General features: G+C 34.7%; 715 protein-coding genes, 17 tRNA genes, 3 pseudogenes and 2 riboswitches (1 of these 737 only partly in view). Of the genes and pseudogenes, 406 read left to right on the forward strand and 329 right to left on the reverse strand.

The annotated features are described in order from the left end of the window. Nucleotides 1–49 precede the first annotated feature (49 nt). Both KMW28_RS05535 and KMW28_RS05540 read right to left on the reverse strand, forming a co-directional pair. Nucleotides 50–1,255: a HEPN domain-containing protein gene (locus KMW28_RS05535; RefSeq protein WP_169664494.1), complete on the reverse strand. Its 1,206-nt coding sequence runs from the start codon at nucleotides 1,253–1,255 to the stop codon at nucleotides 50–52. Nucleotides 1,256–1,340: 85 nt separating this feature from the next. Beyond that, nucleotides 1,341–1,886: a DUF6985 domain-containing protein gene (locus tag KMW28_RS05540; RefSeq protein ID WP_169664495.1), complete on the reverse strand. Its 546-nt coding sequence runs from the start codon at nucleotides 1,884–1,886 to the stop codon at nucleotides 1,341–1,343. A 214-nt stretch (nucleotides 1,887–2,100) separates the two neighbouring features. Here KMW28_RS05540 and KMW28_RS05545 point away from each other — a divergent pair, with 214 nt between their 5' ends. Both KMW28_RS05545 and KMW28_RS28485 read left to right on the forward strand, forming a co-directional pair. After that, nucleotides 2,101–2,934, forward strand: coding sequence for a tyrosine-type recombinase/integrase (locus KMW28_RS05545; RefSeq protein WP_183363906.1), 834 nt, complete (start codon nucleotides 2,101–2,103; stop codon nucleotides 2,932–2,934). After that, nucleotides 2,918–4,066, forward strand: a pseudogene (locus KMW28_RS28485) (IS91 family transposase). Before KMW28_RS05545 ends, KMW28_RS28485 begins: the two are co-directional and overlap by 17 nt. A 288-nt stretch (nucleotides 4,067–4,354) precedes the next feature. Here KMW28_RS28485 and KMW28_RS05560 read toward each other — a convergent pair. From KMW28_RS05560 to KMW28_RS05595, 8 genes are all read right to left on the reverse strand, one after another. Continuing rightward, a complete protein-coding gene (locus KMW28_RS05560; protein ID WP_169664245.1) occupies nucleotides 4,355–4,951 on the reverse strand; it encodes a DUF6434 domain-containing protein in 597 nt (198 codons plus the stop codon). Between the two features lie 224 nt (nucleotides 4,952–5,175). After that, entirely contained in the window at nucleotides 5,176–5,832 is a 657-nt protein-coding gene (locus KMW28_RS05565; protein ID WP_169664244.1) for an SH3 domain-containing C40 family peptidase, read from the reverse strand. A gap of 15 nt (nucleotides 5,833–5,847) precedes the next feature. Beyond that, nucleotides 5,848–7,125: a hypothetical protein gene (locus tag KMW28_RS05570; RefSeq protein ID WP_169664243.1), complete on the reverse strand. Its 1,278-nt coding sequence runs from the start codon at nucleotides 7,123–7,125 to the stop codon at nucleotides 5,848–5,850. 330 nt (nucleotides 7,126–7,455) lie between these two features. Beyond that, nucleotides 7,456–9,858 carry a coiled-coil domain-containing protein gene (locus KMW28_RS05575; RefSeq protein ID WP_169664242.1) on the reverse strand — a complete coding sequence of 801 codons (2,403 nt, stop codon included), beginning with the start codon at nucleotides 9,856–9,858 and terminating at the stop codon, nucleotides 7,456–7,458. A gap of 306 nt (nucleotides 9,859–10,164) precedes the next feature. Continuing rightward, entirely contained in the window at nucleotides 10,165–10,278 is a 114-nt protein-coding gene (locus KMW28_RS28650; RefSeq protein ID WP_317171243.1) for a tyrosine-type recombinase/integrase, read from the reverse strand. Between the two features lie 111 nt (nucleotides 10,279–10,389). After that, entirely contained in the window at nucleotides 10,390–10,842 is a 453-nt protein-coding gene (locus KMW28_RS05585) for a YdeI/OmpD-associated family protein (RefSeq protein WP_205958179.1), read from the reverse strand. After that, nucleotides 10,842–11,795, reverse strand: coding sequence for a hypothetical protein (locus KMW28_RS05590; protein WP_169664241.1), 954 nt, complete (start codon nucleotides 11,793–11,795; stop codon nucleotides 10,842–10,844). The genes KMW28_RS05585 and KMW28_RS05590 overlap by 1 nt, the downstream gene beginning before the upstream one ends. Nucleotides 11,796–12,272: 477 nt before the next feature. Next, entirely contained in the window at nucleotides 12,273–13,481 is a 1,209-nt protein-coding gene (locus KMW28_RS05595) for a CobW family GTP-binding protein (RefSeq protein WP_169664240.1), read from the reverse strand. A gap of 497 nt (nucleotides 13,482–13,978) precedes the next feature. Between KMW28_RS05595 and KMW28_RS05600 the strand changes: the two genes are divergently transcribed. From KMW28_RS05600 to KMW28_RS05615, 4 genes are all read left to right on the forward strand, one after another. After that, nucleotides 13,979–15,613 (forward strand): ABC-F family ATP-binding cassette domain-containing protein, encoded by a 1,635-nt coding sequence (locus KMW28_RS05600; RefSeq protein ID WP_169664239.1) that lies wholly within the window; start codon nucleotides 13,979–13,981, stop codon nucleotides 15,611–15,613. Nucleotides 15,614–15,617: 4 nt separating this feature from the next. Next, nucleotides 15,618–15,845, forward strand: coding sequence for a hypothetical protein (locus KMW28_RS05605; protein WP_066209454.1), 228 nt, complete (start codon nucleotides 15,618–15,620; stop codon nucleotides 15,843–15,845). Nucleotides 15,846–16,321: 476 nt separating this feature from the next. After that, nucleotides 16,322–17,650, forward strand: coding sequence for a sulfatase-like hydrolase/transferase (locus KMW28_RS05610; protein ID WP_169664238.1), 1,329 nt, complete (start codon nucleotides 16,322–16,324; stop codon nucleotides 17,648–17,650). Further along, nucleotides 17,637–18,905 (forward strand): Lcl C-terminal domain-containing protein, encoded by a 1,269-nt coding sequence (locus tag KMW28_RS05615; protein ID WP_169664237.1) that lies wholly within the window; start codon nucleotides 17,637–17,639, stop codon nucleotides 18,903–18,905. Before KMW28_RS05610 ends, KMW28_RS05615 begins: the two co-directional genes overlap by 14 nt. A gap of 374 nt (nucleotides 18,906–19,279) precedes the next feature. Here KMW28_RS05615 and KMW28_RS05620 read toward each other — a convergent pair whose 3' ends face one another. From KMW28_RS05620 to KMW28_RS05630, 3 genes are all read right to left on the reverse strand, one after another. Continuing rightward, a complete protein-coding gene (locus tag KMW28_RS05620; RefSeq protein ID WP_169664236.1) occupies nucleotides 19,280–21,565 on the reverse strand; it encodes an FdhF/YdeP family oxidoreductase in 2,286 nt (761 codons plus the stop codon). A gap of 151 nt (nucleotides 21,566–21,716) precedes the next feature. Beyond that, nucleotides 21,717–22,529 (reverse strand): alpha/beta hydrolase, encoded by an 813-nt coding sequence (locus tag KMW28_RS05625; RefSeq protein WP_169664235.1) that lies wholly within the window; start codon nucleotides 22,527–22,529, stop codon nucleotides 21,717–21,719. Then, nucleotides 22,529–23,644, reverse strand: a complete 1,116-nt coding sequence (locus KMW28_RS05630; RefSeq protein ID WP_169664234.1) for a Zn-dependent alcohol dehydrogenase — start codon at nucleotides 23,642–23,644, stop codon at nucleotides 22,529–22,531. Before KMW28_RS05630 ends, KMW28_RS05625 begins: the two co-directional genes overlap by 1 nt. 257 nt (nucleotides 23,645–23,901) lie before the next feature. Here KMW28_RS05630 and KMW28_RS05635 point away from each other — a divergent pair, with 257 nt between their 5' ends. The 8 genes from KMW28_RS05635 to KMW28_RS05670 all read left to right on the forward strand — a co-directional run bounded on the left by KMW28_RS05635 (nucleotide 23,902) and on the right by KMW28_RS05670 (nucleotide 31,594). Further along, the gene (locus KMW28_RS05635; RefSeq protein WP_169664233.1) at nucleotides 23,902–24,756 is read left to right on the forward strand and encodes an AraC family transcriptional regulator; all 855 of its coding nucleotides are present in this window, start codon (nucleotides 23,902–23,904) and stop codon (nucleotides 24,754–24,756) included. A gap of 473 nt (nucleotides 24,757–25,229) precedes the next feature. Then, complete coding sequence (locus tag KMW28_RS05640; RefSeq protein WP_169664232.1) at nucleotides 25,230–26,144, forward strand: helix-turn-helix domain-containing protein; 915 nt, start codon at nucleotides 25,230–25,232, stop codon at nucleotides 26,142–26,144. A gap of 139 nt (nucleotides 26,145–26,283) precedes the next feature. Further along, the gene (locus KMW28_RS05645) at nucleotides 26,284–26,724 is read left to right on the forward strand and encodes a nuclear transport factor 2 family protein (protein ID WP_169664231.1); all 441 of its coding nucleotides are present in this window, start codon (nucleotides 26,284–26,286) and stop codon (nucleotides 26,722–26,724) included. A 20-nt stretch (nucleotides 26,725–26,744) separates the two neighbouring features. Then, complete coding sequence (locus tag KMW28_RS05650) at nucleotides 26,745–27,170, forward strand: nuclear transport factor 2 family protein (protein WP_066209442.1); 426 nt, start codon at nucleotides 26,745–26,747, stop codon at nucleotides 27,168–27,170. An 18-nt stretch (nucleotides 27,171–27,188) separates the two neighbouring features. Continuing rightward, nucleotides 27,189–28,121 carry an alpha/beta hydrolase gene (locus tag KMW28_RS05655; RefSeq protein WP_262899385.1) on the forward strand — a complete coding sequence of 311 codons (933 nt, stop codon included), beginning with the start codon at nucleotides 27,189–27,191 and terminating at the stop codon, nucleotides 28,119–28,121. Nucleotides 28,122–28,791: 670 nt separating this feature from the next. Beyond that, entirely contained in the window at nucleotides 28,792–29,979 is a 1,188-nt protein-coding gene (locus tag KMW28_RS05660; RefSeq protein ID WP_205958178.1) for a cytochrome P450, read from the forward strand. A gap of 51 nt (nucleotides 29,980–30,030) precedes the next feature. Next, nucleotides 30,031–30,339 (forward strand): 2Fe-2S iron-sulfur cluster-binding protein, encoded by a 309-nt coding sequence (locus tag KMW28_RS05665; protein WP_169664229.1) that lies wholly within the window; start codon nucleotides 30,031–30,033, stop codon nucleotides 30,337–30,339. A gap of 1 nt (nucleotide 30,340) precedes the next feature. Beyond that, entirely contained in the window at nucleotides 30,341–31,594 is a 1,254-nt protein-coding gene (locus KMW28_RS05670; RefSeq protein WP_169664228.1) for an NAD(P)/FAD-dependent oxidoreductase, read from the forward strand. Nucleotides 31,595–32,066: 472 nt separating this feature from the next. Here KMW28_RS05670 and KMW28_RS05675 read toward each other — a convergent pair whose 3' ends face one another. The 3 genes from KMW28_RS05675 to KMW28_RS05685 all read right to left on the reverse strand — a co-directional run bounded on the left by KMW28_RS05675 (nucleotide 32,067) and on the right by KMW28_RS05685 (nucleotide 36,181). After that, on the reverse strand, nucleotides 32,067–33,947 hold the full coding sequence (locus KMW28_RS05675; protein ID WP_169664227.1) for a M23 family metallopeptidase: 1,881 nt from the start codon (nucleotides 33,945–33,947) through the stop codon (nucleotides 32,067–32,069). Between the two features lie 110 nt (nucleotides 33,948–34,057). Then, nucleotides 34,058–34,888 (reverse strand): energy transducer TonB, encoded by an 831-nt coding sequence (locus KMW28_RS05680; protein ID WP_169664226.1) that lies wholly within the window; start codon nucleotides 34,886–34,888, stop codon nucleotides 34,058–34,060. A 237-nt stretch (nucleotides 34,889–35,125) separates the two neighbouring features. Then, nucleotides 35,126–36,181: an aminotransferase class V-fold PLP-dependent enzyme gene (locus tag KMW28_RS05685; protein WP_169664225.1), complete on the reverse strand. Its 1,056-nt coding sequence runs from the start codon at nucleotides 36,179–36,181 to the stop codon at nucleotides 35,126–35,128. A gap of 149 nt (nucleotides 36,182–36,330) precedes the next feature. On the opposite strand from KMW28_RS05685, the gene KMW28_RS05690 reads away from it, so the two are divergent. From KMW28_RS05690 to KMW28_RS05720, 7 genes are all read left to right on the forward strand, one after another. Continuing rightward, nucleotides 36,331–37,149: a queuosine precursor transporter gene (locus KMW28_RS05690; RefSeq protein WP_169664224.1), complete on the forward strand. Its 819-nt coding sequence runs from the start codon at nucleotides 36,331–36,333 to the stop codon at nucleotides 37,147–37,149. Nucleotides 37,150–37,201: 52 nt separating this feature from the next. Further along, nucleotides 37,202–37,552 (forward strand): hypothetical protein, encoded by a 351-nt coding sequence (locus KMW28_RS05695; protein ID WP_169664223.1) that lies wholly within the window; start codon nucleotides 37,202–37,204, stop codon nucleotides 37,550–37,552. Between the two features lie 121 nt (nucleotides 37,553–37,673). After that, nucleotides 37,674–38,723, forward strand: a complete 1,050-nt coding sequence (locus KMW28_RS05700; RefSeq protein ID WP_183363908.1) for a pseudouridine synthase — start codon at nucleotides 37,674–37,676, stop codon at nucleotides 38,721–38,723. 554 nt (nucleotides 38,724–39,277) lie between these two features. Beyond that, nucleotides 39,278–42,079 carry a phosphoenolpyruvate carboxylase gene (locus tag KMW28_RS05705; protein ID WP_240972734.1) on the forward strand — a complete coding sequence of 934 codons (2,802 nt, stop codon included), beginning with the start codon at nucleotides 39,278–39,280 and terminating at the stop codon, nucleotides 42,077–42,079. Between the two features lie 134 nt (nucleotides 42,080–42,213). Then, on the forward strand, nucleotides 42,214–43,002 hold the full coding sequence (locus KMW28_RS05710; RefSeq protein ID WP_169664221.1) for a transporter: 789 nt from the start codon (nucleotides 42,214–42,216) through the stop codon (nucleotides 43,000–43,002). Nucleotides 43,003–43,008: 6 nt separating this feature from the next. Further along, a complete protein-coding gene (locus KMW28_RS05715) occupies nucleotides 43,009–43,725 on the forward strand; it encodes a DNA alkylation repair protein (protein WP_169664220.1) in 717 nt (238 codons plus the stop codon). A 100-nt stretch (nucleotides 43,726–43,825) separates the two neighbouring features. Continuing rightward, nucleotides 43,826–44,512 (forward strand): energy transducer TonB, encoded by a 687-nt coding sequence (locus tag KMW28_RS05720; RefSeq protein ID WP_169664219.1) that lies wholly within the window; start codon nucleotides 43,826–43,828, stop codon nucleotides 44,510–44,512. On the opposite strand, the gene KMW28_RS05725 is transcribed toward KMW28_RS05720, so the two are convergent. Next, nucleotides 44,509–45,117, reverse strand: coding sequence for a Crp/Fnr family transcriptional regulator (locus KMW28_RS05725; protein ID WP_169664218.1), 609 nt, complete (start codon nucleotides 45,115–45,117; stop codon nucleotides 44,509–44,511). The genes KMW28_RS05720 and KMW28_RS05725 overlap by 4 nt on opposite strands. 175 nt (nucleotides 45,118–45,292) lie before the next feature. On the opposite strand from KMW28_RS05725, the gene KMW28_RS05730 reads away from it, so the two are divergent. Then, nucleotides 45,293–46,051 carry a hypothetical protein gene (locus KMW28_RS05730; protein WP_169664217.1) on the forward strand — a complete coding sequence of 253 codons (759 nt, stop codon included), beginning with the start codon at nucleotides 45,293–45,295 and terminating at the stop codon, nucleotides 46,049–46,051. Nucleotides 46,052–46,149: 98 nt separating this feature from the next. On the opposite strand, the gene rny is transcribed toward KMW28_RS05730, so the two are convergent. The 10 genes from rny to KMW28_RS05780 all read right to left on the reverse strand — a co-directional run bounded on the left by rny (nucleotide 46,150) and on the right by KMW28_RS05780 (nucleotide 56,076). Further along, nucleotides 46,150–47,757: a ribonuclease Y gene (gene rny, locus KMW28_RS05735; RefSeq protein ID WP_066209419.1), complete on the reverse strand. Its 1,608-nt coding sequence runs from the start codon at nucleotides 47,755–47,757 to the stop codon at nucleotides 46,150–46,152. Between the two features lie 88 nt (nucleotides 47,758–47,845). Continuing rightward, the gene (locus KMW28_RS05740) at nucleotides 47,846–48,139 is read right to left on the reverse strand and encodes a cell division protein ZapA (protein ID WP_066209416.1); all 294 of its coding nucleotides are present in this window, start codon (nucleotides 48,137–48,139) and stop codon (nucleotides 47,846–47,848) included. Nucleotides 48,140–48,309: 170 nt separating this feature from the next. Then, the gene (locus tag KMW28_RS05745; RefSeq protein WP_169664216.1) at nucleotides 48,310–48,852 is read right to left on the reverse strand and encodes a hypothetical protein; all 543 of its coding nucleotides are present in this window, start codon (nucleotides 48,850–48,852) and stop codon (nucleotides 48,310–48,312) included. Between the two features lie 60 nt (nucleotides 48,853–48,912). After that, on the reverse strand, nucleotides 48,913–51,339 hold the full coding sequence (gene pheT / locus KMW28_RS05750; protein WP_169664215.1) for a phenylalanine--tRNA ligase subunit beta: 2,427 nt from the start codon (nucleotides 51,337–51,339) through the stop codon (nucleotides 48,913–48,915). A 154-nt stretch (nucleotides 51,340–51,493) separates the two neighbouring features. After that, the gene (locus tag KMW28_RS05755) at nucleotides 51,494–52,552 is read right to left on the reverse strand and encodes a GAF domain-containing protein (RefSeq protein WP_158297650.1); all 1,059 of its coding nucleotides are present in this window, start codon (nucleotides 52,550–52,552) and stop codon (nucleotides 51,494–51,496) included. A 10-nt stretch (nucleotides 52,553–52,562) separates the two neighbouring features. Further along, complete coding sequence (locus KMW28_RS05760; protein ID WP_169664214.1) at nucleotides 52,563–53,153, reverse strand: methyltransferase domain-containing protein; 591 nt, start codon at nucleotides 53,151–53,153, stop codon at nucleotides 52,563–52,565. A gap of 72 nt (nucleotides 53,154–53,225) precedes the next feature. After that, a complete protein-coding gene (locus KMW28_RS05765) occupies nucleotides 53,226–53,816 on the reverse strand; it encodes a glutathione peroxidase (RefSeq protein WP_066209408.1) in 591 nt (196 codons plus the stop codon). Between the two features lie 92 nt (nucleotides 53,817–53,908). Then, nucleotides 53,909–54,316 (reverse strand): hypothetical protein, encoded by a 408-nt coding sequence (locus tag KMW28_RS05770; RefSeq protein ID WP_169664213.1) that lies wholly within the window; start codon nucleotides 54,314–54,316, stop codon nucleotides 53,909–53,911. Between the two features lie 12 nt (nucleotides 54,317–54,328). Next, nucleotides 54,329–55,312: a M28 family peptidase gene (locus KMW28_RS05775; RefSeq protein ID WP_169664212.1), complete on the reverse strand. Its 984-nt coding sequence runs from the start codon at nucleotides 55,310–55,312 to the stop codon at nucleotides 54,329–54,331. Nucleotides 55,313–55,353: 41 nt separating this feature from the next. Beyond that, on the reverse strand, nucleotides 55,354–56,076 hold the full coding sequence (locus tag KMW28_RS05780) for a hypothetical protein (protein ID WP_169664211.1): 723 nt from the start codon (nucleotides 56,074–56,076) through the stop codon (nucleotides 55,354–55,356). A 223-nt stretch (nucleotides 56,077–56,299) separates the two neighbouring features. Between KMW28_RS05780 and KMW28_RS05785 the strand changes: the two genes are divergently transcribed. Both KMW28_RS05785 and KMW28_RS05790 read left to right on the forward strand, forming a co-directional pair. Then, a complete protein-coding gene (locus KMW28_RS05785) occupies nucleotides 56,300–59,011 on the forward strand; it encodes a D-alanine--D-alanine ligase family protein (RefSeq protein WP_169664210.1) in 2,712 nt (903 codons plus the stop codon). A gap of 6 nt (nucleotides 59,012–59,017) precedes the next feature. Further along, nucleotides 59,018–59,860 (forward strand): PASTA domain-containing protein, encoded by an 843-nt coding sequence (locus KMW28_RS05790; protein ID WP_066209398.1) that lies wholly within the window; start codon nucleotides 59,018–59,020, stop codon nucleotides 59,858–59,860. Nucleotides 59,861–59,892: 32 nt separating this feature from the next. Here KMW28_RS05790 and KMW28_RS05795 read toward each other — a convergent pair whose 3' ends face one another. The 3 genes from KMW28_RS05795 to folP form a co-directional block, all read right to left on the reverse strand. After that, nucleotides 59,893–60,780 carry a leucine-rich repeat domain-containing protein gene (locus KMW28_RS05795; protein WP_169664209.1) on the reverse strand — a complete coding sequence of 296 codons (888 nt, stop codon included), beginning with the start codon at nucleotides 60,778–60,780 and terminating at the stop codon, nucleotides 59,893–59,895. A gap of 264 nt (nucleotides 60,781–61,044) precedes the next feature. Then, nucleotides 61,045–61,881: a diadenylate cyclase CdaA gene (cdaA, locus tag KMW28_RS05800; protein WP_066209396.1), complete on the reverse strand. Its 837-nt coding sequence runs from the start codon at nucleotides 61,879–61,881 to the stop codon at nucleotides 61,045–61,047. Nucleotides 61,882–62,085: 204 nt separating this feature from the next. Further along, nucleotides 62,086–62,934 (reverse strand): dihydropteroate synthase, encoded by an 849-nt coding sequence (gene folP, locus KMW28_RS05805; protein WP_169664208.1) that lies wholly within the window; start codon nucleotides 62,932–62,934, stop codon nucleotides 62,086–62,088. A 154-nt stretch (nucleotides 62,935–63,088) separates the two neighbouring features. On the opposite strand from folP, the gene KMW28_RS05810 reads away from it, so the two are divergent. The 4 genes from KMW28_RS05810 to KMW28_RS05825 all read left to right on the forward strand — a co-directional run bounded on the left by KMW28_RS05810 (nucleotide 63,089) and on the right by KMW28_RS05825 (nucleotide 66,496). Continuing rightward, entirely contained in the window at nucleotides 63,089–63,637 is a 549-nt protein-coding gene (locus KMW28_RS05810; protein WP_169664207.1) for a DUF1599 domain-containing protein, read from the forward strand. 112 nt (nucleotides 63,638–63,749) lie between these two features. Continuing rightward, nucleotides 63,750–64,919: a BT_3928 family protein gene (locus tag KMW28_RS05815; protein WP_169664206.1), complete on the forward strand. Its 1,170-nt coding sequence runs from the start codon at nucleotides 63,750–63,752 to the stop codon at nucleotides 64,917–64,919. A gap of 2 nt (nucleotides 64,920–64,921) precedes the next feature. Further along, nucleotides 64,922–65,977 carry an ABC transporter permease gene (locus KMW28_RS05820; RefSeq protein ID WP_066209389.1) on the forward strand — a complete coding sequence of 352 codons (1,056 nt, stop codon included), beginning with the start codon at nucleotides 64,922–64,924 and terminating at the stop codon, nucleotides 65,975–65,977. Between the two features lie 3 nt (nucleotides 65,978–65,980). After that, a complete protein-coding gene (locus tag KMW28_RS05825; protein WP_169664205.1) occupies nucleotides 65,981–66,496 on the forward strand; it encodes a shikimate kinase in 516 nt (171 codons plus the stop codon). Nucleotides 66,497–66,529: 33 nt separating this feature from the next. Here the strand turns inward: KMW28_RS05825 and KMW28_RS05830 are convergent, their stop codons facing one another. Continuing rightward, nucleotides 66,530–67,396: a DUF3108 domain-containing protein gene (locus tag KMW28_RS05830; RefSeq protein ID WP_169664204.1), complete on the reverse strand. Its 867-nt coding sequence runs from the start codon at nucleotides 67,394–67,396 to the stop codon at nucleotides 66,530–66,532. A gap of 148 nt (nucleotides 67,397–67,544) precedes the next feature. Here KMW28_RS05830 and KMW28_RS05835 point away from each other — a divergent pair, with 148 nt between their 5' ends. From KMW28_RS05835 to KMW28_RS05865, 7 genes are all read left to right on the forward strand, one after another. Beyond that, entirely contained in the window at nucleotides 67,545–68,324 is a 780-nt protein-coding gene (locus tag KMW28_RS05835) for a TatD family hydrolase (RefSeq protein WP_169664203.1), read from the forward strand. A 7-nt stretch (nucleotides 68,325–68,331) separates the two neighbouring features. After that, complete coding sequence (locus tag KMW28_RS05840) at nucleotides 68,332–69,417, forward strand: asparaginase (RefSeq protein WP_066209382.1); 1,086 nt, start codon at nucleotides 68,332–68,334, stop codon at nucleotides 69,415–69,417. Nucleotides 69,418–69,673: 256 nt separating this feature from the next. Continuing rightward, entirely contained in the window at nucleotides 69,674–70,498 is an 825-nt protein-coding gene (locus tag KMW28_RS05845) for a MotA/TolQ/ExbB proton channel family protein (RefSeq protein ID WP_066209380.1), read from the forward strand. An 88-nt stretch (nucleotides 70,499–70,586) separates the two neighbouring features. Then, entirely contained in the window at nucleotides 70,587–70,910 is a 324-nt protein-coding gene (locus tag KMW28_RS05850) for a hypothetical protein (protein WP_215585810.1), read from the forward strand. A 3-nt stretch (nucleotides 70,911–70,913) separates the two neighbouring features. Next, nucleotides 70,914–71,462 (forward strand): ExbD/TolR family protein, encoded by a 549-nt coding sequence (locus KMW28_RS05855; protein ID WP_066209376.1) that lies wholly within the window; start codon nucleotides 70,914–70,916, stop codon nucleotides 71,460–71,462. Nucleotides 71,463–71,522: 60 nt separating this feature from the next. Beyond that, entirely contained in the window at nucleotides 71,523–71,981 is a 459-nt protein-coding gene (locus KMW28_RS05860) for an ExbD/TolR family protein (protein ID WP_066209375.1), read from the forward strand. A gap of 107 nt (nucleotides 71,982–72,088) precedes the next feature. Then, the gene (locus KMW28_RS05865; protein ID WP_169664201.1) at nucleotides 72,089–72,574 is read left to right on the forward strand and encodes a flavodoxin family protein; all 486 of its coding nucleotides are present in this window, start codon (nucleotides 72,089–72,091) and stop codon (nucleotides 72,572–72,574) included. 93 nt (nucleotides 72,575–72,667) lie between these two features. Here the strand turns inward: KMW28_RS05865 and pulA are convergent, their stop codons facing one another. After that, nucleotides 72,668–74,695, reverse strand: a complete 2,028-nt coding sequence (pulA, locus tag KMW28_RS05870) for a type I pullulanase (protein ID WP_169664200.1) — start codon at nucleotides 74,693–74,695, stop codon at nucleotides 72,668–72,670. Nucleotides 74,696–75,491: 796 nt separating this feature from the next. Between pulA and KMW28_RS05875 the strand changes: the two genes are divergently transcribed. From KMW28_RS05875 to KMW28_RS28570, 10 genes are all read left to right on the forward strand, one after another. Continuing rightward, nucleotides 75,492–76,103, forward strand: a complete 612-nt coding sequence (locus KMW28_RS05875) for a GNAT family N-acetyltransferase (protein ID WP_240972726.1) — start codon at nucleotides 75,492–75,494, stop codon at nucleotides 76,101–76,103. A gap of 38 nt (nucleotides 76,104–76,141) precedes the next feature. Next, a complete protein-coding gene (argG, locus tag KMW28_RS05880) occupies nucleotides 76,142–77,353 on the forward strand; it encodes an argininosuccinate synthase (RefSeq protein WP_169664199.1) in 1,212 nt (403 codons plus the stop codon). A 151-nt stretch (nucleotides 77,354–77,504) separates the two neighbouring features. After that, nucleotides 77,505–78,494: an N-acetyl-gamma-glutamyl-phosphate reductase gene (gene argC, locus KMW28_RS05885; protein ID WP_169664198.1), complete on the forward strand. Its 990-nt coding sequence runs from the start codon at nucleotides 77,505–77,507 to the stop codon at nucleotides 78,492–78,494. 18 nt (nucleotides 78,495–78,512) lie between these two features. Continuing rightward, nucleotides 78,513–79,652: an aspartate aminotransferase family protein gene (locus tag KMW28_RS05890; protein WP_169664197.1), complete on the forward strand. Its 1,140-nt coding sequence runs from the start codon at nucleotides 78,513–78,515 to the stop codon at nucleotides 79,650–79,652. Between the two features lie 15 nt (nucleotides 79,653–79,667). Then, complete coding sequence (locus KMW28_RS05895) at nucleotides 79,668–80,621, forward strand: N-acetylornithine carbamoyltransferase (protein WP_169664196.1); 954 nt, start codon at nucleotides 79,668–79,670, stop codon at nucleotides 80,619–80,621. Between the two features lie 248 nt (nucleotides 80,622–80,869). Further along, on the forward strand, nucleotides 80,870–81,649 hold the full coding sequence (argB, locus tag KMW28_RS05900; protein WP_169664195.1) for an acetylglutamate kinase: 780 nt from the start codon (nucleotides 80,870–80,872) through the stop codon (nucleotides 81,647–81,649). 532 nt (nucleotides 81,650–82,181) lie between these two features. Then, nucleotides 82,182–83,258: a M20 family metallo-hydrolase gene (locus KMW28_RS05905; RefSeq protein ID WP_169664194.1), complete on the forward strand. Its 1,077-nt coding sequence runs from the start codon at nucleotides 82,182–82,184 to the stop codon at nucleotides 83,256–83,258. A 35-nt stretch (nucleotides 83,259–83,293) separates the two neighbouring features. Beyond that, nucleotides 83,294–84,583 (forward strand): argininosuccinate lyase, encoded by a 1,290-nt coding sequence (gene argH, locus KMW28_RS05910; RefSeq protein WP_066209355.1) that lies wholly within the window; start codon nucleotides 83,294–83,296, stop codon nucleotides 84,581–84,583. Nucleotides 84,584–84,636: 53 nt separating this feature from the next. Continuing rightward, complete coding sequence (locus KMW28_RS05915; RefSeq protein ID WP_169664193.1) at nucleotides 84,637–84,861, forward strand: hypothetical protein; 225 nt, start codon at nucleotides 84,637–84,639, stop codon at nucleotides 84,859–84,861. Then, nucleotides 84,843–84,968, forward strand: a complete 126-nt coding sequence (locus tag KMW28_RS28570; protein WP_260157730.1) for a hypothetical protein — start codon at nucleotides 84,843–84,845, stop codon at nucleotides 84,966–84,968. Before KMW28_RS05915 ends, KMW28_RS28570 begins: the two co-directional genes overlap by 19 nt. Before the next feature lie 105 nt (nucleotides 84,969–85,073). Here the strand turns inward: KMW28_RS28570 and KMW28_RS05920 are convergent, their stop codons facing one another. The 3 genes from KMW28_RS05920 to KMW28_RS05930 form a co-directional block, all read right to left on the reverse strand. Next, on the reverse strand, nucleotides 85,074–86,231 hold the full coding sequence (locus KMW28_RS05920) for a hypothetical protein (protein ID WP_169664192.1): 1,158 nt from the start codon (nucleotides 86,229–86,231) through the stop codon (nucleotides 85,074–85,076). 62 nt (nucleotides 86,232–86,293) lie between these two features. After that, a complete protein-coding gene (locus tag KMW28_RS05925) occupies nucleotides 86,294–87,271 on the reverse strand; it encodes a DUF481 domain-containing protein (protein WP_169055528.1) in 978 nt (325 codons plus the stop codon). A 209-nt stretch (nucleotides 87,272–87,480) separates the two neighbouring features. Beyond that, the gene (locus KMW28_RS05930; protein ID WP_066209344.1) at nucleotides 87,481–88,824 is read right to left on the reverse strand and encodes a DEAD/DEAH box helicase; all 1,344 of its coding nucleotides are present in this window, start codon (nucleotides 88,822–88,824) and stop codon (nucleotides 87,481–87,483) included. Nucleotides 88,825–89,016: 192 nt separating this feature from the next. Between KMW28_RS05930 and KMW28_RS05935 the strand changes: the two genes are divergently transcribed. The 4 genes from KMW28_RS05935 (at nucleotide 89,017) to KMW28_RS05950 (ending at nucleotide 94,945) form a co-directional block, all read left to right on the forward strand. Continuing rightward, nucleotides 89,017–90,222 carry a thioredoxin fold domain-containing protein gene (locus KMW28_RS05935; protein WP_169664191.1) on the forward strand — a complete coding sequence of 402 codons (1,206 nt, stop codon included), beginning with the start codon at nucleotides 89,017–89,019 and terminating at the stop codon, nucleotides 90,220–90,222. Between the two features lies 1 nt (nucleotide 90,223). Continuing rightward, a complete protein-coding gene (locus KMW28_RS05940) occupies nucleotides 90,224–90,754 on the forward strand; it encodes a DUF1697 domain-containing protein (RefSeq protein ID WP_169664190.1) in 531 nt (176 codons plus the stop codon). A gap of 687 nt (nucleotides 90,755–91,441) precedes the next feature. Next, nucleotides 91,442–93,112 carry a PhoX family protein gene (locus KMW28_RS05945; RefSeq protein ID WP_240972724.1) on the forward strand — a complete coding sequence of 557 codons (1,671 nt, stop codon included), beginning with the start codon at nucleotides 91,442–91,444 and terminating at the stop codon, nucleotides 93,110–93,112. A gap of 66 nt (nucleotides 93,113–93,178) precedes the next feature. After that, nucleotides 93,179–94,945, forward strand: a complete 1,767-nt coding sequence (locus tag KMW28_RS05950) for a cytochrome-c peroxidase (RefSeq protein WP_169664189.1) — start codon at nucleotides 93,179–93,181, stop codon at nucleotides 94,943–94,945. 563 nt (nucleotides 94,946–95,508) lie between these two features. Here KMW28_RS05950 and KMW28_RS05955 read toward each other — a convergent pair. Beyond that, nucleotides 95,509–96,087 carry an NAD(P)H-dependent oxidoreductase gene (locus KMW28_RS05955; RefSeq protein WP_169664188.1) on the reverse strand — a complete coding sequence of 193 codons (579 nt, stop codon included), beginning with the start codon at nucleotides 96,085–96,087 and terminating at the stop codon, nucleotides 95,509–95,511. A 57-nt stretch (nucleotides 96,088–96,144) separates the two neighbouring features. Further along, complete coding sequence (locus tag KMW28_RS05960; protein WP_169664187.1) at nucleotides 96,145–96,714, reverse strand: Crp/Fnr family transcriptional regulator; 570 nt, start codon at nucleotides 96,712–96,714, stop codon at nucleotides 96,145–96,147. A gap of 398 nt (nucleotides 96,715–97,112) precedes the next feature. Between KMW28_RS05960 and KMW28_RS05965 the strand changes: the two genes are divergently transcribed. Genes KMW28_RS05965 through KMW28_RS05980 form a run of 4 tightly spaced genes read left to right on the forward strand, consistent with a single transcriptional unit; the run spans nucleotide 97,113 to nucleotide 100,333 of the window. Next, nucleotides 97,113–97,538, forward strand: coding sequence for a MarR family winged helix-turn-helix transcriptional regulator (locus KMW28_RS05965; RefSeq protein ID WP_169664186.1), 426 nt, complete (start codon nucleotides 97,113–97,115; stop codon nucleotides 97,536–97,538). A gap of 1 nt (nucleotide 97,539) precedes the next feature. Next, the gene (locus KMW28_RS05970; protein WP_169664185.1) at nucleotides 97,540–98,088 is read left to right on the forward strand and encodes an NADPH-dependent FMN reductase; all 549 of its coding nucleotides are present in this window, start codon (nucleotides 97,540–97,542) and stop codon (nucleotides 98,086–98,088) included. Next, nucleotides 98,066–98,878, forward strand: a complete 813-nt coding sequence (locus KMW28_RS05975; RefSeq protein ID WP_169664184.1) for a pirin family protein — start codon at nucleotides 98,066–98,068, stop codon at nucleotides 98,876–98,878. Before KMW28_RS05970 ends, KMW28_RS05975 begins: the two co-directional genes overlap by 23 nt. Before the next feature lie 51 nt (nucleotides 98,879–98,929). Continuing rightward, on the forward strand, nucleotides 98,930–100,333 hold the full coding sequence (locus KMW28_RS05980) for an MATE family efflux transporter (RefSeq protein WP_169664183.1): 1,404 nt from the start codon (nucleotides 98,930–98,932) through the stop codon (nucleotides 100,331–100,333). A gap of 344 nt (nucleotides 100,334–100,677) precedes the next feature. Here the strand turns inward: KMW28_RS05980 and KMW28_RS05985 are convergent, their stop codons facing one another. Further along, complete coding sequence (locus tag KMW28_RS05985; RefSeq protein WP_169664182.1) at nucleotides 100,678–101,262, reverse strand: Crp/Fnr family transcriptional regulator; 585 nt, start codon at nucleotides 101,260–101,262, stop codon at nucleotides 100,678–100,680. A gap of 132 nt (nucleotides 101,263–101,394) precedes the next feature. Between KMW28_RS05985 and KMW28_RS05990 the strand changes: the two genes are divergently transcribed. The 3 genes from KMW28_RS05990 to KMW28_RS06000 all read left to right on the forward strand — a co-directional run bounded on the left by KMW28_RS05990 (nucleotide 101,395) and on the right by KMW28_RS06000 (nucleotide 107,044). After that, nucleotides 101,395–102,258, forward strand: coding sequence for a lysophospholipid acyltransferase family protein (locus KMW28_RS05990; RefSeq protein WP_169664181.1), 864 nt, complete (start codon nucleotides 101,395–101,397; stop codon nucleotides 102,256–102,258). Nucleotides 102,259–102,539: 281 nt separating this feature from the next. After that, nucleotides 102,540–105,683 carry a TonB-dependent receptor gene (locus KMW28_RS05995; RefSeq protein ID WP_169664180.1) on the forward strand — a complete coding sequence of 1,048 codons (3,144 nt, stop codon included), beginning with the start codon at nucleotides 102,540–102,542 and terminating at the stop codon, nucleotides 105,681–105,683. A gap of 17 nt (nucleotides 105,684–105,700) precedes the next feature. Then, nucleotides 105,701–107,044, forward strand: a complete 1,344-nt coding sequence (locus tag KMW28_RS06000) for an alkaline phosphatase family protein (protein WP_169664179.1) — start codon at nucleotides 105,701–105,703, stop codon at nucleotides 107,042–107,044. 14 nt (nucleotides 107,045–107,058) lie between these two features. Here the strand turns inward: KMW28_RS06000 and KMW28_RS06005 are convergent, their stop codons facing one another. Further along, a complete protein-coding gene (locus KMW28_RS06005; RefSeq protein ID WP_169664178.1) occupies nucleotides 107,059–107,706 on the reverse strand; it encodes a Crp/Fnr family transcriptional regulator in 648 nt (215 codons plus the stop codon). Between the two features lie 252 nt (nucleotides 107,707–107,958). On the opposite strand from KMW28_RS06005, the gene KMW28_RS06010 reads away from it, so the two are divergent. From KMW28_RS06010 to KMW28_RS06095, 18 genes are all read left to right on the forward strand, one after another. After that, nucleotides 107,959–108,387, forward strand: a complete 429-nt coding sequence (locus KMW28_RS06010; RefSeq protein WP_169664177.1) for a hypothetical protein — start codon at nucleotides 107,959–107,961, stop codon at nucleotides 108,385–108,387. Nucleotides 108,388–108,474: 87 nt separating this feature from the next. Continuing rightward, on the forward strand, nucleotides 108,475–109,014 hold the full coding sequence (locus KMW28_RS06015) for an FKBP-type peptidyl-prolyl cis-trans isomerase (RefSeq protein ID WP_169664176.1): 540 nt from the start codon (nucleotides 108,475–108,477) through the stop codon (nucleotides 109,012–109,014). 99 nt (nucleotides 109,015–109,113) lie between these two features. Beyond that, a complete protein-coding gene (locus tag KMW28_RS06020; protein WP_169664175.1) occupies nucleotides 109,114–109,623 on the forward strand; it encodes an FKBP-type peptidyl-prolyl cis-trans isomerase in 510 nt (169 codons plus the stop codon). 5 nt (nucleotides 109,624–109,628) lie between these two features. Further along, the gene (locus KMW28_RS06025) at nucleotides 109,629–109,835 is read left to right on the forward strand and encodes a YwbE family protein (RefSeq protein ID WP_066209305.1); all 207 of its coding nucleotides are present in this window, start codon (nucleotides 109,629–109,631) and stop codon (nucleotides 109,833–109,835) included. A gap of 74 nt (nucleotides 109,836–109,909) precedes the next feature. Next, nucleotides 109,910–111,196: a DEAD/DEAH box helicase gene (locus KMW28_RS06030; RefSeq protein ID WP_169664174.1), complete on the forward strand. Its 1,287-nt coding sequence runs from the start codon at nucleotides 109,910–109,912 to the stop codon at nucleotides 111,194–111,196. 313 nt (nucleotides 111,197–111,509) lie between these two features. Beyond that, complete coding sequence (locus KMW28_RS06035; RefSeq protein ID WP_169664173.1) at nucleotides 111,510–112,238, forward strand: toll/interleukin-1 receptor domain-containing protein; 729 nt, start codon at nucleotides 111,510–111,512, stop codon at nucleotides 112,236–112,238. Nucleotides 112,239–112,324: 86 nt separating this feature from the next. Continuing rightward, complete coding sequence (locus KMW28_RS06040; RefSeq protein WP_169664172.1) at nucleotides 112,325–112,786, forward strand: DUF4231 domain-containing protein; 462 nt, start codon at nucleotides 112,325–112,327, stop codon at nucleotides 112,784–112,786. Nucleotides 112,787–112,830: 44 nt separating this feature from the next. Continuing rightward, the gene (locus KMW28_RS06045) at nucleotides 112,831–113,001 is read left to right on the forward strand and encodes a hypothetical protein (protein ID WP_169664171.1); all 171 of its coding nucleotides are present in this window, start codon (nucleotides 112,831–112,833) and stop codon (nucleotides 112,999–113,001) included. Between the two features lie 402 nt (nucleotides 113,002–113,403). Beyond that, nucleotides 113,404–114,291, forward strand: coding sequence for a hypothetical protein (locus KMW28_RS06050; RefSeq protein ID WP_169664170.1), 888 nt, complete (start codon nucleotides 113,404–113,406; stop codon nucleotides 114,289–114,291). A 123-nt stretch (nucleotides 114,292–114,414) separates the two neighbouring features. Next, on the forward strand, nucleotides 114,415–115,068 hold the full coding sequence (locus KMW28_RS06055) for a hypothetical protein (RefSeq protein WP_169664169.1): 654 nt from the start codon (nucleotides 114,415–114,417) through the stop codon (nucleotides 115,066–115,068). Between the two features lie 135 nt (nucleotides 115,069–115,203). Beyond that, a complete protein-coding gene (locus KMW28_RS06060; protein ID WP_169664168.1) occupies nucleotides 115,204–117,333 on the forward strand; it encodes an AAA family ATPase in 2,130 nt (709 codons plus the stop codon). Continuing rightward, nucleotides 117,323–119,098: a UvrD-helicase domain-containing protein gene (locus KMW28_RS06065; RefSeq protein ID WP_169664167.1), complete on the forward strand. Its 1,776-nt coding sequence runs from the start codon at nucleotides 117,323–117,325 to the stop codon at nucleotides 119,096–119,098. The genes KMW28_RS06060 and KMW28_RS06065 overlap by 11 nt, the downstream gene beginning before the upstream one ends. Before the next feature lie 79 nt (nucleotides 119,099–119,177). Beyond that, nucleotides 119,178–120,080, forward strand: a complete 903-nt coding sequence (locus tag KMW28_RS06070; RefSeq protein ID WP_169664166.1) for a competence protein CoiA — start codon at nucleotides 119,178–119,180, stop codon at nucleotides 120,078–120,080. A 367-nt stretch (nucleotides 120,081–120,447) separates the two neighbouring features. Beyond that, nucleotides 120,448–120,903, forward strand: a complete 456-nt coding sequence (locus KMW28_RS06075; RefSeq protein ID WP_169664165.1) for a hypothetical protein — start codon at nucleotides 120,448–120,450, stop codon at nucleotides 120,901–120,903. A 169-nt stretch (nucleotides 120,904–121,072) separates the two neighbouring features. Beyond that, nucleotides 121,073–121,483, forward strand: a complete 411-nt coding sequence (locus tag KMW28_RS06080) for an immunity 70 family protein (RefSeq protein ID WP_169664164.1) — start codon at nucleotides 121,073–121,075, stop codon at nucleotides 121,481–121,483. A 174-nt stretch (nucleotides 121,484–121,657) separates the two neighbouring features. Further along, a complete protein-coding gene (locus KMW28_RS06085) occupies nucleotides 121,658–122,176 on the forward strand; it encodes a hypothetical protein (RefSeq protein ID WP_169664163.1) in 519 nt (172 codons plus the stop codon). 24 nt (nucleotides 122,177–122,200) lie between these two features. Then, nucleotides 122,201–122,845 (forward strand): hypothetical protein, encoded by a 645-nt coding sequence (locus tag KMW28_RS06090; protein ID WP_169664162.1) that lies wholly within the window; start codon nucleotides 122,201–122,203, stop codon nucleotides 122,843–122,845. Nucleotides 122,846–123,161: 316 nt separating this feature from the next. After that, nucleotides 123,162–124,271: a linear amide C-N hydrolase gene (locus KMW28_RS06095; RefSeq protein ID WP_169664161.1), complete on the forward strand. Its 1,110-nt coding sequence runs from the start codon at nucleotides 123,162–123,164 to the stop codon at nucleotides 124,269–124,271. Between the two features lie 1,094 nt (nucleotides 124,272–125,365). On the opposite strand, the gene hpt is transcribed toward KMW28_RS06095, so the two are convergent. Beyond that, nucleotides 125,366–125,911 (reverse strand): hypoxanthine phosphoribosyltransferase, encoded by a 546-nt coding sequence (hpt, locus tag KMW28_RS06100; protein WP_066209267.1) that lies wholly within the window; start codon nucleotides 125,909–125,911, stop codon nucleotides 125,366–125,368. A gap of 206 nt (nucleotides 125,912–126,117) precedes the next feature. On the opposite strand from hpt, the gene KMW28_RS06105 reads away from it, so the two are divergent. The 3 genes from KMW28_RS06105 to KMW28_RS06115 are packed head-to-tail and all read left to right on the forward strand — an operon-like array spanning nucleotide 126,118 to nucleotide 128,145. Then, entirely contained in the window at nucleotides 126,118–126,726 is a 609-nt protein-coding gene (locus KMW28_RS06105; RefSeq protein ID WP_066209265.1) for a hypothetical protein, read from the forward strand. Between the two features lie 7 nt (nucleotides 126,727–126,733). After that, nucleotides 126,734–127,585 (forward strand): hypothetical protein, encoded by an 852-nt coding sequence (locus KMW28_RS06110; protein WP_169664160.1) that lies wholly within the window; start codon nucleotides 126,734–126,736, stop codon nucleotides 127,583–127,585. 5 nt (nucleotides 127,586–127,590) lie between these two features. Next, entirely contained in the window at nucleotides 127,591–128,145 is a 555-nt protein-coding gene (locus KMW28_RS06115; RefSeq protein ID WP_169664159.1) for a hypothetical protein, read from the forward strand. Here KMW28_RS06115 and KMW28_RS06120 read toward each other — a convergent pair. The 7 genes and pseudogenes from KMW28_RS06120 to KMW28_RS06150 form a co-directional block, all read right to left on the reverse strand. Continuing rightward, nucleotides 128,132–128,992: a DUF4249 family protein gene (locus KMW28_RS06120; RefSeq protein WP_169664158.1), complete on the reverse strand. Its 861-nt coding sequence runs from the start codon at nucleotides 128,990–128,992 to the stop codon at nucleotides 128,132–128,134. The genes KMW28_RS06115 and KMW28_RS06120 overlap by 14 nt on opposite strands. A 2-nt stretch (nucleotides 128,993–128,994) precedes the next feature. Next, nucleotides 128,995–131,562, reverse strand: coding sequence for a TonB-dependent receptor (locus KMW28_RS06125; RefSeq protein ID WP_169664157.1), 2,568 nt, complete (start codon nucleotides 131,560–131,562; stop codon nucleotides 128,995–128,997). 163 nt (nucleotides 131,563–131,725) lie between these two features. Then, on the reverse strand, nucleotides 131,726–133,231 hold the full coding sequence (locus KMW28_RS06130; protein WP_262899382.1) for a helix-turn-helix domain-containing protein: 1,506 nt from the start codon (nucleotides 133,229–133,231) through the stop codon (nucleotides 131,726–131,728). Nucleotides 133,232–133,643: 412 nt separating this feature from the next. Then, on the reverse strand, nucleotides 133,644–133,994 hold the full coding sequence (locus KMW28_RS06135) for a hypothetical protein (RefSeq protein ID WP_169664155.1): 351 nt from the start codon (nucleotides 133,992–133,994) through the stop codon (nucleotides 133,644–133,646). Nucleotides 133,995–134,071: 77 nt separating this feature from the next. Further along, nucleotides 134,072–134,344: pseudogene (hisE, locus tag KMW28_RS06140) on the reverse strand (phosphoribosyl-ATP diphosphatase); the annotation flags it as partial. A gap of 58 nt (nucleotides 134,345–134,402) precedes the next feature. Then, nucleotides 134,403–134,642 carry a DUF6952 family protein gene (locus KMW28_RS06145; RefSeq protein ID WP_169664154.1) on the reverse strand — a complete coding sequence of 80 codons (240 nt, stop codon included), beginning with the start codon at nucleotides 134,640–134,642 and terminating at the stop codon, nucleotides 134,403–134,405. Further along, entirely contained in the window at nucleotides 134,642–134,959 is a 318-nt protein-coding gene (locus tag KMW28_RS06150) for a thioredoxin family protein (RefSeq protein ID WP_169664153.1), read from the reverse strand. Before KMW28_RS06150 ends, KMW28_RS06145 begins: the two co-directional genes overlap by 1 nt. Nucleotides 134,960–135,182: 223 nt before the next feature. Here KMW28_RS06150 and KMW28_RS06155 point away from each other — a divergent pair, with 223 nt between their 5' ends. The 3 genes from KMW28_RS06155 to KMW28_RS06165 all read left to right on the forward strand — a co-directional run bounded on the left by KMW28_RS06155 (nucleotide 135,183) and on the right by KMW28_RS06165 (nucleotide 137,068). Next, nucleotides 135,183–135,791 carry a hypothetical protein gene (locus KMW28_RS06155; protein WP_169664152.1) on the forward strand — a complete coding sequence of 203 codons (609 nt, stop codon included), beginning with the start codon at nucleotides 135,183–135,185 and terminating at the stop codon, nucleotides 135,789–135,791. A gap of 69 nt (nucleotides 135,792–135,860) precedes the next feature. Further along, the gene (locus KMW28_RS06160) at nucleotides 135,861–136,157 is read left to right on the forward strand and encodes a hypothetical protein (RefSeq protein WP_158297642.1); all 297 of its coding nucleotides are present in this window, start codon (nucleotides 135,861–135,863) and stop codon (nucleotides 136,155–136,157) included. Between the two features lie 2 nt (nucleotides 136,158–136,159). Beyond that, nucleotides 136,160–137,068: a site-specific tyrosine recombinase gene (locus KMW28_RS06165; protein WP_169664151.1), complete on the forward strand. Its 909-nt coding sequence runs from the start codon at nucleotides 136,160–136,162 to the stop codon at nucleotides 137,066–137,068. Between the two features lie 63 nt (nucleotides 137,069–137,131). On the opposite strand, the gene KMW28_RS06170 is transcribed toward KMW28_RS06165, so the two are convergent. After that, nucleotides 137,132–137,509: a DUF1987 domain-containing protein gene (locus KMW28_RS06170; protein WP_169664150.1), complete on the reverse strand. Its 378-nt coding sequence runs from the start codon at nucleotides 137,507–137,509 to the stop codon at nucleotides 137,132–137,134. 13 nt (nucleotides 137,510–137,522) lie between these two features. Further along, complete coding sequence (locus KMW28_RS06175; protein ID WP_066209227.1) at nucleotides 137,523–138,080, reverse strand: SiaB family protein kinase; 558 nt, start codon at nucleotides 138,078–138,080, stop codon at nucleotides 137,523–137,525. A 394-nt stretch (nucleotides 138,081–138,474) separates the two neighbouring features. Between KMW28_RS06175 and KMW28_RS06180 the strand changes: the two genes are divergently transcribed. The 4 genes from KMW28_RS06180 (at nucleotide 138,475) to KMW28_RS06195 (ending at nucleotide 142,957) form a co-directional block, all read left to right on the forward strand. Then, the gene (locus KMW28_RS06180; RefSeq protein WP_066209221.1) at nucleotides 138,475–139,569 is read left to right on the forward strand and encodes a DUF1573 domain-containing protein; all 1,095 of its coding nucleotides are present in this window, start codon (nucleotides 138,475–138,477) and stop codon (nucleotides 139,567–139,569) included. A 3-nt stretch (nucleotides 139,570–139,572) separates the two neighbouring features. Further along, complete coding sequence (locus KMW28_RS06185) at nucleotides 139,573–140,481, forward strand: hypothetical protein (RefSeq protein WP_169664149.1); 909 nt, start codon at nucleotides 139,573–139,575, stop codon at nucleotides 140,479–140,481. Next, complete coding sequence (gene murI / locus KMW28_RS06190; protein ID WP_169664148.1) at nucleotides 140,481–141,260, forward strand: glutamate racemase; 780 nt, start codon at nucleotides 140,481–140,483, stop codon at nucleotides 141,258–141,260. Before KMW28_RS06185 ends, murI begins: the two co-directional genes overlap by 1 nt. A gap of 143 nt (nucleotides 141,261–141,403) precedes the next feature. After that, nucleotides 141,404–142,957 carry a M20/M25/M40 family metallo-hydrolase gene (locus tag KMW28_RS06195; protein WP_169664147.1) on the forward strand — a complete coding sequence of 518 codons (1,554 nt, stop codon included), beginning with the start codon at nucleotides 141,404–141,406 and terminating at the stop codon, nucleotides 142,955–142,957. Nucleotides 142,958–143,039: 82 nt separating this feature from the next. Here the strand turns inward: KMW28_RS06195 and KMW28_RS06200 are convergent, their stop codons facing one another. The 4 genes from KMW28_RS06200 to KMW28_RS06215 all read right to left on the reverse strand — a co-directional run bounded on the left by KMW28_RS06200 (nucleotide 143,040) and on the right by KMW28_RS06215 (nucleotide 146,211). Beyond that, entirely contained in the window at nucleotides 143,040–143,930 is an 891-nt protein-coding gene (locus KMW28_RS06200; protein ID WP_169664146.1) for an MORN repeat-containing protein, read from the reverse strand. Between the two features lie 9 nt (nucleotides 143,931–143,939). Then, nucleotides 143,940–144,746 (reverse strand): DUF2490 domain-containing protein, encoded by an 807-nt coding sequence (locus tag KMW28_RS06205; protein WP_169664145.1) that lies wholly within the window; start codon nucleotides 144,744–144,746, stop codon nucleotides 143,940–143,942. Between the two features lie 137 nt (nucleotides 144,747–144,883). Beyond that, nucleotides 144,884–145,792 carry a gliding motility-associated ABC transporter ATP-binding subunit GldA gene (gldA, locus tag KMW28_RS06210; protein WP_169664144.1) on the reverse strand — a complete coding sequence of 303 codons (909 nt, stop codon included), beginning with the start codon at nucleotides 145,790–145,792 and terminating at the stop codon, nucleotides 144,884–144,886. A 146-nt stretch (nucleotides 145,793–145,938) separates the two neighbouring features. Then, the gene (locus KMW28_RS06215; protein WP_066213189.1) at nucleotides 145,939–146,211 is read right to left on the reverse strand and encodes a SelT/SelW/SelH family protein; all 273 of its coding nucleotides are present in this window, start codon (nucleotides 146,209–146,211) and stop codon (nucleotides 145,939–145,941) included. 202 nt (nucleotides 146,212–146,413) lie between these two features. Here KMW28_RS06215 and KMW28_RS06220 point away from each other — a divergent pair, with 202 nt between their 5' ends. The 4 genes from KMW28_RS06220 to KMW28_RS06235 all read left to right on the forward strand — a co-directional run bounded on the left by KMW28_RS06220 (nucleotide 146,414) and on the right by KMW28_RS06235 (nucleotide 156,545). Then, nucleotides 146,414–147,475: a lactonase family protein gene (locus KMW28_RS06220; RefSeq protein WP_169664143.1), complete on the forward strand. Its 1,062-nt coding sequence runs from the start codon at nucleotides 146,414–146,416 to the stop codon at nucleotides 147,473–147,475. A gap of 171 nt (nucleotides 147,476–147,646) precedes the next feature. Continuing rightward, nucleotides 147,647–153,133: an Ig-like domain-containing protein gene (locus KMW28_RS06225; RefSeq protein ID WP_169664142.1), complete on the forward strand. Its 5,487-nt coding sequence runs from the start codon at nucleotides 147,647–147,649 to the stop codon at nucleotides 153,131–153,133. Nucleotides 153,134–153,149: 16 nt separating this feature from the next. Then, entirely contained in the window at nucleotides 153,150–154,064 is a 915-nt protein-coding gene (locus tag KMW28_RS06230) for a PorP/SprF family type IX secretion system membrane protein (RefSeq protein WP_169664141.1), read from the forward strand. Nucleotides 154,065–154,070: 6 nt separating this feature from the next. Next, a complete protein-coding gene (locus KMW28_RS06235) occupies nucleotides 154,071–156,545 on the forward strand; it encodes an OmpA family protein (RefSeq protein ID WP_169664140.1) in 2,475 nt (824 codons plus the stop codon). Here the strand turns inward: KMW28_RS06235 and KMW28_RS06240 are convergent, their stop codons facing one another. Together KMW28_RS06240 and KMW28_RS06245 are read right to left on the reverse strand one after the other, a co-directional pair. Further along, entirely contained in the window at nucleotides 156,546–159,980 is a 3,435-nt protein-coding gene (locus tag KMW28_RS06240) for a CHAT domain-containing protein (protein WP_169664139.1), read from the reverse strand. A 175-nt stretch (nucleotides 159,981–160,155) separates the two neighbouring features. Further along, nucleotides 160,156–161,145 (reverse strand): META domain-containing protein, encoded by a 990-nt coding sequence (locus KMW28_RS06245; RefSeq protein WP_169664138.1) that lies wholly within the window; start codon nucleotides 161,143–161,145, stop codon nucleotides 160,156–160,158. 391 nt (nucleotides 161,146–161,536) lie between these two features. Here KMW28_RS06245 and KMW28_RS06250 point away from each other — a divergent pair, with 391 nt between their 5' ends. From KMW28_RS06250 to epsC, 6 genes are all read left to right on the forward strand, one after another. Beyond that, complete coding sequence (locus tag KMW28_RS06250) at nucleotides 161,537–161,902, forward strand: hypothetical protein (protein ID WP_169664137.1); 366 nt, start codon at nucleotides 161,537–161,539, stop codon at nucleotides 161,900–161,902. 158 nt (nucleotides 161,903–162,060) lie between these two features. Then, nucleotides 162,061–162,969: a PfkB family carbohydrate kinase gene (locus tag KMW28_RS06255; RefSeq protein ID WP_066209179.1), complete on the forward strand. Its 909-nt coding sequence runs from the start codon at nucleotides 162,061–162,063 to the stop codon at nucleotides 162,967–162,969. A gap of 53 nt (nucleotides 162,970–163,022) precedes the next feature. Next, entirely contained in the window at nucleotides 163,023–163,688 is a 666-nt protein-coding gene (locus KMW28_RS06260) for a TatD family hydrolase (RefSeq protein WP_169664136.1), read from the forward strand. Nucleotides 163,689–163,722: 34 nt separating this feature from the next. Further along, nucleotides 163,723–164,442, forward strand: a complete 720-nt coding sequence (locus tag KMW28_RS06265; protein WP_169664135.1) for a tRNA threonylcarbamoyladenosine dehydratase — start codon at nucleotides 163,723–163,725, stop codon at nucleotides 164,440–164,442. A 150-nt stretch (nucleotides 164,443–164,592) separates the two neighbouring features. Next, the gene (locus tag KMW28_RS06270) at nucleotides 164,593–165,186 is read left to right on the forward strand and encodes a 1-acyl-sn-glycerol-3-phosphate acyltransferase (RefSeq protein WP_066209172.1); all 594 of its coding nucleotides are present in this window, start codon (nucleotides 164,593–164,595) and stop codon (nucleotides 165,184–165,186) included. An 88-nt stretch (nucleotides 165,187–165,274) separates the two neighbouring features. After that, entirely contained in the window at nucleotides 165,275–166,090 is an 816-nt protein-coding gene (gene epsC, locus KMW28_RS06275; RefSeq protein WP_169664134.1) for a serine O-acetyltransferase EpsC, read from the forward strand. A gap of 162 nt (nucleotides 166,091–166,252) precedes the next feature. Here epsC and KMW28_RS06280 read toward each other — a convergent pair whose 3' ends face one another. The 3 genes from KMW28_RS06280 to KMW28_RS06290 form a co-directional block, all read right to left on the reverse strand. After that, entirely contained in the window at nucleotides 166,253–166,780 is a 528-nt protein-coding gene (locus KMW28_RS06280; RefSeq protein ID WP_169664133.1) for a hypothetical protein, read from the reverse strand. A 240-nt stretch (nucleotides 166,781–167,020) separates the two neighbouring features. Next, nucleotides 167,021–167,761, reverse strand: coding sequence for a PspA/IM30 family protein (locus KMW28_RS06285; protein WP_066209164.1), 741 nt, complete (start codon nucleotides 167,759–167,761; stop codon nucleotides 167,021–167,023). Nucleotides 167,762–167,767: 6 nt separating this feature from the next. Beyond that, a complete protein-coding gene (locus KMW28_RS06290; protein ID WP_169664132.1) occupies nucleotides 167,768–168,199 on the reverse strand; it encodes a J domain-containing protein in 432 nt (143 codons plus the stop codon). 650 nt (nucleotides 168,200–168,849) lie between these two features. On the opposite strand from KMW28_RS06290, the gene KMW28_RS06295 reads away from it, so the two are divergent. The 3 genes from KMW28_RS06295 to KMW28_RS06305 all read left to right on the forward strand — a co-directional run bounded on the left by KMW28_RS06295 (nucleotide 168,850) and on the right by KMW28_RS06305 (nucleotide 171,848). Continuing rightward, nucleotides 168,850–170,547: an AMP-binding protein gene (locus tag KMW28_RS06295; protein WP_169664131.1), complete on the forward strand. Its 1,698-nt coding sequence runs from the start codon at nucleotides 168,850–168,852 to the stop codon at nucleotides 170,545–170,547. A gap of 70 nt (nucleotides 170,548–170,617) precedes the next feature. Continuing rightward, nucleotides 170,618–171,181: a hypothetical protein gene (locus KMW28_RS06300; protein WP_169664130.1), complete on the forward strand. Its 564-nt coding sequence runs from the start codon at nucleotides 170,618–170,620 to the stop codon at nucleotides 171,179–171,181. A gap of 4 nt (nucleotides 171,182–171,185) precedes the next feature. After that, nucleotides 171,186–171,848 (forward strand): alpha/beta hydrolase, encoded by a 663-nt coding sequence (locus tag KMW28_RS06305; RefSeq protein WP_169664129.1) that lies wholly within the window; start codon nucleotides 171,186–171,188, stop codon nucleotides 171,846–171,848. Nucleotides 171,849–171,866: 18 nt separating this feature from the next. Here the strand turns inward: KMW28_RS06305 and KMW28_RS06310 are convergent, their stop codons facing one another. Continuing rightward, nucleotides 171,867–172,754, reverse strand: coding sequence for an RluA family pseudouridine synthase (locus tag KMW28_RS06310; protein WP_169664128.1), 888 nt, complete (start codon nucleotides 172,752–172,754; stop codon nucleotides 171,867–171,869). Nucleotides 172,755–172,893: 139 nt separating this feature from the next. On the opposite strand from KMW28_RS06310, the gene ribD reads away from it, so the two are divergent. The 4 genes from ribD to KMW28_RS06330 all read left to right on the forward strand — a co-directional run bounded on the left by ribD (nucleotide 172,894) and on the right by KMW28_RS06330 (nucleotide 176,816). After that, nucleotides 172,894–173,928 (forward strand): bifunctional diaminohydroxyphosphoribosylaminopyrimidine deaminase/5-amino-6-(5-phosphoribosylamino)uracil reductase RibD, encoded by a 1,035-nt coding sequence (gene ribD, locus KMW28_RS06315; RefSeq protein ID WP_205958177.1) that lies wholly within the window; start codon nucleotides 172,894–172,896, stop codon nucleotides 173,926–173,928. A gap of 8 nt (nucleotides 173,929–173,936) precedes the next feature. Next, nucleotides 173,937–174,644, forward strand: coding sequence for a DNA alkylation repair protein (locus KMW28_RS06320; RefSeq protein ID WP_169664127.1), 708 nt, complete (start codon nucleotides 173,937–173,939; stop codon nucleotides 174,642–174,644). A gap of 306 nt (nucleotides 174,645–174,950) precedes the next feature. Beyond that, on the forward strand, nucleotides 174,951–176,219 hold the full coding sequence (locus KMW28_RS06325) for a bifunctional folylpolyglutamate synthase/dihydrofolate synthase (protein WP_169664126.1): 1,269 nt from the start codon (nucleotides 174,951–174,953) through the stop codon (nucleotides 176,217–176,219). Between the two features lie 138 nt (nucleotides 176,220–176,357). Continuing rightward, nucleotides 176,358–176,816 carry a hypothetical protein gene (locus tag KMW28_RS06330; RefSeq protein WP_169664125.1) on the forward strand — a complete coding sequence of 153 codons (459 nt, stop codon included), beginning with the start codon at nucleotides 176,358–176,360 and terminating at the stop codon, nucleotides 176,814–176,816. Between the two features lie 37 nt (nucleotides 176,817–176,853). Here the strand turns inward: KMW28_RS06330 and KMW28_RS06335 are convergent, their stop codons facing one another. The 3 genes from KMW28_RS06335 to KMW28_RS06345 all read right to left on the reverse strand — a co-directional run bounded on the left by KMW28_RS06335 (nucleotide 176,854) and on the right by KMW28_RS06345 (nucleotide 180,000). Next, nucleotides 176,854–179,292, reverse strand: coding sequence for a bifunctional UDP-N-acetylmuramoyl-tripeptide:D-alanyl-D-alanine ligase/alanine racemase (locus tag KMW28_RS06335; RefSeq protein WP_169664124.1), 2,439 nt, complete (start codon nucleotides 179,290–179,292; stop codon nucleotides 176,854–176,856). A 94-nt stretch (nucleotides 179,293–179,386) separates the two neighbouring features. Continuing rightward, nucleotides 179,387–179,701: an addiction module antidote protein gene (locus KMW28_RS06340; RefSeq protein ID WP_169664123.1), complete on the reverse strand. Its 315-nt coding sequence runs from the start codon at nucleotides 179,699–179,701 to the stop codon at nucleotides 179,387–179,389. Nucleotides 179,702–179,703: 2 nt separating this feature from the next. Next, nucleotides 179,704–180,000, reverse strand: a complete 297-nt coding sequence (locus KMW28_RS06345; protein ID WP_169664122.1) for a type II toxin-antitoxin system RelE/ParE family toxin — start codon at nucleotides 179,998–180,000, stop codon at nucleotides 179,704–179,706. A gap of 188 nt (nucleotides 180,001–180,188) precedes the next feature. Between KMW28_RS06345 and KMW28_RS06350 the strand changes: the two genes are divergently transcribed. From KMW28_RS06350 to KMW28_RS06375, 6 genes are all read left to right on the forward strand, one after another. After that, entirely contained in the window at nucleotides 180,189–180,551 is a 363-nt protein-coding gene (locus KMW28_RS06350) for a hypothetical protein (protein WP_169664121.1), read from the forward strand. A 123-nt stretch (nucleotides 180,552–180,674) separates the two neighbouring features. After that, nucleotides 180,675–182,048, forward strand: coding sequence for an MATE family efflux transporter (locus KMW28_RS06355; protein WP_169664120.1), 1,374 nt, complete (start codon nucleotides 180,675–180,677; stop codon nucleotides 182,046–182,048). Continuing rightward, the gene (locus tag KMW28_RS06360) at nucleotides 182,041–182,580 is read left to right on the forward strand and encodes a 5-formyltetrahydrofolate cyclo-ligase (RefSeq protein WP_169664119.1); all 540 of its coding nucleotides are present in this window, start codon (nucleotides 182,041–182,043) and stop codon (nucleotides 182,578–182,580) included. The genes KMW28_RS06355 and KMW28_RS06360 overlap by 8 nt, the downstream gene beginning before the upstream one ends. 273 nt (nucleotides 182,581–182,853) lie before the next feature. Beyond that, nucleotides 182,854–187,422 carry a translocation/assembly module TamB domain-containing protein gene (locus KMW28_RS06365; protein WP_169664118.1) on the forward strand — a complete coding sequence of 1,523 codons (4,569 nt, stop codon included), beginning with the start codon at nucleotides 182,854–182,856 and terminating at the stop codon, nucleotides 187,420–187,422. Further along, the gene (gene hemF, locus KMW28_RS06370; protein WP_169664117.1) at nucleotides 187,403–188,314 is read left to right on the forward strand and encodes an oxygen-dependent coproporphyrinogen oxidase; all 912 of its coding nucleotides are present in this window, start codon (nucleotides 187,403–187,405) and stop codon (nucleotides 188,312–188,314) included. The genes KMW28_RS06365 and hemF overlap by 20 nt, the downstream gene beginning before the upstream one ends. 147 nt (nucleotides 188,315–188,461) lie before the next feature. After that, nucleotides 188,462–189,631 carry a hypothetical protein gene (locus KMW28_RS06375; protein ID WP_169664116.1) on the forward strand — a complete coding sequence of 390 codons (1,170 nt, stop codon included), beginning with the start codon at nucleotides 188,462–188,464 and terminating at the stop codon, nucleotides 189,629–189,631. Nucleotides 189,632–189,700: 69 nt separating this feature from the next. Here KMW28_RS06375 and KMW28_RS06380 read toward each other — a convergent pair whose 3' ends face one another. The 3 genes from KMW28_RS06380 to KMW28_RS06390 all read right to left on the reverse strand — a co-directional run bounded on the left by KMW28_RS06380 (nucleotide 189,701) and on the right by KMW28_RS06390 (nucleotide 197,286). Then, nucleotides 189,701–195,388 (reverse strand): PKD domain-containing protein, encoded by a 5,688-nt coding sequence (locus tag KMW28_RS06380; protein WP_169664115.1) that lies wholly within the window; start codon nucleotides 195,386–195,388, stop codon nucleotides 189,701–189,703. A gap of 18 nt (nucleotides 195,389–195,406) precedes the next feature. After that, nucleotides 195,407–196,483 (reverse strand): PorP/SprF family type IX secretion system membrane protein, encoded by a 1,077-nt coding sequence (locus KMW28_RS06385; protein WP_169664114.1) that lies wholly within the window; start codon nucleotides 196,481–196,483, stop codon nucleotides 195,407–195,409. Between the two features lie 179 nt (nucleotides 196,484–196,662). Continuing rightward, on the reverse strand, nucleotides 196,663–197,286 hold the full coding sequence (locus KMW28_RS06390) for a DUF4251 domain-containing protein (RefSeq protein ID WP_084005827.1): 624 nt from the start codon (nucleotides 197,284–197,286) through the stop codon (nucleotides 196,663–196,665). 287 nt (nucleotides 197,287–197,573) lie between these two features. Between KMW28_RS06390 and KMW28_RS06395 the strand changes: the two genes are divergently transcribed. From KMW28_RS06395 to KMW28_RS06465, 15 genes are all read left to right on the forward strand, one after another. Continuing rightward, entirely contained in the window at nucleotides 197,574–198,356 is a 783-nt protein-coding gene (locus tag KMW28_RS06395) for a nuclear transport factor 2 family protein (protein ID WP_066209107.1), read from the forward strand. A gap of 281 nt (nucleotides 198,357–198,637) precedes the next feature. Continuing rightward, a complete protein-coding gene (locus KMW28_RS06400) occupies nucleotides 198,638–199,216 on the forward strand; it encodes an RNA polymerase sigma factor (protein ID WP_169664113.1) in 579 nt (192 codons plus the stop codon). A 127-nt stretch (nucleotides 199,217–199,343) separates the two neighbouring features. Next, on the forward strand, nucleotides 199,344–201,557 hold the full coding sequence (gene bglX / locus KMW28_RS06405) for a beta-glucosidase BglX (RefSeq protein ID WP_169664112.1): 2,214 nt from the start codon (nucleotides 199,344–199,346) through the stop codon (nucleotides 201,555–201,557). 7 nt (nucleotides 201,558–201,564) lie between these two features. Further along, nucleotides 201,565–203,847 (forward strand): beta-glucosidase BglX, encoded by a 2,283-nt coding sequence (gene bglX, locus KMW28_RS06410; RefSeq protein ID WP_169664111.1) that lies wholly within the window; start codon nucleotides 201,565–201,567, stop codon nucleotides 203,845–203,847. An 11-nt stretch (nucleotides 203,848–203,858) separates the two neighbouring features. Next, nucleotides 203,859–204,773: a family 43 glycosylhydrolase gene (locus KMW28_RS06415; protein ID WP_169664110.1), complete on the forward strand. Its 915-nt coding sequence runs from the start codon at nucleotides 203,859–203,861 to the stop codon at nucleotides 204,771–204,773. A gap of 19 nt (nucleotides 204,774–204,792) precedes the next feature. Further along, complete coding sequence (locus tag KMW28_RS06420; RefSeq protein WP_169664109.1) at nucleotides 204,793–208,002, forward strand: glycoside hydrolase family 2 TIM barrel-domain containing protein; 3,210 nt, start codon at nucleotides 204,793–204,795, stop codon at nucleotides 208,000–208,002. Between the two features lie 288 nt (nucleotides 208,003–208,290). Then, nucleotides 208,291–209,271 (forward strand): FecR family protein, encoded by a 981-nt coding sequence (locus KMW28_RS06425; RefSeq protein WP_169664108.1) that lies wholly within the window; start codon nucleotides 208,291–208,293, stop codon nucleotides 209,269–209,271. Between the two features lie 225 nt (nucleotides 209,272–209,496). After that, nucleotides 209,497–212,829, forward strand: coding sequence for a TonB-dependent receptor (locus tag KMW28_RS06430; RefSeq protein WP_169664107.1), 3,333 nt, complete (start codon nucleotides 209,497–209,499; stop codon nucleotides 212,827–212,829). Between the two features lie 27 nt (nucleotides 212,830–212,856). Beyond that, nucleotides 212,857–214,692, forward strand: a complete 1,836-nt coding sequence (locus tag KMW28_RS06435; RefSeq protein WP_169664106.1) for a RagB/SusD family nutrient uptake outer membrane protein — start codon at nucleotides 212,857–212,859, stop codon at nucleotides 214,690–214,692. A gap of 90 nt (nucleotides 214,693–214,782) precedes the next feature. Further along, entirely contained in the window at nucleotides 214,783–215,964 is a 1,182-nt protein-coding gene (locus KMW28_RS06440) for a glycoside hydrolase family 5 protein (RefSeq protein ID WP_169664105.1), read from the forward strand. Between the two features lie 18 nt (nucleotides 215,965–215,982). Further along, nucleotides 215,983–216,816: a glycoside hydrolase family 16 protein gene (locus KMW28_RS06445; RefSeq protein ID WP_169664104.1), complete on the forward strand. Its 834-nt coding sequence runs from the start codon at nucleotides 215,983–215,985 to the stop codon at nucleotides 216,814–216,816. 64 nt (nucleotides 216,817–216,880) lie between these two features. Beyond that, a complete protein-coding gene (locus KMW28_RS06450; protein ID WP_169664103.1) occupies nucleotides 216,881–219,037 on the forward strand; it encodes an InlB B-repeat-containing protein in 2,157 nt (718 codons plus the stop codon). Between the two features lie 107 nt (nucleotides 219,038–219,144). Next, nucleotides 219,145–222,456, forward strand: coding sequence for a VPS10 domain-containing protein (locus KMW28_RS06455; RefSeq protein WP_169664102.1), 3,312 nt, complete (start codon nucleotides 219,145–219,147; stop codon nucleotides 222,454–222,456). A gap of 258 nt (nucleotides 222,457–222,714) precedes the next feature. After that, nucleotides 222,715–225,114, forward strand: coding sequence for a beta-galactosidase (locus KMW28_RS06460; RefSeq protein WP_183363909.1), 2,400 nt, complete (start codon nucleotides 222,715–222,717; stop codon nucleotides 225,112–225,114). Nucleotides 225,115–225,173: 59 nt separating this feature from the next. After that, entirely contained in the window at nucleotides 225,174–227,120 is a 1,947-nt protein-coding gene (locus KMW28_RS06465) for a glycoside hydrolase family 2 protein (RefSeq protein ID WP_169664100.1), read from the forward strand. 56 nt (nucleotides 227,121–227,176) lie between these two features. Here KMW28_RS06465 and KMW28_RS06470 read toward each other — a convergent pair whose 3' ends face one another. The 3 genes from KMW28_RS06470 to KMW28_RS06480 are packed head-to-tail and all read right to left on the reverse strand — an operon-like array spanning nucleotide 227,177 to nucleotide 231,512. Next, entirely contained in the window at nucleotides 227,177–227,428 is a 252-nt protein-coding gene (locus KMW28_RS06470) for a hypothetical protein (RefSeq protein ID WP_066209104.1), read from the reverse strand. Between the two features lie 43 nt (nucleotides 227,429–227,471). Further along, on the reverse strand, nucleotides 227,472–228,047 hold the full coding sequence (locus tag KMW28_RS06475) for a hypothetical protein (protein WP_066209102.1): 576 nt from the start codon (nucleotides 228,045–228,047) through the stop codon (nucleotides 227,472–227,474). Between the two features lie 39 nt (nucleotides 228,048–228,086). Then, the gene (locus KMW28_RS06480; protein WP_169664099.1) at nucleotides 228,087–231,512 is read right to left on the reverse strand and encodes an AAA domain-containing protein; all 3,426 of its coding nucleotides are present in this window, start codon (nucleotides 231,510–231,512) and stop codon (nucleotides 228,087–228,089) included. 292 nt (nucleotides 231,513–231,804) lie between these two features. Here KMW28_RS06480 and KMW28_RS06485 point away from each other — a divergent pair, with 292 nt between their 5' ends. Next, nucleotides 231,805–233,511: a hypothetical protein gene (locus KMW28_RS06485; RefSeq protein ID WP_169664098.1), complete on the forward strand. Its 1,707-nt coding sequence runs from the start codon at nucleotides 231,805–231,807 to the stop codon at nucleotides 233,509–233,511. Between the two features lie 35 nt (nucleotides 233,512–233,546). Then, entirely contained in the window at nucleotides 233,547–234,944 is a 1,398-nt protein-coding gene (locus KMW28_RS06490) for a DUF5723 family protein (protein ID WP_169664097.1), read from the forward strand. A gap of 233 nt (nucleotides 234,945–235,177) precedes the next feature. Here the strand turns inward: KMW28_RS06490 and KMW28_RS06495 are convergent, their stop codons facing one another. After that, complete coding sequence (locus KMW28_RS06495; RefSeq protein WP_169664096.1) at nucleotides 235,178–236,482, reverse strand: pyridoxal phosphate-dependent aminotransferase; 1,305 nt, start codon at nucleotides 236,480–236,482, stop codon at nucleotides 235,178–235,180. Nucleotides 236,483–236,889: 407 nt separating this feature from the next. Between KMW28_RS06495 and ppk1 the strand changes: the two genes are divergently transcribed. Next, nucleotides 236,890–239,010: a polyphosphate kinase 1 gene (gene ppk1, locus KMW28_RS06500; RefSeq protein ID WP_066209091.1), complete on the forward strand. Its 2,121-nt coding sequence runs from the start codon at nucleotides 236,890–236,892 to the stop codon at nucleotides 239,008–239,010. A gap of 181 nt (nucleotides 239,011–239,191) precedes the next feature. Next, entirely contained in the window at nucleotides 239,192–239,680 is a 489-nt protein-coding gene (locus KMW28_RS06505; RefSeq protein WP_169664095.1) for a regulatory protein RecX, read from the forward strand. Here the strand turns inward: KMW28_RS06505 and KMW28_RS06510 are convergent, their stop codons facing one another. Next, a complete protein-coding gene (locus KMW28_RS06510) occupies nucleotides 239,681–241,690 on the reverse strand; it encodes a M13 family metallopeptidase (RefSeq protein WP_169664094.1) in 2,010 nt (669 codons plus the stop codon). It lies immediately after the preceding gene. A gap of 28 nt (nucleotides 241,691–241,718) precedes the next feature. After that, on the reverse strand, nucleotides 241,719–243,017 hold the full coding sequence (locus KMW28_RS06515) for a hypothetical protein (RefSeq protein ID WP_169664093.1): 1,299 nt from the start codon (nucleotides 243,015–243,017) through the stop codon (nucleotides 241,719–241,721). A gap of 263 nt (nucleotides 243,018–243,280) precedes the next feature. On the opposite strand from KMW28_RS06515, the gene KMW28_RS06520 reads away from it, so the two are divergent. From KMW28_RS06520 to KMW28_RS06530, 3 genes are all read left to right on the forward strand, one after another. Beyond that, entirely contained in the window at nucleotides 243,281–244,156 is an 876-nt protein-coding gene (locus tag KMW28_RS06520) for a prephenate dehydrogenase/arogenate dehydrogenase family protein (RefSeq protein ID WP_169664092.1), read from the forward strand. Nucleotides 244,157–244,270: 114 nt separating this feature from the next. Continuing rightward, nucleotides 244,271–245,029 (forward strand): tetratricopeptide repeat protein, encoded by a 759-nt coding sequence (locus KMW28_RS06525; RefSeq protein ID WP_169664091.1) that lies wholly within the window; start codon nucleotides 244,271–244,273, stop codon nucleotides 245,027–245,029. A gap of 318 nt (nucleotides 245,030–245,347) precedes the next feature. Next, nucleotides 245,348–246,448 (forward strand): RluA family pseudouridine synthase, encoded by a 1,101-nt coding sequence (locus KMW28_RS06530; RefSeq protein WP_169664090.1) that lies wholly within the window; start codon nucleotides 245,348–245,350, stop codon nucleotides 246,446–246,448. A 100-nt stretch (nucleotides 246,449–246,548) separates the two neighbouring features. Here the strand turns inward: KMW28_RS06530 and KMW28_RS06535 are convergent, their stop codons facing one another. Together KMW28_RS06535 and KMW28_RS06540 are read right to left on the reverse strand one after the other, a co-directional pair. Beyond that, nucleotides 246,549–247,142: a YtfJ family protein gene (locus KMW28_RS06535; RefSeq protein ID WP_169664089.1), complete on the reverse strand. Its 594-nt coding sequence runs from the start codon at nucleotides 247,140–247,142 to the stop codon at nucleotides 246,549–246,551. Between the two features lie 252 nt (nucleotides 247,143–247,394). Then, entirely contained in the window at nucleotides 247,395–247,604 is a 210-nt protein-coding gene (locus tag KMW28_RS06540) for a hypothetical protein (RefSeq protein WP_066209067.1), read from the reverse strand. Between the two features lie 237 nt (nucleotides 247,605–247,841). On the opposite strand from KMW28_RS06540, the gene KMW28_RS06545 reads away from it, so the two are divergent. Continuing rightward, nucleotides 247,842–248,774 (forward strand): ABC transporter ATP-binding protein, encoded by a 933-nt coding sequence (locus tag KMW28_RS06545; protein WP_169664088.1) that lies wholly within the window; start codon nucleotides 247,842–247,844, stop codon nucleotides 248,772–248,774. Next, nucleotides 248,767–250,068 carry an ABC transporter permease gene (locus tag KMW28_RS06550; protein ID WP_169664087.1) on the forward strand — a complete coding sequence of 434 codons (1,302 nt, stop codon included), beginning with the start codon at nucleotides 248,767–248,769 and terminating at the stop codon, nucleotides 250,066–250,068. The genes KMW28_RS06545 and KMW28_RS06550 overlap by 8 nt, the downstream gene beginning before the upstream one ends. 80 nt (nucleotides 250,069–250,148) lie before the next feature. Here KMW28_RS06550 and KMW28_RS06555 read toward each other — a convergent pair whose 3' ends face one another. Further along, entirely contained in the window at nucleotides 250,149–252,980 is a 2,832-nt protein-coding gene (locus KMW28_RS06555) for a PKD domain-containing protein (RefSeq protein WP_169664086.1), read from the reverse strand. Nucleotides 252,981–253,589: 609 nt separating this feature from the next. Here KMW28_RS06555 and nqrF point away from each other — a divergent pair. From nqrF to trhA, 3 genes are all read left to right on the forward strand, one after another. Beyond that, a complete protein-coding gene (nqrF, locus tag KMW28_RS06560; RefSeq protein ID WP_169664085.1) occupies nucleotides 253,590–254,900 on the forward strand; it encodes an NADH:ubiquinone reductase (Na(+)-transporting) subunit F in 1,311 nt (436 codons plus the stop codon). A gap of 203 nt (nucleotides 254,901–255,103) precedes the next feature. Then, nucleotides 255,104–258,538: a CHAT domain-containing protein gene (locus KMW28_RS06565; protein WP_169664084.1), complete on the forward strand. Its 3,435-nt coding sequence runs from the start codon at nucleotides 255,104–255,106 to the stop codon at nucleotides 258,536–258,538. Between the two features lie 112 nt (nucleotides 258,539–258,650). Further along, nucleotides 258,651–259,268, forward strand: a complete 618-nt coding sequence (gene trhA, locus KMW28_RS06570; protein ID WP_169664083.1) for a PAQR family membrane homeostasis protein TrhA — start codon at nucleotides 258,651–258,653, stop codon at nucleotides 259,266–259,268. A 54-nt stretch (nucleotides 259,269–259,322) separates the two neighbouring features. On the opposite strand, the gene KMW28_RS06575 is transcribed toward trhA, so the two are convergent. The 7 genes from KMW28_RS06575 to KMW28_RS06605 form a co-directional block, all read right to left on the reverse strand. Next, on the reverse strand, nucleotides 259,323–259,880 hold the full coding sequence (locus tag KMW28_RS06575; RefSeq protein WP_169664082.1) for a hypothetical protein: 558 nt from the start codon (nucleotides 259,878–259,880) through the stop codon (nucleotides 259,323–259,325). Between the two features lie 98 nt (nucleotides 259,881–259,978). Then, the gene (locus KMW28_RS06580) at nucleotides 259,979–262,183 is read right to left on the reverse strand and encodes a SpoIIE family protein phosphatase (RefSeq protein ID WP_169664081.1); all 2,205 of its coding nucleotides are present in this window, start codon (nucleotides 262,181–262,183) and stop codon (nucleotides 259,979–259,981) included. Nucleotides 262,184–262,270: 87 nt separating this feature from the next. Then, nucleotides 262,271–262,840: a glutamine amidotransferase-related protein gene (locus KMW28_RS06585; protein WP_169664080.1), complete on the reverse strand. Its 570-nt coding sequence runs from the start codon at nucleotides 262,838–262,840 to the stop codon at nucleotides 262,271–262,273. 132 nt (nucleotides 262,841–262,972) lie between these two features. After that, the gene (locus tag KMW28_RS06590; protein ID WP_169664079.1) at nucleotides 262,973–265,201 is read right to left on the reverse strand and encodes a hypothetical protein; all 2,229 of its coding nucleotides are present in this window, start codon (nucleotides 265,199–265,201) and stop codon (nucleotides 262,973–262,975) included. Nucleotides 265,202–265,410: 209 nt separating this feature from the next. Beyond that, nucleotides 265,411–266,346 carry a bifunctional methionine sulfoxide reductase B/A protein gene (locus KMW28_RS06595; protein ID WP_169664078.1) on the reverse strand — a complete coding sequence of 312 codons (936 nt, stop codon included), beginning with the start codon at nucleotides 266,344–266,346 and terminating at the stop codon, nucleotides 265,411–265,413. Between the two features lie 243 nt (nucleotides 266,347–266,589). Continuing rightward, a complete protein-coding gene (locus tag KMW28_RS06600) occupies nucleotides 266,590–267,297 on the reverse strand; it encodes a response regulator transcription factor (protein ID WP_066209041.1) in 708 nt (235 codons plus the stop codon). Beyond that, on the reverse strand, nucleotides 267,290–268,933 hold the full coding sequence (locus tag KMW28_RS06605) for a sensor histidine kinase (RefSeq protein WP_169664077.1): 1,644 nt from the start codon (nucleotides 268,931–268,933) through the stop codon (nucleotides 267,290–267,292). Before KMW28_RS06605 ends, KMW28_RS06600 begins: the two co-directional genes overlap by 8 nt. Before the next feature lie 549 nt (nucleotides 268,934–269,482). On the opposite strand from KMW28_RS06605, the gene KMW28_RS06610 reads away from it, so the two are divergent. After that, nucleotides 269,483–269,558, forward strand: a tRNA-OTHER gene (locus KMW28_RS06610). Nucleotides 269,559–269,697: 139 nt separating this feature from the next. Here the strand turns inward: KMW28_RS06610 and KMW28_RS06615 are convergent. The 4 genes from KMW28_RS06615 to KMW28_RS06630 all read right to left on the reverse strand — a co-directional run bounded on the left by KMW28_RS06615 (nucleotide 269,698) and on the right by KMW28_RS06630 (nucleotide 274,858). Then, nucleotides 269,698–270,411: an SDR family NAD(P)-dependent oxidoreductase gene (locus KMW28_RS06615; protein WP_169664076.1), complete on the reverse strand. Its 714-nt coding sequence runs from the start codon at nucleotides 270,409–270,411 to the stop codon at nucleotides 269,698–269,700. After that, nucleotides 270,411–271,394 (reverse strand): YpdA family putative bacillithiol disulfide reductase, encoded by a 984-nt coding sequence (locus KMW28_RS06620; protein WP_169664075.1) that lies wholly within the window; start codon nucleotides 271,392–271,394, stop codon nucleotides 270,411–270,413. Before KMW28_RS06620 ends, KMW28_RS06615 begins: the two co-directional genes overlap by 1 nt. 1 nt (nucleotide 271,395) lies before the next feature. Further along, on the reverse strand, nucleotides 271,396–272,499 hold the full coding sequence (locus tag KMW28_RS06625) for a hypothetical protein (RefSeq protein WP_066209034.1): 1,104 nt from the start codon (nucleotides 272,497–272,499) through the stop codon (nucleotides 271,396–271,398). 115 nt (nucleotides 272,500–272,614) lie between these two features. Further along, nucleotides 272,615–274,858, reverse strand: a complete 2,244-nt coding sequence (locus KMW28_RS06630; RefSeq protein ID WP_066209032.1) for an ATP-dependent helicase — start codon at nucleotides 274,856–274,858, stop codon at nucleotides 272,615–272,617. 708 nt (nucleotides 274,859–275,566) lie between these two features. Between KMW28_RS06630 and KMW28_RS06635 the strand changes: the two genes are divergently transcribed. The 10 genes from KMW28_RS06635 to KMW28_RS06680 all read left to right on the forward strand — a co-directional run bounded on the left by KMW28_RS06635 (nucleotide 275,567) and on the right by KMW28_RS06680 (nucleotide 294,472). After that, nucleotides 275,567–276,070 carry a YqgE/AlgH family protein gene (locus tag KMW28_RS06635; RefSeq protein ID WP_240972710.1) on the forward strand — a complete coding sequence of 168 codons (504 nt, stop codon included), beginning with the start codon at nucleotides 275,567–275,569 and terminating at the stop codon, nucleotides 276,068–276,070. Between the two features lie 90 nt (nucleotides 276,071–276,160). Next, nucleotides 276,161–278,200 carry a M3 family metallopeptidase gene (locus KMW28_RS06640; protein WP_169664073.1) on the forward strand — a complete coding sequence of 680 codons (2,040 nt, stop codon included), beginning with the start codon at nucleotides 276,161–276,163 and terminating at the stop codon, nucleotides 278,198–278,200. Between the two features lie 89 nt (nucleotides 278,201–278,289). Continuing rightward, nucleotides 278,290–278,616 (forward strand): HesB/IscA family protein, encoded by a 327-nt coding sequence (locus tag KMW28_RS06645; protein WP_169664072.1) that lies wholly within the window; start codon nucleotides 278,290–278,292, stop codon nucleotides 278,614–278,616. 278 nt (nucleotides 278,617–278,894) lie between these two features. Next, nucleotides 278,895–280,802, forward strand: a complete 1,908-nt coding sequence (locus KMW28_RS06650; RefSeq protein ID WP_169664071.1) for a 7TM diverse intracellular signaling domain-containing protein — start codon at nucleotides 278,895–278,897, stop codon at nucleotides 280,800–280,802. Nucleotides 280,803–281,105: 303 nt separating this feature from the next. Beyond that, nucleotides 281,106–284,216 (forward strand): SusC/RagA family TonB-linked outer membrane protein, encoded by a 3,111-nt coding sequence (locus KMW28_RS06655; RefSeq protein WP_169664070.1) that lies wholly within the window; start codon nucleotides 281,106–281,108, stop codon nucleotides 284,214–284,216. Between the two features lie 13 nt (nucleotides 284,217–284,229). Then, on the forward strand, nucleotides 284,230–285,873 hold the full coding sequence (locus tag KMW28_RS06660) for a RagB/SusD family nutrient uptake outer membrane protein (RefSeq protein ID WP_169664069.1): 1,644 nt from the start codon (nucleotides 284,230–284,232) through the stop codon (nucleotides 285,871–285,873). 18 nt (nucleotides 285,874–285,891) lie between these two features. Then, on the forward strand, nucleotides 285,892–287,352 hold the full coding sequence (locus KMW28_RS06665) for a PKD domain-containing protein (protein ID WP_169664068.1): 1,461 nt from the start codon (nucleotides 285,892–285,894) through the stop codon (nucleotides 287,350–287,352). A gap of 115 nt (nucleotides 287,353–287,467) precedes the next feature. Further along, nucleotides 287,468–289,840 carry a glycoside hydrolase family 3 N-terminal domain-containing protein gene (locus tag KMW28_RS06670; protein WP_169664067.1) on the forward strand — a complete coding sequence of 791 codons (2,373 nt, stop codon included), beginning with the start codon at nucleotides 287,468–287,470 and terminating at the stop codon, nucleotides 289,838–289,840. 66 nt (nucleotides 289,841–289,906) lie between these two features. After that, the gene (locus tag KMW28_RS06675) at nucleotides 289,907–291,712 is read left to right on the forward strand and encodes a family 16 glycosylhydrolase (RefSeq protein WP_169664066.1); all 1,806 of its coding nucleotides are present in this window, start codon (nucleotides 289,907–289,909) and stop codon (nucleotides 291,710–291,712) included. A gap of 420 nt (nucleotides 291,713–292,132) precedes the next feature. Continuing rightward, nucleotides 292,133–294,472, forward strand: a complete 2,340-nt coding sequence (locus KMW28_RS06680) for a TonB-dependent receptor domain-containing protein (RefSeq protein WP_169664065.1) — start codon at nucleotides 292,133–292,135, stop codon at nucleotides 294,470–294,472. An 83-nt stretch (nucleotides 294,473–294,555) separates the two neighbouring features. Here the strand turns inward: KMW28_RS06680 and KMW28_RS06685 are convergent, their stop codons facing one another. Both KMW28_RS06685 and KMW28_RS06690 read right to left on the reverse strand, forming a co-directional pair. Continuing rightward, entirely contained in the window at nucleotides 294,556–295,236 is a 681-nt protein-coding gene (locus KMW28_RS06685; RefSeq protein WP_169664064.1) for an ABC transporter ATP-binding protein, read from the reverse strand. Next, a complete protein-coding gene (locus KMW28_RS06690; protein ID WP_169664063.1) occupies nucleotides 295,214–296,167 on the reverse strand; it encodes a hypothetical protein in 954 nt (317 codons plus the stop codon). Before KMW28_RS06690 ends, KMW28_RS06685 begins: the two co-directional genes overlap by 23 nt. A gap of 127 nt (nucleotides 296,168–296,294) precedes the next feature. Here KMW28_RS06690 and KMW28_RS06695 point away from each other — a divergent pair, with 127 nt between their 5' ends. Beyond that, on the forward strand, nucleotides 296,295–297,266 hold the full coding sequence (locus KMW28_RS06695; protein WP_169664062.1) for a nucleoside hydrolase: 972 nt from the start codon (nucleotides 296,295–296,297) through the stop codon (nucleotides 297,264–297,266). 68 nt (nucleotides 297,267–297,334) lie between these two features. Here KMW28_RS06695 and infB read toward each other — a convergent pair whose 3' ends face one another. The 5 genes and pseudogenes from infB to KMW28_RS06720 form a co-directional block, all read right to left on the reverse strand. After that, nucleotides 297,335–300,631: a translation initiation factor IF-2 gene (infB, locus tag KMW28_RS06700; protein WP_169664061.1), complete on the reverse strand. Its 3,297-nt coding sequence runs from the start codon at nucleotides 300,629–300,631 to the stop codon at nucleotides 297,335–297,337. A gap of 663 nt (nucleotides 300,632–301,294) precedes the next feature. Next, nucleotides 301,295–302,539: pseudogene (nusA, locus tag KMW28_RS06705) on the reverse strand (transcription termination factor NusA); the annotation flags it as partial. Between the two features lie 37 nt (nucleotides 302,540–302,576). Then, a complete protein-coding gene (locus KMW28_RS06710; RefSeq protein WP_169664059.1) occupies nucleotides 302,577–303,047 on the reverse strand; it encodes a ribosome maturation factor RimP in 471 nt (156 codons plus the stop codon). Between the two features lie 237 nt (nucleotides 303,048–303,284). Beyond that, the gene (locus KMW28_RS06715) at nucleotides 303,285–303,938 is read right to left on the reverse strand and encodes a c-type cytochrome (RefSeq protein WP_066209002.1); all 654 of its coding nucleotides are present in this window, start codon (nucleotides 303,936–303,938) and stop codon (nucleotides 303,285–303,287) included. A gap of 147 nt (nucleotides 303,939–304,085) precedes the next feature. Then, complete coding sequence (locus KMW28_RS06720; protein ID WP_169664058.1) at nucleotides 304,086–305,198, reverse strand: NAD(P)/FAD-dependent oxidoreductase; 1,113 nt, start codon at nucleotides 305,196–305,198, stop codon at nucleotides 304,086–304,088. 174 nt (nucleotides 305,199–305,372) lie between these two features. Here KMW28_RS06720 and KMW28_RS06725 point away from each other — a divergent pair, with 174 nt between their 5' ends. From KMW28_RS06725 to KMW28_RS06770, 10 genes are all read left to right on the forward strand, one after another. After that, nucleotides 305,373–305,948 (forward strand): TerD family protein, encoded by a 576-nt coding sequence (locus KMW28_RS06725; RefSeq protein WP_169664057.1) that lies wholly within the window; start codon nucleotides 305,373–305,375, stop codon nucleotides 305,946–305,948. A gap of 75 nt (nucleotides 305,949–306,023) precedes the next feature. After that, complete coding sequence (locus KMW28_RS06730) at nucleotides 306,024–307,232, forward strand: NAD(P)-dependent oxidoreductase (RefSeq protein WP_169664056.1); 1,209 nt, start codon at nucleotides 306,024–306,026, stop codon at nucleotides 307,230–307,232. 218 nt (nucleotides 307,233–307,450) lie between these two features. Then, nucleotides 307,451–309,001, forward strand: a complete 1,551-nt coding sequence (locus KMW28_RS06735) for an ammonium transporter (protein WP_169664055.1) — start codon at nucleotides 307,451–307,453, stop codon at nucleotides 308,999–309,001. Between the two features lie 282 nt (nucleotides 309,002–309,283). Beyond that, nucleotides 309,284–309,640 carry a hypothetical protein gene (locus tag KMW28_RS06740; RefSeq protein ID WP_169664054.1) on the forward strand — a complete coding sequence of 119 codons (357 nt, stop codon included), beginning with the start codon at nucleotides 309,284–309,286 and terminating at the stop codon, nucleotides 309,638–309,640. A gap of 260 nt (nucleotides 309,641–309,900) precedes the next feature. Continuing rightward, complete coding sequence (locus KMW28_RS06745; protein ID WP_169664053.1) at nucleotides 309,901–311,214, forward strand: alginate export family protein; 1,314 nt, start codon at nucleotides 309,901–309,903, stop codon at nucleotides 311,212–311,214. A gap of 44 nt (nucleotides 311,215–311,258) precedes the next feature. Next, on the forward strand, nucleotides 311,259–312,662 hold the full coding sequence (locus KMW28_RS06750) for a CmpA/NrtA family ABC transporter substrate-binding protein (protein WP_169664052.1): 1,404 nt from the start codon (nucleotides 311,259–311,261) through the stop codon (nucleotides 312,660–312,662). A gap of 202 nt (nucleotides 312,663–312,864) precedes the next feature. After that, a complete protein-coding gene (locus KMW28_RS06755) occupies nucleotides 312,865–313,956 on the forward strand; it encodes an ABC transporter permease (RefSeq protein WP_066208984.1) in 1,092 nt (363 codons plus the stop codon). 52 nt (nucleotides 313,957–314,008) lie between these two features. Further along, a complete protein-coding gene (locus tag KMW28_RS06760) occupies nucleotides 314,009–314,893 on the forward strand; it encodes an ABC transporter ATP-binding protein (RefSeq protein ID WP_169664051.1) in 885 nt (294 codons plus the stop codon). Nucleotides 314,894–314,945: 52 nt separating this feature from the next. Continuing rightward, nucleotides 314,946–315,794, forward strand: coding sequence for an ABC transporter ATP-binding protein (locus KMW28_RS06765; protein WP_066208978.1), 849 nt, complete (start codon nucleotides 314,946–314,948; stop codon nucleotides 315,792–315,794). 55 nt (nucleotides 315,795–315,849) lie between these two features. Next, nucleotides 315,850–317,505 (forward strand): SpoIIE family protein phosphatase, encoded by a 1,656-nt coding sequence (locus KMW28_RS06770; protein WP_169664050.1) that lies wholly within the window; start codon nucleotides 315,850–315,852, stop codon nucleotides 317,503–317,505. Nucleotides 317,506–317,711: 206 nt separating this feature from the next. Here KMW28_RS06770 and KMW28_RS06775 read toward each other — a convergent pair whose 3' ends face one another. The 3 genes from KMW28_RS06775 to KMW28_RS06785 form a co-directional block, all read right to left on the reverse strand. Beyond that, the gene (locus KMW28_RS06775; RefSeq protein ID WP_169664049.1) at nucleotides 317,712–319,244 is read right to left on the reverse strand and encodes an arylsulfatase; all 1,533 of its coding nucleotides are present in this window, start codon (nucleotides 319,242–319,244) and stop codon (nucleotides 317,712–317,714) included. A gap of 417 nt (nucleotides 319,245–319,661) precedes the next feature. Continuing rightward, nucleotides 319,662–320,654, reverse strand: coding sequence for an aldo/keto reductase (locus tag KMW28_RS06780; RefSeq protein ID WP_169664048.1), 993 nt, complete (start codon nucleotides 320,652–320,654; stop codon nucleotides 319,662–319,664). A 506-nt stretch (nucleotides 320,655–321,160) separates the two neighbouring features. After that, nucleotides 321,161–322,006: a hypothetical protein gene (locus tag KMW28_RS06785; RefSeq protein ID WP_169664047.1), complete on the reverse strand. Its 846-nt coding sequence runs from the start codon at nucleotides 322,004–322,006 to the stop codon at nucleotides 321,161–321,163. Nucleotides 322,007–322,188: 182 nt separating this feature from the next. Here KMW28_RS06785 and KMW28_RS06790 point away from each other — a divergent pair, with 182 nt between their 5' ends. Beyond that, the gene (locus tag KMW28_RS06790) at nucleotides 322,189–322,911 is read left to right on the forward strand and encodes a DUF1707 SHOCT-like domain-containing protein (protein WP_169664046.1); all 723 of its coding nucleotides are present in this window, start codon (nucleotides 322,189–322,191) and stop codon (nucleotides 322,909–322,911) included. On the opposite strand, the gene KMW28_RS06795 is transcribed toward KMW28_RS06790, so the two are convergent. The 3 genes from KMW28_RS06795 to KMW28_RS06805 all read right to left on the reverse strand — a co-directional run bounded on the left by KMW28_RS06795 (nucleotide 322,908) and on the right by KMW28_RS06805 (nucleotide 327,396). Continuing rightward, a complete protein-coding gene (locus KMW28_RS06795) occupies nucleotides 322,908–323,354 on the reverse strand; it encodes a GNAT family N-acetyltransferase (RefSeq protein WP_169664045.1) in 447 nt (148 codons plus the stop codon). The genes KMW28_RS06790 and KMW28_RS06795 overlap by 4 nt on opposite strands. Before the next feature lie 98 nt (nucleotides 323,355–323,452). Then, on the reverse strand, nucleotides 323,453–326,866 hold the full coding sequence (locus KMW28_RS06800) for a CHAT domain-containing protein (protein WP_169664044.1): 3,414 nt from the start codon (nucleotides 326,864–326,866) through the stop codon (nucleotides 323,453–323,455). A gap of 161 nt (nucleotides 326,867–327,027) precedes the next feature. Continuing rightward, nucleotides 327,028–327,396, reverse strand: coding sequence for a hypothetical protein (locus tag KMW28_RS06805; protein ID WP_066208962.1), 369 nt, complete (start codon nucleotides 327,394–327,396; stop codon nucleotides 327,028–327,030). Between the two features lie 212 nt (nucleotides 327,397–327,608). Here KMW28_RS06805 and KMW28_RS06810 point away from each other — a divergent pair, with 212 nt between their 5' ends. From KMW28_RS06810 to KMW28_RS06855, 10 genes are all read left to right on the forward strand, one after another. Then, nucleotides 327,609–328,529 carry a hypothetical protein gene (locus KMW28_RS06810; protein ID WP_169664043.1) on the forward strand — a complete coding sequence of 307 codons (921 nt, stop codon included), beginning with the start codon at nucleotides 327,609–327,611 and terminating at the stop codon, nucleotides 328,527–328,529. Nucleotides 328,530–328,563: 34 nt separating this feature from the next. Beyond that, nucleotides 328,564–329,358 (forward strand): thymidylate synthase, encoded by a 795-nt coding sequence (locus KMW28_RS06815; RefSeq protein WP_169664042.1) that lies wholly within the window; start codon nucleotides 328,564–328,566, stop codon nucleotides 329,356–329,358. 124 nt (nucleotides 329,359–329,482) lie between these two features. Then, nucleotides 329,483–330,397, forward strand: coding sequence for a S66 peptidase family protein (locus KMW28_RS06820; RefSeq protein ID WP_169664041.1), 915 nt, complete (start codon nucleotides 329,483–329,485; stop codon nucleotides 330,395–330,397). A 115-nt stretch (nucleotides 330,398–330,512) separates the two neighbouring features. Then, entirely contained in the window at nucleotides 330,513–333,866 is a 3,354-nt protein-coding gene (locus tag KMW28_RS06825; RefSeq protein WP_169664040.1) for a T9SS type A sorting domain-containing protein, read from the forward strand. 44 nt (nucleotides 333,867–333,910) lie between these two features. Continuing rightward, the gene (locus KMW28_RS06830) at nucleotides 333,911–334,531 is read left to right on the forward strand and encodes a DsbA family protein (protein WP_169664039.1); all 621 of its coding nucleotides are present in this window, start codon (nucleotides 333,911–333,913) and stop codon (nucleotides 334,529–334,531) included. After that, the gene (locus KMW28_RS06835) at nucleotides 334,528–335,226 is read left to right on the forward strand and encodes an SDR family oxidoreductase (protein ID WP_169664038.1); all 699 of its coding nucleotides are present in this window, start codon (nucleotides 334,528–334,530) and stop codon (nucleotides 335,224–335,226) included. The genes KMW28_RS06830 and KMW28_RS06835 overlap by 4 nt, the downstream gene beginning before the upstream one ends. A gap of 4 nt (nucleotides 335,227–335,230) precedes the next feature. Then, nucleotides 335,231–335,725, forward strand: coding sequence for a GNAT family N-acetyltransferase (locus tag KMW28_RS06840; RefSeq protein WP_169664037.1), 495 nt, complete (start codon nucleotides 335,231–335,233; stop codon nucleotides 335,723–335,725). 143 nt (nucleotides 335,726–335,868) lie between these two features. Next, on the forward strand, nucleotides 335,869–336,501 hold the full coding sequence (locus KMW28_RS06845; protein WP_066208946.1) for a peroxiredoxin: 633 nt from the start codon (nucleotides 335,869–335,871) through the stop codon (nucleotides 336,499–336,501). A gap of 208 nt (nucleotides 336,502–336,709) precedes the next feature. Then, complete coding sequence (locus KMW28_RS06850; RefSeq protein WP_169664036.1) at nucleotides 336,710–337,543, forward strand: hypothetical protein; 834 nt, start codon at nucleotides 336,710–336,712, stop codon at nucleotides 337,541–337,543. Nucleotides 337,544–337,941: 398 nt separating this feature from the next. Beyond that, on the forward strand, nucleotides 337,942–338,436 hold the full coding sequence (locus tag KMW28_RS06855) for an Lrp/AsnC family transcriptional regulator (RefSeq protein ID WP_044218482.1): 495 nt from the start codon (nucleotides 337,942–337,944) through the stop codon (nucleotides 338,434–338,436). 210 nt (nucleotides 338,437–338,646) lie between these two features. Here KMW28_RS06855 and KMW28_RS06860 read toward each other — a convergent pair whose 3' ends face one another. Continuing rightward, nucleotides 338,647–340,356, reverse strand: a complete 1,710-nt coding sequence (locus KMW28_RS06860; protein WP_169664035.1) for a hypothetical protein — start codon at nucleotides 340,354–340,356, stop codon at nucleotides 338,647–338,649. 3 nt (nucleotides 340,357–340,359) lie between these two features. Next, a complete protein-coding gene (locus KMW28_RS06865) occupies nucleotides 340,360–342,924 on the reverse strand; it encodes an ATP-binding protein (RefSeq protein ID WP_169664034.1) in 2,565 nt (854 codons plus the stop codon). A gap of 135 nt (nucleotides 342,925–343,059) precedes the next feature. Between KMW28_RS06865 and KMW28_RS06870 the strand changes: the two genes are divergently transcribed. Genes KMW28_RS06870 through KMW28_RS06880 form a run of 3 tightly spaced genes read left to right on the forward strand, consistent with a single transcriptional unit; the run spans nucleotide 343,060 to nucleotide 346,200 of the window. Next, nucleotides 343,060–344,433 (forward strand): YfcC family protein, encoded by a 1,374-nt coding sequence (locus KMW28_RS06870; RefSeq protein ID WP_169664033.1) that lies wholly within the window; start codon nucleotides 343,060–343,062, stop codon nucleotides 344,431–344,433. Further along, complete coding sequence (locus KMW28_RS06875) at nucleotides 344,433–345,329, forward strand: lysylphosphatidylglycerol synthase transmembrane domain-containing protein (protein WP_169664032.1); 897 nt, start codon at nucleotides 344,433–344,435, stop codon at nucleotides 345,327–345,329. The genes KMW28_RS06870 and KMW28_RS06875 overlap by 1 nt, the downstream gene beginning before the upstream one ends. A gap of 10 nt (nucleotides 345,330–345,339) precedes the next feature. After that, nucleotides 345,340–346,200, forward strand: coding sequence for a histidinol-phosphatase (locus tag KMW28_RS06880; RefSeq protein WP_169664031.1), 861 nt, complete (start codon nucleotides 345,340–345,342; stop codon nucleotides 346,198–346,200). 440 nt (nucleotides 346,201–346,640) lie between these two features. Here the strand turns inward: KMW28_RS06880 and KMW28_RS06885 are convergent, their stop codons facing one another. Continuing rightward, the gene (locus KMW28_RS06885; RefSeq protein ID WP_169664030.1) at nucleotides 346,641–347,183 is read right to left on the reverse strand and encodes an NUDIX hydrolase; all 543 of its coding nucleotides are present in this window, start codon (nucleotides 347,181–347,183) and stop codon (nucleotides 346,641–346,643) included. 228 nt (nucleotides 347,184–347,411) lie between these two features. Between KMW28_RS06885 and KMW28_RS06890 the strand changes: the two genes are divergently transcribed. The 4 genes from KMW28_RS06890 (at nucleotide 347,412) to KMW28_RS06905 (ending at nucleotide 353,606) form a co-directional block, all read left to right on the forward strand. Continuing rightward, nucleotides 347,412–349,688: an NADP-dependent malic enzyme gene (locus KMW28_RS06890; RefSeq protein ID WP_205958176.1), complete on the forward strand. Its 2,277-nt coding sequence runs from the start codon at nucleotides 347,412–347,414 to the stop codon at nucleotides 349,686–349,688. 214 nt (nucleotides 349,689–349,902) lie between these two features. Next, complete coding sequence (locus KMW28_RS06895; protein ID WP_169664029.1) at nucleotides 349,903–352,014, forward strand: HEPN domain-containing protein; 2,112 nt, start codon at nucleotides 349,903–349,905, stop codon at nucleotides 352,012–352,014. 42 nt (nucleotides 352,015–352,056) lie between these two features. Further along, entirely contained in the window at nucleotides 352,057–352,827 is a 771-nt protein-coding gene (gene cobA, locus KMW28_RS06900) for a uroporphyrinogen-III C-methyltransferase (protein ID WP_169664028.1), read from the forward strand. Nucleotides 352,828–353,027: 200 nt separating this feature from the next. Further along, entirely contained in the window at nucleotides 353,028–353,606 is a 579-nt protein-coding gene (locus KMW28_RS06905; protein ID WP_169664027.1) for a precorrin-2 dehydrogenase/sirohydrochlorin ferrochelatase family protein, read from the forward strand. A 386-nt stretch (nucleotides 353,607–353,992) separates the two neighbouring features. Here the strand turns inward: KMW28_RS06905 and KMW28_RS06910 are convergent, their stop codons facing one another. From KMW28_RS06910 to KMW28_RS06920, 3 genes are all read right to left on the reverse strand, one after another. Next, entirely contained in the window at nucleotides 353,993–355,366 is a 1,374-nt protein-coding gene (locus KMW28_RS06910; protein WP_066208924.1) for an alpha/beta fold hydrolase, read from the reverse strand. A 152-nt stretch (nucleotides 355,367–355,518) separates the two neighbouring features. Beyond that, nucleotides 355,519–357,372, reverse strand: coding sequence for a BamA/TamA family outer membrane protein (locus KMW28_RS06915; protein WP_169664026.1), 1,854 nt, complete (start codon nucleotides 357,370–357,372; stop codon nucleotides 355,519–355,521). A gap of 245 nt (nucleotides 357,373–357,617) precedes the next feature. Then, a complete protein-coding gene (locus KMW28_RS06920; protein WP_169664025.1) occupies nucleotides 357,618–358,049 on the reverse strand; it encodes a BLUF domain-containing protein in 432 nt (143 codons plus the stop codon). Nucleotides 358,050–358,296: 247 nt separating this feature from the next. Here KMW28_RS06920 and KMW28_RS06925 point away from each other — a divergent pair, with 247 nt between their 5' ends. Continuing rightward, nucleotides 358,297–358,698, forward strand: coding sequence for a response regulator (locus KMW28_RS06925; protein ID WP_169664024.1), 402 nt, complete (start codon nucleotides 358,297–358,299; stop codon nucleotides 358,696–358,698). 7 nt (nucleotides 358,699–358,705) lie between these two features. Here KMW28_RS06925 and KMW28_RS06930 read toward each other — a convergent pair whose 3' ends face one another. Continuing rightward, nucleotides 358,706–359,131, reverse strand: coding sequence for a BLUF domain-containing protein (locus KMW28_RS06930; RefSeq protein ID WP_066208918.1), 426 nt, complete (start codon nucleotides 359,129–359,131; stop codon nucleotides 358,706–358,708). Next, on the reverse strand, nucleotides 359,132–363,049 hold the full coding sequence (locus KMW28_RS06935; RefSeq protein ID WP_169664023.1) for a CheR family methyltransferase: 3,918 nt from the start codon (nucleotides 363,047–363,049) through the stop codon (nucleotides 359,132–359,134). Between the two features lie 120 nt (nucleotides 363,050–363,169). Between KMW28_RS06935 and KMW28_RS06940 the strand changes: the two genes are divergently transcribed. Continuing rightward, entirely contained in the window at nucleotides 363,170–363,724 is a 555-nt protein-coding gene (locus KMW28_RS06940; RefSeq protein ID WP_169664022.1) for an SRPBCC family protein, read from the forward strand. On the opposite strand, the gene pgeF is transcribed toward KMW28_RS06940, so the two are convergent. The 5 genes from pgeF to KMW28_RS06965 all read right to left on the reverse strand — a co-directional run bounded on the left by pgeF (nucleotide 363,708) and on the right by KMW28_RS06965 (nucleotide 368,187). Further along, nucleotides 363,708–364,490, reverse strand: coding sequence for a peptidoglycan editing factor PgeF (pgeF, locus tag KMW28_RS06945; RefSeq protein WP_169664021.1), 783 nt, complete (start codon nucleotides 364,488–364,490; stop codon nucleotides 363,708–363,710). The two genes, KMW28_RS06940 and pgeF, sit on opposite strands and share 17 nt — an antisense overlap. Nucleotides 364,491–364,495: 5 nt before the next feature. After that, complete coding sequence (gene hisA / locus KMW28_RS06950) at nucleotides 364,496–365,230, reverse strand: 1-(5-phosphoribosyl)-5-[(5-phosphoribosylamino)methylideneamino]imidazole-4-carboxamide isomerase (protein WP_169664020.1); 735 nt, start codon at nucleotides 365,228–365,230, stop codon at nucleotides 364,496–364,498. A 1-nt stretch (nucleotide 365,231) separates the two neighbouring features. Then, complete coding sequence (hisH, locus tag KMW28_RS06955) at nucleotides 365,232–365,819, reverse strand: imidazole glycerol phosphate synthase subunit HisH (protein ID WP_169664019.1); 588 nt, start codon at nucleotides 365,817–365,819, stop codon at nucleotides 365,232–365,234. 186 nt (nucleotides 365,820–366,005) lie between these two features. Then, nucleotides 366,006–367,877, reverse strand: coding sequence for an alpha-amylase family glycosyl hydrolase (locus KMW28_RS06960; protein WP_169664018.1), 1,872 nt, complete (start codon nucleotides 367,875–367,877; stop codon nucleotides 366,006–366,008). 70 nt (nucleotides 367,878–367,947) lie between these two features. Beyond that, nucleotides 367,948–368,187 carry a hypothetical protein gene (locus KMW28_RS06965; RefSeq protein ID WP_066208907.1) on the reverse strand — a complete coding sequence of 80 codons (240 nt, stop codon included), beginning with the start codon at nucleotides 368,185–368,187 and terminating at the stop codon, nucleotides 367,948–367,950. Between the two features lie 285 nt (nucleotides 368,188–368,472). On the opposite strand from KMW28_RS06965, the gene KMW28_RS06970 reads away from it, so the two are divergent. Next, on the forward strand, nucleotides 368,473–368,958 hold the full coding sequence (locus tag KMW28_RS06970; RefSeq protein ID WP_169664017.1) for a SixA phosphatase family protein: 486 nt from the start codon (nucleotides 368,473–368,475) through the stop codon (nucleotides 368,956–368,958). Nucleotides 368,959–368,978: 20 nt separating this feature from the next. Here KMW28_RS06970 and KMW28_RS06975 read toward each other — a convergent pair whose 3' ends face one another. Next, a complete protein-coding gene (locus KMW28_RS06975; protein ID WP_169664016.1) occupies nucleotides 368,979–369,752 on the reverse strand; it encodes a TIGR01458 family HAD-type hydrolase in 774 nt (257 codons plus the stop codon). 177 nt (nucleotides 369,753–369,929) lie between these two features. On the opposite strand from KMW28_RS06975, the gene KMW28_RS06980 reads away from it, so the two are divergent. Both KMW28_RS06980 and hisC read left to right on the forward strand, forming a co-directional pair. Continuing rightward, the gene (locus tag KMW28_RS06980) at nucleotides 369,930–370,916 is read left to right on the forward strand and encodes a Kelch repeat-containing protein (protein ID WP_169664015.1); all 987 of its coding nucleotides are present in this window, start codon (nucleotides 369,930–369,932) and stop codon (nucleotides 370,914–370,916) included. Nucleotides 370,917–370,949: 33 nt separating this feature from the next. Continuing rightward, on the forward strand, nucleotides 370,950–372,011 hold the full coding sequence (gene hisC / locus KMW28_RS06985) for a histidinol-phosphate transaminase (RefSeq protein ID WP_169664014.1): 1,062 nt from the start codon (nucleotides 370,950–370,952) through the stop codon (nucleotides 372,009–372,011). A 54-nt stretch (nucleotides 372,012–372,065) separates the two neighbouring features. Here hisC and KMW28_RS06990 read toward each other — a convergent pair whose 3' ends face one another. From KMW28_RS06990 to KMW28_RS07030, 9 genes are all read right to left on the reverse strand, one after another. Further along, nucleotides 372,066–372,893, reverse strand: a complete 828-nt coding sequence (locus tag KMW28_RS06990) for an aminotransferase class IV (protein WP_066208900.1) — start codon at nucleotides 372,891–372,893, stop codon at nucleotides 372,066–372,068. Nucleotides 372,894–372,905: 12 nt separating this feature from the next. After that, nucleotides 372,906–373,376, reverse strand: coding sequence for an SsrA-binding protein SmpB (smpB, locus tag KMW28_RS06995; protein WP_169664013.1), 471 nt, complete (start codon nucleotides 373,374–373,376; stop codon nucleotides 372,906–372,908). Between the two features lie 2 nt (nucleotides 373,377–373,378). Further along, nucleotides 373,379–374,089: a 2-phosphosulfolactate phosphatase gene (locus KMW28_RS07000; protein WP_169664012.1), complete on the reverse strand. Its 711-nt coding sequence runs from the start codon at nucleotides 374,087–374,089 to the stop codon at nucleotides 373,379–373,381. Continuing rightward, nucleotides 374,089–374,952, reverse strand: coding sequence for a hydroxymethylglutaryl-CoA lyase (locus tag KMW28_RS07005; RefSeq protein ID WP_066208894.1), 864 nt, complete (start codon nucleotides 374,950–374,952; stop codon nucleotides 374,089–374,091). Before KMW28_RS07005 ends, KMW28_RS07000 begins: the two co-directional genes overlap by 1 nt. Before the next feature lie 167 nt (nucleotides 374,953–375,119). After that, on the reverse strand, nucleotides 375,120–376,463 hold the full coding sequence (gene gdhA, locus KMW28_RS07010) for an NADP-specific glutamate dehydrogenase (RefSeq protein ID WP_169664011.1): 1,344 nt from the start codon (nucleotides 376,461–376,463) through the stop codon (nucleotides 375,120–375,122). Between the two features lie 142 nt (nucleotides 376,464–376,605). After that, complete coding sequence (locus KMW28_RS07015) at nucleotides 376,606–377,838, reverse strand: PP2C family protein-serine/threonine phosphatase (RefSeq protein WP_169664010.1); 1,233 nt, start codon at nucleotides 377,836–377,838, stop codon at nucleotides 376,606–376,608. Nucleotides 377,839–377,850: 12 nt separating this feature from the next. Next, nucleotides 377,851–379,125 (reverse strand): ABC transporter permease, encoded by a 1,275-nt coding sequence (locus tag KMW28_RS07020; protein ID WP_066208890.1) that lies wholly within the window; start codon nucleotides 379,123–379,125, stop codon nucleotides 377,851–377,853. 32 nt (nucleotides 379,126–379,157) lie between these two features. Further along, nucleotides 379,158–379,412, reverse strand: coding sequence for a hypothetical protein (locus KMW28_RS07025; protein ID WP_066208888.1), 255 nt, complete (start codon nucleotides 379,410–379,412; stop codon nucleotides 379,158–379,160). Nucleotides 379,413–379,456: 44 nt separating this feature from the next. Next, nucleotides 379,457–380,566, reverse strand: a complete 1,110-nt coding sequence (locus KMW28_RS07030) for a glycosyltransferase (protein ID WP_169664009.1) — start codon at nucleotides 380,564–380,566, stop codon at nucleotides 379,457–379,459. A gap of 110 nt (nucleotides 380,567–380,676) precedes the next feature. Here KMW28_RS07030 and bcp point away from each other — a divergent pair, with 110 nt between their 5' ends. The 3 genes from bcp to blaOXA all read left to right on the forward strand — a co-directional run bounded on the left by bcp (nucleotide 380,677) and on the right by blaOXA (nucleotide 383,071). Next, a complete protein-coding gene (bcp, locus tag KMW28_RS07035; protein ID WP_169664008.1) occupies nucleotides 380,677–381,126 on the forward strand; it encodes a thioredoxin-dependent thiol peroxidase in 450 nt (149 codons plus the stop codon). Nucleotides 381,127–381,194: 68 nt separating this feature from the next. Further along, the gene (locus KMW28_RS07040) at nucleotides 381,195–382,037 is read left to right on the forward strand and encodes a transketolase (RefSeq protein WP_066208882.1); all 843 of its coding nucleotides are present in this window, start codon (nucleotides 381,195–381,197) and stop codon (nucleotides 382,035–382,037) included. Between the two features lie 197 nt (nucleotides 382,038–382,234). Continuing rightward, nucleotides 382,235–383,071 carry a class D beta-lactamase gene (blaOXA, locus tag KMW28_RS07045; protein ID WP_169664007.1) on the forward strand — a complete coding sequence of 279 codons (837 nt, stop codon included), beginning with the start codon at nucleotides 382,235–382,237 and terminating at the stop codon, nucleotides 383,069–383,071. 18 nt (nucleotides 383,072–383,089) lie between these two features. On the opposite strand, the gene KMW28_RS07050 is transcribed toward blaOXA, so the two are convergent. Beyond that, complete coding sequence (locus KMW28_RS07050; protein ID WP_169664006.1) at nucleotides 383,090–383,569, reverse strand: nuclear transport factor 2 family protein; 480 nt, start codon at nucleotides 383,567–383,569, stop codon at nucleotides 383,090–383,092. Nucleotides 383,570–383,661: 92 nt separating this feature from the next. On the opposite strand from KMW28_RS07050, the gene KMW28_RS07055 reads away from it, so the two are divergent. The 5 genes from KMW28_RS07055 to KMW28_RS07075 all read left to right on the forward strand — a co-directional run bounded on the left by KMW28_RS07055 (nucleotide 383,662) and on the right by KMW28_RS07075 (nucleotide 389,378). After that, nucleotides 383,662–384,078, forward strand: a complete 417-nt coding sequence (locus KMW28_RS07055) for a winged helix-turn-helix transcriptional regulator (protein WP_169664005.1) — start codon at nucleotides 383,662–383,664, stop codon at nucleotides 384,076–384,078. A gap of 485 nt (nucleotides 384,079–384,563) precedes the next feature. Continuing rightward, a complete protein-coding gene (locus KMW28_RS07060; RefSeq protein ID WP_169664004.1) occupies nucleotides 384,564–384,950 on the forward strand; it encodes a VOC family protein in 387 nt (128 codons plus the stop codon). 3 nt (nucleotides 384,951–384,953) lie between these two features. Further along, entirely contained in the window at nucleotides 384,954–385,676 is a 723-nt protein-coding gene (locus tag KMW28_RS07065; RefSeq protein WP_169664003.1) for a YqjF family protein, read from the forward strand. Nucleotides 385,677–386,283: 607 nt separating this feature from the next. Then, nucleotides 386,284–387,750, forward strand: a complete 1,467-nt coding sequence (gene sufB / locus KMW28_RS07070; protein ID WP_066208871.1) for a Fe-S cluster assembly protein SufB — start codon at nucleotides 386,284–386,286, stop codon at nucleotides 387,748–387,750. 176 nt (nucleotides 387,751–387,926) lie between these two features. Continuing rightward, the gene (locus KMW28_RS07075; RefSeq protein ID WP_169664002.1) at nucleotides 387,927–389,378 is read left to right on the forward strand and encodes a PAS domain-containing sensor histidine kinase; all 1,452 of its coding nucleotides are present in this window, start codon (nucleotides 387,927–387,929) and stop codon (nucleotides 389,376–389,378) included. A gap of 4 nt (nucleotides 389,379–389,382) precedes the next feature. On the opposite strand, the gene KMW28_RS07080 is transcribed toward KMW28_RS07075, so the two are convergent. Further along, nucleotides 389,383–390,204: an AraC family transcriptional regulator gene (locus KMW28_RS07080; RefSeq protein WP_169664001.1), complete on the reverse strand. Its 822-nt coding sequence runs from the start codon at nucleotides 390,202–390,204 to the stop codon at nucleotides 389,383–389,385. A gap of 126 nt (nucleotides 390,205–390,330) precedes the next feature. Here KMW28_RS07080 and KMW28_RS07085 point away from each other — a divergent pair, with 126 nt between their 5' ends. Beyond that, complete coding sequence (locus KMW28_RS07085; protein WP_169664000.1) at nucleotides 390,331–391,440, forward strand: alkene reductase; 1,110 nt, start codon at nucleotides 390,331–390,333, stop codon at nucleotides 391,438–391,440. Between the two features lie 121 nt (nucleotides 391,441–391,561). Here KMW28_RS07085 and KMW28_RS07090 read toward each other — a convergent pair whose 3' ends face one another. Both KMW28_RS07090 and rpoN read right to left on the reverse strand, forming a co-directional pair. After that, entirely contained in the window at nucleotides 391,562–392,209 is a 648-nt protein-coding gene (locus KMW28_RS07090; protein ID WP_169663999.1) for a hypothetical protein, read from the reverse strand. Continuing rightward, on the reverse strand, nucleotides 392,209–393,693 hold the full coding sequence (gene rpoN, locus KMW28_RS07095; protein ID WP_169663998.1) for an RNA polymerase factor sigma-54: 1,485 nt from the start codon (nucleotides 393,691–393,693) through the stop codon (nucleotides 392,209–392,211). Before rpoN ends, KMW28_RS07090 begins: the two co-directional genes overlap by 1 nt. A 330-nt stretch (nucleotides 393,694–394,023) precedes the next feature. On the opposite strand from rpoN, the gene KMW28_RS07100 reads away from it, so the two are divergent. From KMW28_RS07100 to KMW28_RS07120, 5 genes are all read left to right on the forward strand, one after another. Next, a complete protein-coding gene (locus KMW28_RS07100) occupies nucleotides 394,024–394,380 on the forward strand; it encodes a rhodanese-like domain-containing protein (protein WP_169663997.1) in 357 nt (118 codons plus the stop codon). A 114-nt stretch (nucleotides 394,381–394,494) separates the two neighbouring features. Beyond that, entirely contained in the window at nucleotides 394,495–395,256 is a 762-nt protein-coding gene (gene yaaA, locus KMW28_RS07105) for a peroxide stress protein YaaA (protein ID WP_169663996.1), read from the forward strand. Between the two features lie 175 nt (nucleotides 395,257–395,431). Next, a complete protein-coding gene (locus KMW28_RS07110) occupies nucleotides 395,432–396,958 on the forward strand; it encodes an FAD-dependent oxidoreductase (protein ID WP_169663995.1) in 1,527 nt (508 codons plus the stop codon). A 13-nt stretch (nucleotides 396,959–396,971) separates the two neighbouring features. After that, the gene (locus tag KMW28_RS07115; RefSeq protein WP_169663994.1) at nucleotides 396,972–397,826 is read left to right on the forward strand and encodes a DUF350 domain-containing protein; all 855 of its coding nucleotides are present in this window, start codon (nucleotides 396,972–396,974) and stop codon (nucleotides 397,824–397,826) included. A 327-nt stretch (nucleotides 397,827–398,153) separates the two neighbouring features. Then, on the forward strand, nucleotides 398,154–400,232 hold the full coding sequence (locus tag KMW28_RS07120; RefSeq protein WP_169663993.1) for an outer membrane beta-barrel family protein: 2,079 nt from the start codon (nucleotides 398,154–398,156) through the stop codon (nucleotides 400,230–400,232). Between the two features lie 7 nt (nucleotides 400,233–400,239). On the opposite strand, the gene KMW28_RS07125 is transcribed toward KMW28_RS07120, so the two are convergent. Together KMW28_RS07125 and KMW28_RS07130 are read right to left on the reverse strand one after the other, a co-directional pair. Then, nucleotides 400,240–401,628 (reverse strand): glycoside hydrolase family 28 protein, encoded by a 1,389-nt coding sequence (locus tag KMW28_RS07125; RefSeq protein WP_169663992.1) that lies wholly within the window; start codon nucleotides 401,626–401,628, stop codon nucleotides 400,240–400,242. A 235-nt stretch (nucleotides 401,629–401,863) separates the two neighbouring features. Next, a complete protein-coding gene (locus tag KMW28_RS07130; protein WP_169663991.1) occupies nucleotides 401,864–402,367 on the reverse strand; it encodes a hypothetical protein in 504 nt (167 codons plus the stop codon). A 139-nt stretch (nucleotides 402,368–402,506) separates the two neighbouring features. On the opposite strand from KMW28_RS07130, the gene KMW28_RS07135 reads away from it, so the two are divergent. Next, nucleotides 402,507–404,069, forward strand: a complete 1,563-nt coding sequence (locus tag KMW28_RS07135) for a hypothetical protein (protein WP_169663990.1) — start codon at nucleotides 402,507–402,509, stop codon at nucleotides 404,067–404,069. A 116-nt stretch (nucleotides 404,070–404,185) separates the two neighbouring features. Then, nucleotides 404,186–404,809, forward strand: coding sequence for a 4'-phosphopantetheinyl transferase family protein (locus KMW28_RS07140; protein ID WP_169663989.1), 624 nt, complete (start codon nucleotides 404,186–404,188; stop codon nucleotides 404,807–404,809). Here KMW28_RS07140 and KMW28_RS07145 read toward each other — a convergent pair. After that, on the reverse strand, nucleotides 404,806–404,991 hold the full coding sequence (locus KMW28_RS07145; RefSeq protein ID WP_169663988.1) for a hypothetical protein: 186 nt from the start codon (nucleotides 404,989–404,991) through the stop codon (nucleotides 404,806–404,808). The genes KMW28_RS07140 and KMW28_RS07145 overlap by 4 nt on opposite strands. Before the next feature lie 249 nt (nucleotides 404,992–405,240). Between KMW28_RS07145 and KMW28_RS07150 the strand changes: the two genes are divergently transcribed. Both KMW28_RS07150 and KMW28_RS07155 read left to right on the forward strand, forming a co-directional pair. Next, nucleotides 405,241–408,648 (forward strand): CHAT domain-containing protein, encoded by a 3,408-nt coding sequence (locus KMW28_RS07150; RefSeq protein WP_169663987.1) that lies wholly within the window; start codon nucleotides 405,241–405,243, stop codon nucleotides 408,646–408,648. 77 nt (nucleotides 408,649–408,725) lie between these two features. Then, nucleotides 408,726–409,253: a hypothetical protein gene (locus KMW28_RS07155; RefSeq protein WP_169663986.1), complete on the forward strand. Its 528-nt coding sequence runs from the start codon at nucleotides 408,726–408,728 to the stop codon at nucleotides 409,251–409,253. Nucleotides 409,254–409,294: 41 nt separating this feature from the next. On the opposite strand, the gene KMW28_RS07160 is transcribed toward KMW28_RS07155, so the two are convergent. From KMW28_RS07160 to hemA, 6 genes are all read right to left on the reverse strand, one after another. Then, a complete protein-coding gene (locus KMW28_RS07160) occupies nucleotides 409,295–410,002 on the reverse strand; it encodes a cytochrome c3 family protein (RefSeq protein ID WP_169663985.1) in 708 nt (235 codons plus the stop codon). After that, entirely contained in the window at nucleotides 409,995–411,053 is a 1,059-nt protein-coding gene (locus KMW28_RS07165; protein WP_066208841.1) for a ferredoxin--NADP reductase, read from the reverse strand. The genes KMW28_RS07160 and KMW28_RS07165 overlap by 8 nt, the downstream gene beginning before the upstream one ends. Before the next feature lie 25 nt (nucleotides 411,054–411,078). Then, nucleotides 411,079–411,555: a hypothetical protein gene (locus tag KMW28_RS07170; protein ID WP_066208838.1), complete on the reverse strand. Its 477-nt coding sequence runs from the start codon at nucleotides 411,553–411,555 to the stop codon at nucleotides 411,079–411,081. A gap of 161 nt (nucleotides 411,556–411,716) precedes the next feature. Next, nucleotides 411,717–412,541: a c-type heme family protein gene (locus KMW28_RS07175; RefSeq protein WP_169663984.1), complete on the reverse strand. Its 825-nt coding sequence runs from the start codon at nucleotides 412,539–412,541 to the stop codon at nucleotides 411,717–411,719. Between the two features lie 169 nt (nucleotides 412,542–412,710). Beyond that, nucleotides 412,711–413,184 (reverse strand): globin family protein, encoded by a 474-nt coding sequence (locus KMW28_RS07180; RefSeq protein ID WP_205958175.1) that lies wholly within the window; start codon nucleotides 413,182–413,184, stop codon nucleotides 412,711–412,713. Nucleotides 413,185–413,204: 20 nt separating this feature from the next. After that, a complete protein-coding gene (gene hemA, locus KMW28_RS07185) occupies nucleotides 413,205–414,446 on the reverse strand; it encodes a glutamyl-tRNA reductase (protein WP_169663983.1) in 1,242 nt (413 codons plus the stop codon). A 438-nt stretch (nucleotides 414,447–414,884) separates the two neighbouring features. Here hemA and KMW28_RS07190 point away from each other — a divergent pair, with 438 nt between their 5' ends. Next, a complete protein-coding gene (locus tag KMW28_RS07190) occupies nucleotides 414,885–415,220 on the forward strand; it encodes a DUF6804 family protein (RefSeq protein WP_066208831.1) in 336 nt (111 codons plus the stop codon). 112 nt (nucleotides 415,221–415,332) lie between these two features. Here KMW28_RS07190 and KMW28_RS07195 read toward each other — a convergent pair whose 3' ends face one another. From KMW28_RS07195 to KMW28_RS07215, 5 genes are all read right to left on the reverse strand, one after another. Next, nucleotides 415,333–415,740, reverse strand: a complete 408-nt coding sequence (locus tag KMW28_RS07195; protein WP_066208830.1) for a hypothetical protein — start codon at nucleotides 415,738–415,740, stop codon at nucleotides 415,333–415,335. Nucleotides 415,741–415,789: 49 nt separating this feature from the next. After that, complete coding sequence (gene gntH, locus KMW28_RS07200) at nucleotides 415,790–417,346, reverse strand: guanitoxin biosynthesis MBL fold metallo-hydrolase GntH (RefSeq protein ID WP_169663982.1); 1,557 nt, start codon at nucleotides 417,344–417,346, stop codon at nucleotides 415,790–415,792. Nucleotides 417,347–417,630: 284 nt separating this feature from the next. Continuing rightward, entirely contained in the window at nucleotides 417,631–418,947 is a 1,317-nt protein-coding gene (locus KMW28_RS07205; protein WP_169663981.1) for a leucine-rich repeat domain-containing protein, read from the reverse strand. 67 nt (nucleotides 418,948–419,014) lie between these two features. Next, the gene (locus KMW28_RS07210; RefSeq protein ID WP_169663980.1) at nucleotides 419,015–420,568 is read right to left on the reverse strand and encodes a M56 family metallopeptidase; all 1,554 of its coding nucleotides are present in this window, start codon (nucleotides 420,566–420,568) and stop codon (nucleotides 419,015–419,017) included. A gap of 3 nt (nucleotides 420,569–420,571) precedes the next feature. Beyond that, complete coding sequence (locus KMW28_RS07215; protein ID WP_066208821.1) at nucleotides 420,572–420,943, reverse strand: BlaI/MecI/CopY family transcriptional regulator; 372 nt, start codon at nucleotides 420,941–420,943, stop codon at nucleotides 420,572–420,574. A gap of 396 nt (nucleotides 420,944–421,339) precedes the next feature. Here KMW28_RS07215 and KMW28_RS07220 point away from each other — a divergent pair, with 396 nt between their 5' ends. Then, nucleotides 421,340–421,744: an energy transducer TonB gene (locus KMW28_RS07220; RefSeq protein WP_169663979.1), complete on the forward strand. Its 405-nt coding sequence runs from the start codon at nucleotides 421,340–421,342 to the stop codon at nucleotides 421,742–421,744. 86 nt (nucleotides 421,745–421,830) lie between these two features. Here KMW28_RS07220 and KMW28_RS07225 read toward each other — a convergent pair whose 3' ends face one another. The 9 genes from KMW28_RS07225 to KMW28_RS07265 all read right to left on the reverse strand — a co-directional run bounded on the left by KMW28_RS07225 (nucleotide 421,831) and on the right by KMW28_RS07265 (nucleotide 435,758). Continuing rightward, a complete protein-coding gene (locus KMW28_RS07225; protein WP_169663978.1) occupies nucleotides 421,831–423,792 on the reverse strand; it encodes a YgiQ family radical SAM protein in 1,962 nt (653 codons plus the stop codon). A 186-nt stretch (nucleotides 423,793–423,978) separates the two neighbouring features. After that, nucleotides 423,979–425,058 (reverse strand): lysylphosphatidylglycerol synthase transmembrane domain-containing protein, encoded by a 1,080-nt coding sequence (locus KMW28_RS07230; RefSeq protein ID WP_066208815.1) that lies wholly within the window; start codon nucleotides 425,056–425,058, stop codon nucleotides 423,979–423,981. Nucleotides 425,059–425,177: 119 nt separating this feature from the next. Then, on the reverse strand, nucleotides 425,178–427,100 hold the full coding sequence (locus tag KMW28_RS07235) for an ATP-binding protein (RefSeq protein ID WP_169663977.1): 1,923 nt from the start codon (nucleotides 427,098–427,100) through the stop codon (nucleotides 425,178–425,180). Nucleotides 427,101–427,206: 106 nt separating this feature from the next. After that, complete coding sequence (locus KMW28_RS07240; RefSeq protein WP_169663976.1) at nucleotides 427,207–428,283, reverse strand: FIST signal transduction protein; 1,077 nt, start codon at nucleotides 428,281–428,283, stop codon at nucleotides 427,207–427,209. A 40-nt stretch (nucleotides 428,284–428,323) separates the two neighbouring features. Then, complete coding sequence (locus tag KMW28_RS07245) at nucleotides 428,324–429,985, reverse strand: S41 family peptidase (RefSeq protein WP_169663975.1); 1,662 nt, start codon at nucleotides 429,983–429,985, stop codon at nucleotides 428,324–428,326. A 22-nt stretch (nucleotides 429,986–430,007) separates the two neighbouring features. Continuing rightward, on the reverse strand, nucleotides 430,008–430,316 hold the full coding sequence (locus tag KMW28_RS07250; RefSeq protein ID WP_066208805.1) for a HesB/IscA family protein: 309 nt from the start codon (nucleotides 430,314–430,316) through the stop codon (nucleotides 430,008–430,010). A 344-nt stretch (nucleotides 430,317–430,660) separates the two neighbouring features. Then, entirely contained in the window at nucleotides 430,661–433,105 is a 2,445-nt protein-coding gene (locus tag KMW28_RS07255; RefSeq protein WP_169663974.1) for a muramidase family protein, read from the reverse strand. A gap of 775 nt (nucleotides 433,106–433,880) precedes the next feature. Further along, nucleotides 433,881–434,456, reverse strand: a complete 576-nt coding sequence (locus KMW28_RS07260) for a PhnA domain-containing protein (protein ID WP_169663973.1) — start codon at nucleotides 434,454–434,456, stop codon at nucleotides 433,881–433,883. A 183-nt stretch (nucleotides 434,457–434,639) separates the two neighbouring features. Next, the gene (locus KMW28_RS07265) at nucleotides 434,640–435,758 is read right to left on the reverse strand and encodes a cytochrome-c peroxidase (protein WP_169663972.1); all 1,119 of its coding nucleotides are present in this window, start codon (nucleotides 435,756–435,758) and stop codon (nucleotides 434,640–434,642) included. 177 nt (nucleotides 435,759–435,935) lie between these two features. After that, nucleotides 435,936–436,029: riboswitch (SAM-I-IV-variant riboswitch) on the forward strand. 52 nt (nucleotides 436,030–436,081) lie between these two features. Between KMW28_RS07265 and KMW28_RS07270 the strand changes: the two genes are divergently transcribed. Next, on the forward strand, nucleotides 436,082–436,294 hold the full coding sequence (locus KMW28_RS07270; protein ID WP_066208796.1) for a hypothetical protein: 213 nt from the start codon (nucleotides 436,082–436,084) through the stop codon (nucleotides 436,292–436,294). Here KMW28_RS07270 and KMW28_RS07275 read toward each other — a convergent pair. The 9 genes from KMW28_RS07275 to KMW28_RS07315 form a co-directional block, all read right to left on the reverse strand. Further along, nucleotides 436,286–437,182, reverse strand: coding sequence for a hypothetical protein (locus tag KMW28_RS07275; RefSeq protein WP_169663971.1), 897 nt, complete (start codon nucleotides 437,180–437,182; stop codon nucleotides 436,286–436,288). The genes KMW28_RS07270 and KMW28_RS07275 overlap by 9 nt on opposite strands. Nucleotides 437,183–437,487: 305 nt before the next feature. After that, a complete protein-coding gene (locus KMW28_RS07280) occupies nucleotides 437,488–438,681 on the reverse strand; it encodes an FtsW/RodA/SpoVE family cell cycle protein (RefSeq protein WP_066208794.1) in 1,194 nt (397 codons plus the stop codon). Between the two features lie 7 nt (nucleotides 438,682–438,688). Beyond that, on the reverse strand, nucleotides 438,689–439,993 hold the full coding sequence (gene murD, locus KMW28_RS07285) for a UDP-N-acetylmuramoyl-L-alanine--D-glutamate ligase (RefSeq protein WP_169663970.1): 1,305 nt from the start codon (nucleotides 439,991–439,993) through the stop codon (nucleotides 438,689–438,691). 5 nt (nucleotides 439,994–439,998) lie between these two features. Continuing rightward, nucleotides 439,999–441,210 (reverse strand): phospho-N-acetylmuramoyl-pentapeptide-transferase, encoded by a 1,212-nt coding sequence (mraY, locus tag KMW28_RS07290; RefSeq protein WP_066208790.1) that lies wholly within the window; start codon nucleotides 441,208–441,210, stop codon nucleotides 439,999–440,001. 27 nt (nucleotides 441,211–441,237) lie between these two features. Further along, nucleotides 441,238–442,701 (reverse strand): UDP-N-acetylmuramoyl-L-alanyl-D-glutamate--2,6-diaminopimelate ligase, encoded by a 1,464-nt coding sequence (locus tag KMW28_RS07295; RefSeq protein ID WP_244994502.1) that lies wholly within the window; start codon nucleotides 442,699–442,701, stop codon nucleotides 441,238–441,240. Between the two features lie 9 nt (nucleotides 442,702–442,710). Then, the gene (locus KMW28_RS07300; RefSeq protein WP_169663969.1) at nucleotides 442,711–444,810 is read right to left on the reverse strand and encodes a penicillin-binding protein; all 2,100 of its coding nucleotides are present in this window, start codon (nucleotides 444,808–444,810) and stop codon (nucleotides 442,711–442,713) included. Between the two features lie 10 nt (nucleotides 444,811–444,820). Beyond that, nucleotides 444,821–445,216 (reverse strand): FtsL-like putative cell division protein, encoded by a 396-nt coding sequence (locus tag KMW28_RS07305; protein WP_169663968.1) that lies wholly within the window; start codon nucleotides 445,214–445,216, stop codon nucleotides 444,821–444,823. 109 nt (nucleotides 445,217–445,325) lie between these two features. Further along, a complete protein-coding gene (locus tag KMW28_RS07310; RefSeq protein ID WP_169663967.1) occupies nucleotides 445,326–446,258 on the reverse strand; it encodes a coiled-coil domain-containing protein in 933 nt (310 codons plus the stop codon). Between the two features lie 108 nt (nucleotides 446,259–446,366). Further along, nucleotides 446,367–447,407 carry a DUF481 domain-containing protein gene (locus KMW28_RS07315; protein ID WP_169663966.1) on the reverse strand — a complete coding sequence of 347 codons (1,041 nt, stop codon included), beginning with the start codon at nucleotides 447,405–447,407 and terminating at the stop codon, nucleotides 446,367–446,369. Between the two features lie 296 nt (nucleotides 447,408–447,703). On the opposite strand from KMW28_RS07315, the gene rmuC reads away from it, so the two are divergent. Beyond that, nucleotides 447,704–449,248, forward strand: coding sequence for a DNA recombination protein RmuC (gene rmuC, locus KMW28_RS07320; protein ID WP_169663965.1), 1,545 nt, complete (start codon nucleotides 447,704–447,706; stop codon nucleotides 449,246–449,248). Here rmuC and KMW28_RS07325 read toward each other — a convergent pair. The 6 genes from KMW28_RS07325 to KMW28_RS07350 form a co-directional block, all read right to left on the reverse strand. Then, nucleotides 449,240–450,823, reverse strand: a complete 1,584-nt coding sequence (locus KMW28_RS07325; protein WP_169663964.1) for a polyamine aminopropyltransferase — start codon at nucleotides 450,821–450,823, stop codon at nucleotides 449,240–449,242. The two genes, rmuC and KMW28_RS07325, sit on opposite strands and share 9 nt — an antisense overlap. 47 nt (nucleotides 450,824–450,870) lie before the next feature. Then, nucleotides 450,871–451,674: a hypothetical protein gene (locus tag KMW28_RS07330; protein WP_066208777.1), complete on the reverse strand. Its 804-nt coding sequence runs from the start codon at nucleotides 451,672–451,674 to the stop codon at nucleotides 450,871–450,873. Nucleotides 451,675–451,726: 52 nt separating this feature from the next. Beyond that, on the reverse strand, nucleotides 451,727–452,284 hold the full coding sequence (locus KMW28_RS07335; RefSeq protein WP_066208775.1) for a DUF4178 domain-containing protein: 558 nt from the start codon (nucleotides 452,282–452,284) through the stop codon (nucleotides 451,727–451,729). A gap of 44 nt (nucleotides 452,285–452,328) precedes the next feature. Continuing rightward, complete coding sequence (locus KMW28_RS07340; protein ID WP_169663963.1) at nucleotides 452,329–453,246, reverse strand: ribonuclease Z; 918 nt, start codon at nucleotides 453,244–453,246, stop codon at nucleotides 452,329–452,331. Nucleotides 453,247–453,349: 103 nt separating this feature from the next. Next, the gene (locus tag KMW28_RS07345) at nucleotides 453,350–453,727 is read right to left on the reverse strand and encodes an STAS domain-containing protein (protein WP_066208771.1); all 378 of its coding nucleotides are present in this window, start codon (nucleotides 453,725–453,727) and stop codon (nucleotides 453,350–453,352) included. 63 nt (nucleotides 453,728–453,790) lie between these two features. After that, the gene (locus tag KMW28_RS07350) at nucleotides 453,791–454,726 is read right to left on the reverse strand and encodes a phosphoribosylaminoimidazolesuccinocarboxamide synthase (RefSeq protein ID WP_169663962.1); all 936 of its coding nucleotides are present in this window, start codon (nucleotides 454,724–454,726) and stop codon (nucleotides 453,791–453,793) included. Between the two features lie 348 nt (nucleotides 454,727–455,074). Here KMW28_RS07350 and KMW28_RS07355 point away from each other — a divergent pair, with 348 nt between their 5' ends. Further along, nucleotides 455,075–455,410: a hypothetical protein gene (locus KMW28_RS07355; protein ID WP_169663961.1), complete on the forward strand. Its 336-nt coding sequence runs from the start codon at nucleotides 455,075–455,077 to the stop codon at nucleotides 455,408–455,410. A gap of 14 nt (nucleotides 455,411–455,424) precedes the next feature. Here KMW28_RS07355 and recN read toward each other — a convergent pair whose 3' ends face one another. Continuing rightward, nucleotides 455,425–457,080: a DNA repair protein RecN gene (gene recN, locus KMW28_RS07360; RefSeq protein ID WP_169663960.1), complete on the reverse strand. Its 1,656-nt coding sequence runs from the start codon at nucleotides 457,078–457,080 to the stop codon at nucleotides 455,425–455,427. A gap of 130 nt (nucleotides 457,081–457,210) precedes the next feature. On the opposite strand from recN, the gene yjjX reads away from it, so the two are divergent. After that, entirely contained in the window at nucleotides 457,211–457,759 is a 549-nt protein-coding gene (gene yjjX / locus KMW28_RS07365) for an inosine/xanthosine triphosphatase (protein WP_169663959.1), read from the forward strand. On the opposite strand, the gene KMW28_RS07370 is transcribed toward yjjX, so the two are convergent. Beyond that, the gene (locus tag KMW28_RS07370) at nucleotides 457,754–458,386 is read right to left on the reverse strand and encodes an AlbA family DNA-binding domain-containing protein (protein ID WP_169663958.1); all 633 of its coding nucleotides are present in this window, start codon (nucleotides 458,384–458,386) and stop codon (nucleotides 457,754–457,756) included. The two genes, yjjX and KMW28_RS07370, sit on opposite strands and share 6 nt — an antisense overlap. Nucleotides 458,387–458,710: 324 nt before the next feature. Between KMW28_RS07370 and KMW28_RS07375 the strand changes: the two genes are divergently transcribed. After that, nucleotides 458,711–459,847, forward strand: a complete 1,137-nt coding sequence (locus KMW28_RS07375; RefSeq protein ID WP_236941106.1) for a THUMP domain-containing class I SAM-dependent RNA methyltransferase — start codon at nucleotides 458,711–458,713, stop codon at nucleotides 459,845–459,847. A 102-nt stretch (nucleotides 459,848–459,949) separates the two neighbouring features. On the opposite strand, the gene KMW28_RS07380 is transcribed toward KMW28_RS07375, so the two are convergent. The 3 genes from KMW28_RS07380 to KMW28_RS07390 all read right to left on the reverse strand — a co-directional run bounded on the left by KMW28_RS07380 (nucleotide 459,950) and on the right by KMW28_RS07390 (nucleotide 463,280). Continuing rightward, nucleotides 459,950–460,588 carry an Asp23/Gls24 family envelope stress response protein gene (locus KMW28_RS07380; RefSeq protein ID WP_169663957.1) on the reverse strand — a complete coding sequence of 213 codons (639 nt, stop codon included), beginning with the start codon at nucleotides 460,586–460,588 and terminating at the stop codon, nucleotides 459,950–459,952. Between the two features lie 137 nt (nucleotides 460,589–460,725). Next, a complete protein-coding gene (locus KMW28_RS07385) occupies nucleotides 460,726–461,907 on the reverse strand; it encodes a DUF1501 domain-containing protein (RefSeq protein WP_169663956.1) in 1,182 nt (393 codons plus the stop codon). A 2-nt stretch (nucleotides 461,908–461,909) separates the two neighbouring features. Further along, complete coding sequence (locus KMW28_RS07390; RefSeq protein WP_169663955.1) at nucleotides 461,910–463,280, reverse strand: DUF1800 domain-containing protein; 1,371 nt, start codon at nucleotides 463,278–463,280, stop codon at nucleotides 461,910–461,912. A 146-nt stretch (nucleotides 463,281–463,426) separates the two neighbouring features. On the opposite strand from KMW28_RS07390, the gene KMW28_RS07395 reads away from it, so the two are divergent. Both KMW28_RS07395 and KMW28_RS07400 read left to right on the forward strand, forming a co-directional pair. After that, nucleotides 463,427–463,690: a hypothetical protein gene (locus tag KMW28_RS07395; RefSeq protein WP_169663954.1), complete on the forward strand. Its 264-nt coding sequence runs from the start codon at nucleotides 463,427–463,429 to the stop codon at nucleotides 463,688–463,690. Between the two features lie 33 nt (nucleotides 463,691–463,723). After that, entirely contained in the window at nucleotides 463,724–464,884 is a 1,161-nt protein-coding gene (locus tag KMW28_RS07400; RefSeq protein WP_169663953.1) for a sigma-54-dependent transcriptional regulator, read from the forward strand. 55 nt (nucleotides 464,885–464,939) lie between these two features. Here the strand turns inward: KMW28_RS07400 and KMW28_RS07405 are convergent, their stop codons facing one another. Next, nucleotides 464,940–466,061, reverse strand: coding sequence for an acyltransferase family protein (locus tag KMW28_RS07405; protein ID WP_169663952.1), 1,122 nt, complete (start codon nucleotides 466,059–466,061; stop codon nucleotides 464,940–464,942). A 352-nt stretch (nucleotides 466,062–466,413) separates the two neighbouring features. On the opposite strand from KMW28_RS07405, the gene pgi reads away from it, so the two are divergent. From pgi to KMW28_RS07420, 3 genes are all read left to right on the forward strand, one after another. Beyond that, complete coding sequence (gene pgi, locus KMW28_RS07410) at nucleotides 466,414–468,060, forward strand: glucose-6-phosphate isomerase (RefSeq protein ID WP_066208742.1); 1,647 nt, start codon at nucleotides 466,414–466,416, stop codon at nucleotides 468,058–468,060. A 216-nt stretch (nucleotides 468,061–468,276) separates the two neighbouring features. Then, a complete protein-coding gene (locus tag KMW28_RS07415) occupies nucleotides 468,277–470,568 on the forward strand; it encodes a PP2C family protein-serine/threonine phosphatase (protein WP_169663951.1) in 2,292 nt (763 codons plus the stop codon). Nucleotides 470,569–470,716: 148 nt separating this feature from the next. Beyond that, nucleotides 470,717–472,558 (forward strand): sensor histidine kinase, encoded by a 1,842-nt coding sequence (locus KMW28_RS07420; RefSeq protein ID WP_169663950.1) that lies wholly within the window; start codon nucleotides 470,717–470,719, stop codon nucleotides 472,556–472,558. Here the strand turns inward: KMW28_RS07420 and KMW28_RS07425 are convergent. Together KMW28_RS07425 and KMW28_RS07430 are read right to left on the reverse strand one after the other, a co-directional pair. Continuing rightward, nucleotides 472,550–473,509 carry an L-threonylcarbamoyladenylate synthase gene (locus tag KMW28_RS07425; protein WP_169663949.1) on the reverse strand — a complete coding sequence of 320 codons (960 nt, stop codon included), beginning with the start codon at nucleotides 473,507–473,509 and terminating at the stop codon, nucleotides 472,550–472,552. The genes KMW28_RS07420 and KMW28_RS07425 overlap by 9 nt on opposite strands. A 7-nt stretch (nucleotides 473,510–473,516) precedes the next feature. Next, the gene (locus KMW28_RS07430) at nucleotides 473,517–474,275 is read right to left on the reverse strand and encodes a VC0807 family protein (protein WP_169663948.1); all 759 of its coding nucleotides are present in this window, start codon (nucleotides 474,273–474,275) and stop codon (nucleotides 473,517–473,519) included. A gap of 192 nt (nucleotides 474,276–474,467) precedes the next feature. On the opposite strand from KMW28_RS07430, the gene KMW28_RS07435 reads away from it, so the two are divergent. Continuing rightward, nucleotides 474,468–476,117, forward strand: a complete 1,650-nt coding sequence (locus tag KMW28_RS07435) for a caspase family protein (RefSeq protein WP_169663947.1) — start codon at nucleotides 474,468–474,470, stop codon at nucleotides 476,115–476,117. 186 nt (nucleotides 476,118–476,303) lie between these two features. Here the strand turns inward: KMW28_RS07435 and KMW28_RS07440 are convergent, their stop codons facing one another. Beyond that, nucleotides 476,304–476,531 (reverse strand): hypothetical protein, encoded by a 228-nt coding sequence (locus tag KMW28_RS07440; protein WP_169663946.1) that lies wholly within the window; start codon nucleotides 476,529–476,531, stop codon nucleotides 476,304–476,306. A gap of 192 nt (nucleotides 476,532–476,723) precedes the next feature. Here KMW28_RS07440 and KMW28_RS07445 point away from each other — a divergent pair, with 192 nt between their 5' ends. Further along, the gene (locus tag KMW28_RS07445; protein WP_066208729.1) at nucleotides 476,724–477,149 is read left to right on the forward strand and encodes an RrF2 family transcriptional regulator; all 426 of its coding nucleotides are present in this window, start codon (nucleotides 476,724–476,726) and stop codon (nucleotides 477,147–477,149) included. A gap of 73 nt (nucleotides 477,150–477,222) precedes the next feature. Here KMW28_RS07445 and KMW28_RS07450 read toward each other — a convergent pair whose 3' ends face one another. After that, nucleotides 477,223–478,497, reverse strand: a complete 1,275-nt coding sequence (locus KMW28_RS07450; protein WP_169663945.1) for a M48 family metallopeptidase — start codon at nucleotides 478,495–478,497, stop codon at nucleotides 477,223–477,225. 124 nt (nucleotides 478,498–478,621) lie between these two features. On the opposite strand from KMW28_RS07450, the gene KMW28_RS07455 reads away from it, so the two are divergent. The 5 genes from KMW28_RS07455 to cmk all read left to right on the forward strand — a co-directional run bounded on the left by KMW28_RS07455 (nucleotide 478,622) and on the right by cmk (nucleotide 485,658). Continuing rightward, nucleotides 478,622–479,335 (forward strand): LytR/AlgR family response regulator transcription factor, encoded by a 714-nt coding sequence (locus KMW28_RS07455; protein WP_169663944.1) that lies wholly within the window; start codon nucleotides 478,622–478,624, stop codon nucleotides 479,333–479,335. 54 nt (nucleotides 479,336–479,389) lie between these two features. Continuing rightward, nucleotides 479,390–482,815 (forward strand): UvrD-helicase domain-containing protein, encoded by a 3,426-nt coding sequence (locus KMW28_RS07460; RefSeq protein WP_169663943.1) that lies wholly within the window; start codon nucleotides 479,390–479,392, stop codon nucleotides 482,813–482,815. Beyond that, a complete protein-coding gene (locus KMW28_RS07465) occupies nucleotides 482,802–483,368 on the forward strand; it encodes a hypothetical protein (protein WP_066213159.1) in 567 nt (188 codons plus the stop codon). Before KMW28_RS07460 ends, KMW28_RS07465 begins: the two co-directional genes overlap by 14 nt. 121 nt (nucleotides 483,369–483,489) lie before the next feature. Then, nucleotides 483,490–484,893 (forward strand): LptF/LptG family permease, encoded by a 1,404-nt coding sequence (locus KMW28_RS07470; RefSeq protein ID WP_066208721.1) that lies wholly within the window; start codon nucleotides 483,490–483,492, stop codon nucleotides 484,891–484,893. 90 nt (nucleotides 484,894–484,983) lie between these two features. After that, nucleotides 484,984–485,658 carry a (d)CMP kinase gene (cmk, locus tag KMW28_RS07475; RefSeq protein ID WP_169663942.1) on the forward strand — a complete coding sequence of 225 codons (675 nt, stop codon included), beginning with the start codon at nucleotides 484,984–484,986 and terminating at the stop codon, nucleotides 485,656–485,658. A gap of 230 nt (nucleotides 485,659–485,888) precedes the next feature. Here cmk and KMW28_RS07480 read toward each other — a convergent pair whose 3' ends face one another. After that, nucleotides 485,889–487,229, reverse strand: a complete 1,341-nt coding sequence (locus KMW28_RS07480; protein WP_066208717.1) for an alginate export family protein — start codon at nucleotides 487,227–487,229, stop codon at nucleotides 485,889–485,891. A 249-nt stretch (nucleotides 487,230–487,478) separates the two neighbouring features. Between KMW28_RS07480 and KMW28_RS07485 the strand changes: the two genes are divergently transcribed. The 4 genes from KMW28_RS07485 (at nucleotide 487,479) to moaA (ending at nucleotide 491,742) form a co-directional block, all read left to right on the forward strand. Next, the gene (locus KMW28_RS07485) at nucleotides 487,479–489,761 is read left to right on the forward strand and encodes a molybdopterin-dependent oxidoreductase (protein WP_205958174.1); all 2,283 of its coding nucleotides are present in this window, start codon (nucleotides 487,479–487,481) and stop codon (nucleotides 489,759–489,761) included. 13 nt (nucleotides 489,762–489,774) lie between these two features. Then, nucleotides 489,775–490,485, forward strand: a complete 711-nt coding sequence (locus KMW28_RS07490) for a NapC/NirT family cytochrome c (protein ID WP_066208715.1) — start codon at nucleotides 489,775–489,777, stop codon at nucleotides 490,483–490,485. 5 nt (nucleotides 490,486–490,490) lie between these two features. Beyond that, nucleotides 490,491–490,679: a hypothetical protein gene (locus tag KMW28_RS07495; RefSeq protein WP_066208713.1), complete on the forward strand. Its 189-nt coding sequence runs from the start codon at nucleotides 490,491–490,493 to the stop codon at nucleotides 490,677–490,679. A 91-nt stretch (nucleotides 490,680–490,770) separates the two neighbouring features. Further along, on the forward strand, nucleotides 490,771–491,742 hold the full coding sequence (moaA, locus tag KMW28_RS07500) for a GTP 3',8-cyclase MoaA (protein ID WP_066208711.1): 972 nt from the start codon (nucleotides 490,771–490,773) through the stop codon (nucleotides 491,740–491,742). A 53-nt stretch (nucleotides 491,743–491,795) separates the two neighbouring features. On the opposite strand, the gene KMW28_RS07505 is transcribed toward moaA, so the two are convergent. Next, nucleotides 491,796–492,302, reverse strand: a complete 507-nt coding sequence (locus KMW28_RS07505) for a hypothetical protein (protein WP_066208709.1) — start codon at nucleotides 492,300–492,302, stop codon at nucleotides 491,796–491,798. Between the two features lie 194 nt (nucleotides 492,303–492,496). Between KMW28_RS07505 and KMW28_RS07510 the strand changes: the two genes are divergently transcribed. Then, nucleotides 492,497–493,231, forward strand: coding sequence for a nitroreductase family protein (locus KMW28_RS07510; protein ID WP_066208708.1), 735 nt, complete (start codon nucleotides 492,497–492,499; stop codon nucleotides 493,229–493,231). A 22-nt stretch (nucleotides 493,232–493,253) separates the two neighbouring features. Here KMW28_RS07510 and KMW28_RS07515 read toward each other — a convergent pair whose 3' ends face one another. Beyond that, entirely contained in the window at nucleotides 493,254–493,646 is a 393-nt protein-coding gene (locus KMW28_RS07515) for a hypothetical protein (RefSeq protein ID WP_066208706.1), read from the reverse strand. Between the two features lie 241 nt (nucleotides 493,647–493,887). Between KMW28_RS07515 and KMW28_RS07520 the strand changes: the two genes are divergently transcribed. The 8 genes from KMW28_RS07520 (at nucleotide 493,888) to KMW28_RS07555 (ending at nucleotide 499,921) form a co-directional block, all read left to right on the forward strand. Beyond that, entirely contained in the window at nucleotides 493,888–495,234 is a 1,347-nt protein-coding gene (locus KMW28_RS07520) for a Na(+)-translocating NADH-quinone reductase subunit A (protein WP_317171232.1), read from the forward strand. Nucleotides 495,235–495,274: 40 nt separating this feature from the next. Then, the gene (locus tag KMW28_RS07525; RefSeq protein ID WP_169663940.1) at nucleotides 495,275–496,543 is read left to right on the forward strand and encodes an NADH:ubiquinone reductase (Na(+)-transporting) subunit B; all 1,269 of its coding nucleotides are present in this window, start codon (nucleotides 495,275–495,277) and stop codon (nucleotides 496,541–496,543) included. Beyond that, the gene (gene nqrC, locus KMW28_RS07530) at nucleotides 496,530–497,279 is read left to right on the forward strand and encodes an NADH:ubiquinone reductase (Na(+)-transporting) subunit C (RefSeq protein WP_066208700.1); all 750 of its coding nucleotides are present in this window, start codon (nucleotides 496,530–496,532) and stop codon (nucleotides 497,277–497,279) included. Before KMW28_RS07525 ends, nqrC begins: the two co-directional genes overlap by 14 nt. Nucleotides 497,280–497,314: 35 nt before the next feature. Continuing rightward, nucleotides 497,315–497,962 carry an NADH:ubiquinone reductase (Na(+)-transporting) subunit D gene (locus tag KMW28_RS07535; RefSeq protein ID WP_066208699.1) on the forward strand — a complete coding sequence of 216 codons (648 nt, stop codon included), beginning with the start codon at nucleotides 497,315–497,317 and terminating at the stop codon, nucleotides 497,960–497,962. A gap of 34 nt (nucleotides 497,963–497,996) precedes the next feature. Next, nucleotides 497,997–498,608 carry an NADH:ubiquinone reductase (Na(+)-transporting) subunit E gene (nqrE, locus tag KMW28_RS07540; protein WP_066208697.1) on the forward strand — a complete coding sequence of 204 codons (612 nt, stop codon included), beginning with the start codon at nucleotides 497,997–497,999 and terminating at the stop codon, nucleotides 498,606–498,608. A gap of 82 nt (nucleotides 498,609–498,690) precedes the next feature. Further along, a complete protein-coding gene (moaD, locus tag KMW28_RS07545; protein WP_066208695.1) occupies nucleotides 498,691–498,930 on the forward strand; it encodes a molybdopterin converting factor subunit 1 in 240 nt (79 codons plus the stop codon). A gap of 7 nt (nucleotides 498,931–498,937) precedes the next feature. After that, nucleotides 498,938–499,351 carry a molybdenum cofactor biosynthesis protein MoaE gene (locus KMW28_RS07550; protein ID WP_169663939.1) on the forward strand — a complete coding sequence of 138 codons (414 nt, stop codon included), beginning with the start codon at nucleotides 498,938–498,940 and terminating at the stop codon, nucleotides 499,349–499,351. 39 nt (nucleotides 499,352–499,390) lie between these two features. Beyond that, nucleotides 499,391–499,921, forward strand: a complete 531-nt coding sequence (locus KMW28_RS07555; RefSeq protein ID WP_169663938.1) for a DUF4269 domain-containing protein — start codon at nucleotides 499,391–499,393, stop codon at nucleotides 499,919–499,921. Nucleotides 499,922–500,005: 84 nt separating this feature from the next. Here the strand turns inward: KMW28_RS07555 and KMW28_RS07560 are convergent, their stop codons facing one another. From KMW28_RS07560 to KMW28_RS07575, 4 genes are all read right to left on the reverse strand, one after another. Beyond that, nucleotides 500,006–501,463 (reverse strand): rubredoxin, encoded by a 1,458-nt coding sequence (locus KMW28_RS07560; protein WP_205958173.1) that lies wholly within the window; start codon nucleotides 501,461–501,463, stop codon nucleotides 500,006–500,008. Between the two features lie 15 nt (nucleotides 501,464–501,478). After that, the gene (locus tag KMW28_RS07565) at nucleotides 501,479–504,985 is read right to left on the reverse strand and encodes a nitrate reductase (RefSeq protein ID WP_169663937.1); all 3,507 of its coding nucleotides are present in this window, start codon (nucleotides 504,983–504,985) and stop codon (nucleotides 501,479–501,481) included. A gap of 306 nt (nucleotides 504,986–505,291) precedes the next feature. Further along, nucleotides 505,292–505,978: a response regulator transcription factor gene (locus tag KMW28_RS07570; protein WP_169663936.1), complete on the reverse strand. Its 687-nt coding sequence runs from the start codon at nucleotides 505,976–505,978 to the stop codon at nucleotides 505,292–505,294. A 119-nt stretch (nucleotides 505,979–506,097) separates the two neighbouring features. After that, a complete protein-coding gene (locus tag KMW28_RS07575) occupies nucleotides 506,098–507,888 on the reverse strand; it encodes a sensor histidine kinase (RefSeq protein ID WP_169663935.1) in 1,791 nt (596 codons plus the stop codon). A gap of 236 nt (nucleotides 507,889–508,124) precedes the next feature. Between KMW28_RS07575 and KMW28_RS07580 the strand changes: the two genes are divergently transcribed. Continuing rightward, entirely contained in the window at nucleotides 508,125–508,694 is a 570-nt protein-coding gene (locus tag KMW28_RS07580; protein WP_205958172.1) for a YMGG-like glycine zipper-containing protein, read from the forward strand. 84 nt (nucleotides 508,695–508,778) lie between these two features. Here the strand turns inward: KMW28_RS07580 and KMW28_RS07585 are convergent, their stop codons facing one another. From KMW28_RS07585 to nirB, 5 genes are all read right to left on the reverse strand, one after another. After that, nucleotides 508,779–509,120 carry a hypothetical protein gene (locus KMW28_RS07585; RefSeq protein WP_169663934.1) on the reverse strand — a complete coding sequence of 114 codons (342 nt, stop codon included), beginning with the start codon at nucleotides 509,118–509,120 and terminating at the stop codon, nucleotides 508,779–508,781. After that, complete coding sequence (locus KMW28_RS07590; protein ID WP_169663933.1) at nucleotides 509,117–509,668, reverse strand: RNA polymerase sigma factor; 552 nt, start codon at nucleotides 509,666–509,668, stop codon at nucleotides 509,117–509,119. The genes KMW28_RS07585 and KMW28_RS07590 overlap by 4 nt, the downstream gene beginning before the upstream one ends. Before the next feature lie 3 nt (nucleotides 509,669–509,671). Continuing rightward, on the reverse strand, nucleotides 509,672–510,034 hold the full coding sequence (locus tag KMW28_RS07595) for a DUF6249 domain-containing protein (RefSeq protein WP_066208683.1): 363 nt from the start codon (nucleotides 510,032–510,034) through the stop codon (nucleotides 509,672–509,674). A gap of 264 nt (nucleotides 510,035–510,298) precedes the next feature. After that, complete coding sequence (nirD, locus tag KMW28_RS07600) at nucleotides 510,299–510,667, reverse strand: nitrite reductase small subunit NirD (RefSeq protein WP_183363911.1); 369 nt, start codon at nucleotides 510,665–510,667, stop codon at nucleotides 510,299–510,301. Between the two features lie 48 nt (nucleotides 510,668–510,715). After that, nucleotides 510,716–513,202, reverse strand: a complete 2,487-nt coding sequence (gene nirB, locus KMW28_RS07605; protein WP_169663932.1) for a nitrite reductase large subunit NirB — start codon at nucleotides 513,200–513,202, stop codon at nucleotides 510,716–510,718. Nucleotides 513,203–513,499: 297 nt separating this feature from the next. Between nirB and cobA (KMW28_RS07610) the strand changes: the two genes are divergently transcribed. The 5 genes from cobA (KMW28_RS07610) to KMW28_RS07630 all read left to right on the forward strand — a co-directional run bounded on the left by cobA (KMW28_RS07610) (nucleotide 513,500) and on the right by KMW28_RS07630 (nucleotide 517,543). Next, nucleotides 513,500–514,255: a uroporphyrinogen-III C-methyltransferase gene (gene cobA / locus KMW28_RS07610; RefSeq protein ID WP_169663931.1), complete on the forward strand. Its 756-nt coding sequence runs from the start codon at nucleotides 513,500–513,502 to the stop codon at nucleotides 514,253–514,255. Nucleotides 514,256–514,384: 129 nt separating this feature from the next. Then, complete coding sequence (locus KMW28_RS07615) at nucleotides 514,385–514,786, forward strand: DUF4345 domain-containing protein (protein WP_169663930.1); 402 nt, start codon at nucleotides 514,385–514,387, stop codon at nucleotides 514,784–514,786. Between the two features lie 305 nt (nucleotides 514,787–515,091). Further along, on the forward strand, nucleotides 515,092–515,862 hold the full coding sequence (locus KMW28_RS07620; RefSeq protein ID WP_169663929.1) for a hypothetical protein: 771 nt from the start codon (nucleotides 515,092–515,094) through the stop codon (nucleotides 515,860–515,862). 125 nt (nucleotides 515,863–515,987) lie between these two features. After that, nucleotides 515,988–516,524, forward strand: coding sequence for a hypothetical protein (locus KMW28_RS07625; protein ID WP_169663928.1), 537 nt, complete (start codon nucleotides 515,988–515,990; stop codon nucleotides 516,522–516,524). 23 nt (nucleotides 516,525–516,547) lie between these two features. After that, complete coding sequence (locus KMW28_RS07630) at nucleotides 516,548–517,543, forward strand: hypothetical protein (protein ID WP_066208667.1); 996 nt, start codon at nucleotides 516,548–516,550, stop codon at nucleotides 517,541–517,543. A 61-nt stretch (nucleotides 517,544–517,604) separates the two neighbouring features. On the opposite strand, the gene KMW28_RS07635 is transcribed toward KMW28_RS07630, so the two are convergent. Together KMW28_RS07635 and moaC are read right to left on the reverse strand one after the other, a co-directional pair. Beyond that, on the reverse strand, nucleotides 517,605–518,732 hold the full coding sequence (locus KMW28_RS07635; protein WP_169663927.1) for an NTP transferase domain-containing protein: 1,128 nt from the start codon (nucleotides 518,730–518,732) through the stop codon (nucleotides 517,605–517,607). Beyond that, nucleotides 518,732–519,226, reverse strand: coding sequence for a cyclic pyranopterin monophosphate synthase MoaC (gene moaC, locus KMW28_RS07640; RefSeq protein WP_169663926.1), 495 nt, complete (start codon nucleotides 519,224–519,226; stop codon nucleotides 518,732–518,734). Before moaC ends, KMW28_RS07635 begins: the two co-directional genes overlap by 1 nt. 51 nt (nucleotides 519,227–519,277) lie before the next feature. Here moaC and KMW28_RS07645 point away from each other — a divergent pair, with 51 nt between their 5' ends. Both KMW28_RS07645 and KMW28_RS07650 read left to right on the forward strand, forming a co-directional pair. Further along, nucleotides 519,278–520,489: a molybdopterin molybdotransferase MoeA gene (locus KMW28_RS07645; RefSeq protein WP_169663925.1), complete on the forward strand. Its 1,212-nt coding sequence runs from the start codon at nucleotides 519,278–519,280 to the stop codon at nucleotides 520,487–520,489. Nucleotides 520,490–520,492: 3 nt separating this feature from the next. Continuing rightward, on the forward strand, nucleotides 520,493–520,858 hold the full coding sequence (locus KMW28_RS07650) for a DUF7009 family protein (protein ID WP_169663924.1): 366 nt from the start codon (nucleotides 520,493–520,495) through the stop codon (nucleotides 520,856–520,858). A gap of 75 nt (nucleotides 520,859–520,933) precedes the next feature. On the opposite strand, the gene nadB is transcribed toward KMW28_RS07650, so the two are convergent. From nadB to KMW28_RS07670, 4 genes are all read right to left on the reverse strand, one after another. Then, a complete protein-coding gene (gene nadB / locus KMW28_RS07655; protein ID WP_169663923.1) occupies nucleotides 520,934–522,511 on the reverse strand; it encodes an L-aspartate oxidase in 1,578 nt (525 codons plus the stop codon). 60 nt (nucleotides 522,512–522,571) lie between these two features. Then, complete coding sequence (gene nadA / locus KMW28_RS07660; protein WP_169663922.1) at nucleotides 522,572–523,564, reverse strand: quinolinate synthase NadA; 993 nt, start codon at nucleotides 523,562–523,564, stop codon at nucleotides 522,572–522,574. A 419-nt stretch (nucleotides 523,565–523,983) separates the two neighbouring features. Further along, on the reverse strand, nucleotides 523,984–524,922 hold the full coding sequence (locus KMW28_RS07665; RefSeq protein ID WP_169663921.1) for a tetratricopeptide repeat protein: 939 nt from the start codon (nucleotides 524,920–524,922) through the stop codon (nucleotides 523,984–523,986). Between the two features lie 70 nt (nucleotides 524,923–524,992). Then, on the reverse strand, nucleotides 524,993–525,826 hold the full coding sequence (locus tag KMW28_RS07670) for a mechanosensitive ion channel family protein (protein WP_066208648.1): 834 nt from the start codon (nucleotides 525,824–525,826) through the stop codon (nucleotides 524,993–524,995). Between the two features lie 129 nt (nucleotides 525,827–525,955). Between KMW28_RS07670 and lpcA the strand changes: the two genes are divergently transcribed. Further along, on the forward strand, nucleotides 525,956–526,540 hold the full coding sequence (gene lpcA / locus KMW28_RS07675; protein WP_169663920.1) for a D-sedoheptulose 7-phosphate isomerase: 585 nt from the start codon (nucleotides 525,956–525,958) through the stop codon (nucleotides 526,538–526,540). Between the two features lie 51 nt (nucleotides 526,541–526,591). Here the strand turns inward: lpcA and KMW28_RS07680 are convergent, their stop codons facing one another. Continuing rightward, nucleotides 526,592–528,781: a tetratricopeptide repeat-containing sensor histidine kinase gene (locus tag KMW28_RS07680; RefSeq protein WP_169663919.1), complete on the reverse strand. Its 2,190-nt coding sequence runs from the start codon at nucleotides 528,779–528,781 to the stop codon at nucleotides 526,592–526,594. 133 nt (nucleotides 528,782–528,914) lie between these two features. Next, nucleotides 528,915–529,766, reverse strand: coding sequence for a hypothetical protein (locus KMW28_RS07685; RefSeq protein WP_169663918.1), 852 nt, complete (start codon nucleotides 529,764–529,766; stop codon nucleotides 528,915–528,917). A gap of 169 nt (nucleotides 529,767–529,935) precedes the next feature. On the opposite strand from KMW28_RS07685, the gene cysC reads away from it, so the two are divergent. From cysC to KMW28_RS07700, 3 genes are read left to right on the forward strand one after another with little or no spacing between them, the layout of a single operon-like run. Next, a complete protein-coding gene (gene cysC, locus KMW28_RS07690) occupies nucleotides 529,936–530,550 on the forward strand; it encodes an adenylyl-sulfate kinase (protein ID WP_183363912.1) in 615 nt (204 codons plus the stop codon). 2 nt (nucleotides 530,551–530,552) lie between these two features. Beyond that, nucleotides 530,553–531,458 carry a sulfate adenylyltransferase subunit CysD gene (gene cysD / locus KMW28_RS07695; protein WP_169667308.1) on the forward strand — a complete coding sequence of 302 codons (906 nt, stop codon included), beginning with the start codon at nucleotides 530,553–530,555 and terminating at the stop codon, nucleotides 531,456–531,458. Nucleotides 531,459–531,477: 19 nt separating this feature from the next. Further along, complete coding sequence (locus KMW28_RS07700) at nucleotides 531,478–532,779, forward strand: sulfate adenylyltransferase subunit 1 (RefSeq protein WP_244994505.1); 1,302 nt, start codon at nucleotides 531,478–531,480, stop codon at nucleotides 532,777–532,779. A 186-nt stretch (nucleotides 532,780–532,965) separates the two neighbouring features. Here KMW28_RS07700 and KMW28_RS07705 read toward each other — a convergent pair whose 3' ends face one another. Then, a complete protein-coding gene (locus tag KMW28_RS07705) occupies nucleotides 532,966–533,451 on the reverse strand; it encodes a hypothetical protein (protein WP_169664709.1) in 486 nt (161 codons plus the stop codon). Between the two features lie 402 nt (nucleotides 533,452–533,853). Here KMW28_RS07705 and KMW28_RS07710 point away from each other — a divergent pair, with 402 nt between their 5' ends. Beyond that, nucleotides 533,854–536,379, forward strand: coding sequence for a DNA gyrase/topoisomerase IV subunit A (locus KMW28_RS07710; RefSeq protein WP_240972849.1), 2,526 nt, complete (start codon nucleotides 533,854–533,856; stop codon nucleotides 536,377–536,379). Nucleotides 536,380–536,488: 109 nt separating this feature from the next. Then, nucleotides 536,489–536,896 (forward strand): (deoxy)nucleoside triphosphate pyrophosphohydrolase, encoded by a 408-nt coding sequence (locus KMW28_RS07715; RefSeq protein WP_169664707.1) that lies wholly within the window; start codon nucleotides 536,489–536,491, stop codon nucleotides 536,894–536,896. Here KMW28_RS07715 and KMW28_RS07720 read toward each other — a convergent pair. After that, nucleotides 536,886–537,392: a response regulator gene (locus KMW28_RS07720; RefSeq protein WP_169664706.1), complete on the reverse strand. Its 507-nt coding sequence runs from the start codon at nucleotides 537,390–537,392 to the stop codon at nucleotides 536,886–536,888. The two genes, KMW28_RS07715 and KMW28_RS07720, sit on opposite strands and share 11 nt — an antisense overlap. 120 nt (nucleotides 537,393–537,512) lie before the next feature. On the opposite strand from KMW28_RS07720, the gene KMW28_RS07725 reads away from it, so the two are divergent. Then, nucleotides 537,513–538,829 carry a sensor histidine kinase gene (locus KMW28_RS07725; protein WP_158297623.1) on the forward strand — a complete coding sequence of 439 codons (1,317 nt, stop codon included), beginning with the start codon at nucleotides 537,513–537,515 and terminating at the stop codon, nucleotides 538,827–538,829. Between the two features lie 40 nt (nucleotides 538,830–538,869). On the opposite strand, the gene KMW28_RS07730 is transcribed toward KMW28_RS07725, so the two are convergent. Next, nucleotides 538,870–540,414, reverse strand: a complete 1,545-nt coding sequence (locus tag KMW28_RS07730; protein WP_169664704.1) for a hydroxymethylglutaryl-CoA reductase — start codon at nucleotides 540,412–540,414, stop codon at nucleotides 538,870–538,872. Nucleotides 540,415–540,642: 228 nt separating this feature from the next. Between KMW28_RS07730 and aroQ the strand changes: the two genes are divergently transcribed. Beyond that, the gene (gene aroQ, locus KMW28_RS07735; RefSeq protein WP_066208624.1) at nucleotides 540,643–541,062 is read left to right on the forward strand and encodes a type II 3-dehydroquinate dehydratase; all 420 of its coding nucleotides are present in this window, start codon (nucleotides 540,643–540,645) and stop codon (nucleotides 541,060–541,062) included. Here aroQ and KMW28_RS07740 read toward each other — a convergent pair. The 17 genes from KMW28_RS07740 to KMW28_RS07820 all read right to left on the reverse strand — a co-directional run bounded on the left by KMW28_RS07740 (nucleotide 541,059) and on the right by KMW28_RS07820 (nucleotide 564,417). Then, complete coding sequence (locus tag KMW28_RS07740) at nucleotides 541,059–543,026, reverse strand: ATP-binding protein (RefSeq protein ID WP_169664703.1); 1,968 nt, start codon at nucleotides 543,024–543,026, stop codon at nucleotides 541,059–541,061. The genes aroQ and KMW28_RS07740 overlap by 4 nt on opposite strands. Beyond that, nucleotides 543,013–543,585 carry a YfiR family protein gene (locus KMW28_RS07745; RefSeq protein WP_169664702.1) on the reverse strand — a complete coding sequence of 191 codons (573 nt, stop codon included), beginning with the start codon at nucleotides 543,583–543,585 and terminating at the stop codon, nucleotides 543,013–543,015. Before KMW28_RS07745 ends, KMW28_RS07740 begins: the two co-directional genes overlap by 14 nt. A 1-nt stretch (nucleotide 543,586) precedes the next feature. Next, the gene (locus tag KMW28_RS07750; protein ID WP_169664701.1) at nucleotides 543,587–545,569 is read right to left on the reverse strand and encodes a PD40 domain-containing protein; all 1,983 of its coding nucleotides are present in this window, start codon (nucleotides 545,567–545,569) and stop codon (nucleotides 543,587–543,589) included. Nucleotides 545,570–545,899: 330 nt separating this feature from the next. Further along, the gene (locus KMW28_RS07755) at nucleotides 545,900–547,117 is read right to left on the reverse strand and encodes a hypothetical protein (RefSeq protein ID WP_169664700.1); all 1,218 of its coding nucleotides are present in this window, start codon (nucleotides 547,115–547,117) and stop codon (nucleotides 545,900–545,902) included. Between the two features lie 64 nt (nucleotides 547,118–547,181). Continuing rightward, a complete protein-coding gene (pheA, locus tag KMW28_RS07760; protein WP_066208608.1) occupies nucleotides 547,182–548,255 on the reverse strand; it encodes a prephenate dehydratase in 1,074 nt (357 codons plus the stop codon). A 149-nt stretch (nucleotides 548,256–548,404) separates the two neighbouring features. After that, the gene (locus KMW28_RS07765; RefSeq protein ID WP_066208606.1) at nucleotides 548,405–548,833 is read right to left on the reverse strand and encodes a hypothetical protein; all 429 of its coding nucleotides are present in this window, start codon (nucleotides 548,831–548,833) and stop codon (nucleotides 548,405–548,407) included. A 29-nt stretch (nucleotides 548,834–548,862) separates the two neighbouring features. Beyond that, nucleotides 548,863–549,765, reverse strand: coding sequence for a hypothetical protein (locus KMW28_RS07770; RefSeq protein WP_066208604.1), 903 nt, complete (start codon nucleotides 549,763–549,765; stop codon nucleotides 548,863–548,865). Nucleotides 549,766–549,825: 60 nt separating this feature from the next. Beyond that, nucleotides 549,826–552,969 carry an ATP-binding cassette domain-containing protein gene (locus tag KMW28_RS07775; protein ID WP_169664699.1) on the reverse strand — a complete coding sequence of 1,048 codons (3,144 nt, stop codon included), beginning with the start codon at nucleotides 552,967–552,969 and terminating at the stop codon, nucleotides 549,826–549,828. 187 nt (nucleotides 552,970–553,156) lie between these two features. After that, on the reverse strand, nucleotides 553,157–553,519 hold the full coding sequence (locus tag KMW28_RS07780; RefSeq protein ID WP_066208600.1) for a DUF1987 domain-containing protein: 363 nt from the start codon (nucleotides 553,517–553,519) through the stop codon (nucleotides 553,157–553,159). A 9-nt stretch (nucleotides 553,520–553,528) separates the two neighbouring features. Then, nucleotides 553,529–554,077, reverse strand: coding sequence for a SiaB family protein kinase (locus tag KMW28_RS07785; protein WP_066208598.1), 549 nt, complete (start codon nucleotides 554,075–554,077; stop codon nucleotides 553,529–553,531). Between the two features lie 120 nt (nucleotides 554,078–554,197). Beyond that, nucleotides 554,198–557,638 (reverse strand): PAS domain S-box protein, encoded by a 3,441-nt coding sequence (locus tag KMW28_RS07790; RefSeq protein WP_240972840.1) that lies wholly within the window; start codon nucleotides 557,636–557,638, stop codon nucleotides 554,198–554,200. 72 nt (nucleotides 557,639–557,710) lie between these two features. Continuing rightward, a complete protein-coding gene (locus KMW28_RS07795; protein ID WP_066208592.1) occupies nucleotides 557,711–558,754 on the reverse strand; it encodes a GAF domain-containing protein in 1,044 nt (347 codons plus the stop codon). 52 nt (nucleotides 558,755–558,806) lie between these two features. After that, nucleotides 558,807–559,415, reverse strand: a complete 609-nt coding sequence (locus KMW28_RS07800) for a chemotaxis protein CheB (protein WP_066208591.1) — start codon at nucleotides 559,413–559,415, stop codon at nucleotides 558,807–558,809. Between the two features lie 7 nt (nucleotides 559,416–559,422). Then, on the reverse strand, nucleotides 559,423–560,250 hold the full coding sequence (locus KMW28_RS07805; RefSeq protein WP_066208589.1) for a CheR family methyltransferase: 828 nt from the start codon (nucleotides 560,248–560,250) through the stop codon (nucleotides 559,423–559,425). A 107-nt stretch (nucleotides 560,251–560,357) separates the two neighbouring features. Then, nucleotides 560,358–560,540: a hypothetical protein gene (locus KMW28_RS07810; RefSeq protein WP_066208587.1), complete on the reverse strand. Its 183-nt coding sequence runs from the start codon at nucleotides 560,538–560,540 to the stop codon at nucleotides 560,358–560,360. 77 nt (nucleotides 560,541–560,617) lie between these two features. Next, the gene (metX, locus tag KMW28_RS07815; RefSeq protein ID WP_169664697.1) at nucleotides 560,618–561,658 is read right to left on the reverse strand and encodes a homoserine O-acetyltransferase MetX; all 1,041 of its coding nucleotides are present in this window, start codon (nucleotides 561,656–561,658) and stop codon (nucleotides 560,618–560,620) included. A gap of 123 nt (nucleotides 561,659–561,781) precedes the next feature. Continuing rightward, a riboswitch (SAM riboswitch) is annotated at nucleotides 561,782–561,888 on the reverse strand. A 123-nt stretch (nucleotides 561,889–562,011) separates the two neighbouring features. Next, nucleotides 562,012–564,417, reverse strand: a complete 2,406-nt coding sequence (locus tag KMW28_RS07820) for a TonB-dependent receptor (protein WP_169664696.1) — start codon at nucleotides 564,415–564,417, stop codon at nucleotides 562,012–562,014. 317 nt (nucleotides 564,418–564,734) lie between these two features. On the opposite strand from KMW28_RS07820, the gene KMW28_RS07825 reads away from it, so the two are divergent. From KMW28_RS07825 to KMW28_RS07855, 7 genes are all read left to right on the forward strand, one after another. Continuing rightward, entirely contained in the window at nucleotides 564,735–565,112 is a 378-nt protein-coding gene (locus tag KMW28_RS07825; protein WP_317171260.1) for an MmcQ/YjbR family DNA-binding protein, read from the forward strand. Nucleotides 565,113–565,268: 156 nt separating this feature from the next. Continuing rightward, nucleotides 565,269–567,161, forward strand: a complete 1,893-nt coding sequence (gene serA, locus KMW28_RS07830; RefSeq protein ID WP_169664695.1) for a phosphoglycerate dehydrogenase — start codon at nucleotides 565,269–565,271, stop codon at nucleotides 567,159–567,161. 730 nt (nucleotides 567,162–567,891) lie between these two features. Next, a complete protein-coding gene (locus KMW28_RS07835; protein WP_169664694.1) occupies nucleotides 567,892–570,906 on the forward strand; it encodes a SusC/RagA family TonB-linked outer membrane protein in 3,015 nt (1,004 codons plus the stop codon). Between the two features lie 22 nt (nucleotides 570,907–570,928). Beyond that, nucleotides 570,929–572,542, forward strand: a complete 1,614-nt coding sequence (locus KMW28_RS07840; RefSeq protein WP_169664693.1) for a RagB/SusD family nutrient uptake outer membrane protein — start codon at nucleotides 570,929–570,931, stop codon at nucleotides 572,540–572,542. Between the two features lie 43 nt (nucleotides 572,543–572,585). Next, nucleotides 572,586–573,659: a SusF/SusE family outer membrane protein gene (locus KMW28_RS07845; protein ID WP_169664692.1), complete on the forward strand. Its 1,074-nt coding sequence runs from the start codon at nucleotides 572,586–572,588 to the stop codon at nucleotides 573,657–573,659. A 285-nt stretch (nucleotides 573,660–573,944) separates the two neighbouring features. After that, nucleotides 573,945–574,337 carry a DUF2147 domain-containing protein gene (locus KMW28_RS07850; RefSeq protein WP_169664691.1) on the forward strand — a complete coding sequence of 131 codons (393 nt, stop codon included), beginning with the start codon at nucleotides 573,945–573,947 and terminating at the stop codon, nucleotides 574,335–574,337. Between the two features lie 34 nt (nucleotides 574,338–574,371). Beyond that, complete coding sequence (locus tag KMW28_RS07855) at nucleotides 574,372–574,626, forward strand: acyl-CoA-binding protein (RefSeq protein ID WP_066208568.1); 255 nt, start codon at nucleotides 574,372–574,374, stop codon at nucleotides 574,624–574,626. Between the two features lie 52 nt (nucleotides 574,627–574,678). Here KMW28_RS07855 and rfaE2 read toward each other — a convergent pair whose 3' ends face one another. The 4 genes from rfaE2 to hisF form a co-directional block, all read right to left on the reverse strand. Further along, nucleotides 574,679–575,164 (reverse strand): D-glycero-beta-D-manno-heptose 1-phosphate adenylyltransferase, encoded by a 486-nt coding sequence (rfaE2, locus tag KMW28_RS07860; RefSeq protein ID WP_169664690.1) that lies wholly within the window; start codon nucleotides 575,162–575,164, stop codon nucleotides 574,679–574,681. Beyond that, nucleotides 575,148–576,173: a lysylphosphatidylglycerol synthase transmembrane domain-containing protein gene (locus tag KMW28_RS07865; RefSeq protein ID WP_066208565.1), complete on the reverse strand. Its 1,026-nt coding sequence runs from the start codon at nucleotides 576,171–576,173 to the stop codon at nucleotides 575,148–575,150. The genes rfaE2 and KMW28_RS07865 overlap by 17 nt, the downstream gene beginning before the upstream one ends. 135 nt (nucleotides 576,174–576,308) lie before the next feature. Then, nucleotides 576,309–576,659: an aspartate 1-decarboxylase gene (gene panD, locus KMW28_RS07870; protein ID WP_066208563.1), complete on the reverse strand. Its 351-nt coding sequence runs from the start codon at nucleotides 576,657–576,659 to the stop codon at nucleotides 576,309–576,311. A 237-nt stretch (nucleotides 576,660–576,896) separates the two neighbouring features. Continuing rightward, nucleotides 576,897–577,658 carry an imidazole glycerol phosphate synthase subunit HisF gene (gene hisF / locus KMW28_RS07875; RefSeq protein WP_066208561.1) on the reverse strand — a complete coding sequence of 254 codons (762 nt, stop codon included), beginning with the start codon at nucleotides 577,656–577,658 and terminating at the stop codon, nucleotides 576,897–576,899. Between the two features lie 172 nt (nucleotides 577,659–577,830). On the opposite strand from hisF, the gene carB reads away from it, so the two are divergent. From carB to KMW28_RS07915, 8 genes are all read left to right on the forward strand, one after another. After that, on the forward strand, nucleotides 577,831–580,647 hold the full coding sequence (gene carB, locus KMW28_RS07880) for a carbamoyl-phosphate synthase large subunit (RefSeq protein WP_169664689.1): 2,817 nt from the start codon (nucleotides 577,831–577,833) through the stop codon (nucleotides 580,645–580,647). Nucleotides 580,648–580,720: 73 nt separating this feature from the next. Next, nucleotides 580,721–581,176: a deoxycytidylate deaminase gene (locus tag KMW28_RS07885; protein ID WP_169664688.1), complete on the forward strand. Its 456-nt coding sequence runs from the start codon at nucleotides 580,721–580,723 to the stop codon at nucleotides 581,174–581,176. Nucleotides 581,177–581,458: 282 nt separating this feature from the next. Continuing rightward, a complete protein-coding gene (locus tag KMW28_RS07890) occupies nucleotides 581,459–582,487 on the forward strand; it encodes a cytochrome c oxidase subunit II (protein WP_066208553.1) in 1,029 nt (342 codons plus the stop codon). Nucleotides 582,488–582,521: 34 nt separating this feature from the next. Next, a complete protein-coding gene (locus tag KMW28_RS07895) occupies nucleotides 582,522–584,420 on the forward strand; it encodes a cytochrome c oxidase subunit I (RefSeq protein ID WP_066208551.1) in 1,899 nt (632 codons plus the stop codon). Between the two features lie 198 nt (nucleotides 584,421–584,618). Further along, nucleotides 584,619–585,674, forward strand: a complete 1,056-nt coding sequence (locus tag KMW28_RS07900) for a hypothetical protein (protein WP_169664687.1) — start codon at nucleotides 584,619–584,621, stop codon at nucleotides 585,672–585,674. A gap of 124 nt (nucleotides 585,675–585,798) precedes the next feature. Next, nucleotides 585,799–586,818 carry a DNA polymerase III subunit delta gene (holA, locus tag KMW28_RS07905; protein WP_169664686.1) on the forward strand — a complete coding sequence of 340 codons (1,020 nt, stop codon included), beginning with the start codon at nucleotides 585,799–585,801 and terminating at the stop codon, nucleotides 586,816–586,818. Between the two features lie 55 nt (nucleotides 586,819–586,873). Beyond that, nucleotides 586,874–587,230: a 6-carboxytetrahydropterin synthase QueD gene (queD, locus tag KMW28_RS07910; protein WP_066208547.1), complete on the forward strand. Its 357-nt coding sequence runs from the start codon at nucleotides 586,874–586,876 to the stop codon at nucleotides 587,228–587,230. A gap of 81 nt (nucleotides 587,231–587,311) precedes the next feature. Continuing rightward, complete coding sequence (locus KMW28_RS07915; RefSeq protein WP_169664685.1) at nucleotides 587,312–589,003, forward strand: hypothetical protein; 1,692 nt, start codon at nucleotides 587,312–587,314, stop codon at nucleotides 589,001–589,003. 51 nt (nucleotides 589,004–589,054) lie between these two features. On the opposite strand, the gene KMW28_RS07920 is transcribed toward KMW28_RS07915, so the two are convergent. Continuing rightward, complete coding sequence (locus KMW28_RS07920; RefSeq protein ID WP_169664684.1) at nucleotides 589,055–589,345, reverse strand: putative quinol monooxygenase; 291 nt, start codon at nucleotides 589,343–589,345, stop codon at nucleotides 589,055–589,057. 96 nt (nucleotides 589,346–589,441) lie between these two features. Between KMW28_RS07920 and gldC the strand changes: the two genes are divergently transcribed. Then, entirely contained in the window at nucleotides 589,442–589,786 is a 345-nt protein-coding gene (gene gldC / locus KMW28_RS07925) for a gliding motility protein GldC (RefSeq protein ID WP_066208541.1), read from the forward strand. Between the two features lie 59 nt (nucleotides 589,787–589,845). Here gldC and KMW28_RS07930 read toward each other — a convergent pair whose 3' ends face one another. The 6 genes from KMW28_RS07930 to KMW28_RS07955 form a co-directional block, all read right to left on the reverse strand. Further along, nucleotides 589,846–590,454 carry a hypothetical protein gene (locus KMW28_RS07930; RefSeq protein ID WP_169664683.1) on the reverse strand — a complete coding sequence of 203 codons (609 nt, stop codon included), beginning with the start codon at nucleotides 590,452–590,454 and terminating at the stop codon, nucleotides 589,846–589,848. Between the two features lie 138 nt (nucleotides 590,455–590,592). After that, nucleotides 590,593–592,482 (reverse strand): amidophosphoribosyltransferase, encoded by a 1,890-nt coding sequence (locus tag KMW28_RS07935; protein WP_169664682.1) that lies wholly within the window; start codon nucleotides 592,480–592,482, stop codon nucleotides 590,593–590,595. Nucleotides 592,483–592,752: 270 nt separating this feature from the next. Further along, a complete protein-coding gene (locus tag KMW28_RS07940; RefSeq protein WP_169664681.1) occupies nucleotides 592,753–593,856 on the reverse strand; it encodes a leucine-rich repeat domain-containing protein in 1,104 nt (367 codons plus the stop codon). 62 nt (nucleotides 593,857–593,918) lie between these two features. Further along, nucleotides 593,919–594,320 carry a thiol-disulfide oxidoreductase DCC family protein gene (locus KMW28_RS07945; protein ID WP_169664680.1) on the reverse strand — a complete coding sequence of 134 codons (402 nt, stop codon included), beginning with the start codon at nucleotides 594,318–594,320 and terminating at the stop codon, nucleotides 593,919–593,921. 5 nt (nucleotides 594,321–594,325) lie between these two features. Beyond that, nucleotides 594,326–594,826 (reverse strand): hypothetical protein, encoded by a 501-nt coding sequence (locus KMW28_RS07950; protein WP_169664679.1) that lies wholly within the window; start codon nucleotides 594,824–594,826, stop codon nucleotides 594,326–594,328. A gap of 1 nt (nucleotide 594,827) precedes the next feature. Further along, nucleotides 594,828–595,274 (reverse strand): SRPBCC family protein, encoded by a 447-nt coding sequence (locus tag KMW28_RS07955; RefSeq protein WP_169664678.1) that lies wholly within the window; start codon nucleotides 595,272–595,274, stop codon nucleotides 594,828–594,830. Between the two features lie 142 nt (nucleotides 595,275–595,416). Between KMW28_RS07955 and KMW28_RS07960 the strand changes: the two genes are divergently transcribed. From KMW28_RS07960 to KMW28_RS07990, 7 genes are all read left to right on the forward strand, one after another. Next, nucleotides 595,417–596,355 (forward strand): D-2-hydroxyacid dehydrogenase, encoded by a 939-nt coding sequence (locus KMW28_RS07960; protein WP_169664677.1) that lies wholly within the window; start codon nucleotides 595,417–595,419, stop codon nucleotides 596,353–596,355. Nucleotides 596,356–596,550: 195 nt separating this feature from the next. After that, a complete protein-coding gene (locus KMW28_RS07965; protein WP_169664676.1) occupies nucleotides 596,551–596,976 on the forward strand; it encodes a hypothetical protein in 426 nt (141 codons plus the stop codon). A 46-nt stretch (nucleotides 596,977–597,022) separates the two neighbouring features. Beyond that, the gene (locus tag KMW28_RS07970) at nucleotides 597,023–597,403 is read left to right on the forward strand and encodes a hypothetical protein (protein WP_169664675.1); all 381 of its coding nucleotides are present in this window, start codon (nucleotides 597,023–597,025) and stop codon (nucleotides 597,401–597,403) included. 406 nt (nucleotides 597,404–597,809) lie between these two features. Beyond that, nucleotides 597,810–600,437 (forward strand): valine--tRNA ligase, encoded by a 2,628-nt coding sequence (locus KMW28_RS07975; RefSeq protein WP_169664674.1) that lies wholly within the window; start codon nucleotides 597,810–597,812, stop codon nucleotides 600,435–600,437. A 137-nt stretch (nucleotides 600,438–600,574) separates the two neighbouring features. Then, complete coding sequence (locus KMW28_RS07980) at nucleotides 600,575–601,378, forward strand: DUF4292 domain-containing protein (RefSeq protein WP_169664673.1); 804 nt, start codon at nucleotides 600,575–600,577, stop codon at nucleotides 601,376–601,378. A 94-nt stretch (nucleotides 601,379–601,472) separates the two neighbouring features. Next, a complete protein-coding gene (locus KMW28_RS07985) occupies nucleotides 601,473–602,492 on the forward strand; it encodes a hypothetical protein (protein WP_169664672.1) in 1,020 nt (339 codons plus the stop codon). Between the two features lie 117 nt (nucleotides 602,493–602,609). Next, a complete protein-coding gene (locus KMW28_RS07990) occupies nucleotides 602,610–604,538 on the forward strand; it encodes an autotransporter outer membrane beta-barrel domain-containing protein (RefSeq protein ID WP_169664671.1) in 1,929 nt (642 codons plus the stop codon). A 32-nt stretch (nucleotides 604,539–604,570) separates the two neighbouring features. Here KMW28_RS07990 and lpxB read toward each other — a convergent pair whose 3' ends face one another. The 5 genes from lpxB to KMW28_RS08015 all read right to left on the reverse strand — a co-directional run bounded on the left by lpxB (nucleotide 604,571) and on the right by KMW28_RS08015 (nucleotide 610,164). Beyond that, entirely contained in the window at nucleotides 604,571–605,701 is a 1,131-nt protein-coding gene (gene lpxB / locus KMW28_RS07995) for a lipid-A-disaccharide synthase (RefSeq protein WP_169664670.1), read from the reverse strand. Between the two features lie 116 nt (nucleotides 605,702–605,817). Next, nucleotides 605,818–606,237: a 6-pyruvoyl trahydropterin synthase family protein gene (locus tag KMW28_RS08000; RefSeq protein ID WP_169664669.1), complete on the reverse strand. Its 420-nt coding sequence runs from the start codon at nucleotides 606,235–606,237 to the stop codon at nucleotides 605,818–605,820. Nucleotides 606,238–606,319: 82 nt separating this feature from the next. Further along, nucleotides 606,320–607,831 carry a PD40 domain-containing protein gene (locus KMW28_RS08005; RefSeq protein ID WP_169664668.1) on the reverse strand — a complete coding sequence of 504 codons (1,512 nt, stop codon included), beginning with the start codon at nucleotides 607,829–607,831 and terminating at the stop codon, nucleotides 606,320–606,322. A gap of 6 nt (nucleotides 607,832–607,837) precedes the next feature. Then, the gene (locus tag KMW28_RS08010; RefSeq protein WP_169664667.1) at nucleotides 607,838–608,887 is read right to left on the reverse strand and encodes a tetratricopeptide repeat protein; all 1,050 of its coding nucleotides are present in this window, start codon (nucleotides 608,885–608,887) and stop codon (nucleotides 607,838–607,840) included. A gap of 104 nt (nucleotides 608,888–608,991) precedes the next feature. Further along, nucleotides 608,992–610,164: a putative type IX sorting system protein PorV2 gene (locus KMW28_RS08015; protein WP_169664666.1), complete on the reverse strand. Its 1,173-nt coding sequence runs from the start codon at nucleotides 610,162–610,164 to the stop codon at nucleotides 608,992–608,994. 160 nt (nucleotides 610,165–610,324) lie between these two features. Between KMW28_RS08015 and KMW28_RS08020 the strand changes: the two genes are divergently transcribed. Next, nucleotides 610,325–610,816, forward strand: a complete 492-nt coding sequence (locus tag KMW28_RS08020; RefSeq protein WP_169664665.1) for a SixA phosphatase family protein — start codon at nucleotides 610,325–610,327, stop codon at nucleotides 610,814–610,816. Nucleotides 610,817–610,951: 135 nt separating this feature from the next. Then, nucleotides 610,952–611,935, forward strand: a complete 984-nt coding sequence (locus KMW28_RS08025) for a YhdH/YhfP family quinone oxidoreductase (protein ID WP_169664664.1) — start codon at nucleotides 610,952–610,954, stop codon at nucleotides 611,933–611,935. Nucleotides 611,936–612,019: 84 nt separating this feature from the next. On the opposite strand, the gene KMW28_RS08030 is transcribed toward KMW28_RS08025, so the two are convergent. The 5 genes from KMW28_RS08030 to KMW28_RS08050 form a co-directional block, all read right to left on the reverse strand. Next, on the reverse strand, nucleotides 612,020–613,114 hold the full coding sequence (locus KMW28_RS08030; RefSeq protein ID WP_169664663.1) for a PP2C family protein-serine/threonine phosphatase: 1,095 nt from the start codon (nucleotides 613,112–613,114) through the stop codon (nucleotides 612,020–612,022). Between the two features lies 1 nt (nucleotide 613,115). Beyond that, nucleotides 613,116–613,721, reverse strand: a complete 606-nt coding sequence (locus KMW28_RS08035) for a DsrE/DsrF/DrsH-like family protein (RefSeq protein ID WP_169664662.1) — start codon at nucleotides 613,719–613,721, stop codon at nucleotides 613,116–613,118. A gap of 16 nt (nucleotides 613,722–613,737) precedes the next feature. After that, a complete protein-coding gene (locus KMW28_RS08040) occupies nucleotides 613,738–613,974 on the reverse strand; it encodes a sulfurtransferase TusA family protein (protein WP_169664661.1) in 237 nt (78 codons plus the stop codon). A 126-nt stretch (nucleotides 613,975–614,100) separates the two neighbouring features. Then, on the reverse strand, nucleotides 614,101–616,452 hold the full coding sequence (locus KMW28_RS08045; RefSeq protein ID WP_169664660.1) for a S9 family peptidase: 2,352 nt from the start codon (nucleotides 616,450–616,452) through the stop codon (nucleotides 614,101–614,103). 39 nt (nucleotides 616,453–616,491) lie between these two features. Beyond that, on the reverse strand, nucleotides 616,492–616,950 hold the full coding sequence (locus KMW28_RS08050; protein WP_158297619.1) for a hypothetical protein: 459 nt from the start codon (nucleotides 616,948–616,950) through the stop codon (nucleotides 616,492–616,494). Between the two features lie 246 nt (nucleotides 616,951–617,196). On the opposite strand from KMW28_RS08050, the gene KMW28_RS08055 reads away from it, so the two are divergent. From KMW28_RS08055 to KMW28_RS08075, 5 genes are all read left to right on the forward strand, one after another. Beyond that, a complete protein-coding gene (locus tag KMW28_RS08055) occupies nucleotides 617,197–618,801 on the forward strand; it encodes a glycoside hydrolase family 10 protein (protein ID WP_183363933.1) in 1,605 nt (534 codons plus the stop codon). A gap of 103 nt (nucleotides 618,802–618,904) precedes the next feature. After that, nucleotides 618,905–619,459, forward strand: coding sequence for a DUF1269 domain-containing protein (locus KMW28_RS08060; protein WP_169664658.1), 555 nt, complete (start codon nucleotides 618,905–618,907; stop codon nucleotides 619,457–619,459). A 190-nt stretch (nucleotides 619,460–619,649) separates the two neighbouring features. After that, a complete protein-coding gene (locus tag KMW28_RS08065; protein ID WP_066208486.1) occupies nucleotides 619,650–620,462 on the forward strand; it encodes a 2,3,4,5-tetrahydropyridine-2,6-dicarboxylate N-succinyltransferase in 813 nt (270 codons plus the stop codon). A gap of 225 nt (nucleotides 620,463–620,687) precedes the next feature. After that, the gene (locus tag KMW28_RS08070) at nucleotides 620,688–621,266 is read left to right on the forward strand and encodes a DUF3109 family protein (protein WP_169664657.1); all 579 of its coding nucleotides are present in this window, start codon (nucleotides 620,688–620,690) and stop codon (nucleotides 621,264–621,266) included. A gap of 79 nt (nucleotides 621,267–621,345) precedes the next feature. Continuing rightward, a complete protein-coding gene (locus KMW28_RS08075) occupies nucleotides 621,346–623,754 on the forward strand; it encodes an endonuclease MutS2 (RefSeq protein WP_169664656.1) in 2,409 nt (802 codons plus the stop codon). A gap of 290 nt (nucleotides 623,755–624,044) precedes the next feature. On the opposite strand, the gene KMW28_RS08080 is transcribed toward KMW28_RS08075, so the two are convergent. Next, nucleotides 624,045–625,721, reverse strand: a complete 1,677-nt coding sequence (locus KMW28_RS08080; protein WP_066208480.1) for an alanine/glycine:cation symporter family protein — start codon at nucleotides 625,719–625,721, stop codon at nucleotides 624,045–624,047. A 419-nt stretch (nucleotides 625,722–626,140) separates the two neighbouring features. Between KMW28_RS08080 and thrS the strand changes: the two genes are divergently transcribed. The 22 genes from thrS (at nucleotide 626,141) to KMW28_RS08190 (ending at nucleotide 658,473) form a co-directional block, all read left to right on the forward strand. Next, nucleotides 626,141–628,066, forward strand: coding sequence for a threonine--tRNA ligase (thrS, locus tag KMW28_RS08085; RefSeq protein ID WP_169664655.1), 1,926 nt, complete (start codon nucleotides 626,141–626,143; stop codon nucleotides 628,064–628,066). Nucleotides 628,067–628,152: 86 nt separating this feature from the next. Continuing rightward, nucleotides 628,153–629,358, forward strand: coding sequence for an L-2-hydroxyglutarate oxidase (lhgO, locus tag KMW28_RS08090; protein WP_169664654.1), 1,206 nt, complete (start codon nucleotides 628,153–628,155; stop codon nucleotides 629,356–629,358). Nucleotides 629,359–629,536: 178 nt separating this feature from the next. Continuing rightward, a tRNA-Val gene (locus KMW28_RS08095) sits at nucleotides 629,537–629,614 on the forward strand. A gap of 20 nt (nucleotides 629,615–629,634) precedes the next feature. Next, nucleotides 629,635–629,709, forward strand: a tRNA-Val gene (locus tag KMW28_RS08100). A gap of 18 nt (nucleotides 629,710–629,727) precedes the next feature. Beyond that, nucleotides 629,728–629,805: transfer RNA gene (locus KMW28_RS08105), tRNA-Val, on the forward strand. 20 nt (nucleotides 629,806–629,825) lie between these two features. Further along, nucleotides 629,826–629,900 (forward strand) — tRNA-Val (locus KMW28_RS08110). Nucleotides 629,901–629,918: 18 nt separating this feature from the next. Continuing rightward, nucleotides 629,919–629,996 (forward strand) — tRNA-Val (locus tag KMW28_RS08115). Nucleotides 629,997–630,016: 20 nt separating this feature from the next. Next, nucleotides 630,017–630,091, forward strand: a tRNA-Val gene (locus KMW28_RS08120). Nucleotides 630,092–630,107: 16 nt separating this feature from the next. After that, a tRNA-Val gene (locus KMW28_RS08125) sits at nucleotides 630,108–630,185 on the forward strand. 22 nt (nucleotides 630,186–630,207) lie between these two features. Next, nucleotides 630,208–630,282 (forward strand) — tRNA-Val (locus tag KMW28_RS08130). A gap of 175 nt (nucleotides 630,283–630,457) precedes the next feature. Continuing rightward, nucleotides 630,458–631,933: an IMP dehydrogenase gene (guaB, locus tag KMW28_RS08135; RefSeq protein ID WP_066208473.1), complete on the forward strand. Its 1,476-nt coding sequence runs from the start codon at nucleotides 630,458–630,460 to the stop codon at nucleotides 631,931–631,933. A 173-nt stretch (nucleotides 631,934–632,106) separates the two neighbouring features. Next, nucleotides 632,107–633,381, forward strand: a complete 1,275-nt coding sequence (locus KMW28_RS08140) for a replication-associated recombination protein A (RefSeq protein WP_169664653.1) — start codon at nucleotides 632,107–632,109, stop codon at nucleotides 633,379–633,381. 235 nt (nucleotides 633,382–633,616) lie between these two features. Next, nucleotides 633,617–634,447, forward strand: a complete 831-nt coding sequence (locus tag KMW28_RS08145; protein ID WP_084005806.1) for an aldo/keto reductase family protein — start codon at nucleotides 633,617–633,619, stop codon at nucleotides 634,445–634,447. 158 nt (nucleotides 634,448–634,605) lie between these two features. After that, nucleotides 634,606–635,964, forward strand: coding sequence for a hypothetical protein (locus KMW28_RS08150; protein ID WP_169664652.1), 1,359 nt, complete (start codon nucleotides 634,606–634,608; stop codon nucleotides 635,962–635,964). Nucleotides 635,965–636,011: 47 nt separating this feature from the next. Continuing rightward, nucleotides 636,012–639,167, forward strand: coding sequence for an nSTAND1 domain-containing NTPase (locus tag KMW28_RS08155; protein ID WP_169664651.1), 3,156 nt, complete (start codon nucleotides 636,012–636,014; stop codon nucleotides 639,165–639,167). A 90-nt stretch (nucleotides 639,168–639,257) separates the two neighbouring features. Next, the gene (locus KMW28_RS08160; RefSeq protein WP_183363932.1) at nucleotides 639,258–640,265 is read left to right on the forward strand and encodes a porin family protein; all 1,008 of its coding nucleotides are present in this window, start codon (nucleotides 639,258–639,260) and stop codon (nucleotides 640,263–640,265) included. A gap of 1 nt (nucleotide 640,266) precedes the next feature. Continuing rightward, nucleotides 640,267–641,523: a hypothetical protein gene (locus tag KMW28_RS08165; protein ID WP_169664649.1), complete on the forward strand. Its 1,257-nt coding sequence runs from the start codon at nucleotides 640,267–640,269 to the stop codon at nucleotides 641,521–641,523. A gap of 182 nt (nucleotides 641,524–641,705) precedes the next feature. Further along, nucleotides 641,706–650,489 (forward strand): Ig-like domain-containing protein, encoded by an 8,784-nt coding sequence (locus tag KMW28_RS08170; RefSeq protein WP_169664648.1) that lies wholly within the window; start codon nucleotides 641,706–641,708, stop codon nucleotides 650,487–650,489. 109 nt (nucleotides 650,490–650,598) lie between these two features. After that, nucleotides 650,599–651,399, forward strand: a complete 801-nt coding sequence (gene ttcA, locus KMW28_RS08175; protein ID WP_169664647.1) for a tRNA 2-thiocytidine(32) synthetase TtcA — start codon at nucleotides 650,599–650,601, stop codon at nucleotides 651,397–651,399. Between the two features lie 143 nt (nucleotides 651,400–651,542). Continuing rightward, nucleotides 651,543–652,211: a Crp/Fnr family transcriptional regulator gene (locus KMW28_RS08180; RefSeq protein WP_169664646.1), complete on the forward strand. Its 669-nt coding sequence runs from the start codon at nucleotides 651,543–651,545 to the stop codon at nucleotides 652,209–652,211. Nucleotides 652,212–652,552: 341 nt separating this feature from the next. Next, complete coding sequence (gltB, locus tag KMW28_RS08185) at nucleotides 652,553–656,986, forward strand: glutamate synthase large subunit (protein ID WP_169664645.1); 4,434 nt, start codon at nucleotides 652,553–652,555, stop codon at nucleotides 656,984–656,986. Nucleotides 656,987–657,054: 68 nt separating this feature from the next. Continuing rightward, on the forward strand, nucleotides 657,055–658,473 hold the full coding sequence (locus KMW28_RS08190) for a glutamate synthase subunit beta (protein ID WP_066208446.1): 1,419 nt from the start codon (nucleotides 657,055–657,057) through the stop codon (nucleotides 658,471–658,473). Between the two features lie 94 nt (nucleotides 658,474–658,567). On the opposite strand, the gene KMW28_RS08195 is transcribed toward KMW28_RS08190, so the two are convergent. From KMW28_RS08195 to KMW28_RS08290, 20 genes are all read right to left on the reverse strand, one after another. After that, nucleotides 658,568–659,569, reverse strand: a complete 1,002-nt coding sequence (locus KMW28_RS08195) for a DUF3667 domain-containing protein (RefSeq protein ID WP_169664644.1) — start codon at nucleotides 659,567–659,569, stop codon at nucleotides 658,568–658,570. A gap of 126 nt (nucleotides 659,570–659,695) precedes the next feature. Further along, a complete protein-coding gene (locus KMW28_RS08200) occupies nucleotides 659,696–660,775 on the reverse strand; it encodes an iron-containing alcohol dehydrogenase family protein (protein ID WP_169664643.1) in 1,080 nt (359 codons plus the stop codon). Beyond that, nucleotides 660,768–661,961: a DegT/DnrJ/EryC1/StrS family aminotransferase gene (locus KMW28_RS08205; RefSeq protein WP_066208440.1), complete on the reverse strand. Its 1,194-nt coding sequence runs from the start codon at nucleotides 661,959–661,961 to the stop codon at nucleotides 660,768–660,770. The genes KMW28_RS08200 and KMW28_RS08205 overlap by 8 nt, the downstream gene beginning before the upstream one ends. Nucleotides 661,962–662,206: 245 nt before the next feature. Then, complete coding sequence (locus tag KMW28_RS08210) at nucleotides 662,207–663,271, reverse strand: hypothetical protein (protein ID WP_169664642.1); 1,065 nt, start codon at nucleotides 663,269–663,271, stop codon at nucleotides 662,207–662,209. A gap of 231 nt (nucleotides 663,272–663,502) precedes the next feature. Beyond that, a complete protein-coding gene (locus KMW28_RS08215) occupies nucleotides 663,503–664,339 on the reverse strand; it encodes a hypothetical protein (protein ID WP_169664641.1) in 837 nt (278 codons plus the stop codon). Nucleotides 664,340–664,640: 301 nt separating this feature from the next. Then, nucleotides 664,641–666,608: a hypothetical protein gene (locus KMW28_RS08220; protein WP_169664640.1), complete on the reverse strand. Its 1,968-nt coding sequence runs from the start codon at nucleotides 666,606–666,608 to the stop codon at nucleotides 664,641–664,643. Nucleotides 666,609–666,809: 201 nt separating this feature from the next. Then, nucleotides 666,810–668,717: a muramidase family protein gene (locus KMW28_RS08225; protein ID WP_169664639.1), complete on the reverse strand. Its 1,908-nt coding sequence runs from the start codon at nucleotides 668,715–668,717 to the stop codon at nucleotides 666,810–666,812. Between the two features lie 86 nt (nucleotides 668,718–668,803). After that, nucleotides 668,804–669,445, reverse strand: coding sequence for an O-methyltransferase (locus tag KMW28_RS08230; RefSeq protein ID WP_169664638.1), 642 nt, complete (start codon nucleotides 669,443–669,445; stop codon nucleotides 668,804–668,806). 4 nt (nucleotides 669,446–669,449) lie between these two features. Further along, entirely contained in the window at nucleotides 669,450–669,932 is a 483-nt protein-coding gene (locus tag KMW28_RS08235; RefSeq protein WP_205958193.1) for a PaaI family thioesterase, read from the reverse strand. Next, nucleotides 669,932–670,648, reverse strand: a complete 717-nt coding sequence (locus KMW28_RS08240; protein ID WP_066208425.1) for an RluA family pseudouridine synthase — start codon at nucleotides 670,646–670,648, stop codon at nucleotides 669,932–669,934. Before KMW28_RS08240 ends, KMW28_RS08235 begins: the two co-directional genes overlap by 1 nt. Next, nucleotides 670,629–671,693: a sensor histidine kinase gene (locus KMW28_RS08245; protein WP_169664637.1), complete on the reverse strand. Its 1,065-nt coding sequence runs from the start codon at nucleotides 671,691–671,693 to the stop codon at nucleotides 670,629–670,631. The genes KMW28_RS08240 and KMW28_RS08245 overlap by 20 nt, the downstream gene beginning before the upstream one ends. A 71-nt stretch (nucleotides 671,694–671,764) precedes the next feature. Beyond that, nucleotides 671,765–672,454 carry a response regulator transcription factor gene (locus KMW28_RS08250; protein WP_066208421.1) on the reverse strand — a complete coding sequence of 230 codons (690 nt, stop codon included), beginning with the start codon at nucleotides 672,452–672,454 and terminating at the stop codon, nucleotides 671,765–671,767. 144 nt (nucleotides 672,455–672,598) lie between these two features. Then, nucleotides 672,599–674,899 carry a peptidylprolyl isomerase gene (locus KMW28_RS08255; protein ID WP_169664636.1) on the reverse strand — a complete coding sequence of 767 codons (2,301 nt, stop codon included), beginning with the start codon at nucleotides 674,897–674,899 and terminating at the stop codon, nucleotides 672,599–672,601. 176 nt (nucleotides 674,900–675,075) lie between these two features. Then, nucleotides 675,076–676,092 (reverse strand): outer membrane protein assembly factor BamD, encoded by a 1,017-nt coding sequence (locus KMW28_RS08260; protein ID WP_066208417.1) that lies wholly within the window; start codon nucleotides 676,090–676,092, stop codon nucleotides 675,076–675,078. 270 nt (nucleotides 676,093–676,362) lie between these two features. After that, nucleotides 676,363–677,373: a DUF4097 family beta strand repeat-containing protein gene (locus KMW28_RS08265; protein WP_169664635.1), complete on the reverse strand. Its 1,011-nt coding sequence runs from the start codon at nucleotides 677,371–677,373 to the stop codon at nucleotides 676,363–676,365. Further along, nucleotides 677,345–678,133 (reverse strand): hypothetical protein, encoded by a 789-nt coding sequence (locus KMW28_RS08270; RefSeq protein ID WP_169664634.1) that lies wholly within the window; start codon nucleotides 678,131–678,133, stop codon nucleotides 677,345–677,347. Before KMW28_RS08270 ends, KMW28_RS08265 begins: the two co-directional genes overlap by 29 nt. Nucleotides 678,134–678,135: 2 nt before the next feature. Next, a complete protein-coding gene (locus KMW28_RS08275; RefSeq protein WP_169664633.1) occupies nucleotides 678,136–678,660 on the reverse strand; it encodes an RNA polymerase sigma factor in 525 nt (174 codons plus the stop codon). Nucleotides 678,661–678,789: 129 nt separating this feature from the next. After that, nucleotides 678,790–679,215 (reverse strand): Fur family transcriptional regulator, encoded by a 426-nt coding sequence (locus KMW28_RS08280; protein WP_066208409.1) that lies wholly within the window; start codon nucleotides 679,213–679,215, stop codon nucleotides 678,790–678,792. A 101-nt stretch (nucleotides 679,216–679,316) separates the two neighbouring features. Beyond that, nucleotides 679,317–679,949, reverse strand: a complete 633-nt coding sequence (locus KMW28_RS08285; RefSeq protein WP_066208408.1) for a hypothetical protein — start codon at nucleotides 679,947–679,949, stop codon at nucleotides 679,317–679,319. Between the two features lie 27 nt (nucleotides 679,950–679,976). After that, on the reverse strand, nucleotides 679,977–680,924 hold the full coding sequence (locus KMW28_RS08290; protein ID WP_169664632.1) for an MlaD family protein: 948 nt from the start codon (nucleotides 680,922–680,924) through the stop codon (nucleotides 679,977–679,979). 218 nt (nucleotides 680,925–681,142) lie between these two features. Between KMW28_RS08290 and KMW28_RS08295 the strand changes: the two genes are divergently transcribed. Genes KMW28_RS08295 through KMW28_RS08315 form a run of 5 tightly spaced genes read left to right on the forward strand, consistent with a single transcriptional unit; the run spans nucleotide 681,143 to nucleotide 687,005 of the window. After that, on the forward strand, nucleotides 681,143–684,184 hold the full coding sequence (locus KMW28_RS08295) for a putative LPS assembly protein LptD (protein ID WP_158297615.1): 3,042 nt from the start codon (nucleotides 681,143–681,145) through the stop codon (nucleotides 684,182–684,184). Between the two features lie 3 nt (nucleotides 684,185–684,187). Continuing rightward, nucleotides 684,188–684,700: an acyl-CoA thioesterase gene (locus tag KMW28_RS08300; protein WP_169664631.1), complete on the forward strand. Its 513-nt coding sequence runs from the start codon at nucleotides 684,188–684,190 to the stop codon at nucleotides 684,698–684,700. Nucleotide 684,701: 1 nt separating this feature from the next. Next, nucleotides 684,702–685,469: a prolipoprotein diacylglyceryl transferase gene (locus tag KMW28_RS08305; protein ID WP_169664630.1), complete on the forward strand. Its 768-nt coding sequence runs from the start codon at nucleotides 684,702–684,704 to the stop codon at nucleotides 685,467–685,469. Further along, nucleotides 685,430–686,818 carry a radical SAM protein gene (locus tag KMW28_RS08310; protein ID WP_169664629.1) on the forward strand — a complete coding sequence of 463 codons (1,389 nt, stop codon included), beginning with the start codon at nucleotides 685,430–685,432 and terminating at the stop codon, nucleotides 686,816–686,818. The genes KMW28_RS08305 and KMW28_RS08310 overlap by 40 nt, the downstream gene beginning before the upstream one ends. A gap of 1 nt (nucleotide 686,819) precedes the next feature. Then, complete coding sequence (locus KMW28_RS08315) at nucleotides 686,820–687,005, forward strand: hypothetical protein (protein ID WP_066208399.1); 186 nt, start codon at nucleotides 686,820–686,822, stop codon at nucleotides 687,003–687,005. A 22-nt stretch (nucleotides 687,006–687,027) separates the two neighbouring features. On the opposite strand, the gene KMW28_RS08320 is transcribed toward KMW28_RS08315, so the two are convergent. Further along, nucleotides 687,028–689,439, reverse strand: coding sequence for an ATP-binding protein (locus KMW28_RS08320; RefSeq protein ID WP_169664628.1), 2,412 nt, complete (start codon nucleotides 689,437–689,439; stop codon nucleotides 687,028–687,030). Between the two features lie 181 nt (nucleotides 689,440–689,620). On the opposite strand from KMW28_RS08320, the gene KMW28_RS08325 reads away from it, so the two are divergent. From KMW28_RS08325 to KMW28_RS08345, 5 genes are all read left to right on the forward strand, one after another. Then, nucleotides 689,621–690,214 carry a HupE/UreJ family protein gene (locus KMW28_RS08325; protein ID WP_066208395.1) on the forward strand — a complete coding sequence of 198 codons (594 nt, stop codon included), beginning with the start codon at nucleotides 689,621–689,623 and terminating at the stop codon, nucleotides 690,212–690,214. Between the two features lie 3 nt (nucleotides 690,215–690,217). After that, nucleotides 690,218–690,700, forward strand: coding sequence for a hypothetical protein (locus tag KMW28_RS08330; protein ID WP_169664627.1), 483 nt, complete (start codon nucleotides 690,218–690,220; stop codon nucleotides 690,698–690,700). Between the two features lie 43 nt (nucleotides 690,701–690,743). Next, the gene (locus tag KMW28_RS08335; RefSeq protein WP_169664626.1) at nucleotides 690,744–692,090 is read left to right on the forward strand and encodes a PAS domain-containing sensor histidine kinase; all 1,347 of its coding nucleotides are present in this window, start codon (nucleotides 690,744–690,746) and stop codon (nucleotides 692,088–692,090) included. Nucleotides 692,091–692,170: 80 nt separating this feature from the next. Further along, the gene (locus KMW28_RS08340) at nucleotides 692,171–693,526 is read left to right on the forward strand and encodes an MATE family efflux transporter (RefSeq protein ID WP_169664625.1); all 1,356 of its coding nucleotides are present in this window, start codon (nucleotides 692,171–692,173) and stop codon (nucleotides 693,524–693,526) included. Further along, nucleotides 693,519–694,433 (forward strand): hypothetical protein, encoded by a 915-nt coding sequence (locus KMW28_RS08345; RefSeq protein ID WP_169664624.1) that lies wholly within the window; start codon nucleotides 693,519–693,521, stop codon nucleotides 694,431–694,433. The genes KMW28_RS08340 and KMW28_RS08345 overlap by 8 nt, the downstream gene beginning before the upstream one ends. Here the strand turns inward: KMW28_RS08345 and KMW28_RS08350 are convergent. Further along, a complete protein-coding gene (locus KMW28_RS08350) occupies nucleotides 694,430–695,329 on the reverse strand; it encodes a cation diffusion facilitator family transporter (protein WP_169664623.1) in 900 nt (299 codons plus the stop codon). The two genes, KMW28_RS08345 and KMW28_RS08350, sit on opposite strands and share 4 nt — an antisense overlap. 417 nt (nucleotides 695,330–695,746) lie before the next feature. Here KMW28_RS08350 and KMW28_RS08355 point away from each other — a divergent pair, with 417 nt between their 5' ends. The 3 genes from KMW28_RS08355 to KMW28_RS08365 all read left to right on the forward strand — a co-directional run bounded on the left by KMW28_RS08355 (nucleotide 695,747) and on the right by KMW28_RS08365 (nucleotide 700,190). Beyond that, on the forward strand, nucleotides 695,747–696,577 hold the full coding sequence (locus KMW28_RS08355; protein ID WP_066208385.1) for a formate/nitrite transporter family protein: 831 nt from the start codon (nucleotides 695,747–695,749) through the stop codon (nucleotides 696,575–696,577). Between the two features lie 115 nt (nucleotides 696,578–696,692). Further along, on the forward strand, nucleotides 696,693–698,960 hold the full coding sequence (gene pflB / locus KMW28_RS08360) for a formate C-acetyltransferase (protein WP_169664622.1): 2,268 nt from the start codon (nucleotides 696,693–696,695) through the stop codon (nucleotides 698,958–698,960). A gap of 177 nt (nucleotides 698,961–699,137) precedes the next feature. Continuing rightward, nucleotides 699,138–700,190, forward strand: a complete 1,053-nt coding sequence (locus tag KMW28_RS08365; RefSeq protein WP_169664621.1) for an FUSC family protein — start codon at nucleotides 699,138–699,140, stop codon at nucleotides 700,188–700,190. Here the strand turns inward: KMW28_RS08365 and KMW28_RS08370 are convergent. Continuing rightward, on the reverse strand, nucleotides 700,187–700,909 hold the full coding sequence (locus KMW28_RS08370; RefSeq protein ID WP_169664620.1) for a hypothetical protein: 723 nt from the start codon (nucleotides 700,907–700,909) through the stop codon (nucleotides 700,187–700,189). The genes KMW28_RS08365 and KMW28_RS08370 overlap by 4 nt on opposite strands. A 175-nt stretch (nucleotides 700,910–701,084) precedes the next feature. Between KMW28_RS08370 and KMW28_RS08375 the strand changes: the two genes are divergently transcribed. Continuing rightward, the gene (locus KMW28_RS08375; RefSeq protein ID WP_169664619.1) at nucleotides 701,085–702,263 is read left to right on the forward strand and encodes an acetyl-CoA C-acyltransferase; all 1,179 of its coding nucleotides are present in this window, start codon (nucleotides 701,085–701,087) and stop codon (nucleotides 702,261–702,263) included. Between the two features lie 25 nt (nucleotides 702,264–702,288). Here KMW28_RS08375 and KMW28_RS08380 read toward each other — a convergent pair whose 3' ends face one another. Next, entirely contained in the window at nucleotides 702,289–702,585 is a 297-nt protein-coding gene (locus KMW28_RS08380; RefSeq protein WP_066208376.1) for a hypothetical protein, read from the reverse strand. A gap of 311 nt (nucleotides 702,586–702,896) precedes the next feature. On the opposite strand from KMW28_RS08380, the gene KMW28_RS08385 reads away from it, so the two are divergent. Then, entirely contained in the window at nucleotides 702,897–704,261 is a 1,365-nt protein-coding gene (locus tag KMW28_RS08385; protein WP_169664618.1) for an efflux RND transporter periplasmic adaptor subunit, read from the forward strand. Nucleotides 704,262–704,282: 21 nt separating this feature from the next. Beyond that, on the forward strand, nucleotides 704,283–704,990 hold the full coding sequence (locus KMW28_RS08390) for a lysoplasmalogenase (protein ID WP_260157848.1): 708 nt from the start codon (nucleotides 704,283–704,285) through the stop codon (nucleotides 704,988–704,990). Between the two features lie 38 nt (nucleotides 704,991–705,028). On the opposite strand, the gene KMW28_RS08395 is transcribed toward KMW28_RS08390, so the two are convergent. Next, a complete protein-coding gene (locus KMW28_RS08395) occupies nucleotides 705,029–707,218 on the reverse strand; it encodes a glutamine synthetase III family protein (RefSeq protein WP_169664616.1) in 2,190 nt (729 codons plus the stop codon). 298 nt (nucleotides 707,219–707,516) lie between these two features. Between KMW28_RS08395 and KMW28_RS08400 the strand changes: the two genes are divergently transcribed. Further along, complete coding sequence (locus KMW28_RS08400) at nucleotides 707,517–710,660, forward strand: hypothetical protein (protein WP_169664615.1); 3,144 nt, start codon at nucleotides 707,517–707,519, stop codon at nucleotides 710,658–710,660. Nucleotides 710,661–710,750: 90 nt separating this feature from the next. Here KMW28_RS08400 and rocF read toward each other — a convergent pair whose 3' ends face one another. The 3 genes from rocF to KMW28_RS08415 all read right to left on the reverse strand — a co-directional run bounded on the left by rocF (nucleotide 710,751) and on the right by KMW28_RS08415 (nucleotide 713,428). Further along, nucleotides 710,751–711,710 carry an arginase gene (rocF, locus tag KMW28_RS08405; protein WP_169664614.1) on the reverse strand — a complete coding sequence of 320 codons (960 nt, stop codon included), beginning with the start codon at nucleotides 711,708–711,710 and terminating at the stop codon, nucleotides 710,751–710,753. Between the two features lie 310 nt (nucleotides 711,711–712,020). Then, complete coding sequence (locus KMW28_RS08410; RefSeq protein ID WP_066208365.1) at nucleotides 712,021–712,929, reverse strand: N-acetylmuramoyl-L-alanine amidase; 909 nt, start codon at nucleotides 712,927–712,929, stop codon at nucleotides 712,021–712,023. Between the two features lie 13 nt (nucleotides 712,930–712,942). Beyond that, nucleotides 712,943–713,428, reverse strand: coding sequence for a low molecular weight protein-tyrosine-phosphatase (locus KMW28_RS08415; RefSeq protein ID WP_169664613.1), 486 nt, complete (start codon nucleotides 713,426–713,428; stop codon nucleotides 712,943–712,945). Between the two features lie 349 nt (nucleotides 713,429–713,777). Here KMW28_RS08415 and KMW28_RS08420 point away from each other — a divergent pair, with 349 nt between their 5' ends. The 6 genes from KMW28_RS08420 (at nucleotide 713,778) to sov (ending at nucleotide 726,594) form a co-directional block, all read left to right on the forward strand. After that, a complete protein-coding gene (locus KMW28_RS08420; RefSeq protein WP_169664612.1) occupies nucleotides 713,778–714,785 on the forward strand; it encodes an endonuclease/exonuclease/phosphatase family protein in 1,008 nt (335 codons plus the stop codon). A gap of 101 nt (nucleotides 714,786–714,886) precedes the next feature. Continuing rightward, nucleotides 714,887–716,263: an exonuclease domain-containing protein gene (locus tag KMW28_RS08425; protein WP_169664611.1), complete on the forward strand. Its 1,377-nt coding sequence runs from the start codon at nucleotides 714,887–714,889 to the stop codon at nucleotides 716,261–716,263. Next, complete coding sequence (locus KMW28_RS08430) at nucleotides 716,241–716,975, forward strand: DUF1573 domain-containing protein (protein WP_169664610.1); 735 nt, start codon at nucleotides 716,241–716,243, stop codon at nucleotides 716,973–716,975. The genes KMW28_RS08425 and KMW28_RS08430 overlap by 23 nt, the downstream gene beginning before the upstream one ends. A 167-nt stretch (nucleotides 716,976–717,142) precedes the next feature. After that, nucleotides 717,143–718,240, forward strand: coding sequence for a DUF4837 family protein (locus tag KMW28_RS08435; RefSeq protein ID WP_169664609.1), 1,098 nt, complete (start codon nucleotides 717,143–717,145; stop codon nucleotides 718,238–718,240). A 3-nt stretch (nucleotides 718,241–718,243) separates the two neighbouring features. Then, nucleotides 718,244–718,843 (forward strand): Holliday junction branch migration protein RuvA, encoded by a 600-nt coding sequence (gene ruvA / locus KMW28_RS08440; protein WP_066208350.1) that lies wholly within the window; start codon nucleotides 718,244–718,246, stop codon nucleotides 718,841–718,843. Nucleotides 718,844–719,049: 206 nt separating this feature from the next. Continuing rightward, nucleotides 719,050–726,594 carry a T9SS outer membrane translocon Sov/SprA gene (sov, locus tag KMW28_RS08445; RefSeq protein WP_169664608.1) on the forward strand — a complete coding sequence of 2,515 codons (7,545 nt, stop codon included), beginning with the start codon at nucleotides 719,050–719,052 and terminating at the stop codon, nucleotides 726,592–726,594. An 85-nt stretch (nucleotides 726,595–726,679) separates the two neighbouring features. Here the strand turns inward: sov and hppD are convergent, their stop codons facing one another. Continuing rightward, on the reverse strand, nucleotides 726,680–727,801 hold the full coding sequence (gene hppD / locus KMW28_RS08450; RefSeq protein ID WP_169664607.1) for a 4-hydroxyphenylpyruvate dioxygenase: 1,122 nt from the start codon (nucleotides 727,799–727,801) through the stop codon (nucleotides 726,680–726,682). Between the two features lie 301 nt (nucleotides 727,802–728,102). Next, nucleotides 728,103–729,158 (reverse strand): NAD(P)H-dependent glycerol-3-phosphate dehydrogenase, encoded by a 1,056-nt coding sequence (locus KMW28_RS08455; protein WP_236941102.1) that lies wholly within the window; start codon nucleotides 729,156–729,158, stop codon nucleotides 728,103–728,105. A gap of 294 nt (nucleotides 729,159–729,452) precedes the next feature. Between KMW28_RS08455 and KMW28_RS08460 the strand changes: the two genes are divergently transcribed. Both KMW28_RS08460 and aroB read left to right on the forward strand, forming a co-directional pair. Further along, the gene (locus KMW28_RS08460) at nucleotides 729,453–730,544 is read left to right on the forward strand and encodes a chorismate mutase (RefSeq protein ID WP_066208343.1); all 1,092 of its coding nucleotides are present in this window, start codon (nucleotides 729,453–729,455) and stop codon (nucleotides 730,542–730,544) included. 104 nt (nucleotides 730,545–730,648) lie between these two features. Next, nucleotides 730,649–731,683: a 3-dehydroquinate synthase gene (aroB, locus tag KMW28_RS08465; protein WP_169664606.1), complete on the forward strand. Its 1,035-nt coding sequence runs from the start codon at nucleotides 730,649–730,651 to the stop codon at nucleotides 731,681–731,683. 80 nt (nucleotides 731,684–731,763) lie between these two features. On the opposite strand, the gene KMW28_RS08470 is transcribed toward aroB, so the two are convergent. Together KMW28_RS08470 and KMW28_RS08475 are read right to left on the reverse strand one after the other, a co-directional pair. Continuing rightward, on the reverse strand, nucleotides 731,764–732,150 hold the full coding sequence (locus KMW28_RS08470) for a hypothetical protein (RefSeq protein WP_066208339.1): 387 nt from the start codon (nucleotides 732,148–732,150) through the stop codon (nucleotides 731,764–731,766). 123 nt (nucleotides 732,151–732,273) lie between these two features. Beyond that, entirely contained in the window at nucleotides 732,274–733,338 is a 1,065-nt protein-coding gene (locus KMW28_RS08475; protein ID WP_169664605.1) for a bestrophin family protein, read from the reverse strand. A 242-nt stretch (nucleotides 733,339–733,580) separates the two neighbouring features. Here KMW28_RS08475 and KMW28_RS08480 point away from each other — a divergent pair, with 242 nt between their 5' ends. Next, nucleotides 733,581–737,663: a T9SS-dependent choice-of-anchor J family protein gene (locus KMW28_RS08480; RefSeq protein WP_169664604.1), complete on the forward strand. Its 4,083-nt coding sequence runs from the start codon at nucleotides 733,581–733,583 to the stop codon at nucleotides 737,661–737,663. 74 nt (nucleotides 737,664–737,737) lie between these two features. Next, a complete protein-coding gene (locus tag KMW28_RS08485; protein ID WP_169664603.1) occupies nucleotides 737,738–744,274 on the forward strand; it encodes a S8 family serine peptidase in 6,537 nt (2,178 codons plus the stop codon). A gap of 52 nt (nucleotides 744,275–744,326) precedes the next feature. Here KMW28_RS08485 and KMW28_RS08490 read toward each other — a convergent pair whose 3' ends face one another. After that, nucleotides 744,327–745,007 (reverse strand): response regulator transcription factor, encoded by a 681-nt coding sequence (locus tag KMW28_RS08490; RefSeq protein ID WP_169664602.1) that lies wholly within the window; start codon nucleotides 745,005–745,007, stop codon nucleotides 744,327–744,329. A gap of 112 nt (nucleotides 745,008–745,119) precedes the next feature. Here KMW28_RS08490 and KMW28_RS08495 point away from each other — a divergent pair, with 112 nt between their 5' ends. Next, nucleotides 745,120–747,231 (forward strand): tetratricopeptide repeat-containing sensor histidine kinase, encoded by a 2,112-nt coding sequence (locus tag KMW28_RS08495; protein WP_169664601.1) that lies wholly within the window; start codon nucleotides 745,120–745,122, stop codon nucleotides 747,229–747,231. Here KMW28_RS08495 and KMW28_RS08500 read toward each other — a convergent pair. Beyond that, on the reverse strand, nucleotides 747,211–747,810 hold the full coding sequence (locus tag KMW28_RS08500; RefSeq protein ID WP_169664600.1) for a hypothetical protein: 600 nt from the start codon (nucleotides 747,808–747,810) through the stop codon (nucleotides 747,211–747,213). The two genes, KMW28_RS08495 and KMW28_RS08500, sit on opposite strands and share 21 nt — an antisense overlap. A gap of 132 nt (nucleotides 747,811–747,942) precedes the next feature. Here KMW28_RS08500 and KMW28_RS08505 point away from each other — a divergent pair, with 132 nt between their 5' ends. The 6 genes from KMW28_RS08505 (at nucleotide 747,943) to ileS (ending at nucleotide 754,599) form a co-directional block, all read left to right on the forward strand. Further along, nucleotides 747,943–748,779 (forward strand): hypothetical protein, encoded by an 837-nt coding sequence (locus KMW28_RS08505; protein ID WP_169664599.1) that lies wholly within the window; start codon nucleotides 747,943–747,945, stop codon nucleotides 748,777–748,779. A gap of 145 nt (nucleotides 748,780–748,924) precedes the next feature. Further along, nucleotides 748,925–749,407 carry a hypothetical protein gene (locus KMW28_RS08510; protein ID WP_169664598.1) on the forward strand — a complete coding sequence of 161 codons (483 nt, stop codon included), beginning with the start codon at nucleotides 748,925–748,927 and terminating at the stop codon, nucleotides 749,405–749,407. A 196-nt stretch (nucleotides 749,408–749,603) separates the two neighbouring features. Continuing rightward, on the forward strand, nucleotides 749,604–749,909 hold the full coding sequence (locus KMW28_RS08515; RefSeq protein ID WP_169664597.1) for an AbrB/MazE/SpoVT family DNA-binding domain-containing protein: 306 nt from the start codon (nucleotides 749,604–749,606) through the stop codon (nucleotides 749,907–749,909). After that, on the forward strand, nucleotides 749,910–750,236 hold the full coding sequence (locus KMW28_RS08520) for a type II toxin-antitoxin system PemK/MazF family toxin (protein ID WP_169664596.1): 327 nt from the start codon (nucleotides 749,910–749,912) through the stop codon (nucleotides 750,234–750,236). A gap of 102 nt (nucleotides 750,237–750,338) precedes the next feature. Continuing rightward, the gene (locus KMW28_RS08525) at nucleotides 750,339–750,914 is read left to right on the forward strand and encodes a hypothetical protein (protein WP_169664595.1); all 576 of its coding nucleotides are present in this window, start codon (nucleotides 750,339–750,341) and stop codon (nucleotides 750,912–750,914) included. A gap of 313 nt (nucleotides 750,915–751,227) precedes the next feature. Further along, complete coding sequence (gene ileS, locus KMW28_RS08530) at nucleotides 751,228–754,599, forward strand: isoleucine--tRNA ligase (RefSeq protein WP_169664594.1); 3,372 nt, start codon at nucleotides 751,228–751,230, stop codon at nucleotides 754,597–754,599. A 188-nt stretch (nucleotides 754,600–754,787) separates the two neighbouring features. Here the strand turns inward: ileS and KMW28_RS08535 are convergent, their stop codons facing one another. Further along, nucleotides 754,788–756,341 (reverse strand): caspase family protein, encoded by a 1,554-nt coding sequence (locus KMW28_RS08535; protein WP_169664593.1) that lies wholly within the window; start codon nucleotides 756,339–756,341, stop codon nucleotides 754,788–754,790. Between the two features lie 162 nt (nucleotides 756,342–756,503). Between KMW28_RS08535 and KMW28_RS08540 the strand changes: the two genes are divergently transcribed. The 4 genes from KMW28_RS08540 to yidC all read left to right on the forward strand — a co-directional run bounded on the left by KMW28_RS08540 (nucleotide 756,504) and on the right by yidC (nucleotide 761,748). Beyond that, nucleotides 756,504–757,001, forward strand: coding sequence for a hypothetical protein (locus KMW28_RS08540; RefSeq protein WP_169664592.1), 498 nt, complete (start codon nucleotides 756,504–756,506; stop codon nucleotides 756,999–757,001). 46 nt (nucleotides 757,002–757,047) lie between these two features. Then, nucleotides 757,048–757,965 carry a DUF72 domain-containing protein gene (locus KMW28_RS08545; RefSeq protein WP_169664591.1) on the forward strand — a complete coding sequence of 306 codons (918 nt, stop codon included), beginning with the start codon at nucleotides 757,048–757,050 and terminating at the stop codon, nucleotides 757,963–757,965. An 87-nt stretch (nucleotides 757,966–758,052) separates the two neighbouring features. Further along, the gene (locus KMW28_RS08550; protein ID WP_169664590.1) at nucleotides 758,053–759,699 is read left to right on the forward strand and encodes a CTP synthase; all 1,647 of its coding nucleotides are present in this window, start codon (nucleotides 758,053–758,055) and stop codon (nucleotides 759,697–759,699) included. A 243-nt stretch (nucleotides 759,700–759,942) separates the two neighbouring features. Then, nucleotides 759,943–761,748, forward strand: coding sequence for a membrane protein insertase YidC (gene yidC, locus KMW28_RS08555; RefSeq protein ID WP_169664589.1), 1,806 nt, complete (start codon nucleotides 759,943–759,945; stop codon nucleotides 761,746–761,748). A gap of 273 nt (nucleotides 761,749–762,021) precedes the next feature. Here yidC and KMW28_RS08560 read toward each other — a convergent pair whose 3' ends face one another. From KMW28_RS08560 to KMW28_RS08580, 5 genes are all read right to left on the reverse strand, one after another. Further along, nucleotides 762,022–762,294, reverse strand: a complete 273-nt coding sequence (locus KMW28_RS08560) for a hypothetical protein (protein ID WP_066208304.1) — start codon at nucleotides 762,292–762,294, stop codon at nucleotides 762,022–762,024. A gap of 283 nt (nucleotides 762,295–762,577) precedes the next feature. Next, on the reverse strand, nucleotides 762,578–762,958 hold the full coding sequence (locus KMW28_RS08565) for a DUF1987 domain-containing protein (protein ID WP_169664587.1): 381 nt from the start codon (nucleotides 762,956–762,958) through the stop codon (nucleotides 762,578–762,580). Nucleotides 762,959–763,053: 95 nt separating this feature from the next. Further along, on the reverse strand, nucleotides 763,054–763,710 hold the full coding sequence (locus KMW28_RS08570; RefSeq protein ID WP_169664586.1) for a two pore domain potassium channel family protein: 657 nt from the start codon (nucleotides 763,708–763,710) through the stop codon (nucleotides 763,054–763,056). A 4-nt stretch (nucleotides 763,711–763,714) separates the two neighbouring features. After that, nucleotides 763,715–764,296 carry an acyl carrier protein phosphodiesterase gene (locus KMW28_RS08575; RefSeq protein WP_169664585.1) on the reverse strand — a complete coding sequence of 194 codons (582 nt, stop codon included), beginning with the start codon at nucleotides 764,294–764,296 and terminating at the stop codon, nucleotides 763,715–763,717. After that, a complete protein-coding gene (locus tag KMW28_RS08580) occupies nucleotides 764,293–765,303 on the reverse strand; it encodes a helix-turn-helix transcriptional regulator (protein ID WP_169664584.1) in 1,011 nt (336 codons plus the stop codon). The genes KMW28_RS08575 and KMW28_RS08580 overlap by 4 nt, the downstream gene beginning before the upstream one ends. A gap of 236 nt (nucleotides 765,304–765,539) precedes the next feature. Between KMW28_RS08580 and KMW28_RS08585 the strand changes: the two genes are divergently transcribed. Both KMW28_RS08585 and KMW28_RS08590 read left to right on the forward strand, forming a co-directional pair. Next, nucleotides 765,540–766,475 (forward strand): radical SAM/SPASM domain-containing protein, encoded by a 936-nt coding sequence (locus KMW28_RS08585; protein WP_317171254.1) that lies wholly within the window; start codon nucleotides 765,540–765,542, stop codon nucleotides 766,473–766,475. 74 nt (nucleotides 766,476–766,549) lie between these two features. Continuing rightward, nucleotides 766,550–767,434, forward strand: coding sequence for a HAMP domain-containing histidine kinase (locus tag KMW28_RS08590; protein WP_169664582.1), 885 nt, complete (start codon nucleotides 766,550–766,552; stop codon nucleotides 767,432–767,434). Nucleotides 767,435–767,489: 55 nt separating this feature from the next. Here the strand turns inward: KMW28_RS08590 and KMW28_RS08595 are convergent, their stop codons facing one another. The 4 genes from KMW28_RS08595 to KMW28_RS08610 all read right to left on the reverse strand — a co-directional run bounded on the left by KMW28_RS08595 (nucleotide 767,490) and on the right by KMW28_RS08610 (nucleotide 771,736). Then, nucleotides 767,490–767,909 (reverse strand): hypothetical protein, encoded by a 420-nt coding sequence (locus KMW28_RS08595; RefSeq protein WP_169664581.1) that lies wholly within the window; start codon nucleotides 767,907–767,909, stop codon nucleotides 767,490–767,492. A gap of 176 nt (nucleotides 767,910–768,085) precedes the next feature. Further along, complete coding sequence (locus KMW28_RS08600; RefSeq protein ID WP_169664580.1) at nucleotides 768,086–769,081, reverse strand: 3-oxoacyl-ACP synthase III family protein; 996 nt, start codon at nucleotides 769,079–769,081, stop codon at nucleotides 768,086–768,088. A gap of 146 nt (nucleotides 769,082–769,227) precedes the next feature. Further along, nucleotides 769,228–770,043, reverse strand: coding sequence for an orotidine-5'-phosphate decarboxylase (gene pyrF / locus KMW28_RS08605; protein ID WP_169664716.1), 816 nt, complete (start codon nucleotides 770,041–770,043; stop codon nucleotides 769,228–769,230). Between the two features lie 136 nt (nucleotides 770,044–770,179). Next, on the reverse strand, nucleotides 770,180–771,736 hold the full coding sequence (locus KMW28_RS08610; protein WP_169664579.1) for a protein adenylyltransferase SelO: 1,557 nt from the start codon (nucleotides 771,734–771,736) through the stop codon (nucleotides 770,180–770,182). Nucleotides 771,737–771,948: 212 nt separating this feature from the next. Here KMW28_RS08610 and KMW28_RS08615 point away from each other — a divergent pair, with 212 nt between their 5' ends. The 8 genes from KMW28_RS08615 (at nucleotide 771,949) to KMW28_RS08650 (ending at nucleotide 781,049) form a co-directional block, all read left to right on the forward strand. Further along, nucleotides 771,949–774,627: an alpha-L-rhamnosidase-related protein gene (locus KMW28_RS08615; protein ID WP_169664578.1), complete on the forward strand. Its 2,679-nt coding sequence runs from the start codon at nucleotides 771,949–771,951 to the stop codon at nucleotides 774,625–774,627. 282 nt (nucleotides 774,628–774,909) lie between these two features. Further along, nucleotides 774,910–776,400, forward strand: a complete 1,491-nt coding sequence (locus tag KMW28_RS08620; RefSeq protein ID WP_169664577.1) for a phytoene desaturase family protein — start codon at nucleotides 774,910–774,912, stop codon at nucleotides 776,398–776,400. Nucleotides 776,401–776,422: 22 nt separating this feature from the next. After that, nucleotides 776,423–777,259 carry a phytoene/squalene synthase family protein gene (locus KMW28_RS08625; protein WP_169664576.1) on the forward strand — a complete coding sequence of 279 codons (837 nt, stop codon included), beginning with the start codon at nucleotides 776,423–776,425 and terminating at the stop codon, nucleotides 777,257–777,259. A 1-nt stretch (nucleotide 777,260) separates the two neighbouring features. Beyond that, nucleotides 777,261–777,788, forward strand: coding sequence for an isopentenyl-diphosphate Delta-isomerase (gene idi / locus KMW28_RS08630; RefSeq protein WP_169664575.1), 528 nt, complete (start codon nucleotides 777,261–777,263; stop codon nucleotides 777,786–777,788). Then, nucleotides 777,785–779,233 (forward strand): 1-hydroxycarotenoid 3,4-desaturase CrtD, encoded by a 1,449-nt coding sequence (gene crtD, locus KMW28_RS08635; protein WP_169664574.1) that lies wholly within the window; start codon nucleotides 777,785–777,787, stop codon nucleotides 779,231–779,233. The genes idi and crtD overlap by 4 nt, the downstream gene beginning before the upstream one ends. Further along, nucleotides 779,226–779,894: a carotenoid biosynthesis protein gene (locus tag KMW28_RS08640; protein WP_169664573.1), complete on the forward strand. Its 669-nt coding sequence runs from the start codon at nucleotides 779,226–779,228 to the stop codon at nucleotides 779,892–779,894. The genes crtD and KMW28_RS08640 overlap by 8 nt, the downstream gene beginning before the upstream one ends. Before the next feature lie 5 nt (nucleotides 779,895–779,899). Next, nucleotides 779,900–780,400, forward strand: a complete 501-nt coding sequence (locus tag KMW28_RS08645; RefSeq protein WP_169664572.1) for a sterol desaturase family protein — start codon at nucleotides 779,900–779,902, stop codon at nucleotides 780,398–780,400. Beyond that, complete coding sequence (locus KMW28_RS08650) at nucleotides 780,384–781,049, forward strand: lycopene cyclase domain-containing protein (protein WP_169664571.1); 666 nt, start codon at nucleotides 780,384–780,386, stop codon at nucleotides 781,047–781,049. Before KMW28_RS08645 ends, KMW28_RS08650 begins: the two co-directional genes overlap by 17 nt. A 326-nt stretch (nucleotides 781,050–781,375) precedes the next feature. Here KMW28_RS08650 and KMW28_RS08655 read toward each other — a convergent pair whose 3' ends face one another. Both KMW28_RS08655 and KMW28_RS08660 read right to left on the reverse strand, forming a co-directional pair. Next, a complete protein-coding gene (locus tag KMW28_RS08655; protein WP_169664570.1) occupies nucleotides 781,376–782,686 on the reverse strand; it encodes a TRAP transporter large permease in 1,311 nt (436 codons plus the stop codon). Then, complete coding sequence (locus tag KMW28_RS08660) at nucleotides 782,683–783,189, reverse strand: TRAP transporter small permease subunit (protein ID WP_169664569.1); 507 nt, start codon at nucleotides 783,187–783,189, stop codon at nucleotides 782,683–782,685. The genes KMW28_RS08655 and KMW28_RS08660 overlap by 4 nt, the downstream gene beginning before the upstream one ends. 239 nt (nucleotides 783,190–783,428) lie before the next feature. Between KMW28_RS08660 and KMW28_RS08665 the strand changes: the two genes are divergently transcribed. From KMW28_RS08665 to KMW28_RS08675, 3 genes are all read left to right on the forward strand, one after another. Next, nucleotides 783,429–784,160, forward strand: a complete 732-nt coding sequence (locus tag KMW28_RS08665; protein WP_169664568.1) for an isoprenyl transferase — start codon at nucleotides 783,429–783,431, stop codon at nucleotides 784,158–784,160. A 40-nt stretch (nucleotides 784,161–784,200) separates the two neighbouring features. Beyond that, nucleotides 784,201–786,738 (forward strand): outer membrane protein assembly factor BamA, encoded by a 2,538-nt coding sequence (gene bamA, locus KMW28_RS08670; protein WP_101958134.1) that lies wholly within the window; start codon nucleotides 784,201–784,203, stop codon nucleotides 786,736–786,738. Between the two features lie 289 nt (nucleotides 786,739–787,027). Further along, nucleotides 787,028–788,170, forward strand: a complete 1,143-nt coding sequence (locus tag KMW28_RS08675) for an acyl-CoA dehydrogenase (RefSeq protein ID WP_066208256.1) — start codon at nucleotides 787,028–787,030, stop codon at nucleotides 788,168–788,170. 73 nt (nucleotides 788,171–788,243) lie between these two features. Here KMW28_RS08675 and KMW28_RS08680 read toward each other — a convergent pair whose 3' ends face one another. After that, complete coding sequence (locus KMW28_RS08680) at nucleotides 788,244–790,064, reverse strand: glycosyltransferase (RefSeq protein WP_169664567.1); 1,821 nt, start codon at nucleotides 790,062–790,064, stop codon at nucleotides 788,244–788,246. A gap of 290 nt (nucleotides 790,065–790,354) precedes the next feature. On the opposite strand from KMW28_RS08680, the gene KMW28_RS08685 reads away from it, so the two are divergent. From KMW28_RS08685 to KMW28_RS08700, 4 genes are all read left to right on the forward strand, one after another. Beyond that, nucleotides 790,355–790,747, forward strand: a complete 393-nt coding sequence (locus KMW28_RS08685) for a type III secretion system chaperone (protein WP_169664566.1) — start codon at nucleotides 790,355–790,357, stop codon at nucleotides 790,745–790,747. 15 nt (nucleotides 790,748–790,762) lie between these two features. After that, a complete protein-coding gene (locus KMW28_RS08690) occupies nucleotides 790,763–791,569 on the forward strand; it encodes a PspA/IM30 family protein (protein WP_169664565.1) in 807 nt (268 codons plus the stop codon). A 251-nt stretch (nucleotides 791,570–791,820) separates the two neighbouring features. Continuing rightward, nucleotides 791,821–792,519 carry an SPOR domain-containing protein gene (locus KMW28_RS08695; protein WP_215585817.1) on the forward strand — a complete coding sequence of 233 codons (699 nt, stop codon included), beginning with the start codon at nucleotides 791,821–791,823 and terminating at the stop codon, nucleotides 792,517–792,519. Between the two features lie 194 nt (nucleotides 792,520–792,713). Next, complete coding sequence (locus tag KMW28_RS08700; RefSeq protein ID WP_066208245.1) at nucleotides 792,714–793,640, forward strand: hypothetical protein; 927 nt, start codon at nucleotides 792,714–792,716, stop codon at nucleotides 793,638–793,640. Here KMW28_RS08700 and KMW28_RS08705 read toward each other — a convergent pair. Continuing rightward, nucleotides 793,633–794,577, reverse strand: a complete 945-nt coding sequence (locus KMW28_RS08705; RefSeq protein ID WP_066208243.1) for a DMT family transporter — start codon at nucleotides 794,575–794,577, stop codon at nucleotides 793,633–793,635. The genes KMW28_RS08700 and KMW28_RS08705 overlap by 8 nt on opposite strands. Before the next feature lie 110 nt (nucleotides 794,578–794,687). Next, on the reverse strand, nucleotides 794,688–795,335 hold the full coding sequence (locus tag KMW28_RS08710; RefSeq protein ID WP_169664563.1) for a DUF1684 domain-containing protein: 648 nt from the start codon (nucleotides 795,333–795,335) through the stop codon (nucleotides 794,688–794,690). Between the two features lie 158 nt (nucleotides 795,336–795,493). On the opposite strand from KMW28_RS08710, the gene KMW28_RS08715 reads away from it, so the two are divergent. Next, on the forward strand, nucleotides 795,494–795,853 hold the full coding sequence (locus KMW28_RS08715; protein ID WP_215585819.1) for an HIRAN domain-containing protein: 360 nt from the start codon (nucleotides 795,494–795,496) through the stop codon (nucleotides 795,851–795,853). Nucleotides 795,854–795,888: 35 nt separating this feature from the next. On the opposite strand, the gene KMW28_RS08720 is transcribed toward KMW28_RS08715, so the two are convergent. Continuing rightward, the gene (locus KMW28_RS08720; RefSeq protein ID WP_169664561.1) at nucleotides 795,889–798,369 is read right to left on the reverse strand and encodes a type ISP restriction/modification enzyme; all 2,481 of its coding nucleotides are present in this window, start codon (nucleotides 798,367–798,369) and stop codon (nucleotides 795,889–795,891) included. A gap of 204 nt (nucleotides 798,370–798,573) precedes the next feature. Between KMW28_RS08720 and polA the strand changes: the two genes are divergently transcribed. Next, complete coding sequence (gene polA, locus KMW28_RS08725) at nucleotides 798,574–801,366, forward strand: DNA polymerase I (protein WP_169664560.1); 2,793 nt, start codon at nucleotides 798,574–798,576, stop codon at nucleotides 801,364–801,366. A 13-nt stretch (nucleotides 801,367–801,379) separates the two neighbouring features. Next, complete coding sequence (locus tag KMW28_RS08730; protein WP_169664715.1) at nucleotides 801,380–802,255, forward strand: geranylgeranylglycerol-phosphate geranylgeranyltransferase; 876 nt, start codon at nucleotides 801,380–801,382, stop codon at nucleotides 802,253–802,255. A gap of 24 nt (nucleotides 802,256–802,279) precedes the next feature. Here KMW28_RS08730 and KMW28_RS08735 read toward each other — a convergent pair whose 3' ends face one another. The 6 genes from KMW28_RS08735 to KMW28_RS08760 all read right to left on the reverse strand — a co-directional run bounded on the left by KMW28_RS08735 (nucleotide 802,280) and on the right by KMW28_RS08760 (nucleotide 807,357). Further along, on the reverse strand, nucleotides 802,280–802,630 hold the full coding sequence (locus KMW28_RS08735) for a type II toxin-antitoxin system PemK/MazF family toxin (RefSeq protein WP_169664559.1): 351 nt from the start codon (nucleotides 802,628–802,630) through the stop codon (nucleotides 802,280–802,282). A gap of 5 nt (nucleotides 802,631–802,635) precedes the next feature. Further along, on the reverse strand, nucleotides 802,636–802,875 hold the full coding sequence (locus KMW28_RS08740) for a ribbon-helix-helix domain-containing protein (protein WP_169664558.1): 240 nt from the start codon (nucleotides 802,873–802,875) through the stop codon (nucleotides 802,636–802,638). Between the two features lie 234 nt (nucleotides 802,876–803,109). After that, nucleotides 803,110–803,913: a DUF1338 domain-containing protein gene (locus KMW28_RS08745; protein ID WP_066208233.1), complete on the reverse strand. Its 804-nt coding sequence runs from the start codon at nucleotides 803,911–803,913 to the stop codon at nucleotides 803,110–803,112. Nucleotides 803,914–804,011: 98 nt separating this feature from the next. Beyond that, nucleotides 804,012–805,424, reverse strand: a complete 1,413-nt coding sequence (locus KMW28_RS08750) for a hypothetical protein (RefSeq protein WP_169664557.1) — start codon at nucleotides 805,422–805,424, stop codon at nucleotides 804,012–804,014. Nucleotides 805,425–805,506: 82 nt separating this feature from the next. Beyond that, nucleotides 805,507–805,899, reverse strand: coding sequence for a 30S ribosome-binding factor RbfA (rbfA, locus tag KMW28_RS08755; protein WP_169664556.1), 393 nt, complete (start codon nucleotides 805,897–805,899; stop codon nucleotides 805,507–805,509). Between the two features lie 132 nt (nucleotides 805,900–806,031). Beyond that, nucleotides 806,032–807,357 carry a DUF3137 domain-containing protein gene (locus KMW28_RS08760; RefSeq protein ID WP_169664555.1) on the reverse strand — a complete coding sequence of 442 codons (1,326 nt, stop codon included), beginning with the start codon at nucleotides 807,355–807,357 and terminating at the stop codon, nucleotides 806,032–806,034. Nucleotides 807,358–807,481: 124 nt separating this feature from the next. On the opposite strand from KMW28_RS08760, the gene KMW28_RS08765 reads away from it, so the two are divergent. The 4 genes from KMW28_RS08765 (at nucleotide 807,482) to KMW28_RS08780 (ending at nucleotide 811,251) form a co-directional block, all read left to right on the forward strand. Next, entirely contained in the window at nucleotides 807,482–808,477 is a 996-nt protein-coding gene (locus tag KMW28_RS08765; protein WP_169664554.1) for a glycosyltransferase family 9 protein, read from the forward strand. Nucleotides 808,478–808,535: 58 nt separating this feature from the next. Continuing rightward, nucleotides 808,536–809,618, forward strand: a complete 1,083-nt coding sequence (locus KMW28_RS08770) for an aminotransferase class V-fold PLP-dependent enzyme (protein WP_169664553.1) — start codon at nucleotides 808,536–808,538, stop codon at nucleotides 809,616–809,618. Between the two features lie 63 nt (nucleotides 809,619–809,681). Further along, the gene (locus KMW28_RS08775; protein WP_169664552.1) at nucleotides 809,682–810,185 is read left to right on the forward strand and encodes a hypothetical protein; all 504 of its coding nucleotides are present in this window, start codon (nucleotides 809,682–809,684) and stop codon (nucleotides 810,183–810,185) included. Nucleotides 810,186–810,192: 7 nt separating this feature from the next. Beyond that, complete coding sequence (locus KMW28_RS08780; RefSeq protein WP_169664551.1) at nucleotides 810,193–811,251, forward strand: acyltransferase family protein; 1,059 nt, start codon at nucleotides 810,193–810,195, stop codon at nucleotides 811,249–811,251. A gap of 10 nt (nucleotides 811,252–811,261) precedes the next feature. Here KMW28_RS08780 and bla read toward each other — a convergent pair whose 3' ends face one another. From bla to KMW28_RS08815, 7 genes are all read right to left on the reverse strand, one after another. Continuing rightward, the gene (gene bla, locus KMW28_RS08785; protein ID WP_066208217.1) at nucleotides 811,262–811,990 is read right to left on the reverse strand and encodes a subclass B1 metallo-beta-lactamase; all 729 of its coding nucleotides are present in this window, start codon (nucleotides 811,988–811,990) and stop codon (nucleotides 811,262–811,264) included. A 90-nt stretch (nucleotides 811,991–812,080) separates the two neighbouring features. Then, entirely contained in the window at nucleotides 812,081–813,553 is a 1,473-nt protein-coding gene (locus KMW28_RS08790) for an NAD-dependent succinate-semialdehyde dehydrogenase (RefSeq protein WP_169664550.1), read from the reverse strand. Nucleotides 813,554–813,591: 38 nt separating this feature from the next. Continuing rightward, nucleotides 813,592–814,866: an aspartate aminotransferase family protein gene (locus tag KMW28_RS08795; protein ID WP_183363930.1), complete on the reverse strand. Its 1,275-nt coding sequence runs from the start codon at nucleotides 814,864–814,866 to the stop codon at nucleotides 813,592–813,594. Nucleotides 814,867–814,879: 13 nt separating this feature from the next. Then, the gene (locus KMW28_RS08800) at nucleotides 814,880–816,328 is read right to left on the reverse strand and encodes an aldehyde dehydrogenase family protein (protein ID WP_205958192.1); all 1,449 of its coding nucleotides are present in this window, start codon (nucleotides 816,326–816,328) and stop codon (nucleotides 814,880–814,882) included. 1 nt (nucleotide 816,329) lies between these two features. Further along, nucleotides 816,330–817,457 (reverse strand): alanine dehydrogenase, encoded by a 1,128-nt coding sequence (gene ald / locus KMW28_RS08805; RefSeq protein ID WP_169664549.1) that lies wholly within the window; start codon nucleotides 817,455–817,457, stop codon nucleotides 816,330–816,332. A gap of 8 nt (nucleotides 817,458–817,465) precedes the next feature. Next, nucleotides 817,466–818,692: a Zn-dependent hydrolase gene (locus KMW28_RS08810; protein WP_169664548.1), complete on the reverse strand. Its 1,227-nt coding sequence runs from the start codon at nucleotides 818,690–818,692 to the stop codon at nucleotides 817,466–817,468. Between the two features lie 199 nt (nucleotides 818,693–818,891). Further along, nucleotides 818,892–819,377, reverse strand: coding sequence for an Lrp/AsnC family transcriptional regulator (locus KMW28_RS08815; protein WP_169664547.1), 486 nt, complete (start codon nucleotides 819,375–819,377; stop codon nucleotides 818,892–818,894). A gap of 138 nt (nucleotides 819,378–819,515) precedes the next feature. On the opposite strand from KMW28_RS08815, the gene KMW28_RS08820 reads away from it, so the two are divergent. The 6 genes from KMW28_RS08820 (at nucleotide 819,516) to KMW28_RS08845 (ending at nucleotide 827,755) form a co-directional block, all read left to right on the forward strand. Continuing rightward, complete coding sequence (locus KMW28_RS08820; protein WP_169664546.1) at nucleotides 819,516–821,981, forward strand: TonB-dependent receptor; 2,466 nt, start codon at nucleotides 819,516–819,518, stop codon at nucleotides 821,979–821,981. A gap of 58 nt (nucleotides 821,982–822,039) precedes the next feature. Further along, entirely contained in the window at nucleotides 822,040–823,587 is a 1,548-nt protein-coding gene (locus KMW28_RS08825; protein WP_169664545.1) for a long-chain-fatty-acid--CoA ligase, read from the forward strand. A 2-nt stretch (nucleotides 823,588–823,589) separates the two neighbouring features. After that, a complete protein-coding gene (locus KMW28_RS08830; RefSeq protein ID WP_169664544.1) occupies nucleotides 823,590–824,714 on the forward strand; it encodes an MFS transporter in 1,125 nt (374 codons plus the stop codon). After that, nucleotides 824,707–825,486 (forward strand): SDR family NAD(P)-dependent oxidoreductase, encoded by a 780-nt coding sequence (locus KMW28_RS08835; RefSeq protein WP_169664543.1) that lies wholly within the window; start codon nucleotides 824,707–824,709, stop codon nucleotides 825,484–825,486. The genes KMW28_RS08830 and KMW28_RS08835 overlap by 8 nt, the downstream gene beginning before the upstream one ends. A gap of 65 nt (nucleotides 825,487–825,551) precedes the next feature. Beyond that, nucleotides 825,552–826,961, forward strand: coding sequence for an aminotransferase (locus KMW28_RS08840; protein ID WP_205958191.1), 1,410 nt, complete (start codon nucleotides 825,552–825,554; stop codon nucleotides 826,959–826,961). Then, entirely contained in the window at nucleotides 826,949–827,755 is an 807-nt protein-coding gene (locus tag KMW28_RS08845) for an SDR family NAD(P)-dependent oxidoreductase (protein ID WP_169664542.1), read from the forward strand. Before KMW28_RS08840 ends, KMW28_RS08845 begins: the two co-directional genes overlap by 13 nt. A gap of 47 nt (nucleotides 827,756–827,802) precedes the next feature. On the opposite strand, the gene KMW28_RS08850 is transcribed toward KMW28_RS08845, so the two are convergent. Further along, nucleotides 827,803–828,492, reverse strand: coding sequence for a DUF4328 domain-containing protein (locus KMW28_RS08850; RefSeq protein ID WP_169664541.1), 690 nt, complete (start codon nucleotides 828,490–828,492; stop codon nucleotides 827,803–827,805). 157 nt (nucleotides 828,493–828,649) lie between these two features. Further along, entirely contained in the window at nucleotides 828,650–831,931 is a 3,282-nt protein-coding gene (locus tag KMW28_RS08855; protein ID WP_169664540.1) for a glycoside hydrolase family 2 TIM barrel-domain containing protein, read from the reverse strand. A 383-nt stretch (nucleotides 831,932–832,314) separates the two neighbouring features. Between KMW28_RS08855 and KMW28_RS08860 the strand changes: the two genes are divergently transcribed. From KMW28_RS08860 to KMW28_RS08890, 7 genes are all read left to right on the forward strand, one after another. Next, nucleotides 832,315–835,314 carry a SusC/RagA family TonB-linked outer membrane protein gene (locus KMW28_RS08860; protein WP_215585822.1) on the forward strand — a complete coding sequence of 1,000 codons (3,000 nt, stop codon included), beginning with the start codon at nucleotides 832,315–832,317 and terminating at the stop codon, nucleotides 835,312–835,314. 17 nt (nucleotides 835,315–835,331) lie between these two features. Further along, nucleotides 835,332–836,945: a RagB/SusD family nutrient uptake outer membrane protein gene (locus tag KMW28_RS08865; RefSeq protein WP_169664538.1), complete on the forward strand. Its 1,614-nt coding sequence runs from the start codon at nucleotides 835,332–835,334 to the stop codon at nucleotides 836,943–836,945. Nucleotides 836,946–837,041: 96 nt separating this feature from the next. Then, on the forward strand, nucleotides 837,042–840,293 hold the full coding sequence (locus KMW28_RS08870) for a glycoside hydrolase family 2 TIM barrel-domain containing protein (protein ID WP_169664537.1): 3,252 nt from the start codon (nucleotides 837,042–837,044) through the stop codon (nucleotides 840,291–840,293). Nucleotides 840,294–840,357: 64 nt separating this feature from the next. Beyond that, on the forward strand, nucleotides 840,358–841,458 hold the full coding sequence (locus KMW28_RS08875) for a phosphotransferase enzyme family protein (protein WP_169664536.1): 1,101 nt from the start codon (nucleotides 840,358–840,360) through the stop codon (nucleotides 841,456–841,458). A 36-nt stretch (nucleotides 841,459–841,494) separates the two neighbouring features. Then, a complete protein-coding gene (locus KMW28_RS08880) occupies nucleotides 841,495–842,514 on the forward strand; it encodes a DUF4922 domain-containing protein (protein ID WP_169664535.1) in 1,020 nt (339 codons plus the stop codon). Between the two features lie 136 nt (nucleotides 842,515–842,650). Then, nucleotides 842,651–844,027: a Gfo/Idh/MocA family protein gene (locus KMW28_RS08885; RefSeq protein WP_169664534.1), complete on the forward strand. Its 1,377-nt coding sequence runs from the start codon at nucleotides 842,651–842,653 to the stop codon at nucleotides 844,025–844,027. Nucleotides 844,028–844,098: 71 nt separating this feature from the next. Then, nucleotides 844,099–845,952: an alpha-1,3-galactosidase-related protein gene (locus KMW28_RS08890; RefSeq protein ID WP_169664533.1), complete on the forward strand. Its 1,854-nt coding sequence runs from the start codon at nucleotides 844,099–844,101 to the stop codon at nucleotides 845,950–845,952. Between the two features lie 91 nt (nucleotides 845,953–846,043). Here the strand turns inward: KMW28_RS08890 and KMW28_RS08895 are convergent, their stop codons facing one another. Next, nucleotides 846,044–847,306, reverse strand: a complete 1,263-nt coding sequence (locus tag KMW28_RS08895; RefSeq protein WP_169664532.1) for a nucleoside permease — start codon at nucleotides 847,304–847,306, stop codon at nucleotides 846,044–846,046. A gap of 286 nt (nucleotides 847,307–847,592) precedes the next feature. Between KMW28_RS08895 and KMW28_RS08900 the strand changes: the two genes are divergently transcribed. Together KMW28_RS08900 and KMW28_RS08905 are read left to right on the forward strand one after the other, a co-directional pair. Next, nucleotides 847,593–848,837 (forward strand): ROK family protein, encoded by a 1,245-nt coding sequence (locus KMW28_RS08900; RefSeq protein WP_169664531.1) that lies wholly within the window; start codon nucleotides 847,593–847,595, stop codon nucleotides 848,835–848,837. A 164-nt stretch (nucleotides 848,838–849,001) separates the two neighbouring features. Beyond that, complete coding sequence (locus KMW28_RS08905) at nucleotides 849,002–850,279, forward strand: DUF3472 domain-containing protein (protein WP_169664530.1); 1,278 nt, start codon at nucleotides 849,002–849,004, stop codon at nucleotides 850,277–850,279. Nucleotides 850,280–850,307: 28 nt separating this feature from the next. Here the strand turns inward: KMW28_RS08905 and KMW28_RS08910 are convergent, their stop codons facing one another. The 9 genes from KMW28_RS08910 to KMW28_RS08950 all read right to left on the reverse strand — a co-directional run bounded on the left by KMW28_RS08910 (nucleotide 850,308) and on the right by KMW28_RS08950 (nucleotide 862,062). Beyond that, nucleotides 850,308–851,504, reverse strand: a complete 1,197-nt coding sequence (locus KMW28_RS08910) for a Gfo/Idh/MocA family protein (protein ID WP_169664529.1) — start codon at nucleotides 851,502–851,504, stop codon at nucleotides 850,308–850,310. Between the two features lie 172 nt (nucleotides 851,505–851,676). Next, nucleotides 851,677–852,969 carry a sensor histidine kinase gene (locus KMW28_RS08915; RefSeq protein WP_169664528.1) on the reverse strand — a complete coding sequence of 431 codons (1,293 nt, stop codon included), beginning with the start codon at nucleotides 852,967–852,969 and terminating at the stop codon, nucleotides 851,677–851,679. Continuing rightward, nucleotides 852,956–854,359: a sigma-54-dependent transcriptional regulator gene (locus KMW28_RS08920; protein WP_169664527.1), complete on the reverse strand. Its 1,404-nt coding sequence runs from the start codon at nucleotides 854,357–854,359 to the stop codon at nucleotides 852,956–852,958. The genes KMW28_RS08915 and KMW28_RS08920 overlap by 14 nt, the downstream gene beginning before the upstream one ends. A gap of 262 nt (nucleotides 854,360–854,621) precedes the next feature. Beyond that, the gene (locus KMW28_RS08925; protein ID WP_215585824.1) at nucleotides 854,622–855,812 is read right to left on the reverse strand and encodes an ABC transporter permease; all 1,191 of its coding nucleotides are present in this window, start codon (nucleotides 855,810–855,812) and stop codon (nucleotides 854,622–854,624) included. Continuing rightward, nucleotides 855,809–857,047 carry an ABC transporter permease gene (locus KMW28_RS08930; RefSeq protein ID WP_169664525.1) on the reverse strand — a complete coding sequence of 413 codons (1,239 nt, stop codon included), beginning with the start codon at nucleotides 857,045–857,047 and terminating at the stop codon, nucleotides 855,809–855,811. The genes KMW28_RS08925 and KMW28_RS08930 overlap by 4 nt, the downstream gene beginning before the upstream one ends. Before the next feature lie 2 nt (nucleotides 857,048–857,049). Beyond that, nucleotides 857,050–857,742, reverse strand: a complete 693-nt coding sequence (locus KMW28_RS08935) for an ABC transporter ATP-binding protein (protein ID WP_169664524.1) — start codon at nucleotides 857,740–857,742, stop codon at nucleotides 857,050–857,052. Between the two features lie 223 nt (nucleotides 857,743–857,965). Beyond that, a complete protein-coding gene (locus KMW28_RS08940; RefSeq protein WP_169664523.1) occupies nucleotides 857,966–859,420 on the reverse strand; it encodes a TolC family protein in 1,455 nt (484 codons plus the stop codon). 2 nt (nucleotides 859,421–859,422) lie between these two features. Then, on the reverse strand, nucleotides 859,423–860,670 hold the full coding sequence (locus tag KMW28_RS08945) for an efflux RND transporter periplasmic adaptor subunit (protein WP_169664522.1): 1,248 nt from the start codon (nucleotides 860,668–860,670) through the stop codon (nucleotides 859,423–859,425). A 165-nt stretch (nucleotides 860,671–860,835) separates the two neighbouring features. Further along, entirely contained in the window at nucleotides 860,836–862,062 is a 1,227-nt protein-coding gene (locus tag KMW28_RS08950; RefSeq protein WP_169664521.1) for a DUF5723 family protein, read from the reverse strand. Between the two features lie 388 nt (nucleotides 862,063–862,450). Between KMW28_RS08950 and KMW28_RS08955 the strand changes: the two genes are divergently transcribed. From KMW28_RS08955 to KMW28_RS08965, 3 genes are all read left to right on the forward strand, one after another. Next, nucleotides 862,451–862,873: an IS1/IS1595 family N-terminal zinc-binding domain-containing protein gene (locus KMW28_RS08955; protein WP_169664520.1), complete on the forward strand. Its 423-nt coding sequence runs from the start codon at nucleotides 862,451–862,453 to the stop codon at nucleotides 862,871–862,873. A 99-nt stretch (nucleotides 862,874–862,972) separates the two neighbouring features. Further along, nucleotides 862,973–864,898, forward strand: a complete 1,926-nt coding sequence (acs, locus tag KMW28_RS08960; RefSeq protein WP_169664519.1) for an acetate--CoA ligase — start codon at nucleotides 862,973–862,975, stop codon at nucleotides 864,896–864,898. 496 nt (nucleotides 864,899–865,394) lie between these two features. Next, nucleotides 865,395–871,205 carry a glycoside hydrolase family 48 protein gene (locus KMW28_RS08965; protein WP_169664518.1) on the forward strand — a complete coding sequence of 1,937 codons (5,811 nt, stop codon included), beginning with the start codon at nucleotides 865,395–865,397 and terminating at the stop codon, nucleotides 871,203–871,205. 60 nt (nucleotides 871,206–871,265) lie between these two features. Here KMW28_RS08965 and KMW28_RS08970 read toward each other — a convergent pair whose 3' ends face one another. Together KMW28_RS08970 and KMW28_RS08975 are read right to left on the reverse strand one after the other, a co-directional pair. Beyond that, on the reverse strand, nucleotides 871,266–871,637 hold the full coding sequence (locus tag KMW28_RS08970; protein WP_169664517.1) for a YraN family protein: 372 nt from the start codon (nucleotides 871,635–871,637) through the stop codon (nucleotides 871,266–871,268). Next, nucleotides 871,624–872,730, reverse strand: a complete 1,107-nt coding sequence (locus KMW28_RS08975) for a transporter substrate-binding domain-containing protein (RefSeq protein ID WP_066208107.1) — start codon at nucleotides 872,728–872,730, stop codon at nucleotides 871,624–871,626. Before KMW28_RS08975 ends, KMW28_RS08970 begins: the two co-directional genes overlap by 14 nt. Nucleotides 872,731–873,065: 335 nt before the next feature. On the opposite strand from KMW28_RS08975, the gene KMW28_RS08980 reads away from it, so the two are divergent. The 5 genes from KMW28_RS08980 to KMW28_RS09000 all read left to right on the forward strand — a co-directional run bounded on the left by KMW28_RS08980 (nucleotide 873,066) and on the right by KMW28_RS09000 (nucleotide 881,105). Beyond that, nucleotides 873,066–875,849, forward strand: a complete 2,784-nt coding sequence (locus KMW28_RS08980) for a 2-oxoglutarate dehydrogenase E1 component (RefSeq protein WP_169664516.1) — start codon at nucleotides 873,066–873,068, stop codon at nucleotides 875,847–875,849. A 30-nt stretch (nucleotides 875,850–875,879) separates the two neighbouring features. Beyond that, entirely contained in the window at nucleotides 875,880–876,317 is a 438-nt protein-coding gene (locus tag KMW28_RS08985) for a GNAT family N-acetyltransferase (protein WP_169664515.1), read from the forward strand. Between the two features lie 48 nt (nucleotides 876,318–876,365). After that, nucleotides 876,366–877,898, forward strand: a complete 1,533-nt coding sequence (odhB, locus tag KMW28_RS08990) for a 2-oxoglutarate dehydrogenase complex dihydrolipoyllysine-residue succinyltransferase (RefSeq protein ID WP_169664514.1) — start codon at nucleotides 876,366–876,368, stop codon at nucleotides 877,896–877,898. 125 nt (nucleotides 877,899–878,023) lie between these two features. After that, the gene (gene lpdA / locus KMW28_RS08995) at nucleotides 878,024–879,418 is read left to right on the forward strand and encodes a dihydrolipoyl dehydrogenase (protein WP_066208099.1); all 1,395 of its coding nucleotides are present in this window, start codon (nucleotides 878,024–878,026) and stop codon (nucleotides 879,416–879,418) included. Between the two features lie 433 nt (nucleotides 879,419–879,851). Further along, nucleotides 879,852–881,105 carry a BamA/TamA family outer membrane protein gene (locus tag KMW28_RS09000; protein ID WP_169664513.1) on the forward strand — a complete coding sequence of 418 codons (1,254 nt, stop codon included), beginning with the start codon at nucleotides 879,852–879,854 and terminating at the stop codon, nucleotides 881,103–881,105. 78 nt (nucleotides 881,106–881,183) lie between these two features. Here KMW28_RS09000 and KMW28_RS09005 read toward each other — a convergent pair whose 3' ends face one another. The 6 genes from KMW28_RS09005 to KMW28_RS09030 all read right to left on the reverse strand — a co-directional run bounded on the left by KMW28_RS09005 (nucleotide 881,184) and on the right by KMW28_RS09030 (nucleotide 888,364). Beyond that, nucleotides 881,184–883,559 carry a hypothetical protein gene (locus tag KMW28_RS09005; RefSeq protein WP_169664512.1) on the reverse strand — a complete coding sequence of 792 codons (2,376 nt, stop codon included), beginning with the start codon at nucleotides 883,557–883,559 and terminating at the stop codon, nucleotides 881,184–881,186. Nucleotides 883,560–883,707: 148 nt separating this feature from the next. Then, nucleotides 883,708–884,430, reverse strand: coding sequence for a hypothetical protein (locus KMW28_RS09010; RefSeq protein WP_169664511.1), 723 nt, complete (start codon nucleotides 884,428–884,430; stop codon nucleotides 883,708–883,710). 209 nt (nucleotides 884,431–884,639) lie between these two features. After that, nucleotides 884,640–884,978 carry a preprotein translocase subunit SecG gene (secG, locus tag KMW28_RS09015; protein ID WP_169664510.1) on the reverse strand — a complete coding sequence of 113 codons (339 nt, stop codon included), beginning with the start codon at nucleotides 884,976–884,978 and terminating at the stop codon, nucleotides 884,640–884,642. Between the two features lie 25 nt (nucleotides 884,979–885,003). After that, nucleotides 885,004–886,437, reverse strand: a complete 1,434-nt coding sequence (locus tag KMW28_RS09020) for a hypothetical protein (RefSeq protein ID WP_169664509.1) — start codon at nucleotides 886,435–886,437, stop codon at nucleotides 885,004–885,006. Nucleotides 886,438–886,521: 84 nt separating this feature from the next. Beyond that, nucleotides 886,522–887,049: an LPS assembly lipoprotein LptE gene (gene lptE, locus KMW28_RS09025; protein WP_169664508.1), complete on the reverse strand. Its 528-nt coding sequence runs from the start codon at nucleotides 887,047–887,049 to the stop codon at nucleotides 886,522–886,524. Next, nucleotides 887,042–888,364 carry a sigma-54 interaction domain-containing protein gene (locus KMW28_RS09030; protein ID WP_169664507.1) on the reverse strand — a complete coding sequence of 441 codons (1,323 nt, stop codon included), beginning with the start codon at nucleotides 888,362–888,364 and terminating at the stop codon, nucleotides 887,042–887,044. The genes lptE and KMW28_RS09030 overlap by 8 nt, the downstream gene beginning before the upstream one ends. 267 nt (nucleotides 888,365–888,631) lie before the next feature. On the opposite strand from KMW28_RS09030, the gene KMW28_RS09035 reads away from it, so the two are divergent. Beyond that, nucleotides 888,632–888,868 carry a hypothetical protein gene (locus KMW28_RS09035; RefSeq protein WP_158297606.1) on the forward strand — a complete coding sequence of 79 codons (237 nt, stop codon included), beginning with the start codon at nucleotides 888,632–888,634 and terminating at the stop codon, nucleotides 888,866–888,868. 68 nt (nucleotides 888,869–888,936) lie between these two features. Here KMW28_RS09035 and eno read toward each other — a convergent pair whose 3' ends face one another. From eno to KMW28_RS09065, 6 genes are all read right to left on the reverse strand, one after another. After that, nucleotides 888,937–890,208 (reverse strand): phosphopyruvate hydratase, encoded by a 1,272-nt coding sequence (gene eno / locus KMW28_RS09040; RefSeq protein ID WP_169664506.1) that lies wholly within the window; start codon nucleotides 890,206–890,208, stop codon nucleotides 888,937–888,939. A gap of 135 nt (nucleotides 890,209–890,343) precedes the next feature. After that, nucleotides 890,344–891,429, reverse strand: a complete 1,086-nt coding sequence (locus tag KMW28_RS28655; protein ID WP_169664505.1) for a J domain-containing protein — start codon at nucleotides 891,427–891,429, stop codon at nucleotides 890,344–890,346. A gap of 284 nt (nucleotides 891,430–891,713) precedes the next feature. Continuing rightward, nucleotides 891,714–892,430 carry a dipeptidase PepE gene (gene pepE / locus KMW28_RS09050; protein WP_205958190.1) on the reverse strand — a complete coding sequence of 239 codons (717 nt, stop codon included), beginning with the start codon at nucleotides 892,428–892,430 and terminating at the stop codon, nucleotides 891,714–891,716. A 21-nt stretch (nucleotides 892,431–892,451) separates the two neighbouring features. Then, nucleotides 892,452–892,943 carry an ABC transporter ATPase gene (locus KMW28_RS09055; protein WP_169664504.1) on the reverse strand — a complete coding sequence of 164 codons (492 nt, stop codon included), beginning with the start codon at nucleotides 892,941–892,943 and terminating at the stop codon, nucleotides 892,452–892,454. A 197-nt stretch (nucleotides 892,944–893,140) separates the two neighbouring features. Next, a complete protein-coding gene (locus KMW28_RS09060; protein WP_066208076.1) occupies nucleotides 893,141–893,941 on the reverse strand; it encodes a (Fe-S)-binding protein in 801 nt (266 codons plus the stop codon). A gap of 11 nt (nucleotides 893,942–893,952) precedes the next feature. Further along, nucleotides 893,953–895,320, reverse strand: a complete 1,368-nt coding sequence (locus KMW28_RS09065; RefSeq protein ID WP_317171252.1) for a (Fe-S)-binding protein — start codon at nucleotides 895,318–895,320, stop codon at nucleotides 893,953–893,955. A gap of 325 nt (nucleotides 895,321–895,645) precedes the next feature. On the opposite strand from KMW28_RS09065, the gene KMW28_RS09070 reads away from it, so the two are divergent. From KMW28_RS09070 to KMW28_RS09125, 12 genes are all read left to right on the forward strand, one after another. Next, nucleotides 895,646–896,971 carry a type IX secretion system plug protein gene (locus KMW28_RS09070; RefSeq protein WP_169664503.1) on the forward strand — a complete coding sequence of 442 codons (1,326 nt, stop codon included), beginning with the start codon at nucleotides 895,646–895,648 and terminating at the stop codon, nucleotides 896,969–896,971. A gap of 116 nt (nucleotides 896,972–897,087) precedes the next feature. After that, nucleotides 897,088–897,162, forward strand: a tRNA-Pro gene (locus KMW28_RS09075). Between the two features lie 22 nt (nucleotides 897,163–897,184). After that, nucleotides 897,185–897,258: transfer RNA gene (locus KMW28_RS09080), tRNA-Arg, on the forward strand. A gap of 39 nt (nucleotides 897,259–897,297) precedes the next feature. After that, nucleotides 897,298–897,372: transfer RNA gene (locus KMW28_RS09085), tRNA-Pro, on the forward strand. Nucleotides 897,373–897,395: 23 nt separating this feature from the next. Further along, nucleotides 897,396–897,469 (forward strand) — tRNA-Arg (locus tag KMW28_RS09090). Nucleotides 897,470–897,502: 33 nt separating this feature from the next. After that, a tRNA-Pro gene (locus tag KMW28_RS09095) sits at nucleotides 897,503–897,577 on the forward strand. Between the two features lie 19 nt (nucleotides 897,578–897,596). Then, nucleotides 897,597–897,670, forward strand: a tRNA-Arg gene (locus tag KMW28_RS09100). A 33-nt stretch (nucleotides 897,671–897,703) separates the two neighbouring features. Beyond that, nucleotides 897,704–897,778, forward strand: a tRNA-Pro gene (locus tag KMW28_RS09105). Nucleotides 897,779–897,797: 19 nt separating this feature from the next. Beyond that, nucleotides 897,798–897,871: transfer RNA gene (locus KMW28_RS09110), tRNA-Arg, on the forward strand. Nucleotides 897,872–898,012: 141 nt separating this feature from the next. Then, nucleotides 898,013–898,618 (forward strand): outer membrane beta-barrel protein, encoded by a 606-nt coding sequence (locus KMW28_RS09115; protein WP_169665415.1) that lies wholly within the window; start codon nucleotides 898,013–898,015, stop codon nucleotides 898,616–898,618. Between the two features lie 206 nt (nucleotides 898,619–898,824). Beyond that, a complete protein-coding gene (locus KMW28_RS09120; RefSeq protein WP_169665414.1) occupies nucleotides 898,825–899,424 on the forward strand; it encodes an outer membrane beta-barrel protein in 600 nt (199 codons plus the stop codon). A gap of 149 nt (nucleotides 899,425–899,573) precedes the next feature. Beyond that, nucleotides 899,574–901,244, forward strand: a complete 1,671-nt coding sequence (locus KMW28_RS09125; protein ID WP_169665413.1) for a hypothetical protein — start codon at nucleotides 899,574–899,576, stop codon at nucleotides 901,242–901,244. 123 nt (nucleotides 901,245–901,367) lie between these two features. On the opposite strand, the gene KMW28_RS09130 is transcribed toward KMW28_RS09125, so the two are convergent. Next, nucleotides 901,368–902,156 carry a DUF3575 domain-containing protein gene (locus KMW28_RS09130; protein ID WP_169665412.1) on the reverse strand — a complete coding sequence of 263 codons (789 nt, stop codon included), beginning with the start codon at nucleotides 902,154–902,156 and terminating at the stop codon, nucleotides 901,368–901,370. A 57-nt stretch (nucleotides 902,157–902,213) separates the two neighbouring features. Continuing rightward, the gene (locus KMW28_RS09135; RefSeq protein WP_169665411.1) at nucleotides 902,214–906,344 is read right to left on the reverse strand and encodes a DUF445 family protein; all 4,131 of its coding nucleotides are present in this window, start codon (nucleotides 906,342–906,344) and stop codon (nucleotides 902,214–902,216) included. Between the two features lie 380 nt (nucleotides 906,345–906,724). Here KMW28_RS09135 and KMW28_RS09140 point away from each other — a divergent pair, with 380 nt between their 5' ends. After that, the gene (locus tag KMW28_RS09140) at nucleotides 906,725–908,050 is read left to right on the forward strand and encodes an MFS transporter (protein WP_169665410.1); all 1,326 of its coding nucleotides are present in this window, start codon (nucleotides 906,725–906,727) and stop codon (nucleotides 908,048–908,050) included. Nucleotides 908,051–908,316: 266 nt separating this feature from the next. Here KMW28_RS09140 and KMW28_RS09145 read toward each other — a convergent pair whose 3' ends face one another. The 3 genes from KMW28_RS09145 to apaG form a co-directional block, all read right to left on the reverse strand. Continuing rightward, nucleotides 908,317–908,982 (reverse strand): response regulator, encoded by a 666-nt coding sequence (locus KMW28_RS09145; protein ID WP_066208062.1) that lies wholly within the window; start codon nucleotides 908,980–908,982, stop codon nucleotides 908,317–908,319. A gap of 9 nt (nucleotides 908,983–908,991) precedes the next feature. Further along, nucleotides 908,992–910,542 (reverse strand): sensor histidine kinase, encoded by a 1,551-nt coding sequence (locus tag KMW28_RS09150; RefSeq protein WP_169665409.1) that lies wholly within the window; start codon nucleotides 910,540–910,542, stop codon nucleotides 908,992–908,994. 78 nt (nucleotides 910,543–910,620) lie between these two features. Then, on the reverse strand, nucleotides 910,621–911,010 hold the full coding sequence (gene apaG, locus KMW28_RS09155; RefSeq protein ID WP_066213095.1) for a Co2+/Mg2+ efflux protein ApaG: 390 nt from the start codon (nucleotides 911,008–911,010) through the stop codon (nucleotides 910,621–910,623). A gap of 182 nt (nucleotides 911,011–911,192) precedes the next feature. Here apaG and KMW28_RS09160 point away from each other — a divergent pair, with 182 nt between their 5' ends. The 10 genes from KMW28_RS09160 to KMW28_RS09205 form a co-directional block, all read left to right on the forward strand. Beyond that, nucleotides 911,193–911,666, forward strand: a complete 474-nt coding sequence (locus KMW28_RS09160; RefSeq protein WP_169665408.1) for a MarR family winged helix-turn-helix transcriptional regulator — start codon at nucleotides 911,193–911,195, stop codon at nucleotides 911,664–911,666. A 34-nt stretch (nucleotides 911,667–911,700) separates the two neighbouring features. Then, a complete protein-coding gene (gene hutH / locus KMW28_RS09165; protein ID WP_169665407.1) occupies nucleotides 911,701–913,266 on the forward strand; it encodes a histidine ammonia-lyase in 1,566 nt (521 codons plus the stop codon). A gap of 31 nt (nucleotides 913,267–913,297) precedes the next feature. Further along, on the forward strand, nucleotides 913,298–914,995 hold the full coding sequence (gene hutU, locus KMW28_RS09170) for a urocanate hydratase (protein ID WP_169665406.1): 1,698 nt from the start codon (nucleotides 913,298–913,300) through the stop codon (nucleotides 914,993–914,995). 75 nt (nucleotides 914,996–915,070) lie between these two features. Next, entirely contained in the window at nucleotides 915,071–916,291 is a 1,221-nt protein-coding gene (gene hutI, locus KMW28_RS09175; RefSeq protein WP_169665405.1) for an imidazolonepropionase, read from the forward strand. 105 nt (nucleotides 916,292–916,396) lie between these two features. After that, a complete protein-coding gene (locus KMW28_RS09180; RefSeq protein WP_169665404.1) occupies nucleotides 916,397–917,878 on the forward strand; it encodes a cytochrome P450 in 1,482 nt (493 codons plus the stop codon). A 188-nt stretch (nucleotides 917,879–918,066) separates the two neighbouring features. Continuing rightward, complete coding sequence (locus KMW28_RS09185) at nucleotides 918,067–919,149, forward strand: nucleoid-associated protein (protein ID WP_066208048.1); 1,083 nt, start codon at nucleotides 918,067–918,069, stop codon at nucleotides 919,147–919,149. A 160-nt stretch (nucleotides 919,150–919,309) separates the two neighbouring features. After that, on the forward strand, nucleotides 919,310–920,017 hold the full coding sequence (locus KMW28_RS09190; RefSeq protein ID WP_066208047.1) for a response regulator transcription factor: 708 nt from the start codon (nucleotides 919,310–919,312) through the stop codon (nucleotides 920,015–920,017). 67 nt (nucleotides 920,018–920,084) lie between these two features. Beyond that, nucleotides 920,085–920,558 (forward strand): hypothetical protein, encoded by a 474-nt coding sequence (locus KMW28_RS09195; protein ID WP_066208045.1) that lies wholly within the window; start codon nucleotides 920,085–920,087, stop codon nucleotides 920,556–920,558. A gap of 50 nt (nucleotides 920,559–920,608) precedes the next feature. Continuing rightward, a complete protein-coding gene (gene nuoK, locus KMW28_RS09200; protein ID WP_066208043.1) occupies nucleotides 920,609–920,917 on the forward strand; it encodes an NADH-quinone oxidoreductase subunit NuoK in 309 nt (102 codons plus the stop codon). 33 nt (nucleotides 920,918–920,950) lie between these two features. After that, nucleotides 920,951–922,746, forward strand: the 5' portion of a protein-coding gene (locus KMW28_RS09205; RefSeq protein ID WP_260157753.1) for an NADH-quinone oxidoreductase subunit 5 family protein. Its footprint extends 256 nt past the window's final position; 1,796 of the gene's 2,052 nt are visible here — the first part of the coding sequence; it begins with the start codon at nucleotides 920,951–920,953; the stop codon falls past the right edge of the window.

Below are 922,746 nucleotides of genomic sequence, written 5' to 3' on the forward strand. Positions count from 1 at the left end.
ACGTGAGTCACCCAGTAGATGGAAATTAGCAATTGTTCTCAGCTTTTTATTAATTTTCTTTTATGAATTTTACTAAAGATTGATCCTTTATTAATTCTTCCAATACCGCTCTTAAATAAACACGTAGATCCCTATTTAAATATTCAATTACATAACTATCTTCAGCTTCTGGATCAGTTTTTAACAAGATCTTAAGTTCCTTATCTATATACTTTTTTAGAGTCTTAAAATTACCATGAGCGATATTAGACCTTTGTGAGTAAATCTCTCCTAGCCTTTGTTTTATGTCATTAATATTTTGAGACTTATCATTGAGGTAGATTAAAATACTTGCCTTTAACTTAAACTGTTTGCTTATAGAATCCTCAACATTAAATCTGTTATAATTTGGATTGTGTGTAAGAAGTAATTCCATTATTCCTGTTAACGTAACCAATATTTGTCGTTGATCATTCATGTCTTCTCCAACTACCCTCATTAGGTCTGCAATATAAAGGAGCTTATCCTCCAAACCATCATTTAGCAAAGTTTCTAAATGATGTGAAACTTCTATTATTTTATTTCTAATATGGTAGAAGCTTCTCCATTTATCTGATTCATGGTGACAAATATTTGAAAAAGACTTATAAGTGAACATCATGATACAATTATTTACCATTGTATCAATTTTTGCATGCCTTAAATCATCGTAATCTTTTTGTACAATAAAAGACTGATTTGCAAAATTTTCTTTATCAGAATGATATAAAAAAGTCAATAAATAAGAATAATCTAAAAGAACTTTTGAATTCCTAATTGAAGGATTTTTATTATCAATAATCATGAAATATTTTTCTTCTGGATAATCCATTTTGATCTTTTCATTATACTGATGCAGTTTTTCACTCTCTCCCTCGTCATCAAATCTCGCGATAATCCACATTCTTGCCATTAATTCAAGAGGATTAGAAGATTTCTGAGTTTTGGAAAATTCAAAAACATAATTATCTACATCACCATAATTTTTAAAGAATTCGGAAATAGATGATTCAAGAGTTACTATATCAGGGGATTTTCCATCGTTATATATTGGAACTCTTGGTCCACCTATATGATATTCTGAGTCTAAACTGAAATCATAAGACTTAATGATATAATTTGTAATTAATTCAATTTCTTCTTTACTCCTTGGATTATCTAGACAGAAACTATACTTAGTTGAAAGTATAATTTTTTCTTTTATTGGATATATATGTTCAGTTAGTAAAAAATTCATTAGTCATTTTTATTAATTGCTGAGAACGTAATGGCTAAACTACGACCAGCTGGAGTGTCGACCGATGGATTGAGATTAGCTATTGTTAGGCATTTTCATAGGGGCTTACATCCATTATATAGCCAGCTCCAATTATTGTATTGGAGTCAGTAAGAATACCTACACCGTGTTCTTCTTCAAAAGAAGCATGAAAAGCCAGTTCAATAAGAGGAGTCTCAAAATTAGTAAACTCTTCATGTATCCATATTCCTGATAAAGATAAAAGAGAATTAATATCACTTTCTTTACTTAGCTCTTTTTCTTCCATACCTTCCAAAACTTCTTCTATGTCTCCGTTCCACCACATTCCTGAATCAGGACCTATACCATTAAAATCATTCCAGAGTGCAGTAGGTATTTTTGAGACTATTTCTTTTTGGTTCTTGATAAGGTTTTCAATAATTTGAATATGACTAATTTTAGGAGAAAACTTCTTGGGTTCAACTTGCAGGGTTAGTTCGTATTTCCCATTTTCTGGGGCTAAATTCTCAAGATTGAAAATATTAAACTCTGGAAGAGGTATTTCTCCTATTAATGTTTCCTCTTCATATTTGAATTTCCCCCAATTACTATGTTTCCAATATTTTTCCATGCTCTTTTGTTATGCCTACGTGATTACTAAACTCGTGAGCGGTTGCGTCAACCGTGATTGGAGTTTAGTTGATGTTGAACAAAAGCTTCGCTAGCTAAAGCCCACAATCTCTTACCTTTATATCTTAATTGATTTTGTAATTAATAGTTTACTAAGATGAAAAAAAGAGACAATAGTCGAAAAAGCGAAACGTGTTGTTCCTGGTTTTAAAAACATGTTTGATCAAGTGTATCAAAACATGACACTCAGTGGAAAATCTTCTTCTACTTTTAAAAACTACATCCGTACTATCGCTAGTATCTCATTGTACTTTAAAAAGATTCCACTTGAACTTTCCGACGATCAAATTAATGATTATCTGCTACTTCTCAAAGAAAAACAAAACACTTCTTACACCATCTTCAAGCATTATGTCTATGCCTTGAGGTATGTCTTCAGATTAAGTGATAGAGACGATCGAGCCATACAATTACCTTCATTGAAAACAAATGCTACCATACCTGATATTCTATCTGTGGAAGAATGTAAAATCATATTTAAAACACCCAAACACTTAAAACACCGTGTGTTATTTGCTTTAACCTATTCGGCTGGACTCAGAATTAGAGAAGTCGCTCGACTTAAAGTATCTGATATTGATTTTGATCGTATGACAATTTACATACGCGACACAAAATACAGTAAGAATAGAATTGTTCCACTCTCCAAAACTATGAAAGTTGGATTGGAAAAATATCTAAAACATATAAGGCCGAAATTATGGCTATTTGAAGGATATGACACAAATAAACACATGGCTACAAATTCCATCGGATCATTATTTAGAGAAACATTAAAGAAAACGAACATCAAGAAGAGAGTTACAATTCATACTTTAAGACATACCTATGCTACTCATTGTATTGAAATGGGAATGGATCCTTTTACTTTAAAAGAGCTGTTGGGACACGAAGCTCTACAAACAACCATGCTTTACCTCAATCTCGCCACAGTTAAAAAATCCAATTCATTTTCTCCATTCGATAAGATCTATGCAACCAAAAATTGAGATCGCCCAGATTCTAAATCAGCAGCAGTTTTGGAGGGAATCCACTCAATTTTTAGCAAGGCAAAAGTATGATTTACACGCAATGACTATATGTAGAACAGCAAAGCTTGGACGACATATCGATCATTGTGAAAAATGTAAAGAGGTTCGTATTTCATATAACAGCTGTAGAAATAGAAACTGTCCTAAATGTCAGGCTACATACAGAGAAAAATGGATTTTAAAAAGAGAAGAGGAAGTCCTTGATGTTCCCTATTTTCATACTGTTTTTACAGTTCCGCATCATCTAAACTTCTTGTTTCTAAAATATCCTAAGGAGATGTATGATTTACTTTTCTTTGCTGCTTGGGAAAACATTAAAACTTTTGGAAGAGTGTCTCTACAAGGAGAAATGGGGATGATTACTGTACTTCATACTTGGGGACAAAACCTTACTTTGCATCCTCATCTGCATTGCATTATTCCTGGAGGTGCTCTTTGTAACGGTAAACATTGGAAATGTTCTGATAAAACAGGTAAATACTTATTTCCTGCTAAAGGTTTAGCCAAAATGTTCCGGGCGAAACTCATTCAAGGGATAAGAAAAAATGAGCTTCTGAGAACTATTCTTGAAGGAGAGGTAGCTAGAAACTGTTTTGAAAATGAATGGGTGGTGTATGCTAAAAGACCTTTTGGAGGAGCTAAACAAATCATACAATAACTGGGTAGATATACACATAAAACAGCTATCTCAAACCACAGATTATTGGACTATTCAGATGGTAAAGTCACTTTCTCTTACAAAGATTATAGACAAGGCGGTAAGAAAAAAGAAATGACGCTCTCGGATGTAGAGTTTTTACAGAGATATGTCAGGCATCTTCTACCAAAAGGTTTTAGAAGAATACGTCATTTTGGGTTTTACAATGGAGCTATAAAGAAAAAGAAAGTTGCTCAAATCAGAATATCTATTGGACAGAAACCTCCGAAAATCAAGGAATGGGATTGGGTTAAAATATCAGCAGAAAAACTTGGGTATGACCCAAAAGTCTGCCCTTGCTGTAAGGAAAGAACTATGGTGATCATGCCGCGTTTTGCTTCACAAAGAGCTCCTCCAAAAAAGGAAAATCTAAATGCAGCCATAATAAATTAACTCCATTTTTCTCCCATTTTTAGCTTATGAAAGTAAGCCTAGGTTTCTACGCTCTTTACTTTCCAAAATCAAGTACTTTTGAGTGAGAATATTTGATTAAAATAATAAGGAGAAGACGGTTTTAAGAATGGCTGAAAAATAAATCATAAAAAAGACCTTCCATATTAATGAAAAGTCTACCCTAAGTTCCATACAGATATCGATGTGTAACCCACCGCCTTTGTTCAACTAGGGCTTAATTTTAGGTCTTTCAGACCAAACTAAGCCCTAATTATTGTGCCTCGTTTTTTATTTTAAAAATTCTAGATCTTCTCGTTCATATTTATTACTTCCTCTCATTGTCTTTTTAAGCTTCCACAACTTTATCCCTAAGTCTCTATTTAACGTTGGATTATCTGCTAAAAAATCTCTTAAATATTTATTGTATTCAAATTGTGGAGCTATCTCTTTAGCTTTTTGATTCGACATACTTACAGTTTTTATTTTCTTCCATTCTGAAATTGAGTCTGCAAGTGTCTTACCTGTATTTGACTTCATCCAATTCATAAATCGAACATTGAACTTAAATTGACTCCCAATTTCATTTTTGAAAAATTCTCGGACGTTTTCAGTGTTTTTATAATTGTCAGTAATCTTCGTTTCAAGAGTTAATTTTTCATTATTCCAATCAAATTTGGATTCAACCTTAACCTTATTTGGAGATGACTTTAAGTGCTTTTCTCCCGTTTTTATATACTTCTCAATTCTTCCACTTATCTCTATTTTCCCTCCTGTTGTCAATAGCCCTTCACTTCTACAAAACTCTACCAACTCCTCTTTTAGCCAATAAAACTCTTGAAAATCATTTATCGAGATATCTTTATTAAGAATTGGTCTTTTGTCCATTTATGATCTTGGTTTATGAGGCACAACGGTTAGTATAAGAAACGCAAGTGATTTCAAAACTTTTACCTGTCAAGTTGCACTGAGCCAAATTTGCGTTTTAACACAAAATTAACTTTTTAAAACAACCCGCCAAATCGCAGATTTGGCGGAGCTGATTTAATGCTCTAAAGCTCCGTAAACTACTGAGCTACTTATGTTTTTTATACATTGTTAGCGCAAGTTATTTATCCAGGTATTTTAATTAACCTATAACCTAGTAATCTGTCTTTATTATATTCTTTAATATTTACTTCATCATCTTGATTTCCACCTAGTACAAAAATCGAAGTTTCTGTTTCTTTAATAAAGAATCCAACATGACCTCCAGAGCCTCTTTTAAATACAGTAACACACCCACGTACTGGATGTGATATAGGTTCCCCCCAATTTAACCAATGTCTAGCCCATGCAGTATTAGTACCTTCAAAACCACATGTTTCCATACACCAATTTACAAATGCAGAACACCACGCTGTTTCATCATTAGACCTTGCATGATAATTGATATTTTCTGTACTCATTAGGTATTGAACAATTCGGGGATTATCGGCATTGCCGTAATACTCACGTGTCCCCATTTCCCTAATTGCTAATTCTGTCCAAGGAAAATCATCTGGTCTAATTAAATTATCATTTTCTAATGAATATAAAAATTTCAATGAAGCCCATCCTTTCTGTTTCTCATTTCCTGTAACTCTTATAAATCCCACCCATTTTCCATCACCAGAAAATTTATGGACATCAATTACATCGCCCATAGATAAATATCCGATTGAGTCTGAATTAACAGTTGGCATTTTCCGAATATTTAACGCTTTTGCTTTTACAATAAATTGTTTCATATCTTTGAGTTTAAATTAAAAAGGTTTCATAACTTTCAAAACAATGTAACCAACGCATAGAATTATTATAAGAAAGAGTATCAATGATACACTCTGTCCAAAAATACCTAAACCCCATTTAGGTAATAAAATATTAGATAGACTCCTTCTATATGGTGGAGTTGGTTCATATTCGGGAATTATAGATGAAGGTATTTGAATATCCCAACTACCCCTTACCAATAACGGCATTATAAAATCAAATGTAACTTGCTCATCACCTTTTGATGTTAATTTCCTGTATGACCCAATATTTTGAACAGAGATTACAGCAAATAGAGATTTATTCCAAACAGTTTTATTTCCTTCCTTTTCATTAAATAATTTATTAGGATTATTAAGATTATTATAGTAGCTCTGCTGAATTAGTGGAAGGTCTGTACCAATAGATTTAGGAGTAACACCAATATTCCAGTTATCCTTGGGCTTTTTTGTAATCCCTTCACAGTATATTGCACCTACAGCCATATCAGCTTTTTTGTCGAATGCATTACCAGTATTTACATACCATGGAGAAACATTAGGTATTATTTCTAAAAATATATTAAATGGTTTATGTCTTTGATTTGCAATTTCTCTTTTGTTATCGTCTTCATCCTCTCTATTATGCGTCCAACTTTCAGTCTCAACTGTAACCGAAAATTTTGTCAACCACAAATCCATTTTTATATTCTCTATAATTATAGTAGAATCTCGAATTGAGTAAACTTCTTTAAAATATGTTCTATATGGTGAAATGTTCTTTTCTCCACCATCAAAGCGTTTTAAAAATTTTGTTAAAATTTCACTCCTTGATTCCTCATAAGGTTTAGGTTGTACAACTGTAACTCGTATATCTGGTTTCCCAGAGGTTCGCTCATCTGGGTCAAAAACCAAACTCGAAACAGTAAATGGGGAACTAAATTGCTTATATTCATGTGGTTTTTCAAAAACTGAATCTTGATAATATTCGTCACCATAATAAACGAATTTATCAATATGAACCTGAGGCCCTTCAAATTGACTAGCAGTCATATTTAAATGAGAGTTGTAATCTTGTTGCCAACTATCTTCTTCTTTTAAATTTACTTCTCCTTTTAATTCATTTAGAATATTGGTTTTAAAGGATAAATAAGAATCTCTACTTGATTTTTCATATTCTTTATAAGATAATTCTTCCTTATAACTATCATTTTTATGATTAATAATAATTCCTACAATTAAAATCAGAAGAATAACTGGAAGTCCAATTTGAAATAATAATTTCTTATCCATGTTACAGTCAGTTTTAGATTATTGATACAAGTTACAATGATTCTCTTTTTGTACGATGGTCGTCATTAATTTGCGCTAACGATTAGTATAAGAATAGTAGCCGACTACATGACACTTTCATGTCAAATTATAACAAAGGTTGAGTTGACCACAGCCTTTGAAACTACTACTATATCGGCTATTATTTTTATACATTGTTACAAATAGTTTTTAGTTATTATTGGTAAATCTGAACTAAATATTCCTAGAAGCTTAATTAACCAACTACTTTCTCATATAAAGAACTCATTTAGTATCATCAAAATAGAACTCTTAAGAGTAATAAAAGGGCTACTGAGGAATATCCTCTCCTAAGCTTCTAAGCTGAATACGCTCCTCCTCAGGCAATCGTTTAAAGCTCTTGAATTGTCGATGATGTAAAGTACCATTTTTCTTATTTATCATAAATTCATAAATACCTTCCTTAAACTCTTCTCGAAGTGGGTTGCCTTCATTATAAGTCCTCCAATTGCCAGTTTTAGCACTTCCTCGCACATACCAAACATTATGTTCAATTCCATGCTTATCCTTACGTATGAACTTCTTATTTTCCTCTACGAATTGATCAATATAAAATGGAAAGTCATGTTGGGGGTCTTTCGAATTGATCACACGATCATCATATGGGTATTTAGCAAGCGGATGGTTATCTGGGGCCTTAAGATCTACACCTTTAGGATAAGGATTGTTTATTTTGAAGCCGTCATCAATCATACTCATGTTAGCTTTGACGATATTAGAAGTCTTGATTGCACCCTTCAATAAGGTAGCTACACCGACAGTGGTTGCCACCTCGATAATAATTTCATCTTGCCTCGACCTAATGACCTCACCTATGGTAGCGCCTTCTTCTAGCTCATCACTAATTTCTTTAGCTAATTCATATTTATTATAAGCGTCATATGCAGCTAAACCAGCAGATAATGCTCTGATACCAATATTTATCACAGGAACTATTGCCGCAGGAGACCTACTCGATTCAGTTTCAACTAGTCGAGCTAATTCTGAGTCTGCCCAGTCAGCATTTTTCGATAATGAAACTGCGGCATCGTCAATGGCATTCATAAACTCAATTGAAATGAGTTGTTCAGGAAGTAGTTGATTATAACTTTTAGAAAATGATAGTTGCGCTGCTTGCTCATTTATGGCATTCTTTAATTCTTCTAAATCATCTTTAATCTTATTTATTTGTTCAACAGGAAGAGAATCTAAAGAGTCATTTATAAGTTTTTCTATAGGATCAATGTGATTTTTTAACTTCATAACAATTGATTCTGCTTCTTCAATTACAGAGTCAACTACAGATTCTACGACTTGATCTACCATCGATTTAGCTGCTCCTTCAATAAAGGCATCACCAATTTCTTCAAGATTTATAGCTTCACCAGCAACCATCTGTGATACTGCGACATTTTTTGCGGATACTAGTGCAGAATGCACTACGGGATTATCAACTTCTAAAACATCAGATACTTCAATAGAGTTAGTTGCAATACCAGTTACAAATTCCTCTGCACTAAATACTTTCCCCTTAAAAACTACCTCTCCAACATCCTGACCAATACTTCTTGCTACAGATTGTGAAACTCCCAGAGAACTGGCGTTTTGACCCGCATAACTGGCTACCGCACCTACACAAAAAGATCTTAACAAATCTTCTTCACTCATATTGGGATTTTCTAGCTTATCCAAAATACTATTTGCGAATGCAGCCCCCATAGGGCCACCATAAACAGAGGCTGCATATACTATTGCTAACCTTAGAAGGTTTTTGGGTTCACTATATGTCTCAATTACAGACTTTAATTTTTCGAATGTTTCTTCAACTTCTCTCTCAGCATTTTCGCGAGCGGTTGTTAATTCACGGTCTAAATTTTCCTTAGCTGTTGTCAGTTCACGATCTAAGTTTGTCTTTGTGATTGTTAACTCACGATCAATGTTGACCTTTAAAGCAGATAGTTCTCTGTCTAAATTAGCTTTTGCAGTGGTCAGTTCACGATCTATATCAGCTTTCCTCTCGGTCAGTTCACGATCAACATTCTGCTTGGCAGTAGTTAGTTCGCGATCAATGTTCTTTTTTGTATCTGTAAGTTCACGATCAACGTTCTGTTTAGCTTTAGTTAGTTCGTTATCAATATTCTTTTTAAATGTTGTAAGTTCACGACCGATATTCCTATTTAGTTCATTTAATTCTTTAGTGAGCTGTTCAAAAAGTCTGATAAAAAAAGGTTTTTTTTCTTTTATTGTACCAAATGGAGTTCTAATTATTATCCAGCGTTTTTTTTCAGCTTCTTTTCTTTTTTTTTCTTTTGCACGTATCCGTTTTTGAGCATCTTCTTTTTTCTGTTCTAAGGCCCTTCTACTACGTTCTTGAGCATCCCTTTTCTTTTTTGCGGCTTGAGCATCCGCAGCGGCTTTTCTTGAAATGGCAGAAGCTTCTTCATCAGCTAGGCGTTGCTTTAACCGACTAACATCTAGCTCATAATCATCATTAATTCCTTCTACTTCCAGTTCATGTTCTTCAATTAAAAAAATAGCCTTCTCTAATATTTGGATTTCATTTTCTAATTGATCGAATCTTCGTTCTTCAGAAAAGCGTAATAACTGTTTCTCATTGAAATTTTTGCTAAGCTGTATCCTTAGATTATAAGAACGGAATGCCCCTTGAAGATTTGAATATGGTAGTGAATTCATTTGACAGTCTTTTTTAAATGATTTTTATTGTTTGGTACAGATATCTAACAATACTGTATACGAAGTCTATTTTTAAATTATTTGTAACATTGGATAAACGCAATGGCGTTTATCCACCCAAATTTTCCAAATATACTCCATATGGCATATATCCATTAGTAAAAAATTACGCCTTCAATTTACTAAACAATTGTAAATTAACAAACATTTAAATTTATTATTCTAATTTATATTACAAATTATCTAATGGACTTTTGAAATTACTTACTATATTGGTAATCATATAAGTATAAATCTGAGTGTTTATTAGGAGGTATGTTCTAATAATAATTGTATATATCTTAAACCTACTCCAACTTCTAAAAGGTGAGTAGCAAAACTATGTTGTAAAGTATGTACAGTTACCTTCTTTCGGCACATAATTTTTAAAACATATCTTTTTTATTATTTTACCAATAGCCGTTTTACTATATTTTGCTCTTAAAAGTGTAATGAATTGAGATCTATCAAATTAAACTCTTGAGTACTCTTTCAAGAAGACAATATCAACTGACTACAACGCTCAATCTGCTTATCAATATTCTTAATCCGATTGATTTGATAAATAATACTTCTCCTTTTCCCTAAAGTAAGTTGATTGAATTTTTGTTTAATAACTTCATCTTGTTCTAAGAGGATTTCAAGTACTTTAGGTATATCAACACCTAAAGGGTCGGGGTCTTCTTTAATATGTAAATGAACAGTGTCTCCCAATTTTTTATGAATGAGTTCTAGATTCTTTTTTGATAAAATGATATAAAAGTGACCATCACCTAAGTGATTTAGTCCACAACGAATAGTAAGCTTATTATCTAAAGTACAAATCAAACGCGTCTTCTTTTTCTGTTCAAACTGATTGATGATATCAGCATCCAATTTTATGTAAAAGTAGCCTCCTTTTCTTTTATCGAGTTGTGAAATGATTTGTTCAGCTGAATAGGTCATTATTGCATCTTTTGAATATCAGAAAAACTTAATATGGGTTCAAACTCATAAAAATCATCCTTTTGGTTTCTTAGAGAAATGATTTTTATACAAAGTATTTTCTGATCATTAATAGGGTAACTGTATGTTATCATTTTATGTAAAAACGTCTCAATACTTCTTGGATCTTTATCTTCAGACACCCCAAATAGATAATCGAATTTTGCGTATTTAGATTGAGTACCTATGTATTTTTCTTTTTTGAAGTAAGAATTATGAGTTGTTCCAAATCCACCTGCACAATCTACCCAACTTATAAACTCTTCTTTTTTGAGATGTTCTTCTTCATTGATAAAAGTCTTAAAAGTTTCCCCACCCACATGATCTCCTTCGTTTTCTTCTGGAAGTTTTTCTTTATCATCTTCTGTGGTGAGTTCAGTGAAATGGGTATCATCAAGATCTTTGAAATAGGAGGTGATTTTAGTAAGCTCTTCATCACTAAGTGAAAGGGTAATATTGGCTTTTAAATAGAGATTTGCACCTTTCATTGAATAATCCCACCCTTTTTCCAAATAAGTTTCATCCAACGATCTTTCAACTTTTTGATCGTCCACCCAACGAAACAATAGATGAGAAGTCTTTAATACATTTTCATCCAAATGTGTATCTTTTCCATTCTCAAAATAGAATCGATTTTCCTTCTTTTGATCAACTACATAGACAAAACATGGAAACGATTCCCCAGGATAATAAAAGTACTCCTCCTTTAATTGATCTTTTTGATATACAATCTTCACCACCTTCCCATTATCCTTATAATAAGAGGTATACTGATCCGCCTTAAATTCCTTCAAGTATTTCGCCTTATCCTGAATATCATAATAATGCTTACGGACTTTTTTTAATAAATCTTCATCAGAAGCCTGGGTAAATAAAGTGATGAAAAAGAAAAGAAAGAGGAAGTTGGTTTTCATGGTTTACTTAAATCGAGTATAGTTAGTTTAATACTTGTTCAATATAGAGTTTTATGAGTTTAGTTGCAATGGGGTTTTTAGGTAATAGGGAATAAGTAATAACTAATAGGTGCCTTTCTGGCGCCAATGTTAAGCGAAGCGTCATTGGTGACTGATAAACGTTAGAGGTCTCCTGACCTCGTTTTTAAGTAATAGGTAATAAGTAATAACTAATAGGTGCTGAATTTACCTTTCACATAGGCTAATTAGGAACTAGGAGTTAGGAGTTGCTGAATTTACGCTCCTCATGACGTGGGCACGAGTTCGGAAACTCGCGCTAGTTAATATACTTACTTTCTTTATTGACCCAATAAGCTTCCTCACGAACCACCTAACATTTCACGTTTTTCATTTTTAACTTTTCATTTTTAATTTCCCCCCTCGCTCTTCACTTTTCCCTCTTCACTCTTCACTTGAAAAGCCCCAAGGCTTTTCATTTCATTCTCCTTTCACACGAAGTATGTTCTTAGGCCACGGATCCTCAAACTCAAATCCATTTTGATAAAGCTCAATTTCCTTTTCCGTGAGAAAGCATGACTTTAAGGCTTCAGTAAATCGGTCGACTTGTGAGGCATCGCCGATGACAGTTAAGTCGCATTGTCTATCACCGAAACGGCCTGGGTCTTTAGCCACCATCTCTTTTAGGAATGTGATTTCTTCTTCCACAAGGCCATTATCTTCATCTTCTAAGATGCCTGATCTCCAAGATCCGATAATTTCTAAACTGATTCCGCCTGCAGCTTGATTCCATACTAAAGAAAGTTTATCGCGGCTTGCTAGCCAGAAAAAGCCTTTACTTCTATAGATTCTTTGGTCTAGGTATTCATGACACACCTTCCAAAGGCGTTGAGGGTGGAATGGTCGAACATCTTTTATTACCCTTGTAGCCATATTGTAAGGACGATCTTCTTTTTGTTCTGCGTTGAGTGCAGGTTGTAGTTCTTTGGTTAATGAAGCGACTTTGGAGTAATCGTATTCATCAAGTTCTAGGATAGCATGAATATCTAATTGTCCATAATATAAAGAGTGAGTATAGACAAATGGGTTGATACTTTTGACTTGAGAAGAAATTACCTCGATTTTATCTTTTGCAATTCGATCACTTTTAGTAAGGAATAAGTGATTACAAAACAGAATTTGTTCCACTAAAAGATTTACTGTATCTCTCTTTCCCGTACTCAAGTTATGTTGGAATCTAGGAACTAAATGTTCCCCATAATTGAAATCTTGACCAAGCATCAAACTATCTACAAGAGCAAAAACACCGACAAGCTTTAACGCCGACTGATTCTTAAAATATTCAATCAAAGGCATCGGGTGGCTACTTCCTGATGTTTCAATAATTATCAACTTAGGGGCCTGATGTGCTAGCAATTTTTTAATCGCCTGCTCCATTTTCTCAATCCCTTTTTCACTACTTATTAAACAGTTATGGATAGATTCCAATATACTCGTATCATCTTCTACCGCTTCAGTTGTACCCAATAATTCACCATCCACATCAAGTTCAGACATATCATTCACGATGGCACTTACAGGAATCTCATATTTAGTAGATTGGTTCAATAAATTTCTAAATAAAGTGGTTTTTCCTGACCCAAGAAATCCATTCAAGATCACAACGGGAATTCTATTCGACTGACTCATTTATATTTCTGGCGATTTAATTTATAATTTTCGAAAGATAAATTAATCGTTTAGCTGTTACAAGTTATGTTAGGTATTGTTGCGACAGAATTGCATTAAATAGGTAATAGGGAATAAGTAATAACTAATAACTAATAGGTGCTGAGTGTACATAGACCACTGGCGCCAATGTTAAGCGAAGCGTCATTGGTGACTGATAAACGTTAGAGGTCTCCTGACCTCGGTTTTTAATTAGGAGTTAGAAGTTAGGAATTAGGAGTTGCTGAATTTACGCTCCTCATTACGCGGGCACGGGTTAGGAAACCCGCGCTAGATGTTATGTACATACTCTCTACCATACCCCATATATTCCCCCCACGAACCACCTAACATTTCACGTTTTTCATTTTTCATTTTTAACTTTTCATTTAAACCCAGAATCAAAAGGTCATTAATTCATTCCCCAAAAGCACAATTATGCCCCAAAAAGTTTACCTTTGCACCAAACATATATTTCAATGATTTCAGTAGACAATTTAGCAGTAGAATTTAACGGGGCAACACTTTTCAGTGATGTTTCTTTTGTGATCAATCCCAACGATAAAATTGCGTTGATGGGTAAGAATGGAGCAGGAAAATCGACCATGATGAAAATTGTGGCAGGGGTAGAGAACGCAACAAAAGGGCAGGTGAGTGCTCCAAAGGATACCGTTATTGCCTACCTTCCTCAGCATTTGCTAACGGAGGATAATTGTACGGTCTTCGAAGAGGCTTCTAAAGCGTTCCAACATGTTTTCGAGATGAAGGAAAAGATGGAGTTTCTAAACAAAGAGTTGGAGACACGTACTGATTATGAAAGTCAGGAATATATGGACATCATCGAGAAGGTGACGGACTTGGGTGAGAAGTTCTATGCTTTGGAGGATGTTAATTATGATGCAGAGGTGGAGAAGGCCTTAAAAGGACTTGGTTTTAAGCAAGAAGACATGCACCGTCAGACTTCAGAGTTTTCTGGTGGATGGCGTATGCGTATCGAGTTGGCTAAAATTCTTCTTCAGAAGCCTGACTTGATCTTATTGGATGAGCCTACCAACCACATCGATATCGAGTCGGTGATTTGGTTAGAGGATTTCTTGGTCAATAAGGCACAAGCTGTAATGGTGATTTCCCACGATAGAGCATTTATTGATAATATCACGAACAGAACCATCGAGGTGACCATGGGTCGAATCTACGATTACAAGGCAAATTATACCCAATACCTTGAGTTGAGAGAGGATCGTAGAGCACATCAATTAAAAGCGTACCAAGAGCAGCAAAAGCTGATAGCTGATACCAAACAATTCATCGAACGATTTAAAGGAACGTATTCAAAAACCAACCAAGTATCCTCAAGAGAGCGAATGTTGGAGAAGTTAGTACCGATAGAAATTGATGAAGTAGATACATCAGCATTAAAACTAAAATTCCCTCCATCTCCACGTTCGGGAGAAATTGCAGTAACGGTTACCGACGTGTCCAAATCGTATGGTGATCATGTTGTATTCAAAGATGCGAACATGTCTATCAGAAGAGGAGAGAAGGTATCTTTTGTCGGCCGAAACGGAGAAGGTAAATCGACGATGTTGAAATCTATCCTCAAAGAAATTGATGTGGATGGAGGAGAAAGTGAGTTAGGACACAATATCAAAGTGGGTTATTTCGCACAGAACCAAGCCTCATTGATGGATCCGAAATTAACCATTTTCCAAACCATCGACGAAGTAGCCAAAGGCGATATCAGAAAACACATCAACAATATTCTTGGTCAGTTTATGTTTGGAGGCGACGATGTGGATAAAAAAGTCAGTGTATTATCAGGTGGTGAGAAAACACGTTTGGCCATGGTCAAATTACTTCTAGAACCTGTCAACCTTCTGATTCTCGATGAGCCAACCAACCACTTGGACTTAAAATCAAAAGACGTCTTGAAAGAGGCATTAAAATCATACGATGGCACCCTTATCCTAGTCTCTCACGATAGAGATTTCTTGCAGGGTCTATCAGAAAAAGTATTCGAGTTCAAAGACCAACGCGTCATCGAACACTTCGAAACCATCGACGAATACTTAAAAAGAAACAGAATTGAAAAACTAGCAGATATCAACTTATAATCTCATGAGAAAAACCAACAAACGCTACTACGGCAAAGCAATCAAAGAAAAGGCAAGCCTAATGATTGGAAGAGAAATCGATGTGGTCACTAAAGAAGGAAGATGCATCCACGGCATCCTCAAATCTGTAGACGACACCGCATATCATATCGTCGATCTTCTGGCCGGCAAGCATAAGGTGGCGTTTGAGGAGATTGATGAGGTGATTGATAAGATTGAGGCAGAATATTAGGAACTAAGGAAGTAAGAAACGAAGGAACTAAGGTCTCGGAAATAACTAGTGAATTAGGAGTGAGGAACTAGGAGGTAGGAGTTGCGGAATTTACGCTCCTCATGGCGAAAATCTAAGGTTCGAAGGATAATATTATTTGTCCCTAGAACTGGTGCAGATGTTAAGTGATAGCGACATCTGTTCCCACTAACGTTAGAGATCTCCCGATCTCGTTTACTCGTTTAATTAGTTCAAATGTTCCTCTGGTTTAAAAGTCCATACATTTGCAAAAATGTAACAGTCAAAATATTTTAGTTCCTTAGTTCCTTAGTTCTTTAATTGAAACCGAGCGTTAATTTTGCTACCTGCTACCTGCTACCTGCTACCTGCTACCTATTTTTTTCTTTCGTTGAAAATCCCCCTTCTTTCGTTGAAATTCTCTTTTCCCCATCAAATTTTTGCTCATATTGTTAATGTAATACGATTACTTATATGATATGAAATACACTTACTTCTTTCTGTTTTTATTTTTCTTCGCTAACTGTCAGACTATTCAAGAGGAGGAGGCTGATATTGAGGAAGCTGTTCCTGATGAGGAGGAGGATATTGTTGTTCCCGATGAGGGAGATGCGACTGCTCCTAATATTTTACTGATCATTGCTGATGATATGGGATTGGATGCTACTCCAGGTTATGAGGAGGGTATTGTGAAGCCCAATATGCCTAATGTGGAATCATTGGCGACTCAAGGAATTACATTTGATAATGTATGGTCTTATCCTGTTTGTTCGCCAACTAGAGCGGCTATTTTAACTGGGAAGTATGGAAATAAGACAGGGATTCTAAATGTGGATAGAGCTTATTTGTCTTCTAGTGAGACGAGTGTTCATCAGTATATTGATGAGCATTCTGAGGAGGAGTATGCTACTGCGGTGATTGGAAAATGGCATTTGTCGAGGAATAATCAGCCGACGGCTCCGAATGATTTTGGGGTACATCACTATGTTGGATTTTCGCAAGGGGCATTGACTGATTATTACAATTGGAATATGGTGGTGAATGGTGTGGAATCTACTTCAACTGAATATAATACATCGAAAATAGGAGAGATGGCTGTGGATTGGATTGGTCAGCAAGATCAACCTTGGTTTTGTTGGGTGGCTTATTCGGCACCGCATACCCCTTTTCATTATCCTCCAAGCGAGATGCATCATCAAGTGGAGGATGGAAGCGATCTTTCAAAATATATGGCGATGATTGAGGCAATGGATTACTCGATTGGTCAGATTTTGTCATCTTTGGATGATACTACAAGAGAGAATACCTTAATCATTTTTGTGGGTGATAATGGTACGACAAAAGAGGTGTTGCAATCGCCTTACCGAGGAAGAAGAGGGAAAGGATCCCTGTATCAGGGAGGAATAAATGTACCTATGTTTGTAGCTGGTAAAGGGGTATCGAGAATAGGAGAGCGGGAAGCCGCACAAGTTTCTGTAACAGATATTTTCGCTACTGTGGCGGATCTTACGAATACGGGAACCTCCTCTTATGAAGACAGTGAAAGCTTTAAAAGTTTATTCAACTCCACTACATCATCAAGAACTTATAATTTTGCGGAAACATTAAACAACGATGTGTACAGTTATGCCATCTCAAATGGTAAGTATAAACTTATTGGTTCGGAAGGTAGCGACGATCAACTGTATAATCTAATCGATGATCCTTATGAGACCAATGATCTAATTCAGAGTAATCAAACTACTGATATTGAAGCAAGACAACTATTAAAAGAACAAGTTAAACGTATTAATCATGATATCAATTAAAAAACTAAGCATCCTATTGTGCGTGATCTTTTTATCATGCAATAACCAAGTGATAGAAAACGAAGATCTCCTTCCTGAAGATGAAAATGAGGAAACAGAAGAACTGCCTCAACCTTCGGGACTGACTTATCCGATTGTCAGTACAAATCAGAAAATAGCCTATAATAATTCAACGGCTTTTGATCAGTTACCTGGGGAAGAAAGCGAGTTTTATGGTCAAGATGCTCATTATAAAGGGTTGCAGCCATCCTACTCTGTAGATGAAGCCAATAAAACCGTCACAGATAACCACACCGGCTTAATGTGGGAACAAGGATTCAATGTGATGACCTCCACAGAAGCAGAAGCTTACCTCATAGAAAAAAACAATGGAATATACAGCGATTGGAGAATACCCACTATCAAGGAGTTGTATTCTTTAATTCAGTTTGATGGAACCGATGTCAGTGGTTCAGATATGGAATCTCAACCACCATCCACCGCCATTCCTTTCATAGACGATTCGGTATTTGATTTCGAATACTTCGCCAACGGAACACGCTCCATTGATGTACAATACTACAGCTCAACCGAATATACAGGTGTGACGATGGGAAAAGACCGTACACTATTTGGACTTAACGTAGCCGATGGCCGAATTAAAGGTTATCCATTCACATCAAGAGGTGCAGAAAAAGAATACAGTTTAAAACTTGTAAGAGGGAACACTAGCTACGGAATCAATCAGTTTGTAGACAACGAAGACGAAACCATTTCTGATATTGCTACTGGATTAATGTGGGACAAAGAAGATAGTCAAAAAGCCATGGAATGGGCAGAAGCCTTAACTTGGGTAAAATCACTTAACGCTTCCAATTATAAAGGTTATAATGATTGGCGACTCCCCAACGCAAAAGAATTACATAGTATCCTCGATTACTCAAGAAGTCCCCAATCCACCAACTCAGCAGCCATCGACCCCATCTTCTCCATATCAAAAATAGAGGTCGAAGGCGGTTTGATGGATTACCCATTTTTCTGGTCAAGTACCACCCACCTCAACCTTCAAAGAGCCAGTAATGCCGTCTACCTCTGCTTCGGCGAAGCCTTGGGTTTCTTCCCCGAAGGAAGCACTACACCAATAGACGTTCACGGAGCCGGAGCCCAAAGAAGCAGTCCAAAAACCGATGATGGGAAGGATTATTCACAGGGGCATGGGCCGCAGGGGGATGTGGTGAGGTTTGAGAATTATGTGAGGGTGGTGAGGACGTTTTAACTAAGAAAGTGAAAAACTAAGGAACTAAGAAACTAAGATCTTGGAAATTACAAGGTGAATTAGGAGTGAGGAACTAGGAGGTAGGAGTTGCGGAATTTACGCTCCTCATAGCAAAATCTAAGGATCGAAGGTTAATATTATTTGTCTCTAGAGTTCGTGCAGATGTTAAGCGATAGTGACATCTATACCCACAATCGTTAGAGATCTCCCAATCTTGTTTACTCGTAAAATTAGTTCAAATGTTCCCCTGTTTTACAAGTCCAAACATTTGCAAAAATGTAACGTTCAAAATATTTTAGTTCCTTAGTTCCTTAGTTCCTTAGTTCCTTAGTTAAAAACGAGCGTCAATTCAGCCAACTCCTAATTCCTAACTTCTAGCTCCTAACTTCAACTTTCACTGATTTACTTATCGGCGTAAAGCTCACATCCGCATATTGATCGTTTGGAATAAGCACATTGGCCTCTGGGAAATAGGCGGCAAGGTTGCCTCTTGGGATGTCGTAAGGGATAATCATGAAGTTTTCGGCTTTGCGTTCGACTCCGTTGTAGTTACTGATGAGGTCGACCACATCGTAGGTTTTGAAACCTTTTTCGATGGCCTCTTCGTAATTCATCATTACGATTCTTCTTTCGTTGTAGATGCCACGGTAGCGGTCGTCTAAGCCGTAGATCGTGGTATTATATTGATCATGAGAACGGATCGTCATTAGAAGGTATTCGTCCTCTTTGAGGTCATGAGATGGCAGGGCGTTGATGGAGAATTTAGCTGTGCCACCTGGTAGTTTTGAGAAGTCACCTTTACGGGCGTGGTTGGGGAGGTCGAAACCTGCCTTTTTAGCTCTTTCGGTGTAGTTATCGAAGCCTGAAAACACCTCCGATATTTTTTGTCTTGTGAGGTCGTAATCTTCTCCCAACTGTTGCCAAGGAATATGATGGTTCTCTCCGAAATAGGCTTTGCCGATGTTGGCAACAATTTCTGGTTCGCTCATCAAATTGTTGGAACTTGGTTGAAGTCTACCTTGGGATTGATGCACTCTACCCATACTGTTTTCTACCGTCACGAATCTGTTTTTATCGGCTTCAGATCTTCCTAAAGTCGGCAGTATTAGTGATGTTTTCCCTGGGATGAGGTGTGTTCTATTTAGTTTTGTACTGATGGAAACGGTAAGGTTACAGTTCATCAAGGCCTGTGCAGTATAATTGGTATCTGATGCTGCCGATAGGAAGTTTCCACCCAAGGCAACGAATACTTTTGCATCCCCCTCGTACATCGCTTTGATGCATTTTACTACATCCAACCCTTCTTTCGTTGGTGGGTCAAAATTGAAAGCTTTCTTGAACCCATCATTCAATCTTTTCGATACATGATGCGTTATGCCCACCGTTCGATCACCTTGTACATTACTGTGTCCTCTCACCGGACAAGTACCGCCGCCTTTAATACCAATACTTCCTTTTAATAACAGTAAGTTGACACATTCTCTGATGTTATCCACCCCGTTTTTATGTTGAGTAAGGCCCATCGCCCAACAGATAATTATTCTCTTTTTCTCGGCTAATAATTGCACGACTTCATCAATTTGATGTTCGTCGATGCCGGTCATTGCCAATAATTCTTCTTCTTTATATTGATGAATGTCTTTGATGAAATCGTCATACCCCGAAGTGTGTGTATTAATGAAATCATGATCAAAAACACCTCCTTTAGCTTCCTCAATCTTAGCCAGCTTTTTGATGATCAATTTTAATAAAGGCACATCCTGATTAATGCGTACTTGTAAATAATGATCTGTTATAGCTGTTCCTCCACCAATAATTCCTTTAGGTTCTTGTGGGTTTTTAAATCGTACCAAAGCCGCTTCACGAAGTGGATTGATAGTGACTACTTTCCCTCCATTGTCTTTACATTTTTCTAAAGCGGATAACATTCTTGGGTGATTGGTTCCCGGATTCTGACCAATGACCATCACAACATCAGCATCTCCGAAGTCGTCTAAAGTTACTGATCCTTTACCAATACCTAATGTTTGGAACAGTGCCGCACCACTTGATTCGTGACACATATTGGAGCAATCGGGCATATTGTTCGTTCCAAAAGCTCGAATGAATAGGCCGTAAAGAAAAGCGGCTTCGTTACTAGACCTTCCTGAAGTATAAAAAATACCTTGATCGGGATGGTCTAACGCTTTTAGTTCTTGGGCAATGATTTTAAATGATTCTTCCCAAGAGATAGGTTCGTAATGTGTGCTTCCTTCTCTAAGGATCATTGGATCTGTGATACGACCGCTTTTGCCGATTTCAAAATCAGTCCAATGCGACATTTCTTCTACTGAATACTTTTTGAAGAAATCGATGTTTACTCTTTTGTTGGTGGCTTCTTCTGCAATCGCTTTCACTCCATTCTCGCAAAACTCCCCTAAATTTGAACGATGGTCGGGATCGGGCCAAGCACAGCCTGGACAATCAAACCCGCCTTTTTGATTCATTTTTGCGAGAGTGGCAATAGATTTAGCCAAACCCATTTCTTTCATTGCATGACCCAAAGCTATTTTTACGGCAGGTAATCCTGCAGCATAATCTTGAGGAGCTTTTAGTCGTATATCTGTAAACTCTACAGGGCCAACTGCAGAGATGTGTCTTTTTTCGGTAGTAGATTTCATAGTGTTTTTATTGCTTGTAGGGTGTTACAATTTAAGAAACAGTTTGCTGATTTCTATAAAAAAGTAGGGACGTTGCAGTGCAACGTCCGTACATAAGTCCCTACAAAATAGAGTAGGACAACACGCCTACTTAAATTGGAACATTGTGTACCTATTCTACAGGTACGTCTATTCTATTAAAAAAAACAAGTGTATCCGCAAGATGTTCTTGCCAATACTCCCATTGGTGTCCACCTTTAAACTCTTCGTATTCGTGTGGAATACCTGCTGCATCTAAATCAGCGTGCAGCTTGCGATTGTATTCAATCAATTCGTCTGTTTCCCCACAATCAAAACGGAAAGGAGGTAAGGTGTCTTTATTGTTGATAACTGCCGTAAATACATCTTCATTTTCTCTATCCGCCTGACGGTAAAAATCTACCGGTTCTTCCACAAATATTTTCATTTGCTCGATTTCTGTAATCGAACTATGTCCAGTTACTCCAGTATACTGATGTCCGTATTTCGCTCCAATTCTAAGGGCACCAAAACCACCCATCGAAAGGCCGGAGATAAATAACTTTGATTCATCAGATACTTGGGGGATATTCTCTCTTACCGCTTGAGGGACATCTTCTGCAATCCATTTCTCGAAGCTGAAGCCATCGTGATCGTTGTAGGCTGATCCATCACCCCAAAGTCCATCCGAAGGCATTGCTAAAACACATGGAGCAATTTTACCTTCATCAATTAATCTTTTGGTAGTGATATGTGCCGCACCCATCATGGCCCAAATCCATGCACTGCCATAAACGCCGTGCAGAAGAGTTACGATAGGTAGATCTTGATGATCACCTTCAGGTACCCAAACACAAATATCTCCTCTACCTTTTAAATTATCGGTCTTTACCGTGATGAAACGAAGACCGTCCATTTCGAAACGAGGGTCCGAAAGTTCTGTTGTTCTAAATTTTGATTCAGCCATTATTCAAATACGATTACTCCTTTAGCATTTTTACCAGCAAGCATGTCGTCGAATGCTTGACCTAATTTTTCTAGCGGATAAGTTCTAGTGATCATCTGATCCAACATCAAGTCGCCTTTGTTGTATAAGTTGACCAACTTAGGGAAATCGATTTCTGGTCTTGCACCACCATAAAGCGGGTTGATGTAGATTTTATCCCATTCGAATAATCGCATATCAATAGTGATTTCTTCTTCGATACCACTTACTTGAATCGCCGTACCAGCATTTCTAACCATGGCAAGAGGAGCGGCTCCAAGTGCTGGAATTGCTGTACATTCGAAAGCATAATCGGCACCTCTACCGTCTGTCATTTCTTTGACTAACTCCGAGGCTTTCATCAATCCGATATCATCTTTTTCTGCTAAGATGGTGTGAGTGGCACCAAATTGCATGGCCATTTCTAAACGTTCTGGATTGATATCTACAGCAATAATCTTTGCTGCTCCAGAAATTCGAGCTCCTTGGATAACGTTCAGACCAACACCGCCAGTTCCTAAAACTACAGCAGATGTTCCTGCTTGAAGTTTCGCCGTGTTGACTACAGAACCATAGCCTGTCATTACCCCACAGCTAATGATACTAGCAGAAGACATCGGCATGTCTGAATCTAGTTTAACACAAGCCGATGCCTTTACTAAAGTGTATTCGGCAAGTGTACCAATGTTGAATGATCGCTCGATCGCTTCTCTTTCGTATTTTGTACCTTCTAAATGTGCATGTCCAGGTGTGTAACCATTACCTCCTGCTGTTACTGGAGAGTTGGTCTCACAAATATGTTGATTGCCATCTTGGCATTGGAAACAAGTTTTACAAGGTGTTGCCCAATTAAGAATAACTTTGTCGCCAGGTTTTAGGTGAGTGACTTCATTTCCTACTTTTTCTACGATACCAGCACCTTCGTGTCCCAATACAATCGACTTTCCCCAAGTTAATGAGTCGTGGTCAGTGTGACATAAACCTGCAGCTTTTACCTTTACAAGTACTTCATCTGCAAGTGGTTCACCCACCTCAATAGTGTCGATAATAAAGTTTCCATTACCGGTGCCAATAGCAGCTTTTGATATAATGCTCATAGCGCGAGTATATATTTGTTATTTTGTTAGTGTCCATTCATGAATTCAACAAAAATTTTCCTCGAAAATTGGTCTTGAAATCATGCATCAAAAAGTTTGGGAGTACATTATTTATTAAAAAATAGTTTCCTCGTTTTACAAATGAACATCATTTATTCTATCATGTTGTTCTTTATTTTGATTGAAAAGTTATGTATTTTGCGTATCAAACGAATGAAGTGAAACAACACCACTATATATACATAACTTTTTAATCTATGAAGGCCATTTTAGAAAAGGTCATCACTCAGGATGAATCCACACTTAGAGCTTTTAAATATACCAATGAACGATTCGTGACTCCATGGCATTTGCACCCAGAGTACGAACTGACTTACATTATTAAAAGTACTGGAAGTAGATATGTCGGAAACAATGTATCTGATTACCAACCGGGCGAATTGGTATTAATTGGTCCTAACCTTCCTCACTGTTGGAAGGACGATTCTACACACGAAGACAATGTAGAATCTTTAGTACTGCAATGGCCAAAAGAACTAATTGAACCACTTTTCTCTTTTTCCGATATCAAATATGCATTTAAGAATGTGGAAAGAGGTATTCTATTTAAGAACGCAGATTCCCTCAAAATAAAAGAAAAAATGTTGGCTATAATAGAAGCTAATCATTGGGAGCGGTATGCAAAATTTATAGCGCTTCTTGGGGAAATGAATCAATTAAACGAAAGAGAAATATTAGCAGGTGAGTCTTATTCCTACGAATCATCTAAAGATACCAATAACCGAATTGAAGTAGTTCAAAACTTTGTGGAACAAAACTTCTCAAGAAAAATTAAACTCTCCGAAATCGCCGAAGAACTAAGTATGACCGAGCAATCATTCTCCAGGTTCTTCTCTAAAAATATGCAACGCCCTTTCTTTGTTTATCTCAACGAATATCGTATCAATCGTGTGAGTCGATTATTATTGGAAACGGATATGCAGGTGGCAGAAATTGGATATACCTGCGGGTATGAAAGTCTTCCTTTTTTTTACCAACAGTTTAAAAAGTTTAAGGGGTACTCGCCGTTGGGGTTTAGGAAGATGTATAGAAGCACTTTGGAAAAGCTTTAGGGCTTTTCAAGTGAAGAGTGAAGAGCGAAGAGTGAAGAGCGGGGTTTTAAATTAAAAGTTAAAAATGAAAAATGAAAAACGTGAAATGTTAGGTGGTTCGTGGGGGGAATATAAGGGGTATATTAGGAAGCATGTACATAACATCTAGCGCGGGGTTCCTAACCCGTGCCATCGTTATGAGGAGCGTAAATTCAGAATTCCTAACTCCTAGTTCCTAATTCCTAATTTGACTATGTGGAGCGTAAATTTAGCCCTATTAGTTATTACATATTCACTATTACCTAAACCGAGGTCAGGAGACCTCTAAAGTTTATAAGCACAAGTGTCGCTGCGCTAAACACTTGCGCCAGGGTACTCGTAAATTCAGCACCAGCTACCTGCTACTTGCTACCTACTACTTTATTTTTTAACTTCATTTTCGAAGTGGAGAACCAAAACTCCTAATTCCTAACTCCTAGTTCCTAATTCAGAAATTGCATCACTTTAAAACCATTGCCTCCTATTGCTCTGCAATTGGCATCAACGCTCCCAAACATCCTCATTTTGATATTCGAAGTTTTGAGGAAAATATGGGGAAAGTGAAGTCGAATATGCCTTCGTTTCGACATGAGTTTTATGCTATTGCAATTAAGGCGGATGGAGATGGAAAGGCGATTTCGGGGTATCATAAGGATTTTCCAGAGGGAGTGACGGTATTTTTTAATTCTCCTTTTCAGATTACTTCATGGGATATTTTTCCGAATTGGTCGGGTTATTACGTGATGATGTCTCAGGACTTTTTATCAAAGAGTCGTTTGTTTGATACGCTTTTGGATGAATACCCTTTTTTGAAGATCGATGAATCTATTCCTTTTGAAATTGAACAGAAGGATCTTCCTGGTATTTTATCCATTTATGAAGACATTAAGGAGGAGTATTTGAGTGATCACGAGGATAAGTTCGATTTTATCAGAACCTATATTCTTTTGCTCTTAAATAAGCTGAGGAGAATTTTGAATAATCGAGAGGATGTAAAGGATACGGAAGATAAAATTAGGAAAGCGGATATTACTTTATTATCACGTTTTCAGAAATTGATTAAGGTGAGTTTTTACCCTGAGGCTGAATTGGAAAAATTAGCCAATCTACACTCACCCACCTATTATGCGGAGAAATTAAATATTCACCCAAATCATTTAAATGCGGTGGTGAAAGGAATCACAGGAAAGTCAGCGATCAATCACATCCATCATCATTTGATAAAATTGGCGAAATCCGAGTTGGTACAGACTACTGCTTCAGTGAAAGAAATTGCTTATAAGTTGCACTTCGAATCGCCTAATAATTTTAGTACTTTCTTTAAGAAAAACACGGGAACCACACCTCTAAAATACCGTAAAAATCCATAACCTTTGAAATTCAAACTTTTTGATTTGAAATCATAAATTCATCTAGGACTTTACCCTCTACATTTGTAATATCAAAAATAACAATAGTACGAAATTGAAGTTTAACTCTTTGGTTTTGAATGATTAAAACATTTGAATTATGAATGCTATTTTAGAAACTGTACATCAATTGTTCATCTCGACAGACGCTAGGGAATGGGAGAAATTAGAAAAGATTTTTGCGGATAAAGTAGTGCTTGATTACTCATCAATGAATGGCAATCCGGCAGTGACTTTAGCACCCTCTCAAATAATTGAGGGATGGAAAACGATCTTGCCTGGGTTTACACATACACATCATCAAATTGGCAATGACATGACAAAAGATTTAGGTGATAAGGCCGAGGTCTTTTGCTATGGAACAGCTACTCATTATTTAGAATCTGAGGAGGGGAATGTTTGGACAGTGGTAGGTTCTTATAATTTCGAGTTGGAAAAAGAAAACGACAATTGGAGAGTAACGAAGATGAAATTCAATTTTAAATATCAAGATGGTAATACTTCATTACCAGAGTTAGCAATGAAAAACGTAAATGCATAATCACCTAAATATATAACCTCATGAATATTGCTGAAAGAAATAAAGAGAACACTAAAGCATTCTTTAAAGCTTTAGAAGACTATCAATTGGAAGCTTTAGTCGATTTATTCGCTGAAGATGGAGAACATATCAACCCTTATCATTCAGGACTTTTTCCTGAAGGAACAAAAGGTAAAGAAGGCGTTCGATCGTATTGGGAACCTGTTTTCTCTAATTTCGAAGCGATGGAATTTCCTATCGAAAAGCTATTTGCAATGGAAGATCCGTCATTTGTATTCGTAAAGTTCGAAGGTAAAATCAAATTAAAGAACGATGCAGGATGGTACAATAACGACTACTATGCTACTTTCCAATTTGATGAAGAGGGCAAAATCAAAGAGTATGTGGAGATATTTAACCCTATCGTAGCTGCTAGAGGTTTCGGATTACTCGATCAAATTAAATAATCTATTTATCAATTTCTCATCTATCAAAAAAACACAACAACAATGAAAAACATCAACTTTAAAAGCGAAGGATTAAATTTAGTAGGTAACTTATTCTACCCAGAAAATTACGAAGAAGGGAAAACATATCCAGCCATTATTTCTGTAGGAAGTTGGACCACCGTAAAAGAACAAATGGCAGGGTTGTATGCAAAGAAATTCGCAGAAAAAGGCTTCATCACTTTAGCGTTCGATTTTAGAAACTTTGGAGAAAGTGAAGGATCACCTCGTTTTTGGGAGAGCCCAACGACTAAAGTAGAAGATATTAGAAATGCCGTTTCCTACTTAGAAACACTACCTGAAGTAGATAATACTAAAATTGGAGCGTTTGCTGTTTGTGCCGGATCAATGTACACATTAATGGCTGCTGCTCAAGATAAACGAATCAAATCTGTAGTAACGGCCGCATCATGGTTACACGATGCCGAAGCTGTAAAACTATTCTACGGAGGTGAAGAAGGTGTGCAAGAAAAAATAAGTGCAGCAAGAGCCGCTAAAAAGAAATTTGCAGAGGATGGGGAAGTAGAATACATCGAAACGATCTCAACAACAAATACAGCTGCTGCGATGTACGGTGAATACGATTACTATTTAAACCCAGAACGAGGTGGTATAAAAGAATGGAGTAACGATAAATTTGCTGTAATGTCTTGGGAAGATTGGTTAACACTAGACCCAATGCCTTTCGCAGAAAAATTAACTGCTCCAACGTTAATGATCCATTCAGACGGATGTGTGCTTCCTCAATACACCAAAAACTTCTTTGAGAAAATCGACACATCAGACAAAGAACTAATCTGGCTTGATACTGACCTAGGCTCTCCAATGCAACAATTCAACTTCTACGACCAAGAGGAAGAAGTGACGTTGGCTGTGGAGAAAGGTGCAGCTTGGTTTGGTGAAAAGCTTTAGGGGGGAAATTAAAAATGAAAAGCGGTTTTAAATTAAAAATGAAAAGTTAAAAATGAAAAACGTGAAATGTTAGGTGGTTAGTAGGGGAGTAAAGTTTTAAGAAATATTCTTTTTGTATGACTGGCGCTAGTCTTCTGACTAGTGCCCGCGTCATGAGGAGCGTAAATTCAACACCTATTAGTTATTACTTATTCCCTATTACTTAAACCGAGGTCGGGAGGCCTCTAAAGTTTATAGACACAAGTGTCGCTTCGCTAAACACTTGCGCTAGCCTACGAACATTCAGAATTCCTAACTCCTAATTCCTAATTCCTAATTCCATCTCCCTTAGTTCCTTAGTTTCTTAGTTCCTTAGTTTCATCTTTTCCCTCAATTCCTATCTTATTCTGCCTTGAATTCTATCGTAATTTATCCTTGATTGATAAAATACATTACAAATTGACCAAAATAAAGAACTTGAGTTGATTTCAAACCCCCTTTCTTTGTAATAGTAGTATTTGCTACACTTTTTAGAATTTGATGTTGTATCGGAAGGCATCAATTTTTCCAAACGAATTAAACACTAAAGTAGAACTACATTCTCATCATCATATCTTATTTAGAATTATCTGATGTGCTATGGTTACATGTGTCTGTAGGTATGCAATAAATTATCATTACTCTTAGTATTATGGAACACCAAACAGAAACACAGAAGAAAGTGAAAACAAGTGAGTTTCCTGACCCGTTTGAGCAAGCTAGAATTGAAAGAGGGTATGGAGATATCGACGATCAGAATGATCCTGTGACTATGCTATTACGTCTGAAAGACGTGAGAAAAACTGCACATAATTGGAAGACTTTTATTTCTGGAGCGACTCCAGGTAGAATTGTGGTGCCATCTGAGGTGGCGATTAGAGATATTCGTCAGATTCCTTTTGAGGTAGATCCGCCAGAACATAAAGATTATAGAAACCTTGTGGAACCTTGGTTTAAGCGTCCATTAGAGGAAGAATATACAGCGAAGATGACCAAAATAATTGAAGAGTTGGTCGATGAGGTGATCGCAAAAGACGATATCGAAGTGGTGTCTGATTTCTCTCTAAAGCTTCAATCAAGATGTCTGACTTTATTATTGAATATTCCTTACGAAGAGGCGGAGACTTGGATCGGATGGGGTGTTCACGTATTTAGAAGTGAGGAATCATCTACTGATGCAGATAAAGCCAATATCTTATTTGATTACTTGGACGAGCAAATCGATCGTGCTGCAGAAAATCCTTCTGATGATTTATACTCTTTATTATTATCGTCTGAAGTGAATGGAAAGAAGATGACAAAAGAAGAGGTGAAAGGGGTAATGATCTTAACCTTTGCAGGTGGCCGTGATACTGTTATTAATGCGGTGACAAACTCTTTGGCTTACTTCGCTGAACATCCTAAATCATTAGAAAGATTACGTCAAGAACCGGAGATTGTAGGTAAGGCTGTAGAAGAATTGGTACGTTACTTCTCTCCATTAACGCATATGGGACGTGTGGTTACGGAAGATACGAAAGTATGTGAACATGCCATTAAAAACGATTCAAGAGTATCGATGTGTTGGGCTTCTGCAAACAGAGATTCTGCTGCATTCGAGAACCCTAACGAAGTCGTATTGGATCGTAAAATCAACCCTCACGTGGCTTTTGGTTTTAGTCATCATAACTGTTTAGGAGCAACCCATGCTCGTCAGATATTGAAAGTATTGATCAACACATTGGCGAATAAAGTGGGTTCAATTGAAATCAAAAACTACAAAGAAAATATCGAAGAGTGGGGAGAATTCAACCGTAAGGTAGGGTTTGATAATATCACAATGAATATCAAAGGAAAATAAAGGAATTGAACTTCTCAACTTACAATCTTATACACAACAAACTTAAGAATCATGGCAAAAATCACATTTATAACTAAAGATAAAGAGGAAATTACTGTAGAAGGAACATCTGGATCAGTAATGGAATTAGCAGTAAAAAACAACGTAAAAGGAATTGATGGGGACTGTGGTGGCGTATGTTCTTGTGCTACTTGTCACGTACAAGTAGACGCAGGTCATACCGATAAAACGGGAGTGGCTAGCGAAATCGAATCGGATATGTTAGAGCTTGATGATGACGCAAACGAGTTTAGCCGTTTATGTTGTCAGCTTCAAGTAACAGAAGCAATGGATGGCGTTGTTTTAAACGTTGTAAAATAAGATGAAAAAGAAAATATGTGTTATTGTTGGTGCTAGTCACGCGGGTGTCAACTTTGCTTTTTCGTTAAGAAAAGAAGGGTTTGAAGGGGAGATCATTATGTTCGATAAAGATCCTGTTTTACCCTATCATCGTCCTCCATTATCAAAAGCTTATTTAACGGCAGATACCCCAATTGAAGAGAATTGCTTAAAGTCCAAGGAAAGTTATGAGGAGGAAAATATCTCATTACAACTTGGAATTGAGGTATCAGATATCCAAAAGGAAAATCAAAAAGTTCTATTAGCGAATGGTGATGAACAACCGTACGATTATTTGGTATTAGCAACGGGGGCAAGACCGATTATTCCACCAATTGAAGGATTAAAAGAAGCCAATCATATCTATCCTTTAAGAACTGCACAAGATGTTAGTAACATCAAGAGTTGGGTAAAATCAGCTGATGCGAAAAGAGTAGTCGTTATTGGTGGTGGGTATATTGGTTTGGAAACAGCAGCATCACTTAAAAAATTAGGAGCATCAGTTGTAGTTCTAGAAAGAGAAGAAAGAATATTGGCTCGTGTAACTGCACCGGTAATGTCAGATTTCTTCCAAAAACTACATACCGATAAAGATGTTGATGTGCTTACCTCCAAGAATGTAACAAGTATTTTCACAGATCAAGAGGGAGTAAACACTGTAAACTGTGGAGATGGATCAAGCTATACTGCAGATATGATTATCGTTGGAGTAGGAGTTCATGTAAATTTATCGTTAGCTCAACAACTCCAATTAGAAATTGATAACGGTATTAAGGTAAATGAGTTTACCCAAACATCCTTATCAAATGTCTATGCTATAGGCGATAATACCAATCATTTCAATCCTCATTATCAGCAATGGATTCGATTGGAATCTGTTCAAAATGCAGTGGATCAAGCCAAAGTAGCCGCAGCCCATATCGTAGGGACTGAAAAAATATATGAAACGATTCCATGGTTCTGGTCGGACCAATACGATGTGAAACTGCAAATGGTAGGGCTCTCTCAAGGCTATAACGAAATCATAGTAAGAGAAGAAGAAGGCGATGGAATCAAATTCTCCGTATGGTACTTCAAAGGCGAAGAATTATTGGCAGTAGATGCGATCAATAATGCCAAAGCTTATGTTGTTGGTACAAAATTCATCAAAGAAAGAAAAGTGATGGATAAGGAGAAGTTGAGGGATGTGGCGACGGTGTTTAAGCCGGCGAATCTTTTGGCAAAAGCAATGAGTTAGGAGTTGCTGAGTTTACGCTCGTTTTTTTAAGTAATAACTAATAGGGAAAAGGGTGTTTTCGTTTGGTATAGTATCGAAAGCCCAGGAATTTATTTCTTTCGGGCTTTTTATAGAAGTAAGAAGTAAAAGGGAAGGGGTGAAACTTTTCATTGAAAATGGATCTATTCTAAACACTGGCGCTAGTCTCCTAACTAGTGCCCGCGTAATGAGGAGCGTAAATTCAGCTCCTATTACCTATTAGTTATTACTTATTACCTAAAAACGAGGTCGGGAGACCTCTAAAGTATTTGGGCACAAATGACGCTATCGCTTAACATTTGCGCCAGAGGAGGAACGTAAATTCAGCAACTCCTAGTTCCTAACTCCTAACTAAATCTCACTTTTATTCCCTATTAGTTATTACATAAAAAAACGAGCGTTACCCAATACGTTATTGTCACTAACCACGTTTTTCATTTTTAACTTTTCATTTTTAATTTAAAACGAGCGTAAAATTTGAAACATTCCCCGCCTTATCAATCACCTTTAATTCAAACTTTCCTTTCAAAACAGCTTTATCATCTTGTAGTCTTGTTTGAAGGTAATCTTTCTTTGCATCGTATTCTAGCAGGATAAATTCTCCATTAAGGGTTGCTGAATAGGAGGCAATACCCGATTCATCATCAGATATTTTGAAGCGGAGTTGATTGTGCTTCCATTTTTTTAGAGGGATGATTTTTGGTGGAGTGGTTTCAGGGAAGATGCCAAATGTTCCCCAACGGTTGGTTTTAAAAGTGATGGTATTTCCATTCCAAGTGCCACCTACAAATTCCCATTCACCTTTACGGTCTTTTTTGTAGACAAAGTTTTTTGGTTGAACGAGTGTTGAATCCTTCACTTTGTAATTGATGATCACCGAATGATGCATAGGTTGGTATTTCTGTCCTATGATAATTTCGTTATTTATCTTTTCAATATTGAGGTATAAACTATCAAAAAGAGTTTCTTTGTCGAATTCGAATGATAGCTCATCATCGTAATAAATAAAATGTTTACCCGATGGGATGAGGTGTTTCAAGTAAGTTTCTTTTTTGGTGTTATTGATGGAATAGGAAGCCGGAATTCCATGTCGAAGATCCCATAAATACACGTTTTGAGTGCCTGTTGTATAGTTTAAAGGGAGAGGTTGACTATACAAAGGGAAATTGAGATATAACGTATCTGTTGATGTGTCACTACTTGAGATCATCAAAATATTTTCTTTTACTTTGATGACATCATTCACTGCTTTCGTTTTTCGAATTGGTGTTGTTGTCTTGCCTTTGATGTGAAAACCTACAGTTGTTTTGTTTTGGAAACTATCCCATAATTCAATTCTTATCTGATGGTCTTCTCCATTATTGATATTTAAGAAGCCATCTAATTTTGGATTAGGGTAAATAGGTAAATGATTGGCGTCCCAACGATATAAACGTTGGTACCTTTTTCTTTCTTTTGAGAAGGCTTCAAAGTCTGTGAAAGTATTGATGTTGGCACTTAGATCAAAAGGAATACGATCGATTAAGTGATGATACACCAAACGATCGTTATCAAATACTTTGATGACGTTAATGCCGTATTTATTATAGGTGCCATCGGCTCTATCATAAGTATCGATTTCAATACCTACTTTACCTTGAGCATAAAATGGAGAGGTTACTTTGTATGTTCCTCTTTGACCTGATACATTTTTCTTTTGAGTTTCAAAAGTTCCATTAACTCTACTATCGATCTCAAGTGGTTTTAAACGTATAGCTCTAACAATAGGGGGGATGTTGTCAACTACTTCTGAGAAACCGAAGTCTACAGGATTTAAAGGTCGCTCTTCTTTATCTCTAATTTCGAAATGAAGGTGTGGTGCTGAAGAAGATCCACTGTTTCCTCCATAACCTATGATGTCTCCTTTCTTAAAAACAAATTGATCTTTTGGAAGGTTTTCAAGGTTTATCTCAAAAGACTTTTTCTTGTATTGTTGGTCGACGATATATTGTTCTAGCTCATCATTAAATCTTTGTTGATGGGCATAAACAGTTGTTTCCCCGTTGGGATGTATCATGTATAGTACTCTACCGTACCCAAAAGACGATACTTTCATTCTACTAATGTACCCATCGGCTGCAGCATGAATGGGCCATCCTTCTACTCCTCCAGTTTTAATGTCTAAACCTCCATGAAAGTGTGTCGTTCGCAATTCTCCCATAGAACCTGCAAAATAGTTTCTTGCTCCTGGTTTAATGGGAAACAGGTAGCTGTTATCACTGTCTTCAGAAGTGGTTTGTGCTGAAAGCTGAAAAAATGATGTTAGGGATAGTATAAGAATGAATACGTTTTTCATGAGTAGGGAAGGGACTATAGTGTAATTAAGAATTGGAAATTACAGACATGCGAATATAAAAAAAACCGATACCTTTTCGGGTATCGGTTAATTATATTTTTCAGATGTGATTATCCTAACTTGAATGAGATTGGTAATACCATTCTTTGTTTTACTGGACGACCACGTTGCTTACCAGGCTTCCATTTAGGAGCTTTTTTCAAGACATTGATAGCTGCTTCATCACAACCTGCACCAATACCTCTAACTACCTTAATGTCAGTAAGTGTACCGTCTTTGTCTACAACGAATTGAACATATACTTTACCTTCTACACCCATACGCTTAGCTTGAGAAGGGTATTTCATGTTCTTACCTACCCACTTGTAGAATTTACCCATACCACCAGGGAAACCTGCCGGGTCCTCTACAATTTCGAAAATTTCTTCAACTGCCTCTTCTTCTTCTTCCACTTCCTCTACTTCAGGAGCTTCTTCGATTACAGCTTCGTCGTCGAATTCTTCAGGTAAATCGATTTCAATTTCGTCTTCGATTTCTTCCTCATCTGGTACTTGTACAATTTGAGGAACGGTTACTTTTGGTGGTGGAGGTGGTTGTTGTTGAGTCACAGGAATGTCTACCATTTCCTCATCGTCAAAATCGAGTGAACCTAAATCCATTAATTGTTGCTCTTCATACGAAGGGAATTCCAACGCTACAAGTACAACAAGCATAGAGAAAGAAATACCGATCATACCGAATAGCCAAGAATATTTCGATATATCTACATCGTTATATTTCTTAACTAAAATTCTTTTTTCTTCACCTGTTTTCTTTCCTGCAATAATATCAGTTCCCACCTTATTCATAATAAAACGGAATAACTGAATTAGAACTAGGAAAGATACCACCAATATGATGATAACTGGTATAATGCCTAATTTTCCTAAGATACTTATCATCTGAATACGAATTTAATGCTGCGAATAATCCAAATCTAATTATTATTCATCGCCCGAAAATACAACTAGATATTTTTATTTACAAAAAAGTAATTGCAAAGGAGCGTTAAAATATCTTATTGACTATTTTGAGGTCAAAACATTTGATCAACAAATTACGAATGTCACAGTTTCTAAAGTTTAAATTTAACTGTTTTAACAAATAATTGTACTATAAATGCATGATATAGGTGAAGATTACATTTTTTCGATCTTCCTAAAAAAATCATGAAGATTTTTGAAATCTTTTTCTGTGTGTGCTGGGAAGTTGGCAATTCGAAAAGTATTGTGTTTCCAAGTCCCATATCCATTCCCTAAAGTAATTCCGTTTTTCTTCGCTTCTTGTTTTATCAAATGCACTTTTTCTTCCGAGGACTTAATACCTAAAACAGTGGGTGAACGTAAACGTGTTGTAGGCACAATAAAATCATAGCCGAGCTTTTGCATCAACTTTATCAATCGTTCCATCCTGTTTTTTAATTCGTTTTCTACTTTTCGAATATGAGGACGTTGTTGAAGTACCTTATTTAATAAATAGATACCTAATATATTAGGTGTATGCGTTGTTTGATGTTTTTGTTGGTTCTTATATATAGAGTATAAGTTATTATAATGCTTGTCTTCTTGATTTAAATTAGAAAGTGCTTTAGGAGAACAAACCATAATAGCTAGGCCAGAAGGTAAGCCAAAACATTTTTGTACACTTGCATACCATAAGTCAGCAGAAAGCCAATCCATATTTATACCCGACATACTACTTGTGGCATCAATAAATATGAGAGGTTTAGAATATCTTTTTCTTATTTTCTGCAATGTTTTAGAATGAATGAAGGTAGTATTCGATGTCTCACAAGATGTCAAACACAATACATCGGCAGATTTTGCCTCCATTGCATCTAAATGATGCAAACTAATAGATCTATGTATAGGGTATTTATATTTCTCTACTTTCTTATTGGTATTGTAATTGGCCCATTTTTCTCCAAATGCACCATTATATATATGTATAAATTTTTTTCCTCGAAAAGACTGATCCGTTATTTCCCAACATTCAGTAGCACTTGATGTGAAAAATACCTCATAATTTTTAGGAATCTCTAATTTATCTTTCACAGTAGCAATGGTGGTTTGCATCAATTGCATGAACTCATCACTTCTATGATTACATGAAAGAATACCTTCTTCAAAGGCGTCCTGCATATATTTATCTATATTGTTTTCTATCTTACTTGGACCGGGATAAAATGAAATCATTTTTTATTTTTTTTCTCAAAGGTAGTATAATTAAAAACAACTTTATTTAGTTTTGAAGAGACAGAAATCTAAACTTTTCTATTTTTTGACTGTTAACACCTAAAATTTATACTTATATATATAGGTGACGATATAACCTACTTAATACTATGACCGAAAGTCAACAACTAATAAAAAGCGAAAATAAACGCCAACTTCTTTTCATATTTCTATGTGGAATTTTTATATCCAATGCCATTGTAGCAGAAATTATTGGCAGTAAGATTTTTTCACTAGAATCATTTATAGGGGTACAACCTGCTCAGATCGAATTTTTTGGTGATCTAATTTTAGATTTTAATTTATCGGCGGGAGTAGTATTATGGCCTGTAGTTTTTATTACTACTGATATTATCAATGAGTATTTTGGTAAAAAAGGAGTAAAGGTAGCTTCGTTTTTAACAGCGGGGTTAATTAGTTATGTGTTTTTCGCTATCTTTTTTGTGACAGAATTACCACCAGCTCAATTTTGGTTAGATATTAATAGTAAGGATACCACTGGAGCCCCTTTAAATATTGATGAATCCTTTAATATCATATTCATCCAAGGTTTAGGAATTATCATTGGATCATTAGTGGCCTTTCTAATAGGTCAGTTTATAGATGCCCATACATTTCAGATTATTCGTAGGTGGACAGGAAATAAAAGAATTTGGCTTAGAGCCACAGCTTCTACCTTAATATCTCAATTAATCGATTCTTTTGTGGTTTTATTCATCGCATTCTATGTTTTTGGTAATTGGCCTATCGATCAGGTAATCGCCATCGGCATTATCAATTACATTTATAAATTTGTCATAGCCGTTTTTCTCACGCCCTTATTGTATATAGCACATTATATCATAGATGCCTATTTAGGTAAGGAATTTGCTAGAGATACAGCAAATAATGCTGCTAAAACTAATCTTTTTGCGGATGATCATGTATAACAGATCAATACATGTTTTTTATTCTAAATGATTAGCCATTAAACTAAATGAAATGACCATGATTTATAATGTTAATTTCCAAGGGTTATATGATGTATCTGATGGAGATGAAGAATTTTTACTTTCTGTGTTATTAGTGATAGAAAAAAATCTATCAGAATTTCCTAAACAACTACAAGAGCTTTTGAATGATAACCAGATAATATCATTTACTAAGAAAGCCCATAAATTAAAATCAAGTACTGCTTACTTAGGGCATCACGAATTAGAAGGTTTACTCTTGATAATGGAAGATGGAAAAGATCTTTCTAAAGAAGTACTGCAGGGGCATTTAAACGAATTTAACTCTATAGTTGAAATAGTTTTAGGCGATGTTCAAGCAAAAATTGAAGAATTAGGCTAATCTTTGGTTTTGTTTTCATATTTCTGATGAACAATAAGATAACTTTCACGTTCTTTGTAAACTAATCCTTTCGGATAAATACTGCCGTGTTGGCAGCATGTGTTACATTCTTAATTATAAGATGAAAAAGAATACACCTAATAAAGGGAAGAAAAATTTAAGCCCTTTTAAAAAGTTTATCAAAAATAAGCCTCAAAAAGAGGAGTTTAGATCTGAACGTTCATCCACTTTCAAAAAGAAAGGACCTAGAAAGAACGAAGAGAAAGAAAAACAAAAGAAGGAACATAAGCTGAAAACTACAGTTTATAGTCCATTTGAAAAAGGGGTTGAAAAACCTACTTATAATATCAAGAACGTTATTTCTGTTGCCAAGAAACTTAAAGAAGACGAAGAAGTTGAAGTAAAGCAAAAATCGGCTTCAACACGTTTAAATAAGTATATTTCTAACGCAGGGGTTTGTTCAAGAAGAGAAGCAGACCAGTTAATTGCTGAAGGTAAAATCAAGATCAATGGTAAAGTAGTGACTGAAATGGGCTACAAAGTACAGCCAAAAGATCGTGTTGAATACGAAGGCAAATTACTGAAGAAAGAAAAATATGTTTACGTATTACTCAATAAGCCAAAAGGGTTTATCACTACAACTAAAGACCCTCAGGAAAGAAAAACAGTAATGCAATTGGTAAAAAATGCCTGTGATGAAAGAATCTATCCTGTAGGACGATTGGATAGAAATACGACAGGTCTATTGTTATTTACCAACGATGGAGAATTTGCTACTAAAGTGGCTCACCCATCGAGTAACACTCAGAAAATCTACAGAGTAGAGTTAAACAAACCTTTTGATGAAAAACACGAGGAACGTTTAAGAGATCCTAAGTTCGAATTAGAAGACGGACCAATTTTCTTAGATGGTTTATCGGTAAACGATGATAATCGTACTGAAATTGGCATCGAGCTTCATTCGGGTAAAAATAGAATTGTAAGAAGAATCTTTGAGCATTTCGGATATCAAGTAGATGTGTTGGATAGAACGGTATTAGCCGGTTTAACCAAAAAAGATCTTCCGAGAGGAAAGTGGAGATATCTTTCCGAAGATGAAATGATTCAATTGAAATATTTATCTGGGTTAAAGAAGACAAAGTCTAAGCCTAAAGGTAGATCAAGAAAATAAAGCAAAGAGGATTACAGAAATGTAATCCTCTTTTTTTATTATTTATTAAGATTGAGTACATTTACAATGTTTTTTATAAGGAAAACAATCTATATCTGATAAAATTGTAATAAATAGATAGAAAAATTAAAAGTAAACAATTATTAACTTAAACTAATTTACTTTTCCCAACGCTAAACAAAATCCTTCGTTGTAAATATTTATATACAAGTTTACATATAGATTAAGAATCAAAAACTAGATAACAAAAGTCATGTATAGAAAGAAAGGTGTTTTCTGGTGACATTTTTTGTTCATCGTTATAAAAAGATGATCTTCCTTATTAATACATGAGTAATTATAATGTTGTAAATCAAATAATTAGAATAAGATTAATGGGTTTGTAATTGTAGAAATTCACACCCGAGATGATGAAAATAATAGTTTTATATAAATAACAATTTTCCATTTTGATGATCTAAATCTCATTTTTTTTTCAATTATTATATTATTCTTGCATATAGAAATCGAATCGGAATTTATATTCTCATAATTTTTAAAATCTCAGATTTATTATGGCTAAAGAAGCTACAAAAGTTACTCCTTTGAGTGCGCTAGAAGTGGTGAAGAAGCATTTGGGAAAACCTTACGAGGATCTCGAATTTTTGCTTAAGTGTCTTCATGAAGTACTTATGGATAGTGGAGAAGAGGAAATGGCTAACGCTATTCCTTGGATTAACGAAACTGCACATGAGTTAAAGAAGTTTGATGTTAAGTATATGCAACTTTACTCCATCGTATTCCAATTATTGAATATGGTAGAAGTAAACGGAGCTGTACAATCTAGACGTAAAAAAGAAGATAGCCAAGGACTTTCAAGCGTTACCGGATTGTGGGGTGAGAGATTAAAAGCATTAAAAGAGAAAGGATACACTCAAGAGCAAATTGCTAAAGTTTTACCTTCAGTTAAAGTTGAGCCAGTTTTAACAGCTCACCCAACGGAGGCAAAAAGATCAACTGTACTTGAGCACCATAGAACTTTATACTTATTATTAGTGCAAAGAGAGAACACAATGTTCACGGAAATTGAGCAACGTTCTATTAACGCACAAATTAAATTAATATTAGATACTCTTTGGAGAACTGGTGAAATCTATATCGAGAAGCCAGATCTTGCTTCAGAGAGAAGAAACGCTATTCACTATTTAACAAACGTATTCCCTGAGGTATTACCTATCTTAGATCAACGTTTCCAACAAGCTTGGGGTGAAGCAGGTTTCGATAAAGACTTAATTCACCAAGTAGCTCAAAGACCTCGTGTATCTTTTGGTAACTGGGTAGGTGGCGATAGAGATGGTCACCCAGGTGTTACTAACGAAGTGACTGAGGAGACATTAAGCATCTTACGTTTGAATGCATTCGTATTGATCCGTCGTTCTTTATTCAGCTTAGTGAAAAAATTATCTATTGCATGTGATTTAGATCAAGCACCAGAACCACTTCGTAATCGTATCTTCGAGATGGCGAAAGAATTGGGTCAGTCTGGTAAAGATGCATTAGAAAGAAACGTAGGTGAGGCATTTAGACAATTTGTTAACCTTTGTCTTGCTAAACTTCCTGTTGAAGTAAAAAGAGAGCACGCGGTTGAATTATCAGAAAGCGAGTTCAGATATACTTATGCTTCAGAATTAAAGGCAGATCTTCAATTACTTCAAGACTCATTAGAGGCATTTGGAGCGAAGAGAATGTCTTACACTTACTTAAATGAGTCGTTAAGAGTATTAGATACTTTCGGTTTCCACTTAGCGAGATTGGACGTTCGTCAAAACTCTACTTTCCACGACAATGCAATTGCTCAATTGCTTAACGCATCTTCGTTGGACGGTGATTCATTCTTAACTTGGTCGGAAGAGAAACGTTTGGCATTCATGAACAATGAATTGTTATCAAACAGACCGTTTACTCATCCATCGACTAAGCTTCCTAAAGAAGCAGATGCTGTTACTTCTGTTTACAGAGTATTAGCTAACTATATTGATAACTTCGGAACTGACGGTATTGGTGCATTAATCGTATCAATGACTCGTTCGGTATCTGACCTTGTAGCTGTTTACTTATTGGCTAGAGAGGCAGGTTTGATGGAGCAAACTCCAGAAGGTTTAGTTTGTAAGCTTCCTGTAGTTCCATTATTCGAAACTATCGAAGACTTAGAAATTAGCCCGCAAGTAATGCAAAACTTCTTGGATCACCCGATTACGCGTAGATCTTTAGAATATCAAAGAAAACTTGCTGGTAAAGAAAAGCCAGAACAAATGGTGATGGTAGGTTACTCAGATTCTAACAAAGATGGTGGTATCCTAGCGTCTCAATGGTCACTTCACTTTGCTGAATCAAGATTGTATGAAGTGGGTGATAACAGAGGTATTGATATCAACTACTTCCACGGTAAAGGTGGTACAATTTCTCGTGGTGCTGGTCCTGCTCACTGGTTTATCCAAGCATTACCTCACGGTGGTGTAAACGGTAACATGCGTTTGACTGAGCAAGGTGAGACAATTGAGCAAAAGTACGCGAACAAAATGAACGCTTCATACAACATGGAGTTATTAATGGCGGGTACTATGGCCAATACAGTTACTGACCGTATGGGTAAGAAATACTCTCACCCAATGGAGAAAGTAATTTCTTGGTTAGCTTCTGAGTCAAGAAACTTCTATGTTGATTTATTAGAAGATCCTAAGTTCATCAAATTCTATGGTGAAGCAACTCCAATTGATGCGATCGAGTCATCAAGAATTGGTTCACGTCCAGCACGTAGAACAGGTACTAGAACGTTAGCCGATCTAAGAGCAATTCCTTGGGTATTCTCATGGAGCCAAGCTCGTTTCAATATGACGTCTTGGTACGGTGTAGGTTACACATTGGAGAAACTTTCAAAAGAGCGTCCTGAGGACTTCGCTGAATTGAAAGAAATGATCAACCACGATCCTCTAATCCGTTACGTATTCACTAACATCGATACATCATTAGAAGCAACTGATGAGAAGATCATGAAAGAATACGCTGCGATGGTAACTGACAAAGATGTGAAGGATGATATCCTTACTAAAATGTTAGAAGAGTTGGCAAGAACTAGAAAAATGATGGATACATTGCTTAAGACTTCATTCGCTGAAAGAAGAAGCAACCATTACTACTCTAGTCACTTGAGAGCTGAAGCGTTGAATCCACTTCACAAAACTCAGATCAAGTTGTTGAAAAAATGGCGTAAGATGAAAGCGGACGATAAATGTTCTCCAGAAGATGTGGAGGCAGTATTGTTCCAATTGCTTACTTCAATTAACGCGATTGCAGGTGCACTTAGAGCTACGGGTTAATACCATAGTCCTATTGCAATTAAAATATATAATCCTTGTCGGCTTGCCGGCAAGGATTTTTTTGTATTTCATATGGGGATTCGACTATGAATTAGTAACTTCAATAAATCAAGACCCAGAAATAAAAACTATTCATGAAGTTACTTTTAATTACCCTGCTACTATTATTATCTATTCTTTCTACAACTAAGGCACAATATTCAGAAACCCTAGTGACAGATCGACCCGGATTAACTTTCTCTCCGAATACTTTGGGGAAGAAAGTACTTCAGGTGCAAACAGGTTTAAATACAACAAATAATAATCAGACATCACCAGATTTGGAAGTGCAGTCTTTTCTATCTACTTCATTTTTAAGGTATGGTCTATCTGATAAATTTGATATCGAGGCAATGATTGATTTTCGAAACGATCAAATTAATATCAATAATCAACAAGTAGATTCTTTGGATCTAAGTGGGGTATCAAATACTCAATTGGGTTTTAGATATAATTATACACAAAATGATGGTTGGGTGCCAGCAATTGGTTTTCAAGGAAGGCTAATGTTGAGAGCTGTATCCAAAGATTATGAACGACCAAATGTAGGAATGGTGTTTAATATCATGACTAGTAATCAAATCAACAATTGGTTGTCCTTCAATATGAATATTGGAGCAGTATTGCCAAGAAGGAATGAAGTGGATTACTCTCTACCATCAACCTTTAACTTTGGGATATCTATATCTGAAAAATGGGGGACATTTATTGAATTATTTGGTAACTTAAATGATTTCGAACCTGGCTTTGATACAGGGTTGTCTTATTACGTCAATAATAATTTGATGCTGGACCTTGGTGGAGGGTATACACCTACTGATAATATAGATACTTGGTTTGCAGAAATTGGGTTATCATACCGATATAGTTGGAGGAAAAACTAAACTAAAATGACAGAAAATATACAAGATATACAGCAAGCATTGGAGTCGTTTGTAGAAGAAAAAAAAGTAGTACAACTGCCTATATTCTTTAAAGCTTTTCCTGGAGGTTATGGAGAAGGCGATTTATTTATGGGCGTCTCCATGCCCAATATTAGAATTGTAGCCAAAGAAGCTTATCAAGAGTGTTCCATAGAAGAAATACAATACTTATTAAAGCACGATTATCATGAAATGAGAATGTGTGGTTTAATTATCATGCTACATCATTACACCAAAAAACTAATTCCTCAAGATGTCATAATTCAATGCTATTTGGATCATTTAGATTACGTAAATAATTGGGATTTGGTAGATACATCATGTTATAAGCTTTTAGGCAGATATATCTATGAAGGTAAAATGTCGAATAAAGTTTTGTACGAGTTAAGTGGAAGTGGACATCTATGGAGAATTAGAGTGGCCATAGTAGCAACAATGTACATGATTAAAAAAGATGATTATACAGATGCTTTTGCTCTTTGTGAAGAACATTTGTCACACGATCACGATTTGATCCATAAAGCAGTAGGATGGATGTTGAAAGAAATTGGAAAAAGGGATGAGGAGGCAGAGAGAGATTTTCTTGATAAGCATTATAAAAATATGTCTCGAACAACCCTTAGGTATGCTATAGAAAAAATGGACGAAAGAGTACGACAAATATATTTAAAGGGAGATGTCTAGAATATTAAAAACCAATACTTTAAATAATAGATAAAAAGATCCTTCTTCTGTACAATAAAACAATAAAAATGAGGTTATATTTATACAGCACAAAAACGTTATGAAATCTCTACTGTACATTTACTTTATCTTACTTACAGCAACTACTATTGTTCACGCCCAACATTCACCCGAAGAAATATCAAGGGAATATGTTGCTTATGCCTATGATCTTATAGATATCAAAGACTATGATCATGCGTTAATCAAAACAGATGAAATCATAGCTCTTCTTCCAAGGAGTACAGCAGAATTGCAGTATATCCGAGCGTTGGCACATCACTATTTAGATTTAGATAAGGAAGCTAAACAAGAAGTGGAGGATATGTTTAATTATCCAATGACGGATGAATTAAAACTACACGCAGATGAATTGATGGTGCTGATCAATCATGAAATTGATAAAAATAACAATCCTGAATTACATCATGATCATGTATATAACATGGCAGAAGTATCTGCAAGGTTTCCTGGTGGAATGGGGGAGTTTTATACTTGGTTTCACGGTGCCTTGCATAGTCATGGTATAGATCGAGAAGGTAAAGGACGTGTGTATGTATCTTTTATTGTGACTGTCTATGGGAAATTAGACGAAGTAAAGATTGTAAAAGGTGTGGATGATACGATCGATTTAAAAGTAGTAGAACTGTTATCAGAATGCCCGAAATGGATGTGTGCCATGCAAAATGGAAAGCCTGTTGAACAGAAATTAGTATTGCCGCTTAATTTAGAAACCCATCCGTATTAATTACCCTTCGTTATTTTATTTCGAATTCGACTCAAGCTAACAGGAGTAATTCCTAAGTAATTTGCTATATCTTGTAAAGGAATTCGATTGGATATAAAAGGCTTATCATTAAGTAGTTTTATATACCGTTCTTTCGCTTTAAAGTATCGCAAACTGTCAGCAAAGTAAGACCATTCCAAAGCCACCTTTTCGGCCAAACACCTTCCCCAATTCGCCCATTCAATATTTGTTTCATAGAGTGTTTTTAAAAATGGAATATCAGTGTAATAAAGCACGGCATTTTCATATAAGATAAATTCTTCATCAATAGAATATTCTTCACTGTATGAAGAAAATTTCATGCAAATATCCCCTTCATAACCTAAGCAAAGCAGCATTTCATTCCCCTCTTCATCATATGAAATATCTTTAAATGAACCTTGCACCAATACATATACTCTATCTTTTTCTTTTTGAGAAATGAAAAGCTTTTCTCCCTTCTTCTTTTCAATTCTTAAAAGCTGTTTCATCAATATATCTTTTCCTTCTTCTGACATTTTATAAACATCATCAATAGATCTTGATATAAAATCGATTTCTCTTAAATGTTGCTCATTTCTTATCATTTGTATAGTAGATTTTTTATTGCCAAAGTGATATTTGTATCTAAGTAAAAGGCTGACATTTACCATTTAGCCTTAGATTCTAACCTATCGAGCTTATATCAAAAGGTATTTTATTTAAAAAGTGAATTTTAAAGAAGATTCCCCTTGATGAGGCAATGACTAAAACCAATTACCTATGAAAAATACTAAACAAATCGTCTTCATCTTTTTGATGATTTCCCTAAAAATTATGGCTCAGAACGACAGTCTTACTCAAGAAAGAGATGTTTCCAAGCCTACCAATTTTTATACATTTCTTGATAATAATTTTGAGTATATATCAACACCTCAAGCTGCACTTATGGGGTATAGAGCTAATCTAACTTTCTCTTTTTCTGAAAAGAACTTGTTATTAGCTGAACTGCCATTGGTTTATAATACAGGGAATAAGCAGTATGGAGTAGGCGATTTACGACTTCGTTATTTTTGGTTGCCCTATAAAGATTATTCTAAAATCATAGGTGCATTTGGTCCGTCAATCGATATTTTCGCTCCCACCGGAAATTTTGATAAAGGATTAGGATCAGGTAGATGGATTTTTGCTCCAGGGGTAACTATGGGTATTATGGTAGCAGAGTGGATTCAGTTTTTCCCAGTTCTTTCCTATCAATATCTATCAAAGGTGGACGGACAAATAGGAGATATGAATAATACAGAATTACATGGAGCTACTTTTCAAGTCATTACTCCCATTGTATTTTCCAAAAAGGTATTTACTCAATTCACTCCAGTCATTGGAATTGAAGATTTCCGTAAAGTAGAACAGATGAATTTCTCTATGGAAATGTTATTCTCTTATGGTTTTAGAGATGATTTCTGGTTGAATGTATTTTATAAGGGGGCTTTTCAGAAGGATTTTCATTCGATAAGAATAGGGTTTACTACCTATTTTTAAATTGCTAGCTTTCTTTATGTATCAATATCATATAATTATTTGATAACAAAAAAAGCCAATCCATATGGATTGGCTTTCTATATTTTTATTCAAAACGATTACTTAGCAAAGTGAACCGATCTAGTTTCACGAATTACCGTCACTTTAATCTGTCCAGGGTATTGCATTTCAGTTTCGATCTTATTGGCAATATCAAATGATAATTGTCCTGCTTCTGCATCTGGCACTTTCTCAGCGTCTACCATTACACGAAGTTCTCTACCAGCTTGGATTGCATAACACTTATGCACCCCTTTGAAGCCCATAGCTAAACCTTCTAGTTCTTTCAGACGTTGGATGTACGATTCCATCATTTCACGACGAGCGCCAGGTCTAGATCCTGAGATCGCATCACATGCTTGGATGATAGGTGAAATTAATGTCGTCATTTCAATCTCATCGTGGTGAGCACCAACAGCGTTACATACTTCAGCAGATTCACCATATTTCTTAGCTAAGTTCATACCTAAGATTGCGTGAGGTACTTCTGGCTCTTCCGGCCAAACTTTACCAATATCGTGAAGTAAACCAGCACGTTTCGCTACTTTAGCATTTAAGCCAAGTTCAGAAGCCAATGTACTTGCAAGGTTAGCCACTTCTCTAGAGTGTTGTAACAAGTTCTGACCATAAGAAGAACGGAATCTCATTCTACCTACTAACTTGATCAACTCAGGGTGTAAACCATGGATACCTAAATCGATCACAGTTCTTTCACCAATTTCGATGATCTCATCTTCGATGTTCTTCTTCGTCTTCGCTACCACTTCTTCAATACGAGCAGGGTGAATTCTACCATCTGCTACCAATCTATGTAGTGATACTCTTGCGATTTCTCTTCTTACCGGATCGAAACCAGAGATAATGATTGCTTCAGGAGTATCATCAACAATAATTTCAACACCAGTACTAGCTTCTAAAGCTCTAATGTTACGACCTTCTCTACCGATGATTTTACCTTTCAGTTCATCACTTTCTAGGTTGAAGACAGATACACAGTTCTCAATTGCTTGTTCAGCCGCTGTACGTTGAATAGTAGTGATTACTGTTTTTCTAGCTTCTTTCGTCGCAGTCATTTTCGCCTCCTCCATGATATTCTTAATATGCATAGAGGCTTTTGTTCTTGCTTCGTCTTTTAAAGCTTCGATCAATTGTTCACGAGCTTCTTCTGCTTTAAGGTTCGCTACTTTTTCAAGTTGCTCCACTTGCTTTAGACGAAGTTGTTCAGCTTCTTCTTTTGCTTTGAAAGTAAGTTCTTTTTGAATAGCCAATTCTTCAAAACGGTTTTCCATTTCTTTGTCTTTCATTTTAAAAGACTCTAATTGTTTGGCAATACTTGCTTCCTTTTGCTTCTGCTTAGATTCTTGTTGTTTTAAACGGTTTTCAAACTGCTTCAGCTTGTTTTCGTTTACGTTAAGTTGATTTCTTCTCTTCGCTGTTTCTGAATCAAAATCTTGTTTCATTTTCAAAAACTTCTCCTTCGACTCGATCAACTTGTCTCTTTTAATTCTCTCTGAGTCTTTTTTAGCCTCCTCTACGATATGCTGCGCCTTGTCTCTTGCTTCTGTCTCAAGTCCCTTCAACACTTTGGCAAGCATATATCTACCTAATGCAGTACCGATTCCGATACCAGCAATTGCGGTGATAACTATAATTAGGGTTGTTTCCATTTGTACGTACAGATGTCTGTGCGTAGTTATCTAACTACATTTTAAAAATATATATACAAAAAAGGAAAACTAGATATTAAAAAATCTTCTAGTTATTTGGAAGAATTTCGTCAAGTTGTTTGTTTAATACTTTTATACGGTCAAGCGAAGTTTGTAGCTCATCCTGTTCTGTTAGGGATTGCACAATTAGATCAAAAGCAGTCATAATTAGGATATCTTTTTCATCAGCGTTTGGATGCTGTTGTTTTTGCCCCGAAAGAATACGGTTAAGCTGATCGGCTGCCTTTAATAAAAGGTGTTCTTCCGATTTTGTAGCTTTAAGGTTATAAACCTTTCCGCATAGCTTTAAAGTGATATTTTCTTTAGGAGATCTTAGTCCCATTTTTATCCTGCAGTTTTGATTTTTCTCCTACCATTTATAGGTGAAATTGATCGTATTTTGAATATATAATTAAACCGTGTTTATATGACGATCTGAGTAAATTCCTTTTTATAAAATAAATGTACTTGAAAAAATTGGAATTATCGAATTTTTAAAAAAATTATACCCTCCTATTTGGAAAGACGGTCAATTTCTTCATTTAAAAGTTCAATTTCGGTCGTTAATTCCTCTTTTTCAGTCAACATCAGTTTTTTTTCCTCTTTTAGAGTATCAAGTAATTTGCTGTTTTTTCTTAGCTCAACCAATTCATCTTTAAGTTTTTGATTCTCTTTAATGAATTCTCTTTTTTGTTGATTAAAGATGTCAATTGTTTCATCTTTTTCATCAAGTGTATCCCTCAATTGTTGGATATCTTGATTTAAAAATTGAATGACTGATTTTTGTCCTTCTACTTGATTTTGTGCCTCATCTCTTTCACTTTGTAAAGAAGATTTGTCTTCCAACAATTGTTTGATATGATCATTGCCTTGAGTAATCATCTCTTGAAGTCGATCAGATTGTTCTTGGATGGCCATCTGATTATCAATTTCTTGTTGATTCTCTTTAAGCATACCAATCTCTTTCTGTGCCTCTTTATAAAGAACAGATAACGAGTTGATCTTTTCAATTAATGTTTTTAACTCTTCACCAATATTTGGAATTGACTTCGACATGCACTAAATATATAAAATATGCTCCCAAATAACTAGTATTTGAGAGCATGTCTATGGTTTCTACTTACGAATAACTGCCTTCAACTGCGTTTCAAACGCTTTGATTAAGTTATTCATCACTTTATCAATTGCTTTATCGTTTAATGTTTTGTTTTCATCTTGAAGGATGAAACTTACAGAATACGATTTTAAATCAGCCGCTAAATGTTTCCCTTCGTACACATCGAAAACATTGATTTTCTTCAATAGTTTTCTTTCTGTCTTCTGAGCAACTTGTTTGATAGAAGCAAATGTTGCTTTCTTATCCAATACAATCGAAAGGTCTCTTCTAACTTCTGGGAACTTAGGGATTTCTTTGAATTTGTAATCTGCACTGTACATCTCAACTAACAATGTCCAGTTGATGTCAGCAAAGAATACTTCTTGCTTAACACCTGCCATTTTAGCTGCTTTAGGATGTACCAAACCAACAGTTGCAATCACTTTCTTACGTGCTGAGTACTGAAGACCATACGCTAAAGTATCGTTGCTTACATATTCAGCAGAAATACCTTGAATGTTCAAACGGTCAAAGATTTTTTCTACTAAAGAGGATACAGTATGGAAATCAGAAGATGTTGCTTTTCTAATCCAAGATTCATCAGTAGAAGTACCACTAACAAATAAAGCTAGATGTTCGTTTTCAGTATATCCGTTTTCACCTTTGTGATACGTTTTACCGAATTCAAAAATTCTGATGTTCTTTTGCTGACGACGGATGTTGTGGTTGATTACCTCAAGACCACTGAACATCATCGACTGACGCATTACGTCTAGGTCTGCACTTAAGATATTAAGAATCTCAACGTTTTCGTTCTCGTTAAGATCGCTCAATTCTTTAGAATATTTTGATGTTGTTAGTGAGTTGGTCATCACCTCGTGGCAACCAGAACCTGCTAACATTTCAGTTACTTTTCTTTGCAATACTTGCTTGTCTTTCTTAGGGAAAGAAGCTAAGTAATCAGCTGATAAAGATTCGCTTAACTCTACAGAGTTGAAGCCATAAATACGAAGAATCTCTTCGATAATATCCGCTTCTCTTTGAACATCTACACGGAAAGGAGGAACAGAAACTTTAATTGTTTCTTCTGTTGTTTCTAAGATAGAAATTTCAAGACCTTCTAAGATTTCAATGACTCTGTCTTGTGGAATATCTTGACCAATCAAACGGTTGACATTCTTGAATTTTACATCAATAATGAAGTTTTCGATTGGAGTAGGGTAGATGTCTACGATTTCAGAAGATATCTCACCACCTGCATATTCTTTAATTAGAGTCGCTGCATATTTCAACGCAGTGATCGTCATGTTTGGATCACAACCTCTTTCGAAACGGAAAGAAGAATCTGTTTTGATTGAGTGTGTTTGAGAAGTCTTACGCACTACATCTGGGTGGAAATACGCCGACTCCAAGAAGATGCTAGTAGTTCCTTCTGTCACACCTGATTCTAAACCACCGAATACACCTGCGATACACATGTTCTCAGAAGCATTGGCGATCATTAAATCGTGACCTTTTAATTTTCTTTTCTCTTCATCTAAAGTGATGAACTCTTCTCCTTCAGTAGCGAATTTTACATTAATCTCACCACCTACTTTTGCTAAATCAAAAGCATGAAGAGGTTGACCTAATTCGTGAAGAACATAATTTGTGATGTCAACAACGTTGTTAATTGGAGATAAACCAATAGCAGTTAAACGTTGCTTTATCCATTTTGGAGATTCTTTGATTTCGATTCCTGAAATCGTTACTCCAGAATATCTTGGACAAGCTTCGCTTTCTTGTACATTTACCTGTACAGGAGCAGAAGTATTGTCAACTTTAAAGCTATCTAATAATTCTGGCTTAGCCACTTGTTGGATAGGTCTGTCTAATAAAACTTTTAAGTCTCTAGCAGCACCATAATGCGAAGAACCATCTACACGGTTAGGTGTAAGACCGATTTCTAAAACATTATCATTTTCTAAATTGAAATACTTAGCTGCAGGTGTACCATTAGCCATATCAGTATCCAATACCATAATACCGTCGTGAGATTGTCCCATACCGATTTCATCTTCAGCACAGATCATACCCATAGATACTTCACCACGGATTTTACCTTTCTTAATCTTGAAGCTTTCTGTTGGAGAAGGATAAAGTTCTGTACCAATAGTGGCAACAATCACTTTTTGTCCTGCAGCAACGTTTGGAGCACCACATACAATTTGTACAGGTTCTTCAGCTCCGATATCTACAGTTGTAACTCTTAATTTATCAGCATTAGGATGTTGTTCACAAGTAAGTACTTCTGCAACAACTAAACCTTTAAGTCCGCCTTTCACTTCTTCTACCTCTTCAATACCTTCTACTTCAAGGCCTGACATTGTTAATAGTTCGTCAATTTCTTGAGGCGTTTTATCCTCTATATTTACAAGGCTACCTAGCCAGTTTAAAGAAATTTTCATATATCACTTATTTTATTGCTGCTTTCTTTTGGCAGCACTAATCTTTGTTACTTTTTAAAAAAGAAAATGAGAGTTCACCCATTTTTTTCAAGTAGCAAAAATAATAGGTTATTACAACTTCTTGCAATAACCTATGCTTTGTTTAGAATTAATATTAAAGTTGACCCCCTAATTTTTTAATTTCTTCGTTTTTTAGCTCAATTTCTCTCAACAATTCTTCAATTTTTTCATCTTTTTGAGATTTTTCTACTTCGAGAGAATTGATTTGAGTTTTATAAGTTTCTTCGGAGGTTCTTAATTTATCGAATGCTTTAGTTAAAACGCCTTCATTGTGTTGCATTTTTGCATTGGTCGCTTCTAACTCTTTTTGCTTTCTATGCATCTCTTCTTGAGTCGCCTGTAGTTCTTCTACATTCTGCCTCATTTCCTCCTCTTGTGCTCTCATTTGTTCAGCTTGAATCTGAGAATCTTCTAAAAGAGATTTCATTCGATCGGAGTTTCTTGTCGAAGCAATAGTAGAGGCAATCGTTTCTCCTAATTTAAGTACAAACTCTCTTTGATATTCGGGCATTTCATTGAGTGAAGCCAACTCTATAATACCATAAACATCATCGTTCATAAGCATAGGAGCAATAAATAAATTGGTAGGTCGAGCCTTTCCTAAACCACTAGTTATATTGATGTATTGTTCAGGGACTTCTTTAAGGTACATTGGTTTTCTTTCGATAAAAACCTGACCTACTAATCCTTCCCTAGGTTTTACTGTTCTATTGAGGTATTTTTTTCTTTCGTAGGCATAAGCAGAGATCAAATTCAATTCTTTTCTGTCTTCTAAGCTTTCGTTTACTACAAATAAACCACCTTGAGTAACTCCAAGATAAGAGACTAAGTTGTTGATAATCTGATCGCAAAGATCTTCTAAGCTGTTTTGAGAAGTACGTAAAATATCGACGAATTTAGTTAAGCCATTAGATACCCAACCTCTTTCCATTTCGATTACTTTAAGCTTTTCTCTTTGTTGACGAATGGAATCAATTGAAAGCATTAGTTCTGAACTTTCATTTTCATTTAATTCAAAACTTTTGTCATCCTCAATTAGTGCTTTAGAAAAATGTAAAGCACTGTTTAGTTCTTCCTTTAATTGCTTATTTTCTTCTTTCAATTTAGCGTATTGATCTAACCACAATACTTTAATGCCAATTTGTTTATTCATGATGCCAACTTTAATCAATTTTTTTCTCAAGGATGACAAATAACTCATTACCTTGTCTAGGAGGGATGCTGTTATAACATTCTTCCATTTTCCTTATGGTGAACTTTTCTCTGAATAAACCTTGGTATTCTTCGATTGAGCCACCAAATGGAGGACCACTTTCTGTTAGTGGAAACGTAAACATTAAGCCACTAATTTTCCCTTGCTCACTCAATAAACGATAAGTTTGCTTAACATATTGTTTCCTTAAAGCAGGAGGTATAGCACAGAAAAAGGTCTGCTCAATTATTAGATCAAATTTTATGCTAATTGACCATTCAAAGAAATCATTACAAATAATTTGTTTTTCAGGGAAGTCAGGATTCCTATCTAAAAAGTTTTTTATTGGTTTTTCTGAGAAATCTATGGCATAAACATTCTTAAATCCTGCTTTCCATAAATATTCTAGTTCATAGCCATTTCCAACGCCAGGAATAAGAATGAAGAGATCTTTATCAGAAATTTGATCGAAATACTTTACTAAAGGAGTGCTAGCGTATCCGATATCCCAACCTGTTTTATTATTTAGATATTTATTATCCCAGAATTCTTTTTTATTCATAGTATTTCTTTAAAAATAAAAGGTTGCTCCATTAATCATGAAACAACCTTTAATCATTTAATCAAATGATATTTATTTTGATATCGCTTTAATTACTTCTTCGTCCATAGGCTTAATGTTAGAATTAAAGAAATCTTTTAATTCTCCTTTGTCGTCGATGTAATATTTACAGAAGTTCCAAGATGGTGCTTCGTCGTTCCAACCATTTTCCTTAGGATCAGATAACCATCTGTATAAAGGCGATTGGTCATCTCCTTTTTTTACATTGATTTTTTCCATCATTGTAAAAGTTACTCCGTAGTTAAGTTTACAAAAAGAAGCAATGTCTTCGCTAGAACCAGGTTCTTGTCCACCAAATTGATTGCAAGGGAAACCAAGTACGACTAAGCTTTCGCCATATTTTTCATGTAATTCTTGTAATGCTTCATATTGAGGAGTATATCCACATTTAGATGCAGTATTTACAATCAAGATCTTTTTACCTTTCAAAGTTTGAAAATCGAGTACTTCACCATTCAACTTTTTCATCTTAAAAGAGTAGAAAGCAGACTCTCTTTTTCTGAAGTCATCCATAGATGAAGTTTCAGGATTAGTTTTGTGAACTTTTGTACAGGCTAATAAAGCTATTGAAGTCACTACGATTAGTGTAAATAATTTTTTCATATACTTGCTAGTTCTTTTAATAGTCAATAATAGAATAAAGTGTTTGTGTTAATAATTTCAAATATATATAATGAATATAACTAATCCAAGAATTAGTTAATCCAATTTTCTGCTTCTGTTACGTTGTCGAAGTATTTTAATTGAAATCCAACGTCCTCATTTAGGTTTTCAACGGCTTGGTCAAATGTCATCTGAGAAAAGACATCGACAGATACAATCCAGGCCATTTTCTGCATATTTACCTCATTATGAACCTTTGAGCTACGTTCGTGAAACCAGTTTTGGGTTTCTGGAAGCATTTGGTAATAGGCTTTGATTGCATCGACTAATACCTTTTCAGGTCTCTTCTCAATAAGTTTATCCAAATAGGTAGTTAATTCATTTCTATAAATTTTCTCGGATAAATTAATTGGAGTATTCCAAGAAGATTTTATAATCTTAAAAGATTCATTAAAAGATATCGTTTGGAAATCACTTCTGTAAATTTCAATAAAATCCATGGGTTGTACTGGTTAAAGCGTAATATTTACAATTGCATTATAACTACCTTTCAAAATTTCTGCCATTTTTTCAAAATTGAGCGTCTCTGGTAAATCAGATTTTTGATGGTAATGAGGGTTTCTAAAAAAAGAAGTATCTGTAATCATAAGAGCATTCTGTTTAAAGTGCCAATAATTGCGATGATCGCTATTGGACAAGCCTTTAACACTTGAAGGTGCATTTATAGAATAGACACTTGTATTACAAACTTCTTTCATTAATGTTTTAAATTTCTTGACTGTAGCATGGTTATTCATGTCTCCCACGAGTGCAATAAAATCTGCAGCTTTGGGGTACAATAGGTCCAAACCTTTTATCGGATAGCTTTGAGAACCATCTGTTTCATCGAAATAACCAATCATTTCTAGACATATCATTAACTTGGTGTCTACTTTTTTATCAAAATTATGAGCGGCGTGTACATAGCTACCCATGTCTTTTGTTGTAAAGAAAGGTCTTTCTTCATTAGCATAAGCAACAAGTTCTATGCAATAGTTTAAAGCAGGTTGATGTTCTTGTAATAATCTTGCAATTTCTAAAACACCTGCAATTCCACTTGCATTGTCATCAGCTCCATGTTGATCGCCAAAACTATCATAGTGTGCCCCTATAACAATTCTTGGAGCATTAGGGTTTCCATAAAAAGCAATAATATTTACATATTCTTCCCCTACAGCCTCAAATTTTTGTTCGTGGGTTTCATAGCCAAATTCTTTTAATGAGTTACTGATGTAACCCAACGCTTCTGCTTGAGCGACTTTATTCTGATAATTTCTATATCCAGTAGTAGAACATAAAGCAGTGACATGTTTTTCTAATTGTGATGCTTGTGCATTTATGTTTTTAGCCTGACTTTGGTTGAATACAATGTTACCGACAGGTTGGTAAATTGATCGAACCAAAAGAAAAAATAGAAAGAAAAGTACGGTGATAATAATGGTTAGGGTGACTATCATGTAATGTTTAGTAATGCTTTAATGGTTTTCTAGATAAGAATTTAATCATTTTTTTCTTCATATTTTATTTTTTCTGTGAAAACACCAAAATCCATTATTTTTCTACCTTCAAAAGAGAGTGTTTTATCAATTTTCGAAGGATGATGTGCTAATGCATGGTGAATAAGTTTTTCTTCTGTAGTTGTTTTCTTCAGTTCTGTTAGACCACCTTTTTCTAAAATAGGAAGATCGTAAGTAGTTGTTTCTTCGATGATCATCCAAAATGCGGCGTTAAAAGGTAGATTATTAAAATCTTTTTCTTTAGATAGATAAATGTCTAAAGTAATGGAGTCGCTATCTGCTCTGAAATGTTTTTTATGATCTGTAGTTTCTTGTTTTTTGAAATCATATTCTTCTTTAGTAGGAGCAAACTGACTAAAATAGGAGAAAGGTCCGCAGATAGCGTAGGGCTCATTATTCACTAAACAAAAGGTGATGATATTTTTTGATTCAATATCAAATACCATCATTTCTTTGGAGTTTCTTTTTTGTGCCACTCCAAAATAAGGAGCATCATCAAAGGTATAAATAAAGAACTGATGAATCTCGGCTCCTTTAGTTTCTACTATTTCATAGACTTTATTGAACTTATATGATTCTTTAAATACACTGGCATCAGAGTTTTTTTCCATATACTCTATAAAGGAATCAAAAAACTCGGTGGTTTGTGCCGATAAAGAGAAGGATGTCAATAACAGTATTATAATAGAAAAAAGGTGCCTCATAAATGGTTGGTTCTATTTTGAATTAGCTAAAGTAATCAACAAATATTAGAATTACTTAGTTTCGAGTTTTTTCATATTTCCCTTTAAAATTGAGGAGAATATGAGAGAGTGTTTGTAAAAGTAATGCTTCATTAAATCATCTTTCTAGATTGTTGGTAAAAAACTCTAAATAATCTAATTACACCACTAAAAACTTATCTCCTTTTTACTAAATTTGTTGGTCATGATGAAAATAGGAATTTTTTTCGGAGGTATTTCACGAGAACGTGAAATCTCATTTGCAGGAGGTAGAACAGTTTATGATAACTTAGACAAACAATTGTTCGAGCCTGTTCCAATATTTGTTGATAGTTTAGGTAACTTCATTCATTTAGATTGGAGTTTTGTATATAAAGGTACTGTACGTGATTTTTACCCACCAGTACCAAGTGTTCCTACTAATTTATCGGGTTTCCAAATGTATGTGGAATCTCTAGGTAATTTATCGGAAGAACAATTAAATGAAATGGCTAGTTTGGTTGGGCAACGTGTTAAGCCCGACGATTTCGGTCAGTTATTTGATTTTGCTTTCTTGGCATTACACGGCCCGTACGGAGAGGATGGTAACCTTCAAGGTTTATTGGAGTGGTACGGTATTCCTTATTCAGGTGCAGGTGTGTTGTCTTCTGCAATTGGTATTGACAAGATTACTCAGAAGAAATTATTCTCTGATCTTGGTTTGGTTACACCAGATTATAGAGTAATCGATGCCAACGATTTAACCGAAGATCAAGTAGCAACAACTTTTACTTCATTAAAGGAAGCTTTAGGAATGCCATTGGTAGTGAAAGCACCAAGACAAGGTTCTTCTTTAGGGGTGAGTATTGTGAAAGAGGATAGCGTTGAAGCTTTCCAAGCGGCAGCTAAAAAGTCATTATTTATAGATGAGATAAAACATGAACAATGGACTTCTTTATCTGATGAAGATAAAATGCGTTTTGTTCATGATTTTGTCGATGTGCGATTGGGTATCGGTCTTCCTGTTTACGTAAACGGAGATAGCGAAAAGATACTTTACAATCCAAAAGAACTATATGATCACCTCACTTCTGAATTGGAAGAAAAAGGGAATGATATGGTGAGTTATCAATCATTGGACGCTGAAGAACGTCTATTGATTGAGCAACATGTGAAGGGAAGAGAATTCTCTTGTATTGTTGTGGAAGATGAAGATACTCAACCTTTGGCATTGCCTCCTACAGAAATTGTTCGTGGTAACGAGGGAGTATTTGATTACCGATCTAAATACCTTCCTGGTATGAGTAGAAAAGTGACACCAATTGATCTTCCTATAGAAAAGGTGAGAGAAATCCAATCGAAATGTGAAGAGTTGTACACCAAACTACAATTTGATGTATATGCTAGAATTGATGGATTCGTTACTGAAAGCGGTGAGGTATTTTTAAATGATCCGAATACGACTTCAGGTATGATGCCTTCATCATTCTTCTTCCATCAGGCAGCTGAAATTGGACTAAATCCATCTCAATTCCTTACGTTCATCATCAGAACATCTTTGGCTTGTAGAATTCGCTCGGGTAAGAATACTGTGGTGACTAAACCGCTATTAAAAGAGTTGGATCAGCAGATTGCTCAGTTGTCATCAGACGATCAACAAAAAAGAAGAGTGGGTGTGATTATGGGAGGTTACTCTTCGGAACGTCACATTTCTGTAGAAAGTGGTAGAAACATCTATGAGAAGTTGGCTTCATCACATAAATATGAGGCGATTCCTATTTTCTTGACAGGAAGTAATGAGCATCACGAGATCTATGAACTACCGATCAACATCATGTTGAAAGATAATGCGGATGATATCAAATTAAAGATTGAACAAGCATTATCGGGAGAGAAGCATGAAGTATTGACGGAAGCGATTCAAAAAGCATCAAAAATTACAGATAAATATGCTGCAGGAGCCTGTTTTGATCCTAAGCCTTTAAATTATGATACTTTAAAGGATAGAGTAGATGCAGTATTTATTGCTTTACATGGTCGTCCAGGTGAAGATGGAGCTGTACAGAAACATCTGAACGAAAAAGGTATTCCTTACAATGGTTCTGATGTAGATAGCTCTGAAATTACAATTGATAAATTTGCCACTACAGAAATTCTTGGTGAAAAAGAAGTGTTTGTGGCTGAACATATGTTGTTGCAAAAAGCAGTTTGGCAAAATGATGCTAAAGCAGCGATCGATGAAGTGGAATCTAAATTTAATTATCCACTTATCGCTAAGCCTGCCGATGATGGCTGTTCTTCTGCAGTGGTGATGGTGAAGAATAGAAATACATTAGAATTCTTTGCTGAAGCTATGTTCAGAAATGAAGAAGAGGTAGCTGAAGATTTAAGAAATAAATTACATCTTGATAAAAATGAGGAATTCCCAAGTAAGCAGAAAATCTTAATTGAGGAGTTGATCAGTGCGAAAGATGCGGATCATTTCTTAGAGATCACTGGTGGTATGTTAACAAAGTGGCATGAAGATGGCACTCGTACATACGAAGTGTTTGAACCATCCGAGGCTTTAGCAAGTGGTGAAATTTTATCGCTTGAAGAAAAATTCTTAGCAGGAGAAGGGCAGAACATTACTCCTCCAAGATTTTCTCCTGATGCTGATGAGCAAAAATGGATTTCTGATGCAGTAAGAAAAGACTTGGAGAATGTTGCCAAAATCCTAAATGTACAAGGGTATTGTAGAATCGATGCTTTTGTGAGAATCTGGAAAGAGGAGAAGAGAGTAGAAACAATTATTATTGAAGTAAATTCGCTTCCGGGAATGACTCCTGCTACTTGTATTTTCCATCAAGCGGCAATTAACGGTTACAAACCTTACGACTTTATTGATAATATTCTAGAATACGGAAGACAAAGAACTGAAGCTAAGCTTAGCAGATAGATAACTATGGATACAAATAAAATTAAAAAACTGATTTTTGGAGAGTCACCTTCGGCTCTACTTATTAATATCGTTTTAATACTTTTTGCAGGTTTATTGAGTATGTGGATATTCTTCGAAGGATATCTAAGTGTAGCAACTAAACACGGAGAAACAGTGACAGTGCCTAATGTAGATAGCTTATCTTTTGAAGATGCTATTAAAAGGTTAGAGTCTGCTGGATTACGTTACACAGTATTTGATTCTGCACCTGTAAACTATAATCCCGATCTTCCATATCTTACAGTTTTGGCACAAACGCCTAAAGCTGGAGACAAAGTGAAAGATAATAGAAATATCTACCTTACGTTAAACCCCTCTCAAGCAGAATTAGTGAAGTTAGATGATATCTTGACTTCTTCTTTAAAGAATGCTGCTGAGAAAATGAGAACAATTGGTGTGAAGCCTGGTAAAATTACAAGGGTAGAAGACCGTTATCAAGGTATCTTAGAGGTTAGATATCAAGGTCAGCTTGTACAGAAGTACGATAGAAAGTTGAGAAAGAAAATTATCACTTCTAGAAAAGTACATAGAGGTGGAAAAGTAGATATTGTGGTTGGAGATGGTTTAGGTAAATCTCAAACAGATGTGCCTAATCTTGTGGGGATGACAGAAGGAGATGCGGAATTCGTTTTGTTTGGTCAAGGTTTGGGTAAAGGAACCACTCACTATGTGGCTTCAGAATTACAACCTGGAACAGTTGTAAAACAATATCCTTCTGCAGAAGAAGATGAAGAAGGCATTAAGCCAAAAATAAGATACGGTAGAACTATTGAGCTGTGGGTATCTCAATATTCTGGTAAGAATTAATTAGAAAAAAGGGAATCGAAAGATTCCCTTTTTTAATGGATAATATGTGTACTTCCTAATTCCAGTTTTAATTTTTCAATCTCTTTATCAGGAATAAGATTACCAGATAAATCTAACGTCTCCAAGTTTTTCATATCGTAAAACTCTTTAGGAATTTTTGTCAGTTGATTCAAAGAAAGGTTTAATACTTTTAAGCTTTTTAGCTCAGAAATCTGATGACTAATATGTGAAATATGATTTCCTCTTAAATTAAGTTTAGACAGGTGAGTTAATTTATATATACTGTGAGGAAGTTCTTTAATTTTATTCTGACTCAAGTTAAGCTCGTATAAATACTGTAATTCATCGAGTTCTTCAGGTACTTTTTCTATATAATTCTGACTTAAATTTAAGGCTATAAGGTTGGGGTGATGAGTACAGAAATCAGTATCAATTGCTTTTATTTTGTTGTTATTTAAGTTGATGGATATTAACTGTGTCATTTTATCAATTGATTCTGGAAAAGAAGAAATTTGATGATTCACTAACTCAACACATAAGACACTTTCAGGATTATCCACAGTATAATTTAGTTGAACTGCTTCAAAAAGACCGCGTTCATACAATTGTTTAATGGCATTGGGAAAACCATATTTCATTGCAGAAATCAAATCATAACAAAAATCGGGATTATAATAACCATTTTCTTTACCATGCAAATCTTTACTGAGACCTCTATAATAATAGGCTTCAGCTAGATTATCCTGAATACTAAGAGCCATAGTAAACTCACCAATAGCCTTAATATATTGTTTCTGATGATAATAACTTTTTCCTTGATTTAAATACTTATTTGGATCGTTATTGAATGGATTGTGAAATGCACTAAATAGAATAAAAAAGGAAATGAGGGAGATAGTTGCTTTAATTGATATTTTCATGATGAATAGCTAAATCGGGTACATAATAATAACCGAAGTTAACATCAAATAGTTCTAGGGTGTTGTGGCCAATAATATTAAAGTGAAACATCTTATTTGCATCATCCAAATCTATTACTTTTTGCCTCTTACTTCTTACCTCAAAAAAATCACCCTTTGGATAAAACCTTGAGCTTTTGATGCTCTTTCAAACTAAATAGATCTTCCCACTTAGTTCCTTAGTTCTTAGTTTCTTAGTTAAAACGAGCGTTAACTTTCTATCTGCTACCTGCTACCTGCTACCTGCCCAGTAGCAACCACTTCTTCCTCATCATCCGTCATATATCTCCTAATCTTACCTCTTAATTCAATAGCTGAGATATTATGGTTAATCACTCCTCCTTGAATATAAGACATCTGACCTGTTTCTTCAGATACAATGAGAACAATTGCATTAGTGTTTTCAGTCATACCAATACCGGCACGGTGGCGAAGTCCCATAGTGGCAGGGATATTCGGGTTTTCAGATACTGGTAAGATACAACGGGCAGCTTCGATTCGATTGTTGTAAATCAAACAAGCGCCGTCGTGCATAGGTGAGTTTTTGAAGAAAATAGAGAGCAACATCCTTTTGGAGATTTTTGCATCTACATAATCGCCCGTTTCAGCATAGAAAGATAAATCGCTGTCTTTAGAAATAACGATAAGAGCACCTGTGTTGGTACTACTCATGTCTTTCATCGCATCAATAATAGAAGGAATATCTAAATTGATGGTAGATCCTTTGCCTTTCGTTTTGAAAAGTTGAAATAAAGGGAAGTTTTTGAAATCGGTGGATTTCCCGATAAGAAGAAGAAACTTTCTGATTTCTTGTTGGAATAGAATAATGGCTGCAATCACCCCAACATCAATAAACTGACTTAGTATTTCGGAAAGCAACTCCATATCGGTAGCCTTCACCACTAAGTAAGTAAGGTAAATAGATAATCCCCCAACGAAAATCTTTAATGCAACACTCCCTTTTATTAATTTATACAAATGAAAAAGCAGCACCGATACGAAAAGTATATCGAGAAAATCAACGAAATTAATTTCTAAAAAGCCAAAGCTGAATAAAAACATTGAGTGACTACTTGAAAAGTAAAAATTAAACAGGGTCGTAGGGGATAAAACTTAAAGTTTCTTCCAAAAATACTATTACTCTCAATTAACTAAAAAATTAGACCAAAACAGTATTTTTAGAAAGTTTTTTACTAAAACTTTCCTTATAAAACAGGGGGTTAAAGATTCTCCTTGCTACTAGAATACAAAAATAATTTCTTTCTGCTAAAAAAGAACGGTTTCTGAAAATAGTTTTACACATTCTGCAGCTTCTTTTACATCATGCACTCTTAGGATATTTCCACCCTGCTGTAAAGCTATGGTATTAATTACAGTAGTGCCATTCAAAGCATCTTTTGCTTCGATGTTTAACTTCTTGGTAATCATCGATTTTCTAGAAACTCCGACTAAAATTGGGCAGGCCAAAGCTTGTAGGGTGGACATCTCTCGAAGTAATTCATAATTCTGATCTAACGTTTTAGCAAAACCGAATCCGGGATCAATAATCAAATCTACCGCACCACTTTTAATAAATTCGATTCTTCTTTCAGAAAAATACTTCATCACCTCGTGGGTCACTCCATTTGGATAGTCGGTAAGCGTTTGCATTGTTTGTGGAGTTCCTCTCATGTGCATCATGATGTAGGGGACGTCAAGATCAGCCACAGTTTGATACATTTTTGCGTCTAATTTTCCTCCTGATATATCATTTATTATTCCTGCACCAGCTTGAATACTTTGTCGAGCAACTTCGCTTCTGAATGTATCAATAGATAGGATAGCTTCTGGGAATTGTGAAGAGATTTGATCAATAATAGGAAGTACTCTTTCCAATTCTTCCTTTTCATTTACATGATCTGCTCCAGGTCTAGAGGAGTAGCCACCGATATCAAGTATAGTTGCTCCGTCTTGAAGCATTTTTTCAGCTTGCTGAATTGCATCATCCACAAAAAGCTTACGACTTTGATTATAAAATGAGTCAGGAGTAGCGTTAATGATCCCCATTACCTTGGGAGTATTAAAATCTAGTAACGTTCCTTTAATTTTTATAGATAAATTTTTTGATTTACTCATTTTATATTTGTGCTAATAACGGTAAGTGGTAACTTTACATCAAAGTTAGCTGAAAAATAGTCGAAGGACATCGAAGGGGAGATTTTTTTGATCAAAGAGTTGATATTTTTTAGATCATATCAAACTACTAGGTGCTTTCATTAAAAAATATAGAATGTCAGAAAATAAAACAGAAATAGAATTCAAAGCAGTTCTTTCGGAATGCAGATCTTTATTTGAGAAAAAAACGATTGATTATGGTACTGCATGGAGAATCTTAAGATTATCTTCCATTACAGATCAAATCTATATCAAAGCGATGCGTATCCGATCGATTCAAGAGAAAGGAGAGCAGAAAATTGATGAAGATATCAACGGAGAATTTGTAGCCATTATTAATTATTGTTTGATGGCATTGACGCAATTAGAATTGATGGACGATGATCGTATGGAGATTCCTGCGGAAGAGGTAATGGGATACTACGATAAGCATGCAACGAATACAATGAATTTGATGTTCAATAAAAATCATGATTACGGAGAGGCTTGGAGAATGATGCGTGTTTCTGGAATTACCGACATTATTTTAATGAAACTACTAAGAGTAAAACAAATTGAAGGAAACGATGGTAAAACTATTGTGTCGGAAGGAGTAGATGCTAATTATCAGGATATGATTAATTATTCTATTTTTGCCTTAATTCTTTCGGGGTTTGCATCTTAATTAATATATTTAAAGCAGAGTTCTCTGTAATTCTTTTACATAGAACTTCGTTTGAAATTAGGGGATTTTTTCAACTGCATATTTAGACTAGCACAAGCAACAACAAAATCAAATGAAAGCCTTACAAAAAATTTTAGCATCTACTATAGGTATTATTTTCATGTTATCAGGTTTCGTGAAAATTATTGATCCAATGGGGACGGCTATCAAATTTGAAGAATACTTCCATGTCTTCGCAGAAGATGTCTCTACGACCTTACCGTTTTTAGAGTCCTTCTTTTTGTATTTAATAGGATGGAAACTATTTCTTTCTGTAATGTTCTCATCGTTTGAATTTATTCTTGGTGTCGCATTATTGGTAAATTACAGAGCCAAATTGATGCACAGGTTAACCCTGTTACTACTCATTTTCTTTGGTTTCTTAACGTTCTATTCGGCCTTTTTCGATAAAGTTACTGACTGTGGGTGTTTCGGTGATGCGATAAAGTTCACTCCATGGGGATCATTCACCAAGGATTTAGTATTGCTAGTGATGTTGTTGGTATCAATGAAACTTTTACCTGGTAAGAAAAGAGTTTCAGCATATGGTACTTATGGAGGGGGGATGTCTTTACAAAAAGAAAATTCTTCCATCTTTAAAAAGATTTCTATTTGGGTAGCGGTATTGTTTGCTTTTGGTATGTGCTATTATGCTATTCAACATTTGCCACCAATCGATTTTAGACCATATAAAATTGGTAATAATATATCAGAAATGATGACCTCTCAAGAACCATGTGTAAGTGTGTATTACATGGAAAAAGATGGAGAGGAGAAGATGTTTGAAAATTATCCTACAGATACTTCTTGGAAATTGGTAAGAATGGAGACAATTAACGAAGCTGAGTGCCAGCCTTTGATTCCAGATTATTATATTTCTAATGAACAAGGAGAAGATTTTACAGAAATCACAACAAAAGGAACGAAGTTGTTAGTGATTATTCAAAATGTTTCTGAAATTGAACCTGAAACGATGGAACCTATCAATGATTTAATTAGAGGGGTTTCTTCGGATGATGTATCTGCTTTAGCTATTACTAGTGATGCGACAGATTTTGATGCTTTCAAAAGAAAAGTACGTTTGTCTATTCCACATTATTATGCAGATGCAACAGTACTTAAAGCTGTCGTTCGTTCTAACCCTGGAATTTTGTTGGTAAAGGATGGGACGATTTTAGGGAAGTGGCATCATAATGATACCCCAAAAAGTGAAGTAATTTCTCAATTGTTAAATCAAGAGTAAGCGTGCTACAATTTATTGTTAATAGATTATTTTATGGATTTCTGGTAATCATAGGAGTGATAACAGTTGTTTTTGGCTTGTTTCATGCATTACCCGGAGACCCTGTGGACTTAATGTCCGGTCAACACGCCGATCTAGAAACAAGAGATTTAATTCGTAAAGAATTAGGTTTAGACGAACCTTTAATCGTACAATACGGAAACTATCTTAGCGATTTATCTGTGATATCTGTCGAAAAAGACACAGAGAAAAATCAAAAAAAATATAGATACACTAAATTAATACCATTGGGCGATCATGCTTTGGTGTTTAAATTCCCTTATTTAAGGAGATCTTTCCAAACCAACAAGCCAGTTGATGAAATCCTTATCGAAAGTTTACCAGGTACATTTTGGCTTTCACTTGCTGCTATTATTATCGCCTCTTCTTTGGGTATATTTTTAGGAGTAGTGGCTGCTTTAAATTACGGGACCAAAATAGATCATATCATTGTAAGTTCATCGGTTGTATTTATATCAATGCCATCATTTGTTCTAGCGATATTAATGGCTATGATTTTTGGATATTATCTTTCTGAATATACAGGATTACCTATGACAGGTTCTTTATGGATGAATGATCCCATTTATGGTAGACAATTACATTTAGAAAATCTGATTCTTCCTGCCATCACTTTAGCCACAAGACCGTTGGCTATTATTGTTCAACTTACAAGAAGTTCTATGTTGGATGTGATGTCGCAAGATTATGTTAGAACAGCCAAAGCAAAAGGAGTTGGAAGAATAAGAGTAATTATTGTTCATACATTAAGAAATGCTTTAAACCCTGTGATTACAGCTGTTTCAGGATGGTTGGCATCGATGTTAGCGGGAGCATTTTTTATTGAATATATTTTTAAGTGGAAAGGGTTGGGCTTTAAAACCATTCAAGCAGTAGAATATCTAGATCTGCCTGTGGTTATGGGGGCAACCATCTTTATTGCTTTTGGATTTGTTGTGGTCAACATTTTTGTAGACATTATCTATGCTACGCTTGATCCAAAAATTAGACTAAACTAGAATATGAGAATATATCTCGTGGGGATGCCAGGAAGCGGTAAATCGACACTCGCTAAAGCATTGTCCGAACAATTAGATCTGCCTTTTTACGATATGGATGATGAAATCGTAAATCAAGAAAAAAGATCTATTCCCGAAATATTTGAAAAAGAAGGAGAGGAATACTTTAGAAAAGTAGAACAACAAATCGTTCAAAACTTTCATCCGGAAAATAGCATTATTGCTACAGGCGGGGGAGCACCTTGTTTTTTTGATAATATGGAGGTGTTAAACGGTTTAGGAATCACCGTCTTTACAGATGTTTCTGCAGAAGCATTGACCGAAAGAGTTTGGGGACAACATGGTACTCGACCATTATTGTCGCAATCTTCTGAAGAAGAAGTTTTCCAATCCATTAATGATAAGCGGTCAGATAGGTTACCTTATTATAAAAAGGCACAAATCTATATCGAGGCTAAAGATAAAACACCAGAAGATCTTGCTATTGAAATAGTAAATAGGTTGAAGGACATCAAATAGTATATTTTGGAATAAACACCAAAGGCGAAATCATCATTTCGCCTTTTTTAGTTTTTGTTTAAGTCCTTTGTATTTCACAACATCAACATTAACAGCGCCTACAATTAGTTCAGCTTGTATTTTTAGTGGTATTCTATTGACATCATCAGATACCCAAAATTTGATAGGATGTGTGCCTGAGAAAAGTTGGTTCTCTGGCATAATAGGAGACATGACAAATGACTCTATTCTACCAAACTTCGTATACACCTTCTCTTTACCTAAATAAATGATGTTGAAATCATAGCCTTCATTTTCCCAAAAAGCATTCATAGTTATCGTATCCCCTTTCACTAATTGATCATAATCAATTGTTCTTAGGTAATAATAACCAGAAATGACATCATGAGTGTTTGGCTGCATTTCATATTCCTTGTAATTCTTCTTTGGAGGATCTTCTTTTTTATGCCACATCGCATCAACTTTACCATTTTCTTGGTCAAAGTCTAATTGTTCTATTAGTGTATAAGATCCTTCAAGAATATCTCTATTGAATTGAGCCGGGTAAAGCGTTTCTGTATTAAAGTAACTTTGCCACAAATCACGGATCTTCATAGTGAAGCCAAAAACACCAATACTTTTTCCTGTTACATCTACTTTATAACATTCCTGTCCATTTACCTCATGAGTGTTCTTGTCTAATTTAACAACGGCTTGCCCAGCGTCAAACATCGCATAACCAGCTACATATGTAAGCATTTCTCCTTTTTCAAATTCAATATCCGATTTGATAGGAGGTTGTTCGTATCTAGTGTTTGTAATAGTCTGACTGAATGTTTTGCTTGTTAGGAGTGTTGATAATCCTAAAATGACATAAAATGATGATAAGGTTAATTTTATATTATTTTTATCGATGTTCATGGAATTCTATAAATAACGTAATAATTAAATTCAATATTAGCCAATATTTTGGAAATCACCGATAAGTATTGCAAAAATTAGATTTTACTACATTATCAGTTTAAAAGGAAGCTATTAGATTTGCAAATCTAAAATAATACTATAAAACATGATTGATACTCACGCTCATATATATTCAGACAAATTTAAGACTGATATAGACAAAATCTTATCCGAAGCTTTCAATAATAAGATCAAACATATTTTGATGCCAAACATAGACCATACCTCTATAGATGGCATGTTAGAATTAGAAGAAAAATACCCTCAACAATGTTTATCAATGATGGGTTTACACCCTTGTCATGTTAATGCAGAGTTCGAAAAAGAACTATATATAGTAGAGGAGTGGTTAAATAAAAGAAAGTTTATTGCTGTTGGAGAAATGGGAATGGACCTTTATTGGGATAAAACATTTAAAGAACAGCAGATAGAAGCATTTAAAATTCAAGCCGATTTTGCTGTGAAACATCAATTGCCTTTAGTGATTCACGCAAGAGATGCCATGACGGAGACTATTTCGTTACTTGAAGAAATTAAAACAGACGGTCTGTTTGGTGTTTTACATTGCTTTACTGGAACGCTAGAGGAAGCAAAACAACTAATCGATTTAGGTTTCCATTTAGGAATTGGAGGAGTTGCCACATTTAAAAATGGAGGTTTGGATAAAGTGATCCCTCACGTTGATATCAAACACTTAGTTTTGGAGACGGATAGTCCATACTTAGCGCCTAAACCTTTTAGAGGAAAAAGAAATCAGCCTGAATATACCAACTATGTTTGTGATAAAGTTGCAGACTTTTATGGAATATCAGGATCAGAAGTTGAAGAAATTACAGACAAGAATGCCTATAAGTTATTCTCAATAGAGGAGTACTTATCTAAATAGCAGAGACATGACCAAAAGAACCTATTTTAAAACTGTAAATATTAATTCCACCGGCCCGAATGCATCAGATACTTCCATACTATTAATATATACTGGAGGTACTATTGGTATGGATAGGGATCCGAAGACGGGAAGTTTAATACCTTTCGATTTTGAGAAAATAATCGATGCTGTACCAGAACTGAAAGCATTTGATTTCGAATTGACAGTTATATCATTAGATCCATTAATTGATTCCTCTGATATTACCACTAAACATTGGGTGCAATTGGGGACAATCATAGAAGAGTTTTATGATGATTTTGATGGGTTTGTCATATTACACGGAACAGATACAATGGCATTTACTGCATCTGCATTGAGTTTTATGATTGATGGTGTACATAAGCCTGTGATTCTAACAGGTTCTCAATTACCCATTGGAGAGAAGCGTACAGATGCCCGAGAGAATTTGATGTCGGCATTAGAGATTGCATCAGAAAGACATGAATCTGGAGAAATGTTGGTGCAAGAAGTATGTATATGCTTTAATAGTAAATTACTTCGAGGGAACCGAGCGAAGAAATCACAAAATTTCAATTTTACGGCATTTAGAACTTATAATTATCCTTCATTAGCTGAAGCAGGTATCTTTATAGAGTACAAAAGAGATGCATTTTGGAAAGACCCTATTGTTGGTCCAGCTAAATCCATGAAAGAAATCACATCTGATGTGATTTTGTTGAAGATTTTCCCTGGAATGAATGAGGTTATCGTAAAGCAAATGTTGGATACTCCAGGGTTGAAAGGTGTGGTATTGGAATCTTATGGTTCTGGTAATACACCAACGACAAAATGGTTTTTAGATCTTTTGGAAGAAACCGTGAAAAAAGGCGTGGTCGTTGTTAATATATCTCAATGTAACGGAGGAACAGTTATGCAAGGGCATTATGCCACAAGTGCAGCCTTAAATCGCATTGGTGTGCTCAGTGGAAAAGACATGACTACAGAGGCAGCGCTCACAAAATTAATGTGTTTGCTCTCAAAATATGATAATATTGATCGGGTGAAAAAACTGATTGGGATTCCTTTGAAAGGTGAGCTCACATTGTAAATTAACTAACTATAACATTTATTTAGGTGATTAGTGTTAGTTATGCATTTATAATCGAAAATTCCACTTGTATATAAATTTAATTATACATTTATTTGCGAGTCAGTAGTCGTTAAAAACTATCAAAAAGAATACTAATTCAAAGATTAGTATTAACTTGCTCAACGATTACAGATGATAGTCAAACAAATTTATTTTTACAGTATCGGTGCGTAGTTTATCTACCGATAGATTACGATCTGAACGTTAGAGAGTTATGAAAAAAGTATTCGCGTTATTGATGTTTTTCTGTGCATTGACATTCAACACAGCACAGTTATTTGCACAAGATGAAGCAGCAACAGAAGAGGCTGCTACAGAAACAGAAGAAGTAGCAGCAGTTGAAGAAGTTTCAGCAGTTACTGAAGTTTCTTCTGACGATGTAGAAGGTGTTGCTGAAGAGGCAACTTACACACAAGCAGTGAAGCAAAAGTTCATTGAAGGTGGTTGGGAATTTATGGGAGCAGTATTGATTACTCTTATCCTAGGTTTAGCAATCGCTATTGAGCGTGTGATTACATTAACTTTATCAACTACTAATACTAAGAAGTTGATGGCTAAAGTTGATGAGGCGTTATCTTCAGGTGGTGTTGATTCTGCATTAGAAGTAACTAAAGCAACTCGTGGTCCAGTAGCTTCAATCTTTACACAAGGTTTGATGAGAGCTTCTGAAGGCGTTGACATGGTTGAGAAATCAGTTGTTGCTTACGGTTCAGTAGAAATGGGTAAATTGGAAAGAGGATTACCTTGGATCTCATTGTTTATCGCATTGGCACCAATGTTAGGTTTCATGGGTACGGTAATCGGTATGATCGGTGCATTCGACGCAATCGAAGCAGCTGGTGATATCTCTCCTTCACTTGTAGCAGGTGGTATTAAAGTAGCCCTTCTTACAACTGTAGCAGGTCTAATCGTAGGTGTGATCCTTCAAATTTTCTACAACTACTGTGTATCTACTATCGACGGTATCGTATTAGATATGGAAGATGCTTCTGTATCATTAATCGATATGTTAGTAAAACACGAAGTAGCTGCTAAATAAGTAGCACCTATTTACAAACAGTAAATAGTATTTGTAGAACTTTAGAAAAAACACAATTATGAACGGTGAAGCTATATTTACAGAATATTTGCTACCTTTCACAGGATTTTTGATTATTGCGGCATTAGTGTTAACTGTAGTAGGTTTCATTATGTCAATCGCAACAGATCCTAAATCAGCTATCGTTGTAGTTATTGCACTTGCTGGTTTGGTAGTACTATATTTCATCGGCGTATCTTTAGCAGATAGCGAAGTAATTATCGCAGGTAGAGACATGTCAAAATTTAATGTTGATGCACTAATCTCTCAGAGAATTGGTGGCGTATTAAATATGACATACTACATGTTCGGTATTGCAATCGTTGCTATTGTAGTCGATTTTATTCAAAGAATTGTCAAAACATTCGGATAAGCTATGTTAAAGAAGAAGCCTAAAGAAGCACCAGAAATCAATGGTGGTGCAATGGCGGATATCGCCTTCCTTTTACTTATCTTCTTCTTGGTGGCGACAACGATTGCATCTGACAAGGGTGTAACAGTAATGTTACCTCCAAAGGCAGAAAAGACAGATGTGAAAGTTAAAGAACGTAACGTTTTCAATATTATCATCAACTCACAAGACATGATCTTGGCTCAAGAAGAGCAAATCAACGATCTTGGTCACATGAGAGAAATGGTAAAGAAATTCGTTCTTAACCAAGGAAAAGATTCCAAATCATCTGAGTCACCTGAAAAGGCAATTATTTCATTAAAAACTGACCGTGGTACATCATATGATATGTACATCTCGGTAGTAGATGAATTAAAGCTTGCGTATGCAGAAATGCGTGCAGCAGCAGTTGGGTTGCCTTTAGAAGATTTCCAGAATCTGGATAAAGATAAACCAGCTCAGAAGGAAAAGCTTGATAAAGCTAAGGATTTGATTCCTTACAAAGTATCAGATGCTGAACCAACTGAGATATAAAATTAGTATTCCATAAAACGCCACATTCAAAGGTGTGGCGTTTATTAAAAATACTTTGCTATGGCAACGTTTAAGAAAAAAACAAAAACGAAGCAGGACATCCCTACTTCAGCCTTGCCAGATATTATTTTCATGCTTTTGTTCTTCTTTATGATTGCAACGACTTTCCGTGAGTCTGAGCTTTTAGTAAAGAACTCTCTGCCACAAGCATCTGAGTTAACAAAACTTGAGAAGAAATCATTAGTGTCTTACATCTATATCGGTGAACCAACTGATAAGAAAAACGGTACTGAAGCTCGTATTCAGGTGAACGATGTACTTATCTCTACAGATCAGATCGTTCAACACGTTATTTCTGAGAAAGACAAACTAGGTGAGGATGGTAATAAAATTACTATGTCATTAAAAATTGACAAAGAAGCTAAAATGGGTATCATTTCTGATGTTCGTCAAGAATTAAGAGAGGCGAATGCATTGAAAGTGAACTATGCAGCTAACAAAAAATTACGTTTAGACTAATTTTTTGAAGTCAATTCTAAAAAGGTCATGCCGTAAAGGTTTGACCTTTTTTTTATGTCCTAAATTCAGTAATTTTTCTTCTCACTCTTCATCATCTATTATTTGCTATGAAAAATGGAATTATCCTTCTGGGAAGCTCAAATTCATCTGGCTATACCTATCAATTATCTAAATTGATTGCCGATAAGTTCGATTATCCTATCATCGATTTAAAGCAATATTCTATCCTGCCTTTTGATTATCAATTCGAAAATCAGGAGGATGATTTTATCAAGGTATTTGATGAAGTATTGAAATATGATCATATAGTCATTGCAACACCTGTTTATTGGTATAGTATGTCTGGCATTATGAAAACGTTTTTTGATCGCCTGACGGATGGATTAATCATTCATAAAGACAAAGGAAGGCTGCTTAGAGGAAAAACCATGTCGGTGATTTCTACAGGTACTGATGAGAATGTGGTCGATTACTTTTTTAAACCCTTTAAATCTTCTGCAGATTATTTAGGAATGAGGTTTAAATGGTGCGTCTATGTGAGTTCCAAAAATGGAATAAAGTTGACTGTGGAGGATATAAAAGACTTGAAATAAAAAAGGGAGTTGTATCATCAACCAAGGTGTTAACGCCTAGCTTGATGATACAGCTCCCTTTTAATTTGATATCAAATCGATATCAAGAAATATTTATTTTACTAGAACCAAAGCAGAAACAGCATCAACAACTGGAGATGAAGTTGATTTAATACCTTTAGCATCCGCTTTCTTACCATCAACTAAAATTTTCCAATTTCCTTTTTCGATGAATTTAGCAATGTTCTTCGCTTTCTTACCCGAGTTGAATACAACAACAATGTCATTGGAAGTTTCACCATTAGGCTGACCTGAAATAGTGTAACCGATGATGTGATCGTCTTTGAAATCAATAAACTTCAGATGCTTTTGAATCATCTCTGTTGATGTCATTCTAAACGCAGGATGTGCTTTTCTAACATCAATTAATCCTTGATAATATTGGAAGACGTCTTTATTCTCTACTTTCCAATCGTAATCCAAACGGTTTACAGCGTCCGGCTTGTTGTATGAGTTGTGCTCGCCGCCTTTAGTACGCATCATTTCAGCGCCTGAGTGGATGAAAGGAATACCTTGAGAAGTTAACACGATGGCCGAAGTTAATTTATGCATCTTCTTGATATCTGCTTCAGAAGCTTTTGGCTGAGATACCTTCAGCTTGTCGTATAATGTATGATTATCGTGACAAGAAACATAAGTAACTGTTTGATCTGGCTCAGGAGCCCAAGGAGCTTTAGAGTAGTTGATCTTGCTATAATCAATTTGATCGTGTTGCGTAGAACCTACGATACCGAATTTAATAGCATCGTTCAATTTAGTACTCCCTTGAACATATCCGATTTCATCATCATAGAAAACAGATCCTTTTAAAGCATCACGGATATCGTCTGAGAATGCAGCCACACCCTTCATTTTTGGCGTATTAGCTTTAATTGCTCTCTGATCAATAGGAAGTGGAGAATCGTTGGCCGTCCAACCCTCACCATAAATAATGATCGATGGATCTACTTCTTCTTTTAATCTTTTAGCGATTTCGTTCATTGTAGTCACATCATGAATACCCATCAAGTCGAAACGGAAACCGTCTAAGTGGTATTCTTTCGCCCAGTACAATACCGATTCCACCATGTATTTTCTCATCATTGCACGATCAGAAGCGGTTTCGTTACCACAAGCAGAAGCGTCTGAGTAGCCACCTTCTTTATTTTGTCTGTAGTAGTAACCCGGAACTTCTAATGAGAAGTTAGAATCATCACCACTAAATGTATGATTGTACACAACATCTAGAACTACACGAATACCTTTTTTGTGAAGTGCTTGAACCATTTCTTTGAATTCCTTGATTCTAACCGCACCATCATGTGGGTTGGTAGAATAAGAACCTTCTGGAACATTGTAGTTTTGTGGATCGTAACCCCAGTTGTATTGAGGCATGTCTAATTTAGTTTCATCCACTGTCTTGTAATCATAAGAAGGTAATAAGTGAACGTGAGTAACTCCTAGTTCTTCTATATGATCAATACCTGTTTTTACACCCTTAGGGCTTTTTGTACCCGTTTCTGTAAGTCCAATAAACTTACCTTTATTCTTGATGCCTGAGTTTTCAGAAATAGAAATGTCTCTTACGTGGATTTCATATAAGATTGCATCCGTTAAGTTCTTTAAAGCAGGACGCTTATCTTGATCCCAACCTTGAGGATCTGTAGAAGCTAAATCAACGACCTGTCCTCTCATACCGTTTGCACCCACTGCCACTGCATAAGTACCTGGAGTTTCTGCTAACGTTTTTTCTTCAGTTGTGACTTGATACGTATAGTATTTACCTTTTAAATCGCCGTCTATGTTCGCAAACCAAGTTCCTTTCACAGATGGCTTCATTTCAACAGTCTTAGTTGCTGAACCTTCTAAGTCTTGATCGTAAAATTTTAAAGTAACTGTTTTGGCAATTGGAGACCACATTCTAAATGTAGTATTCGATGGTGAGTAAACTACGCCAAGTTTACCGTTATAAGCTGGATATTTGTTATACACTTTTTTGTCAAAATCATTATGCCCATCCGCTTGTTCAGATGGAGAACAAGAAAATAGCATACTAGTTAAACTAAACAGGATAACAGCAATTGTGAATTTGTTTCTTTTCATATTTATTGACTAGATTATTTTTCAGGCTTATTATTGAATCCTTTTCATTCAATGTTGATGTTCCTTTTTTATACAAAGGGTAAATAACAATTGATTTCAGTACTTAATTTCATTTCTTTTTGATTAATAATCAACACTTGTTCACTAAAGTTTAAAACGGAACCGATTGCAAATTGTGAAATACATTTTTTTAGTATTCTAAAGAGATAATTTGATGAAAAAATAAGAGGATTTTTAGTTATTCATACTGTTGAAATATAGCATCAAATAATTCATTAAATATTGATGCTGATTTAAAATTAAACACCCATTCAAATACTAAATTTCGGTAGAACTATTAGGAGTAAAAAACTGTCTTAAATGAGAGGATTATTTGATATTTATTTTGATTGAAGTGATCTTTTAAAATTTTATCAAGTGTTCAAAATTTAACACTTAAAAGTAGGGTGTTCAAAATTTAACACAGTGTATTTTAAATTTGTCATCGAAAAAATAAATTCATTAAAAAAGTGTCAATAAAATACTGATATGCTTGAATTTATCATTTTAAAATATCAAGTTTGATCCATCATAAAAATTAAATGAAAGGAAAAATTAAACATATCACCCCTAAATTTAGGATGAATATCACCTTATTTTTTGATAAGATGGAGGCCGGTATGTACCCTGCTTTTTATCGACGATCATGAAGGTAGTTCTCAACTTTTTACAGTTATAAAATCCTAAGTAGATCTTTTAAGTTTTTAGATAAAAAGAAAAAACACTATTTTCATTAATTCCCTTTTAGGGCCGAACAATGACTATTAAGAATACCATTCAAGAGATGAAACATATATCGAGCTTCAGCATTGTGGAAGCGAGTTTAGAAGAGCATAAAGAATATGCTAAAGATATCTGTTTTCAGATAGAAGAGTCTGCAAAGGCGAGAGGAACCGGTATTGCCAAAAGATCAGTAGATTATATAGAAAATAAATTTGCGGAAGGTAAAGGAGTGATTGCGATAGCAGATGACGGAACTTTTGCAGGATTTTGTTATATCGAATCGTGGGGACACAATAAATATGTGGCCAACTCTGGTTTGATTGTCAATCCACAATTTAGAGGTACTGGCTTAGCGAAGGCAATTAAGAAAAAGGCTTTTCAGCTATCTAGAAAGAAATATCCTGAAGCCAAGTTATTTGGTTTAACAACCTCATTACCTGTAATGAGAATCAATAGTGAATTGGGCTACCGTCCGGTCACTTTTTCTGAGTTAACAGACGACGAGCAATTCTGGAAAGGTTGTCAGTCTTGTGTAAACTACGATATCCTTCAACGCACTTTCAGAAAGCACTGTTTGTGTACAGGGATGATTTTCGATCCTAAAGACCCGAGATATAAATCGGCAATGGACTCGAATCAACAATAAAGAATAAGAAATTAACAACAAATAAAAGAAAAAGATCTATGAGTAAGAAAGTGGTTTTAGCCTTCAGTGGTGGTTTGGATACAACATACTGTGTGAAATATCTTTCAGAGGAAAGAGGGCTAGAGGTGCATACCGCTATCGTTCAAACAGGAGGTTTTTCTGATGACGAATTAAAAGAGATTGAAGAAAAAGCATTTAAACTAGGTGTGGCTTCTCATATCACTTTAGATCAAACAGAAACTTTCTATGAGCAATGTGTGAAATATTTAGTGTACGGTAATGCTTTACGTTACAATACTTACCCTCTAAGTGTAAGTGCTGAACGTGTATTCCAAGCATTGGCAATTGCTGAATATGCAAAGAAAATTGGAGCAGATAGTATCGCTCATGGATCTACAGGTGCAGGTAACGATCAAATCCGTTTTGATATGGCATTTAAGATCATCTGTCCTGAAGCAGAAATTATTACGCCAATTAGAGATAATCAGTTATCGAGACAAGACGAAATCGATTTCTTGATTTCTAAAGGTGTGGAAGGCGATTGGGAAAAATCGATGTACTCGATCAACCAAGGTCTTTGGGGTACTTCAGTAGGTGGTAAAGAAACATTGGGTTCTAGATTATCACTTCCAGAGGAAGCTTACCCAACGCAAGTTACAGAGACTATCCCTAAGAAATTAAGCTTGACGTTCGAAAAAGGTGAATTAGTAGGTATCGATGGTAAGATCTACGATAAGCCTGTTCAAGCGATTCAAGAATTAAATAAAATAGCTTCTCCTTATGGTATTGGTAGAGACATCCACGTGGGTGATACTATCATTGGTATTAAAGGAAGAGTAGGATTTGAAGCAGCAGCCCCGGTGTTAACCATCAAGGCACACCACCTATTAGAGAAGCACACACTTACAAAGTGGCAATTGTATTGGAAAGAGCAATTGGGTAACTACTATGGTATGTTAACGCACGAAGGTCAGTGGATCGATCCTGTAATGCGTAACATCGAGAAATTCTTAGAAGATACTCAATCTCATGTGACAGGTGAAGTATTCGTGACATTATTCCCTTACCGTTTCGAATTGGAAGGTATTGAGTCGAAATTCGATTTGATGAACCCTGAATTCGGTGCATATGGTGAAATGAACAATGCATGGACAGGTGAAGATGCTAGAGGTTTTGCCACCATTTTAGCGAATCAGAACATGATCTTTGGTAAAGTGAAAGAAGCTGCCGAAGAGACTGTATCAGAATAATATTTAAACCTGATAACTTGAATTGGTATGACACTAAGGGTGCGGAATTTCTTCTGCATCCTTTTTTATCGAACCAATTTGATACAACCTAAAAGTGGAACCTTGAAATCCACATCAAAAAGAAACAACAAACTTATAGTATAAAGAAATCATGAAAGTTGGAATTATTGGCGGCGCCGGCATGACAGGCGGTGAATTATTAAGAGTAGTGTTAAATCACCCAGAAGTGGATATTGCTTATGTTCATAGCCGATCGCAAGTAGGTAAACCACTTCATGCAGTTCATAAAGACTTATATGGCGAAAGCGACATCACTTTTACGGGTGAAATTGGAGCAGCAGACGTTGTTTTCTTGTGCTTGGGCCACGGTGAGTCGGTGAAATTCTTAGAAGACAATTCATTCCCATCATCAACAGTAATCATCGATTTAAGTCAAGACTTTAGATTAGGTGAGGGGATTGTAGAAAATAGATCAATGCAATTGGGAGATCGTGAGTTCATTTACGGTTTACCTGAGATGCAAAAAGAGAAAATTAAGTCAGCAAAAAACATTGCCAATCCTGGCTGTTTTGCGACTGCCATTCAAATAGCTTTATTACCACTGGCTGACGCTCAGAAGTTGAACAATGAAGTACATATAAGTGCGATTACAGGTTCGACTGGTGCCGGTGTAAAGCTTATGGCAAGTACTGCGTTTACTTGGAGAACAAGTAACATCTCACATTATAAAGCCTTTCAACATCAGCATTTATTAGAAATTGGTCAGAGTCTAAATCAATTGCAAAATGGTTTCGACCACAAGATCAACTTCATTCCTTACAGAGGTAACTTCACAAGAGGAATTTTAGCTTCTTGTTATTTAAAATCAGATTTATCTCAAGAAGAAGCGGTAAAACTTTTCAAAGATTATTATGCTGATGCTGCATTCACTCGCGTTTTAGATGGTCCTTTAGATTTGAAACAAGTAGTGAACACCAACAGAGGTTTTATCAGCATCGAAAAACACGATGATACATTGTTGATTACCTCAGCAATTGATAACTTACTGAAAGGAGCTGTTGGACAAGCTGTTCAGAACATGAACTTGATTTTCGGATTGGACGAGAAGACAGGTTTGAACCTTAAACCAATGGCATTCTAAAACTCAAAAATCACTATAATGGCAAATTTATTTGATGTATATCCCTTATTTGATATCACTCCCGTAAAAGGTGAAGATGTTTGGGTATATGATGAAAAAGGCGAAAAATATCTAGACTTGTATGGTGGTCATGCCGTGATTTCGATCGGACATACCCACCCACATTATAAAAAACAACTATCTGATCAGTTAGAAAATTTGGTATTCTATTCTAACTCTATTCAGAATCCACTTCAAAAAGAATTAGCATCTAAATTAGGTGAAGCAAGTTGTTATCACGATTGGAATTTATTCTTATGTAATTCTGGAGCAGAGGCCAACGAAAATGCATTCAAATTGGCTTCATTCTACAATAAGAAAACGAAGATCATTTCTTTCACAAAAGGATTTCACGGAAGAACATCTTTAGCCGTTGCGGCTACAGATAACAAGAATATTGTGGCACCATGTAACGCAGTTCACGATACTTTAATCCTTCCATTTAACGATGTAGAAGCTTTAAAAGAGGCTTTTGCTCAACACGAAATCTGTGCAGTTGTAGTAGAAGGTATCCAAGGTATTGGAGGTATTTACGAACCAACAGTAGAATTCATGCAAACGATTAGAACTTTATGTGATGATCAAAATGCAGTTTTCATTGCCGATGAGATCCAATCAGGATACGGGCGATCAGGTAGATTCTTCGCACATCAGTGGTATGATGTTATTCCTGATGTGGTGACGATGGCCAAAGGAATGGGGAATGGATTCCCCATCGGTGGCGTATTCATCTCTCCTAAGTTCGAAGCAGCCTACGGTATGTTGGGGACAACATTTGGAGGAAATCACTTAGCCTGTGCAGCTGGTATTGCCGTACTAGACGTCTTGAAAGACGAAAACCTTATCGAAAAATCGGTAGTAGTAGGAGAGTGGTTAGTGGAGCAATTGAACTCAAATCCTGCCATCAAAGAAATTCGTGGAAAAGGATTGATGCTAGGTATCGAGTTAAATGAAGCGGTGGCACCTTTAAGAAAGAAATTATTGTTTGATCATAAGATCTTCACGGGGGCATCATCAAATAAAAACACGGTACGTTTATTACCACCACTTACATTAACGAAAGAGCAAGCACAATTATTTGTGGATGCTTTCGAAGCAGTAACTAAAGAAATCGCATAAATCCCACTATAGAAAATGGAAAAATTTTTATCTGTAAACGATGTTCAGGATGTAAATGAAATCGTTGAAAGTGCATTAAAGATAAAAGCCAACCCTGAAGCCTACGGGGATGTTGGAAAAAATAAAATGTTGGGTCTATTGTTCTTCAACCCAAGTTTAAGAACAAGATTAAGTACACAACGTGCCGCTCGTCATTTAGGAATGGACGTGATGGTGATGAACATTGATAAAGACGGTTGGAAAATCGAAACTGAAGAAGGTGTAATCATGGACAGTGATAAAGCAGAGCATTTAAAAGATGCTGCTGCCGTAATCAGTCAATATTGTGATATCATCGGTGTGCGTTCTTTCCCTAACCTTCAAAATAAAGAGGAAGATTATTCTGATTCAATCATGAAAGATTTTGTGAAGTATGCAAAATCTCCGATTGTATCCTTAGAATCAGCTACTCGCCACCCACTACAATCTCTAGCAGATTTGGTAACCATCAGAGAAAATTCTGATAAACCAAAAAAGAAAGTAGTACTTACTTGGGCTCCTCACCCAAGAGCATTACCTCAAGCGGTACCTAATTCATTCGCTGAGTGGATGAACGCTGCTGATGATGTAGAATTAGTCATTACTGCACCTGAAGGTTACGAATTGGATCCTGAGTTTGTTGGTGAGGCAACTTTCACTACCAACCAAGACGAAGCTTTAAAAGGAGCCGACTTTGTTTATGCCAAAAACTGGTCATCTACAAAAGAATACGGTAAAGTGGTTTGCAAGGACAACTCTTGGCAAATTACAGAAGAGAAAATGGCTTTAACCGACAATGGTAAATTCATGCACTGTCTTCCAATCCGTAGAAACGTAGTGGCTAGCGACGCTGTATTGGATAGCGAAAACTCTCTTATCTTAGAGGAAGCGAATAATAGGACGTTTGCAGCTGCGGCGGTGTTGAATGAAATGCTTGAGGCAGAAGACTAGGGTGAACTAAGGAACGAAGAAACTAAGGAACTAAGGAACTAAGTTGAGCTTTTTATTTCTAGATATGATACTGATAAAGTAAGAAGTAAAAGGTAAGAGGTAAAGGTGAGATTAGTTTATTTTCTGATCGTATCAAAAGCCCAGGAATTCATTCCTGGGGCTGATGGAATTTAGAAGACATACACACACAATGACGTTGCAACCCAACGTCATTGTTTTATTTAGAAATTAATAAAACAAACAACCTGATGAAAATATCAGTCATAAAAGTTGGTGGCAACATCATTAACGACGAGCAAGCTTTAGCTAGTTTTCTGGATCAGTTTTCTGCTTTGGAAGGACCAAAAGTATTGGTACACGGTGGTGGCAAATTAGCTACAGCAATGGCCAAGCGTTTGGGTATCGAACCAAAAATGGTAGATGGAAGGCGTGTTACCGATGCAGATACTTTAGAAGTGGTAACGATGGTATATGGTGGATTAGTAAACAAGAATATTGTTGCTAAACTTCAAGCCAAAGGAACAAATGCAATTGGGTTAACAGGTGCTGATGCCAACATCATAGAATCTGATAAAAGAACAGGTTGGGAGATCGATTTTGGTTTTGTAGGTGATGTGCGTAAAGCCAATGCTTCTCCAATTATCGGTTTACTAGAACAAGGAATCACTCCTGTAGTAGCACCTTTAACTCATAATGGCGAAGGTCAGTTACTCAATACCAATGCAGACACAATGGCACAGGCAACCGCTGTGGCTTTAGGTCAGGCAGGACACGAAGTATCGCTTAGATACTGTTTCGAAAAAGCAGGTGTTCTTTTGGATATCAACGATGATAATTCATTAGTTCCAGTATTGAACCCTCAAAAGTTCGAAGAGTTCAAAGCAGAAGGAGTCGTTGCCGATGGCATGCTTCCAAAACTAAAAAATGCATTTGATGCTATCGATGCATCCGTAACCGAAGTATGGTTAGGGAAAGTGGAAGGGTTGCTTTCGAAGGAGCCTGTGGGGACGAAGATTGTAGGTAGTTAAGGTAGGAGTTAGGAAGTAGGAGTTGCTGAGTTTATGCTCGTTTGGAACTAAGGAACTAAGGAACTAAGGAACTAAGGAACGAAGATATTGTATCAAAAGCCCAGGAATTTATTCCTGGGGATGCATAGGTTGAGGTAAGAAGTAAGAGGTAAGAGGTAAGAAGTAAATAATTAATCAAATTATATTATCGATGTTGCCACATTTACGAGACGGTGAAACCTCTCCTATTCCTCAATAATAGAGCTTAACTTTATAATGATTGATCTATATAATGAAACTCTAAGTTTACCACTCTTCTCCAACGAGGGGTGCAACCCCTCGACAACGGACCGATCACAATATATATTTGGTAAGGTGGTACTATCACATGACAACGAACCCGATTACAAGTGGTCCGCTCCTCATAACGCGGGCACGAGTCAGGAGACTCGCGCTAGTTAAAAAAACTCCTAACTCCTACCTTCTAACTCCTAATTCCTACCTCCTAACTCCTAATTATTTCATATCTTGATAGTAAATCAATTAAAACAAGATGAAACATACTGAATTAGTAGAAAAAGCGACTGCATTATTAAAGCAAATGATTGCGACAGAATCTTTAAGTAGAGAAGAAGATGATGTGGCAGAAATTGTTGCTCGCTTTTTTATTGAAAATGAAGTAGAAATACATCAATATAAAAATAATATTTTGGCTCAGAATGTACATTTTGATGAGGAGAAGGAGACCATTCTTCTGAACTCTCATATTGATACAGTAAAGCCCAATAAGGATTGGACCTTAAATCCTTTTGAACCAAAGGTAATCGATGATAAACTTTATGGTTTGGGGAGTAATGATGCAGGAGGGTGTTTGGTTAGTTTAATCGCGACCTTCCTTTATTTTTATAAGAGGGACGACCTTCCTTTTAACTTAGTGATTTGTGCCTCTGCAGAAGAAGAGGTATCAGGTAAAGAAGGGATTGCTGATGTTTGGGATCAATTGCCTAAGATTGATTTTGCTATTGTTGGTGAACCTACTTTGATGCAAATGGCAGTGGCCGAAAAAGGGCTGATGGTTTTGGATTGTGTTGCTGAAGGAGAATCGGGTCATGCTGCTAGGAATGAAGGAGTAAATGCAATTTACAAAGCCATTAAAGATATTGATTGGTTTAGAAATTATCAGTTCCCGAAGACATCGCCTACTTTGGGGCCAATTAAGATGTCGGTAACAGTAATTGATGCTGGAACGCAACATAATGTGGTGCCCTCAGAATGTAAGTTTGTAGTCGATGTAAGAACAACAGATGCTTACTCTAACTTGGAAACCTTAGAGATTATCAAAAAGGAAGTGGGAAGTACGGTGACCCCAAGATCAACTCGATTAAATCCGTCGGGTGCACCTATGGATCATCCGGTAATTAAGGCAGGGTTGAACCTGCAAAAAGAAACTTATGGCTCTCCAACTTTATCAGATCAAGCTTTAATGCCCATTCCTTCATTAAAAATGGGACCTGGCGACTCCGCAAGATCACATACTGCGGATGAATTCATATATTTGTCTGAGATTGCTCAAGGCGTTGAAGGATACATCAAAGTCTTAGAAGGAGCAATCATTATTTACCGTCAATAAAGTGATGAATCATCACTCATAAATACAATACTAGAATGAAACTTTGGCAAAAATCAACGTATACAGTAAACGAGAAAGTAGACAAGTTTACAGTTGGAAAAGATAGAGAACTAGATATCCTCTTAGCACCTTACGATGTGAAAGGTTCCATGGCACATGCTACTATGTTGGCAGAAGTGGGATTGTTAACGGAGGAAGATAAGGACACTTTACTAAAAGGTTTACAAGAAATATACGAGGAGATCGAAAGAGGGGAGTTTGTCATTGAAGACGGTGTGGAAGATGTACACTCTCAAGTAGAGATGTTATTGACGCAACGTTATGGTGATGTGGGTAAGCGTTTGCACTCGGGTAGATCAAGAAATGACCAAGTTTTATTGGACTTGAAGTTATACTTGCGTGATGCCATCAAAAATGTAGCTGACCATACGAAATCACTTTTTGATACCCTAGTAGAGAAATCAGAAGAATTTAAAGACTATTTGATGCCGGGTTATACGCACATGCAAGTAGCGATGCCTTCCTCTTTTGGTTTATGGTTAGGTGCTTACGCTGAGTCATTAGTTGACGATATGGTGATGCTAAAAGCGGCTTACGATATCACTGATAGAAACCCTCTAGGTTCTGCAGCAGGTTATGGTTCATCTTTCCCATTAAATAGAACAAGAACTACTGAGTTGATGGACTTCCAAACAATGGCCGTCAATGTAGTTTATGCACAAATGGGTAGAGGTAAAACGGAATATCATGTAGCAAATGCTATGGCATCCGTAGCGGCTACTGTGGCGAAATTATCAATGGACGGTTGTATGTATGCTGGTGGTAACTTCGGTTTCTTGAAATTCCCTAACGAATTCACCACAGGATCGAGTATCATGCCTCATAAAAAGAACCCTGATGTATTGGAGTTAACTAGAGCAAGATGTAATCAAATTACTTCTTTACCGACTCAAATTATGTCAGTTTTAAGTAATCTTCCAGTAGGTTACCACAGAGATCTTCAACAAATTAAAGAGATGTTGTTACCAGCTTTCGAAATGTTGAACGACTGCTTGGAGATGACCAAGTTAATGTTCGAAAAGATGGAGCCAACAAAAGATCTTTTAGAAGCACCAATCTATGATTACTTGTTCTCAGTAGAAGAAGTAAACAAACTTGTACTTCAAGGCATTCCTTTCAGAGAAGCCTACGTGATTGTAGGTGAAGGTATCGAAAAAGGAGAATATAATCCTGAAAGATCGGTCAATCATAACCACGAAGGTTCGATTGGCAATCTTGGAAATGATATTATTAAGAAAAGAATGGAGGAAGTGTATAACTTCTAGATAAATAAGAACAGCTTGGTTTAGGATCAAGCTGTTTTTTTTATATTGTATTTATGGTAACTCACTTAACACCCATCAAGAGTAAATCTCAATACGATGCTTATATAAATAGATTGGACGATCTAATGGAATTAGAGTCACTTTCTAAAGATCAAGAAACTCAGTTAGAGCATTTATCTATTTTAATTGATGTTTACGAACAAGAAAATCATTCTGTTGATTTATCAAGTTTAACCCCGATAGATATCAAAAATTTAGAATGGATCAATTACATTTGAAGCAAAAAGATCTATCATTTATTGGAAGTTCAGGAGTGGTAAGTGAAGTAATGAATGGAAAGAGACAATTAAATCTAAACATGATAAAAACATTATCAACGGAATAAGATATTCCTGTTGAGTTATTAATTAAGTAATATTTTCTGTTATAGAAATAAAAGGTTGACCTAATCACATTTAGATCAACCTTTTTAGCATTCATATTTTACAATTTAATAATTATAAAAATTGATAAGCACTTCTGCACCAGTAATATCAAAGACAGGGCTTTCTACAAGAATACCATCTGTGTTATAAAAACGGTGTCCAATAATTTCATTATATTCATCCTGTTCATAAATAACATGTCCTAGCTTTAATGAATAATGAAAAACATCTGCAGATTTAATTTTTTGATCTTCAAATAGTTCAATAGGTTGTAGATGACACCAAGAGAAATCAGTACTTTCACCTTTATTAAAAACATCTATATTCCTAATTTCAAACTTTCCATCATCATTATATTTATCGTTGATTCTGTATTTAGATAAACGATCATCTTCTTCATAAATTAAAAAAAACTTTTTTAGCAAGATTAAGTTATCATTTTCATCTAGTTTCAGTGACTCTTTTTCGTAAAGCAAAAATAGATCGTCTATTGAGGTCTTATGCCAAATTTCTAGGTTTATATAATTAGGGTCTTGTACTCTAACATATTTCCAAAAAGTAGCTTCACCACTTTCTTTGTAATATTTAATTTCAAAATAACCATCAGTCCACCAATAGTACTCTATATCGCCATTTGGATAGGTTATAGAATGGATATAATATAATTCAGGAAATCTTTCATCGAATTCGTATAATGTTTGAGATTCTCCATAATATCCATTAGCATTTATTTTAATGATATTATTGTGTTCATCATAAAAATAGATGAATTCTGTTCCAGAGATTTCCTCTGTTTTACTAAAGATTGATCCATCTTCTTTATAAACAAGACTTATATTTTCTAAGACTTCATTGTTTTCATTTTTAATATCAAAAGATGAAATCTCATCATTTCCGTTGTATGTGTAATAATAATACAACGTTGGTTGGTTATTTTCTAGAATTTTAGAACGAAATATTCTTCCGTTATCATCAATTTCGTGCTTGAACTCAATATTTAAATTTTTAAAAAAATGCCCTCTTTCATAATAAATACTTTCGGCTAATTGATCATTGGAATAGACATGAACGATATGGTATGCCCAGACATTATTTGTATTTATTAAGTTGTTGATATTTCTTTCAAAGACCTTATAATCTTGGACTTGAGGATTTTCAAGACCTTCAAATATAGAACATGAAGAGACTAGAAGTAAAAAGAGTAGTTTAAATAATAGTTTCATTTGTGGTATAGCTAATACTAAGTTAAAAAAATAATCAAAAAGTAAATATAGGAATTAAACTTTTACAACTCCCAACCAAAACCCAATGTGTACTGATAATCCAACTCTTTACCAGCTTCAGCAGGCTGTGTATCGAAGTTCATTTTATATCCTGTTTTGATGTAGAAGTCATAAGGTAAATCGTACTTTAAGTTGGCTCCCGCATCGACTCTCCAACGACTATTGTTATCCAAAGAACGGTATCCTTTTCCTGTTGCATTAAACGATAAATCTCCAATATCAAATAAATTTAGATCTGTGCCCAAATACCATTCAGAACTGGTCGTGGATGCTTTGGTAAAAGGATTTCCATCTTCATCCAATGTTTGATTGAAGGATTCATTCAAAACAGAAACACCCGTAGAAAAGCCCCAATATGCTTTATTGGTATGCAATACATATTTACCAAAACCACCTGATGTAGTTAATCGAAGATTGATTGACTGTTCTGTATTGGTTAAATAACTGATACTAGCAGTGGCATAAAAGTCTTTAGGGAGGAAGTAATTACCCGTAAAAGAACCTTCATCTCTTACTATGGGATCGACATTATCCTGAACAGATCGGATACTGTTTACATTCAAGGTTAATATCCATTTATTGGTATTGTAAGCAATAAAAATATTGGTATTCAACTGTGACAAATTATTGGCTTTTGTGAAATTATACCCCACATCAACACTTGCAGATAGTTTACTTAAAAACGTTTGATTGATGGATTTTAAATACACCACATCTTTTGGATTGATGGAATGCTGAACACTATCATCTGAAATGATTTTATATAGACCATCATCAGAAGAAACGATACTGCCATAATATCTATCGCCATTAGAAAGGGTTACGGAGAACTTAGTGTTACAAATTATCTTTTTGATGCCATCCCATTCAATTTTAAAATTAGCATCAGAATAATCAGTTTCAATTTCTACAACACCTCTATCTAAACTTTTTATTTCACCCACGATAACATCACCATTAATCATTTCTAGTGAGTCCATTTGTGCGAAAATATAATGAGGTAAGATTATTAAGAGAAGGGTGACCGCCTTTTTCATGTTAAGATTGAAGTTAATTGAAGTATAATTTAAAAAACTGTTGAAGTTTGATATAGTTTCGAGTAAATGTCGATTTGTAGAGTGTTAATTTAAAATAGTTTTAGAATTATTAAAAAAAGTCTAACCCTTAATTGAGTTAGACTTCTTGATATTTATTTTTTTCTGAACTTCCTTTTTAACCTTCCTCTATTGACAGGCTTGGTTTTCTTAGGACCACGATGCACTTTTTTCGTTTGATTCTCAGGGTTATTGATGCCCTGTTTGGTATGGAATGCCCCGCCCCCCGAAGAACGTTTCGGACGAATGTCTTGTAAATAATCTCTATCAGAAATTTTTGGTTTTTCTTCCTCAGAGAAGATGTCGGATATCTTTACTTCTTCCGGCATAGGCTCCAAAGGAATGGCTTTCCCCATCAACTCCTCAATTTGCATCTGATACAGTTGTTCTGCTTCATTGATAAAAGTGATGGCCAAACCTTTCTCATCGGCACGACCCGTTCTACCAATTCTATGGATATATTCTTCTGGAACTTCTGGAGTATCGAAGTTAATTACATGCGTAATACCTTTGATGTCCAAACCACGTGCAATAATATCTGTGGCAATTAAGAATTTAAACGTACCGTTCTCGAAGCTTTCCAACATTCTAAATCTGTAATTCTGAGATTTATTGGAGTGGATAATACCTGTTTGTTCGGGGAATTTCTTCTCCACATGTTCGTGTAAACGATCGGCTAATTTTTTATTTCGAACAAAGACCAACACTTTTTCCATATCTTCTTCATGATCCAGTAAATACTCTAGCATATTTACTTTCGTGTAGAAGTTAGGGACATGATAGGCTCTTTGTGTTACTTTATCTGCAGGAGTACCTGTTCTTGCAATCTCTACTTTTTCAGGTTTACTGAAGAAAGTGTTGATAAGTTCTTGCACATCATCAGTGATCGTTGCAGAGAACATGATGTTCTGACGACGATGTGGAAGTAAATCCATGATACGAGTTAACTGAGGTCGGAAACCTAGATCCAACATCTCGTCGACTTCATCAATGACAAATTTTTGAAGTGATTTAAATTTTAAGACGCCAGCCAAAGCGATATCCAATACTCTACCAGGAGTACCTACTAGGATATCAAGTCCTTCGTGTACTTTCTGTTTTTGAGTATTGATGTTTGCTCCACCATATACACCTACAGTTCTTACTGACATGTATTTGGTGAGTGCCTCAATCTCTTCCACTACTTGTGCTACTAATTCACGCGTAGGTACAACAATCAAAACTCTCGGATCATCTTGATTCGAAAATTTAAGATTTTGCAAAATAGGTAAGAGGTAAGCCATAGTTTTACCTGTACCCGTTTGTGCAATACCTATAATATCTTTACCGGATCCGATAACAGGAAAAGCTTCTTTTTGGATAGGAGTTACATTTACATATTCCAGATCCTCAATAGCATTTCTAAGGAAATTATTAAGTTTTAATTCTTCGAAAGTCACTTTAATAAAATTTAAATTTTCACAAAGGTATATTTCTATATTTGAAAAGGGAAAAATTAGAGGCGATATATAACAGACATTGACATAGTCTTAGAAATAATTGTATCTTGCATATACTAACACATCTATATAATCCCTTGACTAGGGGGATTTCAAAATTATCAGGAGAAACATTTATCGTCAATTATCAGAATGAATAAGCAAATAGTACTAACAATGCTCCTATTGTTTCAGTATAGTATTATGGCATATGCACAGAATACTATTCACTTCGAAACAAAAGAATGGGATGAAATATTACAACTGTCTGAAAACGAAGGAAAACTCATCTATTTTGGCATCACCACAAAATGGAGTCAGCCTTGCCAAAACTTTGTAAACAACGTTTATAAAGACAAGAAAGTAAGCGAATATTTCAACGAAGAATTCATCAATATGAATCGAGACTTAGAAGATCAGCTCTCCAAAGAGTTTGTGTCTAGGTACAGTATTCGATCGTTTCCTGCACATTTATTTTTCAATGAAAAAGGTCAACTCATTCATTTGATGAAAGGAGCGATGCCTCCTAATGTCTTTTTATCAAGATGTAAAAAAGTAGAAGATCCTTCCTACCAATATTATACAATCAAGAATAAAATCCGTAGTGAGGAGGAGGTGACCTTCGAAGAATACCTTAATTATTGCTCAAGTACTTTCGAATTAGGAGTAAAAGACGAAAAAGCATGCGAAGAATTTATCAAGCTATTGGATGAAGATAAATTAGCTGATCCTAAAGTGATGGATGTCGTTTGCCATACCCTTTATCATTCGAATGTGAGAGACCAAGCATTTACGTTTTTTGTGGAGCATCACGATAAATTACTCTCGCATATTCAAACAAAGAATTTAGAAAACATCTACACTCAATTAGTAAAGAATACATTATCAAAGAATCTGGAGGAGAAGAACCCTGTAGTATTTGAGAAGGAGATGTATGTGTTAAAGCAATACCTACCTAATCATTTTTCAGTAAAAGCAGCCTTTATCTACGAACCAAAATTCTACTTATCCATAGGAGATCATCAAAAAGCATTCTTTAGAATTAAAGACAACTTCGAAGCAGCCAAGAAGATCAAAGATCATAAAGTAATGAGTCATTGTAACGATTGGGCATGGATGATCTATACCACATCAGAAAACCCAAGCTACCTAAATAATGCATTAAGCTGGGTGGAATACGGTATCAGCGAAGATCACAATACACTCGATATGATGGATACTCAAGCACATTTATATTATAAATTGGGTATGTTTGAAAAAGCAGAGAAAGTAGCCATCGAGGTGAAAAACGCCTATGATAAAAAGGGTGTGGATAGTAAAAAGATGACAGACCTGCTTCAACAAATCAAATTAAACTAACATGAAACTCGTTGCTATTTTAAGAGGAATAAATGTCGGTGGGAAAAGGAAGATCCTCATGGCCGATCTAAAGAAATTAGTCGAAGAACTAGGAGGAACTGATATCACTACCTACATACAAAGCGGTAATGTTATTTTCTCTTCTGATGAAATTGACCCTCAAGTTTGGTCAAAACGCCTAGAAAAAGGAATAGCAGATACTTTCGGCTTCGATGTTCCAGTAATCGTCCTTCAACAACAACAATGGCAAGAATTAATTGATAATAACCCCTATAAAAACGAAGAAATCAATCAACTTCACGTCACAATCCTAGACAGCCTACCCAAAGAAGAAAACAAACAAAAACTTGCCGAAGTAAAAAGCGGAGCCGACCAATATCAAATCATCAACAAAGCAGTGTATTTGTTCTGTGCGGGAAAATACCACGAAACGAAATTAGGAAACAACGTGATTGAGAAGAAGCTTGGGGTGAAGGCGACAACGAGGAATTGGAAAATGGTGGGGAAAGTAAGGAGCCTTTTGGAAACCTAAGTGTTTATAATGAAAGGGTTGAAATGAAAAGTTAAAAATGAAAAATGAAAAACGTGAAATGTTGTTCTAACGCTCGTTTTTGAGGGACGATGTATCGGACATATAATACACTGGTGCCGATGTTAAGTGCTTAGGTAGTAAGTAGCAGGTGCTGAATTTACGCTACACTGGCGCCGATGTTAAGCGAAGCGTCATCGGTGTCCATAAACGTTAGAGGTCTCCCGACCTCGTTATTGAAATGTAAGTTTAAATAATTAATCATAAAACTAAAACAATCTTTGGGCATACAGCTCGCGTTAGCTTAACTAACTACGTTTTTCATTTTTAACTTTTCATTTTTCATTGAAAAGCCAAAAAGCTTTTCACATCATATTTCTAGAAAGTTAGTTCAGCTTTAATTCGAAGTGAAAAAAAGGCTTTTCAAAGCAACTTCTTCGCAACACAATACATGACATTTATTGTGTTTTTTTATGTCTCATTGATTTTTGATGATAATGAATGGGTATTCATGTTAAGAGAAGATCAAGTTTTGTTAAGAGGGGAAATATATCTTTTTAAGAAACTATGAAAACCCGACTTAATACTTAATGTGTTGATGATGAAGATATAAAATTGCCTTAACCGATTGGGATTTTGGCTTTTATACATTTGTGTCGATTGTTTTATACACAAACTAATTAACACAAAATGAAAAAGCTTCTATTTTCAATCTTTATCTCATTAGCCTTCTTTATGTCTTGTACTTCTAACGAAGAAACACAAGATCCACAAGACACAGATGCTGCTAACTATGAGGTAGTAAGTTATCAATTGGCAGACGATGGTATGTCTGTGTTAGTTCAATTCGCAAGCGGAAAAACTTCTGTTATCAATTTTAATGAGTCGGTAAACGGAAATGATGGTACTGGAATTCAAAATATCACATTTGATCCAGTGACAGGTCAGTTGACGATCACGTTAACCGATGGTACGCAAATGGTTTTTGATATTGCTGAGGAGGTATCAGCAGTGAAATTGATGAACCATTCTATGACTCCTCACTTATTGAAGAGACATTCTGGTTTTGAGCATTTAGAGATTTTTTCTCTATTATCATCAGAGGATGCTTTGGAAGAGTCGCCAGACTTCCTTTATGGTTCAATGGCGGATGGTGCTGGTCTATTAAAGAACGATGACGGTACTTTCACTTTAATCAACAACATCGAGGCACACTATTCTGTTGCAAGAATTTCTTTTGATGAAACTTTCAAGCCTATAAAAGGGGAGATCATCTTGGATGCTACTGCAACAGCAAATACGGCACAATGTTCTGGTACTCTTGTGACTCCGGAAGAGCATGGTTTTGGTCCAATCTACCTTTCTGGTGGAGAATGGGGTGGTTCTTCTACGAACGTTTTTGCAACAGATCCTTTCAGAGCTGCTTCAGAAAAATCTGTGGGTAGAACTTTAGATGCTATGGGGCAATGGACTGTAGAAAATGCAGTTCCTCTTGGAAAAAATGCTTACCCTGAGAAAACAGTTGTTCTTATCGGTGATGATAGCCACGGCGATGCAGGTGGAGCATTAGCAATGTATGTTTCTGAAACTGTTGGCGACCTAGACGGTGGTAAATTGTATGCCTTAAAGTTAGGCGACGGTTCTATGATTGATAACGAATTGGCTGCATCTGATGCTCCTGTTGCAGTTTCTTTCGTTGAGTTAGAAGAAAGAACATATGATGCCTTAAATACAGAATGTATTGCTAAAGGTGTGATGGCTTTCAATAGAGTGGAAGATATCGATTACAGAAAAGGTGATGCTTCTGCTAACAGAGAAGTATATTTTACAGCTACCGGTAGAAGTCAATACAACGATACAAGAACTAAATATGGTAGAATCTACAAATTAGTACTTGATGAAAACGATCCATTATCAGGTACTCTAGAAGTAATTCTTGATGGCGACAATTTAGAGGGTAAAGCTCATCGTTTACACAGTCCTGATAACATCTTGGCGACAGAAAACTTCTTATATATCCAAGAAGATCCAAACGGTTACGACGATGTTGCTTCTAAACAACACGATGCTTACTTACATCAGTACAACTTAAAAACAGGTGTATTGAAAGTTGTTCTTGAGTCAGATCACAGAGGTTCTACTGGTCTTGACAATGGTTACGCTAGCATGGACGACCGTTGGGGAAGATGGGAATTGACAGGTATGATCGATGTTTCTGAGCAATTGGGAATGGACGGTACTTTCTTGTTAATCCAACAAGCACACTCATGGAAATCAGATGATTTCTTGGATAAATCAAACCCAGCGAACACTATTAACGAAGGTAGTATTCTAACAGTCGTAAAAGGACTTGAAAGATAATTATCAATTCAATTTAGAACTCGGTGATCAGTTTTCTGATCATTGGGTTCTTTAATTTTTTGCCTTATGAAAAAACTTCTGCTTTTACTTATTGGATGTATTCTGATGTTGTCTTGTGAATCAAAAAAGCAAGACCTAAAATCAAATATTGAGGACTATTACTATTCTAATTTAAAGGATTGTCGATCGTCTATAGAAAAGATGTCGACCCTTTCTCAAAAAGACAGTTTGATCATGTCTTTTGATGAAGGACGTAAATCTTTGAAGAAGATCGAAAGCATCATGTGTTTCTATTCTTTCAGAACTTACAAGATGCTAAACTCGCCCAATTTGCCAGAAGTAGAAGAATTTGATAATGCAGATAAAGTCTTAGATGCCACAGGTTTCCAAGTCATCGAAGAAATGCTCTTTACCGACGAAATTGATGTAGTTGGTATCCATCAACAATGCAATCAGATGTTGATGACGATCGATTTGGAATTAGGAAACCATAAAATAACAGTACTAAAACCTTATCATCTATTATGGTCTATTAGAGACGAATTAATAAGAATTACCTCTTTAGGTATTAGTGGATTTGATTCTCCAGTTTACTTAAATAGCTTGGAGGAGAACGTTTATGCCCTCCAAGGTATTCAAGATCTATTAGATCAAAACGATTATCTGTTCCAAGATCAAAAAATCTTAGAACGTTGGGATGAAGAATTAGAGAACGCAAAACAAACATTAAAGCAAGGACCTAACTTCGATCGATTCGATCGCTATCACTTCATCAAAGATCATATTCATCACCTCATGGGGTTGTGGGTAACGACCTCAAAAGATTGGAAAGTAGAATTTCCATTCGATCAGAAAGTAAACTACGAAGCATTATCACTATTTCATCCTCAAACATTCAATACGAATAGCTTTATGTCTAGAAACAGTGTTGAATTTAATGATGAAGTAGTAGAATTGGGACAACAGCTTTTTCATGATGCGTCCCTTTCTGGAAATAACAAAATGAGTTGTGCCTCTTGTCATGATCCGAAAATGGCCTTTACCGATGGTAGAAAACTATCCATTACCAATAAAGGAAAAGACAACAAAAGAAATGCACCCACATTAATGTACGCAGGGTTACAAGCCTCACAATTTTATGATGCACGACAATCGAATTTAGAAACTCAGATTCAGGCTGTGGTAGATAATAAAGACGAGTTCGATCATCATATGGAAGGGGTCGTAGAAGCCGTTCAAAAGAACGAAGCTTACGTGAAGGAACTTCAGAAATACTATAAAGAAGTCGATAGCTATGCTGTAAGAAACTCATTAGCTATGTTCGTACATAGTTTATCGCCTTTCCAATCCAAGTTCGATAAAGCCATATCCAACATAGGAGAAGATTTAGCCGAAGAGGAAGTAGAGGGCTTCAACCTATTTATGGGTAAAGCTAAATGCGGTACTTGTCACTTTGCCCCAATATTTAACGGAACAGTCCCTCCACATTTCACCCATAGCGAGCTAGAAGTATTGGGTGTGCCCAAAACAGTAGCTTGGGAACACGCAGAAATCGACCAAGATAAAGGCAGGTACGACATTTCGAAAGCAAAAGAAAAAATGTTCGCCTTCAAAACACCAACCGTAAGAAACATCAATGTAACCGCTCCATATATGCACAATGGCGTCTTCAACACCTTGGACGAAGTTATTCAATTTTACAACATGGGAGGAGGTCATGGTATTGGCATCACTCTCGAAAACCAAACCCTACCGACAGATTCGTTGCATCTTACTATTAGTGAGGTGGAGAATCTTAAGTTGTTCTTGGGGGCACTTAGTGATCCTATTTAGAAATGAAAAATTAAAAGTTAAAAATGAAAAACGTGAAATGTTGTTCTAACGCTCGTTTCTAAGGGGCGAAGTTAAACTACAATGGTGCCGATGTTAAGCGAAGCGTCATTAACGTTAGAGGTCTCCCGACCTCGTTGTATGATTTTTTTTAAACTAACTACTACTACTGAAATAGAAAACCATAAGTTGTTCCTGGATCATTAAACTGATCCAAATTTTCTTGTAAATCCACATGGCGGGAGGTGCCATGTTTAGTCTAGGTGTTAATGTCCTATCGTTTTTTAAGCGGTGGGACTTTTTTTGAAATGAAAAGTTAAAAATGAAAAATGAAAAACGTGAAATGTTGTTCTAACGCTCGTCTCTCAGAGGTGACGTTAAACTGCTCTGGCTCCGATGTTAAGCGCAGCGTCATCGGTGTCAATAAACGTTAGAGATCTCCCGATCTCGTTATAGAAACGTAAGTAGGGCAAATAATTAACATCAAGGCTAAAACAATATATGGGCATAATTCTCGCGTTAGCATAACTAACCACGTTTTTCATTTTTAACTTTTCATTTTTAATTTAAAATAACTCTCTCCCCATCTTCCCAATTCTCTCCAACCACTTACTCCTAAACTTCTCCGAAGATCCCTTCACCGAAGCTACATAACTAACCCTCACCGGCGATACTCCACAGAACTCCAACGTTCCTCGTTTCAGGGAATGAATGGCGGGATCTTTCATAAAAAACTTATTGTACCAACTGGGGGAATCAGCTGTGACGATTATTCTTGCTGATTTTCCTTTGAGGAGCTTTTTGGGTAATGCTTGTCCCTCAACTAATTCGTAAGTGATGCCGGGAAGGAAGGTTCTGTCGATAAAGCCTTTCATGATGGCAGGGTAGCTGTACCACCATAATGGGAAGATCCATACTAGATGATCGGCTGATTTTATTTTTTCTATGGCATCGACTAAGTCAGGTTCTAGGTCTGTTCTTTTGTGGTAGCCGAATTGCAGACTGGGGTTAAAATCAAGATCTCTGATATTGATTCGATCTACTTTAGTTCCCGTAGATAATGCTCCTTCTTCATAAGCTTTTGCCAATGCAAAGTTGTAACTCTCTTGGTCGGGATGACCATTTATGATTAGTATTTTTTTCATATCGATTAGTTTTTCACAAAACAATAGAAACTAAAGTTTATAGCATAGGACATTTGTCTAAATCGACATCGAATTTCTTATTCTGCTTAGATGCCTTTGGGTGATTCCAAGGTAGGACGCTAGGTAATTCAAAGGTATTTTCTGAAGATATTCTGGGTGATGTATCAGAAGGTCCTCATACTTTTTCTCGGCAGTTTCTTTCTGAAGCAGGAATATTCTTTTTTCCATCTCCATATATTCTTGTTCCGTGAAATATTTAAACAGTCTCAACCAATTAACGTTTGATTTCTCGAGATGAATCATTAAATCTCTTGGTATGATATTTAATTCAACATCCGTTAAAGCCTGAATGTTTTCAACGGAAGGTTGTTGGGATAATAGGGAGGTATATGCTGAGATAAACGTCTTTTCAAAACGAAAGCAATAGGTGACCTCCTCCTCATTAGAATTGTAATAATAGGATCTAAAGAAGCCCTTATTGATAAAGCCAACTTCCTTAGAGATAACCCCTTCCTTAATAAAGAAGTCTCCTTTCTTGATTATTTTGGTGGATGTCTGTTGGATAAAATCATCTATTTCAACATCAGTGAGTAGGTTGAACGATTGAAGGTGATTTTTTAAGTCCATGTAAAATCTAAAGAAATTAAAAGTTAAAAATGAAAAATGAAAAACGTGAATTGTTACTCTAACGCTCGTTACTCTTTAGGATGTTAAACTATACTGGCGCCGATGTTAAGCGAAGCGTCATTGGTGTTCAAAAACGTTAGAGGTCTCCCGACCTCGTTATTGGAACGTAAGTTCAAATAATTAATTATCAAATTTAAAACAATCTATGGACATAATTCTCGCGTTAGCTTAACTAACTACGTTTTTCATTTTTAACTTTTCATTTTTCATTTAAAACCCCGTTTTCACTCTAAAACCTCCACCAATCAAAAAATTATTTATATAAAAATAGAAATATCATTTGCATTTATTAAAATCATCCTTTATAATTGTATATACATTAATCGTTTAAACAAATAATGAATACAAAATCATATTATAAAGCCATTCATGAAATCATAAAAACAGGACATTGGATCACAGATGCTGTAGGTCAAGTTCTAAAGGAAGATAAGATTACTGAACCTCAGTTTAATGTTTTGAGAATATTAAAAGGACAGAAAGGATCGCCGATTACTGTTCAAGAAATACAGGAGCGAATGGTTCAGCGTTCGAGTAACGTGACTCGAATTATCGATAAATTATTAGATAAAGGATTGGTGAAAAGGGAAGAATGCCCGACCAATCGTAGAAAAATGGACATTACAATTACTCCTTTTGGATTGGAAGAATTAGAAAGGTTCGATCAGAAAGTAATTGAGTTCCATGCACCTTACACACAAAACTTAACTGCTGAAGAGGCAGAAACATTAGAAAAATTAATTAAAAAACTCAAAGGAGAATAACATGAAAAAATTAGTCGTATTTGGAGGTTCCAATTCAAAAACATCAATTAATGCTCAATTAGCGGAGTGGGCAGGTTCTCAAGTGGAAGAGGCAGAAGTGAAAGTTTTAGACTTGAACGATTATGAAATGCCGATCTATGGTATCGACAAAGAATTAGCATCAGGTATTCCTGCACAAGCAAATCAGTTTTTAGAAGACTTGGCATCGGCCGACGGTATTATCGTTTCTTTTGCAGAGCACAATGGTAATTTCTCTGCTGCTTATAAAAATATCTTTGATTGGGCATCAAGAGCTGAGCGTTTAGTATATGCCAACAAACCAGTATTTGTGATGGCAACTTCTCCGGGTCCAAGAGGTGGAGCAGGGGTATTGAACATTGCAACATCATCTTTACCTTATGCAGGGGCCAATGTAGTGGGTAGTTTCTCATTGCCATCATTCCCTTCAAATTTTGATAACGGAATTACAAATGATGAGTTAAATACACAGTTCCAAGAAGCATTTTCAATCTTTACATCAGAAATTCATGAAACGTCAGTTAAAGCGTAAGCAAGCAGGAAGAAATGGGTTTCAGTACATCATGGACCCACAGACAAGAAGAGAACTTCAACCTTTCGTATTCTTTGATGCAGGCAAGAATAAAAGAGACGACGAAGGTATGTTCTTTGGTATGCACCCTCATTCGGGCATCGGTATCATTACCTATTTCGAAGGTGGAAATCTAGTACATCAGGATACAGGTAATAACGACGATGTGATCCGAAGTGGAGGTGTGCAATGGATCAACTCTGGTAATGGTATTTTCCATGCGGAAGGGTATCAAAGACCGGAAGATAAGAAGCATCAGTCTTGGGATTTGGCCATCCACCAATTGTGGTTGCAGTTGCCGCCTGAATTGGAAGAAGGAGAGACGGGGTATTTGAATCTACAACCAGAAGATTTGCCAGTAGTCAATCAAGTGAAAGTTATTGCGGGTGAATATCAAGGAGTGAAATCGCCGTTGAATGTTCCTTATGATTTGACGTATTACGACATCACTTTAAAGGCAGGAGAGGAGTTGACAATCGATACACCAAAAGGTCAAACAAGAGGCTTTGTCTTCCCTCGAACAGGTCATTTGATGTTGGACCAAGAAGAAGTATCCCTAAATCATCTTTCGATTTTAGAAGAGAACGAAGGTCAGTTACACTTTAAAGCCCTTCAGGACACCCAATTTGTGGTCGGTTTAACGCAGCCAAAATCATACGACATTGTGTTGGGAGGTGGTTCTATTCATACCAATAAAGCATCATTCAATAAAGCACAAGATAACATTAGAAAAATTGCTCAGGCAGTTTAAAAAAATTTCAACAAACTATTGTATGTACAATAGTTGTAAAAGCAATAGAAAATGAACGCTATTCTCGAAGGAAAAGTAACGCCAACTTTAACAAAAATGAGTGTCCCAATCAGTATTGGGATGCTCTCCACTTTCTTATTTCAAGTGATCGACACGTATTTTGTGGGTCAATTAGGAGGAGACGCCTTGGCTGCATTAAGTTTTGCCTCAGTGGTCTATTTCATCATCGTCGGTACGTTTATGGGACTATCCATTGGAGTGTCGACATTGGTAGGCAAAGCCATTGGCGAAAAGAACTTCTTAAAAATGGAGCAGATCGTCATCACTTCATTGTTGTTTACCCTGTTTACCTCAGTAGGGGCTTCCATTTTTATTGATGTGAGTCAGGCCACCCTCTTTACATGGTTAGGAGCCCCTTTAGAAATGCTTCCATTAATTGATCAATACATGCATACATTAATGATCGGTATTCCGTTACTCACCATTGGTTTATTGATGGGAAGTATCCTTAGAGCATCAGGAAGTGTAAGTCAGCCAGAAATAGTAATGGCTGTGGCAGGGGTGATCAACTTGGTCTTGGATTATGGATTAATCTTCGGAAAATGGGGATTACCCGAGTTAGGTATTACCGGAGCAGCAATGGCCACAGTTGTCTCTTGGGTCTTCATTTTGATTATGATGAGTTTACTATTCCTCAACCAATCCATTTTAAAATTAAACTTTAGTATAACTACTATTCCATTCATTCAACACCTAAGAGATATATTACAGATTGGTGTACCCACTATGCTAAGTAATTTGGTGAGTCCATTAACACAGCTATTCCTCACATTATTATTGGCTTACCACAGCTCAATGGCCGTTGCAGCTTTTGGCGTAGCAGGTAGAATAGAGATGTTGTCTTTGATAGGAATACTAGGTGTAAGTACCGCAATTACCCCCTTTATCGCTCAAAATCTAGGTGCAGAATTGAAGGATAGAAACGATAAAGCTATTGTTTTTGGAGGTAAAGCAGCAGTATATTTAGGTATTATCGTAGTACTTATCTTATTCATCTTTAACCAAAACATCGCCCAACTATTCAGTGATGATGTTACAGTCATGGATTACACTTCGGACTACTTCATTTGGGTAAGTGTTTCCTATATTTTCTACGGATTGTTTTTAGTCACCACTTCCATATTAAATGGATTGCAAAAGCCTCAACAATCTTTGCAAATTATGGTGATAAAGACATTAGTATTCACCGTCCCACTAGCATTAATCGGCTCTTATTTTTATGAAGTCATTGGTATCTTCATGGGTATTGGATTAAGCAATATCCTAGGCGGAATCTATGCGAGTTACATGATGAGAAAAGAAATCAATAATTCGTCCTCAAGTTTGAAAGGGGTGGATATTTTACAGGATTATAAGAATGATTTTATAGTGAGGAATACGGCGAAGCCGTTGTAGGAATGTTCAAAATAAACTCCCAGGAACTAATCAAAAACACAATCCCCAGGAATAAAACCCTGGGCTTTTGATACGTTATTAACTTTAACAAAGTATCTTTCCTTAGTTCCTTAGTTCCTTAGTTCCTTAGTTCCTTAGTTAAAAAAACGAGGTCAGGAGACCTCTAACGTTTATGGGCACAGATGACGCTGTCGCTTAACATCTGCGCCAGTTTTACTTCTTCCCCCTTACCTCTTACTTTTTCCCTCAATATCTTTTCCCCAGGAATAAAATCCTGGGCTTTTGATACACTCTTCCTTACCTATTAGTTATTACTTATTACCTAAAAACGAGCGTTAATTTTGCTACCTTCTCCGACTCAACTCCCTCCTCACCCTAGACAAACTCTCCGTAGTTATCCCCAGGTAAGATGCCAAATGATAGTTCTTAATGTTCAGTTCGATATCGGGGTAGCGTTCTACGAATTCTTCATAGCGTTGGGCAGCGGTTTTGGATAGGTTGGCGATGATTCTTCTATGGTAGCCCACAATGGAGGCCTGGAGTTTGGCTCTGTAGAGTTTGTTGAATTCGGGTATTTGGATGCTTAGTTTTTCGATATCGTGAAAACGGATGCCAAAGACTTCGGCGTCAGATAAGCATTCTAGGTTGTAGACGGCTTCTGTTTTAGAGAAGAAGGCGATGAGGTCGGTGATCCACCAATCGTAGATGGCAAATTGGACGGTGTGTTCTTTGCCTTTTTTATCAATGAAGTAATTGCGGATACAGCCGCTCAGAACATAGTACATGATCTCGACATCATCTCCATTGACAATGAGGGTATCGCCTTTCTTAAATTGTTTATAATGAAAGCATTTTCGGATGGCTTCTTTTTCGTTTTCGGTGAGGAATAGTTGCTTAAAAACATCAATAGAGAATAGATCAGGGCACATTTTAAATTATATTAAATGGGGTTATAGTATTTTAATTTAATCAACTTTATTCATTAATTAAACGTTTTCTCTTGAAGTTTTGATGATTCCTCAACATCATTTATTTTAGTATTGAAAAATTAAATTATTTCAATGTTTTTTATTAGACTATTCTCTAAATTACCCTTCCCAATTATCTATTTGATTTCCGATATAATAGCATTTTTTACGGGAAGCATTATTCGTTATCGACGAACTGTAATAACTCAAAATGTTGAAACTGCGTTCCCTGGCATTTCAGCGAAAGAAAAAAGAAAAATCATTCGGGGGTTTTATAGGAACCTTTGTGATGTTGGATTTGAGTCTTTGAAATCTCTATCAATGAGTAAAGAAGATGTGAAAAAGCACATAACAATTACCAACCCCGAAGAATTTAAGAAGTACCACGATGCAGGTAAACCTATTTTAATGATGACAGGCCACCTTTCTAATTGGGAGTGGCAATTAATGGCTTATACTGTCATTATGAATGCGCCTATTGGTGCCGTTTACAAGCCACTATCAAGTAAATTTTCTGAAAATCTGATGCAGAAAATCCGATCTAATTTTGGTGGTTATGTTGTTCCAATGGAAAAGACAATGAGGGAAATTTTGGTGAAGCATAAAAGAGGTGAAGTTTTCACCATTGGTATGGTCGCCGATCAATCTCCTCCGGGTTACGACAAAAAGCAAATTTGGTTAGATTTCTTCGGGAAAGAGTCAGCATTCTTTGCTGGGCCAGAAAAAGTGACAGAGTTTATGAATTACCCTGTGATTTTCTCAAAAATTAGAAGAGTAAAAAGAGGGTATTACGAAATCACGATTGTCGACCTTCACGATGGATCTGATTACGAAAAAGGTTCAAACGAAATACTCAAAAAGTTTTCGAAACAAGTGGAAGAAAATATCAAAGAACAACCTTCGAATTGGTTGTGGTCGCATAAGCGCTGGAAATATACTAGGGACGAAGTGGCTTAGTGAGCCTATCAAAATGTATAGAGGAAAAGGAACAGGTATCGACTTGTTCCTTTTTTTATGTTTAAGTGAAAGTTGAAGATGAACTTAATATGAATTCTATATTTGAAATCATAAAATAATCAATCATCAAGTGGTTGTTATTTAGGTGGTTATATCTTGATGTTGTTTTAATAAATAATCAATTACCAATGAATAAATAGGGTGATGTTAAAACTTAACATCACAAAAAATCTCCTCAGAATAGTTTTGCGATTGTAATCTTATAACAATCAAATAGAATAATGAAAACTAAACTTTTACTACTTTTTTTACTTCTGGGGGTAAACTTCTCCGTGTTCTCACAAAGTGGAGAATCCTCTATTGAAGGTAAAATTGTAGACGAGGATGCACAAGCATTACCAGGTGCTTTAATTAAAATCAAAAACCTATCTACAGGTTTTTCTACAGGAACCATTTCTTCTGCAAATGGCGACTTCTCGATTAAATCTGTTCCTGTGGGAGGTCCTTACGAAGTGAATATCTCTTTTATGGGATATGCCGAACAAAAAGTAACTATCGAAAGGGTCAATCAAGGTGACAAACTCAACTTAAACATCAATTTAAAAAATGACGACACCGAATTGGACGAGGTAGTGATTTCTTCTAATTCTGTCATCAACCAAATGAAACAATTTGGTGCAACGACTGCTGTGGGTCAAATGGAAATCAAAAATTTACCGACAGAGGGACGTAACTTCTCAAAATTAGCCGCTATTTCTCCATTACAAGGAGGTGGCGATCTTAACTTGGGTGGACAAAGAAGAACATCAACAGGTATTTCTATTGATGGATTGAATGCTAGAAATCCATTAGGAGCAGGTGAGGTTTCCGGAGGACCATGGTCGATTTCTCAGGAAGCTATTGGAGAATTCCAGGTAACCACCAACGATTATGATGTTGTAGAAGGTAGAGCCGGAGGTGGATCGGTGCGTGCCATTACAAGAGGAGGTACCAACGAATGGGAAGGTTCGGTATTCTCTTATGTAAGAAACGATCATCTTCAATCGAAATACGATGTGAATGGCAATGAGAGAACGTCTAAGTTCTCAACTACACAGTATGGTGCTTCTTTAGGAGGTGCAATCGTAAAAGATAAGCTTCATTTCTTTACTGTATTCGAGCAAGAATTAAGCACAAGCCCTTATTACATTGCCGATATCAGAAATGAAGATGACGAAAATAGATTAGGGATTAGCCGAGGTAATTTAAATCGTTTTGTTCAGATTGGTAGAGAACAATATGGTTTATCAGATGATCAACAGACGGGTGAATTCTCTCAGAACAGAGATGCCAAAACATGGTTTGCACGTATGGATTGGAACATCAACGAGAAACATCGTCTGACGTTGAGCAATAACTTAGTGACATTCAAAAGACCTTTCTCAGTAAACGATAATTCTAATTTCAATATGGCTGAGACAGTAGGAGATTACGAAGACGGCCACAACACCACTAATTTAGTATTACGTTCGAAGTGGAGTGATAAGTGGTTGTCTTCAACTAAAGTGCAGTACCAATCACAGTACAAAAACTTTACGCCGAATAGTCAGTTGCCAGATGCCAATATTCCTAGAGCCATTGTGTATGTTACTTCGGAATTACCTAACGGATCTACAGCAAGAAAATCATTACAGTTGGGTGGACAACGTTACTTGCCTGAATTGAATGAATCGACTGTAGTTCAGTTCAATAACACAACTCATTACACAGGAAATAAAGTCAGCTTTACTTTTGGTGGTGATCTATTGTACACGAACATGTATACCTTGTTGTCGAACGAACAAAACGGTAGATTCTATTTTAATAGCCTTGAGGACTTCGCAAACATGAATCCTTTTAGATATGCAAGGGAAGTACCTATTGATGGTTTACCTGATGTTGACCAAGATATTATCGATTTTGCCTTCTTTGCTCAAGCTGAATTTAAGCTGCACAGAGATATTGAAGCGGTAGTTGGTTTACGTTACGATGCGACTACATTCTTGACTCAGGGAGCGTATAACCCGTTGGTACATCAAGAATTAGGGATAAGAACTGATAACAAGATTTCTGATTATAATAACATTCAGCCTAGAGTTCAATTAACTTGGGATGTTGGAGGAAATAACAAAGATATCGTAAAGCTAGGTGGTGGTATGTTTACTGCTCAACCTCCTTATTATGCGATGGTGAATAACATTCAGAACTCGGGAATGAAACTAGCTGCTACTGATGTAACAGGAGATTTGGTTCCTTACCCAGATTTTATTCGCTACAGAAACGATCCATCGTCTGCTCCAGGTATTATCGAAGGAGCTGATTTAATGAGTACGATCAACTCTTCATCACCTGATTTCGAGATGCCAGAGATTTGGAAAACCAACCTTTCGTATACTCACGTTTTCCAAAACAGATATACTTTAGGAATTAACTTATTAGCGAGTTACACCAGAAACAACTATGTGTATCAAGAAGTGAACTTAAAGGATGAACCTGTTTTTTATGATGGAGCTACAGGACGTAGTGTTTTCGTTGATCCATCGTATATCGACGAGAATGGAAATGTCGACTGGAAAGGATCACGTAAGTCAGAAAATGTTGGTAGAACATTAGAGTTAAACTCTGATGGTATCGGTAAACAATTTGCCATGATCTTATCGGGTAGTGCGCAAATTGGTAAAGACGGTTATGTTTCAGCTTCTTATACTTATAACAACTCACATGATAACTCAAGTTATAACTGCTGTGTGGCCAATACGTCTACTTTCTTACCTGTAGAAGGCGATCCAAGAGCATTAAACTGGGGACCATCTGATAATAACTTCAAGAATAAGGTTGTTGTAAACGGTGCATCTCCTACATTCAAAGGCTTTAGCGTTGGCTTTACATTCATTGGTATTGGCGGGGGTAATTATACCTTCTTGAACTCATCAAATACTTCGGTAAATGGCGACTTTACCACAAGGAACGATGTGGCCTACATCTTTGACCCTAATGCAGCTTCAACTCCTCAACATATTAAAGATGGTTACGATCAAATTCTTAATGATCCAAACGTATCGAATAGTGTAAAAGATTACTTAAGAGATTCTTTTGGTGGATATGCTAAAAGAAACGGTGGCGTAAACCCAATGAACTTCAACTTGGATCTTCGTTTAACTTATGATTTAAAAATCTTCCAAGAGAAGAACAAGTTGAGACTAACTATGGATGCCTTCAACGTGATGAACATGGTGAACAAAGAGTGGGGAATTACACATAACCATGGTGATCAGGAAATTATGAGGGTAACAGGTTTTGACCACGATACCAATAGCTTTGAGTATGAAGTCAATACCAACGTAGGTGCAATTCCTAATAACGGTACGCCGTGGAGATTGCAATTGGGTGCGAAATATATGTTCTAAACTAAAACTAAAATACAATGAAAACGAAATTAAATATTATGATGCTGTTTGCCATACTTACTTTTGGTAAGGCCACAGCACAAGTGGATCATCATATTGTCTTAGTCACTATCGATGGTTTAATTCCAGAGTTTTATTCTGAGGAAAAGTGGCCTGCGCCAAATTTAAAAGAGTTGGTAAAAAATGGCGTTTCTTCTGACGGTGTTAGAGGCGTATTCCCAAGTGTTACTTATCCTTCACATACGACCATTATTACGGGTGCTTTTCCAGAAAACCATGGGATATATTACAATACGTACTTTGATCCAGAAAATGTAAAGACGGGTTGGGTATCGCAGTTCGAAGAAATCCAAGCACAAACATTATGGGAATCGGTAAAGAAGGCAGGCGGTTCTACTGCAGCAATTGAGTGGCCGGTAACAATCGGTAAACCTGAATGCATCGATTATAATGTACCTGAAGGCTGGCCTGCGGATAGATCTAACGATTTTATCACTTATAAAAAGTCGATGACAACCCCTGCTGGATTATTGGATGAAATGGAGGGTAAATCACTTGGTAAACTAGAAAGTGATACTTACAAAGGGATGCTAAAAGACGAGAAATCTGGGGAGATTGCAGCTTACATGATAGAGAAATATCAACCTAATTTTATTGCAGTACACCTTATCGATACGGATCATTCTCAACATGTAAATGGTAGAGCATCCGATCACGAAGTACCAATGGCCTTGGCGGTGGCAGATAGAGCTATTGGTAGAATGAGAGAAGCGGTAAAGAAAGCAGGTATAGAGGACAAAACTACGTTCATTATCACGGGCGATCACGGTTTTTCTACGCTGCATACAAAGTTATGTCCCAATACTTTACTCATGGAAAAAGGATGGGTAACGAAAGAAGGAACGAAAGGAGAATGGGAAGCTTATTTCCAAACTTCGGGTGCTTCTGCCTTCTTGCACATGAAAGATCCTAAGAACAAAAAATTAGCAGAAAAGATCTTGGAAACTTTTGAATCTTCTGCTTACCACTCCAAATATTACAGAATTGTAAAAAGAAAAGAGTTAGATGATATAGGTGCTGATCCAAGAGCCGCTTTTGCCATTGCACCTAAAAAAGGAGTAGGAATGTCGGGCACTTTTAAAGGTGACTTTGTGCAAAAAGCGGGTGGAGGAACACATGGTTTTTTCCCAACTGATTTCGATGGAATACTTACAGGTTTGATTATTTCTGGTGCAGGTGTACCAGAACCAAGAAGGATTGAGGAAGTGAATATGGAGGACATTGCGCCTACTATTTCTGAAATCTTAAAGATTAATCATCCCTCTAAAGATGGTACACCCATTTTTGGAGTAATCCAATAACTAACCTATGGAGGTCATATTCTTATATGATCTCCATTTTGTTCTATATAATCGATAATTACCTGTAACGATTTCTGCTTTAATGTATTGGAAACGGATTGTCGACTTACCCCAATAAGATCTCCCAATTCTTGCATGGTCAATAAGTTAGGAAGATAATCCGATTGGATTTGATCAATGGATACTTTCTGAAAATAAATCTTACAAATTTGTTCAATTTTAGTAAGGATGGATTTCTGATTGACCAACGCCAATTTCTTTTCGGCAATACACCACCTTTTCACCAAATAGTATTTAAACCAATCAGACAATTGGTGGTCTTGTATAATAATATCCCTAAAAAATTGATGTTCAATTTTGAGTAAAGTGCATGTGGTAAGTGCTTTGGAGAATTCATAAAAGTTACCGCTTTCCAAATATTTCAGGTTGCCAAAAATATTGTTTTTGCCTAAAATATCGTAAGTAACACAATTCCCGTCATGGGTATATTCCCCAAGACTTACCCCTCCTTCTATCACATAATAAATATGTAAAGAAGTGGTGGTGGGTTGATAAATCATTTCTCCTTTTTCCACATTTATTGTTTTAAAAAAAGGCTTGTAGTCTACATTCTTATTTAAATAGTGGTGTAAACAAAATGATTTATAGTTAGAAGTTGTCATGGATAGTTAATGCTTAATTGGATTTAATTTATCTTTAAAGCTATTCAAAATTTCACGGATAGTAGAAGGAATAGAAATTCTATTGAGAATTATTTAGTCACTGTTTTCCTTTGCATAATACTGGTTACTTTCTGGCAATTTAAAAGCGATTTAAGAAGAGATTTATTAACTTTATAGTAATATATGCTTCTAGGTTTGAGAGATCAATACTATAGTTTATGTTACAAACTTCTTCCATAAATTTTGCCTCCAATGAAAACGCTCTATCTATTTTTCTTTCTTCTAATTTCGAATTTTATCTATTCCCAATCTATCACCGATTACCATTTAGGAGATAATTTCACAAGCAGCGAGGACATGATTTTCACTCGTGTAGGAAATCTGGATGGCGTCATTTTTATTTACACGGATGATGATGACAAGATCATCTCTATCGGTTTTGTGCCTTCCTATGATGGTTTTACTCCACGACATGTTGAAGAAAAAGACTTCCGCGACTTTATGTATAATTTGAGGAAAATGTATAGTACTGATTTTGATAGAAATATTCAGAATTGGCGGAAGAAACATCATTATGTGGCACGTTTGGATAAGGACACAAAGTTGGTCGTCACCATAGATGACTTCACAGAAAGTAGCTATGCCCGACTATCTATGATGATTAATCGGGTAAAGAAGTAGAAATTTCCCTAATAACCCTTTCTTAAATCAACTTTAAGCATACGAAACAGTATTAAAATTGTACCTTTGTCGAAAATAGAAAAAATCATGAAAGCAATAAAAGATTCTGTAGTCAAAATCGCCTACAACTTATACGACGAAAATGCCGAAGGGACATTATTACAAGAAGTAAAATCAGACGACGCATTTGAGTTTTTATTTGGTTATAAAGATGTTCTTCCTCACTTCGAAGAAGCACTGAAAGATCAAGAAAAAGGATTTACTTTCGAATTTGGTATCAATAAAGATGAGGCCTATGGTGACTTCCAACCACAAGCGGTAATCAAGATTCCAAAAGAAGTGTTCAATATTGAAGATAAAGTAGATCAAGAAGAAATTCTTAAAGTGGGTAACGTACTTCCAATGGTAGGTCCAGACGAGATGCCGATGGAAGGTGAAGTGAAAGAAGTACACGCTGATCATGTAGTGATGGACTTCAACCACCCATTAGCGGGTAAAAACTTATTCTTCACAGGAGAAATTCTTGATATTAGAGAAGCAACTGAGGAAGAATTAGCAGAAGCGAAACAAGCGGAAGCAAATATGAATGATCTTGGTGGATTAGATTTATCAGATTTACCTCAATAAGATCTTAATAAAGCATATATATAAGCTTCCTAACGAACTAAAAATCGATAGGAAGCTTTGTAAGTTTATATAGAGTAGAAATAATTAAATCACTTTAACATGAAAGTTGAAGAAGGATTGGTCGTTGCATTGACCTATAAATTATACGAAAAAGATGCCAACGGAAAGTTCATTGAAGAAGCAACAGCGGATGAACCTTTCTTGTTCTACGTGGGTTCTGGCGGAGTGCTGCCAAAATTCGAAGAGGCTTTAATTGGCAAAGAAGAAGGGGATAGCTTCAAATTAGCTTTGGGCTATTTGGATGCTTACGGAGAAATTATCGAGCAATATCAAAATGTAAAAGTCGATAAGGCGGCTTTTGGTTTTGTCGATAAGGAAGAAGAGGAAGCGTTCCTTCAGGTGGGTCATATTCTTTCTGTTGCCGATCAGGATGGTGATGTTTACGATGGTAAAATCATCCAATTGAATAAGAAAGATGTGGTGATGGACATGAACCACGAATTGGCAGGGATGGACTTATTCTTTGATGGAAAAATTATTGAAGTAAGAAAGCCTACCAAAGAAGAAAGTGATTTCGATGGTGAAGGTGTTGAAATCATGCCCTCATAATACCTATGGACGGAAAGAAAAGAAGCAATATCAAAATAGGCGGTCATGTGATGATCGTCCTAAAAGAAGATCAACGCACAGGCGATCTTACCGAGGGTTTTGTAGAGAGAATTCTTACAAAATCGTCGACTCACCCTCATGGAATTAAAGTAAAATTAGAGACCGGAGAAGTAGGGAGAGTAAAACAAATTTTAGAGGACGGAGAATTTTAGTATCCGTTACAATAAGGGATTAGGGTGAAAAGATCGATGGCACTCCAAATCCTTTCACATTTAATTCGTTATCAATGAAATTTGAAAAATATCGTATCTCTGAGAGTCTAAAGAAAAGTTTAGCAGAAAAGGGATTCAAAAGGCCAACTGATATACAGTTTAAATCTATCCCACCTATCCTAAGAGGTGAGGATGTGTTGGCTATTGCACAAACAGGTACCGGTAAAACGGCCGCATTTGCTATTCCAGTGATGGAAAAGTTGATGATCAAACCTGTGAGAGGTAAAAGAAAGAAAACCATCCGTAGTTTAGTGATGGCGCCTACAAGGGAGTTGGCAGAACAAATTACTGAGGTGTTCGAATCTTTAGGAAAATACACCAAACTAACTACTTTGTGTCTTTATGGTGGTGTACCTCAAGAGGCACAAATTGAGAAATTAGAAAAAGGAGTGGACATCTTGGTCACAACTCCCGGTAGAATGTTTGATTTGAACCACCAAGGGTACATCAAACTGGATAGCGTAGAAATTTTGGTATTGGATGAGGCCGACCATATGTTAGAGAAAGGTTTCATTAAGGATATCAAGGACGTTATCAAATTAATACCAAAACACAGACAGACCTTATTCTTCTCTGCCACTATTGATGAGCAAATCAAGAAGTTGGCGTATTCCTTGGTAAAAAATGCCATCAGAATTCAGATCTCACCAAAAGATCCTGTCTCTAAAAACGTCAACCATGGGGTGGTATTTGTGTCTATGGACGATAAGCGTTTCTTCCTAGAACGTATCGCCAAAGAAAATCCAGACGCAAAAGTACTTGTATTTGTAAGAACACAAGTAAGAGCAGAACGTGTGCTAAAAGCCATGGAAAGAGTGGAGGTAAAGGCCGTTAGTATTCATGGAGGTAAAGACCAGAAAGAACGTTTCGAAGCCATGAAAACCTACAAAAACGGAGACGTAAAAATGCTGATCGCCACAGACGTTTCCGCAAGAGGTATCGATATTCCTAACGTTCAGTTTGTGGTGAACTACGATTTGCCAGAAGAACCAGAAAACTACGTACACCGTGTAGGTCGTACAGGTCGTGGTACCCAAAAAGGAGACGCCATTGCTTTCTGTTCAGAAAACGAAAAGGAATTGTTGGTAGCCATCGAAGAGTTTACCAACACTAAAATTGCCGTTCACGAAATGGACAAAGGGGAGTACGCAGGCATCGTCGGCAACTCAGAAGAAACCTCAACCGATTGGAAAACAGTAATGAAAGAAATTGCTGCAGATCAAGATTCTTATAAAGAAGCGAAGAAAAAAGCCAATCGTAAAAAAGAGAAAAAGAAAGCGATGAAGGCGAAGAAAAAATAATCTTTGTAGCTTTTTGAAGATATAATGAAAGAGAAAGACTTTTCCGTAAATGGGAGAGTCTTTTTTTTGTTGTATATATCAATTAATTAGCAAGGTATAGGTGTTTTTGATAGAAGTATTTTTTGTAAGCTTTATTATAATGTGTTGAATTTTGAATAGTAATAGTAGGTGGTTAACTTGGAGTGATGAAAAAATATTGATAGAAATAAGCTATATAGTGTATAGTCATTGAATAATAAAGGTAATTAAAGAGAGTTAATTTTAATAAGTTATTAAATTGATTTTCATTAAGCGTTATTAAACACAAACATTCATGAAAGCAAAAATATTTTATAGCTATTCACATAAAGATGAAGATTTTCGAGAAAAACTAGAAAACCATTTAGTGGTACTTAGAAAATCTGGATTTATTGAAGAATGGCATGATAGAAGAATTGCACCTGGCTCAAATTGGGAGGAAGAGATAAATGAGAATATCAATGATTCGAATATTATTTTATTATTAGTTAGTTCAAACTTTTTGGCTTCTGATTATTGTTATGATACAGAAACTATAAGAGCATTAGAAAGACATAATAGTAAAGAGGCGATTGTTATTCCAATAATTATTCAGCCATGTTTATGGAAGGTTTCACATTTTGCTGATGCAAAATTACAAGCTCTTCCAAAAGATGGAAAAGCTATAACTACTTGGGAAAATGAAGAAGAAGCATGGTTGGAAGTAGCTGAGGGAATTCTAAAAATATCAGAAAAATTTAAAGAAGAAAATACTTTAACAACCCAAACTAAAAGTGATGAAATAAATACCAGAAATGAAAATAAAATTAAAGAAAAATTAGTTGAGAGTTTTTTATGTAAATATTCAACTTGGTATTTTTCTCCTTTGAGGATAGTAAAGTGGGGAGGAAAACAAGCTGGTTTTGAAACTTTATCACAATATACTTCATCTGAAATATCAGAAGTTCTTAAGGATTTTGTTGATAGAGGTTTAGCTTTAACTAAGAAAAGCCAAAAAGGAAATACTATATATAAGTTACGATAAAGTATTTGCTAATATCCAAAATAATATTCTTTAAGTTATTTCAATTAATATTCTACTAAGCAAAATAATAATTACTTTACTTCCCTATGAATTCAAATCAATATATAAAAGAGAGATTAGATGCTCAAATTAGTTGGTACGATACAAAAAGTATCCATAATCATAAAGTATACAAAAGTCTCTGTATTATTGAAATTGTTGCAGCTGCTTTTGTTCCATTTACTTCGGGAATTGCTACAGGTTTGGAAACTTATGTAAGCTTAATGTTTATAATAACAGGAATACTTGGTATCTCAATTTCAATAATTGCAGGTATTCTCTCACTTGGGAAATACCAGGAAAAATGGATTGAATATAGAACTACATCTGAAAGTTTAAAAAAGGAAAAATATCTTTACCTTACAGAAAACTATCCATATAATGAAGACAACTCTTTTAGAATGTTGGTCCAGAGAATCGAGGGTTTAATATCTAAAGAAAATACAAATTGGTCTAATTATTCATATGAAGAAGAAAAAAGTGAAGAATTACAAATGAATAAAATATAAATAAGCATAAAGAGTTTACCAACACTAAAATTGCCATTCACGAAATGGACAAAGGAGAATATACAGGCATCATCGGCAACTCAGAAGAAACCTCTACCGATTGGAAAACCGTAATGAAAGAAATCGCGTCAGATCAAGATTCTTATATAGAAGCGAAGAAAAAAGCCAATCGTAAAAAAGAGAAAAAGAAAGCGATGAAAGCGAAGAAGAAATAACTTTTTTAGCTTTTGATGATATAATAAAAGAGAAAGACTTTTCCGTAAATGGGAGAGTCTTTTTTTTGTTTTAGAGGTATTCGAAAAGACTCGTATAACACAGTGTAGAATACTAGGAGGGTTGTTTTTGTTAAAATTAGTAATTCAAAAAAGAGGATAGGAGATTAAGGTATTAAGTGAATTGAAAATAGGTGTGTACATTGTTCTGGTTTTGTGTGGTTTATAATTTTTGTATTCTGTATTAGAATTATTAATAAATATGTTTGAATGTTAAAATTTGAGTGGTAACTTGGTGGGGGAAACTAAACTTATGGGTATATGTTATATGGTGTGTATCCGGAAAAATTGGGTGGATAAATACTATGGTATTTATTCAATGTTCCATGCAAGTAGAAAAAAACAATGAACCAAACTAATTCTTATAATAATTGGAAAAAGATACAAGCCCAAAAGCTTCTTTCAAAAGAATCTTCAAATAATACAATTGTTTGGTTTGGCGATTTATGTCCAGATGCGACCGAGAAACCACAAAATTGTAGTCATACCGTTGCTATTTCAATAGATAGATTTAAACGAGAATATTCAAATTACAGAGGAATTTGTTACTACACCGAAAAATCAATAGAAGAAAGAACTGCAAAATTAAATTACAAAACATCTCTAATTGGACTTTTCACGGTATTGATAACTTTACTCATAACAATAAAGCAATGTGGAGATGAAGTAGTTTCAAATAGTGGAATAACAAAAAATGAGCTATGTGATTGTGAAACGGAAGATATTACAGTTGGAGAAGGTAAGAAAAAAGTAAGATTTAAAGTCGTTTACCTTTCCCAAGAAAAAAGGTGGGAATTTGCAAGTAGTTCCAAATTAACAAATGGTCAAAGCGTTGAACAATTTCTTCAATCTTACCTGCCAAGAATTCCAAATTTTGAGACATCAATAGGATTGATTGCTGTTGGATTAGCCTCACAAGAAGGAGATTTAAAAGAAGAAGAAAATAGAGCAGGAGAAAGAGCAGATGCAATTTTATCAGGTTTTAGAGTCTTGAATTTTTCAAACTCAAAAGAACTCTACAAGTTGAATTTAGGTCAACATTTACCAAAAAAAGAATTGGGTAAAGATGAAACCGCTTACCAAAGAAGAGTAATTCTAATCGGAATAATGGAAAAAGAGAAGACAATGTCGATTAAAGCAATAAGTAAAAAGTTAGAACTCGCATTGGAAGATAGTGAGCGATTAAATTTCGATACTAAAATTTATTCAAAATATGAATTTGGAAAATATTAAACCTGCATGGAACAAAGCATAGCCGTCAAGCTGCCCTAAACGGGCAGCCTGCGACTATGCAAACCGTTGGGCTTCATTTCCAAGAGTTAGCATGTTAATCAGTTCAAAATAACAGAAAAATAGATGCAACCAAGAATTAAAAAACTAAATAGATTTACATCACTTCCAGTTTTAATTGATCTATTAGAACGTGAAAAAATTGTACTCATTGAACCATCAAGTTGGGATGACAAAAATGATACTTTAATAATTAAAGAATATAAGAAAAAAGCGGGCTTTAGTAAGTTATTTGCACTCTGTTTTACACCTGAAAATGAAACAATACATCATTGGAAAACTTTTGCAGATGGAATAAGCGGTTGTTGTATTCAATTTAACGGAATTAAAATTATTAAATTATTCGCAAAGACCGAAAAAATTAGACATGGTTTCGTGAAATATAGAAAAATCAATGAAGTTGAAAACTCAGATATTAATTTTAAAGACATTCCTTTTATTAAGCGTGAACCTTATCAATTTGAAAACGAATATAGGGTAATTTGGGAAGGGAATGATGATTTGTCTGTATTTGAAATGGCTATTTCTTTAGAGATAATAGACAAAATTACTTTTGCATATCAGATGCCAGAACCTGTTTTTCAGTCTGTAAAAAAAATGATAGAGACAAGGTATCCAAAATTGCAAGGTAAAGTCAATAAGTCAACTATTTATGAAAATTATGAATGGATTGAAAAATTTGAAAAAATAGAAAGCACGAAAGCACAACAATGTATATAGTGCATAAGCGTTTTGGAGGTTTTCGAGCGGTATCATTCGCATTAAATTTGGGTGGTAACTTGATAGGTTTGAAGCTAGCAATTCCTTACGACACCATACACTCAACGTTAGTATTACAAAAAACTAGACAAAAACATGTATATATCATCTTTAACAATAAGGAACTATAGGAATTTCAAATCTTCAAAATTTAAATTTAAAGATGGAATAAACACAGTTATTGGTGAAAATGGTTCTGGAAAAACAAACTTGTTCCAAGCATTGAGAATTTTAATTGATGACTCTCTTCCAAGAAATTATCGCTTATTTCCAGGAGACTTCAATCGTACATTAGATAAATGGAATGGTCACTGGATAATTATTACAGTTAAGTTTTCAAATCTTGATAATTCTGAAGAAGTTCAAACTCTAGCAATTCAAGGAACTGGACAGGTGGAAACTGATAATAATGGTAGCTATTACTATTATTTCAGGCCTAAGTACGAATTCAGAAAGAGACTTTATGATTATTCACGAGAAGATGGAAAAACACAATTAGGCCTCAATCAAATTTTGGATGAAATATCTATTGATGATTACGAATCTTTTTTTAGAGGAAGAGGTTCTGGAGACTTCAGTAATGAAAATGTTTATGAACAACATGTGGGAAATTTTACAACAATTGAATTTCCTGACCCTGATAATGAAGATTCATTGGTATTAGGAACATGGTTACCAAGAGAGATTAATATTGACAATGAAATATCATGTACATTTATTAAGGCACTAAGGGATGTTGAAAACGACTTAAAATCATATAAAACAAGTCCTTTGTTATCCTTACTTAGAGGTAGAGAGAGAACAGTGGAAATTGAAAAAGCTGCCGAAATTACAGGAAGCATCGATGATCTAAATGAAAAAATTGGACAACTAAATGAAATTAAGGATTTAGAAAAAGGTATTGATAAAAGTATTAAAGAAGCAGTAGGCTCAACGTATGCACCAAATATTGAATTGCGATCTGAGCTACCAAATGAACTTGACAAACTATTTCAATCACTAAAACTTTGGGTTGGAGACCCAGACGATGACGGGTATCGTGGTAGACTTTGGGAGCTAAGTTTGGGTGGAGCAAATCTAATATACTTGTCATTAAAATTACTTGAATATGAAAAAGTGAAAACGGATAAGGCTGCTAATTTTTTATTAATAGAAGAGCCAGAAGCACATATTCATACTCATATCCAAAAGACACTCTTTGATAATCTACACAAGAACAAAACTCAAATAATAGTATCTACTCATTCTACCCACATTTCTTCTGTGAGTAAAATAAATTCTGTGAACATTATCAGTAGAAACAAACAACAATCTTCTGTATTTGATCCAACTATTGGATTATCAGAGAATGAAATATTAAGGATTGAAAGGTACCTTGATGCGGTTAGAAGTAACCTACTATTTGCAAAAGGAGTAATATTAGTTGAAGGAGATGCAGAACAAATTTTAATCCCAAAATTATTTCAAGAGGTATTCGGGCTAAGTCTTGATGAAATCGGAGTAAGCATAGTTAACATTGGAAGTACTGGATTTAAAAATATAGGCAGGTTGTTTCATCAAGATAGGATAGACCGAAAATGTTCGATTATAACAGATTTAGATTCTTCTATTGTCGATTTACCCGCAAATCCAGATGATGACACTAATTATCAAAAACATTGTCGAGATTCTCAAAAGAAAGGAGCTGAAAGAAAGGTTATTCTTGACGAGTTTATCAATGGAAATGATACTTTAAATGTATTTTATTCACAGCATACTTTTGAGATTTCTTTTGTTGAAGCTGGAAATTTAAAAGAAATTAAAGAGTGTGTCAACGATGTGTATAGTCAACCGGGAAAAAGAGCAGAAGTTAAAACTCAACTGAACGATGATAATGTCAGTTCATATGGTGAAGGTGTACTTCGGTTGGCTAATAAGCATGGAAAAGGGTGGTTTGCTTTGTTATTGACCGAAAAACTAAATTATACTACCGTGTTTCCAGATTATATTCTAAAAGCCATTGCACATTCATCACCTTATATTGGAATTAATGAGATTATGGACATGGCACTCTTCAGGCTAAAAATGATGAGTAATGATAGTGAATGTCCTAAACAAACAGTAGCAAGTGATTTACTCACTTCCTTAGAGGAAGAAGAAGTTGAAAAGTCTGACTTTATAGATTCTTATGTTGCAGAATTTCAAAATGATAATTTGACAAAACTAAAATATTTCTATGATTCTTGACGAACTAAATTCAGAACAATTAGAAGTAGTACAAAGCAATAGAAATCTACTACTAACCGCTTGCCCAGGTAGTGGTAAAACAAGGGTTATCATAAACAAAATTGCACATGAACTATCTTTAATGAAATCTGAATCTAAAAGAAAAATTCTTACTTTAACTTTTACAAATCGTGCTTCAGATGAAATTACAAGAAGATTAAATAGACTAGGGGTGCTCACTTCTGAGGTTTGGAGTGGTACAATTCATTCATTTTGTATGGAGTGGATAATAAAGCCCTATGCAGGTTATTTGGATGAACTAAGGAACGGCTTTACTATTGTTGATGAAAAGTATATCTCTAGCAGAATTACTGAACTGAAAGAGGAACACAATATTGGTTTTTTTGATAATGTCAACATGAAGATTGAACGAAATGGTGAATATTCTTGTACTAATGTAAGCTATATTCCATTTTTGGATAATTACTATAACGGTCTAAAAGAATCCAAAATGATTGATTTTGAGTTGTTGCTACACTATTCGAATAAACTTCTTGCACGTTATCCAAAAATATCGAACTCCTTAGCTAAGATTTTCAAATACATCTTAGTTGACGAATTTCAAGATACACAAGATATTCAATATTCTATTATTTCTCATATCATAAAAAATAGTGATGATAATTCAAATGTGATTTTTGTTGGTGATATAGATCAAGCTATTTATACATCATTAGGTGGTGTAGCAATGAATTTTGAAGAATTGAAGGTAGAAATTGATGATTCAAATATGGAATCTAAAACCTTAACTGGTAATTACAGATCTGCACAAAGAATAATTGATTTTTATTCACACTTTCAATCAAATGAACTACAAATCCAATCTGAAGCAAATATTCCTGATGAAAGCACCTTAATTTCCTTAAATAGGAATATTTCTAAAGAACAAATTCCAAACGAAATAGCTAGACTTATTCAATTTAACCTTAATAATGGTATACCTGAATCAGAAATATGTGTTTTGGTTCCACAATGGTGGTTAATAACTTCTATAACCAGAAGGTTGAGACAACTTCTTCCTGAAGTAAATTTTGATGCTTCGGGTATTACACCAATGTCGCAGATAAGAGAAAATTTCTGGTATAAAGTAGGCAGACTTTTTCTTACCGAACCATTACCAAAAATGTACTCAGCCAGATACAAATGGGCAGAAGAAATTATTGAGTTATTCAAACTTCAAACAAATAGGGATATGCTTGATACGCCTAAGCCTGAAAAGATTTTACTTAGAATAATAAATTCAATTAATCCAAATAAAACTGAAGGAATAGAATATTTAGCTGAATGTTTCGATGAATTGCTTTCCGAATTAAATATTGACTTATCATTCTTTCCTGATTTGGTTAGTAGTAAGGAAATTTATTTTGAAACTATTGAAACTCGCCTACAAGATGAAACTTATGATGTTCCTACAGATACTGAATCATTTAAAAAATTTTATCGCGAGAATTCAGGAATAGTTATTAATACATGTGTTGGTGTAAAAGGAGAAGAATTCGAAACCGTTATCTCTTATGGTTTACTTTATGGGTATGTTCCTCATTGGAATGAAATATATAACGGAAACCCAGACTCTGCCTCTAAGAAACTACTTTATGTTATCTGTTCTCGGGCAAAGAGAAACCTACATTTAATTGCTGAAACAGGTAGACAAACAAGAAGAGGTGTTGAATTAGGAATTAACAGACATTTGGGTGAAGTGGAATTTGATTATGATGATATTTAAACTAAAAATTTTTGTTAACACTTTGCAAAGAGAATTAAAACGTCAAATTATTCCAAATTTTTGATCAATCTTTCTACTTATGTTTTACGCCTTAGTAGATAATAAAAAAGTTGAGGCTTTTCCAAAAGGTAAAGGAATTTGCCCCTCATGTAATTCAGAAGTTATTGCCAAATGTGGTGAAATCAAAGTATGGCATTGGGCTCATACCAAGGAAGGTAATTGTGATTCATGGTCTGAACCAGAAACTATGTGGCATAAAAACTGGAAGTTAACATTCGGTATAGAGACTAATGAAGTGAAAATTTCAAAAGGTGATAAATGGCATATAGCAGATATTAAATCAATTAATAATGTTATAATTGAACTACAAAATTCACCAATTCAAAGAGAAATAATTAGAGAAAGAGAGGAATTTTATGGAGAAAGAATGCTTTGGATCATAAATGGAGAGAAATTTAAAGATAATTTTCATATTTCAGATTATGATGTTGATTTATATTCGTGGGCTCTTCCTAATAATAAAATTTCAAATAAAGAAGGAATAAAATTCTTCACATGGTTTTACCCAAAAACTAGTTGGAAAGATTCAAAAAGAAATGTTTTTATAGATTTTAATGATGGGTATTTATTTTGGGTGAAAAAAGGTATAGGAGAGAAAAAAGGCCAAGGAAAATTCATCATAAAAGAACAATTCATAGTTAAATATGGAGGTGATTTTAATAAACATCTTCAATTATTTCGAAATATAACTTTTACTTTAAATGTGAATGAATTAAAGGTGAAAGGCTTTAAAGAGAAGAAATTATATATTGTTACATATATTAGATTTAGAAATGAAACTAAATGTTTAGAAATCTATTTTGATGACGAAGATGAAATTTTTAAAGCCAAAGATCAAAAGTTAGTCAAAATCAATGGTAATCTTAATTTTGAAGAATATAATGACAGTCTTCAATTATTTAACTCGAAATTTATGCTCTAAAAATAAACTTACTCACCAATTATTAGGGCTTAGTTAAGTTTGATATATCTAAAATTAATCATAAGTTGAAAAGGCATTAGTTAAAGGTTTAAGCCTGTACGGAGTTTAGTGTAGACTTTTCATTTATTTGGGAGGTCTTTTTTGTGACTTATTCTTCAGTAATTTTTAAACAAGGAACAACTCACTTCACTTTTTCGACTATTGTATTTTTTTCATCTTAGTAAGATATTAATTACAAAATCAATTAAGGTAAGAGATTGTGTAGTATTTTGCTATTGAAGCTGAGCATGTTCCATAAGCACTTTCCACGCAACCTACCTGCTATATTTTACATGAGTTGTTAGGTAGAACTATAATAAGAATAAAGTTGACCAAATCACAATACATCCAAGAACTTAAAAAGATTGAACATATTCTTAAATCCAAGAGTACTAATTCAATTACTTGGAACGAATCAGAATATTGGTTTCACGTTGAATCGAATAAAAGTCACGAGAATTATATTTGGATTCAATATGAGTTTGACGAAATAAGAGTAGGTGTTGGTCCTGTTTATGAATATTTCTCTGATAAATATGAAGGTCGAGAATATATCAAAGGATTAAAACGCTTTATTCAGCTATTGACAAACCCCTTAAATATGATTTTCCATTATAGAGGAGATTTTAATTATAGAACTGAATACTACTTAAATGGTAAGAATAAAGATGAACTCATTGGTATAAGTATAAAATGGCTTTATCCTTTTTGGAAGAAGAAAACAATAAAATCACAGATACAAAATCCTATAATTTCAGAAGCCGAACTAAATTATGTACCGTAGAATAATAGGAGCGAAACACAACATCACTTAAGATTGAATGGGGTTTAATAGCTTAGGGAAGCCAGGTGGTAATAGGAAATCGTAACTTTATTAAGAACAAGGGTGTGTGAAAATAGGAAGTTTTGAAGCACTCTCATAATAGCTCTAGTATAGAAATTTGAAAAAACAAATGGGATTACATTTAAGAACAAATCATTATATATTTGAAATAGGAACAAGCGAATTCTTGACATCCTTTTTTGACACTATTGAAGTAAGACTAACAAAAGGACTTTTTGGGAAAAAATATCCTATCATATTGAATGAGTTATATCAAGGGAATCTTAATTATGAAAACTTAGACTTAGCAAAAAAAGAACTGAATGATATTCAAAAACGACTAAAAAAACTCAAACCCTCAAAAGTAGTTTGGGACAAATATGATAGAAATAAAAAGCCACCTTGGGGAAATAACATTAGTCCGGATATCACTAACCTTTCGAATTATTTTGTGACCTCTGGAGGAAAAGATTTATTTGAAGTGATTTTACGAGCGATAGAAACTGCTAAATCTGAAAAGAGTGGAATAACAATTGAATAAAAAAATTAATAATTCTTTTGACACTCATTTGACTATTTGTGTAAGTATTATGAGGAAAGATCGGGGTAATGCCTAATTCTTTCTTTGTATAACACTTGAAATAGATTCAAAATTATTCTCATATTCTATCTATATTTATTTCAATATCTAAAACAACATTTAAACAAGACTAAAATGTCAATGACTCAAGTAGCTTTTTTGAGTAAAGCAAACTTACCAACGAAAACCGAAATTGAAGAAATGATCAATGCATTAGGCTATGACTTTGAAATTTTGGTAGATGTAGAAGATATCACAGAACTGAAAGAATTTTCTTGCTCAATAAATGGAAAAGAAACATTTTTTGAAATTTACTTTGACAAAACAACAGACATTATCAATGATTATGATTGGATAAAACCTGATATCACAAATCAGGACCTAGCAATATCATTCGTCTGGGGAGCGGATTTTGCCGCAGGAGCATGTATTGGACTAATTTCAATTGCCCTCATAGATAAATCACAAGCATTTATTTATTATTTGGATGATGAAATGAAATACTCAAGAGAAATGCTTTTAGAAGACATTCCTCAATTCTTAAATGAATTGGAAAATCAAAATACTGGAACATCAGTGGATCAAAAGCAAAAAGCAAATTTGGGTGTTAGTAAAAGAAGTTTTTGGGATAAGCTAAAAGGTGTATTCAACTAAAAAGAGGATAAGACAAATATTAAAATGACAAACAAAACCAAAATAATCGTTCTCATTTCCATCATTAGTATCATTGAACTACTACTCATAAAACCAATCATTCCTGCTTTCTATGGAATGAATTTGATGTGGAAGTCTTTATATGCTATTTCACTGTTTGGTTTTCCTATACTTATCATCATTCCAATAGCTCTTTTGGTTGCCCCATTAGCCCTATTATTGAAAAGAAATCATTCATTCAAATCAGTTTGGCTAAGGTATACTCAGAATACTTTTTTGGTTTTTGGAATTGTTATACTAGCAATGAACACACTTTTGATGTTTTCAAAATTTGTTAAGGGTAATGATCCTTTTCCTCTGACTAAATATTCTGAGATAGAAGGTTATGCTGGAAATACCGATGATCTTAGAGCCGGTTTATTCGAAAACCAATTAGGTATGATCATAAGAGATGAACAAAAGCAAATCGAAAGAGATTATAATGGAGATTCAACTATATATAAGATTGAATGGATTTCTAATAATGAATATCGATTAATCCATCAAGGAGAGAACAGAGGCATGAATGACACATTAGACGTTAAGATAACTTCTAATACTGCCGAATATTACGATTGTTACTTAAGGTTTGGAGAGTATGCTGACTATCAACAAATATGGAAAAAATAAGTATTAGGAATTATAAGAATAATTGTAGCTGAATTTTAATGGATTGTTGATTGAAGTTCTTTTTCTATAGAGTATCATAAACCAGTAAATATTAAATACATAAAAGCCTTTTCCTTCCCTTTGATAAAAATCACAGAATCATTAATTTACCCATAGGAAAGTCCGCTTCACTCTCTTTAATCAGAATTAGATTTTCCAATTAAATTTAAAAACCAAAAACAACACTCTACTATTTTTCTACGAATGCTTCTTTCATCAAGAAAGAATAAAGAATATAAACTCCCTTTAATATTACTCAGACTAAAATAAATTAATTATGAGAACTAAAATTACAGCAGGACTTCTGTTTCTTGCTCTGAATGCAATGTATGTATTCAACTCCAATGCGTGTACTGGTTTACGGTTAATCGCCAAAGATGGTGGGGTCGTGGTGGGAAGAACTTTAGAGTTTGGCCTTGATCCAAAATCTGACATCTTGGTGATTCCTGCAGGAGAAAAAATTACGAGTTCACTGGCCGATAAATCAAAAGGTATAACCTATTCATCCAAGTATGGAATTGTCGGTGCCAATGGTTTTGGATTTGATATTCACGCGGATGGTGTCAACGAAAAAGGCTTATATGTCGGACTACACTATTTTCCAGGATATGCGAGTTACAACGAACCCAACTCTTCAAAGTACGAAGTATCCATGGCTCCCGAAGACTATGGCACTTGGTTGTTGGCTAATTTTGCATCCGTCGAAGAAGTGAAAGCCAACTTTAATAAGGTCCTTCTAGTGGAAAACCCCTTAGAAGTATTGGGCAATATAAGCTTACCAGCACATTTTATTGTTCATGATAAGTCGGGTGCCTGTGTGGTCATAGAACCATTAAATCAGACCTTGGTCATTTATGACAACCCAGTGGGAGTATTTACGAACTCACCTACTTTTGATTGGCACATGACCAACCTAAATAATTACATGAACCTCTCTGTAGTAAACGTAGAACCTTTTGACTTTGCAGGTATAAAACTAAGAGCACCGGGTGAAGGAAGTGGTTTAAGAGGTTTACCGGGTGATGGAACACCTCCTTCACGTTTTGTTCGTGCAGCAATTTACTCACAAACCGCCATCCATCAAGAAACCGCCTCATTAGCTGTACCTCAAGTTTTTCATCTAATGAATAATTTTGATATCCCTGTGGGTTCTGTTCGAGATGTCGTTAAAACAGAAAATGGAACAAAAGTATTTAATGAGATTACTTCATGGACTACTGTGGTCGATTTGAAAAACCTGAGCTATTCTTTTAAGACGTATCAAGGTCAAAAAGTATGTCAGGTGAATGTAGAGGAAGCTTTAAAAGCCGCAAAAGGGAAAGTACGTCATATTTCTATGGAGACGGAATTTACGGTGGAGGATGTGAGTCATAAATTTAAGAATTGATTTCTTCCCTTCCCTTCCCTTGTACGGACGTTGCACTGCAACGTCCTTACGATACTAATTTTATACCCGAAATATTTCATTAAGGAAGAAGAACTTTCTTTCTTCGATCTCATCTTATATTAAAATTTCGGTCATTCATTTTCTTTGGATTGGGATAATTACTTCTCCCTTGTACGGACGTTGCATTGCAACGTCCCTACGGGATTGATTCATATCCAGAATATTTCATTTAGGAAAAGAACTTTCTTCATTCCATCTTATCTTTTATTAAAATCTCAAGCAATCATTTTTTTGGATTGTGATGATTGCTTCCCCCTTGTACGGACGTTGCATTGCAACGTCCCTACGTGATCGATACATATCGGAATATTTTATTTGGGAAGAAGAACTTTCTTGATTCGATCTCATCTTTTATTAAAATCTCGGTCATTCATTTTCTTTGGATTGGGATAAATGCTTCGCCCTTGTATGGACGTTGCAGTGCAACGTCCGTACGGAATCGATTCATATCGGAATATTTTCTTTGGGAAGAAGAACTTTCTTCATTCCATCTTATCTTTTATAAAAATCTCATGCATTCATTTTTTTTGTATTGTGAAAATTGCTTCCCCCTTGTACGGACGTTGCATTGCAACGTCCCTACGGGATTGATTCATATCCAGAATATTTCATTTAGGAAAAAGAACTTTCTTCCTTCGATCTCATCTTATATTAAAATCTTGGGCATTCATTTTCTTTGGATTGTGAAAATTGCTTCCCCCTTGTACGGACGTTGCATTGCAACGTCCCTACGAGGAGCACCATCTCATCTCGTATCAAAAAACCACTATTTAAATATGTTTATATTTTTATTTGTTTGAATTGAAACAATAATTCAACTAAGGCAGTATATATAATCAGAAGTTAGATGAATACGCTTAGTAGATAAGTGAAAAAAATTGAGAGAGAGTTAAGTTCAGATTACCCTAATATCTATGATGTTAGGGTGTTTTTTTTGTATAAAATAGCAAAGGTGATACTCATAATGAATATCACCTTTGCTATTTATGTATTGATAAGTGAATTTACGTATTAGGTTAAATTCAAATCAATATTTATTTATCTTTTAGTACTAAGATTTCTGGAATGTTTCTACCGAAACCATCGTAGTCTAAACCGTAACCTACAACAAAACGAGGATCGATTTCAAAACCTACATAATTCACTGTAATAGGAATTTTTAATGCTTCAGGTTTGAACAATAACGCCACTACTTTTACAGAAGCAGGTTCCATTCCTTCTAGGTCTTGGATTAACGCTTGCATTGTACGTCCTGTATCCACGATATCCTCTACAATAACGATATGCTTACCTTTTACTTGATCAGCATTAAAACCAATCAGTTGTTTCACTTTACCTGTGCTCGAAGTACCTTCGTAAGAAGCATATTTCACAAAAGAAATTTCAAGTGGAGTTTTAATTTCTTTTACTAGATCAGAGGTAAACATAAAAGCACCGTTTAGAACACTTACAAAAAGAACCTCTTTTTCTTTGTATTCCGCAGTTAGTTCTTCACCTAAAGTTTGGATACGTTCAGCAATTTGTTCTCTACTAATAAACGGAACAAACTCTTTATCAAGAACTTTTGTTATTTCAGCCATGAGTGAAATTCTATAATGATTGATATTTTTTCAATATTGTTTTAAAGAGACAAATATAATATGTTGAACGCAATATTAATTGTGAGTAAATCCTAAAAGAATAGATTATTTCAAGGTTTTGGATTTTTCATCAATTTCAATCAACTTTATTAGGTTGAAAAACACAATTAGACCATCAACCCACTAATAATTACGAAAATTTAGATATGTCTACAGAAGATAAAAAAGGATTTTTTTCAAGATTCGTCAATAATATAGAGGACTACATCAACAACCTAGTGACTTTAGAGGTGAAAACCATTGTTGGAGACTTTAAAGTGGAAGGGGAAAAGGATGAAGTAATTAAAGAGGATAATTCAGAGTTTAAAGTGATGAGTAGTGAGATTCATTTACTGAAAGGGGACATTACCTCTAAAGTAAGTGAAAGCTTGATTCAGGATAAATATGCTTGGGTAAGAGATTTTCATGCACAAAAAGAAGCACACGGACACCAAATCATTAACGATAATATCCGAGCGATTTATAGTCTTTTTGAATTGTATCAAAAAACGAAAGGGGTGAATGTGCCTGTTTCTGCACCGGAGAATTACTCTTCTCAACCTCAGCTAACACAACATTCGGCAGCAGCTTATACGGCTCAGGAAGCATCGTTTAATCCTGTGGAAGCGGTACCTCCACCACCAACCTTCGAGGCTGCAGCAGAAGTGCATCCCGAAATTCCAGATGTTCCCGCAGATCAAGCCATAGATTTTGAAGCACCTGCAGACGATTTTAATCAAATAGCCGATGAAGGCGACGATACGCCTAAACAATAACTGATCAATGGAGAATTCTTTAAAATCTTTAGCAAGCGAACTTCTCACCTTAGAGGTAAATACCATCTTTAAAGAAAACACGACAGGAGCAAAAATGCCTGTGAACAAACGTGTGGCTTTAAGAGATATCATAGAGCGTTATCGAAAAGTATTATTGGAATACGATGTGGCGGTGAAGGCTCCTGTCACTTCCCCTCAGACCGATAAGAATGGCTTTGAGAAAACGGTATTGCAATGCACAGGGGCAGGGGAATATTCATTTATTGAAGTGAAGCACGCTGCAGTCAAAGGAAAAAATTATTACGAAGAGCTTCAAAGTAAAATGCAATCTGATGAAGAATTGGAATTTCTGAAAAACAGGATTCAAATGCTTTATCGTATCGAAAGACAGTCGTCTGGAATGATTGGTCTTTTTAAGAATCAAAGACTAAAATACGCTTCTGAAATAAAAAGTAGGAAGGAAGGCTTTGCCGAAGAATTTGATAAAGGAGGAGTGAACGATGTATTGAATCCGTTTCCTTCACAAATGAAATCGCATGCTTGGAACAACGACATTACCCTTCAGGAAATGAATACCGTTCCTAATCTAGAATTAGATACCGATCAGATTACCGCCATAAGAAAAGCATGGGAATTAGGCACCCAACAAGTCTTGCTTCAGACGGTGGTACAGATTGATGGAGACGTTACTTCTTATCTAACTCCTAAGTTTGTACACCTTCCCCCTGAATTAAGAAATATGGTCATGAATTTCCATCAAAGTTCGACCAATGAAGCGACAGCACATTGGAGTTCTCTGTTTAAGGTGTTGGCCGATTTAACAGGACAAGCATTTTCTTCTTTATTCGGAAAAAAATAGCGTAAATGATAACTTCTCAACAAGCTGAAGAAAAATTACAATCCTTAAAAGCCTCCAAAGAGGCGGCACAGTTAATATGGAATTCTTTTGAAGAAGGAGGGGTGACGATTCATACCCCTTTTACTTTAAATGGAAAGCCGTATGCCTTTTCTACGTTGATTCAGTTGGATGCCGACGTGATCAATTACTTTCCGAATATTAGTGATGCCGATTTCAACCTATACAGCAGAAAGCTAGAAAATGTGAGCAAAAGGCATTGGTATGAAGTTGAATTTGCCTTTTATAAACTAGGGTCGAGTAGACAACTTTGGTACTTACTCTCCGATATCATCTTATGGGGAAGCAATGCCATCGCTCTATTGTCATTGATGGATTTCGAGAACATTTTAACTACTTTGTATTGGTTATTATTGCCTGTCTTAAGTGGTGTGGTGAGAAAAAAGGTATTGAAAGTTGTCGCCCCTAAATTGTTGAGGTTCGCCTTCAACATCAAGAAATTTGTGGAGAGGATACTAAAAAAGAAGGAAAACAAGAAAAAGGAAAAAGCTATTTATTCGTAACGGAATCAATTACTGCAAACACTTCAGAATCAGAGACAGATTCTACAGAAAGAAAACCTAATGGACTTTGACCCGCCTCCGTGGATGCAAAATTGGAAGGTGGGTTCTCTACCGAAGCGTTCGTTCCAGAGGCTTCAATTAAGTTATTTACCGCCACATAATAATTATAGACGGAAGCATCGATACTTTTTAGATGTACCTGTATAGTATCCAAAGTACTAAAGGAAGTAAACGGATATTCCACAAACACACTTTTTCCATCAATCCCTTGATCGGTACTTAATGGAATTCGGGTGGGAGTGAGCAAGACAAACTGTCCGTTTATCTTTTGAGAAACCCTCCAACTATAGTAATTCTGTTCCTTTTCGGGATCCGTAAAATGTATTCTTACGATATAATTCTGATCACTTTCTCGAAATGAAATACGGTCAATAGGTACCTCTGTAGGTACTTTTACTTGCGCCTGAAATAGGGTATCTTGTTCCACTTCGTTACCAGGAAGGAAGACGTTAAGCGTATAGAATTGCTTAGGAATTAATCGAATTTGATTTTGAGGGACATATAACGCTCCAAAGCTAAAAGTGCCTTCATAGGTAAAAGGAAAGGTATTCGTACCAAAATTAGTTGGGAATAATACTACGGATGCGTTTTCGATCGGAGGAAAAGAGGTGGTGTCGTTAAAAGGCAATGACCTCGATAGCACAATCCTAGATAAAGAACTACTTTCTGATACATTTGCATCTATGATCGTTCGAGTTGCTCCTATAGGAACATCTAGAAAAATGGGTTCTTCGCAACCCCAAAGAAGTAAAAGTAAAAAGAATAGTAATATGTCTCTTAGCCTCATTGTTAGAACTTGAAGTTATAACTGAATGATGGCAATATACTAAACAAATAGACTTTAACGGTTTCTAATTGCTCCGGATTTACACTATTACTTCTAAATATGTACGAATAAGTGTTTTTTCTAGCATACACATTATAAATAGAAAAATTGAAACTACTCTCGTTTCGTTTCTGCTCATGCATTTTTCTATAGAAAGTAAGAGAGATGTCCAAATGATGCGTACTCGGTAAACGGGCTGCATTTCTGTCGCCATAAATTGGGATCACATAACCATCTTTATGATGTTTTCCTATCGGTGATGTAAATGGTCTACCTGAAGCATAATTCCATACCGCCGAAAACTGAATCTGCTTCGTAATTTCAAAGGAAGCCAAGATATTAAAAACGTGTCTTTGATCTTGATTGGTTGGATACCAATTGTTGTTATTAATGCCGTCTACCTGTATTTGAGAATAACTCCAAGTATAAGATATGGACCCAGTTACCGTTCCTTTTCTTTTTCTAAATAATGTCTCAAAACCATAGCTTCGACCAATACCTGTGGAGACATCATTTAATAAGTTGTCTGGAGAAACAAACTGACCGTTAGGCTTTAATTCCAATATGTTTTCAGAATCTTTATAGTAGGCATCTAAAGAAATATCAAAAGCACCGTCCTTAATTTTATTGATGTATCCAATACTGAATTGGTTATTGATCAGCGGATTAATGTCCTCATTTGCAGGTACCCAAACCCCGGCATTACTTGGTAATGTAGACAGGTTTAACTCTTGGGCATACTGCGACATGCGGTCGTAGGCCAAACGAACCGATTGTGTTTTGGTAAGCCCAACACTAATCGATAACCTCGGATCAAAGTTGTGATGAGTGTTATTTATCTGTAATCCCTCGTTGTAAATTGTATCTTGCAAAGCTGTGGTCGTAGGAGTGTCTTCTGTTCCTAAAGGAGTAGCAATAGGGATATATTCTCTTTTGTTTTTGAAATTATCAAACCTAGAATAACGACCACCAATACCTAATTTCACTTTATCAGCAATATTCCATTCCACATCAAAATACCCAGCACTTTCTAAAGACCGAATGTCTTGTGCTTCTGTGGGTGTAATAATACTTTCTTGATCGTAGGGAGTGATATCCCCCGAATTATATAAATGGAACATACTTTCCACTCCACCTTTTAAGGTAAGGAAAGGAGTGAGGTAATGTTCGAGGTTGTATTTTAAACCAAGATCGTCGATGGTATAGGATGTTCTATAACTTGTTTCGGGAACTGAATTGATAATGTTTGAGACATTATAATGGGTGTACCATAAACTTAGATTGCTGTATAATTTTGAGGTTAGTAAGGAAGTCCAAGTCACGTTTGCGGTGTTATTTCCCCACTCACTACTTGATACATCCTCAAAGGCCAATCGGTCTCTACTAAAATAACCTGAAGTAGTAATGGTATTCTTTTCGTCTAATTGGAATTTTAGCTTCGTGCTTAAATCATAAAATAGAATGGAGTTTAAACCTTCACCACTTATCTGAAATAAATCGGTGTAGGGTCTTCTTCCTGAAATAATAAAAGACGATTTATCTTTCTTTATCGGGCCTTCCAATGTTAAGTTCGCAGATATTGTTCCTACCCCCCCAGAAATATTATAATTCTGACTGTTTCCTTCTCTTAAATGCACATCGATTACAGAAGATCCTCTACCTCCGTATTGAGCAGGTAATCCACTTTTATAGGTTTTGACTGATTTAAGGGAGTTGGTATTGAAAATAGAGTAGAATCCAAGACTGTGGGTTGCATTGTATATGGGTACATTATCAATGAGAAATAGATTTTGATCTGTTCTACCTCCTCTTACCGATAGTTCGCTACTTCCTTCGTTGGCACTTTTAAAGCCCGGCATCAATTGTAATGATTTAATCACATCACCTTCCCCTAAAATCATAGGGAGTTCTTTCGTGATTTCAGGAGATACCTTTGTGATATTACTTAATTCCAGCACACCATCATAAATTTCGGAGTTACTGGAAAGAATAAGGACTTCTTTGAGCTTGGTTTCACGGACATCCAACTTCATGTTGAGTTGGTATTCTTTATTGACTTGAATAACTGTGTCAATTCCTTGGAACCCTAAAGATTTGATGCGAATGTTATATTTTCCGAGAGGGACAGAAATAGAGAAGAAACCGTCGACGTTGGTCACGGTACCGATATCGAGGTCGTCAAAATAAATGGAAGCACCGATAATGGTTTCGTTGGTGAATTTCTCTCGAACAATACCACTAACGGTATATTTGGCCATCCGTCGGCCTTCTTTAGAATCAAGAGGTATTCTTCGAACGGTCACGATGACATCATCATCGTCAATTCGGAAATCGAGGAATTTACCATCAAACATGTAATGAAGAATTTCAACCAAAGAGGCATCTTTATTGAAATTAATACGCTTTACCATAGGGATATTATCATCACTATAGATAAAGTTGACATCACACATTTTAGTAATAGAGTCGATGGCTTCAAGATAGGTGGCTTCTCTAAAAGCAAAAGGGTATTTCTTCTCCTGAGCAACCAAATTATTGGATGTTAGGAAATGAAATAAAAAGATAAAAAATAGGTATATGAATTTGTTTCTTATCAATTTAGAGAAGGCTTTGAGCAATAACAATCTTCAAATGTAATAGGAAATTATTAACATTGAAGATGATATTCATCTAAAATAAAAAGCATTTATCTTACTAAGATACAACTCCTTTTCCTAAAATTGATTCTAAGGCAGTAATTCTTTCCTTTTCTTGTTGATGTTTCTTTAAAACATCTGCTTCAGAAGCTCTAACTGAACAGTCCACTGATGGACATCTTTCGCAAGTTTCGTTCACGAACTCCATTCTTACTTTTTCAGATTGCCATAAATTGGTCTTCTTTCTAAAATCGTCGTTCATTAAGAAACCAATCGTGATACTTGTATCAATAGTTTCGTCAACAAGAGGAAGGGCACGAGCCACAGAAATACAGAAATACTCTTTTCCAGAAGTAATGTATCGAGAAACCTGTGCATCGCAAAGGTATTTTTGGTCGATACCTTCTTTTCTGTTTTTCTCTAGATCTTCAAAGATTTTCAGCGACACCCATTTTCTACAATAGTGTTCTGAAAGTACAGTTCCGTGAGGGCTATGAAGACCGTCTAAGTGAAGTTCTTTTGTTAGTGTATATTTATTGCTTCCAGGAATATGGTCTAATCGTAAGAAGAATATTTTACTTAAACCAAAATGTTTAGGAAGAATACTAGTAAGACGATATAGGAATGTTTCTGGAGAAGTATTGTGCTTAAGGATCAAATCGATAAAACCATCGAAAGAGAAGGTTCTGCTTTCTACGATTTCTCTTACATCTTCAACGATTTTATCTTCAGGAATCAATAAAGCACCTGCAAAATACGTCGCCATGTAATCATTGAAAAGCATGTCGAATGATTTCACATTCATCCAAGAGTAGGTCATAGATCTCTCTTTGATGCCTAAAACTTGGAAAGCCGCTTCACGAGCGTAAATAAAGGTTTTGCGTCTAGAATTTAGCTTTTTATTGATCATTAAGGTTGGAATACCATCGTCGCTCATTTTAATGACCGATCGGAAAGTATCCAACGCTTGATGTTCACTTAAAGACTCATCATCAATTTCGTACCCACAGTAATTTCTGAGGTAAGAATAGAGTTGTTGTTCTAAAGGTTCATCGTCGTTGATCTGCTTTTTTCTAAATTCACGAGCTGCTTTTTCAATATCTTCAAAATAGTTATCATGAATTTCTTGATACGATCTTAATACAGAGAAATAGAAATTCTCTACCGTAAGGTTGTAGTTACGAGAAATCTCAACGATAGTATTGACGAAGGCCGATAATTTTGAAGGAGCATCAGACATTAACTCTAGTAGGTTTCTTGGTTCTAGACCAAAAACATCTAAAGGTAATTCTTGAAGGATGTTGGAATTTAAAAGCTTGGAGATAGCACCAAGTTTTTTGGAAATTTTGAGTGATACTAACTCATCATAACTTACACCAAGAGAGGAGGCTAAAGCTGTAATTTTATTCCTTTTTGGATATTTTTTTCCTTTTTCAATTTCATTGATATATGAAACAGACATCTCGGCTTTCTTGGCTAACTCCGATAATGAAAAATTATTTTCTTGTCTATACATACGGATTTTTAGTCCGAATATGAGACGGATATTTTCCTCTAAAATCACAGGCTTGGCTTCTTTCGCACTTGGTTAAATGATTGCAGTCTATATTATCTACAACGACAAAATAGAACTTTGAATTTTCGCAGGTGTAGGGTGTTTTATTTCTATCAATCTACGAATTATTATAAAGTTACTCTAAAAAAGTTCTGATTTTTCAGCATAAATAGATAATAACTGTAAAATTAGGACAGATTTAGTAAAAAATATAATGTTTTGCGAAATTTCGCTTTTATTTACTGTTACGTTTATTTATTTTTGTATCAAAGATTAGCGAATCGATTAAAAGCAAATAATATATATGCTTTTCTTCTGTTCTTTTTCCAGAAAAGGAAAGCTAATAATCAGATATATAATTTTTCGTTTTCAGAAAAGCCTATCCTTTCAGAGGATAGGCTTTTTAGTTTTTATATTTTTCCTAAGAGGCTAGAAATACAAATAATCCGGAGATGAAAACCAGCAATCCAGCAGCGGCAACAGTTGCCGTACCATAAGCCACAAGATCCTTTGCTAAATTACCTTTGCTCGGTAATGCAGCCGCACCATAGTGTCTCGTAGAGAAAGCTAAGCGAACTCTACGTTTTTTGTCTAATGACCAAGTGACCATTTGAGGGCTTAATTCTATCACAAGATCGAAATCTTCTCGAAGTTCTGCATCAGAGATTAGTCGTCTGAGAAACTTTTCTGTTTCGTGTTGTGATAGCTTTCCATCAAAGTAGTCCTCAATGAGCGAGATATTGTGAAATGATAGGTTTTCTAGGGTCTTCATCTGTATAAAGTAGTAGGGCAAATTATGTTATTCTGTAGATAAGAATAAGATAATAAAAAGCTACTTCAGAAGCCAATTTATTTGTGACGTTGTTCTAATATTTTAGTCACATCTTCTAAGCTGTAACCTTTTGCTCTTAATAATACAATATAATGGTATAATAAGTCAGCGGCTTCATTTAAGAATAAATCTTCGTTGTCATCTTTTGCTTCAATAACAAGTTCGACTGCTTCCTCCCCAACTTTTTGGGCTACCTTATTAATTCCTTTAGCAAAAAGGCTACTAGTGTAGGATGTATCCGAAGGATTTTCGTGTCTATCCTTAATCGTTTTTTCTAGTGCCTCTATAAATTCTAAAGCCATAGTCTTATTATTATAATTTATTTTATCTAAAAATGTTTTCTATAATCTATGAGATGCTTCCTCTAACCATTTGTGTGTAAGCTCTTAAGGCGGTTTTAAATTCCTCTCCAGCTTCTACTTTCTCTTTAATCCAAATGGCTGCGAAAGCATGTGTTAGTTGTTCGCCTTCGTCTTCTCCTTCGATAGTTATCTCTGGAGTTAGTTCTTCTGCAAGTGCTTCTTCAGCCGCTTGAAGTTGTTCAAGACTATAGGTCTCGACCAATTTTTTAATTACCGGTATTTTCATTATTTCAATTTTTCAATAAGTTCAACAACGGCGTCTTCTTTAGACATTGGTCCGCCTTCTACTAATTTCCCATCTTTAAAAATGGCAAAAAATGGAAGGTTATTTACGCCTGCCAAGGCTCTAGCTTCTGGACTCTCCTCAGCATTTACATCTAAGAAAGTAACTCCTTCGAACCTTTCGTCGCCAGATAATCGCTTAAACTTTGGTTTAAATAAACGACAGCTTCCGCACCATCCAGCAAAATATTTCACAACCACTTTATCATTCTCGGTGATCAGTGTGTTGAAATTACCATCATTAGCATCAATAACAGGCATATGTATCTATTTTAGGGTGTTTATATTACTAAAAATTAAATAGATCGAGGGTTTTGAGACATAAAAATGAATACTTAATTTTCACCTTTCAATCTATTTTATAACCTTTGCAAAAATAGAAATAAATATTGAAATTCTAGGAATGTGGTAGAGTATGTTTCAGCAAAAAAAGTATTCTTATTTTGAGCTGATTAAATAGGCTGCATCCATAAAAAATACAAAGATGGGATTAAAAACACGTGTGTATGTGTCCGATGTGGATAACTTAGGAGATGGAAGATATTGTGCAGGTATGGGTGTGGAAATGATTGGATTTCCGATTGAAGAAAACCATCCTCGTTTTGTCTCTACCGATAAGTTCAAAGAAATTGCAAGTTGGTTGGCAGGAATTAAGTTTGCAGGCGAAATCTATGATGCTGCAAATGTAGATCTATCTGCTTATGATGCCATCGAGTCAGTAATTACAGACAATCCAGCTTTAGTAAAAGAACTTGCGGGTCAAGGTAAGTCTTTGATGTACAAAATTAAGGTCGAAGACTTTGATGCGGTGGAACATCAAATGGCACTTTTGGAAGCAGATGTAGATACGTTTGTGTTAGAGTTTTCTAATACTTTATCATCAGAAGATTTTTCAAAAATTAAATCATTAACTGAAGAGTATAAAGTGATCATCGGTGGTGGTTTTGATGAAAACACAGTAAACGATCTTTTGGATCAAGCTTCGCCTGAAGGTATTGCCTTAAAAGGCGGATCTGAAGTGAGTGTTGGCGTTAATACTTTCGACGGTCTAGTGGAAGTGCTTGAAGCGATTGAAACAGACGAGTGGGTTTAGTTCAATCTCAAAAAATATAATCTAAAGAGTAAGGTGGAAACTTTACTCTTTTTTTATAACTTGATGTTTATGTACATAGAAGCGTGGAAAAAAATATGTGATCGATTTGAACTGGAAGAAGACGGTTTTGATGCCGAATCTTTTGGTGAAACAGCAGATCGACTTTCGGAGTATTTTGAGCATTTATTACGAACAGACTCCAGTAAATTAATGAACGGGCTTTACCGAATAGATGTAAGAGAAGATTTAGTGAAAGAGGCCTTCCAAGAAGGTAGTCTATCGGATATTGCCGATGCTTTAGCACGTCTTGCCTTACGTAGGGAATGGGAAAAAGTGAAAATGAGAGAACGTTGGTCGAGTAAGTAATTATGGAGTGGAATGCGTTGATTAAGGATTTTGGGATGTACTTGAAATTAGAAAGAAGTATGTCTGAAAATACCATAGAGGGGTATATTAGGGATGTTTCTAAACTATCGAATTATCTTTTGATGAACGAAAGTGAGCTGAATGCGACTACCCTCACACAAAGTGATGTGCTTACCTTTTTAGCCTATTTGAACAAAGAATTTCATGTCGCTACCTCCTCACAGGCAAGGTTGTTATCTGCCATTAAATCGTTTTATAATTATCTAAACGAAACAGATGTTACCGAAAATAACCCTGTAGAACTGATAGAGGCACCTAAACTGCCTAGCAAATTACCCGATACTTTAGATGTGGAAGAAATTGATGCTTTAATAGGAGCAATTGATTTGACCACTTATGAAGGAAGAAGAAATAAAGCCATCTTAGAAGTATTGTACGGTTGTGGCATTCGTGTTTCCGAATTGGTCAATCTAACGTTGGACGCATTGTTTTTTGAGGAAGGGTTTATCAGAGTCATTGGTAAAGGCGATAAAGAGCGATTTGTGCCGATTGGCTATGAAGCCATGAAACAAGTCACCCTTTATTTGGAAAACGATAGAATTACAAAATCACCTAAAAGGGGAGAAGAGAATATTGTGTTTTTGAATAGAAGAGGGGCAAGGTTAACGAGGGTAATGATTTTTACGATTATCAAAAGGTTGTCCTTAGCTATTGATTTAGGCAAAAACATCTCTCCACATACCTTTAGGCATTCTTTTGCCTCGCATATGGTCGAAGGAGGAGCAGATTTAAGAGCGGTTCAAGAAATGCTGGGTCACGAATCAATTACTACGACCGAAGTGTATACTCACCTGAATAAAGATTACCTACAGCAAATAATTACGGATTTTCATCCGAGAATTCAGACATAAAAAAGAGACTATTTCATTTTATTGAAATAGTCTCTTTTTACAGATTTTTTAGATACTTATATCTTAATAAGGAAGAAGGTTGAAAGGTAACTCTACATCATCAGAGTATTCCTCACCACTTTCCAACATATCTACATCGTTTTCTTCGTAGTACCAGTTCACAGTAACGTTACCACCCTTATCGTTTTGATAATCTTCTAACATTGTCAAAATTTCTAAGAAACGTCTCGAAGATGACGTATTGAAATATGACATTTTAAAGTTTAAGGTAATTGTTTTTCCTGCTTCTTCAAGGTAATCTTCTAACCAACTAAAAATTGGTCCAAAAAACTCAGTCGTATATTCGTGATATGATTCACCCTCAAGTTCTAATACTCCAGTTTGAGCATTAAAATCGATTCTAGGTATATAAGTTGATCCGTCAATATGGAAATTCTCCATGCTAATTCGTTTTTTATAGTTCTTTGTTAACTTTTACCGACAAAATAAAGAATGATCTAGTTTCGTCGTAGTCTTTTATGTTTATTTCAATAGGGTTACCCGATTTTCTAACCATGTCGATAAAGCCAAGGTTTGCACCAGGTTTACCTTCCCTTTGAGGCATTTTACGCTGTTCGCGATAGAATTTCTTCAACTCATCAGCATCCAAACCATTAATGTAGTTCGCTCTTTCGATTAGAGGAGGAACTTCTGTTTTAATGATGCAGTTTCCTGAAGTGATGATATAGTGATCTTCATCTTCTGCAATAGCCACAATTCCTACACCAATATCTCTGCCATCTTTTTCAGAATATTGCTTTTCGGCAGAATAGTGATGAATATTTTGAGCCATTTCGATGACGATAGCGAAAAGACGTTTTGCTATAACCCTACTTTCAGGAGTATTTCTAAGACTTTTACCTATAAGAGCAAGAACATCCTGAGAGAAAATTCCTTGGAAAGCCAAAGATATTTTTCTTTCGGACAATTGCTGTTTAAAAGTCTTAACACTGAAATGTTCTATGTATGCCATAAGTATCGGCCTCTTTGTCGTTTAAAAAATCTGTAAAAACTATCAATTAGGCAATAGTTAAAAAACTGATTATGTTGCTCAGGATAGCATCCAAGATACTATTTTAAAAATAATAAACTTAAAAAAAGAGCATAATTCTTGAAAGAAAAAATTGAATCATTTTTTAAAACATGGTTACATCTGTAAAAAAAGATCCTTTTAGTTTAGTCATTTTACATTTAAATAATTGATAAAATGATGTTTTTCACTTCAAAATAGAAATTTTACACTCTATTTACTTTTATTGCTACAACTTTTTTGCCACTTATTGTCATAACGGTAAAAAATGATTGTCAGTATATAAATGATCTTTTAATTTTACGTTATTAAAAAAAATATTTCAACAAATAATAAGATGAAAGGGAAAATCAGTTGGTTAGTCATTTGTGTAGGAATTTTATTTCATCACTCTTTAGTTTTCGGACAAGCAAAAATTCAATTTGATAAAAACATTCACGACTTCGGAGAAATTCAGGAAAGCGACGGAGATGCCGATGTCGTTTTTGAATTTACAAATACAGGGAATAAACCACTTACATTAACTTCAGTAAAAGCCAGTTGTGGATGTACCACTCCAGATTGGTCTACAGATCCTGTGGCTCCAAATGCCAAGGGATACATTAATGTAAAATATTCAACGAAAAGCAGACCAGGGAAATTTAATAAAACCATCTCTGTGCGAACAAATGGAACACCACAGGTACTTTTATTATCTATTAAAGGTAATGTGATTCCAAGACCTAAGGGTCCGAAAGACTGGTATCCTATGGAAATGGGGAGTTTACGTTTCAAAACCACTCATTTTGTCTTCAATAATATCAAAAATACGGAGAAGGATACTTTATCAACAATTATCTATAACCAGACTAAAAATCCGATCGAATTATATTACGATCAAGTCAAATTGCCTAAGCATATGGCTTTTTGGGGTGATAAATCAACTGTTGCGGCGGAAGACACACTTGTGGTTTACTTAAGCTATGATGCTTCACAGAAAACAGATTACGGATATATTTTCGAATATTTCCAATTGCCAACATCAGATGTAAAACAACCAAAGAAACGTATCAATATTTCTGCACATATTAAAGAAGATTTTTCTAGTGTGGCAGATAAAAAAGCAGAATGGCCTAAAGCAACTTTTGATAAGAAAAAGCACGATTTTGGCGAGATGAAGGCGTTAGATAAAGCATCAACGATGTTTACGATTAAAAACGATGGTAAAACCAAATTATTAATTCGTAAAGTAAAAGCTTCTTGTGGATGTACAGCGACTAAGCCGAATAAAACAGAATTAGCTCCTGGAGAATCGACTACATTGGACGTTACTTTTACTGCGGGTAACTACAATAGATCTGTAACAAAATCGATTACAGTAATTACAAACGATCCGGACCATCCAGAAAATACATTGCAAATTTCTGCTGATGTTAAATCTGCTGAGGAATAGAAAATGACAAAAAGAATAAAAATATTAATCGGAGTGAACCTATGTCTTCTTTTGGCCATAGGTTTCTCTTTTATCTCCTTCGAAAGTATTGGAGAGAAAGATAAAGGAACCCCTTTCTTTAGTATCATGGATTTATCTGTGGTCGATGGTTTTGTTTTGAATGGACAACAAATCCAACGTACCGACGATGGAAGATGGTTGCTGAATAAAAAAGTGGATGTGGCGCCGAGAATGATAGGAAACTTATTCCAAGCGATTCAACAAACATCTATCATTCAGCAAGCGGAAGCAGCTTTGCCAACAAAAGGAGTTGAAGTGAAAGTACAGACGGGAGGAGCAACGATTTTTGAAGGTGTGATTGCATCTTCAGGTGATGCATCCTCTTTTGGACAGAAAAATGGTAAAACCTATCAAATAGAAATTCCTGGGCAGTTTATCAATATCGAACAACTATTTGATGCTAACACTAGCTGGAGAGATAAAACAGTTTTTAGGACTTCATGGAAGACCTTAAAGTCATTCAGTATGAATTATAGACTGAACCCAGAGAACAATGTCAATATTCTATTCAAAGATCCTTTCTATGCAGTAGAGGATGTCACTGCTTTAGATTCTGCGGCGGTATATCAGTTTATATCGGCTTTGCCTAAATTACAAGTGCAAGAATATAGAGACGGAACTCAATTTTATGAGGATACGGTTCAAAAGTTTAAGCCTTTCTGTGAAATAGAAATGTCTGATACGGTGCCTACTTACAATACCTCATTTAAAGTTTTTCCATTTGATGATAATGTTTTCTTCTATTTTCCGTTAACAAAAGAGGTAGGTGTTTTATCGCCCAACCAAGTTCAAGATATGTTTGTTTCTTGGCATTTCTTTGATGCTAATGACCCAAGAAAAAGAGGTAAATAATGATTGGAATTTTTGATTCTGGATATGGTGGCTTATCAGTTCAAAAAGCAGTGATGCAATTGATGCCGAACACACCTATTGTTTATTTTGCGGATCATCAATACTGTCCTTATGGTAGAAAATCTAAGGAAGAGTTGATAGAAAGAGCTTTTTTTATTGTCGATGCACTTATTGAACAAGGAGCACAGTTAATTATTGTTGCTTGCAATACAGCGACTGCAGCGGCTATAGATACGTTGAGGGAAAAGTACGATATTCCATTTGTGGGAATGGAACCTGCAATTAAACCAGCAGCTTTGGCCTCAACATCAAAAAAAGTGGGAGTATTGGCGACAGAAGGAACATTTTCGGGGAAACTATTTAAGCAAACAAAAGAAAAGTTTGCACAAGGAGTGGAGGTCATCATTCAAGAAGGAGTAGGATTAGTAGAGTTGGTTGAAAAAGGATTGATGGGGACCTATAAAGCGCATCAAGTGCTTTATCCAATTATTGCTAAAATGAAGGCACATCGTGTGGATCATTTGGTATTGGGGTGTACACACTATCCGTTCTTAAAAGACGACATACAAAAGATGTTGGGAGATAAGGTCAGATTAATTGATCCTTCCCCTGCGGTAGCCCAACAAGCACAAAGGTTATATCAAAAAGATGAATCTAAACCTGAAATCAAAAAGTATTATCGCTTTATCACTTCAGGATTAAAAGTAAAAGAATATAGGAGGAACATCCTTCAATTGCTTCAACTTGATGAAGAGAACACCTTGTTTATGTACGAATAAACAAGGTGTTCTTTTTATATCAGGATAATTAATATTAACGATTCAATATTTATATTAAGAACTAGATTAACGATTTTCGTGTCATAAATATGGTATTCTTAAAAGTTGAATACTAAAAACGATTACATACTACCTAAATGAGAATGAAGAAATTACTTACTTCAGTTTTACTATTGAGTGTCTCTACATTATGGGCACAGCAATCTCCAAAAGATAAAGGTCTACAAGCAATTGACGAGGCGACAATTCAGTCTTCATTAACGTACTTATCTTCCGATTGGATGGAAGGTAGAGAAGCCGGGCGTCCGGGTGCCTACAGGGCCGCAGAATATATTGCAAGCATGTTTGAATTTATGGGGTTAGAGCCTGCAGGTGATTCTGTGGATGGTCAGCCTACTTATTTTCAAAATTTTGATGTACTTGAATACAGAGCTGCAGACAAGCAGTTTTTATCTGTAAAAACGAATAATGGACAAGAACATACGTTTACTTATCATACCGATTTTGAAGTGAAAGCGGCTCCTGCTTCTATTTCAGGGAAAGGAAATATTGTATTTGTAGGCTATGGTTTAGATATCGATTCTTTAAAGTATAACGACTTCTACAAAAAGAATGTGGAAGGTAAAGTGTGGTTAAGATTAAAAGGCAAACCGACGAAAGGGAAAGTAGGTGAAGCGTTAAAAGATCTGCCAGCAAAGCAATTGCACAAAACGAAAGAGAAGTTAGCAGAGCAATATGGTGCTTTGGCCATTATTGAAATTGATGCTTTAGGTCAGTTACCAACAACAGCCGCCAACTTTCCATTCAGAGACAATAGAAAGTACTACGAGGGAGATCATAAACTATCTTCTTTTTACGATACAAGATTTTATAGCCCAGTATCAAAGCCAAGTAAAATTGCCCCTGTGTTTATGGGTGGTGAATACTTAATGGCTAGTCTTATTAATAAGAACGAAGTGTTTAAATACATGAAGAGTGTGGGTGAAGCGAAACTGTATACTCCATCACTTTCAGCAAAATCTGCCACATTTAAATCAAATGCTATTGTGGAGAGAAAGAGACTGAGAAATGTATTGGCAAAAGTGACGGGACAGATGCCTGACTCTGTAGTAGCCATTGGTGCTCACTACGATCACTTGGGTAAAAGAGAGGGGTATATATGGAATGGTGCCGACGATAACGCCTCTGGTGTTGCTGCAATTTTAGGTATCGCAAAAGCCGTGAAAGCAACAGGTGTTCAACCAAAAAGAACGATGTTATTTGCTTCTTGGACGGGCGAGGAAAAAGGCTTGCACGGTTCCAGAAACTTCTTGCTGAATTATAAAGATCCGTCACAAATCAAGATGTATCTTAACTTTGATATGATTGGTAGAAGAGGGGATTGGCACTCAAAAGACAATCAAGTGAGCTTTATCTACACTGCCGAACATCCTGAAACTTGGGATCTAAACGAGCAAAATATCAAAGATTATTCATTGAACTTAGAAATGTTTGATGGGAAGTCGAAAAAAGGTGAAGCCGGTGGATCAGATAATGTGAACTTCGATAGCTACGGTATTCCTTATTTCTGGTACCATACAGGAGGTCATGAAGATTACCATCAAGTATCTGATCATGCAGATAAAATTATGATGGATAAAGCAGCTGAAATTACAAAATTAAGCTATTTAAATATTTGGGATATTGCGAATGAATAATCGTAAGTCCCGATAAAATAAAAATCCCATCTTGAGCAAATCAAGATGGGATTTTTTATTGTTGATGATGTGTGAAAATGAATTACATTTCCTTCTCACCCTTTCCTTTCTTATTTCCTTTAGGCTTGTCTTTTTTCCAAACCCCTTCATAGATTTTTTTGTTGTCTTTATCGAAGATTACACCAAAACCATCTCTTAAGTTGTTTGCCCAGAAACCTTCGTATCTTTCGCCAGATTGGAAGTAATAAACTCCAAAACCGTCTCTGATACCGTTTTTATAGTTTCCTTCGTAACGGTCGCCATTCGCCCAAGTATAAATACCTTTACCGTTTTGCATGTTGTCTTCCCAAAGACCTTCATAGAAGCCTTTTTTCTCAAAAACAGCATAGCCAAAACCATTGGCTTCTTCATTTCTCACCTCGCCAATATATTTAATCTCTGCACCGTCAAAGTTGATGATATCCAAACGGTTGATTTGCTTGTCTTTTAAATCAAGTTCTTTTTTTAGGTTCTTGATCTCTTTATAGTTTTTAAATAGATCAGACTCTAAATGTCCCTTATCGATGGTTAGTGTTCTATTGACTTTCTTCAAGTAATAGATACTATCCGATAATTCATCTTGATTAAAACGCAACTCAGAAATATGGTTTTCCTTATGATAATAACGCTCTTCTAACTCGTTAATTTTATTATAAGGCACCTTCTGAGAGGAGATGTACTCCATGGCTTTATCCGTATGCGCACTCGTTTGATGAATGCTATCCAACGTTTGGTAGTGAATTAATGCTTCAGTGAAATTATGACTAATCAATAAAGAATCTGCTTTATTTTTTAGTGATAATTTTTCCAATTCATCGTTTTTCTCTTCTAATACGAGTACTTCCTTTTCTAACTCTTCAATTTGAGATTTCATATAAAATCCCACTACGATGAGTATAATTAAAGAAGGAATAGTATAAAGTATTTTTTTCATAACTGATAATTAATAACCAAGGTTGATCTTCGGAATAGCATCGCCTTTTCTGGTATCTAAACCAATAAATACGTTGATTCTGAAAATATGACTTGTTCTATATTGATACCCAGAAGTTTTTTGTCCTATGGTCCACATATGACCAGCAAACAATGTAAAGCTATTGTTGATAACATAACCTACACCATTATAGGTACGGAAATCTTCAAAAGGGTTGTAAGCAATCGATTCTCCAGAATGCATAAAGATCTCTGCACTTGGAGAAACAAAAATTGACCCTTTTTCAATTTTAGGTTTGTTTACGGGGATATAGGCAAAAACTTTATATCTATACCTGTTGGTATAATCGTATTCTGCACCAATATCATTTTTTCTTTTCCATCTGTGTTCGAAACGGAATTGATGATACATTTTTACCCTTCCCATGGCAGGCATTTTAAATAGCCACTGATGCCAAATACGGAACTCGTTTGTGAACGGTTCGTATTCTTCATCATTACCAGGTTCAGGAGTATAATTGACCACGTATGTTGGACCAATTACGGCTTCAAAGTAATCGTTGAAAAATATGTTTAGACCTGCTCTGTTATAGATCTGTCTCGGTCTTCCAACAAATGAATTTACATTGTCGATAGCATTTCTCGAACGATAGTGGTGCTCCCCATAATAGCCAAATTTCTCAGAAAATCTGACTTTAATGTACACACCTTCCCAAAGGCCTGTTTCCTCAAGATTAACCTCTGGTCCCTCTTGTGCAAAAAGGCTGAATGAACTTATACTCAGTAGTATAAATAAAGCTTGTAGTTTTCTTAGCATGTAAAAAAAATAAATAGTAAGAAGAGAAAAAATGCCCCTGATTTAATACCATCTCAGTATTAAAAACAATGAAAATTCTAATTTACTCAATACAGTTAATGCAGTAAAAATAATAAAAAAAAGGATAGTAAGGTCTATTATTGAGCCAACTGCTGGAAAATTTCTTCCATGGATTGCATTTGCATATTCATCTCAATAATGGCTGCATTGTTATTTGCAGACGCTCTAAATATATCCCCTCTTAAATCTATGTCTTGAGAGTAGTGTACTAAAATTTGCTGTTCGTTAATCAGTTCGAGTTTTTCTATACCTTCGATAGAATTTAAAAAAGATGCTTCTGTTGGTTTTTCGTAAGTTAAACTGATAGTGGTTTTAGCTCCTAAGTGACGTAAATTTTCAACACTGTCATTCGCGACAATATCTCCTTTTCTAATAATGACTACTCGATCACACAAGGCTTGTACTTCTTGCATGATGTGAGTAGAAAGCATGACGGTTTTGTTTTTACTTACTTTTTTTATCAAAGATCTGATATCTTCTAATTGAATAGGATCAAGACCAGTGGTAGGTTCGTCTAAAATTAGAACCTCCGGATCGTGAATAAGCGCTTGTGCTAAACCTACTCTTTGACGATATCCCTTTGATAATGCACCAATTTTCTTCTTACGTTCTCTAGTCAAGCCCGTAAGTTCAATCATCTCCTCTATCTTCTCTCTCTTCTTCTGTCCTTTAATTTTGTATAGAGATGCTGAGTAATCCAAATACTCCCGAACATACATATCCAAATACAAAGGATTATGTTCAGGTAAATATCCTACTTTCTTACGTACATCGATAGGCTGATCTACTACATCAAAACCACATACTTTAATCGTTCCTTGAGTGGGGGGAACATAGCAGGTAGCAATTTTCATGGTCGTAGATTTTCCGGCACCATTAGGTCCTAAGAAGCCCAAGATCTCTCCTGGCTTTGCCTCGAAACTAATATTATTTACCGCTGTCTGCTCGTCGTATTTCTTTGTAAGATTGGTTACTTGAATACTCATTTTGCAAAATTATATTTTTTGATGAATGCTTAAACTAAAGATGTATAGTTTCCCGCACAAAAAATCCTAAATTAACATATATAGGCAATAATTTAATGTGGGAGGTTGTACATCGTTAATAATGAGGGAGTAAGGATGAATTATTTCTATTTATCAGAGTGCCCTAAAGATCTTTTTGGATCAATAACATCTCTAATTTTTTGTTTGACCGCTTTGGGTTCTGGGAATCCCGACTCTTTTCGGTCCCAAACTACCTCATCATCTACAGAAATTCTAAATACCCCTCCATCTGTTGGAATCAATTTTACTTCAGCTACATCATTCTGAAAAGTATATAGTAATTCTTGTGTCATCCACACCGCTCGAGGGGTCCAATGACAAAGTGTACAAAACTCTATTGAAATCTTTATCTTCTCCATGATCATCATTTGAATCAAAGTCGACGGAAATCTATTTTATCTAACTCTGATGATTAAATACATCATAAATTATCAATCCTTATACCAAAACTAATCTTTAAAAGAAGATAGGTTTTTTTAGTCGCTTATAATTGTCTAAATTTCCTTCTTAAATAATATTGATAGGTATCTCAAAAGAATAGACTTATCTAACTGACAAAAAATGAAAAAACTGATTTTAACAATTGCTTCAATGATGCTTTCATTGGGAGCAATGTCTCAACAAGTTTCCTTTTTAGTGGGAACTTACACTCAAAAGGATTCAAAAGGTGTGTATAAAGTAACACTCGAACAGGAAACAGGGCACTTATTTGTAGATGGAGTAATTATCAAAGCACAAAATCCATCTTATGTAGCTTATTCTAAAAACCGTAAATATTTAGGAGTACTGAATGAAAGTGAAGAAGGAACGGTAAGTTTATACAAGGTGTTGGATGGTCAATACCATCTCGTAAACAGACAACATACTAAAGGGTCTTATCCGTGTCACATATCATTTGATGGAAGTAACAATGTATATGTTGCCAATTATGGTTCTGGAAATGTGTCTGTCTTCAAAATCGAAGACAAAAAATTATCAGAAATAAAGCAAACGATCAAATATGATAAGACGGGTCCGAATACAGGACGTCAGGAAGCTTCTCATGCACACTTCTCTAACTTTGTAAAACACTCTAAAACACTTTACACAGTAGATTTAGGTGGAGATGAAGTACATGCGTATCATATGGCTAAAGATGGTTTGCAAGAAAAGTTCTCTTTTCAAATTACACCTGGAGGTGGACCAAGACATTTGGTTGATAACGGAGGTCATATTTATGTATTGGAAGAACTGACTTCTAAAGTAGCTGTTTACAATAAAGAAGGGAACACCCCTCAACTAGTACAAGAAATTTCTATGTTGCCAGAAGGATTTACTGATGCTAATACAGGTGCAGCCATTAAAATGAGCAAGGACAAGAAATTTTTGTATGCGACCAATAGAGGCGATAATAGCATAGTGATATTTAAAGTATTACAAGATGGACAATTAGAAGTCATTGGTCATGAAAGCGTAAGAGGTGATTCTCCAAGAGATTTCTCTTTCTCACCAAAACAGAATTATATTGTTGTAGCGAATCAAGAGTCTGATAACATCACATTATTTAAAAGAAATAAAGAGACAGGTTTATTAGAATTTGTCGGCGAAGCAGAAATTAGTATGCCGGTCAATATTGTCTTTTAATCAAATAATACAATCTCAATCCTCTAAATTTATATTTAGAGGATTTTTTTTTGCCTAATTTTAAAAATCATAAAATATCTTAATGTAAGTTGCGTGTAACATTGCAAATGTTATTATATTTAAAATGTAAAACCAAAAACATAACTCAAAAATCTTTCTCTACTATTACTGATGATCAATCGTTTAAAAGAACTATTAGTTGTCTTGCTTATTATCATACCAGCGTTCTCTTATGCTCAGACAGAAATCTGTGATAATGGTATTGATGACGATAATGATGGATTGGTAGATTGTTTCGACCCCGACTGTACCAATTTCCCCGGTTGCGATGGCTTCTATTTTGGCAATGATTCTGCCAATTGTCAAGTTATCCCTCCCATTGTTCCCAACTTTAATATTGTACCTAAGTTTTCTACAGACCCTAATGTGGCGAAAATAGAACAACGTTCTGGAGTAATGGTGGCCGACTTGGATTTAGATAGTATTCCAGAACTTATCGGTAAATCTATGCCTAAAGGGGAACCCGGCTACATTAATATCTTTAGTGGGGCTGACGGAACACTACTCCAACAAATTACCGAAAAAGGAAATACGCATGCTTATACTCAAGTAGCCATTGCGGATGTGGATAAAAATGGTCTCGGAGATATTTTCGTGAATGAAAATAGAACTATTAGACGTTATGAGTATTTATCCGACCGTTTTATTGCCGAAGCTACACAAAAGGTGGTATCCAATCTTCAAACGCCACAGATTGCAGACTTCGATGGAGACGGCGTCCCTGAAGTCTACCTAGGTAATGCCATATTTAATGCAGTCACCTTAGATCGATTGGTCGCTCCCGATTCTGCTAAGAATAGTGGTTCCTTTTCGTATAACATGAGTACGGATCAAGGAAACAAAATCGAAGACTCCTATACTTTGGCATATGATGTTTTTCAGCCTGGTGATGCCAATCCAAATGGAGGTACTTTCGGAAGCGAAGTAGATGGTTTGGAATTAATTGCCGGAGGTAAAGTATATGCGGTGGATCTTACTGGAGGTACTTTAACCGAATTAGTAAGTTGTCCTTTACCATCTGGGTATAGTAATTATTTCCGTCCAGGTGATGGTTTTGTGAGTATTGGCGACTTTACCGGTAACAATAAATTAGAGGTGATTGTAGCTGCCAAAATTAATAAAAATGATATTTCTATTTATTTATGGTCACCATACACTCAAACTTATCTAGGAAACTATGTCTTCGAAAACTCAGATAAGATTGGTCGTTGTAATCTAGGAGATTTTGATAACGACGGTATGATCGAAGTCGGAACGGCAGGGAAAAACCAATATGTAGTATTAGAATACAATGCCTCTTCGAACTCCTTAGTGGAGAAATGGAAAAGAACAAAGCTGGACGATGGATCTCAGATGACGGGTTCTACTTTATTCGATTTTGATGGTGATGGAAATATAGAAGTAGTTTATTCGGAAGAAGAAAACCTATTTATATGGAGATGGGATGAAGACAGTCAAACTTTTATTGAAGTATCGAAAGTGATTTCGAGAGCAGGTACAAGAACAGAGTACCCCTTAGTTGCTGATGTAAACGCCGATGGACAAGCCGAAATTGTTATGGCTGCACAAGATGTAAACGGTCCCGATGCCGATGCCCTAGGTTTTATTCAAGTTTGGGGTTCTTATGACTCTCCATGGGTTTCTTGTAGAAATTTATGGAATCAACACGGTTATCACGTAACGAATATCAACGATGATTTGACCATACCGGTATCCCCACAAGACAACTTTAACCCTTACTTTGAAGGAACACTGAATTCTTTTTTAAGTCAAACCCCTTTCATTACCGATAGTCTAAATATCTCTTTTGCCACTCCAGATTTAATCATTCCAGATATAGAAGCTGATTTATCCGATTGTGCAGATGGATCAGATATACCTATCAATATTACTATCGAAAATCAAGGAGATTGGTCTGCCGCTTTAGGAACTCCTGTAACACTTTACAATGGTGATCCTTATAGCAGTTCAACGGCAGTAGTTATTGATACAGTGCATTTAACTCAAACTATTCAACCTGGAGAATCGACTATTGTAAACGCATTGGTGCCTCAAGATGGAACAAACACCATCGAATTATACATCTTAGCCAATCATAATCCATATGCTTTTGATGGGAGTTTCGTAAGCGTACCTCTTCCTGCAGATACAGTTTATACTCCTTTATTGGAATGTGATTACTCTAATAACCTATCCTTAAAATTAGAAATTAATGGATGTGTGATTCCTCCTACAGTAGATTTGGATAATAATAACAGTTCAGGTATTGGCGGGGCTGATTATCAAACGGTGTATTACAAAGGCTCAGAAACATCAGGGGAATTAGGTGATGAAGACACGAAAATTACTTTATTAGGGACTAATTTTATTTCTAATGCAGTCATCAATTTAACCACCATAGAATCCACCGATTCTCTTACCGTTAGAGGGACATTACCAGGAAGTTTAACTTGGTCCTACACTTCGGGAACAAATCAAATAACCCTAGATGGAGGTGGAACTAAAGCTGAATTCGAAGAGGCTTTGCAGATGGTACATTTTACCAATGCTGCTTTAACCAATTTTGATCGAAGATCGATCACTACTGTCTTGAACATTACGACAACAAATGTGAGTAGTAATGTAGCCAATACCTATATAGATATTAAATCAAGACCAACATCACAAGATGAAACAAGAACAATTGATGAGGACACCTTCTACGATTTTTCTGCCGCAGATTTCACATTTAATGATGAAGATGGAGATACATTTGATGGCATTCGTGTCAGTTTCCCTCTTGATCCTTTAAACTTTAGAGGACACTTGGTATATGACGGTGATACAATTACTATCTATCAGTTAACTATTGGGTATGAAATTCCTAATCCTGCACTATTAAGGTACTATCCTATTGAAGATCAAAGTAACGATAATCATAACCCATACTGTATTTTTAATTTCAGAGTAAAAGACAATACGGGTGTTGATTTAACTCATCACCATTCGATACGACATACCTTTACGATAAATGTTAACCCAATTGCCGATCCTCCAATCTCTAGAGATACTACGGTTGTTGTTAGAGAAGTAACACCTGAGACGGGCCTAATCACACAATATTTTGAGTTTTCAACAGTAGACGTTGGAGCGACTTTTAGTAAAGTGAAGATTGTGTCTTTACCAGATAAAGGGACTTTAACCTATAATGGTTCAGGAACTTATGTGCCAGTAACTGTTGGTCAGGAATTAGATGCAACAGGAGGTTTTAATGTTCAATACACTTCAGATGTATTTGTTCCAGGGGTTGATGATATTATTCATTACTCAGAATTTGATTTTAAAGTCATAGATTCAAATACAACAGAGTCCGATTCTACCTATCATGTCTTTATCAATTTATTGAAGGACATTGTGATACTTGACTTTTGGAAATATGGTTTGAAAAATCAAAATATATACTTTGAGCCAAATGATTTCCTCACCCATTATCATAGTGAAACCAATCAACCTTTATCTAAGATTGTCATTAAATCGTTACCAGGAAATGGTGTTCTAACCTACAACGGAGACACCCTATCTATAGGTGATGAAATTGATATAGCTGGTTTTGATGATGATGATGCCACAACACCAAACTTTATTTTTGATCCAGATCAATATTTTAGTGGTTTAACTTCATTCCTTTATAATGTAATTGATCAGCCTGGAGATGTGAGTACTCAGGATGCGACCATCAATATATTTATAAGAGATGTGAGACATGAACCTGTTGCTGTGGATGATTTTACCGGAACAGTGGCAAATATATCTGTAATTATTGATGCCTTGGCAAATGATTATGATGATGATAATGATTCAATTTTCATCACTAGAATAACAAATGTGGAACATGGTACAGCTTCCATAGTAGAGCAAAGAGTTTATTTTGTACCTGAATATGGTTATGTAGGTAGTGATGCCAATGCAGCTACTATCGATTATGTAATATCAGATGGTAGAGAAGGAACAAGTACTGCAACTATACACATTAATATTACTAATGATGCCCCAGAAGTTGGAAATCTTTACTACGGTGGGTATGTAGGTGATACTATTCACTTCTCTGCACATGATTTTGAATCTAGGTTTAGGGATAGTCAAACGCTACAAAAGATCAAATTTACTTCATTACCGTCACAGGGGACAATATATACCCAACCTCAAACGGCCATTGCAGTGAATCAGGAAATAAACACAGCAGATATTGATCAGTTGTATTACATCAATAATTTACCGGAACAGGAAATTACCGAAAACTTTAATTGGAATGGATCTGATGGAACTCAGTTTGCCGATGCCGATGGTAACGTGAGAATACATCTATATCAAAAAACGCATCCACCGACAGCTGTAAATGATATAGCAACAACTGTAGAAAATGCCTCTATTTTGATAGATGTTCTTGCTAATGATTCTGATCAAGATGGAGATTCTATATATGTCACTCAAGTGGATATGGAAGAAATTCATACCGCAGACGGTACTGTGGTTATCGAAAATAATCAAGTGAGATTTACACCAACAACTGGTTTTACAGGATTGACCTATGCTCGTTATTTCATTACCGATGATAGAGACGGATCTTCCGAAGCCATCATAAGAATCACTGTAGTAACTTCTCCTGATGCACCATTACCATTGCCTTTCGAAAAATATGGAGAAAAAAATCAGGACCTCCCACTTTCGTTGTTAGATTTTGAAGATCATTATACTGATCCGAATAACATGGCCTTGGATTCTGTTCGTTTTGAGAATGATCCAAGTGACGGAACCTTGTTCTTAAATAATACTCAAATAACAGTATTACAAGGAATATCAAGGAATGATTTAGACGATATAGTTTACAGACCAAACACCGATTACTTAGGTGATGATCAAGTGAGGTATAACGTTTATAATGGTGAATTCTGGGGTAGGTCATCGAGTAGTATCACTTTCCACATGGTGGAGCAACTCGATAATATTACTCCTGTAGTGGTGGATATCACTAAGAAGGGTAGTGAAAATGAAGATATCCCAATTACTCTTTCAGATTTCGAAAATGCCTTTACCGATCCAAGGGATTCAGCAATGATGGCCATCAGGATTCTATCGTTACCCGAACATGGTGATATTACTTTTGACGATCAGGAGGTGATGATCAATCAAATAATTAGTGCAGATAGTTTGGATCAATTGATTTATTCGCCTGATAATGGATTTGCTGGGAATGATAGTCTGCATTGGAACGCCACCAACGGTATGCGTTATGCCGATGAAGATGCTGCAGTACTTATTCAAATTGGGCCTGAGTTAGTGATTTATTCATCTTTCACTCCAAACAACGATGGCATAAATGATTATTGGCACATTAAGGATATTGAATTCTATCCAAACAACGAAGTAACCATTTATAACCGTTGGGGAAATGCTATTTATAATGCCAGCGGATACGATAACACAAGTGTCCGATGGGAAGGCACCAATAACCAAAATGGGGTTGGAAGTAATATCTTACCTGCATCTACCTATTTCTATAAAGTTGACTTAAAAGACGGATCTCCTGTTCGATCGGGATATGTTGTTCTTGCTAAATAACCCAAAAAAGAAAAACATGAAAAAGTGTTTTGCAATAGTATGGCTTTTGATGATGGCGCTATTCCATCAAGTCAAAGCCCAACAAACTACATTATATTCTCAATACATGTTTAATGGATTGACCATCAATCCTGCCTATGCAGGTAGTCAGGGAGGTGTAAATACATCTCTGATTTACCGACAGCATTGGACAGGCGTAGGCGGCTCTCCAAATACCACCACATTAGCGATTGATTCCCCCTTAGGAAATAAAAGAATGAGTATTGGCGGGTTGTTCTCACAAGATAAAATTGGTGCTACCACTACTCAGAATATGAATGTAGTGGCTTCATATAGAATCAATTTATTTTCTGGGACACTCTCTTTTGGTTTGCAAGGAGGATTTAATAGCGTGGCGGTCAATTTTGCAGACCTCACTTCATTTTTACCCGATCCGGCATTGCCTGATGGAACTGTTAGAAGAAACTCTCCCAATTTTGGAGCAGGGTTATTCTACAATACCGATCATCTTTACCTAGGTTTCTCAGCACCAAGGCTGATAAGTTCTGATTTAGGTGATCCTAATTCGACTTTAGTGGTGGAAGAAAAGCGACATTATTTCTTAAATGCAGGTTACGCCATAGAGCTATCTCACCTTTTGATGTTGAAACCGAATATCCTCTTCCGATTAACAGAAGGGGCTCCCTTACAAGCTGATATTAACCTGAATGCATTAATTATGGAGTGGATATGGTTTGGTGTTTCTTACAGAACACAAGAATCCTTTGCACTCCTTACCGAAATACAACTAAGCAAAGTCTTTAGGATAGGCTATTCTTATGATATGATTACCAACTCAGCTTCTAATATTACCAACGGATCGCATGAGTTTGTGATTAATGTATTCTTTGAGAATAAGAAAAAGAAAATAAAAACACCAAGATACTTTTAGCAGCATATGAAGAACTTCATTTTACTACTTTTGATGCTGATATCGCCTGTACTCTTTGCACAAACAATGCAAAACCAAAGGGTACAAGATTTTGATGAAAGAAACGAGGAACGTTTTCAGAACATGGATTATGCGAAAGCGTTAAAGCATTATCAAAAGAAATATCAAAAAGAAAGTAATCCAGAAAAAAAGGAAGAATATGCGATACAAATGGCAAGATGCTTCCAAAAACTAAACAAGCCACAAAAAGCGGTAGATCTATTCGATAAAATGGATAGTTCATTAATTGCTTCCAATGAAGTGGCAACAATCACTTATGCAGATGCTTTATACAATGTAGGAGAATATAAAAAAGCAGAACAGTGGTATAAAAAAGCGTTTGATAGGAAAGGGGCAGAGCATTCTGCCGAGGTGTATCAGAAGCTGAAAAATTTATCGGCTATTCAACCACTCATGAGAGATCAAGATCTCTTTGAGGTGAGAAGTCCTTCCTTCAACTCCAATCAAGACGATTTCAGTCCTTTTAAATACAACAATGGCTATGTCTTTTCTTCCAATAGAAAATCTAAACAAACTGGTGGGAAAAAATACGCTTGGGACGGAGGTTCCTTCTTGGATCTTTTCTATGTAGATTCTTTGGGGAATGTTCAAAATTTCTCCTCAAAAATCAACTCTAAATACCATGAGGCATCCGCATCGATTAGTCCTGATGGAAACATGATCGCCTTTACACGTAGTTCAGCAAAAGAAAAAACGAAAGATAAAGAAAGTAACTTACAATTGATGATCGCCACTAAAAATGGAGAAGGAGATTGGAGTAAACCTCTAGACTTTTTGTGGAATATGACGGATTATTCTACAGGTCATCCCGCCTTTTCTTCCGATGGAAAACGATTGTATTTTGTATCTGACAGACCCGATGGAATTGGAGGATCAGATATTTATTATTCCGATATAAAAGAGAATGGAAAGTTTTCTTCTCCGACACTTATGGGAAAAGAGATCAATACAGAAAAGAATGAAGTATTTCCAGCAGTAGATGGAAACAAACTGTATTTTTCTTCCGATGGTTGGGGAGGACTTGGTGGGTTGGATATTGTGATGCAAAACTTGGATAGTTTATACGAAAAGCCTGTTCACCTTCATGCTCCCATCAATTCGAGTTACGACGATTTCGGTGGTACTAAAATTAATTTGAAGAGCTATTACATTTCTTCCAATAGAATGACCGAATTCTCTGATAAAGGAAACGACAATATTCTAGAAGTAGAGAAGGTTTTCTTTAAAGGGATAGTCATTGATAAGTTCGAAAGAACACCCATCCCAGATGCATTAGTAGAAATAGATGGAAAGGTGGTGACCAAATCAGATGAGTCGGGTTTATTTAAGGTTCGCTTCGATCAATGGCCCGATTTGATGCCTATTATTGGTAGAAAGCAGAGTTATGCATCAGATACTTTGGCAGGGAAAGAAGCCGCCCAAACTATTGAAATGGGAGAGCCAATTGTCTTAGAATTAGCACAACCTTATATCGAAGGTCATGTGTATGATTCACTCACCAAAGAACCAATCATTGCTCGATTAACGATAAAAGATCGATCAACAGAAACAGAGAGAGTCGTATTTTCGGATTCTACAGGTTATTATAGAATATCTGCCAAAGCACAAGAACATTACGACTTTATTTCTGAACGTCCACGATATTTTACAAGGCGACAAGCAACCAATACACAAGACCATTACAAAACGGTGAGAGATATTGCCATGAATCCAATAGTGGGACAACGTATCCGTATTTACTATAATTTTGATATGTCGAACATCCGAGATGATGCTTCCCATTCATTAGATACTGTAGTTAATGTGATGAAATACAATCCGACCATTACGATCGAATTATCTTCTCATACGGATATTAGAGGTCGAGATTCCTATAACCAAGCGTTGTCAGATCGTAGAGCCAAAGAAGCCTTTGATTATGCTGTTCGTAAAGGTATCGCTGCAGAAAGAATGACCTATAAAGGGTATGGAGAAACCATGCCGGTCATCGATTGTAAAGGCAAAAGATGTACGGAAGCAGAACATCAACTAAACCGTAGAACAGAGTTTTATGTGACGGGTTACCTCAATGAAAAAGGGTACTTCGGAAGCGATTATAATAAGTTTTATCCCGATTCATTATCAGAAGTCTTAGAGGATAGTGATAAAGAAATCATTAGATCAACTTCTAATAGCATAACTGGAATATTTGTGAGTTTGATTGGTGGAGTAGAAGGATACAATGTGAAAGCCTTGGACGATCAAGGGAAGCTATTAGCACAAGATAAAACAACAGAAGAAGGGGTGTTCAACTTGATGGTTCCGAATCAATACAAGTACAAATTAGTGTTGGATAAAGAAGGAATCGAAATCACACACCGATACATTACTTTAGAAGACTTCGATGGGAAATCAAACTTTGATGTCACCATTTATAAATAACTAATCCACCATCACAAAAGCTCCCCAATAATAAGGATTTGGATATGTTTTTATCACTTCTTTTTGGGCAAGGCGAAAGGCAACAGTTTTGTCTTTCGTCTTGATCCACTGTCTATAAAATTCATTCATCAAAAGCTGGGTAGCGTAATCATCTACACTCCATAAACTCATAATGATGGTGTTCACTCCGGCAATACTAAATGCATATTGCAAGCCTGAAATACCATCGCCTGAAGTAATATCAGATACTCCGCTTTGGCAAGCAGACAAGACCAATAATTCGGTATCTTTTAGATTCAATCCTTTTACCTCATAGGCCGTAAGTATACCATCATTTCCCTCATCATATATCTCTTTTAGATCCTTTTCATTTTTAAAAGTGATCTCCGAAAAGAACAATCCTGATTTTAATAAAGGACTGCTAATGATCGGATTTTTTAGTTGATCCAAATAAAAACCATGGGTAGCCAAGTGGATAATGTAGGGAGAGGTGTGAATGTTTTTTACATTTTTTTCAGTAGCATTCAATTTGTTTAAAGTCACCACATTCCAATCATGTTCCTTAAATAATTCTGCCGTGTTTTGAATCTCTTTTGCTGTTCCAGGTAAATTATAGAGGTTGAAATAATAAGCTTGACGAGTATTCTCATCTGTATTTCCTCTTGTCGAGGCCACTTCCTCCACTTGGAAAACCGGGTCGCCCACCAATATGATTTCTTTATTGATGACCTTCTTTTCTTTTTGAAGATGAATGTCTGCTGTACTCATCACAAGGTGGATGTTTTCCTCGTCGATCATGTATTTTTTAGTCTCAGGGTTGGTGAGAATATTTAGATTGATGGAGTTATAAATCCCATCATTACTCAAATAGATTTTATCGCTTTTGATGCCTAGATCATCGATTACTTTTCTGATTGGTTTCCAATAAAAATCGTACGCATTGATATTTCTTTTTGGTTCATCAGTCACTATCAGCGATCTTGTTTTCATGGTGACTATCTGATGATAATAATCTAAAACATCCACCTCTAAGATCTTTGCATTACCAATTGGGACGAACTTAGGGCGTTCTAACTCTTTAGAAATGATGACGGCTCCATAGGAAACTTTAGTGTCAATAATATTTTTAAGCTTAATGATTTCAATGGCTATTTCTCCATTTTTTAAACGCTCTTGTGTGCTTTGCCAAGTAAGGTCTTGGTTTAAAACGGAAGAATCGTTTTTATCATAAGTAGCGTACACCAACGATTTCTCTAGATTATTGATTCGGTCAGAAATGCCATAGCAATCGAAATCAATTTTTTTCCTTTCCTCTACAGAGAAAAAATTAGCCGTAGCTAGTTGAGATTTGAGTTTTTTTAAACTGTTAGTATAGTTGGTGAATTCTACTTTTTGTCGGTATTTACTCAGCATCTTAATGTTCTCTTTTCGCTGAATAGATTCCTTCAAAAAGTATTTACGGTAATTGACTTGTAAGTCGTAACACTTCTCCCTCATAAGCGAAGACCTCATGCCCTGATCTGTCGTCATTAAGCTAAAGAAATAAGTAAATACAGCACTGGAATGATGTATAAAATTAATTTTCTCGTCCTCGCTGGTAAAGATCAATTGTTCGTTCAACTGTTTGAACTTTAAATCGACCGCATCCAAAATCATTTTTTCGGCCAAATCCCATTTACCAAGCATAGAGTTGGTATAGGCCATTTTACTAATGATTGTAGGTTTATGAATGGATAAATTATCGAATGTATTTTCTAAAGTCTTGAGCTCATTATAGGCCAATTCATATTCTTTTTTTGAATTTAGAATATCTACTTTCTTAAATTTGATTTGCAATCTGATGTAATACTTCACATCAATCTCCAGTGCATCAGCTAATTTTTCTGCTGATTGATAATTTCTGAAAGCTTTATCAAATGATGAGGTGTTAAAGTGATAGTCGCCCAATAGTTGTTGGGTTTTAATCAACAAAGAATGGGAGTTATTTAATAACTTTTTGATGTCACTTTCAAGTGTCACCACTTTATCGGTAATATCAATTGTTGGATTTTGATACAATTCGCATTTATACAAAACAGTCTGTACCAAATAACCTACAGCACTATTATCAAGCTTTCGTCGCTTAAGAAAAGCCAATTCTCTTTCACAGAGTGTCCTCGCATCTGAAAATCTACCGACCATAAGGAACAGTTCAGATAAAGAACAAAGTGCTTCTGTATAGTGCTGAGTGAAGAATATTTTTTCTTGTAAAACAATGGAAAGAAGCTCGGTAAATCTTAATTCCGATTGCACATATTCTCCTTTTATTAAATGTATTTCTCCTCGAAGTCTTAGTTCGAAAAAGCGGAGTTCTAGATCGTAGGATTGAATGTGTTCCCCTTTTTCTAAGTAATGGGAAGCCGTTTTTGTATTCCCCTTTTTTAAGTAAATATCGGATAGATGTAAGTAGGCTTCTTTTAATAATAGAGGGTCGCCATCGACATGGTCGAATTTATCGACCACCAACTTAAAGTACTCTTCGGATTGTGGAAATTTATTTTCCTCTTTATATACATCTGCAAGTTTGAAATACACTTTTAGGGTGGTAATATGATTTTGCCCAAATATCTCTTTTCTTAAGGTTAGGCACTTATTGTAGTGCTTTTCGGACAATTTAAATTGTCCTTGCATATAGTATGCATCACCTATAGTAGAGAGTAAATCAAGGTAACTGGGGTTTCTTTCTCTCCCTTTTGACTCATAAGTCTCTTTTAACTCGGTGAGTGTTTTAATCACATCAAAATTCTTGTTGTAAGAAGCAATAAACATATTGGCCATGTGTAATTGAATCCATTCATCATCAATGGAATTTTCGAAACCGATACGTTCTTTTTCATGATTGAAATTCTGAATTCTACTTTTTATAAACAGCTTTTCACTCTCTTCATATTCTTTAAAATTCTGATGTATGATGGCTCTATTGATGGAGCAATAAATATTATCGGGATGCTCTTTTGATAAAGTTTTAATGTAGATCATCTCAGCCTCATCGACTAATGAAATAGCTTGAAATGTCTGATCGAGCATGAGTAAACAGAAGGCTTTATAATTAAGGGCCAATGCATAGTCAGGGTAGAGCCAACCAGAAGCTTTGTTCATAATTTCTAAAGCTCTGTCGATTTGCTTAATGGCAGTGGAATATTCATGGCGGATAATGGCTTGTTCGGTAGAAACGATCAAAGGGATAACCACTTCGATACTTTCGTTGCCATATTTTTGGACGGATTGGTTGATCCATTGTTTGGATATGTCTTTAGCCTCCCAAATCTTACCTTCTTCTTGGAGCTGGTGGATGAGTTGGGGAGAGTAGTCTTTATTTTTTTGTGCTAATGAGATTGGAGTATTTATAAAATAAAGAAAATAACTACAGAGTATAAGTAGAGAATTAGGTTTCAAGGGGCAGAAAGTGTTATTTATAGATCTACCTTAATTTAAAAAAACTTCTTGATATAAAGGTAACTATGTAAGTTTGAGTGTGTTATTGATTAATTAAAAAAAGGGACCGTCACCAAAAGTAACAGCCCCTTTTACATGGGTATTTTGAAGCACCCATATCTATTTTAATCTCTAATTATTTCTTTTTCGCCTTTAAGATCACTTGCTTTCCAGAAAGTAATTGTAACTCACCATCAACAATTTGATAGTTGTCAACAAGATCAATCTTAGCAAAGAAAACGTGCTCTACTTCATTGTTAGCACACATTTTTCTTGTTGCCATTAATGGTCCAACTTTGATGTCATATGAATAAGCATCTAATTTTACTTTCCCATTAAAGTTGTTACAGCTACCGCTTCCGCTAGCGTCTCCATCTTTGCTGATCATAATATTAGGGACATTTCCATTGAAATCGTCTACAACTTCGATGAAAGTGAATTCCCAGTTTTTATAAAGATCTCTATGGTTTACACCACGCTTTGCAGTAACAAGAACTTCATCGTCCTTTTTTAGTGTAATCATATCACCATCGATATCAAATTTATTGAAGTTCTCTAAGATCTTACCTAAAGCTCTTTCTTGTTCTGCTACTTCTTCACAGAACATCATTGTCGACATGAATGGACCCGATTTTAATTCATCTTTTTCAGCATCATAATCTAAAGCACCACCTAAGCCGTTGCAACCAGCATAACCATTTATTCTATTCGATTTTGTATCAAAATAGATATATGTTTTTAAAGGATCAGCATCTAAATCGCCTAATTTAGAGATTACCCAAGTACCCTCTAATAACATTAGCTTATCTTGTTTCTCGTTCACGACTTTAACTAATTTATAACGTAGTGATGATGCATCTGCAGGAGGATTGTCTACTTTAACTATCGCTACCTCTAATACAGATTCGACACCTACTTTATGATCAAACCCTTCGATTTTACCGTAAAAGTTTTTCCATTCAGTATCTCCATCTTCTTTAATTAATAAGCATTCTTGAGGCCCAACGCCTGTACATTCTGTAGTTTTAGCACTTACAGTAATCGTTTTGGTTTCAGATTTTGGTGATTTTGTTGAAGCACAAGCAGTTACTATTAGAGTAATTAGTAATGCAATACTAAGTTTCATATTATTTGTCATAATTCACTGTGTAGTTATGAATAATCTTTTTGATTTTAGAACGGATAAAAGGTTAATATTTACATTCTCTCGTTCGTTGAATTTTATTTAACGAGTAAAATTATTTATGTGTCTATAAATTAAGGAAGGAAAAGGGGTTAAACAAAGTTAAAAGAAAATTCTTTCCATTTATACGGTTGTATTACAGTCATTTAATGCTCTATTTATATAAATGAAGTGTAGGTTGTTAAAAGTGAATGAATATCAAAAAATAGCCTTTTAAAAAAAAATATAGAATTGTTGTCCTAACTTCGGATTCAATTGTCTTACTTTGTGATAAGGAAGGTATTTTCTCAACAAGGATTCCTTCAATAGAATGAGAGTGTAAAGCGACAAATATATGAAAACAACAATCTATACTTTATTATTGAGTATGGTTTGTCTTCTATTCGGTTCATGTGATTCTGAAGAATCGAAATTAACATCTTGTGATCACAGTAATATTGGGGAACGATACCAATATTATTCCGATGTGTTTTTAGAAGCTTTAGCAAAGAGCGATTGTGAAGCGATAAATGAACAATCAGAAGATGCTTTGGAGTTTATAAATGCGAATCAGAATTGTTTAGTTATTTATATGGTTCTTCAAGAAGGGAATAATGTAAATGATGAAAAAGAAGCCAATTTGATTATAGAAGACATGAAATCTCAAATACAGACGATTCAATACAGTTGTGATGTAGAGAATTTGCCTGTGAGAAGGTAAAATCTAGTCAATAGATTTAAAGAAAAGACCGATAATGGAAAGTAACCTTATCGGTCTTTCTTATTTTCAAAGAATTATGTTTACTTTTGCAGACTAATAGGATCAGATTTATTGAAGTCTGTATCAATCTAAAAAACTGAAATAAATAAAAATATCATATGAGTTTGTTAACTGTAGGTTCTGTAGCTTTTGATGCTATCGAGACTCCTTTTGGAAAAACAGATAAAATTATCGGTGGAGCAGGTACATATATTTCTATCTCTTCATCATTCTTTACAAAGCCTGTAAATGTTGTTGCTGTAGTAGGTGATGACTTTCCTGAGGAATACATCAAAACGCTAGAAAGCCAAGGTATTAACACAGACGGTCTTCAAGTAAAAGAAGGTGAAAAAACGTTCTTCTGGGCAGGGAAATATCATAACGATATGAACTCAAGAGACACTTTGGTAACTGAATTGAATGTATTGGAGCACTTCGATCCAATCGTTCCTGCAAATTACCAAGATGCTCAATATGTAATGTTGGGTAACCTTTCTCCTCAAGTACAATCGACTGTTATCGAGCGTTTGGAAAACAGACCAAAGTTAGTTGTTATGGATACAATGAACTTCTGGATGGACATCGCTTGGGACGATCTAATGAAAACAATTTCTATGGTAGATGTTCTTTCTATCAACGATGAGGAAGCACGTCAACTTTCTAAAGAATATTCTTTAAGAAAAGCAGCAAAGAAAATCATGGAAATGGGACCAAAGTACTTGATCATCAAAAAAGGTGAGCACGGTGCATTGTTATTCCACGAAGACAAAGTATTCTCAGCGCCAGCTTTACCATTGGAAGAAGTATTCGATCCAACAGGAGCAGGTGATACTTTTGCAGGTGGCTTTATTGGTTACTTAGCAAAAACAGATGATATCTCTTTCGATAACATGAAAAAGGCAGTGATCTACGGATCAGCTATGGCCTCTTTCTGTGTGGAAAAATTCGGTACAGACCGTTTGTTAGAAATCACAGAAGCTGATTTAGAAGCGAGAGTAAAAGAATTCGAGGAACTAACAGTTTTCTAATTGAATTCTTAACGATATATTAGGGACATTACTAAAGTGATGTCCCTTTTTTTATGATCTATTTTAACGCACATACACATCATCCGAGTAAGGAAAATGAGCTGGGATTAAGAAATAATTTTATTCAGTCTTTCCATTCTGTTTCTGATGAAAAACTCCAATCATCGGGAATACATCCTTGGCATATACAAGAAGTAGATATAGCGACTTGCTTTGACGAATTAACTCAGGTGATACATCAAATAGATGCGGTTGGAGAATGTGGTTTAGATAGAGTGATTGATGTAGATTGGGAGCATCAAAAAGAGATTTTCATCCGGCATATTGACTTATCAGAAAAACATCATTTACCCTTAATCATTCATTCCGTTAGGAGTTATCCTGATGTTCTTCAAATAAAGAAACAACAAAAGTGTGTACAACCTTGGGTGATACATGGTTTTACTGGAAATACACAAACCGCAGATCAGCTGATAAAAAATGGATGCTACTTATCTTTTGGAACACAATTCATGAAAGGGCACAAAAAAACAATACAAGCACTACTTGATGTTGACCCTAATTATGTATTCTTCGAGACAGATGATGCTGCTGAATTATCAATTAAGACGGTATATAAACAGGCTTCTGCTTTATTAAAAGTAGAGGAAGATGAATTAATCAGCCAAAAACTTGAAATTGCTTCGAAGATTTTTCCCAAAATTAAAGGACTTCTTTAAATTTGCCCCCGAATTTTAAACACTATTCAGAATTATGGGACATTGGCAAGAAAGAACTGAGCTTTTAGTGGGCACAGAAGGATTAGATACATTAGGTAAAGCACACGTATTAATTATTGGTGTAGGTGGCGTTGGTGGTTTTGCTGCTGAGGCAATTGGTAGAGCTGGCGTTGGTAAAATTACTTTGGTTGATGGAGACGTGATCGAACAAAGTAATAGAAACCGTCAGATTGCAGCCTTGATTTCTACAGACGGAATGCCAAAAGCAGAAGTGATTGGCAATAGAATTAAAGATGTAAATCCGAATGTCGACTTGGATGTTCAGAAAATCTACTTGGATGGGGAGAACATCAAAGAGTTGTTACTTGCACATAAATATGATTATGTGATCGAATGTATCGATACACTTGCTCCAAAAATGGACGTGATCAGAACAGCGATCCAAAATAATATCAAAATTGTTAGTTCAATGGGAGCAGGTGGACGAATGGATCCAACCCAAACAAAAGTGGCGCGTTTGAAGGATACATATAACTGTCAGCTAGCACAGAAAATTAGAAAGAGAATCAAAGAGAAGAGTATCAAAAGAAAGCTTAAGGTGGTGTACTCTCCCGAATTAATTGATAAATCGAAAGTGAAAACAGTGGAAGGAGTACTGCATAAAGCATCTACTATTGGAACTATTTCCTATATGCCAGCCGTTTTTGGTTTAACATGTGCTTCTGTAGCCATTCGTGGAATTTTGGAGGACTAAAAGGTGCTTAAAGTCATCATAAATTTTTGGCGTTTTTGTCACATAATAAAAATAGTATTGGTTTTACTTGTCAGACACGATGAACATGTATAGAAAATCTTTCATGTGGTGTTAGAACTTAACTAAACCTTATTTTACACATTATACGTAATGATCAGATTATTATTCAATTTTTTTTATTGGTTAAATGGCTGGAAGTTAAACATTCATCATATACCTGTTGAAACCATGAAAAGAAGTGTCTTTTTAGCAGCCCCTCATACAACCAACTGGGACGCTGTGTACATGGTGGCTTGTATGAGAAAGATTGGTATTAAATTAAGGTTTGCCATTAAGAAAGATTGGATCAAGTTTCCTTTGAATATTGCATTAAGTCCAATGGGGGCGGTTGGAATAGATAGAAGTCCTAAAGTTGCAGGAGAAAAAAGGTTGAGTATGGTAGAAGCGATGGCCAATCTTTTTGAAACCAACAAGGAATTGGCATTAGTGATACCTCCAGAGGGGTCAAGGTCTTTAAGAGAAGAATGGAAATCGGGTTTTTACTATGTAGCATTAACTGCAAAAGTGCCTATTCTTTTAGCTTATTTAGATTATGAGAAAAAAGAAGGGGGAATTATTGAAGCTTTTGAGCCTACTGGCGATATAGACGCGGATATGAAATACATAACGAAAGTGTATCAAGAGTTCGATCCCAAACCAAAATTTCCAGAAATGTATTCTTTAGATAAAAGGTATATTTCTTAAAGTCAGTTTACTTCATTAATATTGTAAACACAAACTACTATTCTCTCGTAATGTTATTATATAGTAGGTTAGAGGATGATGAAGTAACATGGAAAAGATTCAAAAAGAAATCATAAATCAGATAAATAAATCGAAATGTATGTTGCAAATGCCTTCCAAAGCTAAAGCGGAAGAGTTTGTAGACGATATGTTTCGATTTTTATTTCCAGTAGTTTCTGGAGTAGAACAAGGGTATTATGCCTCAGAATTGGCATTGATACGTTTACAAGGGAAACTTCAAGAACTATTTTTACCTATTCGAGATCAGTTTGATGTGGGCTGTGTAGATGTAACAGAACGATTTTTTGATGCATTACCTGATATACATCAACGCCTATTAAAAGATGCACAGGCTTGCTTTGATGGTGACCCTGCAGCACAATACATAGAGGAGGTTATTTTAACCTATCCAGGGTTCTTTGCTATTTTTGTGTACCGTTTGAGTCATCAATTGTTTAAATGCGAAGTACCTATCGTTCCTAGATTGTTCTCTGAATATGCACACTCTAAAACAGGTATAGATATTCACCCAGGTGCAAGTATTGGCGATCATTTTTGCATTGATCATGGTACTGGTATTGTTGTAGGTGAGACGTGTAACATTGGAGACCATGTGAAATTGTATCAAGGCGTTACCTTAGGTGCTTTGAGTGTAAGCAAAGATTTGGCTTCAGTGAAGAGACATCCAACGATTGAAGATCATGTTGTGATTTATTCTGGTACTACAATTTTAGGTGGTGATACAGTTATTGGCGAACACTCTATTATTGGTGGTAATGTTTGGTTGACAGAAAGTATAGAACCACATTCTACGGTATATACAAAAGCATCTGTGAGTGTTAGACAAAAGGAAAAGAAAGTTTAGCTAATCAGCTAAGTATATAGATATAGATAGGCCCACGATTGAAATCGTGGGTTTTTTATTGTTGATTTTTATGACTCTAAAGTATCATAAAAATTAGATAGGAGTCAAAAAAGGCCATCTCAATACTATTGAGACGGCCTTTACAAATTTATATATATGTTATTAGTTTTTACATACTTCGAGTTCTCCAAGTGCATTGTTCAAACCGTCCACACCATTGTTTAAATGTGATATAGCGATGTGAATATGGTCAATGGCATTGTTTAGATGAGAATGAATTTCTGATACATCATCAGAAAAATGAGCTACACCTAATGTGTTAGAGGCCATATCAAATACTTTTTTTGCATCATGGAAAGAGCCATGAGCATCATGTGTTTCACTACCTGCCACGGTACAATGGTTGTATGCCTGACTTTTTGCTTCATGCGTCTCATCTTTAGCATAATGAGCGTTCTTCATTGCTGCTTCCGCCTCTGATTTAGCGATTTGCATATTTTCTTTGATACAATCGATCGTTGTACAATCAAAACACTCGCTGATGTAGTGCAATGCGGTTTCAGCACCCTCATGCGAAGATTGATAATAATCGTAGGCTTCGTTGATGTCGTTGACTATTACATGATGTTGAGCAAATATAAGAGTCATTGGAACGGTTGTTAAAGAGATAATAAGTATTAGCGTTTTCATAGGTTTATTCGGTTTATAAGTGGGTAACAAAGCAGAACTTTGAAATGTGCGATAAATTAGAAAAGTGCAATTACTTTGTTTTAATATTTCAATTTAGGGTATAGAATGCTTTAATTAGTACTACTATTTTTAACTGGGTAATATCAAATAAAATGATTAATTGATAATAAAAAGAGTAGGCAATAAAAAAGTCACCTCATTTCTGAAGTGACTACTATATATTCTTTAAAAAACCACTATTTATTGGTTGGGTTTATTCTTTTCCGCCAACCTGGCTTTTAATTTTAGTAACTCATCCGAAGCGCCAAGTGAGGCTTGTGTACTTCCTCCTCCAATTCCTAGAGCAGAATCAATTTCATCTTCAACGGTTTTGTTTGTTAGACTAGCAATATCCGCATAAGAATCAGCCAATGCTTCTTTTTCCTCTACCTTTTCCTTCATTTTCTGTAAACGAGCAATGGTATTAGAAGAATCAACGTTCGATAATTGTTTATTTAATTTGGCCGAAGCATCGCTAACAGTCGCTCTAGCTTTTAATGTTTTCAATTCAGTTTCCCACTTACTAATCTGAGATTTTAATTGATGTACATTACTTTCCATTTTAGTTAACATACCACCGTAGTTATCTAAATTGGTTTTATTGGCTGTGGCTCTTTGTTCGTATTGTTGTTTTCTTTCTAAAGCTTGGGTAGCTAAACGATCCGCCTCGTTAGGATCAATATGACCACGGTTAGCTCTTTCAAGAAGCATCATTGCTTTCTTCTCAAAATCTTTAGCGTTCCCAATATTTGATTGATATTCTTTTTTCTCACGAATATTTAATGCCTTCACTTCCGCTAGACCTTGCATGGACTTCGATAAGTCAGCTTTAAGGTCTCTAATCCCTTGTTCTGTTTGTTTAATAGGGTTTTCTAATTTATCTAATACAGAATGTGTTTCTGATTCTACTATACCAAAAAGTCTTTTTAACCACTTAAACATATCTATTTATTTTAATTTTTTCTCAAAGTAATTGTAAGCTTCATTTATTTCAAGTGTCACTTTCTGTGCCATCTCCTGCTTTTTGGGGTCTCCTTGAAATAAATCGGGATGATACACTTTTATCATCTTTCTATACGCTTTTTTTATGGTGGCAAAATCAGACCCTTTGGGCACCTCTAAGGCATTGTAATGTTTCTCTTCTAAAGAAGGTTCAGCCTTTTTTTGCTGTTGGTAATTACCTTGCTGATAGCTTTGTTGACTATCATAATCTTGATAGGAGTAATTTTGCTGAGTTTTGTTATTGTTGATAATCTCCTCGTAATACTTCTTCCATTCTTTTTCAAAATCTTTATCCATTAAATCTTGAAACATGGGATTGTTAGCAATTTGATCATTTATTGCTGAACGAAGGATATCTTTAAAACGGTCTACTAACATAGTTTAATTTGATAATTGCATTTGACACTAAATGTTGATTTTATTTTGATCACATTTATGCTGAGTTACTTGATGATATAATCATCTACACTCAGTAATAAATATAAAAAATTAATCCGAAGATAAAAGTAATTGTTTTACATAGATAGTATTTGATTATAATTTGACATGATCTAAAACTAAGTAAATATTTATATATAATTATCTACTTTATATTTCACGAAAAATAATAGAAAAAGGATGTGTTTTAGACAATAAAAAAATAAAAGAATGAATATTCATTTATTTTTGGACTTTTTGAGTTGTAAATGTATATTTGACGATTAATGGGGTTAAAGTATTGTTAATCCTACCAAACTTTAATTTAAAGATTGCTATTATTTAAACTTTACTACTAAATTTGATTAGCACATGCGTGAAATATAAAAATCATTAAGTAAATTATATGTAAACAAAGTGCTGATAGGAAGGATCATCCTATTACAAAATAAGATATGAAAAAAAGTCTTGAATTGAATGCCTTTTTTTAAATGATTTATTATCAATTGTATATCATTTAATGGGTGGAGACTTGAAATAAGAATTTAGTAGTGCTTAATGTATTGGGATCCCTAATTAGGAAGCAATACTCACAAAATGTCATCAAAAAAATGGAACAAAACCGTCCTTGGTACAAACATTACGCAGATTTTACTCCTCAGGAAATCAATCCTGACAACTACCAATCACTTTTATCATTGTTCAGCGAAGCATTTGGGAAGTTTTCCAACAAAATTGCTTACGAGAACATGGGAGGAAAATTAACTTACGCTGAAGTTGAAACACAGTCGAAACGTTTTGCCTCTTATTTACAGAATGAATGTGGTATGCAAAAGGGGGATCGCATTGCGATTCAGATGCCGAACTGCTTGCAGTATCCAATTGCTATGATTGGTGCTATTCGTGCAGGTATGGTAGTGGTAAACACCAACCCTTTATATACGGAAAGAGAAATGTTGCATCAGTTTACAGATGCAGAGGTGAAGACTGTAGTAATTGTAGCCAACTTTGCAGATAAGTTGGAGAACATCAAGGACAAGGTGCCTACCTTAGAAAACATTGTAACAACAGAGCTTGGGGATATGCTTACTTTCCCTAAGAACCTTATCGTAAATGCGGTTGTAAAGCACATCAAAAAGATGGTTCCTTCTTACAATCTTCCAGATGCGGTGAAGTTTAAAGATGCTTTGAGCAAGGGAGATGCACAAGAATATAAGGAGCCAGATGTAAAAGGAGAGGATCATGCCTTTTTACAATACACAGGTGGTACAACAGGCGTTGCTAAAGGAGCAATTTTAACGCATAGAAATATTGTTGCCAATTTAGAGCAATCAAATGCTTGGTTAAAAGGCGTATTGACGGAAGGTGAAGAAGTAGTCATCACTGCACTTCCGTTATACCATATTTTTGCCCTGACGGTAAACTGTATGACGATGATGAAGATTGGAGCAAGAAACATCTTGATTACCAATCCACGTGATATGAACGCATTCATCAAGGAAATTTCGAAATATAAATTCTCTATCGTTACAGGTGTAAATACATTATTTAACGGTATGTTGAACCATAAGAAATTCGCCGATTTGGACTTCACGAATTTAAAAGTGACTATCGGTGGAGGTATGGCTGTTCAGATGGCTGTGGCAAAACGATGGGAAGATGTAACGGGTTGTACACTTGCAGAAGGGTACGGTCTTACAGAAACTGCTCCAGTAGTATGTGTACACCGATTGGATAGCCCTAAAATTGGAACAATTGGTTTACCTTACCCGTCGACAGATGTGAAAATTATGAGCGAAGAAGGTGAAGAAGTGGGTATTGGTGAAGTAGGAGAACTTTGTGTGAAAGGTCCTCAGGTGATGAAAGGTTACTGGAAGCGTGAAAAAGATACTGAAGAAACTTTCTTTGCTGATGGATGGTTAAGAACAGGTGATATCGCTACAATGGATCATCATGGTTACTTTAAGATTGTCGATCGTAAAAAAGACATGATTTTGGTATCAGGTTTTAATGTATATCCAAACGAAGTGGAAGAAGTATTGGTAATGCACGAAGGCGTTTTAGAATGTGCTGTAATTGGAGTTCCTGATAACAAATCGACAGAAGCTGTAAAATGTTTCGTGGTGAAAAAAGACCAACACTTAACATCAGATACTTTAAAGGAATTCTGTAAACAAAACCTTGCAGGATATAAAGTTCCTAAGCATTATGAGTTCAGGACGGAGTTACCAAAAACAAATGTGGGTAAAATTCTTCGTAGAACACTAAAAGAAGAAGAAATGGAAAGATTTAAGCAAGCAATCCATTAAGAATAAATTTAAATTGTGCCACTTAGTTTTTTACTAAGTGGCATTTTTTTTATTCACTGAACTTACTATTATGCAAACTGAAGTACTCGAGTATCAAGCCGAACAGAAAAAGAACAAGCAAGTTAATTCTATAGCTATCTTTTCCATCATCACTGGGTTATTTGGTCTAGTGAAGTCATCCTACACTTCTATAAATTATTTTTTGAGTGGGTATCCAAGAACGAACTACGACTTAAAGAAAATTTTTGATCTAGGTGATTTCAATTTTATATGGGATTATCAATTCTTTAGTTTACACTTGGATGTGATTTTTTATGGAATATGCACTGTTTCTGGAATAGGTCTTTTATTTTTTAAAAATTGGGCAAGAATAGGGTTAATTTGTGCCTATACTTACAACATTGTATATCATCTTTTTCAAAGATCAATAATGTTACTTAATAGTGATGCTCTTCAAGCAGAGACGGCTACACATTTATTGAAGACTGGACAAATAAAAAATCTAGAAATGATATTGCAAATAACTGCTTGGTTGTCTTATGGAGTCGCTTTCTTAGTGTTTTTATTGGTACTCTTCTACGCATGGATTATCTTCAAACTTTCCTCTAAAAACATTAAGTCATTATTAAATTAATCAAATGGAATATCAAGAAGAATGGGTGAAATTACAGGTAGAAGCCCCTTTTGTTTTTAATCATGAAGCAACAAAAGAGACAGAACATGTTTGGTTTTTATTTCATGGATATGGACAGTTGGCAGAACATTTTATCCGTCGTTTTGATATTCTTCAAGAGCATCATCATGTAGTGGCTTTACAAGGATTATCTCGATTTTATTTAGATGATAAATACGAGAAGATTGGTGCCTCATGGATGACAAGAATGCATCGAGAAAAAGATATTATCCATCAGAAAAAATATATTGAGGAGGTGGTCCAAAATAGATTACTTTCCATTCCATCTTTTGATGTAAAACGCAATTACTTTGCCTTCTCTCAAGGTGGGGCTACTTTATTAAGGTGGCTCGTTGATGCACAACCCGAAGTAAATGCCCTTATCTTATGGGCTGCAGATATTCCAAAAGAATTTACAGTAGAAGATTTCGATTTCCTTTCACCCGATAGTAAAGTCATTTATGTGATTGGAGACAACGATCCTTTCCGTAGTTTTATTGAAATCGAGAAGTTAAAGGACTTCATCAAACAGTTGAAGTGTGAGACAGATATTGTGACTTTTAGAGGTGGGCACAGCGTGAATAGACCAACATTGAAGACGGTGCTTAAAAACCATCAGTTATTTTAAGTTGTCTTTAATTGTGCTCTACTTATATTTTTCCCACATTTTGGTTTCTCTTTCCAAAAGCTTATCAAACTTAGCAGGGTAATTGGCAGAAAACTCCATCCACTCATTAGTATCAGGATGATGAAATGAAATGGATGTAGAGCATAAAAATAGCCCTTTTCCCTCTAAGGTATTTCCTTTTTTACCATAGGTTGCATCGCCAACAATCGGATGACCTAAACCAGCCATATGAATTCTAAGTTGATGAGTTCGTCCGGTATGTGGAGTGAGTTCTACTAGGGTCAAAAATTCTGATCTCAAAGATGGGATACTTTTTATTGATTGATAGGTGCTGTGCGATTTTTTACCCTCAATATCCTCTTTGATATCAGCTGTACCTTGTACTTTTCCCATCACTACAGCATGATACTTCTTTTGAATCGTTTTGTCCTCAAATTGATTGCCTAAAGCAACGCGGCTTTTTCTGGTTTTAGCAATCAGTAATACTCCTGATGTTGGAGCATCTAAACGGTGACAGGGTTTGGGCCACGACAAAGCATCTGATGCTGTTGAAGGCTGAAGATTATACAATAAAGCATTCTCAATGGTTTTGTATTGATTGCCACTTACAGGATATCCTGCAGGTTTGAAAACAACAGCTAAAACATCGTCTTCATAAATAACTTCCAACTTTAGCTCAAATACTTTTGGAGGAGTCGCTTCTTCTTCTTTAATGATAATTTGATCACCAACTGATAACCACTCATGTCCCTTAGCTAATTGATTATTTAATAATATGCGTTGTTGTTTGAATGCTTTCTTTAAACCATTACGGGTGTTTAGAGATGATTCACTTTTTAGCAAATAGTCTAACAATCGTAGTTCACCTTTTAGATTTTCTACTTTATGATCAAATAATAAGGACATAGGATAATTTAATTTGAGATTGGCAAATTATTGCTTTTCGATTAGTTATCCTCGAGGTTTTTACTAATTATTTCAAAATCGAACTCATTTTTTTTTCTACACAGTTCGAAATTGTAAATTCGTACAAAATTCATTGAGGATGGAAGAAAAGTACATGTATCGTGCACTTCAGTTGGCACAATTAGGTAAAGGAAATGTGAGCCCAAATCCTATGGTTGGGGCTGTGATTGTTCATAATGGAAAAATTATAGGCGAGGGGTACCATAAAAAATATGGTGAGCCACATGCTGAAGTAAATGCCGTTGCTTCTGTAAAAGAAGAAGACAAGCACTTACTTTCTGAGGCAGAAATGTATGTGACATTAGAACCTTGTAGTCATTATGGAAAAACACCTCCATGTGCCGATCTTATCGTAAGAAATAAATTAAAAAAGGTATATGTCTGTAATCTAGACCCTAACCCATTGGTAGCAGGAAGGGGAATTAAAAGGATTGAAGACGCTGGAATTAAGGTAGAAACTAAGATTTTAGAAAAGGAAGGGTTTGAAATCAACAAACGATTTTTCAAAGCCATGACCCAACAATTACCTTATGTGATGTTGAAATATGCACAAACCAAAGATGGGTTTGTGGCAAGAGAAAACTTCGATTCTAAATGGATAAGCAATGCCCAATCGAGACAATTGGTGCATAAAATGCGTGCGGAAGAAGATGCAATCCTTGTGGGTAGAAATACCGCTCAATACGATAATCCATCGCTCACCGTAAGAGATTGGACTGGCAATCATCCTACAAGAATAGTCATCGATAGGTATTTAAAATTACCTAAAGATTATCACCTATTCGATCAATTAGTACCTACTATTGTGTATAATGTTCAACAAAATGAAACATCAGATAATTTGTCATATGTTCTCTTGCCTGAAGAAAACTTTTTCAAATCTTTACTAGAAGATCTTTTCAAAAGAGGACTTCACTCCGTAATTGTAGAGGGGGGCGGTTTCGTTTTACAAGAGTTTATTGATCAAAATCTTTGGGATGAAGCACATGTATTTACCTCGTCTACAGCTGAATTTGGAAAAGGAGTTGCTGCACCTCAATTAAAGAATTACCAGAAAGTATCATCAAGAAATATTTTAGGTGATAATTATTCGATATATTATCAAAAAAAATAGGAATTGCTATGGACTTAAATGAGGTAATGGATGCTTTGTATCAATTTGGAAATGAAGGTACTAAGCGTATTTATATGAATCACGGGGCTCAAGAACCTTTTTTTGGAGTAAAAGTAGGAGATCTAAAAAAACTACAGAAGAAGATAAAAACCAATCATCAATTAGCCCTTGAATTATACGATACCGGAAATTCGGATGCGCAATATCTAGCAGGCATGATTGCTGATCCAAAGCTAGCTACTAAAGAAGAGCTTAACGATTGGGCAAAAGGGGCGACTTGGTACATGGTTTCTGATTATGCTGTTGCAGGAGTAGCGGCATCAAGTAATGATGCATGGTCGCTTGGTTTAGAGTGGATTCAATCGGATCAAGAGTTTATTTGCAGTGCAGGGTGGTGTACTCTTGCCGGTTATATATCAATTCGTAATGATGACGAAATTGATCTTTTAAAAATCGAAGAATTACTTACTTTTGCAGAAAATCACATTCACGAACAACAAAACCGTGTTCGATATAGCCTTAATGGCTTTGTGATTGCAGTGGGTGTCTACATAGAAAGCTTATCAGAAAAAGCGATGGAAGTCGGAAAAAACATAGGTAAAGTTTCCGTGAACATGGGCAAGACAAGCTGTAAGGTACCTATGGCTGAAGATTATATTTTTAAAGTAAGATCGATGGATAGAGTGGGGAAGAAGAAGAAGAGTACAAGGTGCTAGATTTTTAGGGAAGAGGTAAGAAGTAAGAGGTAATAACTAATAAGGAATAAGTAATAGGTAAAGGGTGACTTTTAATTCGAAATCATTGTTTTAGTTAGGAACTAGGAGTGAGGAATTAGGAGTTACGAATAGTTCGCTCCTCCAGTATGTGTAAATTTATTATGTACAAAGCTTGATAGATATAAAGCATATGGGATAATTGACACGATAAGTGGATAAAAAATTTAAACTTCTAACTCCTAGTTACTAATTCCTAACTCCTACCTACTACCTACTACCTACTACCTAATTTAAAATATTAAGAAATTGAATTATCAGGAAACATTAGATTTTTTATATGCTCAACTTCCTATGTATCAGAGGGAAGGTAAGGCAGCTTTTAAGAAGGATTTAACCAATACAATAGAGCTGTGTAAGTTCTTGGGAAATCCTGAAAAGAAGTTTAAGTCTATACATGTGGCAGGAACCAACGGGAAAGGAAGTTCTTCTCACTTAATGGCTTCTGTATTGCAAGAAGCAGGATATAAGGTGGGTTTATATACTTCGCCACATTTAAAGAACTTTACGGAGAGAGTACGCATTAATGGTGTGGAAATGTCTGAAAATGAGGTGATCGATTTTGTAGAGAGAGTAAAACCTGCAATTGAAAAGATTCAGCCGTCGTTTTTTGAATTGACGGTGGCGATGGCTTTTGATCATTTTGCTAATCAGTCAGTCGATTTTGCGGTGATTGAAGTCGGATTGGGTGGTCGTTTGGATTCGACAAATGTTATTCGTCCAGAAGCATGTTTGATTACCAATATTGGTTACGATCACATGGATATGTTGGGGAATACATTACGAAAAATTGCAAGAGAGAAAGCGGGGATCATAAAGACAGAAACACCTGTAGTGGTGAGTCAGAAGCAAGAAGAAATTGCGGGTGTTTTTATGGAGATTGCTTTAGAAAAAAATGCTCCATTAGTATTTGCTGAGAATCATCTTTCTTGGAAAGGAAATAATGTACTGCTTAAAGACAGTGTATTATTAGAGAATGTAGAAATTGGGGTAAAAGGCGATTACCAAAAGCACAATGTATTGGGTGTAATTGCTTTGAGTTACTACCTAAATGAATATCAAATAGCTGATATTGAATTGGAAGCTATTAAAAAAGGATTGTTGGGTGTGGTCGAGAACACAGGGTTAAAAGGAAGATGGCAAGTTTTGGGTCATCAACCAAAAATAATTACTGATGTGGGTCACAATGAAGATGGATGGAGATTTGTGTTAAATCAACTTCAAAGAGAAGAATACAACAATTTACATATTGTTTTAGGTGTGGTAGTGGAAAAGGATTTGCCAAATATGTTACGTAAACTACCTGCTGATGCACATTATTACTTCTGTAAACCGAATGTACCAAGAGGCTTAGAGGCACAAATACTATTTGATGCCGCCAAAGAATTAGGGTTAAAGGGAGAGTGTATTTCGGATGTCAATGAGGCAATTTCTAAGGCAAAAAGTAATGCAAATCAACAAGATTTGATCTTTATTGGAGGAAGTACTTTCGTGGTTGCTGAGATTAATGAGTTGTAAACAAAACCTTTCATACAACATTTTTTAACAGCGTTAATGTAAAACGAAAGATCAAATACTATACTTTTGCCCCGCAGTTAATTAATAGTCAGTCGTGTAAATGGCTGACTATTATATGTTTAACCAACAGTGATACTTATGAATTGTAGATTTTTATTCTACACCTTATTATCATTAATTACTATCTCACTTTTTACTACTTGTAGCGATGATGAACATCAAATGGTGTTTGAAAAAATAATTACTAGCGAGCCTACTTTAGTAGAAAACGGGGAAATTATTCAGTTTGTAGACTCTACAGTTTTAAAATTGAATATCGAAGAAGAAAAAGTTTTTGGGGAATTTGATTGGAATACATCAAATACCGAGAGGATTTCTGGAAAACTAATAGGAACAATTCATGACAATGTCATAAAAGCAATATGTTCCTATGAACAAGGTGGATCCCTTATTCGAGAAGAGAAAGTAATTAAGTTAGGAAAAAACTTTGCCCACTTCAGAATTGGAGGGAAAATGAAATTACAAGACGGTGTTTACTTGTATTCTTCCAATGATGAAAACGTTGAATATGGTGCTAAGATTCCAAGAAAATTTTAATTATATAATAAACTCCTCAGCAATGAGGAGTTTTTTTTTATCCTTCCATATAATACACCCTCTTCACTCTAGAACTTACAGAAGTAAGTATCTCGTATGGGATCGTATCAATCGCTTTGGCCAATTGTGTGATGCTTAGATCTTCTCCAAAAATAACAACATCATCACCTACTATAGCATTGATATCGGTAATATCTACCATGGTCATGTCCATACACACATTACCAATGACGGGAGCAATCTTTCCATTGATGATCATTTTACCCACTCCATTACTAAAGTGTCGGTTAAAACCATCAGCATAGCCAATACCAATTGTAGCAATCTTCATATCTTTTGAAGCCACACCTTTTCGTCCATAGCCAATCGTTTCTCCCTTTTTGATGGTTTTGATCTGAGCAATCACAGATTTTAAAGTCGCCACCGTCTGAAGATCATCTTGTTTGATACGATTCACTTCAATACCGTGCAGGCCAATTCCAAGTCGTACCATATCCATTTGATGTTCAGGAAAGCGAACAATTCCAGCAGAATTCAAACAATGTTTTATCACTTTATAGCCCAAGAAATCTTCAATAGAAGCCGCTACTTTATCAAATTCTTGTACTTGATTTAAAGTATAGTTATTGTGCTGTTCTTCGTCGGCACCTGCCAAATGCGTAAACACACCAGTCACTTTTACTTTTGAAGCTATTTTCCCTAATTTCTCTAATAAAATAGGCAATTCAGCTACTGTAAATCCAAGTCGGTGCATCCCCGTATCTATATTGATTTGAATAGCAAAAGGGGTCTCATTTTCGTCCTCTTCTAGAAAGTCCTCTAAAGCTTCCAACATTTCTAAGTTATAGATCTCAGGTTCTAGTTGAAAACGGCGCATGGTTTCAAAAGAATCGGGCGAAGGCGTTAGCACCATAATTGGCGTACGGATGCCATTTTCTCTTAATTCTACCCCTTCATCAGCAAAAGCAACGCCTAGGTAATCCACCAAATGATATTGAAGCGTATGAGCTAATTCGTGTTTTCCACTACCATATCCTAAAGCCTTCACCATTACCATCACTTTAGTTGAAGGTTGAAGTTGTGCTTTGTAGAACATGAGATTATGCACCACAGCGTCCAAGTTGATCTCCAGGCGAGTACTATGTATCTTTCTTTGAAGCAGAGCCGCAATTTTTTCAAATTCATATTGTCGTGCTCCCTTCAAAAGAATCATCTCTTTATTGAAAGTGATTTGTTGCTTTCTTATCGCATTTTTTAACTCAGAGGTATTTTTGAAAAACTGACTATCAATCGTGATGTCATTTTGATGTTGACTTAAGTGATTTCCCACTCCGATAAAACGTTCAATTTCATGCTCATGTATCAACTCATTAATTTTTTGATACAAAACCGTTTTATCATTATGTCCTTGCAGAAGATCGGATAGAATAAGCGTTTTAGGCAAGTTTTCTTGATTTTGCCCCATAAAGCTTAACGCAATCTGCAAACCTCCTAAATCGTTATTGTAAAAATCGTTGATGAGAACAGTGCCATTTATTCCTTCTTTTCTCTCTAATCTCATCGGAAGACTTTTAAGGAAGGATAAACGACGGTTGATTTCCTCAAATGAATAGCCAAGATAAGTCAACACAGCCACACAGTGCATGGCATTTTCGAATGAAGCCTCATCGTTAAATGGAATAGTTATCTGATGTTTATTTCCTTTGAAGTTGAGGTAAACCAATTGGTTTTCAATTTCCTCAATCCTCAACGCAGCTTCTTGATGCACTCCCCAATGAAATAATTCGCCGTTTTTTTGTCGAAGTTCCTCGTGAATATCTTCATGATCGCGACAATAAATGATACTATGACACTCATCAAAAAGAAATCCTTTTTCGTGAAGTTTCTGCACTCTATTATCAAATAGTTTATCGTGAGCAGAACCTAAATTGGTAAATAAACCTATCGAAGGGAGAATAATCCTCTGAAGGTTTTTCATTTCATCAATCTTAGAAATCCCAGCTTCAAAAATGCCTAATTCGTGCTTTTTATCAATTTGCCAAACCGATAAAGGTACTCCGATTTGAGAGTTATAACTCTTAGGACTTTTGACCACATTTTTATCCACTTCCAATAAAGTGTACAACCATTCCTTAATGATCGTTTTAGCATTCGATCCGGTGATACCAATTACTGGAAGGTCAGGGTAAAGTTCTCTATGGTATTTAGTAACTTCTTGTAAAGTTTGTAGGGTATTTTCTACATAGACAAACGTTGCCTCTTTATACAGGTAACCTTTGTCGAAATCTACCGTGACCACAAACTTTCTCACTCCTTTATCATACAACTCAGGTATAAATTCGCTTCCTTCTCTTTTAGGCCCATTTAAAGCAAAAAAGATGGTTTGAGATGGAGCGGTAAGCATTCTACTATCAATAAGTAAATACTTTGCGTTCCAAAACGAAGAAGAAAAATCGATACTTGTGTTTGTAGACATATATACTTTATAATAAGAAGTTGGCTAGATAGTAAAATTAATTATTTCTTGGAAAGATTGGGAAGTTGTTAAGAAGTAAAAACTAAATTATTGATTAAACAAATTCGACCTTCCCTGAATCTTTTTTATTTATATCATCCATAAAAGCTTCTATTGCTCTTATGATTTTAATGATTGAATCAAATTTTGGGTTAGTATCTCCTGAAAGGGTTTTGTATAGACTGTTTCTATTTAATCCAGTAACTTCAGATAATTTTGTTACTCCAATAAATTTAACGACATCATTTAATGCATAAACAATATCTTTAGCATCACCTGTTTTGCTAATGTATTTTAAGTAGTCGTAAGCATCATTTAGATCATCAAAATAATTTGAATTTTTGTAATCTTTGATTTTTTCCTTTTTCATAATTATTTGATTGAGTTTAATATTTTTTTCGATTTGATAATGTCTTCTCTTTGAGTTGTTTTATCACCACCTGCCAATAGTAAAATAATCTGACCATTAACATAGGTGAAATATATTCTATATCCTTTTTCAAAATGTATTCTAAGTTCATGTATTCCTTTTCCAATAGCTTTACAATCACAGAGGTTTCTATTTTTTACTCTATTGAGCCTTTTCATAATTTCGTAAGCAGCAAAACGTCTTTTCTTCTTTAGTTTTTTGAACCAATTAGAAAAACTTTTAGTCTCTTTAATTTCCATTAATGTATGAATCGTTAGTTTTTACAAATGTAGCTTGTAAGCGACAAACAAGCAATTTTTAAAGTATAAAATGGTATTTAATGTAGGGTGAAATTGTAAGAAGTTGTATTACTATAAACGACTAATTTTAATTTCACTAATTGAGTGAATTTGATTCAATAAATACAACTAAATTTTAACCTATCATCATGAAAACAATCTATCTAACCAGTTTCCTTTTTTTAGCTTTCTTTTCTGTATCTCATGCACAAACGAAGACTAAATTAGATTCATCCAAACATTATAGGTATATCTTCACACCGAATTATTCAATTTTTGGGAATTTCAATACAAGTTCTAATTATCAAAAAACTCAAAAAGAAAATTTTAAAAATAACCTTAATACGATGGAGTTGATGTATAATTATGATAATCAGAAAAAACATAAAGTGAAAGTTAGTGGTAGTGCAAATACAATGAGTAATACACCTAGTTCCACTCCTCAAATTGGGATTGATGCTGATAAAACTTATACAGTTGGTTTTAGTGTAGAGTTCAATAAGAAAAAATAGTAAAAACAGTCTTCTTAACATTTCCCATCAAAAAACAATACTAAGTTAGAAAACAACTACCTTTGCATGCTGATTTAATATCACCCACGATTTCTAAATAAATAAGTACTACCAATTTCTTCCATGCGAAAGTTATTTTCATCCTATAAAGAACATTACATAGATACAATTCGATTAGCCACTCCTGTAGTGGTTTCTCAAGCAGGTCAAAACCTTACCAACATTTTGGATAATGTAATGGTGGGGCATTATAATACCGTAGATCTTGCAGGTGCAGGATTTGCCAATTCATTATTTGCCATTTTCTTAGTATTTGGTATTGGCTTCGCTGTGGGTGTAACTCCTTTAGTAGGAAAAGCTTTTGGACAGAAAAACTACAAAGAAATGGGTAGTTTGTTCCGTCATAGTATTACATTAAATACCATTTTTGTCATTTCAATTACGATCATCCTTCTTCTGTTATCTACCCTTATGGGGCACATGGGACAAACCGAAGAAGTAGTAGTGGCAGCAAGACCGTATTTATTGATCAATGCATTTTCATTAATTCCTTTAATGGCCTTCTTTACCGCTAAGCAATTCGCTGAGGGTGTGAAGTTTACCAAAGTTGCCATGTACTTTACATTATTGGCCAATATCGTTAACGTGATTATCAACTATATATTGATTTACGGAAACTTTGGAGCGCCGGAAATGGGATTATTAGGTGCAGGTATAGGTACATTTATCGCACGTTTAATCGCTTCAGTGGGTATGATTTGGTATGTATTGAAAAGCCCGTCTTTCCACCCATTCTTAGAAGGTTTTACTAAGGTGAAAATCAATAAAGATAGATTATGGCAACAGTTTAAAATGAGTATGCCTATTGGTTTGCAAGCCTTAATGGAAGTTGGTGCATTTGCAGTAGGTGCTATGATTATAGGAACGGTTGGTACCAACCCAATTGCTGCACATCAAATCGTAATGAGTATGATCTCTCTTACTTTTATGATGTTAAGTGGTGTTGCCTCTGCTGTATCCGTAAGGGTAGCCAATTATTATGGTCAAGACAATTGGGTAGAAGCAAGAAAAGCAGGTATGACGGGTGTTCAATTCGCCATGATAGCAATGTCTACATCGGCCATCATTTTCTATACATTTAATTCATTTTTACCTGAATTATATACGAGCGATCAAGAAGTAATTATGTTTGCTTCTCAAATGCTTGTGTTTGCTGCTTTGTTCCAATTATCAGATGGTTTACAGGTAATTATGACCGGTGCTTTAAGGGGTATTTCTGAAGTGAAAATGCCTACATTAATTTGTTTCGTATCGTATTGGGTAGTTTCCTTACCTATTGGCTACGTGTTAACTAATTATACTGATTGGAGTTTCCTAGGAGTTTGGATCGGTCTTACATTAGGATTAACATTGTCTGCTTTACTACTATTTACTAGATTTACATGGAAAACAAATCTAGAAATTGATAAGTTAAAGCCGCAGAAACAAAGTGCCTGAAGATAAAAAACAACAGCTCAGAAAAAGCTTAATTCAAAAGAGAAATCTACTTTCCCAACATCAAATTGATGTTGCAGAGGAAAGTATTAACGAACAGTTTTGGGAGAAAGTATCAACGTCTCCCAAAGTACTTCATACCTATATTCCAATCAATAAAGAAGCATCCACTTTAGGGATTATCAAAAAGGCACTTTCTTATGGTTGGACTATAGTTGTTCCTCAGACCTTAAAAAATAGACAAATGCGTCATCTAGTTTTAAGCAATTTAGATGACCTTGAGGAGGAGCGTTTTGGTACGTTCATTCCCAAAAATAAAGAGGAATACAAGGGAGCGATTGATATTGTTTTAGTACCTGGTGTTGGTTTTTCTAAACAACACGGTAGAATGGGGTATGGAGGAGGTTACTACGACACATTTTTACCTCAACATCCGTCGGCTAAAAAGTGGGGAATTACCTATAAATTTCAAATTATTGAAGATTTACCCTTGGAAGAGCACGATGTTTTGATGGATAGTTTGTTAATCGGGTAGATTTTTGATTTCAAACTTTTTACTTACTTCAACAAGCCTTATTTTTGTAGACTGAATGAGGGTTAGTGGAATACTCTAATTCGCATTCGCATAGAATAGTCTGACAAACAGCCTCAGTACACATTTTTAGTGAAAATATTTGACCGTTTACATATACAAAGGAATTCATTTTCTACTAAAAGGAAACTTTTCTTAATCAAGAAATCTTTCCGTTTTGTACGTGTGTGGATTTTCAGGTTTCTCGCTGTTTTCACTTTTCTTTGGATGTGTTTGATGAGTTTTTCTCAACTCCCTTTTGTTCAAACGGCCATCATCCATAAAGTCACACAAAAACTTTCCGATCAGTTTCATCATAAAACGACCATCGAATCTGTAAAACTCGATTGGTTCGATCGTTGGCGTCTTCAAAATGTAAAGATCGTCGACTTGGATAGTGTGCCTTTAATTTCTGTAGAAGAAGTTTCATTAAACTTCTCTTTTATCAACTTGCTTTATAATCAAGATAGATACATTCACATAGAAGATGCCATTCTAACAGGTGCGGATGTTGAAATGGTGATGGACGCTCGTCTAGATTCTATGAACAACATGACGCGGTGGATTAGGCACTTGGTAGGTGATCCAAAAGGGGAACATCGATACGACATCAAAGAGCCGAAAGATACGCATATTGTCTTTGAAAATGTACAGTTTGTAAACAGTAGATATTCACTTTATAATCCTTACGCTACACCTCGAGAAAGAGGAAAATTTGATGTAGCTGACATGGAATTCTTGAATATCGATGCCAAAGTCACCAACTTAAAAATCGATAGAGATACCATTGCCATGAACATCAAAGATCTTCATGCTTACGAGAGAAGGAGTCGATTGAGGTTAAAAGAAATGGATGGTGACTTTGCTATTTCCACCACAGGAATGTCCATTAAAAACCTCTATGGTAAAATGGGGTCGAGTTTTTTGAGTGGTGAAATATCCTTCAAAACAGACGATTATACAGACTACAACGATTTCTACTATTGTGTGTACATGAATGCCAAGTTGAAAAATAGTAGCATTCATACCAACGATTTGGCCAACTTCTTTACTTATTTTGATAGCATTCATGACTACATCAGTGGAGATGTGATTCTATCTGGAAGAGTAAACGATTTAGATGTTAAAGACACTAATCTAAGGTTTGGTCAGGGGAGTACCATAAGAGGCGATTTTAAATTCAATAAAATCATCGATAAGGAAAGAACAATAATGGATCTTAAGTTTGGAGATAGTTATTACTTTGTCGATGATCTTTTACCTTATGTTCCGGGAGAATACAGAGATTATGTAAAGCTTTTTGGAGCAGTAGCTATGTCTGGAGAGTTTAAAGGGACTTTAGATGAATTTGATTTAAATGGAATAGTGAATTCAGAATATGGGGTCATGGAACCCAAAATGGATATCAATATTCCTAAAGAAACATACATTGGTTATCTGAAAACAGACAGTCTAGACGTCGGTCAAATATTTGATGTCGACATGTTAGGACGAATGGATTTTGAGGGAGACATCAAAGGAAAAGGGTTCAATCCCAAAAGTATTCGTCTAAACGTAAATGCTCGAATGAGTAGTCTAGAACTGAACGATTACACCTATCATAATATCTACTTGGACAGTACCTACATGAAAGAAGGATTCTTTAGTGGAGGTTTTAGAGTAAACGACCCTAACCTGAAAATGTATGTGGATGGTATTTTGGATTTCAGAGATAGTACTTTCCAATTTGAATCAGGAATTTTTGCGAAAGACCTTCAAAAATTGAATGTAACTGAGAAGAAAATTGGTTTCCAAACCAGTATAGATGCAGAATTTGATAATGTAGGAGATAATGGTGTTTCAGGCGGCCTTTACCTGGACAATACTAGGCTATACAATGAGCAAAGAATATTGGATATCGAGAAAGTAACCTTAGTGACTACTATATCCAACTCTGGATTACGCTTGGTAAATTTCGACTCCGATTTCCTAGGGTTTGATATGGCAGGGTACTTTAATATCTCTCAACTCTCCAAGGACGTTAATAGAATTATCAAGGAGGCTGAATTATCTTTGTTTGATAAATCATCGGAAAAAGTAGAGAAATACTACTCGAAGAAGTCTAAAAAATTAGAAGAACAAGGGATAGATAGCTACTCCGTTGATATGGATTTACAGGTCTACAATGTCAATAACCTACTCTCAATTTTTACGGATAGTATAAAAATTGCCGATAATACCAATGCCATATTGGCTGCAGATTTTGGTGAAAGACAACATGTTTCAGCTCAACTGTATAGCGATCAATTATCGTTTTATGATGTTACTTTAGATTCCAATGTAATGGAATATGTCACAAATAAAGAGGCATTACAAGACGACTTTAATTCTTCTGTTAGAGTAGAATCAAAACATCAAAATATACGTGGAATCTTATCTTCTGATTTTGCTTTCCAAGCTTTCTCTTTGGATAATAAAATGGTGTTTAATACGCAGGCCAACTTCTATAAATATTCAACGAATATCGACCTAAAGGGGGATGTTAGTATTCACAGCGATTCATTGGTATTCCGTTTGCCACAATCGGGCATTTTATACAGGGATAAATATTGGACAACAGCTTCTACAAAAGCATCAAAAGTGATTGTGTATCTTGATGGTGTACATTTTGAAAACTTCCATCTATTTAATGATACTGAACAAATCTTATTGGATGGTTTTGCCAAAAAAGATACTGATCTCCCACTTCATATTAAAATAGATAACCTCAACTTAAATTATCTACCAGAGTTAACCGAACAAGATGTTAAAGGAGAAGTGGATAGCTTAGACGTCTACATAGAAAATGTCTTTGAGGAAATGAGGGTATATGGACATATGGACATTAAAGACCTAGAAGTAGATGGGTATTACTTGGGACAATTAACAGGAAGGTCGGATTGGTCTCAAGAAGAGTTGAATGTGAATTTCAATATCAGCGATTCTACCTCTCAGAAATTTAAACTAACAGGTACTTATTTTCCTCAGCTTCAAAAAGATCAATTTGATATGAAACTGGAGGTAAAAGAATTGCCTTTAGGTATTTTTCAGCCCTATGTCAACGAGGTCGTCGACCGATTGGATGGTGTCGCCACAGGTTGGATTAAAATTTCTGGAACAAAAGAAAAACCTAAACTTTGGGGGAATGTATTAGCCAAAGATGGTAACATCAAAATGGTTTACCTCAACGTAGATTATAAATTTGGTGAACAAGGGGATAATGCAAAAATTGAAATAAGGCCAACAGAAGTTAAGACTAAAAACCTAAAAGTAGTCGACGAATACGGTCATTTTGCCTTCTTAAATGGTGGACTAGAATTCGAAGAAGGATTCGAAAACATGATTGCCAGCTTAGAGGTATCCTTTGACGATTTCTTTATTATGAAAAAAGAAGAAGTCGGCAATGATTTATTCTACGGTACAGCATTCGGTACAGGAAATATCTCCGTTACCGGTCCATTCGACGATATTAATATTGATGTAACAGCCCGTGCCGATCAAAGAACAAAGATCTACATACCTCTGAATGCGATAGATTACTCAGAGGGAGATCCATATATTGTATATGTTCAGAAAGACACTGTTTTAACCGAAGAAAACAGTGATGAACAAGTAGTAGTTGAAAAAGAAACAACTACTGATCAAGCCAACTTCCAAGTAAATATGAATTTGGATATCACTCCTGATGCTTATTGTGAGATGATCTTTGATAAGAAAACAGGTGATATTATTCGAGGTAATGGAGAAGGAAAGCTTCAAATGAAAATCGATAAATACAGAAACTTTGAAATGTTCGGTAACGTCGAAATCGTAAAAGGAGCCTATAACTTTACCATGAAAGTAGCCGAATTTAACCTTGTCGATAAAAAGTTTGAAATCAACCCAGGTTCCACTTTATCTTGGAATGGAGACCCTTATGCCGCTCAAATGGATATTGTGGCCAAGTACAATCAAAGAGTAAGTTTATTGCCGTTAATTGATGTACAAGATTCTACAGTGAGAAATGCACCGGAAATCACAAAACGTTACCCTGCTGATGTGGACCTCTTAATCAAGGGAGATTTATCTACTCCAGTCTTAGATTTTGATATTGATATACACGATTATCCTGCCACAGTAGTGACCCAAGGTGGTCCCATTTCTTTAGAGAGTTATGTAGCAGGTTTTGAAGAAAGAATTCACAGAGACGAACAAGAACTGAACCGTCAGGTATTTGGTTTAATTGTATTGAGACAGTTATTATCCAACGATTCTTATACAGGATTTGGACAAACAGCCTCCAGTTCGGTATCCGAATTATTAACCAATCAGCTGAGTTATATTCTTTCCCAAGTAAACGAAAACTTTGAGGTCGATTTAGATATGAGTGGTCTCGACCGGGAAGCTTTACAGAACCTTCAGATGCGATTGTCTTATACTTTTGCCCAAGGTAAAGTGAGGGTCACCCGAGATGGTGGGTTTACAGATAATCAGAACCAAACAACGGCAGCTTCTGTATTGGGCGATTGGACAGTTGAAGTGGTCGTATCTCAGGACGGAGCTTTAAGAATGAAGTTCTATCAGAAATACCGACAAGATGTATATTATACCACAACCAATCAAGATAACACTTCTTTGACAGGGGCTAGTATGATGCACACCAAGAGTTTTGATAACTTCAAAGACATCACCCAAAGTCCTACAAAAAGAGAGTTGACAAAAAAACCGAAAGGTTATAAGAAATACATCCGAAAGAAAAAAAGAGCAGAAAAGAAAGCAAATAAACACCATGAAAAACATTCCGAGTAGCGAAATTATTGCCTGGTTTAAAGGCTTACAAAACGATATATGCAGAGACCTTGAAATCTTAGATGGTAAAGCAAAATTCCAAGAAGATCTGTGGGAACGCCCTGGTGGCGGAGGGGGAAGAACCCGAGTGATTAAAGGAGGAAACGTATTGGAAAAAGGTGGGGTAAACTTCTCTTTAGTAGAAGGAGATTTATCCGAACCAATGGCCAAAGCTTTAAAGGTCGAAAAAGCGGAGAAGTTTAAAGCAACAGGTGTTTCTATTGTGCTTCATCCGAAAAGTCCAATGGTGCCGATTATCCATATGAATGTTCGTTATTTTGAACTTTCTAACGGAACCTACTGGTTTGGTGGAGGCATCGATTTAACCCCTCATTATATTGATAAAGAAGCAGCTGCTCTTTTCCATGAACATCTTTCTGATGCTTGTGAAAATACAAAGGCAGGGTATTACGATCGCTTTAAAGAATGGGCAGATAATTACTTCTTCATTCCTCATAGAAATGAAACCAGAGGTGTGGGTGGTATTTTCTTCGATCGCTTACATCACGAAGCAGAAGGTTTAAACCCAGATCAACTGTGGCACTTTGTTCAAGATGTAGGAGAAGCATTCATTCCTGCCTACAAAGAACAAGCCCTTCGATTTAAAGACAAAGCCTACGGAGAAAACGAATTAAAATGGCAAAAACTACGTAGAGGTAGATATGCTGAATTTAATTTAGTTTGGGATAGAGGAACCAAGTTTGGTTTGGAATCCAATGGTAGAACAGAATCTATCTTAATGAGTTTACCTCCTGAGGCACATTGGGATTATGATGTCGTTCCAGAAAGTGGTTCTAAGGAAGAAGAAACACAATCTTTATTGAAAAAAGGAGTGGATTGGTTGAATCAATAATCCATTTGTATCAAGATATTAGGGAAGTCTATGAAAATGGACTTCCTTTTTTATTTAATCTTTTTTATGATCAATTAATTGGCTGATAATTATTGTGATACTAATATTATTCGTCAATTAATTTTTTAGAACTTAAAACTAACATAAATGAGAACTTTCATTCTTTCATTACTATTCATTCACCTTATCTCATTCGGAGTTTTTTCTCAAGAAAAGAAAGTATTGGAGAACTTCAACCTTAAACAAATTATCAACGAGGAAGGAAATGAAGCTATTCAGTGTTGGAAAGACTTCTTAGCCACAAAAGATGATACCCTTGGGAGTAAGTATTGGAACAAAGAAGAAGTAGAGAAATACGGGTTAAACGACTATTTCTTATTAGAAAAAGAGTCCAATTTTGGTACGGATAACTTTGTGAAGTTGATGGCATATGGAACCACAAAAATCATCAACTTAGTCAACAATAATGGTAGTTATTTTATCACAAGTATATTTGAGTTTCCACCCTATGAAGGAGTTGACTATCAAATGATGTACATTTTTGATGTGGTTGCAAAAAAAGTAGATGGAGAATTTAAACTTTATAATGCACTAACAGTCAACAAACAGGAAGTGTTGAACAAAAGTGTGGTAGGGCAATTGACTTATTATTATCCGGATAATTATACTTACTCATTATCAGAGGCTCAGAGATTGGACAAATACTTGGCAAAAACGTTTAAAGCTTTTGATGTGGAATACCCTAAAATCGAATGTTTGACAGCTTCAACAGCATCCGATTTATATAAAATGAAAGGGATACATTATACCATTAATTCACCGAGATCTACTCCTTTCGAAATTCCTCAGGGTATTGCCAATAGCATAAATAATATTGTATCAATGTCGGGTGGTAAGCAATTTTATCCTCATGAATTTTTGCATATCTTATTTTATGAAGTCAATCCAAAAACCAACATGTGGGCACTAGAGGGAGCTTGTACTTATTTTGGATTGAGTAGAGGAGAAGAGTTCGGATTTCATTTAAAGAAAATTCAAGAAAGTTTGGATGCTGGTAATGAGATTGATTTTTCTGAACTTCTAAAGACAAATAAATTTGATGAGATGACTTCTTACAGGTATGCTATCGGAGGCTTGGTGGTGTCCTTACTATTTGATAAAGGCAGTTACGATTTAGTCAAGAAATTTATTGTAGAAACTGATGCAACAGAAGAAAGTTACTACAAGTTCATCGAAGAGTATTTAGGCTGGAAAAAAGAGGACTTGGATGCAACAGTGAAGAAAGCGATGAAGGATTATCTTCAAAAGAATCAATAATATAAACTCCATATATACAAAAAGAGCTAGCGATTGAATATCACTAGCTCTTTTTGTTATAAGTAAGCCTTATTGGACCACTGTTAGATGAGTTGCATCTCTATGGTGTGTTCCAAAAAACTCACTATCATATTCTAGAATTACGGTATAAATTCCACTAGGAACTACCTTGTTTTGATACATACCGTTCCAACCTGAACCCTTTTCCTGGGCTTTACTTGAGTCTCTATATTTATTGTGGAAGATAATTTCTCCCCAACTATTGTAGATAGAAATCTCGAGGTTGATTACATATTTTGAACGAATTAAGAATTCATCATTTAAGCCATCTTTATTTGGTGTAAAGGCCGTTGGGTTGAAGAAAATCGGAGGACAACCTCTAGTCACATTCATGGTTGTGGTGTTCTCACAATTGTCTTCCGTTGAAGTATCAATAATTCGAACAGTGTATTCACCTCCATCATATCTGATCACAGAAGAAGTGGTTTCGTCCGAATCTTCCCAATGATACACATATCCCTGACCTTGAGGAGCTTGGATTTCAATTTGGTATAGCTCTTCAAAACAGAATAGTGTATCTGTAACTGCAAAATCAGGAGGTAATGGACGATGAATAAACTCATATTCGTGAGTAATTAAACATTGAACTCCAGATAAGGTATGCGTTACTAAATTTGTTAAAGTATAGATACCCGGTTCGCTTACTGTTACTTGAGGTCCTGTGGTACCATTCGACCATTTGTATTCACCAAGTACACCATCGAAACCTGTGATTGTACCATCAATTACGGTACTATCACCCTCACAAGCATAATAGATCGTGTTTTCTGCTTTAGGAAGTAAGATACTGTGTATGGTAACACTCTCTTCTACATAACAACCAATGTCATTCCATGCCTTAACGGTATATGTAGTAGATTCTTCTGTTGGAGTAACTGTAATACTTTCAGAACTTTCTCCAGTACTCCATTCAAAACGACTACCTCCAACGACTGATAAAGTGGTCGCTTCTCCTTCACATAAATAAAAATCTTCTTTTTGTTCAAGGTAAGGATAGTCGGTTACTCTCACATCTTGAATGATCTCATCAATACAACCTTTAAATGATTCAATGATGAGTTTCACTTTATATGTTCCTGATTCAGAATAGGTGAAAGTAGGATTTGATACCGTTGAACTCACTGTGGTAGAATCATTTTCCCAATCAAAATACCAAGTGATAATCTTTACAATGCTCGGGTCAACCCCAATATTTTGTCCGTTAAACGTCGAGGTATTCGTGAATATGGTTTCGTCTCCAATACAAACAGGTGGAGCATCAAAACTCATGATTGGAAGAGGGTGAACAATAATACTTTTTGATGTTGATTGAGGGTCACAAACATTATCTGCAGTAACAGTCAGTTGAACATCAAAAGTACCATGTTGTGTGAATTTATAAGTAGAAATAGCATCTTCTGATGTATAACTATCTATCACGGTAGCACCTGAAAGGATTTCCCATTTGTATTGTGTGATGACTCCGGCAGGGTAGGGAGCAAAATTCGATTGACTGCCATCAAAAGTAACAGAATCTAACATACATATCTCAGAGACAATATCAATTACTGGGATTGGAGGAGCGACATATTTTACATTGAATGTTCTTGTAGAATACCCCACTTTAGTGTCTGTATGGTTGTTGTTACTATCTTGAAAATCAGTGTAAACAGCATCTACCCATATTTCTAAGGTATAATCTCTACCATTGATGTTGTAGGGATCCACCTCAAAATATCCTCCAGAAGTTCCGTAGGTAAAGGTGGCTGTTGAGTCTGTACCACCATTGGCGGCTGGAATATCTACTCCGTCTACAGACCATTGATATTTGGTGGTTCCTTTATAACTGAATTTATCATGGACGACTAGATTGGCCACTTCAAAGTTTTCGTCGTAGCCTTTTACTGTACGTGAAAGGTCCGTCATACATATCACGACGTCTTCAATCTCAAGTTCTGGCTTTTTGAAAACTGTGACAGTTTCATCTGTAATAGCATCGTATTCACAAGTGGCTTCTTGATTATTTCCTAAATCTAAAATAGAGTAGAATACTAATTTTGGGGTGTACACCCAATTGGAGTCGTTGTAGAAGGTGAAGGTTTGTAAGGAATCCATGCCTTCGTAACCATCACCAGAAGCCCATATGTATCGTATTTCTTTTACTTCAGACGAAACAAATGCAGGAAGGGCTACCATATCCGTAGTTAAAGGTGCGTAACCCGCTTTTTTATTGATATAGAAAGATCCACTCACACCCTTTACAGAAATTGCTTTCGTTTCGGAAGTATAAGTACACCCTTGGTAATCTTCAGTTACCATATATACCTCAAAGTCACCTGCAGTAAAGAAATACTCGAATTGATCACCGTAAACTTCGATTTCATTCACTAATAGGCCATCCTGTAAAATGTACCATGTTCTTTTACCAATCGGTACATCACCACCACCGTAGTATTTTCTTAACGTAGAATTACCTGATGTTCCATCTGCATTATCAAAGAAATCGACCACTGCAGGACAGTTTAATTCAACATCGGAAGGAGTAAAATCAGCTTTACCGACAGGTAATTCAGGGACATCAAAAGAAAAAGTATCGGAAGTTGAACATCCGTTATAATCAGTAATTTCCAATGTCATGGTATGTGTACCTGCTTCCCAATTATCAAATCTAAATACGTAGTTCGATCGATTATTCTCGTTAATCACTTTTGTAGTTCCAGAAGGGTCAGTATGTGTCCACTTATAATTAGAATAATAGGGGACATAGACATTACTTGAGTTAATATTCGGATCGATAAACGTTTGTACATAATCACATTTAAAATTAAAATCAATATGATTAGACACATTACTTGATATATTGATAATAGGTTTTGTGACAATAGAACTTCGTGTATTGGAGTAGACTTCACAGTTGGTTACACTACTGTAAACCACTAATTGTACATCGTTTTCTTTTCCTTGAGGAACACTTAGTTCATCAAAAGTATATTTTAAATCAGAGATGTTTTTACCTGTTCCACTTAGGATTTCATCTCCATTTACAAACCAAGACCATCTTGGATTTGGAGCTTCGATTTTAGATCCCGATCGAACAGAATAAGTGATTTCGTCACCCAAGCATATCCCACTACTAGATTGATCAATAGTAAAATCCATGGCATATACTTTAATTTTACCTTGGGTAGTGGTTTCAGAACAACCATTGTAATAGTTTACATTCAGTTCAATCACCCAATCGCCAGGATAGTTAAAGACCATGCTTTGTCTTCTTGTCGAGTAGCTAGGGTATATTCTTTGATTAGTGGTTTCATTTCTAAACGACCAAGAGTAATTTCCGCCTTCCGTATTTTTAGGATCAAAGAATAAAGTAGACCCTTGGCAAATTTCTGTAGGGTTTGCATACGCATTGATATTATCATGAAGCGTAAAATCCCAATGAATATCTACTGGATCTGGTTTTGTGGCGATGGTTAAATAATCGGTGTAAGTATGCTCACAATAATTAGGAGGAGTGACTGATGGAACAGATGTAGTATTCTCTATAGTAAGAGAAACCTCAATGTAATCACCATAATCTATATTTAGAGCCAAGAAGTCAGGGTGATTGACAATATCTTCGTTGATGTCTTTAGTGACAATTTGAGCGGAATCTTGACCGACCTGTATATTCCAAATGTAATCGCTATTTGGTTCTGCTCCTTTCGACAAATTTCTGATAACAATTTTACTAGGATCACACAATTGTGATACACCCAATAAGAAATATGCTCTAGGCTCTAGAATCGTGATTTTTTTATAAACCGCAGGTCCCTCACAACCATCTTGAACTATTTTTAGACCTACATTGTATTCTCCCGGATCTAAGTGATCATAGGTTTGAGCACCATGTCTTCCTGGAGATTCAGACCATCTATTGTTGCCAAAATAGTCCCATAAGAAAGTCACTTCGCTCTCAGGAACACCACCCAAATCTGTGGTATTATTAAAGTTGATGAGCGTATTGTTACAAAAGTCAGGACCGTCCAATACTTCAAAATCGGCTGTAATCGCTTTACCTACTTTCAATACATCTGTTGCAGTGACTGTACATCCGGCTGGGAAATCAATTGAAACGGAAATGTCATAGGTATCAGCAACCAAATTACTCATCAAAAAGCGTTTGTTTCTAGAAGTGACGGTTGTACCAGTATTTCTTCCTTGTGCCGTCCAAGTTCTTGATGAGGAGTTATCACTTATAATTTTAGAATCCTGTTCTAATTCATACCCAATTTCTAACGTATGAGGAGCACAAGCATCTTGTAAATCGATAATTTCTGCTGTGATAGGATAAGACGAGATATCAATTTCCGTAATGATACATTCACCGGCATCATTCGAAATCAATTCTATGGTATGTTCACCATAACCACTTAAGGAAATTCTAGGTCTTCTTTCATTTTCGAATAAACGAGTATCAGAACCTTTTATACGCCAAAAGTAATTGTTGATATCATGTAAATTAGCAATGTATAAATCTACAGAAAACGATTCGGTACAAAACATTTCTCTATTCGCAGAAATATAAATGTCTGATAATTCCATAGGAGGAATCGTAATTACTTGAGAATAACTACAGCTACTTCCTACATAAGCAGTTACCGTTACGTTTTTACTGAAATTACTACTATTTGTAAAATTATGGGTGATTTTATCAGGATATACCGAAGTGACTTGAGGACCAGATCCAAAATCCCATCTTATTTCTTGATCCTGTAAATTATCGGGTAAGCTTGGAGTGAAAGTCACAGGGTATAATGCACAATAGGTATTAGGAAGCTCATAGGTAAACATATCGCTACCTGCATCTAATGCTACGGGAACGATGACTGTTTGTGAACATCCACCATAGGTAGCAGTCAAAGTTAAAGTGTACTGATCTCCATTTGATATATCATAGAAATGAGTCACAGAAGCACCTTGAGAAGTGTTTCCATCTCCAAAATCCCAATCGTAAGTCATCCCGCTATTGACTTGTGAGCCTGTAGCATCAAAAATTGCAGATGCATTAAATGTTTGATTAATACTAGTCTGACATGTAATTAAAGCTGCAGGAGTAACGCTCGGAACTATTAATTCTGATATCGTAATGAACTCTTGTTTTTGAACAATATCACATCCATTAGGCGTGGTACCTCTAATAGTTGCAATATATGGTTGCCCTCTAGCAGGCAAAGGTCTTGAAAGCTCACCTTCATCGAGTACCTGACCATTTAATATAAATTGAACACTACTTAATTCTATACTTGAATTAACTGTAAAAGAGATTTGATCACCTTCACAACCTGCCGTAGCACTCGCAGTAAAATCTACTTCAGGTGAAGTCGAAATTTTTATGGTTGATCTTAAAGTTTTCGAAGTTCCTCCTTGTATAAAGGTAACGACAAAACTAAATGTTTTATCTTGATCTGTTTGGAAAGTATGGAAAGGGTTGGTTTCTGTTGAAGTATTTCCGTCGCCAAAATTCCATGAGATATTAGTAATACTCCCTTTACCTTCATCATTAATGTAGAAATAGGAGTAAAATGTTTTACAACGATCGATTGTATTATTCGTAATATCTTCACCTCCTGACATTCCTACACTTTCTTTTGCCATAATTTTTTGGGCAATTGAAACTTGAGGTAATAAGAATAGAAATGAAATTAAGGTGATAGTATATATTAGTTTGTTTTTCATTTTGTTGTTTGCTTACTACTAAAGTGTTGGTATTGGACAGTTGGCATGATTAGGAATTTGCTTCTTCAAGTTCCTTTTCTTGAAATAATTCGGGAAGAAATTGAAATCGTATCGAACAGAGATTTCATGGGAATTACCTTCACCTACTGTTAGTCCTCCGATAGGAATATCAAAACTATAACCGATAGTAAATTTTCGAACTTTCACACCAGTTAATAGTACAATGGCATCATGGTTTAACTTATCCGGATGACTATTCAGTTTTAAAGGAAGTCCTCTATACCAAACACCAAAAATCAAAGGGTTGTAATTTATGTTAGCTCCCAAACTTAATTGATCACTTGTTCCTTGATTTTGGTAATGCATCATCAAAGAAATAGTCTTATCATCATAATTTGCTATAGCCCCTTTCCAACGGTGGGTGAGCGGTATTTTATAACCTAAGTTTAAGCTAAATCGCATCGGTAAAATATCCACCCCATTTTCTAATCTAGAGATATTTGGTTGGTTGATATGATAGAGTGCAACTCCCGCCCAAAAATGATTCGCGTAGAACATTACCCCAGATGAAATATCAGGATATATTTTATTTTGATCAGAAAGCTTGTCTGCTGTGGAGCCATTGATATTTCCATTATTATCAATTTGGTCATCAAAAATAAGGTGATTAAAACCCAAAGTAGATTGTTCAAATCCGCCTTGAAGTCCAAAGCTTAGATTGTATTTTTTATTGATTTTTAAATGGTAAGCCCCCGTTACATTAAATGAAAATCGCTGAAAAGCGGTTCCTGAAGTTACATTTAAGATATCCTGATGTGCTAATACACCTAGTCCAATATTCTTCTTAGGAATGGGCGTGTCAAAGGAGGCCATAAATGTATTGTAATTTAATGGAACACCTATCCATTGATTACGGTAATTAATGTTTGCTCTTCCGTCTCCTCCTGTTCCTGCAAGAGAAGGGTTTAGATAAAGAGGTGAAGCGTAATATTGTGATAACTGAGCATCTTGAGCTTGTGAATAGTTTGCAAAGAAAAAGATGAACAGTATACCAAAAAATAGTTTAGCTATTAAGCTAATTGGTTTTGAATACATAAGTTTGTTTGTAGGCACAAGTAATAGTTGATACAAAACAAACTTACACAATTTTCACATATTTTACGCAATGCTAGTGAATAGATAAAGTGATTTTTCTCAGGTAATAAAAAGAGCTAGCGATGTTCAATCACTAGCTCCTTGTGTTTATCAATAGTTTTATGGTTATAATATCTCTTTTAATATCTTATCATACCTTCGAAAGTACTACTCACTTTATTCGGTACTAATTGTCCTCTCATTTTCAACTGACTATTACTGAATACACCATTTACAGTAGCATTACAGAAATTTCCAGTACCATCAAGGTCATAAGCAACACGAGCTGTAAGAACAGATCCCATAATGTTGAATTCTACTCTTGTACGTCCTGTCTTTTCGTCTTTGGTTACTTTCCAGTCACTAATACGACCGTCAACAGTAATACCGCCGACACCATTCCAACCCACAAGGTGAGCAGAACCAATCTGAAGAACACCTGTATTTCCTTCTACTTTTAAGAAGTTGATGTTCGATTGAACGTTTACTGTTCTACCTCTTCTATCATATAATTGAGTTGCTTCCAGAACAAAAGATTGACTATCAATAGCAGCATTAGCTTGTTGATTTACTAACTTTTCTAACGCTTCACGTTGTGCCTTCTTTTCTTCTTTTGCTTTTCTTTTTTGTTCTTTTTTAAGGGCCTTCTGTTCCTTCTTAGTTAATGTTGTGTCTTGAACAATATCCAAAGCACTTGCCGTAAAAGAAATTCCAATAATAAGGAAGATAGATAGGATGAATTTATATATGTTACTCTTTTTCATAGTATAATAGATTTTGTCTTTGAATCAGTGTTACATTTCATATAACGGAGATACATCTTTAAAAAATGATAAATTCTAAAAAATAAAAGTTAATTTGATGTTAAACAATTATTTTTATTCAATTTATAGTGTATGAGGTATTGATTTATAGTTGATTATAATTCAATAAGTTTTCAATGAAATTAAATAATTATTTGTTTATGTTGAAATTAATTTTTGATTTTATCTAAAGTCAACACTCTTTTTTTATTACCTTCAGATTCATAACTTTTAAATATCTATTGATAATGAACCCAAAACTAGAAAATGCCCGAAACCTCTATATGGAGGGAATCAGAGACGGTAATGCAAGAGAAGCCGTGACCAAATACACAGGCGACCGCTATACACAACACAGTACAGGAGTAAGAGATGGAATTGAAGGTTTTGTAGAATTTTTCGAACCTTTTATCAAAAGAACACCCAAAAGAGATATTCAAATTGTTCGTTCTATGGTCGATGGACAATACGTATTTGTTCATGCTTATCAGAATCTAAATGATGGTGCAGCCCAATGGGTAACAACAGATTTCTTCGATACAGACGAAAACGACAAAATCGTTGAACATTGGGACGTAATTGCAGAGTATTATGATAACACCCCATCGGGGCATACAGCTACAAATGGTCATACAGGACTAACTGACCTTGATAAAACCGACGAAAATAAAGCTCTTGTAAAAAGCTACATAGAGAATATATTAATGGATGGAGGCGATGCTGATAAATTAGGTGATTATATTTCCAAAGATCAACTTACCCAACACAGCAAACAATTAGAAGATGGTTACGATGCTTTATACAAAGTACTTAGTGATACCAACCGTCCACTTAACTTTAAAGAAATTGCGCTGTTAGTAGGGCAAGGAAACTTCGTTGCCACGCTTTGTAAAGCGAATTATAATGATGGAAAGATGGATCAAGATCTTGCTCAAGTCGATATTTACCGTATTGAAAATGGGAAGATTGTAGAGCATTGGGATAATGTTGAACCTGTTCCAGAGAATGATGTGAATGGGGGGAAATTCTAGTCCATTTTTTAAATCAAATGATAAGTAGGTAGTTGAATTAAACGGCTACCTATTTTCTTTTTTCTAAGCATAAGTTTAATTGTAAATGTTACATTATATTTTTCATCACTTGTTCAATTCATAAAAAAATATTTATATTTGAAAGAGATTGATATAGATCTATACAACGAGATTTTCTATAACAGCCACAATAACTGAACTGTTTTATTATAATTTTTTGATAGTTTTTATTATCAGAAAGTTGATTTTTTATAATATCGAGCTATTTGATTAACGTTAATATGAATGATAAGACTATACTTCAAGATTTTAAAGATGGTAAGGCGTATGCCCTCAAATCATTGTTTGATCAGTATGGCAAAAGAGTATATGGAATGGTCTATGGCTATTTCAAATCAAAAGAAGAAAGCGAGGAAACAGTTCAAGATGTGTTCTTAAAGCTTTGGAGATACAAAGACAATATTAACGTAGAACAAGGTGTAGAAGCTTATTTATTCCGTATTACTAAAAACGAAATTCTCAACAGAATCCGAAAGCAAAAATTAGTAACTGTTGATATTGATGGTACGGGTGGAGAAGTTGTTTCCTTAACAGAAACTCCAGAAGATATTATCGATTTTAAAATGAAAATGGAGGTTGTTGCTGAAATTATTAAGGAATTACCTGATAAAGCAAAAGCCGTTTTCATGAAGAAACGTATGGAATGTAAAACCAACAAAGAGATTGCAGAAGAAATGGGGATTTCGGTAAAAACGGTTGAAAATCATATGACGAGAGCTTCTAGTTTAATCAAGAAAAGACTATCAGAAGAACAAATTATTGTGTTTATGATTTTCTGGTGTACCAACAATTTTTTCTAAAAAATCCAATATAGAATTAGGGGGAATCAAGGCTGACCTGTGTAGTACCTTATAAACAGATTCGATTTTTATTGATTGAACGAAATTTCAATAAAAACTGAACAGGCATTCTTAATTCTATATTGAAATGAAATTTTTTAATTATTTATTATCAACACTTTTCTTACTAAGTGCATTTGGTTGTCAACAAACACAAGCACCAAAAAGTGACATGGATGTTTTTGTAGATAACTTGATATCGCAAATGACATTAGAAGAAAAGGCAGGACAGCTAAACCTAATACCTTACGAAGGATCTGTAGATGATCCCGAGTTTATTAATCAGCTAGAAAATGGAAGAGTTGGTGCCATCTTAAAATCAAATGGTGCGGCTAGAAATAGACAAATTCAAGAAATAGCGATTCAAAAATCAAGGTTGAAAATTCCGATCATGTTCCAAGAAGATGTGATCCACGGGTATAAAACAATTGCTCCAGTTCCATTGGCAGAAGCAGCAAGCTGGAATATTCAATTAATAAAAGAATCAGCAAAAGTAGCGGCAGTAGAAGCGGCGGCATCAGGTATTCATCTTACTTATGCTCCAATGGTAGATATTTCTGTAGACCCTCGTTGGGGTAGAGTATTGGAAGCAGGTGGAGAAGATGTATACTTAGGAAGCCTTATCTCTAAAGCAAGGGTTGAAGGTTTTCAAGGAAATCAATTAGACGATCCCAATACAGTAATGGCTTGTGTAAAACACTTTGCTGGTTATGGGGCATCTTTGGCGGGTAGAGATTACAACATTATTAATTTCAGCGATAGAGAAATGATGGAAACATATGTTCCTCCGTTTAAAGCGGCTATCGACGCTGGAGTAGGAAGTGTGATGTGTGCCTACTCTGCAGTACAATCCATTCCTGCAACTGCAAATAAATACTTACTGACCGATCTATTAAAAAAGGAACTTGGTTTTGATGGTTTTTTAATGACCGATTGGAGTACGATTTCGAACTTGGTATACACAGGTGTTGCAGAAAATGATACTATTGCAGCAAAGTTGGCACTTGAAGCCGGAATTGAAATGGATATGAAAGCAGAAGTTTTTGTGAACCGATTACCTGATATGGTGAGGGATGGAATCGTGAAGGAAGCGTTGGTTGATAATGCGGTGAGGAAAGTATTGGAAGCAAAATATAAATTAGGCTTGTTCCAAGATCCTTACAGTTACTTTGATGAAACTCGAGAGAAAAAAGTAGTAATGAGTGCTGATCATCAACAAAAAGTGAAGCAAATGGCTTTGGAAAGTATGGTCTTACTTAAAAATGAAAATGTCTTACCCATTTCAGAAAAAAAGAAAAACATCGTAGTTGTCGGTCCGTTAGCTAAAACTAAGAAAGATTTATTAGGTTGGTGGTTCTGTAAAGGAGAAGAAGAAGATGTGATCTCTATTTATGAAGGAATTGAACAACATTCTTCTAAGCCAAAATTAAGATTTGCTCAAGGATGTGAGATTGATAGCTTTAGAGTTGCAGGTAAAGAACTGATACCTCAGGCAGTTAGAGCTGCTAAAAATGCAGATATAATTGTGGCAGTTATAGGAGAAGAATATTGGATGAGTGGAGAAGGTGGAGGAGTAGCTAACTTACGTCTACCAAGTGCTCAAGAAGAACTGATAGCAGAATTAGGAAAGTTAGGCAAACCTTTAGTTTCTGTGGTGGTATCAGGAAGACCGTATGTGTTGACAGATATTGCCGAACACTCCGATGCTGTACTTCAAGCTTGGATGCCTGGAACTATGGGAGGAGAAGCTGTTGCAGAAATCTTATTTGGTGATTTTAACCCGGTAGGAAGATTACCAATGACATTCCCTATTCACGAAGGTCAAGTACCAATTTATTATAATTACAGAAAGACATCCCACGATTTCAATGCTCCAGATCGTTATTCTACTCGTCATTTAGACATACCTCACGAGCCGCTTTATCCTTTCGGTTATGGTTTGAGTTATGCTAAATTCAGCTACGGTGAAATTGAATTGGATAAACCACAATTCTCTATGAACGAAGAGCTAACGGCAAGCATTGAAGTGACCAATATGGGAGAAGTCGAAGGAACGGAAACGGTACAAATGTATATCAGAGACAATGTTTGTCAGATCACTCGCCCTGTAAAAGAATTGAAAGGTTTTCAGAAAGTGAATCTATCACCAAATGAAATCAAAAAGGTTTCGTTTACCATCACTAAAGACGATTTAACCTATCTAGATAAGGACTTAAAAATGGCGGTTGATGCTGGAGAGTTTACGCTGTTTATTGGTCCAAATTCATCAGAAAATAAACAAACAACATTTACTCTTAAATAATAGAATTATGAAATGGAAAAGTTATCTGTCAATTGTTTTAATGACAGTTTCCTCTTATTCCTTTGGTCAGAACCTTGTGAATAAAGAGACGGAAAAAAAGATAGATGAGTTATTGTCTAAAATGACCATCGAAGAAAAAGTTGGACAAACTGTTCAGTATTCAAGCTTATGGGAATTAACAGGTCCGATGCCTAATGGTGAAAGCGAGAAGGTGCTTTATGAGAAAATTGTATCCGGTAAAGTAGGTTCACTTATCAATATTACGGGTACTGAAGCAGTACGTAAAGCACAAGAATTAGCAATAAACGAATCGAGATTAGGTATCCCTTTAATCTTTGGTTACGATGTAATACATGGGTTTAAAACCATGTTCCCAATTCCATTGGCAGAGGCTTCTTCTTTTGATCCAGAAGTAGCTAAAAGATCTGCAGAAGTGGCGGCAGAAGAAGCTGCAGCAGCAGGCTTGAATTGGACATTTGCACCAATGGTCGATATCAGTAGAGATGCTCGATGGGGTAGAGTAATGGAAGGAGCCGGAGAAGATACATACTTAGGGGCAAAGTTTGCTTATGCAAGAGTGAAAGGTTTCCAAGGAGATGATTTGTCTTCAAGAAAAACAGTAGCAGCCACTGCCAAACACTTTGCAGCTTATGGTTTTTCTGAATCTGGACGAGATTATAATGCTGTAGATATTAGTCATTCTACCTTACACAATGTTGTTCTACCTCCATTTAAAGCTTGTGTAGACGCTGGTGTAGCCACATTTATGAACTCTTTCAATACCATTGGAGGTGAACCTTCTACAAAGAATAGTTATTTACAACGCGATCTTCTTAAAGGAGAATGGGAGTTTGATGGCTTTATCGTATCCGATTGGAATTCTATTGGCGAGTTGCAATATCAAGGAGTCGCAGGGTCTCCTGCAGAAGCGGCTCAACAAGCTATTGTTGCTGGTTCAGATATGGATATGGAAGGCAATTGTTACAGTACTTCTTTAGGTGATTTGATCAATCAAAAGAAAGTAAACGAGGAATTACTTGATGAAGCAGTACGAAGAATTTTGAGAGTTAAATTCGCTTTAGGTCTATTTGATGATCCTTTTAAGTATTGTGATGCAGCTTATGAAAAAGAAACTGTTTATGCGGAGAAATTCAGAAAAGATGCCCTTAATGCCGCTTTAAAATCAATCGTTTTATTGAAGAACGAAGATCAAATTCTTCCACTTAATGCCCAATTAGATCAAGTGATGTTGACAGGTGCATTAGCAATCGATAAAGATTCTCCTATTGGTAACTGGAGAGCACAAGCTATTCCAAAATCAGCAGTTTCTTTATTGGAAGGAATGAAAGAAGTTCAGAATAACCTGACCTATGTTCAAGGACCTGACTACGTAAGAAACGATTCCCTTACTTTCTTAAGCTTGTTGGATATCAACGAAACAGATAGAACAGGAATTAAAGAAGCCGTAAAAGCAGCGAAGAAAGCCAAAGTTGTGGTCATTGCAATGGGAGAAAATTGTTTCCAATCTGGTGAAGCAAGAAGTCAGTCAGAAATTGGCTTCAAAGGCCTACAATTGGAGTTGTTCGAAGAGATTTATAAAGTCAATAAAAATATAGTAGTTGTTTTAATGAATGGTCGTCCGTTGGATCTTACGCCAATTCAAGACAAAGCAAAAGCGATTGTAGAAACATGGTTCCTAGGAACAGAATCGGGGAATGCTATTGCACAAGTATTGTATGGGGAGTACAATCCATCGGGTAAACTACCTGTTTCAATGCCAAGAGGTATAGGGCAGTTACCTATTTATTATAACAAAACCAATACAGGTCGCCCAACGAACGAGGATGTGATCTTTACTTCAAGATATACAGACATAAAATCATCTCCGTTGTATCCGTTTGGCTATGGATTAAGTTATACGACCTACGACTACAAAGATCTTAAATTATCATCTTCAAAAATGATCGAAGAGGGAAATTTAGAAGTGTCAGTGAAGGTAACGAATACAGGAAAAGTAGCAGGAGAGGAGATTGTTCAGTTGTACATTAGAGACAAAGTAGCAAGCTTAGCTAGACCACTTAAAGAGTTAAAGAGATTTGAAAAAATCACATTAAAGCCTGAAGAGTCTAAAACCATCAAATTCACTTTAACGAAGGAAGATTTAGCCTTTTATACATCAAATAATCTTTGGGAAACTGAAGATGGAGTGTTTGATATTTGGGTGGGACCTCATTCTGATGAAGGTTTACATGCAACTTTCGAATATGTATCGAATAATGTCAATCAGTAAAAGATAAAGTGATGAAAAAACAGACATTATTCCTATTAGGCCTTTTATTATCCACTTTTAGTTGGGCACAAAAACAAATTTTGCCCGACTTCCATGCTGACCCTTCCATTCATTTTTGGGAGGGGAAGTATTGGCTTTATCCATCAACAGATGAGAAAGGTAGTAAGACTTGGAATGAGATGAAAAGATGGAGTACTTACTCTTCTTCAGACTTGGTCAATTGGAAAGACGAAGGACAAATATTTAGTTTAGATGACATTTCATGGGCATCAGAGGCGGCTTTTGCTCCTGATGCCATGGAATGGAAAGGGAAATATTATTTCTTCTTCCCGGCGGGGTTTCAGATTGGCGTTGCTGTATCGGATCGACCTAATGGACCTTTTAAAGATGCTTTAGGTAAACCGCTTATTAAAGCCAATGCAATTGATGGAGTACTGACTTTCGATCCATGTATTTTTATAGACGATGACAATACTCCCTATTTATATTATGGAGGTGGCTTCGGTGCAGCAGTCGTTAAATTAAAAGAAGACGTTATCACTTTAGATGGAGAAATTCAGAAGCTTCCATTGAAGAATTACGGAGAAGGAATTTGGGTGCATAAAAAAGACGATACCTATTATTTTTCTTATCCGATACATATCGAAAGAGATGGGAAAACAAAACAGTTATTGGCTTACAGTACATCGGATTCTCCCACAGGACCTTTTGAGTATAGAGGAATTATCTTGGATAATGATTCAAGAAATTCACATCATTCCATTACAGAAATCGATGGACAGTCGTATTTGTTTTATCACGTTCAAGGACCAAGTCCTTACGAAAGAAGAGTGTGTGTAGACTATTTGAATTACTATGAAGATGGAAGTATTCAAGAAGTAAAAATGACAAAAGAAGGCATTCAACCTTTACCTATAAAGCAATAGGCATTTTAAATTAAAGAAAATGAAAATAAGATATACCTACCACCTACTTTGGCTGTTTATGCTCCAAAGTATGTGTTTAAATGCACAGGATAAAAAGCTAAAGGAATGGCAAGATCCAAGCATTTTTAAAATCAATCGATTAGAAACGCATGCACATTTTATTCCTTTTGCTTCGGACAAAGAAGCAAAGGAAAAGCAATCGAGTTATATCAAAAATTTGAATGGGATGTGGCATTTTTCTTATGCCAATACGCCAACAGAAAGAGAGAAAGAATTTTATAAATCTACATTTGATGTTTCGAAGTGGGATAAAATAGAAGTTCCTGGTACTATTGAGGTTTTAGGGTATGGCTACCCAGTCTATACCAACATTCCTTATCCGATAGAATTGGACAAAGAGGTATATATACGTCCAGAGGACAATCCTGTTGGTTCATATAAAACCAAGTTTACGGTACCAAAATCGTGGAAGAAAAATAAGAACATACTTCATTTCGGTGGAGTGGCTTCCGCTTTTTATGTATGGGTGAACGGTCAATTCGTTGGCTATAGTGAAGGCTCAAAAACACCCGCAGAATTTGATGTGAGCAAGTACTTACGATCTGGGGAAAACGATTTAGCGGTAGAAGTATACAGATACTCGAGTGGTACCTATTTAGAAGATCAAGACTTTTGGAGATTGAGTGGAATCCATAGAGAAGTTTATCTATGGTCGCGACCAAAAGTACATTTACAAGATTTTACCGTGGATGCTTCTTTCGAATACAATTCCGGAAATGCAAAATTGAGTTTTACTGCTGATGTTTCGAAATCAACTAATGAAGTGAACATCAAATTGTTGGATGGAGATGGGAAAGAACATTTAGTACAAGATCTGAAAGCTAGAAATGGACAAGTAAAGTTGATCAAAGAGATCAAAAACATTCAACCTTGGTCAGCAGAAACACCCAATGTATATGATGTCGTCATCTCACTGAAAGGAAAATCAGGAGAGACTGTAGAAGTGATTCATCAGAAAGTAGGCTTTAGAAAAGTAGAAATAAAGAATGCACAATTGTTAGTGAATGGTAAACCGATTTATCTCAAAGGCGTCAATTTACACGAACACGATCCGATTAAAGGTCACGTAGTACAAGAGGAAACGATGTTGAAGGATTTGAAATTGATGAAAGCCAATAATATCAATGCGGTACGTACTTCACATTATCCACAACCGGAAAGATTTTATGAGTTGTGTCTGGAGAATGGTATTTATTTATGTGATGAAGCCAACATAGAAATTCATGGTATTGGAGCCGATTTACAAGGTGTAGTTTACGATACGCTTAACCATCCGGCGTACATGGAATTGTGGCGACCAATGCACTTGGATCGTGTGAGAAGATTGTACAAAAGAGATAGAAATCAGTCAGCGGTTATTTATTGGTCATTAGGGAACGAAAGCAGTAATGGAGATAATTTCTTTGTGTGTTACGACTCCCTAAAAAGTTGGGATAAAACAAGACCTGTGGTATACGAACAAGCCGATAAAGCTAGAAATACGGACATGATCGTTCCTATGTACGATGAATTGGATGTCATAGAAGAGTATGCAAAAGGAGATGACCCAAGACCATATGTGCTTTGCGAATACGCACATTCGATGGGGAATTCGACAGGTAACCTTAAAGAGTTTTGGGATCTTTTCGAAAGGTATCCAAAGTTGCAAGGCGGCTTTATTTGGGACTGGGTGGACCAAGGGTTATTGGCCTACAACAAAGATGGCGAATCGTATTGGGCATATGGAGCCGATTTTGGTCCCTATGATGTGCCATCGGATTATAATTTCTGTTTGAATGGATTGGTGAATCCAGATCGTGTTCCTCAACCTGCTTTGAAAGAAGTAAAGAAGGTATATCAGAATGTGAAAATCGATTGGTATAACAAGGATAAACATCAAATAAACCTGACAAATAAATATGATTTTATTACGTTAGACGATTTCTATTTATCCTATGAAGTGATCTCTAACAAAGCTGAGGTGATCTTTCAATCGTCTATCAAATTGCCGCCAATATTACCAAAGAAAACATCCCAAGTTCGATTGGAGTTGGATGGTATTAATTGGGATCCTCAAGAGGATTATTATGTCACTTTTCAATTGAAGAAAAAACATCCGTTCCCATTATTGGAGGTAGACCATGTTTATGCAGAGGAGCAGTTATTGATTCAAAAATCAAACGATAAAAGAATGGCTGATTTGGGTGGAGAAAACCTAAACTATTCAGAAGCTCAAGGAGAATTAACGGTAACTGGTCTCGATTTTAAAGTAGTATTTGATACTCAATCGGGTTTAATGAAAACATTAGGAACGAAAAAAGAAAATCGAATTGAAGAAGGTTTTAACTTCGATTTCTTTAGAGGAATTACCGACAACGATTATGGCTGGTTGATGGAAGATGTTTGCCGTATTTGGCGACCTGAACATTACCAACAAAAGCTGACGAAGTTTGAGGTGGATAAGCAAGGTGATCGATGTGAAATAAAAACAGAATTTTCATTCACTTCAGAAGGAAAAGAGTTTCTTCGCGGTCAAATCAATTATTTGATATACCCTTCTAAAGATGTAGAAGTAACCGCTTCGATTGTACCTATGCAAAAGGATTTACCAATTATGCCAAGGTTTGGTCTTCAAGCTAAAATGAATAAAGCATTTGAGGATTTGGGTTATTTTGGTAGAGGTCCAGAAGAGAATTATGTCGATAAAAAATCGGGAATGAACATCAATTGGTATGAGACGAAAGCAAAGGATACCTACTATGCTTATACACGTCCACAGGAAAATGGTAATCATACCGAAACTCAATATTTATCGGTAAAAAATCACGAAAGTAATGGGTTATTATTTATAGCAGAAAGCAAAGATTTTGATTTCACAGCATATCCGTATAGCAGAGCCGATTTCTTAACGCCTGAAGTGGATAAAAATGCGAGTGATTTAGAGAAGATAAAATACAAGTTGAAGCATACTTATGATGTTCAGGAAAGAGACTATTTGTACCTGAATATCGATTATGGACAAAGTGGTGTGGCAGGGAACAATACTTGGGGAGCCATGGCTTTACCGAAGTATCAATTAATGCCAGATAACCTAAGTTATTCGTTTAGAATCAAGTTAATTGATTATAGCACGGATATACATTCAGAAGGAATTTCAAGGTTAAAATCAATTATAAATAAAGTAGAATAATCTTATATTAAGTATTTAACATAGTGAGTCATTTTTCATTGAAGAATGACTCATTTTTTATTTGATTAATACTATCGTTTTATGCGTTATTATTGTTAAATTTATGTGGTGTAAATTAACTTTTATAGCAACTATTTATTTTTTTATTGATATAAAATCTAGTAATACAGACTCTAAAAGCACTTTTTGATATAAAATTGAAGAAAATGAAAAAAAAATACTTTTTGACTAGGGGGTACTATCAAAAGCTGTGTATTACTATATGAAAGGCATTTACTTTTTAACAACATGAAAGACACTTATAACAAGTCAGATTTTTTTGAGAAAATCAAACAGCCGAAAAGAAGCAATCATTTTTTGTCTTGGGTTTATGAAATCAAAGATGAGAAAGAGGTGGACGGCTGGATGCAGGAACAGTGGGAAAATGCCGATAAAGATGTAGAAGATTTCAACGCCGATAAGGTGTGGTCACAGATCCATAAACAGACATCAGGATTCAATATTTACAAAACACGTGTATTAAATAATTACCAAAAAGTAGCTGCAGTGGTATTGCCGGTGTTGTTATCAATTGGTTTGATTTACAGTTTGATGAATGTTGACTTTGGACAAAATAGCAACGAAGGTTTTAGTAGAGTTGTCGTTCCAGAAGGAGGTAAATCACATATCGTTTTACCAGATCAATCGGAGGTTTGGATTAATGGAAATAGTGAGATCATTTATCCTAATGATTTTGATGGAGATACCAGGTCGATCACTTTAAAAGGAGAAGCTCATTTCGATGTAACACATAATAAAAAGAAACCTTTTATCGTGAATGTTCAAGATGTTTCTGTAAGAGTATTGGGGACGTCTTTTAACGTTGAGGAAAATAAAGAAACTGGTGAGATTGTCACCACATTAGTAGAAGGAAGTATAGCTACGAAGCTTCCTAAACTGAAAAAAGAACTCTTAATAAAGCCAGGTCAACAGTTAGTCTATAATGAGAAAAAGTCTCATTATAAGCTTCAAAAAGTGGATGTTAGATTATACACTGGATGGAAAGATGGTGTGTTAGATATCGATAACATCTCATTAGAAGAAACCGTTATCCATCTATCAAAATGGTACGGAACGGATATTATTTTAGAAGGGAAGGAGTTGAATGATTTGTCTGTGAAAGCTATAATCAAAGGCGAATCATTAGAAGATGTTTTATCTCTCTTTGATAAAACTATGCACTTACAGCACAGAAATGAAAACAACAAAGTAGTGCTGTATCGAAAATAGAAAACTTACACAATATATAGATCAACATAAAATATTTTGCTTTGTATTTGAAATGAAATAACAAGATATACAACGCAAATAACTAGCTAGGATTTCGAACTAAATATTGTTTGACATGGGGTATGTATTGAAATGAATTACGTTTAATGCTTGCTAAACTTTTAAACGATTACCCCATGTTCATTTTACTCGTAGAGATTTGTTCATTATGCAAAAAAGTATATTATGAAACTAAGGTTATTATTTATCCGACTGAAGGTTGTACTATTGCTCTTAATTGTTTCTCAATTTGCCGGTGCGGCAGAGAAACCAGAAACACAACAGTTTAATTTTAATTTTACGAATACTACCCTAGAAGTAGTATTTGAAGAAATTGAGTCCACAAGTTCTTACAGATTTTTTTATAATCCAGATGCGATTAACACCTCTGAGAGAATATCAATTAATGCTCAAAACTTAGATATCAATAGTTTGATGGATAAAGTTTTAATGGGAACTGATATTGGTTATCATTTACAGAAACATCAAATTGCTCTTTATGAAAAATCAACGGCAATTCCTGTTGAGCAAGAAGAGCAAGATACAGGTATTCTAATCGAAGGGAGAGTAACTGATGAAAACCAAATGCCTATCGTCGGTGCTAGTATTATCGAAAAGGGAACATTCAATGGTATTGTTACTCAGTTTGATGGTCAGTTTAAATTGAAAGTAAAAGATGCGGATGCTGAAATTGAAATCAGTTCAATTGGCTACTTTTCTCAAACATTAAAAGTAGGTTCTCAGACAAAATTTGATGTGTCACTACAAGAAGATGTCGAGCAGCTAGAAGAAGTCATCGTGGTTGGTTATAGCACTCAGAAAAAAGAGAATGTTACAGGATCAGTAGCGGCAGTTAAAGGTGATGATATCGTGGATGTACCCGCTACAACCATCTCGAACTCATTAGCGGGTAGAATGCCAGGTGTTATTGTCACCAACTCAAGTGGTGCTCCAGGTGCGGATGAAGCAACGATTAGAATTCGTGGTTTTGATAACCCATTGGTAATTGTGGATGGTGTTGAAACAGAGTTTAATCGTTTAGATCCAAATGATATTGCAAGTATATCGGTATTAAAAGATGCATCTGCTGCAATCTATGGAGCAAGAGCAGGTAATGGTGTAATTCTAGTAACAACAAAAAGAGGTCAAGCTGGAAAAACAACCGTGAAGCTATCCACTTCTTATGGTGCTCAAAGTTCGATTATTCGTCCTGAATACGTAAACGCAACTCAGTACATGGATTTGGTAAACGATTATGCCCCAGGTACTTATTTAGACGATGATTACTCTCCATATTTAAATGGTCAGAAGCAAAGCACAGATTGGTACGGAGAAACATTTAGAGACAGTGCCCCTATTTTTAGAGGTAACGTAAATGTTAGTGGTGGTTCGGAGAAAGTGAGATATTTCTTATCGTATGGTTATATGGATCAAGCGAGTATTTTACAATCCAATGCGACAAACTACAACCAACACAACATTCGTTCGAATATCAATGTCAACTTAACGAACAACTTAGAGTTACGTTTAGACTTAGCTTACAGACAAGAGAATAGAATGGAACCGGGTGTTTCTTTAGGAGAGATCATGACGTTGACTTCTTTCTCTAATCCAATGGTGCCGGCGTACTACCCAGATCGTTCGTACCCTGTCGATAATGGTTCAAATTTAATTGGTCCAAACTTCGTATCACGTCGTGATGTTTCAGGTTACAACAAAAACGATTACGGTAATACTTCTGCCAACGTCGTATTAAACTATAAGATGCCATTCTTAAAAGGAATGTCAGCAAAAGCTTTCTTTAACTATACGGCGTGGGATACTAGAGGAAAGCACTGGCAAACGGATTACAGCTTTTACCACTACGATGAATCGTCTGATATCTACAGCGAAATAGTAGCAAAAGACATCAGTCAGATTACTTTAACAGAATCATATAATCAAGGGAAAAGCATCACTTCTCAGTTCTTCTTAAATTACGATAAAACATTTGGAGATCATACTATAGGAGCTTTATTATTAGGTGAATTTATTTCATCGGATGGATCTTTTGTTGGTGCCACTCGTGGTAGCTTTATTAGTTCTGCAGTAGATCAGATGTATGCATCTAGTACAGAAAGACAAAATACAGAGGGTTTTGCATGGCAAGATGGTAGAGCATCTTTTGTAGGTAGATTAAACTATAACTACAAAGAGAAATATCTTGCAGAAGCAACTTTTAGATACGATGCATCTCCTCGTTTTAGCGAAGATCATCGATGGGGATTGTTCCCAAGTTTCTCTTTAGGTTGGAGAATTTCTGAAGAGAACTTCTTGAAAAACTCTGAGATAGTAGACAACCTAAAAGTAAGAGCATCTGTGGGTAAATCTGGATATGACGGAATTGGTAACTTTAACTACTTAACAGGTTATATCTACGGAGACGCGTATGTGGTCAACGGAAGTCCAACAGCAGGTTTGGTCACTAAAGGTATGGCAAATCCAAAAGCAACTTGGGAAACCATGACGATGTACAACGTAGGTGTAGACTTCGGTTTATTCAAAGGGATTATCTACGGTGAGTTTGATGCCTTTATGAGAACAAGAGAAGATATCTTAGGTAAAAGAGATCAATCATTACCATCTACTTTTGGTGCTTATTTACCTGATGAAAACATCAACTCACAAGTGGCACAAGGTTTTGAATTATTGTTAGGTCATAAAAAGACCATCAAAAACTTTAAATATGATATCTCTGGTAACGTATCAGTATCTAAATCAAAATGGGATCATTACGATGAGCCAGAATATCTTGATGATGAAACAAGAGCACGATACCAACAATCAGGTCAGTATGTCAACAGATACTTCGGTTATAAAGCACTAGGTCTATTTACTTCGGATGAAGAAATTAAGGGATGGGCCGATCAAGATGGTGATTTGAATAATGGTGTAAACCACGACATTCAGCCTGGCGATATCAAATACTTAGATTACAATGGCGATGGTATCATCAATGATTTAGATAAGCACGTAATTGGTAAGGGATCAATTCCAGAGATCTTCTATGGTATCAATGTAATGCTTCAATGGAAAAACTTCGACTTCTCTATGTTATGGCAAGGAGCTTCAGGGTTTAACGTAGTATTCTCTCAAGAAGCACAGCAACCTTTCTACAACAAAGCAACACCTCTAGCGATGTTTATGGATAGATGGACGGAAGATAACAACGATCCGAACGCAAAATTCCCTAGAACTGTAGCTAACTCTGGTAACCCGAATAACTACGATAAAGAATCATCTTTCTGGTTACAAGACGGATCTTATTTTAGATTAAAGAATGTCAGCTTAGGGTACTCATTGCCTACTAGAATTGCCAACAAGATTGGTATGGAAAACTTGAGAGCAAGTGTTAGTGGTCTAAATTTATTCACCTTCACAGATGTATATCCTTTCGATCCTGAAACACCAACAGGAGGTAGAGGTTGGGATTACCCACAACAAAAAACAGTGATGATGAAATTGGATCTAACGTTCTAAGTCAAACTACTTTTAAACTACAATGAAATGAAAAGATATATAAAAAAGTTATCGATTATTATCACCTTATTGAGTGCGACAAGCTGCTCATTGGTACTCGATAAGGAACCTTTGGATATTATCTCTGACGATCAGGTTTGGAACGATCCTAACTTAATCAGAGCGAATTTAGTACAGCTATATCATCAAGCACCAACAAGAAGAATCTTTAGCTGGGGATACCCTTGGGGAGGCGTTTGGACAGATGGTGTAGCAGAGCCAGCAGATGAACCAGGATCGTATTGTGTCATCTCAGACGAGGCAGTATCTGGCTATTCTTGGGCAGATTCGAGAAGAATCAACAAAAGCGGTTACCAAAGAAACGATACTTACATGAAGTATTGGGATTACGAATCAATTAGAGGATGTAACGAGTTCATCGAAAAAATCGAAACGGGTAATATTTCTGATGATGATAAAGCGACATTAAAAGCAGAAGCTAGATTTATTAGAGCATTTATCTATTTTGAGAAAGTAAAACGTTATGGGGGTGTGCCTATTATCACTAAAGCACAAACGTTAGATGATCCTCAAGAAGAATTGTATCCTGCAAGAAATACGGAACAAGAAGTTTATGACTTTATCATTAGTGAATGTGATGAATTGGCAGATCTTCTTCCAGAGGCTGCAGATCAGGAATTAGGACGTGCTAATAAATATGTAGCTTTATCACTTTTGTCTAGAGCGGCATTATATGCGGGAAGTATCGCAAAATATGGTACTGTTCAACTAAACGGAATCTTAGGTATTAGTGCATCTCCAGACGATTACTATAGAGCAAGTTTGGAAGCGTCCAACAAAATTATCACCGAAGGACCATACGCTTTATTCAATGCTTATGAAGATAAAGCAGAAAACTATCAAATGTTGTTCATTGATCCGAACCATTCAGAAGTAATTTTCTCTAGAGACTTTACAGGTATTGGTAAAGGGCATAGTTATGATTATTTCAATGTAGTAGGTGGTTATGGTTCAGGTTGGGGTAATTACATGCAACCTACATTAGAATTGATTGATGCCTACGATATGATTGATGGATCAGACGGAAAAATAGATTGGGAGAATGTTACTGGTGATCTTGCCTCTGTTTTAGCCAATAAAGATCCACGTCTTCATGGTACGGTAGTATTTGATGGTAATCCTTACGGTGATAGTCAAGTTGACAACTATGTGATTGAAGCCGATGATGGAAATGGTTACGAACTGATGTATCATAAATCCAACGAGATTAATACTTGGATAGTTGACGGTGAGGAAATAGCATTACAAAACGTAGGAAAGAACGCTTATCCAATCACTTTCGATGGTGGTAAATCGGGTTTCTACATGAAAAAGTTTGTGAGTATGCACGACCTTAGAGTTCCTCAGCAACAATCTTCTACCAATTGGATCGAATTCAGATTGGCTGAGATCTTACTTAACAGAGCAGAAGCAGCAGTAGAATTAGGACAAAATGATATTGGTTTACAAGCGGTAAATCAAATTAGAGAGCGTGCTGGTATTGCAAAGTTAACGTCTATCGATATCAACGAAGTGAGACACGAAAGACAAATCGAGATGGCTTTTGAAACACACAGAATGTGGGACATGAGACGTTGGAGAATTGCTGATCAGGTAATGAACAATGTATTCCATGGTGTAACAGTTGTAAGAAGAATGCCAGACAACGAGTATAGATATATCAAACACTCTTGTGATACAAGAGAAGAAGGATTTGATTCTTTTGTTCCAAGATACTTCAACCCTGATAGAAATTATTACTATCCATTGGGAGAAGAAATTGTGAACAACAACCCTAGGATATTAGAGAATCCTAACTACTAATAAGAATAAAGTTGAAAAGGGTGCTGTTAGTATTTCACGACAGTGCTGCAGCACCCCTCTTTTCGCTAAAATTGACTACATAAATAAACAATGAAGCTTTTAAAAATTTTAGTAATTCTCGGATTACTATTCGGATCTGCATGCTCTTCGGATGATGAGGTGAACGTAGTTGACCCTGATGAAGATGATGATGACATTACAGAACTACCATTAAATGAAGTTCCTCAAACAAGAATTGATTACTTGAAAAAAGGAGTGAACTTAGGACATTGGTTTGCACAAACAAGTATTACAGAGGCGAGCTTAAATAGCCGCTTTAATGATGCTGATTTCGACTTTATCGAAAACTCTGGTTTTACCTATGTTCGATTGTCAATTGATGAGTCTGTACTAATTGCAGAAGAAGATTATTCTCAGGTAAACCCTCAATACTTAACAATATTAGAAGACAATATTCAAAAGTTTATCGATAGAGATATTGCAGTACTTTTTGATTTTCATACCACAGATGAGTTCAAAAACAGAGTGCATGAGGATATTATCTTTGCCAATAAGATTAAACAATTCTGGGGGGTAGCTGCCAAACATTTTAAAAAGTATGATCCTGATATGTTGTATTTCGAAGTGTTTAATGAGCCTTGGACGTTAAATGCAGAAGAATGGTACGATATGCAAGAAGACTGGGTGAAAGTGATTCGTTCGAATGCACCTCTGCATACAATAGTTGTAGATGGAAACTTGAGAGTTACTGAAAACAATTGGGATGATGTAGAAGCTTTTATTCTTCAAAAGCCACTTGATGATAAGAATATTGTTTACAATTTACACTGTTATGCTCCAATGGCATTTACACATCAAGCAGCTACTTGGGGTTGGACTACTCTTCAATACATAGAAGGTTTAGAATGGCCTGCCAATACTGATAATGCCAATAGTGTGAAGAATAATGCGAATAAAGTAGAAGTAACATGGGCTATGGATGATTATCTAAGAATCAACTGGAATAAAGATGAGCTTGGTAAGATTATCAAAAAAGTAGGCGATTGGCAAAAAAAATACAATGTGCCGGTAACTTGTAATGAGTTCGGTGTATATGAATATAAATCCCCAAAACAAAGTAGACTATTGTACACTCAAGATATGAGAGAAGCTTTGGAGGAGAACAATATTGGCTGGGCAGTATGGGAATACGATGCCGGTTTCAAAGTAATTGATAGAAGAAACGGCCAAGTTGTTTGGGTGGATGGAATGCAGTCAGCCTTAGGGTTGTAATATTATCGTTATTAGAAAATGAAAAACTACTTATTTGTCTTTTTTTCTTTCTTTTTCTTCTCGTGCCAAACATCAAATGATGTGGTTGAAGAAGAAAAAGAAACACTAGAACCTGCTCAAGATTTTACTTTAGTTTGGTACGATGAGTTCGATTATCAAGGATTGCCAGATGAAACAAAATGGGGATATGAAGAGGGATTGGTAAGAAATAGCGAAGAACAATTTTTTACCAAATCACGTATCGAAAATGCAGAAGTGAAAGGGGGACATCTTCATATTAAAGCAATACAAGAAGACTATAAAGGAGCAAAATATTCCTCTGCTAGTCTTCATACGAATGGTACTTTCGATTTTACTTACGGACGAGTAGAAGTAAGAGCTAAAGTACCGAAAGGAAGAGGAGTTTGGCCAGCGATATGGACTTTAGGAAGTAATATAAACGAAGTAGGTTGGCCAAAATGTGGTGAGATTGATATCATGGAATATGTTGGTTTTATGCCTGATACTATCCATGGGACGATACATACCCAAAGTTATAATCATATGACGGAAACCGATAGAGGGGGTAAATATCAATTGGTCGATCCATGGGCAGAATTCCACGAATATGCCATGGAGTGGTATCCTGATAGTATTCATATTTATGTGGACGATCAGAAATATTTCACTCAAGTAAACGATGGAAGTGGTATCGACTCATGGCCTTTTCAAGAAGCTTCACAATATCTGATCATCAATTTGGCTATTGGTGGTACTTGGGGCGGAATGCAAGGAGTAGATGAATCCATTTTTCCACAAGAATTAATTGTGGATTATGTTAGGATCTATGAATACATAAACAATAAGAACTAACTGTTATTGACGGATGACTTAGCTAAAGCTATCACCAAATCTTTTAATTTAACTTTTTATTGAAATGAAGAACAAATTACTATTCACAATAGGGCTACTATTTACCCTATTTACCGGAAGACTTTATGCACAAACAGTAGATGTTACGTTTAGTGTAGACATGAAAAATGTGGAAGCCTATGACAAAGTGTTTATTACTGGAGATGTCACAGGTTGGTCAAATCAAGAAATAACTGCACCTGCTAGTGGATCTATTTACACTGTAACACTAACTTTAGATGCTGCAACTAATGTATACACTTATCGTTTTGTGGCAAAAAATGGTGATTCTGAGATTTGGGAACCTGTTCCTGCAGAATGTATCCAATGGGATAATAGATGGTTCGAAACACCAGCAGAAAATGCCACTTTACAAACAGTTTGTTTTGGTGAATGTGCTCCATGTGCTGCTTCGTCTGTATATACAATTGGAAGCACTGTAACGCCAGATGCAAGTGGTACAGTAAGTGGTACAGGAGACTTTGAAGAAAACACTGATATCACTTTAACTGCTACTCCTAACGATGGTTACCGTTTTGTACAATGGAAACTAGGTGATACTCAAGTAGGCACGTCTTCAGAATTAGCAGTTAAAGTAACTGAAAACCAAACGTATGAAGCAGTATTTATTTTAGCATCTGATTTACCAAAATATGTGATTACAACAGAGGTGACTCCAGAAAATTCGGGAGAAGTAACAGGTGCAGGAGAATATATTGAAGGGGATGAAGCGACTATCTCAGCAACTGCAAAGGATGGTTTTGTATTCGTTGAATGGAAACAAGGAGACGAGTCGATAACAACAGAGACGGACTATACTTTTAATGTTACAGAAGCCCAAACATTTACTGCTGTTTTTGTTTCAGAATCGAATACAAGAGAAGTGACTTTACAATCGTCTTCAGAAGAGGCAGGAACAGTTTCAGGTGAAGGACAGTTTGCTTCTGGATCAGATGTTACTGTATTAGCAGAAGCTAACGATGATTATGCTTTCTTGTACTGGATGGCTGGTGAAGATATTGTTTCTTATGCAGCAGAATATACATTTACATTAGATAATGATATCACTTTAATAGCTCACTTTATAGCTGTGGAAGAAGCTGAATTTGTTGAAGTTTCATCGAATAGCGTTCCAATGTATGGTGGTACGATTGAAGGAGCAAAAGAATACATTGTTAATACGGAGGCGACTCTAATAGCCACTGCGAAAGATGGTTACTCTTTTGTGAATTGGACTGTTGATGGTGAAGAAGTATCCACTGAAGTCGAGTATTCTTTTATAGTGACAGAAGAGATTACTGTGGAGGCCAATTTCGAATCGATTACTGGTAATTACTTTAACATATCGGCTGGTTTAGAACCTGCAGATGGTGGTAAAATCTTAGGCTTAGGTGAGTATGCAGAAAATGCAACTGCTGTACTAGAAGCAAAATCGGGTATTGGTTTTGACTTTGTAAAATGGACAAAAGGTGGAGAAGATGTCTCAACTGAAGCAGTATATGCATTTACAGTAACTGCAGATGTAGATGATATTGTGGCTCACTTTGTATCAAATATTCCGGAAAATGCCATTAGCGTTACTTTCCAAGTGGATATGAAAGGTCAGGAATATGAGAAAATTGCCATTACAGGTGATGTCACCGAGTGGGGTAAATTTGGTATCATGGAAAAAACAGGTGATGGAGAAATCCATGCAATAACACTACAATTAGATCCAACAAAAGAGGTGTATGCTTACCGTTTTGTAACCATGACCGAAGACGAAGAAGAAGATCTTTGGGAGACGGTTCCTGGAGATTGTAACTTCTGGGAAGAACACCGCCCTTTCACTCCAAATAATGCCACTTCTGATATTGTACTTGATGTGATCTGTTTCGGAGAATGTACTTCTTGCTCTGACAGCACAAACCCTTCTGGGCCGACATCGGTAGAAGATGGTTTAGATGATATTAAAATCGTTGCTTATCCTAACCCGGTAGAAAGCAACCTTACATTAAAAGGATTCAATACAACAAATGAATATAGTGTATATGTGTATTCTTCTGAGGGAAGACTATTACATAAACAGACAGTTCTTGGACAGGAATTAACTACAATTGACTTTACTAAATTTAATCAAGGTATTTATCATGTAGTCATTAATTCTAAAGATCAACACAAGGTAGTGAAGATCTTAAAGTAAGTGATTTTCAGGGGTTGGCTGTTGGTCAACCTCTGTCTTTAAATACCAATATATAACTAACAACAGCTTCATTAATTTTTTTCTCACAGCATAAAATGAAATGAATTATGTGGAAAATTAAAAAAGAAGTATTACTGTTTATTTTATTTCAACTAAGCTATTTTGTAACACTAGCTCAAAACTACAATTGGGACAACGTGGTTGTCGGAGGTGGCGGATACGTCACAGGAATTCAGATTCATCCTTCCGAAGCAGGTTTGATGTACATGAGAACCGATATCGGTGGGTTATTCCGTTGGGACAATGCCAACGATCGTTGGATTGCTCTTTTTGGATGGATAGATCCGAACAACGACAATCTCTATGGAGTAGATGGCTTCGCATTGGATAAAAACAATCCGGATATAGTCTATGCCTGCCTAGGGAAATACCCAACGACTCAAGGAGGAATCTTTAAGTCTTACGACAGAGGAGTGACTTGGGAAAAATTAAGAGATGGTATTTTTGCTTCCAATATGAAGTACCGAGAAGTGGGCGAAAATATGGCTGTTGATCCAAATAACAGTAATATCATCTATTGTGGTACCCGAACAGAAGGGTTACTAAAAAGTACAGATGGTGGCCAGAATTGGTTTACGGTAACAGGAGTGCCTTGGGGGTACACAGGAGTACCGTCAAATTATTGGCCAAAAGACAACAATCCATTAGGTATTCGTAATGTTGTTATTGATGGAAATTCACAACATTCATCTGGAAATTCGACAAATGTTTATGTAACAGTATATGGCGAAGGAGTATACCGATCTTCTGATGGAGGTAACAGCTTTTACAAAATGAATGGTTCTCCATCAAATGTATATAGAACGGCAGTAGCACCAAATAATGTGATCTATGTAACTGCAGATGATGGTGTGTACAAATACAATGGGGGCTGGCAACAATTACCTATCAATCCTGGAGGATACAATTCATTTAATGGGATTTCTGTAGATCCAAACAATCCGAATAATATCATTACAAGTACAGGTGTTGAATTGTGGTGGCAACGTCAGTATATCTCGAATGATGCCGGAGCAACATGGAAAGAATTATATGCTTTTAACGGTACTATGGAGGTACACGATAGAACATGGCACAGTATCGATTTAGGTTTCTTTCAAGCAGCAACAGCAGCCATTATTTTCGATCCTCATAAACCAGGTAGAGTATATAGTACCGATTGGTATCAGGTATGGAGATGTGAAAATGTTTGGGAAACACCATCACATTGGTATAACGATGTGAAAGGTCATGAAGAGATTGTAGTATTGGCCATTTGTACTCCTCATCAAGGAACACCTTTATTTTCAGGACAAGGTGATGTCGTTGGATTTAAACATACAGATCAAAAAGAATTGCCTTTAAAGAGATTAACTGATCAGGCAGAATGTACAGGCTTGGATTATTGTGAAAATGATTACACAAAAATGGCATTGGTTTCGGCAAGCGATTGGTATGGATTAAATACAAGTATTTATACATCCAACGATGCAGGTGATAATTTCACAGAGGTGAGTACTCCAGAAGGAGCTTTGAATGGTAAGATTGCTATAGCTAGTAACGATCCGAATAAAATGGTTTTTGTGTATGGAGATAGCGAGCCGTATTATACAACAGATGGTGGTAACTCATGGCAAAAATCTACAGGTGGACCAACAAGAGCCTTAACAACGACTTATATGTATCAGTACGACGATCCATTACAAGCGGACCGAACTGCAGCAAATACATTCTATTTATTAGATAGAGAAAATGGTAAATTATATAAGTCGACAAACGGTGGACAAAGTTGGTTTGTATCACATAGTGGAAATTTACCTGCCACATCTAATTATGCCAACTTTGCGGCAGCATGGGGAAGTAATAACAACTTGATGGGAGTGAGTATGTGGACTGATGGCTTATGGTTATCAAATAATTCAGGTAGCTCATTTTACAAGATCGATTATTTTAGCAATGCAAGAATGTTCTCGTTTGGTAAAGAAAAGCCGGGTTCTTCGACACCAAGTTTATATGTCTATGGCGTGCATAATAATCAATGGGGTATTTATCAATCCAACGATTTCGGAAGTACTTGGAACAGAATCAATGATAACCAAAATTACATTGGTAACTCTCCGACAATGATGAAAGCCGATCGTCAGACTTATGGTAAAATCTATGTGGGAACTAACGGTAGTGGACTTTTTTATGGTGAGATTTCTGGGGAGGATCCTAATCCAACGCAGTCACCTTATAACGGAAGTGCTTTCCAAATTCCAGGAAAGATTCCAGCAGCGGAGTACGATTTTGGAGGTCAAAATGTAGCATATTATGACAAATCTAGTGGCAACGCTGGCGGTGCATTTAGAGATGACGATGTAGATATTGGATACAATAACCAAGGAGGGTACGATATCGGATGGATAGAAGACGGAGAATGGTTAGAGTATTCTGTGAATATCACTCAGTCGGGGAATTATAAAGTAACAACCACAGTAGCATCACAAGTAAGTGGAACAAAATCATTCGAGCTGAATGTAAACAACCAAACCATCAATTTCTCATTTGATGATGACAGCGGATGGCAGAGTTATGTAGACATCACAAGTGAAGAAGTTTACTTGAATAGTGGAAATTATATCATGAGGTTTAAAGCCAATTCTTATAGTTTTAATGTACATGAATTTGATTTTGTATTAAGTACTGGAGGTGGAAACGAGTGTAGTCAGAATTTACTGAATAACCCCGGTTTTGAATCGGGCGATTTTACATCATGGTCTGGATGGAATAATTCTATAGAGACCAATACAGGACATTTGTATTCTGGTAACTACGGAGCAGGCGCATGGTGGAATGGAGCCATTGAACAAACAGTATATGGGTTGGACCCAAATACACAATATTATGTAACTGTTTGGGCTAAAAATTTAGAATCGGGGAAAAATGGATCCATCAATGTAGACGGACATGGAGGAAGTACCGTGTCTACAACCATTAATTCTACTTCGTTTGCACAATATACTGTGGCATTTACAACAGGAAGTAATAATACCTCTGCTAAAATTCAAATGCGAGCACCTGCTGAAGGCATGAGTGTGGTCGATGATTTTTGGTTAGGGTGTGGGGCATCAAATGCTCGAATAACAAGTGTAATCGATTTGGAACATCAGTTAAAAATTGTGTCTAATCCATCTCTGAATTATATCGAGATTGTTAATTTCGAATCAACTCAAGCAGATGTGATGGTGTACGATATCAATGGACATCAATTGGAACGTTTCAAAGTGGAAAACACACCTCGTTTTTCTTTTGATATCAATGGTTATGCACCAGGAATGTATATCCTATTGATCAAAGAAGACGATCAACTCACGAGAAGAAAATTTATCAAAGAATAATCAGCCAATTTCAAGGATCAAATTTTTGATTGAAATAAACAGGAGACCGACCGCTCTTTTGAGATTGGGTGAAGACACTTCAAGTGTGTGATAGATATAAAAAAGGGAATCTTTCTCTTCGTGTTCATTTTTTGATTTTGAAAGGGTCAGCATCGAGTTGACCCTTTCTAACTATTTATAAGACCAATTATTAATAATGGTGACAAGATGAAAATAAAATTCTGTAGTAGTTGGATGATACTTTTTTGGGTGTCATCAATGAATTTATTCGGACAAAACAACAAACTTCAAGTAAAAGAAAAGTACACGTTCGATCTATCTAATTACAAGGCCGATAGCATTATCTATTTAGATAAAATGCAAGGGGTGAATGCCGATGGCCGTGTAATGAAAGTGAATAATAAATATGTAGAAATTGATGGGACACCATGGATTCCTACATATGGCGAAATTCATTTTTCTCGTTATCCAGAAGAGCTGTGGGAAGAAGCGATTTTAAAAATGAAAGCCTCAGGGATGAATACAATTTCTTCGTATATCTTCTGGAATCATCATGAAGAAATTGAAGGGGAATGGGAGTGGACAGGAAATAAAAACCTAAGGAAGTTTGTAGAATTATGTGCAAAACACGACATGTATTTCTTTGCACGAATAGGTCCTTGGTGTCACGGAGAAGCTAGGTACGGTGGACATCCCGATTGGTTGGTAGAACGTTGTAAAAATGGAACATTACGATCTACACATCCTGATTATTTAAATGCAGTGGATAAATTGTATGGACAGATAGCCCAACAATTGGATGGATTGTATTGGAAAGACGGAGGACCGATTTACGCCATACAATTAGATAATGAAAATTGGGAACATGGTCCAGGAAAAGGCATCTATTTAATGGATGCAGAAAAAGAATTGGCTGTAAAACACGGTATGAACGTACCAATTTATACTTGTACAGGTTGGGCAAATACAGAATTTCGTCAGGGAGAAATTATACCATCATTTGGGGGGTATGTCGATTATTTCTGGTCGGAAGCTCAAGATTATTACCGTTGTCCTTCCTTCAGTTTTAGCGAGGTGAGAGTGGATGGACAGATTGGAACAGATATGGGCTTGAAGCAACGATTCGATGTGAAGTATATCGATAATCCTTACTTTACCTGCGAAACAGGTACGGGAATGCACTTGGCCTATCACCGTAGAACAAAGATTACATCAGACGATAATGCGGCTGTATCTATGGTAAAAATGGGAAACGGATGTAACGCCTTGGGTTTATTTATGTTCCATGGTGGCAGAAACCCAATGGGTAAAAACACAAGACTAAACGAAAGATTGGCCGACGGTTATAATGACATCACTGTATTTAGTCACGATTGGCAAGCGGCTATTGGGGAGTTTGGACAGGTTCGATCGACTTATCATAAATATAAAACGCAATTCGAATTTTATGAACAATTTGGAGAGCAATTGGCTCCAATGCAACCCATCATTCCTCTGGATATTGAAGCCGATGCTTTTAACTCTCGCATACTTCAAAGAGGCATAAGAACTAATGGAGAAAGTGGTTTCTTATTTGTCAATAATCATATTAAACACGATACCCTTTATCAGTTTGAAGAGGTACAATTTAAGGTGAAACTAAAGGAAGAAGAACTCACTTTTCCATCAGAGAAAATCAATATTCCTCCGCATAGTTATTTTATATGGCCTTTCAATCTTCAATTGGATGATGTTCTACTGAAATATGCCACTGTACAGCCTTTTACCAGAGTTGGAAATACTTATGTATTCTTCCAAAATAAAGATATCGTTTCAGAGTTTGTATTTGATAATGATGGAGTTAAATCCATCGAAGGAAATAATGTGGAGATTAAAAAGAATCAAGACAATTATTACGTAAAAGTTGTAGAAGCCGGACTTCAGAATTATATCAATTTGAAGTTGAAAAATGGAGAGCAACTACAAATCATTACGCTAAGTGAACATCAAGTGATGGGGGCATATATTGATAATGACTATCTATATATTACTGATGCAGAATCTTTGATTTTTAAGGAGGATCAAATAGAATTAGTATCAGAGAACATCAATAATCAACTCTCTATTTTCCATAAAAAACTACTATCTGATATTCCTCACAAGCAAGAAGGTTTATTTACAACATATCAAATTGATTTTGAAAAAATTGATATCAATGCTGATTTTAAGATCACTCAAAAAGGGAAAAAGTTGAAAATGCCTCAGAAGTATGTAGGTGATAATGTCCGTTTGTCAGAACCGGATGAAAAGTATTTTGATCAAGGGTTGATGGCAGACTTAAACATGGATGTCTCCGCATTAGATCAACTTTATGATATCAGATTGAATGTGGATTACAAAGCAAGCTGTGTCCGACTATACTTAAATGATGAGTTCGTTCACGACAATTATTACAACGGTGATGTGTGGGAATTATCGGTAAATCAATTGTTAAATGGAAAATCAAAAGAACAGTCGTGGCAAGTGAAATTTCTTCCGCTTCAACCCGATGATCCAATTTATGTGGCAGGAACGTTTTGGCCAGATTTAAAGCTGAAAAAGAACACACTTTTCTTGAATAGTGTAGAAGCAAAAGCAGTGTATAGTAAGAAAATTAAACTAACAAAAAGTGCACAATAATGATGAAAATGATATATATATATGGCGTGTTACTACTCTTAATATTAGGGGGGTGTAGCATGCAATCCGAAGAAAAAAGAGAAATAAAACTACTTAGCGGAGAGTGGACATTTTGTATTGACTCTCTTCAAAAAGGTGTCAAAGAGAAATGGAATAAAGGGTTGCCATCAAATGATAAGAAAGTGGTAAAAGTTCCGCATACTTGGAATGTAGAGGAGGGATTAGAATCTTATTTCGGCACAGCTTGGTATGAGAAATCCTTTCAATTATCATCCAAAGACATGAATAAAATACACCGACTTCAATTTGATGCGGTATACCATGATGCCATCATTTATCTCAATGGAAAAAAGGTAGCGGAACATTTGAATTCAGGGTATAATCGATTTTTTGTGGATATCACGGATGCTGTAAAAGAAGGGGATAATCAGATAGTCGTAAAAGTAAGTAATGAGTTCAGTCGTTCCAACATACCATTTGATGTGAGCTTCGATTGGGCCAACGATGGTGGTATTTATAGAAACGTATACCTGGTTTCCACAAGTCGACAAGCCATAGAAAAAGCGTGGATCGATCCATCTTTTAAAGGTACCGAAGGTAATGTAAAAGTGCGTTTGAAATTTTTAGAGGAAGGGATAGTGAAAAGTAAAAACCTAAAGGTGAAAGCTGTAATTCAAGAGGAAAATCAGAAGTCGAATAAGGTGGTATTTGAAGGTGAAGTAAAAGGGAATTTCAAGAAAGGTCAGCTAACGTATAACATCGAACTAAGTGATATCAACTTATGGCATTTTGATCATCCGAATTTATATAAAGTTACTTTTAGTGTTTTTGATAACGACATCAAAAAAGATGAATACTCGACTACTTTTGGATTTAGAACGATAGAAGTAACCAATAACAGATATGTTCTTAATGGTGAGGAAGTACGATTGGTAGGGGTGGAATGGATGCCCGGATCTACTCTAGAAAGAGGTATGGCAGAAAATATTCAGGACTTCGAGAACAATTTGAAACTGATGAAGGAGGCCAATTGTATCTACACTCGTTTCCATTGGCAACAAGATGAATATATCCTGGATTGGTGCGATAGAAATGGTATTTTAGTACAAGAAGATATTCCCTATTGGGGTGTAGTGACACCGATGAACGATACCTTAGTGAATAACGGATTAGTACAATTAAATGAAATGGTAAAGGATCACTATAACCACCCATCAATCATCGCTTGGGGAATAGGCAATGAGTTATCGAGTCATGAACAACAAACAACAGCTGCTTTGCAACAACTTCATGATGCTTCTAAACAACTAGATCCAAATCGATTAGTTAATTATGTATCTAATCAAACACATTGGGGGTATCCGAGTGAGAAAAAAGGGTTACCCGATGTTTCTGCTTCATTCGATATGATCATGTTTAATGAATACTTCAGCACGTGGTACGAACAATCATTGGATGTGGTGCCGGCAGCTTTACAGAAAATTAGAGAAGAATACCCAAATACGGCTTTAACAATAGCAGAATGGGGAATTTGTGAACCTCAATTTAAAGGAGGAGATGAACGTAGAAGGAAAGAAATGGTCGAACAAATCAAAATGTATGGGGAAGCTGATGGTGTTGCTGGAGCAATTTATTTTTGTTTAAATGATTACAGAACCCATATGGGAGAGGACTTCACTTACAACTATCCTCAAAGAGTGCACGGAGTATGTGATATACATTTAGAGAAAAAGCCTTCCTATCAAATTCTTAAAGGAATCAGTGCACCTGTAGAAGTAGTAGAGGTGAAGAAATGGGAAGGAGATGTAGTAGAGATCACACTAAAATGTAAAAAAGGAATTCCTGCTTACACTTTGAATAATTATATATTGAAGTATGGTGATGAGAATGTCATTATTGATCAGCTTGCACCTGGAGAAGTCAGAAAAATAAAAATCAAGGGAGTAGGAAAAGAAGTGAAAATCTATCGACCAACAGGTTTCGAAGTCGGGGCCTGGGAGGTGTAAAAATAAAAATGCCCATGGTTAAAGCCATGGGCATTTTTGTACATAGAAGCTTTAAATTAGCTGTTCAACAACTCCTGTAAAGTTTCTACCGCTTTCGCTTTATTTTTAGCAGGTTGTGATCCTTCTTCTACTTCAACAGTCGATAGGAAGTCAGCTACTTTGCCTGCAATTTCCTTAACGTTTTCAGCAGGTAAGTTCATACCCTGTAACATCATAAAGGCACTTTGCATCATTTGTGCAATTTGATTTTCGTCTTCTGCAGTGTTAATAGCATTCGCAAACTGCATTGCGATCATATTTTCGTCCATGGTACTATTAGGTTGATAATTTTGATGAACAAATGTATGGAAATTATCCTAATTCAGTTTCTTCTGACTTTGTTTTTAAACCAAAAAAGCGACGAACTTCTCTTTTTATTACGACTTTCTGATAAAGGAAGTAATCTTTAGCGGCTTTATAGAGTAATTTGTCGGTTTTAAACTGCGTTTGTAGTAGGAATGCAAAACCAATATAAGGTACAGCCGACCAATAAGCACCTAACCATCCGATTTGCTTCTTCAGTCGATATTTGATAAAAATAGCCTTCAAAGTCGCGTTAACCACCAAAAAGATCACCGGAATAGCGGTCACCCAACTAGCCTCTCCTTGTACTACAGAATAGCCAATCGCGGCAGGGATCAAAAAGTTATCGATCCAAACGGCTATAAAACTCCAAACAATTAAAACATAACCTACTCGGAACACTTTCGAAATGTCCTTTCCTAAGCTGTGTTCTATCAAGTAATCGATTTGCTCTTGATTGTATTTCTGATTGTGTTGAACAAAGTTGCAGAAATTATCCCTTGCACATTCACACTGTTCTTCAAAGTTCTTCATGTCATCAATAGCTAGGTTTTCTTCTTCTATTGTTAAGTTAGGCGTCGGCATAATTAATTTATAAAGTAAGTGTAGTTGTTATTGGTTGTACTAAAATAATAGGTTATCGTTATCAATCCAACCCTTTTGATCTCGAACCCAGTTCATTAACGATTCATGAATAGAAGATCTCATCAAAATATAAGGATTACCAAAGAAGATCATTTGCTGTTTTGCTCGGGTAATCGCCACATTCAATTTTCGATCAACTTTATGATCAGACGTTAAACTGATCATTCCTTCCAATTGAAAAGGGGTATTAGCACAGAAAGAAATCAAAATGACCTCTCTTTGAGATCCTTGATAGCGCTCTACAGTGTCGATACTCAATAAGTGTGCATCCTCAAACCCTTCCTCTTCCAATGCTTGTCGGATAGCGGCTATCTGATTTCGGTAGGGGGCGATAATTCCCAATGTTTTATCAATATCAAAGCTTCCTTTTTGCTCAAGGTAACGCTTTTTGGTTGCCACAGCTATTTTGGCAATTTTCCTTGCTTCTTCCATATTGATCTTGTCAGAAGTAGAGGTATTTTTCCCTGTTGTAGGAAAGAATAGCAAGCGACGTTCGACCAATAACTTTTCTAAATCAGAATATTCAGGGAGTTGATCCCACTCAAAAGAAGCACTTTGCCAAGGCAGGGGAACAGTCGTAAGGTTTCCTTGATAAAACTGTTGGTTGGCAAAATCCCCTAGAACTTCGTGCATACGTCCTTGATTCTTCAATCTATCAAATGCCCAATGCCAATTGTTTTTCTGGCATAAAGCATAAATACGTTCAAAATAGGCGGTTCTTCTATCGGTTAGACCAATTTCCTTCAACTCTTCAAAATCAATTTCAGAAAGGACAGGATCTTGCTGAGTGATGGCCGGTAATTGCTTTTGATCCCCAATCAATACAAAACGATTGACCTTAGTCAAAAGACTTACAATCTGAGGTTCCAAAATCTGAGAAGCCTCATCGATCACCGCCATATCAAATTGTTTGATTTTGAAAAGAGACGATCTACCTGCAATAGAGGCTAAAGTCGAAACAAATATGCGATGTTGTTCGATACCATTTCTCAACATCTTTCTATTGTTGGCATTTTGAGCCAAGTTGTGCATCAAATTTTCCTTCCATTGAGGAGAACAAGAGTGTTCAGATCCAATACGTAGGAATTTTCTTCCATCTTCCAAAGGTGCTTCAATCGCCTCATCCAAAGCTTCACAGATTTCATCTACTGCACGATTGGTATACGCCACAAAAAGTATATTTCTTGTCTTATCCGTTTTATGAAGAATATGAGCCAAGTTCTTCAGCATACGAGAAGTTTTCCCTGTACCTGGAGGGCCTACGACCAAACAATAATCTTCTGTAGACAATGCTTTTGATAGGGTTGATAGCTCTGTTTCGTTTAAGTTTTTATCCTGAGCAAGCGATTTTACTTCCTCATGTGTGTACATTTTATCAGGATATTTTGGAGGGTTCAAGCCCAGTAAACGCGCTTTCTTCTCCTTATTTTCCCAACTGATAAAATTGAAAATACCTCTGTACATCGTATTAAATGATGCTTCCATAAAGTCACCTTCCAAAGCCCACTTGGTGTCAGCATCATATATTTCTGAGTTTCTTTGTCGGTGCCTCAACTGTACTCTTACCTCACTATTTGATATAAACGTGATCGTTCCTCTGTTGATCTGACCTTGAGTTGGAATGGTATCTGCACTTTGTCTAGGATAAATCGTTACGATATCGCCCACTCTAAAGTTGACAAAAGCATTCTCCTCATTGGTTCGTTTAAAGATGAGTTCAGGTACCGGTTCATTGGCATAATTGTCCGTCACCTCAAGATCAAAGAATATTTTGAAACTATCTTTCTTTTCCTCGAAATCGTCTTTCCACAAAGCTGCCGCTCCCTGATTAAAGATGGTGTCCCCAACTTTCGACAATTGTTGCTCTTTCGAAATGAAGCTTGTAAAAGCATATAAATACGCCTTTTCCATTCGATTCAATCCCTTAAGATCTCGAATGAACTCGTTAACTTCAGTCTTGGTAAATGGAGGAGCCCCTGCAAAAGCGGATTCGTTTAACTGACAAATCACTTTATGCACTTCTTGTAAAGTTTCTGCTTTGGATAGCCTAAATTCGTTTAGAACAATCTCATTCCTTGTTAGCAAAATGCTTTGTTCCAATTTTAAAGTGAAGGTATCAAATCGAAGGGGGGACTGAATGGTTTTCGAATAGAAAATATAAGGGAAGACCTGCTTACTTTCTACGTTATAAGCATCTCTTAATATCATCTGATACATCAAAGTTTGTACTTGATGATTGATCCAAAGACCCGAGTTGCCAAAACCAACTTGAGGAGGAGTTCCCGATTTTAATTCAACAATTCTAAACTCTTTTTGATGTTGATTGATGTGTAACAAGTCCAATCGACCTTGCAATCCATACTTAGGAGAATAGAAGGAAGGTTCGATAATGCACCCGTCTTTATAAATATTCTGCTGCAGAAAATCTTCTTTAATCGTCCTTTTGATATTGTTAAACTGATCCTCAGCTTTCTTCATGAATGTATTAAAACCGTCTTTGGTCTGAAGCTCATCTAAAGTAATATATTCCAGTGGACTCGCTTTAAACGTTTTCGTAAATACATCTCTGAAATCGAGTATATCGGTATCTTCAGAATGAATGGCCTCGTCTAAAAAATAGTTGGCTACATTACCCAATAACATAGCAGTAGAACTTGTTGAAGTCGAGAATTTCTTCAAAAGGTGCATCAAAGGAATGGTCGTATTTCTACTAAAACATTCGGCTACAGCTGTTACATCAATAAGGTAATCAGGCTCTAAAACAAAATGTTGTGGAGAAACACTATCATCTTCCTCCATGCGTGCATTGATCAACAGTAACTGTGCATTTTCCCACAGTTTATGGATGAATGCGGTATAAATATCGTTATAACCAGAAACGTTAAATCGAACTTCCAAAGGGGCAGTAGTTTCGTTCTCCTCATCGTCTTCCAGACATATGATGCGGTTATTATCTGTATCAATTCTTAACACTTCAACTTTTAATACCTCAATGGTATTTTCCTTATGTCTGTTGACCAACTCTTGGGAAGGTAAATCCGGTAAGGAATGGTCTAATTTTTCCGGTATGATAACACCATGTACTTCTTTGATTAACTCAGCAACACCTCTTGCTGCAAATTGTACATCGTGATCTGAAATAAATTTGGTCGATCTTTTGGATTGCCTATCGTTGATACGGATTTTTTGTAACCGCCAACTCAGTAATTCAGGCAGCTTTTTTTTCTGACTGATAAAGGCAATTCGTGAGAAAAGGCTGGATAATAACACTTTTTCTCCTTTAGTCTCTTCTTTACAAATCCATTCCAGTAAATCTTTGATTTTGTGGTGTTTCTCTAAGTTGGAGTAAGAATCGTCTTCAATTTGTTGTGATAAATACTGATAATAATCTTCTGCCTTAAGCATTTTAGATAGATATGTTAAAGTGTTTGATCAGGGAACTTTATTTTCACAAAAATAGACTACCCCTTCTGTATCTTGTAAAAATAGATCAGATGTTTGCATTATTCAAATAAGGTCAATACTTCTTTGAAAAAATAGTTTAAATTAGAAATGAGCTTGATATAAATCTACCTTTTGCTACAATATTTAACCTCTTCAAGCTCATTTATTTATAACCCAAAAATAACCTAGCATGTTCGGCATGCACTAAATCAAACCTGACTTTAGACCCTACTAAAGTGCACTATTTATAACTATGAAAATAATCTACCGATTATGGAACTATAAGTTGTTTATAGTTTTAATAACCGCATTTCTATCTTTAAATTCCTGCGGTCCAACATTAGACGAAATTGTCGTTCCACCTATTGATAATTACAAGATAGGCGTACCAATTTTAGATGGAGACATTACTTTTACAGACTTAATTCCTGATGAAGAAACAGAGGATATTAGAGTAGCTGATGATAGCTCTATGTATTTTCAGTTTGATACATCGATTGTCGTAGCCACTACGGAAGACCTTGTTGGTGCTTTTGGTAGTGGAGGGACTGACGATTTTTTTAGTGTGAGTTTCCCCAATCCAGTATCAGGAGTTCCCGTTCCCGTACCAACTGATGGTCTAACATTAAAATTTACTTCCGATGCAGGTTCTTGTACATCAACACCACTACCATGTGTGGAATTACAAAACGATGTATCACAAGTCACTTACATTAGATTTATGCAAGGTTCAATTGATGTTGATTATAGCGTAAATGCAGGGGAGCAATTCGTTTTAGAATTGAGAAATATAATTGCATCAGACGGATCAACAACAGTAAGAACTACAGGAACATCTTCAGAATCATCAGCAAGTATAGATTTGACAGATGTTGAATTTGTTTTAACAAGTACACCAACATTGTATATGGGAGTACTTACTTCCGGAGGACAGGCCTCAGCGAATGGCACCGTTTCAAGTATTGCCATGTCTTCTGATAACTCAGCAGATCGTTTGCGCTTAATTTTCCCTTCGGGATTAGGTTCAGCAGGATTTGATATACCACAAGAATCAATAGAGACAGATTATTTAGGAGATATTTTTCCAGAAGGAGCAGATGTTACTTTTCAAGATCCCGTTATCAACTTTGATTTTGATAATCCTTTAGGGACTTCAGTATCTATGGATTTATCTCAAAATGGAGGTGTAAATGCAGTGTCAGGAAATTCATTTTCTCCTCAACTTCAACCTTTATCGTTTGCGGGTAGTATAGCAGATACTGGAACAGTAAGTCAATGTACACAACAAATAGATGTAGCGGCGGCGTCTGATTTCGATACCCCAGCACGTACAAATAAGTTTATGTGTAATGCGGCAAGTGTAATGAGTAACCGACCAACAGAAATGCGATTTGCAGGGCGTGCATCTTATAATATTCAAGCAGGAGATGAAGTATTCTTCAGTAATACTGACAGTGTAAAAGCATACTTTACCACTAGAATACCTTTACATATTGGATTTACTGGAATGGATTACACAAGTGGATCTGACTTAAGTTTGGACTTTTCATCGGAATTGGATCAAGTGAATACAGCTATTCTAAGATCAAAAGTAGATAACGGTTTACCTGTTGATGGTACCTTAAAATTTTATATCAGAAACAGAGAAAGAGGCTTGGTTCAAGATTCAATTGTCGTTGATGGGAATCAAGATGGAACCCAAGTGATTAAATCTGCAGCAGTCGATGATAATGGTGTGGTGACAGGGAATACAGAACAATACCTTGAAACTCATTTAACCACTGATCAAGTACGAAGCTTATTAAATGCTGGATATTTAGATATATCCTTCTCTTTAGTAGGAGATGCGGATTCTACCACCGCGTATCCCGATCCGGTATTGATTAAAAAGAATCAGAGGATGAATATTCAGATGGGATTACTATTGGATGCCACTGTGGATCTTACTGGTAGTAATTAATTAGATGTTGATATAGAAAATTAAAAATGAGCTTTATGAAAAATTTAAAATCTATATATATCACCATCTCCTTAGTATTTCTGTCCACGATGGTGATGGGACAACAAATAAATACCATGTATTTTATGAATAGTGTCCCGCAAAGTGCAAGATTAAATCCTGGTAAGCAATCAGAAAACAAGTGGGCTATAGCCATCCCCGTAACCAATATGTCTCTACACAGCTATACGGGAATCAGTTTGAACGATGTGACTTATAGAGCAAATGACTCTACCTTTTTGGACATTGACGGTATATTGGATGAGCTTGATAATGAGAATAATGAATTAGCGGCTTTATCTACTCAACTGTTTGGATTGTATTATCAAAAACATAAGTGGGGATTTAACTTTAGAGTAAATTATACCACCATTCAACATATGACCTATACCAAAGGATTAATGAATACAGTTTTAAGAGGTCCCGCTTCTGAAAGTGTTTTTGGTCAACAACAAAAGCTGGAATCTGTGATAGATGCCGTAGCTTTCGCAGATGTCAGTCTAGGTGGTAATTATAGAATTAACGATAAATTAGTGGTCGGTGCCTCAGTAAAAGTATTGTTTGGTACCCATAATGTCGAAGCAAAAATTAATGGGAATATCTATCAAGAAGATGAAGCCAATCTAGGTTTAATTGTAGGTGGAGATTTAGAAGTCTCAGCCAATGGATTAGGAGACATCGTCGATGAGGAAGGAAATATTGATTTTCAATCAGACGAATTGACAAAATCGTTTTCTACCTTAAATAATGTTGGTTTTGCAGTTGACTTAGGAGCCACTTATCAATTTAGCGATAAATTGACTTTCGAAGCATCGGCGATTAACCTAGGAGCCATATATTGGAAGAATGATAATCAGTATAACTATACAGCACCTTTACAAGATGTATCTTTTGAAGGAATGGATCCTGTACAGTTAATAGAAGGGAATACAGATAACGTTTTTCCATCTTTAACAGATACCATCAGTTTTAGTAACATTGATAGTAGAAAGCCAGATAATACTGTGCTTCCTGCCTCAATAAATTTAGCTGCCACCTACGAATTTTGGGATAGAGCTACAGCAGGAGCATTATTCTCACAAACCTTTTATAAAGGCGTGTACTACCCAAGTTTTACCATGTCTGTAGATAAACAATTTGGGAAGTGGTTCGGACTTGGTTTAAGTTATACAGGTAATAAATATCAAGCGTTTAATTTAGGAGGGATGATTTCAATAGGATTCCCAGGATTCCAGTTCTATGTATTATCCGATAATATCATTACTGCAGCAATGGATTACAGTAAGATCAAAGGAGGTAATCTAAGATTCGGTATCAATTTGCCTTTCGGGAAAGTAAAGAATAATGATATTCCCCCTTCATTACAAAAAAGATTAGATAGAAATAACCAATAAGAAATGTTGATGCTTAGCATCAATAAACAACTACTAATATGTAAAAAATGCCGATCGATTTGATCGGCATTTCTTTTTATATTTAACGAGGGTTACACCACCTCTCTTTTTAAACTGATAATCCCCTTAGTTTCTTAGTTCCTTACTTTCTTAGTTATCACGAGCGTTAACTTTGCTACCTGCTACCTGCTACCTGCTACCTGCTACCTGCTACCTGCTACCTACTACCTGCCTCACTTGCTCTCACAATACTCAATCACCGCTTCTCTAATATGCGTAAACGTCTCCTTCAGCAGCTCTTCATTTTCCTCAAGAAGTGTTACTCTAAAGCCGACTAATTCAGAACAGAAAGAAGATATTGGAACTACACAAACACCTTTAGCAGCGAGTAAGTTATATACAAACTGTTTATCAAGTGGCATGTCTTCTGTTACCCATTCGTCTCTTAATGCTTTGAATTTAGGATCATCAATCTTTAAACTCTGACCTTGTTTTAGAACGCCATCTTTAAAAATGATGGTGTTATAAAAGGCTCCGTATGTTTTATTGAAGGTTAACTGAGGTAAATCGCCCAATAAAGAGGCAATAATTTCAGCACGTTTACCAATAGCTTTATTGGCTTCCTTACGGTAAGGTAAGTACCTAGGGTCTTTCATAATTCTAGGAATAGCCATCTGAGGTAATTTGGTAGAACATACCTCAATCATTTTAGCGTTGTCCAAGGTTTGGCATAGTGCACTGAACTGAGGATCGCTTTCTTTGTTGTAATATTCCATCCAACCACAACGTGATCCTGGCCAAGGGAATTCCTTAGAAATACCTTTTAATGCAATACCAGGGACATCCTGAATGTATTCTGCCAATCGAATGGCTTCTGCACCATTATAGGTCACATTTGCATAGATTTCATCAGAGACTAAGAATAAATTAAATTCTTTAGCGATTTCTACAAATCGATCTAATATCTCTTTAGGGTACACCATACCTGTAGGGTTATCCGGATTGATAATCAGAATACCTACAATGTTCGGGTTGTATTTGATCTTTAAATAAAGATCGTCCATGTCTGGATACCAATGGTTTTTTGGATCCAATTTATAAGTCAATGGAGTAGTATTGGCGTGGGCGGCTTCAGCTGAGGAGTGAGTAGAGTAGGCTGGTGATGGACCGATAATACGGGAAGTAGGTACCAAGAATTGGTACAATTTCGAAATGGCATCACCTAAACCATTAAAGAATAAAATGTCGTTGGCAGTAATCTGAACACCATTTAGTAGGTTGGTTTGTTCAGCTAAAAACTCACGAGTTTCTAGAACACCTTTGGAGTGACAATAGCCAAAAGTGGAATTTTCCTGTATTAAACCACTGATAATTTCCAACATCCAATCGGGCATAGCTGCATTCTTTTGGATAGGATCACCAATGTTTTCCCAGTAAATCTTTTTACCTTCTTTCTGAAGGATTTCTGCCTTTTTTACAATTCCGCGGATTTCGTAACTTAATTCGTTAGCTCCATCCCTTAATAATTTTTTTCTCATCGCTCAAGTCGTCGACTTACCCGCCAAAGTAAGTCCATTGATTTAAAGTAAAATCATCTAATTGCCAAAAAATAAAAAACACAATAAACACAAGAAAACGATAGTGCTTTCTAGTTGCTTTATGTGTTAAATGATATGATGGTGTGTAGACGTAGTCTTCAAAATTGGGAGATGTTATCGAGAATGTCAACAAAATAGGAGTAAAGTTTGAGGAACAATCGATTTTGCTGACAAATTTTAAAAATATCGCAAGACATTAAATGTTTAATACTTATCAATTTAAGGTCAAAAAATATTCAAAGTTGTTTATAATTTAATTTATATGACGTTATTATTTCTATTTAATTATGTAATTTTACGTAGATATACATTATCCCTTAATAGAACACAGATACCGAAAAACTCATATGGTCATTCACGATAAAATCCAAGCTTTAATAAACAGCAGCAATTACATATCAAGAGATTTATCTTGGCTTCAATTTAATTATAGAGTATTAGCACAAGCACAAATGTCTTCAAGAACAGTTTTCGAAAGATTAAAGTTCTTAGCCATCACTGCGTCTAACTTCGACGAATTCTTTATGATTAGAATTGGATCCTTGTACAATTATCTAGATTTTGGGAAAAGGCGCTTGGATTATTCGGGATTAAGAGAAGATCAGTTTAAGGAAAAACTCTATGCAGATGTACATGAGTTTACAAAAAAACAATTCGATTTAATTCTTAATGAATTGACTCCTCAATTTGAGGATAATGGATTTAAAATTTTAAACGTAAGCGATCTTTCAAATAAGGAAGAAGAAGAGGTAAGAAACTATTTTGAAAAAATGGTTTTCCCTATGCTTACGCCAATGGTCTATGATACCTATCATGCTTTTCCGGTACTAAATAACTTGTTAACTATCCTTGGTGTAGTAACGAATAACAAGAAAGAAGAAACAGGAAATAGAAGAAAAATATCGTTTGTACAAATTCCTAAGAATCTACCTAAGTTTTATCAAATAGAAAGGGAGGATTATTGGGTATTCCTACCTATTGAAAATATTATTGAGTCGTACATTTCTCATTTATTCAGAAATGTAGATATAGAATCAGTAGATACTTTCAGAATTACAAGAAATGGTGATTTTACTCTAGACGAAAGTGATGATTTGGATACTGATTTTTTGAACGAGTTAAAAGCAAAACTGAGAACAAGAAAGACTGGCCGAGTAGTGAGAATGGAGATGTCAGAAAATCCAAATCCACTACTAAAAGAGACTTTAATAGAAAAATTTGATATTGAAGAATTAAATATTTTCGAATCTCCAGCTTTACTTGATTTCACTCGTTTATGGCAAATCGTAGGTCATAAAGCATTTGCCTACTTACAGCCTCCATCACCAAATTTTGCTACACCAGTAGCCGTTCAATCTTTTAAAAGAGGAGATACCGATAATATTTTCGATCGCCTTAAAAAGCAGGATATTCTACTGCATCATCCCTACAATAGCCCTGACCATATGTTAGAGTTATTGGAACAAGCAGCTGATGATCCTAAAGTGATGGCTATCAAAATGACGATCTACCGCTTAGCGAAAGATTCTAGGGTGACTAAAGCTTTATTGAGAGCGGTGGAAAATGGTAAACAAGTATCTGCTTTATTCGAGGTGAAAGCGCGCTTTGATGAAGAAAACAACTTACAAGAAGCCAAAAAACTTCAAGAAGCAGGATGTTTTGTGATTTATGGGGTGTCTGCAGTAAAAACACATACCAAACTGATGTTGGTAGTGAGAAACGAGTCGGACAAAGTAAGACGATATGTGCACTTAGGTTCGGGTAACTACAACGAATCTACGGCTAAATTATATACCGATATTGGGTTAATATCCACCAACGATGCTTATGGTGAAGATGTATCCGAATTCTTTAATGCCATAACAGGACACTCTCAACCAAAACGATACAATAAGCTTCTAACAGCCCCTCGTCAGATGAGAAAAGGGTTTATTGATTTAATCGATAAAGAAGCCAAAAATGCCAAAGATGGGTTGACGTCTGGTATTGTTATAAAAGTAAATTCACTTCAAGACGATAAATTGATGGACAGCCTATATGCAGCAGCACAAGCTGGCGTACCTGTTCGTTTAATTGTAAGAGGTATTTGCTGTATTCGTCCAGGTAGAAAAGGACTAAGTGAGAATATTGAAGTGAAGTCGATAGTAGGTGATTACCTGGAACATACTCGATTATTCTACTTCCATAATAATGGAGATCCAATTGTATATGGCGGTTCTGCTGATGCAATGACAAGATCATTTGATAGAAGAATTGAATCACAGTTCGAGATTGTCGATCCATTATGTAAGAAAGAAGCCATCAATATTCTGGATTACAACTTAAAAGATAACATCAATAGCTTTGTGATGAATGAAGACGGTTCCTATTCTAAATTAACTAGAGAAAATGGAGAAAAGCCATTTGATGTCTTCAAGGAATTCTACAACGTCACACAAAAGATCGTCAACAAAGCAAAAATATTTTAATACCCCAACCTAATTTTGACCACACTTCAGTGTGGTCAAAATCAGTTTATCACCAACCCACGGTTTCAACCGTGGGAAGGAAGCCAGGGTTACACCCCTGAGTATGATAGCCAGGGTTAAATCGTGAGTAAGATCTTCAGGACAACATCAAATAAGTTATATAGTACTGCTTAACACAGAAATGGACACCATCGCCAAACAATTCCTTCCTAAAATCTCTGCCTACTGTTCCTATCAAGATCGTTGCAGACAAGATATCATCAAAAGATTAGAAAAATGGGAGTGCCCAGAAGAACATTGGGACACCTTATTAGAGTGGCTAAAAAGTAATAAATTCTGGGATGAAGAACGCTTTGCCGCATCCTTTGTTCGAGGAAAATTTAGGGGAAATAAATGGGGAAAAAGAAAAATATCTATGGCCCTGTATCAAAAAGGTATTGATCAGGAAATTGGGAAAAATGCCTTGGCTACAGAAATTCCAATGGAGGAATACAACGAAATGGCCCTCAAGTTAGCCTTAAAAAAATTAGAGCAGTTGTTATCAAAAGAGGATCAAAAACACATTCTAAAAGGGAAGACATTACAGTATTTGGCAGGGAAAGGTTTTGAGCCTGATGTGTGCTATAATGCTGCAGAAGATGCTATCTACGAACTTATCGAGAAACAATAATTACCAAATAGTGACTCTATTTTCTTTATCTCTCCACATTCCTTGTCCTTTCTTTACATCAAATGCTTCATAGAATGGAGTGAAATTAGATAAAGGTCCGTTGACTCTATATTCACCTGGTGCATGTCGTTCCGTTACTAATTTATCTCTGAGCACTGCAATTCTAGTTTTCGAACGCCAAACCTTTGCCCAAGAAAAGAAGAAACGCTGTTCAGGTGTATATCCATTTATTTTTTCATGCGATCTGTTATGTTCTTTAAAGGAATTATAAGCTAAAGCCAAGCCACTTAAATCAGCAATATTTTCGTTCAAAGTAAGGTTGCCATTCACAAAATAACCTGATAAAGGTTCGTATTGATTGTATTGTTGGATCAATAAATTAGTCCTTTGCTTAAAAGTATTATAATCTTTTAATGTCCACCAGTTTTTCTCCTCACCATACTCATTGTATCTTCTACCTATATCATCAAATCCATGGGTGATTTCATGGGCTATAATCGCTCCAATGGCTCCGTAATTAATGGCATCATCTGCTTCAGGAAAATAAAAAGGGGGCTGAAGTATTCCGGCTGCAATAACAAACTCATTATTCAAAGAATTGTAATAAGCGTTGACCGATTGAGGTGGGATAATCCATTTGTCTTTATCAGCTGCTACGTTTAATGAGGCAACTTTTTGTTTGAACTCCCACTCGTTCACACTAAATATATTATGAAGATAAGTGTCAGTTAACGTTAAGCTTTCATAAGAAGGAAAGGCATCAGGGTAACCCACTTTTACCACTAAACCTTCTAATTTCCGTTTAGCCGTTTTTAAGGCTGAAGGAGATAACCAAGAAACTTTATCAATTCTTTTTTGTGCAGTAGAGAGTATATTTTGAATTAATTCTTCCGCTTGTTTCTTTTCAATATCAGAAAATTGATGTTCAATATAAATCTGACCAACGGCCATGCCAACAGATTTATTCGTTTCAAATAAGACCTTTTCCCAACGATGAGGCTGATCTAAAAGCCCATCTCGAATTTTTCCAAAGTAAGAGAAATCTTCATTCACAAATTCGGAAGAAAGGTGAGGGGCAGAAAAATGAAGTAATCTCCAAAGCAAATAATCTTTTACCTTTTCCAAGCCATTTTTTAGAATGATGGCATCGATGTTAGCAAAGTATTCAGGGTTGGTTAAAATGACTCTATCAGTTTTTATTCCTAGAGATTTGAAATACTGAGGCCATATAAACGTCTGGCAAATGCCGTTTAAATTTTCTAACGTCTTAGGATTATAATAATCTAAGTTGGGTTGTTTTGCTAATGAGCTTTTGTAAGCTTTTGCAATACCTTGTTCTATAGTGAAAGCATTTTTTGCTTTTGTTTGACTTTCTTCATCTGCATATCCAAGCAGGTGAAACATGTTGGTGATATGAGTGATATAATTGTCTCTATTATGACTTGATATAGAATCCAACATAAAATAGAAGTTGGGATTCTGAAAACTCATACCCTCAAATTCTAGATAGACGGCTTGTTGTTCCTTGTTTTCTTTGTCCTGAAATATGGTAGGTCTAAAAAAAGGATGTATCTGCATTCTATGGAAACGTACGATCATATCTTGCAAATCGAAATACGTATCAATGTGCTTGATATCGTTAAGATAATTGACCAAAGGAGCGTAACTCTGATGGTTTATCTCAGCTGAATCCATCCCTACCTGATAGAATTTAATGGCTTTGGCTTGATTGGAGTTTTTAGGATAGTTGTTTTTTTGAGTAAGTAACTTCTCTAAAATTTGATTGTTTTTTTCTCTAAGAGCTTTATGACTTCCCCAACTACTTAGATTTTTAGGAATATCTTCTCTTTGTTGCCAACCTCCATTGGCATAGAGATAAAAATTATCTTGGGGGGCGACTGTACTGTCTAGGTCGGAAATAAATAAGTATTGATCGTTATTTTGTGTTTCTTCACGATCACAACCCACTAAAAAAAGAATGTTGATGCTAAAAAGTAAAAGCCATTTCATATCAACAAATTAGAATAAAGTTTTGAGGTTACAAGACAATACTTAATGTTTTTCTATTGATCCATTCACAAATTGCTCTTGCACAATCTCGAGCAGTAGCAAAAGAATCGATAGTAATATCTCTTAAGTCATTGGAAGCCTGTAATGTAAATATTTTTTGATCACAATAATAAGAAATGTACATCGTAAGATGTTTGCCTTCAATAGCCATTTCTATAAATCCATCCAATTTATTTCCATTAGAGAACATTTTTGTTGGATCGATCTGAATGCCTTCTTGAAATAATATTTCTTCTAAAGCATATAAGCTTTGTTGTTGTATGATTGCTGCATTTCGAATACGTAGCTGCCATTTTCTAAGGGCATCAGAGATTTCTTCTGCAGACTGACAAACGTAAAGGTTTGACTGAGTATGTCTTAACGTATAGAAATAATCTTTTTCTTCTTCGTCGAAAGTGTAATCAATGGTAAGTATTTGAAACCAAGTCGATTCCCATTCTAAGTATAACGGACTTGGTACTATGCCAGAAACATCAAAAGTATTGTGCCATACATTGTAGAAGAAAGCTTCATTTTGTACAACATCAATTTCCATTTTTTTGGCTTCTTCAAATAATTCGACTACATCGTCTAACTTTTCTCTGATGAGTAAGTTAGAAGTTTCTTCCTTTTCGAAAAGGTTCCAGCTGTGCCAGCTAAAGTTTTTCCAAGAAAAGAATTGAAGGTTGTTGAGTCTCTTTTTGTAATCAAAAACAGAGTCTTCGTCTAGTACATATCCTGGATAGTAATATTTTTTATTACTCATTTGAGCGTATTCTATCTCAAATAGCATGGACGTTATACCTAGCGATTGTTTACTGTAAGCAGGATCAAATAATGCGAGAATACTACAGATGCTCTCCTCTCCAATATCAATAAATGAAATAGCGGCAAGATGGTTGCCATCTAGAATTTGCAATTCCCAAGTTTCAAAAGGTGATTCATCATTTCCTTCTTCCTGAAAATAATTTTTTAAAGTAGATGGAGAATTGGGAGATTGAAAACGCCCTTTGTGTTCGGCGTACATCTTCTCTTTAATTGGAGTAATTTCAAGTGGTTGAATCTTAACCTTAAATCCTTGATTTTTTCGGATAAGTTTTCTCTGACTCTTTGAAAATTGAAAATCTTCTAAGACGACACGAATAGGTACAATAGAGTAGACATGCTCTCTAAAGTAGATCATCTCGTAACGAGACATCATTGGTCCATCTCTAAACCAAGCCTCTTTTAAATAGTCGTCTAATGTAGTGCCTGTACAGTCTGCAGGCATAAAATAATCAAAAGTCATCGTCATTGTGCCACTTCACGTTCTTTCTGCTCCCAAATAATAAATGAAATACGTACTTTTGTCGCTTGATTGCAAAAAGTTATTGCTATTAACGCTGAGTTTAAAGATTTATAACCTTATAAAAAGGGAGAAATCAATAGTATTCAGCAGATAATGTAATTCGGAATATAAATTTAAAACTGTAAACTTATATTTCAAACACATTTTTCATTATTCAAATTTGATGTAATTTTACGAATATAAAAAAACTAAGTGAGATAATCGTGGAACTAGACAAGCAAAAAATAGGTGTTGTAGGTGGTAATAAAGGTTTAGGTAGTTGGGTAGTAAGTTATTTTCGCTCTAAAGGGATCGATGCAAGATTCTCTTGTAGAGGTGAAAATTCTGAATTTTCTTCCAATCTAGAATTGGCCTATTGGGCGGATATTGTGGTACTTGCTGTGCCAATTTCGGCCATGTCGAATGTAATGGAAGAAGTATTTCCGGCATTGGACGATAAATATTTAATTGATGTCTGTTCCGTAAAAAAGTTTGTTATTGAGAAGTATGAGCAACTTCGTTCGGTATATACCGAAGTTTTGCCCAAATATATTTCTATGCACCCTATGTTTAGCCATAGGATAAAAAGCTTCGATGGCAACGTTGTTTTATTCAATTACAACGATGGAGCAGAGGACTTAGAACAACAACTTAAAGAAACTTTTCTAGCTGATAAAGGGGTAGTTAAGGACGTTCAATACATTAAGCATGATAAATTGATGGGGCTTGTTCAAGGCCTGAATCACTTTAATGTTTTCGTTTCTGCTAAGACAATGGCAAGATTTAACGAAGACTTTGAAGATATTAAGAGTGTTGCTTCGCCACCTTACAGAATTTTTATCGTTTTTTACACTCGCTATGTGATGCAAAACCCAATGCTTTATGCAGATATTCAGATGCGTAACGAATATGTGTATGAAGTAGTTCGAATTTTTAGAGACGAGATGAATAAGCTTTTCGATATAATTCAAACAAGGGATAGAGATCAGTTTATGAGCTACATAACCGATATGCAAGACTTTTTCTCTCAAAATTCTGGAGATATAGAAGTTTCTTCACATCTCATGCAAAAGCTTAGTCAAAAATTAGAAGAGAAGTAGAACATCTTTCAATAAAATTAGTTGATTAATTAAACAACGACAGTTAATCCTAATTTTAAAGTACAAATATAAAAGACACTCAAAAGTAGGGGAGGATTGTCTCAGACGTTATTTATGGAACAATATAATCACGCTGTTAACTTAATAAAAGAAGGTAACTACCAAGAAGCGATAGCAGAGTTAAATAAAGTAATTGCTCAAGATAAAAATAATGCAGGAGCATTTTATCATCTTTCTGTGGCTCGATATAAAATGAAGGCCTTGGATGGAGCGATCACATCAATTAACAAAGCAATAGACTTACAACCTTTAAATGCAGACTTTTTTGCACATAGAGGGATCATTCTTCATATGCAAAAACGTTCTAAAAGTGCTTTATTAGATTTTGATAAAGCTGTGAAATTAGAGCCTAATAATGCCTATAGATATTCAAGTAGAGCCTTTATAAAAGCGAATATTAAAGATACAGATGGTGCAATTGCCGATTACCAAAAAGCAATTGAATTGGATCCTGATGATGCTATCGCTCATAACAACTTAGGTCTTATCCAAGAACAGACAGGTGCTTGGGATAAGGCACAAGAATCCTATAAAAAATCAAATGAACTTGTAGGGTATGAAGGACTAAACCCTGAAAAATCTGAAGTGGATGATCTTCTTAAGGAGTGGAAAAAAGAGAAAGAAGAACAAGAAGCTGAGCAAAAGCGTATCATCGAAGAGAATAAAAAGAAACTTATCGCTGAACAAAATCAAATTCAACAACAAGGACTTTGGGGAATCGTTAAAAGCGTGTTTACCAACAAAGAAATGTTTAAAGAATTTGTCGCTTTTCTAAAGAACGGTTTTAAGCTTCCTTCCAACGAAGAGAAATAAGGACTTTTCTTAAATAAAACATCAATGTATTAAGAAAAACAACGTGTTCACTCAACTATGTGCACACGGTGTTTTTGGTAAAGGTATTTTGTTCTATATTGGATTAGAATATCTTTACGCCATATTTATCGATATTTTTTTATTCTTTTAAACTAAAAGTGTTCTCTTAAAAAGAAGCGATTTTTTTTAACGAACATGCTTAATTGCCAAAAGCATTTATCATATTCTATGTGTATCAATTAGAAGTAGATGAGATGATTTAAGCACTAAAAAAGGAATGCAACAAATAACGATTTAACTCACCTAGATGAACAAAAAATGATTGAAGAATCAAAAAAAATACGTCGTGACGATGAGGACGATGATTCTTATTTCAGACCTGAAGATTTTAATCTAACAGAAGAAGACTTAAAATCGGTTCAGGAATTCGATGAACTAAAAATTGAGGTAGATCCTAAACAACAACCCCTAAGGATTGATAGATTTTTAGTAGATAGAATACCAAACTTATCAAGAAATAGAATACAATCCGGTTTAAAAGAAGGACATTTCTTAGTCAATGGTCTGCCTGTAAAACCAAATTATAAAGTAACTCCTGGAGATGTAGTGATGGTATTTATGCCAAAACCAAGATCTACAGAGTTGGAACCTCAAGACATTCCTTTAGACATTGTTTATGAGGACAACGATTTATTGATTGTCAATAAAAAGCCTGGGATGGTTGTGCATCCAGGATTCAATAACACGAGTGGTACTTTAGTGAACGCTTTGGTGTACCACTTTAAAGGATTGCCTACTTCTTTTAATGGAGAAGATAAACCGGGTTTGGTACATAGAATTGATAAAGATACCTCAGGGTTATTGGTTATAGCTAAAAATGAAAATGCCTTAACGCATTTATCAAAACAATTCTATGATCACACTATTGAAAGGACATATCAAGCACTAGTTTGGGGGACGTTTTCTGACCAAGGTGAGGAAGGTACACTAACCACAATGATTGGTCGTTCTGAAAGCGATAGAAGGATGTATACAGTTATTCCAGATGAATCTACTAGAGGAAAGAAGGCAATAACACATTACAAACAATTAAAAGACCTACGTTATGTAAGCTTAGTGGAGTGTAAACTGGAAACAGGTAGAACACACCAAATTCGTGTGCATATGAAACACTTAGGTCACCCGCTCTTTTCTGATCAAATGTATGGAGGTGATAAGATTTTAAAGGGAGAACGTACTGGAAAGTACAAAACTTTTGTGGATAATAACTTTAAGATCTGTCCAAGACAGGCACTTCATGCAAAATCATTAGGATTTGTACATCCTACCACCAATGAGTGGATGCAATTTGATTCTGAAATTCCTCAGGATATGCAGAAATTGATAAAAAGATGGGAAGACTATCTAAAATATAGTTAGGATACCTTATAAATAAAATGAGCCTTCTGATACGAATATCAGAAGGCTTTTTATTTGGTCAATTATATTAGGTCACAGGAAAAATTCTCTTGTGTTTATGTTATTTCGATAACTCGAATTGTTTCATTTCTTCTTCTGTGTATTTATGAGCAGTCGACACATTTGCCTTAATCTCATTAATCACAAAGTCGATTTCATCATCATCCATTTCAGCTGCTTTCCAGAAAAGAACTTTTCCTTCAGCATCAACTAATAGAATAGCAAAACTGTTGTTACAATCGCCCGTATTCCAAGCATCTTGCACAAAACGTTTCGGATCGGTTAAGATCAAAGCATCAGCTTCTTGTTTTGAACGTTTTCTTACCATTCTTGTCATAAAGCGAATAACACTATTTGGATAAGGAGAATCAGCAAGGTTAACAATACCATAAGCTAAATATTCATCCTCTGGGAATTGCCATTTTTTTACTTCCTCAATAAATTTTTCATTCATTGATGGTTTATCTGGATCTGGATAAAAGATTAATGTTACTTTTTCTCCAATACCTGGTGTTACGGCAGGTTTATTATTTAAATCTCGGATATCAACTTTCTCAATTTTATCACCACGTTTAAGAGTGGTTTGAGCAAATAGTGTGTTTTGCGTAACAAGACAAATTACAGAAAGTATAGTAAGTTTTACGATTTTGATCATTTGATAGAATTTGATGTTTAGTTGAAATAACGCTTTCTATCTTGTTAAGTTGATTCTATTTAGAATTGTTTGATATCATACAGGAGTTAAAAAACATAAAAAAGCCCTTCGACTGAAGGGCTTAATTATTTCTTAATTCCGGTAAACATCTAAATAGATATTGTTTAGCGTATATTTTTATGATGTGTGTGAAAGGTGTAAAGTGATAGTATAAGCTAATAGAACAAGAAATAGTCGGGTAAAAGAATTATATTATAAAATTTCTTGATTCTCAACGTCGTTTTTCAACTTCTTATCATAAACTTTACGGTTTAGAAACTCATTTAACTGATCGATGCTGTATGAGCTTTCTATTTCACCCGCTGAATTTATTTTAATCTCAAAACCTTCAAGTTCTCTATTCACTTTTGGTTTTGCTGCTGTACGCTGAAAATTATAGCGTGCTCTAAATGATTTAAACATGGTAGTAATCTTAGGTTTAACATAAATAGTAAGTACTTCAAAGAAGAACGAAATATGTTTGCGTTTATCAGTAATGGTAGTTAATTAAATATTTAACTTAACACAATTTAAAAAATTATATTTTGATGACCTAGTTGATGTAAACTATTTGCGATCTTTACAAAAAAACAAGCCTATATCGGAAGAAAAGGTTAAATTGCGTACAATTCTATCTTATTTAAATAACATTTACTCAAATTGAATATCCTCGAAGTCAAAGGTTTAACTAAACGATATGCAAACCATATAGCATTAGATAATGTGTCAATTCAGGTGCCAAAGCAGTGCATTTTTGGTTTGTTAGGACCTAATGGAGCTGGTAAAACATCACTTATTCGATCTATTACTCAAATAATTTCGCCTGAGGAAGGAGAAATATTGTTCGAAGGTCACGCTTTAAAGCCATCTGATGTGTTTAAGATGGGATATTTACCTGAAGAGAGAGGTTTATATAAAAAGATGGGTGTTGCAGAGCAGATTTTATACTTTGCTCAACTTAAAGGAATTTCTAAGAAAGAGGCAAAATCAAAAACTAAAACTTGGTTGGAAAGGCTTTCTTTAATGCCTTGGCATAAACATAAAGTAGAGGATTTATCAAAAGGTATGCAACAGAAAGTACAGTTTATCTGCACTGTTATACACGAACCTTCTTTATTAATCTTGGATGAGCCATTTTCAGGGTTCGATCCAGTCAATGCTCAATTAATCAGAGATGAAATCATTCGATTGAAGAATGAAGGTGCCACCATCATTTTATCTACCCATAGGATGGAATCTGTAGAACAACTGTGCGACCGTATCGCTTTGATTAATTCATCAAAAAAAATGATCGAAGGAACAAAAAACGAGATCAAAAAAGTATATAGAAATAATCAGTTTGAGTTAACCACAACAGATCCTGTTATAATATCAGAAACACCACATCAATTAATAGAGGAAACAAGTGAACAGCTATACGGCTACAAACAAACTGTAAAGCTTTTGGATGCTTCGCCTAATGATTTATTGATGGAAGTGATGAAACTTACTACAGTGTTGGGAATAAAAGAAAAGATACCAAGTATGCACGATATCTTTTTAGAAACAGTTCAGAACGGTAATATCAAACAAATTGAAGAAGTAGATGCATAAGGTTTTATTAATAGTAAGTAGAGAATACATCACGAGGGTAAGGAAGAAATCTTTCATTATCATGTCCATTCTAGGGCCGCTAATGATTGTTGCCTTCTATGGCATCATCATTTGGGCAAGTATTTCTGATGGTGAAGAAAAAGAAATCGCCGTTGTCGATGAATCAGGATTGTTTGAGTCTGTGTTTACATCTTCTGACAATAATTTCAATTTTCATTATTTAAATAGTGAGGTAGATTCAGGGAAAACCTATTTAAAGAATGGAACAATTGATGGTTTCCTTCATATTCCAAAGTCATTTACACTTGAAAAGATGGATGGTGTAATGCTTTACGAAAGTAAAGGCTTGGGAGCGAAAACAGTAACTGATATTGAACGAAAGCTTACTCAAAAAATTAAAACTTTGAAACTACCGCTTTTAGGTGTGACGAAGTCACAAGTAGAAGCATTAAATAAGCCACTTCAAATAAGAACAGTAAACCTTAATAATGATGGAAAAGAATCGGATAGTCATGTGACCGTTTCCTCTGTTATCGGTATTATTGGTGGGCTAGTGATCTACTTCTTTGTATTTATGTATTCTACTATGGTAATGAAAGGGGTACTAGAAGAGAAGACAAGTAGAGTAGTAGAAGTGATCGTTTCTTCTGTAAAACCTTACGAATTGATGTTGGGAAAAATATTGGGAGTAGGTTTAGTGGGGCTAACTCAATTAGGACTATGGATTGTCTTAGGTGCAATTAGTACTACTGTGATTTCTTCTTTTGTAGAAATCCCTTACGAACAAATTCAACAAGCCAATCTACAGAATCAAGCCAATAATTTAGAAGTCGATAAACTATCAGAGATTTTTTACATTCTCCATGATTTTAACTTCATAGGTATGTTGGGAGCATTTATCTTCTATTTCATCTTTGCATATCTGATGTACGCATCATTATTTGCAGCAGTTGGAGCAAGTGTGGATAACGAAACAGATACCCAACAATTTATGCTCCCTGTGACAATGCCTTTAATCTTAGCAATAGCACTTTCGGGAGGAATTGTTTCCGATCCTCAAGGCAGTTTAGCCTATTGGTTTTCTATTATACCTTTAACTTCTCCTGTAATTATGATGATCCGAATGCCATTTATAGGTTTTGGAGGAGAAGTGTTGCTTTCCATGTTTAGCTTATTGATCGGTTTTGTATTTAGCGTTTGGATTGCATCACGTATTTACCGAATCGGATTACTTACATATGGTAAAAAGCCAACCTATGGAGAGATTTTAAAGTGGATGTTGAGAAACGACTAATATTTACTGAAGGTTATATTAAAAAAAACAAGCCTCGAATCAGCATTCGAGGCTTGTTTTTTCTATATATACAGAAGAAGTTATTGCTTGTAGATTCTTCTAACAATAATTTCATTTCCACTATAAATACGTACGAAGAATTGTGATCCTGCTGAATTGATTTCTATGTTTAATTCATCGGAATTTAATTGATCTCCACTGTATGTATTTAGTACTTGACCGTTTTCATCAATTAGTTCAACTTTTGAAGCATTCGTTCCCTTTAAATCAACAGTTACTGTATTTGTAAATGGATTAGGATACACAGATTGTGCTTGAGTAGCTGCCATAGGAGTGGTTGGAGCTTCAATATGAAAGTGTGACCAATTGAATGATCCTATGTAATGGATTGTCCACTGACCATTGATTGGTTCTGGAATGTCTTGACTGTACTTATTCGTTAGATCAACTCCATTGATTTCTAATAAATCTAGATTCCAAGAATTAATAATTGGGAATGCTTCTGAAGTGACCCAGCAAAATTCACCCGCACCATTTTTAACAAAAGGAACAGTGATAGGAGTGGGATTCCCACAAGGTGCCCATGGGTCTACTGTAATAGTTACAGTATCTTGAGAAGCTGCACCTTCGTTATCTGTGACAAGTAATACCACTTGATAAGTTCCTGTTGTATTAAAAGTATGATTGACTTCTACATCATTACCTGAAGTGCCATCACCAAAATCCCAATCATAACTAGCAATACTTCCATCAGTATCTGATGAGCTTGAGGCATTAAAGTTTACCGTTAATGGCTCTGTTCCTGAGATAGGTGTAGCTGTTATTATGGCTATAGGGGGAATATTTGGATTGTTAGGATCGTTGACAACAATCGTTACTGAAGTAGAATCAGTAGCTCCTTTATCATCAGTTACTTTAAGTTGAATGGTGTAAGTTCCTTTTTCGGTATATCTTACTGAAGATGTAACTCCAGTTGCAGTACTATCACCAAAGTTCCATTCGTAACTCACAATGCTGCCATCAGGATCAGAAGATAGGCTGCCATCTAAAGAAACATCTAGAGGAGTATTTCCAGAAGTTGGAGTGGCAGTGATAGTAGCTGATGGTGATTGATTAACGCTCCCTTCACCATAAACTTCAAATTCATATAAAGAATACCCCCAACTTGTACCTCTTTGAACTCCATACATTCTAATATATCTAGCCGCTGAAGCAGGGAAAATAATATCATCTTCTCCACCATCACCACTGTTTTCAGTGTATACGGTAGTCCAATTAGTGGCATCATCACTTAATTGTATCTCGTAGCGTTGGCCATAAGCTGCTTCCCAGAATAGTTTCACCTGACTAACCTGATAAGTAGCACCCAAATCAACATAATACCAAGTGGGATCTTCATACGCACTTGACCATCTTGTATTGTAATCACCATCTGTGGCAAAAATAGGATCAGCAGTAGATGTTCCTGGTTCGTTTGAAGAACTATAAACTGTAGTTCTAAAAAGGGCTAAATTACCAGTACCAGCCTCTCTAACTGCAATATTAAATTCAGAGATAGCGGTTAATCCTCCAGCATCTGTAACTTCTATAACAATTGTAGCTTCTCCAACCATTTCAGAAGTGAAACTTAATCCTACCTGATTTTCGCTATTAATACTCACCGATACTAAACTTGGATTGGAGTTACTTTTTACACTAAATGTTAGTGGATCATTATCGGGGTCATTAGCGATAGAGTCTAAGTCAACGTAATTACTGACAGGATCTGCATTTCTATAAAATAATCCATTGTCAATTTTACTGATAGTTGGGAAACGGTTTCTTCCTGATTCAATCTGAATATCTGGATAATCTCTGATGCTCTCCATTAAAGCAACCATATTTGTACGGTAAGGTTCAATTTGTCCTTTTTCGCCATACCATTGCCAAGACATCGCTCCAGCATATCCTGAGTTATAAAGTAAATCATGATATGTCTGCCAAGCGATCCCTTTTGCATCCAATGGATAAAACTCACCTACCAAGATAGGTTTATCAAGTTGCCAATAAGAAGCAGGATGATGCATTACAGAGATTTCATTATTCATCCACTCATAATAATGTATCTGATAAAAATCTAGTACACCTAAGCTATCACCACCTGCATTAATTAACTCCTCATCGCTGTAATAATTCTTGTAAATTGGATTTTGTGAATTATAAATATCTGTACCCGCATACATCGACCAAGTACCATTTGTTACTTGTGCTTCGGGATCAACTCTATGAATTGCACCTGTACAACGGTTGACAAATCGTTGAATAACACTCATAGGAACATGTCTTGTATGTGACCAACCGAATTCATCACTCATACCTTCAGGTTCATTAAAAATCTCCCAAGCACCTACTGCCGGATGATCTTTAAACGCTTCTACCATTGGAATTAGTGCATTGTCTATATACGCTTGAACATTCGCTTCTTCTGTCAGAATTTTATACCCTTGTTCTGAAACTTCAAGAGGGTAGTCCCGATTATTAAGCATATCAAATGACCACAAACTCATGACTAAAACGATGTTGTGATTATAAGCCAAATTGAGAACACCTCTCATGTCTTCAATATGACTTTCTTCAAGTCCTATACATTTGCCATTACCATCCAAGTTAGGATTGTTCGCTCCATTAATATGGATCCAAAGACGCATAGAGTTTCCTCCCGCATTTTCAAAGTTGGTGAACACTTCATCGAAATAATCGAAATTTGTCGCTCCAGGGCCAAAATCATTTGCAAATTGATCCCAAGCTAGGTTACCTCCATTCATGAAGATTTTTGTTTTAGTTCCGTCAGACTTTTCTACGATTAAACGGTTTCCTTGAGCATGAGCAAAAAGTGCCATGCACAATAAGCTAAGCATTATGATTGTTTTCATAGTTGGATTGATTTTCTATTTAGTTAGTATTACACTATTTAAATAAGTACCTCACCATGTTTGAGCTCGTTGTGTTACAGTGAAGTCCTATGGTTGAAAATTTTTAGCATGCTAAATAACTAACTTGAATGTAGGAGTTATAAAATGTAGAATCAATTGATGTCCTAATAGTGAAGTAATACAGCTTCTATATTTAAGTACTGATTTAATTTTTTCCACCAATTTAAAAATTTCCACCTTCATTTTGTAGATTATCTGATATCACTCCATCATCAAAAATGTCGTAATCAGTGTAGTAATATTTTATTATTCGATGGGTTTTTTAAGGTTTGAAGGAATCTTTTTTTAATGATGTTGGATTAAAAATAAAATGACGATTTAACTATTGAAGAGATAGAATACAGTAGGCATAAAACAAATCCATTAATCAATAATTTGTTGATATGTATGGTGACAAATCTGTAAAAAAGAAGTAAATGTGTAAATAGATTATAAATACAGCACTTTTATATTTTTTAAAGCCTTTTTTCTTTTAATCAGAAAGAATGCCTTTTATATTTGTAGCCATATAAAAATAGTTTTACACTTATTTTTTCACAAATTTTTATCATGGAACTATCAGTAGTAGTACCTGCAGCGATTGTGGCCTTTACGGTCTTGATCCTGTTATTGGTTTTTGTACTCCTGTTCGCCCAGATGAAGTTAGTACAAAGTGGTGACGTTAAGATCGTTCTTAACGGTGACGAATCAAACCCAGTAGTTGTAGCTGCGGGTTCAACACTTTTGACTACACTTTCAGCGCAGAAAATCTTTTTGCCTTCTGCATGTGGTGGCGGTGGTACTTGTGCGATGTGTAAATGTCGCGTTACAGACGGTGGTGGAGATGTACTCCCAACCGAAGTAGGTCACTTATCTCGTGCCGAACAACATGAAAACGTACGCCTTGCTTGTCAGGTTAAAGTAAAAAATGACATGCAAGTTCAAATACCAGAAGAAATCTTCGGAATTAAGAAATGGGAATGTGAAGTTGTATCTAACTACAACGTAGCAACTTTCATTAAAGAATTCGTTGTGAAGCTTCCTGAAGGTGAGACATTGGACTTCGAAGCAGGTGGATATATTCAGATTGACGTACCAGAGGTAACTGTAGACTTCAAAGACATGGACATCACTGCTCACCCTCGTATGGGTAAGAAAGCTGATGAGTTCCAACCAGATTGGGATAACTTTGGTCTTTGGGATCTTAAAATGGTTAACGATGAGGAGATCTTCCGTGCTTACTCAATGGCTAACCACCCAGCTGAAGGTAACATTGTCATGTTGAACATCCGTATCGCAACTCCACCTTGGGATAGAGCGAAAAACGGTTGGATGGATGTGAACCCAGGTATCTGTTCTTCTTACGTATTCTCACGTAAGCCAGGTGACAAGGTAACTGTTTCAGGTCCTTATGGTGAATTCTTCATCAAAGACACAGATGCTGAAATGATCTATGTAGGTGGTGGTGCAGGTATGGCGCCAATGCGTTCGCACTTATTCCACTTATTCCACACACTAAAAACTAACCGTAAGGTTCAGTTCTGGTATGGTGGTCGTTCACGTCGTGAATTATTCTACGAAGAAGATTTCGCTAAGATTGAAGCTGAATTCCCTAACTTCAAGTTCTACAAAGTATTGTCTGAGCCTCTTCCTGAAGATAACTGGACAAATAAAACTGACTTGAACGATAGTGAAGGCGATGGTTACACAGGTTTTGTACACCAAGCTTTAATCGATAACTACTTATCGAAACACGATGAGCCAGAGGAAATCGAATTCTACTTCTGTGGTCCTCCAATGATGAACGCAGCGGTAATTAAGATGACGGAAGACTTTGGTATTCCAAAAGAAAATGTATCGTTTGACGACTTCGGTGGTTAATCAACACATTTTTATAGATATAAAGAAAGACTGTTCGAAAGGGCAGTCTTTTTTTGTTAAAAAAGGGGATTATATCATTTTATTGTTAGGTTTTATTAACTTTACGGCAATTATATGATATCATATAACAATCTGTACTTATATCTAAATTAACCCTGTGGATGTTGGAAGTGTCTAGCATTCAATTTATTATCCCCTAATTGATGTTGAAATACTTTATTTTACTACTTTCTATATATTTATTTTCACATACATTATTTGCTAATCAAACAATTAACCCAGACGTAATTAAATCTTTACAAGAACAAGGAAGATTTGAAGAAGCCAAAAAATTAGCAAATACTTGGATAAGCGAAACAGAAAATGAATATGGAGACCATGCCATTGAGGTGGTCATTCCTTTATTGGTAACTTCTGAATTATCAATCCTTCATTACGAATATTTTGAAGCTATAGAGTTGTTAAACAAATCCATTGAAATAATGGATAAGTCTTCAGGGTGGCTATACCCTGATTACGCCTTGGCTTTAAATTATTTGGCCTTTTGTAAGATTAATGTAGGAGACGCTTTTGCGGCTTTTCCTATTCTTAATGAGGCTGAAATGATTTACTACAAAACATTAACCCAACAACACCCTGATTTCAATTTATGCAATATCAATAGAGCAATTCTGAATATGCACCTTGGTGAGTTTCAAAAAAGCGAAGACTATTTTAATAAATCATTTGAATTTGCAGCCAACCTAAATAAGAGTGGTTTAAAGAGTAAATCAGAGAATACAATTAGTAAGGAATGGTTATATATCTATTTCGCCAAACTTTACACTAAATGGTATAAACCAGAAAAGGCAATTGATTTATTAGAAAAAGCCCAAGAAGGGTTAATCGAAGGTGACCGCAAGAAAAGCCCTGTGTATGCTATTCTTTTAGAAGCTTTAGCCAATCATTATTTTTATATCAATGACTATAAAATGTCATACACGTTTTATAACAGTCTAATAAGCCATCGTAAAGAGCATTTTGGTGAAAATCAATTAGCCACCATTATGGCCTATTTAGATTTAGGAAAATTGATGGCTGAAAAAGGATACTTAAAGGAAGCTTTGAATAATTATTCAGTAGTTGAAAAAAATCTATCAAAATTTAAAAATAATAGTAACCTAAAAACGGAATTGATGCTTTGTATCACTGATGTCCATTTACAAAAAGGAGACACAGAAAGTACAAAACAATATCTTGATAAAATTAGCAAAGATGATTTAGGGAAAAGAGAACTGTATTACCACTACTTAAAGATATTAGGTGAATACTATTTCCTTCAAGGAGATTATATTAATGCAGAACTTAATTTGATGGAATTGGTCTCTATCGTTCGTCAAGAAAAAGTATTCTTTACAGAATATTATAGCGAAGCAATAGTGATTCTATCTGACCTCTTTATCACTCTAGGAAGAACTCAAAGTGCCATTGGTATTTGCGAAACGGAAGTGCGTTTTCTTAAAAGAAGAGGTATGGAAAATAGTGTGGTGTATCAAAACCTAAAGCTAACCCTTCTGAATGCTCAGTTCAATGAAGATATGTTGGATAGCATTCAAACTTTGGAAGATATTAAATCAGTTGAGGATCAGTTGACGTTACTGGTAAATCCAAAGCATCCTTTGTTTATTAAATCAAATACTATCAGAGGGGAGATAGCTACTAAAAAAGAAGAATTTGATCAAGCCATAGCTTATTTCCACAAAGCTATTGAGATAGCCAATTATCATGGAATTGATGAAATGCAATATCAAAGAATAAAAATTGTTGACTTAGCAGGAAGTATTTTTATTAGGAAAGGGGAGTTGGATAAAGCTTTGGATGAGTACAGAGTAATCAAAGGTAAATTCACTGAAGAGTCGGTCTATTGGCCAGGCTACTTAGGAAGGATTGCCTATGTGAAATCTCTTTTAGGTGAATGGGAAGAAGCAAAAGAGTTAGCGATTAAGGGAGTAGATATGCGATTTAAACAATACGATACCCAGCTCAATTTTACTTCTGAAGATGAAAAAATCAACTATATCCATCACACTTCGGGTATCTTCAATTACTTTTTTAGTTTGATGACCAAAAGAGAAGGGTTTAAATCTCAAGAAATGGTGGAAAAGTGTTACGATCTTCAAATCAATTATCGTAAGTACTTTTTGAAAGAATCGATTGCACGAAAAGCGAAAATAGATCAGCTTGGAAAGTATCGAAATAAGATGAACTTTTCTGATTATGTCAACCACTTAGAAGCACAGAAGTCTAAATTAGCAACAGCAAACTATCTGTCAGTTAAAGAACGAAATGATCTTCATATTAACTCTTATATGTTGACAGACCGTATTAATAATTTAGAGAAGTCGTTAAGTTTTGCTTCTGAAACTGATGAAGATTCTCTTCAATTATCTGAGTATGTTACATGGAAAGATGTACAAGATAAATTAGACGATAATGAAGTAGCTGTTGAAATCATTAAGTTGAAATGTATTAATCCAAAAGAGTCATTTTATGTGGCAATTGCAGTATCATCAGATTGTAAAACACCACAATTTATTCCCATCGGAAATGCAGCATTGATGGAAAACGACTTGTTTACTGTTTATACAAAGGAAACACAGCCTAAAACAAGGTCATTAGTATTTAAGAGTAATTCTGCGCCTAAAGTTTCTGCATACGATCTTTACTGGAAACCTATACAGAAAGGATTAGATTCCTTTAAAGATAATATCGATAAAATATACATCAGCAAAGATGGTATATATAATGCAGTGAACTTGAATGTGCTTTATAATAAGGAAACAAAGAAGTATTTAATTGAAGAAGAAGATATTGAGTTAGTTATTAGTACATCAGATATACGAAAGAATATCAAGATGTCTGAATTTAAGAATAATGAGATCTGCCTTTTTGGTAACCCGGCTTTTGAGGAGAGTTCAGAATCTAATTTTATAAGAGAAGTAGATGAATCATCTTCTGAACAAGAGAAGTATTCGTTTTATCTTACAGATTTACCTGGAACCAAAACAGAGTTGGAAAACACAGAAAACCTATTTAAAAGTAAGGGTTGGAATGTGAGTACCTATTATAGAAACAATGCCACAGAAGGGAACATCAAAAATCTGAAAAACTCACCAGCAATTATGCATATTGCAACTCATGGTATCTATATTGATAAGATGATCAACCCTATTTTACAAAACTCATTATTAAAATCAGGTTTGTTTTTTACAGAGGTGACATCCAATAACAATAAGTCTTTAGAAGAGATTTATCAATCAGGGAATGATGGATTGTTGACTGCATATGAAGTAAAAGACTTGGATCTTAAGAATACATCCTTATTAATTTTATCAGCCTGCCAATCCGGAGTATCTGATATATCCGACGGGGATGGTATTTCAGGGTTACAATATGCTTTTAGTATCGCTGGAGTAGAATCTATAGTGATGAGCCTTTGGAGTGTAGACGATCTAGCTACCCAAAAGTTGATGAATGAATTTTACAAACAATGGTTTGAAACCAAAGATATTGATAAAGCATTTCGTGCTGCACAAATCAAAATGATGAAAGAATACAAAGATCCTTATTATTGGGGAGCCTTTGTGATGGTTCATTAATCTACATAATTTCAAAATAAAATTCATTTTAACACATTTTAATATACAAATGGATGTTTAATGCGGTCTTAATAGTGAATGAATAATCATTTATAAATAAACCTATTTTAAGATGCACATTATTACCCGAGATAAAGAAGAAATTGTAAATACAATTACCCATGGGTTGGGAGTGGTATTAAGCATTGTGGCAATGGTGTTGTTACTAATAAAGGCCGATTCAACAACACAATATGTAGTGTATTCTATTTTTGGAGTAAGTATGATTTCCCTTTACTCATCTTCAACTGCTTATCATTTAATTGCCATAGAAAAAGTAAAACTGTTTTTAAGAAAATTAGATCATAGTGGAATATTCCTTTTGATTGCAGGTACCTATACACCTTTTGCATTTCTATCACTTGAACAAAGTGGGGGATTGTATATTGGAATATTTGTTTGGGTAATTGCTTTAGCTGGAATGATATACAAGTTATTCTTCAAGATAAAATATGCTTGGTTATCTAACTTAATGTATTTAGCAATGGGGTGGATTGCCGTTTTTAAACTATCCACTTTGCATGCAGAATTACAAGAAGGTTTTTGGTTTCTAATAGCAGGAGGTGTTGCTTATTCGGTGGGAGTGATATTCTATGCAATGAAAAAATTACCGTATTCACATGCTATATGGCATTTATTTGTACTCTTAGGAAGTGCATTTATGTTCTTAAGTGTGTACCTATTTACATAAAAAAAAGAAGTTGTCTGACCTTTACTGTAATGACAACTTCTTTTTTGATTTATCTTAAAGATCTGAACTGATCATTCCTTTCTTTTTATTGACCATCTCTTCATCGAGTTGATCGGGCTCTTCCATTCTAGGAGCAATATAAACTATACCATGCCAACGGTGCCCAATTTCATCATGATAAATACCTAAAGAATAGACTGAAATTTGATTTTTTCCATTAATCACTTTGTCCAATTCTTTGTAGAAAAGCCACTTAAACTTATCGTTTTTGACTCTTTTCCAATTGTCTGCATTCAGAAAAGCTTTTTCAATGTATCTAAGACTAGTTTGAATCCCTTCGATATCACCATTCTTAAAAATGATTTGCACCTTGACTAATTTGTGGTTTTCGTAGATAGGTAAAAGATAAGTGTCTTCATCAAGAAATTTGATTTTAAAATCGCCATTTACCTCTCTATTTGATTTAAGTGAATTTCTCAAATAGTTTTCTACTTCTTCACCAGTCATTCCAGTGTAAAGTTCCTTGTAGAGCTTGATTTCCTTAGTTTTATCCACTTGAGCATAAGCAATACTGGAAAGTGCAATAAGTATAATGAGTAATAGGTTTTTCATAGTCTTTCAATTTTTAGAAAAATAATAAATTGAAAGACTACCACAGATATATACTCAATATATTCTTAATCAAGTGAAAGCATTTATTGATATAATGATTAATTCAATTTGAATCCAAAAATAAGGAGATCATCAAGTTGCTTGTGATTCCCTTTCCACTCATTAAATACATTACTCAAATGTTCTCTTTGATGTTCCATACCGAAAGTATTAATCGATTCGAATTCAACTAATAAATTCTTTCTCATGAACTTTTTATTTTCTGGACCCCCAAACTGATCTTGGAAGCCATCCGAATAAATATATAAGGTATCATTTGGTTGCACAGGAATACTGTGTTTCTCAAACGTTACTTGTTTTCCTTTGTTTAAGTTACCACCCACGTGTCTATTTACTCCTTTATGTAATGTAGCTTTACCTTCTGAAACTACGACCAATGGATTCTTAGCACCGGCATATTCAATGGTATCAGCATCTGGTGGAATGACTACCACAGCAGCATCCATACCTTCTCTAGAAGTCGTATTTTGTCCTTGATGCAAAGCTTCGGCAATGTATTTATCAATTTTCATTAAAATAGCCTCTGGAGAAATTTCTCCTTCGATATTTACTACCTGATTGAAAAGTGTATTTCCCATCATCGACATAAATGCTCCAGGAATACCGTGTCCTGTACAATCTAATGCGGCAATAACCACATGCTTTTTCTTTTTACCTACCCAATAAAAATCTCCAGATACAATATCTCTTGGTTGATAAAAAACAAAGTGTTGCTTCACTAAACTAGAGATGTAATCATGGTCGGGAAGCATGGCATTTTGAATCTTAGATCCCGCATGAATACTTTCTTCGGTCTTTTTATTTTGATATTGTAAAGTGGTTAACGCATTCTGAAGTTTATCTGCTGAAGTACTGATTTCAATATTTTGTTCCGAGATTTTTAGGTTCTGTTTTTCCAACTCACGGTTTGCCTTCTTTTTATTGGTCGCTATTCTAAACTGAAAGAAACCAACGGAAGCAATAAATATAAGAAGTAAAGCCAAAGACAATGATGCCCATTTTTGTTTTTCAATAAATACTCCTTGCAGTTCATTCTTTTGTTCTAGTAATTGAATTTTCTCTTCTGCTTGCTTTTCCGTTTCTTCCAATAGATTTTTTAGATAAAATTTATCTCCTTCAAGATTATTCAATTTTGATTTCTGTTGATCCAAGTACGTTTTTAATAATATCGCTGCTTGCTCTTCATCTAATTGATTAATAGAGTCGAGAAATGAATAATGTTGCTTCAGTTCTTTTAAAGTGTTTCTAAGATGATCCAACTCCTCTTGATCCGGATTGCCAAACAAAGCCAACTCTTCTTTGACGGCTCTATTGTATTGAGATTGAGAGATTTCTCCTCTATAGTAGCGCATAGAGTTTTTATAGGATAACGCTTCCGCATAATTGGTTTTGAAATTAAACGGTTCGTCCAAACTTCTAAACTTACTACTTAGATATTGAGTGTTCAAAAACTTTTCAAGTATATCTACAGCACTAGAAAAATAAGTATAAGCCTTTGATAAGTTGTTTTCTCTCATGTATACTCTACCTAGGGTTACCTTTCCTATACCCTCAAGATAAGGTTGCTTTCTGTTTTTTGAAGCAGAAACAGCTGCTAGCATATACTTTTTAGATATTTTTCTCTGTTTGGTAGAATTGGTATAATTCGCTTTTCCCAATCCTAATTCAGACATGATATAGACCTTTTTATATTTATATTTTGTCGATATTTTTTTAGATACACTAAAATAAGAAGCGGCAGTTTTTTTATTTTCTTTCTCCAACTCCAAAAAACCGAGATTAAGCAATGAAATACATTCCATTTCATATTGCTTCGACATTTTCGAAAGCGATCGAGCGTTCTTATAAGTCTTATCTGCTAAATCATGTTCATTTTGAGTATTATAAGTCGTACCCAAATCTAAAAGTATCACTACTGTTAAAGGATCACTTTTAATTTTCTTTGCCAAAGCTAAAGCCTCTTGATGCAAAGCGATTGCCTCATCAAACGTAGAAAAGTTTCGGAAGATAATTGCCTTTGTGTTTGTTGCTTCAATGATTGCCTCTTTATCCCTTAATTTTTTAGCAATCTTAATGGCTTTATTCACAATACTAATAGGCATACTGTGCTGATGAGGTGAATTTATTTGATGCCTCAAAGCCAATTGCGAAAGTTGTGAAACTTTTGCAGGGGAGTCTTCTAATTTTTCGACTTGTTTTAAAGTAATATCTTCATTGATCTCATTTGCTAATGAAAATTGCATAAAAGCAAAGTTGAAAATGAATAGTAAAACGACGAAAGAGTAATTGATAGTTGCCAATTTTTATTTATTATTAGTAGTTAGTTATAACTAAGAGCAAAAGTATAACCAATTTTTTATTAACTGATGTCCATTTGTCGTACTCACCTCTGGGTGGAATTGAACACCATACCATGGTTTTGTTTTATGTTTCATTGCTTCATTAAAACAACTCTCTGAGTCTGCGAGCAATAAAAAATGATCAGTAATAGAAACACTCTCACAATGGTCCTCAATAAATTCAGCATCTTGTGATATTTCTTCAAATAAAGGATCAATAATTAATTGATGAATTGCTTCTTGATCTCTTTTTTCTTGAGTGAGCGTTACTTTACCTCCCTCTAATATACCAAGCATTTGATGACCAAAACAAATTCCTAATACAGGTTTATCTAATTCAAGTAAGGGAGAAAGTAATTTGATATAAGGAGCAGGATCTTCTTTGTGTAATAATATGGGAGCTCCTGATATTATTATCTTATCATGTGAATTGAAAATATCAAGAGTAACTTTTTCTAGATCAATTAGTGTATAATCAAGTCCTTCTTTACTTAATAGGTCAGCGATTTGAGGTGTTTTAGTTGATCCTGAGTTGATGATTAGATGCTTTATTTCGTTCATATGTTTATCTAGAGTTGATGACAATAGCTGTATTATCCGGTATTCAAATACTAAATTAAAAAAAAACAGTCGTAATAAAATATATTACGACTGTGCTCGATTAATTAGAGGTTGTAAATGTAGAAAAGTTAATCAATCTCTTATTAAAATTCTTTCTGTAAATCTTTTGTCAGGTAAGATTACTTCAACGAAAATAATTCCATGGTGTCCCTCGACTAAATAATGGTGAGAGTGTTCAGCATCGAATTCATCAATAAGCTGACCATGTGAATTAAAAACTCTAACCTTATAGTGGTCATAACTGTTTAAATTAATGTTTAAGTAATCTCCATTTTTAATTGGGTTAGGATATGTTGATATTATATGGTTCTTATCGTTATTCTTCACTAGAACGGGATCATAGTAGGTCTTCGTTCCATCAAAATCAATTTGTACAAGTCTGTAGTAGAATTCTCCAAATGCAGGGTTCCAAGCATCCAATATGTGGTAATCGTTTCTAACATTACTATTACCTGATCCTCGTATTCTACCCACTTCATCCCACGTAGTCTTGTCATTACTCTTTTCTATGACAAACTCATCATTATTAATTTCTGTAGCAGTTGCCCATTTAATAAAGACATCGTCTTCCACTAATTCTGCATTAAAATGAATGAGCTCTACAGGGAGATCCATACTTCCTTCATAATGTATTGTAAATGGACTAAAACTAGTAATCAGATTAGAAACAATCTCTCCAGAACTTGCACTTCCTGATGGTGTCCCTTCATGGTCATCCCACTTTATACCATCCCATCTCACCACTTTTAAATTGTCTGCCTCGGGAGTATTCGATGTTCTGCTATTCCAAGATAAGGTGACAGTTACATTAGAAGAACCAGCATCTCTGTCTAAGATCCAGTATTCATTGGCATTAATATGTTTGCTTAACGATCCGGCAAGAGCAGTAGAGTCGTACCCTGCTGCATTCGGTGAGGCGTAATAATAAGAAGCAGTAAATTGATCTGTGGTGACAGCAGGAGCTGACATTGTAATTGGACGGTAATACGTTCCGTCGCCTACAGGAAAAACAAAAGCATCGTTCCCTTTCTTGGTGACCTTACAATTGGCATGAGCAATGTCTTCTGGGTAATAAGTGCCATTGTTTATAATAGTGGCGTTGTCCTCAAGTATAATACCTATGGAACTGTTAGCAGCTTCGAAGTGACCATATTGGAAGCCTATTGAACCGGTAACGGTCAAATCATCTTGAAGAGTAACGGTGACATTGTTATAGACATATACATTATCAAACTTATTTCCTCCTGTGGTCAATTTGATTTCAGAGTTGGAGGAGCCTTCCACATATAAAGAAAAATTACTTCCTGTAACGGATCCACCACTAAAATCGGCATCATCGTATATTTCAAAGTAGTTACTATTAATTTCTTCCATCATGTTAATGATTCCACTATTCATCTTCAATGCCCCCTGAATATAAATGTCTGAAGTTCCTGTGATGTTGGAAAAATCAACTGTACCTCCGTTCATTATTAAACCATCTATAAATAGAGTTTCATTGGTGGTCCCTATATTAGGGATGAAATTACCACTGTTAAGTGTAGTCGTACTATCGATTTGTATATCTCTTTTTACATTCGGAGCAAAAATACCTTGATTGATATTTAAATAGCGTTGTACTCTTAGATCTCTACAGGAATCGGATTGAATGATGACAGAATCAGTCGCTGAGTCTGTATTGATGGTAAGATCGTAAAACCATACGTCTAAGTAACTTGTCAGTTTTGATATACCAATGGAGACTCGATCTTGATAAGAGGCAGTCATAATAAATTCGCCTCCACTAATTGTCCATGACCCCGAATTACATTTTATACTACCGCCAATGGTAATTGTACCACCCGTTATAGTAACGTGCTGTCTTCCGGGTCTTATACTCCAATAAAAATTGCCTCCAATATTTACATTACCTGAAGACATTGTAAAATAGCCTTCCGATTCATATTCTCCAGTACCCGTAAAGTGATTGGTCACATTAAGGTTCCCATCTTCGATAATAAATTCACCATAACGGTGATCCATATAAAAGTTACTACAGTTTAGCGTGCCGCCAGAAATGATTTTCAATTCGTTCTGGTTGGTGATATAAAAGTCAGCGATGGTCACTGTTTCATCTATTATTAAAGTATCAGTAGCCGAATTATCAATCACAACATCATCTGATGAAGTTGGAATAGAGGAGGGGCTCCAATTATCGGCGTCATTCCAATCGGTACTTTTAGTGCCTAACCAAGTGATAGTTGATGCTTTTGATATACTTATTGATAGTAAGCATATGAATAGCATTTGGGTAATTCTCATAGTTTGGGTGTTTAAAAAAAGCTGATGTAAACTTTTAAACATACGTGGTTTAAATTCAGTTCACATATCTATTTGTATGAGAATCTTAAAGGGTTAAATAATTCAATACTGATATTAAAACTTGAAATGTTGAAATTTATGATGGGAAAACAAAAAAAGACTGCATCAATATTATATGAAACAGTCTTAATCAATTTCTTTAATTTGAACTAAAAGCGCTCAATCTTTACATGGCAATAAGGCTTTTTCTTATTCTTGAAATAATACATTTGATGATACTCTTCAGCATCCCAGAATGTATCTGCCATGGTTACTTGAGTAACGACATTATAGCCATTATCTTTTAATTCTTTAATCAATTTCTTCGCTATAATTTTTTGATTTTCATTCTTATAGAAGATTTCAGATCTATATTGTTTTCCTACATCTGGACCTTGTCTGTCTACTTGTGTAGGATCGTGTATTTCAAAAAACAGACGAGCCAATGTTTCATAAGATACTTTTGATGGATCATAAGTCACTTTTAATGCTTCTGCATGTCCTGTATCAGTGTAACAAACTTCTTTATAGGTAGGGTTATTTTTCGCTCCGCCAGTATATCCAACACTAGTATCAATAACGCCATCTAATTCAGCAAAGAAGTACTCCACACCCCAAAAACAACCACCAGCAAAAATAGCTTCTTCTGTTGTAGCAGGCATTTCTTTTTCCTCAGGAGAGAAATTTAAAGATACAGAGTTCACACAATGTCTAACGTTTTTATCAGTTAATCTTTCCCCTTCAAAAACATGACCGAGGTGGGCATCGCAGTTTGCACAAAGAATTTCAGTACGTCTACCGTCCGCATCTACTTTTCTTTTTACTGCCCCTTCGATTTCATCATCAAAAGCAGGCCATCCACAATGAGCATCAAACTTATCTCCCGATTTATATAATGGTGCATCGCATCTTTTACAAGTATACACTCCATCTTCAAAGAAAGCATCGAATTTTCCTGTTCCCGGACGTTCTGTTCCTTTATTTACGATAACATATGTTTCAAAATCATTCAGTTTATTCCATTCTGTTGGTGATTTTTTCATATTCTGAGCATTTATCAAGGTGGATATAAATAATAGAGCAATTAGTTTGATAATCTTTTTCATAGTAATAATGTTTTGTTGATAAGCGGTTAAGCTATCGCATAGGTGTATAATTTGATATTACAAGTTTAGTAAAGTTGATATAATCAAAATGTGGTACACTTCACATTTGTTTTATTTGAGATTGATTTTAACAGTATTTTAATTGAAATACTCAATAAACTACGACTTTTTGATATTCGAAAAACTAGGGTATAAAAAAAGCCACCCATAAGGTGGCTTTAAAAATAAATATATTTTTGAAGCTTATTCAGCTGTCAATTCAACTAATTTGAAACCTTGACCGTGAACGTTCACGATTCTTAAATTATCGTCAGGTTTCAAGAACTTTCTAAGCTTTGTGATATACACGTCCATACTTCTTGAGTTGAAGTAGTTATCGTCTAACCATATTTTCTTTAAAGCTAAAGAACGGTCCATAATTTCATTCTTATGAATAGCCAATAAACGTAATAAGGCAGATTCTTTAGAAGTAAGACGTTGCTCAGCTCCGTCAACATTGTGTTTCAACATTTGTGCGTTGAAATCGAATGTAAATTGACCAATTTCGAAAATTGTTTGTTTTTCTTTCGAATCAGTTTTGCTCTTAGTTCTGCGAAGGATAGAAGTAATACGAGCTAAAAGCTCTTCCATACTAAATGGCTTAGTAATGTAATCATCCGCACCTACTTCGAAACCTCTTAATGTATCTTCTTTCATCGACTTTGCAGTCAAGAAGAAAATTGGAATATCAACATCAGATTTACGGATACGTTCAGCTAATGTGAAACCGTCCATCTTTGGCATCATCACATCAAAGATACATAAATCATGATCTCCGTCTTGATACGCTCTTAAAGCTTCTTCTCCGTCTTGCGCACGTGTAACTTCAAAATTTTTAACTTCTAAGTACTCCGTTAATAACATCCCTAAGTTAGGATCATCCTCTGCAAGTAAAATTCTCGTTTTATCCATTTTCAGATATTGGTAGTTGTATTATAAATTCACTTCCTCGGCCAAGTTCACTCTTACACTTAATCGTACCGTCGTGTGCTTGGACTATGTTTTTTACATAACTTAAACCTAAACCGAATCCTTTTACATTGTGAACATTACCTGTTGGCACTCTATAAAATTTATCGAAGATTTTCGAAATGTGTTCTTTTGGTATTCCCTGTCCGTTATCCGAAACTTTTATCTCTAGATTTTCACCTTTTATAGTGGCCATCAGATCAATTTTTGGAGCTTCCGGAGAATACTTATTCGCATTATCTAACAAGTTAAAAATAATATTAGATAAATGTAACTCATCGCCAGTAACTTTTGCGTTTTCTGCATCCCAGTTGAGGTTTAATTGACCTCCTCTGTCTTCAATTTTTATTAAAGTGTTCTCGTAGGCAGTTTTCATAATCTTCTGCATGTCTACAGGAACTTTCCTTAATTTTAAATCGCCACGTTCAATTCTGGCAATTTGAAGGACACGTTCAACTTGACGACTAAGTCGCTGATTTTCATCTTTTATAACACCTAAATACCTACCTGTTATACTAGGCATTTTTTGTACATCCGGATCCATTAAGGCTTCAGTAGCAAGAGCAACAGTGGAAATCGGTGTTTTCAGCTCGTGTGTCATATTAGATATAAAATCATTTGTTATTTCTGAAATACGTTTTTGCTCTATAATAGTTCTAGCTGCGAACACAAAAGTAAGAAGTGTTAACAAAATAAATCCTAAAGATGAAAAAAGAACAAAACGCATTTTGCTGATCAGAAATCTATTTTCTTCTGGGAATTGTAAATACAAAACGTTAGAGTCGTCGAAGATATCTTTAGGGTATAATGATATGCTGTATTTACTTTCGATGATTGTAGCATTTTTTTCTACGTTGCTACTCATTATCACCGTTTCTTTAATACCGTCTTTTTGTTTAACAGCAAAATCGTATTTGGTTTTAATGCCCCTTAATTCCATTTCCTGCTTTAATAGGGAATCTAGTGTACCAAAATTTACTCTATCTTGCAGCATGGTATTTTCTGATAATATCATTTCTGAAACTACCTGATTCACCAACTCCGTTTTTTTCATGATCAAGTCCATGGCCTTGTCTAAACGCTTCTTAGCTGTTGAGTCTGTGGTGATATTACTTAAAATACTATGTTTTTTAATGGATGAATCACCACTTATACCATATTTATTTTCCTCAAAATCAGATAATACGGTTTTTGTCGCAGTACCGGTCTTTTTAATTTCGGCCTTTTCTTGAACTTTATAGGCAATACCGTCTTCTGCTAATTTATCTGAACTGATGGTTTGGGATATCTTAATGTTCTGTTTATGTGTCCAGTAAGCTTGTTGTTTTGTAGAATCATACCTCACGACAATATCGCTGTTTGATACAGAGATATCGTCCATATAACGTTTTGTTACCGTAAGAATCTCTTGTTGTTCTAACCTTTTTACTACACTAGTAAGTGTTTCTCCGATCTCTTGTTCAAAGTGACTTTTTCTCTCGGAAATAGCTGATTTAATCCAATAATATTGTAATGCAGCAAGGCCAAACATGGCGATACACATCAAAGAAATGATGGTAATGAGTCGTCTTTTTGTCATATGATATCAGAAACTGAAATGATCAGTTTTATCAAGTTACTATTAATTAATAAAGCAAAGTAATGTTTTGAAGATAAGAATTCAATTTTTTTGATTAGTAAATACAATAATTTATGTATTACATCAAAAGGGTGTACACACTACATTGACTATTCACAAATAAAGAAAATGATTTACAATTTCTTTAGTATTTAACAAAACTTATTTTAAATGTGCTTATTAATTGCTCCTAACACTTAGCACTAACATTTGTATCTTAAATTTGTTATAAAATTAAGTGAATAATAAATGCTTTTGCAAAACTGATTTTATTTAAAATTAATGGCAATCCTTAAAAGAACTTGTTTTAAGATTTTATTGTATTAGTTAAATATTTTTCACAAGTTATTTAAATGATTGCAAATTATTGGTTTTTAGCAATTTAAATGCTAAAGTTCAACTTATTAGAATTTGTTAAGAATTAGAGTCCATTAAACACTTTAAAAGCTGTTTTCATCTTTGTATTATTGTGTAACAAACAAAACGGAGAACCAATTAATCCTCCCTTATAAGCAAAAATAGCTCAGTGGCAGAGCGTGATTATTCCAAGAATAGTTCAAGGCATGGGTTCGATTCCCAATTTTGCTCTCATAGTAGAAAGTAGCAATGAGAAATAGCGAAAAAGAAGGCTTGTTTTACGAGCCTTTTTTTTATGTCCAAAAAATAAGGTTGCTTCATTTATGGATGAAACAACTTTTAATAATTATATCAAAAAGTACTACTGTTTATAACTTTCTAACGTCTTCGTACGATCCATTAGGCGTCATTAATAGTGCTGGAATAATATCTCCAATTCTTTTGGCCGCCTCTTTAGGTTTAGGCATCACATCTGTTCCTCTCGCTTCTTTAAGACGTTGCATACTTGGGAACTTGTCGTGATCTACAACTTCACACAAATAATCTTGCATTCCAGTATCAATTAATCCTGGAGCTAAAGCGGTATAATGTGTAGAAGGGTACTCAGCAGCATATAATTTGACTAACATATTTACAGCTGCTTTAGAAATAGAATAACCTGACCATCCTTTATTTCCATTGATAGAAGCACCAGAAGAGATGACAACCACTTGGTTTACCTCAATACCCATTTCATATAAAGTATCCAGTATTATTTTGTTAGCCCAAAGGTTAATATCCATTACTTCTTTCATTTCTGAAATGGAAGCTTCAGTTATGCCTTTAATTTCTCCAAGTATTCCAGCGTTTAAAATCACAACTTGTAAGTGATCTACTCCACTAAGAAGGCTTTGAATATTTTCTTTTATCTGATCAAAATCAGAAACATCAGATAAAGTATGTGTATAGTTCTCTTGTGTATCAAGTTGTGGGGCAGCACTTCTGCTTAACCCAAATACTCGATCACCTTTTTCTAAGTAATACTCTGCAAAACCACTTCCAAGGCCTTTGCTAGTACCTGTAATAAAAATATTACTACTCATTATTTCTTTAGTTTAAGATGGATGTTTTCGTATATCATTTCTGCGTGAACTCTCGAGTTCTCGATAAACCAAGAATTTGTTTTCATTCCTCCGCAAACTACTCCTGCAAGGTAAATGCCTTCTTGATTGCTCTCGTGTGTATTGGTATTGTATTCAGGGGCTTTGATATGGTCATCTGATAAGGTAATCCCGATACGCTGTAAAAAGTCAAAATCAGGCTGATAACCTGTCATGGCCAAAACAAAGTCATTCGATAGACGAGTCAATTCCTTTGAGTTCATATCTTCTATAATAATCTCAGTAGGAGTAACCTCTTTTACCTCATGTTGGAAGAATACTTTAATACTCCCTTCTTTGATTCTGTTCTCAATATCTGGTTTTACCCAATATTTTACTCTATCGTTAATTTCCTCTTCCCTTATTATTAAAGTAACATTTGCTCCCTTTCGATACGTTTCAAGGGCTGCATCAATGGCCGAATTCGCACCACCAATAACCGCAACATCTGTAAAAGAGTAGAGGTGAGGATCGTCGTAATAATGTTTTACTTTAGGTAGATCTTCGCCTGGAACATGCATTAAGTTAGGGATATCATAAAATCCGGTAGCGATTGTGACCGTTTTCGCTAGATATTCGCCTTTTGATGTTTTTATTTTATAGACCTCTTCTTCGTTAAATGACTTATCAACATTCAATACTTTTTCAAAAAGGTGAATATTGAGATCCCAAGTGGTTTGTACTCTTCTGTAGTACTCTAGGGCTTCTCTTCTTACCGGTCTGTGATTATGGGAAACGAAAGGAGCATTACCAATTTCTAATTTTTCGGATGTCGAGAAAAAAGTCATATTCACAGGGTAGTGATACAAGGAGTTGACCAAACACCCCTTTTCTAAAATAAGGTAGGACAATCCTTTTTTTTCTGCTTCAATACCACAGGCTAATCCAATAGGACCGCCACCTACAATAATGTTGTCGTAGATCATATTATTTCTTTAGACGAATAAGGCTGATTTTATCAATTACTTTCTGTAGATATTCTCTATTTTCAATCATAGAGAAACCAAAGTCGTTTATTGATAAAGCCAAGTCTATATGTTCTGTTTCAGTTAAATCTTCAAATGTAGCAGTGAGTTGTGCTGTTCTACCATTTTTAAAAGTACCGTACAATGAAATAGATACTGAGTTTACCGTAGAGTATACCAATCTACCGCAATGTTTATAATGCTTTGCCATTGTCGGATCTTCCATTAATGGTTTTTCCACTACTTTTATCCATTCTTCTTTCATTTTCTCTTTCCAGAAAACTTCGTTCGAACGGTTATTGATATTTTGTATCAAGATATTAAAATCGGATACAATACCCATAGGCATGTGACCGGTTAATAAAGCTGCATAAGTCTTGTGTTTTTCAGAATCAAAAACAAACGAGTCCTTGAGGACGCCAAGCGAATCATTATTTAAACTATCATAGAGTTGATATACTTGCTCTCTAAATTCACCCAAGTTTTCGTTCTTGATTCTATGGATAAATTCCTTTTCATCTTCTTGGAAAGGATTGTGAACATGAATCATAGCACTTGATATAGGAAATAGAGTAGTGGTATTGTGCATATGGAAGGTACCAACGGCTCTTTGCACCGAATCCATACCTAGGCGACTCATCAAATAATCTCCATTGGCATCTGTGGTGAAATGAATTAAACCACTGGCTATTTCACTTAGCCTAACCTTTTCTCTAAGTAATTTATTTTTGTAATGCAGATAGTCATGAAAGAATTTCATTTTATTCGAGCTAGCATCGAATTTTTGAATTTCAGACAAAGGAACTCTTTCATTTGGTTTTACAGTACCATTGCTTACCTGTCTTGTATATTCAAGAACATAAAGCCAATAGACTAATCCTCCAACAGTAGACAGTTCGTTATCACGCCATTTTATTACTTTACCTGAATTATCGTTATAAGTAAGGTGAAACTTAGTAGGGTTTTCCTCTATAAATTCTAAAAAATAGGGAGGGGGTTTGATGTCTTGACCAAAAAGGGAAAAAGTGATTCCTTGTAAGAGGAATATATATATAAAGGCTTTCATGTATTTACGTTCGGTAGTTTTATAGTACAAAAATCCCACATCAAAGTGTGGGACCTTGTCTTGACATAAATATACAATTATTTAAATCAAGTAATATACTATATGAAATAAATGATTATTCATCTTCTAGGATCATCAACTTAGCGAAAGTAAGGATTAAGGTCTTTTTACCCACCTCTTCGAAATTGATGATCGCTCTTCTGTCTAAACCTTCATCCGAGATTTTTTCTACTTTACCATCGCCAAACTTTGTATGTCTTACTGTTTGTCCAATAGTAAGATTATCAGTATTTGATGGGTGGAAAGGACGATCATCCTTTGGCTTCACCGCCTTTCTGATAAAGTTGGAAGGTTGTTGTCTTAAAGATCTAAAGTTAGAAAAGCCAGGTGTGCTACCAGGACCTAAGTCTTCCGAAATACTGCTTCTTCTCATACTAATGTATTGAGGAGCAATTTCGTCTATAAATCTACTTGGGTCACACATAATGGTTTTACCAAAACGGTAACGTTGCAAGGCATAAGACATGTACAGACGCTGCTTGGCACGAGTAATTGCCACATAGAATAAACGTCTTTCTTCTTCCAGGTCTTCTCTTGTCTCCAACATCATTTGAGAAGGGAAAAGATTCTCTTCCATACCAACAAGGTAGACGTAATCAAACTCCAAACCTTTCGACATGTGGATGGTCATTAAGGTGATGGCATCTGAAACATCTTCTTTATCTTGAGTGGTGATCAAAGAGATTTCTTCTAAATAAGTTGTTAGACTCTTATCTTCTTTTTCGGGATCATCAGTAAATCCTTGTATACCGTTTAGAAGTTCCTGTAAGTTGTCGTATCGGTTTTTACCTTCAGGCGTTTTGTCGTCGTATAACTCTCTTAGAATACCAGAGTTTTTGGCAATAAATGATGCGGTCTCGAAAGCATTCTTTTGTTCTGATTGCATTTGGAAGACCTTAATCATATTGGCAAAGTTCTCCACTTGTGTCGCCACACGACCTCCAAAGAACTTTCTGACATTGGCAACGATATCCCAAATGCCCATTTTGTTCTCTGCCGCTTTTACAAAAAGGTTGTTTACCGTTGTCGGTCCAATTCCTCTTTTAGGGTAGTTGATGATCCTTTTAAAAGCTTCTTCGTCTTTTGGGTTGGTCACAAACTTCAAGTAAGCGATCATATCCTTAATTTCCTTTCTCTGATAGAAAGAAAGTCCACCAAAGATTTGAGCTTTAATAGATAACTTTACCAAAGCTTCCTCTAGAGCTCTTGACTGAGAGTTCGTTCGATAAAGAATGGCGATATCAGAAGCAGGAATATGATCCTTAATCATCGCTTGCTGTATACTTTGTGCCACTCCACGTGCTTCCTCTAAATCTGTTGGCGTACGGAATACTTCGATACGTTCGCCAATAGCATTTTGAGTAAATGTATTTTTTTCTAATTGATTCTTATTGTGTGCAATAACAGAGTTGGCTGCTTCTACAATGGTTTGTGTAGAACGGTAATTCTGCTCCAATTTGATCACCTTTAATTCCGGGTAATCGGTCTTAAAGTTGAGGATGTTTTGGATGTTTGCCCCTCTAAATGCATAGATAGATTGTGCGTCATCGCCTACCACACAGATGTTACGGTTTCTTGCCGCCAATTTTCTGGTGATAAAATATTGGGTGACGTTGGTGTCTTGAAACTCATCAATAAGCACATATTTAAATTTACTTTGATATTTGTTTAAGACATCTAAATGTTGTTGGAATAAAACGGATGTATTAAAAAGGAGGTCGTCGAAATCCATCGCATTTGCTCTGAAACAACGAATAGCATATTCTTTATAAATCTCCGCAATTTTAGCTCTTCCAGAAGCTTCGTCTTCTAAACGTAAGTCGTTATTTTGTTCGTAAGCTCTCCAAGATATCAAATTGTTTTTTGCCGAGGAGATTCTAGATAAAACTACACTTGGTTTATATAATTTATCGTCTAGACGGAAATCTTTTACTACTCCTTTGATCACTGATTTAGCATCTTCAGAATCATAAATAGTAAAGTTGGATTGATAACCGATTTTCTCCGCTTCAAAACGAAGAATTCTAGCAAACACGGAGTGGAAAGTACCCATCCATAAATTCTTAGCATCATCGCCTACAGCATCGACAATACGTTCCTTCATTTCTCTTGATGCCTTATTGGTAAAGGTTAGAGAAAGAATATTGAACGGTTCTACTCCGTTGGCAATCAAGTGAGCAATTTTATAGGTTAATACCCTTGTTTTTCCTGATCCTGCACCGGCAATGATCATCATTGGGCCATCCATAGTCACTACAGCTTCACGCTGAGGTGGGTTTAATCCTTCTAAATAATCCATTATATAAATCTATCCTGCAATTGATCTGCTAATTTACAATCAATTTTGTTACTTTTTTATACATTTTGAATTATTGTCGATAAATTTTTACGCATAACGCAAGCTGATGTAAAGAAGGATAGATGGTAAAAACTCAGTTGTAGTGTTGTTTATCAATTAGATAAGGGAGGACAATGTTTCCTCTTAAGGGAGGAGCTCTATTCCTCTTAAGGGTGAACAATCCGTCCTCTTAAGGGAGGAATGATATTCCTCTCCGGGAAGGAAGAAGTAAATGATGTAAATAGATCGGAAAACATAATTTCTATAAAGAGGATAGTAAGTAGTTGCTTCAATAAATTTGATGTGTTTTTTTAAATAAAGCCCACAAACCAATGAAAATGCTTAATTATTGTAATATTCTAAGAATTGTCTGTAAAATTTAGAAATTACTACTGTTTCTTTTTGCATTTCTGAATGAATTTTAGAAATTAAAATCATGAAATTTTAAGACTTTTTAGATTTTTGTAAACAAAAGTATCAATTGGTAATTTATAGTGATATACAACCAGTAATTTTGAGCATGATCTATCAAGTAATTAGCATCATATCAATTCAAATAACTTGAACATGCATTGAAAATGTATTTAATTCCCTTCTGCTATGGATTTTACTATCAACTTTGGAACCCGCCCTATAGAAAGTGGTGACTTGTTAATATCAGAGCCCTTTATGAAAGATCGTAATTTTTCACGATCGGTAATCATCATGTGTGAACATAATGAAAATACGGGTTCATTCGGCCTGATTTTAAACAAGCCATCTTTAGTGACTATCGAAGAAGTGGAAAACCGTTTGTCCATAGATTCACCTATTTATGTAGGAGGACCTGTAGAACAGGATACATTACATTATATTCATAAATTTAAAGATGTCACCAATGCCATTCCTTTAAAAGATGGTTTGTATTGGGGAGGTAATTACAACGAGATTCAAGTACTGAACAATAAAGGACTTTTGAACAACAATAACTGTAGATTCTTTATGGGATATGCAGGTTGGGATGAGTTTCAACTTCGTTCTGAATTGAAAGAGGACAGTTGGATGGTTTCTAACATGAGACTTTCTGAGATTTTAGATTATCCTGTAGACGATTTGTGGAAACATGTACTCACAGAAATGGGAGGGAAATATAAAGTTTTCGCAAATGCTGCAAAGAATATTCGAATGAATTAGAAAATAAGATTAAGATTACGATATTGTATAGCCTTTCGCCTTGTGTGGAAGGCTATACGTGTTTATAAGCAAATAATATATATACCAAAGATGCAAAATCCTTTATTAGCACCTTTTAAAACTGTTGATGGAACAGCACCGTTTTCATTAATCAAAGAAGAACATTTTATCCCTGCATTTGATCATGCAATCTCATTAGCCAAGGAAAATATCAAGAAGATTGAAACGTCTTCTGAAGAACCTACATTTAAAAGTGTTATAGTAGATTTAGAGCATTGTTCTGATTTATTGGGGCAGATAAGCAGCATATTTTTTAATTTGAATTCAGCAGAAACGAATGATGAAATTCAAAAAATAGCGCAAGAAGTATCACCTAAATTAAGTGGACTTAGAAACGATATATTACTAAACCAAGGGATTTTTGAAAAAGTAAAATCAATTTATAATCAAAAAGATACCTTGGGTCTTGATATTGAAGATGCGAAACTGTTAGAGAAGACTTACAGTGACTTTGCACTCAATGGAGCAGAATTAAACGAAGAGCTAAAAGGTCAATTAAGAGAAGTTGATCTTGAACTTTCTAAGTTATCGCTTACATTCGGCGAGAATGTATTGGCAGCCACAAATGCTTATGCGATGATCGTTGAAAAAGAAGAAGAATTAGCCGGACTTCCTGATGCCGTAAAAGAAGCAGCAGCGATGTCAGCTAAAGAAAAAGGAATGGAAGGCAAGTGGGTATTTACACTTCAATATCCGTCATATATTCCATTTATGACATATGCTGAGAACGAAGCGTTAAGAAAGGAATTGTTCTTTGCCTTCGGTAGCAGATGTTTCGATGGTCACGATAACGACAACCAAGAGATTGTAAAACAATTGGTGTCATTTAGAAACAAGAAAGCAAAATTATTAGGCTTTGATAATTATGCCGATTACATTTTAGAGAAAAGAATGGCGACTTCACCTAATGCAGTCGTAGAATTCTTAAACGACCTTCAGGAAAAAGCTAGACCAGCAGCGGAAGCGGAAGTTGAAGATGTAATTGCTTATGCTAAAGCAAACGGAGCAACTACTGTCAATCGTTGGGATTGGGCATTTTGGTCAGAAAAACTGAAGAAGGAAAAATTTGCGATCGATGATGAAGCGCTAAAGCCTTATTTCAAACTAGAAAATGTACTAAATGGTGTATTTGAGGTAGCCAATAGATTATATGATCTAAACTTTACGCCTAGAAATGATATTGATAAATACCATGAGGATGTAATGACGTATGAGGTTACTGATAATAATGGAAGACATATATCCATTTTCTATGCGGATTTCTTCCCAAGAGTGGGTAAAAGAGGTGGTGCATGGATGACTTCTTTTAGAGGACAAAGCATTACTGGTGATACAGAAAAAAGACCTCATGTGTCTATTGTTTGTAATTTCACTAAACCAACTGAAACGAAGCCTTCTTTGTTGACTTTCAATGAGGTGACTACGCTTTTCCATGAATTTGGACATGCATTACACGGAATGTTGGCCGAAGGTAAATACGAAAGTCTAACGGGTACATCAGTATATTGGGACTTTGTAGAATTACCCTCTCAGGTATTGGAAAACTGGTGCTACGAAAGAGAAACATTAGATCTTTTTGCTAAGCATTATGAAACAGGAGAGGCTATCCCTCAAGAATTTATCGATAAAATAAAAGCTTCATCCACTTTCTTAGAAGGGTATCAAACACTACGTCAGGTGAGTTTTGGATTGCTCGATATGAAATATCATCAATTGGCAGATGGGAAAGTAGAGGATGTTTCTACTTTTGAAAAGGAAGCAATGAAGCCAACTTCAATTGATCAATTAGGAAAAGTAGAAGGAACAAATATGTCAGTGGCCTTTTCTCACATCTTCCAAGGAGGATATGCGGCAGGATACTATTCTTACAAATGGGCTGAGGTTTTAGATGCAGATGCTTTCGAATTATTCAAACAAAAAGGAATATTTGATAAAGAAACGGCAAACAGTTTCAAAGAAAATGTGTTATCTAGAGGAGGAATAGAAGATCCTATGGAGTTGTATAAACGCTTCAGAGGACAAGAACCAAAGGTAGATGCACTATTAAGAAGAGCAGGTCTTTTGAAGTAGTAATAAAAAAGTATTACCTTTGTACTTATTACAAAAATTGTTTAAACAAATAAAAGTGATTTTAGCTTTTATCTAAATTATAAAGAAATATGATTGAAGTATCTGATGCCGCTGCAAAGCGAATAATCGAACTTAGAGAACAGGAGAACAGAGGTGAAGATCAAAACGTTCGTGTTTCTGTAAAAGGTGGAGGTTGCTCAGGTCTGATGTACGACTTGGCTTTTGATGCCGAAATTAAAGATACAGACGACGTTTTCGAAGACAAAGGCGTAAAGATCTTTGTTGATAAGAAGAGCCTTCTTTATTTAGTAGGAACAACGTTAGATTTTTCTGATGGTTTAAATGGTAAAGGTTTCCAATTTGTGAACCCGAATGCAAGTAGAACTTGTGGATGTGGCGAAAGCTTCTCTATCTAACTAAACCATTTTAGTCGTATTTACAGCGACTAGAAGAAAAAAAACAAAAAGAGCTGATCTCAATAATATCTGAGATCAGCTCTTTTTTTTATAAATTTAGTTTAAAAACTTTTTTTTCAAGCAACATTTTTTTATCATAGGTCGATGAGTAAATAAAATGCTGGGTTTTGACAACTCAGATAGAATAGAGTATTTTCGATTCAACTTCTAAATTGATAAATAAGGGACTTCGCCTGTTTTGCCTGCTTTAAATTCTGGCTTAAATCTGTTAAACTAAAATGAAATTATCTTTACTTCTTAGAATATATATATTCATTCTAATTCAATTGTTTTGGAGTAGTATGCTTCAAGCAAATACATTAGATGAAATTGTGATTGATAATCCCCAAAACGAAGATGTGTTCTTTATTCGTTCCTCTCAAGTAAAAGTATTCGTTGAAAAAGGGAGTAATGAAGTTGATATTCAAGAAATATTGAAGGATTCAACTATACAATTCCAACCTTTAAAATCGGAGAGTATATTTATTACCGATCAATCGATTAAAGAGTTTTGGGTGAAAATTCAATTAAATGGAAATGTATTTACACACGATCGTTGGATTTTTGAAATCCCAGATTCTCACATAGGAGAAGTCCAAGCCTATATACATATTGTTGGCGATACTTTATTAAAAGTTGAAAAAGCGGGTTATCAACATCGTTTTCATACCAGAAATTATAAGCACAAGAATATCATCTTTCCAATGGATCAAGTGAATTTAAGGAAAGGGGATAAAGTAGAAGTGTATTTAAGGTATGATACACCATTTCAAAATGTGCTTTTTTACAAAATATCAAAAGCTAAAGCATTTATTCGATACTCAAATACTGAATATTTAATGTTGGGTTTAAACTATGGGATATTAGTATGTCTTATTGTGACAAGCATATTGTTATTCCTTACCATCAAGGACAAATTTTTACTCTTCTTAATCTTATTTTTATTGGGTAGTATATGTATAGGCTTGTCAGAAGATAATTTAGCTTCCGAATATCTTTTTAATAATTACCCTGGTTTCAATTACATACTATTAAAGTTTTCTGCCACAATTAGTATGATTTCAATTGTTTTGATGGCAACTCAATTCCTTGAAATAAGAAAAGAAAACCTTAAAGTGTATTCGGCTATTATTGGTATCAGTTTATTGAATGCATTTTATTTCCTCACCTTTAAAACATTAAACGATAGTATTTGGAAGTTGCCAACTTTCCTAATCCCCTTTTTGATTATTCTAGGATACATTTTTACTGAAAGAAATCAAAAGAAACAACAGGTGAAATACTTCCTATTGGGGTATTTGATTATCCTTACGGGATTGGTATTTCAGGTGCTTAGAAGTTACGGTATTTTTGTATCAGCCAATATCTTAATTGTATATTCTTATAATATAGGCTTATTATTAACAGGTCTATTTATGACGCTATCACAAACAGAACGATACAAAATCTTAAAAGAGGAAAAAGACAAGGCACAACAAGAACTCATTAAAGATTTAAAGATTAGAGAAAAGGTAATTGAGGATAAGGTAGAAGAACGAACAGAAAAAATTAAATCGCAGAACTTAATTATTGAAAATAAAAATAAGGAATTGGAATGGGTGAATGACGAACTCAATCAGCAAAGACTAAAAATTCAAGAATTAAATAAACAGCTAAAAATTGAAAACGAAAAACTACATGAAGATGTTGAACACTTAGAAACAGCACGTGTCTTAATGCAGGAGGTCACCTTTGAAGAATTTGAAGGTATGTTCCCAACAGACGAAAGTTGCTATAATTATTTGGAAGAAATAAAATGGAAAGAAGGCTTCCAATGTAAGAAGTGTGGTCATGATGACTATGCTACAGGAACAGGGCACAATGCTCGACGTTGTAAAAAATGTAACTATAACGAATCGGTCACTTCAGGGACTTTATTCCACCGTTTACACTTTCCAATTAAGAAAGCTTTTTACATGGTTTTTATAGTTTATGCTAAGAAGGGAGAGATCTCTTCCACAAAGTTAGCAGAGGTTTTAGAAATGAGACAGAACACCTGTTGGAAGTTTTCTAAGAAGATCAATGAAAGCATGCTACGTAAAAAAGAGGAATTAGGTTCTGAAGAAGCATTAAGGAAACAAGGTTGGGAAGCATTAATTATTACTTAAACCGGTTCCGATATCAGTTGCATAAACAGAAAAATGTGTTAAAATCGATTTTTTTTAAATGATAATGCAATAAGTAGTAAAACATACACTTATTCTTTAAGTTTCTGATAATCAATAGTTGAATCAACTTTTTTTTAAGTGATAAAATTTTTTTTGATCAAAAAAACATATTTGGTAAAGAAATATTAACCTTCAACCTTTGTAATGGCAAACAACAGTAGACGTCCCTGTTTTTTATCAACTAATGAGAGTTTAATAAACTACTCTTTTTAAAAAAATTTATTCATCGAATTTAAACTTGAAATGAGATTATTTTTACAAGCAAGTAAATGTCTCGCTCTATTCTTAGGAATGATGACTCTGATGTCCGTGAGTACATTTGCACAAGATAGAGTGATCAGCGGTACAGTTACAGACTCCTCAGATGGAAGTCCTCTACCGGGTGTGAACGTGAAGTTAGTAGATACTAACATTGGTACCATCACAGATTTGAATGGTTCCTTTAAATTAAGTATTAACGACAGCCACAAAGAAATTCTATTTTCTTATATCGGTTATTTACCAGAAACTATTGAAATTGGACAAAGAACAGTTATTGACATCCAATTAAATCAAGATGTTGAACAACTAGAAGAAGTAGTTGTTGTAGGTTACCAAGTGCAAAAGAAAAGTGTAGTGACAGGTGCTATCGCATCAGTAAAGTCAGAAGACATTACGCAAGTACCAGTACAAAACGCTGCTCAAGCATTACAAGGTAAAACAGCAGGTGTTTTAGTAACGCCGGTATCTGGTCAGCCAGGTTCAGGTATTGATATCCGTGTTCGTGGTACTGGTTCTAACGGTGACAACACTCCGTTATACGTTGTTGACGGAATTCAAATGGATAACATTAATTTCCTTAATCCTGGTGATATCGAGTCAATTGAAGTACTAAAAGATGCAGCTTCTGCAGCTATTTACGGTTCTCGTGGTGCTAACGGTGTAGTTTTAGTATCAACAAAGAAAGGTAAAGCAGGTAGAACAGTAGTTACTTACGATGGTTACTATGGAGTTCAAGAAGCTTGGAGAAAAACTCCATTGATGAATGCTCAAGAATACATGATGTTCCATAATGAAGGAGCGTTAAACGCTGGTCAGTCAATTAAGTTTACACCAGATCAAATGGCTTCTAACACTACGGACACCAACTGGCAAGATGAGATGTTCTCACAAGCACCGATTCAATCGCATACGATTCAAATGTCGGGTGGTACTGAAACATCAACTTTCATGACATCAGTTTCTTACTTTGGACAACAAGGTATCATCGCTCCAGAAAAATCTAATTTTGATCGTTATACAATTAGATTGAATTCATCTCACAAGATTTCAAAATACTTTAAAGCAGGTACTAACATTACTTTCTCAAGAGAAGAATCTAAAGGTATTAATGAGCAAAACCAATTTGGTGGTGTTTTACAAAATGCTTTATTACACGATCCTTTAACAACAGTTTGGGAAGATAGACAAGACGTAATTGAAGCATACGATGCTTATCCTGTTAAACCAGCTAACCAAAACGGTCGTTACTATGCGATCTCAGATCAAACATTGAGAGAGGTAGTGAACCCAATGGCTAGAATTGAGAATACATACGGAGAGAATGCTGGAAACAAATTCTTAGGTAATGCATATTTAGAGTTAACTCCAGGTGTGGAAGGTTTAACTTTCAAAACAGATTTCGGAGTAGATGTAGGAAGTGGAGTAACTAGAGGTTACAACCCGGAGGCATATTACAACTCTGTAAACCAAGTACTGGTTTCTGGTGTGAATCAAGGAGCAACAAATTACACTGTTTTACAGTGGGAAAATACAGCAAACTATCAAAAACAATTTGGTAAGCATAAATTGAATTTCTTATTGGGTACTACTTTAAGACAATCTTACGGTGGTGGTTTAGGATCTTCTAGAAATAACTTACAATTACCAGGTTGGGAATATGCTTATGTAAACAACGGTGCTGATGATGAAACTCAGAAAGGTAGCGGTTGGTATTGGCAACATAGATTAATGTCATTCTTCGGTTCTGTAAATTACAACTACGAAGATAAGTACATGTTAAATGTGATTGCTAGATATGACGGTTCATCAAGATTCGGTAGTAACAATCAATTTGGTTTCTTCCCTTCAGTACAAGCAGGTTGGGTAATCTCTAACGAAGAATTCTTAAAAGGTAATGAAACTTTCAACTTCCTGAAATTAAGAGCAGGTTGGGGTCAAGTAGGTAACGAAAGAATTGGTGATTTTGGATACTTAGAATTATTTGGTCAGACACCTTCTTATCCTTTCGGAACTGCTCAAGGTATGCAACCAGGTTTTGGTATTACAAGAATGGCTAACCCAGATTTGAAATGGGAAACAGCACAAGAATTGAACTTCGGTATTGATGCAGGATTTTTTAATGATGTGTTGACTGCTACAGTAGATGTTTACGATAGACAACGAATCGATTTATTAGGTACACGTCCGGTTCCTGGTTTTACAGGTGTTGGTGGTCCTTTATCTAACTTAGGTACAGTAAGTAACAAAGGTATTGAGATGTCTTTAACTTACAATACAAAAGTAAGAGACTTAGAAATCGGTATTACAGCTATTGGTGCTTACAACGATAACGAAGTAACAGCTGTAGATAATGGTGACGGAAGAATTTACGGTAACGGAATGTTCCAAACACAAGGTCAGACAATGATGGAAGTGGGACATGCATTACCTTACTTCTGGGGTTGGAAAACAGATGGTATCCTTCAAAATGCGGACGAAGCAACAGCATATAACGAGAAATACGGAGAAAGTGCTCAAGCAGGTGATATTCGTTATGTAGATATCAACGGTGATGGTGTAATCGACAATGATGACAGAACAGATATCGGTACACCAGTTCACTCATGGACATACGGTTTGAACATGAGATTGGCTTACAAAGGCTTCGATATGACAATGTTCTGGCAAGGTCAAGCAGGTGGTAAATTGATCAACGGTACACTTCGTCCAGATTTACAACAAGATCAAAACTATCCAGCTCGTTATTTAAACAGATGGACAGGTGAAGGTTCTACTAACGATTTCCCAAGATTTACTTACGATGACCAAAATCAAAACTTCACAAGAATCAACGATATGGTTCACGTAGAAGACGCTTCTTACTTACGTTTGAGAAACTTACAAGTAGGTTACACACTACCTCAGCACATTTCTAAGAAAGCAGGTATGAGCAACTTAAGAGTGTATGTATCAGGTAACAACTTGTTCACTTTCACAAACTACTCAGGAATGGATCCAGAAGTAGGACACGGTGGTGCTCTTGGTTATGGATTTGACTTTGGTTCATATCCTCAAGCTAGATCATACTTACTTGGTTTAAATGTATCATTCTAAGAATCTGACGAAAATGAAACTTAAAAATATATTAGTAGCAGGAGCCATTGCAGTTTCCACTTTAGGAGCAACATCCTGTTCAAACTTCCTCGATATAAACCCTACTGATGCACAGACATCAGACACATTCTTCAGAACATCTGTAGAAGCAAGACAAGCCTTAAACGGTGTTTACGAAAAGCTGCGTTCTGATTACAACGGAACAATTCCAAATAACAACGCTTTAATCGAAGTTACTTTGGGAGACGATGCTTATGTTGGTGGAGCAGCCTCTGGTACAGATATGTTATGGTTACAGCAGATGATGCGTTTCCAAGCATTGACAAACTCAGAATCCGCTTTACAGACTTGGAACAAATGTTACGGAGCTATCCAAAGAGCCAATACTTTGTTAGCTAACTACGATAAAATTACATTCAAGTCGAATGAAGAAGATCTTAAAAACAATTACAAAGGCGAGGCAACTTATTTAAGAGCTCACTTTTACTTTGAATTGGTAAGATATTTCGAAAATGTTCCTCTTATCATTAATCTTTTAGAGGGAGAATCATGGACTGAGGTTACGCAAGCAGAGCCAGCTAAAGTATATGCACAGATTGCTAAGGATATGACAGATGCTATTGATCTAATGGCAGAAGAAATAGACGCTTCTGAAGCTGGTCGTTTGACAAAATATGCGGCAATGTCTGAGTTGGTAAAAGTATATTTATTCTATACTGGTGTGTATGGTACTACTGAATTACCTGTAGAAGGTGGGGCAGCACTTACACAAGCAGACATGATTCAAATGGCTGATGATGTGATCAATAGTGGTCGTTTCACTTTAGCAGCGAATTATGAAGACTTATTTAACCAAAATGGTAACTATAACCCAGAGGTGATTTTCGAAATTGCTTTTGCGAATACAGGTTCAGGTGATTGGGGTGATTGGTCTTATGGTAACATCATGTGTCAGATGGCAGGTCCAAGAGCACATAACGGTCCTACATTTGCTCAAGGATGGGGTTTCATTGCTCCGTCAAGAGAATTAGAACAATCTTTTGAGGCAGGTGATACACGTCTTCCAGCAACAATTATGTATGCGAAAGATCTAATTGATGAGGTAGGAAGTGTTCATGAAGCACATTACAACTACACTGGTATGCACTCTAACAAATACACAACACACGCTTGGAATCAAGCGGATGTGAACGTAGAATTGAACTGGGCACAAAATTACCACTACATCCGTTTAGCAGATGTGTATTTAATGGCAGCAGAATTAAACTTATCGGGTAATCCTGCAAAAGCAACGCAATATGTAAATGTGGTACGTAACAGAGCAGGTTTAGCTGACAAAACATTAGTAACACTTGCTGATATTCAACAAGAAAGAAGAGTAGAGCTAGCGTTCGAAGGACACCGTTATTTCGATGTACTTAGAAGAGGTTTAAATGAAGCGAAACAAGAGTTAGATGTAACTAATTATACATTAACTCCTCCAACGCATACAGATCCTCAATATATCAATGATCAAGGGGAGAACTTAACTGGCGATATCGCTGCAGACCCTACCATTTTCGAAATTTCATTTGATGTGTCGAAAAAAGGTTTCTTACCGATCCCACAAGTAGAAATCGACTTGCATCCTTTATTAAAACAAAACGCAGGTTACTAATCAAAAGAATCAATGATCATGAAAAAATATATTTATTCATTCTTAAGCTTTGTCATGGTATTAGCCATGACAAGCTGTACCGAAGATAAACCATCAGTTGGACCAGCTCCAACAGCAGATGATGTGACTTTTACAGTAACTCCAACTGCAGAAAATCCAAATATTGTAGAGTTTACAAATACTACTCCTGAATCTATTGCATTCTGGAAGTTTAGTACTGGTGCTTCAGATAAAGGAGAGAAAGTAACCGCAGAATTTGCAGTGCAAGGTGATTATGAAGCTGAATTAACAGTGATCACTTCAGGTGGTCAGGCAACTGCTACAAAAACAATTACTATCGATCAAACAGACTTCACATTATTGGATAGAGAAGATTACAACTTCTTAACTGGTGGTGCTGATTCAATTGACGGTAAAAGCTGGAAATTTGATAAAATGACAAGAGGTCATATGGGTATTGGACCAGCTGAAGGAAGTACTCCAGAGTGGTGGGCAGCAGATCCTATGCAAAAAGACGGTCTAGGTGCATATGATGATCTTGTTAACTTTAACTTGAATGGTTTCAAATTTAATTTGACAAACAACGGTGATTCTTATGCGAAAGATTATATGGCGGACTGGTTTACTTCTAAAGGAGGTTCTTTAGTTCAAGATGCAGACGACCATACATATTCAATCACTTTTGATGATCAATCAAATTGGAACTGGTCTATTACTGAAAGAGATGGCAAAAGTTTCTTAGTATTATCAGGGGATGCATTTATGTCATGGCACACTGGTGGTAATCAAGAATATGAGATTATGACTCTAAACGAAGATGAGTTGTACTTAAAAACTATCGGAGATGATGGTAATGCCTGGTACTACGGTTTCATTAGAGAAGGTTTTGAAAGACCTGTTGTTCCTCCTGTAGAGAAGCCATACGAGGCAAATGATATTGAGGATGATTTTGCAGGTTCTTCTACATTATCATTTATTGCAGATGGTGCATTAGAATTTACTGTTGGTGTAGATAACTTTGATCCAATGGGTAATACAGCAGCTCAAGTTGGTAGATATGTAAGAACAACTGAAGGTGGTGACTCTGGTTGGTTCCAAAATTATCAAGCAGAACTTCCATTCCGTATGGACTTAACCACAAGAAATGTTTTCACAATGAAAGTATTAATGTTGTCTTCTAATGATTTTACAACAGTAACTCCTGCAGCTGAAACACCAGAATGGTTAGGAGATGTAGCAATGGCTCCGACAGTAGCACTACGTTTAGAAGATACTAAAATGGGTGGTAATAGCTGGCAAACAAGAGCTGAAGTGTCTCAAACGATTACTGAAGACCAAATGGGTACTTGGGTAGAGTTAACATTCGACTTCTCTAGTGTAAGCGACAGAATGGACTTTGATAAAGTAATCATACAAATTGGTGGCGAAGGTCATACAAGACCAGGTACATTCTACGTATCAGACTTCCAATTACAATAAATAAAGTGTCTAAAACTTATGGGAGGTAGTACCACTACCTCCTGTAAGGTTATTATTAAATGAACATGTTTCACGGATAGGGTGAGATATACAGTAAAACTACAAAGAACCAACGATGAAAAAGAACTGGATTAGAGGAGTTCTGGCAGCAGCATTATGCTCAGTAACTTTAGGGTTCAACACACCTAATGTAGACCCAACTCAACAAGAGAATATTGAAATTATCATCAAAAGTAACTTGTCTGTAGAAGATAAAGTTGAAAAGATCTTACAACAACTAACATTAGAGGAGAAAGTTGGTCAGATGACACAAATTACTTTGGATGTCATCACCAAAGGTGAAAACGTATTTGTAAGCGATGAACCCCTTACTGTAGATAAAAAACTATTGGAAGAGGCCATCAAAAAGTATAAAATTGGTTCTGTATTAAATACAGCAAACAATAGAGCTAGATCTACCGAAAAATGGAATGAGGTAATTACTCAAATCCAAAAGGTAGCAATGAAAGAAATTGGTGTACCGGTATTGTATGGAGTAGATGCAATCCACGGTACAACATATACAGCAGGTGCAACATTCTTCCCCCAACAAATTGGTATGGCGGCCACTTGGAATCCTGAACTAAACCGTCAGGGTTGCGAAGTGACTGCCTACGAAACCAGAGCAAGTTCTATTCCTTGGGACTTCTCTCCGGTATTGGATATGGGTAGAAATCCAGCATGGCCAAGAATTTGGGAAACATATGGTGAGGATGTTTACCTTACTTCTCAAATGGGTATTGCAGCTGTAAAAGGTTACGAAGGAGAAAATAACGACCTATCTGATAACACTAAAGTAGCGTCATGTATCAAGCACTTCTTAGGTTATGGTAGTGAAAGATCTGGTAAAGATAGAACACCATCTTACCTTCCTGAAATTGAGTTAAGAGAGCATTATTTGCCATCATATAAAGCGGCTATTGATGCAGGTGCACATACCATCATGATCAACTCGGGGATCATTAACGGTACACCTGTGCATGCGAGCTACAAGTTATTGACAGATCTTCTTAAGAAAGAATTAGGATTCGAAGGTTTGGTAGTTACTGACTGGGCGGATATCGAAAACTTGCATAACCGTGATAAGGTAGCAGCGACTCACAAAGAAGCAGTGAAGCAATCAATCAATGCGGGTATCGATATGTCGATGGTTCCTTACAACTTCAACTTCTGTGGTTACCTTATCGAATTGGTGAACGAAGGTGAGGTGCCAATGGAAAGAATCGACGATGCTGTTAGAAGAATCCTTACTGTTAAAGTAAAGTTAGGTTTGTTCGAAACTCCAGCACCAAAGGTGAAGGATTATCCTAAATTTGGTAGCAAAGAACATGAGCAAATCGCTTACAATGCAGCATCAGAGTCAATTACTCTTTTAAAGAACGATAAAGATATTCTTCCTCTTAAAAAAGGAACAAAAATCTTAGTAGCGGGTCCAAATGCCAATTCTATGCGTACTTTAAACGGTGGATGGACATACTCTTGGCAAGGAGAAAAGGTTGAAGAATTTGCTCAAGATTACAATACAATTTTTGAAGCAGTTCAAAATACTTTCGGAAAAGAAAATGTAAACCTTGTACAAGGCGTTGAATACAATCACGAAGGTCAGTATTACGAAGAGAAAAATATTGATATTCAAGCTGCAGTTAAAGCAGCAAGTAGTGCAGATGTAGTTTTACTTTGCTTAGGAGAGAACACATACACAGAAACTCCTGGTAACCTTCACGATTTATACATCTCTCAAAATCAAAGAAAATTGGCGGAAGCTTTAGCAGCAACAGGTAAGCCAGTAGTATTGATTTTAAATGAAGGTAGACCACGTTTGATCTCTCAATTTGAATCAGATATGCAAGCAGTAGTACATACATACTTGCCAGGTAACTTCGGTGGAGATGCATTAGCTGATATCTTAGTAGGTGATGTGAACCCTAGTGGCAAGCTTCCTTATAGCTACCCAATGTATCCTAATGCTTTAGGTACTTACGATCACAAACCATCTGAAGCATCAGAAAAAATGGAGGGTATGTATGATTATAACTCTTCATTACCATTCCAATATGCATTCGGTTTTGGATTGAGCTATACTACATTTGAGTATGCCAACTTGAAAGTATCAAATACTGATTTTGGTCCAGATGATAACATCAAAATCTCTGTGGATGTGAAGAACACAGGTAAAGTAGAAGGTAAAGAAGTAGTTCAGCTTTTCACTAAAGATGTCTATGCTTCTATCACTCCTGATAACAAACGTCTTAGAAGATTCGAAAAAGTGAACCTGAAGCCAGGTGAAACAAAAACTGTTTCTTTCACTTTATCAGCTCGCGATCTTGCTTTTGTGGATGCAGACTTAAAATGGACTGTAGAAGAAGGCGAATTTAAACTGATGATAGGTGATAAAACTACATCAGTGAATGTAACAAAAACAAAAAAGTTTGATCAAGCATCGAACTAACATTATAGTCAAATAGATCATAAGGGGGCTCCATTTTTGGGGTTCCCTTTTCTTAAATTACAGGCGATGAAAAAATATTACTTTTTGCTATTAAGCTTTTTAATCTATCAAACATCATTTGCACAAAATGATTGTTATGAATTGGTATGGGCAGATGAATTTGAAGTAAACGGGGCTCCAGATGCTAACAAATGGGGATATGATATTGGTGGTAGTGGTTGGGGTAACAACGAAGACCAATACTACACAGACAAACTAACCAACGCTCAAGTGATCGATGGAAAATTGGTGATCACTGCACGAAAAGAAAATTTTGGTGGAAAAGCCTATACATCGGCTCGTTTAGTTTCTAAAGATAAAGGAGACTGGTTGTATGGTAAAGTTGTCGTAAGAGCGAAAATACCTACGGGACAAGGCACTTGGCCAGCAATTTGGATGCTTTCTACCGATTGGGAATACGGTGGATGGCCTGCAAGTGGTGAAATTGATATAATGGAACATGTGGGATACGATCCAAATGTAGTTCACGGTACAGTACATACTGAAGCGTACAATCACATGAACAATACCCAAAAAGGAGAGAAAGTAACAATTGCTACCGCTACTACAGCCTATCACGATTATGTTTTGGAATGGGATGAAAACTCAATAAAAGTAGGTTATGATGATACTTTTTATTTCAATTTTACAAAGGGAGCTACTTATCAAGAATGGCCTTTTGATAAACGATTCCATTTACTATTAAACATTGCCATGGGTGGTTCATGGGGTGGTGTTGGCGGGCCAACAGACGATTCGGCTTTGCCAGCTAAAATGGAAATTGAATATGTAAGGGTGTATCAAAAAACAGTAGGAGACATCACTGTTGAAGGAGATGTTATTCTAGAGAAAAACAATACGTATACCTATTTTGTAAAAGGTATGGAAGGTAATGTGACTTGGACGGTACCGGAAGGGATGAATATTGTAAGTGGTCAAGGCACATCTACAATTGAGGTTGAAGTTACTGATGATGCGAAAGGAGGTGAAGTAAATGCAGAAATCGTAGGTAACTGTTCGACATACAATGTGAAGAATGAAGTAAAGGTAGTTGTGGGAAAGCCCCAAGGGGAACAGATTAGTTTCCCCGCAACAATTGATAATACCATTAAGTGGTCAGTTTCTGAATCATTTGCTTCGACGTTTACATTAGAAAAAGACAATGAAGATGTATTGGTGACTTTTGATGTGAAAGACCCTTCAACAAATCCTTATATAGATTATGAATTCGATGAGATTTATGATTTCAGTGCTCACCAAGAGTTTTCTGTAGTATTAAAAAATGCCGAAGGAAAAGAACCTGATGCACTTAGAATAGAACTGTTAGATGGACAAGGTAATACTATCAATTCAGGTTTTGGTCGATGGTATTCTTCTGAACTACAACAAGATTGTAATTTTTGGAGATATACACATACGTTTGATCAAGCAGGTACTCAAGTGTCTGGTGTGAGAATGTATATTAATTACGGTATTTTCTCCAATGCCAAAAAAGGTGGTGTAATCATCTCAGATATTGTGATGTCACAATCTGGTTTATCAGAAGAAAGCCTTACAGATGATGGAGATTGCGGTGGATTAGATAATATTGTTACGAGCATTGATTCTGAATATAATAACAAAACAATTTATCCAAACCCCGTTAGAAATGGAGAAGAACTAACAGTAGGTGAGGATGTTCGTGTACAGTTATTTAATCTGATAGGTAAAAAAGTATTCGAAGGTTATTCTATCAATGGAAAATTACTAATTGATGGCATTGAAGCAGGACACTATATTATTGTCTTGAAAAATGAAAACAATAACATTTATAAGAAGATTATCATACAATAAGTTTAGTTTAATCAAAGAGATTAAATAAAAATTTAGAAACCCTTAAAGGTCATTTCATTCATTTGAGATGACCTTTTTTATGTGTTAAATTCAACTACCATAGTTCTCGATCAAATCTATTTTTTTTAAATCAAATGCTCTGTTTTGGTGATAGCAGTCATGAAAGTATAGTGATAGAAGTGTGTTAGAAACGTTTATTAAGAATATAATTGGGTATTGGTCGACCAATAATCCAAAAACAACGTTAAAATTACAAGTGTGTTTTTAACAATCGCTAAATAATAAACTAAGATGACTTAGTAATTAAATCAATCTCTCGAAGTGTGGAATTATTACACTCTACTAAACAAACAATTAAAAATAACTTCAATGCAGAAAGTTTTAATAAACGGCTTTTTGCTTAAATAATTAAATGGTTCAATGAAGACAAAAAATATACTTCTTGGATTAGCATCTATCGCTTGCTTAACACTAAATAATGTAAATGCTCAAGGCATTAAATCTGATTCTGCTAAAGTTTCTACTAAAGAAAACAATGCATTAACAAAACAAATTAATGTATTCGAGTCTGGAGGAGCCACAAACGATGTACCTAGAGAATTAAATACAGGGGTGCCAAGTATTAGCCTAAAACAAGTGTATAATGACTCGTATTTCGATTTTAATAACGGTACAGCAATTGCCTATAGGAACTTCTTACTATCGGGTAAAAGGTCTCAAGCAGAACGAGGTGAGTCTGTAATTGAATACGGTTATTCCGGTTTTGTGGTGAATTATGAACCGGTAAAAGTGGGCAACTTCTTAAAGGGTACGATCTCTGGATCAACAAGAGGAACAAGATATATTGATGTGCAGGCCATGCATAAGATTGGAAAAAAAGGATGGTATGCAGGTTTGGGATTGGTCAATAAACAAGTAGATGGACCTTTTCATTATGCTGATGGATGGATAGGGACGAATGGTCAGAATTATGCTGCTCGAGTGGGAAAAGAGTTTAAAAATGGTGAATTCCATGTCGATGTTTTCCATAATGACATTACCACAAACACAACCAAACAAATGATTTTCCTATTGGATAAAGACGGAAACGTTCAAAATACCAATTTCTCCGATTATAATAACTTACTCTTGCCAGCCTCTCAAAGTATCAGTTATGTCGATCCGTTTTCAGGTGAGCTGATTCATAAAAATGATGTTTTAGGTACTCGAATCCAAACCACGGGTATTGATGCCAATTTTGATTATAAATTTGCCAATGACTGGAAGCTTCATTTTGTAGCACGATACGAAAATTCTTATCAAACAGCCAATTTTAATAAAGCACTGACCGTTCCTAAAACAGCCAATGAATATGGTGATAAATATGCTGGAATGATGGGGATGTCACCTGGAAGTATCTATTTTCAAAATGCCAATACAGGAGAGAAAATCAATGGTGGAGATTATTTGATCAAGGAAAGATATCAAACACTTTATCACCCAGAGAATTTCCAACACTGGTACAACACCACTTCAATGAGTAAACAATTTGGCGATCATACACTAAAATTTGGGATGAACCTTCAATATGTAGAATTCCCTCATAGAGCATTCATTCAACAACAAGGTTTATATGCCATAGGAGATGGATCGGATATACAAGCGGTGGATATTGTAGATAATACCGGGAAAGTGTATACCAAAGGCGGTATTATCAATTATAATGGTCAGATTCAAGCGATGGATGAGGTGTCTTCTTTCACCACATCATTCTATGCCCATGATATCTGGAAAATCACAGATCGTTTTAGTGTAGACTATGGTTATCGTTTCGATATCTTTATGGATAAATACAATAAGATTATTGATGGTACTCCCGATATTGATACAACACAACCTTTAGCCAACCAATTTGTTACCGTAAAAACATATCAAACACCAGCAGAGCGACTAAATTATAACCAAGTACATGTAATGCATAGTGCTTACCTTGGGTTTGTTTATCAGTTAAATAACTGGCGTTTCGATGGATCGGCAAGTAAAGGTTTTATGCCTCAGAGAATAACAATTGCAGGTATAAAGCCGGATAGAAATTTCAATTCAGATCAAGTCAACGAGGTGTATGTAGGTCAGTTTAACGTGGGGTATATTAAGAGTAAATATGGTGTGAGAACCGGTATTAACTACATAACAAAAACCAACGACTACGAAGCCATATCATTACCTGATGGTACGTCACAGGGTGTTCCTCACGATATCACCACATTTGGTTACAATGTAAATGTATTTGCTAAACCATTAAAAAATTGGAATGTAGCTATTCAATATACTTATCAAGAACCGAAGTATAAAAACTACGAGCTTCCGACTTTTGATGGTGCTGGAAATCCAACTGCCCCAATTATTTATTCTGATAATATGCCAACCGGTATTGCAAAACATATCATTGAGTTCAATACCAACTATTCCATCACGCCAAAATTAAAAGTGAATGGTTTGGTGAGATACCAATCGAGAAAAGCATTGGATAAGAAAAATGTCTTCTATTCTGCTCCTTACTTATTTACGCAGGCAGGGGTGAGCTATAAATTGACCAAACATTTCTCCTTGTCTTATAAAATGTTGAATGTATTGAATAGAACGGGAGCATCGAGTATTATCGGTCTTCCAAACGTAAATAAAGATGATACTCAAGTAATTAATAATGTGTACACAAATCCTATGATTGGAACGATCCAAGCTCCTCGTGAACATGTGTTTACCCTCAAATTTAATTACTAAAAAATATTGTTTTTGATTGATTTGTATAGCCGTATATAGTTTTCTTTATACGGCTTTTTCTATTTCGAAAACCAACATTTACTCTAAAACAACTTTTTGATATGTTCCTCATTACGTAGATGTATCTCCCCGAATACTTCTTTTTCTAATTCATCAAATTGTTCTTTTACTTTCGAGGTCTTGATTTTCCCATTTTCTAAATAGTGTATTTGATCACACAAAGAAGTTAAGGATTCAAGAATATGAGAAGTAATCAATATCGTTTTCCCTTTATTTTTGAGTTGTTCTATGATAAGATGTATCACCCTTGATGATTCCAGATCCACACCATTAAAAGGCTCATCCAAAATATAGATTGGTCGGTCTTTTAGAAACACACCCATCAATGCTACTTTCTTCATCATTCCTGTGGAGTAGTCATCAATAAGTTGATTGAGAGGAATACCAAACAATTGATTCAATTCTTCAATTCTTGACATATCCTTTGAAAACAACTTCAAGTAATCCTTCCCTGTGATGTGAGAATAGAAATAATTTTCCGTACTCAAATACCCAATACTCTTTTTAGTTAGCGGTTGATCATTCCATGAAATGTGTCCTTTATCAAAGGTTAGTAAGCCATAGATACCTTTTAACAAAGTAGTTTTTCCAGCGCCATTTAACCCCACTAAGCCATGAATACCACCTTCTTGAAGTGTTAGTGACAGGTCGTTTATCACTACATTTTTTTGAAAGCTGATATTAAGTTCTTGTATCGAAATCATGTAAATAAGTGGTTAGGTTTTGAATAGATTGAAAATAATATTTGATGCTTAATCCGATCACTACTGGAATGAAAAACGGAATGATTAAACTGATTACACCCAACCCCGACATGGTCTGAGCGGCTTTGGACTCCTCATTTGGAGTATAAAAGGCATATTTGACGATCACGATATAGATGTTCAGAAAGCACTGAACAGATAAAATACCAATGATCAGAAACCACTCATTATAATGTAAAACGATATAAATGAGTGCTAGGGGAGCAACCATACAGTTAAACAAAATGACTTGCTTTCCCATTTTATGTATCAAATATTCTTTTGGTGATAGTTCTAAGGCAATCAAATGGGAGAGGGGTTCTCCTTTTTCAACAAAACTAAAAGTGATTAGCCAAAGGATGAGTATTGCTACAGGAATAACGGGCATCTGATAACTGCCAATTATTGCGGCGATATATATAGGAATGATTAAGAACAAAGATTGTCGAATTCCAGACTTCCATTCAAAACTTTCATCTGGAATAATATCAATCAATCGGTTAAAAATCGAAGGAGTGTTTGTTTGAGGTTTCTTGATGAAGGTAAGTAAACCACTAAAACCAATGATTCCTGCAAACATCAGAAACTCTTTATGGAGTAAAAAAATGAATGAAAACGGTAAAGAAAAAAGGAGATATTCTGTAAATAAATAAAGTCGATGATTTGATAAAACAGAGGAGAGAAAGTCGATGTCATCTCTCTTTAATTGAATAATCAGTAATATCAAACTTAGACCAAGTGCAACGAATACATTGAAATCAGAATTGGAGACGATATCAAAATAAATTCTATAGAAAAAAGCCAATCCTAATAAGTAGAGTGGAATACGAATTTTCCCTAGTTCTAAAATGATACGATAGATTTGTTTACCTCTTAGTTGAAAGAGAGACATCCACATAAAATGGGGTATTTTGTTGTTTTGACACTATTATTAGTTCTAATTTATAAAATCAAATACTATAAACATAATGATAAACTAACTTACTAGGGTATTAATTTTTTCACAATAAAGAATGAAAATGAAAATCTTTTTTTATGGCCTACTTACGGCACTATTACTAAATCTCCCAACCCACGGACAAACAAAAACTAAAATCATTTTTGATACAGACACAAACAATGAAGTGGATGATCAAAATGCTTTGGCTTATTTGTTACTAAACGATCAAACATTTGATGTTTTAGGAGTAACTGTGAATGCCACTAGAAATGGAGGTAATGTAACAGAACATTACAAAGAAGCAGAGAGAATCATCACTTTATGTGATCGACCAAAAACAAAATTGATTATGGGAGTAAATGATAATTTTGATCGAATTTTACCTGATCTAAATAACGATAAGCACGATGGGTACGAAGCGGTCGATTTTATCATCAAATCAGTTAAAAAGTATAAGAAGGATGTAGTAATCTTAGCCGTTGGGAAATTAACCAATGTAGCTTTAGCGATGGCGAAAGATCCAAGTATTATCAATGACATTAGAATTGTTTGGTTAGGGACAAATTATCCTAATTACAGAGAATACAATTTCGTCAACGATATTCCCTCTATGAACTATATCATGAGAACCAACGCTCATTTTGAGATTATGCCTTGTCGATATAATATGGAATCGGGTACCGCTCATGTGAAGGTGTATAAAGAGGCTATCGTTAAAAAGATGAAGGGAATGGGACCAACGGTGAATACAACGATTATAGGTCGACATGGTGGAGAATTCAGTAATTTAGGGGATTATTTGAGTAGTTTATTCGAGCATATTGAATATTATCATAATCCTCCATCAAGATCATTATTTGATATGGTGGCTGTAGCAGTGATAAAGAATAACGATTGGGCTGAACGTTCTGAAATAACGCCATTTATTTATGAGAATGAAAGATGGAATACCATTGGAAAAGGGAAAAGAAAAGTAATACTTTGGGAATTTTTCGATGCTGAGGCCATCATGGATGATTTTTATAAGACATTAAATCCACAGACAAAATAAATGATCAAGACATAAAAAAATCCCGTAAGCCGAAACTTACGGGATTTTATATTTTACAATACTTCAGCTTAGCTTAAAGTACGTTTTGTTTCTGTCATTTCGAATACCTCAACAACGTCACCTTCTTTGATATCGTTGTAGTTTGTGATACTCAAACCACATTCGTAACCGAATTTCACTTCGTTCACGTCGTCTTTGAAACGCTTCAAGGCACCAACTTCACCACCTTCAGTACCACCGTAGATAACAACACCATCACGGATTAGGCGGATTTTAGAGTTACGCTTGATGTAACCGTCTGTAACGTAACAACCGGCAACTGTACCCACTTTAGAGATCTTGAATACTTCACGAACCTCAACGTTACCAACGATTTTCTCTTCCATGTCAGGGCTAAGTAGACCTTCCATAGCAGCTTTCACATCGTCAATTGCGTTGTAGATTACTGAGTAGTGACGTACTTCAATACCTTCTTTCTCAGCAAGCTTTCTTGCGTTTGGAGTAGGACGAACTTGGAAACCGATAATCATTGTTGGGTTCTCCTTATCGGCAGCCGCTAACAAGATATCTGATTCCGTTAAGGCACCTACACCTTTGTGGATGATTCTTACTTCTACCTCTTCGTTAGAAAGTTTCAGTAATGAATCTGATAATGCTTCCACAGAACCGTCCACATCACCTTTGATGATCATGTTCAATTGTTGTAACTCACCTTGAGCTAGACGTTTGAATAGATCTAGGTTAGGACGTTGTGAAGCTCTCAAGCTTTGCTCACGAGCTAATTGCTCACGCTTGTTAGCAATTTCTCTAGCTTCACGTTCCGTATCAAGAACATTTAATTTATCACCTGCTTGAGGAGCACCAGATAAACCTAGTACCTGAACTGGAGTAGAAGGACCAGCCTCTTTTACTCTTTGTCCTCTATGGTCAAGCATTGCTTTCACTTTACCATAGTATCCACCGGCAAGCATTACATCACCTACTTTCATCGTACCAGCTTGAACTAGTACAGTAGCAAGGTAACCACGACCTTTGTCAAGTGATGCTTCAACGATAGTACCAACAGCATTCTTATTAGGGTTAGCTTTTAGTTCTAATACTTCAGATTCTAAAAGAACACCTTCTAATAAGTCGTCGATACCTTGACCAGTTTTGGCTGAGATTTCGAACGCTTGGTATTTACCGCCCCAATCTTCAACAAGGATATTCATTGCTGAAAGTTGAGTTTTAATATTGTCTACGTTTGCGTTTGGCTTATCTACCTTGTTAATCGCGATAACGATTGGAACTTCAGCAGATAATGCGTGGTTGATTGCTTCTTTTGTTTGAGGCATTACTTGATCATCTGCAGCAACTACAATAATTGCAACGTCAGTCACTTTTGCACCACGAGCACGCATCGCTGTAAAGGCTTCGTGACCAGGAGTATCTAGGAAGGCAATCTTCTTACCTGTCTTCGTCTTCACATCGTATGCACCGATGTGCTGAGTAATACCACCTGCTTCACCTGAGGCTACGTTTGCATCACGGATGTAGTCAAGTAATGACGTTTTACCGTGGTCTACGTGACCCATGATGGTTACAATTGGCGCTCTTTCTAATAAATCTTCTGGTTTATCTTCTTTTTCTAAAGGAGCATCAACTTCTTCTTCAGCTGAAGCAAATTTAGGTTCGAAGTTAAATTCAGCACAGATAAGCTCAATTGTTTCTTTATCTAGACGCTGGTTGATCGAGATGAACATACCACTGTTCATACATGTCATGATCACATCAGAAACAGACACTTCCATCATTGACGCTAACTCACTTGTAGAAACAAATTCTGTAACAGTGATGATGTGTTGTTCTGCAGCCTCTTTTTGTAAACGTGCTTCGTTTTCCGCTTCACGTTTATTTCTTTTCGCTTGTTTATGTTTACCACGCGTCGATTTGAAACCTGATTGGTTCAATTGAGCGTTGGCTCTCTTCATTCCTGATTGGATGTCCTTTTCAGATGGTTTACCCTTCTTCTTGTTACCTCCTTTCTTGTTGCCTTGACCTCTTTGCGAAGTAGCATCTGCATTACGGAATGTTTTCTCTCCTGAACCTTGTCCACCTTGTTGGTTACGGTTACCGCCTTGTCCACCTTGGTTACGGTTGCCACCTTGTCCACCTTGGTTACGGTTGCCGCCTTGTCCACTTTGGTTACGGTTGCCACCTTGTCCACCTTGGTTACGGTTGCCACCTTGTCCACTTTGGTTACGGTTGCCACCTTGTCCACCTTGTTGGTTACGGTTACCACCTTGTCCACCTTGGTTACGGTTACCACCTTGTCCGCCTTGTCCTCGGTTACCACCTTGTCCACCTTGACCTCTGTTTCCACCTTGACGGTTGCCGCCTTGCGTATTTCCAGATTCAGAGTTTCCAACAGGGACTCTCTTTTTCTTACGTTGTTTCTTTTGTCCACCTTTATCATCAGAAGAAGCAACTGGGCGTTGTTTTTTCTTACGACGGTTTTCAAAAGAAGATAGGTCAACTTTACCGACTACAGTAAGACCTTTTAATTCGTCAGCTTTCGCAGAAATAGCTGATTGATCTTCTGAAGTTGGAGCACTTTCTTTTGGTGTCTCTTTAGGTGTTTCAGAAGGAGCTGCTTGTTCTTTCTGAGCAGCTGGTTTCGTCGTTTGTTTCTTCACTTCTTTTGTTGGTTGCTCCTCTTTTGGTTGTTGTGGAGCTTTTTCAGATACATCAGGCTTCTGCGGAGCTGTTTCCTTTGCAGCAGGTTTTGGAGCCTCTACCTTTTTCTCAGGTTTTGGTTCTTCAACTTTTTTAGGAGCTTCTTTAGGAGCTTCTTGCTTTGGAGCTTCTTTCTTAGCAGGAGCTTGAGGCTTTTTATTGTCTTCAGCTGGTTTCTTCGCTTCAGCTGCTGGTTTTTTATCTTTAGATGCTGGCTTTTTCTTATCGTCCAGATCAATTTTGCCTACTACTTTAAGACCAGGTCTTCCACTGAAAGTTTCAGGATCTTTTTCAGCTTTAGGAGCCTCTTCTTTTTCCTTTTTAGGAGCGGCTGGCTTCTCGGCAGTATTATTTTTGATGATCAGATGTTCGTCTTCCTGCTCAGTAGATTTCTTTCTGTTAGATTTCTTAGATTCAATAACAGTATTTCCCACTTGAGACGAGATAGAGATTTGTGATGCCTCTTCTTTGTCTTGCATAGACTTTGCATTCATCTTCTTCAGCAACTCGAATTGTTCGGTTGTGATCTTAGCGTTTGGAGAAGACCCGACATCAATGTCTTTCTTCTTCAACTGCTCGATGAGTGTTTGGTGTCCAACGTTTAATTTTTTGGCCGCCTGATTAATTCTGATCATCTTTTGATCTGCCATATATTCTTTTTCGTAATACTTTGTTCGTAATATATTGCTATCACAGCAATTAAAATATTTAAGCTGTTAGCTTAAGAAAAATGTTCATGACGAACGCCTACATAAACACTTCTAAGATGCAAAGATATGAGTTACTTTTTAAATCTTAAATTTAATTGCTATTCATCTTCACCTTTTTGCACTTATTATAGGTATTATGTCTTGTTTTCATCAGAAATGCACTTTTGAAAGGCATTTTTTTTTCTGAATTATAAAAAACCAAGACAAAATGAATGGAGATTATCAAAAAATAATCTCCATTCCAACTTCATAAGGAAGTTGATATATTATGAGTATGAACTATTGTTTGATGGCAGTAAGCACTTCATCAACAGTTTCATCTTCTAAGTCTGTTCTTTCGATCACTTCTTCTCTAGAAATAGATAAGATAGAATTCACAGTGCCTAATTTAGCTTTTTTGAATTCATCAATGATCCATTCTTCGATGACATTATTGAAAGATGATAAATCGACATCTTCAGAAACAGAAGTTTCAGTCTCATTATATTCTTCGATATCATCAGAGTAATCTACTAAATCATCCATGTCTTCCTCTTCTGCAGTTTCGTTTGCAGCTTGTTGTTGTTGTGGACGGTTCGGTTGATCTGAAGATTTTTTGTCCTCTTCGAATTGACGACGCATTACTTCCATGATAGCAATAATCGTTTCTTCTTCAAGTTCAGTTCTACGCTCTAACTCTTGTACATTGTGATCAAGAACGGCTCCTGCAGTATCTAAACCAATACGTTTGAATTCTTGTAACATCCAGTCTTCGAACATATCGTTGAACTCCATAACATCGTAATCCATGTCGTCGTCTTGTTCGCCAACCATTTCACGGAATACATCGATTTCGTAACCTACTAATTTAGAAGCAAGCTTAATGTTTTGGCCATTTTTACCAATTGCTAAAGAAACTTGGTCTTGTGGTAAAGTTACCTCAACTCTTTTTTCTTCGTCATTGATACTAATGTGAGTAATGTGTGCAGGAGATAAAGCACGACGGATCATAAGATCCATGTTTTCTGTGTAGTTAATTACATCGATATTCTCGTTTTGTAATTCACGTACGATAGAGTGAATACGAGATCCTCTCATACCAACACAAGCACCTACTGGATCTACTCTTTCGTCGAAAGATTCCACAGATACTTTTGCTCTTTCACCTGGCTCACGAACGATATTTCTGATAGCAATCAAACCATCAAAAATTTCAGGAACTTCGTTTTCGAATAAAAGACGTAAGAAAAGTGGAGAAGTACGAGACAATACAATCTTAGGATTGTTGTTGTTCATTTCTACACGATCGATTACCGCACGGATGTGATCGCCTTTTCTGTAACGGTCTTTAGGAATCATCTCATTTCTTGGAAGAGATAATTCGTTGTTATCTTGATCGATGATGATGAACTCACGGTGTAAAGTTTGGTACACTTCACCCATAATCAATTCACCAACTCTTTCTTTATATTGATCGAAAAGAACTTTCTTTTCTAAATCTTTTACTTTTTGGATTAAAGTCTGACGAGCAGTTTGTACCATTCTTCTACCGAAGAAATCGATCTCTACTGCTTCAGCTACTTCCTCATCTACTTCAAAATCTTCCTCGATTTTCTTAGCATCTGTAAGGTGAATTTGAGTTTGAGCGTCAAAATCCTCAGCATCGTCTGCAACGATCTGACGGTAACGCCAAATTTCCAAATCACCAGCATCCACGTTAATAATTACGTCGAAAGTGGCATCATCACCATATTGTTTACGAATCATTGTCTTGAACACGTCTTCTAAGATCTTGATCATAGTAGGACGGTCAATCCCTTTCATTTTTGCAAATTCCTTAAACGATTCGATTAATTCTGAGCTGTTCATATCTGCAAGAGTTTTGTTTTAATATTTTGAATAAAGATTATTTAAATGATACCTCGACAACTGTCTGTTTGATATCAGAGAATGGAATTACCATCTCTTTAATCTCTACTTTCTTTTTTCCTTTTTCTTTAATTTCGGCATCAATTACAATATGCTCTTCGGTAACTGATTTTAATTTACCTACAAACTTTGTTTCGTTGCCTCTAGTTACTTTTACTTTGCGATCAACATTCTTTATATATTGTCTATGTTGTTCCAAAGGCTCGCCTACGCCAGCAGAAGTAACTTCAAATGTATATTCATCCTTGATCAACTCTCTTTCGTCTAATTCTCTACCCACTTCACGAGAAACAGTAGTAACTTGTTCAATAGTTACTCCATTATCGCCATCTAAGATAATTAGTACTTTTAAGCGTTTCATTCCTTTAGCCTCTACTTTAACAATAAATAGAGATTCATCAGGAAGATGTTGTTCAACGATACTTTTTATTTGTTCTACTAAACCCATAGTTTTTTTAAAAATAATCTGTTTTTCTAAAAAACATGGTGGAAAGATCTTTTCATCTATTCTTTTTCGTTCAGCGGTAAGTGGTTGATAACTAGAGGTTAATCGCAGGTCCACTTGCTCAAATCACGAAAAAAAGTCAACAAAAAAGGGAGACGATTTTCGCTCCCTTCTAGATGCTTTCCATGATGTTGATACAAATATAAATATAACATCTAAAAATGCAATATTTTTTTATGACTAGTTCTTCAGAGTTAAAACATATTTAGATAATGCTTCTACATCTTCATTAGAAATCTCCCTTTCTGAGTACTTAGGCATGAACCCTTTACCTTCTCTAATCACTTTTAAAATACCTTCTTGGTTTAACTGACTCTCTGATAATCTAGCCGCACCACTTCTTTGAGCGTTACCGTCAGGTCCGTGGCAGTTAGAACACTTTTTGTCATAAGTGATTTGTCCTTGTTTTTCTACTTCTGTTAATTCTCTCATTGATTTAGGAGCAGTGCTAGCACCGTCGTCAACAGTAATCTCACCTCTTTTTACTTTTGCTCTATGTGCTTCAGCCAAACCGTAGGCACAGAATAAACAAAGAAAAGAACCTAACATTAAGAATTTATTGTGCTTTTTAGTCGCAATTACTGCCAAAGGAATGGATGCAGCGACTAAAGCAAATTTGATGTATAATAAGCTAGATGTAGCACTATCATATATGAATAGCATCGCTAATCCTGTTGCAAGGAAAGTAAATGAAATAATCATTTCAGGTACTTTGACGATTTTTCCAAACTTATCAAACTTCTCATTGCTGATAAATAATAAGATCGTTTTGATCAAGTAAATAAGGAAAAACAGAATTACGACTACCTTATGCGTCAAAAAAACGTGTGACATTGTATAAAATAATTTGTATGTAAAGTTTAAAGATTAGTGGTGTTTCTCACTGACACTTTTAAAAAAATCTATTTTCTGATGCAATATGCATCATAATTTTAAAAACATACAACGGAAGATATTGTTTTCATCGATTACATCTCAAATTTATATCAAATTCGATAATTCGTGACCTACCTCACTTCCAATTGCAATACCCATTCCTCCCATACGTATTCCTACTGCAATTTTATCACTTAGTTTTTCTATAATGGGTTCCTTTTTATCACCAAAACCCATAATTCCAGACCACTCTTGCTCTATTTCAAAATCTACTCCTGGAAGAATCACTTCCTTTAGTAACTCATTTATTGGTTGTGTTATTTGAGTAGTTGTAGCAAATTCTGTAGTAGTCTCGGCTTCATAGGCAAGATGGCGACCACCTCCAATTAATAGTCTGTCTCCAACATTCCTAAAATAATAATAGCCTCTGTCGTAATGATAGGTTCCTTCAATAGGGAGATTTTGTATGGGTTTGGTAATGACTACCTGTCCGCGACCTGGTTGAATTTTATATTGTGGTAAAAGTTTAGAAGCAAAAGCATTCACACATACGGCCACTTGTTCTGCTTTAAATTCTAATTTCTTATCAGTGGTAATTAAAACATTTTTACTTTCCTCGTTTAACTGTTTTACTTCAATGCCCGTTAAAATCTCAATATCTTTTGATCGAGCTATTTTTAGCAATGCAGTCATCATTTTTCCTGTATGAATTTGTCCTTCAAGAGGATTATAAAGTAATTCTTTTACTTGATGATCATCAAAACCAAAACGAGGCGTTTTAAAACCTCTTTCCAAAAAGACTTTTTGATGAAAAATAGGAGACAATAGGTCATTGACCTCATGGAGTTGATTTAAATAAAATAGTTGTTCTTTACAAATAAGTTCATACCCACCATACGCATAGAAATCCATGTTTTTATCGCCTACTCTTTGTCTTAGACGCTGTAAACCATTGTATCTTTTTTGTACGGTTTGTAAAACAAATTCTTCAGAATAATTTTCTAAGTCATCACATATTTCAGTAAGGCTGCCAAAACAAGCAAAACCTGCGTTTTTTGTACTAGCCCCTGAAGGGAGGATGCCTTTTTCTAAAATTAAAACTCTTTTATTAGGATACTTTTCCTTGTATTCAATAGCTGTACTCAAGCCAACAATACCACTACCAATAACAATAAGGTGGTATTGCATAAAACTCTCTTTTTCCCAAAAGCTGATCATGTGTTTGTTGGTATGGTTTGATTTATGATGTGTTTATATAGATTACTGAAATAAAGTGGAAGTGTTTTTCTTTTCGGAAGAAAAATTAAATATATCCGGCCATTTCAGTAATTTGTAAATTATGGTGAAGTTTTAACTCACTTGTTTATCTAAATCGCAAAATAATATTTTTTTATGCCAACTGAAATTGTCAAAAAAGGAAAAGGGGTAAAATTACAATCTTCTTCCAATGCAAAACTCTCCAAAGTGAAGGTAGGGTTAGGTTGGGAAGTAAGAAAAGGAGGGCAGCTTGATTTAGATGCATCGGTATTTATGCTAGGGGAGGATGGGAAATTACCTAGTGATGAATACTTTGTTTTTTACAATAATCTCACCTCTCCAGATGGAATGGTAAAACATAAAGGAGATAATAGAACAGGAGATGGAGAAGGTGATGATGAAGAGATATTAATTAATTTATCTTTTATCTCGCCAGTGGTGAGAGAATTGAGGTTTGTGGTAAGTATCTACGATGCACAGGCAAGAAGACATAACTTTGGCCATTTGGAAGATGCTTATATCAGAATGGTAAATTTAGAGAACAGTCAGGAAATTCTTCATTACGATTTGGATGCCGAATTTAGCGATGATACAGAAGTAGAATTTGCCCGCCTAGTTAGAGAGGATGATGGGTGGAAGTTTTTACCTACAGAAAAAGGAACTAAAATTGGGCTTCAGGGGTATGTAGATAAATTTATCCCTGAATTATAAAAGCTTTTGGGCGATATCAAATTTTTTTACATCTTCGCGAAAATTAAAGACATAAACTCAAAACACATCATAAACATGAAAGTTGGAATAATTAAAGAAGGCAAAATACCAGAAGATAAACGAGTGGCTTTGACTCCTGAACAATGTGAGGAAGTTTTAGAAAAGTATCCTGAAGTGGAGATTTATGTTCAGAAAAGCCCAATCAGATGTTATAAAGATGAGGAATATGAAGAGCTAGGCATTGCCGTAGTCGATGATGTATCTGATTGTGATATCTTATTAGGTATTAAAGAAGTGCCGATTCCAGAATTAGTGCCCAATAAAAAATACTTTTTCTTTTCGCATACTATCAAAAAGCAACCTTATAATAGAGAGTTGTTAAACGCAATTCTTGATAACAATATCGAGATTATGGATTATGAGGTCTTGACTAGAGAAGATGGATCTAGAGTAATTGCATTTGGTCGATTTGCAGGTTTAGTGGGTGCTTACAACGGTTTGTTGGCTTATGGTAAAAGAATGGGTACTTTCGATTTGAAGCCAGCACATTTGTGTCACGACCTCAACGAAATGTGGATCGAGTGCAAAAAAGTGAAATTACCTAATAATTATAAAATTGCTTTGACTGGTTCTGGTAGAGTATCAAATGGTGCGGTGGAAACACTCCTAGCAGCTGGAATCAAAAAGGTGAGTAAGCAAGATTTTATTGATAAAGAATTTAATCAACCTGTTTTTGTTCAATTGAGATCTAAAGATTACCACGATCAAAAAGACGGTAAACCATTTGTTCTAAAAGAATTCTTTGATCAGCCTCAAGATTATGTATCTACATTTGGTGAATTAAACAATATAGCTGATATGCTTGTAGCCGGTGCGTTTTGGCATCCAGCAGCACCTGTGTTATTTACAAAGGAAGACATGCAGAAAGAGGATTTCAATATTAAAGTAATCGCTGATATTACTTGTGATATTGAAGGTTCTATTCCATCTACCAAGCAACCATCAACCATTGCAGATCCATTGTATGATTACAATCCAAAATCAGGTGAAGTGGAAGATGCCTTGTCAAGTAAAGAGAATATTACGGTGATGGCGGTAGATAATCTTCCGAATGAATTGCCACGTGATGCCTCTGAAGCTTTTGGTCGCCAAATGATTGATAACGTTTTAGAAGATCTATTTATTGAAGATAAAGGAGTAATTGAACGTGCTAGAATTACGCAGAACAAAGCACTTACACCTAAATTCTCTTATCTACAAGATTATGTGGATGGAAAAGAGTAATTAGAAGAATTACTTAATTTTAAGAAGCGATTACTTAAGGTAATCGCTTTTTTTATGACTATTATTAAGTATTTGTTAATAATAAATGTCACTTTTTAAGAAAAAGTACTCAGATTTTTTGCGATATTAATTTAGTGTTACGTATAATTGCGTATCAATTATTCAACTTGTGTGCGTCTCATTAATTTTCACCTTATAACAACTAACAATTAACAGTTATGTTAAAAGCAAAACTACTATTGATAGGCATAATTATGCCTACTCTTTTAATCGCCAATGAACAGACTGGGCAAACTACAGCTGAGTTTCATAGTATTGACAGTTTATGGGTCTTACTTTGTGCCATCTTAGTATTTTTAATGCAGGCAGGTTTCAAAACTCTAGAAACTGGACTTGTGAAAAGAGAGCACCGTGCAGGTGTAGGGGCTAAAAACCTTATGGATATGGTCGCTGGTTTATTAGGTTTCTTTCTACTTGGTTATGGGTTTATGTTTGGTAGTTCCCACTTTGGAATTATTGGATTTGATCTAAACTTATTTGCAGGTACTGACTTATCAAAATCAGAATTAGGTATTCCGGGTCCAGTATTTTTCTTATTTCAAGTAGCATTTGCTGGTACTGCATTAACAATTGTATCAGGTGCAATGTCTGGTAGAACAGGTTTATTGCCTTATTTGATAGGTTCAATTATTACAGCTATTCTAATTTATCCAGTATTTGGACATTGGGCTTGGGGTAATTTATTAGATCAAGATAACCATGCATGGTTGGCAGAGATTGGTTTTATGGACTTTGCAGGATCGACAGTAGTGCATACTTTAGGTGCGACTGTAGGATTAGTAGGAATTATACTTGTGGGACCTCGATTAGGGAGGTTTGATATGCATGGTAAGATTCTCCCAATTAAGGCTTCAGATTATTCTTATTCTGTTCTTGGAGTAATTCTACTTTGGGTAGGATGGTGGGGATTCAATGGAGGTAGTACTTTAACCTTCGGAAATGATGTGTCCACTATTATTCTAAATACAAACGTAGCAGGTGCTTCAGCTTGCTTTTCTGCTTTTATTATGTGCTACTTCTTCCAAAGAAGAGATGAGCTGATGGAAAAAATGATGGGTGGAGCTTTAACAGGATTAGTGGCGATTACTGCTTGTTGTAATGTGGTTTCTCCTTCTAGTGCGTTAATCATTGGTTTATTGGCTGGAGTTATACATAACCTTTCATTCGACCTTATTCTAAAAGTATTTAAATTGGATGATCCAGTTGGAGCGATTCCTGTTCATGGATTTGGAGGTATTTTCGGAACATTGTGTGTAGCTCTTTTCGGAAAGGAAGAACTATTGGTATTACCGAGATGGGAACAACTGTTAGTGCAGGCTATTGGTATAGAAGTTTGTATAGCCTTCACAGTAATTGTATCTTTTATTATGTTTAAAGTGATAAAAATGGTTTATGGCTTAAGAGTTTCTCCTGAACAAGAGTTGGGAGGGATGATGGCAGGTAGAAAAATGCCGAAAGAATTTTATGAAGAGGAGAAAGGTGCTAAAATTCAATATGCCTCTTTAAAAGTTTCAGGTAAAGGCTACAATCTGATAAACATTAAGGACTTTATAGAATTAAGTAAATCGTATCGAGATGGATTAATTCAAAATAAAAGAGTCACTTTTATCGATGAAGCAGGAGATAAGGTAGATTTTGAAGAAGCATTACGCCAATTATCTGTATTGCGTGAGAAGTCTTTAAAAAATGAGCCAATGGTTTCAGCTTAATATTAAAGCAAGCTTTAGAAAGATATTTAAACCTTAGGGAGACCTAAGGTTTTTTTATTCATAAAAATGAGAAAAGAAGAGCTTTTATCAATTGGTAAAAAGAAAAATTTAAAGACTATATAAACTCTTATTTAGAAATTAATGTATTTATAGTATAACCTAAGTGTAAAAAATACGTTTAAATTCTTATCAATACTTATTTTTAATATTGATATTAGTTATATTTGTCTATCCTAAGTTATTAAACACCGAAAGGCATTTACCACATACATAAACACTATAATGAGCCAAGTAAACACTGAGTTATATTCTCCTACTCGGCTTGACTTTAAATGGAGCCTTAAATTAAAAAGAGGTTCAGTACACGCAGCTACTTTTGCATTTAAGGTCTTATCACATAATATTAAAGAGAGCCGAGAGCGTTCTGAGAGAATACATAGAGAATTATTATCTAACAGTAAGTTTAGAGAAAACTTCGGTATCGAAGATGTCAATCATAACGATTTGGTGGTTTATTCTTCGATTGTTGATGCACAGCCATCAGAATTAGATAAAAAAATGAAACAATTCCAGCGTTGGGTAAAACAAGCCCAAAGAGACGCAAAAGAAAGAATCGAAAAATTTTCACCCACTTTTTAGTGGGTTTTTTTATGAAATAGTGAAAAATACGTAGAAAATTTAACTACGTATTTTTTTGTTTTTAAGTAGGTGTAACTACGTAATTTAAATGTAAGTACCTGATTTTCAGTATATGTCAATTATAAAGCTGTTATATGACAGTTTTTAGCATGATTTAAAAACATTTTTTAATCTGTGATATCCCCTAAATATGTTTTAATAATCACTTTAAGTTTGTGTATCAACTAAGTAATAATACTTATTAAAACTACGTATAACAGATGAAAAAATTAATTTACGCTATTGTGTTGCTATTGTGTGGAGCTGTATCAGAGGTAACAGCCCAAGAGTTTAAACTATCAGCAGAGATCCGTCCGAGATCAGAATTAAGAAACGGTTTCAAAAAATTGAGAACAGAATCTCAAGAGCCAGCTTTCTTTACTGAGCAAAGATCAAGATTAAACTTGGATTACAAATCGGAAAAAATCATCATGAGACTCTCTCTTCAAGATGTTCGTGTTTGGGGTTCAACTAATCAAATTTACAAAACTGATCCAAACTCTTTATCAAACATCTCTGAAGCTTGGGCACAGTACAACTTCAACAGTAAGTTCGGTTTAAAAGTAGGTCGTCAAATTATCTCTTACGATAATCAAAGATTTTTAGGTGGTCTTGAGTGGGCACAACAAGGTAGAAGACACGATGCGGCTTTATTCGTGTACAACGACAAAGAATCAAAATTAAAAGTGCATTTAGGTCTTGCGTTCAACCAAGTAGGTTTTGAGCCAGGTATGTTAGTGGGTAACGACTATTCAGGTGTGAACAACTATAAAACTATGCAGTATTTGTGGGCAAACAAGACTTGGGAAACGGGTAAGCTTTCAGCTCTAGTATTTAACGACGGTTTTCAGTATGGTGCTACATCAGATAGTGTTTCTAACAGACAGACTTTAGGTTTAGTAGGTTCTAAAACGTTCGGAAACTTTACAGTTGCAGGTGAAGGTTACTACCAAACTGGTAAAATGGCAGAAACTTCAATCAATGCTTACTTATTAGATCTTAACCTTACACTTAAAACGAAAATCACTCCTATCACATTAGGTTATCAAACACTTTCAGGTGGTGATCAAGAATCAGGTGAGATCAAGAACTTTACTCCAGCTTACGGTACAAACCACAAATTCAATGGTTTTATGGATTACTTCTACGTAGGTAATGCACATAACGATAAGAAAGGAAACAACGTTGGTCTTCAAGACATCTATTTAAATACTGCTTTCAAAGTAGGTAAAGGAACATTCAAAGCACAACTTCACCAATTCTTCTCTGCTGTAGATGTTTACAACACTACTGCTACAGATGGTCAGTTCGAAAAAGTATCATCAAACTTAGGTACAGAGATCGATTTAATTTATGCTAGATCATTAGGTAAAGAAGCTTCATTAGTTGTAGGATATTCTCAAATGTTCGCTACAGAATCAATGGAAGTATTGAAAGGTGGCAACGCAAGCATGATCAACAACTGGGCATTCGTAATGTTAACGTTCAAGCCAACATTATTTACTTCAAAAGCGAAGAAAGCGGAGGCTAACTAATCATTTACATCACCTATATTTTTTATATCAAAACAATATTACTCATGAAAAAATTGAATTTTAATTCGGTTGCTAAAGCAATAATTGGCTTGGCATTATCAGGGTTGATTTATAGCTGTGGATCATCAAAAACTTCTTCGGAAACACAAAGTGATGTGACTGAGGAGACTTCATCAACGAAACAGTTGGACATCGAAAAACCACAGTTAACTTTCGGTTTCATCAAATTAACTGATATGGCTCCTTTAGCCATTGCTAAGGAACTAGGTTACTTCGAAGACGAAGGATTGTTTGTGACTATCGAAGCACAATCTAACTGGAAAAACGTATTGGACCGAGTGATCGATGGTCAGTTAGATGGTTCGCACATGTTAGCAGGTCAGCCAATTGCTGCAGGAGCAGGATTTGGTCGTCAAGCTGAGTTAGTGACTTCATTCTCAATGGACTTGAACGGTAATGGTATTACAGTATCGAACGACGTTTGGGCGAAGATGAAGCCAAATGTACCAAAAGACGAAAATGGTAAGCCGATTCACCCAATCAAAGCAGACGCATTGGTTCCGGTAATCAAAGAATATAAAAATGATGGTAAAGCGTTTAAAATGGGTATGGTATTCCCAGTATCAACGCACAACTATGAGATCCGTTACTGGTTAGCAGCAGCAGGTGTGAATCCAGGTTTTTATACTAAGGAAAACATCCAAGGTCAAGTAGATGCAGACGTATTATTATCTGTAACTCCTCCACCACAAATGCCTGCTACTTTAGAGGCAGGTACGATCTACGGTTACTGTGTAGGTGAGCCTTGGAACCAACAAGCGGTATTTAAAGGAATTGGTGTTCCAGTAACTACAAACTACGATATCTGGAAAAACAACCCTGAAAAAGTATTCGTAATGACGAAAGAATTCACTGAGAAATATCCTAATACATCTGTAGCTGTTACTAAAGCTTTAATCCGTGCAGGTAAGTGGTTAGACGAGCCAGGAAACAGAGCGAAAGCAGTGGGTATCTTATCTATGCCAGAGTACGTTGGTGCTGACTCTGTAGTTATTGCCAACTCTATGACAGGTACTTTCGAATTCGAAAAAGGCGACAAGCGTTCTATGCCTGACTTTAACGTGTTCTTCCGTCATAATGCAACGTATCCTTTCTATTCTGATGGTGTGTGGTTCTTAACTCAAATGAGAAGATGGGGACAAATTCCTACAGCGAAATCAAAAGGTTGGTACGACGAAACGATCAAGAAGATTTACCGTCCAGATATCTGGAACCAAGCTGCGAAATTGTTAGTAGAAGAAGGTCACTTATCCGCTTCAGATATTCCTGAAACTGATGGTTACAAAGCACCTACTAAAGACTTTATCGATGGTGTTTCTTATGATGGTAAAGATCCTATCGGGTACATCAATAGCTTCCAAATTGGTAACAAAGACGAAGCAATGTAAAATAAAAATTTTGTATGATTTTGCAGGATGACTTGTACGGACGTTGCATTGCAACGTCCGTACAGGACATCTCTTGAACATCAAATTGATGATCAGATGGCAAGAGTAACATACAAGAACCTTATTAAATAAAGTAGTTTCAAATACAAACAAAGTTCTCAATATAACATCAATTACTTAGGCACTTAAACGATCAACAGTCATGAAAGAGAAAATTTTACAACTAACAGGTATCCAGGCATTTTTAGCACCTTGGATGAATATCTTCAAAGGAGAAGAGACTAAGAAAAACGTCAATATTTTATTAAGATCTTATATATTCCCTCTATTATCTATTCTATTATTTATTTTAGTTTGGCACTCTGGTGCAACTTACCTTTACAACAAGGAAGCTACAGCTAAAATAGAAAAAGCAAGAACAGAAAGAGGAGAAGCAGCTGCATTAGAGATGCAAAATTGTATCTTCTCAGGAGATGTAAGCTGTCAGCCAAACACATTACCTTCCCCAGCAAAAGTTTGGGATGCTTACCTTTCTTTATTAGCAGATCACAGAATTATTTCTGGTAAGAAAGAAGCTTTCGAAAAGAAAGTTGCAAAGACAAATGCTAAACGTGTAGCAGAAGGAAAGGCAGCAATTACTTATACAGGTCGTCCATCTTTCGTCGACCAAATTGGTACAAGTTTAAAAACAGTATTTGCAGGATTTTTATTAGCAGCATTAATCGCTATTCCAATCGGTATCATTATCGGTTTATCCCCAACATTAAGAACGTCGATGAACTGGTTGATTCAAATTTTGAAGCCCGTATCTCCCGTAGTTTGGTTGTTATTGGTATTCATGATTGTGAAAACATTAATGTCTGATTCAGATATGGATAAATCGTTTATGATTTCATTTATCTCAGTAGGTTTATGTTCGATGTGGGCAACGCTTGTCAACACTTCGATGGGAGTTTCTACAGTAGATAAAGACTTTGTAAATGTAGCTAGAGTATTAAAATTAAGCATCGGTCAAAATATATTCAAAGTTGTTTTACCATCATCTTTACCTATGATTTTTACAGGTTTAAGAATTACACTTTCAGTAGCTTGGATGGTATTGATTGCGATTGAATTATTAGCACAATCTCCAGGATTAGGATCATTTGTATGGGAAGAATTCCAAAATGGTGCAAACGACTCGAATGCGAAAATCATTGTAGCCATGTTCGTTATTGGTTTGATTGGTTTCATGTTGGATAGAATCATGATGGTGATTCAGAAGATGATGTCATTCAACAAGGAGGTAGCTTAATCACTACCTCAGTATTTGATGTACACAGAAACAAAATCAAAAAATTAGAATTATGGCCTATTTAGAATTAAGAAATGTAAGTAAGTCGTTCGGTACTGGTAAAGACCGAGTGGAAGTACTAAGCAATATAAATTTAAAAGTTGAAGAGGGTGAGTTTTTAGCGATTGTTGGATTTACCGGTAGTGGTAAAACGACGCTAATCAACCTGATCAATGGATTGGAGTTTCCTGATGAAGGAGAGGTTTTATTACAGGGCAAACCAATTACGGGTCCTGGTCCGGATAGAGGAGTGGTTTTCCAAAATTACTCTCTGTTGCCTTGGTTAACCGTTCGTCAGAATGTAAAACTAGCGGTAGACGAGGTGTTTCCTGATAAGTCTAAAACAGAGAAAGACGCTTTAATTGTAAAGTATGTAGAGATGGTACACCTTTCTCATGCGATTGATAAAAAGCCAGCGGAATTATCAGGTGGTATGCGTCAAAGAGTATCGGTAGCGAGAGCTTTGGCGATGAGTCCAAAAATGTTATTAATGGACGAGCCATTATCCGCTTTGGATGCTTTAACACGTGGTACGCTTCAAGAAGAGATTGTCAATATTTGGAGTGAAGATAAAAAGACATGTTTGTTGATTACTAATGATGTAGATGAAGGGATTGTGATGGCGGACAGAATTATTCCATTAAACCCAGGTCCAAAAGCATCATTAGGTCCAGACTTTAAAGTGAACCTTCCTAGACCTAGAGTGATTGCCGAAATCAACAAGTTGGAAGAGTACAAGCACTTGAGAAATGAAGTCTTGGAATACCTAATTGAGGTAGGGGCATCAAGAAAATCTGAGGAATCGAGTAGCTACGAATTACCTGATTTGAAACCAGTAATGCCGGGTCGAATCAAATGGGGTATTCGTAAGAAAAAAGACAAACAAAAATTCTTCTAACCAACAAATCATTTGATCAACTACTAAGTCAACATCAATAAAACGTCATCTCATGAATCAAAATATTGTAAATCCAATCGTAGGTGTTACTAAAGACATCATCAACCCACAAAAAAATATTGTGGAAGATACAAGACCTGATATGTTAGTGTGTAAGGATATTGCTAAAATATACCCTACACCAAAAGGTGATTACACAGTATTATCAGATCTTCAATTAACAGTAAAAAAAGGAGAGTTTATCTCTGTTATTGGTCACTCAGGTTGTGGTAAGTCTACATTATTAACCATGATTGCTGGTTTGAACGATATCAGTAAAGGTCATGTTTATGTAGACGGAGAAGAGGTGAGAGAGGCAGGGCCGGATAGAGCGGTAGTGTTCCAATCGCCTAGTTTATTTCCTTGGATGACTGCTTTACAAAACGTAATGATTGGTGTGAAGCAAGTGTTCCCTCATGCAACAAAAAAACAAAAACAAGATATCTGTAAGTATTACTTAGACAAAGTAGGTTTGGGTAATGATTTTAATAAAAGAGCCTCAGAACTTTCTCAAGGTATGCAACAAAGGGTAGGTATTGCTAGAGCCTTCGCCTTAAAGCCAAAAGTACTTTTATTGGATGAACCTTTTGGTATGTTGGATTCCTTAACTAGAGGTGAGCTTCAAGATGTATTACTTGAAGTATGGCAAAAAGAACAAATTACTGCTATTATGATTACTCACGATGTTGATGAGTCAATCTTCCTAGCCGACAGAGTCATTATGATGACTAGTGGTCCATTCGCAAAAATTGGTGATGAATTAGCGATTCCATTTGAACGTCCTAGAAACCGTAAGGACATTTTGGAACATCCTGACTATTACCAATACAGAGGATATTTAATGGATTTCTTGAATCATTAATCTTTGTCACTAACAAGCAAACTCAAACTAAAGTCATACGACAAATCATTCTCTTATGAACTATCAAAAAAGTCCGAAAAAACGGTTAACTACCTCTTACGTAATTGCGCTATCTCTCATTGCATTACTAAGTATCGCATCTCAGGTAGTTATTAGAACTGTATTAGCTAAACAGGAAAAAGATGCCAGGGTAATTAACATTTCTGGTCGACAAAGGATGTTGTCTCAGAAAATTAGTAAAATGGCATTACAGCTTGAAACAGCCAAGAGTGAAAGTCAGTTTGCAGAATTGAAATCAGAATTCATCGAAGTCATTGAATTGTGGTCATCTTCTCATCATGGCTTAAAAGAAAGGTCTGAAGAAATGGATCTTCAGGGTGAAAATTCTGAAACTGTGACAAAAATGTTCGAAGGAATTGCCGTAAACTATGAAAGTATCTTTGATGCATCGAACAAGATATTAGAATTTGAATCGCCAGATGGAATTGAAGAATATGTGAATATCATACTTCAGAATGAAGCCTCATTTTTACGTCAGATGAATGTGATTACGTTCCAATACGATCATGAATCGACAAGTAGAATTAAGGAAGTAGAAAATATAGAAACCATTCTACTAGCTATCACATTGATTTCGATCTTATTGGAAGCCTTCTTTATCTTCCGTCCAGCTGTTGCTGCCATTGATAAATTCTTGAATGAAACTATGCAGAGAGGCTTGGCACTTAAAGAAGCACATCAAAGTTTATTGACTTCTAACTTAGAAAAAGAAACAGTAGAGAAAGAACTCTTTGAACAACTGCAGATGAATCACAATATGCAGTTGAGTTACAATAAAGATCTTGAAGATAAAATCGAAGAAAGAACTAGAGAAATTGAAGATCAAAAAGAAGAAATTCTTCAGCAAAGTAATGAGCTATTAGAGCAGAATGAAGTAGTTTCTAAAGTAAATAAGAAACTAACGGATAGTATCAGTTATGCTAAGAAATTGCAGCAATCGATCTTCAGTAAACGTGAAGATATTTTAGAGCAATTTGTGGATGGATTTATCATCGATAAACCAAGAGATATTATTTCTGGGGATTTCTATTGGTACTACAGTAAAGACGACATTAGATTTATTGTTGTTGCAGATTGTACAGGACATGGTGTTTCTGCTGCATTTATGACTATCATTGGTAATCTTTTATTAAACGATATCGTGGTGAATCAAAAAGTAGTTTCACCAAAAGAAATATTAAATTTCTTGGATATGGAGCTTTATGCCCTTATGAATCTAAAAAATGTCGAGAAGATTTCTGATGGTATGGATATCGGTTTAGTAACTATCAATTCTGAAAAAAGAGAAATCGAATTTGTTGGAGCAAAACGTCCATTGTACGTGGCTTCAGGAAACGAAGATGTAAAGAAAATAGAAGGATCTAAATCAACAATTGGATACCATACAAAAGACACTAAAAAGGAGTTCGAACCCACACTTCTAACGTATCAAAAGGGTGATCGACTTTATCTTGTGACTGATGGATTCCAAGATCAATTTGGTGGAAACAACGAAAGTAAATTCCTTCAAAAAAGATTTATAGATGCTCTAAATCGAACAAATGGATTCGATATGATCAAACAGAAAAAAGTGCTCGAAGGAGTGTTTGATAAGTGGAAGGGAAGCAATGAGCAGACGGATGATGTTTTGGTCTTAGGAGTGGAGCTTTAATAAAGGTAAGAGGTAAGAAGTAAGAGGGAAGGATTTCTAATATTTTGAGTTAGGAGTTAGGAGTTAGGAGTTAGGAGGGATCCAAATCTATTATTTATTACCTATAACCTATTACTTATAAAAAATAGTAAATGATTGACGAATAATTGATGTTTAAAAAACCTCTCCTTTTGGGAAGAGGTTTTTTCGACATCTAATGTTTCTTATTAATTCTGAGGTTTACTTTTCAGCGTTTGCATCACTCCATCTATACTTAGGGATGAACCTTGAACAGGAGGGAATTCTTTAAACGTTTGAAGGAATTTAGCAGTGTATGCCTGAGCAGGGACGAAAGTCCACATATTATCTGCAAACCATCTAATGTATAATGCAGACTTATAAGATACTTCGTATGGATCGGCTCTTAAGTTAATCAAAATAGGCCATGATGGTACTTTTCTGTAGGCGGTATTGATTGCACCTTCCATAATGGCAAAATGAAGTTTCCAATCTTTATAACGAAGAGCATTTAAGTTGCCTGCTGCATCAAAATAGAAGATCTCATTTCTTGGAGCAACATCAGTTGATCCGTTCCAGAAAGGAAGCATGTTGTATCCATCCAAGTGACATTTGAAGTTTTTATCTCCAGCTGAATATCCTGAAAGCATTTTTTCTTTAACATCACCTACACCTGCTGCAGCTAAAAGAGTAGGCATCATGTCTTCATGAGAATAGATGTTGTTATCAATGGTTCCGGGTTTGATTACGCCTGGCCAACGGATAGCACAAGGAACTCTGAAGCCACCTTCCCAAGTGGTCCCTTTTTCTCCAGCAAATGGTGTAGAACCACCATCAGGCCATGTGAATTTCTCGGCACCATTATCAGTAGAATACATGATGATTGTATTATCGATAATGCCCAATTCTTCTAGTTTCGCTAGTACAACACCAATGTTTTTGTCGTGTTCTACCATGCCATCAGGATAAAGACCAATACCAGTTACACCAACTGATTCTTCTTTTAACCTTGTCCAAACGTGCATTCTTGTAGCACTTAACCAAACAAAGAAGGGTTTCCCAGCATTGTGTGCATTTTCGATAAATTCTAAAGCAGCACCTGTAAATTCATCATCTACAGTTTCCATTCTTTTTCTAGTTAAAGGACCAGTATCAGAAATACGTCCATCTGAGTAAGAGTGGATAACACCTCTAGGGCCAAATTTTTTATGGAATTCTTCGTCTTTAGGATAGTAATACGTTTCAGGTTCTTCTTCAGCATTTAAGTGATAAAGGTTGCCAAAGAACTCGTCGAAACCATGGTTGGTAGGTAAATGTTTATCGCGATCACCCAAGTGGTTCTTGCCAAACTGACCTGATGTATAACCAAGTGGTTTCAGTAATTCTGCAATAGTGGGTTGATCATCTTGAATACCTTGTTCAGAACCTGGCATACCAATAGTCAATAACCCAGATCTAAATGGATGTTGCCCCAAGATAAAAGCTGCACGACCTGCTGTACATGATTGTTGTGCATACCAATCGGTAAACATAGCTCCTTCGTTAGCAATACGGTCAATGTTGGGCGTTTGATATCCCATCATACCATGATTGTATTTGCTGATGTTACCCCAACCAACATCATCTCCCCAAATAACGAGAATATTAGGTTTGTCGGATGAAGATTTCTTTTTCTTTTTTTGAGCAAAAGAAGCAGTGATTGAAAAGGCTAATAGAGTAATAGCCAAGAGAGAGGTTCTCATGTATGAAAAGTTTAATTGATTATTAATGGAAGTTAATCAATTAGAACGATACGGCAAAACAAAATTAGGTAGTAGGTAGCAGGTATTAGGTAGTAGGTTTGGTTCGCTCCTCTGTTTGTGTATCGAGGGGTTGCACCACCTTTTGGGAGAGTATGAGAAAATGATGTACTATTCTTAAAAATCAACTTTAGTGAAAACGATATTTTTTGGAATAAAAATCAAGGGGTTACACCACCTTTCTATTATTGATGATGAAACCCCTTAGTTCCTAAATACAAGGTCGGGAGACCACTTACGTTTTTAGGTACAAATGTCGCTATCGCTTAACATTTGCACCAGTTTTACTTTTTCCCTCTTACCTCTTACTTATAACGAGCGTTAACTTTGCTACCTGCTACCTGCTACCTGCTACCTAATCTAGTTCCACTCCAATTCACTTCTCGTCTCCCAGTATACTTCCGCTTCTTCCTGGATTTCATCCAACATTTGGAAGTCCATAAGATCTAACTGAAGACCAACGCCTTGCAAGTTGCTTTCAAGCATTTCTTTAGTTGTAGCACCGCTTAATGCCACGCTTACCCATGGTTGAGAAAGAACAAAAGCCATAGCAATTGCATCAATATTTACATTATGTTTTTGTGCTATGAATTGAAGTTTTTGTTTTGAACTTTCAAAAGCAGGATCAGAGTTTCGAGAAGTTAGGCGTCCATTGGCAAAAACTTCTTTTATGATTACTCCCCATCCTTGATATTTCGCTTCTTGGAGCATTTTAGCAGCTGAACGTTCTAGAATGTTATATGTGGCTTGAACGGATTGGAACAGGTGTACACCATCTCTTTGAATTTCAAGTGCTTTTTCTAGAGTATCAGCTTGTTGGGTACCGCTTAAAGATAGTCCAACTATTACCCCTTCGTTTTTGATGTTCCAAAGTTGCTCAATAACTTCTTCATTGTTTAACACTGCAGAACTTAAAGTTGCCGAATGGATATGATAGATATCTAAATGATCATGGAGTAAGTCTACACTTTCACCCCATTGTTTTTTTAATAATTGGAGGTTATGGTTTTTAATTTCATGATGTTCTGCTGTCACATTCCATTCAGCAGTATATTCATAACCCCACTTTGAGCCGATTACCGCTTGTTGTTCAGGGTGGGCACCAATCCATTTATTTAAAAACTGTTCCGCCTTTCCATAAGAGCGGGCAGCATCAAAGTATCTTATTCCTTTTTCGTAGGCAAGGTCAAGCATATCTACACAACGTTGCTGCATATGTTCTATTTGATAATCATTGTTCAGGTCATCTCCATGTCCTAAATTAATATATCCAGGTCTTCCAAGAGCTGCTAATCCTAATCCAACTCTTGATGTATATTTATTGGTTTTTCCGAAAGGAATTATTGATATCATATATGCTAAACTAAAAATTAGAAGCAAACAAAAAATTTAAGCAATACGTTTTTTATGAGTGCTTCAAGTTTGAACTAATGCTAAAATTAAGACATTAATTCTAATTAACATTATTTATCTCAAATAAGAAAATTATTTTTTCCGTAATAATTACACTTATTTTTTCAATTTTGATTAATCAAACCGTTTATACCATTTTGTTTTTTTTAAATCTCTCAACAAATCGTTGAAAAATCACAAAATCATGAAAATTTGTTGTAAAAAAATACCCTCAAGAAAGTTTGGTTTTAAAAAGCGTAAAATATACATTTGAAGTGTAATCAAATAGCACTTACCACATACAAAACATATAAGATTATGAAAAATTTCACAATAGCATCATTAGTAATCGTAGCCGGTTTCGTGATTGCGTTCGCACTTTCGATATAAGAAAACTACACCATAAATAAACATATAAACACACACACACATTAAAGGCTGTCATTTGACAGCCTTTTGTTATTTATCTATTTTAATTCTGATTCTTTGGAGTATTTCATCACAGAGTAGATTGAAACTCCTAACGATTCATTTTGCCAATTTTCAAAATTCCCTTTTTTAAATTTCGATTTCCCAAATGCATTGGCATTAAGCATGACGCCATAAGTTTTTCCTTTTATGGTTTCAATCATTTTAATGGAAACAAAAAAGGGCTTTTCCATATAGATGTTCTCTTTCCATAAAATCAGTTCCACCTTACCATTATCAATTTCATCTTTAGAAATTCCCCAAAATAATCTTTTCTGATTTAGTACTTCATAAGGCATATCATCTTTTACAGAATAAAAAATAACTTCAAACTTGAGAGAATCTTGATAACTAAATCCTATGTTCATCCCAATTTTTTCAAGATATGCAGGAGTTTTATTATTCATAATTTGTGCAATTGAACCTCCTTCTTTAGAATTGATGTTCATAAAGCCAATCTGAAACATTCCTGATTTTACATCGACACCAAGTTTTTTCTTTTTAAATTTTATTTTCTCTGCTTGAATAGAAACTTCCGATAATTCTTTGGTGTCTTCTTCGAGTACGATTCTTTTATTACCGTTTAATATCTCATTACCTTTTAATTTCTTCTTTATGAAGCCAATGCAGGAGATAGTAAATTCATTATTAGTTGATAAATTTTCAGAGGGTAATTCTATCCATCCTTCTTGGTTTGATACTTTTCCAATTTTAGCTTTTTGACTATAGAAATTGACATAAGGGATGCCTTTTTGATGAGGGTCGACAATTTGAAATCTCACATTTTGACCAATAGAAAAGTGAGAGAGAATAATAAATGATAGAAGTGTTGCAATGTGTTTCATTCGATTTTAGTTAGTGTTATAGATTAAATGTGAAAAATAAATTTAATAAAATGATTCAATTTTTTAATTGATGTATAGAAAAACTTAAAGTTGCCTTTTTGAGTATCAATAGATTTGAACAATTTTCGTAACTTTAATAGCAAGTGATCAAATTATAAATAAATAAACTATTTTTTATCTCCATGAACCACATCTCTGAATTTGGGTTACCTAAAAAAAGAAAAAAGACTATAGATTTATTAGAAAAAGCCTTTGCAGAGGGCGATTTAGATCAGCATGACTACGAACATCGTTTAGAAGTAGCACTTGCGGCAAAATCAAAATCTGAATTGGATGATGTGTTATCTGATTTTCCTTCTCATTATAAACCGTCAGAATCCTTCAAGAAAACAACCGAGAAACAGAATAGGTTAGAGGTAAATCAAGATCCCAATAAATTAGCATTAGCAGTATTATCTGGACGTAGAGAAGTATTATCAAATGTAGCAAATGCTCCGTCTCGCTTTTTTACATTGTTAGGTGATACTAAAGTGACTGTAAAAAGTCCTGAGTTCATAAATACAGAAACTCGTTTTGAAACCATTAATGTATTAGGGGAAACCACTTTAGATCTCCGAGACAAATGTTTAGAAGGGGCCAAGGTGAATCTTCGAGTGATGTGTACTTTGGGCGAAATTATTCTAAAAGTTGCTCCAGGAACACAGGTTATCGACCAAACTCATAAAATCCTATCAGAAAACAGCTTTAAAAAAAGAAGTAAAAACTGGTCTAAAAAAATACAGAAAGTATTTTCTAATAATCAACAACAATATCCAGATCCTTCGATTCATAAAGTAAACTGCACTGTTGTAGTTGAAGGGTATAATATTTTAGGTTCTTTGAGGATTATGGAGTATGATGTTTAACGGAGTAGTTCCATTTTAAAATGAGGAATACCGTCTTCTAAATATTCGTCGGACTTAATGACATAACCAAGGCTTTGATAGAACTTAGTAAGGTATTTTTGTGCACTTATTTGTATTAAATCACTTTCCCAATGATCAAAAATCCATTGGTTAGCAGTGGTCATAATTTTTCTTGCAATTCCTTCTTTTCTATTTGATGGGTGGACAATGACTCTTCCAATAGAAGGGTATTTAAATCGTGTACCTGATGGTAGTATTCTTAAGTAACCTGCAAGTTTACCATTTTTTCTTGCTATTAAGTGATAAGCTTCTTGGTCATTGTTATCCAGATCATTATAAACACAATCTTGTTCTACTACAAATACTTCAGCTCTAAGTTGAAGTATTTCATAGAGTTCTTCTTTATCAAGTTCTTGGTAGGGCTTTATGGTTAGATTTGTCATTAAATATGTGATCAAATTGATGGTGGAGGTGATTGTAATATTTCAAAAATAGGGGTTATTTATCAAATTATTCTTTTCCTTCTCAAAAAAGTCTATAACTATTGTATCATCACAAACGCACCCCAATAATAAGGAATCTCATATTCTTCCTTAAGTTTTAATTGTGCCTTTTTAAATGCTAAAGATTTATTACCCGTTAAAAACCATTGCTGATAAAATTCATTCATCAACTTTTGAGTTGCTTTATCATCAACATTCCATAATGACATGATAATGGATTGCACTCCTGCAATGCTAAAAGCATATTGAAGACCAGATATTCCATCTCCATCGGATACATCTGAAACACCCGATTGACAAGCGGAAAGCACTAAAAGTTCTGTATTATTTAAATTGATTCCTTTCACTTCATAGGCAGTAAGAATTCCATCATTGCCCGATTGGTAGATCTCAAACACATCTCGTTCTTTTTTATGAGCAATTTCTGAAAGAAACAATCCTGATTTTAATAACTGATGATTTAGAATTGGATCTTTTAATTGATTTAAATAAAATCCATGAGTAGCAATATGCAGTATGTTGGGCGCCACACTAATGTTCTTGATATTCTCTTCCGTCGCTTGATCTTTTGACAATACCTTTACATTCCATCCCTTTTTTCTAAATAATTCTGCTGAATTGTCAATTTCAACTGCTGTACCAGGTAGGTTATCTAATTCAAAAGCATATACATCATTGATTCCTCTGCTTTGCAAAGCATCTTCCTCTTCCTTTTTGAAAACAGGATTACCAATCAATAAAATTTCTTTGGATGATTTAATGGTATTTGCCTCCTTTTTTAAGTTAGATGTACTGATGACAAGGTGTATGTCGTTCTCCTCAATGAGGTATTTTTTGGTGATTGGATTTTGAAGAATATTTAAATTGATCACATTATAAATACCATCTTGGCTTACATAGAGTGTTTTTTTCTCTAATCCCAATTCCAAGAGAGCATCTGATATTGGCTTCCAAAAATGATTATAAGGAGGGACATAATCTTTATCGTCAAACATCACATAAGCTTTAGCATGCAGTGATGTACAATTTTTATACTCCTTAATAATGTCTTGTTCTAGTTTGTCTGCTAAACCAATCTCACATAGAAAAGGCTGTTTCATTTTGTTGTCTAGAATTAAAGCAATGTATTTATCCTTTTCTTTTTCAATATTTTTCAACTTGATAATTTCAATAGCTATTTCATCATCAGATAGTTTGTTTTTAATTTCTTCCCACTTTTCTAATGATTTATCTACTTTAATATCAGTTTTCTTGTCACTTGCAAATACCAAAGACTTTTCTAAGTTTTTGATTCTATCAATGGTCATGTAACTGTCTAGTTTTAGCTTTTTTCTATCGCTTACAGAAAGAAAATTTGCAGTGGCTAAACGTGATTTTTGTTGATATAAATTAGCTGCATAATTAGAAAATAATTGCTCATTTCTGTACTTATTAAGTGAAGCAATTTCCTCTTTTCTTTCAATAGCTTCATTTAGGAAGTACTTCCTGTAGTTAATTTGAAGATTGTAGGCTTGCTTTATCATTTTTGTAGAAGCCATTCCTTTTTCAGTTGAAAGTAAACTGAAGAAATACTCAAACACTTCGCTCGAATGATGAATAAAATTGATTTTTTCGTCTTCGCTCGTAAACTTTAGCTGTTCATCGTATTGGGTCAACCTCATATTTACCGCCTTAATGATTAAATCTTCAGCATCATCCCAATTTTGTTGTAATGCCTTAATGTAGGCAATACGAGCCAATAAATAGGGTTGATAAATAGAGGAAGATTCAAAGGAGTTCTGAAGAAGATGATATTGATCTAATGCCTTGTCTAACTTTAATTGTTTTAAGTAAATATTCGCTTTAGCATCAATTATTCTTAAACGTTCCGATTGTTTGTCTAAAAACTGGTGATGATGTGCAATAGTATTTGCCTTATTGAACTCATGATTTGCTTTATCATAATGCCCACCCCTCATTTCTAGATATCCTCTGATGTAATTTAATTTGACTAGAAAATGATGTTTAGGACTTAAATACCCAATTATTTTTTTCTCAATTTCATTTAGTTGCTCCTCATAATTTTCGTGATCACCATGGTGTATATGTGCATAGATTTTAGTGAGTTGAATATCAAAAAAACTATAACTATTCGTCATCTCTCTTTTGGTTAAAAAACGGACTTCACTATCACAAATATTTATAGCATCGGTACTCCTCCCAAGCGTAATAAAAAGTTCACCCAAAATGGTGACAGCATCTGAATAATGTCGAGTGAAAAATATTCTTTCCTGACGCACAATAGAGATCAATTCCATCAATTGAAGCTCAGAAGTAATATAATTTCCTTCAATGTAACTCAGTTCACCGCTTAACCTTAATGACAATAAATTGATGTCTTTGTCAGTAAATGTCACTTGATCTGCTTTACTTAAATAATCGCTTGCCTGTTTGGTATTTCCTCTTTTCAAATAGATGTCAGCCATTCCTAATAAGGTTTTGGCATAGACATTTTTATCTCCATTTTTAGCATTGTAATTCTTCTCTATGATCGTATAATATTGAGTGGCTTTTTTTAAGAATCCTTCCGATTTTAGAATATGCCCCAATTTATAATAAGCAGTTAATGTGTAAGGATGATATTTCCCTAAGTAAGTGTTGAGATGGTTTTTATATTTATCGTAAAAGCTATAAGATAATTTGTACTGATGATCGTTGTAAAAATTATCTGCAATACATAATAACGTTTCTGTATAAAGTGGTGATTTTTCTTTTGAATTGTTGATTAACTGTTCTTGCACTTCACTTAATAATTGATTCGCTTTTTCGAACTGAAACCAATCAACATACACCTTAGCTTTTTGAACTTTTATCCAATGCTCATCGAGTACTTGATGTAAAAACGTGACTTGTTGTGCGTTTGAGTTATATAAGGCTAAGGCTTCATCGAATAACTTTATACTTTCTTCAAAATACTCACCTTCTTTTTTTAATAAAGCTTTGTTGATCAGACAGAACAGATAATCGGGGTGTTGTTTGGTAAGAGTTTTTACATAAATCATTTCTGCCTCGTTAATGAGCCGATTTGCCATTTCCACCTGATTATTTTGTATATACGCAAAAGCCATATAATTATTAACTAATGCGTAATCAGGATATAACCATCCCGAAGAGATGTTCATAATTTCTTTTGCTTCCTCAAGTGCTTCGATAGAGTATTGAAATTCTTTTCTGTTTTTGGTCAGCTCAGCATAAATAAGTAAAGGTAAAAGTACATGTACAGATTGTTCTCCATACTTTGATTTTTCAGATTGTATCCAATCTTCCGAAGCTTGTAATGCTTCATTTAAAGCACCATTATCTTCGAGGTCTAAAATTATTTTAGTTTTAGGATCTTCTGCATTCAATCCAAAACTGATAATAGGTATGAGGTAGAAAAAGATGGAAATGAATTGTCTTTTAATTAGATACATGCAAATTAGGTATAGATAGGGGTTAGTAGTATTCTGATTGATAGTCAATAAGATACGAAAATATCTGTAGATAAAGTAGTTGAGCATAAAAAAAGACTATCAAACTCTTTCTATGAAAGAAGAAGTTTGATAGTCTCAAATATTTATATAAATAGTATTATTTATTTCTTCAAATAAGAAGGTACATTTACCATCGGAGTACCTACTTCAGCAAGGTTATATACCCATGATATAGAGTAGTTTAATGCCAAATCTCTGTGATATGGATGAATTTTATTGATGAAAGGTAATGTCGGATCAGAAATTAGATCCATAGTCTTCATAATAATTTCCACATCTGATTTGTTTAATTCATGCTCTTGAGCACCTAGATGAGGACATAATTTTTCTAAAGTTGCCTGAACTTGTTCTTTATGATTTTCAATCAGCAATGAGGTATAATCAGATACAAAACCGAATTTCATAGCTTCTCTTAAGCTAGATTTAATCACAGTGATGATATCTTGCTCTCTTTTTGATAGTGGTCTCATGATAGTCGTTATAAGTTACTTGTTATTAACACAATCTCAAACAATGACTTATGTCATTGATTATATTCAACTCGCATTATAATTAAAATTTAAAAGAAAACATAATTCTTTAGAGAAAAACACATAACTGATAATAATTGTTGACATGTATTTAATAAGGTTTGTAATTTAGTGTAAATCAACAAATGTTAACGATAATGTAACCCAAACGAATGAAAAACTATCATATACTTAATGGCGACAGTATACTTGAAGCATGGAGACATCAAAATTTTGATGCAGAACCTATCATATTTAGAGAAATGTTGGTGGAAGGGGAGAGCATGATTGAACTATGGACACATCGATTTTTCGAGAAAAGAAAACACTTTTTCTTAACCAACTATGGAGTCTCTTTTGAAGATTATAATAGTAAATCGGGTGTTGAACTTCAAAAAATGAATCAATTGGTCAATGCCACTACAATAACATTGTGGTTTGAGAATGATTTGTTTTGTCATATTAATCTAATGGCGACCCTTCATTTTATTCATCAGCTGAATATGAATGATGTAGAGGTTTACTTAGTGTTGGGAGAGGGAACGAAGGGATTAGGAGAATATACCAAGGAGGCATTCGGCAAGTTGTATCATCAAAAAGTAAAATTGGATGCAGATGATCTTGCATTTGCCTCTAAATTTTGGGAACTCTATACCAAAGCAGATCTTGATAATTTCATCACTTATATCAAAAGATCACCAAAGTTTTTACCCCTTCTTAAAGAGGTGATGACCACCTATATGGAGCAGTTTCCTCAAAAAGAATCGGGTATTAATAAGCTAGAAAGAAGAATTCTCAAATTCCTTAATGATGAGCCACTTACAGAACATAAATTGATTGGAAAGTTATTGAGAAGACAAACGTATGAAGGTTTTGGGGATCTTCAATATGAAAAAATTCTTAAGCAATTATCTTCATCACTAATCGAAAAAGAAGAGGATGATCATTTGGTTTTATCGTCGGAAGGGAAGAAAGTATTAAGAGGTTTACAAAAATTTGATGATGAACAATTGCCTTATCAATTCTATGGAGGGGCCATGAGGACGGAGTACTATTATGATGAAGAAAAGAGTTTTTTAATCGGAAGAAATTAATCATATTTGTATCCGATTTTTAACAAACATCCCTATGAAGCAGTATCACGAGTTATTAGAAAGAATCCTAAAAGAAGGAGCAGAGAAAGGAGACAGAACAGGAACAGGTACAAGATCTGTATTTGGTCATCAAATGAGGTTCGATTTATCAGAAGGATTCCCGGTGTTGACGACAAAAAAACTTCACCTTCGTTCTATAATTCATGAGTTGCTTTGGTTCTTAAAGGGAGATACTAATATCTCTTACCTTACAGAAAACGGGGTTAGAATCTGGAACGAATGGGCTGATGAGAATGGCGACTTAGGTCCTGTTTATGGTAAGCAATGGAGAAGTTGGGCAGGAGCTGATGGAGAAGTGGTCGATCAGATTTCTTGGTTAGTCAACGAGATCAAGACCAATCCAAACTCTAGAAGATTAGTCATTTCAGCTTGGAATGTTGGAGAATTATCTAAAATGGCTTTAATGCCTTGTCACGCACTATTCCAATTTTATGTTGCTGATGGAAAATTATCTTGTCAGTTATATCAAAGAAGTGCAGACGTATTTTTAGGTGTGCCTTTTAACATTGCATCATATGCCTTGTTAACTGTGATGATTGCCCAAGTTTGTGATCTAGAGCCAGGTGATTTTGTTCACACTTTAGGTGATGCTCACTTGTATAATAATCATATTGAGCAAGCGGAACTTCAGTTAACTAGAGATTTCAGAACATTACCAACAATGGCTATAAATCCAGATGTGAAAGACCTGTTTGAATTTAAGTTCGATGATTTCAAATTGGAAGGTTACGACCCTCATCCACATATTAAAGCAGAGGTTTCTGTATAATTTAAAGAAACCTTTGTAAAAAGAAGCCTAGATCATATAAATTTGATTTAGGCTTTTTTATTTTCGTTTAGCTGGAAACGAGAGTAAAAAACTCTAATGAGAAACAAACCTGAATACGTGTATTATGGAAACGTTAAAAAGAGGTGATAAGGTAGCCGTTGTCGCTGCCTCAGGTGTGGTAAACATCGAATCGGTGCTACAAGGAATAGAATTGTTGCGTTCTTGGGGACTAGTTGTTTCTGATGAACAAGAATGGGGAGCCGAATGGGGTTCTTTAGCAGGTGCTGATATTAGAAGAGCAAGCCGATTACAAAAGGCAATTAATAACCCCGAAATAAAAGCCATTTTTTTAGCAAGAGGCGGTTATGGTATCACCAGAATAATTGATACACTAGATTGGTCAGGTTTTATTGATCATCCAAAATGGGTTATTGGTTTTTCAGATGTTACAGCTTTGCATTCTGCGATAAATAATTTGGGGTTTGCGAGTATTCATGCACCTATGGTGGCTCAATTCAACAATAAAGAATTGGAGGTAAGTGTAAATCAACTTCAAGGGGTGTTGTTCTTTAATGAAGCACCTGATATTATAGGAAAAGTAAAAGAAGAGTTTTCCGATCAAACAATTGAAGGTGAAGTTGTAGGTGGAAATCTATGTTTGATAGCCGACCAAATAGGAACATCTTCCGAATTAGACCTAGAAAATAAAATATTGTTTATCGAAGAGGTAGGCGAGAAGGCTTATCAAATAGACCGTATGATGACGAGGTTACTTAGATCGGGTGCCTTAAAAAATATCAAAGCTTTGATTATGGGACAGTTCTCTAGCGTTCCAAACGAAGAGCCTCCATTTTTTCCATTAACGATCAAACAGATCATTAAAGAGAAAGTAAATGTGCCTGTTATTACAGACGTGAGTTGCGGTCATGAAACTCCAAATACTCCAATATTATTGGGCGGAACTTATGTTATTACTTGTTCTGGTAGTAGTGCTGTGATGCAGTTTAAAGGGGTGGACTTACAGGTAAAGCGTTCTTGATTGTATAAATAAATCAAGAACCTTTTCAATTCAATTTATACAGATTCAACATTAGAGGGTAAATTATTTATTTTAGCTATGCTTACTATTGCTCAAAATATAGAACCTAATGATTATGAACCCTCAGAGACTTATTGTCACTTTAAGCTTACTATTATTTTTTAGTGGACTATTTAGTTATTCTTTTTCCCAATCAAGACAAAGAGTTAGTCCCGATGATCTATTAAAGTCATTTAATGGACAGAAAAGGGGAGATATCTATGAATTTGATCAAGATCTAGTATTTGTTAAAGGAAATGCATTTGACAACAAACAACTTTTGATAGGACCAAATCAAACCGTTGCTGTTTGTGGCGACTTAATTATTAATTCAAATATGATCCTTCTTAATGAAGGTAATTTAATAATTAAGGGATCATTAAAAGTAGATAATGTAAAAACATCTCATGTTAACCCATATAAGTTTTCCAATTCTGGTAACGTGATTATTGGAGGGGATTTATTAGGCAAAGATGAGGTGAATGCCATGAATTCAAGCTACTCTACTAACGGTGGTCCACAAACATTACATTCGGGGTATATGCTAGTAAAAGGATCAATAAAAGATCATGATAAAGTGGTTTCTTCAGGTTTAATTTGGGCGACTGCAGTCAATTCACATTCTTATGCAACTATCGCTGGAGTTAATTTAGTGGGTGATTTGATGATAGTAGTCGCTAATATGCCTCAAATGAAAGATATCATTCATCATTTCGAAGAACTTAAAACCAAGGAATGTGATGCATCTTCTTCAGATGGGATAGCAGAAATTGAGGATGCATTGAATCATCAAAACCTAGAAACAATATATAATTCCTCGAAAAATAAACAGTTAATGCACGATTATTCTGTTTATTCAGAATTGGAATTTGACTTAACTACTAAAATTTTATGGCACCCGAATTATAATACCAATGTAACCATTAAGAATTATACCGTGCAGGTATCAAAAGATACTTCCACATTCAAGACAATATCTGAGGTGATACCAAGTAGGGATAAGTCAAAGTTTGAAGTAAGAGACCCTAATAAAGATAATGATCGTTTTATTCAGAAATACTACAAATTTGTGGTTGTGAAGAATGATGGAACAGTTGATGAAGTAATCCTTAAAGGTGCTCAACCAAGACTTCAATATTTTAAACATAAGTTTGGGAATGATGTGATTGAACTTCCTAATTATGTGACTGCCCCCAACGGTCAAAAATATTCAGTATTTCTAGCCAAACCGAATCAAGGTGTACTTACCTTAAACAAAGGTCGCAACTCGACCATTTCATTTGATGTTTACCCTAATGAAATGCTTATAGTCTGTGGTGACTTGATTGTGAATAGCGATGGGGTTGACGTGAAGATTTTTGAAGGAGGAATTTTAGGGGTAACTAGAGATTTTAAGTTCACTCAAAAACCTCCATTATATACAAAAGGTACCTATAGTTTTTCGAATAAAGGGGTAATTTTAGTAGGCCGTGATTATGCCGATATGGCCAACCCTAGTACAGATATCAGAAGGCAACTAACGAAGCAGATTGGATTAATGTTAGTTGGTCATAATTTCACGACGAATAACAAACAGTCTAATGATGGAGTATGGGTAGATTCTTATTTTCAGGTGCATGGAGGAATTATACATGGTATATTTGAACAATCTAGTTTTATAGAAAAAGAGTTTGCAGTACCACAAAATGCTACGAAACTTAATCGAGAGCTCGTTAAAATGGCATTGTATACCTATAAGAATTCTATCAAAGATTCTCAGAAATGTCAAGGTTCTGATTTTCATTTAATAGAAGATAAAATAACAGATGGAGAAAGGACAAGAGGAAAATCAGTAGAGAATATTTACCCTCCTGATATGGTAAAACGTGCTGGTAATTTGGGATTTCAGGACGGTAAAAACTTCGAATTACAAGCTTCTCAAATATTATCATCCGGACAATATGTTCAGAAGTTTCTTCACATTGGACAGGATACGACTCTCACAATTTGTGGTGATTTAGTCTTAGATGGAAATTTCTATATGTCCAATTATGGTAATTTAATTGTCACAGGAGATCTGATTCTTGAGAATAATAATCCGATGACGAGTATTCAATTTAAAGCATTAAACATCGGGAATATTGTTGTAGGGGGAGATTTTAAAGGAGTTGATATAATGACTGAAAGTTATCCTGGTTTTGCTTCTTCTGATGCAGGTAGATCTTTTATTCTAGGTAAAGTATTTAAACACAGTAATACGAATAACCAATGGTTGGAAGAAATAGGAGATGATTCTAACATCTTTCAAATTAATGCTATTGGGGATATTGAAAATATTGGAAAAGACGAAAAATTAGAGGAAGCAATAGATTCGTATTTGAAAATTTCGCAACAATGTAGCGGGGTTAACCAGGAGAGAATAGCTCAAGTAGATACTATTTTGATGAATACGATTGGTCTCGGCTTGTTGCAAATAGAGGCTAAAAAGCAGAAAAGTAAGAAGAAGGTAGAAGTAAAGTGCACACTACCTCATAATGCAAAAATGAAATCACTCTATGTTTTAAGGAGGGATACTAAAAATAAGCAAAAGTATACCCCTGCAAGTTTTTCTGATGTAAGTAGGAAAAAAGGGACTTTTACTTTTCAATTTGTAGATGATCATCTTAATCATTTAGGAGCCCAAGATTCTGTTCAATATATAGTGGTGGGCAGTAGGAGACCTCTCACAATGTCGGGTTCTGGTGCAAGAACATCCAGTACCGGATCAGGTCATCGAAGAATAAGTACAAGTACATCAAATCCAACTAGCGGAGGAGATTTTTTCTCTAATATGATCAATCAGCATAGCGATAAGCTAAAAGTTTCTTCTCCATCCTTTTGGGTACCATTATATGAAGATCAGCCCGTTACATTATCAAGATTTTCAGCAGAAGTAGAAGGGGATCATGTGAACCTTGTTTGGGTAGATGAACAAGAAATAAATGCTTCACATTTTGTAATAGAAAGATCAACTGATGGAAGAAATTATGAAGAGATTTCTGATAAAATTCAAGCATCTGGAAATTCAAATACAGAATTGTCTTACAGCTTTGTGGATGAAAATCCGCCATCAGTAGGGACAGCATACTATCGTTTAAAAGAAGTAGACTTTGATGGTAGGTCAGAAACTTGGGTGCGTTCTGTTCATTTAATAGAATCTGATGAAATGAATGTTCGAATTTTCCCCATCCCAGCCGATGATGTCTTACATGTTCAAATCACTCATCAAGATATGGAAGATGTGACATTAAAGTTAGTCGAAGCAACCACAGGAAGAGTGTCTATACTACATGGTTCTTTTGATTATGATCAAATGATCTATAATGTAAATAGTGTCAACTCTGGAATATATATTGTTGAAATCTTTGCTAATGGAAAAATGATCCACAATCAGAAAATTGTCATCAATTAATAAAATTAGAAATAGTTTCATCATCTTTGTTGAAACAAACAAAAATGATGAAACTTATTTATGTAATGGACCCACAGTGTGGGTGGTGTTATGGCAATAGCAATAATATCCAGAAATTAGTAGAAGCTTTTCCTGAAGTGGACTTCGAAATTATGGTTGGAGGTATGTGGGTAGGAGATCAAGCACCAAAAGGTGGTGATGATATGTTTGCCTATCTTCAAAAACATGCTCCAGGGATGGAACAAAAAACAGGAGCTCTTTTATCAACAGAATTTTATGAGCTGTCAAAAGATGAGACGTACACAATGTCTAGTTTTGAGGCATGCTTAGCAATTAAAATTGTAAAAAATATAGCACCAGAAAAAGCTTTGAAGTTTGCCTCTGAGTTACAAAGAGCTCAATTCTATTTTGGTCAAAGATTCGACGATTTTAAAACTTATTTGGCGGTTCTTCAGAATTTAAATATTGATCCACAGCCCTTTATGGATCAGTTTGGGAGTGAGGAAAATCAAAAAGAAACAATTGACGAAATTAATGAGTCAAGAAAAATGGCAGCAGGTTTTCCAAGCTTGTTTTTAGATACTAGTATGACTGTTGAAAAAATGGCGGCAGGTTATTTTGAAGCAGATGAAATGATAGAACAAGTACGTAGTTACATAGTATGATATGGTCAAATAAAAAAATAGCAATCACAGGTGGTACTTCCGGAATTGGAAAAGCAACATTAGAACTGTGTTTGAAATTGGGTGCTGATGTTGTTTTTTGTGGGAAAGAAGATGAGTTAGTGTCTTTAGTGAACAATCAAACAAAAGCAAAAGGAATTTGTGTTGATTTATCTAAACAAGAAGGGATCGAACAATTTTATGATTTTGTTACTTCAGAATTAGGTGAGATTGACATACTAATTAATAACGCTGGGTATGTTGTTGTTGCTCCTTTGGAAGAATTGAAGAGAGAAGATTTTGAATTGATGTATGGCATCAATGTCATTGCTCCAGCTCTATTAACTCAAAAATTTCTACCCTCATTTAAATCAAAAAAAGAGGGAGATATAGTAAATATTGGAGCCACTGGAGGTAGTTATGGGTTTGAAAAAGGAGCGGCCTATGCATCAAGTAAAGCGGCTTTGCTTAATTTTTCTCAAACATTAATGAAAGAAGTTCGAAAAGATAATATTAGAGTATATCATATTGACCCTTCTTGGACAACCGGCACAAACAATAATAACAAGGGAGGAGAGATACCTTTGGACCAATCAAGATTAACCGCATCAGATATAGCAAAAGTCATTATCAATCAATTAGAACTTCCAAGAAGAGCATTTATACCACAAGTAAGTATTTGGAGCACGAATCCTTAAAAAAATGGATATCACATTTAAATTAGTAACTACAGACAAAGAAATTGAATTAGTCGATCAATTGGCACATCAAATTTGGAACGAACATTATATCCCTATTATTGGTAAAGATCAGGTAGATTATATGTTGGATAAGTTTCAAAACTTTAAAGTGATGAAAGATCAATTATCTGAAGGTTTTGTTTATTATTTAATACAACAAAATGATGCCTCAGTCGGCTATATAGGTTATAAAATCGAAAATCAAGATTTGTTTTTAAGCAAGCTTTATTTATTGAATGCACAAAGAGGAAAAGGGCAAGGTCAACAGTCACTTCGTTTTATCTTTGAAGAAGCAAGAAAGCATCAATTAAATGGGGTGAAATTAACCGTAAATAAATACAATGAAATTGCGATTAAGGCCTATGAAAAATATGGTTTTGAAGTAGTTGATGAAGTTGTTGCAGACATTGGGCAAGGTTACGTGATGGATGATTTTATATTATATAAGCCCGTTTAATTAAACTTTAGCACTGGATTTAAGTTCATATTCTATACTCCTTAAAAGATATTAATTAATGATGATTAATATTAGGAAATAGTGATATAAATCTTAGATTTGTGTAACTAAAAAAACATACACTTAATTAAACTTTTTTGACTATGTCATTAGTGAATAAAAAAGCCCCTTTGTTTACTGCAGGTGCTGTAATTAACGGTGAAGAAATCGTTGAGGACTTTTCATTAGATCAGTTCATTGGAAAACAAGAAGTAGTTCTTTTCTTTTACCCTAAAGATTTTACTTTTGTTTGTCCTACAGAAATCTTGGCTTTCCAAGAAAAATTACCTGAGTTCGAAAAAAGAGGTGTACAAGTAATTGGTGTTTCTACTGATACTGAAGAAACTCACTTAGCTTGGTTATTAACTCCAAAAGCTGAAGGTGGTATTGAAGGTGTTACTTACCCGTTAGTTGCAGATGCTTCTAAAACTATCGCAATGAACTATGGTGTTCTTGGCGGTGAGTATACTTACGATGAAGATACTATGCAATGGTCATTCGAAGGTGCTCCAATTGCGTTAAGAGGTACATTCTTAATCGACAAAGCAGGAAACGTGAGACATTCAGTAATTAACGATTTCCCATTGGGTCGTAACATTGATGATACACTTCGTATGGTAGACGCTTTACAGTTTACTGAAAAGCATGGTGAAGTTTGTCCTGCAAACTGGGAAGAAGGTAAAGATTCTATGAAACCAACACGTGATGGTGTAGCTGATTATTTAAAGAATCACTAGGATCTTATAATTATAAAGAAAGAGGCTTTTTCTATAGAGAAAAAGCCTTTTTTGTTTAGAATAAACGAATGAGGTACATAACAAATCAATAATATTATCGTTCTAAAGAAAAACGATTATCTTTGCATTTAACTGCTTAGAATCAATTTAGTATCGTTTTATACAAAATAGGATTCTATTTTTTTTGAATTAATTTTCACTAATAATAATGAACAAGACTTTCATTTTAACCCTCATCGGCGTGCTGCTTACGTCAATTGTGTTTTCTCAAGATTACTATGTGCTACATCTCTCGGGAAAAGTAAAAGAAACAGCTTCTCAAAGAAATTTAATGGTTGGTGATCAGCTTAAGGGTGATACAGAATTAGAATTTCTTACTGAAGGTGCAAAAGTAGTTGTTATCAGTAAAGAATCTGGTAGAATGCTTATTGATGGCAGCAAAAGTAAAAAGTCCTATAAAGGAGAGTTTATTGATTTAGTGCAAAGCGTTTTATTCCCCATTCAAAAAAACGAAAGCTTAAGTACTAGAACAATAGCAGAGAATAAAGATGTTGCAGACCTACAATCATTTATTGGTAAAGAACCAAGAGCTATTATAGGTGATGTATATACGATTAATGGCGACCCTAAAGTATTTAAGAAGAAGGGAGGAAGCAGCTACATCTACAAATATTATATTGGTAAGGATGCCGTAAATAAGGTGATTCGAATTACTGAGGGTAAAATTAATTTTGATAAGAAAGCACTTTATCCGGTAGAAGATTACAATATTCCAGAAAATGGATCTCAAGTTGAATTTTATTTTACGAATGTGATTTCCAAAAAGTCTATCAAATTGGCGGAATTCCATTTATGTTATGTCAACACTAAAGGATTAATGAAGGAGGTAAGTACGATCATATCTGCTCTTAATATCTCAGGTAATGATGAACGTATTTCTAAAGAAGTGAATGCTTATATCACTGAACAATATGGAACACCATTCGATGGCCAAGTTGATGAGTGGTTAATTAAAAAGGGATTTATTTCTGCAGCGAATTAATTCTCGTGAAAATATCAAAAGGAAAGGTAGCATAAATATGCTGCCTTTTTTTTGTGCTAAGATTTAATCACATCAATTATTTAACGATGATCTGATATTCCAATCAATTTACTTTTTGATATAAAATGAAAAAGGTACGCGAAATATTCACATACCTTTAACCTTAACCAATAAACAACACATAAAATAAACACATGCTTGAAGTCATGAAGGGACTCGAACCCTAAGAAATTCCGTGGTTGACCACCAATTTCATGCTTTATAACTGTCTTTCGATTTACAAATTTACTAGATATTTCAAAAATTTGAAATCTTTTTAAATTTATTAATTCAACTTTTCAATAATTGTAATAAATTTGGGGTATTGATGAATGTAATTTAACGAATAGGCATAACTAATGGAAAAAATACCTGAAATTGATCATGTCGATATAAAAATATTGTCAGAATTACTGAAAGATGCGAAGACTCCTTACACAGAAATCGCTGAAAGGATCTTTGTTTCGGGAGGAACTGTTCATGTTCGTATGAAAAAAATGGAGAAGATGGGGATCGTAAAAGGATCAACATTGGATCTTGATTTTACTAAACTAGGATATGACATCACTTCTTTCTTGGGCATCTATTTAGAAAAAAGTAGTTTGTATGAACAAGTGTGTGCTGAACTAGCAAAAATTCCAGAAATATTAAACCTTCACTATACAACTGGTGATTGGAGTATTTTTGTTAGAATAGCTTGTAGAGATACAAATCACCTTAGACAAGTATTACACGACAAAATCCAAAGTATTCCTGGAATATCGAGAACAGAAACATTTATCTCTCTAGAAGAGAAATTCAACAGACCTCTTGCTTTCGATGAATCAGACATGGAAGATAAAGGACTTGAATAATCAAAAAAGCACCGACGAACTCGGTGCTTTTTTCTTTTATTATTTATTTTCTTTTGACATCCTGTATCAAACATCCCATGTCTACGACCAGATCGTAGCAGAGGGACCAAGGCCACCTCGTTTACTTTTTACCTCTTACCTCTTACCTCTTACTTAAAAACGAGCGTTTACTTTGCTACCTGCTACCTGCTACCTGCTACCTGCTACCTGCTAAATCCCCACCTTCCATTCTTTAATCATCTTCTTAATACTTTGCTTAATCGGATCATTATTTTCTGCATTGTTCATCACAATACCGATGATAGGTAAGAAATTCTCGTCATAGTTCATGGTCCATACCGGTTTTCCATAACAAGCATTAGGACAGATTAACCATAAGAAATCAGGTTTCTGATGATCTCTCTTTTCTCCAATCACTCTCACGCAAGTGTAATATTTAAACGAAGACTCTTTAAGGTCTTGTTCCAAAACGGTTTTAGCCATTTTGTACTTAGCGTCTAGAATAGCGTACCTTAAAGACAGTTTAGGATCCATATATTCCACGACAAAGTCGGGAGTATAGTAGAAACTATCTCTATGAGGCTTTCCATGTAACACTAAATGAGTATCCTTAGGTTCTCGCCCAATTTGAGGCTGATAAAGGAAATTAAGCATCCATTTACCTTGGTTTGGCTGGATACTGATACGTTTAGGAATAAACTCCCCTTCTTGTAAATCTTCCTCTTCTATACGAACATTATAATCCCTGAAACAATCTTCTAGCGCATCTTTTAATCTATAATAAGTAAATAGCTCATAGATTTGATCTAAGAAAGATGTCTTTAAAGAACCACTCTCTCCATTAGTATCAATCTTTAAGTTGTAGACTTGTTGTAACGATAAGAAAATCTTAGAATATACATTTACAGAACTAAATCGCTTGGTAAGTTTTGGGGGATGAAAGTTAGGTTGAGTATTCGGGAGTAACTGCCTATACTTTCTCTCTACCCTAAACAAGCGTGTTTTCAGTTCTGTTACATCCTCTACAGCTTGAGCATTAATAATTACCTGAGCTGATTCAAAGGTGGCATAACCATTTCCATCATTCTGAGTAATCTGTTTTTGATGATTGATATATTCCAAATGTGATAGGAGGTCATCAATAAGCTTTCTTGCCCAATAAAAGCCTCCAAGAATACACTCATTTTCATAAGTAGCATATTCCATTTTAACCACAGGAGCATCAATGTGATCAATTACAGTGTACATGCCATTGATCTCAATAGCATCAGGATGATCTTTTAATGCATCATCAAAGTACAACTCATCTAAATGTTCTATCAACCAATCTATACTGGCATTATCGATATTTGCGGATGCAAAATCTTGAATTTCCCTTGCTTGAATAGTAGATGACCTCGGGCTATGCGATAGCTCCGGAAGTAGGTTTTCCATATTCTGAAGAAAATTCTCTAAAGGCTGTAAGCGAGTGGTGGATAGTAAATTAGATTTATTTTTTTGATCGATGGATTCCTCTTCATCTTTGGTAAAAAGCTTTAAGATGATCGACTTATTCTTTTTGTATAAATAAGTAATCATACCCTCAGCATCCTCACTACTAAGTTTAGACGCGTCTACTCTTACTTGAAAGGATTCTTTACCGCATGAGACTTTTACAAGTCCAAGTTGATTGGAGAAATGTTGACTTAGGCCAACGGTTATAATCCCTTTTTGAATATCATTTGATATCAAAGAAGGATCTACCTCTGTACCATCGATACTGATACTTGTATCTAAAGGGAGTTCGTAATAATGGAATTCCAACTCATAGAAGTGGTGTTCTAATGTGACAATTAAGCCATCCATTAGCAACACCTCTTCTCTGGTTGTATTATAAGGTGGAGTATTATCTTTTCTTATGTGAAAAATTTTAAACTCCATGTATTATCCATCTATTGAGAAGTAATTATAGAAGTGATGGTTGAATCCTTCTTTACCTCCTTTATCCAACATTTTTTGTAATGTCCACTCAGCATGAGAATCCTTTAGTCCAAAGCCTTTTACAATACCTAGTAACGTTTTGATACCTTCCCTAACTTCAGGTCCCTGAAGATTAATTCTAGTAAAAATACGTTGGGCTAGACAGTAGTCTAAAGGTCTAAACTGTTCGTTCATAGCCGAATGAGCAAGGTTACAATACTCAATAATTGCCTTTCTTGTACGAAGACTCACCTGTACACCTAAATTCTGAAGTTCGTTATTTATTTCTCCGAATCGTTCTTCTAATTCAGAATCAATAAATTCTAAAGCATCAGGAGCCAATTCTTGTTTGAAATCTTTTAGGTCGAAAAGTTTTCTAACTGTTTCATAACTGATTTCATAAGGCTCAGGCATAATGATCTCAGAACTGATTAAAGGAGTGTCGTTCTTTGGTAAATCCAAACGGATAATGTGAGAACGGTCCAATAATCGAGCAGAGATTTGCTCTGTAGTGGAATCTAAGTTTAAAGTACCTAAGAATCTAAGGTTGTTGGCATATTCTATGGTTTCATTATTCCCCAAAGAAATCTTCAAACCATTATTCACTTGTGCTTTTGCATCAGTTAATGAGTAGAATGAAGCCCAATAATGTTCAATAGGACTTAGATTGGCTTCGTCTAATAGACAATAAGCCATTGGCGATTTTTGGTAAGCCGAATTATCAAATTCTCCATCCAATTGTTTTAAGAGGTCGTACATATCTGTATTCGCTCTTTGGAATCTTTTTGATAATGGATTGGCAAAACCAATTAAATCTTTTTGAGATGACCAACCTCGAGCCACAGAGATTTCCGAGAATCTTGGCTTTTTGGTGATCGATTGCATCAAATACCTTGCAAGTGACGTCTTACCAGAACCTGGAGGGCCCCAAATAAGTGTCAAGGAATTTTGATGCATAGCTATCAAAATGTTGGCGATAAAGTGATCAGGATAGTTACGTCCTAATCGACCTAATCGTTTATGAATTTTTTGAGTAAGATCTTTTAAAGAATTGATACTTGTTTCATTCTCAATAGTATGATCTTTAATCTCAATTTCTTGTTCTGTATTCTGAAGCGGATTTTTTGATGAATTACTGAAAGCATCAAATTGCATTTTTGTTTTCAGTAAATTCTTTAATGCTTTATCAGCATCTTCTTGAGCCTGAGTAAACTCTTCTTTCAGTGCACTAATAGCCACTGTAAGATTGTGCTTTTCACCTTTCGCATTATCAATTTCTTCATTCAAACGAGCAAGGTTATCGAAAGTGTGTGCTAACTCAATAGCTTCCGCTTTATCAGAGAGCTCCTCTCTTACTTTTTCTAATTTTTTGAGACCTTCTTCAATTTCTCGAGTAATTGCAGACTCTCTTTCTTTTTGAAGACTATCTCTAATTTTTTGCTCATTATCTCTTAAATTCTGAATACCATCTTCAAGATCTTGTATTTCTTCTTGAAGACGAGCAGAATCTTTTCTGAACTTATCTTTTTCTCTTTTTAGCTGTGCTATTTGATTATCAAGGTCTAATTTTTCGGTTTGCAAACCATCTAAACTTGCCTTAAAGAAGTCGTTCTCAGCTAATGAGGTGATAAATTGTTGAAGATACTGAAGGTTTTCTTGAGGTTTAGAAAATAGCTTCTCTAAACGAGAATACCTTTCTTTAAATGAGTGAATAGAATTGTCTTTAGATATTGCTTGCCATACTTTGTCGGCTACTTCTAAAGATTGCTTCTTGTTTAATTGTTCTTCAGCCCAAGTGAATAGATCTTTTCTGCTGATAAAGTCTACAGTATCAACAATATGATATTCAATGTCATGAGTAGAACGTATTAATTTTCTTTTCAATCCTTCATCAGGCATATTAAATTCTAAATATGCATCTGATGGAATTTCGTAAGCTTCAACACTTTTTCTAACTCCTGTAGCAGAAAGTCGAACTGACTTTGCCTCCGAACTAGTTTTAACGCCAACGAAAGGACCGTAAATTAAGCCTTGCTTGGTTTGAGCAAAGAATTTTCTCTCCTGTGCAACATATACCTCATTGATAATGTCATAGTACTGCTTATCAGGGTGGAAGAGATGAAGTTCAAAGTCAATCTCACCAGGGAAAATTTCTAATAGTTGATCTTCAGATAAAGAACTTAAGCGGTCGGCATGTGTAATATGTTTCGTTAAGGAATTTTCTTTATTGTAGGAGTCATCGTCCGTAAGTTGTTTATTTGGACGTACGCCTTTAACTTTTATTAATTCCTCTAACTTAAAATCAGTCGTTAATGTGTACGGTGCACTAGCTAAAAATATAGTTTCACCTAACTTATTAATATCTAACTTAAACCATTCTTCGCCATCAAAATAAAATAGTGGTATTATAAATTTTTTATGTTGCTTAAAATTCTCAGGGTGCTGAGCACCAACTATATAACTATCTTCTCCTAATGCTTTATAACTTTCATAATCATCAAAAATTTCATTTAATTCTTTAATTTTCATTTTATAATGTGTCCAATTTTTATAATTGTCTAGGAAAAATAGTCAATAGTACGCATTAATAAAAGTGATTTTTTTTAGTTTGTTTAATATGTGTTCAATAAGTTTGTGCTTAAATAATACCGCTTAGTTAAAGAAATGAAGAAACTTCCAGATACTTTAGTAATTGTTACAACGATTCTATTAATATTTATTGGCTTAACTTGGTTAATACCTGCAGGTGAATACAGTAGGGAATTAATTAATGATAGAAATGTGTTAATACCTGATTCTTATCAATCTGTTGATTCAACCCCTCAGGGGATAGGAGCCTTCTTTTCTGCACCAATGCGTGGATTTATTTCTGCAAGCGATGTAATTGCTTTTATTTTTATAGTTGGTGGCGCTTTTGGGATGCTCAACAAAACGGGAGCGATAGAAGCAGGATTGCAAAAATTGGTGGAGTTTTCAAATAAACATACCGTTTATAAAAAAATAATCATCCCTCTATTAATCATCGTTTTTTCTATTGCTGGAGCTACATTTGGTATGTCTGAGGAAGTATTGGTATTTATTTTAATTACTATCCCAATGGCAAAGGCCATGAAACTTGATCCAATTGTAGGGGTGGCCATACCTTTTGTAGGAGCAGGAGCTGGTTTTGCAGGAGCGGTTTATAATCCGTTTACCATAGGAATAGCCCAAGGGATAGCTGATGTTCCACTCTTTAGTGGGATGGAATATAGAATCTTCGTTTGGATTATTTTTACCACGATAACAATAGTGTACATCATGTCTTATGTCATGAAGATTACAGCAAATCCCTCAGCATCTTTACTTTCTAATAACACAGCTGATATTGAATTAGAGGAAACAGAAAAAATACCTTTCAACATACAACGAAAATTGGTACTTATTTTATTTGCAGTTGGGATTATTGGTTTAGGAATAGGTGTTACCGAGTATGATTGGTATATGATCGAAATTGGTGCTTTATTCTTTGCAATAGGACTAATCAGTTGCTTAATATGTGGAATACATGTTGACAAAATAAGTAAGGGTTTCGCAAATGGGGCAAAAGAAATGATGACAGCAGCTTTAGTGGTCGCTTTTTGTAAAGGTATTCTGATTGTGGCATCTGATGGAAAAATTATAGATTCTGTATTATTTGGAATTTCATCTGTTGTAAAAGACCTACCAAAGGTATTGTCATTGGAAGCAATGTTTGTTTTTCAAAGTGCATTAAATACTTTTTTACCTTCAGGAACTGGTCAGGCAGCACTCACAATGCCTATTATGGCTCCTTTAAGCGATTTATTAGGAATATCTAGACAAACGGCTGTTTTAGCGTTCCAATTTGGAGATGGTTTAACCAACTTAATTATTCCAACAAGTGGTGTTACCATGGGAGTATTATCAATAGCAAAAATACCATACGGTACTTGGGTGAAATGGATGGGGCCTCTATTATTGATTTTAATGTTGGTGGCAGGCGTTCTTTTGCTTGGTCCTTTATATTTTGACGTTTGGTAATGAAAAAGTATCTCTCTCTACTTTTGAAAGTAATTGGAGGTATTTTATTTGCTTTTGCTCTCCATAAATTTTTTGTTCTTTCACCTTGGGAAAAGGTGCAATTTGAACATCCTATATATATCCTTTTTGCATTTTTATTGATGCCTATTAATTGGAGTTTGGAAGCATTAAAATGGAAAAAATTGATATCCCCTAAATGGCAAATATCATTTAAAGAGGCCCTTTTAGGAGTGTTTTCTGGTGTCGGGGGGAGTTTGATAGCTGGTCGTGCTGTGGGGAGTATTATGGGCAGATATTGGTCCCTTCCTAAAGAAGAAGATAGATCAAAAATAATAGCACCTGTATTACTAGGTCAATGGATTCAAGGAATCTTTACTTATTTATTTGGAGGCATTTCTATTCTAATGTTGGGGATACATCAAATAGATGTTGTACAACTGAAATATGAATATTTATTTTTGATTGCATTCATAATTTTACTCGTTGGTATCGTTTTATTTTTTGTGATAAAAACGCCTTCTATACAGAAGAAATTGATCAATCAATTAGAGCTCATCCGACAATATGATATCAATATATTAGCCTCGATTACATTATGTAGCGGTTTAAGGTATTTTATTTTTACCCTTCAATTTTTCATTATTCTTTACACCTTTAGTGAAGGGGAAGCATGGTGGATATATTTTCAATGGGTGAGCATCATCTATTTGATAAAGACTCTGACGCCTGTAATGAACATGATGATGGATATTGGTGCCAGAGAGTTGTCGGCCTACTATATTTTTCTTCATTATGGTGCTGATACCAATATTGCTTTAATGTCTTCATTAATCGTTTGGGGAATCAATATTTTAATACCATCTTTAGTAGGGCTAACCGTGCGTTGGCGTCTCTAAATTGATGTATATGCAAACCTTTTGGACTAATTTTCATTCTCACTCTCATTTTTGTGATGGTAAACCCTCATTGGAGGAAATGGTACAAGCAGCTATTGACCAAAATGTAAAATCGTATGGATTTTCATCTCATTCTCCAGTACCTTTTTCCACAACTTGGAACATGCCAATGGACCGGTTGAATGAATACATGAATGAAGCCAAACGATTGAAAGAGAAATACCAAGATCAAATACAATTATATACAGGCTTAGAAGTTGATTTTGTTAGCGGAAAATGTGGCGTCCATAACTTTCCACAACTTGACTTTTCAGTAGGATCAATCCATTTCGTGGATACATTTGAAGATGGCACCTATTGGGAAATTGATAACACTAAAACCATTTTCGATCGGGGATTACAAGAAATCTTCGGTGGAAACATTCAAAGAGCGTTTAAAAGGTATTACGATTTATCCATAGAAATGCTGGAAGAAGATACTCCTGATGTATTGGGTCATATGGACAAATTCAAAATGCATAACAGCACAGGAAACTGGTTTTCTGAAGAAGAGGAATGGTATAAAAAAATGGTGATGGAATACATAGAAGTAATAAAAGAAAGTGGTGTAATCGTTGAAGTAAATACTAGAGGATTATACAAAGGGTTCTCTAAAGACCTCTATCCAAGCCCATGGATCATCAAAGAGCTGATCGATAGAAAAATTCCCATTTCCTTAAATTCTGATAGTCATACTACTTTCGAAATCACCAAAGGATTTGATGAAGCCGCTGAATTACTTTCATCACTCGGCCTAAGAGAAGTATATGGGTTGTGGGATGGTGAGTGGCAACCGTTTGGGTTTGAGAAACAAGGAGTGATTTTAAGGTAAGAGGTAAGAAGTAAAAGGTAAGGGGAGATTTTTGATTAATTATTTTTGAGTTAGGAGTTGCGGAATTATCGCAGTAGCAAAACTGGCGCAAATGTTAAGCGATAGCGACATTTGTGCCTATGAACGTAAGAGGTCTCCTGACCTCGTTTTTTAACTAAGAAACTGAAAAACTAAGGGGGAATAACCTTCTAAATTTGAGAGGTGATGAAATTCCTCGAATTATACATTTAGAAGTATCGTTTTCTTAAAAGCTTATTTTTCGCTGAAATCATCATTTTCCACACTTCCACAAAGAGGCGGTGGATCCCCTCGTTACACGTGCTATTAGCAAAATATTATTAGTACAAAGTTAAGCTAAAACGTTTTATTTATTTTTTCCACGATCTATTAGTTGGGTAAAGAGGAGCGAACCAAACCTGCTACCTGCTACCTACTACTTACTACCTCTTCTCCTTTTCCCACACAAAATACCCTCTCTTCGTCATTTTTGCCTCAGGATTTTTCAAATACTCTTCCAAAGCAAAAGTGGTTGATTCAAAGGCAATATCCTCCCAAGGAATATCTTTAACTTCAAATAATTTTGATTCAAGTGTTTCTGATGTAGGTCCAACTTCATCAGATACGAGGTCAACAAGGTAAATAAGGTACACCTGATTGAATTGAGGCAGGGAAAAAACTGATTGTAAGTGTTTGATGTGACCTTTGGCTAACGTTTCCTCGAAAAGCTCGCGTAAAGCACCATCCTCTGGTGTTTCACCATTTTCTAAAAAGCCAGCAGGTAATCCCCAATATCCTTTTCTTGGATCAATAGCTCTTTTACCTAAAAGGATTTTTCCTTCAAAGACGGGAAGACAACCTGCAATTATGCGTGGATTTTGGTAATGAATAGTACCACAATTGTCACAAACAAAACGTTGTTTATGATCACCTTCAGGAACGATAAATTGAAGTTGGTCACTTCCACATTGGCTACAAAAATTCATAAAAAAGAAATATAAGCTGAGGATGAAAAGTTGGTATTTACCCTAGAACAAAACATCAATTTAAAGATTAATGTTTTACAAAATCAATTTCTAGCCAAAAAATGATGATAGAAATCTTCAAATTAAGGTGATAACATCCGAATTTTTTAGATATTTATGTAAATAAATCAATACCTTTGGACGCTAATCGTCCAACACATACTAAGACATTTATAAATAAATTTTTATATGCCAGAAAATATTATCAGAAAGAAAGATGCCTTGGAATATCATGAGAATCCAATTCCAGGTAAAATTGAGGTAGTTCCTACAAAAAAAACTAAAACACAACGAGATCTTTCTTTAGCATATTCACCAGGAGTTGCAGATCCTTGTACTGAAATTGCTGAAAACCCTGAAGATGTCTATAAATATACAGCAAAAGGTAACCTTGTCGGTGTAATCTCAAACGGTACTGCTGTATTAGGATTAGGAGATATTGGTCCTGAAGCATCAAAGCCAGTAATGGAAGGTAAAGGTGTACTTTTCAAAATCTTTGCTGGTATCGATGTATTTGATATCGAAGTCAATGCAAAAGACCCCCAAAAATTTATTGAAGCAGTTAAGACACTTGAGCCAACGTTCGGTGGTATTAACTTAGAAGATATTAAAGCTCCCGACTGTTTTGAAATCGAAACGGCATTGAAAAAGGAAATGAATATTCCTGTTATGCACGACGACCAACACGGTACAGCAATTATTTCAGGAGCAGCCTTAATTAATGCTGCTGAAATTATTGGAAAAGACCTTAAAGATTTAAAAGTAGTAGTTTCTGGTGCAGGTGCATCGGCAATTTCTTGTATTAAGATTTTCTTTGAGTTAGGTGTAGATCCAAAGAATGCTATTGTTTGCGATAGTAGAGGCGTGATTCGTACGGATCGTGATAACCTTTCAGGATCTAAGAAAGAATTGGCAACAGATATCGATGTGAACACATTAGATGAAGCTTTGGTTGATGCTGATGTATTCTTAGGTTTATCAAGAGGTAATTTGATGACACCAGAGATGTTATTGTCTATGGCAAAAGATCCTATCGTTTTCGCCTTGGCAAACCCAACACCTGAGATTGATTATCAATTAGCAATGAACACTAGAAGTGATGTGATGATGGCTACGGGCCGTTCAGATCATCCTAACCAAGTGAATAACGTACTAGGTTTTCCATACATTTTCAGAGGAGCACTTGATGTAAGAGCAACAGAAATCAACGAAGAGATGAAGTTGGCTTGTGTTCGATCAATTGCAGCTTTGGCCAAAGAACCTGTTCCAGAAACTGTAACTCAAGCATACAATGTGGATCGTTTGGTTTTTGGTAGAGATTACTTTATTCCAAAACCACTAGATACTCGTCTTTTAACGACAGTGGCACCGGCCGTAGCACAAGCAGCGATGGATACAGGTGTAGCTAAATCAGAAATTGACGATATGGAAGCGTATAAAGAAGAACTTGTACGTCGTATGGGTACAGGTAACGATATCATGAGACGTTTAGGTGTGAAAGCTCGTAACGTTCGTAAGAAAGTGGTATTTGCAGAAGCTGATAACCCACACATTCTTCGTGCTGCTCGTATCGCCATGGATGAAGGAATTATCGATCCAATCTTGTTGGGTAGAAGATCTAGAATACGTGCCATGATCGAAGCTTTAGAGTTGGACGAATTATTAAACGTGCCAATCGTAAACCCTCGTGCTGATGAAACTAATGAAGTCAGAGAGCGTTATGCGAAGATCTACTACGAAAGACGTCAGAGAGAAGGAGCTACTATTTATGAAGCAAATGACTTGATGAATAAGCGTTCTTACTATGCAGCCATGATGGTGGAGCAAGGTGATGCAGATGCATTAATTTCAGGTGCACATAGAAACTATATCTCATCTTTGGCTCCAGCACTTCGTGTCATCGGGACAGTAGACAATAAGTCGATCGCTACAATGTATATGGTACTGACTAAAAAAGGACCATTATTCTTAGCAGATACAACCATGATCGAAAATCCTACAACAGAGGAAATCGTTGAGATTACTGAAGCAGTAGTGAAAAGAGTAAAAGACTTCTTCAAAATTGATCCAAGAGTAGCATTATTGAGTTACTCAAACTTTGGTTCATCTAAGAAAGGTGTGGATTCGAATAAAATGAAGAAGGCGCGTCAAATTATCAAAGAGAGAAATCCTCAGCTACCTGTAGATGGTGATATTCAAGCAAACTTTGCCTTGAATCCAGACATTACTAAAGAGAGTTTCCCATTCTCAGATTTGGCTGACAAAGGGGCGAATGTATTGGTATTCCCTAACTTATCGGCTGCAAATATTGCACTGAACTTGTTGGACGAATTAGCTGATGCAACTCTAGTGGGTCCTATCGTTATGGGAATGAAAAAGCCTGCTCACGTTCTTCAGATTGGAGCAAATGTGCAACAAATCTTGGACATGATTACGATCGCCAACTTAGATGCACAACAGTCTTAGAAAATTTTCAAAAATTCACCACTTTATGTGAAATTTTTAAATAATAGAGTGAAAAATGGAGTGATTTGCAAAAAATCACTCCATTTCTTTTTAATTCAATGATATTGTATTTAATATTGTGACATAGATCATCCCGATGGTCTTTTATTTTATACAATTAGTATAGTAATTCGATAGAGTAAAGGATAAATATAACATAACCACGTCACGCATTATGCAAAGTTTTAGAACTGAACTAGAGAATCCTGTTGTAGAACAAGACATACTCGACTTAGAAAAGAAAATTAGATTATTCCACAATGGAGAAATCGACGACGATAAATTTAGAAGTTTACGTTTAGCTAGAGGAGTGTATGGTCAACGTCAGCCTGGCGTGCAAATGATCAGAATAAAAATTCCTTACGGTAAATTAACGACTAGACAATTAAATAGAATATGTGATGTTTCTGATGAATATTCAAACGGAAAACTTCACATTACTACTCGTCAAGATATTCAAATTCACTATGTAAGCTTGGATGATTCTCCACGTTTATGGCATGAATTAGAAAAGGATGAAGTGACTCTTCGTGAGGCCTGTGGTAACACTGTTCGTAACATTACGGCATCAGAGTTAGCGGGTATTGATCCAGCAGAACCATTTGACGTAACACCATACGCACACGCTACTTTTGAGTACTTCTTAAGAAACCCTATCTGTCAGGAAATGGGTAGAAAGTTCAAAATTGCATTCTCTTCTTCAGTTGAGGATACAGCTTTCGCTTTCATCCACGACGTTGGAGCTATTCCAGTAGTTAAAACTATTGATGGTGAAGAAAGAAGAGGTTTCAAAGTATTGATCGGTGGTGGTTTAGGTGCACAACCTTACATGGCTGAGACCGCTTACGAATTCCTAGAAGAAGAAAAATTAATTCCATTCACTGAGTCATTAATCAGAGTATTTGATAGACACGGTGAGCGTAACCGTAGAATGAAAGCAAGAATGAAGTTCTTGATTCAGGATATCGGTAAAGAGGAATTATTAAGATTAGCTCAAGAAGAGTTCAATTCTCTTGAAAATAAAGAAATTTGGGTAGACCGTTCTAAGGTAGATCAAACTGAATTACCAAAGAAAGGAGCTGCTGTTGAAGTAGAGATTAAAGATCAAGCAAAATTCGATAAATGGTCTGAAGCGAATGTTTTCGAACAAAAGCAAGAAGGTTATTATGGAGTGTTAGTAAGATTACCACTTGGTAACTTCGATACTACAACTGCTAGAACTTTATCTCAAATAGTCACTGATTATGCAGCAGACGATATCCGTCTAACTATCCGTCAAGGTATCTTATTGAAATACGTTCAAAAAGAAAACCTTAAGGCATTATTCAACGCTTTAGATGCGATTGGATTTGCTGAGCCGGGTTACGATACAACTGCAGACATCACTGCTTGTCCTGGCACAGATACTTGTGTATTGGGTATTTCATCAAGTACAGGTTTAGCAAGAGTATTAGGTGATCTTATTAAAGTAGAATATCCAGATTTATTGACAGATGATACTTTCAAAATCAAAATCTCAGGATGTCCTAACGCATGTGGTCAGCATACGATTGCACAGTTTGGTATCCATGGATCATCTTTAAGAAACAAAGAAAACAAAATGTTGTTGCCAGCCGCTCAAATTCTACTTGGTGGTGGATTTGATGGTGAAAGTAACCCTCATATTGCAGATAAAGTCATCAAAATCCCAAGTAAGCGTATCCAAGATGCTTTTAGAGCAGTGGTAGATGATTACGATCAAAATGCTCCAGAAGGACAGTATTTTGTAGATTATTACAAGGCACAAGGTAAGGAGTACTTCTACGACTTATTAAAGCACTTAGGTGATTTATCTACGCTTGTACCAGAAGACTACTTAGATTGGTACACTGAGGTAGATAAATTCGAATTGCATAAAGCTGTTGGTGAATGTGCGGGTGTGATTATTGACCTAGTACAAACATTAATTCTTGAAGCTGAAGAAAAAGTTGGTTGGGCAAATGAAGCGATCTCAAAAGGATTATTCGCAGATGCAGTTTACCATACTTACCAAGCTTATGTGAGTGCAGCTAAAGCCTTGCTTCTTGATAAAAAAGTGAAGCTGAACTCTCACATGACAGTAATTAATCGTTTTGCTGAGCACTACGATGAAAAGCTTCAGTTTGCTGAAGGTTCATTTGTTGACCATGTGTTGAGAATCAACAAAAACGAACCTACTGCTGAATTCGCTCAAACTTATTTTGATGAAATCAAAGTATTCTTAGAGAACGTAAGCAGAATTAGAAAAGAAGATCTACAAGAAGCTTAGATTTTATATAGCATCATTGATAAACAAACTTTTTTACATCTCATGACAAAGACTATACAACCGGAATTGACTTTAGTAGGGGCAGGAATTGGAGACCCGGATTTGATTACTGTAAAAGGTATCAAAGCACTACGTCGTGCAGATGTAGTTTTATACGATGCTTTAGTATCTGAAGAGTTATTGGAGTATGCGCCCAACGCTAAAAAAGTTTATGTAGGTAAACGAGTAGGGCAGCATTCTTTTAAGCAAGAAGATATAAACAAATTAATTGTTTCTCATGCTTTTGCAGGAGGACATGTAGTAAGGTTGAAAGGTGGCGACCCTTTTGTTTTCGGTAGAGGACACGAGGAAATGCGATACGCTCAAAAGCATGGTTTAAGAGTAAATCTTGTACCAGGCATTAGTAGTTCAGTTGCTGCACCAGCTTTACAAGGTATTCCTGTAACAAGAAGAGGGGATAGTCAAAGCTTTTGGGTAATAACTGGCACAACAAAAGAAGGAGAAGTTTCTGCTGATATTGCTTTAGCGGCTCAATCTTCTGCTACTGTGATTATTTTGATGGGAACTAAGAAAATCCGTCAGATTATGGAAAGCTTTGCCAATGCAGGTAAGTCAAATACACCTGTGGCGATTATACAAAATGCATCTACTCCTGAAGAGAAAATTGGATTGGGTACAGTTCAAAATATCGAAGAAGTGATGATAGAGAAACAATTAGGATCACCTGCTGTTATTGTTGTTGGAGAAGTCGTGAAGCATCACGCCAAGTATCCTTCAAATTTAGTGCAAGTGGTAGTTAAAGAATTAGCATAGAGTGATCAGTGGTAACGTGGCGTTTGTGTGTTTTAATTTTACATTAAAAGCAGAAAATTCGGTTAGTGGTTCAACAGATTTCGTTACGTGCCACTGATTGCTCTTTAACTGAATACGAATTGAAGGACAGGGCGAAAGCTTTGTTCTTCTTTTTTTTATTTTTATTTTTCGAAATTATACAAAAAACAAACGTTACTCCTATGAATACAATGTTCCCCATCTTCATCAAAATGTCTGAAATTTCCACATTAATAGTAGGTGGAGGTAATGTTGGTGAAGAGAAATTATCAGCCATATTAAAAAATAGTCCTGATGCAGTTGTCACTGTAGTGTCAAAGGAATTTGGACAACCATTATTAGATTTAGCGAAAGACTTTCCTAATGTAAAAACTATCGAAAGAGGTTTTGAAGTTGCTGATTTAGAAGATCATCATATCGTTTTATGTGCTACCGACGATTATAATTTGCATGTGATAATCAAAGAGGAGTGTGGTAAAAGAAATAAAATAGTCAATGTAGCTGATACTCCTCCATTATGTGATTTCTACTTAGGTTCAGTGGTGACAAAAGGCGATTTAAAAGTAGGTATTTCAACCAATGGTAAATCACCAACCTTAGCAAAACGTATGAGAGAATTCCTCGAAGATGCACTACCCAACGAAACGCAAGAATTATTAGATAACCTCAAAGGTATAAGAGATAAACTTACGGGTGATTTTCAGGCGAAAGTAAAGCAGCTGAATGATATTACGCAACAGGTGTTTGATAAGAAAGAATAATTTTAGGTAGCAGGTGAGGTTCGCTCCTCTTTTCATGTAACTTTAGCAATGTAACTTTGCATAATTTTTTTATTCCCCCAATTTTGTTACCCTGTTCGTGTAAGGAGGGGTTGCACCACCTCCTTGGGGAAATGAGTAAATAGTAGAGCTTGAATAAAAACAACTTTAAAAGAAAACGATATTTTTGCGTGATTCAATCGAGGGGTTTCACCGCCTCTCTATTTTACTTTTAAAGTACCTCAACTTAGTTCCTTAGTTCTTAGTTAAAACACGAGGCGTGAGACTTCTTACGTTTTTAGACACAAATGTCGTTATCACTTAACATTTGCATCAGTTTTACTTCTTCCCTCTTACCTTTTACTTTAAACGAGCGTTAACTTTGCTCCCTATTTCTCCCACTCAATCAAATTCTTCTTACTCGCCACAATCCCATCCTCATCCACATAAACAAAGTCCCCATCTACAAATTCGATACCCGCTACTTCAGCATGGTAGTGTATTTCTATAGGGTCGTCATTTAATGTTGCTTTTTTAGGGTAGGGGTGTTTGCCTACAATACCCACTCTAAGTTTTGAGATGGTTTCTTTGTGTCTGAAGTTGGCATTAGAAACAATACCTTCCCATTCTTGGTGAAGCAGGGCAAAAGCTAGATCATCATCAATTAAGGCATCTGGAAGTTCAGATTCCCAATCGACGACTAGAACGCGACCTTTACCATTTTCTTCTTCAATGCGTTCGAGGATCATGGCAGGGTTGTTTGTTTTGAAACATACCACTTGACCATGAAAAGATTTCTTTTGACTGATGCTTTCTAAATAAAACGGTCTCCCGATAGTTACTTCTTTAGGGTGTCTATCACATAAATTGGAGGTTTTGATTTTTGCCCCACTATCTAAAGATTGGTTTTCCAAAAAGTGAATAACATCTTGAGCAGATCGGTCAGGTATTTCTTCCATTGGAACATGACCAACACCTTCGTAGATAATAAGTGATGAATTGGGAAGGTTGAAATCAAATTTATAAGCATTGGCTAATGGAATCCAACGATCTTTTTCACCCCATAATATCAAAGTAGGAGTTTCAAGGTCCTTTAGGTGATCAGAATGATCTACATTAGAACTAGTAGCAATATTTAAAAATGCCTCTTTGTTTCCTTTTCTAGAGAACATCTCATGGTAACGAGTGGTAGTGGTAGGTTCTATGCGTTTAGAATTACCGTAAGCATTCTTAAGGAAGAACTCAATGATAGTTTTTGGTGTACTTAAGTATTCAGCTACGCCATGAAACATTTTGAATTCTTTTAGGATTGGGTTTTGCACCAATTTAAATAATAGAGGAATCGAGTCTCTATCGTTAAAGCCAGCCGCATCTAATAATATTAATCTACGGACTTGCTGCTTAAAGCGAAACGCATATTCCCATGCAAGCCATCCACCTAATGATGATCCCGCTATATAAAACTTTTTTAAGTCAAGTTGCTTGAAAAAAGTCTCAAAAAATTTCAGATATATTTCAACAGAATACGATCGATCAGGTCTAGGTCCAGTTAAACCAAAACCAGGGATATCTAAGCGTATTACTTTATATTTTTTTGATAAAATCTCAGTCCATCTATCCCAAGTATGTAAAGATGCGAAAGTACCATGAAGCAATACCAAAGGAAAGCCTTCACCTTCAATACGGTAGTGAACTTTCATGCCGTCAATTTCTAGGAATTTGGATTGTTCATTAGTGTATTTTTCGAAGACATCAATAGCCATAGTATAGATTTAGTTTTACTTGTCAGATTAAAATGAATAAGTTGAGATGAATATCATATAATATCCATTGAATATTGAATATACAGTTAAACCTTTGTTCAACAAAAATTATTTCATTTAGAAAGTTGTTTTCTTGATCAGAATCATATCAATTACTCAAAAGGGACCATTCTAGGTTTTGTAGGTTTAAAATCTATAATTGGTAATTGTATTTCTGTGGAAAAAGTAATTTGATATGGAGTTCTTCCCTCAGGAGAGTTAGGATAAAGTTTTATATCTAAACTTATTGTATTGAAAACTAAGTTTTCGTTTCTCGTTCGAATACCTCCACCAAAACCTGTGAAAAGTTCATCTTTGGATATGGAATTTTCTTTTTCTCCTAAAAGCACTCCCAATTCAATATTTTGATAAAAAGCGAACTTGAAACCGTAAAAATACCAAGGAGTAAACCACACGGCCTCTTGTTTTAATTGAGCACGTCTTGATCCTCTTTTGGTATTGGTATCAATATTATAACTACTAAAAAAATCGTCACTTATGAAATATAAAAACTGACCAGGAACTAAGTCACTTCCAGAAGTCATATTAACATCTAAGAAAAAACGAACAAAATTTCGGCGGACAGCCAAAAGATTAGAAAAATAGTGTAACCCAAAATGCTGGATTTTTTGTTGGTATTTAGTCTCAAAGAATTGACCATATTCATAGTTTGCTCTAAAGAAACCCCAAGGAGTGAAGCGACCGTAATCCAATTGAAAACCAATATAGGGCCGGTCACCTAAAAACTCGTTTTGTTCATAACCAATAGTGGAATTAAATAACCAACCATGAGGAACGTCCTCATTTCTACCAAAACCTTGTAAATAACTTAATTTTCTGTAGTTCCTTTGAGTAAATGTTAATCCAGCTGTGTATTGTATTTTATCTTGATACCTGTATAAAGTGTCTGCTGAAATTTCTTCTGGTCTGCGTGAAAAAAGGGTTTGTTCACTTCCGGCTAATACAGTAATATTTCTGTTTTTATCTTTATCAATCTGAAAAGATCGTCCAGCCCAAGTGGTGATTACTTCATATTTATGAGGTTTCCAAAAACGTTGTCCATCTTCTACTCCTGGTATAAAAGCACTATCTGATGTTGAATAACCAAAAGCTTGTCGCACATATAAATACCCCATTTCACCACCCCATTTTGTTGCAGACGTGACAAAATCTTTATAGGTAGCTAAACCATATATACTTTCATTTTCACTATCAGTAAAGTTACCGATAACATCGATGAAAGTACCACTAATGTTATTGTACCTGTACTGTAAGTCAAACCCCAAAGGAATATCAGATTCTGGCTGAAGTATACCTCCTAAATATACATATTGACCCATTCCAAGAAAATTAGAATTGTAGATGCCTCCTCCATAATCACCAAAGTTATAGGTGTCTACGCTGGCTCCAATGGTCCACTGATCTTTCGTGACCACATAGATATCTATTTCACTATTGGGCATTTCACATGCATACACTTCAGCATCTTTAATAAAGGGTAAAGCCCTTAGAATACGTTCTGTTTCAGAGAGATCAAAATCTGTAATTACATCACCTTCTTTAAAAAGCAAATGCTTTCGAATGACATATTCTTTGGTTTTATTATGTACACCATTGGCATATTGTCCTAAACCGGAAGTTCTTTCAGGATAGGGATCTTTCACATCTCCTCCAAATGGGTTCAGTCTGATATAGTTGATGCTTCTGATGATTTTATTTTCAAAACACATTCCTTCAGAAATGGTATTTTCATTTACATCGTCTGTATTATTGTTATTTCTGTTTACTAAGAAGAAGTTCGAAATCTCTTTTGTAATCCTTCTCTTTTCTAAGGTTTTCTGGAGGTTATCGTAAAATTTATCTGATCTTATAACGGCTGTTGAATCGAAGTTAACTAAGTCTTTTTCTACAAAAATGATGGTGTCTTTTTTAAACCTCATTACAGAATCACCAATAACAATAGGCACATAAGCTTTAATCCTTATTTTTTGATAAAGTACAGAATCCTTCTCTTGGCCTTTAACAAGAGCGAAATTAATAAGTGATAAAACAATGAAAGATATTAGAGTTCTGTAGAACCGTGACGACATTTAAATTTTTACCTTTTTATAAAATGGATTATAAAAGTTTAATCAATAAATAAAGGTAATAAATTAAATAATGGGATTCTGATTTTAAAAAGTAAAATAAAGGGTTTGATTTTACGATATTCTTATTCTTTCATTGTGGAGGCTATCTGATGTAGCATTTGATTTATTTTTTGAATGACCTCTTCATCTGAAAATATCTGATTGTCAATACTGAAAAATATGGTTTCTAATAATTCATGATAACCGATTTCTATTAAGCTATTATAATCGATATAACGCATACTCCAATCTCCAAATAATCGATCTTCTCTAATGGGCAAAACAATGTCGTGTTTAATATGATGCCTTTTATCTTTCTTGATATTTTCGATTAACTGTTTGATACTTTTTTCAGGGCCTTCTATGTATTGAATAAAAATATCATTCTTGAATGTGAGGTATCCAGAAATATCAAATTCTTTGTTTTTTTGGGCAGCAGCTTCATGAAGTTTAATTAATTGTTCTTCATTGAAATTTTCATCAGAAGCACTGCTATAGATGTAGGAGTATATCATAAACTTATTGAGTAAAGGGTATAAAAAGTTAGGTTCAAGGAATCTAGATATATATAATAATTTATAAAATTAGAATGAGGCAAAGAAACATTTAAAAGATGATCTGATATAGACGTTTTTCAATTACAATAAAATCTAATAATAATACATTAAATATACATAGGTAAGTTTGAATCGTTATTTACTGCTTCTATTACGTGTTAATAATAAATGAATTTTGTATATTCATTTACCCAACTGAAAAACTATGAAAGAAAAAAAACTGATTTTCATTGATGATGATGAGCTTTTGATCGATATAGTCAAAATCATCTCATCAACATTAAACGAGACAAAACACTTATCAAAAAGTTATTACAGGAGTGGAGATGAGTTCCTAAAAAACACATTAATAAATGACTATGCTTCAACTGATAACTATGTATTTCTTGATTTAAATATGCCTGGTTTGGACGGGTGGCAAGTACTTGAGGAACTAATGGCTTTTAATTTCTCTAAAGAATTAAAAATATTTATTCTAAGTTCGAGTATTCATCCTCGAGATAAAGAAAGAGCAGAAGCGAACCCACTAGTACACGGATATATTGAAAAGCCTCTAAGTAAACAGAAATTATTAGACTGTATAACAAAAAACAAAGTAGAAGTATAAGTGGCCATTAATAATATTCGGCCACTTTTAACAACATTCTATTGATCTTACTTGATACTTCGCTATTTGAAAACAGCCTATTATCAATAGTAAAGAATACAGCATCTAACAGTTCATGAAATCCGATTTCTATTAAATTGTTGTATTCAATGTAACGCATATTCCAATTCTTAAAAAGACGTTCTTTTCTATTGGGAAGTACAAACTCATTTATTATTTGATGCCTATCGTCTTTATGGAGGTTTTTAATTAGTTGTTTGATTTGATCTTCATCTCCTTCTATATACTGAATGAAAATATCATTTTTATAGGTTAAATACCCAGTGATGTTATGAACACTATTATTTTTCTCAGCATCATATTGAAGTTGTAAGAGATCGTCTATTTCAAAAGCATTTTTACTTTTACTACTGTATATATACGAATATATCATTTAATTATCGTTTGGTAATTTTATTGTAAACTTAGTGCCTACATTAACTTTTGAATCCACTTGTATTGTTCCACCTGTTGCCTCAACTTGTGTTTTAGTTAAGAAAAGGCCTAAACCTCTAGCATCTTCATTGTGATGGAATGTTTGATTCATTCCAAAAATTCTCTGTCCAAATTTTTCTAAATCAATACCCATTCCGTTATCCTTAACAGAGATAACAATTTGATTGTTTTCTGAATATACCTCAACTTCAATTTTAGGTAATCTATCTTCTGAGCGGTATTTTATTGCATTACTCAGTAAGTTCAAGAAAATGCTTCTTAAGTACTCTTCCGGATAACTAAATGTAAGTCCCCTTTCAACATCCATACTAATTAATACCCCATGCTTTTTCATGTTGCCAGATAAAATATCTAACACTTTCATTAACTCTTCTTTTATGTTGATGTTAGAGCGCTGAAGACTAGTTTTCTGTTGTACTTTGATGGCATCTGTTAAGTTATTGACTGTTTTTTCTAACTGAGCAAGTGCCTTCTCGAAAAGTTGAATATACTTTTCCTTTTCTTTATCATCATTTTCGTTATGATACAATTCTACTAACGACAATAGATTAGATAAAGGAGAACGTATGTTATGAGAAGCAATATAAGTATAACTTTCTAACTGTTCGTTTTGAACAGCCAAGGTTTGAGCCGTTTTCTCCGCCAAATTCACCGTTTCTTTCCATTGATATTCCATTGATTTAGTCTCTGAAATATCAAAAACAAGACAAAGTAGAGAAAAATGATTATCCTCTTTTGTAATCTTCCCAGCTAATCTTAAATGAAGTTTTTCTGAGTTTAACGTTTTTATTCTTAACGTTATATCAAAATGCTTTGGCTTTTCTTTTAGAAGTTGGTAAAGCTTTTTCTCGTCTTCTTTCTGAATGATATTCAAAATGAAAGACTTATCAATTTTTATATTTTTATCTTGGACTTCAAGCCATTTTAAAAGAGTGTCATTTACATTCACTGTATCTTTTTTGATATCAGGAATACTAATCGTACCAAAATGATCTAGATCTAATAAATCAAGATAAGTATTTGCTAAATCACCAATTACTTTTTCTTTCTTGTATTCCTTAGTGATATCTTTAAGGATACCATGGAGGCCAATAATTTTGTGATTTTTATTGATTGAAGAGCAATCAATTAAGATCACTTTTGTTTCTAAATGTATATTAGTTTTAAATTCTTTTCCATATTGAATACAATCATTTAGTTTATTTCTAAACGATAAATAAGACTCATTTTGAACAGTCTCTCCATATTTATTCTTTATGAATGAATCAAAGTTTTCTGCAGAAATGTTATTGTATTCTTTCCCTGATATCAAAACTTTCTTTTCATCGAAAAGCCAAGTCCAAGAATGTAGGTCTAAATGCTTAGAAATAGTTTTGAACTGAGAAATCTTCTCTTGGTGTTCCTCATTTAAGGCCAATAATTTCTTAGTTGGATTAAAATCAGAAATTGGAATAAATGAAAGAATGACTCCATCTGCCTCAAAATCTTTGTCAACACAAGGTGATACTCTAAGAAGATATTTTTTACCTTCATTATCCGAGATTTCTTGCTCTTGTATTTGGTTGACTTTTACTGCATCTTCAATGGATTGATAAAAACTTCCTTTGATTTTAAAGAACGTATTAAATTGTAAGATACTTCTTCCTAAATCTTCGTTTTCGATACCAAAAAAGTCACTTGCATTCGGAGCTATACGACGAATTTTTAAGTCATTATCCAAATATAAACTGGCTATACCTGCCGATTTAAACAAGTTCAGGAAGTCATTATTAAGTACAGAAATCTCTGTTAGTTTCTCTTTATATTCCTGGTTAACAGTGTATAGTTCCTCGTTTACAGATTGAAGTTCCTCATTACTACTTTGTAATTCCTCATTGGAGGACATCAATTCTTCGTTATTAATTTGATAGTTCTCATTAATACCCTCAATTTTCTTATTCGCATTTTTTAGCTCTAAGTGAAGATGTTTGATTTCATCTTTTAAATTTTGAATGGTATTGTCCTGCTCTAAAATATTATCTTGATTGTCTTTCTTGATAGGAACAAACTCCAAAATAATATTATCACTATCTATATTCAATGTAAATTTTCTGATGATGATATCAGAAACCAATCCTTCTGTTACATTATTGAAGGAAATATTTTTTAGTTTTCTACTCTTTCCATCTTCTTTTACCTTCTTTATCTCTCTGATAATATCGATGTAAACTTCGAAGTCGAAAACCTCTTTTAGGACCAATTCTTTTTGTGGAAAGAATAGATATTTACCTGTTTCTTTGGTTGAATAAATAATGTTTTCGTCAAAATCTACGACGATGAATGGCTGGCAAAAGAACTGTATTAATCTTTTTTCTATATCAGTAGCAAAAGTATTTTCTTTAAACTGAGTAATTTCTAACTCCACTGGACTTAAAGTTTTTTGATTCTCGAATTTATGACGTTGATCAATATCTATAATTTTAAAATTTTCGGTGAGTTGGAAGAATTTTTTCTTGACATCAATTTCTTTTAAAAATTTATCTGAAAAGTTTTTCTCAGATGGTCCTAAGAATAAATACCCACCTTTATTTAAGGAGAATTTTATGGTGTTTAATATCTTATACTGGTTTTCCTTTTTAAAGTAGATCAAAAGGTTTCTACACGTAATTAGATCAATATTTAAGAAAGGAGGAGTTTCTAAGATATCATGTTTTACAAAGGTGATTAACTGTCTAACATTTTCGTTGACAGTATACTTGTTTCCATTTTTGAAGAAATATTTTTTTAAGAACTTTGTGGGAATTTCATTTAATTCTTTCTCTGTAAATGAGCCTTCAGAAGCATATTGGATCGCCTTATTATTAAGGTCTGTCGCAAATATTTTTACCTCTTTCTCTTCTTTTATTTTTTCTAATTCCTCAAGTACTAAAATAGCTAAAGTATAGGCCTCTTGTCCTGTACTACAGCCTAAAGACCAAATACGAACAATGTCTTTGTCCTTAAATACTTTTGGAATAATGCTCTGTTCTACAAAATCCCATTCTTCTAAATCTCTGAAAAATGAAGTCACCCCAATGAGAAAACTATTGGCAAGTGAATCCAATTCCTTAGGGTGTGTTGTTAAATGCTGATAGTATTTTTCGATGGAATTGAAGTTTTGGTATTCCATCATTTTTAAAATTCGACGATATAACGTCTGTGTTTTATAACTTCCGAAATTAATGTTCGATTTAGAGCTGACTAAACTGATAATATGATCGAGTACTTTAAATCCTTTTCCAGCTCTATTCGAATTTCCATTGGTAGAAATAAACTCTAATATTTGAGATAGATCTTCAATACTAGAAATAAAATCAATTGGATTGGTTTGAATGGCAGAGAAAGGCATGCCATTAAACTTCGCAGAATCCGGGTGCTGTACAATAGAAATACCATTATTGGCATTGATATATCTCAACCCTTCAGTTCCATCAGATCCTGTTCCTGATAAAATAATTCCAATGGCTTTTTCTTTATAAGTAGTGGCTAAGCTTTTAAATAGAATGTTGATAGGATAAGATAATTTATCCCTTTTACTTGTTTTTTCCTTTACAACAATCTTATTGTTCTCTATGCTTAAAGTTGTATGGTTATTAATTAAATAAATATGATTCTTCTTCAGAAAATGATCTTTATTTACTTCAATTATTGGAATTTTAGTCACTTTCTTCAAAAGTTCTGGTATTAAACTTTTATGTTCTATTGATAAATGCAGAACAACAATAAAACACATATCAGTATTGTTATTCAGCTTTTCAAATAAGTTGTTAATTGCTTCAAGGCCACCTGCAGAGGCACCGATGCCAACTACAAATTTAGGATAGTTATTCTCAGTCATATTAGTTTTTTTAAAACTTACATCAATATAGTCATAAGATTTTAATAATATTTTTTATAACTAATTTATTTTGCATCGATGATTACAATTGTAACTTTACAGCATCAATTTATTTAAATAATGAGAATATTTCGTTTTTTTTCCTTAGGTGTATTCACTGCATTAGTCTTTATTATTGGAGGGGCTTTATTGCTTCCATCTGAATATAATGTTCATCAAAAAATCTTTATTAAAGAGAAACCAAGCACTATTTTTCCTTTTATTAATAATTTAAAAAAATGGAATTCTTGGGCATTTATTGATGATGAAAATAATGCTAGATTGTCGCCAATGTATTCAGGCCCTGAAGAAGGAGAGGGAGCGATCCATACTTGGATGGACTATCATGGAAATAATGCTAAAATTCAGATATTAGCTTCAGAACCTTTTGAAAAAGTAAAACTACAAATGACCACAAATGATGGAGCATTTATTTCTGATATTCATTTTACCATTGAAGGAGATCAGAATGGAAGTGTGGTAGTTTGGGATGAAAAGGGAGATTTTGGCTTCCAATTGTCTGCTAGAGTAGTTGCTTTTATGTCGGATTATGAAACTAAAATTGGAGAACAATACCAACAAGCATTAGAACAATTAAAGAATAGAGTAGAAGAAACTTCTACACCAAAACAATAGCACCTCCAAAACGACCGGTTTGATTAGGTGATGCCTTTCGTGCTGAAAAGAATCGATGATCTGTAAAGGTATTGATTGGCATGAATTCGATGTTTTGTTCTAAGATTCCATTTGTTTTACATTGATATTTCTGACAAGCAGTAATGTCGAGATATCTTTTTTGAACATCAGGATGTTCACTTAAAACTTGATCTATAATCTCTGGATATGCTTCCTCAAAAAGTTGGGCGACCTCTAGACCTATCTCATACGTTTCTTTTTTTATAAAAGGTCCAAAGCATACTTTAATGTCAGAAGGTTGACATCCAAATTCATTGTTCATACCCTCAATTCCTTTTGTGAGAATTTTAAGTTCAGTGCCTTTCCAACCAGAATGAATTGCACCTATCACTTTTTGTATGGGATCGAATAATAGGATTGGAGTACAGTCTGCTGCTAACGTAAGTAAACCTACGCCTCTAACATTGGTAATTAAGCCATCAGTTTTAGGAAAAGGAAGAGGACTCGATATCAAGTCCTCTAAATTATCTTCTTTGATAATGCCAATAGTATTGGTATGTTGTTGATCTCCAATAAAAAGATGATCACAACCTAAAGCTTCTTTTACTCTTTTCCTGTTTTCCAGAACATCTTCTTTTTTGTCATGTGCTAGATTCCCAAGATTTAAAGAATCAAAAGGAACCTGACTCACTCCACCATTCCTAGTGGTAATAAAATGATGAATAGGCTCATCTTTTAAAAGTGAAAAGGAAAGAGTTTCAAGCATTTTAGTTATTTACTATTGTGTGCATAAATCTGATCAATACTTATTGTGCCTTCGTAAATTGCTTTACCCACAACTACTGCAGGAATACCTGCTTCGTCCAATTTTGTGAGGTCATCAAATTTACTTACACCGCCACTTGCAATCAATTCCATATCTGGAAATTCAGCAATTATTTCTTGGTACAAAGCGGTATTAGGTCCTTGCATCATACCATCTTTAGAAATATCAGTACAAAGCACTTTAGTAATTCCTTTAGAAGTATAGTTTTTCAAGAAATCAAAAAGTGGCAATTGACTGTCTTCTTGCCAGCCGCTAACAGCAATTTTTTTGTCTTTTGCATCAGCAGCTAAAATCATACGTTCAGCTCCAAATTTTTCAATCCAGCTGACAAATTTATCTTCTGCTTTTACCGCAATAGAACCACATGTGACCATTTCAGCACCATGATCGAATACTTTTTGCAAGTCTTCATCAGATTGGATACCTCCTCCAAAATCAACTACTAAATTGGTGTTTTTAACAATACGTTCTAAAACAGGGTAGTTCACTACCTTTTTCACTTTAGCACCGTCCAAATCAACCAAATGCAAACGTTTTATTCCTGCATCTTCAAATTGTTTTGCAATGTCTAAAGGATCTTTTGCATATACTGTTTTTTGAGCATAATCGCCCTGTGATAACCTTACTAGTTGACCGTCGATAAGATCAATAGCCGGAATAATTTCTAATCGTTTGCTCATTTTAGCACTCTGTAATGAAGTTTTGAATAATTTTTTGTCCTACATCTCCACTTTTTTCAGGGTGGAATTGAGCAGCATAAAAATTGTCTTTATGAAGAGATGCACTGTATGGATGTACATAGTCAGTCACTGCAATAGTTTCTTCACACAACTCAGCGTAATAACTGTGTACGTAATAGACATAATCATTATTCTCTAACCCTGTATACAAAGGTGTTTTTAGATCATGAATATTGTTCCACCCCATATGAGGGACCTTTAAACTATCACTTTCAAATTTCTTGACATGAGTATCAAAAATACCTAGACAATCGGTATCTCTTTCCTCAGAATGTTGACACATTAATTGTAATCCAAGACAAATGCCAAGGGTAGGTTGTTTTAATTCTTTAATCAGTACATCTAGATTTCTAGCTTTTAGATAATCCATTGCTGATTTTGCTTCGCCAACACCAGGGAATATCACTTTATCCGCAGATAAGATTTCCTCTTTTTGGTCTGTTAGAATAGGTTCAATGCCAATACGTTGTAATGCATATCTTACTGACTGTACATTACCGGCATTGTATTTAATGATAGCAACTTTCATCGATTAGCTATTTTGTGATGCTTCTGTTTACTTTTAAAAAGTAAAATCAGTAAAGCTTTAAACGAAAGTCAAAATTACAATACTTTCCAAAGAATGAAAATAGATGAGTTGATTTCATAAAAAAACGGCTTATTTATGATGATATTTTACATAAATAAGCCGTTTTGTTATAGAATTGTCTGCTATCTAAAATGTCAAATACATTGCAGAATAAGGGGCGATACTTATGGATGAACCACTTTCTTTTGCCTTATCCAACGAAATACTCACACTTTGTCCGGATAATAAATCTTTTGTTTTGACTTCATCTAAATTAGATACTCCAATAGCATCAATAACAATCGATGGAATGATTAAGTCCAGCTCCATTTCTTGATCTGAGAAATTGGTTATTACAAGGACTCTTTCGCTCTCATCAAATCTAATGAAGCTATATACTTTATCAGTATTGTATTTAGCATTTGTGCGGTTAAATTGCTGAAGATCGATAAGCTTACCACTTCGAATAGCGGAAGACTCAGTAGAAGCTTTGATAATATCCTTATACTGTTTTCTTAATGTTCTTTGTTCTGCAGATAATTGGCCGCCATCATATTTATGATTGTTCACCCATTTTTGATGTTCAGGAACACCCCAATAATCAAAAATTGTGGTTCTTCCATCATCTCCACTAAAGCCTGAAACATTTTTCCCAGGTTCTCCCACTTCTTGACCGAAATAAATCATCACAGGGCCACTACCTAATGCAGCACTTACGGCCATTCCAGGTATGCCTAATTGTGGATCGTTTGAAAACTCTTTAGAAGCAATTCTTTGCTCATCGTGATTTTCTAAAAAGCGAAGCATGTGGTTATTAAATCCATCCATCTCTTTCCAAACCTTTGTCAAGTGAGAAAGAGAAGAACCCTCACGATCCTCCATAACTGCACGTAAAGTATCATAAACACCTACTTTGTCGTAGAGGTAATCAAATTTTCCATTGAAGATATAATTTTCGTATTCTTTAGGATTGTACACCTCTGCAATGAATCGGATATTAGGATTGATTTTTTTGATTCTTGGAATCATCCAGCCCCAATATTCTACAGGAACCATTTCAGCCATATCACAGCGGAAACCGTCTACCCCTTTTTCTGTCCAATACGTTAGGATTTCTAATGTTTTCTTCCAAGTTGAAGGTACATCTCCATCGATATCAAATACTTTTTCTCCATTACCAGAAATATGATTTACACCGTAATTCAAACGTACAGTTTCAAACCAGTCATTCACAGTAGGGTTAGGAGTTACAGCCCCATTTCCTGATACTTTTGCAGGTACTTCTTTAAACTTTCCATCCGCTAAAGGAAATTTTGCTCCTCCTAAAGGTTTGTATCCTTCAGGAACTACAAATGGCTTACCGGGTAAATAGTAGAAATTATTATTAGGGTCAAAACCTTTCTTTAGGTTATCTGAAGCACCTAAATCTTTAACTCCTTTCGGTTTTTTATCAGAGTAATATGAACGAGCAACATGGTTCGGTACGAAATCAATAATTACTTTTAAACCTTCATCATGTGTTCTTTTGATTAAGGCTTCGAATTCTTCAACACGTTGATTTACATTATTGGCTAAATCAGGATTAACATCATAGTAATCTTTAATCGCATATGGAGAACCTGCACGCCCTTTTACCACGTCGGCATCATCTAATCGGATGCCATATTTTCTGTAATCTGTAATTACTGCATGTTCAATTACTCCTGTGTACCAAACGTGGGTAGCCCCCAGGTCTTTTATTCCTTTTAAAGCCGCCTCATTGATATCATCAAATTTACCGACTCCATTTTGTTTTAGAGTTCCCCAAGGAATATTGTTTGTTGTAGTGTTACCAAAGAGACGTGTCATCATTTGATATACTACAATTTTATGGTCTTCAATATTTTCTGTTGAACTTGATATATCGTAAAGATGTTTCATTTTCTTTTCATCTTCTTGATTACCAGAAGAACAACCAAACAAAAGTAACGTAAAAATACCTATTATAAGGTAAGGGAATTTGCGTCGAATTATATTCATTTACGGTTAGTTTTAATTGACAAAACAAAAAAACTCTCTTTATTTTTATAATAAAGAGAGTTGAGATATTTTACTCACTTTTTTTATTGTAAGCACGTTTTTGATTCAATTGTTGAGCAATTTTGTATAAATCTACTTTAGAGAAAATAGTATCATAAATTGCTTGATGTGATTTTACATCTTTAAGATCTTCTTGCATTTGAACTGCAACAGTAAATGGGTTAGTGTCTTTTAGTTGCTTTCTCAGACTATTTAAATAATCCTTATCTTTTTTGATTGCATTGAAAATTATTTCTTCAATTTCGTTCATAAAATTGTCAAGTTAATATGGTTGATTTATTATTTATGTATTATGTAATAATAATTAAAAATAATTAGTTTAAAAAACCTTTTTTCAAAAATATTTTTATCAATTTGATAAAAATATTTAAAGGATGATTTAAGAAGAATATTTCATCTTTTTTAGAAAAATATTTTTGACTTTTTGAGATAAATATACAAGAAAATAGATTTATCATAATTTATATTTTTCATCTAACTCAGTTTACTAATAAATTTTGTGTAACTTGATAAAAGATCTTACAGTTAAACCACAATGAAAACACTAATACTAATAAGACACGCTGAAGCAGAATCTGCCTATTTTGGGGTGGAAGATAAAAATAGAGAATTGACTCAACAAGGCTATGCACAAGCATTGCATATGTCTCAAAAAGTGAAAAGTGGTTCTTATGTGCCAGATATTATTTTCTTTTCTGACGCTGTTAGAACCCAAATTACCACCCAAGTGCTTCAAGAAACGTTGGATATTCCAGAAGAAGCCACCTTTGAGGAAGGCTCGTTTTATGATGCAAACGTTGGGAGGTTATTGGATTTTATCAATCAGCGATCTGATGAAGCCGATTGTTTTGCTATTGTTGGTCACAATCCGACCCTCAGTTTTCTAGCTGAATATTTAACAGGAGAAGCGTTGGCTTCACTTGCTCCTGCAGATGCTTTAGTAATTACTTTTGATTTTCCATCTTGGAGTATGGTTTCTCAAGCAACTGGACAGTCTTTGTGCAGGTATACCGGAAACTAATGGATCAGGTTTTATGGTGATTATTTGATAAGTAAACCTACTAGATCATTAAAATTTTCAATTAAATAGTCGGGTTGAACAGGAGAGTTGTCGGTAAGTTCTTTACGATATTTTCCTGTTTTGACTTGTATAGCAGTTAAGTTAGCTGATTTAGCACCTTGAATATCTCCGACAATATCATCACCAATCATCAATAGTTCATCTGCAGATAAACCAATTTTTTCAATCGCAGATTCATAAAATGCTTTTTCAGGTTTGCCTATACATACACTTTGCGTAGAGGTAGCGAATTCTAATCCAGTAATAAAAGCACCGATATCAATACGGAGGCCATCAGCCGCTTTCCAGAATTTTCCTTTGTGTAGACCGACAACTTTACTACCGTTCAATATTTTATTGAAAAGGTTGTTCATAAGTGCGTAGTCCCAATTTTTTCCAATATCACCTACCACAATGACTTCCGGATCAATAGTATTTTCCTTTATATTATCATAAAATAGGTTTCTAACGCTAGTTCCTCCTAGTACTTCAACATTATTATACCTCATTTTAGAGACATAATTGTATGCCGCTAGAGGCGGACTTAAAATCTCATCTTTTCCAACAGGAATACCCATTTTAATCAGTTTATCGAATAATTCTTCTGATGTTATTCCTGAAGTATTGGTGACAAATAAGAAAGAATAGCCTTTATTTTTTAAGGTTTTAATACTGTCTATTACTCCTTCAATTAAAACAGAATCGTTGTATAATACTCCGTCAAGATCGCAAAGTATGCCTTTGATATTTTTCATTTAACTAAATCTTTTTCCTTTTATTTCTATTTATAGGATAAATATTTGATTCACAAAATCATCCTAATCAACAACAAGAGTTTATTTTTAACTAAACATAACACCATTTGAAACTTTCAAACAATGATACTACTTACCTATGTGTTATTTTTGTGACAATAAAATTGAATTCCGTTAATGAAGTTATCTTCTTCAACATATTATTATCTATTCTTATTAGGATTGATTTCAATAATTCAGGGTTGTGCCTCGGTGAATATCAGAGAGTACGAGAATGCCTCGATTAAATTTATGAAATCGTCTCCCTTACCGCAGCCAAGAGCCTATATGGGTTATTGTAGTAATGGAACGTCATGTTTTGTTGTGGGTGGAGAAAATAAATCGGGTGATAATTTTGATAACGTCTTAGTATTTAATGTTGACAAGGAGCAATGGAACGAATTAACCCCTGTGAATATTACTGCGGAAAAAAACATCAATAGTATTATAGCCAATGGCTCATTATTACTATTAAATGGAAACGAAAATAAAAACGATGAGGACTTTTCTGATGTAGATGAAAACGTCCGAGAAATCAGTTTTAATGTTCAGGTTCCTTACTTAAATAAAGTATCTGAAAACCCAGAGCCTTTATATAAAAATTGCCTCGCTGAGTATAAAAATATGGTATATTCATTTGGTGGAATGATTGATGAGGATACCTATTCTAATACATTATATTCATACGATCCCAAAAAGAAAAAATGGAAACAATTAGCGAGTATGCCTATTCAAATGGTTACGTTTGGAGCAGCTGTTAATGGTAAAATTTATACTTTTGGAGGTAAGGGAGACAAAGAAATCGATGATATTTTTATGTATAACATGAAAGTGAATCGTTGGGTGAAAGTAGGTAAACTACCTGAGCCTATCACTGATGCTGCAGTGACTCAATTTAAAGACTATATTATTCTATTCAGCGAAAGACAACTATTTATTTTCGATACCGCTAAAGGTAGCTTAAAGAGGTTTCAAACCAATATTGGTGATTTAAGAGGCATGGGGGCTACCGTTTCTAAAGAAAAATTAATTATTTTTGGCGGTATCAAAACGTCTGGTTCTGGAAAATCTAATTATTCCTCTACGGTATATATGATTGACTTAGGAAAAGTTCTCAAAGGTTAGACGTTAAGTTGATCACTATCTCATTTTTTACACATGGAAAAATCTACCTTCGATATATCCTCTTTATTAAGAGAGCATATCCGAACAATGACACCTTATTCATCTGCTAGGGATGAATTTGAAGAAGTTTCTGATGATTTTATATTTTTAGATGCCAACGAAAATCCTTTCGGAACGGCGACTGGCGAAAAATACAATAGATATCCTGATCCTTATCAAAGGGCTGTGAAGGAAAAGCTTTCTAAGGTAAAACATGTACCAACGGAAAACATCTTTTTAGGTAATGGTAGCGACGAGCCTATCGATTTACTATTTAGAGCTTTTGTTGAATCGGGTAAAGATAATGTCATTATTCTTCCGCCAACTTATGGTATGTATCAAGTTTCTGCTGCTTTAAATAATGTAGAACTAAGAAAGGTATCTTTAACCGAATCACTTGATATTGATACAGAGGAAGTGTTAAATACTATAGATCAGCATACAAAACTCATTTTTGTATGTTCTCCTAATAACCCTACAGGAAACTCTGTATCGGTTGATCGTATAGAGCATTTACTGAATAATTTTAATGGTATTGTGGTGGTAGACGAAGCTTATATTGATTTTTCTGATCAAGAAAGTTTCTCTCAAAAATTAGATCAATATCCAAATTTAGTAGTCTTGCAAACCTTTTCTAAAGCCTGGGGTATGGCTGGTTTAAGGTTAGGGATGATGTTTGCCTCTAAAGAAATTATTAGAGTTTTCAATATCATTAAGCCTCCTTATAATATCAATCAGTTAACACAGGAGAAAGCTTTAGAATGTTTAGATAATGAGGATAAGGTAAAGGAAATGGTATCTGTTTTAATATCAGAAAGAGAACGCCTTAAAGACGAATTGTCTAGTTTGCCTAGAGTGAAAAGCATTTATCCTTCTGATGCCAATTTCTTATTGATTCAAGTAGAAGATGCCAATAATGATTATGACAAGCTGATAAAGTCTAATGTAGTCATTAGAAATAGGGCAAATGTTTTACTTTGTGATGAAGGTTTGAGGATATCAATCGGCACAAAAGAAGAAAACGATAAGTTTATAGAGGCATTTAAAGCCCTATAATTTAGCTATAAATAAAAAAGAGCATTTGATATCTACATCAAATGCTCTTTTCGTTTAGTAGTGGTAAACGGTTTCGAAAACCTTTCGCCAAGCGTCTAAACATTTATAATTATGTTCACCAATTTGAGTGATCAGAGATACCCCGGTGACATTTGTGGTAAGTACCGCATCAGCATCTATAATATCTGCTTTTCTAGCAAATACTCTTTTTACTTTGTATCCTTTCGATTCAAGATCAGCAATTATATTTTTTCTACTGATTCCAGAAACACAGCCCACAGAAATCTTTGGAGTGAAAACTACTTTATTCTTTACCCAAAACAAGTTACCACTTATTGTTTCAGCTAAATATCCTTCGTTATTTAAGAGAATAACATCATCTAGCTTTCTTTTTTGTTTCTCTAAACCAGCTAAAGTGTAGGTAAGGGAAGAAAGTGTTTTACAAGAAGAAACAGGAGTAGGAGCCACATTTACAGTTTCTGCAAAATCGACTTTAAGATTTTTTGTTTCTCTTTTTTGTTGGTATTCTTGAGTAAGTAAAGCAACATGACCCATTTTACTTAGAGGAGTATATAAACCTCCTCCAGAGCGCCAAACTATGAGCTTAATTCTACTTTCTCCTTCGATCCCATTCTTTTTCTTTAAGGTTTTGTATTGCTCTCTAATATATTCTGGAGTCAACAAATCGTCCAAAACATTAATTTGTAGTTCTTTTAAACCTTTTGAAATTCTTTCTAGGTGATCTTCCAAAAAACGAATATTTCCATCTTTAGTAATCATAGTTTCAAACAGGCCATCGCCAAACTGAAACCCACGATCGGTTATAGGTAGATTCGTTTTATTGGTTTTTATAATTTCTTTATTTAGAAGAATGTAATTCATAAAAACACCAATCTAATACTTCATTCTAGACATTTCTCTTTGCTGATCTTTAGCCTTTAAGTCATTACGTTTATCGTATAACTTTTTACCTCTAGCAAGAGCAATTTCTATTTTCGCTAATCCTCTGTCGTTAATAAATAATTGAGTGGGTACAATAGTGAAACCATTCTCTTTTACTTTACGATCGAGTTTACTTAATTCTTTCTTTGTAAGTAATAACTTTCTATCCGCTTTCGCTTCATGATTGTTATAACTGCCACCCATTTCATAAGGAGCAATGTGCATAGCACGAACAATCAATTCAGATCCAATAAACAGGCAAAAAGCATCCTGAAGACTTACTTTTTGCATACGTATAGATTTTATCTCAGTACCTTTTAGGGATACCCCAGCTACGAATTTTTCAATAAATTCGTATTCATGAGATGCCTTTCGGTTCTTTATTTTAACTTTTTGTTTTATTTCTAATTTCTTACCTCCCATAACTACTTAATTGTAATTTCGTCTCCGTTTAATATCGGTAATACATCACAATAATCTTCTGTAGCACAGAATGCCAGATCATTTTGTGCTTTGAGTCCGCTTAAGCGCTTAGCATGTGATGCGTGATTTTGAATTACCTCACTTAAATTATTTTTAGCTGATTGATACTGACTCAACGCCATGTAAGTAGCATCATCTGTTATTTCAACCTCCTCTTTTAACTGATCAACCAAAGCTCCAGCAAAAAGAGTATCTTCTAAGCTAGGATTTCCTTTCCATCCAGCACAGATGATGATCACATCTTTTTGTTGCTCTTTGATGTATCTCCCGATAGAAGAAACATTTAAGAGTGCTCCAATCACTACTTGATCTGCCGATTTTCTAGCTGCATCAATAGCCACAGTTCCATTTGTGGTGGTCATGCATATCGATTTACCATGATATGCCTCTTCCATGTGTTCATAAGGAGAGTTGCCAATAGTAAATTCTTCCACTTTTACGCCTCCTCTTTCTCCAGCAGTAACGTAACCCTTCGCAGCATAAGTTAATGCTTCTTCTACCTTTTTTACAGGAATAACGCTTTTTACACCTGCATTTAATCCAGCAACCATACAAGAAGTTGCTCTCAAAACATCGGTAACGACTGCAATCTTTCCTTCTAATTGATGTAGGTGAAGGATTTCAGGCGTTAGGCAAGTTTCGATTTTAATCATTATCCAATATATTTTTTTCGGAATTCGTTGGCTAAATCAAGTTGTTCTAAATTTAAATTTGATTCAATACTATTCGAATCCGATAGTGCTTTTATTAAAGATTCAGTAGCCAAATTTCCAGTTAAATCATCTTTGGCCATAGGACATCCTCCAAGTCCACCAAGTGCAGCATCTATTCTTTTACAACCAACATCTATGGCAGTTTTAGCAAAAGAGTAAGCATCAGAGGGATGACAATGCAAATGTACACCCAATTCAGTATCTGACAATACTTTTGAGGCATTTTCGAACATATGTTCAACATCTTTTAAGGTTGCAGCCCCAATAGTATCGGCTAACGAAATAATTTTCACCCCCATTTCCCTAAGTTGAACAGCTAAATCTAATACTTTAGTAGTAGGGACATATTCTCCATAGGGGTTGCCAAAACTCATAGATAAATACACTACAGCTTCTTTTCTATGTCGCTTACATAGAGTCACAATTTCTTTTAAATTCCATAATGCTTCACTAATTGAACTATTTGTATTTCGTCTCTGAAATATTTCGGAAACAGAAAGGGGAAAACCTAAATACGAGATTTGGTCATAAGAAACCGCTTCTTGTGCGCCTCTCAAGTTGGCAATAATAGCTAATAATTTTGTGGATGTTTCTGATAGATCTAATCCATCTAATACCTCCCTTGTGTCTTTCATCTGAGGAATAGCTTTGGGTGAAACAAAACTCCCAAAATCTAAAGTATGAAATCCTACTTTGAGTAATTGATTGATATAGTCAATTTTAGTTTGAGTGGGTATAAAAGTAGATAACCCTTGCATAGCGTCTCTTGGGCATTCAATGATGTTGATATTATTTTGGTTCATTGATGAAGTGAGGTGTTGATTTAAAAAATGCTGTTTATTTCTGATGTAGAGTAATTAATATACTATTTTTCTTAGGGGAAAGCAATTTGATAATAATTTTTGTGATAATAATAAAGGGTGATGCCACCGAAGTTGCATCACCCTTTTGTATATATCCTAACAGGAAATTAGATTACACCGTAAGCAATCATAGCATCAGCTACTTTTACGAAACCACCAATGTTGGCTCCTTTTACGTAATCTACCCATCCGTCTTCTTGACCATATTTTTGACACTTCGCGTGGATCTTTTTCATAATCCCTTGAAGTTTCTCGTCTACTTCTTCGAAAGACCATTGTAAACGCATAGAGTTTTGCGTCATCTCAAGACCTGAAATGGCAACACCACCTGCGTTAGCCGCTTTACCAGGTCCGTACATGATTTGGTTTTTCTCAAATATTTTGATCGCACCAATCGTAGAAGGCATGTTTGCACCTTCACAAACTAGGATACAACCATTGTCTATCAATTGTTGTGCATCTTTATCGTCCAACTCGTTCTGAGTAGCAGAAGGGAATGCTAAATCTACTTTCACGCTCCAAGGTCTTGCACCTTCAGTATAAGTAGCGTTAGGGTATTTAGTAGCATATTCTGCTAAAGAAACACGTTGAACGTTTTTCAAATCTTGGATATGTGCTAACTTTTCAGCGTCGATACCATCTGGATCGTGTAAGAAACCACCTCTATCAGACATAGTTACTACTTTTGCACCCAATTGGATAAGTTTTTCAACAGTATATTGTGCTACGTTACCAGAACCAGAAACGGCTGCAACTTTACCATTGTAATCATCTCCTCTTACTGCTAACATTTCACGGCCAAAGTATACAGAACCGTATCCTGTCGCTTCAGTTCTTGCATTAGAACCTCCAAAAGCTAGGTTCTTACCAGTAAGAACACCTGTGAATTCGTTTGCAATACGACGGTATTGACCGTACATATAAGATACTTCACGACCACCTACACCAATATCGCCGGCAGGAACGTCAGTATCTTTACCAATATGTCTGTAAAGTTCGGTCATGAATGCCTGACAGAATCGCATCACCTCAGCTTCTGATTTCCCTTTAGGGTTAAAGTCTGAACCACCTTTCGCTCCACCCATTGGAAGCGTAGTTAAAGAGTTTTTCAATACTTGCTCAAATCCTAAGAACTTAAGCGTACCTAACGTAACTGATTTGTCAAAACGCAAACCACCTTTGTAAGGTCCGATTGCACCATTAAATTGAACACGGTGACCTCTATTTACACGGATATTTCCTTCATCATCTTGCCAAGTTACACGGAAACTGATTGTTCTATCAGGTTCAGTCATTCTTTCCAAGATTTTTGCATCCAAGTATTTTGGATTTTCATTAATGAAGGGAATTAATTTTTCAGCTACTTCTTCTACAGCTTGGTAAAATTCCGGCTGACCAGGGTTTCTCCTTTTTAGACCCTGCATGAAACTTTTTAATTCAAGTTCTTGCATTTAATTAAAGAGGTTAGTAATAATTCTATAAAAGATAAATGTTATATATGTGTGTTGTTCTTCATCAATTTATTGATGAAGAACAATTGAAAATTAATTCGTATGATGTATTAAACTGATCTTATTGAATTAAGTTTCGTTTTTATTTAAGTTTTTCTAAATCTATTTTACAAGATAATAAAGTGATATCATCTGCATATGCTTGATGACCTTTAAAAGTATTTAAAAGAGAGATCAAATTCTCGTGCATTTCTTTCTGTGCAAAATTGATATTTGACTCTAAAAACTCCTGTAATTTTTCATCTCCGAGTTCCTCGTCCTCGTCGTTGTAGGTTTCAGTAAAGCCATCAGTAAAGCCAAATACGAAAAACTGATGCAAGTTATCAATTTCTCCGATTTCTAAGAAAGGTAATTGAGAAAAAGATCCTAAAATTGTTGTTCCTACCTCTAAACGCTCAAATTTCTCGTTTCTGTACATAAAAGGAGGGTTATGCCCTGCGTTAATATACCTTAAGGTACGAGTGGTAGTATCAAATTCCATGAAAAAGGCAGTAATAAAACTTTCGCCTTCGGCACTTTCAAGAATTTGGGTATTGGCTTCATGAACGATATGTTCTAGATCAGTACCTCTTCGAGCCATTGCACGTATTGTTCCTTGGAAATTGGACATCAATAATGCAGCTGGTGCACCTTTACCAGAAACATCGGCAATCGACATTAAAAACTTAGTATCACTTAACGGGACATAATCATAATAATCACCTCCAATAGAGTGGTGAGGCATATAACTTGCGTGAACGGATACTGGTACGTCATTGCCATAAGGAAGCTTTTTAGGGAACAACATATGCTGTACATGAGAAGCAATTTCTAATTGCTTTTTCATTTCCTTTTGAACTTCTTCTTTACGGGCTAATTTTTTATTTTCAATAGCCACCAATATGATATTGGTAAGGGCTTCTGTAAAACCTTGATCTTTAAAATCGTCACGATCCTTTGTGCTTCCTACAAGGGCATAAGCAAGAACATCGTTTTTATGCTTAATGGGGATGATAGTATCAAAAGGCTCGTATCCTTCAGGTTTATCACCTTCTAATTTTGAACTTACATCATACACCTCAAATTGAGGGGGGAATATTGATGTTAATTGATCGTCATGCGTGCCATAATTGACAAAACGAGAAAATCCTTGATCATCATCGTCAATCACATAAAGAATCAAATTAGTGATACTTGGGTTAGAAGATAGGGTTAATTTATATATAGTATATAAATCTTCTTCAGATCTATTTGCGTTAATGGCACTGATCGTTTCAAATAACGATTCAAGTTGCATCTCTTTAAGCATCAAACGCTTTTGCATATTATTCGCCATTATATAATCTCTTTAATTGTTTGTTTTTGAATGTGGGTCATAGGCATCTCTAAGCCCATTGCCAATCAGGTTAAACGCTAATACAGTAATACTAATAGCAAGACACGGGAAAATGATTAAATGCCAGTGTCCTGTAGGTGTTAATTCTGTTAAACCGTCTTTAATCATAGTTCCCCATGAAGGCATAGTAGGAGGGCCTCCTAAACCTAAGAAGCTTAAACCCGCTTCAATTAAGATGGCTGAAGCAAAATTTGAAGCACTTATAACAGCTAATGGACCTAATATATTGGGTAAAATATGATGTACTATAATTTTATAGTTAGAGTACCCCATCGCTTTAGTAGCTTCAATATAATCTTTTTGTTTTATAGATAAAATCTGACCTCTAACTACTCTTGCTACTTCTACCCACATCGTAAGACCTACAGCTACAAAAGTGACCCATATATCTTCGTTTTGAAGGGCCAATCGTACAGCAACTACAAGCATAATGGTAGGGATAGACCAAGTGATAGTCATTAACCACATAGAAATTTTATCTATTATTCCTCCAAAATATCCGGCGGTAGCTCCAAATAGAATACCGATACTTAGGGATATTATTAATGATATGAATCCAATTGTTAGGGAAACTCTTGATCCAAAGATTAATCGACTCAAGACATCTCGTCCAATTTTATCTGTACCAAGTACATAGGTTTTTTGGGCAAGACACTTCTCATAAAACTCATTTTCTAATTGTACTTTAGAGATAGTTCGGACGTTTTGAAGCTCATCCAAGTAAATAACATCTTTATCTCTAATGACATAGTTGTGAGCCAAATTAATTCCCAACTTCTGAGAAGGGGAGGCATATATACCTTTTACCACACTAATTAATGGGAGTCCCATTTCTAAGCGAGAGGTGGTGTGTAAAGATCTTTTTTCTAATCCAGGATAAACGATAAAAAAGACTGAATCTCTTTCTACTCTTGGTGTGCCTACAATAGGGAATTCTTTGTATCGGCTCTCTTCACCATCAATAATCTTTTTAAATACTGGAGGAGTTGGGATATGAAGGTTTTTCTTTTCTTTCAATATTTTGACTGAAAACATTGGAGGCTTTTTAGAAACTTCCAATAAACCATCATTAGCAAAGTGAGAACTATCGGGCATTATCAAATAACCCAACACAGCCACAAAACTGAGGAGTAATATATATATAGCTGAAATAACAGCTAGTTTGTTCTTCTTAAATCGTTTTTTTATGAAATGAGAAGGTGACTTATGTATCTCGTAAACACTCATTAAAAGTCAGTTAATTCTATTATTTGGTCGAACTATACAGTATTATGCTTTAGTAATCCTTTTTTTGATGCAAGATATAAGTAATCTTTAAAATTGTCATCAATATTTACTTCAGAAAGTTCTAATTCAATATCAGGTGCTGAGTAGCAACGTATCCAATCGCTTTCGATACAAGACCTAAGTACATTTACTAAATCTTCTGCTGTCCAATTCAATTCATTTTGTAAGTCATCGAACGCAGTTACGAAATATAATTCATCAATTAATTCGTATTCCTTTTCTGTCATATAAAAAATAATTTCGAATACTTTTCAAAAATAATAAAAACTATCTATTTCCCGATGATTTTTCTATTCTTCCACTCGTAATTCCCAAAAGTACTTAGAAAACCTATGGAAACAGCATAAAAAGGATAGAATAAAGAGATGATAGGGAGAAGTACAATGTTTTTATAATCATCAAACCACTTGAGGATATAACGATTGTACCACGTTTCTACAATTGTTTTTAAAAATAGAGTTAGGGAGAATAATAAATAGCCCTCATTTGTAGTGACAACATCAATTAATGTGAGAAAGAAGGAAAGGTGAAAAAAGAAGACAAAAAGACTTCCGAATAATGGGGCTTTGTTTTTGTAATGCTTCCACTTACTTGCCCATCGAATACGCTGTTGAACAAACTCATTAAAATTTTTAGGAGGAGTAGAGGTCACTATCGCTTTTTTATCTTTTAGAAAGAGGATATCTGATGCATTTTCCTTTGCAATTTGATGCAAAAAGAATTCATCATCTCCTGTGGGAATATGGGCATGTTGTTCATAATCATTTTGATGAATAAACGCATCCCGCTCAAAACATAAGTTGGCAGCGTTACACATGTTAGGCTTTTTGATGCCAATACTTGCTGCTCCAGTTAAAATTAGACTTCCAAATTCGGCGTTCATACATCTTTCCCAAAAGTTCTGGTAACTGAAACGCACCGGACCAGAAATCATTTTTGGACTTTTAGAAAGATAGGTGTTAGCAAAAGATGTTACCCAATCTTTATGATGTACACAATCGGCATCAGTTGTGAGTATCAACTGACTATCAGATTGCTCGATGCCGTATCGTATAGCTTGTTTTTTCCCAGTGATGCCATTGGGCAGGGAAAAAGTTTTTATTAAAGGATGATGGGGGATGAGTGTTAAAGATTGATCTTCAGAGTGATCATTTACTAAGATGATGTTATAGTTCGTATAGCTTTGTTTTGTCAAACTTTTCACCAACTGCTTGATGTTCATTTCTTCATTTCGGAAAGCAACTATAATACTGATAGAAGGACCTTGCTTGAGAACAGCCTCTTCAGTTTGCGGAAATAGAGGTAGTTTTTTCCATGAAAAAATGAGTAGTATTAAAAGTATCGAATAAATAGATACCAAAATAAAGTATAGAAATTCCAAGTGCGAAGGTTGTCTAAGAATGATTAAAAATGCAATATTGTAACTGCAAATTCGGATTAAAGATAATTATTTTATCTACAAATTTATCTTCACATCAAACCTAAACAAAAATGTCGTTAGAAGTAGGACAAAAAGCACCAGATTTTAAAAGTATAGATCAAGAAGGTAACGAGATCACATTGTCTCAGTTTAAAGGCAAAAAAGTGGTTTTATATTTCTACCCAAAAGATATGACTCCAGGTTGTACAACTCAAGCTTGTGATTTAAGAGATAACTACGACCGTTTACTTTCTCTAGGCTATGTGGTACTAGGAGTAAGTACAGATCCTAAGGAAAGACATCAAAAGTTTATTGCAAAACATGAACTTCCTTTCCCTCTAATTGCGGACGAAGACCATACGGTACACGAGGCTTATGGTACTTGGCAATTGAAAAAAACGTTCGGAAAAGAGTACATGGGGACGGTCAGAACCACCTTTGTGATCGATGAAGAGGGAATTTTAACCGATATTATAAAAAAGGTAAAGACGAAAGAGCATACTAATCAGATTATTAATTAAGTTTGCAGTCGGAATTAAATGAGGGAAACCTCTTTTTTATAAAATATCAATAGCTTACGTCAAAGAAAATGGCAGAAATTGCAGAATTGAAAAGAGTTGCGTCTCAAGTGAGACGTGACATTGTTAGAATGGTCAACGCAGCGGGTAATGGTCACCCAGGTGGAGCATTAGGCTGTGCCGATCTATTAGTTGCACTTTACTTCAAGCACATGGAGCACAATACAGAGTTCTCTATGGATGCTAAAAATGAAGATGTTTTCTATCTTTCTAATGGTCACATTTCCGCTGTTTTTTACAGTACTTTAGCTAGAGCAGGTTATTTCCCTGTATCGGAATTGGCTACACACAGAAAAATCGATTCAAGATTACAAGGCCACCCAACTCCTTATGAGCATTTAGAAGGTGTACGTATGGCGTCTGGTTCACTTGGTCAAGGTCTTTCTGTTGCTGCTGGTACAGCTTTAACTAAAAAGCTAAACGGCGATGACAAAATGGTTTACTGTCTAATGGGGGATGGTGAGCAACAAGAAGGTCAAATTTGGGAAGCTGCAATGTATGCTGCTCACAATAAAATTGACAACCTTGTAGGTGTTATCGATTACAACAACCGTCAGATCGATGGTGATGTATCTGATGTATTGAGCTTAATCGACATCGAAGCGAAATACAAAGCATTTGGTTGGGAAACTATCGTTGCTGATGGTAACGACATGGAGAAACTAGATGCAGCTTTAACACAAGCAAAAGAACTTTCTGGTAACGGAAAGCCAATCATGATCATCATGAAAACTGAGATGGGCTTCCCAATCGATTTCATGGTAGGTACGCACAAGTGGCACGGTGTTGCTCCAAATGCAGAGCAAACTGAAGCAGCTTTATCTCAATTAGAAGAGACTTTAGGCGATTACTAATCCCTAACTGATCATACAAAAAAGCCTATTTGATTTTAAATCAGATGGGCTTTTTTTAATATGATAAATTAAAGTGAAGTTTGAAAAACATGAAATGTAAATTATAAATAGAGTTTTTTATAGATTTCTTGATTGCTAATTGATTTATCAGAATCTTTGAAGTTGATAAATTTTTTAAATTAAAAGCTAACAACTAAATGAGAACTTATTATTTCCTTCCACTATTCATTTTTCTATTTTCTTGTGGAAGCAATCCATCATCTGATCAAAAGAAAAAACATCAAAACACTGCCTCAGAGATTCATGAATCAACTTTTCAAGACATTTTGGATTCTGCTCAAGTCAATGGTTCTATTCTTATCTATGATGTAGAAAAAGATACGTATCATTCTAACGATTTTGATTGGGCAAAAACAGGGAAATTACCTGCATCCACTTTTAAGATTCCTAACTCTATGATAGCCTTGGAGACGGGTGTTGTAGAAAATGATAGCACTATTTTAAAATGGGATGGCCGACCAAAAGCCATTAAGGTATGGGAACAAGACTTACCTTTTTACAAAGCATTCAAGTATTCATGCGTTCCTTGTTATCAGGAAATAGCTCGTAAAGTGGGAGTTGAGAAAATGAATGATTACCTCCAAAAATTGGCTTACACAGGGATGGATGTTCGTGAAGAAAACATCGATATGTTTTGGTTAGTTGGAGCATCAAGAATTACCCAATTCCAACAAATTGACTTTTTAAATAGGTTAATTGATACTAAATTGTTAATTTCTGATAGAACAGAAAAGATCATCAAACAAATTATGGTCATTGATGAAAAGCCAAACTATACCCTTCGAGGTAAAACAGGATGGTCAACGGATAATAATGAAAACAATGGATGGTTTGTTGGTTATATCACTTTTGAAAATAATACCTACATTTTCGCTACCAATTTAGAACCTCAGGAAACATTTGATATGAAAGGCTTTCCAAAAGTTCGATCAGCAGTTACTATAGAAGCATTTAAAGCACTGCAGTTGCTCTAAATACTTCAATATGTATTCCTAGAAATACGTATTCTGATTTTTAAATTTTCCACCCACCATCCAGAAAAAGAATCTCATAAATCCATGGATTGGTTGTACTGCATCCCAATGTTCTACAATTTCTCCATCAACCACTCTCCAAGTGTCCATAATGTTTAGACCTTTCTGAGGGTTTCCTCTGTGCTTTTTCTTGTTGGTGGAGTGGGAGTGAACCGTCACATATTCCCCGTCTACATAAATGTGTTTTACATCGTAGCAGTAGTCTGGAAAACGTTTAGCAAAATTAGATACTACATCAAGCACTCCGTCGATACCATCGATCATGCTTTGGTTGTGTTGCTTGTAGCGCTGACTAGAATAGGTCTCTTTGATATAATCAAAGTCGTGATCGTTCATCAATTTCTGAATAAAATGAACAACAATCTCAGCATTTTTTAATTCCTCTTCTGTCCAATTCGATTTTTGTAGCTTTTCTAAGTCAATTTGAATAGTATTCATAATTAATTTACAGGTTAAATTGAGAGATTTTATTAACTTGCAAAACGCAAGTAATACAAATGTAATCATATTCACTTTTAAAATGCAAGTAAATGAAAGAGAAAGATACTTTACGATCTGACTGTCCTATTAATTACGCACTAGAGTTTTTAGGTGATAAATGGACGTTATTGATCATAAGAGACTTTATTTTTGATGGAAAACGCTTTTATAAAGAGTTCTCAAAATCGAAAGAAAAAATTGCAACCAACATCCTTTCTGATCGATTGAAACGACTAGAAAAGCTGGAAATCATTAAATCAGAAGTATATGAAAAACAGAAAACTCAGAAGATTTATACCCTTACAGAAAAAGGTTTAGATCTAATTCCGTTACTAATTGAAATTATTGTTTGGTCCTCAAAATATAAAGAAGGATTAAATGTAAGCGAGGACTTTTTAGAAAAATTGAAGGTAGATAAGGAAGGTGTGATTGAGGTAATTCGCAGTAAAGTAGACTTTACTAAGTAATGAACTTTGATTAACTTATGACAAATTAAAACTAGACGTACAGAACAACTCTTCAATATGAATCGAAAGCAGTTTCTAAGCACACTATGGAGTAAATATTTAAAGCCGGTATTCCACCTTATCATCATAGTAATGGTATTGAAAATGATTTTTTCAGAAAGTTTTTTTAATGGATTGTCAACCTTCTCTTCTATGGCTTTTCTACTTCTTATTGGAACCGTTACCATTTTTCTAATATATTATCCTTTTACCTTTTTGGGTAAATTGATTTATAAAAAGACACCAAAGAAGTATAGGAATTGTATGGAACTCTTTAAGTAAAATAGTGTATAACCTCACCTTGCTAGGAGCACTATTATTTGTTTTCTATAATTGGGAAAATGATCAATATGGTACAATCAGTTTGTTAGTGATTATTCTAATACAAACATTTATTGAATCAAGAGATAAGAGAAAAGAAGGAATGAAAATATAAACGTCATATTATGAAAATAGAACATTTAGCGATTTGGGTATCAGATTTAGAGAAAATGAAAAGCTTTTATCTAAAGTATTTCGATCTTACTTCAAACGAAAAATACTTTAATCCAAAGAAGAACTTTAGTTCCTATTTTTTATCATTTGATAGTGGGACAAGGATAGAGTTAATGCACAGACCGGATGTTTCTGAATTTATTCAATCTAGAGAAACTAAATTAGGCCTGACTCATTTTGCTATTTCATTAGGTGATAGTACCGAAGTCGATAAATTGACAGAAAGGCTGAGAACAGATGGATATTCAGTCATAGGAGAACCTAGAACTACAGGTGATGGGTATTATGAAAGTGTAATTCAAGACCCTGAAGGAAATGCAATAGAACTAACTGATTAAACAATGAGCATCAAAGAATTACTTAAAGAGACGAAACACAGACCATGGGAAATGCCTAAAGAAGATTGGGCATTTTATCAAGAATGGAATAACGCGGTATTTCTTCATTATCAAGTAGAAATATCAGAATTACAAAAATATGTGCCTACAGATTTAGAAATAGATACTTTTGAGGAGCAAGCTTGGGTATCGGTTGTTGCTTTTACCATGGAGAGGATAAGACCTAAATATTTGCCATCATTTCCTCCTATATCAAATTTTGATGAAATCAATATCAGAACTTATGTGAGATATAAAGGAAAACAAGGTGTGTACTTTTTGAATATTGAAGGAGGGAAGAAACTGTCTTGTTTTTTGGCTAAATTAATATCAGCATTGCCATATCAATATTCTATGATGAGTAGAGGAAAGGATGTTTTTAAATCGAAAAATAATGATTTAGAGAGTCATTTCCTTTTGAAGTATTCTTTAAAAAAAGATAAGGTTGAAAAATCTGATTTAGATATATGGTTGACAGAGAGATATGCACTATTCCAAGATTCAGGGAATCAATTAAATGCTTATGAGATACATCATGCCGAATGGCCTTTACAAGAAGTAGAGACAAAAGAGTTGGTTGCCGATTACCCAAAATTTAAAGATTTATTACCGGATCAACCGGCATTGACACATTATTCCAGAGGAGTTGAAGTAATTGCGTGGAGTAAAAAGATGTATAGTTTGTAGTGGGTTTTCTTGAAAAAAGAACTCTGATAGTGTGTTTGGTAAAAAAAGGGTCATCCCTTTCCGTCGAGACAACCCAGTTGTAATGTTATATTTTAGTATTAAACTGAAAATTAAAAGTTGGTATACAGTCATGAATTTGATACCGGTAACCAGCAATATGAGGCAAATATTGTGGTTAGCAACTTTACAATTGTAAATATAACATTTCTAAGATGATATTAAACTAATTTACTATTAATTTTCTGTGACCATACTTAAGTTATTGATAATGAAAAGAGTATAATTCTTAATGCGATTTGTTAATAAATATGTGATAATGTATTAATGTTCTTATTTCACTATTAAAACACCTTTATGTATTTTATTTATTTGAGTTTGATTGACTTAAAAATATGTTTAAACAACTTATTCGTTACTTTATGATAAGTTTTTTAGGTAAAAGTCCTACTTTCTAAAATTATTCTACTAATTTTGTTATTTAGAATGATAATAGATAATAAATCAAAAATTTAATATCTATATCAAAACCTTCCTGTAGAGGTTATTGTTCTCTGTAGTGAAGGTATTATTTTGTAGAAAATCTAAACGTAGAAACGTTTCTAATAATATGAGTGCAGATCAGGATAATAAAATTTTAGAGGATTTTACCTCCAAAGAGTATGAGCACGGTTGGACAGTTGATATTGAGGCTGACCAAGCACCCAAAGGATTAAACGAAGACATCGTCCGTTTTATTTCTGCTAAGAAAGAAGAGCCGGAATGGCTTTTACAGTGGAGATTAGATGCTTTTAAAGCATGGCAGAAGATGGAGAATCCTGAATGGGCAAATGTTGTTTATGAAGCAGTAAATTACCAAGACATTATTTACTATTCAGCTCCTAAGCAAAAACCATCTCTTGAGTCTTTAGAGGAAGTTGATCCTGAATTGCTTGCTACTTTCGAAAAGCTAGGTATTTCATTGGATGAGCAAAAGAGACTTACAGGAGTTAAAGATTCTAACATTGCAGTAGATGCAGTTTTTGATTCAGTTTCTGTAGCAACAACTTTTAAAGATACACTTGCAGAAAAAGGTATTATTTTCTGTTCATTCTCAGAAGCAGTAAAAGATCACCCAGAATTAGTAAAGAAATACTTGGGTTCTGTAGTTCCAGTAACTGATAATTACTTCTCTGCATTGAACTCTGCAGTATTCTCAGATGGTTCGTTCTGTTATATTCCTAAAGGCGTAAGATGTCCAATGGAATTATCAACCTACTTTAGAATTAACGCATCTGGTACAGGACAATTCGAAAGAACATTAATCGTTGCAGAAGACGATTCTTACGTTTCTTACTTAGAAGGTTGTACTGCACCTCAACGTGACGAAAACCAATTGCACGCAGCTGTAGTTGAAATCTTTGTTCACAAAGATGCAGAAGTAAAATATTCTACCGTACAAAACTGGTATCCTGGAGATGACGAGGGTAAAGGTGGTGTATATAACTTTGTAACTAAAAGAGGTATTTGTGATGGTGATAATGCAAAATTATCATGGACACAAGTGGAGACAGGTTCTGCTGTAACTTGGAAATATCCTTCTTGTATTTTGAAAGGTGACAACTCTGTAGGTGAATTCTATTCAGTTGCTGTAACAAACAAAATGCAACAAGCGGATACAGGTACTAAAATGATTCACATCGGTAAAAACTCTAAATCTAGAATTGTTTCTAAAGGTGTTTCTGCTGGTAAATCTCAAAACTCTTACAGAGGTTTGGTAAAAGTGATCAAAGGTGCTGAGAATTCAAGAAACTTCTCTCAGTGTGATTCTCTTCTAATGGGTGATAAGTGTGGTGCACATACTTTCCCTTATATTGAAGTGGACAATAACACTGCTAAAGTGGAGCACGAAGCGACTACTTCAAAAATTGGTGAAGATCAGATTTTCTACTGTAACCAAAGAGGTATCGATACTGAACAAGCGGTTGCGTTAATCGTTAACGGTTACTGTAAAGAGGTATTGAACAAATTACCTATGGAGTTTGCTGTAGAAGCTCAAAAACTTTTGGCACTTTCTTTAGAGGGTTCTGTAGGTTAATCGAGCGACAAAAACATATTTAAAGAGGTTTCTAACGAGACCTCTTTTTTTTGTGCTTTTTAAAGGGACAATGATATATAACTTAATTATTGTTGTGATTAAAATATTATTTTATTTAAATTAAGTATCTAATAACCTGAAAATTATATTAAAAACTTCTTACTCATTCTCTTTATATGCTTCATTCTAAAGAATGGTATTTATCAGTACTCAATTCGATTAATGATTTAATCTTAGTTAAGGGTGAAAAGTCTAAATTACTTTGGGCTAATAAAGCCTTTTGTGATTATTATAATATGACGAATGAAGAGTTACAAAATAGTATAGATGGAGATCATTCTGACCCAGATAATACTATACAATATGTCATTGATGATCAAAAGGTGTTTACCAAAGGAATTACTTTAAATATTCCTTCTGAACCTGTTACTGACGGTAAAGGTAATGTGTCCTTTTTCCATACTATTAAAAATCCCATTAAAAACTGTTCTGGTGAAATCGTTAGCACAGTTGGAGTATCACGACTTATTGAAGATGAAGAGCTTTTAAAAAGGTCAAAACAGTTACATTCTGAAAAGAAATCCAATATTCATGACTTAAGAACATTTGTAGAAAATATTCCTGCTCCAACAATAATGTTAGACCCATCAAGAAGAATAATAGCTTCAAGTAATGCATGGATAGAATGTTTTAATATTCAGAAAAATGAATTAATAGGGGCTGATTTTGATGACCTTTATGAAGAAGGCATGAACCTAAAGGAAAAAATTATACAATCGATTAATGTTAATGAAAAAACAGAATTGGATGAACTTTTGGTTCAATTTAACGGTAAAGAATGTTTTTATAAAGTAGTGATTAATCCTTGGGAATTGATATCCAAAGAAGTAGGTGGTGTTATGATTATGTTTATTGATATCACTTCTCAAAAAGAGAAGGAAAAGGTATTAGAAAAACATAACGAAGAGCTAAAACAATTTGCCTACATCACAACACATGATATAAAAAGCCCAATAGTTAACATCCAATCGTTCTTAGGCTTTTTAGAGAGTGATGAGGAGATCAAAAATGAGAGATCAAAACAGGCGATTCATTATATGGGTAGATCTATAGAGATGGCCCAATATAAAATCAATGATTTAGTTAAAATTATAGAGCAGCGTGAATTGGGGGTCGTGAATGAAGATCATCTTCTAAGACAAGTAGTTTTAGATATTATCGAAGTATATCAATCTGAATTGGTTCAGATTAATGCAGATGTGGAGATAGATATTCCCAATGACTTAATTATACATACCTCAATAAAACAGTTAACGACCATCTTAGATAATTTTATATCCAATGCCATCCGCTATAGAAATCAACATGTATTCTTAGAGTTAATCATTCAAGCTAACCGAGTAGAGAATGCTATAGAAATTAGTGTATCGGATAATGGAGTGGGTATTGATCTCAGTAAGTATGGTAATATGATATTTGAAATGTTTAAAAGAGCGAATGATTCTATCCCTGGAAACGGATTAGGCCTTTACCTTACCAAACAATCATTGTCCCAATTAAATGCTGATATACAGGTATCCAGTGAAGTTGGATTAGGTACCGTTTTTACGATTCTTATTCCCCAATAACAATTTACACATGATCTCTATCCTTTCGAATCTGTAAAGGTGTTTTGTGTAAATGCTGATTTACAAACTTATTAAAATGACTCAAATCGGTAAATTGATACTCATAGGCTAATTCAGAAAGAGATTTTGAACTAAAGATGAGTTCTTTTTCTAGATAATTACTTCTAAGTCGATCTATGTATTTTTTAATACTGATTCCCATATTTTTCTTAAAGTATTCTCCAAAATAGGTAGACGATTTATTAAACTGATCTGCCAAATGTACTACACTAAGTCTCTTTACCTCCTTGATGTTACTTCTAATATAAATGATAATATCATCCATTTCTTCATGTAAACTACTTCCTTCAGAATTATTCTTTTTGATGAAAGACAAGAAGGTGAATAATTGATACCTCAGAAAGTCTTTCGAGATATCACCTGTTTTTATCACCTCCGATGCCCATTGTATTTGATGCAACATCAAAGAATCGTTATTAAAAACAGATTTTAGATTACCTGCGTTTTCCTCTCTATGTATTTGTAAGATTGATAGCATTTTTTTCTTCAATCCAAGTTCATTCTCAAAGACAGATAAATCAATACTAAATTGAAAGTAAACGAGTTGTGAAGGATAGTGGAAAGTGAAGAAGTGAGCATCATTGGGTCGAAGAAAGAAAATATCTCCAGGACTATAATCATAATTTACCTCATTAATTTGATGAATGCCATTACCTTTGAGTACAATTATCCACTCATAATGGTCATGATTATGGACGGGGTGATCCCAAGATTCTTTATCAATTTCTAGATAATTGATGTCTTCAAATAATAGATACTTCTTCATGCTTTTTTATTTCACCATTAAATATACCTACTATTAACATTAAATTTACTAATTAAACCTTTAAATATACCATATATTGATTGAGATGATTAGTCACCTTTGTATCATCACAAAAACAATACAAAGATGAAAAATTCAATCTATCAAAAATTATTTTCGGATTATAGTTTCAATAATAATAACCTAAAAAATAGAATGGTCTTGGCACCTATGACTCGCTCAAGAGCAAATGAGGACGGAGTTCCTACTGATATGATGTCTTTATATTATCAACAAAGAGCAAGTGCCGGATTAGAAATTACAGAAGCAACTCAAATTTCGCTGCAAGGCCAAGGTTATGCTAATACACCTGGGATATATAATCAAGACCAGGTAAATGCTTGGAAGAAAGTGACCAATTCAGTTCACGAAAAAGGAGGAGAGATATTCGTTCAATTATGGCATGTTGGTAGAGTGGGTTCTGAAAAAGTAAATGGTTTACAACCACTAGCACCTTCAGCTTTAAAAGCTAATAAAACAAGTGTTTATGTTTTTGAAGGGGATAATAGAGATGCCACTTTTGTTGATGTTGATCATCCAAAAGAAATGTCGCAAGATGAGATTGATGCTACAATTTTAGATTTTAGAAAGGCCGCAAGAAATGCGATAGAAGCAGGTTTTGATGGGGTAGAGATTCATGGAGCAAATGGATATTTAATCGATCAATTCTTAAGAAGTAATGCGAATAAAAGATCAGATAAATATGGTGGATCTAAGGAAAATAGAGCTCGCTTCTTATTAGAGGTAACTCAAGCGGTTGTCAACGAAATTGGAGCAGATAAAGTAGGGGTTAGGCTATCACCTTTTATCATGTTTAAAGATATGGACGATCCTGAAATATTAGATACGATTATGTATGCAGTTCCTTACTTGGATCGAATGGGAATTACTTATTTGCATTTATGTGAGGCTGACTGGGATGATGCGCCTCAAGTTTCCGATCAGTTTAGAATAGATTTAAGAAAAGAGTTTCATCAAACTATTATTGTAACGGGGAATATGACTCCAGAAAAAGCAGAAAATTTATTAGAAAAAGATTGGATTGATTTAGTAGGCTTTGGTCGAAAATTCATCTCAAATCCAGATTACCCTCAAAGAGTTTTACATAATGCACCTCTCCAAGAAATAACAGATACACATACTTTATTTGGAGGAAGGGATGAAAGAGGATACACAGATTATCCAAGCTTGTATTAATCCGAATAGTAATTATACACTAAGAAAATGATGCTAATGCCATTGTTGATAATAGTGAGATAGATAAAAATTAATAAATGCGAAACTGAGTTCGATGTACTACTATATCGGCTCAGTTTTTTTATTGAGGTACTTCTAAAATTAGGGTGCTTAAAATGGCTCCGAAATAACCACAGAATAAGCCAATAAAGGTACCTAAATACACCTGATAGTTTGTGTGGGCTTTTAAGTACAAACGAGCTGTCATGACCACTCCAAGTAAAATAACGCCAATTCCTAGGGCATCAAAAAGCACAATTGGAGCATTGATGTTTGATGTGATAAAATAAAGGCATAATCCAATGAAACCCGACATACCAATACAATGCAAAGATATTTTCTCTAAGAAGTTGAAAATAGTGGCAACAATTAATGTGATGGTAATGGTGATAAAAGCAATATTTAGATTGTTGCTCACATTAATCTTAAGAAGCAAAATATAACAGGCAATTGATAAAGCCAATATCATAATTGACAGGGCAAAAGAACGCTCTTCACGATTGTGAAGGTGTGGGCTTTGTACAATCCCAAATCTTTGCATCAGTAACAAGCAGCTAATAGGCAATAAAGTCGTAATGGTACCTATTAAACTAAATAGTGACCATCGTGCTTTAGTGTCTAGCCATGGTGCTTCATGTGCCCCAAAAAGGAATAACCCTGCCACAAAGCAGGGTATAAAAATGGGGTGAAGCAATACTGATATACCTTGGAATAGTTTAGTATTGTTCATTAAAGTTCTTTTCTCATTCGAGCCACAGGAATATTCATTTGTTCTCTGTATTTGGCTACAGTTCTTCTAGCTATATTGTATCCTTTTACTCTTAGTAATTTTTCTAGTTTATCGTCTGATAAAGGTTTACGCTTATCTTCTTTATCAATCATTTCTTTTAAAACAGATTTCACCTGTTTGCTACTCACATCTTCACCACTTTCTGTAGAAATACTTTCTGAGAAGAAATATTTGAGAGGGTAGATACCAAAATCAGTTTCTACTACCTTACTACTTGCCACACGTGATACGGTTGAAATATCCATTTGAATAATCTCAGCAATATCCTTTAAGATCATCGGTTTTAATTTACCTTCATCTCCACTTAAGAAAAATGGCATTTGATAATCAATAATAGCATTCATCGTACGAAGTAATGTGTCTTGTCTTTGTTTAATGGCATCAATAAACCATTTCGCTGCATCTAATTTTTGCTTTACAAAACGCACCTCTTCTCTCATTTTTTTCGTTTTCTTAGGCGTTTTATCAAATGCTTGCAACATGTCTCCGTATTGTCTACTTACACGTAAGTCAGGCGCATTTTTACCATTTAACGAAATATTAATCCTTCCATTTACCTCCTTCACAATAAAGTCAGGCGTAAGGAATTGTGCAGAAGCCACCATCATGTTGGTTCCTCCTGGCTTTGGATTCAAGTGAGTGATCATATCGATGGCATCTTTCATTTGCTCATCGTTTATAGCCAAACGTTTTTGAATCTTTGTATAATGTTTTTTCTTAAATTCTTCGAAACATAAAACCACCATTTTAATGGCAATTTTCACGATAGTATCTTCAGTATCTTTTCTTTTTAATTGAATTTCAAGACACTCTTGTAAAGATCTAGCACCAATTCCAGGAGGGTCAAAATGCTGAATCATGGCCAACACTTTTTCTACCTGATTTAGATCAGTTTCTACATTTTGTAGAAAGGCCAAATCATTTACAATTGCTTCTAGAGGGCGACGAATATACCCGTCAGCTTCTATACTGCCAATCAGTTGCTCACCAATTTGTTGCTCTACATCATCCAGATTAAGAAAGCTTAGCTGCGATAACAGAGAGTCACTCAAGGTATCCATCATTGGGATTGGGAGTTCTTTGTCTTCAGCAACATCACCATCGCCATACATTTTGTAACCAGCAATATCGTCGTTACTCACGTAGTCATCGATATTTACTTCATCTATTGGGTCAATGTCAGGAACATCATCAATGTCAAAGTCATCGGTAGAGTCTAAATCGTCTTGTGTAGCTTCATCATTTCCAAATTCATTATCTTCCTTCTCCGCCTCTTTCCCTTCTTCTAGAACAGGGTTTTCCATAAGCTCTTCTTGAATTCTCTTATCAAGCTCTATTGTGGGTACCTGCAACAGTTTAATGAATTGGATTTGTTGAGGTGATAATGTTTGTGTCTGCTTGAGCTTCTGTGCCTGTTTTAACATGGTCTTGAAGTCAAAAAATTTAAAATTCTAGAACGATTATTGATAAAAACTATCACTAATCATTACAACTTAAAAATAGCTGCTAACAGCTGTTAAGTGATGGGTAATTTATACTTGTGCAAACAAATATTAACTATATTGCATGAGTAAAATGGTCAACACCATCGTGGTTTTGTTAATTACAGACGAAAAATAGGACTTTTTGTTGTGGAATTAAAATTAAAATCATGCCACTAATTTTAAACTACTGTGATACAGTTAATTATATTTTATATGAATATTTTTTTAAAATTTTTTAGGACAAGCAGCTTCATTCTTTCACTCATTTTTATGGTCTCTTGTGAAAGTGCAACTACTTCCAACGAACCACAGGTATCTGTATCAGAATTTGCAGAAATTAAGAATACTCACCCGAATGCTATCATTATTGATGTAAGAACACCTGGAGAGTACGAGCAAGGCACTATGGAAAATGCTCAAAACATAAATGTGAAATCAAATAGTTTTAAAGAAGAAGTAAAAGATCTTGATAAAGAAGCTACCGTGATGGTTTTCTGTAAAGGCGGTGTTAGATCTGCAAAAGCGAAAAGCATTTTAAAAGAAATGGGTTTTGAAAACGTCGTGGACCTAGAAGGTGGTTTTGATGCTTGGAAAAGTGGAGGCGGAAAAGTAGTACATCAAGAATAGATCAAACTTATACTTCTATCATAATTATCAATTGGTTTTATGCATTTGCTATAATTACTTTTGTAGTATTCAATGATAAAGCCAAAGGAACTTAATTATTCAAAAAAGACATTTATGAAAATTGTAATATCACCAGCTAAGAGTTTAGATTACGAAACACCTGTACAAACACAACAGGAGTCGAAACCAAAATATTTAGGACAATCTGAAGTATTAGTAAATTCTTTAAAAACATTGTCTGCTGAGCAGATAGGTGATTTAATGTCGATTAGTCCCAAATTAGCAGATCTAAATAAAGAGCGATTTGATAAATGGAGAAGAAGGTTTAAACCTGAATCAGCACGTCAAGCACTTTTTGCATTTAAAGGAGATGTGTATGTAGGGTTAGATGCTTATACTCTTAATGAAGATCAGATTGATTTTCTTCAAAATAATTTGAGAATATTATCGGGTCTTTACGGAATGTTGAAGCCATTGGATTTAATGCAGCCGTATCGATTAGAGATGGGGACGAAGTTCGGTGTGGAAGATCATAAGAACTTGTATTCTTATTGGAAAGAAACGTTGGCACCTGCATTAAACAAAGAAATGAAAAAGGGAGAGGTATTAATTAATCTTGCTTCTAACGAGTACTTTAAAGCAGTAGATAAAAAGCAGTTAAAAGCTGAAATTATCACTCCAAATTTTAAAGATAGAAAAGGAGATCAATATAAAATGATCAGCTTCTTTGCGAAGAAAGCAAGAGGTTTGATGGTGCGTTATATTGCAGATCATAACATTACTGACCCAGAATTACTGAAAGGCTTCGATTATGATGGATATATCTATAACGAAGATCTGTCTAAAGGAAACGATTGGGTGTTTACTAGAGGGTAATGTAGGTAATAAGTAATAACTAATAGGTAATAAAGAATAAGTAAGGGTTTCTTCAATAAGTATTTTGGAGGAACCCTCACTTATTTTATTGAGATAAATTCTATAAATTGTGTGATATACCAATGGGAGGCCAAACAAAACTCCTAATTCTTAACTTCTAACTCCTAATTTTTTGATGCATAGACGTCATTTTTTACAATTATCTTCCTCAGCATTATTGTATTATTTAAGTGGATGTTCGTCTTCTGATGATCAGCTCCCTTTTGATATCACACTTCGTTCTGATATGGAAAGAGGTCATACATTGTTTCAAAAGAAGCCCTATCCACAAAAAGATCATTTGATAAATACAGATACAATAATTATTGGAGGTGGAATTGCCGGGTTGTCTGCTGCATTTGCAATGGGAGAGGAAGATTACCATATTTTTGAGCTATCCGACCGTTGGGGGGGAACGAGTAGTGCGGAAAAATATCACCAAAATTACTTTGCACAAGGAGCGCACTACGATTTGAGTTATCCTGAGAAGTTTGGTAATGAAGTCATACAGACCTTGGAGCAACTTAATATCATTCATAAAGAAGGAGAAGTCTATCATTTTAAAGATAAGGAATATGTTATTCCTCAAAAGGATTTGATGCTGTGTAAATATGGTAATCAATACTACAATTACGTCCTCTTTAATGAAGAAGAAGCCACACAGTTTTATCAGTTTCTGCATCAATTCGATGATAAGATCACATTGCCTTCACGACTTAACGAAGCCTCTATTCAGGACTTAAATCACATCACGTTTAAAGATTGGCTTATTCAACAAGGAATGGAATTTTCTGATGTATTTTGGGATGGAATCAATTACCATATGTTGGACGATTATGGAACGACTATAGACGAAGTGAGTGCCTTGGCAGGGATAAGTTATTATTGCAATCGACCGCATGAAGACGAATGGGCAGATGTTTTTTCACCTCCTCAAGGGAATGCTTATTTTGTTGATAAATTTGAGCAAGCTATTCCAAAGCAAAAAAAGCATCTCAACCATATTTGTCGTTCCATATCATTTGATGAAAGGAATAATCAATTTAAAATAGAATTAATTGATTTTGAGAAGAATGAGGTTCAAAATGTGATAGCGAATAAAGTTATTTATGCAGCCCCAAAACATACCCTAAAGTTTACTTTTAGTGAGGTCTTAAATAAAACAGACTATCTGATGCAAACTTCGGGTTGGGTAGTTGTTAATTTGGTTTTTAAAGAAGGAGTAGAATTCTTGGGTGGACTATGGCAAAACGAAAATCTTGAGACTTTTGATGGGGAGTATTTAGGGTTTGTGGACAACATCACACAAAATAAGGAGGGAAACAGAATGCTAACTGCCTATTACTGTTTTGCACATCAACAGAAAGAAAAATTGGTAGATATACAGAAAACTCCTAACTTATTGGTTCGTTATACTTTGGAAAAAATAGCCTCTTTTTTAGACTTAAAAACAACTGATATTACTCCCAAAATTGAGCAATCTTTTGTACATCTCATGGGACATGCAATGCCTAAAGTAGGCGTAGGGTATTTGGGAACTGATCTTAATATCGATCGTAAATACAAAAACTTTGTGTTTGCAGGAGTTGATAATGGTCGTTTACCTTTTTTAGTTGAAGCTATTGATTCCGGTATAGTTGCCGTACAAGAACTTAAATCATAATTTATAGACTGACATGGAAAACATTACAGAATTTAATTTAGACGTTTGGATCGCCAGAGGGGCGTACATTATTCTTTTTAGTGTTATGCTCGTCATTGCACGACTATTAAAAGGACTCTTCATTAAAGACAATGTAAATAAACAACTAACAGATAAAGATAATCTAGCCTATAGCATCAGTATATCTGGATATTTTTTAGGGGTGGCCATTATCTTTTTTGGAGCAAACATTGGTTCATCACAAGGGTTAATGAACGATTTGGTATCAGTAGGTTTATATGCCTTCGGAGGTATCATAGCGATGTTCATTTCTCGTTTAATTAACGATTTTATGATTTTCAATCGTGTGGACAACATGAAGGAAATTATTGATAATAAAAATATCTCAGTAGGTATTGTTCAATTTGGTACTTATGTCGCAACAGGCTTAATGATTGGCAGTTCTGTTTCTGGAGATACAGGTGGATGGCAAGAAACTATTTTGTTCTTCATTTTTGGACAAGCATTCTTAGTTTCTTACCTGAAAGGGTATATCAAATTCTCTCGTTTTCATATTCAAGACGATATTAAGAACAATAATGTAGCGGTTGCCTTAAGCGTAACAGGTAAAATTATAGCAATAGGTTTGATAGTGATGTTGACATTATCACATGATTTTATTGGATGGAAGGAAACATTCGTTACCATGTTTATTGATTGTGCTTTGCTTACAATTTTGCTATTCGTATCTACTTACTTATTTGATAAAGTCATCATTCCTAAATCGGCTTTATACCACGAACTAGTAAATGATAAAAACGCTGGTGTTGGTCTTATGGATGGTCTGTTTGCTATTCTATTTGCGGTATTGATGTTCTTCTGTTTCTAATAAAAATCTAGAGGTAAAAAAGCCTTGGTGGAAGATTTGGTAAGCAATAAAGGTAAAATGAAATAATAAAGTGATTTGATGTTAAACAAAAATATTAAATCACTTTATTTTTTATATATGTTAATGTGTTTTTAAACCTTTTTGATAATATTTTAGTGAAATATGGTTTAAATTACCGTTGATTAATATAATTTCACTCATTTTAAGTTTATCAAATAATGATCGAATAGTGTCAAATTTTAACTGTTGTATTTCAATCATTAATATGATTAAACAGATGTAGCTTTAAAGTGAATTCTCTCGTAGTTTTAAACAAACTAATTTATTATGCTACGAAGAATAATTATACAACTGTTCTTTTTATTTATCCCTTTGTTTTCAATTTCTCAAAATTTAGAAGAAGCTAAAAAACAAGATCAAGAAGACGATAACCGATATTTTATCGGTAAGGATATTAAAATAGTTGACGGTAATGCAATAGACGCACTAAGGCTAATTCCTTCTGTGGATGTAGATGCAGATGGAATTGTAAGTTATAGAGGGAATACAGGCGTGCAGGTATTTATCAATAACCGACCAGCAAGTCAGTCGGGAGATTATGGACCTTTATTGGAACAGATCTTTATTCAGGATATCAAATACATTGAGATCATTGCCAACCCTTCTGCCCGATACGATGCAGATGGAACGGCGGGTATTATCAATTTAGAGATTGATCGTAAAAACATGAATTCTACCACCACTAATGTGATGTTAGGTGTTGGTAACAACGATAAGTATGATGCAGGTTTAGGCTTCAGTAAAAACACGGGTAAACTATCTATTAATGCAGGTTACAATTACAAGCAAGAGAATAGATATCAAACCATGGATGCCGAACTTCTAAACTTTGATGATGATTACGAAAAGGCCACTTACCAAGATTATTATGGAGATAACTTCTTCGAAAAGCATAACTTTCAGGTAGGAGGTCAATACGATTTTAATGATCAGCATTCTCTAAGTCTTTCTTCCAACTTCGCAGCAACAAATTTCTATAGAGGAGGAACATTAGCCACAGAAGAATTTGAAGGTGATGATCACACTATTTTTAGTCAATACAACAATCACTTTGGAGAAAAGCAAGTGATGGACAACCGTATAGATTATGTATACAAAACAAATAATGACGGGGAATTGGCGACAAGCTTAGCTTGGGCAACAGGTCAGGTCGAACATCAAAAAAATATTGGAGAACACGAAATTAACGATACTGATGTCACTTTTAATGATGCTGCTTTCCAATTGGATTATCAGCAAAAATTAAAGAATGGCATGACCTGGGAAGCGGGTGTAAAGCAAACCTACAGAAATAAGACACAAGGGTTGATGGTGTATGATTACAGTGAAAACAAAGATGGTTTTCTTCCTAACGAAGACCGTAGCAATGTTTTTACATACAACGAATATGTTTCCGCTGCTTATTTGATGTTGTCGGGTAAGAAAAATAAGTTCTCTTATCAATTAGGTGTAAGAGGAGAGTATACGTATATCAATACTTACTTAGAAACCGATGCAACAAAAAATGTAAACGACTACTTTAACCTTTATCCGAGTATCAATTTGAAACAAGGATTATCGGAACACGATCATTTGTACTTTTCTTACACTCGAAAAGTGGAACGACCAAGTATGCGAATGATAAACCCGTTTGAGGACACATCAAATCCTAATTATATCCACAAAGGAAACCCGAATCTAGATGCAACTTTCTTAGATATTGTTGAGCTAGGTTATGGTATTGATCAGGAAAATTATCAATTGAAATTTTCAACCTTTTACAAGTATTACACCGATCCTGCACGTTGGTATACTTTCGATGGTGAAGGAGACTATATGGTCAATACTGTCATCAATATGGATCATGCAATTGATGCTGGTGTAGAGGTAGTAGGAGATGTGAAGCTATTAGATTGGTGGAATGTGAATGGTAATTTTACTGTATTCTATTCTGAAGTAGATGGAACATCAATTGATCCTGGAAATTACCAACAAAATGTCAATTGGAGAACCTCTTTAACATCGAGTATGGAGCTTTGGAAAGGGAGTCAGTTGCAAATGCAGTTTACTTATATTTCTCCATCATTTAACCCACAAGGGACAGTAGATGGACGTTATTTTATGAAAGCCTCTTTATCTCAAAGCGTAAATAAAGGGCAAGGAAGTTTGATCTTAACAGTAGATGATATCCTGGACTCTCAACACTACACGATGTATAGAGATCAGCCGACGTTCTCAGAACACAAAGTATTTGAGTGGGAATCGAAAGTAGTCCGTTTGATGTTTAGATATAGAATTGGAGGAGGAAACCAAAAGGGACCTCAAAAGGCCCCTAATGCTGGTATGGATGCTAATTTATTCAATTAACATCAAATTATTTGATGGGAGAATAATGAATGATTTCTCCGTTGAGATAACAGTTGTCGACATGTAATTTAGAGACATCATCACTAACAATTGGAGGGCGTTGGTCCTCTTTCAAAGTAGTCAACTTGATGTCCTTCACATATACATTTTCCATATGTCTTAGATAAATTCCTGAAGTCGGTAGTGTACCTAAAAGTGAAAATTCTGGCCACCAACCTTTCATAATTTCAGGAGTTAATTCGTTGATGTTGGTCTTTTCTGCATCTTCTTTTGTTCCTTCACCCGATATAGTGAATTGAATATTATTCAATGAAATATTTTTTACCATTCCTTTAGGTAACCCCGTCATTACTATTCCCGAATTTTTATCCAACATGCTGTTATCAATTTGGAAGTTCTCGAAGGAAATATCACCCATATAATTCATAGGATACAATTCCTTAGGAGCATCAACACAGGCTCTTTGCTGACAAAAAGTAAGGAAGATAGGTCTTGGAACGCTAGTCATGGTCAAATTAGAGAACGTCATATTTTTCATGATACCACCCTCATTCATTTGAATTTTCAATCCACTATCCTGAATATTTTTGAAGGTACAGTTCGATACATTCACTCTTTCAAAATTACCTCTTGATAACAAACCAATACGAATCCCTGCCCACTTACTTTCGAAAATACAATTGTTGATGACAATATCGTAGCACCCCCTTTTTGGATCAGAAGCTTGTAGACAAATAGAATCGTCGCTTGTGTCGAACGAACAATTGGAAACCATTACGTTTTTACATCCATCGAAATCAAGTCCATCTCCATTGTGGTTGACTCTACTTCCAATACGAATTCCTTCCACGACAATTTCATCGCAATTGATCCAAGCAGACGTCCATGCTGCAGGGTGAATTAAATTGACATCCCTCATTTTGATATTGCTACATTCCAAAAAGCGAATAAGCATAGGTCTTCCTGTTTTATTGTTGAAGTTTTTAGGGTGACCATTTCCATCGATTGTTCCGTTTCCTTCAATACTGAAATTGTGTGCATTCTTAGCAAAAATGAGGCATCGATCCATGTGTGGCTCATCTTTATACATATTCTTATGCGTATCTAAAGCATACTGATTGATATCGGGGCTTCCTCTTAAAATGGCTCCATTTTCTAAGTATAATGTGATATTGTCTTTAAGATAAATAGTACCGATCAAAACTATTTTTCCAGAAGGGATAATCACTTTTCCTCCTCCCTCAGCACTACATGTGTCAATGGCTTTCTGAACCGCTTTAGTATCTAAGGTAATACCATCTCCCTTTGCACCAAAATCAAAAATTGAGTAATCTTTCGCCTTCACAGAAAAGCTAAAAAGTAATAAGGTAAGGATAGCTAATTGGTAATATTTCATTTCAAAAAATTGTTGTGATGATTAATACATCAAATGTAGAAGAAAGAGAGGAAAGGTCGGGGGAGGAATTTTATGTTTCTTGGGGTTGGATTTTGGTGGGGTTAAAATGGAATAGATAGAGGTTATTTTATTAGTTATTTAATGGTGGTAGTTTTTATCATTGTAAGAATTTAAAAAAAAAAACGAGGTAATTTAAAATTAAAACCACCTCGTCTTTTTTATAAATCAATAAAGATTAAATCTCATCAGATACTTTTTCAAAATACTGGTAGGTGATGTTGTCGTTAAAGTTTTCAATAACCAATTCATCTGAAGATAAAGTGATAATTCTAGGCTGATGAATGTTTTCACCTACTTTGAAATAAAACTTGCCTTCCTTTTTCAAAATCTTATAAGGTTCTGAAAAATCCTTAAGATACTCTTTTTTATATTCCATATAGTCATCCGGATCAATATTAGTCGGGCGTCTATAATTTGTCAACAAAGAGTCATTTTCAAATACAAGGATGTTATAGTTCTCTTTGATTGTGTTTTCGAACATCCCCTCAAAAAACTGAGCACGCATTTTCTTTTCCATAGGAGGCATATCTTCTGCAAAAGAATTTAGATTAACTTTAATGTTGGTGAGTCTCCAAACACCATTCAAATTGACTTTATCAGATTTTTCTTTTGAACATGAAAAAGAAATAGTTGAAATAAGCACTGCCAGCAAAATGCTTTTTAGACTGAAGTTGTTCATTTTATAGTAAGAGTTATAGTAAAAAATTACTTGAATTTAGAATAACTTAGGAAAACAACCAAATGTGAATAATGGTAAATAGTTATAACTCAAACAAAATACTGTCGTTTTATTAAGTACACGAATCTAAATTACTATTATGAAATCTATCAAAATTTTATTTACCCTAATCTCTGCATTTATATTTTTTGGTTGTAGTCAGGATGAAAACTTAACACCTGATCAAGCACCAGTAGAATCTCAGATAAACTCGTTATTTTCGTTTACAGATTTTACTAAAAATGGAGTGGTTGATATTGCAAAAAACGAAGACGGTTCAGTGAATATTATTGTTGAATTATCTCAGCCTGCTTCAGAACATTATGAAGTAAAACTTTATGAAGGAATGTTGGACGCTGACCTTGAAGTTCAATCCATTTTAGATTTATCCCCAATAGAATCAGGTAATACGATTTCTAGTACAGATGTATCAAATACCTATTCTTATGAGGAATTAATGTCAGCTAATATTCACCTTAGAGTGACTCAAAATAATGATCATGATGTAAAATCTGCTACTGATTTGGGAGCAAATGCTTTTAAAACTTCAGAAATAAAAACATATCCAATAATAAGAAATGGAGATGAAGTGGGAACATCAGCTTTTATTCCTAGAGAAAATGGGCCAATGATGGTTGGTGTATCACTTTATTATAAAGATTTTGAATATGGTTATGAGATCGATATTTATGCGGGTACAGCCCTAGAAGGAAATAATGAAAATGTATTGATCGATTTAATTGATATCAACGAGAGAACAAGTAAATCGAATTCATATACCAACCTTGATGAGGGATATGCCTTACCGATTGATATTGAAGATGGTTACTTGAGAATTGATAGAGTTCCAACTCATCAAGGAGAGGAGTATTATTCGAAAACAGATATTGGTGGGAATGAATTAACAGGTAGATCTATTAGTTATGATTTTGATCGCCCAGGTAGTGAAGATAGAATTAACGGTTGGGTGAAATTAGAAGAAAGAGTTAATGGTAATACTTTATTCTCATATCAAATGACTGGTGAAGTGATTCCATCATCAACATATGCAGTTAACTTAAACGATAATAATTATATTCTACATGGTGAAAATGTTGCAAGTTTAGGAAAGTTTCCTGCCAACTTCGAAGGTGTAACGTATGCAGATGTTAAAGGTTTAAAAGATGGTAGTGCAATCAGTTATGATCAAATCATTGAAGGTACCTATTCTGTAAGAATGAATAAATCTAATGATCCAGATTATAATGGAAAAGAAGTATATGCAGTGTCGGATATTGGTCAGGCTGCATTGACAGATACAATGTATGAGGCTGATATTACATTTACTCATCCCGATTTTATGAATGAGAACATGAATGTGAAAATCTATAAACGTTTAAATGGTTTCACTCTATTGGAAGTTGAAGGTAGTGATTATACTAATGATAATATTTTCCATGATCTGGAATTATATACTGGTAAAGATCATGAATCTCAATCATCCTCTAAAGTAGCTTATATGATCTCAATAGATCGTTATTATCATGGATATAGAGAGACATCACCTTATGAGGATCCGAATAACAAAGAAATCACTTTCGATGAAATGATGGAACAAGGTGGTCATTATAGACTTCTTGATTCCGATGGAGAAGAAATTGGTTATGCAGTTTTACCGAACTAGAAAATAGTTTAAAATATTAAGATTATTTCCCTGCTGTTTAGATATGGCAGGGATTTTTTATATCAAACAACTATATTTTTCTTACTTTTGATGCTACGATTTTAATCAGAAACCAAATGAGCAAGAAACCCTACGATTTATATACCACAGCAGAAGATAGTCTTAAAGGTGATATCAATTTATTAGATGGTGACGAACGTAAACGCTATAAACGCTTTTTAACTGATCAGAAGAAAGAAGAATTTCTAATGGGCCGTACGTTTCTAAAGCATTGTTTATCTAAACATCTAAACATACCTCCCAAGCAAATATCATTTAGTTATTCTAAAAATGGTAAACCTTATCTTTCTTCTATATATGGAGCATCTGTATTCTTTAATTTATCACATAGTAATGGGTACTTTGTGGTAGGTATTAGCAATAAGGAATTAGGGGTGGATATGGAACCCATCACCAAACTGGATGAAAAGAAACTAAAGTGGTTTTTGTCTCCTCAGGAGTTAAAAGAGGTACAGTCTATTACTGACGAAAACCAACGAAAAATGTCTCTATTCAAGTTATTTACAATGAAAGAGGCATTTATTAAAGCGACGGATAAATCCTTTGTCTTATCTGATTTTTCTTTTTGGTATGTGGATAATGAATGGAAGCTTCAGGTAGAAGATACGCATTCTTGGAAGTTCGATACAAAAATGATCGGTAATGAAATCACGATAGCGATCTGCTATCAAGAAGACTAAAAAATAATGATCAATTCTCTGACAATCTTAGCGAAAATAACAAACAATAAAAAAGAAGTGACAATACTTAAAGCAATTGCTTCTTTCTTAAATAAGCCTAGATAACAGTAGATGTCAGTAAATTTGATACTACCGAAGATGATGAATAACAATCCGGAAATGATAGTGACTATTTGTTGCATAATTTAGATGAGTAACCGAAGTTATATATACTACTATTTAATATGTTACAAAGGTTGACGAACAATAGTTATAAATAGTTGTTAGAGGATAAACATTTTTTGATTTTTTAAGACAAAGTTCTCCTTAATTTTTGATAAGCATAATGTTACTATCAAAAATAAAATAAGAAAGAGTATCTGATTTTAATTTAAAAACCTAAACTACTATCTTAGATGAGGTAAAGAAGATGGATCTTATAAACTCAAACTATGCATCAAAAACTCCTCTTATTTTTAGCATTTTTACTAAGCTTTTCACTATGTTATTCTTCTGATAATAGTAAAGATACCTATTCAGCAAAAGAGATCATTAGCTTATCAAATAAGGGCAATTTAAATGAGGCAAAATCAAAAGCAAAAGAGTGGCTGAATTATGAAACTAAGATTCATGGACCGAAGAGTATTCATAATACAGTACCTTTAATCGTATTGGGTAGAATATGTCTTAACCGACAGGAATACTCGGAAGCTACTGTTAATTTTCAGAAGGCATTAGATATTTTTGATGAAACAACCGGATGGATGTTTCCCGATTATGCCATTTCTCTCAATTATCTTTGTACCTCTTACTTACTTCAGGGCAGAACTATTGAACCTAAAAAACTGATGCCCCAAATTCAGAGTATCTTAGACAATACTTTAGGAGAAGCGAATACAAATCAAGTTCATTTTTATGCCAACAAGGGGTTATTGTCCTTATTGGAGGAAGATATTGAAACGTCAGAAAACTATTTTACTCAGGCAAATGATCTTGCCAAAAAAGTAGAAAACAATATTAATTTCGATAACGATTTTTCCGATTTACGAATATATACGGCCAAGCTGTATAATGCATCAAACCGTCAAGATGAAGCCATACGTATTATCGAAAAAGAGTTAGAGGTATTGGCTGATAAAGGTTGGGATAAATCGGCCAATTATGCTAGAGCACAAATGGTTTTAGCCGTATCACTTATGCTGGATGGTCAGTATAGTCAATCAGAGCAATTGATGTTGGAAATAAGGAGCCGAATTGAAAAAATTTTAGGTAAAGCTCATTTTTCTTATGCAGCGATCAATAAGAATATAGCACTGTTGTATTACTACCAAAGTAGATTCGATGAATCAGAAAAGCTGTTGGAAGAAGCGGTTCAAATTTATAGAAAAGACCAAAAAGAAAAATATAACTTATCGGAATGTTTAGTGGGCATTATCAATCTTAAATTAAAGAAAGGAGAGTATACTAACATCGAAAAGTTGATAGAAGAGGTAGAGCGTTTATTAGAAGATAACGCTAAAGAAAACCTTTACCTGCAAACGACTAAGGCACGATGGCAAATCATTAAAGGGGAATTTGTAAAAGCAGAGATATTATTAACCTCTCAATTAGATAGATTACGCTATAGCCATAAAATGTACACTAGAAATTTTGTGGAGTCTTACCTCGATTTAATTGAGTTACAGATTTATGTAGGAAGGACGAAAAGTCCAGAAATGTTATTAAAGCAAGGGGAGAAATTGCTTAGAGAGGCAGGGCAAGATTCCACCTTAAATTATGCTGAAATTTTATCGGTGTCAGCATTTCTAGATGAATATGAGGGACAATATCATGCAGCTCTAAAAAAGTTAGAACAATCTGAAAAATTATTGATGAGTTTCTGTGGAAAAGATCACCTTGGGATAGGGATGATCAATGAGCAGAAGGGGAGAAATTATTATTATCTCAATCAATTGGATTCTGCCTCTTATTGTATCAATCAAGCACTAGAACTATATGATGATAAACTCAAAAAAACGGAGGTACATTTCATTCATGCTCGAATTTATAAAGCTTTAATTTATTTAAAAAGAGAAGAATATGCATCAGCAATAAAGGAGTTTGAACAACTTTCTGAACTTACTTTTGATGGAACAATTTTAAATACTAGGGTAAGGGCAGATTGGGCATACACTTTAGCACTAAGTAAAGAATGGGAAAAAGCCGAACAATTAATAATTGAAGCAGTAAAAGACCGTTTCGAATTTTATGATCTAACTATGAGGTATTCAAGTTCTCAGGAAAAAATGAAATACCTCAATAGTACAAACAGGTTATTCGATCGTTTTTTCGACATTTTTGATTTAATGGGTGATGAGGTGTCTCCAGAAATGCTGATGTATTGTTACACCATTCAAATACGGTTCAGGGATTACTTTTTAGTGGAAACAAGAGATCGATTGGATCATATGTATGAGTATCGAGAAGAACGATTAAACCAAGGTTTCCCATCCTATACCAGCAAGTTATTGAAAGGTAGGGATCAAATTGCTACCGTTAATTTTTTATCCAATGAGCAAAGAGATTCCTTAAAAGTAAATATCAATAAGCTGCAATCGAAAATCAATAACTTAGAAAAGACCTTGGTGTTAGCAAGTAACAAATACCTCGGGAAACAACAATACAACAGAGATTTAAGCTTTGAAAGTGTACGTCAAAAGCTTGGTGATAATGAGGTGGCTATAGAAATCATCAAATTAAGGACTTCAAAAACACACTCGAATAAGTATATCGCTTTATTGGTGAGTAAAGAAATTGATCACCCTTTAAAAGTAGATTTAGGAGAAAGTAATTTCTTGGAAGGAAAAGTATTCTATAATTATCAAAGGAAAAATACACCCCTTGGAAGAGGTTTAGAATTTATCAATGAGGAGCAAAATGATGATCCTTATGATAATTATTGGTTGCCTATCAAGAAGACATTAGCATCTTTGAATATTAACGCAGAGCGAATCTATTTAGTCACAGATGGAATTTATAATCTGATTAATGTAAACACACTAAAGAATCTAAAAACAGACCGCTATGTACTAGAGGAGGATTATATCCGTCAGCTGACAAGTACGACCACATCATTTGATTTGATAATAAACAGAAATAAAAAACATAAAACGGCTTATTTGGTCGGTAATCCAATTTTTGATGAACGTTTACTTGAGGAATCAAAAACGAGGGGTTCAATAAGCAAAGGATTGAACGTACGCTTAGCTGAATTGCCCGGTACAGGAAAAGAAATATCAAATTCTCACCAATTATTACTTAAAGGAGGGTGGGATGTAGAGGTCTTTACTAGGGAAAAAGCGAAAGAGGGTATTTTTAAAAATATGGAAAAGTCACCGGATATTATTCATATTGCAACTCATGGTTTTTTTATCAATAACTTCAAAAATAGTATCAACGAAAATACATTATTGAAATCGGGCCTTTTCTTTAGTGATTACACCAATAGCGATTCAAGATCACTTCAGGAAATATATGAATCTGGAAACGATGGTATTCTAACTGCTTATGAGGTAGCGGGACTTAACCTGCAAAATACAGAACTACTTATCCTATCGGCATGTCAATCGGGAGTTTCAGAAGTGAAAGAAGGGCAGGGGATTTCGGGTTTGCAATATGCCTTTTCTATTGCAGGTGTAAAATCTGTGGTGATGAGTTTATGGAATGTAGATGATCAGGCCACTCAAGAGCTAATGACCAAGTTTTATGAGTATTGGAGTGATAATAATGATCGACATCAAGCATTCAGGAAAGCCCAATTGGATATCTTAAAAAAGTATGAAAGGCCCTATTATTGGGGAGCTTTTGTGATGATTAATTAAGGCATAAGTGTAGAAATTACATGATATTTTCTTATATTTAGTTCATAGAACCAATACAACAAACCTAGAAGATTATCATGTCGGAAATTAACAACATCTATTTTAACAAACACAAGCTGCAAAAAGAGAAAAGGATAGCACAAATTTTATTGATGACTTTGTGGGTATCTCAAATACTTTATCTCATTTTTCTCAATAATAAAACGTTTTATACACTAGCTCCAGGCATCATTATTCCGCTTATTTTCAGTGTTTTTGTACATTATCGAGTGTCTTACTTAAATCGAATGTACTTCTCAAATACACCAGCAATTACGTTTGATTACGAGAAAATTCAATTGTACAATCTAAAGCGTATTCCTTGGGATAGAGTAATTGATATTCAAATCTGTCACCCTAAAAGAAAGTTTAAACATGCCGAATTAAAAATCACTTACTTCGAAAATGAAAAACTGTTCTATGTAGATGAAGTAGATATTTATAAAAAATACTCTTTACATCAGGGAAGTGAATCGATAGGATTGAAATATGTCGATTTTCCTTTAGCAGAGCTGAATTACTTACTCAACAGTAAAAGACGATTAAACTTAACTATCAATAATTAAATCGATAGTTAAGTAGACATCATCTTATTAGTAGGTAGTTATTATTCCTTAGCTTCGGCTAAAAACTCTTCTTCAGTAGTCGCATAATACTTTTTGATATCCGCATAAGGGGAATCTTCTCCTTCGAAGTAAGCTTTAATTTCTGCAATCGGAATAGTATCTTTTAATGTGGCTGAAGCTTCATAGATATGATTGCCATGGAAATCGTGACACTGTAAACAGGTATTCCAATTCTTTTTGGCGATGAGCTCTTTATGAGAAATCTCTAAAGGATCATTCTTCATCTCTGTGTCTTCATGACAACTCTGACAATATCCTAAATTAGTTTGAGTGATTCTTACCCCATTGTGCTCTTGATGACAAGACTCGCACTGAGTCACCCCTAATTCTTGTCTTGCTTCAGCAAAACGAGGTTCCTCAAAACGATGTAGAGGGTGTCTGTCGTTTTCTCGATCATGACACGCTAAACATTTTTGAGTATCCACATTTTCTGTTCCAAAATTGGCTTCTGTTCTTCTTAGACCTACCGTGTGCATCACATTGGCTTGCAATTGTTGAAAAACATTGCCTTTTGCAGAAGTGTGACAAGAAGAACATTGAAGTTCTTCATGTCCTGTATTTAATGGGCCTTTACTTAAATAGTCTTCATTAGCTGGGTGAGACAAGACTACATAACATATACTTGTGATAAAGAAACCAACACTTAACCCAATCCATTGTCGGCGTCTTTTTCTACTTATTTTAAGCATATTCAATGACTACATCGTTAGAAACTGGATGACAAATACAAGGAAGAATATAGCCTTCATCTTGTTGTTCTTTACTCAGCACATGCCCATCTCTCATATAGACTTCACCTTGTTTCACTTTAGCCGTACAGCTACCACAAATACCATCCATGCAAACATAAGGCATGCTTAATTTATGATCCAAAGCAGCTTCTAAAATGTTACTTTTGGCTTGTACCGTAATGGTATGTTCTGTGCCTCCTCGAATAATTTTCATTTCTCTATTCTCAAGGAAAGCACCTACTTTTTGCATTTCTTGAGCAGATGGAGGAGGAGCAGAGAAACGTTCTATATGAATGGTCTTTTCGTCTACACCTGCAGCTTTTAAACCTTCTTCGGCTTCGATCATCATTCCCGATGGACCACAAATAAAATATTCTGTTTCCTCAGCTGCCCATTTTGGTATCTTTTTAAGATATTCAGCCACCTGAGATCTTTCCACTCTACCTTTATAGCACTCTTTAAAATCACCCGGTTGTTCTATAATATGTACCAATTGAAGTCGGTCGACAAATTGATTCTGGTAGTTCATTAAGTCCTTATTGAATATGATGGATTCAACATCTCTGTTGCCATAAAATAAGGAAACAATACTTTGAGGTTCGAGATGAAGAATTGATTTCAAAATGGATATCAAAGGAGTAATACCGCTACCGGCACCAAACAAAACAATATGTCTTTTCAGTTTAGCATCAGGCTTGATAGTGAAATCACCCATTGGGTAAAGCACCTTTATTTTTTCTCCCTTTTTGATATTATCAAATAGAAAGTTCGATACTTTACCATCCTTAATTCTTTTTACGGTTACACTCACTGTTTGATCCACCTTTGGAGCAGAGTTTAAAGAATAGCATCTTCTTTCGACTTTTCCATCAACATTGACCAATAGCGTTAAAAATTGACCAGGAGTGTATTTAATTTTTTTAAAAAACGGTTGTTTAAAGTGAATACTGATAGCATCAGGTGTTTCCTGTACTACATCGACCACTTTTAATTTTATAATCTTTTCCATGAGTTTCTATGTTTTTAGTTGTGAGTTACTCGTAATAAAACACCACCCAAATATGATAGAAGGTCATAAAAGTGATGAAAACAGAAAAGCCTACATGAATAATCATCCAGCCTTGAAAAACGAGTTGAGATTTTGATTTAAGGACTTGCAGGTTGAACATCCCCATCAAAAAGTTGAGGAAGAATGTAACGCTCAATACCATTAAGTAGGCAAACCCTAGTTCCATAGAATGTATATAAAATAGGAGAGGAGTAAAGGCTCCCAACCAATTATGGATCTTATGAAACAAGATAGAACGGCTTTCCCATTTTGGGGTAATACGCACTAAGCTTAAAGTCCATTGAAACAGAATAATAATCATGAGCCCAAGCCCTGACCACCTTCTGTAAGATTGTTCTTGTTGTAAACTGTAAAGGGGTTCCCACCTCAGTTCTAATGCATCTTGTAATACAAATAATAGAAAGAGAAAACCACCAATATAAATGTAATTTTGCTTGCTCATAACGATGAGATTTAGATGGACCGCACCTCCGGGGTTGTAATACATCACTATTGGCCAGGTGAAAGTGGGGAATACCAATACATAATAGTTGGAGGCGCGGCATCATCATACTAACTATTGATAGTAAATATTAAAAATCACAAACTTCTGATAGAATTCTTTTAAAGTTTTAGTATCGCATTTAAAGTTTCTTCAGAGGCCAGTTCCCCAACTGAATCTAAGAAAATGGTAGGTTCTGGTAATTGATAACCTTCTGCAGGCCATTCAACTCCAACAACAGGGATATCACTATCTTTAAATGTCTTTGTTTTATCAATGTATTTCTGGAAGGTAGACGAAGCTCCATTTCTATATGCCATAATCATTTTTTCCAGCTCATCGAATGATACAGAGTCTTCAGGATAAGTCCATGTTGTTGCTCCTTGAATATCTCCCAATACCCAATCCGATTTAGTAGTTTCAGGGTGTTGATTGTGACAGCTGACACAAGCACCAGCCGATGCAAAGTCAGGGAACATAGCTGTATAGAGTTTATTTTCCTCATCGAAGAAAAATTTTGGCTGTTCGTCTTCTCTCATCTGTGCAAACAGTTCAGCTTGTTTACCCTTGAATTTATTCGATTTTCTAATGGGGAAATCCGAACCAAGAAACAACCCAAGTGGCACTTCTGTGTCTTTTCTGATTTCTCCAGCAATTCCTCTTAAAAATAGAGCAGGTAGTGGACCAGCTTCCACATGGTCTTTTTCCCAATCTTCATCGAACTTAAGTCCTTTCTTTTTGCCAGCACCCACAATGGCTTTAGTGTATAATGTTCTGGCTACATCATTTTCTTTAGCGACAATTGTAAAAGCCTCTTCAATAGAATACTTTTTCGAGGAAACTTCGGTTCCAGTATTGTCTTCTAGTAATGGTTGACAACTAAAGTTTGTCAAACCAATAATAAATAAAATGAAAGTTGTCTTAATAATGTTAGATCTGAAAGTCATGATTGTAGTGTATTGTTTGAAACATGTGTATTAAAAAATCAGTAGCAATAGCAATGGCTGTCTGATATTAATTAAGCGTGATTGTTAAAGGTGGGCGAAGGGACACCGAGTGAAAAGCCCCTTGCCCATGTACCATAGAATGGTTACTCATGAAAGAGTCGATTGTTATTTATTCAACAGTTTCTACAGTTGCGGCAGCTTCTTTCATAGTCGTTGCCAAAACAGTATAAACAGTTGTCCAAGCTTCTTGTACTTCATCTGTCCAGTCGTCGCCTAATCCTACACCTAAAGTGTAAAGTAAAGCCTCTGCAACAGTATCATAGTGTTTATCTTCTACTTGATACACTACATGTCTTCTACCCAAATCTTGTACTACAGGAACTAACGCATCTAAGTCGTTTAATCCATTCACTGCAGCAGCAAGCATAGTCATCAACTTTTTACCTTGTTCTTTGATGTCTGTTTTGAATAAAGGTCTTAAAGAAGGATCCAGTTCAAAAAGTTTGGTGTAGAAAATTTCTGCTGCTTTATCAGAAATTGGTGCCACCATAGCAAAAGTGTTTTGCACAAGTTTTTTTTGTTGTGAAGTGATCGGTCCTTCTTCTTTTTTCTTCTTACCGAAAAGTGATGATAAAAATCCCATAGTAGAGTAAAATTTAGTTATTATGATAATATTTCTTCCTTGTCAAGAGTAAACAAAGCAGTTAATGCCTCGCTTAAATCTGCAGAATCTCCTCTTTGACAAGCTTTTCTTAATTGTACTGCAGGTAGACTAATAATCTTATTGATAAGTTGATTAGATACCTTTTCTGCCGCAGCAATTTCTTCTGGGTTCATTTCTTTTTTGAAGTTGGCTAGGGATAACTCTCTTAACTCTTGCAATTGTTGTTTAAGGAATCGTACTGTGGGAACCATATTTTGCTCCTTTTTCCAAAGTGCAAATTGATGAATACCCTCTTGAATCAAAGTATTTACTTTTTCAATCTCTGATTTTCTAGTAGCTAATGTTTGTTCTTTGTATTTACTTAAATCGTCTATATTAAGTACCTGACAACCGTATTTAAGTAGTTGAGAATTGATCGATCTAGGTGTTCCAAGATCGATTAATGTTTTAGGATAGGCACCATCAAAATCACCTACACCAAATGTTCTTGAATTCCCGTCTACACAAGAAATAATGTGATCAAAAGAAGATAAATGTGCATTGAGTTGATCGTAATGTAGTAGCTGAAAACCTGTTTCATTACACATTTGTATCGCCTTTGACATGGTCCTATTCGTTAGGAAAACATTCTTCACATTTAATCTAGAAAGATAGCCAGCGACGTTTTTTCCCATATCGCCAATACCGATAATTAATGTAGTTTCATGTGGTAAGTAAGTGTCTTTTAGAAGTTTAGCGGCATTGTAGGCACAAGATGTAGCTCCTTTGAGAAATTCAGTTTCGTTAAAGACTTTTTTATGAACATTAAATAAAGTGTGCATTAAGCGGTGCAGGTAACTTTTACACATACCCACTTCAGTAGCAATATTGTATGCGTTTTTTAACTGACCATAAATTTGTAAATCACCTAGAATAAAGGAGTCTAGACCCATACCCACCTCTAATAAATGTTTAATGCCAGCCTCATGCTCATAAGAATCAATGTATTTATAATACTTTTTGGAAGGAAGTTCACACTTAAAAGCACAAAGTAATTTAAGGATCAAATCAGTTTGATTGGATTCGCTTAGATAATAGACTTCCATTCTATTGCAAGTAGATAACACTATAGCTTCTTGAATATTTATAGTGTCATTCAGTTGTAATAAAAATTCAGAAGTCTCTTGATCTGATAAGTAAAACTTCTCTCTAATGTTTATTGTAGCGTTGCGATGAGAAATTGAAAAAGTATAAAAGTTCATTGATATCTTTGTTAGTAGGGAATAAGCGTGACTTAATTCCTTTTGTTACACAATCTTTAAAACGTTAAGTTTTGTTTGCTGACTCTACAAAAGTAGAATAGGCATTTCCTTTAAACTATGTGATATTTCATCTTAGTAATAGTTTTTAATTGCATAATTATCTGTCATTTGACAGTTTTTAATGAAAAATCGAAAAAATGGTCTGAATATTAATTATTTAACAATAAAGGTATTGTTATTGTGATGATATTTATGGAGTTTGTATATAAATAGCAGTGTTTTGATTGTGAATATTTTCATATAACTGAATAATCTAAACACTTTACACTGTTTTATAGAGTGTACGAAAATTAATTCATTAAACAACTTTATCGTATAACGGTTATCCCTTAGACATAAATTTGTTTTATTATCCATCAACCAACTTCGACTATAAAAATGATTAACTTCTTTATAATTTGCGCCACATTATTGTTCCTCTCAGTATTTCCCTTACCTACTGAGTACTATGTATTTTTAAAAGTAATTATTAGTATTGGGGCCGTTCTTGCTTCTGCAAGAGAGTGGAAAATGTTTCAACGGTTAACCGTTCACTTGTTAGGGTTTGTTTCCATCTTTGTTGTTTTTAATCCATTATTTCCATTAGAGATTGGTAGTAAGTTAGTTTGGATTTTTATTGATTTCGCAGCAGGTGGTTTATTTGTGTACTACTCATTATTCAGAAAGGTGAGTATTGTAAATAAGTTTAGGAAACGAAAGACTGAAAAAGTGTAATCATTACTAAAAACCAATAAAAAACCTATATCAATTTACTAAAAGCAGCAATAAGAAATTTTGGCTTTGATGATTCAATTCATCAAAGCCTTTTTTAGTTTTTGGGGGAAGATCAATTATCAAACTTAAAGTATTCGTTAGCAACTTCACCTTCCGGGTAAGTGGTAATTACTACTTTAATTCCTTTATTATCAGCGGTAAGATTAAGAATAGTTCCTCCCTTACACTCAATAATGTTTTGGTATTTTAAATTTTCAGCAAATAGAGTATTAAAATACTTAGTTTGTTCTTCATTACACATTTGGTGAAATAAACTTTCTGCCAATTCCAAAGCAAGAAAATCATAATCTTCAATATTTTCCAAAGCGTTAAAATGATCGGTAAATACAACGGTGTCATCTTCCAAGGTAACTTTTGTATGTTCTTCTGAACGTAAAGCCATAATGGCAATTTCTTTTGTTTGAGCGAATGAAGTGATTTGAAATAAAAGGAAGATGGATAGAGTGATTAACTTTTTCATAATGATATTTTTTAGTGCCGACCCGAAGGCCGGCTTATTATTTTAATAATTATTTATTCTCTGTGTTATCTAATTTATAATCTCTGCTTTTGATGAAATTACCATCAGAATCGAAGTCTGTTCTTCTTCTCTTCATTGAAGAAGGAATCTTTTCTGTAGGAACGAATATTGGTTTATCTGATGGCCATACTGGCATTAACTCTGGTTGGTATCCTTCTGGGTAGTACTCTTCTGGTTTATACTGCATGTCTCTAATATATTGGTTCTGCATGTCCTCTCTTTTCTTTCTTGGAACTGGTACAATCATACCATCGTTTGCAGATACCTGAGATCCTGCCTGAGGAGGTGTAGCATTTGGATAATCTGGTAACTGACCATCTCTTACCCAAATTTTATCTTTTGTGACATTCACAACCACTCCATCAAAACCAAAGTGGAAAGGACCGTTATAATGTTCTCTAACTTCTGCCACCATTTCGTTGTTGGCATACAAATCGTCGAAGGTGTGAGTGGCCATCGCTAATCTTGGATTGGCATCATCGTATAATTTACCGGCTGCATAAGCAGGGTTGTGGTGCGTATCGATGGTATATCTAGAAAGTACTGCCGGAACACCATATACTTGAGAAGATATTGAAACTACTTCTACTTGCATCTCTGTAATCAAGACATCGGCGTCTTTACCATATTTAGCGGTTAATTTATTAGGTCTACCATCACCAGAGAAAACAACCGACATACCTTTGTATTCTACTCGGTAAGCAGAAGCTCCATCTTTACAGTGTGCTTGTTGCCAGTGGATCACTTGAATTCCATCTTGGTCATAGATTACACCACCATCATCAGTGAAATCGAATTCGTTTACTTCAATTTCCCATCCTCTACCAATAGGGAACACATCGAAAGCATCTCTGTGCCATTCCGTCATCATCTTCATACCTTCAACCATGTGTGCTGTACCGTATTTAGGTTCAGAACCCGATGGTCCAGTAATTCTTAGAGGTTCGTTCCATCTACCGTTCCATGCACCAAACATATACACATAAGGTAATGCACCGTAGTGGTCAACATGCAAGTGAGTTAAGAATACGTCGTTGATCTCGTTTAAGGCAATACCAGCACCAACAAAGTTAGCAACCGAACCTTCTCCAATATCAAAGATTAAGTTCTTACCATTGCCAAATTGTATTAAGATAGAAGTATTGGCTTGACCTGGACGAATCATTGGAGAAGATCCCATAAATATGATTCTAATTTCTTCTTCCAAAAGATCCTCTGTGTTAGGATACCAATTGGCTGCTGAAACCATATGATCCATTGGAGCGATTCCTTCAAACATTAAACCTTCATTCCACCTTCCTAATGGAACACCTGCTGTTAAAGTGGTCATTAATTGAGCAGAATCTGTTTGGAAAACACCTGCTTGATTTTTTAAATCATTAATGTCATCAGTAACTACACTTTCTTTATTGTTAACATAGCCAGCAGCTTTTGTACCTGTTCCTTTATAATCACCTTTGTAATCATTTGGACCTTGATCGTATTGTGCTACAACATTGAATGTCATAAATAAACTGATAGCAAAAAGAGATATTAATTTTTTCATTTTAGTGAATTTTTTAACTTAACCAAATGGTTAAATTAGGTTTATGATTTTGCAAATTGATTTGATTATTAACTTCAAATCAAGAGAGTATAAATTTTATCATCAAATATTATTGGTTGATATTAAACTTATATTTAACTAAACGGTTAAACTGTGTTTGGGTTGCGGTATTTAAATTGATTAACAATAATAATTTAAATAAATAGAAAAAGGCTTCCTTTCGGAAACCCTTTTTCATCATCATCATCTATATATTAATCAAAGTGAGGTTGTTTATGGTTAACCTACTTTGTGATATATACTCCGTTGTTATATAATTGAGTGAGTGTATTGTTTAGATTAGAATCATCATCTAGTGGATTATTTTTTATGTTGAGATATTCCAACTGCTTTAACTGAATAAGTTGATTAGGAATTTTCTCAATCATATTGCTACTAATATTTAATTCTTTTAATTGATCTAATTGGGTAATACCCTCTGGAAGGTCTGAGAGTTGATTATCATAAATATCAAGTATTCTTAATTTACTAAGTTGTTTGATATTGATAAATCCTCTCAGTTTGTTATGATGAATGTAGAGTGCTTGCAAATTCTTTAATTCACCTAATTCATCAGGAACATCTTCCAAAAGATTAAATGAGAGATAGAGCTTAGTTAAGTTTTGTAGTTGTCTAATATCAGCATCAACCTCAGTAATCTGATTATGATAGATATCTAATTCTTTTAATTGCTTTAATGAAAATACTTCTTTTGGGATTTCCTGGATCTTATTTCGGTAAAGTATCAAGTTTTCTAATTGAGTTAATTGTCCAATAGACTCAGGAATTTCTGCTATGTTATTTGACGCTAGTAGAAGAACCTTTAATTGTTGTAATTGACCAATTTCTTTGGGAATAAAGTCAACAAATCCTTCATTAATAGATAAGTTGGATAACCTTTTCATTCTACAAATAGAGTAGGGGTCGATTAAAGCACTCGATCGATCAAGGTTTAAACTTTCAATTGATTTACACTTGTGGATTCTTTTGGTGTTTATCAAAGGGTTATTTCCAATACGAAGCACCTTAAGTTTCTTAAGCTTACGTAAACCTTTTGGTAACTGAGAAATACCACAATCACTTAAATCCAAATACTCTAGATTTTTAAACTTCTTTATTTTAATCCTTTTATCTGAAAAATCATTTTGAGATAAATTTAGATATCGAATATTTTCTATCGATTTTAAATCTGTTGGAAATTGCTTTAGTCGATGATTGGTAAATACGAGGGTATCCAAATTTTCTAACCCTACAATTTTATCTGGAATTTGATTTAAGTCAGTTGCACTAAATTTGATTTTATGTTCTTGATATGAAAGTGTAGTACAGTGACTTAATACCTCAATACGTTTTTCTTTTCTTCTTTTTTCATCTCGTTCTTTAATTCTCTGAGCAGAGGTTATATGATAACTATTTTTTAAAAGAGTCTTATGAAGTCGTTTAGATTTGAATGCTACTATCTGTTCAACCTGTTTGTGCTTGATATCTTTTCTACTTTCTTGAGCAAAAATAAACGAACAATAATTGATAAATAGGAGTGAAAGAAAAAGTTTGATATTCATGAAAGTTAGTTTTTTCGGGTTGTTGTAGATGAAATACAACAACCCGTAATATTTTATTTAGATAAAATTATAACTTAAAATGTACAGGTAATATTAGTCTTTGTTTTACAACTTGTCCTCTTTGCGTTGCAGGATGCCAATCTACCACAGTTTTTTCTACTGCAGCTCTTGCTACTTCATCTAGAGAAGGATGTAAACCTCTCACTACTTTTACATCTTCTGCTTTACCCTCTTTATTCACAATAAATTGAACATAAACTTTACCTTCAACATCAGTACGGGCTAATTCTTTAGGCCATTTGATATTTTGACCTAATTTGTCATAGAAAGCCTGCATTCCATTGGGTGCTCCAGCAGGGTTTTCAACCACTTCGAATATTTCTTCCTTATCCTGTTCAACATTAGCCATTTTACTTGCAAATTCTTTCTCTGCATCATAATCTCTTTCGGTATAGGGAAGAGATTTTATTTGAGAAATAATAGGTGATTTTAGAGCATCTCTAAAAGTCATTACAATAATACCGTCAACCTTCCCATGAAACATTACAGGCATTTTTGAAGTTTCCTTAATCACATTGATAGTTTCAATGTTTCCAGGTTCTAACTGATCAGATGTAATTGTAGAAGTTCCTTCCTCAAGGTTAGATGAAAATATTTTACCTTGAGTATCCCAATACGTTTTATCTTCAATATTAAAACCATATAATGTCTTAACGTTCACATCTTTCAATTGATCATTCATCGCTCTCACCTCATTATCGACGCAAGATTGAAGTACAACAATAGAACCTAAGATAGAAATAAGAGATACAATCGAGAAAGCACGTTTCCATTGTGCTGAGCGTTCTTGTTTTAGCATTTTAATTCTTGTTTTTACGGTGGAAAATTGAAATCCATGGCCGACACTAAGAGAGAGATCTTCAAAAAGTGATCGAACCATTAACTGACCGTATGATGCATCGTTAGTCATTTCATTCGCCTTTTTATCGGCAATGTATTCATGCTGCGTGCGCAGTGCAGCATCAATGATATATATCGCAGGATGGAACCAAAATAGAATTTTAATCAATTCCATCGCAAATATGTCAATAGAGTGTAGTTCTTTAACATGCGTTTCTTCATGTCTAAGAATCAGTAACTGCTCTTTTTTATTCAGTTCTTTTGAGTTATCCCAAAAGATATATTTCAGATAAGCAAAGGTTGGATACTTACCCTCGGTGAAAACCAAATGGTTTCCTTCAAATTTTTCCCACTTACTTTTCGAGATAAATCGTATTAATTTGATATTCGAAAAAATAAATCGAATAAGTAATGCAGAGGTAATTCCTATATAGAGCCAAAGTAAAATAGACCAATAATTAATGGTCGTTAAAGTCTCTTTTACAGAAGTACCTTCACCAATAGTGAGTTCAGGAAGATAAACAGTTGGTAAACTTTGTATTGCAACTATATCAGCAGTATAGCTTAGCATATTTACTGCCGGGAACAATAAACTAATAATTAACCCCAACAATAGTGTCAGCCTGTTTTGTTGAAAAAACGTTTGCTTCTTTAAGAATAGTATATAAACTAAAGAAAGGAGAGTAATACCAATAGAGGAGATAAATAGATAGCGTATCATAACTTATTCTTTTTTGTTTTTATCTGACTCTAAATCATTTAATAAATCTTCTAATTCATTGATATTGACATCTTCTTTTTTAGCAAAGAAGGATACCATGTTTTCAAAAGAACCACTAAAGAAACGCCCAACAAAGCTTTTTAAATACTGATGTGAGTATTGTTCTTTGCTTATCAAAGGATAATATTGATGTGACTTCCCAAAGGTTTCATGACCAACAAATTCCTTTTGCTCTAAAATTCTAATAATAGTAGAGATGGTATTGTAAGCAGGTTTTGGTTCTGGAAGTTCTGCTATAATCTCTTTTACAAAACCTTTATTTAGGTTCCATAAAACTTGCATTACTTGTTCTTCTGCAGTGGTTAACTTTTTCATATGATAGATGATGATTGAATGAAATAGTACTTAACTATTCGAATACATCTGCAATTATCAACTAAAAGTTTAGTTATCAAAATTTATCAACTAATATTTTAGTTAAAAAACTAAAAACTTAGTTGAAAACGCAACTCAACAAGATTAAAATAGGTTTAACATATTACGCAATATGAACTCAATGTTAAGAAAGTGAATATTATAAAATAATCCATTAACAGTCAATAAATCAACGATTTACACATGAAAACACTTTTATTGAGTCATATACATGATGTTAATCATCAAAAAATGATAAGTGTGATTCACACGCTTTACAAATGTTTTATCTATATTTGTTACATCAATGTTAACAAAGAGTGACATTGGAATGACGACAAACAAAAAAATACAACTATGAAAAAATTAAATATATTATCGGCTTTATTATTCACATTTGCTTTATTCTTAAATAGTGCTACTGCAGAAAATCATCCAGAAGATGACAAACCTTTATTCTCATATAAGCAGGCTAAAGTTATTAACTACGAGGAGGCTATGCGTTTAGTAGAGTATCCTGAGATAGGAAAAAATTTAGCAATCGAAGGTACTGTTAAAGTAAGAGTATATGTTAGTGCTGAGGGGACCGTAGAGAAATATACTATTATGGAAGGTTCTGATACTCGTTTAGCATCTGCAGTAGATAATGCAGTGAAATCTTTAGAGTTTGAGCCAACGGTTGTAATTAATAATACAACAGGGGATGCAGAAGCAGTTCCATCTTGGGTGGTGATACCATTCAATTTTTCATTGAATTTCTAAATATAACAAGTAGAAATATTATATTCTTCAAAGTAAAAAAGCCTGTCGTAAGACAGGCTTTTTTGTTTATATCAATTTAGAAAAAGTTACCTTCTTCTCTTTTTGTTTCTAGATTTCGGTTTACCAGAATTACTTTTCCCTTTTCCTACACCTACTTTAGATACACCCTTATCCACTTGTTTGAATTTTTCTTCACGTTTTTGTTGAGCGTGATATTTAAGCAGGTCTTCTGCCATTCTAGAGTTACCTGTTTTTCTTAAGGTGTCTCTAATCCATTGGTGGTTTTCTTTTTTATACCAGAAGAAGAATTTATTCTGATCTTTCTTTCTTCTAGGATCTTTTACTGTATCTACAGGTTTTAAGGTATATGGATGAACTCCTGCGTAATAGATGACTGTAGCAGTAGTCATTGGTGTAGGAGTAAAGTCTTGCACTTGTTCCAATTGGAAGCCCATTTCCTTTGTTTCTAAAGCCAAATTAGCCATGTCTTCCATTTCACACCCAGGGTGTGAAGAAATAAAGTAAGGAATAAGTGGTTGCTTTAAACCGTGCTTCTTATTAATCTGATCAAACTTTTGTTTAAAAGTATGGAAATGCTTGAAAGATGGCTTTCTCATAATTCTTAAAACCGGATCGGAAGTATGCTCAGGAGCTACTTTCAAACGGCCTGGAATATGTCTTGTTACCACTTGTTCCATGTATTCATGTAAACTTTTGGTTTCATCCGATTTGTTATAATCAGACACCAACAAGTCATAACGGATACCACTACTTACAAATGCCTTTTTAATTTCAGGCATCTTATCTACTTTACGATACAATTGTGTCATCGCTTTGTGAGAAGAATCTAAGTTATCACAAACCACAGGGTGGATACATGATGGACTCACACACTTATCACAAATGGATTGCACCTTACCTTTCATTTTGTACATGTTCGCACTAGGTCCACCCAAATCACTTAAGTAACCTTTAAAATCAGGCATTTTGGTCACTTCCTTGATTTCTTTCAGAATTGAATTTTCTGAACGGGAAGCAATCATTTTACCTTGATGTGCAGAAATTGTACAGAAACTACACCCACCAAAACACCCTCTATGCATATTGATAGAGAACTTAATCATTTCGAAGGCAGGAATAGGTCCTTTGTTTTTATACTTTGGATGAGGTAATCGGGTATAAGGTAAATCAAAAGAAGCATCGATTTCTTTCTCCTTCATGGTTTTGTAAGGAGGGTTAATCACTAACCTTTCGTTACCTACTTCTTGAGTTAAACGATCGGCATATTGTTTATTCGATTCTCTTTCGATATGCTTAAAATTAGAAGCAAAAGCGATTTTATCTTCTAAACATTTCTCATGTGAATTCAATTCAATCGTATTCCAATGCACTCCTTTAGGAATATCTTCTTCGATAGGTTGAAGAATGGCTGTTTGTTGAATCGTTTTTAACGAACGCATAGGAACTCCTTTTTGCACCAACTTAATGATTTGCTTCAAAGGTTGTTCTCCCATACCATATACCAAGATATCCGCACCCGATTCCTTTAAAATCGAAGGCTTTAACTGATCAGACCAATAGTCGTAATGAGTCACTCTTCTAAGTGAAGCTTCAATACCACCAATTAGAACAGGAATATCAGGATATAGATCTTTTAGGATCTTAGTATACTTTACGGTAGCATAATCAGGTCTAAAACCCGGTGCACCATCTGGAGTATACGCATCGTTAGAACGCTTTCTCTTTGCTGCCGTGTAGTGGTTTACCATGGAGTCCATGCAGCCACCTGTCACACCAAAGAATAGATTGGGTTTACCCAACTTTTTGAAATCCCTTAAATCGTCTCTCCAGTTAGGTTGAGGAATAATACCTACTTTTAAACCTTCAGCTTCTACCAAACGAGCAATTACTGCAGCACCAAATGAAGGGTGATCTACATAAGCATCTCCAGAGATGATAATTACATCTAAACTATCCCATCCTCTTAGTTCCATCTCTTTTTTAGTGATAGGCAACCAATCGGACAAATTATTTTCCTTTCTGATCATAATAAACTTAATCTGAAGTCCCCCAAACTATTTGATATTGAATTGATTGAAAGTTATCAAATACTATTTTGGTAAGTACATACGCACTTTACCTAACATTTAACTAAATGTAGTATCAAAAGTTTTGCGAGACATGCATCTGTAAAGTTCGTAAGAAAGAAATTGATTATTGTTATTTAAATGGAATTATTTAAACCTTTTCGAGATCCAAGTAGGTAAAACGATTGTTCCCATCAACAAATAAGTATAATAAGTGAACAATCTCCAGAAAAGGGCGACGACAATGACCAAACCTGCATCGTTGAAAAACTCTTTAAAAAATTCTCCAAAGAAGTACTCAGCTGTACCTGCACTACCTGGAGTAGGAGAGATCAACATCACAATCCACATGATAATCTGACGTCCAAAAATAAGGAATTGATCTAAAAATTGCCCTTGAGTTAAAGAGAATAAATCGATATGAAGAAATGCATTGATTAAACAATTCAACATTGCATATCTAGATGACCAAATAAAGACAGTAGAGAGAATTACTTTAAGCCAATAGGAAGTTTTATGTCCTTTTAATTCTCTTGAAGCTACAATCATTTCGTTGCCACTTTTTACGGCCATTCTTCTCCAACGTTTTGTAAATCTATTGGAAGTAAGAAACCATAAGAATTTTTTAAACGATTTTGGACCGATAAATAATCCCCAAGCCATAAATGCGGTATATACTGCGATTAAGCTAACACTGACCACAAATATCTGTTTCAACCCAAGCGTCATTCCGAGTATTTCTGCAGAATAATTATTGGCAGGGAATATTGATCCAGGAAAAAGTATGATGACAAAAATGGAGGCGAACACGAAGAATAGATTATCTAATATGGCGGTGAGCATTACAAAACTTAATGCCTTACCAAAAGATATTTTTTCTCGATTCATGATAAAGACGGCGACACTTGTCCCACCAACCACAGAAGGAGTAATTGCTGAAGCAAACTCCCATAGCATGATAACAAAGAAACTAGAATTCCAACTGAGGTGTTTGTTGGTTAATGTTCTAATTCTATACATATAGCCGGCATCTCGACCAATTAAAACAACAAATGATAGGAAGATCCACCAAATGTTCATGTTCCCTAAGTGATCGATTATTTGATCAACTTGAAAATCATCGGATGACCAAACCATATATATCGGCACTGCTAAACCAATTAATATTGGAATTAAAGCCCGAGTTGGACTTAAGTTTTTAAGCATTTTCTGCTGTTGCGTATCCATAGGAATGCCGGTTTTTTTGTTGGTTTAAGATCTTGAAAAGTCGGAGATGTGAGATGTCCTTATTTTGGACTCTCAAAAATACAGTCAATTTTCAATTATCAAGAAGTTTATTGCTTTTTTTAAATGTATTGAAGCAGTTTTTTTAATAGTTTTTCAGGATCGAAAGGTTTAGATGCAAAATCGTTGAAGCCTTTATTTTCAATTCCATGAATATCATCGCTTGTTACATCTGCAGTTAGAGCAATTATTGGTAAGTTTTTGTAATAGTCTTTTTCAAAAGATCGTATCATTTCCGTGGCCTCGAATCCATCCATAACCGGCATTTGAAGATCCATTAAAATTATTTTAATGGATTCATTATTCGACTTTAGTTGATCAATTGCCTCTTGACCATTTCTGGCAGTAATAATATTTGCATGCCATCGGCTTAAAAATTCTGTAGCAATAAGGACATTGAATTCATTATCATCTACTAGAAGTACATCTACATTTCTTAGGTCTTGTTGAGGATCGATATTTACTTGTCTGCGTTTTTTCTTTTCTTCTTTTTCTTGATTAGGAGAAATTTGATAAGGAATTTTTGCAATAAAAGAGGTGCCCTTGCCTATTTCACTTTCTACGTCTAAGCTACCTTCAAGAAGATTGACCAATTTCTTAGAAATACTTAATCCCAAGCCAGTACCTCCAAATCGTCTAGTTGTACTTGTATCCTCCTGAGTAAAAGCTTGAAATATATTATTGATTTTCTCTTTTGATATTCCAATTCCTGTATCGATAACTTTAAATTCGTAGACTATCGAATAGTCGTTTTTGAAAGTACTTTGCACATTTACTTTCACACCACCTTTATCAGTAAATTTTATGGCATTGGATATTAAGTTTAATAGAATCTGAGAAAGTCTTGTTGGGTCACCCACAACATATTCCACAGGAATTTTTTCTAGTTCCAATTCAAATGTTATATTCTTTTTCTCTGCATTATCAATATGCATAGCAAAAACATTCTCTAAAGTCTCGGTTAAAGAAAAACGAATCTTTTCTAAGTTCACCTTGTTAGCTTCTAACTTATTGAAATCAAGGATTTCATTAATTAATCTCAGTAAATTATCGGCAGCAAATTGCATCATGTTAAGCTTTTTGTGTTGATAATCGTTAAGATGAGAATCAAATAATAAGTTGATAGAACCGATAATGGAGTTCATTGGTGTTCGGATTTCATGGCTCATCGTTGATAAAAACTCCATCTTAATATTAGCCAATCTTTCCGCTTTTTCTTTTTCGTCCTTTAATTTCTGCTCCACAATTTTTCTGGAGCTAATATCCATACCGTAAACATTAACGTAATTATATTGTTGAATTGGCCTAACTGTAAAAGCATAGTGTTTGTTATGAATCACTTGTTCATATACTTTCATTTCATTTAGCGCAAGTGTCTTCTTAAACATAGTAGCATACGCCCATTTCAATTCTTCAAAATGAGGTAGTATAAACTGAGATGCATCATTTCCAAAGATAAGTTCACCATCACCATCAAAACGCATTACTGGATATGGATTTTGTAATGCAAATTTTGATATCATATCAATCTCTCTAGTTTTCTCTTTAGAAATGGCAATTTCCTTTTCTAATTTCAGCTGATTTAAAGAAGCAATGATAGAGTTTTTAAAATGTTTAAAGACAACATTTAATTTTTTTATGGATAGTGCATTTAACTTATCATCTTCGAACGTACTGGAATGATAATGAATGATGCCAAAGTTATCCAAACAATGAAATAGGTGTGTACCCGATGAGATTTTTATATGCTCTTCTATCTTATAATCTTCGGCAATATCAATTGTAAAAATATCCTCTGCGGTCTGATGAGAAAGGTAATGATTGACCAATGTAGTTTCGGTTCTATGACCTTCTTTGGTTGGGAAACTTAAAATATTGATCCATTCGTTAGCAATAGAAGTATCTTCCGTTTCTATTAAATTAGTTTCTAAAATTGTATTGCCTTTCATCCACAATGAAGCATTAGAAATACTCTTTCTATGCATTAAAAGTTTAATGAAATTATTAATGTTCTCGTAAAAATGTAAAGTTTTTCCAGTCTGTAATGATAGCTCATACAAAAGCATCATATCCTGTATAACTTCATGGTTATTATTTTTCGATAGCATTGACTACAATAGTTTTATTTAAATATTCAACCATTTTATTTTTACTCAATGAAGAGATTTCTCCAAGGGATAGAACCCCAATGGTGTTAGGAGATGTTTCGTGCTGTGCACTACAAACCTCTAATTCCTTTTCATATTCATCTTCCAGAAATAATAATCTAGAAATACAATCTACTAGAAACAGCTGAGAAGGTTTTTTAGATACCGTTACGTTTTGAGCAGCTATGTTTGCGGCTTGTATCAAATCCGTTTTTTCGGCACCCATTATATAAACAATGGTATTCTCCAGTATCTCTCCTACACATTTAATAGCACCTTGTTCATTAATTAAAATGGGATCACGAATAATATCTTCATATCCTTCTTTTGAAAGACCAAATGGATGATTCTTGGCACCAGAAAAGAAGTCATCTTTATCAATTATCTCTTTTCCAATGATCCCCTGATACACTTCAAAAGCATTCTGCCAATTCAATTCATAGATCCAATTTTTATCTGTTTTTGTAGCAACCAAAGGCCCGTATAATCGATTCCAACCATGTTTAACATCAATGGTAAACTCATTATTGGTAGAACAGATGATGGCACAATCTTTATAAATGCCATGATTATCAAATACACTTAGATGTTGATTGAGTGATAATGATCCGGTTCCTCCACCAAAAATTTGATAATCGGAACCTAGTTGTTCATAGATGTTTTCAATAATGCGTTGAGAATTTGATGATAAACCATCTATCAACAAGTAAATATTTTGCTCATCTTTATGACTAAAACTTTGTGAGTGGAAAAGCTTTTCTTTTGAAATGAAGACGGGTGAATTTTTCGAAGAAATAGGATGGCATATAAACCCTTCATCTAAGGCTTTATTACCATGAATAATTTTAGGAAAGAATCCTCCAAAGAATTTGATATTGATTTTATTACATTCATCAATTAGTGTTGGTATTTCTTCTTTATTATTCTCTGCAACAAGAAAAAGAAATACCGTTTCATTAATATCAAACTCCTGAATTAAACTTTTTAAAGGATCAATATAATTATCAAATAGATAGAACATTTTTAATGGGTTATTGTCTATCTAATATAACTAAATTTTATCAACTTTTTGACTTAGAAGTGGTGTCATCTTCAGCTAACCCTTCATCAAATACTTTTTGAGCTTCATTGACCATTGGGTCTTTCAAATTCGCTACTTTATAATATCCTTCATCACCCCAAATCGTCTGAGCTATTAACTCTTTTATCCTATGTTTTAGGTTGATGTTAATCGTAGTATCATTGATATTGGGTTTTCTTTTATTGATGCCCATGAGTACAGCAAAATCTTCTAAATCTTGGATGACATTTTTTTGTTTGTCAAAATCCTTGATAAAATGATCCAAGCCATTCTCCATTAAATCAATGTAGCGATCATTAGCGTATTCAATTGCAAAATCTCGTAGCACATCAGTATGTTCTAATGTGTAATAGTAAATGCCCATTGATGCTGTATCCAAAGGGATAAAGTTGTCAGGAATAATACCTCCACCGCCATAAACGATTCTATTTTTGTCGGTTTTAAATTGAGGCATTTTATCTGTTTTGATACTGTCTTTGTTGAATAATTCACCACTCTCGTATCGATTAGAAATATCATCACCGTAAGAAATTCCTTCTCCATAAGGTTTTTGAATACTTCTTCCACTAGGGGTGAAATATCTTGATATTGTTAGGCGCAATAAAGAATTGTCCTTAAGTCGTATTTGTCTTTGAACCAATCCTTTACCGTATGTTCTTCTTCCAATAACAACCGCACGATCATGGTCTTGTAAAGCACCTGTTACAATTTCGGAAGCAGAAGCACTTCTTTCATTTACTAAAATGGCTATTGGTCCTTCGAAATCGGGATTTCTCTTGCTAAATTCTTTCTCAGTGAACTCGTTTCCTTTGCCTTCTGTGTAAACAATCAAATCGTCTTTTGGTAATAAATCATCTGCAATTTTTACTGCCTGACCTAAAAATCCACCACCATTATTTCTTAAATCGATCACAAGGTTTTCCATACCTTCTGATTTCAGAAATAATAAAGCATTATGGAATTCATCGTATGTTTTCGTTGCAAATTTACTAATCTTAATGTAACCTGTTTCTTCATCAATCATGTAATGGGCTTCGACAGATGGAGTAGGGACAACATCACGTGTAATGGTAAAAGCAATAAGTTCTTCTTTCTTTTTTCTTTTGATTTCTATATCAACCTTAGTTCCTTTTTTGCCTCTTAATTTTTTTACAATGGAAGCATTGTCCAATTCTTTACCTGCAATTGTATCACCATTAACAACAATAATCTTGTCACCTGCTCGAATACCAATTTTTTTAGAGGGGCCACCCGGCATTACGGATAAAACTTTTAAAGTATCTTCAATTACTCTAAACTCAATACCTACACCTTCAAAACCATCATCTAAACGAGAAGCCATAATATCAGCTTCATCTGCAGGAACATAAACAGTATGAGGATCTAAATCTTTCAGAACATGGTCAATAGCTTCTTGTGTTAATACATTAATATCAACACTATCCACATAATATTGATCGACGTAATTCAATAAACGTTCAAACTTTGTGGCATTTTTATCCACCATCAACCGATTGGTCGATGGATCTGGGGCCCGTAAATGAGAGCCTACGAGTACACCAATGCCTATGGAAACCCCTACAATTAGAGGTAGCCACGCTTTAATGTCTACATTTTTTGAATTAGTACTATCGTGTGTCATTTTCTGAAAGTTATGCAAAAAGCTACTGTCCGGACAACTTGTTAAATACAAAACCTCGTTCTTCTCTTCTTTCCTCAAAGTCAATTTCTAAGTCAATTAGAAAAAGCATTTGTTTCTTTTCTATTAGAACAGGTATGTTATTAGTAGTGTATTCCACATCACCTTCCTTAGTTTGGTCAAATCCAAGGGTGAATTGAGCACCTCCACATCCACCACCTCCTTTTACACCAACGCGTAGAGAGTATCCTTCAGGAACTTTTTTCTGGGTTAATATTTCTTGAATCTCTTTAGCAGCACGTTTTGTGATGCTAATTGGATTTTCAATTTTCATGGTTATAATAATTTATGTACAAGATTTTAAATATGCAATTCTAAGCCTTCTTAATTGAAGAGAATATTCTGCGAATGTCGTAAAATCTTGAAAGTTCACAAATATAAAAACGACACTACATTTTTAATGTTTTCATAATGAGTTGAAAATAACAGTATCAAATGTAATTTTTTTAATATATATGAAAAATTATCGTTGATTAACTTTAGTACATAAAGTGATAAAACGAATGGATGAATTAAAAAGTATTACAAAAAGAGATAAGGTCAACTGATTTCGAATTCATTAATCAAAAAAAAATGGACATTGAAATACAATGTCCATTTGATGATGCGAATTTATTTTTAAGCCAAAAGACCTTTACCTTTTTGAGGATCTTTTGAATAGCTGAGCGAACTTTTTAACATGCTATTACCTCTATCTGAAACACGTTTATCGGCTCCACCTTCTTGTCTGACAATTTCTTGCAATACCTCTCTCTCATCTATCATAGAAATCTGATGTAACTGATGCCAACCTTTTTGTTTACAAAGGCTACTAATAGCATTGTTAAACATTTCTCCAGTTTTCACAATCCATTTATTTACAGTCATATCAATTGCAAAACCAAGTCCCATTGGCGAATTAATAATATCTGTAATTGGAATATTACTTTGATTGAACTGTCCTGTATTGATACTCAGTTTGATACCTAATGCTGGAGTTGCATAAGCTTTTACAGCTTGTATAATTTGTGCTTTTATCAATTTTGGATGGAAAGCAGCTCTGATAAACGGACCATACATTTGATGATGATTTCTCAATTCTTTTTCGGCATCTATCCCTTTTAAAGTACCTTTCCCTGGGAAGTTAATAATCAATTCTCCTTGATGAATATCGTTATTTCTGGTAGTGTATTCCACATCAATTCCAGCATTTTGGAAGATACTTCCAAACAGAGCGGGTTCAGTAACCTTCATTCTTGCAATTAATGGAGCAAGTCCTCTGCCTCCTCCAGCAAATTGAATAAATCCGTAAGAAAAGAAAGCTTTGTCATAACTATTGATGGCATCAAAGTTTCCTTCATGACTAGAGACCACTTTCATCGCCTCAGCTAAAATAGGGGATAACCCAGCTTCTTTAAAAACGGATAAAGGAACCTCATTAGGAAGGGATTTTCCTAAATATCCAACCCCATTATAAAATTGATTATACCCACTGTAGACAAAATTATTAAACTCTGCAGTTTGTGTTTGTCCAGTTATCGGGTGCGGGAATGATAAAGTATATTGAGTGTATTCTTTTAAGAACTTAAAGGTAACATCGTTAGGAACGATTTCTCCATACGTATATTTATCCGTACCTAACATTTCAGTTCTAGCAGGCGAACCTACCCACCAATTCAAGCGATAGCGATCTTGCAGTTTACGAATTGCCGCCATAGTCTTAGGCACTCTTTGACCTGATATGTTATTGGTACTGCCACCTATATTTCTTGGGCTTTCATTGTGTTGTTCATGTAAAATACCCAATTGAACAAGTCTTTTTTGCACATTGTCAAGATCTGTTGGGTGTATAGAATAATTTGTGCCAATTCTGCTATAAAGTCCTTTTGAAAACAGTTGTTGCCCATCAATTTTTGATAACTGATAGATACTATTTCCTTGTGCTTGTTTCACAGAATTATTTTGTGGTGAAGAATTATTTTTTGATGTTGGTATAAATAACTTCTGTCCAACATAAATCCTACCTTTTGGAATATGATTGGCCGCCACTAATTCTTGTGGTGTGATATTATATTTCTTTGCAATCTTAGATAGAAAATCACCCGATTGTACGGTGTACACATTTACTTCCTCTTTAGTAGTAGGTGTTACTTTTGGTTTTACATTTAATTGAGGACTAGGAATAGTGAGTACCTGTCCAACATAAATAGTAGCACCAATTGACATATTATTAGCTGACAAAATCTCTGCTGGAGATAAATCATATTTTCGTCCAATAGCATACAAAGACTCACCACTTGATACAGTATGTGACTTTTGAGAAGAGGAAGGTTGCTTTTTAGGAGGAGGAATCACCTCCGCTTTACCATTGTTTTTTACCTTGAGTTGTTGCCCAACATAAATAGGCTGACTAGAATCAAACCCATTTAATTCTAATATTTTTTGAGGACTGATACCAAACTTTTGGGATATCTGATATAAAGTATCACCTTGCAAAACAGTATATACTTCTGCAGGTGCCTTCTTTTTTACAACGGTTTCCTTCTCTTCAGTAACGAGTTTCTCAGCACTATTACTATCTGATGTAGGAATAAATAAGATCTGACCAATATAGATTGGACTATTTGGCTGCATCTGATTTTTTTCTAACAGTTGTTGAGGAGTAACATTATATTTTCTTGATATACTGTAGAGTGAATCTCCTTTTAAAACGATATGCTTTTGAATATTTGACGAAGTGGATGAAACAATATTTTCTTCTTCATCACTTTCTAATTCTGGTATGTAAAGTTCTTGACCAATGTAAATTCCATTATTCGGATCTAAATCATTTTCTTCAATAATATCCGCAGGTCCAACATTGTATTTTTTTGCGATGGAATATAAAGAGTCACCCTGTGCTACAATATGGATGATATCCTCATTTGAACTATTCTCAATAGTATTATTGACAATAATATTTTGACCAATTTGTAGAGTTGGAGGTGTACTCCAATTATTAAGACTTAATAATTGATTTGTAGATAAATTGTGTGCTCTTGCGATACTATATAACGTATCGCCGGGTTGGACAGCATAACTCATTTTTGGATAATTTAAACGATGTGCAAATCACTTTGTAGTACAATTTAAAAAAATAAAACCTATCCTCCATAGAGAATAGGTTTATCTTTCTACTGTGTTTTGATTTAGGACATAAATGTCCCTAAAATTTAAGGTTTTTAAAGTCCCCAAATAAAATTTATATGGGTTCTTCTACCGTATAAAGCAACAAATAATATTTTTATTGATGATAATGGGGGTAAAGTACGTGGACACTTTAGTGCCCACGTTTAAGGTAAATATATAATATTATGTTAGTAGATGGGGTAGAAAAAAGGGAGTCACTATATGCCCACTAAACGTGGTTTAATACTTTTTTTTGCTTTAAAAAATTATTGTTTCTATAGCGACTTAGTTATTAATAGTTAGTTAAAATAAGGTAGGTTTTAGTAGTTAGTAATTGTTTCGGTTATGGTATTAGTAACGAGAGTTTGAATAAATAGTTACAAATATTTGTAAATAGTTAATTTGAATGAACTAAAGAAGCTATGTTTTAGAGATAATATGTTAATAACCACTTGATTTTGGAGAAAACTCATTGATAAAAATTGTACTATTTCTAGAATTACTTATTCATAAAAAGAGAATTGTAACTATTTCAAGTATCTATATAAATAATTGAAGTTTGTTGGATATTTTTTGAACAAACTTCTACAACAATTCAAATACAAAAAAAAAGAGAGCGATTATACCGAAATATAAACGCTCTCATTGTTTGTATATCTTCGTCAAATTATATGAAGACGATAGAATACTATTATTTTTTTACGAATTTTGTTAAAATAACAATATGTTGTCCATTCACACGACCTTCGATATGTTCTGGGTTGTCGTGTACCAGAGATATATTTCGAACCGCAGTTCCTCTCTTAGCTGTAAAATTCGCTCCTTTAACTACTAAATCTTTTACTAGAACAACAGAATCACCATTTTCTAAAATTGCTCCATTTGCATCTCTATGGATTACTTTATCTTCATCATCTACACCCTCTCCAGTTGCTTCTGCCCATTTTAATGTGTCTTCATCAAGGTAAAGCATATCTAGAAGGTCTTGTGGCCATCCTTCAGATTTTAAACGTTGCAACATTCTCCAAGCCAATACCTGAACTGCAGGATTTTCATTCCACATACTATCATTTAGACATCTCCAATGGTTTGCATCCATTTTAGATTTATCAAGAATTTGTTCTTGACAATGCTGACATAAATTAGCATGGTCTTCAATATCTTTAGAAGATTTTGGTTCTACTAAAAAAGGGGAAACATTTTCTTCTGAAGCACATAATTCACATACTCCGTTACTTCTTTTCTGTAAATCTCTTTCTAAACTCATTGGTATAATTGATAATGTGGAAATATTAATGACAGTCGAAACTTTAAAATTCAATATCATTGTTGAACTTAAGTTATCAGCTCACTTAAAAAGAGAAAATCATTTCATTATTTAAGTGATACATAACAAAAATGCAGAATTTTATATCAAATTGTACTTTTTGTAAACGATTATTTAGATGGATTATTCGTTTATAAAAGGATCTGAGAAAGCTGGGTTGGTTAAGAAATCCTCATCAGTAAGCATATTTAAAAATGTGAGGATAGCTTTTTTCTCTTTTTCTGTTAAATGCAATTTTACGGGATCACCAGGAAAAATAGGTTCATTGCTCCCTTCTCTAATTAGGGCATCTAAAGTTTTACTATCCTTTACATGTTCATTATAATGCTCTAAAACTTCTTCGAGTGTATTGAATCTGCCATCATGCATATACGGTGCAGTAACAGCTATATTTCTTAAACTCGGTGCCTTAAATTTTCCTTTATCAAACTCAGACCCTGTTACATCAGAAAGGCCTACTTTTAAATTATCATCGTCATCCAAACCATTATTATGGAACCCTCTAAACCCTTTAAAGTCACCTGAGGTTAGAATATTTAAATGACAGTCACCACAATTTCCACCTCTTAGGTTTATACTTGGTTCTGGATGAGTAAAGAACAATTGAATACCTAATAACTCTTCTTCGGTAGGAATGTAACTTCCTTTTAAGTACTGATCGTATTTAGAATTACTTGAAATTAAAGTACGTTCGAATTGAGCAATTGCTTTGCCAATATTTTCTTCAGTAATAACTCCGCTGCCAAAAGCTTTCTCAAAAAGCGGAGGATATTTAGGGTCTGATTGTAAACGCTCAACTACTTCATCCAAAGTCATGTCCATCTCTAGCACATTTTCGATGGGGCCTAAAGCTTGATCTTCCAAGCTACCAGATCTCCCATCCCAGAAAAACTTTCCTTGCCACATCGCATTCACAATAGCCATACTACTAAATTCGCCTACACGACCATGAATACCTTCGGCTAAAGCTTTTCCATCTGTAAATGATAAGGATTGTTGATGACATGTTCCACAAGAAGTAGAATTATCTCTGGAAAGTTGTGTATCGTAAAATAGCATTCGACCCAATTCCACGCCTTTTGTAGTGGTTGGGTTGTTTTCTGGTAATACAAAATTTCTTCCAAAATGTGAAGGCAACTCTAGGGGATAAGGTTGATTACTTTCATCATCAATAGTTGGATTTTCACAGCATGAAAAAAGAATTGATAAGAATAAGGGTACTATGTAAAAATTAAGTTTCATGTTATTTAGAATACTTTAAGTTAGGTAATCAGTGTTGAAATAAAAAGGAGACTTAAAGTTTATTATTTTTTTGTGAGGGAGTAGTGTCTTAAATCATCAACTTTAAAAAAAATGAAATGTTTTTGTTAATCAAGTTTAATGATTTGGAATTAAAGAATTATCATTTTAATCTTGCACAATAATCATCAAGAACCTTTAGGTACCAACCGAGCAAAGTAGCCACGGTGGTAAAAATGATGTGGTCGATTTCTAGACAAAAAAACTAAATCACCTCCCTTATTTCTTGATGTTCGTTGAATTTTATAACACTATAATTTAAAATTATGGCAAGTAAAGAACCGTTTCAATTAACATTAAAAGAGTGCTATCAAGTACTAAGCAATCAATTTGTATCGACTTCAGAAGAAGTAAAATACAGAAACCTAACTATGTTACAAGCCGAAAAATTGATGGGGTTAAGAGGTCGATCTGATCATTCTTTACCAAAACTTTATGGAAACTCATTATTAGAAAGAATTAAATCAGAATTAGAGTAATTTTATTTTAGCTTTCTTGGTATATCTTTCTGAGACATCTTGAGCAATGATCTGAATTTGATTTTGCTTCCTAAGATTGATGACACGCATATTTAGGTATAGAATCTTATTGTTTTTTATCATTCGAACAATAGCACTTTCTGTAAAGCCAGAGCGTTGTGCATCTTCCATTAATTTGAAAAACAAATGATGGTCTTGATGCATAATCATTTGAAGGATTTGATTCTTCTTACAACCAAAACATTCATTCCACATAATGTTAGAGAGTACAATTGTACCATTTTCATCTATGGTAGACATGATATCGTAAATGGTTTTATCGCAAAAAAATCTTGATGGAGGGGTTAGGTCAAAAGCTTTCATCATATCTACTTTTTCCATCTGTTGAAGCATAACATGATAGATCGCTGTAGAACATAAATTGATAGATCGTAATAGGTTTTTTGAATATCCTTCTCTCTTATCACATAAACCAATTAATCCAATTTGTTGGTTTTGATGAAATATAGGGATTAATAAAAATGAGAACCAGCTTGCTTGTGTTCTGTACTTATCTTCATCATAACTAAAAAAGGGGAGTTGTTTACCATGAGCCAATTTCAAATACTTTACTGCTATTGAGGAAGTATTTAAAGGGCCATTGCCAAGTATCGGTATATTATTTTGAAAAGAGGTACATTCTATCAAGTTGGAGTAATTGAGTTTTTCCAAGTCTTGATCAATCAAACCTATAAATCCATAAGTTGAACTTGTAATTTTACATAGTTCATGTATAGTTTGATGAAGAATTTCTAATTCACCTTTTATGTTATTTTTTAATTGATCGATAATGCACTCTCTTAAACCATATAAATGGTCTTTTATAGTAGTAGTCGTATTGAGGGTCATGTGAAGTGTAATTACAAATAAAAAAGATATCAGGTTTAACGGGAAAGTATCAGAACAACACTCAATATATCTCTTTAAGTTTCTTGTCTCCTAATTCGTGATGTGAGTTATCGATTAAAAACTACGTACCATTTGATCTATCTTTTGATATGTGGTTTATATAAACAAGTAGTGAATGGTATTGATCCAATTTTATACTTGACTTATAGTAATAAAAAAACGACAATCTGATGCATTTATCAAATTGTCGTTGTGGAATGTATATTTTAATTACAACAAATAATTGATGTAAGTTTATATTAAACTTAATTCATTCTAACGTTTTTAGGACGATTAATACCATCATATCCTTTACGCTTTTTGGATCTCTCAGTTCTTTTTAATCTGATTTCTTCAGAATCTTCTTGTGTAGATTTACTCACACTTAGAATAATACCTATGGTCATACCTGTAAACAATAAAGAGGTACCACCCATACTTACTAATGGTAAAGGTAAACCAGTTAATGGAAGCAATCCTGTGACCACGCCCATATGTACAAATGCCTGGAGTATTAAACTAAAGGTAAGACCAGCTGCCAATAAACCACCAAAAGCTTTTTGACTAGTAGCGACAATTGCCATTCCCCGGTAAAGTAGGGTAATGTAAAGTCCTATAATTACTAAAGCCCCAATTAAACCATATTCTTCTACCACAATGGCAAAAACAAAATCAGAATAAGAGTGAGGTAGGAAGTTTCTTTGAGTACTTTCTCCAATTCCTTTACCTGAAATTCCACCAGTTGAAATTGCGATATAAGATTGTTCCGCTTGATAAGGGATTTCAGTTTCACTCATAAAAGAAGATAAACGAGAAACTGCGGTACCACCTCTTTGACCAAATTGGTAAACAAACAAGGCCGCAAGGCAACCAATCGCTATCAACATAAATAAGTATTTAACGGGAACACGCCCGATAAATAACTGAAGCATAATAGTGAGGAATAACAAAGAGGCTGTAGAGATATCAGAAACACCTATTAATCCACAAATTATACCTGTCCATACTAATAGAGGGACAATTGCTTTATTAAATTCTCCAATATCTCTTTGTCTTTTCCAAAGCATGGAAGCCATATTGGCGATTAGTGCAAGCCTTGCTAAATCAGAAGGCTGAAAAGTAAAATTGATAAAAGGGATTTCGATCCAACGAGAAGCACTGTTTATTTCCGATCCAAAGAACCAAGTAAATAACAGTAATGGGATTGATAGTAAAAGTGCATATCTTGATAATCTAGAATAGTAGATATAATCTATTTTATGACAAACGTAAGCACCAATGATACCAACAATGACAAGGGTAGAATGACGTAATAAGTAATGCTCATTATCACCACCTGCTTGCATATAGGCTAAAGACCCGGTAGCACTGTAAACAATCAATATCGAAAACATCGATAATGTGATCATTACACCCCATATGATACGGTCTCCCTCTAATCTATTTAATAGCTTTTCCATGCATTATTTATAATTTCTGAACGGCCTCAATAAAATGATCCCCTCTATCCATGTAATTCTTAAATAGGTCGAAACTTGCACAAGCAGGAGATAATAAAACTACTTCTCCAGTATCTGCAGCATTTGTTGCTAGCGATATTGCTTCTTCCATACTTTGGGTTTCAATCATTACTTTTTGATCTCCAAAAGCAGCCAATAATTTACTATTATCAGTTCCTAAACATATAATAGATTTCACTCTTCTTTCGACTGCATCGTGTAACATACTGTAATCATTGCCTTTATCAGTACCACCTGCAATCCAAACAATAGGCGTATCAAAAGATTGTAACGCAAAGAATGCGGCTTCTACATTTGTAGCCTTGGAATCATTGATATATTTAATATGATTGACTTCTTTGACAAATTGCAATCGGTGAGGTTCTCCAACAAAAGATGGTAATGCAGCTTGAATATCTTCAGGAGATACTCCAGCAGATAGTGCAGCTAGAATTGCAGCACTCATGTTCCATTCGTTATGTGGCCCCTTTAGAGGTAAATGATTAAAGGAATAACTATCTCCTTTAAATGGAATAGTTAATTTTCCTTGTTCAAAGAATGTGTGATCAAAACCGATAGCCCAAGGTTTTATATTTCTCTTACTTAGATGTTTTTTGATATTCTGATCGTCTTCACTGTAGATAAAACTACCTTTCATCGACATGTTTTCAATAATTCTGAATTTAGAATCAGCATATTGATTGATATCAAAATTATAACGATCTAAATGATCGGGAGTAATGTTAAGAATTAAAGAAATATCGGGAGCGAAAGTTTCGATATCATCCAATTGGAAACTACTAATTTCTAATACATACCAATCATAGTCGTTCTCTAGAACTTCTTTGGCGAAACTAATTCCAATATTTCCAGCTAAACCAACATTAAAACCACTTTCGTTTAATAAATGATAGATAAGTTTTGTGGTAGTTGTTTTTCCATTTGTACCTGTAATTGCAATAATCTTGGCATCTGTATATTGATAGGCAAACTCAATTTCAGAATAGATTTTTGCATTATTCGCCTTCAACTCTTTTATGATAGGAACAGTATCAGGAATGCCTGGGGATTTTACCACAATTTTAGGATTCCTTGGTGCTTTATCATGAGACCCTTCTTCGAATGGAATTGAATGAGTTTTAAGTGTTTTTTTTTGTTCTTCAGAAATTTTTCCAAAATCAGAAACAAAAACATCAAAACCTTTTGATAATGCGAGTAGTGCAGCTCCAATTCCGCTTTCACCGGCACCAAGTACCAACAACTTATCTTTCATTAAAATTATCTGATTTTTAGAGTTAATATTGTAGAGATCGCTAATAGAATACTTACAATCCAAAAGCGAGTAACAATTTTAGGCTCAGGTATTTCTTTCTTTTGATAGTGGTGATGCAACGGTGCCATTAAAAAGACACGTCGACCTTCACCATATTTTTTCTTAGTGTATTTAAAATAAAACACTTGAATCATTACCGATAAATTTTCCACCAAGAATACTCCACAAAGAAGAGGGAGCATCAATTCTTTACGTAGAACAATCGCCAAACTAGCGATGACACCACCTAAAGCTAAACTACCTGTATCTCCCATAAAAACTTGGGCAGGGTAAGCGTTATACCATAAGAATCCAATACATGCACCTACCAATGCAGTGGCGAAAATAGCGATCTCACCAGATTGTGGGATATACATGATATTAAGATAATTGGAGAAGATGATGTTACCAGAAAGGTAGGCGAATATGGCGAGCACGGTGGCGACTATGGCGGAAGTACCCGCAGCCAATCCATCTAGGCCATCAGTAATATTAGTGCCGTTTGAAACTGCTGTGATTATGAAAATCACTAGAATGATGTATAAAACATTTGAAGCAGTTTGATTAGGTAGAATTTCTGAATAATTAATCTCATTGTCTTTAAGAAACGGGATAGTTGTTTCTAAGGATCTGATATCTTCATAATCTTGTCCTTTCACTAATTCAGAAACAGGTTTGCTCTTAATACCTTTAGAGAATTTTCGTACCATAACATCCTCGTTACTTACTAAGGTTAATCCTACTAAAAGACCTAAACCCACCTGACCTAAAATTTTAAATTTACCAGAAAGCCCATCTTTGTTTTTCTTTACTCTTTTTAGATAATCATCGATAAAGCCAATAGCCCCTGTCCACAATAACGTAGTTAAGAGTAATTGTATATAGACATTTTGAAGATTAGCAAACAAAAGTACAGGAAACACAATAGCACCAATAATAATTACACCACCCATAGTTGGTGTACCTGTTTTTTCCATTTGTCCAGCTAGACCTAAATTCCTGACAATCTCACCCATCTGCATTTTTTGTAAGAAATGTATAATTCTCTTTCCAAAGAAGGCAATGAATAATACAGAAAATATAGTGGTAAGCATGGCTCTAAATGTAATGTATTGAAAGAGTCCGGCTCCTGCTAAATCGTAATGCTTGTCTAAGTAATTAAATAAATGGTAGAGCATATTAATATTTTATTGAAATTCTTATTGTTATGAGTGAAATGCTTTAAAAAGTTCTTCTTTATCATCAAAATGATGACGGACACCATCAATTTCTTGATAGGTCTCGTGCCCTTTTCCAGCTAGAAGAATAATATCACGAGGTTCGGCCATTTCTACTGCTTTAAGAATAGCTTCTTTTCGATCTAAAATCACTTGAGTTCTTCTTTCTTGAGTAGGAGAGATACCATCCATCATTTCTTCTAAAATAACTTCTGGATCTTCTGTTCTTGGATTGTCTGAAGTTAAAATAACTTTTTCGCTTAACATAGCGGCAGTTTTAGCCATTACAGGCCTTTTACTTTTATCGCGATCACCTCCACAACCTACTACTGTGATTATATTTTCACCATCTTCTTTTATGTCTTTGATAGTTTCTAAGACATTTTCTAAAGCATCTGGAGTATGTGCATAATCAATAATTCCTCTGACATTCTTTTTAGAAACCAACTGTTCGAATCTACCGCGAGCAGGTCGTAACTCGGATAAACATTGTAATGTTTCCATAGGTTCTTCGTCAAGACAAATTGCAGTAGCATAAGCCGTAAGGATATTATAGGCATTGAAAGATCCAATAAGTTGGAACCAGGCTTCTTGCCCATTAATGTCCATTTGAATCCCCTCAAAGGTATTGTCAATTAATTTACCCTTGTAATTTGCCATAGTATGCAAACCAAAAGTTACATGCTTGCCTTTGCAGTTTTGAAGCATCACGGGACCACGCTTGTCATCCACATTTACCAAAGCAAACGCATTTTTTGGTAAAGTATCAAACAATCGTTTTTTAGCATTGATGTATTCTTTCATCGTGCCATGATAATCTAAATGGTCATGACTGATATTTGAAAAAATAGCGCCTGTAAGGTTAATTCCACTTAAACGTCCTTGGACAATAGCATGTGAACTTGCTTCCATGAAGCAATAGCTACAGTTCTTTTTCACCATCTCTGCCAATAGACGTTGTAAAGTGACAGGGTCTGGCGTGGTAAGTTTAGTAGGGATTACTTCATTATTGATTTTATTTTCAATGGTTGTCAATGCTCCAGTATTATACCCTAATTTTATAAATAGGTTCTGAAGAAGTGTAACCACTGTTGTTTTTCCATTTGTTCCAGTAATAGCTATTACCTTGATATTATCAGAAGGATTATCATAAAAATTAGAAGCTATTAATCCAGCAACTTGAGACGTATTGTTGACTTGGATATAAGATACGCCATCAACAAGATCAGAAGGTTCGTCTTCTAAAATGATAGTTTTAGCACCTAACTCTATGGCCTTTGGAATAAATTTATGTGCATCCATCTGTGTGCCTTTAATGGCAATAAAAGCACTGTCAGCTGTAAGTTGACGTGAGTCTATTTGTACATCGGATACTAATTGATTTAAATCTCCTTTTATGAGTTCAAATTCAATACCTTTTAAAAGGGTTTGTATATTTCTTATTTTACTCACTTGTATCGCTTATAAAAGTTTTAGATGAACTTTCGTTCTACTATTTATTCTTCCACCAGGAGAAATAGACTGAGTAGAAACTCTACCTGTGCCAGAGAATGTAACTGTCGCCCCTTCGGTCTCCACTAGGTAAATAGCATCTCTCAAAGTCATTCCTCTAACATCTGGCATAAGTCCTTTATTTACTTTTGCATTCACCCATGCAATGGTATCTCCATGCACCTGAGTTCTCACCCAATTGCTAGTGTTTTTAGAGATTTGTTGAATGTCAAAAGCATCTGAAAGAAGTAATAAATCTTTATAATTACCTGCTTTAATAAAAGGAAAAGCAGTTTCGTTTTCGTTCGTTACAAAGTTGATATTTCTTTCGGTCGTTCTATTGTAAACTACCTCAGCAATATCTCTAAATACAGGGGCACAGACATCACCACCATATTTTTGATTTCCTTTTGGCTCATCTATGGCCACAATCATAGTGTACCTTGGTGCTTCTGAAGGGAAGTAGCCAACAAAAGAAGTAAAGTAGTTTTTAGTATATCGGCCACCTTTAAGCTTTTGTGTTGTGCCTGTTTTTCCAGATATATTAAAATCGGTATTGTTGATTTTTTTAGCGGTACCACTTTTCACTACTTTACGAAGCATTCCTTGGAGTGCTTTTACGGATCTTTCGCTACCAATACTTTTCTTAATCACTTTTGTGTCATATTCATCAATGATCTCGTTACCTTGTAAAATTCTTTTTACGATATAAGGCTCGATCATTTTGCCATCATTTGCAATGGCATTGTAAAAGTTAAGTATTTGAAGTGGAGAAACTTCAACTTCATAACCAATAGAAATCCAAGGTAATGAACATCCACTCCAGCTTGGGTCACCAGGACGACTGATGTTTGGGTGGGCTTCGCCTTCCATTTGGAAGCCAATCGTTGAAGTTAGATTGTATTTATCTAAATATCTAAAGAAGCGTTCTGGGTTTTCTCGAAAGTGTTTGAAAACCAATTTTGAGATACCAATATTAGAGGATTTTTCGATAACTTCTTCTACGGATAGCATACCAAAACCATAAGCGTGAGCATCCGTCATGACACACTCATCATAAAATTGATACTTTCCTTCACCTGTATTTACTGAATCTGTGATATTAATATCCGACTCTTCTAGTACCGCAAGCATTGAAGCACCTTTAAATGTAGATCCAGGCTCCATAGTACCTTGGATAGCGTAGTTGTAATCCTCAACATACTTACCTTCTTTAGTACGACCTAAATTGACAATGGCTTTAATTTGTCCAGTCTGTACTTCCATCAAAAGAACAGTACCAAAATTGGCGTCATGTTTAATGAGTGCTTCCTCTAAAACTTTATGAGCATGTTCCTCAAACTCCATATTTAGTGTCGTCTGAATATCAAATCCATTTTTGGCTCTTATTTGTGCACCATTATCAAGTGGCTTCCATTGGTTACCAGAAACTCTTTGAAACAAAGCTTCTCCATCTTTACCAGCTAAATCGGCATTGAATGAAAATTCTAATCCACGACCGGTGAATTTGGCTTCTTCATCTTTTCTAATAAAACCAATTGTTCTTCTACCTAAATCATTAAATGGTTTGAATCTTTTCTCGACTTTATCAAAGATAACCCCTCCACGATGACGTCCTTCTCTAAAAATAGGCCATTGCTCTATAATCTTTTTGTCTTGATGTTTGATTTGTTTCTGACTTAAAATCAGATATCGTCTTTTCTTTTTTCGAGATGTTCTTAAAAGGCTATCGTAATAACTTTTTGATCTTTCTTTAAAGTAGATAGATAAATTATAAGCCAATGAATCAATACCTTTATCAAAAACACTATCCGGAGAGACAAAGGGATCAAATGCTAATTTATAAAAAGGTATTGATGTCGCTAACAATGAACCATCATCTGCTAATATATTTCCACGGGTAGCATCGACTCTTCTTACTTTAACACGATTCGCCTTACCTGCTTTTTCCCATTTTTCTTTTTCCATGAATTGCAGATCAGAAATCCTCACAACAATTGCAGCAGCAATCATAACGATAAAAAGAAATGCGATTCTAACTCTTAAAAGTATGGAAGTTCTTATTCCCATTATTTTCTATTTACTGATCTTCTAATTTAGGAACACTTATAACAATAGGAGCTGTTTCTAGGGGCACTAAACCCATAGCTTCTGCCTTTTTTTCAATTTGACTTCTCTTACTTTCGTTAATGAAATCATATTTAAGGGTACTGTATTCTACTCTTAATTTTTCGACAGATTTTTCAAGTTTATTAATTCTTAGATGAGATTTTTCAGCCTGAAAACTGTTTGCGATATATAGGATACCAAGAATAGTTACAAAAATAATTTTTTGTATGTACTGACTATTTTCCTCCTCTTCGTCTTGGGAAATAAACTTCCATTTCAGGAACTTTTTATTCCAACTATTTAAGGGTGATGTACGTTTCTTTTTTGGGGATTCTTCCTCAACAGTTTTATAAGTATTGGCTCTCATCTAAAGGTTAATAGTGGATCCTAAAAAAATTGAAAACGAATTTGCTAAAATTCTTCCTTAATTTATCTAAGTTGTAGGAAAAAATGGAATTTTTTAAGAAAAAAATGAATTAATGAATCGTAAATTTAGTTTCTCCTAATAGATAACCTCCAGTATAGACTAAAGCCTTATAATTTCCTTTGTTTAAAAAACTATTATTTTGATATGAAATCGAAACATTAGCACCTAAATTACTATCAAAGTTATAATTGGTTTTTGTAGTAAAAAATAGATTTTCTTTGGTGTCTGCTAACGTGAAATATTTTGATTCTTCAGTCGCATTGTATATGGTCGCACCATCAGGGTCAACAAGACATAAATAAACTGTTTTTTGTTCTGATGGGAGTAATACATTTTTAGCTAATTTAAAATCGATACTTATTGCTGAGATATTATTCGCGTCGAAAGAATCACCAATGATTTGTTTCCCTTTTTGATCAACGGCATAGCAGTTAAAATCAAAAGCATTTAATTTTTTAGCTTCGTCTAATTCCTTTTCTAATTCACCTTGATGGTTTTCAAGTACATCAATTTTGTTTTTTAGATCTGAACTTTCCTTCACCAAACTCGAATTAACCATTTTTAAAGAGTCATTCGCCTTTTTCATATATGAAATATGCTCATCTTTTTGGCGTAATAAATTCTCATAAACCCCCACTTTAGATTTAATAGTATGATATCTTTTCTCTTGCATTAATTGGGTTGAACGAAGCTCTTTTTTTTCTCTTTCAAGACTGTCTCTTACATTTTCCAAGGAAGTGACATCTTCATTCAATAAAGTGAGGATTTGAATCTGTTTATTTAATTCAGTAGATATTGAATCTAATTTTGCGTATGTTAAAACAAGTTCAATGTTTTTACTTTGAACTCTATCATTTAAACGTTTTTCATCACCTGATCTTAAAAATAACTGAACAAGGTTTAGTGTTAATAGGGTGATGACTAATCCGATTACAATTTTACGTCTGCTACTTATAGAACTAAAAAAAGATGCGCTATTCATAGTTTACAACAATTGCAAAAACCACACTAAAAACACTAAAGGTTTGATTTTTTTAAGTTTATTCTAATTTTTGGTATTTATAATACGAAAAAGGAATTATAGTATAAGCTATAACTCCCAGCCAAAGCCTAGTGTGTATTGGTAATCTATTTCTTTACCGGCTTCTGCAGGTTGACTATCGTAGTTTAAGTTGTAAGAAGCTTTAACATAGAAGTCGTAAGGTAAATCATATTTTAGGTTTGCGTTAACATCAGCACGCCATCTTTCTTGATCACTTAATGCTCTAAACCCTTTTGCTGTAGTTTGGAAAGATAAATCTCCCGTATCGAATAGGTTGATTTCTGTACCTAAATACCATTCAGCTTCTGACCTTGTAGGAGCAGTAGTAAATGTGGAATCACTTTCGTTAAAAACTGGATCAAAACTTTCATTTAAAAACGATGCTCCGGTAGAGAAACCCCAATAAGCAGAATTGGTTCTAAGTACATACTTACCAAAACCACCTAAACCTATAACACGTAGATTGATGGACTGTTCTGTATTGGTTAAATAACTGGCAGATGCAGTGATATAAAAATCATGTGGTAAATAATAGTTACCTGTAAGCGTACCTTCATTTCTTTCAATAGAAGCAACATCATCTTGTGTTGATCGCAAACTTGCAATATTAAAAGTAAATCCCCATCGATTAGTGGTATAACCTATAAAACCATTGGTGTTAAATTGGGAAAGGTTATTGGCTTTTGTATAGCTATATCCAACATCAAGACTTGCTGAAAGCCTACTTATAAATGTGGATTTTACTGATAATAGATTGACGATATGATCAGGGGCAATCATTACTTCCCCGTGATCATCAGTCTCTAATACAAATTGATCACCATTTAAGGATTTGATTCTACCATTGTAACGTTGACCTTCGGTGGTTGTAATTAGGAAATAAGTTTCTCCTTTTATTTCCTTAATTCCATCCCATTCAATTTTAAAGTCAGAATCTGAATAAGGGGTTTCAATTTGAATAACTCCTTTTTCCATATTTTTAATTTCACCGACAATCACATCCCCATTTTTTAAAGTCAAGGAATCAACTTGTGCAAAAGAGATAAAAGATGATAATATGAATACTATTAAGGTTATTGTTTTTTTCATGATAGGATATAACAAATAAATTAGTTTTTGCGGGTCAGTATTGATCATAAATATATGAAATCAATAATGACCCACAAAAAAGATTACTAGAGAAGAACTTGAAAATAAATACCTTTTCATGTATAATCTTATAAATTGTTTTATTAGTACAATTATTTGAGTTTTGATAGTTAATGAATGAAAGAACACATTAGAAAATCACCTTTTACACAAGAAATATTTTGATAAAAATTTCAACTTTTGTTTAATAAAGTGTCAAAAAGTATTAAATTAGTGATCATTTTTAAGAATATTATATGATCGAGTTAAATTATATATTGATCTCAGTAATTGTATTGATTACGAGTGTTGTAGCGGTTCTAATTACCTTTTTTATCCAAAAAAATAAATACAGTAAGGTAATTTGGGAATGGGAGGAACTAAAATCCAATCAATCAGTAAGAGCGATTGAAAATCAAAATCTGACTACATTAAATAAGGAGTTAGAAAAAAATATAAATGATTTAAAAAAGAATATAGCTGTCGTACAAACGAAGTATGAAAAAGAATCAAATACTTTGAGTGAATTGAAGCAATCAGAACATTTTTATAAGAATAAACATCAGGTCTTATCTGAAGAAAATGCTAAAAACCAAAAAGCATTATTACTGCTTAATGAAAGACTTCAGGAATTTCATCAAGCCAATCAGCAGTTAATGCAGACGAATGATCAATTGTTACAAGATAACGTTGAACTGAAAACACATAATGATCATCTACATTTAAAGATTACTGAACATCAAGAAGAAATTAATACATTAAATCAGAAGTTTAAATTGGAGTTTGAAAATTTAGCCAATAAAATTTTTGAAGAGAAGTCCAATAAATTTATTGATCAGAATAAAGATAATATGAACGTTATCCTTAATCCTTTTAAAGAACAAATTGATGCTTTTAAAAAGAAGGTCGAGGATAGCTATGGAAAGGAGTCGAATGAAAGACAAGCTTTAAAAACAGAAATCGAACTCTTGAGAAAAATGAATCTTCAGATCTCTGAAGAAGCTAAAAATCTTACCAAAGCACTAAAAGGTGATGCTAAAAAACAAGGTGATTGGGGAGAAGTGATTTTAGATTCTGTTCTCAGAAAATCAGGTTTGAGAGAGGGGTTTGAATATTTTACTCAGCTATCTTTTGATAATGAGGACGGGCAAAAACAAAGACCCGATGTTGTGATACATTATCCTGGAAACAAACAAGTAGTAGTTGATTCAAAAGTGTCTCTTAATGCCTATGATCGATTTGTAAATACAGACGACTTACAACAGCAACAAGTTGAAGTGGGATTACATATTAAGGCGATTAAGTCTCATATTGATGAGTTAAATGAAAGGGATTACCAAAGTTTGCCTGATATTAAAAGCTTAGACTATGTCTTGATGTTTATTCCTATCGAACCAGCTTTTTTAATTGCATTACAACAAGATGATTCATTATGGGATTATGCTTATAATAAAAAAGTGGTCATAGTTGGGCCAACGACTTTGATGTCTACTTTAAAAGTAATTGAAGAATTATGGAGAAATGAACATCAACAGAAAAATATTGATGAAGTGATTAAACTTGCTTCAGGAATTTATAATAAGGCAAGGCTTTTTGTTGGGACACTTGTAAGTCTACAAAAGAAGATTAGTTCTACGAATGAAGAGGTAGATAAAGCGATGAATCAGTTAACGAATGGAAAGGGAAATTTAATTAAGCTTCTAAATGATATGAAAGAGAAAGGTAATATTAAATTACCTAACTCTTTACCTCAAAATCTTGTAGAAGAAAGCTTAGAAAGTGATAATAACTCCTTAGAATAAATCCCAATTACCATGACTATAATAAGTGGGGAGTACAGGATTGTGGACAGTATTAATACCCACTTTTGTGCTATCAAATTCATAGATTGGTTTTCCAAACGAAGTTATACTATATAAAGCTTCTTTGTTAATCCACTTTGTCTCGATATTACTCAAATCAGTATGTCTAATTTTACTTTTCATCTCATCAGGCGACATACTTTTACTACCAAGTACCCAACCCCATTCTCCTAAAGTCAGAATCTGATTATGTAATGGTATTGTATTAAAACCGGCTGCTCCCATAGTTTTTTCTATACAATAGAAAGCTTCAGAAGCATAGTAAGGGCTGCCTGCTTGTGTGACAATTACGCCATGAGGTCTTAATAATTTATTACACATTCTAAAAGATTCTAACGATTGTAGTCTTCCTAATTCTATGGATTTAGGATCAGGGAAATCCATCATGACTACATCAAAAAACTGCTTTTCTTGTTCTAAGTAGTGAAAAGCATCTTGATTAATGATTTTCACTTTAGAGTCTTCTAAAGAACCCCCGTTCAATTTTTTAAAGATGGGATTTTCTTTCGCTAATTTTGTCATTTCAGGATCCAAATCAACGAGAGTAATACTTTTGACAGAAGGGAATTTTAATGCTTCCCTTACTAAACATCCATCACCACCTCCGAGAATTAATATGTCTTGAGGAATAGGAGAGATGCTCATCGCTGGTATAGCCATTGGTTCATGGTATAGCCATTCATCAAAAGTACTTAGTTGTAGATGGCCGTTAATGTAAAGCCAATAATCGTCTTTCCATTGGGTAACTACTAACCTCTGGTAAGGGGTTTGTTTTTGAAAAACGACTTTATCCTTATATAATTTCTGTTCTCCATAATTGATAATATTATTGGAGAAGAACATGCCGATACCGATACTTGCGAAAACAAGTACACTACTAATTTTGAGTATTTTGTTCCATTTATGTTCAAGTAAATCATCTAATCTCCATAAGAGTAAGATGGCAACTAGTAAATTCACAAAACCTAAAACGAATGGTGTGTAAGTTAAGCCAAGTAGGGGAAGACCAACAAAAGCAAAAAATAAACCTCCAAATAAACTACCAAAGTAATCTTTTTCCATCACCGAGGAGATATTGACCTTTAAAGCTTCAAATTGATCATTTAATCGAGTGGCAAGTGGTATCTCTAAACCAATTAAAAAACCAATACAAATACTGGTAGTATAAATAACAACACCATCCAATGGTAACGGGAAAATAGTGTATTTAGGAGTAAAACTGATAAAGGCACTAATACTATATGCAATAATAGAAGAAAATGAAACTAATAGTGATAGTATGAATTCTACAATAATAAATTTCTCTAAAAGATTAGTTTCTATGTATTTACTGAATCGACTACCCAACCCCATTGCAAATAGCATAAACGACAAGGTCATGGTCCATTGAAATACGGAATTTCCTAAAAAATATGAAGCTAAAGTGGATAACACATACTCAGCTACTATACCAGAAAGTCCCGTCGCAAAAAGGGCTAGTTTTAAAGTGTTTGATTTAGAAAGAATGTTTGCCATTATAAAAAAAGACCCTCTTCGAAAAGAGGGTGAATTTAGTTGATATTTTATTTGCCTCCACGAGAATAAGATCGGGATCTACTTGAGGATCCACTTCCATATCTAGAAGAAGAACTATTTGATCTCGAAGAAGATGATGTTGATGAAGCTCTTGATCCAGCTGAGTAACGAGCAGGAGAACGACTTACACTTCTATTTACAGTATTTTTAAAACCACTACTGCTGCTCATACGGTTAGAGAATGTAGGGTTTGCTTTTTGAGCACCACTTGAGTAAGTTCCGTATTTTGGTGTGCCTACTGAACCTCCATAATAATTTCTTCCTGATCTATAATGACTTGTGTAATCATAATAGCCTGATCTATACACTCGTCCATAATATCCCATGTTGAAGATAGAACGCATCATAGCGTATTGTCCATAAAATACCCAGAAACTTTGGCCTGAATTATCTCTTTGCCAATGTCCGTATCTCTCATTTCCAACATAACCAGAATAACCTGGAGGTGATACTTGTTTACTTAATTTACCATCGACTTTAGAAGCTATTTCCATTCCGATATCTCCAGAATGTAGTTGGAAGAAGTCTTGAGAAACGTCGTACCAATCAGTTTTCTTTACCTGAGGAATACTATCAGCACCAAGAGTAATTACCTTATATTTATGACGGTAAAAATTCTGCGTAAATAAATGCTCTTCTGCATCCATGTCCTCAAGAATAATAGTAAAATCGTTTAAATCACTCATTTCAATGATCATTTGATCTACAGGTGACTTTCTAAATCGATTTTCGTTTGAGGTACATGAATAAAATAATAGAGAAATTAGTGAAGCTATTATTAATTTTTTCATGAATTTAATTCGTTGTTTTTTTTGACACTATGATAATGTAAGTTTACGTAATTTAGTCATTAACGTTTGGTAAAATGTTGGTGAATTTACTTGCGTCCTCAACAATTCCTAAAGAAGCTGAAAAGCCTTCATCTTGATATTGTTCAATACAGAGAGTGAATTTTTCAGATTCATCGTAGTAATCCCAGCACATATATTCAGTGCTTTCTTCTGAAGACATGCTATGAACATCTCTCCAATACCCTACAGATTTTTCATCCCTAAAGAATTCTTTACCATTAAATAGGATTGTTCTTGGTGGTTTACCTTTTTTTAAGATATCTTCTTCAACATTATCAGGTAATTTTCCCCAAAGAATGCTTTGACTTACGGTGCCTGTTAGTGACCCTTCTTCATCAACACTTAAATAAAAAGTGTCCTTAGCAGATTCAATTTTATATTCCCAAGAGAAATCATTATCTCCCCAATCATATTCATATTCTCCAACAACTTCAAATGTTTGGAGTTCATAATCAAATATATACCCTAAACGTAAATCGCGTATAGTAATATTGGTAGGATCGTAATGAGGCTCCTCTTTCTTTTTTTTCTTGAAAAATCCAAAAGGCATATTAAATCGTGTTTTGTATCTATTGAATTTAAAGATACAACTAATTAGTCAGATTCCACAATAGAAAACTTCTGACCTTCGATGGCGAGTTGCGTATTGTTAAATTCTGTTTGTGCCTCTTCTAAAAGTTCTGTTAAGTCAGCGTAGCGTGCCGAAAAATGACCAATTAAAAGTTCTTTTACTTTGGCTTCTTTGGCTACTGAACCGGCTTGTTTCGCTGTGGTATGATAGGTGATATTCGCTCTATCTTTATGTCTATCCATAAAAGTAGATTCATGATAAAGCAAGTCTACACCATAGACTTTAGAGATCACACTTTTAGAATATTTGGTATCCGAACAAAACGCATATGATCTTGATTTTCTTGGAGGTAACGTTACATCTTCATAGCGAATAGTATCTCCGTTAAATTCAATATTTTCTCCACGTTTTAGAGCTCTAAAAACTTCAAAAGGAAGTCCAGATGGAAGTTTTTCAGGAATAATTCGGTATTGCTTTTTCTTCTCTCTGAATAGGAATCCTGTACAAGGAACTCTATGAGTCAAAGGAATAGTTTCTACAGTAATTTTTTCATTTTCAAAGATCACCTCTGAAAACATTGTAGGATTGTCGTATAGAAAAACTTTGTAGTTTAATTCTGTTTTTGAGTGTTTGAAACTGGCCAATAAAACTTCGTCTAAACCTCTTGGGCCATGGATATACAAAGGCTCTGTACGTCTTTGCAGATGCATTGTGGATAATAATCCAGGTAAACCAAAGAAATGATCGCCATGTAAATGACTGATAAAAATGTGCTCAATTTTATGCAAACTGATGCCGAAGTTTAATAACTGATGTTGTGTTGCTTCACCACAATCAATTAAAAACTGCTGGTTACCAATTCGTAAATGCTGAGAAGTCATTTGTCGGCCTTTCGATGGAATTGCGGCACTAGAACCTAATATAGTAATCTCGAATGACAAGGGATAAGACTATGGGGATAAGCTTTAAGGATATAAAAGCTCAGATCTCAAAAATTGAGATCCGAGCTTTTTTATATTATTTTAAAGTTAAAGAGTGGACTTATTAGTCTTCTTCACCTTCAATATCTTTTTCAATTTCGTGTAAGAAAATCGCTTCAATCGCTTCTTGTACCGTTGGGTGAAGCTCAAGAACTGACTCTAACTTAGAAATTTTAATAAGTTTCATAACGTGTTCGTTCAATCCAGCTAAAACTAACTTGCCATTTACTTCCGTAGACAATCTGTTAGCTACAAGGATTGAGCTTAATCCCGAAGAATCAACGTATTTTACGCTGCTTAAATCGATAATTAAGTTTTCAGTACCTGATTGGAACATTGTAACGATCTCTGCTTTTAATTGCGGAGCTTTTAATGAATCTAGTTTTTCTTCCTCAGGGACTAAAACAGTATATTTTTCGCTTTTATTGACTGAAAATCTCATAATTTCTTTATAGTCTGTTATAATTTAGACGTTTCTTAATGCAAAAATACAAGGATCTTGATTTTATCCTAATTCATTTTTGATAGAATTGAAAATTTCTTCTTCAATGTGATGATAAGAAGCTTTTTCAAAAGTTTCGCCTGTTATGTTTTCGTAAAGTTCAATATATCTATCAGAAACAGAATTTACAAACTCTTCTGACATAAATGGCTGTTTTTGTCCATCTTTTCCTTGGAAGCCATTTTCAATAAGCCATTGTCTTACAAATTCTTTTGATAATTGTTTCTGAGCCTCATTATTTTTTTGTCTTTCCTCATATCCTTCCTGATAGAAGTATCTTGATGAGTCTGGAGTATGTACTTCGTCGATGAGGTAAATTTCGTTATTAAATTTACCGAATTCGTATTTGGTATCGACTAGAATTAAACCTCTTTCGTTTGCAAACTCTTGTCCTTTTGCAAAAAGTGCTTGCGTATATTCTTCTAGTTTTAGATAATCCTCCTCACTTACGATACCTTGAGATAAGATTTCTTCTCTTGAGATATCTTCATCATGTCCTTCTTTAGCTTTAGTAGTAGGAGTGATGATAGGGTTAGGAAGACGGTCATTTTCTTTTAAGCCTTCAGGAAGAGTCACACCACACAAGATACGTTTTCCTGCTTTGTATTCTCTCCAAGCATGACCTGCTAAATATCCTCTAATTACCATTTCAACAGCAAATGCATCGCATTTTTTACCAATGTGAACGTTCGGATGAGGAGCAGATTCTAGCCAATTAGGTACGATGTCACCAGTAAGTTTAAGAAACTTTTCGGCAATTTGATTCAGTACTTGTCCTTTGTAAGGAATAGCTCTATCTAGTACTACATCGAAAGCTGAAATTCTATCTGATGCGACGATAGCGATTTTTTCATCGAAGAAATAAACATCTCTTACTTTACCTTTATAGACATCCGTTGCGTTTTCGAATGAAAGGGTTGTACTCTTAATTGCGTCCATGTTTTATAAAAATGATGTACTAAAACTAAGTTTAGAATAAAAATTCGCTGCAAACATACACAGTAACTTTCATTTATTACAATTTTTTTAAGTAACAATTTCGATCTTAAAAATTTAAGCTGCGTAAATTAAGATGTAAATACAGCGATTAATGTTACCCCTATTATAATTATCACTTATAATTTTTCTACGAAAAAATATAATAATTTATTGAAAGTTTGGAACTTAAAATTTATATTTGGAGAGAATGATAAACGTTCATCGATTATCAACTGATAATAATACAACAATTCAATAGGGTGATTTTTTTGCAATAACAACTATTGTAATTATTAAATATTTTTTCTCATGTTAAATCTAGAACACAAAGAATTAAGTAAAGTTGCAGGCCGCTACACTGGAAAACTTTTTAAGGTGATAGACGACTTTAAATATGAAGTAGAGGCACAAACCTCTCTAACATTTGATGAAAGTAATAATCTTCATCTTGAGATATTCATGGATGGATGTGGTAGTGGAGAAATGTGCTTACTAACCAAGGAGGTAAATAATGATGTGTTTGAGGTGTGTTGTGATGATGCTGATGAACACTTATCTGGAAAAATAGACGCTTATAATAAAATGTTAAGCTTCAAAGTAGAAAGTCCTAGAAGCGGTGAAACAGAATTTGTTGGTTGCCTCTAGAACTCTCTGAAAAATTATTTTATACCGATAAGATCCTTTGCAGATTGTATAGCACCTTCTGAAGGTTGAGCCCCCCCAATCATTTGTGCGATCTCGTTGATACGCCCTTCCTGATCTAACGTTTTGATTTTACTGACTGTAGCGTCACCCTCATGATCCTTAAATACATAGTAATGTTTAGAGCCTAGTGCAGCAATCTGTGGTAGGTGGCTAATGGTAAATACCTGATGGCTCTTTCCCATTTCTTCCATGATGTTTCCTACTTTGATGGCAATTTCTCCTGATATACCTGTATCGATTTCATCAAATATAATCGTTGGTAATGAAGTTTTACTGGCTAGAATATACTTAATAGCCAACATTAAACGAGAAAATTCACCGCCAGAAGCTACTTCACGAAGTGCCTGAGGAGCACGGCCTTTATTTGCTGTAAATAGCACTTCAACCTCATCAATACCAATCACAGTTGGTTCAGTTATACGATGATCAATTTGAATTTGTCCATTTGGCATTCCTAAATCAGCCAATGTTTTATTTAATTCTTCAGATAGAGGAACAATAGCATTTTTACGAGCTTCTGATAATGTCTCAGCAATTTCCATTAAAGCCTCGGATGCTGCTTTCTTTTCTGTTTCTGCTTCTAATAAAGCTTCGTCAAAGCTTTCTACTTTGTCCACTTTACTACGGATAGATTCTCTTTTTTCGATTAATTCCTCAAGGTCTTGTACTCTGTGTTTTTGTTGTAAAGCATAAACAGTGTCCAATGTCTCTTTAATCATGAATATTCTTTCCTGATCGAAGAATAAAGCATCCTCTTCAGTTTCGATTTCAGAGATGATATCTCTTAATTCTATATGACAACTATCTAAACGATCTCGAATTTCTGATAATTTTTTAGAGTAATCAGATAACCCATTCAAATCTGTAATTGAAGAATAGATACTCGTATCAGCAGAAAAATCAGATCTACTTAATGCTTCAAGAACAGTATTTAAAGCGACTTTAATGTTCTCTGCATTTTCTAATTTTTCCAATTCCATTTCCAATTCTGCTTGGTCAATGTCATCTAAATTGGCATCATCAAGCTCTTTTAATTGGAATTGATTGAATTCAAATTCTTCTTTAATCTGATTGTATTCATCTAGAAGTTGTTGGTAAGACTGTGCTGTCTTTCTATATTCTTTATAAGCAACAAACACATGCTCCACTTTTTTCTCTAGTTGACCATAAGCATCTACCAAGTTTAATTGATAAATATTTGAGCCCAATTGCAAAGTATCGTGCTGAGAGTGAATATCCATCAGCTTTTCGCTGATTTTCTTCAATACATCCAAACGTACAGGAGTATCGTTAATAAACGCTCTTGATTTTCCACTAGGTGTAATTTCTCTTCTTAGAATAGTTACTTTCTCATAATCTAGCTCAAGATCTTTAAAAGTACTTTTTAATTTATAAGAGGAAATATTAAATGTACCTTCGATAATACACTTCTTTTCATTATCAAATAGTGCTTTGCTGTCTGCTCTTCCTCCTTTTAGTAGGCCCAAAGCGCCAAGCATAATAGATTTACCAGCACCAGTTTCACCAGTGATAATGTTCAGCCCTTTGTCAGGATCAATTTCTGTATGCTCAATAAGTGCATAATTCTTTATCAATAGATTCTTTAACATAACGCGGAATATATAGTGTTTTGAAGGTTTCTTCTAGTTTTTTACGTTTGTATTCAAAGATAATATTTTTGATGTCTCAAAAATGAGAAAAAAATCTTCTTTTGCCAAATTTAATAGAATTGTTTAAAAAATGAATAAAAAAATAGTCGTTGCATCAAAAAATCCAGTAAAAATTAATGCTTCACTGGAAGGAATGCAAAAAATATTACCAAAAATAGATTTTGAGGTGGAAGGGATAGATGTACCTTCTGGAGTTTCTGATCAGCCAATGTCAACTGAAGAAACATGGCAAGGAGCGTTAAATAGAGCGACAAATGCCAAAGCCAAAGCACCTGATGCGGATTATTGGGTAGGCATGGAAGGAGGCATCGATAAAGATGATGAAGGAAAGATGTTTGCTTTTGCTTGGATGTGTGTAATTGATAAAGACAATGATATTGGAAAAGGAATGACAGGTGTTTTTTACCTTCCTCCAAAAGTACAACAACTTGTAGAGGAAGGTATCGAGTTAGGTTATGCCAACGATAAGGTATTTAATGAACATGGTTCCAAACAAAAAGGAGGTGCGGTAGGTTCACTCACTTTTGGTGCTGTAGGAAGAACAGAGTATTATGTACAAGCTTTAGTCTTGGCCATGATTCCTTTAATAAATAAGGAAATGTACAAAGAAGCCTTATAAAGAATAGAACACGGCCTTTTCGAAGGTGTGCTCACGAAGAAGCCCGAAATACAGTAACTCATTCACTGTTTTTCGGGCTCTTCTTTCCGAAAAATTCACTAACTGACAGAATTTTTTTAATGTGATTTTTTCATTCTCATATAAATACACTAATAACGATTTTTCCTGTCGGGATAATTTTCTTTTTAAAGGACGTATAGATTTTGCGATACCTTTTTTCTGTATTTTCTCCTGTCGTTCTGACATCAAAACACTTTTATCGTTAAAGCGAACATACGTTTGCCATTCTCCTTTTTTTGATAATGCACGATGAGGTTTAAACTCAGAATTGGGAATTTTGAGCATTAATACCAACCCATCATCCGTCTCTATAGTAGAAAATTTAACATGAAGTGGTGGGTGAATATTGTATTTGATAATCTCATCGGCCACATATTGTTCCTCGAAAGGGTCAATGCCATTGATACTATGGTCATCGTTTACACCCACTAAAAGGATCCCACCTTGTGTATTGGCGATGGAAGAAACCGTCTTTGCAAAACGGTCAGGCTTGGTCACTCTTTGCTTGAATTCTAAGTTGCGACTTTCGCCTTTTTTAATCAGCTGTCGTAATTGATATTGATTCATCACTTTGAGTTTTATAGTTATGCTGCACGTATTTAGAAATTGAATCGCTTACCCAGTCTAAATTTTGTGCTTCTTTAAATATACCAAAAATATCTTGATTTTGCTATCGAAAGGTGAGGTTAAAGTGTTGATTGTTTATTAATTAACTGTAGTTTCATGTTGTTTTAAAATAAGCCATTTGATGAAAACAGAGAACGAAGAATTTTACTTCGACCTCCTAATGAATCAAAATATATCAATAACTTATTTCAATAAATAAACAGAAACTATATCAATCCATATGAAAAGAATTAACTTTGTGACTTCATCAAAAAGAATAGAAAATTGACTGAAAATACTTTCTCGATGACCGCCAAAACATTTTTTGGTTTAGAAGAGGTCTTAAAACAAGAATTGATCAATATTGGAGCATCAAAAGTAAAAGCGGGTAGACGTGCCGTTACTTTTGAAGGTGATCTTGAAATAATGTATAAAGCCAATTTACATTGTCGTACGGCATTAAAAATCTTGATGCCAATTAAAGAGTTTAATGCACGTAATGAAAATGATTTATACGAGAAAGTAAAGAAAGTCAATTGGGCAAAATATATTGATAAAGACGGTACTTTCGCTGTCGATTCTACCGTATGGTCAGACTCTTTCAGACATTCTAAATATGTAGCCTTAAAAACAAAGGATGCTATTGCCGATCATTTTATGGAGGTGTTTAGAAGAAGACCAAACGTAAAAATTAAGAATCCCGATATTCAGGTACATATTCATATTTCTCAGCAAAACTGTATTCTATCTTTAGATAGTTCTGGTGAGGCATTGAATAGAAGAGGATACCGTTCTGAACAAAAAGCAGCACCTTTGAACGAGGTTCTTGCAGCAGGACTTATCTTAATGACAGGGTGGAAAGGTGATCGTCCTTTCTTGGATCCAATGTGTGGTTCAGGTACGATAATCGTCGAAGCAGCAATGATCGCTTCAAACACACCTCCAGGTTTAAAAAGAAAGTTTGCCTTTATGAACTGGCCAAAATATGATAGAAGACTTTGGAATCAGATATTCAGGGATGCTAAAAGAGCAATTAAAGAAATTGATGTTCCAATCGTAGGTTCAGATATCGATAGGAGTGCTATTGAAATAGCTATGGCCAATGCGGGTCGTTCGGGATTAGACGAAGATCTTAGAATTTCTAAGCAAAGTTTCTTCGATAGAAAATCGATTGGTGAGAACGGTATCATTATTTGTAACCCACCTTATGGAGAAAGAATCGGTAAAGACATCGAAGAACTTTATAAAAATATGGGCGACAAGCTGAAGCAGGACTTCTCAGGCTACGATGCATGGATCTTCTCTGGTAATATGGGAGCGTTAAAACATGTTGGGCTACGACCTAGTAAAAGAATAGAACTATACAATGGTGCAATCGAATGTAGGTTGGCCAAATACGAAATGTACAGAGGTACAAAATAAATGAGATATGAAAAAAGGGAAGCGTTTTGCTTCCCTTTTATTTATAACCTGATTTCGATGAATAATATTTTTCGTCGAAATCAGGTTTATAGTGAATTAGGATTATTTTCCTTCAATTTTGATCACTTGAACTTTAACATCTTTTTCTTCTGCACCAAAGTTCTCATCTAATTCTTTTTTGATGGTCTTTTGAACTTCTTTGCCATCTTCAAGGATCACATCAGCTTTAATAACGACATCTTGATTCTCGATTTGAACATCAATAGTTTTAATATTTTTGATGTTCTGTCCATGTTCCTTTTCTATTTCTTCAGAAATTTCTTTTTCAAAACCTTCATCAGAAATAAACATTCCTTTTTTAGGAGAAATCTCTTCGCCATCATCAGATTTCCAAGTAAACGTATTTTCCTCATCAGATAAATTAATCGTTGTATTTGATGCTGAATTCATTGCCTTTACAAAGTCTTCTTTGGCTAGAGTAATTGTTTTTTCTTCTTTTTTACCTTCTTTATTAGTGATCGAAGCTGTTACCTCAAATTGATCATCATTGATATTAATATCTTTGATTTCATAATCAACTATATCAGCACCAAATGCTTCTAGCATTTTCTCGCTTTTTTGTACATCAACATCTTTCTTGATGACAATATGTTTTTCAACTTTCTTTTCAGATTTTTCTTGACAAGAAACGAATAAAGAAAAGGTAATTATTAGAGTAAGTACAGTCTTTAAATATGTCATAGCGGAAGTCGTAAATAACTTTTAGAAAACAAATATTCATTTTGAAATATTTGTAAAGCAAAGTTACAAAAAAGCATAACTAGACCTTAGATTTTAAGGAATTTAACCTTAAACATTGTACTTATTTTCTTATTAATTTAAACAACAGAAAGACTTGGCAGATTTTTATTCAATATCAGATGGTTATCGACTTTTAGCCAATTGTCTAATAGGTTAGCATAAATAGATCTAAAATCTACTTGATGTACCAAGTCTCCTCTGTATAATTCCTTCAAATTCGGACCCTCATTATACAATCCTGCCTTTTTTAGGTTTTCTCCGATGATGAACACATTATTTGCAGCACCATGGTCAGTTCCACCAGAAGCATTTTGTTTCACTCTTCTTCCAAATTCCGAAAAAGTAAGGATCACCGTGTCTTTAAAAGCATCGTTTTTCTTTAAGTCTTTAACGAATGCACTTACACAATCCGAGTAATCCTTAAGTAGACCATTCTGTTTGTTTTTCTGATTAGCGTGGGTGTCAAAACCACCCAAAGAAGCGTAATACACCTTAGTATCCATTCCAGAAACAATCATTTCGGCAATGCTTTTTAAATGATGTCCCAAGTTAGAATTAGGATAAGCACTGTTTGAGGAATACACCTTGCCATGATCAAATACATATTTAGCCGATTGATGTGCCTCCGCTAATGTTTTGTAAAGATACCCTTGATTATTTTCATTAAGATCCTCTTGTTCAGACAATGCGTTAAATTGATCTGATTTCAATTTAAAGTAAAGTGATTTAGAATCCTCTAAAGCCAATCCTTTGATATGCTTACCTTTCATAGCTAAAGAAAGAGTATTGTCCATTTCAATACCTTCTCTGGCAGAAGTACAATGCGAATCTAAGTAACGACCTAACCAACCAGTATTCAAATACTCATTTGTATCAGAAGCAGTGTGCCAAATATCCATACTTCTAAAGTGTGAACGGTTGGGGTTAGGGTACCCTACATTATTAATTACAGAAAGATAACCCTCATCGTATAAATCGGCTAACCCTTTCATTTGTCCATTCAGTCCCAAATCATTATCTAATTTTAGGACATCAGATTTTTGAATAGCAATTTGAGGTCTTGCCTTATAATAGGAGTCGTCTAAATAAGGAACGACGGTATTTAAACCATCATTTCCTCCAGAAAACTGTATCACCACTAATCTTTTTCCCTGATAAGGCGAGAAATCCTTACCCATTGTCTGTTGAAGAAAAAGAGGTGTAAACAAGGTGCCTGTGGTAAGCAATGATGTGCTTTTTAAAAAATCTCTTCTGTTCATAATTAGCAAAGTTGATATTCTGGTAAGGATAATAATTGAATCATTCGATCTTTGAATGAAGAAAGCTGATGTTGATCAAGGTAGTTTTGAGCATCATCAGAAAGTTCACCTCGAATCATAATATCGGCAAGTGTACATTTCTTTTCTTCTTCTTGATGCAAACCTTCCACTTTAGACCATTTGATATCGCCCTGAAACTTCCCTAACTTTTTCATTTTCCTTTTGTTCTCATTAGGGTTTACATCATAATCTTCTTTAAAGGCTATAGGTATTATGCCATTATTTAGAAGAATAGAGGGCAATCGTAATCGCATGGCCAATCGACTACTATCAATCCAAGTCGTATCTCCAGGCCAACCTGCAACATTAGGAGGGAAGTAGAGTTCTTGTCCTAAGTTTCTTTGTAAGATCAGCCAAACTCTTTCACTTTTGGGTTGAAGATCAAAAGTGCGTTTTAACCCTACGATTAGCTCAATTGGGCTTTTGATTTTAGCACCAATCACATCATTACTATAAAACCATTTTGATGTAAAAATATGGTGCATCAAAATAGAAATATCATAATTGTTATTATAAAATACAGAGGTAATTTCCTCTAGGTGTTTCTCGTTAATATCAGGATGGACAAATTCTTTGTAGATTTTCTGACAGATGAATCGAGCACATTGTTTTTTCTCTAAAATCATCTCGATCACATCATCACCATCAAAGTTTCCAGTTTTTCCAAAGATGGTTTTTTCTCCTTTATCGTGTTGTCTTTCGTTAAAACGATAAGTACCATCTTTTTTATTCGACCATCCAGTAAAAGCTCTTGCAATTTCTTTTACATCATTCTCAGTATATTCTTGATCTCTCCCTAGTGTAAAAAGCTCGCACAACTCTCTTGCAAAATCCTCATTTGGCGATTTCTTTTTATTCTGACGAAGATGAAGATACTTTATCATTGCAGCTGATTTAGCTACTTCAGTGACCAATGTTTTAAAACTCCCCAAAGAGTTCGATCTTAATACATTGGTATATTGAACGGCATCGTACGGGTTGACAATCCTACAAGCAAAGTGACCATGCCAAAAGAGTGTCATTTTTTCAATCAAAGGATCATTTCCAGTAGACATCTGATCGATCCAATGGATATTAATGTCTCTAGAAAGCTTACGCATTTCTTTTCTCATATCCATTTTTTCATCAGCAGACATTTGCATGTAATTCGATGAAAACTCGGGGAGATCAAACTCTAGTAACTCAGGATTTTTAATAGCAGTTAAAGGGGTGACCCAATCTTTATTATTTATTACCTCGTCGGCTTCTTTTTTATTCATTCCAAAGCCTGCTCTGGAGTACAGATGTAATAGTTTTCGATAATCTTTTCTCATTGCTTATAAGTAGTACTGTTTATTAATAGACAGTTAATCTACCCAATAAAACAGACAGAAAGAACATTTTAAGAAAAAATAATTTGGGATTGCTTCCTTGATAGCTATTTTTGGAGTATATTTTTAACAACTACCTCTTTATCATAATGAGAAGAAATTTTAATGCAGCTGGAACATCTATTGAAGACCTGATTTCAGAAACAGAAAAACAATGTAATTACTTTAAAAGTAAAGTTTCCGCAAATAAGCTTGAAGTTGCTATTTTAACTCCTACTAATAAAGAGCCATTACCTGCTTTAGATGTAGCGAAAGTAATGGAAGTAATCACTAAACATTTTGCCGACGCTGAAATGGATTTCGATTTTGGCGAATGTCAAGGCAATGAGTACTGCGTAGAGGTAGCCTGGTAATTAAAAAATTTTTAAAAGTCTAATAGAAACAGAATGCCAAAGAAAATTCTGATTATCGATGACGAAAAGAGTATCCGATATACACTTAGAGAAATCTTAGAATTCGAAAACTATGAAGTTGACGAAGCAAAAGATGGAGAAGAAGCATTGGAGAAATTGGTAGTCAATAATTATGACGTTGCACTTTGTGATGTTAAAATGCCTAAGAAAGACGGTATTGAAGTGCTCACTAAAGCTATGGAAATGGGTAAAGCTCCCCAATTTATTATGATTTCTGCCCATGCAAACATCGATATAGCCGTAGATGCAACTAAAAAAGGTGCCTTTGATTTTATCTCGAAGCCGCCAGATTTAAATAGATTATTATTAGCAGTAAGAAATGCACTTGATAAAAACTCTTTAGTTCAAGAAACTAAGGTGTTGAAAAAACAAGTGGCTAAGAAATACGACATCATTGGTGAGTCTGCTCCAGTTCAGTTAATGAAGGATACTATCGAAAAGGTAGCTCCTACAGAAGCTAGAGTTTTGGTGACTGGACCAAATGGTGCTGGTAAAGAATTGGTAGCACGTTGGATTCATGGTAAATCACCACGATCTAAACAACAATTGGTGGAGGTGAACTGTGCTGCAATTCCTTCTGAATTAATCGAATCTGAATTATTCGGTCACGAAAAAGGATCGTTTACTTCAGCACACAAGCAACGTATTGGTAAATTCGAACAAGCCAACGAAGGAACACTATTCCTAGATGAGATTGGCGACATGAGTTTATCTGCTCAAGCAAAAGTGCTAAGAGCGTTACAAGAAAATAGAATCACTAGAGTAGGTGGCGATAAAGAAATTAAGGTAAATGTTCGTGTTGTTGCTGCAACAAACAAAGATCTTAAAGCCATGATCAAATCGGGTGATTTTAGAGAAGATTTGTACCACCGTTTGAGTGTTATTGTCATCAAGGTTCCATCATTATCTGATAGAAAAGACGATATTCCATTATTGGTGAAGAAATTCTTGAAAGATATTGCTGGTGAATACGGTAAACCTGAGACTCAGATAACAGAAGAGGCTTTGGAAAAACTGAAAGAACCAGAGTGGACAGGTAATATTCGTGAACTTAGAAACGTAGTAGAAAGGTTAACGATTATGAGTCCAACAGAGATAACAAAACAAGATGTTGAAATGTTTGCTTTCTTATAAGCAATCAAAATAAAATATAGGCCGCCTTATTTAATAATAGAGCGGCCTGTTTTTTTTATGAGTGAACCAATGGTTCTTTTTCTTCTTTCGACATCAAATACTCCTTTCGTTTCTTATTTAAATAGTGACGAATAGGTGTGTCCACATATTTCATCATCAAATAGCCAAAGACCAAACTGATCATAATACTTATGCTGGAGATAAATAATTGATCGTCTATACTAACCGTTTTACTTTTGATGTAATTTAGGAAGATAAATGCTCCCGAAATATGTGTCATGTACAATGGGTAGGATAAATCTCCCAAGAACTTACACCCTGATTCTAATGTGGAGTTCGTTTGAGCACCCGCTCCAATGGATAAGATCAGAGGGAATATTATCATTACAATAATTGACTCTGTAATCCAATCATTATTTACATGAGGGTAGAAGAAACAACCCAATAAAAGGAGTAAAGGAAGGAATAATCCTAACTTATTCTTCCAAATCAAATTGAATTTGTAGACCACTAAGCCTGCGATAAAAGAGTAGGTTACTCTAATAAATCCTCCCGTAAAAGTAGGGAAGTCCCATCCACTGTTGATCCATCCATCGGCATGTGCTTGATAAATCATAAATGCTCCAGCTACACTCAAAGAGGCTACTAACCATTTTTTATTCATTCTCCACAATACAACTCCATACACAATACTGATGATGTACTCAAAGAATAGCGACCAAGCAGGGGAGTTGAAAGGGAATAATGCATCCATTCTATAAGGAAGAATAGGTGTTGGAATAAGAAAGATTGAGCCTAAAAAGGAGATACTCATTTTATCCCACCCAACGGACCAAACGTCGGTAACAAAAGGATCTATTAAGTAGGCAATTAAGCCGATAATAGAACCTACAACAACCAACGGATGAAGTCGGATTAGACGGTTAATGAAAAAGTTTTTTACACCAATTTCTTTCATTCTGTGATTGTAAGCATAAGCAACGACAAACCCAGAAAGACAAAAGAAGAAATCTACCGCTAGGTAACCATGACCAAGGATATTGGTCTCATAATCGTCTAAATAGACGAGCTCTAAGTAATGGAAAATAAGGATGATGATGGCAGCAACACCTCGGAGACCATCCAAAATATGGAAGTGAGGTTTGCTTTTCGAAATTAAGTTGGTTCGATTTAGCATTTCTAGTAAGTATATTGACAGTAGACCTGTCGAGGTTTAACATAAATAGTCGCTCAAAACTACTTTTTGGGTGATGTTGAAAAGATGAAAAATTGATACATAATGTGTTTTTAGTAAAAATTCCCTCATTTCCTGTATATTTTTTTCCTTATTAGGAATTGCCTAATTATTAATTCCTGTTTAATTATAAACAAAACAATCCGTTGCATTTAAATTAGGGACAAAAATCACCAAATCCTTTACTTTTTCCCCTTGATCCCCTCAGATAAAAATGTAATTTTGTGACGGTGTTGAAGAGCCCATATTTTATGGCATCATCACAATCAAACTAATAATAAAAAGTATCATAATCATGTTGAAACAAATCAATCCAACATCAACAAACGCTTGGAAAGCTTTGGAAGCACACTTTGAAACAATGAAAGATGTGCAAATGAAGGATCTATTTGATACAGACGCTTCAAGAGCAGAAAAGTTCTCACAAACATTCGAAGATATTTTTGTTGACTATTCAAAGAACATTATCAACGATGAGACCCTAAAACTATTACTAGATCTTGCAAAAGAAACAGGTGTAGCAGAAGGTATTCAAAGTATGTTCAATGGAGAGCATATCAACGAAACTGAAGATAGAGCAGTATATCACGTTGCGTTGCGTAACCAATCAAACACTCCAATGGAGGTTGATGGTGAGGACGTAATGGTAGAGGTAAATCACGTACTTCGTCAGATGAAAGAATTTTCAGAAAAAGTAATTTCTGGAGATTGGAAAGGTTACTCAGGAAAATCAATTACTGATGTGGTAAACATTGGTATCGGTGGTTCTGATTTAGGTCCTTACATGGTGACTGAAGCGTTGAAGCCATATGCTACAAACGTAAATATTCATTATGTATCTAACGTTGATGGTACTCATATTTCTGAGACACTTAAAACATTAGATCCAGAAACAACAATGTTCATTATTGCTTCTAAGACGTTTACAACTCAAGAAACAATGACGAACGCGAACTCTGCAAGAACTTGGTTCTTAGAGTCAGCAAAAAGCGAAAACCACATCATGATGCACTTCGTTGCTTTGTCAACTAACGAAGAAAAAGTACGTGAATTTGGTATCGCTCCAGAAAACATGTTCCGTTTCTGGGACTGGGTTGGTGGCCGTTACTCTTTATGGTCGGCAATTGGTCTTTCTATTGCTTGTAACATTGGTTTCGATAACTTCGAAGAAGTATTGAAAGGTGCTCACGCAATGGATAACCACTTCAAATCAGCTGAATTTGGAGAGAACCTTCCTGTAATTTTAGCAGTATTGGGTGTTTGGTACAATAACTTCTATGGTGCTGAATCTCATGCATTGCTTCCTTACGATCAATACATGCACCGTTTTGCAGCTTATTTCCAACAAGGAGATATGGAATCGAACGGTAAATATGTAGATAGAGCGGGTAACCCTGTAGACTACCAAACTGGCCCAATTATTTGGGGTGAGCCTGGTACAAACGGTCAGCACGCATTCTACCAATTGATCCACCAAGGTACTAAATTGATTCCTGCTGACTTTATTGCTCCAGCAGTATCACAAAATCCAATTTCTGATCACCATCCAAAGTTATTATCTAACTTCTTTGCTCAAACAGAAGCATTGATGACAGGTAAGACTGAAGAAACTGTTGTAGCTGAATTTAAAGCTGCTGGTAAATCAGATGAGGAAATCGAAAGATTGAAAACATTCAAGGTATTTGAAGGTAACCGTCCAACAAACTCTATCTTGATGAAAAAATTAACTCCATTCACTTTAGGTGCATTGATCGCTATGTATGAGCATAAGATCTTCGTTCAAGGTGTAATTTGGAACATTTTCTCTTACGATCAGTGGGGTGTTGAGTTAGGTAAGCAATTGGCTAACAAAATCCTTCCTGAGTTGCAAGATGATGAGAAAATCACTTCACACGATTCTTCTACGAATCAGTTGATCAACAAATACAAAGAAATGAGATAGTTGTCTCTTTCTGCATCAATTATTTGATGATAAGAAAGCCCGTTCAATATAAATTGATCGGGTTTTTTTATGTCTCGTATTACCAAATTTTTATCAGATAAATACTTACTTCTTGTATATTTTTTTGATTCGTTTTAATACAAACAAAAAAGTAGTAATTTGGTATAGCTTTTATCAATTGACTAAATTTAAAAAGGTTCTCAAGAACATCACTTTATGTTTAAAAGGGTTCAAAACAATATATTTTCATTTTTTTTCTCAGTAGTAATCGTCACTTTTTTAGTATTAGTAGGATTACTCAATACCTTAATCAGTAATTTTGAAGATAATGCAGTTAGAGAGCGTCTTCATGATGTTGGTTTGGCTTTAAAAGACTTTATAATTAGAGATTTTGAAGAGAAGGAATCAATTGCGGTTACTTTATCAAAAACTATTACAGATGAAGAAATAGCCCCTCTTTATGCTAAATTGAAATCAACTGAAGGGAAGGAATATTCAACTAAAGAACTTCAATATAATTTTGATAGAATCTATCTTGATTATGGCAAAAAATATAAAGGAAAGTTCAATGAAGGAGATTTAAGCAAATTCCTAATTGAAGCTAATTTTGAGAAAAGTGGCATTCCATATATGCTATGGATGAACAATAAAAAGAATAAGAATGAAAAGCCCTATCTATCGTTCAGAACCCTCACTAATGTTTTAAATCAATTTGGAAAAGTAATCGATGCATCAGAAGTACTTTTAGTAAGCGTTGAGAAGGGGATTGTTTTGGGATCAAACAACAACGAATCCGAAATAGGGCAAACGGTATATAAAAAATTGTTTTCTGAAAAGGATATTCAGGAAATGGTACTGATGGTCAATGAAGGTAAGCGAGACTTTTATTGGTTGGATGTATCAAATTCAAAAATCAATTTAGGGAATACAAGATGTTATCTAGCTACTAAAATAGGCAAGAATAAGAAATATGTAATGCTATTTTCTTTCGATACTAATAAATGGCATTTTAATAAATCGGTAGAAGAACATTCTACAGATGTTTTCCTTACAGGGCTTGATGGTCTAATGCGTACTAACTCTTATATGTTCAAAAAAAATCCATCTGCGATTTGGTTAAGAATGTCTCAAGAAGGATATAATTTAGATGAGTTGGAAGCGGCTAAAAGCAAAAAATCAATTATTGGTTTTCAAAAAGTTGATCAAAAAATTCTAGATAGTATCAAAAAGTACGATGATTCGATCTTAGAAGCGAAAAGCGTAAACGGTATACATGTTTTGGCTAATGCAGTAGCACTAAAACGACCAGGTCTTGATTGGTATGTGGTGGTAGAGTGGAGTAGGGCTGTGGCTTTTGCAGAATGGGATAATCTAAGGGTATATATTAATAGTGTTTTAGCCATTGTAGCAGTCTTCTTTTTATTAGGCATTTTATATGGAGGGAAAAGACTTTCGAGTTTAATTTTCGCCTTTAAATCTGCACTCGCAGATTTAGTAAAAAACCCGAAATTATTCATGTCGAATAGTCATAAATATAGACATGTTTCTTCTGACATGATGCAGCAATTGGAAATCATTAGTGAAGAGATTATCAAATTATACGATCATAATGATAAGCTGCAAAACGATGTGAAGCTAGCGAATATTCATATGAAAAAAATGAATGTAACTATTGATAATCAAACTGTTGATCAGAAAAAGCTTCACAGGGAAAAAGAAAATGTGTCGAAAGATTTAAAGGAATATAAGCACAAGTATACTAAGGGGATTCATTCATTACAGAATATTCTTCAAACAAGCTTATTTGATGATAACTTAAATGTTGCCAATACATCAGGCCACTTTTTAATATCAAAAAAGAAATCTGAAATAAGCGGTGATTTTGTGTGGGTTTGTGAAAGAGAAAGCAGAGTATTCTTTGTAGTCGGCGATACTGGTAAAACAGATTTGCAAGGTGCGCTTCTGAGAATAGTACTTAGCGATTTATTCACGGAAATAGTGAAGGTGAAAAAAATATCATCACCAGATAGAATATTAGAATACCTTCATAAATTACTTTACGACTTAATTATTCGCGGAGAAGAAATATTTGATAAAGAGCTGTGTATGTCGGTTTGTGTATGGGATCGACAAAAACAAATGATAGAGTTTGCAGGAGCCAATCAATCTTTATTTGTCACTAGAGATGAAAATTATGAGGAATTTATAGGTGATGAAAACGGTGTTGGTGGGATAGGCAATGAATCTCAACTGAAATTCCAAAATCACTATATTCCTCTGAATAGAGTAAAAGTATGTTACATCTATTTGTTTACTGATGGAATTATTAATCAAAGAAACGCCGATAATGTAGCTTTCTCTAAAAACAGATTAAAAGAACTGATTATTGATGTACAAATTGAAGGAATTGATAAACAAGAAGAGTATATCAAAAAGACTTTAGAAGAGTGGAAAGGGGATATGCCGCAAGAAGATGATTTATCGCTTATGAGTATTAAAGTGATTTAACTTGATTCAAATTTGATGAAATTAGAATAATTCTATAAATTATAGTATTATTTGATAACGTTCTGACAGTTTATTAAAATTTAATATGAACTGTTTGTGTTAACTATACTCTTTCTGAATAATATACTTCACTAAATTACTGACTGTTATGTTAAATGGAAGCTTAAGAAGCAGGATATTAACTGCCTTCATTTCCTTTGCCATTCTCTTTGCTTGTATATCTTTTATCACTTATAAATATATAAATAGGAGTGAAAACTTAGATCAGGTAAAAGCATGGCTTCTAACAATGGAAGTAAGTGTACTTGATCTTATTAAGCAAGATGCTGCGGACTTGTTTAACGATTCTGCAATGCCTTTTAAGAATAACCAAGAGACAGAAATTTTTTTAGAAAATAGAAAAAATAAAGTAGAACTAGTTTCGGCAAGTATCGATAAATTATTAAGCAACGATAAAGTGGAAGAATGGAAGATAAATGATAATCTTCTTTTTGTTGATAGCTTAATTGATGAATACAATAGTATATTTTATGAATTGATAAATGCTAAAAGAACGTTAGGATCGGAATCAACAGGTTTATACAAAGAGTTTCTTGATAACGGAAATCAATTATTAGGATTAAAAGGGAGTGTCAATATTTCATATTATAATCGAATGCAACACCTTGCTGTGAAATATTTCTTAGACCCCAAGACGTCCTATGTACTGGAAATCAATAAAATTGCCGGAGAATTAAAGTCTCGTATAGACGGGACACAAGATAAAGCCTTTGCTCAACAAGTAGACAATTACCTTATTGTTTTTAATGAGATTGTACTGATACAATACCGTATCGGTCAGAATAGAAAAGATGGTTTAATCGGTAAATTACATAACAAGTCAGATTATATAGAATCCGAATTTGACTCTCTAAGTACAGATGTTTCTAATCGATTTGTACAGTTAATGTGGAAGATAAAATTATCTTATGCACTTGTAAGTTTAATCGCAGTGTTGTTTACGATGGTTGTCGGATATAATACCGCATTAAAAGTATCTACCCCAATTACGGTACTTGAGGGTAGAACTCGAAAAGTGATTGAAGATGGATATGTGCAAACAGAGAAAAATATCGATTTCAAATCACTTAGAAAGCCAACCAGTGAAGTGGCCTCCTTAGCCAATTCGTTTCAGGAAATGTATGATATGATTCAAAACCAGTTTAAGGAATTGGAAGCAGGTAATCATCAACTCAAAAAATCTGAAAAGCAATTGATGGAGAGTAACAAAATGAAAGATCAGTTCTTCTCAATCATATCTCATGATTTAAAAGGTCCTATCAACACTCAAATAGGGTTTTTAAAATTGATGATGGAAAGATCAAATGCTTTTACCCCAGAAGAGATCACCATACTTTCTAAGGATATGTATTTTTCTATGAAGAACATCATGGATCTTATGGAGAACTTACTTTCATGGTCTAGGTCTGCATCAAATTCACTTAAAATTGATAAGAAAGTCAACTCTATCAATAAAGTTCTTAATAAAAACTATGAGCTTTATAGCAGCACAGCCAAAAAGAAAAATATTCAACTAGAACTATTAGCGGAAGAAAACCTTTTTAGTGTATTCGATTTTAATAGTATAGACTGTGTGGTTAGGAATCTGATTTCTAATGCCATGAAGTTTACATCCGATGATGGAACAGGGGTGATTAGAATTGAAGCCTCCAAAGTTAAAGATGAGGTAAAAATCGTTATCTCTGACAATGGGGTAGGTATGAGTAAAGAAAATTTGGATAAGCTGATGAACCCAGAAGTACAATACTCAACCAAAGGAACGTCTAAGGAAAAAGGGGTTGGATTAGGAATGCTTCTCGTTCAAGATTTTGTGATGAGAAACAATGGTAGATTAGTAGTAGAATCTATGGAAGGAAAAGGCACTCAATGCATACTCAGGCTGTCTTTCCAACCTGAGTATGTAGAAATGCAAACTCCTGAATTAGCCTAGAGCAGCTGCTCGTTTTATCCTGTCGTTCATTGCACGACCAAGACCTTCTTCAGGCATCCATTCTCCAAGTATGAAGGATGGATTTTTTTTATCTATTAATCGAAGCGTTTTGAAAAGATTTCTAGCCGCCTCATTTAAATCACCTTCTTTAGAAAGGGTAAATTGATTTTCTTCAGGTACATTATCAAATGAAGAGGATAAAGATAAAGTAACAAAATCTTTGCCTTTGTACTCTTCAATCATCTTTTTTATATCACCCAATAACAATTGAGCATTAGGAGCATAATGTCTATGTAGCATTCCCGGAGCCTGAGGTTGTGAAGAAGACTGTGCGTTTACTTCCACCTTGCCTATCACTTTTTCAATTTCCTCCACAGGAATACCTCCTTTTCTGTAAATAGTCGGAATACCATTAGGAAAACCAACGATTGTTGATTCAACGCCAACAAAGCAATCGCCACCATCTAAAATATAATCGATTTTTTCGCCTAAACCGTCTTGTACGTGTTGTGCAGAGGTAGGACTGATATATCCAAAAGGATTAGCACTTGGGGCTGCTACCGGAAAATCTAATTGAGACAATAAATTTAAAGCCAATTGATGTTTTGGTACTCTAACAGCGACAGTATCTAATCCAGAAGTGATTAAATCGTGAATTTTTTCTGAACGTGGTAAAACCATTGTCAAAGAACCTGGCCAGAAAGCATCTGCTAGTTTTTGAGCAGCTTCAGGTATATCTTTTACGTAGGGAGATAAACGTTCTAGAGAATCGCTATGAACAATTAAAGGATCGAAGCTTGGACGAGCTTTTACTTCAAAAATATGCGCTGCAGCTTTTGGATCAAGTGCATTACCAGCTAATCCATAAACTGTTTCGGTGGGTAATCCAATTAGCCCACCTTTATCCAATACTTCTTTGGCTTTTGCTATAGATGAATCGATAATCGCCATAGTATGATTAATCGTTTAAGTTATTTTCTTCCTCCGCTTTTTTCTTTTCCATTTCTTCGTCGTAACCAACTAGAATTTCTTGGAATTCGTAACCTGTTAAACGAGTAATGCCTTTCGTTAAATACCATAAACCAACCACCATAAAAGCCATAGATGGAAGAGCAATGGCAACAAAACTGATGGATTGTAAGTAGGCAATCTCATCGTTAAAATCCTTAGTGTTGGCAGGACTTACCACAATTGCTTTGGCAATAACATAATTCAAGATCATAGAAACCAAGAAAGAACCTGCTACAATAAACGATGTATTTTTTAATAATTTCTTAAAAGCTACTTGGTGATTAGTTTCTTCTAGTTTACTCTCTATTTTATTAATATCCATAATCATATCATTGTAGATAAATTTGTTGACTAATGGATATTTGGTAAATGTAGAGAAGAAGATAAGAACAGCAATAACAAAAGGAACCATTGCTTCTTTAATGGCAATATATTCAGGGGGTAAGTTTAATAGTTTCACACCACCGGTTAAAGCCACATTTATGATACCAAGAACAGCGATGATGCTGACCTCTTTTCTAACTTTAAAATCATAAATACTGTAACCAATTGGAAAAGCTAAAGCAATAAGCATTGCATATAAGTCGCCTAAATATTCATCGTCACTTAGTTTTAAAAGTATTAAAACAGGAATAACAATATTAAAAACTAAACTCCATAAAGGGTTTTCTTTCTTTTTTACTTTCTGATCTACTTGCATTTGCATCTATTGAGGTATGAAGTTTGATACTTCTTTTTAAATTTGAGGAACTAAACTGGATAACAACTTCTATTAACTGAATAGAAAAACCAAATAAATGTGCCTCGAAACGCACAAAGATACAGAATATTAAATCCCTTAAAAATACAGGCTGTGAATAGACGTCAAATTTTTATTCTTTTACTGAATTTTATACTAGTGACTACAGGATTTTCACAATCCTCATTTCCCGAAGAATTTGATTTGGATGGCGACGAACGTTTTCCAAGTATTACTTCTGATGGTAAAACATTACTTTTTGCAAGAGAAAAAAAGAAAGGTTTCGATTTTTTCTTATCAAATAAAGTGGATGGAAAATTTATGCCTCCAACGAAATTGATATTACCTGATAATATGCCTTATCCTACCAGTCCAGTGATTAGTCACGATGGACGTTGGATTTATTTTTCGGCCATTAATAAAGGGAATCAAGGCGATATTTATAAAATGAAACGTTGGGGTAGAAGGTTAGGTAAACCTGAAATTTTGCCTTACCAGATCAATTCAAGAGGTTACGAAATGTTCCCTTCTCCAACAAAAGATGGAAAAGGACTGTATTTTTGTCGTTTAGAGGATAATTCTGATCCGACAAATTTAAAGTACGCGATTTACTATGCTGCACTTGATAATAAAGGAAATGTAATGGATGTCAAGAAATTACCAGAACCAATAAATCTATATTCTGAAAAAGAACCTAAGATCATGCCTGATGGTAAAACCTTATTTTTCATGTCAAAGATCAGTGAAGAAGGTTTAGAGTATGAAGTCATGTGTTCTATCAAAAATGAAGACGATACTTGGGGTGATCCTTTTCCAATTGATGCTTTAAATGCTCAAGATTATGCACACCCTCCTTGTATGGATGGTATAAGTAAAATGGCTTATTTCTCTCACGAAGGAAAATTAAAGGAATTGCATTGGGGACACATTCTAAAAGAAGAGAAGCAGGATAAAAAAGAAGTAGTCGTTAAAACAAGAAATAACGAGAACGATGAAGATAAGCAGGAGGATAAGGAAGAAGCTAAAACAGCTTCAAGACCTAGCATTTCCTCATTTTCTGATTTAGGTTTTGAAATTATAGAGTATGAACAAAAGCCTGTGTATAGAGCAATTATCATTGGAATTAATGATTATAAAGATGATAAGATTGCCAATTTGGATCGACCAGTAGATGATGCACAACAGATTCATGATATATTAACTAAGCATTACACTTTCCCTAAAGAAAACGTGACTTTTCTAAAGAGTCCAACCAGAGTAGAAATAATAGAAACGTTGGATAATGTGATGGAAGTAGCTAAGGAAAATGATCATATTTTAATTTTTTATGCTGGCCACGGACATTGGGACTCAAAACGTAAAGCTGGGTATTGGTTACCATCTGATGCAAAAGCAAAAAGTACGGCCAATTGGGTGAGAAATTCTACCATAAAAGAATACATAGCTTCTTATAAAGCAAAACATGTTTTATTAATTTCAGATGCGTGTTTTTCAGGAGGCATTTTTAAAACAAGAGCAGCATTTAATGATGCACCTAAAGCCATTAAAAATTTAGAAAAGCTACCTTCTAGAAAAGCCATGACAAGTGGAACATTAAAAGAAGTGCCAGATGAAAGTGTATTTGTGAAATACCTACAGAAAAGACTTTTGGATAATACGGAGAAATATATATCCGCACGATCATTGTTCGATAGCTTTAGAGATGCAGTGATGAACAACTCAGAAAACGTTCCTCAATTCGGTGTCATCAATTCAACTGGAGATGAAGGAGGAGATTTTATTTTTGTGAGAAAGGAAAAGTCAGAATAATCTCTGAATTTATAAAGAAAAGGAAAAGGGTTGAATAGATAATCAAACTATTCAACCCTTTAATTGTTAAGGGAAGATATATATCTTCTTATTTGGTACTACAATAAACAAAACTATTTCCTCTAAAGCAATAATTATAGTATTATAATATTGATTACTAGGACATTTGTAATGTGTATTGCCATATTAATTTGTAATTTGTTTCATCTTATTAAAACCTTTCTCCGCAAAGTTAGGTTCAAACTCTTGATAAGCGAAAATAGCAATAAGGATAATACCCACAATTACAGCCAAGCGAATGACAGCTTTTGCTACTTTCCAAAATACGATGATGATAGCGATAATGGCGATGAATAATGTAGAAAGTTGTCCTTGACTGAGTCCTACAAAAAAGTCTTGAATTTGATCCATCATAAAAAAATGAACTTAAGTGTACAGTTAAAAAAGAAAGGTGATAAATTCTTTATATAATTGCAAAGAAATTTAAATTTTATACTTAATAATTTTATATACTAGTCCTATTAACTAAATAGAATAGTACTATTTTTATAGATATATTTAAATTTGTATCTTGTTAGCACAACGAACATAAATTATAGACTTAATATGTTATCCAAAAAGACAAAATATGCATTAAAAGCATTGAGGTTTTTGGCTTCTAAATATGGCGATGGTCCAGTACTTATTTCTGATATTGCTAAAAAGGAAAATATATCTCAGAAATTCTTAGAGAGTATTCTTTTAGAGTTAAGAAAAGGTAGAATCCTAAGCAGTAAGAAAGGAAAAGGTGGGGGATATTATCTTATTAAGGATCCTCAAGAAGTGACTCTTTGCGATATTCATCGTATGATTGAAGGCCCTATTGCACCATTGCCTTGTGTAAGCCTTAATTATTACGAACCTTGTGAGGATTGCGAAGATGAAGTCAATTGCACCCTAAAAGCAGTTATGCTTGATGTTCGAGATGCACAGCTCGAAATATTAAAGAAAAAAACCATTCTAGACTTACTTCCAGAAAACTATATAGTTTAATGGTATTGTATAAAAAAGAGGTGACCTAATCTGAATGATTAGGTCACCTCTTTGCTTTTAATATATATGTGATTTATTCTTCCATTGCTTCCATTCTTTGAATTAATGGAGGATGAGAATAATGCATTTTTACATAACTATCGTGAGGAGTCAAATTGCTTAATGAATCCACCGATAATTTCTTTAAAGCTTCCACCAAAGCACTACTTGATGACGTGTCCTTAGCATAAGCATCAGCCTCAAATTCATTCTTTCTCGAGAATGCATTGACAATTAATCCTGTAATCATAGAGATTGGACTGTACAGCATTGAGAAAGCAACAAGGTTAAGTGGTGATAAATATCCACCAGTATTCGATTTAAAGAAACTTCCTAACTGTGTCATGTTATCAGCACCCATAGCTACCATCAGTTCTTTAGAATCAATAAATAAGCTCAATAACCAAAGTGTAATAAAGATATTTACTGCAGAGATCACAAACATTTGTAAGGTGTGCTTTCTTTTATAGTGTCCCACTTCGTGTGCCAATACTGCAACGATTTCATCCGTAGATAATTTCTCAATTAAAGTATCATAAAGCACAATATTTTTATTGCCACCTAAACCGCTAAAAAAGGCATTGGCTTTCGTCGATCTTTTCGATCCGTCCATCACCATAATTTTTCCCAGAGGGAAATCTACGCTGTTGGCATAAGTAGTAATAGCACTTAATAACTCACCTTCCTCTAGTGGAGTAAGTTTATTAAACATTGGCAAAATCACATTGGCATAGAACATTGTTGCCCCTAAAGCAAATAACATGAATACTACCCAAGCAATGATCCAATACGTAGAAGGGAAGTTGTGATAGAATGCTACAAAACCCCATAATAATAAACCGCCAAGAATAGCTCCTAATGCATATCCTTTTAATTTATCAAGAACAAAAGTACCTACAGTCATTTTATTGAATCCATACTTTTCTTCGATTTTAAAAGTATTCATCCACTCAAAAGGAATTCCGATAACATCAGAAATTAGTGCGATGATGGCAAAAAATGACAATAGCTGTATAGTATTATTATCAGAAAGGTCTAAGCAAAAAGAATTGATAACTGCATAACCTCCTGCTAAAAGTAAAATCATCGTTAATAAATAAGATGCTGCACTGCTGTAAAGACCTAAACGATCTTTTTCAGCTTGATACTCTTGTGATCTTTTATATTCCGCTGCATCATATAATCCTTCCAATTTAGAAGGAAGTTTGTTACTCATTGCTTTAATATTGAGGTGGCTAAGCACTCTTTCCAATACAAACTCGCCTGTTAGAATAGCTACAATAACTATCTTTAAAGTTTCTCCACTCATTGTTGTATTTTAAAAATTTCGTTCAAATTTAATAAAATAGCGCAGATCACAACACGATTTATGTTGAAAAGTTACCTTATCTTTCAGAACTTAGAGCAAGATTTACGATTAGACTTAAATAACATTGGACAATCAAAGAAACTATAAATGTTTAATTGTTGATGATGAACAATTAGCTAGAGATTTATTATCAGCCTACATTAAAAAAATACCATTTCTAGAAGAAGCGGGAAGTTGTTCCTCTCCTTTAGAAGCAATGCAGGTCATGAGAGAACAACAAATTGATATCCTATTATTAGATATTCAAATGCCGGAACTATCTGGGCTGGATCTAATAAAAAGTATGTCTAATCCACCTGTCGTGATATTTACTACTGCTTATTCTGAATATGCAGTGGAATCTTATGAGCTTAATGCCATCGATTATCTCTTGAAACCTTTTCCATTGGATCGCTTTATTAAATCCATAAATAAAGCGATAGAATGGATAGAAATGAAGTCTGAAACAGGAAAATCAGATGAAAAAGAAGAGTTTGTCTTTATAAAAGGAGATCAGAAAACGCATAAGGTGTTGCCTTCAGAAATAACATGTATCGAAGGTTTAAAAGAATATGTTTCCTTCTATTTAGATTCTGGAGAAAGGATCGTTTCACTTTACTCATTAACTAAATTAGAGAATGAATTAGCTCCTTTTGGATTTCTAAGAGTACACCGTTCTCATATCATCAATAAGAAAAAAGTAACCGCTTTTGAAAAACATATGGTTTGGATAGGTGATAAAGAAATTCCAGTAGGAAAAACCTACAGAGACAAAATTTTTGATATCCTGTCAAAATAATCAAGTACCTTCAAGGTTATAAATCAAATTCGTCTACCCTTAGCAAATTCCACATTGAGTACTTCAAAGAAATTCAATATTTATAGATCTTCGGCTGGAGCTGGAAAAACATTTACCCTAGCAAAGGAATACATCAAAATTGCTTTGCAAATCGAAAAGTTTGATGAAGAATTTAATCCAGACTACTTTCAACATATTCTAGCAGTCACTTTTACCAATTTGGCGACTGCAGAGATGAAAGAACGTATTCTAGAGCAACTTTTAAAGTTTTCCAAAGCTGAGAGTAAATTAGAAGATGATATGCTCAAAAGTATCATCAATGAGTTTTTTGGTTTTGGAATTGACGATAAAACACCTGATGAACAAAAAAGTCCTTTAGAGCCAGAAATCTTTAATAGAATAAAATCTAGATCTAAAATTGTTCATCAAAAAATATTGCACGGGTATTCTAACTTTTCCGTAAGCACCATTGATGCTTTTTCCCAAAAGGTAGCTCAAGCATTTAAAAGAGATTTAGACTTCCCATTTAATTTTGAATTGGTACTCGATTCCTCTAACCTTCTAGAAGATGCTATTTATAGTTTGATGGATAGAGTAGGTAAAGAAGAAGCTAAGGATCTGACGAAAGCATTAACTCAATTCTCTTTAAAAATGGCAGAAGAGGATAGGAGTTGGAATATAGTACCAAACATTAGCGATTTCGGTAAAGCACTTTTTGATGATAATCAGAGACGCATTATCGAAAAGTTGGGTATTAATCAGGAAACAAAAGAAGAATTAAGTATTGCTGATTTTTCGAAAATAGCCAACCGTCTTCGAAAAATAATATATGAGGACAATGAGAAGATTGTTCAGGATGCCTATAATACCATAAGAAAATCACTTTCTGATAATGGATTGTCATTGGATGAACTTAGCTCGAATGTAGGTAAAGCCATTATCAAATTTGATAAGCCATTATCTCAAATGGATAAGAAAAAGGATATTGGTAACCCGATTAAAAAGGTGGCTGAAAGTGGAGATCCATCTTCATTAACTACTAAAACGAATTATAAAAAGTTTGGCGGTCAAATGGACGCCGCTTATCCATTGATTCAATCGAGTGTAGCCTCAATTATAGAGGTAATTCTTTCTACTGAATTAATTAAAAAGGTATACGATAAAATTTATCTAGTCGGTACTGCATTGTTACTTCAAAAAGAGTTGGAGGTACAAAAGAAAGAGCAAGGTTGGATTCATATATCAGAAATAGGGGACAACATCAATAAGATAGTAGAGGATGCTCCAATTCCTTATTTGTATGAACGTTTGGGAGAACGTTATCATCATATTTTAATTGATGAATTTCAGGATACATCAAAAACACAATGGCATAACCTCATTCCATTGGTGTCAAATGCACTAACAGAAGAAGAGGGGAATAAATGTCTAGTAGTAGGTGATGCCAAGCAGTCAATTTATCGTTGGAGAGGCGGGCAGGCAGAAATGTTAGTGGAATTGCCTCATTTGCCAACAGCAAAAGGAACTGCTTTACAGCAAGAGGAATATGTCTTTGAAAAAGAAGCCAATCCATTAAAACTCGGCAAGAACTTTAGGAGTTTCCCAAACATCATTGAGTTTAATAATACATTGTATGAGTTTATTCGACAAGATGCAAAGAAGGAAATGCTAAGTAAATTCTACGAGGGGGGTGAGCAAGAAAAAGTAAAAAAACAAGGTGGACAAGTACGTCTGTCCATATTACAACAATCTGGAAGTGCATCAGATTCCGAAGAAATAAATCTAAAAAGAATCCACCAAGTAATTCAACAATTGGTTGAAGAAGAAGGTTATGCCTATAAGGATATTGCCATCCTCGTTAGAAAAAATGATAATGGTGCCAAGATCGCAGATTACTTAGTAAAAGAAGATGTAGAAGTGATTTCATCTGAGTCACTATTGGTCAATTCTGCTCCATCCATCCAATTTATGGTCAATATGATTCGCCTCCTAGCGAGAAGGTTGGATAAGATGCTATATATGGAGATTATCAGATTCTTGTTTGCTCACTTTAATGATATCAAAAACAATCGATGGGAGAAGAAGAATGAATCGCCAACCATTTTCCCAGGAAGCGATTATGTTGATTTAGGGAAGGCAATGAAAGAGTGTGAATCCCCATCCGATTTTGAAGCTATCCTCAAAAAAGAATTTGATGTTGATTTTGAATTATCCTCTTTCAGGAGAAAATCAATGTTTGATCAAGTCGAGTTTCTGATTCAGAACTTTCAATTAAATAAAAGAACAACGGAACAATCCTATCAAATGAAATTCTTGGGAGTGGTATTATCACATTCTCAGAAAAAAGGAAATAGTGCTCAAGAGTTTCTAAATAGATGGGAGAGTTTAAAAGATAAAGAGGCTATATCTGTTCCCGATAACATTAATGCAGTTCGAATTCTATCCATTCATAAATCGAAGGGTTTAGAGTTCCCTGTTGTGCTTTTGCCATTTGCCAATTGGTCGGTTAAACCTCAAAATAAATCGTCTAAATGGTTTAATTGGGAAGGAAATGATGTTATTCCAGAGTTAGGAGCAACTAATCTTCCTTTGTCATCCTACTTGGAAAACACGGAATTTGCAGAAGATTACTTAGAAGAAGTAGAAGAAACCTTTATTGATGCCGTCAATATGCTTTATGTAGCAACAACAAGAGCCAAGAAGCACCTTCATATTTTTACGGTAGATTCAAGGTTCAAATCCACTCAAGTAACCGATCTTTTATTGAAGTTTAAAGATTTCGCTTTTTCTCATGATAATTTTGATGCAAAAGAATTGGCATCAGTTACTATTTCTTCGGAAACAAATGAAGAAATATTTAACGAATATGAATTTTTCTCAGACGATGTACCTAACAAAAATGCTGAACAGATAGGTGCGGTCAACGAAATTAAGGAGATCATTCACACAGATCAATCGGAGCATTTGAGGATGAAAAGCGGCTCTTTGGAATTAGGCGAAAAAGAAATTCACTTAGAAGAAATTGCATTAGCCAAAAATAAGGGAGTAATTATTCATAAAGCCTTCGAAAAAATCAGATTTAAAGAAGACTATATTGAAGCATCCAATTATTTGGAGCGAAAAGGTTGGATTGATTACGAAGAATTATTGGAATATCAAGATGCAATACTGAAAATTATAAGTCACCCAGAAGTAAGTAGTTTTTTTGATAAATCATCCGGATATACTGTACTAAATGAAACTGAAATAATATCACCTAGAAAAGAACTCATGAAGGCGGCAATCGTAGATCGTCCTGACCGTTTGATGTACAAAGGTGATGAAGCGATAGTAATTGATTATAAGACAGGTAATCATAATGATCACCATGAAGTTCAAATCAAGCGCTATGGTACTGCTTTAAAGAAAATGGGTTTTAAGACCATTAAATTAATTTTATTATATACTGAAAATAACGATGTTCATCATGTTGAATTTTAAATCAAAAACTTTCTTGTCATTGACATTATTGTTACTCTCTTTCTCCATTGTTTCCGCTCAAAAAGGAAAAATGTTCCCCAAAATGGAGGCGACGACCATCAATGATAAAGAAATTGTATTGCCCAATGCTGTAAAAGGGAAGGCTACATTAATTGGAGTGGCCTATTCGAAAAAATCACAGGAAAATTTAGAGAGTTGGATGCAACCCATCTACACGACATTTATTAATCCTCCGAAATCGGATCTTTTTGGATCGACAACTTATAATGTCAATATGCAGTTTGTTGCCCTTGCTAGAGGAATTGCTAAAGCCGCAGAGAAGACATTGAAAAGCTCAATGAAAAAGAATATTGATAAAAAGTTACACGATAATGTAGCCATAGTTTTAGGAAGTGTAAAAGAGTATAAAAATTCTTTAGGATTGGGCGCCAAAGATGTTCCTTACTTTTTTATTTTAGATCCGAATGGCAAAATTTTATTTGTAACCAGTGGTAAATATTCCCCTTCAAAAATGAGTGCCATAGAGGACGCCTTGTACGATTATACCGAATAGTTGTTAAAGTTTTAAAAAACTCGCTATAACCCTTAAATGATCATTTATTTTAGTAAGCAGTTTTTTAGATTTGCGTTACTCATGAATATATCTTGAGTAGAATAGAACTCACAAAGCAAGAATGAAGAAGCTAGATAAGCTATTATTAAAAGCATACATAGGACCTTTTGCATTAACTTCTGCAATTGTTTTATTTATTTTTTGGTCGCAGTACATGATCTCAAAATTTGTCTATTTCTTAGGCAAAGATTTAGGATACGATGTTTATGCGGAATTGTTCTTTTGGTTTGCATTAGCCTTGTTGCCATTAGCATTACCACTAGCCGTGTTGCTAGCGTCGTTAATGACCTATGGTAGTTTAGGACAGCACTCTGAACTAACAGCAATTAAAGGGGCAGGGATCTCATTAATTAGAGTATTAAGACCTGTATTTTTCTTTACAATAGCTGTTACATTATTTCAATTAGTATATAACGATACTGTCGTACCCCACGCTAATTTGAAAGCTTATAGTTTGCTTTATGATATCAAACAGACTAAACCGACGATGAACCTTAAAGAAGGAGCATTTTATAACGGCTTAGATGGTTATAGTATCAAAGTATCGAAAAAAGATGAAGACGGAATCGGTATTCACGATGTGATCATTTATAAACATGAAGGACACCGTGGAAACAAAGAAGTGATTCTGGCCAACCATGGTAAAATGGAATTGATCAACGATGATACATTTTTGATGTTGACCCTGTTTAACGGTAATGCATACAGTGAAGTAGAAGATAAAAAATCGAAGGCGGATATTCAGTATGTACATTCTGAATTCGATTCTTCAATTTTCTATTTCTCAATGGAATCATATGCGATGAACGAAACTAGAGAGGACTTATTCATGGGGCATAACCTAATGAAAAATAGTACTCAGTTAAAAGCGGAGCAAGATTCATTAGAGAAAGCTATGGTAGATTACAGTGCTATGCTTGCTAAGAATGGTAAGACACAGTTCTACTACAGAAATACTTCTGCTAAAGGTGAACATAAAGCCAATAAATTTACTAAGAAGAAATTTGATCCTAATTCTAAGACTAATAAACTTAGAATTACATCTTCAGCATACAATAGTGCTTCGAGTTTCTACAATGTATTGAAGTCGAATGCCTCTAGGCATGCTAATCAGTTAAAAGAGGATGTGAAATATACGATTGATGTTCAAAAGAAAATTTCTACAGCAGTCGCTATTTTACTAATGTTCTTAATCGGTGCACCACTTGGAGCGATTATCAAAAAAGGTGGTCTTGGTGTTCCTGTATTGGTATCAGTATTGTTCTTCGTGATTTACTATATCATTACGATTACAGGTGAAAAGATGGCAAAAGAGTTATTAATCGACCCAGTTCTAGGAACTTGGTTGTCAAATATCTTCTTGTTAGTCTTTGGTTTGTTCTTCACATACCAAGCGAAAAACGATGTAAAACTTTTTGATACTGATTACTACTCTGTAGTATTCAAGAAATTATTCAAAAAGTAGATATAAATTTATTACCTTAATAACCCTATGCAGTTTAGTCTGTATAGGGTTTTCTTTTGTAATTTGAGAGAAATTAAACCACTACAATTAATGAAAAAAATCATCATAGCGTTAGATGGTCACGCAGGTTGTGGCAAATCAACTACTGCAAAAGCAGTAGCAAAATCATTAAATTATGTATTTATTGATACTGGAGCAATGTATAGGGCAGTAACCTATTATTTTCTTGAGAATGAAGTTGATTTTGCTGATCCTACAGAAGTGAAGAAAGCGTTAAATGAGATTTCATTAAAATTTGTCTTTAACCCAGAAAAAGGATTAGGCGAAATACACCTTAATAATAAAAATGTAGAGCCTTTCATCCGTAACATGGATATTACTAGTCGTGTGAGCGATGTGGCTGCTATTAAAGAAGTAAGGGTCTTTTGTGTGAGAGAACAACAGAAGATGGGAGAAGACAAAGGAATAGTGATGGATGGTCGTGATATTGGCACTGTAGTCTTTCCTACAGCAGAACTTAAAGTATTCATGACAGCCGATGTGAAGGTAAGAGCTAAACGTCGTTTAAAAGAAATGGAATCTAAAGGAGTAAATACTAATCTTAGTGATGTTATAGCTGATATTGAAAATAGAGATCATTTAGACTCAACAAGAAAGGAAAGTCCATTGAAAAAAGCTGATGATGCTGTGGTGGTAGACACTTCAGGACTGACAATTCAAGAGCAAGTGGATAGTATTTTGAAGCTAGCAAAAAAGAAGTTGTAATCAATAGTTAATAGTGACTTAAGTCATGTTTGCTTAAAATATGTAAAGAAGTATCTCTAAAAGATACTTCTTTTTCTTTAACATAGTTTTAGGTTTAAGAGAGTAGTACTTTTAACTATTTGAAATAGAAGAATAATAATTATTACAATTAATAATGCATTAAAAAAGGCTATCATTAATCTAATGATAGCCTTTCTAATAAAAGGATGTATATATCGGTAAGTTAGCGATTAGTTAGCACTAACTTCTTTCTTCTTTGTTGTGAAAAGTGTTGGTTTGATTACTAAACCTAACCAACCCCAATTGTTGAATTTTCCTGAGTCACCACCTGCATTAGCTCCAGTGGCATATTGCATTGAATCTGTAGCAAACATCGCAGACCATCCACCTTGAATAGAGATGTATTTGCTGAATTTGTAATTGGCATTCAAATCCAATTCAGTACCCAAGTTATTGCCTTGTTCAACACCATTACCGTCATCAATCTTAGCATTTGACATGAAAGAGTGAACTCTGCCGTAGAATTTCCAATCTTCCATATTGTAAGTAGCGCCTAAGTAAATATCAGTTAAACCACCTCTTGGGTTTCTGCCACCAACATAGAAGTAGTCCATATGACCGTTGAATTTGTGGTTTGTACCAAAGTAAGGGTTAAATGAATTGTTGACATCACCTGCTGCATCATAAGCTGTACCAGATAGTAATTCACCACCTAATGTGAATGCTAAAGCATCGTTAGCACTAAATAAAACTTCTACTAAAGCATTGTAAGCAGAAAGATTTTGTTGAGCTGCACCAACACCTGTATTACCCATTTGGTAGTAGAACGCAGCATTTACACCAATTTTACCCGGTCTAAACTCAGCTCGAGCACCTAATGTTTGTTGGTATACTGTTTCAAAATCTGTTCTATTATTATTGTTAGGATCTTTATCTTGTTCAATACCAAGGTTCATTGCAAGAGCAGAAAGTTTTACATTTTCACTCAAGTCTTTATGGAACCATAAGTATTGCATATTTTTATATGAATTGTTGGCAACTCCTTGGTTAATACCGGTGTAGAAGTTGTTTTCACCATTCGTCGCAATGGAGATACCACCATGTAATTTAAATGATTTTTCGTATTTGAATACGATGGCATCATGGCTTCTCGCTTGTTGCGCCCAATCTACTGAACCAAAGATACGGTGATCATCATACACTAACTCTTGGCGACCGACTTTTGCAGAAAACGCATCAGTGAATAATAATTCACCCCAAGCTTCATGAACGTGAAGGTTACCTCTGTCTTTATTAGCAAAGTGGTTGATCTCACCCCATGTTCTTACATCTTGGATGGAAACTCCCATTCTGAATTTTTCACTCTTATCATTGAATAAGAAACGTAATCTTGATCTTTGTGATACAAAGTTTTCTGGGCGGTCCATGTCGGCATTAGATGGTCTTAATTGACCAAAGCCATTTCTGTATTCATAACGAGGTTTTAGTTGTGCATCAATCGTAAAATCTTGAGCATAAGCACCACTAAATAAGGTCAGTAGCGTAATTACAGATAGTAATTTTTTTAGCATAATTAAAGATAAATAAAAGTTAAAATCTTATTTAATTTTAGGTAAAAATATCTAAAATTTCTCTGAGTGCAATATTAGTTACGCCTCAATAGTTAATTTCTATTAAATATCATCTTTAATTGGTGACTTATGTCATGAAATAGAAATTTTATTGATTTTAGTATTACATATCGAAATCTAAAAGCTAAATTTTAGATAATTAAAACACATTATTGATTTATAATATTCGGAATTAAACACTACTGTTAAATGAGTAATAAAAAAGACGACTTGAGTTTATCAAGACGTGATTTCCTAAAACTAACTGGCGGTACCGTTGCCGTAGGCGGTGCAGCACTTAGTGGTTGGGGACTAACTGAACTTATTGTTGATGAAGGGCCAGTGAAATCATGGCACAAATCTGTATGCCGTTATTGTGGTACAGGTTGTGGAGTGATGTTGGGTATGAATAAGGACAAATTAGTTAGAGTCCGTGGAGACCAAGAAGCCCACAACAAAGGTGTCATATGTATTAAAGGGTCAATGCTTGATAAAGTAATGAAAAGCCCTGAAAGATTAAAGGTCCCGAAAATTAAAAAGAATGGTAAGTTAGTAGAATCGACTTGGGAAGAGGCGATGGAACTAATGACCAAAAAATTCAAAGAAAATTTAGATCAGAATGGTCCGACAAGTATCGGGTTCTATGGTTCGGGTCAATTACTAATTGAAGAATCATATACTGCAAATAAATTATTTAAGGCTGGGTTTAAATCAAATAACGTTGATGGTAACCCTCGTTTATGTATGGCATCAGCTGCAGTTGGTTATACACAAACTTTTGGTAAAGACGAACCTCCAGGGGCGTACGAAGATATCGACCATGCAGAAACATTTTTCTTAATCGGTTCTAACGCTTATGAATGCCACCCTCCATTATGGGAACGAATCATGTTGCGTAAAAAAGCTGATCCAAATGTAAAAATCATCGTTGTCGATCCTCGTAAAACAAAAACAGCTGTACATGCAGATGTCTATGTTCCTGTTTTACCAGGTAAAGATATGTTGTTGTTAAACTCTATGTGTTGCGTAATTGCAGAATTGGGGTTAATCGATGAGGATTTTGTAGGCAAATATGTCAATTTCAGTGATGGTAAAAACAAAATCACTTTAGATGAATATAAAAAGTTCCTAAAAGATTACAGACCGGAGAAAGTAGCAGATGAATTAGGTATCACTCCAAGACAAATTAGAGAGATTGCTTATCAGTTTGCTTCATCGAAAGCAACGATGTCTTTGTGGACAATGGGTATTAACCAAAGAGTACAAGGGGTATTCTTAAATAATACACTTAACTCTTTACACTTAATCACTGGCCAGATTTGTAAGCCTGGTGCAACACCACTTTCATTAACAGGACAGAGTAATGCATGTGGTGGTGTTCGTGATACAGGTTCACTAGCTCACTTATTACCAAACGGTCGTTTAATTGCTAAAGAGCAACATAGAAACGAAATGGAGGAGCTTTGGAAAGTGCCTAAAGGTACAATTGCTCCAAAACCAGGTAGACATGCATTAGCTATGTTTGATGGTATGGTGACAGGTGATGTGAAAGCAGCATTGATTATGTGTTCTAACCCTGCACAATCTTTACCAAACAACAGATACTACAGAGAAGGAATGGAAAAAGCTTTCCTAGTAGTTTCTGAAATTTTTGAAGATACAGAAACAGCTAAGTTTGCAGATATTCTTCTTCCAGCAGCTCTTTATATTGAAAAAGAAGGGGTGTATGGACAAACAGAAAGAAGATATCAAATTATTGAAAAGCTAAGAGAACCTGTAGGTCAAGCGCGTTCAGACTTTGATATTTTAGTTGACTTTGCCAACAGAATGGGTCAAGGAAAACTAATTACATACAAAACACCAACTGAATGTTGGGATGAATACAGAATAATTTCGAAATCATCAAAATATGATTTCTCTGGAATTACTAGAGAACGATTGAGAACGGAAAGGGGTATTCAATGGCCTTGTCCTTCAGAAGATCATCCTGGAACTGTAAGAAGATACATCAAAGGTGATCCATTTGCTGATAAACATGTGGATGCGAACCATAAAGTTCACTTCTATGGAAAACCAGATGGTAAAGCAGTTGTTTTTGCTAGACCTTATATTGCTGGTAAAGAAGATGTATCTGAAGAAAGACCATTATTCTTAACAACAGGACGTGTGATTTCACAATGGCATACAGGAACAATGACTTTCCGTGTACCAGAATTAAATCATTCTGCTGGTCCAGGTCGTTTTGTTTTCCATCCAAGTGATGCTGGTGCACAAGGTGTTAAAAAGGGAGATAAAATTGAAGTTGAAAGTTCAAGAGGAAAAATGGAAGGCATCGTAGATATCTCAAGAGATCACGAAACTCCAGGAGTAGTCTTCGCCGCTTTCTATGATCAAAAGTTTTTAGTAAATAATGTTGTATCTGATGATCATGACCCTGTTTCTAAGGAGCCTGATTATAAAGTAACAGCAATTAGTGTTAAAAAATTAAGTTAAACTTCAACGATTAATGGAAACAATATTAGATATACTTGCAGTAGTGATCCTAATCGTAGAAGTGATCCTACTTTTCAAATTAAGACAACAAAGGTTTCAACAGCACCTTACAGGTGGAGTAAGAGCAATGGTTTTAGTAGCTATTATTTTATTCCCAGTTTTGGCTGTTTTATTAGGAAACTATCATGTTTTTGTAACAACTAAAGAGTCAACAACTTGTCAAAGCTGCCACGTTATGGCACCTATGGCTAACGACATGATGTTTGATGCAACATCTCAAACTTTAGCAGCAAGACACTATAAAAATGGATGGATTGCTGAGCATGAGTGTTATAGCTGTCATGCCGATTATGGTTTCCAAGGAACCATGAAAGCAAAATTAGATGGTTACAGACACTTGATGAGATACGTAACAAAAACATATGAAGAGCCCATTCGCTACAGAGGTGAATTTAATTCTATGAACTGTTATGGTTGTCACGAAGGTTCAAGAACTTTCGAAGCTGTTGAAGAACATCAGCCAGTTATTGAAAACTTAAAAAGTGATGATGCTTCTATTTCTTGTCTAAACTGTCATGGTAGAGCTCATCCAGAACCTTCGAGAAGAACGCCAGGTCATGAGGATTATAAGTGGTTATCTAATCCAAAGAATAGAGAAATCTCTTCTAAAGATGCCAATGAAGTAAAAGAATATATTTCAAACCTTGCCGTATCAAATAAATAGAAATTATGAGAAAGATATTTATAGAAGCTATGCTTGTGATCGTAGGTTTGGCTATTTCCATTCCTTACATCATTATGCCAGGACCATATTTAATGTTCTTATTTGTATTCGTAGCCCAACCATGTATTGCAGTAGCAGTATTGTTGGTTCTTTGGGAAGTGTACAAAGATCTTACAAAATCAAATCTTTTGTAAAGAATTAATATTTGATTTAAGACCTTATCATTTAACATGTGATAAGGTCTTTTTTATAATTTGTGTGTTAGATCAATTATATTTGTAATCTATGCTAACAGATAAGTTTAACCGACAAATAAAATACGTGCGATTAGCCGTAACTGATCGTTGCAATCTCCGATGTACCTATTGTATGCCTGAGCATATGAAATTTGTGCAAAAGGATAAGTTATTGACTTTTGAAGAGATGATAAAGTTAATGGAGATCCTTGCTCAAAATGGTGTAGAAAAAGTGCGTATTACTGGAGGGGAACCTTTTGTTAGGAGTGGTTTGATTCATTTTTTGGAGCAATTAGTGAAAATTGAGGGCATCAAAAAAGTAGGGATAACATCAAATGGTGTTTTATTGGAGGAACACCTTGAAGTGTTGAATGATTTAGGGATAAAAGACATCAACCTAAGCCTTGATGCTGTTTCAAGATCAAAATTTCAAGAAATTACTAGAAGAGATGATTTTGATAAAGTGATGAGTTCATTGAAGAAAATGATCAAAATGGACTTTAATGTGAAAGTGAATATGGTGGTGATGGATTCGAAAAATACGGATCAGATTATACCTTTAGCTTTGCTTGCCAAAAATGCACCAATTGAAATCAGATATATTGAAGAAATGCCATTTAATGGTACAGGTAGAGAAGTATCTACTACTTGGAACTACAAAGATATTGAAGAGGTTTTATTCAATGAGTTTTCAGATTTCGAGAAAATAAAAACGAATCAACCCTCAACTGCCCAAATCTATCAAACAAAATTTCTAAAAGGGAAAATTGGAATCATTCCAGCCTTTAGTCGAACTTTTTGTGGTACTTGTGATCGATTAAGAATTACATCATTAGGGCAAATAAGAAATTGCTTGTATTCTAAAGATGGTTTGGATCTAAGAGCCTTGGTTAGGTCAGATATGTCTAATCAAGAAATTGTAGATGAAATTCAAAATCACCTTTACAAAAAGAAAAAAAGTGGTTGGGAAGAAGAAGAGGATAACAATCAACTTGACTCCATGTCTATGATTGGAGGATAAAAAAAGCGAATCGTTGGATTCGCTTTTTTTATGATTAATATATAAATAGAGTATTAATTCTCTGTAACCTTGAATAACATAAATACATGGTCTTTAGAGAACCTTGCTCCAGCTACAGGATTAGGTTGTGCAGGTTGTTTAGGAAAGTCGCCTCCACCTAAATAAAATCTACTACATGTACCATTATTAATTGTGATGTCCTGACCATATTGGTCGTTAAACCAAGAACCGTCTATTCCATTATAATCCCCTTCAACGGCGAATACAGTGTAAGTGCCGTCAGGTAAGTTTACAGTGAATACGTCTTTATCTCCATCTATTTCTTTACCGCAGTTTGGATCTTGTGCATATGCTAAAAGCTGTCCTTCAGCCTTTTCATTAGCATTTTTATCAGTAATTAGAATCGTAATTACTCCTCCAGAAGAACCGCTATTTGAGTCAGCATAAAAGGTAGCACTACCTAAATCTACTTCTTCTCCGTCGGTACCACAAGAATGTAATATGAAGGCTAACCCAACTAAAAGACTTAAGATTGATAAATTAGAAATGAACTTTCTCATGTTAATTAATTATTGACTAATTTTGTGATCAAATTGTGAATAGCATTTAAAAGGATACAATATCAAGGAGTTACATGTATAAATATTTGATGATCATTAGTTTTTGATGAATACAAAGAGGTTTATACAGATATTAATATCGACAATGCTCTATTTACAATGACAATTAAATAATAAAAAAGGACAAATAAAAAATGACTAACAACGCCAAGTATTTTGATGAACTGGTTAACGAACGAAGATCAGTGAGAGTTTACGATCAGGAAGTGGCTTTTGATCATGAGGCAGTTCAGAGAAGTCTAGAAAGAGCTACTTTATCCCCAAACAGTTCGAATATGCAAATGTGGGAGTTCTATAGAATTACCACTGAGGATATTAAAAAGGAGGTTGCAGTGAATTGTATGAAGCAAAAAGCGGCAACAACTGCAAGAGAATTAGTATTGTTCACGGTGAGACCTTCATTATGGTCTGAAAGAGCAAAATTTAATTTAGAGGAGATGAAAAAAGGTTTTGAGAAAAAGCCTTTAAGCGAAAAAGATCAAAAAAGAGCATTAAGCTATTACGAAAAGCTAGTTCCTATTTTATATAAAAATGATAAACTAGGCATCCGTAGTTTTGGGAAGAAAATGTTTGCTTGGTTCGTTGGTTTAAAACGTCCGATGGTTAGACAAGTAGCGAAAAAAGATGTAGCCATAACTCTGCACAAAAGTGTCGCTTTAGCTGCTATGACTTTTATGTATTCTATGAAATCTGAAGGTTATGATACATGTCCGATGGAAGGATTCGATAGTAAACGCATTAAAAAAATCTTAAATCTTCCTAAAGATACTGAAATAAGCATGATCATAGGTTGTGGACCTGCTGCAGAGGGTGGGATTTACAATGAAAGGGTAAGAGTGCCTAATGAAAAAGTAATATTTGAGATATAAAAAAAGGAGCTTTTGCTCCTTTTTATGCTTCAATTACTTCCGCTGAAAAGGGGAGGTAATTTACTTTTAATTCTTGTTGTTGATGTGCTGGATGGAAAAGTGTTTTTAATTCGAAACTTTTACCATCGTTATTCATCAAGATTCTAAATAATGCCTGATTTCTTGGGTCTTCATTCTTTACCCATAGATATTTGTAATCACCTAAGTTAATAGGTTCATCATCAACAGTATTTACATAAGGAACTTCAGAAATATTTACCTCTTTTTTATGGAAATCCCATGTGATAAGATGGGGGTTTTTTAAAGTTGCATCAGTGACCTTAACGAAGTGTAAATTATGTACGCTGATAACATCTTTACGATGCTTGATCTGATCCCAAATTGCGGCGATTTCTGTACTGTTTACTGTTTGCATTTTAGTCGATTTTATGATTCTTTCTCTTTATAACGTCTTTATATATATCATTTAGTGTACCAATTTGCAGATTTTTTATGTTAAAGTTTAACTTTATTTATTCAAATACCTAAATATTTGAATTTACTTACTAAATCCGATGCCCATAAAGTTTCAACAATAATATGAATTTAGTAAGTTTGTCGTTGAAAAAAATAGGAGCGTTTACTCTGTCACTCGATAATATCCGATGTCTAATAACGTGAAATTAAAACAAGGGTTCGATATCAAACTTGTTGGTAAGGCTACAGAAAGCATTGCCAAGGATGTCGAAGCACCCAAAAGGTACGCCTTAAAACCAGAAGATTTTCCGGGCATGATTCGTCCGAAGTCTGTGGTTAAAGTGGGCGCTAAAGTTAAGGCAGGTGACCCGATCTTAATCGACGGGAAACAAGAAGAAATAAAATATACTTCACCTGTAAGCGGCGAAATCGTTGAAATCCAACGAGGTGAGCGTCGTAAATTACTTGCTATCGTTGTAGAAGCTGATAGCAACATTGAATACAAAGAATTCCCAGTAAAACCAGTAGATCAAGTATCAGTAGAAGATGCAAAAGCAGTGATGTTGGAAAGTGGTGTTTGGCCACTATTAGTCCGTCGTCCATATGCGATTGTTGCTGATCCTTCAGATCAACCAAGAGCAATCTTTGTTTCATCATTTGATAGCCATCCTTTGGCTCCAAATTATGAATTCACTCTTCAAGGACAAGAAGCTTACATCCAAGCGGGTGTAGATGTTCTTAAGAAATTTGCTCCAAAAGTGTATGTTGGTTTAAACGGAACTGCTCCATCAAAATTATTTGATAATGTAGCAGGTGTTGAAAAGAATAAATTCAACGGACCTCACCCAGCAGGTAACGTTGGTGTTCAAATTCACCACACTTCTCCAATTGCAAACGCAAATGATGTAGTTTGGACAATCTCTCCACAAGGTTTAGCACAAATTGGTAAACTTTTCAAGGAAGGTAAATACGATGCTAAACAAGTTATTGCTGTAGCAGGTCCAAAAGTTGACAAACCAGAATATGTTGAAACATATGTTGGTGCTTCTGTAGATACAATTGCGGCAGCAAAAATTAAAGGAGATGATGTTCGTGTAGTTTCTGGTAACATCCTTACTGGTTCAGCAATTAGCAAAGATGGTTTCATAGGCTTTTATTCGAACATGGTAACTGCATTGGCAGAAGGTAAGAAATCTAGATTCTTCCTAACTGACGGGTGGTTAGCACCAATTACAAGCCGTTTGTCTTTCCATAAAGCATTTGGTTTGTTGGGTTCTACTTCTAAAGAATATGCATTAGATACAAACACAAACGGTCAAGACAGACCATTTGCTGTTACTGGTGCTTTCGAAAAAGTAGTTCCAATGGATATTTATCCAATGTATTTATTAAAGTCCATCTTAGCATATGACTATGAGAACATGGAAGCTTTAGGTATTTATGAAGTTGCTGAAGAGGATTTCGCTCTTTGTGAGTTTATAGATGTATCTAAGCACGATATCCAGAAAATTGTTCGTCAAGGTCTTGATACAATGCGTTTGGACTAATTTGGTGCAAAATTATTAAGTAGAAAATAGCTTAAGTTCAATGAAATTTTTACACGATCTCTTAGAAAAACAAAAGCCTCTTTTCGAGAAAGGCGGTAAGCTAGAAAAGCTTTACTATGTTTTTGAAGCAGGAGAGACCTTTATGTTTACTCCTCCGGAAGTAACTAAAGCAAAAGGTGTACAGGTTCGTGACGCGGTCGATTTGAAGCGTGTGATGATGACTGTAGTGATTGCCTTAATCCCTGCGATTCTTTTTGGTATATGGAACGTTGGTTACCAACACTTCCTTGCTACCAATGATGCTGAAGTTGCCTCTTTCGGTGCTCAGTTAATCTATGGTTTAAAATTGGCTTTGCCATTAATTATAGTTTCTTATGCTGCGGGTGGTACTATTGAGGCCGCTTTCGCTGTGTTTAGAAATCACCCTATTACAGAGGGTTTCTTGGTAACAGGTATCCTGATACCATTGGTTGTTCCTGCTTCTTTACCACTTTGGCAAATTGCTTTAGCTTCTGCATTCGCAGTATTAATCGCTAAAGAAGTTTTCGGTGGTGTAGGTATGAACATCTTGAACGTTGCTTTAACAGCACGTGCATTCTTATATTTTGCTTACCCTGCACAAATTTCAGGTGACAAAGTATGGATCGAAATCGGTGAAACTGCAGCGGGTCAAGCTATGGCTACTGTAGATGGTTTTACTGGTGCAACATTCCTTGGTTTAGCTGTTGAGGCTCAGAAAGTAGGTCAGCCAGTAGCTGATTTTGTAGCACAACATGCTCATTGGGTACAATCTCCTGCAGAATTAGCGATGACTTCTTTCATTGGTCTAATCCCAGGTTCAATTGGTGAAACTTCTGCCTTAATGTGTTTGATCGGTGCAATCGTATTGATCTGGACTAAAGTTGCTGATTACAGAATTATCCTTTCAGGAGTTCTTGGTGCTTTAGGTATGGGTGTTTTATTAAACGTTTTTGCTGGAGACATGCAAGCAGTTAAAGACGGTGTAGAAGGAGCAAAATATTTTGCTTACCTTGATATGCCATCTTACTATCACTTAATTGTTGGTGGTTTTGCATTTGGTATTGTATTCATGGCAACTGACCCTGTATCGGCTTCACAAACCAACACTGGTAAGTGGATTTATGGTGCGTTTATCGGTATCATGACGGTAATTATCCGTGTATTGAACCCTGCGTATCCAGAAGGTATCATGTTAGCTATTCTTCTTATGAACGTAATGGCTCCATTGATCGATAACTATGTAGTAAATGCGAACAAAAAACGAAGATTAAAACGTGCAACAGTCTAACGGTTATGTCATCGGTTTTGCAGTCGTTATGACGATCGTCCTTGGCGGTATCTTAGCGTTCACTGCAGTGTCTCTAAATGAGACACAGAAAATACAGATTGCTCTTGACACCAAAAAGCAAATTATGCTTTCTGTGATGCCAGAAATGAGTGAATCACCAAAAACAGAAATTGCAGCAGTTTACGACAAAAGAATCAAAGTTGTAAATGTTGACGGATCTGCAATTGACGCTACTACTTTAGAGAAACTAAACATCTCTAAAGAGTGGAAAAAGTTGAAAAAACTAAACAAAGGAGAATCAAAAGAACAACCAGTTTTACCAATCTATGAGTTCCTTGCTGAAGATGGTAAAACAGTTGAAGCTTACATTCTTCCTATGTATGGATATGGACTTTGGAACGACATCTGGGGTTACTTCGCTTTAAATGCAGATAAGAAATCTGTAAAAGGTGTAGTATTCTCTCATAAAGGTGAAACTCCAGGTTTAGGTGCTAGAATTAGCGATACGGAAGTACAAAACCGTTACATCGGTAAAACTATCACAAATGGTAGCGAATTGACTCCAATTCACATGGTGAAAGGTGAAGGACACACAGGTCTTTCTAATTCTGAAGTGGATGGTCTTTCAGGAGCTACTTTAACAGCGAATGGCTTAAACGACATGGTAAAAATGTACCTTGAAGCTTACCAACCATTCATTAATAAAGGTGCTTCTGCGGTTTCTATGGCCCAGTAGTTTTCTATTTGTAAATTTTAAAAGCAAAAAAAGAAATGAGCACAGAAACTGTAGCAGCAAAAAAATCAGAGGCTTTATTCTCGAAGAGAAGAAAGAAAATTATTACAGATCCTCTGGATGACGATAACCCTGTAACGGTACAGGTATTAGGTATTTGTTCTGCATTGGCGGTAACTTCTAAGTTGGAACCAACTTTAGTAATGTCAATTGCGGTAACATTCGTAATTATCTTCTCAAACTTGATCGTATCATTGTTACGTAATGCAATTCCACAACGTATTCGTATCATTGTTCAGTTGGGTATTGTAGCATCTTTAGTAATTATCGTAGACCAAGTTTTAAAAGCTTATCTATATGATGTATCTAAAGTAGTAGGTGTATATGTTGGTCTAATCATTACCAACTGTATTGTAATGGGTCGTTTGGAAGCGTTTGCTATGGCAAACAAAGCATATGATTCAGTTCTTGATGGTCTTGGTTCATCTTTCGGTTATGCATGGGTGATCTTAGTGGTTGCTTTCTTCCGTGAGTTATTAGGATCAGGTACATTGTTTGATATCCGTGTTCTTCCAGAAGCATATGTAAACAACGGTTTAATGACTTCTCCAGTAGGAGCCTTCATTATTATCGGTTTGATCATTTGGGTTCAGCGTTGGAGAAACGGTTACGTAGAAGAAGCTTAAGAACAATTTTCATTAAAAAACATTCGACACAAAAATGGATTTATTAAATCTTGCAATCAAGTCGATCTTTATCGACAACATGGTGTTCGCATATTTCTTGGGAATGTGTTCTTACTTGGCCGTTTCTAAGAAAGTTGATACTGCCCTAGGTTTAGGTGCAGCCGTAACATTCGTATTGACAATTACAGTTCCTTTGAACTGGTTGGTATATAACTATATTTTGAAAGAAGGTGCTTTGGTATGGGTATCAGATGCTTATGCTAACGTTAGCCTTGACTTCTTAACTTACATCTTATTTATCGCTGTAGTAGCATCGACTGTACAGTTGGTAGAGATGATCATCGAGAAGTTCTCTCCTTCATTATATGGATCATTAGGTATTTTCTTACCACTAATCGCCGTAAACTGTTCTATCTTAGGTGCCGCATTCTTTATGGTACCAAGAGAGTACACTATTATTGAAGCTGGTGTATATGGCTTCTCTTCTGGTTTAGGTTGGTTAATCGCGATTATCGCTCTTGCTGCGATTCGTGAGAAAATGAAATACTCTAACGTACCAGCACCTTTAAAAGGTTTAGGTATTACTTTTATCATCACTGGTTTGATGGGATTGGCATTCATGTCATTCATGGGTATTGCTCTATAATCTTTTATAAGATGATATTCAAAAGGCTTTCACTTCGGTGGAAGCCTTTTTTGTATTTAATACTTTATGATTAATTTTAAGTATGAAAATTTTACTTTTTGGAATTGCTAAAGATATCATTGGTGATTCTCAATTGGAATGGGAATTAACAGTTGAACAAAAGACTTCTGAGGATTTACTAGAGGCTTTAAAACAACGTTATCCAGCACTTACTAAATTGAGGTCTATCGCTCTTGCTGTAAATGGTGAACATGCGAATGGTACAGAATTAATTCAACAAACAGACGAAATTGCTTTAATCCCACCTATGTCTGGTGGATGATAATATTATGATTGCTTTAAAATCTACAAATGATATCAACATTGCCGAAATTACTGATAGTGTAAAATCAGATAGTTGTGGGGCGATAGATGTATTTATTGGGACCGTAAGAAATAACTTCAAAGGGAAAGATGTTGCTAAATTATTCTTTGAAGCTTATGAACCAATGGCCATATCAGAATTGACTAAAATTGCGGATCAGGTAAAGGAGAAATATCAAGCAGATAAGGTAAGTATTGTACATGCTTTAGGAGATTGTTTGGTAGGGGAGATAGCTGTTGTAATTGCTGTGTCTACACCTCATCGAAAAGCAAGTTTTGATGGTTGTCAATATGCTATTGATACACTAAAAGAAACAGTGCCTATTTGGAAAAAAGAGTTTTTTGAAGATGGATCTCATTGGGTGTTTTCTCATCCTTAGACTTAGATGTTCACTTTCTTATTTTTAACTACTTGTTCAATGATTCATGATTTTATAAATATTGATTACCTAAAAAATGGTAATCAAATACAACGAAAATCTTATAAGATTATACAAAAGATTGAGTTATTTTCAATACTTAAGGATCATAAACCTATCTTGACAGGTACCATACCTATAGATATAAATATCGAAGAGAGTGATTTAGATGTTATTTGTGAAGTAAATGACTTTGATAGCTTTCGTCAAAAAGTAGAGAAGCATTTCTCTGAATATGATGGATTCTCTTATTCAGGTATGATGAATCGTAATGACAAAGAATGTGTTACATTTAATTTCTTTGTTGATGGAATGGAGATCGAACTCTATGGTGAAAATAAGCCTGCGGCTCAACAAAATGCTTACCGACATATGCTTATAGAGTATCATTTTCTAAATAAGTTAGGTGATGATTTTAAGAAGAAAATAATCGCTCTTAAAAAAGCAGGATTAAAAACAGAACCTGCTTTTGCAAAACTATTAAACTTAGAAGGTGATCCTTATGAAGCTTTACTTAATGTTCAATTATAAGGGGATAATATCAAGAAATATCTTAAAACAAAAAGACTCAACGAAATAGAATCGTTGAGTCTTTTGTCATTATAATATATATGATTAATTATTTTGAGGCATTTCTATCTCTTGGAAAGCTTCCTTCTCTGCATCACATAATGGACAAGTGAAAGAACTTGGTAAGAATTCAAACTTAGTATTGGCAGGAATTCCCTCTTCAGGCATACCCAAACTTTCATCATAAATACTTAAACAGTTATTACACTGATAAACTTTTACTGTTTGTTGTGGTAAACTTGATTTTGGTTCATCCACATCGTAATTACTATTATCTAATTGTTCATAGTATAAATGACTCAATTCGATAAGAATAGGTGGGATGGCTTCTTTAGGTACTTTCTTTACAAAAGTGATATACTTAGGTTCGTTACAGTTGAAATCCTTAGCATATAGAATATTGAATAAGTTTCCATTACTTGATGGAACACTTTCAATAACTACACTTGTAAATAAAATAACAGGCTTAGTTTTGATCGTGAATGTTAACCCATAAGTACTGATATCTTGTTTATCAAGTGCTCTTACTAGGTAATTTTTAAGATCTAAAGCTTCTTGATCTAATACAGGTAAATGCCAATTTAACTCTAAAGAGGAGTGTCTAACATTTATACCAAATTTACCAAGTAATTTTTCCCAATTGATAATGTTCTTAGAATCAATGCCTTTTACAATAAATGATTTCCAAGGAGTAATTGTGATTTTTCCAATATTGGTTTTTAAACACAATTCACACAATTGTTTCAGGAAAGGAAGGTCGAAACAGTTATTTCTCCAATATAATCCTAACCAATATTTACCACTTAGCATTCGATGTAATCCTTCGTAATAAGGGAAAGGCCCAGTTGGTAATTTTAATGATCCCGTTTTGGCTAATGTATTAATGTCTAAGCTTGAAACAATAGTTTTCCAAACTTTAGAACAATCAATTGTTTTACCTGGAATATATAGACCCTCAAAAGCACGTGCGACTTTAGCGATATCGTAATTGTAAATTAAATTAGGACATTCCCAAAGCACTTCAGCTTGCTCTTCTTCACGAATAAATAAATACCAATATCCTTCTTTTTCTGAAGCTACAAAATTCAATTGTCCTGTAAATAGAGGAACCATTGTTTGTGCAGGATCAGTAATGTTAATCTTTAATTTCGGTTGGAAATCAAAGGTATCTAAGATATAATGATAAGTGTGTGCCGCTAACCAAGATGTACTTGGAATAACATCCAAAGCTACATATGAGGTCACAATATTTTGAAAAGATTCTCCGTCACAGTCGTAACCTGTTTTGATAGAATCAAATGTTTCTCTTAGTTTTTGTCTACTAATTCTTGGTGGAGCAAACAAGATATCTTGTCTTGAACCAAAATGTAGAAACTCTACATCCAATTCTTCTGCCACCTGAATAATTTTCAGAAGATCGCCGGGCGATGAAATCCCTCCTTTAATAAAAACTCTTACTAAATCTTCTTTTTCTATTGTCTCCGTAGATAGTTGGTCGATCATAATTGAAAGTTTATATTACAAAGTAAGGATTTTTTCTTCATGGTTCTTTAATATCTGCTGTAATTCTGTTTTACAGCTGCCACATCCAAGACCTGCTCCTGTTGACTCACATAGTGAATTTAAAGAAGTACATCCTGCATTGATGGCTTTATCGATGTTTCCTGAACCCACATTTCCACATGAGCAAATTACTTCACCCATCAACGGTTCAGCATCACTCTTACCTCTTAAAAGTTCAGATCTTCTAGAACCTAATTCAGTTTTTAATTCAATTAGTTTCTTATAATCAGCAAATTCAGCTTTATCACCTAATAAAATGGTACCTACTAATTTATCGTCTTTGATAATACATTTCTTGTAGAAGGCTTGTGCTTTATCAAGTAAGATGACTTCTTCATAAGATCTATCTTTTCTTGGGTAGTCTATAATTCCTAAAGAACAAAGTGATAAATCAGAGAACTTAAGTATGTTCATTGGCAATGTACCACTGTATCTACTTAATAAATCACCTGATATGAAACGAGCACAAGAGTCTGCTTGTTCTTCAGCACCTGCTGTTGTACCGTTCATTTGTCCTTCGAATTCTGCAATTTCACCCATTGCAAAAATATCAGCATCCGAAGTTTGAAGGTATTCATTGACCAACAATCCTCTTGATGTTTTCAAACCAGATTCTTTTCCTAATTCAACGTTAGGACGAGTACCGATAGCATAAACGATGGCTTGACTCTCTAATGTTCTACCACCTTTAAGCTTGGCTTTATAGGATTTATCGCCAATCTTTTCGATAGATTGTACCTGATCGTTCAGAAGCACTTCAATACCTTTGTCTTCCACATGATGTAGCAATAGTTCTGAAGCAGTTGGATCTAACTGACGGTCCATTAAACGGCCAGCTAATTGAACGATGGTAACGTCAATATCAATTTCTCTTAGTGATGCCGCTAATTCCAGTCCTAGAAGACCACCACCAACAATAACAACAGAACCTTGACCACCAAGATATTGCTTCAGATTATCAGCATTCTTTTTGTTCCTCATAGTGAATACCCCTTCTAAATGAATAGGCACATCAGCAGGAACAAAAGGACGGCTACCTGTCGCAATGACTAATTTGTCATATTCGTAAACATCACCAAATTGATCGGTAATCGATTTAGATTTACGATCAACACTTTGGATGGATTTACCAATATGAATTTTGATGTCTAAATCATCAAATTCTTTAAGGTTGTCGTACTTTTGAAGGTCTTTCCATAATAAAGTTTCGTTGACATATTCTGGTAGTAAAACTCTGTTATAGAATGGTGTAGATTCATTAGAAAATACCTCGATAGTATCTTCTTTATTGAGTTCTCTGTAAGTATACAAGAATCTATAGGAAGCCGCACCTGCACCAATGATTAGAATTCTCTCTTTCTCTTTTTTGTATTTTACTACTTGAGCAGCAGAGAATTTAAAATCAGGTTCTTTTGATATTGGATCAATATTATTGGTCGTCAGATTATTTGTTCTTGCAAAAATCTGATCGCCAATTTTTCCCCAGTGCATTGGCATGAAGATAACTCCTTTTTTAACATCTGTGGTAACAATAACGTTTACTCTACATTCACCACGTTCAGTCTGAATAACGGCAGTTTCTCCTTCTTTTAAATCTCTTTCTTTGGCATCATCAGGGTGAATTTCTAAGAAAGGATGACTAATATGTTGATTAAGCTTGTTTACTTTTCCTGTACGTGTCATGGTATGCCACTGATCACGAATACGACCTGTGGTTAACACTAATGGAAGGTCTTCATTTGTAGCATCCGATGCATTTTGAAGACCAGAAGTAAGGATTTGAGCTTTCTTGTTCGGTGTAAAAAACTGATGATCGGTAAATAATCTTTCTTGACTTTTACCATTCACATAGGGCCACTGAATTGATCTTTCTTTTTTAAGAGTATCATAAGTTACCTCTGAAATATCAATATTAGTACCTTTTGTTAGAGCGGCATGCTCTTTAAAAATATCTTCAGTTGATTGGTAGTCAAAACCATGATATCCCATTTTTTGAGCAAAACGACAGAAAATCTCTGTATCAGGTAATGCTTCTCCCGGAGAAGGGATGACTCTTTCTAAATGACTAATACGTCTTTCAGAGTTGGTCATTGTTCCTTCTTTTTCTAACCAGCCCGCCGCTGGTAGAATAAGATCGGCATGCTCCACCGTATCTGCTTTTCCAGATATATCTTGAACGATAACGAATTTTGCTTTCTTTAAAGCCTCTTCAACCAATTTGGAATTTGGTAAACTTACCATTGGGTTAGTACATACAATCCAAACGGCTTTCATCTCTCCAGAATGTAAAGCTTCGAACATTTCTGTAGCTGTTTTACCTGGCTTTTCTTGAATGCCATCTACACCCCAGAAATTAGCTACCTTTTGTCTATGTTCAGGATTTTTTAAGTCGTGGTGTGCTGCCAATAAAGAAGCCATACCACCCACTTCACGACCACCCATTGCGTTAGGCTGACCTGTTAAAGAGAAAGGACCTGCACCCGGCTTACCTATCTGACCAGTAATTAGGTTCAGATTTAATAAAGCCAAGTTTTTATTGGTACCCTGAGCCGATTGATTTAGGCCCATTGCCCACATATTGATAAACCCTTTTGCATTACCAATATATCGAGCAGCTAGTTTGATATTATCAATACTTACACCAGTAATAGAAGAAGCCTCTTTTAAAGTTCTAGACATTACTTCTTTACGGTAAGCATCGAATCCATCTGTATGGTTTTTGATGAAATCCCAATCCAAATCGCCTTCCTCGATAATTGCTCTACCAATGGCTTGATAAAGAACAACATCAGTACCTGGCTTTAATTGTAAATGTAAATCTGCTAAAGCACAAGTTTGTGTTTTTCTTGGATCAACTACAATTAGTTTAGTATCAGGATTTGCTTCTTTATGTGCTTCAATACGTCTAAATAAAATAGGGTGGCACCAAGCTGGGTTTGCACCGGCAATTAAAAACGTATCTGCTAATTCTATATCTTCATAAGAGATAGGAACAGTATCCTCACCTAGGGTTTTAACATAACCAACAACGGCTGAACTCATACATAAACGAGAGTTTGTATCAATGTTGTTGGTTTGGAAAAAACCTTTAGTCAGTTTATTGGCTAAATAATATTCCTCTGTTAGACACTGACCCGATACATACATACCTACCGAATCTGGTCCATATTTTTTTATAATTGATTTGAAAACAGCCGCTGCTCTTGTAAAAGCAGTATCCCAATCTACTCTTTGAAGTTCATGTTGTTTACTCCATCTCATTTGAGGGTAGAGTAATCTATCCGAAGTATCTTGAACTACGTAGTGAAGATTCATTCCTTTAGAACAAAGTTTTCCTTTATTTACAGGATAATTCTGATCTCCTTCGACAGTTAGTTTACCTTTGGCATCTTTATGAACATCAATACCGCAGCCTACACCACAATAGGAACAAGTAGATTTATAGGTCGTGATTGTTTTCATCTTCTTTTTATTGCTTAGTGAAAAAGAAGGAGGAAGCATTTTACATGCCTCCCCCTAAAAGCATGTGTTTGTTTTATATTACTTCTAAGTATTTTATCGAGTGGGATGAAACGATAAAAGAACTTAGTAAGTAATGTATAATTCAAAAGTAAGTAAAAATACGTAATAATACGTAATATTGAGGATGAAAAATTGAATATATTACGTAAATACTTTCAATTCAGGGGATGAATCACTACTTAAGGGCAAAAAAATAGCCCATCTACTAAGTAGATAGGCTTAGGTTTTTCTTAAAAACGAATGAGATTATAAATCTAATTCACTTTTTAAAGTAGGGTAGTCGTTTAACTTGGCAATAAGTTCTACCGCACTTTTTACTTCCATTTTCTTCATGATATTAAAACGGTGTGTTTCTACTGTGCGCACACTTTTATTTAATATTGAAGCGATATCTTTACTACTCTTTCCAGCAGCAACATATTTTAAAATTTCTTTTTCACGCTTAGTAAGATCAATAGAAGCTACTTCTTTTGTCTCAGGCTTAGGTGATGGCGTATTGTTATTTTTGATATTTAGATAACTTTCAACTAATACTTTAGAAATATCACCACTGAAGTATTTTTTTCCTTCATGAACAGTTTTAATAGCCTTTAAAAACTCATCACTATTAGAGTCTTTAAGTAAATAACCACTAGCACCCTTTTCAGCCGCATCTAAAATATATTCAGAATCATCGTGCATTGATAAAATAAGCACTTTGGTGTTCGGACTATACTCTTTTATTTTCGAAGTGGCTTCAATACCGTTCATTACGGGCATTCTAATATCAATAACCAAAACATCAGGGGTAAGTTTCTTGCAAAGTTCAAGTGCCTCCAAACCGTTAGCACCTTCGCCTATCACGTTTATTTCATGGCTATTTTCCAGTAACAGTTTTATACCATTTCTAACTACTACGTGATCGTCTGTTAATACTACCGAAATCTGCGTCATCTATATTTTAATAAGTTGATGTGAGTCTAAAAAAATATCTTTTGTCAATTTCATCATCAGTTATTGTTAACTGATATGGATCATATTGTTCCTTTAATAATGCAATATATAAAAATTACTTAGTTTTCCTCAATAGGTACTTCTACTGAAATCTTCGTCCCTTTTCCTTTTGCGGATGATACGCTGATTTCACCACCGACAAAACCAGCTCTTTCTTTCATGTTTAACAGACCATTACCTCCACCATGAATCTCTAAGTTGTTCATATCGAATCCTTTACCATTGTCGGATATTTCGATATAAAGGGCTTCGAAATCATGACTTAAATGAATATCTACCTCTTCCGCTTCAGCATACTTTATAGCATTATTAACAGCTTCCTGAACGATTCTATAGATATTCGTTTCAATATGCTTCTCGAATCGTTGGTTAAAGTCAGAAGTATTACTGTATTTAATTTCAACATCAGATAATCGACTGGTTTCTTGAGCAAAACGTGTTAGTACGGCATGAATACCATAATCGCCTAAAGTATTTGGTGACAAATTGAAAGAGACACGTCGCACTTCTCTAATAATATTCTTAAGTAAACCTTTGGATTCCTTCAGCTTATTGGTTGATATTTTTACTTGAGCAGGGTTGATAGATTCTAAACTGAATTTTAAAGCAGTTAACAGTTGACCTATACCATCGTGGATATCTTTTGATATACGTCCTCTTTCTTCTTCTTGTCCTTTCAAAATCAATAATGATCTTGATTTCTGAGTTTCAATATGTTTATCAATTTCTTCTTGATTAATTTCTTTTGATCTTTCTTCAGATTCCTTTTGATCCGTGATATCTCTACCCACAATCAAAATTTCTGTAGGTTTTCCATAAATCTTAGATAAAATGATTTCCAACCATTTAAAATCACCTTCTGCATCAGTTACTTTTATAGTACCGGCCCAAGTCTCCCCATTAATGACTATATCTAGAATCTCCTGAATCATCTCTTTTTTGTAACCCTCAGAAGCTAACCAATAATATAGACTTGAGGTAAAATCATCCGCTTTTGTTTGGATGATATCAAATAGTTTTTCAGAAATGAAAGTAAAATCGCCTTCCATGTTCACCTTCGCTAAAGTAGCATGCAGATTTTCATCTGTTTCTTTAGATTCTGATAAATGCTGATACGCTTGCCCAAGAGAACGGTACAGTTGATCTATTTCTTGAATTTTTTCATGATTGATGTTTTTTGTCTTTTCTAACTCAGCAATAGTTTTATTAATTCTTGTAGCTGTTGGTCGGAATACGTAGAAAAGCTCGAAGAATAAAATAACTAAAGTGATAATAAATAGTAGAATCGAAGTGTTCTGAACAAGTTTCAGTTTATAGTTGGCATAATCAGAATATATGCCTACTAGCTGATCCATATGTACCAAATAATACGCTTCGTTGTCTAATATTTCTTGTACAACTTCTTTAGAGGATTGATCGGAGAACCCTTTAGCATCATCAATTATTTTCTTTAAGAAAGCATCCGATTTTGCATAAAGAAAATCAGCATCAGATTTAATAATTTCATTATTGATTTTAGTATTGTGCTTCCCAAGTTGTTCATGTGATTTCTTCCAAAGTTGAATTGCTTTTTTTAATTCTTTCGCATAAGTATCGGGTGCATGATCATTATGAATAAGAAGAATACATTTAGTTATTTTCTGACTCAACATACGCTGACGTCCCGCCATATTAATAATGTCGGCATCTACACTTTGCTTCTGAGAAAACGAATAATTAATAATCTGTGAAAAAGTAAGCAGTAAGATAATTATAGTTATTGCAATAGAATAAAGCGTCCATAGCTTCTTTAAACTGAGTTTTTCTATTCTGTGCGTTAATGTTCGAGTATGTTTGTTTGTCTTTTGCATTCCTAAAAATAATTGAGGTGAAAATAATACAAAAGAAAACTAAAGAAATTATGTGCTTTCATTTATTATTTACATACATTTGCATCTGTTAAGCCTGTACGTTTATTCTAAATTTTGTTACATATTCTACTAAAATCATAAAAGACAAAATTTGATATTTTTCAATCATAATTTGATATTCTTTATACACCTATAGGCCGTTAATTACATCAAATCAAACTTAAAAAAACTTATTCATGAAAAATTTATTATCAACTGCCGCTTTATTTTTGTTCTCATCTTTCATCACAATCTATGCACAATCAAATTATAATATTGACGAATCACAATCTAATACTGCAACTGCAGCACCAGCTGCCGAAGCAAAAACACCGACAACTTCGGTAAGTAAAGGATTGGGTTTATATATCTTCCCATCAAACAGTCAAGATCAAGCAACAATGGATGCGGATGAGATGGCTTGTTATAAATGGGCAATCGATCAAACTGGATACGATCCTTTAAATCCAACTGTAGTTCAAGCGAAGAAAGCAGACACTTCTGCGGATGGTTCTGCAGTTAGAGGTGCTGCAGGTGGAGCAGCTGCAGGTGCCGCTATCGGTGCAATTGCTGGCGATGCTGGTAAAGGTGCTGCAATTGGTGCGGTCGCAGGTGGTTTAAGAGGTAGAAGAGCAAAAGCTTATGGTGATGCTGTTGAACAAAAGCAAAACAACGAAGCTGCAGCTGCACAAAATCAAAAAATGAAAGATGATTTTGTAAAAGCGTTCTCTGCTTGTATGGAAGGTAAAGGATACACTGTGAAGTAATTCAACATAACCCTAGATATATAACTAGAGTCAGCAATTTCGGTTGCTGACTCTTTTTTATTTAACACTAGTAAGTTATAATTTTTATAGCTCCTTAATATCAATTTTTCCTTTCTGATAAAGTATCATTTTGACGACCTTTTCTATGATAAAAATGAGCATAGTACAAATAATTATAGCGAGTATAATTACTGCCCACATTTGATTATCTGATAGTAAATTGAAGTGGTTGAAAATAAAGAATGCACCTAAGAAAAGACCACTGAAGAAGTAGATCAACATCCATTTTAAAGAATGCATTTTCTGTTTATTTACAACAGCTTTCTGATGCACCTTTTGCATCAAAATATCTTCAAAATCATCACTTAATTTGGGCGTGTGCATTTTATTTAAAACCTTCTTTAGGTCTTTATCTTCATTCATCATAAGATGGATTTTTTGTCAATTTTAAATACTGAAAGGAGTTTTCCGTAAAAGTTTTTCCGACCTCTTGATAAAAGCATTTTTATTTTAGAGGCTTTCCAATCAGTTACATCTTCTATTTCCTTAATACTATATTCTTTCAAATGATAGAGGTCGAGTGCTAAAGATTCGTTAGGAGTGAGGGTTTCAAAAACCTCAGAAATAATCACTCTTTGTTCTTCTAGATTGATGTTTTCTAAAATAGAGTTGACATCTTGTTCTTTATCTTCAGCATATTCAAGCGGACTTTCAGGAAGATCTTTTCTTGTTTTTTGAAGAGACTCATTGATGATAATCCTAAAAAACCAAGTTTTGAATGAGGACTTTCCCTTAAACTGATCAAGCTTTTCAAAAGCTTTTATGAACGATTCCTGTAAAATCTCTTCTGCTTGATATTGATTTTTAACAATCGAAAAAGCCACAGAGAATCCTTCTTCCTTGTACTTACCTACTAAAAATTGAAAAGATTGTGTATCGCCTTCCAGCACCTTTTTTATATAGATGCTATCCATTCGTTACTGATCTTCTTTCTTTTCTTTTTTTCTGCCTATAAGTAATCCAATTGACCCTGATATAAGGCAAATGGCAAACCCTAAAGGCACGCCAATCTGTTTATGAAGATCATTGGCAATAGAAACGAAAATACTTAAAGCTATTCCTATACCAACAAACATGATAAAGAAAGCTAAAGTGATCCAAGGGAAATTCTTTTTGCCCTCAGGTTTTTTATAAATTTCAGAAACATCAACCCCTCTTTCTATTAAGGACATTCGTTCCTGATTTCTAAATTTCATATAATAGAAATAGGAAAAAGTTACTGCAGCGAAGAATGCCAGATAATTGATTGTTTCGAATAATACGCCGAATCCGTATTGCATAATAATCTATATTTTGTTGATTAAACTCTAAATTGACATCAAAAAGGCGCCTTTGTGTGATGTTCTATAGATTAGATGCAAGTTCGTAAAGTTTGGTCACACTTTTTTTCGATTTTCTGATAATAACTTTCAAAAAAATCTATCTCCATAAAAATTTGGGCATAAAAAAACCTCCACATTTATGTAAAATTGAAAATGTTGTGGAGGTTCAGTGTAAGAGAAAACACCCCAAATAGGGATGTTTTCAATCAATTTACTTTTCACCTATTTTTTCTCGTAAAGTCCCACGAATACGGTATCGTTTTCTACCTTTACAGGGTAGGTTTGGATAGTGTCTTCGCATCCGTTAAGATTTTCTCCAGTTTCCAGAGAAAAGGTCTTTTTATGATAAGGGCAAGCTACTTTAGGTGTTTCCCCTTCGGTGCCTAGCATACCTCTAGAGAGGATCATCTGCTTTTTGTGGGGACAAAGATTTTGAGTGGCGAACCACTTGTTTAAAGTAGAGAATTTAAAGATGGCGATTTGTTCTCCTTCATATAGAATATTAGAACCTCCGTCTTCTGGGAAATCGTCTACATGACCGGCATTTACCCAAACATCTACTTCTTCGATTGTTTTATTTTCAAAAATCATAGTATCAATATTTTTTAATGGAAATAACCATTCTGAGATCTTATTTAATTACCAAGCAACAGGGAAACGTTGTCCTCTTTCTCTCTTGAACTTTTGGTTTGGATCGTCTTGATCAGTATTGCTAAAGTGAGCAAAACGCTTTCTGATCTTAGGATTGTTTATTGCTTCTTTCCACTCACAGCTGTAGTTAGCAATTAAGATTTCCATATCATCTTCAAGTTGCTGACCAATACCTAAAGAATCTTCTACAATTACTTGTTTTAAGTAATCGATACCACCTTCAAGTTTTTCTTGCCAAGGGGCCGTTCTTTGTAATGGTTCTGCAGTTTTGATATAGAACATTAAGTATCTATCCAAGTATCTTACTACTTCTTCTTTAGAGATATCACCTGCTAAAAGAACCGCATGTTTAGGGTTGGCGCCGCCATTACCACCAACATATAAGTTCCATCCTTTTTCTGTAGCAATAACACCAAAGTCTTTACCTCTAGCTTCAGCACACTCACGAATACAACCCGATACACCACCTTTTAATTTATGTGGAGAACGAAGGCCTTTGTATCTGTTTTCGATTTCAATAGCAAATCCAACAGAGTCGTGAAGGCCAAATCTACACCATGTACTACCTACACAACTTTTTACCGTTCTAAGAGATTTACCGTAGGCGTGACCAGATTCAAAACCAGCATTAATTAATCGTTCCCAAATCAAAGGAAGATCATTTAATGTAGCACCGAATAAGTCGATTCTCTGACCACCAGTAATCTTAGTGTATAGATCAAATTCTTTAGCGACCTCACCAATTACAATTAATTTATCTGGAGTGATTTCCCCACCAGGAATACGAGGTACAACTGAATACGATCCGCCTTTTTGGATATTAGCAAGGAATCGATCGTTGGTATCTTGAATAGTAGCTTGATTAAGAATTAATTCATTCCAAATAGAAGCTAAAAGAGAAGCTACAGCAGGCTTACAAGTTTCACAACCTGCACCTTTACCATATTTAGCTAATAATTCGTCGTAAGTTTTGATTTCATTTACTTTAATCAAATCAAATAGTTCCTGACGAGTATATTCGAAGTGCTCACAGATTTCCTTACGGATAGTAGCACCCATTTTCTTTAAAGTATCTTCAAGGATATTGTTCACCATGGGTAAACATCCACCACAACCTGTGCCTGCTTTTGTCGCTTTTTTAATACCGTTGATATCAGTAACACCATCGTCTTGAATTGAACAACAGATGTCGCCTTTAGAAACGTTTTCACAAGAACAAACTTGTGCAGTATCAGGAAGTGCGTCCACACCAATTGCAGCACCACCTTCACCGCTACCTTTAGCGATAAGATCTACTGGATGTGGAGGTAAAGCCATCTCATTGATATACATCTGATGTAACATATTGTAATCATCAGCATCACCAATTAGAATACCGCCTAATAATTTCTTTCCATCTTCGCTAATGTTCAATCTCTTATACACACCTGCTTGTTGGTCAGCAATTGAGATAGGAGAGTGAGGTACATTATCACAGAATGGATCACCAAAACTTGCTACATCAACACCGATTAATTTCAGTTTAGTTGACATATCAAATCCTTCGAATTTATATTCTTTGTTTTCATTAGCGATTTGTTCAGCCACTACTTCAGCCATATCATAACCTGGAGCAACTAAACCGTAAATCATATTTTCATAAGATGCACATTCGCCAATGGCAAAAATTTCAGGATCGTTCGTTTGCATTAGAGAGTTGACTACAAAACCGCCTCTTTCTGCTACTTCTAAGCCTGCCTCTTTACCTAATTCATCTCTTGGACGAATACCCGCTGAGATAATTAACATCTCAACGTCTAAAGAAGTGTCGTCAGAGAAATCCATTCCAGTCATGCTGTCATCTCCTGCAATTTGAGAAGTAGCTTTACCTAAAAGAATTTCAACGCCTAAATCTTCCATTTTACTTTTTAGTAGTTCACCGCCTACTTCGTCTAATTGTCTTGGCATTAAACGAGGGGCAAATTCGACTACCGAAGTCTTTAGATTCATGTCCAAAGCAGCTTTAGCCGCTTCAAGACCTAAAAGACCACCACCTAAAACAGCTGCAGATGATACTTTTTTACCATAAGCCATCATCATTTCTAAGTCCTCTATTGTTCTATAAACAAATACACCTTTTTTATCTACACCTTTAATAGGAGGGACAAAAGCTGCACTACCCGTAGCTAAAACTAAGTAATCGTAAGAGTACGTAGAATTATTGTGCGTAGTTACTTGTTTATTATCTCTATCTATATGAGATACTTTTTCAGATGTAACGAGCTCGATACCATTTTCTGAGTACCAATCTCTTGAGGCCATAGAAAGTTTGTCTGCATTAGCGTCCTCAAAATAAGCACTTAAATGTACTCTATCGTATGCTGGACGTGGTTCTTCGCCTATGACAGTGATAGAAGCGGCACTCTTCTTTTCTACAAGTTTCTCGCATAACTTATAGCTTACCATACCGTTTCCTACTATTACTATTTTTGTCATAATTGATGTCTTTTAAGTGAAAGTTTAAGTAAAACTACGTAATAATACTGAAGATGCAAATTTATGTTGAAAAAAAATGCGTAAATGTTCGAATTTTGATTCATTCTAATTAAGTAGTATTGGTGATGCCTACCTTATATATATAAGTATAAATATGGAGATAGAATGATTAATGAGTTTTATTTTCTCATTTATTATATATTATACTTATAGTAGTCTTATTTAAATACGTAAAAATATTTTGATATATAAGTATATATACGTAGTTTTGAGTATCACATCAAACAATATTTACTTATGACACCTACTTTTTACTTAATTGGAGCAGGCCCTGGAGATGCCGAATTACTAACATTAAAAGCAGTTAGAGTTTTAAAGGAAAGCAAAGTCGTATTATACGATGCATTGGTTTCTGAAGATGTACTTTCATTTATTCCAGAAGGAGTAGAAAAAGTCTACGTAGGAAAAAGAGCAGGAGCGCACTACTTAAAACAAGAAGAAACAAATCAACTTATTGTTGATATGGCATTGAAATACGGTTCCGTAACAAGATTAAAAGGTGGAGATTCTTTTGTCTTCGGTAGAGGACAAGAGGAAATTGAGTTTGCCAAAACATTTGGTATCGAATGTCATGTTGTTCCAGGAATATCATCTTCATTAGCAGGTCCTACATTGGCAGGAATTCCTGTGACTAAAAGAGGTATCAACGAAAGCTTTTGGGTAGTGACGGCTACGACATGTTCTGGTGGGATGTCAAAAGACCTTACCCATGCAGCAAATTCAACTGCTACAGTAGTCATTCTAATGGGTGTAGGTAAACTAGAATTGATTTCTCAACTATTTAGTATGTATAGGAATGAAGATGAACCTATTGCATTGGTTCAAGATATTTCCTTACCCACTCAAAAAGTAGTGATTGGTTCACTCAAAAATATTGTAGAAAAAGCAAATGAATACGATGTGAGGCCGCCAGCAATTATTGTAATAGGCGAGGTTGTTAAGCTTGGAAAAGAATCTTCTATTATACAAGCTGCAGCTCAACAATTAGCATAACACCTTTTAATGCGAATTATATATATCAATGAGGTTATTTCTTTTTTAGGAATAACCTTTTTTTATCATAGATCAATTTATTTAGTTTGATATTGAACTACTTTTGTGGTGAATCAAATAAATACGAAAATGAATATTAAAAAGATCTATCTATTGTTTTTTGCTACCACATTATCTGTTATCGCTTTAATGTATGGCTTATTCCCCGATTGGTTAATATCAAATTTCTTAATTTTACCAGAAAATGTTTCAACTGATGCTGCTCATATTTTGAGAGCAGTTACAGGATTGTACCTTGCTTTAGTTGGATGGGTGTATTATAGTGCAATGTCAAATCGATTTATTAATGAAACCATTTTTATAACAGGTCTATTTTGTGCTGGCTTAGGGGTAGGTCGGTTATTCAGTATAATTATTGACGGAATACCTTCTCCATTATTGGTTATTTATGTTTTAATGGAAATTGCAATAGTTCCATTAGTGTATTTTTTATTAAAAGATACTAAGAAAACAGTTTTACAATCAGCATAATAATAACAATAATAATATTATAATTTGAACAAAGATTTATTATAATTCCTTGTTTTATACCTTGAACATCATTTTAAATGGTGTTTTTTCTTTTTCAAGGAGAATATATCGAGTTTCTAAGAATAGTGTTAATGTGTTTGATATTCGCATTGTAAGTTCCTAAGTTAGAATAAACTATTGTACATCTATATTGGTGTAGTTATTGAAACCTATTGACTGATTATTAAAGCCCTATCATCTGTAGACTATTTAAATTGATAGGCCCTAAAAACTATTTTTATAACCCATAATTTTTATTTTTCATTATGAAAATCAATCAACTTTGGAGGTACCTATTACTTATAGGTCTAACTTTCTCTTTCTTATCATGCGACGAAGAAACTGGTGAAGATGATATTAACCCTGAAGACGTTAGTTATCTTTATTTTACTACGGATGGAGATTTAACTGAAATTAAAATCCAAAATGATAGTTTACCTGGTGGTGAAGCGATTGTGCCTCTACCTATGCCATTAAACATTCAAGTTAAATTTGATATTGATGGCAAGATGATGTATATCTCAACTAAGAGTATGCTTTATAGTGATGACATGCCTGTTCATCCAGAAGAACATGACTCTACATCTCAAAGATTAGGAATGTCTGATGAAGGTACTTGGTATTTTGAGGAAAGTTCAGTTGCATTAACTTCAGTAGAACAAAATGCAGATTTTTCTTGGTCATTCTATGCTGATGAAAGTGCTGCTTTAACTTACAAGTCTTATTTAGCAGAAACATGTGAAATGGATGAGGAAGGAGAAGATACAATAGGAGAAGCTGTTGATGCTTCTTCATTCTTTAAGTGGGATGAGGAAGAACAAAACTACTATATCTCATTAAGAGAATTGTTCGAAATTATGGAAGGAGAAGATGATTCTCCTGAGCCCGGTGATGATATTGATAATTTACCAGCAGATGGTACAAGAGCATTTATGGACTCAACAGATGTTGGAGAGCCAGATAATTTACCAGAATTATTTGATATAAAATTATGGGCTAAAGACGGCGACTTAAAAGGTTGTGAAGAAAATAAGTAATTAGTTCAAGCAAAGCCTACCATTTTTTTATGGTAGGCTTTTTTATGTTAAAAAATATTTAAATATTTGTTTAGTCCTAATATCAATGATGTTTTAATATTGGGTAATTAATCTTCAATCTACTAATGAACTATAAAATACTCTCTTCAATAATTGTCACTTTATTATTCTGTCTGGTATTTCAGAATTCTGCTATTGCTCAAGAAGAAAAAGAGTCAGAAGGAAGACATTTTATTTCTGTTACATTCGCTCAAACTTATATTCCAAAAGGGACCAATCAAGATAATTTAAATCATAAAGGCCACTTTGTACCTGGAATTGGTTTTGATTATTTATATAAGATCAAACCTAGATTTGAACTAGGTGTTATGGCAGATATAGAGCTAGGACGTTACATTATACCTCACAAAGAAGACCTGGAAAGGGATCATGCATTAGTATTAGTAGGAGTAGCTACTTATACTTTATTACCAAGTTGGAATGCTTTTGTAGGTGGGGGTATTGAATTAGAAAGACATCATAACCTAGGCGTTTTAAGAATGGGTACTGAATATAATTTTGCTATTGGAAATAATTGGTCAATTCCAGTAGGTATATTTTATGACCTCAAAGAAGGATATGATTCTTGGTCGATTAGTGTTGGCTTAGGTAGATCTTTCTAAAAATTAAGATAATAACTATAACAATGAAGAAACTATTTAAAGTAATAATACTTTTACTCTCTACAACTTCAATTTTTGCTCAATCTTCTGATTCCACTCAAACTAAAAAGAAATATCCCTATGTATTTCCAATATTAGGTCAACAGGTTCAAGATAGAGGTATCGACTTTCCTTTGCCTGCAGGTATAAGTCTAAACTATGTATTTAACGAAATGTATCTAGACATTACTCAATTCGAAATGAGTATCGCAGGTAAAGATATGACGGATATTTTGAATGAACAGACTTTAGGTTTTAAAAAAACTAGAGCATTTACAAATGGACTTAATTTAAGAGCAGATCTATTTGCTCTACCTTTTATGAATGTCTATGGTTTATTTTCTAGGTCTGTTGGTGGTACTGAAGTGAGTTTACAGCCACAATTCGAAAATGTCACTTTTCCAGAATTTAGTAGTAAAGTAGAATTTGATGCTGTAACCGTTGGTGGTGGTGCAACATTCCATTATGCATATAAAAAATATTTTGTTAGTGTTGATGGAAACTACTCTTCTTCTAAATCAGCTTTATTAGAACAAAGCGTTGGACTGTTTACAACATCGATGAGAATAGGTAGAAGGTTTAGTTTCAAAAATAAAACGAAGCTAGCATTTTATATAGGTGCGATGTATCGTAACTTCACAAATAATGAAGGTAATACTGGTTCAGTGACTATTAACGAAGCGTTACCAAACTTAGATAATCAGATTGAAGAATGGTATAACGGTTTAACAGCCCCTCAGCAAAGAATTATTGATAGAGTACAGGCAAGAATTGAAGAAAGATTATCTGATACAGACTACGATAAAATTACTGATTTACCAATTGCCTATTTCATCAAAAAGGATTTAATAAAACAATGGACTTTTCAGTTCGGCTTTAACTATGAACTAAGTAAACATTGGTCTGTTAGAGGTGAATACGGTGTTTCTGATTTTAGTAAGTTCTTACTTACTGGTGTCAATTATAGATTTGGATTCTAATTCACAATAAAGAATAAAATCAAAAGGCTGTCTCAAATTTGTTTTGGGACAGCCCTTGTTTTTATATCTCTGATTTAATTTTCTTGTATTCCTCAAGAGTGTTGGCATTCGTCAATTCCTCTTCAAATTCAGGAATAAGTAAATTTATATCGCTATTAATGAGTACTTTCCTTGGACATGAATATCCCCAACTTAAATATTCTAACAGCTTTCCGTAAGATCTAGGTTCCCAAATACAGATCAATGGTTCAGGAAAATCTAAACTTGGGCTCTTAAATGAGGTAGCATATTTTGAGGTGTCTCTCTGATTGACCAAATCATCCAGGGTTTTCTCTGATAATAGAGGTAAATCACAAGCAATGACCACCCATGCAGCATTAGGATCTTCTTGAAAGGCCGATAAAATTCCTCCCATTGGTCCTAGTCCAATAAACTTGTCTGATATTGTCTTTTGATCTTCGAAGGCATTGGAATCATGCGCTGTTGAAAGATATACTTCCTTACAATACTTAATCAAAAGGTTCTTGGCATATTGCCACTGAGGTACATCGTGGTACTTTAATGTGGATTTATCTTTTCCCATTCGAGTAGATTTTCCACCTACAAGTACTAAACCTTTTAAAGTGGGCTTTTTGTAATATTGATCGATGTAGTCAGCAACCTCTTTTATCGTTCCCTCTTTTTCAATGGACCATTTTGGTAAATCATTTAGTTCTGGGAGAACATCAAGTACTTCTTGAGGAATAGATGTTTGCCCTTCTGGAAAAACAATACCAATGGGCTTTTTCACCTTTTGAATTTTCTTGATTAATGGCTTACGATCATCAATAAACAATAATTGTTCTGAAGCTTCGTAATGATTTCCATTTACAATCAAGATATCTGAAGTATTGAATAACTGTCTTTTTTCGAAGTTATTGTAGTTCGACTTTACATCTAATCGGTGAAATTTTATCTTATCTGTAACCTGTAAATGAACATCACCATAAAATGACTTCTCTAATTCTTCTTCATCTGTTTTGTGATCCATGTCCAAAAAGGCAGGATTTCTATGAGGAAGGTTTGAAGCTACTGCACCAGCAAACTTTTTAATTTCACCACAGGTTGTGCCCATTATGGCAATTTCATTTGCAGCAAAGTTTCCTATATTTTTACGGGTTAGTTTGGCGTGTTTCTGATGTTTTTTCATTATCTGTTGAAGTCTGTTTTTCCTCCCGATTTGTGGTATAACTTGGTCTCTTTAATGATGATGTCTTGGGATAAAGCCTTACACATATCATAAATAGTTAACGCTGCTACTGTAGCACCAGTGAGTGCTTCCATTTCCACCCCTGTCTTTGATGTTACCTTTGCAGTACTCTTAATTAATAGGGATGTTTTAGAAGTCCATTCGATCTCAATATTACATTTGTCGAGTGGTAAAGGATGACATAATGGGATTAATTCAGAAGTTTTTTTCGTTCCCATGATGCCTGCAATGATTGCAGTTTGAAAAATAGACCCTTTTTTCGTAAGATTATCCTGTTTTTGAATAGTCTGTGCGACTTCAAGTGGAAATTCAACAATAGATTGAGCAATAGCTACTCTGGTGGTAATATTTTTTTCACCTACATCTACCATAGAAGGGTTGCCTTCTTTATCTAAATGTGTAAGTGTAGTGTTTTTTTCTTCTTGATCTTTCATGAAAGCGAAATTATAAAATTCAGACATCAATTTCTCAATAATCAAACTACAATGCAAAATCAATTGATAGAACCTGTAGAGGTGGATAAGATAATAGGTGAAGTTTCACTTAATTTAAAAATTGAAGAGGTCGATTTGGTTCATTCTTTAGGAAGAACTTTAGCGGAAGATATTTTTGCCGATAGAGATTTTCCTCCATTTCATCGTGTGGCTATGGACGGTGTAGGCATTCACTCTTCTCAATTAGGTAAAACAGATAAGATTTTTGAGGTAGAAGGTGTGCAAGCAGCAGGAAGCCCTCAATTGACTTTAGAAAATAGAGAAAACTGTCTGGAAGTGATGACGGGTTCTGTATTGCCTTTAAATGCAGAAGTAGTGATCCCTTACGAATGGACAGAAAAAGTGGAAGGAGGAGTAAAGATACTTGACTTTAAAAATGCTCAGATGATGAGTAATGTCCATCAAAAGGGATCGGATAAAGCTGAAGGAGAGGTGCTGATTAAAGCAGGAAAAGAAATATCTTCTTCAGAAATTGGTATTCTTGCAACAGTAGGGAAGTCAAAAGTAAAAGTATTTGTTCGTCCTAAAATTGCGGTCATTGCTACAGGCGATGAATTAGTGGGAGTGGATGATACACCGAATGATTATCAGATAAGAATGTCGAATTGTTATTCTCTAAAAGCAACGTTGTCAGAGAATGGATTTGATTCAGAAATTTTTCATCTTACTGATGATAAAGAAGAGTTATTGATCAAGATCAAAAATATCAAAGAACAATTTGATGTATTAGTGTTTAGTGGAGGAGTATCAAAAGGTAAATTTGATTTTCTACCAGAAGTGTTTGAATCATTAGGTATTAAAAAACAGTTTCATGGAGTGAAACAAAGACCTGGAAAGCCCTTCTGGTTTGGAAAGTCGGATAAGCAGGTGGTGTTTGCTTTACCTGGTAATCCAGTTTCTACCTATTTATGTTCTAATAGATATATGATTCCTTGGTTAAATTCACAATTAAAAAAAGAAAAGTACTTGCCATCTAAGGCAATTCTAGATAAAGATTTTAAATTTAATAAACCATTGACATTCTTCTTACAAGTGGAGACTTTTTATAAGGAAGATGGTTTACTTTATGCGAATCCTATTTCAGGTGGAGGTTCTGGCGATTTGGCGAAATTATCTGCAGCAAATGCTTTTATCGAGCTAAATGCAGAAGTAAATGAGTATAAAAAGGGACAACAATATACCGTATGGTTTTATAAAAAATAGATTATGAAATTAAGATTATTAGATAACAGTATCCGTCTTCGTCTAAACAAAGAGGATATTGACGAGCTATATAGAGAAGGTGAGGTTTATACGACTTCCCAACTAGGTGCAACCTCTTTTGTTTATGGAGTAAAATCTATTGAAAGAGGAGAGATGTCTGCAGAAATGCAAGGGAATAAACTTCAGTTTTTACTAACTGTTGATCAGATCAAAGAATGGGTGGACACTTCTACAGTTGGTTTTTCATCTGTTCAAGAAAATGCTGATGGATCTTCTCTTAAATTATTGATCGAAAAAGACTTTAAATGTCTGACAGATAGAGATGAGGATGAAAGTAAGAACTTTGAGAATCCAAATTCTACTTGTTAGTATTATTTAGATATAAATAAAAGAGGCTGTTTTCATAAAGTTGAAAACAGCCTCTTTTAGTATTTTAGGATTTAATTATTCAAAATCAATAGAATAATGTAAACCAATATTTTGATGTCTTTCCTTTGCTCCGCTAATGACCAAGTAACAGATTGTAATCATGTTTCTTAGCTCACAAAGAGGTTGAGAAATCTCTGTTCTTTTGTACAGTTCTTCTGTCTCTTCGTAAATTAAGGCAGTACGCTTGAAAGCACGACGTAAACGTTCGTTGGATCTAACAATACCCACATAATTCGACATTACTCTTTGAAGATCACTTCTAGATTGGTTAATCAAAACCATTTCTTCAGGAACAGTTGTACCGTCTTTGTTCCAATCTGGTATCTGTTCCATCCACTGTGTTAGTTCTACAAGTTGTGTTGCAGTAACAAAAGCTTCATGTGCATATACAGCGGCTTCTAATAACGAATTTGAAGCTAAACGATTAGCACCATGTAAACCTGTACAAGTACATTCTCCACAGGCCAACAAGTTATTAATAGAAGTCTCCGCTTTAGTATTTACCACAATTCCTCCACATAAATAATGAGAGGCAGGGGCAACCGGAATATATTCTTTGGTAATGTCTATCCCTAATTTCTGACAATGACTATAGATAGAAGGGAAATGACTTTTCAGTTCGGCTTCATCAATGACTGATGCATCTAACCAAACATGTTCTTTACCTTCCTTCTTCATTTCAGAGTCAATAGCACGAGCAACAATGTCTCTAGGAGCTAAAGATCCTCTATCATCATATCTTTTTACAAAGTCTTCCCCTTTACTATTTCTAAGAATAGCACCAGATCCGCGCATTGCTTCGGTAATTAGGAATGCATTCCCTTCATGTCCTCTTTGATATAAGGCGGTAGGGTGGAACTGAACAAACTCCATTTGTTGAACATGTCCTTTTGCCCGATAGGTCATAGCAATACCATCACCGGTAGCGACAGAAGGGTTTGTCGTTGTTTTATACACCTGACCAATACCTCCAGTAGCTAATAAAGTTACTTTGGAAAGGATAGTTTCTACTTCGCCAGTAATTTTATTTAAAGCATAAACACCATAACATTGAGTGTCCTTACGATAACGTGTAACATCTTCCCCAAGGTGGTGCTGTGTTATTAAATCGACAGCAAAGTAATCTTGAAGGATTTTTACATTATCATATTGTTTGATGGCATTAAGAAGTGCTCGCTGAATTTCTTGCCCAGTAACATCTTTGAAATGAAGTATACGGTGGTCACTGTGTCCACCTTCCTTAGCAAGGTTATATTCTCCATTATCAGATTTATCAAACTGAGTTCCCCAATTGATCAATTCTCGAATACGTTCGGGGCCATTTTCAACAACGAGTTTTACAACTTCTTCATTGTTAATATGCGATCCAGCAATAAGGGTGTCTTGGATGTGTTTTTCATAAGAGTCTCTTGCGTCAATGACCGCCGCAATTCCTCCTTGAGCATATCTTGTGTTACTTTCAAAGGGTTCATCCTTTGTAATTAAGCAAATTTGTGGGTGGTATTCCTTGTCCTGATAGTATTCACATAGTTTTAATGCGTAACTCAGACCTGCAATACCAGAACCAACTACTAGAAAATCTACTTTTGTCATTGGTTATTTTAAAAAAAATAAAATGCTGTCTTCGTTTTTAACGAAAACAGCATTATAAATCTATGATAGTTCAAACATTCTTTCTATTGAACCAATAGCTTTAACACGAATGTCTTCGTTTACCTCTACCTCAGGGTATTCATATTTCAAACAATTGTACACTTTTTCCAATGTATTCATTTTCATGAAATGACATTCAGAACATGCACAAGTATTGTCTTCTTTAGAAGGGGCAGGAATTAAGTTTTTATGAGGAACTGCTTCTCTCATTTTATGTAAAATTCCAGCTTCTGTAGCAACAATATAAGCGTCGCTATCGTCCTCTTGCACAAATTTTAGTAACGCTGCAGTTGAACCAACGAAAGAGGCTACTTTAAGAAGTGGCATTTCAGATTCTGGATGAGCAATAATTTTTGCATGAGGATTTTCCTTGTGTAAATCAAGAATCTTTTCTAAAGCAAATGCTTCATGAACGATACAAGCACCGTCCCATAGCAACATATCTCTACCTGTTTCTTTCATGATATATTTACCCAAGTTTCTATCAGGTGCAAATATGATCTTTTCGTCTTCAGGAAGTGAGTTGATGATTTTTAAAGCATTAGTAGATGTAACTGTAATGTCTGTATATGCTTTTACATCAGCAGAAGAGTTGATGTAAGTGACAACAGTATGATCTGGATATTGTTTGACAAATTCCGAAAATTCTTTTGCTGGAGCTGCTTCCGCTAATGAACAGCCAGCTTTGAAATCTGGAAGAATAACTTTTTTCTCGGGATTGATAATTTTAGCTGTCTCAGCCATGAAATGTACACCTGCAAATAAAATAATATCTGCATCGGTATCAGCTGCTTTTTGTGCTAATGCTAAACTATCTCCAACAAAGTCTGCAAGATCTTGGATCTCGGCATCTTGATAATAGTGGGCTAGAAAAACAGCGTTTTTTTCTTCTTTTAAACGTGTAATTTCTTTTTTGAGATCAATAGGGTTATTTTCTGTAACATCAATAAATCCTAGTTGATCTGCTCTATCTTTAAGCTCTTGTGTAAGCATTTTTTTATTTTATACGATTACCTAAGTTACCGCAAAGTTACACAAAAAGTGTCAATAGCTATATGCGAAATGAAATGTAAATTTCAACTAAATCTAAATTTTTGGACATTTTTTACAATGCTTGCCCTTACGCTTATACTTTTTGCAGCAGTTCTTTTTCTTACAAGGGATGTCTTCAAGAAATTGATCATCAGTGACTGATAACATTTCTAATAACCTTGAGCTTGTTGTACTGATAAATAGCGGATCTTGTTGTTGCATAAGTTTTGTTTATTTAGACTTATTCTTGATTAATGATCAAATATATAAAACTAAATTGGATTAATTCTAAATAAAGTAGCTTATGTAAGAAAAAAAGTGCAAATCATTACGTTTTTATGATTTACACTTCTTGTCTTATTTAAATAAATATTGACTATTTATTGAGTAGAACTTATCTCACAATATTTGTTCTTTAAATCAACAATCTCGTTACCATAACGTGGAATGAAACCTTTGTTTATTGATTCATCAATGGCTTCACAAGCTTTTTCATAATCTTTCATTTCAATGTAAATCAAAGCTAGATTTCTGAATGCATAGGAGTTAGTGTCGTCAACATATAAAGATTTCATTACATCTTCATACGCTCCTTTTACATCTCCAAGTTGTAGACGACTGTAGGCTCTGTTGTTTAAGCTCAATCCTAAATATTGACTATTCTCTATAACGATATTGAACTGTTCAATAGCCATTTCATGTTCACCAATTAACTGATATTTAAAACCTAAGTTTAAATAGCCGGGCATAAAAGTAGGATCAAGTTCAATTATTTTATTGAAATAGATAAATGACTCTTCTTTTCTTCCAAGTTCATCACTTACTGTTCCTAAATTATTTAATACACCTAAATCAGTACTATCTTTAGCATAGGCCTTTTGTAAATCATTATAGGCCTTATCAAATTGTCTGATGTGAGAAAAAGCAGCTGCGCGGTTGACGAGTATTTCAACATAAGCACTATCAGGGGCATATATTAAAGCTGTAGAAAAATCTCTTATTGCTTTTTGATGATGATTTGATTCAATGTGATAATTACCTCTTTGATGATATAATTTGTAATCTTTAGGGTGGAACAAAATGAGATCATTCATAATCACAATGGCTTTTTGATAATCATTGTAATAGGAATAGATTAACGATTTATCTACTTCATTTGTAATTCGATCTGTTTCATTATCAAATTCTAATTGGTTTAAAGAATCTATGTAATAATTGACTTGTTCCTCAGTCAAATCATAAAAATGTTGTTTTCCCACTTGTCCAATGGAGAAAAATGAAATAGTAAAGAAGCTGAGAGTTAATAGATAGTATTTCATGATACAAAAGTTTGTTTGAAAAAAAAGCCCTACTAAATAGTAGAGCTTCAATATAATAAATTAATATGAACTAAGCTTCAGCTTCTTGTTTCATATGTACCACTCTTTGAGGGAATGGAATTTCAATACCGTTATTATCAAGAGCAATTTTACCCGCTTCTAATGTTTCGAATAAAAATGCCCAGTAATCATCTACTTTAAGGTGTACCCTTAATTGAAGATCAACAGAACTATCGCCAAGGTTAGTCACCCAAACTACTGGAGCTTCAGGTTGCGTTAGTACTCTTTTGTCATCTTTAATGACGTCTAGAAGTACCTGTCTGGCTTTTTTGATATCAGAGTCATAAGAAATGCCAATAGGTACATCACATCTTACAAAACCTTCTCTTGTATAGTTTTTAATTACTCCTCCAGCTAATCCGCCATTAGGAATAAATACATGTCTTCTATGAGGAGTGACAATTGAGGTAGCAAAAAGTCCAATGTCTTCTACAACACCAAGGTGACCTTGTGCTTCGATCAATTCTCCTTTTTTCATTGGTTTTAAAGTTAGAAGTAACGCTCCACCAGCAATATTTGCTAAAGAACCTTGTAAAGCAAGACCAATAGCTAAACCTGCAGAACCTAACATTGCAATGAAAGATGTTGTTTCTACCCCCGCAATACCAATAGCGGCAATTAGAATAATCACCTTTAGGCCAATTTTTACCAAAGAGGTAATGAAGTCGATCAATGCGTGATTATCAGATGATTTCCTTTTTACTTGGTTAGCAACAATATGGGCAACTTTATTGGCAATCATAAATCCTACAATGAGGAATAATATTGCCATGCCAGCCTTTAGACCGTATTCAGTCAAAACGAACGTAAGTTGATCCTGTAGCTTTGAAGAGTTAAAATCCATCAGTTATTAAATTAAGATTGTGTTTGGATTGAGTTAATATTTTATAAAAATAGAAAGTTTTTTTAGTTTTTTGTAAGATCAAGCACAAATTTGTACAATTAAGATCAAAAAAAGATTCACAAAATACGTATGTCAGATTTCAAATCATTAATTGAGGGTGAGCTAAAAGAAGCTCAAACGGTGTTGGAAAAGTTTCTATCAGATGAAAATAATATTCATTCTATAGAAAAGGCTGCTGATCTTTTGGTGGATTCTTTTAAAAATGATGGAAAGGTAATCTCTTGTGGAAATGGTGGTTCACATTGTGATGCAATGCATTTTGCAGAGGAACTTACTGGTAGATACAGAGAAGACAGACCATCAATTGGTGCAATTGCCATATCTGATGCTAGTCACTTATCATGCGTAAGTAACGACTATGGATTTGAGTATGTTTTTTCAAGATACTTGCAAGGAGTTGGTAGAAAAGGAGATGTCCTCTTTGTATTGAGCACAAGTGGTAATTCTCAGAATATTGTCAATGCCATTGATGTCGCTAAAGAGAAAGGTATTAAAGTAATAGCATTAACTGGTAAAGATGGCGGTAAAATGGCAGGGCTAGCTGATGTCGAAATTAGGGTACCTCATTTTGGTTTTGCTGATAGAATACAGGAAATACACATCAAAGTGATTCACATAATTATTCAGCTAATTGAAAAGAAAATGGGCTACTAATAGCCCATTCATTTATAATATATTCTAGGAGACACCCCATGGGGTGTTTTTTTATACCTGAATTCCTTCTAATGGAAGCTGAATTGTAAATGTTGCTCCTCCTTCCTTGTTATTAAAGGCGTTTATACTTCCTTTGTGCTGTTCGACAATGTCTTTACTGATAATTAACCCTAAACCTAAGCCTTCTTTTTTTGTAGTATAAAAAGCCTCAAATAAATGGTCAAGATCTTTTATGCCACCTCCATTGTCAGATATACTAATGCCAATTCTATCGTCTTTTAATTTTTTGGTGGATATCTTAATGACCTTAGTATCATTGTCATTTTCTTTTACAACTTGATACGCATTGTCTATTACATTAATAAATACTTGTGATATTTTACCTCCTAGACAAACAACTTCAGGAAGATGATCTTCAAGTTCTACCTGAAGGTCAATACCATCATATTTATATTTTTTTGATAAAAGATTGAGTGTAGTGTTAATACTTTGATTAACATCAAGAGGCTTGGGTACTCCATGATTTGACTTCACTGCATTCTTTAGATCTTGAGAGATCTCTCGAATTCTTTTTACCCCATCATCAATTCCTTCTAAAAGAAGAATAGACTCTTCAATATCTTCTTGAAACTCTTCTTTGTTATCAATCTCTTGTTCCTTTACCATTTCTTGTACCTCCTTTAGATTGTCGCTAATAGGTACAATATTGTTGGAGATAAAGTTTAAAGGATTATTTATTTCATGAGCAACAACAGCCATCATTTGTCCAACGATTGCCATTTTTTCAGATCGAGCTAACTGTTCATGGATTTTTTTAGTTTGTACCAAATTTTCTTTGAGCTCATCATTCTTTTTAGTGAGTTGCTCATTGAGTTCTAAAACCTGAACTACTTTTTCACCAATAATAAATTTTTGATCTTGGATTTCTTTAGTTTTAACTTTTAAAGTATTACTAAACTCTTTAAATCGTTTCTTTTTCTGATTGATCAGATAAATAATAACCCCCATGAGCACTAGTGTGACAATTACGGAAATTAAAGCGTATTCTCTGTAAACAATCTTCTCTTCTGATAAAGTATTTTTCTGATTAAGGAGATTTATTTCTTCCTGCTTTTGAGCAATAGCCATATTATTCTCAATCATTTGAGCTTTTCTCAGCTTTTCCTCGTCCTGATAAAGATGTATATAATAGATGTATTTTCGTAGGGCTTCTGCTTCTTTAATAATATCACCTCTTTTATTATATGCTTTAGAGAGAACGTCTGAAAGTAATAGTGCCTCTTGAATCGCAGGTAGTTTTTCTGCAATCACTAAACCTTTGTTTGCAGCTTCAATACTTTTTGATATACTATTTTGCAACAGATAAACCTGTGCGATCTTCTCTAATATTTTAGCTTGTTTAAGTTGTTGTTTCAGCTTAAGAAAACCTTTGTATGCTTTTCCATAATGATTTAAAGCAATACCTAAACTATCTGAGCTACTATTAAAATAGGTTTCTCCAAGAGAAGCTTCACAAGTGTAAATCAAAGATTCATAATCGGCTTCAATAGCGATTTCTTTAGCTTTTAAAAACTGAAACCTTGCGTCATAAGGACTACCTGCTTGTAAATAAGCTTCTCCAATACTTTGATGAGCAGAGGCAATAAGGTCTTGTTTACCAATAGATTTACGCTGATTTAAACTGTGGTGATAGTTCTCTAAAGCCAACTCATACTTTCCTCTTGATAATTGAATATTACCAAAAACTTGATAGGCATAACCAATCAATTGAGCATCACCGGTTTTGTTTGCGATAATAATTGCTTCATTAATATTTTTAAGGGATTCATAATTATCCCCTTCGTAAAAGAATAAATTACTGATATTTATATATGAATATCCTTTTTGAATTTGGTTGTTTGAAACGTCTGCTTGTAATAATGCTTGTTTGAAGAAATCGAATGCTTTAGAATAGTGTCCTTTATTTCTACAGGCTACCCCAATGAGGTTAAGTACTTTTGCTCGATCTTTAAATTCAGAAGTGCCTTCAGTAATATTTAAAATTTTCTCACCATAATAAATTGTGGTATCTGGAGACAGATCTCTAGAGTTCCACATGATTTGAAAATATGCGTCAATTAATTCTTCTTCATCTAAATTTCCTAACTCCTTTTTGAGGCTATCAATAATGGCTTTTTGAGCGTCGGAAGTAGTGTAGATGCAGATAGTGAATAAATATAGAAGTAATAGTGCTTTTTTCATCGCTTAGCGCTTACAAAAATGCTTTTAATTAAGGTGTTTCCTTTTGGTTAAAATTGAAAATTAGAGTTTATTAAGAGTGACTTCAGGTTTTCAATTTGTGAAATATAATAACTTTTAGAGAACTTAAGGAATTTTAAACGTTAATCGAATTAAAGTTAAAAATAAATTTTGAGCTCCCTGAATTATAAAGGATTATTTCATCTTCTTTTAAATCATTGATAGTCTGATTGTAGGGGAGTAATTTTCGACTTTTTGTAGTTTGATTCCATATGAAAATAACTGAATGATTATTCACTATTTTTTTAAACCCAATTTGAGAGAAACTATCTCCAAACGACCAATCATTTTCTGTGTAAGTCATAATGTCATCTGGAGAATAATCAATCACAAATTGTTTGAGTACTTTACTAAGTCCTCCCATTATGGTGATTCCATTTTTATTACAATATCTAATCATTTCATAGGATTCATGACCAATATTAGTTTTTGTCATTTTTCTTTTCCCACTAAAAGAGGCCACACCAATTAATGCGTTATTCAAGAATAGCCCGTATTTGATTTTTGCATTCGTAATTTTCCCTGTATGATTAATAGATAAAAAGTCATCTAATTCTGGCTTTGTAATTTTAGCGACTTTCACCTTCCTTCCATAAATCACTTTTGATTTACCAAGTGATGCAGCAATTCTAGATAAACAAGCTTCTGTTCTAAATTCGAATGTATCACTCCAAAGATGTATCACTTTATTTGGGTGTAAATGTTTGCCAACTTCTATAATACTTGATGATGAAGCATGCCATTCTTTATGTACTAAATCCGGTTCAATAAGATGAATGAACAATGATTTGTCATCAATCTTAATAAATGGATAAGGGCTTATTTCGTCATAAAGCTCAATAGTGTAATTAAACTCTTGATCTTCAATAAACTGAAATAATTTTTGGAAAATGGTGATATCATACATATCCAAATTTATTAAACTCAATTGTTAATGATTGAGAAATTCACATTGTTTTGACTATTTTTTTACTGATTTATTGATGCAAATCTCAAATTTTTTTAAAAATCTTTGTATTCGAAATACGTTACTCTATATTTGCCTATTAAATATATAGGGTAATAGAATTAATTAAATTACCTCGACAAATTAAGATATGAGCGAAGCTACGAATATACATCCGATATTCAACTCTCTATTAAGTAGAGAAAAGAAAGAAGGTCTCCTAAAGCAAAACGGAGTTGTTTTATGGATGACAGGTTTATCTGGTTCTGGAAAAAGTACTCTTGCAAGAGCATTAGAGTTTGCTTTACATGATTTGGGCTATAAAACCATGTTATTAGATGGAGATAATCTTAGAACTGGTGTAAACAGTAACCTGGGTTTCTCTGAAGAAGATAGAATGGAGAATGTTCGTCGTTCGGCTGAAGTATCGAAATTATTTGCTTCGGCAGGTTTGGTGACCATCTGTTCTTTGATTAGCCCAACAGAGGAAATCAGAGCAATTGCCAGAGACATTATCGGCGAAGAAGATTTTAAACAAGTACATATTGATTGTCCTTTTGAAGTGTGTGCGGAACGTGATGTAAAAGGATTATATAAAAAGGCATTGGCAGGGGAGATCAAAAACTTTACTGGTTTGGATTCTCCTTTCGATATTCCTAAAGACCCATTTGTGCGTATCCCAACGCATGAACAATCTTTGGAGGATAGCTTAAAACAGCTTTTAGAAGCCGTATTGCCGATCATTAAATTAGACGAAAACAAATAGGTATGCAGACTCATACACTAACTCACTTAAAACAGCTGGAATCTGAGGCGATTTATATCTTCAGAGAAGTGGCGGAACAATTCGAACGTCCAGCTATGCTATTTTCTGGTGGAAAGGATTCTATCGTAATGTTACATTTGGCGAGAAAAGCATTCTGGCCAGGTAAAGTTCCTTTTCCGTTAATTCACATCGACACGGGTCATAACTTCCCAGAAGCGATCGACTACCGTGATTGGATGGTGAAAGAATACGATCTTGATTTAATCGTAGGGTCTGTTCAGGAATCTATCGATAAAGGTACTGCAGTAGAGGAAAGAGGGGTAAACCCAAGTAGAAATGGCTTGCAGGCGATTACTCTATTGGAAACTTTGGAGGAATACAACATCGATGCTGCCTTTGGTGGTGGACGTCGTGATGAAGAGAAAGCAAGAGCAAAAGAGCGTTTCTTCTCTCACCGTGACGAATTCGGTCAGTGGAATCCTAAGAACCAACGTCCAGAATTATGGACACTTTACAACGGTCATTACAACGATTATGAGCACTTCCGTATCTTCCCAATTTCCAATTGGACGGAGATGGACGTGTGGCAATATATTGCTCAGGAAAAAATTGCCTTACCTTCTATCTACTTTGCTCACAAGCGTCCGGTAGTAGAAAGAAACGGTATTTTACTGGCTGAATCTCCTTGGAACACTTTGTTGAAAGACGAGAAGTTCGAGGAGCGTTTAATTCGCTATAGAACTCTAGGCGACATGACTTGTACGGGTGCTGTGTTATCTGATGCAGATAACTTATCGGGCATCATTCAAGAAGTGGCCTCTTCTAGAGTAACAGAAAGAGGTAACCGTTCGGACGATAAACGATCGGAAGCCGCAATGGAAGAGCGTAAATTACAAGGTTATTTCTAACATTCAGACATCAAAAACAATGAGCGAAGTATTAAATCATCCAAGTATCATCAGAGAAGAATCAGCTTCAGCTGTTGATCAATCGTATTTAGATATGGACCTTCTTCGTTTCACTACAGCAGGTAGTGTAGACGATGGTAAGAGTACCTTGATTGGTCGTCTGATGTACGATACAAAAGCAATTTTCGAAGACCAATTAGAGGCGATCGAAAAATCAAGTCAGTCTAGAGGGGACGAGAATGTAAACTTGGCCTTACTAACTGATGGATTAAAAGCAGAAAGAGAGCAAGGCATCACTATTGATGTAGCTTACAGATATTTTGCAACACCAAAGCGTAAGTTTATTATTGCCGATACTCCAGGTCACATTCAGTACACACGTAACATGGTAACGGGTGCATCGACTGCAAACTTGGCAATTATTCTTGTAGATGCTAGAAACGGTGTCGTAGAGCAAACAAAACGTCACACATTCATTGCTTCATTATTGAAAATCAAGCATATTGTAGTGGCTGTAAACAAAATGGACTTGGTGGATTACTCTGAAGAGCAATTCAACAAAATCAAAGCTGATTTCTTAGCATTTTCTGAGAAAATCGGTATTGAGGATATCCGTTTTATTCCTATCTCAGCACTTAAAGGGGATAACGTAGTAGATAATTCTACACAAACTCCTTGGTACGCAAGTGGATCATTATTGGAAAACTTGGAGAAAGTAGAAATCGATCAAGACCTTGATTTGGTGAATGGTCGTTTCCCAATCCAAAGAGTAGTGAAAACTGACGATTTCAATGGTTTTGCTGGAAGAGTTGACGGTGGTATCGTTAAGGTAGGTGACGAAGTGGTTGCTTTCCCATCAAAAGAGACCGCAAAGATTAAATCTATTGAGACAATGGACGGAAGTATTGAAGAAGCATTCCCTCCAATGTCAGTAGTAATCACTTTAGATAAAGAATTGGAACTGAAGAGAGGGGACATGATCGCTAAGGCGGACAACCAACCTTCAGAAGTGGATTCAATTAATGCAACAGTTTGTTGGATGAACCAGAATGGTTTATCAGTTGGTGGTAAATATTTACTGAAGCACACAACAACAGAGGTAGAAGCCACTGTAACCGCTGTAGTGGACAAATTGGATATCAATACAATGGAGCACATCAGCACAGATTCAGGTCTTCAGATGAACGAAATTGGTGAGATTTCGATTAGTTTATCATCAGCTATTGTTTCAGATAGCTATAAGACCAACAGAGCAACAGGTAGCTTAATCTTAATTGATCAAGAGACAAATGAAACTGTTGCGGCGGGTATGATCAAATAATTTCATTCAGCTATATATTAAAAAACACAACATCTTTAACAGGATGTTGTGTTTTTTTATTTATGAAACTTTTCTGAGACGATATCCACAAGTCAATAGAAAAGCGATGGTTACAAATACAATTACCATAATTTAGTTAATAATAAAGGGGAGTTTGTTGTTAATTATTTGATTCAAGGGAGAGAATTACTCAATGACAATTTTTTCAAATTCGACGATTCCACCTACACTTACTTTTACAAAGTGTTCACCCTCTCCAAGCTTGTAGAATTTATTGATTTTACCATAGGGGTCTTGGAACTCTAAACTACCTTTAGCATCCAAAACAATAATACCAATGGTTTCATCTTTCTTGCCCTCTATAAAGAAACCATCTTTTTGTTTCTTAATGATGACATTTTTATTACTTAACTGATTGGTACTACCATGTGCGTATACAGTACATAGATAATCAGTTTCCCATTTTATTACCTTATAATAGATATCATCATTTTGGTTTGCAGGAATTTTATATTGATAAACTGCATGATCATTCGCTTGGACTGTTTCATGTTTCCAATGTATTTTATCCGATGAGGTTTGGACTTCAAATTTATAATACTCTTTTGAATGATCTGCCCAAGTAAGAATTGTTGCGTGATCTGTACGACTAACTTTTAGGTTATTTTTCATTTCTTGAGCATGTATGTTCCCAAGAAACAAAAGTGATAGTAGTATAGATAATAGGTATTTAGATGAATACATTTTTCAAATTATTTAATATATAAATTTTATACGCAGATAATTAAAAAAAGTAGTACACCTTAAAGCTTGTTAAGATTATAAAAAAATGTGCAAAATACATTTCATTTTTCGATTATTTTGATCAATAAATGTCATTATTTTGTGCAATGTTCAGATTTTGGTAATTTATTTGTAATCTAAATATCGACTTATGATCACTTTCATTTGTATGTGAGCTACAAATCTATATTTTTGTGATCTAGGCAATTTTTTTTCGACTACCAATTTTTGAGGATTAACGTGGAAAACGAGCAAAATTCAGAAAATAATAATGTCATACATATTGATGGTATGTACCAAAACTGGTTCCTTGATTACGCTTCTTATGTAATCTTGGAAAGAGCGGTGCCTAGCATTTATGATGGCTTAAAACCTGTACAAAGAAGGATTCTTCATTCAATGAAAGAGTTGGATGATGGACGTTTCAATAAAGTGGCGAACATTATTGGATCGACAATGCAGTATCACCCACATGGTGATGCGGCTATTGGCGATGCAATAGTAAACTTAGGGCAAAAAGAACTATTAATAGAAACTCAAGGTAACTGGGGTGATATAAGAACGGGAGATAGTGCAGCAGCACCTCGTTATATAGAAGCTCGATTATCCAAGTTTGCATTAGAGGTAGTTTTTAATCCAAAGACAACGGAATGGCAACTTTCTTATGATGGACGTAAGAAAGAACCTATCAACTTACCAGTGAAATTCCCATTACTTTTATCTCAAGGGGTAGAAGGTATTGCGGTTGGTTTGGCAACGAAGATTATGCCTCACAACGTAAAGGAATTGATTAAGGCATCTATTGATGTTTTAAAAGGTAAGAAGGTGCATCTATTACCTGATTTCCCTACAGGAGGATTGGCAGATTGTTCTAACTACAATAGCGGTCTGAAAGGGGGGAAGATCAGAAATAGAGCAAGAATTGAGTCGCCTGACAATAAAACATTATTGATCAAAGAGATTCCATATACTTGTACAACATCAAGTTTGATTGATTCGATCATTAAAGCGAACGATCAAGGGAAAATCAAGATCAAAAAAGTAATTGATAATACGGCTAAAGATGTAGAAATCGAGATTCAATTGGCCAATGGCCAGTCCCCTGATGTGACGATTGCTGCCCTTTATGCGTTTACAGATTGTGAAGTATCTATTTCTCCAAACGCTTGTGTCATCATTGATGATAAACCGGTATTTATTGGTGTAGAGGATATCCTTAAGAGCGATACTGATTATACTGTAAAATTACTTGAGACTGAATTAAAGATTCGTGAGGGAGAACTTCAAGAGAAAATTTTATTTAGCTCATTAGAGAAGATTTTCATCGAAAATAGAATCTATAGAGATATTGAAGAGTGTGAGACTTGGGAAGCAGTTATCGAGACGATCGATAAAGGGTTAACACCATTCAAGCCGAGCTTCTATAGAGAGATTACAGAAGACGATATTGTTCGTTTAACTGAAATCAAGATTAAGAGAATCTCTAAGTACGATACTTTCAAGGCAGATGAATTACTAAAATCACTTTTAGAAGAACTAGAAGAGGTAAGACATAACCTTGTTCACATTATCGAATATGCTATTGAATATTTCCAAAACTTATTGAAGAAGTATGGAAAAGAGCATGAGCGTTTAACTGAGTTGACTACTTTCGATACTATTTTGGCATCAAAGGTAGCTGCAAACAATGCGAAGTTGTATGTGAATAAAAAAGAAGGATTCATTGGTTTCAACCTGAAAAAAGAAGAAGGTGTTGAGGAAGTGATGGATTGTTCAGATATCGATGATATCATTGTCTTTAGAAATACTGGAGAGTATGTGATTACCAAAATCGGAGATAAGAAATTCGTAGGTAAAAACATTCTTCATGCTGAAGTTTATGTAAAAGGAGATGAGCGTAAAGTGTATAACGCTATTTACTTAGACGGAGCAACGGGTATTACCAGAGTTAAACGTTTCCAAGTACCTAGTTTTACTAGGGATAAGGAATATAACGTAACTAAAGGATCCCCTAAATCTAAAGTCACTTACTTCTCGAGCAACCCTAATGGAGAAGCAGAAGTGGTAGGAGTATCTTTATCACCTAACTGTAGTGCAAAAGTAAAATCGTTTGAATATGATTTTGCTGATCTAGAAATTAAGGGTAGAGGGTCTCAAGGAAATATCCTAACTAAGTATCCTGTTAGAAGAGTTACGTTAAAACGTGAGGGTGTTTCTACTTTACCAGCTATTGATCTTTGGTACGATGAATCTGTTGGATTATTAAACAAAGATGAAAACGGTAAATATCTTGGTAAGTTTAAAGATGAGGACAGAATTATCATTTTCTATGAAGATGGTGAATATGAACTGACCAACTTTGAAATAACTAATCGTTACGATGCTAAGAAAGTAGTATTAATCGAGAAGTTCTTACCGTATAAAGCTATATCTGCTGTTCATTACGATACGAATAACCGCCAATATTACATCAAACGTTTCCATATCGAAACATCGACGATGAACAAGCGCTTTAAGTTTATCAATGAAGCAAATGCTTCTAGATTATTGCTTGTTACTACTCAGATGTCACCGTTGGTGGAGTTAACGTATACAAATGGAAGAAAACGTGAAAAATATCAAGTGAATTTAAAAGAGTTTGTAGAAGTGAAAGGTTGGAAAGCTTTAGGTAATAGAATTCCACACGATAAAGTAACAGATGCAAAACTTTTAAGTAAAGACGATGCTGTTGATACTACAGAGTCGACTACAAAGAAAGAAGATGATTCTTCTAACGATGATCATAATGATGGACATGATTCATTACGATTATTCTAATTAGATTGAAAATTTATTTTAGAAGCCCAGGATTTAATTTCTTGGGCTTTTTCTTTTTATACAAGGTCTTTTTTGTAGATTTAAAATTACATCTACATCTCAAACTTTTATGAAAACAGAACAATTACTTCAAGTGGCGGCAGGGGTGATTTTACATCCTATGCACCCAGGGAAATTTCTTTTATCAAAACGTCCAATGGATAGACATTTAGGAGGTCTATGGGAATTCGCCGGTGGAAAAATAGAAGCTGATGAAACTCCTGAAAGGGCAATTATAAGAGAATTAAAAGAGGAATTTGATGTTGAAGTAACTGTAAATAAAAAAGTGACACATCACATTTATCATTACCCTGAAGTTTCTCTAGAGTTACATACTTTCGAAGTCGTAATTACTTCAGGCGATATCAAATTATTAGAGCACGATGAGATCTCTTGGGTGACTATAGATGATGTTGATAAATATCCAATAGCTCCGTCTAATAAAATGATTATTGATTATTTAAGGATTAAACATTAGTCAATTCACTTTCAATCTTTTGTATTGCACTTTCAAGTTTTTTTCTGTGTTCAACAGATATTGAGCAATTAGGTTTGTTTTCTTCAATTCTCATCTTCTTGATGAATTTCAGTAATTGAAGATTATTTAGATAAGGCATTAAGTGAGATTGTAATTGACTCATGTGTTCTTTTAAGATTAGTCCATTACCATCTTTCACTTTTGCATGAGGAGCCAATTCTTTATTATTTACAGTTCCAGTAATAAAAACAATAGGTATTACCATTTGATTTTCAGAGATGAAATGTAAGATTTCTAATCCATTATAACTCTTCAATTGGTAATCAGATAATATAATATCAGGTTCAACAATTTGTATAATTTTAGCAGTGTCTTCAAACTTGTAGGTGATATGTACAACAGGTGAGTTGACTATTTTTTTTGTGTGATAGGCGATCAATTCTGCATCAGCAGGGTTATCTTCAACTATGAGAATTTTTATGGATAAATCAATCATTAATAGAGTAGTTTCTGAATAAACCAATGTAGGGTTTCCTAATTTAAGAAGAATTTTATTTATTTTTTTTTATTATTTTAAATATTGAAAGATTTCTCTGGTACTATTTATACTATTGTGATGAAAAAACTTCTATCTAAGGTAATCAAGTTTGGAACAGGATTGGGCTACGATTTTGAGACAGAAAAGAAAATTCGATTAACTAACACTCTTACATTATTTTCAAGTGTATTTGCCTTTATTCAACTTTTGAATTTTGTTATTCAAGGAGTAAATATTTATGCAACTTTTTCAGTTCTCATAATGTTGCTTATCCTTATATCAATTCCTGTTTTACATAAATATGGTATGAAGTTATTACCTAGGTATATCTATTGTTTTTATTCATTATTAAATGTAGTTATACTTAGTATTACCCTTGGACCAGAAGTACAAGCACAATACTTTATTTTTGCTTATTTAGGTTTACCAATGGTTATTTTTGGATATGATATTGGAAATGCAAAAAACTACTTATCATTTTTAGGCCTTTTTGTTTTTATTTATTTGGAATGGCATTTTTTGAATTTCAGCCCACTTACACCAGTACCAGAAGATCAAGTTTTTTCTCAACGTTTAAGTAATAATATCATCACAATATTGGTTGTGATATTATTGTTTTATTTCTTAAACAAAGAGAATTTGAGATTTTTAGATCAAATTAAAAGAAATATTTTTATTGAGGAAAAGAACAAATCTTTAGAGTATTTCGCCTATTTATCACACGATCTAAAAGAACCCTTAAGATCGGTTTCTGGATTTACAGAAATCATTAAAATGGAATATCATGATGATAATAAAAAAGAATTGAATAAATATTTTGGTTATGTAGATCAAGGCATCAATAAGATGAGATCATTAATTGATGCTTTGGCTCAATTGGCAACTTCTGGTAAAACCTCAGATTTAGAATCTATTGATATTAATGATGCACTAACAGAAGTGAAGTTAATGCTAAATGAGGTTATACTCGAAAAAAATGCAGCTATTATGTATAAAAAACTACCCATAATAGTTTGCTATTCAACTGATGTGAAACAAATTTTTGCCAATTTAATTTCTAATGCAATAAAATATCAAAGACCAAAACAAAAACCTATTATATCAGTCACACATAAAGAAAACAAAGATGAATGGGTATTTTGTGTTGAAGATAATGGTATTGGAATCCGTCCTGAATATCAAGAAAGAATTTTTAAATTCTTTACTAGACTTCATTCTGAATCAGAATATGATGGATCTGGACTAGGATTGAGTTTTTGTAGGAATTTAGTTGATAGGCATTTTGGTAAAATATGGGTTGAAAGTGAAGTTGATAAAGGAAGTAAATTCTATTTTAGTATATCAAAGAGATTAAAAATTGATCAAAAAAATATCCAAGATCAAATACATTATTAATACCTGATCTTGGAAATGATATCTTTATTCAACTTAAATATTACCTATTTCTACCATACTGTTCGTGAGAACTTACCCAATCGGAAGATGAGATAGCTGAAGCCAAAGAAATCTCTCCAGCAAGCACAACAGCTGCTACAATCTCAGCAAATTTATAAGCTTTACCTTTGCCATAGCAGTCCAGTAATTCTAAGGATTCCTTTTGAGTACCAATACCTGTACCCCCACCATAGGTTGCAATAATGAGAGATGGTATTGTTATGGAAATATATAAATCTCCATCTTTTGTTAACTCAGTATATATAATTCCAGCTGATGATTCAGATACATTGGCTACATCTTGCCCTGTAGCAATAAACATGGCTGTTATGCCATTTGGAGAATGTAGACCGGTATTGTTTACTCCAGATAAAAAAGAGCCAATAGCAGCAATTCTAGAATGGTGATCCAATTGTTCTGGCTCAACTCTCATGTATTGTTGCAATACTTCTTTTTTCAAGGTGATTTCCGCTGTTACACGTTTACCTCTTGTTCTCATGATATTGATTTGAGAGGCTTTTTTGTCTGTGGCGAAATTAGATTCAAGGAAGAAGTTTTTAATACCTGGATATTGATCTAAAATCCAGCTACAAGCTGCAAAAGTTGCTCTGCCTACCATATTTTGTCCAGCGGCATCTCCCGTTTTAAAGTTGAAACGCAAAAAGGCAAATTTATTAGATAGGAAATGATCGATGTAAACCAAGTTGGCCACTGATGAGGTGGTTTCAGCTTCTTCTTTTATTTTATCAAAGTTTAATTGAATCCACTTTACAAAATCTCTAGCTCCTCTCGCATCTAAAAATTCGAATACAGGAGCACGTTGCATGGCATCATCAACTACAGATACTTTAATGCCTCCACACATATTAGCTACTTTCATCCCTCTATTATATGATGCTACTAAAGTTCCTTCAGTAGTAGCCATAGGAATCATAAATTCACCAATAGCATGTTCTCCATTTACTTTAATAGGTCCTGCAAACCCCATTGGTATTTGAGCTACACCTGTGAAATGTTCAATGTTTCCGGCCAATTCATGGGGATCAATTGAATATTTACCAATATGATTGATTGGTTTCTTTGTAAATTCTGAAACGTAAGTTTGCCTTTCCTTGATAATCTTTTCCCCAAAATCATCCATTTCATCCCTAGGCATTCTTTTTTCCACTTTGTTTGGATCTGCTACGGTGTCGTTTACAGATAATTTTAATGTTCCAAAAGGAGAGGCCTTCACACTAATTTCTAATTCATGTCTTTCTATAGGAAGTTCATCAAAATCAGTAATATTTATTTGGATTGTTTTTCGGAGAGGGAACGCTAAACGATTTTCTTTATTTATGTCTTTAGCTTTTATGTCTGATTGATCTGAGGTAGTAAGAGTGACTGTTTCAAGATTTACTTCATTACCATTAATCTTAATGTGGAGTATTTCCTTTAATTCAGCATCCTTAAGTCGGTTTTTTATTGAAAAGCTAATGCCATTATCAGTATTTATTAAACTACCTCTTGTGTAAAGTTGCTTAAGCAACATGCTTGGGATAAACATAGGAATTTGTTGTTTGATTTAATGATTATAGTCTATATTTCAATTGAGTTATTGAACATTTGCTTTACAGTAATATCAATATCAACGTGAAAAGAAAGTATATTTACAGTGCTTTTCAAAATTAAAACTATAAAGTGTTGTACAAAATAAGTATAGAATCAAGAAAGATATTTTCTTCATTACTATATTTACCTTTTCCAATACTAATTTAATCAATAATTATTCAAAATGAAGATTTTAATTTTAAACGGACCAAACTTAAATCTTTTAGGCAAAAGAGAACCAACTATTTATGGAAATAGAAGTTTTGAAGAATATTTTGAAGAATTAAAAAAGGTATTCCCAAATGTTGAATTAGAGTACAGACAATCGAATCATGAAGGAACACTAGTGGATTGGATTCATGAGGTGGGGTTTTCTTATGATGGTATTGTTTTCAATGCAGGGGCATATACACATACTTCCGTAGCTATTGCAGATGCAATTGCTGGTGTGACAACAAAAGTAATAGAAGTACATATTTCAAATGTGCATGCACGAGAAGCATTTAGACACCATAGTTACATGGCAAAAAATTGTGTTGGAACAATAGCAGGACTTGGGTTGAAAGGTTATGAATTAGGAGTGAGATATTTTACCGAGTCTTAATTAGACAGTATAAGTGTTTTTACTTTGTCTTCTAATACGTCTTTTTTGAAAGGCTTAGAGATATAATCATCCATTCCAGCTTCTTTACATCTTTCGAACTCACCTTTCAGAGCAGAAGCTGTCATGGCAATAATTGGAATAGATTTAATCGGTTCATCAAACTCCGATCGAATCTTTTTTGTTGCCGTATAACCATCCATTTCTGGCATATGCACATCCATAAGAATCAAATCAAAGTGATCTTCATCTAGTTTTTCGATAGCAATAAGCCCATTATCAGCTACTTCAGTTTTATATCCCCACTTTTTCAGTAATCTAAGCACAAGCATTTGATTGACTTCATTATCTTCTACTAAGAGTACTTTTTTAGTTGACTGATCAAATTCGATAGTGTTTTCTTCTTCAAAAGGAACCTTTTGCTCTTGACTTTCTTTGGTCGCAAGATAATTTTTAAAGGTGATGTTAAAGTAAAAAGTACTACCTAAATTGGGTTTACTCTCAACAAACATTTCTCCTCCTTGTAATTCTACTAATTGTTTAGAAATACTTAATCCTAGGCCTGTACCTCCAAATTTTCTAGTAGTCGCATTGGATGCCTGAGTAAAACTATCAAAGATTTGATCAATTTTATCTTTAGGAATACCAATACCAGAATCTTTTACAGAAAACTGCAGCTTCGACTCATTTTCACTTTGCTCTAAACATCTAACAGTGATGATTACACTCCCTTCAAAAGTGAATTTAATGGCATTAGAGAATAGATTGATAAGTATTTGTTTCAATCGAACAGGATCTCCAATAACAAATTGAGGGACTTTTTTAGAAATATCTAATAAGGCATTTAATCCTTTTTCCTCAGTCTGAATTTTATGAGTTTCAATAATGCTATTCAATAAATCAAATAAGTCGATTTTGGTGGTTTCTAGTGAAAGCTTACCTGATTCAATTTTGGATACATCTAGTATGTCATTAATTACAACCAATAAGTGGTCAGCAGAACCTTTTAATACTTTCAATAAATGTTTTTGTTCATCATCTAAAGGTGTGTCCTGTAGTAGATCAGCCATACCCATTACTCCATTTATAGGTGTTCTGATCTCGTGCGACATATTCGCTAAGAACTCTTGCTTAGCATTCGCAGAACTTTCTGCCACTTCTTTTGCATGGATTAATGACTCGTTTTGCTCTTCGATTTTCGAAAGCATATCGTTAAAAGCTGTAATCAATTGACCAATTTCGTCATGCCTTTGGTCTTGAATACGAATTGAAAAATCCTTTTTATTAGAGATGTTATGCGCGGTTTTCTCTAAATCAAGAATGGGTTTAGAGATCGTTCTTTGTAACGGTACTGATAGGAAAAATACTAGGAGTACTACCGATCCCACAATCACAATAAACATAACAAAGTAAGTGGTTAAACGGCCTTGTATACTGTCCAAGTTAGATCTAAGAAAAACAGTATTTATCCTGCCATTTTCATCAAAGGTACTTACATATATGTCCAGATGATTTTCGATTAACGAAAAATTGGTTTCATTTTGAGTGTATTTGGGGATATAATCAGCATGCGAAAGTTGCCATTCTTTATCAAGAAGAATATTCTTTTTCTGATTTATAGAATCTTTTTTTGCTAGTGAAACAGCTTTCTGATTAAAATAAGCAAATAATCGTTGTTCTTTATCAAAGATAACTCCAGTAAGGATATGTGGATTATTGATTAATAAATCTGATAAATTTTGTTGTGCGGCATTTACTTGTTGAAGTTCAACAGAGGCATCGTTATTATCACCTATAATTTTAGCTAATTGTTGGGTATCGTTTATAAACTTGGTTTTATATTGTTGGAAATCATATGTACAATACAAAATTGTTGATAACGATGAGGCAATCAAACTAACCAATAGTATTATACTGATTAATTTAATTCTTAGAGATTGTTGATATAGTTTTTTAATCTGGGTCATACGGAATAATATCACTTGCTAGATTAAGGAGTTTTACGTCTATCGTCAGTTGTGCTTTATTTGCGGAGACAATATTAAGAGTATATAAACCATTTGGAGTGAGATTAATTATGCCTCCATTTCTACAGAAGTTAGGAATATTATCACCTATGGTCAAAACAAATGAATTATTCTTTTCATAAATCTCATTTAGTAATGCTTTTATTTCTTCATTGGAAAACCCTTGAGTCATAAATACAATATGCGATCCTTTTAACTCTTTAATACTATTACCTCTTCTTATTTCCCATTGTCTGCCATTAACATATCTGTTCTTGAACATATTGTCGATCACATCTCCAAAAGGGTCATCCCCCAAAATGCCTAATACTAGTTTATTATTATCCTTAAATGCTTTTGAGGGCCAATTGACAAATTTAGCGAAAGTATTGACCATTGCCGCTTTCCTTTCATATTCATCAAATTGAGCATAGGAAGTCGCTACAGTAAAATAGGCAATACATCCAACTGCAATTAGTAGTAGTTTTCTTATCGATATGTCTTGAAAAATTGTTTTCAATTTATTTTAGTCTAACAGATAATAATATACAGGCATTATCTTTTGAGGTGTTTAATTGTTTATTTTTTATTTGATACTGCCATCTAGATACACCTTTAGCAGAAAGGTAATTTAAGATGGAATTCATTCTCATTTCATTCAATTGATCTATCGTTGATAATGTTTTATTTGATTCATTTTTAGAGAACCAAACGACGTCCAATATCACATTATCTCTATTTTTTAGAAATTCAGACAATTCATTTAAACTTGCTTTATTGTCTCTTGAGATATCAAATTCTTTTTCTGGGAAATAATAGCGTTCTTCAACAATTACATTTTGATGAAGTTGATTACCAATTTTTACAACCTTATCACCTTGATCTCCTCGAATACTATCCAAAGAGGTGATTAAATCAGGATTAGCTTCATTAAAAGCACGTTCTATAAGGTCTAATAAAGGTGTATAATAAGGGTCAGGATTGTTGGATGCACTTTGAGTATTCACTAGAGATAGATCCTTAACTGGATCATCTAAATCATTTAAATTAGCAAGACCTTCTTTATCTGTTCTATCCACAATCATTTCCATGAGCATCAATAAAGCATCATAACGAGCATCTGTACTTTCACTTACATCCTGTGTTTTTAATTCATCAAAAGTAGTGATTTCAAACTTGGTTTTTCCAGGAATAACATCATACCCCACTACTTTATTGAACACCTCAATTTCGTTAATGGCGAATTCTTTATCCAATTGATATCTATAAGTATCCTTAGGGAGGTCGATAGCCATGGTATATAATTCTACATCTTCATAAATTATAGTGATGCTATAATTTTTTCCTGGAGGAAGAATCATAAAGAATTTTCCGACATCAGGAGAGGGGTCGTAAACGTATTTTTTATAGGTAATATCAGAATTGTCTTTAACTAATAAAGTGATCGGTAGAGAAACACCGTTTTTCAACACTTTAATTTTTCCCGTGACAATAGCCCTTTTCATTTTGTGAACAGGCTTGAAAATGGCATATATATCTTTTCCTCCTACAGATTGTTGATTTTGCCTATCAGAAGTAAAATAAGAATATCTTTTGCTTGGGATTTGAGAAAACTGAAGTTCATTAAAAGGAGAGTTGACTTTCTTTCCTAAATTTTTTGGTCTAGTCCAATTGGCCCCTTCTTTTTTAGCAACGACTAAGTCAAAACCACCCATTGATAACACCCCATTAGTACTATAATAAAGTGTTTTATTATCGTTATGAATGAAAGGGAAAACTTCATCATTAGGGCCATTGATTGTTGGACCTAAATTGATTGGTTTAGACCAATCGTCTTTTCCAACACGGATAGATTTATATATATCAAAACCGCCTTGTCCACCAGGTCTATTTGATGAAAAGTAAATTGTTGTGCCATTGTTTGCAAGAATAGCACCTCTTTCTTCGTGATTGGAATTGATTTTAGAGTTTAATTTTTTTGGTTTTTGCCATCTTCCTTTTTTTACTCTTGTTTCGTATATATTGCCTTTTCCTTTTGCATCAGTGCTGTATTCAATATATAAAAGCATATAAGAACCATCCTGAACATATAGAGGGTATATAGTATTAAACTCACCATCGAATTGTGGGTAGGGATGGGAGAATTGAACACCTTTTCGATAAGAAAGATAGATGTCGCTGTCTTTACTTTTTAAATCTTCTGGTAAAAAAGCGTATTGATCTCCATAGACATAGTTATAACTATCTACTTGTCTATTGGAGTTGAAAAGAATAAAATTATCTCTTTTTGATATGATAGGAGCAGTCTCATCGTACGAAGTGTTTATAGGAATATCCATAATCGCAGTTGTTTCAGAAGATAGATCATCCACACTGTTTAATTTGATTCCATTTTCACATTGTTTGATTCTCAACTCGACATCATCAAATGTTTTTTCTTTAGTTGTATTTGCTTCAAGATATTCGTTGAAATAATTGATGGCATCAATATACTTTTCATTCAATTGTAAAAGATGTCCATATAAATAATATCTATCCGAAGGAATTGTATTACAGTTTTCTTGAATTAAATACTTCAGATAAGGGGTTGCTTCATTTATTTTAAAAGGTGACTTTAAATAACATAAAGCTATCTTATATTTCAGATCGCAAGAATGAATATCCTTGGTTTCTAGTTTATGATAGATATCTAATGCTAAATAATAGTTGCCATTTTCAAAGGCCTTGTCGGCTGCCTCTAATGTAATTGCTTGCTGAGCAAAAAGAGTAGAGGAGAAGAAAAGGGTAAATATAAGAGCAATATGTAGTTTAATGTAGTTCAGCTTTTAAAAAATTTAGATCGAACCTTGAGAATTTGTTCTGATAAGTAATATACCAAAATTATTTTGATCTGAAGTTTGTTTAGAACCTACAATAATAAAATCGCCATTTTCAGCCTCAACAACAGCATTACCTCTTTGTTCTTTTACACCACCAATAGATTTCTCCCATTGCTTTTGTCCTTTATCATCAATCTTTACAAGCAATGTATTAAACCCTTCAAGAGAAGTGTTATCGCCATATTCATCCGGAACATACACTTCTGTGTAACCAACTAATGCATAACCACCATCTTTAGTTTTAGAAATGCCATGAGCTTCGTCGTAGCTTAAACCACCAAATGATTTGTGCCATAATTGTTGACCTTCAGCATCAGTTCTTACAATCCATGCATCCAATGATGCTTCTGCAAAAGTATAAGAGTATCCAACAATAGCATAACCGCCATCATTTGTTTTTACAAACTGATTGGCTTTCTCAGTGTCGCCACCACCATAAGTGCGTTCCCATTGTTTATTTCCTTCAAGGTCAGTTTTAAACATCCAAATGTCCCACTTTCCTCTTCCTAGTGACTCCGTGTTACCAACAACAGTATAACTGTCCTCATTTACTATAATATCTACAGTTCTGTCGTTTTTAGCACCACCATAAAACTTTCTCCATAGTTCAGTTCCTTTTGCATCTATACGCAACAAAAAGGCATCTTCAGATGGCTCTTCTTTATCTAATTTTAGAATTCCGCCACCTATAATAAAACCACCATCTTTTGTTTCAGCAATTGCAGTGCCTTCCTCAATGGAGTTTTCATCACCGTAAGTTTGTCTCCAAAGTTGCTTACCTTGAGCATTTACTTTTACAATCCAAGTATCTTTTAAGTCGATACTTAAACCATAGGAGTCAGAACTACCTACAGTGATATAACCACCATCAGAAGTAGGAATAATTTGATAGACTTCCTCTGTTTCGGTATCTCCAAACTTGTAATTCCATTTTACATTCCCGCCTTCGTCAATTTTCCAAAGGCTCATGTCCATATTACCACTAGTTCCCACAGAACGACCAGCGATGATATAACCACCGTCATGTGCTTTAATTATACACTTACCTTGGTCATATTTGCCACCTCCTAATACTTTATTAAATGTTGAGGAAGTTTTTATAGGTGCGTTATCTGCTTGAACATATATATTGATGCTCAGAATAGTGAGTACTATGAAAAAAAATTGTTTCATCCCTTAATTATTAGGTCAAATAGAATTACTACTTATCAAACGTAAAAAATCGAAACTTATTTTATCAGACCATTTTAACATAGCTTCCTAAGAAAGTAATTGTGTCAGAATAGGATCTTATGATCTCCTGAGTCTTAGGATCGTTATAATGTCCATCAAAATCGATAACGAACCAGTAATTAAAATTATCCTTCATCTTTGCTGGTCTGCTTTCAATTTTAGTAAGATTGATATCTCTTTGTCTGAATTCTTCCAAGAAGTTTGCCAAATCACCCGGCTGATTACCAATTTTTGCAAGAATTGATGTTTTGTCATTGTTACTTTGTTGATTTACAAAGTTCTTAGCAATAATTAAAAATCTCGTGGTATTATCCTGACTATCCTCAATATTATTATATCGAATTGGTAGCTGGAATAATTTAGCGGCAATATGAGAACAGATAGCAGCAGCACCTTCCTCTTTAGAGGCCATTTCTGCAGCTCTAGAGGTAGATGATACTTGAATTAATCTGATATCATCTCCGAAATAATCCTCCAAGAAATTACGACATTGTCTAAATGCAATATCTTTTGAATATATTTTTTTGATTTTCGTTAAATCATCATGATTTGATGCTAAACTGAAGCTAATCGACATTGGCAATTCTGCGACAATCTTTACATCTCTATAACATAATTGATCAATCGTTTCTGCTACAGTTCCTTCTTGATTATTTTCAATAGGGACAACGCCAAAACGTACTCTTTCTGTTTCTACATTATCAAAAACAGATTTGATAGTCTTTAATGGAATATATTCACTCATTGCACCAAATCTATTTTCAGCAGCTTGGTGGGTATAACTTCCATCAGGGCCTAAGAAGGCAACTTTTTCAGGTAATTCTAAATTTCTACTTACGGCAAATATTTCCAAAAATATTGCTTCAATTGCAGAGTTATTTAAAGTTCCTTTATCATCTTGAGAAATATGAGTTAAACGATCAATAATCGATTTTTCTCTTTCTGGGCGATAGATAACAGACTTTTCATGTTTTTTTAATTCACCAACTTTTTTAACGACATCCATTCTTTCGTTTAGAAGCCTTAAAAGTTGATTATCTATAGCATCGATTTGATTTCTTAATGATAGTAAGTCCATTTACCGCACAATTTTTTATAAGATTCTGTATTAAAGTTCAAGTTGAATTACTTGATCATACAAATCTATTGATTTTTTAAGTTTTGAAAAACAAAAAAGGACAGAAGCCTGTCGCTGCTGTCCTTTTTAGGAATATATAAAAGATTCAATTAACGCTTAAAGCCTAAAACAGCTGCTCCACAATAACTTTTTGAATCTTTAAATGTAAAACTTAAATAGTAAATACCAGTAGACGTACACTTGTAAGTCCAAGTATTTAAAAATCTATTGTTGTAGAAAGAAGAAATAATTTTACGTCTTTTCGCATTGTAAAGCGTAGAAATTAGTCCTTGTGCACCACCATCTTTACCAGAAATAGTAATTTGGTAGCTAGTATCTTTTGCTAAAACGCAAGTATATTCGATTTTACGACGAGTACCGTTACGTCCATCGATTCTGTAACTTTTCGAAAATTGAAAGCCTGGATTAAGCTCTTTCATACTTTTCGTTACGTACAACTCTGCATTACATTGCGCTGAGGCCTCTTCTACAGTGAATAAGGCGAAGATAAAAGTGATAGCTAAAAATATTTTTTTCATCGTTCCGAAATTTTTCTGAGAAGTATGAGTTATCTAATAACTTTGTTTCTGATTGATTTTAATAAACTTGTAATTTTTTGGATGTCAGTGTCAGTAACGTGAACAACACTTCTTGTGCCATCTGTAACTACTAAAACACCGTCGATCTCTTCCATAGTAGGTTCGCCAACGATCACTTCCACTTCAATTTGATCATAGATTTCTTGAAGAGCAGTTAGGTCATTGATAAGATCTTCAAAACCTGGGCTAGACTTGTAAATATCTAAAACAAGTAATAGTTGATCTAAAACCACTTTTTGATCACCAATTTTGTCTTTCAACAAATCGTTTGGCTCTCTTTGATTGATAACTGTAGTTAAATATACAGCTTCAATCCAACCGCCTGTAAGAATCAAGACAGAAACATTTTCTCTCTTTCTTTCTCTAAGGTTATTATTTATTTTTTCGAAGTTCAATGTTGTTTGTTGGATCAATTCGTCCAATCTGTTTGAACTTTCTGCTAATTCTTTAATTGTTTCATAATCGAAAAATGCTCCAATTCCTAGACCATCAGCCAAATCTCTAACAGAGTTAAGGAATGAAATTGCATCTTGGTTTTTACCGTAAATATTGGCAAAACCTAAATCAGTACCATAAATGCCTAAGTTAATTGCTTTTTGGAAACCTGTGTTATAACGAGAAACAGCTTCCGGTGCGTTTAAGTCAGCTTTGTTATATATAGTACCACTTTCTTTAATTAGTACTGAAATTTCTAAAGGAGATGGAATTGATTCCAATACTTCACTCACTGGAAGCACCTCTTGAGAAACTTTAGTAGGGGCCGTTGTATTCAAGTTTTTTGCAGGCCCATTTTTCGGTAATTCTCCTGCTGAAACAGTTGTAGCAGCTAGCATGACCGAGGCCGCCAATGTATTCAGATATTTGGTATTCATCTTATCTTTGCTTTTTCAAAGGTAGTTTTATCGATTATAAATCATCGTTGAAAAAATCACTTATGATTCTTTAGAGAAAAGTTTACTAAAAATAACTTCTGCTCCGTCAATGAGCTTTTTCAACCATTCAAAATATAACGTAATATATAAGAATAGTGACATTAGCCATATCATAAGCACGTTGAATGTAAATGTGTCAATATATGTGCCAAATACTTTTTTCTCCGGTGCAAATAAATGAGATCTGTAATCTAAAGGTCCAGATGTGTTCTCTTTCACGAAGTAAATAGGATCGATTAATTGAACAATACGATTCTTATCAACGACTGTACGGTTTAAAACATTTTTATTTTTCACAAATGTTTCCAACTGATCATTGTGATATAAATCTTTTGCTTTTGAGAGATTAAAGTCATCGCCAAATTCTTTTTTCATTGCGTAAATTCTTTTGTCTCTCTCTTCTTCAGCTTTTATTAATTGATCATTATAGAAAATTGACGACTCGTATAAGATCTTTCTAAGCTGATTACCTTCTTGAGAAGTGATTTTTCCATCTTCTAGGAAAGCAAGGGCTTCTTTCTTTTTATCTTCGTGAGCAGTAAAATATTTATCAGCATTTATTTCGTTTACCAATGTTTTGATGTCATCTGCAAGAATTAATGCAGTGCTATCATTCGTATTTTTACTGTTCATTTGAGCACTGAATAGAATTTCTTCCATTCTTGGTTCCCAATAAGCACTTTTGTAATTACTTTGACTTAATTGCATGTCCAAATCAAAGAAAGGCTTCTTGAATTCATTGTTTTTATATTGTTCAACAGATAAACTTTCGTAAGCCCATCGTGAAGCCATAATATCCGCAATAAGTGGAGTTTTTCCGTGTTCGCTTATAGTATTGTTAAGCTTTGAGAAATCGAATATTAAACCACTTAAAATCATTTGTGGAATTAATAAGATTGGGATCAAAATATATACTGTGATTGCAGAATTAAAAGCAGATGAGATATTTAGACCAATCAAATTCGCATGACATGAGACAGTAAATAATACCAACCAATATTGCCATGTTAAATTATGAACTTCTAAGAGAGTATTCCCTATTAAGACAAACGTAAGTGTCTGTATGGCAGAAAAACCGAAAAGAATTATCAATTTTGAGAAAAGATAACTACTTCTACTGAGGTTCAGGAAGGATTCCCTTTTCTTGATTTTTCTATCCTTAATTATTTCCTCCGCACTTACAGTCATACCCATAAATAGAGCAACTAAAATTGCAATTAGAATATAAGGAGGGATGTTTTCGTTATGTCTGAAAACATATTCAGTATCTCCATCTTTAATGTAGTAGATTACCCAAGATAGCAATAATGCTAAGAAAGGAGCCTCTAATAAATTGATGGATAAATATTGTTTATTACTAAATTTCGAAAGGAAATCTCTGATAGTGAAGATCACTGTTTGCATCAACTTCGAAGGGATATTCAAAGTTTTTGGAGGCTCAACATTTGCTTCTTCAATTTCAGGTTTTTTGAAATTCGATTGATAGATTCTATGCCAATCTTCAGGTTGTGATTTTCTCTTATTGGTGAATTCACCATATTCATCTACCACCTGAGCTTCAATGATATTGAATAATTGTTCTGGATTGACATTACCACAGGTATTACATTGCCCTTGATCACTATCTACTTGTCCTACGACACCTTTAAAGTGTGTAATAGCTTCAATCGGGTTGCCATAGAATACAGGATATCCACCAGTATCAAGTAACCACATTTTATCAAACATCTTGTAAATGTCTGATGATGGTTGGTGAATAACTACAAAAATTAATTTTCCTTTAAGAGATAATTCTTTTAAAAGGTCAATTACGTTTTCAGAGTCTCTTGATGATAGTCCAGATGTAGGCTCATCAACAAACATTACTGCAGGCTCACGGATAAGTTCTAATGCTATATTTAGACGCTTTCTCTGACCACCTGATATTTTTTTGTTTAGAACATTACCAACAACAAGGTGAGCAATTCGGTCAAGACCTAAACTACTTAATACCTCATTTACTTTAGCAGTAAGTTCTTGCTCGGTCATGTCTTTAAAACACAACTTAGCATTGTAATATAAGTTTTGGAATACCGTTAATTCCTCAATCAATAAATCATCTTGAGCAATGTAACCAATAACTCCTTCAATATTTTCTTTTTCAGTATGGATATTATATCCATTGATTCTTACTTCACCTGAAGATGGTTTTTCTAAACCTGCAAGAACGTTCAATAGAGTAGTCTTACCAGCACCTGAAGCACCCATAATACCTACTAATTGACCAGTGTTTTCTCCAAAGTTGATATCTCTTAAACCAAGCTGACCATTAGGGAATTTATATTCGATATCTTCAGCTACAAAAGAAATATTACCGCCAATTTCGCCTGAGTTGTATTTGTTTACTAAATCAGAATAATAAAGTGGTGCTCCTTTAGGAGTTTTAAAGATACTGCCTGGAGAGAATAGATAAACACTGTCTTTTGTAACAAGCTGTCCATTTAAATATACTGATTCAACACCTGTATATTTTGTAAAATATAGACCAACGCTTCTCATTCTTATGAAAATGATTTCTCCATCTAAAAGGCCTGAATCAATAAATTTGATTTTACTACCCTCAGGTGGCATTTCATCGTCGAAAATAAGAATATCTTCATTATCAATTTTCGAAGAGTGCTGCTCTATGACGAATCGTTCTAGTGTTTTGTATTCTGCGGAAGGAATATTAAATACATCAGCAACAGTATGGATAATGTCCATACGTTGTGGCGTATAAGAATTCTCATCAATAGAAACAATCTCAAGCAATTTAACTAATACAATAGCCTTTTGCTTTTGATCAAGAGTCTTATTGATCTTACGACAAATAGATAGAGTTCTTACAGAATTCAGAACAGAAACACCGTCAGTTAAATTAGAGATTAATGGTTCTCCTTTTTTCTCACGTTTCTTGTTCTCCTTCTCTATTCTCTTTTTTATTTTTTCTTCTTCCTCTTCAACTAATCCATCATATAACTTGATGTATTCTTCTACTGAACTTTTCTCAAGTTCCGTATTAAGAAATTTTATTACAAAGTTTCTTTCCGTATCAGTAGTTCCTTCACCTTGTGTAGAGATGATGGCAAATAGTTGAGTCAGTGCTTTTAATATTTCTTCACTCATAGATAGCCGTCGTAGTGCGGATATTCAGTATCCCTAAAAAATAATATAGTGTATTAGCAAAAAGCATACACATTATTAATGCAAAAGTGATAACAAATATTGTATAATAAGGATTATTTCTTCTAATAAATAAAAAAACACTTGATTTGTGTCTAAAAATCAAGTGTTTATAATTCGTGATACTTTTTTAGTAAGTCTCGAATTCGAACTCTAATTCTACTAATTCTTCAAATTCTTCTCCCGCTTCCTGCATATCTTCATCATCTTCATGATAATACCAGACAACTGTAACGCCTTCTACTTCTTCAAGTTTAGATAAGATATCAAGGATTAATTTTGAAGAGGCTGTATTGAAATATTCTAGTTTGAATAAAAACTTAGTCTCACTATTATTTTCTTCAGCATACTCATCAATCCAACTTAAAATAGGGGCAAAAAATTCTGCTGAATCTTCTGGGAGGGACCTTCCTGATATTTCAAAAATTTCATTTTCTTTATCAAGGACTACCTTCGGTGTATCTTCTGTTCCTGCTAGATTTAGGACTTTCATGTATAAAAGCTATTTTAGTTTTCTTGGAATTGTCGTTTTAAGAGAAAAAAATGTGAACTCATCATTGATGGGTTCAAAATCAAAGCGAAGTTTCTCGCCAGATTTTCTAGCCATATCAATAAAGCCAAGACCTGCACCTCCTTTGGCAGAAATCTTACCATTTTTGATAATGTCTTTATATAAATTCTTAAGACCGTCTTTATCAAGGTCATTAATTTTTTCTAATCTTCCTGCAATATCCTTAACATTTCTGGATAAAATGGGGTTGCCTGATGTGATAAAGTAAGAATTATCTTCCTTGCCAATCATGAATACGGCACTGTTTTTCTTGTCTGAAGTTTCCTCCATAGGCACAGCGTATTTACTGATATTTTGAAGACATTCAACCATTACGTTAAACACTTTTCTTTTGATCTTAGATTGTTCGCCGTAAGAGTCCATGTTTCTTTCAGCCATAGAAAGAACAGATTTAGTAATGTCTTGGGTGATCTCCCCTTCATAAATAAGGATAAGATCTTTATCTAACATTGTCCTATGAAGTTCGTAGATGTATTTCATATTTCCGAACACTATTTGCTTCAGCTGTGATACTGATACCACTTTTGATTGATCAAAAGCGATTTATAAAAAAAATATTTTCAAATATAATCAAACCTTGTCAACTAACAAGTAATATTGTTAGAATCCAATACCTATCATTATAACGTCATCTGTCTGCTTGAAATTGCCTTTCCAGTTTTCAAATGTGTTACTAAAAGTCGTAGCAATGTCTTCCATTGAAGAATGATCAGTATTGACAATTAGCTCTCTTATACGTTTAGCTCCAAACTTACGGTTCTCCTCACCTCCAAATTGGTCAGGGTAACCGTCTGAGAACATGAAGATTTCATCTCCTTGTTCTAAATCGAGCTGATGAGTACTAAACGAAGTTCTCGTTTTGTATTCACCGCCTACTGGGAATTTATCGCCTTTGATTTGTGTAAACTCTTTATTACTAGATTTATACACATAAAGCGGACGGTGAGCTCCAGCATATTGTACAGTTTTGGATTCTAAGTCAATTTTTGATAGAGCAATATCCATTCCATCTCTGGTACTGCTATTCGAATCTTGACGTAATGTTTTGGTCACACCCTCGTGTAATTTATTAAGGACTTCTCCAGGTTCGATGTCTTCGTTACTAGAAACAATATCATTAAGTAGGAAGTAACCAATTAATGAAATCAATGCTCCTGGTACACCATGACCTGTACAGTCAACAGCTGCTATGTAGATGTCTTTGCCTTTTTTATAATACCAAGGGAAATCGCCAGATACTACATCTCTAGGCTTGTAGAATATAAAGCAATCGTTTAGATCTTTCTTAATGTGCTCAGTATTAGGGATGATAGCTCCTTGAATACGTTTTGCATAGTTAATCGACTCTGTAATTTTCTTATTCTTCAATAAGATCTCCAGTTCGACTTTCTTTCTTTCTGTGATATCGTGAGATACGAATAAAGCACTTTCAAATTCCTTTTCGTCATTAAACTCTGGAATGGCCGTTACTGTCATGAAACGTGTCCCTTGATTCGTAGGGAATTCAACTTCTTTAGTACACTTTTCTGAAGTTGAAGATACTTCTATCAACATCTCCTTCCAAAGCTGAATAATATTTTCTGGTAGACTTGTATTGTCAATTTGCTGACCTGTAAATAATTCTGCTGCTAACCCAGTGTAATCTTCGATTGTTGGGTTTGTATAGAAGATGTGACCTTCAGCGTTTAGTCGTTGAATTAAGTCAAGTGAGTTTTCAGAAAGTGCCTGCATTTGTGTTCTCATTCTACGTTCCACTTCAGCTTGCTTTCTCTCTGTAATATCTTGTGCGTTAATTACAATACCTTCAACTGCAGGATCATCCGTTAAATTAATACCGGTCGCTTCCAACCAAATATATCGTCCATCCTGTAGTTTATATCTATATTCTAAACTAAATGTTTGACGTCCTTCAGATTCGACAAGATTGTTGATGAATTCTTTTACGTGATCTAAACTGTCTTTGTGCAAATTAGAAAGGTATGAAGTATCAATTAGATCTTGAGGTTTGTATCCTAAGATGTGTTTTGATGAAGGAGATACGAACTTAATTTTTGAGTCTTTATCAAAAATTGTAATCACCTCAGAAGCGTTTTCTAATAAGGATTGTAATCTATTTTGTGAGTGCTTCACTTCCTCAACTTGTTCCTCCAGACGATGGTTAGTTCTTTGAAGTTCTTCTTGAGTAGACTCCATTTCTTCAGCATTCTGACGAAGGATTTCTTGTTGTACAGAAAGTTCTGAAGACATCTGTTGAGATTCTTTCAGTAGCCTTACTGTTCTCTCGTTAATCTTAATGTTGAATATTGTTCTTGCTATGATTTGAGAAATTTCTTTCACAAACTCCAATGTCATAGGAGAGAAGTTGTCTAAAGAAGCAAACTCCAATAAACCATATACTTTTTCGTTGGCAATCAAAGGCATGATAAGTACCGATCTAGGTTTTTTCTCACCTAAAAGTCCTGAAGTGATTGAAAGATAATCACTTGGAATCTCAGTTCTTAAAATCATTTCCATTTCAATTGCAGCCTGACCAACAAGACCTTCTGCAAATTTGAATTGCTTTTTAAGGAAACGTTTCTTGTTATAGGCATATGTACTAACTAACTCAATAGTTTGTTTGTCAATCGATAATTCATCTGTAGCGCCCTCAACAACATAAAAAGCACCTTGAACAGCATTAATTTTTTCAGTGGTGTATGCAATAACTTCATCACCTAAAGCAATCAAGTCATTATGCGTTCGAAGAATTTGACCAATTTCAGCTTCACCCGTAATAATCCAGTTACGTTCATAATCTCTTTTTTCTGCCTTTTGAATACTGTCTCTCATAGAGATTAAGGCATTACCTAACGTATCATCTTCTGATAAGGCAGAATAAACGGCATCATAATTACCATCACCAATTTGTTCCGAAAAGTTAGCGGTACGTTTCATACCATTGACTACCTCCTGAACGGCCATTTGCATCTCTCCAATTTCATCATTTTGGATATCATCAGATACTTCGTGAGGTAGGATACCTTTGGCGATATAGTTTAGTCTATTTTTTAATCGAATAATCGGGGATGTAAGGAACTTAGAGAAGGTAACTGCTACAAGCATTACAATCAAAATGATAATAATGGCTGTGTAGACAAAGGTTAATATCAATCCATTTAGACCACTTTTGATTTCATCATAATCAATCTTTACCACCAAACCCCATTTAGTCGTTGGAATGTAGTTCCAATAAGAGATTGTTTTCTTTCCTCTCCAGTCAATATCATAACCGAAGTCTTTGGAATCACCTTTAGCTGCTTTTTGTATAGCTATGTTTTTAGGGTCACCTTCACTAATTACTTCTGTGAGGAGATTTTGGCTACTTTTTAATGGGGAAATAATTGTTACATTCTTTGCTGCACCTTCAGACATTCTAGACAATAGAATTTCTCCTGTGTCACCAAGTCCAGTTCTATTTTCAACGATAGGATAGATGTTTTTTTGCAGGGAGTATAAGATGATAACGTGACCTAATTCACCATATCTTGATTTCATTCTAGGTGAGACAATATACATATGCACCCCTTTTTCTGTGTTAAAAGGTTCGGAGAAATATGTTTTTGTTTTCGCCTTTTTGATGATTTTTTCAAATGTTTTATTTCTATCACCTACAATTACTGATGCAGGGAAAGTATAACTGGTATATAAAACACTACCTCTATCATCAGAAATAATAATATTAGAGTATCCGTTAACGATTTGTTTTGGGAATAAATCGTTATCTAACGTTCTTTTTATAGCGTAATAAGTGGAATCCTTATATGCACTTGATTTAGTTTTGAATAAGTACTTTAATTTAGTCGTAGAAGAAACAATCAGAGCAGATTTAGATATATACTTTAGGTTTTGCTCGAGTAATTTAAACTTCTGATCAATTTGTTCAGATTTTAATGTACTGATAACATCAAAAGTTTCAGAGTAACGCCTTTCTACGGAATCTTCTGTTTGTATATAAGAAAGAAAACTGATAATTGCTACGGTAATGGTAACAACCATAAGCATAATTATCGTGATCTTAGTACGTATCTTTAAATCTTGAAAGAACATATATAAATAGATTTTCTGCTTTTCTTATTAATTATCTTCTGTGAACCATATGGTTACTTTGTCAAGAATCTCTCTGTCATCAGGTGAAAAACTCTTGAAAGATGCTAATTCAACAACACCCACTAAGTCATGTTCTGAGTCAATAATAGGGGAGATCATTAACGATTGAGGAGAAGCATCTCCTAAGCCTGATACAACATTAATGTATTTTTCAGGAACATTATTAGTAATGATAGATGATTTGGTTTTGGCAACTTGTCCAGGTAGACCTTCTCCTAATTGATAGGATAGTTTATCGTTATCAGGAAGAAAGAATGCAAACCCTCTTGCATATTCTAATATTGATTCGCCTTCAATTTCTTTTAGTTTATAATAAATACCAGTGCTTACATTAAATTCTTTACAAATAGCATTTAGTAACTTCTGATCTTTATCAGCTGCATCATTACTATCTACAATAGCTGCATGAATATTATTGCGAATAAGTTGAGAGCGTTCTTGGATAGCATCTTTTCTTTCTTCTTCACTTTCTTGATTTTCCTTGTTGTAATACTTAGGAACGTAGATGATTTGATCTTCAGGATCTTTCATCAAGTCTGAAATCAAACGGAATAAGAAAAAGAATAAAATGGCAAATGTAAAGCCTAATGTATAATATGTTGGATTAGCAACTTCTCTTATTTGACCAATGATTTTATCATCAGTAATTTCTAAGCTCGTTAATATTAAATTCGGTAACTCATGAATATCCCAAATAGAATAAATACACATGAATAAGAAAACGATACCTAAATAAATATTGAAAGGTTTAGATTTGTCAAAGATAAAGTAAATACAAGCAGATATAAAAGTAAGATCGAGGAATCGAATAGAAAGTAAATAGGTTTCTCTATTGAATTGCTTCGTGTCCAAAATTCCTACTAGTGATAAGATATTTGGAAACCTCATTTCTAGAAATATTATAGCTGTAAATAGCACTGCTAAAATACCACTAATGATAATGCCATATCGTCGGATATCTGATCTCGACCCTTTTCTTCGAATATTTGTTTTTTTCTGCGTTGTTTTCAAAATGCTAAGAAGGTTGCTTGAAAATATTACACAAGATTTTATTTACTAACGTTTATTTTTGCTGAGCCTTGTATAAACGTAGTAGAAAATTTTTAATTTTTTCTGATTCAAGGCATAAATCGATGTCTGTTATAGCTTGTGCCGATTGAGGCATTGTCGCCATAAGACTTTCATCAGGATCTTGAATTATTGTATAACCACCTTTGTCTTTGACAGATTTCATGCCCTCTGCTCCATCTTTGTTTGCTCCAGAGTACAAAATACCTATCATTTTTTCTTTAAATGTGTAGGCCGCTGTATGAAAAGTCAGATCTATAGATGGTCTAGAATTATTGATCAATCCCTCAGTAGAAAGAGAAATAGAATTTCCTAATTCTATACACATATGGTAGTTCGCAGGTGCTAAATATACCATCCCTGGTCGGATAGTTTCTTTATCCTGTGGTTCAATAATCTGTTTTTTACTGCGGATAGATAATGCTTCAATAAATCCGTGTCTTACATGTTTTAATCTATGTAAGCATAAAAATATAGGAATTGGAAAATCTTTTGGTAAGTCGGCCAATAATTGGGTGATTGGCTTAAAGCTACCAGCAGAGCCCCCTATAACGATACCCTTGTAGGTTTTCTCAAAAACGGATTTATCTACATTGAATAGCATAGAGGAATTATTCTTTTATTTTTTTGTAAATTTTCTCCTCGTTGTTTACAACGACAAATTTATTGGCAATATCACACCATATAAGTGACTCTTTAGATCCTATTGCTAGATTGCCATATTTGAATAAACTGTTATGAAGCTTTTTCAGTACTTCGTTTTGAAGTGTTTGATTAAAGTAAATCATAACATTTCTACAAAGAATTAAATCGAATTTAGAGAAAGGATTACCTTTGACTAAATCCTGTACTCTAAACGATACTCTATCCAATAAGTCAGGGTTTACATAATAAAACCCATCTCTTTCAATAAAATAATCTAATAATGCAGCCTTACCACCATAGCGTTCGTAATTGGATTGATTCAATTCCATATTCTTTGCACTAATAGCTGCTTTTTTTGCTCTTTGAATTATAGACTTATCAATGTCTGTTGCAATAATAGTAGCTTTATCAAGAGCGTTTGCTTCTTTTAGTAGTATACACATAGAAATAACCTCTTCACCAGAAGAACACCCTGCGTGCCAAATACTTATTTTATCATGTTCATTTAAGACCTCAGGAATGATTTCGTCTCTTAAGGAAATCCAAAAAGTAGGGTCTCTAAACATCTCTGTTACATTAACAGTAATCTCAGAAACAAATTCTTGAAAAAACTCAGGTTTATCTTTAAACCTTTTAATTAATGCATCTACGGATGAAAACTTATACAACTCAACAACTCGGCGAACTCTTCTAGTAAACGAAGACATTGCGTAATTTTTGAAATCATAATCAAAATTATCGTCTAAATATTGGGTAAGCCTTCGCAGCTCTGCAATTTCAATCTCACGTTGCATAATAATTGGTAGTAGAAGATTAAAAAATCTATAATTGGTAGAAATAATAAAAATCCTTTTTTCATGAAGTTACGAAAAAAGGATTGAAATATGATTTTTTGAAGAAATTATCTTCTTGATTTTACCAATTGAGGACAGTCTGCATGTTGATCCATTACTTCATATTTCTTTCTTTCTTTTTTGAAATAAGAAGATGATGCATTGCCATATTTGTTAGAGCAAGAAAAAGCGAAAACTCCTAACAATAATAATGCACTTGCGGATAAGAGTCTTTTAGTAATATTTTTCATGTTATTTGATGTTCATTATAGACATACATTATCCAAACGGATATACGCCAATACAAAATCAAAATGTGTGCCTAAAATTATAAGACTACTCTTTTTTTATTTTTTTGTTTGAAAAAAGCTCTGATTGCAGCAGCAATTTTATAAGTCTCCACCAAAAATCCATCGTGACCATAAAGAGAAGTGATTTCTTCATAGGTAACATTCGGGATATGTTGCGTAATAAAACGTTGCTCAGATACAGGGAATAAGACATCACTAGTAATGCCAATTACCTGTGTGTATGCTTGAATACTTTGAAGCGCCTCTTCTAAAGATTTGCGGTTTCTTCCTAAATGATGACTGTCCATAGTTTTAGATAAAGTCCAATAAGAATATGCATTAAATCTTTTAGTTAATTTATCTCCCTGATATTGTTGATAAGTAGATGCTCTGTAATTATCAACTTTATTAACGTCCTTTTCAGATTGAGTTTCTTCGTAAGTGCTGTAGTTTCTGTAAGATAACATAGCAATAGCTCTGGCAGCCTTTAGACCATTCACTCCGGCGTCATTACTTTTATCTCCCCAAGTAGGGTCAGCTTCAATGGACATTCTTTGTGCTTCATTAAATGCTATTCCCCAAGCAGAATGTTTAGAGTTTGTTGCACATATAATAAGGTTTTCCATCATTTTGGGATGCATCACTGCCCATTCTAAAGCTTGTTGTCCGCCTAAAGATCCTCCGATCAAGGTATTAATTGATTTAATGCCTAAGTGATCTCTTAGAATATTTAAAGAATTGACAATGTCTCTAATCGAAATATTTGGAAATGAACCATAAAAAGGCTCATTGGTTTTAGGGTTTATGGATGTAGGTCCTGTCGAACCATAACATGATCCTAAAACATTTACACATATAATAAAGTGATCCTTGGGGTTGAAGATAGCGTCTTCTCCAAAAAGTCCATTCCACCAGTCAAAAACATCGGCATTACCAGTAAGGGCATGACATACCCAAATGACATTGCTTTTGTCTTGGTTTAACTGACCGTAGGTGTAATATGAAAGAGTGAACCCTTCTAAACTTTCCCCAAATTCTAGATCAAATTTTTCTTTGTATGTATAATAATGCTGTTGCATTTATTGCTCTTGATTACGAATGAAATAAATGAGACACAAAAAAAGACTTCAAATAAAGCCTAAATCAAGGATACAAAGATTGGATAAGTAGTACAGAAGGCATCTTCATCACGTTCCGATATTTGCTTATAGTTCCTAAAAATTTAGGCTAGGATGTAGCACCTTTTCATTATTTATGATGGTTGCTAGAGGGTCTTTGAGCCTAGTCTCTTGCCTCTTCTTTATAAACACTTACGTCTTTAGAAGATGTAAATGGTATGCGATTTCAAAATAAATGTAGAATTTAGAAAAAAACAAACCCTTACCTCTTTATTTACGAGAAGTAAGGGAAAATGATTGTTTTTTTTGAAATATTATAATTCTACAATGATTCCGATTGAAGGTTGTAATAAACCGTTCGTTGTTTCAATAAACTTCGGAACGTATTTGCTTGGGTCGTTAGGATCTACTACAGGATTACCCATTTGATCAATTTCTGTAGTCAATATTGGCTGACCTTTCGACTTATAATTATAAATGTTTTGGATATCCAAGAAGAAATTGATACTCCACTTATTGAAATAGTAATGTTTGTCAACTCTAACATCTAATTGATGTTGTGCATCTAAACGTAACGTATTGATCTGTGAGTAATCTCTAACTCCTCTACGCTCTGCATCCCAGACTTGTCTGTCCATAGATGCGTCAACATCGTATGGAGTATAAGGAGTACCTCCAGAGTATAACCATCTAGCTCCGATTTCCCAGTTTCTTTTTAGTTTTTTACCACCAGTTAAAGATACAATGTTTCTACTATCCCAAGAAGAAGGTGCATATACATTTGGATCTGCATTGGTAAACTCTGATTGTACATATGTATAAGCTAAGATACCATAGAATCCTTTATAGAATTTTTGCTGAGCCAAGAATTCAACACCTCTTGATCTACCCAAAGAAGTACTTGTTACTGCTTCAGAACCAATTACACCAAAATCAGCACCTAAATTGGCCAAAGAGATTTGGTTATTAATTGAGTATGGATATTGATCGTATAATTTTTGGAATCCCTCAACAGTGAATTTCAAGTTCTTTTCAGGGATTTTATATTCTAAACCACCCACTAATTGTTTGTTTCGGATATAGGTTAAGTCATTTTCTTTGTTGACAAATTTGCCATCTTCTTTATATCCAAGCGTGGTATAAGTCGGTAACTGATAATAGATACCTGTATTGAAGTTTAAACTCCATCTTGGAGTGAACTGATATGAAGCTGAAAATCTAGGAGAGAACTGATCTAATAAATTACCCATAGTATCTGAGTAATCATTCGCGTCTACTCTTGCTCCTAATGATAATGTGACTTTATCACTTGCTAATTTCTTTGAAACTGTACCAAACGCTCCCCATTTATTTAAAGGAAGATTACTATCAAAAGTAATGGTCTTTAACTGATCGTCATCATAATCATATAAAGTCTGGAAAGTTTTATTGGTATATGTAGCGTATTCATAATTCACACCGTATGAGAATGTGAATCCATTATTTGTGAACGTTACACCCTCTAATCTAAATTTATTTTCTGCTTCGGTTGAGTTGTAATCGTAAATTTTTGCTTGATTTCTATCGTTGCCAGGATGTTTGAACTGATTGTTGGTTAACATATTTCGAGAAGCTACAAAAGTAAATGTTGAGTTGTCTCTAAAATGTTCGTATTTCGCCCCGATAGTATAATTCCACTGATTTTGTTCAGGTAAATTATTTAAAGTATAAACGTTTTGCTCGTAATCTTCATCTGTTGGTTCGCCAGGTGAATCTGCCAATTTAAATTGGTCGATAGCACCTAATCCTATGATTGATATTTTGTTTCTTTGATTGATGTCGTATTTATACTTTAATTGGAAGTCATTGTAAGTAGGCAAGAATGGTAATCCCAATACACTAAACAAGGCTTGTAAATAAGATTGTCTCGCTGATACAATAATTGATGATTTATCAGTTACAGGTCCCTCGAATGTAATACCAACATCCGATGTTCCTAAAATTAAGTTAGTTGTATGCTGATCTGTTCTTCCGTCTTTTTGTGAAAATTCCATCACTGATGATAAGGCATTTCCACGACCTGATGGATAGGCACCAGAATAGAATTCTACATTTTCGATAAAATCAACGTTGATCATTCCAACCGGACCACCTGATGCTCCTTGTGTAGCAAAGTGGTTGATGTTAGGAATTTCAATTCCATCCAAGTAAAAGCGATTTTCGTTAGGTGCACCACCTCTAATTAATATATCGTTTCTAAATGAAGCCGTAGATGCTACACCAGGAAGTGATTGTAAAACTCTTGAAATGTCTCTATTGGCACCAGGAGCTCTCTTTACTTCTGTTACACCAATACGCTGAACAGATACAGGACTTTCGTCAGATTTGTAAAAGCCATTGGCCACAACTTCCACTTCGTTTAGTTCTTGAGTGGAAGGTTTTAATTGAAAATTGACCTGTGCAGGTCTAGAGTTGGTGACTTCTACTTCTTGTGATGCAGGAGCGTAACCAACGTAATTGACTACAAGGTTATATAAACCTGGTTCTAAACCTTTAATTTCATAGTTACCGTTATCATCTGTTGTAGCTCCTTTTGTTGTTCCTTGAATAACTACAGTAGCGTAAGGTACGGTCTCATTTTTTGGTACCTCAGTCACCTTACCTCTAACAATGCCATTTTGAGCGAATAATGATGAGGAGATGATAAAAATGCTGAATAATGTTAGAAAACTTTGTTTCATCGTGTTTTGCTTTAGTCCAATTCATTAACACTTGTAAAGATGAATTGTTTTAGTTTAGTGTTTGTTTAAACAAATAATTTTAAAACAACACTAATTACCGATTTGAAAGTATTTGATTATGAGTATAATAAAAAGTAATCATTGATAAATAAATACAGTAATGAGTGGTCAAAAAAAATTAGAGTTCAAGTGTTAGTAAAATTAAATGCAAATTAAAGGAACTGATAGGTATTTTTGAATATTTTAAGGATTAATTTATCATTGCAATTGTCTAAATTTTTGTTGTTCAGTACATTAAAAATATATTTGATTTTTAAATGATTAAACAATTAGATTTAGCCATGAATATTGAAGATTTTAGAAATCACTGTCTTTCAAAAAATGGAGTGACAGAAGAATTTCCATTCGATGAAACCACAATAGTTTTTAAAGTAGCAGGAAAGATATTTGCACTGACAAATGTGGACTTGTTTGAAAGTGTAAGTTTAAAGTGTGATCCCGAAAAAGCATTGGAGCTTAGAGAGACGTATGCATGTGTTCGGGGAGGATATCACCTAAATAAAAAACATTGGAACACCATTGATGTCAATGCTGATATGGAGGATAATGAAATTTTAGTTTGGATAGATCATTCCTATCAACTAGTATTTGATAAACTTCCAAAGAGAGTAAAAGATACACTAATTGCTAACTAAATCTTATGTTTATTTTTTTATTTACTACAAAATGTTAATCGATTAGATTAATTTATTGCTAATTTTACAATAAATCATTAAATATTATGAAAATGTCGTCATTAAGTAATATTTTTGATTTTGCGATTGGAACAACCTAAGACAGATAATAAGATCATGGCTGACAAAACATTTTTTGTAATAGACTTCGACAGTACTTTCACAAAAGTAGAGGCATTAGACGTGCTAAGTGATATTTTATATGAAGGTACAGATAAAAAAGAAATTGTAGGGAAAAAAATTAAAGACCTTACAGATCAAGCAATGGCCGGAGAACTGTCGTTCAGAGAGGCTTTAGAACAAAGATTGGCTTTATTAGAGGCCACAAAAAAAGACGTTACTCAATTATCGAATGAGCTAAAAGAATTAGTATCAGAATCGGTAAAAAGAAATAAAGCATTTTTCTCCAACGAGACTGATAATGTTTTAATCGTATCTAGTGGCTTTAAAGACTTTATTACTCCTGTTGTTACTGAATACGGAATTAAGGAGGAAAATATTTACGCCAACACTTTTACTTACAACGATAAAGATGAAGTAACCGGTTTTGATGCTTCCAATCCTTTATCAGAACACAAAGGTAAAGTAAAGCTGATGAAAGAACTTTCGCTTGAGGGCGAGGTGGTAGTAATTGGCGACGGATATACTGACTATGAAATTAGAGAAGCAGGATATGCTAAAACATTCTTTGCTTTTACAGAAAATATAAAAAGAGAAAAAGTATTGGCTAAAGCAGATGTCGAAGCCAATAGTTTTGATGAAATACTTTTCACTATCAAACACCCTATGGCAACATCATTTCCAAAAAGTAAAATAAAAGTACTTCTTTTAGAAAATATCCATCAGGATGCTAAGGAGAGACTTATTCAAGAAGGATATCAAGTAGAACTTTTAGGAGGAGCACTTGATGAGGATGAACTTTGTGAGAAAATCAAAGGTGTTCACATCTTAGGTATCCGTTCTAAAACGATGTTAACTCGTAAAGTAGTGGAAGCTGCTGATCGTTTAATGATCGTCGGTGCATTCTGTATCGGAACAAATCAAATTGATTTAGACGCTTGTACTGAACATGGCGTTTGTGTATTCAATGCTCCTTATAGTAATACAAGATCTGTAGTAGAAATGGCGATTGGTGAAATCATCATGTTGATGAGACAAATACCAAAAAGAATGCGTCAGATGGATAGAGGAGAGTGGAGTAAGTCTGCCGGTGGATCTTTTGAGGTTAGAGGTAAGAAACTAGGTATTATCGGTTATGGTAATATCGGATCTCAGTTGTCTATTCTTGCTGAATCAATGGGTATGGACGTTTACTATTACGATGTAGTTGAAAAGCTTGGATTGGGTAATGCAACGAAATTATCTAGCCTCGATAAATTGTTAGAAATTTCTGATGTGGTATCACTTCACGTAGATGGTAGACCTGAGAACAAAATGTTCTTTAAAAGAGAGCACATTCAGAAAATGAAAAAAGGTGCTATTCTTGTTAACCTTGCAAGAGGACCAGTAGTTGAACTTGAAGCACTTCAAGAAGCATTAGAATCAAATCACTTAGCTGGTGCGGCTATCGATGTATTCCCAGTAGAGCCTAAGAATAATAACGACACGTTCGATGCTCCTGTTAAGAATATTGACAATTTGATTCTTACTCCACACATTGGTGGTAGTACTTTAGAAGCACAAGAGAATATCGCTGATTTCGTTCCTTCAAAAATGATTGAATATGTAAATACAGGTAGTTCATTCAACAGTGTGAACTTCCCTAATGTTCAATTGCCTAGATTGGAAAGTGGTCATAGATTATTACATATTCACCAAAACAAATCAGGTATCCTTGCACAGATGAACAACGTTTTTGCAAATAGAGGTTGTAACATCTTGGGTCAATACCTTAAAACAAACGAAGATATTGGTTATGTAATTACGGATATCGATCAATCATATCAACATGAACTTCTTGAAGATATGAAGAAAATTGATCATACCATTAAATTCAGAATTCTTTATTAATAGAAAGAATCCTTAAAATATTAAGAGACCACAATGGAAATGTTGTGGTCTTTTTTTATGACCTAACATTATTATGATTATTCCCTTTCATATAACTCTAAAATAACTACGGTTTTAAGTTGAAAACAGAAAAGAAATATAATGAAGTTCTAAAGTGGATTTATTGCCTTGTTAAATTAATGTTAAATGTTAAACATATTACTTTTTTGTAACTTTAATTAACATATACATCAAACGGTTGTTTAAGTGATTTTATATTATATGTTTTAATTCTAACAAAATTAAACATTGAAGTGCAAATGAAACGGGTTTCTATCTGTTAAATCGTTAATTTTTATTTATCATTATTTATATCTAACACTATTATTTAAGTGTTTATATTGCACTTGTAATCAAAGAAAACCTCTAGAAATAGGGACGATTCTTAAAGATCCTCTAACATAAAGTTAAATGAAATGTGATAACTAATTTTAAATTGTTATTTACCTAAATTTATTATTAATCTTTAAACCTAATAACCTCTTTTACGAGAATTGTTATTATCAATTTTATAATACCTTAAATTTATCCAGATAATATTTTTTCTGGGCTAAACATTATTCATAGTCTTATTCAATAGTAATATCGTTTATTGAATTCTAACATCTATAATAGTATTCAATAGTTTTTTGATAGTATGAATGGTTTTATACCATGCTGGATAAGTACACACTAATTTTATAGACCTATTATGATTAAAAATTTACTAATCACAAACAGACTCTTCGTTTGTGCACTGTTCTTTGCGTCCTTACTTTTTGTAGGGAACGGTGTTTTCGCACAATCCAAGACCGTAAAAGGTACTGTAGTCGATGAGACAGGGCAACCTTTACCGGGTGTTGCAGTAATTATTCAAGGGACTGCTAGAGGTACTACAACTGACTTTGATGGAGAATTCACTCTTGGACTAGAAGATCAGGATGAAACATTAGAGTTTAGTTATATTGGTTATGCGAAGAAGAGCGTAGAAATTGGAACTACAATTAACTTCAATATCAATATGGAAGTCGATGCTGAACAACTTGAAGAAGTGTTAGTTATCGGTTATGGTAGTACTACAAAAAAGGATGCCACAGGTTCAGTTGAAGCAGTTACAGCAGACAACTTTAACAAAGGTGCAATTAACTCACCTCAAGGCTTATTACAAGGTAAAGTAGCCGGTGTACAGATTACAACAGGTGGTGGTGCTCCAGGTTCGGGTTCAACAATCCGTATTCGTGGTGGTTCATCTCTGTCAGCATCAAATGATCCTTTGATTGTAATTGATGGTGTGCCTGTAGATAACGATGGTGTATCTGGTATGAGAAACCCATTGAATGCTATTAACCCTGCTGATATCGAATCAATGACAGTATTGAAAGATGCATCGGCAACAGCAATTTATGGTTCAAGAGCATCAAATGGTGTAATCATTATTACAACTAAGAAAGGTTCGCAAAACGATTCTTCTATCAATGTAAATTATAACGGATCAGTATCAATCAATACTTTGAATGATCAAATTGATGTTTTATCTGCGGATCAATACAGAGACATTATGTCGGGTAGACCAGGTGAGCATTTGTTAGGTGATGCTAACACAAACTGGCAAAATGAAGTGTTCAAGACATCAGTTTCAACTGACCATAACGTTGGTGTTTCTGGTAACGTGAAAGGATGGTTACCATACCGTGCATCAGTTGGTTATACACTTGATAACGGTACTTTAGAAGGTTCATCAATGGATCGTACTACTTTAAACTTAAACTTGTCCCCTAAATTCTTAGATGATCATTTATCTGTAAATGCTTCTGTTAAAGGGATGTTTGTAAACAACAAATTTGGTAATACAGATGCAATTGGTAGTGCAGTAGCTTATGATCCAACACAATCAGTTTATGATTCAAGATTCGAGCATTATGGTGGATACCATACTTGGACAAACTCAGATGATCCATTATCTGGAAGATCAGTAAACGCTCCATCTAACCCGATGGCAATGATTAACCAAAACTCTAATACTTCAACAGTAAATAGAAGTATTGGTAATGCGCAAGTAGATTATAAAGTTCATGGATTTGAAGACTTGACATTTAAAGTGAATGCAGGTTATGATTACTCATCTTCAAAAGGTGGTATTTATGAAGGTGTTGAAACATCTTGGAACGAAAATAACGGACCTGCAGGAAGTGATGATAAAGGTGGATATGTTTCTGATTATACTCAAGACAAGAGAAACGAATTATTAGATGTTTATGCGCAATACAATAAAGAAATTGGTAAGCATAAATTTGATGTGATGGGTGGTTACTCTTGGCAACATTTCTACGAAGAAGGTAGTACTTACGAAAACAACGTTTACGGAAATATTGATAATCCTATGAGATTATGGGCAACAGAGTACTATTTAATGTCATTCTTTGGTAGAGCAAACTATACTTTTAATAACAAGTACATGGCGACTGTTACAGTACGTCAAGATGGTACGTCTCGTTTCTCACAAAACAACAGATGGGGTACTTTCCCTTCATTAGCTTTGGCTTGGAAAATTAACGAAGAGCCATGGATGCAATCGGCGAATTTTGTTTCTGATTTGAAACTAAGAGCAGGTGTTGGTGTGACTGGTCAGCAAGATATTGGGCAGGGTAACTTCCCATATATGCCGACATACACAATTGGTGATGACAACTCTAAATATGGTTTCTATAACCCTAATACAGGACAATGGGAGTACATTAACACAACCCGTCCAGGTGGATATGACGAGAACATCAAATGGGAAGAGACAGTAACATATAACGCTGGTGTTGACTTTGGTTTCTTTAATGATCGTGTAACAGGTTCTGCTGAGGCTTACTACAGAGTAACTAACGATCTATTAAACGTTATTCCTGTTCCAGGTGGCTCGAACTTAACAAACATGTTGTTAACGAACGTAGGTTCAATGGAGAACAAAGGTGTAGAATTATCATTGAATACTAAGATCATTCAAAGACAAGATTTCCACTGGGACTTTGGTGTGAACGTGACATGGAACGACTCTAAGATTACAAAATTAACTACAGTTGATGACCCGAGTTACGAAGGTGTGAAAGTAGGAGGTATCGCTGGGGGTACTGGTGAAACAGTTCAAATCCACAGAGTAGGTTATGCTCCTTATTCTTTCCTTGTGTACGAGCAAATTTATGATGATGCAGGTAAGCCAATCGAAGGTGCTTATGTTGATAGAAACGGTGATGGTGTAATTGATGAAAAAGATAAGTACATCGCAGGTGATCCAATGGCGAACTTGTACTTTGGTTTCACAACTCGTTTAAGCTACAAAAACTGGGAGTTTAGTTTAGCAGGTCGTGCTCAGTTCGGAGCTCAAGTATACAATAACGTAGATTCGAACAACTCAGCTTACGATCAATTGTATGTATCAGCAAACAACAATACGAATAACGTGACTACTGATATCTACAATACAGGTTTCCAAACAAGACAGTTACACTCAGATTACTATGTTCAAGATGCTAACTTCTTGAGAATAGATAACATCATGATTGGTTATAACTTCAATAACTTCTTGAAAGGTAAATCTAACTTGAGAGTATTTGGTACAGTAAATAACCCTTGTGTATTCTCTAACTATAAAGGTATTGACCCTGAGATTCAAGGTGGTATTGACAACAATATGTACCCAAGACCAACAACTTACATGATTGGTTTTAACGTGAACTTTTAATCACCAATAACAAGAAATTAAGATGAAATTCAATTCATTTAAAAAATATATTGCAGCAGTTTCAGTGGTAGCGACTACAGCTTTCACATCTTGTCTGCACCAATTAGATACTACACCTATCGATCCAAACGTATCGACAAAAGATAATGTGTATCAAACAGTTGAAGATTATAACCAAGGTTTAGCTAAGTTATATGCTGGTTATGCAGTAACAGGACAGCAGGGACCTGATGGTGATGGTGACTTAGGTGGTATTGACGAAGGAGCATCTCAATATTTAAGAAGATACTGGGAAGCGCAAGAGTTACCAACTGATGAAGCATTAAACTGTTGGGGTGACCCCGGGCAACCTGATATGTCAACCATGTCATGGTCTTCTACAAATACATTGAACGAGGCTTTGTATTACAGAGTTATTTATCAAATCTCAATTGCCAATCAATTCATCAGAGATTGTGCAGGTGCTGAATTCGATTTGTCTCGTCAGATTGCAGAAGCTCGTTTCTTGAGAGCATATTCTTACTGGCATGCACTAGACCTTTATGGTAATGGTGTTCCAAAAGTAACTGAAGAAAACTCTGTGGGTGCAGATCTTCCTTCACCTTGGGGAGCTAAGCATAATGGTGATGAGTTATTTAAGTACATTACTTCAGAATTAGAGTCGATTATCAATAAAGATAACGAACAGCACTTGGTAGAAACAGGTGAAAGCATGTTTGGTCAAGCAAACGTAGGTGTAGCATACATGCTATTGACTAAAGTTTATCTTAATGCTCCAGTTTATTTAGATGCGGCTTTATTACCAGGCGATTATTTAGATAAAGCAGAGACATATGTAGAGCAAGTATTAAATAGATATTCATTGTCAGAAAGCAAAAAGAATAGCGTAAGTGCTTACCAATCTTTATTCTTAATGGATAACTACGAAGAAGGTAATGAAGTGATTTTTTCCATCAACTACTTCGGTAACCAAACACGTACTTGGGGTGGTATGACTTACCTAATTAACGCAGCAACAGGTGGTGGAATGGATAGAGATTACATGGGTGCACCTGGTTGGGGTGGTAACCGTGCTTTAGTATCTCTTGATAAATACTTCGACAATGTTTCTGATGAAAGAGATTTATTCTTCTATGGTGAAGGACATACTCCTGAAGTAACTAATTTCTATGAATTCAGTCAAGGTGTTCCTGTAATGAAATTCAGAAACGTAGATTCATTTGGCAACCCAGGTGATGCAACTTTTGCTGAAGTTAACTTCCCTGTATTTAGAGTAGCTGATGCTATGTTGATGCAAGCTGAAATTAAAGTCAGAAAATATGGAGAACACGATAAACAAGTGTTTACTAAACTTTGGGCAAGAGCTAACCGTCAAGGTCAAACTCCAGATATGACATTGAAAAACATTTTGGAAGAAAGAGCTAGAGAATTGTACTGGGAAGGTCACAGACGTCAGGACTTAAGAAGATTCAACTCATTTACTAAGAGTGAGCATGTTACTGCATGGCCATTCAAAGGAACGAATACTTCAACTCCTAACGGTATCAGTAATGTAGATTCGAGATACGAATTGTACCCGATTCCAGCATCGGAAATTGGCGCTAACCCTAATTTAAATCAAAACCCTGGTTATTAATAGGATCGATTAAATCGGTAAATCCTATAAAAAATATATAGTTATGAAAAGATTTTTAGCCTTAACAGTTTTAGCTGCAAGTATCTTCTCTTGTTCAACAAATGATGAACTTACTCAGATTGGAGGTAGTGATACATGGGTAGGTCCTGAAATTACACAAGGACCAGAAGATAAACTTTATGAGTTTACAGAAGAGACTCAAGAAAATGAGTTTACAACTTTAGAATGGTCATCTGCAGATTATGGTAAATCTACAGAGTACAAATACAATGTAGTTACCTCAGTCGAAGGATTCGAGAATGAGGAGATCATTACGGTGGCAACTGCAAGTGCAACATCATCGGTTTTATTGGAAAAAGAAATCAGTAAAACAGTAAATACAATTACTGGTGTAACTGATCCAAGCGATGTGAAAGAAGTAAGAGTTTCACTAAGAGTGGAATCTTATATCGGAGAAGGGCACGATAACAGCCCAAGATTATCGTCTTCAATGACAACTTTTGATGTGATCCCTTACATGGGTTACCAGCCAACATTATGGTTAGCGGGTAACTTTAACGGATGGAATCATAATGATGCCGATGTGATTAGTCATGATGATGAAAACCCTGGTAATTACACTAACATTATTTGGATGTCAGCGGAAGAAGAAGGAAGCATTATTGGTGGTAACTTTAAAGTTTCAACAATGAAAGGTTGGGATGCTACCAATTATGGTATGGGTGCTACAGAGGGTACTTTAGATCCTGAAGGTGGAGACATTCCTGTAGGTGAGCCTAATCAATATACTGTTACAGTTAATATCGACGACTTAACTTACTCATTGGTGCCAATGAGCTGGGGTATCGTAGGAGACGCAACTGGTAGCTGGGATGTTGATACTGATTTGACATTAGATCCTGCAACTTCATCTTGGTCAGTAGAAACTACTTTGACTGATGGTGAAATGAAGTTTAGAGCCAATGGTAATTGGGATTATAACCTTGGAGAAGGTGATGCTGATGGACAGTTATCAGAAGGTGGAGGAAACCTTCAAGTAACAGCAGGTAATTACAAAATTACATTGATTTTAGATCCAGCTAAAGGTACTTACACATATACCTTAAAGTCGATTTAATATTGATGTAAGTATAAAATCATAAAAACAGTTTTCCATGTTCCGATAATTTAGTAGAGTTTATAATTGGAACAATTACTTAAGCACTTATCATTTTTTGGTAAGTGCTTTTCTTTTAACCTGAATTCATTAAAAATATTTTAATCAACCCAAGGTTAGTATCAAGTAATTTGAAAACATGATTTTTGATCTCCTTTCTTTTTAAGTGAATGATTGTTTTTATAATATGGATTTAATTTGCTACTTTCATTGCGAAATAGAAATGGAAATTCTAAAATCAAAATTATGTCTGATAATCAACAAAAAAATATTGAAGGTGTTTGGCTCACTGGATTAAAGGATGCCAAAGTAGAAATTAGTATCGATGATACTGGTAAAGCTCAAGGTAAAATTGTTTGGATGTTGAGAGACAAAGAAGAGGATGGAGGTCCAAGAATTGACAAGCTTAACCCCGATACTTCAAAAAGAGAAGTTTTATTAGAAAACATGATTATTCTCTCAAATTTTGAGTACAAAGGAAAAGGTACTTGGGAGGATGGTGAAGTGTATGATCCTGATTCAGGAAAAACGTATAGTGGTTCTATTCAAAGTGCTGGACCGAATGTTTTAAAGATGAGAGGATATGTTGGAATCAAATTATTTGGAAGAACAGAATTGTGGATGCGCGATTCTATTTAATATATTATTTACACCTTAACTAATATCTATTTATATGGCTTCTGAAGCATTTAAAGACGCACAAACGAGAGTAAACAATTTACCAGAAAGACCTTCGAACGATGATTTGTTAAAGCTATATGCTTTTTTCAAACAAGCAACTGAAGGTGATGTAAACACAGAAAGACCTGGCGGTTTTGACTTTAAAGGAAATGCCAAATGGGATGCTTGGGATAAGATCAAAGGAATGTCTGCTGATGACGCAGAATCACAATACGTACTTTTAGTGAATCAGCTAGAAGGCAACTAATAAAAAAAGCAGTGAATCTAAATTCACTGCTTTTTTTTACTGTAATATCATTTTATAGACCATGTTGTCTAATTTTCTCAATAATCGATGAAGTAGAAAATCCTTCAACAAGAGTAATGGTTTCTACACTTCCTCCATTTTCCATCACTTCTTTTGCACCAACAATATTATCTATTGTATAATCAGCTCCTTTAACAAGAACATCAGGTAATAAGGTCGAGATAAGATCAAGAGGTGTGTCATCACCAAATAAGATGACCATATCAATAAATTCGAAAGCCGCGAGTAGTCTTGCTCTTGCATATTCGTTGTTGATCGGTCTTTCTTCACCTTTTAATCTTTTTACAGAAGCATCTGTGTTCAGACCCAAGATCATCTTACTTCCTTTTAAACGAGCTTGTTCAAGGTAGTCTACGTGACCTAAATGTACAATATCGAAGCATCCGTTAGTGAAGACCACTTTTTCTCCAGCTGCCTTCCATTCTTTTCTGATACGAACTGCTTCTTCTAAAGAAACGATTTTATTTTTTGAGTGCATCTTCCTGATTGATATGTTCTTCTTGTGAATGTCCTTCTTTATGATTTGCGATAAGCGTACTGATTCCACCAACAACTAAAACTAAAATGGTTTGTGAGGTGTGCATAATTAAAGCATATGATGATGCTTCTGCTTCTGCAATTCCGTAGGCAATGAGTGTTTGAGTAGCGAAAAAGTGAACGGAACCTGTTCCTCCAGGAGTTGGGATAACCATTCCAAGACCACTCATCATCATCATTACAAAACCTACACCTATTGATAAATGGGATGTGTCATCTAAAACAAAGAATACAACGTAAGACATAAAAAAGTAGCTTACCCAGATCAAAGCTGTATAGGCAATGTATATGTAGAATTCTTTACGCTCGAGTTTTAAGACAGCACGCATACCATCATAAACTCCCATAAACATGGTTTGAATCTTTCTGAATAAAGGGGTTTTCATCAAGCGTTCTCTAACTAAGTAGAGTAGAACACAAGTAACAATTAAACCAAATGCTAAAAAGCCAAGTAGGAGAAACCGTCTTTCCATTGCCTCACCCTGAGCATCAATATGAGGGGTGACCATTTCATAAAGTCTATCAAACTGACTTAGAAATGCAATGCCGAATAGAACTATAAAGACAATCATATCAACAGCTCTTTCGATCAGAACAGCACCAAAAGAAGTTTTTGCAGGAATTCCAGATAATTTTTGTAGAATACCACAGCGGAAGAATTCTCCAAATCTAGGTAGTACAGTATTTCCAGCGTAGCCACTCATTGTAGCCATAAATAAGTTCGATGGACTAGTTTTTAAATTTAGTGGCTTCAACATTAAACCCCATCTTAAGCCTCTAATATAATGACTAAATAAGGCAAAGCTAGCTGAGACAAAAAGCCATTGCCAATGTGAATTTAAGATAGTGTGTTTTATATCTCCTAAGTCTTGTCCTTTAAGTACATACCAAAGTAACGCACCGGCTAAAAAGAAGGAGAAGATATATTTAAGAATTTCTTTTAATTTCATTACGATAATGCCCTTTCTTAAAGTATACTGAAGAATTGAAAGGTTTTTTAAAAAATTTCTTCAATATAAAATAAATTTGCCAACTTAATCATAAAAAAATCAAGTTGGCAAAAATAAAATTTTATGTAAAAAGGATTAATCCTCTAGTTTATTATCATCATTAGGGAAGACCAATTTTGGTTTGTATTCCTTAGCTTTCTTTTGCTTCATAAGTGCATAAGAAATTAAAATAAGGACATCACCCACCTGAACTTTACGAGCTGCAGCACCATTTAAACAAATGATTCCGCTACCTCTTTCTCCTGTAATTACATAAGTTTCGAAGCGTTCGCCGTTGTTGTTATTAACGATCTGAACTTTTTCGCCTTCAATTATGTCGGCTGCTTCCATTAAATCCTCATCCACTGTAATACTGCCTACATAATTTAATTCGGCTTGAGTAACCTTTACTCTGTGGATTTTCGATTTTAAAACTTCAATATACATGGTTAGTGTTATTATTCTTTATGTATGATAGAGGTATTGAAAAGTAATACAAACAAATATACGAAACTTAAAAGCAGAAGTTCATTCTAAGTGCTTGATATACAATTAATAAACCTAAATTCATCAAAAGTTTGTTCTTTTTGTGGATGCAATAATAAAACAAAATTGTTAAATGAACAATCAAGATCTAATTTGATATTAACAAATTTCGTGAATGAATGTTCATCGCCCTGTAAATTAATGAGTAATTCTTACCTCGACATCATTTTCTCTTAAATGTTGCTTTAGGTCAGGAATACTGATCTCCTTAAAGTGAAAGATACTAGCAGCCAAAGCAGCATCAGCGGCATTCTGAGAGAACAAATCAATAAAATGCTCTTCTAAGCCCGCACCACCTGATGCAATCACAGGAATATTTAAACTTGTCGATATTTCCTTTGTTAATTCTATGGCAAAACCTGCTTTGGTTCCATCATGATCCATAGAAGTTAAAAGAATTTCTCCTGCTCCTCTTTCTTGGCATTCATGTACCCAAGGAATAGTTCTTAATTCAGTAGGAGTTCTACCACCTCTAACGTGTACAATATGTTCGCCATCGACATAACGAGTGTCTACTGCAACAACAATACATTGTGCACCAAATTCATTACTTAATTCATTAATTAATTCAGGTCTCTTTACGGCAGAAGAGTTGATGGAAACTTTGTCCGCACCAGCATTTAACAAAGCAGAGACGTCTTCAACTGTAGAAATACCACCACCCACAGTAAATGGAATATTTACTTGTGCAGCTACTTTCTGAACTAACTCAATTAATGTTTTTCTTTTTTCGACTGTAGCAGTAATATCAAGAAAGACTAACTCGTCTGCTCCTTGATCAGAATAGATCTGTGCTAGCTCTACAGGATCCCCTGCATCTCTTAATTCTACAAAGTTGACACCTTTCACAGTTTTACCGTCTTTGATGTCCAAACAGGGAATTATTCGTTTTGTTAGCATAAAGGTAGATTTTGGAAAAAATACAAATATAGACGAAGTTTTTAATAAACTATAGATATTTTTACTTTAATTACTTTTTGGTGATTTTATCCATTTTTTATGATGTAATTTCTATAAATAAGGTTAGTTTTGCATCCCGAGTGTTAAGACATGTTTTTTAAAGAATAGCAAAATGCCTAAGAAGAATCACATTAAATCGGTACTTATCATCGGGAGTGGACCAATCGTAATTGGACAAGCCTGCGAGTTTGATTACTCAGGAACTCAAGCATCTCGTTCCCTACGAGAAGAAGGTATCGAAGTAACCTTGATTAATTCGAATCCAGCGACGATTATGACGGACCCTGTAACAGCGGACAACGTCTATCTTCGCCCTCTAGAGAAAAAATCCATCATTGAAATTCTTGAAAAGCATGATATAGATGCTGTACTACCAACAATGGGTGGTCAGACAGCACTTAATTTAGCGATTGATTGTCAAGAAGCAGGTATTTGGGAAGACTACGGTGTAGAGATCATCGGTGTAGATATCGATGCCATCCAAACTACAGAAGACCGTGAGTTGTTCCGTCAGAAAATGCTTGAGCTTGGCGTAAGTGTGTGTAAAGGACGTACTGCAAAATCTTTCCTTCAAGGTAAAGAGATTGCTCAAGAAATTGGATTCCCACTAGTTATCCGTCCATCATTTACCCTTGGTGGTTCAGGTGGTGGATTTGTAAATTCACCAGACGAATTCGAGAAAGCATTAAAAAGAGGTTTGGAGATGTCTCCAGTACACGAAGTGCTTATCGAGCAATCTATTTTAGGTTGGAAAGAATACGAATTGGAATTGTTGAGAGACGACTTAGGTAATGTAATCATTATCTGTTCGATCGAAAACTTTGACCCAATGGGTGTTCATACAGGTGACTCGATCACAGTTGCTCCAGCACAAACGCTTCCAGATACAGTTTATCAAAGAATGAGAGATCTTGCGATCAAGATGATGAACGGTATCGGTATGTTTGCAGGTGGATGTAACGTACAGTTCTCAGTTTCTCCTAACGATGATGAAATTATTGGTATCGAGATTAACCCTCGTGTATCTCGTTCATCAGCTTTAGCCTCGAAAGCAACAGGTTACCCAATCGCTAAGATTGCAGCTAAGTTGGCTATCGGTTATAACTTAGACGAATTGAAAAACCCAATTACTGGTACAACTTCAGCGTTCTTCGAACCTGCATTGGACTATGTAATTGTTAAGATCCCTCGTTGGAACTTTGATAAATTTAAAGGTGCTAACCGTGAACTAGGTCTTCAAATGAAGGCAGTAGGTGAGGTTATGGGTATCGGACGTACTTTCCAAGAAGCGATTCAAAAAGCGTGTCAGTCTCTAGAGATCAAGCGTAATGGTATTGGTTCTGACGGTAAAGAGGTAACGAACCAAGAAGAAATCCTTCATGGATTGGAGCACCCATCATGGGATAGATTGTTCAGAATTTGGGATGCCATGAAATTGGGTATCGCCATGAGAACAGTGCGTAAGATTACTAAAATTGATAAGTGGTTCTTACGTCAGATCTTAGATCTAGTGTTGGTGGAGAAGAGAATTCAAGAAACAACATTAGAAGAGATCAGCAAAGATTTACTTCTTGAAGCAAAACAAAAAGGATTTGGCGACCGTCAGATTGCCCACTTATTGGGATGTTTAGAATCAGAAGTATTCGATAAGCGTTACAAAGAATTTGATATCAAACGTCAGTGGAAACTTGTAGATACTTGTGCAGCTGAGTTTGAAGCAAAAACTCCATATTTCTACTCTACGTTTGATGGTGAAAATGAATCACCAACTTCGAAGAAAAAGAAAGTTGTAGTATTAGGTGCAGGTCCTAACCGTATTGGTCAAGGTATCGAGTTTGATTACTGCTGTGTTCACGGTGTATTAGCTTCAAAAGAAGCAGGTTATGAGACAATCATGATCAACTGTAACCCAGAAACAGTATCAACTGACCCTGATATTGCAGATAAATTATACTTCGAGCCAGTATTCTGGGAACATATCTACGAAATTATCCTTCATGAAAAACCAGAAGGTGTAATCGTTCAATTGGGTGGTCAAACTGCCTTGAAGATTGCTGAGAAATTGACTAGATATGGTATCAAGATCTTAGGTACTTCTTACGAAGCACTTGATTTGGCTGAAGATAGAGGTAGCTTCTCAACATTGTTGAAAGAGAACAACATTCCTTACCCTAAATTCGACGTAATCGAAACTGCTGATGAAGCATTAGAGAAAGCGGAAGACTTAGGATTCCCTCTTCTAGTAAGACCTTCTTATGTATTAGGTGGTCAGAAAATGAAGATTGTAATCAACGAGGAAGAGTTAGAGCAACATGTTGTGGAAACACTTCGTGATATCCCTGGTAACAAAGTTCTTCTTGATCACTACTTAGATGGTGCAATCGAAGCGGAAGCAGATGCAATCTGTGACGGTGAGAATGTATACATCGTAGGTATCATGCAGCACATCGAGCCAGCAGGTATTCACTCAGGTGACTCTTACGCAGTTCTACCTCCATACAACTTAGGTGATTTAGTAATTGAGCAAATCAAAGATTACACTAAGCGTATTGCAGTAGCATTGAAGACAAAAGGTTTACTGAACATTCAGTTTGCAATTAAAGATGATAAAGTGTACATCATTGAGGCGAACCCTCGTGCATCTCGTACAGTTCCATTCATCTGTAAAGCATACCAAGAGCCTTACGTGAACTATGCCACTAAAGTGATGTTGGGTGACAAGAAAGTGACGGATTTTGATTTCAAACCAGTGAAAAAAGGTTATGCGATCAAGATTCCAGTATTCTCTTTCGAGAAATTCCCTAACGTTGACAAGCAATTAGGACCTGAAATGAAATCTACAGGTGAAGCAATTTACTTCATCGATTCATTAAAAGACGAGTTCTTCCTAGATATTTACTCTAGAAGAAACCTTTACTTGAGTAGATAATTTCAGTTAATGAAATAAATGAAAAGCTCACAGCTTCGGTTGTGGGCTTTTTTCACATCTAATTTTTTAAACAATGACAAGAGCCGAAGAATTTGATATCGCTTTTATGCGATGTGCCGAATCCATTGGTGAGCTAAGCCGATGCGTTCGTTTAAAAGTAGGAGCAATTATCGTTAAAGACGGTAATATTATTTCAATGGGGTATAATGGAACTCCAAAAGGTTTTGAAAATGCCTGTGAGTTTGAGTTAGAGACCATTGATGAAACTACTGGAGATAAGAATGTAGTACTTAAAACCAAAGAAGAAGTATTGCATGCTGAGGCCAATGCTATAACAAAAGCGGCGAAGTCTACATATTCCACAGAAGGAGCATCTATTTATTGTACTGATAGTTGTTGTTTTGGTTGTGCTAAATTAATAGTGCAAGCAGGTATCAAGAAGTTCTATTATAAACGAGAATATAGAGACACATCCGGTTTAGATTTGCTAAGAAAAGCAGGGATTGAGGTTGTACGTGTAGAATATTAATAGGTTTCAATATCCCTTTGAAAATCTATAGAAATCATATTTTGATAATGAAGATCACTTAGTAATAAGTGGTCTTTTTTGATTTTAAAACCTTGAAATTCAAATCACTTATAAAAAATATCATTTAAAGTCATTAAAAAAGTATGATAAATATCATCAATAACAAATTTCTTTAATATATTTGAGGGAATTTTATGGAACTAAACTTCACATAAAAACAATTTTGGTGATCAAAATGTCACTATGTAAAGTATATCACGAACTACACACTATTTAGAAAGTATGACAACGGCTCTATTATTTGCCACAGGAGCGATACTTATCATAGCTGTTTTAGCTTTGGTTTATCGAATTATCACTTTAGTAGGGATAGCTAAAGAAGATAAGAAGAAAGTATCATCAAGTAACAAAATTAATGCTGCATTATTTCCAGTGTTACTCGTATTAGGATTTATAGGTATCTATTGGTCTTATAACGACGCTGCACAATACTTTTTGCCAGAAGCAGCATCGATTCACGGTAAGGAAACTGATTTCTTATTCAACACTACATTAGGAGTTGTATTCTTGGCTTTTGCCTTAACTCACGTATTGTTGTTTACATTCCCATTCTTTTATCAACATTCTGAAAAAAGAACGGCAGATTTCTACCCTGATAACGATAAGTTAGAGATTGCATGGACAATTGTTCCAGCAGTTGTAATGGCAACATTAGTATTCTTCGGATGGAGAGCATGGTCTGATATTACAGCACCAGCACAAGACGATGCAGTACAAATCGAATTGATGGGTAAGCAATTCGCATGGGAAATTCGTTACCCTGGTAAAGACTTGAAACTTGGTAAATATGATGTAGCCAACATTGACAACACAAACTCAATGGGAGTGGACTTTGACGATGTGAATGCTACAGATGATTTTATGGCTCGTGAACTTTATTTTCCAGTAAATAAAGAGGTAGAGCTAAAGATCAGAGCAATTGATGTGATTCACTCAGTATTCCTTCCTCACTTTAGAGTGAAAATGGATGCTGTACCTGGTATGCCTACAAGATTTAAATTTACTCCTACAATTACTACTGAGGAGATGCGTCAGAAAACTGGAAACCCTAAGTTTAACTATGAGTTAGCTTGTACAGAGGTTTGTGGTTCTGGTCACTTTGGTATGAGAAAGATTGTAAAAGTAGTGACTCAAGAGGAGTACGATGCTTGGTTACAAAAACAAAAATCGTGGTTAGAGAAAAACCCTGACTACATGGCTGTTTGGGAAGCTAAAAAAGCCGAAAAGAACTCAGTAGCTCAAGCAAACTAATTCAGAAACGAAAAATTTTTAAAGTTATATAACTATGGCAAGCGTAGTATTAGACGTAGAAAATAATGCAGTAGGTCATGACGATCACCACGATGATCATCATCATGGCAACTTTTGGACGAATTACGTATTTTCTTACGATCACAAAGTAATCGCCAAACAATATTTAATTTCAGGTATCCTATGGGCAATCATCGGTGGTGGTTTGTCTCTATTATTCCGTATTCAATTAGGTTTCCCAGAAGCTGACTTAGAGTGGTTAAGACCATTACTAGGTGATTGGATTACAGAAGGTGGTAAAATGGATACTACATTCTACTTAGCAGCAGTAACGATGCACGGAACCATCATGGTATTCTTTGTATTAACAGCAGGCTTAAGTGGTACTTTCTCTAACTTCCTTATTCCATTACAGATTGGGGCAAGAGATATGGCTTCAGGTTTCATGAACATGTTGTCGTACTGGTTATTTGCATTAGCTTCTGTAATCATGTTGGCTTCGTTGTTCATCTCAACAGGTCCTGCATCAGGTGGTTGGGTAATCTATCCTCCATTATCAGCATTACCACAAGCGGTATCTGGTTCTGGTTTAGGTATGACTTTATGGTTAGTGTCAATGGTTTTCTTCATTGCTTCTTCACTATTAGGTTCTATCAACTATATCTCTACAGTAATCAACTTAAGAACTGTAGGTATGTCATTCGGTAAATTGCCTTTGACAATCTGGGCATTCTTTATCACAGCCATCATTGGTGTGTTATCATTCCCAGTTCTTTTTGCAGCAGCTTTATTATTAGTGTTTGACCGTTCTTTCGGAACTTCATTCTACTTATCTGATATCTTTATTCAAGGTGAGTTATTATCAAATTCAGGTGGTAGCCCAATCTTGTTCCAACACTTATTCTGGTTCTTAGGTCACCCTGAGGTATACATCGTATTACTTCCAGCTTTAGGTCTAACATCAGAAGTTATCTCTACGAACTCAAGAAAGCCAATCTTCGGTTACAAAGCCATGATCGGTTCTATGTTGGGTATTGCCTTCCTGTCATTTATTGTATGGGCACACCACATGTTCGTATCGGGTATGAACCCATTCCTAGGTACAGTATTCATGTTACTAACATTGATTATTGCCGTACCATCAGCTGTAAAAGCCTTTAACTACATCACAACATTATTCAAGGGTAATATCGTATTTACTCCTGCAATGTTATTCTCAATTGGTCTAGTATCATTGTTTATCTCAGGTGGTGTTACTGGTATTATATTAGGTAACTCTGCATTGGATATCCAATTACACGATACTTACTTCGTAGTAGCCCACTTCCACTTAGTAATGGGTTCTGCATCATTCTTTGGTATGATGGCAGGTGTGTACCATTGGTATCCTAAAATGTTCGGTAGAATGATGAACTCAGCTTTAGGTTATGTTCACTTCTGGTTGACATTCTTAGGTGCTTACTTAGTTTTCTTCCCAATGCACTACATTGGTATTGCAGGTTTCCCAAGAAGATACTACTCATTCACAAACTTTGATGCATTCTCTACATTCACAGACTTAAATACATTTATCTCAATTGCTGCAATGGTAACAGTTGCTGGTCAGTTCATCTTTGTATTTAACTTCTTCTGGAGTATGTTCAAAGGACGTCACGCATCTGAGAACCCTTGGAACTCTACTACATTAGAGTGGACGACTCCAAGAAAGCCAGGTCACGGTAACTGGCCGGGTGCATTGCCAATTGTTTATCGTTGGCCATACGATTTATCTAAGCCTGGTGCAGACAAGGATGGTTTTGGAGACTTTATCCCGCAAAATGTTCCATTATCAGAAACTCCAGAGTCGAACACTGAGGAAGAAAAGGATTTAGTTCAATTGGAAGAAGGTTTCAAAAAATTGAGCGATCACAGAGAGAAGAATCCATTTATCTAATAGTGATATAAAAATATACTTTATCAGAAGTATCCAGTTTAAGTCCCAAACTTGAACGTTTAAGAGCACCTTTATCCGGGTGCTCTTTTTTTATTTTGATGAAAAACTCAGAAGAAGGAAAATAAGTAAACAACATTTTTTATATTTATATAGATAAATCACTTTTCGAGAATTCATTTGCAAAGCAAATACGTTTATATGACCTCAAAAATATATAGATTACTCACCTTATGTATTGGGACTTTATGTTGTTTTTCTTGTCAAACAAATACAGTTCCTCCATCTTTTTCTGATGCTGAGTTATATTATCCTATTCAAGAAGGATGGTACATTTCTTATCAAATCGATAGTGTAGATTTAAACTATGGCACTGCTGATAATCCTAATGGTATTATTAACCAAAGTACGATTCAATTAATGGAAAGAATTGATAAGCCTTTTGATGATGGTTTAGGTCATATGAATTACCGATTAGAAAGATATAAGAGACCTGATGTGAACACTGAATGGGCTTTAGATTCAATTTGGTCAGTAACCTACAGAGATAATCAAGTGATAAGATACGAGAATGGTGTGCCTTACATAAAATTGGTTAATCCTTTGTATGATCGATTAAAATGGAATCAGAATGCTTTTAATAACCAAGGAAGTGAAACACCTAGTGGAGTTGATATTCGATATGAGGTAGAGTCTGTGGGACGTTTTTATAGATTTGATGATAAACAATTCGATAGGGTGGCCACTATTAAAGAAATTAATATAAGTGATGATTCTCAAGAAAATTTTGAATTAAGAACAGCTTATTATGCACAAAATATTGGTTTGGTACATTTGGATTATTCAAAATTGAATAGGAGTTATTATGTGTTGCGTTCAGACGAGCCTGAATTGGTGGGTAACCCTTATTGTAATCATGTATCCGATTCACTTGTTCGATTAGGTGATGGTACTTTAATAGATAATCCTTTTTATGGAAATCCAACTTGTGAATATAATCCCATCTTTGTGGATAATTTAGAAGGAGAAACACCCGAAGAAAAACAACAGGCCATTGATAATTGGATCGATAGATTTGAAAGACAAGTGGACAATCCTCCAATAGTGAATTCCTATACTGAAGGAAGCAGTAATGGAGTTCAAATTTATGTTGTGAGTGTATTTAACCCGGATTTTCCATCTGGATATAATGTAGTAGGAAGTACCATCAACCAAAAAGTTTTGGAATACGGGATCAATGTAAGACCCGGAAATTAATTTTTCACACTACATTTTTTCTTCATACATATTTGTTATTGATAAAGAACTAGGAATTCTTTTTTTTCAAAGCAGATAGGTATAAATTGCACTCCTTAATTTAGACGAACATTTACAAACTTTTATGGCCTTTACAAGCGAATCGATACTTAAGAAAATGAAGGAAGGAAATTTTTCTCCTTTGTATGTATTACAAGGAGATGAACCCTTTTTTATCGATCAAATTGCAAATTACGTTGAAGAAAATGCTTTAACGGAAGCCGAAAAAAGTTTTAATCAAACTATTCTTTACGGTAAGGATACCACCCTTGTTCAAGTATTAGAAAGTGCTAGAAGATTTCCTATGATGGCCATGCGTCAGGTAATTATTGTCAAAGAAGCTCAAGACTTACCTGATTTTAATAGAAAGCCAAGTCAGGAAATGTTTGCACAATATGCATCTAATCCTGTACCTTCCACAGTATTAGTTATCTGTTTAAAAAACAAGAAACTGGATGGGAGAGGTGCTGCAAAAAAAGCAGTGGATAAAAATGCCGTCTTATTAGATACCAAAAAACTATACGATAATAAAGTCCCTGGATGGGTAAAGGAATATTGTAAAAGCAAAAACTTCAAAATCAAAGATAGAGCAGTCAATATGATTGCAGAATACATTGGAAATGATCTGAGTAGAATATCCAATGAGATGGAAAAGTTGATGTTAAATTATGATGAGCAAACTGAAATTACTGAAGGTTTAATCTCTAAACATATTGGTATAAGTAGAGATTATAACGTATTCGAATTACAAAATGCCTTAGGTAAAAGAGATGTGCTTAAAGCCAACAGAATTGTGATGTACTTTAACAACAATCCAAAAAGCAATCCTTTTGTAGTGGTAGTTGGTACATTGTTCTCTTATTTCTCGAAGTTGTTGGTAATGCATGAAAACTTCAATCAAAATGAACAAGCTTTAGCAAAAATGATTGGAGTGAATCCTTACTTTATCAAAGACTATCGTGAAGCAGCAACCAATTACCCAAAAAATAAGGTGATACAAGTCATCGAAACGCTACAAGATGCCGATTTAAAAGCAAAAGGCATCCGAGCATCACTTTCTGATGACGAAAATCTTAAAGAATTGGTGTTTAAAATCCTCCATTAGAACGTTTGCACTCTGTTATCTTTGTCTGTTTTTACAGAATTGATACCAGAACACAATGAAGATATTTAAATCCTATATGTTTGAGGCAGCTCATTTCTTGCCTCACATGCCAGAAGGTCACCCTTGTAGAAGAATCCACGGTCACTCATGGAAGATGGAATTACACTTTGATGGTGAGTTAGTGATGCCATACGAATGGGTCATTGATTTTAACGAGATTGACGAAGTGGTAAATCCTATTTGGAAAGTTTTAGACCACAACTTCTTGAATGAAGTAGAAGGTTTAGAGAATCCAACCTCAGAAGTGATTTCTATGTGGGTTTGGAACAAAATTAAACCTGCTTTACCTGCACTTTATAAAGTGGTCATTTTCGAAACACCAGAAGCAGGTACAGAATATTGCGGAGAGTAATACAAAATTTATTATATTTGAAAGGATACTAAGGTATCCTTTTTTTTATGACTATTTTTTAATCTTCAATTATTTAATTAGATGAAACTAACACTTATTTATGCAATACTATTGGGTGTATTCTGTACCTATCACAATGCCACAGGTCAAGTAAAATATAATCTTGATTTTGAGTTTGGAGAAAAAACCAAAACAGGACTTACTGAAACAAGTTTTGGAGTCGTAGCTAAAAACGACAATTTCATTTATGTGTTAAGTGGTAAAGGAAAAGGAGTGGGCTTAGCTTTACCTGGCGGTTTTGGGCCAGTTGTCGGAATTGGAACAAAAGTGAAGCTAGAACTTCAAATTTTTGATCATGATCTCAATATTAAAAAAGAACTTTCTCTAGAGGACATTGCCTTAGGGGCATTAAATGGGGCACCTGATAAAACGTATGAATTTATCTATCAGGATAAACAAGAGAAAATTTGGTTATTCTTTTCTACGCATTCAAAGTCAGCCAATCATTTGTATAGAATGCGTTTGAATGATAATAACTCTGGTTTTGAAAAACCTATTTTAGTATCACGTCAATCGGGTGATAAAAACCACAACAGACAAGGAACATATAATTATAAGTTGTCGCCTAATAAGGAACTACTCTGTATTTATTCTTACAATTCTGTGAAAAAGGCAAAATCAACAGATGTTTATGTTGAAGTAATGGATCGAGATTTTAAAAGACAATGGATCATTCTTAATAAGATTCCTCAATACAACAAAGATGGTTATTTATCAACGTTAGCGTCTTCTTTAGATAAAGCGACAAATATAAAATCGGAGAACATTAAACTAACAAATGAAGGCTCTTTTTATTTCTTATCTAAGGTAAAAGAGAAAAAAGAGAAACTAGAAAAATATGTTTTGTACGCCTTTTCTAATGGAAAGCGAAATGCTATTACTAAAGTGTTTTCTAATACTAAATATTATAATAACGCCCTTTATTTACAACCCTACAATGGAAAAGTAGGAGTAGTTGGTTATTATTCAGATGTAACTTCAAAGAGTAAGGATATTAAAGGTATTATGATTGAGATGATGGATCCAATTACTCTTAAAACCTTAAATAGTATTCATACTCCCTTTACAAATAAACAACGTAAGGATTTTATGGTATCTGATGCTTACCCTAAATCAGCAGAAAAAGCGGGTAAATTTGTAGGTAAAGATGAGAAATTGAATAAGCAATTCTCTAAAGGTAAAGATGTTTTTATCAGTGGTCGTACAAAACCATTACGTTTATTTTTCCATTCTAATAATTCATTTACTTTGGCAAGTGAAATGTATAATGAACAAACTTATGTAACTACTTCAACCGACCCTAATACAGGTATGTCGAGCACTAGTAGCAATTTCAAAATGTATTACGGTGATGTTTGTTTTGTAAATTTTGATGATAAAGGCAAAGTAAATTGGATAAAAAATTATCATAAATATCAAGTACTTGATAGAAACACAATTCTATGCAAAGGTATGTTTATGGAGCAATTTGATGATACCATCCTTTTCTTCTATGCAAATATGAATGTAGATAAGATTCAATTTGCTGAAGTTGATTTTAATGGGAACATACATTCAAGAGATGTACAACCACTAAAGAATGGACGAATAGATAAGTACTATTTTGTTCCAGAAAGTTATGTAAAACTTGGAGAGAATACATATCTAGGTAATAATTTGAAGAGTTTTAAAAGTAAACTCACCAAATTGGTAATTACTGAAAATACATTGTAAAGTGAGTTGATATAACTCTATCAATGAAAATAGGGGAGTCGTAAGGCTACCCTATTTTTTTACTTCAAACATTGAGAAAGCCTCTGCTTTTTCTTCAAATAACACTTTAGTTTTTCTCCAAGTAGTTATAAAGAACTCAGAATCTCTATATCGATCCAAGGCTTCTTGATCTTCCCAAATAGAAAAAGTCATCACTTTAGTGTGGGCATCAGCATCTTCTAAAAGTTGTACTGACTGACAGCCCTCAAAGCTTTCAATAGTAGGTTGAACCTCATGAAATAACTTTTTGAAATCATTAATTCTATCTTTTTGGAAAGACATTCGAACAAAACGGTGAAGCATAGGGAATCAATTGTAAATTTAATTTTATTAATCCTTCAAAAATTGCAACTTTGCAGCATTAATCAAAAGGATTTAGCCAAACTTATTATATAACAAATGAAAGAATCACAGATTCGTTTAAAAGTAGAATTGGATGATCAGAATGTACCAGAGAAAATTTTCTGGAAAGCAGATGATTCAGGAGAAGTAGGTCTTAACGAGACAAGAGCATTTGATCTTAACATTTGGGATCATGAGAAGAAAGAGACATTAAGAATCGGTCTTTGGGGAAAAGAAATGACCATCGAAGAACTGAAATTCTTTTACATTGATGCAATGGGTGGTATGGCACAAAATATAGTGAATGCTACTGGCGATCAAAAAATGGCCGCTGAGATTCATCAATTGTGTAAAAAGCTTTCTGACCACGTAGTGGAACTTAGAAATAAAGAGGGTAAATAAATAAAAATCATCAACTCAGGGATTACAATCTGGGTTGATGATTTTTTTTGTGAAAAAGATTAATGATTTCTTTTAAATAAATTCTTAATCTTAGCAACAATGGAGTTGTCCACTTTAGTAATTGATCCTACTGTGGCAGTCCTTCCTTTTTTCGTTACTTTTTGTGGTATAGGGATCATCATCTGATCCAAGGATTTAAAAAGCTCTCGTCTGCTTATCTGAAGTAGGTATTCTTCCAAAGTCATGTCCTGCTGCCACATCCGATTTAATTTCTCTACTCTATCGGTTACTTCTTCTGCCGTTTTTTCTAAACGCAGCCCAATACTTTTAGTATCAATTTTATTGATGAAGAACATTTTCAATAACAAAAGATCATCATCATTAAATTTGATTTCCACTTCCTCAATAATACTATCTTCCTCTGTAGTAGGGAATCTTTGATTGATCTCCTCTTCAATATCAGCATCATCAGAGATTTGATTCGATTCCATGATGGTTTTCGTTAAAGCCACACAAAAAGCAGATTTGTACTGCACAGGGTTATCTATTTGATGTTGTCCCTCAACTAAGTAGTAAAAATCGTTGAATGCTCTTTTTATTAAGCGTTCCTCTCTATTTCTAAATCCAAGTACATATCGAATACTCGGGAGTAAAATTCTATTGCTCATATAGTATTAATAACTCCCTCTTCAGAATGTTTTAAAAAAGGAGTAGATTTTAAATTATCATCAAAAGATAATAAAAAAGGCCCAGTAATTATTACTGGGCCAAATATCATTAATGATCTAGGATCACTATTATCAATTTTAGTAAGCTCTACCGTCTTTACCTTCCATGAAGTTAACGAAAGCTCTGTTAGCCACTTTCATACCACCTTCAGTAGGGAAGTTACCTGTAAAGTACCAATCACCTAAATGATTAGGGCAAGCTTCGTGCAAGGTATCTACCGTTTGGAAGATCACCTTCACATCTGCTTTAATATTGTGTGACTTGATGATGTTGGCAATCTCATCAGAGATTTCCTCATACGTAAACTGATCGTACAACTCTTGTACATAGTTAACCATCAAAGGTTCTTCTTTTCTTAAAGCTGATTTACAACGGTAATACACCTCATCTAAAAGATCTTCCTTGCCATTACGTTTGATCAAGTTGATCATCGCTCTGAAGGCAACAAATTCTTTCATCTTAGACATATTGATACCGTAGCAGTCAGGATATCTAATTTGAGGAGCAGAAGAAACCACAACAATACGTTTTGGATTCAAACGATCTAACATTTGGATGATCGATTTCTCCAAAGTAGTTCCTCTTACAATAGAGTCGTCGATAACTACAATAGTATCTACATCTCTACGGATTACCTCGTAAGTAGTATCGTAAACGTGAGCCACCATATCGTCTCTCATTGCATCGTCTGCAATAAAAGTTCTAGCTTTCACATCTTTGATGACTAATTTTTCCTGACGAGGACGGAAAGATAAAATCTTCTCTAACTCCTCTCCAGATACACCTTTCTCGATAGATTCTAAACGCTTAGCCACTAAATGTTTGTCTAAGCCTTTCATCATGCCCAAGAAAGCAGTTTCTGCTGTATTTGGAATGTAAGAGAATACTGTATTTTTAAGATCGAAGTCGATAGCTTCCAAAACTTTTGGAATCAACAACTTACCCAAAGTCTTACGCTCGTTATAGATCGCAGGATCTGTACCTCTTGAGAAGTAGATACGTTCGAAGCTACAAGATAATTTCTTTTGAGGTTCTAAGTATTGAACTTCTTTGTAGTTAGCTTGTTTGTCGATGATCAAAGCGTGACCTGGATTGATCTCTTGAATTTTGTCGTAGTCAGCATTAAATGCTGTTTTGATAGCCGTTTTTTCAGAGGCTACTACAATGATTTCATCATCAGCGTAGTAATATGCAGGACGGATACCGTTTACATCTCTAGCAACGAAACCGCCACCAAAGCCTGTAAGACCCATAAATGCATATCCACCATCAAAATCTTTACAAGAACGAGAGAGTACACGACCTAAGTCTAGTTCTTCTTCAATCTTCTCAGAAATCTTGATGTTGTCATCTTCAGTCTTTCTGTATTTGTCAAATAAGTCTTGTACCTCAAGGTCCAAGAAGTGACCGATTTTCTCCATCACCGTTACAGTATCCACATTTTCTTTTGGATGCTGTCCTAACTCCACCAAACGATCAAATAACTGATCTACGTTGGTCATGTTAAAGTTACCTGCCATAATTAACTGTCTAGAACGCCAGTTATTATTTCTCATGAAAGGGTGACAGTGGTTGATGGTGTTGTTACCATGAGTACCATAACGAAGGTGGCCCATGTAGACATCTCCAACAAAAGGAATGTTGGAACGTAGGTAGTCTGCGTCAAGGTACTTTTCCGTATCCTTACTAAGTTTGTTTAATTTCTTACCTACTTTCTTGAAAATGTCGTTGATCGGGTCTGACTCTACCGATCTTGCTCTATCAATAAATGGTTTGCCAGGTTTCATACCTAACTTGATACTTGCGATACCTGCACCATCTTGACCACGGTTTCTCTGTTTCTCCATCAGTAAATACATTTTACTGATAGCATAAGTTGGAGTACCGTACTTTTCAATAAAGTATGACAACGGTTTTCTTAGGCGTAGCATGGCTATGCCGCACTCGTGTTTAATTACTTCACTCACTGGACTAGGAAAGTTAAATGTTTATCCAAGTGCAAAAAAAGTCTTATTTATCTATTTACCCAAATAAGAAGGCATAAATAATTTGTTAATGATTAAATATTCGAGAAATTTTTAAAGTGATACTAATTCTTCGATTTTTTACATTCTTTGTAATGCGATTTAAATCAATGAATTGAAAGACAGAAAAGTGCTTGTATATTTCTTCGAATAGATCAAAAGCCATCCCAATTTTTCATTGAGATGGCTTTTGATCTATTTTATCAAATCAGATTAAAAGTAATCTGTTTCGATATTTGGATGCTTTTCTTTGAACTTCGCTACATCTTCATCAGAAACTTGAGCGTCTCTGAAGTAGATAATTGATAAACTTGGAGAGTTATCCAGTGGATCTAAAGTAGCTACTTGAGAGCCAGTGATAATAAGGATACTCAATTTTGGAAGTGTAGAGATAGGCGATAAATCTTTCACTGGAGTGTTAGAGAACGTCAACTCGTTCATCGACTTAGATTTTGCTAAAGCACTAATGTCTTCCACTTTACTGTCTGAGAAATAGAAAGTATGTAAACTCTTTAATTTCTTTAGACTAGAGATGTCTGTGATCTCTGTGTTACTGATGTTTAAGTGTTCCAATTTCTTCAACTTCTTCAATGGAGATAAATCCATCACTTTCGTTTTTTGGATTTGAAGCAACTTCAAGCTTTTCAAACTAGAGATCGCACTTAAATCAGAAACGTTGGTATAAGACACCTTTAATTCCTCGATGGTAGGTAATTTACTAAGGAATGAAAGATCTTCTACTTTAGTCTCATCGATAGAAAGCATCTTTAATGTTTTGAAAGCAGAAAGAGATTCCCACTCTTTAAACATTTTATTCTGGAATAGGTCGATGTTTTCTAACGGTAATCCGCTGATCGCTTTTAAAGAAGCAATCTTAGTTCCCGATAAATAAATGGCTTTTAAAGTTGTAGAACCGCTCAAAGGACTTAAATCTTTTACATTACTAAATGCCAAGTTCAAGCTTTGAAGATTTTTTAGATTTTGAAGAGGAGTTAGATCTTTAACTCTAGTATAAGAAATATCAACGTTTTCTAGTTTTACTAAATTCTCTATTGGCTTTAGGTTACTTACAATTCTCTCATCACCGAAGTCATCATAACCCGATGCGTTGATTGAAGTCAATTCTTCAATTTTTAGCAGTCCTGCTGAGGTCATTTCATCTTGATCCCACATTATTTGGGAAGTGAAAATCCCTTTCCAATATTTATCAAGACCATTCCACCATTCCATATTCAACTTTTCTTGTGCGAAAGTACTCGCAGAAAAGGATAGAAAGAGCAGTAAAAATAAATTCTTTTTTAAATCAAAAGTGATCATTCTATAAAATGTTAGTGTCTATTATATATTACGACTGATATCGTTTCATATTGTGTGGATGTCTAGGAAGTTCCTCTAAATTTTTTCTGTTGATGGATTAATTCACAAGTATCTTCTTTCTTTCCAAACAATCTGTACCTGTATTTTGCAATAAGATCATAAATAAGGTCGGTTACCTTTATAGGAAATATTGTACCAAACCGAAATAAATGAAAAGGTGATTTAAGATCTTTTGCAATTTCAAGAGCAGCACGAGATTTCGTATAGGCTTTTTGATCAGTAACTAAAACAATGCTATCGATATAATCAGGGTTAAGGTTGTATTTATTTAATAATGACTTTCCTTCATCAGATTGTAAGGACGCAAACTGAAAAGTATCCGATTTTTCGTGTCGAATTATAAACTGAACACTTTTATCGCATAAGTTGCAAATACCATCGAACAAGATCACTTTTTTGTCCATATCACTTACTGATTAATCGAGCAATTAGGTTGTCTTAATAGAACTGTTTCTATCTGAGATTGTTCAACCACCAAGTTCTTAATGCTTAATATTTTTATCGAATGATTCATGATGGGCTGTAAATCATCCACATAAGAATCATCAATAATTAAAGTTTCTAAAGCAGAACACAGCATCAAAGAATCTAGATCGGCAACATCGGTATGGTCAGCATAAACCTCTTTCACCAAAGGAAAGAACATAAGCGGGTCTAAAGAATCTATTTTTTGATAAGAAGCATAAATTCTATCCAAAGGAATGAGGCGATTGAAAAAAGTAAAGTCAGGCCATTTTACCACCTCTAAAGCTTCATCAAATAGTGATTGATAGACTCTACCAAGGTTGTTTTCTTCTTTTACCAATTGATGCACCTTCTCGCTTTCAATATGTTCCTCTTGTACTTTAATGCTGAATAGAATAATTTCTTTCCAAGCATCATCCAATCTATTCCAAGTAGTAATTTGCATATTATTTGATGACCAATCGGTCGATGTATTGTTTTAGATTTTTTTTAATAAAGTAATTCCATCCACCCAAACAGCTTTCGTATCTAAATTCTTCAATATCTTGACTAAAAGGGTCAGTAACGGTATGTGTTAACGTTAATCTTGATGAGTTTTCGCTGAGGGATTCAATAGAAAAACAAACTTCCGAACTTCCATCAAAACCTTGATATTCCCTTAATAAAGTAAAGCTTTTTTGTGGCTGAATAGCTAGCACTTTCCAAAAATGTGGGAATACCCGATTTGGGGTTTCGACATCAAAAAGTACTTGATACCCCACCTCTAATTCAAAGGATGGAATATTAGAAAAGAACCAATTTATTTGATGTGAATGTTGGGTGATTACCTCCCAAAGTAAGCTTTTTGAAACAGTAAACTCTTCTGTTACAATCACTTTTTTATTTTCTTCCAAATTTTCAACTTTTTGATGTCCAATGGATAGATCAAAGGTATTTAATATTCTGGAAAGTTGTTACAAAAATCACTTGATGTTATAGTGCTATGGAGATATTATTTATTAATTTGTGACATCAGTCAATACATAAAAAGAAATTATGAAAATCGTATTTTTAGATGCGGAATCTTTAGGGAACGACGTACAAACAGAACTTCAACAATTTGATCAGCTAGGAGAGGTGATCCATTATGCTTTAACACCAAAAGAAGAGACATTATCACGTATCAAAGATGCGGATGTAATTGTAACAAACAAAGTGGTGATTACAGAAGAAATGATGAAAGTTTGTCCTCAACTTAAAGGTATAGCAATTACAGCTACAGGAACCAATAACGTGGATTTAGAGGCGGCAAAAGCCTTGAATATTCCAGTGAAAAATGCAGTGAATTATTCATCAGAAAGTGTGGCACAACAAACTTTTGCCATGCTATTGTCATTGATGAATAATATACATGAGTACGACGAGTTTGTGAAAGATAATTCATACAGTAATCATCCTTCATTTACATGGATTGGAAAGGGTTTTCAGGAAATCAATGGCAAAACGTTTGGGATAATAGGACTCGGAAACATCGGAAAGCGAGTAGCTGAGATTGCCACTGCTTTTGGTGCAAAAGTGATTTATTATTCTACTTCCGGTGTGGCGAGAGACGAGCGTTTTACTTTGGTAGATAAAGACACCTTGTTCAAAACATCTGATATTATCTCAATACATTCTCCATTAAATGAGGCCACTAAAAACATCATTTCTGTTGAAGAATTAAAAATGATGAAATCTTCTAGTATTTTACTAAATACTGGTCGTGGAGGAATTGTAGACGAAAGTGCATTGGTAGATGCCTTAAATGAAAATCAGATAGCAGGGACGTGTGTGGATGTATTTACTGTAGAACCTATGGTACACGATAGCCCTTTTAAAAATGTGAAAGATCAGAGTAAAATTCTTTATTCTCCTCACATCGCTTGGGCGAGTTTAGAAGCGAGAAGAAAACTGTTGAGTATTACTTTGGAGAATGTGAAGAGTTTTATAAGCTAATAGGCTTCCACAAAACAAATCCATATTGATATAAAGAATCAACTCCAATCTTGATAGTTTATCCAAGGTTGGTGTTGATTTAATATGTAAAAAAAGGTATTTATGATGTAATCTCTGAGTTTAATGTCTATTCATTGTGAACGGCAGAGGGTGCTGTTATAGCAGAAATAAGTAAGAAATACTCAAATTTTAGAAATGAAATTTATTAAAATAATTATTTTAACGCTTCTGCTTAGTATGGTTACTTTATTGACATACAGTATGAATAAACCACATGCAAAATATAAGGTGATTAAGGTTAAAACTAAAGGAGATTATTATATAATACATGCTATGAGAAATGACTCACTTTTTAAAATCATCTCCAAAAAAGTTGTAATTAAAGAATCAGAATTTGAATTGTTGAAAAAAGGTAAAAGTTATTATTTCGATTTTGGAAGTAATATAGATGAAAAAGGAACAGAGCCATTGGCAGGAATAGCTAATTATTTAGATGTTAAGAATAAACCTGTTTTTATTGATGGTAATACTAGAATAAGATTTACAAAACGTTTTCATTATCGTTTGTATACTTCAAATAATCTTATGGGTTTATATTATATTCCACCATCGCCAAACTAAAACTGAAATTATAATATGATCTGTAAATTTGGAAAAACAAAAATCTATGAAGATTAAAAATATATTTAGCGCAATTATTTGTTTATTTATATTATATCAATTGTATTTTGATAAAGAAGAGTCGCTAAATTATCAGGAACAATTATATCTCAAACAAATGAACGAATCTTTTGAGGGTTTAATTACTAAAAAGGAAATAATACCTAATAGAAGTTTTTTTAGAAAAATAGTCTTTAATGATGGGGAAGACATTTGGATAGATTATTCAGGTATTACATCGGAATGTTATGATAGTTTACATGTTGGTGATTTTATAAGAAAGGAAAAAACATCACCCTTTATAATAGTCGTAAGAGAGAACCAAATGTTTGATATTTTATATTCTGATACAACGTATAACTATATTTTAGATAAAAGTAAGTTGTGAGAAAACACTTAAAATTAGGATTTATTTTAAAGTTTTTCATCATCAAAAACAACTTAGCACTGTATATAAAACAGAAAGTACATCAGCTGAAAAAAAATCAAAAATGGTGTTCGGATTAATTTTTCTATAACTGTTCAAATTACCGTTCAGTTCTTTTCTTTTTATAAGTGTCAAAATAGTAATGGAAATCGTAATATAACCCATCTTCAAATAAAACAACCCACATTTTCCAATCCCCATATCACAAATTCCAAAAAAATCTCCTCTAAAAATAAAATCTTCATTATTAATTCTTAATTCATCATTAAGTATTCTTCTTTTTATTTAAATTTGCTTTCCCAATTTTATCAAGTGGTGAAATTGGACTTTATTATTTTTTGTTTCTGAAATATTTTAAATCAAAGCAATGGAGCTTGCGACTAAGTACAATCCTCATGACGTAGAGGACAAATGGTATCAGTTCTGGTTAGAGAACAAATTTTTTCATTCTGAGCCTAATCCTGATAAGAAGCCATTCACCGTCGTCATCCCGCCACCAAACGTGACAGGGGTGTTGCATATGGGTCACATGTTGAATAACACAATTCAAGATGTCTTGGTCCGTCGTGCAAGAATGAGAGGATATGAAGCTTGTTGGGTACCTGGTACTGACCACGCATCGATTGCTACAGAAGCAAAAGTAGTAAAGATGTTGAAAGACGAGCATGGTATCAGTAAATCTGATATTACTCGTGATGAATTTATGAAATACGCTTTCGAGTGGAAAGAAAAATACGGTGGAATCATCTTGAACCAATTGCAGAAATTGGGTGCTTCTTGTGATTGGGACCGTACGCGTTTCACTATGGAAGACGAACTTTCTAAAGCAGTTATCAAGGTATTCGTAGACCTTTATAAAAAAGGATGGGTGTACCGTGGTGCAAGAATGGTGAACTGGGATCCGGCAGGGAAAACAGCTTTATCAGATGAGGAAGTAATCCACAAAGAGGTAAACTCTAAATTATATTATGTACAATATCCAATCGTAGGAAAAGAAGGTGAGTTTGTAACTATTGCCACAACTCGTCCTGAAACAATTCCTGCAGATGCAGGTGTTTGTGTGAATCCTAACGATGATCGCTTCAAGCATTTGATTGGACAAAAAGTAATCGTACCAACAACAAACAGAGAAATCCCTGTTTTTGGTGATGATTATGTGGATATTGAATTCGGTACAGGTTGTTTAAAAGTTACTCCTGCTCACGATATCAATGACTACGAGTTAGGTTTAAAACATAACTTGGAAGTAATTGATATTATCGAAGAAGACGGATCGATTAACGCTAAAGCAGGTGCGCAATACGCAGGTAAAGATCGTTTCGTTGTTCGTAAAGAAATCGTTAAAGACCTAGAAGCTTCTGGAAACTTAGTAAAAGTAGAAGAGCTTCAAAATAAAGTAGGTACTTCTGAAAGAACTGGTGCAGTGATCGAGCCAAGAATTTCAACGCAATGGTTCGTATCGATGAAAGAAATTTCTAAGCCTGCATTGGAGAATGTAATGAATGATAACATTCAGTTGCATCCTGCGAAGTTCAAGAATACGTACCGTCACTGGATGGAAAATGTAAAAGACTGGTGTATTTCACGTCAGTTATGGTGGGGACAAAGAATTCCTGCTTTCTACCTTCCAAACGGTGAGTTTGTAGTGGCAGAAACTGCAGAAGAGGCATTAGTTGAAGCTCAGAAAATTGATGCGGATATCACTATCGACCAACTTTCTCAAGACGAGGATGTATTGGATACTTGGTTCTCTTCATGGTTGTGGCCTATCTCAGTATTTGATGGTATCACGAAGCCAGAAAACGAAGAGATCAACTACTACTATCCAACAGATGATCTAGTTACTGGTCCAGATATCTTATTCTTCTGGGTAGCACGTATGATTATCGCCGGATACGAGTGGAAAGGCGAATTGCCATTCAAAAATGTATACTTAACAGGTTTGGTTCGTGATAACCAAGGCCGTAAAATGTCGAAGTCATTGGGTAACTCACCTGATCCTTTGGACTTAATGAAAGTATATGGTGCTGACGGTGTTCGTGTTGGTTTGTTATTGTCTGCAGCAGCAGGTAACGACTTACTTTTCGACGAAAAACTATGTGAGCAAGGTCGTAACTTCGCTAACAAAATCTGGAACGCTTTACGTTTAGTTAAAGGTCTTGAGGTAAGTGAAGAAGCACAACCTGAATCAAATAAAATTGCCATCGAATGGTTCGAAGCACGTTTCAATCAAGTATTGGAAGATGTAGAAGCGAACTACGAGAAATATAGATTGTCTGACTCATTAATGTCAGTGTACAAATTGGTATGGGACGACTTCTGTTCGTGGTACTTAGAAATGGTGAAACCAGAATACGGTTCTCCAATTGATAAGGCTACTTTAGAAGCGACTATCAATTTCTTCGAGAAGATTGTTAGACTTTTACATCCATTCATGCCATTCTTAACAGAAGAAATCTGGCATGCAGTACGTGAAAGAGCTACTGAGGATGCTTTAGTAGTAGCAGATTACCCAACTGTAGAGTCATTCGACAAAACATTGTTGGATCAAGCGACTGCTGCTTTCGAAATTATCTCACAAGTGAGAAACGTTCGTAACAAGAACCAAATTGGTCCTAAAGTACCTCTTCCAATGTCAGTGTTAGCTTCTGATTCTACTGTTTACGATCGTTTCGGTGGTATCATCACGAAGTTGGCGAACTTGGAATCTTTATCAATGGTGGATGCTGAAGTAGAAGGAGCCACTCAGTTTGTTTACAAATCTGATAAATGTTTCATCGACTTAGCAGATCAAATTGATGTTGAAGCTGAGAAAGAGAAGTTAACGAAAGAGCTTGAATACACGAAAGGCTTTATCGCTTCTGTTCAAAAGAAACTTTCTAATGAAAGATTCGTAGCAAATGCTCCTGAAGCAGTTGTGGCTAAAGAACGTCAGAAGCAACAAGATGCTGAAGATAAAATCAAAGCATTAGAAGAAGCTATCGCAAAACTGTAACAAGTTTTTGATTATATTTGAAAGGCAATTGGGTGACTACTCAATTGCCTTTTCTGTATCATATCATTAACCCATGAATTAATTCATGGGTTAATGATATGATACGCCCTTTTTAAACTCACATGATCCTCACAAAAGTGAAAATTACGAATTTATTTATCGCATCGGTGCTACTTTTAGTATTTGGTGTTTCTTGTGCTAAAAAATCGACAGGCATTACCGTCAACGGAAAATCTTCTGAATTGAATGTGAAGAATTTAGATTACGAATACTTATCTACGAAAGGTAAGTTAGTATTTAAATCTGCTGCTAAAGATCAAAAGTTAGCGATCGATACAAGAATCCAAAAAGACAAACAAATGTGGATGTCGATGCGTGTGGCTAAAATCGAAGGTTTAAGAGTATTGGCTACCCAAGACAGTGTTTTCGCTTTAGATAAAATGGGTAAAGAAGCTTATGTTTTAAGCTATGATGATGTGGAGCTATTATTAGGCACAAAGATCGATTACGATTTATTACAATCTATTTTTACAGGAGATCTTCCTCAAACATTTATCGACGATTCTAAAGTAAAAGTAGAAGAGGAGATGTTCTCTCTAACACAAAAAACAAAACTATATGAGTCGAGTGCTTATGTAAATCGTTCTACTCAAGTGTTAGAGGAGATTGTGGTAAAGTTGAAGAAAGAAGGTAAAATAGCTGTGGTTGACTATAAAGATTTTAAAACCATCGAAGAGGGAAGTGCTCAAATAGCTCCTTTCCAAACAGATGTCTTTATTGGTAACGGTACCCAAAAATCTGATTTTGCTACACAAGTCTCTGTCAATATCAATTTATCTAAAATAGAAGTGGAAGAAGGAGCTGTGAAAATGCCCTTCAAGATTCCATCAAAATATAAAATTGTAGATAGAAGGGAGTTGGAAAGAAGGAATTTGAAGTAAAATCACCGATTTTCTTAAAATAATCGTCGAAATATAAACAATTGATAATCAGATTTATTAATTAGGTAACTTAATAACAAACTATTTCACTGTTATGCGTTATCTACTATTACTCTTTATTGTTTTATCTGTCAATTGTCTTGCCCAAAATGACTTTCGACCAGGATACATCATTACCTTGAATCAGGATACCGTTTATGGTAAGATTGATTATAGAGGCGATGTACTGATGGCTCAACAATGTAAATTCAAAAGTAAAAAAGGAGAGGTCACCTTATTTTATCCCAAAGATATTTCGGCTTTTAGATTTAAAAATGGTCGATACTTTGTGTCTAAAAGTGTGGAGGGTAAACCGAAATTTTTAGAATTTCTGATCGAGAGTGAAATTAATCTTTTCTACTTTAAAGATCCGAGAGATATCTCTCGTTTTTTTCTAGAAAAGAAGGATGTGCCTTTGGTTGAATTACCTTACAAACAAGAAATAAGAGAAATTGATGGTAAGAGGGTTTTATACAAGTCGACGAAACATAAAGGTATATTACGTTTAAGCATGATGGATGCTTATGATGTACATCAAAATATTGCGGAGATAATTAAACCTAAACACGATAACCTTATTGAGGTGATTGAGTTGTATAATAATGAGATTGGGACATCTCATAAAAAATACGAAGAAAAGGCTCCACGAATAAAATTTGAATTTCAAGCGGTCGCAGGAGTTATTAACTTCAATGATAATAATTTATTGAACAAAAACTCATTTGTAGGTGGTACGTTAATTAACTTTTGGTTGCCTAGAACGAATGAGAAAATCTTTTTCTCAACGGGTGTTTTCTATTCCCAATCAAAGAATATGGAAAATGAATCGGTTCAATATATTGATGTTCCGTTCCAAATAGGTTATAAATTTCCAAGCACTTACAAAGTTAGACCTTCATTATCGATTGGTATTTTATCACCGACTTATTCTGCAGGTGTTTCTGTAAAAATTTCTTCAAGATTTAGTGTTGGGGCCCAAAGTTGGATAGATAATTATGCCAACAAATTACCTTGGATCCCAGGGAAATTAAAAAGCTATTCTCTTTTAGCAAGCATTACTTATGAGTTATATTGAAGATTTTACCCTATTATATATACATCTTAAATATTTATCCCTCATCTTTTAATAAATGACCCACATCTAATAAATGTATTTTCAACACCTTTGATTTGAAATAAAATGAAAGGTGAAATGAAATTACAACTACAACTATTAATTTATTTTTTTCTCATTAATGCGATCGCTACTTATAGTCAAACACAACCAAGCGGGACAGGTAGTAGTGCTGATCCTTATCTTATTGCAACCTACGATAATTTATTATGGCTTTCTCAAAATGATACTGAATGGAATAAATCTTATTTAGTCACAAACAATATAGATGCATCAGCTTCTAATGATGGAGGAGAAGGTTTTAAACCAATCGGAGAAGAGGGGAACTCATTTAGGGGGAATTTTGATGGAGCCTCAGATCAAGGTTATAAAATTTCGAACTTATATATCAATCGACCATTAGAAGATAATGTGGGACTGTTTGGCTACATCAATAAATTCAATACAGTGATAAAAAAGGTACATTTAGATAACTTTTCGATTACTGGTAAAGACAATGTTGGGGCTATTGTTGGTAAAGTTGATAATGCCCAAGAATTAAAGAAAATAACACTGAGTGGGGTAAACTCTAAGGTCATCGGAGAGAATAATACCGGTGGTTTGGTTGGGCAGAATAACAAATCTACATTATCAGAGATTTTGGTGGAAGATGTAAAAATAGAGCACAATACTACTGCTACTTTTGAAAATATTGGAGGTGTTATCGGCTATAATTCAAATACAGATAACAATAGAAGTCTATCAAAAATTGTATTAACCAATGTAACTGTAACAACAAATTATTCTAGGGCTGGTGGAGTTATTGGAAAGGCTGAAAATAATACCTCACTAACTAATGTTGATATTGACGCTTTAACGGTACAATCTGCAACTCATGCAGGAGGAGTTATTGGCCAGAATATAAACTCTAGTATCACTGATGTTGTTGTGACTGATGTAAATATTATTACATCAGGAAGATATGCTGGAGGAATAACAGGAAAAAACGATACGGGAACTATACAAAATGTGATGGTTGTTGGAACTATCAAATCTAAAAAAAGTATTGGGGGAATTGCGGGTGACAGTAATAGTTCTAGTTCGATTACAAAAGCCAATGCTATTATCACTATTGATCTTCAAAATAATGCAGAAATTATTGGTGGAATTGTTGGTGGTAACTACAGCTCTTCTACCATTTCTGAAGTGTATTCGGTATTGAACATTCTAAACGTTGGTAATCTAACGGGCAGCGTTGGTGGTATTTCTTCTTTCAATAATGTGGGGAGTAATATCACTTTGGCCTATTATGATGATACTGACTTATTAAGTTTAACATTGACAGATAATGGAGGAATCAATCCCTTAACGGAAAATGATTTTGTTAATGAGTCGTCATTTGTTGGGTTTGATTTTACTGATTATTGGGAAATTGGTACTATATCAAAATATAGTTCAGCTGCCCGTCCTTATCCAATTCATATAGATAGAGTCAACCAAGATTTACCAGTCGAATTGATATCATTTGATGTTGAATTGAAGGATAATGGAGTGTACCTCTACTGGAAGACAGCGACTGAAATCAATAATGATTATTTCCAAATTGAACGATCTTTTGATAAACGTAATTGGGAATTAATAGGTGAATTGAAAGGTCAGGGTAACTCGAATTCATTAGTGAAATACGAATACTTTGATCATGAATTAATATCAAATAGTGGCTACATCTATTATAGGTTGAAACAAGTTGATTTCGATGGTCAGTTTACTTATTACCAAACTTTTTTGGTGTTATCAGATAGTCTTCAAGCCTTGAAAATATATCCAACCATTTCGCATGACCTTATATTTATTGAAGATACATCAAATCAGCCTGTGAAGATTTTTAATCTGATGGGACAAAACTTCACTAATAAGGTGATGCTTCGGCAAGAACATCGACATAAAGTTATGTCACTTGCATCTATTCCAAAAGGTTGGTACATCATCAAAACCTTATATGGATCTGAAAAAGTGTATAGAAAATAAAAAAGGCCCAAGTTAACCTTGGGCCTTTTTGATTAGAACTTTTGTTCTGGAATACCTTCCTTAAGGTATTTATACATTAAGGATGCTGCCTTTTTGGAAGTGCCTTCCGTATCAATTTTGGCTTTCATCTCTTTATAATCTTGAAGAATTTTATCTCGTTTAGTCGTTAAAGTATATTCTAATTCTTGAGCTAAATTTTCTGTAGTAAAATCGTTTTGAATTAATTCTCGTACTACTTCTTTATCTGCAATAAGGTTCACTAAAGAAATAAATCTAACCTTAATTAGGGCTTTAATGATGTTATATGTTACCGGACTTGTTCTGTAACATACCACTTGTGGTACCTCGAATAATGCTGTTTCTAATGTAGCTGTACCAGAAGTGACCACGGCAGAAGTAGCATTGCTTAATAGATCGTAGGTTTGATTAAATACCAACTTCACACCCAAATCTTTTACCTCTTGATAGAGTTCTGATGGTAAATGATCTACCCCTGCAACTACAAACTGAAATTCCTCTTTGTTGTATTTCGGGATGATCGTCAACATTGTTTGCAAGATCATTTGCACCTCTTGATACCTACTTCCTGGTAGAACGGCAATAATTTTCTTATTAGGATCGAGTTGATTTTCCTCCAAGAAGGTAGGAGACGGATCAAACTGTTTGATGGCATCAAAAAGTGGATTGCCTACATAATCTACATCATAATCGTATTTCTTATAGAATGCTTTTTCGAAATGCATTATCACAAACATTCTATCGACTGCAGTTCGAATTCTCTTGGCTCTGCTTTGATTCCAAGCCCATACTTTAGGAGAAATGTAATAGAATACTTTGGTACCTCTTGGTTTTACATACTTGGCAATCTTTAGGTTGAAACCGGAGAAATCGACAAGAATAACCACATCAGGTTTCCAACATAAAATATCCTTTTTACATTCGTTCATGTAGCGTCTGATTGTCAAAAGGTTTTTGGCAACTTCCAAGAAGCCCATGAAAGAGATTTCAGAATAATGATGAATGAGTGTGCCGCCGACTTTCTGCATTTCTTCACCTCCCCAAAAACGGAATTCTGCTTCAGGGTCGTTGTTCAAAATTTCTTTCATTAAGTTGGAGGCATGTAAATCACCAGATTTTTCACCTGCAATCAAATAATATTTCATCTGCTACAATGTTAAGAATACGATAATGAACAAATCTAAACAGGAGAGGGCATAAAAAAAAGGATACTTATTAAAAGCATCCTTATTTATTTGCAAGTGGTTCATCACTACAGAGATTATTCTCCGTAATATTGAACGAAGTTTTTTCTTGTTTCGTGGAGTTCGATACAATGCAGCTCAGCATTTGGAGCAAATTCTTTAACTTTTGGAGCAAGAATTTTCCAGAATTCCATCGCTAATGTTTCGCAACTTGTCATTTTACCTTCAAGGAAATCTACATCCATATTCAGGTTTTTATGATCTACCTTACTGATAATATGTTCTTGAGTAATGCGACCTAAGTCTTTCATATTCATTACATATCCAGTATCGGGATCAGGATTACCTTTTACAGTAATGACCATCTCGAAATTGTGACCATGCCAATTTTCATTTGCACAAGGACCAAAAAACTCTTCGTTTTGCTCTTTTGTCCATTTCGGATTATATAATTTATGAGCTGCGTTAAAAAACTCTCTTCTGTTTATATAAATCATTTTTTCAAAATTTGAGATGCAAAAATAACAACTTAGACAATACGAACTACTTTTCAGTTAGATTTATTGACGATAGTTGTTATTATTCTACGTGATTTACAGAATCTTTAGCAGTTGTGTTAGCATGAAGTAGAAGTGTTTTTAATAGATCAGTAGTCGCGTCGAGCGTGTTTTTTTTGATTTCCATTAAAGGGTCATGATCGGTTTTATCTCTATTTAATTCTACAGAATCTTTATCCAGATATAAATAAGAAATGTCTCTTCTAGCAATAGATAACGGTTTTTCATCATCTAATATAGAGATACGGTAGATATCTTTTTCTCCGTATCCACCTTTTCTTGCAGACGAATAGTAAGCGTGTCTTCCGTTGGTGCGGATCATAAAATACACATCATCATAAGGAGTGTTTATAGGTGTTCCTAAGTTTTCCGCCTTAGACCAATTTCCTTGAAAATCTTTTGTGGATTTAAATATATCGTACCCTCCCATGGTATCATGACCTCTAGAAGCGAAGTATAAAGTATTGCCATCCATTGATAATGCAACACCTTCTTCATCATATTTTGTATTGATCTCTGGTCCTAAATTAATAGGCTTCCCCCATCTTCCGTTATCATTTTTCACGGACATGAAAATATCTAAACCACCTAACGACAAATATTCATTGTTACTCACAAAATACAATGTATCCATTGTGGTATTGATACAAGCTGATGTTTCCACAAAAATACTATTGATGTTTTTAGGAAGCTTTTTAGGTTTTGTCCACCCTTCGAAAGTAGTATTTGATACCAGAAGGTCACCATTCCTGTAAAGGATCATTTCTGAACCATCCAGATTGATAGAGACTGTTGCCGAATGATCGTCGTTATTTACAGGGTAAGGAAGTGGAGTAGGTTCATTCCAATTCACAAAATCTTTCCTTTGACTGAAGTAAATATTTTCTGATAGGTGATCTCTAATATCTGGATTATCTAATCTGAATTCATGGCGTCTACTAGTAAAATATAGTTTGTTTTCTACTGCATCTACCAATGGACAAAAGTCAGCATATTTTGAATTAACAGAGGGGCCTAAGTTTTTGATAATGATATGTTTCTTTGGATTTTTTACGAATTTTAGTCCATTAATACATTCTGTAACCCTTTTTTCAATTGTAGTTAAAAAGCTGGAATCAGCACTAACGTAACTCATCTCATAGTATACAATGGCACTATCAAATTCTTCGTCGAAATGAAAGGCCCTACCCAAATTATAATAGTCATCACTATCCAAGGAATCAGGGAAGTTGTTGATTACTTTTTTTAGATAGGGTAAGCTTAATGTTTTTTCTTCAGTTACTGATTCTAAGTAGCAATCACCTATTTTTTTATTCAAATCATAGTTATTTGATAAAAAATCGTAAGCACCCAAATAGTATTTAAGGGCTTCATCAGGTTGTTCAAAATTGTAAAATAAGCTATCTCCTAGACCCACTAATTGCCAAACAAAGCTCATGTCATCCTCTTCTAGAGACACGTTGGTAGCATTGTCTTCTTGAGAAAAGGCATTGATAGATAGTAGTATGAATAGTATAAGTAGGTATTTTTTCATATGTTTCTAATGACAAGTTTCTTGGGCATAGGTTAAGCCCGAAAGAATTCCTAGTTCAGCCGCTTTGTGCCAATCAGAACATGCACCGGCATCGTCATGTAACCGTTCTTTTATATTTCCTCTAGTAATATATGCTGTAGCAAAGAAAGGATAATGATTAAGTACTTCATTGATATCGTCTAGTCCTTCTTTTATTCTTCCAGTGAGGTATTTTGTGATGGCTAGATTATTTAAGGCCTCTTTGTTTAGATGATTGTCTTTTTTAATGGCCATTAAAAAATCGTTTTCAGCCTCAAAGTAATCTTCAAATTCTAAATAAATTAATCCTCTATTATTGTAAGCTTCTACAAAGCAACTATCGTAGAAAATAGCTCTATTGAAATCATCAAAAGCCTTGGCGGCATCATGTAGTTTGTTATACACTATCCCTCTATGATTGTATGAAACAGACATTTTAGGGTCGATGATTAATGCTTTAGTAAAACAATCCTTTGCTTTATCAAAGTTTTTGTTTTTGTAATAAAGCGTACCCATGTCATGCCATGTGATAGGGTTGTCTGGTTGAACGATAGACAGTTGATCTAAAGTCTCCATCATCAACACTCTCGAATCTAAATGAAAATAAGCTTGGGCTTTTTTCCATAATGCTTTCACATGATTCGGTTCAATTTGAATAGCACTATCAAAATCAGAAATGGCATTTAAATAATCATTTTCTAAAAAATAAGAAATGCCTCTTCTGTAATATATATCCACCTTTCTTGGGTGATTCAAGTTCAATGCTTTGCTGAAATCTAATTGTGCACTTTTAAAGGCTCCCAAACTTGTTTTAGCAAGTGCCCTATTAAAATAAGCCTCATAATTTGATTTATCATTTTTCAGAATCAAATTACACTCATACAATGTGTTTTTTGGATCTTCGATTTCAGGTTGATGAATTAGTTCTAAGGCATAAGAATTTGAACTTTCTTTTTGTGCTTTAACATCAAATAGAAATACGAAAAGGAAAAGTGAACAAAAGAGCTGAAAAAGTAAAGATCTATTGTTTGAGTTCATTAAAGTATTAGTAAAAAAGTCAATCCTACAGAATATATCAAGGATAGTAAATAAATGTAAAAATTCCAATTAATAATCTGATAAGTAGCGAATTGAAGTAATACTTAGTAATATTTTTCGGTTTTAGGTGCGTTAGTTGATCTTTTTAATGTTCTACCAAAGTCTACTTTCAGACTGAAAACATGAGAGTAGAGAGAAACGGATGAAATATCTCCAATGTTTGTCAATGCATAATCAAGTACAAAGCCTTTGAATGCAAAACCGGCACCGAAACTAGGTAGGAACTCTAATTTTTCATTTCCATTAAACTCTTTGATGTACTGAAATTGAGAAATACCACCTCTAAGGAAAACCATTTTCTTGTAGTGAAATTCAACACCCATTCTTGGATCAATACTTATTAAGTCTGTTTTTACAACTGTGTTTCTTTTTCCGTCAAAGGTAATATCAGCACCAAAAGAAACTAATGCACCAATCAGTTCTTCAGCATCTTCATGTTGGCTGTCTTTCCAAATGGCAAAATTTCTAGCACCACCTACAATTAGTCTAGGAGTAGCTACTTCGACAGAATTTTCTGGAATTGTGTTTCCTGTTTGTTTAAAGATATCGTAGAAAGTAGCAGGATTATACGCCCAAACATTGTATGTACCTGTAATATCTTTTGCAGTCACACCTACTTGCCAACGTCCTTTTTTCCATTGTAATCCCATGTCTAAACCAAAGCCCCAAGCATTTGCAAACTGACCTGCATGTCGGTAAATCACCTTAGCATTTGCTCCAAATTGAAGGTTAGGAAGTTTAGGGAACTGTCGAGCATAAGAGAATAAAAAGGCATAATCGGCAGATGAAAAACTTTGCACATTGTCCCAATTGATAGAACCGTCTGGATCAAAAAGATATCTAGTGTCTGGAATATCATCTACACCAAAACGAATAAAAGAAATTCCTAAAGCAGATTGATTATCAATTTTAGTGGCAAAACCAGCAAAATCATACTTTGCAATACCCGCAAAATATTCTGCATGCATTAGAGAAACAGAATAGCGATCTTCAAGATTTATCAATCCGGCAGGGTTCCAATAACCCGCGGTAGCATCATTTACTGTTTCTGTCTGTGCATTACCCATTGCTAGACCTCTTGCACCCACACCAATGGCTAAATATTCGTTGACATATTTAGGGGCATTGATCTGTGCTTGAGACTGAACGGTAATAAAGATAAGAATACAAGTAAGCGTACTATAATTTAAATAACTTCTAAAAAATGATGCGTTCATTTAAAACAGGTCAGATATAACAGATTGTAATCAATAGGAATACTTTAATCATTTATTAATATACCTAAAAATTGTTACAATTTATCAAATATAAGGTTTCATCATTTTTAAATTAACAAATTCCCTTATTAATTTTACTCAAAATAAATTTAATTCGACTTTGAAAAAGTTAATACTTATGCGTCATGCAAAATCGAGTTGGAATAATCCAAGTCAAACCGATTTTGATCGACCATTAAATGATAGAGGAATAAGAGATTTAGAAAAGATCTCTGAAACTGTCATGAAGCAAAATATTGTGCCTGATCTCATCATAAGTTCTCCTGCATTAAGAACAAAAATTACTGCTGAGAAAATGGCGTCCGTTTTTGATGTGTCTATTGAATATAATAAACATCTTTATCATGCTTTTGATACTGAGGTTTTAGATGAAATCAAACAATTTGATGATGCATTAGAGTGTATTATGTTAGTCATCCACAATCCTGGAATTACTGATGTTAGAAACTATTTTTTAGAAGAGATGATTGCTAATGTACCAACAAGTGGTTGTATCGCTATAGAATTTGAAGAAGCAACTAGTTGGAATGATTTAAAAGAGGGAAAGGAACTATATTTTGAGTATCCTAAATTGTATTTTCCCAAAAAATAGGACTCATTCATAATCATTAAGCATTAATCATAGATTATAGTCACCTATCATTTTAATGATCCGTATATCATATTACATTTGGTGAAATCACTAAACGAGTGATGTTTATTGCTAATTATATATACTGATTTAAAAATGACAACCTTTAAGGCCTTTGTAACCGAAAAAGTTGGTGAAAAAGAATTCCAACAATCCATCCAATCAAAAAATATCCAAGATCTTCCCGAAGGAGATGTTTTAGTGAAAGTAGCTTATTCATCTTTAAACTATAAAGATGCTTTGTCTGCTTTGGGTAAGCCGGGTGTAACTAAAAACTACCCTCACACACCAGGAATTGATGCTTCAGGTGTAGTTGTATCTTCAAAAGATCCTCAATTTAAAGAAGGCGATGAAGTGATTGTGACAAGTTACGATCTAGGTATGAATACTTGGGGAGGCTTTTCTGAATATATTCAAGTTCCATCAAATTGGGTAGTGCCAATGCCTAAAGGTTTATCTTTAAAATCTTCTATGGAAGTGGGAACTGCAGGTTTAACCGCTGCAATGAGTATCTACAAATTGACTCAGCAAGTTAAAGCAGATGCTGGTGATATTGTTGTAACAGGTGCATCAGGTGGAGTAGGTTCTTTTGCTGTAGCAATGCTAAGTAAAATGGGTTACTCTGTAGTAGCAGTATCTGGTAAATCTGAAGATTATCTAAAAAAACTAGGAGCAAGTAAAGTTGTAGGTAGAGATGAGTTTTTGGAAGGTAATCAAAGACCTTTATTGAAACCACTTTATGCGGGTGCTGTAGATACTGTTGGTGGCGACTATTTAGCTACTGCAATTAAAGCGACTTTACCTCTAGGTGTAGTTACTTGTTGTGGTAATGCAGCTTCATTCGACTTACCACTTAACGTATTTCCTTTTATCTTAAGAGGGGTAAGTTTAGTAGGTATTGATTCTCAAAACTTCCCATATGAAGAAAGAGTAAAAGTTTGGAATAACATCGCTTCTGAATGGTTACCTGAAACTTCTGATATTACAGAGGAAGTGAATTTAGAAGGATTATTAGAAAAGATTAATTTGATCATCAAAGGTGGTATTAGTGGTCGAGTACTTGTAAAAGTAGGAGAGTAGTAGTATCACATATACATCAAAAAGCCTTATATTTTTAAAATATAAGGCTTTTTGTTTTTATCAGAAAATGGAGACAAATGTGAATTATAGTTCAATGCCAAATAAAACCATGTCATCGATTTGTACTTCATCTTTCATCCATTCTGTATAATAGTTCTCGATACTAATTTGCTGTGAAAAAAGTTGTTCGTTTTGAATGGACTCAATAAGGTTTTTGAAATTTTTATTTCCAATCTTCTTGTTTTTAGGTCCTCCAAACTGATCTGTAAGACCATCAGAATAGAAGTAATATCGATCTCCCTTGTTTACATCGAATTCCTGATTAACAAAAACTTTCTCAGTTTCTGAAAAATCTCCTACAGTAAATCTACATCCTTTTATCTGTTCAGCAAATCTATCTTTCCCAACACGTATAAAATTTCTCTTTGCACTACTAATAATTACTTTATTAGTAGTTTTATCTAAAACAAAAATAGACATGTCAATACTGTCTCTGTTGCAATCAATGTTTTTCTGAACTAATAACTGATTAATTAACTTGTTGAGCTCTTTTAATACTTCTGATGGGTCAGTTACCTTTAATACATTTACAATCCTCTCTATTAATGAAATACCAATTAAGGTCATAAATGCTCCAGGGACACCGTGTCCTGTACAATCACCAACAATTAAAATATCTTTATTTCCAATTTGAGTGACCCAATAAAAATCACCACCCACAAGATCTTTGGGAATAAAGTGTTTAAAATATTTTGGGAAGATATTTTTAATTTTTGATGAGGATGGTAAAATACTTTTCTGAATATTCTGAGCATAATGAATACTACTTAATATTCTATTATGAGCTCTTTTTATTATATCTGCTTGTATTTGTTGCCTATGAAGATTTTCATTTAAAGTCTGAGCAATATTCAACTGCTCATTTATAAGAGATAGTTCTTCTAAATGTTCGTTCAACTCTTCATTTTGTTGTTGAATCTCATTTTTCTGATCAATTATTTGTTCTTGAGCGTCTTCGAGGTCCATAAATAGTTCAGCTATACGCACATTCGCGTCAGCAAGAGCCATTTCACTTTCCTTAAGTTTTCTTATTTGATCTTCTTTATCTTGTAATTCTGACTCTAATTCTTGAACTCTCTTAATTAAATCTTCACTTTTCTCCATGAGAGTAAATTCCATATTAGAAAGTTAATGTCACACTAGATTCTGATGCCTCTTCTATATAAAGGGCTACGCCTCCATACTCGACACCATCTCTAATTTCATCGGTAGTAATACCCATCATACCCATTGTCATCTGACAAGCTATTAACTTGGATCCCATTTCAATGGATAGGTCAATAAGATCTGGAAGGGTTTCAATATTGTTTTCCTTCATCATTGTTTTCATCATTCCAGTACCAATACCCATCATATTTAATCTTGAGATAGTGGTTGATTTTGGATGACTAGGCAGCATCATGGTGATCATCTTCTCTTTGATGTTCTTTCCTTTGTAAATGCTCTTTTCTTTTAATGCATTAATTCCCCAAAGCGTAAAGAAAATGGTGACTTCCATACCAAAACTTGCTGCACCATTGGCAATGATAAAAGCAGGCATTACTTGATCAAGCTCAAAACTAGTCACCAACATGGTGATTTTGTCTTTTTGCTGAACCCCATTTAAGTTTTGTAAAGAAGATTGTAATTTTTGTAATTCTTGTTGAAAGTTTTCAGTTTTTTCATTCACTTTTTCTTCAACAAGTTGATCTATGTATGCTTTAAGTTCTTGATTTTCGAATTGCATGAGAATTGAATTTTAATTATTTAATTTTTTCAATTACCGTAATTTTTGATTTTCCTTCCTCAACGAAAGAAATCATTCGTTGCCCAGTTTTACGAATCCAAGCTTCAACATCAGCTTTAAAGGCAGGGTCTGTAGCGGTAATTTCTAGTTTTTCTCCAATACTCATTGTTCTTATTGACTTTGCTATTCTAACAATTGGCATAGGGCAGTTCAATGATGAACAATCCAGTTTTTTTAATTCAGGTGTTTTCATGAAGTAGAAGTGTTTAGATGAAAAAATGTGATGAGAATGAAATAAATTAAGTTTTCACAATTTAATATTGGTGATAATTAATAAAAAAACAAAAAAGGTGATCAAAAAAATGATCACCTCTTAAAATTATAATTTTTCTTGGAACAATTTGAAGATCCTTTTGTATTCGTCTATCCAGCTGCTTGTTTCTTTAAACCCATGTGGTTCAATAGGGTATATGGCCATTTCCCAGTTTTCTTTCTTCAGTTCGATTAATCTTTGTGATAATCGTACGACATCAGAAAATTGTACATTATCATCAACCATTCCATGGAGAATTAATAAATCTCCTTTTAATCCTTCTGCAAAATAAATTGGAGAACTCTTCTTATAAGCATCCGGATCTAAAGCAGGTGTGTTAAGGATATTTGAAGTATAAGGGTGGTTATAGTGTGCCCAATCTGTCACTGAACGAATAGCAGCACCCGCCTTAAATGTATCTCCTTCATTAAACATGGCCATTAAGGTGATAAAACCACCATATGATCCACCATAGATACCGACTTTAGAAGCATCAATTCCATGTTCTTTTATCAAATACTTAGCACCATCTACATGATCAGAAAGATCTTTTTCCCCCATGTGTCTGTAGATACCAGTTCTCCAATCTCTACCATATCCAGCAGATGCTCTATAGTCAATATCAAGTACAGTATAACCATTATCAACTAATAAATTATGGAACATGTATTCTCTATGGTAAGCACTCCACCACTTGTGAACATTTTGTAGATAACCGGCACCATGTACAAAAATCACAGCCTTGTGTAAATCTTTTTCTTTTGATGGTTTGTAGATACGTGCATGCACCTTTTCTCCGTCTTTAGCATCAAATTGAATAATTTCAGGATCTCTCCACTCGTAATTATCAAATGCTTCTGATGTCGATTTAGTGATTTGAGTACTTTCAGCTCCTTTCTTGTTTTGTTGAAGGTAGATTTCCCATGGCTTGTTTGCATAAGAATATCTATCTACAATGTATTTTTCGTCAGGTGATAACAGAGTTTCATGCTTACCTACATTCTCCGTTATTTTAAGCATTTCTCCTCCATTTATACTTACCTTATACAGATGTTGTTCAGCAGGTCTTTCTTTATTTGATGTTAAATAAAAGTATTGACCATCGTTAGATACTTTTGTTTCGTTGATTTCAAAAGCACCCTCAGTAACTTGAGTAGTCTTTTTGGAGACTACATTGTAGGTGTAAACATGTGAGAAACCTGTTTTTTCAGATTGATACCAAATTGTTTCATCGTTCACCCAACCAATAGGAGCGACCCAAAAGTTCCAACCACTAATGCCAGGTCCACCAATCCAAGCTTCATCGTGTTGATGATCAATTTGAGTTAAGGTGCCATCAATAAAATTGATTTGAGCAATCCAACGATCTTTGTTGTCATAAGATCTAATATCGACAACAGCATGATTAGAAATAGGAGAGAAGTGAGCTTCGTGCATCACCACGGTCTTTTTGTAATCTTCAGCTGATTTATCGTAGTCGCTAAAAAATTCTGGTGTTTTGTCTAAACCTTCCAATCCTGAAAGATCAATGGTAATTACAGAATCTTTTTGAATATCGTATATGTAATTTTCATAGGTATCTTCAGGACTTCCAACTTTCGCACGTGCATTTTGCATTTTCACATATCCCGTTCCCTCTACCCATACAGGCATTTCAGTAGCAAAATTTCCAGCAGATGTTCCTAAAGAATACACTACATAATTTTCGTCACTGCTTAACTTTACATCAAATACATATTTGTTGCCGATATATATATTAGATGTATTATTCAATTTTAAAGCATCCTTATGTGCTTTGCTTTCTTCTTTTCTATCTTTTCTATTTCTAACAATTTCAAAAAGTTCTAATTGTTGATCTTCAAGAAATTTTTGCTGATCAGATTTCTTTCCTTTTTTGGGTGCGTTCCCTTTTTTGAAATGTGTTATTTGATGAATCAGTCCGTTAGATAAATCCAAAGTATACAGATTATTTGCTCTTTTAAATGATATTTTCTCCTCATTTAAAAGATATTCGGGAGAAGAATCATAATCTGATGAACTCGTTAATTGAGTAGAAATTCCCTTTTTAGTATCAAATAGATAGATATTACCTTCTTTTGAATATATTGATTGAGATTTTTTCTTATTCCAAACAGCCTTTGACGTCGGTAAATGCTTTTGTTCTTCAGCATCAACCACAGTATATTTTTTTGATTTTACATCAAACTTATAAAGCTGGTCAAATGATTTATCTTCTTTATTCCAATAAAAATAAACTGTTTTGCTATCTTTTGCCCAGAAAGGACTATGTGGAGTCTGACCAATAAAGTGTTCTCCACCCATGATGTCATCAATCGATAGAGTACTTTGGTTGTCGGTTTGGCTCAATGCGATAATAGGCAGGCATAATATACCCAGCAAAGTATAAAGTTTGTTCATATGTATATGTGTTTTTAAAAAAAAATGAAATCATTATTTCTAATGATTTCTTAGTCCATAAAGGGCATCCACCTGAAATTTCATTGAATCCGATCTGACCAATGTTCTAAGGTGAAAACTTGTCTTTATAAAAACAGTATCCGATCTGAATAAATTTCCCAAATCACCCTCGTCATATTGTTCAATATTGGCATCCAATAGTTTAGGTGTTGAATTCGTGGGGACATCGTAAAGGAATCCTACTTGAATACTTCTATTGTTGTCTGTAAAAAAGATATTTACAGAATCGACAATAAATAATGTAGAATCTGAAGGATGAATAGTAGAAATTTGTATTCTATTGATACTCCCTTTTGTAATTTGATTAAGATCAATAAAATTCTTTTGTGCTACACTATCTCTTGTGTTTACATATGCAGTGGTAGTGGCTTCTAACCATTCTCCTGCAGGATCTAAACTATCTAGTCTAGTTTGCGAAATGAGTTCTAAGTTTTTCATTGTTAGATGTTTCATCTCACTATCCAATCCAAAAAAATCACAGCTCGATAAAAAAATAATGGGTAGAGCTAATAATATTTTGAAGTATTTAGATTTATCTTTAAAGAATTGATTCATTATCGTAATTTTGTGAATTGACAAATTTATAAAAATATTTTTTACACTTGACAAATTGTTCAACTCTCTGATATAATGAGGATATTTTTTAACATTACTCTTATTTTAATCATCCTAACTACTAGTAAGGTGTTTTCTCAAAAAACTTTACCAAAAAGAGAGTTTAGGGGAGTATGGGTAGCTACATTAAATGCTATCGATTGGCCATTTAGTGAGAAAGATTCTGCTGAACAACAAAGAAGAGACTTTATTTCATTGTTGAATTTTCATCAGAAAAGAGGAGCAAATGCAATGATTGTTCAAGTAAGAGCAAGTGCTGATGTTATTTATCCAAGTAATATTGAACCTTGGTCGTTGAGCATAAGTGGAAAACAAGGAATGCCCCCTAAGCCATTTTATGATCCTTTGGAATTTATGATCGAAGAGACGCATAAAAGAGGAATGGAATTTCATGCTTGGGTGAATCCTTTTAGAGCTGTGACGAATACTCAGTATGTAAAAGTATGTGATGATCATATTTCTAAGACACACCCAGAGTGGGTTTTGGAATACAATACCTTAAAAATTTTAAACCCTGGTTTGCCAGAAGTACATCAATATGTTAATTCTGTAATAGAAGAACTCATTTCTAATTATGATATTGATGCTTTACATTTTGATGACTATTTCTATCCATATCCCGATCATGGTGAGTTAAAAGCTGATCGTTCAACATGGAGAAAGTATAGAGTGGCCAATGAATCGATTAGAGATTGGAGAAGAAGAAACATAAATACGTTTGTAGAAGGTGTACATCGATTGATAGTAAACAAGAAGCCTTCTTTGAAGTTTGGTGTTAGTCCATTTGGTGTGTGGAGAAACGAAAGAGACGATTATGATGGATCGCCTACACGTTCCGGCTACACTTCCTATGATCATTTATATGCTGATGTTCGCTTATGGTTAATGAATGGATGGATAGATTATGTTGCTCCACAATTGTATCAATCAACGAAACATAGAAGTATTCCATTTATTCCTACCTTAGAATGGTGGTCAAATAATTCTTTCGGAAAACATTTATATGCAGGTCATGCCGTTTATCGTGTTGATAGATCGCTAGAGAATGGTTGGAGAGATAAAGAAGAGATGCCTCTTCAGATTGTTACTGCTAGAAATATGGATAAGGTAGAGGGCAGTATCCTTTATAATTCTACTTCTGTATGGAATAATCAGGGAGGAATAGCAGACTCTTTGAAGGCAATATATCCTACGCCAGCATTAATTCCACAAATGCCATGGATTGATGGTCGGCCACCTCAAATACCTCTAGAACCTGAGATTTTTGCTACTGATGAAGGGGTAAAAATACAATGGAAAACACCGGCAATGGCAGATGATGGTGATCTACCAAAATATTACGTAATTTATTCTACAAGGAGTGGAAAGTTGCCTAATATTGATAGTCCACATGAAATTTTAAAAATACTACCTTCCTCTCAGTTAGAGTTTATAGATAAACGTACATCTCAATTGGAGGATTATACCTATTTAATTACTTCTTTAGATCAATTACAGAATGAAAGTGAGGCTGTTTTACCTCAATATCCTAAAGATCAAAACGTAATTTTACCCCAGCCATATCATGAAAAAGTGGTGGTTGACCTAAATAGTTCCGCATTAAAAGCAACTTGGCAAATTATAAACAATATAATTGATAATGAGAATTTTACAATGACGAAAGATTTTAATTAAGTGACCGTGATCATCAAAATGTGATATTAATTTCATGATATTAGAAGTGTAATAAATACAACAAAAGAATTATCAGATTCTCGGATTTTAACTTTATACTATTATGAAAGCGGACAAAAAATTAATCATTGCAGTTTACGATAACGAGAAAAAAGCACAAGAAGAATTCGACATTCTTTTCAGCAAAGAGAAAAAAGATGAACTCGATTTAAGTGCTTATACAGTCATCACAAAAAAAGAAAATGGGAAGACTGAACTTCACGACACAGTAGGACGTGATGCTTTTTGGGGAGCCGTAATTGGCGGTTTAGTAATGCTTTTGATTGGTCCATTTGGGGCAATCTATGGTGCAGCACTATTTACTGCTGAAGTACTCGCAGGCTCAATGGCTGCTTCAATTGGAGTAGGAGCTTTAGCAGGTTGGCTAAAAAGTGATGCCTTAAACATTCCAATAGATTTGATTAAGGACATCAAGGATTCTCTAAAACCAGGATCATCTGCAATTGTAGCTGTTGCAGAAGAAGATTGGGTAGATGACGTAGAAAGATTATTGAAACCCAATTCAGAAATGATGCACGAATATCAATTTAATGGAAGTGTAGTTGAAAAGTTTGAGAATGATTGGAAAGAGCATCATAAACAAGAAATAGTAGAATAAAACAAATCTACAACTCACAAAATGCTAGTCCTATGGCTAGCATTTTTTTGTTATATTTATAACAAAATGTTGTATTATGTTTATTTTTTCTGTATCAATGGAAACTTCCTTGTGAATTTGTAGATTTGCAACTCAAATATAAAGGCCTGAGCTTTTATTATCTCAAACACTAAGTTTTCGTTTTAGAAAAATGTCAAGACAACAACTAATCGAGGCAGCATGGGAAGACCGTGCTCTCTTAAAACAACAAGAATATATTGATGCTGTTAAAGCAACAGTTGAAGAATTAGATAAAGGAACATTAAGATGTGCAGAGCCTGTAGCTGATGGTTGGCAGGTGAATGAGTGGGTGAAGAAAGCGGTAATTATGTTCTTCCCATTGGCAGAAATGGAAACTATTAAAGTAGGTCCTTTCGAATTCCACGATAAAATTCCTTTAAAAAGCGATTACGCTGAAAAAGGTGTTCGTGTAGTTCCTCATGCCATTGCTCGTTACGGTTCTTTTGTGAACAAAGGAGTAATCATGATGCCATCATACGTAAACATTGGTGCTTATGTTGATTCTGGTACTATGGTAGATACTTGGGCAACTGTAGGTAGCTGTGCACAAATCGGTAAAGATGTTCACCTTTCAGGTGGTGTTGGTGTTGGTGGTGTTCTTGAGCCAGTTCAAGCAGCTCCAGTAATTATCGAAGATGGTGCTTTTGTTGGTTCAAGATGTATCTTGGTAGAAGGTGTTCACATTGGTAAAGAAGCTGTATTAGGTGCTAACGTTACTTTAACTGCTTCATCAAAAATTATCGATGTAACAGGAGATGAGCCAGTAGAATACAAAGGTTATGTACCTCCAAGATCAGTAGTTATTCCAGGTAGCTACACTAAGAAATTCCCAGCAGGTGAATTCTCAGTAGGATGTGCTATCATCATTGGTCAAAGAAAAGAAAGTACTGATAGAAAAACATCACTTAACGATGCGTTAAGAGATAACAACGTTTCTGTATAGTACATTTTGATATAGATTTAAGGGTCAACTTATGCATTAAGTTGACCCTTTTTTTATTCTTGACAATTCGTTTTTAACAACAGATCAAAAGCGAATGGTGATCAATACATAAAATAAGTTTGATTTGATTTTCAAAAGTTAACGGAAAAAGAATGATTTCTTCAGTAAGAAATACGTTTTTTGTAACTTTGTGAAAATTTTACATCTCATCTAGAATATAAAACCGTGATAGTAGTAGATAAAGTAGTCCTAAGTGACGATATGATGGACGAGGAGTTTGTCTGTAACTTGGACAAATGTAAAGGTGCTTGTTGTGTAGAAGGTGATCTTGGAGCACCTTTGAATGACGACGAGTTGGAAAAAATCGAAGAAGTTTATGAAACTGTGAAACCATATATGTCTGAAGCAGGCATCCAAGAAGTGGAAAAGCAAGGTAAATATATCAAGGATTTTGAAGGAGATTATTCTACACCTACTATCAATAACAGAGAGTGTGCTTACGCAGTTTACGATGATAAAAAGTATTTACATTGTGCTATTGAAAAAGCGTATATCGACGGTAAAATAACGTATAGAAAACCTATTTCTTGCTACTTATATCCGGCAAGAATATCAAGTTATGAGGCGTATGATGCTGTAAATTACGACCGTTGGGAGATTTGTAGCGACGCTTGTGTTCTAGGTAAGGAGTTAAAGGTGCCTGTTTATCAATTTTTAAAAGGCCCACTGACTGCCAAATATGGTGCAGAGTGGTATGAGAAATTGGAACAGGAAATTAAATTGATGAAAGAAAACTTAAGATAGTCTTAAGTCAACAATACAATAAAATGATGATGTATTTCGGTGCATCATCATTTTGCTATAAAAAGAACAAAGGAAAAATATGTTATATCCGAAAAATTTAGAAGAAAAACTTGGTTTTGATAAACTGAGAGAAATTTTAAAGGATAAATGTAATGGAGAAGTAGGGCGTAGTTATGTAGATCGTATGCGTTTCACTTCTGATATAAGATTCATAAATCAGCGTGTCGCCCAAGTGGATGAATGCGTTCGTATTTATGAAGCGGGAGAATCATTCCCTCACTCAGGCTATATTGATGTAGCTAACTATTTAGATAAGTCGGAAATTATAAATGCATTTCTATTAGAAGAGGAATTATTTGATCTAAAAACGGCTTTAAGTACGCTTAAAGAATGTCTTCATTTTTTTAATGCTTGTGATCCTACTTTATATCCTGAGTTGGTAAAAGTAAGTGAACACATCGAATTCAATCCTTTAATTCTAAATCAAATTGATATGATTTTAGATGATAAAGGAAAAATTAGAGATAATGCCTCTCCTGAATTAGTGAGTATCCGTTCTCAACTTAACAAGCAGTTGAACAGCTTGAGATCGAAAACAGCATCAGTGATGCAATCCATGAAGAAAAGTGGATATGCTAAGGAAGATGCAAAACCCACTTTAAGAGAAGGTAGAATTGTAGTTCCGGTACCTGCTGAACATAAAAGACATGTCACTGGCTTTGTGCACGATGCTTCATCAACAGGTCAGACAGTATATATCGAACCTCAAGAACTTTTGGATCTGAATAACTCTATAAAAGATTTAGAGCTGAGAGAAAGACAAGAGGTGATTCGTATTCTAACTGAAATCACGAATAAGATTAGACCTGAAGTTCCAGGTTTAAGAAAAGGTAATAATTACTTGGGTATTATTGATTTCATCAATGCAAAAGCAAAGTTTGCCATGCATCAGGAATCGATAAAACCTGTTATTGTAGACGAACCTTTAGTGGCTTGGTATCATGTGGCACACCCCATACTTCTTAACTCATTTATGGAGCAAGGAAGAAAAGAAGAGGTGGTAAGACAGAAGATTGAGTTGGATCAAGAAAGAGGTCGTGTACTTGTCATTTCTGGACCAAACGCGGGTGGTAAATCCATTGCAATGCAAACTGTAGCATTGGTGCAATACATGTTCCAATGTGGTATGCTCGTACCTATGGTTGAAGGATCTAAGATGGGTGTTTTCGAAGATATCATGATGGATTATGGTGATGATCAATCTTTAGAAAATGACCTTTCAACATATTCTTCTCACCTGACCAACATGAAAGCGATGTTGACAAAAGGAGGAAGTAAGACTTTGGTACTGATCGATGAATTTGGTTCGGGTACTGAACCGGAATTAGGTGGTGTAATAGCGGAATCAATTCTTGAAGAAATGAACCGTAAGGAAATGTGGGGTGTGATTACAACTCACTATGCTAACCTTAAATTCTATGCAGAAAGACAGCAAGGGTTACAAAACGGAGCCATGCGTTATGATGTGGAGAACCTTCAGCCTTTATATAAACTAGAGCAAGGTCAGCCGGGTTCTTCTTTTGCTTTGGAAATTGCTCAAAAGATTGGTTTGCCCAAAAAGGTAGTCAATATTGCTAGACATAAGGCAGGGCGTAAGAAGATTAACATGGAAGAGTTACTTCGAAATCTTGAACAAGAAAAGAAGGAACTTAACCAAAAAAATAAAGAAATTAATCGTCTTGAGCAGAAGTTGTCATCTGCCAAAGAAAAATTTGAGAAACAGTCTTTGGATCTTCAAAACAAAAAAGTGAAGATCATGAATAAGGCAAGAGAAGATGCTCAAAAGGTACTGGATACAGCCAATCAGAAGATTGAAAAAGCCATTAAGGAGATCAAAGAGACCAAGGCAGATAAAGAAAAGACAAAACAGTTACGTCAAAATATAGAAAACTTCAAAAACTCTAATAAACCAAGTAAAAAGAATCAGGATAAACCTGAGGAAGTTTATGAGGTCATTGGAGGAACTATTGTTGTTGGCGACGCCGTAAGGGTGAAAGGCCAGAATACAATGGGTGAAGTGGCATCAGTTTCACAAAGAGAAGCAGAGATCTTAGTAGGAGAACTTCGCACAAAAGTGAAGCTGAACCGTTTGGAACGTATCAGTAAGAAAACTTTCAGAAAAGAAACGAGAGAGAAACATTCTACAATGAGTGCAGCTTCTAGTATCACCCAAAAGAGAATTGATTTTAATACTCAATTAGATCTTAGAGGGAAAAGGGCAGAAGAAGTGATGTACGAATTAGATGACTTTATGGATTCTGCCATCATGTTGGGAGAAACTGAAGTAAGAATCCTTCATGGGAAAGGAACAGGTGCTTTAAGAGAAGTAGTAAGAAATCACTTGAAATCTTTCCGAGGAATAAAAAATGTTTCCGATGATCACCCGGATCGTGGTGGTGCCGGAGTAACTGTAGTTACATTAAGATAATTCAATATTCAGCTTACAAATTATCAATTTTGTATTATTTATAGTGATTTTATGATTATTTCCTCAAATGTGTAAAATGTTAATGACATAATCATTAAATATCATTTGTTAATAATAAGATTATTGTATATTTGAATTAGTCAAAAGTTAAGGCTTTGTCTTAATCCTTTGTCTTCATAGCTGGTTGAAATCGTGAACTTAACAGTTTACGTCTTTATGTTACTACATAAAGTAAAACGCCCAACATTTCATTTGAAATGTTGGGCGTTTTTTTATCTGAAAAGCCGCTATTAAATGTCGGCTCCGAACTTCGATTTCATATGGTCTTTATATTCTGATAGACTACTCTTCATGTCCTTACTTAATATCAAAATACCGATAAGGTTAGGGATAGTCATTAGTGCTATGGTAATTCCGGAAAGTGTCCAGATAATTGTAGTATCAGCAAAAGAACCAACAAAGAAAGCCACTACATATACACCTCTGTAATATATTACAGATTTCGGTCCTAATAAAAACGTCATGGCTCTATCACCATAATACGACCATGAAATGGCTGTAGAAAAGGCGAATAACAAAAGACCAATAGATACAATGAATTTACCTTTTTCTCCGAAGTAACTTCTTTTAAAGGCTTCACTTGTAAGTGGTGAACTGTGAATTAATGATTTGCCATTAATGACCAATTTATCTAGCCAATTGATTTTACCATCAACTACTTCTAGCTTACCTGAGAACTTCTCTCCATCATAGCTGATCATTACATTTTCAGCAAGAGATCGTGCATGGATAAGAGAAACAGAGTTCATGATCTTACCATTCACCACTTCCAATGAACCATTAAATAAAGGTAATTTTTCTTCTCCACTCACATGCTTTGCAAGAAGCAAACGGTCATTATTTGGATTGCTTTTGTTGTCATCATATTGTTGACTCAAAACAACCAAGTCTGTTTGTTGGAATTTGTTGTCTAACTTTTCTCTCCAAACATTCGATGAAAGAAGGGCAAGACCTGTTAAAGAACAGATCAGAATAGTATCAATAAATGGCTCTAAGATGGCTACCATACCTTCAGAAACAGGTTCTTTTGTTTTTGCAGAAGCATGGGCAATTGGTGCAGAACCTTGTCCGGCCTCGTTAGAGAAAAGACCTCTGTTGACACCTCTATTAAATGCGTAAGCTAATGACGCTCCAAGGAAACCACCTGTAGCTGAAGTGCCACTAAATATATCAGACATGATTCTACTGATAGAATCAGGAATGTTTTCAATGTTATAAAAAATTACTGCAATACAGCCAATAAAGTAAACAACAGCCATTAAAGGCACTAGTTTTTCAGTTACCGCTGCAATTCTACTAATACCTCCTAGAATTACAAAAGCTAATAATACAGAAAGGATTGCTCCCGTTATATATGTTTCTATACCAAATGTGGCATGAATAGAAGAGGCAATACTGTTTACTTGAGGAAGGTTACCCGTGCCAAAAGAAGATAATACAGTAGCTATGGCAAAAATTACTGCCAACCATTTCATGTTCAATTTGTTTTTCATGAAATACATTGGTCCACCTGCCATGGTTCCGTCTGCTGTTTTTTCTCTGTATTTATGAGATAATGATACTTCGACAAATTTTGTCGTCATACCAAAAAAGGCAGTCACGATCATCCAAAATAAGGCTGCGGGTCCACCAAGGTGAATAGCTAATGCTACACCAGCAATGTTACCCGTACCAACAGTACCTGAAAGAGCTGTTGCTAAGGCTTGGAAGTGTGAAGTGTCACCTTCATCATCACTCTCGTCAAACTTGCCTCGAACTACATCAAGTGCATGTTTAAAGAAACGTATCTGAGGAAACTTTAAGTAAATTGTGAAAAATAAGCCTGTTAGCAATAGTAGTGCAACAAACCAATTAGAACCACCGATATAACTGTCGATTAGACTTAATATCTCGTTTAATTGTTGCATTTTTTAAATAAATAATTGAAAGTATGTGAATAATATAGAATTGCGAAAATAGGAAAGAAAAGGGGGAATCCTAAAAATTTTATAATATCATATAAAAAAATCAATAAATCGGAGGTGATTTTTAGATGCTTTATCATTTATGTTTTGTTATAAAAAATTTAGTAAATAAACTCGTCAATGATTTTCATTCCTAAAATGAACAGGTGGGTAAGATTACTTTAGGAAAGTAATCCATAAATCTTTTTTATAGATATGTAGTTAAAGTATTAATATTTAAGTTATAACACTTATTCTATTTATTTGTAAGGAAAAAAGCGGTAAATATGTTAGCTTGCACATCGAAATTCTCACAGCAAATTTTGTGGTCAGTTGTAGGGGCACAAATGGGGGGATTTAAAAATTAAAATTTATATACCACAATGATTAAAATTACATTACCGGATAATTCGGTAAGAGAGTTCGAAAGCGGAGCGTCTTCATTGGATGTAGCAAAGAGCATCAGTGAAGGATTGGCTAGAAATGTACTAGCAGCAGAAGTAAATGGAGAAGTTTGGGATGCTACCAGACCATTGACCGCAGACTCAAATGTAAAATTATTAACGTGGAATGATACGGATGGCAAGCAAACTTTTTGGCATTCATCAGCTCACTTAATGGCAGAAGCTTTAGAAGCTTTATACCCTGGTGTAAAATTGGGTATCGGACCTTCTATCGAGAATGGTTTCTACTATGATGTAGATTTCGGTGATCATGAATTCTCATCTGAGGAACTAGTCAATGTAGAGAAGAAAATGAAAGAACTAGCAAAGAAAAAGAATATCTACGTGCGCGAGGATATTTCTAAATCTGATGCTGTTCAATATTTCGAAGAAAAAGAAGATCCATACAAATTAGACCTTTTAGAAGGTTTAGAGGATGGACAGATCACTTTTTACAAGCAAGGAGAGTTTACCGATTTATGTCGTGGACCACACATTCCTCATACAGGTTTTATCAAAGCAATTAAATTGATGTCTGTTGCAGGCGCTTACTGGAGAGGTGATGAGAAAAATAAAATGTTGACTCGTATCTACGGTATTACATTCCCCAAAGCAAAGGAATTAACAGAGTACTTAGAGAGATTAGAGGAAGCAAAGAAAAGAGATCACAGAAAAGTAGGTCAAGAGCTAGATTTATTTACTTTCTCTCAAAGAGTAGGTCAAGGTCTTCCACTTTGGTTACCAAAAGGTACTACTTTAAGAGAGCGTTTAGAAAACTTCCTTAGAAAAGCACAACAAAAAGCAGGATACCAACAGGTAGTGACTCCACATATCGGATCAAAAGATCTATATGTTACTTCAGGTCACTATGCTAAATACGGTGAGGATTCATTCCAACCAATTCATACTCCACACGAAGGTGAAGAGTATTTATTGAAACCAATGAACTGTCCTCATCACTGTGAAATTTACAGATCTAGACCTCGTTCGTATAGAGATCTTCCTGTAAGATTAGCAGAATTTGGTACTGTATATAGGTATGAGCAATCAGGTGAGTTACACGGATTGACTAGGGTACGTGGTTTTACTCAAGATGATGCTCACTTATTCTGTCGTCCTGATCAAGTAAAAGAAGAATTTGGTAAAGTAATCGACTTGGTACTTTATGTATTTAAATCTTTAGGTTTTGATGATTACTTGGCACAAATCTCTTTGCGTGATAAAGAAGATAGAGCGAAGTATATCGGTAATGAATCAGATTGGGATAGAGCTGAAAAAGATATCGAAGAGGTAGCAGCTGAGAAAGGTTTAAAGACAGTGGTAGAATATGGCGAAGCTGCATTCTATGGTCCAAAACTAGACTTTATGGTGCGTGATGCTTTAGGTAGATCTTGGCAGTTAGGTACTATCCAAGTGGATTATCAATTACCACAACGTTTCGAATTAGAATACAAAGATTCTGATAACTCAATGAAACGTCCGGTAATGATTCACCGTGCGCCATTTGGGTCAATGGAACGTTTCATTGCTATTCTAATTGAGCACACAGGTGGTAATTTCCCATTATGGTTAGCACCAGAGCAATTTACTTTACTTCCAGTTTCTGATAAATACAATGATTATGCATACGATGTATTGTCAACTTTAGAAGAAGCAGGGTTTACTGGTAATGTAGATGCACGTGCTGAGAAAATTGGTAGAAAAATCCGTGATGCAGAAGTTCAGAAAACACCATACATGTTAATTGTTGGTGAAAAAGAAATGGACGGTAATGCAGTTTCAGTAAGAAAGAAAGGTGAAGGTGATATCGGTACTATGTCAGTAACTGATTTCGTTGAGCTTTTCAAAAAAGAAACAGCGGTATAACCTATAAATAATTGAATCAATGAGCTATCAGAAATTTTTTGATAGCTCATTGTTGATTTAAATAACAAACTAAAATAACAACAAAGATGGTCTATGATGTAATCATTGTGGGTGCTGGTATTGTCGGCATGGCTACCGCAATGAAGATTAAACAACAGAAGCCAGATTTTAAAGTACTTGTACTTGAAAAAGAGGGTGACGTAGCACAACATCAAACAGGACATAATAGTGGGGTGATTCATTCTGGACTATATTATAAACCGGGATCCCATAAAGCATTAAACTGTATTGATGGTTACAATCAATTAATCAAATTCTGTGATGAGGAAGGTGTAAACTACGATTTATGTGGAAAAATTGTAGTAGCTACTGATCAAAAGGAATTGGATAACTTAAATACACTTTATGAAAGAGGTGTAGAAAATGGTTTAAAAAACCTAAAGCGACTTACAGCTGCTCAGATTAAAGAATATGAGCCCTACTGTAATGGTATTGCAGGTTTACATGTGCCTCAAACAGGTATTATTGATTATACTGAGGTAACAAAAAAATATTTAGAGGTATTTCAAGATCGGTTAGGAGGAGATATTCGCTTTCATAGTAAAGTTGAAGAAATTCGCTTGGGAAGTATCGGTGTTGAAGTAATTACTGGTAGAGAAACATTCAGATCGAAATTAGTAGTCAACTGTGCAGGTTTATATAGTGATAGAATTGCTCAATTGGCATTAAAGAAATTGGATGTGCGTATCATTCCTTTTAGAGGGGAATACTACGAAATTAAGCCGAATAAACATTATTTGGTGAAAAACTTAATCTATCCTGTACCAGATCCTGCCTTTCCATTCCTAGGAGTTCACTTTACTAGAATGATTAATGGAGGAGTAGAAGCGGGACCAAATGCAGTGCTAGCTTATAAACGTGAAGGCTATAAGAAAACTGATGTTAACATTTCTGAACTAACGGAGTCTTTGACTTGGAAAGGATTCTTAAAAGTAGCATCAAAATATTGGCCTACAGGTTTAGGTGAAGTCTATAGATCATACTCAAAAGCAGCCTTTACAAAAGCATTACAACGTTTACTGCCTGATTTAAAGCAATCTGACTTAAAAGTAGGTGGTTCTGGCGTACGTGCACAAGCATGTGATAAAAATGGAGGATTAATCGACGATTTCTTATTTGTTGAAGAAGATCGTATGATTAATGTGCTAAATGCACCTTCTCCAGCAGCTACATCATCATTAGCTATTGGTGATACGATCGCTGCTAAGGCCATTAAAAGGTTAGAGAAATAATATATTCAATGCGTATGAAGAAATAAAGTTGAAAAATTTTATTTTTTTATACGCTTGAAATTCAGTCTTTAGTTATGTCATTTACTTTTTTTTACACTAGAATGTTTGTAACTAAAAGATCTCCTCTTACCTTTGCACTCGCAATGACACAAACGGTGTCAAGAAAAACAGATTTAATGGGATGTTAGCTCAGTTGGTTTAGAGCACCTGCCTTACAAGCAGGGGGTCATTGGTTCGAATCCAATACGTCCCACCATTTACACAGAAGGTGTATTTGGGGTGTTAGCTCAGTTGGTTTAGAGCACCTGCCTTACAAGCAGGGGGTCACTGGTTCGAATCCAGTACGCCCCACGATCAGAATTATTTATTGGGATGTTAGCTCAGTTGGTTTAGAGCACCTGCCTTACAAGCAGGGGGTCATTGGTTCGAATCCAATACGTCCCACCACTTACACAGAAGGTGTATTTGGGGTGTTAGCTCAGTTGGTTTAGAGCACCTGCCTTACAAGCAGGGGGTCACTGGTTCGAATCCAGTACGCCCCACGATCAGAATTATTTATTGGGATGTTAGCTCAGTTGGTTTAGAGCACCTGCCTTACAAGCAGGGGGTCATTGGTTCGAATCCAATACGTCCCACCATTTACACGGAAGGTGTATTTGGGGTGTTAGCTCAGTTGGTTTAGAGCACCTGCCTTACAAGCAGGGGGTCACTGGTTCGAATCCAGTACGCCCCACACAGAAATATTTATTGGGATGTTAGCTCAGTTGGTTTAGAGCACCTGCCTTACAAGCAGGGGGTCATTGGTTCGAATCCAATACGTCCCACCAATCTACACATTAGGTGTAAATTGGGATGTTAGCTCAGTTGGTTTAGAGCACCTGCCTTACAAGCAGGGGGTCACTGGTTCGAATCCAGTACGTCCCACAAAAAAGACAAGGACATACTTGAAGTTACAAGTATGTCCTTTTTTTGTTGCCTGAAAATCAATTTTTTACGTTTTATACTTTATTCAGAAAAAATTATTAGAAATATAATTGAGAAACCGATTAAAGTTATAATTTTGCATCGCAAATAATAACAGTTAAATTATTTGCTTCAAATGGCTATCGATCCAAGTAAAGTTTTGTATGAAGCACTCACATATGATGATGTGCTTTTAAGACCAGGTTTCTCAGAAATTCTTCCTCGAGACACTACAACAAAAACAATGTTGACAAAAAACATCTCTCTGAACATTCCTTTAGTTTCAGCAGCGATGGATACAGTAACAGAGGCCGACCTGGCAATCGCTATGGCATTGGAAGGTGGATTAGGTTTTATCCACAAGAACATGACCATCCAGCAACAAGCTTCCCAAGTACGAAAAGTCAAGCGTTCTCAGTCAGGGATGATTTTAGATCCTGTGACGTTAACAGCAAATAAAACATTATTCGAGGCTAACGAATTAATGAGGGAATACAAGATTGGCGGTATTCCAGTGGTAGATGATGAGGGTATCCTTATCGGTATTCTAACAAACAGAGATTTAAGATTCCAAAAAGATTTATCGATTGCAGTGAAAGATGTGATGACTAGAGGAGAGTTGATCACTGCTGCTGATGGCGTAACTTTGGAAGAGGCTCAAGAAATCCTTCAAGAGCACAAAATCGAAAAACTTCCTATCGTAAGTAAGTCAAACAAATTAGTTGGACTAATCACTTACAAGGATATCCTTAAAAACAAGAATAGACCTAACGCTTGTAAAGATAAATACGGTCGTTTAAGAGTAGGTGCTGCAGTAGGTGTAACTGGAGACATCATGGAAAGAGTTTCTGAACTAAAAGCTGCAGGTGTAGACGTTATTGGTATCGATACTGCACACGGTCACTCTAAAGGAGTAATCGACTGTCTGAAAAAAGTGAAGAAAGAATTCCCAGATTTAGACGTAATCGTAGGTAACATCGCAACAGCAGAAGCAGCGAAAGCATTGGCTGAAGCAGGTGCTGATGGTATCAAAGTAGGTGTAGGTCCTGGTTCTATCTGTACTACACGTGTAATTGCAGGTGTAGGTGTACCACAGTTATCAGCTGTATTCGAAGCAGCGTCTGTATTGAAAGATATGGGTGTTCCTTTTATTGCTGATGGTGGTGTTAGATTCTCAGGTGATTTAGTGAAAGCTATCGCAGGTGGTGCTAACGTGGTAATGATTGGTTCATTATTAGCAGGTACAGATGAATCTCCAGGAGATATGATCATCTTCGAAGGGCGTAAGTTTAAAGCGTACCGTGGTATGGGTTCAGTAGAAGCCATGAACCAAGGTTCGAAAGACCGTTACTTCCAAGATGCAGAAGACGACATTAAAAAACTAGTTCCAGAAGGTATCGCAGGTCGTGTACCTTACAAAGGAAAAGTAGAAGAAGTATTGTATCAATTAGTAGGTGGCCTTAAAGCAGGTATGGGATACTGTGGCGCAGGTACTATTGAACAATTGCATGAAGCTAAATTTGTGAAAATTACTGGTGCAGGTGTGAAAGAATCTCACCCACACGATGTAACAATTACAAGAGAAGCTCCAAACTATTCTTCTAAATCATAGTTTTTAGAGCATATTAGTAAAAGGCCAAGTGATGTATCGCTTGGCCTTTTTTTTATACTTAATTCTCAATAAGTATTAACTAATCTTCTCAGTTCTAAAAAATTAAACAATTGCTATAAAAAGAATCATTTTTTGATTTAAATTGCAACATCAATTAATAAAATAAAATAATCATGATAGTAGCTACCCCATTAGCAGAACGTATGCGTCCTAGATCGATTCAGGAAGTGGCAGGTCAGAAACACTTGCTAGGCCCTGATGGTGTATTTACAAGAATGGTCGAAAGCAAGACGATTCCATCTATGATTTTATGGGGCCCTCCAGGGGTGGGTAAAACAACATTAGCTAGACTATTGGCAGAATCGACTAAAAGACCTTTTAAAACACTAAGTGCGGTCAGTGCTGGTGTGAAAGAAGTGAGAGAGGTGATCAAAGAAGCAAGTTTTGCCTATGGTACAATTTTATTTATTGATGAGATCCATCGTTTTTCAAAGTCTCAACAAGATGCCTTATTGAACGCAGTAGAAAAAGGCATTATCACTTTAGTAGGGGCAACCACTGAGAATCCTTCTTTTGAAGTCAATTCCGCTTTAATATCAAGATCTCAGGTATATGTTCTAGAAAACTTAAGGAAAGATGATTTGCTTCAATTAGTGAATCGTGCTATAAAGGATGATGTGGTGTTAAAAAAGAAGAACATCAACATAAAAGAGCATAGAGCATTACTAAGATACTCTGGAGGTGATGCAAGACGTCTGATGAACCTTTTGGAGTTGTCTATTGAAGCAGCTAAAGAAAATGAAGCAGGGGAATACGAAGTGAATGATGATTTAGTGGCTTTAATAGCACAGGAAAAGGCCGTTCATTACGATAAAAAAGGAGATGCTCATTATGATATCATTTCAGCTTTTATTAAATCAATTCGAGGATCCGACCCCAACGCCGCAGTATATTGGCTAGCAAGAATGATTGAAGGAGGTGAAGATCCTAAATTTATAGCAAGACGTTTGATTATTTCCGCATCAGAAGATATAGGTAATGCAAACCCTACTGCTTTAATTATGGCAAATAACTGTATGCAAGCCGTACATTTTGTGGGTATGCCCGAAGGAAGAATCATATTATCACAAACGACCACTTATTTGGCTTGTTCTCCAAAGAGTAATGCAGCTTATGCAGCAGTAAAAGACGCACAGAAAATTGTAAAGACTACAGGGGATTTACCTGTGCCATTACATTTGAGAAATGCTGCTACATCTTTAATGAAGGAATTAGGGTATGGAGATGCATATATATATCCCCACAACGATCCTCAAGGATTCCAACCACAGGAATATATGCCGGAAAGTTTAGAAGGGAAGATCATTTATCAGCCAAAACAAAACCCTAGAGAGCAAGAAATGCTGAAGAGACTTCAAAATATGTGGAAAAATAAGTATCAATATTAAAAAGGTGATATTAATTACCATTATCGCAAGATAAGTGTTAAAAACACCTTTCAAAATAACTGTAAATAATATTTATCACGATTAAGTGTAGTTTTGACTGATATTAAACCATACTAACTGCTGATATTTGTCAATGTTTGTAAAGAATTAAAGAATGATATTGCTAATGTAATAACACAAACACACACATTCGCAACGATTAATTAACAATAGACAACCATTAGACAGCAGTATTATGATTAGCATTAAAAGACGTAAGTTCAATATCTTTGATATGAACGGTACTTTCACACTCAGAAATACCGTAAAAATGCCTTTCTTAGGAATGAACATCTCCCAAATTTCAGAAGGCATGCCAATTTACAATGCGACAAAGAGAGCTCTACAAATTGGTTATAGATATTTTGACTGTGCCACTCGATATAATAATATGATCGGATTCGGAAAAGCGATTAACGAATCGGCAATCGACAGAGACCAATTATTTGTTTCATTAAAAGTGGGAGATGAATTCCATGGTTTTGATAACACCATCAACGTATTTAACGAGACATTAAGAAAAGCAGGATTGACCTACATCGATCTATTAATGATCGAACATCCTCTTGATGAATCGACAGAAGAAACTTGGAGAGCATTAGAACAGCTTTATGTTGAAAGAAGAGTTAGAGCAATTGGTGTTTGTAATTTCACTATTACACAATTAGAGCAATTAATTGATCATGCTGATGTATTCCCTGTCGCTAATCAAATAGAATTTAATCCAATGGTATTGGATCCAGAAATGATGAAATACTGTGAAAATAATGGTATACAACTCATTTCTATAGGTGCATTAAAGCATGGAAAGGTATTAGAACTACCAGAAGTAGTGAAGATAGCCGAAAAATACAATGTAGCTCCTTGTCAAATTGCATTAAGATGGATTTTACAAAGTGGAGTGGTGACTTTACCACAAGCTGAAGAGAGAGATCATTTACTTAGAAATTCTGCTTTATTCAATATTGAATTATCTGATGAAGATATGGAGTTATTGGATGGAATCTCAAATGCTGAATTAGTATAATTCTAATATTATTATAGATTTTTAATATAAAATAGGTTTAACGTTGCGTTAGACCTATTTTTTTACGTATTTACCGTGCTGTTAATAACTGTTATGGAATATCTTTTGTAGAATATGTAAACAAACAACTACTGAAGAGCTAATTTGAATTTTTCTCTATGCTTATACAAATCGAATGTGTAACTACTCAAAATGATCTTAGTGAACAACACCAAGAGTTAGGGTACTTACTTTCAGATGCGTTACAAGTATCCTTTAAAGAAATGAAAGGTGTTTCTGTAGAGACTAGAGTAGGATACACACAAACAGTTTTAGTGGAGGCTGATATTGTTGTCTATTTTTTAGTGGATAATGAAGCATATCTGAATGATGTTATCCTAGATTCATCAAAGAAGAACTATAAACTCTTATTGCATGATATACCAAATAACCAACAACCTGATGCACTAAAAGGGTTGCAATCGTATTATCTTTCAAAATTTGAAACAAGAATTAATAAAAAAGTAACTCTAGAACTTCCTATTCAAGAAGGTTATAGAATTTATTTTTGGTTACTGATTTCAGATTTAGCGTTAGATATATATGAATATCAAATAGATAAAGTAGATTATCAAAGGAGTGTTTTTTTAGGAGAAACTTCAGATGATTTGAGAATGGAACGTTTACTCCTTAAAAGAGACTTAAAAGCATATGGATATCAAGTATATCCTACTGTTGATTATGGTCAAAATACGAACGATATATCTACTCAGCAATATCAAGATTTAAGTAAATCAACAGTAGCAATTCATCTTGCCGGAGGAAGAGATGGAACTGATTCTGATAACGAAGTTTTTTCTGTTCAGGAATGGGAGGAAAAAGTTACGGAAGAGTATGTTGGTGACCATCAAGAGACATTTAAAAAGTTAATTTGGGTGCCTCCAGCGATTCGATTTGAGTCGGACAAACGTAAGTTTTATGTTGAAAAACTATTGAAAAATATAGATGAACATGAACTTTCTTTAACGTTTAGAACAGATCTCGAAAAATTTAAATCAATAATTCATAGCGAATTAAGAGATTTAAGGCAAGAAAACTCATACGACGACGTTGATGATATGTATAAGCGTAAAGTTTATATAATGAATGATATCGTTGATAAAACCAAGGCCAATGGTCTAGCCTCGAAGTTAAATACAATGGGGTTTGGCGTATTGAAATTGGACACTGGACAAGGTGCGAAACTGATGAGAAGACAACATCAGAGACATTTACAGCTATGCAACAGTACAATTGTTTATGTTGATAATGCACCAATCGAGTGGATAAAAGCGAAGCTTCAAGATAATTTAAGAGCTTCAGGTTTAGGCAGAAAAGAGCCATTAAAAGTGAAAGCTATAGTTTGTTCTAGCTTTTCAATGGTTACAGAAATAACAGATCTATTAGAGCATAATCCCTTATATCAGTCAGTAGGGGTTTTCGCAGATGATGATGTAATGATTTCTGATGATTTAATCAGTTTTTTGTCAACTCTTTAAAAAGATTTTTTGTATTTTAAATAATATATTTCTCTAGCTGTTTTTAAATGAATTCTTTTTCATCATCAAATACTGAAACGCAAAAGTTAATCGTTGCAGGGCAGTTCAATCCATTTCCAGGATTGAGACCGTTCCGTACGGACGAGACTTTTTTGTTTTTTGGTAGAGATGGACAAACAGAAGAAGTCTTATGGAGACTAGAGAAAAATAGATTCGTAGCCGCTTTAGGTGCATCCGGTTCAGGTAAATCATCCCTAATTTATTGTGGTCTTATTCCAGCCCTTCAAGGGGGCTTCATGGAAAAGCAAGGTTCACAATGGAACGTGTCTACCTCAAGACCAGGAACAGACCCAATTCAAAATTTAGCAAAAGCAGTTTTAGAGTCTACTAAATCTTATCATAAAAAATCGGATGAGGATAAAGAGTTATTGCTGAATGTTGCGGTAACAATGCTGTTGTCATCATCAAAAGGTTTGGTAACTCTTGTAGAAAAGTTACAAGAAGAGGAAGGGGAGAATTTTCTGATATTAATTGATCAATTTGAGGAGTTATTTAGATTCTCAAGATTAGAGTCAGAAGATTTATCAATGGGAATGGCTTCGGCTTTTGTCAAATTATTAGTGGAAGCTACTAAGCAAGCCAAAGTACCAATTTATGTAGTGATGACTATGCGTTCTGACTATATTGGTGACTGTGCTAGATTCCCCGAGTTAACTTACCTTATCAATGAAAGTCATTACTTAATTCCTCAAATGACTCGTGTGCAGAAGCAAGAAGCCATTATGGGGCCAGCAGCTGTAGGAGGAGCAAAAATAAGTTCTAGACTTTTACAAAGACTTCTTAATGATTTAGGAGATACACAAGACCAATTGCCAATTATGCAACATGCCCTAATGAGGACATGGGAGTATTGGACGGGTCACTCAAATATTTCTGATGAATTAGATATTCATCACTACGAGGCCATAGGTGGTATGGCCGAGGCGTTATCCCAACACGCCGATGAGGCTTTCAGAGATTTATCTGAAGAAGAAAAAATCGTCTGTGAGAAAATATTCAAAGCCTTAACAGAAAAAGGAGAAGATGGTAGAGGTATTCGTCGCCCAACAAAAGTGAAGATACTTGCTCAAATTGCAGGTTCTGATGTTGATGTGATCGAAAATATTGTTGATTGTTTTAGAACAAACGGTCGTACTTTACTAACTCCTGATCAATCAGTAGAATTAACTACAGAATCTGTTGTTGATATTTCTCATGAATCTTTGATGCGTGTATGGATACGTTGTAGAGATTGGGTAGATGAAGAATTTGAAGCTGTAAAAATATACAAACGTTTATCGGAAGCTGCTGATTTATATCAACAAGGAAAAGCAAGTTTGTGGAGGCCACCTGATTTGTATATTGCTATTCAGTGGAGAGAAAGATTTAAACCAAATTTAGCTTGGGCAGTTCAATATGAACCGTCATATGAAAGGGCCATTACTTTTTTAAAGAACTCTCAGGAAGAATATGAGGAGGAACAAAGAGTAAAAGAACGCCTTCAGAAACGTATTGTCAAAAGAACAAAGATTATTGCTTTAATTCTTGCAGCAGCAACTATTGGAGCAATTATGCTTGTGATTTTTGCACAAATGAAAGCACGTGCGGCGGATATTGCCCGTGAAGAAGCTCAAGAATTTGGTGAACAAGCGAACAAAAATGCTAAAGCAGCGGAAGAGGCTTTAAAAAGAGCCGAAACTGAACAAAGAAAAGCGGAGGAAGCAGCAGATGAAGCACAACGACAAACTTTAATTGCTCAAGCGGCAAAAGATTCTGCTGAATACCAAAAGAATTTGGCTCTAGAGCAAACAAGACTTGCACTCTTAGCACAAACAGAAGCAGAGAATCAAAGATTAAATGCTGAAAAAGCGAAAGAGGAAGCTTTGGCGAGTGCTCAATTAGCAGAGGTGAGAACGAGAGAAGCTGAGATACAAAGATTGAACGCAGATGCTGCAAAAGCATCAGCCGATACTTTACGTTTCCTTTCTATTGCTCAAGCCCTAGCAGTAAAATCACTTCAAATAAAAGATCCAGCACAAAAAGCATTATTGGCATCCCAAGCTTATGCATTTAATGAACAGTATAAAGGATTAAATCCTCACCCGGATGTATTCCAAGGTTTATATCAATCAATTAAAAGCTTTAAAGGGGAGAACTTTAACCTTATGAAAGGTCATGAGGACTATGTAAGAACTTTATATTATGACCAAGAAGAAAAAACGCTATTTTCTGCAGGCTCTGATGGAGCAATTAGATCATGGAAAGATGGAAGTTTAGAATCCGAAATTCTTTCCGATGATAATGGTGTTGTGAGAGGATTAATCATATCAAGAGATAAAGGAAGAGCCGCTATTTACACTGAAAGTGGAAGCGTGAGAATTTTTAGCTATCCTGAATTTAAATCAATAAAGAAAATAAAAGTATCCAAAGGTCAATTATGGGCAGGTTCATTTGATCAGTTCGGAGATCGATTGTATGTAACAGGACAGAATAAGAAAATCTATTCTGTAGATACAGAGTCATTTGCGGTATCTGAATTCAAGACATCAAACTCAAAAATTACTTCTTTACATATTTCGAATTTAGATGGTAGCCTTTGGGCTACAAAAACTTCTGGAGAAGTATCAAAATATTGTTTAGACAATGCTTGTGATGAACTTGCAGTTTATGGTGGAAAAAATATAGCCGGAACGGCATTGGCATTTTCTTCTGATGGAAAAACGGTTGCATTAGGTTTTGAAGATGGTAAGTTAATTTTATGGGATCGACTAACTGGTACTGAAATAGATAACTTACAAGGTCATGATACTAAAGTAACAAGTTTAAAATTTGATGAAGAGAAGCACCGTTTAGTAAGTACAAGTTTGGATGGATCTGCCAGAATTTGGAATGTGGAGAAAGGTAGAACCAATGAATCTCCAATAATCCTAAATGATCTTGGTGCTTGGGCGTCCGAAGCCACATTTGCACACCATGGGGACTTACTTTATGTGGGGACCTCAGGACACGACTTAAGAAGATATGAATTAGATATTCCTACAATGTCTGATAATGTTTGTGGCTTAATGCAAAGAAAAGAAATGACGGATAAAGAATGGGTTAGATATGTAGGTGAAGGAATTGAAAACAGAAATGTCTGTAGTGGCGAAGCTCTAAACCAATAAACATTTTTTGATAAAACCATCAAATATCAATTATTTATGCGATTTCGAATATTGATGAAATACTATTTTTTGCTTGTTATCACATTTTTTATGCTTCAAAATTTACAAGCTCAAGAATGTGAAGAAGCTTATAATAAAGCTAATACTTTTTATACGGAAGGTAAATTATTGCAAGTACCAATGACATTACAGGATTGTATTGATCAAGGTTTTGAGTCTTCATCTAAGCAATTAAATGCAAGAAGACTTGTAATACTTTCTTACCTTTATTCTGATAATATAGAAGAGGCAGAAATAGCAATGCTTGCGTTGCTAAAAGAAAATTCTGAATACAAACCAACTTCCTCTGACCCTGCAGAACTAAGAAACCTATGGGGTAAATTTAGAACACGTCCAATTATGTCTTTTGGTGTTTTTGGAGGGGCGACTTATAATTCTGCTAATGTATCTCAAACTTACGGAGTAGGCCCAGAAGAAAACCATTCGGAAGTAGAATACAAACCTAATTTAAGTTTTAAAGTAGGTGTGTCCTATAATTATTTTTTAAGTAATAATGTTCAAATTAACATCTCCCCAAGTTATGAAAGTGTCGCCTTTCAAACGGAAGAAAACCCATTAGATATATCAGAATCTCTTCTAAAAGAAACTCAGAGTTTTATTGATATGCCTTTAGCAATCCGCTTTGTATTGCTACCAAATAAAAAATTGAGACCCTTTATAGGTGTAGGTGGTTCTGCAAAATTATTACTTAATGCTTCTATTGAAGGAGAAATGGTTTATGAAAGCCCTGATGTTGTAGATATTGAAGCAACTCCAATTGATATTACTAAACAAAGAAAAAATTTGATGTATGGAGCCATGTTACAGGCTGGTTTTTATTTAAAAACTAGGTACTCCCATTGGACTGTAATGGCTTCTTATTATTATGCCTTGCAGAATTTCAATAATCAAAATAATCGATATGATAATAACGAATTGATATTTAATTATGGTTATGTAGATAATGATGTAAGGATGGATGTACTTACGCTGACAGTTGGAATTTCCATCGATTTTTACAGACCTAAGATATATAGAAAGTATAGAAGCATTGATTAATATGAAAAGATATTTCTATTTAATATTGTTTTTTTGTTTGACCGCCTGTGAAACAGAAACTGCCTATGAAAAAGGTGAGACCTTCATTAAATTCTTTGGAACAGACGGAATGGAAGAAGGTGTAGATTTTTTTGTTGATAATGAAGGAATTTACTTACTGGGAAATACTGATAATTCTGGCAATTCAGATTTAAACTCTTCTGCTGTCTTAATATACACAGATTTAGATGGTAATGAGATTTGGTCAGAAGTCCTTAAACTTGGTCATGAAGATGGTAAAGAAATAACTGATAAAGCAGTTGGGATTACAAAATTGAACAATGGAGAGGTTGTCGTTTTAATTAATAGAACTGAGGATGGTATTGAGAAAGGAATATTAATCAATGTTGATCTGAATGCACCAAGTGCGAGTAATTATGTAGAAATAATTCCTACTGTTGAAGTGGTCAACAAAGTTAATTTTAATGATATACAATCAACTTCTGATAACGGTTTTATTATTATAGGTGAAGTGAGGAATTTCGAAAACCCTGATTCAAATATTAACGATTCTGATTGGGATATGATTTATATTAAATACGATCAATCGCTTAATAAAACTTTAGAAAGAATAAGAGGATTCGGGAATAATTCAGATGACTTTGGTAATTCCGTTGTAGAAGGACCAAACCAAAACTACTATTTGTTTGGTTCAGTTACTGTCGAAAAAGAGAACCCGGATACAGGTACAGAATTCATTTCAGATGTTAGAACTGTTAGGGTAAACAGTTTATTGGACATTGTATGGGATAAAAAATCATCCTCTAGCCTAAATGAGTATGGTTCTAAAATCGTTAATTATACAAATGTTAGATATGTATTAGGCGAACAAAAAGTGTCAGAACAAAATACTAATTTGATTTTTTCAGAATTAAATGAAAATGGAGACCCACTTTTTGTTCGAGACTTTGGTCATGCAGATATAAATAGGGCAGGTGATATGGTCATTACTCCGGATGGATGTTTTATAACAGGTGCTGCTTATGAAAATAATAATTATAATATTGTTATTTGGAAAGTATCTCATGAAGGAGATAAACTTTGGTCTAAGAGTTTTGGATTTGAAGGGGAAGATTTTGGTAGTAAGATTTTTGTTCAGAGTGACGGAAGTATTTTAGTTATTGGGACCGCAAATTTTGGTAGTCTATCAAAATTTTGTTTGATAAAAACAGATAAAAGCGGAAACTTATCCATCATTTCAGAAGAAAAAGAAATGTAATATTTTAGTAAAGAACCTACGTCGAAATTGACTTATTTACCAAAAAAGTCACTAAATAAACAAACATATTGCCTATTCTTACGTAAATTATTAAAAGTTAATAAAGTTTAATAAGTTTGAAGGAATAAAATTTACGATTTCACCAAACTAAACTTAATTTTTCTTAGTTGCTACTAATTTTTATGAATAACATCTACTCCCAAACGATAGTCAAACTATTTATTACTTGCTTTTTTCTAATTTCAAGTGCATTAATCAATGCTCAGACAGTTTCCTCTTTTGATATTAAATCAGGAGCTTCTGCAACCACAAATAGTGCTGTTATACCTTATCATTTACAAGGAACCGGTTTAGACACAAGTGCAGGTACTTTTACTGTGGAAAGAAATGGATCTGATATTACTTCATCTGTAGATATAGTTGTAAATCCAGATGGATCTGGAGATTTTTATGTTTATGTAATTTTAGGGGATGCCTATTTGGATGGAGCAACTTATGATATCAATTATAAAGAGGCTCCTGCAAATGAAGATGCAGCCACAACTGTAACCATTGATGACGCAGCTTCAAATTCTACACCTGTTTCAATACCTACTTTATCTCCCACCGTAGATTTAGGTTATTCTAATTCCGATTTAATAACAAATGTAGATCCTTTATTGTTTTCTGTGACGGCAACCACAGGAGAGACGGTTTACATCAAAAATAATTTAACTACTATTGGTACCGCAATTTCTACTGGTACTGATTTAATTGTAACATCCTCTTTGGGAGAGGGGACACATACAATTTATGCTTATTCTATTGATTCAGATGGTGATATTTCTTTTACCTCTACACCGGTTACTATTACTATTGATAAAACAGACCCTAGTATTGGCTCAACTGCCATTGCTTGGGCAGCCAATCCTACTAATGATACTGGTACTTCTTCTTCTGACCAAATAACTAGTAACACTTCTCCTGAAGTGACCGTGAACAACCTTCCAACAACTGATGTCTATAACGTGATTGTAGAAAGTAATATTGATGGTCAGGTGGGGTCGACAGTTATTTCAGGAACAACAGAAACAGTAAATTTAAGTGGTTTATCAAATGGAGTTCACACTCTTGTAGCTAAAGTGATAGATGATGCTGGTAATGAAAGTGGAGCATCAACTTCATTAGAAATTACAATAGATACAATAGCTCCTGATGCTCCAACTATTACATTAAAGAGTAGTTCGGATACTGGTAGATCAGATAGCGATAAAAATACAAACGACACAACTCCTACTTTTTCTGTTTTTGCTGAAGTAGGTTCATCAATTGAAATTAGAGAAAATAGTGCTACAAATGGAACAGCAACAAGTGTTGGCACAACCGATGTTACTGTTGGGTCTGCATATTCTATAAATGGTACCTATACTTTTACAGCTAGAGCAACTGATTTAGCTGGTAATACATCATTAGAATCAACCACTCCTGAAGTTGTTGTGATCAAAAATGTGACACTTTCAGGTATAACAGCACCAACTTTAGATGCTTCTACTAATTCGGGAAATACTGGTGATTGGATTACAAATTTCAGTTCGCCTATCTTAAATTTTACAGGGTTAAATACTGATGATTCAAAATATATTACTGTTACAAGTAATTTAGATGCTCTAAACGTGAACCACTTTGTGGATCCAGTTAATTCTGGAAATGAGGATGTAACCGTTTCTCCTGCTTTAGCTACTCAAGGTGTTCATCGTCTAACTTATTTCGTAGAGGATATTTATGGTAATAAAACTACTGATGCCTATGTTGATTTAGAATTTGATAATGTAGCTCCAAATGTACCTTCATTATCATTATCACCATCATCAGATACCGGAGATAGTAATTCAGATCTTAAAACTACAGATACCACACCTACATTTGATATTACTTCTGATTTCGGAACAACAATTACTTTATATGAAGGATCAACAGCTAAGGGTTCAATAACATCTACGGGATCAGATCAGGTGACCTCTTCAGTAATAGCCTCAGGGTCTACTTATAATTATTCAGCAACTGCAACAGATGTAGCTGGTAACGAGTCGGCAAATTCAAGTCCTACTATAGATGTGGAACTTCTTGTAGATAATTCTATTTCTGGCATTGTTGGTGTATTAAATAGCGGAACTGATTCTGGAGTAACCGGGGATCATAAGACCAATAATCAAACACCAAGTATTGATTTCACAAGTATTTCAACGACCAATAATCCTGATATTATTGTTGAAAGTGATATAGACGGTCAAGTGGCAAGGGTAGATGTTACAGGTGCAACACAAACAGTAGCATTATCTACTCTTTCAGAAGGTAATCATGTATTGACATTTTATTTAGAAGACGAATATGGTAATCAAGGAGCAAGTGCAACGTATAATTTAGAAATTGATATTTCCGCTCCAACTTTAACTTCAGTAACTATTGCTTCTGATAACACTGACCCAACAGTTGGGGAGAACAATGATATTGTCACTCTTGATTTTACTTCAAACGAAGATTTGATCACTACCAATATTGTTACGTTAGATGGATCTGCTATTACTCCAACAAATGTAGGTTTAGATTATACTGCAACTAAAACATTATCGGTGAATGGAATGTCGACTTATGCAGATGTAGTATTTAATATTAGTGTACTTGATGCTGCTGGAAACAGTGGAACTTTAGTAGCTGCGACAACAGATGCTAGTTTTGTGAAAATTTTTCCACCGATCGTTAATACAATAAATAATCCTTCAACAACAGAATTTTGTACAGGAAGTAATACCTTTTCTATCAATGGTGATACACCTACTGGGGGAGATGGAAGTACTTACACATTCGATTGGCAAAGAAACTTCAATGGAGGATCTTTTGCTTCTTTAAATTATACAGGTGAAGATTATACAGAAAATGCTACTCTAGCAGCTGGTACTTACATTTATAGAAGAGTTGTAAGTAGTGGGGGAGTGACTGTTAATTCATCTACAGATGTAACCATAACTATAAATACTGATATTTCTAATAATGTACTTACTGGACCTGCACAAACACAATATTGTGGATCAATTACTGGAGGTACACTAACTTTTTCAGGGTCAACTCCAAGTGGAGGTAATAGTACTTACTCTTATCAATGGGAAAAAAGTACGGATAATGGCGGGACATGGTCAACTATTGGTGGTTCTACAATTAACTATACAGAGTCTTCTAACATTACCTTAAGTGGTACAACATTGTATCGACGAGTGGTAAATAGTGGTCAATGTAGTAATACATCAAATCAGATAGCTATAGAATTATCACCTTCTGTAACAGGAATAAACATAACCAATGTTTCTGGAGGAACAGTTTGTATTAATGATGCTGTTGTTCTTATTGGTGGTGCCCCTTCGGGAGGTACAGGTTCTTATTCTTACCAATGGCAACAACAAGTGAATAATGGAGGCTACTCAAATATAATGGGAGCAACCTCTCAAAGTTATTTTATTAGTAATATAGCTAGTTCTGGGAATTATGATTTTAAGAGAATCACAACTTCAGGAAATTGTATTGTAGAATCAAATGTAGCTTCTGTAACTGTTCCAGTGGAACCATCATCTTATGTTACATTACCTAGTACTACTAACTATTCTGATTTACAGTCTACTCCTGTGAATTTAACAATGACAGGTCTTGGAAGTGCAACTTTTTACTGTTCTGGTCCAGGTGTTGTAAGTAACGGAAATGGTAACTCTTCAAATAGATTTATCCCAAGTATTGCTGGACAAGGTAATCATAATATCAATTATCATATTGTTTATGGTTCTTGTGAAAAGGTGGAAACAGTATCCTTTACGGTTTACGATGGTTCTAGTACATTTAATTTAGATCCACAATATTGTAGAGATGATCCTACAGTTACTATTCAAGCTATTAACCCTGCATCACTTACAGGTAGTCCAGCTCAATCAGATATTTCCTACTCAGGTACTGGTGTTGTGGGTGGAACTACTTTTGATCCTGATGTGGCTTGTGCAGCATTAGGTTTAAATCCTGGGCAAAGTGCCGATGTTGTAGTAACTGGTAGTTATACTGCTTCCTTAGTAAATTATAGTTTTGATCAATCAGTTACAGTCACAGAAAGTCACACAGCACGAATCAATATTGCATCAACAAGTTACTGTTTAACTGATGCTGATTTTCAGATTGATGTAATATTGGATAATGTTCAAAATGCTACAGATGGTTCATTTAGAGTAAATGGCGGATCTTTAAGGCCAAACCCTATTACAATCAGTCCGTCGTCTTTAGGAGATGGATCATATTATATTATATACACTTATTCTGATGCAAATGGTTGTGATGTTACTACTGATACCACAATTACCATTAATCCTTTGCCTCAAGTAAGTTATGATTATGTTAATCCTTCTGATAATGGAGACTTTTGTTTCAATCAAACACCAATAACTATTCAAGGTAAAGTAGGAGGAATGAATGTATCATCAGGTACCTTTAGTGGTAATCCTGGTTTAGTAGATAATGGAGATGGTACGGCTACATTTAATCCAACTTTAGCTGGAGGAGAATTATATGATGAAGATGAAGATTTTATTATCAATTTTGAATATACTGATCCAGTAACAGGTTGTACAAATGATTCAGATTCTATGGTGACTGTTTATGGGTTTGATGAAGTGTTTTTAGCTACAGATGCAGATGACTCTGTTTGTTATTCTGCTCCAATAGTTACATTTACAGCTATGGAGGGTTTAGCTCAATACGCACCCGGTGGAAGTTATTCAATAAATACCGGGGGATTAACTGATAATGGAGATGGTACGGCCTCTTTTGATCCTGAAGCGGCAGCAACTGCTGCAGGAGAGATTAGTACAGGAGATTATTCTCAACATATAGTAACATTTACATACAATAATTCATTAGGTTGTACTTATAGTATTAATGACACAATCTATGTGAAACCACTACCTGTAAAACCAGCTTTGGTGTCTTCAGTTCCAGAATATTGTTCTGATGATACTGGTTTAGGAAATATCCAAGTTTCTGGAGAAACAGGAGCTTCTTTTGTATGGTATTCTGATGATGCTTTAACTTTAGTCGAGAGTACAACGAATATCCTAACTCCAAACGATGCACCAACTGTAAGTAGTACTCAAGTTGTTACTTATTATGTTACACAAACTAGTGTAGATGGGTGTACAAGTGATACACTTCAAGTACATATTACTATTAATCCTAAACCATTAGCACCTGTACTTTCAACTGCTAATGTAACATCATATTGTTCTGGTGAAACCGTTGGACAAATGTCAGTTCAAAATCCTGGAGTGAATATTAAATGGTATACCTCTACCAATACAATAACACCTGTTGGTTTGGGAGATGATTTTACTCCAGTTATTAATACTAATGTACCTAGAGATACTACTTTTGTTTATTATGTTACTGAAACTACCAATGGATGTGAAGGGCCTGGCACAACATTAAATATTAGTGTATTTAAATCTCCTGATGCTCCAACATTTAACCCTGTTGCTGAGATATGTTCAGGAGGGGCACTACCTACAATTAGTGTTGCCACTGGCCAAAATGTGAATTGGTACGATGATGCTGCTAAAACAAACCCACCATTAAATCCAGCTTATACATTAGGGTATACACCTTCTTTCAATACAAATGTTCAAAATGATTCAATAGTTAGTTTCTATGCAACATCTACAGCAAGTGGATGTGAAAGTGTAACTGCACAAGTGGATATTATTATTAGAGCTTTACCAGCTTCGCCTTCATTGAGTGCTATTCCTATTTATTGTGAAGGAGAAACAATCGCATCGATTACAGCAACTGGAGAAGTAGGAGCCTCTTATGAATGGTTCTCTGATGAAACATTGACATCTTCAGTATCTACAAGTCAAACATATGATCCAATGATTAGTGCACCTAGTTATCCTACCTTAGATACTCTTAATTATTGGGTTGTTCAAGTAGTTGATGGATGTGTTTCCTTACCAACTAAGGTAGATATCCCTGTTTATCCAAATGCAGCAAAACCAACGGTAGATACTAACTATTTTGTATATTGTTCAGGTGAAACCATCAGTACTGTAAATGTTACTACAGGAAGTAATGTAAAATGGTATAATGAACCTACATTGTCGACTGTAATTTCTACAAGTACAACTTTCACGCCTATAGATCCAAATTCTGCAACTGATTACTCACAGGTATATTACGTTACTCAAACGGTCAATGGTTGTGAGAGTGATACTACTCAAGTAACAGTTATTATTAATAAAACACCTGATGCTCCTATTGTGAATGGAGATTTTGAAATATGTTCAGGTGATACCTTTACACAGTTTGCGGTTACAAATTCTGTCGATAATGATGTTACTTGGTACTCAGATGCTGGTTTAACTTCTGTAATCAGTAATAACCTAGCATATACTCCAACAGTTGGTACATCAGTAACTACGGAAACAACTTATACATATTATGTAACAGATACGCATTTAGGTTGTGAAGGTCCAGCTACACCAGTAACAATAACTATACATCCTCTTCCAGAATTAACAATGGTCGGATCATTAGTAGAGGATAGTGTTTATTGTCAGAGTGAAGGATTAGTGGGTGTGGGAGGATCACCAACAGGAGGTTCGTTTACCTCTCCAACAGGAGCGATTATTAGTCAAACAGGTTCAAACTTCTCAATAAATATGGCAGATTCTCCTTTAGGAAATCATGTTGTAAAATATATTTATACAAACGCAAATAACTGTTTGGATTCAACAGATTATGCATTTACAATTGTAGATGTTCCTGAAGTAGATTTTGGAACACAAGTATTGTGTGATACTAGAGAAGTTGTGTTAACTGATAGTACGATTATTAGAGATGCTTCACAGATCACACGTTGGGTCTACAATTTTGGTGATGAGGGTTCTCATACCATTACAGATCCTGCTTTAGCACAAACATATACACATCAATTTGCAACTGCAGGAGAAAAGAACATTACATTGACCATATTTACAGATCAAGGGTGTTCTGATGTATCTGTCACTAAGAGAATATTTATTGGATCACCTCCAACTGCAGATTTTAACTGGTCAGTTTCCGAACATCAATCAAATATGATTTTTGATGATATATCAATGCCTGCAGATAGAGATACAATTGCAAGTTGGGATTGGGATTTTGGTGATGGAAATTCACAAACAATTTTGGCCGATTTAAGTGATTTATCAGTGAATGGGTCAACCCTTCATCAATATCAAAATCCGGGTACTTATAATGTTGTTTTAACAGTAAATACATTAAAAGGTTGTTCTAAAATCTTTACAAAAGAAGCATTTGTCGTTCCAAGAATATCATTAGTAGATACCGATGATGAATACTTTGAAAACTTTGATTTAGATAATGGTCAGTGGGTTCCTATGGGTGATTTGAGTTCGTGGGAATATGGTCAAGCAGCAGGAGAAAATCTCATTTCTACTTCTAATGCTTGGGTAACCGATTTGACATCAAATTATCATCCTTTAGAAGATTCTTATCTAAATTCACCGTCATTCGACATTTCAGGGTTAGACCGTCCAATGGTCACTTTTGATATGCAATTGGATTGTGAGACAGGAATTGATGGTGTAGCTTTCCAATATTCTATAGATTCTGGTCAAACATGGCAGGTTTTAGGAGATACCAATGACCCAATCAATTGGTACAATAGTTCGAATATTAGATCAAATCCAGGTAATCAACCTTCTACTATTGCTCAGCCTGACCCAGTGGGTTGGACAGGTTCTACAGAGGAAGAAGGTGGTATATTTAGAGAAACCATTTCTATCCGACACAGTTTAGATCAATTCAGGGGAGTAGACAAGGAACACTTAAGGTTTAGATTTGCATTTAAATCAAATTCGGATTTAGAAGATGAAGGTGTTCTGATAGATAATTTCTGGGTTGGTAATAGAAGAAAAGCGGTAGTGATAGAAACAATGACAAACGCAGGAGAAGCATCAGTGAATAATAATACGTATCGATTAGATAGTGTTCTTGTTAATGAATTTAGCACTGACGTTATCGCTATTAATTATCATGTTCGCCAAGATGGAAGATCAGACTCATTAAATATTGATAATCCAGAACCACCAAGTGGACGTACTTTCCAATACGGAGTTTCTGATGCTCCAACGACAATTGTAGATGGTAATGCATTCTTAGGTTATACATTCGATTTCATAAATAATAAAAATTACAGTCGTCCGATTATGTCAAGAATTCTATTGGACCCAGAATTTGATATCTCACTTTCATTACCAGATGTTGGAGACCCTGATGAAATTGAGGTGACTATCACCGCAAATAAAGATTTTTCTTCAGAGGATACAGAAATTATTGTCCATCTGATAACGGTAGAGAGAGAAATTAATGGAATCGAAGTTTCTGAAGGTTTATATACACATAAAAATGTAATGAAATCGATGTCTCCAGCACCAGGTGCAGAAGGAACAAGTTTCTTGGGTAGATCATGGACTAATGGAAGCAGTGAAACATTTACAGTCCAATGGGATAACCCTCAGGTATATGATACGTCTCAAGCAGAAGTGATTGCTTTGGTTCAGAACAATGTGAATATGGAGATATTCCAAGCTATTCGAGTACCTGTTAGCCATTTAGTATCAACTGATCCAAAAGATGTGACCTCAATAGATTACAATGATTTAGAATGGAGTTTATATCCAAATCCTGCTTCTGATGTTGTTACTATTAAAGCTCCTCAAAATTTATCAAACTGCGAGTGGGTATTAACGAATGCTGAAGGTAGAAAAGTAACAGAGGGTGTCTTTACCGGCAATACCTATAAAATTGATGTAGATGATTTACCATCAGGTATATATATATTAAGACATACTCAAGGTGACAATGCAGTTGGGAATCCAATCAAATTTGTTGTTGGTAGGTAAAGGCTTCACCCAAAATGATTTAAACAGAATTAGATATAAATAATCATTAAAAATTTCCACAAGGGTACTTAAATCTTTTGATGTATCTTTGTGGAAATTTGATTTTAGAATGACGTTAACAATAGAACAAGTTAAGCTTCAAAAACGCTTACACAGAAATGTTTGGAAAGCCATATATGATTATCAGTTAATTGAAAATGGCGATAAAGTAATGGTATGTTTATCTGGTGGAAAAGATAGTTATGCCATGTTGGAAATACTATTACATATTCAATCCACCAAAAAGTTTGATTTTGAAATAATAGCAGTCAATTTAGATCAAAAACAACCTGGTTTCCCTGAACATATCCTTCCTGAGTATTTAGAATCGAAGGGTGTCAATTTTAAAATTTTAAATAAGGACACCTATTCAATAGTTACAGAGAAGTTAGAGGCAGGGAAAACAATGTGTTCTTTATGTTCTCGTTTAAGAAGAGGGACATTATACACGGCAGCAGAAGAATTGGGAGTAACTAAAATTGCCTTAGGTCATCATAGAGATGATATTATAGAGACATTTTTATTGAATATGTTTTTTAGTGGAAAGTTAGAGGCAATGCCCCCAATCTATAAAACGGACGACCAGAAACATATTGTTATTCGCCCTTTGGCTTATTGTAAAGAACGTGATATTGAAGAATACGCTCAAATAAAAAGCTTTCCTATTATACCTTGTAATTTATGTGGTTCACAACCAAAATTACAAAGACAGATGGTTAAACAGATGTTGAAAGAGTGGGAAAAAGATTATCCAGATCGATCTGAAGTGATTTTTAACTCCATTAAAAATGTTTCTCCTTCCCATCTTATGGATAAAGAATTATATGACTATAATTTATTTAAGATGATAGAGCCAGCGATAAAAAGCTAGGAAAATATAGATTAGATAGGTGTCTTCGGACACCTTTTTTTATATTTGACTGTTATAGAACGAGAAGATTTTTTGATAATACCCCGTAAAAAAGTATTTTAATTAAATCACCGTTTTAATGCTCTATCTTAAATAATAACCGAATGAGTGAAATATGGACCATGCATAATTTTGATCTTTATTCAATTTTATGTCCTACAAAACTTAAAAATTACTTTAAAACCAATGGTCTTACCTTTAAAAAAGGGGAGGTGATCTATTTTCCAGAAGATGATGAACAAAAGATTTACCTAGTTAGTAAGGGGAAGGTGAAACTTTGTACTTATAATCAAGAAGGTGATGAAGTAGTGAAACTTATCTTAACTAAAGGAGAGATTTTTGGAGAGAAAATCCTTTTAGGACAAAACACTCGCGATGAATACGCAATTGCTGAAGGTGATACAACCTATCTATGTTTATTATCTATTGATAAGATGCGAAATCTAATGAGAGATAATGAACGTTTTGGTTTATTCATATATAAGTTGATTGGGTTAAGAGTAAAAAAGATAGAGAGAAGATTGGAGATTTTAGTGTGTAAAGATGCAGAAGAAAGATTACTCGAGTTTATAAAAGATCTTTTTGATAATAAATTTGAGGATGATGAGACTATTAAACATCCCTATTCACAGAACGATATAGCCAAACTTATCGGTACATCGAGAGAGACTGTTTCTAAACAAATGAGCAAGTATAAGAAACAAGGTTGGATCGATTATACAAGGACTTCTATAACACTAAGAAATAAAGCCGCATTTTCAGAAATATTATAAGCTTTCACTGATTAAACCTGCTTCGATTTTCATCAAATAAAACGTAAAATATACAATTTTCTAACCCTTATTTATGTTGTTATATTTACAACAATGTTGATATATTTTGTCATAATCGCTGATTTGAATGCGAAATATTCATTAAAATGTATCATTTATTAATGATTTATTAAAAAATACTCTTATATTTGAGAGTGTTGTGAACGAAACTTTGGAAGGAGCAAATAATGACAAATAGATAGTAATTATTATTCTTAGTATATTAATAACAAGAGTTGCTATAGCTAACAACAGACCTCCAAAGTCCAAACTAATATCGAAAATCGGAAGACGCTTTATTTATGGAACACAGATTAACGGCCTTTAAGGACAATTGTGGTTTTGGTATGATCGCCAACTACAAAAACCAGCCCTCAAGGCAAATGACTTTAGACGCTATTGAAGCCCTTTCTCGAATGATCCACCGTGGTGCAATTGCCGCAGATGGTGTCAGTGGAGATGGTTCCGGCTTCTTATTTTCAATGCCAGATCGCTTCATGCGAAAAGAGGCGGAGATGAATGGAATTGACCTACCGCAACGTTATGCAGTAGCTATGATGTTCTTGACAGACCCAATGAAACAAAAAGAAGTATTCTCAGAGTATTGTGAAAGGAACGATTTAAAAGTTCTATTTACAAGAAAAGTACCTTTGAATACTGAAGTGTTGGGTAAACAAGCATTCGAATTACTACCTGAAATTGTACAGGCTTTTGTAGTTCCAAATGCTTTAATGTCTACAAAACGTTTCTCAGCGTTATTATATTTAACAAGAAAAGAAGTAGAACATGCTTTAAGAGATGATGAAGGGTTCTATATCCCATCTTTCTCTGAAAAAGTAGTTTCTTATAAAGGTTTGGTAATGCCAACCCACATCAAAGAGCTTTTTGTTGATTTACAACAAGAAGAATTTGAAGTGTCTTTTGCGGTATTCCACCAACGATTCTCAACAAACACACTTCCTCAATGGAGATTGGCTCAACCATTTAGAACTTTAGCTCATAATGGCGAGATCAACTCTATTCAAGCGAACAGATTTAACTTCTCTATAAAAGAAGAAGTTCTGAAATCAGACGTTTTTACTAAGGAAGAATTAGATAGAATTTTCCCAATCCTAGTTCCTGGCGGATCAGATTCAGCATCATTAGATAATGCATTTGAATTCTTGGTAACAGCAGGTATGGACTTTTTCCAAGCAGCAAGGTCATTAGTGCCTGCACCATGGCAAAACGTTCCGAACTTGGATGCAAAATTAAGATCGTTCTATGAGTATGCTGCAAGTAACTTTGAGGCATGGGATGGTCCGGCAGCATTAAATTTATGCGATGGTCGTCACTTAGGATGTATCTTAGATAGAAATGGTTTAAGACCAGCTAAATTTATTGTCACTAACGATAACAGAATTATCATCAGTTCTGAGTATGGTGTAATTGATTTAGAAGAAGATAATATCAAAGAGCAAGGTAAATTACAATCAGGTCAAATGATTGGTATCGACTTGCGCTATGGTACAATCTTAAAGCATAATGAAATTGATAACTACCTTAAAGAGGCTAGACCTTGGGGTAAGTGGATCCATGAGAATAGTGCTTATTTGATGGAACATGTAGACAAAAACTTCTTGTCTATGAGTGACTACAGATATGACGATATCGTAGATAAACAACGTTATCATAACTTTACCAATGAAGTATTGGAAGGCGTTGTTCGTCCAATGATCGAAACAGGTAAGGAAGATACAGGTTCTATGGGTGATGATACTCCATTAGCTTGTTTCTCAAACGTACAAAGAAACTTCACTGATTTCTTCCGTCAGAAGTTTGCCCAAGTAACCAACCCACCAATTGACCCTCTAAGAGAGAAAATGGTGATGTCGACAGCGGTAACTTTCGGTAGAAATAATAATGTTTTAATTGATGGGGCCATGAACGCACATCGATTGAAATCAATGTCACCAATTTTATCGTACGAACACTTTGATGTACTAAGAAGATTTGGTACGAAAGGTGATTCATTGTACGATTATCAATACAATTCTAAAACATTTAGTACAGCCTTCAACGTAGATTTAGAGAAATCTCTACATCGTTTAGGTGAAGAAATAGAAAAGTCTGTAAGAGACGAGGATACGGCAATCGTGATGTTAGATGACAGAGAGTTATCAAAATCTAAATTGTTAATTCCAATGCCAATGGCAGTAGGTTACGTAAGTAATCATTTAGCCGCTAAAGGGTTGAGATCTCAAGTATCTATCGTTGCAATTACAGGTGAGGTGTATGACTCCCACTCAGCAGCCGTTCTATTAGCTACCGGAGCAACAGGTATCTATCCATACCTGTTACTAGGTACAGCACTTCAAGTAGCAGAAAACTTAGGTGCAGATTCGTATATGACTCGTAAGAAAGCGTTAATTAAAGTTCAGAAAGCTTTAAATGCTGGATTATTGAAGATTATGTCGAAGATGGGTATTGCAACTATCGAATCATATCAAAATTCATCATTATTTGATGTGATCGGTTTGAGCAACTCTATCGTAGAACAGTGTTTCCAAAGAAGTGAAGCACTTATCCCAGGTCTTGATTTCTCAGATATTGAGGAAAGACTTAAAGCTTATCATAAATCAGCATACAAAACAAGGTTCATTAAGAAAATGTATCCTTTAGAAGTAGGTTCATTCTACAAGTATGCTGAAGGTGGTGAGTATCATGATTTTGCACCTACTGTGGCGAAAAGCTTGAGAAAGTTTGCTGTTACGGGTAGAGCAGAAGATTATGCTGATCTTAGAGATCAGATCAACAATAGAGGTCTACGTATGATTCGTGACTTCTTCGAATTCAAATCGGAACGTAAACCTATCGATATCTCTAAAGTAGAGCCTATCGAGTCGATTACAAAACGATTTACTTCAGCGGCCATGTCATTAGGTTCGATTTCACCAGAAGCTCACGAAGCTTTGGCGGAAGCGATGAACACCATTGGTGGTCAATCTAACTCGGGTGAGGGTGGTGAAGATCCTAAGCGATTCGGAACTATCAAGAACTCTAAGATTAAGCAAGTGGCTTCAGGTAGATTTGGTGTAACACCTCACTACTTGAGAAATGCTGAAGAAATTCAAATTAAAGTAGCACAAGGAGCGAAGCCAGGTGAAGGTGGTCAGCTTCCAGGTTCAAAAGTAACATCTCTAATTGCAGAATTAAGATGTACAATTCCTGGTGTAACGCTTATCTCACCTCCTCCACACCACGACATTTATTCTATTGAGGATTTAGCGCAGTTAATTTATGACTTGAAGCAAGTGAATCCTAAAGCTAGAATTTGTGTTAAGTTAGTATCGACTGCAGGTGTAGGTACAATTGCAGTGGGTGTTGCTAAGGCATATGCGGATAAGATCATTATCTCAGGTGCTGATGGTGGTACTGGTGCTGCACAATTAGGTTCAATTAAGTTTGCAGGTAACCCTTGGGAACTTGGTTTAGCTGAAGCACACAATGCATTAAAAGTAAACGGCTTAAGAGATTTTGTAGAAGTACAAACAGATGGTGGTTTGAAAACAGGTCTTGACTTGGTGAAAGCTTCAATCATTGGTGCAGAAAGTTTTGCATTTGGTACATCTCTACTAACAACAATTGGTTGTAAAATCTTAAGAGTTTGTCACTTAAATAAATGTTCTGTTGGTATTGCGACTCAATCGGAGCAATTGAGAGCATACTACATGGGTACTGTGAAAGGAGTAGTTAACTACTTACAAGCAATGGCCCAAGAAGTAAGAGAAATCTTAGCAGAACTTGGTTATGAATCAATGGATGAAATCATCGGTCAGACGCACTTATTGAAAGTGATTGATAATGATTTCGCTAAGAAGTTTGATTTCAAAGATGTTCTTTACTATGCTGAAGGTAAGAATATCAGAGAGAAGGATTCTAACGATCCATTCGATCCAAACGATTTCGAAAGAGAAATCTTAGATGAGTTGATGCCTGTAATTAAAGGCCCTCACTACAGAACAGTTCTTGAAAAAGAAATCGTGAATACCAACCGTAGTTTCGGTGCTAGAATTTCTGGTCAGATTGCCGAATTCCATGGTAAGAAAGGTTTACCAAAAGAATTGATTACTATCAATCTTAAAGGTACAGCGGGACAATCATTTGGCTGTTTATTGAGTCATGGTATGTTGCTTTCTTTAAAAGGTACAGGTAATGACTATGTTGGTAAAGGTATGAGTGGTGGACACATCATTATTACTCCAAAAGACGGACAAACGGAAGGTAGAAGTTTAGCAGGTAACACTTGTTTATATGGTGCTACAGGTGGTAAACTTTTCGTTAGAGGTCAAGTTGGGGAACGTTTTGCAGTCCGTAACTCAGGTGCTTTAGCAGTAGTAGAAGGAACAGGTGATCACCCTTGTGAGTATATGACAGGTGGTACTGTAGTTATTCTTGGTAAAACAGGTAACAACTTCGGTGCAGGTATGACAGGTGGTGTAGCCTTTGTTTATGATAAAGACAGCACATTTATCGATAAAATGAACCAAGAGTTGATTAAAGCAACTCGTATCGATACGGATGAAGGGGATGAAGGTAGATTCTACCTACAAAGAATTCTTCGTAGTTACTTGTTCAGAACAGGTTCAACGAAAGCGAAGCATATTCTTGACCACTTCCGTGAAGAGGTTCGTTACTTCTATATGGTAACATCTAAAGACATGAAATCTCCATTGAACCCAATGGAGGGTAATTAATAGATTATTGAGAAGGGGTTTAACTCCTTCTCGGATCATAATCAATACCTTACCAAAAAGAAATTATTATGTACGAGTTCACTAAAATAGAACGAATTACACCTACACTTCGCCCAGCAGATGAGCGTGTAGGAAACTTCGATGAAATAAATGAGGTGTACACTACCTCAGAAACAGCTTCTCAAGCTTCTAGATGTGTACAGTGTGGTAACCCTTACTGTTCTTCAGTTGGTTGTCCATTGAGTAACTATATTCCTCAGTGGTTAAGATTTATCGCTGAGAAAGATCTTGAGCAAGCATTTAAAATCTCTAATGAGAGTTCTCCTTTCCCAGAAATCTTAGGACGTATTTGTCCTCAAGACCGTCTTTGTGAAGGGGCATGTACTCTTAATGATGGTAATGATGAAGAAACAATTGGAGCAATTACTATTGGTTCTATCGAAGTTGCTATCTCAGAGAAGGGTTTTAAGAAAGGATTCAAACCAGAATTTGCAGATAAGATGACAGGTAAAACTGTTGCTATTGTAGGTTCAGGTCCTGCGGGTCTTAGCTGTGCAACTTTCTTATTAAGAGCAGGTGTTAAACCTGTAGTATTTGATAAGGCAGATAAAGCAGGTGGACTTTTAACTTACGGTATTCCTGGTTTCAAATTAGAAAAAGAAGCTGTAGAACGTAGAGTTGAATTGCTTAAAGAAGCAGGTATGGAGTTAAATCTAGGTGTTGATATCGGAAACGACATTACTCTAGATGAATTAAGAAAGAACTATGATGCTGTATTCTTAGGAATCGGTGCTATGGCAGGTAGAACTTTAGATGATGAAGTATACAATACGGATAACATCTATATGGCCGTTCCTTTCTTAACGAACATCCAAAAGAAAATTGAGGATAAGCAATTCGATAAGAAATACGATGTAGAAGGTAAAAGAGTAGTTGTAATTGGTGGTGGTGACACTGCGATGGACTGTGTAAGAACTTCTATTCGTGAAAAAGCAGCTAAAGTAACTTGTTTCTACCGTCGTGATGAAGAAAACATGCCGGGTTCTAGAAAAGAAGTGAGAGCAGCAAAAGACGAAGGTGTAGAATTCAACTTCTTGAAATCACCAAAATCGTTTGTAGCTGATGATAAAGGTAATGTGTACGGATCAAAATTCGTAGACATGAAATTATCAGAGCCTGATGCATCAGGTCGTCAAGCAGTAAGTGAAATTGCTGGATCTGAATCTATCGTTGAAGCAGATGTATTTATCCTTGCTTTAGGTTTCAATAACGAAAAACTTAAGTGGATTACAGATGCTGGTGTAGAAACTGATAAGTGGGGAGCATTAAAAACAGATGAAAAAGGACAAACGTCTTTAGAAAATGTTTTTGCTGGAGGAGATAGCGTTAGAGGTGCTGATTTAGTAGTAACTGCAGCATTAGATGGTAGAGAAGCTGCCATGTCAATTTTAGAATCGATTTTCGATGAAGAACCTGCTTCTGTTTAATTTAAACTGATTTAGGTTGATATTATGACCCACTGAGAAAAGCGTCTCTCAGTGGGTTTCTTTTTATATTTTTTTCAGAAAGGTTATTTGATAATCAAAAGATTAAAGCGGATAATATCACTTCTAGGATAGCAAAAAAGAACATACTTACAAAGTGTATATGCATTGCTAAACTGCCTTTAATAATTGTTTTTATCCAGGACTGTCCATAGAACTTTTTCATCATTACAAAAGTCATTACAAAACTATATAGCCAAATAAAGGTATTTATTAAAGCACTAAAATCCTCTGGTCCAAAGTGTGAAATCAGAATCATTAGAGTGAAACAAAATAATGTAAATGCATGTAGATGAGTCGAGAAGACCAAATGTTGTATGTATAGATTCTTTATTCCGCCTCTTTTTCTGATATAAAATAGTTTGAGATATAAAGCAAATAAAGGTACCAACAACATAACCGCAACCGACATATTTGCAAATATGGACTGTTTTAAAGTTTTACCATTGTCATTATATATTTTCTGCCCTTGTTTAATGATAATCACATTTATCCATTCTTTTACACCTAATGAATCTCGAATAAAATCATTGGTTAAGACGGTTTCATTTTTATAAGCTTCAATGATTTTTTTATCAAAACGATCTCCATTAACAGTCACCTCATTTATAACAGAATCTTTACCAAAATCAATTACTGAAAATGGGATACTATTTTCTTTTTTCTCTTCTGATTTGTTCTTTACTTTTTCTTTACCACTTTTATTAATGACTATACCGTCATCTGTTACAACTAGATGATTAAATAAGAAAAAGAAGACAATAGAACAAACAAGGTATATTCTAAAGGGTTGAACATACTTTACTCTTTTTCCTTCCAAATAAGCTTTAGATAATTTTGCTGGATTGGTGATAAATGGAATAAATGTGTGGAATAATCTTGAATCCCAACTCATTAATTCATCTGCAAACTCTTGGATTAAGTCTCTAAGTTTTAGGTTGTAGTCAATGTTTTTTTGTCCACAGTTAGAACAATAGTTATCATTATTGCTTAAGTCATTTCCACAATTTTTACACTGCTGATGAATAGAGCCCTTCATTGTCATAATTAGTTCTGTTTATTATCTGAATTATAGCTTTCAGATTGCTAGTAATGTTTAGTAAAAAACGAATATAAAAAAAGTCCTCCAAAAAGGAGGACTTCTTCTCTATATTCTTCAGAAAGATTACAGACGTTTGAAGATCTTTTTGATATCTTCTCTTGTCCATTTTTCTTCCCAATCAAGACCAATTGCATGGTTCCACATATGTGGTAGGTTGTAAGAAACTTCTACCATAGCATCGATTGTCTCCTCAGACCATTCTTTAGAAAGACCTTGTGGAAGATCAACGTTATGTTTTTTGATCATTTCTTTAAACTCTCCAACAGCATCACCATAGAATTCTTCTAAGTGATAGAATGCTAAACAGTTCGCAAAACCATGGCGAGTACCTAAGATTTTTGATAAACCATATGAAATAGCGTGGCAAGCACCTACTTCAGAATAAGTCAATGATAAACCACCAAATAGAGAGGCAATCATCAATTTCTCATCATTTTCTAGATTTTGGCCAGCGTTATCACCTAAATACACCTCACGGCAAAGGGCTAATGCTTGGTCACCGTAAGCCTTTGAGTAAGCATTGAAGTATAAACCACTTTCAGCTTCAATACAGTGGATATAGCAATCCATACCTGTATAGAACCATTGGTTGGTATCAACAGTAGCTAATAACTCAGGATCAAGAACAGCTTGGTTAAATACTGTCCAATCACACTTCAAGCCTAATTTCTTAACAGGTCCAGTTAGAACGGCTGTCATAGAACATTCAGCACCTGTACCTGCCACTGTAGGAACACCCATGTGGTAGATACCTGCTTTCTTCACCAAGTTTAATCCTTGATAAAGTTGAGATGAACCTTCGTTAGTAACCATCAAAGATAAAGCCTTAGCAATATCCATGATAGATCCTCCACCGATACCAATGATACCAGAAGGAAGACCTTTCTCTGCTAAGATTTGATCACGAAGTCTATCCACTTGATCCGTAGTTGGCTCGTATTGGTCGATATCCTCAAAGAATACCATATCACCATCATGAGCAGGGATACGATCAGCAAGTTTTTTTCCTTCGAAATACTTGTCAACGATAAATACCATGAATTTATCGTTTTCATCACGTTTAGGAGCTAGGATGTCATCAATTTGATTGAAGGCACCTTTTCCATAAACGATTTTGTCGATATTTTTAAAATTCTTATGCATGTTCTACAACAACTTGTTTCAATTGTGAGATTAACTGATCAGCAAATGCATTGATTTCTTCTTCAGTCCATGTCGCACGGATACCAATAGAAAGAAGTCTACCAATAATGTTTTGTGATTTAGGCAATTCAATTGTATTCCAATCTTGGCGGTGCTCATAATCATGAATAGCCAATTTGTATGGAGATTTTAATTGCTTTAAGTGATCCCACTGATTGATAAAGTGGTACATGTTTGTGTACCAGTAAGCTACACCTTGAACTTCTTTTGATGCTTTAAGTGCAAGTTCAGGAGTTTCCATGAAGAAGTTTAAGAAAGTTGCTGAATCACCTTCTTCGTCTGGCAGACAACGGAAAGTAATAAAAGGAACTTCTTTACGTAAACGTTCTTTTAAGATCGCTTTGTTTTTTCTGTTTTGCTCACGGATCATTTCCAACTTACGCATTTGAGCTACAGCAACAGCAGCGTTTAACTCTCCTAAACGGTAGTTGAAGCCCATAATAGGGTGAGGTTCCATTCCACGGTTATCACCAACGTGAGAGTGACCGTGATCAGAGAACTGACCCATGATCTCGTATTTATCTGTGTCGTTTGTGAAACACACACCACCTTCTCCAGCAGTAGTAATTTTGAAGAAGTCAAAAGAAACAGCACCAGCTTCGCCGAATAAACCTACGTGTTTTCCTTTGTAGAAAGCACCTAAAGCTTGACCTGCATCTTCTAATAATTTGATATTATGCTTATCACAAACTGCTTTAATTCCATCCAAATCAGCTGCAGCACCACACATGTGTACCAATAATACAGCCTTTGTTCTTGGAGTAATTGCTGCTTCAATAGAGGCAGCGCTCAAGTTTAATGTTTCGTCTACTTCAGCAAATACTGGAATACCACCAGCAAATAATACAGCCTCGATAGGAGCGATAAATGTAAAAGGAGTACAAATAACCTCATCACCATGTCCAATTCCAGCAGCAGCCATCATACAAGCTACAGCAGCAGAACCAGATGAAACAGCGTGAGCATGTTTTGCACCAGTATAATTTTGGAATAATTCTTCGAATTCTCTAGCTTTCCAATGACCATTTCTTTGATCATCATGGTTATATCTAAAAAGCATTCCGGACTCTAAAACGTCCATTACTTCTTTTCTTTCTTCATCACCAAAATATTCCGTTCCTGGCATAATCTATATAATTAAAATTGAATAATTTGTCGTCAATTTTGACTCGGCAAAGGTACAAAAATTTATGGATCGATAGGTTGATCAATCATTAAATTTTTGGACTAGCCCGGTATTATAACACTTCAATAGATGATGTTGCCAAAAAATGATGTTAATAAATGTTTGATGTATTGAAAATTAAATATTTAAATTATTCAAAACATAAAAGGCATCCATTTTTAAGATGCCTTTTTGATTTGATATTTCTATAATGTCACTCCTTTTAAGAAGTTTTTACCCTTAAAACCGAAACGATAATTAAGACCAAAAACAATTTGATTTCTACTCCCTAAGAAAGAGTATAAAGCAGTAAACTGATATCTTTTATTATGTTGATAATTAATCCCTAAAGACATACTCCATGGATAATATAAAGCCTTGTCAAATGTATAATGAAGGTTTAATGGGTCGGTACTATTTAAATAATTACTTGCTCCTTGATATACAGGTTCAAGAATTTGTTGTTCTGTAGGGTTTAATTGACCATACCAAGTATCTAAATTTTGACTAGCTCTAATTTTACCTTCTGGTGTAATACCAACTAGTTTCTCAATGTCTACTTTACCACCACTAGATTTATTCAAACCTAAATATTGAACACCAACAAGTGCAACGACATTTCTGTAAGGTTTCTTTCTAAAACGAAACATATGTCCAATTCTGGCACCAATTACATTTGTTCTCGTAGCCTTGTCTGTACTACCCGTGAAAGTATATACTTGTGTATAGTCCAACGATACTACCAATGGGCCAACACCACCAGCGACAACCGTACCCCAACCTACAGTAGGACCTTCACTTTTAGCCGTAAAATCAGCTTTGAAAGGCAAACCAAGTGATACTTGAGTATCTGATTTAATATATCCACCAATGCCATAAACATTTAAAAAGGGTAATAACCAAAAATCATATCTAGCTGATACTGCTTGAACATTTGGAGTGATATTATTAAAACGAGCAAAGCCATCAACATTCATCAGTTTAGAAGGAGAAAAACCTACATTTAGGTTGCTCACCATAAGATCTTGCTTAGAGTAAGCATAGTTAATCATAAGGCCATTTGGGAAGGGTAAATCAAAACCCATTTTTCTCAATTTTGATCCCATAATTGGAAAGTGCCAAGGATATTCTGTTTTCTTTAAACTATCTGTATAATGTTGATAATCATCTTCAATAGCAAGATTGGATACAGACCCCTGACCAAAAGATGTTTTTTGAAAAGCAAATAAAGCAATAAGAATAAGACCGAATTGTAAAATTTTCTTTTTCATAATTGATAGCAAGATTGAAATATTTTGGATTGAATTAATTATAGATTATTTCTAGATTGATTACCTTACAAAGGTCTTGGTTTTGGCTATCAATGAGTTACATAAAACGATTGATCATTTATACATTATCGTCAAAGTGAATATCAGATAATTATTTCTTAGGTATAGAAAATAAAAAAGCACCCATTCAAATGGATGCTTATGCTCTAAAACTTATCAATAGTATAATGACTATTTAGGGAAGATAAATGTAACTGATGCTCTAAAACCATATTTCGCTTTTTGAGCAGCTGGGGCAGCAACATTAAACCTTGGACCTGCAGATAGTTGTACTTTTTGCTTACCTAAAGAGGCTACACCACTAATACTTGGCGTAAACCAAATCGTTGTAGAGTTATCCATCCAATTCTGTGTTAATTCCATCATAGCTGATGCTCCTGCACCAGATTTCCAGTTGTATGTAGCAAATGGTTGGAAATAAAATTGATTCACATCGCTTCTAGCTTGGTCACCTGCTACACTCCAGATTTGATTTACTAAGAATCCATAAGTGAAAGCATTTTGTTGTTTCAAGGCAACGAAGGTAGGGCCTAAACCAAATTTACCAGTACCTAAAAAATGATTGGTTGCTGAAGGAACCAAGAAAGCTGGTCCAATACCCCAGATCAAACCATTTTTAGTTTTCGATGGACTAAAGAATCCACTCAGTACCATATCACCTAAGCCAGATTCAGAATTACCATAACCGGAGATGTTGTCTTGGTGTACTACAGGTAAAACCATACGAGTAATCAGGTTGATGTCTTCAGTAAGTTTAAATGGAATAACAGGCTGAACATTGATAGTGTGTCTTGCTCCGTTGTGCTCACCAATACCAAAGTCCATATTACTTTGAAAAGGAGCACTAATTAGATTGGCAACCGGATTGGCTAATTTTTTAGCCAAATCTTCGTCAGAGTGTTTTTCTTGAGCCATGATAAAACTAGACCCAAAAACCATTAGAAATAGTAAGCTAATGGTCGCTTTCGTGTTTTTTGTAAATTTAAATTTGAAGAATTTTGTTTTCATGATTGATAGCAAATTGAAATTGTTTTGGTTTGATTTAAAAAAGGATTATTCCTTTATTCTTAACCTTACAAAGATCTTTGATTTAGATATCAAACAGTTACATGAAAACTTCATGAAGTTGCATATTTTGATCAAATAATAAATTGATTTCATATATCTATAGGTTTTTTTTGACCTATTTTAAGTTGTACTATTTGTACATTTTATCAATAGAAAAAGCCTTGATGAATTTCATCAAGGCTTTAAGCATACTAATATTATTCAATCTTCTAATATTATAGATTCTAACTATGAATGATCTTTATCTGTGCTCTAAAATAATGGTAGCAGAAGTGAAGTTATTGGCCACTTTGACATCTTGATATGCAGAATTGTATAGTAATAATGAGATCACTAATGACAAACGTTCCTCTGTAATTACTTCTGTAAAAAGACTACTTTTGGCTAGTGCTGTCACCAAAGATTGAACAATATTTTCAACACCAGTATCTTGTATATTGATCAATACTTCTTGAATTACTTTACTTACATTTTCTTGGTTGATATTATCCTTAATAATATCAAGTTCCATAATCATATTGGCTATTTTATCAGCTACTAATTGTGTGTCTAGATTGGCTATGCCATCTATTACTGGGAATAATATTCCGTAGACATTTTCTTCATTTACTATTGATGTGATAGCATCACTCACTGTTTTTGATATCTTGAATGATAAATATTCAGAGTCTGTACCATCTATTATCAATAATAATTTCGAGGATATATATTCGTGAATTGTTGGTGAAGCAATATCAGCCAAAGCACTTATCAATGAAGTGATGATAGGGGCAGCAGTTTCAGAATCAATAGATTGTAATTGAGTTAGTCCACCATTAATGGTTTGATATATAAACTCCGTACTTAAAAATTGATTTTTTATCAATTCGCTTATTTCTTGAGTCGTTTTTTCAGCTCCTCCATTAAGTGAAATCACAGGTTTAGCAGCAATAAACGCTGTTTTTAAAGTTGATGTCATACTTTCATAATCAGGGTTCAAATCAATTCCATCGAAAGTATTATTTATAGTATTAATAATGACTTCGATTTTATTCGTAGTCTCTTCTGCTAATTCACCCATTTTTAAAATTGATGTATCTTCAATTTTTGAAACAGTTGGATATATGATATTATAAAAAGTTTCAACATTTAAGAAGTTGTCTTCCAATAGAGAAGTAATACTTGATGATACTGAAGAAATTGTTTCAGCATCAAGTTGTGTATATTCATCCCAGATTTTTTCTGAGATCGGCATAATTCTATCTTCTGTAAGAATCTCAGAAATTACATTCATAATAAATGATGTAATGGTATCCGCACCTTCTTCAGGAGATGAAACGATCTCATCTAATTTAGGGTAAATGAAATCATATATCTTGTCCTTACTAAGTGATGATTGTAGAAGTTGTGCAATTTCTTGGCTCAATTGTCTAGAAAGTTCATCAGAATCAAAATCAATGATCTTGTCTAATTCTGCTTTTAAAACATCTGATAATTTAGCTTCAATTTCTAAAGACTCTAGGAATTTAAATAACTCCTCAGAAATAGCATCTGCAGTTTCTTCAGGGGGTAAATGCTCAATAAATTCTCCTTTACCAGCAAGCCAACCTACAAGTGCATTATTGATTAATCTTTGAACGGTTTCATTATGATAAAGAAGCTTTGTCACAAGACCACCAATCTTATCTGGTGTCCCATTGGCAACATATTTTACTAATTTCTCATTAGCATCTTTAATTAAAGAAGCAGCTGATTCCTCGTTGACGTGTAGTCTGAATTGTTTCAAATCCTCATCATATTGATATTCATAATTCAGATTGATAGAAGAATTGGTAATTCTAATTTTTTGGTCATTAATGATAAAGTATCGACCAATACTATCAGTTAAGAAATTATAGTCATGATGAGAGGTTGTGATATCACCACTTGTTGTAAACTGATGAAAAAATGACTGATTATCTAAATCCTCAAATACCATATCACTTAAATCATATGTTCCTCCAGACAAAATATCTGATGAGGCTGCTGACCAAAGAATAGGAGGGGCGATATCATCACTTTTTGTAATTACCTCAAAATTATTTAAATACCATTGGTGTTCATTCAGAATAGATTTCGTATCCTGAACAGTTTCAATAACGGGGTCCATTGGTTGTTCACAAGCAAAAACAAGGATATTTAGCAATGGAAGAAATAGAAGGTTCTTCAGTTTTTTTGTAATAGTAATCATGTTGATTTATTTAAAGATTGAATTAATATGAAAGGTATCTTTTGATTACATTACAAATATCATAGACAGAAAAAGGAGTTAGTTATATGAAATAATTAATGATTTACACATTTTCGTCATTTCACTACTTTTAAAAAACGAACATAAAAAAAGCCTTGACAACTTCATGTTATCAAGGCTTTATATTAATGTGTGTAAGAATTATTTGATTCTCAATCGTTGTCCTTTTTTGACAGTATTGGAATCCATATTATTCATCTTTTTGATATCATTGATAGAAACTCCATACTTTTTAGAGATAGAATAAAGAGTTTCACCACCACTTACCATATGATATTCAGGAGCAGTATTTCCATTTTCCGAAGAAGGATCCGTTAAGCGTAATACTTGTCCTTCGTTAATCGAACCATTGCTTCCTAAATTATTCCAAGAGATAAGGTCTTTATGGTAAATTCCATACTTTCTTGATATAGCAAATAATGTTTCTCCCTTAGCCACTTTGTGAGTTTTTGCAGAAGATACATCAGGTGTACTTGTACTAGCTGCAACCAATGGAGTGCTTTCAACCACTTTAGTCTCTTCAACTACCGCAGGTTGCTCAGCAGCAGCTTGATGATAAATTGACTCATCTACTGTTGTAGTAGCAGGACCTCTTGAAGCAAATGTTGGTTCTTCTGCTGTTTTTTGAGGAATCTGTAAAAACATAGGAAGTCGTGCGTAGTTGCCTTGATCTTGAAGCACTTTATTTTGGTTGATGATATCTTGTTCTGAAATACCATATTTGGCTGAAATAGATGCTAGTGTTTCTCCGTCTTCCACAGTATGGGTTAAAACCGTTCCGGAATAGGCACCCGTTGCATCGATTGCACTATTTGAAGCTACCGAATTAAATTGATTTCCACTTGGGTTACTTACAAAAACTTCATCACCAGGGTGTAATTCTTTATTGTTATTCCACTCTTGTAATTGTCTTGCAGAAACACCGTACTTTCTTGCAATTCCATAATAGAACTCGCCAGGTTGTACTGTATGCTTTTGTACAGCAGCCATTTCTGTTTCAGCAGCCATTTCTGTTTCAGCAGCCTCTTCTTCTAACGCGTCAGCAGCAACAACAGTAGCAGCACCTGCCACAACTGCAGTTTCTCCAACAGTTATTGTACCATTACCTGTTCGCTCATTTGCTGGCATAATTTCAAAAGAATCATCAGTGGCAATAGTCTCTGCTGCTTGTTTTTCTACAGCGGGTTGATCTGTTGGAATTACTATGGTTTCTTCTGCAACTGTTTCATCTTTGCCTACTACTAGAACTTGACCTTCTTCGAGTGCAAGATTATCTCCAATGTCATTCCATTCTTTTAGTTCTAACATGGTTACGTCATACATAGAAGAAATTGTAAATAAGGATTCACCTTCTTGAACAACGTGTGTTTTACTGTTAGGATCTATGTTTAAAGCTGTGCTGTCCACACCTAGTGTCACTACCGCAGCAGTTTCTACTAAAGGAGTTTCGCTTTCTTGAATTTCTTCTTCAACAACAGGTTCTTCTAATGGCGGTAGGTCTACCACTTTTGGAGGAACTGATTTAGGTCTTTTCTTTTGAAGGAATAAAACACGACCACGTGCAAGTGGTTCATCGACTTTCATTCTATTTTTCTTAGCCAATGTTTTTAATTTGATACCATATTTTTGAGATACCTCCCATAGGTTTTTTTCTGTATTTACCGTATGATTGGGTACCATGGCTTTCCCTTTTTTTGCTTTAAGGTAATAGACATGTCCTTCCTGTAAATCATCAAAAGAATCCATATCGTTGTATTTGTAAATTTTCTTTACATCAACACCTAAAGCATTGGCTATTAGCATAAGGTTTTGATTTGGACCTGCAATAAAGGCAGGGATTGCATTGGCATCCACCAATGTAATTTCTTCCCCATTTACAGTCTTAGTTTGAACATTAGTGATAATAGGATAGGGGTTATCATCTTGATAAGGTTGATAATTTACTATTAACTCTGCTCGTTTTAGGGATATTATATCAGTATGTTTATTAAATGAGCTTAGTAAGATAGTTGCTCCAATTAGTAAACTTAAAGTATTTATTTTTTTCATAATAGGTTATGTGTACCTTTTTTTGAGAAGTCATGGTTAAGCCAGTACCGACCGACCTATATTAAATTACTTATTGTGTGGCTAAATTACAATTTTTGAGCCATTAAAATACCATCACGTAAGGGTAATATGCAACTTTGTACTCTTTTATCAGATGTAACTTTATTATTGAATGACATAATAGCTTGAGTCATTTTATCATTCGCTTTTTCATCAACAACTTTACCTTTCCACAAAACATTGTCTATCAATAGATAACCTCCTTCTCGAAGAAGAGGAAGACACATTTCGTAATACGTGTCGTTGTTCATTTTATCAGCATCGATAAAAATAATATCAAATTGATCCCCTAAGTCAGGTATTATATCAACGGCTTTTCCAATATGAAGTTTAATGATATTAGAAAGTTTAGCTTTTTTTATGTATTCGGAAATTATTTTCTCCTTTTCGTCGTCAATTTCAATGGTATGTAATTCGCCGTTCTCTTGCATACCTTGTCCAATTGCGATAGCAGCATATCCAGTAAAAGTACCGATTTCCAATACTTTTTTTGCAGACATTCCTTTGGCTAACATGGTTAGAAAAAGTCCTTGAGGATGTCCAGAAACCATATGAGGCATATTCTCCTCGAGATGCGTAGCTCTATCCAATGCTTTTAATGTTTCATTTTCTGGAGTGGCTACTTTCTCAATGTATTCATCAATTAGTGGATGTGTAATATGCGGCATATACTTATTTTACAAATGGATTTTTATCTTTAGATGCATCACTATTAAATACTTGAATAGCGATTACTTCAGCTTCAGCAGTTTGAACATCACCCGACCAAGAGGTGCATTTCATGACAATCTTTTTACCTTTACTTTCAGTAACTTCGGCCACTAATCGTATGGTCTGATTAATCGGTGTTGGTTTAAGGTACTTAATGTTCATTGTACCTGTGGCATACCTGTAATATGGAGCAGAATCTAGTGCTCTTCCTTCCGATTTATAGGCGTCAGCCATTGCTGTACCCATACAATGACAGTCAATAATTGTCCCTAATATTCCACCACTAAGTAGGTTAGCCCAACCATGGTATTTTTCTTCAGGAAGCCATTCACATATAGCCAAATCGCCCTCCCAATAACTTTTTATATGCAATCCATCCTGATTGTCCATTCCACAGCCAAAACAAACATTGCCAGGCATATGATCTTGAAAGTATGGTGACATTATTTATATTTTTTCATTTGAGTAATTACTGCTCTCATATCTTTAGGATATTCAGCTTCAATGAAGATTTCAGAACCATCGACATCTTTAAATCGAAGTGATCTTGCATGTAAAGCTACTCTTGACATCAATGCTTGTTCTTCTGTTCCTCCTTTTAGATTGAATTTACGTCCCTTGATTTCTGAAAGGTAAGGTGATTTACCACCGTATACTTCATCTGAAATAATAGGAGAACCCAAGTAAGCCATATGAATCCTAATTTGGTGCATTCTACCTGTAAGAGGTTTACAAGCAACCAAAGAGTGGAATTTATAAATATCTTGCGTTTTCACCAACGTTTGTGATGGTTTACCCTCGATATCAATACGAACATTACCTCTGCCAGAAACTAAGATGTTTCTATCTACCATAACGCCGTCAAAGTTTTCTACGCCCTCAACAACTGCATGGTAAATTTTCTCCACTTCTCTTTTTTCAAACTGAATTGCCAAATGACGATAAGCTTCGGGTGTTTTAGCAATGGCCATTACACCAGAAGTTTCTTTGTCGAGACGGTGACAAAGTTGTGTGTCTCCACCATATTTTTTTGCTTCCTGATAAACAGTTGGAAGCGTTTTATCTCTATCTTCTAAACTTGAGATATATGGAGGTTTATTGACTAATATATAATTATCATTTTCAAAAATGATCCACTTTTTAAAGTTCGGTATCTTCATTTTCAGTGTCGTTCACTAATTTCAAATCAAAAGAAAAATTAGAACCTTCTTCAGGAGTACTTGTTACAGAAATACCAGTATCGTGTCTTTCTAAGATGTGTTTACATATAGCAAGACCTAACCCTGATCCACCTTGTTTTTTAGTTCTACTTTTTTCTACTCTGTAAAAACGTTCAAAGATACGATTTTGATCCTCTTCAGGTATTCCGAAGCCATTATCTTTTACATTAATGGTAACAGTATCTTCTTTAACTTCCAAAATTACTTTAACCCATCCATTTTTGTTATTATACTTAATACCATTAACAACTAAATTTAAAACAACTTGCTTTAGACGATTGTAATCGGCATTAATGTAAATAGGGTCATCAGAAGGTGCTTCTAATGTAACAGTAATATTTTTCTTTTCAGCTTTTTGTTCTACTTGTTCTAAAACATCCACCAACATCACCTGCACATCAAATTCTTCAAACTCCATGTTGATTTCTCCTGCCTCAATTTTTGATACAGTCAACAAATCTTCTACAAGAATATTTAAAGCATTAAGCGATTTAGCTGCTTTTTTCAAGAAACGATCTCTTACACTTTTATCATTTACTGCACCATCCAAAAGGGTGAGAATAAAGCCTTGAGTGGCAAAAATAGGTGTTTTAAGTTCGTGTGATATATTGGCCAGAAATTCCTTTCTGTATTGTTCCATTTGTTTTAATTGGGCAATCTCATCTTCTTTCATTTTTGCGTAATGATTAATCTGAGATTTAATATCTACAATTGGATTTTTTTGTTTTTGTCCAAGTTCTGGAGAGAATCCATTGGATTGCTTTTGTCGTAGTTCGTGTATTTGTCTATGAATATTACTTATCTCTTTAAAAAAGATAAACTCTAAAACAAAATAGGTAAGCAGGAAGGAGGATGAAAAAGAAATAATTAAACCCACTACAACTCCCATTATAGAAACATCTGGTATGATAGATAGGAAAGCTGCAGTTATACCTCCAACACAAAGTGCTAGTAATAAGGAAACTGATTTCGCGTTGAAATACATAAATTCTTTATTTTAAATAAAAAACCTCATAACTAAACGCTATGAGGTTCACAAATATCGTAAAATGTGTTTTAAGCTTCAAACTTATAACCCACTCCTTTTACAGTTTTAATATAGCCTTCACCGATTTTCTCTCTTACACGTCTAATGTGTACATCTACAGTTCTAGCTAAAACATAAACATCGGCACCCCAAATGTTTCTCAAGAGATCATCTCTATTGAATACTTTATTTGGAGATTCTGCTAGGAAATACAATAACTCAAATTCCTTTTTAGGAAGTGTTTTTGCCTCTCCATCGATATATAAGGTATAACTTGATTTATCAATAGAGAATTTCCCAATATTAATAATATCCTTTTTCGATTTTTTACTCTTATGCTTTCTTTTAAAGATAGACTCAATACGTTTCATTAAAGCTCTTGGCTTTACTGGTTTAACGATATAGTCATCAGCACCCACATCAAAAGCAGCAACTTCGGAATATTCCTCAGCTCTTGCAGTTAAGAAGATAATATGGGCATCAGAAAGATCTGGATTTTCCTTTATTTGACGACAAGCTTCAACACCATCCATCACAGGCATCATGATATCTAAAATGATTAACTCTGGATGAAACATTTTAGCAGTCTCAACAGCCTGTTTTCCGTCGTTTGCAGTTTTTACATTATAGCCTTCTTTTTGAAGATTATAACTTAATATTTCTACAATATCTGGCTCGTCGTCTACAACGAGTATTTTACGTTCTACTTCTGTAGGCATCCTTAATGATATCTTTTAATTTTTCTAAGTTTATCCTCTAATTTATTGATATGATATTACTCTTCAAAGAAATTTTAGTAACTGTAATTTAATACTATTAAAATGTTCATGTTTAGTTAACATAAAACTTCCAATGTTACCAATTTACATTGTTTTCTTGTGATTATATAAAGATTGCAATATCGTGCTATCAATAATTACTTCATGCTTTTTATGTAAATCAGACAACCATTGTTTTTCAATTTCTTGTTGGTAGTCTGCAATTACAGCACCTTTTGATACATCAAATGGTTTTGGTCCTTTTGGTAAAAATGTTTTTACATCGGCAATAATATAACGATTACCTTCTTGGAAAATATATCTACCCACTTTAAAGTTTATTTGATCTGCATGAGGTAAATCTTCTTTTGTGTAAACACCTGTTTCAAAATTCACAGATAGGTTACTCATTCTATTCTTTACAGGAATATAGTTAGAAGTTAAGGTACTGTAAAATTGTACATTTACAGCTTCAGAACCTTCACTTTCCACAAATTTAATTTTAGATAGGTCAATTTTTTCTTTTTCAAGAAAAGCAGAGATCTTTTTAATGCGGTTCTTCTTCAATACTGTACCACTGTTTTTTGGCATTTGAATATCAAACTCCACAAATAAATTAGCGTCCTTATTTAAAACATTAGTGATGTTGTTTAAGTCACCAACAGTTGTTTTGTATAAGTATGAGCTACCTTTTTTGAAATATAGAGAAGAAATATCGCTTGGGAATACTTTGTAGTATCCGGAATCAAGCATTACGATAGTCTCATTTTCTAATTCCTTATTGCCTGTGTTATAAAAATCAACTTCCACACGATCCTCATATTGATAATGATCGATATTCTTAGTGTAGAATTCTTTTAATAATTCAGGATCTGAAGTCGCTTTATTCCAAACACTATCTTCCATTACTCTAAACAATAACAATCCGTCTTTGTACTCTTGAGATAAGTGAGCAAACTCTGGATATTTTGTCGGTAACTTTTCTCTTTCAACTTCAATTAATGTCTGATTCACGAAACGCTCATAGTATTGCTCTAATACTTCCTCCAAACTATCAATTGATGTTCTTTTTTGTTCATCGCTTACATACACGAAGAAGTCATTGTTCATCACTTTTTTACCATGTATAGTAAAGAGTGTCTTTTTCTTGATTTTAGTAGGAGTACTTTCTTTCAACGACCATTTCCCTTCTAAAAGAGTAGAGTCAAATTGAGAAAATGCAATCGTCTTATTCTCATCATTAGGAATAAAGTGATTGTCATTTTTCAGCTTTTGAATAAACTGTTCTTTACTTGTAGAAGATCTACTATCTCTTTTCACTTTTTTGACAAGAGATGGATACATCACATCGTAAGGCTTAACAGGTTCTTTTCTGTATAGTCGTATAATATGCCAACCAAAGTCTGTTTGAATAGGTTGAGCTATATCACCCACCTTGTCTACTGCTTCAATACCTTTTAAGAAAGCAGGAGGGAAGCGAACTTCTGAAACAGGTGGTAGAATTCCTTTTTTTGTTGATGTACGTTTATCTTCAGAAAAAGTACTACATAACTGATCCCAATCACCTCCATTCTGTAGGCTATCATAGATAGCAAAAATCTTTGTTTCGTGTGCTTTTTGATCCTCAGGAGAGTTTCTTATACTCGACTTAATCATGATGTGCTGAGCCTGTAAAGTACCATAACGAGTTCTTTTGTCTTGAATATAAAGTAAATGGTAACCGAATTGAGTTCTAATCGGGCCAGCGACATCTCCAATTTTTGTATTATATGCTGCTTCCTCAAAAGGATATACCATTTGAAGTGAAGTGAAATATCCTAAATCACCTTTATTCTGCTTTGCAGATGGATCTTCAGAAAATTCAAAAGCTAACTGAGGAAATTGCTCTCCATTTTTATATTTATTAAGTACCTCTAATGCTTTGTTGTAAGCTTTTAGAGTATCTTCTGGAATAGCATCTGGTTTACAGTTAATTAAAATATGAGATGCTCTAACTTCTTCTTTTTGACGTTCATATGCTTGCTTTACAAGACTGTCGTTAAATACAGACTCGGTTAAATAAGGCTCTTCAAGTTGTTCGACATACATTTTGTATTCGTTCTTGAAAGCATCTAATGTATCATAACCTAAAGCTTCAGCTTCTGCTACTTTTAATTTGAAATTGATAAAAAGATCTAGGTATTCATCTATACTTTCTTGAGTATAAAAACTTGAATCTTTTTGATAATTCTTTTCATACAAGTAAACGAAGTTCTCCTTAGTAACGTCTTTCTGATCTAAATGTAGAAGTGCAGGCGAAGTAGATGATATTGATGTACTACCTGATTTCATAGGCATTGTACAACCTGAGATTACACAACCTATAATTAACAAATAAGTATATACCTTGCTGGTTTTATTGAGCATGTTTGTTCAAAAAATTAAGATGCTATTAAGCAATAGCTAAAAAGTTAAATGAATGGACTAAGTGCCGTACCAATTTGATAAGTACTTAGAATGTAGTTTCAATATGTTTAATTCGAGTATTAAAATCAAAAAAAAGGTCGATAACTTAAACGTTACCGACCTTTCTTTGACAAATTTTATTCTTTTGCTTCCTCAGTTGGAGTTGCAACAGGTTCTTCCGATTCCCTTTCAGCTTCTTGGATTTGCTCCAAGTTTTTCGAACGCTTACGTTTTTGTTTTCGCGTTTCTTTAGGGCCATCATTAATTTCTTTCTCAGCTTGTTCTTTTGTAATCTTTCCAGCTTCTTGAGCAGCTTTAATTTTTGCTAACTCTTTTTCCCAAGCTGCTTTCTTATTAAGGTGTTTTTTTAAATCCTTATCAACATCTTTTTTAAGTTTGCCAGCATCTGCAAAAGCACTACTGTCTGAATAACGCTGACCGAATTTGCCATATGTTTCTATAGCAGATTCATAACGTTCTTCTTGTTTATCGAATACTGACATTTTAGCCAATTCGTATTCTGCCTCCATTTTTTTATACATGGCCTCAGGTTTGAAATCTGAGTCAGGATAATCTTTCATGAAGTTTTCATAAGCAATAGCGGCAGCTTTATAATATCTTAAGTGAGAGTATTGTTTAGAAATCTCAAAAGCTTTTAATTCCAATCTTGCTCTCAATTCATTAATCAAATCGTCGCACTGTTGAGCGTACTGACTAGTAGGGTAGCGGTTAATGAAGTTCTGAAGTTCCTCAATGGCTTGTGAAGTACCCGATTGATCAAGGTTGTAATCAGGTGTATCTTTATATAAAGAGTAACCATTCATAAATAAAGCTTCTTCTGCAAAAGGAGAACGGTTATAGGTTTCAAAAAAGCTTTTGAAGTGGTGGGCTGCAATTAAATACTGCTTTTGTTCAAATTGAGAATAAGCATAATAGAATTGGATTTTTTCATATTCAGCTGCACCAACAAAAGCACCCATGATATCCTCGAATAGAACAGAGGCTTTATAATAATCTTTATTATCGTAATAATTTAGAGCGGCATCGTATTTTTCGTTGATGTCTCTACTCTTAGATATTTTCGAAAACTTACTACAAGAAAAGGATAATGTACCTAAAATTGCACAAGCAATAATAATTCTCTTACTCAACATAACTGCAAATCTAGATTTAAGCCGACGTATAAAAAAAGGTTTTAAATTTCAACTCTGTTAAAAGATGGTAACTCTTTAGTAATTAGAGGATTAATTTTGTCGCTTAAATTAGCTTGTCCATTTTTTTAAAAATTAAAGATGCAAATATAATGGAATAACCTTTTTTGAAGAGGATAGCATAAAACACCATCAGGTTTGTTCCAAAATAAAAGACCCCCAAATTTAAGAAATGGAGGTCTCTAAAAATAATTTTTTATTGAAATAACCCAATTAATTGATTTTTATACTGCCATAACTGGATTTCAATACCAATTTCTTGTCAGAATTTTTATCCAAGTTATAACCTTTATACTCAGCTGAAGTATTTTTCTCTATTTGATAATAATTTTCTAAAGTGGATAAATTCGATTTGAACGAACCGTAGCGAACATTAGCTTCATAAGCAAAATCTACATTTTCAGTTAAATTCAATTTGATTGATCCATAAGAACTAGAAGCATTGATACCTGTGAAGTTTTTATCAACATGATCGACATTAATATTGCCATAACCAATTTGATAATTGAACTGTCCTTTAAGGTTGTTGATATTTAAGTTCGAATACTTCGAAGAACCAGAGACATTAATGGCTGTTCCAACATTAATGTTGCCATAAGCATCATCCAAGATAATATCATTGGCTTGTCCAATATTTAATTTACCCAAATACTTCGTTTCGAATTCACCTTTTTCGATATAATCAATTGTTCCATTACCATATTTGATGATAATCTCATTGCTCTCGTTTTTCAACTCCTTCATGGTTAGGTTGCCATAACCCACTTCAATGAATGCTTCACCTGAAATATCATCGGAAAAGATGCCTCCATATTTATTAATAAGGCTTAGGTTAATACTTTCGGGAGCCTTAACAGTATAGGTGATTTTAAATCCTTTTCTATCGTTAATGGATACTGAACTTGGCGTATTTGTTTTTAATGAAATATTATTTCCAGAAGAATTGTCTGATACTGAGATAGATTCTAACATACTTTGAGCTTTTGACTCGGAAGTACTCCACGCTTCGAATAATATTTCTATTTCTACATCTTTAATGTCTTTACCTGTTTCAATATTAATATCTCCATAACGATTGCTGATGTTCATTACAGAAGAGGTATTAATAGAGGTATACTTTTTAACTTCTTTTCTACTTACTGTATTGGGATGTTGTTTAGCTTGTAAAGCAGTGGCAATACATAAGAATAAAATACTAAATATTATATTGTTGAACTTTTTCATCTTTGTGATCTTCTTTGGTTTGGTCTAATATTATTTCCATTTGCTTATTAAGTAGCTCTACCTGAAGTTCAAGAACTATAATCATTTGTTTCTTGATGATTTCTGGCTGTTTAGATGTTTTCAATTCTCTTTTTAAATCCTTGTAATTGTCTTTTAGAGTACCCAACTGTGAATCGAAATCGGATAATAATCTGACATCTTGATAGTTTAATTTTTTAATCTGTACTTGCTTGGTGTTTATTACTTGTTTAAAATATTGTTCAGCTTGATTCCATTCGGTATCAGCTTTTACAGTAGCATTATTTTCTTTTAATGGTAGCTGTTGTGTTTTGAAAATAAAGCCAATGCCAATGCCAATAACAATTGCAGCAGCAATACTACTCCACCATCTATAATTTTTAGAAAAGTGAACTTCTTTCACCTTTGGTGTTTCATCTTTACTTTCTAATTTCTGATCGTCTTGATCAAGTTCGGTTGAAATCTTATCCCATAAACCAGTAGGAGCCTCAAATTTATCAATGGATCCAGTAGGCTGATCTAGGTTAATATCAAATGATTCGTCTCCTTCGAGTTCATTTTTGATATTTTTCCAAACATTATCAGAAGGTTGGCCACTATCTAATTTAGATTTGTTACTGATGATGACCTTTTCAACTTCATCAAATAAATAAGACTTAAAACGATCGTTGCATTTTGCCGATGGAGAATAGACATCCAAAGACGATTTATGCTCTAGGATATATTTTTCTAATTTTTCCATGGTTATATTGATGCGTTTAAAATATCTCTCAATTTTTTCTTTGCTCTACTATACTGAGACTTAGAAGCAGAAACACTTATATTAAGTATTTCAGAAATTTCGTTATGATCATAACCTTCCAGGAGGTAGAGGGAAAATACCACTCTATACCCATCAGGAAGTAACTGAATAGCTTCTCTGATTTTATCTATATTGAAGATAGCCTCATTATCCAATGGGTCTTCTTCTTTGATTTGGTCGATCGGATGAGACTCCGTATCTACAAAATCAATTCTTCTTTTATTCACATAATTGATAGAATGGTTAACTACAATTCTTTTGAGCCATGCTCCGAAAGTAGAAGTACCACTAAATTGATGAATGTTTCTGAAAGCGTTCAAGAATGCTTCTTGTAATACATCTTCAGCCTCTTCTAGATTATTTACAATTCTAACTGCTACGTTATACATTGCTTTAGAATACTGCTGATAAATTTCATACTGAGCTTTTCTATCACCTTCTTTACATCTTTCAAGCGTTGCCGTCATTATTTCGATTATTTTCGATTCAACTTAAAGACTTCGGTTTGTTTGAAAGGTTGCAGGATGAGAAATTTATTTTTAGAAAATTTCTGAAAATAGTTATAGTTTACTTTTTAGAGTGATGAATAGTTGTAATTAATCTTTATTACAATCTTTACAGACACCCAAAATTAAATAGTTTGTTTCTTTTGCTTTATATCCGTTGGGAAGAGTAACCGATTGTATAGGAAGGTCATCCATACATTCCGTATCTCCACATTCTTGGCATTTAAAATGAACATGATCGTGTGAGTGATCGTGCTCTGAGCAATGATTTGTATTACACATTGCAAATTTTACAATGTTGTTTTCATCGATAACACGATGTAAAATTCCTTTATTGATGAAAGTTTTGAGCGTACGGTATATCGTAGCACGATCACATATTCCCTCCAATTGGTTTTCGAGAATATTTTCTGATAGTGCAACTTTAGAATTCATAAATATATCTAGAATACTTACTCTACTAGCAGTTCTTCTTAGTTCTGCATTATTTAAAATATCGATAGCTTCATTACTCATAACACAAAAATAAAAGAAAGCGAGCAATTTTACTTACTCGCTTTAATAAACTTAACGTCAAAATTTGATAAATCACTAATCTGTAAAAGATTAGATCATTATTATTCTTGATTCACACCAGAAGGGCGAATGACAAATGAGTTTAAGAATGATTCAAAAATCGGCACATTGTCAATTTCCAATTTTTGTCCAATCTCTTGTATTTTTTGCAATTCTACCTCTGTAATAGACCTTTCGTTTAAAAGATCATCGTCCTCTTCCATGAATAAGAAAGAAAGAAACTTTACAAAAATGAATGGTGCATTTAAGATATCTCTTTTTAAATCACCCGTTAAGGCATTTGGGTTTTTTAGCGTTTCAAGAATCACATTATTAGCTTTCAAAGAAGAATGCATAGTGATTTTGATCAATTCATAAAAACGATCTTCCCAATCTTTAAAATTATACGAAAGGTATTTTAAAGCTGGAGCCAAAGGGTCGTTCTTTTGGAAGAAACTTCTTCTTGAAAGTTTTCTGGCTTTTCTTCTCAAAGTAATCTCTTCGTAGTGACTCACACTACCATTCGCTAATGCAATACCAATAGATGGAGAAATTAAAGTGATTGAAATGAAGTCATCGTCGCTTAGGTCCATAAAAGCAGGGTCCACTTTTAGAAAATCTCTTTTCAATGCCGTCATGGCGTTGTATAGATCATTGTCCCTTACTAGGGTGATCAATTCGCTACCTGTGATCATATTAGGTGTTTATTATATAATATCAAATTATTTTTTCTTCTCTTCTTTTGGTGCTTTGTCTTTTTTACCAAAAACAGAGAAGTGTACATATCTTTTAGGATGTGCTTGGAAATCGATGAATAAAGAATCCAAATCAGCCATTGTTTTTACCATTTGGTCATGAAGCTCTCTTTGGGTAAGTAAAGCACCAACAGATCCTTCTGGGTTATTTACATTATCTAAAGTTTTGTTCATGTTAGCAAGCAATAGTTGTGCTTCTTCAACAGTTTTCTTTAAATCTGCATTCTCCAAAGAGTCAGCAATGTTCTTAAAAGAAGCCAACATAGGTTCTAAGTTCGATGAAGCGTCAGCAAAATCATTGGAGATCTTTTCAAAGTTTTGAATCGATACATTCAAAGATCTTGTGTCGATATTCGCCATTTTGTAGTTGGCTGTTATTAGTAGGTCATCCACTTTCTGACTAGTGGTTTTGAAAGTTGACATCACAAATCGAGCAGTGTCTAGAGTAGATTCTAGAGAGGCTAAAATAGGATCTGCTTTCTTAGAAATCGCAGCTATCATTCCATCTTCAATTTCACCTTCTAATATACTTCCTTCTTCAGCTAAGGCTTTTTTCACAGGGAATCGAATAATTACCTGTTTGTCTCCTAACATACCTTTGTCTGCAATAACAGCAATAGCTCCTTTATAAATAGTGTAATCTTTATTAATATCTAAAGTGACTTTTACTTTATTATTTTCTTCTTGTAATAATTCCATAAAAGATACTCTTCCAACTTTAACACCGTTAATTGTGACTATATTTGAGACTTGTAAATCTGGAGTTTGATCGTAAACGACGAAGTATTGGTTTTGGTTAGAAAAAACATCAATTCCTTTGAGGAAGTTATATCCTACCCAAAGTACAATAAAACAGATAGTTGCGAAAAGTGCTACCTTTACTTCGTTAGAAAATTCGATTTTTATTTTGGCCACGTTTAAGTATTTTGGTTTGTATTTATAAGTTACAATTGTAGCTTGCAACTGTAATATGACTTCTCAAATTTATCAAAGAATATTATTTTATCTACATTTCTTTGGGATTTTGATCTTGAAGACTCGAAATATTACATTAAATTTGTGTGAAGTCGGTTATTCAATACCCTGACTTTATGTTTAAGCTTTTTAGTCATTATCTAAATACACTTAATTTTTTGCAAAACTTATTGTATGGACTTGCGAGCATCTTTCTGTTTATTTGTCTATCAGGAAATCAAGCGCAAGCGGGAGAAATAAGTGATGAAGAAATCACCGCGTTCTATAAAGTAGAGAATGATACTGCCAAAAGTAGGCAGGCGGTACGTACTTTGTCAAAAACTATTCGTCAGTTAAATGCAACTTCTAAAAATGAAACTTTAGAGAAGTATGCTGCTGCTCTACACGCTTTTTCAGATTCAGTGTTATTTAGAGGGGATAGAGAGTTACAACAAATCAGGAAAGATATGTCTGATCCTGACATCGTAGAGCAAATAGTCGATTTAAATAATGCCTTAGTTTCTGATGATGATATCGAATGGGACAATGTAGATGAAACCGTATTTGATGAACTCGATGCTATAATACTCGATTTTTCAGGAGGAGATAAGTATGTTTCGCCAGAAGAGATCTTTAATACATTAGACTTACTGAAAAGAGAGGGAGCTGATTCAATCGCGAAAGCGGAAGATCAATTTGAAAATCCTGTAGAATATACCGCAGAGCGAACCAATATGGTAATGAGAACCCAAACATTATACCTCGAAGAAAAAGCAGAGGTAACGTTTGGTGAACAGAAATTGAATGCAGGTCAGATTGAGATGAACTTTGTGACTCACATTGTAAAAGCACAAGGTATGGCTGATTCCACCGGTAAGATCGTTGAAAAACCCATTTTTGTTGATGGACAATCGACCTTTAATGCCAACCAAATGATTTACAATTATGAAACGGGTAAAGGTCTAATTAAAGGTATTGTAACAGAAGAAAGTGATGGTATTATCACATCTCAGTTAGTGAAAAAAACAGCAGGAGAGGAAATGTATATGGCAGACAACGTGTATACCACTTGTCGTTTAGAACACCCTCACTTTGGTTTTAAAACGCAAAAACTAAAGGTAGTCCCTGAAAAAAATATTGTATCTGGTCCTTTCTTAGTAGAGTTGAATGAAACACCTCTCCCTTTAGGCTTCTTCTTTGGTATTTTCCCTGCAACAACAAATAATACTTCCGGTTTCATTATGCCTACTTATGGTGAGTCGACCGATAGAGGATTTTACCTTAGAGATGGTGGTGTATTCTTAGCTTTAACGGACTACTTTAACTTACAAGTTTTAGGTTCTGCTTATACACTAGGTGGATGGGGTGTAAGAACACAATCCCAATACCGAAAAAGATATGCGTTTAGTGGTAGTTTTGGTTTCGATTATATCAATAACTTATTCCAGGAAAATGATGGTTCTGTATCGACTCAAACCGATTACTCATTACGTTGGACTCACTCTCAAGAAAGTAAAAAGAATTCACGTTTCTCAGCAAACGTCAATATTGCCAATTCAGATTATAACAGAAACAACTCACAAAACGCCAATGATTACTTACAGTCTTCGATGAACTCGTCGATTAGTTATAGTAATAGTTTTTCAGTAGGTAACGTAAATTTCTCCACAACGGCTCAAGGTCGTTATCAACAAAATGTTCAAACAGGCGAGGCAACATTAGCTCCAGAAGCAAGTTTAAACATGGCGAGAGCGAGGCCTTTTAAATCTTTATTTAAAAAGTCAAATCCTATTTCAGAGATTGGTATTACATATAATATGAGTGCTAGAGGTGAAGTAACCAACAAATTAGGTGCAGGTAAACTCCCTTTTGATGTGGTTGGTGCTGATAATTCAGATGATGATGGCATTGGAGAAGATGGTAAATATCCTGATTTATTAGCCAATTTAGGTGATTATTCCGATCAGTTCCGTTGGGGTGTGACACATGACATTCCAGTTTCCACTCAGATGAAAGTTTTAAAGCACTTTACGTTATCACCTAGTTTTTCTTATAAAGAATACTGGCACCCTGTAAGCTATGATTATACTTATATTGAATCTGAAAATGCGGTTTTAGTAGATACAACCAATGCGTTGACAAGATATAGTGAATACAGAACTTCAGTAGGTTTTAACACCAACATGTTTATGTTCTATAATATGAAAGGCGGTTCAATCTTCAGACATACGATTCAGCCTTCTATTTCATATAACTTTAACCCAGATTTTGGTGATCCTACTTTTGATTATTATCAATATGTACAAACAAGTGAGTCTAATACTAATGGAACAAAAGTATTTAGATCTCAAGGCGGATTAGTAGGAGCTCCTAGTGGAAATAGAAGTCAGGCCATAAGTTTCTCCATCAACAACATCTTAGAACATAAATCTGGTCAAAAAGGTGAAGATGGGAAATCGAAAAAGACAATGATCTTAAATAACTTGAGCATGTCATCAGGTTATGATTTCGAACGAGATTCTTTGAATTGGTCAGATATTAATGCAGGTTTCAGAACAACACTACTTAAAAAAGTAGATGTAAGTGTTAATTCTAGATGGGATCCTTACCGTTATGTAGTTACTTCAACAGAATATGATGAAGGAGCAGGTAGAGAAGTGGTAACAGGTCAGTATAAATCAAAAGACCTATTAGCAGGCTCAGGCGGAGGAGTTGCCAACCTTAGTAATTTAACTGTTGCAATAGGTACAAGATTACAACCAAAAGGAGCCAAAGAAAAGAAAGAAAAGAAATTGGATGAAATGGAGCCAAGGAACGAAATGGAACGTCAGATGATCGAAGAGATGAGGCGTAATCCTGATCTTTATATGGACTTTGATATTCCTTGGTCATTATCATTAAATTATAGTTTGAACTATAGTCAAGTAGGATTTGCTGAACCGACAGTCACTCAAACCTTAACGTTTAGTGGTGATGTTTCTCTAACACCAAAATGGAAAGTGGCTTTCAGGTCTGGTTATGACTTCAAATTAGGTTCATTCTCGTATACATCACTGGATTTAACCAGAGACCTACACTGTTGGCAACTTACAGCCAACTGGATTCCATTTGGACCACGTCAGTCTTATAACATTACAATCGCTGTAAAAGCAGCTATGTTACAAGATTTGAAGTGGGAGAGACGTAACTCATGGATTGATAGAAACGATAGATTCCAATAAAAAATGCCATTCTTTCACGATAAACAAAAAAGCTATCCACAGGAAACTGAATCGAGAGTTATTATCAGATTTCAGGACTGTGATCCATTTCGTCATCTAAACAATGCGAAATATTTCGATTATTTCTTTAATGCAAGAGAAGATAGAGTTCCTCAATTGTATGGATACAATATTGCTGATATCTATAAAGAATTTGGAACAGGATGGGTAATTTATAATCATCAAATTTCTTATTTAAGACCAGCCGCCGTAGGTGAGTGGGTGCGTATTAAATCAAGTATTATCCACGTAGATGAAAACTCAATTACTGTTGAGTATTACATGTTGGATGATGCTAAGAAATCTTTAAAAACGGTTCTTTGGTCGAAGATGAAATACATTGACCCAAGATCAGGAAAAAGTACAGATCATCAACCAGAAGTATTAGACTATTTAAAGACGATATCAAATAAGTCTGTAGATATATCAGAAGTTTCTTTTGAGGAGCGTATTAAGCAGTTGAAAGAAATGCTTTAATATGGAAATCCCTTATACACCTCAATTATTTGATATTCCCATCAATATTCACCTTATAAGCGAATACCTTTCTTTTTTTGTAGGCTTTCAGTTTTATCGAATGCTTAAGAAAAGACAAGTTGACCCTATTGATAGTAATAATCGTTTATCAATTATTTTGGGAGCAGCAATTGGTGCTTTTCTAGGTTCAAGAATCATTGGTTTTTTAGAAAATCCTACCTTAGATATTGATAGTGTCATTCAATTATACAATAACAAAACCATAATGGGTGGGTTATTTGGTGGACTTCTTGGGGTGGAGATTACAAAACTATTTATAAAAGAGAAAAAGTCTTCAGGAGACTTATTTGTATTCCCATTGATGTTAGGAATTGGGATTGGAAGAATTGGTTGTTTCCTTTCTGGGGTAAATGAATTTACCTACGGGAAGCCAACCAATTTTTTTATGGGAATGGATCTAGGTGATGGAGTTTTCAGACACCCTACATCACTTTATGAAATACTTTTTTTAATTGGGTTAGCATTTGTACTTTATCAGGTGAAGCAGAGAATCACTTTAGAAAATGGGACACTTTTTAAATTGTTCATGCTTTCTTACTTTGGGTTCCGTTTCATCATAGAATTTATTAAACCCAATGTATTTTTTATATTACACTTGAGTAGTATTCAATGGCTTTGTATCACCTGTTGGTTGTATTACTCAAAATCGATTATTAAGCTTAGCAAACAATGCCTACAAGAAAATACAACTATTACGACTTCACATTAAGTCTTTGTCCAGAATGTCTAAAACGAGTAGACGCAAAAATCATTTTCGAAGATGAAAAGGTGTTTATGCTCAAAAGATGTCCTGAACATGGCAATTCAAAAGTACTCATAGCTGATGATATTGAGTATTATAAAAACATCAGAAATTATAATAAGAACCCAGAGTTTCCTTATACTTTTAATACAAAAACACATTATGGATGTCCTTATGATTGTGGTCTTTGTCCCGATCATGAACAACATTCGTGTTTAACTGTAGTCGAAATTACTGACCGTTGTAATTTAACTTGTCCGACTTGTTATGCGGGTTCATCGCCTACTTATGGTCGACATAGAACTTTTGAGGAAGTAAAAGCGATGTTGGATGCTGTTGTAAGGAATGAAAAAGAACCTGATGTAGTTCAGATAAGTGGAGGTGAACCCACTGTTCATCCAGAGTTATTTAAAATTCTAGATTATGCAAAATCGCTACCCATCAAACATTTGATGTTGAATACAAATGGAGTAGAGATTGCAAAGGATTTTGACTATGCGAAAAGGTTGGCCTCTTACATGCCAGATTTTGAAATCTATCTTCAATTTGACTCTTTTGATAATGAAGTCTTGAAAACAATGAGAGGGGCGGAGTTATCAAAAACTAGAGAGAAAGCGATTCATCATCTCAATAAATTAAATCTATCCACAACTTTGGTGGTGACACTTCAAAAAGGATTGAACGATCATGAAATGGGTGAGACCATTGATTATGCTTTGAAGCAAAAGTGTATTCGTGGCGTAACTTTTCAGCCTACACAAGAGGCAGGGAGATTAGAGAACTTCGATCATGCGAAAGATAGAATTACTCTCACAGAAACCAGACGAAAAATATTAGAACAATCTTCGGTTTTTAAAAGTGATGACTTGATTCCTGTGCCATGTAACCCAGATGCATTAGTAATGGGTTATGCTTTAAAACTAGGAGGAAAGGCGACTCCATTAACTAGATATATTAATCCTGCAGATCTTCTTGATAATAGTAAAAACACTATTGTTTATGAACAAGATGAGTTTTTACAGAATAAAATGATTGATATATTTAGTACCGGAATATCCACAGATAAGGCCACTCAAGAGATGCATCAATTGCTTTGTTGTTTGCCTTTTGTTGATGCTCCACAATTGGGTTATGATAATTTATTTCGAGTAATTATCATGAACTTTATGGATGCACATAATTTTGATGTGAGAGCCATCAAAAAGTCTTGTGTACATATCGTTAATAAAGACAATAAGATCATTCCTTTTGAAACAATGAATCTATTGTATAGGGATGAAAAGAAAGATAAATTATTGGAACTTCAACAACAGTAAAATGAATAATCACGAAGGCATTATTATATTTTTCATCATTTTATTTATTTCACCATTCGTCATTTTTATGGGTATTGGACTAATACTAAGGATGAAGGGTAAAGATTGGCAAGCAAAAATATTTTTTACAATAGCAGTAGTTTATGCTATTGTAGGTACAGGAATATGTGGAACTATGCTATCATAAAAAATGAGAATTTCGGTGGTTATTACAAATAAGGCAACAACAAACTAAAGGTTGTTCCTTCTCCAACCTCACTGCTACATTTGACTTCTCCACCCATTTCGTCAATATATTTCTTCACAATAGAAAGACCTAAACCTGTCGACTTTTCACCACCTGTAGGTTTTGCGGAAAGTTTCTGATACTTCTTGAAGAGCTTTTTCTGATCTTCTTTTGATATACCGGGACCTTGATCGGTAATATTAATCTGTATAAAGTCAGGCGTTTTTTCAATGACTGTATTTACATTGGTCCCTTTTGGAGAGAATTTGATAGCGTTCGATATCAAGTTCTCGACGACTTGAATACAGTGTTGCTCATTGACTTCTACCAAACCATCCGATTGAATATCAAGAGATAGACTAATTTCTTTTCTCTCGGCAATCGTTTCAAAATCGTTGATAACAGATTGAACAATTTCAGTAGCAGAAATAATATCTTTTGAGGCTTCTTTATTGGCTTGTTCCTCTTTATTGGCGTTAGCACGAGCATCTAGTATTTCTTCAATCATATTATTCATACGGTGCATTGCCTTAAGAGAACCTTCGATGCACATTTTTTCATCCTCATCAAACTTTTCTTCATTAGCGTTAAGCATAGAAAGAAGAGTGATAGAACTGGCAAGTGGATTTCTGAGATCGTGAGCCACAATGCCTAAAAGGTGGTTTTTCTCTCCATTTGCCGTTTGAAGTTCATGGTTTTTCTCCTCAATCAATTCCTTCTGCTCCATAATATGAATGTTGGCCTCCATCAGTTTATGTTGCTTTTCTTCCTGACTATTAAAAGAACGAGCATTCTGAAGGGCAATACGGATATAAATAGCAATGTTTCTTACTAGATTAAGCTTATAGCTATCGAAGGCATTGGCTTCGAAGGATTGTACCGTGATTACCCCTATTGGTTGATTATTTTTCTCCATCAACGGGATATAAATAATCGACTCAGCATTATTACCTGCAATAGGTTTTAAAACCTCTTTCACATAATTTCTATGGTCAGTGCTGAACTTTTGAACGAAGATTTCTTTTCCTTGGTCAAAACACATCACTGCTAGCCTCATCTTCTCCTTAAGGTCATAGGCTTTGTTCTTTATAATTTGATCCCCCTCAAAAACATAAGGAAATTTCAAGCTATTAGATTTCTTATCATATAAACCGATCCCAAAAATAGGAGTACCGATTAACTCATTAATCTGAGTATATGCCGTTTTAATAATCTCTTTTGTTGATAATTTAGAAGTAACATCACGCCCAATCTGACTCAAAGCCTCCAAGTCTTTATATGCATTTTTTAGTGATTTTGCCTGTTCTTCAATTTCTTGATTTTGATGTTCTAATTTCTGATTGGAACGTTTTACCAAGTTATTAAAGTGAAAAAGCATCACTAAAAACAAAAGAGTAACTGATAAAGAAGCGACTAATATATTACGGATAGTGTTCTGCTGAGAGATTTCTAATTCCTTTTGTGTTAGACGCAGTAATCGGATTTCAGATTCAACAGTTAACAAACCAATTTCTCTTTGTTGATTTCTTAAAGTATCTATCAGACTACTATTGTTTGCCGATATGTCCCAAATGAGGTCTGTAATTTTATCTCCTAAATACTTTCTAATAAGGTCGTTGATATAAGGTTTAAAGGTAGGAGATTTATAAAATGATGTAAGTGGTTCTTTCCAAGATGATTTCAAAGGAAGAATCACTGCCAATCCTTGATTTTCTGTCTGATAAAATAATTGCCTTTGTAAGTGTAGACCTTTTGATAATGCATAGGCATAATTGGACAAATTAGTATAACCCCAATGATCATTTGAGTTCGCGATCTTGTCAATTAATTGCTCTACATTATTAACATAGGTATATTCTAAAGCATGAAGGTTTTCGTGTTTTAATTTCACAAGGTTTCTCTCAAAAGTAGAATTCTTGATAGTCACCGCCTGCAAGGATTGCATAGCGGTATTGAAATTCTCTTTTTTCTGAAAAATATTCACATCTTCAGAAGAAACAATAATTTCGATGTCGGGCATGTAAGGAGGAAGAAAATCGATTTGATCTTTACGACTTTCAGTTAAAGTAATTCCTGACATTCCGAAAATACCATCTCCTTTTGATGATATCTTAGCATACAAGTCATCCCAAGATTCTACAGCTTGCCATTTGATATCAATTACCGCCTTTAGCTCTTTTCTCTTCTCCTTTATCATTTTAGAGAACATCTCATACTCAATACCACTCATGCCTCCATTTGGTAATGAGTAGATAAATGGTTTATTCTGAATGTAATAAACAGTGATTGTTCCTTTGTGCTCCCTTTTAATCTTGTCCCAAGAATCTTGAGCAGAGGCAACTTGAATAATAAAGAAAAGGCAAAAACTTAGAAAAAGTTTATAGGCGAACTTCATGTGATCAACTTTGTAAGGTTTCTAAGTATCAAAAATATTCAATTCTGTGATATTATAATACAATTAGGAAAGATTATTGTTATAATTACAAGCAATAAAATTACCATGTTAGAATATATTGAGAATTTGTAGTGAAATTCTGATATATCTTTGTATAAACTTTATAAACTAATAATATCCAATGTCAGATTTTTGGCTTTACTTACAATTAGGTTTAGAACACATCACAGATATTCAAGGTCATGATCATATATTATTTATATTGGCCTTAATCGCAACATTTAGTACAAAAGACTTTAAGTATATTGTATGGTTGGTGACTGGTTTTACAGTAGGACACTCTATTACATTGGCTTTATCTACTTTAGATATCATTCCAATTAATGAGGATTTTATTGAAATGCTAATTCCTATTACCATATTAATAGTGTGTTTGTCTAACCTTTTTAATACGAAAGATCCCAAAAATCAACCACATTATTTACAAAGAAATGTTCCTTTTAAAAGATACTTTTTTGAAGCAACTATCTTTGGATTAATCCACGGAATGGGCTTTTCTAATTATCTTAAATCGTTGTTAGGAAGCGAGGAATCTATTTGGGAACCATTATTAGCTTTTAACGTTGGCTTGGAATTAGGACAATTAGCAATTGTAACTGTTGTAATGTTTATTAATGCCATCATTATGGGATTCACCTCTTTTACACAAAGAGATTGGAACATTTTCGTTACAGGCGGTGCATTTGTTTCTGCTTTGATTATTTTGATTGGATAAAAAATGAAAGGGAAGAAAAAAGATATAAAACCAATAAATGTTTACCCTAAAACACCTGCGTTTTTTGCGTTAGGTATTTTTGTGATAATCACTACTACTTTAACAATAGGTTCTGTTAGGTGGATGTCAATTGCAGGGGTTACTTGGTATAATGCTATTTCATTAATTCTTTTTTCAATAATTACTTTAATGATGTTAGTTAGAGTAATGTTTGCATATAAGAAGGTAACTATTTATAGAGGAAAAATTACCGAAAAATTCCCTCTTAGGATTGGGAGTAAACATGAAGTCAGCCTAAAACAACAATTATTAGTATGGGAAGAAACACAGAAATTGATAGGTAAATCTACATTTAATGTGTTAACGATCTACTTTAAAGCAACAACACCAATTAGAATTACAGATAGGGAAATGACAAATTATGCACAAGCCAAAAAATATTTTGAACAGAATTATGGTGATTTTAATAAGTCAAAATTAAAATAAATAGTTGTAATTGATTAAATTACAGTAAACTATACCCACTGTAATGATCAAAAGGCTATTTAAATCTCTAAAACCTACTCATTTATTTTCTATTGTCTTAATTTCTTTTTTAATCTTTCAATCAGAAGATAGAGAGTTTCATTTATTTATTCTCTTACTGTTTTTTATCCTAATATTTTTAGAAACCCTTTGGTCACAGAACACCTCAAACATAGTTTTCGCTAACAGAAATGTAAAAACTATAGTAAAGTCATTTTCTGATTTCATTTTTAGTAGTCAGCTTACTCTTCAGCTAAAGCAAGAAAAATTTAAATCCATTTTTGATAAATCCTCAGATGCCTATTTTATTCTAGATAGTAAGTTTAGAATTAATGTGTATAACGATAAGGTAACTACTTTTTTTGGGCAGTTAAAAGAAGTTCTATTCAATGAGTGGATAAGCCGCAACTCCCCCGATTCCCAACCTTATGGAGGTGAATCAAAAGATTTATTTAAGGCAATGGTAAATAGTGTACAGAGACAAGGGGAGATTCGATTTGAGTGGGAATTTAAAGGTAAATCTGGAGATCAGATTCCCACAGAGGTTAGTATTATCACGTTACCTATTTCAGAAACAGTTTTTTATTTTGTGGTAGTCAGGAATGTTTTAAATCAAAAGAAGATTGAGGACGAATTAAGAAAAAATTTAGAAAGAGAGAAAGAATTGAACGAAATGAGGTCGAAGTTTATATCAATGGCTTCGCATGAGTTCAAAACACCATTAGCTACAATTTTAGCAAATTTAGAATTGGTCGAATTGAAACTAGAAAAACAAGGAGTTTCTTTGGATCAGTTTGGAATACAAAAGTATGTTCAAAGAATGGAAAACGAGTCTACCCGTTTAAATATTTTAATGGATGAAGTATTACAATTGGGTAAAATTGAAGCAGGCAGAACTCCCTATTCACCAGATTTAATTCATATTGAAAAGTTTATCACCAACTATTTAAAAGAGTATATTGATAAAACACATACCACAAGAGAAATTGAGCTAAATTTTGATATTAAGACCGAGACTTTTTGGTTAGATACGGATCTAATTAATCATGTTTTTGATAACTTAATGTCAAATGCCATTAAATATTCAAATGATGAGGTAATAGTGAATGTAAAAGTAGATGAGTCCTCATTTTTATTCGAAGTTATTGATAAAGGTTTAGGCATTCCATTAAATGAATTTTCTCAATTATTTGAGTCGTTTTTCAGAGCAAGCAACACAAATCATATTCCTGGTACTGGATTAGGGTTAGTAATCGCAAAAGAATTTGTTGAAATACATGGAGGAGTAATTGTCTGTGAATCTGAAGAAAATAAAGGATCAACATTTAGAGTGGCTATTCCTTCAAAATAATTTTAAACATAAAAATAAGATTACAACAAAAACTTTTCTAACTTCAAGTTCTACTATATCCCAAAATTAATTTATAATCCATGGCAGCATCCACCGATCTTGGAAAGGATAATATCAAACAATTATTATTTAAAATGTCAGTACCTGCAGCTGCAGGAATGATGGTAATGGTGATTTATCAAATGGCTGATACTTTTTTTATTGGTCGTTGGGTCGGTACTCTTGGATTGGCAGGGATTTCTGTTGTTTCCCCTTTAATTTTAATGATTCAATCCATTGGAATGTCGGTAGGTATGGGTGGAGCCGCTCTTATTTCAAGTGCACTAGGTGGAAAAAACAGGCAAAAGGCAAATGAGGTTTTAGGGAATCAAGTGATCATAGCTGTAGGGTTAACGATTATTGCAGTTGGCATCGGCTTTTTCTTTGAAAGAGAGTTATTGCTGTTTTTTGGAGCAAACGGTGATATATACCCTTATGCTGAATCCTATTTTAATATCATTTTATGGGGAATGCCATTTTTAACCTGGTCAATGGTAGTCAACAATGCGGTAAGATCAGAGGGGCATGCAAAAACAGCCATGTTCGCTATGGTAGTACCTAGTGTTTGTAACATTATACTAGACCCGATATTTATTATAGGATTAGATATGGGAATGGAAGGGGCAGCATATGCTACCCTAATATCATATTTCATAGGATTCTTTTTTCTAGTCATTTTCTTCCTTAGAGGGAAGACGCACTTAAGTCTTGCCTCTAAATACTTAAAATATCAACAAAAAATTGTCAATGAAATTTTGGCTCTTGGGTCAGCTTCTTTTGCTAGACAAGCAGCTTCAAGTGTTATTGCAATTATACTTAATCACATACTTTTTGAACATGGAGGAGAAGTTAGTGTTGCTGTTTACGGCGTTGTGAGTAGGCTTTTCTTATTGGCTACATTTCCAATCATTGGTTTAGGGCAGGGTTTATTGACAATTTGCAGCTTTAATTATGGAGCTGGTAAATATCAAAGAGTGAAGGACACCGTAACCAATGGAATAAAATACGGCGTGATTGTCAATAGTATTATTGTGGTTTTAGTCTTTTTCTTTGATGAAGAACTCACAAGTTTATTTACCAAAGACCAACAGTTAATCCAAGAAAGTATTCCAGCAATGTGGGGTGTGATGGCTGCACTTCCCATTATTACTATTGGTATAACAGCAAGTATGTTTGCACAAGCTTTGGCTAAAGCAAGGGATGCTTTATTATTGACTTTATTAAGACAATTGTTTTTTAGAATACCATTTGTATACATTTTTTCTCATTTCTGGGGAGTAACAGGAACTTGGGTATCTTTTTTCTTTTCAGACTTGGTATCCATCGCTTTTGCTGCTGTATATTTAAAAAGAGAATTAAAAAAATTATCAAAAAAAATATCTATTTCTGATGAGTAATATAAAAGATAAAATTATCCACGAAGTTAAAAAAACGTTTTTAGTCACTGCCTATTTTGCTGTTGGCTTAAACTTACTGGTTATTATAGCGGTTTTAATTTCAGATAAGATTGATTTTAAAATTGGATATATAGGTGCAGCGACCTTTTCAGCAGCACTTACAGGTAAAGTAGTGGTAATTTTAGAATCTGTCGGAATTGACCTAAAACTAAAACGTACAAAGCTGTTGAATATAGTAATGATGAAATCTATACTATATACTGTAGTTATTTTCCTGACAATATTAGTTGAGGATGTGTTGAAGGGAATGATATCAGATGATTTATCCTTTAGTGAAGTGATAAAACATATTATTCATTCTTTCGAAAGTGACTTCTTTTTGGGTAGAGCAATATATATGTTCGTTCTATTTGGAATGTATCATTTCATATTCGAGGTAGATAAATTCTTGGGTGCAACAGAACTATTTGATATGGTCTTCTCTCGTTTTTATGAACCTAAAGAAAAAGAGTTTGTGGTAATGCATGTACGTTGGGAATTTACTACGGATCAATTGCTAGAAAAAATGGAAGAAATGCAACAGTTCTCTTATTTATTAAATCAAAGCCTTTTTAAACATAAAGGAATGATTGATAGATACGATTTAGATGGTGTTTATTGTGTTTGGGAGAATTCTCCTTCAGATAAATATGAAAAACATGCTGAGGATTTCTTTAAAAATTTAGAGGAATTAGAAGATAAATGTAAAGTATCTAATATAAGGGCAGCTTATACTACAGATAGAATTGATCTTGCGGAAGTAGGTGGATTTTTAAAGAAAGAAATTTTGAGAGTAGGCGATGCCTTTAATAAAGTGGAAGAGGCAACTAAACCTAGTGCAGGAATTCCTCTTAGAAAAGTTAGCTAGTGGGCGATATCACAGATTTCATTTTCCCATTCAAATTCAATGGTCACATGATGAATCTGATCTTCGCTAGTAATTCGTCGAATATCTTTTTTTATTGAAGCGACTTGATTTTTATCAAGGTCTTTATCTATGACTAAATGTAGGCTCATGATATTAAATTCACCATCTAAAGACCAAATGTGTAGATCATGAAGATCTTTGACTCCCTGAAGCGATCGAATTTGTTTCACAATTTTCTTCTGATCAACATTTGCGGGAGCAGCTTGAAGAAAGATGGGGAGAATAGAAAAAAGGTTTTTTACTGCGTTATATAGAATATAAACAGCAATACAAGTAGATAAAATAGGGTCGATTATCGGCAAGTTGATAAAATACATTACAATGGCTCCGATTAGAACGGCCACCCAGCCTAAAGTATCCTCTAACAAATGAAGCATCATTACTCTTTGATTTGCTGAGTTTTTATTTTTCATCAATTTAAAAACCGCAGATCCATTGATGATGACACCAAGTATACCAAAAAATATCATCCCTTTTACGTCTACCTCTTCAGGCTCAATAATCCTTGGAATACTTTTAGAAAGCATGATGATCGAACCTGTTGTTAGGACAATCACATTGATGATGGCAGATAGAGTGGAATAACGTCTGTAGCCATATGTGTAAGTCGGATTTTCTTTTTTATTGGAATATCGTTCGAAGAAATAACCCAGTCCTATTGCAATAGTATCTCCAAGGTCGTGTATAGCATCTGATAATATGGCTACGGAATTTGTAAGTGCACCCCCTATAAATTCGATAATGGTAAAGAAAAGGTTTAGGGCAAAAGCCCATCCTATATTAGAAGTGTTATCTTGATGTTGACCATGTGAATGATGATGACCTTGGTGTTTCATATATAATCAGTTTAAATACAGACAATTTAATAAAAACTTACATGAGCTTCTAACCATTGTCGAAAATATATTATGGTACTGAGTTATTTTATATTCATTCTATAAACAAACCCTTTTATAAAAATAGGTGTAGTTATTACGTTAGTAGTAAAGCGAAATTTCGCAAAACGACAAGTTACGCTAAGTGAGAAATTTCATTCTTAAACGATTCATAATGAAGTGAAAAAGTGTATTTTTTTAAAAACTTTTTTCAAAAAAAAACCGTTAAAAAATCGTGTGTAAAACATTGTTTTTGTGGTGTTTAAGGTGTTTGAATCATTGTGAATTTCATTTTGATGACCACCATCACCAAAACAGTTTTTACCCCAAAACATATTTGTAACATCACAAAGAGAAAATCTCACAATCAAAAAGAATATGGGTTATTCATCACCAAAAGATATTTTAAATAACATCAGAAATGGTGCATTGCAAAAAGGCGGGATGTCCGTTCAACAATTACTAGTTTTTGGTTTCCTTGGAGGTGCATATGTTGCTTTCGGTTTCCTTTTAGCTATTGTAGTTGGAGGTGGAATGCCAGGGATTGCAGCAGAGAATCCTGGACTAGCAAAGTTTGCAATGGGTGCTGTATTCCCAGTAGGACTAATTTTGTGTATCGTAGCTGGAGCAGAACTATTTACTTCTAGTACTGCAATGATGACAGTTTCGGTTTTCTCTAAAGATCAGCAACTATCAAAGCTAGGTAAGGTTTGGGTGTTTGGTTACTTAGGTAACTTCATTGGTTCTTTATTTGTAGCTTATTTTATAACGACATTGACAGGTGTTGTCGATGCGCAAGTGTTTCATGATGCGCTATTGAATGTAGCTCATCACAAAGTGGGTAATCCATTTTACAAAACGTTCTTCAAAGCAGTGGGTGCCAATTGGCTAGTGTGTTTGGCCGCTTGGCAGGCCTATGCTGCTAAAGACATTACGGGCAAAGTATTAGGTATTTGGTTCCCAGTAATGACATTCGTAACATTTGGTTTTGAACACTGTATTGCCAATATGTATGTAATTCCAGCAGCTATCTTTAATGGTGCTGATATTACTTGGGTTGACTTTATAGTTACAAACCTAATTCCAGCAACAATAGGTAATATTGTTGGAGGAGCATTCTTCGTAGGAACGATATACTGGTGGATGTTTGTGAAGCCAGAATCTGAAAAAGAAGAAAAACAAATTGAAAAGGAATTGATTAAACAATAGTGTAGATCATTATTTAACATCAATTTATTTAATAAATTCAAATTTCTCGATCTAATTGTGAAAAATCACCGTTAGTGAATGAGAAGATTGTAAAGAAAAACAAAAATTATATAACATGGAAAACGCTGTAAAGAACTCTCAGTTTCAAGGAACAACATGGAAAAACGAAGTAAATGTTTATGACTTCGTAATTAATAATGTTACACCTTACTACGGAGATTCTTCATTTTTAGCTGAAGCGACTGAAGCAACTAAAAAACTTTGGGATATCTGTTTAGCAGGTATGAAAGAAGAAAGAGAAAATGATGGTTGCCGTGACATCGATACGGATACAATCTCAACTGTTACTTCTCACAAACCTGGTTACATCAACAAGGATCTTGAAACAATCGTAGGTTTACAAACTGACGAGTTGTTGAAAAGAGCTATGAAACCATTCGGTGGTTATAGAGTAGTTAAAAACGCTGTTGAAGAAAAAGGTAAAACTGTTAATCCAGCAGTTGAAAACGTTTTCCATTATGCTAAAGATCACAACAACCAAGTGTTCTCAGCATATGATAAAGAAATCAGAACTTACCGTTCATTAGGTATCCTAACTGGTCTTCCTGATAACTATGCACGTGGTCGTATCATTGGTGACTACCGTCGTTTAGCTTTATACGGTACTGACTTTTTGATCGCTCAAAAACAAGCAGATCACGCAGCAATCGAAGATGGTTTAATCTTAGGTTCAGGTGCTGATATTGCTGAGCAAATTCAATTAAGAGAAGAAATCTCTTCTCAAGTGTCTGCTTTGAAAGATATCGCTACTATGGCGGCATCTTATGGTTGTGACGTTACTCGTCCAGCTCAAAATGCTAAAGAAGCTGTTCAAGCAGTTTACTTTGCATACTTAGCAGCAGTAAAAGAACAAGATGGTGCAGCAATGTCACTTGGTAACGTTTCTTCATTCTTGGATATCTATATCCAAAAAGATATTGAAGAAGGTACTATCAACGAAGTTGAAGCACAAGAATATATCGACCACTTCGTAATGAAGTTACGTATGGTTCGTCACCTTCGTCCTGGTGCATATGACGAAATCTTCGGTGGTGACCCAACTTGGATTACTGAAGCGATTGGTGGTGTATACCACGATGGTCGTACTAAAGTAACTAAGTCATCATTCAGATTCTTACAAACACTTTATAACTTAGGTGCATCTCCAGAGCCAAACTTAACTGTACTTTGGTCTAACGAGTTACCTCAAGGATTTAAAGATTTCTGTTCTCAAGTATCTATCGATACTTCATCAATCCAATATGAGAATGATGACTTGATGAGACCAAACAGAGGTTCTGATGACTACGGTATCGCATGTTGTGTATCTTACCAAGAAATCGGTAAGCGTATCCAATTCTTCGGTGCTCGTACAAACTTACCTAAAGCGTTATTGATGGCTATCAACGCTGGTCACGATGAGAACAAAAACGTTCTTGTTGCAGATGATATCGATTCAATGACAGGTGATGAGTACTTGGATTACGACAAAGTAATGACGCAATTCAAGAAAACAATGGTAGATGTTGCTCGTGTTTATGTGAAAACAATGAACATCATTCACTACATGCACGACAAGCACTATTACGAAAAAGCTCAATTCGCATTCTTGGACACTAATCCAGGTATCGATATGGCTTATGGTGCAGCAGGTATCTCAATCATTGCCGATTCATTATCAGCAATTAAGAATGCTAAAGTGAAGCCTATCCGTGACGAAAATGGTTTAGCTGTAGATTTCGAAATCGAAGGTGACTTCCCTAAATATGGTAACGACATCGACGAAGTAGATAACATCGCTAAAGAAATTTCTCATATCTTCTTCACTGAGTTAGCTAAGCACAAAACTTACCGTAACGCAGTTCCTACAATGTCATTATTGACAATTACTTCGAACGTAATGTATGGTAAGAAAACTGGTGCTACTCCTGACGGTCGTAAGGCGGGTGAGCCATTCGCTCCAGGTGCTAACCCAATGCACGGTCGTGACACTAACGGTGCTGTTGCTTCATTGAACTCAGTAGCTAAGTTAGACTACAACGATGCGCAAGATGGTATCTCTAACACATTCTCAATCGTTCCTAAATCTTTAGGTTCTGATCGTGATACTCAAGTGAAAAACCTAGTAACTATGATGGATGGTTACTTCGCTGAAGAAGGCGGTATGGCACACCACTTGAACGTGAACGTGTTAAACAGAGAAACACTAATGGATGCTTACGAAAATCCTGAGAACTATCCTCAGTTAACAATCCGTGTATCGGGTTACGCTGTGAACTTCATCAGATTATCAAGAGCTCACCAATTAGAGGTAATTCAAAGAACATTCCACGAGTCTATGTAATACATAGTTGGATTTCTTTACATGATATATCAAAGGTCATTTCTTCGGAAATGGCCTTTTTTTGTTTAGATGATTTAGGTTGTATTATAATCATCAATTATATAGTAAATTCGACTTACTTGTCTGTTATCATCTGACAACAACCAAATTATATCAAATACTCAAACAGTTCTCATAATGTCTATTTCAAAGAAAATAGAAGCTTATATTTATAATAATGTTGAGAAAGTACATTTGTATCGAACAATAGCCATTCTTGCTTTCTCATTTTTTACCGTCAATTATTTTAAAATTCCTCATGGGTCTTGGGTATGTATCACTGTAGTGGTTTTGTTAGGGCCGTATCCAGAATTTGGAGGGATAATTCATAGAGTAAAACAAAGAATATTGGGCACCATTGCAGCATCCATTTCTGGAGTGGCTATGATCTTCTTTTTCCATAACAACTTATGGATGCAAACCATCTTTTTAATCGCTTGGATACCATTAATGGCTGCTCTTTTTAAAAAATATCCATATTCTTACTTGGTATGTATTTTCACTGTCGTAATTGTATTAGGAGTTACTGAAGACAAGACGATTGATAGTGCTTTATGGAGAGTAGGGAATATTATGGCAGGGGGATTAATCACATTAATTTTCTCTTTGATTTTTCCCGTAAGAGGAATTAAAGAATTAAGACTCGAAATGGCAGAGAGTATTTTGATGATCGATAAATTATATACATCCACCATAAAAGGAGAGTTTGCACACAAAGAATACTTAGATGATATGACTTTGGTGTTTAACTCTTTAAGGAAACAAAGGAAAACATATGAGCATGTCACAAAAGAAAGCAAACATTTTAAATTAAACCGTCAGGAACTTGAGAATATTACCGTTGTGATGCGGAAAATGAGTTCTATTGTAGAACTGTTGAATTCAAGTACGATAGCTTCTGAGATCGGGAATAAGTATATCAGTCAATTGTATTCCATTCAAGAAAAACGAGCGTTCTTTACTGAGCGAATGCAAAATATAGCGAAGCAATTAAAAGACAATACCTACACCTCTCCTGAAGAAACAGTGATCAGACTAACTTCCTCCAGAGAAGAATTAGATAAGTTGTATCAAGAAAATGATGACGAGCACACGCCTTTGAGCCCATATAGTTATGTTTGGCTTAACTATCAATATGGTCTGCAATTATTCAAATTAGAACAAAGTGTTTATAAGGTATTCAATAATTAATTTTCTAACTTTTTATTGATTTCAGATCTTACATCTTGAAGATGATGTAGCGCGAGTTTTTTATAATGCATGGATAAATTTCTAACCATGATGATTTTATCCATATACAGTAACAATTTGTTTTTATCATTTACTGAAAGTGATAAAGGGTGTTTAATATCTAATAATTCACCTTTTTTCGAGTATATGAAATCTTTTGATAGAATATCACTAATTCTAAAGAAGTAATTTTGATGTAATTGATTTTCAGGTGATTTGTCTTCGCTTTCTAGACACATTTTTAGATAATACTCATAAAGTAGAATGACTTTATTTCTAAGCTCATCATTGTCGATAATTTCAACACCATTCTCTTTTAATGATTCATACCCTGAAACATTTAGAACTAGCAAATCTTTTGTAGTGAGCAAGAGTTGTTGAATAGGGAACTTCCCTTCTGCCTTCTTATTCTTTTCGGTGATTAACTTTTTAAAATATATTGCTGCCTCAATGCCTACAGAATCAGAATAAATAAATTGTTTGAGTTGCTCTTGATCCAATTCTAGCCCTTTATTTATTTCGATTAAAATCTTTTCTTCTTGTACTTCAGATTTTTTACTATCCTTCCAGTCATTCAAAAGAAATGCAGAGACAACAGCTAGAAACATGAGAGTAAAATCAAATAAGTTTTTTGAAAATTTGTTTAGTTGTTTAAGAAACATGAGAGTATTAGTCTTCATTTTTATTTGGTTTAAAAAACTAAAGTAAACCAATATTCATTCAAGGCAAAATATTTACTTAGATTTTATAAAAGGTCAAAAGGATTTACTATTAATGTAAAAAGTACTATTATTGTATCAGTAATAATTTATTGTTACTAACACCACAACCAATAAACAAAAAAAAAAAAACACTATGAAAGAAGTATATATCGTATCGGCGGTAAGAACGCCTATCGGTAGCTTTGGAGGTGTATTGTCTTCACTATCAGCAACTCAATTAGGAAGCACTGCTATCAAAGGTGCTTTAGAAAAAGCAGGCGTTCAACCTTCGGAAGTGAACGAAGTTTTTATGGGGAATGTGATTGCCTCAAATCTTGGTCAAGCTCCTGCAAAGCAAGCTGCACTTGGTGCTGGCATCGGACACGATGTGCCATGTACAACAGTAAATAAAGTATGTGCTTCTGGAATGAAAACCTTAATGTTAGGAGCACAATCAATCATGTTAGGCGATAACGATATTGTTGTTACAGGAGGGATGGAATCGATGTCGAATATCCCTTATTACGTTCCAAAGGGTCGTTATGGTCATGGTTACGGTCACGGACAATTATTGGATGGCTTAGTAAAAGATGGTCTTTCAGATGCTTACAATGGTGAGGCCATGGGTGTTTGTGCTGATGCTACTGCTGTAAAATGTGAGATTTCGAGAGAAGAACAAGATGCCTTCGCAATAGAATCTTATAAAAGAACAGCAATGTCAACGGAAGATGGAATTTTTGTTAATGAAATTATTCCAGTAGCTGTACCTCAAAGAAGGGGAGATGATGTGATTGTTGACAAAGATGAGGAATTCACTAAAGTAAAGTTTGAAAAAATACCATCCTTAAGAGCCGTATTTACGAAAGATGGAACAGTAACAGCCGCGAATGCATCAACTATTAATGATGGGGCTGCTTCTATTATTTTAGCAAGTGAAGAGGCTGTAAAAAGATTAGGTTTAAAACCTATAGCAAAAGTAGTAAGCTTTGCTGATGCATCCTTAGCACCTGAGTGGTTTACTATTGCCCCACCTGATGCTGCAAATAAAGCATTAAAAAAAGCAGGTCTATCTAAAGAAGATATAGACTATTGGGAAGTAAACGAGGCATTCTCTGTAGTGACTTTGGCTTTCTCAAAGCAATTAGGCTTGTCGAGTGATATTGTCAATGTTCATGGAGGTTCAGTTTCTATGGGGCATCCGTTAGGTGCTTCTGGAGCAAGAATTATGGTGACACTTATGGGTGTTCTAAATGCAAGAAAAGGTAAAAAAGGACTTGCAGCAATTTGTAATGGAGGAGGTGGAGCCTCTGCAGTTATTATTGAGAAACTATAATTAATAAAGGTGATATAAATTAGGTTTATATCACCTTTTCTGCGTTTAAATACTTTCTCAATTCTTCCTCAGAATCAAAAATAATTCCCAAGCTACCTTTCAATAATTTGATGTAAAATTCTTCATCATTGTTCTCTAAAGGGATACGTATTTGAACTTCGGTTTGATTAAATAGTTCCATTGTCAATTGAAGCTGATAATTTTCAACATAATCAGACCACAGAATATTTAAACTTTTAATCTTTCCTGATGGATAATCGGGTGATGAGAAAAGAATCCATTTGTTAATGAGTAAGTCGAGTATAGAAGTATAGGTACTCATAAATTATTTATGTTAATCGATTAAATCATATTTTCTTGATGATTACTTTAGAAAAGTATTCTAAATTGATACTATTAAATATACTTAATTCTATAGATTTATTTTAGTTCAAAACTCGTTTTTAAAATATAATTCGTTGAACTTCGATTATTATCAGATGAAATCGATTATATTCAATAACATTTTCAATAATATCCTTATTTTTGTTGATGATAATGAATAAGAAATTATTCAAATTGTACAGTTGTCAAATTACTTGATCAATTCTAAACTTCTATTAAAACATACTATCATAAAGTCACTAAACTATTATGGCAAAGAAAAAGAAATCAAATAAAGTATTATATCTCTCTCTAATTTTACTTGTAGTTTTCGCTGGAGGAGGTGCTTACCTTTACAAATCAAATCAGAAAAAATCAGTAAAAGTTGAATTTGCTACTGCCACTAAAGGAACAATCACTGAGAAAGTGAGTGCGTCAGGTAAAGTTCAACCTATAAATGAAGTGACTTTGTCATCTGAAGTATCAGGTGAAATCAGGGAGTTGTATATTAAAGAAGGAGATTCGGTTTTTACAAAGCAATTGCTCGCTCAGATACGTCCTGATAACTTTCAATCAGCTTTAGATCAAGCAAGAGCATCATTGAACTCTCAAAAAGCACAATTGGCTAGATCAAGAGCAGATGTTGCTCAAAATGAAGCGAGATTAAAACAAGCGGAGTTAACGTTTAATAGAAATAAACAGCTTTGGGAAGATAAAGTGATTTCAGATCAGGAATATGAAAATAGCAAAGCTGATTTTGAAATTGCCCAAGCGAACTTAGAAGCATCTAAAGAAAGTGTAAGAGCTTCAGAATACACTGTAAAGAGTGCAGAGGCACAAGTGGACGATGCAAAAGAATCGTTACAACTAACAAAGATTTTTGCTCCAATGTCTGGAGTTGTATCAAAGTTATCGGTGGAAAAAGGAGAGATGGTTGTAGGTGCTCGTCAAATGTCGGCTACCGAGTTGATGAGAATTGCTAACCTATCAGAAATGGAAGCACAGGTAGATGTAAATGAAAATGATATCATCCGTGTTCATAAATTAGATACTGCTATTATTGATGTAGATGCCTACTCATTTAGAGATATGAAGTTTAAAGGAGTGGTAACTGCTATCGCCAATTCGGCAAAAGACGCTACCTCTTCTGATGTTGTTACAGAATTTGAAGTAAAAATTCGTTTACTTCCAAATTCTTATGCTAACTTAATGGTAGAGAATCAAAATGCTGAATCTCCATTTAGACCTGGAATGACAGCTTCTGTAGATATTATTACACAGACTAAAAAGGATATTTTAGTTGTCCCATTAACTTCTGTAACTACTAGAAAACGTTCTGAACTTACCAAAAAAGATGAAGAAGGTGAAGAGGATAAAGTAGGAGATGAGAACAAAACAATGTTGAATAACTCAAGAAAAAAAGATTCCGAGTTATTAGAGGTTGTATTTGTATATGATAAAACTACTCAGGAAGTAACTCCAAAAGAAGTGAAAACTGGTATTTCTGATTTTGATAATATTGAAATACTAGAAGGAATTGAAGATGGAGAGGTGATTATTAAAGGTCCATTTAGAGTGATTTCAGAAACCTTGAAGCCAGGTGATTTAGTAGAAGACATGAACTCTGCTAAATAAGATTAGGAATATATTTAAAATATGACATCAAATACTAAAATTGTAAAAGAACCCCTGAATAACCGACAAAGGAAAATTTTCTGGGGTCTTTTTTCTATCATTTTTTTTGTAAACGTGTATAGTAATTTCGTTGATAACTCCTTATTGACGATTTTTTCTAAACCGTTATTAATGCCTTTCATCGCCATATATTTTTCGGCAACTTGGAAAGAAACAACAGAAAACTCTATTATTTACAAAGCAATGATGATAGGCTTTTTCTTTGCTTGGATAGGAGATTTATACATGATGTTTAGAAGTGATGAAGAAGTAATGTTATTGGCATTAGGTTGCTTTTTTGTTTGTCATGTGCTGTATATTATCGCTTTCTTTTTTTCAGGAGTGAAAGATAAAATGATGGGTTTCTTATTCTCATTTGTCGTGTCAGTAATAGGGTTATTTATAGGAGAACATATTGCATCCACACATTCTTTGATGTACGCTCCAATATTATCGTACAGCATCATCATTTCAGTAATGTTTTCGTTTGCAGTGATTCGAATTTTTGTCCGAAAAGATAAATGGGCTTGGTTTACTGCCGCAGGAGCACTCATATTTATTATTTCAGACATTATGATTGGTATGGATGCCTTTCAAGGATATGAAATATCTCATGCCTATATAATGATTACATATATTGTTGCCCAACTATTAATTAGTAGGGGAATGATGGTAGAAGCAGTATCATAAAAAAATAGTCATCTAAAATTAATTAGATGACTATTTTTTTATCTCAAGAATAATAGCTCTCGATACTTAGGTAGTGGCCACATCTCGTCGTCAATCATAGTTTCCAACTTATCAACATGCCATCTAAGTTCCTCAAAATATTTTTCTTTGATATCATCACAATAGGCTAACGCTTTTTCTTCCACGTTTTCCATTGCATTGATGCGTTTTCTTTCCTGAGTCATTTCATGGGCCAATTTCTTTACAGAAACAAGGTGATTACTTACATTTTTGATGGTAATCATTGTCTCTTCAGTTTGGCTCTCCAAACCAATATCTTTTAAACCTTTTACATTTTCAATCAACATATTTTGATATCGAATAGCAGTAGGAGCGATATGGTTTAATGCTAGGTCAGCCATTACGCGTGACTCAATTTGCATTTTCATGATATAATTCGAAAGTCTGATTTCATGTCTAGCATCCAATTCTGCTTGAGACATGATACGCATTCTCTTGAATAAACGAGCCGTAGAAGTTTCTTTTAAAACAGAAAGGGCTCTAGGAGTGTCTTTGTTATTAGATAATTTACGTTTTTTCGCTTCTTTTACCCATTCATCACCATAGCCGTTTCCTTCGAAAATGACTTTTTTCACGGATGGGATATAAGAACGAAGGATGTCAATGATAGCCACTTCTTTCTTCTCGTCTTGCTCCATCAATTTGTCTACTTCTCTTTTGAAAAGGTCCAATTGATTCGCCACAGCAGTATTTAGAACTGTCATTGGACGAGCATTATTAGCATTCGAACCTACAGCTCTGAATTCAAATTTATTTCCTGTGAAAGCAAAAGGTGAAGTTCTGTTTCTATCAGTATTATCTAAAAGAATTGGAGGGATTTTACTAATTCCCAATTTCATGTAGATATTGTCTCCTTTTTTTACTTTGATATCTCCATTGTGTTCCAATTCTGTTAGGATATCAAATAGTTGAGTACCAATAAATGCTGATATGATGGCAGGAGGAGCTTCATTTGCACCTAAACGGTAATCGTTACTTGCTGAGGCAATAGAAGCTCTCAACAGATCAGAATGATCATAAACAGCCTTTAAGATATTGATAAAGAATGTAATGAATATCAAATTCTCTTTCGCTTTAGTAGAAGGCTGAAGAAGATTTTTTCCTTTATCAGTGATCAAAGACCAGTTGTTATGTTTACCGCTACCATTCATTCCTTGGAATGGCTTTTCGTGAAACAACACTCTAAAATTATGTCTTGATGATACCTTTTTCATTAGGTCCATCAATAAAACATTATGATCATTGGCTACGTTGACTTCTTCAAAAATAGGAGCAACTTCAAACTGACTTGGAGCTACCTCATTGTGACGAGTTTTAATTGGAATTCCTAGCTTATAGGCTTCAATTTCCAATTCCTGAAGGAAACGAGTGACTCTCGAAGGAATAGAACCAAAATAATGGTCGTCTAATTGTTGGCCTTTAGGAGGAGTTCTACCAAATAGTGTACGGCCAGTTAATAATATATCCGGACGTGCATCGGCAAGAGCCCTATCGATTAAGAAAAATTCTTGCTCGCACCCCAGAGAGGCTTGCACTTTTTCAATACTGCGATCAAAAATCTGACAAACTGAAGTAGCCGCTTTATCAACCCTTTCAAGTGCTTTTAATAATGGAGCCTTATTGTCTAAAGATTCTCCAGTATAGGATACAAAAACTGTCGGGATACATAAAGTTTTTCCATCTCCGCTTTCGATTATGAAGGCAGGAGAAGTAGGGTCCCAAGCAGTATATCCTCTTGCTTCAAAAGTTTGTCTTAATCCACCACTTGGGAAAGAAGAGGCGTCCGGTTCTTGACGCACCAAAGCACTTCCTTTAAATCTTTCGATAGCATGACCATCTTTGTGTAATTCAAAGAAGGCATCATGCTTTTCTGCAGTTGAGCCAGTAAGTGGTTGAAACCAGTGAGTATAGTGAGTTACCCCTTTAGATAGTGCCCAGGCCTTCAAAGAGGTGGCCACAGCGTCGGCAACGTTCTCATCTATTTGCTCACTTTTATGTATAGCATTTTGTAATTTATTATATATATCCGATGAAAGTTGTTCTTGCATTACGGCCATACTAAAAGTATTCTCGCCATAATAGTCAGAAACTTTATCACTTGGAGGAGTAATTTTTACAGGTTTTCTTTCTTCAACCAAGCGTAATGCATCAAATCGTTGTCTAGCCATTCTGTAGATGCTTAAGTTATTTATTACGTTATTTTTTGAGAGATAAAAATACACTTTATTTCTATCCTAATAAAATATTTTTCATAGAAGTGATTATTAGATAGTAATAAAAATAACATAGAATGCTTTATTATAAATATTATAATAAATCGCCTTATAAAAGTAGACTTGGTATGTAATTTGATTAAATCACAGTTATACTCAATAATTTGATTAAACCCGCGTTGTTTAAGAAATGAATTATTGTTGTTTGTTTTTACAGAAAAGGGTAGCATACAACATGCTAAATAGCACTTCTATGAAGATTTTTTTACTAGGTTTTATATTTCTTCTTACTTTAAATAGTGTGTTTTCACAAACAGTATCTGGTTCAATCTATGTTGAAGGAGATAAAATAGTGACAAACCATCCTGAAGGAAAAGTTTATCTAAGAATTAAAGCATCGGCTGCAGTTACACACATGAAAATCTCTCGTGATGAGAGTTTTAGAGGAGTTGTGTGGGAGAGGGTGAATTGGGAAAAACCTGATTTCCCAATAATAAGAAGAGGAGAAGGCGATGGTCTTAAAACCATCTATGCAGTATTTAAAAATGAAGATACTGGAGACGTTTCTGAAGTTGCCTCTTTAATGGTTGAGTTGGATAGAACTCCACCTCAAAATCCAGAAATTCTAATCAATGGAGGTCTTCCATACACGAATAATAAATCTCGAATGGTGACTCTATTCTTGGCTGCTGATGAGGCAGAGAAGATGAGAGTATCTAATAGACCCGATTTTCATGGTATAGATTGGAGACCTTACACTCAAAGGATTGATAAATACAAATTATTGGGTCTTGATGGTGAAAAAGAAATTTTTGCTCAGTTTAAGGATGCGGCAGGAAACTCTACGGAAATTGTAAGTGCCAAAATCACTATAGATATTACACCTCCGGTAAATTGTAAAATGAAAATTAATGAGGGTCAGAAGTATATCAAAGACTCTGTCGTAACATTAAATTTTTATGCAGAAGGAGCCTCTCATATACAAATTAGAGGTGGAGATGGATGGATCGATTATGCTGAACAAGTAAAATGGACCTTGCCTCCAGGTGAAGGTGAAAAAGTAGTTTATGCTCGTTTTAGAGACGAAGTTGGTAACTACTCTAAAATAGTATCAGGTCGTGTGATTGTGGATACCACTCCTCCTGATTTAGGTCGTGTAATTATTGATGATGGTAGAAAATTCATCGATAGCCATGCGCAACATAAACTTCAATTAATAGTAAGAGGTGCAACTCACATGAAGATTTCTAATAATGAGTCTTTAAGTGATGCACAATGGATTCCTTATTCTCCAGTGGTTCCTGTTTGGAACTTCCCAATCGGAGATGGTAAGAAAACGGTCTATGTGAAGTTTAAAGATCAATCGGATAACGAATCTGAAGTCTATAGTTCTTCAGTAATGTTGGACGCCACTCCTCCACAAAATCCAAAAGTTGATATTGTAGCTGAAGGTATCGTTCAAGATACAGCCAATAATGTGAAGCTATTGAAGGATGATAAGCAAATTGTAGATCTTAAAATTAAAGCAGATGATGCTCGTTTTATGATGATTGCGAATCAGAAAAGTTTCTATGGTGCACGTTGGATGGTATATAAAGAAGAAGTAAAAGATTGGAAACTTCAAGCTGGTGCAGACGGTTTAAGGAGTGTCTTTGTGAAATTTATGGATAGAGCAAAGAATGTTTCAGAACCAGCTTTTGATAGAGTTTTAATTGATACTGAGCCTCCTGTTGGTGGTAAAATTACGATTAATAATAACGCTGAATATAGTATTGATAAAGAGCATAAAGTGCAGTTGAAATTATTCGCAAGAAAAGCTGATTTCATGCAGGTAAGTAATGATCCTACTTTTATGGGTATCGAATGGGAACCTTACAATACTATTAAAAAATGGACTTTAGATGGTGGAGACGGTGTGAAAACTGTTTTCGTAAGATATAGAGACTTAGCAGGTAACGTTTCAGAACCTGTTTCTGATAATATCAAATTAGATACTAAACCTCCATTTAACTGTTCTATTTTAGTAAAGAATCACAAAGAAGGTGTAGTTAACCATCCAGATGCTATCGCTTTAATTAGAGTAAACGCAGAGGATGCCATTAAAATGCAAATAAGTAACCACCCTAATTTTGAAAAGATTAGATGGACGGGTTACTCAGAATATAATATTCCTTGGAGACTCCCAGGTGAAGATGGCGTGAAAGAAATATATACACGCTTTATGGATGAAGCTGGTAATATTACTGACACTTACTCAGTGAATGTAACTTTGGATAGGACTCCTCCTGTAAAAGGTAGTGTTGAAATTGCTGAGGCAAAAGACAAGTTAACCAATTTAACTGATGTAAACTTGGTGATAAGTGCCGAAGGTGCTCATCAAATGAAGTTATCTTCTAGATCTGATTTTAAAGATGCAGAGTGGCAGAAATATTCGACCTCTAAGAAATGGAAATTCCCTTCTGGAGATGGGCTTAAATTCGTTTACGTGATCTTTAAAGATGAAGTGGGTAACCTTTCAAGACCAGCATATGCATCGGTAGGTGTAGATACAGACGCTCCAAGAGAAGGAAGTATCTTAGTTGCCAATGGTGAGAAATATTGTACTGATCCTGATGCGGTAGTTCGATTGAAACTAAATGCAAGAGGAGCGACAAAAATGATGATTTCTAACGATAAAGATTTTACTGATGCCAAATGGGAGAAGTTTAAATATTATATCTATAATCATTATTTAGAAGCTGCTGAAGATGGAGAAAAGACCGTTTATGCTAAATTTAAAGATGATGCAGAAAACGTTACTGACGCTGTTTCTTCAAGCATTATTTTGGATAGACAAGAGCCTGTTAATGAGAAATTGATTATTAATAATGGTGAAGAATATACCAATGAGAAATCTGGTCGAGTTGCATTAGAGATTTATGCTGAGGACGCAAAAGAGATGAAAGTCTCTAATGATAGATACTTCAAGCAAAATATTAAATGGGAGCCATATGCAACATCTAAAGATTGGTTGATTAAACATTCCACTGATGGTCAAAAGTTCGTCTATGTTAAATTCCGTGATGATGCAGGTAATGAATCATTAGTTACAGAAGGAAGAATAATTTTAGATACTACACCTCCAATTCCTCAATATGTGAAAATTAATGGAGGGGCAACAGCAGTAGACTCTCCAACGGTTACTATCCAAACAAAAGCTAGAGATGCTAAATTTATGATGATCTCTAATGATCAAAGCTTTACTGGTGGAGTTTGGAGACCTTATTCAGAAAGTTTCACATGGAGTTTAAAGGCAGGAGCAGGAATCAAGAGAGTATTTATTAAGTTTAAAGACAACTCTCAAAATGTATCTGACTTTAAATTTGCAGAGACGACTTTATATGATGTAAATAGATAACTATTAGTTGAAATAAAATCAACAATGAAGATATAAAAAAAGCCACTCGAAATTCGAGTGGCTTTATTTTTTACACGTGAGTAAAAACCGTTAGGCTTTTACAGTTCTATTATGTTTATATGATTTTACCGTTTCGGTAAGTATGTGAAAGGCATTATTTGCCATCGTATTGTGCTTATCTAAAGTTGGATTAACTTCTACCATCTCCCAGCAAACCAACTTCTCACTACTCACTAATGTAGTGTTGATTGTTAAAGCTTCCTCAACAGTTAATCCATGCTCAACAGGTGTTCCTGTTCCTTTTGAGATGCTGGGATCCATGCTGTCTACATCAAATGATACATAGATCATATCGCAGTCCTCTAATTTCTTTAAGGCTTCATGAGCTGTTTCTATTGCTCCTAATTGTCTTACTTCATCAACTGTATAATTCTTAATTCCATATTTATTGATGATGACATTCTCTGGTGTCTCAGTATCTCTAACACCAATAAAGACAATATCTTCTGCAGCTAACTTTGGAGTTGAAGTCCCTACAGATTTAATTCTATCCCAATAATCTAATGTTTCTTGATTTGGAGAGTTAACAGCTTCTTCTTTGTTATCGATATGGGTTACTATTGCTAAAGGCATACCATGCATATTACCGGAAGGAGTTGTGAAAGGTGAATGGAAATCAGCATGTGCATCGATCCATATTACACCAAGTTTCTTTTCTGGAAAAGATTTTTTAATACCAGAAATTGTCCCAGCTGCTGTAGAGTGGTCTCCTGCTAAAACAAAAGGAGTATTTTCTTTGGTTAAAACGTTTGATGTAGCGTTGCTTACACGTTCTAACATAGTGTGTACCCCATCAATATGTTTAGCATTAGGATATTGATTATTCTTGAATAAGATATTATTAACGTCATCTATATTTTGTACAGAATAATCACTAAAAAAAGTAGATTTCTGATCTAATGATGCTACAATAAGGGCGTCAATACCCATACCTGCTCCTCTCGTTCCTGCTGCAATTTCGGAACGAACAGTAAGTAACTTAATGTCCATGATGTGAAAGTTTATGTGAATTTTATGGTATACGCAAATCAACCCTTTAATTGGAATGAAGGGGACTATAAGGCGTAAAAAGGATAGTGGAAAAGTCTAATTATGAGAATGCCAACAACTGGGAAGTGTCAAAGAACTGACCTACCAAAACATACTGGGAATATGTAATTGTTTTTTGTGACATTATAGACTAATTATAATAAATTGATATGCAATTATATCTACTGTTGGGTAAACTTCCAAATTTTAAGCTGAGTTCAATGAAAAAAATTATTGAACTCAGCTTAAATAAAGGCTATATGAAGTATAACTATTGAGGAGAAGCTACTACAAAAGCATCTTTAAAACCAAGGCTTCTTACCTTCATTTTAAGACGTTGAGCAGCTTGAGGTGTAGAAACGGTTCCTACAGTATATTTATAAATCTTGGACTTATTTCGAATACTTTCATTCTCATTTACTATTAATCCTGCCTTCAATAATTTGACAATTGAAGTATTAGTAGTAGGGACTTTTTTATTTGTAGCAAGAATTTGAATACTATATAATCCATTTTTTTGATTCATCTTTTCATGGAAGGTTTTAAAACCTTTGTATATAGCTTCAGAAACTTCTTTTTGTCCGTTATATGAGTTAAGGTAAATTCGTTCATGTGGATTGGATAAAAATCCACATTCAACCAAAACAGAAGGCATAGAAGTGTTTTTTAACACAAATAAATTGTATCCTCTGTCACTTCGGTTCATAATTCCTCTTGATTGTATTAATGTGTTTCTTTCGATACTGTTAAGTATAGAATGAGCCATAGCAATGCTGATCTGATCAGAATTATTGTCTACATGTGCTTTCGCTCCCACGATCCATTTATTTGGATTGGAGTTGTTATGAATACTCAAAAAGTAATCTGCTTTGGCGTGTTCAGCAAATTTTACTCTATCTTCCAGACTCACATAAGTGTCTGAAGTTCTAGTGTAATATACTTGAACATCAGGCATAGAATTCCTGATTAACATTCCTATTCGCTTAGCAATGATAAGATTTAAATCTTTTTCGTGTTTGTGAACTTTACTACCTCTCGGTTTACCTGGATCTTTACCTCCATGCCCGGGATCTATTACTATTACAAATTTTCTATGTTGGGCAAGAGTTGGTAATTGTGTTAGTGATAAGGTAAACAGTAAAAGTAAAGTAGTAAGCTTTTGCTTATATAAAGATAGCATTATCTTTTCGTAATTAAAGATTGTTTTGTTGTACTAAATCGTTTAAAAAATTATTCACACTTTCATCGACAACATCAAAACAGTTTTCGAAACCCTGCATTCCACCATAATAGGGATCTTCCACATCTTTATTTGATTGATGATTGTCGTAAGTTCTCAATTTAAACACTTTGCTTCTGTCACTTTCTGATCTCGTCATTCGAATCACATTTTGATAATTACTATCGTCCATTACTACAATATAATTAAAATGATCGAAATCTTCTACAGTAAATTGTCTAGCAATACTCAAGAGTTCGACTCCATGCTTTTTTGCAGTCTGTCTCATTCTTTCGTCAGCTCTACTACCTGCGTGTCCTGCATAAGTGCCTGCAGAATCAATATGAAAATGATCTGTAAGGCCTCTTTCTTTGAGGTGGTGTAACATTAATCCATCAGCTAAAGGGGAACGACAGATGTTACCAAGGCAAACAAATATGATATTGATTTTATTAGGCATCTTAGAAGCTTGTTAAGGGATTGTAAGCTTAAAAAGTTGAAAATTTAATTTATATTTTAAGAATTACAATTTATGTTGTTTATTTTAAAAAACAATTACTTGTGTGATAATTTTTCAAGATTTATCATATGTTTTTTTCTCTAACATTATGTAAGCCATTTTGAAATACTAATTCCAATATAGGAAATCAAAATCTATAGTTTTTTTACATAAAATCTATGAAATTATACTCTAAATTATTTAATTCTTATATTCATATCGTCATTGACAATTCTAATTTTATTACGAAATGTGAATTGAATTTTTTAATAACTGCACTATAAAATACATCTTCATATATCAATTATTTATGAAAAAGATTTTTAAAACTGTGATATATATTCTACTCGTCTTAATTATTGGAGCATTAGCGTTTTTTTTCTGGGCAAAATCACCTAATCTAGATTCCTCAGAATATGCTAAAATCACAAAGTTTAATGGAAATGAATCGTCTAAAGCTGTAGAAGATTCCGTACTTTCAGTGATTACTTACAATATTGGATATCTGTCTGGTATGACAAATAATACCTCGGTACGTCCTGCCGAAGAGTTTTATACGAATAATTTAAAATCAATTATCTCAGGTTTGAAGAAACATCCGGTTGATGTGTTGGCCATTCAAGAAATTGATTTTGGAGGGAAGCGATCATACTACGTGAATCAATTTGAAGAAATGGGTGAACAATTGGGTTATTATAATGGTTGTCGATCGATCAATTGGGATAAGAAATATGTGCCATTTCCATATTTTCCGCCTTCAGTTCACTTTGGTAAAATGCTTAGTGGTCAGGCAATGATGACAAATTTTGAAATTACAGATTACGAAAGAGTAGTCTTGTCAAGAGTTCAGAGTCACCCTTACTATTATGCTGCAATGTATTTAGATCGTTTAGTAGAGCGTGTGAAAATAAAAGTAGGTGATCAAGAAGTGATGGTTTTTAATGCGCACACTGAGGCATTTGATCAAGATACGAGAACAAAACAAATGTTCTTTTTAAAAGATTGGTTTTTGAAAACTGCTGAAACAATGCCTGTAATTTTATTGGGTGATTTTAATTCTGATCCATCTTATGAAAACGCAGCCATTTTAGAAATGTATAATGATGAGCGTATTGGAGCGATGTGTTCCAAAGAAAATTTACTTGGCGAGAAAACACTAACTTATCCTACAGATAAGCCAATAGAACAGCTCGATTTTGTCTTTTACTCTTCAAGACACTTTGAATTATTAGACTGGAAAGTTCTATATGATTTAGGAGAAGTTTCTGATCATTACCCTGTTTTAGCGAACTTGAAATTGAAGAAATCAGAAGAGTAAAATCCAATAATTGTAAAAATATTGATATTTCATTCTATTAGAATAAATAAATATGAAAAAGCATTCTTTTGAGAATGCTTTTTTATTAGTTTTGCTAATCTATGAAGTACGCTGTAATTGATCTTGAAACTACAGGAGGTTCCGTCGCCCAAGGAGGGAAGATTATCGAAATCGCCATAATTGTCTTAGAAAATGGTGTTGAAATAGACCGTTTTGAGTCTTTTGTAAATCCAGAGATGAATATTCCTCCTTTTATTCAACAATTGACAGGAATTAAAAATGCCACTGTAAAGGATGCTCCCAAGTTTTTTGAAATCGCCAAAAAAGTTGTGGAGGTAACTGAAAATTGTACCTTCGTGGCACATAACGCAGAGTTTGATTACAATTTTGTAAAAGATGAGTTTAAATTATTGGGTTACAAATACCTAAGAAACTCATTATGCACCGTAGAAACATCCCGAATTTTATTGCCTGGTAAGAAATCATATAGTTTGGGTAAATTATGTGATGAAATCGGCATTCCTCATAATAAACGTCACCGTGCAATTGGAGATACAGAAGCAACCGCTAAATTGTTTCAATTACTCCTAGAACAAGAAAATGCTGAACAGGTTATTGAAGAGATGACTGTTTATGATGTATATAGTTCTAAAAAGCATTATATGATTAAAAAAGAAGTCATAGATGCTTTAACTGATGAGACTGGCGTTTATTATCTCTATAATGAAGAACAGGAACTGATTTATATCGGTAAATCAAAAAATATCAGAAAAAGGATATTGCAACATTTATCGAATAAGTCTACGCCTAGAGCTATAAGAATGGCGGAATTGGTTCGTGATGTAAAAACAACAATTACGGGTAGCGAACTGATAGCACTACTTTTGGAATCTGACGAAATAAAAAAACATCAACCTAGATTTAATAGAGCACAAAGAAGAACAAAACAGTTCTTTGGTATCTATAAATATATTGATGATAATAATTATATCAATTTTAGAATTGCACCTCTTTCTGAAGGTGACTACCCTGTAACTACTACTTTTTCGAGAAAAGAAGCTGAAAGGATATTAGACAGGATGATAGAGAAAAACAATCTATGTCAGAAGCTTTGTGGTATCGATCATAGCCAAAATGCTTGCTTTAGATATCAATTGAAAAATTGTAAAGGAGCTTGTTGTGGTGAAGAAACAGCAGAGTCATACAATGTAAGAGCGAATGAAGCAGCTATGAGGTTTAGTTATGGTGCTCCAAATGTCTTCTTAATCGATAAAGGTAGAGAAGGTAACGAGAGGGGTGTCATTCAGATTGAAAATGGTATATACAAGGGTTTTGGTTATGTAAAGAAAAGCAATAACTATAATCCGGATAAGTTGAAAAAAGTAATCACTAAATATAAAGACAATGCCGATGTGAATAAGATTATTCGAGGCATGTTGAGAAAGAAAAAAGGAATTGAGAGAAAAGTTTTTTATTAATTTCATTTTTTTACTTCTCCTTATTTTAAATGTAACTGCTCAAGAAAGGGGAGGTGTACTGCGATTTGCGAATCAGAATATCGATTTAGAAACAGTTTATGCTGAAAATGAATACCATATTACTATCCCCGTAGTAAATATTGGTAACTCTAGTGTCAACGTTCTTAAAATCGATACTGATTGTGGGTGTTCTAATGCTTCTATCAATAAAGAAACAATAGCTATTGGCGATACTGCTTTTTTTACAATCAACTTTACCCCTGTAGAAGGTGAAACACCTTTTTATAGAAATATTGTGATACAAACGGATGCTAAAATATCCCAATACACTATTGTATTACAAGGTGTACTAAGTCCGTTTCTGAAAGAGAAAAATCTACACGAAATTCTCGTTCCATGGAAAAGTTATCATAAGTCACATCCAATTTTTTCGAATTATATTTTTCAAGTAAGATCAAAAAAAGGAGACGAGATCAATCTGCCCATTTACCTGACAAATGTTGGTGAGAAAACTTTACATGTCGAAGAGATATCAAGTAATACTTTAGATGTGGAAGAAGTAAAATTACCAAGGTCTGTGCTTAAAGGAGAAGTGCTGTTTTTCCCAATAACAGCCAAAGTGAAAGACGAAAATCAATACCGTCATTACCTTAAAGTGAAGACTGACGAAAGGTCTATTTTAATCCGTATTCACACATCATTTATAGAATAGAATGAGTTGATATTCTTGATTCTAAAAATATATTAAGAGCATTTAGGGATTTGCCGTTGTTATCAAAAACATTTTAAGTTAAATTCACAACTTGATTTTTTATATTGTGGGATTATATATTCATAAAATTTGATTGGGTTATTTCTAGCAATAAATTAACTAACATCATGAAAAAAATATTATTATATCTTACTTACATAAGCTTTTCATTACTTTGTCTTTCATCATGTCTTGATAATAGTGGAGCTAAAACTGAAACAGAAAAATCTTTTTTACCCTCTTCAAAAGGTAAACCTGGCGAGATGGTTCTTGTTATAGATTCTACTCAATGGGGAACTAAAGCAAGTATTGGAGGACAGTTGTATACAAAAGTTTTAGGTGCTACTAGAGGAATTTTACCACAAAGTGAACCTCAATTTACCGTTACACAAGTTCAGCCGTCTGGTTTTAATAGTATTCTTAGACAAGCAAGAAACGTTATGATTGTTACTACTTTTGACAATAAAGGTAGAGAGTCAAGAATATTAAAATCGTTTTTTGGTGAGGGTGTTATCGAAGCATTATCAAAAGATCCGGAAAAATATTATTATGTAAAGAAAGATGTTTGGGCTAAAGGACAAACAGTGATGTTATTCTTTGCTGAAAGTGAAGAAAAGATGGCTAAGGTTTTAGAAGATCCTAATAAGACTTATTACTTGACTCAACCTTTCCATGATATAGAGAATAAGCGTTTGGCAGAAAGAATTACTAAAGAAAGAGACCGTAAGATTACTCGCTTCTTAAAAGATAAATATAATGTTGATATCTCTTTATTGCAGGGATATAAAATTGCAAAATCAGAAGAAGATTTTCTTTGGTTAAGACATCCAGAAATAGCATTTGATAATAACATTATCTTAATGAAAATGCCATATACAGATGAGAAACAATTTGATGCTGATCATATTCTTAAATTTAGAAATGAATTAGCCAAAAAATACTTATATGGTAATCCTGAAGACAAAGAATCTTTTGTAATTACAGAATCAAAGGTGAAGCCTGAGATTAAAAATGCAAAAATAGACGGTAGACAAGCAGTAGAAATAAGAGGTCTTTGGAGAACAAATACCTACTCAATGGGTGGTCCATTTATTAGCTACTTATTTACTGATAAATCTGGTGCGAATCTTTATTATTTAGAAGGTTTTGTTTATGCACCAAGCATGGATAAAAGAGAGCTGATGAGAGATATGGAAGCTCAACTAAAGACGTTTAAAGACTTTTAATATATGTATTACTACATTAGCGGTAAGCTAGTTAAAAAAATACCTACCTCAGCTATCATTGATGTAAATGGGGTAGGTTATGAAATTCGATGGCCTTTAAGTGCTTTTAGTGCAGTCAATGAGGGTGATCAAGTAAAGTTGTATACTTACTTCTATGTGAAAGAAGATATGCAGCAACTCTTCGGCTTTCTGTCAGAAAATGATAGAACGGTATTTTTACAACTAATTTCAATATCTGGAGTAGGCCCTTCAACAGGGTTAGCATTTTTGTCTTCACTATCGACAGCAGAGATTTGTTCGGCCATTATGCAAGAAGATGTAAAGACAATTCAGAGTGTAAAAGGTATCGGAGCTAAAACTGCACAGCGTGTAGTTATTGAATTAAGAGATAAAATTTCTAAATTGCAGTATTCTGGAGAATTAATTCAGAATGCGACTTCTACTGCTCAAGACAATGGAATTGTAAATGAAGCTATGGATGCTCTTGTTGCCCTTGGTTTTACTAGAGCTGCTGCACAGAAATCTGTTAAGCTAATTCAGAAAAAACATGGACATGATCTATCAGTAGAAAAATTAATAAAATTAGCATTAAAACAAAATTAGCCTATAAGCGCCTTACTATTACTTTTTTAGCATTTATATAAGCAAATTATCACTCAGATAAAGTGATGATTGTAGTAATTTTTTACTATTCTTTTTATCTTTCATTTATTATCATCTGACAATTTCGACTTGTTATGAACTTATCACTAAATGCTAATGGTCGGTTGACCGTAAGATTTTAGTAAACTTAAATACTTGACTTCATTTTGTTTCGCTTACACACAGCAAATTATAAATACTTACTAGCTCTAATTTTTTTCTCAACGATAAACAATGTTTGGGCAAACGTCAAAGAGACAGTAGTATGGAATGTATTACAACAATCAATTCCTCAAGAAAATCAGCAGGAACAGGATACTACGTTGTATAAACCTCAAAAGCCTTACGAAAGAGATAGGCTTGGAGACCCTGTGTCTACCCCGCAATATAGTTCGCCAATTATTGGTACGGATCCTCATGTAAATACTCAAATTGAGCTAGATACAACAGGTAATGGCTATAATGTGCAGGAGACATTAGGTGATGGATTACAATATCGTAACCCTTCGTATTTACCCTATGACGCTTACCGTGATTATCTGTACAGGAAAAACATGGCAAGCTATTATAAAAATTTATCACTCCAACAAGATGGAGGTGATGCTTTACCCGGTCAAGGTAATGGAAAGCTAATTCCAGATATAGAATTAGGTCGTGTTGCAGATTTCCTATTTGGTGGTTCTACTTTAGATTTTCAACTCAATGGTAATGCAATGCTTGATTTCGGCTTTTTATTTCAAAGAGTTGATAACCCTCAAGTTCCAGTGACCCAACAAAGAAATGGTGGATTTAATTTCGATCAACAAGTTGGATTAGGTATGATCGGTAAAATTGGTGATAAATTAGAAATGTCAGCCAATTTTGATACAAAGAGTACTTTCCAATTTGATCAGCAATACAATATGTCATATACCGCTTATGATTATGACATCATTCAAGATATTCAAGTAGGTAATGTTAGCTTTAACGTACGTAACTCATTAATTTCTGGAGCACAGAACTTATTTGGTGTGTATAGTAAACTGAGATTTGGTAATCTATATGTTTCCAGTGTTTTCTCAAGTCAAAGAGGCTCTCAAGAGACCATTACTATAAAAAATGGTGGTCAGAATAGAGAGTTTGAGTTCAGAGCAGATACCTACGATAATAATAAACACTTTTTTATTGGTCACTTCTTTAGAGATAAATACGAAGAAGCTTTAAAGACAACCCCAAATATTATTTCTGGAGTTGTTGTTACTCGTATGAAAGTTTATGTAACCAATAGAGCCAACGATACTCAAACGCAAAGAAACTTAGTAGGTCTACTTGACCTTGGTGAAGCAGATCCTTACAATACCGCTTGGGGTGGAAGTACAAACCCAGCAGCAAGTAACGATGCAAACACGTTATATAGTCAAGTTACCCAGTTAAACCGTAATTCTGATGCTATAAAAGGAGGCTTAGAAGGATTAGGTTTAAATAATGGTACCGAATTTGAAATTCTTCGTTCTGCAAGAGAATTAGGTCCAACGGAATTTAGTTACAACCAACAATTGGGGTATATCTCAATTAATACACCACTTAGAAATGATGAAATTTTAGCCGTTGCTTTTGAATATACTTTTAATGGACAAAGCTATAAAGTAGGTGAATTGAATGAGGATCTACCAAACCTTGGACAAAATGAAGTGATGTTCATGAAACTTTTAAGTCCATCAACGATTATCACTACTGACCCTAACGACCCCTCAAAGCCGTTTCCTTTATGGGATTTGATGATGAAGAACGTTTATTCACTTCAAGCCAATTCAATTCAAAAGGAAGATTTCCAATTTAGGATCATCTACAGAGATGACCGTACAGGTGTGGATAACCCGTCTATCCAAGAAGGGGTTAACTTAGCCAATGTTCCTTTAATTGAGGTCACTGGATTGGACCGTTTGAACATGAACTTGGAACTCCAAAAGGATGGTAACTTTGACTTTATTGAAGGAGTTACTATTGACTCAAGGAATGGTCGGATTATTTTCCCTGTATTAGAGCCTTTTGGACAAACACTTGAAGAAAAATTCGAGCCGGGAGAAGGTAATTTAGTCACCAAATATGTATTTGAGGATCTATATAAAAAAACTCAAGCAGATGCAGTTCTGAATACAAAACAAAATAAGTATTTCATGAAAGGTAGTTATAAGGGTGGATCATCAAATGAAATCTTACTACCTGGAATTAATATAGCAGAGAACTCTGTGACTATTACTGCTGGAGGTGTTACTTTAACAGAAGGAGCACAATATACTGTCGATTATCAATTTGGTAGAGTAACTATCCTAGATGAAGGGGTATTGAACTCTGGAAAAGATATTCGAATTACCTACGAAAGAGCAGACTTATTCAACTTCCAAACTAAAACATTGGCAGGGGTAGACTTAGAGTATCATGTTAGTGAAGACTTCATTATCTCAGGTACTTTAATGCACCTTTCAGAAAAACCTTTGATTTCTAGAGTGAATGTAGGTTCAGAACCTGTGAAGAATACTATGTGGGGTCTTACTATGGACTACACCACAGAATCTAGGTTTTTAACCAAATTAGTTGATGCCATACCGGGTATTGACACGCAAGAGCAATCTATGTTCACCTTTAAGGGTGAATTTGCCCAACTCATTCCTGGAACACCTTCTCTTATAGGTACTGATGGTACGGGTTATATCGATGATTTTGAAGGAGCTGAAGTACCATATGATCTAGGTTTAAATCCTGTTTCTTGGGCACATGGTAGTACACCAGAATACATTTTGGATCAACAAGGATGGAATACTGCACCTCCAACCACAGCCGAAGATTCCTTGGCGTATAACCACCGTAGGGCATTAATGGCTTGGTACAATATTGATAATGTCTTCTATTACACAACGGGTAATACGAGTCGACCAAATAATATTACAGACGAAGATATGCAAAATCACTATGTTCGTTTGGTTCCATTCAATGAAGTATTTAAAAATAGACAGGCTAATCAAATCAACACCAATGAGGTAACTTTTGACTTAGCTTATTATCCATCAGAAAGAGGTCCTTATAACTATAATACCGATTTAAATAATGACGGTACACTCCGGAATCCTAAAGATAATTTTGGTGCAATAACTAAAGCCATTACCACAGATGTCGATTTTGATAACTTGAATGTGCAGTATATAGAATTCTGGATGATGGATCCGTTTATGACAGGTAAAAACGCTGAAATAGAAGGAGCAAACAACAATACAGGTGGTAAGTTATTTATTGATTTAGGTAGTATTTCCGAAGATGTAGTTCCTGATGGTAGGCACTTCTTCGAGAACGGTATGACGACCAATAAAGATCTATTAAATCGTTCAGTATGGGGTTATTCTCCTACTACTCAATTTGTGAATAATGTATTTAGTACTGCAGTTCCAAGAGATGCTCAAGATATTGGTTACGATGGTTTGTCGAGTGAAGAAGAAGCAGAATTTTTTAAGCAGTTCTTTATTGATCGATTGCCAAGTGTATTATCACCAGAAGCATTGCAAGCAATTATTGCCGACCCATCAGGTGATGATTTTAAATACTATCTAGGTGATGAAGCTGATGCTCAAAACTTAAAAGTTTTAGAAAGATATAAAAGGTTTAACGGAACAGAGAGAAACTCACCAGAAAACCAAGGAGGTGGAGGTTTTACTCCTTCAAATACTAGTTATCCTAACAACGAAGATTTGAATGGCGATAATACCTTAAATGAATTGAACGCTTACTTTGAGTATGAATTAGATTTACGTCCAGGACAATTAGAAAACAATAAGTTTGTCGTTGATAGAGTAACTTCGGAAGCTCCCGAATCAAGGGAATTAGTGACTTGGTATCAAGTTAGAATCCCTATTAGAGATGATAATAATTACAGTAAAGTAGGAGGTATTGATAATTTTAAGTCGGTGAAATTCATGCGTTTATTCATGACAGATTGGGAGCAGCCAGTTGTGTTACGTATGTTGAATTTCCAATTAGTAGGAGCACAATGGCGTCAATACACTCAAAATATTGAAGATGATGATCTGCCAATTTCAACCGCTAAAGTTGAGATTTCATCAGTAAATATCGAGCAGAATGGAGTAACTGATACACAGACTAGAAAAATTCCTTATGTATTGCCTCCAGGCTTCGAAAGAGATTATGATGCAACATCAACGGTTACAAGACGAATTAACGAACAATCCATACAAGTAAACGTTGAAGATTTAGATGTAGATGATGGTATCGGGATCTTTAAAAACTTTAGTCTGAATTTAGTCAATTACAAGCGACTCAAGATGGAGCTTCATGCACAATCACCATCTGATATCACCCGGGATGATGAAGTCCGGGGTTTCTTGAGAGTGGGTACTGACCTTACAGATAACTACTACGAAATAGAAGTTCCTTTGAAAATCACACAAAAAGGAGCTACTACTCCAGAAGTAATTTGGCCAAGGGAGAACGAAATTGATATCGCCTTAGAAGAACTTTATAAAATTAAAGTTCAGCGTAATTCGGAAAATGCAGATAGAGATATTCCGTATCCAACCAATTTGGAGGCAGCAGGACCAAACGTTCGTCAATATCGGGTAAGAGTCGTGGGTAACCCAGATATGAGTGCGATACAAACGGCTATGATTGGTGTTCGAAATAAAACCACCGATAATGCCAGAAAAGATATTAGAATTTGGGCCAACGAGCTAAGAGCAACAGAATATTCTACGTTCTCATCATGGGCTGCAAATGCATCAATTGATGCCACTTTAGCCGATTTTGCCAATATTAAAACCAATGTTCGTTACAGTACGGTTGGTTTTGGTGGTATCCAAGATAAAATCGGTGATCGTCAGATGGAAGATAATTTAGAGTTTGGTATTGCGGCAAACATCAACTTAGATAAGATCTTCTTAAATAGAATAGGTTTATCAGTTCCTATTTATATGAGTTATGATCGAAAAGGCTCTAATCCATATTTTGATCCTTTAGATCCAGATGTACCTCTTGATGTTTCTTCAGAAGTTAGAGGCAGCTATTACAGCGAACAAGTGAAATACTTAGAAGAGGCGAGAAGTATCAATATTTCCAATCTAACGAAAGTGAAAATGAACCCTGAGGCCAAAAGTTACCCTTGGGATATTGAAAACTTTAGTTTAAGCGGTTCCTATTCTGATAGAAATATGAGAGATAAGAATACCGAAGCGAAAGATTTCAAACAATGGAAATTAGGTGCTGCCTATTCTTATCAATCGCCATTAAAAGCATGGGAGCCTTTTAAGGATACGCAAGGTGGGGATTGGTCATCATTAATTACTGATTTCAATTTAAATCCATTGCCAAGTTCAATTACTGTTAGAGGTGATTTAGATCGTCAGTATAGATATACTCAATTTAGAAGTTACGAAGAAGGAAGAGGTTTTGTAAAAGATGGTATTTTACCAACTTACGAAAAAAGTTTCCTATTTAATAGAGGATATAATTTAGGCTGGAATTTAGCGAAGAGTTTGAAAATTGATTACCAAGCAACTGCCAACGCCTTAGTCGACGAGCCAGAAGGGGCAATTGATACAGATACGGCAAGGGATTCCATAATGAATAACCTTTTAGACTTTGGTCGTATGAAGTTATTCACTCAGAATTTATCGGGTACTTATAATATTCCTATCAATAAAGTGCCAGGTCTTGATTTTATTGGAGCAAATGCTAGATATGTAGCAGGTACTAATTGGACAGCAGGTACTTTAGGTATTGCAGATACTCTTGGTAACACAATTGGTAACACACAGCAAATATCTTTAAACTCTAAGTTTGATTTCAAAAATATATATAAGAAGATTGGTTATGTAAATCACTTAGAAAATGGAGTGAGTAATCGTGGTCGATCAAGGTCTAGGAATAGAAATCAGCAACAGCAACAAGGGGGGAATAGGTCTAAAAAGCCAACGAAAGATTATACTCGTTTAGCTTATCAGAAAGTGAAATTAAAAGATAAATTGAAGGATCTGCGAACAGAACAAACTAATCTTCAAAATGCTGATAAAGATAAAATTGATAAGCAGAAAGAGAAAATTGAAGCAAAGATCACTAAGCTGAAAACGAAAATTGAGAAGTACAAAGGAAAAGGAAAAGATTATGCAGATTTAGATGCGAAAATTTTAACGTACAATACTCAAATTGATACTCTTGATGCACAACTCGCAAAGGAAAATCCTAAAAAGAATAAAAAACTGGAGAGTATTGCAGAAGAAATTAAGAAAACTGAACAGGAGTTGTTGGCCGTGAATGATCAGTTAAAAGAAAGACCTGAACCTACCAAATCTGCAGGAGAGAAATTAGGAGACACAGGTATTCGTTTTCTTACAATGTTGAAAGACATTGATATGACTTATTCAGAAAATAATGCAACTACACTTCCTGGATATATGCCGACGGCGGAATATGTTGGTTTAGATTCTAAGACCAACGCGCCAGGCTTACCTTTCTTATTGGGTAGTCAGGATCCAAGTATTCGATTTAAAGCGGCTGAAAATGGATGGTTAGCGCCAAGTGAATATTTAAATAATCAGTTCGTTCAGACGAAAAGGGAAGAATATAGAGTGCGAGCGAATTTAGAGCCTTTCAGGGATTTTAAAGTAACTCTGACTTCAACATCTAATAGAACAGAATCATATTCTGAAGTATTTAGATTCGATAGTAGTATAAATGATTATAACTCTCTATCACCAACAAGAACAGGTACTTTTGGCATCAGTTTCTTCTCTATGGGTACTGCATTCTCAAAACCTGATGGAAACAATGAATCAGAAGTTTTCAATCAGTTTGTAGCCAATAGATCTGAAGTGAAAGATCGACTGAACAGTACAAGGACATCAAGTCAAACTCAATACAAAGAAAATGATCAAGATGTGTTAATTCCTGCATTTATTGCAGCATATACTGGTCAGAGTTCATCTAAAGTTGGTTTGTCTGCTTTCCCTTCTTCATTCCCAATACCAAACTGGGATGTGAGATACACAGGTTTATCTAAATTGAAGGTTTTTGAAAACTCAATCAAATCCATCACTTTAGCACACGCTTATCAATCGAATTACACGGTAGGTAACTATAACTCTTCTTTATTATATGGTGCGACTGAAATTGGTCCAGATAGAGATATTAATGATCAGCCTGTAGCTGAGGGGCAAGATGGTAATATCGTTCCAGTATATGTCATCAACCAAGTGAATATTGAGGAACGTTTTGGTCCTCTTATCGGTATCAATATCAAATTGATGAATGATTTGCAGATTAAGTTTGACTACAATAAAGGAAGAATGTTATCTCTGAATCTATCAAATGCTCAGGTAACAGAACAATTGAACAATGACTTTACCATTGATATTGGATACACAACTACAGGAATGAAACTTCCATTTAGATCTAAAGGTAGAACGACTACTTTGAAAAACGATATCACATTTAGATTGGCCATGTCGATTAGAGATAATCAAACGACTCAATATAGAATGGAAGAGGAGAATGTAGTGACTGCAGGTAACATGAACTTTGCTTTAAGACCAACCGTGAATTATATGTTGAATGATAGAGCAAATCTTCAATTCTATTTTGATAGAACGATTAACGATCCAAAAGTATCGAATGCATTTAGAAGAACATCTACAGCATTTGGTGTTCAGTTTAAATACTCACTAACACAATAATTTGATTTTAATAATAGATTAAATATAAAGAAGGGGCCATTTCAAGTGAATGAAACGGCCCCTTTATTTATTTGGAGAGAGTTAATTACAAGTTACCTCTTAATGCCTGCTCTCTTTCAATCGCTTCAAACAAGGCTTTAAAGTTCCCTTTGCCAAATGATTTTGCCCCTTTTCTTTGAATAATCTCAAAGAATAATGTAGGACGGTCTTCGACAGGTTTTGTGAAGATTTGTAATAAATATCCTTCTTCGTCACGATCTACTAGGATATTTAATTCTTTAAGTTGATCAATTTCCTCGTCAATGTTTCCAACACGTTCTTTAAGATCATCATAATAATTGTCTGGAACATAAAGGAACTCGATACCTCTTTTTCTTAATTCACTTACCGTATAGCAAATGTCGTCTGTAGCCACGGCAATATGTTGTACGCCAGAACCATTGTAGAATTCTAAGTATTCCTCAATTTGAGATTTTCTCTTTCCATCAGCAGGTTCGTTGATAGGGAATTTTACATATCCATTTCCGTTGGAAACTACTTTAGACATTAGGGCAGTGTATTCTGTGGAGATATCGTTATCGTCGAAAGTAAGTAGCAACTTGAAGCCCATCACATCTTCGTAGAATTTCACCCACTGATCCATTTCGCCTAATTCTACGTTACCAACACAGTGGTCAACATATTTTAATCCTACATCTTTCACTTTCATAAGAGGTTCTTTTCCAACAAAGTGTGGTAGGAAGGCTCCGTTGTAGTTTTTTCTCTCTACAAAGGTGTGAATAGTATCACCATACGTTTTGATACTAGACATTACAACTTCACCGTCTGCATCGGTGATTGAGTGAGGGGCTTGAACAGATTCAGCTCCTCTTTTTACAGTTTCTTCGTATGATTTATGGGCATCGTCTACCCATAAAGCCAATACTTTTACGCCATCGCCATGCTTGTGTACATGTTTGGCGATTTCAGAGTTGGAATTAAGTGATGTGGTGAATACAAAACGAAGTTTTCCTTGTTGAAGGACATAACTTGCTTTTTCTTTTACTCCTGTTTCCGGACCAGCGTAGGCAACTAGTTTAAAGCCAAAAGCAATTTGATAAAAATACGCGGCTTGCTTGGCGTTTCCTACATAAAACTCAATGTGATCTGTACCATTGATAGGCAGAAAATCCACTCCGGATTTTACGTTTTTTTCCGATGTTAGCATGTGTGTTAAATAAATGTGTGTTTAAATTGGTATGTATATATCTAAGAACAATGAAAAGAAAATGTTTGTTTCAGGCTGTGAATAAGGTATGTGAAATAAAACATACGCGTATGCAATGAACTCTGAATGACAGATTCAATAGGATAATTCGTTGTCTTAAGAATAATAGAATCAACTTAGTATCAAGGACTGATCTAAGCGGTATAAAAAAAGGTGGACTAAACCACCCTTAAATATTTTTAAGCTAATGCTGTTTCACTGTAGTAGAATATAGGTGTATGTGTTTATAACGTCAAAATAGTTAGTTTAGTTGATCTTTCAAAATTCTGAACTCCACAATTGGTGAAATTCTTTCATACAGTATGTTATAAACAGCTCTAGTGATAGGCATCTCTTTTTCAATTTCAAGTCGCTTAGCTATCTCGAAAATACTTTTTACAGCATAGTATCCTTCGGCTACCATTTGCATCTCTAGTTGTGCTGCTTTTACAGAGTAACCATGTCCAATCATATTTCCGAAAGTTCTATTTCTACTGAATTGAGAATAGGAAGTCACCAACATATCACCTAAATAGGCGGTGCCCAATAAGTTTCTTTTGATATGGTAGGCAGCTTTTAAAAAATATTGAACTTCTTGCATCGCATTGGATACCAATACCGCTTGGAAGTTATCACCATAACCTAACCCATGAGCTATACCGCAAGAAATGGCGACGATATTTTTCATCACTGCAGAATATTCAACACCGTATATGTCACGTATTGAGGTAGTTTGAATATATCTATTCTGCATTGCTTCAGATAAAGCTTTACCAAAACGCTTACTCCCAGAAGCAATAGTTAAGTAGGCTTGTTTTTCCATAGCCACTTCTTCTGCGTGACAAGGACCACCAATAACGGCTACTCTTTTATGATGAACATTAAAGTTTTGTTCAATATGTTCTGTAACTAAGATATGTTTCTCAGGAATTAGACCTTTGATAGCGGAGATAACGAACTTGTTTTCGAAATCTTTTGGTGTAAGGTCTTTGATAGCATCTAGAATAAAGGCCGCTGGAACAGCTAATAGAATCGCATTGGCTTCTCTGATGGCATCTTTAATATTACTAAAAGGAACCACACTTTCTGGTGATATTTTAGCAGAAGGTAGATATCTTGGGTTAGAATTGTATTGTCTGATATGGTCTATATCATCTTGATTACGAATCCACCAATGTAATTTTGTTTTTCCTCCATCTGATAAAATTTTTACTAATGCAGTTGCCCAACTACCCCCGCCGATAACGGCAATTTTTGAGATATCGGGAATGACATTTTGATCTTCCAGAAATTGAGAATGTTTTTTATTTTGTCCCACGCGCTATATATATACAGGTTCCTAGTGTAAAAGTAATGAAACGTCAGCAAATTTAAATAACATAACAGTTTCAATTTACAAGTATGCTGTTTATTTATTTTCTTTGCAATTCCAAAACATACAAAGTAAAGGCAATTTTTTAAATACTTAATACGAATTTTACTTCGGAAGGTGTTTTTTATTGTCAATAATCAAAAATGTATGTTAATGTCTATAATTATTGCAATAATTACTTGATTCTTTTTAATTTTTTGTAATTTTGCAATAATACAAACTATCTGAATAGAATCTGATATGAAAGATATACAACCATTAGAAAGTTGGTCTGTAGTTAAAAATGGCGGTCCGATTGCCATTGCAGGACCATGTAGCGCGGAGTCTGAAGAGCAGTTGATGGAAACTTGCCGTCAGATTACTGAAGAGATAGATATCACAATGCTACGAGCAGGTATCTGGAAACCACGTACAAGACCGGGATCATTCGAGGGAATCGGTGAAGAAGGTTTAAAATGGTTCGCCAACGTTAAAAAAGAATTGAATATGCCTATCACTACTGAGGTGGCAAACGCTCAACACGTTGAGTTAGCCCTTAAGTATGGTGTAGACGTTCTTTGGATTGGTGCTCGTTCGACAGTAAACCCTTTTACTATCCAAGAAATTGCGGATGCATTAAAAGGTGTTGACGTTCCTGTAATGATCAAAAACCCAATCAACCCAGACTTAGCATTATGGAAGGGTGCGATTGAGCGTATTTATGGCGCAGGTATCAGACAAATTGCTGGTATCCACCGTGGATTCTCATCTTTTGAGAAAACTCAGTATAGAAATATACCTATGTGGAAATTGGCTATCGCCCTAAAAACTGAATTACCAAACTTGCCTCTAATCTGTGACCCTTCACATATTGGTGGTACTAGGGATTTAATTTATCCTGTTTCTCAAAAAGCGATCGATTTAGATTTCGACGGATTAATGATTGAAACGCATAGAGACCCAGATAACGCTTGGTCTGATGCTTCTCAACAAGTTACTCCTAAGCGTTTAGCTGAGATCTTAAACGAGGTGAAAATTAGAAAGAGCACAACTGATGCTGAAGAAGTAAATAACAAATTGGATGATCTTCGTTCGAAAATCGACCGTTTGGATAACGAACTTCTTGAAGTATTGTCTCAAAGAATGAACGTTGTGAACGAGATTGGAGATTATAAGAGAGAAAACAACCTAACTGTATTCCAAGCAGGTCGTTGGATCGATATCTTCCAAAACCGTCCAGAACAAGCTGAGAAATTAGGTATTGGCAAATCATTTATGGAGCAATTATTCAAATTGATCCACGATGAGTCTATCCGTGTTCAAACTAAAGTAGTAAACACTGAAAAAGCATAAGCTTTTTAGGATATATTAAAGGCGGTGAATCTTCTTAGATCACCGCCTTTTTTGATAAAATATCAATTAAACGTTAAAACTAACGTCAAGAGAAAAGATTGACTATGAGTATCAACAAAGTTACTTTTTTAAATAGTGTAGCAACGTCTACTTTTGAAGAATTGGTATCATATACCAATTTGGCGGTAATTGTAGACGAAAACACTAAAAGAGATTGTTATCCAATCGTACAAGAATATCTTCCTTCACATATTTTGATAGAGATCGAAAGTGGTGAGGAGAACAAGACATTAACTACTTGTCAGCACATTTGGCAAGAATTGACAGATGCCGGATTTGACAGAAAAGCTGCTGTCTTGGATCTTGGTGGTGGTGTTATTGGCGATATGGGTGGTTTCTGTGCTTCAACTTATAAAAGAGGAATTGATTTTTGGCAAATGCCAACTACTTTGTTGTCTCAAGTAGATGCTTCTGTTGGTGGCAAGTTGGGCATTGATTTTGGTAAACTGAAAAACCATATTGGGGTATTTAGAGTGCCTAATAATGTGTTGATTTATCCATCGTTTATCAAAACATTACCAGCAAATGAATTACGTTCTGGTTTTGCTGAAGTCATTAAACACTGTTTGATTCAAGATGCAGACCATTGGAAAACGGTTTCATCTAAACCGTTGGCTGATCAAGATCTTGAGGCGATTATTCCTCATTCAATCAATATCAAAGATAAAGTGGTGACTTCTGATCCTACAGAAAAAGGATTAAGAAAAATATTGAACTTTGGTCACACTGTAGGACATGCGATCGAATCTTACCTTTTAGATATTCCAGGGAGAAAATTATTACATGGAGAAGCTATCGCAATTGGTATGATTGCTGAAGCGTGGCTATCTACAAAATTTACTGGCTTAACTACGGTTGAATTAATCGAAATTCAAAGCTATATTCTTAGAGTCTATGGTAAGGTAGAAATCAAAGAATCTGATTTACAACATTTATATTCTTATTTACTTCAGGATAAGAAAAATACTGGAAAGAAATTAAGTTTCTCTCTATTAAATAAAATCGGCGATTGTACGTACGATCAATTTATTGAGTGGAACGATATTGAAGAATCTATTCGATATTACATGAGTTTGTAAAAAAACAGACAATATATATTCAAAAAAGAAAGAGACGACTTCAATGTTGAGGTCGTCTCTTTAATTATTAGTGTTTCAAATTATATATTTCTAGTCATCGCAGGGTTTATTTCCCTTTGAATCATATCTTTTGCGTGTGGTAGATGCTTAAAGGTTTTAATAAACCAACCTCTATTCTTACCAAAGGTTTCTATTAAATGATGATCTTGTATTTTCAAACTGGTCATCATATATATTTTAGTCGTTTTATTTAAACGAATTTTATCCAAAGAAGAGATCAAGTAATGCTTTTCATGTATCTCGAAGGGTTTTTCCAATTGACTACTATCAATCATCAAAATGGGATGGTTCTTTTTGTTTAGAAGATCTTTTGCATCCATTAAAGCATGGATCATCTCCTCAACATTTGGAATACCTTTTACTTCGAGTACAACATAACGATCATGATTTATGATTTCGTATTGCATCAGGTAAATATTAGCGTATGAGATAACGTGACATTTAGTGAATGTTACTTCACAAACCAAATGTAACTAATATCAATCAAAAAAGATGACGATGATCACTAAAAAATTGTTAATGGTCAATATTTACATCTGTACGTTCTCTTTTACTTCAAAAGGTTCTGGAATGTTAGGGTCTCCAACACATGTAAGTACATCAATTTCTATGGCTCTAGCAATAGTCGAAATAGGAACATCATTTGCAGATCCTTCGAACGGATTTTCACCTACAGTCCCGATACGTTCCATAGTATGGAATACCCAAGAAACAAGGGTGGTAAAGGGAACAGAAAACCATATAAAGTAGTCACCAATTAATGGGAAGTTACTCATCATATTTTCTCCCAATCTAGCAAACTCTGGAACAATACCTAAAGGAAGGATAATGATAAATGCCCAAACAAAATATACATTTAATGTAGCGTATTGTCTCGGGTAAGGGAAGTTTTTTATTCTTTCACTCTTTCCCTGTAACTCTAATAAGGTTCTTATGATACTTTCTAAGTGAAGAAATGAAAATTCCCAGATAAGCCCTTTTTCTTTTAATTTTCTAAGATGTCTAGATTGAAGTTTAATGATTGATGCGGCTTTATTGCCACCAACTCTCATCACAAAATCAAGTTCTTCTTTAGAAAGATATTCCGAAAGGGCGTCCCTTTCTTCAATCACAAACTCAGGTATATGTATTTTATTGGCCCATTCTCTGTTTGTATGGTGATCCATAAATGATTCCCATGTTTTTTTTGTTCTCATTGCATATCTTAAAGCAGTAAGCCATGCCATATGTCTTCGGACAATAGCTTGCTTCTCTAAAAATAGTTCTTGTTCCGATAGTTCTTCTCCTTCTTTTGCATATTCGTTGGTGACCATGTCTCCAACATGAATTGAAAAGGTACGAGAGTCGTTAACAATACCACCCCAAATTTTTCGAGCTTCCCATAGTCGCCCATAAACTGCATTGTTACGAAAACCAACAACAAATGCTACAGCAGTACCCACCAATGCGATAGGTGTCCATGGTAATCCAATCCATGTTTGTCCGAAGATATCGTATGCAACCGTCGGGATAATGGCTAAAATGATGAAGATGATTGTATCAGACCTTGTCCATAAGGCCATTTCTTTTAAAGAGAAGTATTTTTTGATTAACATAAAATGTTGAGGTTTAATGACTCTATGAATATAATCATCATTCTTTATTTATGTAATACTTCCTTTCTGTTTTTCTAATAAAAGTACCTTAATACTCTATTTAAAGTATGATTTAAAGATCTGTAAATCAATACAAAAGCAATCTTTGTTGATCAAAATGAGTGGAAGCCCCTATTTACAATAGCGTTTTATCTCCTTAAAATTGAGGAAACAAACAGTTCAATTATTTAAACAGCTTTAAGATGAAACGACTATTATTGTTTTCGTTATTTATCCTATTTAGTATAGGGCATTTAACCTATGGTAAAACAACTTCAACTCCAACTGCATTTGTTGAAATTGGTAGTGGGCAGACTCCTACAACAGATCCTATTTACTCTAATTGGAATTATGCATGGGGTAGTTTTCTATACAAAAGTGAAGATTTAGGAGAAGCTAAAACAATTAGTAAAATCTCTTTTTATGGTTACAAAGACTTTTCAGGATGGGAAAAAGCATTTCCAAATCAAAAAGTATATTTTTCATTAGTTACAAAAGACGATGTTTCATTAACCTACCCGGATCTTAATAATTATACTAAGGTTTTTGAAGGTACAGTGACTTATCCTGCCAATGGTGCCGATTGGATGGATATTGATATTGAAGATTTTGAATATGATGGAACTAGTGATTTAATTATTCATTGGCAAAATCATTCAGGTGAGTCATATCAAACGTCTGGTTTATTTTATGGCACAGTGAATCAGGATCATCAAGCAGTAAGTGGAAATGATAATAACTTTCCTACAGGTGTAAATGGATGGAGACCCTCAAATAACGCGACTCCAAACATACGTTTTCATTACCTAGTAAATGAAAATACGCCATGTACTCCTATTGCTGTAAATCCAACCAATCAAGCTTCTAAAGTTTTAGTAGATCAAGCTATTGAATTTAGTTTATGCAATACGGAGCGTTACGATTTCTATTTAGGTACTTCTGCAGATAATATGCAACTAATTATCTCGGACCAAGCTGTAGCTGCCGATGGTACTGAATCTTATAAAAGTCAGACTTTATGGGAATCAAAAACTACCTATTATTATCAAATTGTAGCGAAGAAAGGAGATAATTCTACTTCTTCAGCAGTATTATCTTTTACTGCACAAAAGTTTGTGGAGGAATTTCCATTTATTATAGATTTTGAAGATTTCTACATTAGTCAAATAACAGGAAACAGAATTGGTAGAATTATCAATACTAACTTTCCTGACGATTCAGATTGGGAGTTTGATGAATATTGGATTTCAGGTGATATAGACGGTTTTCCTGATGGTATATATAAAGGAGAGATGTCTGGTTATGTTTCAGCATGGAGATCAGGTGATTATTCATTAGTGACGCCAAGAATGAACCTTAAGGAGAATTCTGATATTACATTCTATTGGAGAACAGGTTCAAATTCTCCTTCAAGTGGAACTTTCCTAGAAATATCTACTGATGGAAAGCAGACATGGTCTGAAATTGGGGCAATGATGCTAGAAGGTAACATGGAAAATTATAAGTATGAATCTTTTGATTTAAGTGGTTACTCTGGAGATAATGTTTATATCCGATGGAGATATCATGAAGCTTCTAGTTGGTCACCAAAATATTTCTGGATAGATGATATTGTTATCAAGGAACAAAAAGTAGAACCTGAAATTCAAATTGAAGTAGATAATCTCACTTTTGCTACTGTGAGTGTTGGAAGTAAAGTAAGTAAAACTGTTACGGTAACCAATACGGGTAGAGCACCACTTATCATCAGAGGTGGATCATCTACAGGTCCTTTCTCAACTGATTATACTGGAACAATCGACGTTGGATTATCTGCCGACATCAAATTATATTTTGAACCAACTGAGGTGGGTGATTTTGAAAGTTCATTTACTTTAGAAACAAATTCGACTGTAGGCTCAAATGATATTACATTGATAGGTTCAGCTTATCAACCTTTATCTGATTTCTTTGAAAACTTTGATAATAGTACCGAAATGCCTGAAAAATGGAGTCAGGTAAGAAGTTCATGGGATAACTATACAAGTGTTGAGGTAATTAACGGTGCCTTAGAATATTTCACAGCTCCTCACTGTGCTCGTTTGATGAACTTGAACGACTTTGAATCGGATGTCATCTTAGTGTCGCCAGGTGTGAAAAACTTTGATACAAACCGTATCGTTTTCCAAGCAAAAAAATCTAATGATGCATATGATTTAACTCTTGAGGTTGGATTAATGACAGACCCAACGGACCCATCCACTTTTGAGTTAAAAAAGACTTTTGAATTGACAAGTGCTTACAAACAGTTCAATCTACTTTTTAGTCATACTGATAAAGGACCGTACATCGCATTTAGACACGGAGGAAGAGAGCAGAAAATTACAGCTGCTTTAATCGATGATATTTCTTGGGAAAAGATTTCTAACGGATTCCCATTAGCGGCAAATCCAATATCGCCTGCATCGAACGCTGTGGAAGTAGATATGATGAAAGGAGTGAAATTAGAATGGCTAGATGGCGGTGGAGCAACAGAAGGTTATAAAGTGAATGTGGGGACAAATTATCCTCCAAACAATATGATTTCTGAGCAAGAAGTAACTTTAGATGTTGCTGCTTTAGATTTAGAAAACTTAGAATATAACACTCAATACTATTGGCAAGTAGTGCCATATAATAGTAACGGTGAACTGCCTAATGCTCCAGTATGGTCATTTACAACCATCCCTGATCCAACTGTTGAGACTTTCCCATATCTCGAAAATTTTGAGACAATGAAACAAGGAACGACTAAACCTATGGGTTGGTCAATAGACGATTTGAATCTTGACGGTAACGAATGGAAACAGATTACAGATGATGGATCAAATGATTTGGTGAAGGGTTCTGGAGCAATGCAGATTTCTGGTAAAAAAGATGATATTCTTTACTCAGTTCCATTGGCTTTAGAAGAAGGAACTACCTACGAATTGTCATTTAGTATTAGAACAGAGCTTGATGCACTTGAAGATAAATGGCATACAGAAGAAGTAGAAGTTTATTTGGTAAGTGATAATGACGTGACAGCATTAGGTGATGTCTTAGTAAAAGCTTCTACTATAGAAGATGCATGGAAGGATGTGACAATAACGTTTGACGCTCCAGAAACTAATAATATGTTTCTAGCATTTTACACTAAAACGGAACTTTCAACAGGTGTGCTGACTCTAGATAATGTATCCTTAGATATTGCAGGAGAGAATCCAATTACTTTCACTTCTTCAATAGTTGAAGAGGGAGCTATTTATCATGATTATAGCTATGTAATTACAGCCACTCATAAAGATGGAATCGCCATTGAATTTACTTTAGATGATGCTCCGGAGTGGTTGTCAATAGAAGATCATAATGATGGGTCTGCTACATTATCAGGAAGAACTAATGAGGCAGGTTCTTATTATGTTAGAGTGAAGGCAATGGCCGATAATAAAATTGCAAGTCAGCAATTCGATCTTAGAATTTTGGATATCGAAAATCCTCTCTCATTTATTTCAATACCTACTTTATCAACTAAAATCTTTGATACTTATGAGTATGAAGTACAAGTAGGTTGTGATATTGATGAAGCAGTTTCTTTAGAACTTACTCAAGGACCTCAATGGTTATCACTTGATATGGTAGAAGGTAAATATGTATTAAACGGTATGCCTTCAACAACAGGAAATAATGTGATTACACTTAATGCTACTGTAGCTGACTGGAATTTAAATCAAACATTCACATTGAAAGTTATTGAAATTGATAACCCATTAATGTTTACTTCAGAAGCTACTTTTACCGCTATTGAAGGAGAAACTTTTGAACATGAAGTAACGGTTGATGGCTTAGAAAATGTAGCAATCACTTTATCATTAAAAGAAGCACTAGAAGGTGTGGAATTAATTGATAATGAAGATGGAACAGCTATTCTAAAAGGTAATTTGATGGAATCAGGATCTATTATGATTTTAGCCTCACAAGCCGATTGGACTATGGAGCAAGAGATTGTTGTAACCGTAGAAGAAAAACAAATTACTGAAGCTTCTCTTGATATTCAAACTGTAACATTATATCCAAACCCAGTGTTAGATCAGTTTACTGTGAAAGGTATAGATCAAATGGAAAGTGTATTTATCTATAACCTGATTGGAAAAAAGGTGAAATCTTTCGAAGACTTAACTCAAGAATCAAAACGTAGTTTTAATGTAGCCCATCTTGCAAAAGGATGGTATATAGTTCAGGTGAATACTGCATCCTCTACAATGACATTCAAGATTCAGAAACAATAACTCATACTAACCATTAAGACTGTCAACTTAATTCAAGTTGGCAGTCATCACTTTTTTTATTCATCACTAATACAATGAAAAGGAATTTTATTTTTCTTCTTCTGATCTATATTTTGGGATTAAGCACAACTGTGTATTCTCAATCAAAGACTAGCCTAGAAGAAGTAACTTTCAATGGTAATGCTGTGAAATTGCCAGAAAATGCTGATGCTTATTTTCAAAATCAGAGACTCTCTCGAACTTCCAATCAATCGGCTTATGTAATCCTTCAATTCTATCAAATACCTAATAGAGAAAAGCGTTCTAATTTACTTAATAATGGTATTATTTTAAATGATTATTTAGGGAATAATGCCTATTTAACTGAAATAAACTCTTTTAATGCAAGGGTAGACTTAAGTTCAATTCGCTCAATCATTAATCTAACTGATCTTCAAAAGTTAGATCCATTATTATTGAAATCAGAATTGCCTAAATATGCCATTTCGGGTAAACATTCTATTCAGTTAGATGTGTTGTTTTTTTCTGGTGTAAATACTCAAAAAGTACAATCCGATTTAGAAGGGCTAGGAGCAGAGTCGATTAACTTTTCTCCTTACTTTAATAAAGTGAGATGTCAGATTGATATCAAAGAACTGAAAAGATTAAATGCTTTTTCGTGGTTAAAATATGCCGCTCCAATTCCTCCGAAAGTGGAAAAAGACGACTTCATAGGAAAAACTATGGTAGGTCAAGATGCTTTAATGGGATATATGGGGATTGATCAAATGCTTACTGGTAATGGTATTACAGTGGGTATTTGGGATCAAGATGTTGAGCCTCACTTAGACTTTAATGGACGAGTAACATCGCACGAGTTAGAAGATCATCTTTTTGCACATGGTAACCATGTGGCAGGAATAATGGCAGGGCGTGGTTTAGTAGATCCTTTTGGAGTGGGTATTGCACACGATGTAAAAATCGAATCTTGGAATTTTAACATTGGTCGAAACGGACTAACTACTGGTGATGAGATGATGGGAGCAGCATTAAATAATGATGTTTCCATCACTCAAAATTCTTACGGAATTCCTCACCCTGGAGGGTTCCTTTGGCCCTATATACAAAGTGATGCAGAATTGGATTTAGTAACATGGACCCAACCTCATGTATTACATGTTTTTTCATCTGGTAACTCAAGAGGAAGTTTTCAATATGGAACAAGTTCTAAAACGGCAAAGAATATCCTTACAGTTGGAGCTTTGACTCAAACTGGAGCAATGAGCGATTTTTCCAGTTGGGGTCCTGTAGATGACGGTCGACATGGTCCACATATCACTGCAAAAGGTGTAGATGTATACTCATGTTCTTTTTTTAATGATTACGAATTGATGGACGGTACATCTCAAGCCACTCCATTGGTATCTGGTGTTGCCATACAGTTATACGAATTATACAAAAGAGAAAATGATGAGTTACCCAGAGCAGATTTAATTAAAGGGGTTTTATGTAACACAGCTTCAGACTTAGGTGATGTTGGCCCTGACTTCGCTTACGGTTTTGGTGAAATGAATGCTTTAAGAGCGGCAAAAGTGGTTAAAAACAATCATTTTGAATCGGGAGAACTTGAAACAGGAGAGAAGGAAACCTATAAAATTTGGGTGCCAGAAGGAACAGGTCAATTAAAAGTGATGTTAACATGGAGTGATTACCCAAGTATTCCATTTACATCAAATACACTGATTAACGATTTAGATTTAACTGTTGTGAAAAATGGAGAGACAACACTGCCTCTAGTTTTAGATGCAGCATATCCTTCAAAATTGGCTACTAACAAAGAAGATCATTTAAATAACATCGAACAAGTAGTGATCGATCTTCCTCAATCGGGATATTATGAGTTTGTAGTGGATGGAACATCAATTCCTTTCGGACCACAGAACTATAGTATTACATGGGATTTTGTAGAAAAAGGTGTGACTTTACTATCACCAGTAGGAGGAGAATCATATATTTCAGATAATTCGATGATGATCTACTGGTCAGCACCACAAAATAATACAGAAGGTTTTGTAGTTCAAATTTCTGAAGATAATGGAGCTAATTATCAAACGGTAGCCGAATTAGGATCGAAAGCTAGAAACTACACATATGCAACTCCTTCAGAAGCTAAAGGTGATCTAAAAGTTAGAGTAATTAACGGCAAATATTTCGATCAGAGTGGTGCTTCATTTAGCATCATCGGCAGACCAATTATTACTGCTAATTCATCAAATGGTATTTCTTGGTCAGCAATTTCTGGTGCTACTTCATACGAAGTAATGAGAATTGAGGATGGAGAAATGAAAGTTGTTGAAGAAGTTACATCTACTCAATATTCACCAGAACCAGGCCAATATTGGTATGCAGTAAGAGCCATCAATAAAGAGAAAAATATAGTTGGATTACGCTCTAAGGCAATTGATTTAAGTGTGAAAGGGGCTATTAGCAACTTTCCGTTTGATGAAGGCTTTGACGATGGACAATCAAATTATATTTCTATCGAAAAGTCGGATCAAGGAAATGCAACAATAAATTACGATACCGAGACAAACTCACATTATTTAAAATTTGAGGGCGGTCTTACTGGTGCTACTTTCTACGGCGATGGGACAACTCAAGAAGTTTGGAATGCTAACCCATCATTCATATCAACAGCAAAATTAAATACAGAAATACCAGACGGCATTCAATCATTATTATTCACATTAGATGCAAAATTAGCCTATTCTGTTTCTAGAAATCAAAGTATTTTTAGAGTGTATGTAAATGGTCAACCTATCTCTGATATTAAAGGAGAAAGTTATTTTATTGGTAGCGAAACAGCTTTACTTAAAAGAGATAAAATGTATTTCGATCTTAGCAGTTTTCTTGGAGGGCCAATTGAAATAGAATTGAAAGCCATTTGTCGTTATCCTTCTGGAGTAATTGCTTGGGCACCTGAAGGTGATCAAGTGGGAATAGATAATTTACATCTGTCAGAAAAAGCAGAATTTGATATTGCTTTATTGGAAATCGAACATCCTAATCATTCTCTGAGATTGAAAGAAGCTGAACTTAAATTTCTAATTGCCAATATTGGTTCTCAAGATTTAAGTGCATTTGATTTTTCTTTTGAAATTTACAAAAACGGATTAATCAATCAAAGAGCAGACGAAACGTTCACGACTTCTTTATCATCATTCGAAACAAAGAATTATACATTTATTGCTTTAGGCGATTTTTCTGAAGAGGATGCCTTGTATTATGTAAAAGGAAAAGCAGAACATTCGGGAGACTCAAATATTGAAAATAACACATTGCAAGGAAGCGGTTTCTTCAATTTTGGAGATATTGTTCCAATGGCTGCAAACGATTATACTCAGACCTCCACAGTAAGTGATGAAATCATCTTTACTGATGGAGGAACAAGAATTTTCAATTACCCTGATAATACAAGAAGTGTACACAACTTTGTTCCTTCAGATCCTAATAAAAAAGTAAAAGTAGAATTTACTTCATTGCAATTAGAGGAAAGGTACGACTACCTCTATGTATTTGAAGGAACAGATGCTAAAGGTGATCCTATTGCAATACTAAATGGCAGTTTAAGTCAAAATAAAGAAACAACTTTTACTTCTACAGTAAATGGTGGAGCATTAAGCTTTCTATTTTATTCAGATGAGGCGGTAAACGAAGAAGGGTGGATTGCAACAGTCACACAAGAAGAACATACAATTGATTACGATGCAGGTATCACATCAATTCTTCATCCTGTAACACATTTGGGGCTTACTGATGTAGAAAAGGTAGTAGTTTCAGTATCCAACTTTGGTAAAGAAGATATTTCATCTTTTAAAATTGCCTACACAATTAATGGTGGAGAACCGAAAATACAAGAGGTAGATCGTCTTATCGAAGCAGGCAGATCTGCAGATATCGAATTTGATGAGGCAGATGTTTTCAACACATTTGGTGTTCAATACGAAGTAAAAGCATATACCATTTTAGAGAATGATGAAGTGGAAAGAAATGACTCAACTTCAGTAAGGTTTAAATCAGATTATGAACCCGCTTTAGGTTTTGGTGGAGTATATATTACCAATGTAACTATGGGTGATATCAACCAAACTTCTGGAGATTTCATGTATGAAGATTATTCCAATCAAGAACTGAAAATTAATTACGGCGAAACGGTTGAATTGATTGTTACCAAAAATGATGGTTCTGGAGCAGGAAAATATTGGATAGATTGGAATTTTAACGGAAAATTTGATGAGGATGAAGGTTTTGAATTTGAACCAATTAATCCTCGACAAATGAAAGGAGTGATCGATCCACCATATGATGTTGCTCCAGGGAAAAAGAGACTTAGAATTCGTGTGTTGTCTTTTGGTGATATGGATCCAGAAGGAATTGTATTTACAGGAGAGGTAGAAGATTATTCTATCTTGTTGGAAGGAGAAGCTCCAATTCATGATTTAGCAATTAAGAGAATTGATATGGAGGAATTTGTCACTCCAGACAATTATGAGATTCCAGTGGTTATCGAAAATAAAACATCGAATACCGAATCGTATCAATTAAAGCTATATATCGATGATGTCGAAAAGGAAGTTCTTGATATCAACGATCATGCAGGAAGAGAAACAAAAGAAATCTTGTTTTCAAGTGTAAAGTTAGAGCAATCGACTACAAAAATTCATGTAGAAATTATTTCATCTACAGATGAAGTACCTACTAACGATTCTATTTTTAGAACCATAAATGTACAGCCATTAAACACTGTTTTTGCCTATAATATTTTAGGAGCTGAAGGAGTTTATCCAGGACCAATTAGCTTTCATATGCAAAATATTAAGCAACCTAGAAACATAAAACAAGTGAATGGGTTCTACGTGTATGCAGGTACAATTGCAAAGAATAAATGGTACAATAGCTCTACAGGAGGACTACTTTCTACTATAGATCCATTTACAGGAGAAATCGATAATATTGGATTTTCCGATATTGAGTTGAGAGATATGTGTTACAGCGAACCAAAGGACAAGTTGTACGGCATGGCTTATTACACAGCAGAGATTTACAGTATTGATAAACTAACTGGAGCATCTACTTTAGAAGGTACGCTTTCTAATGCTGCTATTAAGACCATTACTTGTGACATTTCTGGTTTGCTGTATGGAATGGATAATCTCGGAAATATCTACATTATTGATGATGAGGATTGGACAACCACTAAAATTAGTACATTACCAATTTATACTGGAACATCTCCACATCCTCATCTTTTCTTCGATCATAACATAGGTAAAATGTACCTGGCTTCCAGAGATAATCAGCTGACAACAGATTACTACCAAATTTGGGAAGTAGATCCATGGTCGGGTGCTCTAAAAGAGGGTGCAGTTAACGAAGGTCTTAGTAAAGCGATTGGTTTTTCTATGTACTATGATAAAGAAATAGCGGAGTCGTTACATTCGATTAATAGTGTAAAGATTCAAGGCTTGACATCTTTTGGAACAATAGACGAGGTGAACAAGGAAGTAAAGTTAATTCCAGCAAAGCAAATGAATATTGAAGAATTAACGCTACAATTCTCAATTTCTCCAGGAGCTAAACTGTATTACAAAGGTCAAAAAATGGAATTTTCATCGGTTTATGACCTAACAGCTCCAATTGTTGTCGAAGTGAGATCATACGATAATTCTCATTCCTCATTATGGACAATCGAGTGTCTTCCTCCTTTAAATGATGAAGCTGAAATTCAAGCCTATGATATCGCAGTAGCAATGAATAACGATCTTACAGAAGATTTAATAGGGGAGGTTTCATCAAATAAAATATCAATTGATGCTCACAAAGAAGATGATCTTACTAATGCATTTGTTTCTATTGAAAAAGCCAATAAGTCGATCATCTTAATAGGTACCGATACTCTGATCACTGATGAAACTATGGTAAATCATGCTAATAATTTTATGTTGAAAGTAGTATCTGAAGATCAGAGTAAAACGAACTATTATACGGTATCGACAGCTAAACCAGAGAATGATAATGCAGTACTAGAATCTTTTATGATCTTAGCTGATTTGAATGAAAATGTATCCGAAGATATTTATGCAGAAATAGTAGATCAAGAAATATTTTTCGACGAATCCCTATTTGATATTGAAGGAGAGTTAATCATCAGCTTCAAACTTTCTACTGGAGCAATGATGACACATAATCAGTGGATTCAAGTATCTGGAGAAGATAAAGTAGCTCTAACAGAAGGTGTACAATTTGAGGTGATCTCTGAAGATAAATTATCGAATGAGACTTATTCTGTGAAGAAAAAGGAAAGCACAGATCCCGATCCAACAGCTTTGATTACTTTATCAGAAGATGTAATTAATGTCTTCCCTAACCCAACAATTGGTGATGTTAAAATCAGACATCAAGAGGCAGGGACGATATTTGTCATGGACTTAAACGGTAACAAAGTACTTGTGAAAGAATTGGGAATGAATCAAAAAGAATTGGACCTAAATCATTTGTCATCAGGTATGTATATTATCAGATTTGAAGGACAGACATCTGAATTATGGTTAACGAAATTAATCGTTAAATAGGTGAAAATAGATCAGTAATTTAAAGTGGACTACAATTTTGTAGTCCACTTTTTTATATTTTATCAGCTTCTAAATATTCTGCTAAAATTTTTCGTTGCTTTACGGCAAAAGTTAATAACTGATTATTACCGGTTACTTCTAACTTTTTGCAGATGTTGTATCTATGATTCTCAATCGTTTTAATGCTCTTAAATAGTTGATCTGCGATTTGTGGAGATGATTTGCCTTTAGAAATTAGTCCTAAGACTTCTAATTCCGTTTTCGTTAATTGGGTAACTAATTGCTTATTTTTTCTTATTCTATCTATTTTTCTTTGATTGGTTTCAATGAATTGTTTAAATTTCTCACAAGTAAACTTTTCATTTTGTAAAACTACATCAATACAATTTCTTATTTCTTTCATCGCATTTTCTTTGAAGATATAACCATCTACGTTGAGGCTTAATGCTTCTTCAAATGTAAACAAGTCACTATGACTAGTGATAAAAATAACTTTTGTATTAGGTGCTATTGATTTAATTTTTTTGACCATCTCAACACCATTCATTTTAGGCATTTCGATGTCTGCAATAATTAATTGAGGTGATAGTGAGACAAATTTATTATAACCTTCTTCTCCATTTTCTGCCTGACCAATAATTTGAGTATCAGGAATAACATCAATTAGAGGAATAAGAGCAGAACGTACTATTGGATGGTCGTCAACAAGTAAAATTGAATTGGTATTACACATTATTTTGGAGATTGTTAAGTTTATAGTGTTATTTAATTGAAAATTTTGATATAATCAAGTATTACAATATTCAATTCCAGCTTATTTAAATATAATTCAATTATTCTATCTCATGATTAACAAACTACCATATTTTATTTCATTACTGATATTATTATTCACAACTAACGCCTACTCAGAAGAAACTCCGAAATTTTATAATGACTCTGCAGAAGATCTTTTTTACGATGCTCCTTTGGAGAGTTATAAAATGGCAGAAAAGGCTTTGGCAGCTGCACATAAGGTATCGTCTACACACGAAATAGTTAGAGCTTATGTTAACCTTTCTAGGTATTATACCTTTAAGGAGAACTACCAACGATCTTTGGATAGTTTATATGTTGGGGTAGAATATATTAATGATATTCCAAGAGAAACAGCCGAACAGTTATTGCTTTCAATCAGTCAAAACCATGTGATACTTCATAGTGATAACCTTACTTTCGATCAGTTTATTAATAGTAATGATGAGGAGAAGTTTTGGAGAAAAAACTATAATGTATTAATCAAACTTTCTGCTTACTATTATAATAATTACAACTATTTAAATGCGAATGATAATCTCCAAAAAGCATTGGTATTAGCTCAAAATCTACAGGACAGCACCTATATTTCTGAGGTGAATTATCAAATAGGTCGATTGGCGGTTGCTATAGAAAAATACGATCGGTCGTTGGTTTATTTCAATAAATCTCTTCCTTATACTCTAGCTTCTAATGATTCTGTTCGGGCATCAAAAATCTATTCCTATATGGGAGAAAGTCAGATGATTTTAAATGAATACATCACTGCTGATTCTTTATTTCAGTTGGCGCTATCATATTCTTCTCAACAGAATGAAAATCAATATTTAGTTCTAAAAAACTTAGGAAAATTTCATTTCAATCAAGGGAAGTATGCCACAAGTAGATCTTATTATAACAAGGCTTTACAAAGTATGGGTAATAATTTCGATGCAGAAAAAGCATTCATTTTTAACGAATTAGGAGACCTTTCTATTATTAATCATAGTTTATCCGAAAGTAAAATGTATTATGATTCTGCTATTTGGTATTCTAAACGTTTTCAGGATTTTAAAAACTTAGAAGAAGCACTTGTTGGATTGTCTGATATAGCAGAAAGAAGGAAGGACTATAAGCTGTCGAATGAATTACTCAAGAACTCAAAAATTGCTCAAGCAAAAAGTAACGAGCAAAAAGAGATGGAGGCAATATCGTATTCCAATGCTTATTTTGATACCTATTTTAAGGATTTACAGATTATTGACTTAAGACAAGATAAATACATCAAAGATCTGATCCTAGAACAGGAAAAAGTAAAAACCAACCTCTTAATTGTCATTTTAATTGTCGTTTTATTGGGAGGTGTTCTTTTAGTCTTGTGGTTTCTTCAGACTAGAAAAAATGCAAAGTTAGAAAGGGAGAAAGCAAAAGTTGCCAGAGAACACAACGATGAATTAATGCTCATCAATGATGTATTGTCTCAATCTCAGAAGGAATTACTCAATGCCAATCAGATTAAAGATAGAATGTTCTCTGTAATTGGACATGATGCAAAAGGACCGCTGATTAGTGTAAGAAATCAGGTGTTTGGTTTGATAGGAAAAGTGGATAAAGATTCTTCAGTTTATGAAGAACTTGTCAACTCCGAAATACTTATTGATAACGTCATCCGACTAATTAATGACTTGCTGAATTGGGCGATGTTGCAAGACGAAAAGATTGAATTGAATATCGAAAAGGTAGATTTTAAAGAGATCTTAGAAACGAATTTAAGTCTTTACAAACAAGTCATTGATCGTAAAAATATTGCTTTTGATATCAACTTGCCATCAAATACTATCTTGGATACCGATTATCAGTTGCTAAGTTTTTGTGTGAGAAACCTGCTTTCTAATGCCTTGAAATATTCACCAGAAGGTGGTGAAATTGAAATTTCATCCAAAAGAAAGGAAACGAGCTTTTCACTATCAATATCTGATAATGGCCCTGGAATTGGAGAACATCAGAGGGAAACTATATTTCTGATGCCTGAAAGTTTTATAGCACCTAGCCCAGATAGGGAAGGTTTAGGCTTCGGTTTACCCATGACAGCAAGGTTTGTAAAACTATTAAAGGGTGATATTTCTTTAACTTCAAAATTGAATGAAGGATCGAAGTTTCAATTAACTATTCCTGTGGGGTAGGTGAATGCGTTTATCGATTTCATCAAAATAATCATTCACAACTTCTTGTTGTTCTTTGATAAGGAAGGTTTGAAGCCATTTGATCTTATGTTCTTTTCCATCTTTCAGTTCGAATATCAAATAGTTGACATTGTACTGAGAAGTAAAGAACCTGTAACTGATTACATCTTTAATCTTAATTCTGTGCTTTTTAAAAAATAAGTTGATTTGAATTTCATCATTTGTTAACCCAAAGAAATTAAATAGAAAAGACTTTTTATTTACCCGACGAGCAATGTTAAGCAACCCAACAATAAAACCTAATTCTAAAATATCAGGTATGAAAGTCATCCAATCGTACATGTCGAAATAATCAAATCCATGAGTATAAAGCTCATAAAAATTATAACCAACTTGTGTGACAATTAAGACAAAAGAAAAGGCATTTAAACTTCTTTTTATTTCTAAAACTTTTCTGTTTTCAGTTTGAATCCCATCTTGAGTATAAGGTATAAATATTTCTCCATCAACTTTATAATTGAAGAGAGTGGATTTTCTTTTTTTGATTTCTGTGGTAGATTTTTTTTGAATGTTTGTCATTTTTGAGGATAAAGGAGTAATAGTTTATTCAGTGATTAAAAATAAGAGTTTTATCTGGTTTATCATAGAAGATATCAGAAACGAAAATTGTATAATAATTTATATATTTAATTGAACAAATTAGTAAACAACATGGAACACAGAGATGATTTTATAAAGAGAAAATATATTGAAAAGTCACAGTTATTTTTAGAAAATATTAAAAATGAAATAATTGGATTTTATTCTCAAAATGACCTTGATGAATTTTATAAATATAATTTTGATAGTTTTTATACATCAAAAAATCCACTTGAATTTTTGAAGAAGTGTTTCGAAATGAATGAAACTAAATTATTTAAAAATAATTTAGAATTGAATCATAATTTTCCAAAAGGTTACCGTTCGGAAATTTGTCCAAATATTGAATTTCCTAATTATAGTGAAATCAAACATCTTGATTATCCATTGACAAGAAAACCTAAAGGAATGAGAGAGGAGCTAATGTTTAGTGGAGGCAACGTGTATGATAAAAAGAAATTTAAAAAACTGTTTTTAGATTTTGGCAAACTAATTAAAAATGACTTTACTTTTGATAAAAAAAAATCTGATAATTATTGGTTTCGTTATACAAAAAAAATTAGCGAGGAGCATTCAATGTCAATAAAATTTGATATGTCAAGATTCTTTGGGAATTTAACAAATAATTACATTGTATTACCTTTTTATTATATCGAAGTTTTTCCAACTGAATTTGATAAAGTATTTGATGTTTTAGATTACGAGAATTCAGAAAAAATATTCATGAATTTGTGTCCGATAGGTTATTTGTGTTATTACCGGGATAATTCACTTGGGTTAGATTATCAAAATATTAATGAAACCGATCTGAAGAATATATTATTTTGTTGGTTTAAAAATAGACTTAAGTTACTTAGTTTTTTAGCTAATGCACATTCGGAGCTGATATTAGAAACACTTGAGGAATAATCTTTTTCTGTTTGGAGTGTTAAGCGGCAGTGTCACTTCGAACTATTAATAGTAATAGTCTTTTCTTTGTGAATATATGAATTTATTTGGTGTTGAAGTAGGTAAAAAATGAAAGCAAATGATGATGAGGTTTCAAGTAAAAGAAATGATTAACATAGTAGCAGTATTATCATTGTTTGTATCTGTTATATACATATTTATTACTTTTGAAGATGAAGATGTAAGTACAGATAATATAAATAAACTGAAATGCTATATTCAATCTGATTATGATTCTATTAATCAGATTGAATATGATTCTATATTTCTATTTAAAATTTATAAAGGTGAATTCATTTATGAAAGAACTTTTATTGAAAATATTTTATATAAGGATACTATAATTAAAAAAGGGGATACTATATTTTACCAAATATATTTTGGGGCTCAAAAAAGTGAATTTTTAGAATCATTTTATTTTGGTCTTAATAAAACTTATAATTATGATTCACTTATTGTTTCTGAACAATCAAATTGTGGAAGATATAATTTAGTATTTGAATATAATAAAGGAAAGCTTTCTCAAATTTTGGAATTTGATTCAGGCACAGATATGTATAAATTAATTGAAGAATTTAAAAATAAATAAAATAATTATTCCTATTCCTATTTGAAGTGTTAAGCGGCAGCGTCACTTCGAACTATTATTAGTAATAGTCTTTGACTTATTACAATTAGCAGAAATTGTCTTCTGACTATCATTTTAAAGAGCTTTAAAAATGTATCAAGCTTTTTGTTTGATGTTATAACATTTTGTAAATTTGTAATAACAAAATGATAGATATATGAAACCAATAACCACAAAAATAAAGAAAATAGGAAATAGTAAAGGGGTGATAATTCCTAAAAAGATGCTTCAAGAACAAGAATTAACAGATGATATTATTCTTACGCCAGTTGAGGGGGGAGTTTTAATTTCTAGTGTTAAAGAGTATTCTATGGATGATCTAATTAATTTGGAAAAGAAAAAATTAGAGGAGAATAACTACCTTAAAATGGCTGAAAATGAAATTCATACTTTAAGTGAAAGTGAATTAAAAGCCTATACTAAAGAAACGGATGAATTTAATGATTTTGATGTAATTGATTAAATGAAAAGAGGCGAAATATGGTTAATTGATTTTGACCCCAGTAGAGGAAAGGAGCAAAAGAAAGTAAGGCCTGCATTAATTATTGGTAGTGATCATTTAAACGGATTGCCAATTAGAATCATACTTCCAATAACCGGAACTCAAAGAATAACACATGTAGCCATTACAGCTTCTCAAGATAATGGCCTAATAAAAGATTCTTTTATAGATACAGTACAAATCAAATCTTTTAGTAATGAAAGGTTGATTAAAAAAATGGGAGTCATTGATAATATGACATTTGCTAAAGTTTTAGCAAAAGTATCTCACAATTTGGGGTTGAACTGATAATAATACGTTTAAAAGTAAACTATTTTTTTAGTTGACCTCATGCAAGAAGGCACAAGAGTAAATAAGAAATCAAGAATAAGAATTAAAAATGGGTGACAAATGAAAGTAATTAAGGATAATAGAACTATTGAGTTAAATGAAAAGCTTAAAAATGAAATATTCACAATGAACTTTCTATCTAATAAAGCGTATTTCCCTGATAAAATTTTAAATAATAACGATTATAATTTGTTTATTTCATTTGACTTTGATTTTTGTGACGAGGTTGAATTATTATTTAAGAACATGATTTATAAACATAAAGAGTCAAGGTTTTTTATGTCTACAATGTCCCCAATGGAACTAAATGATTTTGAACTAGAATATGAAGTGGATTTAAAAAATAATAAAATAGAGGATCTGATTTATAGTGATTTAGAATTATTTAAATCAGAACCAGATTTTTATATTTCTCATACAGATATTGGTACTGTTGTGCTTATTTATGATTTATCTAAAGATTTTGTAATCTTAATAGATTGTGATAGTAATGTTATTTATATAATGATAAACAAAAATTATTATATCAGTAATGATATTGAAATCCCAAATACATTTCATTCTATTAATGATGATATATTTAGGGATGATTTTTCAAAAGAATATCATCAAGATTTACTTCGTAACTATTTATAAAGTTTGGTATTATTAGATTTCCTAATCTGTGTTGAAGTGGTAAAAGGTAGCGTCAGGAGCTGTTTGATGTACTAAATTGATTGGCCACAAAACACCTCAATGAATAATGGTTATTCTGCAAACAAACACTAACAATCACCTCAAAAAGCATTTTTAAAAATCACTATTTCTTTGACTATTAATCTCTTGTTGCAAATAATATCGAAGATCATCAAAAGTTAGTTTCTCATTTACAAACAAATTACGATATTTGTGCGAATTGTACCCGTACGGGACAAGTTTTTAATATAATAATTGACAGTTACATCATCCAATGGGATTTAAAGAATACAAAGGTCTCGACCTTGTAGCAGCGAACAGAGAGATTCGCCAATATTGGGAAGAGCAAAATATCTTCGATAAGTCTGTCTCATCAAGACAGGGAAATCCATCATTTGTTTTTTATGAAGGTCCTCCTTCCGCAAATGGTGCTCCGGGTATTCACCACGTGATGGGCCGTGCTGTAAAAGACCTTTTTAACCGTTACAAAACGTTGAAAGGTTTCCAAGTAAAGCGTAAAGCTGGTTGGGATACTCACGGACTTCCGGTAGAACTAAAAGTTGAAAAAGAACTTGGTATTACTAAGGAAGATATTGGTACTAAAATTTCTGTCGATGATTATAACGCAGCGTGTAAGAAGACCGTAATGGAATTCAAATCGCAGTGGGATGAGCTGACAAAACAAATGGGATATTGGGTAAACCTTGATGATCCATATATCACATTTGATAAAAAATACATGGAAACTCTTTGGCACTTGCTTAAGGAGTTATACAACAAAGATCTTCTATATAAAGGATACACTATCCAACCTTATTCTCCAGCAGCAGGTACAGGTTTATCTTCTCACGAATTGAACCAACCTGGATGTTATAGAGATGTGACGGATACTACGGTGACCGCTCAGTTTAAAGTGGAAAAAGACGATAAGTCTGCTTCTCTTTTTGAAGGTGCTCACGGTGATGTATTCATCCTAGCTTGGACGACGACTCCTTGGACGTTATCGTCTAACTCTGCTTTGGCAGTAGGTGAGAAGATCGACTATGTAAAGGTAAAAACATACAATGCGTATACACATGAGCCAATTACAGTGATCTTAGCAAAAGATCGTTTAAATGCTTATGTGACTAAAAAGCAATTGGATGCGGATTTCGATGCATATGAGAAAGGTGCTAAACTAATTCCTGCTCAAGTGATCGGAGAATATAAAGGTGCTGACTTAGTAGGTGTAAAATATGAGCAATTATTGCCATATGTGAAACCTGAAGGTAAAGCATTTGAAGTAATTCCTGGTGATTATGTTACTACTGAGGACGGTACAGGTATCGTTCACATCGCTCCAACTTTTGGTGCAGATGACCAGAGAGTGGCTAATCAAGCAGGTATTTCTGCTATCGTAGTATTTGATGAAAAAGGTAAGCCTCTTCCATTAGTAGACCGTACTGGTCGCTATGTAAAAGAAATGGGAGAATTCGGTGAGCAGTTCGTTAAAGCAGAATACGAAGAGGACGAAGTATCTGGAGCGAAGGAATACAAATCGATGGACGTTCGTTTAGCCATCAAATTAAAAACGGAAAATAGAGCGTTTTTAGTTGCTAAATATGTCCACAGTTACCCTCACTGTTGGAGAACAGATAAACCAGTATTGTACTATCCATTAGACTCATGGTTTATCCGTACAACTTCAGTAAAAGACCGTTTGGTAGAGTTAAACAAAACCATCAACTGGAAACCAAAAGCTACTGGTGAAGGTCGTTTCGGTAACTGGTTAGAAAACTTAGTAGACTGGAACTTATCTCGTTCTCGCTACTGGGGTACTCCACTTCCAATTTGGAGAACAGAAGACGAGGCAGTAGAAAAATGTATCGGTTCTGTAGCTGAGTTGGCGGAAGAAGTGAAAAAATCTGTAGCGGCAGGGGTAATGCCTAAGAATCCTAAGTACATCAACGAGAATGGTGAACTGGTAGAGGAATTCGATTTACACCGTCCGTATGTAGATGATATCATCTTAGTATCTGAAGATGGAAAACCAATGAACCGAGAGTTGGACTTGATCGACGTTTGGTTCGATTCAGGGGCAATGCCTTACGCACAGTGGCACTATCCATTCGAAAATAAAGAGATTTTTGATGGTTCTTTCCCTGCTGACTTTATCGCAGAGGGTGTGGATCAAACACGTGGTTGGTTCTTCACTTTGCATGCTATTGCAGGTATGACACAAGACAATGTGGCGTTTAAAAACGTAATTTCTAATGGTCTTGTATTGGATAAGAACGGTACTAAAATGTCGAAGCGTTTAGGTAATGTGATCAACCCATTCGAAACAATGGACGAGCACGGAGCAGATGCTACACGTTGGTACATGATCTCAAACGCTAACCCATGGGATAACTTAAAGTTTGACTTGGAAGGTGTAAAAGAAACGAAACGTAAGTTCTTCGGGACACTTTATAATACTTACTCGTTCTTCTCGCTTTATGCGAACTTGGACAACTTCACTTACTCAGAAGCTGAAGTACCAATGGAAGATCGTCATGAGTCGGATCGTTGGATCTTGTCACGTTTAAATACTTTGATCAAAGAAGTAGACGAGGCATTAAACGAATACGAGCCTACAAAAGCGGCTAGAGCCATCCAATCGTTCACTATCGAAGATATGTCGAATTGGTACGTTCGTTTAAACCGTAAGCGTTTCTGGAAAGGCGAATATGCAGCAGATAAGATTGCCGCTTACCAAACGTTATACACTTGTTTGGAGACCATCTCAGTATTGATGTCGCCAATCGCTCCATTCTTCTCGGATCGTTTGTTCCAAGACTTGAATGCAGCAACAGGTAAAGACGAAGCACAATCGGTTCACTTGGCGAAATTCCCTCAAGTAAACGAAGCGTTAATCAACATCGACTTGGAAGAGAAGATGCACTTGGCACAAGTAATTTCATCGTTAACTCACTCTATCCGTAAGAAAGAGAAGATGAAAGTACGTCAGCCATTACAGCGTATCCTAATTCCAGATGTAAACGCAAAAGTGACAGGTCAGATTAAAGCGGTTCAAGATGTGATCTCTCATGAGGTAAACATCAAAGAAATCGAATTCTTGACAGAAGAAAACGAGGGTATGTTCGTTAAGCACATCAAACCAAACTTCGCTACTTTGGGTAGAAAGTATGGTAAATTGATGAAAGGTATCGCGGCCACAGTGAATCAAATGTCACAAGAAGATATCAAAAATATCGAATCAACAGGTTCATATACTTTTGATGTGGATGGCAACGAAGTAGTTCTTGGTGTAGAAGATGTATTGATCACGTCGGATGATATCCCAGGTTGGTCAATGGCGAAAGATCAAGGTATTACCGTAGCACTTGATATTACATTGACAGATGAGCTTCGTAAAGAAGGTATCGCTCGTGATATCGTGAACAGAGTTCAGAATCTCCGTAAAGACATGGGCTTAGAAGTGCAAGACAAAATCAACATCGTTGCTGAGCAAGGTGAAGATTTAGTCAATGCAGCTTTCGAGTCATTCAAAGGATATATCTGTGATGAAACTCAAGCATTATCACTAACTGTTGAATCTTCAGTAGCAGATGCAACTGTTCTAGATTTAGACGGAGTTGAGGTGAAGCTAAAAGTGAGCAAGTAATTGAAATAACATTCAATTGAATATATAGAAAGGGAGTACTTCGGTGCTCCCTTTTTTATTTGATCTTTTTTTCAAAATGATGAGTACAAATAGAATGTACTCTCCTTTACTGAATAGAAGATTAAGAAATTAAGTACCTATTCAAGTTGTTTGAAGCATATCATCTCTTTTAGAGGGGATATGCTTTTTTATTTATCTAAATTGAATGATCTAATAAATGCCCCTTGAATATTTACATCATCATCTTCTATAGCTTTTAACCCTTTCAGAAAAAGGTCAGCATCGTAATAAGAATCAAATTTATTAATGATAAGACGATAGTATGTTTGTGAATTAACTATTGCCTTTTCAATAAAAACAGGAACATCACTAGTGTAATAAGATCTAGCTTTCTCCATTGTGAAAGATAAAGAAGGATCTGAAAAAGCCTGAATTCCATATCCCTCAAAATAGATTGGTTTAAGCTCAAGGTTATATAGAATATTCTCTTTTAAGAAGTCTTGATTATTCGTTTTAAACGATTTGATATAAGCAGCATCAAAATGTTTATCATTGATATATTTTTCCTTTAACTCTGTTAACTGATTTTCAGCAAAGCTCAATTTTTCATATCCACCAACAAATAATCTATACCAATCTTTATTATTTATCGATGTTCTTTGTACTAATAAATTTTGTGTTAGTTTTTGATTGTATAGATCTATACTTTCTATAAGTTCTTTTTCATTGGATTCAGATAATAGTTGGATATAAAATTTTTGAGGTTGTACCACTTTACCAGTTAAGTCATATATTTTATCATATTCAAAACTAGATGAAGATCCACGGGACTGAAGGAAGTCCTCTATTGTAGGTTCGTATTTTACTTTTATTGCATTTCCTTTGGCCGAATTTGACATACCAATAATAAATTCTGCAGCAGGTTCATGATCACCAAAATGACCAATTATTGGTTGAGATTTAACTCTTGATACATATGCATACAAATCATTCGAAGTAACAATTGTTTTTTGATCAGGTAGAACACGAAGACCTTCAATGAGTTTATAGGCAAAAGGTGAATGTTGTCCTGCTATACCATCTAACACAGGATCTAAACCGCCAGAGGTTATTACGGTTCTGGTTTTAAGTTTAATTTTCTTGGCAGCATATGCCTCTGCATCAATATCGGAATAGATGTCTGAACGATGGGCAGATCTATAATTTCTCATCTTCGTGTTAAAAGATCCACTAAAGCAGACATCCAATAATAAAAGTATTTGTTTGGATGGGAGTTTATTCACTAGGCTACTTAAAGTTTTAAAGGAAAGATAAGATTTACGATTTATGTCTTGTTTTAAAGGTTTAGAATCTTTACAGACTATAAAGCCATCATCAAAGATTCTTTCATCATAATCGCCATGACCCGCTATGTAAATTATCATGCGATCGTTCTTCTTAAGGATCTCATGATAAGAGATAATACTATTTAGAAGATCATTTGTAGTAGGGTTTCTCAGAATTTGAGTTTGGTAGCCATAGTCATTAATTAAAACATCAGCTATTGTTTCAGCATCAAAAATAGGATTTTGAAGATCCGCCCAATCAGGTTTTCCATCATACTGATCTGTGCCAATAATGAGTGCAAATTTTCTACTAATGTTTTCATTTTGTTTCACCTTCAAACCTTGAGCGTTTAAATAAAAGAAGGAGAAGTAGAGGTAGATAAAAAAATGGAAGTGGAATCGGTGTTTTATATTCATAGTGTAAATATAAAGTATTGTCTGAAATCATTAAAATCACCAAAACAATGTTAAAAACAATTATTTGAAGATTATCAGAAAACCATTTTCGTTTAAATTTGTCATAAATTATAGAATCCGAATTTAATTAGCCCTAAGCCGGGTCTACTAGAAATAAATAAAATGAGAAATCTTCTATTATCTGTTTGTTTACTAATTGGTATCGCTTCATATGCCCAAGAAATTCATCAAATGTCACACGACGAAGCCATGGAGGAATTTCAGAAAATGATTGCTCAAAGTGAAGTGAACACAGGAGGATTACAAGAGTTGCGTTATTACATCGAAACAAGTGATGTCAACCTGAACGATTATATCTATATAGGTAAACTGCTTCAGATTGCACCTCAATACACTCAATCATTATTAGAAACAGCAAGGCAAATAAGCTTCTCTCCAAGGGAATCAAATTTGTATCATGATTTAATCGAATTGCCTTTGTTGGATTTGGCAAGAGCACATACTTCAGAAATTTCTGCTTTAATGAAGGAAGCCTTAAGAAGTAGAAATCATGAGTCAGATGAAGTGATTCAGAAAAAAATTGATGCATTAGTAGGTCAGTGTCATTATAAAGAGATCGAAAACTTTATTGCAGAACAAGCTACAGCATCAAAAGACTAGACCTACATCGCCTACTATTTCTTATCTTTGATCAAAAGCTTTTACTATGTGTATGGATTTCGGACGACTTAAAGATATAGCAGGAGTAGATTTCGCCTTACCAGAAGAGGATCCGTATTCTCAGATGGTGTTGAGGAATCATCCCAACTTTGTGGGAAATTTTGATTTCCGATTAGGTGCACCTGCATGGTCTTGTGCTGCTTGGAAAGGGAAAATTTATCCAGAGAAATCCAACCCCGCTACATTTCTTCATTATTATGCCGAACATTTTGATACTATTGAGTTGAATAGTACGCATTATGGTATTCCCAAATTAGAAACGTTATCCAAGTGGAAATCTTCTGTAGGTGACGATTTTCGTTTTTGTCCCAAGATGCTTCAGAATGTTTCTCATAGAAAACGATTGAATAATGTGCAGTCTGAAGTTGATGAGTTTACAGATACCATGCGTGTTTTCGAGCACAAATTAGGATATACATGGCTGCAAATGCCCCCAGATTTTGATATTCAAGAGAGAAAATCGCTTTTTAAATTTCTCGAAAAATACCCCATAGATATTCCGTTAGCCTTAGAACTAAGACACGATTCTTGGTTTAATGATAAAGAAGTACTCGATGAACTTTCTTCAATAATGACAGAGAGGAGTCAGGCGATGATTATTACCGATGTAGCAGGTAGAAGAGATGTGTTGCATATGCGACTCACCACTCCGGCGATCATCATCAGATTTGTTGGGAACGAGTTGAGTCCTACCGACTATTCCCGAGTGGATGATTGGCTAAAAAGATTAGCAAGGTTCAAGGCTCAGGGACTTCAGGAAGTCTACTTTTTTGCCCATCAACCGGAAGATATTTTATGTCCAGAAATCGGAAATCATATCGGAAGAAAATCAGAAATTGAGTACAATTGGAAATTTACCTACCCAATTTTAAGGGAAAAGGTAGAACAAAGGGCTCTTTTTTAATCTAGTTACAAGCATTGACATACTTTATTTGTTAAATCTAATTCGTTCTTTTAGTTTTGTGCAAACATAATGTGAAATCATCGAAGTATGTCTTCTCGTACACAAACCAAATTCATTTTCGTTACCGGTGGGGTAACCTCGTCATTAGGTAAAGGAATCATCTCTGCTTCACTTGGAAAGCTATTACAAGGAAGAGGCTATTCTGTCACCATCCAAAAATTTGATCCATATCTTAACATCGATCCAGGTACTATGAACCCCTATGAGCATGGGGAGTGCTATGTGACTGATGATGGTGCAGAAACAGATTTAGATTTAGGACACTATGAGCGTTTCTTGAACGTTCCTACATCTCAAGCAAATAACGTAACTACAGGTAGAGTTTATAACAACGTAATCACAAAAGAACGTGAAGGTGCTTACTTAGGTAAGACGGTTCAAGTGGTTCCTCATATTACAGATGAGATCAAAAGAAACTTCTACAAAGTTGCTGAAAATGGCGATTATGATATCGTTATTACTGAAATTGGTGGTTGTGTAGGTGATATCGAAGCACTACCTTTTATTGAAGCTGTTCGTCAGGCTAGATTAGAATTGGGTTCTCAGAACGCAATGGTTATTCACTTAACATTAGTTCCTTATTTAAGAGCTGCGGGTGAATTGAAAACGAAGCCGACACAACACTCAGTAAAACAATTATTAGAGGCAGGGGTACAGCCAAACATTTTAGTTTGTCGTACTGAACATCATATTCCAATGGAAATGCGTCGTAAGATTGCATTGTTCTGTAACGTAGACTTAAACGCGGTAATCGAATCGTGTGATGCTTCTACAATCTATGATGTGCCATTATTAATGCAGAAAGAAAAACTTGATGAAATCGTATTGATGAAATTAAGTCTTCCTGCATTCCAAGAACCTAACTTAGACAATTGGTTGAGCTTCTTACAGAAGTTGAAAAATCCGAAAGGAGAAGTTAGAATTGGTTTAGTTGGTAAATATGTAGAACTACCTGATGCGTATAAGTCAATCGTAGAAGGATTTGTTCATGCAGGTGCAGTGAACGAAGTAAAAGTTCGTTTAGAATATATTAAAGCAGAAGACCTAGACGAAAGAGAAGTGGCTGCTAAAACTGTTACAGAATTAGACGGTTTATTGGTTGCCCCTGGTTTCGGTGAAAGAGGTATGGAAGGAAAAATCAATGCTTGTTCTGTTGCAAGAGAGCATAAAGTACCTTTCTTCGGTATCTGTTTAGGTATGCAATCTGCAGTGATCGCATATGGTCGTGATATGGTTGGTTTAGCAGGTGCTAACTCTTCAGAAATGGAAGAAGATGTACAATATCCTGTGATCGACTTAATGGAAGATCAAAAGAACCTTTCTCAAATGGGAGGTACAATGCGTTTAGGAGCTTATCCTTGTGAATTGAAGGAAGGATCAAAAGCATATGAAGCGTATGGAGCTGCGAAGATTTCTGAAAGACACCGTCATAGATATGAGTTTAACAACGAATATTTAGAGGAGTACGAGAAAGCAGGTATGAAAGCGACAGGAATCAACCCTAAGTCAGGCTTGGTTGAAATCGTTGAAATTCCTGATCATCCATTCTATGTTGGAGCACAGTTCCACCCAGAATATAAGTCAACTGTAGAAAATCCACATCCATTATTTGTGGCTTTCGTAAAAGCAGTAAAAGAATTGAAAAATAGCAAAGGTGAAGTAGTTAGTGCTTAATCTTTGATTTAGATATTGTTGCCCCTTGATGTTTTCATCAAGGGGTTTCCTTTTTTGGGGCAACAAGTGGAATAGCCAATGGATACCTTTGAAATAATTTCCACTGTTTTTAGGATGATCTCACCTTTTTATCAATTTTTTGATAAATTTTAAATCGAAAAAACGTAAATTTGCAAGCATTTTAATGAGTACTATGATTTCTCTCTAATACTCATATAAAAGTTTTTTATAGAAAAGTTAATTATGGATAAAAATCAAACAACTGGTTTTCTGATATTATCTGCCATGTTGGTTGCTTACATGTTCTTCTTCCAGCCGGAACCAACAGAAGAAACTGTGACAAATACAACAGAGCAAGTTGATGGTCAGACAAGCAGTCAAAACAAACAAACAGAAGTAACGCAAACAGTAGTTTCAGATTCAGTTTTACAACAACAATATGGTCTGTTCTCTGCTGTGATGAAAGGAGAAGAAAAAGATTTAGTCCTTAGCAATAAAAAAGTTGAAGTTGTTTTTAATTCAAAAGGCGGTAGAGTAGAAGATGTTTTAATCCTAACTCACCAAACATATGATAAAAAAGATCTTCACTTAGTTAATAAAGATAATTATTCAGTTCAGGAATTCCTTCCGACAACTTTCGGTAATATCGACCTGAATACTTTATACTATACTCCAGAGCAATCGGGTAATAAAGTAGCCATGGTCGCTAGAGATCCTAATGGTCAGGAAATTTTAAGAAGGGTATATACTCTAGAAGACGATCAGTATGTAGTAGGTTACGAGCTAATCTTAGGTACAGCAAAACAATTTGTAACAGGTGATAACATCTCTTACAAGTGGAACTCTAAGATGATGGCAATTGAGAAGGATATGAAGACTTCTCGTCAGAAAACAACAGTAAACTACTATACTACAGAAGATAAGTTTGATTACTTATCGATGGCATCTACTAAAACAGAGGAAGAAGCAATTTCAACTCCTTTGAAGTGGGTATCAGCAAAGCAAAAGTTCTTTAACGTTGGTTTCGTTACAGATAAGCAATTTAACGCTGCGAATCTTAAAGAAACAACAGACGAAGCTAGCCTTGATATTGTAAAGACGGCAGACATCTCTTTACAAATTCCTTTGGCTTCAATGTCAGAAGCAAACTTGAGATATTACTTTGGACCTAATGAGTACCGTGTATGTGAGCAGGTAGCAACAGGATTCGAAGACAATGTATATTTAGGATGGTCATGGACGACTCCTTTGTCTAAATACATCTTCATTCCAATCTTTGAATTCTTAGAAGGATTCCAATTAGGTTATGGTTTGATCATCTTTATCATGGTGGTATTAGTGAAATCAGTACTTTATCCATTAACATTCAACTCTTACAAGTCAATGGCCAAAATGAGGTTATTGAAGCCAGAAATGGATGAGTTGAAAGAGAAATATGGCGACGACCAAATGAAAGTGCAACAAGAAACAATGGCATTGTACTCTAAAGTAGGAGCAAGCCCACTTTCAGGTTGTATACCAATGATTGCTCAAATGCCTTTCTTCGTAGCATTATATAACTTCTTCCCTAATGCGATCCAATTAAGAGGTCAAGCATTCTTATGGGCAGACGATTTATCGGCATATGATTCGATCTTAGATCTACCATTCAGTATTCCATTCTACGGTGATCACGTATCGTTATTTACTTTATTGTGGGCCATTTCAATGGCAGGTTACACTTACTTCCAGAACCAGATTCAAGTACAGTCTAACCCACAAATGAAGTACTTCTCGTACATCTCACCAGTCATCTTCTTATTTATCTTTAACAGTTTTGCAGCAGGTTTAACTTACTACTACTTCGTTTCAAACTGTTTCACTATCATCCAACAATTGGCTTCTAAACGTTTTGTAAACGAAGACAAGATCCGTAAGGTAATGGATGAAAACAAAAAGAAGAACGCTAACAAAAAAGCAGGTGGTTTTGCAGCTCGTTTAGACAAAGCGATGAAGGAGCAACAAAAAGCACAGCAAGCGGCGAAGAAGAAAGGGAAGAAAGAAGACTAAGGGTTTTCATCTAACAAAAAAGGGCTGTTTCGTATAACGAAACAGCCCTTTTTTGTTAGATGAAAAAATTAAAAATGAAAAGTTAAAAATGAAAAACGTAGTTAGTTAAAATAACGCAAGAACTCTCGCCCTTAGTATTTCAATGGGCGAGAGTTCTTGCGTTAGAGCAACATTTCACGTTTTTCATTTTTCTTAATTTTTCATTTAAAAAACAAAACCCATTGTTCCTTAAAACAATGGGTCATAAAATATCTTTTAGCAAGCACCAAAGAATCACTTCTGACTAGTTAATTCTTTATAGTCGATGCTTCTTTCTTTAATTTGCTTATATACTTCTTGATTCTCTTCGAAGATTTGGAACTTATTGTGCGAGAAGTCAAATACATAATAATCTATTCCGCCTAATGCACCTAGTAATAAGATCATTGATGCGTAACCTTTAACTGGGGATAAGTACTGTAAGAAAGAACGGTATAGTCTGATAAAGATCGCTACATTAGAAACGATCAAGTATGCAAAAAGTAAAAAGTTAAAAAACCAAATCATAATGTTGTTATGTGTGTAATAAAATGCAAAAATTAAAAATTAAGTTGCTTTTCATTACGAGTTGTCACTTAAAAAGTTGAATTTCAATTATTTACCAATGTAAGTTTGAATTTGAAATCTGTTAATAGTATTTCTTATTTCTTAAAATTATTACAGGTAGTTCATCGAATATTTATATTTCACTTCTATAACGCTCATAAAATGGGCATTATTGTACAAAAATACCTTTCTTTTTTTGAGAAAGGTATTTTTGATTATTTTTTAATTTTTTTTAAGTAAAAAATTAATAAGCGATCAAGTTGATGTTCTTCCAGCCAGAATCAGAAATAAAATCTTCGCCTGTTTCTAACATGTCTTCATCGTCTTTTTTATAGTACCAATTGACTATTGCTTTACCTTTGCCGGTTTCTTCGTATGCTTGAAGCATTTCAATAATTCTGAAGAAACTTTTAGAAGATGCCGTATTAAAATAGGTCATTTTGTAGTTAAGCGTGATATCAAGACCTGATACCTTTAAGTAGTTTTCTACCCAATTAAATAATGGTTCAAAAAATTCAGCAGTATATTCATGATATGATTGACCACTTACTTCCAAAAGACCTTTCGCTGGATCAAAGTTTACTTCTGGAACGAATTCTTTCTTTTTAATAAATAGTTTTTCCACGAGTCGTTATTTTCTCAGTTAATAATAAAACTATGGTTTATAATTACGTTTACCCTTAATTGTTTTTACCTTAGTTCCTTTTAATTATAGTACGATTATTTACCGTGTTCTTGTTGATACTTGCCTACAAGAAGGGCCATAAGTATTGCCATATAAAATTGCCCTACCATTGCAAAAATTACAGTAAAGGCTTTTACCTCATCCGCTACAGGAGAAATATCTCCAAAACCTACTGTAGTTAGTGTAACAAAACTAAAATATATTAGATCAGAAACTTGCACAGGTTGTGAAAAAGCTTGACCATCAAAAAGTATGTCACACACTTTAAAAAGTATAAAGGCAATTACTCCTATTTGAATATACCCGGCTATTGCCCCTAATATGGTATTCATATTTACCTTTTTGGAGTTCCATACATCAAGTAATAAAATTCTTAAAAAGAATATGAAATAAATAAGCAAGGTTAACCAACTTAGTATACTAGCATTGTCATTTTCTGTGCCAACTGTTGCACTTTTTCCAAAAATTAGAGAAAATGTGATGAAAGTAAGTATTTTACTCGCTGTTTTCGTTTTTCTAATAAAATTGAAAATAGCAAAGATCAAGATGATTAGAGATACATCACTAAACTCATCTGAAAGACTTAATGATTGAAAAATGACAGGAGCCCATAAAACGAGAATATAGGCAATTAATAAAAGTATATATCTTAATTCTTGAAGTTTATCGTAAACCGTTTGGTTGAAGACCATAATATTAAAGTCGGTGTTGTTGACTGAAAGTTACTAAGTCTGGAAAGAATTTAAAAAATTGTGACTGATAAAATTCATAATCTTTTTCCAGCCATTGGACAGCATTTGATAATTCCACTCGATTTTTTATTCGACGTTGCATGCCGTTAAAAACCCGCTGCATTCCATACATTTTTGCATAAACATTGAGCCAATCATAATCCTTCATGAAAGGGTAGATGTCTAATGCTTTTTGCGGAACCCAATCTTCTTTCCAATAATTATGGGTGTAAAAATTATCTGCAAATGTAGAAAGTGCTAGGTGAGGTTCAAACTCATTCCAGTGTTTGGCCAGAAAATGATCATAATAAATATCGACAACAATTAAGGAATACCTTCCAGCCACAGGTTTCAGGTGATTTTGAATTTCCTTAGTGACCTCATGATTGTCTGTATACTCATCAATTAATCGATGCAACTGCACACCTTTTCCTACTTTCTGAGGTAAGTGCGATAAATTCTTGCCTTTGACAAAATCACCCAGAAAGTTGCCAAACATTTCTTCATGATCATCTCTTGATAAATATAGGTGTGCTAAATAATTCAATACTTCTGTGCTAATTGTTTGATTTCCTCCCCAATTTTTTTGCGAAGGCTAAAAGGTGATAGAACTTCAATTTGATTTCCCCAGCTTAATATAATCGATCTCAATTCGTTATTATCGACTAATTTTAATCGAATTTCAACCCCATCCTTATCTTCTCTAATGATCTCTTGGGAATCATGAATCTTACTTGTTTTAATATAATTGGCAGCAATCGGACTCAATAATAAACGTATTTCTTGAGGTTTTCCTTTTAGTGTAACACCAATGCAATTTTTAAAATAAGCTTCTCTATCAAAGTTAACATTGTGATGCTCGTAAGAGAACGTTTTATCTGATAATATCTCGATGTTTTTAATTCGGTCAATACCTAAAGTTCTAATACCTTCTCTGTTCTCTGCATATCCAGTAATGTACCACAGTCCCTTAAATTCTTTGATTAGATAAGGGTGGAAATCATAGTTCTCGACCTCATCTACATCAAATTTTTGATAATGAATACGGATGACCTCATGATTTTTCGTCGAATTGATAAGGGAAGAAAATAGCTCGTTTCCTTTTGAATAAATCGACTTTTCTAGTTGTATAAAATTATCAAACTGCTTTTGTTGTCCATCATTAAATTTCTTAGTGATGTCCAATCCATCCAATACTTTGTCCACAGCATCAGAAAAATTACTTAAAACAGGAAGGGCCTTAAACTCGTAGAGAAAAGTTTCCACAAAGTTTAGAGCATCTAAATGTTCTTCAGTAAGATGATGTACGCCTAATAATTTATAATTGGGGTCGCTATAAAAATAGCCGTCATTTTTCTTGGAGTATTTAATAGGGGCATCAAATTCTTGCCTTAAAGCCTGTAAGTCTTTTTCTATGGTTGAAGGCGAATTGACACCAAATTCATCTCTGCATTTATCAAGTAAATACATTTTTGATGGGTAAGGATTCTGTTTATTTCGAATACAGCGATCTATTAATAGATATCTTAAAAAAGAAAGTTTACTACTTTTCATCTAATCACTTTTTTTGAATGCTTCATTAAAGTTACCAAGAAAAATGATTTATCTTGCGTTAAACAATTGTTTATTTTGATAAATATTGGTTGACATTTACGCTGTTTGGCGAAAGATCTTTAGGCCTAAAAACAAAATGAATAAACAAATTGATTTTTTGAGGAATAATAAGTGAAATGCAGAAACTCTCACTAAAAAAACTATATAACGCAGGCTTAATTTTTTTAAGTTATCAAATGTCGAAGCAATTAGGCAAGCCAATTCATTGGGGTAACCCAATAAGTATTGCTATCGAACCGACTACTTCCTGTAACCTTAGATGTCCCGAATGTCCGAGTGGTCTTCGTTCGTTTACTCGACCAACAGGAATGTTGTCTGAAGATCTATTTACGAAAGTAATCGATGAATTAAAAGACACCCTCATGAACCTCACGTTCTATTTTCAAGGAGAACCTTATTTAAATAAGAACTTTTTGAATATGGTGAAGATAGCTTCTGAAAGAAAAGTATTTACATCTACGTCTACCAATGCTCATTACCTAAATGAAGAAATGTCGGTAAAAACGGTAGCATCGGGTTTGGATCGTTTGATTGTCTCATTGGATGGTACCACCCAAGAAACTTATGAGAATTATAGAATAGGCGGCGATATCAATAAAGTGATTTTGGGAATTAAGAATGTGGTGGATGCTAAGAAGCAGCTCAATTCGTCTACACCTAAAATAGTGATACAATTCCTCGTGGTGCGACCTAATGAACATCAAATAGAGGAGGCGAAGCAATTGGCTAAAGAACTTGAGGTGGACGATATTCAGTTCAAAACAGCCCAAATCTATGATTATGAAAATGGATCGCCTTTAATTCCATCACTCGATCAATATTCTAGATATCAGAAAACTAAAGAAGGGAAGTATAAATTTAAAGGAAAATGGGAGCGACATTGTTGGAGGTTATGGAATTCTGCAGTGATTACTTGGGATGGAAAAGTAGTGCCCTGTTGTTTTGATAAAGATGCTAAATACGTTCTTGGTACTATAAAAAATGACTATATTGGCTTTAGAAAAATATGGAGAAGTCAATCTTATATCAATTTTAGAAAACAGATTTTGAAGGGAAGGGAAAACATTGATATATGTAAAAACTGTACAGAGGGATTGACAATTTATAATTGATTTTTTTGAGCGGCATCAAATAATATTTACTTTTTGATGTTCTATAATTAGAAACCAACATAACTTAATTGACAGTGAAGAACTTTTTGCATAAAACTCTTTTTATAGCATCATTTTTCTTGGTCACTTCTAACGCCAATGCACAAAATGAGTTAGGACTTCAAGCCTACGAACAAGAACGTTTGATATGGATTGCAGCCGTTATTTTCTTATTCACTCTTTGTGTTTCTATTGATGTTTTAAGGAGGCGTCAGCAGAAAAGAGGGCGAAAGTCTTACAATGCTCAAAAAGAAAAGATCAATTTTCTAGAGGATAAGATCAAAGAGCTGGAGGAAATGCAAACCAAGCCTTCAAGAATTAATAAGCCTAAAATTCAGGAAGAGATTGTAGAAATGTCTGGGGAGAATCTTCCTCAACAAACTTTCACTTCAGAAGAACATCATGATGAAGAATACACTTCTTCTCGATTAAAAGGGGTGCATGGAGATTCCTTAAGAGTAGTTGAGAACGATGATGTAGGTGAATTAACGATGGTTTCGACACATAACTTCGGTAAACTAAAAGAAATTCAGCCTAAAGAATTTATGGAGGAATTGATCGAAGAAGTGAAGGATAAATTACCAGATAACGTCAGTATTGATGCTCAAATTGGTGGTGCTCCAAAAGTGAAAATTAATCCGAATTCTTTTACAAAAGCAATTAACGCTTTAATTCGTTGTTCAGCACATACCATAGAGGGGAACGGTAAAATCACTATCTCTTTGTATGCCTCTTTAGGGGAAGCACAGATTTCAATCTCAGATAACGGTAGAGGTTGGGGATTCGACGGTCAGTCATCTGAAGATATCAAAACACTAGATTTAGCTAAGAAGATTTTAAAGGCGCAAAATGCTAGTTTCGATATGAATGCTCAACAAGGTAAGGGTACCGAAATGGTCATTTCAATATCAAATAAGTAGAAGTATAAAAATATAACATAGTATGGACGTTGCAGCGCAACGTCCTTTTTTATTTTTAAACTAATTCTTCTTCCAAAACATTTGCCCATGTCTGCATATATTCAGCAGCATCTTCACGGTTTCCTTTTTGCAAATACCTAAATCCGCCAGGCAAAGCTTTTAATATCTTTTTGTTTGATAGATACTCCAAATGTGGGATATCATCTACCTCCAAACCTATATCGAGTAGTGTGTCAATCATATTGTCGACAGGCATGCCGCTAGCAGGGCAATAGTCATTGGCAAATTCACTCCATTCATCCAATTTCTGACGTTGTGCTGTTTGGTAAATATCTTTAGAGTTCATTGGAGTGATTGCTTGAACAAGGTGACCACAATTACATTTTCCAGGATGCCCCCACATGTAATCCCCCGAAGTAATATTCTCTGCGGCCTCTCTTAATTTATTGATAAGTAGCTGATTCGATTTTGCCATAATTTACATTGATAAGTTAGATCTACATATATTCAACATTTGTTGAATGAGAAGGTTTTATCAAAATATCATTTTTTTTGATAAAAATTGAGGTAGATGTTTATTTATCAAAGTGTTATGTATGAAAAAAGGAGCCTTTTTAATAAAGACTCCTTCGTATATATATCGTTAAAGTATTACCATTTGATGATAGCACTTGCCCAAGTAAACCCTGAGCCGAAAGCAGCTAAACAAATAATATCACCTTTCTTAATTCTACCTTCTTTAAATGCAGTCGTTAAACTGATTGGAATGGAAGCGGCAGTAGTGTTACCGTACTTCTGAATAGTATTCACCACTTTATCATCCGGTAATTTCATCTTTGCTTGTACAAAGTTCGAAATTCTAAGATTTGCTTGATGAGGCACCAATAAATCGATATCGTTTGCTGACATATTATTCGCTTGCAATGCTTCGCCAATAACCTCTTGGAATCGCACAACAGCATTTTTAAATACAAACTGACCATCCATGTAAGGGAATGCAGATCCACCTGGCTTCCAGTAATCAGGATTGTTTCTTTCAGGCTTAGTGAACCCAGGATCAATAACGGCTAATTTCTCTGCGTGTTCCCCTTCAGAGTGCATGTGTGTAGAAAGAATACCTCTATCTTCATCAGTGGCAGAAACGATTGCTGCTCCAGCACCATCACCAAATAAAACAGTCACAGCACGACCTTCATCAGAAAAGTCCAAACCTCTAGAGTGAATTTCTGATCCAACCACCAGTACGTGCTTATACATACCAGTTTTGATATACTGATCAGCAATAGATAAGCCATACACAAAACCAGAACATTGCTGTCTGATATCCAATGCAGGAATTGTTCTAAAGCCCATTTCTCTTTGAAGTAGCACACCAGAACCAGGGAAGATGTAATCGGCACTTAGCGTACAATAGATAATCAAATCGATATCATTTGCCGTAAGTTTTGCCATTTCTAATGCTTCTTCAGTAGCTTTTGCTGCTAAATGATAGTTTGCTTCATCGGGTGCGGCATAACGTCTTTCTTCAATACCAGATCGCTCACGAATCCATTCGTCCGACGTTGTAATCTGTTTTGCCAAGTCATCGTTTGTGACTACATTTTCTGGGACATAAAATCCTAACCCAGAAATCATTGCATTTTTCATATGTTACTCGGTTAATATGTGTTGGTTAGTAAGTAAGCAATTTTTGTTGTTCCATACTTTTTGAGCTTACTCCAATTTTAAATGTATAATTGTTTGTAACGAATCAAAAGATCGCAATCACTTTTGATTCGCTACATATACTTAAATTAAAGATACTTTTCTAAAAGATCAGCCATCTCTTGTTGTAATTTCTTGGCTTCATTTTGGGCAACAGTGGCGAAATCTTCACCATTAGAAGCATAAATGATTCCTCGAGATGAGTTGACCAATAAACCACATTCTTTGTTCATTCCGTATTTTGCTACTCCTTGTAAGTCGCCACCTTGAGCACCCACACCAGGAACTAGCAAGAAATTATCTGGAGCTACTTTTCTAACATCCAATAAACTCTCTGCTCTAGTAGCACCTACTACAAACATTAACTGATCTGTAGAAGCCCATTCTTGGTTTTTCAGCATCACATCTTGAAACAGGAAATTTCCCGTTTCTTGGTTCACAATTTTCTGGAAATCTAAACCGCCTTTATTTGAGGTGTGTGCTAAAACAATTACCCATTTTCCGTCCATTAGGAAAGGAGTTACAGAATCTTCACCCATGTAAGGGGCTACGGTAATTGAATCGAAATCCATGTTTTCAAAAAATGCTTTTGCATACATTTTTGAGGTGTTTCCAATATCACCACGCTTAGCATCTGCAATGCTGAAGTGAGATTTTGGCATGTATTCCAATGTCTTTTGTAAAGAATCCCAGCCTTTAGGACCTAAAGATTCATAGAATGCGATATTTGGTTTATAAGATACACAATAGTCAGCAGTTGCATCAATTATTTGCTTATTAAATTCAAAAATGGGATCGTCTGCTTTGTGTAAATGAGCAGGGATTTTGTTTGGATCTGTATCCAATCCCACACACAGAAAGCTTTCCTTTTTCTTTATTTCTTCAAATAATTCTTTTTTTGTCATAATGCTATTTGCTACTTGGTATAATAAATTAGGTAAAAATAGAGAAATATCGTTCAATAATGAAGTGATATTCATTCTAAATTTATCCAAGTAGTCAGCCGAAAAAATAAATAATTGAGATTGAGAAAGATGTGTGTTAAGAACTACAAGACAACATCGAACAACCCACTTTATTTCTTGCCCAATCAGGACGTTTAGCATACCATTTCTCCTTATCTTTTTGATGATCGTAGGGATGTTTCAATACTTCGAATAGTTCAGCGATTAATTCATAATTTCCTTTTTCGGCATCATCAATGGCTAATTGTGCCATGTAATTTCTTAGTACATATTTTGGGTTAATACCATTCATTTTCTCCGCTCTTTCTTTTTGATCCATATTTTGATCTATCAATTTCGAACGATATGCTGTAAACCAAGATTCCCAAAGGTCATAAATGCCTTCAGCCACTTCGTCAATATCATAAAAGGCAGGGCGAATAACAGAAAGCCAATTCTTTGTTTCATGAGGGTCAAAATCAGATAGCTGACGGAAGAAAATAGTCATATCTGTTTCTGTTTTATGAAGTACCTTATTTAGTTCATCAATTAATGTTTTATGCTCGCCTTCAAAAAGACCCAGCTTTTCAGACATCATTGTATAATATGCCGTATCATAACTATCTCTATACTCATTTAACGCATCTTGAAGTCCTTCTGCTTCACCAATCAAAGGGAATAAAGCATTGGCAAGTTTGAATAGATTCCATCCCACAATTTCACCCTGAGTGCCATATCTGTAGCGTTTATTAACCCTGTCGGTCGTGTTAGGTGTCCATCCAAAATCGTAGCCTTCTAACCAACCGTAAGGACCATAATCAATGGTTAAGCCTAAAATTGACATATTATCGGTATTCATCACTCCATGTACAAATCCTACTCTTTGCCAGTGAATCACCATCTCTAAATTTCTTTTACTTACTTCTCTAAAGAAATCGACATAGATCGTCTCACTATTGATGTCCAATTCAGGATAAAAATGAGTAATTGTATAATCTGCCAACTGTTTTAAAGTAGCGTGATCTTGTTGGGCGGCAAGAATTTCAAAATTTCCGAATCGGATAAATGATGGGGCAACTCTTGAAACGATAGCACCCGGTTCGTATTTAGAATTACCATCGTACATCACATCTCTTAAAACTTTATCGCCAGAAAGAGAAAGTGATAACGCTCGAGTAGTTGGAATACCCAAATGATACATGGCTTCCGAACATAAATATTCTCTGATAGAAGACCTTAAAACAGCTAATCCATCGGCATGTCTAGAATAAGGAGTAAGGCCTGCACCTTTTAATTGTACTGCCCAATTTTTATGGTCATGCTCAACCTCAAAAAGATTGATTGCTCGCCCATCACCCAATTGTCCTGCCCACTGACCAAATTGATGTCCGCCATAGCACATAGCATAGGGTGAGGTATTAGGGAAAACCGCATTGCCCGTGACAATATCAAGGAATTCTTTGGAATCGATATCTTCTTTATTAATTCCAAGTGCTTCAACCATTTCATTAGAAACATGTAATAATTGGGGAGAAGACGTTTTCGTAGGAGTCACATAAGAGTAACAAGCGTTCTCCACTTGTCTAATCGTATTATTCACTTCTTTATCAGCTGGTAATTCAGAAGCGAAAGTATCAATGATGTTTAGTTTCATAATGAAAGGGTGGTTAAATGACTTTGCAAAAGTACGTGATAATGTAACAAAGGGCAAAAGGAGATGTTTTCAATTATAAATGTATTTCAAAACTATTTGACTAATCATCAATGATTTAATAAAATACTATAAATTCGTTAAATACATTAACTAAAAAAGATAATTGTTACTAAATTTAGCCCGTATAAACACAAAAACTTAAAATTTAGAAAATGAATAAAAACTTACGATTGCTAATCCCTTTATTATTGGGTGTTCTGTTAATTAGCTGTGAAGACGATAAAAATACCCTGTATGAATCGGATCAATTTTCTGTATTTAAAGATCATGTAGAGCAAGGAGAGTACAAAGCAAATGTGGTGTCGAGTAAAGAAATGAACTCTACTTACAAAAGTCCTTTGCAAGATGCCTACAGCAGAGCAATTGAATTTAAATTTAGTATCAACGGAAAAGACGATGAATTGCCTTATGGTAAAAATCACCGTTTAGTAGTTCGTTCTGAAAATGGTAAATATACTTCTCCGGTTATAAAGTTTGGAGAACAGAAAGCAGACTCAGAGCAATTGGATAAAATGGATTGGATGGAGAAAAATACATCTGTAACCATTCGTGTTGATTTTTCTAAAGTACTTAAGGATTTTGAAAACAAAGGATATTATGAAGATATCCATGGAGAAAAAATTTATAAGAAAGATTTTAAAGGGTTATATGTAGCAGGAGGTAGTGCCCCTATGAAATGGGACTTTGATAACCTTGGTGATTTCGAACAATTGAAAGATGAAAATGGAGATGGAGTGTATGAAATTACGCTAACAATGAATCAGCCTGATCCTGAAAAAATAACATCTCCAGTATGGAAATCTTCTAAAAATTTAAGCAAATACCCAACCTATAATTCTGATATACCTTTAGTAGATGCTTTATATAACTTGGCTTTGAACGAATTAGTAGCGGACTCTGAAGCAGACGGTACATTTAGAACAGGTAAAGAATGGGGTGGAGTTTGGACAAGAGATATTTCTTATTCTATTGTTTTGAGTTTATCTATTTTAGATCCTGATAGAGCAAAGACATCTTTAAGAAGAAAAGTAAAAAGAAATAGAATCATACAAGATACGGGTTCAGGAGGAGCATGGCCAGTATCATCCGATCGTGTAACATGGGCTTTGGCAGCTTGGAATGTGTACACTACAACCGGAGATAAGAAATGGTTAAAGGAAGCATATGCTGTCATTTCGAATACTATCGAAGATGACATGATGGTGGTATATGATGCCGAAACAGGCTTAATGAGAGGAGAGTCGTCTTTCCTAGATTGGAGAAAGCAAACGTATCCGCGTTGGATGGATAATGTAGATATCTATAGATCATTAAACTTAGGTACGAACGTTGACCATTATGAAGCAATGCAAATTGCGGCTCGTATGGCTGGTTTATTAGGTAAAGAGAAAGATGCAAAGGCATTTAAGGAAAAAGCAGTAAACTTAAAAAATGCCATCAATAATCATCTATGGATGGAGGATAAAGGATATTACGCTCAATATTTATACGGTAGAGATTATATGGTGCAATCCCCCAAATTCGAAGCTTTGGGAGAAGCGTTATCCATAATATTTGATGTGGCTTCTGAAGAAAAAGCCAAAACGATTGTAGAAAAGTCGCCAATAACACCATATGGTGCGGCATGCGTTTACCCTCAGATTCCTGGAATTAGACCCTACCATAATAACGGAATTTGGCCATTCGTTCAGGCCTATTGGAATATTGCAACAGCAAAAGCGGGTAATGGAACGGCCCTAGAACATGGTTTAGCATCAATTTATCGTCCTGCAGCATTGTTCTTGACAAACAAAGAAAACTTTGTGGCAGAAGATGGAGATTATATGGATACTGAAGTAAATTCAGACGAGATGTTGTGGAGTTTATCAGGAAACATGGCTATGATATATCGTGTGTATTTCGGTATCAATATCGATGAAAAAGGTATGCTACATTTTAATCCAGTTGTTCCAAAGAGATATGGTGGAAAGAAAGAATTGAAAAATGTAAAGCTATGGGAGAATAACCTAGATATCACTTTGTCAGGATATGGTAATCAGGTGAAATCAATTACCATTGATGGAAAATCAGTAAATAAACCACAATTTGATTTATCAAAAGGAGGAAAGCATACGATAGAAATTGTATTAGCTGATAATGACATTACTGAGGGTTCATCTTCAAACAAGGTACCTAATAAGTTCCATTTAGGAACACCAGTAGCTAAGTTGCAAGGTGGTGAATTTGTGTGGGAGGAAGTGAAGGGTGCAAATGAGTACGAAGTTTTCGTCAACGGAAAATCAACTACCAAAACCAACAAAACATCATTCAATTTATCGGAGGACGCAAAGCTAACAGAAATTGCTGTTCGTGCCATCGATACTGATGGAGATGTATCTTATTTGTCAGAACCAATTCAAGTAGGTAAAATCATGACTAAAAATATCTCAAGAATTGCGAGGGCGAGTAAGAGGGTGAAAATTGATGATGCACCTTCTGGAGTTCTAGAGTTATCTAAATCAAACAATAAAAAAGTTTCATTTAAAATGACCGTACCTGAATCGGGTGATTATATGGTTTGGTTGTCGTATACTAATGGTAGTGGACCATGGAATACCGATAATAAATGTGCTATCCGAACACTTTATGTAAACAATACGAATTATGGTGCATTAGTAATGGCACAAAGAGGTACTGGCGAATGGTCGAGTATTGGTAAAACCAACCATATTTCTGTAAAATTAAAGAAAGGGGTCAACAACTTCTCTCTACGATTTGAAGATTACAATGAAAACATGAATGTGGATGTAAATACAGCATTGATTGAGAATGTATATCTCATTAAAAAATAAATTTAGAAATACGTAATATGAACAGGGTTTTAACTATTCGTAGTTAAAACCCTTTTTTTATCTTTTCATTGAAGATTTTTTTGAGTTATTTTTATAATATTATTAAATTCGAAAAAATCTTCAAACCTTATTGAAGCTTTCTAACTAGACTAAACCATTAATTTTTAGTATTTTACATTTGTTGAATGTTTGTGATTCTAAGATTCAACAAAACAATTTTTTAACCCTGTTGTTTATACAAATAGTTGAACAACTTTTTTCAGACTATTAAACAATTCAATAATGAGTTCAATCGGTATTATAGGTTCAGGTTTTTCGGGGCTTTCAGCGGCAATCACTTTAGCAAATAAAGGCCATGAAGTTCATGTCTACGAAAAAAATGAAATGTCAGGAGGTAGAGCCAGAACTTGGACTCAAGATGGTTTTACTTTTGATCTTGGTCCCTCATGGTATTGGATGCCAGAGGTATTCGAAAAGTTTTTCGAAGACAATGGTGCAAAGGTTTCGGATTATTATCAATTAGAAAGATTATCACCCTCTTACAGAATTTATTGGTCTAAAGAGGACTATACAGATATACCATCAGATTTAGATGAATTAGGTGATTTATTTGAATCGTGGGAAAAAGGAGCGAAACAACATTTACTTGATTTCATCGATGAAGCGGAAATCAAATATAAAATCGGGATGGACGATTTTGTTCACAGACCATCTTATTCTTTCTTGGATTTTGCAGAATGGCAAGTGGTGAAAAATATTCCAAGGTTAAACCTGGTGAATAACTTTGCTAGCTATATCAGAAAGTATTTTAAACATGAGAAGATTCTTAAAATTTTAGAATTTCCCGTTTTATTTCTTGGTGATGTAGCAAAACGTACACCTGCTTTATATAGCTTAATGAACTATGCTGATCTTAAATTAGGTACATGGTATCCAACAGGAGGTTTTGGTTCTGTAGCAAAAGCATTTGAAAAATTAGCCATTGAAAAGGGAGTTATTTTCCACTTCAACAGCAATGTGGAAAAAGTAATTTGTGAAGGTAGAGAAGCAACAGATTTTGTGATCAATGGACAGAAATTAAAGCATGATCAATGGATTGCTTCATGCGATTATGAACATTTTGATCAGAAGTTATTACCCCAAAGCCATAGAAACTATTCTCCCTCTTACTGGGGGAAAAGAAAAATGGCTCCATCTTGTTTGATGTATTATATTGGCCTAGATACTGAAATTCCTGAAATTTTACATCACAATTTATTTTTTGATACTGATTTCGATGCTCACGCATCAGAAATTTATGATAAACCGGCATGGCCAAAAGAACCATTATTCTACTCTTCTATACCTTCAAAAACAGACAATACTATTATTCCTGAAGGAGGAGAAAATTTGGTATTATTAATCCCGGTGGCACCTGGCTTAGAAGATACTGAAGAAATACGTGAAAAATATTTCCAAATAATGGTAGAAAGGTTAAAGAAATCTACCGGTTTGGACATCTCTAAACATATTATCTGTAAAAGAACATTTGCTTACAAAGATTTTGTAGAGGATTATAATGCATTCAGAGGAAACGCATATGGCCTTTCTAATGTTCTTACTCAAACAGCATTCCTTAAACCTTCCATAAAATTAAAGAAGATTGATAATGTTATGATGACAGGACAATTAACTGTGCCTGGCCCTGGAGTTCCTCCATCAATCATTTCAGGACAATTAGTCGCTAACGAAGTTTTAAAGAAATTACCAAGTATCCAATCTGTCAACGCTTAAACACTAACGTTCCCGTATTACTATGAAAAAAATTTATGATCATCTCAGTTACAAGTTATCAAAAGAGATAACTGTTAAATACACCACATCTTTCGCTATTGGAATTCGATTTTTATCTGAAGAATTAAGAAACCCTATTTATGCTATTTATGGATTTGTTAGAGTAGCGGACGAAATTGTTGACTCCTTTCACGGATTTGACAAAGAACAATTACTAAACGATTTTGAAAAGGACTGCTTTAAAGCGATAGACGATGGTATTAGTACCAATCCTGTTTTACATGCTTATCAAGAAGTAGTTCGTAAATTTGGAATTGAAAGAGAATTAATTACGTTATTCATACGTAGTATGCGTATGGATTTAGGTAAAAAGAAATATACTGAACAAGAATACAAAGATTACATCCTTGGTTCTGCAGAAGTGGTAGGATTAATGTGTTTGAGGGTCTTTTTAAATGGGGATGAAAAAGAGTATCAACGTTTAAAACCTTCAGCAATGGCCTTAGGTTCTGCTTTTCAAAAGATTAATTTCTTAAGAGACTTAAAAGCAGATGTTAGAGATCTAGGCAGGGTGTACTTTCCTAATATTGATATTTCTTCATGGAACGAGGAAGTAAAAAAAGATGTGGAATCGGATATTCAAAAAGACTTTGATTTTGGATTTGAAGGTATAAAGCAATTACCTAAAGAATCAAGATTTGGTGTTTATTTAGCGTACATCTATTACACTAGATTATTCAAAAAAGTGAAAAATACACCTGCACATGTGATTTTGGAGGAACGATTAAGGATTCCTGATCCTAAGAAATATGCATTGTTTTTTCAATCTTATGTTAGACATCAAGTAAACATTTTATAAAATGGAGCCAAAGGTAATACTAGTAGATGAGCAAGATAATGAAGTAGGGACAATGGGTAAACAATTAGCTCATGTCGAAGGTGTATTACATCGAGCTTTTTCAGTCTTTTTATTCAATAAAAAAGGAGAGCTCTTATTGCAACAACGTGCATTAAGTAAGTATCATTCAGGTGGTTTATGGACAAATACATGCTGTAGTCACCCAATGCCCAATGAAGATCTAAATGTAGCTGTAAAAAGACGCTTGGTTGAAGAGTTAGGAATTACAGCAGATACCACTGCAATAGGTTCTGTTTTGTATAAAGCGGAGTTTGGTAATGGATTAATTGAACATGAATATGATCATGTTTTTATCGGAGAATACGATGGTCATCCTACAATTAATAAAGAAGAAGTAGAAACTGTAAAGTACATTTCTTTGGAAGATTTGGATGATTGGCTCGCAAATAAACCTAATGATTTTACTGCTTGGTTCCCATTATGTCTTGATATAGTGAAGCAGGAAATCCAATCAAAAATAACTTTATGAAAAAAGCCATTGTCATAGGAGCAGGAATCGGTGGAGTTTCTGCAGCTTTAAGAATTAACAAACTCGGATACAAGGTAACTGTGCTTGAGGGTACCGATACGGTAGGCGGCAAGCTAAAAGAATTTTCTATGGATGGATTTCGTTTTGATCGAGGTCCATCCTTATTTACTTTACCACATTTGGTAGAGGAACTATTTGAGTTATACGATCGTGATGTTGATCAATACTTTAAGTATAACAAACATGAAATTGCCACCAAATACTTCTACGAAGATGGTACTGAATTTACAAGTTATACGGATGCAGAAAAATTTGCAGATGAAATAAAAAAAGTATGGGGTGTAGATGTAAGTGAAGTAATGCATCAGATAATTGATGATTATAAGAAAACATCACCTATTTTTTTAGAAAGCGGACTAACCAAAATTACAGACTTATTCACCAAAGAAGTATTTGATGCGCTGCCAGTACTTACTAGACTAGGTTGGTTTGAATCACTTCATGAATTCAATAAAAAATATTTTAAGAACGATCAATTGGTACAGCTTTTTGATCGATATGCCACTTATAATGGATCTAGTCCTTATAAAACACCATCAATTATGAGGGTGATAAGTGCATTGGAACATGATGATGGAGTCTTTTTTCCAAAAGAGGGTATGCGTTCTATCATCACTTCCTTAACTAAATTAGCAGAAGAGGTAGGTGTTGAGTTTAAACTGAACGAACAAGTAACAGGAGTAAAGTATTTAGGACGTGAAATTAAAGAAGTAAATACATCAAATAATACTTACGATGCAGATGTGTTTATTTGTAATGCTGATGTGAATTTCTTTTTACCTGAAGTATTGGGAGAGAAAATCAAAACACCTAAACCAAAAGAATTATCATCATCAGCAATGGTATTTTACTGGGGTATTGATCATGATTTTAAGCAACTGGATCTCCATAATATATTTTTCTCAAACGATTATCAGAAAGAGTTTAAACAACTTTTTGATGAACTGAAGATTCCTGAGGATCCTACTATCTATGTGCATATTAGTAGTGTATTGAATAAGAATGATGCACCAGAGAATTCTCAGAATTGGTTTGTGATGATCAATGTACCTGCTTTACCAGAAGTATTTACAAAAGAGAAAGTTTCAGAAATAGAAGCTCTTTTGATTAAAAAACTGAGTGAGTTTTTGAACGTTGATTTAAAAGAAAAAATTGTTTGTTCAAAAAATTGGACACCTAAAAAAATTGAAGAGGATACATTAAGTTGGAAAGGTGCTTTGTATGGTTTAAATAGTAATAAATTAACACATGCACTTTACAGACAAAGAAATAAATCGAATCATTACAAGAATTTATACTTTGTGGGTGGTAGTGTACATCCTGGTGGAGGTATCCCACTTTGTTTAAATAGTTCTAAAATTGTAGAAAGTTTAATCAATGAGTAGTAAAGAACTGATATTGAAATTGCAATCCTATAGTCCTGCATTAAAGGTAAAGGTCGTCCTACTCATTTTTTATAGTGTAGGAGGGGTAGTAGCTTTCACACCTTTAAATCAACTATTACTACCTTTCACTCCCGTTTTATTAACTGCATCTTTTATTGTATTATTTTCTTTTGAAGAAAATCGGAGTCAACCTTTTTACTATTGGTTGATTTTCACTTACCTCGTCAGCTTCTTTGTCGAATGGCATGGTACTACATATGGATTGCTTTTTGGGGAATATGTTTATCTAAACAATCTAGGACCCAAAGTATTCGATGTGCCTTTGGTCATACCTATCAATTGGATCATTTTAGCGATTGCAGGATTCAATATAGGAAGTTCTTTTAAAGGAAAGTTACCACTATTACCTATAGCTCTTATTTGCAGTGTGATAGTCGTAATGTTAGATGTACTTATAGAGATTGTCTGTGAACCACTTGGTTTTTGGGTTTGGGATGATGGGATGCCTCCCTTCAAAAACTATTTCACATGGTGGTTTTTTATGTCTATCTTTATCTATCTAAAACTGAAATATATTCCTAACAGAAATAATTTATCGATATTTTTATTTATTCTAATTTTAGGATACTTTTTCCTACAAGTTATTGCTCATAATCTATAATCATTATGGAAATTATTATTAATTCACTAATCGTACTAACAACCTTCTTTTTTATGGAATTTGTAGCTTGGGCTACACATAAATATGTAATGCACGGATTTCTGTGGTATTTACACGAAGATCACCATGAACCACATGATCATTTCTTTGAAAAAAATGATGCTTTCTTCCTCATTTTTGCAGTACCGTCTTGGTTGGGTATTATGTTAGGAATGATGTACAATCAGTATGTATTTGTATGGATAGGTGTTGGCATTGCATTATATGGGTTGTGTTACTTTTTAACACACGATGTGTTAATTCATCGTCGTTTTAAATGGTTTGATAAAACCAATAACAGATACTTTAGAGCCATTAGAAAAGCACATAAAGTACATCATAAAAACCAAGGGAAATACGATAGTAAGTGTTTTGGAATGCTGATTGTACCAAAGAAATATTGGGAAGAAGCAAAAGCTAAACCTTCAAGAAATAAACAAAAACACAGAAATGCCGGAGCAGTTTAATTTATATTTAATCATAAACTTCATAGCATTAGCAGGGCCATTTTTTTTAAGTTTCGATAAAAAAGTGGCCTTTTATAAGCATTGGGGAAAACTATTATTTTCATTAATATTCCTTTGGACAATTTATCTTCCTTGGGATATTTTCTTCGCAGCAACAGATCAATGGGGCTTCAACCCAAATTATTTGATGGGTATTGAGTTTGCTTTTCTACCTATAGAGGAGTGGATGTTCTTTCTCATCATACCTTACTGCTTCCTATTTATTTATGAATGTATAAAAACTTATTTTCCTTCGACAACTTCGAAGACGGAAATGCCTTTTTATTTATTGCTCGGGGTAGCTATTTCACAAACGCTTCATGGAGGTATCTATTCTTATATGAATCTTGTTGTTATCCTGTTTGCTTTTTTGATCACAAGAAATAGTCTAACAAAAGCCTTTTGGTATAGTTACGCCATCACACTAATTCCTTTCCTTATTTTTAATGGAATCCTTACAGGAAGCATAACCCCTTCACCTGTGGTTTGGTACAATCAAGCTGCTTTTAGTGGAGTGAGATTAGGAACAATTCCCACAGAGGACTTTATCTATCTTTTGGGGATGATGTTACTTTGTATTAAAGGGTGGTATTGGATGGAAAAGAAGTAAGGGGAAAAGTAAAAAGTAAGAGGGAAGAGGGAAGAGGGAAGTTGAGATTTTTGTAATTCTTGGGGAATTTGAGTTAGGAGTTAGCTAAGTTAATGTAGAAGTAAAACTGGTGCAAATGTTAAGCGATAGCGCCATTTTGCCCATAAACGTTAGAGGTCTCCCGACCTCGTTTTTAAACTAAGGAACTAAGTGGGATTCTCTTCTTTGGGTAGAGAGGTGGTGAAACCCCTCGTGATGTCTCTAGGTTATAAAAACCTGTAATTTTATAAGAAGTTCTACGTATCTCAGTATCAAAGTGGATTCATAAAATATCAATCTTGGCTGCACTAATCATTCAAATATCCAGGTAACCAAGTCACAATTTCTGGGAATAACACTACAATCAAAATCAATATCAATTGGATGCCTATGTAGGGAAGTATTCCTTTATAGATATCAGATGTTTTGATACTTTTTGGGGCAACTCCTTTTAGATAAAATAGGGAGAACCCAAATGGTGGGGTGAGGAAAGAGGTTTGTAGGTTTAATGATATCAATATTCCTATCCACAATAAATTCATGTCATAAAGTAAGAAGATTGGAGTGACTACTGGAATGAATATGAATATGATTTCTATAAAGTCAATGAAGAAGCCAGTGATAAAAATGCCCAGCATTACTATGGCCAAAAAGGCATATGGAGATAGGTTAGCTTGTTGAATAAAGTGAACGAGCATTTCGTCTCCTCCTAATCCTCTGAAAACTAAACCAAATGCTGTAGCACCTACTAATATCATAAAAACCATACTACTCAAATGTCCACTTTCATAGGCGGCATCTTTCATTACTTTCCAAGTAAGTTTCTTTTCGAATAGAGTTAATATTGTGGCACATAATGCTCCAATCCCTGCAGCTTCTGTTGGAGAGGCGATACCTAGGAATATGCTTCCTAATACCGCTATTATCAATAAGAAAGGGAGGACAAAAGTATTTAATAAGGATTTGTAGGATAATTCACTTTTAAATTGCTGTATTTCTTCTTGAGAATAATGGGGGACTTTCTCAGGATTTAAAACAGCATATATATATACAAAAAGGATGTATAATGTTACCAATGCAACTCCTGGAATAACTGCAGCGACAAATAAATCACCAATTGAAATATTCATCACATTACCCATTAATATTAATACAATACTTGGAGGTATAATTTGCCCTAATGTACCAGATGCTGCTATGATACCTGTTGCATATTTTTTATCATATCCTCGATTTAACATGGCAGGGAGACTCATTAAACCCATAGTTACTACAGTAGCGCCAACAATTCCAGTAGAGGCTGCAAGCATAGCACCTACAATGGCTACAGAGATGGCAAGTCCGCCTTTCAATCTACCCAATAGAATCGCCATAGTTTGTAATAACCGTTGAGCAATGCCTGATTTTTCCAACATTACACCCATATATATAAATAATGGAACGGCAATAAGAATTTGATTATTCATCGTTCCATATATTCTCAATGGGAGGAGATAGAAAATATCTGTTCCGAAAGTAAAGTAGCCAAAAAGGAGAGAAATACCTGCTAAAGTAAATGCAACAGGAAACCCTAAAAGTAATGTGACAAATAAACAGAGGAATAAAAGTAGTAATATCATGAGGTGGGAGTTCCTTTTAATTCGAATAATTTACTCAACATCAAACTGACTCCTTGAAGAAGAAGCAAAGACATTGATATTGGGATGATGGCTTTAATAATAAATCTGAAGTGTAATCCACCGGCATCAGTAGACTTTTCCATAATCACCCATGAATTATATACATATGGAATGCTTGCATGGATAACAAAAAGACAAAAGGGAATAAGAAAAAACAGAATGCCAAAAATATCTACCCATCGCTTATTTCGATCAGAAAACTTCTGATACAAGGCATCTACGCGAACATGTTTATTCATTAATAAAGTATTGGGAGCATTAAGTAGAAAAATACACCCGAAAATGTGCCATTCTAGTTCTGTTATTCCTGCCGTACTAAAGTTGAAAAAATATCTGAGTGCCACATCCACACAAACAATCAAGATTAAAAGTATTGTAAAAAGTGAAATTCCTTTCCCAATAGTTTTATTTAACAAATTAATCCAACGAATAAGTTTGTCCATAGTAAAAAATGCTATTATCGGTCTATATCATTGATAATCCGATAGAATAGGAAAAAATAGCTTGAAAAATGTCTTTTTATTAACAACAAAAATAGTTCATATTATTAAATTACTTATAAATCTTTCTACTTTTGATACAAATTTGGTTGATAACTGTTCGAATTATCTTTAATTTCGCCGTTCAGTAGCTTATAAATTAATCTACATATCAATTTATTGTTCAAGAAGGGGTTTTTACCATGAGTATAAACATAGATAAAGCAAATCTACCGAAACACGTTGCCATTATAATGGATGGAAACGGAAGGTGGGCAAAGAAGCAAGGAGCAAAAAGAATTTTTGGTCACAGAAATGCTATCAAGGCTGTACGTGAAGCTACCGAAGGCTGTGCAGAGTTGGGAATAGATTTTCTTACACTTTACGCTTTTTCTACAGAAAACTGGGATAGACCTAAAGCAGAAGTTTTAGGTTTAATGCAATTATTAGTTTCTACTATACGCTCAGAAACTAAAACCCTGACTAAGAATAATGTAAAGCTCAAAGCAATTGGTGACCTTTCTAAGTTGCCATCCGACTGTCGAAAAGAATTGCAAGAAGCAATGCAACTAACAGAAGGAAATACGGGTCTAACATTAGTGTTGGCATTAAGCTATAGTGGGAGATGGGATCTAACTCAAGCGACACGTCGGATGAGTGAAGATTTTAAAGAAGGTAAAATTGATAGTATTGAACAAGATACGATCAAACAATATCTTTCAACTGCTACTATGCCTGATCCTGAACTCCTCATCAGAACAAGCGGAGAACAAAGAATTAGTAATTTCTTGTTATGGGAAATTGCTTATACTGAATTATTTTTTACGAATATACTCTGGCCTGATTTCCGTAGAGACGTTTTACATGATGCAATAATGGCTTTCCAAAATAGAGAGCGCCGTTATGGTAAGACTAGTGAACAACTAACTACATAATCAGATTATTAAAGTATTTAAAAGACATCAAGCAAGACGCATGATATCATCTAATAAAACAGTGAAGACACTGTTGATGTTCATCTCAATTTGGACGATCGCAATAACATCCTCTTATGCTCAATTTGGGACAAACTATGGTTCGCAAAGCAACAAGTATAATGTAGACTACGGTACTCCGGTAGAGTATACTATCGCAGGTATTGATGTTGTTGGTGCAGACTTTAACGACAAAAATGCCCTTATCAATATCGCTGGCTTTAAAGTGGGAGAAAAAATTAAAATCCCTGGAGACGCGATTAGTAAAGCGGTAAAGAAATTATGGAAACTTGGTATTGTTGGTGATGTACAAATCAACATCACTGAGATTCAAGGAAACGATGTTTATCTTCAAATTGCTTTGAAGGAACGTCCTAAGCTATCAAAATTCTATTTTGAGGGAATCAAAAAAGGTCAAGCCAAAACCTTAACTGATAAAGTACAGTTAGTGAGAGGTAGAATCGTAACGGAGTCTATGATTCGTAATACTCAGAATATCATTAAGGATCACTACGCTGAAAAAGGTTTTAAAAACACAGAAGTTAAAATTGTAAAGGAAAAAGATCCTGTTTTAGCCAACTCTGTAGTTTTAAGAATTGATGTTCAAAAGAACTCTAAGGTTAAGATTGAAGAAATTAATCTTGCTGGTGTAGAAAAGCTGACTGAAAAGAAGGTAAAACGTAAGTTAAAGAAGACGAAGGAAAAGAGATTTGGTAGAATCTTTACACCATCAAAATTCGTTGCAGAAGAATATAAAAACGATAAGAAAAGTCTTGTTCAGTATTATAACGAAGAAGGTTACCGTGATGCTGAAATCTTAAGAGATTCTGTTTATGATGTAGACCCTAAGATGGTATCAATTGATATGGATATCTACGAAGGTACTCGTTATTATTACAGAAATATTACTTGGACAGGTAATTATAAATATACCAACGAAGAGTTAGGTAAAGTATTGGGTATAACAAAAGGAGATGTATACAATACAACTGAACTAAACAAACGTCTTTCTTTTAACCCGAACGGTCAAGATATTTCTGCCTTATATATGGATGATGGTTACCTATTCTTTAGCGTAACTCCTACAGAAATTATGGTCGAAGGAGATTCGGTTGATGTTGAAATGAGAGTTTTTGAAGGTGAGCAAGCTTATGTTTCAAAGATTATCGTTAATGGCAACACGAAAACATCCGATCACGTAATTTACCGTGAAATTCGTACCTTGCCAGGTCAGAAATTCTCTAGATCTGATTTAATTAGAACGCAGAGGGAATTATCAACTCTAGGTTACTTTGACCCAGAAACTATTGATATTCAACCTAAGCCAAATATGTCAAATGGTACTGTAGATATCCAATATGGATTAACAGAAAAAGCCAATGACCAGATCGAATTATCCGGTGGTTGGGGTGGTTTCTATGGTTTCGTAGGTACTGTAGGTCTAGTATTCAATAACTTCTCATTAAGAAACGTAACGGACTTCTCTAAGTGGAGACCTCTACCAGCTGGTGATGGTCAAAGACTACAATTGAGGGTTCAAGCATCAGGTATTCAATACCAAACTTACTCAGTATCATTTACTGAACCTTGGTTAGGTGGTCGTAAGCCTAACTCATTAACAGTAAGTTATAACTACTCAAATCAAAACTCATACAGCGGTGATGTAAAAATTGGTAGTTTAGGTATTAATGCAGCAACTGTTGCATTAGGTAGAAGATTACAATGGCCGGATGACTGGTTTACAATGTCTAATTCATTGTCATTCCTAGTATATGATTTGAATAACTGGTATGCTACTGGTTTCGGTGATTATAACAACGGTAAATCTTATAACTTAACGTTCAATACTACTCTATCAAGAAACAGTATTGATCAGCCAACTTACCCTCGTAGAGGTTCACAAGTATCCTTGAGTGTGAGTTTAACTCCTCCTTACTCTGCATTTGGTGACAAAGACTTCTCAGATCCATCAATTTCTGATGAAGAGCGTTACAAGTGGGTAGAGTACCATAAGTGGATGTTTGATAACGCTTGGTACCAATCAATCATTGGTGACTTAGTAATGGCAGTAAGAGCCCACGTTGGTTTCTTGGCTGCATATAACCAAGATAAAGGTTTAGGTCCATTCGAACGTTTCATTATGGGTGGTGACGGTTTAACTCAACAATTCGCACTACTAGGTACGGAAACTATTGGTTTGAGAGGTTATGAAAACAACTCCATAGTTCCTTACGAATCGAATGGTTTAGGTGGTGTAGTTTATAACAAATATGTAATGGAACTTAGATATCCAGTGTCATTAAACCCAGCAGCAACAATTTACTTATTAGGTTTTGCTGAAGGTGGTAATAACTGGGCAACAATTGACGAGTTCAACCCATTTGAAATGTATAAATCAGCTGGTTTTGGTGCCAGAATCTTCATGCCTGCATTTGGTATGTTAGGTATTGACTGGGCTTACGGTTTCGATGCCGCACCAGGTAGATCTGATCCAAGTGGTAGCCAATTCCACTTTACAATCGGTCAACAGTTGAGATAAAAAATATTGTACATCTATTGTACGTGAAAGCCTCCAGATTCTGGGGGCTTTTTTTGTGTTTTTTTGATTTTTATCACCATTTGAGAACTTCAGTCTTTAAAGAATAAAATACTAATCAATTGATTAAATGTGATAGAATATTCTTTGTTTTATGTACTAAACAAATCATTAAACAAGTAGTTATTTATATAAATGAATGATTATTCAGTGATTAAGCTTTTAATTTCTATTTTTAGTGATATATTTGAAATTGAAACACACACAATAAACACCTTATACCATTACACACATGAATTTTGAACTAACTGAGGAGCAGTTGGCAGTGAGAGATGCTGCACGTGATTTTGCTCAGAATGAATTATTACCTGGCGTTATTGAAAGAGATACAGAACAACGATTCCCGAAAGAACAGGTAAAACAAATGGGGGAATTAGGATTTATGGCAATGATGGTCGATCCTCAATATGGAGGAGGAGGTATGGATACCATATCGTATGTGATTGCAATGGAAGAAATCTCAAAGATTGATGCATCCGCGTCGGTCTCAATGTCTGTAAACAATTCACTTGTATGTTGGGGACTTGAAAAATTTGGCTCTGACGCTCAAAAAGAAAAATATCTTAAACCGTTAGCTTCTGGTGAAGCCATAGGTGCTTTTTGTTTATCCGAACCCGAAGCAGGTAGTGATGCTACTTCACAAGTAACAGAAGCTATTGATATGGGTGATCACTATCTTCTGAATGGTACAAAGAACTGGATCACTAATGGTAATTCTGCATCGATATACCTTGTCATAGCACAAACAGATAGAGAAAAAGGTCATAGAGGTATCAACTGTTTGATTGTAGAAAAAGGCATGGACGGTTTTGTTGTAGGCAAAAAAGAAGACAAATTGGGTATTAGAGGATCTGATACACACATGTTGAGTTTTACAGATGTAAAAGTGCCAAAAGAGAATAGAGTAGGTGAAGATGGATTCGGATTTAAGTTTGCTATGTCTACTTTAAATGGCGGTCGTATCGGAATCGCTGCTCAAGCTTTAGGCATCGCATCAGGAGCTTATGAGTTGGCATTGAAATATTCTAAAGAGCGTAAGACTTTTGGAAAGCCAATTAGTGAACATCAAGCTATTGCATTCAAATTAGCTGATATGGCCACTAAAATTGAAGCTGCACGTCATTTAGTATTTAAAGCAGCTTGGTTAAAGGACCAAGGTAAAGACTTTTCTGAAGCTTCGGCGATGGCTAAATTATATGCCTCTGAAGTGGCTATGGAGGTGACAGTAGAAGCGGTGCAAGTCCACGGGGGATATGGGTATGTGAAAGAGTATCATGTAGAACGTTTAATGCGTGATGCTAAAATTACTCAGATCTATGAGGGAACATCAGAAATTCAGAAAATTGTTATATCAAGAAGTATCTTGAAAGACTAATTCTTCAAAATATTTAGACAAAAAAAGCCGACGGAACGAAATTCCATCGGCTTTTTATATTTAAAAGTGTGACTTATCGAGTCATCACCATATTATATGCTTTGATATAGTAATCATACAATTCATTCCAATCGAAATGATATGACGATTGTTCTACTCTACTACGTTGAGCAATTCGGTCTCTTCTTTCCATAGTAACGAAATCATACATGAAATTAGCCAATTCTTCTGCTGAGTGAGTGTAATCACTGTGCTTTCTATGAATAGTTTCAATGCCTTCTACTTTTGTACGTTTCAAGTCATTGATCACGAAGTCACCAAAGCCTGCTAAATCAGATGTGATAGCAGGGATACCTCTTGCGACACATTCCATTGGAGTATATCCCCAAGGCTCATAGTAAGAAGGGAATACCCCTAAGTGACATCCTCTTACAAACTCATCGTAATCGATACCGAAAAGAGGGTTCATAGAAGAAACAAAGTCAGGGTGATATACCAATTTCACTTTATCGCCTTCATAGTTTAATAAACCAGAATTACGTGCAAAGTTTAAGATATCATCCTTAGCATCATCTTTTAAGTTGTGTGTAGTGATATAAGGGAGACGAGAAGTTTTCCAAGATTGAACAGTTCTTCTTAACTGAAGTCTTAAGTTTTCAGGAATCAACTCCTCAATGGTAGGTGTTTCAATCATGTCGCCTTTTGATGCAACATAGAATAAACGTTCACCCACACTCTTCTCCATGGCATCACAAATCTTTCTGATTTCACCTAAAACGGCTCTCGATTCTAATTCGATAGGGTTAATAGTGTGATAATCTTGCTTTGTGATAAAGAAAGTAACAACAGTCTTATTGATATTATTGACTCTCAATTTATGATTCAAACGAGCAAGTGCTTCTAAAGTTAAATCGAATCCTTTGTTTTTATACTCAAATCTACCTGAGGTGAAGAAATATAAAGTATTGTTTAAATCAAATGAATACGATTGGAAGAAGTGACCCATTACAAATTCGTGGATCTTCTCTTTATATCTTTGATGAAGTACTTGAGACTCGTGTAAAGCTTCAAATTTATTGATATTGATACCATTAGGTACGATTGCATCAATTTCTCTACCCAATAAGTACTTACATTCTACAGCTGTTAACCTACTTACTGTACTGAAAACATGAGATCCATGAGCAGCAGCTCTTTCAATGGAAACCTGTGGTAGAATATTAAAGTGTTCTGCTTCTTTGGTCCAATTATAGGTTCCTTTCTCAAGATTTTGATAGAATTCAGGGTCGTTCATGGCTAGGTAACGACCTAGTAGGGTAGCGTGGGTAGTAAATACTGTTTTAATATTTAGGTTTCTACGACGGATTTCTGGGATAGGAATACCAGCCATCCATTCGTGCATATGTGCTACAACTTTTTTATCCGAATTATTTAAATTATCTAATTCCTGGAAGAAGTCAGTCATTTGAGAAGCCAGCATGATCGTTTGATCAAATAAGTCATCACCATCAAATGAAGGGATATTATGTGACTCCCAATTAGATTTTTTAATGTCAGTCAATTTCCATGCTTCATTGTGTGGTTTAAACAATACCACACGAGGTCTACCAGAAACTAACCATCTACCATAATGTACTTCGTAGCCTTTGTTTCTCAAAGAACGTACAGTTCTTGATACTAAATCATCACCATCGTCACTAATAGGATCAAAAACAGCAGATATGTTATTATTAACGTAGGGGCCAATTAAACAATAGTTGTCATCGCCAACTTGTTGTAAAACGTTCAGGATTTTTGACTTGATTACAGTATAGATACCCCCAACTTGATTACAAACCTCCCATGCACCTTCTATGAGCAATGGAGTTTCTTTCAAATGTACTTTCTTTGGCATATAAAGTTGTGTATAATGTTAATTATGTTTGTTCTAAGTATCGTTACTTAATTTTCAACCGATTGCACAAATATAACGACTGTTTTTAATTTATTATTTAATAAATTCAATCAGAGTTATATAGAAAGTTGTATTCAGGATTGTTATCAAATATTTTATCATTTTTTAATAATCCATAATTGTTTGATGTTGAGTGGGTTAATTTAAATTTATTTAGAAATTGATTACATATCACATCAAAAAAATTTTATATTCGTATTAATTATTATTATAAAACTAAAAAGCACGAAATGAATAACTTCGAAAAAGTTAAAGGATACTTGCTAAATCTAGGTTACGATATTAAAAGTGAGGATGAGCAAGAAGAACTATTTATTATCTCTGATGAAGAAGAAGGACTTCTTAATGTAGTAGTTGACTGTGAAGATCCTATTCTAATTGTAGAAATGCATCTGATTGATTTAAATCAGGAAAAACCAGATTTCTACAAACAATTGCTGGTTAAAAACAGAAACTTTGTCCATGGTGCATTTGTTATTGATGAACAAGGGAATCGTTTGTTATACAGAGATACATTAGAGTTAGAAAACCTTGATGAGAACGAGTTAGAGGGAACGTTAAATGCTCTGAAATTAGTAATTAGCGAAAATTACTCGATGTTACTAGATTATGCACAAAACTAAAAAAGAGGAAAGGATATGTTTAAGAGATTATTTGGATGGATGTCTTCCGAGGCAAACTCGGCAATGGATAAATTAGAGGACCCTATTAAGATGACTGATCAAGGAATTAGAGATCTTAAAAAGGATTTAGATCAAAGTTTACAAGGTTTAGCACAGGTGAAGGCCATCGCTATACGTACAAGAAAAGAATACGAACAACATAAACAAGCTACTCAAGATTGGGAAAGAAAAGCAATTATGTTGTTGCAGAAAGCACAAGCCGGTCAAATTGATGCTGGCGAAGCAGATCGATTAGCCACTGAAGCTTTAAATAAAAAAGAACAAGCTGCTCAAGCAGCAGCAGCACATGAGGGAATGGTAAAACAAAACGATTCTCAGGTAGCAAAGATGGAGCAGAATGTGCAAAAGCTGAAATCTCAGATTTCTCAATGGGAGAATGAAGCGAAAACATTAAAAGCACGTGCTAAAGTAAGTGAAGCTTCTTCAAAAATCAATAAGCAGTTGGCATCAATCGACTCTTCTAGCACTGTTGCTATGTTAGAAAGAATGAAAGATAAAGTAGAAGCTCAAGAAGCTTTAGCGGAATCTTATGGTGATATTGCAGATTCAAATGTCACTGTTGACGAAGAAATCAATAAAGCGTTAGGACCAGGTTCTGGAACTTCATCATTAGCTTTGGAAGAGTTAAAACAAAAAATGAGGTTAGGTGATGGTTCTACTTCTTCTGAATCAACTTCAGAACAATCTTCAACAGAAACTAATGCTGGAGAAGAGTTATCTGATTTAGATAAGTTGAAACAACAGCTAAAGAAAGACGAATAAGTATTAACAATACTTCAACGTCATACATTTAATAGTACTCACTATAAAATACATTATTTACTTCAAATAGTTAAAAAATGTACTTTCTAGTGAGTATTTTTTTATATGTATGATAAATTAATTGTCTTCTTTAATGGTTATTTAATGTATAATGATTAGCTTTATCTTAAACAGATTTCATAATTTTCTGTTCCAATGGTGTCAAATGAGACATTTATAACTCATTAATAGTTTATCAATTACTTATTCCGATGAAGATTACAAAGAATTACTCAATTTTTCTTTTTCTATTTGCTTTCGTTTTTTCCTTTACTACATATGGACAAAGTAAAAAGAAATTAAAACAAATGAATGCTCAACTTACTTCTGAAAATCAAGAGTTAAGAAGAAGTAAAGATGATTTAGAAAAGAAATCTAATTCACTTGCAGCAATGAATGAACAGCTTACATATGAAATGGAAAGCTTAAAATCTGATGTAAGTAAATTACAAGCTGAAAATAGTAATCTAAAAAATGAAATAGATGAACTTGAAAGCGAAAATGAAGGTTTAGTAACTACACTTGAAAATAGTAAATCAAACTCTGGTGCTGTAGCAAATGGAAATAATATGCCTGCAAACAGTGCAAATTGTTCTAGTAAGCAAGGTGCTTTAATGGGTAATAAATCTTATTTTGTAGATCTTTCTAGCACAATTACTGTTCATGGTTGGGGAGTACAAGTGTATTCTACAAAAAGCTTATGTGATGCACAAGGTTATGCAGAGAACTTCGAGTCTTATTATAAAATGTGGAAAACCTACATTAAAGTAACAGAAGATAACGGAGAACAAATTTATAGTGTTGTTTACGGCACATTAAAATACGAAGATCAAGCTAAGGTTTATATGGAAAACTTTAAGAAAATTGGTCGTAACGAAGATGAACGTAACGCAATTTTAGTTCAACACTAAAATTTAAAAAATATCAATACTTTTATACCACAGATTAGAATATAATCTGTGGTATAATTTTTTACAAGTAACTGATTTTGAGTAAACAATTAATTCATGTCTTCAACACAATCTTATAAGTAGAAAATTCCTTTCATTATGGAATATTTATTGCGATTAGAATTGAAGTTTAATATGAATTGAAACAAGCCTAAGTGAAAAAAAGTACAGTATCATATAAATGGAGAAAAATCGTAAAGTGGTTTTATGGCTACTTTGTGGCTTGTTTTGTGATAGCTGTTAGTAACTTTTCTGCGTTTAGACAAATTGAAGATCAAGACGTAATCGTAGAAAAAGTGATTGATTTACGTCAGATGACGATGTCTATGACATTAGCTGCTCAAGAATTTCTTTCATATGAAGCTCATTATGAAGAGTTTCATAGATCAAGGCAGGCTACGCCTATTATGACAGAGTATCATAAGGTGGATAAAAAACTTGAAGCTTATGTTGGTGATATTATGGAATCGAACGATTCATGGAAAATGGCTTATGAAGATGACCTAAAACTTTTTAGTGATTTATTGGCGAAGCATAGAAAAACATTCTCAAAAATTGTTACTCAATTGAAATATAGAGGTTCACAAACTTCAGGAATGATTGGTGATTTACAAAAAAGAACGAAATCTCTGCAGGAAGATCCCTATGTAAATAATGTTTTGTTAGAAGAAATGCGACTTTTAGAAAAAAGTTATCTATTGAGTGCAGATACAGCCGACTTCTACAAGATACGTGAATTGAACCATCGTCTTCAGCGGGAAGTGAAGGGAATTGAGATGCCAAATGGAAGAAAACACAATATCTTGAACCATTTGAGAAGGTATAATTCTATTTTATTGAGAATTGTTCAGGTAGATGATAGAATCGGTTTTAGAGGAGATGTTGGTTTAACCCTAACATTGCAAAATAATACAGAGGCAATCATCAAATTATCTGATGAGATGTATAAAAAAGCTCAATACAATAAAGATTGGTGGATGTCGACAAGTCGATGGATTGCAGTGATCTTCGGCACATTGTCCGTCTGTGTTTTATTGGTACTAAGCTTATCTACAAACGAATTAATCAATAAAATTAGGTAGTCGATTTATTATCGTCTAATTCATCTAATTTAAAGAAGAACCTTGCTAGTGGCATGGCAAGTATTGCAAAAGCAATCATAAAAGCTCCTCCATAGAAATAGATATCCATTAATTCGCTATCTCCAAAAAAGAAATAGGCAATCACACCACCATATATAGGTGAAACGTTATTCGCTAATGAAACACTAAAAGGAGTAATTTTTTGCATCACTTTTACGATTGAACTGTAGGCTATTATAGAGAATATAACAGCTAAGATGATGATTAGAACAATATCTAATGATGTCGGAGTGTGAAAGCTTGATTTAGATATATATTTTAAGAAATAAGGTAAGAACAAAGCTGTTGCTGCGAATGCACCACACATCTGATAAAAAGTGATGACTAAGTAATGATACTTTTTTGAGTATTTCGAAGTTAGGATAGTAACAACAGCTGCAAAGAAAGCTGCTAATATTGCTGCAAACATACCCTCACTATAAGCAAATCCTGAACTGAAAATCATATATACTCCAAATAAGGCAGATAGTCCTGTCATGACCTCAGTGAATGTTGGACTTTTTTTACTAACAACCGGATAGATGAAACTAACCCATATTGGCGTTGTGGCAATACCAACTAATGTTACAGATGTATTCGACTTCTTTGCTGCTACTACAAATAATACCCAATAGATTGCAGTAAGTAAACCTGTAAAGAATAACATTACAATATGTGACATCTTTACTCTTAGATTCACCTTTTTATATAACACTACACCAAATACAATAACCGTTGCCGCTAGTGTTCTTAAGAATACAATCTCGACAGAGGATAATGTAATGTAGATATTAATGATTGGTATCATAGATGAACACATAATCCAGAAATGCAATTCAGCATAAGCGGTTTTGTCACCTGTAAAACCAAGTTTTTTGAAAATTGATTCTAAAGCCAATGTAGAATAAGTTTTATTAAAAAATTATCTATTCTCCTGAGTACGACTCAAAATATTTTATCGATATCAAGTTATTAATTTAGTCTAAAAAATTTGAAGACATATATATTTTAATGATTTTCTTCTTTAAATCTCTTTTCACCCGCTTTGATCTCTACATTTATCATATTCTCAAAAGGAGGAAGAGGGCAGTCAAAACTGTCATTGTAAGCACAATAAGGATTGTAAGCCATATTAAAATCAATATACGTTTGCATTTGTCCTTTTTTAATACCGTGTAATTCAATATATCTTCCCGCACCGTAAGTTTCTGTATCAGCCGTTAGGTCTCTAAAAATTACCATCAATAAATCTTTTGTGAGAGGAGTAGGAAGAACAGCTTTTAGTAAAGTAAGTTTGACAGTTTCTCCATTTACTTTAAATGTTGCAACACAAGATTTATAATATTCTCTTGCTTTTTCTTGAGTAGTATTTATTCTTATTTTATTAGGTTTATCTGCCCATTCTAATTGTGCATTTACACGGTAAGAGTAATCGACAGGGTAATAATTTAAATGCTCAAAAGAAGCCATTTCTACCTCACTTAAAGGACTTTCATTTTTATTTTTAAAGATTTTATCCTTGTCAGTTCTTTCTTTTAATATACGTTCAGTATACTTTGTTTGGCCTTCCTCTGATTTAGAAGAGAACAAAATATTTCCAATATAACCCAATATTGCTACCCCAATGATAACTTTTAAAACGGAACTTGTTTTCATTAATTTATTCTTAAATATTATTTCTGAGTGTAAAATTATCATTTAATTACTTTCATAAAAGCAGTTTCACGATTATTTTATTGCACAATATTAATAAATAATTGTATATTGCAAATACAATCATTACTGAACACTAATTAACTACCCTATTGCTAATGATGGCACAACCTAATCACATAAATAATTTAGTAGACAATGTCTCTAAAGAGTTGTTGTTTGAGGGATTTTTGTCTGGATTCAGGCATTACGCACTTGATGATCAAGAGTGGGAAATTATGCGTCAGAATTTGAAGTTAATAAGACATGCAACAAACCCGCATGACGAAAATGCCATTGCTGTTTTTGCCAATTCTATGATGATTGGCTATGTTCCTAAAACTCATTCAGAAGTTATTGCGAATTACATCGATAAAGGAGAAAATATTATACCTGAATTAATTGATGTTAACCCAGAGGCCACTAGCCAAGAAAAAGTATACTTTAGAATCTGGAATTATAAAGTAAAACTTTCATCATAATAATATTTTAAAATCAGTAAGTCTTTTTTCTGTTTTTAGCTTCTTTTTCTCAACTTCAGCACCGGTTTTTTATTTTCAAACAATTCCTCTGGCATCACTTCTTCAAGCACTTGTTGCAGTTGAGATTGTGTTTCCAAGTTCTTCACCAATTCAATAAGGTTGATATTTGAAATTTCTTCTTTAAAATACTTTCTTAAGCTTCTATTTAAAGGCTTTCTTTCTTTATACTGTTGAATGATTAATTCTTTTAGATCAGTGTTTCCCCAATGCATTTGATGATAAAGCAAATCGGCATTACGAAGATATTGGGTATTATTCAATTTAATGTCTTTCCCTTTTTCGTATTCATCTTCACCAATTACTTCTAAGTTTACCTCTTCATTCATCAATTGAATGGATGAAGCATATACCTTCTTACCAATTTTGACCCACTTCCAGAAATCGTTTAATAAAGGAATTCTAGGCGGCATGGCCACTAATTCTTTCTGATAATCATTTTGGTAAGTAGGATGATTGAGAATAGCCAAACAGTAAAAGAATATATTTTCTTTCGTCAGTTCAGACTCCTTTAAAGTACGCTCGATTTGAATTTTTTCTAAATCTTTGATCTCATTGGATAAATTACTGATACTAGAATTTATCGCCGATAACATTGATTTTTTTTCTGTAGCCCCACGATAGAGCTGAAGCATTTTATTTTGAAGTGCTTGAAGTTGAACTTGAATTAAATCTAATTCGTTATCCTCTTTTTCAATAATTCCCTCAATTTTTTGAGTAAACTTATGAAGCACAGGTAAGCGTTGTGTGTGCTTACTGATCAGTCCGATTTCGTATATCAGAAGCCCTTTTAAACTTGCTACAGTACTTTTCTTACCTGCCTCTGGCAGACGTGGGATATAGTATTGTTTAAAGCGTTGTAACGCCCAATCACTAACATTATCATCAAAAGAGGCATCTTCTTTATACATCTTTAATGGTAAGAGAGTGACTTGATGTTTTCTATCAAAAAAGTCGGATAAAACCGGAGCATTGGTCGAAATTATATCAAACCCTGTAGCAGCATTAGACCCAATACATAAGACAGGTTGTTCTTTATCCAATCCAAAAGAATGTGCATTCGTCCAAGCTTTCGTATCTTCTTCAGATAAGTATACCCATTTCTTTACAAAGGGCTTTTGATATACTTTGAGATAAGCTTCTTCGAATTCTTTTTTGTTATCAGGTAAAACTGCCTGGGCTACTGTTTTAGAAGATTCTTTCTGTAAATCTGCAACTTTAGAAACCAATTGTTTTTTATTGAAATCGGTGACCCAAGATTTATTTTTCAATTGTATAGGAGAGACCGCTTGTTGAAAAATACTCTTTTCCTTTTGAGAATACATACACAAAAACTTAGTGTATTCTTCAGAAGAAAGTGTGATCCAATCTCCAGAATCCTGACTGATCTCTGAAAAGTCCTCAAGGTAACTTGGAGCATAATACACCCCATCAAAATCATTTTCTTTATCGAAAATAAAACAATAGACCAATTGCTGTGAATATTGATGTGCTTGAATATACACTCTATGGCAGACTTCAGTCACTTTATCTCTCCAAAATTTATATTCAGGAGCAGCTGCTAAAGAATGATCACCTCGAATGACTAGAATACCATTGTTTCCCAAACGTTTTTTTGCCCAAAGTAACCAATAGGAGACAGGGTTTCTTTTTTGATCACCAGAAAATGCCTTTTTAACTTTATTCGTCCATTCTTTATGAGCACTTCTATTTCCCAACGACATCTGTTGAATCGTACCAAATACAATTTGAACAGGTTCTCTATTGAGATTGATGAGTTTGTCCAAATTAGAATCCTCTTCGGTAAACTCAAAGTGTGTTTGACCTTTAGGTTGAATGTCTACAAAACTTAAACTATTGCCATAAGATCGCTTACTTTCCGAGATCACGACTGCACACCAATAATAGACCAATAAATCATAACAAACGATGGTATTTGATTTAGCTTCATTGTCTAAAAATGGAGGTAAGGTAAATGAAGGATATAAATACTGAGCATGTTGTCCTGCATTATTTAAGTGTTTCTTCATCAGAGATTTGAACATGCCGTTAAAATAATCGGGCAATTCTTCTCCTTCCTCACGACCCATTAATTGAGTGTATAGCTCATTCCGATCCGTTCCGTTATCAAGAAGCACATCAATTTTTTCTTTTAATTGATGAATGGCTTCATTGAACGCATCTTTTTGCTCTAGAAATTGAAGCAAATTGTGAAATGCTAAATAAATAGGGTCAGCTTTCAGTTCCCCCAATTCATCTGATGTGAAAAGGTGGGATGAAATGCAGTCAGCGACAATATGTTCACTCAACATTTTTAATAAATCGTCCACATTAAATGTAGGGAAAAATGATTTCTTAAATGTTTTTATCAAGTGATCACCATGTTGTGCTACTTCGTTTCTGAAATTGCCTGCAAACTGTAATTGTTGCTGAATATTTAGTATAGCTTCTCCTATCAAGGTCTAATTGTTTTTACGCTCAATGTAGTTTCAAATGGCAAATAAAATGAATTACTTTGATTTAGTGTAGAGAAAGTACAACAATTAAAAATCATTTGTGATTATCCATCAAAATACTTCTCAACTTCGTATATTCGCATCAATAGAAAACACGACAAACAACATCAACTTTTAGGATGTAATTGTCCTTTGAATAGAATATTTATGAAGAAATTATTTCTGCTTGATGGCATGGCTTTGATCTTCCGTGCTCACTTTGCGTTAATTCGTAATCCTAGGATCAACTCTAAAGGAGTAAATACAAGTGCCCCAATGGGATTTGTCAACTCTTTATTGGAAATTCTAAAAAAGCAGGAACCTACACATATAGCCGTTTCTTTCGATTTATCTGCTCCAACATTTCGTCATGAGATGTACAAAGAGTACAAGGCAAATCGTCAGGAAACACCTGAAGATATATCCATCGCCATACCAATTGTAAAGAAAATCGTCGATGCCTTTAATATCCCTCGAATCGAAATGGAAGGTTTTGAAGCAGATGATGTGATTGGAACAATTGCTAAAAAAGCAGCTGCAGCGGGAGGTTTTCAAACCTATATGATGACACCCGATAAAGATTATGCTCAGTTGGTAGATGATAATACTTTCCTATACCGTCCATCTACAAAAGGTGGAATCGAAATCCTAGGACCAAAAGAGGTATTAGAGAAATTCGATCTAGATAGAGTAGATCAGGTAATTGACCTTTTAGGTTTACAAGGTGATGCAGTCGATAACATTCCAGGTGTTCCGGGTGTAGGACCAAAGACAGCATGTAAACTTCTAAAAGAATATTCTACTGTTGAAGGCATTATCGAAAATGTAGATCAACTAAAGGGTAAGCTTAAAGAAAGAGTATCTGATAATCGTGAACAAGCGATTCTTTCTAAAGAATTAGCGACGATTAAGATTGATGTTCCGGTAGAGTTCAATGAAGAGGAATTGAAAGTAAAAGAGCCAAACAAAGAAGAGTTGGTGAAGATTTTCAATGATCTTGAGTTTAAAACTTTATTGAAAAGAGTGTTCCCAGGTGAGGCACCAAAAAAGGTGACTCCAAAGCCGGGTGAACAAACATCTTTGTTTGGAGGTGGTGCTCCAGCCGCAAAAGCTGCTCCTGAAGAAGTGGTTGAAGAAGAGATCGAAATTCTTATTGATACGATTAATTCTATCAATAAAAATTACAGAATGATCGATTCTGAGGAGAGATATCAAGAACTTGTAGATTACTTGATAAAACAAAAGGAATTCGCTTTCGATACAGAAACGACTTCTCTAGATTCATTAGTGGCTCAACCCGTTGGTATTTCATTCTCCGCTAAAAAAGATGAAGGTTATTATGTGCCTTTAACATTAAACGAAGAGGAAGATCAAAAAATCTTATCTCACTTTAAAGCACTTTTTGCAGATGAGAAGATTTTGAAAATTGGTCAGAATCTTAAATATGATATTCAAATTTTAGATAATGTAGGTGTAGAGGTCAAAGGACCCTTCTTCGATACCATGTTGGCGCATTACTTAATTGAGCCAGATAAACGACATGGTATGGATACGTTATCAGAGCATTATTTAAATTATAAGCCTGTTTCTATCGAAACTATTCTAGGTAAAAAAGGGAAGAAACAGAAAAATATGAGAGATATCCCTGCTTCAGAAGTATATGAATATGCTTGTGAAGATGCAGATATCACGCTACAATTGAAATATGCTTTAGCTGATCAACTCAAAGAAAAAGAAGCAGAAACGTTATTCAACAATCTCGAAATGCCATTGATGGAAACATTGAGATTGATGGAAAAAGAAGGAGTAAATCTAAATGTTCCGTCTTTAGAAACGTACTCTGTGACCTTGGCAGAAGAAATCGTTCAATTGGAAAAAGATATTTATGCACTAGCAGGAGAGGAATTTACTATTTCTTCACCAAAACAGTTGGGTATTGTCTTATTCGAAAAAATGAAGTTGGTCGATAAGCCAAAGAAGACTAAAACAGGGCAATATGCCACTGGAGAGGAGATCCTTCAAGGTTTAAAACAACATGAAATTGTTGGTAAAATCTTAGACTTCCGTCAGTTAAACAAACTGAAGAGTACGTATGTAGATGCGCTTCCTAAGTTGATCAAAGAGGATGGTAGAGTGCATACAACGTACAATCAAGCCGTAGCAGCTACAGGGCGTTTAAGTTCGACAGATCCCAACTTACAAAACATTCCAATTCGTTCATCAAGAGGTAAGGAGATTAGAAAAGCCTTTGTTGCTCGAGATGAAGATCACGTATTTATGGCTGTCGATTATTCTCAAGTAGAACTTCGAATTATGGCTGCCTTCAGTAACGATGAGGAAATGATCAATGCATTTAAAGCGAAAAAAGATATTCACACTGCAACTGCAGCAAAAGTCTTTAAAGTAGCTGAAGAAGAAGTGGATGCAGATATGAGACGTAAAGCCAAAACAGCCAACTTTGGTATTATATACGGAGTTTCAGCCTTTGGTTTATCTCAACAATTGGACATCCCTCGTACAGAAGCAAAACAATTGATCGATGCTTATTTTGAGGAATTCCCTGCTGTGAAAAAATACATGGATAACGTAATCAATAAAGCACGTGAGGACGAATATGTAGTCACTTTGATGGGCCGTAGAAGATATTTAAGAGATATCAACTCAAGAAACTTTACGGTTAGAGGTATGGCTGAACGAAATGCGATTAACGCTCCAATTCAAGGTACAGCAGCCGATATCATCAAGAAGGCGATGATTGATATTCAAAAATGGATGGATACGCAAGATTTGAAATCCAAAATGATCATGCAGGTGCATGATGAATTGATTTTTGATGTTCATAAAGACGAATTGGACGTAATGAAATCAAAAATCAAAGAGTTGATGGAAAATGCCTACGAAATGAAAGTTCCTTTGGAAGTAGAAGTAGGTGAAGGTTTAAATTGGTTAGAAGCACATTAAGATGAATAAAGTGATGACGCCAACAAAAGAGAAGTCTTTTTTCATTGGTATGAAAGACTTCTTAAAATTAATTAGGTTCAATAACCTAATGATCATATTTATGACCCAATGGTTGGGCCGAATTTTCTTAATAGGTCCTTATCAAGAATGGAAAGACCATTTTACTGATATTGGTTTTTGGCTATTGACATTCTCAACCATGTTGATTGCAGCGGCAGGTTATATCATCAATGATTATTATGATATAAAAATTGATGCCGTAAATAAGCCAAAGAAACAGGTGGTGGGAAAAGTAATGAAAAGGAGAGTAGCGATATTAACGCATACGGTCTTCAATTTTGTTGCTATCGTTATTGGTCTATTTCTATCAAAAGAAATTGGGACTATCTTTTTCTTTACGACTTTTTGGTTGTGGTTATATTCTAATAATCTAAAAAGAAGAGCATTTATTGGCAACCTTAGTGTTGCAGCAATGACCTCTATGTCCATCTTTTTGATCAATATCTATTTTATAGAACACAATAAGGCGGTGTATCAATTTGGTTTGTTTGCCTTTTTTGTCTCTATTATTAGAGAAGTGATCAAAGATTTAGAAGACAAAGAAGGAGATGCACAATTTGGATGCAAGACACTACCAATTATTTGGGGTGATAAAAAAACAAAACAGTTCGTATATGTTCTGTTTGCGTTGTTCGTCATCTTATCTGCCTTGATCATACAGCGCATTGAAAATGAATATTTCCAATACTATTTTTCTGGTTTGATAATTCCAGCATTTTTCTTGATGTTTATGCTTCATAGAGCATCTTCAGTGAGGAATTATCATGATATCAGTAAATGGATAAAGTATTATATGTTAGCAGGCATTGTAGGGATGGTGTTTGTTTAAGTAAAAAATGAAGTTTATGTGATATTAAATATCTAACATAAACTTCATTTTTTTATCTAATTCGTTTTGTTTTTCTTTCGGAAGGGAAATTATAAAATCTCTGAGTCTATCTTTACTTATTACCCTCATTTGTGTGAGTACAATTTCTGAATCTTGAGGAAGGCCAGTCACTAATTTACTAAGTTGAACACCTAAAATTGTGTTACCAGTAACTTTTGTAGTTATAGGAATAGCATAACAAACAGTATTTCCATTTGCATTTAAAATCAAATCATTTTCGAAAATGACACAAGGTCTTTCTTTGCCTGTCATTTCGTTTTTTTTATTGTTTTGAGGTGTCAAGTCCACCCAATACATCTGATATTTTTTTAGCATTATGATTAAAGAATATCATTATCATTTAATTGTTCAAACTCATCCATGATTTCAGAATTGATTTTCAGAAGATTCGAAAACTCTTTTTCTAACTGCTTTTTTATCAATTCCTCTTTTAACTCTTTTACTTTGTCTTTTATAGCTTCAAGAAAAAACTCATTATTTGATTTATAATTAAAAGAGTTGACGATTTCATTTACTTCTTCTAGCAAACTTTCATCTGCTCTTAATGTGGTTGTTTTCATGATAGTAGGTATTTTATAATAAAACAAATTTACGACATCAATAAGTAGTATCAAAATGTGACTTCATTTAAGTTTTGTAAATCGATACTATGTTTTATCAACTTTCATAAACGATTAATTCTTTAGTAATAGGTTAATAATTGAAACTTCAAAATTCTTTCAAGTATAAAAAAAACACCCCAAAATAAAATTTTGAGGTGCTAAGCTAGTTAATTGAATTGGTAGAAAAGGGTGTTAAGCCGTTGCAACATCAGTACTTTCAAAAATCTTATCTGCTGATGAGGCGATAAAACCTTCAAAAAGTTGCCCGTCTTTAAGTTCATATCTTTTAGCAAACTCATAATAACAAGAAGGGATTTCGTACTCTCCTTCTATAAAGTTTACCTTCGTTTTATCTGCTAGGATAGAGGATTGCTCTAATAATTGCTCTTTAGAACCTTTGATTTCACCTCCTGAAGTATTCATAGGGAAGCCGTTGTCTTTTAAGAAATCATTAACTGATTCAAGTGTATCGAAGTTCTCCAATTTGTTGACATACACTGTAAAGTGATTGGCTCTGAATCCATACACATACATCCAAGCTGCATACTCTGATTCTGCAAGAAGTTTTTCGTAGATTTTGTGAGATGGAGTACCCCATGTTCTTCCTTGTAATAGAAGATCTTCGCTACTGTAATGAGGGATTTGAGAAATCTCTACACAAGTATCAGCTACTTCCTGAAGGAACTCACTGCACAACTCTAAGCGAAGTTCTGAGATAAAGATTTTTGGCATATCCTTATCAATACGATGTTCTAGGTGAATGGCTTTGAGTTTTTTGGCTTCGAAGATATAGTCTCCTTTTTTCTCATAACCCATAGCCAAGAAAGGCTCTGCAAGCTTTTCTTTGTTGACTAAATCATGATTGAAGGTACGGATAGCAATATGGTCGTTTGCTATGTTTTTCTCTCCTTTTTTCTTGAAAATATCATGAATTTTAGCAGCAGAAGGAGTTACATTGATGTACTTCTGCCATAAAAGGTCAATAATGTTTTTCATGTGTTTATTGGTAGTGTGTATCTTATTTATAAAACGTAAAATTTACATTTATAATGCAAATATACACACAGTTTCATAAGCACAAAATAAAATGATTATTAATTTTTTCTTTTGTAGATAATCGCACCATTATCAAGGATTACTTTCTCGTATTGTTCCTTGATAATACTTAAATAGGAAAGGACTTGTTCACCTTTTCCATTCAAATCGACAATGGCATCAGGCATATCTTCTTCGAAAGAGTTGTAGATAGAACGTATTTCGTCGTAAGAATCGACTTGATCAAAGAAACGGTTACAAACTTCCCAATTCAGGTAACCTGTTGCTAATTTTTTTCCTTTTAAGTAATTAAAATCGTCCCCAAATACGATAACACGTTCACCAAGGGTTTCCATACCATTAATAGGTTGTGAAAGGGCATCTTGATAAGGTGAATCTAAATTCTTGGGTAAAAAGCCAAAAGCGGTAGCATACATTATACCCAATAGAGAAAGGGTGTAAAATGCTGTGGTGATTTCGCCGATTAAACTTCTTCTGATCATCAGTAACTCGTGGGCTGTGAAGAAGGCAATAGCAGGTACAAATAATATTAATTGGAAAGTAGTTGTGTATATAGAGAAAATAAGGCTAATTATGGCCGTAATCACCCAAATTAACATCACTTGCTGAATGGATTGCTGATAATTAATAAAGGCATTATTTGAAAATGTTCTGAATGAGCCAAAGATAAACATCAATAATGGGAAGCCAAGTATGATCAATATTTGATCCCAACTTTGTATAAAGTCATGCTCGTTCCAACCAATTGACATTAAACTAGCTTGTACAAAACTTTCTAATGCTTGATTATAATAGAGATATATCAAATAACTTCCCCATACTAAAGAGAAGCCTATAAAAGCTAAGAAAAGACGTTGAAAAGAGGATACTCTAAAGGTAGCCAAGGCGAAAATACCCATCAATAAAAATGAAAAACTTGGTAAATAAGCCATTGATGCTAAACCGAAGAATACACCTGTATTTAATATACTTTGTTCTGTATCGGTTCGTTCCATCCTTAATAAACTTCTAAGACCTATCAATAAGAAGGTTAAAGAAATTAAGGTAGGCGAAAGGGTCATGAAATCGAAGCTGAAATTAGAAGCAATAAGGTAAATAAAACCTGGAACGAATGTTTTTTGTTTATACGCTTCACTTCTGTTCATCATGGAATTAAACATGATGGATTGTAAGGCGGTCAAGAAGGCTGCTATAATAAAATAAGCCGTTCTACTACCGTCAAAAAATTTTGCTATTAACCAATAAAAGCCTGCAGATATAGGTGCAACGTTGTCCCAAACATCACGATACATTGCTTTACCTTCTGCTAACTTTGCTCCTAAGGTAAGCCAATGAATTTCCTCTGTAAGTAAAGGAATATCGCTTAGCCAAATTGGTAGACGAATAATTACAAGTAGAATGAAAATAAAAATGACTCTTAGCGGGTCGTTAACTTTAAAAAATGAAAGCATGCTAAATGTAATTCAAAAAATGGTTTAATAGAGTACGGACATTGCAGTGCAACGTCCATACCATATATCTTTTGATAAGAATCTATCTTGTGTAAATATCATCATCATCTTCCTCCCCTTTGTCATCTGGGATATCAAGATCTTTGAATAAGTCTTCGATTTTTTCCGCCTCTTCAGCAGTGTTATCGTAGTAAAATCTTAATTCAGGAATAATTCTCGCCTGATGGCGAATTCTTTGTGCTAATAATTTTCTGATAGATTTATTCTGTTTATCGATCTCTTCTACTTTAGCTTCAGGATTTTTTTCCAACAAGAAGCTTAAGTACACTTTTGCAAGACCCAAATCAGGAGAAATTTCAACTTGTGTTACAGTGATAAAAGTACCACCAAACATGGCTACTGAGTTTTGTTGAAAGATTTCACCTAAATCTTTTTGAATTAATCTTGAAAATTTATGTTGTCTTTTACTATCCATTGTATGTAAAATATGAATTCAGTTTGAAAATGAAGATTCGACGGAATAATCTTCTGTAAAGGCATATTAGCCTAAATAAATAACTATCATACAAAATTGGGGAAAATAATTGGTTTATAAAGGCAATTGATACTATTCTTTCTCATCATCTTCATAATTATTATCATTATCAAAATCTAAAGGGAGTTGATCGCCATGTTTTCTCATCATTTGGTCAAAATCAAATTGCTCCATGTGTTGAGACGGCGAGACTTCTTCATCTTCCATCATTTGATCTTCCATACCAAATAATTCGGCTTCCGATTTTTCAGTATGATCACCCAATTCATCATCAAAGTCATCAAATTCTGAGTCTTCGTCTTCTTCTTCCTCTTCCATAACTTGTTGAGGTTGAAAATCGAGTACTTCATCTTGAATAAACTCATTGGTAGAACCACCAAAGTTGTTATCAATGCTACTAAAACTATGTTCGGATTCATCTTGAGGAACAGGATCATTTAGTGTGTGAGCCACAGAGATGATCATACTCAAGTCTTTATATAAATTCTTTAAGATAAATGATCGGGTTAAAGAGTGTGCTGTGTCTACTTTGAAAAGCTCCTTTCTGATATCAAGAAAAACATACATATGATTCCCTTTTAATATACAGCTGACTTTGGCTTTAAAATGCTTTGCTATTTCTGATAGTTTAGATACAAAATCGTCTTTTAAAGTGATTTCAGCCAAGGCTCTATTTTGAGCATACACTTTAAAGTTTTTTCTAAAATTGATATCCCTAATTGGAACATAATCACCATATCGAGTATCCGTTTCTTCAATTAATCTACCCACATGTCCCCATTGATGTTGGATATCATCATTAAATATATAAACATCCGTTTTTACTTCTTCTTGAAGTTCAAAAATCATAAAGAAACCATGAAAGTAGGTCTTGTACTTTAACTCAGGCTCTTTGATTTTATCAAGTACTTTGTTCTTTTTTGGAGGTAACTGTGTGGCTGCCTGAATTTCAGAAACCATCATTGGAGTACCCTCAATTGTTCCTTCTATGAGATCATCACCTGTATAAACATCAGGAATTAAGGTATGGAAACCACATTCTTTCCATCTATCAAGAGGAATGTAGCCTTCGGGATCGTATTGAAGAGATGGATCCATAAAACGCATCATTTCTCGAACGACTAATTCTTTGTACTCAATTTCGATCGTATCATCTTGATAATTTTCTTTGAAATAGGTGTAAGAAAAATAAGGAGCAAAAATGATCATGAAGTATAAACCATAAATATTGATTTGATCCAAGTAAATAAGTATCCAAGTAAAGAAAAGGAATAAAAATGTGAGACCACCAAACTGCAAACGTTTATTATGCATGGCGTACCTCTTCTTTTCTAATTCTTCCAACTGTGGTTGAATATGGACTTTAAAGTGCCCCTTAAAAGCGTCGAATGTTTTCATTTAAGCTTTATCGATGATCAATTTCAATGGAAGATATAAAAATAATCAATTAAGAGAGGTTTTAAAGTAGTTCTAAGTTCAATTTTAAATTGGATTTTACAGAATCTTATTAGAATTTTACGGGATGAATAAGTTTTTGGTGATACAAACTGCTTTCATTGGGGATGTAATTATGGCAACAGCTGTAGTCGAAAAACTAATTAAGTTTTACCCTGATGCTGAAATCGATTTTGTAGTGCGTAATGGTAATGAGGGATTGCTGAGAAATAACCCTCATGTGAATGAAGTAATCATTTGGAACAAAAAGGAAAATAAAAACAAAAACCTTTGGAGAGTTTCTATGGAAATTCGTCGTCGTAGATACGATCGTGTGATCAATTTACAGCGCTATTTCTCTACGGGTTTAATGACGTTCCTTTCTGGTGCCAAAACAACGGCAGGGTTTGATAAAAACCCTCTTAGCACAACGTTTACTTTAACCAAACAACATGTAATGGGTGAAGGAAGAGAAAGAGAGCACCACGAGGTGAGTCGTTACCTTTCTTTAATTGAAGACATTACTGACGCTGAGTTTGTTGGTCCAAAAATGTATCCAAGAGAAATTGATTACGAAAAGGCACATTTTGATAAGCCTTATGTAACGATGTCTCCATCATCGGTTTGGTACACAAAACAATTCCATAAAGATAAATGGGTGGAATTAATTAATAAGATTCCAACACGTGTAGCAGTAATTTTAAACGGCGGACCTGGAGATGGCGATTTATGTGATGAAATTGCTGTAAAATCGGGTAGAGAAAATATATATAACTGGGCAGGGAAATTTTCTTTCCTTCAGTCGGCAGCATTGATGAAAGGAGCGGAGATGAACTACGTGAATGATTCGGCTCCCCAGCATATGGCTAGTGCAATGAATGCTCCAGTAACAGCTATATTTTGTTCAACAATTCCAGAATTAGGATTCGGACCTTTATCGTCTGATTCTAAAATTGTTGAAGTTAAAGAAAAACTTTCTTGTCGACCTTGTGGTTTACATGGTTTAAAGAGTTGTCCAGAAGGACATTTTAAATGTTCTATGGATATAGATACAGAAGAATTAATATTACAGAAGTGGACTTAATCCATTTTCTGTAAGCACATGTTTCAAACATGATCTAACAACTAACAATTAACACTTTATGAAAAAATTTCACTTAACAGCGGGCCCAAGTGAATTGTATTTTACTGTGGAGCAACATATTCAGCAAGCATTAAAAGAGAATGTAGCTGTTATTTCCCACAGAAGTAAAGCTTTTCAAGACATGTTTGGTTTTACAGCATCTCAGGTGCGTGAGATGTTAAATGTGCCAGAGGACTATTACATGGTATTTACAGGTTCAGCAACCGAAGTATGGGAGAGATTAGCACAGAACTGTATTTCTAAAAAGAGTACACACTTTGTAAACGGATCTTTTTCTACTCGTTTTCATCAGTTTGCTGAGGCTTGGGGACACCAAACTCAAAAAATTGAAAAACCTTTGGGTGAAGGTTTTAATGCTGATGACTTCTCTATTGATGCGGATAGTGATTTTATTTCAATCACACAAAATGAGACCTCAACAGGGGTTCAGTTTCCATTAGAGGATATCTATAAAATCAGAGAAGAAAACCCAGACAAATTGATAGCCATCGATGCTGTATCGTCGATTCCATTCGTAGATATTGATTTGACAAAAGTCGATAGCTTGTATTTCTCTGTTCAAAAAGGAATGGGAATGCCTGCAGGTTTGGGGATTTGGTTGTTCAACGAAAGATGCCTAGAAAGAGCCAAAGAAATCAAAGCTTCTGGAAGACATTTAGGTGGTTACCATGATATGTTTACTTTGCTTAAAAATGCAGAGAAAAACATGACTCCTGCAACGCCAAATGCTTTAGGAATTTACCTTTTAGGTAAAGTTTCTGAAGATCTATTGCGTCGTAAGATGGATATCGTTAGAAGCGAAACTGAATATAAAGCAGGAATGCTTTATGCTGCAGTTGGTGCTCATAAAGATCTAGACTATGCAGTAAAAGAGGAGAGAGTTCGTTCAAAAACAGTCATTGTGATTGAAATATTAAACGGACGTTCGCCTAAAGATTTTATGGCTTATCTAGAAGAGAAGGGTTTAGTAGTGAGTACAGGTTATGGACCAAATAAGGCTACTCAAGTTAGAATTGCTAACTTCCCAACACACTCAAAAGAACTTTATTTCCAGCTGATCGATTTGATTAACGCTTGGTAAATTATACTTGTATGGACGTTGCATTGTAACGTCCATACACTTTTCATCTGAAATTCAGAATTCATGAAATCAACCACTATTACTTGGGGAGAAAAGAAAGCTTCCACTCAGATACTTTATTTGGCAGCTTCAACAATAGTATTTTTCATCTTTGTGTATTTATACAATTATCATTTAGATTCTCTGACAAAACAATTGTCTTTTTCTTTAATGTTGATGATCAGTGCTTTTGCTGCTGTAATTAGTGGGATCCAATTAGTGAAAAATACGAAAGGGAAGTCAGTATTAGGTATAGATGAAAAACAGATTGTAATTACTAATGAAAGTACATTTCTAAAAAAAAATCACACCCTACAACTTTCTGAAATTAAGAATATTAGTATCTACAAAAAGACAAAGCGGTTAGATTTCAATAAGAAGAATAAAGATAAAGACTTTTATTTAGTCATAGTTCAAAAGGATGGTGTTGAAATAAATGTCTTTCCATATGCTAAAATTGGCTTAGAAGATTTAAAGGCAATTGTGGAGTGGATGAATAAACAGATTAAGATGAAAAAGATTAGCTAATTTCTTTATGAAACAAAGTATTCTTTTTTCCAAAAATGACACATTACAAATAAAAGGAATAGGTATCTTGCTTATTGTTTTGCACAATTTTTTTCATTGGGTACAGCCCTCAACTGGAGAGAATGAATTTTTTTTTGATATCCTATTTTTTAAAAATTATGCTACATTATTAATAGATTATCCAGAACAATTTGTCAACTTATCATTTTCTTTTTTTGGACATTATGGAGTACAATTATTTATTTTCATAAGTGGATATGGTTTAAGTACATCGTATTCTATTAAAACCTCAACTTATTTTGCCTTTATAAAACATCGATTATTGAAAGTTTACCCCCCATTTTTGATTGGTGTTTTTGTTTTATGTCTTTATACCTTTTTTTTAAATAAAAAGGTGTTATCCATTCAATGGGGTCTATCTATTATATATAAGTTATTATCAATCCATATTTTCTTGCCAGAAGAAGCTTTAAGTATAAACGGTCCTTGGTGGTTTTTTGGATTAATAATCCATTTTTATTTCATCTTTATTCCCCTTCAGAGGCTTATAAATCGATATGGTATTAGCGGTTTTCTTGGAATTAATTTTAGCGCTTATTTACTTATATTTCTATTACTTGAGCCATTATTAGAACATAAAATTTATGTTATGGCCAATGTGATAGGTCATTTACCCGAGTTTACTTTAGGTATCTTCATTGCATCAAGAAAAGTGATAAGCATTCGAAAAAGTTGGTTTTTTATAGCATTGATTACTTTTAGTTTAGGGAATATTTTTTTTGTTTTTTATCCATTCACTTTTCTTTCAATAATAATAATTTTCTTGTTTCTATTTCAGTATAGAGGATCAATTTTGAATTGGATGAAAGCTTTGATCGAATTTTTTGGGGACTATAGTCTATTTATTTTCGTACTTCATGGTTTTTTTCGGAATATTTTTATTCCGCTTACAATAGAAAAATCTATACTTGAAGTTATTGGTTTTGCATTAGCCTATTTATTCTTTGTCACTATTTTGAGTGTGGTTTGTCAAAAAATATACAATTATCTGAAAACCATACTTTAATAAATTGGATTTACTTTTTTGTAAATAACTCAATTGAATAATCAATCAAATCCATACCTCCAATTTTACCATGTCCTGGAACAACTTTTTTCACATCAGGATATGCTAATTTCAATTCGGATAAACTTTCTGGCCATGCAATAGTATCAGCATCTTCAAGGTTTCCTTTCGACCAACCTAATGCTTTAACCAAACAACCTCCGAATAAGACTTTGTCACTTGGTATATAAGCCGTAATATTATCTGTAGTATGCCCCTTACCAAAGTACTTGAATTTCACCTCATGATCATCGACCATAATTGTGAGGGAATCTTTAAACGCATTCTGAGGGATAGGTTGATGATGTCTAGATGCATTTAATAAAGTTAGATATGAACCGTAGCTTTCTACTCCCTTTTTATGTAGGAAATTTAAACCCGCAGTACAATCCACATGAAAGTGAGTCGGCACTACAGCCTTTAGCTCAATATCATTTTCTTGAAGCCAATTGTATAACTCTTCTGTACTTTCTGCATCTGTTGGTGTATCGATTAAAACGGCTTCCTCGTCATCTATCACTAAAATCCCATTGCATTCCACTTTCCCAAAACTTTGTGTGTTTAAATAGGAAGTATGTTGCCAAACATGTTCAGATATAGCTTGTAATTTTAATGTTTCAGTTTGATATAATTTAGGAGTATTATAATCACAACTGAATAATAAGAGAAGTGTTATTGATAAGAGAAACTTAGTTTTCATTAATTTATGATTAGATTAGGTCTTAGTATTTAAAAACTCCCCAAAACAATAAAATGTTAAGGAGAGTATCAATTCTATTCGAATTTATTTTTAATATTCTTCGTCATCATCGACTTCCCCGAAACATAGATATTTTATTTCAAGGTATTCATCAATACCATACTTTGATCCTTCTCGCCCGAAACCACTTTCTTTAATACCACCAAAAGGGGCGACAGTGGTAGAAATCATTCCTGTATTGATACCAACCATTCCATATTCCAATGCTTCACTGACTTTCCAAATCACGGCGTAATCTCTGCCATAAAAATAGGCTGCTAAACCAAATGGAGTATCGTTTGCCAATTGTATTACTTCTTTAGTAGAAGAGAATTTGAAAATCGGCACAACAGGTCCAAAAATCTCTTCATGGTAGACCGACATGCTACTGTCAACATCAGTAAGTAGGGTAGGAAGATAAATATGATCGTTGGATGATGCAGTTTTTCCTCCATCAAGCAATTGAGCACCTTTCTTTACCGCATCATTCACAATGTAATTCACAAAATTAACCGCTCCTTGATCTATCATAGGACCAATAAGTACGTCCTCATCAAATCCATTGCCGACCTTCAACTTCTTGATTTCATCACTTAGCTTTTTTGTAAATTCAGCGTATACCTCTTCGTGAACAAAGAAACGATTGGAGCAAACGCATGTCTGACCAGCATTTCTAAATTTAGAAGCTATTGCACCGGCAACTGCTTTATCAATATCTGCATCTTTAAAAACAATAAAAGGAGCATTTCCTCCTAATTCCATCGATACCTTTTTAACTGTAGAAGCACAATCTTTAATCAATTGTTTCCCCACTTCAGTTGAGCCAGTAAACGATAGTTTTCGAACAATTGGACTAGAGGTTAATGCCTCACCAATTTCTTTTGTTCTATTGGAAGTAATAATATTCAACACACCTTTTGGAATTCCTGCTCTTTCTCCCAATTCGGCTAAAGCAAGAGCAGATAGAGGCGTATTTTTAGCAGGTTTGACGATGACTGTACAACCTGCAGCCAAAGCAGGAGCTACTTTACGAGTAATCATGGCGTTCGGGAAATTCCACGGAGTAATGGCAGCAACAACACCTACCGGCTGTTTGATGGTCACGATACGCTTATCACCTTGGTGACCTGGAATCGTGTCCCCATAAATACGTTTTGCTTCTTCGGCAAACCATTCTACAAAAGAGGCACCGTAGGCAATTTCTCCAATCGCCTCAGGTAGAGGTTTTCCTTGCTCTAAAGTCAAGATTTTCCCTAAATCCTCTTTGTATTCCATCATCAAATCAAACCACTTTCGAAGGATGCTAGATCTTTCTCCTGCAGTTTTCTTCTTCCAAGAGTGAAAGGCCACTTCAGCCGCTTTAATAGCTTCTTCTGTTTCTTCCTTTCCTAAATCAGGAACATCCGCAATAATTTCTTGATTGTATGGATTGTGTACATGAAAGTCCTTTCCTTCTTTAGAATTGACCCATTCTCCATTAATATAACAGGAGGTTTTAAATAGTGATTTATCTGTTAATTCCATGGTTATGTTACTTTGAGAGTGAAGTTAATGGAAAAAATTCAAATTGCTTCTGCTAAAGCGTTTTCAAAAATACGTAATGCTTGTTCGATTTGTGCTTCATTGACCACCAAAGGAGGAATCCAACGGATCACATTGGCATAACTTCCACAAGCCAACATCAATAACTTATTGTTGACACATTCGGTCAATACTTTTTTTGCCAATTCTGGTGATGGTGTACCATCTTCATTGATGAATTCTGTAGCCACCATTAACCCTCGACCTCTAACATCACCTATCATAGGATATTGTTGCTGTAGCTTCTTCAACCCCTCGATTAACTGATGACTTCTTTGGCGAACGTTTTCAAGAATATTTTCTTCTTTTATGGTATCGATGGTAGCCAATGCTGCAGCCATAGAGATGACAGATCCACCTCCGTAAGTACCGCCATGCGTTCCAGGAACCCATTTTTTCATGATCTTTTCCGTTGAAGCAATCCCAGAAATAGGCATTCCACTACCGAGTCCTTTGGCCATCACTAATATATCTGGAACAACATCACTTTGCTCAAAGCAGAAGAAAGTACCTGTACGGCCAAAACCACTTTGTACTTCATCGATAATTAATAAAATACCATGTTCATCACATACTTTTCTGAGATGTTGAAGGTAGCGTTTTGGAGCAGGAACATAACCACCTTCACCTAAAACAGGTTCGATGATAATGGCGGCAGTTTCATCTGGAGCTGACTGCCCTCTAAACACCAAATCCAATTGTTTAATTGCAAAATCAATGGCTTGATCTTCCGTCCATCCATATTGAAAATGATTTGGGAAGGGTGTAACAAAAATGCCCGATGGAAGAGGTTGATATTTATAACGGTACACGGTTTTTGAGGTCGTCATCGCCATGGTTAAATGCGTTCGCCCATGAAAACTGCCCTGCATCACAATTACATTTTGACGCCCAGTATATTGCTTGGCTAATTTCACACAAGCTTCCGTTGCTTCCGACCCACTATTGGAGAAGAAAAAACGGTTGAGAGGATTGGGGAGTAACTCATTCAGTTTTTCAGCCAATTCCACTGTCTTTGATGGAATCACGCAGTTCATCTGCCCAAAAATCAATTCTTGCGACTGATCTTGAATAGCTTGTACCACTTTTGGGTGACAATGACCAGTATTCGTCACACCAATTCCAGAAGTGAAATCCATGTATTCCTCTCCAGCCTCATCATATATATAAATGCCTTTGCCTCTTACAGCATTAATTTGAGTAAGGTGCGTCCAAACCGGCGATAATAATTCTTTTGTATCCATTAATGTGTTCATATTGATATTGAGTTTAAAGTGATAACCAAACTGCTTTTTCCTGAGTGTATAAGTCGATGGCACTTTTACCCATTTCTCGACCGTTACCCGACTGTTTATAGCCACCAAAAGGCACAGAAGGATCGAACATATCGTACCCATTAATCCATACAGTTCCAGATTGAATTTGATGGGCTACACGATGTGCTTTCGAAACATCTTTGGTCCATAAAGCAGCAGCTAATCCGAAAATGGAATGGTTGGCTCTTTGGATGATTTCTCCTTCATCTTTAAAAGAGGAGACGACCACCACAGGTCCAAAAATCTCTTCTTGTACTATTTTTAAATCGTCATTTTGATGAGAGAAAATAGTTGGAGAAACGAAATAACCCTCTTTTAAATCGCCTTCTAAACGATGACCACCAAACTCGAGTTGTGCTTCTTTTTTACCCAATGCTATATAACTAAGCACTCTGTTCATCTGGGTTTCTGATATTAGCGGTCCAAGATCTGGTGAGTCGATACCTTTTCCGATACTTAACTGAGAAGTTTTATCAATTAGTCCTTTGAGTACTTGATCATAGACTTTTTCGTGGATATATAATCTCGATCCAAGCGTACATTCTTGTCCACTATTATAGAAACTTGACCAAACCACACTTTCTATCACTTGATCAATATCAGCATCATCAAAAACGATATTAGGTGATTTACCACCCAGTTCTAGACTCACTTTCTTGAGATTACTTTCAGCAGCAGCGACCATGATTTTTTTGCCGACATCCGTAGAACCTGTAAAGCTAATTTTGGCTACTTTTTGATGTCGAGTAATGGCTTCTCCAGTAATCGCACCAGTACCTGTTACCACATTGAAATACCCTTTTGGGAAACCGGCTTCCATAATCAACTTCCCTAAATGAAGTGCAGTAAGTGGGGTTTGTTCAGCAGGTTTAAGAATACATGTATTTCCACAAGCAAGGGCAGGAGCGACTTTCCAAACGGACATCATTAATGGGAAATTCCAAGGAACAATGAGTCCAACCACTCCAAGAGGTTCTTGTCGAGTATAGACCAATTTGTTGGGTGAACTTACCGGAATTTGATCGCCATGAATCTTTGTGGTCCAACCCGCATAATATCTAAAATGATGGATACAAGAATCGACATCGTAAGCGGCTTTATCAAATGGCTTGCCGTTGTCTAATGACTCAAGATGCATTAAATATTCTTTATCTCTTTCCAGTAAATCAGCTACTTTGTGAAGTAACTGACCTCTTTCTGCAGGAGTTAGTGTATCATTTTCAAAAGCTAGTTGAGCACTATCAACTGCTATATCAATATCCTCTTTAGCTGCCAAAGGAACAGTAGTAATTTCCTGAGCATTGGCTGGGTTGATGACTGATAAACTTTCTTTATTATTGGCATCTACCCACTCGCCTCCAATAAGCATTTGCAAACGAGAAGGAATAATTATCTTTTCCATATTATACTTCTTCAGTTTCAAAAAATTCATTTAAAGGAACGAAAGGAAGATCAAAAGCTTCCGCCACAGGTTGGTTAACAACGTGACCTTGAATGATATTCAAACCTAACTTTAAAGCCTCATTTTCATCACACGCTTTTTGCCATCCATTATTGGCTAACTGAAGCACATAAGGTAATGTGGCATTGGTTAACGCAATAGTCGATGTATAAGGAACAGCCCCCGGCATATTGGCTACCGTATAATGTAGAATATCATCGATTAAATAAGTGGGTTGAGCATGTGTCGTAGGTTGAGTAGTTTCAAAACATCCGCCCTGATCTACGGCTACATCCACTAAAACAGTTCCTTTTTGCATGGAAGATAACATGTCTTTTGTGATTAATTTTGGTGCTTTTGCTCCGGGAATAAGTACGCCACCGATAATCAAATGATGGTTTTGTATGTGCTCTCTGATATTTAGTTCGTTGGCCATAACGGTATTGACATTGGCCGGCATCACATCGTCTAAATACCTTAAACGTTCCAAATTGATATCCATTATAGTGACGTTTGCACCCATTCCTGCAGCCATTTTTGCGGCTTCAGTACCCACAACTCCACCACCAAGAACAAGCACATTAGCCGGAGGTACACCGGGAACACCACCCAACAGAATACCCATGCCTTCCATCGGTTTTTCCAAATATTTAGCCCCTTCCTGTATCGACATTCTACCTGCTACTTCTGACATTGGAATTAAAAGTGGAAGCTTTTTGTCATTCGTTTGAACAGTTTCATAAGCCAAACAAACAGCTTCGGATTGAATCATCGCATGTGTCAATATTTCTGATGAAGCAAAATGAAAGTAGGTGAACACCAATTGATCTTTCTTAATCAGTTGATATTCGGCCTCAATAGGTTCTTTCACCTTCACAATCATCTCTGCTTTTTGATAAACCTCTTCAATGGTTGGTAACAACTCTGCACCAACTTTTTGATAATCATGATCAGCATATCCACTACCTAAACCGGCAGTCGATTGCACATATACCTGATGTCCATTTTTTGTTAACTCAAAAACACCTGAGGGAGTCATACCCACTCTGTTTTCGTTGTTTTTGATCTCTTTTGGGATACCAATAATCATAGCTTTATTTATTTGTGTTGTAATTGTAAACTAGCATGTAATAATACATTTGTACCTGCGATCACATCTTCCTTTTTGGCTGATTCTAATTCGTTATGACTCAACCCGTCTTTACAAGGAATGAAGATCATCGAAGTAGGGATAACCTTTGAGGTATACACCGAATCGTGTCCCGCACCAGAAATGATTCTTCGATGCGGATAGCCTAATGTTTCAGAGGCTTGTTGAACTGCATGCACACAGTTGTCATCGAAGACTACCGATTCGGAATGCCATATTTCCTCTAATTCAATGGATGATTTTGATTCTTTATCAATCGTTTGAATAACACTTAGAACAAATTCATGCATTTTGGTAAGCTGATCCTCATTAGGGTGGCGAATATCTAAAGAGATGCTCGCCTTTTCTGGAACTGTATTCTTCACTGCAGGAGAGGCATCAATATACCCAATAGTAATTCGGGCATCCTCTCCAAAAACCTCAGAAATTTTATACAATTCTGTTAAAAGGAGAGGGACACTTTGCATGGGATCGATACGGTAGTCCATAGGCGTAGGGCCCGCATGACATTCTTTGCCGCTAATATGAATATCATACCATCTGATACCTTGAACGCCCGTAACAATACCAATTTGCTTCTCTTCTCTTTCGAGTATTGGACCTTGTTCAATGTGAAGTTCCAAAGCATATTGAAACTCATTTGGCTTAACTGAATCAGTACCTTTATAGCCGATTGAGTTCAAAGCATCATGCAAAGTGATACCCTCTTTATCTTTCTGTTGGTAGGCATAGTCCAAACTGAATGTCTCCGAAAAAACACCTGAACCAATCATGGCAGGGGTAAATCGGGCACCTTCTTCATTGGTCCAAGAGGCCACCACTATATTTCTATCCGGAACATAATTTTGATCGTGTAAAGTATGTATTACCTCCAATCCAGCCAATACACCCATAACACCATCGTATTTCCCTCCAGTCGGTTGACTGTCTAAATGACTACCTAGCAATAGGGTAGGTAAATAAGGATCTTTTCCAGGGTAAGTCGCAAATAGGTTTCCCATAGCATCCACTCGAATACTACAGCCTAAACCTTTACACCAATCCTCGAAGAGTAATCTTCCTTTTTTGTCTTCCTCTGATAACGTGAGACGACATACCCCACCATTAGGAGTGCCACCGATTTGGGCGATTTCCATTAATCTATCCCATAATCGGTCACCATTAATTTTCATCATATCAATTCGTTGATTTACAATCGAAAAATTTAATTAATGCGTAAAGCTGATAATTAGCTTATTAAAGTTTGGGTATGACAATGAGGCCTTGATTAGCTACTTTTCTTTCAAAAAGAGCATAAAAAAGAGGCACTGTCAACCAACAGTGTGTTTGATATCATCACGTAATCTTAGCGGCGGGAATTACAGTAATGAGAAATTATTTTTCAACAGTATCAGCATGTTCAATTGCGTGTGCGGCCCACTTTCGAACATCCATATACATAGTAGTATTAGAATCGGTAATTCCTTCGATTGCATGAACCTTAGAAATTACGGTATCTAATAAATGCTTATTGTTTTTACAGGTCATATTGATCTCGATGTTGTAATTCCCGGAAGTGATAGCGACAAAACTTACCTCTGGAATTTTCACCAACTGATCGCAGACAGTATTTATCTTTTCTGCAGGGTGTACCTTAAGGTTTAAACGCGCATACGCTTCTAAACCTACTTTTAACGGATCGGCCCACCCGACGATATGTAGAATTTTACTTTCTACTAACTTTTGATACCTATTACGTATCATTCCTACTGAAACATTCATCTCGTTTGAAATATCTGTAAAAGATTTTCTCCCATCTTCTTTTAAATGAGATAAAACCTGAATGTCCATAGTATCTAGTTGAGCGTGCGTTATATCCATGTGAGTGTATAATTTTTATAAATGTCTGTATTAAATAAAATATTTGCAAATAATTTGATAAAAAATAAAATATTTGTATTCTTGTAACGGCTTAACTGAAATAAACATTAATAGAAATACAACCAAACACACAATACTATGAAAGTATTTAACTATCTATTGTTCATTTCTGCTATATTTTTTATCTCACTCAACGCACATGGACAAAATATCAAAGGGACTATCATCGATGGGGATTCTGGTACACCTATCGTAGGGGCTACAATTGTAGAAGTGGGTACTCAAAATGGTACAACTACTAATTTTGAAGGAAAATTTTCTTTGGTCTTATCTAAAAAAGAGACTCAGGTTAAAATAGAATTTATTGGATTTGAAGACATCACTAAAGATGTAAAAGAGGGTGATGTCTTAGATATAAAACTAACTCCCGATGAATTAACATTAGAAAGCGTAGTGGTTTCTGCGAATAGAGTAGAAGAAGATCTACAAACAGTAAGTGTGGCAGCCACTGTTATTACAGGCAAAGATTTAGAAGACATGTCTGTAAAGTCTACAGTAGAAGCTTTAAATACAGTACCTAACTTAATTACGGACTCTTATGGTCCATCTCAAACAAATATTTCTATTAGAGGTATTTCAACCAACTTCGATGGAGTAGGTCTTGAACAAGCAGTGGGTATGTACATCAACGATGTATATCAATCCAGAGCCTATGGCTTTAATGCGGTTATGATGGATATCGAAAGAGTAGAAGTTTTAAGAGGTCCACAGGGTACATTGTTTGGTAAGAATACGGTAGGTGGTGTAGCAAATATCATCACAGCTCAACCAAATATGGATAATGGTGCATCTATCGAATTGTCTGCTGGTAACTATAACTATATGCAAGCAAGAGGTATGGCAAATGTGATGTTGGTACCCGATAAGTTGGCATTTAGAGTAACAGGAGCTTATAATTATAGACAAGGTAGTTATGTAGAGCATTTATCTGAAGAAGGACAAGAGGCGAACAAAACAAAGTTTGGTGGAGCAAGAGGAGCATTATTATACAAACCTTCTTCTAAGGTCGATATCACTTTGGAAGGATACTATTATAATGATGCAAGTGCAGAAGCATCAATGACATATTTAAGTTCTCCTGATTTAGTGGCAGTAGATCCTGATTTATTTGCAGCAGATGACTGGGAAAACAGAAAAGCATCATTTAGTGAACCGTTTACGTTTAGTAGAGATCAATATGGTGCATCTGCCAAAGTGATAGCTCAAATGGGCACAGGAACTTTTTCTTCTATCTCAGCTTATTCAGCATCATCAGATCGTTCGATTCAGGATGTAGAAGTTTCACCAATTCCAGCCGTATATCTTGATAGAGGTCAGAAGTTTAATACTTTCACTCAGGAATTGAGATATAATTCAGATAAGTCGAAAAGATTCAGTTATATCGGAGGGTTATATGGAGTAAAAGAAACGATTGAGGGAAATGATATTGGTGTTACTCAAGAATTTCTACCTCCTTTATTAGGACCTGATTTTGGTATAGATGATCTATTTATTCCTGGTTATACAGAGGAAGTAAATAATTTGAGTACTATTGATAATACTTCTTTGGCTGCGTTTGTATCAGGTACTTTTAAATTTACACCTCAATTTAAAGCAACGGCAGGTGTTCGTTTCACACACGAATCGAAGGTGTTTAACACTCAACAAACTACGGTAGAATCTCAAGATGCCATCGATATGTTAGGATTCCCATTGGTGTATATGTTGGGAACACCTTACGACAATCAAGAATTCAAATCGGAAGATAATGTTATTACGGGTGATTTTGGGTTGAGTTATGAAATCAACCCCAACCATATGGTGTACGGTAAATTCGCCAGAGGTTTCAAAGGAACAGGTTACAACTTTGCTGTATCAAGTTATCTAAACTTAGAATCATTCATGATCGATCCAGTAGAAGAAGCGAATGTTTTATACAAACCAGAATACATCAATAGCTATGAGATTGGTTATAAATCATCATTTAATAATCGTCTGAGATTGAATGTAGCTGCTTACTACATCGATTATGAAAATAAGCAGGAATTACTTTTTGCAGGTTTAACCAACTTTATTGCTAACGCTGATAAATCGACGGGTTACGGTGGTGAAATTGAAGTTGATGCCATGCTATTCAAAGGCTTTAGAGTCAATTTAAATGGTGGTATCCAAAAGATGACTTACGATGAATTCAAAGTAGGTGATGTCGATTTGAGTGGTAATAAAATGGCCAAGGCACCAGAATTCACCATGTCGGTGACACCAGAATACACTAAAATATTTAACAACGGTTCTAAGCTTTTTGCCATGTTGAATGTATCGTATAATGGACAGTCATTTAACGATATCTACAATACAGAAAGTATCTCCAGAAAAGCGGCAGCCATAGTGAATGCTCGCTTGGGATATTCTATCAAGAACAGTCGTTACAACATTGGTATATGGGGCAAAAACTTAACGAATGAATTATACTTCGGACACGGTTTCCAAGGTTTAATTGGCGATTTCGTTTCCATCAACCAAGCAAGAACTTATGGTGCTGATTTAAAAATCAACATCTTCTAAGTCGCACTCCACAAGTAACATTACATCCAATAAACAGCACATATCTAAATTATCACTTATGTTTAATTTATCTATTGGACTTGAAGACGCAAGTAGACGTTTTCCAGGCAAGGAGGCAATTGTCTGCGGTCCAACACGACTAACTTTTAAAGAACTGAATGATGAAGCAAGTAAAATTGCTTCATCACTCCAAAAACATGGATTACAAAAAGGAGATCATGTAGCATTAAGTTGTCCTAATCTACATTACTTTCCAATGATATATTATGGCATCTTAAAAGCAGGTGGTGTGGTGGTTCCATTAAGTATTTTATTAAAAAATGATGAAATCAAATACCACTTGGAAGATGCAGATGCAAAATTTTATTTCTGTTTCGAAGGAGATGCACAATTACCGATGGGTAAATATGGTCGGAGAGCATTTGATACCACTCAGAGTTGTCAGTTATTAATTACTCTGGATGGGACATCAAATAATAAGGTGGAAAATGAGCTAACGTTGGAGGAATTTCTTGAGGATAGCAATACAGAGTACTCTACTCCTCAAATTCAATCCGATAATACGGCAGTCATCATTTATACATCAGGAACAACAGGACAGCCGAAAGGAGCGGAGTTGTCACATTCGAATTTAGGTTGGAATGCAAGTATGTGTCGTCACCTCTTTAAGTTGAAGGAAGAGGATAAGGCATTAACCGTGCTTCCGTTATTCCATATCTTCGGTCAGACTTGCTTGATGAACACAAGCATAATGCACGGAATTACCAACGTGATTATTCCAAGGTTTGATGCTGAATTGGTACTTAGTGCTATTCAACAAGAAGGGGTGAGCATTTTTGCAGGTGTACCAACCATGTATTGGGGATTACTTCATTTTAAAAATGAGAAATCAACAGTAAATATGGAACAGGTAAAAGCCAATTTAAGATTATGTATTTCTGGAGGAGCATCACTTCCTGTTCAGGTAATGAATGATTTTGAAGCCAAGTTTGAAATCCATATTTATGAAGGTTACGGCATGTCTGAAGGAGCACCTGTGGTTTCTTTTAATCACCCTGGTTTGAAAAGAAAATCGGGTTCTATTGGTTATCCTGTTTGGGGGGTTGAGGTAAAGTTAGTGGATAAACAAGGAGTAGAAGTGAAGCAAGGAGAAAGAGGTGAATTACTCTACCGTGGACACAATGTGATGAAAGGTTATTACAAACGCCCCGAAGCCACACAAAAAGTCCTAATAGATGGATGGATGCATTCTGGAGATGTCGCAAGACAAGATGAGGAAGGCTACTACTACATTGTCGATCGCACCAAAGATGTCATTCTTAGAGGTGGTGTCAATATCTATCCAAGAGAAATTGAGGAAGTGATGATACAACATGAAGCTGTTTCTTTAGTAGCTGTTATCGGCATTCATAACGATCGTCTAGGAGAGGAGATTAAAGCCTGTGTGGTATTAGAAGATGAACACGATATATCAAAGGAAGATTTAATTCAATGGACAAAAAGTAAGATAGCCGATTATAAGTATCCTAGGGAAATCGATTTCTTCGATGCTTTGCCAGTATCGGCAACTGGAAAAATTTTAAAAAGGGCACTAAGACATAACTAACAATGAAATTCAACAAAGAACTATGGGCAGCGTTTCTTCTCGGAAATGCAGGTCTTTTAATGATTTACCTTCTACCGATTATGGTTGGAGCAGTGTCTGAGCAATTTAATCTCACACCACAGCAATCGGGTTTGTTTGCTGCAAGTGACCTGATTGGTTACAGCATGAGTTCGATTTCCTCTTTCTTTTGGATCAACAAAACCAATTGGAAAAGAATGGCAATAATCAGTGTGTTGGTGATGATTTGTGGAAATGCTTTGACAACAATCGTTGGTTCTTTTCCGGTTTTATTATTGATAAGATGGCTTACAGGTCTTGGTCAAGGTATAGGGGTGGCATTAACGTTAGCAGTAATCAATAAGTTTGGAGATACCGACCGGAATTTTGCTGCTTATTTGATCATCACCCTTGTATTTGGAGCACTATGTATGGAAGGAATATCTTTCTTCCCCAATTATGAAAAAGCAGACGTCATTTATGCCATGCAGATTATTCTTGCAATAATTTGTTTGCCATTTGTGATACAATTTATGCCGAAAGGCGGTCGTCAACTGGAAGAAAAAGGCAGTAGTCAGAGAATACCAATCCTCGTTTTTTTATGTTTATTAGGTGTTTTATTGATGTTTGTAGGATATGGTGGATTGTGGTCGTTCACAGAACGAATAGCTGTGGCCAACCACTTCGATCCCGAATTTGTTTCTACTGTCCTTTCTTCTGGCTTGTTGATTGCCATTCCGGCATTAATGATTCCACTTTTTATTGGTAGTAAGTATGGAAGAATGTTGCCTATTTCTATCTCCATTTTAGGTCTGATTATCTATAGTTTATGCGTGGGTACAGACGATAAAGTCTATTTTACTATTGGTGTGCTTACAGGTAGTTTTGGGGTGAATTTAATTATCCCTTATCTCACCGGAATCATAGCAGATCAAGACCAATCAGGAAAAGGAGTCGTGATGGTTACCCCCATGTATTCCATAGGTTTTGCGATGGGACCTTTATTCTTATCGATGATTACCACAGATGGTAATTATCTAGTATTAAGCATAGTAAGTGTGTCCATTTTCTTGATGGTATACATCACTTATCTATCTGTATTAATCAAAAAGCCAGCAACAAATGAATGAATTTTCAATAAAAAATAAAACGGTGGTCATCACCGGAGGGAGTAGTGGAATTGGTCTCGCCTTATGTCATTTATTTGATAGAGAAGGGGCATTTGTGATTGCACTTGATATACAACCTCCTCAAGATCCGCCACGCTCCATACATCATTTTGTACAATGCGATGTAGGAGAGGCATATGCTGTCAAAAAAGCATTTGATAACATCAAAAGGCTGAATAAACCAATAGATGTTTTAATCAATAATGCAGGAGTGGGTTTCCTTCCAGGGAATATAGTGGACAGTGATCCTAAAGATTGGAAAACGATTTTCGATATCAATTTATTGGGGCCCATGTATTGTGCAAAATATGGAGTGCCATTAATGAATGATGGAGGGGTGATTATCAATACTTCCTCCCAATCGGCAGAGACTAAGGTAGGAGGAATGGAACCCTATAGTGCTTCCAAAACAGCATTGATTAGCATCACAAAATCGTTGGCCTTAGAGCTGGCAGACAGACAAATTCGTGTGAATGCAGTATGTCCGTCCAATACAAAAACGCCGATGATGGAATCTGCAGAGGATGCGGATTACACTCAGTATATGAGCGAAGTATTTTCACCTTTAGGTAGAGTGGCAGAGACCAATGATCTCGTTGGTGTTTATCAGTTTCTAGCCTCAGATGCCGCCAAATTCATCAACGGACAAGCGATTTACGTGGATGGCGGATGGACGGCAGGGGTAAGTCAGCAACTGATGGAGCAAGTATTTGCCAATACCATAAAATCATAATACATCCTTAACCAAACGGATGAACAATTCAAGTTTAACCCATAATAATTTAAACATTTTTCATTATGAATATGGATTCAACAAACATCAAAAGACAGCAAAAGGATTATTGGACGTTGGATAAACAACATGTCATTCATCCTTACACCAACTTCGAAAAATTCTCTGATGAAGGTTCGGTCATCTACGCTAAAGGAAAAGGGCATCATATTTATGACGAACAAGGAAGAGCTTATTTGGATGGAATTGCAGGTCTTTGGTGTGTAAATATTGGTCATGGTAACGAAGAAATAGCAGAGACCATGGCGAAACAATCTCAGAAGTTAGCGTATTACAACACTTTTGAAGATGCTAGTTCAAAACCAATGGCCGAACTTGGAGAGAAGTTAGCAGAAATTTCTCCAGGAGCATTGAACCATGTATTTTATGGTACAGGTGGATCGATGGGAAATGATACAGCGGTAAAGATTGCGCACTATTATTTTAATCTCTTAGGGAAACCCAATAAGAAGAAGATCTTATCAAGAGATTTGGCGTATCATGGAAGCACGTATTTAGCCCATGCGATTACGGGTATTTCATCTACACACATGTCATTTGATTTACCACATCAATTGGTACATTATTTAACGGCTCCATATACTTATCGTAATCAAGGGGATCGAACTTTAGAAGAGTTTATCGATTTTCTAGTGGATGAAATGGAGGAAGCGATCATCAAGATTGGCCCAGATAATATCGCTATGTTTTTTGCAGAGCCTATCATGGGTGCTGGAGGTGTAATTGTCCCTCCAGGTGATTACCATAAGAGAACACATGCCCTTTGTAAAAAGTACGATATTCTCTATGTTTCTGATGAGGTGGTCACTGCTTTCGGACGATTAGGTAAGATGGTGTCATCAAAATATCTTTTTGATGTGGAACCCGATATGTGTGTCTATGCGAAAGGTATTTCCTCAGGGTACATTCCACTGGGAGCAACCATGATTTCAGATCAAATTCATCAAGTCATCTCAAAACCAAAAAAGGATAATCCTTACTTCTCTCATGGCTTTACGTATTCAGGACATGCTTTATCTTGTCAGGTAGGTCTTAAGAATATTGAGATTCTAGAAAGAGATAATTTCTGCGGACATGTGTCAAAGTGGGGTCCTTATTTCGAAGAAGAATTAGGAAAACTGAGTGAATACGGTATAGTAGGTGAAGTAAGAGGAAGTCATTACATGTTGGCATTGGAATATGTGCAAAATAAAGAAACCAAAGAGAGTTTTGCTCCTGAAGTGAACATAGGAAAAAGAGTTTATCACCACGCCAAGCAATTGGGATTGATTATCCGTCCGATTGGTAACTTGAATGTGCTGTCGCCACCACTAACGTATGATCAGAAGGCGATTGATAATACCATCAATATCATGAGAGAAAGTATTGAAAGAACGATAAAAGATTTAATTGAAGAGGGATTATGGCAGCAATAAAACACCTACAAGATAAAGTGATTATCGTTACAGGAGCAGCATCAGAAAGAGGTATTGGAAATGCGACTGCACATCAAATTGCGAAAGAAGGAGCAGTAGTAATTGTGACGGATATTGAAAGAAATCAACATCTGATGGCTACGGTGGTGGATGAAATTCGATACAATGGAGGGAAAGCTTTTGGGGTGGTTATGGATGTCACCTCTCAAGATGATATTGATCGAATGATATCAGAAGTATTATCAAAGTACAAAAAGATTGATAGCATTTTTAACAATGCGGGAACACCTATTGGCGTTGGAGATTTCTTGATGTTGGATGAAAACATTTGGAAGACCACCTTTGATGTGAATGTTTTAGGAATGCAACGACTTTGTAAATCCTTAATGCCTCATTTTTTAGAACAAGGGAAAGGTGTAATAGTCAATAATGCCTCATCGGCAGGGTTAGGAGGTTTGCCCGAGTTTTCAGCTTATGGAACATCAAAGTTTGCAGTAGTTGGTCTAACAAAGCATTTAGCTGCTGAATTTGGGCCTAAAAATATTCGGATAAACTGTGTATGTCCGGGGATGATAGATACCTCTATGTCAGACATTGAAGTGAATGCTTTTATGGAAGAAAATAGTTTGGATAAAGAAGAAGCTATTCAACAACTCACAGAAATTGTTCCTCAGAGAAGGTATGGTCAGCCAGAGGAAATAGCAAAAGCTGTAGTTTTCTTGCTTAGCGATCAATCGTCGTACGTAAATGGGGTAGCCCTCTCTGTTGATGGTGGTTTACCTGTTGGAACTTAACAAACAAGGGTTGTTGTTCATTATTTGACAACAACCCTTGTTTATTTCTAAGCTAAGGAAATATTTCCCTCTTCAGCTTCAGAACTTGTATCAATCATTTTAGTCTCCATTTCGTTATAATAACTGATCATTTTAATAGCTAATAATGCAGCAATTATAGAAACTGCACTACTAAATATTTCAACAGCAGTCCCCGTTTTTAATTTTTCTACGGTTTCTTCTAAAGTATATAATTTAGAAGTAATAGTGTTAAGGATATTGTTTACAACCCATAAGCCCCACCAAATATTGACCATAAAAGAGTTATCCTTTATTTCCTGTCCATTTTTTTGTAAGTATTGCCTTAATTCCAGAAATAATTCACTCATAATTTGATAAGGACGTACCCAGTTTAAGAATGGGATAAACCAACTCCAAACTGTTTCAGATTCTGAGTAACCCAAATAATCCACTTTTAATTTTAGATTATGATATGCTCTTCTCATCCATTTGATGAATAAGATACCTGTAATTATAAGTCCGATTACATAACCAAATTGAGCAAAAGCATTCAATCCTAAAGGAATGCCAAAAAACATGATATAGTCATCAGCAAGAGCACTTTGGTCTTCAATGTCTATTAAAATATTATAAATAATAATGTGATTCACCATCATTACAAAGGAAAGAAAACACATAAATCCAAGGAAAATTTTAGCAATAGATGCTCTTTGATTGTTTACTCTAAGTTGTTCCATTTTGAAAAAATTGATTGAAAAAAATATTAAGAAGTCACTGTTTGAAGTGCGAAGATTTGTTATTCCATTTTTAATGAAGAATGCTTTCATCAAAAATAATAAAAAAGGGCGGTTTAGAATTAAAACCACCCATTTTTATCGATATAACAATCTACATTTAATTAATGTTGTTAGAATATCTCATTTTACTCTTTTCAAAAAGTTGATTCGATTTTAATTTCTTGAAAGGCACTAACATAAATTCATAACTATAATCTTGAGTTGGGTCAAGCATGTATTGATCCATTGCTCTCGACCACCAAGAATTCACACCACCAACACCTTCTTGAAGATGATCAATATGCCACTGTACACCATCCAATTTTTCAATTTGATAAGGATGCCTTTGATCATGTCTCAAATTTTTAGGGTAATTGTATGATGCATCTCCAGCATCAAGAGATTCGTCGGTATAATTAATAGCGCTAGTACTTAATTGATATTGATCCGAAGAATAAGCCAATAATCCAACTCCTTTATTATTTTGTAATGCTATCCATCTAACATCAGTATGATTCCCAAATTCTTGTGGACGGATATAAGGTATTTCTTGGTCACTAACTTTTTTGGTAAAAAGATCGACATTATTAGCACTATTTCTATCAGCATAATTATCTTCAGGACCTCTGCCAAAAAAGGACATATTATCAAATTCTTTTTTCAAGTTCATTCGTAGACCGACTCGAATCAGTTCAGGCAATTTTTCTTTTTCTTCCATGCCTTTTAAAGTACTTTTTACTTTCAAGGAACCATCGCCAAAAACAGTGTATTCCATAACGAATTTGGTCTCTACATTTGGTAAATGATAAGTAATATTCATTTGTACTACATTATCTTTAATCTTCTCTGTGGTGATATTTTCAATAGAAAATTCATGAGTTGCCACATTCCAATCTTTCGCTTTTTGGAAAGCGTAAGCACCCATATCGTTACAAGTTAAACCTCTGTAGAAACTTGGAGTTAAACCTGATTTATCCTGAATAAATTCTGTTCCTTTGAAACTATAAGAAGTGAAAGTTCTTTCGTTTTTATCAAATACAAAACTGAAATTCTTATTCTTTATCTGAATTTTATTATCACCTTCATCTAGAGAAATAGAAGCTAACTTTTCAATATTTACATTTTGTAATTGAATATCATTCGGGATTTCAAATTGATCTAAAGCAATGGTATAATTAGATGGAACAAAATGACTCCCATTATCATTTCTTACTTCAAAATGAATAAAACATTCTTTGTTTTGAGGAAGTGTACCATAATTTAATAGAATCTTCTCTACCTGATGTGGAGCAGTTTTTAATTTAATTGTAGGTAGTCTTTTGAGGTATTTTCCATCGGCCTTTATAAATGGATATATTGAGTATCCAGATAAATCCGTAAAATCAAACCAGTTTTTGATTTCAAATTCTCCTTTCGCTACGTCTAAAGCTTTAAACTTAATATTTTGATAATTCTTCTTTACTTCAAAACTACTCGGCTTTAACTTTCTATCTGAATCAACAATACCATTTGCAAGGAAAGCTCCATCTGAAGGGACATTTTCAGGACCAAAATCAGCTCCATAAGCAAAGAAAGCATTTCCATCTGCATCCTTTGTGTAAAGTCCTTGATCTACCCAATCCCAAATAAAGCCACCTTGAAGGTTATCATATTTTTCATATAAATCCATGTATTCTTTGAGACCACCACCAGAGTTACCCATATAGTGTTCGTACTCACATTGAATCAATGGTCGATCTGTATACTTTTTAGCGTAATCTTCTATGAATTTATGATCGCCATACATAGGACAGTAAATATCCGTATTCCATTCCAAGCCAGCTCTTTCGTATTGAACAGGAATGTCTGTTACACTTTTTAAATACAAATACGATTGATAGAAGTTATACCCATTACCCGATTCATTACCTAACGACCAAGTCACTATACAAGGGTAGTTTTTGTCTCTTTCATACATTCTTCGTGTACGATCCACAATCGATTTTTCAAAAGATGGGTTATTACTAATCGACTTCCCTTTTTCAAGACTATAACCCATACCATGAGATTCTACATTGGCTTCATCAACGACATACATACCATATTCAGCACATAATTCATAAAAACGTCTAGGTTGAGGATAGTGAGAGGTACGAATAGCATTGATGTTTAATTTCTTCATCAACTCTAAATCCGTTCTCATTATATCCTCGTCCACCACATGTCCAGTATAGGCATTATGTTCGTGTAGGTTAACTCCCTTCACAATGATTGCCTGACCGTTAATTAAAAACTGACCATTTTTTACTTCTGCAGATCTAAAACCAATTCTTTCTGCTGTTGTTTGAAGGACCTTCCCATCTTTTTCAACAGTGATAAGTAAAGTATATAATTGAGGGTTTTCTGCATTCCAAGATTTTACATCCTCTACAAACTCATTGTATTTTACTTCTTGATGTCCATGAGCAGGAATTTCTATTTTTTGAGATTTTTGTAGAATAACATTTGCATTCGAAGTAACCGTTTTATTATCAAAAAGTTGGTAGGATATGGTCGCTTCTTCTACTTGATTGCTAGTGTTTTCCACCTTGATAGATAAATCTAACACACCATCCTTATAATCATTTTTTAGAGTAGTAATCGCTCCAAAATCTTGCAAATGCACAGGGTTTTGAGCAATTAAAAATACATCTCTTTCAATTCCACTAAATCTCCAGAAATCTTGACATTCTATATAAGAAGCATCTGACCAACGGTAGACCTGAAATCCAATCGTGTTTTCACCCTTCTTTAAATAAGAGGTAATATCAAATTCAGAAGGAGTTTTTGATCCTTGAGTATAACCTACTTTTTGTCCGTTGATATAAATAAAAGCCGCTGATTTTATAGCACCAATATGTAAAACAACATTTTGAGATAGGAAATCATCGTTTACATCAAAAGTTCTAAAATAAAGACCGACTGGATTTTTTTGTACCGGAACAAAAGGAGGGTTAGGCTTATCCATTTCAGTAAATCCTTTTGCACGTTCTCTTACATCAGCAAATGGATAATAGTCATTGTTATATATAGGGATGTCAAATCCTTCTACTTCCCAATTGGCAGGGACTTTAATTGTATCCCATTTGTCATGACTAAAATCGGACTTTGAAAATCCTTTTGGAATATTGATTCCATTTTCTAGCAATTTAAATTTCCATGTGCCGTTTAAAGAAAAATAATTTGATGAAGCCTCATATTTATTCTTTAAAGCATCTTCTTGAGTTGTAAAAGGAAAAAATGCAGCTCTTGGATCCATTTTATTTTCCCCAATCATATCAGGGTTTTCAATATAAGGGTCAGGATTTCTTTCTACTTGAGCATAGACTTGATGCATCAAAAAGGAGAAAAGTAATAATAATTTTAGTTGGAGTTTGTTCATTTCTGTATAAGTAATAAAAATTATATAATAATTGGTTGTTGCGTAAATATCTTAAATTGTACCTTATTAAAAAAAGATATAATGAATAATATTCTATATAAATCATGAATTGAGAATATATTTCAGTAGTTGTTTTATGATGAAAATGATTTATATATAATAAATGTTAATAATAAAGATACCTGTTTTTAATCAATAAATATTCATTTTATGGTTATAATAGATGTTTTTTAAATCATTCCTAATATTTTGAACCCAATACAAATGATTTTTGGCTATCATTATTTAATAATAAAAATAATAAACTAATTTTTATAAATAATAAATATTATTAACTTGCTTCGAAATGAAACATGAACTACCAATTAATTACGTAAACAACTATGCGAATTATTACTAAACTTAAAACTCTATTACTTTTCACATTTCTATTTTTGGTGAATTTTACATTCGCTCAAAATAGAATGGTGACCGGAGTAGTATCAACAGAAGCAGGCGAATTACTACCTGGGGTAAATGTTGCTATTAAAGGAACAACAACAGGAACTATTACAGATGTGCAAGGGGAATTCCACATCGAAACAAATTCCGAAAGTACTTTAATCTTCAGTTTTATTGGATTTGGAACTGTAGAGATGAAAGTAGGTTCACAAACGAAAATGAATGTCATTCTCTCAGAAGGTTCAGAGCAACTAGAAGAGGTGATTGTTGTTGGTTTTGGTGAACAGAAAAAGGAAAACGTAACAGGTTCCTTAGAAACAATTGGTTCAGAAACTATTAAAGATAGACCTGTTACTTCTACATCAGCTTTATTTCAAGGGACACTTCCAGGGGTTGTTGCTACACAAACTTCAGGACAACCGGGTGCGGATAACATGGATATCCTAATTCGAGGTTCTTCATCAATTAATGATACTCCAGCATTGGTAATTGTCGATGGAATGCCAATGAGCATGAATAATATCAACCCCCAAGATATCGAGTCCATTACTGTGTTGAAAGATGCTTCTGCAACAGCTATTTATGGTGCACATGCAGCAGGTGGTGTTATTCTAATCACAACAAAAAGAGGTAAAGAAGGAAAGGTGTCTTTTGGTTACAACGGTTATGTTGGTGTACAAACTCCAACAATGGAGCATAAGTTTGTAGGTGCTGTAGAGTTTATGGAGCTAAGCAACTTAGCTAGACAAAATGATGGAGTAAATTCAAATCCAGTATTTACTCAAGATCAAATTGATGAATATAGAAATGGATCAAGACAAGGTGTGAACTGGAGGGATGCGATCATGTCTAGTACAGCAATGCAGCAACAACATAATATGACGGTTTCAGGTGGTAGTGAAAAGGTGAAGTATTATGGTTCTGGTTCATTTTTCGATCAAGGTGGATTAACACCGAATACTAATTTTCAGAGATATAACTTCAGAATGAATGTAGATGCGAAAGTGAATGATCGATTAACAACACATTTCAAATCAGCTTTTGATAATTCAGTGAGACAACAACCAACTAGAGGTATTGGTTCTGCTTATTATAATGCAAACATTTACTCACCAATCGATCCAATCAAATGGGACAACGGAGAATGGAATTATGTAAGAAACGGAAACCCAGTTAGATGGATGGAAGAAGGTGGTGATAGAACTTCAAATTGGGTGAACACTCAGTTAATGTTAGGAGCTGAATACAAAATTGTTGATGGTTTAAAAGCAGTTGTAGATTATAATTTTAGATACTCTCATGATAGAGGAAAGGCATTTAATAATAAACATGACTATTACGACGGGGATGGTAAGTTAGTGAAAACCGAACCAAACTGGTACGAGGACTATAACGCCGCAACCACATATAGTGGTTTACAAGCTCGATTGGATTATGAGAAACATTGGAATAACCACTATCTAAAAGCCATGGTAGGTTATTCAAACGAGACGCAATTATGGGAACAAGGTTCAATGACTCGTTACAATTACCTAACGGATAATATTCATATTATTGATGCAGGTTCTCGTGATCCAAAAGATTGGATGATGGGTGGTACTGCTGATCAGTGGGCTATCCAGTCTCTTTATGCAAGAGTCAATTATGCTTTCAAAGATAGATACCTTTTTGAAGCCAATATTAGACGAGATGGTTCTTCTAAATTTGGTCCTAGTCACAGATACGGATTATTCCCATCTCTTTCATTAGGTTGGAGAATTAGTGAAGAAAGTTTCTTAAAAGATGTGGAGTGGGTAACTAACCTAAAAGTAAGAGGTTCTTGGGGTAAAGTGGGTAACCAAAATATTGGTAGTTTTGATTGGACTCCAACTTTGGCTGCTTCATCTGCTGTGATTGGAGGAGAAGGTGTGACTGCTGTTTATTACGATAAAACGGCCAACCCAGACATTAAATGGGAAACAAAAACAACAACAAACTTTGGTTTAGAAGCAGACTTCTTTGGTCGTTTAATCGGATTTACGGTAGATGTATTTACCAACAGAACGACAGATATCTTAATGAATGTACCAGTACCTCCTCAATTTGGTTATGATGCTCCAAGAGTAAATGCAGGTATTGTAGATAATAATGGATGGGAAGTTTCAGTAAGACACCAAAATCAAATAGGTGATTTCAACTATTTTGTCAACTTAAACCTATTTGATAATAGAAACAATGTGGTGGACATCTTAGAAACTGGTCCATGGATTGATGATATGCGTTTTACTGATGTTGGAGCACCAATGAGAGCATGGTATGGTTTCCGTTCAGATGGAATTTATCAAACGGATGAAGAAGCAAAAGCCAATACTGCACACTATAATCTAAATAATAATATTGGAGCTGGTGATATCAAATTGGTGGATATCAATGGCGATGGTGTAATTGATGGTGATGATAGAGAATTACTAGGTGATCCAAACCCGAGATACATGTTTGGTATTAACCTAGGAGGTAGTTTTAAAGGGTTCGATTTCAATATCTTATTTAATGGAGCCTTACAAAGAGATGTTGTTTTAATAAATGAAGCAGCTGTACCGTTCTTCTTACAAGCTACACCTCAAGAATGGCAAGTAGAAAAAGCATGGCCAAACTCTAATGAATATCCAAAGTTTAGAGAAGAATATACAGTAAATGATCCGGGTAGATATTTTTCAGATTTCTGGATTCAAGATGGTAAATATATTCGTTTAAAGAACGTTACTGTAGGTTATACTTTTAGTGCGGATTTATTGAAAAAAGTAGGGGCTACATCAGCAAGAATCTATGTCTCAGGTGATAACTTATGGACCTCATCGGCTTTATGGTCACCAACCATTGATCCTGAAATTTCAAATGGTAGTAGAGGTGCAAGTTATCCTCAACTTTCTGTGTACACAACTGGAATTAGCTTAAACTTCTAACCTAAACTGATAAACAAATGAAAAACATTAAAAATAATATATTCATACTTTTTCTTTTAGTTGGTTTATTAAATAGCTGTAATCTTTTAGACAAAGAGCCATTACATGCAGTAACCGATGAAACCTTCTGGAAGAATGAAGCAGAGGCAAGAGCCTTCTTAAATAATAACTATAACTCTTTAACTCCTTTTTGGCATCTTTATTTAGAAAGTGCTTCAGATAATGGGTATTTAAAATATGCTTGGGAGGGTTCTGATTTAAGAGATTATACAACTGGTAATCATAATGCTTTTACAGGTTTTTGTGATTGGTGGTTTGATTATAAGGATATCAGAAACTGTTACGAATTCTTGGCAAAGATAGACGAAGTGCCAGGTGTTTCTCCCGAATCAAATAAAGAAATGAAGGCGGAGACTTATTTTTTCTTAGCATCCAAATACTTTGATATGTGGAAAGCTTATAGAGAAGTGCCGCTTGTTGATCGTCTTTTAACTGTTCAAGAAGCAGATGTACCTACTTCAAAGGAAGAAGAAATTAAAGCTTTTATCGAAGAACATCTAGATTTAGCAATAGAAGGTTTACCAGAAACAAGTGCAGAAGGTCGATTAACAAAAGGAGCAGCAAGAATGCTTAAAGCTGATTATTTGATTTGGAATCAGGATTATCAAGGTGTTATTGAACAAACTAAGGCGATTATCAATTCAGGAAATTATGCTTTAGAACCTCACTATGAAGATTTATTTCATTCAAGTACACAGGGTGGTACTAAGGAAGTGATTCTTTGGAGAGAGTATAAAAATGGTGTAAACGCAGATTGGGACAACTATACAAATTATATGTTGTTGCCAAATGGATTCCTTGGTGGTTGGTCATCTGTAGCACCAACTCAAGATTTAGTAGATGCTTATGAAGCCAAAGATGGTGTTTATCCATTTACAGATTCACCTTTATATGATGCTGTAAATGATAAGCAAGGATACACAATTAGAGATCCAAGATTTGAGCAATCGATCCTTTACAATGGAACAGTCTATGGAGGCATTCTATATGAGCCTTTAAGGTTAGATGATAATAACCCAAATGTAATTGGTGGTAATAACTGTACTGTAACTGGTTATAACTATAGAAAATATACTGATTTAGATAAGATATCACCATCTCTATGCGATGTGAACAACTACATTTATAGATATGCCGAAACATTATTATTCTTTGCAGAAGCACAAAACGAAGTAAGAGGTCCATCATCAGAAGTGTATAATGCAATAGATCAAGTAAGAGAAAGAGCAGGTATGCCAAAGGTAAATCAGTCGATCTATAATACACAAGTTGCTGTTAGAGAATTGATCCAGAGAGAAAGAAGAGTAGAGTTTGCTGGTGAGCAAAAACGTTTCTGGGATTCATGGAGATGGGGTATGAATCAATTTGGTAACCCTAAACATTGGACAGAAAACTCTTTACAAGTGGATGTCGAATCAGTAGAATATGAGCATTTAGATGGCTCTGTAAGCAGAGATTTCATTAGAGGTAGACGAAATGGTAGCATGGGGAATAGAAACTACGTTTTACCTATTCCACAATCTGCTTTGGATGTTTCGAGAAACATTACACAACACCCTGCATGGAGATAAACATAACAAAGAGAACTAGACTTTCATGTCAAGTTCTCTAGTAAATAAAATGATTACTTATTAAGAAAAAAGATAATTAAACTATCCATAAATAATATGACCAAAAAGATTAACCTATACTGTTTGTTTTTACTAATGCCTTTGTTAATGAATGCACAAGGTAAAATAGACAGAACCCCACATCCATACATCGAGAATCCTAACATGATTCAAGAAAATAAGATGGATACTAGAGTACATTTTGGGGTATTCGATACTTATCCTGAAGCTAAAACCAATACTTTTGAAAAGAGTAAAAACTACTTGTCATTAAACGGAATCTGGAAATTTAATTATGCTGAAAACCCAGATAAAAGACCAGTAGATTTTTACAAGAATGATTTCGATGTTTCCGCTTGGAACGATATCAAGGTGCCTTCAAATTGGGAGGTAGAAGGATTTGGGACGCCAATTTATACCAATCACCCTCACGAGTTCGCCGATTGGAGAAATGATGATTATACTGATTTAAGAAAAGCACAGCCGCCTTATGTTCCTCAAGAGAAAAATCCAGTAGGTTCTTACAAAAGAACTTTTGATATTCCAGCTAACTGGAAGGGTAAAGATGTGATTTTACATATCGGAGCCATCAAATCTGCTGCATTTATTTTTGTGAATGGTGAAAGAGTTGGATATACACAAGGTTCTAAATTGCCTTCAGAATTTAATATCACAAAGTACCTAAAAGAAGGTAAAAACAATGTTGCTTTCGAGGTATACCGTTGGTCGGATGCTTCCTATTTGGAATGTCAAGATTTCTGGAGATTAAGTGGAATTGAAAGAGATGTCTATTTGATCGCTCAACCTAAAGTAGCTGTTAACGATATCAAGATTACTTCTGGACTAACGAATCAGTATAAAGATGGTCAATTCCAATTGTCTGTTAATTTGATCAATACGACTGATGTGGATCAAAAAGCCTCGGTTAAATATCAATTATTTGAATTAGAAACAGGTGAAGAAATCCAAAAAGACAACAAATCAGTTTCTTTATCAAAAGGTCAATTTGATGTTGCTTTCGAGAAAAAAGAATTCAAAGATATCAAGGCATGGTCTGCTGAAGCACCTAATTTGTATCAAGCGATTATCACTTTATCAGATGTAAACGACAAGGTGTTAATGTCTACCTCTCAACGTTTAGGATTTAAATCATCAGAAATTAAAGATGGAAAACTATTGGTAAACGGTCAGCCTGTACTATTGAAAGGAGTGAACCTACATGAGCACAATGCAGAAACTGGTCATGTTATGACAAAAGAACTGATGAGAAAAGACTTAGAGCTAATGAAACAGTTCAATGTCAATGCAGTGAGAACATCTCACTATCCTCAGCCAGAATATTGGTACGACCTGTGTGATGAATATGGTATTTATGTATTGGATGAAGCCAATATTGAATCTCATGGTATGGGCTATAATTTGGCAAAAGGACGTTCATTAGGAAATACTCCATCGTATGAATTGGCACATGTAGATCGTATTAGAAGAATGTATCAACGCGATAAAAACTATGTGAGTGTTATTGGTTGGTCATTAGGAAATGAAGCAGGTAACGGATACAATTTCTATAAAGGTTATCAGTATTTGAAAAGTGTTGACGATCGTCCTGTGCAGTATGAAAGAGCAGGCTTGGAATGGAATACAGATATTTATGTGCCTATGTATCCAAGCGTTGGATATATCGAAAAGTATGCAAAAGAATATTCAGATCGTCCTTTGATTATGTGTGAATATGAGCACTCAATGGGGAACTCTACGGGGAACATGAAAGACTATTGGGATGTGATTGAGAAGTATGAGAATCTTCAAGGTGGATTTATTTGGGATTGGGTAGATCAAGGTATCAAAGTGGAGAAAGATGGTAAGATCATGTATGCTTTTGGTGGCGACTTTGGACCTGAAAATGTACCTACAGATGGAAACTTTCTATTAAACGGAGTAGTGAATTCGGATAGAACACCTCAGCCGGCTTTATATGAAGTTAAAAAGCAATATCAAAATGTGAAATTCGAGGCTGTAGACTTAGAAAAAGGTATTGTGAGGGTGAAAAACTGGAATTACTTTATTGATCTTAGCAAATATCATTTAGAAATCACGGTGACTGCAGATGGTAAAGTAGTAAAACGTTTCCCTTCTCAAATATTAAAAACGAAGCCAACAGAAACAGAGGAACTTACTTTTGATGTTTCTGCAATTAAGCCTTTGGCAAATACAGAATATTACCTTAATCTTTCATTACAATTGATCAATGAGGAGCCTTTCTTACCTAAGAATTTTGAGGTAGCTAAAGAGCAATTCTTATTACCAATTTATAAGAATGAGGAGAAGCCACTTCCTATATATGCAGGTTTAACTCTTGATGAAAATGATGCTGAATTAATTATCAAAAATAGATGGTTGCATCTAGTATTTGATAAAAAAGAAGGTATCATCAAAGAATATACAGTCAATAAAGTAGCTTACCTAAAAGATGGCAAAGGTCCTAAACCAACTTTCTGGCGACCAATCGTAGACAACGATTATGGCAATAAGATGGATGTGAAAAACATCAATTGGAAGAAAGCAACTTATGAAAGTAAGGTAAGTAATGTTTCATCAGAGATGTTGAATAAAGGAACTGCAAGTATTCAAGTGACATTTGATTTAGGAGAGATTGGAACTTCTTGTAATGTGAACTATTTGGTGAACGGAGATGGAAGCATTGATGTAAAAGCAACCTTAGAGGGTAAAGAAGATCTACCTGATTTACCAAGATTTGGTATGGTCATGCAATTGCAAAAACAGTTTGATCAGTTTACTTATTATGGTAAAGGGCCATTCGAAAACTATATAGATCGTAACGATGGAGCATCTGTAAGTGTATATTCAAGCAAAGTGAAAGATCAGTTTGTCGCTTATGAACGTCCTCAAGAAAACGGTCATAAAACGGATGTACAGTGGGCGGCATTAGCAAACTCTAAAGGAAATGCTCTAATGTTTAAGAGTAGCATGAAATTAGGGACAACAGCTTTACATTATACTTCTGAAGATTTGGATGCACGTCCTGGCTACAAATATCCAGAAGTGAGACTGGAGAATAAACACAATTGTGATATTGAAGCTCAAGACCTTGTGGAATGGCATATCGATTATAAGCAAAGAGGTGTTGCGGGTACTGACAGCTGGTACTCAATGCCTTTGGATCAATATGTTATCCAACCAAACGAAAATATTACGTATGAATTTACTTTGGTGCCTATCAAATCGGCATCAGTAAATAAGTACATTCAAACAGCTAAGAAGAAATACAAGAGACTTTCGATTCAATAGCTTAACTATTACCAAAAGTAGGGAGGAAGTCATGTGCTTCTTCCCTTAATAAAACAATGGAACAATGAATAAACTTAACGAGATTTTTTATCAGTTTTTACCAGAGTTTAAAGTAAACAAAATTGCAAAATACGGTTCAGGACATATCAATGATACCTATATGGTAACGATTGACGATAGTGAGACTACATTTATTATGCAAAGGGTAAATCATCAAATTTTTCCAAACGTACCGGAATTGATGAATAATATTTTTGGTGTGACTAATCATTTAAAAACAAAGTTTGAAGAAATGGAAGGGAAAGATCCAAATGTAAATTCCCTCACATTTATCAATACTTTGGATGGAGAAAAGTATCATCAAGATGAAGAAGGGAATTACTGGAGAGTGATGGAAACAATTACACCTGCTAGATCATACGATAAGGTCGAAACAGAGCAACAAGCGTTTCAAGCCGGAGTTGGAATAGGTGAGTTTCAAGCCTTATTATCTGATTTTGATGGTAGTAGTTTATATGAAATCATTCCTAATTTCCATAATATGGAAACTCGATTGGCAACATTTAGAGAAATTGTCAAAAAGGATGTTGTAGGAAGAGTTAGGCTTGCTCAAGAACAAATTCAGTTTGTCGAAAATCGAGCTGAAGAAATGCAAACATTGGTGCGTTTGGGTAAAGAAGGAAAGCTTCCAATCAGAGTAACACATAATGATACAAAGATCAATAATGTTTTATTGGATGAGAACGATGAAGTATTGTGTGTGATCGATTTAGATACCGTAATGCCAGGTTTTGTTCTCTATGATTTTGGTGATGCGATTAGAACTTCTACAAACACAGGAGATGAAGATGATGCCAACTTGGATAATGTGGAAATGGATATCAAATTGTTTACTGCATATACGAAAGGTTTCTTATCGAAAACGGCTAGTAGTTTAACTCCAATAGAAATTGAATACCTTCCTTTATCGGCTAGGATCATGACTTTCATTATTGGTCTACGTTTTATTACGGATTATTTGGATGGCGATAATTATTTTAAAACTCATCATGAACACCATAACCTTCAAAGAGCAAAAGCCCAATTTAAATTGGTGAGCAGTATGGAAAGACAATTTGAGGAGATGCAAAGAGTAGTTCAGGAAGAGGTGACTGTAAATTGTTAAGATCACTCTCTAAAATATTCATTTGATAATCAAAAGATGATGACTATAAATAATAAAATTGATAGCCCGACATATTCTCAAATAAACGAAAAATTGGATCGACAATTAGATGATCTGTATCTGAGATCATTTAACTCGGGTTATTTATCAAAAAATGCCTTGGAAGGGAATGATAGGCTACATTTTTTTGATGTAGACGACGAAATCACCTATAGAATTCAGATCAATCATGTAAGATCAAATTATAGTAAAGCAATGGCAGGAACTAAAAAACCTGCTTTACCCGAAGGAGCCAAATGTCCAATTTGTATCGAAAATGTAGGAGCAGAAGGGAAGGAAAATTTAGAGATTCTGGCATTCAATCTAAAACAAGAAGAATTCTTCATTCAACTGACACCTTTTCCTTTGTATCATCATCATTTTGTGTTGATTACCAAAGAACATCGACCAATGGAAGTGAGCGTTGATAGTTTTAAAAAACAGCTAATGTTTTTACATCAAATGCCTCATTATGTTGTGTGTTCTAACTCGGATAGAGAAGGAGCAGGAGCATCAATTTTGTCACATCTTCACTTTCAAGTATTTAAACAACTACACTTGCCTATTTTCGAGGCTAGAGAAAGACAAGTCAAAACAAATAATAATGAAGCTGAGGTATCAGTCTTAGACTTTCCTCTTACGGTTGTAAAAATTAAAGCAAATTCCGAAGAAATCTTATTAAAATCGTTTGATTCATTTTTAACAAAATGGAGAAGCCAAAATGAAAGAAATTCATTCAATACAGTTTTGAGGTTTCATGAACAAAAATTAGAAGCATATTTAATTTTTAGACATCCTGATTATACAACACCAACTCATCTATTAAAATATAAATATGAGGGAATAGGTGTGATAGAAGCTTGTGGTGAAGGAATTTTTCCAACCCCTGAAGGAAAAGAGGAGATGGAAATTAATAATGATATAAGAAAAAAAGGGAAAGAGATTTTAAAGGAAATGTTGTCACATCTCAATCCTTTAAATGAACATCAAATGAAAACATTTCTATCTGATATTTGATGAAAAATCAAGATATTAGTTAATATTAAGAAATTAAATTTCTAATTATTGACTAATAAATAATAAATATTATAAATTTAAGTCAAACTTAGTAACAACAGATTTATTACTTAATAGAATCATAAATTAACAAGACATGCACAATCGTAGAGACTTTTTAAAAACAGCAACTATTGCAGGGTTAGGCACTATGATGTCACCTTCTATGGCATTTGGAAAGAGTAAAGGAGAGAAAGTGAAAATAGCACTAATTGGTGTAGGTGAAAGAGGAATATGGCACTTGAATAATGCATTGTATAGAGATGATACAGAGGTAGTAGCAATCTGTGATATTAGTGATAAAGCCATTAAAAAATCATTAAAATATTTTGATAAACATGGCAAAAAACATCCTAAGATTTTCGGTAAGAATGAGCACGATTACCGTAATATGTTAGAGATGAAAGAAATTCAAGGGGTAATTATTTCAACTCCTTGGGTATGGCATACACCAATGTCTGTGGACTCTATGAAAGCTGGGAAATTTACCGGTGTTGAAGTTTCTGCGGCTATGACTTTACAAGAATGTTGGGATCTAGTCAATGTTCATGAGGAGACAGGTTCGCATTTGATGATTTTGGAGAATGTATGTTACCGAAGAGATGTAATGGCAGTACTCCGAATGGTTAGAGAAGGCTTGTTTGGTGAGGCTATTCATGCACGTTGTGGTTATCAGCACGATCTACGCCATGTGAAATTTAATAACGGAGAACAACCTTACGGTGGAGGAGTAGAGTTTGGTGAAAAAGGATTCTCAGAAGCAGAATGGAGAACGTATCATTCACTTCATAAAAATGGAGATCTTTATCCAACACACGGTATTGGACCAATTGCTTTGTATATGGATATCAACCGTGGAAATAGATTTAATACAATCTCCTCTTTTGCAACTAAAGCGAGAGGCTTGAATGATTATATTATTAAAAATGGAGGTAAAGATCACCCTAATGCAAATTTAGATTGGAAGTTAGGTGATATTGTTACTTCAACAATTTCAACAGCAAATGGAGAAACTATTATCGTTACTCATGATACAAACTTACCTCGTCCATATTCATTAGGCTTCCGTTTTCAAGGAACCAATGGTTTATGGCAACATGAAGATGGTTATGCTGCTGGACCAGGAGGTAATTTGATGCACATTGCTGGAAAATCAAAGGATCACCAATGGGATCAAGCGAAAGATTGGTTGGATAAATACGACCATCCAAGCTGGCAAAAATATGGAGAAACTGCAGAAGGAGCAGGCCATGGAGGTATGGACTTCTTTATTATGCATGAGTTTGTATTGTCCATCAAGAACAACATTGCCCCTCCAATGGATGCTTATGATGCAGCGGCTTGGTCAGCAATTACTCCTTTATCGGAAAGATCTATTGAAGAAGGCGGAGCAGTACAGCATTTCCCTGACTTCACTAGAGGAAAATGGTTTAAGAGAAAGCCCGTTTTCGGAAATAACGAACTTTATTTATAAACACATATATAAATTCTTCACAAAAGGGTATTGGTTTCAGCCGGTGCCCTTTTTTTAAATCAATACAAAACATGAAATCAATTTACTATCTATTATTCTTTGTAATGATGGGATGTTCTATTCCTAAATCGGGGGAGGTTTTAATAATTAACTTGGAAGAATATGGAATCCTCCCAAACCAAAATCAATCCATCACAAAAGAGATCAACCAAGTCATAAAGGATTTACCTGATCAACCTGTAGAATTAGTGTTTTCTAAAGGGTATTATCATTTTAGACCCAATAAAGAGTATCAGAAAGAATATTTCGAAACGAATACCTATGATGTTAACCCTAAAAATTTAGCAGTCTTTTTATCAAATAGAAAGGACATTACTATTAATGGACAAGGAAGTGAATTTATATTTCATGACCATATTCAGCCTTTCACTTTAGATAATTGTGAGAATGTTCAGCTTATCAATTTCTCTATCGATTGGGAGCAACCTTTAACTGCAGAAGGAAGAATCGTTTATTCTAATGAAAAAGATATTGTGTTAGAGATTGATCAGAAACAGTTTCCATATGAAGTTCAAAAAGATGGAATATTATTCAAAACAGCTAATTGGGAAGAGAAATGGAGGGTTTCAGGTGGTTCTTGGCTAATAGAATATACTCCCGATCAAATTATCCCAGCGAACACTGGAGATGCAGGTTCTGTTAAAGGTGATTTGAAAAATGTGGTTTATAATGATTTAGGAAATGGGCGTGTTCAGTTAAGTGGTGATTTTACTAAATATCCAACGGAAGGTAATTATTGGATTATGCGACATAGTACTCGTGACCATGCCGGTATTTTTAGTTTTCATAGTAAAAACGTTCACATTGAAAATGTGGATGTTTACCATACTGCAGGTCTAGGTATTCTTTTTCAATACACAGATAATGTTGTCATAAAAGACGTCAATATAGTACCTAACCCAAAGAAGAATCGATATTTATCAGGTCATGATGATGGCTTACATTTTATGGGTTGTAAAGGACATATTACTATTGATAATTATAAAGCAATGGGTTTAATGGATGACGCCATTAATATTCATGGAACCTATGTGCCAGTATCAAAAAGAGTGGACGATTACACTTTGATTTGTAATTATGCACATGACATGAGTAAAGGATTAATATGGGGGCAAAATGGTGATTCAATTAGTATAGTATTTAAAGAAAATATGAAAAGTGATCATATCAATACCCTAAAATCATTTGATGTATTGGATGATCAACGTTTCCAGCTTACTTTTAATGAGAAACTTCCTGAAGATGTTAGTTCTCAATATTCATTGGAAAACCTAACATGGACCCCTTCAGTATTGATTACAAATTCTTATGCTGGGAGTAATAGGGCAAGAGGTTATCTGATTTCAACACCCAAAAAAGTAGTTATAGAGAATAATGTTTTTCAGACAAGCGGTAGTGCAATTCTAATTGCCGGAGATGCAAATTATTGGTATGAGAGTGGTGCTGTGAAAGATGTGCTTATCAAAAACAATACTTTTGAAGCAGAATGTAATTCCTCAAATTATCAGTTTTGTAAGGCTATAATAAGCATTTACCCAGAAATTCCATCTGTTGATGAATCTTCTCTTTATCATCAAAATATACAAATTGTTGGCAATACATTTTCTCCTTCAGATAAAGCATTACTATATGCTATATCAGTAGATCATTTAAAATTTGAATCTAATATTATCAACAAAGGAAATGCTTTTATGCCATGGAGAAATGACTCCCCAGGATTTCATCTTATTGGATGTAAAAATGTGAGCATTAAAGAGAATGAGATAGATAAAGATGTATTGAGCAAATCATTGAAGATTGAAAAAATGCAAGTATCAGACTTATCTAATGTGCAATCAGAATTGAGTGAGAAAGTAATTTTGTGAAAATGCTTTTAAAGTAATTCCACAAAAAAAGAAAGAGGTTGTTCCATAACTAAATGGAACAACCTCTTTCAATATATAAATACTTTATATCTTAATGACTAAAGCTTTCTACTTCTTTTGGATCGTGTTTGTGCTTAAATGTAACCGCAAATAAGATGGCAACAACTAATGAATAAGCAGCAAATGCAAACCAAATGTTTGGCCAATCGCGTACACTATTTCCGTTTTCAGTAATGGTGAAGAATTTATCAATAACTACTCCGGAAACTGATGAACCTAAAACAGCACCAAAACCATTGGTCATCATCATAAATAAACCTTGAGCTGATGCTCTAATTTTTTCATCTGTTTGAGATTCCACATAAAGAGAACCAGAAATGTTGAAGAAATCGAAGGCCATACCGTATACAATACAAGATATAATAATCCAAACTAAACCACTTCCAGGATCACCAATACCAAACAATCCGAATCTAAGTACCCAAGCAAACATACTCATGAGCATCACGTTTTTGATACCAAAACGCTTTAAGAAGAATGGAATTGCAAGGATAAATAAAGTCTCAGAAACCTGAGAAATTGACATGATGATGGCTGGATATTTTACAGCAATACTATCAGCAAATAAAGGATTACTATCAAATTCGTGTAAGAAGATATCTCCGTACGCATTCGTTAATTGTAATGCAGCCCCCAAAAGCATTGAGAAAATAAAGAACAATGCCATCTTCTTTTGTTTGAATAACTGGAATGCATCTAAACCTAATGCTTCAACAAATGACTTTTCAGATCCACCTTTGTTTGTATCACATTTAGGTAAAAAGAAAGAATATATACCAAGTAATGCAGAAGCAGCAGCAGCAACATAAAATTGTGCCGCAGAAGTTTCAATTTTAGCTAAACTAACTGTCCACATTGCCACAATAAAACCTACTGTACCCCAAACTCGAATAGGAGGGTAAACTTTTACAATATCCATGTTGTTTTTTGTCAGTGCCGAGTAGGCGACTGTAATGGATAAAGAAATGGTGGGCATGTAGAATATCATGTTAATCAACATCACCACAAAAAACATAGATGGAGAAGCCACTTCTGGAAGTAAGCAAAGAATTACCGCACCAATAATGTGGAAAATTCCTAATAGTTTTTCAGCACCTATTAATCTATCTGCTATAATACCTGAAATTGCAGGCATGAAAATAGACGCTATACCCATAGTTGAGAAGATGGCACCAAATTCAGTACCCGACCATTCCATGGTTTTAAACCAATAGCCTCCAATTGTAATCAACCAAGCCCCCCAAATAAAGAACTGTAAAAAGTTCATGATCGTAAGGCGTAATTTTAAACTCATATTTTTTGATGATAATTGAATAAAATGTAACGGCTACAAATATAATTTTTCTTTAGTATTAATAATGATGACGAAAGATATATTAAAATAAATAATTGTTTTGTTTTGAATTTATTAACCGCTTCAGATTTTTCGTTATTAATTAAATGTGCTTCAAAAACATAGTAAAATCTATTTAAAATGGGTTTTTGAACCTGAATTGGGTTATTTTTTTGAATTATTTTTTCAATTAGGGATAATAAATAATTTATTTTATTAATTTTATATTGAACAAATAACTATTTGAATGACTAGACAAGAGAATACAAAGAAAGTTGGAAAAGTAACTATCAAAAATCAAATTAGAAAGAACCAAATTTTACAACTTTTACTAAAAGAGGGGATGTTGTCACCTTCGGAAGTGACTTCAAAAACGGAGTTGACTTTACCAATGTCTTCTTCGTTAATGAAAGAACTAGCTAAGGACGGATATATCAAGTTAGATGAAAACAATTATGGAAATAATGTGGGTAGACCACCTACTTCTTATAGTATTGATCCTGAAGGAGGATTTTTTATAGGTGTTGAAATTGGATTAAGAAAAACAAGAGTGATACTACTTGATCTACAGAATAAAGAAAGACATTTCCATTCTCAAGATACTTTAAATTTAAAAGATTCAAAGGCCTGTATAGATGATGTCATTTCAATTGTAAAAAACATTATCAAATCACAGAAAATACCTCAAAACCGACTTTTTGGAATTGGGTTAGCTGTACCTGGCTTAGTGAACAATAAATTAGGTCGCTCCATATCTTATTTTAATGATTTGAATATGTCATTAAAAGAATATATGGTTGAGGCTTTAGGTGTGAACGTTGAAATTGAAAACGACGTGAATGCTATGAGTTTAGGAGAGAAGTATTTTGGTGATGCAAAAGATGTAAATGATGCTTTAGCTATTAATTTAGATAAAGGTATTGGTATGGGCTTAATTATAAATGGTGCATTATATACGGGTGCAAATGGTCTTGCTGGGGAGTTAGGACACATTCGTTTTGAAGATAATAACGATATGTGTTACTGTGGAAAGAGAGGTTGCCTCGAACTATATGCTTCTGGTGAGGCTATTTCTAACAAAATGAAAGACTTTCTTGCCAATAATCCGTCTCCTCGTATTCAAAAAATACTGTCTGATTTAAATAAAGAAGAAGTAGACCTAGATGCTTTTGTAGAAATTGTATTATCAGGTGATCAAATAGGTATAGAATACATTGAACAGGCCGGTACTTCTATTGGGCGAGCTTTGGGTGTTTTGATAAACTTGTTCAATCCTCAAAAAATAATTTTGGGAGGAAAATTAAGTCAACTAAAAGAGTATATTTTATTCCCTGTGAAATCATCTGTAATCAAACATTCATTACCAGAATCTTTTGCACAAACCACAATTTCGTACTCTAAGATTAGAAGAAAAGCGGGTAGTTTAGGGGCAACAACTCTTGTAAGTAATAAGATCTTTTTGCCATCAAAGGCGGCATTACAATACGTTTAACAGTTTAGTGAAATCATATCATCAGAATCACTTAGAAATATTTTATAATAAAAATTATATATTAAGAGGTGTTAGTTCATTAATTGAAAGGAATTTTTGATTGATCAACTATTTACACTCTAAAAGAGATCACCTAAATTGTATTAATTTAAAACTAATTATCAATGAAAAAACTGATTTATCTTTCTTTCATCATCGTTTTTTGGGGTTGTACTGCTAACGATCAATCTGAAAAACATATTTACTCCATCGAATTTGCATCAAATGCATTTTATAAAAATGATGACATCTCTCCATCTATAGAGGAGATGATCAATTGGAATGGAGATAAAGACATAGAACTTTATTTTTATATGGAGAATAAAGGTGATGTTCGACTTTTTTTCAACGGTAAATCAGAAAAAGAAAATTCACTTAAAGTGATTTTTAATAATAAAGAAGTGACATTGAAATTGGATCCAAAGTTTGGAAGACATGACATAGGTTTATTTGAAATTAAAGAAAAGGGATATCAAAAAGTAATTATTAAAAATTTGAATAATATTTCGACATCCATCGTAAATGTGGAAGCAGAAATAGATGTATCAAATGTTATATACGGTGTGCCACCAGAAAATTCACATTTTGGAAAAAGAGGACCATCCACTCATTGGAAATATGTGCTTCCTAATGAAGCAAAGGACAAAGATATTAAATGGTATTACAGCGAAATAGAAGTACCGCAAGGGCAAGACGTTATTGGTTCTTATTATATGGCCAATGGTTTTGGTCAGGGCTATTATGGTATACAAGTAAACAGCGAAAAGGAAAGACGAATTTTATTTTCAGTTTGGAGTCCATTTGAAACAGATAATCCGGACTATGTTCCTGATGGACAAAAAATCAAACTTCTTGGAAAAGGAAAAGATGTTTATACAGGTAAATTTGGAAATGAAGGATCAGGAGGTCAAAGTTACTTAGTGTATCCTTGGAAGGCAGCTAAGACGTATGGATTCTTATTAAAAGGAGAACCAATCGATGAAGATCACACACAATTCTCTGCTTATTTCCATGATCAAGAGAAGGGAGAATGGTTATTTATCGCAAGCTTTTCTAGGCCTAAAACGCACACTTATTTAACCAACTTTTATTCCTTCCTAGAGAATTTTATTCCAAGTCAAGGGAACAAATCAAGAATAGCATATTATAAAAATCAGTGGGTGATGGATAAAGACAATAATTGGTATGAGGTGACAGATGCTGAGTTTTCTGCTGATGCTACTGCGAGACAAAAACATCGATTTGATTATCAAGGAGGATTAATTGATGGAAAGTTATATTTGAGAAGTTGTGGATTCTTTGATAATACAACGGCTATTGGATTACCATTTAAAAGAGAAAGTATTTTAAAAACACCACCTTCATTTAATCCTGATACCATAGAAAATGAAGTAATACAATAAATATTTTGGCGATGGAAACATCGCCTTTTTATTGACTAAAATCTGGGAATTCTAATGTTTTGCTTCCATTTCTAATGGATTCCTCCGATAAAGGTGATATGGCCAACCATGTTAGCATATCGTATAAATCAAATTCAGGTTTTCTTTGTGCTTTAATGGAAGAAATAAACTCTCTCAAAACAAAGTAATCCATTTGATGACGAGCAGTTTTGGCTGCTTCATATTGGAGGTTTTTCCAATCATCATGATCAAACTCATTAAATATTCTATGAGAATTTTTCATCCATTCATCGTTATCACAGTAATCCTCTAGATGAAGATGATTACCATGTTCCTGTATCCAAACTCCTTTTGTACCTTGAACTCTAAACCCTAGAGAATAAGGTCTTGGCAGGTTAGTATTGTGTGTTAGGAGTATAGTTTCGGCATTTGAGGTGGTTATTGTTGATGTAATCACATCTCCCAAAATGTATTGATCTTTAGCATTTGGATGATGCTTTCCTTCATTTTTCTCTACATAAGATTTTAATCCAACTGATTTACTGGCATGAGAAACAATAGACGTGAATTTATTGCCTTTATTGATATTCAAAATACTTGATATTGGCCCAATGCCATGAGTAGGGTAAAGATCTCCATTTCTCGTAATCGAGTGTTTCGTTCGCCAGCTTGCCTCTCCATTTACGCCTCTTCCGAAATTCATTTCTTTGTCGAATTTTATTGGACGCAAATCGTGTTCATAACCGCCTCTACAATGTACTAACTCTCCAAACACTCCTTTATCCACCATGTTTTTTACAGCCATCACATCTCTATGGTAACAGGTATTTTCCAGGAGCATACATTCAGCACCACTTTTTTCTTTAATTTCTTTGAGTCGATACAATTGCTCTAAACAAGTGGCACTTGCTGCTTCAATACCTACATAAATTGGAAAAGATAAAGCATAGGAACTGATGTCAAAAAAATAATCCCAAGGGACTGAAATAATCACAGCATCTAAAGAATGATGATTCAATAAATCTTTGTAGCCATCTTCATTAGAATAAAATTTAGGGTGTTCTTTTCGATATTTATCAAATAAAAGCTTTCCGTCTGATATTGAAGCATTGTTAGGTTCTGCAATACCAATTATTCTCACATCATTTCTTTGTAAACAGTTTTCTAGATGAATAATTCCACGATAGCCAATCCCTATAAGTCCTATGTTAAGTAAGTCGTTCATTTCTCATTATTAATTCTTTCCAAAGATAAAATCTTAAAGAATTATATATTCTCTTGTTTAGGAATCTTGTATTTTTTTAACCAAAAATCTATTAGGCAAAGTCTAAAAGAATTATCAACTAAAGTCACAAAGACTCGGCAGAGATTCAGTACATACAGGAAGAAGAATGTAACTATTTATAATAAATATCAAACTGTGCTCCTTCATGTAAGGAATGCAGTTTAAAGTCCCATTTGTGTTTCACTAAGACTTCTCTACAAATCATTAAACCAATTCCCTGACCTGTAGGCTTACTACTATAAAACGGAGTAAACAATTTTTGCTCAACTTCTTCAGGGATTTTTGGTCCTGAATTCCAGATACTCAATACGTTTCCTTCAGTAGAAATTTTTATCACACGTTCATTCTCCGATTCCAATAAAGCCTCTTTAGCGTTCTTAAGGATGTTGATAAACAACTGCTCAATGAGTGTTTCATCACCTTTCACGACAATAGAGTTGTTGACTTCATTTACAATATAGATGTCATCAGCTTCAAAAGTAGAGGCGTAGATTCTGATGATATCATCAATACTACTTTTTAAATCGATTTCTTTTAGAACCGGTTCAGGGACTTTCACAACAGAAGCAAAATTCTTCATGAATGTCGCCATATTATCGTTTCTGTTTTTTACTACCTCCAAAGCTTCATCATAATCATCTTTTAAGTCCTCGTCTGCTAATGGAAAATATTTTAAAGAATCGATATAAGAATTGATGGCACCCACAGAGTTATTAACTTCATGGCTCATCATTCGAATCACTTTACTATACGCTTGTTTTTCCGTTTTCAAGTCGTCTAAATAAGAGTCTTGAAGGATAATGAATTGCTGAGGAAAACCTTGGAAAATAAAGGAAGATTTAAAACATCTATACTTTCTGCCTCCACTTAATTGTATTTCTGAAGGATAGTTTAATGGAATTTTAGCAAGTTTATCCAATAAAAGAATATTGGTTTCTTCAAGACCTAACAATTGTATTTTATCAAAATCTATTTCTAAATATTGAAGTGCCGATGGATTAGCTTGAATAATTTTTTCGTCGTGATCTAAAATGATAATGCCTTGAGGTGTGGCTTTTATCAGCTGATCCAGAAAGTAGCTTTGCTCTCTTTGTGATAACCGTTCTTTATGAATTCTATCGATAATCTGATTAAAGACTTCAACCAATTGATTGACCACGGGGTGAGGAGTAGGGAGTAATCTACTTTGGAAATCATTGTTTTTTAATAATCGCAAAGCATTGTTCAACTCCTTCAGCGGCTTATTGATAAACAACCAAAGGCGAAGAATCCAAATAGATAATGCAACAGAAACCACCTCGGCAAGTAAAAACAAGTGAGGGTGTGTTTCGCGAATAGGAAAAGTGATTCCAATAAGTGTTCCTACTGTAAAAAGAGCCAGTAAACTATATTCAATTTTGAGCATCCGTTATCCCGTATTTTTCAATTTTTCTGTAAAGTGCATTTCTAGAAATCCCTAATTGCTTAGCAGCAGGTGCAATCTTATAACGATTTTCTTTTAAGGCATTTTTGATCATAATGATTTCCATTTCCTCTAAAGTCATGCCTTCAGGAACGATTTCTTCTTTGATTTCATCGTTTTGGAATGCATTGATGTTGGTAGGGTTATTTTCAAAATCACTAATCTGAAGTTGATCATTGATGCTCATCAAAACAGTACTTTCCACCCAGTTTTTCAACTCTCTGATATTTCCCTTAAGTGGTTGTTTTTGAAGCCATTTTAAGGCTTCATCCGTAATCACTTTATTTTGAATTCCATAAGTGCTACAAATATTCTCTAAGAAATGATTCGCTAACAAAGGAATATCACTTTTTCTTTCTCTTAGAGATGGAAGATATACCGTAATAAGGTTGATTCTAAAGAATAAGTCCTCTCTAAATTTCCCTTCTTTTACTAATTCCGGTAATACTTTATTCGTTGCAGAGACTACTCTAAAGTTTGAAGAAACCGTTTTTGATGATCCCAAAGGTTCATACTTACGTTCTTGCAATACTCGAAGTAATTTTACTTGGGAGGCAAGGTCTAATTCACCCATTTCATCCAAGAAAATACTACCCTCGTTGGCAATGCTAAAACGACCTTCACGATCGGAATGTGCGCCAGTAAAAGCACCTTTTTTATGACCAAACATTTCCGATTCGAATAGGGAAGAGGAAATACCACCAAGGTTTACTTTGACGAATTCTTTATCTTTTCGGCTACTATTTTTATGTATTGCTTCGGCAATTAATTCTTTACCGGTACCACTTTCTCCCATAATTAAAATAGGAGCATCAGTTTTAGCCACTCGTCCAACTGTTTGTAAGACTTGTAATAGTTTGGGATCTTGACCTACAATAGAAGCGATATCAAATTCTTTTTCGAGTTGCTTACGTGTGGCCGATTTTTCTATTTTCTGAGGGATGTGCTTATTTTTCTCTACTTCAATAGCTCCCTGTATACACTTCAATAAATGATCATTCTCCCAAGGTTTATTGATGAAGTCAGAAGCACCTAATTTCATACCTTCAATAGCCAATTGCATCGAACCCCAACCAGTAAACAATACTACAGGCAGATTGGGTTGCACCTTTTTGATTTGTTTTAAAGCTTCTAATCCTTCCTCACCGGTGGTTTCCACTTTAAAGTTCATATCCAAAAGAACACAAGCAAAATCAAATTCTTTGAGTAATGCCAAACCATCCTTTGGATGTGGGGCTAATAATGGTTTAAAACCCTGAAGTTTAAGAAATAGACCGATGGATTTACGAACGGCGTCGTCATCATCGATGATTAGTATATGGGAGTTTGTCATAATTAAAATTGTAAACCGATAAAGATACATCAGATGATGATTTAATGCCACAAATGATCTCTGATTTATCGTTTTTTATCAGCAACTTTTCTGCAATTTTTAAGGCTAAACATTCTTCTGCTGATGATTTATTATGAAATATAATTTTATGACAAAGTATGGATGGAAACTTTCCACCCACACTATATTGTCTATTTACCTATTATGATTGAAGATCTTACAAAACTTGTATCTTAGTTCTGTTGAGAATTCTTCTAATATTTTAAAGCTCATGCAACGCTTCATTAGGCGTTACTTTAGTGGCTAACTTACTTGGGTAGTAACCACAGATTAAAATGATGATAAACACAAAACCAAAAGCGATTAAAGCACCCATTGTATATTCCATTGTGGTATAATTAAACACTCCTAGTAGAGGGAATTGCATAGCGAAAATACCGCCTATTACTACTCCAATGATGAATAACAATACTACTTCTAAAAGCATTTGTTGGAAGATTTCACCAGAAGAAGCACCCATTGCTCTTCGTACGCCTATTTCACTTTTTCTTCTACTGATATTGTACCACAGTACACCATAAAGACCTAGTGCAATATTTAATACAAGGAACAAAGCAACAAATGATATTAGGAAAATAGGAAGGATTTCCCATTTGTTGTATGAATCTTGAAGACTATCAAAATAGTCTGTACTCACCACTAATTTTGGATTCAGTTTTTCTATTGAACTAACTATACTAGCTTCCAATTTTCTTGGGTCATTTTTAGTTTTCACAAAAAGGCGACCTTGATGTGTATCTTTAAGCCAATCTAAATAATCAGCTGATCGTATAACTATATCTTCTTGTTCACTATAATCACTTTGCTTGTTGTAGTAACTAACAACACCAGTAATCTTGTATGGTGTGCCTTCACTTTCAAACATTTCATTCTCATCTAAGAAAGGCAATAGTTTTTGGTAAAACTGATTATTCACGACAATAGGGCTGTATCCTAATTGTGCATCTTCAAACGTGAATCCTCTTCCTTTGATAAAATCCATTTCCATTAGATCAAATGCAGAAGGGCGAAAGCGTTGTTCAGTTGGATCAAAACGAACACCTTCTCCAACGACCAACCTAGTAGTATTTCTACTTCCAGAGTAAGGATGGGAATAATCTATTTCTGAAACACCAATCACATCATTTTCTTGCTTAATAGTTTGGAAAATGGCATTGTACAATTCGTCTTGTTTTTCTTTTGTTTTATCCTCTTTGTCCACATTATCTTGATCAAGATTCAAAATCAGAATGTTTTCTGTATTAAATCCGATAGGATGTGATGCGTTTTTGTACTTATTAATAAGTAGAGTAAATAACAAAAATAGAATTAAAAAAGAGAAGGCAATCTCTATGACCATCAAAGAATTTTTTCTTTTACGAGTCCACAAAATATATATTAAATGCTTTATCATTGCTTGTCTGATTTTAGGGAGTTGATAATACCAAAATTGGAAACTTTTAGTGCTGGATAGAAACCTGATAATACACTAAAGAATAATGTACAACCAAAGCCGAATACAAGTAATCCATAATTGATTTCTAATCGCTCATCTGCACCCATCCAGCTGTAAGTATTAAATAAGAATGTTGCGATGTAAGCCAGGATTATTCCGATTACTCCACCAATAAGCGTAGTGAAAACGTTCTCAATTAATAACTGTCGTAATAAGTCGAAAGAGGAGGCACCAAAGGCTTTTCTTATGCCCATTTCTGCAGTTCTCTCTGTAATTCTAGTAATGTTTAAGTTGATTAAACTTAAAGCTGGAATTGCCATACAGATCAATACAATTGAATAAAGGTAGACATAGTACATGTTTTCATCTCCCATATCAAAAAGGAAATCAAACATCCAACCTTTCTCTGATAGAAAATCAGCTTCAACACTCATCTCATTTTTTGATGAATCGATGGGTAAACTCTTTACAATTTGCTGAAATTCTTTCTGTCCTTGTAGCAAATGATCTTTGTCTTTGAACTTCATAAAGAAAATACAACTTCCAAGATATTGATGCCAATTAGGATTAGGTTTTCTATAAATATCAAAAGGTGTATAGATATCTGCAAAAGCTTGTCTTCTTAGTTTATTTTCTTTTTCAACAACACCTACTATTTCATAGAACTGAGAGTTTGTTTTGATTTTTTTTCCAATCGGATCTTCTTTCCCAAATAAATCAGCAGCAAGCTCATCTGTGATAATGGCAATTTGTCTTTTTTGTTCAATATCATCTAATGAAAAACTTCTGCCTTTTAGGAATTGTAGAGGGAAAATTTCAGTAAAATTCTGATCAATATCTAAACGTGTGATTTTTTTACCCAGTTCATTATAGTACACATTACTGAAATAGTGATTTAAAGTAACTGTAGAAACTTCAAAAGATTTCATTTTAGAGAAATACTCTTTGTATGATTGGTAATGCCAATGACCACTAGAATAACCTTCTCCTTCCACACGGTTAACTCTTACGTTTGCACCACTAAGGACTAAATCCATATTTTTGTAAATACCATTGCTGCCAAAAGACGTATCTAAGATAGAACCGATGAACATCACCACCATAATGGTCATACTGATGCCAAAGAGAATAATGAAAGAGAAGAACGGATTCTTTTGTAAAGAATGCCAAGCGAGTTTAATGTAGGTAATCATAATTATACAGTTTCGAAGTTAGCTTGAGTTTGAATAGATACTTGTCGACCATCAAAGATTCTGATAATACGATCGGTCATTTTCGCTTGTTGTTCATCGTGAGTTACCATCACAATTGTAGCACCTTCTTTATTTAGTTTCATCAACATTTGCATCACCTCTTCACCCATTACTGAGTCTAAGTTACCTGTTGGTTCATCGGCAAAGATGATCGAAGGATTTCCAACAATGGCTCTAGCAATCGCTACTCTCTGACGCTGACCACCAGAAAGCTGAGAAGGTTTATGGTCCATTCTATGTGATAAACCTACTTTTTCAAGTGCCTCTTCTACGCGTAGTTTTGTTTCTTTAGAAGAGATCTTTCTGTATAATAACGGCATGGCCACGTTTTCTCTAACACTTAAATCGTTGATCAAATGAAACGATTGGAATACAAAGCCTAAATGTTCGTTTCTGAATTTAGCTAGCTTTCTATCAGATAAGCTTAATGGATTATTGCCATCAATAGTAATAGATCCATCAGAAGGTAAGTCTAAAAGACCCATGATACTTAATAAAGTGGATTTACCACATCCCGAAGGTCCCATAATTGAAATGAACTCTCCTTTCTTGATGTTTAACGATACATCCTCTAACGCCCAAGTCTCTACGGCGTCTGTCTTAAATACTTTACTGATGTTTTTTAACTCGATCATAATGATAATTTTTAATGTTTTTATTTGACACTAGTAGGGTAGCCTACTACCATTTTGTTTTAGCTTTTTAGTGATTTAAATTTCACTATTATATATGAAAAAAGTGTTCAAAAGTTTGTAACTAACTGATAATGAATTTATTGATTTGTATTTATTTCAAATTATTCTATTTTAAAATGATTCAGTCAGTGGCAAAGTGTTCCGTTTTGGAGCAGTTTACTTTTTACTGGACCACATACCAGATATTCTCGTTTTTCTCGAAATCGTATAAAGTGACCGTACGCAACTGATAGTAACTCATCCAATAGCCTTTTAAAGTATTGAGGTAAGCATTTTTAGCTTGGTCTTTTTCGTCAGTAGACCATACCAATTCTCTGATACTAATATCACCCAGTTCATATCTCTGCAAAGCGATATTGTATTTCTGTTGTGCTACTTCATCCGCCTTCTGAATGTATTTTACTTGCTTCGCCATAGTTTCCACTTGTTCACTGGCATTAATCACCTCTCTTTGGAAGTCTAATTTTTCCTGATCTATCTGTGCCTGAACCAACTCATAATTTGAAGTAGCCGCATTTATTCTAGATTTAGCACGTCCCCAATCCAAAATTGGCATTCGTAACGTAACATTCACCTGATGTGACTCCACAGAGTTTTTATAAGACTCACCAAAATCAGTGGCCTGATTACTTGTACCAAAAGCCATTTCAACATTGGCCTGGAAACGATTGTCTCTTTTCGCTTTTACAATCAAACTTTCACCTTCCAATAACCTTCTTTGATAAGAAATAAAATCTTTTCTATTCAATTGTGCTTTGTCCCAAGCTACATCTTGATTCACATCATTCAATTGATATTCGCTAGGAACGATAAGTGATATCGTCTCAGTGGCATAATCAAGTTGTAGGTAATTAAGCAAGGCTCTTAATGCTATATTGTAGTCTAGGTGAGCAGAAGTCATGGCTTGTTCAGCAGAAATAACATTCAATTCCACCTGTAACATTTCACTATCACTAGCTTTCCCCAAATCCTTTTTGGCTTTTGTCAGTTCTTTAATTCTTTTGTTATCCTTCACGTTTTGAGCCGCAATGTCCATATTCCATTGAGCAGTCAAGGCATTGAAATAGAATTCTGTTGTACGTAAAGCGATAAACTCCATATCTTCCACAAAACCTTTTTCTGCTTCTTGCAATTGAAGCGGTGCTAATTTCTTTTGCCATTTTAATTGGTTGAACTGAAAAATTGGCTGAGAATACCCTACATAGAAAGGTTGAGCCTGATATTGATGAGAACTGTTCTGAATATTATCAAATCGACTCATCTGACTCCCCATAAAAATAGTACCGCCAGTCGCTGAAATTCTTTGCTCTAAATTCAGCTCCATACTCGTATTATTTTGTTCAATCGGCTGATAAATAATACTTCCGTCAGGTTGAGTAATCGGATTGTAATTCTTTCCATAAGCCATCGGCGAACCACTTAATACCAACTGAGGTTTCAACTCTGTTTTAAAAGCTTCATATTCTCTTCTTTCAATAATTAGTGATTGCTTTGCAATACGCATATGGTTGGATTGATACTGCGCTAAATCGATACACTGTGTAAGTGTCAAAGTTTTTTGAGCTTTAACATAAGTACTCGCCCAAACTAAACTGATAATAAGAATAAGGTATTTCATGACTATTGAAGTTGAATTTGGTTAGCATTTTTGAACTTTTCATAAGGAGAGATAATCACTGAGTCTCCTTCTTGTAAGTTTGACGTAACTTCCACCCAGAGACTGTTTCTCATTCCTGTGTTCACAGCAACTTTTTCAGCGATTCCGTTTTTAATCACGAATAGTTCTTCCACTTTCTTCCCTTCAAAAGCACCTCTATTCTTTATTTTTAGTGTATTTTCTTTTTGCTCTTTGATGATGTTGATATCCACCACCATATCCGGTCGTAGGTAATCCAGATGATCTTGCTGAGGTAAATCGATAAATACCGTCAACATCCCATTTTTTGAACTTGGAGAGATAGAAGTCAGCTGACCAACATAATTGTGTTTAGAAGATTTAATATTCACCTCCATACCAATTGATATTTGACCTACATTTTGCTCTGCTACCGTACCTCTAATTTTTAGTTTTTCGATATTAGCTACTTTCGCTAAGATTTCTCCTTCTGCTACACTTGCACCAACATTATCATTTAAGAAAGTGATTACACCGTCGATACCCGCATGTGCCTGTGCTTTATCAAGTTTTCTTCTTTGTTCTTTAATTTGCTTTTGCTGAATACCAAGAGACAATGACAATGTTTTAATCTCTTGTTCGATCGCTTTCTCTTTGATCTTTAAATCATTTTGTAATTGATCTTGCTTCAGTTTCTCAATTTCTAAAAGTGTTTTCGCTTGCTTTACATTCTCCTCTGTAGAACCACCAATTTCAAGTAGAGTCATTTCACCTTTTAAAGCTTCCTCACGACTTTTTAATTGCAAAGCGTTAATCTCCACTTCTTTATTTAATTGATATAACTCTTTTCTTAATCTTAACTTCTCTTTTTCTAATTCTGCTTTTTTTATGTTGGCTTGATCAATTAAAGAAGATAAAGTGCTTTCTTCTGCCGTAGTATTTAATTGTAATATTGAAGTATTTTCATCCACCTTCTCACCAATACTGCTATGGATAGATTCTATAAACGTGGAGAAAGGAGAAGTAATAGCCTTTTGATAAACAGGCTCGATTTTACCACTACCATTTACTGTTAATGAGATACTGCCTTTAGTAACGACTCCAATAGAGATGTCTTTTCTTTTAATTGATTTTCCTAAGAATGAATTAGCAAAATAGGCAACAGCGCATATTCCTATGATAATGGCAACATATTGAATCTGTTTTTTCTGTTTAGCTTTTTTCTGAGTTGATTTTGATATAACCTTGTCCATAATGACTGAATTTTAATGTGATGCCAATCATTATGAAAATATCTACCCATAAATAGATAACTATCTGATATGTATATGTTTATGTGTGTTTTTGAGGTTGAGGAAAGGTGGCGTAAATGACATGCTATGCAACAAAGTGCTCCAAAATGAAGCAGTTTGTAAAATTTACCATTCCGCTTCCATGATTTTGCTTGACCTAGTTTCCTTTTTATTCAAGTAGTTCTTTTTGACGTATCCGAAATTGAGATTAACACCAATTCTTACCATTAATGATCGATCGCTATCCCATTGATCAATTACTCCGAATACATTTTCGGTAATTGCATAGGCTTTAATACCAGGGAAACCAATTGATGCAGAAGCACCAACTCTTTCCAAACCAGTGCCTTCCCTAGAGTAGTTTATACCTAAACCTAAGAAATCAGCAAAACGTTTGTGCATATTAATAGAAAACTTAGGGTTGAATATGTCTTTGTAATATCCACCACCCACTGTGGCACCAATCAAGAAACGGTGGCCAAAATCATAACTACCACCCAAAACAAATTGCATTGGTAAATTGGTGGTATAAGGATCTTTCGATTCTATGCTACTGTCATCTGTACTAGGAGTAGGGTAGAGATCACCTATTTCAGCATATTGATAAGCCTCATTCCAATATATTTGTCCCAAATTAGTAGCAGCAATATCAACCAACCATCGATCTGTAATCTGATAAGAAATACCTAAATCAACAGAATAACCATGACCATTCTTTCCACTTTCAAAAGCGACAAGTCCTGAATTAATGTTTTGATTCGCACTATCCAATTCAGCTCCATTGATCTTCACTTGATCAAGTCCTGAAAGATATTTTGCATTAAAACCAATGGTCAAACGATCTTTAATATTATAGTTAAATCCTAAACCATATTCTCTGTAATGATTAATATCCAGTGTTTTTGTTTCATTGGCGTCCGATACACCAAATGTTGAAGGAATTGCTAGCTCTTCATTGTAAGATAAAAAATTGGCTTTCTCTCTAGCGAAAAAACTTAAGCTAATTTTATCATTTGAAATGTATAAACCAGCAATTTCTAAAGTCGCATGGTCCTCGTCTTGTTCTAACTGATTTAACTCGTTAATGATCTTGCCTAAGTCAAAACTACCGGGGAATTCATCTCCATTAATAATTACATCAAAAGGTAAAATGATAGAGTTATTGTTTACATACATACTTGGCAGTACAATCGAAGTTTTGTAAACACTTTTATGGGCAGGGTTTTGATGTTGTCGCTGAGGTAAATCATTCATAAAGTATAAAATACTCTCTTCTTGTGCTTTTACTTGGTGAGTAAAACTCAAAAGAAAGAGGAGTAATAGAGTACAGTTATAAAAGATTTTGTGGCGCATATGATCTAGATATTATAAACGAATATACTATAAACCTAAGCCCGATGAAAAATATTTTCACAGTTTGATTTGATTTTGGGTGGAACTTAAGCGAAAAGTATTTGAGAGCAACATATATTTTCTTCTTATTTAATCTATTGATAATAACGAAAACTGCTTAATCAATTTTTGTCTAATGACTATTAATCCAAATATATTATTTCACGACCCAGTTTTCTCGATACTTTTAATAGGTGTAAACACTTAAGTAAGGATTCGAGAGTGTTAAAATTCATTAAATAGTGTAGTTTTTACATTAATAATGCTAATTAGGTATAGCTATGCTAAAATGTATAGCTAAACTACATCCTAAATAAGAATTAAATTACAGAAATATCCATTCACTAATATGCTATATCTACAATCAGAATGTCCAAAATGTCACCACGATCAAATTACTAAAAGTGGAATGGTGAAAGGAAAACAACGGTATAAATGTAAAAAATGTAGTTATAATTTCACCGTTCCAAAGCTTGGAAAAGAGATCGATCATAAATATGTGATAAAAGCGTTGCAATTGTATTTAGAAGGAGTCTCTTACAGAGAAATCGAAAGAATTTTAGGCGTTAGTCATGTTACAGTGATGAATTGGGTGAAAAAATATAATATCCCAAAGTTGGAGAAAATTGGATATAACCCACAATATCAAATGCTCAACCATAGCGAATTACTCACTTTTGTTATCAATAAAGAAAATTTAGAAGAGGGTACAGCAATGATCACAAATGTAGGTGCTAAGTATATGGTTATTTCATGGGAAAAAAGATCATAGATATATATAATTAGCAAAGGTATATATTTAAGGTGTTTAAAAAGTGGTCAACTATATATATTCAAAATCGGAAACTTCAGTAATAACAAATTAAACACTATGATTAGCAGAATTAACAACCTAGAAGATTACGCTGTTGCGTATAGAAGAAGCGTGTCCGAACCAGAGCGCTTTTGGTCAGAAGTAGCTGAACAATTTGTTTGGCGAAAAAAGTGGGACAAAACAGTCGAATATGATTTCGACGATTACAATGTTCAATGGTACCTCAATGGAAAACTAAACATCACAGAAAATTGTCTTGACAGACATCTACTATCAAGAGGTGACAAAACAGCTATTCATTGGGTAGCGAATGATCCTCATGAAAAAGACCGTATTTTCACTTATAAAGAACTTCACGAACAAGTGTGTCTTTTTGCCAATGTGCTTAAAAGAAATGGAGTTCAGAAAGGCGATCGTGTATGTCTTTACATGCCTATGGTACCTGAATTAGCAATTGCTGTATTAGCTTGTGCTAGAATTGGAGCAATTCATTCTGTTATTTTTGGAGGTTTTTCTGCTCAAGCATTAGCAGATAGAATCAACGATGCAGGAGCGAAAATCTTAATCACTGCAGATCAAGGTCCACGTGGTAACAAAGTAGTAGAATTGAAGCAAATTGCTGATGAAGCTTTATTCCAATGTGAAGGAGTGGAGAGAGTAATTGTTTACCAACGAACAGGGGTCGAAGTGAAGATGGATGATGAAAGAGATGTGTATTGGCACGACGAAATTCAATCTGTACCAAACACATGTGACCCAGAAGTAATGGATTCAGAAGATCCACTCTTTATTTTATATACCTCCGGGTCAACCGGAAAACCTAAGGGGGTGGTTCACTCTACAGGTGGTTACATGGTGTATACATGGTACACTTTCAGAAATGTGTTCCAATATCAAGAGAACGACATCTATTGGTGTACTGCTGATATTGGTTGGATTACTGGTCACTCTTATATAGTATATGGACCATTATTAGAAGGAGCAACTTCGGTAATGTTCGAAGGAATTCCAACATTCCCAGATGCAGGTCGTTTCTGGAGAATTGTAGATCGTTTAAAAGTAAATATATTCTACACTGCTCCTACGGCTATTAGAGCATTAATGGCACAAGGGTTAGAGTATGTGGAACTTTATAAATTGGATAGCCTTAAAGTTTTGGGTACGGTTGGCGAACCTATTAATAGAGAAGCTTGGGAATGGTATCACCAACATATTGGTAAGAGACAATGTCCAATTGTAGATACTTGGTGGCAAACTGAAACTGGAGGTATTATGATATCACCAATTGCCGGAGTAATTCCAACAAAACCAACCTATGCGACATTGCCATTGCCGGGAATTCAACCAATTCTTGTGGATGCGGATGGTAACGAGATCGAAGGAAAAGGAGTAAAAGGTAACCTATGTGTGAAATATCCTTGGCCTTCTATGTTAAGAACCACTTGGGGTGATCATCAGCGTTGTAAGGATACTTATTTCTCTACCTTTAAGGGATTGTACTTTACAGGTGACGGCTGTCGTCGTGATGAAGATGGTTACTACAGAATTATGGGTCGTGTGGACGATGTAATGAACATCTCTGGCCATAGAATAGGAACGGCAGAAGTAGAGAATGCTATCAATATGCATAAGGCTGTGGTGGAATCAGCTGTTGTTGGTTATCCTCACGAGATCAAAGGACAAGGTATTTATGCTTATGTGGTTTGTGATTCTGAACAATTGGAATTCTCAACTATCACAGAGCTTAAAGATGAAATCTTGAATGTAGTTATAGAAAAAATTGGTAAGATCGCAAAACCAGAAAAGGTACAAATTGTGAGAGGATTACCTAAGACTAGATCTGGTAAAATCATGAGAAGGATCCTTAGAAAAATTGCAGAAGGGCAAACGGATAACTTCGGTGATACATCAACGTTATTAGATCCGAGTATTGTGGAAGCAATCAAAGAAGGGGTCGTCAAGGACGATCAAGTAAAAGCATAACAAACAGAAGGTGTTGATTTATTCAACACCTTTTTTTGTGTCTTGATTTATTTATATACTATTGATTGAATTATTAGCAATTTGAAATTCATAATAAAAACAGTGTAACTATCAGTAAATCAATTTATTGAAAAAATAAGTTGTAATAATGACGTAAATTGAAAGTAAAAAAGATAAGACGGAAATGTTGACAAATAAGCAAAGAAATACAATCTTGACATCAGTTTAAAATAAATAAAACCAAATATGACTAGCTATCGATATGGTAATAATTTAGTTGGGGACAACTACTAAATGTATGAATGAAATCTACGACAGAAACTAAAAACAATTATTCTCATAGAACATAAGCTGCATATTATTTCTTGTATTCAATCTAAATGAATAATAAGTATTTGATCATACACTAATTATGATGAAGGCGCCTCATTGATTTTTAGTGGATGGGAGAGTACTGCCAATGAATTTTTACTTAACTAATTATTTGCTTAATTAAATGAAACATAACAACATTTTCTGGAGGCAGTTATTGATAATTCTACTGTGGGCCTCCATACCTACTACTACGATTTTCGCGCAACACCGATACGGTGAGGCATTACAGAAATCCATTTTTTTCTACGAGGCACAGCAATCAGGTAAGCTGCCAGACTGGAATAGAGTCACTTGGAGAGATGACTCAGCACTAGCAGACGGATCCGATGTCGGTTTGGATTTAACCGGTGGTTGGTACGATGCAGGAGATCACGTTAAATTTGGTTTCCCTATGGCGTTCAGTGTTACAGCTTTAGCTTGGGGTGTTGTTGAGTATGAAGATGCTTACAGACAAAGTGGTCAGTTAGATGTAATGAAGCGTAACCTTCGTTTCGTTACAGACTATTTTATAAAGTGTCATACTGGTCCAACAGAGTTCTACGGTCAAGTAGGTGCAGGTGGTCCTGACCATGCTTACTGGGGTTCTCCAGAGGTAATGACGATGGCTCGCCCAGCATATAAAATTGATGCAGCGAACCCTGGTTCAGACCTTGCGGCAGAGACAGCAGCGGCAATGGCAGCTTGTAGTATCGTTTTTAAAGATTCAGATCCTGCATATAGTGCTTTACTTCTGAAACATGCTGAAGAATTGTATTCTTTTGCTGATAATTATAGAGGTGTATATTCAGAATCAATCACAGATGCAGCAGGATTTTACCGTTCTTTCAGTGGTTACCAAGACGAATTAGTTTGGGGTGCTGCATGGTTGTATAAAGCAACTGGTAATGCAGATTACTTAGCTAAAGCTGAATTGGAATATCCATTATTGTCAAACGAAGGTCAATCTGATCTAAAGGCTTACAAATGGGGTCTAGCTTGGGATGATAAAGCCTACGGAATCTATGTCTTGATGTCGGAATTAACAGGTAAGGCAGAGTACAAAGCTGATGCTGAAAGACATCTTGATTATTGGACAGACGGTTATGCTGGAGATAGAATTCCTTATAGCCCAGGGGGACAAGCTCACTTAATGCAGTGGGGTTCATTACGTCACAGTTCAAATACGGCTTTAGTTGCGTTTATTTATAGTGATAGAGTGGCAACAACGCCTGAGAAAAAAGCGAAGTACCACGATTTTGCTGTAAATCAGATCAACTATGCTTTGGGTGATAACCCAATTAACAGAAGTTTTATGGTGGGTTATGGAAATAATCCTGCATATAATCCTCACCATAGATCTGCACATGGTGCTTGGGCAAACAATCTTTTAAACAATCCAATTGATCCAAGTCATACACTGTATGGAGCACTTGTAGGTGGTCCTGGCGAGCCTAATGATCAATTTGTTGATGATCGTTCTGACTATGTAGCAAACGAGGTGGCGTGTGATTACAATGCATGTTTTACTGGAGCATTAGCAAGAATGTATCAAGAATTCGGTGGTGAGCCATTGGCTGATTTCCCAATTCCAGAAGTACCAACTCGTTCTGAAATCAGAACATTCTCTAAATTCAACAGCAACAATGCGTCAGGTAGTACTGTTAGAGTATTAGTACAAAACAGAACAGCTTGGCCAGCAAGAGTAACAGATAAATTATCATTCCGTTACTTCTTTGATATCTCTGAGGGTGTTGCAGAAGGTTACACAATCGCAGATTATCAGCCAGAATTGAACTCTGTTCAAGGTGAAAGTACAATGACAGTAGCAGCTTGGGATGCGGCAAATAATATTTATTATGCTGAAGTTTCTTTAGCAGGTGAGCAAATTGCTCCAATCGGAGACCCTGCTTTCCGTCGTGATGTTCAAATCAACTTTAGAGTAGCGAACGGTGTGCCTTATGATACATCAAATGACTGGTCTGCATTTGGTTTAGATACGGAAGATGAATCGCCAAGAATTCCAGTATACGATAATGGTGTTTTAGTATTCGGATCTGAGCCTAATGGTGGAGGAACTCCGGTAGCTAAATTTACTATGGACGTGAATCAAGGTGTTGCTCCATTGACTGTAAACTTTGATGCATCCATGTCGTCTGATCCAAATGATGATCCTATCACTTATTCATGGGACTTTGGAAATGGTACTACATCAACTTTAGTAAATCCATCTGCAACTTATACTGCGCCAGGTGAATATACAGTTTCTTTAACTGTAAGTGATGGTGAAAATGTATCAACTCCAGTGACAGAAGTAGTTACTGTATTAGATCCAAATGCACCTCCGGTAGCATCTTTTGTGGCATCAACAAATGGAGGGACACTTCCTTTAAATGTACTTTTTGATGCTTCTTCTTCAATTGATCCTAATGATGAGGCTTTGACTTACGATTGGGATTTTGGAAATGGCTCAGTGGGAACTGGTGTGACAGTTTCAAATATATTTGATGCAGTAGGTGAGTTCACAGTTACATTAACTGTTACAAATGTATCTGGTAAGAGTGATTTTACTTCTAAAGTGATTTCTGTAAATGATGGTAGCTTCGATTGTAACTTTGGAGCACCTCAAGCAACTGCTTTAGAATCAACAGGTCACACAGCTTACAAGAATATCCATGTATTGGGTGAAGGTGGGCCTGACTTAAGTACTATGAGAGATTTTACAATCAACTGGGATCTACCAAACAAAGGGTTGTATCAATTCTCATTTAACTCAAATAATGGTCAACCAAGCTGGTATGTTGATTTATTAAGCAAAGTGAATCATACTTTTGATGCTGTTGAGCCATCAGTGACTATTGCAGCTTCTGGAATTCCTGGATTCGATGGCGATTATTGGGCAACTATGGATGGTGCAAACTTTGTATTAGTATCTAAAACAGGAACGTTCTCGATTTACTTTAATAACTCTGCTACAGCTCCTAACTGTGGAGGTTCTTTAGCGGCTTCTTCATCAATGAGAACGATGGCATTAATGGCTTCTGATTGCTCATTTGGAGCACCTCAAGCAGAAGCATTTGGTTCAACTGGACATACAGCTTATCAAAATATCTTTGTATTGGGTAATGCAGGTCCTGATTTAAGTAATATGAGAGATTTCACAATCAACTGGGATTTACCAAATAAGGGATTGTATCAATTCTCATTTAACTCGAATAATGGTCAGCCAAACTGGTATGTAGACCTTTTAGGGAAAATTACACATACAATGGATGCGGCTCAGCCAGCGGTAAGTATTGTAGGTTCTGGTATCCCAGGTTTTGATGGTGATTATTGGGTAACTTCTGATCAGGGTAACTTTGTGATGGTCTCAAAGATGGGTGGATTTACTATATACTTCAGTACATCAGCTACTGCTCCAAATTGTGATGGTGGTACTAATCCTCCAGTGGAAAATACTCCTCCAGTAGCGAATATCTTTGCTGATGCTACAGTAGGTAATATTCCATTTGTAGTAAGTTTTGATGCATCGGGATCAACTGATGCAGATGGGGATACTTTATCATATGCATGGGACTTTGGTGATGGTGCTGTTGGTGAAGGTGCAATGGCAACTCATACATATACTGTTGCTGGAAATTATGATGTTACTTTAACAGTATCAGATACTAAGGGAGGTTCGGATGCTGCTATCATTACTATTTCTGCTCAAGAGGATAATGTAATAATAACTCCTCCAAATACAGATAATGAGTATATTCAACGTTTCGTTGAGATGAGAAACATGTATTTAGATCCTGCAAATGGCTACTTTAGCCCAGAAGGATCACCTCATCATTCTATTGAAACTTTAATTGTGGAAGCACCAGATCATGGCCACGAATCAACATCAGAGTTATATTCTTATTGGATGTGGTTAGAAGCAATGCACGGTAGAATTTCAGGCGATTGGGAACCTCTAAAAGAAGTATGGAGAAAAACAGAACAGTTTATTATCCCAACGGCTGAAGATCAACCAACAAATAGTGCGTATGATCCATCAAGCCCAGCGGCTTATGCTCCTGAATTCCCTCTTCCAAGTATGTATCCTGCACCATTGGATTTCACGAATCCAGTGCAAGGTGATTATGTATCAGCAGAGTTAGAAGTAGCATACGGTAATCCTCATATTTATCAAATGCACTGGTTATTGGATAATGATAACTTCTATGGATATGGTAATCGTGGAGATGGCGTGAGTGCTCCATCTTATATCAATACTTTCCAAAGAGGTGAACAAGAATCAGTATTCGAAACAGTACCTCATCCATCATGGGAAGCATTTAAGTGGGGTAGTGCAGATGGTTTCTTACCATTATTTACTGATGATAGATCTTACTCAACACAATGGAGATATACTTCAGCTCCAGATGCGGACGCTAGAGCGGTACAAGTAATGTATTGGGCATATGAATATGCGAAAGAGCAAGGTGTGAGTTTAAGTAACCTAGATCTTGATAAAGCATCTAAAATGGGTGATTACCTAAGATTAGCAATGTTTGATAAGTATTTCAAACCGCTAGGAGCTCAAGATCCAAGTGCAACATCACAAACTAGCTATGATAATGTACACTATTTAATGTCATGGTATATGTCATGGGGTGGAGCAACTGATGCTTCAGCAGCATGGGCGTTCAGAATTGGAGCATCTCACTGTCACTTCGGTTACCAAAATCCAGTTGCAGCCTACGCTTTATCACAAGTGGAAGAATTAAAGCCTGTATCTGCAAATGGTGTGAGAGATTGGACAACAAGTTTAGACCGTCAATTAGAATTCTATACTTGGTTACAATCTGCTGAAGGTGGTATCGCAGGTGGTGCAACAAATAGCTGGAATGGCGATTACAGTGCTTACCCAGCAGGTAAGTCTACTTTCTATGAAATGGCTTACGATGAAAACCCTGTTTATCATGATCCAGGTTCTGGTGGATGGTTCGGATGGCAAGTATGGTCTATGGAGCGTATTGCTGAGTTGTATTATATCAACAACGATCCTAGAGCTAGAGACTTGATTACGAAGTGGGCGAATTGGGCTGTGAAAGAAACAGTTCTTGTTGGAGAGAATGATTTCGATATTCCTGCTGGTTTAGAATGGACAGGTGAGCCGGATACTTGGAATCCAACGAACCCAGGTTCAAATGCAGATCTTCATGTTACAGTAACTAGCTATAACCAAGATTTAGGTGTGGCAGCATCTTTAGCTAAAACACTTATTTACTATGCCGCAGCTACTGAAAAGTATGCAACTTTAGATACTGCAGCACAGTATTTAGCAAAAGAAATCTTGGATAGAATGTGGGTAACTTATCGTGATGATAAAGGTGTTGCATCACTTGAAGAAAGAGCTGATTTTGCTAGAATTTTTGAGGAAGAAGTGTATATCCCAGAAACATTTGTAGGTACTTTACCAACAGGTGATACGATTAAAACGGGAGCTAAATTCTTAGATATTCGTCCTCAATATAAAGAAGATCCTGAGTTTGCAAGATTAGAAACTGCTTATTTGGCAGGGGAGCCATTCACTCAACGTTATCATAGAGGTTGGGCACAAATAGAAGTGGCTTTAGCAAATGCTGAATATGGATTCTTCTTCGGAGGTGATAGTGTTTCTTCAAGTGCTTCAGCTTCAAGAATTGCAAGCCCAGTTGCAACTAGTTTAAATGAAGAGCCAACAATTCTTGCAAGTCCAAACCCAACGAATGGTCACTTAACATTAGCGACTAATTTCAATTTATCGAATGTAACGGTAAGAATTTATAACACAATGGGTCATGTTTACAAAGAGGCGACAATCTCTTCGGATGGCAATCAAAGTGTATCATTATCAGTAAATGATATTCCTAGAGGGGCTTACATTGTTGAATTAACGAATTCAGATACGAAAGAAGTACTTCGTACTAAAATTATTAAGCAATAATTTCTGATTCAAAATCACAAGATTTTACTCTCCCTTTGAAAAGAGGGAGAGTTTTTTCGTTTAATAAAAAGCATCGGTAAAATGTCTGACAGAATATTCTCCATTATTTAAAATAACACTAATTACATCATATCTAACTAAAGGAAGAAAATCCAATTTGTTAAACTCCATGTAATTTACTGCTGCATTTATAATGTTTCTTTCTTGCTGCTTGCTTAAATGCTGTTCGGGCATTCCAAAAGATAAATTGGTCCTTGTCTTTACTTCAACAAATACTAGAAACCGATTCTTTTTACAGATAATATCAATTTCGTTTCTACCTGATCTGAAGTTTTTTCTTAGAATCGTATAGCCTTTGTTTTTTAAATAATCGTAAGCAATGTCTTCACCTTTTGTTCCTAGTTCTTGTTTTTGTGTTTTATTTGATGTCATCCATATTGTATTTTATGAGAAGTCGATGCCAAGAGTCTTTATCAATGTTATCGACTATTTCGGCGTTAATTTTCTTGTAAGATTTACTATTTCGAGGCATAAAGAATGAATAGTAATTTTGTTTGAAATTGGATGGTAAAATATCGAATCGTTCTTCGTTTCCGCTTTCTTTAATTACGTAACGCATAATTGGTTTGTCGTGCATAAAAGCAGCAACCTCTCCGTTTTCTAATGCCAATAATCCTTCTTCAGGAGTGGTGAATGTTAGTGGTTTTATTTGATGTTTTAATAGGTAGCTTTCAGCTCCAGAATGTGCTGTTACTCCTATATTTCCTTTCATTCTTCTTAAATCTTCAACCGTATTAATCTTTCCTTCTAATTGATTTAAAGTTAGAGTTGAAGTAATTGTTGCCGTAAAACTTGATATCAAACTGATAGCAATAAACATCCAAACCATAGAAATTGCTCTCCCTAAGGTTGTTTTTGGAGTTTTATCACCGTATCCAACTGTAGTGATGGTAACCGTCGACCACCAAATTCCATCCATAATACCTTCGATGCCATCTCTGAAATCTTTAGCATTGTATTTCTTTTCTACCCACCACACCAATGTTCCAAAGAGGAAAACAATTACAATTAATGTGAAAAATAGCTTCATAAAACCTATGGAGAAAAGGTTAGAGAAGAAAATTGTTATTTCGTCTTGCTTATTTTTTTTCACTACAACACCAAGGGATGTTGTCATAAAAGGGTAGGTAACATCTAACTGACGAATTCTTGTGCTACTCACAGGCATTGGATTCGCAGAAATATCAATTTGTTTTCTAGAAAGTGCCAAGATTAAACCGGGCATATGTTCATATTCCACAAATTCATAAACTAAATGCATATCTTCTGCAACCATATGCCAAAGATCTATACTTAACCCATAGAAAGTGCCGTCCACACCTTTTATAACAAAGGGAGGGTCATGTCTCACGCCAACTCGTAAAATTTTGTTTTTAACGATTTTATCTCTCGATGATAAGTTAGATTGAGCAAATGAAATAATTGAAATACTTAATAAAAAAGAAAGCAGAAGGAGTCTCTTCATTCAATAGTAGATTTTCAGATTGGTTACAATTCCGTTCATAAAGATAAAAAAGTATTAATAATAAAAAATTTTATCAGTTAATTATTATGGGTTAATCTTTGATATTTTATATCTAGTCGATCATTTTATTGAATTTGATAAATGTATAAATAACTGATAATAAATTATTTACAATTATTAAATCATGTAAATATCACAATTATTAATTTCTTAGTTATAAATCTATCGGATAGGAAGATAATCATAAGTATTCGTGTAGTTGTATATTCAAATATACGGAATCAAATACTTTTATTATGTTTGTTGTGAGCAAGTAATCAACCTCACTCAAACACATGGACAAATATTCCTACATAGCGAATGCTCATGGTGATTACATCGAGCAGATGTATGAGTCATTTAAGCAAGACCCAAGCTCCGTAGATGAGTCTTGGAAGAGATTTTTTGAGGGTTTCGAATTTTCTTTGGAAAAATTCGGAGAGAACCCCGAACTAGACACAAACACTACAAGTAATGGTCAGGCGAGACCATCTTCTGGATCAATTTCAGAAGAAATGCTTCAAAAAGAAGTTGGAGTTCGTCAATTAATCAATGCATACAGATCTAGGGCACACTTAGTATCTGATACCAACCCGGTAAGAAAGAGAAAAGACCGTAAAGCAAGATTAGATTTAGAGGACTTTGGTTTATCTATTGCTGATTTGAACACGGTATTTTCAGCAGGTTCATACTTGGGAATGGGTAGTGCGAAATTATCTGATATTCTAGATAGATTAAAGAAAATCTACTACGGATATATCGGATTCGAATTCATGTCTATCAGAGAGCCTGAAGTTCTATCATGGATTCAAGAAAAAATTGAACACGAATACCCTGGTCACGAGTTTTCTCATGAGGACAAGAGAAGAATCTTGAGTAAACTGAACGAAGCAGTAGTATTCGAAAACTTTCTTCACACTAAATTTGTTGGTCAAAAACGTTTCTCACTAGAAGGTGGTGAATCAACAATTGCTGGTTTAGATACAGCTATCTTTACTGGTGCTGATTTAGGCGTTGAAGAAGTAGTGATTGGTATGGCACACCGTGGTCGTTTGAACGTACTTACCAACATCATGGGTAAAACTTATGATGAAGTATTTAACGAGTTCGAAGGACAAGCAGTGCCGGACGAAACAATGGGAGACGGTGATGTGAAATATCACTTAGGTTTCTCATCTCAAATTGAAACACATAATGGAAAGAAAGTTCGTTTGGATTTATCACCAAACCCTTCTCACTTAGAGGCTGTTGATCCAGTTGTTCTTGGTGTAGTAAGAGCGAAGGTGGATTCGATTTACGAAAAAGATTCAAAACGTATTCTTCCTATCTTAATACATGGTGATGCTGCTATCGCAGGTCAGGGTATTGTTTATGAAACAGTACAAATGTCGAACCTTGCAGGTTATGATGTAGGTGGTACAATCCACTTTGTGATTAACAACCAAGTAGGTTTTACTACTGACTTTGATGATGCACGTTCATCTATCTATTGTACAGACGTTTCTCAGTTGATTGAATCTCCAGTACTTCACGTAAATGGTGATCACCCTGAAGAAGTAGCTTATGCTATGAAATTAGCGGTTGAGTTCCGTCAACGTTACAATAGAGACATTTTTGTGGATATGGTATGTTACCGTCGTCATGGTCACAACGAATCTGACGAACCAAAATTCACACAACCGAAGTTGTATAACATTATTGCTAAGCACCAAAATCCTCGTGAGATCTACATCAAGAAATTGGTAGAACAAGGAGAAGTAAATGCTCAATTAGCAAAACAAATGGATAAGGAATTCCGTCGTCTACTTCAAGATCGTTTGAATGATGTACGTCAGAATCCACTTCCTTATAGACCTCAAGAATTAGAGATTCAATGGAAACAATTGAAGAGAGGTCATGGTGATGATTTTGATAACTCACCAGATACATCTATTTCTGCAACTACTGTAGAAGCTGTAGGTCATGCTTTGACAACTGTACCTGATGGATTTAAGCCTTTGAAGCAAATTGATAAATTGATTGCTGAAAGAAAAGAAATGTTCTTTGATAAAAAGGTATTCAACTGGGCAGCTGCAGAACTTATGGCTTATGGTTCGATCTTATTGGATAACAAGATCGTTCGTATTACAGGTCAAGATGTTCAAAGAGGTACTTTCTCTCACCGTCATGCTGTATTGAATGATGCAGAGACGAACGAGAAATATAGTTCTCTGGATAACATTGGTAAACTTCAAGCACCTTTCTATATCTACAACTCTTTACTTTCGGAGTATGGTGTTCTTGGTTTTGAGTACGGTTATGCAATGGCTAACCCAAGTGCTTTAACAATTTGGGAAGCACAGTTTGGTGATTTCTCAAATGGTGCTCAAACAATGATCGACCAATTCATTACTTCAGGAGAAAGTAAGTGGGGTAGATCAAATGGTTTAATAATGTTACTTCCTCACGGCTATGAAGGTCAAGGACCTGAGCACTCGAATGCTCGTCCGGAAAGATACCTTCAGTTAGCTGCTGAATACAATATTGTATTGGGTAATTTTACTACTCCAGCCAACTTCTTCCATGCGATTAGAAGACAGTTAACTTGGGACTTTAGAAAGCCATTAATTGTCATGACTCCTAAGTCAATGCTTCGTCACCCTAAGTGTATTTCTCCTGTTGAGGACTTCACAAAAGGAAAATTTGAAGAAGTTTATGATGATGCTTCAATAAAAGATCCTAAAAAAGTAGAGAAAGTGTTACTTTGCACCGGGAAAATCTATTATGACCTTCTTGAGAAGCAAGAAAAGGAAAATAGACAGGATGTTGCAATTGTTCGTGTAGAACAATTACACCCATTCCCAGAAAAGAAAGTTAACGATATTCTTAGTAAATATTCGAAGCATACCTCGTTGAAATGGGTTCAAGAAGAACCTGTGAACATGGGTTATTGGACGTATATTTTGAGAGCCTACAGAAACGAAGAGCAATTGATTAAGATGAGATTAGTATCTCGTAAACCAAGTGCATCTCCTGCAACTGGCTTCCCTAAAGTTCATAAGAGGGAGACAGACAGAATCGTTACTGCAGCTTTCGAATAAGAAAGAACCTATTTAATTATAAAATTGATCATGAACATTATCAAAGAAGTAGCATTTGATTCTCCGGAATACCTTAAAGCAGTTGAATTACGTGATGAGGTTTTAAGAAAACCTTTAGGGTTAGAATTTTCTAAAGAGGAATTATCTGAAGAGTTCGATAGCCATCATTTTGTGGCAATGAACGATGAAGATGAGGTGGTTGCTTGCTTAGTTTTAAAACCAATCTCTCCTCAGGAAGTTAAAATGCGTCAGGTAGCCGTAAAGGATACACAAAGAGGAAAGAATCTAGGTTCTTTGATGGTGCAATTCTCTGAAGTATTCGCTATGGATAATGGATATGAACTGTTGACAGTTCATGCTAGAGAAGTAGCAAAAGGATTCTATGAAAAATTAGAATATACTGTAGAAGGTGATCAATTTGAAGAAGTGGGAATACCTCACTTCAAGTTTATCAAAAAATTAGTCTAGAACTATCGTGATGGGGGATATTCCTCCATCACCCAAAATAATAAAACTATGAGCTTACAAATGACCGTTCCAGCTGTCGGTGAATCGATCACTGAAGTAACCGTTGCAAAATGGTTGGTAGAAGACGGCGACACTGTAGAACTAGATGATGTTCTATGTGAACTAGAATCAGACAAAGCAACTTTCGAATTAGTAGCAGAAGCAGATGGCGTCATCAAGATCGCTGATACTGCACAAGAAGATGCTGTTTTAGAGATTGGTGCATTACTTTGTACTATTGAGGAAGGTGAAGGTGCTCCAAAAGCTGCTGCAGCTGCAGAAGCGGCTCCTGCTTCAACAGATGCTCCAAAAGCAACTGGCGAAGTATTGGATATGGTAGTACCTACAGTGGGTGAGTCTATTTCAGAAGTAACTATTGCGACTTGGGCAAAAGAAGATGGCGATTTTGTAGAATTGGATGATCTTCTTTGTGAAATCGAGTCAGACAAAGCAACTTTTGAATTAACAGCTGAAGGACAAGGTATTCTAAGAGTTATTGCTCAAGAGGGTGATACATTAGAAATCGGTGCTCCAATTTGTAAGATTGAAATTATGGAAGGTACTGCTCCTTCTGAGGCTTCATCAGAAGCGGCTCCTGCAGCAGCAGCTCCAACAGCAGCTGTATCTGGAAACGATACCTATGCAACAGGTCATGCATCGCCAGCAGCAGCGAAAATTTTAGCAGAAAAAGGGATCGATCCTTCAACAGTTAAAGGAACTGGCGTTGATGGTCGTATCACTAAAGAGGATGCTGAGAAAGCACAAAAATCAGCTCCTGCTCCTAAGAAAGCAGCGGCATCGAAAGAAGCAGCTCCAGCAGCACCAACTGCTGCTCCAGGCGAAAGAGTTCAAAGAAGAGAGAAAATGACTGCTCTTCGTAAGACAGTTTCTCGTCGTTTAGTTTCTGTGAAGAACGAAACGGCAATGTTGACTACATTCAATGAAGTCGACATGAAACCTGTAATGGATCTTCGTAAGAAGTACAAGGAGATGTTTAAGGACAAGCACGAAATCGGATTAGGTTTTATGTCGTTCTTTACAAAAGCAGTAACTGTAGCACTTAAAGAGTGGCCTGCAGTAAATGCATACATTGATGGTAATGAGTTAGTATATAACGATTACTGTGATGTCTCGATTGCCGTATCAGCACCTAAAGGTCTTGTAGTTCCTGTCATTAGAAATGCAGAGTCTTTAAGTCTTGCAAATATTGAAAAAGAGGTAAGACGTTTAGCGTTAAAAGCTAGAGATAACAAATTGACAATTCCAGAAATGGAAGGAGGTACATTTACTATTACAAATGGTGGTGTATTTGGTTCGATGTTATCAACGCCAATCATCAACGCTCCTCAATCAGCTATTTTGGGTATGCACAACATTGTGGAACGTCCAGTAGCAATCAACGGAGAAGTTCACATTCGTCCAATCATGTATGTGGCATTATCATATGATCACAGAATTATTGATGGTCGTGAGTCTGTTAGCTTCTTGAAGAGAGTCAAAGAGTTATTAGAAGATCCAATTAGACTATTATTGGATGTTTAATCAATAGACATTTTATCAAAAGGACTACACATTGTTGTAGTCCTCTCTTAAATTTTACACAACAAACATTTGAATCTTCTTAGCTTACTATTAAGATTCTTAAAAATACCTTTTATAGGAAAGTTATGACATACGACTTAACAGTTATCGGTTCCGGTCCTGGCGGTTATATTGCTGCAATTAGAGCAGCCCAATTAGGAATGAAAGTAGCGTTAATTGAAAAATACAATACTTTAGGAGGAACATGTTTAAATGTTGGATGTATTCCATCAAAAGCGCTTTTAGATTCGTCTGAATTGTATCATCAAGCTGTTCACCGTTTTGCTGATCATGGTCTTGAAGTAGAGACACCAAAGATTGATTTTGGTAAAATGATCGCTCGAAAAGGTGAGGTAGTAAAGCAAACTACAGATGGTATCGGCTTTTTGATGAAAAAAAATAAAATTGAGGTTTACCAAGGTTTCGGTTCTTTTGTTGATAAGAACACAATCAAAATCGATGGTGAAGAATCAAAAGTAATCAACTCAAAAAAGACAATTATTGCTACAGGTTCTAAGCCAGTGATGTTACCATTTATCGAATTCGATAAGAAGAGAGTGATTACTTCTACAGAAGCTTTAGAGCTAAAAGAAATTCCTAAGCACCTTATCGTGATCGGTGGTGGTGTAATTGGTCTTGAATTAGGTTCTGTATATGCTCGTTTAGGCGCTGAAGTAACAGTAGTTGAATACGCAGATTCTCTTATCCCAACTATGGATGTAGCCATGGGTAAAGAAATGCAAAGAGTATTAAAGAAAGAAGGATTCAAATTTAACTTAAAAACTAAAGTTGAATCTGTAAAAGTGGAAGGTGAAGAAGTAGTTGTGAAAGCTACGGATAAGAAAGGCAAAGAAGTAGAAATTAAAGGTGATTATTGCTTAGTTTCTATTGGTCGTCGTCCTTACACTGATAAATTAAACTTTGAAGAAATCGGTGGTAAACTTGATGCGAAAGGTAGAATTGAAGTAAATGAAAACCTTGAGACTGCTGTAGAAGGAATCTATGCAATCGGTGATGTGATCAAAGGAGCAATGTTGGCTCACAAAGCTGAAGAAGAAGGTGTATTCGTAGCAGAACACATCAATGGTCAAAAACCACATATCAATTATAAATTGATTCCAGGTGTTGTATACACATGGCCTGAGGTAGCTTCTGTAGGTTATACAGAGCAAGAATTGAAAGAATCAAAGAGAGCTTATAAAGCGGGTTCATTCCCATTCAGAGCATCAGGTAGAGCAAGAGCATCTATGGATATCGATGGATTGGTAAAAGTACTTGCTGATAAGGAAACGGACGAAATCTTAGGTATGCACATCATCGGACCACGTGCTGCAGATATGATTTCTGAAGGGGTTGTTGCAATGGAATACAGAGCGTCTGCAGAAGATATTTCTAGAATGTCTCATGCTCACCCTACTTATTCTGAGGCTATCAAGGAAGCTTGTTTAGCAGCTACAGGAGATAGAGCATTAAATATGTAATTATCAAACGAAGAATATATCTGATCTATTCAGACAAAAGGTCGCCATTTGGCGGCCTTTTTTTATGTCTCACTTTTTCTCGTTCATAGAATTTCATTCAATGTCATAAACATAAATTGAATGAAAGAATATTAAAATATCTAATTCAGGTTGTTTGAGTAGCCAATAAATATACTTTTGATAGAATAGAATGTTGAATATGACCTATATTAATTCAAAAAGGTTAAATAAAATCAGTGTTATTTTCTTTTTGGTCAAAAACAATTTTTTGATGTGAAGGAAATGACAAAATAGATAAAAGAGGAAATTTTTAAATGTTAAAAGCTAAAAACAACCTTACTATCTCACTAAATGTAATCATTAATTCAACACTCTGTCAGGTGTTTTATAACACTCCAAATTTACTTAATTACAATTAACTACTTGATCGAAAATGAGAAGAGTAACTACAACGATCTTACTAAGTTTATTATCGTTTTGTGTTTTAGCAAATGGTATTAACGACAATGAAACGAAAAAAGAAAAGAAAAAGGATGAGGAAGTGAAGCAGGGGCAATTGTACATGGCACCATTGCCTGTATTAGCATCAAACCCAGCTTTTGGATTTATTTATGGATTTGCTGCATCAGGTGGTATGTTCTTGGGAGATCCTAGTACTACGAAAATGTCAAGTGCTTTAGTTACGGCGACATATTCTACTAAAAAACAATTGATGTTCACCATTAAATCAAATGCTTATTCAGCAAATAATGAGTGGTTCTTCCAAGGTGACTGGAGATTATTTTATTCTTCACAGCCTACATATGGTTTAGGTACAGGTCCTCAATCAGATATCTTAGTAACTGAAGATGGAGGTTTCAAATTAGGTGATTATAAAGATGGTGTTCATGAAGGAGAACTAATGGAATTTGATCTTGTAAGATTCCATCAAACAGCCTTAAAGCAAATTAAACCAAATGTATATTTAGGTTTAGGATACCACTTGGATATGTATTCTAATATTAATGATCAATTACTTGATTTGGAAAGCGATCCTCAAGTAATCACAAACCATTATGCTTATAGCCAAATTCATGGTTTTGATCACGAAGGTTATACAACATCAGGTGTGTCATTAAACGCGGTTTATGATAGTAGAGATAATGTAGCAAACCCTTACACAGGTCGTTTCCTTAATGCACAGTTTAGATATATGCCTACTTGGTTAGGTAGTGATCAGACGGCTTCAACATTATGGTTGGAATATAGAGACTACTTCAGTCTTTCTAAAAAGAACCCAAGAAATGTATTGGCAATTTGGACGTATGGTAACTTCCATACATCAGGTAACTTACCCTATATGGCATTGCCATCTTTAGGATGGGATCAAATGGGACGTTCCGGTAGAGCATTCCCTCAAGGTCGTTTTAGAGGTAATGATATTTTCTATTCTGAGATCGAATGGAGAATTCCAGTGCCAATCATTCAAAGAAATAAAGATTTGTTAGGAGCAGTAGTTTTTGCTAACTGTACAACAGTATCGTCACACGATTTGAACGTACAATTATTTGATCATTTAAAAGCAGCAGTCGGTGTGGGTGCTAGAGTAATGATTAATAAGAGATCAAGAACCAACTTAGCATTAGATTATGGTTGGGGTTCAGATGGTGCAGGAGCGTTTTACTTGAGCTTAAACGAATACTTCTAACCAAGAGAATACTTAAGCAAAGATGTTAGATTTCTAAAAACGATAAACCCCGATAGTTTTACTACCGGGGTTTTGTTCTTATAGACTTTTGATCTCTTTTAATGTTACAATAACAGGTTCATTGCCAAATCTATTTTCATCTTCTCTTTTCTTGAAACCGTTAAACCAAATCCATTTATTATCCTTTTTAAATATGCCAGCAATTGACTTATAAGGCTGATCTGATTCATGTATTACGGCATGTCCTATTAATGGATCAGGTAGTAGTTTTTCATCTACTTTAACAATACCAATTTGAATTTTTGCCTCAATTTTTTCGGAAAATAAATTAAACAATAAAACTTCAATGCCATCAAATTTATACAGACCATTCAAAGTGATTTCATTGATGTCTTTCATATATATCTTTTCAATTTTTAAAGGTGTATCTTCTTTAAAAAAATAATCTGCTGAAAAACTTACAATAGCATCAGCTAATTGAGGATTACTTACAAATAGATTCTCATTTTTTATAAATTCATTTGTATTAACATCATTATAATATTGATCATAATCTTTAAAATCAGTACTCTCAAATAATTGTGTAATTAACTTTTTCTTATCCTCAAAGAGCAAATTATCATTTTCAGTTTCTATATTATACTCTTGTAATTTTTCAGTATACCATTTGCTATCATATAATTTTATTACCTTCTCGAAACCTTTATAGATTTCATCAGAAGAACCATCTAGAATTCGTCTAAGCCAGAAACCACTTGCTACTTGTGGACTATAATAAGTGTTTGATCGTTTTTCTGGTCCTAATGGATGTTCATATCCTTTGATATTAGAATAATACTCTTGTAAATAATCAGAAGCTTTTACATTCTTATCTACTGTAAAATGATAATATTCTTGTGCTTGTATAATGGGCGAAAACCTTTGAATAGATAAATATGACTCGACACTTAGTCTAAAGTATCTTTTCATGGTTAAATGATAGATTTCTTGATAAGTAAACTGATCTAATAGATCATTAGGGTTTGGAATTAAATTGGAGTGTATCCACTTTATAGGCTCTGGGTTTACAGTGGTAAATGGAAGCTCTTTATTAGGTTGTTGTATATTAGTTCCTAAAAAATTATGTGTCCATTCATTATAATATCTTTCATTTTCCGATTGATATTTAAAACACTCCACAGCCTTAAGATATCTTAGAATCCCTTTATAAAAATCAGAGTGTCGTAATAAGTTATTATGTCCTTGATAATAAGTAGTTAGATAGTTTTGATTATATTTTTCTAAACTACTTGCATTTTCAATTTCATCATAATAGAAAGATTGATTTAATACCTGATCGTACAAGAAATTTAGATTTTCTTTAGGGAAAGTATCAGGAGCTCCCAACCAATTTTCATATTCAAATTTTTTGTCAAGATTGCTGTTTTGGAAATTGTATTCTGATAATTTTTGAATATACCATTCGTAGTCGAACTCTTTGGCGATAGATGAAAATAGATCAAATATAGCCTTATCATTTTGAGTAATATGACGCCTTACCCAAAAAGTAACAGACTGATCCATTGTAGAATGAACAGAAAAAGTATTTTTAGTGTAATATTCTTCATGAGGTTCATTAATTAGTCGAATATACCAATCATAATAATTTTCCTTGTTTGATAAAACAGATTCTTCATAAGAGGCACTTAACTTTGGTAAATTATAGAAATTAGCAATTAGGTACCCTTCAGTATAAAGTCTTATAAATCTTTTTGCTAGAACATCATAATATTCTTGATAGGTATGGTTACCTAACTGTTTATTTTTATCAGGAATAATGTTTTCTTTTGCCCAAATGAAAGCCGTATTATTATAACGTTTAATTATACCATCATTATAAAATAGTTGAAAACCAGTAAAATATTCACAAATGGAGTTTATGTCATCAAATTCATTATAAAGATCTTTATTGTTTTTTCTTTTTAGTTTTACAAAACTATGAATTGATTTATTCAGAAAGTCACTTAAATATAAAGTATTTAAGCCTCCGATAAACTCTTTGTTGACATTCCCTTCATACTCAATTGAATTGATATCTTCATCACTTGAGTAAAAATTAGAAACACCATAAATCAACATTATTTTATAAATGTAGTCTAGATCATCATGATTTGCTATCTCTAGTCCCATATCAAATTCATGATTTTCAATAACAAGGTTAGTGTCGTTACTTTCTGCAATAAATAGAGGTTCTTCCTCAAAGTGTTTAGTAAATAGATTATAAACTACCGTATCGTAGTTTATAATTGGATTAGGATAGAATATTTCTACTAAAAATAGAATGATAAGTGGACTCGAAAGAGAAAGTAATATTCTTAATGTTTTTTGTTTCCAGCTTAATTTTCTAAAAAGTGTGTGAACAGCATACATTGGAGGTAAAAAAACTCCATAAAGTAGTTCTATTAGTTTGTTCATGAGTAATTGGCTTTAATCGAAGAATAAATAAGAAAAAATTGTAATACTTTCTAACTAAAAATGTATTACAATTTTAATGAAAATAATTTCCAAAAAAAAGACTCAATAACATTATTGCTATTGAGTCTTATAATTTTAATATTGTTATCTATTTATCAGTGCATAACTGATCATAAACATAAACATGCTCTGCAAAGTCTTTCCATTGGAATTTATCGCCTGCATAATATTTACCAAATACCTCTGGACATTTTGTGAAGATTACTTTTTGACCTTCTTTTTTATATTTTTTCTTTTCGATTAAAATCGCTCTATTTGATCCTGTATCAGTAACTAGATAAGACTTATCAATGCCTCCTGTTACTTTTACGCCAGCTACGCCTAAACCACCTGTTTGCTTCGCATTAGGGTCTTTATACACTTTCACTACATGATCAAAACCAGGGTTCAATAATTGCATTAAAGCAAATTTATTTTTCTTACCAGGTAGGAGGGCTTGTTCATAATAAACATATTCTTGATCGACTACATCTTCGAAATTTCTTCCCGCTAATTCTTTTATAGACCCAGCAGTCATTGATTGTTCAAATTTGAAAAACTCTTTAGGTTTAACTCCTAATTGTTTAATATCTGCAGCTTTGAACTTCATTTTAGTTCCATCAGCAGTTTTAATTGATACAGATTTCAGTACATTATTCGTTAATGATGCAGCAGTAATTTTACCTGTAATTTTTGAACCGTCATTTTTAATAACATAGGCTTCTTTTGATTGCACCATTCCGTTTACAGATAAAGTGGGGACAAATGATTGTGCGAAACTAAACGTTGTAAAAAACAACGCTAGTAGAGTGATTATACTAGCTTTTTTCATTTTGTATATTTGTTAAAATTTGTAAGATTTAAATGTAATAACGGAAATAAATTAAGCTAGTTTAGATCTTGAGGGGGTAAAATGTTTTTAAATCTTAATAATGTGATTTAAAATCAAAAAATAATAAAACAGTTGAACCTTTTCCTTTTTGTATAGGCACAAAAAAAGCCATTCCTTAAGGAATGGCTTCATTTCATTTCTTCTCTTTATTACTCTGCTGGAGCTTCCGCTGGAGCTTCAGGTTGAGTTTCAGGAAGTGTAGGAACTGTCATTTCAGTTGCATTCTCTACACTTGTAGAAGTCTTTACGTTTGCTGAGTCGCCATTTGAGATAAACATGTTTACGCCAATCGACAATACAGCTAAAGAAATTGCTAACACCCAAGTAGCGTTTTCAATCCAGCTTGATGCTCTTCTTGCACCCATCATAGAGCTACTTGCCGCGCCCATATCTCCTGTAAATCCACCACCTTTAGAGTCTTGTGCTAATACTAATAAGATTAGAAGCACACAAACAATACCGATAAGGATTATAAAAAATGTCATCATTGTATTGTGAAATTAATGCTTTATATTAATTCTGTTTTAAGAATTCAATTCGTTCTGCAAAGAAACTAGCTTTATTTGGATTTTTCAAGATTAGATGTTGATAAATTGAGATTGCATCCTCTTTTTTTCCTTGTCTTTCCAATAATTTAGCATAACTCTCTGTTTGAGGAGTAGAAAATCCGTCTAAATCGACCTCAGTTAGATCAATTTGATCTTCCGGTACATCTTGGTCGTCTACATTTTTTTGTGTTAATGTAGGTGAACTATCGATGAAGTGGTTGATGATATCCTTTTGATGATCCTTTTCAGAAACTTCAACGGGATCAAATTGTGAGAACTCGACGATATTGTCAACGTTCAATTCTTCTATATTTTGAAGATAATCTTCATCTTTTATAGTTTCATCATAAGAGGCAGTATCATAACTCGGGAAGTTGTATTCTTCAATGCCCTCATCAAAAAACTGAGTTTCTACATTTTCTTCCTCTGATAAATCAGTAAGTGTTTTTGTATCTTCGTTTTCTTTTTCTTCCTCGGTTAAACCACTAACAATTTCTTCTTCCGATTGGTTTTTCGTTTGAAGATATCCATTAAAACGGTTCATCATTTCCTCTTCACTGATCAAATTAGATTCTTCATCATCACTTTGACCCTCTTCGTTTACTATTTGAGTAGGTTCTTCTGTTTGAACATCCTCTTCTGTCAAATCAATTTCGTTGATCACATCAGATATAAGATCATCTTCCTCATCTTCTGCAACTTCTATTGAGTTTTCAGTAATAGGTTCTTCTTCTTCAACTTCTTCATTTTCTGATGTTGTATCAGGCTCTAGTGTTTGACCTGCTTGCATGGCCGCTAACTCTGCTAGAATTTGATCCGCAACACTTGTTTCAACAGGTTCTACTTGATCTAATTCTGGTTCTGCATTTTCGAGGTCATTTAAAATTTGAGATGCTACATTGTCTTCAATAGAAGATTCTTCCCCTTGATCTTCTTCTTGAGTTTCATCAGCTGTTCCAAATTCATCAATAATTTGATGCTCTTCAAAAATACCCTCTGTTGGATTTGTGTCTTCTTCTTGATCATTACTACTGTTCGAATCAATTTCATCTTCGACAGTTAGATCATTTTCTTCTTCTAATAGATCTTCTGACTTTTCGTTCATCAAAATGTCTAGCGTTTGATGATCATCTGATTGAAATTCTATTCCATCTGTATTTGGTAGATTGATATCAGCATCAAAAGAGGTGTCTAAATAAGATTGTAGAGAAGGGCGATGTGCTACATATGCAGCAGCTTTTTTTACATATTCTGCCTTTCCTTCTTCAGCTTTAGCTAATAGAACGTAAAGAGCTGAAAAATAGGGATATTTCTCAATAGCGGCTTTAATATCATCTATTTCTCTATAAGTAACCGATTGCGGGTTCTTAAGTAATATTTCAATTTGAGGTAGTTCCACAGTTAAAGAAAAAAATAATGTAGTGATGGGGGATAAATAAAAAAGGATATGAATGTACACATCCATATCCAAATATACAGTTTTTTACCAATCTGCTAATGCTTTTTGGAAAGTATCGTAAATAATCTGTTCAAAAATCACATCAATTGCTTCTGTTTCTACTTGTTGAACCGTTTGGTTCCCTGAAAAGTCGTAGAAAAATGAAAACCCTTGATCAAAACTTTTTTCATCATCGTAGTTATTAATGAAATTCGTTTTTACTGTGATAGTCAAACGTTGTTGTTGCGTTTGTTGAGTTTCTCCACCACCAGGCGATACAGGAGTGACTCTATAACCTGTAATTGCACCACTAAATTCTATATCACCTTTCTGACCTTGTTCTGCAGGTAAAAGAGAAGTGTTTCTCAAAATATATTGAGTGAAATCATCGGTGAATTGAAAGGCCATAGTTGCAGGACCATCTCCAGCTTCATTGGTGTAAGGCTCAATCGAAAATGTTTTGATATTTGGATCGATATTAACACCAGAAAAAGTAAATTTTACTCCAGCACAACCCGATAAAACGAGTGTTGATAATAGGAATAAATATTTAATGAAGTTGTTTTTATTCATCAAGTTCATATTGTTTGATCTTTCTATACAATGTACGTTCAGAGATACCTAAATCTTGTGCAGCGTACTTTCTTTTATTATTGTTTTTCTGAAGAGCTTTGATAATCAGCTCCTTTTCTTTCTTTTCTATTGATAACGACTCTTCCTCTTCCTCAACTTCAACCATGTTATCAATGTCATACGTATTATTTTGATAATCATCATCATTTGTAATGATAATCGGTTGGTTCTCTTGGGGTGGTCTTGTAGTAGGAGTATAGTTTACAGGAGACGTATTTTGGCGAACTGCCAAAGAAGTTTCTGTAGGGGTGCTTTTTGATGCTGCCGGCTGATCTTCCATCACCCCACTAAATAATTGGGGGTTTTCCTGGATAACACTGTTGATGTTCGTATTTCCTTTTGCCAATTGAAGTACAATCTTCTTCAGATCGGTCATATCCTGACGCATATCAAAAAGTACTTTGTATAGGAGGTCTCTTTCATTTAAACCTTTATCATCACTTTCCAAAACAGCCAATTGATTACTTGTTGAAGGTAAGTATTTCAACATAGTCTGTTTTTCGACAACCCTATCCAACTCCAATGCAGACATTTGCTCTGCTAGATTTTTAAGTTGTCTGATATTTCCTGGGAAAGGGAAGTTGATTAAAATCTGCTTAGATTCTGCCGTTAAACTTAATGGTTGAACATGGTATTGTTCTGCAAAATCGGTGGCAAACTTTCTAAATAAAAGCTCAATATCATTTCCTCTTTCTCTTAAAGGAGGAACTTGAATGGGAACTGTATTTAAACGATAATATAAATCCTCTCTAAATTTTCCTTTTTGAACATTCTTTAGCAAATTGACATTGGTAGCGGCAACTACTCGAACATCAGTTTTCATCACTTTAGAAGATCCAACACGAATAAACTCTTTATTTTCTAGAACACGAAGTAATCTAGCTTGTGTTTCTACAGGCATTTCTCCAATTTCATCAAGAAATATGGTTCCTCCATCAGTGACTTCAAAATAACCTTTTCTAGCCTCGTTTGCTCCCGTGAAAGATCCTTTTTCATGTCCAAATAATTCTGAATCAATTGTACCTTCAGGAATTGCTCCACAGTTAATGGCAATAAATTTACCGTGTTTCCTCGCACTTAATTGATGAATGATTTTTGAGAATGATTCCTTACCTGAACCACTTTCACCTGTAATCATAACAGTTAAGTCTGTTGCGGCTACTTGGGTGGCTACTTGTATAGCATGATTTAGGCTAGGTGCGTTACCTATAATTCCGAATCGTTGTTTGATTGATAGTATTTCTCTATTCTCCATTATTAATTTCTGAATTTAAAGGAATTCTCAAGGATGACTAAATGTCATGACAAAATTACAATAATATATTGGTAATGAAAATAGAATGGTTTATTTATGATTAGAAAACTTCATTATTGAATTTTTCACAAGGGATGTTAAACTAATTTAATAGGGAGTGAAAATTCGCTAGAATTTAGATTTACGATTCTATATTTGTGTCGGAAATGAGATAACCAATTTATTTTTACCTGGTTAAATAACTGTCTTTTATTAACTGTATTAATTATGTCAATCGAACTTAGATCATCAAAACTTCTGGTAGCATTGTGTCTAAACAAAGGGAAGTCAATGCAACAGATTTCGAAATTATTAGGTTTATCACTTTGTTCTTACGATTTGAACAAGATTGTGGAGAAACTGAAAGCTGAAGGAATGCTAACAAATGTAGACGTTAGCCCTAAAGGAATATTTGCAGAACCTACGGATCTTGCAATGGAAAGAGTAGATACATTAGCCGCTTAATAGCTTATGACAAGAAATATACTACTATAGAAAATGCCGATGATTTTTAAGTCATCGGCATTTCTTTTTTAATCCCATCTATATTCAGCTCGTTCTCCTAATTCATGTTCAATTTCAAGGAGTCGATTGTATTTTGCTATTCGCTCCCCTCTACAAGCAGAACCTGTTTTGAGATGTCCGCCATCCATAGCAACAGCAAAATCTGCTAAGAATGTATCTTCAGTTTCTCCTGATCGATGGGATAGGAAGTATCTCCAACCGGCATCTCTACACATTCGAACAGCTTCTATACTCTCTGTTACTGTCCCTATTTGGTTCAATTTAATTAAACAGGAATTCGCTAAATTCTTTTTGATACCGTCTTTTATGTATTTCGTGTTGGTCACAAAGATATCATCGCCAACTACTTCAATCTTATCACCATATTTTTTAGTGAATTTTTTGAATCCTTTATAGTCTTTTTCGGCCAGTGGATCTTCCCATAATATAATTGGGTATTTGTCAAGCCATTCTCCTGCTAGGTCGATAATTTCATCTGAGGTCATTTTACCTTTTCCTGACCAAATCAAATTGTAATTGTCTTTTAGATTGGTACAAAATGAATTGGCAGCGTTGTCTACAGCTATTGAAAGATCTTTCCCTGGCTTATAACCTGCCTTTTTGATTCCTTCAATAATTAATTCAATGGCAGCTTCATTACTTTCACAGTCGGGAGCAAAACCACCTTCATCACCTACACTTGTGGCAAGTTTTCTCTTTTTTAGAATACCTTTTAGTGAGTGGAAGGTTTCTGCGACATATCTTAAACCTTCTGCAAAAGTAGGAGCACCATGAGGGACAAGCATAAATTCTTGAAAATCTACACTGTTATCAGCATGTTCACCACCATTAAGGATGTTCATGCAAGGAACTGGAATTCTTACAGCGTTAGTTCCTCCAAGATATTGGTATAATGGAAGGTTCAATGATTTGGCTGCAGCTTTAGCAACGGCCATAGATACTCCAAGAATTGCATTAGCACCAAGCTTTGATTTATTTTCAGTGCCGTCGAGTTCGATCATGCTGTAATCAATGTCTTTTTGTTTGGTGGCATCCATTCCGATAAGTGCATTAGCGATAGTGGTATTGACATTGTTGACAGCTTTTAGTACTCCTTTGCCTCCATAGCGCTTTTTATTGTCTCTTAGTTCTAGTGCTTCATTTTGTCCTGTAGATGCTCCAGAGGGTACACTAGCATAGGCTTTAGTGCCATCTAAAAGTTCAACATAAACACGTAGGGTGGGATTGCCTCTTGAGTCTAAAATCTCGAGAGCATAGATTTCGTCAATTATAGTTTCCATTGAGTTATTAATTATTGAGTTAATAGTCTGAATATAAATAACTTTAGTTGGAATTAATAACTTGAAAGGATGAAATTATTATTAATGATAGAAAAGAACGTTTTGTAAAAATATGTAGTCAATTGAAGTAGTTTACTAGTTACCACAATGTCTTTGTACTTGGTATCTAGCTTCTTGAGAACCCATTTTAGCAGCTTTCTCCCATAAAAGGCAAGCTTTATTGGTGTTTTTGTTACTTAGGAAATAATTCCAACCCATATAATAGTTGGCTTCCTTTTTAAAATCAGGGTTGAACAATAAAAGCTCAAAATTATCTTCGGCAGCATTATATTGTCCGGAACGTTGATATGCTATTCCTAAACTTAAAATAGATCGATTTTCATAACCCAAAACATTTTTCGCTTTTTTTAAAGCATTGATAGCTTCTTGATAGTTTAAATTAAGTTCTGAGTAAGTGACTCCTAACCAATAATATACTTGTTTGTTTTTGTTATTGTATGAAATTGATTTCTCTAAATAATCAACTGCCTTATTCCCTAATTTTCTTTGATAGTAGGCAATACCTAAATAGAGATATGCTTGAGAAACAATATTTTTAGGTTCCTCATTTATCATATATAATCTGGGCTCTATTAAATCAATAGCTTCATTACTTTGGTTGAGTTGGACGTATAAACCAGCCTCAATAATATCTGCAAGAAGAGGAGATTCTAAATGATATAAGGCATCGATATTACCTTTAACCGCATTAAAATCTTTCAATTCAAGGTTTGTTGTTGCATCTTCAAAGGTAGATGCAGCCAGTTTACTCTGGCGTTGAACGAAAAAAGAGATCATCCCACCAACTACTAAGGTAAATACACCTACAGTAAAAGGAACGAAAAACTTTTTACTTTTTTTCTCCTTAGCTTTTTCTTTAAGAATCTCTTCTTTTACTTCAGATTTTCTTTGTGTTCGAATTTCTTCCTCAGCCACCTCTGTTGGAGTAGGGGTATTCGAAAATGTAGTGAACGAAGTTAAGCCATGATCATAGTGAAATTTCTTACTATCATCACTCAAGGTCTCATAGGCTTCGTTGACCTCTTTAAATTTTTCACCTAATTCTTCATCATTACCATGAAGATCAGGATGATATTTTTTTGCTAGTGTTAAGTAGGCTTTTTTTATCTGTCGCTTATCAGCTCGTTGATCTATACCTAAAATATCGTAGTAATTTCGCATCTAACGTTTTATCTAATTATTCGATTGGGTTAAAATAGGTCTATTTGATAAGAAGTAAATGGATTCAAATTTGAAGAAATCCACTATTAATTCATGCAAAAATACAATTTTTTAATTTAATCTATCATTTGATGAAAGATTATTTGATCAATTAAATAATGATGAATCAATGTATTAAAAATGAGACTGTTTTATAAATGATAAATTCTCCATAGCTCTAGGTCTAAAGATATTATCAACTTCTTATAAAACAGTCTCAGATTTATTTTAATAATCGAATGATTTTATTTCAATAGGAATGAAAAATCATCAGAAGGATTCAACTCATATGGAGTCTTGTCTTTTTCGAAAATACGAGCGGATAGGGGGCCTTCAAGCGAGATTTTGTTGTCTTGAACATGTAGCCAAGAACCCTCTCTTAAACCTACAACTACTTGATTATTATAAGCATGGAATTCTTTGATTCTAGTTTCTCTAGTTTCTCCCATGTGTTTGGAAGTTGGATCCGGATCTAAATAATGAGGATTCAAATTAAATGGAACTAAGGCCAGTGCATTCAATGACTCAGGGTGAACAATAGGCATGTCGTTCGTTGTATTTACAGTTAAGCCAGTAATATTAGAACCTGCACTTGTACCCATATAACGCAACCCTTTTGATACCTTTTTCTGAATGGCTGGAATCAAATTATTTTTCTGCAATTGATCTAGCAATACAAATGTATTTCCGCCTCCTGTAAAGATACCTTTAGCATTTTCAATCGCTTCAATAGGGTTGTCAAATTCATGAAGACCTCTCATTTTGAAACCTAATTCATTAAATTTCTTACAGGCTACTTCTGTATATTCCTCATGAGTAATTCCACCTGGACGTGCGTATGGAATAAAAATCACTTCTTCAATTCCACTGAAAAAAGATTGAATGGCTTCTTCACAATACGCCAAGTATCCTTTACCGTGTACAGTAGAGGTACTCACGATTAATAAATTTTTAATACTCATTTTTAATATATTGATAATGGTTTATGCTGATACAAAGAATCGTTTTAACCAAGATTGATCAGCATTTTTGATCCAGTTTTTTCTGAATTCTCCAAGATTATTTACAGTGTTGTCGTAAATAGGAGTAGTTGGTTGTATCACGTTATCTCCAATAAGACTTTTGGCTTGATTCATCGTGAATATTTTGATGCTATCTCCTGTATCATAAGCCACATTTGTTCTTTCAAATAAAGATAAACCAAACGCTTCTTCAAAATGTCGGATAAGACCAACACATTTATCGATAGAACAACCTGATGCAGCAGAACTTTCTTCATCTACAGCAATCACAATAAATAAATCTTTTACGATTTCAAAGCTACTTTGTAGATCACTTCCATGGGCATTCCACGTAGAAGTGAATTGTTTAAGAGCTTCTGAAATTTGACTTTTTTCATTGTCAGTAAATGTTCTATTTGATTGGTATATCCAAAGTCTAGAACTGTCGGAAAGGTTTGATATTGGTGTGTACATAATATAAATTTTATGCAATATAGATTCAAAAAATGAAAAAAATAATAATCACAGTTCAACACATGTGAAATACGTAACTTAAAAACAGAGAAAGAAAATATTTTGTTTAGTAATCCTACTATTTCATCAAATGATAAATAAAAAACGAGACCATTAAGATGATCTCGTTTTAATATCCGATTGAAAAAAATAGTGATTTATAGTCCTTTTGATTCTGCAACTAATTCAGCAATATCAAGTACTTGGACTTCTTTTTCTTTTTCTTTGTTTTTTACTCCATCACTTAGCATCGTCATACAGAAAGGACAGCCTGCAGCAATTACTTTTGCTTTAGTATCCAAGGCCTCTTCCGTACGTTCAATATTGATGTCTTTATTGCCTTCTTCAGGTTCTTTGAACATCTGAGATCCACCTGCACCACAACATAACCCATTTGTTTTGCAGCGTTTCATCTCTACTAAATCTGCATCTAATGCTTGAATAACACTTCTTGGTGCTTCGTATACATCATTTGCTCTACCCAAATAACATGAATCGTGGAAGGTGATTTTCTTTCCTTTATAAACACCACCATCTTCCAACTTTAATCTTCCCTCATTAATTAAGGATTGAAGGAATTGAGAGTGATGCATGACATCATAATTACCACCCAAAGCAGGGTATTCGTTTTTGATCGTGTTAAAACAGTGAGGACAAGCTGTAACAATCTTTTTGATTTCGTATCCATTCAGTACCTCAATGTTTTGCATTGCTTGCATTTGAAAAAGGAATTCGTTTCCGGCTCTCCTTGCAGGATCACCAGTACAACTTTCTTCCGGACCAAGAACAGCAAAGTTTACATTTACTTCGTTTAATATTTTTACAAAGGCAGTAATTACCCTTTTATATCTATCGTCATAAGACCCTGCACATCCTACCCAAAACAATACTTCTGGGTGATTGCCTTCGGCCACCATTTCGGCCATTGTAGGGACTTTTAAGAAATTATTTTCAGCCATGTGTGTTTAGATTAAGCGTCTTGTTTTTGTTTTTGTGTTTTTTCGACCTGTCTTAGGTCTTCGCCCCATTTGAAACGGTCGCTAGCAGCAAATGCCCATGGAGCTTGGTTGTTTTCTATGTTTTGGAATACCATATTCCATTCTTGTGGTGTTCCAGACTCTTCCATTGCAACATATCTTCTCATTTCCAAGATAATGTTTAATGGATCGATATTAATTGGACAAGCTTCAGCACAAGCATTACAACTCGTACAGGCCATCAATTCTTCTTTTGAGATAAAGTCATTGTACAACATTTTACCATCATCTTCGAACTTACCTCCATTGGCATCCATGTTTTTGCCTACTTCATCTGCTCGGTCTCTTACATCCATCATCACTTTACGTGGTGAAAGTTTCTTTCCTGTAATGTTTGCAGGACATTGAGAAGTACAACGTCCACATTCAGTACAAGAGTAGGCATTCATGATGTTTCTCCATGATAGATCTTGAACGTCTTTGGCACCGAACGTAGGCATTTCTTCAGAATCACCATTATCAGCATTCTCCACAGGCATACCTAACATGATTTTTACCTCATTGGTCACAGACTCCATATTTTCCATTTTTCCCTTTGGAGATAACCTTGCAAAATAAGTATTTGGGAAGGCCAAGAAAATATGAAGGTGCTTAGAGTAAGTTACGTATACTGCAAAGGCAAAAATACCAAGAATATGTACCCACCATGCACTTCTTTCGACAGCCACTAATGCTGTTTCTGGTAAAGCACTAAAAAGAGGAACTAAATATTGGGAAACTAAAAATGCTCCAACTTGAGGATAATGATCGTTGCCTAATGCTTGTAAAGCTGCATCAGATGCATTCATAGATAACAACATACTCATTAAAATTACTTCTGCATACAGAATATAGTTAGCATCTCTGTATGGCCATCCTTTCATTTCCTTCATATGAAAACGAGGAATTCTTAAAGCATTTCTACGGATTAAGAAAATCAAACATGAAACTGTCACCAAAACAGCCATTGCTTCGAAGAAACTTGCTAAAAAGTAATAAGTACCTTGCGGTATAACGTTAGAGAATATTCTATGCTGACCAGTAACACCATCAAGTACAATCTCTAAAACTTCGATATTGATTAATAGAAATCCAGCATAAACTGCAAAGTGAAGCAAACCAACGATAGGGCGGTCAAACATCTTTTGTTGACCAAACGCCAAACGCATCATGTTACCAAATCGCTTTCCTTTATCTTCTTGGTCTTCGATGCCTTTACCTAAATTGATATTTCTGTATATGAATCTCGCTCGTTTGGATACTAAAAAACCTGTATATCCGATTGCGGCGACAAAAAGAAGTTGTTGCACAATCTGCATCATAGTGTTGTATTTTATGTGTTTAATGTTACCTGTATAACTTTATGTGTATAAAAAATGTTATGCAAGCAGAGTATTTTCTGCTAATAAAGTAGTTTAAAAGGAGATTTACAAATATTTACTATAAAGTTGGTATAACTAATTTAAGAGAAGTTTTGGATTTAAATAGGATAATATTCTGAAATAAAGTGTTTTTTACACTTATTGAGATTGATTCTAAATTGAAAACTGTAGTAGATTAAAAATCAACTATAAATGTTGTATTATCTAAATTATTTTAATCCTCTGTATCAAAATTGTATTTTTAAGGTGAATTAAACTTTATCAAATGAATTATATAAAAAATATTCTCTCCTTCTTTTTGATTTTCATTTTTTCATATCAAATACAAGCACAATCAAAAAAGTGGGAGTTAGTGAGTATGTCTGATTATAAAAATAAAAAAATTAGATACGCTGACTTCATTTATGATCCAAATGTTAGAACAGTTCAGCTATATACTTTAGGAGGAAATTTAGTTGATAAACAGTTGAATTTGCCTATCATTTCTTTAAGAAAAAGAGTACCAATTATATTAGAATTTGATGTATTTGGTGATGATGCGGATTACTATGAAGCAGAATTAGTTCATTGTAATAGGGATTGGACGCCTTCAGAGTTGCAACCTATCGAATTCATGAAAGATTATAATTCTTTCAAATTAAATGATTTTGATTTTTCGATAAATACAAGAGTTCCTTTTGTTCACTTTAAGTTCCAATTACCACAAGTACAGATGTCTGGTAATTACTTATTGATGGTGTATAAAGAAGGAAATAAAAAGGATTTGATTATTACTAAACGCTTTGTTGTATCAGAAGAGACGGCTGCAATTGGAGCAAAAGTAGTAGATAGAATTGGAGGCCAACGTAGATATGAACAACAAATTGATTTCTCAGTGAATTATAAAAACTTGGTTTCTGTAAATCTAAAAAGAGATTTTAGTGTAGCCATCTTACAAAACGGTCGTTGGGATAATTCATTAGAAAATCTAAAACCAAGATTTATCAAAGGACATGAAAATACCTTAGACTATTCTTATTCAAATGGAGAAAATTCATTTTTAGGTTCAAACGAGTTTAGAGTATTTGAAACAAGTAGCATTAATGGAGGAGGTCCCTCTATTTCTACTACAGACGTTTTGAAAAACTTTACAAGGGTTCGATTACATAACGATTTAGTGAGAAATGGTAAAGCATTTAATCAGCAACAAAACGATTACAATGGTGGATATGTAATTCATGCCTTTGGTAAGCAGGAACCATGGTTGGAAGCAGATTACATGGAAGTAGTATTTAATTTAAAAGTGGATGGTCCATATCAAGGTGATGTTTATGCTTATGGTAGCTTTTCCGAATGGCAATTAAATGAAGAATACAAACTTGTTTATGATCCGCAGAAGAAATCATATGTAGGAAGTGCACTTTTAAAACAAGGTAGATACGACTATATGTACACTGTTCTTGATCCCTCAAAGACCAAAAGAGACGACCGAATTATCGAAGGAAGTTTCAACCTGACAAGGAATACGTACGACATAATTGTATACTATAGAGGTCCTGGAGACCGTGCTGATCGAGTAGTGGCAATAAAAAAGCTAAATACAAACCGATGATAATTAATGTGTTTACATTGGTTAGCATAAAAAAGTTAGGTGCATACTTGCGTATTAAACACAAAACAACCACCTTTGCACCGCATTAAACAAAAACGCTCCTGTTGAAGGGTACTCGGGATGTAGCACAGTCCGGTTAGTGTACCTGGTTTGGGACCAGGGGGTCGCAGGTTCGAATCCTGCCATCCCGACAATGAAGAACCTTTATTGGATGGTCCGATAGCTCAACTGGATAGAGCAACTGCCTTCTAAGCAGTAGGTTCCAGGTTCGAGTCCTGGTCGGATCACGTTTTTGTCTAGTGCCTTCCTTTATGGAAGGTTCTTATCGGGATGTAGCACAGTCCGGTTAGTGTACCTGGTTTGGGACCAGGGGGTCGCAGGTTCGAATCCTGCCATCCCGACAACTAAGAACCTTTATAAGGATGGTCCGATAGCTCAACTGGATAGAGCAACTGCCTTCTAAGCAGTAGGTTCCAGGTTCGAGTCCTGGTCGGATCACTGAAATATTAAACCTCCTTTAGGATGTTTCTTCGGGATGTAGCACAGTCCGGTTAGTGTACCTGGTTTGGGACCAGGGGGTCGCAGGTTCGAATCCTGCCATCCCGACACGAAGAACTTAAAGGATGGTCCGATAGCTCAACTGGATAGAGCAACTGCCTTCTAAGCAGTAGGTTCCAGGTTCGAGTCCTGGTCGGATCACAACATATTAAACCTTCCTTTTGGGAGTTTCTTCGGGATGTAGCACAGTCCGGTTAGTGTACCTGGTTTGGGACCAGGGGGTCGCAGGTTCGAATCCTGCCATCCCGACACGAAGAACCTTAAGGATGGTCCGATAGCTCAACTGGATAGAGCAACTGCCTTCTAAGCAGTAGGTTCCAGGTTCGAGTCCTGGTCGGATCACAGTGATCTGATAAACCGATAACATTGATTTGTTATCGGTTTTTTTTTTGCTCAAAAATGAATAGACTTATTTTGGATAATTTATATAATTAAAAATTGGTGCAATTTTTTCTTAGTAGAGGAGAAATATCAATTTTAATTATGAAGAAATTAACTCTCTTTTTTTTATTGGGCTTATTTTCTACTGTGTTACATGCTCAAGATAAAAAATTTTCTATCGGATTAGGTCCTGGTGTATCAATAACTAACTTTAAAAGTGGTGTAGATAAATCTAAAGGAACTGGATTCAATTACTTTTTTAATGCTTTCTATAAAATTACACCTAGAATCTCTGGCGGTATAGAGTACGAGTGGGTGGGTGTAGATTTAAAATTTGATTATCCCCCTTACGATGCAGCAGAAATTGAAAGAACAACAATTACCAATATCTCAATAAAAGGATTTTATCATTTTGGTAATAATGATTTAAGACCTTATGTGGGTTGCGGAGCAGGTTATTATACTGTAAACCCTGGTAAAGCATCCTTTCCGAATCCATTGCCTAATGGACCTGAAAAAATCGTTATCGAAGCGGAAACTAAATCTGCAGGAGGTTTTGCACCAGAAGTAGGCTTAAATTATAAAGGTTTTCATGTGGCAGCATTGTATCATGTTGTAGCTGGAGTTGATACAAGTTTTTCTAATGATCTAATAACATATACCAATCTAGAATTTAGAGCTTCTTATAATATTTATTTTGGCTTCTAAATGGAAAGAAAAATTTAACTTTTAAAGAAGACTCCTATTTGTATTTCAAATAGGAGTTTTTATTAACAATTATTTTTGTGCGTTTTTATGCCATTTAAGGCATATTTTCGAGAAATTAAAAATTGTTAAAAAACTTAACACGATGTTAAACTCGTTTATTTGATCATACTACAAAACAAATTTTATTATCTCAAAAAATATTCATCATGAAAAAGTTAGCAATCATCTTATTTCTGTCCTTTTTAGGAATTACTACTTATGCACAAGATAAATTAGTTACAGTTGGTTTTGGTGGTGGTATATCTAATGTATCAGAAAAAGGTTCTGGTCTAGATATGAACGGATTAGGAGGAAATTACCATGTAATGGCTTTATTTAATATTACACCGAAATTATCAGTTGGAGCTGAATATGGTGGTTCATATGCAGTATTAGCACCAGAAAATTTAGATAAGGCAAATTTTGAAGCGACAAAATTTAAACATTTTTCAGGTAAAGTATTATATCACTTTAGTGAAAGTAGAATTAGACCATATTTAGGTTTTGGAGTTGGTTCATACTCAGTTACACCAGGTAAAATGAATATTCAAAATAGTGACAATCCTATTGTGTTAACCTTCAATAAATCAACTACAGTAGGTTATGCTCCCGAGTTTGGTGTTGATTTCGGATGGTTTAGTTTAGCTGCTATTTATCATATCGTACCTGATGTAAAAGTGTACAACAACGAGTACGAAAAAGTAAATGTAAACTATAATAGTTTAGAGTTTAGAACAACTTTCAATATCAATTTTGCACAAAGATAATGCAAGTTAGAAATTGAAATGAATAGGTCGACCTACTAAGTGGGTTGACCTTTTTTATAATATCCCTCTTTTGGGGGATTTCAACTTTATAATTTTAGATCTATTTTACACAAAATTTTAATTACTAACTCTCATTTTACCCAAAAACTATGTACAAAAACTACTTGCCTTATCTGACTTTACCATTTTTGTTATGGGCATGTCAAAATCCTATTGAAGGAATTACCCTTGATGTTTCTGCAGATGTATTTGAACAAAGAGCTAATGTCCAATTCTTTGATCCAACAGATCAATCTAAACTTGATGGGACAGATAAACTTACTGTAGAAGTATTAGGTGATGATGCCTCAAAGATATTAAACGATGGAGGTGAACCAGAATTATCTATTGTAGATGGTATTTTATCGATGGTCGTTAATCCTTTAGCTAATCAAGAAGAACCTGTAAGTGTGATATTAAAGGTGTCAGGTGAAGGATATTTAACGACAACTATACCTTTAACCATAGAGGCTGAAGATTCTACTGTATTTCTTTCTGCAAATCTTGTTAATTTAGAAAATGCCCCCGAGGGAGTAAATGTGACTACCGCTTCGGTCACTTTAATCAATAATGCAGTATCAAGTGACTTTAATGTAACGACCACTCCTTCATCAGAAGGACAAGTGTCAACAAAAGTGACTATTCCTGCTGGTACAACTTTCTTTGATGCCGATGGTAATCCTATCTCAGGTTCTGATTTATCTTTAACGGCCGTCAATTTTGATGCCTCATCACAATCTGCCTTATCATCTTTCCCGGGAGGCTTTTCTCCTGTTGGGGTTTTAGATGAAGAAGGAAATATGAGGGGAGATATTGATTTTGCTACAGCAGGATTTGCTTCCATAGATATGTTTATTGGAGAAACAGAAGTGAAGGGTTTTTCTCAACCTATTCAAATTACCACTCAGGTAAATGCATCAGTGATGAATCCAGATACACAAGAGCAAATAAAAGCAGGAGATGAGGTGCCAATTTGGTCTTACAGTAGAGATGATGGTACATGGGAGTACCATAGTACAGAAACAGTAACGAACAATAATGGAAATTTAGAAGTCAATTACTCAACAGATCATCTTAGCTGGTACAATCTAGACTTTTATGGAATTCGATGTAGTAAATATATAAGAGTATACAGTCCTAATAGAGGAAGATGGTGGTGGCCATACACCTGGCAAAGGAATCCAAATTATGCCCCGACGAATATTAATATCTCAGCAAGTGATTATCCTTTAGCTACCAATGGGAAAAGAGTTTTAATGTCTGTGGTATGGGCAGGAACCAATCAACCTATTTCTTATTGGGCGACAAAAAACTACACTTTATATGATGGACAATCAATTAATTTATTGAATGCACCGGCTAATAGACCATTACAGATGGTTGTGTTTTCTGGAAGAAGTAGAAGAAACCCAGGTGAAATTTTATATAGATCTTCAAGTTTTACCTCTTGTGCAAATGCACAAGTAAGTGTGGATTTGAACCAATTATTCAGGTCCCTTCCAGATTATGTAAATGTAGATGTAAATTATATTGGTTACTGTGGAGATAGAACAGTTAGAAGATCGCAAAGCCTTTATATTTACGATGATCAAGGGTATTATCGTTGGGCAGGTTGGATTAGAAGAGGTTATGGAAGGATCTATAATGTTGAACTAAATAAAAACTATAAATTTAAGATATACTACAAAAGACAAACATATGAATTTGACATGACTTTTACCTCCACCAACATGAGTGGTGAAGTAGAAATTCCACAAGAAATTTGTGGTCGATTCTTTTAATAATTAGGTTAAAATAGATAAGACCAGGGAGTTATTTCAGCTTAAAGATATTATATGATAAGGTTTAAATCTTATTCTTTTCAAAACAATATCAGGCTAAAATGACTTCCTTTTTATTATTCATCAAAAAACATATCCCACCTGAATCACAAACCTGAGTCCTCCGGTCCAAGTTCCATAATCTCCACTCGTTTCTACTTCCTGTCCTTCCAATAAACCATCTAAAACAGGAAATTTATTCACTAATCGATCTCTAATTTCAGATAAAATTTCATCTTCATCAGATATTTCAACATTTGAATCTAGTTTAAGCTTGCCTCCATAAAATCCATACCCAGGACCGACCATAATTAAATCTACGGCAATTCGCTTCTTGATGACAAATTGATATCCTAATTCTACACCAACATTGATAATATTTGCAGAACCTTGAAATTCTGCATAAGACCCAGTCACCTGATTCCCTAAAGAGTCTATGAAGTTCAATCGATTTTTAAAATTATATCTGTAATAGGCGATATAAGGTCCCCAGTATAAACCATCAGGGGCGAAACCTCTGTTTCTTTTCTTGAAATACCTTCTATAATCGGCTGCAACGGAAAAACCAGTATTCTGATGATCTCTTGCTATAAGTGAATCAGCAATGGCTAACTGAGCCAATTTAGGGAAGGTTAAAAAGCCCACATTAAGTGAAACCGATTCAAAATCACTTAATCTTCTTTCGTAACCTAAAACAAAATTATTACTACCCCATAAAATTTGAGGTGTGACATTATATCTAATAATGTTTTTCCTCATTTTAGTAATTGATGAATCGTATGAAAACATCAATTCAGAAGCAGAATTCTGACTAAAAACAGGGATTGAAAAATATAGAGTTACAATAGCGAGCCACAATAGAAACTTTTTCATAGTATTATTTTATAAGACGTCTCAGTAGTTATCAACGGATTAATAGTCTATATAAAATTAGTCTTTTAATAGGAAACTTACCAATTGAATTAAGCCAAAATCTAACATGGCACCAATAGGAAGACCAAGTATAAAACCATAAATAATTAAACGGTTAAAATACATGCCTGCAAAGCCATAAAATAACTCCTCAATTTTTTGAGGATCCATCATATTGATCTCTTTGACAACAATGCCTTTAAAGTCAATTTTTTGGATTAATTTACTTGAATGTGGTATAGCCGACTTCATTAAACCGTCTAACATCTTATTCAATAAATAATCTTTCGTTTCTCTTTTTAGTGAATGATTGAAATTATCCAAGATGATATGGGATAATCCACCTGTGATATCTCGAATTTGCTCTTGTATCTTATGGTTTTCTAAGGAATGATAAATTCCTCTTTCTAAATCATGTAGCAATTGTTGTTTATCAAATATTTGATGCATACCCTTACTACCTATATCCTGAGCCAAAGTTGAGGCCAATTGTGAAGTAAGTTTTTGGAATGATCTTGAGTTGAGTAGAAGGTTGAAAGTGTCCTGAATACCAAGTTCTAAATTGTGTTCATCTACACCTTCAAAAATGTCCTTCACCTTCTTGGTCAATACAATTTTGTTGAAAATATCGATAATCATTACAAGCAAATCATTAACGATTAAAGCTGTTTTTTGATTATCAGATAATTGAACATCTAAATGTTTTCTGACTATTTCTATTTCTGGAGCTAAATTTCTACTTAATGAATCATACAATTCTCCTTCAGTAACATCTCCTACATTAAGTATATCTTCAATTTTAGTTTTAAAGACCTCGTCCACTATACGATTTAGAACATACTGAATAGAGGTAGTTAATCGCTGGTTTTTAACCAAGCTCTTCACTGTGTCTTTTAAAGCTTCATTTTGAATGCTGATTTCTAGCTCTTTTACTTTTGTTTCTTTAGCGATGATGGAAATCTTATTTTGTACTTTTTGAGTGATATCCGGAAGTCCTTTAATTAATAATTCTGGGATTTTGTTATTTACTAAATCCTTAGTAGTCTTCTTGATAATTCCCTCATACAGGACAGCTAAAGGTTGTTTGTTTCTTGCTTTATTATACACCTTATTCGCATATTCTTCATCATTCTTTCTGATTCGGCCAATAATTTTTTCCATCAGTTGGTCAATCATCTCAATGCTTTGTTCCTGAAGTAAAGCATAAGGTCTACCTCCAAAGAGATCGCGAATAGGAAGGTCTTTTTCTGAGTATTTATGAATCTCTCTTTCAATTAAACGGAATACCTTTTCTTGGAATTCAGAATTATGAATAGAATCATTCATAAAGTCCCAAACTTTATATTTGATTTTCTCTTTATTTTCAGAAAATAGAGCGATATCATCGAGTGTTTTTGATCGATAATTCATCAACTTATCTCTAAAAATAATTTTGAGTTCATCAAAAAGTTGATCGTTTTGAATCCACTGATTTGTTTTATAAATTTGTCGATTTAGAATTTCGCGAACTCCTTCAAATATTTGCTCAATAAATTTATCTGGAAGTGCATCCATTAGCATGAGATCATCTTTTAACAGACGTATAACTCTTGCAGTTAGATAATTTGATAAAGTGGTGTAAACAATCTCTTTCTGAGACAGGTTAGTAAGTGTATTTTCTAGAGTGATAATGTCAATATCAGTGAGGTCATCAATTTCTTTATCTAAGACTGTGATCGCCTTTTTAGCATAGTCGTATCGATGTGCAAACAGTTCTTGAGCAATCAGTTTACTAATTTTTTTACTGATATTCTTTTTCTCCGTATCTAATAATGTATCTACAGTTTTATAATCGCTCTCGACAAACGTATTGAAAATTGAAGTTTTCAGAGAAGCTAATTTTTCTTCAATATCAGATCCTATAGATTCCTCGTTGAGTAGTTGCTGACCAACAAAATCACCCATATTCTGAGCAAACTTAGATTGGTTGCTAGAGATTACACTTGGAGTAAAAGGCAACTGTAATCCAAAAAGATATTTTGGACGGTATGGACGGAATATCATTTTTATGGCAATCCAATTGGTACCCAATCCGGTTATACCATATACTGCAGCAATACCTAAAGCCATAAAAGTAGGGTTGTCTCCAAAATGTACAAAAGCAGTAATACCACCAGCAATTGCTCCTAGAATAGCACCAAAATAAGTAATGGGTTTCATATTACTACCCATAAAACCTTTGACCATTTCAGGAAGTTGTTGGTGCTTGTTATGAAGGTTCTTTTCAACAATCTTACTCACTTGCCCTTGCATTAATCGATTGATATTTCTATCGATATACCCAAAAATAGCATTGGTCAGTTTTAAGGGAAGGGAAGCTATTTTTTCAACAACTCCAATCAGATCATATATAGGTCTTTCTTTAGCTTGGTGGCTAAATTTTCTCAAAAACTTTGTCCCTAGCTTTTTTAATTTAGGTGTGATTCTCTGTATTTGAGAAGCCCCAAAATAATCTGAAAAATGTTTATGTTTAACTTCCTTCCAAACAGATTTCTCCAAATTTGGAAGCAAGGATTTCTTCTCGTTTTTAAGAGTTTTGTAAGAGTAGTTCTGTACTTTCTGGCCAAACTTTGATATGGTTTGATCAGAAAATATGGTATATAAAGGCTGATTTTTAATACGATCAATACGATCCACTACAATAGCCTTTCCTTTATCAGTTGATTTCCTCTGATAGAGAAAGTCCCTTACTAATTTTTCATCAATAAGGTATTGCGTCAGTTGTAATAAGTCATTTTTCTGACGATCAGCTGACCAAATTTGCCCCACCTTTCGCTCTAATATCATAGACATAGAGTCAGCCCCTTTACCTAATAGTCGGTCATCAATCACAGAAATAATTAACTGATGTAACCCCTCAGTTAATTTATCCTGATTAAATTTTTGAAGTAAGCTTCCAATACTATGTCGCTTCAGATATTGAACAATGTATTCCGTACCTTCTTGTGCAAACTTTTGTTTGTTCTCCTCCGATTTATGTTCGCTAGCAATAGCAATAATTTCATCTACCGCTTTAAATTGTTCGGCCACAGAACTTGTAAATAATTTAGCCAGCCATTTTCCTATAGAAGATGAATTTTCTTCGAAAGACTGATCGACTAAATGATTTATTTCTTCTCTATTTTCTTGAATCCATTCGATGACGGCATCCATTAGAATAGGGATATTCTTACGGATGAATTTTTCGAAACTATCACTGATAGCAGGAGGGAGGATCTGGAAAATGGTGGTTTCTTCTTGCTTTAGAACTTCTATGAAAATAGCGATCAATCGGCGAAAAGGAGCGTTTTCACTTGTATTACTGAATTCCTTAGATAGTACATTATGTACTTCGTTAGCTATTTTTTGATGATCACCTGAACCAAGTATTTCAGATAACTTCTTTTTGGATACACTTTCGCTGAGGTCAAAAATCAATTGATTGGCCTCAATGTTATCAAGAAATCTCTTTAGGAATATATCTATGGGTAACTCTCCGTCTTTTAATGAATCGTGTAGTTCATCAAAAAAATGTCCTGTATAATTTGAAACACTATCAAAAATTATAGGAGAGAAGACATCAGAAACTTTTTCTCTTTTGAACTCCTGCCAGATATCATTACTTAAAATTTCGAGAAAATGATGATTATGGAGAGTGTCTACAGCAATATCATAAATAGATTCACTAATTACTCCAATTTGTTGTTGAGAGGTAAAGTCGGCTATTTTTAATTCTGGTAAAACCCCTTCTAAGGCTTTTCTAATGACATCACTTAAATGATCGTTTAGAACAAGAATTAGTTTATCAATTGATTCATCTATGGCAGGGATGTCTTTGAGTCTATCGTCTTCAGAAAATTCATTTCTTAACTGATTTTCGATAAATTCAGTCAACATGATCAGAAAAGCTTCTCGAAATTTATCTTTTTTTACCTCTTCGCTAATATTATCATGACGAATAATCTCAGATTCTACCAACTGAGAGATATTCTTTATAAAAGTATCTTTTGTCTGTTCCACAATACTTGGAATACCCAATACTTTTTCGAAAAGCATTCTTAACGCTAAGTCGTTGGTAGTATAACCAACCACAGCACCTGAGATAATTTTCAGAAATAATTCACTGATCATAATATAAATTTGCAATAATCGCCGAAAAACCCAAAATAAATTTAAGTTCAATGATCATTATTGTACTTCAAATTTTATTTATTAACATAATTATGATAGTAAATTGAGTTATAAGAGGTTTAGTTATTTATTTGGTAGTGATTTTATTCTTTGGTTGAAATACCAAAAAAAATAAGGTTTCAAAAAATATGTTAAAAGAACATTTGGCTAACTTACATTTACACAAAACTGATAAGTGTCATTACTACTATCATTATTCTTTTTCTATATTGCAACCGGTTTATGCTAAATGTGACTTAGATATATAAATTTAATCGTTCTACTAAATTTTTTACTAGCATCATTAGCAGGTTTTTAGCAACAAGCTAGATTTACAAACAATGAGTGAAACATTAGATAAAAACGTTTTGGAAAATTCTACAAAGCAAAAGAATCATACGGGACCATTCCTTATAATGGTAGGCCTTATGTTTATTGTTGGTTTTTTAACTGTAGTTAACCAACAATTTCAAGCACCACTAAAAGAAGCATTATTATCTGAAGCTGGTGACATTGAAAACACTTTAGCAACGTTTATTACGTTCGCATTCTTTATGGGATATCCAACTATGGGTAACATTGCCTCTAGATGGGTAGATACAAAAGGACACAAAACAACATTGATCAGAGGTCTGATTATGTTGGTAGTTGCTTTAGGTATTGAAGCTTTATCAGCTCAATTTGCTGATCTTCCAAGTATTGCTTTTGGCGAAAATAAAGTACCTCAAGCGTTCTTTATTTTCTTAGTAGGTTCTTATGGCTTAGGTTGTGCTTTAGCAGTTTTACAAACAGTTATTAACCCATTCTTGGCTGTATGTCAAGTACCAGGGACATCTTCTGTTACTCGTTTAAGTATTGCAGGTGCGGCAAATTCGATTGGTACTACAATTGCACCTTTCTTTGTGGCAAGTATTATTTTTGGAGGTGTAACTCCTGAGGTTGCTCAAATTTTACTTCCACTTTCGATCTTAATGATTGTTGTAGCGGTAGTTGCAGGTGTTTTAGGTAAATTAGAGTTACCAAACCCAATGGCTGCTGAAGGTGATGAGGAAACTATTGATGTTTCTAAATTAACGAAATCAGTTTGGAGTTTTAGACACTTAACTTTAGGGGTAGTTGCGATATTTGTTTACGTTGGAGCAGAGGTAGCAGTAGGTTCAAACATTGTACTTCATGCAAAAACATTAGGTTTAGAAGATATTACAGTAAACTTATTATTTACTGAGTTTACTATGGAAGCACATGCATTAATGGCAACATTATACTGGGGTTCTATGTTAGTTGGACGTTTATTCGGATCTGGTTTAGCAAAAATTCCAGGTCAAACACAGTTGTTATTCACAGCAGGTATCGCTTTAGTGCTAACTGCATTTGGTATGTTTACTGAGCAACTTTGGTTATTGGTTGGTATTGGTTTAATGCACTCTATTATGTGGGGAGCGATCTTCGCTTTAGCAATTGATAAATTAGGACCATATACTTCAAAAGGTTCTGGTGCATTAATGATTGGTGTTGCAGGTGGTGCAATCCTTCCTTGGATTCAAGGTATTAGTGCAGATGCATTAGGAGGAAGCTGGCAATGGACATGGGTAATCGTTATCCTTTGTGAGGCTTACCTTGTTTACTATGCGTTGGTTGGTTACAAACCACAAGAATCTGCTGAATAAGCAGAACTTGAGTTCATATATAAAGCCACATATACTCTATGTATATGTGGCTTTTTGTATAAATAAAAAAGCCCACGCTAAAAGCTTGGACTTTTCCCTCATTCTGTAACTGATGAACTATTGTGCTATCTATCTATTATACTTAACCTTCTTGTGTTCTTTAGATTTAACAGGAAGACTTTATCTTTCTGACATTACAAAGGTATAGATAAGTAAACATTTGTAAATGAGTATAATACCTAAATGGCATAGGTGAAATACCTATATTACACTTTGATGTCATCAAATAGCTTGTGTTTAATGGCATACATCACTAAACCGGCTACATTTCTTTGCCCTGTTTTTTCAAGTAAGTTACGTTTATGGGCATCTACAGTTCTGAGGGAAATGAACAATTCTTCAGATATTTCTTTATTCGATTTTTGATCAATGATTAATCGTAAAACTTCTTTTTCGCGAGGAGTGAGAATCAAATGAGGATCGTTGACACTTGCTTCATTGGTTTTATGATCTTTATAACTACTAATAATATTTTTGGTGGCAGAGGAACAATAGTAACTGTCTCCGTCCATCACAGATCTTGCCGCTTTTAAAATTTCCTCTTCCTTACAGTCTTTGAATAAATAGCCATCTGCACCAGCATCAATCATATTTCTAATGTAGCTACTGTCCATCATCATACTTAATGCGATCACTTTGATTTCGGGAAATAATTCCTTTATTTTTTTAGTAGCAGAAATACCATCCATTTCTTTCATGCTTATATCCATAAAGATCAAATCGACATCCATAGAATTTAGTGCATTGAACGCTCTTTCTCCGCAATCGGCTTCAGCTACAACATCAAAATCTTCTAAGTTTTTAAAGTATGATCGGATACCGTGTCTAATAACACTATGGTCATCCACTAATAGTACTCTATGCTTTTTCATTTTTACAGGTTAATTCGTGAAAATTGGTACTTCAATTAGAATACAAGTACCATAATTAGAGGAAGATTCAAAGTGTATTTTTCCACCAATCGAACTCACTCTTTGTTTCATATTTTGTAATCCTAAACCGGATTTTTTTACTTCGTTTAATATCTCTTCAACATTAAAACCAGTGCCATTATCTTCAATAGTGATCTGTAACAAATCAATATCTTGAATTATCGAGATATTGACATTGTCAGCTTTACCATGTTTAAAAGAATTGGTAATTGCTTCTTGAGTGACTCTCAATAACAATAGTTGTTTGGAAAGGGATAAAGATTTTTGATCATACTTATGGAAAAAGTACAAACTTTTGTCGCTTATATCCTTGTAATAATTTGCAATCTTTTCAATAGAACCACATAATCCTCTTTCTTCAATAGAGGTGGGCATAATGTTGTGGGCAATATTTCTTCCTTCCTTGATGGCTTCTCTTACCTTTTCTCTTATGTTGCAGAGTTGTTTATTTTCCTCTGAGTTGATCGTCTCTGAATTTTTTATGAACTCATCCAATAGATACAAGGAAGCCGTTAATGTTTGTCCCATACCATCATGAATCTCTTTTGCAAACCGTTCTCTTTCTTTGTCTTCAGTATCAATTACTGCTTTTTGTATATTTTCAGACTGACTTTTTATACTCGTTATATCAGAATGTTTCCCGATTACTCTAGTCACTTTTCCATTGATATCTCTTTGAACAGCTGTTTTTAATAAGGTCCATATAAGATTTCCTTCATTATCAATCATTTTAAAAGTGAGCTGAAATCCATCTTTGACAAGAATATCTCTTTGTAAAGCTTTCATTACTATGACTCTATCCTCCTGATGAATCATAGACAATAAGGTGGTGATATCTTTTTCTTTTGATGGTTGATCATACCCTAACATATTAAAAAATGCTTTAGAGTAAAATACTTTTCTGGTAAGGTGGTTCCAATCCCATAATCCCTCTTTAGAGGCCTGTATCGACAATCTTTGTCTTTCTTCATTATCATAGATAGCTTGTGTATCTTGAGTAGAAAAATCTTGTTCCAAAGGTAGATCAGATAATAAAGATTTGTCGTTATTTATCAACTGTGGTAGTGCTTGGGCTTGAATTAGGGCGTGGAGCTTTTTTTCTTTTGCAGTAAGTTGAATGATTTTTGACCTCAGTTCTAAGACTTCTTTATGATGGTTTACCTCTTTTTTATTTTTGGTAGGAAAAGAAATCCAAAGGTAATTTGAATCAATTTTTGTGATAAGTACAGCGTGTTTTCTATGTGTAATTTTGCAATGTATTTGACCAATCCACGATTCTGTTCGTTTTAATAATGCATTAGGAGTCTTATTTTTTTCTTTACTAAAATCAAAAAATGAGTGAATGCTATTTTTATTCTTTTTAAGGTCGAAATAATGATTGGAGTCGAGAATTGTGCCTATCCCATCTAAAATTGCAAAATGTAATAGTTTATCTACTATTAATTGATGCAATGAAGGGTCGTTGAGATTTAAAGAGATAGTATTATTAAATGTAGTCATAATGAGTAAAAAACAGCTATAGGTTTATACTCAAGATACTAATAATTTAGGTTTAATGATAGATGGATGTAGACTATACTAGTTAATTGAAAATTTTGGCTGTAATGTGAATTCAGGTATTTCGACATCAAAAAGAGTGGATTCTGTTACTTTTTTCATTTCATAAGTTCCTTTCATTTTACCTATTGGTGAGATAAAATGACAACCTGATACGTATTCAAAGAATTCACCCGGATCTATAATAGGGGTTTGGCCAATTACACCATCACCTTTTATTACCTCACGTTTATCGCCGACAATATCAAAAATTTCCCAATTGCGTCTTAATAACTGAACCGTGTACGCACTTAAATTTTCAATTTTAATCTTATATCCAAAAACATAATGCCTTTTATCGGGTACCGAGTATTCGGGCATATAATAATTATCTACTGTAACCTTTATTCCTTCTGTAATAGCAACTTCCATACTTGACATTTATTTACAATAATACAATTATTTGACCAATGATTTAATGATATAGACAAGGAAGTGCTTTATTTAACATTATCACAATTAAAAAAATATATAAGCACTTACACAAAATCGTCTAAAACATTTGTAAATATATAAGTACTTATATATTTTTGTAGTGAAAATGAAATTACATTATGGATTTTTATCAATCAGCAGGTAGCCTTGTTATAGGAAGCCGTTTAAAAAGGTTAGGAGAAAAATTTCTCCAGGAAGTAAGTAAGGTATATGTACGTCAAGGAATTGATTTTGATCCTGCTTGGTTCCCATTTTTTTATCTTTTGGACCAAAATAAAACGATGTCTCTAAGGGAGATATCAGATCAGTTAGGAGTAAGTCATTCTGCTGTTTCACAATTAGCTACTGCCTTAATTAAAAAGGGGCATCTTCAAATGGAAAAATGTGAAATAGATAGAAGACGAAGAATTATCCAACTTACTGATCAAGGAAATGCATTGTTACAGAAGTCAAAACCTATTTGGAAGGCACTTCAGGAAACAATGAAAGAGGTATCTGAATTAGGAGATCAGCAATTATTAAAAGAACTGACAGTATTAGAAAACTCTTTAAAAGAAGAAAATCTTTCTGATAGAGTCATCAGTAAATTATAAAGAACTTACCACATACTAAGCATATAACACTAACATGAAAAAATTTAATTATGGTATTGACCGTTTAACGGTAAATATCGCTTTGGATATTGCACGAGGAAATATCCAAGGAGTTTTAAATGCAAAAGCAAAAGAGAGAGTATTAAAGTCCCAAGCGGATGTACAAGAGATTGTCACAAAAGGGGATGTTGTGTATGGAGTGAATACAGGTTTTGGTCCACTTTGTACAACAACAATTTCTGAAAAAGATACCTCTACATTACAGCATAAAATCCTACAAAGTCATAGTGTAGGAGTAGGGGAAGTTATTCCTAAAGAAACATCTAAATTGATGTTGATTACAAAAGCACATGCTCTAGCTCAAGGATTTTCTGGTATTTCATTGACTACTTTAGAAAGAATCATTTGGCACATTGATAAGGATGTTGTTCCAACAGTTCCAGAAAAAGGTTCGGTAGGGGCATCAGGAGATTTGGCTCCATTATCTCATTTGTGTTTACCATTAATTGGTTTAGGTGAAGTATATCAAGAAGATGGTTCAAAGTCTTTGGCTTTGGATGCTTTAAAAAGATTAGGAGTAAAACCACTTACTTTAGGACCAAAAGAGGGCTTGGCTTTAATCAATGGAACACAGTTCATTTTATCACATGCTGTTAAAGTAGTAGAAAGATTAGCCAACGCCTTAGATACGGCTGACGTAATCGGAGCAATGTCATTAGAAGGTTTAATGGGTTCTTCTAGACCTTTCGAACCTGAATTACATGCTATCCGTGCTTATAAAGGAACTCAATTAGTAGCAACTCGACTTAGAGAAATGCTAAATGGTTCAGAGATTTTGGCATCACATGTAGATTGTGACCGTGTTCAAGATCCCTATTCTTTAAGATGCATGCCACAAGTGCATGGAGCTTCTAGAAATGCTTGGTTACATTTAAAAGAATTAGTAGAAGTTGAACTGAACTCAGTAACAGATAACCCTATCATTTTAGATGCAGATAATGCGATTTCAGGAGGTAATTTCCATGGTCAGCCATTGGCACTTCCATTGGATTATGCAGGTGTTGCAGCATCAGAAATTGGAAATATTGCCGATCGTAGATGTTATATGATGATCGAAGGACGTTTCGGTTTGCCAAAATTATTAATGGAAGATGTTGGATTGAATTCTGGGTTCATGATTCCTCAATATACATCAGCTGCTTTGGTTACAGAGAATAAAACACTTTGTTTCCCTGCGTCGGCAGATAGTGTTCCAACTTCACTAGGTCAGGAAGATCATGTTTCAATGGGATCAATATCAGGAAGAAAAACATTGAAAATTATCGAAAACCTAGAGCAGATTTTAGCTGTAGAATTACTTTATGCAGCTCAAGCATTGGATTTCCGTCGTCCATTAAAATCATCACCTATTATAGAAGCAACACATTCATATGTAAGAGAAAGAGTATCGCACGCTGATCAAGATAGAGTATTGGCCTATGATATTGCAGCTATGCATAGCATTGTGAAAAGTGGAGCATTGGTGGATATAGCGAATAAAGTAGCTAAAGTCGAAAAAATCGACTTAAACGGGGATTTTAAAGAAGAATTCAAATTCTAAAAAGTAAAAAACACATACAAAACATATAGACATGGAAGCGTCACAATCATCACAACAAAAATTCGAGGCATTTTTGGAAAAATATGCTAATCACCCAAATTACATTCCACCAACAGGACCTGAACTAAATGCTAAATCTTGGCAAACAGAGGCACCTCTTCGTATGTTCTTAAATAACTTAACAGAAGAAGTAGCAGAGGATCCGAACAACCTAGTGGTTTACGGAGGAACTGGTCAAGCAGCAAGAAATAGAGAGTCATTAGAAAAAATTATCAAAATTCTATTAGAATTAGATAATGAGCATTCATTATTGGTACAGTCAGGTAAGCCAGTGGGTGTAGTAAGAACACACTCAGAGGCACCAAGAGTATTAATTGCGAACTCAAACTTGGTTCCTGCTTGGGCAACTTGGGAGCATTTCCAAGAATTAAAAGAAAGAGGTTTGATGATGTACGGTCAGATGACAGCGGGTTCATGGATCTACATTGGTACTCAAGGTATCCTTCAAGGTACCTATGAGACATTTGCATCTTGTGCACGTCAGCACTTTGGAGGCGACTTAAAAGGTCGTTTGTTAGTGACTGGCGGTATGGGTGGAATGGGTGGAGCTCAACCACTTGCAGCTACAATGTGTGGTGCAGCAATGTTAGGCGTTGATATTGACCCTGCTCGTATTCAAAAGCGTATTGATACTAAATATATTGATAAAATGACGCACTCTTATGAAGAAGCTATCCAGTGGGTAATGGAAGCTAAAGAGAAAGGAGAGGCTTTATCAGTAGGACTAGTAGGTGATATCGGAGATGTGTTAGAGCGTCTGATTAAAGATGGAATTACTCCAGATGTATTGACAGATCAAACTTCAGCTCACGACCCGGTTTATGGTTATGTGCCAAACGGTTTGACTCTAGATGAAGCTGCTGATTTAAGAGATAACAATCCTGAGTTGTACAAAGAGAAGTCATTAAAATCGATGGCAAGACACGTACAATACATGTTAGACCTTGAAGCAAAAGGAGCGATTACTTTCGATTATGGTAATAACCTACGTGAGTTCGCTAAACAAGGTGGTTGTGAGAATGCATATAACTTCCCTGGATTTACTCCTGCCTACATCAGACCATTGTTCTGTGAAGGAAAAGGACCATTCCGTTGGGCAGCATTATCAGGAGATCCTCAAGATATCAAAGTAACTGATGAAGCTTTAAAAGAAGCTTTCCCTGAAAATACACACTTGATCAAATGGCTTGAAGAAGCGGATGAAAAGGTAGCTTTCCAAGGCCTTCCTTCAAGAATTTGTTGGTTAGGAATGGGAGAGAGAGAAAAAGCAGGGGTCATCTTCAATAATCTTGTGAAAGAAGGTAAATTGAAAGCTCCTATCGTAATTGGTAGAGATCACTTAGACTGTGGATCTGTAGCTTCACCAAACAGAGAGACAGAATCAATGTTAGATGGTTCGGATGCAGTATCTGATTGGCCTTTATTGAACTTGATGTCGAATGCAACAGGTGGTGCAACTTGGATTTCATTCCACCATGGTGGTGGAGTAGGTATTGGCTATTCCCAACATGCTGGTATGGTTGTACTTGCAGATGGAACGGACCGTGCAGAGAAGTGTATTCGTAGAGTCTTACATAACGATCCTGCAATGGGAATTTTCCGTCATCATGATGCAGGTTATGATATCGCAACTCAGGTAGGCGAAGATCATGATTTGATTATCAAATAGAGAAATAGAACTAAAGGTTATCTGCTCCCATTTTAGTGATGGGTGTACGATAACCTTTTTTGTCATAAAATAGATATGAAAAAATTAATTGGACCCTTTTCACAAGTAATCACTTTAGCAGGGCTTCCTTTAAAAGGAAGTATTGAAGATGAGCAATTGGAGATCATCGAAAATGCAGGTGTAAGTATTGATGAAAATGGTAATATCATCGAGGTGAAAGCGTTTACTTCATTTAATCACAGTGATTTTGATGAAGTAGAACATATCGATCAAGCAGCGGTTTTATTGCCCGGCTTTGTAGATTGTCATACCCATATTTGCTGGGGAGGCAATAGAGCAAGAGATTATGCTATGAGAGTGGCAGGGAAGCCTTATCTTGAAATTGCGAAAGCAGGTGGAGGAATTCAAGATTCTATGAGGAAGACGAGAGGAGCTTCTGAAGAAGAATTAATAGATGTAACAGTAGAAAGAGCCAATCGTCATTTCTCAAGAGGGGTAACTACTATAGAGGTGAAAAGTGGTTATGCACTCGATATTGATAACGAACTAAAGATGCTTCGTGCAATTAAGAAAGCAAACGGTCAAACATCACCTGAGTTGGTTTCTACGTGTTTAGCAGCCCATATGAAGCCAAAGGATTTTGAAGGCTCATCAATCGAGTATTTAGATCGAGCATTGAATGAGCTTCTTCCTCAGATTAAAGAAGAAAACTTGAGTAATCGAGTGGATATTTTTACAGAAGAGACCGCTTTCAATGTAGAAGAATCAACATACTATCTTGAGAAAGCAAAAGCAATGGGTTTTGAGATTACTGTTCATGCAGATCAATTTTCTACTGGAGGATCTGAAATGGCAGTAAAATTAGGGGCGTTATCTGCAGAACACTTAGAGTCAAGTACAGATAAAGAAGTTGATTTATTAGCAAATTCAGATACAGTGGCTACAGTGCTTCCTGGTGCGTCATTAGGGTTGGGTATGCAATATCCACCGACAAGAAAGTTATTAGATGCGGGAGCGTGTGTTGCAATTGCATCCGATTGGAATCCTGGATCCGCTCCAATGGGTGATATGTTGACTCAAGGTGCTTTGCTAGGTGCAATGGAAAAACTTTCTACTGCAGAAGTTTTCGCTGGAATGACATTTAGATCAGCAAAGGCCTTAAACTTAACAGATAGAGGTCAATTAGTTCAAGGGAAATTAGCTGATATGCAGGCTTATCCTTGTGATGATTATAGAGAGATTTTATACAATCAAGGAATGCTTCCTCCATATAAAGTTTGGAAACAAGGGAGATAGTCTATAAAAAAGCTGTTGTTTTTTCAACAGCTTTTTTTGTGTCCAACATTTAATTAACTTACCGGTTCTTTATTTTTTATTGAATACTACTTTTTATTGCTACTAATGAATTACTCTAAAACATTTAAAGACCTTGATGGTCCAAAAGGAAAGCCTTTTGTTGGTAACGTCTTAGACCTTGAAAAAGAAAGACTTCACCTTCAATATGAAGATTGGTCTAGGATTTATGGTAAAATGTATAACCTTAAATTTTTGTCGACAAATGTAACTGTATGCACTGACCCGGACATTAATGCTTACATTTTAAAAAATAGACCTATAAAATTTAGAAGGTTAAAAAAATTAGCTGATGTTATCAATGAAGTAGGGGTTGAAGGAGTATTTACTGCTGAAGCTGACTCTTGGAGGAAACAAAGAAAAGTAACACAAAAGGCATTAGATAAAAGACATATCAAGACATTTTTTCCAAAAATACTCTTAGTTGCATCTAGATTAGAAAATTATTGGAACGAACAGTTGAAGACTAAAAAATCACATGAAGATCTTCCTAAAGACTTTATTCGTGCAACAGTTGATGTTACGACAAATCTTGCTTTCGGTTATGATATGAATACGGTCGAAAATCTTGAAAATATCACGCAAAAACATGTTGAAAAGATTTTCCCAAAGATGAATCAAAGAGTAAATTCACCAATACCCTTTTATAAGTACTTTAAATCAAAATCAGATAAAGAATTTGATGAGTCGATGAGTTACTTGAGAGAGATGTTAGGTGAAATCATCAAAATAACGAAGGAGAAGTTAAATGATCAGCCTGAATTAATAGAACAGCCTACCAACTTTTTAGAAGCAATGATTGCTTCTCAGGAAAAAGATAATCCTTTTACATGGGATGAAATTTTTGGTAATTTATATACCATGTTATTGGCTGGAGAAGATACTACTTCTAACACATTAACTTGGACCTCTTATTTTTTATCAAAGCACCCTGATGTTCAGAATAAAATTCGAGAAGAAATTGCACTTACTCTACCAAATGGAGAGATGAATGATATCGATCAATTGAAAAATCTTCGTTATGTGAATGCAGTTATGAAAGAAGTGGCACGATTAAAACCCGTTACGCCAAATTTATATATGCAGGCCAATGAAGATATTGTCATTAATGATATACTCTTCCCAAAAGGTCATTTCTTTATCACACAACTTAGTTTTGCATCAAGATCTGAAGAATTCTTTGAAGATGCTTTAGAATTTAAACCTGAAAGATGGTTAACTGAACCATCTGTTAATAAAGTTTGTCCATTTAGTGGGCACATGAAACCAGATGCAGCTAAGCCTTTTGGAGGTGGTCCAAGGTTATGCCCTGGAAAATACTTAGCAGAAGTCGAATTTGCCGTATTCCTAGTCACACTAATGAAGAATTTCGAATTAGATTTTGCTCAAAGTGAAGACAAGGTAGAAGAAGAATTTGCCTTTACAATGGTGCCTAAGAATTTGCACATTGTTATCAAAAAAATAAAAAATGCCACAAACCTTACGAGTCAAAAATTAGATAATATCAACACGAATTATAATTATTCTTAGATATTAACTTAATCATTAAAAATGTTGTTAATGCCTGAAATTAAGGTCAATAAAAAAATCAGTAAGAATTGTTAATACTTCTTCCCAATTTTTTTTGATTTTTATTAGAAAGATTGTAGTTTGAATTGTTAATATTGCGGTCAGTTAATATTAATGATCATTGAAGCTACGCCTTCTCAATACAAAATATGAGCAAAATAAAATCGTTCGACTTGTCAAATGTCAAGTTGTCTCAATTAGTAATACATAAAGTAGGTAATAAAACACAAGAAGAGCCCATCGAACTTTCAGAGTTTGAAATAGAACTCGAAAACTTTAGTCCATTGTACAAATCAGTAATGGATTACTTCTTGAGGTCATTTAAGCCAGGACCAATGTATCATTTTGCTACTCCAGAAGGGAAAGAAAACATTTCTGAAAATGAGATGTATTCTGCTGCAGACGCAATGTTTGTCAATCCTTTTGAGCAGTTTATGGCAAGGTCTAGAGAAATGTCAGAATTATTATACGAAGCATCTACTCATCCTAGAATTAAAGGAGGGGAGTTGTTTGTTGCTCATTTAAAAGATTGTGTTGTAGATGGTGACTTAGTTGATGCCATTGGTCTATTCAAAGCAGAACATAAGGAATTATTCCTACAAGTAGGAGATAAGACTGATGTTGGAAACTTTGAATTGCAACAAAACGAAGGTGTAAGTGTAAAGAAACTGGATAAAGGTTGTTTGATTTTCCAATGCGAGCAAGAGAAAGGTTTTAAAGTGATGTTGAAAGACAGTCCGACAAAATCTGTTGAAGCACTTTATTGGAAAGAATCATATTTGCAGCTTAAACCAAGAGAGGATAATTACTTCCATACACAAAATTACATGGAATTGACAAAAGGTTTTGTCGAGGAAGTGTTTAATGAAGAGCATGCCGTAGAAAAGCCAGCTCAAATTGACTTGTTAAACAGAAGTGTAAAATTCTTTTCTGAAAAAGAAGATTTCAATGTCGTTGATTTTGAGAATAATGTAATCGAGGAGCCAGAAGTAATTGAGGCATTCAACGAATACAAGGTAGATTTCCAAGAAAAGAAGGAAGTGCCACTTTTTGATGAATTTAAAGTTTCTAAGGAAGCGGTGAAAAAATCAAAAAAAGAATTTAAAAGTTTGATCAAATTAGATAAGAAAATAAGTATTACTGTCTCTGGTAATGAACAAAATATAGAAAAAGGTTTTGACACAGAGAGAAATATGAATTACTACATGATTTATTTTAATGAAGAAGAATAAATAATATTGGTTAGATTCTTTTCCCGTTAAATAATATTAAGAGGATTAACCAATGTTATAATTCATTATATAAAACCATTAAAAGAGATGTGCGTATATCTATAAGGTAATACAAGATACATCATTTAATAACACAAAATATCATTAATAATATAATACTATGGATGCAGTAAAGATTCTTCTTGTTGAGGATGATAGAATCATAGCCTCACTTGTTAAAAAGTACTTAGATATCAGAGGTTACGCAGTGAACCACGCTGAAGACGGTGTAGAGGGTATGAAAGAATATGATAAAGCAGATTACGATCTGATTATCATGGACGTTATGATGCCTCATAAAGATGGTTATACTTTAGCTGAAGAAATCAGAGCAAAAGATCCTTATATTCCAATTCTTTTCATGTCATCAAATAATCTTCCAAAAGATAAAATTAAGGCATTTAGAATTGGTGCAGATGACTATGTAACTAAGCCAGTTAATGTTGAAGAGCTTTTACTTCGTATTGAGGTAATCTTAAAACGTCAAAAATCAGAGCCAAAAGTTGAAGTGGGTACAGAAGATGATCCACACGAAATCAAAATTGGTAACTACATTTTAGACTTCCCTTATCAAAAATTAGCTATCGGTGACGATACACGTAAGTTAACAACTCGTGAAGCAGAACTTTTAAGATTCTTGCACCGTCATAGAAATTCATTAATCAAACGTGAATACATTCTTCAAGAAGTTTGGGGTGATGATGACTACTACAAAGGTCGTTCACTAGATGTATTTATGTCTCGTCTTAGAAAATACCTTAAAGACGATTCAACTATCGAGATCTTGAACGTTCACGGTATTGGATTTAAGTTCTTAGTACAAGACTAAATATTAAAAAAATATATTTTAAGCCTGATTGCTGTAAAAAGTGATCAGGCTTTTTTTATTTTGCAATATGAAATTAATCGAACTTATTGTTTCAGGAATTCAGATAGATTTAATTCTAATTGATGGACGATCTCAAATTGCTACTGAAAGATTTCTAGCATTAGTAGATTCAGATATCTTTTTAGGTTGGAAAGTGATATATGTTGCCGAGGATAAATTTATTAAAATCGGTCCAGTATCAGATGATGTTTCTTATAACAAAAGGCCGGTGACAAGAGTTGATTACGATGCTCCCTTGCATAAGAATGGTATGTTATCTTTTATTGGGCAAGCTGCAGATCATGTTTCAGATCACTTGATGTTTGTTTTAGATAATAATATTGGGGTGAATTATGATGGGATTTGTGCACCTATTGCTACATTGACGGTTGACCATTACATGAAACTAAAGATGTTGGAAGAAGGAATGTCAATTGAAGAAATTCGAATAAAAGACGTAGAAAAAAGCGAATTATTAGGACGAATCCCTACTTTTATTTGAATTCTCATATTATATCGACCATATTTGTTAATTGAAACAAGACAAACTTTATGGTAACTTTTTTACATTATATGTTGGCCTCCGCTTTTTTATTTAGTATCGGGTTGGCTATTGCTCTAACAAAGAGAAGTGCCATTGTAGCATTAATGGGAGTTGAGCTTATGTTGAATGCAGCAAACATCAATTTGGTTGCCTTTAATATGAAAAATCCTTCTTTAGCCGATGGTCATGTATTTGCAATTTTTGTAATTGTAATTGCAGCAGCAGAAGTATGTGTTGCCTTAGCATTGATCATTAAATTGTTTCAATATTTTAAATCTGTGGATTTACATCAGCTTAATCAGCTGAAAGAAAAATAAATTAGTTCCAAACTGAGCTAACACAATATCGAATTGAACTTTATAGTATTCATAACACTATTAGGATGCATTTCACCCTTACTTGGAATGTTCTTAATTCAACTAATAGGTAAATCAGCACTTGTAGATAAAATAGGCACTACTCTTATTGGAGTAAGTATAGTGTGTCATTTATTTGTGTTTTCAAATGTATGGGGCGGGGAGCCTATTGTCTTAAGTATAGACTGGTTAAAAATCGGTCAGCATCAATTTAACGTAGATTTTAAATGGGATGCACTTACCTCTATACTATTAAGTATGGTGAGCGTTATTTCATTATTCGTCCATGTGTTTTCATCCTCTTACATGCAAGGAGATCCTAGTTTGAAGAGATATTACTCTTTATTGGGACTTTTTACCTTCTCAATGTTTGGGGTGTTGATCTCAGATCATCTCATATTTTTATATCTTTTTTGGGAATTAGTAGGTTTCTGTTCTTATATGCTCATTGGATTTTGGAGAGAGAAACAATTGGCTATTTCTGCAGCTAAAAAAGCATTTGTAGTCAATAGAATAGGTGATGCTGGATTTATGGTAGCATTAGTTGCCTTGTATTCCCAATTTAATACTTTAAGTCTTTCAGAGATTCAAAGTCAATTTGCAGTTTCAGAATTACATGTCCACCTTTTGATGATTGCAGGGGTAGGTGTAACGTTGGCTGCTATGGGTAAATCTGCTCAAATTCCTTTTGCAGTTTGGCTACCAGATGCCATGCAGGGACCAACTCCAGTTTCAGCTTTAATTCATGCAGCAACCATGGTCGCTGCGGGTATATATTTATTAGTGAGATGTTATTTCTTCTTGCCAGAAGAAATTCTATTATGTATTGCTTTAGTTGGTGGTGTTACAGCATTTGTAGCAGCTTTTGCCGCTCTTACTCAATACGACATCAAACGAATTTTGGCCTTCTCAACAATATCTCAATTAGGTTATATGATGTTATCGATAGGAGTGGGAGATCCTTCTTCATCAGTATATCATCTTATTACACATGCCTTTTTTAAAGCAGGTTTGTTTTTGGGAGCAGGTGCAGTAATTCATAGTATGCATCAAGTGTCTTGTGATATCTGTAAGGGATTTGATCCTCAAGATATTCGATGGATGGGCAATCTTAGAAAGTACATGCCTAAAACATTTATTGGTTTTTCAATATGTTTAGCTGGATTGGCAGGAGTGCCTTTTACAACTGGATTCTTATCAAAAGATGCGATCCTAACCACTGTACTAGCAAGAGGTTTAGAAGATGGAGGTATTTGGATTTTCATTATGATATTAGGGTTTTCAGCTGCAGCCCTTACTTCATTTTATTGTTTAAGAATGTTTTACCATGTCTTCCTAAAAGATTTAGGAATCGCCAATCATAAAGTGTGTAAAGATTGTTTAGTATTGCCAAAAGAGGTAAACAGTAAGATGTATTTGCCTGTGATGATACTAGGATTTTGTACACTTTGGTTTACTATGGTTATCAATCCATTCGAAACTTCACATTCTTGGTTACAAGATGGAATAGGAGTGCCACAAATAGATCATCATCAACACCATACTTTAGCAGTGATATTATCTGTATCTATGTTGATAGTTGGACTAGGTGTAGCCTATTTCATATTTATCTTAGGAAAAGGTATTGCTTTTAAGAAATCATTCAAAACATCAACTTTATATAAATTATCATACAACTTCTTTTACCTTAATGAACTTTATAAGTTTGGAGCAAAATCGCTGATTAAAACAGGTGAGGGGTTAGATAAAATACCTCATGCTGATGAGTATTTTGTGAATTCTGCTATTGT

It is taken from the genome of Flammeovirga yaeyamensis (genome assembly GCF_018736045.1).
Classification (GTDB): domain Bacteria; phylum Bacteroidota; class Bacteroidia; order Cytophagales; family Flammeovirgaceae; genus Flammeovirga; species Flammeovirga yaeyamensis.

Excerpts from the sequence above, each read along its gene's own strand:
- KMW28_RS05535 (WP_169664494.1), bottom strand. The coding sequence starts at position 1,255 with ATGAATTTTTTACTAACTGAACATATATATCCAATAAAAGAAAAAATT.
- KMW28_RS05540 (WP_169664495.1), bottom strand. The coding sequence starts at position 1,886 with ATGGAAAAATATTGGAAACATAGTAATTGGGGGAAATTCAAATATGAA.
- KMW28_RS05545 (WP_183363906.1), top strand. The coding sequence starts at position 2,101 with ATGTTTGATCAAGTGTATCAAAACATGACACTCAGTGGAAAATCTTCT.
- KMW28_RS05560 (WP_169664245.1), bottom strand. The coding sequence starts at position 4,951 with ATGGACAAAAGACCAATTCTTAATAAAGATATCTCGATAAATGATTTT.
- KMW28_RS05565 (WP_169664244.1), bottom strand. The coding sequence starts at position 5,832 with ATGAAACAATTTATTGTAAAAGCAAAAGCGTTAAATATTCGGAAAATG.
- KMW28_RS05570 (WP_169664243.1), bottom strand. The coding sequence starts at position 7,125 with ATGGATAAGAAATTATTATTTCAAATTGGACTTCCAGTTATTCTTCTG.
- KMW28_RS05575 (WP_169664242.1), bottom strand. The coding sequence starts at position 9,858 with ATGAATTCACTACCATATTCAAATCTTCAAGGGGCATTCCGTTCTTAT.
- KMW28_RS28650 (WP_317171243.1), bottom strand. The coding sequence starts at position 10,278 with ATGTGCCGAAAGAAGGTAACTGTACATACTTTACAACATAGTTTTGCT.
- KMW28_RS05585 (WP_205958179.1), bottom strand. The coding sequence starts at position 10,842 with ATGACCTATTCAGCTGAACAAATCATTTCACAACTCGATAAAAGAAAA.
- KMW28_RS05590 (WP_169664241.1), bottom strand. The coding sequence starts at position 11,795 with ATGAAAACCAACTTCCTCTTTCTTTTCTTTTTCATCACTTTATTTACC.
- KMW28_RS05595 (WP_169664240.1), bottom strand. The coding sequence starts at position 13,481 with ATGAGTCAGTCGAATAGAATTCCCGTTGTGATCTTGAATGGATTTCTT.
- KMW28_RS05600 (WP_169664239.1), top strand. The coding sequence starts at position 13,979 with ATGATTTCAGTAGACAATTTAGCAGTAGAATTTAACGGGGCAACACTT.
- KMW28_RS05605 (WP_066209454.1), top strand. The coding sequence starts at position 15,618 with ATGAGAAAAACCAACAAACGCTACTACGGCAAAGCAATCAAAGAAAAG.
- KMW28_RS05610 (WP_169664238.1), top strand. The coding sequence starts at position 16,322 with ATGAAATACACTTACTTCTTTCTGTTTTTATTTTTCTTCGCTAACTGT.
- KMW28_RS05615 (WP_169664237.1), top strand. The coding sequence starts at position 17,637 with ATGATATCAATTAAAAAACTAAGCATCCTATTGTGCGTGATCTTTTTA.
- KMW28_RS05620 (WP_169664236.1), bottom strand. The coding sequence starts at position 21,565 with ATGAAATCTACTACCGAAAAAAGACACATCTCTGCAGTTGGCCCTGTA.
- KMW28_RS05625 (WP_169664235.1), bottom strand. The coding sequence starts at position 22,529 with ATGGCTGAATCAAAATTTAGAACAACAGAACTTTCGGACCCTCGTTTC.
- KMW28_RS05630 (WP_169664234.1), bottom strand. The coding sequence starts at position 23,644 with ATGAGCATTATATCAAAAGCTGCTATTGGCACCGGTAATGGAAACTTT.
- KMW28_RS05635 (WP_169664233.1), top strand. The coding sequence starts at position 23,902 with ATGAAGGCCATTTTAGAAAAGGTCATCACTCAGGATGAATCCACACTT.
- KMW28_RS05645 (WP_169664231.1), top strand. The coding sequence starts at position 26,284 with ATGAATGCTATTTTAGAAACTGTACATCAATTGTTCATCTCGACAGAC.
- KMW28_RS05650 (WP_066209442.1), top strand. The coding sequence starts at position 26,745 with ATGAATATTGCTGAAAGAAATAAAGAGAACACTAAAGCATTCTTTAAA.
- KMW28_RS05660 (WP_205958178.1), top strand. The coding sequence starts at position 28,792 with ATGGAACACCAAACAGAAACACAGAAGAAAGTGAAAACAAGTGAGTTT.
- KMW28_RS05665 (WP_169664229.1), top strand. The coding sequence starts at position 30,031 with ATGGCAAAAATCACATTTATAACTAAAGATAAAGAGGAAATTACTGTA.
- KMW28_RS05670 (WP_169664228.1), top strand. The coding sequence starts at position 30,341 with ATGAAAAAGAAAATATGTGTTATTGTTGGTGCTAGTCACGCGGGTGTC.
- KMW28_RS05675 (WP_169664227.1), bottom strand. The coding sequence starts at position 33,947 with ATGAAAAACGTATTCATTCTTATACTATCCCTAACATCATTTTTTCAG.
- KMW28_RS05680 (WP_169664226.1), bottom strand. The coding sequence starts at position 34,888 with ATGATAAGTATCTTAGGAAAATTAGGCATTATACCAGTTATCATCATA.
- KMW28_RS05685 (WP_169664225.1), bottom strand. The coding sequence starts at position 36,181 with ATGATTTCATTTTATCCCGGTCCAAGTAAGATAGAAAACAATATAGAT.
- KMW28_RS05690 (WP_169664224.1), top strand. The coding sequence starts at position 36,331 with ATGACCGAAAGTCAACAACTAATAAAAAGCGAAAATAAACGCCAACTT.
- KMW28_RS05695 (WP_169664223.1), top strand. The coding sequence starts at position 37,202 with ATGACCATGATTTATAATGTTAATTTCCAAGGGTTATATGATGTATCT.
- KMW28_RS05700 (WP_183363908.1), top strand. The coding sequence starts at position 37,674 with ATGAAAAAGAATACACCTAATAAAGGGAAGAAAAATTTAAGCCCTTTT.
- KMW28_RS05705 (WP_240972734.1), top strand. The coding sequence starts at position 39,278 with ATGGCTAAAGAAGCTACAAAAGTTACTCCTTTGAGTGCGCTAGAAGTG.
- KMW28_RS05710 (WP_169664221.1), top strand. The coding sequence starts at position 42,214 with ATGAAGTTACTTTTAATTACCCTGCTACTATTATTATCTATTCTTTCT.
- KMW28_RS05715 (WP_169664220.1), top strand. The coding sequence starts at position 43,009 with ATGACAGAAAATATACAAGATATACAGCAAGCATTGGAGTCGTTTGTA.
- KMW28_RS05720 (WP_169664219.1), top strand. The coding sequence starts at position 43,826 with ATGAAATCTCTACTGTACATTTACTTTATCTTACTTACAGCAACTACT.
- KMW28_RS05725 (WP_169664218.1), bottom strand. The coding sequence starts at position 45,117 with ATGATAAGAAATGAGCAACATTTAAGAGAAATCGATTTTATATCAAGA.
- KMW28_RS05730 (WP_169664217.1), top strand. The coding sequence starts at position 45,293 with ATGAAAAATACTAAACAAATCGTCTTCATCTTTTTGATGATTTCCCTA.
- rny (WP_066209419.1), bottom strand. The coding sequence starts at position 47,757 with ATGGAAACAACCCTAATTATAGTTATCACCGCAATTGCTGGTATCGGA.
- KMW28_RS05740 (WP_066209416.1), bottom strand. The coding sequence starts at position 48,139 with ATGGGACTAAGATCTCCTAAAGAAAATATCACTTTAAAGCTATGCGGA.
- KMW28_RS05745 (WP_169664216.1), bottom strand. The coding sequence starts at position 48,852 with ATGTCGAAGTCAATTCCAAATATTGGTGAAGAGTTAAAAACATTAATT.
- pheT (WP_169664215.1), bottom strand. The coding sequence starts at position 51,339 with ATGAAAATTTCTTTAAACTGGCTAGGTAGCCTTGTAAATATAGAGGAT.
- KMW28_RS05755 (WP_158297650.1), bottom strand. The coding sequence starts at position 52,552 with ATGAATAAACAAATTGGCATTAAAGTATTGTGGTTAGATCAATACGCT.
- KMW28_RS05760 (WP_169664214.1), bottom strand. The coding sequence starts at position 53,153 with ATGAATAAAAAAGAATTCTGGGATAATAAATATCTAAATAATAAAACA.
- KMW28_RS05765 (WP_066209408.1), bottom strand. The coding sequence starts at position 53,816 with ATGAAAAAATTATTTACACTAATCGTAGTGACTTCAATAGCTTTATTA.
- KMW28_RS05770 (WP_169664213.1), bottom strand. The coding sequence starts at position 54,316 with ATGGATTTTATTGAAATTTACAGAAGTGATTTCCAAACGATATCTTTT.
- KMW28_RS05775 (WP_169664212.1), bottom strand. The coding sequence starts at position 55,312 with ATGATAGTCACCCTAACCATTATTATCACCGTACTTTTCTTTCTATTT.
- KMW28_RS05780 (WP_169664211.1), bottom strand. The coding sequence starts at position 56,076 with ATGAGGCACCTTTTTTCTATTATAATACTGTTATTGACATCCTTCTCT.
- KMW28_RS05785 (WP_169664210.1), top strand. The coding sequence starts at position 56,300 with ATGATGAAAATAGGAATTTTTTTCGGAGGTATTTCACGAGAACGTGAA.
- KMW28_RS05790 (WP_066209398.1), top strand. The coding sequence starts at position 59,018 with ATGGATACAAATAAAATTAAAAAACTGATTTTTGGAGAGTCACCTTCG.
- KMW28_RS05795 (WP_169664209.1), bottom strand. The coding sequence starts at position 60,780 with ATGAAAATATCAATTAAAGCAACTATCTCCCTCATTTCCTTTTTTATT.
- cdaA (WP_066209396.1), bottom strand. The coding sequence starts at position 61,881 with ATGTTTTTATTCAGCTTTGGCTTTTTAGAAATTAATTTCGTTGATTTT.
- folP (WP_169664208.1), bottom strand. The coding sequence starts at position 62,934 with ATGAGTAAATCAAAAAATTTATCTATAAAAATTAAAGGAACGTTACTA.
- KMW28_RS05810 (WP_169664207.1), top strand. The coding sequence starts at position 63,089 with ATGTCAGAAAATAAAACAGAAATAGAATTCAAAGCAGTTCTTTCGGAA.
- KMW28_RS05815 (WP_169664206.1), top strand. The coding sequence starts at position 63,750 with ATGAAAGCCTTACAAAAAATTTTAGCATCTACTATAGGTATTATTTTC.
- KMW28_RS05825 (WP_169664205.1), top strand. The coding sequence starts at position 65,981 with ATGAGAATATATCTCGTGGGGATGCCAGGAAGCGGTAAATCGACACTC.
- KMW28_RS05830 (WP_169664204.1), bottom strand. The coding sequence starts at position 67,396 with ATGAACATCGATAAAAATAATATAAAATTAACCTTATCATCATTTTAT.
- KMW28_RS05835 (WP_169664203.1), top strand. The coding sequence starts at position 67,545 with ATGATTGATACTCACGCTCATATATATTCAGACAAATTTAAGACTGAT.
- KMW28_RS05840 (WP_066209382.1), top strand. The coding sequence starts at position 68,332 with ATGACCAAAAGAACCTATTTTAAAACTGTAAATATTAATTCCACCGGC.
- KMW28_RS05845 (WP_066209380.1), top strand. The coding sequence starts at position 69,674 with ATGAAAAAAGTATTCGCGTTATTGATGTTTTTCTGTGCATTGACATTC.
- KMW28_RS05855 (WP_066209376.1), top strand. The coding sequence starts at position 70,914 with ATGTTAAAGAAGAAGCCTAAAGAAGCACCAGAAATCAATGGTGGTGCA.
- KMW28_RS05860 (WP_066209375.1), top strand. The coding sequence starts at position 71,523 with ATGGCAACGTTTAAGAAAAAAACAAAAACGAAGCAGGACATCCCTACT.
- KMW28_RS05865 (WP_169664201.1), top strand. The coding sequence starts at position 72,089 with ATGAAAAATGGAATTATCCTTCTGGGAAGCTCAAATTCATCTGGCTAT.
- pulA (WP_169664200.1), bottom strand. The coding sequence starts at position 74,695 with ATGAAAAGAAACAAATTCACAATTGCTGTTATCCTGTTTAGTTTAACT.
- KMW28_RS05875 (WP_240972726.1), top strand. The coding sequence starts at position 75,492 with ATGACTATTAAGAATACCATTCAAGAGATGAAACATATATCGAGCTTC.
- argG (WP_169664199.1), top strand. The coding sequence starts at position 76,142 with ATGAGTAAGAAAGTGGTTTTAGCCTTCAGTGGTGGTTTGGATACAACA.
- argC (WP_169664198.1), top strand. The coding sequence starts at position 77,505 with ATGAAAGTTGGAATTATTGGCGGCGCCGGCATGACAGGCGGTGAATTA.
- KMW28_RS05890 (WP_169664197.1), top strand. The coding sequence starts at position 78,513 with ATGGCAAATTTATTTGATGTATATCCCTTATTTGATATCACTCCCGTA.
- KMW28_RS05895 (WP_169664196.1), top strand. The coding sequence starts at position 79,668 with ATGGAAAAATTTTTATCTGTAAACGATGTTCAGGATGTAAATGAAATC.
- argB (WP_169664195.1), top strand. The coding sequence starts at position 80,870 with ATGAAAATATCAGTCATAAAAGTTGGTGGCAACATCATTAACGACGAG.
- KMW28_RS05905 (WP_169664194.1), top strand. The coding sequence starts at position 82,182 with ATGAAACATACTGAATTAGTAGAAAAAGCGACTGCATTATTAAAGCAA.
- argH (WP_066209355.1), top strand. The coding sequence starts at position 83,294 with ATGAAACTTTGGCAAAAATCAACGTATACAGTAAACGAGAAAGTAGAC.
- KMW28_RS05915 (WP_169664193.1), top strand. The coding sequence starts at position 84,637 with ATGGTAACTCACTTAACACCCATCAAGAGTAAATCTCAATACGATGCT.
- KMW28_RS28570 (WP_260157730.1), top strand. The coding sequence starts at position 84,843 with ATGGATCAATTACATTTGAAGCAAAAAGATCTATCATTTATTGGAAGT.
- KMW28_RS05920 (WP_169664192.1), bottom strand. The coding sequence starts at position 86,231 with ATGAAACTATTATTTAAACTACTCTTTTTACTTCTAGTCTCTTCATGT.
- KMW28_RS05925 (WP_169055528.1), bottom strand. The coding sequence starts at position 87,271 with ATGGACTCACTAGAAATGATTAATGGTGATGTTATCGTGGGTGAAATA.
- KMW28_RS05935 (WP_169664191.1), top strand. The coding sequence starts at position 89,017 with ATGAATAAGCAAATAGTACTAACAATGCTCCTATTGTTTCAGTATAGT.
- KMW28_RS05940 (WP_169664190.1), top strand. The coding sequence starts at position 90,224 with ATGAAACTCGTTGCTATTTTAAGAGGAATAAATGTCGGTGGGAAAAGG.
- KMW28_RS05945 (WP_240972724.1), top strand. The coding sequence starts at position 91,442 with ATGAAAAAGCTTCTATTTTCAATCTTTATCTCATTAGCCTTCTTTATG.
- KMW28_RS05950 (WP_169664189.1), top strand. The coding sequence starts at position 93,179 with ATGAAAAAACTTCTGCTTTTACTTATTGGATGTATTCTGATGTTGTCT.
- KMW28_RS05955 (WP_169664188.1), bottom strand. The coding sequence starts at position 96,087 with ATGAAAAAAATACTAATCATAAATGGTCATCCCGACCAAGAGAGTTAC.
- KMW28_RS05960 (WP_169664187.1), bottom strand. The coding sequence starts at position 96,714 with ATGGACTTAAAAAATCACCTTCAATCGTTCAACCTACTCACTGATGTT.
- KMW28_RS05965 (WP_169664186.1), top strand. The coding sequence starts at position 97,113 with ATGAATACAAAATCATATTATAAAGCCATTCATGAAATCATAAAAACA.
- KMW28_RS05970 (WP_169664185.1), top strand. The coding sequence starts at position 97,540 with ATGAAAAAATTAGTCGTATTTGGAGGTTCCAATTCAAAAACATCAATT.
- KMW28_RS05975 (WP_169664184.1), top strand. The coding sequence starts at position 98,066 with ATGAAACGTCAGTTAAAGCGTAAGCAAGCAGGAAGAAATGGGTTTCAG.
- KMW28_RS05980 (WP_169664183.1), top strand. The coding sequence starts at position 98,930 with ATGAACGCTATTCTCGAAGGAAAAGTAACGCCAACTTTAACAAAAATG.
- KMW28_RS05985 (WP_169664182.1), bottom strand. The coding sequence starts at position 101,262 with ATGTGCCCTGATCTATTCTCTATTGATGTTTTTAAGCAACTATTCCTC.
- KMW28_RS05990 (WP_169664181.1), top strand. The coding sequence starts at position 101,395 with ATGTTTTTTATTAGACTATTCTCTAAATTACCCTTCCCAATTATCTAT.
- KMW28_RS05995 (WP_169664180.1), top strand. The coding sequence starts at position 102,540 with ATGAAAACTAAACTTTTACTACTTTTTTTACTTCTGGGGGTAAACTTC.
- KMW28_RS06000 (WP_169664179.1), top strand. The coding sequence starts at position 105,701 with ATGAAAACGAAATTAAATATTATGATGCTGTTTGCCATACTTACTTTT.
- KMW28_RS06005 (WP_169664178.1), bottom strand. The coding sequence starts at position 107,706 with ATGACAACTTCTAACTATAAATCATTTTGTTTACACCACTATTTAAAT.
- KMW28_RS06010 (WP_169664177.1), top strand. The coding sequence starts at position 107,959 with ATGAAAACGCTCTATCTATTTTTCTTTCTTCTAATTTCGAATTTTATC.
- KMW28_RS06015 (WP_169664176.1), top strand. The coding sequence starts at position 108,475 with ATGAAAGCAATAAAAGATTCTGTAGTCAAAATCGCCTACAACTTATAC.
- KMW28_RS06020 (WP_169664175.1), top strand. The coding sequence starts at position 109,114 with ATGAAAGTTGAAGAAGGATTGGTCGTTGCATTGACCTATAAATTATAC.
- KMW28_RS06025 (WP_066209305.1), top strand. The coding sequence starts at position 109,629 with ATGGACGGAAAGAAAAGAAGCAATATCAAAATAGGCGGTCATGTGATG.
- KMW28_RS06030 (WP_169664174.1), top strand. The coding sequence starts at position 109,910 with ATGAAATTTGAAAAATATCGTATCTCTGAGAGTCTAAAGAAAAGTTTA.
- KMW28_RS06035 (WP_169664173.1), top strand. The coding sequence starts at position 111,510 with ATGAAAGCAAAAATATTTTATAGCTATTCACATAAAGATGAAGATTTT.
- KMW28_RS06040 (WP_169664172.1), top strand. The coding sequence starts at position 112,325 with ATGAATTCAAATCAATATATAAAAGAGAGATTAGATGCTCAAATTAGT.
- KMW28_RS06045 (WP_169664171.1), top strand. The coding sequence starts at position 112,831 with ATGGACAAAGGAGAATATACAGGCATCATCGGCAACTCAGAAGAAACC.
- KMW28_RS06050 (WP_169664170.1), top strand. The coding sequence starts at position 113,404 with ATGAACCAAACTAATTCTTATAATAATTGGAAAAAGATACAAGCCCAA.
- KMW28_RS06055 (WP_169664169.1), top strand. The coding sequence starts at position 114,415 with ATGCAACCAAGAATTAAAAAACTAAATAGATTTACATCACTTCCAGTT.
- KMW28_RS06060 (WP_169664168.1), top strand. The coding sequence starts at position 115,204 with ATGTATATATCATCTTTAACAATAAGGAACTATAGGAATTTCAAATCT.
- KMW28_RS06065 (WP_169664167.1), top strand. The coding sequence starts at position 117,323 with ATGATTCTTGACGAACTAAATTCAGAACAATTAGAAGTAGTACAAAGC.
- KMW28_RS06070 (WP_169664166.1), top strand. The coding sequence starts at position 119,178 with ATGTTTTACGCCTTAGTAGATAATAAAAAAGTTGAGGCTTTTCCAAAA.
- KMW28_RS06080 (WP_169664164.1), top strand. The coding sequence starts at position 121,073 with ATGGGATTACATTTAAGAACAAATCATTATATATTTGAAATAGGAACA.
- KMW28_RS06085 (WP_169664163.1), top strand. The coding sequence starts at position 121,658 with ATGTCAATGACTCAAGTAGCTTTTTTGAGTAAAGCAAACTTACCAACG.
- KMW28_RS06090 (WP_169664162.1), top strand. The coding sequence starts at position 122,201 with ATGACAAACAAAACCAAAATAATCGTTCTCATTTCCATCATTAGTATC.
- KMW28_RS06095 (WP_169664161.1), top strand. The coding sequence starts at position 123,162 with ATGAGAACTAAAATTACAGCAGGACTTCTGTTTCTTGCTCTGAATGCA.
- hpt (WP_066209267.1), bottom strand. The coding sequence starts at position 125,911 with ATGGCTGAAATAACAAAAGTTCTTGATAAAGAGTTTGTTCCGTTTATT.
- KMW28_RS06105 (WP_066209265.1), top strand. The coding sequence starts at position 126,118 with ATGTCTACAGAAGATAAAAAAGGATTTTTTTCAAGATTCGTCAATAAT.
- KMW28_RS06110 (WP_169664160.1), top strand. The coding sequence starts at position 126,734 with ATGGAGAATTCTTTAAAATCTTTAGCAAGCGAACTTCTCACCTTAGAG.
- KMW28_RS06115 (WP_169664159.1), top strand. The coding sequence starts at position 127,591 with ATGATAACTTCTCAACAAGCTGAAGAAAAATTACAATCCTTAAAAGCC.
- KMW28_RS06120 (WP_169664158.1), bottom strand. The coding sequence starts at position 128,992 with ATGAGGCTAAGAGACATATTACTATTCTTTTTACTTTTACTTCTTTGG.
- KMW28_RS06135 (WP_169664155.1), bottom strand. The coding sequence starts at position 133,994 with ATGAAGACCCTAGAAAACCTATCATTTCACAATATCTCGCTCATTGAG.
- KMW28_RS06145 (WP_169664154.1), bottom strand. The coding sequence starts at position 134,642 with ATGAAAATACCGGTAATTAAAAAATTGGTCGAGACCTATAGTCTTGAA.
- KMW28_RS06150 (WP_169664153.1), bottom strand. The coding sequence starts at position 134,959 with ATGCCTGTTATTGATGCTAATGATGGTAATTTCAACACACTGATCACC.
- KMW28_RS06155 (WP_169664152.1), top strand. The coding sequence starts at position 135,183 with ATGGGATTAAAAACACGTGTGTATGTGTCCGATGTGGATAACTTAGGA.
- KMW28_RS06160 (WP_158297642.1), top strand. The coding sequence starts at position 135,861 with ATGTACATAGAAGCGTGGAAAAAAATATGTGATCGATTTGAACTGGAA.
- KMW28_RS06165 (WP_169664151.1), top strand. The coding sequence starts at position 136,160 with ATGGAGTGGAATGCGTTGATTAAGGATTTTGGGATGTACTTGAAATTA.
- KMW28_RS06170 (WP_169664150.1), bottom strand. The coding sequence starts at position 137,509 with ATGGAGAATTTCCATATTGACGGATCAACTTATATACCTAGAATCGAT.
- KMW28_RS06175 (WP_066209227.1), bottom strand. The coding sequence starts at position 138,080 with ATGGCATACATAGAACATTTCAGTGTTAAGACTTTTAAACAGCAATTG.
- KMW28_RS06180 (WP_066209221.1), top strand. The coding sequence starts at position 138,475 with ATGAAAGGGAAAATCAGTTGGTTAGTCATTTGTGTAGGAATTTTATTT.
- KMW28_RS06185 (WP_169664149.1), top strand. The coding sequence starts at position 139,573 with ATGACAAAAAGAATAAAAATATTAATCGGAGTGAACCTATGTCTTCTT.
- murI (WP_169664148.1), top strand. The coding sequence starts at position 140,481 with ATGATTGGAATTTTTGATTCTGGATATGGTGGCTTATCAGTTCAAAAA.
- KMW28_RS06195 (WP_169664147.1), top strand. The coding sequence starts at position 141,404 with ATGAAGAAATTACTTACTTCAGTTTTACTATTGAGTGTCTCTACATTA.
- KMW28_RS06200 (WP_169664146.1), bottom strand. The coding sequence starts at position 143,930 with ATGAAAAAAATACTTTATACTATTCCTTCTTTAATTATACTCATCGTA.
- KMW28_RS06205 (WP_169664145.1), bottom strand. The coding sequence starts at position 144,746 with ATGCTAAGAAAACTACAAGCTTTATTTATACTACTGAGTATAAGTTCA.
- gldA (WP_169664144.1), bottom strand. The coding sequence starts at position 145,792 with ATGAGTATTCAAGTAACCAATCTTACAAAGAAATACGACGAGCAGACA.
- KMW28_RS06215 (WP_066213189.1), bottom strand. The coding sequence starts at position 146,211 with ATGGAGAAGATAAAGATTTCAATAGAGTTTTGTACACTTTGTCATTGG.
- KMW28_RS06220 (WP_169664143.1), top strand. The coding sequence starts at position 146,414 with ATGAAAAAACTGATTTTAACAATTGCTTCAATGATGCTTTCATTGGGA.
- KMW28_RS06225 (WP_169664142.1), top strand. The coding sequence starts at position 147,647 with ATGATCAATCGTTTAAAAGAACTATTAGTTGTCTTGCTTATTATCATA.
- KMW28_RS06230 (WP_169664141.1), top strand. The coding sequence starts at position 153,150 with ATGAAAAAGTGTTTTGCAATAGTATGGCTTTTGATGATGGCGCTATTC.
- KMW28_RS06235 (WP_169664140.1), top strand. The coding sequence starts at position 154,071 with ATGAAGAACTTCATTTTACTACTTTTGATGCTGATATCGCCTGTACTC.
- KMW28_RS06245 (WP_169664138.1), bottom strand. The coding sequence starts at position 161,145 with ATGAAACTTAGTATTGCATTACTAATTACTCTAATAGTAACTGCTTGT.
- KMW28_RS06250 (WP_169664137.1), top strand. The coding sequence starts at position 161,537 with ATGAAAACAACAATCTATACTTTATTATTGAGTATGGTTTGTCTTCTA.
- KMW28_RS06255 (WP_066209179.1), top strand. The coding sequence starts at position 162,061 with ATGAGTTTGTTAACTGTAGGTTCTGTAGCTTTTGATGCTATCGAGACT.
- KMW28_RS06260 (WP_169664136.1), top strand. The coding sequence starts at position 163,023 with ATGATCTATTTTAACGCACATACACATCATCCGAGTAAGGAAAATGAG.
- KMW28_RS06265 (WP_169664135.1), top strand. The coding sequence starts at position 163,723 with ATGGGACATTGGCAAGAAAGAACTGAGCTTTTAGTGGGCACAGAAGGA.
- KMW28_RS06270 (WP_066209172.1), top strand. The coding sequence starts at position 164,593 with ATGATCAGATTATTATTCAATTTTTTTTATTGGTTAAATGGCTGGAAG.
- epsC (WP_169664134.1), top strand. The coding sequence starts at position 165,275 with ATGGAAAAGATTCAAAAAGAAATCATAAATCAGATAAATAAATCGAAA.
- KMW28_RS06280 (WP_169664133.1), bottom strand. The coding sequence starts at position 166,780 with ATGAAAACGCTAATACTTATTATCTCTTTAACAACCGTTCCAATGACT.
- KMW28_RS06285 (WP_066209164.1), bottom strand. The coding sequence starts at position 167,761 with ATGTTTAAGTGGTTAAAAAGACTTTTTGGTATAGTAGAATCAGAAACA.
- KMW28_RS06290 (WP_169664132.1), bottom strand. The coding sequence starts at position 168,199 with ATGTTAGTAGACCGTTTTAAAGATATCCTTCGTTCAGCAATAAATGAT.
- KMW28_RS06295 (WP_169664131.1), top strand. The coding sequence starts at position 168,850 with ATGGAACAAAACCGTCCTTGGTACAAACATTACGCAGATTTTACTCCT.
- KMW28_RS06300 (WP_169664130.1), top strand. The coding sequence starts at position 170,618 with ATGCAAACTGAAGTACTCGAGTATCAAGCCGAACAGAAAAAGAACAAG.
- KMW28_RS06305 (WP_169664129.1), top strand. The coding sequence starts at position 171,186 with ATGGAATATCAAGAAGAATGGGTGAAATTACAGGTAGAAGCCCCTTTT.
- KMW28_RS06310 (WP_169664128.1), bottom strand. The coding sequence starts at position 172,754 with ATGTCCTTATTATTTGATCATAAAGTAGAAAATCTAAAAGGTGAACTA.
- ribD (WP_205958177.1), top strand. The coding sequence starts at position 172,894 with ATGGAAGAAAAGTACATGTATCGTGCACTTCAGTTGGCACAATTAGGT.
- KMW28_RS06320 (WP_169664127.1), top strand. The coding sequence starts at position 173,937 with ATGGACTTAAATGAGGTAATGGATGCTTTGTATCAATTTGGAAATGAA.
- KMW28_RS06330 (WP_169664125.1), top strand. The coding sequence starts at position 176,358 with ATGAATTGTAGATTTTTATTCTACACCTTATTATCATTAATTACTATC.
- KMW28_RS06335 (WP_169664124.1), bottom strand. The coding sequence starts at position 179,292 with ATGTCTACAAACACAAGTATCGATTTTTCTTCTTCGTTTTGGAACGCA.
- KMW28_RS06340 (WP_169664123.1), bottom strand. The coding sequence starts at position 179,701 with ATGAAAAAGGAAAAAATCAAAGATTACAAAAATTCAAATTATTTTGAT.
- KMW28_RS06345 (WP_169664122.1), bottom strand. The coding sequence starts at position 180,000 with ATGGAAATTAAAGAGACTAAAAGTTTTTCTAATTGGTTCAAAAAACTA.
- KMW28_RS06350 (WP_169664121.1), top strand. The coding sequence starts at position 180,189 with ATGAAAACAATCTATCTAACCAGTTTCCTTTTTTTAGCTTTCTTTTCT.
- KMW28_RS06355 (WP_169664120.1), top strand. The coding sequence starts at position 180,675 with ATGCGAAAGTTATTTTCATCCTATAAAGAACATTACATAGATACAATT.
- KMW28_RS06365 (WP_169664118.1), top strand. The coding sequence starts at position 182,854 with ATGAGTTTTTCTCAACTCCCTTTTGTTCAAACGGCCATCATCCATAAA.
- hemF (WP_169664117.1), top strand. The coding sequence starts at position 187,403 with ATGAAAAACATTCCGAGTAGCGAAATTATTGCCTGGTTTAAAGGCTTA.
- KMW28_RS06375 (WP_169664116.1), top strand. The coding sequence starts at position 188,462 with ATGAGAACTTTCATTCTTTCATTACTATTCATTCACCTTATCTCATTC.
- KMW28_RS06380 (WP_169664115.1), bottom strand. The coding sequence starts at position 195,388 with ATGAAAAACAAACTAATATATACTATCACCTTAATTTCATTTCTATTC.
- KMW28_RS06385 (WP_169664114.1), bottom strand. The coding sequence starts at position 196,483 with ATGTATTCAAAACCAATTAGCTTAATAGCTAAACTATTTTTTGGTATA.
- KMW28_RS06390 (WP_084005827.1), bottom strand. The coding sequence starts at position 197,286 with ATGAAAAAGAGTAACATATATAAATTCATCCTATCTATCTTCCTTATT.
- KMW28_RS06395 (WP_066209107.1), top strand. The coding sequence starts at position 197,574 with ATGAACCCAAAACTAGAAAATGCCCGAAACCTCTATATGGAGGGAATC.
- KMW28_RS06400 (WP_169664113.1), top strand. The coding sequence starts at position 198,638 with ATGAATGATAAGACTATACTTCAAGATTTTAAAGATGGTAAGGCGTAT.
- bglX (WP_169664112.1), top strand. The coding sequence starts at position 199,344 with ATGAAATTTTTTAATTATTTATTATCAACACTTTTCTTACTAAGTGCA.
- bglX (WP_169664111.1), top strand. The coding sequence starts at position 201,565 with ATGAAATGGAAAAGTTATCTGTCAATTGTTTTAATGACAGTTTCCTCT.
- KMW28_RS06415 (WP_169664110.1), top strand. The coding sequence starts at position 203,859 with ATGAAAAAACAGACATTATTCCTATTAGGCCTTTTATTATCCACTTTT.
- KMW28_RS06420 (WP_169664109.1), top strand. The coding sequence starts at position 204,793 with ATGAAAATAAGATATACCTACCACCTACTTTGGCTGTTTATGCTCCAA.
- KMW28_RS06425 (WP_169664108.1), top strand. The coding sequence starts at position 208,291 with ATGAAAGACACTTATAACAAGTCAGATTTTTTTGAGAAAATCAAACAG.
- KMW28_RS06430 (WP_169664107.1), top strand. The coding sequence starts at position 209,497 with ATGAAACTAAGGTTATTATTTATCCGACTGAAGGTTGTACTATTGCTC.
- KMW28_RS06435 (WP_169664106.1), top strand. The coding sequence starts at position 212,857 with ATGAAAAGATATATAAAAAAGTTATCGATTATTATCACCTTATTGAGT.
- KMW28_RS06440 (WP_169664105.1), top strand. The coding sequence starts at position 214,783 with ATGAAGCTTTTAAAAATTTTAGTAATTCTCGGATTACTATTCGGATCT.
- KMW28_RS06445 (WP_169664104.1), top strand. The coding sequence starts at position 215,983 with ATGAAAAACTACTTATTTGTCTTTTTTTCTTTCTTTTTCTTCTCGTGC.
- KMW28_RS06450 (WP_169664103.1), top strand. The coding sequence starts at position 216,881 with ATGAAGAACAAATTACTATTCACAATAGGGCTACTATTTACCCTATTT.
- KMW28_RS06455 (WP_169664102.1), top strand. The coding sequence starts at position 219,145 with ATGTGGAAAATTAAAAAAGAAGTATTACTGTTTATTTTATTTCAACTA.
- KMW28_RS06460 (WP_183363909.1), top strand. The coding sequence starts at position 222,715 with ATGAATTTATTCGGACAAAACAACAAACTTCAAGTAAAAGAAAAGTAC.
- KMW28_RS06465 (WP_169664100.1), top strand. The coding sequence starts at position 225,174 with ATGCAATCCGAAGAAAAAAGAGAAATAAAACTACTTAGCGGAGAGTGG.
- KMW28_RS06470 (WP_066209104.1), bottom strand. The coding sequence starts at position 227,428 with ATGGACGAAAATATGATCGCAATGCAGTTTGCGAATGCTATTAACACT.
- KMW28_RS06475 (WP_066209102.1), bottom strand. The coding sequence starts at position 228,047 with ATGCCGACGCCTAACTTAACAATAGAAGAAGAAAACCTAGCTATTGAT.
- KMW28_RS06480 (WP_169664099.1), bottom strand. The coding sequence starts at position 231,512 with ATGCTTAAGGCAGAAGATTATTATCAGTATTTATCACAACAAATTGAA.
- KMW28_RS06485 (WP_169664098.1), top strand. The coding sequence starts at position 231,805 with ATGAAAATAATCTACCGATTATGGAACTATAAGTTGTTTATAGTTTTA.
- KMW28_RS06490 (WP_169664097.1), top strand. The coding sequence starts at position 233,547 with ATGAAAAATTTAAAATCTATATATATCACCATCTCCTTAGTATTTCTG.
- KMW28_RS06495 (WP_169664096.1), bottom strand. The coding sequence starts at position 236,482 with ATGAGAAAAAAATTATTAAGGGATGGAGCTAACGAATTAAGTTACGAA.
- ppk1 (WP_066209091.1), top strand. The coding sequence starts at position 236,890 with ATGGTCATTCACGATAAAATCCAAGCTTTAATAAACAGCAGCAATTAC.
- KMW28_RS06505 (WP_169664095.1), top strand. The coding sequence starts at position 239,192 with ATGGACACCATCGCCAAACAATTCCTTCCTAAAATCTCTGCCTACTGT.
- KMW28_RS06510 (WP_169664094.1), bottom strand. The coding sequence starts at position 241,690 with ATGAAATGGCTTTTACTTTTTAGCATCAACATTCTTTTTTTAGTGGGT.
- KMW28_RS06515 (WP_169664093.1), bottom strand. The coding sequence starts at position 243,017 with ATGACTTTTGATTATTTTATGCCTGCAGACTGTACAGGCACTACATTA.
- KMW28_RS06525 (WP_169664091.1), top strand. The coding sequence starts at position 244,271 with ATGGAACAATATAATCACGCTGTTAACTTAATAAAAGAAGGTAACTAC.
- KMW28_RS06530 (WP_169664090.1), top strand. The coding sequence starts at position 245,348 with ATGATTGAAGAATCAAAAAAAATACGTCGTGACGATGAGGACGATGAT.
- KMW28_RS06535 (WP_169664089.1), bottom strand. The coding sequence starts at position 247,142 with ATGATCAAAATCGTAAAACTTACTATACTTTCTGTAATTTGTCTTGTT.
- KMW28_RS06540 (WP_066209067.1), bottom strand. The coding sequence starts at position 247,604 with ATGTTTAAATCATTTAGAGCACGCTATAATTTTCAGCGTACAGCAGCA.
- KMW28_RS06550 (WP_169664087.1), top strand. The coding sequence starts at position 248,767 with ATGCATAAGGTTTTATTAATAGTAAGTAGAGAATACATCACGAGGGTA.
- KMW28_RS06555 (WP_169664086.1), bottom strand. The coding sequence starts at position 252,980 with ATGAAAACAATCATAATGCTTAGCTTATTGTGCATGGCACTTTTTGCT.
- nqrF (WP_169664085.1), top strand. The coding sequence starts at position 253,590 with ATGGAACTATCAGTAGTAGTACCTGCAGCGATTGTGGCCTTTACGGTC.
- KMW28_RS06565 (WP_169664084.1), top strand. The coding sequence starts at position 255,104 with ATGTTGAAATACTTTATTTTACTACTTTCTATATATTTATTTTCACAT.
- trhA (WP_169664083.1), top strand. The coding sequence starts at position 258,651 with ATGCACATTATTACCCGAGATAAAGAAGAAATTGTAAATACAATTACC.
- KMW28_RS06575 (WP_169664082.1), bottom strand. The coding sequence starts at position 259,880 with ATGAAAAACCTATTACTCATTATACTTATTGCACTTTCCAGTATTGCT.
- KMW28_RS06580 (WP_169664081.1), bottom strand. The coding sequence starts at position 262,183 with ATGCAATTTTCATTAGCAAATGAGATCAATGAAGATATTACTTTAAAA.
- KMW28_RS06585 (WP_169664080.1), bottom strand. The coding sequence starts at position 262,840 with ATGAACGAAATAAAGCATCTAATCATCAACTCAGGATCAACTAAAACA.
- KMW28_RS06590 (WP_169664079.1), bottom strand. The coding sequence starts at position 265,201 with ATGAGAATTACCCAAATGCTATTCATATGCTTACTATCAATAAGTATA.
- KMW28_RS06595 (WP_169664078.1), bottom strand. The coding sequence starts at position 266,346 with ATGAAAAAGATTATCAAACTAATTGCTCTATTATTTATATCCACCTTG.
- KMW28_RS06600 (WP_066209041.1), bottom strand. The coding sequence starts at position 267,297 with ATGGATAAAACGAGAATTTTACTTGCAGAGGATGATCCTAACTTAGGG.
- KMW28_RS06605 (WP_169664077.1), bottom strand. The coding sequence starts at position 268,933 with ATGACAAAAAGACGACTCATTACCATCATTTCTTTGATGTGTATCGCC.
- KMW28_RS06615 (WP_169664076.1), bottom strand. The coding sequence starts at position 270,411 with ATGAGTAGTAATATTTTTATTACAGGTACTAGCAAAGGCCTTGGAAGT.
- KMW28_RS06620 (WP_169664075.1), bottom strand. The coding sequence starts at position 271,394 with ATGATCTACGACAACATTATTGTAGGTGGCGGTCCTATTGGATTAGCC.
- KMW28_RS06625 (WP_066209034.1), bottom strand. The coding sequence starts at position 272,499 with ATGAAAGCCTTTATATATATATTCCTCTTACAAGGAATCACTTTTTCC.
- KMW28_RS06630 (WP_066209032.1), bottom strand. The coding sequence starts at position 274,858 with ATGGATTATTTAGAAGGATTAAACCCACCTCAGCGTGAAGCTGTAGTG.
- KMW28_RS06635 (WP_240972710.1), top strand. The coding sequence starts at position 275,567 with ATGAAAGATCGTAATTTTTCACGATCGGTAATCATCATGTGTGAACAT.
- KMW28_RS06640 (WP_169664073.1), top strand. The coding sequence starts at position 276,161 with ATGCAAAATCCTTTATTAGCACCTTTTAAAACTGTTGATGGAACAGCA.
- KMW28_RS06645 (WP_169664072.1), top strand. The coding sequence starts at position 278,290 with ATGATTGAAGTATCTGATGCCGCTGCAAAGCGAATAATCGAACTTAGA.
- KMW28_RS06650 (WP_169664071.1), top strand. The coding sequence starts at position 278,895 with ATGAAATTATCTTTACTTCTTAGAATATATATATTCATTCTAATTCAA.
- KMW28_RS06655 (WP_169664070.1), top strand. The coding sequence starts at position 281,106 with ATGAGATTATTTTTACAAGCAAGTAAATGTCTCGCTCTATTCTTAGGA.
- KMW28_RS06660 (WP_169664069.1), top strand. The coding sequence starts at position 284,230 with ATGAAACTTAAAAATATATTAGTAGCAGGAGCCATTGCAGTTTCCACT.
- KMW28_RS06665 (WP_169664068.1), top strand. The coding sequence starts at position 285,892 with ATGAAAAAATATATTTATTCATTCTTAAGCTTTGTCATGGTATTAGCC.
- KMW28_RS06670 (WP_169664067.1), top strand. The coding sequence starts at position 287,468 with ATGAAAAAGAACTGGATTAGAGGAGTTCTGGCAGCAGCATTATGCTCA.
- KMW28_RS06675 (WP_169664066.1), top strand. The coding sequence starts at position 289,907 with ATGAAAAAATATTACTTTTTGCTATTAAGCTTTTTAATCTATCAAACA.
- KMW28_RS06680 (WP_169664065.1), top strand. The coding sequence starts at position 292,133 with ATGAAGACAAAAAATATACTTCTTGGATTAGCATCTATCGCTTGCTTA.
- KMW28_RS06685 (WP_169664064.1), bottom strand. The coding sequence starts at position 295,236 with ATGATTTCGATACAAGAACTTAATATCAGCTTTCAAAAAAATGTAGTG.
- KMW28_RS06690 (WP_169664063.1), bottom strand. The coding sequence starts at position 296,167 with ATGTCTCTCTTTCAACTAAGAGGTAAACAAATCTATCGTATCATTTTA.
- KMW28_RS06695 (WP_169664062.1), top strand. The coding sequence starts at position 296,295 with ATGAAAATCTTTTTTTATGGCCTACTTACGGCACTATTACTAAATCTC.
- infB (WP_169664061.1), bottom strand. The coding sequence starts at position 300,631 with ATGGCAGATCAAAAGATGATCAGAATTAATCAGGCGGCCAAAAAATTA.
- KMW28_RS06710 (WP_169664059.1), bottom strand. The coding sequence starts at position 303,047 with ATGGGTTTAGTAGAACAAATAAAAAGTATCGTTGAACAACATCTTCCT.
- KMW28_RS06715 (WP_066209002.1), bottom strand. The coding sequence starts at position 303,938 with ATGTCACACGTTTTTTTGACGCATAAGGTAGTCGTAATTCTGTTTTTC.
- KMW28_RS06720 (WP_169664058.1), bottom strand. The coding sequence starts at position 305,198 with ATGATCAGCTTTTGGGAAAAAGAGAGTTTTATGCAATACCACCTTATT.
- KMW28_RS06725 (WP_169664057.1), top strand. The coding sequence starts at position 305,373 with ATGCCAACTGAAATTGTCAAAAAAGGAAAAGGGGTAAAATTACAATCT.
- KMW28_RS06730 (WP_169664056.1), top strand. The coding sequence starts at position 306,024 with ATGAAAGTTGGAATAATTAAAGAAGGCAAAATACCAGAAGATAAACGA.
- KMW28_RS06735 (WP_169664055.1), top strand. The coding sequence starts at position 307,451 with ATGTTAAAAGCAAAACTACTATTGATAGGCATAATTATGCCTACTCTT.
- KMW28_RS06740 (WP_169664054.1), top strand. The coding sequence starts at position 309,284 with ATGAGCCAAGTAAACACTGAGTTATATTCTCCTACTCGGCTTGACTTT.
- KMW28_RS06745 (WP_169664053.1), top strand. The coding sequence starts at position 309,901 with ATGAAAAAATTAATTTACGCTATTGTGTTGCTATTGTGTGGAGCTGTA.
- KMW28_RS06750 (WP_169664052.1), top strand. The coding sequence starts at position 311,259 with ATGAAAAAATTGAATTTTAATTCGGTTGCTAAAGCAATAATTGGCTTG.
- KMW28_RS06755 (WP_066208984.1), top strand. The coding sequence starts at position 312,865 with ATGAAAGAGAAAATTTTACAACTAACAGGTATCCAGGCATTTTTAGCA.
- KMW28_RS06760 (WP_169664051.1), top strand. The coding sequence starts at position 314,009 with ATGGCCTATTTAGAATTAAGAAATGTAAGTAAGTCGTTCGGTACTGGT.
- KMW28_RS06765 (WP_066208978.1), top strand. The coding sequence starts at position 314,946 with ATGAATCAAAATATTGTAAATCCAATCGTAGGTGTTACTAAAGACATC.
- KMW28_RS06770 (WP_169664050.1), top strand. The coding sequence starts at position 315,850 with ATGAACTATCAAAAAAGTCCGAAAAAACGGTTAACTACCTCTTACGTA.
- KMW28_RS06775 (WP_169664049.1), bottom strand. The coding sequence starts at position 319,244 with ATGAGAACCTCTCTCTTGGCTATTACTCTATTAGCCTTTTCAATCACT.
- KMW28_RS06780 (WP_169664048.1), bottom strand. The coding sequence starts at position 320,654 with ATGATATCAATAATTCCTTTCGGAAAAACCAATAAATATACATCAAGA.
- KMW28_RS06785 (WP_169664047.1), bottom strand. The coding sequence starts at position 322,006 with ATGAAACACATTGCAACACTTCTATCATTTATTATTCTCTCTCACTTT.
- KMW28_RS06790 (WP_169664046.1), top strand. The coding sequence starts at position 322,189 with ATGAACCACATCTCTGAATTTGGGTTACCTAAAAAAAGAAAAAAGACT.
- KMW28_RS06795 (WP_169664045.1), bottom strand. The coding sequence starts at position 323,354 with ATGACAAATCTAACCATAAAGCCCTACCAAGAACTTGATAAAGAAGAA.
- KMW28_RS06800 (WP_169664044.1), bottom strand. The coding sequence starts at position 326,866 with ATGTATCTAATTAAAAGACAATTCATTTCCATCTTTTTCTACCTCATA.
- KMW28_RS06805 (WP_066208962.1), bottom strand. The coding sequence starts at position 327,396 with ATGAGACCACTATCAAAAAGAGAGCAAGATATCATCACTGTGATTAAA.
- KMW28_RS06810 (WP_169664043.1), top strand. The coding sequence starts at position 327,609 with ATGAAAAACTATCATATACTTAATGGCGACAGTATACTTGAAGCATGG.
- KMW28_RS06815 (WP_169664042.1), top strand. The coding sequence starts at position 328,564 with ATGAAGCAGTATCACGAGTTATTAGAAAGAATCCTAAAAGAAGGAGCA.
- KMW28_RS06820 (WP_169664041.1), top strand. The coding sequence starts at position 329,483 with ATGGAAACGTTAAAAAGAGGTGATAAGGTAGCCGTTGTCGCTGCCTCA.
- KMW28_RS06825 (WP_169664040.1), top strand. The coding sequence starts at position 330,513 with ATGAACCCTCAGAGACTTATTGTCACTTTAAGCTTACTATTATTTTTT.
- KMW28_RS06830 (WP_169664039.1), top strand. The coding sequence starts at position 333,911 with ATGATGAAACTTATTTATGTAATGGACCCACAGTGTGGGTGGTGTTAT.
- KMW28_RS06835 (WP_169664038.1), top strand. The coding sequence starts at position 334,528 with ATGATATGGTCAAATAAAAAAATAGCAATCACAGGTGGTACTTCCGGA.
- KMW28_RS06840 (WP_169664037.1), top strand. The coding sequence starts at position 335,231 with ATGGATATCACATTTAAATTAGTAACTACAGACAAAGAAATTGAATTA.
- KMW28_RS06845 (WP_066208946.1), top strand. The coding sequence starts at position 335,869 with ATGTCATTAGTGAATAAAAAAGCCCCTTTGTTTACTGCAGGTGCTGTA.
- KMW28_RS06850 (WP_169664036.1), top strand. The coding sequence starts at position 336,710 with ATGAACAAGACTTTCATTTTAACCCTCATCGGCGTGCTGCTTACGTCA.
- KMW28_RS06855 (WP_044218482.1), top strand. The coding sequence starts at position 337,942 with ATGGAAAAAATACCTGAAATTGATCATGTCGATATAAAAATATTGTCA.
- KMW28_RS06860 (WP_169664035.1), bottom strand. The coding sequence starts at position 340,356 with ATGGAGTTTAAAATTTTTCACATAAGAAAAGATAATACTCCACCTTAT.
- KMW28_RS06865 (WP_169664034.1), bottom strand. The coding sequence starts at position 342,924 with ATGAAAATTAAAGAATTAAATGAAATTTTTGATGATTATGAAAGTTAT.
- KMW28_RS06870 (WP_169664033.1), top strand. The coding sequence starts at position 343,060 with ATGAAGAAACTTCCAGATACTTTAGTAATTGTTACAACGATTCTATTA.
- KMW28_RS06875 (WP_169664032.1), top strand. The coding sequence starts at position 344,433 with ATGAAAAAGTATCTCTCTCTACTTTTGAAAGTAATTGGAGGTATTTTA.
- KMW28_RS06880 (WP_169664031.1), top strand. The coding sequence starts at position 345,340 with ATGCAAACCTTTTGGACTAATTTTCATTCTCACTCTCATTTTTGTGAT.
- KMW28_RS06885 (WP_169664030.1), bottom strand. The coding sequence starts at position 347,183 with ATGAATTTTTGTAGCCAATGTGGAAGTGACCAACTTCAATTTATCGTT.
- KMW28_RS06890 (WP_205958176.1), top strand. The coding sequence starts at position 347,412 with ATGCCAGAAAATATTATCAGAAAGAAAGATGCCTTGGAATATCATGAG.
- KMW28_RS06895 (WP_169664029.1), top strand. The coding sequence starts at position 349,903 with ATGCAAAGTTTTAGAACTGAACTAGAGAATCCTGTTGTAGAACAAGAC.
- cobA (WP_169664028.1), top strand. The coding sequence starts at position 352,057 with ATGACAAAGACTATACAACCGGAATTGACTTTAGTAGGGGCAGGAATT.
- KMW28_RS06905 (WP_169664027.1), top strand. The coding sequence starts at position 353,028 with ATGAATACAATGTTCCCCATCTTCATCAAAATGTCTGAAATTTCCACA.
- KMW28_RS06910 (WP_066208924.1), bottom strand. The coding sequence starts at position 355,366 with ATGGCTATTGATGTCTTCGAAAAATACACTAATGAACAATCCAAATTC.
- KMW28_RS06920 (WP_169664025.1), bottom strand. The coding sequence starts at position 358,049 with ATGATATACTCCTACATCTATAGCAGTGCTTCTGATGAAAATTTCAAT.
- KMW28_RS06925 (WP_169664024.1), top strand. The coding sequence starts at position 358,297 with ATGAAAGAAAAAAAACTGATTTTCATTGATGATGATGAGCTTTTGATC.
- KMW28_RS06930 (WP_066208918.1), bottom strand. The coding sequence starts at position 359,131 with ATGATATATTCGTATATATACAGTAGTAAAAGTAAAAATGCTTTTGAA.
- KMW28_RS06935 (WP_169664023.1), bottom strand. The coding sequence starts at position 363,049 with ATGACTGAGAATAACTATCCTAAATTTGTAGTTGGCATCGGTGCCTCT.
- KMW28_RS06940 (WP_169664022.1), top strand. The coding sequence starts at position 363,170 with ATGAGAATATTTCGTTTTTTTTCCTTAGGTGTATTCACTGCATTAGTC.
- pgeF (WP_169664021.1), bottom strand. The coding sequence starts at position 364,490 with ATGCTTGAAACTCTTTCCTTTTCACTTTTAAAAGATGAGCCTATTCAT.
- hisA (WP_169664020.1), bottom strand. The coding sequence starts at position 365,230 with ATGAGCAAACGATTAGAAATTATTCCGGCTATTGATCTTATCGACGGT.
- hisH (WP_169664019.1), bottom strand. The coding sequence starts at position 365,819 with ATGAAAGTTGCTATCATTAAATACAATGCCGGTAATGTACAGTCAGTA.
- KMW28_RS06960 (WP_169664018.1), bottom strand. The coding sequence starts at position 367,877 with ATGAATATAATTCGACGCAAATTCCCTTACCTTATAATAGGTATTTTT.
- KMW28_RS06965 (WP_066208907.1), bottom strand. The coding sequence starts at position 368,187 with ATGAACGAAATTGAAGAAATAATTTTCAATGCAATCAAAAAAGATAAG.
- KMW28_RS06970 (WP_169664017.1), top strand. The coding sequence starts at position 368,473 with ATGAAAACACTAATACTAATAAGACACGCTGAAGCAGAATCTGCCTAT.
- KMW28_RS06975 (WP_169664016.1), bottom strand. The coding sequence starts at position 369,752 with ATGAAAAATATCAAAGGCATACTTTGCGATCTTGACGGAGTATTATAC.
- KMW28_RS06980 (WP_169664015.1), top strand. The coding sequence starts at position 369,930 with ATGAAGTTATCTTCTTCAACATATTATTATCTATTCTTATTAGGATTG.
- hisC (WP_169664014.1), top strand. The coding sequence starts at position 370,950 with ATGGAAAAATCTACCTTCGATATATCCTCTTTATTAAGAGAGCATATC.
- KMW28_RS06990 (WP_066208900.1), bottom strand. The coding sequence starts at position 372,893 with ATGAATTACATTCTTCTAAATAAAGAAATTATAAAAACCAATAAAACG.
- smpB (WP_169664013.1), bottom strand. The coding sequence starts at position 373,376 with ATGGGAGGTAAGAAATTAGAAATAAAACAAAAAGTTAAAATAAAGAAC.
- KMW28_RS07000 (WP_169664012.1), bottom strand. The coding sequence starts at position 374,089 with ATGATTAAAATCGAAACTTGCCTAACGCCTGAAATCCTTCACCTACAT.
- KMW28_RS07005 (WP_066208894.1), bottom strand. The coding sequence starts at position 374,952 with ATGAACCAAAATAATATCAACATCATTGAATGCCCAAGAGACGCTATG.
- gdhA (WP_169664011.1), bottom strand. The coding sequence starts at position 376,463 with ATGCAAGAACTTGAATTAAAAAGTTTCATGCAGGGTCTAAAAAGGAGA.
- KMW28_RS07015 (WP_169664010.1), bottom strand. The coding sequence starts at position 377,838 with ATGGCGAATAATATGCAAAAGCGTTTGATGCTTAAAGAGATGCAACTT.
- KMW28_RS07020 (WP_066208890.1), bottom strand. The coding sequence starts at position 379,125 with ATGAGTGTTTACGAGATACATAAGTCACCTTCTCATTTCATAAAAAAA.
- KMW28_RS07025 (WP_066208888.1), bottom strand. The coding sequence starts at position 379,412 with ATGACAGAAAAGGAATACGAATTAATTGATGAATTATATTTCGTAACT.
- bcp (WP_169664008.1), top strand. The coding sequence starts at position 380,677 with ATGTCGTTAGAAGTAGGACAAAAAGCACCAGATTTTAAAAGTATAGAT.
- KMW28_RS07040 (WP_066208882.1), top strand. The coding sequence starts at position 381,195 with ATGGCAGAAATTGCAGAATTGAAAAGAGTTGCGTCTCAAGTGAGACGT.
- blaOXA (WP_169664007.1), top strand. The coding sequence starts at position 382,235 with ATGAGAACTTATTATTTCCTTCCACTATTCATTTTTCTATTTTCTTGT.
- KMW28_RS07050 (WP_169664006.1), bottom strand. The coding sequence starts at position 383,569 with ATGAATACTATTCAAATTGACTTAGAAAAGCTACAAAAATCGAATTGG.
- KMW28_RS07055 (WP_169664005.1), top strand. The coding sequence starts at position 383,662 with ATGAAAGAGAAAGATACTTTACGATCTGACTGTCCTATTAATTACGCA.
- KMW28_RS07060 (WP_169664004.1), top strand. The coding sequence starts at position 384,564 with ATGAAAATAGAACATTTAGCGATTTGGGTATCAGATTTAGAGAAAATG.
- KMW28_RS07065 (WP_169664003.1), top strand. The coding sequence starts at position 384,954 with ATGAGCATCAAAGAATTACTTAAAGAGACGAAACACAGACCATGGGAA.
- sufB (WP_066208871.1), top strand. The coding sequence starts at position 386,284 with ATGAGTGCAGATCAGGATAATAAAATTTTAGAGGATTTTACCTCCAAA.
- KMW28_RS07075 (WP_169664002.1), top strand. The coding sequence starts at position 387,927 with ATGCTTCATTCTAAAGAATGGTATTTATCAGTACTCAATTCGATTAAT.
- KMW28_RS07080 (WP_169664001.1), bottom strand. The coding sequence starts at position 390,204 with ATGAAGAAGTATCTATTATTTGAAGACATCAATTATCTAGAAATTGAT.
- KMW28_RS07085 (WP_169664000.1), top strand. The coding sequence starts at position 390,331 with ATGAAAAATTCAATCTATCAAAAATTATTTTCGGATTATAGTTTCAAT.
- KMW28_RS07090 (WP_169663999.1), bottom strand. The coding sequence starts at position 392,209 with ATGAACAATACTAAACTATTCCAAGGTATATCAGTATTGCTTCACCCC.
- rpoN (WP_169663998.1), bottom strand. The coding sequence starts at position 393,693 with ATGTTAAAACAGGCACAGAAGCTCAAGCAGACACAAACATTATCACCT.
- KMW28_RS07100 (WP_169663997.1), top strand. The coding sequence starts at position 394,024 with ATGGTCTCTTGTGAAAGTGCAACTACTTCCAACGAACCACAGGTATCT.
- yaaA (WP_169663996.1), top strand. The coding sequence starts at position 394,495 with ATGAAAATTGTAATATCACCAGCTAAGAGTTTAGATTACGAAACACCT.
- KMW28_RS07110 (WP_169663995.1), top strand. The coding sequence starts at position 395,432 with ATGCATAGACGTCATTTTTTACAATTATCTTCCTCAGCATTATTGTAT.
- KMW28_RS07115 (WP_169663994.1), top strand. The coding sequence starts at position 396,972 with ATGGAAAACATTACAGAATTTAATTTAGACGTTTGGATCGCCAGAGGG.
- KMW28_RS07120 (WP_169663993.1), top strand. The coding sequence starts at position 398,154 with ATGCTACGAAGAATAATTATACAACTGTTCTTTTTATTTATCCCTTTG.
- KMW28_RS07125 (WP_169663992.1), bottom strand. The coding sequence starts at position 401,628 with ATGAAATATTACCAATTAGCTATCCTTACCTTATTACTTTTTAGCTTT.
- KMW28_RS07130 (WP_169663991.1), bottom strand. The coding sequence starts at position 402,367 with ATGAACAACTTCAGTCTAAAAAGCATTTTGCTGGCAGTGCTTATTTCA.
- KMW28_RS07135 (WP_169663990.1), top strand. The coding sequence starts at position 402,507 with ATGAAATCTATCAAAATTTTATTTACCCTAATCTCTGCATTTATATTT.
- KMW28_RS07140 (WP_169663989.1), top strand. The coding sequence starts at position 404,186 with ATGAGCAAGAAACCCTACGATTTATATACCACAGCAGAAGATAGTCTT.
- KMW28_RS07145 (WP_169663988.1), bottom strand. The coding sequence starts at position 404,991 with ATGCAACAAATAGTCACTATCATTTCCGGATTGTTATTCATCATCTTC.
- KMW28_RS07150 (WP_169663987.1), top strand. The coding sequence starts at position 405,241 with ATGCATCAAAAACTCCTCTTATTTTTAGCATTTTTACTAAGCTTTTCA.
- KMW28_RS07155 (WP_169663986.1), top strand. The coding sequence starts at position 408,726 with ATGTCGGAAATTAACAACATCTATTTTAACAAACACAAGCTGCAAAAA.
- KMW28_RS07160 (WP_169663985.1), bottom strand. The coding sequence starts at position 410,002 with ATGCTTAAAATAAGTAGAAAAAGACGCCGACAATGGATTGGGTTAAGT.
- KMW28_RS07165 (WP_066208841.1), bottom strand. The coding sequence starts at position 411,053 with ATGGAAAAGATTATAAAATTAAAAGTGGTCGATGTAGTACAGGAAACA.
- KMW28_RS07170 (WP_066208838.1), bottom strand. The coding sequence starts at position 411,555 with ATGAGCAAGCAAAATTACATTTATATTGGTGGTTTTCTCTTTCTATTA.
- KMW28_RS07175 (WP_169663984.1), bottom strand. The coding sequence starts at position 412,541 with ATGACTTTCAGATCTAACATTATTAAGACAACTTTCATTTTATTTATT.
- KMW28_RS07180 (WP_205958175.1), bottom strand. The coding sequence starts at position 413,184 with ATGGGATTTTTATCATCACTTTTCGGTAAGAAGAAAAAAGAAGAAGGA.
- hemA (WP_169663983.1), bottom strand. The coding sequence starts at position 414,446 with ATGAACTTTTATACTTTTTCAATTTCTCATCGCAACGCTACAATAAAC.
- KMW28_RS07190 (WP_066208831.1), top strand. The coding sequence starts at position 414,885 with ATGATTAACTTCTTTATAATTTGCGCCACATTATTGTTCCTCTCAGTA.
- KMW28_RS07195 (WP_066208830.1), bottom strand. The coding sequence starts at position 415,740 with ATGAAAAAGTTAATCACTCTATCCATCTTCCTTTTATTTCAAATCACT.
- gntH (WP_169663982.1), bottom strand. The coding sequence starts at position 417,346 with ATGAAAAAATTAATATCTCTTTTTGCTATCAGTTTATTTATGACATTC.
- KMW28_RS07205 (WP_169663981.1), bottom strand. The coding sequence starts at position 418,947 with ATGAATATCAAACTTTTTCTTTCACTCCTATTTATCAATTATTGTTCG.
- KMW28_RS07210 (WP_169663980.1), bottom strand. The coding sequence starts at position 420,568 with ATGATACGCTATCTATTTATCTCCTCTATTGGTATTACTCTCCTTTCT.
- KMW28_RS07215 (WP_066208821.1), bottom strand. The coding sequence starts at position 420,943 with ATGAAAAAGTTAACCACTGCAGAAGAACAAGTAATGCAAGTTTTATGG.
- KMW28_RS07220 (WP_169663979.1), top strand. The coding sequence starts at position 421,340 with ATGAAAAAATTAAATATATTATCGGCTTTATTATTCACATTTGCTTTA.
- KMW28_RS07225 (WP_169663978.1), bottom strand. The coding sequence starts at position 423,792 with ATGATCAGAAAGGAAAATAATTTGTCCGATTGGTTGCCTATCACTAAA.
- KMW28_RS07230 (WP_066208815.1), bottom strand. The coding sequence starts at position 425,058 with ATGGATACGCAACAGCAGAAAATGCTTAAAAACTTAAGTCCAACTCGG.
- KMW28_RS07235 (WP_169663977.1), bottom strand. The coding sequence starts at position 427,100 with ATGCATAGAAAGAGTATTTCTAATGCTTCATTGTGGATGAAAGGCAAT.
- KMW28_RS07240 (WP_169663976.1), bottom strand. The coding sequence starts at position 428,283 with ATGTTCTATCTATTTGATAATTATATTGATCCTTTAAAAAGTTTAATT.
- KMW28_RS07245 (WP_169663975.1), bottom strand. The coding sequence starts at position 429,985 with ATGACACACGATAGTACTAATTCAAAAAATGTAGACATTAAAGCGTGG.
- KMW28_RS07250 (WP_066208805.1), bottom strand. The coding sequence starts at position 430,316 with ATGAAAATTGAAAATCCAATTAGCATCACAAAACGTGCTGCTAAAGAG.
- KMW28_RS07255 (WP_169663974.1), bottom strand. The coding sequence starts at position 433,105 with ATGAGTTATGCTGTCCAACCCGGCGATACGTTATATAGTATCGCAAGA.
- KMW28_RS07260 (WP_169663973.1), bottom strand. The coding sequence starts at position 434,456 with ATGAGTTTAGAAAGAGATTTACAGAAAAGAAGTAACGGAGTATGTGAA.
- KMW28_RS07265 (WP_169663972.1), bottom strand. The coding sequence starts at position 435,758 with ATGAAACTTAATTTTTACATAGTACCCTTATTCTTATCAATTCTTTTT.
- KMW28_RS07270 (WP_066208796.1), top strand. The coding sequence starts at position 436,082 with ATGGCAAGTAAAGAACCGTTTCAATTAACATTAAAAGAGTGCTATCAA.
- KMW28_RS07275 (WP_169663971.1), bottom strand. The coding sequence starts at position 437,182 with ATGACCCTCAATACGACTACTACTATAAAAGACCATTTATATGGTTTA.
- KMW28_RS07280 (WP_066208794.1), bottom strand. The coding sequence starts at position 438,681 with ATGGAAAAGCTATTAAATAGATTAGAGGGAGACCGTATCATATGGGGT.
- murD (WP_169663970.1), bottom strand. The coding sequence starts at position 439,993 with ATGAAAGATAAGTTGTTGGTACTTGGTGCCGGTGAAAGCGGAATTGGA.
- mraY (WP_066208790.1), bottom strand. The coding sequence starts at position 441,210 with ATGCTCTACCATTTATTTAATTACTTAGACAAGCATTACGATTTAGCA.
- KMW28_RS07300 (WP_169663969.1), bottom strand. The coding sequence starts at position 444,810 with ATGGGAATAAGAACTTCCATACTTTTAAGAGTTAGAATCGCATTTCTT.
- KMW28_RS07305 (WP_169663968.1), bottom strand. The coding sequence starts at position 445,216 with ATGAGAGCCAATACTTATAAAACTGTTGAGGAAGAATCCCCAAAAAAG.
- KMW28_RS07310 (WP_169663967.1), bottom strand. The coding sequence starts at position 446,258 with ATGAATAGCGCATCTTTTTTTAGTTCTATAAGTAGCAGACGTAAAATT.
- KMW28_RS07315 (WP_169663966.1), bottom strand. The coding sequence starts at position 447,407 with ATGAAAAAAACAATAACCTTAATAGTATTCATATTATCATCTTTTATC.
- rmuC (WP_169663965.1), top strand. The coding sequence starts at position 447,704 with ATGATCGAGTTAAATTATATATTGATCTCAGTAATTGTATTGATTACG.
- KMW28_RS07325 (WP_169663964.1), bottom strand. The coding sequence starts at position 450,823 with ATGGCAAACATTCTTTCTAAATCAAACACTTTAAAACTAGCCCTTTTT.
- KMW28_RS07330 (WP_066208777.1), bottom strand. The coding sequence starts at position 451,674 with ATGAAAAAATTAATAATAGCTTCACTAATTTCTCTATTATTTTATTCA.
- KMW28_RS07335 (WP_066208775.1), bottom strand. The coding sequence starts at position 452,284 with ATGCCTTTTGGATTTTTCAAGAAAAAAAAGAAAGAGGAGCCTCATTAC.
- KMW28_RS07345 (WP_066208771.1), bottom strand. The coding sequence starts at position 453,727 with ATGAGATTTTCAGTCAATAAAAGCGAAAAATATACTGTTTTAGTCCCT.
- KMW28_RS07350 (WP_169663962.1), bottom strand. The coding sequence starts at position 454,726 with ATGGACGCAATTAAGAGTACAACCCTTTCATTCGAAAACGCAACGGAT.
- KMW28_RS07355 (WP_169663961.1), top strand. The coding sequence starts at position 455,075 with ATGTTAAATCTAGAACACAAAGAATTAAGTAAAGTTGCAGGCCGCTAC.
- recN (WP_169663960.1), bottom strand. The coding sequence starts at position 457,080 with ATGTTAAAGAATCTATTGATAAAGAATTATGCACTTATTGAGCATACA.
- yjjX (WP_169663959.1), top strand. The coding sequence starts at position 457,211 with ATGAATAAAAAAATAGTCGTTGCATCAAAAAATCCAGTAAAAATTAAT.
- KMW28_RS07370 (WP_169663958.1), bottom strand. The coding sequence starts at position 458,386 with ATGAATCAATATCAATTACGACAGCTGATTAAAAAAGGCGAAAGTCGC.
- KMW28_RS07380 (WP_169663957.1), bottom strand. The coding sequence starts at position 460,588 with ATGACATATTTAAAGACTGTACTTACTCTAATAATTACCTTTTCTTTA.
- KMW28_RS07385 (WP_169663956.1), bottom strand. The coding sequence starts at position 461,907 with ATGAACAGAAGAGATTTTTTAAAAAGCACATCATTGCTTACCACAGGC.
- KMW28_RS07390 (WP_169663955.1), bottom strand. The coding sequence starts at position 463,280 with ATGAGAAAAGATTATCGAAAACTATTACATCTGTACTCCAGAGCAGGC.
- KMW28_RS07395 (WP_169663954.1), top strand. The coding sequence starts at position 463,427 with ATGAGAAGAAATTTTAATGCAGCTGGAACATCTATTGAAGACCTGATT.
- KMW28_RS07400 (WP_169663953.1), top strand. The coding sequence starts at position 463,724 with ATGCCAAAGAAAATTCTGATTATCGATGACGAAAAGAGTATCCGATAT.
- KMW28_RS07405 (WP_169663952.1), bottom strand. The coding sequence starts at position 466,061 with ATGCTAAATCGAACCAACTTAATTTCGAAAAGCAAACCTCACTTCCAT.
- pgi (WP_066208742.1), top strand. The coding sequence starts at position 466,414 with ATGTTGAAACAAATCAATCCAACATCAACAAACGCTTGGAAAGCTTTG.
- KMW28_RS07415 (WP_169663951.1), top strand. The coding sequence starts at position 468,277 with ATGTTTAAAAGGGTTCAAAACAATATATTTTCATTTTTTTTCTCAGTA.
- KMW28_RS07420 (WP_169663950.1), top strand. The coding sequence starts at position 470,717 with ATGTTAAATGGAAGCTTAAGAAGCAGGATATTAACTGCCTTCATTTCC.
- KMW28_RS07425 (WP_169663949.1), bottom strand. The coding sequence starts at position 473,509 with ATGGCGATTATCGATTCATCTATAGCAAAAGCCAAAGAAGTATTGGAT.
- KMW28_RS07430 (WP_169663948.1), bottom strand. The coding sequence starts at position 474,275 with ATGCAAATGCAAGTAGATCAGAAAGTAAAAAAGAAAGAAAACCCTTTA.
- KMW28_RS07440 (WP_169663946.1), bottom strand. The coding sequence starts at position 476,531 with ATGATGGATCAAATTCAAGACTTTTTTGTAGGACTCAGTCAAGGACAA.
- KMW28_RS07445 (WP_066208729.1), top strand. The coding sequence starts at position 476,724 with ATGTTATCCAAAAAGACAAAATATGCATTAAAAGCATTGAGGTTTTTG.
- KMW28_RS07450 (WP_169663945.1), bottom strand. The coding sequence starts at position 478,497 with ATGAGTGGAGAAACTTTAAAGATAGTTATTGTAGCTATTCTAACAGGC.
- KMW28_RS07465 (WP_066213159.1), top strand. The coding sequence starts at position 482,802 with ATGTTGAATTTTAAATCAAAAACTTTCTTGTCATTGACATTATTGTTA.
- KMW28_RS07470 (WP_066208721.1), top strand. The coding sequence starts at position 483,490 with ATGAAGAAGCTAGATAAGCTATTATTAAAAGCATACATAGGACCTTTT.
- cmk (WP_169663942.1), top strand. The coding sequence starts at position 484,984 with ATGAAAAAAATCATCATAGCGTTAGATGGTCACGCAGGTTGTGGCAAA.
- KMW28_RS07480 (WP_066208717.1), bottom strand. The coding sequence starts at position 487,229 with ATGCTAAAAAAATTACTATCTGTAATTACGCTACTGACCTTATTTAGT.
- KMW28_RS07485 (WP_205958174.1), top strand. The coding sequence starts at position 487,479 with ATGAGTAATAAAAAAGACGACTTGAGTTTATCAAGACGTGATTTCCTA.
- KMW28_RS07490 (WP_066208715.1), top strand. The coding sequence starts at position 489,775 with ATGGAAACAATATTAGATATACTTGCAGTAGTGATCCTAATCGTAGAA.
- KMW28_RS07495 (WP_066208713.1), top strand. The coding sequence starts at position 490,491 with ATGAGAAAGATATTTATAGAAGCTATGCTTGTGATCGTAGGTTTGGCT.
- moaA (WP_066208711.1), top strand. The coding sequence starts at position 490,771 with ATGCTAACAGATAAGTTTAACCGACAAATAAAATACGTGCGATTAGCC.
- KMW28_RS07505 (WP_066208709.1), bottom strand. The coding sequence starts at position 492,302 with ATGAGAAAGTTCATTTCTAATTTATCAATCTTAAGTCTTTTAGTTGGG.
- KMW28_RS07510 (WP_066208708.1), top strand. The coding sequence starts at position 492,497 with ATGACTAACAACGCCAAGTATTTTGATGAACTGGTTAACGAACGAAGA.
- KMW28_RS07515 (WP_066208706.1), bottom strand. The coding sequence starts at position 493,646 with ATGCAAACAGTAAACAGTACAGAAATCGCCGCAATTTGGGATCAGATC.
- KMW28_RS07525 (WP_169663940.1), top strand. The coding sequence starts at position 495,275 with ATGAAATTTTTACACGATCTCTTAGAAAAACAAAAGCCTCTTTTCGAG.
- KMW28_RS07535 (WP_066208699.1), top strand. The coding sequence starts at position 497,315 with ATGAGCACAGAAACTGTAGCAGCAAAAAAATCAGAGGCTTTATTCTCG.
- nqrE (WP_066208697.1), top strand. The coding sequence starts at position 497,997 with ATGGATTTATTAAATCTTGCAATCAAGTCGATCTTTATCGACAACATG.
- moaD (WP_066208695.1), top strand. The coding sequence starts at position 498,691 with ATGAAAATTTTACTTTTTGGAATTGCTAAAGATATCATTGGTGATTCT.
- KMW28_RS07550 (WP_169663939.1), top strand. The coding sequence starts at position 498,938 with ATGATTGCTTTAAAATCTACAAATGATATCAACATTGCCGAAATTACT.
- KMW28_RS07555 (WP_169663938.1), top strand. The coding sequence starts at position 499,391 with ATGATTCATGATTTTATAAATATTGATTACCTAAAAAATGGTAATCAA.
- KMW28_RS07560 (WP_205958173.1), bottom strand. The coding sequence starts at position 501,463 with ATGATCGACCAACTATCTACGGAGACAATAGAAAAAGAAGATTTAGTA.
- KMW28_RS07565 (WP_169663937.1), bottom strand. The coding sequence starts at position 504,985 with ATGAAAACAATCACGACCTATAAATCTACTTGTTCCTATTGTGGTGTA.
- KMW28_RS07570 (WP_169663936.1), bottom strand. The coding sequence starts at position 505,978 with ATGACGCAGATTTCGGTAGTATTAACAGACGATCACGTAGTAGTTAGA.
- KMW28_RS07575 (WP_169663935.1), bottom strand. The coding sequence starts at position 507,888 with ATGCAAAAGACAAACAAACATACTCGAACATTAACGCACAGAATAGAA.
- KMW28_RS07580 (WP_205958172.1), top strand. The coding sequence starts at position 508,125 with ATGAAAAATTTATTATCAACTGCCGCTTTATTTTTGTTCTCATCTTTC.
- KMW28_RS07585 (WP_169663934.1), bottom strand. The coding sequence starts at position 509,120 with ATGATGAATGAAGATAAAGACCTAAAGAAGGTTTTAAATAAAATGCAC.
- KMW28_RS07590 (WP_169663933.1), bottom strand. The coding sequence starts at position 509,668 with ATGGATAGCATCTATATAAAAAAGGTGCTGGAAGGCGATACACAATCT.
- KMW28_RS07595 (WP_066208683.1), bottom strand. The coding sequence starts at position 510,034 with ATGCAATACGGATTCGGCGTATTATTCGAAACAATCAATTATCTGGCA.
- nirD (WP_183363911.1), bottom strand. The coding sequence starts at position 510,667 with ATGATTTTTGAAAATAAAACAATCGAAGAAGTAGATGTTTGGGTAAAT.
- nirB (WP_169663932.1), bottom strand. The coding sequence starts at position 513,202 with ATGACAAAAATAGTAATAGTAGGAAACGGTATGGTAAGCTATAAGTTA.
- cobA (WP_169663931.1), top strand. The coding sequence starts at position 513,500 with ATGACACCTACTTTTTACTTAATTGGAGCAGGCCCTGGAGATGCCGAA.
- KMW28_RS07615 (WP_169663930.1), top strand. The coding sequence starts at position 514,385 with ATGAATATTAAAAAGATCTATCTATTGTTTTTTGCTACCACATTATCT.
- KMW28_RS07620 (WP_169663929.1), top strand. The coding sequence starts at position 515,092 with ATGAAAATCAATCAACTTTGGAGGTACCTATTACTTATAGGTCTAACT.
- KMW28_RS07625 (WP_169663928.1), top strand. The coding sequence starts at position 515,988 with ATGAACTATAAAATACTCTCTTCAATAATTGTCACTTTATTATTCTGT.
- KMW28_RS07630 (WP_066208667.1), top strand. The coding sequence starts at position 516,548 with ATGAAGAAACTATTTAAAGTAATAATACTTTTACTCTCTACAACTTCA.
- KMW28_RS07635 (WP_169663927.1), bottom strand. The coding sequence starts at position 518,732 with ATGAAAAAACATCAGAAACACGCCAAACTAACCCGTAAAAATATAGGA.
- moaC (WP_169663926.1), bottom strand. The coding sequence starts at position 519,226 with ATGAAAGATCAAGAAGAAAAAAACACTACACTTACACATTTAGATAAA.
- KMW28_RS07645 (WP_169663925.1), top strand. The coding sequence starts at position 519,278 with ATGCAAAATCAATTGATAGAACCTGTAGAGGTGGATAAGATAATAGGT.
- KMW28_RS07650 (WP_169663924.1), top strand. The coding sequence starts at position 520,493 with ATGAAATTAAGATTATTAGATAACAGTATCCGTCTTCGTCTAAACAAA.
- nadB (WP_169663923.1), bottom strand. The coding sequence starts at position 522,511 with ATGACAAAAGTAGATTTTCTAGTAGTTGGTTCTGGTATTGCAGGTCTG.
- nadA (WP_169663922.1), bottom strand. The coding sequence starts at position 523,564 with ATGCTTACACAAGAGCTTAAAGATAGAGCAGATCAACTAGGATTTATT.
- KMW28_RS07665 (WP_169663921.1), bottom strand. The coding sequence starts at position 524,922 with ATGAAATACTATCTATTAACTCTCAGCTTCTTTACTATTTCATTTTTC.
- KMW28_RS07670 (WP_066208648.1), bottom strand. The coding sequence starts at position 525,826 with ATGGATTTTAACTCTTCAAAGCTACAGGATCAACTTACGTTCGTTTTG.
- lpcA (WP_169663920.1), top strand. The coding sequence starts at position 525,956 with ATGTCAGATTTCAAATCATTAATTGAGGGTGAGCTAAAAGAAGCTCAA.
- KMW28_RS07680 (WP_169663919.1), bottom strand. The coding sequence starts at position 528,781 with ATGAAAAAAGCACTATTACTTCTATATTTATTCACTATCTGCATCTAC.
- cysC (WP_183363912.1), top strand. The coding sequence starts at position 529,936 with ATGAGCGAAGCTACGAATATACATCCGATATTCAACTCTCTATTAAGT.
- cysD (WP_169667308.1), top strand. The coding sequence starts at position 530,553 with ATGCAGACTCATACACTAACTCACTTAAAACAGCTGGAATCTGAGGCG.
- KMW28_RS07700 (WP_244994505.1), top strand. The coding sequence starts at position 531,478 with ATGAGCGAAGTATTAAATCATCCAAGTATCATCAGAGAAGAATCAGCT.
- KMW28_RS07705 (WP_169664709.1), bottom strand. The coding sequence starts at position 533,451 with ATGAAAAATAACCTAAAAGTTAGTCGTACAGATCACGCAACAATTCTT.
- KMW28_RS07710 (WP_240972849.1), top strand. The coding sequence starts at position 533,854 with ATGTACCAAAACTGGTTCCTTGATTACGCTTCTTATGTAATCTTGGAA.
- KMW28_RS07715 (WP_169664707.1), top strand. The coding sequence starts at position 536,489 with ATGAAAACAGAACAATTACTTCAAGTGGCGGCAGGGGTGATTTTACAT.
- KMW28_RS07720 (WP_169664706.1), bottom strand. The coding sequence starts at position 537,392 with ATGATTGATTTATCCATAAAAATTCTCATAGTTGAAGATAACCCTGCT.
- KMW28_RS07725 (WP_158297623.1), top strand. The coding sequence starts at position 537,513 with ATGAAAAAACTTCTATCTAAGGTAATCAAGTTTGGAACAGGATTGGGC.
- KMW28_RS07730 (WP_169664704.1), bottom strand. The coding sequence starts at position 540,414 with ATGTTTATCCCAAGCATGTTGCTTAAGCAACTTTACACAAGAGGTAGT.
- aroQ (WP_066208624.1), top strand. The coding sequence starts at position 540,643 with ATGAAGATTTTAATTTTAAACGGACCAAACTTAAATCTTTTAGGCAAA.
- KMW28_RS07740 (WP_169664703.1), bottom strand. The coding sequence starts at position 543,026 with ATGACCCAGATTAAAAAACTATATCAACAATCTCTAAGAATTAAATTA.
- KMW28_RS07755 (WP_169664700.1), bottom strand. The coding sequence starts at position 547,117 with ATGAAACAATTTTTTTTCATAGTACTCACTATTCTGAGCATCAATATA.
- pheA (WP_066208608.1), bottom strand. The coding sequence starts at position 548,255 with ATGGACTTACTATCATTAAGAAATCAAATCGATGCTATAGATAATCAA.
- KMW28_RS07765 (WP_066208606.1), bottom strand. The coding sequence starts at position 548,833 with ATGAAAAAAATATTTTTAGCTATCACTTTTATCTTCGCCTTATTCACT.
- KMW28_RS07770 (WP_066208604.1), bottom strand. The coding sequence starts at position 549,765 with ATGAATACCAAATATCTGAATACATTGGCGGCCTCGGTCATGCTAGCT.
- KMW28_RS07775 (WP_169664699.1), bottom strand. The coding sequence starts at position 552,969 with ATGAGTGAAGAAATATTAAAAGCACTGACTCAACTATTTGCCATCATC.
- KMW28_RS07780 (WP_066208600.1), bottom strand. The coding sequence starts at position 553,519 with ATGAAAGTCCTAAATCTAGCAGGAACAGAAGATACACCGAAGGTAGTC.
- KMW28_RS07785 (WP_066208598.1), bottom strand. The coding sequence starts at position 554,077 with ATGAAATACATCTACGAACTTCATAGGACAATGTTAGATAAAGATCTT.
- KMW28_RS07790 (WP_240972840.1), bottom strand. The coding sequence starts at position 557,638 with ATGCTTATGGTTGTTACCATTACCGTAGCAATTATCAGTTTTCTTTCT.
- KMW28_RS07800 (WP_066208591.1), bottom strand. The coding sequence starts at position 559,415 with ATGCTATTCAATGTAGATAAATCCGTTTTTGAGAAAACCTACAAGGGT.
- KMW28_RS07805 (WP_066208589.1), bottom strand. The coding sequence starts at position 560,250 with ATGCAACGTGAGATTGAAATTGCAGAGCTGCGAAGGCTTACCCAATAT.
- KMW28_RS07810 (WP_066208587.1), bottom strand. The coding sequence starts at position 560,540 with ATGAAAAATATTACTAAAAGACTCTTATCCGCAAGTGCATTATTATTG.
- metX (WP_169664697.1), bottom strand. The coding sequence starts at position 561,658 with ATGCAACAGCATTATTATACATACAAAGAAAAATTTGATCTAGAATTT.
- KMW28_RS07820 (WP_169664696.1), bottom strand. The coding sequence starts at position 564,417 with ATGAAACAAAGTTTTCTAACATTATTCAGCATTTTTATCATCTCCTCA.
- KMW28_RS07825 (WP_317171260.1), top strand. The coding sequence starts at position 564,735 with ATGATTAAACAATTAGATTTAGCCATGAATATTGAAGATTTTAGAAAT.
- serA (WP_169664695.1), top strand. The coding sequence starts at position 565,269 with ATGGCTGACAAAACATTTTTTGTAATAGACTTCGACAGTACTTTCACA.
- KMW28_RS07835 (WP_169664694.1), top strand. The coding sequence starts at position 567,892 with ATGATTAAAAATTTACTAATCACAAACAGACTCTTCGTTTGTGCACTG.
- KMW28_RS07840 (WP_169664693.1), top strand. The coding sequence starts at position 570,929 with ATGAAATTCAATTCATTTAAAAAATATATTGCAGCAGTTTCAGTGGTA.
- KMW28_RS07845 (WP_169664692.1), top strand. The coding sequence starts at position 572,586 with ATGAAAAGATTTTTAGCCTTAACAGTTTTAGCTGCAAGTATCTTCTCT.
- KMW28_RS07850 (WP_169664691.1), top strand. The coding sequence starts at position 573,945 with ATGTCTGATAATCAACAAAAAAATATTGAAGGTGTTTGGCTCACTGGA.
- KMW28_RS07855 (WP_066208568.1), top strand. The coding sequence starts at position 574,372 with ATGGCTTCTGAAGCATTTAAAGACGCACAAACGAGAGTAAACAATTTA.
- rfaE2 (WP_169664690.1), bottom strand. The coding sequence starts at position 575,164 with ATGCACTCAAAAAATAAAATCGTTTCTTTAGAAGAAGCAGTTCGTATC.
- KMW28_RS07865 (WP_066208565.1), bottom strand. The coding sequence starts at position 576,173 with ATGAAATTAAAAGAAATTCTTAAATATATCTTCTCCTTCTTTTTAGCC.
- panD (WP_066208563.1), bottom strand. The coding sequence starts at position 576,659 with ATGTATATTGAAGTTTTAAAATCGAAAATCCACAGAGTAAAGGTTACT.
- hisF (WP_066208561.1), bottom strand. The coding sequence starts at position 577,658 with ATGCTAACAAAACGAATAATTCCCTGTTTGGACATCAAAGACGGTAAA.
- carB (WP_169664689.1), top strand. The coding sequence starts at position 577,831 with ATGCCTAAGAAGAATCACATTAAATCGGTACTTATCATCGGGAGTGGA.
- KMW28_RS07885 (WP_169664688.1), top strand. The coding sequence starts at position 580,721 with ATGACAAGAGCCGAAGAATTTGATATCGCTTTTATGCGATGTGCCGAA.
- KMW28_RS07890 (WP_066208553.1), top strand. The coding sequence starts at position 581,459 with ATGACAACGGCTCTATTATTTGCCACAGGAGCGATACTTATCATAGCT.
- KMW28_RS07895 (WP_066208551.1), top strand. The coding sequence starts at position 582,522 with ATGGCAAGCGTAGTATTAGACGTAGAAAATAATGCAGTAGGTCATGAC.
- KMW28_RS07900 (WP_169664687.1), top strand. The coding sequence starts at position 584,619 with ATGACCTCAAAAATATATAGATTACTCACCTTATGTATTGGGACTTTA.
- holA (WP_169664686.1), top strand. The coding sequence starts at position 585,799 with ATGGCCTTTACAAGCGAATCGATACTTAAGAAAATGAAGGAAGGAAAT.
- queD (WP_066208547.1), top strand. The coding sequence starts at position 586,874 with ATGAAGATATTTAAATCCTATATGTTTGAGGCAGCTCATTTCTTGCCT.
- KMW28_RS07915 (WP_169664685.1), top strand. The coding sequence starts at position 587,312 with ATGAAACTAACACTTATTTATGCAATACTATTGGGTGTATTCTGTACC.
- KMW28_RS07920 (WP_169664684.1), bottom strand. The coding sequence starts at position 589,345 with ATGCTTCACCGTTTTGTTCGAATGTCTTTCCAAAAAGATAGAATTAAT.
- gldC (WP_066208541.1), top strand. The coding sequence starts at position 589,442 with ATGAAAGAATCACAGATTCGTTTAAAAGTAGAATTGGATGATCAGAAT.
- KMW28_RS07930 (WP_169664683.1), bottom strand. The coding sequence starts at position 590,454 with ATGAGCAATAGAATTTTACTCCCGAGTATTCGATATGTACTTGGATTT.
- KMW28_RS07940 (WP_169664681.1), bottom strand. The coding sequence starts at position 593,856 with ATGATCACTTTTGATTTAAAAAAGAATTTATTTTTACTGCTCTTTCTA.
- KMW28_RS07945 (WP_169664680.1), bottom strand. The coding sequence starts at position 594,320 with ATGGACAAAAAAGTGATCTTGTTCGATGGTATTTGCAACTTATGCGAT.
- KMW28_RS07950 (WP_169664679.1), bottom strand. The coding sequence starts at position 594,826 with ATGCAAATTACTACTTGGAATAGATTGGATGATGCTTGGAAAGAAATT.
- KMW28_RS07960 (WP_169664677.1), top strand. The coding sequence starts at position 595,417 with ATGAAAATCGTATTTTTAGATGCGGAATCTTTAGGGAACGACGTACAA.
- KMW28_RS07965 (WP_169664676.1), top strand. The coding sequence starts at position 596,551 with ATGAAATTTATTAAAATAATTATTTTAACGCTTCTGCTTAGTATGGTT.
- KMW28_RS07970 (WP_169664675.1), top strand. The coding sequence starts at position 597,023 with ATGAAGATTAAAAATATATTTAGCGCAATTATTTGTTTATTTATATTA.
- KMW28_RS07975 (WP_169664674.1), top strand. The coding sequence starts at position 597,810 with ATGGAGCTTGCGACTAAGTACAATCCTCATGACGTAGAGGACAAATGG.
- KMW28_RS07985 (WP_169664672.1), top strand. The coding sequence starts at position 601,473 with ATGCGTTATCTACTATTACTCTTTATTGTTTTATCTGTCAATTGTCTT.
- KMW28_RS07990 (WP_169664671.1), top strand. The coding sequence starts at position 602,610 with ATGAAATTACAACTACAACTATTAATTTATTTTTTTCTCATTAATGCG.
- lpxB (WP_169664670.1), bottom strand. The coding sequence starts at position 605,701 with ATGAAATATTATTTGATTGCAGGTGAAAAATCTGGTGATTTACATGCC.
- KMW28_RS08000 (WP_169664669.1), bottom strand. The coding sequence starts at position 606,237 with ATGATTTATATAAACAGAAGAGAGTTTTTTAACGCAGCTCATAAATTA.
- KMW28_RS08005 (WP_169664668.1), bottom strand. The coding sequence starts at position 607,831 with ATGAAAAAATACCTACTTATACTATTCATACTACTATCTATCAATGCC.
- KMW28_RS08010 (WP_169664667.1), bottom strand. The coding sequence starts at position 608,887 with ATGAACTCAAACAATAGATCTTTACTTTTTCAGCTCTTTTGTTCACTT.
- KMW28_RS08015 (WP_169664666.1), bottom strand. The coding sequence starts at position 610,164 with ATGAACGCATCATTTTTTAGAAGTTATTTAAATTATAGTACGCTTACT.
- KMW28_RS08025 (WP_169664664.1), top strand. The coding sequence starts at position 610,952 with ATGACAACCTTTAAGGCCTTTGTAACCGAAAAAGTTGGTGAAAAAGAA.
- KMW28_RS08030 (WP_169664663.1), bottom strand. The coding sequence starts at position 613,114 with ATGGAATTTACTCTCATGGAGAAAAGTGAAGATTTAATTAAGAGAGTT.
- KMW28_RS08035 (WP_169664662.1), bottom strand. The coding sequence starts at position 613,721 with ATGCAATTCGAAAATCAAGAACTTAAAGCATACATAGATCAACTTGTT.
- KMW28_RS08040 (WP_169664661.1), bottom strand. The coding sequence starts at position 613,974 with ATGAAAACACCTGAATTAAAAAAACTGGATTGTTCATCATTGAACTGC.
- KMW28_RS08045 (WP_169664660.1), bottom strand. The coding sequence starts at position 616,452 with ATGAACAAACTTTATACTTTGCTGGGTATATTATGCCTGCCTATTATC.
- KMW28_RS08050 (WP_158297619.1), bottom strand. The coding sequence starts at position 616,950 with ATGAAAAACTTAGAACTCATTTCGCAAACTAGACTAGATAGTTTAGAT.
- KMW28_RS08060 (WP_169664658.1), top strand. The coding sequence starts at position 618,905 with ATGAAAGCGGACAAAAAATTAATCATTGCAGTTTACGATAACGAGAAA.
- KMW28_RS08065 (WP_066208486.1), top strand. The coding sequence starts at position 619,650 with ATGTCAAGACAACAACTAATCGAGGCAGCATGGGAAGACCGTGCTCTC.
- KMW28_RS08075 (WP_169664656.1), top strand. The coding sequence starts at position 621,346 with ATGTTATATCCGAAAAATTTAGAAGAAAAACTTGGTTTTGATAAACTG.
- KMW28_RS08080 (WP_066208480.1), bottom strand. The coding sequence starts at position 625,721 with ATGCAACAATTAAACGAGATATTAAGTCTAATCGACAGTTATATCGGT.
- thrS (WP_169664655.1), top strand. The coding sequence starts at position 626,141 with ATGATTAAAATTACATTACCGGATAATTCGGTAAGAGAGTTCGAAAGC.
- lhgO (WP_169664654.1), top strand. The coding sequence starts at position 628,153 with ATGGTCTATGATGTAATCATTGTGGGTGCTGGTATTGTCGGCATGGCT.
- guaB (WP_066208473.1), top strand. The coding sequence starts at position 630,458 with ATGGCTATCGATCCAAGTAAAGTTTTGTATGAAGCACTCACATATGAT.
- KMW28_RS08140 (WP_169664653.1), top strand. The coding sequence starts at position 632,107 with ATGATAGTAGCTACCCCATTAGCAGAACGTATGCGTCCTAGATCGATT.
- KMW28_RS08145 (WP_084005806.1), top strand. The coding sequence starts at position 633,617 with ATGATTAGCATTAAAAGACGTAAGTTCAATATCTTTGATATGAACGGT.
- KMW28_RS08150 (WP_169664652.1), top strand. The coding sequence starts at position 634,606 with ATGCTTATACAAATCGAATGTGTAACTACTCAAAATGATCTTAGTGAA.
- KMW28_RS08155 (WP_169664651.1), top strand. The coding sequence starts at position 636,012 with ATGAATTCTTTTTCATCATCAAATACTGAAACGCAAAAGTTAATCGTT.
- KMW28_RS08160 (WP_183363932.1), top strand. The coding sequence starts at position 639,258 with ATGCTTCAAAATTTACAAGCTCAAGAATGTGAAGAAGCTTATAATAAA.
- KMW28_RS08165 (WP_169664649.1), top strand. The coding sequence starts at position 640,267 with ATGAAAAGATATTTCTATTTAATATTGTTTTTTTGTTTGACCGCCTGT.
- KMW28_RS08170 (WP_169664648.1), top strand. The coding sequence starts at position 641,706 with ATGAATAACATCTACTCCCAAACGATAGTCAAACTATTTATTACTTGC.
- ttcA (WP_169664647.1), top strand. The coding sequence starts at position 650,599 with ATGACGTTAACAATAGAACAAGTTAAGCTTCAAAAACGCTTACACAGA.
- KMW28_RS08180 (WP_169664646.1), top strand. The coding sequence starts at position 651,543 with ATGAGTGAAATATGGACCATGCATAATTTTGATCTTTATTCAATTTTA.
- gltB (WP_169664645.1), top strand. The coding sequence starts at position 652,553 with ATGGAACACAGATTAACGGCCTTTAAGGACAATTGTGGTTTTGGTATG.
- KMW28_RS08190 (WP_066208446.1), top strand. The coding sequence starts at position 657,055 with ATGTACGAGTTCACTAAAATAGAACGAATTACACCTACACTTCGCCCA.
- KMW28_RS08195 (WP_169664644.1), bottom strand. The coding sequence starts at position 659,569 with ATGAAGGGCTCTATTCATCAGCAGTGTAAAAATTGTGGAAATGACTTA.
- KMW28_RS08200 (WP_169664643.1), bottom strand. The coding sequence starts at position 660,775 with ATGCATAAGAATTTTAAAAATATCGACAAAATCGTTTATGGAAAAGGT.
- KMW28_RS08205 (WP_066208440.1), bottom strand. The coding sequence starts at position 661,961 with ATGCCAGGAACGGAATATTTTGGTGATGAAGAAAGAAAAGAAGTAATG.
- KMW28_RS08210 (WP_169664642.1), bottom strand. The coding sequence starts at position 663,271 with ATGAAAAAGAAAATTTTACAATTCGGTCTTATTCTTATTGCTTTATTT.
- KMW28_RS08215 (WP_169664641.1), bottom strand. The coding sequence starts at position 664,339 with ATGAAAACAAAATTCTTCAAATTTAAATTTACAAAAAACACGAAAGCG.
- KMW28_RS08220 (WP_169664640.1), bottom strand. The coding sequence starts at position 666,608 with ATGATTACTATTACAAAAAAACTGAAGAACCTTCTATTTCTTCCATTG.
- KMW28_RS08225 (WP_169664639.1), bottom strand. The coding sequence starts at position 668,717 with ATGAAAAAAATAAATACTTTAAGTTTACTAATTGGAGCAACTATCTTA.
- KMW28_RS08230 (WP_169664638.1), bottom strand. The coding sequence starts at position 669,445 with ATGCCGCATATTACACATCCACTAATTGATGAATACATTGAGAAAGTA.
- KMW28_RS08235 (WP_205958193.1), bottom strand. The coding sequence starts at position 669,932 with ATGTCACCATACTTTCAAGATCATATGCCTGGCAATGTTTGTTTTGGC.
- KMW28_RS08240 (WP_066208425.1), bottom strand. The coding sequence starts at position 670,648 with ATGAAGATACCGAACTTTAAAAAGTGGATCATTTTTGAAAATGATAAT.
- KMW28_RS08245 (WP_169664637.1), bottom strand. The coding sequence starts at position 671,693 with ATGTATTTCAACGCGAAATCAGTTTCCTTATTACTAGCACTTTGTGTT.
- KMW28_RS08250 (WP_066208421.1), bottom strand. The coding sequence starts at position 672,454 with ATGCCTACAGAAGTAGAACGTAAAATACTCGTTGTAGACGACGAGCCA.
- KMW28_RS08255 (WP_169664636.1), bottom strand. The coding sequence starts at position 674,899 with ATGCTCAATAAAACCAGCAAGGTATATACTTATTTGTTAATTATAGGT.
- KMW28_RS08260 (WP_066208417.1), bottom strand. The coding sequence starts at position 676,092 with ATGTTGAGTAAGAGAATTATTATTGCTTGTGCAATTTTAGGTACATTA.
- KMW28_RS08265 (WP_169664635.1), bottom strand. The coding sequence starts at position 677,373 with ATGAAAAAGTTCAACAATATAATATTTAGTATTTTATTCTTATGTATT.
- KMW28_RS08270 (WP_169664634.1), bottom strand. The coding sequence starts at position 678,133 with ATGGAAAAATTAGAAAAATATATCCTAGAGCATAAATCGTCTTTGGAT.
- KMW28_RS08275 (WP_169664633.1), bottom strand. The coding sequence starts at position 678,660 with ATGACGGCAACGCTTGAAAGATGTAAAGAAGGTGATAGAAAAGCTCAG.
- KMW28_RS08280 (WP_066208409.1), bottom strand. The coding sequence starts at position 679,215 with ATGAGTAATGAAGCTATCGATATTTTAAATAATGCAGAACTAAGAAGA.
- KMW28_RS08285 (WP_066208408.1), bottom strand. The coding sequence starts at position 679,949 with ATGATCACAGGTAGCGAATTGATCACCCTAGTAAGGGACAATGATCTA.
- KMW28_RS08300 (WP_169664631.1), top strand. The coding sequence starts at position 684,188 with ATGCCATTCTTTCACGATAAACAAAAAAGCTATCCACAGGAAACTGAA.
- KMW28_RS08305 (WP_169664630.1), top strand. The coding sequence starts at position 684,702 with ATGGAAATCCCTTATACACCTCAATTATTTGATATTCCCATCAATATT.
- KMW28_RS08310 (WP_169664629.1), top strand. The coding sequence starts at position 685,430 with ATGCCTACAAGAAAATACAACTATTACGACTTCACATTAAGTCTTTGT.
- KMW28_RS08315 (WP_066208399.1), top strand. The coding sequence starts at position 686,820 with ATGAATAATCACGAAGGCATTATTATATTTTTCATCATTTTATTTATT.
- KMW28_RS08320 (WP_169664628.1), bottom strand. The coding sequence starts at position 689,439 with ATGAAGTTCGCCTATAAACTTTTTCTAAGTTTTTGCCTTTTCTTTATT.
- KMW28_RS08325 (WP_066208395.1), top strand. The coding sequence starts at position 689,621 with ATGTCAGATTTTTGGCTTTACTTACAATTAGGTTTAGAACACATCACA.
- KMW28_RS08330 (WP_169664627.1), top strand. The coding sequence starts at position 690,218 with ATGAAAGGGAAGAAAAAAGATATAAAACCAATAAATGTTTACCCTAAA.
- KMW28_RS08335 (WP_169664626.1), top strand. The coding sequence starts at position 690,744 with ATGATCAAAAGGCTATTTAAATCTCTAAAACCTACTCATTTATTTTCT.
- KMW28_RS08340 (WP_169664625.1), top strand. The coding sequence starts at position 692,171 with ATGGCAGCATCCACCGATCTTGGAAAGGATAATATCAAACAATTATTA.
- KMW28_RS08345 (WP_169664624.1), top strand. The coding sequence starts at position 693,519 with ATGAGTAATATAAAAGATAAAATTATCCACGAAGTTAAAAAAACGTTT.
- KMW28_RS08350 (WP_169664623.1), bottom strand. The coding sequence starts at position 695,329 with ATGAAACACCAAGGTCATCATCATTCACATGGTCAACATCAAGATAAC.
- KMW28_RS08355 (WP_066208385.1), top strand. The coding sequence starts at position 695,747 with ATGGGTTATTCATCACCAAAAGATATTTTAAATAACATCAGAAATGGT.
- pflB (WP_169664622.1), top strand. The coding sequence starts at position 696,693 with ATGGAAAACGCTGTAAAGAACTCTCAGTTTCAAGGAACAACATGGAAA.
- KMW28_RS08365 (WP_169664621.1), top strand. The coding sequence starts at position 699,138 with ATGTCTATTTCAAAGAAAATAGAAGCTTATATTTATAATAATGTTGAG.
- KMW28_RS08370 (WP_169664620.1), bottom strand. The coding sequence starts at position 700,909 with ATGAAGACTAATACTCTCATGTTTCTTAAACAACTAAACAAATTTTCA.
- KMW28_RS08375 (WP_169664619.1), top strand. The coding sequence starts at position 701,085 with ATGAAAGAAGTATATATCGTATCGGCGGTAAGAACGCCTATCGGTAGC.
- KMW28_RS08380 (WP_066208376.1), bottom strand. The coding sequence starts at position 702,585 with ATGAGTACCTATACTTCTATACTCGACTTACTCATTAACAAATGGATT.
- KMW28_RS08385 (WP_169664618.1), top strand. The coding sequence starts at position 702,897 with ATGGCAAAGAAAAAGAAATCAAATAAAGTATTATATCTCTCTCTAATT.
- KMW28_RS08390 (WP_260157848.1), top strand. The coding sequence starts at position 704,283 with ATGACATCAAATACTAAAATTGTAAAAGAACCCCTGAATAACCGACAA.
- KMW28_RS08395 (WP_169664616.1), bottom strand. The coding sequence starts at position 707,218 with ATGGCTAGACAACGATTTGATGCATTACGCTTGGTTGAAGAAAGAAAA.
- KMW28_RS08400 (WP_169664615.1), top strand. The coding sequence starts at position 707,517 with ATGAAGATTTTTTTACTAGGTTTTATATTTCTTCTTACTTTAAATAGT.
- rocF (WP_169664614.1), bottom strand. The coding sequence starts at position 711,710 with ATGGACATTAAGTTACTTACTGTTCGTTCCGAAATTGCAGCAGGAACG.
- KMW28_RS08410 (WP_066208365.1), bottom strand. The coding sequence starts at position 712,929 with ATGCTATCTTTATATAAGCAAAAGCTTACTACTTTACTTTTACTGTTT.
- KMW28_RS08415 (WP_169664613.1), bottom strand. The coding sequence starts at position 713,428 with ATGCCTAATAAAATCAATATCATATTTGTTTGCCTTGGTAACATCTGT.
- KMW28_RS08420 (WP_169664612.1), top strand. The coding sequence starts at position 713,778 with ATGAAAAAGATTTTTAAAACTGTGATATATATTCTACTCGTCTTAATT.
- KMW28_RS08425 (WP_169664611.1), top strand. The coding sequence starts at position 714,887 with ATGAAGTACGCTGTAATTGATCTTGAAACTACAGGAGGTTCCGTCGCC.
- KMW28_RS08435 (WP_169664609.1), top strand. The coding sequence starts at position 717,143 with ATGAAAAAAATATTATTATATCTTACTTACATAAGCTTTTCATTACTT.
- ruvA (WP_066208350.1), top strand. The coding sequence starts at position 718,244 with ATGTATTACTACATTAGCGGTAAGCTAGTTAAAAAAATACCTACCTCA.
- hppD (WP_169664607.1), bottom strand. The coding sequence starts at position 727,801 with ATGCTAACATCGGAAAAAAACGTAAAATCCGGAGTGGATTTTCTGCCT.
- KMW28_RS08460 (WP_066208343.1), top strand. The coding sequence starts at position 729,453 with ATGAAAGATATACAACCATTAGAAAGTTGGTCTGTAGTTAAAAATGGC.
- aroB (WP_169664606.1), top strand. The coding sequence starts at position 730,649 with ATGAGTATCAACAAAGTTACTTTTTTAAATAGTGTAGCAACGTCTACT.
- KMW28_RS08470 (WP_066208339.1), bottom strand. The coding sequence starts at position 732,150 with ATGCAATACGAAATCATAAATCATGATCGTTATGTTGTACTCGAAGTA.
- KMW28_RS08475 (WP_169664605.1), bottom strand. The coding sequence starts at position 733,338 with ATGTTAATCAAAAAATACTTCTCTTTAAAAGAAATGGCCTTATGGACA.
- KMW28_RS08480 (WP_169664604.1), top strand. The coding sequence starts at position 733,581 with ATGAAACGACTATTATTGTTTTCGTTATTTATCCTATTTAGTATAGGG.
- KMW28_RS08485 (WP_169664603.1), top strand. The coding sequence starts at position 737,738 with ATGAAAAGGAATTTTATTTTTCTTCTTCTGATCTATATTTTGGGATTA.
- KMW28_RS08490 (WP_169664602.1), bottom strand. The coding sequence starts at position 745,007 with ATGTGTAATACCAATTCAATTTTACTTGTTGACGACCATCCAATAGTA.
- KMW28_RS08495 (WP_169664601.1), top strand. The coding sequence starts at position 745,120 with ATGATTAACAAACTACCATATTTTATTTCATTACTGATATTATTATTC.
- KMW28_RS08500 (WP_169664600.1), bottom strand. The coding sequence starts at position 747,810 with ATGACAAACATTCAAAAAAAATCTACCACAGAAATCAAAAAAAGAAAA.
- KMW28_RS08505 (WP_169664599.1), top strand. The coding sequence starts at position 747,943 with ATGGAACACAGAGATGATTTTATAAAGAGAAAATATATTGAAAAGTCA.
- KMW28_RS08510 (WP_169664598.1), top strand. The coding sequence starts at position 748,925 with ATGATTAACATAGTAGCAGTATTATCATTGTTTGTATCTGTTATATAC.
- KMW28_RS08515 (WP_169664597.1), top strand. The coding sequence starts at position 749,604 with ATGAAACCAATAACCACAAAAATAAAGAAAATAGGAAATAGTAAAGGG.
- KMW28_RS08520 (WP_169664596.1), top strand. The coding sequence starts at position 749,910 with ATGAAAAGAGGCGAAATATGGTTAATTGATTTTGACCCCAGTAGAGGA.
- KMW28_RS08525 (WP_169664595.1), top strand. The coding sequence starts at position 750,339 with ATGAAAGTAATTAAGGATAATAGAACTATTGAGTTAAATGAAAAGCTT.
- ileS (WP_169664594.1), top strand. The coding sequence starts at position 751,228 with ATGGGATTTAAAGAATACAAAGGTCTCGACCTTGTAGCAGCGAACAGA.
- KMW28_RS08535 (WP_169664593.1), bottom strand. The coding sequence starts at position 756,341 with ATGAATATAAAACACCGATTCCACTTCCATTTTTTTATCTACCTCTAC.
- KMW28_RS08540 (WP_169664592.1), top strand. The coding sequence starts at position 756,504 with ATGAGAAATCTTCTATTATCTGTTTGTTTACTAATTGGTATCGCTTCA.
- KMW28_RS08545 (WP_169664591.1), top strand. The coding sequence starts at position 757,048 with ATGTGTATGGATTTCGGACGACTTAAAGATATAGCAGGAGTAGATTTC.
- KMW28_RS08550 (WP_169664590.1), top strand. The coding sequence starts at position 758,053 with ATGTCTTCTCGTACACAAACCAAATTCATTTTCGTTACCGGTGGGGTA.
- yidC (WP_169664589.1), top strand. The coding sequence starts at position 759,943 with ATGGATAAAAATCAAACAACTGGTTTTCTGATATTATCTGCCATGTTG.
- KMW28_RS08560 (WP_066208304.1), bottom strand. The coding sequence starts at position 762,294 with ATGATTTGGTTTTTTAACTTTTTACTTTTTGCATACTTGATCGTTTCT.
- KMW28_RS08570 (WP_169664586.1), bottom strand. The coding sequence starts at position 763,710 with ATGGTCTTCAACCAAACGGTTTACGATAAACTTCAAGAATTAAGATAT.
- KMW28_RS08580 (WP_169664584.1), bottom strand. The coding sequence starts at position 765,303 with ATGAAAAGTAGTAAACTTTCTTTTTTAAGATATCTATTAATAGATCGC.
- KMW28_RS08585 (WP_317171254.1), top strand. The coding sequence starts at position 765,540 with ATGTCGAAGCAATTAGGCAAGCCAATTCATTGGGGTAACCCAATAAGT.
- KMW28_RS08595 (WP_169664581.1), bottom strand. The coding sequence starts at position 767,909 with ATGGCAAAATCGAATCAGCTACTTATCAATAAATTAAGAGAGGCCGCA.
- KMW28_RS08600 (WP_169664580.1), bottom strand. The coding sequence starts at position 769,081 with ATGAAAAATGCAATGATTTCTGGGTTAGGATTTTATGTCCCAGAAAAT.
- pyrF (WP_169664716.1), bottom strand. The coding sequence starts at position 770,043 with ATGACAAAAAAAGAATTATTTGAAGAAATAAAGAAAAAGGAAAGCTTT.
- KMW28_RS08610 (WP_169664579.1), bottom strand. The coding sequence starts at position 771,736 with ATGAAACTAAACATCATTGATACTTTCGCTTCTGAATTACCAGCTGAT.
- KMW28_RS08615 (WP_169664578.1), top strand. The coding sequence starts at position 771,949 with ATGAATAAAAACTTACGATTGCTAATCCCTTTATTATTGGGTGTTCTG.
- KMW28_RS08620 (WP_169664577.1), top strand. The coding sequence starts at position 774,910 with ATGAGTTCAATCGGTATTATAGGTTCAGGTTTTTCGGGGCTTTCAGCG.
- KMW28_RS08625 (WP_169664576.1), top strand. The coding sequence starts at position 776,423 with ATGAAAAAAATTTATGATCATCTCAGTTACAAGTTATCAAAAGAGATA.
- idi (WP_169664575.1), top strand. The coding sequence starts at position 777,261 with ATGGAGCCAAAGGTAATACTAGTAGATGAGCAAGATAATGAAGTAGGG.
- crtD (WP_169664574.1), top strand. The coding sequence starts at position 777,785 with ATGAAAAAAGCCATTGTCATAGGAGCAGGAATCGGTGGAGTTTCTGCA.
- KMW28_RS08640 (WP_169664573.1), top strand. The coding sequence starts at position 779,226 with ATGAGTAGTAAAGAACTGATATTGAAATTGCAATCCTATAGTCCTGCA.
- KMW28_RS08645 (WP_169664572.1), top strand. The coding sequence starts at position 779,900 with ATGGAAATTATTATTAATTCACTAATCGTACTAACAACCTTCTTTTTT.
- KMW28_RS08650 (WP_169664571.1), top strand. The coding sequence starts at position 780,384 with ATGCCGGAGCAGTTTAATTTATATTTAATCATAAACTTCATAGCATTA.
- KMW28_RS08655 (WP_169664570.1), bottom strand. The coding sequence starts at position 782,686 with ATGATATTACTACTTTTATTCCTCTGTTTATTTGTCACATTACTTTTA.
- KMW28_RS08660 (WP_169664569.1), bottom strand. The coding sequence starts at position 783,189 with ATGGACAAACTTATTCGTTGGATTAATTTGTTAAATAAAACTATTGGG.
- KMW28_RS08665 (WP_169664568.1), top strand. The coding sequence starts at position 783,429 with ATGAGTATAAACATAGATAAAGCAAATCTACCGAAACACGTTGCCATT.
- bamA (WP_101958134.1), top strand. The coding sequence starts at position 784,201 with ATGATATCATCTAATAAAACAGTGAAGACACTGTTGATGTTCATCTCA.
- KMW28_RS08675 (WP_066208256.1), top strand. The coding sequence starts at position 787,028 with ATGAATTTTGAACTAACTGAGGAGCAGTTGGCAGTGAGAGATGCTGCA.
- KMW28_RS08680 (WP_169664567.1), bottom strand. The coding sequence starts at position 790,064 with ATGCCAAAGAAAGTACATTTGAAAGAAACTCCATTGCTCATAGAAGGT.
- KMW28_RS08685 (WP_169664566.1), top strand. The coding sequence starts at position 790,355 with ATGAATAACTTCGAAAAAGTTAAAGGATACTTGCTAAATCTAGGTTAC.
- KMW28_RS08690 (WP_169664565.1), top strand. The coding sequence starts at position 790,763 with ATGTTTAAGAGATTATTTGGATGGATGTCTTCCGAGGCAAACTCGGCA.
- KMW28_RS08695 (WP_215585817.1), top strand. The coding sequence starts at position 791,821 with ATGAAGATTACAAAGAATTACTCAATTTTTCTTTTTCTATTTGCTTTC.
- KMW28_RS08710 (WP_169664563.1), bottom strand. The coding sequence starts at position 795,335 with ATGAAAACAAGTTCCGTTTTAAAAGTTATCATTGGGGTAGCAATATTG.
- KMW28_RS08715 (WP_215585819.1), top strand. The coding sequence starts at position 795,494 with ATGGCACAACCTAATCACATAAATAATTTAGTAGACAATGTCTCTAAA.
- polA (WP_169664560.1), top strand. The coding sequence starts at position 798,574 with ATGAAGAAATTATTTCTGCTTGATGGCATGGCTTTGATCTTCCGTGCT.
- KMW28_RS08730 (WP_169664715.1), top strand. The coding sequence starts at position 801,380 with ATGACGCCAACAAAAGAGAAGTCTTTTTTCATTGGTATGAAAGACTTC.
- KMW28_RS08735 (WP_169664559.1), bottom strand. The coding sequence starts at position 802,630 with ATGCTAAAAAAATATCAGATGTATTGGGTGGACTTGACACCTCAAAAC.
- KMW28_RS08740 (WP_169664558.1), bottom strand. The coding sequence starts at position 802,875 with ATGAAAACAACCACATTAAGAGCAGATGAAAGTTTGCTAGAAGAAGTA.
- KMW28_RS08745 (WP_066208233.1), bottom strand. The coding sequence starts at position 803,913 with ATGAAAAACATTATTGACCTTTTATGGCAGAAGTACATCAATGTAACT.
- KMW28_RS08750 (WP_169664557.1), bottom strand. The coding sequence starts at position 805,424 with ATGCTTTCATTTTTTAAAGTTAACGACCCGCTAAGAGTCATTTTTATT.
- rbfA (WP_169664556.1), bottom strand. The coding sequence starts at position 805,899 with ATGGATAGTAAAAGACAACATAAATTTTCAAGATTAATTCAAAAAGAT.
- KMW28_RS08760 (WP_169664555.1), bottom strand. The coding sequence starts at position 807,357 with ATGAAAACATTCGACGCTTTTAAGGGGCACTTTAAAGTCCATATTCAA.
- KMW28_RS08765 (WP_169664554.1), top strand. The coding sequence starts at position 807,482 with ATGAATAAGTTTTTGGTGATACAAACTGCTTTCATTGGGGATGTAATT.
- KMW28_RS08770 (WP_169664553.1), top strand. The coding sequence starts at position 808,536 with ATGAAAAAATTTCACTTAACAGCGGGCCCAAGTGAATTGTATTTTACT.
- KMW28_RS08775 (WP_169664552.1), top strand. The coding sequence starts at position 809,682 with ATGAAATCAACCACTATTACTTGGGGAGAAAAGAAAGCTTCCACTCAG.
- KMW28_RS08780 (WP_169664551.1), top strand. The coding sequence starts at position 810,193 with ATGAAACAAAGTATTCTTTTTTCCAAAAATGACACATTACAAATAAAA.
- bla (WP_066208217.1), bottom strand. The coding sequence starts at position 811,990 with ATGAAAACTAAGTTTCTCTTATCAATAACACTTCTCTTATTATTCAGT.
- KMW28_RS08790 (WP_169664550.1), bottom strand. The coding sequence starts at position 813,553 with ATGGAATTAACAGATAAATCACTATTTAAAACCTCCTGTTATATTAAT.
- KMW28_RS08795 (WP_183363930.1), bottom strand. The coding sequence starts at position 814,866 with ATGAACACATTAATGGATACAAAAGAATTATTATCGCCGGTTTGGACG.
- KMW28_RS08800 (WP_205958192.1), bottom strand. The coding sequence starts at position 816,328 with ATGGAAAAGATAATTATTCCTTCTCGTTTGCAAATGCTTATTGGAGGC.
- ald (WP_169664549.1), bottom strand. The coding sequence starts at position 817,457 with ATGATTATTGGTATCCCAAAAGAGATCAAAAACAACGAAAACAGAGTG.
- KMW28_RS08810 (WP_169664548.1), bottom strand. The coding sequence starts at position 818,692 with ATGATGAAAATTAATGGTGACCGATTATGGGATAGATTAATGGAAATC.
- KMW28_RS08815 (WP_169664547.1), bottom strand. The coding sequence starts at position 819,377 with ATGGATATAACGCACGCTCAACTAGATACTATGGACATTCAGGTTTTA.
- KMW28_RS08820 (WP_169664546.1), top strand. The coding sequence starts at position 819,516 with ATGAAAGTATTTAACTATCTATTGTTCATTTCTGCTATATTTTTTATC.
- KMW28_RS08825 (WP_169664545.1), top strand. The coding sequence starts at position 822,040 with ATGTTTAATTTATCTATTGGACTTGAAGACGCAAGTAGACGTTTTCCA.
- KMW28_RS08830 (WP_169664544.1), top strand. The coding sequence starts at position 823,590 with ATGAAATTCAACAAAGAACTATGGGCAGCGTTTCTTCTCGGAAATGCA.
- KMW28_RS08835 (WP_169664543.1), top strand. The coding sequence starts at position 824,707 with ATGAATGAATTTTCAATAAAAAATAAAACGGTGGTCATCACCGGAGGG.
- KMW28_RS08840 (WP_205958191.1), top strand. The coding sequence starts at position 825,552 with ATGAATATGGATTCAACAAACATCAAAAGACAGCAAAAGGATTATTGG.
- KMW28_RS08845 (WP_169664542.1), top strand. The coding sequence starts at position 826,949 with ATGGCAGCAATAAAACACCTACAAGATAAAGTGATTATCGTTACAGGA.
- KMW28_RS08850 (WP_169664541.1), bottom strand. The coding sequence starts at position 828,492 with ATGGAACAACTTAGAGTAAACAATCAAAGAGCATCTATTGCTAAAATT.
- KMW28_RS08855 (WP_169664540.1), bottom strand. The coding sequence starts at position 831,931 with ATGAACAAACTCCAACTAAAATTATTATTACTTTTCTCCTTTTTGATG.
- KMW28_RS08860 (WP_215585822.1), top strand. The coding sequence starts at position 832,315 with ATGCGAATTATTACTAAACTTAAAACTCTATTACTTTTCACATTTCTA.
- KMW28_RS08865 (WP_169664538.1), top strand. The coding sequence starts at position 835,332 with ATGAAAAACATTAAAAATAATATATTCATACTTTTTCTTTTAGTTGGT.
- KMW28_RS08870 (WP_169664537.1), top strand. The coding sequence starts at position 837,042 with ATGACCAAAAAGATTAACCTATACTGTTTGTTTTTACTAATGCCTTTG.
- KMW28_RS08875 (WP_169664536.1), top strand. The coding sequence starts at position 840,358 with ATGAATAAACTTAACGAGATTTTTTATCAGTTTTTACCAGAGTTTAAA.
- KMW28_RS08880 (WP_169664535.1), top strand. The coding sequence starts at position 841,495 with ATGATGACTATAAATAATAAAATTGATAGCCCGACATATTCTCAAATA.
- KMW28_RS08885 (WP_169664534.1), top strand. The coding sequence starts at position 842,651 with ATGCACAATCGTAGAGACTTTTTAAAAACAGCAACTATTGCAGGGTTA.
- KMW28_RS08890 (WP_169664533.1), top strand. The coding sequence starts at position 844,099 with ATGAAATCAATTTACTATCTATTATTCTTTGTAATGATGGGATGTTCT.
- KMW28_RS08895 (WP_169664532.1), bottom strand. The coding sequence starts at position 847,306 with ATGAGTTTAAAATTACGCCTTACGATCATGAACTTTTTACAGTTCTTT.
- KMW28_RS08900 (WP_169664531.1), top strand. The coding sequence starts at position 847,593 with ATGACTAGACAAGAGAATACAAAGAAAGTTGGAAAAGTAACTATCAAA.
- KMW28_RS08905 (WP_169664530.1), top strand. The coding sequence starts at position 849,002 with ATGAAAAAACTGATTTATCTTTCTTTCATCATCGTTTTTTGGGGTTGT.
- KMW28_RS08910 (WP_169664529.1), bottom strand. The coding sequence starts at position 851,504 with ATGAACGACTTACTTAACATAGGACTTATAGGGATTGGCTATCGTGGA.
- KMW28_RS08915 (WP_169664528.1), bottom strand. The coding sequence starts at position 852,969 with ATGCTCAAAATTGAATATAGTTTACTGGCTCTTTTTACAGTAGGAACA.
- KMW28_RS08920 (WP_169664527.1), bottom strand. The coding sequence starts at position 854,359 with ATGACAAACTCCCATATACTAATCATCGATGATGACGACGCCGTTCGT.
- KMW28_RS08925 (WP_215585824.1), bottom strand. The coding sequence starts at position 855,812 with ATGATAAAGCATTTAATATATATTTTGTGGACTCGTAAAAGAAAAAAT.
- KMW28_RS08930 (WP_169664525.1), bottom strand. The coding sequence starts at position 857,047 with ATGATTACCTACATTAAACTCGCTTGGCATTCTTTACAAAAGAATCCG.
- KMW28_RS08935 (WP_169664524.1), bottom strand. The coding sequence starts at position 857,742 with ATGATCGAGTTAAAAAACATCAGTAAAGTATTTAAGACAGACGCCGTA.
- KMW28_RS08940 (WP_169664523.1), bottom strand. The coding sequence starts at position 859,420 with ATGAAATACCTTATTCTTATTATCAGTTTAGTTTGGGCGAGTACTTAT.
- KMW28_RS08945 (WP_169664522.1), bottom strand. The coding sequence starts at position 860,670 with ATGGACAAGGTTATATCAAAATCAACTCAGAAAAAAGCTAAACAGAAA.
- KMW28_RS08950 (WP_169664521.1), bottom strand. The coding sequence starts at position 862,062 with ATGCGCCACAAAATCTTTTATAACTGTACTCTATTACTCCTCTTTCTT.
- KMW28_RS08955 (WP_169664520.1), top strand. The coding sequence starts at position 862,451 with ATGCTATATCTACAATCAGAATGTCCAAAATGTCACCACGATCAAATT.
- acs (WP_169664519.1), top strand. The coding sequence starts at position 862,973 with ATGATTAGCAGAATTAACAACCTAGAAGATTACGCTGTTGCGTATAGA.
- KMW28_RS08965 (WP_169664518.1), top strand. The coding sequence starts at position 865,395 with ATGAAACATAACAACATTTTCTGGAGGCAGTTATTGATAATTCTACTG.
- KMW28_RS08970 (WP_169664517.1), bottom strand. The coding sequence starts at position 871,637 with ATGACATCAAATAAAACACAAAAACAAGAACTAGGAACAAAAGGTGAA.
- KMW28_RS08975 (WP_066208107.1), bottom strand. The coding sequence starts at position 872,730 with ATGAAGAGACTCCTTCTGCTTTCTTTTTTATTAAGTATTTCAATTATT.
- KMW28_RS08980 (WP_169664516.1), top strand. The coding sequence starts at position 873,066 with ATGGACAAATATTCCTACATAGCGAATGCTCATGGTGATTACATCGAG.
- KMW28_RS08985 (WP_169664515.1), top strand. The coding sequence starts at position 875,880 with ATGAACATTATCAAAGAAGTAGCATTTGATTCTCCGGAATACCTTAAA.
- odhB (WP_169664514.1), top strand. The coding sequence starts at position 876,366 with ATGAGCTTACAAATGACCGTTCCAGCTGTCGGTGAATCGATCACTGAA.
- lpdA (WP_066208099.1), top strand. The coding sequence starts at position 878,024 with ATGACATACGACTTAACAGTTATCGGTTCCGGTCCTGGCGGTTATATT.
- KMW28_RS09000 (WP_169664513.1), top strand. The coding sequence starts at position 879,852 with ATGAGAAGAGTAACTACAACGATCTTACTAAGTTTATTATCGTTTTGT.
- KMW28_RS09005 (WP_169664512.1), bottom strand. The coding sequence starts at position 883,559 with ATGAACAAACTAATAGAACTACTTTATGGAGTTTTTTTACCTCCAATG.
- KMW28_RS09010 (WP_169664511.1), bottom strand. The coding sequence starts at position 884,430 with ATGAAAAAAGCTAGTATAATCACTCTACTAGCGTTGTTTTTTACAACG.
- secG (WP_169664510.1), bottom strand. The coding sequence starts at position 884,978 with ATGATGACATTTTTTATAATCCTTATCGGTATTGTTTGTGTGCTTCTA.
- lptE (WP_169664508.1), bottom strand. The coding sequence starts at position 887,049 with ATGAATAAAAACAACTTCATTAAATATTTATTCCTATTATCAACACTC.
- KMW28_RS09030 (WP_169664507.1), bottom strand. The coding sequence starts at position 888,364 with ATGGAGAATAGAGAAATACTATCAATCAAACAACGATTCGGAATTATA.
- KMW28_RS09035 (WP_158297606.1), top strand. The coding sequence starts at position 888,632 with ATGTCAATCGAACTTAGATCATCAAAACTTCTGGTAGCATTGTGTCTA.
- eno (WP_169664506.1), bottom strand. The coding sequence starts at position 890,208 with ATGGAAACTATAATTGACGAAATCTATGCTCTCGAGATTTTAGACTCA.
- KMW28_RS28655 (WP_169664505.1), bottom strand. The coding sequence starts at position 891,429 with ATGCGAAATTACTACGATATTTTAGGTATAGATCAACGAGCTGATAAG.
- pepE (WP_205958190.1), bottom strand. The coding sequence starts at position 892,430 with ATGAGTATTAAAAATTTATTAATCGTGAGTACCTCTACTGTACACGGT.
- KMW28_RS09055 (WP_169664504.1), bottom strand. The coding sequence starts at position 892,943 with ATGTACACACCAATATCAAACCTTTCCGACAGTTCTAGACTTTGGATA.
- KMW28_RS09060 (WP_066208076.1), bottom strand. The coding sequence starts at position 893,941 with ATGGCTGAAAATAATTTCTTAAAAGTCCCTACAATGGCCGAAATGGTG.
- KMW28_RS09065 (WP_317171252.1), bottom strand. The coding sequence starts at position 895,320 with ATGATGCAGATTGTGCAACAACTTCTTTTTGTCGCCGCAATCGGATAT.
- KMW28_RS09070 (WP_169664503.1), top strand. The coding sequence starts at position 895,646 with ATGAATTATATAAAAAATATTCTCTCCTTCTTTTTGATTTTCATTTTT.
- KMW28_RS09115 (WP_169665415.1), top strand. The coding sequence starts at position 898,013 with ATGAAGAAATTAACTCTCTTTTTTTTATTGGGCTTATTTTCTACTGTG.
- KMW28_RS09120 (WP_169665414.1), top strand. The coding sequence starts at position 898,825 with ATGAAAAAGTTAGCAATCATCTTATTTCTGTCCTTTTTAGGAATTACT.
- KMW28_RS09125 (WP_169665413.1), top strand. The coding sequence starts at position 899,574 with ATGTACAAAAACTACTTGCCTTATCTGACTTTACCATTTTTGTTATGG.
- KMW28_RS09130 (WP_169665412.1), bottom strand. The coding sequence starts at position 902,156 with ATGAAAAAGTTTCTATTGTGGCTCGCTATTGTAACTCTATATTTTTCA.
- KMW28_RS09135 (WP_169665411.1), bottom strand. The coding sequence starts at position 906,344 with ATGATCAGTGAATTATTTCTGAAAATTATCTCAGGTGCTGTGGTTGGT.
- KMW28_RS09140 (WP_169665410.1), top strand. The coding sequence starts at position 906,725 with ATGAGTGAAACATTAGATAAAAACGTTTTGGAAAATTCTACAAAGCAA.
- KMW28_RS09145 (WP_066208062.1), bottom strand. The coding sequence starts at position 908,982 with ATGAAAAAGCATAGAGTACTATTAGTGGATGACCATAGTGTTATTAGA.
- KMW28_RS09150 (WP_169665409.1), bottom strand. The coding sequence starts at position 910,542 with ATGACTACATTTAATAATACTATCTCTTTAAATCTCAACGACCCTTCA.
- apaG (WP_066213095.1), bottom strand. The coding sequence starts at position 911,010 with ATGGAAGTTGCTATTACAGAAGGAATAAAGGTTACAGTAGATAATTAT.
- KMW28_RS09160 (WP_169665408.1), top strand. The coding sequence starts at position 911,193 with ATGGATTTTTATCAATCAGCAGGTAGCCTTGTTATAGGAAGCCGTTTA.
- hutH (WP_169665407.1), top strand. The coding sequence starts at position 911,701 with ATGAAAAAATTTAATTATGGTATTGACCGTTTAACGGTAAATATCGCT.
- hutU (WP_169665406.1), top strand. The coding sequence starts at position 913,298 with ATGGAAGCGTCACAATCATCACAACAAAAATTCGAGGCATTTTTGGAA.
- hutI (WP_169665405.1), top strand. The coding sequence starts at position 915,071 with ATGAAAAAATTAATTGGACCCTTTTCACAAGTAATCACTTTAGCAGGG.
- KMW28_RS09180 (WP_169665404.1), top strand. The coding sequence starts at position 916,397 with ATGAATTACTCTAAAACATTTAAAGACCTTGATGGTCCAAAAGGAAAG.
- KMW28_RS09185 (WP_066208048.1), top strand. The coding sequence starts at position 918,067 with ATGAGCAAAATAAAATCGTTCGACTTGTCAAATGTCAAGTTGTCTCAA.
- KMW28_RS09190 (WP_066208047.1), top strand. The coding sequence starts at position 919,310 with ATGGATGCAGTAAAGATTCTTCTTGTTGAGGATGATAGAATCATAGCC.
- KMW28_RS09195 (WP_066208045.1), top strand. The coding sequence starts at position 920,085 with ATGAAATTAATCGAACTTATTGTTTCAGGAATTCAGATAGATTTAATT.
- nuoK (WP_066208043.1), top strand. The coding sequence starts at position 920,609 with ATGGTAACTTTTTTACATTATATGTTGGCCTCCGCTTTTTTATTTAGT.